This window comes from Streptomyces tsukubensis (assembly GCF_003932715.1).
GTDB lineage: Bacteria > Actinomycetota > Actinomycetes > Streptomycetales > Streptomycetaceae > Streptomyces > Streptomyces tsukubensis.
In genome coordinates, this window is the sequence record NZ_CP020700.1 from 1,913,514 (window position 1) to 2,836,259 (window position 922,746).

General features: G+C 71.8%; 745 protein-coding genes, 15 tRNA genes, 2 other RNA genes, 7 pseudogenes, 2 CRISPR repeat arrays and 4 riboswitches (2 of these 775 running past the window's edge). Of the genes and pseudogenes, 342 read left to right on the forward strand and 427 right to left on the reverse strand.

Features of this window, described 5'->3' with window-relative positions:
- On the forward strand, positions 1 to 146 hold the 3' end of the coding sequence (locus B7R87_RS07030) for a deoxyribonuclease IV (protein WP_006349766.1). It extends 736 nt beyond the left edge of the window; only the last 146 of its 882 coding nucleotides appear in the window; the start codon falls outside the window, past its left edge; it ends in the stop codon at positions 144 to 146.
- A 153-nt stretch (positions 147 to 299) separates the two neighbouring features.
- On the opposite strand, the gene B7R87_RS07035 is transcribed toward B7R87_RS07030, so the two are convergent.
- Entirely contained in the window at positions 300 to 932 is a 633-nt protein-coding gene (locus B7R87_RS07035; protein WP_040916550.1) for a sulfite oxidase-like oxidoreductase, read from the reverse strand.
- Between the two features lie 160 nt (positions 933 to 1,092).
- Here B7R87_RS07035 and bfr point away from each other — a divergent pair, with 160 nt between their 5' ends.
- A complete protein-coding gene (gene bfr / locus B7R87_RS07040) occupies positions 1,093 to 1,572 on the forward strand; it encodes a bacterioferritin (RefSeq protein ID WP_006349764.1) in 480 nt (159 codons plus the stop codon).
- A 27-nt stretch (positions 1,573 to 1,599) separates the two neighbouring features.
- Here bfr and B7R87_RS07045 read toward each other — a convergent pair whose 3' ends face one another.
- Both B7R87_RS07045 and B7R87_RS07050 read right to left on the reverse strand, forming a co-directional pair.
- Positions 1,600 to 1,989 (reverse strand): (2Fe-2S)-binding protein, encoded by a 390-nt coding sequence (locus B7R87_RS07045; RefSeq protein ID WP_006349763.1) that lies wholly within the window; start codon positions 1,987 to 1,989, stop codon positions 1,600 to 1,602.
- A 269-nt stretch (positions 1,990 to 2,258) separates the two neighbouring features.
- Complete coding sequence (locus B7R87_RS07050) at positions 2,259 to 3,611, reverse strand: class II 3-deoxy-7-phosphoheptulonate synthase (protein ID WP_006349762.1); 1,353 nt, start codon at positions 3,609 to 3,611, stop codon at positions 2,259 to 2,261.
- Between the two features lie 498 nt (positions 3,612 to 4,109).
- Here B7R87_RS07050 and B7R87_RS07055 point away from each other — a divergent pair, with 498 nt between their 5' ends.
- Positions 4,110 to 6,083: an anthranilate synthase family protein gene (locus B7R87_RS07055; protein ID WP_130584560.1), complete on the forward strand. Its 1,974-nt coding sequence runs from the start codon at positions 4,110 to 4,112 to the stop codon at positions 6,081 to 6,083.
- 2 nt (positions 6,084 to 6,085) lie between these two features.
- On the opposite strand, the gene B7R87_RS07060 is transcribed toward B7R87_RS07055, so the two are convergent.
- The 5 genes from B7R87_RS07060 to B7R87_RS07080 all read right to left on the reverse strand — a co-directional run bounded on the left by B7R87_RS07060 (position 6,086) and on the right by B7R87_RS07080 (position 11,759).
- Positions 6,086 to 7,084, reverse strand: coding sequence for a 2-hydroxyacid dehydrogenase (locus tag B7R87_RS07060; RefSeq protein WP_006349759.1), 999 nt, complete (start codon positions 7,082 to 7,084; stop codon positions 6,086 to 6,088).
- Between the two features lie 563 nt (positions 7,085 to 7,647).
- A complete protein-coding gene (locus B7R87_RS07065) occupies positions 7,648 to 8,676 on the reverse strand; it encodes a 6-phosphofructokinase (RefSeq protein WP_006349758.1) in 1,029 nt (342 codons plus the stop codon).
- Positions 8,677 to 8,938: 262 nt separating this feature from the next.
- Entirely contained in the window at positions 8,939 to 9,667 is a 729-nt protein-coding gene (locus B7R87_RS07070; RefSeq protein WP_006349757.1) for a response regulator, read from the reverse strand.
- Positions 9,668 to 9,682: 15 nt separating this feature from the next.
- On the reverse strand, positions 9,683 to 10,909 hold the full coding sequence (macS, locus tag B7R87_RS07075) for a MacS family sensor histidine kinase (protein ID WP_006349756.1): 1,227 nt from the start codon (positions 10,907 to 10,909) through the stop codon (positions 9,683 to 9,685).
- Between the two features lie 88 nt (positions 10,910 to 10,997).
- Positions 10,998 to 11,759 (reverse strand): lysophospholipid acyltransferase family protein, encoded by a 762-nt coding sequence (locus B7R87_RS07080; protein WP_078902391.1) that lies wholly within the window; start codon positions 11,757 to 11,759, stop codon positions 10,998 to 11,000.
- Positions 11,760 to 12,031: 272 nt separating this feature from the next.
- Between B7R87_RS07080 and B7R87_RS07085 the strand changes: the two genes are divergently transcribed.
- The gene (locus B7R87_RS07085; RefSeq protein ID WP_006349754.1) at positions 12,032 to 12,811 is read left to right on the forward strand and encodes an alpha/beta hydrolase; all 780 of its coding nucleotides are present in this window, start codon (positions 12,032 to 12,034) and stop codon (positions 12,809 to 12,811) included.
- Positions 12,804 to 13,448 (forward strand): hypothetical protein, encoded by a 645-nt coding sequence (locus B7R87_RS07090; RefSeq protein ID WP_006349753.1) that lies wholly within the window; start codon positions 12,804 to 12,806, stop codon positions 13,446 to 13,448. Before B7R87_RS07085 ends, B7R87_RS07090 begins: the two co-directional genes overlap by 8 nt.
- Positions 13,449 to 13,487: 39 nt before the next feature.
- Here the strand turns inward: B7R87_RS07090 and B7R87_RS07095 are convergent, their stop codons facing one another.
- The 6 genes from B7R87_RS07095 to B7R87_RS07120 form a co-directional block, all read right to left on the reverse strand.
- Positions 13,488 to 14,252: an endonuclease/exonuclease/phosphatase family protein gene (locus tag B7R87_RS07095; protein WP_006349752.1), complete on the reverse strand. Its 765-nt coding sequence runs from the start codon at positions 14,250 to 14,252 to the stop codon at positions 13,488 to 13,490.
- 668 nt (positions 14,253 to 14,920) lie between these two features.
- A complete protein-coding gene (locus B7R87_RS07100) occupies positions 14,921 to 15,868 on the reverse strand; it encodes an ROK family glucokinase (RefSeq protein WP_006349751.1) in 948 nt (315 codons plus the stop codon).
- A 147-nt stretch (positions 15,869 to 16,015) separates the two neighbouring features.
- Positions 16,016 to 16,519, reverse strand: a complete 504-nt coding sequence (locus tag B7R87_RS07105; RefSeq protein ID WP_040916545.1) for a DUF5304 domain-containing protein — start codon at positions 16,517 to 16,519, stop codon at positions 16,016 to 16,018.
- A gap of 65 nt (positions 16,520 to 16,584) precedes the next feature.
- Complete coding sequence (locus B7R87_RS07110) at positions 16,585 to 17,787, reverse strand: ArsA family ATPase (RefSeq protein ID WP_130584561.1); 1,203 nt, start codon at positions 17,785 to 17,787, stop codon at positions 16,585 to 16,587.
- Positions 17,787 to 18,236 (reverse strand): SRPBCC family protein, encoded by a 450-nt coding sequence (locus B7R87_RS07115; protein WP_006349747.1) that lies wholly within the window; start codon positions 18,234 to 18,236, stop codon positions 17,787 to 17,789. The genes B7R87_RS07110 and B7R87_RS07115 overlap by 1 nt, the downstream gene beginning before the upstream one ends.
- A gap of 172 nt (positions 18,237 to 18,408) precedes the next feature.
- Positions 18,409 to 19,191 (reverse strand): metallophosphoesterase family protein, encoded by a 783-nt coding sequence (locus B7R87_RS07120; protein WP_006349746.1) that lies wholly within the window; start codon positions 19,189 to 19,191, stop codon positions 18,409 to 18,411.
- Positions 19,192 to 19,489: 298 nt separating this feature from the next.
- Between B7R87_RS07120 and B7R87_RS07125 the strand changes: the two genes are divergently transcribed.
- A complete protein-coding gene (locus tag B7R87_RS07125; protein WP_006349745.1) occupies positions 19,490 to 21,295 on the forward strand; it encodes an AMP-dependent synthetase/ligase in 1,806 nt (601 codons plus the stop codon).
- Between the two features lie 511 nt (positions 21,296 to 21,806).
- Here B7R87_RS07125 and B7R87_RS07130 read toward each other — a convergent pair.
- Positions 21,807 to 22,961 carry a glycosyltransferase family 4 protein gene (locus B7R87_RS07130; RefSeq protein WP_006349744.1) on the reverse strand — a complete coding sequence of 385 codons (1,155 nt, stop codon included), beginning with the start codon at positions 22,959 to 22,961 and terminating at the stop codon, positions 21,807 to 21,809.
- Between the two features lie 176 nt (positions 22,962 to 23,137).
- On the opposite strand from B7R87_RS07130, the gene B7R87_RS07135 reads away from it, so the two are divergent.
- Positions 23,138 to 24,439 (forward strand): glycosyltransferase family 87 protein, encoded by a 1,302-nt coding sequence (locus B7R87_RS07135; RefSeq protein ID WP_006349743.1) that lies wholly within the window; start codon positions 23,138 to 23,140, stop codon positions 24,437 to 24,439.
- Here B7R87_RS07135 and B7R87_RS07140 read toward each other — a convergent pair.
- The 5 genes from B7R87_RS07140 to B7R87_RS07160 all read right to left on the reverse strand — a co-directional run bounded on the left by B7R87_RS07140 (position 24,396) and on the right by B7R87_RS07160 (position 30,025).
- A complete protein-coding gene (locus B7R87_RS07140) occupies positions 24,396 to 25,667 on the reverse strand; it encodes a hypothetical protein (RefSeq protein WP_187144574.1) in 1,272 nt (423 codons plus the stop codon). The genes B7R87_RS07135 and B7R87_RS07140 overlap by 44 nt on opposite strands.
- Before the next feature lie 41 nt (positions 25,668 to 25,708).
- Entirely contained in the window at positions 25,709 to 26,743 is a 1,035-nt protein-coding gene (locus tag B7R87_RS07145) for a C40 family peptidase (protein ID WP_130584562.1), read from the reverse strand.
- A 212-nt stretch (positions 26,744 to 26,955) separates the two neighbouring features.
- On the reverse strand, positions 26,956 to 27,990 hold the full coding sequence (locus B7R87_RS07150) for a C40 family peptidase (RefSeq protein ID WP_006349740.1): 1,035 nt from the start codon (positions 27,988 to 27,990) through the stop codon (positions 26,956 to 26,958).
- A gap of 384 nt (positions 27,991 to 28,374) precedes the next feature.
- Positions 28,375 to 29,736: an NYN domain-containing protein gene (locus tag B7R87_RS07155; protein WP_006349739.1), complete on the reverse strand. Its 1,362-nt coding sequence runs from the start codon at positions 29,734 to 29,736 to the stop codon at positions 28,375 to 28,377.
- Between the two features lie 46 nt (positions 29,737 to 29,782).
- Complete coding sequence (locus B7R87_RS07160; protein ID WP_006349738.1) at positions 29,783 to 30,025, reverse strand: hypothetical protein; 243 nt, start codon at positions 30,023 to 30,025, stop codon at positions 29,783 to 29,785.
- Between the two features lie 378 nt (positions 30,026 to 30,403).
- Here B7R87_RS07160 and B7R87_RS07165 point away from each other — a divergent pair, with 378 nt between their 5' ends.
- The 7 genes from B7R87_RS07165 to B7R87_RS07195 all read left to right on the forward strand — a co-directional run bounded on the left by B7R87_RS07165 (position 30,404) and on the right by B7R87_RS07195 (position 36,924).
- The gene (locus B7R87_RS07165) at positions 30,404 to 31,069 is read left to right on the forward strand and encodes a rhomboid family intramembrane serine protease (RefSeq protein ID WP_045853122.1); all 666 of its coding nucleotides are present in this window, start codon (positions 30,404 to 30,406) and stop codon (positions 31,067 to 31,069) included.
- Positions 31,066 to 31,347: an Lrp/AsnC family transcriptional regulator gene (locus B7R87_RS07170; protein WP_006349736.1), complete on the forward strand. Its 282-nt coding sequence runs from the start codon at positions 31,066 to 31,068 to the stop codon at positions 31,345 to 31,347. The genes B7R87_RS07165 and B7R87_RS07170 overlap by 4 nt, the downstream gene beginning before the upstream one ends.
- 177 nt (positions 31,348 to 31,524) lie before the next feature.
- Positions 31,525 to 31,947, forward strand: a complete 423-nt coding sequence (locus B7R87_RS34385) for a hypothetical protein (protein ID WP_006349735.1) — start codon at positions 31,525 to 31,527, stop codon at positions 31,945 to 31,947.
- Positions 31,934 to 33,394 (forward strand): sensor histidine kinase, encoded by a 1,461-nt coding sequence (locus B7R87_RS07180; protein ID WP_006349734.1) that lies wholly within the window; start codon positions 31,934 to 31,936, stop codon positions 33,392 to 33,394. Before B7R87_RS34385 ends, B7R87_RS07180 begins: the two co-directional genes overlap by 14 nt.
- Positions 33,391 to 34,053 (forward strand): response regulator transcription factor, encoded by a 663-nt coding sequence (locus tag B7R87_RS07185; RefSeq protein WP_006349733.1) that lies wholly within the window; start codon positions 33,391 to 33,393, stop codon positions 34,051 to 34,053. Before B7R87_RS07180 ends, B7R87_RS07185 begins: the two co-directional genes overlap by 4 nt.
- 169 nt (positions 34,054 to 34,222) lie before the next feature.
- Positions 34,223 to 35,638, forward strand: a complete 1,416-nt coding sequence (locus B7R87_RS07190; protein ID WP_006349732.1) for an SLC13 family permease — start codon at positions 34,223 to 34,225, stop codon at positions 35,636 to 35,638.
- A gap of 62 nt (positions 35,639 to 35,700) precedes the next feature.
- On the forward strand, positions 35,701 to 36,924 hold the full coding sequence (locus B7R87_RS07195; protein WP_006349731.1) for a glycerate kinase family protein: 1,224 nt from the start codon (positions 35,701 to 35,703) through the stop codon (positions 36,922 to 36,924).
- On the opposite strand, the gene B7R87_RS07200 is transcribed toward B7R87_RS07195, so the two are convergent.
- The 6 genes from B7R87_RS07200 to ctaE all read right to left on the reverse strand — a co-directional run bounded on the left by B7R87_RS07200 (position 36,852) and on the right by ctaE (position 44,587).
- On the reverse strand, positions 36,852 to 38,261 hold the full coding sequence (locus B7R87_RS07200; protein ID WP_006349730.1) for an aminotransferase class V-fold PLP-dependent enzyme: 1,410 nt from the start codon (positions 38,259 to 38,261) through the stop codon (positions 36,852 to 36,854). The genes B7R87_RS07195 and B7R87_RS07200 overlap by 73 nt on opposite strands.
- A gap of 196 nt (positions 38,262 to 38,457) precedes the next feature.
- Positions 38,458 to 38,575: riboswitch (SAM riboswitch) on the reverse strand.
- A 512-nt stretch (positions 38,576 to 39,087) separates the two neighbouring features.
- Entirely contained in the window at positions 39,088 to 40,149 is a 1,062-nt protein-coding gene (trpD, locus tag B7R87_RS07205) for an anthranilate phosphoribosyltransferase (protein ID WP_006349729.1), read from the reverse strand.
- A 131-nt stretch (positions 40,150 to 40,280) separates the two neighbouring features.
- Entirely contained in the window at positions 40,281 to 41,963 is a 1,683-nt protein-coding gene (gene qcrB, locus B7R87_RS07210; RefSeq protein ID WP_045853119.1) for a cytochrome bc1 complex cytochrome b subunit, read from the reverse strand.
- Complete coding sequence (qcrA, locus tag B7R87_RS07215) at positions 41,960 to 43,024, reverse strand: cytochrome bc1 complex Rieske iron-sulfur subunit (protein WP_006349727.1); 1,065 nt, start codon at positions 43,022 to 43,024, stop codon at positions 41,960 to 41,962. The genes qcrB and qcrA overlap by 4 nt, the downstream gene beginning before the upstream one ends.
- Positions 43,021 to 43,830: a cytochrome bc1 complex diheme cytochrome c subunit gene (qcrC, locus tag B7R87_RS07220; RefSeq protein WP_006349726.1), complete on the reverse strand. Its 810-nt coding sequence runs from the start codon at positions 43,828 to 43,830 to the stop codon at positions 43,021 to 43,023. Before qcrC ends, qcrA begins: the two co-directional genes overlap by 4 nt.
- A 139-nt stretch (positions 43,831 to 43,969) precedes the next feature.
- Positions 43,970 to 44,587 carry an aa3-type cytochrome oxidase subunit III gene (ctaE, locus tag B7R87_RS07225; protein WP_006349725.1) on the reverse strand — a complete coding sequence of 206 codons (618 nt, stop codon included), beginning with the start codon at positions 44,585 to 44,587 and terminating at the stop codon, positions 43,970 to 43,972.
- Between the two features lie 182 nt (positions 44,588 to 44,769).
- Here ctaE and B7R87_RS07230 point away from each other — a divergent pair, with 182 nt between their 5' ends.
- The gene (locus B7R87_RS07230; RefSeq protein ID WP_006349724.1) at positions 44,770 to 45,171 is read left to right on the forward strand and encodes a DNA-binding transcriptional response regulator; all 402 of its coding nucleotides are present in this window, start codon (positions 44,770 to 44,772) and stop codon (positions 45,169 to 45,171) included.
- A gap of 180 nt (positions 45,172 to 45,351) precedes the next feature.
- Here the strand turns inward: B7R87_RS07230 and B7R87_RS07235 are convergent, their stop codons facing one another.
- The 4 genes from B7R87_RS07235 to ctaC all read right to left on the reverse strand — a co-directional run bounded on the left by B7R87_RS07235 (position 45,352) and on the right by ctaC (position 49,838).
- On the reverse strand, positions 45,352 to 46,602 hold the full coding sequence (locus B7R87_RS07235; RefSeq protein WP_006349723.1) for a L,D-transpeptidase: 1,251 nt from the start codon (positions 46,600 to 46,602) through the stop codon (positions 45,352 to 45,354).
- 121 nt (positions 46,603 to 46,723) lie between these two features.
- Positions 46,724 to 47,122 carry a cytochrome c oxidase subunit 4 gene (locus B7R87_RS07240; RefSeq protein WP_006349722.1) on the reverse strand — a complete coding sequence of 133 codons (399 nt, stop codon included), beginning with the start codon at positions 47,120 to 47,122 and terminating at the stop codon, positions 46,724 to 46,726.
- A complete protein-coding gene (gene ctaD, locus B7R87_RS07245) occupies positions 47,119 to 48,846 on the reverse strand; it encodes an aa3-type cytochrome oxidase subunit I (protein ID WP_006349721.1) in 1,728 nt (575 codons plus the stop codon). Before ctaD ends, B7R87_RS07240 begins: the two co-directional genes overlap by 4 nt.
- The gene (gene ctaC / locus B7R87_RS07250) at positions 48,843 to 49,838 is read right to left on the reverse strand and encodes an aa3-type cytochrome oxidase subunit II (RefSeq protein ID WP_040916525.1); all 996 of its coding nucleotides are present in this window, start codon (positions 49,836 to 49,838) and stop codon (positions 48,843 to 48,845) included. The genes ctaD and ctaC overlap by 4 nt, the downstream gene beginning before the upstream one ends.
- A 363-nt stretch (positions 49,839 to 50,201) precedes the next feature.
- Here ctaC and B7R87_RS07255 point away from each other — a divergent pair, with 363 nt between their 5' ends.
- The gene (locus B7R87_RS07255) at positions 50,202 to 51,614 is read left to right on the forward strand and encodes a cysteine desulfurase/sulfurtransferase TusA family protein (protein ID WP_006349719.1); all 1,413 of its coding nucleotides are present in this window, start codon (positions 50,202 to 50,204) and stop codon (positions 51,612 to 51,614) included.
- 291 nt (positions 51,615 to 51,905) lie between these two features.
- Here B7R87_RS07255 and B7R87_RS07260 read toward each other — a convergent pair whose 3' ends face one another.
- Positions 51,906 to 52,877, reverse strand: a complete 972-nt coding sequence (locus B7R87_RS07260; RefSeq protein ID WP_006349718.1) for a carbohydrate kinase family protein — start codon at positions 52,875 to 52,877, stop codon at positions 51,906 to 51,908.
- 129 nt (positions 52,878 to 53,006) lie between these two features.
- On the opposite strand from B7R87_RS07260, the gene B7R87_RS07265 reads away from it, so the two are divergent.
- On the forward strand, positions 53,007 to 53,207 hold the full coding sequence (locus B7R87_RS07265; protein ID WP_006349717.1) for a hypothetical protein: 201 nt from the start codon (positions 53,007 to 53,009) through the stop codon (positions 53,205 to 53,207).
- A 140-nt stretch (positions 53,208 to 53,347) separates the two neighbouring features.
- The gene (locus B7R87_RS07270; protein ID WP_006349716.1) at positions 53,348 to 54,886 is read left to right on the forward strand and encodes a hypothetical protein; all 1,539 of its coding nucleotides are present in this window, start codon (positions 53,348 to 53,350) and stop codon (positions 54,884 to 54,886) included.
- A 135-nt stretch (positions 54,887 to 55,021) separates the two neighbouring features.
- Here B7R87_RS07270 and B7R87_RS07275 read toward each other — a convergent pair whose 3' ends face one another.
- Complete coding sequence (locus tag B7R87_RS07275) at positions 55,022 to 55,378, reverse strand: HesB/IscA family protein (protein ID WP_006349715.1); 357 nt, start codon at positions 55,376 to 55,378, stop codon at positions 55,022 to 55,024.
- 315 nt (positions 55,379 to 55,693) lie between these two features.
- On the opposite strand from B7R87_RS07275, the gene nadA reads away from it, so the two are divergent.
- Positions 55,694 to 56,899, forward strand: a complete 1,206-nt coding sequence (gene nadA, locus B7R87_RS07285; protein WP_006349714.1) for a quinolinate synthase NadA — start codon at positions 55,694 to 55,696, stop codon at positions 56,897 to 56,899.
- 113 nt (positions 56,900 to 57,012) lie between these two features.
- Here nadA and B7R87_RS07290 read toward each other — a convergent pair whose 3' ends face one another.
- The 6 genes from B7R87_RS07290 to B7R87_RS07315 all read right to left on the reverse strand — a co-directional run bounded on the left by B7R87_RS07290 (position 57,013) and on the right by B7R87_RS07315 (position 64,644).
- Positions 57,013 to 57,690, reverse strand: a complete 678-nt coding sequence (locus B7R87_RS07290; RefSeq protein WP_006349713.1) for an alpha/beta fold hydrolase — start codon at positions 57,688 to 57,690, stop codon at positions 57,013 to 57,015.
- Positions 57,691 to 57,910: 220 nt separating this feature from the next.
- Complete coding sequence (locus B7R87_RS07295) at positions 57,911 to 61,042, reverse strand: efflux RND transporter permease subunit (RefSeq protein WP_006349712.1); 3,132 nt, start codon at positions 61,040 to 61,042, stop codon at positions 57,911 to 57,913.
- Between the two features lie 167 nt (positions 61,043 to 61,209).
- Entirely contained in the window at positions 61,210 to 61,890 is a 681-nt protein-coding gene (locus tag B7R87_RS07300; RefSeq protein ID WP_006349711.1) for a response regulator, read from the reverse strand.
- Complete coding sequence (locus B7R87_RS07305) at positions 61,887 to 63,269, reverse strand: sensor histidine kinase (RefSeq protein WP_202488224.1); 1,383 nt, start codon at positions 63,267 to 63,269, stop codon at positions 61,887 to 61,889. The genes B7R87_RS07300 and B7R87_RS07305 overlap by 4 nt, the downstream gene beginning before the upstream one ends.
- Before the next feature lie 218 nt (positions 63,270 to 63,487).
- Entirely contained in the window at positions 63,488 to 63,766 is a 279-nt protein-coding gene (gene pspAA / locus B7R87_RS07310) for a PspA-associated protein PspAA (RefSeq protein WP_006349709.1), read from the reverse strand.
- 107 nt (positions 63,767 to 63,873) lie between these two features.
- Positions 63,874 to 64,644, reverse strand: a complete 771-nt coding sequence (locus tag B7R87_RS07315; RefSeq protein ID WP_040916532.1) for a PspA/IM30 family protein — start codon at positions 64,642 to 64,644, stop codon at positions 63,874 to 63,876.
- Between the two features lie 386 nt (positions 64,645 to 65,030).
- Here B7R87_RS07315 and B7R87_RS07320 point away from each other — a divergent pair, with 386 nt between their 5' ends.
- The 4 genes from B7R87_RS07320 to B7R87_RS07335 all read left to right on the forward strand — a co-directional run bounded on the left by B7R87_RS07320 (position 65,031) and on the right by B7R87_RS07335 (position 69,670).
- Positions 65,031 to 65,627, forward strand: coding sequence for a DUF3043 domain-containing protein (locus B7R87_RS07320; RefSeq protein ID WP_006349707.1), 597 nt, complete (start codon positions 65,031 to 65,033; stop codon positions 65,625 to 65,627).
- A 128-nt stretch (positions 65,628 to 65,755) separates the two neighbouring features.
- Positions 65,756 to 66,553: a class I SAM-dependent methyltransferase gene (locus B7R87_RS07325; RefSeq protein ID WP_233169029.1), complete on the forward strand. Its 798-nt coding sequence runs from the start codon at positions 65,756 to 65,758 to the stop codon at positions 66,551 to 66,553.
- Between the two features lie 111 nt (positions 66,554 to 66,664).
- Positions 66,665 to 68,539 (forward strand): ABC transporter ATP-binding protein, encoded by a 1,875-nt coding sequence (locus tag B7R87_RS07330; protein ID WP_006349705.1) that lies wholly within the window; start codon positions 66,665 to 66,667, stop codon positions 68,537 to 68,539.
- Between the two features lie 51 nt (positions 68,540 to 68,590).
- The gene (locus B7R87_RS07335) at positions 68,591 to 69,670 is read left to right on the forward strand and encodes a S1C family serine protease (RefSeq protein ID WP_006349704.1); all 1,080 of its coding nucleotides are present in this window, start codon (positions 68,591 to 68,593) and stop codon (positions 69,668 to 69,670) included.
- Between the two features lie 24 nt (positions 69,671 to 69,694).
- Here the strand turns inward: B7R87_RS07335 and B7R87_RS07340 are convergent, their stop codons facing one another.
- Positions 69,695 to 69,901, reverse strand: coding sequence for a hypothetical protein (locus B7R87_RS07340; RefSeq protein WP_006349703.1), 207 nt, complete (start codon positions 69,899 to 69,901; stop codon positions 69,695 to 69,697).
- A 90-nt stretch (positions 69,902 to 69,991) separates the two neighbouring features.
- Between B7R87_RS07340 and B7R87_RS07345 the strand changes: the two genes are divergently transcribed.
- The 4 genes from B7R87_RS07345 to B7R87_RS07360 all read left to right on the forward strand — a co-directional run bounded on the left by B7R87_RS07345 (position 69,992) and on the right by B7R87_RS07360 (position 75,456).
- Entirely contained in the window at positions 69,992 to 71,191 is a 1,200-nt protein-coding gene (locus B7R87_RS07345) for a bifunctional adenosylcobinamide kinase/adenosylcobinamide-phosphate guanylyltransferase (RefSeq protein ID WP_006349702.1), read from the forward strand.
- Positions 71,192 to 71,736: 545 nt separating this feature from the next.
- Positions 71,737 to 72,867, forward strand: coding sequence for a nicotinate-nucleotide--dimethylbenzimidazole phosphoribosyltransferase (locus tag B7R87_RS07350; RefSeq protein ID WP_045853118.1), 1,131 nt, complete (start codon positions 71,737 to 71,739; stop codon positions 72,865 to 72,867).
- A gap of 88 nt (positions 72,868 to 72,955) precedes the next feature.
- Positions 72,956 to 74,722, forward strand: coding sequence for a phosphatidylglycerol lysyltransferase domain-containing protein (locus B7R87_RS07355; protein WP_006349700.1), 1,767 nt, complete (start codon positions 72,956 to 72,958; stop codon positions 74,720 to 74,722).
- The gene (locus B7R87_RS07360; RefSeq protein WP_006349699.1) at positions 74,719 to 75,456 is read left to right on the forward strand and encodes a hypothetical protein; all 738 of its coding nucleotides are present in this window, start codon (positions 74,719 to 74,721) and stop codon (positions 75,454 to 75,456) included. The genes B7R87_RS07355 and B7R87_RS07360 overlap by 4 nt, the downstream gene beginning before the upstream one ends.
- Here B7R87_RS07360 and B7R87_RS07365 read toward each other — a convergent pair.
- Positions 75,381 to 76,160, reverse strand: a complete 780-nt coding sequence (locus tag B7R87_RS07365) for a hypothetical protein (protein WP_130584564.1) — start codon at positions 76,158 to 76,160, stop codon at positions 75,381 to 75,383. The genes B7R87_RS07360 and B7R87_RS07365 overlap by 76 nt on opposite strands.
- A gap of 71 nt (positions 76,161 to 76,231) precedes the next feature.
- Here B7R87_RS07365 and B7R87_RS07370 point away from each other — a divergent pair, with 71 nt between their 5' ends.
- From B7R87_RS07370 to B7R87_RS07405, 8 genes are all read left to right on the forward strand, one after another.
- Positions 76,232 to 77,038, forward strand: a complete 807-nt coding sequence (locus B7R87_RS07370; protein WP_130584565.1) for an adenosylcobinamide-GDP ribazoletransferase — start codon at positions 76,232 to 76,234, stop codon at positions 77,036 to 77,038.
- Between the two features lie 297 nt (positions 77,039 to 77,335).
- Complete coding sequence (locus B7R87_RS07375) at positions 77,336 to 78,850, forward strand: leucyl aminopeptidase (RefSeq protein ID WP_006349696.1); 1,515 nt, start codon at positions 77,336 to 77,338, stop codon at positions 78,848 to 78,850.
- Between the two features lie 427 nt (positions 78,851 to 79,277).
- Positions 79,278 to 80,666, forward strand: coding sequence for a dihydrolipoyl dehydrogenase (gene lpdA / locus B7R87_RS07380; RefSeq protein WP_006349695.1), 1,389 nt, complete (start codon positions 79,278 to 79,280; stop codon positions 80,664 to 80,666).
- Positions 80,667 to 80,751: 85 nt separating this feature from the next.
- Positions 80,752 to 82,590 (forward strand): 2-oxoglutarate dehydrogenase, E2 component, dihydrolipoamide succinyltransferase, encoded by a 1,839-nt coding sequence (gene sucB / locus B7R87_RS07385; protein WP_130584566.1) that lies wholly within the window; start codon positions 80,752 to 80,754, stop codon positions 82,588 to 82,590.
- Between the two features lie 193 nt (positions 82,591 to 82,783).
- On the forward strand, positions 82,784 to 83,407 hold the full coding sequence (locus tag B7R87_RS07390) for a GntR family transcriptional regulator (protein ID WP_130584567.1): 624 nt from the start codon (positions 82,784 to 82,786) through the stop codon (positions 83,405 to 83,407).
- A gap of 619 nt (positions 83,408 to 84,026) precedes the next feature.
- Positions 84,027 to 86,696, forward strand: coding sequence for a pyruvate dehydrogenase (acetyl-transferring), homodimeric type (gene aceE, locus B7R87_RS07395; protein WP_006349692.1), 2,670 nt, complete (start codon positions 84,027 to 84,029; stop codon positions 86,694 to 86,696).
- 187 nt (positions 86,697 to 86,883) lie between these two features.
- Positions 86,884 to 87,759 carry a MerR family transcriptional regulator gene (locus tag B7R87_RS07400; RefSeq protein WP_040916518.1) on the forward strand — a complete coding sequence of 292 codons (876 nt, stop codon included), beginning with the start codon at positions 86,884 to 86,886 and terminating at the stop codon, positions 87,757 to 87,759.
- A gap of 45 nt (positions 87,760 to 87,804) precedes the next feature.
- A complete protein-coding gene (locus tag B7R87_RS07405; RefSeq protein ID WP_006349690.1) occupies positions 87,805 to 88,935 on the forward strand; it encodes a helix-turn-helix transcriptional regulator in 1,131 nt (376 codons plus the stop codon).
- Here the strand turns inward: B7R87_RS07405 and B7R87_RS07410 are convergent.
- A complete protein-coding gene (locus B7R87_RS07410) occupies positions 88,883 to 89,815 on the reverse strand; it encodes an SDR family oxidoreductase (protein ID WP_006349689.1) in 933 nt (310 codons plus the stop codon). The genes B7R87_RS07405 and B7R87_RS07410 overlap by 53 nt on opposite strands.
- 175 nt (positions 89,816 to 89,990) lie before the next feature.
- On the opposite strand from B7R87_RS07410, the gene B7R87_RS07415 reads away from it, so the two are divergent.
- Positions 89,991 to 90,512 (forward strand): DUF4240 domain-containing protein, encoded by a 522-nt coding sequence (locus B7R87_RS07415; RefSeq protein ID WP_006349688.1) that lies wholly within the window; start codon positions 89,991 to 89,993, stop codon positions 90,510 to 90,512.
- A gap of 27 nt (positions 90,513 to 90,539) precedes the next feature.
- Here the strand turns inward: B7R87_RS07415 and B7R87_RS07420 are convergent, their stop codons facing one another.
- Positions 90,540 to 91,097, reverse strand: coding sequence for a GNAT family N-acetyltransferase (locus B7R87_RS07420; RefSeq protein ID WP_233168779.1), 558 nt, complete (start codon positions 91,095 to 91,097; stop codon positions 90,540 to 90,542).
- Positions 91,098 to 91,132: 35 nt separating this feature from the next.
- Between B7R87_RS07420 and B7R87_RS07425 the strand changes: the two genes are divergently transcribed.
- The gene (locus tag B7R87_RS07425; protein WP_040916517.1) at positions 91,133 to 92,059 is read left to right on the forward strand and encodes a TIGR01777 family oxidoreductase; all 927 of its coding nucleotides are present in this window, start codon (positions 91,133 to 91,135) and stop codon (positions 92,057 to 92,059) included.
- Positions 92,060 to 92,843: 784 nt separating this feature from the next.
- Entirely contained in the window at positions 92,844 to 94,229 is a 1,386-nt protein-coding gene (locus B7R87_RS07430) for an NAD(P)/FAD-dependent oxidoreductase (RefSeq protein ID WP_233168781.1), read from the forward strand.
- Positions 94,230 to 94,326: 97 nt separating this feature from the next.
- Here B7R87_RS07430 and B7R87_RS07435 read toward each other — a convergent pair whose 3' ends face one another.
- Complete coding sequence (locus B7R87_RS07435) at positions 94,327 to 95,793, reverse strand: hypothetical protein (protein ID WP_006349684.1); 1,467 nt, start codon at positions 95,791 to 95,793, stop codon at positions 94,327 to 94,329.
- A 245-nt stretch (positions 95,794 to 96,038) separates the two neighbouring features.
- Here B7R87_RS07435 and lipB point away from each other — a divergent pair, with 245 nt between their 5' ends.
- The 4 genes from lipB (at position 96,039) to B7R87_RS07455 (ending at position 99,326) form a co-directional block, all read left to right on the forward strand.
- Positions 96,039 to 96,833 (forward strand): lipoyl(octanoyl) transferase LipB, encoded by a 795-nt coding sequence (lipB, locus tag B7R87_RS07440; RefSeq protein ID WP_006349683.1) that lies wholly within the window; start codon positions 96,039 to 96,041, stop codon positions 96,831 to 96,833.
- Between the two features lie 134 nt (positions 96,834 to 96,967).
- Complete coding sequence (gene lipA, locus B7R87_RS07445; protein ID WP_040916510.1) at positions 96,968 to 97,939, forward strand: lipoyl synthase; 972 nt, start codon at positions 96,968 to 96,970, stop codon at positions 97,937 to 97,939.
- Positions 97,940 to 98,386: 447 nt separating this feature from the next.
- Complete coding sequence (locus B7R87_RS07450) at positions 98,387 to 98,605, forward strand: SCO2195 family GlnR-regulated protein (protein WP_006349681.1); 219 nt, start codon at positions 98,387 to 98,389, stop codon at positions 98,603 to 98,605.
- Between the two features lie 10 nt (positions 98,606 to 98,615).
- The gene (locus tag B7R87_RS07455) at positions 98,616 to 99,326 is read left to right on the forward strand and encodes a DUF4191 domain-containing protein (RefSeq protein ID WP_040916509.1); all 711 of its coding nucleotides are present in this window, start codon (positions 98,616 to 98,618) and stop codon (positions 99,324 to 99,326) included.
- 165 nt (positions 99,327 to 99,491) lie between these two features.
- Here B7R87_RS07455 and B7R87_RS07460 read toward each other — a convergent pair whose 3' ends face one another.
- A complete protein-coding gene (locus B7R87_RS07460; protein ID WP_040916515.1) occupies positions 99,492 to 99,959 on the reverse strand; it encodes an RDD family protein in 468 nt (155 codons plus the stop codon).
- 247 nt (positions 99,960 to 100,206) lie between these two features.
- Between B7R87_RS07460 and glnA the strand changes: the two genes are divergently transcribed.
- Complete coding sequence (gene glnA, locus B7R87_RS07465; RefSeq protein ID WP_006349678.1) at positions 100,207 to 101,616, forward strand: type I glutamate--ammonia ligase; 1,410 nt, start codon at positions 100,207 to 100,209, stop codon at positions 101,614 to 101,616.
- 95 nt (positions 101,617 to 101,711) lie between these two features.
- Here glnA and B7R87_RS07470 read toward each other — a convergent pair whose 3' ends face one another.
- The gene (locus tag B7R87_RS07470) at positions 101,712 to 102,200 is read right to left on the reverse strand and encodes an alpha/beta hydrolase fold domain-containing protein (protein ID WP_391117255.1); all 489 of its coding nucleotides are present in this window, start codon (positions 102,198 to 102,200) and stop codon (positions 101,712 to 101,714) included.
- Positions 102,201 to 102,460: 260 nt separating this feature from the next.
- Here B7R87_RS07470 and hemC point away from each other — a divergent pair, with 260 nt between their 5' ends.
- Positions 102,461 to 103,396 (forward strand): hydroxymethylbilane synthase, encoded by a 936-nt coding sequence (hemC, locus tag B7R87_RS07475; protein ID WP_040916514.1) that lies wholly within the window; start codon positions 102,461 to 102,463, stop codon positions 103,394 to 103,396.
- 106 nt (positions 103,397 to 103,502) lie between these two features.
- Here hemC and B7R87_RS07480 read toward each other — a convergent pair whose 3' ends face one another.
- Positions 103,503 to 103,772, reverse strand: coding sequence for a hypothetical protein (locus tag B7R87_RS07480; RefSeq protein ID WP_006349674.1), 270 nt, complete (start codon positions 103,770 to 103,772; stop codon positions 103,503 to 103,505).
- A gap of 127 nt (positions 103,773 to 103,899) precedes the next feature.
- Between B7R87_RS07480 and B7R87_RS07485 the strand changes: the two genes are divergently transcribed.
- The gene (locus tag B7R87_RS07485) at positions 103,900 to 104,274 is read left to right on the forward strand and encodes an arsenate reductase family protein (protein ID WP_006349673.1); all 375 of its coding nucleotides are present in this window, start codon (positions 103,900 to 103,902) and stop codon (positions 104,272 to 104,274) included.
- A gap of 49 nt (positions 104,275 to 104,323) precedes the next feature.
- On the opposite strand, the gene B7R87_RS07490 is transcribed toward B7R87_RS07485, so the two are convergent.
- Positions 104,324 to 105,301 (reverse strand): Gfo/Idh/MocA family protein, encoded by a 978-nt coding sequence (locus tag B7R87_RS07490; RefSeq protein ID WP_078902387.1) that lies wholly within the window; start codon positions 105,299 to 105,301, stop codon positions 104,324 to 104,326.
- Positions 105,302 to 105,569: 268 nt separating this feature from the next.
- Between B7R87_RS07490 and B7R87_RS07495 the strand changes: the two genes are divergently transcribed.
- From B7R87_RS07495 to B7R87_RS07510, 4 genes are all read left to right on the forward strand, one after another.
- On the forward strand, positions 105,570 to 107,192 hold the full coding sequence (locus B7R87_RS07495) for a hypothetical protein (protein ID WP_391117301.1): 1,623 nt from the start codon (positions 105,570 to 105,572) through the stop codon (positions 107,190 to 107,192).
- On the forward strand, positions 107,189 to 108,337 hold the full coding sequence (locus tag B7R87_RS07500; RefSeq protein WP_006349669.1) for an ARPP-2 domain-containing protein: 1,149 nt from the start codon (positions 107,189 to 107,191) through the stop codon (positions 108,335 to 108,337). Before B7R87_RS07495 ends, B7R87_RS07500 begins: the two co-directional genes overlap by 4 nt.
- A gap of 134 nt (positions 108,338 to 108,471) precedes the next feature.
- Complete coding sequence (glnII, locus tag B7R87_RS07505) at positions 108,472 to 109,491, forward strand: glutamine synthetase (RefSeq protein WP_006349668.1); 1,020 nt, start codon at positions 108,472 to 108,474, stop codon at positions 109,489 to 109,491.
- A 387-nt stretch (positions 109,492 to 109,878) separates the two neighbouring features.
- A complete protein-coding gene (locus B7R87_RS07510; protein WP_130584569.1) occupies positions 109,879 to 110,580 on the forward strand; it encodes a winged helix-turn-helix domain-containing protein in 702 nt (233 codons plus the stop codon).
- A gap of 196 nt (positions 110,581 to 110,776) precedes the next feature.
- Here the strand turns inward: B7R87_RS07510 and B7R87_RS07515 are convergent, their stop codons facing one another.
- Together B7R87_RS07515 and B7R87_RS07520 are read right to left on the reverse strand one after the other, a co-directional pair.
- The gene (locus tag B7R87_RS07515; RefSeq protein ID WP_040916504.1) at positions 110,777 to 112,213 is read right to left on the reverse strand and encodes a PepSY-associated TM helix domain-containing protein; all 1,437 of its coding nucleotides are present in this window, start codon (positions 112,211 to 112,213) and stop codon (positions 110,777 to 110,779) included.
- Between the two features lie 48 nt (positions 112,214 to 112,261).
- On the reverse strand, positions 112,262 to 112,885 hold the full coding sequence (locus tag B7R87_RS07520) for a hypothetical protein (protein WP_040916503.1): 624 nt from the start codon (positions 112,883 to 112,885) through the stop codon (positions 112,262 to 112,264).
- Between the two features lie 146 nt (positions 112,886 to 113,031).
- On the opposite strand from B7R87_RS07520, the gene B7R87_RS07525 reads away from it, so the two are divergent.
- Entirely contained in the window at positions 113,032 to 114,042 is a 1,011-nt protein-coding gene (locus B7R87_RS07525; RefSeq protein ID WP_006349663.1) for an NAD-dependent epimerase/dehydratase family protein, read from the forward strand.
- Between the two features lie 205 nt (positions 114,043 to 114,247).
- Here B7R87_RS07525 and B7R87_RS07530 read toward each other — a convergent pair whose 3' ends face one another.
- The gene (locus B7R87_RS07530; protein ID WP_187144572.1) at positions 114,248 to 116,401 is read right to left on the reverse strand and encodes an MMPL family transporter; all 2,154 of its coding nucleotides are present in this window, start codon (positions 116,399 to 116,401) and stop codon (positions 114,248 to 114,250) included.
- 255 nt (positions 116,402 to 116,656) lie between these two features.
- Between B7R87_RS07530 and B7R87_RS07535 the strand changes: the two genes are divergently transcribed.
- From B7R87_RS07535 to B7R87_RS07545, 3 genes are all read left to right on the forward strand, one after another.
- On the forward strand, positions 116,657 to 117,988 hold the full coding sequence (locus B7R87_RS07535; RefSeq protein WP_006349661.1) for a sensor histidine kinase: 1,332 nt from the start codon (positions 116,657 to 116,659) through the stop codon (positions 117,986 to 117,988).
- Complete coding sequence (locus B7R87_RS07540) at positions 117,973 to 118,632, forward strand: response regulator transcription factor (protein ID WP_006349660.1); 660 nt, start codon at positions 117,973 to 117,975, stop codon at positions 118,630 to 118,632. The genes B7R87_RS07535 and B7R87_RS07540 overlap by 16 nt, the downstream gene beginning before the upstream one ends.
- Positions 118,633 to 118,790: 158 nt before the next feature.
- Complete coding sequence (locus B7R87_RS07545; protein ID WP_006349659.1) at positions 118,791 to 120,242, forward strand: DUF1996 domain-containing protein; 1,452 nt, start codon at positions 118,791 to 118,793, stop codon at positions 120,240 to 120,242.
- Between the two features lie 67 nt (positions 120,243 to 120,309).
- Here B7R87_RS07545 and B7R87_RS07550 read toward each other — a convergent pair whose 3' ends face one another.
- Positions 120,310 to 120,831 carry a hypothetical protein gene (locus B7R87_RS07550; protein WP_040916494.1) on the reverse strand — a complete coding sequence of 174 codons (522 nt, stop codon included), beginning with the start codon at positions 120,829 to 120,831 and terminating at the stop codon, positions 120,310 to 120,312.
- A gap of 110 nt (positions 120,832 to 120,941) precedes the next feature.
- On the opposite strand from B7R87_RS07550, the gene B7R87_RS07555 reads away from it, so the two are divergent.
- Together B7R87_RS07555 and B7R87_RS07560 are read left to right on the forward strand one after the other, a co-directional pair.
- Positions 120,942 to 124,043 (forward strand): alpha-N-acetylglucosaminidase, encoded by a 3,102-nt coding sequence (locus B7R87_RS07555; RefSeq protein ID WP_006349657.1) that lies wholly within the window; start codon positions 120,942 to 120,944, stop codon positions 124,041 to 124,043.
- Between the two features lie 98 nt (positions 124,044 to 124,141).
- Positions 124,142 to 124,852 (forward strand): TetR/AcrR family transcriptional regulator, encoded by a 711-nt coding sequence (locus tag B7R87_RS07560; protein WP_040916496.1) that lies wholly within the window; start codon positions 124,142 to 124,144, stop codon positions 124,850 to 124,852.
- A 75-nt stretch (positions 124,853 to 124,927) separates the two neighbouring features.
- Here the strand turns inward: B7R87_RS07560 and pulA are convergent, their stop codons facing one another.
- The gene (gene pulA, locus B7R87_RS07565) at positions 124,928 to 130,261 is read right to left on the reverse strand and encodes a pullulanase-type alpha-1,6-glucosidase (protein WP_187144641.1); all 5,334 of its coding nucleotides are present in this window, start codon (positions 130,259 to 130,261) and stop codon (positions 124,928 to 124,930) included.
- Between the two features lie 419 nt (positions 130,262 to 130,680).
- Between pulA and B7R87_RS07570 the strand changes: the two genes are divergently transcribed.
- The 6 genes from B7R87_RS07570 to B7R87_RS07595 all read left to right on the forward strand — a co-directional run bounded on the left by B7R87_RS07570 (position 130,681) and on the right by B7R87_RS07595 (position 137,898).
- Positions 130,681 to 131,982 carry an extracellular solute-binding protein gene (locus tag B7R87_RS07570; protein WP_040916487.1) on the forward strand — a complete coding sequence of 434 codons (1,302 nt, stop codon included), beginning with the start codon at positions 130,681 to 130,683 and terminating at the stop codon, positions 131,980 to 131,982.
- Between the two features lie 73 nt (positions 131,983 to 132,055).
- Positions 132,056 to 132,997, forward strand: a complete 942-nt coding sequence (locus B7R87_RS07575) for a carbohydrate ABC transporter permease (RefSeq protein WP_006349652.1) — start codon at positions 132,056 to 132,058, stop codon at positions 132,995 to 132,997.
- Between the two features lie 11 nt (positions 132,998 to 133,008).
- Positions 133,009 to 133,917, forward strand: coding sequence for a sugar ABC transporter permease (locus tag B7R87_RS07580; RefSeq protein WP_040916492.1), 909 nt, complete (start codon positions 133,009 to 133,011; stop codon positions 133,915 to 133,917).
- Positions 133,918 to 134,198: 281 nt separating this feature from the next.
- The gene (locus B7R87_RS07585; RefSeq protein WP_006349650.1) at positions 134,199 to 135,809 is read left to right on the forward strand and encodes a glycoside hydrolase family 13 protein; all 1,611 of its coding nucleotides are present in this window, start codon (positions 134,199 to 134,201) and stop codon (positions 135,807 to 135,809) included.
- A gap of 1 nt (position 135,810) precedes the next feature.
- Positions 135,811 to 136,902, forward strand: coding sequence for a LacI family DNA-binding transcriptional regulator (locus B7R87_RS07590; RefSeq protein ID WP_045853115.1), 1,092 nt, complete (start codon positions 135,811 to 135,813; stop codon positions 136,900 to 136,902).
- A 120-nt stretch (positions 136,903 to 137,022) separates the two neighbouring features.
- Positions 137,023 to 137,898 (forward strand): phosphatase PAP2 family protein, encoded by an 876-nt coding sequence (locus tag B7R87_RS07595; protein ID WP_130584571.1) that lies wholly within the window; start codon positions 137,023 to 137,025, stop codon positions 137,896 to 137,898.
- A gap of 179 nt (positions 137,899 to 138,077) precedes the next feature.
- Here B7R87_RS07595 and B7R87_RS07600 read toward each other — a convergent pair whose 3' ends face one another.
- The gene (locus B7R87_RS07600) at positions 138,078 to 139,766 is read right to left on the reverse strand and encodes an MFS transporter (protein WP_130584572.1); all 1,689 of its coding nucleotides are present in this window, start codon (positions 139,764 to 139,766) and stop codon (positions 138,078 to 138,080) included.
- Positions 139,767 to 139,997: 231 nt separating this feature from the next.
- Between B7R87_RS07600 and B7R87_RS07605 the strand changes: the two genes are divergently transcribed.
- Positions 139,998 to 143,366, forward strand: coding sequence for an AfsR/SARP family transcriptional regulator (locus B7R87_RS07605; RefSeq protein WP_130584573.1), 3,369 nt, complete (start codon positions 139,998 to 140,000; stop codon positions 143,364 to 143,366).
- Positions 143,367 to 143,463: 97 nt separating this feature from the next.
- On the opposite strand, the gene B7R87_RS07610 is transcribed toward B7R87_RS07605, so the two are convergent.
- Positions 143,464 to 143,697, reverse strand: a complete 234-nt coding sequence (locus tag B7R87_RS07610) for a hypothetical protein (RefSeq protein WP_006349644.1) — start codon at positions 143,695 to 143,697, stop codon at positions 143,464 to 143,466.
- 283 nt (positions 143,698 to 143,980) lie between these two features.
- Between B7R87_RS07610 and B7R87_RS07615 the strand changes: the two genes are divergently transcribed.
- Entirely contained in the window at positions 143,981 to 144,532 is a 552-nt protein-coding gene (locus B7R87_RS07615) for a beta-class carbonic anhydrase (protein WP_006349643.1), read from the forward strand.
- 155 nt (positions 144,533 to 144,687) lie between these two features.
- Here B7R87_RS07615 and erm read toward each other — a convergent pair whose 3' ends face one another.
- The 3 genes from erm to B7R87_RS07630 form a co-directional block, all read right to left on the reverse strand.
- Positions 144,688 to 145,470 carry a 23S ribosomal RNA methyltransferase Erm gene (erm, locus tag B7R87_RS07620; RefSeq protein ID WP_006349642.1) on the reverse strand — a complete coding sequence of 261 codons (783 nt, stop codon included), beginning with the start codon at positions 145,468 to 145,470 and terminating at the stop codon, positions 144,688 to 144,690.
- A gap of 656 nt (positions 145,471 to 146,126) precedes the next feature.
- Positions 146,127 to 147,707, reverse strand: a complete 1,581-nt coding sequence (locus tag B7R87_RS07625) for an amidohydrolase (RefSeq protein ID WP_006349641.1) — start codon at positions 147,705 to 147,707, stop codon at positions 146,127 to 146,129.
- Positions 147,694 to 149,247 (reverse strand): APC family permease, encoded by a 1,554-nt coding sequence (locus B7R87_RS07630; RefSeq protein WP_006349640.1) that lies wholly within the window; start codon positions 149,245 to 149,247, stop codon positions 147,694 to 147,696. The genes B7R87_RS07625 and B7R87_RS07630 overlap by 14 nt, the downstream gene beginning before the upstream one ends.
- Before the next feature lie 159 nt (positions 149,248 to 149,406).
- Between B7R87_RS07630 and B7R87_RS07635 the strand changes: the two genes are divergently transcribed.
- On the forward strand, positions 149,407 to 150,024 hold the full coding sequence (locus B7R87_RS07635) for a TetR/AcrR family transcriptional regulator (protein WP_006349639.1): 618 nt from the start codon (positions 149,407 to 149,409) through the stop codon (positions 150,022 to 150,024).
- Between the two features lie 539 nt (positions 150,025 to 150,563).
- Here the strand turns inward: B7R87_RS07635 and B7R87_RS07640 are convergent.
- Positions 150,564 to 153,554, reverse strand: coding sequence for a bifunctional [glutamine synthetase] adenylyltransferase/[glutamine synthetase]-adenylyl-L-tyrosine phosphorylase (locus B7R87_RS07640; protein WP_006349638.1), 2,991 nt, complete (start codon positions 153,552 to 153,554; stop codon positions 150,564 to 150,566).
- Positions 153,555 to 153,853: 299 nt separating this feature from the next.
- Here B7R87_RS07640 and B7R87_RS07645 point away from each other — a divergent pair, with 299 nt between their 5' ends.
- From B7R87_RS07645 to B7R87_RS07655, 3 genes are all read left to right on the forward strand, one after another.
- Entirely contained in the window at positions 153,854 to 154,372 is a 519-nt protein-coding gene (locus B7R87_RS07645; RefSeq protein ID WP_006349637.1) for a pyridoxamine 5'-phosphate oxidase family protein, read from the forward strand.
- Between the two features lie 64 nt (positions 154,373 to 154,436).
- On the forward strand, positions 154,437 to 154,868 hold the full coding sequence (locus tag B7R87_RS07650) for a VOC family protein (RefSeq protein ID WP_006349636.1): 432 nt from the start codon (positions 154,437 to 154,439) through the stop codon (positions 154,866 to 154,868).
- A 68-nt stretch (positions 154,869 to 154,936) separates the two neighbouring features.
- Positions 154,937 to 155,434 carry an OsmC family protein gene (locus tag B7R87_RS07655; RefSeq protein ID WP_040916480.1) on the forward strand — a complete coding sequence of 166 codons (498 nt, stop codon included), beginning with the start codon at positions 154,937 to 154,939 and terminating at the stop codon, positions 155,432 to 155,434.
- 73 nt (positions 155,435 to 155,507) lie between these two features.
- Here B7R87_RS07655 and B7R87_RS07660 read toward each other — a convergent pair whose 3' ends face one another.
- Complete coding sequence (locus B7R87_RS07660; RefSeq protein ID WP_006349634.1) at positions 155,508 to 155,708, reverse strand: antitoxin; 201 nt, start codon at positions 155,706 to 155,708, stop codon at positions 155,508 to 155,510.
- A gap of 101 nt (positions 155,709 to 155,809) precedes the next feature.
- Positions 155,810 to 156,991, reverse strand: a complete 1,182-nt coding sequence (locus B7R87_RS07665) for an alpha/beta hydrolase family protein (protein ID WP_006349633.1) — start codon at positions 156,989 to 156,991, stop codon at positions 155,810 to 155,812.
- A gap of 185 nt (positions 156,992 to 157,176) precedes the next feature.
- Here B7R87_RS07665 and B7R87_RS07670 point away from each other — a divergent pair, with 185 nt between their 5' ends.
- Together B7R87_RS07670 and B7R87_RS07675 are read left to right on the forward strand one after the other, a co-directional pair.
- Positions 157,177 to 158,355, forward strand: a complete 1,179-nt coding sequence (locus tag B7R87_RS07670; RefSeq protein ID WP_006349632.1) for a sensor histidine kinase — start codon at positions 157,177 to 157,179, stop codon at positions 158,353 to 158,355.
- Entirely contained in the window at positions 158,349 to 159,026 is a 678-nt protein-coding gene (locus B7R87_RS07675) for a response regulator (protein ID WP_006349631.1), read from the forward strand. Before B7R87_RS07670 ends, B7R87_RS07675 begins: the two co-directional genes overlap by 7 nt.
- 112 nt (positions 159,027 to 159,138) lie before the next feature.
- Here the strand turns inward: B7R87_RS07675 and B7R87_RS07680 are convergent, their stop codons facing one another.
- Positions 159,139 to 160,500, reverse strand: coding sequence for a glutamine synthetase family protein (locus B7R87_RS07680; protein ID WP_006349630.1), 1,362 nt, complete (start codon positions 160,498 to 160,500; stop codon positions 159,139 to 159,141).
- A 341-nt stretch (positions 160,501 to 160,841) separates the two neighbouring features.
- Here B7R87_RS07680 and B7R87_RS07685 point away from each other — a divergent pair, with 341 nt between their 5' ends.
- The 4 genes from B7R87_RS07685 to B7R87_RS07700 all read left to right on the forward strand — a co-directional run bounded on the left by B7R87_RS07685 (position 160,842) and on the right by B7R87_RS07700 (position 163,546).
- On the forward strand, positions 160,842 to 161,204 hold the full coding sequence (locus B7R87_RS07685) for a hypothetical protein (protein WP_130584574.1): 363 nt from the start codon (positions 160,842 to 160,844) through the stop codon (positions 161,202 to 161,204).
- Between the two features lie 309 nt (positions 161,205 to 161,513).
- On the forward strand, positions 161,514 to 162,188 hold the full coding sequence (locus tag B7R87_RS07690; RefSeq protein ID WP_006349628.1) for a DUF3105 domain-containing protein: 675 nt from the start codon (positions 161,514 to 161,516) through the stop codon (positions 162,186 to 162,188).
- A 5-nt stretch (positions 162,189 to 162,193) separates the two neighbouring features.
- A complete protein-coding gene (locus B7R87_RS07695) occupies positions 162,194 to 162,835 on the forward strand; it encodes a DUF305 domain-containing protein (protein WP_040916478.1) in 642 nt (213 codons plus the stop codon).
- A 291-nt stretch (positions 162,836 to 163,126) separates the two neighbouring features.
- Entirely contained in the window at positions 163,127 to 163,546 is a 420-nt protein-coding gene (locus B7R87_RS07700; protein WP_006349626.1) for a CBS domain-containing protein, read from the forward strand.
- 66 nt (positions 163,547 to 163,612) lie between these two features.
- On the opposite strand, the gene B7R87_RS07705 is transcribed toward B7R87_RS07700, so the two are convergent.
- Together B7R87_RS07705 and B7R87_RS07710 are read right to left on the reverse strand one after the other, a co-directional pair.
- Positions 163,613 to 164,500, reverse strand: coding sequence for an alpha/beta fold hydrolase (locus B7R87_RS07705; RefSeq protein WP_130584575.1), 888 nt, complete (start codon positions 164,498 to 164,500; stop codon positions 163,613 to 163,615).
- Positions 164,497 to 165,261 carry a DUF998 domain-containing protein gene (locus B7R87_RS07710; protein ID WP_006349624.1) on the reverse strand — a complete coding sequence of 255 codons (765 nt, stop codon included), beginning with the start codon at positions 165,259 to 165,261 and terminating at the stop codon, positions 164,497 to 164,499. Before B7R87_RS07710 ends, B7R87_RS07705 begins: the two co-directional genes overlap by 4 nt.
- Positions 165,262 to 165,340: 79 nt before the next feature.
- On the opposite strand from B7R87_RS07710, the gene B7R87_RS07715 reads away from it, so the two are divergent.
- From B7R87_RS07715 to B7R87_RS07725, 3 genes are all read left to right on the forward strand, one after another.
- Positions 165,341 to 165,829: a hypothetical protein gene (locus B7R87_RS07715; RefSeq protein WP_332903341.1), complete on the forward strand. Its 489-nt coding sequence runs from the start codon at positions 165,341 to 165,343 to the stop codon at positions 165,827 to 165,829.
- 99 nt (positions 165,830 to 165,928) lie between these two features.
- The gene (locus tag B7R87_RS07720; protein ID WP_006349622.1) at positions 165,929 to 167,584 is read left to right on the forward strand and encodes a multicopper oxidase family protein; all 1,656 of its coding nucleotides are present in this window, start codon (positions 165,929 to 165,931) and stop codon (positions 167,582 to 167,584) included.
- Between the two features lie 206 nt (positions 167,585 to 167,790).
- A complete protein-coding gene (locus B7R87_RS07725) occupies positions 167,791 to 169,548 on the forward strand; it encodes an NAD+ synthase (RefSeq protein WP_006349621.1) in 1,758 nt (585 codons plus the stop codon).
- A gap of 122 nt (positions 169,549 to 169,670) precedes the next feature.
- On the opposite strand, the gene B7R87_RS07730 is transcribed toward B7R87_RS07725, so the two are convergent.
- The gene (locus B7R87_RS07730; RefSeq protein WP_006349620.1) at positions 169,671 to 170,126 is read right to left on the reverse strand and encodes a hypothetical protein; all 456 of its coding nucleotides are present in this window, start codon (positions 170,124 to 170,126) and stop codon (positions 169,671 to 169,673) included.
- 150 nt (positions 170,127 to 170,276) lie between these two features.
- Positions 170,277 to 171,329: an endonuclease/exonuclease/phosphatase family protein gene (locus B7R87_RS07735; RefSeq protein WP_006349619.1), complete on the reverse strand. Its 1,053-nt coding sequence runs from the start codon at positions 171,327 to 171,329 to the stop codon at positions 170,277 to 170,279.
- Positions 171,330 to 171,638: 309 nt separating this feature from the next.
- Here B7R87_RS07735 and panB point away from each other — a divergent pair, with 309 nt between their 5' ends.
- From panB to B7R87_RS07750, 3 genes are all read left to right on the forward strand, one after another.
- The gene (panB, locus tag B7R87_RS07740; RefSeq protein WP_006349618.1) at positions 171,639 to 172,499 is read left to right on the forward strand and encodes a 3-methyl-2-oxobutanoate hydroxymethyltransferase; all 861 of its coding nucleotides are present in this window, start codon (positions 171,639 to 171,641) and stop codon (positions 172,497 to 172,499) included.
- A 299-nt stretch (positions 172,500 to 172,798) separates the two neighbouring features.
- Entirely contained in the window at positions 172,799 to 173,827 is a 1,029-nt protein-coding gene (locus B7R87_RS07745; protein WP_006349617.1) for a daunorubicin resistance protein DrrA family ABC transporter ATP-binding protein, read from the forward strand.
- Positions 173,824 to 174,717: an ABC transporter permease gene (locus B7R87_RS07750; protein ID WP_006349616.1), complete on the forward strand. Its 894-nt coding sequence runs from the start codon at positions 173,824 to 173,826 to the stop codon at positions 174,715 to 174,717. Before B7R87_RS07745 ends, B7R87_RS07750 begins: the two co-directional genes overlap by 4 nt.
- 49 nt (positions 174,718 to 174,766) lie before the next feature.
- Here B7R87_RS07750 and B7R87_RS07755 read toward each other — a convergent pair whose 3' ends face one another.
- Positions 174,767 to 178,075: an AfsR/SARP family transcriptional regulator gene (locus B7R87_RS07755; RefSeq protein ID WP_130584577.1), complete on the reverse strand. Its 3,309-nt coding sequence runs from the start codon at positions 178,073 to 178,075 to the stop codon at positions 174,767 to 174,769.
- A gap of 228 nt (positions 178,076 to 178,303) precedes the next feature.
- Here B7R87_RS07755 and B7R87_RS07760 point away from each other — a divergent pair, with 228 nt between their 5' ends.
- The gene (locus B7R87_RS07760) at positions 178,304 to 179,104 is read left to right on the forward strand and encodes a site-2 protease family protein (protein WP_006349613.1); all 801 of its coding nucleotides are present in this window, start codon (positions 178,304 to 178,306) and stop codon (positions 179,102 to 179,104) included.
- A 90-nt stretch (positions 179,105 to 179,194) separates the two neighbouring features.
- Here the strand turns inward: B7R87_RS07760 and B7R87_RS34050 are convergent, their stop codons facing one another.
- Positions 179,195 to 182,419 (reverse strand): DNRLRE domain-containing protein, encoded by a 3,225-nt coding sequence (locus tag B7R87_RS34050; protein ID WP_063838407.1) that lies wholly within the window; start codon positions 182,417 to 182,419, stop codon positions 179,195 to 179,197.
- Between the two features lie 700 nt (positions 182,420 to 183,119).
- Between B7R87_RS34050 and B7R87_RS07770 the strand changes: the two genes are divergently transcribed.
- Positions 183,120 to 190,862: a polymorphic toxin-type HINT domain-containing protein gene (locus B7R87_RS07770; RefSeq protein ID WP_006349611.1), complete on the forward strand. Its 7,743-nt coding sequence runs from the start codon at positions 183,120 to 183,122 to the stop codon at positions 190,860 to 190,862.
- Positions 190,863 to 190,957: 95 nt separating this feature from the next.
- On the opposite strand, the gene B7R87_RS07775 is transcribed toward B7R87_RS07770, so the two are convergent.
- Entirely contained in the window at positions 190,958 to 191,410 is a 453-nt protein-coding gene (locus B7R87_RS07775; protein WP_040916463.1) for a DUF5959 family protein, read from the reverse strand.
- Positions 191,411 to 191,467: 57 nt separating this feature from the next.
- Between B7R87_RS07775 and B7R87_RS07780 the strand changes: the two genes are divergently transcribed.
- On the forward strand, positions 191,468 to 192,163 hold the full coding sequence (locus tag B7R87_RS07780) for a hypothetical protein (protein ID WP_130584578.1): 696 nt from the start codon (positions 191,468 to 191,470) through the stop codon (positions 192,161 to 192,163).
- Positions 192,164 to 192,275: 112 nt separating this feature from the next.
- On the opposite strand, the gene B7R87_RS07785 is transcribed toward B7R87_RS07780, so the two are convergent.
- Positions 192,276 to 195,503, reverse strand: coding sequence for a hypothetical protein (locus B7R87_RS07785; RefSeq protein ID WP_045853112.1), 3,228 nt, complete (start codon positions 195,501 to 195,503; stop codon positions 192,276 to 192,278).
- Positions 195,504 to 196,217: 714 nt separating this feature from the next.
- Between B7R87_RS07785 and B7R87_RS07790 the strand changes: the two genes are divergently transcribed.
- Together B7R87_RS07790 and B7R87_RS07795 are read left to right on the forward strand one after the other, a co-directional pair.
- Positions 196,218 to 203,900, forward strand: coding sequence for an RHS repeat-associated core domain-containing protein (locus B7R87_RS07790; RefSeq protein WP_045853111.1), 7,683 nt, complete (start codon positions 196,218 to 196,220; stop codon positions 203,898 to 203,900).
- A 108-nt stretch (positions 203,901 to 204,008) separates the two neighbouring features.
- Complete coding sequence (locus B7R87_RS07795; RefSeq protein ID WP_006349606.1) at positions 204,009 to 204,365, forward strand: hypothetical protein; 357 nt, start codon at positions 204,009 to 204,011, stop codon at positions 204,363 to 204,365.
- A 63-nt stretch (positions 204,366 to 204,428) separates the two neighbouring features.
- Here B7R87_RS07795 and B7R87_RS07800 read toward each other — a convergent pair whose 3' ends face one another.
- Positions 204,429 to 205,037, reverse strand: coding sequence for a hypothetical protein (locus tag B7R87_RS07800; protein ID WP_040916462.1), 609 nt, complete (start codon positions 205,035 to 205,037; stop codon positions 204,429 to 204,431).
- 96 nt (positions 205,038 to 205,133) lie between these two features.
- Here B7R87_RS07800 and npdG point away from each other — a divergent pair, with 96 nt between their 5' ends.
- The 3 genes from npdG to B7R87_RS07815 all read left to right on the forward strand — a co-directional run bounded on the left by npdG (position 205,134) and on the right by B7R87_RS07815 (position 207,601).
- A complete protein-coding gene (npdG, locus tag B7R87_RS07805; RefSeq protein WP_006349604.1) occupies positions 205,134 to 205,856 on the forward strand; it encodes an NADPH-dependent F420 reductase in 723 nt (240 codons plus the stop codon).
- 170 nt (positions 205,857 to 206,026) lie between these two features.
- Positions 206,027 to 206,212 carry a hypothetical protein gene (locus B7R87_RS07810; RefSeq protein WP_006349603.1) on the forward strand — a complete coding sequence of 62 codons (186 nt, stop codon included), beginning with the start codon at positions 206,027 to 206,029 and terminating at the stop codon, positions 206,210 to 206,212.
- A gap of 90 nt (positions 206,213 to 206,302) precedes the next feature.
- Positions 206,303 to 207,601 carry an MFS transporter gene (locus tag B7R87_RS07815; RefSeq protein WP_006349602.1) on the forward strand — a complete coding sequence of 433 codons (1,299 nt, stop codon included), beginning with the start codon at positions 206,303 to 206,305 and terminating at the stop codon, positions 207,599 to 207,601.
- A 46-nt stretch (positions 207,602 to 207,647) separates the two neighbouring features.
- On the opposite strand, the gene B7R87_RS07820 is transcribed toward B7R87_RS07815, so the two are convergent.
- Positions 207,648 to 207,890 (reverse strand): hypothetical protein, encoded by a 243-nt coding sequence (locus B7R87_RS07820; RefSeq protein WP_006349601.1) that lies wholly within the window; start codon positions 207,888 to 207,890, stop codon positions 207,648 to 207,650.
- Positions 207,891 to 207,968: 78 nt separating this feature from the next.
- On the opposite strand from B7R87_RS07820, the gene map reads away from it, so the two are divergent.
- Together map and B7R87_RS07830 are read left to right on the forward strand one after the other, a co-directional pair.
- Entirely contained in the window at positions 207,969 to 208,826 is an 858-nt protein-coding gene (gene map / locus B7R87_RS07825; protein ID WP_006349600.1) for a type I methionyl aminopeptidase, read from the forward strand.
- Positions 208,827 to 209,027: 201 nt separating this feature from the next.
- Entirely contained in the window at positions 209,028 to 209,699 is a 672-nt protein-coding gene (locus tag B7R87_RS07830) for a biliverdin-producing heme oxygenase (RefSeq protein WP_006349599.1), read from the forward strand.
- 94 nt (positions 209,700 to 209,793) lie between these two features.
- Here B7R87_RS07830 and B7R87_RS07835 read toward each other — a convergent pair whose 3' ends face one another.
- The 3 genes from B7R87_RS07835 to B7R87_RS07845 all read right to left on the reverse strand — a co-directional run bounded on the left by B7R87_RS07835 (position 209,794) and on the right by B7R87_RS07845 (position 213,904).
- On the reverse strand, positions 209,794 to 210,582 hold the full coding sequence (locus B7R87_RS07835; protein WP_006349598.1) for a hypothetical protein: 789 nt from the start codon (positions 210,580 to 210,582) through the stop codon (positions 209,794 to 209,796).
- A 139-nt stretch (positions 210,583 to 210,721) separates the two neighbouring features.
- Positions 210,722 to 212,422: an HtaA domain-containing protein gene (locus tag B7R87_RS07840; RefSeq protein ID WP_130584579.1), complete on the reverse strand. Its 1,701-nt coding sequence runs from the start codon at positions 212,420 to 212,422 to the stop codon at positions 210,722 to 210,724.
- 51 nt (positions 212,423 to 212,473) lie between these two features.
- Positions 212,474 to 213,904: an HtaA domain-containing protein gene (locus tag B7R87_RS07845; RefSeq protein WP_130584580.1), complete on the reverse strand. Its 1,431-nt coding sequence runs from the start codon at positions 213,902 to 213,904 to the stop codon at positions 212,474 to 212,476.
- A gap of 245 nt (positions 213,905 to 214,149) precedes the next feature.
- Here B7R87_RS07845 and B7R87_RS07850 point away from each other — a divergent pair, with 245 nt between their 5' ends.
- Genes B7R87_RS07850 through B7R87_RS07860 form a run of 3 tightly spaced genes read left to right on the forward strand, consistent with a single transcriptional unit; the run spans position 214,150 to position 217,291 of the window.
- On the forward strand, positions 214,150 to 215,379 hold the full coding sequence (locus tag B7R87_RS07850; RefSeq protein WP_078902385.1) for a heme/hemin ABC transporter substrate-binding protein: 1,230 nt from the start codon (positions 214,150 to 214,152) through the stop codon (positions 215,377 to 215,379).
- On the forward strand, positions 215,376 to 216,470 hold the full coding sequence (locus tag B7R87_RS07855; protein ID WP_006349594.1) for a FecCD family ABC transporter permease: 1,095 nt from the start codon (positions 215,376 to 215,378) through the stop codon (positions 216,468 to 216,470). Before B7R87_RS07850 ends, B7R87_RS07855 begins: the two co-directional genes overlap by 4 nt.
- Positions 216,467 to 217,291: a heme ABC transporter ATP-binding protein gene (locus tag B7R87_RS07860; protein WP_006349593.1), complete on the forward strand. Its 825-nt coding sequence runs from the start codon at positions 216,467 to 216,469 to the stop codon at positions 217,289 to 217,291. The genes B7R87_RS07855 and B7R87_RS07860 overlap by 4 nt, the downstream gene beginning before the upstream one ends.
- On the opposite strand, the gene B7R87_RS07865 is transcribed toward B7R87_RS07860, so the two are convergent.
- The 3 genes from B7R87_RS07865 to B7R87_RS07875 are packed head-to-tail and all read right to left on the reverse strand — an operon-like array spanning position 217,285 to position 218,628.
- Positions 217,285 to 217,689 (reverse strand): TIGR03618 family F420-dependent PPOX class oxidoreductase, encoded by a 405-nt coding sequence (locus B7R87_RS07865; protein ID WP_006349592.1) that lies wholly within the window; start codon positions 217,687 to 217,689, stop codon positions 217,285 to 217,287. The two genes, B7R87_RS07860 and B7R87_RS07865, sit on opposite strands and share 7 nt — an antisense overlap.
- 4 nt (positions 217,690 to 217,693) lie before the next feature.
- Positions 217,694 to 217,909: a hypothetical protein gene (locus tag B7R87_RS07870; protein WP_063838405.1), complete on the reverse strand. Its 216-nt coding sequence runs from the start codon at positions 217,907 to 217,909 to the stop codon at positions 217,694 to 217,696.
- Complete coding sequence (locus tag B7R87_RS07875) at positions 217,909 to 218,628, reverse strand: hypothetical protein (RefSeq protein ID WP_006349590.1); 720 nt, start codon at positions 218,626 to 218,628, stop codon at positions 217,909 to 217,911. Before B7R87_RS07875 ends, B7R87_RS07870 begins: the two co-directional genes overlap by 1 nt.
- Positions 218,629 to 219,087: 459 nt before the next feature.
- On the opposite strand from B7R87_RS07875, the gene B7R87_RS07880 reads away from it, so the two are divergent.
- Positions 219,088 to 220,125 (forward strand): transcriptional regulator, encoded by a 1,038-nt coding sequence (locus B7R87_RS07880; RefSeq protein ID WP_332903342.1) that lies wholly within the window; start codon positions 219,088 to 219,090, stop codon positions 220,123 to 220,125.
- Between the two features lie 124 nt (positions 220,126 to 220,249).
- Here the strand turns inward: B7R87_RS07880 and B7R87_RS07885 are convergent, their stop codons facing one another.
- Both B7R87_RS07885 and B7R87_RS07890 read right to left on the reverse strand, forming a co-directional pair.
- Positions 220,250 to 220,681 carry a hypothetical protein gene (locus B7R87_RS07885; RefSeq protein WP_006349588.1) on the reverse strand — a complete coding sequence of 144 codons (432 nt, stop codon included), beginning with the start codon at positions 220,679 to 220,681 and terminating at the stop codon, positions 220,250 to 220,252.
- Positions 220,682 to 220,955: 274 nt separating this feature from the next.
- The gene (locus tag B7R87_RS07890) at positions 220,956 to 221,351 is read right to left on the reverse strand and encodes a RidA family protein (protein ID WP_040916451.1); all 396 of its coding nucleotides are present in this window, start codon (positions 221,349 to 221,351) and stop codon (positions 220,956 to 220,958) included.
- A 113-nt stretch (positions 221,352 to 221,464) separates the two neighbouring features.
- On the opposite strand from B7R87_RS07890, the gene B7R87_RS07895 reads away from it, so the two are divergent.
- The 4 genes and pseudogenes from B7R87_RS07895 to B7R87_RS34060 all read left to right on the forward strand — a co-directional run bounded on the left by B7R87_RS07895 (position 221,465) and on the right by B7R87_RS34060 (position 223,610).
- On the forward strand, positions 221,465 to 222,466 hold the full coding sequence (locus B7R87_RS07895) for a helix-turn-helix transcriptional regulator (protein ID WP_006349586.1): 1,002 nt from the start codon (positions 221,465 to 221,467) through the stop codon (positions 222,464 to 222,466).
- Between the two features lie 183 nt (positions 222,467 to 222,649).
- Positions 222,650 to 222,922, forward strand: coding sequence for a DUF4158 domain-containing protein (locus B7R87_RS07900; RefSeq protein WP_006349585.1), 273 nt, complete (start codon positions 222,650 to 222,652; stop codon positions 222,920 to 222,922).
- Between the two features lie 177 nt (positions 222,923 to 223,099).
- Positions 223,100 to 223,303 (forward strand): annotated as a pseudogene (locus B7R87_RS34055) (Tn3 family transposase); the annotation flags it as partial.
- Positions 223,304 to 223,385: 82 nt separating this feature from the next.
- Positions 223,386 to 223,610, forward strand: coding sequence for a hypothetical protein (locus tag B7R87_RS34060; RefSeq protein ID WP_006349584.1), 225 nt, complete (start codon positions 223,386 to 223,388; stop codon positions 223,608 to 223,610).
- A gap of 15 nt (positions 223,611 to 223,625) precedes the next feature.
- Here the strand turns inward: B7R87_RS34060 and B7R87_RS07910 are convergent, their stop codons facing one another.
- Positions 223,626 to 224,867, reverse strand: a complete 1,242-nt coding sequence (locus B7R87_RS07910; protein WP_391116419.1) for an MFS transporter — start codon at positions 224,865 to 224,867, stop codon at positions 223,626 to 223,628.
- A gap of 11 nt (positions 224,868 to 224,878) precedes the next feature.
- Positions 224,879 to 225,502 carry an ArsR/SmtB family transcription factor gene (locus tag B7R87_RS07915; RefSeq protein ID WP_006349582.1) on the reverse strand — a complete coding sequence of 208 codons (624 nt, stop codon included), beginning with the start codon at positions 225,500 to 225,502 and terminating at the stop codon, positions 224,879 to 224,881.
- A 239-nt stretch (positions 225,503 to 225,741) separates the two neighbouring features.
- Here B7R87_RS07915 and B7R87_RS07920 point away from each other — a divergent pair, with 239 nt between their 5' ends.
- The gene (locus tag B7R87_RS07920) at positions 225,742 to 226,326 is read left to right on the forward strand and encodes a recombinase family protein (protein WP_233169031.1); all 585 of its coding nucleotides are present in this window, start codon (positions 225,742 to 225,744) and stop codon (positions 226,324 to 226,326) included.
- Positions 226,327 to 226,487: 161 nt separating this feature from the next.
- On the opposite strand, the gene B7R87_RS07925 is transcribed toward B7R87_RS07920, so the two are convergent.
- A complete protein-coding gene (locus B7R87_RS07925; RefSeq protein ID WP_006349579.1) occupies positions 226,488 to 227,393 on the reverse strand; it encodes a LysR family transcriptional regulator in 906 nt (301 codons plus the stop codon).
- Between the two features lie 155 nt (positions 227,394 to 227,548).
- On the opposite strand from B7R87_RS07925, the gene B7R87_RS07930 reads away from it, so the two are divergent.
- Positions 227,549 to 228,094, forward strand: coding sequence for a dihydrofolate reductase family protein (locus B7R87_RS07930; RefSeq protein WP_006349578.1), 546 nt, complete (start codon positions 227,549 to 227,551; stop codon positions 228,092 to 228,094).
- Positions 228,095 to 228,789: 695 nt separating this feature from the next.
- On the opposite strand, the gene B7R87_RS07935 is transcribed toward B7R87_RS07930, so the two are convergent.
- Entirely contained in the window at positions 228,790 to 230,172 is a 1,383-nt protein-coding gene (locus B7R87_RS07935) for an erythromycin esterase family protein (RefSeq protein ID WP_006349576.1), read from the reverse strand.
- Positions 230,173 to 230,433: 261 nt separating this feature from the next.
- On the opposite strand from B7R87_RS07935, the gene B7R87_RS07940 reads away from it, so the two are divergent.
- Together B7R87_RS07940 and B7R87_RS07945 are read left to right on the forward strand one after the other, a co-directional pair.
- Positions 230,434 to 231,264 carry an FTR1 family protein gene (locus B7R87_RS07940; RefSeq protein ID WP_006349575.1) on the forward strand — a complete coding sequence of 277 codons (831 nt, stop codon included), beginning with the start codon at positions 230,434 to 230,436 and terminating at the stop codon, positions 231,262 to 231,264.
- A 10-nt stretch (positions 231,265 to 231,274) separates the two neighbouring features.
- Complete coding sequence (locus B7R87_RS07945; protein WP_164515999.1) at positions 231,275 to 232,303, forward strand: hypothetical protein; 1,029 nt, start codon at positions 231,275 to 231,277, stop codon at positions 232,301 to 232,303.
- 248 nt (positions 232,304 to 232,551) lie between these two features.
- Here B7R87_RS07945 and B7R87_RS07950 read toward each other — a convergent pair whose 3' ends face one another.
- Both B7R87_RS07950 and B7R87_RS07955 read right to left on the reverse strand, forming a co-directional pair.
- On the reverse strand, positions 232,552 to 233,298 hold the full coding sequence (locus B7R87_RS07950) for a bifunctional DNA primase/polymerase (RefSeq protein ID WP_006349573.1): 747 nt from the start codon (positions 233,296 to 233,298) through the stop codon (positions 232,552 to 232,554).
- Positions 233,299 to 233,680: 382 nt separating this feature from the next.
- A complete protein-coding gene (locus B7R87_RS07955) occupies positions 233,681 to 234,307 on the reverse strand; it encodes a TetR/AcrR family transcriptional regulator (protein WP_006349572.1) in 627 nt (208 codons plus the stop codon).
- 257 nt (positions 234,308 to 234,564) lie between these two features.
- Here B7R87_RS07955 and ddaH point away from each other — a divergent pair, with 257 nt between their 5' ends.
- Positions 234,565 to 235,395 (forward strand): dimethylargininase, encoded by an 831-nt coding sequence (gene ddaH / locus B7R87_RS07960; RefSeq protein WP_337589325.1) that lies wholly within the window; start codon positions 234,565 to 234,567, stop codon positions 235,393 to 235,395.
- A 55-nt stretch (positions 235,396 to 235,450) separates the two neighbouring features.
- Here ddaH and B7R87_RS07965 read toward each other — a convergent pair whose 3' ends face one another.
- The 3 genes from B7R87_RS07965 to B7R87_RS07975 form a co-directional block, all read right to left on the reverse strand.
- Complete coding sequence (locus B7R87_RS07965) at positions 235,451 to 236,461, reverse strand: small ribosomal subunit Rsm22 family protein (RefSeq protein ID WP_006349570.1); 1,011 nt, start codon at positions 236,459 to 236,461, stop codon at positions 235,451 to 235,453.
- A gap of 110 nt (positions 236,462 to 236,571) precedes the next feature.
- Positions 236,572 to 237,879, reverse strand: a complete 1,308-nt coding sequence (locus tag B7R87_RS07970; RefSeq protein ID WP_130584659.1) for a multidrug effflux MFS transporter — start codon at positions 237,877 to 237,879, stop codon at positions 236,572 to 236,574.
- A 377-nt stretch (positions 237,880 to 238,256) separates the two neighbouring features.
- Positions 238,257 to 239,981 (reverse strand): alkaline phosphatase D family protein, encoded by a 1,725-nt coding sequence (locus B7R87_RS07975; RefSeq protein ID WP_078902382.1) that lies wholly within the window; start codon positions 239,979 to 239,981, stop codon positions 238,257 to 238,259.
- Here B7R87_RS07975 and B7R87_RS07980 point away from each other — a divergent pair.
- Both B7R87_RS07980 and B7R87_RS07985 read left to right on the forward strand, forming a co-directional pair.
- Entirely contained in the window at positions 239,980 to 240,312 is a 333-nt protein-coding gene (locus tag B7R87_RS07980; protein WP_233168786.1) for an SDR family oxidoreductase, read from the forward strand. The two genes, B7R87_RS07975 and B7R87_RS07980, sit on opposite strands and share 2 nt — an antisense overlap.
- 68 nt (positions 240,313 to 240,380) lie before the next feature.
- Positions 240,381 to 240,764, forward strand: coding sequence for a MazG-like family protein (locus B7R87_RS07985; protein WP_006349567.1), 384 nt, complete (start codon positions 240,381 to 240,383; stop codon positions 240,762 to 240,764).
- Between the two features lie 39 nt (positions 240,765 to 240,803).
- On the opposite strand, the gene B7R87_RS07990 is transcribed toward B7R87_RS07985, so the two are convergent.
- A complete protein-coding gene (locus B7R87_RS07990) occupies positions 240,804 to 242,537 on the reverse strand; it encodes a PfkB family carbohydrate kinase (protein ID WP_006349566.1) in 1,734 nt (577 codons plus the stop codon).
- The gene (locus B7R87_RS07995) at positions 242,527 to 244,128 is read right to left on the reverse strand and encodes a PfkB family carbohydrate kinase (protein WP_233168788.1); all 1,602 of its coding nucleotides are present in this window, start codon (positions 244,126 to 244,128) and stop codon (positions 242,527 to 242,529) included. The genes B7R87_RS07990 and B7R87_RS07995 overlap by 11 nt, the downstream gene beginning before the upstream one ends.
- Before the next feature lie 395 nt (positions 244,129 to 244,523).
- On the opposite strand from B7R87_RS07995, the gene B7R87_RS08000 reads away from it, so the two are divergent.
- From B7R87_RS08000 to B7R87_RS08020, 5 genes are all read left to right on the forward strand, one after another.
- Positions 244,524 to 245,087 carry an RNA polymerase sigma factor gene (locus B7R87_RS08000; RefSeq protein ID WP_006349563.1) on the forward strand — a complete coding sequence of 188 codons (564 nt, stop codon included), beginning with the start codon at positions 244,524 to 244,526 and terminating at the stop codon, positions 245,085 to 245,087.
- Complete coding sequence (locus tag B7R87_RS08005; protein WP_100249231.1) at positions 245,080 to 245,367, forward strand: hypothetical protein; 288 nt, start codon at positions 245,080 to 245,082, stop codon at positions 245,365 to 245,367. Before B7R87_RS08000 ends, B7R87_RS08005 begins: the two co-directional genes overlap by 8 nt.
- A 288-nt stretch (positions 245,368 to 245,655) precedes the next feature.
- A complete protein-coding gene (gene rox / locus B7R87_RS08010; protein ID WP_006349561.1) occupies positions 245,656 to 247,089 on the forward strand; it encodes a rifampin monooxygenase in 1,434 nt (477 codons plus the stop codon).
- Between the two features lie 64 nt (positions 247,090 to 247,153).
- Positions 247,154 to 248,764: a serine/threonine-protein kinase gene (locus B7R87_RS08015; protein ID WP_045853108.1), complete on the forward strand. Its 1,611-nt coding sequence runs from the start codon at positions 247,154 to 247,156 to the stop codon at positions 248,762 to 248,764.
- A 174-nt stretch (positions 248,765 to 248,938) separates the two neighbouring features.
- Positions 248,939 to 250,099 (forward strand): C45 family autoproteolytic acyltransferase/hydolase, encoded by a 1,161-nt coding sequence (locus B7R87_RS08020; protein WP_006349559.1) that lies wholly within the window; start codon positions 248,939 to 248,941, stop codon positions 250,097 to 250,099.
- 16 nt (positions 250,100 to 250,115) lie between these two features.
- Here the strand turns inward: B7R87_RS08020 and B7R87_RS08025 are convergent, their stop codons facing one another.
- Together B7R87_RS08025 and rnpB are read right to left on the reverse strand one after the other, a co-directional pair.
- Complete coding sequence (locus tag B7R87_RS08025) at positions 250,116 to 253,913, reverse strand: WD40 repeat domain-containing protein (RefSeq protein WP_006349558.1); 3,798 nt, start codon at positions 253,911 to 253,913, stop codon at positions 250,116 to 250,118.
- Between the two features lie 202 nt (positions 253,914 to 254,115).
- An RNA gene (rnpB, locus tag B7R87_RS08030) (RNase P RNA component class A) lies at positions 254,116 to 254,524 on the reverse strand.
- A 465-nt stretch (positions 254,525 to 254,989) separates the two neighbouring features.
- On the opposite strand from rnpB, the gene B7R87_RS08035 reads away from it, so the two are divergent.
- A complete protein-coding gene (locus B7R87_RS08035) occupies positions 254,990 to 255,370 on the forward strand; it encodes a hypothetical protein (RefSeq protein WP_233168790.1) in 381 nt (126 codons plus the stop codon).
- A gap of 50 nt (positions 255,371 to 255,420) precedes the next feature.
- Here the strand turns inward: B7R87_RS08035 and B7R87_RS08040 are convergent, their stop codons facing one another.
- The gene (locus B7R87_RS08040) at positions 255,421 to 256,881 is read right to left on the reverse strand and encodes an RNB domain-containing ribonuclease (protein WP_006349555.1); all 1,461 of its coding nucleotides are present in this window, start codon (positions 256,879 to 256,881) and stop codon (positions 255,421 to 255,423) included.
- A 460-nt stretch (positions 256,882 to 257,341) separates the two neighbouring features.
- On the opposite strand from B7R87_RS08040, the gene B7R87_RS08045 reads away from it, so the two are divergent.
- The 3 genes from B7R87_RS08045 (at position 257,342) to eda (ending at position 259,722) form a co-directional block, all read left to right on the forward strand.
- Positions 257,342 to 257,641 carry a hypothetical protein gene (locus B7R87_RS08045; RefSeq protein WP_006349554.1) on the forward strand — a complete coding sequence of 100 codons (300 nt, stop codon included), beginning with the start codon at positions 257,342 to 257,344 and terminating at the stop codon, positions 257,639 to 257,641.
- 542 nt (positions 257,642 to 258,183) lie between these two features.
- A complete protein-coding gene (yaaA, locus tag B7R87_RS08050; protein ID WP_006349553.1) occupies positions 258,184 to 258,990 on the forward strand; it encodes a peroxide stress protein YaaA in 807 nt (268 codons plus the stop codon).
- A 105-nt stretch (positions 258,991 to 259,095) separates the two neighbouring features.
- Entirely contained in the window at positions 259,096 to 259,722 is a 627-nt protein-coding gene (gene eda, locus B7R87_RS08055; protein WP_006349552.1) for a bifunctional 4-hydroxy-2-oxoglutarate aldolase/2-dehydro-3-deoxy-phosphogluconate aldolase, read from the forward strand.
- Between the two features lie 204 nt (positions 259,723 to 259,926).
- Here the strand turns inward: eda and B7R87_RS08060 are convergent, their stop codons facing one another.
- Genes B7R87_RS08060 through B7R87_RS08070 form a run of 3 tightly spaced genes read right to left on the reverse strand, consistent with a single transcriptional unit; the run spans position 259,927 to position 262,885 of the window.
- A complete protein-coding gene (locus tag B7R87_RS08060) occupies positions 259,927 to 261,294 on the reverse strand; it encodes a bifunctional RNase H/acid phosphatase (RefSeq protein ID WP_130584582.1) in 1,368 nt (455 codons plus the stop codon).
- Entirely contained in the window at positions 261,294 to 262,037 is a 744-nt protein-coding gene (locus B7R87_RS08065; RefSeq protein ID WP_040916433.1) for a zinc ribbon domain-containing protein, read from the reverse strand. The genes B7R87_RS08060 and B7R87_RS08065 overlap by 1 nt, the downstream gene beginning before the upstream one ends.
- On the reverse strand, positions 262,034 to 262,885 hold the full coding sequence (locus tag B7R87_RS08070) for a Nif3-like dinuclear metal center hexameric protein (protein WP_006349548.1): 852 nt from the start codon (positions 262,883 to 262,885) through the stop codon (positions 262,034 to 262,036). Before B7R87_RS08070 ends, B7R87_RS08065 begins: the two co-directional genes overlap by 4 nt.
- A 356-nt stretch (positions 262,886 to 263,241) precedes the next feature.
- Between B7R87_RS08070 and B7R87_RS08075 the strand changes: the two genes are divergently transcribed.
- Positions 263,242 to 264,471, forward strand: coding sequence for a hypothetical protein (locus tag B7R87_RS08075; RefSeq protein WP_006349547.1), 1,230 nt, complete (start codon positions 263,242 to 263,244; stop codon positions 264,469 to 264,471).
- Positions 264,472 to 264,594: 123 nt separating this feature from the next.
- Entirely contained in the window at positions 264,595 to 264,756 is a 162-nt protein-coding gene (locus B7R87_RS33070) for a hypothetical protein (protein ID WP_164516000.1), read from the forward strand.
- Between the two features lie 196 nt (positions 264,757 to 264,952).
- On the opposite strand, the gene B7R87_RS08080 is transcribed toward B7R87_RS33070, so the two are convergent.
- From B7R87_RS08080 to B7R87_RS08090, 3 genes are all read right to left on the reverse strand, one after another.
- Complete coding sequence (locus B7R87_RS08080) at positions 264,953 to 265,894, reverse strand: 3-oxoacyl-ACP reductase (protein ID WP_006349546.1); 942 nt, start codon at positions 265,892 to 265,894, stop codon at positions 264,953 to 264,955.
- Between the two features lie 85 nt (positions 265,895 to 265,979).
- On the reverse strand, positions 265,980 to 267,056 hold the full coding sequence (locus B7R87_RS08085) for an alcohol dehydrogenase catalytic domain-containing protein (protein WP_006349545.1): 1,077 nt from the start codon (positions 267,054 to 267,056) through the stop codon (positions 265,980 to 265,982).
- A 54-nt stretch (positions 267,057 to 267,110) separates the two neighbouring features.
- Complete coding sequence (locus tag B7R87_RS08090) at positions 267,111 to 267,968, reverse strand: MaoC/PaaZ C-terminal domain-containing protein (protein ID WP_006349544.1); 858 nt, start codon at positions 267,966 to 267,968, stop codon at positions 267,111 to 267,113.
- Between the two features lie 382 nt (positions 267,969 to 268,350).
- Here B7R87_RS08090 and B7R87_RS08095 point away from each other — a divergent pair, with 382 nt between their 5' ends.
- Positions 268,351 to 268,809: a response regulator gene (locus B7R87_RS08095; protein WP_006349543.1), complete on the forward strand. Its 459-nt coding sequence runs from the start codon at positions 268,351 to 268,353 to the stop codon at positions 268,807 to 268,809.
- Between the two features lie 283 nt (positions 268,810 to 269,092).
- Here the strand turns inward: B7R87_RS08095 and B7R87_RS08100 are convergent, their stop codons facing one another.
- The 3 genes from B7R87_RS08100 to B7R87_RS08110 all read right to left on the reverse strand — a co-directional run bounded on the left by B7R87_RS08100 (position 269,093) and on the right by B7R87_RS08110 (position 274,344).
- Positions 269,093 to 270,694 carry an MFS transporter gene (locus tag B7R87_RS08100; protein WP_130584583.1) on the reverse strand — a complete coding sequence of 534 codons (1,602 nt, stop codon included), beginning with the start codon at positions 270,692 to 270,694 and terminating at the stop codon, positions 269,093 to 269,095.
- Between the two features lie 127 nt (positions 270,695 to 270,821).
- A complete protein-coding gene (locus B7R87_RS08105) occupies positions 270,822 to 272,054 on the reverse strand; it encodes a thiolase C-terminal domain-containing protein (RefSeq protein ID WP_006349541.1) in 1,233 nt (410 codons plus the stop codon).
- A gap of 49 nt (positions 272,055 to 272,103) precedes the next feature.
- Positions 272,104 to 274,344: an acyl-CoA dehydrogenase gene (locus tag B7R87_RS08110; RefSeq protein ID WP_130584584.1), complete on the reverse strand. Its 2,241-nt coding sequence runs from the start codon at positions 274,342 to 274,344 to the stop codon at positions 272,104 to 272,106.
- A 256-nt stretch (positions 274,345 to 274,600) separates the two neighbouring features.
- Here B7R87_RS08110 and B7R87_RS08115 point away from each other — a divergent pair, with 256 nt between their 5' ends.
- The 4 genes from B7R87_RS08115 to B7R87_RS08130 all read left to right on the forward strand — a co-directional run bounded on the left by B7R87_RS08115 (position 274,601) and on the right by B7R87_RS08130 (position 278,654).
- Complete coding sequence (locus tag B7R87_RS08115) at positions 274,601 to 275,251, forward strand: class I SAM-dependent methyltransferase (RefSeq protein ID WP_006349538.1); 651 nt, start codon at positions 274,601 to 274,603, stop codon at positions 275,249 to 275,251.
- Between the two features lie 129 nt (positions 275,252 to 275,380).
- Positions 275,381 to 276,286, forward strand: coding sequence for an N-acetylmuramoyl-L-alanine amidase (locus tag B7R87_RS08120; protein WP_187144640.1), 906 nt, complete (start codon positions 275,381 to 275,383; stop codon positions 276,284 to 276,286).
- Positions 276,287 to 276,687: 401 nt separating this feature from the next.
- Positions 276,688 to 277,497: a hypothetical protein gene (locus tag B7R87_RS08125; protein WP_006349536.1), complete on the forward strand. Its 810-nt coding sequence runs from the start codon at positions 276,688 to 276,690 to the stop codon at positions 277,495 to 277,497.
- A 137-nt stretch (positions 277,498 to 277,634) separates the two neighbouring features.
- The gene (locus B7R87_RS08130) at positions 277,635 to 278,654 is read left to right on the forward strand and encodes an LLM class F420-dependent oxidoreductase (RefSeq protein WP_006349535.1); all 1,020 of its coding nucleotides are present in this window, start codon (positions 277,635 to 277,637) and stop codon (positions 278,652 to 278,654) included.
- Here the strand turns inward: B7R87_RS08130 and B7R87_RS08135 are convergent.
- From B7R87_RS08135 to B7R87_RS08145, 3 genes are all read right to left on the reverse strand, one after another.
- Entirely contained in the window at positions 278,651 to 279,742 is a 1,092-nt protein-coding gene (locus B7R87_RS08135) for a prenyltransferase (RefSeq protein ID WP_040916425.1), read from the reverse strand. The genes B7R87_RS08130 and B7R87_RS08135 overlap by 4 nt on opposite strands.
- A complete protein-coding gene (locus B7R87_RS08140) occupies positions 279,739 to 280,470 on the reverse strand; it encodes a class I SAM-dependent methyltransferase (RefSeq protein WP_006349533.1) in 732 nt (243 codons plus the stop codon). Before B7R87_RS08140 ends, B7R87_RS08135 begins: the two co-directional genes overlap by 4 nt.
- Positions 280,471 to 280,636: 166 nt before the next feature.
- Positions 280,637 to 281,908, reverse strand: coding sequence for a glycosyltransferase family 4 protein (locus B7R87_RS08145; protein WP_233169033.1), 1,272 nt, complete (start codon positions 281,906 to 281,908; stop codon positions 280,637 to 280,639).
- Positions 281,909 to 282,636: 728 nt separating this feature from the next.
- Here B7R87_RS08145 and B7R87_RS08150 point away from each other — a divergent pair.
- On the forward strand, positions 282,637 to 283,257 hold the full coding sequence (locus B7R87_RS08150) for a TetR family transcriptional regulator (RefSeq protein ID WP_006349531.1): 621 nt from the start codon (positions 282,637 to 282,639) through the stop codon (positions 283,255 to 283,257).
- A gap of 46 nt (positions 283,258 to 283,303) precedes the next feature.
- Here B7R87_RS08150 and B7R87_RS08155 read toward each other — a convergent pair whose 3' ends face one another.
- Together B7R87_RS08155 and B7R87_RS08160 are read right to left on the reverse strand one after the other, a co-directional pair.
- Positions 283,304 to 283,537 carry a ferredoxin gene (locus B7R87_RS08155; RefSeq protein ID WP_006349530.1) on the reverse strand — a complete coding sequence of 78 codons (234 nt, stop codon included), beginning with the start codon at positions 283,535 to 283,537 and terminating at the stop codon, positions 283,304 to 283,306.
- A 64-nt stretch (positions 283,538 to 283,601) separates the two neighbouring features.
- A complete protein-coding gene (locus B7R87_RS08160; RefSeq protein ID WP_006349529.1) occupies positions 283,602 to 285,077 on the reverse strand; it encodes an aldehyde dehydrogenase in 1,476 nt (491 codons plus the stop codon).
- A gap of 230 nt (positions 285,078 to 285,307) precedes the next feature.
- On the opposite strand from B7R87_RS08160, the gene B7R87_RS08165 reads away from it, so the two are divergent.
- The 8 genes from B7R87_RS08165 (at position 285,308) to B7R87_RS08200 (ending at position 294,377) form a co-directional block, all read left to right on the forward strand.
- A complete protein-coding gene (locus B7R87_RS08165; RefSeq protein ID WP_006349528.1) occupies positions 285,308 to 286,015 on the forward strand; it encodes a hypothetical protein in 708 nt (235 codons plus the stop codon).
- Between the two features lie 286 nt (positions 286,016 to 286,301).
- Complete coding sequence (locus B7R87_RS08170) at positions 286,302 to 287,351, forward strand: MBL fold metallo-hydrolase (RefSeq protein WP_130584585.1); 1,050 nt, start codon at positions 286,302 to 286,304, stop codon at positions 287,349 to 287,351.
- Between the two features lie 74 nt (positions 287,352 to 287,425).
- Positions 287,426 to 287,589: riboswitch (cobalamin riboswitch) on the forward strand.
- Positions 287,590 to 287,728: 139 nt separating this feature from the next.
- Entirely contained in the window at positions 287,729 to 288,991 is a 1,263-nt protein-coding gene (locus B7R87_RS08175; protein WP_006349525.1) for a prenyltransferase/squalene oxidase repeat-containing protein, read from the forward strand.
- Positions 288,992 to 289,422: 431 nt separating this feature from the next.
- Entirely contained in the window at positions 289,423 to 290,067 is a 645-nt protein-coding gene (locus tag B7R87_RS08180; RefSeq protein WP_130584662.1) for an SCO2322 family protein, read from the forward strand.
- Entirely contained in the window at positions 290,064 to 291,266 is a 1,203-nt protein-coding gene (locus B7R87_RS08185; RefSeq protein ID WP_130584586.1) for an energy-coupling factor transporter transmembrane component T, read from the forward strand. Before B7R87_RS08180 ends, B7R87_RS08185 begins: the two co-directional genes overlap by 4 nt.
- Positions 291,263 to 292,858 (forward strand): ABC transporter ATP-binding protein, encoded by a 1,596-nt coding sequence (locus tag B7R87_RS08190; RefSeq protein WP_006349523.1) that lies wholly within the window; start codon positions 291,263 to 291,265, stop codon positions 292,856 to 292,858. Before B7R87_RS08185 ends, B7R87_RS08190 begins: the two co-directional genes overlap by 4 nt.
- On the forward strand, positions 292,855 to 293,733 hold the full coding sequence (locus tag B7R87_RS08195) for an ECF transporter S component (protein ID WP_006349522.1): 879 nt from the start codon (positions 292,855 to 292,857) through the stop codon (positions 293,731 to 293,733). The genes B7R87_RS08190 and B7R87_RS08195 overlap by 4 nt, the downstream gene beginning before the upstream one ends.
- 191 nt (positions 293,734 to 293,924) lie before the next feature.
- A complete protein-coding gene (locus B7R87_RS08200; protein ID WP_006349521.1) occupies positions 293,925 to 294,377 on the forward strand; it encodes an aggregation-promoting factor C-terminal-like domain-containing protein in 453 nt (150 codons plus the stop codon).
- Positions 294,378 to 294,473: 96 nt separating this feature from the next.
- Here B7R87_RS08200 and B7R87_RS08205 read toward each other — a convergent pair whose 3' ends face one another.
- Entirely contained in the window at positions 294,474 to 295,118 is a 645-nt protein-coding gene (locus B7R87_RS08205) for a class I SAM-dependent methyltransferase (protein ID WP_006349520.1), read from the reverse strand.
- Between the two features lie 198 nt (positions 295,119 to 295,316).
- Positions 295,317 to 297,254: an AfsR/SARP family transcriptional regulator gene (locus B7R87_RS08210; RefSeq protein WP_006349519.1), complete on the reverse strand. Its 1,938-nt coding sequence runs from the start codon at positions 297,252 to 297,254 to the stop codon at positions 295,317 to 295,319.
- Between the two features lie 111 nt (positions 297,255 to 297,365).
- On the opposite strand from B7R87_RS08210, the gene B7R87_RS08215 reads away from it, so the two are divergent.
- Positions 297,366 to 298,244, forward strand: a complete 879-nt coding sequence (locus B7R87_RS08215; RefSeq protein WP_006349518.1) for an alpha/beta fold hydrolase — start codon at positions 297,366 to 297,368, stop codon at positions 298,242 to 298,244.
- Positions 298,245 to 298,351: 107 nt separating this feature from the next.
- On the opposite strand, the gene B7R87_RS08220 is transcribed toward B7R87_RS08215, so the two are convergent.
- Positions 298,352 to 299,521: a steroid 3-ketoacyl-CoA thiolase gene (locus B7R87_RS08220; protein WP_006349517.1), complete on the reverse strand. Its 1,170-nt coding sequence runs from the start codon at positions 299,519 to 299,521 to the stop codon at positions 298,352 to 298,354.
- 354 nt (positions 299,522 to 299,875) lie between these two features.
- On the opposite strand from B7R87_RS08220, the gene B7R87_RS08225 reads away from it, so the two are divergent.
- Positions 299,876 to 301,132, forward strand: coding sequence for a cytochrome P450 (locus B7R87_RS08225; RefSeq protein ID WP_006349516.1), 1,257 nt, complete (start codon positions 299,876 to 299,878; stop codon positions 301,130 to 301,132).
- Positions 301,133 to 301,338: 206 nt separating this feature from the next.
- On the opposite strand, the gene B7R87_RS08230 is transcribed toward B7R87_RS08225, so the two are convergent.
- Positions 301,339 to 303,435 carry a bifunctional glycosyltransferase 87/phosphatase PAP2 family protein gene (locus B7R87_RS08230; protein WP_045853105.1) on the reverse strand — a complete coding sequence of 699 codons (2,097 nt, stop codon included), beginning with the start codon at positions 303,433 to 303,435 and terminating at the stop codon, positions 301,339 to 301,341.
- 416 nt (positions 303,436 to 303,851) lie between these two features.
- On the opposite strand from B7R87_RS08230, the gene B7R87_RS08235 reads away from it, so the two are divergent.
- Both B7R87_RS08235 and B7R87_RS08240 read left to right on the forward strand, forming a co-directional pair.
- Entirely contained in the window at positions 303,852 to 304,541 is a 690-nt protein-coding gene (locus B7R87_RS08235; protein WP_006349514.1) for an O-methyltransferase, read from the forward strand.
- Positions 304,542 to 304,799: 258 nt separating this feature from the next.
- Positions 304,800 to 305,144: an antibiotic biosynthesis monooxygenase family protein gene (locus B7R87_RS08240; RefSeq protein WP_040916413.1), complete on the forward strand. Its 345-nt coding sequence runs from the start codon at positions 304,800 to 304,802 to the stop codon at positions 305,142 to 305,144.
- A 46-nt stretch (positions 305,145 to 305,190) separates the two neighbouring features.
- On the opposite strand, the gene B7R87_RS08245 is transcribed toward B7R87_RS08240, so the two are convergent.
- Positions 305,191 to 307,284, reverse strand: coding sequence for an MDR family MFS transporter (locus B7R87_RS08245; protein WP_006349512.1), 2,094 nt, complete (start codon positions 307,282 to 307,284; stop codon positions 305,191 to 305,193).
- 342 nt (positions 307,285 to 307,626) lie between these two features.
- On the opposite strand from B7R87_RS08245, the gene B7R87_RS08250 reads away from it, so the two are divergent.
- Positions 307,627 to 308,283 carry an HAD-IA family hydrolase gene (locus B7R87_RS08250; RefSeq protein ID WP_006349511.1) on the forward strand — a complete coding sequence of 219 codons (657 nt, stop codon included), beginning with the start codon at positions 307,627 to 307,629 and terminating at the stop codon, positions 308,281 to 308,283.
- 103 nt (positions 308,284 to 308,386) lie between these two features.
- Here the strand turns inward: B7R87_RS08250 and B7R87_RS08255 are convergent, their stop codons facing one another.
- Positions 308,387 to 308,971, reverse strand: coding sequence for a TMEM165/GDT1 family protein (locus tag B7R87_RS08255; protein ID WP_006349510.1), 585 nt, complete (start codon positions 308,969 to 308,971; stop codon positions 308,387 to 308,389).
- Positions 308,972 to 309,283: 312 nt separating this feature from the next.
- Entirely contained in the window at positions 309,284 to 310,057 is a 774-nt protein-coding gene (locus B7R87_RS08260) for an ABC transporter permease (RefSeq protein WP_006349509.1), read from the reverse strand.
- A 199-nt stretch (positions 310,058 to 310,256) separates the two neighbouring features.
- On the opposite strand from B7R87_RS08260, the gene B7R87_RS08265 reads away from it, so the two are divergent.
- On the forward strand, positions 310,257 to 310,721 hold the full coding sequence (locus tag B7R87_RS08265) for a DoxX family protein (protein WP_006349508.1): 465 nt from the start codon (positions 310,257 to 310,259) through the stop codon (positions 310,719 to 310,721).
- 356 nt (positions 310,722 to 311,077) lie between these two features.
- Positions 311,078 to 311,713, forward strand: coding sequence for a DedA family protein (locus B7R87_RS08270; protein WP_006349507.1), 636 nt, complete (start codon positions 311,078 to 311,080; stop codon positions 311,711 to 311,713).
- 60 nt (positions 311,714 to 311,773) lie between these two features.
- Here B7R87_RS08270 and B7R87_RS08275 read toward each other — a convergent pair whose 3' ends face one another.
- Genes B7R87_RS08275 through B7R87_RS08285 form a run of 3 tightly spaced genes read right to left on the reverse strand, consistent with a single transcriptional unit; the run spans position 311,774 to position 313,283 of the window.
- Entirely contained in the window at positions 311,774 to 311,998 is a 225-nt protein-coding gene (locus tag B7R87_RS08275; protein ID WP_006349506.1) for a DUF2277 domain-containing protein, read from the reverse strand.
- A 41-nt stretch (positions 311,999 to 312,039) separates the two neighbouring features.
- Positions 312,040 to 312,471 carry a protein-tyrosine phosphatase family protein gene (locus tag B7R87_RS08280; protein WP_006349505.1) on the reverse strand — a complete coding sequence of 144 codons (432 nt, stop codon included), beginning with the start codon at positions 312,469 to 312,471 and terminating at the stop codon, positions 312,040 to 312,042.
- Positions 312,472 to 312,500: 29 nt separating this feature from the next.
- The gene (locus B7R87_RS08285; RefSeq protein ID WP_006349504.1) at positions 312,501 to 313,283 is read right to left on the reverse strand and encodes a phosphatidylinositol-specific phospholipase C domain-containing protein; all 783 of its coding nucleotides are present in this window, start codon (positions 313,281 to 313,283) and stop codon (positions 312,501 to 312,503) included.
- 576 nt (positions 313,284 to 313,859) lie between these two features.
- On the opposite strand from B7R87_RS08285, the gene B7R87_RS08290 reads away from it, so the two are divergent.
- Complete coding sequence (locus B7R87_RS08290; RefSeq protein ID WP_006349503.1) at positions 313,860 to 314,102, forward strand: hypothetical protein; 243 nt, start codon at positions 313,860 to 313,862, stop codon at positions 314,100 to 314,102.
- A gap of 633 nt (positions 314,103 to 314,735) precedes the next feature.
- Here B7R87_RS08290 and B7R87_RS08295 read toward each other — a convergent pair.
- Positions 314,736 to 315,806 carry an HNH endonuclease gene (locus tag B7R87_RS08295; protein WP_006349502.1) on the reverse strand — a complete coding sequence of 357 codons (1,071 nt, stop codon included), beginning with the start codon at positions 315,804 to 315,806 and terminating at the stop codon, positions 314,736 to 314,738.
- A gap of 183 nt (positions 315,807 to 315,989) precedes the next feature.
- On the opposite strand from B7R87_RS08295, the gene B7R87_RS08300 reads away from it, so the two are divergent.
- From B7R87_RS08300 to B7R87_RS08310, 3 genes and pseudogenes are all read left to right on the forward strand, one after another.
- Positions 315,990 to 316,580, forward strand: a complete 591-nt coding sequence (locus B7R87_RS08300) for a hypothetical protein (RefSeq protein WP_006349501.1) — start codon at positions 315,990 to 315,992, stop codon at positions 316,578 to 316,580.
- Between the two features lie 244 nt (positions 316,581 to 316,824).
- Positions 316,825 to 317,139 (forward strand): hypothetical protein, encoded by a 315-nt coding sequence (locus B7R87_RS08305; RefSeq protein WP_006349500.1) that lies wholly within the window; start codon positions 316,825 to 316,827, stop codon positions 317,137 to 317,139.
- Between the two features lie 140 nt (positions 317,140 to 317,279).
- Positions 317,280 to 317,438 (forward strand): annotated as a pseudogene (locus tag B7R87_RS08310) (site-specific integrase); the annotation flags it as partial.
- Between the two features lie 68 nt (positions 317,439 to 317,506).
- On the opposite strand, the gene B7R87_RS08315 reads toward B7R87_RS08310, so the two are convergent.
- Positions 317,507 to 317,581: transfer RNA gene (locus tag B7R87_RS08315), tRNA-Val, on the reverse strand.
- Between the two features lie 177 nt (positions 317,582 to 317,758).
- On the opposite strand from B7R87_RS08315, the gene B7R87_RS08320 reads away from it, so the two are divergent.
- The 4 genes from B7R87_RS08320 to B7R87_RS08335 all read left to right on the forward strand — a co-directional run bounded on the left by B7R87_RS08320 (position 317,759) and on the right by B7R87_RS08335 (position 320,969).
- On the forward strand, positions 317,759 to 318,535 hold the full coding sequence (locus B7R87_RS08320; RefSeq protein WP_006349498.1) for a DUF4097 family beta strand repeat-containing protein: 777 nt from the start codon (positions 317,759 to 317,761) through the stop codon (positions 318,533 to 318,535).
- 79 nt (positions 318,536 to 318,614) lie between these two features.
- Positions 318,615 to 319,985: a hypothetical protein gene (locus tag B7R87_RS08325; RefSeq protein WP_130584587.1), complete on the forward strand. Its 1,371-nt coding sequence runs from the start codon at positions 318,615 to 318,617 to the stop codon at positions 319,983 to 319,985.
- A 140-nt stretch (positions 319,986 to 320,125) separates the two neighbouring features.
- Positions 320,126 to 320,722: a DUF4383 domain-containing protein gene (locus tag B7R87_RS08330; protein ID WP_006349496.1), complete on the forward strand. Its 597-nt coding sequence runs from the start codon at positions 320,126 to 320,128 to the stop codon at positions 320,720 to 320,722.
- A gap of 25 nt (positions 320,723 to 320,747) precedes the next feature.
- Complete coding sequence (locus B7R87_RS08335) at positions 320,748 to 320,969, forward strand: FmdB family zinc ribbon protein (RefSeq protein WP_006349495.1); 222 nt, start codon at positions 320,748 to 320,750, stop codon at positions 320,967 to 320,969.
- Positions 320,970 to 321,024: 55 nt separating this feature from the next.
- Here B7R87_RS08335 and B7R87_RS08340 read toward each other — a convergent pair whose 3' ends face one another.
- Both B7R87_RS08340 and B7R87_RS08345 read right to left on the reverse strand, forming a co-directional pair.
- The gene (locus B7R87_RS08340) at positions 321,025 to 321,669 is read right to left on the reverse strand and encodes a response regulator transcription factor (RefSeq protein WP_006349494.1); all 645 of its coding nucleotides are present in this window, start codon (positions 321,667 to 321,669) and stop codon (positions 321,025 to 321,027) included.
- Positions 321,660 to 322,952 carry a sensor histidine kinase gene (locus B7R87_RS08345; protein WP_006349493.1) on the reverse strand — a complete coding sequence of 431 codons (1,293 nt, stop codon included), beginning with the start codon at positions 322,950 to 322,952 and terminating at the stop codon, positions 321,660 to 321,662. Before B7R87_RS08345 ends, B7R87_RS08340 begins: the two co-directional genes overlap by 10 nt.
- A gap of 233 nt (positions 322,953 to 323,185) precedes the next feature.
- On the opposite strand from B7R87_RS08345, the gene B7R87_RS08350 reads away from it, so the two are divergent.
- Positions 323,186 to 323,836 carry a DedA family protein gene (locus tag B7R87_RS08350; protein ID WP_006349492.1) on the forward strand — a complete coding sequence of 217 codons (651 nt, stop codon included), beginning with the start codon at positions 323,186 to 323,188 and terminating at the stop codon, positions 323,834 to 323,836.
- Between the two features lie 117 nt (positions 323,837 to 323,953).
- Here B7R87_RS08350 and B7R87_RS08355 read toward each other — a convergent pair whose 3' ends face one another.
- The 3 genes from B7R87_RS08355 to B7R87_RS08365 all read right to left on the reverse strand — a co-directional run bounded on the left by B7R87_RS08355 (position 323,954) and on the right by B7R87_RS08365 (position 328,679).
- Positions 323,954 to 324,766, reverse strand: a complete 813-nt coding sequence (locus B7R87_RS08355) for an HAD family hydrolase (protein ID WP_006349491.1) — start codon at positions 324,764 to 324,766, stop codon at positions 323,954 to 323,956.
- Positions 324,763 to 327,384: a phosphoribosyltransferase gene (locus B7R87_RS08360; protein WP_130584663.1), complete on the reverse strand. Its 2,622-nt coding sequence runs from the start codon at positions 327,382 to 327,384 to the stop codon at positions 324,763 to 324,765. Before B7R87_RS08360 ends, B7R87_RS08355 begins: the two co-directional genes overlap by 4 nt.
- A gap of 119 nt (positions 327,385 to 327,503) precedes the next feature.
- On the reverse strand, positions 327,504 to 328,679 hold the full coding sequence (locus B7R87_RS08365; protein WP_006349488.1) for an HpcH/HpaI aldolase/citrate lyase family protein: 1,176 nt from the start codon (positions 328,677 to 328,679) through the stop codon (positions 327,504 to 327,506).
- A 296-nt stretch (positions 328,680 to 328,975) separates the two neighbouring features.
- Here B7R87_RS08365 and B7R87_RS08370 point away from each other — a divergent pair, with 296 nt between their 5' ends.
- A complete protein-coding gene (locus B7R87_RS08370) occupies positions 328,976 to 329,722 on the forward strand; it encodes a TerD family protein (RefSeq protein WP_130584588.1) in 747 nt (248 codons plus the stop codon).
- Between the two features lie 239 nt (positions 329,723 to 329,961).
- Here B7R87_RS08370 and B7R87_RS08375 read toward each other — a convergent pair whose 3' ends face one another.
- The 6 genes from B7R87_RS08375 to B7R87_RS08400 all read right to left on the reverse strand — a co-directional run bounded on the left by B7R87_RS08375 (position 329,962) and on the right by B7R87_RS08400 (position 334,803).
- A complete protein-coding gene (locus B7R87_RS08375) occupies positions 329,962 to 330,699 on the reverse strand; it encodes a hypothetical protein (protein ID WP_006349486.1) in 738 nt (245 codons plus the stop codon).
- Between the two features lie 174 nt (positions 330,700 to 330,873).
- The gene (locus tag B7R87_RS08380) at positions 330,874 to 332,004 is read right to left on the reverse strand and encodes a DUF475 domain-containing protein (protein WP_006349485.1); all 1,131 of its coding nucleotides are present in this window, start codon (positions 332,002 to 332,004) and stop codon (positions 330,874 to 330,876) included.
- Between the two features lie 115 nt (positions 332,005 to 332,119).
- Entirely contained in the window at positions 332,120 to 332,695 is a 576-nt protein-coding gene (locus tag B7R87_RS08385; protein WP_006349484.1) for a TerD family protein, read from the reverse strand.
- Positions 332,696 to 332,847: 152 nt separating this feature from the next.
- A complete protein-coding gene (locus tag B7R87_RS08390) occupies positions 332,848 to 333,423 on the reverse strand; it encodes a TerD family protein (RefSeq protein ID WP_006349483.1) in 576 nt (191 codons plus the stop codon).
- A 156-nt stretch (positions 333,424 to 333,579) separates the two neighbouring features.
- A complete protein-coding gene (locus tag B7R87_RS08395) occupies positions 333,580 to 334,038 on the reverse strand; it encodes a peroxiredoxin (protein ID WP_006349482.1) in 459 nt (152 codons plus the stop codon).
- Positions 334,039 to 334,380: 342 nt separating this feature from the next.
- Complete coding sequence (locus B7R87_RS08400) at positions 334,381 to 334,803, reverse strand: DUF3052 domain-containing protein (protein ID WP_006349481.1); 423 nt, start codon at positions 334,801 to 334,803, stop codon at positions 334,381 to 334,383.
- 553 nt (positions 334,804 to 335,356) lie between these two features.
- Here B7R87_RS08400 and aceE (B7R87_RS08405) point away from each other — a divergent pair.
- Positions 335,357 to 338,104: a pyruvate dehydrogenase (acetyl-transferring), homodimeric type gene (gene aceE, locus B7R87_RS08405; protein ID WP_006349480.1), complete on the forward strand. Its 2,748-nt coding sequence runs from the start codon at positions 335,357 to 335,359 to the stop codon at positions 338,102 to 338,104.
- 66 nt (positions 338,105 to 338,170) lie between these two features.
- On the opposite strand, the gene B7R87_RS08410 is transcribed toward aceE (B7R87_RS08405), so the two are convergent.
- Positions 338,171 to 338,551 carry a peptidase inhibitor family I36 protein gene (locus B7R87_RS08410; protein WP_006349479.1) on the reverse strand — a complete coding sequence of 127 codons (381 nt, stop codon included), beginning with the start codon at positions 338,549 to 338,551 and terminating at the stop codon, positions 338,171 to 338,173.
- 305 nt (positions 338,552 to 338,856) lie between these two features.
- The gene (locus tag B7R87_RS08415) at positions 338,857 to 340,470 is read right to left on the reverse strand and encodes an MFS transporter (RefSeq protein WP_006349478.1); all 1,614 of its coding nucleotides are present in this window, start codon (positions 340,468 to 340,470) and stop codon (positions 338,857 to 338,859) included.
- A 290-nt stretch (positions 340,471 to 340,760) separates the two neighbouring features.
- Here B7R87_RS08415 and B7R87_RS08420 point away from each other — a divergent pair, with 290 nt between their 5' ends.
- The 4 genes from B7R87_RS08420 to B7R87_RS08435 all read left to right on the forward strand — a co-directional run bounded on the left by B7R87_RS08420 (position 340,761) and on the right by B7R87_RS08435 (position 344,615).
- Positions 340,761 to 341,453, forward strand: a complete 693-nt coding sequence (locus B7R87_RS08420; RefSeq protein WP_006349477.1) for a TetR family transcriptional regulator — start codon at positions 340,761 to 340,763, stop codon at positions 341,451 to 341,453.
- 189 nt (positions 341,454 to 341,642) lie between these two features.
- Positions 341,643 to 342,500 (forward strand): DUF4429 domain-containing protein, encoded by an 858-nt coding sequence (locus tag B7R87_RS08425; RefSeq protein WP_040916403.1) that lies wholly within the window; start codon positions 341,643 to 341,645, stop codon positions 342,498 to 342,500.
- A 139-nt stretch (positions 342,501 to 342,639) separates the two neighbouring features.
- Positions 342,640 to 343,941: a sensor histidine kinase gene (locus tag B7R87_RS08430; protein WP_006349475.1), complete on the forward strand. Its 1,302-nt coding sequence runs from the start codon at positions 342,640 to 342,642 to the stop codon at positions 343,939 to 343,941.
- Positions 343,938 to 344,615, forward strand: coding sequence for a response regulator (locus tag B7R87_RS08435; protein ID WP_006349474.1), 678 nt, complete (start codon positions 343,938 to 343,940; stop codon positions 344,613 to 344,615). Before B7R87_RS08430 ends, B7R87_RS08435 begins: the two co-directional genes overlap by 4 nt.
- Before the next feature lie 225 nt (positions 344,616 to 344,840).
- On the opposite strand, the gene B7R87_RS08440 is transcribed toward B7R87_RS08435, so the two are convergent.
- Both B7R87_RS08440 and B7R87_RS08445 read right to left on the reverse strand, forming a co-directional pair.
- Positions 344,841 to 345,752: an NAD(P)-dependent oxidoreductase gene (locus tag B7R87_RS08440; RefSeq protein ID WP_006349473.1), complete on the reverse strand. Its 912-nt coding sequence runs from the start codon at positions 345,750 to 345,752 to the stop codon at positions 344,841 to 344,843.
- Between the two features lie 100 nt (positions 345,753 to 345,852).
- On the reverse strand, positions 345,853 to 346,185 hold the full coding sequence (locus B7R87_RS08445; protein WP_006349472.1) for a nuclear transport factor 2 family protein: 333 nt from the start codon (positions 346,183 to 346,185) through the stop codon (positions 345,853 to 345,855).
- A 103-nt stretch (positions 346,186 to 346,288) separates the two neighbouring features.
- On the opposite strand from B7R87_RS08445, the gene B7R87_RS08450 reads away from it, so the two are divergent.
- From B7R87_RS08450 to B7R87_RS08460, 3 genes are all read left to right on the forward strand, one after another.
- Positions 346,289 to 347,005: a TetR/AcrR family transcriptional regulator gene (locus B7R87_RS08450; protein WP_006349471.1), complete on the forward strand. Its 717-nt coding sequence runs from the start codon at positions 346,289 to 346,291 to the stop codon at positions 347,003 to 347,005.
- A 188-nt stretch (positions 347,006 to 347,193) separates the two neighbouring features.
- The gene (locus B7R87_RS08455; protein ID WP_006349470.1) at positions 347,194 to 348,237 is read left to right on the forward strand and encodes an alpha/beta hydrolase; all 1,044 of its coding nucleotides are present in this window, start codon (positions 347,194 to 347,196) and stop codon (positions 348,235 to 348,237) included.
- Complete coding sequence (locus tag B7R87_RS08460; RefSeq protein ID WP_006349469.1) at positions 348,234 to 349,496, forward strand: acyltransferase family protein; 1,263 nt, start codon at positions 348,234 to 348,236, stop codon at positions 349,494 to 349,496. The genes B7R87_RS08455 and B7R87_RS08460 overlap by 4 nt, the downstream gene beginning before the upstream one ends.
- A 130-nt stretch (positions 349,497 to 349,626) precedes the next feature.
- Here the strand turns inward: B7R87_RS08460 and B7R87_RS08465 are convergent, their stop codons facing one another.
- Together B7R87_RS08465 and B7R87_RS08470 are read right to left on the reverse strand one after the other, a co-directional pair.
- Positions 349,627 to 350,658, reverse strand: a complete 1,032-nt coding sequence (locus B7R87_RS08465) for an aldo/keto reductase (RefSeq protein ID WP_006349468.1) — start codon at positions 350,656 to 350,658, stop codon at positions 349,627 to 349,629.
- Complete coding sequence (locus B7R87_RS08470) at positions 350,655 to 351,104, reverse strand: MerR family transcriptional regulator (protein WP_006349467.1); 450 nt, start codon at positions 351,102 to 351,104, stop codon at positions 350,655 to 350,657. Before B7R87_RS08470 ends, B7R87_RS08465 begins: the two co-directional genes overlap by 4 nt.
- A 90-nt stretch (positions 351,105 to 351,194) precedes the next feature.
- Here B7R87_RS08470 and B7R87_RS08475 point away from each other — a divergent pair, with 90 nt between their 5' ends.
- Complete coding sequence (locus tag B7R87_RS08475; RefSeq protein WP_187144571.1) at positions 351,195 to 352,010, forward strand: serine hydrolase domain-containing protein; 816 nt, start codon at positions 351,195 to 351,197, stop codon at positions 352,008 to 352,010.
- A gap of 648 nt (positions 352,011 to 352,658) precedes the next feature.
- Here B7R87_RS08475 and B7R87_RS08480 read toward each other — a convergent pair.
- Entirely contained in the window at positions 352,659 to 353,330 is a 672-nt protein-coding gene (locus tag B7R87_RS08480; RefSeq protein WP_006349465.1) for a pirin family protein, read from the reverse strand.
- 83 nt (positions 353,331 to 353,413) lie between these two features.
- Between B7R87_RS08480 and B7R87_RS08485 the strand changes: the two genes are divergently transcribed.
- From B7R87_RS08485 to fabF, 5 genes are all read left to right on the forward strand, one after another.
- The gene (locus B7R87_RS08485; protein WP_006349464.1) at positions 353,414 to 354,598 is read left to right on the forward strand and encodes a PucR family transcriptional regulator; all 1,185 of its coding nucleotides are present in this window, start codon (positions 353,414 to 353,416) and stop codon (positions 354,596 to 354,598) included.
- 89 nt (positions 354,599 to 354,687) lie between these two features.
- Positions 354,688 to 355,611 (forward strand): ACP S-malonyltransferase, encoded by a 924-nt coding sequence (locus B7R87_RS08490; protein WP_006349463.1) that lies wholly within the window; start codon positions 354,688 to 354,690, stop codon positions 355,609 to 355,611.
- A 34-nt stretch (positions 355,612 to 355,645) separates the two neighbouring features.
- The gene (locus tag B7R87_RS08495) at positions 355,646 to 356,647 is read left to right on the forward strand and encodes a ketoacyl-ACP synthase III (protein ID WP_006349462.1); all 1,002 of its coding nucleotides are present in this window, start codon (positions 355,646 to 355,648) and stop codon (positions 356,645 to 356,647) included.
- 78 nt (positions 356,648 to 356,725) lie between these two features.
- Positions 356,726 to 356,974, forward strand: a complete 249-nt coding sequence (locus B7R87_RS08500) for an acyl carrier protein (RefSeq protein ID WP_006349461.1) — start codon at positions 356,726 to 356,728, stop codon at positions 356,972 to 356,974.
- 85 nt (positions 356,975 to 357,059) lie between these two features.
- On the forward strand, positions 357,060 to 358,325 hold the full coding sequence (gene fabF / locus B7R87_RS08505; RefSeq protein WP_006349460.1) for a beta-ketoacyl-ACP synthase II: 1,266 nt from the start codon (positions 357,060 to 357,062) through the stop codon (positions 358,323 to 358,325).
- 91 nt (positions 358,326 to 358,416) lie between these two features.
- Here the strand turns inward: fabF and B7R87_RS08510 are convergent, their stop codons facing one another.
- Positions 358,417 to 358,911, reverse strand: a complete 495-nt coding sequence (locus B7R87_RS08510) for a DUF3145 domain-containing protein (RefSeq protein ID WP_006349459.1) — start codon at positions 358,909 to 358,911, stop codon at positions 358,417 to 358,419.
- 259 nt (positions 358,912 to 359,170) lie between these two features.
- Between B7R87_RS08510 and B7R87_RS08515 the strand changes: the two genes are divergently transcribed.
- The 3 genes from B7R87_RS08515 to B7R87_RS08525 all read left to right on the forward strand — a co-directional run bounded on the left by B7R87_RS08515 (position 359,171) and on the right by B7R87_RS08525 (position 362,357).
- A complete protein-coding gene (locus B7R87_RS08515; RefSeq protein WP_006349458.1) occupies positions 359,171 to 360,196 on the forward strand; it encodes an SGNH/GDSL hydrolase family protein in 1,026 nt (341 codons plus the stop codon).
- A gap of 170 nt (positions 360,197 to 360,366) precedes the next feature.
- Positions 360,367 to 361,629 (forward strand): C15 family peptidase, encoded by a 1,263-nt coding sequence (locus tag B7R87_RS08520; protein WP_187144639.1) that lies wholly within the window; start codon positions 360,367 to 360,369, stop codon positions 361,627 to 361,629.
- A 14-nt stretch (positions 361,630 to 361,643) separates the two neighbouring features.
- Positions 361,644 to 362,357, forward strand: coding sequence for a carbon-nitrogen hydrolase family protein (locus B7R87_RS08525; protein WP_006349456.1), 714 nt, complete (start codon positions 361,644 to 361,646; stop codon positions 362,355 to 362,357).
- Between the two features lie 21 nt (positions 362,358 to 362,378).
- On the opposite strand, the gene B7R87_RS08530 is transcribed toward B7R87_RS08525, so the two are convergent.
- Positions 362,379 to 363,323 (reverse strand): EI24 domain-containing protein, encoded by a 945-nt coding sequence (locus B7R87_RS08530; protein WP_006349455.1) that lies wholly within the window; start codon positions 363,321 to 363,323, stop codon positions 362,379 to 362,381.
- Positions 363,324 to 363,557: 234 nt separating this feature from the next.
- Here B7R87_RS08530 and B7R87_RS08535 point away from each other — a divergent pair, with 234 nt between their 5' ends.
- Entirely contained in the window at positions 363,558 to 366,104 is a 2,547-nt protein-coding gene (locus tag B7R87_RS08535) for a M14 family zinc carboxypeptidase (RefSeq protein WP_006349454.1), read from the forward strand.
- A gap of 107 nt (positions 366,105 to 366,211) precedes the next feature.
- On the opposite strand, the gene B7R87_RS08540 is transcribed toward B7R87_RS08535, so the two are convergent.
- Entirely contained in the window at positions 366,212 to 366,637 is a 426-nt protein-coding gene (locus B7R87_RS08540) for an organic hydroperoxide resistance protein (protein ID WP_006349453.1), read from the reverse strand.
- 74 nt (positions 366,638 to 366,711) lie between these two features.
- Positions 366,712 to 367,731 carry an NADP-dependent oxidoreductase gene (locus B7R87_RS08545; RefSeq protein WP_006349452.1) on the reverse strand — a complete coding sequence of 340 codons (1,020 nt, stop codon included), beginning with the start codon at positions 367,729 to 367,731 and terminating at the stop codon, positions 366,712 to 366,714.
- A gap of 121 nt (positions 367,732 to 367,852) precedes the next feature.
- Between B7R87_RS08545 and B7R87_RS08550 the strand changes: the two genes are divergently transcribed.
- Complete coding sequence (locus B7R87_RS08550; protein WP_006349451.1) at positions 367,853 to 368,320, forward strand: MarR family winged helix-turn-helix transcriptional regulator; 468 nt, start codon at positions 367,853 to 367,855, stop codon at positions 368,318 to 368,320.
- 151 nt (positions 368,321 to 368,471) lie between these two features.
- On the opposite strand, the gene B7R87_RS08555 is transcribed toward B7R87_RS08550, so the two are convergent.
- Positions 368,472 to 369,302 (reverse strand): SCO2400 family protein, encoded by an 831-nt coding sequence (locus B7R87_RS08555; RefSeq protein WP_130584591.1) that lies wholly within the window; start codon positions 369,300 to 369,302, stop codon positions 368,472 to 368,474.
- Between the two features lie 216 nt (positions 369,303 to 369,518).
- On the opposite strand from B7R87_RS08555, the gene B7R87_RS08560 reads away from it, so the two are divergent.
- From B7R87_RS08560 to B7R87_RS08570, 3 genes are all read left to right on the forward strand, one after another.
- Positions 369,519 to 370,100, forward strand: a complete 582-nt coding sequence (locus tag B7R87_RS08560) for a hypothetical protein (protein ID WP_040916397.1) — start codon at positions 369,519 to 369,521, stop codon at positions 370,098 to 370,100.
- Between the two features lie 162 nt (positions 370,101 to 370,262).
- Positions 370,263 to 371,309 carry a rod shape-determining protein gene (locus B7R87_RS08565; protein ID WP_040916396.1) on the forward strand — a complete coding sequence of 349 codons (1,047 nt, stop codon included), beginning with the start codon at positions 370,263 to 370,265 and terminating at the stop codon, positions 371,307 to 371,309.
- 129 nt (positions 371,310 to 371,438) lie between these two features.
- Positions 371,439 to 372,959 carry a GAF domain-containing protein gene (locus B7R87_RS08570; protein ID WP_130584665.1) on the forward strand — a complete coding sequence of 507 codons (1,521 nt, stop codon included), beginning with the start codon at positions 371,439 to 371,441 and terminating at the stop codon, positions 372,957 to 372,959.
- Positions 372,960 to 372,990: 31 nt separating this feature from the next.
- On the opposite strand, the gene B7R87_RS08575 is transcribed toward B7R87_RS08570, so the two are convergent.
- Both B7R87_RS08575 and B7R87_RS08580 read right to left on the reverse strand, forming a co-directional pair.
- Positions 372,991 to 373,875, reverse strand: a complete 885-nt coding sequence (locus tag B7R87_RS08575) for a TIGR03619 family F420-dependent LLM class oxidoreductase (RefSeq protein ID WP_130584592.1) — start codon at positions 373,873 to 373,875, stop codon at positions 372,991 to 372,993.
- Between the two features lie 90 nt (positions 373,876 to 373,965).
- The gene (locus B7R87_RS08580; protein WP_006349446.1) at positions 373,966 to 374,406 is read right to left on the reverse strand and encodes an Lrp/AsnC family transcriptional regulator; all 441 of its coding nucleotides are present in this window, start codon (positions 374,404 to 374,406) and stop codon (positions 373,966 to 373,968) included.
- A gap of 71 nt (positions 374,407 to 374,477) precedes the next feature.
- On the opposite strand from B7R87_RS08580, the gene B7R87_RS08585 reads away from it, so the two are divergent.
- From B7R87_RS08585 to B7R87_RS08595, 3 genes are all read left to right on the forward strand, one after another.
- A complete protein-coding gene (locus B7R87_RS08585) occupies positions 374,478 to 375,188 on the forward strand; it encodes a LysE family transporter (protein WP_130584593.1) in 711 nt (236 codons plus the stop codon).
- A 138-nt stretch (positions 375,189 to 375,326) separates the two neighbouring features.
- The gene (locus tag B7R87_RS08590) at positions 375,327 to 376,499 is read left to right on the forward strand and encodes a nitrate/nitrite transporter (protein WP_045853098.1); all 1,173 of its coding nucleotides are present in this window, start codon (positions 375,327 to 375,329) and stop codon (positions 376,497 to 376,499) included.
- A gap of 193 nt (positions 376,500 to 376,692) precedes the next feature.
- Positions 376,693 to 378,156 (forward strand): acyl-CoA synthetase, encoded by a 1,464-nt coding sequence (locus B7R87_RS08595; RefSeq protein WP_040916392.1) that lies wholly within the window; start codon positions 376,693 to 376,695, stop codon positions 378,154 to 378,156.
- On the opposite strand, the gene B7R87_RS08600 is transcribed toward B7R87_RS08595, so the two are convergent.
- From B7R87_RS08600 to B7R87_RS08620, 5 genes are all read right to left on the reverse strand, one after another.
- Entirely contained in the window at positions 378,116 to 378,607 is a 492-nt protein-coding gene (locus tag B7R87_RS08600; RefSeq protein ID WP_130584594.1) for a ricin-type beta-trefoil lectin domain protein, read from the reverse strand. The two genes, B7R87_RS08595 and B7R87_RS08600, sit on opposite strands and share 41 nt — an antisense overlap.
- 1,618 nt (positions 378,608 to 380,225) lie before the next feature.
- On the reverse strand, positions 380,226 to 382,133 hold the full coding sequence (locus B7R87_RS08605) for an ABC transporter permease (protein WP_130584666.1): 1,908 nt from the start codon (positions 382,131 to 382,133) through the stop codon (positions 380,226 to 380,228).
- A 72-nt stretch (positions 382,134 to 382,205) separates the two neighbouring features.
- Entirely contained in the window at positions 382,206 to 383,015 is an 810-nt protein-coding gene (gene modA / locus B7R87_RS08610; RefSeq protein ID WP_006349438.1) for a molybdate ABC transporter substrate-binding protein, read from the reverse strand.
- A 14-nt stretch (positions 383,016 to 383,029) separates the two neighbouring features.
- Complete coding sequence (locus tag B7R87_RS08615) at positions 383,030 to 383,425, reverse strand: TOBE domain-containing protein (protein ID WP_006349437.1); 396 nt, start codon at positions 383,423 to 383,425, stop codon at positions 383,030 to 383,032.
- Between the two features lie 223 nt (positions 383,426 to 383,648).
- Complete coding sequence (locus B7R87_RS08620; RefSeq protein ID WP_040916386.1) at positions 383,649 to 383,870, reverse strand: hypothetical protein; 222 nt, start codon at positions 383,868 to 383,870, stop codon at positions 383,649 to 383,651.
- Positions 383,871 to 384,190: 320 nt separating this feature from the next.
- Between B7R87_RS08620 and B7R87_RS08625 the strand changes: the two genes are divergently transcribed.
- Positions 384,191 to 385,135 carry an N-acetylmuramoyl-L-alanine amidase gene (locus tag B7R87_RS08625; RefSeq protein WP_040916384.1) on the forward strand — a complete coding sequence of 315 codons (945 nt, stop codon included), beginning with the start codon at positions 384,191 to 384,193 and terminating at the stop codon, positions 385,133 to 385,135.
- A gap of 27 nt (positions 385,136 to 385,162) precedes the next feature.
- On the opposite strand, the pseudogene B7R87_RS08630 reads toward B7R87_RS08625, so the two are convergent.
- Together B7R87_RS08630 and B7R87_RS08635 are read right to left on the reverse strand one after the other, a co-directional pair.
- Positions 385,163 to 385,388, reverse strand: a pseudogene (locus tag B7R87_RS08630) (VapC toxin family PIN domain ribonuclease); the annotation flags it as partial.
- Between the two features lie 140 nt (positions 385,389 to 385,528).
- A complete protein-coding gene (locus B7R87_RS08635; RefSeq protein ID WP_006349432.1) occupies positions 385,529 to 386,209 on the reverse strand; it encodes a hypothetical protein in 681 nt (226 codons plus the stop codon).
- A gap of 934 nt (positions 386,210 to 387,143) precedes the next feature.
- Here B7R87_RS08635 and ispH point away from each other — a divergent pair.
- The 4 genes from ispH to B7R87_RS08655 are packed head-to-tail and all read left to right on the forward strand — an operon-like array spanning position 387,144 to position 392,531.
- A complete protein-coding gene (ispH, locus tag B7R87_RS08640) occupies positions 387,144 to 388,463 on the forward strand; it encodes a 4-hydroxy-3-methylbut-2-enyl diphosphate reductase (RefSeq protein ID WP_040916382.1) in 1,320 nt (439 codons plus the stop codon).
- Positions 388,460 to 390,307, forward strand: a complete 1,848-nt coding sequence (locus B7R87_RS08645) for a 1-deoxy-D-xylulose-5-phosphate synthase (protein WP_006349430.1) — start codon at positions 388,460 to 388,462, stop codon at positions 390,305 to 390,307. Before ispH ends, B7R87_RS08645 begins: the two co-directional genes overlap by 4 nt.
- Positions 390,304 to 391,446 (forward strand): flavodoxin-dependent (E)-4-hydroxy-3-methylbut-2-enyl-diphosphate synthase, encoded by a 1,143-nt coding sequence (ispG, locus tag B7R87_RS08650; RefSeq protein ID WP_006349429.1) that lies wholly within the window; start codon positions 390,304 to 390,306, stop codon positions 391,444 to 391,446. Before B7R87_RS08645 ends, ispG begins: the two co-directional genes overlap by 4 nt.
- The gene (locus B7R87_RS08655; protein ID WP_006349428.1) at positions 391,443 to 392,531 is read left to right on the forward strand and encodes a polyprenyl synthetase family protein; all 1,089 of its coding nucleotides are present in this window, start codon (positions 391,443 to 391,445) and stop codon (positions 392,529 to 392,531) included. Before ispG ends, B7R87_RS08655 begins: the two co-directional genes overlap by 4 nt.
- Before the next feature lie 123 nt (positions 392,532 to 392,654).
- On the opposite strand, the gene B7R87_RS08660 is transcribed toward B7R87_RS08655, so the two are convergent.
- From B7R87_RS08660 to B7R87_RS08675, 4 genes are all read right to left on the reverse strand, one after another.
- Positions 392,655 to 393,644, reverse strand: a complete 990-nt coding sequence (locus B7R87_RS08660; RefSeq protein WP_006349427.1) for a terpene synthase family protein — start codon at positions 393,642 to 393,644, stop codon at positions 392,655 to 392,657.
- Between the two features lie 838 nt (positions 393,645 to 394,482).
- Positions 394,483 to 394,556: transfer RNA gene (locus tag B7R87_RS08665), tRNA-Ile, on the reverse strand.
- 270 nt (positions 394,557 to 394,826) lie between these two features.
- Positions 394,827 to 394,899, reverse strand: a tRNA-Asn gene (locus tag B7R87_RS08670).
- Positions 394,900 to 394,904: 5 nt separating this feature from the next.
- A tRNA-Asn gene (locus tag B7R87_RS08675) sits at positions 394,905 to 394,977 on the reverse strand.
- Between the two features lie 182 nt (positions 394,978 to 395,159).
- Here B7R87_RS08675 and B7R87_RS08680 point away from each other — a divergent pair.
- The 4 genes from B7R87_RS08680 (at position 395,160) to B7R87_RS08695 (ending at position 401,175) form a co-directional block, all read left to right on the forward strand.
- Positions 395,160 to 395,459, forward strand: coding sequence for a hypothetical protein (locus tag B7R87_RS08680; RefSeq protein ID WP_006349426.1), 300 nt, complete (start codon positions 395,160 to 395,162; stop codon positions 395,457 to 395,459).
- A 173-nt stretch (positions 395,460 to 395,632) separates the two neighbouring features.
- Positions 395,633 to 397,162, forward strand: a complete 1,530-nt coding sequence (locus B7R87_RS08685) for an FGGY family carbohydrate kinase (RefSeq protein WP_130584595.1) — start codon at positions 395,633 to 395,635, stop codon at positions 397,160 to 397,162.
- 339 nt (positions 397,163 to 397,501) lie between these two features.
- On the forward strand, positions 397,502 to 399,235 hold the full coding sequence (locus tag B7R87_RS08690; RefSeq protein WP_006349423.1) for an ABC transporter ATP-binding protein: 1,734 nt from the start codon (positions 397,502 to 397,504) through the stop codon (positions 399,233 to 399,235).
- Positions 399,232 to 401,175 (forward strand): ABC transporter ATP-binding protein, encoded by a 1,944-nt coding sequence (locus tag B7R87_RS08695; protein WP_040916379.1) that lies wholly within the window; start codon positions 399,232 to 399,234, stop codon positions 401,173 to 401,175. The genes B7R87_RS08690 and B7R87_RS08695 overlap by 4 nt, the downstream gene beginning before the upstream one ends.
- Positions 401,176 to 401,257: 82 nt before the next feature.
- Here the strand turns inward: B7R87_RS08695 and B7R87_RS08700 are convergent, their stop codons facing one another.
- The 4 genes from B7R87_RS08700 to B7R87_RS08715 all read right to left on the reverse strand — a co-directional run bounded on the left by B7R87_RS08700 (position 401,258) and on the right by B7R87_RS08715 (position 407,788).
- The gene (locus tag B7R87_RS08700) at positions 401,258 to 402,487 is read right to left on the reverse strand and encodes an RNA polymerase sigma factor (protein ID WP_006349421.1); all 1,230 of its coding nucleotides are present in this window, start codon (positions 402,485 to 402,487) and stop codon (positions 401,258 to 401,260) included.
- Between the two features lie 407 nt (positions 402,488 to 402,894).
- On the reverse strand, positions 402,895 to 404,835 hold the full coding sequence (gene dnaG / locus B7R87_RS08705; protein ID WP_006349420.1) for a DNA primase: 1,941 nt from the start codon (positions 404,833 to 404,835) through the stop codon (positions 402,895 to 402,897).
- 86 nt (positions 404,836 to 404,921) lie between these two features.
- On the reverse strand, positions 404,922 to 406,196 hold the full coding sequence (locus B7R87_RS08710; protein ID WP_130584596.1) for an NAD(P)/FAD-dependent oxidoreductase: 1,275 nt from the start codon (positions 406,194 to 406,196) through the stop codon (positions 404,922 to 404,924).
- Between the two features lie 155 nt (positions 406,197 to 406,351).
- Positions 406,352 to 407,788 carry a deoxyguanosinetriphosphate triphosphohydrolase gene (locus B7R87_RS08715; RefSeq protein ID WP_006349417.1) on the reverse strand — a complete coding sequence of 479 codons (1,437 nt, stop codon included), beginning with the start codon at positions 407,786 to 407,788 and terminating at the stop codon, positions 406,352 to 406,354.
- 101 nt (positions 407,789 to 407,889) lie between these two features.
- Between B7R87_RS08715 and B7R87_RS08720 the strand changes: the two genes are divergently transcribed.
- A complete protein-coding gene (locus B7R87_RS08720) occupies positions 407,890 to 408,639 on the forward strand; it encodes a SanA/YdcF family protein (RefSeq protein WP_130584597.1) in 750 nt (249 codons plus the stop codon).
- Between the two features lie 79 nt (positions 408,640 to 408,718).
- On the forward strand, positions 408,719 to 409,300 hold the full coding sequence (locus B7R87_RS08725; protein WP_130584667.1) for a TIGR03086 family metal-binding protein: 582 nt from the start codon (positions 408,719 to 408,721) through the stop codon (positions 409,298 to 409,300).
- Between the two features lie 47 nt (positions 409,301 to 409,347).
- Here the strand turns inward: B7R87_RS08725 and B7R87_RS08730 are convergent, their stop codons facing one another.
- Positions 409,348 to 409,965 (reverse strand): NADPH-dependent FMN reductase, encoded by a 618-nt coding sequence (locus tag B7R87_RS08730; RefSeq protein WP_006349416.1) that lies wholly within the window; start codon positions 409,963 to 409,965, stop codon positions 409,348 to 409,350.
- A gap of 158 nt (positions 409,966 to 410,123) precedes the next feature.
- On the opposite strand from B7R87_RS08730, the gene B7R87_RS08735 reads away from it, so the two are divergent.
- From B7R87_RS08735 to B7R87_RS08745, 3 genes are all read left to right on the forward strand, one after another.
- The gene (locus tag B7R87_RS08735; protein WP_100249222.1) at positions 410,124 to 410,732 is read left to right on the forward strand and encodes a Uma2 family endonuclease; all 609 of its coding nucleotides are present in this window, start codon (positions 410,124 to 410,126) and stop codon (positions 410,730 to 410,732) included.
- Between the two features lie 231 nt (positions 410,733 to 410,963).
- A complete protein-coding gene (locus B7R87_RS08740) occupies positions 410,964 to 411,512 on the forward strand; it encodes a hypothetical protein (RefSeq protein WP_006349414.1) in 549 nt (182 codons plus the stop codon).
- A gap of 118 nt (positions 411,513 to 411,630) precedes the next feature.
- Positions 411,631 to 412,257 (forward strand): class F sortase, encoded by a 627-nt coding sequence (locus tag B7R87_RS08745; protein WP_006349413.1) that lies wholly within the window; start codon positions 411,631 to 411,633, stop codon positions 412,255 to 412,257.
- Here the strand turns inward: B7R87_RS08745 and B7R87_RS08750 are convergent.
- Both B7R87_RS08750 and B7R87_RS08755 read right to left on the reverse strand, forming a co-directional pair.
- The gene (locus B7R87_RS08750; RefSeq protein WP_045853096.1) at positions 412,244 to 413,080 is read right to left on the reverse strand and encodes a putative protein N(5)-glutamine methyltransferase; all 837 of its coding nucleotides are present in this window, start codon (positions 413,078 to 413,080) and stop codon (positions 412,244 to 412,246) included. The two genes, B7R87_RS08745 and B7R87_RS08750, sit on opposite strands and share 14 nt — an antisense overlap.
- A gap of 255 nt (positions 413,081 to 413,335) precedes the next feature.
- A complete protein-coding gene (locus tag B7R87_RS08755; RefSeq protein ID WP_006349411.1) occupies positions 413,336 to 413,935 on the reverse strand; it encodes a hypothetical protein in 600 nt (199 codons plus the stop codon).
- A gap of 204 nt (positions 413,936 to 414,139) precedes the next feature.
- Between B7R87_RS08755 and B7R87_RS08760 the strand changes: the two genes are divergently transcribed.
- Positions 414,140 to 416,077, forward strand: coding sequence for an APC family permease (locus B7R87_RS08760; protein ID WP_006349410.1), 1,938 nt, complete (start codon positions 414,140 to 414,142; stop codon positions 416,075 to 416,077).
- A 137-nt stretch (positions 416,078 to 416,214) separates the two neighbouring features.
- Here the strand turns inward: B7R87_RS08760 and B7R87_RS08765 are convergent, their stop codons facing one another.
- From B7R87_RS08765 to dusB, 3 genes are all read right to left on the reverse strand, one after another.
- Positions 416,215 to 417,315, reverse strand: a complete 1,101-nt coding sequence (locus B7R87_RS08765) for an ArsR/SmtB family transcription factor (protein ID WP_130584598.1) — start codon at positions 417,313 to 417,315, stop codon at positions 416,215 to 416,217.
- 541 nt (positions 417,316 to 417,856) lie between these two features.
- Positions 417,857 to 420,577: a pyruvate, phosphate dikinase gene (gene ppdK, locus B7R87_RS08770; protein WP_040916373.1), complete on the reverse strand. Its 2,721-nt coding sequence runs from the start codon at positions 420,575 to 420,577 to the stop codon at positions 417,857 to 417,859.
- A gap of 455 nt (positions 420,578 to 421,032) precedes the next feature.
- Positions 421,033 to 422,232 (reverse strand): tRNA dihydrouridine synthase DusB, encoded by a 1,200-nt coding sequence (dusB, locus tag B7R87_RS08775; RefSeq protein WP_006349408.1) that lies wholly within the window; start codon positions 422,230 to 422,232, stop codon positions 421,033 to 421,035.
- Between the two features lie 73 nt (positions 422,233 to 422,305).
- Between dusB and B7R87_RS08780 the strand changes: the two genes are divergently transcribed.
- The gene (locus B7R87_RS08780; protein WP_006349407.1) at positions 422,306 to 423,754 is read left to right on the forward strand and encodes an MFS transporter; all 1,449 of its coding nucleotides are present in this window, start codon (positions 422,306 to 422,308) and stop codon (positions 423,752 to 423,754) included.
- Positions 423,755 to 423,884: 130 nt separating this feature from the next.
- On the opposite strand, the gene B7R87_RS08785 is transcribed toward B7R87_RS08780, so the two are convergent.
- Together B7R87_RS08785 and B7R87_RS08790 are read right to left on the reverse strand one after the other, a co-directional pair.
- Positions 423,885 to 424,112, reverse strand: a complete 228-nt coding sequence (locus B7R87_RS08785) for a DUF6243 family protein (RefSeq protein WP_130584599.1) — start codon at positions 424,110 to 424,112, stop codon at positions 423,885 to 423,887.
- Positions 424,113 to 424,421: 309 nt separating this feature from the next.
- Positions 424,422 to 425,807, reverse strand: coding sequence for a glycine--tRNA ligase (locus B7R87_RS08790; RefSeq protein ID WP_006349406.1), 1,386 nt, complete (start codon positions 425,805 to 425,807; stop codon positions 424,422 to 424,424).
- 202 nt (positions 425,808 to 426,009) lie between these two features.
- On the opposite strand from B7R87_RS08790, the gene B7R87_RS08795 reads away from it, so the two are divergent.
- The 4 genes from B7R87_RS08795 (at position 426,010) to B7R87_RS08810 (ending at position 429,368) form a co-directional block, all read left to right on the forward strand.
- Positions 426,010 to 427,056 (forward strand): metal ABC transporter substrate-binding protein, encoded by a 1,047-nt coding sequence (locus B7R87_RS08795; RefSeq protein WP_006349405.1) that lies wholly within the window; start codon positions 426,010 to 426,012, stop codon positions 427,054 to 427,056.
- Positions 427,053 to 427,832: a metal ABC transporter ATP-binding protein gene (locus B7R87_RS08800; RefSeq protein WP_006349404.1), complete on the forward strand. Its 780-nt coding sequence runs from the start codon at positions 427,053 to 427,055 to the stop codon at positions 427,830 to 427,832. Before B7R87_RS08795 ends, B7R87_RS08800 begins: the two co-directional genes overlap by 4 nt.
- A 2-nt stretch (positions 427,833 to 427,834) precedes the next feature.
- Positions 427,835 to 428,731 carry a metal ABC transporter permease gene (locus tag B7R87_RS08805; protein ID WP_040916367.1) on the forward strand — a complete coding sequence of 299 codons (897 nt, stop codon included), beginning with the start codon at positions 427,835 to 427,837 and terminating at the stop codon, positions 428,729 to 428,731.
- A 196-nt stretch (positions 428,732 to 428,927) separates the two neighbouring features.
- Positions 428,928 to 429,368 carry a Fur family transcriptional regulator gene (locus B7R87_RS08810; RefSeq protein ID WP_006349402.1) on the forward strand — a complete coding sequence of 147 codons (441 nt, stop codon included), beginning with the start codon at positions 428,928 to 428,930 and terminating at the stop codon, positions 429,366 to 429,368.
- A 95-nt stretch (positions 429,369 to 429,463) separates the two neighbouring features.
- On the opposite strand, the gene B7R87_RS08815 is transcribed toward B7R87_RS08810, so the two are convergent.
- From B7R87_RS08815 to leuA, 5 genes are all read right to left on the reverse strand, one after another.
- Complete coding sequence (locus B7R87_RS08815; protein ID WP_006349401.1) at positions 429,464 to 430,012, reverse strand: YcxB family protein; 549 nt, start codon at positions 430,010 to 430,012, stop codon at positions 429,464 to 429,466.
- A 10-nt stretch (positions 430,013 to 430,022) separates the two neighbouring features.
- Positions 430,023 to 430,865: an isoprenyl transferase gene (locus tag B7R87_RS08820; RefSeq protein WP_006349400.1), complete on the reverse strand. Its 843-nt coding sequence runs from the start codon at positions 430,863 to 430,865 to the stop codon at positions 430,023 to 430,025.
- Positions 430,866 to 430,989: 124 nt separating this feature from the next.
- A complete protein-coding gene (recO, locus tag B7R87_RS08825) occupies positions 430,990 to 431,772 on the reverse strand; it encodes a DNA repair protein RecO (RefSeq protein WP_006349399.1) in 783 nt (260 codons plus the stop codon).
- Positions 431,773 to 431,833: 61 nt separating this feature from the next.
- Positions 431,834 to 432,532, reverse strand: a complete 699-nt coding sequence (locus B7R87_RS08830) for a TerB family tellurite resistance protein (protein ID WP_006349398.1) — start codon at positions 432,530 to 432,532, stop codon at positions 431,834 to 431,836.
- 306 nt (positions 432,533 to 432,838) lie between these two features.
- Positions 432,839 to 434,599: a 2-isopropylmalate synthase gene (gene leuA, locus B7R87_RS08835; RefSeq protein WP_006349397.1), complete on the reverse strand. Its 1,761-nt coding sequence runs from the start codon at positions 434,597 to 434,599 to the stop codon at positions 432,839 to 432,841.
- 423 nt (positions 434,600 to 435,022) lie between these two features.
- Between leuA and B7R87_RS08840 the strand changes: the two genes are divergently transcribed.
- On the forward strand, positions 435,023 to 436,078 hold the full coding sequence (locus B7R87_RS08840) for a M4 family metallopeptidase (RefSeq protein ID WP_006349396.1): 1,056 nt from the start codon (positions 435,023 to 435,025) through the stop codon (positions 436,076 to 436,078).
- Positions 436,079 to 436,185: 107 nt separating this feature from the next.
- Entirely contained in the window at positions 436,186 to 436,464 is a 279-nt protein-coding gene (locus B7R87_RS08845; protein WP_006349395.1) for a protealysin inhibitor emfourin, read from the forward strand.
- A 48-nt stretch (positions 436,465 to 436,512) separates the two neighbouring features.
- Here B7R87_RS08845 and era read toward each other — a convergent pair whose 3' ends face one another.
- The 18 genes from era to hrcA all read right to left on the reverse strand — a co-directional run bounded on the left by era (position 436,513) and on the right by hrcA (position 454,332).
- Complete coding sequence (gene era / locus B7R87_RS08850; RefSeq protein ID WP_389890375.1) at positions 436,513 to 437,466, reverse strand: GTPase Era; 954 nt, start codon at positions 437,464 to 437,466, stop codon at positions 436,513 to 436,515.
- A 173-nt stretch (positions 437,467 to 437,639) separates the two neighbouring features.
- A complete protein-coding gene (locus tag B7R87_RS08855) occupies positions 437,640 to 438,668 on the reverse strand; it encodes a WxL protein peptidoglycan domain-containing protein (RefSeq protein WP_006349393.1) in 1,029 nt (342 codons plus the stop codon).
- A 57-nt stretch (positions 438,669 to 438,725) separates the two neighbouring features.
- The gene (locus tag B7R87_RS08860) at positions 438,726 to 440,093 is read right to left on the reverse strand and encodes a WxL domain-containing protein (RefSeq protein ID WP_233168792.1); all 1,368 of its coding nucleotides are present in this window, start codon (positions 440,091 to 440,093) and stop codon (positions 438,726 to 438,728) included.
- Between the two features lie 274 nt (positions 440,094 to 440,367).
- The gene (locus tag B7R87_RS08865) at positions 440,368 to 440,874 is read right to left on the reverse strand and encodes a hypothetical protein (RefSeq protein WP_040916358.1); all 507 of its coding nucleotides are present in this window, start codon (positions 440,872 to 440,874) and stop codon (positions 440,368 to 440,370) included.
- Between the two features lie 396 nt (positions 440,875 to 441,270).
- Complete coding sequence (locus B7R87_RS08870) at positions 441,271 to 441,651, reverse strand: hypothetical protein (protein ID WP_006349390.1); 381 nt, start codon at positions 441,649 to 441,651, stop codon at positions 441,271 to 441,273.
- A 63-nt stretch (positions 441,652 to 441,714) separates the two neighbouring features.
- A complete protein-coding gene (locus tag B7R87_RS08875; RefSeq protein ID WP_040916362.1) occupies positions 441,715 to 442,068 on the reverse strand; it encodes an MmcQ/YjbR family DNA-binding protein in 354 nt (117 codons plus the stop codon).
- A 17-nt stretch (positions 442,069 to 442,085) separates the two neighbouring features.
- Positions 442,086 to 443,384, reverse strand: a complete 1,299-nt coding sequence (locus B7R87_RS08880) for a hemolysin family protein (protein WP_006349388.1) — start codon at positions 443,382 to 443,384, stop codon at positions 442,086 to 442,088.
- Positions 443,381 to 443,878 carry an rRNA maturation RNase YbeY gene (ybeY, locus tag B7R87_RS08885; protein WP_006349387.1) on the reverse strand — a complete coding sequence of 166 codons (498 nt, stop codon included), beginning with the start codon at positions 443,876 to 443,878 and terminating at the stop codon, positions 443,381 to 443,383. The genes B7R87_RS08880 and ybeY overlap by 4 nt, the downstream gene beginning before the upstream one ends.
- A gap of 13 nt (positions 443,879 to 443,891) precedes the next feature.
- Positions 443,892 to 445,028 (reverse strand): PhoH family protein, encoded by a 1,137-nt coding sequence (locus B7R87_RS08890; RefSeq protein ID WP_391116258.1) that lies wholly within the window; start codon positions 445,026 to 445,028, stop codon positions 443,892 to 443,894.
- 144 nt (positions 445,029 to 445,172) lie between these two features.
- Positions 445,173 to 446,276 (reverse strand): PfkB family carbohydrate kinase, encoded by a 1,104-nt coding sequence (locus tag B7R87_RS08895; RefSeq protein WP_006349385.1) that lies wholly within the window; start codon positions 446,274 to 446,276, stop codon positions 445,173 to 445,175.
- A gap of 285 nt (positions 446,277 to 446,561) precedes the next feature.
- Positions 446,562 to 447,563, reverse strand: coding sequence for an adenosine deaminase (locus B7R87_RS08900; protein ID WP_006349384.1), 1,002 nt, complete (start codon positions 447,561 to 447,563; stop codon positions 446,562 to 446,564).
- A gap of 62 nt (positions 447,564 to 447,625) precedes the next feature.
- Entirely contained in the window at positions 447,626 to 448,534 is a 909-nt protein-coding gene (locus B7R87_RS08905) for a ribonuclease Z (protein ID WP_006349383.1), read from the reverse strand.
- A 40-nt stretch (positions 448,535 to 448,574) separates the two neighbouring features.
- The gene (locus B7R87_RS08910) at positions 448,575 to 448,934 is read right to left on the reverse strand and encodes a histidine triad nucleotide-binding protein (protein ID WP_040916357.1); all 360 of its coding nucleotides are present in this window, start codon (positions 448,932 to 448,934) and stop codon (positions 448,575 to 448,577) included.
- A gap of 142 nt (positions 448,935 to 449,076) precedes the next feature.
- Positions 449,077 to 449,700, reverse strand: a complete 624-nt coding sequence (locus B7R87_RS08915) for a hypothetical protein (protein WP_187144569.1) — start codon at positions 449,698 to 449,700, stop codon at positions 449,077 to 449,079.
- A gap of 96 nt (positions 449,701 to 449,796) precedes the next feature.
- Positions 449,797 to 450,540 (reverse strand): 16S rRNA (uracil(1498)-N(3))-methyltransferase, encoded by a 744-nt coding sequence (locus B7R87_RS08920; protein WP_006349380.1) that lies wholly within the window; start codon positions 450,538 to 450,540, stop codon positions 449,797 to 449,799.
- Entirely contained in the window at positions 450,540 to 451,745 is a 1,206-nt protein-coding gene (locus tag B7R87_RS08925) for a nitronate monooxygenase (protein ID WP_006349379.1), read from the reverse strand. The genes B7R87_RS08920 and B7R87_RS08925 overlap by 1 nt, the downstream gene beginning before the upstream one ends.
- 418 nt (positions 451,746 to 452,163) lie before the next feature.
- Entirely contained in the window at positions 452,164 to 453,300 is a 1,137-nt protein-coding gene (gene dnaJ, locus B7R87_RS08930) for a molecular chaperone DnaJ (RefSeq protein ID WP_006349378.1), read from the reverse strand.
- Positions 453,301 to 454,332, reverse strand: a complete 1,032-nt coding sequence (gene hrcA, locus B7R87_RS08935; RefSeq protein ID WP_006349377.1) for a heat-inducible transcriptional repressor HrcA — start codon at positions 454,330 to 454,332, stop codon at positions 453,301 to 453,303.
- 368 nt (positions 454,333 to 454,700) lie between these two features.
- On the opposite strand from hrcA, the gene B7R87_RS08940 reads away from it, so the two are divergent.
- The gene (locus B7R87_RS08940) at positions 454,701 to 455,423 is read left to right on the forward strand and encodes an MBL fold metallo-hydrolase (protein ID WP_006349376.1); all 723 of its coding nucleotides are present in this window, start codon (positions 454,701 to 454,703) and stop codon (positions 455,421 to 455,423) included.
- Between the two features lie 10 nt (positions 455,424 to 455,433).
- Complete coding sequence (locus B7R87_RS08945; RefSeq protein WP_040916354.1) at positions 455,434 to 456,249, forward strand: DUF3097 domain-containing protein; 816 nt, start codon at positions 455,434 to 455,436, stop codon at positions 456,247 to 456,249.
- A 218-nt stretch (positions 456,250 to 456,467) separates the two neighbouring features.
- Here the strand turns inward: B7R87_RS08945 and hemW are convergent, their stop codons facing one another.
- From hemW to lepA, 3 genes are all read right to left on the reverse strand, one after another.
- Positions 456,468 to 457,700, reverse strand: a complete 1,233-nt coding sequence (gene hemW, locus B7R87_RS08950) for a radical SAM family heme chaperone HemW (RefSeq protein ID WP_006349374.1) — start codon at positions 457,698 to 457,700, stop codon at positions 456,468 to 456,470.
- Positions 457,701 to 457,896: 196 nt separating this feature from the next.
- Positions 457,897 to 459,912: an AMP-dependent synthetase/ligase gene (locus B7R87_RS08955; protein WP_006349373.1), complete on the reverse strand. Its 2,016-nt coding sequence runs from the start codon at positions 459,910 to 459,912 to the stop codon at positions 457,897 to 457,899.
- Between the two features lie 218 nt (positions 459,913 to 460,130).
- Complete coding sequence (gene lepA, locus B7R87_RS08960; RefSeq protein ID WP_006349372.1) at positions 460,131 to 462,002, reverse strand: translation elongation factor 4; 1,872 nt, start codon at positions 462,000 to 462,002, stop codon at positions 460,131 to 460,133.
- Between the two features lie 233 nt (positions 462,003 to 462,235).
- Here lepA and rpsT point away from each other — a divergent pair, with 233 nt between their 5' ends.
- Positions 462,236 to 462,502 (forward strand): 30S ribosomal protein S20, encoded by a 267-nt coding sequence (rpsT, locus tag B7R87_RS08965; protein ID WP_006349371.1) that lies wholly within the window; start codon positions 462,236 to 462,238, stop codon positions 462,500 to 462,502.
- Between the two features lie 425 nt (positions 462,503 to 462,927).
- Here rpsT and holA read toward each other — a convergent pair whose 3' ends face one another.
- A complete protein-coding gene (gene holA / locus B7R87_RS08970; protein WP_006349370.1) occupies positions 462,928 to 463,923 on the reverse strand; it encodes a DNA polymerase III subunit delta in 996 nt (331 codons plus the stop codon).
- Positions 463,924 to 464,000: 77 nt separating this feature from the next.
- Between holA and B7R87_RS08975 the strand changes: the two genes are divergently transcribed.
- Complete coding sequence (locus B7R87_RS08975) at positions 464,001 to 464,249, forward strand: hypothetical protein (protein WP_040916352.1); 249 nt, start codon at positions 464,001 to 464,003, stop codon at positions 464,247 to 464,249.
- A gap of 70 nt (positions 464,250 to 464,319) precedes the next feature.
- Here the strand turns inward: B7R87_RS08975 and B7R87_RS08980 are convergent, their stop codons facing one another.
- The 6 genes and pseudogenes from B7R87_RS08980 to leuS all read right to left on the reverse strand — a co-directional run bounded on the left by B7R87_RS08980 (position 464,320) and on the right by leuS (position 474,405).
- Positions 464,320 to 465,162 (reverse strand): arylamine N-acetyltransferase family protein, encoded by an 843-nt coding sequence (locus B7R87_RS08980; protein WP_006349368.1) that lies wholly within the window; start codon positions 465,160 to 465,162, stop codon positions 464,320 to 464,322.
- 314 nt (positions 465,163 to 465,476) lie between these two features.
- Positions 465,477 to 468,149, reverse strand: a pseudogene (locus B7R87_RS08985) (ComEC/Rec2 family competence protein); the annotation flags it as partial.
- Between the two features lie 86 nt (positions 468,150 to 468,235).
- Complete coding sequence (locus tag B7R87_RS08990; protein ID WP_100249219.1) at positions 468,236 to 469,018, reverse strand: ComEA family DNA-binding protein; 783 nt, start codon at positions 469,016 to 469,018, stop codon at positions 468,236 to 468,238.
- A gap of 478 nt (positions 469,019 to 469,496) precedes the next feature.
- Positions 469,497 to 470,342 carry a DegV family protein gene (locus B7R87_RS08995; protein ID WP_006349364.1) on the reverse strand — a complete coding sequence of 282 codons (846 nt, stop codon included), beginning with the start codon at positions 470,340 to 470,342 and terminating at the stop codon, positions 469,497 to 469,499.
- Between the two features lie 77 nt (positions 470,343 to 470,419).
- Positions 470,420 to 471,265 carry a hypothetical protein gene (locus B7R87_RS09000; protein ID WP_006349363.1) on the reverse strand — a complete coding sequence of 282 codons (846 nt, stop codon included), beginning with the start codon at positions 471,263 to 471,265 and terminating at the stop codon, positions 470,420 to 470,422.
- Positions 471,266 to 471,531: 266 nt separating this feature from the next.
- On the reverse strand, positions 471,532 to 474,405 hold the full coding sequence (gene leuS / locus B7R87_RS09005; RefSeq protein ID WP_006349362.1) for a leucine--tRNA ligase: 2,874 nt from the start codon (positions 474,403 to 474,405) through the stop codon (positions 471,532 to 471,534).
- Between the two features lie 576 nt (positions 474,406 to 474,981).
- Between leuS and B7R87_RS09010 the strand changes: the two genes are divergently transcribed.
- Positions 474,982 to 476,265, forward strand: a complete 1,284-nt coding sequence (locus B7R87_RS09010; RefSeq protein ID WP_052704644.1) for a hypothetical protein — start codon at positions 474,982 to 474,984, stop codon at positions 476,263 to 476,265.
- Complete coding sequence (locus tag B7R87_RS09015) at positions 476,262 to 477,854, forward strand: NADH-quinone oxidoreductase subunit NuoF family protein (protein WP_006349360.1); 1,593 nt, start codon at positions 476,262 to 476,264, stop codon at positions 477,852 to 477,854. The genes B7R87_RS09010 and B7R87_RS09015 overlap by 4 nt, the downstream gene beginning before the upstream one ends.
- Before the next feature lie 154 nt (positions 477,855 to 478,008).
- Here the strand turns inward: B7R87_RS09015 and B7R87_RS09020 are convergent.
- From B7R87_RS09020 to B7R87_RS09030, 4 genes are all read right to left on the reverse strand, one after another.
- A tRNA-Ala gene (locus B7R87_RS09020) sits at positions 478,009 to 478,081 on the reverse strand.
- 202 nt (positions 478,082 to 478,283) lie between these two features.
- Complete coding sequence (locus tag B7R87_RS09025) at positions 478,284 to 478,517, reverse strand: hypothetical protein (protein ID WP_040916346.1); 234 nt, start codon at positions 478,515 to 478,517, stop codon at positions 478,284 to 478,286.
- 3 nt (positions 478,518 to 478,520) lie between these two features.
- Positions 478,521 to 478,685 (reverse strand): hypothetical protein, encoded by a 165-nt coding sequence (locus B7R87_RS33075; RefSeq protein ID WP_006349358.1) that lies wholly within the window; start codon positions 478,683 to 478,685, stop codon positions 478,521 to 478,523.
- A 69-nt stretch (positions 478,686 to 478,754) separates the two neighbouring features.
- On the reverse strand, positions 478,755 to 480,221 hold the full coding sequence (locus B7R87_RS09030; RefSeq protein ID WP_006349357.1) for an MFS transporter: 1,467 nt from the start codon (positions 480,219 to 480,221) through the stop codon (positions 478,755 to 478,757).
- Between the two features lie 102 nt (positions 480,222 to 480,323).
- On the opposite strand from B7R87_RS09030, the gene B7R87_RS09035 reads away from it, so the two are divergent.
- Complete coding sequence (locus B7R87_RS09035) at positions 480,324 to 481,247, forward strand: helix-turn-helix transcriptional regulator (protein ID WP_006349356.1); 924 nt, start codon at positions 480,324 to 480,326, stop codon at positions 481,245 to 481,247.
- Positions 481,248 to 481,340: 93 nt separating this feature from the next.
- Here the strand turns inward: B7R87_RS09035 and B7R87_RS09040 are convergent.
- The 6 genes from B7R87_RS09040 to B7R87_RS33080 form a co-directional block, all read right to left on the reverse strand.
- Positions 481,341 to 481,413 (reverse strand) — tRNA-Ala (locus B7R87_RS09040).
- A 93-nt stretch (positions 481,414 to 481,506) separates the two neighbouring features.
- Positions 481,507 to 482,163 carry a histidine phosphatase family protein gene (locus tag B7R87_RS09045; RefSeq protein WP_040916345.1) on the reverse strand — a complete coding sequence of 219 codons (657 nt, stop codon included), beginning with the start codon at positions 482,161 to 482,163 and terminating at the stop codon, positions 481,507 to 481,509.
- Positions 482,160 to 482,591 (reverse strand): ribosome silencing factor, encoded by a 432-nt coding sequence (rsfS, locus tag B7R87_RS09050; protein WP_006349353.1) that lies wholly within the window; start codon positions 482,589 to 482,591, stop codon positions 482,160 to 482,162. Before rsfS ends, B7R87_RS09045 begins: the two co-directional genes overlap by 4 nt.
- A gap of 163 nt (positions 482,592 to 482,754) precedes the next feature.
- Positions 482,755 to 484,590, reverse strand: a complete 1,836-nt coding sequence (locus tag B7R87_RS09055; RefSeq protein WP_006349352.1) for an LCP family protein — start codon at positions 484,588 to 484,590, stop codon at positions 482,755 to 482,757.
- Between the two features lie 19 nt (positions 484,591 to 484,609).
- Positions 484,610 to 485,254: a nicotinate-nucleotide adenylyltransferase gene (gene nadD, locus B7R87_RS09060; RefSeq protein ID WP_006349351.1), complete on the reverse strand. Its 645-nt coding sequence runs from the start codon at positions 485,252 to 485,254 to the stop codon at positions 484,610 to 484,612.
- A 46-nt stretch (positions 485,255 to 485,300) separates the two neighbouring features.
- Positions 485,301 to 485,450: a hypothetical protein gene (locus B7R87_RS33080; protein WP_006349350.1), complete on the reverse strand. Its 150-nt coding sequence runs from the start codon at positions 485,448 to 485,450 to the stop codon at positions 485,301 to 485,303.
- A gap of 291 nt (positions 485,451 to 485,741) precedes the next feature.
- Between B7R87_RS33080 and B7R87_RS09065 the strand changes: the two genes are divergently transcribed.
- The gene (locus B7R87_RS09065) at positions 485,742 to 486,830 is read left to right on the forward strand and encodes a M48 family metallopeptidase (protein WP_006349349.1); all 1,089 of its coding nucleotides are present in this window, start codon (positions 485,742 to 485,744) and stop codon (positions 486,828 to 486,830) included.
- A gap of 129 nt (positions 486,831 to 486,959) precedes the next feature.
- Here the strand turns inward: B7R87_RS09065 and B7R87_RS09070 are convergent, their stop codons facing one another.
- The 11 genes from B7R87_RS09070 to rplU all read right to left on the reverse strand — a co-directional run bounded on the left by B7R87_RS09070 (position 486,960) and on the right by rplU (position 501,599).
- On the reverse strand, positions 486,960 to 488,138 hold the full coding sequence (locus tag B7R87_RS09070; protein WP_006349348.1) for an SCO2583 family membrane protein: 1,179 nt from the start codon (positions 488,136 to 488,138) through the stop codon (positions 486,960 to 486,962).
- A 734-nt stretch (positions 488,139 to 488,872) separates the two neighbouring features.
- Entirely contained in the window at positions 488,873 to 489,433 is a 561-nt protein-coding gene (locus B7R87_RS09075) for an SCO2584 family spore wall biosynthesis protein (protein ID WP_006349347.1), read from the reverse strand.
- Between the two features lie 123 nt (positions 489,434 to 489,556).
- The gene (locus tag B7R87_RS09080) at positions 489,557 to 490,843 is read right to left on the reverse strand and encodes a glutamate-5-semialdehyde dehydrogenase (RefSeq protein ID WP_006349346.1); all 1,287 of its coding nucleotides are present in this window, start codon (positions 490,841 to 490,843) and stop codon (positions 489,557 to 489,559) included.
- Positions 490,844 to 490,970: 127 nt separating this feature from the next.
- Complete coding sequence (locus tag B7R87_RS09085; RefSeq protein ID WP_006349345.1) at positions 490,971 to 491,492, reverse strand: hypothetical protein; 522 nt, start codon at positions 491,490 to 491,492, stop codon at positions 490,971 to 490,973.
- 134 nt (positions 491,493 to 491,626) lie between these two features.
- Positions 491,627 to 492,754 carry a glutamate 5-kinase gene (gene proB, locus B7R87_RS09090; RefSeq protein WP_187144568.1) on the reverse strand — a complete coding sequence of 376 codons (1,128 nt, stop codon included), beginning with the start codon at positions 492,752 to 492,754 and terminating at the stop codon, positions 491,627 to 491,629.
- Between the two features lie 198 nt (positions 492,755 to 492,952).
- Positions 492,953 to 495,085, reverse strand: coding sequence for a hypothetical protein (locus B7R87_RS09095; protein WP_130584601.1), 2,133 nt, complete (start codon positions 495,083 to 495,085; stop codon positions 492,953 to 492,955).
- A gap of 139 nt (positions 495,086 to 495,224) precedes the next feature.
- Entirely contained in the window at positions 495,225 to 496,724 is a 1,500-nt protein-coding gene (locus B7R87_RS09100) for a bifunctional cytidylyltransferase/SDR family oxidoreductase (protein ID WP_078902364.1), read from the reverse strand.
- Between the two features lie 196 nt (positions 496,725 to 496,920).
- A complete protein-coding gene (locus B7R87_RS09105; RefSeq protein WP_006349340.1) occupies positions 496,921 to 499,113 on the reverse strand; it encodes a glycosyltransferase family 4 protein in 2,193 nt (730 codons plus the stop codon).
- Positions 499,114 to 499,347: 234 nt separating this feature from the next.
- Positions 499,348 to 500,787 (reverse strand): GTPase ObgE, encoded by a 1,440-nt coding sequence (gene obgE, locus B7R87_RS09110; RefSeq protein WP_006349339.1) that lies wholly within the window; start codon positions 500,785 to 500,787, stop codon positions 499,348 to 499,350.
- A gap of 222 nt (positions 500,788 to 501,009) precedes the next feature.
- Positions 501,010 to 501,264, reverse strand: a complete 255-nt coding sequence (gene rpmA, locus B7R87_RS09115; protein WP_006349338.1) for a 50S ribosomal protein L27 — start codon at positions 501,262 to 501,264, stop codon at positions 501,010 to 501,012.
- A gap of 14 nt (positions 501,265 to 501,278) precedes the next feature.
- Entirely contained in the window at positions 501,279 to 501,599 is a 321-nt protein-coding gene (gene rplU, locus B7R87_RS09120) for a 50S ribosomal protein L21 (protein WP_006349337.1), read from the reverse strand.
- A 487-nt stretch (positions 501,600 to 502,086) separates the two neighbouring features.
- Between rplU and B7R87_RS09125 the strand changes: the two genes are divergently transcribed.
- Entirely contained in the window at positions 502,087 to 502,683 is a 597-nt protein-coding gene (locus tag B7R87_RS09125; RefSeq protein ID WP_006349336.1) for an acyltransferase, read from the forward strand.
- 282 nt (positions 502,684 to 502,965) lie between these two features.
- Positions 502,966 to 504,105, forward strand: a complete 1,140-nt coding sequence (locus tag B7R87_RS09130; RefSeq protein ID WP_006349335.1) for an acyltransferase family protein — start codon at positions 502,966 to 502,968, stop codon at positions 504,103 to 504,105.
- A 111-nt stretch (positions 504,106 to 504,216) separates the two neighbouring features.
- Here B7R87_RS09130 and B7R87_RS09135 read toward each other — a convergent pair whose 3' ends face one another.
- Complete coding sequence (locus B7R87_RS09135) at positions 504,217 to 505,857, reverse strand: glycosyltransferase family 4 protein (RefSeq protein ID WP_006349334.1); 1,641 nt, start codon at positions 505,855 to 505,857, stop codon at positions 504,217 to 504,219.
- 159 nt (positions 505,858 to 506,016) lie between these two features.
- Here B7R87_RS09135 and wecB point away from each other — a divergent pair, with 159 nt between their 5' ends.
- Entirely contained in the window at positions 506,017 to 507,117 is a 1,101-nt protein-coding gene (wecB, locus tag B7R87_RS09140) for a non-hydrolyzing UDP-N-acetylglucosamine 2-epimerase (protein ID WP_006349333.1), read from the forward strand.
- Positions 507,118 to 507,213: 96 nt separating this feature from the next.
- On the opposite strand, the gene B7R87_RS09145 is transcribed toward wecB, so the two are convergent.
- The 19 genes from B7R87_RS09145 to B7R87_RS09235 form a co-directional block, all read right to left on the reverse strand.
- Positions 507,214 to 509,820, reverse strand: coding sequence for a glycosyltransferase family 4 protein (locus B7R87_RS09145; RefSeq protein ID WP_006349332.1), 2,607 nt, complete (start codon positions 509,818 to 509,820; stop codon positions 507,214 to 507,216).
- Between the two features lie 78 nt (positions 509,821 to 509,898).
- On the reverse strand, positions 509,899 to 511,182 hold the full coding sequence (locus B7R87_RS09150) for a nucleotide sugar dehydrogenase (protein ID WP_006349331.1): 1,284 nt from the start codon (positions 511,180 to 511,182) through the stop codon (positions 509,899 to 509,901).
- Positions 511,183 to 511,189: 7 nt separating this feature from the next.
- Complete coding sequence (locus tag B7R87_RS09155) at positions 511,190 to 512,821, reverse strand: glycosyltransferase (RefSeq protein ID WP_040916338.1); 1,632 nt, start codon at positions 512,819 to 512,821, stop codon at positions 511,190 to 511,192.
- Positions 512,818 to 513,855, reverse strand: a complete 1,038-nt coding sequence (locus B7R87_RS09160; protein ID WP_006349329.1) for a Gfo/Idh/MocA family protein — start codon at positions 513,853 to 513,855, stop codon at positions 512,818 to 512,820. The genes B7R87_RS09155 and B7R87_RS09160 overlap by 4 nt, the downstream gene beginning before the upstream one ends.
- Positions 513,852 to 514,982 (reverse strand): DegT/DnrJ/EryC1/StrS family aminotransferase, encoded by a 1,131-nt coding sequence (locus B7R87_RS09165; protein WP_006349328.1) that lies wholly within the window; start codon positions 514,980 to 514,982, stop codon positions 513,852 to 513,854. Before B7R87_RS09165 ends, B7R87_RS09160 begins: the two co-directional genes overlap by 4 nt.
- A gap of 357 nt (positions 514,983 to 515,339) precedes the next feature.
- Entirely contained in the window at positions 515,340 to 519,266 is a 3,927-nt protein-coding gene (locus tag B7R87_RS09170; RefSeq protein ID WP_130584602.1) for an Rne/Rng family ribonuclease, read from the reverse strand.
- Between the two features lie 306 nt (positions 519,267 to 519,572).
- Positions 519,573 to 520,286 (reverse strand): TIGR03936 family radical SAM-associated protein, encoded by a 714-nt coding sequence (locus B7R87_RS09175; RefSeq protein WP_006349324.1) that lies wholly within the window; start codon positions 520,284 to 520,286, stop codon positions 519,573 to 519,575.
- A 362-nt stretch (positions 520,287 to 520,648) separates the two neighbouring features.
- A complete protein-coding gene (locus tag B7R87_RS09180; RefSeq protein ID WP_006349323.1) occupies positions 520,649 to 522,577 on the reverse strand; it encodes a TIGR03960 family B12-binding radical SAM protein in 1,929 nt (642 codons plus the stop codon).
- Between the two features lie 70 nt (positions 522,578 to 522,647).
- Positions 522,648 to 524,165, reverse strand: a complete 1,518-nt coding sequence (locus B7R87_RS09185) for a CYTH and CHAD domain-containing protein (protein ID WP_130584603.1) — start codon at positions 524,163 to 524,165, stop codon at positions 522,648 to 522,650.
- A gap of 93 nt (positions 524,166 to 524,258) precedes the next feature.
- Positions 524,259 to 525,461 (reverse strand): rod shape-determining protein RodA, encoded by a 1,203-nt coding sequence (rodA, locus tag B7R87_RS09190; RefSeq protein WP_006349320.1) that lies wholly within the window; start codon positions 525,459 to 525,461, stop codon positions 524,259 to 524,261.
- A gap of 6 nt (positions 525,462 to 525,467) precedes the next feature.
- Positions 525,468 to 527,717, reverse strand: coding sequence for a penicillin-binding protein 2 (gene mrdA / locus B7R87_RS09195; RefSeq protein ID WP_006349319.1), 2,250 nt, complete (start codon positions 527,715 to 527,717; stop codon positions 525,468 to 525,470).
- Positions 527,718 to 527,739: 22 nt separating this feature from the next.
- Positions 527,740 to 528,405 carry a rod shape-determining protein MreD gene (gene mreD / locus B7R87_RS09200; protein ID WP_006349318.1) on the reverse strand — a complete coding sequence of 222 codons (666 nt, stop codon included), beginning with the start codon at positions 528,403 to 528,405 and terminating at the stop codon, positions 527,740 to 527,742.
- A 9-nt stretch (positions 528,406 to 528,414) separates the two neighbouring features.
- Positions 528,415 to 529,506, reverse strand: a complete 1,092-nt coding sequence (mreC, locus tag B7R87_RS09205) for a rod shape-determining protein MreC (protein WP_006349317.1) — start codon at positions 529,504 to 529,506, stop codon at positions 528,415 to 528,417.
- A 256-nt stretch (positions 529,507 to 529,762) separates the two neighbouring features.
- Positions 529,763 to 530,782, reverse strand: coding sequence for a rod shape-determining protein (locus tag B7R87_RS09210; protein ID WP_006349316.1), 1,020 nt, complete (start codon positions 530,780 to 530,782; stop codon positions 529,763 to 529,765).
- 323 nt (positions 530,783 to 531,105) lie between these two features.
- Positions 531,106 to 531,519 (reverse strand): nucleoside-diphosphate kinase, encoded by a 414-nt coding sequence (ndk, locus tag B7R87_RS09215; protein ID WP_006349315.1) that lies wholly within the window; start codon positions 531,517 to 531,519, stop codon positions 531,106 to 531,108.
- 128 nt (positions 531,520 to 531,647) lie between these two features.
- Positions 531,648 to 532,025 (reverse strand): DUF4233 domain-containing protein, encoded by a 378-nt coding sequence (locus tag B7R87_RS09220; RefSeq protein WP_006349314.1) that lies wholly within the window; start codon positions 532,023 to 532,025, stop codon positions 531,648 to 531,650.
- A gap of 6 nt (positions 532,026 to 532,031) precedes the next feature.
- Entirely contained in the window at positions 532,032 to 533,573 is a 1,542-nt protein-coding gene (gene folC, locus B7R87_RS09225; RefSeq protein ID WP_006349313.1) for a bifunctional tetrahydrofolate synthase/dihydrofolate synthase, read from the reverse strand.
- Positions 533,574 to 533,615: 42 nt separating this feature from the next.
- Positions 533,616 to 534,779 (reverse strand): sensor histidine kinase, encoded by a 1,164-nt coding sequence (locus tag B7R87_RS09230; protein ID WP_006349312.1) that lies wholly within the window; start codon positions 534,777 to 534,779, stop codon positions 533,616 to 533,618.
- Between the two features lie 242 nt (positions 534,780 to 535,021).
- Positions 535,022 to 537,643: a valine--tRNA ligase gene (locus B7R87_RS09235; RefSeq protein WP_006349311.1), complete on the reverse strand. Its 2,622-nt coding sequence runs from the start codon at positions 537,641 to 537,643 to the stop codon at positions 535,022 to 535,024.
- 141 nt (positions 537,644 to 537,784) lie between these two features.
- On the opposite strand from B7R87_RS09235, the gene B7R87_RS09240 reads away from it, so the two are divergent.
- Positions 537,785 to 538,810: a hypothetical protein gene (locus B7R87_RS09240; protein ID WP_040916327.1), complete on the forward strand. Its 1,026-nt coding sequence runs from the start codon at positions 537,785 to 537,787 to the stop codon at positions 538,808 to 538,810.
- A 96-nt stretch (positions 538,811 to 538,906) separates the two neighbouring features.
- On the opposite strand, the gene clpX is transcribed toward B7R87_RS09240, so the two are convergent.
- From clpX to B7R87_RS09265, 5 genes are all read right to left on the reverse strand, one after another.
- On the reverse strand, positions 538,907 to 540,190 hold the full coding sequence (clpX, locus tag B7R87_RS09245) for an ATP-dependent Clp protease ATP-binding subunit ClpX (protein WP_006349309.1): 1,284 nt from the start codon (positions 540,188 to 540,190) through the stop codon (positions 538,907 to 538,909).
- 146 nt (positions 540,191 to 540,336) lie between these two features.
- Entirely contained in the window at positions 540,337 to 540,996 is a 660-nt protein-coding gene (locus B7R87_RS09250; protein ID WP_006349308.1) for an ATP-dependent Clp protease proteolytic subunit, read from the reverse strand.
- A 94-nt stretch (positions 540,997 to 541,090) separates the two neighbouring features.
- On the reverse strand, positions 541,091 to 541,693 hold the full coding sequence (locus B7R87_RS09255) for an ATP-dependent Clp protease proteolytic subunit (RefSeq protein WP_006349307.1): 603 nt from the start codon (positions 541,691 to 541,693) through the stop codon (positions 541,091 to 541,093).
- Between the two features lie 322 nt (positions 541,694 to 542,015).
- Positions 542,016 to 543,419 (reverse strand): trigger factor, encoded by a 1,404-nt coding sequence (tig, locus tag B7R87_RS09260; RefSeq protein WP_006349306.1) that lies wholly within the window; start codon positions 543,417 to 543,419, stop codon positions 542,016 to 542,018.
- A gap of 198 nt (positions 543,420 to 543,617) precedes the next feature.
- Positions 543,618 to 543,694 (reverse strand) — tRNA-Pro (locus B7R87_RS09265).
- Between the two features lie 225 nt (positions 543,695 to 543,919).
- Between B7R87_RS09265 and B7R87_RS09270 the strand changes: the two genes are divergently transcribed.
- Positions 543,920 to 543,993, forward strand: a tRNA-Gly gene (locus B7R87_RS09270).
- 98 nt (positions 543,994 to 544,091) lie between these two features.
- On the opposite strand, the gene B7R87_RS09275 is transcribed toward B7R87_RS09270, so the two are convergent.
- The gene (locus B7R87_RS09275) at positions 544,092 to 544,286 is read right to left on the reverse strand and encodes a hypothetical protein (RefSeq protein WP_040916330.1); all 195 of its coding nucleotides are present in this window, start codon (positions 544,284 to 544,286) and stop codon (positions 544,092 to 544,094) included.
- A gap of 431 nt (positions 544,287 to 544,717) precedes the next feature.
- On the opposite strand from B7R87_RS09275, the gene B7R87_RS09280 reads away from it, so the two are divergent.
- Complete coding sequence (locus tag B7R87_RS09280) at positions 544,718 to 545,872, forward strand: cation:proton antiporter (protein ID WP_006349304.1); 1,155 nt, start codon at positions 544,718 to 544,720, stop codon at positions 545,870 to 545,872.
- A 205-nt stretch (positions 545,873 to 546,077) separates the two neighbouring features.
- Positions 546,078 to 546,479 (forward strand): peptidase inhibitor family I36 protein, encoded by a 402-nt coding sequence (locus B7R87_RS09285; RefSeq protein WP_006349303.1) that lies wholly within the window; start codon positions 546,078 to 546,080, stop codon positions 546,477 to 546,479.
- A 60-nt stretch (positions 546,480 to 546,539) separates the two neighbouring features.
- On the opposite strand, the gene B7R87_RS09290 is transcribed toward B7R87_RS09285, so the two are convergent.
- Together B7R87_RS09290 and B7R87_RS09295 are read right to left on the reverse strand one after the other, a co-directional pair.
- A complete protein-coding gene (locus tag B7R87_RS09290) occupies positions 546,540 to 548,633 on the reverse strand; it encodes a DUF6596 domain-containing protein (RefSeq protein ID WP_130584604.1) in 2,094 nt (697 codons plus the stop codon).
- 65 nt (positions 548,634 to 548,698) lie between these two features.
- The gene (locus B7R87_RS09295) at positions 548,699 to 549,028 is read right to left on the reverse strand and encodes a YciI family protein (protein WP_006349300.1); all 330 of its coding nucleotides are present in this window, start codon (positions 549,026 to 549,028) and stop codon (positions 548,699 to 548,701) included.
- Between the two features lie 166 nt (positions 549,029 to 549,194).
- On the opposite strand from B7R87_RS09295, the gene B7R87_RS09300 reads away from it, so the two are divergent.
- Positions 549,195 to 549,875, forward strand: a complete 681-nt coding sequence (locus B7R87_RS09300; RefSeq protein ID WP_006349299.1) for a DUF998 domain-containing protein — start codon at positions 549,195 to 549,197, stop codon at positions 549,873 to 549,875.
- A gap of 270 nt (positions 549,876 to 550,145) precedes the next feature.
- Here the strand turns inward: B7R87_RS09300 and B7R87_RS09305 are convergent, their stop codons facing one another.
- A complete protein-coding gene (locus B7R87_RS09305; protein ID WP_006349298.1) occupies positions 550,146 to 551,252 on the reverse strand; it encodes a PP2C family protein-serine/threonine phosphatase in 1,107 nt (368 codons plus the stop codon).
- Positions 551,253 to 551,491: 239 nt separating this feature from the next.
- Here B7R87_RS09305 and B7R87_RS09310 point away from each other — a divergent pair, with 239 nt between their 5' ends.
- Positions 551,492 to 552,715 carry a GNAT family N-acetyltransferase gene (locus tag B7R87_RS09310; RefSeq protein ID WP_006349297.1) on the forward strand — a complete coding sequence of 408 codons (1,224 nt, stop codon included), beginning with the start codon at positions 551,492 to 551,494 and terminating at the stop codon, positions 552,713 to 552,715.
- A 45-nt stretch (positions 552,716 to 552,760) separates the two neighbouring features.
- Here B7R87_RS09310 and B7R87_RS09315 read toward each other — a convergent pair whose 3' ends face one another.
- The 3 genes from B7R87_RS09315 to B7R87_RS09325 form a co-directional block, all read right to left on the reverse strand.
- Positions 552,761 to 553,585, reverse strand: a complete 825-nt coding sequence (locus B7R87_RS09315; protein WP_006349296.1) for an Fpg/Nei family DNA glycosylase — start codon at positions 553,583 to 553,585, stop codon at positions 552,761 to 552,763.
- Positions 553,586 to 553,693: 108 nt separating this feature from the next.
- The gene (locus tag B7R87_RS09320) at positions 553,694 to 554,182 is read right to left on the reverse strand and encodes a ribose-5-phosphate isomerase (protein ID WP_040916323.1); all 489 of its coding nucleotides are present in this window, start codon (positions 554,180 to 554,182) and stop codon (positions 553,694 to 553,696) included.
- Between the two features lie 106 nt (positions 554,183 to 554,288).
- Complete coding sequence (locus tag B7R87_RS09325) at positions 554,289 to 554,873, reverse strand: biotin transporter BioY (RefSeq protein ID WP_006349294.1); 585 nt, start codon at positions 554,871 to 554,873, stop codon at positions 554,289 to 554,291.
- 455 nt (positions 554,874 to 555,328) lie between these two features.
- Here B7R87_RS09325 and B7R87_RS09330 point away from each other — a divergent pair, with 455 nt between their 5' ends.
- From B7R87_RS09330 to B7R87_RS09340, 3 genes are all read left to right on the forward strand, one after another.
- Positions 555,329 to 556,753: an amino acid permease gene (locus tag B7R87_RS09330; RefSeq protein WP_006349293.1), complete on the forward strand. Its 1,425-nt coding sequence runs from the start codon at positions 555,329 to 555,331 to the stop codon at positions 556,751 to 556,753.
- 195 nt (positions 556,754 to 556,948) lie between these two features.
- On the forward strand, positions 556,949 to 557,947 hold the full coding sequence (locus B7R87_RS09335) for a 2-hydroxyacid dehydrogenase (protein WP_006349292.1): 999 nt from the start codon (positions 556,949 to 556,951) through the stop codon (positions 557,945 to 557,947).
- 161 nt (positions 557,948 to 558,108) lie between these two features.
- Positions 558,109 to 558,744: a superoxide dismutase gene (locus B7R87_RS09340; protein WP_006349291.1), complete on the forward strand. Its 636-nt coding sequence runs from the start codon at positions 558,109 to 558,111 to the stop codon at positions 558,742 to 558,744.
- A gap of 183 nt (positions 558,745 to 558,927) precedes the next feature.
- Here the strand turns inward: B7R87_RS09340 and B7R87_RS09345 are convergent, their stop codons facing one another.
- Positions 558,928 to 559,569: a DsbA family oxidoreductase gene (locus B7R87_RS09345; protein WP_006349290.1), complete on the reverse strand. Its 642-nt coding sequence runs from the start codon at positions 559,567 to 559,569 to the stop codon at positions 558,928 to 558,930.
- A 137-nt stretch (positions 559,570 to 559,706) separates the two neighbouring features.
- Between B7R87_RS09345 and pepN (B7R87_RS09350) the strand changes: the two genes are divergently transcribed.
- The 3 genes from pepN (B7R87_RS09350) (at position 559,707) to B7R87_RS09360 (ending at position 567,842) form a co-directional block, all read left to right on the forward strand.
- Positions 559,707 to 562,292, forward strand: a complete 2,586-nt coding sequence (pepN, locus tag B7R87_RS09350; RefSeq protein WP_187144567.1) for an aminopeptidase N — start codon at positions 559,707 to 559,709, stop codon at positions 562,290 to 562,292.
- An 826-nt stretch (positions 562,293 to 563,118) separates the two neighbouring features.
- Positions 563,119 to 564,156 carry a hypothetical protein gene (locus B7R87_RS09355; RefSeq protein WP_130584606.1) on the forward strand — a complete coding sequence of 346 codons (1,038 nt, stop codon included), beginning with the start codon at positions 563,119 to 563,121 and terminating at the stop codon, positions 564,154 to 564,156.
- Between the two features lie 347 nt (positions 564,157 to 564,503).
- Positions 564,504 to 567,842, forward strand: a complete 3,339-nt coding sequence (locus B7R87_RS09360; RefSeq protein WP_391116202.1) for a S8 family serine peptidase — start codon at positions 564,504 to 564,506, stop codon at positions 567,840 to 567,842.
- Positions 567,843 to 568,101: 259 nt separating this feature from the next.
- On the opposite strand, the gene B7R87_RS09365 is transcribed toward B7R87_RS09360, so the two are convergent.
- Positions 568,102 to 568,863: a hypothetical protein gene (locus tag B7R87_RS09365; RefSeq protein ID WP_006349286.1), complete on the reverse strand. Its 762-nt coding sequence runs from the start codon at positions 568,861 to 568,863 to the stop codon at positions 568,102 to 568,104.
- 1 nt (position 568,864) lies between these two features.
- Positions 568,865 to 569,377 (reverse strand): RNA polymerase sigma factor, encoded by a 513-nt coding sequence (locus tag B7R87_RS09370; protein ID WP_006349285.1) that lies wholly within the window; start codon positions 569,375 to 569,377, stop codon positions 568,865 to 568,867.
- Between the two features lie 184 nt (positions 569,378 to 569,561).
- Here B7R87_RS09370 and B7R87_RS09375 point away from each other — a divergent pair, with 184 nt between their 5' ends.
- Entirely contained in the window at positions 569,562 to 570,596 is a 1,035-nt protein-coding gene (locus B7R87_RS09375) for an aspartate-semialdehyde dehydrogenase (protein ID WP_006349284.1), read from the forward strand.
- A 242-nt stretch (positions 570,597 to 570,838) separates the two neighbouring features.
- On the opposite strand, the gene B7R87_RS09380 is transcribed toward B7R87_RS09375, so the two are convergent.
- Positions 570,839 to 572,041 (reverse strand): MFS transporter, encoded by a 1,203-nt coding sequence (locus tag B7R87_RS09380; protein WP_130584607.1) that lies wholly within the window; start codon positions 572,039 to 572,041, stop codon positions 570,839 to 570,841.
- Between the two features lie 204 nt (positions 572,042 to 572,245).
- Positions 572,246 to 572,782: a DUF1203 domain-containing protein gene (locus B7R87_RS09385; RefSeq protein ID WP_006349282.1), complete on the reverse strand. Its 537-nt coding sequence runs from the start codon at positions 572,780 to 572,782 to the stop codon at positions 572,246 to 572,248.
- A 177-nt stretch (positions 572,783 to 572,959) separates the two neighbouring features.
- Between B7R87_RS09385 and pepN (B7R87_RS09390) the strand changes: the two genes are divergently transcribed.
- From pepN (B7R87_RS09390) to B7R87_RS09410, 5 genes are all read left to right on the forward strand, one after another.
- Positions 572,960 to 575,539 carry an aminopeptidase N gene (gene pepN / locus B7R87_RS09390; protein ID WP_130584608.1) on the forward strand — a complete coding sequence of 860 codons (2,580 nt, stop codon included), beginning with the start codon at positions 572,960 to 572,962 and terminating at the stop codon, positions 575,537 to 575,539.
- Between the two features lie 777 nt (positions 575,540 to 576,316).
- On the forward strand, positions 576,317 to 577,882 hold the full coding sequence (locus B7R87_RS09395) for a sensor histidine kinase (RefSeq protein ID WP_006349280.1): 1,566 nt from the start codon (positions 576,317 to 576,319) through the stop codon (positions 577,880 to 577,882).
- Positions 577,879 to 578,292 (forward strand): roadblock/LC7 domain-containing protein, encoded by a 414-nt coding sequence (locus B7R87_RS09400; RefSeq protein ID WP_040916308.1) that lies wholly within the window; start codon positions 577,879 to 577,881, stop codon positions 578,290 to 578,292. Before B7R87_RS09395 ends, B7R87_RS09400 begins: the two co-directional genes overlap by 4 nt.
- Positions 578,289 to 578,645, forward strand: a complete 357-nt coding sequence (locus B7R87_RS09405; RefSeq protein ID WP_006349278.1) for a DUF742 domain-containing protein — start codon at positions 578,289 to 578,291, stop codon at positions 578,643 to 578,645. The genes B7R87_RS09400 and B7R87_RS09405 overlap by 4 nt, the downstream gene beginning before the upstream one ends.
- Positions 578,626 to 579,309, forward strand: a complete 684-nt coding sequence (locus B7R87_RS09410) for a GTP-binding protein (RefSeq protein ID WP_006349277.1) — start codon at positions 578,626 to 578,628, stop codon at positions 579,307 to 579,309. The genes B7R87_RS09405 and B7R87_RS09410 overlap by 20 nt, the downstream gene beginning before the upstream one ends.
- Positions 579,310 to 579,335: 26 nt before the next feature.
- On the opposite strand, the gene B7R87_RS09415 is transcribed toward B7R87_RS09410, so the two are convergent.
- Positions 579,336 to 580,325, reverse strand: a complete 990-nt coding sequence (locus B7R87_RS09415) for an EamA family transporter (protein WP_006349276.1) — start codon at positions 580,323 to 580,325, stop codon at positions 579,336 to 579,338.
- Positions 580,326 to 580,461: 136 nt separating this feature from the next.
- On the opposite strand from B7R87_RS09415, the gene B7R87_RS09420 reads away from it, so the two are divergent.
- The gene (locus B7R87_RS09420; RefSeq protein WP_006349275.1) at positions 580,462 to 580,986 is read left to right on the forward strand and encodes a MarR family winged helix-turn-helix transcriptional regulator; all 525 of its coding nucleotides are present in this window, start codon (positions 580,462 to 580,464) and stop codon (positions 580,984 to 580,986) included.
- Between the two features lie 95 nt (positions 580,987 to 581,081).
- Here B7R87_RS09420 and B7R87_RS09425 read toward each other — a convergent pair whose 3' ends face one another.
- Entirely contained in the window at positions 581,082 to 581,327 is a 246-nt protein-coding gene (locus tag B7R87_RS09425; RefSeq protein ID WP_006349274.1) for a hypothetical protein, read from the reverse strand.
- Positions 581,328 to 581,407: 80 nt separating this feature from the next.
- Positions 581,408 to 581,677 (reverse strand): hypothetical protein, encoded by a 270-nt coding sequence (locus B7R87_RS09430; RefSeq protein WP_040916309.1) that lies wholly within the window; start codon positions 581,675 to 581,677, stop codon positions 581,408 to 581,410.
- Positions 581,678 to 582,010: 333 nt separating this feature from the next.
- Here B7R87_RS09430 and B7R87_RS09435 point away from each other — a divergent pair, with 333 nt between their 5' ends.
- On the forward strand, positions 582,011 to 585,127 hold the full coding sequence (locus B7R87_RS09435) for a beta-N-acetylglucosaminidase domain-containing protein (protein WP_233168795.1): 3,117 nt from the start codon (positions 582,011 to 582,013) through the stop codon (positions 585,125 to 585,127).
- Between the two features lie 102 nt (positions 585,128 to 585,229).
- Here the strand turns inward: B7R87_RS09435 and B7R87_RS09440 are convergent, their stop codons facing one another.
- Complete coding sequence (locus B7R87_RS09440) at positions 585,230 to 585,766, reverse strand: HNH endonuclease (RefSeq protein WP_006349270.1); 537 nt, start codon at positions 585,764 to 585,766, stop codon at positions 585,230 to 585,232.
- Positions 585,767 to 586,061: 295 nt separating this feature from the next.
- Between B7R87_RS09440 and B7R87_RS09445 the strand changes: the two genes are divergently transcribed.
- The 14 genes from B7R87_RS09445 to B7R87_RS09515 all read left to right on the forward strand — a co-directional run bounded on the left by B7R87_RS09445 (position 586,062) and on the right by B7R87_RS09515 (position 605,908).
- Positions 586,062 to 587,180 carry a mechanosensitive ion channel family protein gene (locus B7R87_RS09445; protein WP_006349269.1) on the forward strand — a complete coding sequence of 373 codons (1,119 nt, stop codon included), beginning with the start codon at positions 586,062 to 586,064 and terminating at the stop codon, positions 587,178 to 587,180.
- A 293-nt stretch (positions 587,181 to 587,473) separates the two neighbouring features.
- A complete protein-coding gene (locus tag B7R87_RS09450; RefSeq protein WP_045853081.1) occupies positions 587,474 to 588,637 on the forward strand; it encodes an ROK family transcriptional regulator in 1,164 nt (387 codons plus the stop codon).
- Positions 588,638 to 588,771: 134 nt separating this feature from the next.
- The gene (locus B7R87_RS09455) at positions 588,772 to 590,145 is read left to right on the forward strand and encodes an ABC transporter substrate-binding protein (RefSeq protein ID WP_006349267.1); all 1,374 of its coding nucleotides are present in this window, start codon (positions 588,772 to 588,774) and stop codon (positions 590,143 to 590,145) included.
- 17 nt (positions 590,146 to 590,162) lie between these two features.
- A complete protein-coding gene (locus B7R87_RS09460) occupies positions 590,163 to 591,104 on the forward strand; it encodes a carbohydrate ABC transporter permease (protein ID WP_006349266.1) in 942 nt (313 codons plus the stop codon).
- 1 nt (position 591,105) lies between these two features.
- On the forward strand, positions 591,106 to 591,984 hold the full coding sequence (locus B7R87_RS09465) for a carbohydrate ABC transporter permease (RefSeq protein ID WP_006349265.1): 879 nt from the start codon (positions 591,106 to 591,108) through the stop codon (positions 591,982 to 591,984).
- A 7-nt stretch (positions 591,985 to 591,991) separates the two neighbouring features.
- Positions 591,992 to 593,257, forward strand: a complete 1,266-nt coding sequence (locus B7R87_RS09470; RefSeq protein ID WP_006349264.1) for a 6-phospho-beta-glucosidase — start codon at positions 591,992 to 591,994, stop codon at positions 593,255 to 593,257.
- Positions 593,248 to 594,237: an N-acetylglucosamine kinase gene (locus B7R87_RS09475; protein ID WP_006349263.1), complete on the forward strand. Its 990-nt coding sequence runs from the start codon at positions 593,248 to 593,250 to the stop codon at positions 594,235 to 594,237. Before B7R87_RS09470 ends, B7R87_RS09475 begins: the two co-directional genes overlap by 10 nt.
- A gap of 411 nt (positions 594,238 to 594,648) precedes the next feature.
- Complete coding sequence (locus B7R87_RS09480) at positions 594,649 to 596,094, forward strand: hypothetical protein (protein WP_006349262.1); 1,446 nt, start codon at positions 594,649 to 594,651, stop codon at positions 596,092 to 596,094.
- 11 nt (positions 596,095 to 596,105) lie between these two features.
- Positions 596,106 to 597,155, forward strand: coding sequence for a glutamate ABC transporter substrate-binding protein (locus B7R87_RS09485; RefSeq protein WP_006349261.1), 1,050 nt, complete (start codon positions 596,106 to 596,108; stop codon positions 597,153 to 597,155).
- 27 nt (positions 597,156 to 597,182) lie between these two features.
- Positions 597,183 to 598,541, forward strand: a complete 1,359-nt coding sequence (locus tag B7R87_RS09490) for a hypothetical protein (protein ID WP_078902358.1) — start codon at positions 597,183 to 597,185, stop codon at positions 598,539 to 598,541.
- Positions 598,538 to 601,240: a serine/threonine-protein kinase gene (locus B7R87_RS09495; RefSeq protein ID WP_130584610.1), complete on the forward strand. Its 2,703-nt coding sequence runs from the start codon at positions 598,538 to 598,540 to the stop codon at positions 601,238 to 601,240. The genes B7R87_RS09490 and B7R87_RS09495 overlap by 4 nt, the downstream gene beginning before the upstream one ends.
- 3 nt (positions 601,241 to 601,243) lie before the next feature.
- A complete protein-coding gene (locus B7R87_RS33085; RefSeq protein WP_187144566.1) occupies positions 601,244 to 602,947 on the forward strand; it encodes a PP2C family serine/threonine-protein phosphatase in 1,704 nt (567 codons plus the stop codon).
- 153 nt (positions 602,948 to 603,100) lie between these two features.
- Entirely contained in the window at positions 603,101 to 604,465 is a 1,365-nt protein-coding gene (locus tag B7R87_RS09510) for a vWA domain-containing protein (RefSeq protein ID WP_006349256.1), read from the forward strand.
- 69 nt (positions 604,466 to 604,534) lie between these two features.
- Entirely contained in the window at positions 604,535 to 605,908 is a 1,374-nt protein-coding gene (locus tag B7R87_RS09515; RefSeq protein ID WP_130584611.1) for an FHA domain-containing protein, read from the forward strand.
- 49 nt (positions 605,909 to 605,957) lie between these two features.
- Here B7R87_RS09515 and B7R87_RS09520 read toward each other — a convergent pair whose 3' ends face one another.
- Positions 605,958 to 606,965: a methyltransferase domain-containing protein gene (locus B7R87_RS09520; protein ID WP_006349253.1), complete on the reverse strand. Its 1,008-nt coding sequence runs from the start codon at positions 606,963 to 606,965 to the stop codon at positions 605,958 to 605,960.
- A 110-nt stretch (positions 606,966 to 607,075) separates the two neighbouring features.
- Between B7R87_RS09520 and B7R87_RS09525 the strand changes: the two genes are divergently transcribed.
- Positions 607,076 to 607,480 carry a globin gene (locus B7R87_RS09525; RefSeq protein ID WP_006349252.1) on the forward strand — a complete coding sequence of 135 codons (405 nt, stop codon included), beginning with the start codon at positions 607,076 to 607,078 and terminating at the stop codon, positions 607,478 to 607,480.
- 186 nt (positions 607,481 to 607,666) lie between these two features.
- On the opposite strand, the gene B7R87_RS09530 is transcribed toward B7R87_RS09525, so the two are convergent.
- The 8 genes from B7R87_RS09530 to B7R87_RS09565 form a co-directional block, all read right to left on the reverse strand.
- The gene (locus tag B7R87_RS09530; protein WP_006349251.1) at positions 607,667 to 608,440 is read right to left on the reverse strand and encodes an IclR family transcriptional regulator; all 774 of its coding nucleotides are present in this window, start codon (positions 608,438 to 608,440) and stop codon (positions 607,667 to 607,669) included.
- Between the two features lie 157 nt (positions 608,441 to 608,597).
- Complete coding sequence (locus tag B7R87_RS09535; RefSeq protein WP_006349250.1) at positions 608,598 to 609,299, reverse strand: hypothetical protein; 702 nt, start codon at positions 609,297 to 609,299, stop codon at positions 608,598 to 608,600.
- On the reverse strand, positions 609,296 to 609,736 hold the full coding sequence (locus B7R87_RS09540) for an acyl-CoA thioesterase (protein ID WP_006349249.1): 441 nt from the start codon (positions 609,734 to 609,736) through the stop codon (positions 609,296 to 609,298). The genes B7R87_RS09535 and B7R87_RS09540 overlap by 4 nt, the downstream gene beginning before the upstream one ends.
- Positions 609,737 to 609,882: 146 nt before the next feature.
- Complete coding sequence (ettA, locus tag B7R87_RS09545) at positions 609,883 to 611,547, reverse strand: energy-dependent translational throttle protein EttA (RefSeq protein ID WP_006349248.1); 1,665 nt, start codon at positions 611,545 to 611,547, stop codon at positions 609,883 to 609,885.
- 275 nt (positions 611,548 to 611,822) lie between these two features.
- Positions 611,823 to 613,322, reverse strand: a complete 1,500-nt coding sequence (locus B7R87_RS09550; protein ID WP_100249216.1) for an LAETG motif-containing sortase-dependent surface protein — start codon at positions 613,320 to 613,322, stop codon at positions 611,823 to 611,825.
- Between the two features lie 639 nt (positions 613,323 to 613,961).
- A complete protein-coding gene (locus tag B7R87_RS09555) occupies positions 613,962 to 614,441 on the reverse strand; it encodes a single-stranded DNA-binding protein (RefSeq protein ID WP_045853080.1) in 480 nt (159 codons plus the stop codon).
- A gap of 169 nt (positions 614,442 to 614,610) precedes the next feature.
- Positions 614,611 to 616,305, reverse strand: coding sequence for a YfjP family GTPase (locus B7R87_RS09560; protein WP_202488236.1), 1,695 nt, complete (start codon positions 616,303 to 616,305; stop codon positions 614,611 to 614,613).
- Positions 616,306 to 616,506: 201 nt separating this feature from the next.
- Positions 616,507 to 618,099 carry a dynamin family protein gene (locus B7R87_RS09565; protein WP_078902357.1) on the reverse strand — a complete coding sequence of 531 codons (1,593 nt, stop codon included), beginning with the start codon at positions 618,097 to 618,099 and terminating at the stop codon, positions 616,507 to 616,509.
- A gap of 304 nt (positions 618,100 to 618,403) precedes the next feature.
- Between B7R87_RS09565 and B7R87_RS09570 the strand changes: the two genes are divergently transcribed.
- Positions 618,404 to 618,476, forward strand: a tRNA-Arg gene (locus B7R87_RS09570).
- Between the two features lie 169 nt (positions 618,477 to 618,645).
- Here the strand turns inward: B7R87_RS09570 and B7R87_RS09575 are convergent.
- Complete coding sequence (locus B7R87_RS09575) at positions 618,646 to 619,203, reverse strand: GNAT family N-acetyltransferase (protein WP_006349243.1); 558 nt, start codon at positions 619,201 to 619,203, stop codon at positions 618,646 to 618,648.
- A 422-nt stretch (positions 619,204 to 619,625) separates the two neighbouring features.
- Here B7R87_RS09575 and B7R87_RS09580 point away from each other — a divergent pair, with 422 nt between their 5' ends.
- Entirely contained in the window at positions 619,626 to 620,825 is a 1,200-nt protein-coding gene (locus B7R87_RS09580; protein WP_233168797.1) for a right-handed parallel beta-helix repeat-containing protein, read from the forward strand.
- A 76-nt stretch (positions 620,826 to 620,901) separates the two neighbouring features.
- On the opposite strand, the gene B7R87_RS09585 is transcribed toward B7R87_RS09580, so the two are convergent.
- Positions 620,902 to 622,434, reverse strand: a complete 1,533-nt coding sequence (locus B7R87_RS09585; protein WP_130584612.1) for a right-handed parallel beta-helix repeat-containing protein — start codon at positions 622,432 to 622,434, stop codon at positions 620,902 to 620,904.
- A gap of 429 nt (positions 622,435 to 622,863) precedes the next feature.
- Here B7R87_RS09585 and B7R87_RS09590 point away from each other — a divergent pair, with 429 nt between their 5' ends.
- Positions 622,864 to 624,528, forward strand: a complete 1,665-nt coding sequence (locus B7R87_RS09590; RefSeq protein WP_006349240.1) for a DHA2 family efflux MFS transporter permease subunit — start codon at positions 622,864 to 622,866, stop codon at positions 624,526 to 624,528.
- 195 nt (positions 624,529 to 624,723) lie between these two features.
- Positions 624,724 to 625,230, forward strand: coding sequence for an SgcJ/EcaC family oxidoreductase (locus B7R87_RS09595; RefSeq protein WP_006349239.1), 507 nt, complete (start codon positions 624,724 to 624,726; stop codon positions 625,228 to 625,230).
- Here B7R87_RS09595 and B7R87_RS09600 read toward each other — a convergent pair.
- From B7R87_RS09600 to B7R87_RS09610, 3 genes and pseudogenes are all read right to left on the reverse strand, one after another.
- On the reverse strand, positions 625,193 to 626,593 hold the full coding sequence (locus tag B7R87_RS09600; protein ID WP_040916288.1) for a HAMP domain-containing sensor histidine kinase: 1,401 nt from the start codon (positions 626,591 to 626,593) through the stop codon (positions 625,193 to 625,195). The genes B7R87_RS09595 and B7R87_RS09600 overlap by 38 nt on opposite strands.
- A 200-nt stretch (positions 626,594 to 626,793) precedes the next feature.
- Positions 626,794 to 627,489, reverse strand: a pseudogene (locus tag B7R87_RS09605) (response regulator transcription factor); the annotation flags it as partial.
- Positions 627,490 to 627,572: 83 nt separating this feature from the next.
- Complete coding sequence (locus tag B7R87_RS09610) at positions 627,573 to 628,478, reverse strand: NADP-dependent oxidoreductase (protein WP_006349236.1); 906 nt, start codon at positions 628,476 to 628,478, stop codon at positions 627,573 to 627,575.
- A 418-nt stretch (positions 628,479 to 628,896) separates the two neighbouring features.
- Here B7R87_RS09610 and B7R87_RS09615 point away from each other — a divergent pair, with 418 nt between their 5' ends.
- On the forward strand, positions 628,897 to 630,051 hold the full coding sequence (locus B7R87_RS09615) for a hypothetical protein (RefSeq protein ID WP_006349235.1): 1,155 nt from the start codon (positions 628,897 to 628,899) through the stop codon (positions 630,049 to 630,051).
- Between the two features lie 37 nt (positions 630,052 to 630,088).
- Here B7R87_RS09615 and B7R87_RS09620 read toward each other — a convergent pair whose 3' ends face one another.
- Positions 630,089 to 630,643: an SgcJ/EcaC family oxidoreductase gene (locus tag B7R87_RS09620; protein WP_006349234.1), complete on the reverse strand. Its 555-nt coding sequence runs from the start codon at positions 630,641 to 630,643 to the stop codon at positions 630,089 to 630,091.
- 241 nt (positions 630,644 to 630,884) lie between these two features.
- Between B7R87_RS09620 and B7R87_RS09625 the strand changes: the two genes are divergently transcribed.
- Both B7R87_RS09625 and B7R87_RS09630 read left to right on the forward strand, forming a co-directional pair.
- Positions 630,885 to 631,838 (forward strand): ABC transporter ATP-binding protein, encoded by a 954-nt coding sequence (locus B7R87_RS09625; RefSeq protein ID WP_006349233.1) that lies wholly within the window; start codon positions 630,885 to 630,887, stop codon positions 631,836 to 631,838.
- Positions 631,835 to 634,390, forward strand: coding sequence for an ABC transporter permease (locus B7R87_RS09630; protein ID WP_040916287.1), 2,556 nt, complete (start codon positions 631,835 to 631,837; stop codon positions 634,388 to 634,390). The genes B7R87_RS09625 and B7R87_RS09630 overlap by 4 nt, the downstream gene beginning before the upstream one ends.
- Positions 634,391 to 634,591: 201 nt before the next feature.
- Here B7R87_RS09630 and B7R87_RS09635 read toward each other — a convergent pair whose 3' ends face one another.
- Positions 634,592 to 635,254, reverse strand: a complete 663-nt coding sequence (locus tag B7R87_RS09635; protein WP_006349231.1) for a LuxR C-terminal-related transcriptional regulator — start codon at positions 635,252 to 635,254, stop codon at positions 634,592 to 634,594.
- On the reverse strand, positions 635,242 to 636,420 hold the full coding sequence (locus B7R87_RS09640) for a sensor histidine kinase (protein ID WP_040916285.1): 1,179 nt from the start codon (positions 636,418 to 636,420) through the stop codon (positions 635,242 to 635,244). The genes B7R87_RS09635 and B7R87_RS09640 overlap by 13 nt, the downstream gene beginning before the upstream one ends.
- 262 nt (positions 636,421 to 636,682) lie before the next feature.
- Between B7R87_RS09640 and B7R87_RS09645 the strand changes: the two genes are divergently transcribed.
- On the forward strand, positions 636,683 to 636,850 hold the full coding sequence (locus B7R87_RS09645; RefSeq protein WP_157997772.1) for a hypothetical protein: 168 nt from the start codon (positions 636,683 to 636,685) through the stop codon (positions 636,848 to 636,850).
- A 175-nt stretch (positions 636,851 to 637,025) separates the two neighbouring features.
- On the opposite strand, the gene B7R87_RS09650 is transcribed toward B7R87_RS09645, so the two are convergent.
- The 6 genes from B7R87_RS09650 to B7R87_RS09675 form a co-directional block, all read right to left on the reverse strand.
- A complete protein-coding gene (locus B7R87_RS09650; protein ID WP_006349229.1) occupies positions 637,026 to 637,523 on the reverse strand; it encodes a hypothetical protein in 498 nt (165 codons plus the stop codon).
- Positions 637,520 to 639,742, reverse strand: coding sequence for a SulP family inorganic anion transporter (locus tag B7R87_RS09655; protein WP_391116176.1), 2,223 nt, complete (start codon positions 639,740 to 639,742; stop codon positions 637,520 to 637,522). Before B7R87_RS09655 ends, B7R87_RS09650 begins: the two co-directional genes overlap by 4 nt.
- Before the next feature lie 127 nt (positions 639,743 to 639,869).
- Positions 639,870 to 640,472 carry a carbonic anhydrase gene (locus B7R87_RS09660; protein ID WP_006349227.1) on the reverse strand — a complete coding sequence of 201 codons (603 nt, stop codon included), beginning with the start codon at positions 640,470 to 640,472 and terminating at the stop codon, positions 639,870 to 639,872.
- Positions 640,473 to 640,870: 398 nt separating this feature from the next.
- Complete coding sequence (locus B7R87_RS09665) at positions 640,871 to 641,530, reverse strand: response regulator transcription factor (RefSeq protein ID WP_040916291.1); 660 nt, start codon at positions 641,528 to 641,530, stop codon at positions 640,871 to 640,873.
- Positions 641,433 to 642,929, reverse strand: a complete 1,497-nt coding sequence (locus B7R87_RS09670) for a sensor histidine kinase (RefSeq protein WP_045853078.1) — start codon at positions 642,927 to 642,929, stop codon at positions 641,433 to 641,435. Before B7R87_RS09670 ends, B7R87_RS09665 begins: the two co-directional genes overlap by 98 nt.
- 50 nt (positions 642,930 to 642,979) lie before the next feature.
- A complete protein-coding gene (locus B7R87_RS09675) occupies positions 642,980 to 643,483 on the reverse strand; it encodes a hypothetical protein (protein WP_130584613.1) in 504 nt (167 codons plus the stop codon).
- Positions 643,484 to 643,985: 502 nt separating this feature from the next.
- Between B7R87_RS09675 and B7R87_RS09680 the strand changes: the two genes are divergently transcribed.
- Together B7R87_RS09680 and B7R87_RS33450 are read left to right on the forward strand one after the other, a co-directional pair.
- Entirely contained in the window at positions 643,986 to 644,783 is a 798-nt protein-coding gene (locus B7R87_RS09680; protein ID WP_040916280.1) for a class I SAM-dependent methyltransferase family protein, read from the forward strand.
- A gap of 267 nt (positions 644,784 to 645,050) precedes the next feature.
- The gene (locus B7R87_RS33450; protein WP_006349223.1) at positions 645,051 to 645,956 is read left to right on the forward strand and encodes a hypothetical protein; all 906 of its coding nucleotides are present in this window, start codon (positions 645,051 to 645,053) and stop codon (positions 645,954 to 645,956) included.
- Between the two features lie 33 nt (positions 645,957 to 645,989).
- Here B7R87_RS33450 and B7R87_RS09690 read toward each other — a convergent pair whose 3' ends face one another.
- A complete protein-coding gene (locus B7R87_RS09690) occupies positions 645,990 to 646,856 on the reverse strand; it encodes an ABC transporter permease (protein ID WP_006349222.1) in 867 nt (288 codons plus the stop codon).
- Positions 646,853 to 649,711: an alpha/beta fold hydrolase gene (locus B7R87_RS33455; RefSeq protein ID WP_130584614.1), complete on the reverse strand. Its 2,859-nt coding sequence runs from the start codon at positions 649,709 to 649,711 to the stop codon at positions 646,853 to 646,855. Before B7R87_RS33455 ends, B7R87_RS09690 begins: the two co-directional genes overlap by 4 nt.
- Before the next feature lie 302 nt (positions 649,712 to 650,013).
- Between B7R87_RS33455 and B7R87_RS09700 the strand changes: the two genes are divergently transcribed.
- Positions 650,014 to 654,498, forward strand: a complete 4,485-nt coding sequence (locus B7R87_RS09700; RefSeq protein WP_233168798.1) for an ATP-binding protein — start codon at positions 650,014 to 650,016, stop codon at positions 654,496 to 654,498.
- A 5-nt stretch (positions 654,499 to 654,503) separates the two neighbouring features.
- Positions 654,504 to 656,063, forward strand: coding sequence for an ATP-binding protein (locus tag B7R87_RS09705; protein ID WP_006349218.1), 1,560 nt, complete (start codon positions 654,504 to 654,506; stop codon positions 656,061 to 656,063).
- Positions 656,064 to 656,131: 68 nt separating this feature from the next.
- Here the strand turns inward: B7R87_RS09705 and B7R87_RS09710 are convergent, their stop codons facing one another.
- The 5 genes from B7R87_RS09710 to iolC form a co-directional block, all read right to left on the reverse strand.
- Positions 656,132 to 657,634, reverse strand: coding sequence for a CoA-acylating methylmalonate-semialdehyde dehydrogenase (locus B7R87_RS09710; RefSeq protein ID WP_006349217.1), 1,503 nt, complete (start codon positions 657,632 to 657,634; stop codon positions 656,132 to 656,134).
- Between the two features lie 89 nt (positions 657,635 to 657,723).
- Positions 657,724 to 659,616, reverse strand: a complete 1,893-nt coding sequence (iolD, locus tag B7R87_RS09715; protein ID WP_130584615.1) for a 3D-(3,5/4)-trihydroxycyclohexane-1,2-dione acylhydrolase (decyclizing) — start codon at positions 659,614 to 659,616, stop codon at positions 657,724 to 657,726.
- A complete protein-coding gene (gene iolB, locus B7R87_RS09720) occupies positions 659,613 to 660,656 on the reverse strand; it encodes a 5-deoxy-glucuronate isomerase (protein ID WP_006349214.1) in 1,044 nt (347 codons plus the stop codon). Before iolB ends, iolD begins: the two co-directional genes overlap by 4 nt.
- 102 nt (positions 660,657 to 660,758) lie before the next feature.
- Entirely contained in the window at positions 660,759 to 661,643 is an 885-nt protein-coding gene (locus B7R87_RS09725) for a Cgl0159 family (beta/alpha)8-fold protein (RefSeq protein WP_006349213.1), read from the reverse strand.
- Positions 661,640 to 662,734, reverse strand: a complete 1,095-nt coding sequence (gene iolC, locus B7R87_RS09730; RefSeq protein WP_006349212.1) for a 5-dehydro-2-deoxygluconokinase — start codon at positions 662,732 to 662,734, stop codon at positions 661,640 to 661,642. The genes B7R87_RS09725 and iolC overlap by 4 nt, the downstream gene beginning before the upstream one ends.
- 174 nt (positions 662,735 to 662,908) lie before the next feature.
- Between iolC and B7R87_RS09735 the strand changes: the two genes are divergently transcribed.
- The 4 genes from B7R87_RS09735 to B7R87_RS09750 all read left to right on the forward strand — a co-directional run bounded on the left by B7R87_RS09735 (position 662,909) and on the right by B7R87_RS09750 (position 665,704).
- The gene (locus tag B7R87_RS09735) at positions 662,909 to 663,820 is read left to right on the forward strand and encodes a sugar phosphate isomerase/epimerase family protein (RefSeq protein WP_006349211.1); all 912 of its coding nucleotides are present in this window, start codon (positions 662,909 to 662,911) and stop codon (positions 663,818 to 663,820) included.
- Between the two features lie 332 nt (positions 663,821 to 664,152).
- Entirely contained in the window at positions 664,153 to 664,350 is a 198-nt protein-coding gene (locus B7R87_RS09740; protein WP_006349210.1) for a helix-turn-helix transcriptional regulator, read from the forward strand.
- A gap of 216 nt (positions 664,351 to 664,566) precedes the next feature.
- Positions 664,567 to 665,220 carry a GNAT family N-acetyltransferase gene (locus B7R87_RS09745; protein WP_006349209.1) on the forward strand — a complete coding sequence of 218 codons (654 nt, stop codon included), beginning with the start codon at positions 664,567 to 664,569 and terminating at the stop codon, positions 665,218 to 665,220.
- 166 nt (positions 665,221 to 665,386) lie between these two features.
- On the forward strand, positions 665,387 to 665,704 hold the full coding sequence (locus B7R87_RS09750; RefSeq protein ID WP_040916267.1) for a heavy-metal-associated domain-containing protein: 318 nt from the start codon (positions 665,387 to 665,389) through the stop codon (positions 665,702 to 665,704).
- A gap of 693 nt (positions 665,705 to 666,397) precedes the next feature.
- Here the strand turns inward: B7R87_RS09750 and B7R87_RS09755 are convergent.
- The 5 genes from B7R87_RS09755 to B7R87_RS09775 form a co-directional block, all read right to left on the reverse strand.
- Entirely contained in the window at positions 666,398 to 667,687 is a 1,290-nt protein-coding gene (locus B7R87_RS09755) for a citrate synthase (protein WP_006349207.1), read from the reverse strand.
- 230 nt (positions 667,688 to 667,917) lie between these two features.
- On the reverse strand, positions 667,918 to 670,125 hold the full coding sequence (recD2, locus tag B7R87_RS09760) for an SF1B family DNA helicase RecD2 (protein WP_006349206.1): 2,208 nt from the start codon (positions 670,123 to 670,125) through the stop codon (positions 667,918 to 667,920).
- A gap of 292 nt (positions 670,126 to 670,417) precedes the next feature.
- Positions 670,418 to 671,221: a sugar phosphate isomerase/epimerase family protein gene (locus B7R87_RS09765; RefSeq protein ID WP_045853076.1), complete on the reverse strand. Its 804-nt coding sequence runs from the start codon at positions 671,219 to 671,221 to the stop codon at positions 670,418 to 670,420.
- 57 nt (positions 671,222 to 671,278) lie between these two features.
- The gene (locus B7R87_RS09770; protein WP_006349204.1) at positions 671,279 to 672,481 is read right to left on the reverse strand and encodes a DUF993 family protein; all 1,203 of its coding nucleotides are present in this window, start codon (positions 672,479 to 672,481) and stop codon (positions 671,279 to 671,281) included.
- Positions 672,478 to 673,629, reverse strand: a complete 1,152-nt coding sequence (locus B7R87_RS09775) for a Gfo/Idh/MocA family protein (RefSeq protein ID WP_006349203.1) — start codon at positions 673,627 to 673,629, stop codon at positions 672,478 to 672,480. The genes B7R87_RS09770 and B7R87_RS09775 overlap by 4 nt, the downstream gene beginning before the upstream one ends.
- 253 nt (positions 673,630 to 673,882) lie before the next feature.
- Here B7R87_RS09775 and B7R87_RS09780 point away from each other — a divergent pair, with 253 nt between their 5' ends.
- The 3 genes and pseudogenes from B7R87_RS09780 to B7R87_RS09790 all read left to right on the forward strand — a co-directional run.
- Positions 673,883 to 674,944 carry a LacI family DNA-binding transcriptional regulator gene (locus tag B7R87_RS09780; protein ID WP_130584616.1) on the forward strand — a complete coding sequence of 354 codons (1,062 nt, stop codon included), beginning with the start codon at positions 673,883 to 673,885 and terminating at the stop codon, positions 674,942 to 674,944.
- A 137-nt stretch (positions 674,945 to 675,081) separates the two neighbouring features.
- A complete protein-coding gene (locus B7R87_RS09785) occupies positions 675,082 to 676,023 on the forward strand; it encodes a bifunctional helix-turn-helix transcriptional regulator/GNAT family N-acetyltransferase (RefSeq protein WP_006349201.1) in 942 nt (313 codons plus the stop codon).
- 101 nt (positions 676,024 to 676,124) lie between these two features.
- Positions 676,125 to 676,889, forward strand: a pseudogene (locus tag B7R87_RS09790) (sugar phosphate isomerase/epimerase family protein); the annotation flags it as partial.
- Here B7R87_RS09790 and B7R87_RS09795 read toward each other — a convergent pair.
- A complete protein-coding gene (locus B7R87_RS09795) occupies positions 676,780 to 677,736 on the reverse strand; it encodes an EamA family transporter (RefSeq protein WP_040916265.1) in 957 nt (318 codons plus the stop codon). The pseudogene B7R87_RS09790 and the gene B7R87_RS09795 overlap by 110 nt on opposite strands.
- Before the next feature lie 161 nt (positions 677,737 to 677,897).
- Here B7R87_RS09795 and B7R87_RS09800 point away from each other — a divergent pair, with 161 nt between their 5' ends.
- Positions 677,898 to 678,920, forward strand: coding sequence for a LysR family transcriptional regulator (locus tag B7R87_RS09800; RefSeq protein ID WP_006349198.1), 1,023 nt, complete (start codon positions 677,898 to 677,900; stop codon positions 678,918 to 678,920).
- A 355-nt stretch (positions 678,921 to 679,275) separates the two neighbouring features.
- A complete protein-coding gene (locus B7R87_RS09805) occupies positions 679,276 to 681,144 on the forward strand; it encodes a glycoside hydrolase family 3 protein (protein WP_006349197.1) in 1,869 nt (622 codons plus the stop codon).
- Positions 681,145 to 681,395: 251 nt separating this feature from the next.
- On the opposite strand, the gene B7R87_RS09810 is transcribed toward B7R87_RS09805, so the two are convergent.
- The 8 genes from B7R87_RS09810 to B7R87_RS09845 all read right to left on the reverse strand — a co-directional run bounded on the left by B7R87_RS09810 (position 681,396) and on the right by B7R87_RS09845 (position 694,773).
- Positions 681,396 to 682,847, reverse strand: a complete 1,452-nt coding sequence (locus tag B7R87_RS09810; RefSeq protein WP_040916257.1) for a S28 family serine protease — start codon at positions 682,845 to 682,847, stop codon at positions 681,396 to 681,398.
- A 170-nt stretch (positions 682,848 to 683,017) separates the two neighbouring features.
- On the reverse strand, positions 683,018 to 683,584 hold the full coding sequence (locus B7R87_RS34265) for a hypothetical protein (RefSeq protein ID WP_006349195.1): 567 nt from the start codon (positions 683,582 to 683,584) through the stop codon (positions 683,018 to 683,020).
- 225 nt (positions 683,585 to 683,809) lie between these two features.
- A complete protein-coding gene (locus tag B7R87_RS09820) occupies positions 683,810 to 687,721 on the reverse strand; it encodes an ABC transporter ATP-binding protein (RefSeq protein WP_078902354.1) in 3,912 nt (1,303 codons plus the stop codon).
- A gap of 261 nt (positions 687,722 to 687,982) precedes the next feature.
- The gene (locus tag B7R87_RS09825; RefSeq protein ID WP_078902352.1) at positions 687,983 to 688,921 is read right to left on the reverse strand and encodes a serine hydrolase; all 939 of its coding nucleotides are present in this window, start codon (positions 688,919 to 688,921) and stop codon (positions 687,983 to 687,985) included.
- Positions 688,922 to 689,154: 233 nt separating this feature from the next.
- Positions 689,155 to 690,228, reverse strand: a complete 1,074-nt coding sequence (locus B7R87_RS09830) for a serine hydrolase (protein WP_130584617.1) — start codon at positions 690,226 to 690,228, stop codon at positions 689,155 to 689,157.
- 92 nt (positions 690,229 to 690,320) lie between these two features.
- Complete coding sequence (locus B7R87_RS09835) at positions 690,321 to 692,003, reverse strand: thiamine pyrophosphate-binding protein (RefSeq protein WP_006349191.1); 1,683 nt, start codon at positions 692,001 to 692,003, stop codon at positions 690,321 to 690,323.
- Complete coding sequence (gene speB / locus B7R87_RS09840; protein WP_006349190.1) at positions 692,000 to 693,019, reverse strand: agmatinase; 1,020 nt, start codon at positions 693,017 to 693,019, stop codon at positions 692,000 to 692,002. Before speB ends, B7R87_RS09835 begins: the two co-directional genes overlap by 4 nt.
- 227 nt (positions 693,020 to 693,246) lie before the next feature.
- Positions 693,247 to 694,773, reverse strand: a complete 1,527-nt coding sequence (locus B7R87_RS09845) for a sodium:solute symporter (RefSeq protein ID WP_130584618.1) — start codon at positions 694,771 to 694,773, stop codon at positions 693,247 to 693,249.
- A gap of 236 nt (positions 694,774 to 695,009) precedes the next feature.
- Here B7R87_RS09845 and B7R87_RS09850 point away from each other — a divergent pair, with 236 nt between their 5' ends.
- From B7R87_RS09850 to B7R87_RS09865, 4 genes are all read left to right on the forward strand, one after another.
- Positions 695,010 to 696,692, forward strand: coding sequence for a PucR family transcriptional regulator ligand-binding domain-containing protein (locus tag B7R87_RS09850; protein WP_233168799.1), 1,683 nt, complete (start codon positions 695,010 to 695,012; stop codon positions 696,690 to 696,692).
- A gap of 207 nt (positions 696,693 to 696,899) precedes the next feature.
- Positions 696,900 to 698,057, forward strand: a complete 1,158-nt coding sequence (locus tag B7R87_RS09855; RefSeq protein WP_006349186.1) for an acyl-CoA dehydrogenase family protein — start codon at positions 696,900 to 696,902, stop codon at positions 698,055 to 698,057.
- Positions 698,058 to 698,076: 19 nt separating this feature from the next.
- Positions 698,077 to 698,994 carry an acyl-CoA thioesterase gene (locus B7R87_RS09860; RefSeq protein ID WP_006349185.1) on the forward strand — a complete coding sequence of 306 codons (918 nt, stop codon included), beginning with the start codon at positions 698,077 to 698,079 and terminating at the stop codon, positions 698,992 to 698,994.
- Positions 698,995 to 699,130: 136 nt separating this feature from the next.
- Entirely contained in the window at positions 699,131 to 700,183 is a 1,053-nt protein-coding gene (locus B7R87_RS09865) for a cation diffusion facilitator family transporter (protein WP_130584620.1), read from the forward strand.
- A gap of 155 nt (positions 700,184 to 700,338) precedes the next feature.
- Here B7R87_RS09865 and B7R87_RS09870 read toward each other — a convergent pair whose 3' ends face one another.
- Together B7R87_RS09870 and B7R87_RS09875 are read right to left on the reverse strand one after the other, a co-directional pair.
- Positions 700,339 to 701,121 carry a phosphatase gene (locus B7R87_RS09870; protein WP_040916248.1) on the reverse strand — a complete coding sequence of 261 codons (783 nt, stop codon included), beginning with the start codon at positions 701,119 to 701,121 and terminating at the stop codon, positions 700,339 to 700,341.
- A gap of 199 nt (positions 701,122 to 701,320) precedes the next feature.
- Positions 701,321 to 701,917: an SACE_7040 family transcriptional regulator gene (locus B7R87_RS09875; RefSeq protein ID WP_006349183.1), complete on the reverse strand. Its 597-nt coding sequence runs from the start codon at positions 701,915 to 701,917 to the stop codon at positions 701,321 to 701,323.
- Positions 701,918 to 702,015: 98 nt separating this feature from the next.
- Between B7R87_RS09875 and B7R87_RS09880 the strand changes: the two genes are divergently transcribed.
- The 9 genes from B7R87_RS09880 to B7R87_RS09920 all read left to right on the forward strand — a co-directional run bounded on the left by B7R87_RS09880 (position 702,016) and on the right by B7R87_RS09920 (position 714,868).
- Complete coding sequence (locus B7R87_RS09880; protein ID WP_130584621.1) at positions 702,016 to 703,668, forward strand: carboxyl transferase domain-containing protein; 1,653 nt, start codon at positions 702,016 to 702,018, stop codon at positions 703,666 to 703,668.
- Positions 703,669 to 703,682: 14 nt separating this feature from the next.
- Entirely contained in the window at positions 703,683 to 705,638 is a 1,956-nt protein-coding gene (locus B7R87_RS09885; RefSeq protein WP_006349181.1) for an acetyl/propionyl/methylcrotonyl-CoA carboxylase subunit alpha, read from the forward strand.
- 17 nt (positions 705,639 to 705,655) lie between these two features.
- Positions 705,656 to 706,576 carry a hydroxymethylglutaryl-CoA lyase gene (locus B7R87_RS09890; protein WP_040916247.1) on the forward strand — a complete coding sequence of 307 codons (921 nt, stop codon included), beginning with the start codon at positions 705,656 to 705,658 and terminating at the stop codon, positions 706,574 to 706,576.
- Between the two features lie 3 nt (positions 706,577 to 706,579).
- The gene (locus tag B7R87_RS09895; protein WP_006349179.1) at positions 706,580 to 707,734 is read left to right on the forward strand and encodes an acyl-CoA dehydrogenase family protein; all 1,155 of its coding nucleotides are present in this window, start codon (positions 706,580 to 706,582) and stop codon (positions 707,732 to 707,734) included.
- Between the two features lie 543 nt (positions 707,735 to 708,277).
- Entirely contained in the window at positions 708,278 to 709,132 is an 855-nt protein-coding gene (locus B7R87_RS09900) for a siderophore-interacting protein (RefSeq protein WP_130584622.1), read from the forward strand.
- Positions 709,133 to 709,796: 664 nt separating this feature from the next.
- The gene (locus tag B7R87_RS09905) at positions 709,797 to 711,239 is read left to right on the forward strand and encodes a pyridoxal phosphate-dependent decarboxylase family protein (RefSeq protein WP_006349178.1); all 1,443 of its coding nucleotides are present in this window, start codon (positions 709,797 to 709,799) and stop codon (positions 711,237 to 711,239) included.
- A complete protein-coding gene (locus B7R87_RS09910) occupies positions 711,196 to 712,506 on the forward strand; it encodes a lysine N(6)-hydroxylase/L-ornithine N(5)-oxygenase family protein (RefSeq protein WP_045853070.1) in 1,311 nt (436 codons plus the stop codon). Before B7R87_RS09905 ends, B7R87_RS09910 begins: the two co-directional genes overlap by 44 nt.
- Positions 712,503 to 713,072, forward strand: coding sequence for a GNAT family N-acetyltransferase (locus B7R87_RS09915; RefSeq protein WP_006349176.1), 570 nt, complete (start codon positions 712,503 to 712,505; stop codon positions 713,070 to 713,072). Before B7R87_RS09910 ends, B7R87_RS09915 begins: the two co-directional genes overlap by 4 nt.
- Positions 713,069 to 714,868, forward strand: coding sequence for an IucA/IucC family protein (locus B7R87_RS09920; protein ID WP_006349175.1), 1,800 nt, complete (start codon positions 713,069 to 713,071; stop codon positions 714,866 to 714,868). The genes B7R87_RS09915 and B7R87_RS09920 overlap by 4 nt, the downstream gene beginning before the upstream one ends.
- 104 nt (positions 714,869 to 714,972) lie before the next feature.
- On the opposite strand, the gene B7R87_RS09925 is transcribed toward B7R87_RS09920, so the two are convergent.
- Positions 714,973 to 716,634: a beta-N-acetylhexosaminidase gene (locus B7R87_RS09925; protein WP_006349174.1), complete on the reverse strand. Its 1,662-nt coding sequence runs from the start codon at positions 716,632 to 716,634 to the stop codon at positions 714,973 to 714,975.
- 194 nt (positions 716,635 to 716,828) lie between these two features.
- Here B7R87_RS09925 and B7R87_RS09930 point away from each other — a divergent pair, with 194 nt between their 5' ends.
- The 3 genes from B7R87_RS09930 to glmS all read left to right on the forward strand — a co-directional run bounded on the left by B7R87_RS09930 (position 716,829) and on the right by glmS (position 719,985).
- Positions 716,829 to 717,698 carry a DUF4429 domain-containing protein gene (locus tag B7R87_RS09930; RefSeq protein ID WP_006349173.1) on the forward strand — a complete coding sequence of 290 codons (870 nt, stop codon included), beginning with the start codon at positions 716,829 to 716,831 and terminating at the stop codon, positions 717,696 to 717,698.
- 198 nt (positions 717,699 to 717,896) lie between these two features.
- Complete coding sequence (locus B7R87_RS09935) at positions 717,897 to 718,130, forward strand: hypothetical protein (protein WP_045853071.1); 234 nt, start codon at positions 717,897 to 717,899, stop codon at positions 718,128 to 718,130.
- A 37-nt stretch (positions 718,131 to 718,167) separates the two neighbouring features.
- Positions 718,168 to 719,985 carry a glutamine--fructose-6-phosphate transaminase (isomerizing) gene (gene glmS / locus B7R87_RS09940; protein ID WP_040916244.1) on the forward strand — a complete coding sequence of 606 codons (1,818 nt, stop codon included), beginning with the start codon at positions 718,168 to 718,170 and terminating at the stop codon, positions 719,983 to 719,985.
- Between the two features lie 428 nt (positions 719,986 to 720,413).
- On the opposite strand, the gene B7R87_RS09945 is transcribed toward glmS, so the two are convergent.
- A complete protein-coding gene (locus B7R87_RS09945; protein WP_006349170.1) occupies positions 720,414 to 720,935 on the reverse strand; it encodes a universal stress protein in 522 nt (173 codons plus the stop codon).
- Between the two features lie 508 nt (positions 720,936 to 721,443).
- Between B7R87_RS09945 and B7R87_RS33460 the strand changes: the two genes are divergently transcribed.
- From B7R87_RS33460 to B7R87_RS09965, 4 genes are all read left to right on the forward strand, one after another.
- Positions 721,444 to 721,869: a hypothetical protein gene (locus B7R87_RS33460; RefSeq protein WP_233168800.1), complete on the forward strand. Its 426-nt coding sequence runs from the start codon at positions 721,444 to 721,446 to the stop codon at positions 721,867 to 721,869.
- A gap of 398 nt (positions 721,870 to 722,267) precedes the next feature.
- A complete protein-coding gene (locus B7R87_RS09955; protein ID WP_006349169.1) occupies positions 722,268 to 723,449 on the forward strand; it encodes a helix-turn-helix domain-containing protein in 1,182 nt (393 codons plus the stop codon).
- Positions 723,450 to 723,458: 9 nt separating this feature from the next.
- On the forward strand, positions 723,459 to 724,061 hold the full coding sequence (gene orn, locus B7R87_RS09960) for an oligoribonuclease (protein WP_040916240.1): 603 nt from the start codon (positions 723,459 to 723,461) through the stop codon (positions 724,059 to 724,061).
- Between the two features lie 129 nt (positions 724,062 to 724,190).
- A tRNA-His gene (locus B7R87_RS09965) sits at positions 724,191 to 724,263 on the forward strand.
- Between the two features lie 830 nt (positions 724,264 to 725,093).
- Here the strand turns inward: B7R87_RS09965 and B7R87_RS09970 are convergent.
- Positions 725,094 to 726,518, reverse strand: a complete 1,425-nt coding sequence (locus B7R87_RS09970) for a sensor histidine kinase (protein WP_006349167.1) — start codon at positions 726,516 to 726,518, stop codon at positions 725,094 to 725,096.
- Entirely contained in the window at positions 726,515 to 727,237 is a 723-nt protein-coding gene (locus B7R87_RS09975) for a response regulator transcription factor (RefSeq protein WP_006349166.1), read from the reverse strand. The genes B7R87_RS09970 and B7R87_RS09975 overlap by 4 nt, the downstream gene beginning before the upstream one ends.
- A 187-nt stretch (positions 727,238 to 727,424) precedes the next feature.
- Here B7R87_RS09975 and B7R87_RS09980 point away from each other — a divergent pair, with 187 nt between their 5' ends.
- Positions 727,425 to 728,006: a hypothetical protein gene (locus B7R87_RS09980; RefSeq protein WP_006349165.1), complete on the forward strand. Its 582-nt coding sequence runs from the start codon at positions 727,425 to 727,427 to the stop codon at positions 728,004 to 728,006.
- 26 nt (positions 728,007 to 728,032) lie between these two features.
- Here the strand turns inward: B7R87_RS09980 and B7R87_RS09985 are convergent, their stop codons facing one another.
- Together B7R87_RS09985 and B7R87_RS09990 are read right to left on the reverse strand one after the other, a co-directional pair.
- Entirely contained in the window at positions 728,033 to 728,905 is an 873-nt protein-coding gene (locus B7R87_RS09985; protein WP_006349164.1) for a spermidine synthase, read from the reverse strand.
- A gap of 108 nt (positions 728,906 to 729,013) precedes the next feature.
- Complete coding sequence (locus B7R87_RS09990; RefSeq protein WP_187144565.1) at positions 729,014 to 729,439, reverse strand: hypothetical protein; 426 nt, start codon at positions 729,437 to 729,439, stop codon at positions 729,014 to 729,016.
- Between the two features lie 240 nt (positions 729,440 to 729,679).
- Here B7R87_RS09990 and B7R87_RS09995 point away from each other — a divergent pair, with 240 nt between their 5' ends.
- Complete coding sequence (locus B7R87_RS09995) at positions 729,680 to 731,107, forward strand: tetratricopeptide repeat protein (protein WP_130584623.1); 1,428 nt, start codon at positions 729,680 to 729,682, stop codon at positions 731,105 to 731,107.
- Positions 731,108 to 731,372: 265 nt separating this feature from the next.
- On the opposite strand, the gene B7R87_RS10000 is transcribed toward B7R87_RS09995, so the two are convergent.
- The 4 genes and pseudogenes from B7R87_RS10000 to B7R87_RS10015 form a co-directional block, all read right to left on the reverse strand.
- Positions 731,373 to 732,713, reverse strand: a complete 1,341-nt coding sequence (locus B7R87_RS10000) for an AAA family ATPase (protein WP_130584624.1) — start codon at positions 732,711 to 732,713, stop codon at positions 731,373 to 731,375.
- Positions 732,710 to 734,296 (reverse strand): hypothetical protein, encoded by a 1,587-nt coding sequence (locus B7R87_RS10005; protein WP_130584625.1) that lies wholly within the window; start codon positions 734,294 to 734,296, stop codon positions 732,710 to 732,712. Before B7R87_RS10005 ends, B7R87_RS10000 begins: the two co-directional genes overlap by 4 nt.
- Complete coding sequence (locus B7R87_RS10010; RefSeq protein ID WP_233168802.1) at positions 734,293 to 735,534, reverse strand: hypothetical protein; 1,242 nt, start codon at positions 735,532 to 735,534, stop codon at positions 734,293 to 734,295. The genes B7R87_RS10005 and B7R87_RS10010 overlap by 4 nt, the downstream gene beginning before the upstream one ends.
- Positions 735,535 to 735,715: 181 nt before the next feature.
- Positions 735,716 to 736,363 (reverse strand): annotated as a pseudogene (locus B7R87_RS10015) (phosphatase PAP2 family protein); the annotation flags it as partial.
- A gap of 218 nt (positions 736,364 to 736,581) precedes the next feature.
- Between B7R87_RS10015 and B7R87_RS10020 the strand changes: the two are divergent.
- From B7R87_RS10020 to B7R87_RS10035, 4 genes are all read left to right on the forward strand, one after another.
- Positions 736,582 to 737,193 (forward strand): histidine phosphatase family protein, encoded by a 612-nt coding sequence (locus B7R87_RS10020; protein ID WP_006349158.1) that lies wholly within the window; start codon positions 736,582 to 736,584, stop codon positions 737,191 to 737,193.
- Between the two features lie 890 nt (positions 737,194 to 738,083).
- The gene (locus B7R87_RS10025; protein ID WP_006349157.1) at positions 738,084 to 738,425 is read left to right on the forward strand and encodes a hypothetical protein; all 342 of its coding nucleotides are present in this window, start codon (positions 738,084 to 738,086) and stop codon (positions 738,423 to 738,425) included.
- Between the two features lie 192 nt (positions 738,426 to 738,617).
- Positions 738,618 to 739,271 (forward strand): hypothetical protein, encoded by a 654-nt coding sequence (locus B7R87_RS10030; RefSeq protein WP_006349156.1) that lies wholly within the window; start codon positions 738,618 to 738,620, stop codon positions 739,269 to 739,271.
- Positions 739,262 to 739,335: transfer RNA gene (locus B7R87_RS10035), tRNA-Lys, on the forward strand. Before B7R87_RS10030 ends, B7R87_RS10035 begins: the two co-directional genes overlap by 10 nt.
- 66 nt (positions 739,336 to 739,401) lie before the next feature.
- Here B7R87_RS10035 and B7R87_RS10040 read toward each other — a convergent pair.
- A complete protein-coding gene (locus B7R87_RS10040) occupies positions 739,402 to 740,706 on the reverse strand; it encodes a M6 family metalloprotease domain-containing protein (RefSeq protein WP_006349155.1) in 1,305 nt (434 codons plus the stop codon).
- 478 nt (positions 740,707 to 741,184) lie between these two features.
- Here B7R87_RS10040 and B7R87_RS10045 point away from each other — a divergent pair, with 478 nt between their 5' ends.
- Positions 741,185 to 743,041: a putative bifunctional diguanylate cyclase/phosphodiesterase gene (locus B7R87_RS10045; protein ID WP_078902351.1), complete on the forward strand. Its 1,857-nt coding sequence runs from the start codon at positions 741,185 to 741,187 to the stop codon at positions 743,039 to 743,041.
- Between the two features lie 257 nt (positions 743,042 to 743,298).
- Here B7R87_RS10045 and B7R87_RS10050 read toward each other — a convergent pair whose 3' ends face one another.
- Together B7R87_RS10050 and B7R87_RS10055 are read right to left on the reverse strand one after the other, a co-directional pair.
- Positions 743,299 to 744,927, reverse strand: coding sequence for a glycosyl hydrolase family 18 protein (locus B7R87_RS10050; protein WP_040916234.1), 1,629 nt, complete (start codon positions 744,925 to 744,927; stop codon positions 743,299 to 743,301).
- 423 nt (positions 744,928 to 745,350) lie between these two features.
- The gene (locus B7R87_RS10055) at positions 745,351 to 746,436 is read right to left on the reverse strand and encodes an LLM class flavin-dependent oxidoreductase (protein WP_130584669.1); all 1,086 of its coding nucleotides are present in this window, start codon (positions 746,434 to 746,436) and stop codon (positions 745,351 to 745,353) included.
- 289 nt (positions 746,437 to 746,725) lie between these two features.
- Between B7R87_RS10055 and ehuB the strand changes: the two genes are divergently transcribed.
- The 7 genes from ehuB to B7R87_RS10090 all read left to right on the forward strand — a co-directional run bounded on the left by ehuB (position 746,726) and on the right by B7R87_RS10090 (position 751,807).
- A complete protein-coding gene (ehuB, locus tag B7R87_RS10060; RefSeq protein WP_045853068.1) occupies positions 746,726 to 747,667 on the forward strand; it encodes an ectoine/hydroxyectoine ABC transporter substrate-binding protein EhuB in 942 nt (313 codons plus the stop codon).
- Complete coding sequence (ehuC, locus tag B7R87_RS10065; protein WP_040916225.1) at positions 747,664 to 748,458, forward strand: ectoine/hydroxyectoine ABC transporter permease subunit EhuC; 795 nt, start codon at positions 747,664 to 747,666, stop codon at positions 748,456 to 748,458. The genes ehuB and ehuC overlap by 4 nt, the downstream gene beginning before the upstream one ends.
- Positions 748,458 to 749,108: an ectoine/hydroxyectoine ABC transporter permease subunit EhuD gene (ehuD, locus tag B7R87_RS10070; RefSeq protein WP_006349148.1), complete on the forward strand. Its 651-nt coding sequence runs from the start codon at positions 748,458 to 748,460 to the stop codon at positions 749,106 to 749,108. Before ehuC ends, ehuD begins: the two co-directional genes overlap by 1 nt.
- A gap of 127 nt (positions 749,109 to 749,235) precedes the next feature.
- Positions 749,236 to 749,964, forward strand: coding sequence for an amino acid ABC transporter ATP-binding protein (locus B7R87_RS10075; protein ID WP_040916227.1), 729 nt, complete (start codon positions 749,236 to 749,238; stop codon positions 749,962 to 749,964).
- Between the two features lie 240 nt (positions 749,965 to 750,204).
- Positions 750,205 to 750,966 (forward strand): IclR family transcriptional regulator, encoded by a 762-nt coding sequence (locus B7R87_RS10080; protein WP_040916224.1) that lies wholly within the window; start codon positions 750,205 to 750,207, stop codon positions 750,964 to 750,966.
- 129 nt (positions 750,967 to 751,095) lie between these two features.
- Positions 751,096 to 751,169 (forward strand) — tRNA-Lys (locus B7R87_RS10085).
- 203 nt (positions 751,170 to 751,372) lie between these two features.
- Entirely contained in the window at positions 751,373 to 751,807 is a 435-nt protein-coding gene (locus tag B7R87_RS10090; protein WP_006349145.1) for an ester cyclase, read from the forward strand.
- Between the two features lie 178 nt (positions 751,808 to 751,985).
- Here B7R87_RS10090 and B7R87_RS10095 read toward each other — a convergent pair whose 3' ends face one another.
- From B7R87_RS10095 to B7R87_RS10105, 3 genes are all read right to left on the reverse strand, one after another.
- The gene (locus B7R87_RS10095) at positions 751,986 to 752,570 is read right to left on the reverse strand and encodes a lytic polysaccharide monooxygenase auxiliary activity family 9 protein (protein ID WP_040916222.1); all 585 of its coding nucleotides are present in this window, start codon (positions 752,568 to 752,570) and stop codon (positions 751,986 to 751,988) included.
- 336 nt (positions 752,571 to 752,906) lie between these two features.
- Positions 752,907 to 754,160 carry an SPFH domain-containing protein gene (locus B7R87_RS10100; protein ID WP_130584627.1) on the reverse strand — a complete coding sequence of 418 codons (1,254 nt, stop codon included), beginning with the start codon at positions 754,158 to 754,160 and terminating at the stop codon, positions 752,907 to 752,909.
- A gap of 79 nt (positions 754,161 to 754,239) precedes the next feature.
- Positions 754,240 to 755,745, reverse strand: coding sequence for a peptidoglycan-binding protein (locus B7R87_RS10105; protein ID WP_130584628.1), 1,506 nt, complete (start codon positions 755,743 to 755,745; stop codon positions 754,240 to 754,242).
- Between the two features lie 173 nt (positions 755,746 to 755,918).
- Here B7R87_RS10105 and B7R87_RS10110 point away from each other — a divergent pair.
- Positions 755,919 to 755,992, forward strand: a tRNA-Lys gene (locus tag B7R87_RS10110).
- A gap of 124 nt (positions 755,993 to 756,116) precedes the next feature.
- On the opposite strand, the gene B7R87_RS10115 is transcribed toward B7R87_RS10110, so the two are convergent.
- The 4 genes from B7R87_RS10115 to B7R87_RS10130 form a co-directional block, all read right to left on the reverse strand.
- The gene (locus B7R87_RS10115) at positions 756,117 to 756,578 is read right to left on the reverse strand and encodes a hypothetical protein (protein WP_006349141.1); all 462 of its coding nucleotides are present in this window, start codon (positions 756,576 to 756,578) and stop codon (positions 756,117 to 756,119) included.
- Between the two features lie 158 nt (positions 756,579 to 756,736).
- Positions 756,737 to 757,516: an HAD-IIA family hydrolase gene (locus B7R87_RS10120; protein ID WP_006349140.1), complete on the reverse strand. Its 780-nt coding sequence runs from the start codon at positions 757,514 to 757,516 to the stop codon at positions 756,737 to 756,739.
- Positions 757,517 to 757,851: 335 nt separating this feature from the next.
- The gene (locus B7R87_RS10125; RefSeq protein ID WP_187144564.1) at positions 757,852 to 758,745 is read right to left on the reverse strand and encodes a hypothetical protein; all 894 of its coding nucleotides are present in this window, start codon (positions 758,743 to 758,745) and stop codon (positions 757,852 to 757,854) included.
- Positions 758,746 to 758,959: 214 nt separating this feature from the next.
- A complete protein-coding gene (locus B7R87_RS10130) occupies positions 758,960 to 760,084 on the reverse strand; it encodes an ROK family transcriptional regulator (RefSeq protein ID WP_233168804.1) in 1,125 nt (374 codons plus the stop codon).
- 316 nt (positions 760,085 to 760,400) lie between these two features.
- Between B7R87_RS10130 and B7R87_RS10135 the strand changes: the two genes are divergently transcribed.
- Together B7R87_RS10135 and B7R87_RS10140 are read left to right on the forward strand one after the other, a co-directional pair.
- Complete coding sequence (locus tag B7R87_RS10135) at positions 760,401 to 761,495, forward strand: Gfo/Idh/MocA family oxidoreductase (protein WP_006349137.1); 1,095 nt, start codon at positions 760,401 to 760,403, stop codon at positions 761,493 to 761,495.
- Positions 761,492 to 762,064, forward strand: coding sequence for a heme-degrading domain-containing protein (locus B7R87_RS10140; RefSeq protein ID WP_006349136.1), 573 nt, complete (start codon positions 761,492 to 761,494; stop codon positions 762,062 to 762,064). The genes B7R87_RS10135 and B7R87_RS10140 overlap by 4 nt, the downstream gene beginning before the upstream one ends.
- A gap of 31 nt (positions 762,065 to 762,095) precedes the next feature.
- Here B7R87_RS10140 and B7R87_RS10145 read toward each other — a convergent pair whose 3' ends face one another.
- The 4 genes from B7R87_RS10145 to B7R87_RS10160 form a co-directional block, all read right to left on the reverse strand.
- Positions 762,096 to 762,959, reverse strand: coding sequence for a fumarylacetoacetate hydrolase family protein (locus B7R87_RS10145; protein ID WP_006349135.1), 864 nt, complete (start codon positions 762,957 to 762,959; stop codon positions 762,096 to 762,098).
- A gap of 217 nt (positions 762,960 to 763,176) precedes the next feature.
- Entirely contained in the window at positions 763,177 to 763,920 is a 744-nt protein-coding gene (locus B7R87_RS10150) for a YidC/Oxa1 family membrane protein insertase (protein ID WP_006349134.1), read from the reverse strand.
- Between the two features lie 86 nt (positions 763,921 to 764,006).
- Complete coding sequence (locus B7R87_RS10155) at positions 764,007 to 764,339, reverse strand: DUF6412 domain-containing protein (protein ID WP_006349133.1); 333 nt, start codon at positions 764,337 to 764,339, stop codon at positions 764,007 to 764,009.
- Between the two features lie 52 nt (positions 764,340 to 764,391).
- Positions 764,392 to 765,150: a class E sortase gene (locus B7R87_RS10160; RefSeq protein ID WP_006349132.1), complete on the reverse strand. Its 759-nt coding sequence runs from the start codon at positions 765,148 to 765,150 to the stop codon at positions 764,392 to 764,394.
- 215 nt (positions 765,151 to 765,365) lie between these two features.
- Here B7R87_RS10160 and B7R87_RS10165 point away from each other — a divergent pair, with 215 nt between their 5' ends.
- The 3 genes from B7R87_RS10165 to B7R87_RS10175 all read left to right on the forward strand — a co-directional run bounded on the left by B7R87_RS10165 (position 765,366) and on the right by B7R87_RS10175 (position 770,415).
- Positions 765,366 to 766,373 carry a tetratricopeptide repeat protein gene (locus B7R87_RS10165; protein WP_006349131.1) on the forward strand — a complete coding sequence of 336 codons (1,008 nt, stop codon included), beginning with the start codon at positions 765,366 to 765,368 and terminating at the stop codon, positions 766,371 to 766,373.
- 82 nt (positions 766,374 to 766,455) lie between these two features.
- Positions 766,456 to 769,617, forward strand: a complete 3,162-nt coding sequence (locus tag B7R87_RS10170; protein WP_006349130.1) for a DUF3427 domain-containing protein — start codon at positions 766,456 to 766,458, stop codon at positions 769,615 to 769,617.
- A 429-nt stretch (positions 769,618 to 770,046) separates the two neighbouring features.
- Positions 770,047 to 770,415 (forward strand): Ig-like domain-containing protein, encoded by a 369-nt coding sequence (locus B7R87_RS10175; RefSeq protein ID WP_006349129.1) that lies wholly within the window; start codon positions 770,047 to 770,049, stop codon positions 770,413 to 770,415.
- Between the two features lie 212 nt (positions 770,416 to 770,627).
- On the opposite strand, the gene B7R87_RS10180 is transcribed toward B7R87_RS10175, so the two are convergent.
- The 5 genes from B7R87_RS10180 to B7R87_RS10200 form a co-directional block, all read right to left on the reverse strand.
- Complete coding sequence (locus tag B7R87_RS10180; protein ID WP_130584630.1) at positions 770,628 to 772,070, reverse strand: DUF445 domain-containing protein; 1,443 nt, start codon at positions 772,068 to 772,070, stop codon at positions 770,628 to 770,630.
- Positions 772,071 to 772,193: 123 nt separating this feature from the next.
- Positions 772,194 to 772,889 carry a DUF1707 SHOCT-like domain-containing protein gene (locus B7R87_RS10185; protein ID WP_006349127.1) on the reverse strand — a complete coding sequence of 232 codons (696 nt, stop codon included), beginning with the start codon at positions 772,887 to 772,889 and terminating at the stop codon, positions 772,194 to 772,196.
- Positions 772,890 to 772,903: 14 nt separating this feature from the next.
- Positions 772,904 to 773,947, reverse strand: a complete 1,044-nt coding sequence (locus B7R87_RS10190) for an ABC transporter ATP-binding protein (RefSeq protein WP_006349126.1) — start codon at positions 773,945 to 773,947, stop codon at positions 772,904 to 772,906.
- 9 nt (positions 773,948 to 773,956) lie between these two features.
- The gene (locus B7R87_RS10195) at positions 773,957 to 774,799 is read right to left on the reverse strand and encodes an ABC transporter permease (RefSeq protein ID WP_006349125.1); all 843 of its coding nucleotides are present in this window, start codon (positions 774,797 to 774,799) and stop codon (positions 773,957 to 773,959) included.
- Complete coding sequence (locus B7R87_RS10200) at positions 774,792 to 775,592, reverse strand: ABC transporter permease (RefSeq protein WP_006349124.1); 801 nt, start codon at positions 775,590 to 775,592, stop codon at positions 774,792 to 774,794. Before B7R87_RS10200 ends, B7R87_RS10195 begins: the two co-directional genes overlap by 8 nt.
- Positions 775,593 to 775,809: 217 nt before the next feature.
- Between B7R87_RS10200 and B7R87_RS10205 the strand changes: the two genes are divergently transcribed.
- Positions 775,810 to 778,218, forward strand: a complete 2,409-nt coding sequence (locus tag B7R87_RS10205; RefSeq protein WP_130584631.1) for a transglycosylase domain-containing protein — start codon at positions 775,810 to 775,812, stop codon at positions 778,216 to 778,218.
- A gap of 393 nt (positions 778,219 to 778,611) precedes the next feature.
- On the opposite strand, the gene B7R87_RS10210 is transcribed toward B7R87_RS10205, so the two are convergent.
- From B7R87_RS10210 to B7R87_RS10220, 3 genes are all read right to left on the reverse strand, one after another.
- Entirely contained in the window at positions 778,612 to 778,932 is a 321-nt protein-coding gene (locus tag B7R87_RS10210; protein ID WP_006349122.1) for a DMT family transporter, read from the reverse strand.
- Between the two features lie 49 nt (positions 778,933 to 778,981).
- Positions 778,982 to 779,046, reverse strand: a riboswitch (guanidine-III (ykkC-III) riboswitch).
- A gap of 68 nt (positions 779,047 to 779,114) precedes the next feature.
- On the reverse strand, positions 779,115 to 779,417 hold the full coding sequence (locus tag B7R87_RS10215; protein WP_202488701.1) for a GroES family chaperonin: 303 nt from the start codon (positions 779,415 to 779,417) through the stop codon (positions 779,115 to 779,117).
- A 128-nt stretch (positions 779,418 to 779,545) separates the two neighbouring features.
- Entirely contained in the window at positions 779,546 to 779,869 is a 324-nt protein-coding gene (locus tag B7R87_RS10220; protein WP_040916210.1) for a DUF3618 domain-containing protein, read from the reverse strand.
- Between the two features lie 168 nt (positions 779,870 to 780,037).
- Between B7R87_RS10220 and bcp the strand changes: the two genes are divergently transcribed.
- Both bcp and B7R87_RS10230 read left to right on the forward strand, forming a co-directional pair.
- Positions 780,038 to 780,505 carry a thioredoxin-dependent thiol peroxidase gene (bcp, locus tag B7R87_RS10225; RefSeq protein WP_006349119.1) on the forward strand — a complete coding sequence of 156 codons (468 nt, stop codon included), beginning with the start codon at positions 780,038 to 780,040 and terminating at the stop codon, positions 780,503 to 780,505.
- 86 nt (positions 780,506 to 780,591) lie between these two features.
- Positions 780,592 to 780,666 (forward strand) — tRNA-Leu (locus B7R87_RS10230).
- A 101-nt stretch (positions 780,667 to 780,767) separates the two neighbouring features.
- On the opposite strand, the gene rdgB is transcribed toward B7R87_RS10230, so the two are convergent.
- The 4 genes from rdgB to B7R87_RS10250 all read right to left on the reverse strand — a co-directional run bounded on the left by rdgB (position 780,768) and on the right by B7R87_RS10250 (position 783,229).
- On the reverse strand, positions 780,768 to 781,370 hold the full coding sequence (gene rdgB / locus B7R87_RS10235) for an RdgB/HAM1 family non-canonical purine NTP pyrophosphatase (protein WP_006349118.1): 603 nt from the start codon (positions 781,368 to 781,370) through the stop codon (positions 780,768 to 780,770).
- 84 nt (positions 781,371 to 781,454) lie between these two features.
- Complete coding sequence (locus tag B7R87_RS10240) at positions 781,455 to 781,838, reverse strand: hypothetical protein (protein ID WP_006349117.1); 384 nt, start codon at positions 781,836 to 781,838, stop codon at positions 781,455 to 781,457.
- 179 nt (positions 781,839 to 782,017) lie between these two features.
- Positions 782,018 to 782,758 (reverse strand): ribonuclease PH, encoded by a 741-nt coding sequence (gene rph, locus B7R87_RS10245; RefSeq protein ID WP_006349116.1) that lies wholly within the window; start codon positions 782,756 to 782,758, stop codon positions 782,018 to 782,020.
- Between the two features lie 132 nt (positions 782,759 to 782,890).
- Positions 782,891 to 783,229 (reverse strand): PTS glucose/sucrose transporter subunit IIB, encoded by a 339-nt coding sequence (locus tag B7R87_RS10250; RefSeq protein WP_332903343.1) that lies wholly within the window; start codon positions 783,227 to 783,229, stop codon positions 782,891 to 782,893.
- Positions 783,230 to 783,351: 122 nt separating this feature from the next.
- Here B7R87_RS10250 and B7R87_RS10255 point away from each other — a divergent pair, with 122 nt between their 5' ends.
- Positions 783,352 to 784,647 (forward strand): PTS transporter subunit EIIC, encoded by a 1,296-nt coding sequence (locus tag B7R87_RS10255; protein ID WP_040916209.1) that lies wholly within the window; start codon positions 783,352 to 783,354, stop codon positions 784,645 to 784,647.
- A gap of 362 nt (positions 784,648 to 785,009) precedes the next feature.
- On the forward strand, positions 785,010 to 786,275 hold the full coding sequence (locus B7R87_RS10260) for a PTS transporter subunit EIIC (RefSeq protein ID WP_006349113.1): 1,266 nt from the start codon (positions 785,010 to 785,012) through the stop codon (positions 786,273 to 786,275).
- 104 nt (positions 786,276 to 786,379) lie between these two features.
- Here the strand turns inward: B7R87_RS10260 and B7R87_RS10265 are convergent, their stop codons facing one another.
- Entirely contained in the window at positions 786,380 to 787,135 is a 756-nt protein-coding gene (locus B7R87_RS10265; protein WP_006349112.1) for an MBL fold metallo-hydrolase, read from the reverse strand.
- Between the two features lie 275 nt (positions 787,136 to 787,410).
- Here B7R87_RS10265 and B7R87_RS10270 point away from each other — a divergent pair, with 275 nt between their 5' ends.
- Positions 787,411 to 787,881 carry a type II toxin-antitoxin system PemK/MazF family toxin gene (locus tag B7R87_RS10270; protein ID WP_130584632.1) on the forward strand — a complete coding sequence of 157 codons (471 nt, stop codon included), beginning with the start codon at positions 787,411 to 787,413 and terminating at the stop codon, positions 787,879 to 787,881.
- 80 nt (positions 787,882 to 787,961) lie between these two features.
- Here B7R87_RS10270 and B7R87_RS10275 read toward each other — a convergent pair whose 3' ends face one another.
- The 6 genes from B7R87_RS10275 to B7R87_RS10300 all read right to left on the reverse strand — a co-directional run bounded on the left by B7R87_RS10275 (position 787,962) and on the right by B7R87_RS10300 (position 792,009).
- Complete coding sequence (locus B7R87_RS10275; protein ID WP_006349110.1) at positions 787,962 to 788,267, reverse strand: hypothetical protein; 306 nt, start codon at positions 788,265 to 788,267, stop codon at positions 787,962 to 787,964.
- Complete coding sequence (locus B7R87_RS10280) at positions 788,264 to 788,425, reverse strand: hypothetical protein (protein ID WP_157997773.1); 162 nt, start codon at positions 788,423 to 788,425, stop codon at positions 788,264 to 788,266. The genes B7R87_RS10275 and B7R87_RS10280 overlap by 4 nt, the downstream gene beginning before the upstream one ends.
- Positions 788,422 to 788,733, reverse strand: a complete 312-nt coding sequence (locus B7R87_RS10285; RefSeq protein WP_006349109.1) for a hypothetical protein — start codon at positions 788,731 to 788,733, stop codon at positions 788,422 to 788,424. The genes B7R87_RS10280 and B7R87_RS10285 overlap by 4 nt, the downstream gene beginning before the upstream one ends.
- 184 nt (positions 788,734 to 788,917) lie before the next feature.
- The gene (locus tag B7R87_RS10290; protein WP_006349108.1) at positions 788,918 to 789,106 is read right to left on the reverse strand and encodes a hypothetical protein; all 189 of its coding nucleotides are present in this window, start codon (positions 789,104 to 789,106) and stop codon (positions 788,918 to 788,920) included.
- Positions 789,107 to 789,483: 377 nt separating this feature from the next.
- The gene (locus B7R87_RS10295) at positions 789,484 to 790,668 is read right to left on the reverse strand and encodes a helix-turn-helix domain-containing protein (RefSeq protein WP_006349107.1); all 1,185 of its coding nucleotides are present in this window, start codon (positions 790,666 to 790,668) and stop codon (positions 789,484 to 789,486) included.
- Positions 790,669 to 790,746: 78 nt separating this feature from the next.
- On the reverse strand, positions 790,747 to 792,009 hold the full coding sequence (locus tag B7R87_RS10300; RefSeq protein WP_006349106.1) for a helix-turn-helix domain-containing protein: 1,263 nt from the start codon (positions 792,007 to 792,009) through the stop codon (positions 790,747 to 790,749).
- Between the two features lie 195 nt (positions 792,010 to 792,204).
- Between B7R87_RS10300 and B7R87_RS10305 the strand changes: the two genes are divergently transcribed.
- From B7R87_RS10305 to B7R87_RS10330, 6 genes are all read left to right on the forward strand, one after another.
- On the forward strand, positions 792,205 to 792,762 hold the full coding sequence (locus tag B7R87_RS10305) for a flavoprotein (protein WP_078902346.1): 558 nt from the start codon (positions 792,205 to 792,207) through the stop codon (positions 792,760 to 792,762).
- A gap of 342 nt (positions 792,763 to 793,104) precedes the next feature.
- A complete protein-coding gene (locus tag B7R87_RS10310; RefSeq protein WP_006349104.1) occupies positions 793,105 to 793,311 on the forward strand; it encodes a hypothetical protein in 207 nt (68 codons plus the stop codon).
- Entirely contained in the window at positions 793,295 to 793,819 is a 525-nt protein-coding gene (locus B7R87_RS10315; RefSeq protein ID WP_040916204.1) for a DUF6879 family protein, read from the forward strand. Before B7R87_RS10310 ends, B7R87_RS10315 begins: the two co-directional genes overlap by 17 nt.
- Positions 793,803 to 794,639: a Scr1 family TA system antitoxin-like transcriptional regulator gene (locus tag B7R87_RS10320; RefSeq protein ID WP_006349102.1), complete on the forward strand. Its 837-nt coding sequence runs from the start codon at positions 793,803 to 793,805 to the stop codon at positions 794,637 to 794,639. The genes B7R87_RS10315 and B7R87_RS10320 overlap by 17 nt, the downstream gene beginning before the upstream one ends.
- Before the next feature lie 159 nt (positions 794,640 to 794,798).
- Positions 794,799 to 795,281, forward strand: a complete 483-nt coding sequence (locus B7R87_RS10325) for a hypothetical protein (RefSeq protein ID WP_040916202.1) — start codon at positions 794,799 to 794,801, stop codon at positions 795,279 to 795,281.
- Positions 795,282 to 795,372: 91 nt separating this feature from the next.
- Positions 795,373 to 796,035 carry a class I SAM-dependent methyltransferase gene (locus B7R87_RS10330; RefSeq protein ID WP_040916200.1) on the forward strand — a complete coding sequence of 221 codons (663 nt, stop codon included), beginning with the start codon at positions 795,373 to 795,375 and terminating at the stop codon, positions 796,033 to 796,035.
- Positions 796,036 to 796,240: 205 nt separating this feature from the next.
- Here B7R87_RS10330 and B7R87_RS10335 read toward each other — a convergent pair whose 3' ends face one another.
- The 10 genes from B7R87_RS10335 to clpS all read right to left on the reverse strand — a co-directional run bounded on the left by B7R87_RS10335 (position 796,241) and on the right by clpS (position 804,559).
- The gene (locus B7R87_RS10335) at positions 796,241 to 797,191 is read right to left on the reverse strand and encodes a PLP-dependent cysteine synthase family protein (RefSeq protein WP_006349099.1); all 951 of its coding nucleotides are present in this window, start codon (positions 797,189 to 797,191) and stop codon (positions 796,241 to 796,243) included.
- Positions 797,192 to 797,197: 6 nt separating this feature from the next.
- A complete protein-coding gene (locus B7R87_RS10340) occupies positions 797,198 to 797,485 on the reverse strand; it encodes a MoaD/ThiS family protein (RefSeq protein WP_006349098.1) in 288 nt (95 codons plus the stop codon).
- 143 nt (positions 797,486 to 797,628) lie between these two features.
- Complete coding sequence (locus B7R87_RS34065) at positions 797,629 to 797,757, reverse strand: putative leader peptide (protein WP_006349097.1); 129 nt, start codon at positions 797,755 to 797,757, stop codon at positions 797,629 to 797,631.
- Between the two features lie 66 nt (positions 797,758 to 797,823).
- Positions 797,824 to 798,633, reverse strand: a complete 810-nt coding sequence (locus tag B7R87_RS10345) for an ABC transporter ATP-binding protein (protein WP_006349096.1) — start codon at positions 798,631 to 798,633, stop codon at positions 797,824 to 797,826.
- Positions 798,630 to 799,712, reverse strand: coding sequence for a FecCD family ABC transporter permease (locus tag B7R87_RS10350; protein ID WP_130584633.1), 1,083 nt, complete (start codon positions 799,710 to 799,712; stop codon positions 798,630 to 798,632). Before B7R87_RS10350 ends, B7R87_RS10345 begins: the two co-directional genes overlap by 4 nt.
- A complete protein-coding gene (locus B7R87_RS10355; RefSeq protein ID WP_006349094.1) occupies positions 799,709 to 800,734 on the reverse strand; it encodes an ABC transporter substrate-binding protein in 1,026 nt (341 codons plus the stop codon). The genes B7R87_RS10350 and B7R87_RS10355 overlap by 4 nt, the downstream gene beginning before the upstream one ends.
- 38 nt (positions 800,735 to 800,772) lie before the next feature.
- Positions 800,773 to 800,916: riboswitch (cobalamin riboswitch) on the reverse strand.
- Positions 800,917 to 800,941: 25 nt separating this feature from the next.
- Positions 800,942 to 801,364 carry a Mov34/MPN/PAD-1 family protein gene (locus B7R87_RS10360; protein ID WP_006349093.1) on the reverse strand — a complete coding sequence of 141 codons (423 nt, stop codon included), beginning with the start codon at positions 801,362 to 801,364 and terminating at the stop codon, positions 800,942 to 800,944.
- A gap of 162 nt (positions 801,365 to 801,526) precedes the next feature.
- Entirely contained in the window at positions 801,527 to 802,993 is a 1,467-nt protein-coding gene (locus B7R87_RS10365; RefSeq protein ID WP_006349092.1) for an amino acid permease, read from the reverse strand.
- A gap of 580 nt (positions 802,994 to 803,573) precedes the next feature.
- A complete protein-coding gene (locus B7R87_RS10375; RefSeq protein WP_006349091.1) occupies positions 803,574 to 804,245 on the reverse strand; it encodes a DUF2017 domain-containing protein in 672 nt (223 codons plus the stop codon).
- Positions 804,245 to 804,559 (reverse strand): ATP-dependent Clp protease adapter ClpS, encoded by a 315-nt coding sequence (gene clpS / locus B7R87_RS10380; protein WP_040916196.1) that lies wholly within the window; start codon positions 804,557 to 804,559, stop codon positions 804,245 to 804,247. Before clpS ends, B7R87_RS10375 begins: the two co-directional genes overlap by 1 nt.
- Positions 804,560 to 804,735: 176 nt before the next feature.
- Here clpS and B7R87_RS10385 point away from each other — a divergent pair, with 176 nt between their 5' ends.
- Together B7R87_RS10385 and B7R87_RS10390 are read left to right on the forward strand one after the other, a co-directional pair.
- On the forward strand, positions 804,736 to 806,064 hold the full coding sequence (locus B7R87_RS10385) for a nicotinate phosphoribosyltransferase (protein ID WP_006349089.1): 1,329 nt from the start codon (positions 804,736 to 804,738) through the stop codon (positions 806,062 to 806,064).
- Positions 806,065 to 806,352: 288 nt separating this feature from the next.
- Complete coding sequence (locus B7R87_RS10390) at positions 806,353 to 806,937, forward strand: isochorismatase family protein (RefSeq protein ID WP_006349088.1); 585 nt, start codon at positions 806,353 to 806,355, stop codon at positions 806,935 to 806,937.
- 73 nt (positions 806,938 to 807,010) lie between these two features.
- Here B7R87_RS10390 and B7R87_RS10395 read toward each other — a convergent pair whose 3' ends face one another.
- Together B7R87_RS10395 and B7R87_RS10400 are read right to left on the reverse strand one after the other, a co-directional pair.
- Complete coding sequence (locus B7R87_RS10395; protein ID WP_006349087.1) at positions 807,011 to 807,325, reverse strand: hypothetical protein; 315 nt, start codon at positions 807,323 to 807,325, stop codon at positions 807,011 to 807,013.
- A gap of 144 nt (positions 807,326 to 807,469) precedes the next feature.
- Positions 807,470 to 809,929: an immune inhibitor A domain-containing protein gene (locus tag B7R87_RS10400; RefSeq protein ID WP_006349086.1), complete on the reverse strand. Its 2,460-nt coding sequence runs from the start codon at positions 809,927 to 809,929 to the stop codon at positions 807,470 to 807,472.
- A gap of 529 nt (positions 809,930 to 810,458) precedes the next feature.
- Between B7R87_RS10400 and B7R87_RS10405 the strand changes: the two genes are divergently transcribed.
- The gene (locus tag B7R87_RS10405; protein WP_006349085.1) at positions 810,459 to 810,737 is read left to right on the forward strand and encodes a hypothetical protein; all 279 of its coding nucleotides are present in this window, start codon (positions 810,459 to 810,461) and stop codon (positions 810,735 to 810,737) included.
- Positions 810,738 to 810,821: 84 nt separating this feature from the next.
- On the opposite strand, the gene B7R87_RS10410 is transcribed toward B7R87_RS10405, so the two are convergent.
- The 4 genes from B7R87_RS10410 to B7R87_RS10425 all read right to left on the reverse strand — a co-directional run bounded on the left by B7R87_RS10410 (position 810,822) and on the right by B7R87_RS10425 (position 818,527).
- Complete coding sequence (locus B7R87_RS10410) at positions 810,822 to 811,655, reverse strand: RDD family protein (protein WP_130584635.1); 834 nt, start codon at positions 811,653 to 811,655, stop codon at positions 810,822 to 810,824.
- 111 nt (positions 811,656 to 811,766) lie between these two features.
- On the reverse strand, positions 811,767 to 813,161 hold the full coding sequence (locus B7R87_RS10415) for an RDD family protein (RefSeq protein WP_130584636.1): 1,395 nt from the start codon (positions 813,159 to 813,161) through the stop codon (positions 811,767 to 811,769).
- Positions 813,162 to 813,281: 120 nt separating this feature from the next.
- Positions 813,282 to 813,656: a DUF6193 family natural product biosynthesis protein gene (locus B7R87_RS10420; protein ID WP_006349082.1), complete on the reverse strand. Its 375-nt coding sequence runs from the start codon at positions 813,654 to 813,656 to the stop codon at positions 813,282 to 813,284.
- A 35-nt stretch (positions 813,657 to 813,691) separates the two neighbouring features.
- The gene (locus B7R87_RS10425) at positions 813,692 to 818,527 is read right to left on the reverse strand and encodes a DUF6531 domain-containing protein (protein ID WP_006349081.1); all 4,836 of its coding nucleotides are present in this window, start codon (positions 818,525 to 818,527) and stop codon (positions 813,692 to 813,694) included.
- A 260-nt stretch (positions 818,528 to 818,787) separates the two neighbouring features.
- On the opposite strand from B7R87_RS10425, the gene B7R87_RS10430 reads away from it, so the two are divergent.
- Positions 818,788 to 819,264, forward strand: a complete 477-nt coding sequence (locus tag B7R87_RS10430) for an SsgA family sporulation/cell division regulator (protein ID WP_006349080.1) — start codon at positions 818,788 to 818,790, stop codon at positions 819,262 to 819,264.
- A gap of 67 nt (positions 819,265 to 819,331) precedes the next feature.
- Here B7R87_RS10430 and B7R87_RS10435 read toward each other — a convergent pair whose 3' ends face one another.
- Together B7R87_RS10435 and B7R87_RS10440 are read right to left on the reverse strand one after the other, a co-directional pair.
- Complete coding sequence (locus B7R87_RS10435) at positions 819,332 to 819,718, reverse strand: VOC family protein (RefSeq protein ID WP_006349079.1); 387 nt, start codon at positions 819,716 to 819,718, stop codon at positions 819,332 to 819,334.
- A 342-nt stretch (positions 819,719 to 820,060) separates the two neighbouring features.
- Positions 820,061 to 821,149 (reverse strand): AraC family transcriptional regulator, encoded by a 1,089-nt coding sequence (locus B7R87_RS10440; protein ID WP_040916194.1) that lies wholly within the window; start codon positions 821,147 to 821,149, stop codon positions 820,061 to 820,063.
- A gap of 183 nt (positions 821,150 to 821,332) precedes the next feature.
- Here B7R87_RS10440 and B7R87_RS10445 point away from each other — a divergent pair, with 183 nt between their 5' ends.
- Positions 821,333 to 822,196 carry an NAD(P)H-binding protein gene (locus B7R87_RS10445; protein WP_006349077.1) on the forward strand — a complete coding sequence of 288 codons (864 nt, stop codon included), beginning with the start codon at positions 821,333 to 821,335 and terminating at the stop codon, positions 822,194 to 822,196.
- 126 nt (positions 822,197 to 822,322) lie between these two features.
- Here B7R87_RS10445 and B7R87_RS10450 read toward each other — a convergent pair whose 3' ends face one another.
- Positions 822,323 to 823,735, reverse strand: coding sequence for an FAD-binding oxidoreductase (locus tag B7R87_RS10450; RefSeq protein WP_006349076.1), 1,413 nt, complete (start codon positions 823,733 to 823,735; stop codon positions 822,323 to 822,325).
- Positions 823,736 to 823,842: 107 nt separating this feature from the next.
- On the opposite strand from B7R87_RS10450, the gene B7R87_RS10455 reads away from it, so the two are divergent.
- Positions 823,843 to 825,525, forward strand: coding sequence for a tetratricopeptide repeat protein (locus B7R87_RS10455; protein WP_233168806.1), 1,683 nt, complete (start codon positions 823,843 to 823,845; stop codon positions 825,523 to 825,525).
- Between the two features lie 25 nt (positions 825,526 to 825,550).
- Here the strand turns inward: B7R87_RS10455 and B7R87_RS10460 are convergent, their stop codons facing one another.
- From B7R87_RS10460 to hppD, 5 genes are all read right to left on the reverse strand, one after another.
- Positions 825,551 to 826,222, reverse strand: coding sequence for a class F sortase (locus tag B7R87_RS10460; protein ID WP_006349073.1), 672 nt, complete (start codon positions 826,220 to 826,222; stop codon positions 825,551 to 825,553).
- 130 nt (positions 826,223 to 826,352) lie between these two features.
- Entirely contained in the window at positions 826,353 to 826,772 is a 420-nt protein-coding gene (locus B7R87_RS10465; RefSeq protein WP_006349072.1) for a hypothetical protein, read from the reverse strand.
- Between the two features lie 195 nt (positions 826,773 to 826,967).
- A complete protein-coding gene (locus B7R87_RS10470; RefSeq protein WP_006349071.1) occupies positions 826,968 to 828,980 on the reverse strand; it encodes a sensor histidine kinase in 2,013 nt (670 codons plus the stop codon).
- On the reverse strand, positions 828,964 to 829,701 hold the full coding sequence (locus B7R87_RS10475) for a response regulator transcription factor (RefSeq protein WP_040916184.1): 738 nt from the start codon (positions 829,699 to 829,701) through the stop codon (positions 828,964 to 828,966). The genes B7R87_RS10470 and B7R87_RS10475 overlap by 17 nt, the downstream gene beginning before the upstream one ends.
- A gap of 100 nt (positions 829,702 to 829,801) precedes the next feature.
- Positions 829,802 to 830,947: a 4-hydroxyphenylpyruvate dioxygenase gene (gene hppD, locus B7R87_RS10480; protein WP_006349069.1), complete on the reverse strand. Its 1,146-nt coding sequence runs from the start codon at positions 830,945 to 830,947 to the stop codon at positions 829,802 to 829,804.
- Between the two features lie 121 nt (positions 830,948 to 831,068).
- Here hppD and B7R87_RS10485 point away from each other — a divergent pair, with 121 nt between their 5' ends.
- Positions 831,069 to 831,545 (forward strand): Lrp/AsnC family transcriptional regulator, encoded by a 477-nt coding sequence (locus tag B7R87_RS10485; RefSeq protein WP_006349068.1) that lies wholly within the window; start codon positions 831,069 to 831,071, stop codon positions 831,543 to 831,545.
- 9 nt (positions 831,546 to 831,554) lie between these two features.
- Here the strand turns inward: B7R87_RS10485 and B7R87_RS10490 are convergent, their stop codons facing one another.
- Together B7R87_RS10490 and B7R87_RS10495 are read right to left on the reverse strand one after the other, a co-directional pair.
- Positions 831,555 to 832,343, reverse strand: a complete 789-nt coding sequence (locus tag B7R87_RS10490) for a YlbL family protein (RefSeq protein ID WP_006349067.1) — start codon at positions 832,341 to 832,343, stop codon at positions 831,555 to 831,557.
- A 162-nt stretch (positions 832,344 to 832,505) separates the two neighbouring features.
- Positions 832,506 to 833,147 (reverse strand): IclR family transcriptional regulator, encoded by a 642-nt coding sequence (locus tag B7R87_RS10495; RefSeq protein WP_006349066.1) that lies wholly within the window; start codon positions 833,145 to 833,147, stop codon positions 832,506 to 832,508.
- Between the two features lie 463 nt (positions 833,148 to 833,610).
- Positions 833,611 to 833,883: a CRISPR direct-repeat array (repeat unit 29 nt; unit sequence GTGGTCCCCGCGCGTGCGGGGATGGTCCC).
- Between the two features lie 208 nt (positions 833,884 to 834,091).
- On the opposite strand from B7R87_RS10495, the gene B7R87_RS10500 reads away from it, so the two are divergent.
- On the forward strand, positions 834,092 to 835,012 hold the full coding sequence (locus B7R87_RS10500; protein ID WP_233169038.1) for an NAD-dependent epimerase/dehydratase family protein: 921 nt from the start codon (positions 834,092 to 834,094) through the stop codon (positions 835,010 to 835,012).
- Positions 835,013 to 835,391: 379 nt separating this feature from the next.
- On the opposite strand, the gene B7R87_RS10505 is transcribed toward B7R87_RS10500, so the two are convergent.
- A complete protein-coding gene (locus B7R87_RS10505) occupies positions 835,392 to 836,591 on the reverse strand; it encodes a methyltransferase domain-containing protein (protein ID WP_006349064.1) in 1,200 nt (399 codons plus the stop codon).
- A gap of 424 nt (positions 836,592 to 837,015) precedes the next feature.
- Positions 837,016 to 837,959: a CRISPR direct-repeat array (repeat unit 29 nt; unit sequence GTGGTCCCCGCGCGTGCGGGGATGGTCCC).
- Between the two features lie 197 nt (positions 837,960 to 838,156).
- Between B7R87_RS10505 and cutA (B7R87_RS10510) the strand changes: the two genes are divergently transcribed.
- Entirely contained in the window at positions 838,157 to 838,486 is a 330-nt protein-coding gene (gene cutA / locus B7R87_RS10510) for a divalent-cation tolerance protein CutA (protein ID WP_040916183.1), read from the forward strand.
- Here cutA (B7R87_RS10510) and B7R87_RS10515 read toward each other — a convergent pair.
- On the reverse strand, positions 838,483 to 839,781 hold the full coding sequence (locus B7R87_RS10515; RefSeq protein WP_040916182.1) for a tetratricopeptide repeat protein: 1,299 nt from the start codon (positions 839,779 to 839,781) through the stop codon (positions 838,483 to 838,485). The two genes, cutA (B7R87_RS10510) and B7R87_RS10515, sit on opposite strands and share 4 nt — an antisense overlap.
- 316 nt (positions 839,782 to 840,097) lie before the next feature.
- On the opposite strand from B7R87_RS10515, the gene B7R87_RS10520 reads away from it, so the two are divergent.
- The 5 genes from B7R87_RS10520 (at position 840,098) to B7R87_RS10535 (ending at position 842,495) form a co-directional block, all read left to right on the forward strand.
- Positions 840,098 to 840,586, forward strand: coding sequence for a glycine-rich domain-containing protein (locus tag B7R87_RS10520; protein WP_006349061.1), 489 nt, complete (start codon positions 840,098 to 840,100; stop codon positions 840,584 to 840,586).
- A gap of 32 nt (positions 840,587 to 840,618) precedes the next feature.
- Positions 840,619 to 840,744: a hypothetical protein gene (locus B7R87_RS34070; protein ID WP_269847450.1), complete on the forward strand. Its 126-nt coding sequence runs from the start codon at positions 840,619 to 840,621 to the stop codon at positions 840,742 to 840,744.
- Between the two features lie 364 nt (positions 840,745 to 841,108).
- Entirely contained in the window at positions 841,109 to 841,906 is a 798-nt protein-coding gene (locus B7R87_RS10525; RefSeq protein ID WP_006349060.1) for a HEAT repeat domain-containing protein, read from the forward strand.
- A gap of 109 nt (positions 841,907 to 842,015) precedes the next feature.
- On the forward strand, positions 842,016 to 842,183 hold the full coding sequence (locus B7R87_RS10530) for a hypothetical protein (RefSeq protein ID WP_157997774.1): 168 nt from the start codon (positions 842,016 to 842,018) through the stop codon (positions 842,181 to 842,183).
- A 9-nt stretch (positions 842,184 to 842,192) separates the two neighbouring features.
- The gene (locus B7R87_RS10535) at positions 842,193 to 842,495 is read left to right on the forward strand and encodes a hypothetical protein (protein WP_130584639.1); all 303 of its coding nucleotides are present in this window, start codon (positions 842,193 to 842,195) and stop codon (positions 842,493 to 842,495) included.
- 27 nt (positions 842,496 to 842,522) lie between these two features.
- Here the strand turns inward: B7R87_RS10535 and B7R87_RS10540 are convergent, their stop codons facing one another.
- The 6 genes from B7R87_RS10540 to B7R87_RS10565 all read right to left on the reverse strand — a co-directional run bounded on the left by B7R87_RS10540 (position 842,523) and on the right by B7R87_RS10565 (position 848,365).
- Positions 842,523 to 844,313: a DEAD/DEAH box helicase gene (locus tag B7R87_RS10540; protein ID WP_040916180.1), complete on the reverse strand. Its 1,791-nt coding sequence runs from the start codon at positions 844,311 to 844,313 to the stop codon at positions 842,523 to 842,525.
- 279 nt (positions 844,314 to 844,592) lie between these two features.
- Positions 844,593 to 845,768, reverse strand: coding sequence for a serine hydrolase domain-containing protein (locus B7R87_RS10545; protein ID WP_006349057.1), 1,176 nt, complete (start codon positions 845,766 to 845,768; stop codon positions 844,593 to 844,595).
- Between the two features lie 127 nt (positions 845,769 to 845,895).
- Positions 845,896 to 846,405, reverse strand: a complete 510-nt coding sequence (locus B7R87_RS10550) for a hypothetical protein (protein ID WP_130584640.1) — start codon at positions 846,403 to 846,405, stop codon at positions 845,896 to 845,898.
- Between the two features lie 67 nt (positions 846,406 to 846,472).
- Positions 846,473 to 846,649 (reverse strand): hypothetical protein, encoded by a 177-nt coding sequence (locus B7R87_RS10555; RefSeq protein WP_157997775.1) that lies wholly within the window; start codon positions 846,647 to 846,649, stop codon positions 846,473 to 846,475.
- Complete coding sequence (locus B7R87_RS10560; protein WP_006349055.1) at positions 846,646 to 847,080, reverse strand: hypothetical protein; 435 nt, start codon at positions 847,078 to 847,080, stop codon at positions 846,646 to 846,648. Before B7R87_RS10560 ends, B7R87_RS10555 begins: the two co-directional genes overlap by 4 nt.
- 55 nt (positions 847,081 to 847,135) lie before the next feature.
- Positions 847,136 to 848,365: a helix-turn-helix domain-containing protein gene (locus B7R87_RS10565; protein WP_006349054.1), complete on the reverse strand. Its 1,230-nt coding sequence runs from the start codon at positions 848,363 to 848,365 to the stop codon at positions 847,136 to 847,138.
- Between the two features lie 296 nt (positions 848,366 to 848,661).
- Between B7R87_RS10565 and B7R87_RS10570 the strand changes: the two genes are divergently transcribed.
- Positions 848,662 to 849,219, forward strand: a complete 558-nt coding sequence (locus B7R87_RS10570; protein WP_006349053.1) for a GNAT family N-acetyltransferase — start codon at positions 848,662 to 848,664, stop codon at positions 849,217 to 849,219.
- Positions 849,220 to 849,231: 12 nt separating this feature from the next.
- Here B7R87_RS10570 and cutA (B7R87_RS10575) read toward each other — a convergent pair whose 3' ends face one another.
- Complete coding sequence (cutA, locus tag B7R87_RS10575) at positions 849,232 to 849,558, reverse strand: divalent-cation tolerance protein CutA (protein ID WP_006349052.1); 327 nt, start codon at positions 849,556 to 849,558, stop codon at positions 849,232 to 849,234.
- A gap of 47 nt (positions 849,559 to 849,605) precedes the next feature.
- Entirely contained in the window at positions 849,606 to 851,129 is a 1,524-nt protein-coding gene (locus B7R87_RS10580; RefSeq protein WP_006349051.1) for an MFS transporter, read from the reverse strand.
- A gap of 226 nt (positions 851,130 to 851,355) precedes the next feature.
- Here B7R87_RS10580 and B7R87_RS10585 point away from each other — a divergent pair.
- A tRNA-Cys gene (locus B7R87_RS10585) sits at positions 851,356 to 851,427 on the forward strand.
- Between the two features lie 216 nt (positions 851,428 to 851,643).
- Here the strand turns inward: B7R87_RS10585 and B7R87_RS10590 are convergent.
- The 10 genes from B7R87_RS10590 to B7R87_RS10635 form a co-directional block, all read right to left on the reverse strand.
- Positions 851,644 to 852,219 (reverse strand): AAA family ATPase, encoded by a 576-nt coding sequence (locus B7R87_RS10590; protein WP_006349050.1) that lies wholly within the window; start codon positions 852,217 to 852,219, stop codon positions 851,644 to 851,646.
- A 58-nt stretch (positions 852,220 to 852,277) separates the two neighbouring features.
- Entirely contained in the window at positions 852,278 to 854,611 is a 2,334-nt protein-coding gene (locus B7R87_RS10595; protein ID WP_006349049.1) for a xanthine dehydrogenase family protein molybdopterin-binding subunit, read from the reverse strand.
- A complete protein-coding gene (locus B7R87_RS10600; protein WP_130584670.1) occupies positions 854,608 to 856,176 on the reverse strand; it encodes a 2Fe-2S iron-sulfur cluster-binding protein in 1,569 nt (522 codons plus the stop codon). The genes B7R87_RS10595 and B7R87_RS10600 overlap by 4 nt, the downstream gene beginning before the upstream one ends.
- A 158-nt stretch (positions 856,177 to 856,334) precedes the next feature.
- Entirely contained in the window at positions 856,335 to 857,234 is a 900-nt protein-coding gene (locus B7R87_RS10605; RefSeq protein ID WP_006349046.1) for an FAD binding domain-containing protein, read from the reverse strand.
- Between the two features lie 404 nt (positions 857,235 to 857,638).
- The gene (locus tag B7R87_RS10610; protein ID WP_130584641.1) at positions 857,639 to 859,339 is read right to left on the reverse strand and encodes a beta-N-acetylhexosaminidase; all 1,701 of its coding nucleotides are present in this window, start codon (positions 859,337 to 859,339) and stop codon (positions 857,639 to 857,641) included.
- Between the two features lie 103 nt (positions 859,340 to 859,442).
- A complete protein-coding gene (locus tag B7R87_RS10615) occupies positions 859,443 to 860,270 on the reverse strand; it encodes a carbohydrate ABC transporter permease (RefSeq protein ID WP_040916170.1) in 828 nt (275 codons plus the stop codon).
- Between the two features lie 182 nt (positions 860,271 to 860,452).
- Complete coding sequence (locus tag B7R87_RS10620) at positions 860,453 to 861,448, reverse strand: carbohydrate ABC transporter permease (RefSeq protein ID WP_130584642.1); 996 nt, start codon at positions 861,446 to 861,448, stop codon at positions 860,453 to 860,455.
- 38 nt (positions 861,449 to 861,486) lie between these two features.
- On the reverse strand, positions 861,487 to 862,791 hold the full coding sequence (locus tag B7R87_RS10625) for an extracellular solute-binding protein (protein ID WP_006349042.1): 1,305 nt from the start codon (positions 862,789 to 862,791) through the stop codon (positions 861,487 to 861,489).
- A gap of 451 nt (positions 862,792 to 863,242) precedes the next feature.
- The gene (locus tag B7R87_RS10630) at positions 863,243 to 863,524 is read right to left on the reverse strand and encodes a DUF3039 domain-containing protein (RefSeq protein WP_040916167.1); all 282 of its coding nucleotides are present in this window, start codon (positions 863,522 to 863,524) and stop codon (positions 863,243 to 863,245) included.
- A gap of 98 nt (positions 863,525 to 863,622) precedes the next feature.
- Positions 863,623 to 864,183, reverse strand: a complete 561-nt coding sequence (locus B7R87_RS10635) for a YqgE/AlgH family protein (RefSeq protein ID WP_006349040.1) — start codon at positions 864,181 to 864,183, stop codon at positions 863,623 to 863,625.
- A gap of 194 nt (positions 864,184 to 864,377) precedes the next feature.
- Here B7R87_RS10635 and murA point away from each other — a divergent pair, with 194 nt between their 5' ends.
- A complete protein-coding gene (gene murA, locus B7R87_RS10640; RefSeq protein WP_006349039.1) occupies positions 864,378 to 865,721 on the forward strand; it encodes a UDP-N-acetylglucosamine 1-carboxyvinyltransferase in 1,344 nt (447 codons plus the stop codon).
- 317 nt (positions 865,722 to 866,038) lie between these two features.
- Here murA and B7R87_RS10645 read toward each other — a convergent pair whose 3' ends face one another.
- The 8 genes from B7R87_RS10645 to B7R87_RS10680 all read right to left on the reverse strand — a co-directional run bounded on the left by B7R87_RS10645 (position 866,039) and on the right by B7R87_RS10680 (position 876,248).
- On the reverse strand, positions 866,039 to 866,320 hold the full coding sequence (locus B7R87_RS10645) for an HU family DNA-binding protein (RefSeq protein ID WP_004571953.1): 282 nt from the start codon (positions 866,318 to 866,320) through the stop codon (positions 866,039 to 866,041).
- A 343-nt stretch (positions 866,321 to 866,663) separates the two neighbouring features.
- The gene (locus B7R87_RS10650; RefSeq protein ID WP_006349038.1) at positions 866,664 to 868,097 is read right to left on the reverse strand and encodes an NAD-dependent malic enzyme; all 1,434 of its coding nucleotides are present in this window, start codon (positions 868,095 to 868,097) and stop codon (positions 866,664 to 866,666) included.
- A 500-nt stretch (positions 868,098 to 868,597) separates the two neighbouring features.
- Positions 868,598 to 871,009, reverse strand: coding sequence for a HelD family protein (locus B7R87_RS10655; RefSeq protein WP_040916166.1), 2,412 nt, complete (start codon positions 871,007 to 871,009; stop codon positions 868,598 to 868,600).
- A 135-nt stretch (positions 871,010 to 871,144) separates the two neighbouring features.
- The gene (locus B7R87_RS10660; protein ID WP_130584643.1) at positions 871,145 to 871,969 is read right to left on the reverse strand and encodes an anti-sigma factor family protein; all 825 of its coding nucleotides are present in this window, start codon (positions 871,967 to 871,969) and stop codon (positions 871,145 to 871,147) included.
- Positions 871,966 to 872,559, reverse strand: coding sequence for a sigma-70 family RNA polymerase sigma factor (locus B7R87_RS10665; protein WP_078902341.1), 594 nt, complete (start codon positions 872,557 to 872,559; stop codon positions 871,966 to 871,968). The genes B7R87_RS10660 and B7R87_RS10665 overlap by 4 nt, the downstream gene beginning before the upstream one ends.
- A gap of 324 nt (positions 872,560 to 872,883) precedes the next feature.
- The gene (locus B7R87_RS10670) at positions 872,884 to 873,552 is read right to left on the reverse strand and encodes a CGNR zinc finger domain-containing protein (RefSeq protein ID WP_006349033.1); all 669 of its coding nucleotides are present in this window, start codon (positions 873,550 to 873,552) and stop codon (positions 872,884 to 872,886) included.
- 190 nt (positions 873,553 to 873,742) lie between these two features.
- A complete protein-coding gene (locus B7R87_RS10675; protein WP_130584644.1) occupies positions 873,743 to 875,038 on the reverse strand; it encodes a serine hydrolase domain-containing protein in 1,296 nt (431 codons plus the stop codon).
- A 187-nt stretch (positions 875,039 to 875,225) separates the two neighbouring features.
- Positions 875,226 to 876,248, reverse strand: coding sequence for a LysR family transcriptional regulator (locus B7R87_RS10680; protein WP_130584645.1), 1,023 nt, complete (start codon positions 876,246 to 876,248; stop codon positions 875,226 to 875,228).
- 85 nt (positions 876,249 to 876,333) lie between these two features.
- Here B7R87_RS10680 and B7R87_RS10685 point away from each other — a divergent pair, with 85 nt between their 5' ends.
- Positions 876,334 to 877,683 (forward strand): MFS transporter, encoded by a 1,350-nt coding sequence (locus tag B7R87_RS10685; protein ID WP_233168807.1) that lies wholly within the window; start codon positions 876,334 to 876,336, stop codon positions 877,681 to 877,683.
- A 96-nt stretch (positions 877,684 to 877,779) separates the two neighbouring features.
- On the opposite strand, the gene ssrA is transcribed toward B7R87_RS10685, so the two are convergent.
- The 5 genes from ssrA to ftsE all read right to left on the reverse strand — a co-directional run bounded on the left by ssrA (position 877,780) and on the right by ftsE (position 881,735).
- Positions 877,780 to 878,174, reverse strand: a transfer-messenger RNA (tmRNA) gene (gene ssrA / locus B7R87_RS10690).
- Positions 878,175 to 878,342: 168 nt separating this feature from the next.
- Positions 878,343 to 878,822, reverse strand: a complete 480-nt coding sequence (smpB, locus tag B7R87_RS10695; protein ID WP_006349028.1) for an SsrA-binding protein SmpB — start codon at positions 878,820 to 878,822, stop codon at positions 878,343 to 878,345.
- Positions 878,823 to 878,840: 18 nt separating this feature from the next.
- Complete coding sequence (locus tag B7R87_RS10700; protein ID WP_040916155.1) at positions 878,841 to 880,013, reverse strand: S41 family peptidase; 1,173 nt, start codon at positions 880,011 to 880,013, stop codon at positions 878,841 to 878,843.
- A gap of 67 nt (positions 880,014 to 880,080) precedes the next feature.
- Complete coding sequence (gene ftsX, locus B7R87_RS10705) at positions 880,081 to 880,998, reverse strand: permease-like cell division protein FtsX (RefSeq protein ID WP_006349026.1); 918 nt, start codon at positions 880,996 to 880,998, stop codon at positions 880,081 to 880,083.
- Positions 880,999 to 881,045: 47 nt separating this feature from the next.
- On the reverse strand, positions 881,046 to 881,735 hold the full coding sequence (gene ftsE / locus B7R87_RS10710; RefSeq protein ID WP_006349025.1) for a cell division ATP-binding protein FtsE: 690 nt from the start codon (positions 881,733 to 881,735) through the stop codon (positions 881,046 to 881,048).
- A 277-nt stretch (positions 881,736 to 882,012) separates the two neighbouring features.
- Here ftsE and B7R87_RS10715 point away from each other — a divergent pair, with 277 nt between their 5' ends.
- Positions 882,013 to 882,204, forward strand: coding sequence for a hypothetical protein (locus B7R87_RS10715; protein ID WP_006349024.1), 192 nt, complete (start codon positions 882,013 to 882,015; stop codon positions 882,202 to 882,204).
- 98 nt (positions 882,205 to 882,302) lie between these two features.
- On the opposite strand, the gene B7R87_RS10720 is transcribed toward B7R87_RS10715, so the two are convergent.
- From B7R87_RS10720 to B7R87_RS10740, 5 genes are all read right to left on the reverse strand, one after another.
- Positions 882,303 to 883,151 carry a hypothetical protein gene (locus B7R87_RS10720; RefSeq protein ID WP_130584646.1) on the reverse strand — a complete coding sequence of 283 codons (849 nt, stop codon included), beginning with the start codon at positions 883,149 to 883,151 and terminating at the stop codon, positions 882,303 to 882,305.
- Positions 883,152 to 883,493: 342 nt separating this feature from the next.
- The gene (locus B7R87_RS10725; RefSeq protein ID WP_006349021.1) at positions 883,494 to 883,886 is read right to left on the reverse strand and encodes a hypothetical protein; all 393 of its coding nucleotides are present in this window, start codon (positions 883,884 to 883,886) and stop codon (positions 883,494 to 883,496) included.
- Between the two features lie 108 nt (positions 883,887 to 883,994).
- Positions 883,995 to 885,101, reverse strand: a complete 1,107-nt coding sequence (gene prfB, locus B7R87_RS10730; RefSeq protein WP_006349020.1) for a peptide chain release factor 2 — start codon at positions 885,099 to 885,101, stop codon at positions 883,995 to 883,997.
- 147 nt (positions 885,102 to 885,248) lie between these two features.
- Entirely contained in the window at positions 885,249 to 886,517 is a 1,269-nt protein-coding gene (locus tag B7R87_RS10735) for a serine/threonine-protein kinase (RefSeq protein ID WP_130584647.1), read from the reverse strand.
- Between the two features lie 272 nt (positions 886,518 to 886,789).
- Complete coding sequence (locus B7R87_RS10740) at positions 886,790 to 888,571, reverse strand: serine/threonine-protein kinase (protein WP_130584648.1); 1,782 nt, start codon at positions 888,569 to 888,571, stop codon at positions 886,790 to 886,792.
- A gap of 1,199 nt (positions 888,572 to 889,770) precedes the next feature.
- Between B7R87_RS10740 and B7R87_RS10745 the strand changes: the two genes are divergently transcribed.
- The 4 genes from B7R87_RS10745 to B7R87_RS10760 all read left to right on the forward strand — a co-directional run bounded on the left by B7R87_RS10745 (position 889,771) and on the right by B7R87_RS10760 (position 896,785).
- On the forward strand, positions 889,771 to 892,851 hold the full coding sequence (locus B7R87_RS10745; RefSeq protein WP_130584672.1) for an FHA domain-containing protein: 3,081 nt from the start codon (positions 889,771 to 889,773) through the stop codon (positions 892,849 to 892,851).
- A 323-nt stretch (positions 892,852 to 893,174) separates the two neighbouring features.
- Positions 893,175 to 894,524 (forward strand): ABC transporter substrate-binding protein, encoded by a 1,350-nt coding sequence (locus tag B7R87_RS10750; protein ID WP_006349013.1) that lies wholly within the window; start codon positions 893,175 to 893,177, stop codon positions 894,522 to 894,524.
- A gap of 72 nt (positions 894,525 to 894,596) precedes the next feature.
- Positions 894,597 to 895,883, forward strand: coding sequence for a carbohydrate ABC transporter permease (locus B7R87_RS10755; RefSeq protein WP_006349012.1), 1,287 nt, complete (start codon positions 894,597 to 894,599; stop codon positions 895,881 to 895,883).
- On the forward strand, positions 895,880 to 896,785 hold the full coding sequence (locus tag B7R87_RS10760) for a carbohydrate ABC transporter permease (protein ID WP_006349011.1): 906 nt from the start codon (positions 895,880 to 895,882) through the stop codon (positions 896,783 to 896,785). The genes B7R87_RS10755 and B7R87_RS10760 overlap by 4 nt, the downstream gene beginning before the upstream one ends.
- Positions 896,786 to 896,926: 141 nt before the next feature.
- Here B7R87_RS10760 and B7R87_RS10765 read toward each other — a convergent pair whose 3' ends face one another.
- On the reverse strand, positions 896,927 to 897,550 hold the full coding sequence (locus B7R87_RS10765) for a TetR/AcrR family transcriptional regulator (RefSeq protein ID WP_078902337.1): 624 nt from the start codon (positions 897,548 to 897,550) through the stop codon (positions 896,927 to 896,929).
- A 301-nt stretch (positions 897,551 to 897,851) separates the two neighbouring features.
- Between B7R87_RS10765 and B7R87_RS10770 the strand changes: the two genes are divergently transcribed.
- From B7R87_RS10770 to B7R87_RS10780, 3 genes are all read left to right on the forward strand, one after another.
- Complete coding sequence (locus B7R87_RS10770; protein WP_006349009.1) at positions 897,852 to 898,757, forward strand: ABC transporter permease; 906 nt, start codon at positions 897,852 to 897,854, stop codon at positions 898,755 to 898,757.
- Between the two features lie 7 nt (positions 898,758 to 898,764).
- Positions 898,765 to 899,601 carry an ABC transporter ATP-binding protein gene (locus tag B7R87_RS10775; RefSeq protein ID WP_045853063.1) on the forward strand — a complete coding sequence of 279 codons (837 nt, stop codon included), beginning with the start codon at positions 898,765 to 898,767 and terminating at the stop codon, positions 899,599 to 899,601.
- Between the two features lie 225 nt (positions 899,602 to 899,826).
- On the forward strand, positions 899,827 to 901,062 hold the full coding sequence (locus B7R87_RS10780; protein WP_100249199.1) for a glycosyltransferase 87 family protein: 1,236 nt from the start codon (positions 899,827 to 899,829) through the stop codon (positions 901,060 to 901,062).
- A 93-nt stretch (positions 901,063 to 901,155) separates the two neighbouring features.
- Here the strand turns inward: B7R87_RS10780 and B7R87_RS10785 are convergent, their stop codons facing one another.
- Positions 901,156 to 906,138 (reverse strand): NAD-glutamate dehydrogenase, encoded by a 4,983-nt coding sequence (locus B7R87_RS10785; protein ID WP_006349006.1) that lies wholly within the window; start codon positions 906,136 to 906,138, stop codon positions 901,156 to 901,158.
- A gap of 422 nt (positions 906,139 to 906,560) precedes the next feature.
- On the opposite strand from B7R87_RS10785, the gene B7R87_RS10790 reads away from it, so the two are divergent.
- Entirely contained in the window at positions 906,561 to 907,118 is a 558-nt protein-coding gene (locus B7R87_RS10790; RefSeq protein WP_006349005.1) for a DJ-1/PfpI family protein, read from the forward strand.
- A gap of 104 nt (positions 907,119 to 907,222) precedes the next feature.
- Here the strand turns inward: B7R87_RS10790 and B7R87_RS10795 are convergent, their stop codons facing one another.
- The gene (locus B7R87_RS10795; protein ID WP_391116109.1) at positions 907,223 to 907,918 is read right to left on the reverse strand and encodes an HAD family hydrolase; all 696 of its coding nucleotides are present in this window, start codon (positions 907,916 to 907,918) and stop codon (positions 907,223 to 907,225) included.
- An 84-nt stretch (positions 907,919 to 908,002) separates the two neighbouring features.
- On the reverse strand, positions 908,003 to 908,515 hold the full coding sequence (locus tag B7R87_RS10800; protein WP_006349003.1) for a DUF6912 family protein: 513 nt from the start codon (positions 908,513 to 908,515) through the stop codon (positions 908,003 to 908,005).
- 389 nt (positions 908,516 to 908,904) lie between these two features.
- Here B7R87_RS10800 and B7R87_RS10805 point away from each other — a divergent pair, with 389 nt between their 5' ends.
- Positions 908,905 to 909,450, forward strand: a complete 546-nt coding sequence (locus tag B7R87_RS10805) for an Rv3235 family protein (protein WP_233168808.1) — start codon at positions 908,905 to 908,907, stop codon at positions 909,448 to 909,450.
- 271 nt (positions 909,451 to 909,721) lie between these two features.
- On the opposite strand, the gene secA is transcribed toward B7R87_RS10805, so the two are convergent.
- Positions 909,722 to 912,547, reverse strand: a complete 2,826-nt coding sequence (gene secA / locus B7R87_RS10810) for a preprotein translocase subunit SecA (protein WP_006349002.1) — start codon at positions 912,545 to 912,547, stop codon at positions 909,722 to 909,724.
- Between the two features lie 235 nt (positions 912,548 to 912,782).
- Between secA and B7R87_RS10815 the strand changes: the two genes are divergently transcribed.
- The gene (locus B7R87_RS10815; protein ID WP_040916136.1) at positions 912,783 to 913,370 is read left to right on the forward strand and encodes a GNAT family N-acetyltransferase; all 588 of its coding nucleotides are present in this window, start codon (positions 912,783 to 912,785) and stop codon (positions 913,368 to 913,370) included.
- Between the two features lie 54 nt (positions 913,371 to 913,424).
- Positions 913,425 to 914,594, forward strand: coding sequence for a winged helix-turn-helix domain-containing protein (locus B7R87_RS10820; protein ID WP_006349000.1), 1,170 nt, complete (start codon positions 913,425 to 913,427; stop codon positions 914,592 to 914,594).
- 63 nt (positions 914,595 to 914,657) lie between these two features.
- Here B7R87_RS10820 and B7R87_RS10825 read toward each other — a convergent pair whose 3' ends face one another.
- The 7 genes from B7R87_RS10825 to mtnA form a co-directional block, all read right to left on the reverse strand.
- A complete protein-coding gene (locus tag B7R87_RS10825) occupies positions 914,658 to 915,404 on the reverse strand; it encodes a response regulator (RefSeq protein ID WP_006348999.1) in 747 nt (248 codons plus the stop codon).
- Positions 915,405 to 915,620: 216 nt separating this feature from the next.
- Positions 915,621 to 916,310, reverse strand: coding sequence for a ribosome hibernation-promoting factor, HPF/YfiA family (hpf, locus tag B7R87_RS10830; RefSeq protein WP_006348998.1), 690 nt, complete (start codon positions 916,308 to 916,310; stop codon positions 915,621 to 915,623).
- Between the two features lie 309 nt (positions 916,311 to 916,619).
- Positions 916,620 to 917,411 (reverse strand): ComF family protein, encoded by a 792-nt coding sequence (locus B7R87_RS10835; protein ID WP_187144563.1) that lies wholly within the window; start codon positions 917,409 to 917,411, stop codon positions 916,620 to 916,622.
- Positions 917,412 to 917,576: 165 nt separating this feature from the next.
- On the reverse strand, positions 917,577 to 919,439 hold the full coding sequence (locus tag B7R87_RS10840; RefSeq protein ID WP_391116105.1) for an LpqB family beta-propeller domain-containing protein: 1,863 nt from the start codon (positions 919,437 to 919,439) through the stop codon (positions 917,577 to 917,579).
- Positions 919,429 to 921,450, reverse strand: coding sequence for an MtrAB system histidine kinase MtrB (gene mtrB, locus B7R87_RS10845; protein WP_164516002.1), 2,022 nt, complete (start codon positions 921,448 to 921,450; stop codon positions 919,429 to 919,431). The genes B7R87_RS10840 and mtrB overlap by 11 nt, the downstream gene beginning before the upstream one ends.
- A gap of 1 nt (position 921,451) precedes the next feature.
- The gene (gene mtrA, locus B7R87_RS10850; RefSeq protein WP_187144562.1) at positions 921,452 to 922,141 is read right to left on the reverse strand and encodes a two-component system response regulator MtrA; all 690 of its coding nucleotides are present in this window, start codon (positions 922,139 to 922,141) and stop codon (positions 921,452 to 921,454) included.
- Positions 922,142 to 922,260: 119 nt separating this feature from the next.
- On the reverse strand, positions 922,261 to 922,746 hold the 3' portion of the coding sequence (gene mtnA, locus B7R87_RS10855; RefSeq protein WP_006348993.1) for an S-methyl-5-thioribose-1-phosphate isomerase. It continues 624 nt past the right edge of the window; 486 of the gene's 1,110 nt are visible here — the last part of the coding sequence; the start codon falls outside the window, past its right edge — the gene reads right to left on this strand; it ends in the stop codon at positions 922,261 to 922,263.

Sequence of the window (922,746 nt, forward strand, 5' to 3'; positions counted from 1 at the left end):
TCCGGGAGCTGCTGCACCACCCGGCGACCGAGGGCGTACCGCTCATCATCGAGACGCCGGGCGGCCAGGAGAAGTACGCGGCGGATATCGCCCTGCTGAAGGAGTTGCGGGAGCGGGGGCCCGAGGCCGGAGAGACACCCGCCTGACCGCGGCCCGGCTCCCGGGCGACACGCCGGGACGATGGGACCGGGCCGTCCGGCACTCCGCCGGAGTACCGGATTCCGCCGCCCGGGTTCACCAGGGTGACACGACTCAGGTGACACGAGTCAATCGGTCGGCCGAAAGAGGGCCCCGGGCCGTCAGAGCTCGGGGCCGTCGCCCGGTTCCTCCTGGTAGGAGTACCGCTGCTCCCGCCAGGGGTCTCCGAGGTTGTGATACCCCCGCTCCTCCCAGAAGCCCCGGCGGTCGGCCGTCATGTACTCGACGCCCCGCACCCACTTCGGCCCCTTCCAGGCGTACAGATGCGGCACCACCAGCCGTAGCGGAAAGCCGTGCTCCGCGGTGAGCAGCTCGCCGTCCTTGTGGGTGGCGAAGATCGACCGCTCCGAGACGAAGTCGGCGAGCCGCATGTTCGCACTGAATCCGTACTCGGCCCAGACCATGACATGGGTGACATCGGCGGCGGGCGGCGCCAGCTCGGCGATCGTCCGGGCGGGCACCCCGCCCCATTCGGCCCCCAGCATGCTGAACTTCGTCACGCAGTGCAGATCGGCCACGACGGTCGAGAAGGGCAGTGCCGAGAACTCCTCATGGGTCCAGCAGCGCTTGTCGCCGTCGGCGGTGGCACCGAAGACCCGGAACTCCCAGCGCTCCGGACGGAACTTGGGAACCGGTCCGTAGTGGGTGACCGGCCAGCCGCGCTGAAGCCTCTGACCCGGCGGAAGCTCGGATTCCACTGCTCCTCGGCGACTCCTGTTCTCCGGCTGACCCATGTCTCCCATGGTGACAGACCGGGAGGGGTGGTGATGACCGGGTCTGGGTCGATTCGGGCAACTCCTACTAAGGAGGCACTTACTGGACGGCTCCCGATGGCGGTGCGAGGATGCGCGCACCTGGCCCACACTCACCACTCCCGTGGAAGGAGCCGCTGCGATGCAGGGCGACCCCGAGGTCATCGAGTTTCTCAACGAGCAGCTCACCGCCGAGCTGACGGCCATCAACCAGTACTTCCTGCACGCCAAGATGCAGGAGAACTTCGGCTGGACCAAGCTCGCCAAGTACACCCGCGCAGAATCGTTCGACGAGATGAAGCACGCCGAGGTGCTGACCGACCGGATTCTCTTCCTCGACGGTCTGCCGAACTACCAGCGGCTGTTCCATGTCCGGGTCGGACAGACGGTGACCGAGATGTTCCAGGCGGACCGCCAGGTCGAGGTGGAGGCGATCGACCGCCTCAAGCGGGGTATCGACGTGATGCGCGCCAAGGGGGACATCACCTCGGCGAATATCTTCGAGTCGATCCTGGAGGACGAGGAGCACCACATCGACTACCTCGACACCCAGCTCGCCCTGATCGACAAGCTCGGGGAGCCGCTCTACATCGCGCAGCTCATCGAGCAGCCGGAGAGCTGACCGCCCCGACCGGCCACCGTCGGGAGGCTACGCGGCCTCGCCCAGCCCCGCGCCCTTGCCGGGCACGCCCGGTACACCCGGCACCACTGGAATCGCCGGACCGCCGGGCACCCCCGGAATCCCGGGCACCTTGGGCACGGCAGGCACGGCGGGCGCGGCGGGCGCGGCTGCGGGAGTGATGGCTTCCGCTCCGGACGGCGCGTCCGCGACGGCCGTCAGCGCGGGCCGGCCCTGGTCGATCAGCTCGCGCCGGGGGCAGCTCCCCCGGCCGAGGATGGACTGGATCCGGCGGACGCACGAACCGCAGTCGGTGCCCGCCTTGGAGGCCGAGGCGATCTGGCGGGGCGTACAGGCACCCGCCGCCGCGTGCTCCTTGACCTGCTGTTCCGTAATGCCGAAGCAGGAGCAGACGTACACGCGGTTCACCTCCCGAGGCCTGTGGGGATCCGGATTGCGCCGGGTGCCGTCCCTGGCGGACGGAACCCTGGGGCTGCTGCCCTTTCCGACGCAATCGACCCGATTCATCGGTGAGGCTAACCTAACCTTACCCGGCTCGGCGAGCGGACAAAACGGAGTGGGGCGCGGATCACAAGGATCCGCGCCCCACTGTCGTACGGAGAACGCCCGGAGAAGCCGCGGCGAACGCGCAGTGACCCTACGGTCACCGGCCCGTCACCGGGTGCCGGTCACTGGTCGCGGTACATCTCCGCCACCAGGAACGCCAGGTCGAGGGACTGGCTGCGGTTGAGCCGCGGGTCACAGGCCGTCTCGTAGCGCTGGTGGAGGTCGTCGACGAAGATCTCGTCGCCGCCGCCCACGCACTCGGTGACATCGTCGCCGGTCAGCTCGACGTGGATGCCGCCGGGGTGCGTACCGAGCCCCTTGTGGACCTCGAAGAAGCCCTTGACCTCGTCGAGCACGTCGTCGAAGCGGCGGGTCTTGTGGCCGGAGGCCGCCTCGAAGGTGTTTCCGTGCATCGGGTCGGTCACCCAGGCGACGGTGGCACCGGACGCGGTGACCTTCTCGACCAGCTCGGGGAGCTTGTCGCGGACCTTGTCGGCGCCCATCCGGACGATGAAGGTCAGCCGGCCGGGCTCGCGGTCCGGGTCCAGCCGGTCGATGTAGGTCAGCGCCTCGTCGACCGTGGTCGTCGGGCCCAGCTTGATGCCGATCGGGTTGCGGATCCGGGAGGCGAACTCGATGTGCGCCCCGTCGAGCTGGCGGGTGCGCTCACCGATCCACACCATGTGGCCGGAGGTGTCGTAGAGGTGCCCGGTCCGGGAGTCGGTACGGGTCAGGGCGCCCTCGTAGTCGAGGAGCAGCGCCTCGTGGGAGGCGAAGAACTCCACCGCACGGAACTCGGCCGGGTCGGTCCCGCACGCCTTCATGAAGTTCAGCGCGTTGTCGATCTCCCGGGCGAGCTGCTCGTAGCGCTGGCCGGAGGGGGACGACTTCACGAAGTCCTGGTTCCAGGCGTGGACCTGCCGGAGATCGGCGTAGCCGCCGGTGGTGAAGGCGCGGACCAGGTTCAGCGTCGAGGCGGACGCGTGGTACATCCGCTTCAGCCGCTCGGGGTCCGGGATCCGCTCGGCCTCGGTGAACGCGAAGCCGTTGACGGAGTCGCCGCGGTAGGTCGGCAGCGTGACGCCGTCGCGGGTCTCGGTGGGCTTGGAGCGCGGCTTGGAGTACTGGCCGGCGATCCGGCCGACCTTGACGACCGGGACGGACGCGGCGTACGTCAGCACGGCGCTCATCTGGAGCAGCGTCTTCAGCTTGGCCCGGATGTGGTCCGCGGAGACGGCGTCGAACGCCTCGGCGCAGTCACCGCCCTGGAGGAGGAACGCCTCGCCCCTGGCGACGGCGCCCATGCGCGCCCTGAGCTGGTCGCACTCGCCCGCGAAGACGAGCGGCGGATAGCTTTCGAGCTCGGCGATCACATCGCGCAGAGCCTCGGCATCCGGGTACTCGGGCTGCTGCGCCGCGGGCAGGTCTCGCCAGGTGTTGCCACCGGAAGTGGTGGTCTTAGCGTTCACGGTCACATCGCCAACAGTACGGGGTCGGCGCGGCGCGCTCGGTCCCCGCCCACCCAATGAGACGTACGGTCCAGCATTCCGTCACATAAATCACACCGGACCTCAGTCGTTTACAGGCGTTACGGCGCTCCTGCGCTTCCACTGGATTCACCGTGATGTCCGCGACCGGTCGTCCGGGTCCCGGGCCGGACCGGCGGGCACCGCACGGGGCGCGGCTCCCCCGCCCGGTGCGGCCGGAAGGGCCGCCGTACACCTCCGGCCGTGCGCTACAGTTCGCGCCATGAACACGACGCAGCACCGCACCCAGTGGTGGTGGACCGCACATCCGGCGGCCCACTGACTGCGCGTTCCCAGCAGACGCAGCGAAGCAGACGACCAGGCCGCCCGAGGGGCGGCCTTCGTGTTTTCGCCGTCCGCACTGCGCGGACACCGGCCGGCCCTCTCCCCCGCGGCTTCCCGAGCCGACGGCACACCGCCGTCCGAGCCCCGCCGGAAGGAACCCGGATGTCCACCACCCCACCGCCCGCACCGTCCGTCCCGCCCACCGCTCCCGCTGCCCCTGCGGCCGAGCCGTCCGCGGTCGGAGTGATCTCCGGTCTGCTCTCCGGCGACCGCCCCTTCGCCCTGCTCCGCAGGCGCACCCCCGGCCGCGACCACGACACGGTCGAGGTCCTCACCGGACCGGTCCTGGACTGCGGGACCCTCGGTGAGCTGCCCGTCTTCACCGACCGGCCGTCCCTCGCCCTGGTGCCGTTCCGGCAGATCCGGGAGCGCGGTTTCGACGTCCGTGACGACGGCACCCCGCTGAGCGTCCTGATCGCCGACGAGCTGTACGAGCTGCCGCTCGCCGAGGTCGTCGACGCGCTGCCGGACCGTGCGGTCCGGGTCGAGGGCGGGGCCTTCGACACTCCGGACGAGGAGTACGCCGATATCGTCTCCCGGGTCGTCGAGGAGGAGATCGGCGGCGGCGAAGGCGCGAACTTCGTGATCCGCAGGACGTACACCGGCACGATCCCCGGCTTCGGGCGGGCCGACGCGCTGGCGCTGTTCCGCAGGCTGCTGGCCGGTGAGCGGGGCGCGTACTGGACGTTCGTGGTGCATACCGGGCAGGGCGGCCGGACGCTGGTCGGCGCCAGCCCCGAGGTGCACGTCCGGATGAGCGGCGGCACGGTCGTGATGAACCCGATCAGCGGCACCTTCCGCTATCCGCCCGGCGGCCCGGACACCGAGGCGCTGCTCCGCTTCCTCGACGACCCCAAGGAGCGCGACGAGCTGTCGATGGTCGTCGACGAGGAACTGAAGATGATGTGCACGGTCGGTGACCGGGGCGGGGTCGTCGTCGGGCCCCGGCTGAAGGAGATGGCGCATCTGGCGCACACCGAGTACGAGCTGCGGGGGCGTTCCTCGCTGGATGTACGGGAGGTGCTGAAGGAGACCATGTTCGCGGCCACGGTCACCGGATCGCCGGTGCAGAACGCGTGCCGGGTCATCGAACGCCACGAGGTGGGCGGCCGGGGCTACTACGGAGGGGCGCTGGCGCTGATCGGCCGGGACGGCAGCGGCGCGCAGACGCTGGACTCGCCCATTCTGATCCGTACCGCCGATATTGCCGCGGACGGCGGGCTGCGGGTGCCGGTGGGGGCGACGCTGGTACGGGGGTCGGTGCCCGCGCACGAGGTCGAGGAGACCCATGCGAAGGCGGCGGGCGTGCTGGCGGCCCTGGGGGTGCGTCCGGGCCGGTCCGCCGGGGAGGCGGGCCGGCCGCGGCTCGCGGACGACCCTCGGGTGAGGGCCGCGCTCGACGCCCGCCGGGCGTCGCTGGCGCCGTTCTGGCTGCGGCTCCAGGAGCCGCCCGCCGGTCCCGTTGGTGGCCGTGAGCTGCGCGGGCATGCGCTGGTGGTGGACGGTGAGGACACCTTCACGGCGATGCTCGCCCATCTGCTGCGGTCGACGGGGCTCGATGTGTCGGTGCGGCGGTTCGACGAGCCCGGGCTGCGGGAGACGGTCGCCGCGCACCACGGTCCGGTGGTGCTCGGCCCCGGCCCGGGCGATCCCTGCGACACCGCGGATCCGAAGATGCGGCTGCTGCGGACGCTCGCCGCGGACCTGCTGGCAGGCCGGCCGCACGGGGTGCTCGGCGTCTGTCTCGGACATGAACTGATCGCCGCGGAACTGGGCCTTCCGCTGGTCCGGAAGGCGGCGCCGTACCAGGGCGCGCAGGAGCGGATCGACTTCTTCGGGCGGCCGGAGACCGTCGGTTTCTACAGCAGTTTCACGGCCCGCTGCGACGCGGCCGCGGCCCGGCGGCTCGCGGAGCGGGCGGTGGAGGTGGCGCGGGATCCGCTGAGCGGTGAGGTGCATGCGCTGCGGGCGCCCGGCTTCGCCTCGGTCCAGTTCCATCCGGAGTCGGTGCTGACCATGGACGGTCCGGCGCTGGTCGCCGGGCTGCTGCGGGAGTCGGTCCTGGCCGCGGGCTGAACTCAGGGGGCCGCCGGGACGAGGACGTTCACGGACCGGCGGCCCGCCGCCCAGTCGGACACGTTCCGTGCGGTGGTCTCGACGATCTGGGTGACGGCGTCCTCGGTGTAGTAGGCCTGGTGGGAGCTGACCAGCACATTCGGGAAGGTCATCAGCCGGGCAAGGGTGTCGTCCTCGACCGCTTCGAGGGATTTGTCGAGGAAGAAGAGCCCGGCCTCGGCCTCGTAGACGTCGAGTCCGACGCCGCCGAAGCGGCCCCGGCGCAGTTCTCCGACGAGGGCCTCGGTGTCGATCAGACCGCCGCGGCTGGTGTTGATCAGGACGGCGTCGTCCTTCATCGCGGCGAGCGCCGCCGCGTCGACGATGTGGTGGGTGCCGGGGAGCAGCGGCACGTGCAGGCTGATCAGATCGGCTTCGGCAAAGAGGCGTTCCTTGTCGGTGTACGTCATGCCGAGGGCCGTGCAGTCGGGGTTCTCCGCGATGTCCCAGCCCAGCAGGCGCATGCCGAAGCCGTGGGCGATCCGGGCGAAGGCGGCGCCGATCCGGCCGGTGCCGAGGACGCCCGCGGTGCGGCCGTGGAAATCGCGGCCCATCAGTCCGTCGAGCCGGAAGTCGAAGTCCCGGGTCCGGCCGGCGGCCCGGACGATGCGGCGGTTGACGGCGGTGGCCAGGGTCCAGGCGAATTCGGCAACGGAGTACGGGGAGTAGGACTCGACCCGGGCGACCGTGAGGCCCAGCTCCCCGGCGACCGCGAGGTCGACGTTGTTGAAGCCGGTGGAGCGCTGGGCGATCATCCGGGTGCCCCCGGCCGCCAGGATCCGCAGCACTTCGGCGTCCAGGTCGGCGTTGACGCTGGTGGAGACGGCTTCGTGGCCCGCTGCGATGGGGGCGGTGTCGGCATTGAGGAAGACCTCCAGACAGCGGACCGGGAAGCGTCCGGCGAAGGCCTTCTCGATCAGCGGCTTCTCGTCCGCCTGTACGCCGAAGGCGAGGATCTCCATGGTGTTTCTCCCGTCCGCCGGTCCGCCCGTCCGCCCGCCGTCCGGTCCCGTGGCGGGTGGCCGTGGGCCGCTTCCGGGGCGACTATACGAATCCCGGAAGCGACCCACGGCCGGACGCGCCGGTCGCCTCCGGCGGGGTGGGGAGAGGGGGCGCGCGTCACCCCGGGGGTGCGGGCGGGATCCCGGCGGGGCCCGTGCCGGGCACCTTCGGCAGAGCACGGCTTCGGTCCCGCACCGGGCCGGTATCCGGGCCGGGGCCGGGCCGCCGCGCCCGGCGGTCCGGCCCGCGGTGGGTGCCCACGGCGAACGCGATGCCGGGACCCCCGCCTGCCGCTCCGACGCGGCAGCACCCGAATTCCGGGCCGAACGGGTCCGCCGTCGGCGGGCCGGATCCGGGCCCGTGTCCGGCGACTCGGCCGGAACCGCCGCAGGTGCCCACACGCGGCTTCGAGTTCCGCGCCCGTCGTGCCGACGATGCGCCGGAGTGCGGGCCGGGTGGCCGGGTCCGCGCCGAGAGCCCGCGCGGACCCGACCACCCCGTAGCCGTCAGGCCCCTCGCGCCGTCAGCCGAAGAAGACCCCGACCTCCTCGTAGAGTGCGGCGTCGACGGTCTTCAGCTTCGCGGTCGCCTCGGAGATCGGGACACGGACGATGTCCGTGCCCTTGAGGGCGACCATCAGCCCGAAGTCGCCGTCCCGTACGGCGTCGATGGCGTGCAGCCCGAACCGGGTCGCCAGCCAGCGGTCGTACGCACTGGGCGTACCGCCGCGCTGGACATGGCCGAGCACGGTGGTCCGGGCCTCCTTGCCGGTGCGCTTCTCGATTTCCTTGGCCAGCCATTCACCGACGCCGGACAGCCGTACGTGTCCGAACGAGTCGAGCGTCTCGTCCTTGAGGACCACCTCGCCGTCCTTGGGCATGGCGCCTTCGGCGACCACCACGATGGGTGCGTAGGTGGCCTTGAAGCGGGAGGTGACCCAGGCGCAGACCTGGTCGAGGTCGAAGCGCTGTTCAGGGATGAGGATGACATTGGCGCCGCCTGCCAGGCCCGAGTGCAGGGCGATCCAGCCGGCGTGCCGTCCCATCACCTCCACGACGAGGACGCGCATATGGGATTCGGCGGTGGTGTGCAGCCGGTCGATCGCCTCGGTGGCGATACCGACGGCGGTGTCGAAGCCGAAGGTGTAGTCGGTGGCCGACAGGTCGTTGTCGATGGTCTTGGGAACGCCGACGCATTTGACGCCGTATTCGTCGTGCAGCCGGGCGGCGACGCCGAGGGTGTCCTCGCCGCCGATCGCGATCAGTGCGTCGACTTCGGCCTTGGCCAGGTTGTCCTTGATACGGCGGATGCCGTCGGGGGTCTTGAGCGGATTGGTGCGCGAGGAACCGAGGATGGTGCCGCCGCGGGGCAGGATGCCCCGGACGGCCTGGATGCCGAGCGGAACGGTGTCGTCTTCGAGCGGTCCCCGCCAGCCGTCGCGGTAGCCGGTGAACTCGTACCCGTACTCCTGGACGCCCTTGCGGACGACGGCGCGGATGACGGCGTTGAGGCCGGGGCAGTCCCCGCCCCCGGTCAGTACTCCGACGCGCATGAGAAGAAATCCCTTCGCCAGATGAGCCCTAGGACCGTCACGCTAATCGTGATCCAGGTCACTACGAGTGGGCGGCAAGGGTCAATCCCCCTGCGGTAGGCGGCGGTCGAGGCGCTGGTCAGCGGGGTGCACCGGGGTTGCAGGCCAGGAGGCTTTCGCCGTCCTTTGGGCCGTATTTCACCCGTACGAGGGGAGGGGCTCGGTCCGGGTCGGCGTACGCCTCCGCGGGGCCGGGCGGGGCTCCGGGAACGGCCCCCGGCGGTCAGCCCGCCGGATAAGCGGAGTCGGTGCGGTCGTCGGGATCGTCGGGAAGGTCGATGCCCTGCTCTATCGCGTAGCGCACCAGCTCGACGCGGTTGTGGAGCTGGAGCTTGCCGAGGGTGTTCTGGACGTGGTTCTGCACGGTGCGGTGGGAGATCACCAGCCGCTCGGCGATCTGCTTGTACGACAGCCCCTTGGCGACCAGCCGGAGCACCTCGGTCTCGCGTTCGGTGAGCCGGGGCGCCTTGCTGTCGCCCGGACCGGCGGCCGGGGCGGGGTCGGTGGCCAGCCTGCGGTACTCGCCGAGGACCAGACCGGCCAGTCCCGGGGTGAAGACCGGATCGCCCTCGGCCGTGCGCCGGACCGCGTCGGTCAGCTCGTCCGTACTCGCGGACTTCAGCAGATAGCCCGTGGCACCCGATTTGACCGCTTCCAGTACGTCGGCGTGCTCGCCGCTCGCGGAGAGCACCAGCACCCGTAGCCCGGGCAGTACGGCCACCAGCTCCTTGCAGACCTGGACGCCGGGCTTCAGCGGCAGGTTCAGGTCGAGGACGAGCACGTCGGGCGTCACGGCCCGGGCCCGGCGGACTGCCTGCTGGCCGTCGCCCGCGGTGGCGACGACATCGAATCCGGCCGCGGCCAGATCGCGTGCGACGGCATCCCGCCACATCGGATGGTCGTCGACGACCATCACCCGGACCGACCCCTGCTGCGGCGACTGCTCCGTCATGCTCCGTCCTTCCCCCTACGTTCCCGCGGTCCGCGGGACCTTCAACTCGACTTCCGTGCCCTGCCCCGGGACCGAGATCAGCTCGGCGGTGCCGCCCAGCTCCCGCAGCCTGCCGCGGATGGAGAGCGCGACCCCCAGCCGGCCCTCCCCCTCGGCCTGGGCGAGCCGACCGTCCGGAATGCCCGGGCCGTCGTCCCGGACCGTGACGATCACCTCGTCCGGCCAGTCCTCGACCAGGATCCACGCATGGGCGCCGGCCCCCGCATGGCGCTCCACATTGTCCAGCGCGGCACCGACGGCGGCCGCCAGCTCGGTCGCAGCGGCCGCCGGGAGCAGTACGGGCGCACCGGGCTCGGAGAGCGTGACCCGGGCCCCGGTCCTGCGGGCGAGCAGCGACCGCAGATCGCATGCGCCCGGCTCGTCACCGTCCCCGGACCGCCCGCCGGCCGGGGCGTCGTCGTCGACGGCGCGGACCAGGGCGCCCTGGGAGGCGTCCTCGGAGGCCCGGCTCGCCGGGACCAGACCGCTGGAGACCAGGGTGCGCAGGGCGACCTCCTGCTCCCCCGCCATCCGGCCCAGTTCCGCGGCCTCGCCGCCGAGCGCGGTGCCGCGCCGCTGGACCATCGCCAGGACCTGGAGCACACCGTCGTGGATGTCCCGGGCCAGCCGCTCCCGCTCCCGGTTCGCCGCTTCGATCTCCAGGGCCCGGGCGAGGGTGCGTTCGGAGGCGCGGGCGACCTCGACGACGTACCCGATGGCGATGGACGCCACCCACACCAGCAGGACGTTGTGGAAGGTGTCCCCGCTGGGCTCGCCGCGTTGCACCATATTGGCGACGGCCACCAGCGAGGAGGCGAGACCGGCCCAGCGCCAGCCGCCCTTGAGGGCGAAGGCCAGGACGGCGCCCGCGGTCCATATCGACGGCAGTGTCGGACCGTCGACGCGCTGGGCGTCGGCGTCGGCGACCGGGGTGAGCATGATGCCGGTGAGGGCGATCGTCAGATCGGCGGTGAGGAAGGCCCGGGTGCAGGCGGCGGCGTTGCGGACGTACGGGAGGGTGGCGAGCGTCCAGACCGTCAGAAAGGCGAGGAAGGTGTATGCCACCCAGGGGCGTTCGAACTTGTCCGGGTTGAGCGGCAGCAGCAGGAGGGCGTAGAGCATCGTCAGGACGCGGTAGCCCGCGAGGGCGCGCCACAGCGGCAGCTCGACCGACATCCGTACGACCCGCTCGCGCTTGGCCATGCTCCCCCGCTCCCCCGTTCACTGCTGCTGCCCGCCCGTGGACACCGGTCCGTACCCCCCGGTACGGCCGTCCGCCGGGCCCGGCGGATCAGGCGGCCTGCGCCCGCTCCCCGTCCTTCTTCTCCCCGTCCTTCATGTCAACGGCCTTCTTCTCTTCCGCCTTCTTCTCCTCGGCGAGCTGCCGCTTGGCGGCGGTCGCGTAGATGTCGACGTACTCCTGGCCGGAGAGCTTCATGATCTCGTACATCACCTCGTCCGTCAGCGACCTGCGGATGAAGTGGTCGTTCTCCAGGCCCTGGTAGCGGGTGAAGTCCAGCGGCGCGCCGATTCTGATGCCGGGGCGCATCAGCTTGGGGACGACCTTGCCCGGGGGTTGGATCTTCTCGGTGTCGATCATGGCGACGGGGATCACCGGGGCGCCGGTCGCGAGCGCGACCCGGGCCAGTCCGCCGGACTTGCCGCGGTAGAGACGGCCGTCGGGGGAGCGGGTGCCCTCGGGGTAGATGCCGAACAGGCCGCCGTTCTCGATGACCTTGATACCGGCCTGGATGGCCGCCTCGCCCGCGCCGCGCGCGCCCGAGCGGTCCACCGGGAGCTGGCCGACCCCCTTGAAGAAGGCGGCCGTGAGCCTGCCCTTGACTCCGGGGGAGGTGAAGTACTCCTGCTTGGCGATGAACGTGACCTTGCGGTCCAGCACCGCGGGCAGGAAGAAGGAGTCGGAGAAGGAGAGGTGGTTGCTCGCGAGGATCGCCGGCCCCTCGGTGGGTACGTTCTCCAGTCCCTCCACCCAGGGTCTGAAGGCAAGCTTCAGCCCCCCTCCGACGGAGAACTTCATAGCGCCGTAGATCAACTCGAATGCCTCCTGTTGCTGTAGTCCAGACCTTAACCCGAGGGAGGTCCGGTCTCCCCGCACCGGGGCCGGTGACGGGGCGGCCGGGCGGCGGGAGCGGTGGTACGGCCGGTGGCGGGCGGACGACCGGGGCGGCGGACCTGGTCGGTGTCAGTCCGGTCGCGTACCGTGAAGTACACCTTCCGAGCCACCGTGCTCCACCCCCGCGACCGGGGCCGCCGCTGCCGCTCCGCCGGCTCCGCCGCGGTCCCGCCCTCTGAAAGGAGATTCCGGTGCCGGTCCTCCCCGGAGCCGAGCCGTACCGCCACGAGGGCGGTGAGATCGGCGTCCTGCTGTGTCACGGTTTCACCGGTTCCCCGCAGTCCCTGCGTCCCTGGGCCGAGTATCTGGCGGAGCGCGGGCTCACCGTCTCCCTGCCGCTGCTGCCCGGACACGGGACCCGCTGGCAGGACATGCAGCTCACGGGCTGGCAGGACTGGTACGCGGAGGTGGACCGCGAGCTGCGGGAGCTGACCGCCCGCTGCACCACGGTCTTCGTCTTCGGGCTCTCCATGGGCGGGGCGCTGACCCTGCGGCTGGCGGCCCGGCACGGCGATGCGATCCGCGGCATCGTGCTGGTCAATCCGCTCAACCGGATGCACGGGCTCCGGCCGGCGCTGCTGCCGGTACTGCGGCATCTCGTCCCGGCGACCCCGGGCATCGCCAGCGATATCGCGAAGCCGGGGGTGCTGGAAGTGGGGTACGACAAGGTGCCGCTGCGCGCCGCGTACTCCCTGCGTCGCTTCACCGGGCTGGTCGACGGCGAGCTGCCGCAGGTCACCCAGCCGCTGCTGCTGCTCCACAGCCGGGTGGACCATGTGGTCGACCCGGCGGACTCGGCCCGGATCCTCAGCCGGGTCTCGTCCACGGACGTCACCGAGGTGGTGCTGGAACAGAGCTACCACGTCGCGACGTTGGACCATGATGCGGAGCAGATTTTCGACAGGAGTTACGCGTTCATCGGCCGGCTCGCTTCGCAGGAGCAGACGGAGGGGAGCTCGACGGGTGGCTGAGCAACACGACGCGGACCGCGAACCACAGCCCATCGACGAGGAGGCCGCTTGGGCGGCGATCGTCGCGGGGTACGGGGACGAGCCGCCGGATCCGCCGGGGGCCAAGCCGTTCAAATCGGTGGAGGACCTCGCGGCGCTGGAGGCCCCGCTCAACGAGAAGCCGGTGCCCGCGCCGGGGCGCGGCCCGGTCGCGGAGAGCCCTGACCCGGACGGCCCGGCCCCGGAGGACGGGACCGCCGCCGGTGACGATGAGGGCGAGGCTGCCGGTCCCGGCGACGTACCCCGGCTCGGGAGTTCCGTCGTCTTCGCCCCGGGGGTCGGCGGCGCGGGCCCGCGGGACTATGCGGTCGCCGAGGCCAAGGACGACGATCTCGACGAGAGCGACGAGGGTCATTTCGTTCCGCCCGAGCCGCCGCCGCTGCCCGAGGCCGATGTCACGGCGAAGTTCGCCTGGCTGGCGGTGGTCGGCGGGCCGGTGCTGATGCTGATCGCGGTGCTGCTCCAGTGGGAGATGACGTGGTGGCTGACCACGCTCTCGGTGGGCGGCTTCCTCGGCGGCTTCGCGACGCTGGTGGCCCGGATGGCGGACGGCGACGAAGACGAGGAGGACGACCCGGGGCGGGGCGCGGTGGTCTGACCCGCCGCGCCCGGCCCGGCCCGGCAGGAGTGTCCGGCCTCAGCCCGTGGCCGCGGCGGGGACGCGGAGCGCGGCCAGGACCGGCAGATGGTCGGTGGCCGCGCGCAGGTCCGTCTCGGCCACTCCCGGCAGCTGCGACGGCACTCCGCAGGCCAGCACCTCGACGCCCGGGCTCGCGAAGAAGGCGTCGATCCGCTTGCGCGGCGCGCTCGGGGGGAAGGTGTGCTCACCGCCCCAGGGCGCGACCGCCCAGCCGTCCTGGTGCCCGGCGGCGAGCCGGCGGAAGCCCGCCCCGTCCGGCTCCTCGTTGATGTCCCCCGCGGCGACGGTGTACTCCGTGCCGAGTGCCGCGAGCCGGTCCAGCAGCATCCCCGCCTGTGCGAACCGCTCCCGGGGGTGCAGGCTGAGGTGGCAGCTCACCACGCCGAGCGGGGCGGAGCCGCCGAAGCGTACGACCGCGGTCGCGAAACCCCGGCGGTGCTGGCCCCGGATGAGCGGCAGCAGGATGTCCTCGGTGCGGTCCACGGTCGCCCGGAGCGAGCAGAGCAGCAGCGGTCCGGCGGCGGTGGCACCGCCGGACAGGACCACGAGATCCGTCTTCGACGCCAGCCGGGCGGCGTGCTTGCGCCAGCGGAAGAACCGCGGCGCCTCCTGGATGAACACCAGGTCGGGGGCGCAGGCACGGATCACCCGGACCAGGGCGTCCTCGTCGTCCCTGAGGGAGCGGACGTTGTAGCTGAGCGCCCGGACGACAACGGATCCGTCGGGATTCGTACGGGAGTTGGGCATCGCGCTGATCGACATGCGCCCCATTCTGACAACTGCGGGGCTGCGGAGTACGGCGGATACGGCGGATACGGGGTCTCCCGGTGGGAGCGGCCCGACCGGTGAGCGGGGGTTCCCACGCCCGAAGGGAGCGGGAACCCATCGGTGGCCAACGGCAACGCACGGGGCAGGCTTTCCCGGGTCCGCCGGCCCGGAGGGGTCCATGCGGTGGAGGCACCACCTGGGCCGCCGGGCCCGAAGGGGTGCAGGGGGCGGCCCGTCGGCAACGGACGGCTACCCGGTGGGGGGTACGCCCTGGGCCACCGCCCGGAGAGCCCCCCGGCTTGCAGGGATGTCCCGAGTACTCCCCCGCAGCCCTTCGGGCACGGGCCGGCCCCCACCGCCTTGCGGATTGCATGCACCGGGGGGGGGCTGGAGGGCGCAGGCCCGGCCCGGCGGGCGGACGGCGCTGTTTCCGGAAAGGCCTAGGTCGTCTCTTTCGGATCTTGCCGGGCTCGCGTGCCTCCCCCAGCTACCGCTGGGGGTGCCCCCAGCCACGCCCGCTCGCCGCGTTGTCGTCAGTCGCCTACGCTCCGCGTGGACTCCCTCCTCCGCCTTGCGATCGAACGCACCAGACCCTCCCCCTACGCCCAAGGGCGTGGGTGGTGCCCCCACTCGCTGGTCCGGCCTGATCCGAAAGAAACTCCCTAGCCCTGGCGGGCGAGGTCCGCCGCGCCGACCAGGCCCGCGCGGTTGCCCAGTTCGGCCGCGAGGACCTGGGCGTGCGGGCGCCACTGGGAGCCGACCAGCCAGCGCCGGAAGGACTTGCGGACGGGGTCGAGGACGAGTTCGCCCTCGTCGGAGACGCCGCCGCCGATGATGAACGCCGACGGGTCGAAGAGGGACGCGAGATCCGCGAGCCCCGCTCCCACCCAGCGGGCCAGCTCCCGGAAGGAGTCGACGGCGACCGTGTCGCCGCGTCGCGCCGCGGCGCTGATGTGCTGCCCCTGGATGCCGTCGACCGTGCCGTCGCCGAGACCGAGGAGGACCGCCGCCCGCTCCGGTGTCGCGGCCGCGCGCTGGCGGGCGTAGCGGACCAGGGCACGCCCGGAGGCGTACTGCTCCCAGCAGCCCTGGCTGCCGCAGCCGCAGAGCAGCCCGTCCGGGACGACCCGGACATGGCCGAATTCGGCGGCCACGCCGAAGCGTCCGCGGCGGAGCTTGTTGCCCATGATGATGCCGCCGCCGAGGCCGGTGCCGAGGGTGATGACGATGACGTCGTGATGGCCCTGTCCGGCGCCGAAGCGGTACTCGCCCCAGGCCGCGGCGTTGGCGTCGTTCTCCACCACGACGGGCAGTCCGACGCGCTGCTCGACCTTGTCCTTGAGCGGTTCGTGGCGCCAGTCGATATTGGGCGCGAAGATCACCGTGGCGCGTTTGTCGTCGACATAGCCCGCGGCACCGATGCCGACGGCCGCGATCTCCCCGCCGGTGCCCGCCCGCGCTCCGTCGACGGCGGCGCAGATGGCTTCGATGATGCCGTCGGCCGTCGGCGGGGTGGGAACGGTGTGGGTTTCGAGGACATTGCCCTCTTCGTCGACCACGCCCGCCGCGATCTTCGTTCCGCCGATGTCAACGCCGATGGTGAGTGCCATGTCCCCTGTTGTCCCTGCGATCGGTTCGAGCCCGGACGGGGGCAACCGTACCGGAGCGGGGACCGTTTCCGGCCGGTTGTGATCACCGTTGTGATCACCGGGGCACCGGTCGGGACCGGCCCGGGGCCGGGGCGGTCGGCGGGTCGTTCAGTCGTCGAGGTCGATCTTCTCGCCGGCCGCCGGGCCGTCGTCACCGCGGTCGTTGCGGCCGTCGTGCTCGCTGCGCTTTTCGCGGTCGCCGTCGCGGGAGGCGTCCGCCGGCTTCTCCGCGGTCGCGCCGCGGGTCCAGTGGTGCTCCTGGCCCTGGACGGCGGAGCGGTAGGCCGCGAGCAGTTCGCCCCCGGCTGCGGCGAGGTGGTCGAAGACCTGGGGGTTGCGTTCGATGACCGGCTCCACCGCCGACTTCGCCTGGTTCACGAACTGCTGGACGGCGCTCTGCGCGGCCATCCCCGGCAGCGAGGACTGGAATTCGGTGACCTTGTCGGCCACGGCGCCGAACAGTTTGCGCAGCTCGTCGGCGGCCGTACCGGGCGGGGTCCCGTACTCCGCGCGGCGGCGCGCCTTCTCCGCCTCCAGATCCTCGGCACAGGCATCGCCCCAGGGGTCGGCGGTCACGTCGGCGTCGGCGGGACGTCCGGTGGCATCGCTCATCTCGTACTCCTGCACAGGCGCGTCGGGTGGTCTCCTTCGACGGTACCCGACCCCGCGGGAAGCGTTCAGTCCCGCTCGGGCCAGAGCCCGGGATCCGGGGTGAAGCGGACGGTGAGCAGGCCGTCGGCGAGTGCGGCGCCGGTGACCGTGCAGCGGCGGAGCGCGGACGGCAGCGGAACGATCCTGCGGAACGGGCCCACGGTGAGTACGAGTTCACGGCCGCGCCGCACCAGGCCGAGCCGGTCCTTGGTGGCACCGGGCAGGGGGATGGTCCAGGTGAGGATGCCGTCCTCGGCCCGCCGGTCCTCGACTCCCTCGGCCGAGGGGCCGGGGCGGAGCGCCGCGGCGGCCGAAACCGGTACGGGCACGGGCAGCCGGGCCAGATCGTCGGCGCCGCGCGGCTCGCGCCCCAGATGCGGCAGCCCGTGAGCCTCGCCCCACTCCTCCCATTCGCCCCATTCGTCCAGGCATTTGTTCTGCTCGGCGGTGAGGCCCGCCAGCCAGGGGTCGGCGGAGTGGGCGGGCAGCAGCCGGTTGGCGACCAGCGTGCCGACCCGCAGCCCGTGGAGCGCCAGCCCCGGCCGGGCGGCCCGCAGCGCGTCGGTGGCCGCCGGGGACGGCTCCGCGACCAGCAGCAGACCGGTCCCGGGGGCGGCGAGCAGCTCCTCCACGGCGGCCAGATCGCGGTCCCAGCCGGCGGCGGTGTCGTAGAGCCACTGCGCGGGCATCGGAACTCCGGCGAGCTGGGCCAGTACGGGCCGCAGGGCGCGGGCCGCCTGCCGCTCCGCAGGCAGCAGCCTGCGGAGATAGCGGCGCAGCTGTCCGGGCAGGGCGAGCAGGGCGACGCTCTCGGCGAGCGGCGGCAGATCGACCACGACGAGATCGGGTGCCGTGTCCCCACGGGTATGCCGGGCGATCGCCCTGAGCAGGGCGAACTGTTCGCTGCCGGGGAGTTCCGTCAGTTCCTCCCCGGCGAGCGGGGCGGCGCCGAGGAGTTCGAGGGCCGCACCGGCCCGCTCCTGGAAGGCGAGGAACTCGGTACGGAAGTCGGCGCCCGCGTCGATCCGCGCCACCCACAGTCCGGGAGCGGACTCGCCGGGCACGGCCGACGGCGGCGCGTCGAGTCCGAGGACGGCCGCCAGGGCCTCGCCCGGCTCGGGCGACAGCAGCAGGGTGCGGCGTCCGCCGCGGGCCGCGGCCAGCGCGGTCGCCGCCGCGACGGTGGTACGGCCCGCGCCGCCGAGCCCGGTGACGAGGACCGTCCGCATCAGACCGCGGATCCGCTCTCGACGCGCTTCTTCAGCCCGTCGAGGGCACGGTCGATGATGACCTTCTCGGCCTTGCGCTTGATCATGCCGAGCATGGGGATCTTGACGTCCACGGTGAGCCGGTAGGTGACTTCGGTGCGGTCGCCGCCGTCCACCGGGCGCAGGGTGTACGAGCCGTCGATGGCCCGCAGCATCTGGGACTTCACCAGGGTCCAGCTCACCTGGTCGGGGCCGCCCCAGGTGTACGCGAGGGTGTGGTCGTCCTTGATGGCTCCGGCGTCGAGGACCAGCCGGACCTCCTCGGCCCGCCCTTCCGCGTCCCGGGAGACCACCTCGGCCAGCTTCACCTCTCCGGTCCACTCGGGGTAGCGGTCGAAGTCCGAGATCACATCCATGACTTCGGCGGGCGCCGCGTCGATGATGATGCTTGAGCTGGTGTGTTCCGCCATCGCCGCGGCTCCTCACAGTGCGGTACCCGGCCCGGACACGGACGGACGCCGCACGTCCCGGGGTGAAGGGGTGAATATGTGGTGTGCAGGCTATCGCGACCGGGAAGGCACCCGGTCCACACCCCGGACGATCACGCGGGGGCCGGGGAGCGCGGGAACCGTACTCCCCGGATCACCACTGCAGGGTCCACGGCCGCCCGGTCGACGCGAAGTGCCCGACGTTGACGCACTCGGTCGCGCCGACCCGCATCCGGGACACCAGTGGCTGGTGGACATGGCCGAAGAGGGCGTACCGGGGCCGTACCCGGTGGATCGCGTCCAGCAGTGCCGTACTGCCGCGTTCGAAGCGGCGGGCGACCGTGTCGTAGGTCAGCTCCGGCACCTCGGGCGGGATGTGCGAGCAGAGCACGTCGACCTCGCCGAGGGCCTCGACCTTCGCCGCGTACTCCTCGTCGGAGATCTCGTACGGCGTGCGCTGCGGGGTGGTCAGCCCGCCGCCGACGAAGCCGAAGACCAGACCGCCGATCTCGGTCCGCTCGCCGTCGAGGACGGTGACACCGGGGCGGGCGTACTCGGGCCAGAGCCCCGGGATGTCGACGTTCCCGTAGGTGGCGTACGTCGGGGTGGGGAAGGCCGCGAACAGTTCCGCGTACTGGCGGCGGACCGCGTCCTCGATCAGCGCCTCCCGGCTCCCGCCGTCGGGGTCGAGTCCGGCCCAGAGGCTCCGGGCCAGGTCACGGGCCTCCTCGTAGCGGCGGGCGGTGCGCAGGGAGACGATCAGATCGGCGTTCTCGACGCCGAAGAGATCGGGGAAGATCCCCCGTGAACGATCGTGGTAGTCGAGGAAGAGGACGAGGTCGCCCAGGCAGACCAGGGCATCGGCACCGGCGCCCGCGGCGGCGAGATCCGCCGCGTTGCCGTGCACATCGCTGACGACATTGACCCGTGTGCTCACTCGTACGCCCTCCCCTGACTCCGTCCGGCCCCGGCGATCAACCCTAGCTCTGTGCGCCCGGCGCGCGCCGGGCCCGCGCGCCGGACCTGCCGTTCTTCCGCGTACCGGCAACCGTCGACTACCGTGGGCACCGGTCGTGTCTTGTGGATCTGCGGTACGCCGGTGCCGGCGGGTGTGACGCACGGAACATCTGGCCGGAACCCCCTACCCGGAACGGACTACCGCTGGGTAACGTCCGGGCAGCCCAGTGCACCCGCCACGAAGCTGTGGCGCCGGCGCCCGATGAGGAGCAGCAGTCTTGCGCGAGTTCAGCCTTCCGGCCCTGTACGAGGTCCCTGCCGACGGAAACCTGACGGACCTCATCCACCGCAACGCCGCTCAGCACCCCGATGTCGCGGTCATGGGCCGCCGGACGGACAGCGGCTGGACCGATGTCACCGCCCGGCAGTTCCTCGCCGAGGTGCGTGCCGCCGCCAAGGGCCTGATCGCCTCCGGCGTCGGCCCCGGCGACCGGGTGGCCCTGATGTCCCGCACCCGCTACGAGTGGGTTCTGCTCGATTTCGCGATCTGGAGCGCGGGCGCGGTGTCCGTGCCCGTGTACGAGACCAGCTCGGCCGAGCAGATCGCGTGGATCCTCTCCGACTCCGGGGCGGTCGCCATCGCCGTCGAGAGCGCGACGCACGCGGCGGCCGTCGCCTCCGTCCGGGACGACCTGCCGAAACTGCGCTCCGTCTGGCGTATCGACGAAGGCGCCGTCGACGAGCTGACCGCGGCGGGCGCGGAGGTCTCCGATGCGGAGGTCGACGAGCGCGGCGGCAGCCTCAAGGCCGACGACGTCGCGACCATCGTCTACACCTCGGGGACGACCGGGCGGCCGCGGGGCTGCGTCCTGACCCACCGGGCGTTCTTCGCCGAATGCGGCAACATCGTGGAGCGCCTCAAGCCGCTCTTCCGGACCGGCGACAGCTCCGTCCTGCTCTTCCTGCCCGCCGCGCACGTCTTCGGGCGGATGACCGAGCTGGCCGCGGTCATGGCACCCATCAAACTGGGCACCCTCCCCGACATCAAGACCCTCACCGACGATCTGGCCGCCTTCCGGCCCACCGTGATACTCGGCGTGCCGCGGGTCTTCGAGAAGGTCTACAACGCGGCGCGGGCGAAGGCCCAGGCCGACGGCAAGGGCAAGATCTTCGACCGGGCGGCCCTGACCGCCATCGCCTACAGCAAGGCCCAGGACGGCCCGCAGGGCCCCTCCCTGGGGCTCCGCCTCAAGCACGCCGTCTTCGACAAGCTCGTCTACCGCAAGCTCCGGGCGGTGCTCGGCGGCCGCGGCGAGTACGCGATCTCCGGCGGCGCGCCCCTCGGCGAACGCCTCGGGCACTTCTTCCGCGGTATCGGCTTCACCGTCCTGGAGGGCTACGGGCTCACCGAGTCCTGCGCGGCGACCGCCTTCAACCCCTGGGACCGGCAGAAGATCGGCACGGTCGGCCAGCCGCTGCCCGGCACGGTGGTACGGATCGCGGACGACGGCGAGGTACTGCTCCACGGCGAGCACCTCTTCGAGGGCTACTGGAACAACGAGGCGGCGACCGCGGAAGCTCTCCGCGACGGCTGGTTCCACACCGGTGACATCGGCACCCTCGACGAGGACGGCTACCTCTCCATCACGGGCCGGAAGAAGGAGATCCTGGTGACCGCGGGCGGCAAGAACGTCGCCCCGGCGGTCATCGAGGACCGGATCCGGGCGCATGCCCTGATCGCCGAATGCATGGTCGTCGGCGACGGCCGGCCGTTCGTGGGCGCGCTCATCACCCTCGACGAGGAGTTCCTGGGCCGCTGGGCCGCGGGGCGCGGCAAGCCCGCCGGGTCGACCGCGGAGTCGCTGCGCGACGACCCCGAGCTGCTGGCGGAGATCCAGCGCGCGGTCGACGACGGCAACGCGGCGGTGTCCAAGGCGGAGTCGGTACGGAAGTTCCGGCTGCTGGGGGCGCAGTTCACGGAGGAGGCGGGTCATTTGACGCCGTCGCTGAAGCTGAAGCGGAGCGTCGTGGCGAAGGACTTCGCGGAGGAGATCGAATCCCTCTACGGGACCGCGTCTCGTTAAGGGGCGGGGGCGGCGAGCGCCGTTGGTGGCTGATGTTGCGTGTCCGGCCGCGGGCCGTGGGTGGCTGGTCGCGCAGTTCCTCCCCCTACGCCTGGCGGCGTGGGAGGTGCCCCCACCTACGCCTTCGGCAATGGGGGGACCCCCAGCGCCCCTGGGTTGCCTGACTCACCGCCCCTGAGAAGGACCGCTCCCGGTGCTCTGGAACCCCTCCCCGGTGACGCGCAACGACACCGAGGACCTTGGGACCTGATCATGCGGGGATCACGTGGGAGGGGGGTGCAGGGTCGCCCCCGCAGTGGACCTGCGACAAGACCGGACGCGCTTCGGGGCAGTGCATCGCAGGCCGCGAGGAGGTGAGCCCGGAGGCCACCGACCCACCCGCACCCGACAAGGTCGGTGACCTACCCCACGGAGTGACAGGACTCAACCGCACAAGAGACCCGCACCGGGCCGGGGGCGGCAGGAGCAGCCCGCACCCCGCGGGCAACGGCACCCCCACCCCCGGGGCCCGCTATAGGAGCGCCCGCAGCCTCGTCGCCAGCAGGTCCCAGCGCCACTTCTCCTCCACCCACCGGCGCCCCCTGGCGCCCATGCGCCGCCGCAACTCCTCGTCCGCCAGCAGGGTCACGATCCGCTCCGCCGACTCCGCCACCGCCGCCTCGTCGGTGCCGCCGCGCACCACCCAGCCGGTCTCGCCGTTCAGCACGGCGTCCGGCGCGCCGCCCGAGTCGCCCGCGACGACGGGGAGGCCGGTCGCGGACGCCTCCAGGTAGACGATCCCGAGCCCTTCGACGTCGAGTCCGCCGCGCCGGGTCCGGCAGGGCATGGCGAAGACGTCTCCGGCGCCGTAGTGGGCGGGGAGCTGGTCCCAGGGCACGGCGCCGGTGAAGCGTACGGATGCGGTGACGCCCGTGTTCTCGGCGAGTCGCCGCAGGTCGTTCTCGTAGGGTCCGCCGCCGACGATCAGGAGGACGGTGCCGGGGATCTGGGCGAGGATCCGCGGCATGGCGCGGATCAGGGTGTCCTGGCCCTTGCGGGGGACGAGCCGGGACACGCAGACCACGACGGGCCGGTCCGTGAGGCCGAGGCGTTCGCGTACGGCCGCACCGCCGGAGCCGGGGTGGAAGGTCTTCTCGTCGACGCCGGGCGGGAGCTGGACCATCCGTGCGGCGGCGGCGGGGGTGAGCGCGGCGGCGATGCGGGAGCGGGTGTACTCGCCGAGGTAGGTGATCGTGTCGGTGCCTTCGCCGATGCGGCGGAGCAGTTGCCGGGCGGCGGGCAGCTGGGCCCAGCCCGCTTCGTGGCCGTGGGAGGTGGCGACGATCCGGTCGGCTCCGGCCTTGCGCAGGGCGGGGCCCATCAGCCCGAGGGGGGCGGCCGCGCCGAACCAGACCGAGGTGCACCGGTGTTCCCGCAGGAGTGCGCCGGCGCGGGCGGTGACGCGGGGGGTGGGCAGCAGCATCGTGGTGCGGTCCCGTACGACGGTGAACGGCTGCTCCGCGTCGAAGGCGGCGGTCGCCTCGGCTCCTTCGGGGCCCCGCTTCCAGGTGGAGGCGTAGACGACGAGCCGGTCGGGGTCGAGTCGCAGGGCCATGTTGTGCAGGAACGCCTGGATGCCACCGGGCCGCGGGGGAAAGTCGTTGGTCACGATCAGGGTCTTGTGCATCGTGGGCCGACAGTACCAATCGGGTCCGTACCGGCCCCGGCACACCCGGTCCCGGCACACCCGGCCGGGGTGCGTCCGGCCGTGCCTCACGGTCCGGCGTGCCGGGCGGCTGCATCATGTGCGGGGTGCGGCCGCCTCGGGAGCGGGCGTGGCATCTGCCGGGAGAAGGGGCGGCCATGACCGACGGGCGGCGCAGGGGTGTCACGGGGTGCACCGGGCGGGCCTTGGGCGCGATCGCCGCCGGGTGGCTGCTGACCCGGGCCGTTCTGCTGGTGTGCGTGTTCGGGCTGGTGACCGTGCCCGGCCCGGACGTCACGTCGGACGTCTCGGTGATCTACCGGGGCTGGTACGAGGTGCTGCGTACCGGCGTGTTCCCGGTGGACGACGTCACCTGGCAGTATCCGCCGGCCGCGGCGCTCGCGATCCTCTCGCCGTCGCTGCTGCCGTTCCTCGACTACACGGCCGCGTTCTTCGTCCTCGCGCTGTTGTGCGATGCGGTGGTGCTGGTGCTGCTGCTGGGCGCGGCCCGCCGTCCGGGGGGTTCGGTGCGGGGGGTGTGGGTGTGGGTGGCGGGGGTGCCGTTGCTGGGTCCGACCGCGTACGCCCGGTACGACCTGATGGTGACCGCGGTCGCCGTGGGGGCGCTGCTGGCGGGGGTGCGGCGGCCCGGGCTGATGGGTGCCCTGGTGGCGGTGGGTGCGCTGGTGAAGGTGTGGCCGGTGCTGCTGTTGACGGGGGTGGCCCGGGCGCGGGTGTGGTGGGCGGCGGCGGTGACGGCCGTGGTGGTGCTGGTCGCGGCGCTCGCCGTGCCGGGTGCCTTCGGTTTCCTGGCGCATCAGCGGGACCGGGGTACGGAGGTGGAGTCGCTGGGGGCGCTGGTGTTCCACGTCTGGCGGCTGGTGGGCGACTGGGAGGGGCAGGTGCTGCTGCACTACGGCTCGCTGGAGTTCCTCGGGCCGTATGTCCCGCTGGTCTCGGGTGTCGCTCTGGGGCTGGCGGCGGTGGCGCTGGGCTGGCTGGTGCTGTGGCGGCTGCGCGCGGCGACGGCGGCGGGTGCCGGGCTCGGGGCCGTACCCGGTGTGGTGCCGGACGCCGCGTTCACGGCCGTGCTGCTGTTCACCACCACGAGCCGGGTGATCAGCCCCCAGTATCTGCTGTGGCTGGTCGGTCTGGCGGCCGTCTGTCTGCTGCGCCGCCCGGCGCGGATGACGCTGCCCGCCGTACTGGTACTGGCGGCGACGGCGGTGACGGTGCTGGAGTTTCCGCTCTACTTCGACGAGGTGGTGGCGAGCCGCCCGGCGGGGGTGGCGCTGATCCTGGTCCGCAACGCCCTGCTGGTCGCCGCGGCGCTGACCGCCTGCCGGGGGCTGTGGCGCGCTGTCGCGGAAGCGGGAACCGTGACCAACCCGGCGGATACCGACACCGCGGCGGCCGTTATGCCAGCCGGTCCCGCAGATAGTCGCGCCAGCGCGCGGTGAACTCCTCGGGGCCGAGGCCGAGGAACTGGTGCATGGCCTTGGTGACGGCGGCGGTCCGCTCACGGCCCGCCCCGATCTGCCGGTAGAACCGTACGAGGGTGTCCTCGCCCCAGCGGGAGGCGATCAGCTCGCAGGCCAGCCAGCCGCCCTCGTAGGCCCGGGACAGGGTCGCCTGGTCGCCGCCGAAGGAGAAGTCGTGGTCGGCGGGGAGGGTGGCGGGGACTTCGCCCTGCTGGACGGAGCGGTGGAGTTCGGGGGCGTTCTGGCCGGTGGTCCGGGGGGTGTCGCGGTAGGCGACCCAGTCGGCGAAGCCTTCGGACAGCCACATCGGGGTGGAGGCTGAGGTCGCGCTGCGGGTGGCGACATGGGTGGTCTCGTGGGCGAGGACCACGCTCCGGCCGACGTCGCCGAGGCTGTCGTACGCGACGGGGTTCACGATCACCCGGTCCGCGGGGACGGCGGCCGAGGTACCGGTCTCGCCGGTGGTCACGGCCGCGATGCCCCGGTAGGCGGCCGGGGGCGTGCCCAGCAGGCCGCCCATGGCCTCCAGGGACCCCGGGACCATGATCACGACACGGCCGGGCCACGGGCCGCGCCAGGCCCGGGAGACGACGGGCACCGTACGGTCGACCGCTTCCGCCAGGGCCCGCAGGCGTTCGACGGGCCGGCCGACGGCGAGGACCAGCGAGCTGCGGCCCCGGACCACGGTGACGGGGCCCTGCTGCCACAGCTGCTCGGCGGCGCCCTGGCCGGGCCGGTCCGCGGTCAGGTACCAGCGGCTGTCGCGGAGGCCCAGTTCGAGCCGGCGGGGGACGACGACGGGTGCGGTGTCGTAGCCGCGTACCCGGTAGTGGAGTTCGGCTTCGGCATGGACCTTGGGCCCGTCGCGCCGTACCGCGCCGAGCCGGTAGGCCCAGGAGCCGATGGGTACGTGCGCCAGATTGCGGAAGACCTTCCGTTCGGCGGCCCGCAGTTCGGTCTGTTCGCCGGCGAGTACGGCGAGGTAGCCCTGCTCGTCCCGGTTGAGCAGGGCGGCCGCGCGGGCGTTGAGGGTCTCCTGGACGGAGTCGACGGTATGCGCGGACGCCCGTGAGTCCGGGGCGCAGCCCGTCGTCCCGCCCGCCACCAGGGCGAGGGAGAGCGCCAGGGCCCGTCGCCGCCCCGGCTGTTCGTTCCGTCCGCTCGGCCGGCCCTCAGGGGTCCGGTCCGGCCTTCCGTGCACCGCCACGCGGCTGATCGTACGGAACGCGGGGCCGGGCGGCCGGATGTTCAGACCCGGGTGACCGAAGAGACGGGCATCATGCCGACCGGATCGTAGCGGACGGCGGCACCGGGGTAGGGCGCGTGGACGACCTGTCCGTTGCCGACGTACATGCCGATATGGCTGGCGTCGTCGCGGTAGGCGACGAGGTCGCCGGGGCGGGCCTGGGAGAGCGGTACCCGCTGTCCGGCGTACCGCTGGGCCTGTGAGGTACGGGGCAGTCCGACGCCCGCCTGGGCGTAGGACCACTGGGTGAGGCCGGAACAGTCGAAGCCGGAGGGGCCGTTGGCGCCCCAGATGTAGGGCCGGCCCACGGCGCTGCGGGCCGCGTCGACCGCGGCGGCGGCGCGGGCGGAGGGTGCGGCGTCGCCGGGTGCGAGGAGCGGGCCGCGGGCGGAGCGGGAGGCGCGGGCGTAGGGGTCGTGTTCGCCGTCGGGGAGGGTGTTCAGGACCCTGCGGGCCGCGGCGAGTTTCCGTTCGACGGACCGTTTGTGGCGGGCGACGGCGGCCCGGGAGCGTTCCAGTTCGGCGAGGTCGCGGACGGCTTCGGCGCGCTGCTGGGCCAGTTCGCGCTGGGCGTGGAGATAGGCGTTGAGGGTGCCCGCTTGGCGGGCGCTGATCCGGTCGAGGACTTCGGCGCGGCGCAGGAAGGTGTCGGGGTCGGAGGAGAGCAGCAGCATCAGGGCCGGGTCGGTGCCGCCGAAGCGGTACTGGGCGCCCGCGACCGCGCCGAGGGCGCCGCGCATCCGGTTGACCCGCTCCTGGCCGCGGGCCAGGGCGTCCTGGGCGGCTCTGGTGCGCTGCCGCAGCTCCCCGGCCCGTTCGTCGGCCCGGTTGAACTCCTCGGTGGCGCGTTCGGCGTCGGCCAGCAGCCGGTCGACCCCGGCGCGGGCCGACTGGGGGGTCGCGGGTTCGCCGGGCGCGGCGCCCGCCGGGACGGCGCCGAGCGCGGCGGCGGCCGTGGCGGCGGCTGCCGCGGAGAGGACGGTGAGCCGGGCACCGTGGGTGGGGCCGGGCTGTGGGGACCGTCGATGGGACGCCACGGAGCGCGCTCCTTCCGCGTACGGGGATTCGTGCGCGGCAGACAGTAGCCGGGCCATCACCCTGCGGGCGCGGGCGGTACGGGCGGATACGGCGGCGCCCCGCCGGGAGACCACAGGTCAACGGCGGGGCGCGGTATCAGTCCGGGGGGCGGAGATTCGCCCGATCGGGCGGCATGCCCGGGTGTGGCGCGGGAACGGGCCCGCGGCGGGTGTCAGCCGACGCGCACGCCGAACTGGAACGGCATGTTGTTCATGGACTCGTAACGCACCACGGCTCCGGAGCGCGGCGAGTGGAGGACCTGGCCGTTGCCCGCGTAGAGGCCGACGTGGTGCAGGTCGCCGTAGAAGATGACCAGGTCTCCGGGCTTGAGGTCGCTCTGCTTGTAGATCCGCGTACCGGCGTTGGCCTGGTCCTGGGACATCCGCGGGAGCTTGACGTTGGCCTGCTTGTACGCCCAGGAGGTGAAGCCGGAGCAGTCGAAGGAGTTGGGGCCGGTGGCGCCCCAGAGGTACGGCTTGCCGATCTTGCTCTGGCCGGCGGCGAAGGCGGCCGCCGCGGTGCTCGACCCGGGCAGTGTCTTGCCGAGGTCGGGGCGGGCGCTGGTGGAGGCCCGGTTGGCGCGGGTCTCCTCCTGCTTGATCTCGGCCCGCTCCTTGGCGGTGAGGGTGTTCAGCAGCTTCTGCGCGGCGCCCAGTTTGGCCTGCACCTCGCGCTTCTTGGCACCGAGCTGCTGGCGGGCTTCGGCCAGGTCGGTGAGTTTGCCCTGGGCCTCCTTGCGCTGCTGCGCGAGGTTGCGCCGCTTCTCCTGCATCTGGTCGATGGCGTCGCTGTGCCGACTGCCGATCTGGTCGAGCGCGGACGCCTTGTCGAGGTAGGTGTCCGGGTCGGAGGAGAGGAAGAGCTGGAGCGCCGGGTCGATACCGCCGGAGCGGTACTGGGCGGCGGCGACCGTTCCGAGGTTGTTGCGGAGGGTGTTGAGCTCGTCCTGGCCGCGGGCGACCCGGTCCTGGATGGCATCGACCTGCTGCTGCAGCTTGGTCTGCTGCTCCTTGGCGCCGTTGAACTTCTCGGTGGCCTGGGCGGCCTCCTCGTACAGCTTGTCGACCTTCGCCTTGACCTCGCTCTTGCTGGGCTGCGGGGCGGCGTTGGCGCTCTGGGAGGTCAGCGCGACGGCCGCGGCGGCGGTCGCGGTGAGAACGGTGACGCGGGTACGGCCCGGCTGCTTGGCACGACGGTGGGACGCCACGGAGGCGGGCTCCTTCTCCTCGGCACCGCCTGCCGGAAGGGGACACGGGTCCCCGGCTGCGCTCCGAGCGGCTCCCCCGTGAAACGGCCGTCGGTGGCGAATTCGGCGGTTCTTCGCTGTCACCCCGGCTGGGCGATCAACCGTGCGAAGGTTCGAGGCCCGACCCTAGTGACACTCTTGTGATCAGTTCAAATCCTCATCCGAAAAATTCCGGCCGTCCGGGCATTCTTTTACCCTCGCCCCACCCTGTGTCAGGGGTAGTTGACCGTCCGTTCCGTACCGGAGGACCTCAGGAGCCATCAAAAGGGGTGTACTGCACGGAAATCGGGGCGTTCAACCCCAACGGTGGGATGATGGTCCGGAATCGGGTCCGGGTGTCGGGTTTCAGACCCGGGACAGCCGTTTGAGCAGCAGCAGCGAAGCCACCGGGCGGGCCCCGGCCTTGGCGACGCCGTCGGCGACCTCGCGGTCGGTGGAGACGACGACCAGGGGGCGCCCCGGCGGTTCGGCCCGTACCATCTGGCGGATCAGTTCGTCGGCGGTCACCCCGGGCTTGGAGAACAGGACCCGTACACCGCGCGGCGGGGCGAGCAGCACCGGCGCGGCCAGTTCGGCGCCGTCGAAGACACAGGTGATCTCCGCCCCGGTCTGGGCGGCGAGTACGGAGAGCCCGCCGAGCAGCCGCAGCCGCTGCTTCTCCAGCGGCATCGTCGGATAGCCGGTCTTGGTGACGTTGTAGCCGTCGACGACCAGATGGACCTGGGGCAGTGCGAGCAGCTGGTCGAGCAGGGCCGGATCCGTTTCCGACAGGGCGCGGGCCGCGATGTCCTTGGGGGACATCCGGCCGGGCTCCACGGCGTCCACGGTGTCCGCGGGATGGACGGAGGCGGGCGGCAGCGCCAGTTCCCGGCGGAGCCCCTGGGCGGCGTCGAGCACGGTGTCCAGCAGCAGCCGCAGCCGCATGTCCTCGATGGAGCGGCCCTCGCGGGCGGCCCGGCGCCCGGCCTCGGCACTCGCCTCGGCCTCCCCGAGCCGGGCCTTGAGCCGGCGGGTCTCGCTCTCGGCGGCGGAGACCTGTGCCGCCGCCTCGGCCCGGGCCGTGTCCAGTTCGGCACCCGCGCGGCGCAGTGCGGCCTCACCGCGCTTGATATCGCTCTCGGCGCTGCGCAGCTTCCGGCGAAGCGATTCCGCTTCCTTACGGGCCGTCTCCAGCTCCGTCCGCAGCCGTTCGGTCTCGCTGCGGGTCAGGGTCCGGGCCTCGGCCAGTTCGTCCCGGAGCCGCTCCAGCTCCAGCCGTCCGGCCTCGTCGGCGCGCTCGGCGTCCGCGCGCTGGGCCTCCTCGCCCGCGGCGGCCACCAGCTTCACCCATCCGGTGGGGCGCACGATGTACGCGGCGGCGGCCACGTCCAGCGGATCGGCGGCGGCCGGCGGGGCACCGGCGGCCAGCGCGGCGCACAGCTCGGGCTGCGCGCTGGTGATCCGGTCACCGATGCGCTGGCGGAAGACGGGGTCGCTCTCCAGGGCCGCGGCCATCGCGTTGCCCGCGAGCCGGGCGCGCCGGGAGGGGGTGAAGCGGGCGTACTGCCGGAGCTGGGCGGGCAGCTCCGGCACGGTCAGCCCGCCGAAGGCGTCGGCGACCAGGGCCACGACCCTGCGCCGGACACCCTCCGGCAACGGCCGGTCGAGCGCCTCCGCGGCGTCACCGGCCGGCCCGGCCGGTTGGGCGCCGCTCTCAGGCTGCTCCACGATCCGTCACCCCACTACCCGTCAACCGAGACCCGGCAGCCTCCGCTCAGGAGGTCGCGCCGGGCCTGTCCACCAGCTCGATCTGATCCACGGCGTTGCACCAGCGGCAGCGCACGGAGTCGATGGTCTCACTGAGCACCTCCCGCTCCTCGACGGCGGGCTCTCCGGCCAGGTCCAGATGGACGTACTCCACGACCTTGGAGGAGCGGGTCACATCGAAGCGGGTCAGGTTGCCGCAGAGCGTGCAGCGCCAGCGGGTGTCGGCCGTCGGCGTGGGCACCGTCGTCATCGTTCCGTCCGTCCTGTTCGTCACGGGTTGCATCCGGTCTGATCCTTGCGGTTCGTGCGGTTGGTCCGGTCACCGCGGTGCGCCGTCGAACTGCGGGTGTACTGCCCGTAACTCTATGGCCTCGCGGGGGTACGGTGACACGGCGAGGCACTCTGTACCGTTTGCAGCCCTTACGCCATTATTTGCCCCGTGAGTCCTTGGCAGCAGGCGGCCCGGCGTGCGCTCGACGCGGCGGCGCGGCGGGCACCGCGCGGAGCGTGCCGTACGACCGCGACCGGAGCGGTGCGTCCACCGGAGGACGGAGACGCTCCTACGCCCGGAACGGCGGCCCCCGGCGCAGATCCCCCGGACGCCCGCGCTCCGGCCGTCACCCGGGCGCTGATCGCCGTCTGCTGCGCGGTCTTCCTCATCGGCCCGGTATCGGGGCTCAACCGCTCCTACGGCACCGGGGAGGCCCTCACCGCGGCCCAGGGCGCGTACTTCGCCCGCTGGGGGGTGATCCCCGCCGCGCTCGTCGACGGGACACCGGGCGCCCTGCTCACCCCGCTCACCGCACTGTTCGTGCACGGCAACTGGCTGCATCTCCTCGGGAACATGCTCTTTCTGTACGTGTTCGGCGCCATGACCGAGGAACACCTGGGGCGACTGCGGTTCACCCTCTTCTATCTGGGGGCCGGCTATGCGGCGCTGGCCGCCTACGCCGTCGCCAACGCGGACTCCGAACAGACCCTGGTCGGCGCCTCGGGGGCGATCTCGGCGGTGCTCGGGGCCTTTCTCTTCCTCTTCCCGAAAGCCCGGGTCACCAGTCTCTTCCCGTTCCTCTTCTTCCTTCCGCTGCGCTTCCCCGCCCGGCTGGTGCTGGTGTTCTGGTTCGTACTCCAGTGGCTCGCGGCGACGGGGCTCGGCCAGGGCTCGCCCGCGGTGGCCTATCTGGCGCATCTGGTGGGGTTCGCGATCGGCTTCCTCTACGCGTGGGGACGTTTCCGGCGTCCGGCTAGAGTGAAGGCACCAGCAGCGGCCACCGAGGGAGACAGCCAACCGTGATCACCGCGATCGTGCTCATCAAGACCAGCGTGGACCGCATCCCCGAGATCGCCGACGAGATCGCGGCGCTGGAGAACGTGAGCGAGGTCTTCTCGGTGACCGGGACGTACGACCTGATCGCCATGGTCCGGGTGCCCCGGCACGAGAACCTCGCCGATGTGATCCCGGGCCGGATCAGCAAGGTCGAGGGCGTCCTCGGCACCGACACCCATGTCGCGTTCCGTACGTACTCCCAGCACGACCTGGAAGCCGCGTTCGCCATCGGCCTGGACGCCTGACCCCCGGCAACGGGCCCGGGCCCGTCCGGCCGATCCTCCGGAGCGCCCCGTGGCCCCCGTCACAGTGGTCACAGCACCCCCGCCACCAGCAGCTTTCCCTGCAGGAAACCTTCTGATGAGGAATTCTTCATCTTCTTCTCATCCGGATGACGCCCTGCGGCTCCCACCATCGACACCATGCTCTTCTCCCACCGCATCGCGGCCCTGATCGCCGTCGTCGCGATCCCCCTCGGGATCGCGGTGACCAGCTACGCCCTCACCGACAGCTCCGACACCCCCAAGGTCCCGCCGAAGGTGAAGCTGGAGTCCGAATCGCCCGGCGGCCCCACGGGGACGGCCGGCAGCCCCGGCCCGACACAGGGCGACGAGACGGTGGCGCCCCCGGTGAGCGAGAACCCGGGCGACGACGACGCTCCCCCGGCCACCCCCTCGCAGAGCCCGGTCACCGACCGGCCGGCCACGAACGGCGGAGCCACCGGAGGCGGCACCGGAGGCACTACGGGCGGCGGTACGGGTGGCGGTGCGACCAAGCCCGCACCGGGCAACAACGGCGGGGACGACGACGGCCCGGGAGGCGACGACTTCGGTGACGACGGCTGAACCACTGCGCCGCTGGGTCACCGCACGGGCCCGGACCGTCTCGGCCCGGGCCCGGATCCTTCTCTGGCTGCTCATAGTCATGGCCGTGGCACTCGCCGCGGTGGCCCTGGCGACCCGGTCGGCGCTGCTGCGCGACGCCGACCACCGGATCAACGGTCTTCTGGTGCAGGAAACCAATGAATTCGCCAGCTTTGTCGAGCACGGTCGCGATCCCGCCACCGGGCAGCCCTTCACCGATCCCGGCCAACTGCTGAAGACCTTCCTGACCCGGCAGTATCCGGATCCCGACGAGGAACTCCTCGGTCTGGTCTTCAACCCCACAGAGGGTCACAACAAGATTCAGCAGAGCCGGGACCACGGAATGGCCTACCCCCTCGTGGAGGACAAACCTTCCCGGCAGGAGATCTACAGCTCCGGCGACTCCGCCGCCGTCCTCGAACGCCCAGAGGGCGACATCCGCTGGGCGAAGGTCCCCATCGAGTCGCCCAACGGCCATCCCGAAGCGGCGTTCGTCGTCGCCATCCACCCCGCGGGCGAACAGAAGAAGGCGACCGACGTCTTCCATATGCTGCTCGCGATATCCGGCGTGGCCCTGCTGATGACCACCGGCATCGGCTGGGTCGTCGCCGGCCGCATCCTCCGTCCCGTACGGCTCGTCCGTACCACCGCCGCCCAGTTGACCGAGCAGGACCTGACCCAGCGCATCCCGGTCGAGGGCCGCGACGACATCGCCGCGCTCGCCGAGACCTTCAACGCCATGCTCGACCGGTTGGAGCGGGCGTTCGCGGCGCAGCGGGAGTTCGTCGACGACGCGGGCCATGAACTCCGTACCCCCATCACCATCGTCCGCGGCCATCTGGAGCTGATGGGCGACGATCCGGCCGAGCGGGAGGAGACCGTCCGGATCGTGATGGAGGAACTGGACCGGATGAGCCGGATCGTCGAGGATCTGCTGCTGCTCGCCAAGGCGGAGCGGCCGGACTTCATCACCCCCGAGCCGGTCCAGACCGGGGAGCTGACGGCCGATGTGTTCGTCAAGGCGCGGGCCCTCGGGGAACGGGACTGGCAGCTGGCCGGGGCGGTCGACGCCGAGGTCATGCTCGACTCGCAGCGGATCACCCAGGCCATGGTGCAGTTGGCGCAGAACGCGGTCCAGCACACGGTCATGGGGCAGCGGGTCAGCATCGGTTCGCGCGACGTGGGCGACCGGATCGAGCTGTACGTCGCCGACAGCGGGCCGGGCGTACAGCCCCAGGACGCCGAGGTCATCTTCGAGCGCTTCCGGCGCGGCACCGCCCGTCGCGGCTCCCGGGCCACCGGCGCAGGGCTGGGGCTCGCCATCGTCAAGGCCATCGCCGAAGGGCACGGCGGGCACGTCGAACTGCGCCCGACCGAAGGCGGCGGCGCCACCTTCGTTCTCGTACTCCAGAAGGAAGCGACCCCGTGAGCCGGATACTGATCGTCGAGGACGAGGAACGCATCGCGTCGTTCGTGGAGAAGGGACTGCGCGCCAACGGCTTCACCACCAGCGTCGTCCACGACGGGGACGCGGCCTACGACTACGCCGTGACCGGCGGCTTCGATCTGGTGGTCCTCGATATCGGGCTGCCCGGCCGGGACGGCTTCACCGTGCTGCGCCAACTGCGCGAGGCCCAGGTGTCGGTGCCGGTGATCGTGCTGACGGCCAGGGACTCCGTACGGGACACGGTCGCCGGTCTGGAGGGCGGCGCCGACGACTGGATGACCAAGCCGTTCCGCTTCGAGGAGCTGCTGGCCCGGGTGCGGCTGCGGCTGCGCACGGCCGCCCGGGCGCCGGAGGTCACCGTGCTGCGCAACGGCGAACTCACCCTCGACCTGCGGACCCGCCGGGCCCGCTCCGGGGAGCGGATGGTCGATCTGACGGCCCGTGAATTCGTGCTGCTCGAACTCTTCCTGCGCCATCCGGGGCAGGTGCTGTCCCGGGAGCAGATCCTCTCCCATGTCTGGGGGTACGACTTCGACCCCGGGTCCAACATCGTCGACGTCTACGTCCGGGCGCTGCGCAAGAAGCTGGGGGCCGACCGGGTGGAGACGGTCCGCGGCATGGGCTACCGCCTGCCGGAGTGAACCCGGCGCGGCAGGGGGCGCATCCATCGGGAGCCGTACGGTGAACACGCCGTACGGCTTTCGCGCGTCACCCCCCGTGCCGCGATGCGCTCCCGGCCGTACGGCTTGGTGAAGTTCCTTTCATCATCGGCTCATGAAGTGCTCACCGCGCGGATGAAACCTCTATTCCGTGACACTGAACCTGCGACAGGCCGCGACCCTCTGTGTGGCGCTCAGCATCTGCGCGCTGCTCGTCGTTCCCGGCAACTTCCCCGGACTGGGCGGCGACGCCCGGATCACCCTCGGCGTCTTCGCCATCGCCACCTGCGCGTGGATCGGCACCCCGATCGACGACACCTATATCGCGCTGGGTGCGGGGCTGGCGCTCACGGCGACCGGGGTGATCACCAGTGACACCCTTTTCGGGACCCTCGGCGACGACACCGTCTGGCTGCTGATCTGCGCCTTCGTCCTGGCCGCCGCGGTGGCCAGGACCGGGCTCGCCGGCCGGGCCGCAGCCTTTCTGGTCACCGGCGCCCGAACGGTCCGCCAACTGGTGCATCTGACCACCGCGGCGCTGGTGGTCACGGCCTTCGCAGTGCCCGCGACCTCCGGGCGGGCCGCACTCGCGCTGCCGGTGTTCATCGCGCTGGCGAAGGCGCTGTCCGACCGGAAGCGGCTGGTGGTGATGCTGGCGCTGCTGTTCCCGACGGTGATCCTGCTCTCCGCGGTGGCGACCCTCATCGGTGCGGGTGCCCATCTGATCACCGTGTCCGTGCTCTGGGAGGCCACCGGGGAGAGCATCGGTTTCGCCGAGTGGCTGCTGATCGGGCTGCCGCTGGCGATCGTCTCCTCCCATCTGGCCGCCGAGGTGGTGCTGTTCACGACCACGAAGCGGGCGGACCGTACCGGCCCCGTGCACATCACCGCCGAGCAGATCCAGGAGCACACCGAGGCTCCAGTGACCGGGCCCTGGTCGCAGGCGGAGGCGCGCTGTGCGCTGCTGCTGGCCACCGTGGTGGCGCTGTGGTGCAGCGAACCGCTGCACCGGGTGCCGCCGGCCGTGGTCGCGCTGATCGGCGCGGTGGTCGCCGCGTCGCCCGCGCTGGGGACCGTCAGGCTGAAGGACGCGCTGAAGACCGTGCCCTGGTCGATGCTGCTCTTCATGGCCGCGACGATGGCGATGGGTGTGGCGCTGGCCGACTCCGGGGCCGCGAAGTGGCTGGTCGGCGGGGTGCCGCTGGATGTGCCCGCATGGGCCTTCCTGGCCGTCGTGGTCATCGTTTCGACGCTGGCGCACCTCGTTCTGCAGTCCCGTTCGGCGCGTTCGTCGGTGCTGGTGCCGCTGGTCGTGGCGGCGGCCGTGGGCGCCGGGGTCAATCCGGTGGCGGCGGCGCTGGCGTCCACGGCGGCCGCCGGGTTCTGCCATACGCTGCCCGCTTCCGCGAAGCCCGTCACCCTCTACTCCGACATACCGGATATCCCCACGTACACCCCTCGCGATCTGCTGCGGATGTCCGCGGTGCTGGCGCCCATGACCGCCGCGCTGGTGCTGCTGTTCGCGGTGGCGGTCTGGCCGCTGGTCGGCGTTCCCGTCACCCCCTGAGCCGCGGCCGGTCCGCCCCCCTCACCCTCACTTGTTCCTCACCCGTACCGGGAGTTCATACGATGCTGACCCGTTTCGCCGTCGCACCCAGCGGTTTCAAGGAGTCCCTGTCCGCCCAGTCCGCGGCCGACGCCATCGCAGCCGGGGTCCGCCGGGTGGTGCCCGGTGCCGAGATCGACCTCATCCCCCTGGTGGACGGCGGGGAGGGCACCGCCGAGGCGCTGGCCGCGGCGGCCGGCGGGCGGCTCGTCCGGCTGACCGCCACCGGGCCCACGGGCCGGCCGGTCGCCACGCATTTCGCGATGCTCGACAAGTACACGGCCGTGGTGGAGATGGCCGCGGTCGCCGGACTGTCGCTGGTGCCGCGCGATCTGCGGGACCCGGCCGCCACCACGACCTACGGCGTCGGTGAACTCATCCGTGCCGCGCTCGACGAGGGCGCCCGGGAGATCCTGGTGGGCTGCGGCGACTCCGGCACCTCCGACGGCGGTGCGGGCGCCCTCCAGGCCCTCGGGGCGCGGCTCCTCACCGCGGACGGCACGGAACTCCCGTACGGCGGACGGGAGCTGCTCCGGCTGGACCGGATCGACGTCTCCGGTCTCGACCCTCGGCTCGGCCGTACCGATATCCGGGTCGCCTGCAATCCGTTCAACGTGCTCTGCGGTGAGCGGGGGGTGGCCCGGGTCTTCGGCCCCCAGAAGGGGGCGACGCCCGAGCAGGTCGAGCAGTTGTCGGCGGCGCTGGAGCACTGGGCGGACGTCCTCACCCGCGATCTGGGCGTCCGGGCCGATCTGTACGAGGGCCCGGGGACGGGCGCCTCCGGCGGGCTCGGCGCGGGGCTCGCGGCGCTCGGCGCCCTGCTGCTGCCCCGGTTCGAGGTCCTGCTCGACCATCTCGACCTCGACGCCCGGCTGGCCCGGGCGGATCTGGTGCTCACCGCGGAGGGGGCGCTCGACCACCAGACGACGCGCGGCAAGGTGCCCGCCGAGGTCGCCCGGCGGGCCAAGCGGTACGGCCGTCCGGTGCTGGCCCTGGCGGGCACGATCGGGGAGGGCGCGCACCAGGTGCGGTCGGCGGGGGTGGACGCGTACAGCGCGATCCTGCCGGCTCCGGTGACCCTGACCGAGGCCCTCGGCCGCGGCGGGGAGTTCCTCACCGACGCGACCGAGCGGGCGCTGCGGATGGTGCTGATCGGGACGCGGATCCCGGAGCGTCAGCCGGTCGGCGCGGTGGCCGCGGGCACGGTCCCGGGGTCCGGGACGCACCTGCCGTCCTCGGTGCGGTAGGTCCAGCGGGCGCCGTCGGTGACCAGCTCACGGACGGCGCCGATGAAGCGGTCCAGGTGCTCGTCGGGCGTACCGGCGCCGAAGCTGACCCGGATGGCGTTGAGCGACCGCTCCCCCGGCTCGGCCTCGGGGGCACCGCACTCACCCGGGTCCTGCGGGTCGCTGCCCAGCAGGGTGCGGACCAGGGGGTGGGCGCAGAACAGGCCGTCGCGGACACCGATGCCGTACTCGGCGGAGAGCGCGGCCGCGAAGTGGGAGCTGTTCCAGCCCTCGACGACGAAGGAGATCACACCGACCCGCGGGGCGTCGTCGCCGAACAGGGAGAGGACCTTGACCTCCGGGACCTCCGCGAGGCCGGCGCGGACGCGGGCGACGAGCGCCTGCTCCCGGGCGACCAGACCGTCGAAGCCGGCTTCGGTGAGGGCGCGGCAGGCGGCGGCGATCGCATAGACGCCGATGACGTTCGGTGAACCGGCCTCGTGGCGGGCGGCCGTCGTGTGCCACTCCACCTCGACGCCGCCGTCGGCGCGGCGGGCGACCTTGCGGGAGGCGCCGCCGCCCGCGAGGTACGGATCGGCCGCGCGCAGCCAGTCGGACCGGCCCGCGAGGACGCCCGAGCCGAAGGGCGCGTACAGCTTGTGTCCGGAGAACGCGACCCAGTCGACGTCCAGTTCCTGGACGGAGACCGGGTGGTGCGGGGCGAGCTGCGCGGCGTCGAGGACGATCCGGGCGCCGTGGGCGTGCGCGGCGGCCGCGAGTTCCTTGACCGGCCACAGCTCGCCGGTGACGTTGGAGGCGCCCGTGACGCAGACCAGCGCCGGGCCGTACGGGTCCCGGTCCGCGAGGGCCCGCTCCAGGGTGGTGACGGCATCGCCGGGGGTCCGCGGCGCGTTGAGGTAGGTCACCCGGGCATCCCTCCACGGCAGCAGCGAGGCGTGGTGCTCGGTCTCGAAGACGAAGACCTGGCAGTCGGCGGGGAGTGCGGCGGCGAGGAGGTTCAGGGAGTCGGTGGTGGAGCGGGTGAAGACGACCTGGTCGCCGTCGCGGCAGTCGAGGAACTCTGCGACGGTGCGGCGGCTGTTCTCGAAGAGGTCGGTGGAGAGCTGGGAGAGATAGCCCGCGCCCCGGTGCACGCTGCCGTAGTACGGCGCGTAGGCGGCGACGTCGTCCCAGACCCGCTGGAGGGCGGGGGCGCTGGCGGCGTAGTCGAGCGCGGCGTAGGTCACTTCGCCGCCGGTGACGAGCGGGACGGTGACATCGCTGCCGAGTACGGGGAGGGGGGTGGTCGCGGCGGTGGCGGTGGTGGCGACGGGCTGCGGACACACGGATGCGGACATGACGAACTCTCCCGGGAGGGCAGGCGGAATGAAGGCTTCAAAGGCCCCGCACGGCAGACGGAAGGGGCGCGTGGTGCTCGGGCGCACGGCGTTCCGGGGTACGGGGATGTGCTGAAGAAGGGGCTACGAAGCCCTATCGCATTCGCTTGCTCACGAGGCTGCTCCCTTGAGGACCAGGACCCCAGGGTGTCGCAGGGGTCCGCGCTTGCCGCGGGCCTCGCTGCCCACGGCCTGGTCTTCACCCGGGGCACCCCGCCACGGACGGAGGGTTGCCGGACAGCGGGCCGGGGCCGTAGTCGCTGTCACTCATGACCTGGCCCAAACCGTATGCGACAGCCTGCGACCTCGCAACCCCCGTCCGCTATCCGGACCGTCCCTCGGCGCGGGTACGCATCAGGGGGCGGCACCCCGGGGCGCCCGGGACGGAACAGGGCGGGGACCCTGCTCATTGCCCGCCGCAACCGCGCCAAGCAGTCGGCGACGAGCTCGGCGAGGGCCGAATTCCGGCTCCGAGCCGCCGTGGGCCGTTCGCGCAGTTCCTCGCGCCCCTTCATGATCGCCCCGCCCCTGAACCGGTAGCGCTGCCTGGGCTCTTCTTCTCCGGCAGGGTGCGGTCGAGGTCCTAAGGGGCGCGAGGAACTGCGCGACAAGCCACGGACGGCTTGCGGCCTGAAATCGGCCCCCGCCGAGCACGGCGCTCGCCGTCGAGGCCCGGCCGGGCGGGGTGCTCGCCCGCAAGGCCGGGGCGCCCGGGGTCTCGCGGACCCGAGGGGCGCCGGCCGAGCGGCTCCGGGCTCGGGGCCCTGGTCCTCGGCCGGGCCGGAGGCTACTTCGTGGCTTGGATCCAGCGGGTCAGCGTCGCCGAGGCCGCTCCCGAGTCCAGGGAGTCCGCCGCGCGCGCCGCCGCCGCCGCGATCTGGGTCGTCAGGGGCTCGTCCGTCGGTGCCAGCGCGACCAGCGCCGCCGCCGCGTTCAGCACGACCGCGTCCCGTACCGGCCCCCGCTCCCCCGCGAGCACCCGGGTCGCGACCTCCGCGTTGTAGGCGGCGTCGGCGCCGCGGAGGGCTTCGACGGGGACGAGGTCGATGCCGACGTCACGGGGGTCGAACGCTTCCTCCCGTACCGTGCCGTCACGGACGATCCAGACCCGGGACGTCGCCGTGGTGGTCAGCTCGTCGAGGCCGTCGTCGCCGCGGAAGACCAGCGCCGACGAGCCCCGTTCGGCCAGCACCCCGGCCATGATCGGGGCCATCCGGGCGTCGGCGACGCCCGTCGCCTGCGCCCCGACCCGGGCGGGGTTGGTCAGCGGGCCGAGGAAGTTGAAGGTGGTCCGGATCCCGAGTTCCCTCCGCGCCGCCGCGACGTACCGCAGCGCCGGATGGAACTTCACCGCGAAGCAGAACGTGATGCCCGCCTCCTCGGCGACCTCCGCGACCCGCCGGGGCGTGAGCTCCAGATTGACGCCGAGCTTCTCCAGGACGTCGGAGGCTCCGGAGGCGCTGGAGGCGGCACGGTTGCCGTGCTTCACGACCTTGGCGCCGGTCCCGGCGACCACGATCGACGCCATCGTGGAGATGTTGACGGTCTTCGCGCCGTCGCCGCCGGTGCCGACGATGTCCACCGTGGGCCCGGGCACGTCGATCAGATGGGCGTGCTCGTACATCGTCCGTACCAGACCGGAGATCTCCGCCACGGTCTCACCCTTGGCCCGCAGCGCCACCGCGAAACCGGCGATCTGCGCGTCGGTCGCCTCCCCGCTCAGGATGCGGTCCATCGCCCAGGCCGTGGCGTCCGCGCTCTGGTCGTGGTTGGTGAGCAGGGAGTCGAGTACGGCCGGCCAGGAGTGGGCCGCCACGCTGTCGCCGCCTGCCGGGGTCACAACGTTCATGGTCCGCTCCCGGGTCCATCGTGAGTAAGGGATACCGCCCACCCTATCCAGCGCCGGGTACGGCAAAGAGCCCCGTCCGGGCAGTGGACGGGGCTCTTGCCGTGGCGACGCTTTCAGCGGTCGGTCAGCGGTCAGTGCTTGCCGCTGGTGACCTCCTCGTGCTCACCGTGGCCATGGCCGTGACCATGGGCCGCGGCGATCTCCTCGTACTCCTCGCGCGTGGCCTTGGGGATCTGGTTCCCCTCGCCGTAGAAGCCCTTGCTGAGCTTCGCGCGGAACTTCTGTACGGGCGAGATCTTGCGGCGCACGCCGTTCTCGTCGACCTCGGGGCCGACTTCGAGCGGCTGGTGCTGGGTGTGCGCGGTGAGGGTGTGCAGATCCGACTGGCTGAGCGGCTCGTGCACCTCGATGAACTCTCCGTGCGGCAGCCGCTTGATGATGCCGGACTCGCGTCCGTGCAGCACCTTGTCGCGGTCGCGGCGCTGGAGACCCAGGCAGATGCGCTTGGTGATGATGAACGCCAGGACCGGTCCCACGAAGAAGAAGATCCGGACGAACCAGGTGATCGCGTTGATCGACAGATGGAAGTGGGTGGCGAAGAGGTCGTTGCCACCACCGACCAGCATGATGAAGTACGCGGTCAGCCAGGCCACACCGAAGGCGGTACGGGTCGGGGCGTTGCGCGGGCGGTCCAGGATGTGGTGCTCGCGCTTGTCGCCGGTGACCCAGGACTCGATGAACGGGTAGACGGCGATCGCGGCCAGCACCAGCGGGAAGATCACCAGCGGGATGAACACGCCCAGGACCAGGGTGTGGCCCCAAGCGTTGATCTCCCAGCCCGGCATCACTCGGATCAGACCCTCGGCGAAGCCCATGTACCAGTCGGGTTGCGCGCCGGTGGAGACCTGGTCGATCCGGTAGGGACCGACCGACCAGACCGGGTTGAGCGTCGCGATCGCCGCGATCACCGCGATCACACCGAAGACCAGGAAGAAGAAGCCTCCGGCCTTGGCCATGTAGACCGGCAGCAGCGGCATGCCGACGACGTTCTTGTTGGTCCGGCCGGGACCCGCGTACTGCGTGTGCTTGTGGTAGACGACCAGGATCAGATGGGCGACCAGCAGGCCCATCATGATGCCGGGCAGCAGCAGGATGTGGATCGAGTAGAACCGCGGCACGAAGTCGTGCCCGGGGAACTCGCCGCCGAACAGGAACATCGAGATGTACGTACCGACGATCGGCACGGACAGGATCGCGCCCTGCATGAAGCGGACACCGGTGCCGGAGATCAGGTCGTCCGGGAGCGAGTAGCCGGTGAAACCGGTGAACATGCCCAGGACCAGCAGCAGGAAGCCGAACAGCCAGTTGACCTCGCGCGGCTTGCGGAACGCGCCGGTGAAGAAGACGCGCATCATGTGGACCATCATCGCGGCGACGAAGATCAGCGCGGCCCAGTGGTGGATCTGGCGGATCAGCAGACCGCCGCGGACGTCGAAGCTGATGTCCATGGTCGAGGCGAACGCCTCGGACACCTTCACGCCCTGGAGCGGCACATAGCTGCCCTCGTAGACGATCTCGTTCATCGACGGGTTGAAGAACAGCGTCAGATACACACCCGTGAGGATGATGATGATGAAGCTGTAGAGGCAGATCTCGCCGAGCATGAAGGACCAGTGGTCCGGAAAGATCTTCCGCATGTTGGCCTTGGCGAGGGAGTAGATCCCCAGCCGGCCGTCCGCCCAGTCGGCGACCCGCTCGCCCGCGGGTGCCTTGCGGTCGTCCACGGACTGCTTGTTATCGGTCGTAGTACTCATCCGCGCTCCCAGAAGGCGGCACCGACAGGCTCCTCGAAGTCGCCGAGCGCTTCAAGGTTGCCCTCGGCGTTCACACCGATCCGCAGCTGCGGAAGCGGGTGACCCGCCGGGCCGAAGATGACCCGGGCGCCGTCGGAGAGGTCGAAGGTGGATTGGTGACACGGGCACAGCACGTGGTGCGTCTGCTGCTCGTAGAGGCTGATCGGGCAGCCGACGTGGGTGCAGACCTTGGAGAAGGCGACGATGCCGTCGTGCGACCAGTCCAGCTCGCGCTTGTCCTTGATGTCCTCCGGCTTGATCCGGACGAGCATCAGGGCCGCCTTGCCCATCTGAATCTGCCAGTCGTGGGCGTGCGGGTCGAGGCCCTCGGGGCTCGCGAAGACCAGCGAACCGACCGTGATGTCCTCGGGACGCAGCGGCTCATTGGTGTTCATGTTGATGAGCTGCTTGCCCTTGGCCCACAGGGTGGAGCGGAGCTTCTTCTCCGGCAGCGGACCGAGGTCGCGCAGCAGCACCACACCGGAGAGCGGCACCAGGGCCATCGCACCGAACATGGTGTTGCGGATCAGCTTGCGCCGGCCGAAGCCGGACTCCTCGTTGCCCGCCCGCCAGTCGGCCATGACCTGGGCCTTGACCTCGGGGGACGCTTCGATCGGGTGCCGGTCGTCGGCGACCTCGACATCGGACATCAGGGTGCGGGCCCAGTGGACCGCGCCCGCGCCGATGCAGAAGAGGGCGACGCCCAGGGTCAGACCGAGGGAGAAGTTCAGCGCGCTCACATGGCCGAACGGGAAGATGTACACGATCTTGTCGACCGGGAAGATGACGTAGCAGGCGATGAAGCCCACCGTCGCCAGCATCGACAGCGTGAACAGCAGAGCGACGGTGCGCTCGGAGCGCTTGGCTGCGGCCTCGTCGATGTCCTGGATACGCGGCTTGTGGGCCGGCAGTCCCGGGTCGGCGAACGGGTCGGCGGAACCGGTCCCGTGCGGGGTGACGGCAGCGCCGCCCCCGTCCTGCTCGTGCGGCAGGTTCTCTTCTGGAATGTCTTGGCTACTCATGACTTCTTGGCCTTAGCGGTGTGGGCCGCGACCCAGACGGCAACTGCGATCAGCGCGCCGAGCCCGAAGACCCAGGCGAAGAGACCCTCGGAAACGGGGCCGAGAGCACCGAGGGAGAGACCACCGGGGCTCTCCGCCTGGCTGTCGTTCATCTCCTGGACATAGGCGATGATGTCCCGCTTCTCCTGCTCGGGCATGATGCCGTCGGGGAAGGAGGGCATGTTCTGCGGGCCGGTCTGCATGGCCTCGTAGATGTGCTTGGCGCTGACGCCCTCAAGGGTGGGGGCGTACTTGCCCTCGGTGAGCGCGCCGCCCTTGCCCGAGAAGTTGTGGCACTGGGCGCAGTTGTTACGGAAGAGGTCGCCGCCCTTGGCGACGTCCGCGCCCGTGGGGCTGTACTGCTTCTCGGTCGGCGTGACCGGACCGGCACCCATCGCACCGATGTAGGCCGCCAACTGGTCGACCTCGGCCTGGGTGTAGATGGCAGGCTTCTTCGGCACCTGGGCGCCGGGCTGCTGGGCCGGCATACGGCCGGTGGTGACCTGGAAGTCGACCGCTGCGGAGCCGACGCCGACCAGGCTCGGACCGTCGGTCGTACCTTCACCGCCCGTTCCGTGGCAGCTCGCGCAGCCGACGGTATAGAGCTTCTTGCCCTCCTCGATGGCGAGGGACTGGGCGGTTTCGTCAGCCTGTGCCTTGTCCGCGGGCGCGAACGCGGCGTACAGCCCCCCGGTGGCCGCCAGCGCGAGGAGTAGGACGACGATCGCCGCCAGCGGATGGCGTCGTCGTGCGGAGAGCTTTTTCACGGATTACCCCGGTGTCAGGATTTTCTGCGTCGTGCTTCTGGACTGTGTCTGTCTGCATCTGACTGCGTCTGTCTGCGGGCCGCCGGGCGGTCTGCCGCCGGCAGCGGCTCGTGCGTCGGGCGGCGGACCGCCCGCCCCATTACTTGATCATGTAGATCGTGAGGAAGAGGCCGATCCAGACGACATCGACGAAGTGCCAGTAGTAGGACACGACGATGGCGGAGGTGGCCTGCTCATGGGTGAAGCGCCGGGCCGCGTAGGTGCGGCCCAGGACCAGCAGGAAGGCGATGAGACCGCCGAGGACGTGCAGTCCGTGGAAGCCGGTGGTCAGGTAGAAGACGGAACCGTACGGGTCCGACTTCAGCGAGAGACCGTGCTGGACCAGCTCGGTGTACTCGTACACCTGGCCGCCGATGAAGATCGCGCCCATGATGAAGGTAACGATGAACCAGGTCCGGAGCTTCTTCACATCACCGCGCTCGGCGGCGAAGACGCCGAGCTGACAGGTGAGGGAGGAGAGCACCAGGATCGTGGTGTTCGTCGCCGAGAAGGGAAAGTTGAGAAGGTCCGCCCGCTCACTCCAGAAGTCGGCACCCGTCACCGAACGCAGAGTGAAGTACATCGCGAAGAGGGCCGCGAAGAACATCAGCTCGGAACTCAACCAGATGATGGTTCCGACGCTGGTGAGGTTCGGTCGATTGACCGACGGGTGCGCGTGCCCGATATCTACTGTCGTTGCTGTCGCCACGACCGACATTATGTCGGTCGCTTATCCCGCCCTCACTCCGGGGGGTGCCGTTCGGTGTGTCAGCGGCCCCGTCCCAGCTCGAACGGCCCATCGCGCGGGCCGGAAAGCGGGCGGCGGGCGGCTGTCCGCACCGTGGTGGACGGAGTAGCATCCGCCCCATCGGTACCAGGGTCCGACGACGCGGAGGAACGATGCAGCCGACCGCCACCGTGCTGGTCTACAGCGACAACGCCAACACCCGTGAGCAGGTGCGGCTGGCCGCGGGACGGCGGCCGGCCCCCGATGTGCCGCCGGTCGAGTTCGTGGAATGCGCCACTCTGCCCGCCGTTCTGACCCGGCTGGACCGGGGCGGGATCGACGTGTGCGTGCTGGACGGGGAGACCGTGCCCGCCGGCGGGATGGGCGTCTGCCGCCAGATCAAGGACGAGATCTTCGACTGCCCGCCGGTGCTGCTGCTGATCGGGCGCCCGCAGGACGCCTGGCTGGCGACGTGGAGCCGGGCGGACTCGGCGGTGACGCTGCCGGTGGATCCGGTGGAGCTGGCCGGCGCGCTGGCGTCCCTGCTGCGCGCCCGTACCGCCGTGGAGGCCTGACGGGCGGCCGTTCCCTCCTTCGGGGTGCTTCCCGGGGGCCCTGCGGCGGCTGCGGCCGCCACAGGGCCCCCGTTCCGCTTTTCGGGTGAATACGGTGCCCCGGGCGATCCGGGGCGCGGAGGTTCCCGTACGGCCCCCCTGAGCGCGTTGTGGGGCCGTACGGGTGATCGGGGCCGCGGTTCAGATCCGCGGGCGCAGCCGGGCCGCGTCGGTGGCGCTGCTGCCGTCGGGCTTCGTATCGGCGTTCAGGGCGCTGCCTTCGCGCCATTCCGGCCACTCCATGTTCCAGTCGCCGTATCCGTTGCCGAAGACGTCCATGTCCTCGCCGATGCTGTTGATCACCTCGACGAGGTCGCCCTCCTGGAAGTTCTCGTAGAACCAGGCGGCGTTGCGGGTGGACATGCCGGTGCAGCCGTGGCTGACGTTGGCGTAGCCGTGGGAGCCGAGGGACCAGGGCGCGGCGTGGACGTACTCGCCGCTCCAGGTGACCCGGGTGGCGTAGTACACGGGCAGGTTGTACGCCTCGGAGCCGCCGATGCCGACGCTGGAGCCGCGCATGCGGACGAAGTATTCCTTGCCGAGCACGACCTTGACGCCGTTGCGGGTGGCGAAGCCCGGCTTGCCGGTGGTGATCGGCACGGAGCGGATCACCTCGCCGTTCTGGAGCACGGTCATCCAGTGGGAGGAGGCGTCCACGATGGCCTCCATCCGGTCGTCGAAGGTCATCTTCAGGGGTTCGCCGGGAGGGCCGCCGTAGAGCCCCTTGGCGATCTTCACGCCCTGGAGGTTGTTGGTGACGGTGGCCTTGCCGCCCTCGGGCCAGTACTCCTTGGGGCGGTAGTGCAGGACGTCGTCGTTGAGCCAGTGCCAGGCGCCTTCGACACCGGGTTTGACGTCGACCTTGAGACCGCGCTCCACGGCCTTGCGGGAGGCCTTGTCCACGGGTGCGCTGAGCTCGGCGATGATCGGCTGGCCGACGCCGTACTCGCCGTTCTCGGGTGCGAACTCGACGGTCAGCTGCTCCTTGGCGGGGGCGGTGGCGAAGGTGAGGCTGCGGCTGCCCGGGGAGCCCTCGGGGTTCTCCGTGGCGACCCGGGCGGTGTATTTGGCGCCGGCCGACAGGGCGCCGGTGGAGCGCCAGCGCACCCCGTCGGCGGAGAGCTCGCCCGCGAGGTGGTGCCCGGTGTCGTCCACCACGGACACGTCCGTGATGCGGCCCTCTTCGCGCTTCACGGTGACTTCGAGCGGTTTGTCGGGGTTCACCTTGGTACCCCCCTGGGGGGTATTGAAGGTGACCTGCTTCGCCGCGTCGTAGGGCTTGACGGTCAGTGGGTCGGGGCCTGCCTCGCCGCAGGCGATCGCAACCGCACCGAGGGAGACCAGCAGCAGGGAGCAGCGGAGCACGGTGCGAAACCGGGGCGTCTGGTTCATAGCTCACACCGTAGGAAGATCGCCTCCCGGGAGCGCGCTGGATGCGTACAAAAGGGGAAGGCCCGGGTCCCCCTGGGTGAAGGGGGACCCGGGCCCGGTGTGTGTCATTGACACGGACCGTTTACTGGTTCTGGTTCTCGCCGCGGTAGTACTCGAAGACCCAGGCCCAGATGCCGACCAGGATGATCGGCGCCGAGAAGTACATCAGCCACCAGCCGATCGCCACCGAGAGGAAGGCGAGGGCTCCGCCGGAGGCCAGGAAGAGCGGCGCCCAGCTGTGCGGGGAGAAGAAGCCGACCTCGCCGGCCTCGTCCGCGACGTCCGCTTCCTTGTCGTCCTGGGCCATCGCGTCGACCCGCTGCGCCGTGAAGGCCAGGTAGAAGCCGACCATGAGGCTCAGGCCGAAGGCCATGAAGAGCGCGGTGGTACCGGCCGGCTCCTTCGACCAGACGCCGTAGAGGATGGCGATGGCGAGGATGAAGACGCTCAGCCAGATGAACATCCGTCCTTGGATCTTCACTTGCCGGCCTCCTTCCCGGAGATCTGGGCGGTGTCGCCGTGGTCCAGCTGGTCGAGCGCGGCGATCTCCGGGTGGTGGAGATCGAACGCGGGCGATTCGGAGCGAATCCGCGGAAGGGTGAGGAAGTTATGCCGCGGCGGCGGGCAGGACGTAGCCCATTCGAGGGAACGGCCGTAGCCCCACGGGTCGTCGACCTCGACCTTCTTGCCGTACTTCGCCGTCTTCCACACGTTGTAGAAGAACGGCAGCAGGGAGGCACCGAGAACGAACGAGCTGATCGTGGAGATGGTGTTCAGCGCGGTGAATCCGTCGGCGGCCAGATAGTCCGCGTACCGGCGCGGCATGCCCTCGGCACCCAGCCAGTGCTGGACCAGGAAGGTGCCGTGGAAGCCGAGGAACAGCGTCCAGAAGGTGATCTTGCCGAGCCGCTCGTCCAGCATCTTGCCGGTGAACTTCGGCCACCAGAAGTGGAAGCCGGCGAACATCGCGAAGACCACGGTGCCGAAGACGACGTAGTGGAAGTGCGCGACGACGAAGTACGAGTCGGAGACGTGGAAGTCCAGCGGCGGCGAGGCCAGGATGACACCGGTCAGACCACCGAAGGTGAAGGTGATCAGGAAGCCGATGGTCCAGAGCATCGGTGTCTCGAAAGACAGCGACCCCTTCCACATGGTGCCGATCCAGTTGAAGAACTTCACACCGGTCGGGACCGCGATCAGGAAGGTCATAAAGGAGAAGAACGGCAGCAGCACACCGCCGGTGACGTACATATGGTGCGCCCACACCGTCACCGAAAGGCCGGCGATCGCGATGGTGGCGGCGACCAGGCCCATGTAGCCGAACATCGGCTTCCGGGAGAAGACCGGAATGATCTCCGAGACGATGCCGAAGAACGGCAAGGCGATGATGTACACCTCTGGATGGCCGAAGAACCAGAAGAGGTGCTGCCAGAGCAGTGCACCGCCGTTTGCGGCGTCGAAGATATGGGCGCCGAATTTACGGTCGGCCTCCAGCGCGAAGAGCGCGGCGGCCAGCACCGGGAAGGCGAGCAGCACCAGCACACCGGTGAGCAGCACGTTCCAGGTGAAGATCGGCATCCGGAACATCGTCATACCCGGTGCGCGCATGCAGATGATCGTGGTGATGAAGTTGACCGAGCCGAGGATCGTGCCGAAGCCGGAGAAGGCCAGACCCATGATCCACAGATCGGCGCCGACGCCCGGCGAGCGGACGGCGTCCGACAGCGGGGAGTAGGCGAACCAGCCGAAGTCGGCCGCACCCTGCGGGGTGAGGAAGCCGGCCACCGCGATCAGCGAGCCGAAGAGGTACAGCCAGTACGCGAACATGTTCAGCCGCGGGAACGCCACATCGGGCGCACCGATCTGGAGCGGCATGATCCAGTTGGCGAATCCGGCGAACAGCGGCGTCGCGAACATCAGCAGCATGATCGTGCCGTGCATCGTGAACGCCTGGTTGAACTGCTCGTTCGACATGATCTGCGTGCCGGGGCGAGCGAGTTCGGCGCGCATGAAGAGCGCCATCACGCCACCGATGACGAAGAACACGAACGACGTGACCAGGTAGAGCGTACCGATGGTCTTGTGGTCGGTGGTGGTCAGCCACTTCACCACCACGTTGCCCGGCTGCTTGCGCCGGACCGGCAGCTCGTTCTCGTACGAGTCGTCGGTCGCGGCGGCACCCTGGGGTTGATTGAGGATGCTCACAGTTGCTTCTTCTCCGCGTTGATGGCCGGCGTGGTCTGCGCGATGCCCGCCGGGATGTACCCGGTCTGACCCTTGTCCGCCAGCGTCTTCAGGTAGTCCTGGTACTCCGCGGGCGAAACGACCTTGACGTTGAAGAGCATGCGGGAGTGGTCGACACCGCAGAGTTCGGCGCACTTGCCGAGGAAGGTGCCCTCCTGCGTGGCGGTGACCTCGAACGCGTTGGTGTGACCCGGGATGACGTCCTGCTTGAACAGGAAGGGGACCACCCAGAAGGAGTGGATGACGTCACGGGAGGTCAGGATGAAGCGGACCTTCTCGCCCTTCGGCAGCACCAGGGTCGGGCCCGGGTTACCGGTCTCGGGGTCCCGGGTGCCGGGGATGCCGGCCTCCCAGACGCCTCCCGCGTTGGCAGGGAGGTCGTCGCGCCACTTGTCGGGGATCGCCTTGAGGTTCTTGTCCGTCTTGGCGTCGCCCGTGGAGCCCGGGACGTTCTCGATGTAGTTGAAGCCCCAGCTCCACTGGAAGCCCACCACGTTCACGGTGTGCTTCGGCTTGTCGGAGAGGGAGAGCAGCTTCGACTCGTCACGTGCGGTGAAGTAGAAGAACACCGAAACGATGATGAGCGGGACCACGGTGTACAGCGCCTCGATGGGGAGGTTGTACCGGGTCTGCGGAGGAACCTCGATCTTGGTGCGGCTGCGCCGGTGGAAGAACACGCTCCACAGGATCAGGCCCCAGACGAGGACGCCCGTGACGAGCGCCGCCGCCCACGAGCCCTGCCAGAGGGAGAGGATGATGGGCGCCTCTTCCGTAACCGGGGTGGGCATACCCAGCCGGGGGAAGTCTTCCCAGGTGTATTCGCAACCGGTGGCGGTAACCAGGATCAGGCCCGCAGTCAGCACCTGCGGCAGCTTCCGCCGCATCGGGCGCCGCGACACGGGGGTACCACCCGCGCCATGGCTGCGGGGGAGGTCGGAGCCGTTGGGACTCACGTAGCGCCTTCCCGAGAGTCTCGGCCCGCGCGCGACGGGTGCGGCCGTCACGCTGGTCGGTCGCCGGCCCTGACGCGGGCAGGGGTTTGGATGTTTATGCGGACCAAACCCTACTGGACGCTATTTGGGGTCGCGCGGGGAGGGTGCCCAACGCGCCGTCCGACCCCCTGAAGGGATGGAATCACCCCGAAATTTACCCTGATTTCCCCCTCAAACGACCGGGAGTGAGGGGTGGCTGGGGGCCATTCGGGCGGGCCGTTGCGGAATCCCGGGACCCCTTCCCCGCACCGGGTGGAGCCATGGGTTCCGCCGGGTGACGGCCCGCCGCCCGCCGGGAGTTCGGCGTGGCGTTACGTTGAGGGCGTGCCCTACTTCGACGCCGCTTCCTCCGCTCCGCTGCACCCTGTGGCCCGGCAGGCCCTGCTGGCCGCCCTCGACGAGGGGTGGGCCGACCCGTCCCGGCTCTACCGGGAGGGGCGGCGCGCCCGGCTGCTGCTGGACGCGGCGCGGGAGGCCGCGGCGGAGGCGGTGGGCTGCCGCCCGGACGAGCTCATCTTCACTCCTTCGGGGACGCGCGCGGTTCACCTCGGGGTGTCGGGGGCGGCTTCGGCGCGCCGGCGGGCGGGCCGCCGGGTGGTCGTCTCGGCGGTCGAGCATTCGTCGGTTCTGCATGCGGCGGACCGTTTCGCCCTGACGGAGGTGCCGGTGGACCGGCTCGGCCGGGTGTCGGCGGCCGCGTTCGCCGGGGCGCTGGGGCCGGATTCTTCGGGTGAGGGTGCGGCGCTGGCGTGTCTCCAGTCGGCCAATCACGAGACGGGTACGGAGCAGCCGGTGGCGGAGGTCGCCGGGGTGTGCCGGGAGGCGGGGGTGCCGCTGCTGGTGGACGCCGCGCAGTCGCTGGCGTGGGGGCCGGTCGACGGGGGCTGGTCGCTGCTGGCCGGGAGCGCGCACAAGTGGGGCGGTCCCGCGGGGGTGGGGCTGCTCGCGGTCCGCAAGGGGGTCAGGTTCGCCCCGCAGGAGCCTGCGGACGAGCGGGAGTCGGGCCGGTCTGCGGGGTTCGAGAATCTTCCGGCGATCGTGGCCGCGGCGGCGTCCCTCCGGGCGGTGCGTGCCGAGGCCGCGGACGAGGCGGCGGGGCTGCGGGCCCTGGTGGACCGGATCCGGACCCGGCTCCCGGAGCTGGTGCCCGATGTGGAGGTGGTGGGGGATCCGGTGCGGCGGCTGCCGCATATCGTCACCTTCTCCTGTCTGTACGTCGACGGGGAGACGCTGCTGCACGAGCTGGACCGGGCGGGTTTCTCGGTGTCCTCGGGCTCGTCGTGCACATCGAGCACGCTGACGCCGAGCCATGTGCTGCGGGCGATGGGGGTGCTGAGCGAGGGCAATGTCCGGGTGTCCCTGCCGTTGGGTACGGCGGCGGCGGACGTGGACCGTTTCCTCGCCGTCCTGCCGGACCTGGTGTCGGCGGTCCGCGCCCGGATCGGCGCCCCGGCCGGGCCGGCCGCCGAGCCTGTGGCGGAGGAGGCTGCGGCGGATGCAGGGGAGGCCGGGGAGGCCCTGGTCCTCGACACGCTCGGCAGGCGCTGCCCGATTCCGGTGATCGAACTGGCGAAGCTCCTCCCCCGGGTCCCGGTCGGCACCATGATCACCGTCCTCTCGGACGACGAGGCGGCCCGGCTGGACATTCCCGCGTGGTGCGAGATGCGGGGCCAGGAGTACGCGGGCGAGCATCCGGCGGAGCGGGGCACGGCGTACCTGGTCCGTCGGGTGTCCTGACGGACGGTCCACGGGGGCTTCAGAACTCCGGGCCGGGCCCCCTTTCGGAGGGCCCGGCCCGGGAGCACCTTGCCACCCCGGCCCCAGGGCGGATGGCGTGGCCACCGCTCAGGACCCGCCCGACCTCAGGGTCCGGCGAGTGAGCCGAAGGGGGGCGGCTGGGGTCCCCCCACGCCGAAGGCGTAGGGGGACTGGAAGGAGAACGCGCGCAGGCCGTGAGGAACGAGCGTCCGAGCACGATCGACTGAAGACCGCGGCTCAAGCCCCCCGGAGGCGAACCGAGCCCAAAAACTAGAGGTACTTGTGGACCTCGGCGGCGGCTTCGTCGCCGTAGGCCTTGGCGAAGCGCTCCATGAAGTGTGCGCGGCGCAGCGTGTACTCCTGGGTGCCGAGGGTTTCGATCACCAGGGTGGCGAGCATGCAGCCGATCTGGGCGGCGCGCTCCAGTCCGACGCCCCACGAGAGGCCGGAGAGGAAGCCCGCGCGGAAGGCGTCACCGACGCCGGTGGGGTCGACCTTGGCGGTCTCCTCGGCGCAGCCGACTTCGATGGGGTCTTCGCCGGCGCGTTCGATCCGGACGCCCCGGGAGCCGAGGGTGGTGACGCGGTGGCCGACCCGGTCGAGGATTTCTGCGTCGTTCCAGCCGGTCTTGTTCTCGATGAGTCCCTTCTCGTACTCGTTGGAGAAGAGGTAGGTGGCGCCGTCGAGCAGTATCCGGATTTCGTCGCCGCTCATCCGGGCGATCTGCTGGGAGAAGTCGGCGGCGAAGGGGATGCTGCGGGAACGGCATTCCTCGGTGTGGCGGAGCATCGCTTCGGGGTCGTCGGCGCCGATGAGGACGAGGTCGAGCCCGCCGACGCGGTCGGCGACGGACTTCAGCTCGATGAGCCGGGCTTCGCTCATGGCGCCGGTGTAGAAGGAGCCGATCTGGTTGTGGTCGGCGTCCGTGGTGCAGACGAAGCGTGCGGTGTGGAGGACTTCGGAGATCCGGACGGAGCCGGTGTCCACTCCGTGGCGGTCGAGCCAGGCCCGGTATTCGCCGAAGTCGGCGCCGGCGGCGCCGACCAGGACGGGCTTGGTGCCGAGCTGTCCCATGCCGAAGCAGATGTTCGCGCCGACGCCTCCTCGGCGCACGTTGAGGGTGTCGACCAGGAAGGAGAGGGAGACCGTGTGGAGCTGTTCGGCGACCAGCTGGTCGGCAAAGCGACCGGGGAAGGTCATCAGATGGTCGGTGGCGATGGAGCCGGTGACTGCGATTCGCACGGCGTATGCGCTCCTGGGACGCGGGGATATGACGCTTAACGCTACCCGGTCGTACCAGGTGACCAAAGCGCATAAACTACCCGATAGTAGATGCTTTCCCCCCGACTCTTGGGTGCATACGGTGCGCTTATGACGAACTCCGGCCGTTCTCCGGCCTCCCGTGACCTGGAATTCACCCTTGCCCAGCTGCGCGGCGACTGCGTCCGGATGGCCCCGCACTGGACGGTTCCCGCGACCGTCGCGGATGCGCCGGTGTCGCCGTCGCGGATCCACGGCGTCGTGGTGCCCGCGGCTTCGGTCCGTCTGGTGCGGGGGATGACCGACAGCTGATCCGACGGCTGATCCCGCGGCCGATCCCGTGCCTGCTTCCGGCGCCGGTGCACGGGCCGGGAACCGTACGCGCCCTGCTTCCGTCCCATCGCCGAGCCCCGGACGGGGATCTCGGGGGGAACGGCGGCAGGGAGTATGCGGTGAGTGGTACACGGACCACGGACGACGAGCGCGCACGCAGGCGGTTCCCCCTGGTCGCGTCCGTCGTGGCGGCAGTGCTGGTGGCGGGCGGCGGCGGGGTCTGGCTGGCCTCGTCGGCGGGTGGGGACGGCGGCCGGGACCCGGCCGGCGGGAGCAGTGCCGGCGGGGAACTGCCGAAGCTCCCGGTGTCCTCGGTGCTCTCCCCGGCGGAGCGGATCGCCCCGGGTGAACCGCATCCGGCGGGCGGAGTCCTGGAACGGCGGCCGGGGACCGGTTTCCCGGACGCGCCGGACTCGGCCCCGGTCCACCGGGCCGACGACGGCCCGAAGGCGGCGGACGTGGCCGCGGCGGCGAAGGCCTTCGGGCTGGCGGGTCCGGTCAGGTCGGAGGCAGGCGGGTGGCGGGCAGGACCGGACGCCGACGGTACGGGTGCGGTGTTCCAGGTCTCGGCCCGGGCGCCGGGCGCCTGGTCGTACGGCGCGCACGCGGGCACGGCCGAGACCGACAACTGTGCGAAGAAGGCCGACTTCTGCTCGGGCCCCTATGTCCCGCCGGGTCCGGCGAGGGCACCGGGGCAGCCGGTGGCGCCACCCGTGACCGAGTCCGTCGCACGGGCGGCGGCGGCGCCGGTGCTGAAGGCGCTCGGGCTGGGTGACGCCGTGGTCGACGCCGGCCGGACGGCCGGGCCGACGCGGATCGTGACGGCGGATCCGCTGCTCGGGGGCGTACGGACGCAGAACTATGCGACGGTGCTCCAGATCGGGCCCGACGGGTGGATCGTCCAGGCGAACGGGTTTCTTTCGGTGCCCGTGAAGGGGAAGGCGTATCCGCTGATCACGGCCGACCGGGCGCTGAAGGACGCGAACGCGGCGGCGCTCGGCGGATACGGCGACGGCCGGAGCGGGCCGCCCGCCTGTGCCACGGCAGTCCCGCTGGACGGGGCGGCCGATCCCGGAGCCCGTACGGAACCGGACCCGGTGAACTGCGGGCCGGCCCGGCCGTCGGGCGCCCGGCTCCCGGTGACCGGTGCCGTGCTCGGGCTGACCGCGGTGCACGGCACCGAGCGGGTGACCTTCGTTCCGGCGTGGCTGTTCTCCGTGGCACCCGCCGGTGGCAAGGGTGCCGGATACACGGTCGCGCAGCCCGCGGTCGAGCCGCGGTATCTGGACCGGGACGGGGCGACCGCTCCCGGCGGAAAGGTTTCACCCAAGGCACCGGCCCCGTCTCCCGATGCCCTGAAGCCCCCGACGGCCCCTTCGGCCCCGACGGCTCCCGGGGGCAGTGCGGTGGACTCCTACCGGGTGGACGGGCGGACGCTGGTCCTGACCTTCTACGGCGGGGTGTGCGAGACGTACCGCGCGACGGCCGAGGAGAGCGGGGGGACGGTCCGGGTGACCGTGAAGGGGACCTGGCAGGCCCCGGGGAAAGCGTGCATCGCGATCGCCAAGGAGCAGACGGCGAAGGTCGTCCTGGCTGCGCCGCTGGGTGACCGGAAGGTCGTGGACGCGTCGACGGGGACGGCGGTACGGCGCGGCTGACCCCGCACCCCGGGCCCCGGCCGGGAGCGGCCGTACGGACCCGTGGAAACGCACGAGGCGGTGGCCCCCTGTCCGGGGCCACCGCCTCTGACCGTTCTCCGCGCCTCCGGCCGTCCGGCCCCGGCGCGGGAGCGGTTAGTTGAAGGAGTCGCCGCAGGCGCAGGAGCCCGTGGCGTTCGGGTTGTCGATGGTGAAGCCCTGCTTCTCGATGGTGTCGACGAAGTCGATGGACGCACCGCCCAGGTAGGGAGCGCTCATCCGGTCGGTCACGACCTTCACACCGTCGAAGTCCTTGACGACGTCGCCGTCGAGGGAGCGCTCGTCGAAGAAGAGCTGGTAGCGCAGGCCGGAGCAGCCGCCGGGCTGGACGGCGACGCGCAGCGCCAGATCGTCACGGCCCTCCTGGTCGAGCAGGGCCTTCACCTTGGCCGCGGCGGCGTCGGACAGGAGGATGCCGTCGCTCACGGTCTGGGTCTCGTCCGATACGGACATCTGCTTCATCACTCCCGGGATGGGCTCTCCCCACCGAGGCAGGGCGAGGTACGGAGACTGCTTGCCGACACTGCAACCGGCGCGGCCGCGGATTCATTCCGGACCTGTTGTTACCCGTCGCTACCTGTCGTTCCCCTTCATGCTCGCACATCGCCCCGGGGGTGACGGGCGGGCGGCCGGGTCCGGACCGGCGGGCGGCGGTGTCCGATCGGGAGGTGCGTCACATTGACGCTATCGAGATCGTCAAAGTGACACGAAGTGGTTATCATAGATAACGTCAAACAGACGAAAAGGCCTGATCGCAGAGAGAAAGGTGTGTGGGACGTGACCACCACCCCAACGGGTACGGAGCCGCGGAAGGCCGCGCTCGACGTGGCGCCGACGCCGCTCGCGCTGCTGCTGCTCGGCCGGGAGGCCGATCCGAGGAGTGAGCGCGGCGTCGAGTGCCCCGGCGATCTGCCGTCCCCGTCGGATCCGGACCTGGTGGAGCGGGCCCGTACCGCGAAGGCGAAGCTCGGTGACCGCGTCTTCGTCCTGGGCCACCACTACCAGCGCGACGAGGTCATCCAGTTCGCGGATGTCACGGGCGACTCCTTCAAGCTGGCCCGGGATGCCGCCGCCCGCCCGGAGGCCGAGTACATCGTCTTCTGCGGTGTCCACTTCATGGCGGAGTCCGCGGACATCCTGACCTCCGACGACCAGAAGGTCGTCCTGCCGGATCTGGCCGCCGGATGCTCGATGGCCGATATGGCGACGGCCGAGCAGGTCGCCGAGTGCTGGGACGTGCTGACCGAGGCCGGAATAGCCGGGCAGGTCGTCCCGGTGTCGTACATGAACTCGTCGGCGGACATCAAGGCGTTCACCGGCCGGCACGGCGGCACGATCTGCACCTCGTCCAATGCGCAGCGGGCCCTGGAGTGGGCGTTCGAGCAGGGGGAGAAGGTGCTGTTCCTCCCCGATCAGCACCTCGGACGGAACACCGCCGTCCGCGATCTGGGGATGTCCCTCGACGACTGTGTGGTCTACAACCCGCACAAGCCGAACGGCGGGCTCACCGCGGAGCAGCTGCGCTCGGCGAAGATGATCCTGTGGCGCGGCCACTGCTCGGTGCACGGGCGGTTTTCGCTGGATTCGGTCGAGGACGTACGGAACCGGATCCCCGGCGTCAATGTGCTGGTGCACCCCGAGTGCAAGCACGAGGTGGTGGCCGCGGCGGACTACGTCGGCTCCACGGAGTACATCATCAAGACCCTGGACGCGGCCCCGGCCGGGTCGAAGTGGGCGATCGGCACCGAGCTGAACCTGGTCCGGCGGGTGGCGAACGCGCACCCGGACAAGGAGGTCGTCTTCCTCGACCGTACGGTCTGCTTCTGCTCCACCATGAACCGGATCGACCTGCCGCACCTGGTCTGGACGCTGGAGTCGCTCGCCGAGGGCACGCTGGTGAACCGGATCCGGGTCGACGAGGAGACGGAGCACTACGCGAAGCTGGCGCTGGAGCGGATGCTCGCCCTGCCGTAGGCCGTGTCCCGCGAATTCCCGGGAACTCCCGGGAACTCCCGGGAACTCCCGGGAAGGGGGTGCCGCGCCGTGGACCACGGCGCGGCACCCCCTTCCCGTACCGGCGGACGGTGTCAGCCGCAGATCCAGTCGGTGAGCTGCTCCGGCCGGGCGAGTGCGATCAGATGCCCTCCCGGCAGCGGCTCGACCGGGACGCCCAGCCGTTCCGCGACCACCTTCCGCTGGAACTCCAGCGGGAAGAAGCGGTCGTCCCGGCCCTGGAGGAAGCGGGTGGGGACGTCCGGCCAGGCGTCCAGCGGCCACGGGTCGGCGAAGAGCGCCTCGGACGGCCCGCCGGGCGGGCCGATCGCCAGCGCCTCGTCAGCGATCTCCGGGGGCACGTCGTGGAAGAAGTCCACCAGCGGGTCGAAGGGCGCTTCCGGGTCCCGGCCGTCCCGGAGCGCCGCGATCCGGCGGGCCTCCGGATGCCCGGTGCCGGCCCACCACTCCCCCGCGCTCTCGCCGGGCGCCGGGACCATCGCGTTCACCAGGATCAACTTCTCGACCGGGATCCGTCCGCAGAGCAGCGGCGCGACGAACCCGGCGAGCGACTGGGCCACGACGACCAGCCGCCCGGATGCGGCGTCGAGCTGTTCGATCACCGCGTCCGTGTAGTCGGCCAGCCCCGCGGTGTTGTCCTCGGGCAGATCGACGGCGACGGCCTCATGCCCGCGGGCGCGCAGCTCCGGTACGACGCGGTGCCAGTACCAGGCGCGGCCGTCGGCGCCGGGGATGAGTACGTACTCCGTCATCCCCACATCGTGCCGCACCCATGAGTGATTTGTGCGCTTTAACCCCTTTTGGAATGCCGTGGCTTCGGAATGACGTCCGGTACCGCCGGGGGGCGGCAACGGCCGGAGCCCGCTCGCGGTGTGCGAGCGGGCTCCGGACGACGGGCAGGCGGCCCGGGCGCGCCGGTGGCGGGGAAGCCGCCACCGGCGGGCCGGGCAGGTCGTTTCCGGTGGGAACGACTCAGGCCTTCTGCAGCGTGAGCTCCTCCCCCGCCGCGTCGGGCGGCGTCGGGCCGCCGTCCTTCTTGGCCCGCTTGGCCGCCTTCTTGGCCGCGCGGCGCTCCTTGCGCAGTTCGACCATGGTGTACAGCGTCGGCACCAGCAGCAGCGTCAGCAGGGTCGAGGAGAGCAGTCCGCCGATCACCACGACCGCCAGCGGTTTGGCGATGAAACCGCCCTCGCCGGTGATGCCGAGGGCCATCGGCAGCAGGGCGAAGATCGTGGCCAGGGCGGTCATCAGGATCGGGCGGAGCCGGTGCCGGCCGCCCTCGATGACCGACTCGACCACGCCGTAACCCTGCCTGCGGTACTGGTTGATCAGGTCGATCAGCACGATCGCGTTGGTGACCACGATGCCGATCAGCATCAGCATGCCGATCAGTGCGGGTACGCCCATCGGGGTGTTCGTGGCCAGCAGCAGTCCGATCGCACCGGTCGCCGCGAACGGGATGGAGACCAGCAGGATCAGCGGCTGCACCAGCGAGCGGAAGGTGGCGACCAGCAGCATGAAGACGATCGCGATCGCCGCGAGCATGGCGAGGGCGAGGGAGCCGAAGGCCTCGTCCTGGTCCTCGGCAACTCCGCCGATGGAGGCGGTGGCACCCTCGGGCAGGTCCAGGTCCTTGACCTTCGCCTGGAGGTCGGAGCTGACCGCTCCGGTGTTGTCACCGGTCGGCTTGGCGCTGATCGTGGCGGCGCGGGCGCCGTCGATCCGCGTCATCGACACCGGGGCGGGTGCCAGCTTCACATCCGCGATCTCGCCCAGCTTCACCGAGCCGAGCGACAGCTCCCGCAGTTCGGCCATGGTCTTGGCGGGCCTGGCCGAGGTGACCACGACATCGCGCTCGGTGTTGTTCAGGATCGCCTTGGCGGCCGGGGTGCCCCGGACGGCCTGGAGAACCTCCGCGCCGAGCGTGGCGTCGCTGAATCCGGCCGCGGCCGCGTTGGCCTTGGCGGTGACGGAGATCCGCGGAATGGACTGGGCCAGGTCGCTCTGGACGTCGGTGACGTCCTTCATCTCGGCGACCTCCTTGCGGACCAGCTCGGCCGCGGTCTTCAGGGTCGCGGAGTCGGACGCCTTGACGACGACGCTCAGGTCCTGGCTGCCGAAGCCGTCACCGGCCGAGATGGTGGTGTCGCCGATGTCCTTGAGCTTCGCCAGCTCGTCGTCGATCCGGTCGCGGACCTTGTCGAAGTCGGAGGCGTCCTTCAGGGTCATCTGGTACGAGGCCTGGTTGGCGCCCGTACTGCCGCCGAAGGCGGCCATCCAGCCGGTGGAACCGACGGTGACCTGGTAGTTCTCCAGTTCGTCGATGCCCGCAAGGACCTTCTCGACCTTCTTGGACGCGGCGTCGGCGGCCTCCAGGCTGGTCCCGGCGGGCAGCTCCTGGCGGACCGACATGACCTCCTGCTCGCCCTCGTCGAAGAAGTTCGTCTTCAGCAGTCCGGCCATGCCGAAGGTGCCGACGAGGATGACCAGGGCCAGCACGACACTGGTGATCCGGCGGCGGGTGGCGAAGTGCAGGACCGGGAGGTACGAACGCTGGAGCTTGCTGCGCCCCTCCTTCTCCTCCGCGATCCGCCGGGCCTCTTCCTGGTCGAGACCCCGCACGTCCTTGGGGGCGCGCAGGAACCAGAACGACAGCACGGGGACGACGGTGAGGGAGACCAGCAGCGAGGCGAGCAGGGCCGCGGTGATGGTCAGCGAGAACGAGCCGAACAACTCACCGATCATGCCCCCGGCGAAGCCGATGGGCAGGAAGACGGCGACGGTGGTCAGGGTGGAGGAGGTGACCGCGCCCGCGACCTCCTTCACCGCGTTGATGATCGCACTCTCCCGCTCCTCGCCGTAACCGAGGTGACGCTTGATGTTCTCCAGCACCACGATCGAGTCGTCGACGACCCGGCCGATGGCGATGGTCAGCGCACCGAGGGTGAGCATGTTCAGGGAGAGGTCGCGGGTCCACAGGACGATCAGCGCCAGCACCACGGAGAGCGGGATGGAGACCGCGGTCACCAGGGTGGAGCGCAGGGACGCCAGGAAGACCAGGATCACGATCACGGCGAAGACCAGGCCGAGCGCGCCTTCGGTGGTCAGACCGGAGATCGCCTTGGAGACCGCGGGGCCCTGGTCGGAGACGACCGTGACCTCGGATCCGGCGCCCAGGTCCTTGCGCAGGTCGGGCAGCTTGTCCTTGACCGCGTCGGAGATGGCGACGGCGCTGCCGTCCTTGTCCATGTTCGCGTAGACCGCGAGGCTGGGCTTTCCGTTGGTACGGGTGAGGGAGACCGCCGCGGCCGGGGTCTGCGCCACCGTCGCCAGGTCACCGAGGCGGACCGGCGCGCCCTCGGAGCGCGGGATCCGCAGCTCCTGAATCTGCTGGATGCCCGTGTAACCGGCGCCCACCTGGACGGTGCGGCTCTTGCCGTCCTCGCTGAAGGCACCGGCCGGCATGCTGGCGCCGCCCGCCTGCAGGGCTGCGGCGAGCGCCGCGTTGTTCAGGCCCGCGGCGGAGAGCTTGGCCGGGTCGGGGGTGACGGAGACCTGGACGTCGCGTACACCGGCGATGGTGATCTGGCCGGTGCCCTCGATGTCCTCCAGCGCGGGGATGACGACCCGCTCCAGCTGGTCGGCGAGCGCCTGCTCGTCCTTGTTGGAGGAGCTGACGGCGAGGACGACGGCCGGGATGTCGTCGGTCGAACCGGCGATGACCTCGGGCTCGACGTCCTGGGGCAGCTGGGACCTGGCCCGGTTCACGGCCTGCTGGACATCGGCGACGAGCTGCTTGGTGCCCTCGCCGTACTCGAAGCTGGCCATGATCACGGCGTTGCCCTCGCTCGCCGTGGAGGTGATGCCCTTGATGCCGTCGACCGCCTCGATGGAGTTCTCCAGCGGTTCGACGACCTGCTTCTCCACCATGTCCGGGGAGGCGCCCTCGTAGGGGGCGAGCACCGACACCATCGGCAGGGAGATGGATGGCAGTAACTGCTGTTTGATCTGAGGTATCGCAATCGCCCCGAAGACGAGTGCGATGATGGACATCAACCCGACCAAGGCGCGTTGTTTCAGGCTGAAGCTGGACAGCCAGGACATAACCGGTTCGACTCTCCTTCGGGGGCTCGTGTTCCGGGCTGACTCCCGGGACGGCCGGGGCACAACGGCCCGCTTATACGATCAGCCACCCCTTAGGGCGGACCCGTCGCCCCCAGGTCCCGTTCTTTATCTCGCGCATACCGCAGGTGGAGTACGCGGTTCCCGTCCTAGTCCACCCTTGGACGGACCAGCCCCGACTCGTAGGCGATGACGACGAGTTGGGCCCGGTCCCGGGCGCCCAGTTTGGCCATGGCGCGATTCACATGGGTCTTCACGGTCAGCGGGCTGACGGCGAGCCGTTCGGCGATCTCGTCGTTGGAGTGGCCGCCCGCGACCAGGACGAGGACCTCCCGCTCCCGTACGGTGAGCGCGTCCAGCCGGTCGGAGTAGGGCTCGGAGGCGTCCTCGTCCGGGCCGCCCTGGGCGAGGAACTTGGCGATCAGCCCCTTGGTGGCGACCGGTGAGAGCAGCGCCTCCCCGGCGGCGGCGATCCGGATGGCGTTGAGGAGCTCATCGGGCTCGGCGCCCTTGCCGAGGAAGCCGGAGGCTCCGGCGCGCAGCGACCGGACCACGTACTCGTCCACCTCGAAGGTGGTCAGCATGACCACCCGTACCCGGGCCAGCTCGGGATCGGCGCTGATCAGCCGGGTCGCGGCCAGACCGTCCATACCGGGCATCCGGATGTCCATCAGGACGACGTCCGGCTTCTCGGCGCGGGCGAGTTCGACGCCCTGGGCGCCGTCCGCCGCCTCTCCGACGACGGTCATGTCCGGTTCGGAGTCCACCAGGACCCTGAACGCGCTGCGCAGCAGCGTCTGATCGTCGACCAGCAAGACCCGGATGGTCATGTGTCCTCCCCCGAACGCGCGGTGAGGGGCAGTATCGCCTGGACCCGGAAGCCGCCGCCGTAGCGGGGGCCGGTGGTCAGCCTGCCCCCGAGGGCGGAGACCCGTTCCCGCATGCCGAGGAGTCCGTGGCCGGTGCCGCCGATCTCGTGCGGCGGGCCGCCCGCGGCGGCGACCGCGTCGGGGGCCGGGGTGCCGGGGGGCCCGGCGGTGTCCCCGGCACCGGGCCGGGGTGCTTCGGAGCCGGGGTCCGGAGGTTCGGTCCTCGCGTACGGCATCCGGCCCGAGGCGTACGGCATCCGGCCCGAGATCCCGTTGTCGAGCACCGTGACCTCCAGCGTCGAGCCCACCCGGATCACGCTGACCTCGGCCTTCGCATCGGGTCCCGCATGCTTGCGGACATTGGTCAGCGCCTCCTGGATGATCCGGTACGCGGCCAGATCGACGGCCGCCGGACGTCGCACGCCTTCATCGGCACGGGCCACCTCCACCGGCAGGCCCGCCTGCCGGAAGGTGGTGACCAGTTCGTCGAGGACGTCGAGCCCGGGCGCCGGTTCGGTGGGGGCCTCCGGGTCGCCGGACTGCCGCAGCAGTCCGACGGTGGCCCGCAGTTCGTTGAGGGCCGAGCGGCTGGCCTCGCGGACATGCCCCAGCGCCTCCTTCGCCTGGTCCGGGCGGCGGTCCATGACATGGGCGGCGACGCCCGCCTGCACATTGACCAGGGCTATGTGATGGGCGACCACATCGTGCAGATCGCGGGCGATCCGCAGCCGCTCCTCGGCGACCCTGCGGCGGGCCTCCTCCTCGCGGGTGCGCTCGGCCCGTTCGGCCCGCTCCTTGATGGCCTCGACGACATCGCGGCGGCTGCGGACCGCGTCCCCCGCGGCGGCCGCCATTCCGGTCCAGGCGAAGATGCCGAGGTTCTCCTGGGTGTACCAGGGGGTGCTGCCGAAGAACATGGCGGTGCCGGTGAGGGCGGTCATCGTCAGCAGGCCCGCCCGCCAGGTGGTGGCCCGGCCGGTGCGGGAGGCGACGGTGTAGAGGGCTATGACGGCGGCCATGGCGACGGGCGCGGGCCGGTTGCCGTAGAGGAGTTCGGCCGCCGTCAGCACGGAGGTGAAGGCGAGGACCGCCATCGGGTTCCGGCGGCGGTGCACCAGCGCGGCGGCGGCCAGGGTCATCAGGACCAGGCTGCGCTCGTCGGGGCTGCGGACCCGGAACCGCGGGCCGTGCTCCCCGTACCCGTAGGGCTCGGCGAACGAGCCCACGACCATACAGAGGAAAACGGTGCCCGCGAGGGCTCCGTCGAGCGCCATGGGGTGCTCGCGCAGCCAGGACCGGGTCCGGTCGAAACCGTCGGCGAGGGTCGTCACGTCAAGCAACGGTACGGTGTGCCGCCTCCCGGAACCCCCGAACGGGCCTATTGGCTGCGCCACGCGGCGAACGGCGTCCACCGGCACCCGTGGGTGAACGCACCGCGCCCACCGGGGGTGACCGGTGGGCGCGGGGTGCTGTGTCGGAGTGTGTACGCGGCGGAGCCGTACCGGACGGCCCCGGAGAAGGAGCGCGGACCGGAGCGGGAGCGCGGGCCGGAGGAGGGTCAGCCGGGGATGAAGCCCCAGTCGCCGAACAGCTCGCGGACCTCGTCCAGGGTGGCCCCGGGGGCGGGGAGGATCAGCTCGGAGGGTTCCAGCACATCGTCCGGGAGGGGCTCGCCCAGTTCCCGGACCCGGGTGAGCAGTGCGGTGAAGGTACGGCGGAAACCGTCTTCGTCGCCCGCCTCCAGCTCGGCGAGGAGTTCGTCGTCGAGCTTGTTCAGTTCGGCGAAGTGGCTGTCCGCCAGCCTCACCTGGCCCTCCCCCATGATCCGTACGATCATGACGAGCCCTCACTTCCCGGTGTGCCGGCCGGTCCGGCACCGGCCCGGGTCTCCCCGGAGCGGTGCCTTCCGCCGTCCTTGCGGTCCGTAGTGGTCAGTGCTTGCGGTCAGTGCTTGTTGAAGTCGGGACGGCCCGGGCCGTCCTGTGCCGAGCCGCCTTCGATGGCCTGCTGTCCGGTGCTGCTGCCGCCGGCCAGTTCCGCCTTCATCCGCTGGAGCTCCAGCTCGACGTCGGTCCCGCCGGCGATCCGGTCCAGCTCGGCGGCGATATCGTCCTTGGCCATGCCGGTCGGGTCGTCGAGCGCGCCCGAGGCGAGCAGCTCGTCGATGGCCCCGGCCCGGGCCTGGAGCTGGGCGGTCTTGTCCTCGGCCCGCTGGATCGCCAGACCGACGTCGCCCATCTCCTCGGAGATGCCGGTGAACGCCTCGCCGATCCGGGTCTGGGCCTGGGCTGCGGTGTAGGTGGCCTTGATGGTCTCCTTCTTGGTACGGAAGGCATCGACCTTGGCCTGGAGCCGCTGAGCGGCGAGGGTGAGCTTCTCCTCCTCGCCCTGGAGCGTGCTGTGCTGGGTCTCCAGGTCGCTGACCTGCTGCTGGAGGGCGGCACGCCGGGACAGCGCCTCACGGGCCAGGTCCTCCCGGCCGAGCGCCAGCGCCTTGCGGCCCTGGTCCTCCAGCTTGGAGGACTGGCCCTGCAACTGGTTGAGCTGGAGCTCCAGGCGCTTGCGGGAGGTCGCGACGTCCGCGACTCCACGGCGCACCTTCTGCAGCAGCTCCAGCTGCTTCTGATACGAGTAATCAAGGGTCTCGCGCGGGTCCTCGGCCCGGTCAAGGGCCTTGTTCGCCTTCGCGCGGAAGATCATCCCCATACGCTTCATGACACCGCTCATGGGCTTCGCGCGCCCCCTTCTGACGGACTACAGCTCCAGCACTCCAACAGAACCCACAGTACGGGCCCTGCCTCCATTACCGCACTGTTCGAGCACGGATGCGCTCCTCCCCAAGGACGACTGCGCACGGCGTCCGATCCGGCGCAAGGAGTAGACGAGCGTCAGGGTCGCCGCCCCGGCGGGGTCCTCCCGGGCGTCCTGCACCCACTCCTCGACATCGGTGCATCACCGCGCGGCCCGCGCGGGCACGGGCCGGAGGGGCCGCCCCGGTGCCGATTTCGGTGCAGCCTCCTTTCAGTACACACGTACGGTGTTGCCGTTTCGTTCCCATCCGGCGTTGGGTCCATGCGAACGACCCCGTACCCTTGGTTTTTGTGTTCCGTAGCCGCGCCAAGACAGAGAAGGCCCCCGCCGAGCAGTTGACGGCGGCCGACTCCCAGCAGACCCGCGATCCGCAGGCCCCGAAGGGCCGCCCGACTCCGAAGCGGAGTGAGGCCCAGAGCCAGCGCCGCCGTGCCGCCACGCAGCCGCGCGACCGCAAGGCCGCGATGAAGCAGGCGCGGGAGACCCGGCGGACGGAGCTCGCGCGCCAGCGCGAGGCTCTGGCCAATGGTGACGAGCGGTATCTGCCCGCCCGTGACAAGGGCCCGGTCCGCCGCTTCGTCCGCGATTTCGTGGACTCCCGCTTCTGCATCGCGGAATTCTTCCTGCCGATGGCGGTGATCATCCTCGTACTGAGCATGATCCGCGTCGGTCAGCTCCAGACCATCTCGCTGCTGCTCTGGCTGGGCGTGATCGTCATGATCATCATCGACTCGGTGGGTCTGTCGATCCGGATGAAGAAGCAGCTCAACGAGCGCTTCCCGAACGAGTCCAAGCGCGGTGCCGTCGCCTACGGTCTGATGCGGACCCTCCAGATGCGCCGGCTGCGTCTGCCGAAGCCGCAGGTCAAGCGCGGAGAGCGGCCCTGAGCGGTCAGTCGCCCGGCGGCCGAGCGCCGGGCGGACCGGCACTCGCCGGTCCCGAGTCCGAGCTGCCCGAAGCTGCTGTTCCCGGTGGTTCCGTGCCCGAAGCCGCCCCCGCGACCGCCGGGGCAGCCGTGTCCCCCGGACCGAGCCTGGCCCCCGGGGCCGTACGGGAACTCCTCCGCGAGGAGCTGCTCTCCCGCCAGCTCGACGAGCAGATCGTCGCCCGCTACCCGGTGGGCCGGCGGCTGCGGATCCTCGACGTCGGGACGGGACGCGGCCTCCAAGCCCTGCGCTTGGCCCGCGCCGGGCATGCGATCACCGGCCTGGAGTCCGGCCCCGAGCTGCTGACGGCCGCCCGTGAGGCCCTGGCCGCCGAGCCCGCCGGAATCCAGGAACGGGTCCGGCTCATCGAGGGCGACAGCCGCGAGACCGGGGCCCACTTCGCGCCCGGCAGCTTCGACGTGGTGCTCTGCCACGGTGTGCTGATGAGCTCCCCCGAGCCCGACGCGGTGCTCGCGGGCCTCGCCCGGGTGCTGGCGCCCGGCGGCCTGCTCTCCCTGGTCGTACGGAACGCGGACGCGCTCGCCCTCGGACCCGGGCTGGCCGGGGACTGGGCCGGGGCGCTGTCCGCGCTGGACCCCGACACCACCGCCTTCACCGACGAGCGGACCGGCCGGGCCCTGCGGGCCGACCGGCTGGACGCGCTCACCGCCACCCTCGCGGGGATCGCCGCGCCGCTGCACGTCTGGTACGGCGTGCAGGTCTTCAGCGAGTGGGCCGACGATGCGACGCTCCCGGTGGTCACGGAGGGCGCCCGGGACCACTCGCCGGACCTCGAACGGCTGCTGGCCGCGGAGGACCGGGCCGGGCGGACCGATCCGTACCGTCGTACGGCGGCGCTGCTGCACCTCTGCGGCGTACGCGGCTGATCCCGGCCGGGTCCGGGTTCGCGGGCCCGCTCCGGCGGCCCGCGCCGGCCTTCACCGGTGATTTCCGGTCGGCGGTCAGGCAGTCGCGGGGGATTCTGCGTCACCGGACACGTGAGCACCACCGACACCACCCGAAATGACGACACTTCCCGGTCCTCGACGACTGACGACATCCGTTCCGACAGTGCGCCGCGGCTGACCGCCGGAGAGACCTGGCGTGCGCTGTACGGCCATTTCAGGCCGCACCGCCGGGCCGTCGTGCTCGGCGCGCTCTGCGCGCTGGCCGGGGCCGCCGCCGGGCTCGCCCAGCCGCTGGCCGCCAAATCGCTGGTGGACAGGCTGGGCGGCGACGACGCGATCGGCGGTGTGCTGATCGTGCTGACGGCGCTGGTGCTGGTCGGTACGGCGATCGACGCGGTGGGGGCGTACGTCCTCGACCGCACCGCCGAGTCGGTGGTGCTGGCCGCCCGCCGCACCCTGATCGGCCGGCTGCTGCGGCTGAGGCTCCCGGAGGTGGAGCGGACCCAGCCGGGCGATCTGATGTCCCGGGTCACCTCGGACACCACCCTGCTGAAGGCGGTCACCACCCGCTCCGTGGTCGCGGCGATCAGCGGGGGTGTGACCTTCGTGGCCACGATCGTGCTGATGGGCCTGCTGGACGTGGTGCTGCTCGGGGTCACCCTGGGGGTGATCGTGCTGGTCGGCGGGGCCGTCGCCATGGTCATGCCGCAGATCTCCGAGGCGGCGAAGAAGTCCCAGGAAGCGGTCGGGGAGATATCCACGGTGCTGGAGCGGGCCTTCGGCGCGTTCCGGACCATCAAGGCGTCCGGCGCGGAGGACCGCGAGACCGAGGTGGTCGACCGGGCGGCGGTGCGGGCCTGGAAGTACGGCGTACGGTCGTCGAAGTGGGAGGCCGTGGCCTTCACGTCGATCGGGCTCGCCGTCCAGGTGTCGTTCCTGGCGGTGCTGGGCGTCGGCGGGGCGCGGGTGGCGTCCGGGGAGATCCCGGTCTCCACCCTGGTGGCGTTCCTGCTCTTCCTCTTCTATCTGATCGAACCCGTGACCTCGCTGGTGGACGCGGCGACGCAGTACCAGGTCGGGGCGGCGGCGATCGCCCGGATCGTGGAGGCCGAACGGCTGGAGACCGAGGACCCGGGACCGGTGAAGGACGCGTCCGGGGCGGTGAACCGGGCGGCGGCGGTCGAGTTCGACGAGGTCCGCTTCCGCTACCGCGAGGAGCTGCCGTACGTCCACCACGGCGTCTCCTTCACCGTGCCGGGCGCCGGGATGACCGCCTTCGTCGGCCCTTCCGGCGCGGGCAAGACCACCGTCTTCGGACTGATCGAACGCTTCTACGAGACCTCCGGCGGCCGGATCCTGATCGACGGGCGCGATATCCGGGAGTGGCCGCTGGCCGAGCTGCGGGCGTCCATCGGCTATGTGGAGCAGGACGCGCCCGTGCTCTCGGGCACCCTGCGCGAGAACCTCGTCTTCGCGGCCCCGGACGCCGGTGAGGACGCCGTCCGGGAGGTACTGGTCCGGGCCAGGCTCGACGGGCTCGTGGACCGGCTGCCGGACGGTCTGGACACCGTCGTCGGCCACCGCGGCTCCAAACTGTCCGGCGGGGAGCGCCAGCGGGTCGCGATCGCCCGGGCGCTGCTGCGCCGCCCCCGGCTGCTCCTGCTCGACGAGGCCACCTCGCAGCTCGACGCGGTCAACGAGATGGCGCTGCGGGACGTCGTCGCGGATGTGGCGCGGGAGGTGACGGTGCTGGTCGTGGCACACCGGCTGTCGACGGTGACACTGGCGGACCGGATCGTGGTGATGGACGGGGGCCGGGTCCGGGCCGTGGGCACGCATGCCGAGCTGGTGGAGCGGGATCCGCTGTACGGGGAGCTGGCGGCCACCCAGTTCCTGGCGTCCGCCCCGGTGGTGGGGGAACCCCGTCAAGCGGCGGGAGCGGCGGCGGGGGTACGGGCCACCTGATCGGAGGCGTACAACAGGCCGTCGGGGGCGGGCCGCGGGGAGACTCCGAACATGGACGACGCACCCCGCACCCGCCCGCCCGTACGCCGCCCCCTGCTCGCGCTGACCGCCGCGATATCCCTGATCGCACTCGTCGCGGGCTGCGGCGACGAGCCCGCGCCCGGGGCCGTACCGGCCGGCTCGACCCGGGCGGCCGCCCCGAAGGCCGTCAACGACCTCCAGACCGACTACGAGACCGTGATCCGGAACGTCCTGCCGTCGGTCGTCCAGATCGAAACCGGCGACAGTCTGGGCTCCGGCGTGGTCTACGACAACCAGGGCCATCTGATCACCAATGCCCATGTCATCGACTCGGGGCAGACCTTCCAGGTCACCATCGCCACCGGCGAGGAGCCGATCCCGGCGAAGCTGGTCTCCGCCTATCCGGAACAGGATCTCGCCGTCCTCCGGCTGGACCGGGTCCCCACCGGTCTGAAGCCGGCGACCCTCGGCGACAGCAGCAAGGTGGAGGTCGGGCAGATCGTCCTCGCGATGGGCTCGCCCCTGGGCCTGTACGGCAGTGTCACCCAGGGCATCGTCTCGGCCGTCGGCAGGACCGTGACCGAGAGCTCGTCCGGCGGCGGTACGGGCGCCACCATCGGCAACATGGTGCAGACGTCCGCCGCGATCAACCCCGGCAACAGCGGCGGCGCGCTGGTCAACCTGGACAGCGAGGTCATCGGCATCCCCACCCTCGCCGCGACCGACCCCGACCTCGGCAACAGCGCGGCGCCCGGGATCGGCTTCGCCATCCCGTCGTCCATGGTCAGAACCGTCGCCGACCAGATCATCAAGGACGGGCGGGTCACCGACTCGGGCCGGGCGGCGCTCGGCATCACGGCGCGGACCGTGCTCGACGACAACTACCAGCCCGCGGGCACGGCGATCGTCGAGGTGGAGAAGGGGGGCCCGGCGGACCAGGCGGGACTGCGGCCGAACGACATCATCACCAAGATCGGCCCCGCGCAGATCACCACGATCACCTCGCTGGCGGAGGCGCTGGCGTCCGAGAGCCCAGGCGACAAGGTGACGGTGGTCTACACGAGGGCCGGGGAGCGCGGAACAGCGCAGGTCACGCTGGGCGAGGTCTGAGCCGCGCCCCCCTTCGCCCCTCGGCTACTCGGGCGCGTCCAGGCTCATCGGGCCGTAGATCACCGTGGTGTCCTCCAGCAGGACGACCTGATCGGCGCCCCCGGCCCGCAGGGCCTTCCAGTGCTCACCGATCCACGATTCGGCATCCCCCTGGGTGGTGAACTCCTCGGGTTCCACCGCGGGCGGGACCTGCTTGCCGTCGGACTTCTCGAACCGCCACGTCCATGCCATGTCCGCCTCCGGAGGGCTGTAGGTGATCTCCGTCCTGCCCGCAGCGTATCCGGGCGCGCAACGGCGCCGGGGACACGGGAGGATCAAGGGGTGGAACTCACTCTGCTCGGCACCGGCGCCCCCGCCGGACTCCCCAGGTCCGACTGTCCGTGCGCGGTCTGCGCCCTCGCCCGGGGGACACGCGCCCGGGCCGCCACGGCCCTCCTGGTGGACGGGGCGCTGCTGCTCGACCTCACCCCGGGCGCGGCGCTCGCCGCGGCGCGCGCCGGACACTCCCTGGTGGGGGTGCGCCAGGTCCTGCTGACCCATCCGCACGACGGCCCCGCGGTCGATCTCCCGCCCGGGCTGCCCGCGGCGGGCCGGGTGCCGGACGGGCGGGTCCTGACGCTGATCAGCGGACACCGGGTACGAGCGGTGCCGATGGACGCGCCGGGCACGGGGTACGAGGTGACCTCGCCGGACGGGGACCGGCTGCTGTACCTGCCGCCGGGCGGCGCTCCCGCGGCCCCCGCGGAGGCATCCCGCCCGTACGAGATGGTCGTCGCGGACGTCGTGGGGCGGCCCGACGCGATCGCCCGGCTGCGGGCGGTGGGGGCGGTCGGGCCGACCACCGATATCGTCGCCGTCCACCTCGACCACGATGTGCCGGGCGGGCCCGAGCTGGACCGCCGGCTGGCTGCGGCGGGCGCCCGGGCCGTACCCGACGGGTCCACGCTGCTGGTGGGCGAGTACCACGCGGTGCCCGACGTGCCCCGGCGGACCCTGGTCACCGGGGGCGCGCGGTCCGGGAAGTCGCTGGAGGCGGAGCGGCGACTGGAGGCCTTCCCTGACGTGCTGTACGTGGCGACCGGCGGGACCCGGGGCGGGGACACGGAGTGGGCGGACCGGGTCCGGCTCCACCGCGAGCGGCGTCCCGGCTCGTGGCGTACCGAGGAGACCTGCGAACTCGTACCGCTGCTTGCGGAGCCGGGGCCGCCGCTGCTGATCGACTGTCTGTCGCTGTGGCTCACCGATGCCATGGACCGGGCCGGGGCGTGGTCCGACGACACCTGGCACTCCGGGGGCGAACGGGCGCTGCGGGAGCGGGTGGCGGAGCTGGTGGAGGCGGTGCGGCAGACGCGGCGGACGGTTGTGGCGGTGACGAACGAGGTGGGTTCGGGGGTGGTCCCGGCGACGTCGTCGGGCCGCCGTTTCCGTGACGAGCTGGGGCGGCTGAACGCGGCGGTGGCGGCGGAGTGCGAGCACCTGCTGCTGGTGGTGGCGGGCCAGTCGCTCCCCCTCCGCACGTAACGCCTCCCGCTGTGGGGTGCGCCCGTTCCCTGTGCCCCGGGCGCCTGCCGCCGCGGGGGTGTCTTCAGGCCCAGGGCCCCTCGCCTGCGGACAAGCGCCGTGCGGGCGGGTTCGCTTCCCGGCCGCGGCCCGTGGATGGTTGCTCGCGCAGTTCCTCCCCCTATGCCTTCGGCAATGGGGGGACCCCCAGCGCCCTGGTTGCTTTCCTCAAGCATGAGGGAAAACGCCGTGCCCAGCGAGGGTCGTTTCCCGACCGCGCGCCGTCGTGGGTCGTTCGCGCAGTTCCCCGCGCCCCTAGGTACCTCTCCCCTGCGCCCTTGTCCTGGCGGGCGCCAGCATGCTGAATCCGACGAGGGCGAGGCGGGTATGTAGGGGCGCGAGGAACTGCGCGACAAGCCACATCCGGGCCGCGGCCGGAGAACCGCCCCGCCGGGCACGGCGCTCGCCGCGCCGCGGGGCGAGGCCACCGGCCGCGGGAGGTGTTCGGGGCGCGGGGGACCACGGGCGTACCCCGCAGCGGGAGGCGTCCCGGTACTGTTCCGCGAATGAGCAGGGTGAATCTCGATGACTACTCCGACCTGATCGGCCGCACCGACGGCGCCTTGCGCCAGTCCGCCGAAGACCGCCGCGCCCGTCTCGCCGTCGCCCCCAAGGCTCTCGGGCGGCTCGACGAGCTCGGGGAGTGGCTGGTCGCCGCGCAGGGCGTATCGCCGCCGAAGGTGATCGCGCGGCCGCGCGTGGTGCTGTTCGCCGGTGATCACGGAGTCGCCGGGCTCGATGTGTCGGGACGGCGCGCGGGCGAGGCGTACCACCTGGTGCGGGAGGTACTGGAGGGGACCAGCCCGGTCGCGGTGCTGGCGCGCGGCGCCGGGGTGCCGGTGCGGGTCGTCGACGCGGGCCTGGACTGCGATCCCGAGCTGCTGCCGGAGGAGGTCGTCCGGCACCGGGTGCGCCGCGGCAGCGGCCGGATCGACATCGAGGACGCGCTGACGCCGGACGAGGTGGACGCGGCGCTGCGACTGGGCGCGGCGATCGCGGACGAGGAGGCGGACTCGGGCACGGATCTGGTCGTCCTGGGGGATCTGAGCGTCGGCGGGACCACCCCGGCGGCGGTGCTGATCGCCGCTCTCTGCGGTACGGACGCCTCGGTAGTGACGGGCCGCGGCGGCGCCGGGATCGACGATCTGGCGTGGATGCGCAAGTGCGCGGCGATCCGCGACGCGCTGCGCCGGGCCCGCCCGGTGCTGGGCGATCAGACGGATCTGCTGGCGGCGGTCGGCGGCGCCGATATCGCGGCGATGACAGGTTTCCTGTTGCAGTGCGCCGTACGCCGTACCCCGGTCGTCCTCGACGGAGTCGTCTCCGCGGCGTGTGCGCTGGTGGGGCAGCGGGCCGCGTTCCGCGCGCCGGACTGGTGGCTGGCCGGTCAGCTCACGGGTGAGCCGGGGCAGGCGAAGGCGCTGGACCGGATGGCACTCAACCCGATCCTCGAACAGGGCGTCACTGTAGGCGGAGGAACCGGGGCATTGCTGGCACTCCCCCTCGTTCAGGCCGCTTCCGCACTGCTGGCCGAGCTGCCGGAGCGTACGGAGGCAGAGGCCGAGGACGGAACGGCCGGGGACGAGAGTCCGGCGACCGTACCGGACGGTGGAGCGGCGGAGAGCGCGACGGACTGACACAACGGGTGCGGTCGCCGCCACGGGCCACGGCGACGACCGCACCCTGACCCACCATGTCCAGCGATGCCCCATATGATAGCTTTTCATGGGAGAGGTCCGCTTGTCCAGCGATGCTCAGCGCCCCGCCACCACCGCCCGCGCCCGCCGGAGCTGGGCGTTCACCGTCTGGTATCTGCGCGCCGTCACATCCGTCAATCTCCTGAGCGCCGTCTGGGTCTCCTTCGGCCAGGACATCCGCCGCCACAACATCGACGACTACTTCACCCCCTATCTGCTCACCGCCGGTTTCGCGTCGGGGGTGTTCACGCTCTTCCTGGCGATCACCATGCGCCGCCGGAAACGGGCCGCGTGGATCCTCAACATGGTGCTGGTGGGGCTGTTCCTGCCGCTGTTCGTGCTGGCGTTCGTCCAGGACCCGGCGATCAGGGCCCACGCCCAGAACTGGGTGTCGCTGATCCTGACCGCGTCCTTCTTCGGCGCGCTGCTGCTGGGACGGCGGGAGTTCTACGCCAAGGGGGACCGCGCCAACCCGAAACTGGCCGCGGTGGTCGCCGTCGGCGGGCTGCTGGTGACCTCGCTGCTGGCCACCGCGCTGGTGACCGTCACCAATACCGCGCCGGGTTCGCCGTCCTTCCTGGAGCGCTGGCGGTACGGCGTCCTGCGGCTGATCTCGCTGGCCGTCAAGGACCCGGACGTCCCGGCGATCCACACCCCCGGCTGGGTCGATGTGACGATCAACGTGATGTCGACCCTGCTGCTCCTCGGGGTGCTGTACGCGGCCTTCCGCTCCCGCCGCGCGGTCGATCCGATCGGCCCCGACGACGAGAAGCAGCTGCGGGAGCTGCTGCGGCGCCACGGCGACCGCGATTCGCTGGGCTACTTCGCGCTGCGCCGCGAGAAGAGCGTGGTGTGGTCCCCGACCGGCAAGGCGGCCGTCGCCTACCGGGTGGTCGGCGGGGTCTGTCTGGCCTCCGGCGATCCGATCGGCGATCCGGAGGCCTGGCCGGGCGCCATCACCCCCTGGCTGGCGCAGGCCCGGGAGCACGGATGGATCCCGGCGGTGATGGGCGCGAGCGAAGAGGCCGGGACGATCTACGCCCGGCACGGTCTGGACGCGCTGGAGCTGGGCGACGAGGCGATCGTGGAGACCGCGGAGTTCACCCTGGAGGGCCGGGCGATGCGGACCGTACGCCAGGCCTACAACCGGGTGAAACGGGCCGGGTACACGGTGCGGATCCGCCGCCACGAGGAGATCCCGCGCGCGGAGCTGGACCTCCTGCTGCGGCGCGCCGACGACTGGCGCGACGGGGCCACCGAGCGCGGTTTCTCGATGGCGCTGGGCCGTCTCGGCGATCCGGAGGACGGCCGGTGCGTGATGCTGGAGTGCACCGATGCGGACGGCGGACTGCGGGCGCTGCTCAGCTTCGTCCCCTGGGGCCCCGAGGGGCTCTCCCTCGACCTGATGCGCCGTGACCGGGACTCCGACAACGGGCTGATGGAGTTCATGGTCATCGAACTGCTGGAGCGTTCCGGCGAGATCGGGGTCACCCAGGTGTCGCTGAACTTCGCGATGTTCCGCTCGGTCTTCGAACGCGGCTCCCGGCTCGGCGCGGGCCCGGTGCTGCGGCTGTGGCGGTCGCTGCTGAGCTTCTTCTCCCGCTGGTGGCAGATCGAATCGCTGTACCGGGCCAATGCCAAGTACCGGCCCATCTGGGAGCCCCGGTTCCTGCTCTTCGAGAAGAGCGCCGATCTGCCGCGCATCGCGCTGGCGGCGGGCCGCGCCGAGGGCTTCCTGGAGGCGCCGGGGCTGCCGAAATGGCTGCACCGCCGCCATCTGGAGGGCGGGCGGTGAGGGCCCGGGCCGCGGTCGCGGGCTTCGCCCGGCGCGAGTGGGGGCCGCTGTACGGGGAGGTGCGCGGGGCGCTGGTGGAGCGGCGGTGGCGGGCGGTGCCGCTGACGCTCGCCGCGGTCCTGCTGACCGCCGTCTGCCAGGTGGTGCAGAACCAGGAGTGGGGGTACGGACCGGTCGCCGCGATCGGTTTCGTACGGGCCGGGGATCCGCTGTGGCTCGCCCTCCTCCGTACCCCCCTGTCGTTGTTCGTACCGGCGCTCGACCTGCCGGTGTGGGGTGCGCTGGCGCAGATCCTGCTGGTGTTCGGGGTGGCGGAGATCTGTCTGGGCCGGGTCAGGACCGTGGTGGTGGCCTATGTCTGCACCCTGGCGGGGACGCTGTACGCACGGCTGGGGATCGCGGTCGGACCGGGCGGGCCGCTCGGGCTGCCGGAGACGGACGCCCGGATCGTGGACACCGGTCCTTCGGCGGCCGTCGTGGGGCTCGCGGTGGTGGTGTGCTTCCAGCGGCGGGCGTGGTTCACCGGCGCGGCGGTGGTGGTGGCCATGGCCGTCGAGGTGGTGGTGAAGCCGAATCTGGCGGGCAAGGAGCATCTCGCGGCGATCGCCGCGGCCCTGGTGCTCTGTGCGGTGGCGGCGGTCTTCCGGTGGTGGCGGGATCAGTCGCCGCCCGGCCCCGGGGAGCGCGGGGTACGGGACGGCAGCCGGTCCGGCGCCCCGGCGATCAGATCCTGAAACCGGCGGCGGGGCCCGTTCCAGCGGCGGTCGTGGCGGTACGCGCGCAGCCGGGCGCGGGCCCTGGCCCGGTGCCTGCCCCGGTAGCACCGGCGGGCCCACGGCGAGCCGGGCCGGGCCAGCCGTACCGCGCCGAACACCGCCACGAACGGCACCAGGACCCCGATCAGGGCCGTGATCGGCTTGCCCTTGAGGAAGGCGACGATGACGAGGAGGAAGTTGACCAGCAGGGTGACGAGCAGGGTGGTGCGGTCCTGCCGCTCGTCGGCGCTGAGGGTGTCCACACCGAGGGGCGAGAAGCCGCCGAGGACCAGCAGGGCGAGGGCGGTGGCCAGGACGACGACCTCGACGCTGCGCCGGCCCTCCTCGGTCCAGTAGACGTCGTCGAGATGGACGATCAGCGCGAACTCGTCGAGCACCAGCCCCGCGCCGGTGCCGAAGAGGACCGCGAAGACGGCCGCGGCCCAGCCGTGGCGGCCGCTGCCGACCGCACCGAATCCGCCGACGACGGTGAGGATCACCCCGGGGACGACGTGGTGGATATGGAGCCCGCCGGGGGTGACGTTGCGGAACGGGCCGCGGCCCGCGCGGATCAGCCGGGTCACGGTCCGGGTGATCAGAAAGGTGAGGACGAAGGCGGCGAGCGCCAGGAGCATCGGCAGTTTGCCCGGCTCGGTGATGTTGTCGTGGAACCACTGCCCCATGGAGACCGCTCCCGTTTCCTCCGGAAATGCCTGCCTGTGGGGCAATCTAGACGGTGGGTTAGCCTTCGCCGGTGAACGAGCCTTCCCCCGCCCCCGCACGCGCCGGTCTGGTCACCGGTCTGCGGTTCGCCTTCGGCACCCTGACCGTGCTGCCCGTCCGGCTCACCCGCTGGGACCGGGCCGCCGCCCGGGCCGGAATGCTGTGCGCGCCGTTCGCCGGGCTGGTGGTCGGAATCGCTGCCGCCGCGGCGGGCGGACTGCTCTGGCTGGCGGGGGCGGGCGCGCTCCCGGCCGCGGTGGCCACTGCCGCCGTACCGGCGGTGCTCACCCGCGGACTGCATCTGGACGGCCTCGCCGACACCGCCGACGGTCTGGGCAGCGCCAAACCGGCCGCCGCCGCGCTGGAGATCATGAAGCGGTCGGACATCGGGCCGTTCGGGGTGATCACCCTGCTCTTCGTGCTGCTGGCACAGGTGGCGGCGGTCGCGACCCTGTACGGACGGGGCTGGGGGTACGGCGCCGGGGGCGCGGTGCTGGCGGCCGTCGCCGCCCGGCTCGCACTGACCGCGGCGTCGCGCGCGGGCGTCCCGGCGGCCCGGCCCGAGGGGCTGGGCGCGGCGGTCGCCGGTGCCGTCCCGGTCCGCTCCGCGCTGGTGGCCGTCGCGCTCACCGTCGCCCTGTGCGCGGGCGCGGGCGCCGTGCACGGCGCGGAGACCGGGGTCCGGTACGGGCTGGCCGCCCTGGCCGCGGTCGCCGCCGCCGAGTTGCTGCTGCGGCACTGCCGACGCCGTTTCGGGGGTGTGACCGGCGATGTGTTCGGGGCCCTCGCGGAGACCGCGGCCACCACCGCGCTGGTCGTCCTGGTCCTCGGCCACTGAGCCGGCCGCGGCCAAATCCCCCCGGCGGGGGTCCAGTTGTACGGCCCGGCGGCGGGGCCGGTGGCACCCCCGGCCGGAACCGTTCGCCCGGTCCGGCCGGGCTCCCCGGCGAACGGCCCGGCCGCGGCCCGCCGGTGGTGCCCCCGCCGGAACCGCCCCCCGCCCGCGGGTGACCTGCCGCCGCCGTAAAGGAGTCCCGGGCGCGCGCGTAGGCTCTGTCCGGACAGGACGCCGAGCCGTCCCACGCCTCGTGGCCGTCACCGGCCCTGAACTCAACGGAAGCGAGACAACAGCACCGTGACTGCACTCACTCTCAGCACTGCCGGCGCAGCGACGCTGCGCGCCGACGCCGTGGTCGTCGGTGTCGCGAAGGGCGCCAAGGGCCCGGTGGTCGCGCCGGGCGCCGAGGCCGTGGACACGGCGTTCGACGGGACCCTCGCCACCGTCCTGGACACCCTCGGGGCCTCCGGCGCCGAGGGCGAGGCGATCAAGCTCCCGTCCCCCGCCGGACTGAAGGCCCCCGTCGTCCTCGCCGTCGGCCTGGGTGCCGCGCCGAAGGACGGGGTGTACGGCGCCGAGGCGCTGCGCCGGGCCGCGGGCACCGCCGCCCGGGCCCTGACCGGGGCGAAGAAGGCCGCGTTCGCGCTGCCGATCGCCTCCCCCGCCGATGCCGAGGCCATCGCCGAAGGCGCCCTGCTCGGCGCGTACGCCTTCACCGCCTACCAGGGCGTCGACGGAAAGGGCGGCGGCAAGGCCCCGCTCGCCGAGGTCGCCCTGCTCGGCGCCAAGCCGCGCGACAAGGCCTACAAGACGGCCGCCGAGCGCGCGCTCGTCGTGGCCGAGGAGATCAACCGCTCCCGCGACCTGATCAACACCCCGCCGAACGACCTCACCCCTGAGGCATTCGCCGCGGTGGCGAGCGCGGCCGGCAAGGAAGTCGGCGTCAAGGTCCAGATCCTGGATGAGAAGGCGCTGGTCAAGGGCGGCTTCGGCGGGATCCTGGGCGTCGGCCAGGGCTCGGTCAACCCGCCGCGCCTGGTGAAGCTGGTGTACACCCACTCCAAGGACGCCAAGCACCTGGCGCTGGTCGGCAAGGGCATCACGTACGACTCCGGCGGCATCTCCCTGAAGCCGGCCGGGCACAACGAGACGATGAAGTGCGACATGAGCGGTGCCGCCGCCGTGTTCGCGGCCGTCGTCGCCGCCGCCCGCCTCGGCCTGCCGGTGAACGTGACCGGCTGGCTGGCGCTCGCCGAGAACATGCCGTCCGGCTCCGCCACCCGCCCCGGCGACGTGCTGCGGATGTACAGCGGCAAGACGGTCGAGGTGCTCAACACCGACGCCGAGGGCCGGCTCGTCCTGGCGGACGCGCTGTGGAAGGCGTCCGAGGAGAACCCGGACGCGATCGTCGACGTGGCGACGCTGACCGGCGCGATGGTGCTGGCGCTCGGCAACCGCACCTTCGGTGTGATGGCCAACGACGACGACTTCCGTACCGCGGTCCACGAGACGGCGGCGGAGGTCGGCGAGCAGTCGTGGCCGATGCCGCTCCCGGCCGAGCTGCGCAAGGGCATGGACTCGCCGACCGCCGACATCGCCAACATGGGCGAGCGGATGGGCGGCGGCCTGGTCGCCGGACTGTTCCTCCAGGAGTTCGTCGGCGAGGGCATCACCTGGGCCCACCTGGACATCGCCGGTCCGGCGTTCCACGAGGGTGCGCCGTACGGCTACACCCCGAAGGGCGGCACCGGCTCGTCCGTGCGCACCCTGGTCCGGCTGGCGGAGAAGCTCGGCGAGGGCGATCTGGGCTGACCGGCCCCGCGGCTCCGGACAGGAGGTACGGCCCCGGGCTCCCCGCCCGGGGCCGTACCCCTTCCCTCGGCTGCCCCGGCTGCCCCGGCTGCCCCGGCCCCGGCCCTGCCGGAAAGCGGCGGCCCTCCGGCAGGAGCGCACGGGCGTTCGCTGTGGACGAAACCGGTCGGCCGGACGGCGTACTCCGGAATCAGGGGACGGTACGGGACGTTCTACGCACCGGTAACGGCGAAGGTGACGGAGCAGACGCCATCGGACCGCTGCCCCGCGTCCCGTCTTCCCGCGACAAGTGCGAAGATGGGCACCGGCAGGACAGGGCCCCCACCACAGGGCCGACGAGACATCGGCCGCACACCAGCCGACAAGGCCGGTCGCCCCGGCGAACGAGGGGAACCGGTGACCGGCGTACATGCATGGAGGACGTGACGTGGCGAACGACGCCAGCACCGTTTTCGACCTAGTGATCCTCGGCGGCGGTAGCGGTGGTTACGCCGCGGCCCTGCGCGGGGCTCAGCTGGGGCTCGACGTCGCCCTGATCGAAAAGGGCAAGCTGGGCGGTACCTGCCTGCACTACGGCTGCATTCCCACCAAGGCCCTGCTGCACGCCGGCGAGATCGCCGACCAGGCCCGCGAGTCGGAGCAGTTCGGCGTGAAGGCCACGTTCGAGGGCATCGACGTGGCCGCCGTGCACAAGTACAAGGACGATGTGATCTCCGGCCTGTACAAGGGCCTCCAGGGGCTGATCGCCTCCCGCAAGATCACCGTCATCGAGGGCGAGGGGCGTCTGTCCTCCCCCACCTCCGTCGATGTCAACGGACGCCGGATCGACGGCCGCCACATCCTCCTGGCGACCGGCTCGGTCCCGAAGTCGCTGCCCGGCCTGGAGATCGACGGCAACCGCATCATCTCCTCCGACCACGCGCTGAAGCTGGACCGGGTCCCGCAGTCCGCGATCGTGCTCGGCGGCGGCGTCATCGGTGTCGAGTTCGCCTCCGCCTGGCGTTCCTTCGGCGCCGAGGTCACCGTCATCGAGGGCCTCAAGCACCTCGTCCCGGTCGAGGACGAGAACAGCTCCAAGCTGCTGGAGCGGGCCTTCCGCAAGCGCGGTATCAAGTTCAACCTGGGCACCTTCTTCGAGAAGGCCGAGTACACCCAGGACGGCGTCCGGGTGACCCTGGCCGACGGCAAGACCTTCGAGGCCGAGGTGCTGCTGGTCGCGGTCGGCCGCGGCCCGGTCTCCGCCGGTCTCGGCTACGAGGAGCAGGGCGTCGCGATGGACCGCGGCTATGTCCTGGCCGACGAGTACATGCGGACGAACGTCCCCACCATCTCGGCGGTCGGTGACCTGGTCCCGACCCTCCAGCTCGCGCACGTCGGCTTCGCCGAGGGCATCCTGGTGGCGGAGCGGCTGGCCGGTCTGACGACCGTCCCGATCGACTACGACGGCGTGCCCCGGGTGACGTACTGCCACCCCGAGGTCGCCTCCGTGGGCATCACCGAGGCCAAGGCCAAGGAGATCTACGGCGCGGACAAGGTCGTCGCCCTCAAGTACAACCTGGGCGGCAACGGCAAGAGCAAGATCCTCAAGACCCAGGGCGAGATCAAGCTCGTGCAGGTCAAGGACGGTGCCGTGGTCGGCGTGCACATGGTCGGAGACCGGATGGGCGAGCAGATCGGCGAAGCCCAGCTGATCTACAACTGGGAGGCGCTGCCGTCCGAGGTGGCGCAGCTCATCCACGCCCACCCGACGCAGAACGAGGCGCTCGGCGAGGCCCACCTGGCGCTGGCCGGCAAGCCGCTGCACGCCCACGACTAGGCCCCGGCCCGACGACCACTTCCGCACTTCCCCACGCCCGCGCGCCGGAGCTGGGGAGACCCATCCGTTAGGAGCAACAGAAACCATGCCGGTTTCCGTAACCCTTCCGGCGCTCGGTGAGAGCGTCACCGAGGGCACCGTCACCCGCTGGCTGAAGGCCGAGGGCGAGCACGTCGAGGCCGACGAGCCGTTGCTGGAGGTCTCGACCGACAAGGTCGACACCGAGATCCCCGCCCCGGCCTCCGGAATCCTGGCCTCCATCAAGGTCGCCGAGGACGAGACCGTCGAGGTCGGCGCCGAGCTGGCGATCATCGACGACGGTACGGGTGCCCCGGCCGCCGCCCCGGCGCCCGCCGCCGAGGCCGCGCCCGCGCCCGCCCCGGCCGCCGAGCCCGCCGCCGCTCCGGCTCCGGCCCCGGTCGCCGAGGCTCCGGCCCCCGCGCCGGTGGCCGAGGCCGCCCCGGCCGCCGCCCCCGCGGGTGGCGCGTCCGGTACGGACGTCGTCCTGCCCGCACTCGGTGAGAGCGTCACCGAGGGCACCGTCACCCGCTGGCTGAAGCAGGTCGGTGAGTCGGTCGAGGAGGACGAGCCGCTGCTGGAGGTGTCCACCGACAAGGTCGACACCGAGATCCCCGCCCCGGTCGCCGGTGTGCTGCTGGAGATCGTCGTCGGCGAGGACGAGACGGCCGAGGTCGGCGCCAAGCTGGCCGTGATCGGTGCCCCCGGTGCGGCTCCGGCCGCCGCGCCCGCCGCCGCCCCCGCGGCTCCCGCCCAGGCTCCGGCTCCGGCTGCTCCCGCGGCCCCCGCGCCGGCCGCCGAGGCCCCGGCCCCGGCCCCCGCGCCTGCTCCGGCGGCGCCCGCCCCGGCCCCGCAGCCGGTGCAGGCTCCCGCCCCCGCCGCAGCCCCGGCCCCGGTGGCTCCGGCCGCGCCCGCGCCCGCCGCGGCTCCGGCGGCTCCCGCGGCTCCGGCTGCTTCTTCGGCGGGTGACGCCTACGTGACCCCGCTGGTCCGTAAGCTCGCCGCCGAGAACGGCGTGGACCTGTCCGCGGTCAAGGGCAGCGGTGTCGGTGGCCGGATCCGCAAGCAGGACGTCGTCAGCGCCGCCGCCGCGGCCGAGGCCGCCCGTACCGCAGCTCCGGCTCCCGCCGCTGCCGCCGCCCCGGCTCCGGCCGGTGCGAAGGCCCCGGTGCTGGAGGTCTCCCCGCTGCGCGGCCAGACGGTCAAGATGACCCGGATGCGCAAGCTCATCGGCGACAACATGATGAAGGCGCTGCACAGCCAGGCGCAGCTGACGACGGTCGTCGAGGTCGACGTCACCAAGCTGATGCGGCTGCGCAACCAGGCCAAGGGTGCCTTCGCCGCCCGTGAGGGCGTCAAGCTCTCCCCGATGCCGTTCTTCGTGAAGGCCGCGGCTCAGGCGCTGAAGGCCCACCCGATCGTGAACGCCCGGATCAACGAGGACGAGGGCACCATCACCTACTTCGACTCGGAGAACATCGGCATCGCCGTGGACTCCGAGAAGGGCCTGATGACCCCGGTCATCAAGGGTGCGGGTGACCTGAACCTCGCCGGTATCGCCAAGAAGACCGCGGAGCTCGCGGGTGCCGTGCGCACCAACAAGATCCGTCCGGACGATCTGGCGGGCGCCACGTTCACCATCAGCAACACCGGTTCGCGCGGTGCGCTCTTCGACACCGTCATCGTGCCGCCCACCCAGGCAGCCATCCTGGGCATCGGCGCCACGGTGAAGCGCCCGGCCGTGATCGAGACCGCCGACGGCACCGTCATCGGCGTCCGCGACATGGTCTACCTGTCGCTCTCCTACGACCACCGTCTGGTGGACGGCGCCGACGCCGCCCGCTACCTGACGACGGTCAAGGCGATCCTGGAGGCCGGCGAGTTCGAGGTCGAGCTCGGCCTGTAGCCCACCGCCGTACAGCCGCAGCAGGCACCCCAGCGCCCCCGCCGGACCCCCGGCGGGGGCGCTGCCGTGTCCCGGGGTCCGGCGGGGGCCCGGAGGCCCTCAGCGCGCCGTGGGGCCACCGGCCGACCGGCGCGGACCCGTGGCGGCGATAATGGGCGGGCATCCCATCTCCGGTCCCCCCTCGGGAGCTCTCATGACCCCGCCCCTCGTCCACTCGCTGCGGGAACAGATCCGCCAGCACATCGTGGAGGGCATCGTCAGCGGCCGGTGGAAGCCCGGTGAGCGGATCGTCGAGCGGGGTATCGCGACCGAGCTGCAGGTCTCCCAGACGCCCGTACGCGAGGCGCTGCGCGAGCTGGAGAGCCTGCGGCTCATCGAGTCGGTGCCGAACAAGGGCGTCCGGGTGCGGAACCTCACGGCCGCGGACCTGGAAGAGAGCTACCCGGTCCGGGCGGGCCTGGAGCAGATCGCGGCCGAACTGGCGGCGGAGAAGCTGGCCCGGGACTGCTCGGCGCTGACCCCGCACGTCGCCGCGTTGTACGAGGCCGACGAGGCGGGCGACTCCGCGGGCCAGGTCCGGCACACGGTCGGCTTCCACCGCGAACTGGTCCGGGCCGCGGACAACGCGGTCCTGCTGCACACCTGGGAGGGCCTGGGCATCGAGGTCTTCACGGCCCTGTCGATCCGCTGGCTGGGCACGGTCCAGCAGTCGTACGCGGAGGAGCACCAGGCCCTGGTGGACGCCTTCCAGCGGCGGGACCCGGAGATCGGGCCGCTGGTGAAGGCGCACGTCCTCGGCTGCGCGCCGCGCGCCTGACGGCGCGGTCGGGGGGCGGGTCCCGGGGCGCGCCCACCCGGGGACACCCCGGGCCCTCCGGGGACGGCCACGGAGCTGCGTGCCTACGGTGGAGTGCCGACCGCACCCGGTCCGTGGGCTTGTCGCGCAGTTCCGCCCCCTACGCCTAGCGGCGTGGGGGGACCCCCAGCGCCCCTCAATGCCCTCCGACGCCCCGGCCTGGACGGGAAATCGGCTCCGGGACGGCCGAGAAGTCAGGGGCGCTGGGGGTCCCCCACTGCGCGGGCAACCCGCGATGGGCGCGGGCGGCACTCCGCCGCACCCACCCGGCTCGGGAGCCGCCCCCTCCCCGCGCGGCAGCGCACCGCGCTGCGTGAGCGGGGCGCTACACAAAGTCCCAGGTCACCGGCACCGCGTGCCCTATTTCGTGGCACGGAATGCCAATTTCGCCCTCCGAACAAGTTTTACCTCCAAGCACTTTGATCGATCATCGATCAGAGGCTTACAGTCACTCGGGGCACATACGCCCCGACCGCCCTGTCCTGCCAGACAAGGCACCCCCCAAAGGCATCGCGTACCGACCCAGTACCACCTGCCTCCACCATCTCCACCCCACCTCCCAGTCCGGAAGGCGGCGATCATGACCGACCCCGTAGGCAAGCTTCCGAGCGAGCTGGACCAGCTCCCGGATCGCGATGCCGAGGAGACCGCCGAATGGGCGGCATCCCTCGATGCCGTCGCCCAGCACGCCGGCCCCCACCGCGCCGCGTACCTGATGCGCCGCACCCTGCAGCACGCCGAGAAGGCGGGCGTACCCGTACCCCGGCTGCTGGAGACGGACTACGTCAACACCATCCCTACCCCCGCCGAGCCCGCCTTCGACGGCGACGAGGCGATGGAAGCCCGGATCACGGCCTGGAACCGCTGGAACGCGGCCGCCATGGTGACCCGCGGCGCCCGGCTGGGCGTCGGCGGCCACATCGCGACCTTCGCGTCCGCGGCCTGGCTCTACGAGACCGGCTTCAACCACTTCTTCCGCGGGAAGGAGGGCGACGGCAGCGGCGACCAGCTCTACATCCAGGGCCATGCCTCGCCCGGCATATACGCCCGTGCCTTCCTCGACGGCCGCCTCACCGAGGCCCATCTCGACAACTTCCGCCAGGAGGCGGGCGGTGCCGGTCTGCCGTCGTACCCGCATCCGCGCCGGCTGCCCTGGCTGTGGGAGTTCCCGACGGTCTCCATGGGCCTGGGCCCGCTCTCCGCGATCTACCAGGCGCGGTTCAACCGCTATCTCCACAACCGGTCGATCAAGGACACCTCCAACTCGCACGTCTGGGCCTTCCTCGGCGACGGCGAGATGGACGAGCCCGAGTCGACCGCGGCCCTCGCCCTGGCGGCCCGGGAGCAGCTGGACAACCTGACCTTCGTCATCAACTGCAACCTGCAGCGCCTCGACGGTCCGGTCCGCGCCAACTTCAAGATCGTCCAGGAGCTGGAGGCCCAGTTCCGCGGCGCCGGCTGGAACGTCGTGAAGACGCTCTGGGGCAACGCCTGGGACGAGCTGTTCGCCCTCGACACCACCGGTGCGCTGGTCCGCCGGCTGCGCGAGGTGCCGGACGCCCAGTTCCAGACGTACGCGACCCGTGACATCGCGTACATCCGCGAGCACTTCTTCGGCGCCGAGCCCGCCCTCGCCGAGCTGGCGAAGGTCCTCACGGACGCCAAGATCGCCGAATGCTTCTACACCTCCCGCGGCGGCCACGAGGCCCGCAAGGTGTACGCGGCCTACCGCGCCGCCCTCGCCCACAAGGGCGCGCCGACCGTGATCCTCGCGCAGACCGTGAAGGGCCACACCCTCGGCAAGGGCTTTGCGTCGAAGAACGCGAACCACCAGATGAAGAAGCTCTCGGTCGACGAGTTCAAGGACATGCGGGAGCTGCTCGGGCTGCCGATCCCGGACAGCGCGTTCGCCGACGGCGTGGTCCCCTACGGCCACCCGGGCGCGGACTCCCCCGAGGTCCGCTACCTCCAGGAGCGGCGCGCGGCCCTCGGCGGCCCCGCCCCGGTCCGCCGGGTGCACCAGGTGGTGCTGCCCGAGCCGGAGGAGCGCGGTTTCAAGGCCCTGCAGAAGGGCTCCGGCAACCAGGAGATGGCCACCACCATGGCCTTCGTCCGCCTGGTGAAGGACCTGATGCGGGACAAGGAGACCGGCCGCCGCTGGGTGCCGATCGTCCCCGACGAGGCCCGTACCTTCGGTATGGAGTCCCTCTTCCCGTCCGCGGGCATCTACTCGCCGCTCGGCCAGACGTACGAGCCGGTCGACCGCGACCAGCTGATGTACTACAAGGAAGCCACGGACGGCCAGATCCTCAACGAGGGGATCACCGAGGCCGGGTCCATGGCGGACTTCATCGCCGCCGCGACGTCGTACGCGACGCACGGCGAGCCGATGATCCCGTTCTACATCTTCTACTCCATGTTCGGCTGGCAGCGCACCGGCGACCAGATGTGGCAGCTGGCCGACCAGCTCGGCAAGGGCTTCATCGTCGGCGCCACCGCGGGCCGTACGACCCTCACCGGTGAGGGCCTCCAGCACGCGGACGGCCACTCGCACCTGATCGCGTCCACGAACCCGGCGTCGCTCAACTACGACCCGGCGTTCGCGTACGAGATCGCGGTGATCGTCAAGGACGGTCTGCGCCGGATGTACGGTCCGGATGCCGAGGACGTCTTCTACTACCTGACGGTCTACAACGAGCCCAAGCCGCAGCCCGCGATGCCCGAGGGCGTCGAGGAGGGCATCCTCAAGGGCCTGTACCGCTTCCGCGAGGGCACCGCGGCCCGTCCGGACTCGCCGCGGCTCCAGCTGCTGGCGTCCGGTACGGCGATCCACTGGGCGCTGGAGGCGCAGCGGATGCTCGCCGACGAGTGGGGCGTCACGGCCGATGTGTGGTCGGCGACGTCCTGGGGCGAGCTGCGCCGGGACGCCCTGGAGGCGGACGAGGCGCTGCTCCGCGGCGAGGAGCGCACCCCGTACGTCCGTCAGGCGCTGGCCGGGGCGCCGGGTCCGGTCATCGCGGTCAGCGACTGGATGCGGCAGGTGCCGGACCAGATCAGCCAGTGGGTCGAGCAGGACTGGTCGTCCCTCGGCACCGACGGCTTCGGTCTGTCGGACACCCGTGAGGCGGCGCGCCGGCACTTCGGCGTGGACGCTCCGTCGATCACCGTGGCGGCGCTGGCGCAGCTCGCGCGGCGCGGCGAGGTTCCGGCCTCGGCGGTGAAGGAAGCCCGGGAGCGCTACGGGCTCTGACGTTCCCGAAGATCACCCCCGCGTGGTACGCACCACCGCCCGGGGGTGGTGTCGTTTCCGGGGCCGTCTGCCGGGACGGCCGCGGGAAGGGCTGCGGGGGCCGGCTGCGGGCCGGGGCGGGGGTCCGGGCATGCTGGAGGCGTCCGCCCGTACGCCGGTACGCCTGCCGGAATCCGAGGAGTGGTCCGTGTTCACCATCGGGGACTTCGCCCGCCACGGCCGGGTGTCCGCCCGGATGCTCCGGCACTACGACGCGATCGGGCTGCTCCGCCCCGAGCACACCGATCCGCGTACGGGCTACCGCCACTACGCGGCCGCGCAGCTCGCGGTCCTCAACCGGATCGTCGCCCTGAAGGACCTCGGTTTCACCCTGGAGCAGGTGCGGCGGTTCCTGGACGACCGGGTGGGTACGGAGGAGCTGCGGGGGATGCTGCTGCTGCGCCGGGCCGAGCTGGAGGCGGCGGTGGCGGAGGCCGCCGGGCGGCTCGGCGGGGTCGAGGCCCGGCTGCGGTCCATCGAGAACGAGGGCCGGATGCCGGCCGACGACGTCGTCCTCAAGTCCGTCCCTGCGGTCCGGGTCGCCGAGCTGTCGGCCGTCGCGCGGAGCTACGGCCCCGAGGACATCGGCCCTGTCATCGGTCCGCTGTACGAGGAGCTGTTCCGGCGGCTCGCGGCGGCGGGCGTCTCCCCGGCGGGTCCGGGGATCGCGTACTACGAGAACAGCGCGAACACCGCGAACACCGCGAGCGCCACGAACGCCACGAACGCCGAGGGCTACGGGGAGGGCGCGGAGGGCGCGGTCGTGGTGCATGCGGCGGTCACGCTGTCCGCGGGGGACCGGCCGGGCCCGGATGTGCCGGTGGTGGTGCTCCCGGCGCTGGAGCGGGCGGCGACGATCGTGCACCGCGGGTCGATGGACGCGGTCGTTCCGACGGCGCAGACGCTCGCCCGCTGGGTCGACGCGCACGGCCACCGCTCGGCCGGATTCGCGCGGGAGGTGACCCTGGAGTGCCCGCCCGACCGGGAGAAGTGGGTCACCGAACTCCAGGAGCCCCTGCTCTGACACCGTCCCGGGCGGCGGTCGCGGTGCTGCGGGCATGATGGGGGGATGCGCGCTGCCCGGCTGATCAGAATGGTGCTGCTGCTCCAGTCGAGGCCCTCGATGACGGGGGCGGAGCTGGCCCGGGAGCTGGAGGTCTCCGAGCGCACCGTCAGCCGGGACGCGCTCGCCCTCTCCGAGGCGGGCGTGCCGGTCTACGCGGACCGCGGCCGGATCGGCGGCTACCGGCTCGTCGGCGGCTACCGGACCCGGCTCACCGGTCTGGGCCGCAGCGAGGCGGAGGCACTGTTCCTGTCCGGGCTGCCGGGCGCCCTGCGCGATATGGGCCTGGAGGACGCGGCATCGGCGGCCCGGCTGAAGGTCACCGCCGCCCTGCTGCCCTCCCTGAGCGACGCCCCGCACACCGCGGCGCAGCGTTTCCATCTGGACGCGCCGGGCTGGTACTCCGAGCCGGAGACCCCGCCGCTGCTGGCCGAGCTGGCGGACGCGGTGTGGCGGGACCGGCGGGTGACGGTGGCGTACGCGAACCGGCACGGGGAGCGGGTCGAGCGGGTGCTGGAGCCGCACGGTCTGGTGCTGAAGGCGGGTGTCTGGTACCTCTGCGCGCGGGTGGCCGGGGGCGGGGAGGACGCGTCCTCCCGTACCGACTCCGCCCCTTCCGCGTCCTCCGCGCCCTTCCGTGTCTACCGCATCGACCGATTCTCCGCGGTCGGCCCCACCGCCCCCGAGTCCGTTCCAGGGGCCTCCCCGGAGGCCTTCGGCTCCGACGGGGACGGCGGCGTCTTCGACCGCGACCCGGATTTCGACCTCCCGGCGTTCTGGGAAGAGCGGGCGGCCCAGTTCGCCCGCTCCATCCTCCGTTCCGAAGTGGTGCTCCGGCTGACGGAGGAGGGCGCGCGGCGACTGCCGTACGTGACGGACCGGGCCGCCGCCCGGGAGGCGCTGGCCGCCGTGGTACCGGACGGCGAGGGGCGGGTGACGGTCACCCTCCCCGTCGAGTCCACCGAGGTGGCGTACGTCCAGCTGCTCTCCCTGGGCCCGGACGCGGAGGTGCTGGGCCCGCCCGGGCTGCGGACGCTCTTCGCCGGGGCGGCGGCGCGGATGGCGGAGCAGTACGGTGCGCGGCTCAGCGGTAGCCGGCCGGATCGGGCTTCTCCCCCGCCTGCTCCGCCAGGATGAAGCCCCAGACGTCGGGGCGGCTTCCGTCGGTGTCGGTGATGCCGTACTCCCTCGCGAGTTCTCCGCTGTCGAGGGACTGCCCGTTGAACCGGGCCCGGTCCGGGTCCGCGGCGAGGGCGGCGACCCCGCGGGCGAGATAGGCGGGCGATTCGGAGAGCGCCCAGTGTTCGGGAAGGGTCCCGATGCCGTCGCGCCAGGTCTCCTCGGTCAGCCCGAAGTGGTCGAGCATCTCCTCGGAGCGCAGGAAGCCCGGGGTGACGGCGGTCGCGGAGGCACCGGCGTGCTTCAGCTCCTCGCCCAGGAGGAACGCCATCCGGATGGGTCCGTTCTTCGCCAGGTCGTAGTAGAAGTTCTCGCGGTATCCCCGGTTGGTGCGGGCGGTGCCGTCGGTGACCTCGACGACCAGCCCGCCGGGCCGCCGGACCAGCAGCGGCAGGGCGATGCTGCTGGTGATGATGTGGGTACGGACCCCCAGGTCGATCATCCGCAGCCCGCGCTCCAGGTCGACGTCCCACATGCGGGTGTCGAAGTCGAGCAGCGGATTGCCGCCCCAGACGTCGTTGACGAGGACGTCGAGGCGTCCGTGGTCCCGGTCGATCCGGTCGACCAGCCGCCGCACCTGCTCGGCGTCGAGATGGTCGGTGGGTACGGCGATGCCCTCGCCGCCCGCCGCGGTGACCAGCTCCGCGGTCTGTTCGATGGTCTCGCCCGGGCGGCCCAGTTCGCTGACCCGGTCGCGGATGGTGCGCCCGGTGGCGTAGACGGTCGCGCCGGCCGCGCCCAGGGCCACGGCGAGGGCGCGCCCGGCCCCCCGGGTGGCGCCCGCGACCAGGGCGATCCGTCCGGCGAGTGGCTGCTGCTTCGGTGTGCTCGCTGTCATGGCAACGACCGTGTCAGGGAATCCCGACATCTGCTGTCCGGGTTCGACGCGCGGTTTCCGCGCCGGGCCGTCCGGCCCGGCGGCCCCGCGGGCGGCCCGTCCGGGTATCCCGCCGCCGGCGGATTACCGCGCTCCGCGTGCGCGTCCCGCCGTAACGCACGATGCTGGACGCGTGATGGACGAGACGGAGTTCTGGGAGATCGTCGACGGCACCCGCGATGCCGCCGAGGGCGATCCCGAGGACCATGCGGATCTTCTGGTCGAGCGGCTGCTCCGGCTCGACCCCGACTCCGTGCTCGACTTCGCCCGCCATTTCGAGGCCCGCTACAACCGTGCGTACACCTGGGATCTGTGGGGTGCGGCGGCCGTGCTGCTGCGCGGTGCGAGCGACGACGCCTTCGACTACTTCCGCTGCTGGCTGATCGGCCAGGGCCGGGAGGTCTTCGAGGGTGCGGTGCACGATCCGGACTCCCTCGCCGAGCTGCTCGACGACTTCGACGAGGACATCGACGGCGACGGCGAGGAGCTGGGCTACGCCGCCGACGAGGCGTACGAGCAGCTCACCGGGGCGATCGCACCCGATCTGGGGCTGCCGCCGCAGCCGGCGGAACCGCTGGGCACCCCGTTCGCCTTCGACGACGACGCGGATCTGGCGCGCCGCTTCCCCCGGCTCTGGGAGCGCTTCGGGCCGGAGTGACCGGGGCGGGCGGTTCGGCCCGGGGGCTCAGTCCAGGCGGCGGCCCATGAGGACGTCGTCCACGTACTCCCCGCCGAGGTGGAACTCGCCCGGCAGTACGCCCTCGACGGTGAACCCCTCGCTCTCGTACAGGGCGCGGGCGGGGGCGTTGTGTCCGAGGACCCGCAGGGTCATCCGGACGGCGCCCTGCCGCCGCGCTTCGTCATACGCGGCACGGAGCAACGCCCGGGCCACCCCGCGCCCACGGGCGGCCTCCGCCACGGCCAGTCCCTGTATCTGGCGGACGTGCCGGTTGCAGAGCAGCGGGGTCGGCGGCACCAGCCGGATGTATCCGAGCAGCCCGCCGGGCCCACGAGCCCCTTCGGCCCCTTCAGCCTCCTCTGCGACGAGGTAGTGCTCGGGCCGGTGGCTGGAGTCGAAGAAGGGGTCGTACGGAGGGACCGGCTCGGGCGCCACGGCGTGCAGCGTCGACCAGGTGTCCCGGTCGAGCGCGCCGAGCGCCGCCCCGTCCTCGGCCCGCGCGGACCGGACCCGGAAGGAACCGGGGTGAGCAGAGTGCATGGTTGATGCAGGGAACTCGGACATGCGGGTCACTGTTTCACACCCCCTCACAGGGCAGGATGGCCTTTATGAGGATCGCGGTCTCCGGCTCCACCGGACTCATCGGCAGGGCACTCGTCCACTCCCTGCGCTCCGACGGCCACGAGGTGGTCACCCTGGTGCGCAGACCGGCGCGGACCGGGGACGAGGTGCGCTGGGATCCGCACCGGGGACAGGTCGACACGGCGGGTCTGGTCGGCTGCGATGCCGTGGTCAACCTCGCGGGTGCGGGGGTGGGCGACCACCGCTGGACGGCCGCGTACCGCAAGGAAATCCGCGACAGCCGGGTCCTGGGCAATGCGGCGCTCGCCGATGCCGTCACCTCTCTGGACACCCCGCCGCGGGTGCTGCTCTGCGGCAGCGCCGTGGGCTACTACGGGGACACCGGCGGCCGTGCGGTCGACGAGAGCGCCCCCGCGGGGTCGGGCTTCCTGCCGGAGGTCTGCGTGGAGTGGGAGGCGGCGGCGGACCCGGCGCGGAAGGCGGGCATCCGTACCGTCTTCGCCCGCACCGGGCTGGTGGTGGCGCGCAGCGGCGGCGCCTGGGGCCGGATGTTCCCGCTGTTCAAGGCCGGTCTCGGCGGACGGCTGGGCGACGGCCGGCAGTACTGGAGCTTTATCTCGCTGCACGACGAGGTGGCGGCGCTGCGGCACCTCCTCGATACGGCTTCCCTGTCCGGTCCGGTGAACTGCACGGCGCCCGAACCGCTGACCAACCGTGAGATCACGGCGGCGATGTCCCGCGCGGTGCACCGCCCGGCCCTGTTCACGGTCCCCCGGTTCGCGCTGCGCGCCGCGCTGGGCGGGATGGCGTCCGACGTCCTGGCCAGCACCCGTGCGGTCCCCCGCAAACTGCTGGACTCGGGCTTCACGTTCGCCTTCCCCGGTATCGACGCGGCGATCACGGCGGCCCTCAGCGGCCCGGACCCGACGACGCCGGACCGCTAGGTCGTCTCTTTCGCATTCCTGCCGGGTTCGCGTGCCTCCCCCGGCTACCGCTGGGGGATGCGGATGGGGGCCTCCCCGGGCGGTAGCCCCGGGAGCGTACCCCCGCCGCGTGGGCTCCCTCCCCCGCGGAAGCAGCCGTACCCCCGCACCATCCACCCGAACACCGGCCCCGGGCGGCCGCTCCCGGGCCCCGCCGTACGATCTCCGCGTCCGGGCCCCGGCCCCGCATACGGCCCGGTACCCGCCCGCCCGGCGGCCCGGCGCTCCGGCGGGCTTCGGGGCGTTCCGGCCAACCACCCGGGTCCGGTGGCCGACCGTGGCCCGGCCCGGCGGCCCGCCCGGTCCGCTGCGCGCCGGTGCGGATCCTTCCGGCAGCGGCCCGGCCCGGCACCGTACCCCCGTGGCAGCAGGCCCCGGCCCGGCACCGGCACACCCGCCCCCTGGGCACCTCCCGGCACCGCCGCCGCAGGAGGCACGCCCCCGATCCGTGCCCCGGCCCGGAAGGCCGCTTGCGGCACATGCCGTCGGCACCCCGCCGCGGCATGCCCCCGGGCGCCGGGGCCCACCGGCCCCTCCCCCGCCCCGAGCTGGGCGGACACCGCCGGGGCCATGGGCCGCGGTCATGCGCCCCGCACGCCCCCGTGCCCCGTCGCACGCGCGCGGCGAGGATCGGCCACCGCTCCTAACCTCGTGCCGAACTCCGGTATTCGTCGGGCCCGTCGAGGGCATCACCCTGGGGGAGCCCGACCTCCCGCCAGCCGTTGCCGACCTCGGGGAGGGGCACGTGCTCAGCAGCACCTCACACCATGCGGACCATGCGGACGTCATTGTCGTGGGAGCCGGCGCCGCCGGGCTCTCCGCAGCCCTCGCACTCACCGCCGCAGGCATCGGCGTCTCCGTCCTGGAGGCCTCGGACCGGCCCGGCGGCCGGATGACCACCGAGGAGACCGACGGGTTCCGTCTCGACCGCGTCGGCCGGTTCCTCAGCACCTCCCACCGGGAGCTGCACCGCCTGCCCGACCTGTCGGCCCTGACCCTGCGTCCGTTCGCGCCGGGAGTGCTGGTCCACGGCGACGGCAGACTGCACCGTACGGGCGAGGTGGTACGCCGCCGGAGCCCGGCGCCCGTGCCGTACCCCCGGGCACACCCCGACGGAGCCGACCCCTCCGGCGCGTACGGCGCCTGGGCGGCCCGGAGGGGCGTGGGGGGAGCACTGACCATGGCGCGCGCCCTCGCGAGCGCCCCCAGACCGCTGGACGAGGCCCGGCTCGGCGCCTCCCTGGCCAGGCTCGCGGGAATGTCGGCGGCACGGCTCGCGGCCCGCCCCGAGCGGTCGGCGGCCGAGGCGATAGCCGCCCGCGGGCTCCCCGCCCGTACCGTCGGCGGCTTTCTGCACCCGCTGCTGTCGGCGCTGCTGTGCGATCCGGAGCTGACGACGTCGAGCCGGTGCGCCGATCTCGTACTGCGCAGCTTCGCCCGGGGCCGTCTCTGCGTGCCCGAAGGCGGTTCGGGGGCGGTGCCCGATCTGCTGGCCGCGGCCCTGCCGCCGGGCACGGTCCTGACCGGCGTCCGGGTCAAGGAGGCGTCGATCAACCGGGTCAGCACGGAGGAGTACGGCGAACTGACCTGCCGGGCCCTGGTCCTCGCCACGGGTGCCCGGGAGGCGGCCGAACTCCTGCCGGGCCTGCGGGTGCCGGACTTCCATCCGGTGACCCTGCTGCACCACAGCGCGCCCGAGGCGCCGCCGACGGGTGCGGCGCTGGTGCTGGACGCGGACCGGACTGGCCCGGTGGCGCACACCGCGGTGATGAGCGCGGTCGACCCGACGCGTGCGCCGGAGGGCCGCGCGCTGATCACCTCGGCGGTGCTGGGCACTCCCCCGGCCGGTCCGGACGCCGTGGTCCGCGCTCAGCTGGCGAGGATGTACGGGGTGCCGACGGGCGACTGGGAGCTGCTCGCGGTCCACCGGACGCCCGACGCGGTCCCCGCGATGCCCGCCCCGCACGATCCGCGCCGCCGGGTCCGGGTGCTGTCCGGCCTGTACGTCTGCGGCGACCACCGCGATACGAGTACGGTCCAGGGCGCCCTCCGCTCGGGCCGCCGCGCCGCCCAGGCGGTGCTGCGCGACTTCGGCGTCCCCGGCGTCCCGGAGCTGCCGCTGGCGGCGTGAGCCCTCGCTGCGGCCGTGCCCCGGGGCCCGGGGCACGGCCGGGTGATGGCGACCACGGCCCGCCCACCGGGCCCGTGGCCTCCCGCACCGGCGGCGGCTAGCCGAGGGCCGCGACCCGCTCCCGGTAGGTGCGTACCGCCGCCGCCTCGCGGTACGGCTCCAGTCGGCGTTCGAAGTCGCGGACGTACTCCAGCGCCCGGACCGAGCGCATCTCGGAGGCCTGGAGCGCGGCCTCCGCGCCCAGGGCGCACGCCTGGTCGAGTTCACCGAGGCCGAGGCGGGCGGTGGCGAGGACGACACGGCAGAAGAGCCGGCTGCGGGCCGGTCCGTGCGGGCGGAGCTGGAGGGAGCGCTCCGCGTGCTGGACGGCGGGGCGGTACTGCTGGAGATCCCGGTAGCAGTGCCCGAACTCGTCCGCGAGCTGTGCCTCGTCGAAGAAGCGCGCCCAGTGCGGCACCTCGTCGCCCGAGCGGGCCGACTCCAGCGCCCGTTCGGCCCGGACCAGGGACGCGGTGCAGGCGCGGGCCTCCCCGAGGACGCCGTGGCCCCGGGCCTCCACCGCGTGCAGCAGCGACTGCACCACGGGCGGGGCGGACGGGCCGAGCCCCTGCTGGGCGACCCGGGTGAGCTGGACGGCCTCGCGCCCGTGGCCCAGATAGACGGCCTGACGGCTCATGGTGACCAGGACGTACGAGCCGTAGGCCCGATCCCCGGCGGCCTGCGCCAGCCGCAGCGCCTGGACGAAGTAGCGCTGGGCCAGACCGTGGGCGGCGATATCGTACGAGGTCCACCCGGCGAGCCGGGTGAGATCAGCGACGGCGCCGAACAGCCGACGCCCGGTGACCTCCCCGTACGTACCGCGGAGCATCGGTTCGGCCTCGTGCTCCAGATAGCGGACGAGGGCCTGGCGGGCATGGCCGCCGCCGTAGGCGTTGTCGATGGTGCGGAACAGTTCGCCGACCGAGCGCAGTGCGGCGATGTCACCGCTGGAGACCCGCTGGCCGGGGGCCCGTTCGGTGATCCGGTCGGCGGTGCGCTGCCGGGGGACGCCGCTGCCGCCCTGGACGGGTACCCGCGGTCCGCCGGGTCCGGTGCCCGGGGTGGGGTCGCCCCGCCCGACGCGTTCGTCGGCCCGTCCGATCAGCCAGTCACGGCTGGGGACGACGAGCCCGGCGGGGGTGAATGCGATCTTGCGCAGTTCGGCGTGGCTGCCGGAGTCCTTGCGCCAGAGCCCGCCGACGATCTCGACGGCCTCCTCGGGGGTGGCGGCGAACTCCAGCCCCGCGTAGACGGGGGCGCAGGCGTCGAGCCCCAGGTCCTGTGCCGACAGCCGTCTGCCGAGCCGGCGGGTGAAGACCTCGGCGATGAGTGCGGGGGTGGTGCCGCGCGGCTGCTGGCCCCGGAGCCAGCGGGTCACGGACGTCTTGTCGTAGCGGAGGTCGAGACCGTGCTCAAGACCGAGCTGGTCCACTCTGCGGGCGAGCCCGGCATTGGAGAATCCTGCTTCGGCGATGAGTGCGGCAAGCTGGCGGTTGGGGATGCGCTGCGGGGGTCGTTCCGTCATCAGCCGTGTGGTCTCCTGCCTTCCGGGCCGGTCGCAGCCCTCATGGAACGGCGCGAATTTAGCGGCCCCTCCGGCCCGGCCCACAGGCTTCGAAGGAGCTTCATCCGAACGTGTGAGGATGGGGGGTGCGCTGACGGGAGAAACCTCCCGCCCGTGGCCGGTACCCCCCGCCGTACAGTGGCAGGGGCCGCGGCGGGCACGACGAGCACGACGGGCACGACGCAAGGTTCGAAGGAGGCAGTGCGGTGGGTGAGCTGCGGTTCGTCCGACTGGGCTTCGGCGGGGACGCCGTCGAGTACCAGGAGGCGTGGCAGAAGCAGCGCGAGGTCCACGCCGCGCGGTTCGCGGACGAGATCCCGGACACGTGTCTGCTGCTGGAGCACCAGCCGGTGTACACGGCGGGGCGGCGGACCGAGGACAGCGAACGGCCCCTCGACGGCACCCCCGTCGTCGACGTGGACCGCGGCGGCAAGATCACCTGGCACGGCCCGGGGCAGCTGGTGGGCTATCCGATCCTGAAGCTGCCGCGGCCGGTGGACGTGGTGGCCCATGTCCGCAGGCTGGAGGAGGCGCTGATCAACGCCTGCGCCGAGTTCGGCCTGGCGACGAGCCGGGTGGAGGGGCGCAGCGGCGTCTGGGTGCTGGGCGATCTGGTGGAGCAGCGGCCGTCCCCGGGCGGGCTCTCCCTGGACTTCGACCCCCGGCTGCACGACGACGAGTTCGACCCGCGGCTCAACGGCCCCGAGTACGCCCCCTCCAACGCGGGCCAGCGGCGCGAGGACCGCAAGCTGGCCGCGATCGGGATCCGGATCGCGAAGGGCGTCTCGATGCACGGCTTCGCGCTCAATGTGAACCCGGACAACACCTGGTTCGACCGGATCGTGCCGTGCGGTATCCGGGACGCGGGCGTTGCGTCGCTCGCGGGCGAGCTGGGCCGTGACATCACGATCGCGGAGGTGCTGCCGGTGGTGGAGCGGCAGCTGCGGAAGGTGCTGGAGGGTGCCGATCCGCTTCCGCGGGCGGTCGGGACGACCGCCTGAACCGCCCCGGGGGCCGTTCGGGGGAATGCGCCTCAGCGTGACCGGGTTGTCACGAGGCAGGGCCGTACAAAGCACGGGCGTACCCTGGTGTGCGCCGCAGAATCGAATGCCGCGATAGCAGAAAGGGGCGCCACGTGTCCGCTGTCGCACCCGACGGACGCAAGATGCTGCGCCTGGAGGTCCGGAACAGCCAGACCCCCATCGAGCGCAAGCCCGAGTGGATCAAGACCCGGGCGAAGATGGGCCCCGAGTACACGAAGATGCAGAGCCTCGTGAAGCGCGAGGATCTGCACACGGTGTGCCAGGAGGCGGGCTGTCCCAATATCTTCGAGTGCTGGGAGGACCGCGAGGCCACCTTCCTCATCGGCGGTGACCAGTGCACCCGGCGCTGTGACTTCTGCCAGATCGACACCGGGAAGCCGGAGGCGCTGGACCGCGACGAGCCGCGCCGGGTCGGCGAATCCGTCGTCACGATGGACCTGAACTACGCGACGATCACCGGTGTCGCCCGGGACGACCTCCCGGACGGCGGCGCCTGGCTGTACGCGGAGACGGTACGGGAGATCCACCGGCAGACCGCCGCGCGCGCGGACGGCCGGACCAAGGTCGAGCTGCTGGCCCCGGACTTCAACGCGGTGCCGGAGCTGCTGGAGGAGGTCTTCGCCTCGCGGCCGGAGGTCTTCGCGCACAATGTCGAGACCGTGCCGCGGGTCTTCAAGCGGATCCGCCCCGGCTTCCGCTACGACCGGTCGCTGGAGGTGATCACCCGGGCCCGCGAGGCCGGTCTGGTCACCAAGTCGAATCTGATCCTGGGGCTGGGCGAGGAGCGGGCCGAGGTCTCCGACGCGCTGCGGCAGATGCACGACGCGGGCTGCGAGCTGATCACGATCACGCAGTATCTGCGGCCGTCGGTCCGCCACCACCCCGTGGAGCGGTGGGTGAAGCCCGACGAGTTCGTGGAGCTGAAGGAGGAGGCCGAGCAGATCGGCTACTCCGGAGTGATGTCGGGACCGCTGGTGCGCTCGTCGTACCGGGCGGGGCGGCTCTACCAGCAGGCGATGGAGAAGCGGCTGGCGGGCGAGCGGACCACGCTGCCCGTCGTGTGAATTCAAGCACAAGCTATTACCCCTCGGTAATACGAGGGTGGGCGCGGCCCGTATGCTTCCCGCAGGTGGGGACGGCGTACGGGCCGCGTCAGGATTCGGGGGCCGGGCGTCAGGGATTCATCGGCGTTTGACCGGTCGGTCACGCCCTGGTAACACCGAGCAGTGACCCTGGTGTCAGGCCCCGGGGACCGTCCGGCCGAAGGCGATCGGAAACGGTCGGGTACGACCATGTCCGTCCCCCCGGCTGCGATACGGCACCGGGCTACCGGCACTCCGGAACACCGCGCCGTCCGCGCACCACCCACCGGGTCCCCGCACCGTCGCACGCGCCCGTCGCACCGCCCCGTACCACCGCACCACCCCCGTCCGTCCACCGACCGCGACCGGTCTTCCCCCGCCCTCCGGCGGCCCCGGCCGCGGTCACCACTCCCCGAAGGGGGCCCCGCCATGCAGGCCGCGCAGGCACGTCCGGTACGCGCCACCGCCCTCCCGTCCGTGACCGGCGCGCTGCGCGCCATGGAGTCCCTGCTGCTCGGCAGCGGCCAGCGCACCGCCCGCCGCAACGCCTGGACGGCCGTCCTGGAGGACCGCCGCCGGGCCAGGGACCGGGTCGAGACGGAGCATGTACTGGAGGCCGTGGCGGAGCGCGCGCCGCGGGCCACGTAAACTTCGCAGTATGGCGAGGAAGGCAAAAACGGACAGCACTGACGCTGCTGCGAACCCGGGGCGACTGAAGCAGATCGCCCTCACCTACAAGATGACCCGCAAAGCCGATCCTGTGGTCGGTCTGGTCATCGCGGCCGTAGGAATCGTCACCTTCGGTGTCTTCCTCGGAATCGGCTTCTGGGTCGGCTACCCGATCTATCTCGGTATTCTCGGCTTCCTGCTCGCCTTCCTCTCGATGGCGATCGTTTTCGGGCGCCGGGCCGAGCGGGCGGCCTTCGGCCAGATGGAGGGCCAGCCGGGTGCGGCGGCCGCCGTCCTGCAGAACGTGGGCCGCGGCTGGACGACCACTCCCGCGGTGGCGATGAACCGCAACCAGGACGTGGTGCACCGCGCGGTCGGCCGGGCGGGCATCGTCCTGGTCGCCGAGGGCAACCCGAACCGGCTGAGGACCCTGCTGGCGGCCGAGAAGAAGAAGATGTCCCGGGTCGTGATGGACGTACCGGTGCACGACATCATCGTGGGTACGGACGAGGGCCAGGTGCCGCTGAAGAAGGTCCGTACGACCATGCTGAAGCTGCCCCGCGTGCTCTCCGGCCCCCAGGTGACCGCGACCAACGACCGGCTGCGCGCCCTCGGGGACCTGCTGAGCAATATGCCCCTGCCGAAGGGCCCGATGCCCAAGGGCATGCGGATGCCGCGCGGCGGCCCGAAGACGCGCTGACCGAATCCTGCCTGATACGGAAGGGGCGGCCCGGAGAGTTCTCCGGGCCGCCCCTTCCGCGTACCGCGCCCCTTGCGCACCGCCCGGTGGGCGGCGGCTGGTCCTCGCCACCGCGCACCGGCCCTCGGGCGGGCGCCGTCGGCAAAAGCTCAGAGCCTCAGAGGCTCAGAGCCGGACCTGGACGGCCTTGGAGAACCGGTCGTGCAGTCCGCGCCCGTCACGGTCCCAGATCAGGGCCGGAAGCCCGAGGCAGAGCAGTAGGCTGCGCAGGAGCACCCGGCCGAAGGGGAGCGGGCCGCCCTCGACCGCCACCACCCGGAGGCGGAAGATCCGCTTGCCCGGGGTGAAGCCGACGGTCCCGAGCGTCAGCACGCTCAGAACGAAGAAGATGCCGAGCGCCCAGTTGCCGCCGGTCTGGCGGTTGCCGTCGGCGAAGAACGCGCTCGCGACCAGGAAGCAGAGCCCCCAGTCGACGAAGATGGCACCGAGCCGCCGCCCGGTGGGCGCGATGGCGCCGGGCCCCTCCTCCGGCAGCCCGAGCCGCTTGCCCCGGTGCCCGAAGTCGACGCCCATGTCCTCGGCCGCCGCACGGGGTCCGGAGAGCCACGATCCGATTGCTTGCCTGTTGTCCACCCGTCCACGGTACTGGGCCCGGGTCGGTCCTCCGGCAGCCGGGTCGGCCCGGGCGCGGTCGCCGCGGCACGGCCCCGGAGTGACGTACCCGACCCGGGACACCCGCCCGGTTAACGCGGCCGAAACAATCGGGTCATCCTTGAGAAATCCCCTCTGCCTATCGTCGGGCCTGCGTGTGGCCACCGCACTGGCCGTACGGACGAGCTACCAACCCGCCCCCGCCCGGGACGGGAGTAGGAGGAGTTGGATGTTCCAGAACGCCGACGACGCGAAGAAGTTCATCGCCGACGAGGACGTCAAGTTCATCGACGTCCGGTTCTGCGACCTGCCAGGTGTGATGCAGCACTTCACGATCCCGGCGAGCGTCTTCGACCCGTCGGAGGAGCTGGCCTTCGACGGCTCGTCCATCCGCGGCTTCCAGGCGATCCACGAGTCCGACATGGCGCTGCGCGCCGATCTGTCCACGGCCCGGGTCGACCCGTTCCGCCGGGACAAGACGGTCAACATCAACTTCTTCATCCACGACCCGATCACGGGCGAGCAGTACAGCCGTGACCCGCGGAACATCGCCAAGAAGGCGGAGGCGTACCTCGCCTCCACCGGCATCGCGGACACCGCGTACTTCGGTCCGGAGGCGGAGTTCTACGTCTTCGACTCGGTCCGTTTCAGCACCTCCGCGAACGAGGGCTTCTACCACATCGACTCCGAGGCGGGCGCCTGGAACACCGGTGCGGTCGAGAACAACCGCGGCTACAAGGTCCGCTACAAGGGCGGCTACTTCCCCGCCCCGCCGGTCGACCACTTCGCCGACCTGCGCGCGGAGATCTCCCTGGAGCTGGACCGTCAGGGCCTCCAGGTCGAGCGCCAGCACCACGAGGTGGGCACGGCCGGCCAGGCCGAGATCAACTACAAGTTCAACACCCTGCTGGCCGCCGCCGACGACCTGATGCTCTTCAAGTACATCGTGAAGAACGTCGCCTGGCGCAACGGCAAGACCGCGACCTTCATGCCGAAGCCGATCTTCGGTGACAACGGCTCGGGCATGCACGTCCACCAGTCGCTGTGGCAGAACGGCTCCCCGCTCTTCTACGACGAGCAGGGCTACGCCGGTCTCTCCGACACCGCCCGCTACTACATCGGCGGCATCCTCAAGCACGCCCCGTCGCTGCTGGCGTTCACCAACCCGACGGTGAACTCCTACCACCGCCTGGTGCCCGGCTTCGAGGCCCCGGTCAACCTGGTCTACTCGCAGCGCAACCGCTCCGCCGCGATGCGCATCCCGATCACGGGCTCCAACCCGAAGGCCAAGCGCGTCGAGTTCCGCGCCCCGGACCCGTCCTCCAACCCGTACCTGGCCTTCTCGGCCCTCCTCCTCGCGGGCCTCGACGGCGTCAAGAACAAGATCGAGCCGGCCGAGCCGATCGACAAGGACCTCTACGAGCTGGCCCCCGAGGAGCACGCGGGCGTCCCCCAGGTCCCGACCTCCCTCCCGGCCGTCCTGGAGGCGCTGGAGCAGGACAACGAGTACCTCCAGGCCGGCGGTGTCTTCACGTCCGACCTGATCGAAACGTGGATCGACTACAAGCGCACCAACGAGATCGCCCCGATCCAGCTCCGCCCGCACCCGCACGAGTTCGAGCTCTACTTCGACCTCTAGGCCGCACCGCACGGGCCGCAGGTCCGCCCGGCTCGCCCGTAGTGCCCCCGAGGGCCGCCGTCTCCTTCCTGGGACGGCGGCCCTCGGCCGTACGGTCACGAGTGCGGTACGCCCGCCCGGACATCCGGCCAGACGTGGAGTTCCGCCCGGCCGCCGGAGCGCCGGATCGCATCGGCGTAGGCCACGTTCTCGTCCCTGAAGGTTTGGGCCGAGCCGACGTCGATGTAGGCCGGGGGCAGTCCCGAGAGGTCGGTGGCGCGGGCCGGGGCGGCATAGGGCGGGAGGTCGGCGGTGCCGTGGCGGTCACCCGGCAGCGCCTGCCGGGCGGTGGCGTCGGAGGTACGGTCCCAGGTGTCGTGGCCCGCCATCTGCTGCCGGGCGGAGAACGGGTCGTTGCGGTCGTCGGGCATCGGGCTCAGCAGCAGTTGGCCGATCGCTATGGGGCCCTTGCGATCGCGGGCGAGCAGGGCGAGGGCCGCCGCCAGGCGGTAGCTGCGCCCGGGGCCGGGCGGTACTCGGCGGAGACCACGGCCAGTTGGAGCGGTTCGGCCCCTGCGCGGAGCAGGCGCGGGAGGACCGGCCACGCATTGCCCATGATCATTCCGCCGCCGTGCAGGTAGGACAGGACGGGCAGCGGTCCGGTGGCTCCGGCGGGCCGGGCCCGGCAGGAGCGCCTGCTGGAGCAGCTGCCTTTCCTGCCGCCCGGCACAGCACGGGAAAGGTCCCGTGGATGAACGGCGGCGCGCATCACGGGCACTGACATCTCCGTGGGCGCGGCCGAATTCCCGCGCCGGACCGGGCGCGGTGGAATGACCATGGAGCCGGAACCCCTATGGTGTTCCGCATGTCCGTTCCCGAACTCATCCGTATCGTCACCCGTTCGTCTCCCATGGCCCTCGCCCAAGTCGAGCGGGTACGGGGCGAACTGGCCGCCCTGTACCCGGGGATCCGGACGGAGGTCGTCCCCGTGACGACCTCCGGCGACCGCTGGATGGGTGATCTCGCCAAGCTCGGCGGGAAGGGTGCCTTCACCAAGGAGGTCGACGCGGCGCTGCTCGCCGGGGAGGCCGATCTCGCGGTGCACTGCGTCAAGGACATTCCCGCCGACCGGCCCCTTCCCGCGGGGACCACCTTCGCCGCCTTCCTCGCCCGTGACGACATCCGGGACGCGTTGATCCACCCCGGCGGGCTCACCCTGGACCAACTGCCCCCGGGCACCAGGATCGGCACCTCGTCCGTGCGCAGGATCGCCCAGCTGGCTGCCTCCCACCCGGAGTTGGAGTGCGTCCCGATGCGGGGCAACGCCAACCGGCGGCTGGAGAAGCTGGCCGCCGGGGAGGCGGATGCCCTACTGCTGGCGGCGGCCGGGCTGGAACGCATCGGGCGCACCGACGTGATCAGCGAAATCCTCTCCGTCGAGACCATGTGTCCGCCGATCGGCGCGGGCATTCTGGCCCTTCAGTGCCGTGAGGCGGACACCGCGACCATCGACCTGGTCAGCGCGCTGGGCTCACCGGCCACCCATCGGGAGGCGACGGCCGAGCGGATGCTCCTCCATGTGCTCCAGGGGCACTGCAACTCCCCCATCGCCGGCTATGCCCGGGCCGAACGCGGCGGAGAGCTGTCCCTGCGCGCCAAGGTCTTCACTCCCGACGGCAAGCGGGTGCTCAACGCCCATGAGTGGGCCGGTCCCCTCGACCCGGCGACGCTGGGCACCTCCGTCGCGGTGGCACTGCTGCGGCAGGGCGCCCGGGAGCTGATCGACGGCATTCCGCACTGAGACCGGAACGGCCCGGTGGCGGCCCCGGGGGGTGTCGAGCCGGTGTCCCCGCCGCGCTGCGGGGACACCGGTTCACCGCGTCCGGACCCGACCGGACGCGGTCCGCTCAACGGCCGTAACGGATCAGCGCCCTGACCATCCGGCAGGTGGAGTCCGACGGCGGGTGGACACCGATATGGTCCGCTGTCGTCCGGATCCGGACATTGTCCGCGGTCGCCGGGTGGTAGACGCCCGAGTCCAACAGGGCTATCGCCAGGCGCATCGCCTTGAGCCGGCGGTTGTGCGTCACATACCACTCGCGCGGCCGACCGGCCGGGAGGGGCGTCTTCGTCAGGGGGGCGGACGCCGCGGTATGCCCCGCGGCGGGCTTCCTCATAAGTCTGGATACGGCCATCGACAACCTCCAGTTGCGGTGGCGGGACCATCCCGAACTGATGTCCATTCTACTGGGGGCCACTGACAATCGGCCCTGGCCAGACGGGGTGCACGCTACCGTTGAGGCCATGGAGATCTGGATCAATCCCGCCTGTTCCAAATGCCGCGGCGCCCTCGGTCTGCTCGATGCGGAAGGGGCTTCGTACACCGTTCGCCGCTATCTGGAGGACGTACCGGACGCCGCCGAGATCCGGGAAGTGCTCACACGGCTCGGGCTGGAGCCGTGGGACATCACCCGCACCCAGGAGGCGGCCGCCAAGGAGCTGGGCCTGAAGGACTGGCCGCGCGACGAGGCCTCGCGCGACCGCTGGGTGGAGGCGCTCGCCGCCCACCCCAAGCTGATCCAGCGGCCGATCATCACCGCCGACGACGGGACCGCGGTGATCGGCCGGACGGACGAGGCCGTCCGGGACGCCCTGCAGCGCGGCAGCGGGCGCCCCTGACGCCGACGGGTCCCTCCGGAGTCCGGAGCTGTGGCCGCCCGGTCGGCTCTCACCGCTTTCCCAGACGCTCCTCGGCCTCCGCCAGGATCTCCGTCAGGCGCAGACCGAAGCGGATATCGCAGTCGTCCGGCCGGCCCGTGCGCACGCTCTCCACAAGGGCGTCCACCGCGGCATGGAACGCGGACACGGAACCGGCCCATCGGGGCAGGGTCGCCGGGCCCTGGTCACCCAGGAGCTCAAGGTGCACACCGGCCGCTTTCGGTGGGGCGCTCAGGCCCAGCGTCGCCGTACTGGAGGCGCCCGAGGCATGGCGCAGGGCCAGATGGACCGTGTCCTCGGGGCCCCGGAAGGCCGTCACCTCGGTCACCTCGCCCAGGACCGGTATCAGCACGGACAGCACATGCGGACCCAGATCCCATAGACCGCCCTTCTCCCGCCGCCAGGGCGAGGCCGCGAACCGATGGTCGGACGCGGGGTCGTACAGCGAGCCCAGCCAGCGGGCCGACGCGGTGAACCAGCCGCCCGTCGCGGACTGTTCGGCTGTCCAGGCGCGGGTCGCCGGGGCGAATCGGAGGGTGCAGAAGACCACCGAGGCGACACCCGCGGCGGCCACCGCGTCCGCCGCCGCCCGGGCCTCGCGCACACCGGTCGCCACCGGCTTGTCCAGCAGCACATGGCATCCGGCCCGGGCCGCCCGGACCACCAGGGGCGCCTGCACATCCGGTGGCACCGCGAAGGCGACCGCGTCGCAGGCCGCGAGCAGTTCGCCGAGACCCTCCTCGCCGTCGTACGCAGTGGTGTCCCAGGTGTCGGCGAGCGCTCGGGCGGCCTCCGGGCGGCGGGCCCATATCCCGGCGAACACCACACCGTCGTGGGACGCGAGGGCGGGCGCCTGGGTCTCCTCGGCCCACGGCCCCGCGCCGACAAGACCGACCCGGAGCCGCCCCTGCGCCCCGGTCCCCTGCCCCGATGCCCCTTCCGGGGATGCCGCTGGTGCTGATGCCGACGTCTGCTCTTCTTCCGTCATGCGCCCAGTCTGCCCATCGCCCGCCGTCCGGGTCCCGTTTTATCCACAGCGCCGGACAATCATGCGATGTTAGTTTGAACCGACCGGCCGCGGGACTCCGGTGCGACTTCCGGAACTTGCCTCTGAAGCACTGTTTGCGCTGATCGCACCCCCATTCCCCGGCCGGTCTCTTCCTGCCCGGGCGCCCTCCGGGTGCTGTGGTGTTCGTGGAGTGGAGTGGACGGAGGCCGTGGTGTCCGTGGAACCCGCAGAGTCGGTGCAGCCCGCAATGCCGGTGCAGTCCGCAGGGTCGGTACGGTCCGCCGCGTCCGCAAGGCCCGTGCCGCCGCAGGACCCCACCGAAACCACCTCCACCGGAGAGCTCCGCGCCGGTCTCGTCGCCGCCGAGGACCTGCTCCTCTTCGTCAACGCGGCGATCACCGCCACCGGTCAGCGCGAGTTCCGCTCCGACGCCGCCGAACAGCAGCTGTCACTCGCCTTTCTCCATGAGTACGTGCAGGTCAACCACCGCTCCCTCTACGCCGCGGCACTCGCCCTCGACATCAACGACCACAACGCGGCCCTGATCGTCGAACGACTGCTCCGCACCGCGCGCGAGGCCACGGCCGAGCAGAAGCGCACCGAGGGCCGGCTGATCGCGGCGCGGCTCGCGCTGCTCCCGCCGCAGCGCGTCTACCGGCTCTTCCGGGCACTCCGCACCGCCGGAGTGAACAACCGCCGCACGCGCGCCGTCCAGCGGGACTGGCTGGCGGCCCGGCCGGATCTCGGTCTCGACGCGGTGAAATACCGGCGGTGGCTGAAGTCCGCGGTCCGTCACTCCCATCCCCCGGCCCGGGTACTCGACAGCGGGGCGCTCTCCGCCGGCCGCGCGGGCGAGCTGGGCGACTTCCTCTTCCGGCCCGGCATCCGGACCCGCTACGGCCATCCCCTCCTCGACGCCTACCGCCGCGCCCACTACGAGCAGCAGGCGGTCTACGAGCTGCCGTTCACCGTCGCCGAGGGGTTCGCCGCCCGCCACCGCGTTCCACGGGAGCGTTTCCTCGAACGGATCGCGCCCCGGATGACCCGGCTGGAGAAGCTGCGCACAACCGAGGCGACCGGAGGCCGTACCGGTGAACGGGAGCTGTCGGAGCTGCCGCTCACCCGGCTCGCGCTGTACGCCCTCTCCCTGCCCCGCGCCGAGCGGGCGGCCCGCCGGACCGTGCTGACGGCCGCGCTGCGGTCGGCCGCCCGGCGCTCCGCGGGGGCCGGCGCGGGCAGCTGGGGCCGGGTCTCGGCCGTACTGGACGACAGCTACTCCTCGTACGGTTCCGGGGTCAAACGGCGCCGTCCCCTCGCGGTGGCGCTGGCCGCGCACTTCCTGCTGGAAGCGCTCGCCGCGACGTACCGCCCCCACTGGACGTCGGGTCTGACCGATCCGCTGATGGCGCACCCCGTGGGACCGACGCCGCTCGGCACGCGGATCCTCGACGCCCTGGAGGACTCCCCCGACCGGCTGGTGATCGTGTCGGACGGCTGGGACAACGCACCGCCCGGGCTGGCGGGCGAGGTGCTGCGGCTGTGGCGCACCGCGCTGGACCCCGGGCGGGCCACGGCGGTCGTCCATGTGAACCCCGTCTACGACGCGGCGGGGTACGACGTCCGGCGGCTCGCGCCGTCGGTGCCGACGGTGGGGATCCGGGACGCGGAGGATCTGCCGGCGCTGGTGGAGGTCGGGCAGTTCACCGAGGGCCGTACGGGCCCGGCGGAGCTGCGGGCCTATCTGGACCGCCGCACGGAACGGTTTCTGCGAAGGTACGAGCGGCACCTGCCGGACGAAGGCAGGGGCAGGGGCGGGGGCAGGAACGGGAGCGGGAGCGGGTACGACGGCGGGAAGGCGGGGCGGGTATGAGCGGGCTGGACATGACCGGGCTGACCACAGGCCCGGCACAGGTGTGGGGCGGTATCCGGCTGGTGCCCCTGCTGCGCGACGCGCCCGTCGCGGGGCTCAGGCTCCACCGCGACCTCGGCACAGCCGCAGAAGACGACCCCGACGACCCGTGCGACGGCCCCTGGCGTGTCTCGTACGTTCCGCACGCCTTCGTCGCCGACTGGTCGGGCGACGGGGCTCACGGCGCCGCGTACGGCACCCGGCTCGGCCCCGGCAGCGGTACGGCGGACCCCGTCCGCATCCCGGTCTCCCCCCGCAGGCATCTGACCCGCCGGGTCCGTGAGCAGGGCCGTCGCGGCCGTGTGCCCCGGGCCACGGACCGGCTGCGGTTCCTGCCGCTCCAACTGGCGCTGGCGGGCTATCTTTCCCTCCACTTCCGCGGCCCGTCGACCGCCTGGGACGAGTGGTCGCGGTCGGCGCTGCAGCGCGGACTGTCGCCCCGGGAGGAAGCGGCGTACGCCGGAGCGTCCGTACCCGGGCTCGGTGAGGCACTGCGGGTCTTCGAGATCCACCCGCGGCAGTGCGGCGTGCTGCTGTACGCGGCCGATGCCCTCGCCGCCGCCTTCGTGGTCCCGCACCCCGCCGACTACCGCGCCCTGCACGGCACGCTGGTGGAGGATCTGTACGGGGAGCTGGTGTACCAGTACGCGTACTACGCCCGTCCGCTGCCCGCGTTCGAGGCCCGGCTCGGCGACGGGCGGAGCGTACGGACCACGGCGGATCTGCGGGCCGCGGCCCGCCGGGCCGAGACCGAGTGGCGCCGCGACCACGACTCGATACTGGCCGCGGGGCTGCTCACCGACGGCTACCGCTTCGAGCGGGTGTACGCCATGGACGGGTTCACCCTCCAGCGGTTCCTGCCGGGGTTCGTACCAGGGCGGGAGCAGCACATCGGGGAGCTGATCCGGGACCACAAGGGACGGACTGCCTATCTGAAGACGTTCCGGCTCTCGGAGGTCCAGGTGCGGCGGGGGCATCTGCTGGACGCCCTGCACCGGGAGGACTGGCATCCGGGGCGGACCGCGGAGGCTCTGGGGACGTCCGTCGAGGAGCTGGCGCGGCGGATCCGGAGCGCGGGATTCGGATCGCTGCTGAAGCACGGCTGAAGCACGGGGCCCACAAGAAGGAGGGGCGGGCCGTCCACGGGCGTAACACGGGGTTCACAACCGGGCAACGGGTGGGAAATCGCCCGTTGACAAGCTGCTGAGCGACCCTGCTGCACCCGCAAAGGATGAGGCCCGTGACCATCAAGGCTGAGTACATCTGGATCGACGGCACCGAGCCGACGGCCAAGCTGCGTTCCAAGACCCGGATCCTTCCGGCCGGCGCGGAGCTTCCCATCTGGGGTTTCGACGGGTCCAGCACCAACCAGGCCGAGGGCCACGCCTCGGACCGCGTACTGAAGCCGGTGTACTCCTGCCCGGACCCGATCCGCGGCGGCGACCACCTCCTCGTCCTGTGCGAGGTCCTCAACACGGATATGACGCCGCACTCCTCCAACACCCGGGCCGGGCTGGTGGAGATCGCCGAGCAGTTCGCCGGGCAGGAGCCGATCTTCGGCATCGAGCAGGAGTACACCTTCTTCGACGGTGACCGTCCGCTCGGCTTCCCCGTCGGCGGTTTCCCGGCGCCCCAGGGCGGCTACTACTGCGGTGTCGGCGTGGACGAGATCCACGGGCGGGATGTGGTCGAGGCCCATCTGGAGAACTGTCTGACCGCCGGTCTCGGTATCTCGGGCATCAACGCCGAGGTGATGCCGGGCCAGTGGGAGTTCCAGGTCGGCCCGCTCCCGCCGGTCGAGGTGGCGGACCAGCTGTGGATCGCCCGCTGGCTGCTCTACCGCACCGCCGAGGACTTCAAGGTGGCCGCGACCCTGGACCCGAAGCCGGTGAAGGGCGACTGGAACGGCGCGGGGGCGCACACCAACTTCTCGACGAAGGCGATGCGGGAGTCGTACGACGCGATCATCACCGCCTGCGAGTCGCTGGGCGAGGGCTCCAGGCCGCTGGACCACGTCAAGAACTACGGCGCGGGCATCGACGACCGGCTCACCGGTCTGCACGAGACGGCGCCGTGGAACGAGTACAGCTACGGCGTTTCGGACCGGGGCGCCTCGGTCCGTATCCCGTGGCAGGTCGAGAAGGACGGCAAGGGGTACATCGAGGACCGCCGGCCGAACGCGAACGTCGACCCGTACGTCGTCACCCGGCTGCTCGTGGAGACGTGCTGCACGGCTCTGGAGAAGGCCGGGCAGGTCTGACGTACCGTCGGCAGATCATGGAGGGGCGCACGCCGGGGACGGCGTGCGCCCCTTCTGCCGTCCGCTCCTCCGCCCTCTCCCGGCGGCCCAAACCTCCCGCCGGTGTGATGAGACAGGCATCTCGATGGGTGAGAGGAGCCCTCCTTCACGGGGAGTTCATCTGGTTCAATGAGCACATGACCGGCTTCCAGAACTCCGTGACGGGTCCCAGCGACCTCGAACCGTTCTGGCCTTCCCGGCAGCACCACGACTTCGACCGGGTGTGTTGCCGCGCGATGAACGCGCGGGCCCTCTAAAACCGGTCTTCCGGCCTTCGGCCAGCGCGCACGACGTACGTCCGTACCACCGACTCGTCGAACCCTCCGCGCGAAAGAGAGCTGACCTCTCATGGCGAATATCGTCAACTCCCGTACCCGTACGTTCTCGCCCGCCCCGGCGGTGGCCGCGGCCCGGGCCGGCGCCGCCTCCGCGGTACCGGGCCGGGCCGGGGGCCGGCCGCCCGCCGCCCGCCCGGAGCGTCACCGGCTGCGGGCCGTCGCCCCCGACGAGGTCGTACCGCCCGGTGCCCTGCGGACGCTGACGGATCTGCTGCCGCCCGGTGCCACCTGGCTGCCCGCACCCCAGCACCAGGTCCCGGCCCTGCCGGGGCGGCCGCCGATGGTGGGCTATCTGGTGCTCGTCCCCGCGGACCAGCTGCCGTCCGCTCCGGCCCCGGCCGGTGTGCCGGCCGCATCCGCCGCTCCGGTCGCCCGGGCAGCGGCGGCCCCCGCAGCGATGGGCCGCGGCGCCGCGGCGTCCGGGTACGGGGAGGGGCCGGTGGCGATCGACCCGGCCGAGCGCGTGGCCCGGGTCGGCGGCCGGGCCCTCGACCTGACGTATCTGGAATTCGAGCTGCTGGCCCATCTGGTGGCCCGGCCGCAGCGGGTGCACACCCGTGACCATCTGGTGTCGACGGTCTGGGGGTACGGGCACGTGGGCGACGGCCGGACGGTCGACGTCCATATCGCCCGGCTGCGGCGGAAGCTGGGCGCCGAGCACCGTCACACCATCCAGACGGTACGGCGCGTGGGGTACAAGTACGCGCCCTGACAAGGGACTCCGGGAGCCGGGGCAGGGAACCCGGCCCCCGGTCCCGGGCAGGGAACCCGGGGCCGGGGCCCGGGCAGGGAACCCAGGGCCGGGGCCCGGGCAGGGAACCCGGGGCCGGGGCCCGGAGCCGTCATCCGGACCGGGTACGGCCCCGGGGGCTGGAGCCGTACCCGGGCCCCGGGGCCGTACCGCCTGCTCAGACCGCGGTGCGGCGGGCCCGGATCCTCGTCACGGCGGCGAGCGCGAGGTCCACGGCGAGGAACACCAGCAGGCTGATCCCGAGCAGTGGTACGAACCAGCCGATCACGACGGTCGCGGCGGCCAGCACCAGCAGGGCGAGCGGCGGAACCTTTCGCCAGGCGCCGCGCGGCACCGGGCGGCCGACCGGGGAGCGCCCCTTGGTGGGCCGCCGCAGCCACCACATCCGGTAGCCCCAGAAGATCACCAGGATCAGGGCGAGCGCCAGGGCGGCCAGCACCAGCTGGTTGACCAGTCCGAACAGCACACCCATATGGGCGTCGATCCCGAACCTGGTCAGCTTCGCGAGCAGCGGGTAGTCGGAGAAGCGGAGTTCGTCCATCACCTTGCCGTCGGCCGGGTTCACGGAGACGGAGTCCAGGTGGACGGGAAAAGTGGCGTCGGTCTCCTTGATCAGATAGCCGGTGCCTTCGCCGGGCAGGGTGATCGACAGCTGTCCGTCGATCCCGGCCGCGCGGGCGGACTCCAGGGCCCGGTCGATGCCGACGTCGGTGCCCTGGTGGGCGCCGCCGGTCCCGCCGCCGCCGTGGTTCGCGTGCTCACCGCCGCCGGAGGAGCCGTCGAGGCTCGCCGAGACGGAGGGGGTCGCGCCGCCCAGCTGGTCCTGGACGGCGCCGATGTTCTCACCGGCGTAGCGGGACCAGGTCAGTCCGGTCGCGGAGAGGGCGACGAGCCCGACGACGGCCCAGAGTCCGACGGTGCCGTGCCAGGACAGGGTTCGCCGGCGGCCCTTCGCGCCGCGTTCGGGCACGATCAGGGCGCGCCGGGAGGCCCGCCTGCGGCCGAGCCACAGCGCGAGTCCGCCGAGGGCGACGACCCAGAGCCAGCTGGCGGCCAGTTCGCTGTAGTTGCGGCCGAACTCGCCCAGGCGCAGATCGCGGTGGAGCCCGTCCAGCCAGGTCCGCAGGGGAAGGGCGCCAGAGCTGCCGTAGGAGGGCAGCTCGCCGCGTATCTCGCCGGTGTGGGGATTGACGAAGACCGCGAGTGAGGTGCCCTCGGGGGTGCCGGGGGCGTCCATCAGGACGCGGGTGGTGTCGCGGTCGCCGGTCGCGGGCCAGACGGCGGTGACGGTGCCGTCCGGACGGACGTTGCGGGCGGCCGCGATCTGATCGGCGAGGGGCATGGGGCCCTCGTAGCGGTCACCGGCGGGGACGGTCAGCTCCTGCCGGTAGACGATCTTCTCGGCCGGATAGGCGAGCGCGTACAGCAGTCCGCTGACGGCGGCGATCAGCAGCAGGGGGGCGATGAGCAGCCCGGCGTAGAAGTGGATCCGGAGGACGAGGGGGCGCAGCCTGCTCCAGAGGGAGCCGGTCACCGCCTCCTGTTCGGTCTCGGTTCTGCCGTGGGCAGGCGTGGCAGGAGTGTCGATTGACATGGTGTTCCTGGAGGTGAGTGTGTCGACATGGGGGGATACGGCCCCCGGTCAGACGGCGGCTCCAGGGGCCGTGGCGCGGATACCGGCGAACGGCGGCGGGCCGCGGCGCACCAGGGTGTGGCCGAGCAGGACGGCGGTGCCGGAGCGCGCGGGCCCGGTGGTTCGGGGAAGGGCCCGGCGGCGCGGGGCGTGGTGGGCGTCCGGGGACGCGAGCAGCAGCCTCAGCGGGGTGAAGGCGAGGGCGGCGACGGCACGCGCCAGCCGGAAGAACGATTCTTCACCCCGGGCCAGCCAGAGCCCGCAGACCGCGGCGGCGAGGACATGGGCCAGGAGCATGCCCGGGCCACCGGTCGGCAGCCAGTCGACGGCGGTGGTACCGGCGGCGGTGCCGGTGCCCCGGTGGTGGCCGCCGGCGTTGCCCTGGGCGCCGGCGTAGAGGAAATGGAGGGCACCCTGGGCCGTGAGCAGACCGGTACCGATCGCGAGCGGGCCGCGGCGGCGGGCTGCGGCAAGCCAGCCGGTGGCGGCGGCCACCGCGAAGGCGGGCAGCAGCACGGCGAGAGGGAGGACATGCCCGGACATCAACATATGCCCCGTCGCCGACAAAGCGGTGCAGACCGCCGCGAAGAGTGCGGCCCGCAGGGCGCGCATCGGCGGCCGGGGTCCTGTCATGGTCCCCACATGCTGCCATCGCAGGTCGGGAAGCGGGAGAGCCCGGTCGGAAATTGCCCCGTGACGGATGAGACGGATGGGGCACGGGATTACTCCGTCGGCGGAAGTCCTGTTCCCCCGGGAAGGGTTGGGGGCAGGGTCGGTGCATGAGAGTTCTGATACTGGGTGGTACGGAGTTCGCCGGGCGGGCGGTCGTGGCCGCCGCCCTGGCACGGGGCTGGGACGTCACGGTCTTCAACCGGGGTACGCGCCCGGTGCCCGAGGGGGTCACCGCGCTGACCGGGGACCGGACCCGGCCGTCCGACCTGGCGGTCCTCGCGGACGGCTCCTGGGACGTGGTGGTCGACACCTGGGCGGCCGCGCCCACGGCCGTACGGGATGCGGCGCGGCTGCTCGCGGACCGCGCCGGGCGGTATGTGTACGTGTCGAGCTGTTCCGTCTACACCTGGCCCGCGCCGCCGGATTCGGACGAGTCGGCGCCGCTGGTGACCGCTTCGGCGGACGGCGAGGACGGGCCGTACGCCGAAGCCAAGCGGGGCGGCGAGCTGGCGGCGGCCGAGGCCTTCGGCACGGACCGTTCGCTGCTGGTACGGGCAGGGCTGCTGCTGGGGCCCTGGGAGAACATCGGTCGGCTGCCGTGGTGGCTTTCGCGGATCGCCCGGGGCGGGACGGTGCTCGCGCCGGGGCCCGCGGACGCTCCCGTGCAGTACATCGACGTACGGGATATGGCCGAGTGGATCCTGTCGGCGGCCGCGGCCGGGCTGAGCGGACCGTACAACATGGTCGGGGAGCAGCGCGGGACGACGTTCGGGGACGTGCTCGCGGAGTGCGTCCGGGTGGTGTCGGAGAGCGCGCCGCCGAAGGCCGTTTCCCGGGAGCCCGTGGAGCTGCGGTGGACGCCCGCCGAGCGGATCCTGGCGGCGGGGGTCTCCCCGTGGACGGATCTGCCGATCTGGGTGCCGCCGCAGGCGGCGGATCTGATGGGCGCGCTGTACACGCTGAACGTGGGCCGGGCGGAGGCCGCGGGGCTGCGGTGCCGGCCGCTCGCGGAGACGGTGGCGGACACCTGGGAGTGGCTGCGCGGGGTCGGCGGCGAGCTGTCCGTGGCGGGAGTGGGGATCTCCCCGGAGACGGAGGCGCGGCTGCTGGCGGGGTGAGCCGGGGTGAAGCAGGGGGCCGGGTGGCTGCGTGGGTACGCCCCCGGCCCGGGGGCGGTTCCCGGTGGTACGGCTCCCCGGCGCCGGGGCGCTTGCCGAGCGCGCCCGGTCCGGTTCGTACCACCGGAGCCGGGGCACGGGCCGCCGGGTACGGGGCCCGGATCGGCGCCCGGGCCCGGGGTTCGGCACCCGCCCCCGGCCCGCGTCAGGCGGAGGTCGCGTGGCGGCGGCGGAGCGGGGCTTCGGCCTCCGCCGACTCGCCGTGCTCCAGGGCGGGGAGCCTGCGGAGCAGCCTCGGTGTGTGCCAGTTGCGCTCTCCGAGCAGCGCCATCACCGACGGCAGCAGGATCATCCGTACCACCGTCGCGTCCAGCAGGACGGCCACCGCCAGACCGACGCCCATCTGCTTCATGGACTGCATGGTCAGGGTGCCGAAGACCGCGAACACCGCCACCATGATCACCGCGGCGCCGGTGACCGCGCCCGCGGTGCGGCGGATGCCTTCGGCGATCGCCGCGCGGTTGTCCGCGCCCCGGTCACGGGCCTCGCGGATCCGGGAGACCACGAACACGTGGTAGTCCATCGACAGTCCGAAGAGGACGACGAGGACGAAGAGCGGCAGCCAGCTCTCGATGGCGCCCACGGACTCCGTGCCCAGCAGTGAGGCGCCCCAGCCGTGCTGGAAGACCGCGACCATCACCCCGTAGGCCGCCGCGACCGAGAGCAGGTTCAGCAGCACGGATGTGACGGCGACGACGTAGGACCGGAAGCAGAGGAGCATCACCAGGAAGGTCACGGCCGTGATGAACGCGAAGACCGGGGCGATGCCGTCCTTCAGCTGTGCGGTGAAGTCGACCGACTCGGCCAGTTCGCCGGTGACATAGGCGCGGGCGCCGCTGCCTTCGAAGGCCTCCGGGACGGTCCGCTCGCGGAGTTCGGTGAGCGCCTCGCGGGAGCGGCTGTCACTGCCGTCGCCCGGCAGCGGGACTTCGATCTCGGCGACGTTCTCACCGCGGTGGACGGTGACCCGGTCCCGGTCGAAGGCGGCCAGGGCCTTGCGGACGGGTGCCGCTTCGATGTCGTCGGCCTCGACCACGATCCGGGCCGGGTCGGGTCCGCCGGGGAAGCTGCCGGTGATCTTCTCGTACGCCACGGTGAGCGCGGAATCGGAGCCGAACTGCTTCTCCATGCCGAGCTGCTCGGTCTTCATGCCGACCGCAGGTGCGGCCAGGGCGAGCATCAGGACGGTCCCCACCACGGCGAAGATTCCGGGCCTGGCGAGTACGGGCCGCAGGACGGTACCCGCGAATCCGCCGCCCTCGGGGTCCTTGGTCCGGCGGCGGTGGAGGAAGGGGAGGCGTCCGGCGTCGACGCGGTCACCGAGCCACGACAGGAGTGCGGGCAGCACGGTCACCGAACCGATCATGGCAACCAGCACCACGATGATCGTGGCGAGCGCGAAGCCTTCGAAGAGCATCAGTCCGGACAGGAACATTCCGGCCATGGCGAGCATGACGGTGATACCGGAGACCAGGACGGCCCGGCCGCTGGTGGCCGCGGCGATCCGCAGGGCGGTGTCGGCGTCCCGGCCCGCGGCCCGCTCGTCCCGCTCGCGCCGCAGGTAGAAGAGGCAGTAGTCGACCCCGACCGCCAGCCCCATCAGGAACATCACGGAGTAGGTGGTCGGGAAGAGGTGCAGCTGGTGGCTGGCGAGGGCGAGCAGTCCGTAGGCCGCCGCGCAGGCGGTCAGCGCCAGGGCGACGGGGAGCAGGGCCGCGACGACCGCACCGAAGGCGACCAGCAGAATGCCCAGCGCCAGCGGTACGGCGGTGAACTCCGCCTTGGTGAAGTCGTCGGCGAGCAGGTCGTTCAGCCATCGGTCGGCGCTGGCCTCGCCGAACTGGTGGACCTCGACCCCTTCCCGGCCCTCCGCCGCCGCCCGGACGGCCTTGAGCACCGGTTCGACCCGGTCGTCCGCTTCGTCCGCGGGGCCCTTCATCTCGAAGCGGATCAGGGCCTCCTTGCCATCCGCCGACGGCAGCGGCGGATCGACCTCCGCGGTTTCGCCGGTCGCCTCGACGGCCCGGATCAGCTCGGTCGCCGTGGCCTTCCAGCCGCCCTGCGAACCGCTGCTGACCAGCACCAGCTCAACCGCGGGCGGATCCAGCTCCGCTTCCTCCAGGATCTTCAGGGCCCGGGCGGAATCGCCCGCGCCGTTCTCCGCATCACTCATCTCGACCATTCCGGCCGATCCGCCCGCGACGGTGGCGAGCACGACGAACAACAACCAGCCGAAGATTGCCGTTTTACGGTGGTACGCACTCCATATACCGATGCGTGCGGCGAGATTGCGCCTCATGATGGTGCAGGCCCCCAAGGTCGGAACGCGGGTTTCAGGTCGTCTCCGACGTTAGGAAGCGGCGCCCGGTCGTCCCAGCCGTCAGAGCCCCCTGTGCAGAGCCGTAAGGCGAGGTCCGGGGGGTGGTGCCAGCACCACCCCCACTCGGGTGCGGGGCCCAGTGACCGGCCGGGCCGCGGCGGCCGAGACTGGTACGGGGGCGGCGGGTCGCCGCGCACCGGGGACCACAGCCGGGTCGACAGCGAGGAGAGGGCCATGAGTACGACGCCGACGGGCTCGGCAGCGAGTGCGGCGGAAGCGGGCGGTTCCCCGCGCGCGGCGGGCGGCGGTGCCGTACGCGAACTGCTGGTGGCACCGGTACGCGCCCTGGTCCTGGCGCTCCTCGCGCTGACCGGCTCCATCGTCCTCTTCGTGGTGGTCGCGGTCTCCCTCGCGCTGATCCCGGTGGGGATCGGGGTGTTCACCACACCGCCCCTGATCCACCTGGTCCGCGTCTGGTCCGGTCACCGCCGGCTGCTCGCCGCGGACTGGGCCGGGATCCGGATCCCCGCCTCGTACCGCCCCTTCCCCCGCGATCTCCGTTCCGGTGTCACCGGGCAGGTCGAGCGGTGCAGCCTGCTGCTGAAGGACCCGGCGACCTGGCGGGATCTGCTCTGGCTGCTGGTGGACATGACGGCGGGCGCGCTGATCGTGCTGCTGGCCGCCGGGCTGGTGCTGCACGGCCTGTTCGGGCTGCTGATCGGCGCGGGGCTGTGGAAGCCGGTGACCGCGCTGGACGATCCGTACTGGTACGGATTCGTCCCCGTCGGCGGCTGGGGTACGGCCCTGCTCGCAGCGCTCTTGGGCCTGGTGCTGCTGGCCGCCGGGCTGAAGTTCGGGCCCGGGCTGGTCCGGGTGCACTTCCAGCTGGTGGGCGCGGTCCTTACACCCGACCGGCAGCAGCAGCTGGAGCAGCGCATCGACCGGCTCACCGAGACCCGGCACGACGCGCTGGACTCGTCGGCGGCGGAGCTGCGCCGGATAGAACGGGATCTGCACGACGGGGCGCAGGCCAGGCTGGTGGCGATGGGTATGAATCTGGGCACCATCGAGGCGCTGGTGGAGAAGGATCCGGCGAAGGCGAAGGAACTGCTCTCCAAGGCACGGGAATCGTCGGCGGAGGCCCTGACCGAGCTGCGGGACCTGGTCCGGGGCATCCATCCGCCGGTGCTCGCGGAGCGCGGCCTCGGGGACGCGGTGAAGGCGCTCGCGCTGCGGCTGCCGGTGGCCACGGAGGTCGACGCCGAACTCCCGGGCCGGATGGAGGCGCCGGTGGAGTCCGCGGCGTACTTCGCGGTCAGCGAGACTCTCACCAACGCGGTCAAGCACGCGGGCGCCGACCGGATCTGGGTGGACATCTCCTACGAGTCGGGCTCGCTGCGGATCGCCGTCACCGACGACGGCCGGGGCGGGGCGGTCGTGGGCCGGGGCTCCGGGCTGAGCGGGGTGGAACGGCGCCTGGGTACATTCGACGGCGTCCTCGCCGTCAGCTCACCCGCCGGCGGTCCCACCATGGTCACCATGGAGATTCCTTGCGCGTTGTCCTAGCCGAAGACCTGTTCCTGCTGCGCGACGGCCTGGTCCGGCTGCTGGAGGCCTACGATTTCGAGATCCTCGCGGCCGTGGAGAGCGGGCCCGAGCTGAGCCGGGCGCTCGCGGAGCTGGAGCCCGACGTCGCGGTCGTCGACGTCCGGCTGCCGCCGTCCCACACCGACGAGGGCCTGCAGTGCGCGCTGGCCGCCCGCCGGGCGCGGCCCGGGCTGCCGGTGCTGGTGCTCTCGCAGCATGTGGAGCAGTTGTACGCCCGGGAGTTGCTGGCCGACGGGAACGGCGGCATCGGCTATCTGCTCAAGGACCGGGTCTTCGACGCGGAGCAGTTCGTCGACGCGGTGCGCCGGGTGGCCGGGGGCGGTACGGCGATGGACCCGCAGGTCATCTCCCAGCTGCTGACGCGCCGCTCCCAGGACCGGCCGATGGGCGGACTGACACCGCGCGAACTGGAGGTGATGGAGCTGATGGCCCAGGGCCGTTCGAACGCGGCGATCGCGGCACAGCTCGGGGTGACCGAGCGGGCGGTGGCCAAACACACCTCCAATATCTTCGCCAAACTCGGCCTGCCCGTCTCGGACGACGACAACCGCCGGGTGCTCGCGGTGCTGGCGTATCTGGACCGGGGGGCGGGGCAGGGATAGCCCCTCCGCCCGGCGCGGGCTCGGGTACGGGGAGGGTGCGGGATGAACACCGCGGCCTCCCCGTCCGTATGGAACGGCGCGCTTCCCCCTCTGCCGGGGCCGGCAGCAGAAGACCTGCATCCGGCTCTTCCCCGGCGACGAAGCAGCGGAGGAGTTCCATGCGACGCAACAGAAGGAAACGTTCCCGTCCGGCGGTCCGCGCGGTCGTCGCCGTGGCCGCTCTGGTGCTGGGCGGAGGCGGGGTGGTGCTCGTCGACGTCTATGCCTCCGCGGGCCAGGACGGTGTGAACCGTCGCGGTCCGGGGCAGGCGGCCGACGCGGCTCCGGTGGCGTCGACCATCGACTGCCCCGAGGTCGCCGACGGTCTGCCCGGCACGCTGCCCCCGGCGGCCCGTCCCGCTGTGGACCGGGAGCTGGCCGCGATGGACACCCGGATCACCGAGGCGTACCGGCAGTTCGCGGAGCGCAGGGAGCGTTACGGGCAGGATGCCGGGCTGGCGCAGAAGGAGCTGCTCGGCCCGCTCCAGGAGCAGCGCCGGGCCGGTATCGAGCGGATCGTCACCGCGGTGAACCGGGGCGGGCTCCGCTTCGACGGTATGCGGGATCTCGCCGCGTGCACCCTGCGCGCGGACGACGGGAACGACCGCGGCACGGACGGGCGGCCCGGGAACAGCAACGGCAACGGTAACGAGAGCGGGAACGGGGGCGGCGGTGGGCAGGCGGGGAACGGGCCGGTGCGGTCCGACTTCACCGACATCCGCTCCGTACGCCCCAACGCGCAACTCCCCCCGAACCGCCGGGGCGCCTCGCGCGGCGTCTTCACCACCGACTGCGGGGTCAACGCAAACGGCCTGTTCAACTCCGACAATGTGATCGTCGCCCCGGGCGTCTCCAACGGCGCCCACCATATGCACGACTACATCGGCAACCAGGCCAACAACGCCTTCGCGAGCGACCGGGACCTGGCGAACGGCGCCACCACCTGCCGCAACCGCGGCGACCGCTCCTCGTACTACTGGCCCGTGCTGCGGCTGCAGAACGGCCGGTCCGAGAGCGACGCCGACGCGGACGGCGGCGGCCGGGACAAGAACGTCGGGGAGATTCAGACCCCCGCGCAGGTGACGCTGGACTTCGTCGGGAATCCGAACGGCCCGGTGACGGCCATGCCCCGGCTGCTGCGGATCATCACCGGCGATGCCAAGGCCTTCGTCAACGGCCCGGCCAACGCCAATGCCTCCTGGAGCTGCACCGGCTTCGAGGACCGGCAGTTGAAGGAGAAGTATCCGCTCTGCCCCCGCGGCAGCCGGGTCGTCCGCACCTTCCGCTTCCAGAGCTGCTGGGACGGCCGGAACACCGACAGCGCCAACCACCGTACGCACGTCGCCTTCACCGACCGCGCCGGGCGCTGCCCCCGGGGCTTCCGGCCCGTTCCGCAGTTGGTGCAGCGGATCGTCTACAGCCTGCCGCCCGGGCCCGGTTTCGCCGTCGACTCCTTCCCCGAACAACTCCACAAGCCGGTCACGGACCACGGTGACTTCATCAATGTGTTCGACGACGGGCTGATGCGGCGGATGGTCGCCTGCATCAACGAAGGCAGGCGCTGCCGGTAAGCAGTTGAGCATCTGAGCCGCCGGGTCCGGCCCGCCCCCATGGGGCCGGACCCGGCTTCCGCCTGCCTCAGCCCCCGTGGCCCCCATGAACCCCGTGACTGCCGGGACTCCCGGGGCTGCTGTGCCCCTCCCCCGGGCCCGGCCGGACCGTCCCTGACCCATGGTCCGCGCCCCGCTCCAGCTCCCCGCCGAGGCGGGCCCGGAGGGCCGTGATCGTCCCCTCGCCGCCTGCGACGACCCAGCGGCGGCCCAGCAGATACGTACCGCCGTAGTCGTTGGCCGCGTTGATCCACTCGCGCTGGCCGCGGTCGGTCGCAAAGGTGACCAGGGTGTACGTCCCGTCCTCGGTCGCACAGCGGGCCTGGCGCAGTTCCTCGGCGCCCGCCCGGATCTCCGGGGCGCACCCCGCCCGGGCGGCGAGCTGCTCCAGCGTGCCCGTCGCCACCGGCGGGGGTGTCGGGCTCCCGCCCCGCCCGCCACGCCCATCACCGTCGTCACCCGGCCCGCAGGCCGTGAGCGGCCCGAGCGCCACAACTGCCAGTACCACCAGGGCCTTCGGGACCGCGCCCGTCGTCTTCGGCGTCCGCATCCGGCCATCGTGCCCCGTGGCGACCCGTGCGGGAGGCCGAACGCCCGGTAACCTGCGCCCGGACTGTACCGCTGTGACGTGAGTTACACCGTTTCGCACGGAGGAGCCTGATGTTCGAGCTGTCGAGACGTGCCGTTCTGGGCACCGCGGGGGCGATCGGCGCGACGGCTGCCCTCGACGGCACCGGTGCCGTCGCCGCCCCCCGTACCGGAGCACCGGCCGGGAAGCCGGAAGGGGCGCCGACGGCGGACGCAGCCCGGGCCGCGCTGCTGCGGCTGCTGCCCCGGCACGCGGGCCAGTTCCAACTGGCCCTGGTCGACGGGCCGGAACGTTTCGCGGTGACCGGCGAAGCCGGCCGTATCGCGGTCGAAGGCACCTCGCCCGCGGTCCTCCTCACCGGCGTCCACTGGTATCTGAAGTACGTCTGCCGGGCGCACATCTCGTGGTCGGGCAGCCGGGTCGACCTGCCGGACGTGCTGCCCCCGCCCCGTCCGGGCCTGGAGCGGTCGGCGACCGTACCGCACCGGTTCGCGTACAACGACACCCACGACGGCTACACCGCCCCCTACGCCGACTGGGCCCGCTGGGAGCGGCTGATCGACGTCCTCGCCCTGCACGGCTGCAACGAAGTCCTGGTGACCCCGGGCCAGGAGGCCGTCTACCACCGGCTGCTGAAAGACTTCGGCTACTCCGACACCGAGGCCCGCACCTGGCTGCCCGCCCCCTCCCACCAGGCGTGGTGGCTGCTCCAGAACATGAGCGAATACGGCGGCCCGCTCTCGAAGACCCTGCTGGACGCCCGTGCCGAACTGGGCCGGAAGATCACCGCACGGCTGCGGGAGCTGGGCATGCGGCCGGTGCTGCCCGGCTACTTCGGTACGGTCCCCGACGGTTTCGCGGACCGCAATCCGGGCGCCCGGGTGGTCGCCCAGGGCCTGTGGAACGGGCTCCGCCGCCCCGACTGGCTGGACCCGCGGACCACTGTCTTCCCCAAGGTGGCCGCCGCGTTCTACCGCCACCAGACCAAGCTGTTCGGCGCCTGCGACCTGTTCAAGATGGACCTGCTGCACGAGGGCGGCAACGCCGGGGACGTACCGGTGCCGGACGCGGCGCGCGCGGTCGAGAAGGCGCTGCGGACCGCCCGCCCGAACGCGGTCTGGGTGATCCTCGGCTGGCAGTCCAACCCGCGCAGGGCGCTCCTCGACGCCGTCGACAAACGCCGGATGCTGATCGTCGACGGACTCTCCGACCTGGACACCACGGGCGACCGGGAATCCGAGTGGGGCGGCACGCCGTACGCCTTCGGCACCATCCCGAACTTCGGCGGACGCACCACTCTCGGCGCCAACACCGACCGCTGGACGGACCGGTTCACCGTCTGGCGCGACCGGCCGGGCAGCGCCCTGGTGGGCACCGCGTACATGCCGGAAGCGGCCGAGCGGGACCCGGCGGCCTTCGAGCTCTTCAGCGAGCTGGCGTGGCGGCGGGAGCGGATCGACCGGGAGGCCTGGTTCACGGAGTACGCGCAGATCCGCTACGGCTCCGACGACGCCTCGGCGGCGGCCGCGTTCGGCGCGCTCGCGGCCACCGCGTACCGGCTGGCCAGCACCGACGGCCGGCCCTACGATTCGCACTTCCTCCGCAGGCCGTCGCTGACCTCGTCGATCGGGACCGCCTTCGACCCGGCGGGCTTCGACACCGCCTTCGCCGCGCTCCTCGCGGCCGGTCCGGAGCTGCGGGATTCCGACACCTACCGCCATGATCTGACGGAGCTGGCCCGGCAGGCGCTGGCGAACCGGTCGCGTACGCTCCAGTTCGCGCTGCGCGCCGCCCGCGCAAGCAAGGACGTGGCGGCCTTCCGGGGGGTGTCCGCGCTCTGGCTGAAGCTGATGCGGCTCGCGGACACCATGGCGGGCTGTCACCGATCCTTCCTCCTCGGGCCGTGGCTGGAGGACGCCAAACGGCTGGCGACGAGCCCGGCGGAGGCGGTGGAGCTGGAGCGGACCGCCCGGGCGCTGATCACCACCTGGGCGGACCGTCCGGCGGCCAACGCCCTCTCCAACTACGCCAACCGGGACTGGAACGGGCTGATCGCCGATGTCCACGTACCGCAGTGGGACGCCTTCCTGACCGAGGTCGCGGATGCGCTGGAGGCGGGCCGGGCGCCGAAGTCCTTCGACTGGTATCCGCAGGAGGAGGCGTGGACGAAGGACCGCCGGGTCTATCCGTCCGCGCCGACCGGCGACCCGTACGCCACGGCGCTCCGGGTCCGGGACGCCCTGGCGGCCGCGCCGTACCAGGGTGTGACGGCGGTGACCGTGGACCCGCCCGCCTTCCGCCCCGGCAGCGCGGCCACGCTGACGGCGACCTTCCGGAACCTCAGCGGGCTGCGCGCCACCGGCCCGGTCGAACTCACCCTGTCCGGTGCCGAGCTGTCCCCCGAGGCCCCGGCGGCCCGCACCCTGCCCCGGGTGGCGGCGGGCGCTTCGGGCGCGGTGTCCTGGCGGGTCGCGGCACCGGGCGACGCGCTGACCGAACCGCTGCGGGCGCTGCCGTACCGGCTGACCGTGCGGTACGGGCCCGAGGGCGAGTCCCCGGTCTCCGTCGCCCAGACCGGCGAGGTCCATATGGCCGCGCCCCTGGCCGCCGGCTGGCGGACGTACAGCAACAACGCGGCCGTCTTCGGGCAGCTCGGCGACCGCTACGCCGTCAACGGCGCCGGGAACGACCTGTGGCGGGGTACCGCCCACTTCGGTACGGCCTACCGGGCGGGCGCGCTGCGGCCGGGCACGAGCGTCACCGTCCGCGTCGACGCACAGGCCAACACGGCGAGCTGGGCCAGGGCCGGGATCGTCGCCCGCAACGGCCTGGACCGGCCGGGGGCGCCCGGTTTCGTCAATCTGGCGGTCACTCCGGCGCAGGGCGTGGCCCTCTCGTACGACTCCAACGGCGACGGCTCCCTCGACACCTACCGGCGGATCACCGGCGTCAAGGCGCCGGTGCTGCTGCGGCTCTCCCGGGGGACGGGCGGCGCGAGCGGCTCGTACACGGGAGCGCTCTCCACGGACGCGGGCTCGACCTGGCGCACGGTGGGCACGGTGACCGTGCCGCGGGCAGTGGACGCGCAGGACGTGGGCTTCTTCATGACGGCGATGAACGGCGGCAGCGGGGCCCGCGGAACGGTCCGATTCAGCGGGTGGTCGGTCCGCTGAACCGGGGAGGGCCGCGTGGCGGACCCGGGAGGCCGGGCCCGCACCGACGCCCGGCCTGGGGAACGGGTGAACGGATGCCAGTGGGTACGCTGGTGGCCATGACGACCGGGGTACGCCGCAGAATGGGCGTCGAGGAGCGCAGACAGCAGTTGATCGGCGTGGCGCTGGAACTCTTCAGCGTCCGCTCCCCCGACGAGGTGTCCATCGACGAGATCGCGGCGGCCGCCGGGATCTCCCGGCCGCTGGTGTACCACTACTTCCCCGGTAAGCAGAGCCTGTACGAGGCTGCGCTGCGCCGGGCTGCGGACGATCTGGCGCTCCGTTTCCGGGAGCCGCCCGAGGGGCCGCTGGGGGCCCGGCTGCTGCGGGTGATGCGGCGGTACTTCGACTTCGTCGACGAGCACGGGCCGGGTTTCTCCGCGCTGATGCGCGGTGGTCCGGCCGCCGGTTCGACCACCACCAACGCGATGATCGACGAGGTGCGGCAGGCCGCGTACGAGCAGATCCTGGCCCATCTGCGGATCGGTGAGCCGCCGGTGCGACTGGCGCTGGTGATCCGCTCCTGGGTGTCGCTGGCGGAGTCCACGGCGCTCCAGTGGCTGGACGGGCGGCGGATCCCGCGCGCCGAGCTGGAGTTGCAGCTGGTGCACGATTTCGCGGCGCTGTGCGCGGTGAGCGCGGCGTACGACGACGAGATGGCGGCGATCGTCGCCCGGATGCTGGCGGACGAGCCGGTGGAGGGGCCGATCTCGGAGCTGCTGGGCCGGCTGGTGCGGCTGGCGCCCGCCGCCGTACCCCCGCCTCGGTGAGCGGCGGTGTTAAGAAAGAGGCCCGGCCCCCGAGTGGGGTCCGGGCCTCTTCCGGTCGTGCGTCCGCCGCCGGGTTCAGCGGGTGGTGAACACCGCCACGGTCCGGGCGGGGACGGTAAAGGTGCCGGTCCCCTTCTCGTACGCGGAGGCCGTCACCGTACGGTCCGTCCCGGCCGACTGGACGGGGTGCAGCGCATAGCCGGTGCCGGCCGCGGACGGGATCCGCTGCGTCTGCCGCTGGGGTGTGGCATTGAAGACGATCACCAGCTCACCGGCCTTCATGGTGATCACCCCGGGGGTCTCGTCCGGTCCCGACAGCGGGAACGACACGGCCTGCTGGACCTGCTGTGCGGTGCTCAGGCCGAGGGTCTTCTCGGTGGTCCGGATGGTCAGCAGATCGCGGTACGCGGCCGATGCGGCGTCGATCGGTCCGCAGCCCGCGGCCAGGGCGGGGGTCCGGAGCAGCGGCCGGGCATGGTCCCACTTGTCCTGGTTGTCGGCGGCGGGGGGCAGTCCGCGGCCGAAGCCGTTGCCGTCGCGGCAGTCCCAGTGGATGGCGTTGTACCAGTCGCCGCTGTCGTACGAGTTGCGGTCGAGGGACTTGGAGCGCAGCAGGTCGCTGCCCGCCTGGGAGAGCGCCGGGCCCTGGGAGAGCAGTGCGGAGGCCATGGCGACCACCTGCATCCGGGCCCGGTCGGCGGTGGAGGTGTCCTTCGGGAGTTTGAAGGCGAGGGCGTCGTACAGCGTCTCGTTGTCGTGGGCGTCGGAGTAGGCGAGGGCGTCGCCGGGCGCTTCGGCGTATCCGGCGGGGGCGCCGTTGTAGTCGACCTCGGAGCCCTTGACGCTGCGGCCCCGGGTGTCGGTGAAGGTGTAGGAGGCGAGGTTGCCGGTGAGGCCGACCTTGATGAGGTCCTGGTAGTGCAGGAGCCGGGCGCGCTGCTGTTCGGGGGTGCCGTTGTCGGCGGCCGGGTTGGGGTCCGTGTAGAGGCCGGAGGCGAAGCCCTGGACGCCGGGGTCGGCGTCGAAGGGGCCGCCGCCGCGGACGGCGTCGCGGGCCCGGTCGGAGAAGGTGGCGATGCCGGTGCCCGCCATATGCTTCTGGGTGGCCTGGACAAAGCGGGCGTCGTCGGCGGTCTCGCCGAAGTTCCAGCCCTCGCCGTAGAGGAGGATCTTCTTTCCGTCGACCCCGTCGCGCTCCGGGGTCAGGGCATCGAGGGCCTTGCGGACGGCGAGCATATTCGCCTTGGGGTGGTGGCCCATGAGGTCGAAGCGGAAGCCGTCGACCTTGTACTCCCTGGCCCAGGTGGTGACGGAGTCGACGACGAGCTTCCCCATCATCGCGTTCTCGGGCGCGGTGTTGGCGCAGCAGGTGGAGGTGGCGACGCTGCCGTCGGCCAGGAGCCGCTGGTAGTAGCCGGGGACGATGCGGTCGAGTACCGACTTGTCGGACTGTCCGGCGGCGACGGTGTGGTTGTAGACGACGTCCATCACGGTCCGCAGTCCGGTGCCGTTGAGGGCGGCGACCATCTCGCGGAATTCGACGGTCCGCCGGGTGCCCTCCGGGTCGGTGGCGTAGGAGCCCTCGGGCACGGTGTAGTGCAGCGGGTCGTAGCCCCAGTTGTAGGCGTCCTTCGCGGCGGTCTTCGCGATGCACTCCTGCTGCCGGGTGGAGTCGGGGGCCGCTCCGGCGAGGTCGCAGTCCGGGCGCTGCTGGTCCTGCCGGCGTTCGGGGATGGTCCCGATGTCGAAGGCGGGCAGGAGGTGGACGTACAAGGTGCCGCTGCGGGCCAGTGCCGTCAGGTGCTTCACTCCGGCGGACTGCCGGTCGGTGAAGGCGCGGTAGGTGCCGGGGTGCTTCGCGGTGCGGTCGGCGACGGAGAAGTCGCGGATGTGGAGTTCCTGTATCTGGGCGTCCTTGAGGGGTACGGCGGCCGGTTTCTTCAGGGAACGCCAGCCCTGGGGGGCCAGGGCCGGGTCCTTGAGGTCGACGGCGAGGCTGCGGGCGGAGTCGGTGGTCAGGGCGGTGGAGTAGGGGTCGGTGACCAGGTTGACGACGTTCTTCTGCACGGTGGGGGCCCAGACGGCGACCCGGTAGCGGTACGGCTTCCCGGTCCAGGAGCGGGGTCCGGTGACGGACCAGACGCCCGAGGTGTCGTCGCGGCGCATCGCGACCGTACGGCCGTCGAGGTCGAGGGAGACGGTACGGGCGGTGGGGGCCCAGACGGAGAGGGTGACGCCGTTCTTCCCGAAGACCGGGCCGAGGGCGGTCCGGGTCGCGTCCGGCGCATAGAGGTCGTCGAGGACCCCGGCGGTCTGGACGCCGGTGGCGGCGAGCAGCGCTCCGGACGCGGCGCGCTGGGTGGCGATGAGCTGGCCGCGCAGCGATTCGGGCACCCGGCGCAGGTCCCGCGGGTCGAGAGTGAACGCCGGATAGTCCTTGAGGTGGGGGAACTTCGCCTTCTGGGCGTCGGTGAGGGTGCCGGACCGCAGCCTCAGCCAGCGGCCCTCGTCGGTGAGGGCGCCGTCTTCGACGGCGATCGGTTCCCCGGCCGCGTACACGAGCTGCTGGCTGGTGGCGGGGGTCGTCTTCACCTTCCAGACGACGGTGGTGCGGTCGATCCACTGGGCTTCGGCCTTGCCGAGGTCGAGCTGCGGGGCGGCGCCGGTCTGCGGCAGCAGATAGCCGGGCCGTCCGGCGATGAGGCGTACCTCGTTGCCGTACGTGGCGAGGTCGAGGGACTGGTCGTCGGGGAGGTCCTTCTGGTCGCCCTTGTGGACGATGTAGCTCAGTGAGGTCGCGCCGGGGGCGAGGGGTACCTCGAAGGTGATGCCGTACGCGTCCTTGCGGACGGGCTCCAGCGGCTTCGCCCAGTCGGTGGGGTTCGCGGCGCCGCTCCAGGTGTGCAGGCCCCAGCCGTCGTAGTCGCCGTCGGGGCGGTGGTAGTGGAGGAGTGCCTTGGTCTTGTCCTGCGGCGGGTAGACCCCGGCGGGTGCGGTGTCGGACTGGCCGTCCTTGCCCTGGGCGATCCACACCAGGCCGGTGCGGGCGAGGTCGACGGTGCGCCGCGGCCCGTCGGCGGTGCCGTTCTTCTCCACGGTGTACGGGAGGGAGGACGCTCCTTCGGGGAGGCGGACCCAGGCGAAGGCGCCGTAGGCGTCGCGTCCGGTGAAGGGGGCGCGGGTGCCGTCGGCGACGAGTTCCCAGCCCTGGTAGTCGCCGTCGGGCCGCTGGTAGTGGACGACGGCGTAGGTCCGCTCCACGGCCACCGGCTTCCCGGGCGGGGGTACGGCTCCGGCGGTGGTGGAGCCCTGTGCGCTCGCGGTACGGCCCCGGGCGTCGACGACGACGGCCTTGTAGCGCAGGGGGGTTCCGGCGCGGGTGTCGGGGCCGAGGTACTGGGTGACCTTGTAGGGGGCCCGGTCGGCGGTGCCGAGGATCTGCCAGGGGTCGTTGCCGCGCTGGGCGGCGAAGACGACCCGGCCGAGGGGGCCGCCGTCGGCGTCGGCGGAGATCTCGACGGTGCCGGTGGCTCCGGCGGCCGGGACCTTCAGGCTGATCACGGGTTTGGCGGCGGGCAGCGGGCGCGGGGTGTCGGCGCGCAGCACGACCGTGGCGAGGGCGGGGACGGTGAGGGTGGCCGTACCGTCGGCGCCGGTGCGGACGGTGGCCGCGGGGCCGTCGCCGTGGAGGGTGCGGAGGGTGGTGTCCGGGGAGCCGGTGGTCAGCCGGACGGTCTTCGGTTCGGTGCCGTTGTTGAGGGCGACGACGTACTCGTGCGCCCGCTTCGGGTCGGTGCGGTCGGTGTTGTCCGTACGGCCGGTGCGGTCGGTGCGGGAGAAGGCGTAGACGGAGCCTTCGGCGTACCGCTCCTCCTGGATACCGTCGCGGAGCGCGGGGTGTTCGCGGGTCAGCTCCGACAGCTGCGCGATCGACCGGTACAGCGGATGGCCGGGGTCGTAGGCGTCGCGGGCGTGGGTGCGGTCGGTGCCGAGCTGGTCGTCGTCGAGGTAGTCGGGGGTGGTGGAGGCGAAGAGGGTCTGGCGGGCGTCCTTGTCGCCGCCGTTCCCGGTGTAGCCCTGTTCGTCGCCGTAGTAGACGACGGGATTGCCGCGGACCAGGAACATCAGCTCGTTGGCGAGCCGGGCCCGCCGGACGAGTTCACCGTCGGAGGCGCCGGGCCGGTCCTGGCGGAGGAAGGTGCCGATGCGGCCCATGTCGTGGTTGCCGAGGAAGGTGACCTGGCCGTAGGCGTTGGCCTTGTCGGTGGTGTAGCGGTGGTCCTGGGCGAAGACGGCGGAGAGCCGGGAGGCGGGGGCGCCCTGGGAGGCATAGGCGCGGGCGGCGTCCTGGAAGGGGAAGTCGAGGGTGGAGTCGAGCCGGCCGCGGGTGACATAGGGCGCGGTGACGGCCGGGTCCGAGGAGTAGACCTCGCCGAACATGAAGAAGTCCGGGCGGCCGCGGGCGGCCGCGTAGGCGTCGAGGGCGGTGGCCCACTCGGTCCAGAACCCCATGTCGACGTGTTTGACGGTGTCGATGCGGAATCCGTCGATCCCGAAGTCCTTCACCCACCGCTGGTAGATGCGCTCCATACCGCGGCGGACCTCGGGGCGTTCGGTCCAGAGGTCGTCGAGCCCGGCGAAGTCGCCGTGTTCGCTGCTCTCACCTGCGAAGGTGGAGTCGCCGCGGTTGTGGTACATCCGGGGGTCGTTGAGCCACGCGGGGACCTTGTCCCGGTCGCGGGGTGCGGGGGTGTACGGGAAGGAGTCCGTGCCCACGTCCTTCGGTACGCCGTCGCGGTCGTCGAAGGGGCGGCCGGTGCGGTCGAGGTAGGGATGGGCGCCCTTGGGCCGGTAGCCGTACTCCTTCTCGGCGTAGTCGACGGTGTCGGCGGTGTGGTTGGTGATGACGTCGAAGTAGACCTTCATGCCCTTGGCATGGGCCTTGTCGATGAGCTTCGTGAGGTCGGCGTTGGTGCCGAAGTGCGGGTCGACCTGGGTGAAGTCGGTGATCCAGTAGCCGTGGTAGCCCGCCGAGGCTTCCTTGCCGCTGCCCTGGACGGGCTTGTTCTTGAAGATCGGGGCCAGCCAGATCGCGGTGGTGCCGAGGCCCTTGATGTAGTCGAGCCGCTGGGTCAGGCCCTTGAGGTCGCCGCCCTGGTAGAAGCCCTTGTCCGCGGGGTCGTGACCGTGGTCGAGACGGGAGCCGGTGAGTCCGCCGCGGTCGTTGGCCCGGTCGCCGTTGGCGAAACGGTCCGGCAGAACGAAGTAGAACTGCTCGCGGGTGGCGTCGTGGCGGGCGGGCTGGGCGGCGAGCGCCGCGTCGGAGGGGGGCTTCGGGGGGCGGGGCGCCTTCGCCGGGGCGGCGAGCGCGGGGGCGGCGGGCAGGAGTCCGGCGCAGAGGGCGCCGATGAGGGCGGCGACGGCGCCGCGCCTCCGTCCGCCGCTTCTCCGGCGGGTGCGTCTGCTGCGGAGCACGTCTCATCTCCTCGGGTTCGTCGGCGGCCGGGCCGCCGGGGCTCGTGCGCGCACCGGGACCCGGTACTGAAACCCGTACGCAGGTTGCTGCAAGGAGTTGAGGGATCTTGCAGCAACTCCGGTTCGCACGGCGGCCGACGCTAGGAGATGGCCGGAACTGCGGTCAAGCCCTTGGGGCTTGATCCCGCCTCCACCACGAAATCCGTAGGACACGAGGAGGTCACAACCTGGAAATCTGGCTGTTTTCTTTCTGCAAGACCTTTCGCAAGGTCTTGCAGGACTGTTAGCTTCACGCCGCAGCAGCCCGGCCCGTTGAGGACTGGCGGGGCCTTGACCTCAATGAGGAGTTCATGATGCGCAAGGGCATGACGGCCGCCGCGATCGCGGGCGTACTGGCTCTGACGGCGACCGCCTGCGGCGGCGACGGCGGCGGGTCGGGCGACAGCAGCGGCCGGAAGGCGGCCGAGGACCCGAAGAGCGTCTCGGGTTCGATCACCTGGTGGGACACGTCGAACGAGGCCGAGGGGCCGACGTACGACAAGCTCGTCGCGGCCTTCCAGAAGGAGTACCCGAAGATCAAGGTGAACCGCACCTCGGTCTCCTTCGACCAGGCGGAGCAGAAGTTCAAGACCGCCGCCCAGAGCGGCAAGGGCGCACCGGATGTGATCCGTACCGATGTCGGCTGGTCGGCCGGGTTCGCCAATCTCGGCTATCTCCAGCCGCTGGACGGCACCCCCGCCCTCGACAACGCCGCCGACTTCCTGCCCGGACCGATGTCCACGGCGAAGTGGAAGGGCGAGACAGTCGGCGTACCGCAGGTCACCGACACCCTCGCGCTCCTCTACAACAAGGAGATCTTCGCCAAGGCGGGCATCGCGAAGCCGCCGGCGACCTGGGACGAGTTCATCGCCACCGCGAAGACCGTCAAGGCGAAGACCGGTGTCACCGGCACCCAGCTCAACCCCGAGGGCTACTTCTCGCTGCCGTTCCTCTACGGCGAGGGCGCCGACATGCTCGACGTCGACGGCAAGAAGATCACCGTGAACTCGGCGGGCGCCGTCAAGGGCATGGAGACCGCCCTGAAGCTGGCGCAGTCCGATGTGGCCCTCAAGCCCGCCTCCACCGACGGCTATGTCGCGGCCCAGACGTCCTTCAAGGACGGGAAGATCGCGATGGTGATCAACGGCCCGTGGTCGGTCTCCGACGACTACAGCGGCAAGGCGTTCCAGAACAAGGACAACCTGGGCATCGCCACTATCCCCGCCGGTCCCTCCGGGACGGCCGCGGCTCCGATCGGCGGCCACAACTACTCGGTCTACCGGGGCTCGAAGAACAAGGACGCGTCGTATCTCTTCGTGAAGTTCATGGCCTCCGCCCAGAGCCAGGAGCTGACCGCGAAGGAGATCAACACCCTGCCGACGCGGAAGTCCGCCTACACCCCGGCGGTCACCGCCGACCCGGCGAAGAAGGCGTTCCAGCAGGCGCTGTCCGTCGCGAAGTCGCGTCCGGTGATCCCGGGCGTCGGTGACCTCTTCGTCGCCTTCGACCAGCACTACGTGAAGGTCCTGCGCGGCGACGCCTCGCCGAAGGAGGGCCTCGACGCCCTCGCGAAGGAGTGGAACAGCAAGCTCCTGAAGGACTACAGCATCGGCTGACCGCCTGCCGTCGGGCCCCCGCGCGGGGCCCGACGGCGCGCCCCGGGCCCGCAGGGACGACGTACGGAGAGAGATGAGCAGTCTGATACTCAGGACCCGAAGGTCCTTCAGCACCCACTGGTACGCCTGGGCCATGGTCCTGCCCGTGGTCGTCGTCCTCGGCGTGCTCATCGGCTATCCGCTGGGCCGGGGCATCTACCTCTCCTTCACGGACGCCAACGAAGCCAATATGGGCCGGACCATCGGCGACTTCTCCGTCCCCTCGACGTACACCTTCGTCGGCCTGGAGAACTACTGGAACATCCTCTCCGGCCGGGAGGGGTCGTTCTACCCCCGGCTGACCTGGACGATCCTGTGGACCGTGAGCTGTGTGGTGCTCCACTACGGCATCGGGCTCGGCCTGGCGATGCTGCTCAACCGGCGGATGCGCGGCCGGTCCCTCTACCGGGTGCTGCTGGTGCTGCCGTGGGCGGTGCCCGCGTTCGTCGCCGCGTTCGCCTGGAAGCTGATGTACAACACCGACAACGGGGTGCTGAACGCGCTGCTGGGGAAGGTGGGCGTCGCGCCCGTGGACTGGCTGGGCGATCCCTTCATCCAGAAGCTGTCGGTGATCGCGGTCAACACCTGGCTGGGCGTGCCGTTCATGATGGTCGCCATCCTGGGCGGGCTCCAGTCCATCCCGCGCGAACTGCACGAGGCCGCCGAGATGGACGGTGCCACGCCCTGGCAGCGGTTCGTCCACATCACCCTCCCCGGGCTGCGGCCGGTCAGCTCCACGATCGTGCTGCTGGGGACCATCTGGACCTTCAACATGTTCCCGATCATCTATCTGGTGATCGGACAGGCCGGTGGGACCGAGAGCGAGATCCTCGTGACGTACGCCTACCGGCTGGCCTTCCAGGGCGTGCGGGACTACGCGGGTTCCGCCGCGTACGGCATCGTGATCCTCTCGCTGCTCCTGGTGTTCTCCGTCTTCTACCGCGGCATGCTCAACCGTCAGGAGGCCGCCAAGTGACCAGCAGCACCGTGACCGGAACCGGGCGCGCCGAAGCCGCGGCAGGGTCGGCAGGGGTACGGGCCGACGGGGCTCCGCGGCCTGCGGTACGGAGGCGGGGCGAGCGTTCGCGCCTGGCATCGGCCGCCCTGCACACCACCCTGGTCTGCGCGTCCCTGGTGGCACTCTTCCCCGTCGTGTTCATCGTGCTGGTGTCGCTGCGCGGGGAGAACGGCTGGACGCATCCGATGGAGCTGGAGGGCTTCACCCTCTCCAACTACACCCATCTGCTGGGGAAGACCGAGTTCACCACGTGGTTCCTGAACTCGGTGGTGATCGCGGGCGGCACGATGCTGGTGGGCGTGCTGATCGCGGCCAGCGCCGGCTACGCGGTCTCCCGGATGCGGTTCCCCGGCCATAAATCGCTGATGTGGACGTTCCTGATCTGCCAGATGTTCCCGGTGGCGGTGCTGATCGTGCCGCTCTACAACATCCTGGGCGAGCTGCGGCTGCTGGACAGCTACGGCGGGCTGATCATCACCTACTGCTCGGTGTCCGTGCCGTTCTGCGCCTGGATGCTGAAGGGGTACTTCGACACCATCCCGGTGGAGATCGACGAATCGGGGCGGGTGGACGGGCTCACCCCGTTCGGGACCTTCTGGCGGCTGATCGTTCCGCTCGCCAGGCCGGGCCTCGCGGTGACCATGTTCTACACGTTCCTGACCGCCTGGAGCGAGGTCGCCTTCGCCACCTCCTTCCTGAGCAGTGAGGGGAAGTACACGCTGGCGGTCGGCCTGCAGACCTTCGTGGGACCGCACCGGGCGGAGTGGGGTCTGATGACCGCCGCCTCCGTGCTGATCATGGTCCCGGCGGGGCTGCTGTTCTTCTTCGCGCAGAGACATCTGGTGGCCGGTCTGACGGCGGGCGGCACCAAGGGCTGACGGCCCCGGGCGCCCCGGGCCGTGGTTCCGGCGGAGCCCGCCGGAACCACGGCCCGAAGTGGCGTATCCACGCCACGAGGATGCGCGTTGACCATCGACATACGGGGCAGAACATCCCTATACATGCCGCAGATACCTCCATATCACCACAGATCACTACCGGCTCCGGCCGTTCACTCCCGACCGTCCACCCCCCGACCGTCCACCCCGCGGCCGGGCGGACCGCCCGGCCGCACCGGCCCCCGCACGACACTCCCCGTGACGACCTTCAAGGGAACGACATGACCCAGGAGCTTGCTCCCACCCTTCGCGACCGGTCCGCCGCATCCCCGGCGGGCTGGTGGCGGGACGCCGTCATCTACCAGGTGTACGTGCGCTCGTTCGCCGACAGCGACGGCGACGGCATCGGCGATCTGCGGGGCATCCGCGAGCGCCTCCCCCACCTCGCCGGTCTCGGCGTCGACGCCGTCTGGCTGACCCCCTTCTACGCCTCCCCCCAGGCCGACGGCGGATACGACGTCGCGGACTACCGCACCGTCGACCCGCTCTTCGGTGAGCTGCGGGACGCCGACGACCTGGTGCGCGAGGCCCACCGGCTCGGGCTGCGGGTGATCGTCGACATCGTGCCCAACCACACCTCCGACCGGCACGCCTGGTTCCGGGCGGCCGTCGACGGCGGCCCCGGGGCCCCGGAGCGGGACCTCTACCACTTCCGCCCCGGCAAGGGGCCGCAGGGCGAGCTGCCGCCGAACGACTGGGAGTCCGTCTTCGGCGGGCCCGCCTGGACCCGGACCGCGGACGGCGACTGGTATCTGCATCTCTTCGCCCCCGAGCAGCCCGATCTGAACTGGGACCACCCCACCGTGCGGGAGGAGTTCGAGTCGATCCTCCGCTTCTGGCTGGACCTGGGAGTCGACGGCTTCCGGATCGACGTCGCGCACGGCATGGTCAAGGCCGAGGGGCTCCCGGACATCGGCCTGCGGGAGCAGGCGAAGATGATCGGCGCCCAGGTGCTGCCCTTCTTCGACCAGGACGGGGTCCACGAGATCCACCGCTCCTGGCGGCGGCTCCTCGACGGGTACGAAGGGGAGCGCATCGGGGTCGCCGAGGCCTGGGCGCCCACCGCCGAGCGCCTCGCGCTCTACGTCCGCCCCGACGAACTGCACCAGGCGTTCAACTTCCAGTTCCTCACCTGCGACTGGGACGCGGCCGCGATGCGGGAGGTCATCGACGACTCCCTCGCGGCCACCGGATCCGTGGGCGCCCCGACGACCTGGGTGCTCTCCAACCACGACGTCGTCCGCCACACCACGCGGTACGGCGGCGGGGAACGGGGCCTGCGGCGGGCCCGGGCCGCGGCGCTGCTGACCCTGGCACTGCCGGGTTCCGCCTATGTCTACCAGGGCGAGGAGCTGGGACTCCCGGAGGTGACGGAGCTGCCGGACACCGCCCGCCAGGACCCGGCGTTCTTCCGCGGCGACGGCCAGGACGGGCTGCGGGACGGCTGCCGGGTGCCGATCCCCTGGTCGGGCACCACCGCTCCGTACGGCTTCGGACCCGGCGGCAGCTGGCTGCCGCAGCCCGCGGAGTGGGCCGGCCTCTCGGTCGCGGCCCAGACCGGCGACCCCGGTTCGACGCTGGAGCTGTACCGCACGGCACTCGCCCACCGCCGGGAGCTGCCCGGACTCGGCGACGGCGCGATGGAGTGGCAGGACGCCCCCGAAGGTGTGCTGGCCTTCACCCGCCCGGGCTTCGTCTGCACCCTGAACACCCTCGGGCAGAGCGTCGAGCTGCCCGCGCCGGGCCGTCCGCTGCTGTCGTCGGCACCGCTGGAGACCTCCGGCGGGACGGTGCGCGTCCCGGCCGAGGCCTGCGTGTGGTGGGAAGTCTGAGATGCGCCCGGTACAGTCCCATCCCGTGACCGCACCCGCACGACTGGCAGACATAGCGGCCCAGGCGGGGGTCAGCGAAGCAACGGTGAGCCGGGTTCTCAACGGAAAACCCGGTGTCGCCGCGACCACCCGCCAGGCCGTCCTCGCCGCACTGGACGTCCTCGGCTACGAGCGTCCCGTGCGCCTGCGCCAGCGCAGCGCGGGCCTGGTCGGGCTGATCACCCCCGAGCTGGAGAACCCGATCTTCCCGGCGCTGGCCCAGGTGATCGGGCAGGCGCTGACCCGCCAGGGCTACACCCCGGTCCTCGCCACCCAGACCCCCGGCGGGTCCACCGAGGACGAGCTTACGGAGATGCTGGTGGACCGGGGGGTCGCGGGCATCATCTACGTCTCCGGTCTGCACGCGGACACCACCGCCGACACCCAGCGCTATGAACAACTGCGCGCCCAGGGGGTGCCCTTCGTCCTGGTCGACGGATACTCCCCGAAGGTGCGGGCACCGTTCATCTCGCCCGACGACCGGGCGGCGATGCGCCTCGCGGTCACCCATCTCGTATCACTGGGCCACAGCAGGATCGGGCTGGCGCTCGGGCCGCTGCGCTTCGTACCCGTGCTGCGGAAGATCGAAGGCTTCGTCGAGGCCGTACGCGATCAGCTGGGCCTCGACGAGCAGACGGTCACCGCGGAGCTGATCCAGCACTCCCTGTACACCCTGGAGGGCGGCCAGGCCGCCGCCTCGGCCCTGCTGGACCGGGGCTGCACGGCGGTGGTGTGCGCCAGCGACATGATGGCGCTGGGCGCGATCAGGGCCGCCCGCAGACGGGGCCTGGAGGTGCCGGACGACGTCTCCGTCGTCGGCTTCGACGACTCCCCGCTGATCGCCTTCACCGACCCCCCGCTGACCACGGTCCGCAAACCGGTCCCGGCGATGGGGCAGGCCGCGGTCCGTACCCTGCTGGAGGAGATCTCCGGGAACCTGCCCCCCAGCTCTCCGGGTTCCGCTTCCGCCGCGTACAGTGAGTTCGTCTTCATGCCTGAGCTGGTCGTACGGGGCTCGACGGCCTCCGTACCGGGGTCCGGCGGGCGTTCCTGACCAGGGCGATCCCCACCGGGATACGCTCCGTGGTCTCGTCCGCAGGGTGGAGAGCATGCGCCCCGAACGGGACCGAGGGATGATCGGTCGGTGGGCGCGTATCTGGCAGACTCTCGTCCCATGGGTGAAACGACCGTGAAGACACTGGAAGGCCGGACGGCCACCCCGTCACCCATGGCGGAAGAGCCCGCCGAGCCCGCGCTTTCGCGCTTCGCGCGGTTCAGGGAACTGCGGTCGCCCCGGCGCCCGCGCATCTGGTTCGAGATCCTGCTGATCGCGGTGAGTTACTGGACGTACTCGCTGGTCCGCAACGCCGTACCGGAGCAGAAGGCCCAGGCCCTCAAGAACGCCGACTGGATCCTGGACGTCGAGAAGGCCATCGGGCTGGACTTCGAGCATGCGGTCAATCACGCGGCGAACTCCGTGACATGGCTCATCGTGACGATGAACTACTACTACGCCACCCTGCACTTCGTCGTGACCATCGGAGTGCTGGTGTGGCTGTACCGCCGGCATCCCGGGCGGTACGCGGCGGCCCGGCTGGTGCTCTTCGCCACCACCGCCGTCGCCCTGGTCGGCTACTACCTGTATCCGCTCGCACCCCCTCGGTTGATGGAGGGGCAGAACTACATCGACACCGTCCTGGTGCACGAGACCTGGGGCTCGATGGCCTCGGGCGATCTGAAGAACATGTCCAACCAGTACGCGGCGATGCCGTCCATGCACATCGGCTGGTCGCTCTGGTGCGGGCTGATCATTTTCGCGGTGGCCAAGGCGCCCTGGGCGAAGATCCTCGGCCTGCTCTACCCCGCCGCGACACTGGTCGTGATCGTGGCGACCGCCAATCACTTCTGGCTGGATGCGGTGGGCGGGGTGATCTGCCTCGGCTTCGGCTTCCTCGTCTCGTACCTCTGGTACCAGGCGCTGCCGCACCGGCTGCCGCGGCAGCCGGTGCGGGACCCGCAGCGGCGACGGCTGCGCCCGGCGCGGGCCTGAGCCCGAGCCGTACGACAGCGGGGCGGGGCCGGATCCTCCGGGGTCCGGCCCCGCGGCATTTCCGGCCGCGGGTGTCACTCCGGGTACGGCTCCGGGGACTCCCCGCAGCCGTACGGGTGCCGGAAGTCCCGGCAGCGGGCGGGGTACGGGCCGGTGAGCCATCGGACTCCGGCCGCGGCTCAGGCGCGGGTCGGCGTGCCCCCGGGCTCCGGCTGCCGCTCCGGCTCCGAATCCGAATCCGAATCCGGCTCCGACTGCGACTCCGGCTGCGACTCCGGCTCCGGCTCCGACTGCGACTCCGACCGGGGGTCTGCGGCGGGCTCCGGCGCCGAGGGGCCCGGCCGTGCGCCGGCCGCCCGGCGCAGCGCGGTACCGGCGACCGCGGCGGTGACCACGGCCAGTACGGCACAGACCGCGCCGACCGTGTTCAGCCCCCCGACATACGCCTCCCGGGCCGCCGCCAGCACCGCATCGGCCGAACCGCCCGGCAGATCCGCCGCGACGGCCAGCGCCCCCTCCACACTGCCGCGGACCGCCTCCGCCTGCTCACCGGTCAGCCCGTCGGGCACCGTGACACCGCTGCTGTACAGCGCGCCGCCGAGACTGCCGAAGGCCGCGAGGCCGAAGGCGACCCCGAACTCGCCGCTGGTCTCGTTGAGGGACGCGGCCGAACCGCTCTTCTCGGGCGGGGCGGAGCCGACCGCCAGATTCGCCCCGAGCGCCCCGATCGGCCCCGTACCGAAGAAGCTGATCACAAAGCCGGTGATCAGCAGCGGAAGCCCGCCGACCGGATCGACGAAGGCCAGCAGCAGATAGCCCACGGCGGTCAGCGCGAGACCGCCCGCGACGACGGTGCCGAGCGGCAGCCTCCTGGCGAGGGTCGGGGCGAGCGTCGCGGAGACGATGGAGACCAGTGCGGACGGCACCATCCACAGCCCGGCTTCGAACGGCGACAGGCCCTCCACCATCTGCAGGAAGCCGGTGATGAAGAGGTACGCACCGCTCATCCCGGCCATGGTCAGCAGCAGCACCAGCAGGGCGAGAGTGAAGGCGCGGTGCCGGAACAGCCCCAGGTCCAGCAGCGGATGGGAGAGCCTGCGCTGCCGGGCCGTGAAGAGCGCGCCGAAGGCGAGTCCGGCCGCGATCGCCGCCGCGGCGCCCGGCTCCCAGCCCTCCCGGGCGCTCTCCTTGAGCCCGTAGATCACCGGCAGGATGGCGGCGAGGGACATCAGCACGCTCGGCAGGTCGATCCGCCCGCCGTCCGGGGCCTTGTACTCGGGCAGTACCAGGGGGGCGGCGACCAGCAGGATCAGCATCACGGGGACCCCGAGGAGAAAGACCGAACCCCACCAGAAGTACTCCAGCATGACGCCGCCGACGACCGGGCCGAGCGCGGTGCCGCCCATGAAGCAGCAGGCCCAGACGGCGAACGCCCGGCCGCGCTGGACCGGATCCCGGAACATGTTGCCGATCAGGGAGAGCGTCGAGGGCATCAGGGTCGCGGCCGCGACACCGAGCAGTGCCCGGGAGGCGATCAGCAGCTCCGCGCTGGTCGAGAAGGCCGCCATCAGGGATGTCGCGCCGACGGCTACGGCACCGATCATCAGCAGTCTGCGGCGGCCGATGCGGTCCCCGAGGGTGCCCATCGTCACCAGGAAGCCCGCGATCATAAAGCCGTAGATGTCCATGATCCAGAGCATCTGGCTGCCGTTGGGGGTGAGGGAGTCGGCCAGGTGCGGCAGGGCGAGGAAGAGCACGCTCTGGTCGAGGGAGATCAGCAGGGTGGGGAGGGCGAGAACAGCGAGCCCGGCCCATTCTCGGGCACCGGCCTTCCCGGCTGCGGTACTCGGGGACGGGGTGGAGGACATGGGTGCCTTCCGGTCGGTGTCGGCGGTACGGGACCGTCGAGGGAACTGGTGGTCGAGGCGGGCGGAAGGTGCCTGGTGCGGCTGCCCGGTCCGGCCAGCGTGCGCGGTCGTGCTCTTGGTTCTCTCCCGGTCCGCTCTCGGTCCGCTCCCGCTCCCGGTCCCCGGGGCCCCGGCACCTTCGCCGCCCGAACGCCCGTGCGGTGGGCGTCGTTGCTCGGCTAGCGTGATCACATGCGTTTCGGAGTGCTCGGCCCCCTGACCGTATGGGCGGCGGACGGGCGGACGGTGAGCGTGCCCGAGCTGAAGGTGCGCGCCCTGCTCGCATGCCTGCTGGCCCACCGCGGCCGCCCGGTGTCCGCGGACCGGCTGGTCGCCGACCTCTGGGGCGAACGGCCCCCGGCCCGCCCCGCCGCCGCGCTCCAGAACAAGGTCTGGCAGCTGCGCCGGGCGCTGGAGGCCGCGGCGCCCGGCGCCCGGGACCTCGTGGTCTCCCGGGCCCCGGGCTACGAGCTGCGTACCGCCCCCGGCTCCGTCGACGCCGACCGCTTCGGGCAGTTGACCGCCCGGGCCCGGGCCGCCGCAGAACCCCATGCGCGCGCCGCACTGCTCGCGGACGCCCTGGCCCAGTGGCGGGGCCCGGCCTTCGCGGACTTCGCGGACGAGGAGTTCGCCCGACGGGCCGCGGCGGGCCTGGAGGAGCAGCGGCTCACCGCGCTGGAGGAGCAGGCGGAGGCCCGGCTGGAGCTGGGCGAACACGCCTTGGTCGCTGATGAGCTGGGCGATCTCGTGGCGGCGCAGCCCCTGCGGGAGAGACTGCGCACGGCCCATATGCGGGCCCTGTATCTGGCCGGGCGGCAGGCCGACGCCCTGCACGGCTTCACCGAGCTGCGGCAGCGGCTCGTCGATGAACTGGGGGTCGATCCGGGGCCGGAGCCGACCGCCGTGTACCGGGCGATCCTGGCGCAGGACGCGCCGCCCGCCGCCGTACCGCCACCGGCGACGACCGTGGCCCGGCCGCCGACGAACATCCCGGGGCCCGGGGCCGCGGACGGGCTGATCGGCCGGGACCCGGATATCGCCGCGCTCCGGTCGGATCTGCTCCGGCACCGGCTGGTGACGCTCATCGGCCCGGGCGGGGTCGGCAAGACGCAGTTGGCGCTGGCGGTCGCGGCCGGGGCGGCGGCCGACTTCCCGGGCGGGGTACGGCTGGTGGAGCTGGCCGCGCTGCCGCCGGCCCGGGACCGCCGCGGTACGGAACCGGCGGAGCTGGTCGCCGGGGTGCTGGGGGTACGGGACGATATCGCGCCCCCGCCGCGGACCGCGGCGGGCCCGCAGTCGCTGACGGACCGGATCGTGCAGGCCCTGGGCGAGGGTCCGGCGCTGCTGGTGCTCGACAACTGCGAGCACGTGGTGGACTCGGTGGCGGAGCTGGTGGCCGCACTGCTGGCAGCGGCGCCCGGGCTCACCGTGCTGGCGACCGGTCAGGTGCCGCTGCAGGTAAGGGGGGAGCGGCTCCACGAGGTGGGGCCGCTGACCGAGACCGACGCGGTGGCGCTGTTCACGGCCCGGGCGCGGGCGTCCGCCCCGCATATCGCGGTCGACGGGGAGAACGCGGCGACGGTGGCGGCGATCTGCCGTCGGCTGGACGGGCTGCCGCTGGCCCTGGAGATGGCCGCGACCCGGGTCCGGGTGCTGGGGGTGGCCGAGCTGGCGGCCCGGCTCGACGACCGGTTCCACGTCCTGGCGTCGGGGCTGCGGGACGCTCCCGCCCGGCAGCGGACCCTCCGGGCGGTGATCGACTGGAGCTGGGAGCTGCTCGGGGAGCGGGAGCGCACGGTGCTGCGACGGCTCGCCGTGCACGCCTGCGGCTGCGGTCTGGACGCCGCCGAGACGCTCTGTCCGGCGGACGGGGTGGACCGGTCCGAGGTGCTGGACCTGCTGGCCAGGCTGGTGGACGCGTCGCTGGTGGTGGTCGCGGACACCCCGGACGGCCCGCGGTACCGGCTGCTGGAGTCGGTATCGGCGTACGCCGTCGAACAGTTGCGGGACCGCGGTGAGCTGGACGCCCTGCGGGTGGCGCACCGGGACTACTACACCGGTTTCGCCGAGCGTGCGGAGCCGCAGCTGAGGGGGCACGAGCAGCGGCGGTGGCTGCGGCTGCTGGACACCGAGGGCGCCAATCTGCGGGCGGCCCTGGACAGTGCGGCCGAAGCCGGGGACACGGACCGGTCGCTGCGCCTGGTCAACGCGTTGACCTGGTACTGGCGGCTGCGGGGGCGGTACGAGGAGGCGGCGCGCCGGCTCGGTACGGCCCTGTCGCTCGCCGGGGCGCGCAGCGGTGCGGCCGGGCCGCGGGAGCATGCGCGGGGGACCGCGGGCGCGACGGCGCGGCTGGGCGGGATGAAGCTGGCGCTGGGCGGTACGCAGGATCCCGCGGCCGAGTACCGTACGGCGCTCGCCTCGTACGAGGGTGTGGACGATCCGGCCGGGCTGGCCTGGTCCCGCTGGTATCTGAGCGCGCATCTGTACGGGATCGCGGACAGCGGCCCCGGCGAGGAGCTGCTGATGCTGGCGCTGGCCGGGTTCGAGTCCCTCGGGGACCGGTGGGGTACGGCAGCGGCACTGGCGGGCCTGGCGTTCCGGGCGAAGCTGCGCGGCGACTTCACGGGCGTACGGGAGTACGGCGAGCGGAGTCTGGCGCTCTTCCGTGAGCTGGGCGACACCTGGGGGCAGTTGCAGTCGATGATCGCCCTCCAGACCCGGGCCGAGGCCCTGGGCCGGTACACCGTCGCGGGGCGGCTCCACCGCGAGGGGCTGCGGATGGCGGAGGATCTGGGGCTGTGGCCCGAGGTGTCCTACCAGTTGTCGGGGCTCGGCCGGATCGCGCTGCTGACCGGGGAGCCGGTGCGGGCCCGGGAGTTCCACGAGCGGGCCCGGCGGCTCTCGGCCGAGCAGGCCGATGTCTTCGGCGAGCTGTACGCGGAGACGGGGCTGGCGCTGGGGGCCCGTCGCGAGGGCAGGCTGGATGCGGCCGAGGAGCACTGGGAGCGGGTGCTGGAGCTGCATGTCCGGATGGGGTACGAGCCGGTCGCGCCGCCGCTGGTCCTGGCCGAACTGGGCTTTGTGGCCGAGGCGCGGGGACGGGTGCGGGAGGCGCTGCGGCTGCAGCACGAGGGGCTGGCGGCGGCGCGGGCCACGGGCGATCCGCGGGCGCTGGCCCTGGCGCTGGAGGGGCTGGCCGGGGCGGAGTTGCTGTCCGGCGACGCGGCACGGGCGGCCGGGCTGCTGGGAGCGGCGGCCGGGGCCAGGGAGTCGGTGGGGGTGCCGCTGCCGACGGGTGAGCGGGGCGATGTGGAACGGATCGGCGCCGGGGCGCGGGCGGTTCTGGGCGCGGTGGGGTACGAGGAGGAGTTCGCGCGCGGGCGGGATCGGGGGCCGGAGGCCGTGGCTGCCCTGTCCGGCGCCGGGTCCGGTGAGGGGTCCGCTGAAGAGTCCCGTGCGGGCTCCGGTGCCGGGTCCGAGTCCGGTGAGGGGCCCGGCACCGGGGTCCGCGGGGGCGGTCCGGTGCCGGGCGGACTTCTGGACCCGTCACACAACTGAGCTGGTTCGCCGGTGTCCGCCCGTCATCCACAGGGGGGCGCGGAGGCCGGGCGGACACGGCGGGCGTGCCGGATACGCGCGGGGGTCGCGCGCGGGGTCAGTTGTAGCGGACCCGCAGCTCCACCACGCCGGGCGCGATCTGGTTACAGTAGAAGATCGGGCTCCACAGGCCCTGAGCGGCACCGGCACGGCCGGCGTCCTGGCACGCCGCCGTGGTGGGGTGGTGGCTGCGGGGGACCCACCAGCTCGCCTCGGCGGTGCCGGCGGTGCCGAGGACGAGACCCGCGGACGCGGCAACGGAAGCGACGGCGATACCCAGACGTTTCACCATTGGGCACAACTCCTCTGTTCGAGCGAAGAAGTGACGTTTCCCCGGGGGACGGGCGCGGCGCGGGAGCAACATAACCGTGTAACCGGAAGCCACACAAGAGGTCTACACCAGTAGACTTTTACCTTTCCATGACGGTATGCAACGGACACCCGCTCGGGTCTCTTCGGTGGCGAACACTCGCCATTTGCTTTTGTGTTCGATTTTCGGATGGGTACGTTCTCCCAGCAGGACGGAGAACGTACCCATCCGGGCCTTGTGCCCCCTTCCGATCATCGAGGAATTCATGTCGGACACATCAGAGTTCGCCTCGGGCGCCGCGGCCGCGGCCGCGGCTTCGGGCCCCGAGATCGACGAGTACGTCAACAACAACACCGCCTACGCCGCGGCGTTCGGCGGCCCGCTCGCGCTGCCGCCCGCACGGAAGCTGGCGGTGGTCGCCTGCATGGACGCCCGGCTGAACATCTTCGCGATGCTGGGCCTGAAGGAGGGCGACGCGCACATCATCCGCAATGCGGGCGGCGCGGTGACGGAGGACGCGATCCGGTCGGTGGTTATCAGCCAACGCCTGCTCGGCACCCGCCGCATCATGCTCATCCACCACACGGACTGCGGCATGCAGACCTTCAAGGACGATGAATTCAAGGCCGAGCTCCACACCGACACAGGAATTCGACCGCCGTGGTCGCCGGAGGCCTTCACCGATCTGGAGGATGACGTCCGGCAGTCGATCCGCCGTATCGAGGCCGACCCCTTTGTGCCCTACAAGCACTCCATCCGCGGTTTTGTCTTCGATGTGGAGACGGGGAAGTTGAACGAGGTGGGATATGTGAGGTGAATGGGGCTGGGTGGGAATGATGTGACTCCAGTGAAAGGAGAGGCACCGCATCGTCCGCCGACTGGATGCGGTGCTCCTCCTTCCGCCACGCGGGCCCGTCGGGGTGCTGACGGCGCTCGACGGGGCCGTCGGGGCTGGCCGGGCAGGCGGTTCCGTCAGTTGCGCCGGAGCGCGTGGAGCCCGGCCCACTGTTCGGCGGTGAGGTGCTTGGGCAGGGCGGTCGGTGCGATGCGGTGGGCGCGCAGCCAGTCGTCGATCCGCCGCCGGGACAGTTCGGGGGCGGCGACGGCGACGATCCGGGCGAGTCCGCGGCCCTTGCCGTTGAACACCCGGGCGACCAGGTCCTGGTAGTCGGCCCGGTCACGTTCGGCGACCAGCGGCCGGTCGCGGCGGACCATGGTCAGCACTCCCCCGTCGACGGTGGGCCGGGGCCGGAAGGCGGTCGCGGGCACCCGGCCGACCAGGCGGAACGCGTACCAGGGCCACCACTGGGCGGTCATCAGGGTGGCACCGCCGACCCCGGCCCGGCGCCGGGCGACCTCCCACTGCACCAGCAGCACGGCATCGGTCCAGTCCGGGGAGCGCAGGATCCGGCGGAGCATCGCCGTCGTCTGGTGGAAGGGGAGGTTGCCGACCAGTACATGGGGACCGGCCGGGGCCCGGTAGCGGAGGAAGTCCGCCGTGACGACGGTGGTCGGCCGTCGCGTCCGGCGGCGCAGTTCGGCGGCGCGGCGTCCGTCGATCTCCACGGCCGTCAGCTCCCGGCCGAGCCGCTGGAGCGGCAGAGTCAGGGCGCCGCCGCCGGGGCCGATTTCGAGGATCGGGCCGTGGGTGCCGGCCACGAGCCGGGTCATGGTGTCGATCGTGGACCGGTCGACGAGGAAGTTCTGGCCGAGCTCGTGCCGACCGGGATGGGGATGGGGGTGGTGCGAGTGCAAGGGACTGTGTCTCCGCGGCTTCGAGGTGAGCCGGGCAGCACGAGGAGGCCGCCCGGCGCGTACGCGCTGAAGCGGCGAAAGCCCTGGAAGAAGGGAGGGGATCCGCCGCTAGACGCGGCGGAGGCGCATCGCTGCGATACCTGCTACTCCACACATGGGACGGCACGTTACCGCCGGCCGCTCGACCCGGCCAACGGGTTTTCCCGCGAGCGCCCTGGGCTGGTGCCGGCCCCGGGGCACGGACACCTGCGAGCCGGGCTCGGAGCGAACACCGTCCCCGCAGGGCCCGCCTGCCAGAAACCGGGGGCGGGATACCCGGGGCTGCCCGGTGGGGCTCGTCCCGCCCGGACAGGAGGGGCGGAATGCCGCTGTCCGGGCCGGGGAGCGGCGGGCGGCGGATGCCCGGGGCTCCCGCAGGGGAGCAGCCCGGCGCGGAAGCAGGGCCGCGTGCGACCGGGCCGGCCGTGCGGTCCGGGGTGAGGTGCCGCTGCCGGGAACGGCGTCCGTGGTCCCGGCCCCCAAGCACCCGGGGCGGGGCCGGTGCTCCGGGTCGGCGTCGTACGGTCGCGGGGGCAGGGTGCCCGGGGCCCGCCGCGGCCGGGTGCGGGGCACCGGGGACCGGCGCGGCGGGTCGGGGCCGTACGCGTGGGGGCGGGTCAGGCGCGGTGGGTGATGCGGCCCGAGCTGAGCGTCAGCGGTACCGGTGCGTCCGCGATCTCGTCGGCCGAGGCGCGTACCGGGTCGACACCGAGAGCGGTGAGGTCGGCGCGGTAGCCGACCGCGATCCGGCCCGCGGTGGTGGATTCGCCCGCCGCGAGGGCCGCGTGGGTGGTGCAGCCCTCCAGCGCCATCAGGCCCGTCAGTCCGCCGTGTCCGGCCGCCGCGCCCCGGGGGGCGAGCGCGGTCGCCAGTACCCGGCGGGCGTCGTAGGACGCGATGGGCCAGTCGGAGCCCAGCGCCAGTACCGCACCCGCGTCCCGCAGATCGCGGCAGCGCCAGGCGCGGGCGGCCCGTTCGGGGCCGAGCCGCTTCGACCATTCGTCGCTGTGGTCGGCGCGGGTGTAAGCGGTGTGCGGCGGCTGCATCGACGCGGCCACTCCGAGCCGGGCGAACCGCCCGAGTTGGTCGTCGGGGGCGGTCTCGATGTGCTCGATGCGGTGGACCGGCGCCCCGGCCCCGCGCGCGCCGAGCGCCTCGACGGTGTCCAGGACATGCCGTACGGCGGCGTCACCGATGGCATGGGTCGCGGTGCCGACCCCCGCATGGTGCAGCCGGTGCACGGCGGCGCTGTAGGCCGCCGGGTCCGGCCAGAAGGCGTCCGTACCGGTGCCGTGGCAGTCGGCGTGCTCCAGCCACGCCGTACCGCCCTCGACGGTGCCGTCCATGAAGAACTTCACCCCGCCGACCCGCCAGTCACGCCCGTGCTCCCGCTGGACGGCGATCAGCCACTCCAGTTCCTCGTCCCCGGCGCCGGGCATGCACCAGGGCGCGAGCCGGAGCCGTACCGGCAGATCCGCCGTCTCCTCGACGGACGCCAGCAGTTCCAGGGCGTCCCCGCCGAGGTCCATCACATGCGCCGAGGCGATACCGGTCGCCGCCATCCCGGACAGCAGCTCCAGCAGCCTGGCGCCGCGCTCCGTGAAGGAGGCGCGCGGCAGCACCCCGGTCATCAGGTCCATGGCGGCGTGTTCGATCAGATGCCCGGTCGGCCGGCCTTCGGCGTCGCAGACCACGCTCGCGCGCTGGACGAACTCCCGGGGCCCGTGGATCCCGGCCGCCCGCAGCCCGGCCGCGCTGACCAGCGCGGAGTGGCCGTCGTAGAGGCGGATGAAGGCGGGCGCCCCGTCGAGCGCCTCCTCGATGAGGGCGTGGTGCGGCTCCCGCCCGCCGAAGGCGTTGTGGTCGAGACCCCAGGCCAGTACCCAGCCCTCGCGGCGCTCGGCACCCCGCAGCGCGACGCGAAGGGCCGCCAGGTCGGTGACCGCCGACAGATCGGTGCCCGAGGCCAGCTCAAGGCCCCAGACGGGGTGGCTGTGGGCGTCGGTCAGGCCGGGGACCAGGGTGGCCCCGCCCAGATCGGCCGTCTCGGTGCGCGGCCCCTGCCACTCCCGTACGTCCGCGGCGTCGCCGACCGCGACGATCAGACCGTCCTTGACGGCGACCGCCTCCGCGGACGGCCGGGCCGGGTCCAGGGTGCGGACCGCCGCTCCGGTCAGGACGATGTCAGCTGCTGCCACGGTGTGCTGCCTCCTCGGTGGTGGGGGTCCCCTCGGGCCCCTCGGGTACTGCTGCTTCGGCCGCTTTCCGCGCTCCGGGCACCTCCGGCACCCCGGGTGCCTCAGGCGCCTCAGGCAGCTCAGGCGGCTCGGCTGCGAAGTTCGCGTAGACCTCCGGCCGGCGCCGCTTCAGCTGGTACGCCAGGCCGACACCGATCACGAAGACCGCCGGGACCAGCGCCAGCAGTACGGTGTTGACCAGCGTCGACGCCCCGGTGAACAGCTCGACCTTGGTCCCGATCAGATAGATCGCCACGGCCAGCAGTACGGCGGCGGCCACGGGCGCGACCACCGTGCGCAGCACGCCCTCGTCGTGCCGGATCCGCCGGAAGTAGCAGGGGATCGCGATCGCGGTCAGCAGCATCAGGGCCATCAGCCCGATCATGCCAGGGGTGTTCACCCAGAGGAGGAGCTGGGTGTACGGATCGGCTCCGGCGGCCGCGAAGCCGAGCACGACCACCGCGCCGAGCACGGTCTGGGCGATCCCGGCGACGTACGGCGAACGGTGCCGGGGGTGGATCCGTCCGAAGGACTTCGGCAGGACGCCCTCCTCCGCCAGGGCCAGGGCATAGCGGTTGATCGCGTTGTGGAAGGCGAGGAGCGAAGCGATGATGCTGGTCACGATGAAGACGTGCATCAGATCGGCGGCCCAGGGGCCGACGTAGGTGGTGATGGCGGCGAAGAAGAGGCCGCCGGGGTCGTCGGTGGCGGCCTTGACGACCTGCTCGCTGCCGAAGGCCTGGACGACGGTCCAGACGATGAAGGCGTAGAAGGTGCCGAGGAAGGCGACGGCGGCGTAGGTGGCGCGCGGGACCGTGCGGTCGGGGTCGCGGGCCTCGCGCCGGTAGATCACCGTCGACTCGAAGCCTGTGAACGCGGCGAAGGCGAAGGCGAGTACGGCGGCGGTGCCGGGGACCAGGACCTGGGAGGGCGCGAAGGAGGAGAATTCGAGCCCGTCGGCCCCGCCGTCGAGGAGCACCCCGCCCGCGAGCAGCAGCAGGATGCCGGTCTCGGCGACGAGCAGCACCCCGAGGACCTTGGCGCCGAAGTCGATGGAGCGGTAGCCGCCGTACCAGATGATCAGCAGCCCGGCGAGGGAGACCGGGAGCCAGGGGATGTCGACGCCCCAGAGCGCGGCGCCGGTGTCGGCGGTGGCGGAGCCGAGGAGGCCGAAGACCCCGATCTCCATGCCGTTGTAGCCGATCATCGCCAGCAGGGCGGCACCGATTCCGGCGGCCGGGCCGAGACCGCGGGTGATGTACGCGTAGAACGCCCCGCCGCTGCGGACATGGCGGCTCATGGTGGTGAAGCCGACGGCGAAGATCGCCAGGGTCAGTCCGGCGAGGAGGTAGCCGGCCGGTGCGCCGATGCCGCCGAGGGTGAGGGCGATGGGGGCGACCCCGGCCATCACGGTGAGCGGGGCGGCTGCGGAGATCACGAAGAAGGCGATGTCGGACGTGCCGAGGCTGCCTTTTCTGAGCCCTGGGGAGGATGCGGACATACGGATGGGGCCTTCCTGGTGCTGCTGGGGGGAACTGGACCTGCGGACGCCCTTTCGCGGCGGCGAGCGGTGGGGGAACGGAAACCTAAAGGCTTTCGGTTTTGCGCAATGTAGCCTCCGGCTGGGGATCGGGGAAGAGCCTGAGGAGAGAACGGATATATGGGACGGCCGCGGACAGCACTGATCGACCGGGAGCGCATCGCGACGATCGCGCTGGAACTCGTCGACGGGGAGGGCGAGTTCAGCGTGGTGGAGATCGCCCGGCGGCTCGGGGTCCGGACGGCGTCGCTGTACCACCATGTGGACGGGCGGGACGGAATCGTCGAGCTGCTGCGGGAACGGGTCTGCGCGGATATCGACGCGACGGCGCTGGGGGCGGCGGACTGGCAGGAGGCGCTGGCGGGCTGGGCCCGCTCCTACCGTGCCGCGTTCGCGGCCCATCCCCGGGCGATCCCCCTGCTGATGGCCTCGCCGGTGCGGGCGCCGCGGGTGCTGTCGCAGTACGAGCGGGCGGTGGGGGTGCTGCTGGCGGCGGGGTTCCCGCAGGGCGAGGTGATGAAGGTGATCATCGCCCTGGAGAACCTGATCCTGGGCTCGGCGCTGGACCTGGCGGCGCCGCAGCCGATGTGGGTGCTCGCGGACGAGTCGAAGACGCCGAAGCTGGCGGGCGCGCTGGCTGCGAGCCCTGCGGCGGGGCGGGCGGACGCGGCGTTCGAGCTGGCGCTCGGGGGCTGCCTGGTCCGCCTGGCGGCGTTGCGGGATACTGCGGGCGCGTGATCTAGGAGGGCCTCAGGCCCTCGCCCCGTCGCGCATGGCCCCGCCGCGGCGGAGACCGTTTCCGCATGGGCCCAAGCCCCGGGGGGGGGCGTTGCGGGATTCGCCCTGCGCGGCGGGGGTTCTTTCCCGACTGCGGCCCGCGATCGCTTCTCGCGCAGTTCCTCGCGCCCCCAAAACCCTCCCCCTGACCGCCCTGGTCAGGACTGGCCCCGTCAGGGCGCCAGGGGTCACCCCCCGCCGAGGGCATGCGGCGCCCCCAAACCCCTCCCCCTGACCGCCCTGGTCAGGACTGGCCCCGTCAGGGCGCCAGGGGTCACCCCCCGCCGAGGGCATGCGGCGCCCCCAAACCCCTCCCCCTGACCGCCTTGGTCAGGAAGAGCCCCGTCATGGGCGCTGGGGGTCCCCCCCCATGGCCGAAGGCATAGGGGGAGGAACTGCGCGAGAAGCGGCCACGGCGCGCGGCCCGGGAAATGGCCCCGCAGCGCCGGGCGCATCCCGCATCCCCGCGCGGGCGCGGCCCCGCGCCCCCTCGCACGGGGTTACGACTCGTAGAAGAGCGTGTCCACGACCGCCCGCGCCCGCCGGGTCACCCGGCGGTAGGTGTCCAGCATGTCCCCCGCGTGGCCCGGGCCGAAGCCCAGATAGCGGGCGACGGCGGCCAGTTCCCTCGTCTCGGAGGGGAAGGTGTCGCCCGGGCGGCCGCGGACCAGCATCACCGCGTTCCGCACCCGGGTGGCCAGCACCCACGCCTCGTCGAGGATCTGCGCGTCCTCGGTGGCGATCAGGCCGGCCGCGTGCGCCGCGGCGAGCGCCTCGCGGGTGCGGGTGGTGCGCAGGCCGGGCTCGGACCAGCCGTGGCGCATCTGCATCAGCTGGACGGTCCACTCGACGTCGCTGAGCCCGCCGCGCCCGAGTTTGGTGTGGAGCGTGGGGTCGGCGCCGCGCGGCAGCCGTTCGGACTCCATCCGGGCCTTGAGCCGGCGGATCTCGCGTACGGCGTCCTCCCCCAGGCCCTCGGCCGGATACCGCAGCGGGTCGACCAGCTCCATGAAGCGCGCGCCCAGCTCGGGGTCGCCCGCCACGGGTTCGGCGCGCAGCAGCGCCTGCGCCTCCCAGACCAGGGACCAGCGGCGGTAGTAGGCCTCGTAGGAGGCGAGGGTACGGACCAGGGGGCCGCTCTTGCCCTCGGGGCGCAGATCGGCGTCGATGAGGAGCGGCGGATCGGCGGTGGGCAGCTGGAGGAGCCGTCGCATCTCTTCGACGACGAGCCCCGCGGCCCGCGCGGCCTCCTGGTCGTCGACGCCTTCGCGCGGTTCGTGGACGAAGAGGACGTCCGCGTCGGAGCCGTAGGACAGCTCCTGGCCGCCGAAGCGGCCCATGCCGATGACGGCGAAGCGGGTGGGGAGTTCGTCGCCCCAGCGTTCGCGTACGGCGGCCCGCAGGGCGCCCGCGAGGGTCGCGGCGGTCAGATCGGTGAGCGCGGTGCCGATCTGGTCGACAAGGGCGCCGGTGTCGGTCTCGGCGGGGCTGTCCTCGGTGCCGTACGAGCCGATGAGGTCGGCCGCGGCAGTACGGAACAGCTCCCGGCGCCTGACCCCGCGCGCCGCGGCGACGGCGGCCTCCGCGCTGGCGGCACGGCCGACGGCGGCGAGGATCTCCGGCTGGAGGTGGTCGCGGCGGCGGGGCCGCAGCCCGTCCGGGTCCCCGAGGATGGCGACCGCTTCGGGGGCGCGCAGCAGCAGATCGGGGGCGAGCCGCCCGGCGGACAGCACCCGGGCGAGGTTCTCGGCCGCGGCGCCCTCGTCCCGGAGCAGCCGCAGATACCAGGGGGTCTTGCCGAGCGCGTCGGAGACCTTGCGGAAACCGAGGAGTCCGGCGTCGGGGTCGGCGGAGTCTGCGAACCAGTTGAGGAGGACGGGCAGCAGGGTCCGCTGGATCGCTGCCTTGCGGCTGACGCCGGAGGCGAGGGCCTCGATATGCCGGAGGGCGGCGGCGGGGTCGGCGTAGCCGAGGGCTTCCAGGCGCTGTCCGGCGGCCTTGGCGCTGAGCCGGGCCTCGCCGGGCGCCAGCTGGGCAACGGCGTCGAGGAGGGGCCGGTAGAAGAGCTTCTCGTGGAGCCGCCGGACCACGGAGGCGTGCCGCCGCCACTCGCGGTGGAGTTCGGTGACGGGGTCGGTGCGGAAGCCGAGGGAGCGGCCGAGGCGGCGCAGATCGGTGGGGTCCTCGGGCACGAGGTGGGTGCGCCGGAGCCGGAACAGCTGGATCCGGTGCTCCATGGCGCGCAGGAAGCGGTAGGCGTCGTCGAGCTGGGCGGCGTCGACCCGGCCGACGTACCCTCCGGCGGCCAGCGCCTGGAGCGCGGCGAGGGTGCTGCCGCTGCGGAGGCCGGCGTCGCTGCGGCCGTGGACGAGCTGGAGCAGCTGGACGGCGAACTCGACGTCCCGCAGCCCGCCGGGCCCGAGTTTCAGTTCGCGGTCGACTTCGGCGGCGGGGATGTTGTCGATGACGCGGCGGCGCATCTTCTGGACGTCGGTGACGAAGTTCTCGCGTTCGGCGGCCTGCCAGACCAGGGGTGAGAGGGCTTCGATGTACTCCTCGCCGAGCAGCGGGTCGCCGGCCACCGCCCGGGCCTTGAGGAGCGCCTGGAACTCCCAGGTCTTGGCCCAGCGCTGGTAGTACGCCAGATGGCTGGAGAGGGTCCGGACGAGCGGCCCGTTGCGGCCCTCGGGCCGGAGGTTGGCGTCGACGGGCCAGATGGCGCCCTCGACGGTGGTCTCGGAGCAGATCCGCATCAGATGGGAGGCGAGACGGGTGGCGGCCTGGATTCCGGTGTTCTCGTCGGCGCCCCCGGCGGGCTCGCCGACGAAGACGACGTCGACGTCGGAGACGTAGTTGAGCTCCTGGCCGCCGCATTTGCCGAGGGCGATGACGGCGAGCCGGCAGCGGGCGGCGTCCTCGGGCGCGGCGGCGCGGGCGATGGCGAGGGCGGCCCGCAGGGTCGCGATGGCGAGGTCCGCGAGTTCACCGGCGGTCTGGGCGACGTCGGTGGTGGCGCAGACGTCGCGGGCGGCGATGGAGAGCAGACAGCGCCGGTAGGCGATGCGCAGGGCGACCGGATCTCCCGCGTCGGCGAGGCACTCCTCGAATTCGGCGACGCCGGGGTGCAGATCGGAGGCTTCGTACGTGGCGAGGGCCCGCCAGTCGCCGGGGTGGCGGGCCAGGTGGTCACCGAGCGCCTCGGAGGCGCCGAGCACCCCGAGGAGCCGGTCGCGCAGGGGCTTCGAGGTGGTGAGGGTGTCGAGGAGGACCCGGTCGTCGCCGTCGGGCTGGGCCTCCGCCAGCCGCACCAGGCCGGTCAGCGCGAGATCGGGGTCGGCGGTGGCGCCCAGCGCGTCGAGGAGGAGGGGGTCCTCGCGGACGGAGGCCAGGGCGGGCAGCGCGAGGAGCCGCTCCGCGGTGGCCGGGTCGGTGAATCCGTGCCGCAGCAGTCGGGTGAAGGTACTGCTTCTGCGTCCCGGCACCGTCGTCATTCCGCCGCTCCGTCCACGGTCGAGGTCACAGACATCGAGCCTAAGGCCTGTTCAGTGGCCCGGGCTCCGTGCGGCGCCCGGCGGACCTGCCGGAACACCCGGGCGTACGGGCCGGCGTACGGGCCGGTTTCGGGCGCACCATCCACCAGAAATTCGAACAAGTGAGTGAATTTTCTGTGTGCATGGATGAGTTGGCCGACGGTTTGCGGTCAGTACCGGCAACGTATCCGACGACCGCGCGCACCACGACAGCCACCGGACGGACGGGGACCCGGTCCCCGGAGGAGAAACAGCACGCCATGACCGCACACACCCCCCGCGGCGAGCTCGCCGCCGCCTTCAGCGACCCGGCGGCCGAAGCCCTCGACTGGGCGACGGCCGAACGCCTGCTCACCGACGCCGAGATCTTCTGGCTGTCGAGCGTCCGGCCGGACGGCCGCCCGCATGTCACACCGCTGCTGACGCTCTGGATCGACGGGGCCCTGCACTTCTGCACCGGCGCCGGGGAACGCAAGGCCAGGAACCTCCGGGAGAACCCGGAGGTGGTCCTCACCACCGGCACCAACTCCCTGGACCGGGGCTGTGACCTGGTCGTGGAGGGGACGGCCGAGCGGGTGGCGGACGGGGCGGCGCTCCGGACCGTCGCGGACGCCTACGTCGCCAAGTACGGCGCCGACTGGACGTTCGAAGTGGGCGACGGCGTCCTCGACGGGGAGGGCGGCCCGGCGCTGGTCTACCGGGTCGGGCCGCGGACCGTCTTCGGCTTCGCCAAGGACCCGTACGCGCAGACCCGGTTCCGCTTCCCGCCCGCCGACTGACGGCCCGGCACCCCCCTGCCCGATCCACACCCCACAGCGCCCACAGCACCCGAAGGGAATCCCGATGGAACTCACCCTCGAAGTCGTCAATCTGCAGGTGTCCGATCTCGACCGGGCCAAGCGGTTCTACACGGAGGGCTGCGGCTTCCGTGCCGATCTCGACCAGGAGGTCGCGCCGGGGGTACGCATCATCCAGCTGACGCCCCCGGGCTCGCGCTGTTCGGTCGCCCTGGCCGCCGGGCTCCCCGCGGTCCCCGGTCTGACGAAGCCCGCCCCCGGCACGGCCTACGGACTCCAGCTCTGCTCCACCGATATCACCGCCACCAGGGAGGCGTTGGCGGCGGGCGGTGTTGACGTGTCGGCCGTGATGCATCTGGGCGAGGGCGGCTGGGCCGAGGGCAAGGGCGGGGTGTGGAACTCCTTCTTGTTCTTCGCTGACCCCGACGGCAACAGCTGGACGGTCCAGGAGGCCCCGGCGCCGCTCTCCGAGCGCTGATCCGGCGGTGTCCCGGCGGCCGCGGAAACAGCTCGCGGGCCGCCGGGGCGCCGTGCCACCCTGCGCATATGTCTGCAACTCACACCTATGACGTGGCCGTCCGCTGGACGGGGAACCTCGGTACGGGGACGGAGAACTACCGCTCCTACAGCCGCGCGCACAACGTCGTCGGGGAGGGCAAGCCGACCATCGCCGCCTCCGCGGATCCCGCGTTCCGGGGCGACCGGGACCGCTGGAACCCGGAGGAGCTGCTCGTCGCCTCCGTCGCCCAGTGCCACATGCTGTGGTACCTGCACTTCTGCTCGACCGAGGGAGTGACGGTGCTGGCCTACGAGGATCTGGCGCACGCCGTGATGACGATGGACGAAAGCGGCGGCGGAGGCCGGATCACCGAGGTCGTGCTCCGCCCGGAGGTGACCGTCGCCGACGCCGCCACGGCGGAGAAGGCCCGGGCCCTGCACGGGAAGGTCCCGGCGGTCTGCTTCATCGCCCGTTCGGTGAACTTCCCGGTCCGCCACGAACCGGTGATCCGGACCGGCGGCGCCCCGGCACCGGCACCGCGATAGGGCGGACCCGCGCGGGGCGCGATGCGGCGCGGCCCGCGCGGGCTCCGGCGACGACCGCAGCCCCGAAGGGGCGTCAGGGCTGCGGCGGCCGGTCCGTCCCGCCGCCCTGGCCTCCGCCGTACTGGCCCTTCAGCTTGTCCTGCGCCTGGTCGACCTGGCCGCTGTACTTGCCCTGCGTCTTGGCGTCGACGGCGTCTCCCGCCTTGTCGACACCCTTGTCCGCCTGGGACTCGTGGCCCTTGAGCATCTGCTTGAGCTTGTCCAACACGGACATGGGGTCACCCTTTCGGCTCGCTGCTCCCCCGCAGTTCCAGGGTCACAGCGCCGGTCCGGTTCCGCATGTCGGCGGGCCCGGGGGCCGGCCCCCGCGGCCGCTCACCGCTGGTGGCGGACCTCGGGGAAGTCGCGCGACGGCCCGTCGAGCAGTCTGCCCCGTCCGCGCAGATGCAGATCGAAGAAGGCCCGCGGATAGGCGCGCTGGAACGCCTGCGCCCGGTGGGTCGGGATCGTCCCCACCTCTCCTTCCAGGGTCGCCCGGTCCATGCCGAGGAGGGGCGCGACCTGCGGGAGGATCAGCGCCTCGTCGCCGAACGACTGGTGCGCGGCCCCCGCGACGGTGAGGCGCCGCCGCCAGCCGCGCAGCTTCGACCAGAAGGTGCGCAGGGCCGGATTGGTCTCCATACCGCCCTTCCCATAGGTGTCCACGACCAGGAACGGGCGGTCCAGACCGGCGTCCACGACGGGTCCCGCCGCACCGCCGTCCAGGCTTGCGCCCGCCGCGATCCGCCCGTCGGTGTGCATCGCGGCGGCAGTGGCGGCGCCGCCCAGGGAGTGCCCGATCATTCCGATACGCCGCAGGTCGAGCGCCTCCCGCAGCCCTGCGGGCAGCGGCCCGCCGGGCAGGTCCGTACCGTCGCCCGCCCTGATCGCGGCGAGCCGGTCGAGGACGAAACGCAGATCGTCGGTGCGGACCGCGAGACCCTTGGCGTAGTCGCGCATACCGCCCGGGGGTGTGGTCTCCACCCGGCCGCCGGGGAACTCGACCGCCGCCGCGTCGTAGGGGTGGTCGACGGTGACGACCACGTATCCGTGCCCGGCGAGGTCTTCGACGATGCCGGTGCCGAAGGAGCGGGAGGCGTTGGAGCCGGGCGAGTAGACCACCACCGGAAGCGGGCCCCCGGCGCAGCGGAACGGGGCACGTTCACGGCCGTGGGCGTTCCCCAGCAGGACCGCCCCCGGCGGCAGGCCGAGGGAGCCCAGATAGCTGTCGGCGGCCCGGGGAGGCATCCAGGGGACGACGGGGGCCGGGGGTCCGCCGGCGGCCGGGTACCAGATGCTGATCATCAGTTCGCGGCAGGGCCGGCCGGTGGTCCACGGGTCGGGGCGGGAGGTGTCGCGCAGATGGAGCGCGACCGTACCGATCGGGTACGGGCCGGACGGGGCGGGCAGATCGAACCGTACGGGCGCCGCCGCCCGCCGGGGCACGGCGGCGGCCGCGGGCGACAGCGGTCCCGGGGCCGTGACGGCGGTGGCGAGCAGCGCGGCGGACCCGGTCACGAGTGTTCTCCGTTTCATGGATTCCACTGTTCCGGCCGGTCGGTCCCGCGGCTTCCCCCGAGGGCAGGAACCGGGCGTCGGCCCAGGAGGGTACGGCGGGCCTCGGTCTCACGGATGAGTCGGCCCGGGAGATGACGTCCTCGGGGCTGACCGGACCGGGCGCCGGGCGCGGATAGCGTGCGGCCATGGATGACGGGGAGTCACGGCCGTGGGTCGTGAAACGGCTGCGCGAGGGGCACTGGCGGGCCGTGGACACCGTGGCGGCCGTGCTGTTCGCCGTGGGGTTCGGCGCGGGCGGGACGGTGGAGCACGGCTGGGCCGCAGGGGCGGCCGCCGCGGCGGTCTGGCTGCCGGTAGCGGTACGGCGCCGGTGGCCGGTGCCGGTGCTGTACTCGGTGCTCGGCGGGGTCGTCTGCGCCCTGCTGCTGACCGGGTGGGAGGACGTCTGGGTCGTCCTCGGCGTTCTGCTGTACACGGTGGCCGCGCGGGAGCCCCGGCGGGTGGCGTCGATCGCGCTCGCCGCCTCGCTGGCGTCGGTCGCGGCGGCCGGGGCCGTGGTGTCGCCGTCGACGACGGCCGCCGGGACCGTATCGGATGCCGTCTTCGCGTCGCTGGTGATGGTCCTGCCCTGGCTGGTGGGCACCGCGACGCGGGAGCAGCGGCGGTACGCGGAGCTGGCCGCCCGGCAGGCGGTGGCGGACGAACGGCTGCGGATCGCCCGGGATCTGCACGATGTGGTGGCGCATCATCTGGCCGTGATCACGGTGCGTGCGGAGGTCGCCCGGGCAGTGTCCGCTACGAACCCGCACGAGGCCGGGGAGACGCTGGCGCTCGTCGGAAGCGCGGGCCGGGCGGCCCTGACCGAGATGCGGCGGATGGTCGGCGTACTCAGATCACCCTTCGACGAGGACGGGCCGGAGCCGGTTCCTGACCCGGGCCACGATCCGGGGCCGGGGGCGGCGGGCCTTCCCGAGCTGGCCGCGGGCGCGGGCCCGCGGGTGGAGTTGGACATGGACCCGGACGTGGAACTGCCGCCGGGCCTGGGCCCGGCCGTCTACCGGATCGTCCAGGAGGCGCTCACCAATGTGGTCAAGCATGCGGATTCGGCCGACTGCCGGGTGACGCTGCGCCGGGCGGACCCCGGCGCGGTGGACGCCGTGGAGGTCGAGATCGTCAACGGCCCGCCGCCTTCGCCCGGTGGGCCGGCCGTACCGCCGGAGCACCGCATCGGGGGCGGGCACGGGCTCGCCGGGATGCGGGAGCGGGCGGCGGCGCACGGCGGGGTCGTCTCGGCGGGCCCGCTGGCCGGGGGCGGCTTCCGGGTCCATGTCCTGCTGCCCTGCGGCCGGGGGCGGTCGTGGTGAACCGGCCGGTACGAGTCCTGCTCGCCGACGACCAGCCGCTGCTGCGGACCGGTTTCGGCCTGCTCATCGACAGTGTGCCGGACCTCACCGTGGTGGGTGAGGCCGTGAGCGGCGAGCAGGCGGTGGAGCTCGCGCTGCGGCTGCGGCCGGACGTGGTGCTGATGGACGTCCGCATGCCGGGCACGGACGGTCTGGAAGCCACCCGGCGGATCTGCGCGGACCCGGGCTCCGACCGTACCCGCGTCCTGGTCCTGACGACGTTCGACCTGGACGAGTACGTGTACGCGGCGCTGCGCGGCGGGGCCAGCGGCTTTCTGCTGAAGGACATCCTGCCCGCCGATCTGCTGAACGCCATCCGGGTGGTCGCGTCCGGCGAGGGCATGCTCGCCCCCGCCGTGACCCGGCGGCTGATCCACGAGTTCGCCGGCCGGGGCGAGCCGCGCCCGTACGTCGCCCGGGCCCTGTCGGGTCTGACGCCGAGGGAGCTGGAGGTGCTCCGTCTGGTCGCCCGGGGCCTGCCCAACCCCGCCCTCGCCGAGCACCTCGGGCTGAGCGTCTCCACGGTCAAGACCCATGTGCGCCGTCTGCTGGCGAAGCTCCGGGCCCACGACCGCGCCCAGTTGGTGGTCATCGCCTACGAGTCGGGGCTGGTCTCGGCAGGCGGCGCCTGAACGGGCGCCGCCGCCACCCGCGCCGGGCCGCGGGGGCCCGGGGCGATCCCGGCAGCGCCGCGAAGGCGCGTACCGGACGGATCCCGGCGATCCGCCCCGCAGCCGATCGCCCCTACAGCACCGGAAGGTTCTTCCGCAGTTCGAAGGCGGTGACCTCGGAGCGGTACTCCTCCCACTCCTGCTTCTTGTTGCGGAGGAAGAAGTCGAAGACGTGCTCGCCGAGGGTCTCGGCGACCAGTTCGCTCCGCTCCATCAGTGCGATCGCCTCGCCCAGGTTCTGCGGCAGCGGCTCGATGCCCATGGCGCGGCGTTCGGCGTCGGAGAGGGCCCAGACGTCGTCGTCGGCGCCGGGCGGCAGCTCGTACCCCTGCTCGATGCCCCGCAGTCCGGCGGCGAGCAGCACCGCATAGGTCAGATAGGGGTTGGCGCCGGAGTCGATGGAGCGCATCTCCACCCGCGACGAGCCCGTCTTGCCCGGCTTGTACATCGGGACCCGGATCAGCGCCGAGCGGTTGTTGTGGCCCCAGCAGATGTACGAGGGGGCCTCGCCGCCCGCGCCCGCGCTGCGGGCGGAGCCGCCCCAGATGCGCTTGTAGGAGTTCACCCACTGGTTGGTGACGGCGGAGATCTCGGCGGCGTGGCGCAGCAGTCCGGCGATGAACGAGCGGCCGATCTTGGAGAGCTGGTACTCGGCGCCGGACTCGTAGAAGGCGTTCCGGTCACCCTCGAAGAGGGAGAGGTGGGTGTGCATTCCGGAGCCGGGGTACTCGCTGAAGGGCTTGGGCATGAACGTGGCCTGCACGCCCTGCTCCAGCGCGACCTGCTTCATCACCAGCCGGAAGGTCATGATGTTGTCGGCGGTGGAGAGCGCGTCGGCGTAGCGCAGGTCGATTTCCTGCTGGCCGGGGGCGCCCTCGTGGTGGCTGAACTCGACCGAGATGCCCATGGACTCCAGCATCGTGATGGCCTGGCGGCGGAAGTCCATGCCGACGTTCTGCGGGGTGTGGTCGAAGTAGCCGGAGTTGTCGGCGGGCACCGGGCGGCTGCCGTCGACGGGCTTGTCCTTCAGCAGGAAGAACTCGATCTCGGGGTGGGTGTAGAAGGTGAAGCCGAGATCGGAGGCCCTGGCCAGCATCCGCTTGAGGACGAAGCGGGGGTCCGCGAAGGACGGCGAGCCGTCCGGCATGAGGATGTCGCAGAACATCCGGGCGGTGCCGGGGGCCTCGGCGCGCCAGGGCAGGATCTGGAAGGTGCCGGGGTCCGGTTTGGCGATCATGTCGGATTCGTAGACCCGGGCGAAGCCCTCGATGGCGGAGCCGTCGAAGCCGATGCCCTCGTCAAACGCCTGTTCCAGTTCGGCGGGTGCGACGGCGACGGACTTCAGGAAGCCCAGCACATCGGTGAACCAGAGGCGCACGAAGCGGATGTCGCGCTCCTCCAGCGTGCGGAGCACAAATTCCTGCTGCTTGTCCATTGCGGCTTCCCATCCACCCAATCGTTGCCGGTCGAGCCAGCCCGCTCCCGGAGAGCATCGCATCCACGGGTTTCCGGCAGGTTGCATACCCGGGCTGAGCCCCATTGTGTGCCAGGGGCCACGGTGAGACGACCCCGAGGCCCACGGGACGGGTGCGACACGGTGTGCCCGGGGGGCGGGAAACGGCCGCCGTACGGTGCGGCGAGCCGTACGGGACCGGTACGAGTGCGGCACAAGGGCGGTCCGGAACGGTACGACAGGCAGTACACCGGGTGGTACGAAGGGCCGATTACCGCCCCGTATGAGGTAAGGAGCCGCCGCCCTCGCTACGATCTGCGGCTATGGGGGGTCACCGGCTCGGCCGCCTCGCGCGCACCACGCGTCCCGTGGCACTGCTGAGTGCCGCCGCGACGCTCCTCGGCGCGCTCTTCCTCTGTCTGAACGCGGCCGATGACGACCATGCGCCCCGTGCGGCCGCCCGTGACAGCGCCCCCGCGTTCTCGTGTCCGTACGACGGCGGCTCCTGCGGGCTGCGCCCGATCGTGGGCGCGGCGGTGCTCACCGTGCCGCCGCCGGCCGCCCCGCCGCTGACGGCGGAGTCCCTGCGGACCCCGGCCGTCCGGCCCGACCTCGGCGGACCCGACCGTTCCGGCCCCCTGCCGCGCGCACCCGGCCTGCACGTCCTTCAGGTGTTGCGGATCTAGGTCGTCTCTTTCGGATCTTGCCGGGCTCGCGTGCCTCCCCCAGCTACCGCTGGGGGTGCCCCCAGCCACCGCGCCTCGCCGCGTTGTCGTCAGTCGCCTACGCTCCGCGTGGACTCCATCCTCCGCCTTGCGATCCACGGCACCAGACCCCGCTCACTAATCCGGCCTGACCCGAAAGAAACTCCCTAGCACGGCCGGCCGGCCGCCCGCGGACCCCGTTTCGGCCGGCTCGCACCCTTGCCCATCCCCCCAAGTCGATCGCAGCCTCATGGCCAGGCCGATCACTCCCTGACGAAGGACGCACACCCCATGGCTTCCGGTAAGAACTCCAAGAGCTACTCGAAGAACAACGCCGCCCACGACCGCCGGGCCCGAATAGAGGCGGCGCGGAAGATCGAAGCGGCCCGCGAGCGGCGCAACCGCATCATCACGATCGGCATCAGCGGTGTCGTCGTGGCCGGGCTCGTCGGCTTCGGCGTCTTTGTGATCAACAAGGACAACGCGGAGGAGAAGCAGGCCGTCGCGGAGCGCAAGGAGCCCATCACGGGCGAGAAGGTCTGGGACGCGAAGAAGCTCGGCCAGACGCATGTGAAGGGCGCGGTCAGCTACCCGGACAAGCCTCCGGTCGGCGGCGATCACCACCAGGCGTGGATGAACTGCGACGCCAAGGTCTACAAGGAGCCGGTCCCCAACGAGAACGCCGTCCACTCGCTGGAGCACGGCGCGGTCTGGGTGACGTACACCGACAAGGCCGCCAAGGGTGATATCGAGAAGCTGGAGAAGAAGGTCAAGGACACGGCCTACTCCCTGATGAGCCCGTACAAGGACCAGGCGGGCGCGATCATGCTGACCGCGTGGGGCAAGCAGCTCACCGTCGATTCGGCGGACGACCCGCGGGTCAACAAGTTCTTCTCGAAGTACGTCCTCGGGGAGCAGACCCCGGAGAAGGGCGCCACCTGCTCGGGCGGAGTGGAAGGCAAGTGACCGCGATGACCCGGACCCACTGGACCGCGGTGGGCGCCGTGGTGGCCGCGCTGCTCTTCGCCGGGGCGGCCACGGTCGCCTCGGCGGGCGACGGCGGCTCCGCGTCCCGCACCCCGGCGACGGACTCGGCGGACGCCGGTTTCGCGCGGGACATGTCCGTGCACCACCAGCAGGCGGTGGAGATGTCGTTCATCGTGCGCGACCGTACGCAGGACGTGGACGTGCGCAGGCTGGCGTACGACATCATCAACACCCAGGCCAATCAGCGCGGCATGATGCAGGGCTGGCTGGACCAGTGGGGTCTGGCGCAGATCGCGCCGGACCGGGAGCCGATGGCGTGGATGGCCGGGGGCGAGGCGCACTCCGGTCACAACGCGAAGACCGGCGACGTCCGGATGCCCGGCATGGCCACTCCGGAGCAGCTGCAGAAGCTGGCGAAGCTCAGCGGCAAGGCGGCGGAGACCGAGTACCTCCAGCTGATGATCGCCCACCACAAGGGCGGGGTGGACATGGCGCAGGGCTGTGTGGACCTGTGCTCCCCCGGCGTCGAGCGGCAGCTGGCCGAGGGCATGGTCCAGGGCCAGCGCTCGGAGGTCGAGCTGATGACGGGGATGCTGAAGGACCGCGGGGCTCAGCCGCGGGAGTAGGCGCCCCGGCAGATGCCTTCGGCTGTGCCCAGGGGCCGTGTGCCGCTTCCGGTGTCCGGGAGCGGCACACGGCTCCTGCCGTCTGCCGCCGTCGGCCGGCCGGGGATCCCGCGTGTCGTCGCGCCGTCGCCGGGTACTCGTCGCGCAGCTGCAGGTACGGGCGCGGAGCGGACCCCGGCTCACCCGTTCGGCTCAGCGCGGTCGCATCCCCCGAACGGCGGAACGACCATGGAGTCGGGTACCGGTCCGGGTCCGGCCGCGGGCCGTCGAGTGCGAGGAGACGCGAACGCCATGACCACAGCCAAGGACATCATGCACCCCGGGGCCCAGTGGATCCCGGCCCACGAGACCCTCGACCGGGCGGCCCAGCTGATGGCCCGCCTGGACGTGGGCGCGCTGCCCATCGCCGATGCGCAGGAGCGGCTCTGCGGCATCCTCACCGACCGGGACATCGTCGTCGGCTGTGTGGCGCTCGGCCACGATCCGGCGAAGGTCACGGCGGGCGAGATGGCCCGGGGCACGCCCCGGTGGATCGCGGCCGAATCCGGCGTGGGCGAGGTGCTGCAGGAGATGCAGGAGCACCAGATCCGGCGGCTGCCGGTCATCGAGGGGAAGAAGCTGGTCGGCATGATCAGCGAGGCGGATCTGGCGCAGCACCTCTCGGACGACCAGCTCGCCGGGTGGATGGAGAAGGTGTACGCACGGGCCTGAAGCGCCGGGCCCGGGCCCGATCGGCCGTGGGCCCGGTCCGTACAGCCCGTACAGCCCGTTGCGCGGTCAGCGTCCGGGTGGTGACGAGGGTGCGGCGCGGGGTGCCGGTTCACGGCCTCCGGGCCGTACCGCCGGTTCCAGTACGGCTTCGGCGACCGCGTCCGGCCGGTCGAGCATCAGCAGATGACCGGCCGGGCCGGTCTCCCGGAAGCGGGCCCCCAGGAGCAGCGCGAGGGCCCGCTGGCGGGCGGTCCAGCCGCGCCCGCCGGAGGTCGCGGCGAGGACGGTGACGGGCGCGCCCGGCGGCAGCGGGCGGCGCTCGCGCAGGGCGAGGAGTTCGGCGGCGACGGCCCGGTAGTGGGCGTTCTCCAGCAGCGCGCCGCGCAGGACGCGGGTGGTGCCGTAGACGGCCCGGACCGGTTCGGCCGGGGCCGGGTCCCCGCCGCCCGTCCGCGAGAGCCTGACCGTGAGCCTGCGGACGGGCGGCCCGAAGGCGGCCGGTACTCCGGCGGCGCCCAGCGCCGTGCCCGCGGCCCGGGCGACCGCGGTGCGCAGGGCGGGTGCGGCCGGGGCGGCGGCGTACTCCTCGACGCTGGAGTCGACGAGGACGACACCGGTGGTACGGCCCGGATGGAGCCGGGCGAACGCCTCGGCGTGGAATCCGGCGATGGAGTGACCGACGACGGTGGCGGGCCGGTCCCGCAGTCCGGCCGCGTCGAGGACGGCGGCGATACGGCGGGCCTCCCCGGCGGCCGTGGGCGCCGCGGTGGCGGGGGCGCTCAGCCCGTGCCCGGGCCGGTCGAAGCGGACGACCGTGCGGTGCGGGGCGAGCAGCGGTACGACCGGGTCCCAGTCGAACCAGGCGAGACCGAGGCCGGCGCTGAGCACGCAGACGGGCCCGCTGCCCTCCACGACCACATGGTGCGGTACGCCGCCGATCCGTACGAACGTCACCCTGCCACCGCCTCCGGCCGTTCCGTACCGCCCGCGCTCCGCGGGTCCGGCGTCCGCCCCGGGTCCCGCGGCTCCCTCGGGTCCCGGTTCCGCGACCGTCGCACCTCCCGGGTCAGGGAGAGCGCGAGCAGTCCCAGCCAGACTGCCACGAAGAGCACCTGGAGCCGCTGCCCGGCACCGAGGGCCCAGGTGCCGTTCCCGGCCTCGAAGGCGGCGACGGACGCCAGGGTCCAGCCGGTGGCGAGCAGTTCCAGGGCGACGAGCGGCGGGCCGAAGCGGGCCAGTTCGGGCAGGAGGCCGTAGCGGCGGGCGGCCAGGGTGAGGGCGACCATCCCGACCAGGGCGCCGGTCATGGCGAGGGAGCTGCTGACGGCGTGCGCGGTATGGGTGGCGGGGACCAGGCCCGCGGTCTCGCGGGCGGCGCACTCGGGGTCGGCGGTGGGCGTGCAGCTCAGCGGCAGCCGGGAGTCGACGGCGGTCGCGGCGCCGAACAGCGTGACGCCCGCCCAGCCGATCACGGTCCAGGGCCGGCGCGGGGTGTGCCGGGCGCGCAGGGTGTGCGCGAGGGCGAAGGCGGCGCCCGCGAACACGAGGGAACCGGCCGCCAGATCGGTGGCCCGGAAGAGCCCGCCGAAGGGCTGGTCCTGGGCCGCGAGTTCGCTGACGTAGGTCTGTACCGGGTCGAGCCCCGTCGACAGGACGACTTCCAGGAGCCACGCGGTGTAGACGAGGGCGCCGATGGCTATGAGTGCGGCGGTCATCGGTCCATGATCTCGCACACCTGACCGGTTCCGTCCTCGGCGGCCGTATCGTATACCCGGTGGGGGTAGTATGCGGATCATGGTGAAGGCCCAGGGAACGCGGACGGGACGGCTGTTGCTGTTCCTCGCGCTGCTGTTCGGGGTCGCCACCATGCACACCCTGGGCCACCCGTCGTCGGGTCACGCCACGGGCGGAACGGCCGTCCACGCCCCGTTGCACGCGGATCCCGCACCGGCGGGGGACGGCACGGATGTACGCGGCGCCGCGCGCGAGCACGTGCCGCCGCCCGCGGCCTCCGGCTCCAGCCGGCACGTACCGCCCGCCGCCTCCGGGGCCGTCCTGCAGAACAGCGGGCCCTCCCCCGGGGTGATGGACCCGACGATGGTCTGTCTCGCCGTGCTCGGCGCGTTCGGGGTCGCGCTGCTGCTCCTCGCGGGCGCCTGGCTGCGCCGCCGCGCGGCCTCGGCGGCGCCCGCCCGCACCGGTACGGCCGCCGGAGCCCGGGCCTCCCCGCGGCCCCCGCCGCCTCGTATACGTCTCGCACAGCTTTCGGTCCTGCGGATCTAGGAACACGCAGGCCGCCCGTGGAGGGCGGCACGCGTGACGGATCCGTGCGGCCCCCTCCCGGGGCCGTATCCCCAGACCGACAGCACGAGGTGCATTCCCATGAAGAAGTTCATCCAGCGCCGTACGCTCCTGGGCGCTTCCCTGGCCGTCGCCGGTACGGCGGCCCTCACGGCCTGCTCCGGCTCGGACGGCGGCAAGGGCGGCGGACACGCCGGTCACAACGGCGGCGGGGGCGGCAGCGCGGGCGCGGGCGGCGGCGGCAACAAGGGATTCGTGGCCCCCGACGGCCCGGAGGTGAAGGCCGCGGAGGCGAAGCGCGGCAGGGGCCCCGAGCGGAAGGTGCGGTTCACCGCCACGCCCGGAACGGTCGACCTCGGCGGGGTCACCGCGAAGACCTGGCTGTACGGGGACCGGCTGCCCGGCCAGGAGGTACGGGTCACCGCCGGGGACACCCTGGCGCTGACCCTCGTCAACAACCTTCCCGACACGACGTCCCTCCACTGGCACGGGCTGGCCCTGCGCAACGACATGGACGGTGTGCCCGGTCTGACGCAGGCTCCTGTGAAGGCGGGCGGCACGTTCGACTACCGGTTCGCGGTCGCGCACCCCGGCACGTACTGGTTCCACCCGCACTCGGGCGTCCAGCAGGACCGCGGCCTGTACGCGCCGCTGATCGTCGAGGACCCGAAGGAGCCGCTGAAGTACGACAAGGAGTGGGTGATCGTTCTCGACGACTGGGTCGACGGGATCGACGGCTCCACCCCCGACGCCGTCCTCACCGAACTCAGCAAGGGCATGATGAGCGGCGGCGGCCACGAGGGCCACGGCGCGGCCGGAACCACCGCCATGGGCGGCCGGGGCAGGTACTCGGGGGCCCGGCGGCCGGCCGCCGCGAAGACCCCCGGCCCGGGCGGTGCGGGCCCTTCGCGGATGATGATGGGCGCCAAGAGCGACCTGCTCGGCGGGGACGCGGGCGATGTGGCGTACCCGCACTATCTGATCAACGGACGGACACCGAAGGCCCCGGCGTCCTTCAGCGCGAAGCCCGGCGACCGGATCCGGCTGCGGATCATCAACGCGGGCGGCGATACGGCCTTCCGGGTCGCCCTCGGCGGCCACGAGCTGACCGTGACCCACACCGACGGCTTCCCCGTCGCGCCCGCGAAGACGGACGCCCTGCTGCTGGGCATGGGCGAGCGGTACGACGCCGTCGTCACCGCGGGCGACGGGGTCTTCCCGCTGGTGGCGGTCGCGGAGGGCAAGAACACGACGGCGCTGGCCCTGCTCCGTACGGGCGGCGGGGCCGCTCCCGCGGCGACCGTACGCCCCGCGGAGCTGACCCGGCGGGTGCTGACCGCGGACAAGCTGCGCGCCGACGCCTCGGTCGCGCTGCCCGCCCGCAAGCCGGACCGCGAGATCGACATCGAGCTGACCGGCGGGATGGCGAAGTACGACTGGGCGTTCGACGGCAAGCCGTACACCCCGGACCCGCGCCACGAGGTCCGGGCCGGTGAGCGGGTCCGGCTGGTGTTCCGCAATCCGACGGGCATGTGGCACCCGCTCCATCTGCACGGCCACACCTTCGCCGTCGGCGGTACGGCACAGGGCGCACGCAAGGACACCGCCGTCATCCTGCCCAACGGCACGCTGACCGCCGACTTCGACGCCGACAACCCGGGGCTGTGGATGATCCACTGCCACAACGTCTACCACGCGGAGGCGGGGATGATGACGGTCCTGGGCTACCGGAAGTAACAGGGGCGGACAAGGCCCGGCGCCTGCCGCACCCCGGGCCCTGTCCGCCGTGGACGGGGCCCGGCGCCGGACCGCGGACGGGCCCGGCCCGGGGTGCGGTGCGGCCCCGGGCCGGGCACCGTCCACGGTGGACGCGCGACCGCGCGTGGGGCGTCCCACACCCCGCCACCGGGACATCGCGTCAGAAAGACGATTACACTGGGGCCGTGCCTCAACTACGTCTCGCCCTGAATCAGATCGACGCGACGGTCGGCGACCTCGGCGGCAACGCCGAAGCGGTCGTCCGGCGCACCCGGCAGGCGGCCGAGCAGGGTGCGCATCTCGTGGCCTTCCCCGAGATGATGCTCACCGGCTACCCCGTGGAGGACCTCGCGCTGCGGTCGTCGTTCGTGGACGCCTCCCGCGCGTCCCTCACGGCCCTCGCCGCCCGGCTGGCGGACGAGGGCCTGGGCGGGGTGCCGGTGATCGTCGGCTATCTCGACCGCTCCGACACCGCGCAGCCGAAGTACGGCCAGCCCGCGGGCGCGCCCCGCAACGCGGCGGCCGTCCTCCACGGCGGCGAAGTGGTCCTCGGTTTCGCCAAGCACCATCTGCCGAACTACGGCGTCTTCGACGAGTTCCGGTACTTCGTGCCCGGCGACACCATGCCGGTGGTCCGGGTCCGGGGCGTGGACGTGGCGCTGGCGATCTGCGAGGACCTGTGGCAGGACGGCGGCCGGGTGCCCGCGACCCGCTCCGCCGGAGCCGGGCTGCTGATCTCCGTGAACGCATCGCCGTACGAGCGCGACAAGGACGACACCCGGCTCGACCTGGTGCGCAAGCGCGCCCAGGAGGCGGGCTGCACCGTCGCGTACTGCGCGACGACCGGCGGCCAGGACGAGCTGGTCTTCGACGGCGACTCCATCGTCGTGGACGCGGCGGGCGAGGTGATCGCCCGGGCCCCGCAGTTCGAGGAGACCCTGCTCCTCGTCGACCTCGACCTCCCGGCCGCGGCCCCGGTGCCGCCGTCCGGTGTCGTCGACGACGGCCTGCGGATCGACCACGCGGTGGTCTCCGAGGAGCCGGTGGCTGCCTACCGGCCCGAGTTCACCGGCGGGTACGCGGAGCGGCTCGACGACGACGCCGAGGTGTACGCGGCCCTGGTCACCGGACTCCGCGCCTATACCGTGAAGAACGGTTTCCGCTCGGTCCTGGTGGGCCTCTCCGGCGGTATCGACTCGGCGCTGGTGGCCGCGATCGCCTGCGACGCGCTGGGCGCCGGGAACGTGTACGGCATCTCCATGCCGTCGAAGTACTCCTCGCAGCACTCCCGGGACGACGCCGCCGAGCTGGCGCGCCGTACCGGACTCCACTTCCGTACCGTCTCCATCGAGCCGATGTTCGACGCCTACATGGGCGCCCTCGGGCTCACCGGGCTGGCCGAGGAGAACCTCCAGTCGCGGCTGCGCGGCACCCTGCTGATGGCGGTCTCCAACGAGGAGGGCCATATCGTCCTGGCCCCGGGCAACAAGTCCGAGCTGGCGGTGGGCTACTCCACGCTGTACGGCGACTCGGTGGGCGCGTACGGGCCGATCAAGGACGTCTACAAGTCGACGGTGTTCCGGCTGGCGCGGTGGCGCAACCGGGTCGCGGCGGAGCGCGGCGAGACCCCGCCGATCCCGGAGGCGTCGATCACCAAGCCGCCGAGCGCCGAGCTGCGCCCGGACCAGGTGGACACCGATTCGCTGCCGGACTACGACGTGCTGGACGCGATCCTGGAGCTGTACGTGGACCGGGACCGCGGCCGGGCGGCGATCGTCGCCGCCGGGTACGACGAGGAGCTGGTCGCGCGGGTGCTGCGGCTGGTGGACACCGCGGAGTACAAGCGGCGGCAGTACCCGCCGGGCACCAAGATCTCGGCGAAGGGCTTCGGCAAGGACCGCAGGCTGCCGATCACCAACCGCTGGCGCGAGCACGCCTCCTGACCCGGGACGCCCTCCGACCCGGGACGCCTTCCGATCCAAAGAAGCGACCCAACCTGTACGCCCCCGATCGCCCCGGCGACCGGGGGCGTACGGTGTACCCGGCGTACCCGGCACAGGGGCGCTCAGCCGCCGGTCACCCGCCCGCGCAGCCGCTCATGGCGCTGCCGGGCCGCCTGGGTGCTGCCGAGGCCCAGACCGAAGGCGATCTCCTGCCAGGTCAGCCCGCGGCCGTGGGCGATGGACAGCAGGGACTCCTCCAGCACGTCCAGATCGCCGCGCGCCCGCGCAACGAGGGTGAGGGCGGCGACCAGATCGCTCCGGTCGACCCCGTCCTCCTCCTCCGCCAGCAGACCCGGATTGGCGGCCAGCGCGACCGTGAGGCCCACCGCCTCGTGCGGCGTGATCATCGGCTGGTTCAGATGACGGCGCCGGAGCGGCTCCGACGCGGCATGGCGCCGGTCGATCCGGGCCAGGGCGGCGAACTCACGTCCGGCCCGCGCCGCGCCGGGCTCGGCCGGGGTGAAGACATCGGGGGGCGTACCGGAGGGCGTACCGGACTCGGGAGCGGTCTCGTTCATACGACCCGACGGTACGCGGCACTCCCCCAACGGTCAACGAAATATTGCCAATGAACCGTGACCAACATGACGTTGTGAACACTCTGTTTACTTCCGGGGGCGGTGAAAGGGCGCCCCGCAACCGTCGGGGCGCCCTCGGGACCGGCCGGATCAGTCCAGCTCGATGCTCGCCGCTATCGGCAGATGGTCACTGGCCGTCCGCGGCAGCGTCCACGACGCCACCGGCTCCAGCCCCTTCACCAGGATCTGGTCGATCCGCGCCATCGGGAACGACGCGGGCCAGCTGAAACCGAAACCGTGCCCCGCGGCGCCCTGCGTGGACCGCATCTGCGAGGTCACAGCCCGCAGCGCCCGGTCGTTCATCGTGCCGTTGAGATCGCCCAGCAGGACCACCTTGCCGACGTCCTCCAGCGCGATCGCCTCCCCCAGCGCGTCCGCGCTCTTGTCGCGCTCGTTGGCCGTGAACCCGGCGTGCATCTTGACCCGTACGGACGGCATATGGGCCACGTAGACCGCGATGTCCCCCCGGGGAGTGGCCACCGTGGAGCGCAGCGCCCGGGTCCAGCCCATCCGGATGTCGACCGGAGCGGACTTCTTCAGCGGATACTTGCTCCACAGCCCGACCGTGCCCTGGACCGTGTGGTACTTGTACGCACTCCGCAACCCCGTCCGGTAGGCCGCCACCTGACTCTGCGCCAGCTCCTGGAGCGCCAGGACGTCCGCGCCGGACTCCGCCAGATCGCGCGCCGTACCCTCCGGATCCGGGTTCTGGGCGTTGACGTTGTGCGAAGCGACCGTGATGTCCCCGCCGCTGCCCGACTTGTCGGTGAGCAGCCCCCCGAAGAGGTTCAGCCAGACCACCACCGGCAGCAGCAGCGCCAGCAGCGCCGTCGCCGAACGCCGCCACAGCGCGGCCAGCAGCAGCGGCACCGCCAGAGCCGGCAGCCACGGAAGGAACGTCTCCGACAGGGACCCCAGATTGCCTATCCGGTTGGGCACACGGGCATGCAGAGCCGTGAACAGCGCGACACCGACCGCCAGGACCGCGATGACGATCCCGCGCCGCCACAGGCCGCCGTCCCGCCACGGGCGGAACGGTCCGACGGTCCGCAGGCGCCGGAACCGGCCGCCCGGGCGGGGCGCGGGTTCCCCGAGGTCCCCCGGACCACCGCTCCCCGTCTCCGCCTTGTACGCCTGAACCATCCGCGTCGTCCTCACTGCCTTGCGTCGTCACGCACCGAGCTTCGGTCCTGACACTAGGCGATGACGTTACTGCGTCCACCGCCCCGGGGCGGCCGTACCCCCATGAGGACGCCCCCCGCGGCCCCGGCGGTTCCCACAAATCCCCCCAGGTCGGGACGGACCGGCAAACCAGGGGCCCGGGCGCGCCGCCGTGCCTCCGGAGTGCCTCGCAGACCCCGCCCCTTTCACGGCGCGGCACGAAGTGCCACCATGGTGGTGATCCGGGGACGCCGTCAGGGCGCCACGAGATGACATAAGGAGCCGTAGGTCATGACGCTTCAGGCTGCCCAGAAGCCTGCCGCCGACAGCAAAACGCTGTACGGCGGCAAGGGAACCCGCCGCATCACCGTCCACGACATCGCCGCCGCCAAGGAGCGCGGCGAGAAGTGGCCCATGCTCACCGCCTACGACGCAATGACCGCGTCCGTCTTCGACGAGGCCGGGATCCCGGTGATCCTCGTCGGCGACTCCATGGGAAACACCCACCTCGGCTACGACACGACCGTACCCGTCACGATGGACGAGATGACGCTGCTCTCCGCCGCCGTCGTCCGGGGCACCTCGCGCGCCCTCGTCGTCGGCGACCTGCCCTTCGGCTCGTACCAGGAAGGCCCCGTCCAGGCACTGCGGCACGCCACCCGCCTCGTCAAGGAGGCCGGAGTCGGCGCGGTCAAGCTCGAAGGCGGCGAGCGCTCCCTCCCGCAGACCGAGCTGATCGTGCAGGCGGGCATCCCCGTCATGTCCCACCTCGGCCTCACCCCGCAGTCCGTGAACACCATGGGGTACCGGGTGCAGGGACGCGACGACGAAGCCGCCCACCGGCTGCTGCGGGACGCCAAGGCCGCCCAGGAAGCGGGCGCGTTCGCCGTCGTCCTCGAACTCGTCCCCGCCGAACTCGCCGCCGAAGTCACCCGCTCCCTCCACATCCCGACCATCGGCATCGGCGCGGGCGCCGGCACCGACGCGCAGGTCCTCGTCTGGACCGATATGGCCGGACTGACCGGGGGGAAGGTACCGCGGTTCACCAAGCAGTACGCCGACCTGCGGCGGACACTGGGGGACGCGGCGAAGGCATTCGCGGACGACGTCATCGGCGGAACGTTCCCTCAGGAAGAGCACACCTTCCACTGATTTTCGGGGCTCGGTTCGCCTCCGGGGGGCTTGGGGGTTCACCCACGCCCCCGGGGCGTAGGGGGAAGATTTCTTCAGTCGATCGTGCTCGGCCGCTCGTTCCTCGCGGCCTGCGCGCGTTCTCCTTCCAGAAATCCGCGCCCCCCTTCGGCTCACTCGCGGAGCCATGGGCTCGGCCATCAGGTGATCGCAGAACCTGAGGCCGGGCGCCTACGGGGCCGGGCGAACCGACACCCGGTCGTCGGGACTGTCGGTCGGCTGTCGGTCGGTTGTCGGTGGCGTCCGGCACTGTATGGGCCATGACGCTCATCGACACCATCCCGGACCGCACCGGGAGCACTGCCGTCGAGGTGCGGGGGCTGGTCAAGCACTACGGCGCGACCAAGGCCCTCGACGGCGTGGACCTCGACGTCCGCGAAGGAACGGTCCTCGGGGTCCTCGGTCCCAACGGGGCGGGCAAGACCACTCTCGTACGGTGTCTGTCCACCCTCGTCACCCCCGACGCGGGCACCGCCACCGTCGCCGGGTACGACGTCGTGCGCCAGCCCCGCGGACTCCGCCGGGTCATCGGGCTCACCGGACAGTACGCCTCCGTGGACGAGAAGCTGCCCGGCCGGGAGAACCTCTACATGATCGGGCGGCTGCTCGACCTCTCCCGCCGGGACGCCCGGACCCGCGCGGACGAGCTGCTGGAGCGGTTCTCGCTGACCGACGCCGCCAAACGGACCGCCGGGACGTACTCCGGCGGAATGCGCCGCCGCCTCGACCTGGCCGCGTCCCTCGTCGGACGGCCCAGCGTGCTCTATCTCGACGAACCCACCACCGGACTCGACCCGCGGACCCGCAACGAGGTCTGGGCCGAGGTCCGGAGCATGGTCGGCGAGGGCACCACCGTCCTCCTCACCACGCAGTACATGGAGGAGGCCGAGCAGCTCGCGCACGAGCTGACCGTGATCGACCGGGGCCGCGTCATCGAAAGCGGCCGGGTCGACCAGCTCAAGGCCAGGGTCGGCGGCCGGACGCTCCTGATCCGACCCGTGGACCCGGCGGACCTGCCCACGATGGCGCGGGTACTCGCCGAGACCGGGCTCGACGGCGTCAGCGGTTCCGCGGTCACCGACGACGGGGAGGCACTGTCCGTGCCGATCCTGGCGGACGTCCAGCTCACCGCCGTCATCGGAGTCCTGGGCTCGCACGGCTTCGGCATAGCCGACATCGGCACCCGGCTGCCCAGCCTCGACGAGGTGTTCCTGGCCATCACCGGGGCGCCCGCACACCCGGCATCGGAGGAAGCCGGCCCGGCCGGCCGGAAGGGCAGGACGGCATGAGCAGCGGTACGCGTACGACAACGGGACCCATCACCGACAAGGAACCGGCGGCTCCCGCGAAGTACCCCGCGCCCGCCGGAACCGCACCCGCCGGGGCCGCCGGGCAGCGGCACGAACCCCGGATCGGACTCCGCTCCCATCTGCGCCACATCGGTGCACTGGCCCGGCGCAACACCCTCCAGATCAAACACGATCCGGAGTCGATGTTCGACGTCCTGCTGATGCCCGTGATCTTCACGCTGCTGTTCGTGTACGTCTTCGGCGGCGCGATCTCCGGCAAGGGCAACCAGGACGACTACGTCAACTACGTCATCCCCGGCCTGATGGCCATGATGGGCATGAACATCGCCATGGCCGTCGGCACCGGAGTCAACGACGACTTCAAGAAGGGGGTGATGGACCGCTTCCGCTCGATGCCCATCGCCCGCGCCTCGGTACTGATCGCCAAGATCGTCGTCGAGGTCGGCCGGATGACGGTCGCGATGGTGATCCTGCTGGGCATGGGCTTCCTGCTCGGCCTGGACGTCAGGACGTCCTTCCTGGAAGTGCTGGCCGCGATGGGCCTGTCCATCGTCTTCGGCGCGTCCCTGATGTGGGTCTTCATCCTGCTGGGCATCGCGATGCCCAACCCGCAGGCGGTACAGGGCGTCGCGATGCTGGTCCTGATGCCGCTGCAGTTCGGCTCCTCCATCTTCGCCCCGCCGTCGACGATGCCGGGCTGGCTGGAGACCTTCACCGAGTACAACCCGCTGTCGAACCTCGCGGACGCGGCCCGGGCCCTGGTCAACGGCGGCCCGCTCGCCGAGCCCGTCTGGGTCACGCTCGCCTGGACCCTGGCCATCACCGTCGTCACGGCACCGCTCGCGGTGGCCCGGTTCCGCAAGAGCTGACCCGGTGCCGTCCGGTCGGCGGTACGGCCGTACCGCCGACCGGACGGCATCACACCAGGGCGGTGGCCTCTTCGACCGAGAGGCCGCCGCCCTCTTCGTACGCCGCCGTGAACTCCGCGTCTCCGAGGGCCGCCCGCAGCTCTGCCCCGATCAGCTCCCGGGCCTCGCGCTCCCAGGCCGGAAGGCAGGCACCGGGCAGCCGCCGTGCGTCCGCGACGGCGAGCAGGCGCGCCGCGTCACCGGCACGGCCCGGATCCACGGCGGCCAGAGTGCCCGCCACCGTCACCAGATGGGTCGCCAGGAACTGCGGGGCGATCATGGTGCTGAGGGGTTCGGCAGACATCCGCATCGCGTCCACGGCCGCTTCGTACGCCTCCCGGTGCCGCCCGTCCTGATGGTCCAGCCAGGCGAGATAGCCCTTCACCATGCCGTGGAAGACCAGCAGCCGGCTGGCGCCGAACAACTCCATCAGTCCGGACAGCAGCTCCCGCGCCTCGTCGCGCCGCCCGGTGCGGCCCAGCCACATGCCGAGGAGGATCCGGGACACGGCGGTCGCCTCGTGGACCCGCTCCCCCTGGGCGGTCACCACGTCCCGGACGATCGCCTCGCCGCGCTCGGCCGATGCGCCGCCCAGTTCCAGCAGCGCACCGCCGAGCCGGGCCCGCAGCACGGCCACCTGGCTGGGGGCGCCGATGCGTTCGACATAGACCATGGCCTCCTCGTAGTCCGCCACCGCCAGGGCGAAGTCACCGCGCCGCTCCCGGGCCTCCGCACGGGCCGCGAGGGCCTCCGCGGCGCCCCAGGAGTCCCCGAGCCGGGTGAAGATCTGCCGGGCTTCGTCGGCGGACACGAACGCCTCCTCGGACCAGGGCGAACGGTCGGACAGCACATTGGAGCGGAACTGGACGGCGGCCGCCAGCTCCCACTCGTACCCGTACTCCCGGCACGACCGGACCAGCGTGTCGAGCATGTCCGGCAGCCGCGTCCCGTCGTCGGTCAGCAGAACCGCGAAGAACCACATGTTCCCCGGGAAACGGCACACCTGCGGCAGGTCCGACCGGTAGACCCGGGTGATCTGCCGCAGCCTCGCCAGGTTCTCCGGCGTGGTCCACAGATCGAAGTCGCGGTTGAGGGTCACCATGCGCAGCAGTTCGTTGCCGCGGCGTGCCTCCGCGAGCAGTTCGGGCCCCATGGGCGGCGGGGCGTCCGTGAACCGTTCGAAGAGCGGTTCCGCAGGGCCGGTCTCCGGGGCGAAGGGGTCGGGCCCCAGTTCCCGGGCGGCGGCGCACCAGTGGTGGCTCTCGGTCCGCAGGTCCTTCAACTGCCAGTACCAGCCCAGGTACATCACCAGGCAGAGCGTCTCCTGCTCGTCGCGGGCGGCGACGGCCCGGCGGAGCGCGGTGCGCAGGTTCTCGTACTCCAGGTCGAACAGCCGGAGGCCCGCGAGCTGTTCGGAACAGCGGAGCAGCGGGTCGGTGGCCCGGGCCAGCTCCCGGTAGTGGACGAGGTGGCGGCGCTCGGCGGCATCCCGTTCCCCGGCGGCGTCGAGGCGGTCGGCGGCGTACTCGGCCACGGTTTCGAGGAGGCGGTAGCGCATGGCGGAGCCGTCGCCGGGCGCGGCGACCACCAGCGACTTGTCGACCAGGCTGCCGAGGGCGGTGAGGGCGTCCGTACCGCCGCCGTCCCGAGCCCGGGGGTCGGCGCAGACGGCTTCGACGGCCGCCAGATCGCAGCCTCCGGCGAAGACGGAGAGGCGGCGCAGGACGGTGCGTTCGTGGTGGTCGAGGAGGTCCCAGGACCAGTCGACGACGGCGCGGAGGGTTTGCTGGCGGGGCAGGACGGTGCGGCTGCCGCCGGTGAGGAGGCGGAAGCGGTCGTCGAGGCGGTCGGCTATCTGGCGGGTGGTGAGCATGCGCAGGCGGGCGGCGGCGAGTTCGATGGCGAGGGGGAGGCCGTCGAGGCGGCGGCAGATCTCGGCGGCGGCCCGCGGGTCGTCGGTGACGGTGAATCCGGGGCGGGCGGCGGCACCGCGCTCCCCCAGCAGCCGCAGCGCGGCATCCCGGTGCAGCGGACCCACCGGCCGCACCAGCTCACCGGGCACGCCCAGCGGTTCACGGCTCGTCGCCAGAACCGTCACCCCCGGACAGCTCTCCAGCACCCGCGCCACCAGCCCCGCCGCCGCACCCACCACATGCTCGCAGTTGTCCACGATCAGCAGCATCCGCCGGTACCGGCAGTGCTCCACGAGCCGTGCCAGGGGGTCGGCGGCGAGGGCTTCGGCCCGCAGTTCCTCGGAGCCCGCGCCGCGCAGCACGGTCTGCCGGGCGCCGAGGCCGAGGAGCACGGTCTCGGGGACGCTCTCGGGGTCGTCGACCGGGGCGAGTTCGGCCAGCCAGACACCGTCCGGGTAGGCGTCCGCCTCGCGTTCGCCGGCCTCCTGCGAGAGGCGGGTCTTGCCCGCGCCGCCGGTACCGGTCAGGGTGACGAGCCGGGCGCTCCGCAGATCGTGGCGGAGCGCCCCGAGGTCGTCCTCCCGTCCGACGAACGACGTCAGCCGGGCACGCAGATTGCCACGCGCGGCGGAGGGTGCCGCCGGGGCGGGGGGCGTCGCCGGTACAGCGGGGGCCGGGGTTCCGGCGGGGGCGAGCAGCTCCGCGTACAGGGTGCGCAGCTCGGGTCCCGGGTCGGTGCCGAGGCGGCCGGCGAGCCGGGACCGTACCTCCTCGTAGGCGGCGAGGGCCTCGGCGGGCCGTCCGGTGGCTCGCAGTGCGCGGATCCGCAGCGCGTGCAGCGGCTCGTCGAGGGGGTCGGCGGCGCAGGCCGCGGCCAGCTCGGGCAGGCATTCCGCGGCCCGGCCGAGCGCCACGAGCGCGGCCAGCCGGTCCTTGACCGCGGCCCGGCGGCGGGCCTCGGCGCGGGCGGCCTCGGCCCGGCCGTCGTCGGGGAGGTCGGCGAGCGCCGGGCCGCGCCAGAGGGCGAGCGCCTCGTCGAGGATGCCCAGGGCCTTCACCGGGTCGTCCTCGGCGAGGGCGCGGGCCCCTTCGCCCGCGAGGCGGGTGAAGCGGTGGAGGTCGATGTCGTCCGGGTCGGCGGCGAGCCGGTAGCCACCGGCGTCGGAGGAGACCGCGGCGGCTCCGACGGCCCGCCGCAGCCGCCCGATCAGGGCTTGCAGAGCGCCCGTGGCATCGGCGGGCGGCTCTCCGGCCCAGACCTCGTCCACCAGGGTCCCCGCGGGCACGGGCCGCCCGGGGCTGAGTGCCAGCGCGCCGAGGAGCGCGCGCAGTCGGGCGCCGCCGAGGGGCACGGGGGTGCCGTCGTCGCGATGGACCTGGGTGGTGCCGAGTACGGAGTAGCGCACCCGGCCATTCTCCCCGCCCGGCGGGGGCTGCGGGCACCGAAGGCGGTACGGCGGGCGGGTGGCCGGAACGGGAGGCTCCCGGCGGCTGGAACGCGAGAGTGCAGGCGGGCGCCGGAACGGGAAGGTCCGGGCGGGCCGGAACCAGGGGCGTGGCCCGGTTCGTTCTCCGGGCACCGGCACCGACGGGTACGGTCGGTGACCACGCCGTCACGCCACCGGAGCCGCGCCATGAGCCCAGCAGCCGCCTCTTCCCGGTCCTCCCGCCGGGTCAGCCCCGTCTTCCTCGGCATCGTCGCGGTCGGCGCGGTCGCCGGCTGGGCGGTGTGGACGGACTGGTCCGGGACCGCCGGTTTCGCGGTCTTCGTCTTCGTGACCGCCGCCTGGGTGGTCTCCCTCTGTCTGCACGAGTACGCGCACGCCCGCACGGCCCTGTACGGCGGTGATCCGACCGTCGTCGACAAGGGGTATCTGACGCTCAACCCCCTCACCTACACGCACGCGCTGACCAGCATCGTCCTTCCGGTCCTCTTCGTGGTCCTCGGCGGTATCGGGCTGCCCGGCGGTGCGGTGTTCATCGAGCGCGGCCGGATCCCCGGGCGCTGGCGGCACAGCCTGATCTCCGCGGCGGGTCCGCTGACGAATGCGGCGTTCGCCGTGGTGTGTACGGCCCCGTTCTGGCTGCACGGTCTGGAAGGCGTCCCGCCGCTGTTCCGCCATGCTCTGGGCTTCCTGGCGCTGCTGCAGGTCACGGCCGCGATCCTGAACTTCCTGCCGGTGCCGGGGCTCGACGGGTACGGGGTGGTCGAGCCGTGGCTGTCCCCCGCGATGCGCCGCCGCCTCGCCCCGGTCGGCGCGTACGGCCTGCTGATCGTGTTCGCCCTGCTGTTCTTCGTACCGGAGGTGAACCGCGCCTTCTTCGACCTGGTGGACTGGGTGCTGCGGGGGCTGGGGGTGCCGGATCTGGAGACGGCCTGCGGCTACGACCTCTACCGCTTCTGGCAGCAGCCGCCGTCGGTGTGCACGGCCTGACCCCGGCACTGTGCCCGGGAATGGACCCGTCCCCCGCGCCGGGTCGCGGCGCGGGGGACGGGGGGTCTTCGGCAGGAGATCCCGGTGGGGTTACCCGAGTCTCTTCTTGTTGCGCCAGTCGGTGGTGAGGACGACGGTGGGTGCGGCGTGGACCGTTGCCCCGCCCGGGTAGAAGCGGACGACGCCGTTCTCGGCCGCGCCCGTGATGGCCCAGATCTCCGGTATGCCGTCCTTGTTGACATCGGGCGTACCGGTCATCAGCGGGATGACGGCCGTCGTCCAGTTGGTGCCGTACTGGGCGTCGATGCCGTTCTTGGAGTTGACGGCGCTGGCGAGGGAGTTGAGGTCGGTGCCCGCTCCGCCGGTGGCGGGCTTGCCGTGACGGAGCAGCAGGCGGTTGGTGTTGAAGTCGCGCCAGATCATATCGGCGGCGCCGTCCTTGTCGTGGTCCCCGAGGGAGACCAGGTCGCGGTTGGTCCAGGCGGTGGCCGAGAGCTGGATCGCGGTGTCGAAGGCGGCGCCGGTGTAGCCGGTGAAGACCCACAGCGCGTCTCCGGCGGTGGCGAACACCTCGGGCAGCTTGTCGTTGGTGATGTCACCGACCGCCAGGATCTGCGTCAGCGCGGAGGGCGCGGGCGCGTTCGACGGCATATGCACCTCTACGCGCTTGGACACGTCGACGCTGCCGTAGCCGTCACCGCGGTAGACGTAGAGCTTGCCGTCGGGCATCCGGGCGACCAGGTCCTGGATACCGTCGCCGCCGACGAAGTCGCCGTTGTGGGTGATCAGCGCCGGATTGTTCCCGTTCTCGTCGACCCAGTGGTAGCCGTAGTCCGGCTTGCCGTCCTCGTCCTCGTCCAGCTCGATGGCCCTGCCATTGTCGTGCGCCGCCAGCAGGGACGCGTGCAGATCACCGTTGGCCTCGGCGGGGTAGAGACGGAGGTCGCCGGTTGCGTCGACGACATAGAGGTCCGGGGTACCGTCACCGGTCACGTCGCCGGGGGCATCGGCCTTGTCCCGCGGGCTGACGTAGTGGAGGTAGCGGGTCGACGTCAGCGACATATTGCCCGCCGCGTCGGCCGCCTTCACATAGAGGATGTTCGGCCCGGCGTTCGGCGGGCTCAGCGTGATCCCGGCAGCCCCCTGGGCCACGGTCGCGCTGCGCTCGGCGACGAAGGACTCGCGGTTGAAGGACCAGTAGAACTTGTCGGTCCCGGTGCCGCCGGTGGCGGCGGGCTTGATGGTGAACTTGCCCGGGGTGCCGAACTTCACCGTGCTCCAGACGTTGCCGTTGCCGTCGTCCTCGGCGAAGTCGGTGGAGCTGACGTCCGGGGAGGCGGGTGCGGTGTCGTCGTAGACGAATCCACAGTTGATGACACCGGGCGGGGCCCAGGTGGAGGAGATTCCGGCGGCGTCCACGGCCTTGACGATCCAGTGGTACGTCTTGCCGTTGACGAACTTCGCCTTGTCGACCGCGACGTCCGCCTTGCCCGCGCTGGTGGTCGTACGGACGCTGTCGACGACCTTCGGGGTGGTGGCGTCGGTCCGCCAGGCCTGGAAGTGCAGGGACTTCAGGTCACCGTCGGGGTCGGAGCTGCCGGCGGCGAAGGTCAGGTTGCCCTTGCCGTAGGTCGGGTACGGGCTGCTGGTGTCACAGGCCCGCCCGTTCACGGTCAGCCCGGTGGGCTCCTTCGGCGGACGCGTGTACACCATCGTGAGCTGCGGCGCGGAGGCGCCCTCGGCGACGAACTTCTTCCACGACACCGCGTTGCCGGAGGTCTTGGATTCGCTCTTGGACTTCATCCGGATGGTGATCTTGGTGTGCCCGGAGTTCCCGGCGACGCTCTGCGCGATGGACTTGGCGTCGTACGTCACGTACGCGTCGGGGCAGGCCGAGCTCCAGCCGTGCGCGAAGTCCTTCGTTCCGATATGCGTACCCGCGTCGGGCTGATTGGCCCAGGTGGTGGCGGAGGAGATGTCCCCGGTCTGGTGAACGTCCATCTCCGACGCGGTGCAGGACCAGGAGTAGGTCTGCCGGAAGCGGAAGGAGGCGCTGGAGATCGTGGCGCCCTTGATGCTGGTGGGCCAGGTGAGACGGTAGTAGGAGCGGGAGAGTCCGCCGGTGGTGGACTCGTAGCCCACCCGGCCCTCCGTCGTCCCGGAGTTGAAGTTGGCGCCGTCCCAGAAGCTGCTGGTCGGGTACCGCTCGTAGGCGGTGGTCCAGGCGGCGGTCTTGCCGTAGAGCGGCGGGTCGATGAAGACCGGGTAGACCGTGTCCTTCCCGGTCAGCAGGGACTGGTCCGGAGCCACGGACAGTACGGCGTCACCGGTTCCGCCACCGGTCAGGGAGGCGTCGGCGGGGGCGCGCTTGGTGCCGATCTGCGGCCCGAGGAGACCGGTGAGGGCAAAGGTGCCCCCGGCCTTGGCCTCCACATCCGTGGCGGGCTCGCCCTGGGTGACGGCCGGCTTGCCGCTCGAATCCCACATGAACGGCGAGGGCGAACCGCCGACCTCCACACCACGCGGGTCCTTGACCGTCAGCACGTCGTTGCTGTCGTTCAGGGAGAACTTCAGATCGCGGGAGGAGAGCTGGTACGAGATCTTCTTCAGCGCCGGGTTGGCTGCGGCCTTCGCGTTGTGGACGACCAGGACATGGGTGAAGCCGGTGTCCCGGGCGGTCAACAGCAGGTCCACACCGTCGAACACGTTCTTGTAGAGCGCGCTCGCGCCGCTGACCTTCGGCTCCGGCAGCTCACCCGGCCACCCCACCGTCAGCTCCCGGCCCTCCGCCATGAAGGTCGCGAGGTCGGTGTACTGGCCGTCCGGGGACGTCGCCAGCGGCACCCGCGCATAGCCGCGGCTGCTCCGCTCGCCCTTCTTCTTCAGCTTCTTGCCGCTGTGGAAGGTGACCGGGTTGACCGTCGCCTTCGGACGCCAGCCGTCATCGGTCTTCTTCAGCGTCGTGTCGATCGGCAGCCACTCGCCGTCGACCTTCGCCCGGACTGCTGCTGCTCCCGTGGTCAGCCGGAACTTCCCGTCCGGCAGCGCATGCGTGGTCGACGTGGCATCCCGCAGGGCGACGACCTCGACCGGCTTCCCGGTCCGCATCGCCTTCTCCCGCGCCGCCTTCTCGTCCAGCGGCACACCACCCGAACGAGCCTTCTCCGCCTGCGCGGGTTTCCGCTCGGGCGGGGACCCCGAATCCTCGTCCCCGTCGGGCATCAGCAACGTGACGCCGAGCGCCGCGGCCAGTACGGCCGCCACCCCCGCCGTGGTGCGCCGGGGCAGTCCCCGGATGAGACGTGGACGTTCCACGGTGCTGGAATCCCCTCCCCTGAACGGCAGCCGGCCCACCTGGACATAGCCGTCCGGGCGGCGAGATGCCGTGCTGTCTCCGAAAGTTCGCTCCACCCGGTCATGGGCAGCACAAGGCCCTGACCTGGGGAGAGCGCCAGTCAGCATGACGGACGGGGACTCACCGTGCAGCACTCGTGACTATTACGCGGTAATACCCTCACAGAATTTTCAAGCCCCTTCGGGAACCCTGAGGGGCAGTCGGCAGTCCTTTAAGGGGATGGCGGCCGCTCCGCTCGGTACGGATGAATCCACCCCAAGCGGGACTATCACCGGACTATTGCTGGTGTTCTATGCCGGTGCACCCGAAGCGCCGATAGCGGGCAACTTTGATGCCCCATGAAATAACTCGCCCGATTTTTCTCCCCTCTCCCATCACGCCCATCACCACACCTCATTCTCGGTGACTGTTGTCACACCCTCGGTGAACTGTGTGATTGACGGGCCGTCTGCTGCTGGCTGAGGATGCGGCGGATACAGACATGTCAGGGACGGGTCATGCCCTTTGTGCTGCCCGAAAACTGAATCCGGACCTTTGGGGAGGGCTGCGGCCGCCGTGGGGAAATCGCTGTCGTGGAGTGGCCGGGGGAGACTCCCGGACACCAGAGCTGAGAGGAACCGCCGCCTACGCCTGCGCGCAGGCGTCATCGCGGTGGTTTCCATGGCCCTGACTGTGGGGCTGGTGCCGGGCGCGAGTGCGCTGCCGCCGCCGGTGGACCGGGCGGGGGTGGATCTGACCGACATTCCCAAGCCGCCCCCGGTGCCCGGGGTGAACGGCGGGAATCTGGAGCAGTTGACGACTCCCGAGATTCCGACGGAGCCGGAGTTCGAACCGAAGAAGACCGCGGCTCCGGCCGCGGTGCCGCCGGCGGCGCGGACGCTGACCGCGCTGACGCCGGGCCAGACGGTGCAGATCGGCACCACCCCACTGGAGGTCGGCGCCCCGGAGGGTGCAACCCCGGCCGAGGCCGCGGCGCTGGAGGGAAGCTGGCAGGTCGCGCTCGCGGACCCGGCGCAGACCGAGGCCCGGAACATCGAGGGCTTCGCCTTCACCGTGACGCCTCCCGCGTCGGCGACCGGCAACGCCGTCGTCGCGCTGGACTACACCGAGTTCTCGGAGCTGTACGGCGCGAACTGGGCCGACCGGCTCAACATCCTCCAGTTCCCGAGCTGCTTCCTGACCACGCCGGACGTGGAGGCGTGTTCCGAGCCGGTCGAGGTCGACACCCAGAACGTGGTGAAGCCCAAGACCGGTGACACCGCCGGTGACAACGTCATGGACGGCGAGCGGCAGATCGAAGCCACGGTCAGCGTCGCGTCCCTGACCGACCCCGTGACCCCGCCGGTCCCGGCCGCCCGCGCGATGAGCACCAAGGCAGCCGCCGCGCCGATGTCCGCCATGACGGCCGCATCCGCCGGATCCTCCGTACTGGTGGCAACCTCCGCAGGCAGCGGCGCCAAGGGCGACTTCTCCGCAACCCCGATCCCGAGCGCGGGCTCCTGGTCCGCGGGCAACGGCGCCGGAGCGTTCACGTACAGCTACCAGATGCAGGCCCCCTCGGTGCCTGCCGGGCCCTCGCCCGCGCTGGGCTTCGGCTACAACTCCCAGGCCGTGGACGGCGCCACTTCCTCCACCAACAACCAGCCCTCGTGGGTCGGTGACGGCTGGGACTACAACCCGGGCTCCATCACCCGGACCTACAAGTCCTGCCGCGACGACCGCACCGGCGGCAACAACACCAAGAAGACCGCCGACCTGTGCTGGGGCTCCTACAACGCGGTACTGACCCTGGGTGGCTCGACGACCGAGCTGGTCCTGGACGACTCCGACAAGGCCACCCCGCACTCCGACAAGTGGGTCACCGCCAACGGCGACGGCTCCAAGGTCGAGCTGGCGAAGAACCCCGACTTCGCGAACGGCGACGCGGACAACGAGTACTGGAAGGTCACCACGCGTGACGGCACCCAGTACTGGTTCGGCCGCAACAAGCTCCCGGGCTGGACGACGGGCAAGGAGACCACCAACTCCGCCTTCACCGTCCCGGTCTCGGGCAACCAGCCCGGCGAGCCCTGCTACAACGCGACCTACGCGAACTCCTTCTGCCAGCAGGCCTGGCGCTGGAACCTCGACTACGTCGTCGACGTCCACGGCAACGCCATGTCGCTGTGGTGGAAGCAGGAGCAGAACCACTACGCGCAGAACTTCAAGTTCAAGAAGCCCGTCGCCTACGACCGCGGCGGCTACCTGACCCGTATCGACTACGGCCAGCGCGACAACGCGATCTACACCGGCGACCCGATCGCCCGCGTCACCTTCGGCGTGGACGAGCGGTGCTACGCGGAGGGCACTCTCAAGTGCGACGACGCGCATTTCGAGTCGGGTGACTACGCGAAGAACCGGATCTGGTACGACACCCCCGCGGACCTGTACTGCTCGGGTGCCACGGGCAAGGAGTGCTACGTCCCGGTCCCCAGCTTCTGGTCCCGTAAGCGCCTGGCCTCGGTAGACACCTACGCCCAGCGCGTCCAGGGCTCCACGGCCCTGCACAAGGTGGACAACTGGAAGCTGCTGCAGTCGCTGCCGCACGAGAAGACCGACGAGGGCACGGCCCTCTGGCTGAACTCAGTCACCCGCACCGGCTACGGCGTCAACGACAAGGAAGGTGTCCGGCTCAACCCGGTCACCTTCGTCGCCAACACCGAGTCCATGCCGAACCGGGTGAAGCAGGTCATCCAGTCCGGTCCGAACGCGGGCAAGAAGGACAACAACCCGATCTTCGACCGGTTGCGGATCAGCCGGATCGTGAACGAGTACGGCGGCGAGACCGTCGTCACGTACAGGGCTCCCACCGGTGCCTGCCAGAGCGGTGAGAACTTCCCCGCGACGCACGACAACAAGGGCCTCTGCTTCCCGGCGTACTGGCATCCGGACCCGGACAAGGCCGACGAAACCATCAGCTGGTTCAACAAGTTCGTCGTGTCCAAGGTCGAGGAGCTGCCGAACGTCCGTGGCGTCCACCCGACGTCGACGACGTACGAGTACGACGAGACCGACGCGGCCAAGCGCAAGGGCGCGGGCTGGGCACTGAACCAGGCCGAGTTCTCGAAGAAGAAGACCCGTACCTACGACCAGTGGCGTGGTTACGAGATCGTCCGCACGATCTCCGGCGCCGACTCGGCCGACCCCTACACGGGTACCGAGCGGTCGATGACGGAGACGCGGTACTTCCGGGGCATGGACGGGGAGAAGCTCCCCGGCACCGGGAACCCGGTCCGTGATGTCGTGGTCAAGGACAGCCAGGGTTACGACATCGCCCGTGACCTGCTGCCCTACCAGGGCCGGGTCGCGGAGACGATCACGTACACGAAGGTCGGCGGACTGGCCCTGACACGGGATGTGGACTACCCGTGGAACAAGGTGCTGGCCTCCCGGGCCCGCGGTGACGGGATCCCGGACCTCAAGGCCTACCGGGTCATGGAGAGCTACAGCGTCACGTCGACGATGTCGTCGGGTACCCGGACGGACTCCGATCCGACCACCGAGGACGACACCCGCGCCTGGCGGACAGTCCGGACCGAGTCGAAGCACGACAACACCTACGGCCTCCCCTACGAGATCGAATCGCAGGGCGACACCGGGGTGACCGGTGACGAGACGTGTTCGCGGATGGAGTACGTCCACAACACCGCCAAGCACATGATCGGCCTGTCGAAGCAGGCCCTGACCACGGCGGGCCCGTGCCCGGCCGCCGGTACCGAACCGGCCGCTTCCACCTGGATCTCGGGCTCCCGGGTCGCGTACGACAAGCTCGCCTACGGCGCCACCCCCACCGACGGTCTGGCCACCACCACCTGGACGGTGAACAAGGACGGCGGTAGCTGGGACAAGGACTCGGAGGTCACCTACGACTCCCTGGCCCGTCCGGTCAGCGCCACGGACGCGGTGAGCAACACCAGCACCACGGAGTACATCCCGGCCACTGGCCAGGTGTATTCGGTGAAGACGAAGAACGCCAAGCAGCACACCTCCACCAGCGAGGTCGAGCCCGGCCGGGCCACCGCGCTGAAGGAGACCGACCCCAACGGCCGGGTCACCACCTTCGAGTACGACGGCCTCGGCCGTACGGTCGCAGCGTGGGGCCCGACGAACACGGCCGGTGAGCCGGCGGCGAAGTTCACGTACTACGCCAAGCCCGGCGACCCGATCTCCGTCCGCTCCGAACTGCTGAAGGAGGGCGAGGGCTCCCGGTACGTCAGCTCGTACATCTTCTACGACGGCCTGGGCCGCGAACGCCAGAAGCAGGACCCGGCGGTCGGCAAGGGCCGTCTGATCACGGACATCTTCTACGGTCCGAACGGAACGATCAGCCGGACGAACAACGGCTACTACTCCGGCGGCGACCCGCAGCCGGTGATGTACGAGCCGACCGATGCGTCCGACACGAAGATCCCGAACGCCACCCTCTACAAGTACGACGCCCTGGGACGTGTGCTCCAGGAGACGCCGTACGAGGCGGGCGTGGAGAAGCCGGAGAAGGCTTCGCGGTCGCAGTTCGGCTACGACTACTCGGTGGCCGTCGAGCCCACCGGCGCGGCATCGCAGCGTTCGTACAGTGACGCGCTCGGCCGTACGGTCCGCGTGGACACGTTCACGGACCCGGCGCGGACAGCGTTCCGCTCGACGCACTTCAAGTTTGATGCCCGCGGCGACATGGTCGAAGCCAAGGACTCCAAGGGCAACAAGTGGTCCTGGACCTATGACGTCCGAGGCCGGATGACCACCATGGCCGACCCGGACACCGGCACGACAAAGACCGAGTACGACGCCGCCGACCGCCCCGTCCTCTCCACGGACGCCCGGGGGACGAAGGTGTGGTCGAAGTACGACGAGCTGGGCCGACCCGTCGAGCAGCGGCTGAACAACAGCACGGGCGATCTGCTTCAGACCAGCACCTACGACACGATCGCGGGCGCTGTCGGCCTCCCGGCCAGTGCCACCCGCTACACCGACAACCTGCCCTACACCAGTGAGGTCACCGGATACACGGCCGACTACCAGCCGACCGGTAAGAAGCTGACTCTGCCGGACAGCATCGCCACCACCCACGGGCTGCAGAAGACCTACTCGTACACCTTCGGTTACACGAAGGGTGGCCAGCTCCGGGAGACGACGCTTCCGGCGGCAGGTGCGCTGACTGCGGAGAAGATCATCACGCGGTTCAACGCGGACGGTCTTCCCGTGTCGACGTCAGGCAAGGAGTGGTACACGACCGACGCGGAGTACAGCGTCTACGGCCAGGTGGTCCGTACGGTCAGCGGGAACAACCCGAACCGGGTGTGGACCAGCAACATCTACAACGAGAACACGGGTGCCCTGGAGCAGAGCCTGGTCGACCGCCAGTCGACGAGCGACACCTCCACCGTGACCGGGACGCGGGTGAATGCCCGGTCGTACGAGTACGACCCTGCGGGCAACATCACCTCGGTCGCCGACCGGTGGAACGCGGTGACCGACCGGCAGTGCTTCACCTACGACCCCATCGGCCAGCTCACCCAGGCCTGGACCGCACCCAGCACCTGCCAGGCGGCAGGCCAGCAGAGCGCCGCACCCGAGTACCCGGACGGGACGAAGAACGTCACCGCCGCGAACTCCGGCTACTGGCAGTCCTACACCTACGACGAGCTGGGGCAGCGGACCAAGCTGGTCAAGCACGACCCGGCCGGTGACGCCACCAAGAACTCCACCACCACCTACAGCTACGGAAAGACGGACGGCACCCAGCCCCACACCCTCACCGGCACCTCGACGACGTACAAGGACGAGGCCGGAGCCCAGATCACCAAGCCCTCCGTCCGCACCTACGACAAGTCCGGAAACATGGAAACCCGGACCGACGCCGGGGTCGGCCAGACCCTGACCTGGACCTGGGACGGCAAGGCCGAAAAGATCACCGGCTTCGGTGAAGGCTCCGGAGCCTGGACCGGACTCGGCGGAAAGTGCCTCGACCTCGCCGGTGGTCTCACGCTCGCCGGTACTGCGGTCCAGCTCTACACCTGCAACGGCAGCAAGGCCCAGAAGTTCCGCATCGACGCCACCGTCGCGGACCCGACCAAGGGTGCGCTGAAGGTCGCGGGCAAGTGCGTCGTTCCGGGTGCGGACGGCATCGCCGCGGTCATCGCGGACTGCACCGGCACCGCCGCCCAGCAGTGGACCACGGTCGCCACGGGCAAGAAGCTCAAGCACGTCGCCACCGGGAAGTGTCTCACCGCACCGAACGCCACCGTCGGCACGGATCTCCAGCTCACGGCCTGCGACACCACGGCCAGTGAGGGCCAGTCCTGGAAGCCCGCCGACGAGACCCGCTACATCTACGGGCCCGGCGGCGAGCGGCTGATGTCGATCACCTCGGGCGAGACCACGCTCTTCCTGGGTGACACCACCGTCGCCACCAGCGGCGGACTGCACTCCTACACCGAGCGCTACTACGCCCAGCCCGGCGCCCCCGTGGTCATGCGCCACGTCCTGGGCACCGGCAGCAGCGAACTGTCCGTGCAGATCATGGACCACCAGGGCACCGCCCACATCAACGTGGGCCTGTCCGGCGGAAGCCCGGTCAAATTCGCCAAGAAGGACCCCTTCGGCGTCGACCGCAACCAGAGCACCAGCTGGCGCTCTCACAAGGGTTACGTCAGCGGAGACGATGATGCGTCCACCGGCCTGATCCATCTGGGAGCCCGGGAGTACGAACCGGCCACCGGCCGCTTCATCTCCGCGGATCCCATGATCGACCTGGGCGACCCCATCCAGATCAACGCCTACACCTACAGCGAGAACAACCCGGTCACCTTCTCCGACCCGACCGGCCTGATGTCCGCCGCCCAGGGCGGCGGTGCCAGCAGCGGCTACAACGGCCATGAGTACGGCGGCCCTTCGCAGGGCGAGCTGTCCTGGGCGCAGGCGGAGCAGAACCGCTCCATGTCCAGCGTCATCGCCGATGCCGGCTGGTCCCTCCTCAAGGGCCTCATCGGCTACGACGACATGATCGCCTGCTTCTCCCGGGGCGACCTGTGGGCCTGCGGCCGCATGATCATCGACGCCCTGCCGTGGACCAAGGTCTTCAGCGCGGCCAAGAAGGTCTGGAACGCCGTCAGCCGCATCGCCGGAGCCATCTCCGCCTTCAAGAAGGCACAGGAGAAGGCCCGCGCAATCATCGAACTCGCACGCAAGGCACAAGAAGCAGCAAGAAAGGCAGCCGAAGCCAAGAAGAAGGCCGCCGAAAAGGCCGCACAACTCAAAAAGAAGGCCGAACAGGCGAAACTGAGAGCAGCCAAGAAGGCGGCTCAGAAGACCGGAAACGCCGTACAGAAGGCAAAGAAGGTCGCGGCCAAGAAGGCCGAGAAGCCCATCAACAGGGCACGCCAGCAGGCCAAGAAGGAAGACGCACCTGCCAAGAGCAGCAAGAGCAGCAGCCGTAGCGGCAGCTCTCGCGATCAGAGCTCCCGCGGCGAGAGTTCTTCAGGCGGTGGAGCCGACCCCGGCTGCAAGACCAACAACAGTTTTGTGCCGGGCACGCTCGTCCTCATGGCGGACGGCTCGACCAAGCCCATCGAGGAGGTCAAGAACGGCGACAAGGTGATCGCCACCGATCCCGAGACCGGCGAAACGGCGGTTGAGACCGTCACTGCCGAGATCACGGGCACGGGTGCCAAGAAGCTCGTCGAGGTCACCATCGACATCGACGGAAGCAAGGGTGCGACCACCGCGACCGTCACCGCCACCGACGGCCACCCCTTCTGGGTACCGGAGCTGAACGAGTGGATCAACGCCACTGATCTGGAGGCAGGAAACTGGCTGCGCACCGGAGCCGGCACCCTCGTCCAGATCACCGCGGTCGAACGCCGCACCGCCCAGGCCACCGTCCACAACCTGACCGTCAGCGACCTCCACACCTACCATGTGATGGCAGGTGCGGCTCCGGTCCTGGTTCACAACTGTGGTGATATCGACTACGGATCCGTCGGCGCCGACGGTCGCCGGTCCGGAATCGCCGCAATCGTCACTCCCTCGATGGTGGGCACCGGCACCAAGGCAACTCGGAGCATGGGTAATGACCTGCCGGGCTTCGTGAGTGGGGCAAACGGCGACGCCCGCGGACATCTTCTGCCGAGGGCGCTTGGAGGGTCGGGAAACACACGGGCGAACATCGTCAGAACGACTGAAGCCATCGACAACGGCCCGATGAACGAGTTCGAGAAGGAAATCGCCGCATATGTCGACGCCGGCAACACGATCATGTACGCGGCAACACCACAGTACAAACCCGGCAGCAATGTCGCCTTCGCAGTGACAATCGAGGCATTCGACGACACCGGCTGGTACAGGGGCCGGACATTCTTCCAATGATGACCCGGCAGGGATGAAGTCCATGGGGGCAGGGCCGCTACACCGGCCCTGCCCCCACACTTCATTGAGCACACAGGCCGACAAATGGAATCACATCAGCGCTTCCACTCGTACGACCCGGGAGAATTCTCGATCACCTCGGCAGGCCAAGCCTCCAGGGCCGCCCCGAGTCGGTCGCGGTGATCTTGTAGCCAGTTCCGCTCCACGGCAATAGGAACGATCACAGTCGCACCCGAACTCGAAGCGTCCTCAACACAGACAACCAAATCGTCGTTCTCGCTTTTGGGGCATTCGATTCTTATCGCAGACCCGTTTCCCATATCCAGCCATTCAGCCGCCCGTCCACCCTCAAGGGACTTAAGCGCCGCGGCCCACAAATCCAAGCTCGAAAGGAAGAAGTGGACCCGGAACTGCCCCTTGATGAAATCACTGTCCACGACGATGTACGCATCCATCAGGTCGTGCTCGGGAAGTATTCCAGGACGATGACGCCCGAGAATGTGCAATCGGACACTGTTACCACCGTCGGACAAGTTGATGAGATCCATATCGCCCCTTAACGTTCACCTGGTGCTGCCTCAAGGAAGAAAGCAGGATTCATGGGAATGAATATTTTGAAGCTTACTCGGGTAGTCGCCACGGTGACCATGTGCATCGTCGCCGTATCCGCCTGTACGTCTGGCGGTGAGGGGGACGACAAGCCCGGAGTCGGAGATTTGGGCGGCGGTCCCACCGCCGGAGCCGTGTCCAAGGAGGGGCTGACCAAGGCAGCCATCGGGGCGAAGGACATCCCCGGGCACACCGTCGCCGCCACGGGCGTCACCGCGGTCACGGGCAAGGACGTCACCGTCTCCGACGACGACAAGGACTGTCTGCCCGTCGCCCACGCCCTCGCCGGGGTGCCCGTCGGGAAGACCCGGTCCACCACCCCCGGGCAGCAGGTCACCGGCAGCGGTGTGACCACCACCGTCACGCTCGGGCTGTACGAGGGGCAGGGCGGCCAGTCCGCCATGGAGCTGCTCTCCGGGGCGCTGGAGACCTGCGCCGGCGGGTTCGAGGCCTCCGTCAAGGGGGCCCCGCAGCAGCTGACGGACGTGAAGGCCGACCTCGCGCCCCAGGGCGCCGAGCAGGCCATGGCGTACACCGCCGAGGTCGAGAAGGCCGGGAAGACCGTGCCGGTGAAGGTTGTGGTCTTCCGCAAGGGCACCACCGTCGGCTACCTCAGCGCCACGGGTACCCCTGGGAAGAAGCTCACCTTCCCCACCAAGGTCTTCGAAGCACAGCTCGTCAAACTCGCCTGAGTCGGGCGCGGGCTTCGTCCCCGGAAACATGTCTGTCCCCCACACCGTCTCGGTGTGGGGGACAGACCTTTTCAGGAACCTTCTTCCAGGCCGTCCGGCCTGTCGGTCCGGACTATCCGAGTGCCTTCTTGGTCCGCCAGTCGCTGGTGATGACGGTGGTGGAGGTGCCGCCGGTGGCGGGGAGGTTGGCGTAGAAGCGGACGACGCCGCCGAGTTCGGCGCCGGTGACGGCCCAGATGTCGGGGACGCCGTTGTTGTTGACGTCCGGTGTGCCGGTCATCAGGGGGATGTTGGCCGTGCTCCAGGAGGTTCCGTACTGGGCGTCGACGCCGTTCTTGGAGTTCGCGGCGCTGGCGAGGGAGTTGAGGTCGGTACCGGCCCCTCCGGTGGCGGGCTTGCCGTGACGGAGAAGCAGCCGTGCGCTGTCGAAGGTGCGGTAGACCATGTCGACCGCGCCGTCGTTGTCGTGGTCTCCGAGGGAGACCAGGTCGCGGTTGGTCCAGGCGGTGGCGGAGAGCTGGACGGCGGTGTCGAAGGCGGCGCCGGTGTAGCCGGTGAAGACCCAGAGGGCGTCTCCGGCTGTGGCGAAGACCTCGGGGAGTTTGTCGTTGGTGACATCTCCGACCGCGAGGATCTGGGTGAGGGAGGAGGCCGCGGGCGCGTTGGAGGGCATGTGGACTTCGACGCGCTTGGAGACGTCGACGCTGCCGTAGCCGTCGCCTCGGTAGATGTAGAGCTTGCCGTCGGGCATCCGGGCGACCAGGTCCTGGATTCCGTCGCCGCCGACGAAGTCGCCGTTGTGGGTGATCAGGGCGGGGTTGTTCCCGGTGTCGTCGACCCAGTGGTAGCCGTAGTCGGGTTTGCCGTCCTCGTCCTCGTCCAGCTCGATGGCGCGGCCGTCGTCGTGCGCCGCCTTCAGGGAGGAGTGGAGGTCACCGTTCGGTTCGGCGGGGTAGAGGCGGAGGTCGCCGGTTGCGTCGATGACATAGAGGTCCGGGGTGCCGTCACCGGTCACGTCGCCGGGCGCGTCGGCCTTGTCCCGCGGAGTGACGTAGTGGGTGTAGCGGGTCGACGTCAGCGACATATTGCCCGCGACGTCGGCGGCCTTGACGTAGAGGATGTTCGGCCCGGCGTTCGGCGGGCTCAGCGTGATCCCGGCAGCCCCCTGGGCCACGGTCGCGCTGCGCTCGGCGACGAAGGACTCGCGGTTGAAGGACCAGTAGAACTTGTCGGTCCCGGCGCCTCCGGTGGGATCGGGCTTGATGACGAACTTGCCCGGAGTGCCGAACTTCAGCGTGCTCCAGACGCTGCCGTTGCCGTCGTCCTCGGGGAAGTCGGTTGAGGTGACGTCCGGGGAGCTGGGTGCGGTGTCGTCGTAGACGAATCCGCAGATGGCGCTGCCGGCGGGGGCCCAGGTGGAGGAGGTGCCGGCTCCGTCGATCGCCTTCACGAGCCAGAGGTAGGTCTTGCCGTTGACGAACTTCGCCTTGTCGAGGGGGATGCTGCCCTTGCCCGTGGTGGAGCTGGCGGGGACGGTGTCGTTGAAGACCGCAGGCGTGGCGGCGTCCTGGCGCCAGACGTGGAACTGCAGGTACTTCAGGTCACCGTCGGGGTCGGAGCTGCCGGCGGCGAAGGTCAGGGTGCCCTTGCCGTAGGTCGGGTACGGGGAGGAGGTGTCACACGCCCTGTTGTTGACCGTCAGCCCGGTCGGCTCCTTCGGGGCCCTCCGGTAGTCCATCGTGAGCTGCGGCGCCGACGCCCCCTCGGCCACGAACTTCTTCCAGGAATTGGCGTTGCCGGAGGTCTTCGACTCGTTCTTGGACTTCATCCGGATGGTGAGCTTGGTGTGCCCGGAGTTGGCGGCGACGCTCTGCGCGATGGACTTGGCGTCGTACGTCACGTACGCGTCGGGGCAGGAGGAGTTCCAGCCGTGCGCGAAGTTCTTCGTCCCGATGTGGGTGCCAGCGGTGGGCTGCTCGGCCCAGGTGGTGGCGGAAGAGATGTCCCCGGTCTGGTGCACATCCATCTCCGACGGCGAGCACGACCACGAGTAGGTCTGCCGGAACCGGAAGGAGGCGCTGACGATCGTGGCGCCCTTGATGCTCGTGGTCCACGTCAGCCGGTAGTAGGAGCGGGAGAGTCCGCCGGTGGTGGACTCGTAGCCCACCCGGCCCTCCGTCGTCCCGGAGTTGAAGTTGGCGCCGTCCCAGAAACTGGAGGTCGGGTACCGCTCGTAGGCGGTGGTCCAGGCGGCGGTCTTGCCGTAGAGCGGCGGGTCGATGAAGACCGGGTAGACCGTGTCCTTCCCGGTCAACAGGGACTGGTCCGGAGCCACGGACAGTACGGCGTCACCGGTTCCGCCACCGGTCAGGGAGGCGTCGGCGGGGGCACGCTTGGTCCCGATCTGCGGCCCGAGGAGACCGGTGAGGGCAAAGGTACCCCCGGCCTTGGCCTCCACATCCGTGGCGGGCTCGCCCTGGGTAACGGCCGGCTTGCCGCTCGAATCCCACATGAACGGCGACGGCGAACCGCCGACCTCCACACCCTGGGGGTCCTTCACCGTCAGCACGTCGTTCTTCTCGTTCAGCGAGAACGAAAGATCGGGCGACGACAACTGGTACGAGATCTTCTTCAGCGCCGGGTTGGCAGCAGCCTTCGCACTGTGGACGACCAGGACATGGGTGAAGCCGGTGTCCCGGGCGGTCAACAGCAGGTCCACACCGTCGAACACGTTCTCGTAGAGCGCGCTCGCGCCGCTGACCTTCGGCTCCGGCAGCTCACCCGGCCACCCCACCGTCAGCTCCCGGCCCTCCGCCGTGAAGGTCGCGAGGTCGGCGTACTGGCCGTCCGGGGACGCCGCCAGCGGCACCCGCGCATAGCCGCGGCTGCTCCGCTCGCCCTTCTTCTTCAGCTTCTTGCCGCTGTGGAAGGTGACCGGGTTGACCGTCGCCTTCGGACGCCAGCCGTCATCGGTCTTCTTCAGCGTCGTGTCGATCGGCAGCCACTTACCGTCGACCTTCGCCCGGACCGGCGCCGCTCCCGTGGTCAGCCGGAACTTCCCGTCCGGCAGCGCATGCGTGGTCGACGTGGCGCCCCGCAGGGCGACGACCTCGACCGGCTTCCCGGTCCGCATCGCCTTCTCCCGCGCCGCCTTCTCGTCCAGCGGCTCACCACCCGAACGAGCCTTGTCGGCCTTGGCCGGAGCCCGCTCGGCCGGAGCAGGCCCGTCGTCGGTGCCGTCGGGCATCAACAGGGTGACGCCGAGCGCCGCGGCCAGTACGGCCGCCACCCCCGCCGTCGCGCGCCGGGGCAGTCCCCGGGTCAATCGTGGACGTTCCACGGTGCTGGAATCCCCTCCCCTGGACGGCAGCCGGCCCATCCGGACACAGCCGTCCGGAAGGCGAATGCCGTGACGATCTCGCCGAATTGATCCAGCCCGGCCACGGGCAGCACAGACGAAAATTGCCGCCGTCCCGACCGGGAGAGAGCGCCAGCCAGCATGACGGATCAGCGACTTGGCGTGTACACCCCGTGAGAATTACGCGGTAATAGCCTCACTGAATTTTCAGTGGAATCGGGGAACCTTCGACGGCCCAAGGCGGTCATCGGAGAGCCGGTCAACCTTCGCCGATCAGGGAGGAATCCACCCCTAATCGGACCATCACCGACCCATTGGCCACCATTACGGAAGGTGCATCCGAAAAGGTCGAACCGGCGCGCATTTGGCGATACATGCAGCACCTCGCCCGAATTCACACCCCTCTCCCATCACCTCTGATCACACACCTGAATTCAGGTGACACATATCACACCTCATGGATTTTCTGTGATTGACGGGTGACGGATTGCTGAACGACGATGCCGCGGATACAGACGTGTCAGGGACCGGTCAGGCCTGTTCGTGCTGCCCGGAAGCTGATTCCGAACCTTTGGGGAGGGCTGCGGCGCTGTGGGTGAATCGCTGTCGTGGAGTGGCCGGGGGAGACTCCCGGACACCAGATCTGAGAGGAACCGCCGCCTACGCCTGCGACTAGGTGTGGTCGCGGTGGTTTCCATGGCCCTGACTGTGGGGCTGGTACCGGGCGCCAGTGCGCTGCCACCACCAACCGACCGGGCGGGGGTGGACTTGACCGACATTCCCAAGCCGCCCCCGGTGCCGGGGGTCAACGGCGGGAATCTCGAAAACCTGACGACCGCCGAGATCCCGACCGAGCCGGAGTTCGAGCCGAAGAAGACCGCGGCCCCGGCCGCGGTGCCGCCGGCCGCGCGGACGCTGACCGCGCTGACGCCGGGGCAGACGGTGCAGATCGGCACCACCCCGCTCGAAATCGGAGCCCCGCAGAACGCCACCCCCGCCGAAACGACCGCTCTCGAAGGCAACTGGCAGGTTGCGCTCGCGGATCCGGCGCAGACCGAGGCGCGGAACATCGAGGGCTTCGCCTTCACCGTGACCCCGCCGTCGACCGCCGCGGGCAAGGCCGTCGTCGCGCTGGACTACACCGAGTTTGCCGAGTTGTACGGCGCGAACTGGGCCGACCGGCTCAACATCTTGCAGTTCCCGGGCTGCTTCCTGACGACACCGGAGGTCGAAGCCTGCTCGGAGCCGGTCGAGGTCGACACCGAGAACGTGGTGAAGCCCAAGACCGGTGACACCGCCGGTGACAACATCATCGACGGCGAGCGGCAGATCGAAGCCACGATCAACGTCGCGTCCCTGACCGACCCGGTCACTCCGCCGGTCCCGGCCGCCCGTGCGATGAGCGCGAAGGCAGCGGCCGCGCCGATGTCCGCCGTAACGGCGGCCTCCGCCGGCGCCTCGGTGCTGGTGGCGACATCAAGCGGCAGCGGTGCGAAGGGCGACTTCTCCGCGACCCCGATCCCGAGCGCGGGCTCCTGGTCCGCGGGCAACGGCGCCGGCGCCTTCACCTACAACTATGCGATGCAGACCCCGTCGGTGCCTGCCGGGCCGTCGCCCGCGCTGGGCTTCGGCTACAACTCGCAGGCCGTGGACGGCGCCACGTCGTCGACGAACAACCAGCCCTCGTGGGTCGGTGACGGCTGGGACTACAACCCGGGTTCCATCACCCGGACGTACAAGTCCTGCCGTGACGACCGCACCGGTGGCAACAACACCAAGAAGACTGCGGACCTGTGCTGGGGCTCGTACAACGCGGTCCTGACCCTGGGCGGGTCGACGACCGAGCTGGTGCTGGACGACTCCGACAAGGCCACCCCGCACTCCGACAAGTGGGTCACCGCCAACGGCGACGGCTCCAAGGTCGAGCTGGCGAAGAACCCCGACTTCGCGAACGGCGACGCGGACAACGAGTACTGGAAGGTCACCACGCGTGACGGCACCCAGTACTGGTTCGGCCGCAACAAGCTCCCGGGCTGGACGACGGGCAAGGAGACCACCAACTCCGCCTTCACCGTCCCCGTCTCCGGCAACCAGCCCGGCGAACCCTGCTACAACGCGACCTACGCGAACTCCTTCTGCCAGCAGGCCTGGCGCTGGAACCTCGACTACGTCGTCGACGTCCACGGCAACGCCATGTCCCTGTGGTGGAAGCAGGAGCAGAACCACTACGCCCAGAACTTCAAGTTCAAGAAGCCCGTCGCCTACGACCGCGGCGGCTACCTGAGCCGAATCGACTACGGCCAGCGCGACAACGCGATCTACACCGGCGACCCGATCGCCCGCGTCATGTTCTCCACCGAGGAGCGCTGCTACGTCGAGGACGGGATGCAGTGCACCGACGCCAACTTCGCCTCGGGTGACTGGGCGAAGAACCGGATCTGGTACGACACCCCCGCCGACCTGTACTGCTCGGGTGCCACGGGCAAGGAGTGCTACGTCCCGGTCCCCAGCTTCTGGTCCCGCAAGCGCCTCGCCGCGGTCACCACGTACACCCAGCGGGTCCAGGGCTCGACGGCCCTGCACAAGGTGGACAACTGGAAGCTGGCCCAGTCGCTGCCGCACGAGAAGACCGACGAGGGCACGGCCCTCTGGCTCAACTCGGTCACCCGCACCGGCTACGGCGTCAACGACAACGAGGGTGTCCAGCTCAACCCGGTCACCTTCGTCGCCAACACCCAGTCCATGCCGAACCGGGTGAAGGAAGTCGTCGACGCGGGTCCGCCGGAGAAGAAGGACAACAACCCGATCTTCGACCGGTTGCGGATCAGCCGGGTGGTCAACGAGTACGGCGGCGAGACCGTCGTCACCTACAAGGCTCCCACCGGCGCCTGCCAGAGCGGCAAGAACTTCCCCGCGACGCACACGAACACCGGACTGTGCTTCCCCGCCTACTGGCATCCGGACCCGGACAAGGCCGACGAGAAGATCAGCTGGTTCAACAAGTACGTCATCGCCAAGGTCGAGGAACTTCCCAACGTCCGTGGTGTGGAGCCGACGTCGACGACGTACGAGTACGACGAGACCGACGCGGCCAAGCGCAAGGGCGCGGGCTGGGCACTGAACCAGGCCGAGTTCTCGAAGAAGAAGACCCGGACGTACGACCAGTGGCGGGGTTACGAGATCGTCCGCACGATCTCCGGCGCCGACTCCGCCGACCCCTACACCGGCAGTGAACGCTCCATGTCGGAGACCCGCTACTTCCGGGGCATGGACGGCGACAAGTTGCCCGGGACCGGGAACCCGGTCCGTGATGTCGTGGTCAAGGACAGCCAGGGCTACGACATCGCCCGCGACCTCCTCCCCTACCAGGGCCGGGTCGCGGAGACGATCACGTACACCAAGGTCGGCGGCCTCGCGCTGACGCGCGACGTCGACTACCCGTGGAACAAGGTCCTTGCCTCCCGGGCCCGCGGTGACGGGATCCCGGACCTCAAGGCCTACCGGGTCATGGAGAGCTACAGCGTCACGTCGACGATGTCGTCGGGTACCCGGACGGACTCCGATCCGACCACCGAGGACGACACTCGCGTCTGGCGGACGGTCCGGACCGAGTCGAAGCACGACAACACCTACGGCCTGCCCTACGAAGTCGAATCCCAGGGCGACACCGGCATCACGGGTGACGAGACGTGCTCGCGGATCGAGTACGTCCACAACACCGCCAAACACCTGATCGGCCTCTCCAAGCAGTCGTTGACCACCGCCGGGCCCTGCCCGACGGGCACCGCCCCCGAGCCGCCGGCCTCGGCGTGGATCTCCGGCTCCCGGGTCGCCTACGACACCCTCGCCTACGGCGCCACCCCGACCGACGGCCTGGCCACCACCACGTGGACGGTCAGCAAGGACGGCGGTAGCTGGGACAAGGACTCGGAGGTCACCTACGACTCCCTGGCCCGCCCGGTCAGCGCCACGGACGCGGCGAACAACACCAGCACGACCGAGTACATCCCGGCCACGGGGCAGGTCTACTCCGTTAAAACGAAGAACGCCAAGCAGCACACCTCCACCAGCGAGGTCGAGCCCGGCCGGGCCACCGCACTGAAGGAGACCGACCCCAACGGCCGTGTCACCACCTTCGAGTACGACGGCCTCGGCCGCACCGTGAAGGCCTGGGGCCCGACCAACACGGCCGGTGAGCCGGCGGCGAAGTTCACCTACTACGCCAAGCCCGGCGACCCGATCTCCGTCCGCTCCGAGCTGCTGAAGGAGGGCGAGGGCTCCCGGTACGTCAGCTCGTACATCTTCTACGACGGCCTGGGCCGCGAACGCCAGAAGCAGGACGCGGCCGTGGGGAAGGGCCGTCTGATCACGGACATCTTCTACGGTCCGAACGGAACGATCAGCCGGACGAACAACGGCTACTACTCCGGCGGCGACCCGCAGCCGGTGATGTACGAGCCGACCGACGCGTCCGACACGAAGATCCCCAACGCCACCCTCTACAAGTACGACGCACTCGGCCGCATCCTCCAGGAGACGCCGTACGAGGCGGGGGTCGAGAAGCCCGAGAAGGCGAACCGTTCGCAGTTCGGCTACGACTACTCGGTCAGCATCGAACCCACCGGCGCGGCATCGCAGCGCACGTACACCGACGCCATGGGCCGCACCGTACGGGTGGACACGTTCACCGACCCGGCGCGGACCGCGTTCCGCTCCACCCACTTCAAGTACGACGCCCGCGGCGATCTGATCGAAGCCAAGGACCCCAAGGGCAACAAGTGGTCCTGGACCTACGACGTCCGAGGCCGGCTGACCTCCTCGACCGATCCGGACGCCGGCACCAGCAGCACCGAGTACGACACCGCCGACCGCCCCGTCATCTCCATGGACGGGCGGGGGGTGAAGGTGTGGTCGAAGTACGACGAGCTGTCGCGCCCGGTCGAACAGCGGCTGAACAGCAGCACGGGCGACCTTCTCCAGACCAGCACCTACGACACGATCACCGGCGCTGTCGGCCTCCCGGCCAGTGCCACCCGCTACACCGACAACCTGCCCTACACCAGTGAGATCACCGGCTACAACGCCGACTACCAGCCCACCGGTAAGAAGCTGACCCTGCCGGACAGCATCGCCACCACCCACGGTCTGCAGAAGACCTACAACTACACCTTCAGCTACACCAAGGGCGGGCAACTGCGGGAGACCATGCTTCCCGCGGCGGGCGCCTTGGCTGCGGAGAAGATCATCACGCGGTACAACGCGGACGGTCTTCCGGTGTCCACCTCCGGCAAGGAGTGGTACACGACCGACGCCGAGTACAGCGTCTACGGCCAGGTCGTGCGCACGGTCAGCGGGAACAACCCGAACCGGGTGTGGACCACCAACATCTTCAACGAGAACACCGGCGCCCTGGAGCAGAGCCTCGTCGACCGCCAGTCGACGAGCGACACCTCCACCGTGACCGGGACGCGGGTGAACGCCCGGTCGTACGAGTACGACCCGGCGGGCAACATCACGTCGATCGCAGACCGCTGGAACGCGGTCACCGACCGGCAGTGCTTCACCTACGACACCATCGGCCAGCTCACCCAGGCCTGGACCGCCCCCAGCACCTGCCAGGCGGCAGGCCAGCAGGGCGCGGCGCCCGAGTACCCGGGTGGCACGAAGAATGTCACCGCAGCGAACTCCGGGTACTGGCAGTCGTACACCTACGACGAGCTGGGCCAGCGGACCAAGCTGGTCAAGCACGACCCGGCCGGTGACGCCACCAAGAACGCCACCACCACTTACAGCTACGGAAAGGCCGACGGCACCCAGCCGCACACCCTGACCGGCACCTCCACCACCTACAAGACGGAGGCCGGGGCCCAGGTCACCAAGCCGTCGGTCCGCACCTATGACAAGTCCGGGAACATGGACACCCGGTCGGACGGCGGCGTCGGCCAGACCCTGACCTGGACCTGGGACGGCAAAGCCGAGAAGATCACCGGCTTCGGCGAAGGCTCCGGAGCCTGGACCGGACTGGCAGGCAAGTGCCTCGACCTGGCCGGGGGACTGACCCTGGCGGGTACCGCGGTTCAGCTCTACACCTGCAACGGCAGCAAGGCCCAGAAGTTCCGCATCGACGCCACCGTCGCGGACCCGACCGTGGGTGCGCTGAAGGTGCTGGGCAAGTGCGTCGTCCCCGGCGCCGACGGGATCGCCGCCGTGATCGCGGACTGCACCGGCGCCGCGGCCCAGCAGTGGACCACGGTCGCCACGGGCAAGAAGCTCAAGCACGTCGCCAGCGGAAAGTGCCTCACCGCACCGAACGCCACGGTCGGCACCGACCTCCAGCTCACGGCCTGCGACACCACGGCCAGTGAGGGCCAGTCCTGGAAGCCCGCCGACGAGACCCGCTACATCTACGGGCCCGGCGGCGAACGCCTGATGTCGATCACCTCGGGCGAGACCACGCTCTTCCTGGGTGACACCACCGTCGCCACCAGCAGCGGACTGCACTCCTACACCGAGCGCTACTACGCCCAGCCCGGCGCACCCACCGTGATGCGCCACGTCCTGGGCACCGGCACCAGCGAACTCTCCGTCCAGATCACGGACCACCAGGGCACCGCCCACATCAACGTGGGCCTGTCCGGCGGCAGCCCGGTCAAATTCGCCAAGAAGGACCCCTTCGGCGTCGAACGGAACGAGAGCACCAGCTGGCGCTCCCACAAGGGTTACGTCGGTGGAGACGACGACAGCTCGACCGGGCTCGTCCATCTGGGGGCACGCGAGTACGAACCGGCCACCGGCCGCTTCATCTCGTCGGACCCGATGATCGACATCGCCGATCCCGTTCAGATCAACGGCTACTCCTACAGCGAGAACAACCCGGTCACCTTTGCCGACCCGACCGGTCTGGTTTCCGCGGCCCAGGGCGGCGGCGCCAGCAGCAACTACAAGGGCGACGAACACGGTGGCCCGTCCAAGGGCGAGCTGGCCTGGGCGCAGGCGGAGCAGAACCGCTCGATGTCCAGCGTCATCGCGGACGCCGGCTGGTCCCTCCTCAAGGGCCTCATCGGCTACGACGACATGATCGCCTGCTTCTCCCGGGGCGACCTGTGGGCCTGCGGCCGCATGATCATCGACGCCCTGCCGTGGACCAAGGTCTTCAGCGCGGCCAAGAAGGTCTGGAACGCCGTCAGTCGCATCGCCGGAGCCATCTCCGCCTTCAAGAAGGCCCAGGAGAAGGCCCGCCAGATCATCGAACTCGCCCGCAAGGCACAAGAAGCGGCAAGAAAGGCAGCCGAAGCCAAGAAGAAGGCAGCGGAAAAGGCAGCACAGCTGAAGAAGAAGAAAGCTGAGCAAGCCAAATTGAGAGCCGCGAAGAAGGCGGCTCAGAAGACCGGAAACGCCGTACAGAAAACGAAGAAGGCCGCGGCGAAGAAGGCCGAGAAGCCGATCAACCGGGCCAGGCAGCAGGCCAAGAGGGAGGACTCGCCCAGCAAGCGCTCGTCGGGTGGCAGCTGCAAGAACCCGAACAACAGCTTCGTTCCCGGCACTCGCGTCGTCATGGCCGACGGAACCACCAAGCCGATCGAAGAGGTCAAGAACGGCGACAAGGTCATCGCCACCGACCCCAAGACCGGCGAGACCGCAATCGAGACGGTCACTGCGGAGATCAAGGGCGAAGGCAGCAAGAACCTCGTCGAGGTCACCATCGACACCGACGGCGCCAAGGGCTCGGCCACCGCGACGGTCACCGCCACCGACGGACACCCGTTCTGGGTACCCGAGCTGAACGAGTGGATCAACGCCACCGATCTGAAGTCGGGCAACTGGCTGCGGACCGGAACCGGGACGCTGGTCCAGATCTCCGCGGTCGAGCGCTGGACCACTCGGTCAACCGTTCACAACCTCACCGTCAGCGACCTCAGCACCTACTACGTGCTGGCGGGAGCGTCCTCCCTTCTCGTCCACAACTGCAAGGACGTGGTACTGGGACTGGCGGACGAGGGCAACATTCGCAAGGTCGCCAAGGACAACGACTACCAGCACTTCATGGACCTGTCGCGGGACGACGCACTCGCCGCGGTACGGGACGTTGCCCATGAGCAGCCCACGAGGACCATCCATGTGGTCATGGACGGCTTCCGTCTGACGAACAAGAAGAAGGACAATTCCCCGCCCACGCCTCAGGAGCTGTTCGAGGACTTCTATCGAGAAGGCGCCGGCGACAACTGGCTCACCACACAAAAGGAGATGTACCATCTCGGGGAATCAGTGAGACGCGGCGAGCGGGAATGGAATACCATCAAATTCTGGAGCAACGGAAGAGACATAACGGACCAGCTCAAGATTCCTGATTGGGCTCCACTGAGATCGCACGTCAAGTAGCTTTGGCCAGCACCCTCCTCCCGTACGGCACGGAGCCCGGCACGGGAGGAGGGTGCACGGTGGGCCCGGTGACCGGGGCCCGCCCTTCCGGCAGGGAAAGAGGGTTCAGTGAGACTGGTCGAGTGGGACCGGAGATTCAAGTTGTGGAACTACGCATTCAGTTATTCTCAGCTTCTGTTGCGGGCCGTTCCGAAGGATGACTCCGACACCAGGATCGACGTCCTCTTCTCCAATGTCCGGCATATGAACACTCCGGCGTACTTCGATCGCCTGGAGATCGACAGGGGAGATATCGAGCGGGATCGTGAACTGCTCGGTATCACCGAGGTCCCGGACCTTCCCTTCGAGGTGTTCATCCTCAATCAGGGGCTCGGATTCGTACTGGCAACTCACTGCCAGTGGCACGAAGACAATGAGTGGGTCGACGCTCCGTCTCATTTCGGCCCGTTCAGGCAGGTCAAGTAGGAAAGACGTGTTCGATACGCAGTCCGTCGAGCCGGCTTGAGCACGACCGCCCCCGGAACGCTCTCACCAGCGTTCCGGGGGCGGCGCCGTCAGATGATCCACCAATCGGGCCACCCGGTCCCGGAAGGGTCGGCGGCCGCGGGGTGGCAGCGGGGTGCCGTTTTCGCCCGCCGCCGCGCTGACCAGGTGCTGGACCGTGTCCAGGTCGATCTCCTCGGCCGCCGGGTCGACCGTCAGGGACTCATGGGCCAGGGCCTGCACCTCGCGGTCGCCGCCGTCCAGTGTGAACAGGGTCGCCCCGGCGCGGCGCGCCGTGTCGAGGTGGGTGAGGAGCTGCTCCCCCGGGCTGCCGGGGGCGACCACCAGCAGGGTTTCGCCGCGGCGGGCCGCGCGCAGCCGGGCCGGGCCCACGGCCAGATGGGCCGGGTCCCCGGGGCGGACGCGGTGGCGGACGAGGGTGGGGGCGAGTTCCGGGCGGCCGGACCAGGCGGCCTCGTCGACCAGGTGTGCGGCCAGATGCCACGGCTCGTACTCCTCCGTGCCGACCAGCAGCAGCCCTCCCCCGCGCGGGGTGACCGACGTCCGCAGGGCGCCCGCGAACCGCCGTGCCGCGCCCGGCCATTCCGTACCCGCCAGCACCTCGCGCAGCAGCGCGACCCTCATGGCATCCATGCCCCCGCATGCTGGACCAGGGCGGTTGCCCGGATGGCGGGTATCACTCCGGCTCACCCGTACGGGGGTGGCCTACCTCCGAGTAGGGTCGGCCGCATGACTTCCACTGACAGCAGCAGCACCGCCCCCGCCGGTTCGAAGCCCGCCCCCAAGGACCCCTGGGAGCTGCCCGATGTGTCGGGCCTCGTCGTGGGTGTCCTCGGCGGCACCGGTGACCAGGGGCGGGGGCTGGCCTACCGGTTCGCCCGGGCCGGGCAGAAGGTGATCATCGGTTCGCGGGCCGCGGAGCGTGCCGAGACCGCGGCGGCCGAGCTGGGGCTCGGGGTCGAGGGCGCGGACAATGCGGAGTGCGCCCGCCGCAGCGATGTGGTGATCGTGGCGGTGCCGTGGGACGGTCACGCGAAGACGCTGGAGTCGCTCCGCGCCGAGCTGGCGGGGAAGCTGGTGATCGACTGCGTCAATCCGCTCGGTTTCGACAAGCAGGGCGCGTACGCGCTGAAGCCCGCGGAGGGCAGCGCGGCGGAGCAGGCCGCCGCCCTGCTGCCGGAGTCGCGGGTGACGGCCGCGTTCCACCACCTCTCCGCGTCCCTCCTCCAGGACACGTCCCTCGCCGAGATCGACACGGATGTGCTGGTGCTCGGCGAGTCACGGGCGGACACGGATCTCGTCCAGGCCCTGACGGCCAGGATGGCGGGGATGCGCGGCGTCTTCGCCGGGCGGCTGCGCAACGCCCACCAGGTGGAGGGGCTGGTCGCCAATCTGATCTCGGTGAACCGCCGCTACAAGTCGCACGCGGGGCTGCGCGTCACCGACGTCTGAGTGCGGGAGGGGCGGGGCAGCGGCGCATGCCGCCCGCACGTCCGGGCGGGGCATGGGGGACACTGGGGCGGTACGTCCCCCGGGCCCGACCGCCCCGCCGGGCCGTACGTCCGCCGTCGTCAGTCCGTGGCCGGGCACCCGCCCGGCCCGCCGATCAGGAGCCGCACCCCATGCCCCGCCTCGCCCTCTACTCCCTCGCCGTCTGTCTGCTCGCCGTGGCCGCCGCGGTGGTCTCCTTCGTCCAGGGGATGTGGATCGGGATCGTCTGGGTACTGCTGGCGGGGCTGGCGTCCAATATGACCTGGTACTACTTCCGGCGCGGCAAGGCCGAGCGGGCGCAGCGCACCGCGGGCTGACCCCGGGGCGCAAGACCGCATCCCGGGCCGTCTCCGGGCCGCCGAAAATCGGTTGCCCCCTGCACCGGGCCCGGCGGACCATGGCGCGTTGTGCCCCAGCTCTCCGCGATACTCCCCGATCTCTCCCCCTGGCGTTCCTCCCGCGATTTCCGGCTGCTGTGGACCCAGGGGCTGATCACCTACTTCGGCAGCTTCATGGCGATGATCGCGCTGCCGCTCCAGATCAAAGACCTCACCGAGTCCCCGGTAGCGGTGGGCGCGATGGGTGCGGTCGAGCTGATCCCCCTGATGGTCTTCGGGCTGTACGGCGGTGCCCTCGCGGACGCCCTGGACCGGCGGAAGCTGATCCTGTGGACGGAGGCCGGGCTCGGGCTGCTGGCGCTGATCCTGCTGGTCAACGCGGTACTGCCGGAGCCGCTGCTCTGGCCGTTGTACGTGGTCGCGGCGGGGGTCTCCGCGATGGCCGGTCTACAGCGCCCGGCGCTCGACTCGCTGATCGCCCGGATCGTGCCGCACGACCAGCTGACGGCGGCCGCCGCGCTCAACGCACTGCGCTGGCAGGCGGGGGCGATCGTGGGTCCTTCGGTGGCGGGTGTGGTGGTGGCGTACGCGGGCCATCCGGCGGCGTACGGGGTCACGGTCGTGACCTTCGCCGTCTCGGTACTGCTCTGCCGGAAGCTGGCACCCTCCCCCGCGGCCCGTGAGGCGGAGAAGCCGTCCCTGCGGGGCATTGCGGAGGGTGCCCGTTATGCCTGGTCACGGCCGGTGCTGCTGGGGACGTACGCGATCGACCTGGCGGCGATGGTGATCTCCGCGCCGATGGCGATCCTGCCGTTCCTGGCGGACGATCTGGACGCGGAGTGGTCGCTGGGGCTGATGTACGCGGCGATCGGTCTCGGCTCGGTGGTGCTCAGTCTGACCAGCGGCTGGACGTCGAAGGTGCGGCGGCACGGTCTGCTGGTGGTGTTCGGCGCGGCGGGCTGGGGTGTGGGGGTCGCGGGCGCGGGCCTGGTGGACAACGTCTGGCTGGTGCTGGTGTTCCTGGCGGTGGCGGGCGCGGCGGACATGCTCAGCGGACTGGGCCGCTCCACGATCTGGAACCAGACGATCCCGGACGGGCTGCGGGGCCGGCTGGCCGGTATCGAAGTGCTGTCGTACAGCGTGGGTCCGCAGCTGGGTCAGGTACGGGCGGGCGCGCACGCGGGCTGGTCGGGCACCCGCCCCGCGATCTGGGCGGGCGGGGTGGCCTGCGTCGCCGTCGTGGGGTTGCTGGCGGCGGGCCTGCCGAAGCTGGTGCGGTACGACGCCTCGACGGACGAGGACGCCCTGTCCCGCCGCGCCGAGAAGGAAGCAGCGGAGAAGGGGGCCGCGGAGGCCCCGCAGGCGTAGGGCGCCCGCCCCGAGCACCACGGGCGGTACGCCCCCCGTGGCCCCGTCACGTACCCGATGTGCCCTCGTCGTCCCCCCGGCCCGTCTTGTCGTGCCAGCGCGGATCGGTCTCCCACTCCAGGTTCCGTTCCCGGGCGGTCTCCATGGCGTGCTCCGCCTCCTTGCGGGTGGCGTACGGCCCGAAGCGGTCCTTCGCCGGGCACTCGGGGCCCTCCTCGACCTTCCGGTGCTTCAGGCAGTAGTACCACTCGCCGGGCTTCCCGGCCTGCCGCCGCTTGAACAGGGCCATCGCGTCTCCGTCCCTCGTTCCCGTACGACCGTCGTACGGGACCATGCTGCCCCACCCCCGCTGGTTAGACTCGCTGACATGTCTGGCCAGTCGCTGCTCGTGCCCGGGGTGCTCTCCCCCGTCCGTTCCGTTCCCGCCGCCATCGCGCGCCCCGAGTACGTCGGGAAACCGGCGCCCACCCCGTACGCGGGGTCCGAGGTGCAGGATCCGGAGACCGTGGAGCGGATGCGGATCGCGGGTCGCATCGCCGCGCAGGCGATGGAGGAGGCGGCGAAGCACATCGCGCCCGGCGTGACCACGGACGAACTGGACCGGGTCGCGCACGAGTTCCTGATCGGCCACGGCGCGTACCCCTCCACCCTCGGCTACCGCAAGTTCCCGAAGTCGCTCTGCACCTCGGTGAACGAGGTGATCTGCCACGGCATCCCGGACTCCACGGTGCTGCGGGACGGCGACATCGTGAACCTGGACGTGACGGCGTTCATCGGCGGGGTCCACGGCGACAACAACGCCACCTACCTCTGCGGCGATGTGGACGAGGAGTCCAGGCTGCTGGTGGAGCGGACCCGGGAGTCGCTGAACCGTGCGATCAAGGCGGTGAAGCCGGGGCGGCAGATCAACGTGATCGGGCGGGTCATCGAGTCGTACGCCAAGCGCTTCGGTTACGGCGTGGTCCGCGACTTCACGGGCCACGGGATCAACACCTCGTTCCACTCCGGTCTGGTCGTCCCGCACTACGACGCCCCGCACGCGACGACGGTGATGCAGCCGGGGATGACGTTCACCATCGAGCCGATGCTGACGCTGGGGACGCACGAGTACGACCTCTGGGAAGACGGCTGGACCGTGGTGACCAAGGACCGGAAGCGGACGGCGCAGTTCGAGCACACGCTGGTGGTCACGGAGACCGGGGCGGACATCCTCACCCTGCCCTGAGCGGTCCGGAACAGGGAGTCACCGGGCGCCCCGGCAGCGACGGATTTACCGACAGGGCGTCGGGAAGGTATTGACTTAGGTAAGCCTAAGTAGGGAGAATCGAACTGGCAACAGGCACATCCGAACGATGGCGGTTTGTCCTGCCGTCGGCTGTTTGTGCCCTGTGCCGCACTTCTTCCCCATGCCTCCCGGAGGACCGCTTTGGACACCACCGCAGCCACCCCCGGCACGCCCTTCTCCCAGCTGCTCCGCTCCACCACGCACGACAAGCACGACGAGGCGAACGCCTCCCCCTTCATCGGCCGGCTGCTGGGGGGCGGGCTGGGGATCGGCGCGTACGCCCACTACACCGAGCAGCTCTGGTACGTCTACCGGGCGCTGGAGAAGGCCGGTGAGGCGCTGCGGAACGACCCCGTCGCGGGTCCCTTCGTCCGGGACGAGCTGCTGCGCACGGCGGAACTGGAGCGCGATCTGACGTTTCTGCGGGGCGAGGGCTGGCGCGACGGTGTCACGCCGCTGCCCGCCACCGCGGCGTACGTCGCCCGGGTCGAGGAGTGCGCCCGCACCTGGCCCGCCGGGTTCGTCGCACACCACTACACCCGCTATCTGGGCGATCTCTCCGGCGGCCAGGTCATCCGGGACCAGGCGGAGAAGACCTGGGGCTTCCCCCGCAAGGGCGACGGCGTGCGGTTCTACGTCTTCGAGCGGATATCCAACCCGGCGGCGTTCAAGCGGACCTACCGCGAACTGCTGGACACGGTGAACGCGGACGATCTGGAGAAGCAGCGGATCGTGGAGGAGTGCCGGCGGGCCTTCGACTTCAACAGCGCGGTGTTCTGGGAGCTGAACGAGGCGTATCCGGTCAGCGCCTGACCGCGGCCCGTCCCGGAGGTACGGAGGCCGGGGACCCCATGACGGGTCCCCGGCCTCCGGCGTACCGGCGCGGACAGGCGTCCCTCAGACCGGGTCAGGTCATCAGGCGCAGTGCGTCGGCGACGCTGAGCCTGCGCGCGGGCACCGGGGCGGGCGGGGGTACGGGGGTGAGCAGCCGGGCCTGGGAGATCAGCCGGACCCGGCCGCCGATCTCGACCTCGCCGTCGGGGCCGGGGGCGGTGAGGATCTGCGAGCCCCGGCCCTGGGTGATGTTCAGGGCCCGGCCGAGCCGGTCGGTCAGCAGCAGCGCACCGCCGCCACCGGCCTCGTCCTCGATGCCGGTGCCGGTGCCGTCGGGCTCGGGGACCGCGGTGAGGCCGGGGGCTCCGGACGCTTCGGCGCCGGGGAAGGCCCGGGCGCGGATCCGGCCCGCCCTCTCGTCCTCCCAGGCCCAGGCGTAGCGCGGGGTGCCGCCGGGCGGCGGGACGGGCAGTGCGTCGACCTCGGCCGGGCTCGCGTACCACTCCAGTGTGTACGGGGATGCCCAGGCGGCGCGGACGGTGATCCAGGTGAACTCGCCGTCGCCGCGGGTCCAGACCGTTCCGGCGGGCGGGTTCAGCTCCTCCAGGTCGAGAAGCCAGGCGGCGCCGACGAGGGCGTGCGGGGCGAAGGGGAGCCGGGCGCCGGGCGCGTGGAGGTCGAGGACGCCGCGCTCCGGGTCGTCGACGAACACGGTGTCGCCGCCGCTGCCGCCCGCCAGGGCCCGGCGGGAGGCCGGATCGCGGTAGGGGCGGGGGTCGCGTACGACGGACAGGGCGCTGCCGTGCCGGCCGTCGGCGGCACAGAAGACGCGCAGGACGTCGAGCTGTTGGCGTTCGTTCACCCGGGCATTGAAGCACCGGTGAACCGTGTACGTGCCCGGTGTCCCCAATCCGTCACCAACGCCACACGGACGGCCGGGTGGGCGCGCCCGCGCGACAGCGGGCGGCGACGGCCCGTCGGGGCCGTCGCCGCCCGGTCGGTCAGGAGGCCTGCGCCTGCTTGCGGCGGCGCGTCAGGAAGACGGCGCCCGCACCCGCCGCCGCGATGCCCGCGGCGGCGGCGAGCAGCCCGCCGGTCGGGGCCCCGGCGCCGGTGGCGGCGAGGGAGCCGCCCGTCGAATCAGCTGTCGCATCGCCTGTGGAACCGCCCGTGGAGCCGCCGACGGACCCTCCGGTGGTGCCTCCGGTCGTACCGCCGCCGGTCGTCGCACCGCCGTCGGTGGACGAGCCTCCGGTGGCCGAGCCTCCGGTGGAGCCACCGCTCGACGAACCGGCCGAGGAACCGGCCGAGGAACCGGCCGGACCGCCCGGCAGCTGACCGGACTTGTCCAGGGAGACCGCGACCGTCAGCGGGTCCAGTGCGACGCCCGGCTTGTACATCCCGCTGAACGCCTTGGCGCTGCCGTCGGCGGTGAGCACAACGGGCACTCCGCCGAGGGTGACGACCTTGTTCTTCTCCTTCAGCGCGCCCGCGGGCACAGTGAGGGTGCCGATGCCGAGATCGTTGTACGAGGCGGGCTTGCCGGTGTCCTTGTCCTTGGTGGACACATCCGCCGAGAGCACACCCTTGGTGCCGTCGACCGTCACCCGGAGGTCGCTGAGGCGCAGGTCGAGGAGGTACTCCTTGGTGTCCGGCTTCTGGTGGCCGAGGAAGCGCACCTGGCCGTCGAAGGACGCCTTGAGGGTCTTGCCCGCGGCGTCGAAGCTGCCCTTCCCCTTGGGGAAGCGGTAGCCGTCGGCGGTGGTCTTCGTACCGCCGGAGACTTCGATCTTCCCCTGGCCGAAGCCGGTGGTCACGTACTCGCGGAAGCTCGCCTTCACACCCCAGTCGAGGTTGCCGTCGACCAGGGCACCGGGGTCGGTCTCGGATCCGCCGCCGGTTGCGCCGCCGTTGCCGGTCCCGGCGGTGGTGCCGGTGCTCGTGCCCGCACTCGTACCCGCGCTGGTCCCGGCACTCGTACCCGTACTCGTACCACTGCTCGTACCGGTGCTCGTACCGGTGCTCGTGCCGCCGCCCGGGCCGCCGGGCGACGAGCCGAGCGTCACGCTCAGGTTCACGGGGTCCAGCACCTGCCCCGCCTTGTACGGGAGCGCCAGGGCGTCCGCGCCCGCCGCGGTCAGCTTCGCCGGGATGTTCTTGAAGAGCATCGGCCCGGTCCGACCGGCGCTGCGCTCGGCCTTCGCCACATCGAGCGCGGCGAGTTCGACGTCCTCCGACTTCTTGTCGCCGGAGGTGACGTCGGCCGTGACGGCGCCGTTGACGCGGTCACCGCTGTACTTGAGGTCCGAGAGGGTGACCCGGAACCGGTGCTTCGCGGAGGTGAAGGTCACCGAGCCCTTGAAGTCGGTGGTGGTGGTCGCGGTCGCCCCGTCGTAGGAGCCGGTGCCGTCGGGGAAGGTGAACGGACCGTTGTTCGCGGCCTGGCGGGCTCCGTCGGCGACGGTGATCGTGCCTTCGGCGCTGCCGACGACATAGCCGCGGAAGTCCTCCAGGAAGCCCCAGTCCAGGGTGCCCGCCGTCAGCGGGATCCCGGCCGCGGCCGCCGTACGGGTGTCGGCGGCGGCCGGGGCGGTTTCGGGGGCCGCCGCGAAGGCCGGGAGGCTGAGGGCGGTGGCGCCGAGCGCGACCGCGGTGGCGGACGCGGCGACGATGGCCGTACGGCGTCGACTCGTTGCTGACATGAGGGTTCTGCTCCTGCGGTTCGGGGGTGATTCGGGGGGAGGGGGGTGGGGTCAGTCGGTGGTCGTGGTGCCGGGCGCCGCCGTCACGCGCCTGCGGCGGCGGACGGCATAGAGGGCGATCGCCGACGCGGCGGCGAGGACGCCCGCGCCGACGGCGATGAACACACCGGAGGAAGCAGAGGAATCGGCGGCGGACGCGGCCGGAGCGGCATCGGGGGCCGCCGCCGAGGGGGACGGGGCGGCCGAGGGGGTCTCGGCGGCCGGTGCGCTGCCCAGATCGGGCAGGGCCGGGAGCCGGGCGCCCGCGTCGACGGCCACGGCGAGGGAGACCGGGTCCATCTCGGTGCCCGCCTTGTACATGTTCCCGAAGGCCTGCGCGCCGCCCGCAGTGAGCGTGGCCGGGGCCTCGGTGAGGGCCGCGAGGCCGTTCTTCGGGGCGAATCCGGTGGCGGGGAAGGTGATCAGCGGTACGGCCGGTGTGGTGCGGGTGCCGTTCGCGACGTCGGCGCTGAGGACGCCCTTGCCGCCGCTGATCTTCGCGGTGACCTTGGTAAGGGTGAGGTCGAGGTGCTGTCCGGTGAAGCGGACGGCACCGGTGAAGACCGCGTCCAGGCTCTGTGTCTTCGGGTCGTACGTGCCCTTGCCGCTCGGGAAGCGGAACAGGGCGCCGCCGTCCTGCGCACCGCCGGAGAGGGTCCACTTGCCCTGGGCGATGGAGCCGGTGACGTACTCGCGGAAGGTGCGGCGGACGCCCCAGTCGACGGCGGCGTCGCGCAGAGCGCCCCGGGCGGTGTCCTTCGCCGTGGCGCTCGGCTTCGTCTCGGGGGTGGGCTTCGGCGGGGCGGCGGACTGCCGGGGTTCGACGACGTCGACGCCGAGGCTGATCGGGTCGAGGGGGGTGCCCGCGGTGTAGAACCCGGCGAAGGCGGTGGCGCCCTGGCCGGTGAGGGTGGCGGGGATGTTGTTCAGCCGGACCGGACCGCGGCCGCCGCGCATGTTCACCCCGGAGAGGTTGAGCGCGGCGAAGGGCACCTGGGTGGAGGTGGTGACCTTGCCGGTGGTGCGGGCCTTGCTGACCATATCGACGTGGAGGGTGCCGCGGCCGCCGGAGATCCTGACCGTGGGGCGGCTGACGGAGAGTTCGAGTTCGTTGCTGCCGTCGGGCTTGCGGTGTCCGGTGAAGCGGACGCCGCCGCTGAAGCGGGCTTCGAAGGCACCCGTTTCGGGGTTGTACGAACCCTTGGCGGAGTGGAAGCGGAACTGGCTGCCGCCGATGGTGGCGGCACCTCCCGTCAGCCGGTAGTTGCCGTTGGCGATGGGGCCGGTGACATACGTCTGGAACGAGGACTTGATGCCCCAGTCGAGTCGGCCGCCGGACACCGTGCCTTCGGCCGCCCGGGCGGCCCCGGCCGGGAGCAGCGCCCCGAGCAGGGCCGCGAGCAGCGCGGCGGCGAACGCCCGGGCCGGTCGGTACGGCGGCATGGAAACCCTCCTGGGTACGGCGGAGCCCGCGGACGGCCGCGGGTACGGGAACGGGTGGGCCTTCCGCACGGCCGCGGGGGCGGGGGCGGAAAGCGGGCACGGCAGGCGGGGGTGGGGTGCACCACCCTGGCCAGCAAGGTAAGGCTAACCTAAGCTAACTTCGGTCTGTCCGGGTAGCCCCGTACGCCCCGGATTCGGGACGGCGCGGGCGGCCGGGACATGTCCCCGCACGATCCGGCGACGCCATGCCCCAGCCCTGGACGACGCCTCCGCCACGAAGACAGGACGGTGCCCCGGTGCCAACGGACCGCAGAACTCCCCCAGGCCGCGGCCGGAACGTCCCGCCCGGCCCGCGACGCACGGCACGCACCGCACGCACGGCACGTACGGCACGTACGGCACGCACCGCACGTACGGCACGCACCGCACGTACGGCACGCACGGCACGTACAGGGCGTACGGCGCTGGCCGCGCTCGCCCTGGTGTTCGCCGTGGCGGTGACGGGCTGCAGCAGCGGCTCCCCCGCACCGGGCGGCGGCGCGGGCGGGAAACCGGGGGCTTCGGCGCCGCCCGACCGGGTCGAACCGCTGGGGTCCGTACCGTCGCCCCGGCTGCCCGCCGCCGTGATCTCAGCCGACGGCCGGAAGGTGACGGTCACCGCCGTCGACCGGATCGTTCCGCTGTCGGGCTCCCTCAGCGAGATCGTCTACACCCTGGGCCTCGGGGAGCGGGTGGTGGCCCGGGACGTCACCGCCACCTTCGAGCAGGCGAAGGACCTGCCGGTGGTGACCCGCGGCCACGACGTCTCGGCCGAGAGCGTGCTCTCCCTCAAGCCCTCCCTGGTCATCGCCGACACCACGACCGGGCCCGACGAGGCGATCGACCAGATCCGGGACGCGGGTGTGCCCCTGATCACGGTCCCGACGGCGAAGTCGCTGGCCGATGTCCGTACCCGCATCGAAGCGGTCGCCGCGGCGCTCGGCGTCGAAACGGCCGGGGATGCGCTCGTCGAGCGGACCGAGAAGCGCATCGCGGCCGTGCAGAAGACCATCCCGGCACCGGCCGAGGGCAAGAAGCCCCGGGTCGCCTTCCTCTATCTGCGCGGCTCCGCCTCCGTCTATCTCCTCGGCGGCGCCGACTCGGGCGCCTCGTCGCTGCTGGAGGCGGCGGGCGCGGTCGACGCGGGCAAGGAGTCAGGTCTGGAGAAGGACTTCACCGCCATCACCAGCGAGGCCCTGGCGAAGGCGGCGCCGGACGCGATCCTGGTGATGTCGAAGGGGCTGGCGTCGGTCGACGGCGTCGACGGGCTGGTGAAGATCCCCGGCGTCGCTCAGACCCCGGCCGGAATGGACCGCCGGGTGGTGTCCGTCGACGACGGGGTACTGCTGAACTACGGGCCGCGGACCGACCAGGTACTGAATTCGCTGGTGGAGCAGTTGCACGGGACGCCGGGCGGCAAGGGGACCGGCGCATGACGACCGTGACCCGGCCCGTCGCGCCCGCCCCGGAGAAGCCGGCGGCAGCCGGAAAGCAGCGGCGCCGGTCCACGACCTGGCTGCTGACCGCAGGTCTGGCGGGCGCCCTGTTCACGGTGGCGCTGGTGTCCGCCGGATACGGCGCGTACGACATCCCCCTCGGTGATGTCGTCGCTTCGGCACAGCACCGGCTCGGACTCGGCGGGCGGCCGCTGGACCGGGTCGGCGAGAGCGTGCTGTGGAACGTCCGGCTGCCGCGCGTGGTGCTGGCGCTGCTGGTCGGCGCGTCCCTCGGCTGCGCCGGGGCGCTGATGCAGGGCGTGTTCGGCAATCCGCTGGCCGAGCCCGGCATCATCGGCATCTCGGCGGGCGCAGCGGTCGGCGCGGTCGCCTCCATCGCGCTGGGCCTGAGCTTCCTCGGCAACTGGACCATCACCGCCTGCGCGTTCACCGCCGGGCTCGCGACCGTGTTCCTCGTCTACTTCATGTCGCGCTCCGGCGGGCGGACCGAGATCGTGACGCTGATCCTCACCGGGGTGGCCGTCAACGCGTTCGCGGGCGCGCTGATCGGGCTCTTCGTCTTCTTCGCCGACAACGCGCAGATCACCCAGATCACGTTCTGGCAGCTCGGTTCGCTCTCCCAGGCGACCTGGCCGAAGGTGCTGGCCGTGCTGCCGTGCACCCTGCTGGGGCTGCTGGTCGCGCCGTTGTACGCCCGCAGGCTGGACCTGCTGGCGCTCGGGGAGCGGCCCGCCCGGCATCTGGGCGTGGACGTGGAGCGGCTGCGGATCACCCTCATCCTGGTGGTGGCGCTGCTGACGGCCGCCGCGGTGGCCGTCGCCGGGATCATCACCTTCGTCGGGCTGCTCGTACCGCATCTGCTGCGGATGGCGAACGGCCCCGGGCACCGGTTCCTCGTCCCCGGCAGCGCACTCGGCGGTGCGCTGATGCTGGCTGCGGGCGATCTCGCGGCTCGTACCGTCGCGGAGCCCGCCGAGCTTCCCCTCGGCGTACTGACCGCGCTCTTCGGCAGCCCGTTCTTCTTCTGGCTGCTCCGCAGGACCCGTCGCAGGCAGGGTGGTTGGGCATGAGGTTCTCCGTACGCGAAAGGCAGCTCCCGGCCCGGCCCGCGCCGGGTGCGGTCCTGGCCGAGGCGCGGGGGGTACGGATCCGGCTCGGCGGCCGTGAGGTGCTCGCGGGCGCCGATCTGACGGCCCGCTCGGGCGAGGTGCTGGCGCTGGTGGGCCCCAACGGCGCGGGCAAGTCCACGCTGTTCGCCGCGCTGGCCGCGGACCTGGCGCCCGATGCGGGTACGGTCCTGGTCGCGGACCGCCCGGCCGGGTCCTGGACCCCGCGCGAGCTGGCGCTGCACCGGGCCGTCCTCCCCCAGTCGTCGGCCCTGTCGTTCCCGTTCCCGGTGGCGGACGTCGTCGCCATGGGCCGGGCGCCGTGGGCCGGAACGGCCCGGGAGGACGAGGACGAGGCGGCGGTCGCCGAAGCACTGCGGGCCACCGAGACCGAGGCGTTCGCGGACCGGCCCTTCTCCGACCTCTCGGGCGGGGAACGCGCCCGGGTCGCCCTGGCCCGCGTCCTGGCCCAGCGCACGGCGCTCCTCCTCCTCGACGAGCCCACGGCCGCGCTGGACCTGCGCCACCAGGAGCTGGTCCTCCGCATCTGCCGCGACCGGGCGGCGGCGGGCGACGCGGTGGTGGTCGTCCTCCACGATCTGGGGCTCGCGGCGGCCTACGCGGACCGGATCGCAATCCTGAGCGGCGGCCGCATCGAGGCGGCGGGCCCGCCGGGCGAGGTCCTCGACGCGGGCCTGCTGACGCGGGTCTACCGGCAACCGGTGGAAGTCTTCCCCCATCCGCGCACGGGTGTCCCGGTGGTCCTCCCGGACCGCTCTCACTGAGCGGTGCCGGCCAGCAGCCAGCGCCGCACCGGGATCTCCAGCATCACCCGTCCGCCGCCGGAGCGTTCGGGGGCGGTGACGTCCCAGTCGTACTTCAGCCGGAACGCGGTGACGACCTCCGGCGGGAACCCGTCCCGGTGCACGGTCGCGTCCCCCTCCGCGACGACCGGGAACCGTCCGTCCTCCAGGGCCAGCGACACCCGCGGATCGGCCGCGAGGTTCCGGACCTTGACCGAGCCCTCGTCCGAGCCGATCCACCAGACGCCGTCGGTGTGGACGAACCAGACGGGCGTCGTATGCGGGGACCCGTCCGGCCGCAGGGTGCACAGCCAGACGTTCCGCTCCTCGGCGAGCCGCCGCCGGACGTCCCGGGACAGCTCGTTCGCGTGTTCGTGCATGCCTTCATTGGAGCAGGTCCCGGGACGTCAGCAGTTCGTCGGGTACGGGACCGGGGACGAAGGCGGTGGCATGGCGGGGGCAGGCGTACTGCACGATGCCCGGCCCGCTCGCCTGCCGGCTGTATCCGACCTCCACAGCGGCGGGCGAGGTGTGTCCGCAGACGACGCAGGGGCCGCCGGACGGGGGCGGTACGGGGACGATGAGGCCGTCGCGGGTCATCACGGCGCCGTGCACACGGCCCGGACGGCTTCCCGCGCCGCCGCCTCGACGGCCATGGGGTCGCCCCCGGCGGCGATCCGCCGGAACGCCTCGCGCCGCCAGCCGCGCGGTAAGCGGGCGATGCGTTGTACGAGTTCGGGCGCGTCGACGGTCCGGAGGTCCGCGTACTCCGGCCCGGGCGGGTCCTCCCCTTTGATGGCGTACGCGCTCGCCTCGGCCAGCACCTCGGCGAGCGTGCGCCGCGCGGGATCCCGGAGCCGGGCCGCGCGGTGCAGCTCCCGCAGGACGGCCGCCCGCCATACGACAGGGAGCTTCCCGAACTGCCCGAGCAGCTCGACCGCGAGGAGGGCGTACCGGGCCCGCTCGGGGTCGGCCTCCGGCCAGCGCCCGGCCCCCGCGGGGTCGCAGAGCACGGCGAAGTGGGCCACGTCCATGACGAGGGCGGTGATCCGCAGCCGGTACTCCTCCACACCCGCGTCGACGGACCAGGCCCGCCGGATCGCCCGCCCGTCCGCGACACACCAGTACAGGGCGGCCCGGGAGTGCACGGGAAGCGCCTCCCACACCCCGCTGCCCTTGAGCACGTCCCACACCAGCGGCCCCACACCCCCGACAAGCCGGGCCACCACGCCCCGATCCCGCAGCCACCAGCACGCGAGCGCGTCGAGTGAGTACCGGAGGCCGTCCAGCCCGGGCTCGGGGGCATTGTTCTTGTTCATGAGTCGGCTTTCTCACGAGGGTGGTGAGATCGGTGATCTCTCCTACCTCTAAGCAACTGCGTGGCTACGCTGAGCGGAAGCGCGGCGGCGCGAGCGGGACTTGAATACCTTGAGATTGCGTCAGCAGAGGTCAGGGTTATGGGAAAGCGTGAATCGAACGCGGGCCTGGCACGGCTGCTCCTGGAATCGGGCTGGACATACGCCCAGTTGGCACGGAGCACGAACCGGATCGGCACGGAGCTGAACACTCCGCTCCGTTACGACGAGTCCTCGGTGACTCATTGGCTCGGCGGGACCGTGCCGAGAGAGGCGGCCCGGCGATGCGTCGTCGAGGCCTTCTCCAGAAGGCTCAATCGGTGTGTGACGTACACCGAAGCAGGCTTTCCCCCGCCCCGAAACGGGCAGCCGGATACCAAGGGAGACTTGGTGGAGGGGCTGATCGAATTGGGCAGACATGACATGGACCCATCGCGGCGCGGTGTTCTCGGGGTGGGCCTGTTCTCCGTTGCGCTGACCGTGCCCGGCTGGCAGGACGTCGTCGCCCGGGCGGAAGCACTCAAGACCGGCAGGACCACCCGTATCGGCATGCCCGACGTGGAGATGGTCCGGGCCATGACCGACAAGGTCTCCGAGCTCGACGATCTGTACGGCGGGCGGCACGCCCGTCCACTTGCCGCGACCGTCCTCGTCAACACCGTGGCCGACGGGCTCCGCGCAGACGCACGGCCCGAGGTGCACCAGGCCATGATGGGCGCGGCATCGGACCTCTGCTATCTGACCGGATACATGGCCGTCGACGAGGGGCTGCACGGCCTGGCCCAGCGCTACTACCTCAGAGCCCTGGAGCTCGCGGGCGGCGCGGGCGACCATCTCACGTACTGCACGACACTCCGCGGGATGAGTGTGCAGGCCGCCGGTCTGGGACATGGGGCCAAGGCACTGGAGCTGGCCGACGCGGCAGCGGCGGCGTCCCCGGTGGCCGGGCCCCGGATGCGGGCCTTCCTGGTGGGGCAGCAGGCGCACGCCGCCGCCATGACCGGAGACAAGAGCAGAGCCTTACGCGAGATGCGGGAAGCGGAGTCGGCACTGGAGCGTGCCGACAGCCGGATCGCGGTCACCGGCCGGTACGACGCCGCCGCGCTCCACTTCCATATCTCGGAGATGCGCTACGCGCTCGGTGATGTCGCGGGCTCCGTCGATTCCATGACCCGTTCCAACGAGCTCCGGTCCGACGTGTACCGGCGCTCCCGCGTACGGCACAACGGCCTGCTGGCCGAACGGCAGTTCCGGATCGGGCATCTCGAAGCCGCTTGCCAGAGCTGGAAGTCAGCACTCACCGAGTACCCCCTCGTGCAGTCCGGCCGCGTCGACACCGGCATGCGCAGCATGGTCCGCCTCACCCGGCCGCACCTCGGCAACGCCCATGTCCGGGCTCTCCACGACCAGGCCCGGGCCGTACTCCCCCGTGCCATGTTCACCCGGGCCGGGCCCGGCTGAGACACCAGCTGTCCGACCCGGCCGAGGGAAGCGGATACCAAACCGCAGACCTCGGCCGGGGTTGCTGACGAGACCCCCTCGTCATGGACTCAACGAACGGGCCCGGTAGTTCCTCTGCGCCCGGTCAGAAGGTGCGGGTCGTCACCCACGACGCCCAGTTCGTCGGGCGGCTCAGGTCGACGCTGATACCGGAGAGCCGTCTGTCCAAGCCCAGGTTGCCGGTGTACCGGCCTCTGGATCCATTCGACCAACGCAGGATGAAGCTGATGGCATTGCCGTCCACCACCGCTCCGTACTCGATCGTTCCGGCGGTGCTGCCGGAGGATCCGCTGCCGTAGAGCCTTCCGCTGCTGTCCTGCGTGAGATTGACCGTAACCGTGTATCCGTTGCTCTGGTGGATCTGCCAGGTGCCACCGGCGTAGAAGCCGGGCGCGAGGGCCTTCGCACCCGGTGCGGCCAAGGGTGCGGCGGGTGCGGCCTGGGCCGCAGGGGCGAGGGCGAGGCCGCTGACGGCCAGGGCCAGGGCCAGGCCGGCCGTGGCGAGTTTGGTGCGCATGGGTGATCCCTTCGTCGACGCTTTACAGGTCGGGAGAACTGTTCCCACACGTGCAAGAGACCCGAAAACGAAAAGGAGAGTCGGGCCGAAGCGAGTATCTCCGCGCTCACGGCAGAGGGCGACGCTCCTTCCGGCCAAAGGCCTACCGTCCCCCACGGCGGTTGCCGCGGCCACGGCTCGGTGTCAACGCCGGAACCGGCTCTGCTTCGGGCCGACCGGCCGGCTGCGCCGACTGCTGCTCGTGCCGGTTCGACCGGCACGAGCGGCAGGCAGATTACTCGACGGCGGTTCCTTCCAGTTCGACCAGCTGGCCGGGGATCGCCAGTCGGGTCACCCCGAGCATGGTGGTGGTCGGCGCCACCCGCGCGGCGCCCAGACGCGACGCCAGCGCGCCGTAGTGCTGGAAGAGGAGGTCGACATCGGTCGTGTAGACATTGAGCCGGACCAGGTTCGCGAGGGACATGCCCGCCTCGTCGAGGACCGCCTCCAGATTGTCGAGACTCAGTGTCAGCTGGGCCGCCATATCGCCCTCGTGCCGGGGTCTGCCGTCGCTGTCCATCGCGGTCTGCCCGGAGCAGTACAGCGTGCGGGTCTCCCCCGAGACGGCCTCGCCCTGGTTGAATCCCAGATCCAACGACCATGTCACCGGGTTGACCGCCGTTCGTGTCAACGCCACGGAAGCTCCATTCGTATCGACGGGGGTCCCCGTCTCCTGATCTTGTGGTGAGAGCCTCCCAAGGGAAGTACGACATCCTGTGTCATGTATTCCGAGGGGGTTTTCCGATGCGTGCCGACCGGTTGGTCTCGCTGGTACTGCTGCTCCGTCAGCGCGGTCGGCTCTCCGCGGCCACGCTCGCCCGCGAGCTGGAGGTGTCCACCCGTACCGTGCTGCGGGACATCGAGGCGCTGTCCGCAGCCGGTGTCCCGGTCTATGCCGAGCGCGGCCGGCTCGGCGGGTTCGCGTTGCTGCCCGGCTTCCGGACCGAGCTGACCGGGCTCAACCACGACGAGGCGCTCGCCCTGCTGGTCGCCGGATCACGGCGCGGTGCGCAGGTGTTCGGCCTGGGCTCGGCGCTCGCCTCGGCCGTGTTGAAGGTGGTCGACGCGCTGCCCGAGGGGCATCGGGACACCGCGGCCGATGCCGCGCGGCGGCTGCTCATCGACCCGGACATCGACCTCCTCGCGCGCAGCACGGTTGTCGAGGAGGTGCCCGACGCCGTGGCGGGCGAGGTGCGGCGCGCGGTGTTCGCCGGGCACAAGCTGCGCATTCGCTACGCGGCGGCGGGCCGGCCCCCGAAGTGGCGCACCGTGGATCCGATCGGCCTGGTCACCGTGCGCGGGCAGGGGTATCTGCTGGCGAAGCGGTCCGGCGAGGACCGCACCTACCGGCTCGACCGGGTGCTGGCCGCCGAAGAACTCGACGATCCCGCACAGCGGCCGGACCGGGTCGATCTGGACCGGGCCTGGCAGGAACGGAGTACGCGGTTCCGGTCCGGTGGTGACCAGATCGCCGTGCTGGTGAGGCTCCACCCGGAGCGCCGCGGGGCGCTGGTGAAGACGGCGCTGTCCGTCCTGGCCGAGGAGCCCGAAGCGGACGGCCGGCTGCGGCTGGAGGTGACCTTCCAGGACGCGGAGCACGCGGAATGGGCGCTGTGGCAGCTCGCCGGGGATGCCGAGGCCCTCGCACCGCAGTGGCTGCGCGCCGCCCTGCTCAACCGCGCTGCGGTGACGGCGCGTTGTTATGAAACAGCGGTTCCGGGTCCCGGGCCGCGCCCGACCGCGTGACGACGGAAGCCGTGAACCGCCCTCTCCGAGCCGACGGCGACCGTCGCCCGCTGAGCCGGAGTGCCGGTAAGAACCCTGTCGCCAGCCGCAAACGGCGACGATCTTGCCGGGGCATCCCTCGTACGGGTGAGGTGGAGGTCGTACGGCTGCGGTGCGTGAACCCCGCGAGGACGATCGGCGCTTGTGGCCCGTACCCCGTTGGACCTGGACGAGCTCGTCGAGCACTGGACGCTGCTGAAGGATGAGCAGGGGCTCGTCTCCGGCAAGCGCGGTGCGACGCGACTGGGCTTCGCCGTCGTGCTGAAGTTCTACACGCAATACGGTCGGTGTCCCCGGAACCGGGCAGAGCTGCCCGGTGAGGCCGTGGAGTTCGTGGCCCGGCAGGTACAGGTTCCCGCCTCCGAGCTGGATTTGTACGACTGGACCGGCAGGACGGTCGAGTACCTCCGGGCGTAGATCCGGGGCCACCTGGGCTTTCGCGAGTGCAGCGTCGCGGACGCGGAGAAGCTGACGGCGCATCTGGCCAAGCAAGTCGCGTACAAGGAACGCAGGTCCGCGCAGGTCCGCGCAGGTGCGAGTGGAGCTGCTGGTGCGCTGCCGCGCCGAGAGCATCGAGCCGCCCACGCCGGGCCGGTGCGACCGCATCGTGGCGGCTGCCCTGCGAGCGGCCGAGGAGTCACTGACCGCCCGATCCGCTGGGAACGCATCGCTCAGCAGTACGACCAGATGATCAAGTACGCGACCGCGATCCGGACCCGGACCGCGTCGACCGAGGCCATCCTGCGCCGCTTCACCCGCAACGCTTCCCATCCCACGTACGCGGCGATGCTGGAGGTCGGCCGCGCGCAGAAGATCATCTTCGTGGCCCGCTACCTGCGGCTTCGGGACCTCCAGCGACCTGCAGTCGGCTCTGGTTTACGTGAACACGCTGATGCTCCAGGACGTCCTCGGCGAACCCGAGGTGGCCGATCTGCTCACGCCTGCCGACCGACGCGGTCTGACCCCGCTGTTCTGGTCCCACGTACGCCCCTATGGCGAGGTCAACCTCGACATGGGTGCCCGCCTCAACCTCACCGTGGCCGCGATGCCCGGCCCCCGTACAGCGGGCAATGAGGCACCGGCCGACGAACGTAGGGACACGTGAGCCGGTCCAGTCGCGTCACTGGCCGGCCGGCGATGCAGGCCTGGGCGGGTTGAGTTCGGCGCGTCGTAGCACGGGGACAGAGAGGCCGAGCGCTGCGGCAAGCAGGCAGATCGCACCGCACCCGATGAAGAACACCTCCGCTCCCCAGAGGGCCACCGTGATGCCGACAGCAGGGAAGAGCACGGGTGCAAGGCCCAGCGTGCACAGAGTCGTGACCGAGGTGACTCGTCCGAGGTAGTGAGGGTCTGTCTCTGTTTGGACCAGGGCCTGGGTCACGGTAGTCGTGACCCCGCTGGTCAGTCCGATCAAGGAACTGGATATGACGGCGATGGGCAGTGAGGGCGCATGCCCCAGGGCGACCGTTCCCGCAGCGGTGGCGAGCAACGTGCCACACATCGCCAGCCCGGCGCGCGGTATCCGGGCCGAGACGGTGAGCAGCAACGCCGAAGCCGCGGCTCCGACACTGAATGCGCTCGCAATCCACCCCATGCCCGAGGCACCCCAGCCGCGTTCATCGGCCAGGAGCACCAAGCCGGTGGCGACCGGACCGCTGAAGCACATCTCGCTCAGCCCGATCACCGTGACCAGCGGGGCGAGCATCCGATGGCGGCGCACATATCGCAGACCGTCGCCCAGTTCACGCCAGGCGGAGCCGCGCTGAGGTTCCTCCGTCAGGGGAGTGACCCGCACGGTAAGCAGCGTGACGAGCGACAGCGCGAAGAGAGCGGCAGCCGCTGTGAATGCACCAGCCGCACCGCCGACTACCAGGACAGCTCCCGCCAGGAGGGGGCCGACAGCATTGCTCAGGCGGAGCGACAACCCGCGCATCCCCTGAACCCGGGCGAGCTGCTCAGGTGCGGTAATACGCGGCGGGAGCGCGCCCACCGCGGGCATGAACACCGCGTCCACCACACCGAAGATCAACGCAACCGTGACCAGCAGCCAGATACCCGGGGACGCCAGCATGAGTGCCCCAGCGACCGCGAGGATTACCGCACAGCGAACCGCGTCGCTGACGACAGCAACCCGGCGCGGCCCGAACCGGTCGGCCACCACACCACCGCCCAGCATGAGCACCGCACGGGGAAGAGCCCCGGCCGCGACCACCAGGCCCACCTGCGACGGCCCCCCAGCGCGTGCGGCCGCCCAGGACAGGGCGAGAAAGTACACAACGTCACCGGCAACCGAAGCCGTATACGCGGCAAGCCAGCGCAGAACGTTGGCATCCCGGTAAGCGGGCCGCACAACCGCGGCTATGCCGTGCGCGTTCACGCCTCACCGGCCGGCGGCAGCGCCGTGCCAGGCGCCGGAAACGCATGCACTTGCACCGCTACCGGCGAAGCACCTTCGGTCGCCTCGCGGTCCCCATCTCGATATCGCAAGATCACCTCGAAGATTTCGGCCCTCATCCTGTCCACGTCGCCCGGGGCCAGATACAGAAGGAAGTCACTGTAGGTAGTGACGTCGAGCCACTTTTGAGGAAGCAGCGGCACCTCATGCGCAGCTCTGCGCAGACGATCTGCAGCGGCAAGGGCGACCGCGTGCGTATACGCGCGTCCGGCCTCGCGCTGCTCCGCAGGAGCGGCCGCGGGATCGTGGATCGACTGGCGATGAGCAGATTTCCACCACCGCTCGCGCCCGGTACCACGGTCCGGCTCCTCCACGATGAGCCCGCCCGAGGCAAGGCGACGCAGGTGATAGCTCGCCGCGCCAGGGTTGATGCCGAGCTCGTCGGAGATCCGGGTGGCAGTGGACGGACCACGCTCGCGCAGCAGGGTGAGCACGTTCAAACGCAACGGGTGAGCGAGCACGCGCAAGGCAGCGGTGTCGAGCTCGATGTCCCGTCCCGAGGACTCAGCAGAGGAAGCAGAGGAAGCAGAGGAAGCGACCATGCGCAGAGCATAGACCTACAACAGTTGTTTCAAAAGAGTTGTTGTGAAGCGTCTAAGTTCCGACCTAGCCCGCCGCATTCAGAAATCGACCGTTAGCCGAACACCCGCCCCCGGGCAGCACCGAACACCCGAACCCCCCACCTCGGGCGTTCATTTTCCCGTTCATCAACTGCTGGCGTTCAGATCGCTACCTGAAGGCGTTTGATGAACAGAGAGGGTGCCCCGGGGCGCTCATCGGACTGGTCCGCGTCAGCACCGACAAGCAGAAGACCCGGCGCCAACACGACGCCCTCGGTCCGATCTGCCTCAAGGTCTTCGAGGAAAGGATCAGCGGCAAGCTCGCCGTCGACGACCGGCCCGGCCTGACCGCCGCCCTTGACTACCTCCGCGACGGCGACATACTCACCGTCCAAGAAGTCGACCGCCTCGGCCGCAACCTCCTCAAAGGGCTGATCGTCCTCAACGACCTCTTCCAGCGCGGCATCGCCGTCAAGGTGCTGGACGGCATCGCCGCCGGCGAGCACACCGAAGGCTCGCTGATCCTGGACCTCGCGCTCGCGCTCGCCGAGGACCGGCGCCGCGACATCGTGAAGAGGACGAAGAACGGCCTGGAATCCGCCCGCGCCCGCGGCCGTGTCGGAGGCCGACACCCCGTCGTGGACGACGACAAACGGCGCGTGATCCTCGCCCGTCGAGCCGAAGGCCAGTCGATCCGGGAGATCGTCGCCGCCGTCAAGGTGTCCGTCGGTGTCGTGCACAAGGCCCTCAACCCAGCAGCGGCACCCGTCGGTAGCCGACCCCCGATGGGCGGATCGCTACATTGAACCGTGGGTCAGATAGAGGACGCCGGGGCCGTTCAGAGACGACCCGGCGGGCACGATTCGTTGAGAAAGGGAAAGCCGACACTCGCGTACGTGCCCGGTGTTCCGGAGTGTCGAGGCCGAATTCGGGGTTCCCGTCGGCCCGAAGCCCGCCGACGGAGCTGTCAGCGGATGGGCGTGGCGAGCTCGTGGACGATATCGAGGTAGGTCGAGGCGACCGGGTTCAGGCCGGTGCGGGGCCACAGGAAGCCGTAGTTGATCGGTGGGGCGTCGTGCAGCGGGACGAAGGCCAGGCCCGGGCGGGAGTGAAAGCCCTGGGCGCGCATCGCCACCGTGCTGACGCCGACGCCCATGCTGACATGGACCAGGACCTCGGGCCAGAAGCGGGTGGCCGGCCCCTGCGGGATCGGCCGGCCGGACGGGGTTCTTCGGGGGAAGTAGTAGTCCATCCAGTATTCGGGGATGTGTTCCGAGGCGATCGTGACCAGCGTCGTGTCGGCGAGGTCTTCCATCGAGACGGAGTCCTTGCCTGCGAAGGGGTGGCCTGCGGGCACCAGCAGTCCGCGCGGCTCGGTGAACATCAGCGCACCCTGCACGATGTCGGGCTCGTCGATGGGGAACTCCGTGAGCTGCAGGTCCACTTCGCCGGCCCGCATGCGGCCGAGCGGGTCGAGGAGCTGGATCTCCTGGATCTCCACCACGCTGTCCGGATGGCGCACGCGGAACAGGTCGGCGGCCTTGACGAGCAGGTTGCCGCACCACGCCCCGGAGAAGCCGACGCGTACCACACCCTTGATGCGCACGCCGCGGGTCGTGGTGACCGCCTGTGCGAGCCCGGCGGCGATCTGGTCGTACGCGGGGCGCAGGTCGTCGCACAGCTGCTCACCAAGCGCGGTCAGCGTCACCTTGCGGCTGTTGCGTTCGAACAGAAGCCCGCCGACGCGGCGTTCGAGCTTGCGGATGGTCTGGCTGATCCGGCCGGTCGTGACGTGCAGGCGTTCCGCGGTGCGCCCGAAGTGCAGCTCCTCGGCAAGTGTGAGAAACGCTTCGAGCTCCAGCCGTTCCAGCATGCCCACCCCTTGAACGTTTAATCGTGCTCAACCTAGCGTGGCTCGGTCGTGTCTTGTTGCGCCGCGCGCTGATCTTGCACGCTGAAGGGGTCGCGTCCGAAGGGCCCCGGGGCCTCGGAGCGGACTCCCCCATCCTGCGAAACGGAGACTTCCACATGAGCAAGGTCGTTGCGGTCATGTACATCACGATGGACGGCGTGGTCGAGGACCCCGCCTGGACCGGCCCGTTCTGGAACGACGAGCACGCCAAGTACCAAAACGGCCAACTGCGCGCGAGCCGCGCCCTGCTGCTGGGGCGTGCGACGTACGAGATCTTCGCGAAGACGTGGCCCCCGCGCGACGAGTCGGACGAGTTCACCGCGCGGATGAACCACCTCCCCAAGTACGTCGCCACCACCACGCTGCAGACGGCGACCTGGAACGCGGCGATCCTCGACGGCGACGTCGTCGAACAGGTCGCCAAGCTCAAGGCCGAGCCGGGCGGCGACCTCCTGGTCTACGGCAGCGCCACGCTCGTCAACACGCTGATCGAGCACGACATGGTCGACGAACTCAAGTTGTTCCTCTACCCGGTGACCGTCGGCACCGGCAAGCGCCTGTTCGTGGACGGCCTCGCCCCGAAGACCTGGACGCTCGCGGGCACCCAGTCCTTCAGCTCGGGCGCGATCGTCCTCGACTACCGCCCGGCCAAGGCGGCCTGACCTGCTGCCCCGCGGCGGGCACGGCGACCACACGCCCGCAACCGCGGCAGCGTCGTCGTAGCCGCGCCACAGTCCCACGCACGCGCGGGCGTGCCGCCGACCGATCGGCGGCACGCCCGTCACGTTCCCGAGCCCAGCTCAACGCGCGTTGCCGCGTTCCTGGTACGGCCCCGCCGCCCGGCGTCGGACGTTCCGAACTGCGGCAGCACCGGCGCGCACGCCGCCGACGGTGCTCTTTCATAGGCCGACATCGCCGCCCAGCTCGTCATCACCAAGGGGAAGAAGAAGGGGGAACACCCGTCGCCCGCGACCGTCATGCGGATGCTGCGCGAGCACGACGAGCGGCAAGCCGTGGACACCTGACCGCCGCGAGGGCCGGTCACGGAGCGCTGCATGTCCGTCTGCCGTAGCTATACGAGGACACCCCCGTCACCTCGATCGCGAGGCTCCTCGGCGTCTCCCGCAACACCATCTACAACTACGTGCCCGAACTCAAGGGCGGTCGCCTCGCGCTCGCTGAGTCGACCAACACAGCGTAACTACCCCGGCCCTCCAGGTCAGAGGACTGATCACCGCCGTTTGCGGCTGGTGACAGGGTTCCTACCGGCACCCCGAGCCGCCTTCCACGTCCCGCCTTCCACGTCCCTGAGGGGCCGGGCCCGCCTCATCCGAGGCGGGCCCGGCCCCTTTCTCCGTCATGGCCTGCGGGGTTCGGCATCCCGGACGGTGTGGAGGTGGATCAGGACATCGAAGGCGCGGCCGAGCGCCAGATCGTAGAGGGGGTAGCCGTCGTAGAACTGGGTGCCGATGCTGCGGGTCGGGCGGGCCATGTTCAGCCAGTCGCGGGCGGCGGGCGCCGCCGTGCGCAGATCGGCGTAGAAGTCGCGGTGGCGGACCCGGTCGAGAGTGTGCTCGTTGGTGCCGGGGGCGGCGGCGCCGACGGTGAACTTCTTCCAGTCGCCGCCGATGGCGGTGGACTTGGAGAGGAAGGAGCCCCGGTCGAAGGTCATGCCGATGGGGAGGTAGTCCCGGCCCAGCGCGTCGCGGAGGAAGGATCCCTGGGTCTTCGGGTACATCCCGGCCGTTGCGGCGATCAGGCCGAGGTGGTCGTTGTGGGCGGAGACCAGCATCTTGTGCCCGGTGCGCCGCTGCCACCACAGGATGTTCCGGGCCATGACCTCGTCGCGGAAGCGCTGGAAGACGGGCAGGCCGGCGAGGTCGTCGACGTCGGCGGTCAGGAAGTAGGTGGTGTCCGCGATGGAGCGGGCGTTCTGCACGGCCCAGTCGTGGGCGTCCCGGTCGCGACCGGCGGCCGCCCTGATCAGGTCGAGCGCCTGCCGGGCCCGGTCCGCGAAGCGCTTGCGTTCGGCGAGCGGCTTGTTCAGATAGTCGAAGACGTCGTCGACGGGGCGCAGTCCCGTGTAGAGCTCGTCGATACGGGGTGCCAGCGCGGGGCGGTGCCGGTGGGCCCAGCCGGTGATCCGGCCGAAGAATTCGTCGGTCATGGAAGGACCGGCGAGGTCGTTGCCGACGAAGTGAACGGTACGGGTGGGGTTGCGGCGGTTGTGGTCGCGCATCCACTCGATGAGGTGCACGAACTCCTCACGGTCCCACGGGGATTTGGCGAGGGTCTCGGCGGCGATCTGCCGGGCGTTCCCCTTGCCGGTCTGGAGGTAGTCGTTGATCTGCAGTCCGGCGGCCCAGCTGAACTCCAGGGAGAAGGCGCGGAACCCCTTCTCCTGGACGAGGTGGCGGAAGAGCCGCTCCTTCATGGTGAAGAACTCGTGGGAGCCGTGGGTGGCCTCGCCCAGGCCCACGACCTTCGCGCCGCCGATCATCGCGCCCAGAGGGCGCAGGTCGGCAGTGCTCCCGCCGGGTTCGGTGGAGCGCAGGGGGTGGGCGATCCGGTCCAGTGCGCGGAGGGCGGGGTCCTGGGCCCGGGTGTCGGTCGCCGCCGGGGTCTGCGGGGTGGCCGGGGCCGCCTGCGCCACCGCGGGGGTGAGGGTCATTCCCATCGCGAGAGCGGCCGTGACGAGCATGGCCCTGCGGCCGATGCACGGATGGTGATGACTGGTCATGCTGGTGGGCTCCTTCGGTTCACCGCCGGCTCCGTGGCGGCCTGAGGAGATCCTCGCCCGCGCTTCCCCGGGGGCGCAGTGACCGCAGCTCCCCTGTTCCCGGGGGAGCCTGCTACACCGGGACGACGTCACCGCCGGAACTGATCCGGCGGGTGAATTCGTCCCGGTGGGTGGAGGCGGTGCGGTACCCGGCGGCCGCGATCCGGTCGGTCGCGCCCGGCCCCGTGCCGGGTTCATCAGGGGGAAGGCGGTCGCTCCACCATGGACGGCACGTTTCTGTTCGGTCTGGGTACCGGCCTCTCGGCCGGTGTGGTCATCGCCCCACTGCTCGCCGTGGCCGCCAGAACGGGCCGCTTCGCCCTGCTCCGCCCGGTTCTGGTGGCCGTCGGTGCCACCTTCGCCTTCTTCCTCGTCCTCGACGCCGTCCTGGAGTCCGGCTCCCGGGAGCCGACCGTCCGGACGCTGGGAATCCTCACCGGGGTGTTGTCGCTGCTCGCGGCCGGGCTGATCACCTGGGCGGTCTTCGAGATCCACCGCGGTGCGCGGCGCCGGGCGTACGGACCGGCCGTACGGCCGCTGTACGCGGGTCTCGTGGTGGCCGCCGCCGCCCTCTCGGTGGGACTGGGCGGTCTGGGCCAGGCCCGGTTCATCCGGGCTGCGGTACGGGCCGCCACCGGCGAGGAGGCCAGCCTCCTGCCGCTGATGGGGGTGGTGCTGGGCCTCTCGACCGGGGTCGTGGTGGCGCTGGCGCTCTTCCACGGCCTGCTGCGGATCCGCCCGGACCGGTGGTTCTTCACCGGGACCGCCGTCCTGCTGACCGTCGTCGGGGCAGGGGTGTTCGCCCAGGGAGTCAACAACCTCCAGTTCGCCCATGTGTTCGGCGGTGACCTGACTCCGGTGTACAACGTCTACTCCGAGGTGCCGTTGGACACCTGGTACGGAACGGCGCTCACCTCCACCGTGGGGTTCAGTCCCTTCCCGACCGCCCTCCAGGTCACCGTCTGGTTCCTGTATCCGGTCCCCGTGCTCCTGCTCCTCCTCGCCCCGATAAGGTTCGGTCGTTCAGTCGGGGGCGCGGGGGCCGAGGAGTAGACGACGACCGATGGAGAAGCCGATTCGGGTGGGAGCGCAGCGGCGCCGGGGCCGCGGGACGGCGGTGACGGGGCTTGTGGCGGCGGTGGCCGTGCTGGCTCTGACGGCGAGCGGATGCGTGACGGTGCACGGGGAGCGGGCGGTCGTCCCGTCGGCGACGAAGGCCGAGGCGGCCCGGGCGCTGAAGGAGTTCGTCACCGCGTTCAACGCGGCGGACAAGGCGTACGATCCGGCGCTCGACGCCGGGCGGGTCACGGGCGCGTTGGGGGCGGTCAACCAGGCCGGGATGAAGTCCCGCAGCGTGACGTACCCCGGCGGCAATCCGCGGCATGTGCCACTGGAGCTGACGGACGTCACGTACTCCATACCGAAGAAGGCGGGCTGGCCGCGGTACTTCCTCGCGGACGCGGACCCCAACCGCGACCGGGACGGCGGTCCCCGTGACGAGCGCTGGCTGCTGGTGTTCCTGCGCGGCGGGCCGACGGACGTCTGGAAGGCCGGCTACCTCAACGCGGTGCCCGCGGCGAAGGCTCCGAAGCTGAAGCGCGACGGCGACGGGCATGTGTCGATGCTCCCCGCCTCGACGGAGAAGCTGGCGCAGCGGCCGGACGGGCTGCCCAAGAGCTACTCGTCCTATATGCAGTCGGGGACACCGCCGGTCTTCGGCGACGGGCCGCACAGCTCGCAGTGGCGGGACAGCAGGCGGCGTACGTCGAACCTGCCGGGGATCTCCACGCAGTGGATCGACCAGCCGCTGGACACGGGCGATTTCGCACCGCTGGCGTTCGCCGCGCAGGACGGCGGGGCGCTGGTGTTCTTCACGATCCGGACGTACGAGCGGCAGACCGCGGCGGGCGGGGTGAAGCTGCCCGTCCACCCCGATGTGAAGCCGCTGCTGACGGGCGAGGTGAAGACGTCGCTGACGAAGGAGCGGGTGTCCGCCCAGGCGGTGCTGGTGCCCGCGGCGGGCGGCGGGGCGGCGGCGAAGACGGAGATTTTGAGCCGGCTGGCGGGCCTGACGACGGCGAAGGGCGCGTAGGCAGCCGGGGGCTGCGGTCCGGGGGGGCGGGTGCGTGCGGGGCGGTGGGGCCCGTTTCCGGCAGCGGGCCGTGGCCGCAGCGAGCCGGGTCCGGCCTGCTGCGGCGTCGGTACGGGCAGGGCTCCCGGTGCTCCGGCCGAGCGCGGGGGGGCGTCCGCCCCGGTCCGCCGCCGGCCTCGGGTCGTGGCCGCCGCGAACCCCGTTCCGCCCGCCGCGGCGAAGGTACGGGGTGAGGCGGCGGCGTCCCGTCAGTGGTGGAGCGGCCACGCTTCCTCGTGGTCGACCGCGTACCGCGCGCACGCGTCCGTGAGGGCGCCCAGCAGGGTCAGCGGTTCGGGGAGGGCGTGCTCCGGGCCCCGTACCCAGGTCACCGCGTGGTCACCCGGCAGCCGGGACGGCGGCACCAGCACATAGCTGCCGCGGCAGTGCCAGCGCAGCCCCGGATGCTCGTCCATCGTCTCGGGGTGGCAGTCCAGCTCGCAGGGCCACCACTCGTCCTCGTCCTCCGGGGTCCCGCGGGTCTGGGTGAAGAAGAGCGCGCGGGCTTCCTCGCCCTCGCCGCTCGCCTCGGCGACCGGGCCCACCTCGACACCCTGCTCCAGCAGTCTGGCGAGGGCGTTGCGGCCCGCTTCGAGGGGGACGTCGAGGACGTCGTGGACCATGCCGGTCGCGGTGATGAAGTTCGCCTCGGGGTCGCCCTGCGCCCAGCGGGAGATCTGCGCCGGGTCGGTCGTGGACTGCGTCTGCCAGGCGAACGAGACGGGGTGCCGGCCCGGTGTCGGACAGCCGATGCGCTCGCACGAGCAGCGGTACGCGACGGGATACGCGGCGGGCGCGAGTGGCAGTCCCGCGGCGGCGACGGCAAGCAGCAGATCCTCACGGCCCGAATCGTCCGGCTCACTGTCCCGTGAGCGCCTGCGCAGCCAGCCGGCCAGCCTGCTCTCCCGGGGGAGCCCGCTCCCCGCGCCGCGGTAACGGCCTTTACCGTCGCCCATCTATCCCCTCACAGATCACAGCTCGCCCCTCGCGGTCTCTGCCATGGTCCCACCATCCTGCGCCGCGGGTGTCCACTGTCCCCAACCACGTGCCCCGTCCGGGCATTCCGGAGCGCACGGGGAAGGAGTACGGGATACTGCCCTGCGCCGGGCGCCGACGGGGCGCGAGCGGGCGGAAACGGTGCGGAAAAGGCATGGCACGGGCGGTACGCGGGCCGGTACGGCCTGCGACGGAGACCTTCCGGGCCGGGCGGGGACCGCGGCCGCGGGGGCCGCGGGAAGTGGCAGGGATCACCAGCCGGCCGTCGCGCCGGGACGCCCCCGGCCCGCGGATGCCCATGGCGGTCGGCGGTCGGCGGTCGTCCGTGGGGCGGGCCGGGGATCACCCGCGCGGGCGCAGCCCGTACAGGGCGTACTCCACGATCCGGTCGGTGTAGTCGTGGGTCAGCGGCAGCGTCCGCAGCAGCCAGCGGTGCAGCAGCGGGCCGACGAAGAGTTCGGTGGCGATCCGGGGGTCGATCCCCGGGTCCGCTTCGCCCGCTTCCTGTGCCGCCTCCAGCCGTTCGGTGTAGAGCCTCAGGCCCGGGTCGAGGAGCTTCTCCAGGAATTCGGCGCCGACCGTCTCGTCGACGATGCCCGCGGCGGCCAGGGCGCGGGTGGGGCCCTCGTACCGGGGGTCGGTCAGCTCGTCCACGGACGCCCGCAGCACGGCCTTGAGGTCGGCTTCGAGATCGCCCGTATCGGGGAAGCCGGCGCCGTGCGCCGGGTCCACCGGGGTGACCAGGTCGAGGAAGGCTTCGAGGAGGACGGCGGCCTTCGAGGGCCACCAGCGGTAGATGGTCTGCTTGCCGACGCCCGCGCGGGAGGCGATGCCCTCGATGGTCGTACGCGCGTAGCCGACCTCGGTGACCAGGTCGAGCGCGGCCTCGTAGATCGCGCGGCGGGAGCGCTCGCTGCGCCGGGAGGAGTCGGGGTGCCTGGGCTCGGTCGTGGTCTCGGTCTCTGCCATGCCCCCAATCTAGCAATGCTGAGCCGATACGTATCGTCTCGCTGACACGATCCGGCCGATGTGTACCGTCTCGCCGATCCGCCGGCCGGAAGGTGACGCACCGCGGTCGCCGCGCCCTCGGGAAACTCACCGGAAACCGGACGGAAACCGAGGGAACAGCGCATCGGCACACGTCCCGTGCGGATGCGGGCAGTTGGGCGCACCATGGCTTCCACGCGAACCCGCGTAACCGCCGTTTCGTCCGTGAGGAGCCCACCTTGCGCTCATCGCTTCGCGACGCATCGCCCCGCCGTTATCTGATGTGCCCACCCGCGCACTTCCAGGTGACGTACTCCATCAACCCGTGGATGGACCCGTCCAAGCCCGTCGACCTGCCGCTGGCCATGACCCAGTGGGAGGACCTGCGGGACCGCTATCTCGCCCTCGGCCACACCGTCGAACTGCTCGCCCCCCGCCCCGGTCTGCCCGACATGGTCTTCGCCGCCAACGGCGCGACCGTCATCGACGGACGGGTGCTGGGCGCCCGCTTCGCCCACCGGGAGCGCGAGGCGGAGGCCGCGGTCCACCGGGACTGGTTCGGGGCCGCCGGATTCACCGAGGTCCACGAGGCGGCCCACGTCAACGAGGGCGAGGGCGACTTCGCCGTCACCGCGTCCTACGTCCTGGCCGGGCGCGGCTTCCGGTCCTCCCCGCTCTCGCACGGCGAGGCCCAGGAGTTCTTCGGCCGGCCGGTCATCGGCCTCGACCTGATCGACCCCCGCTACTACCACCTGGATACGGCCCTGTGCGTCCTCGACGACGCGGCCGACGAGATCATGTACTACCCGGACGCCTTCTCGCCGGGCAGCCGCGCGGTCCTGGCCCGGCTCTTCCCCGACGCGCTCGTCGCGGCCGAGAAGGACGCGGCTGCCCTCGGGCTGAACGCGGTGAGCGACGGACGCCATGTGCTGCTGCCGCAGGCGGCCGTGGGGCTGTTCGAACCGCTGCGGGACCGCGGGTTCGAGCCGCTCGGGATGGATCTGGGCGAGCTGCTGAAGGGCGGCGGCAGTGTGAAGTGCTGTACGCAGGAGATCCGCGCCGCGGCCTGAGCGGGCCGGGGTCCCGGGGTGGTCGCCGCCCCGGGGCCCCGGCCGTCGGTACGGGTCAGTCGTCCTCCGGGGGCGGCCACTCGTCGCCCCACGCGGCATCGCGCGCGGCCTTGTAGAGGGGGCCCTGCCGCTTGGTGACGTTGATCCGGTCCAGGCCGTCGTGGCCCGTGCAGAGGTCCAGCAGGACCAGCCCCTTGCGGATCTGCGGCTTCCGGGTGATCCGGGCCGTCGCGGGGTGGACGGGGAAGCGGGTCGCGACGACGTAGCTGAACTTCTCGTCCTCGTACGCCAGGGAGCCGCCCTTGACCTGCCGGTGCAGGGACGAGCGGGCCACGCGGGCCGAGAAGTGGCACCAGTCGGAGCCCGGCACGATCGGGCAGGTTCCGCTGTGCGGGCAGGGCGCGGCGACCGTCAGCCCGGCGGCGACGAGAAGATCGCGGGCGGCGATGATCCGCTCGTACCCGTCGGGGGTGCCCGGCTCGACGATCACCACGGCCTGTGCGGCGCGGGCGGCCTCGGTGACGACGGCGGTACGGTCCGCCTCGGTCAGCTCCTTGAGGACGTACGACACGGTGACGAGATCGGTGCTCCCGATCCGGAGCGCCGTACTGATCCGGGCCCGCTGCCAGTCCGCGCCGGACGGCCCGGCGCCGCCGGATCCGGCCGCCAGCTCCCGTCCGAGGGCGAGCGCCGGTTCGGACCAGTCGAGGACGGTCGTCCCGGTCCGCCACTCCCCCGCGACGGCCCAGCTCGCGGCCCCGGTGCCGCCGCCGATATCGGTGTGGGAGGCGGGCGTCCAGTCGGGGGCCGCGTCCCGCAGCGCGCCCAGGGCGGCCCGTACCGCCTCGAAGGTCGCGGGCATCCGGTACGCCGCGTACGCGACCACGTCGGCCCGGTCCCGCAGCACGGGGGCGCCGGTGGGGGTCTCGCCCCGGTAGTTCGCGATCAGCCGCTCGACGGCCTGCGCGGCCCGGTTCGGGGGCAGCCCGTCCACCAGCGCGGCGAGCCCTCGGCGGAGGGCGTCGGCGGTGGTGTCGGCGTCGGGGGCGGGAAGGGTGTCGCTCACCGGAGAATTCTAGGTGGTGTCCGGAGAGCGCCGTCCCCGCCCGGAGCGGGGCGGGGACGGCGCTTCCGTGGTCCCCGGAACCCGGGCGGGGACGGCCCGACCCCGTGGTGTCAGAGCCGGGCGGGTGTCCGCCACGGGCGGCACAGGAGCAGGAAGGACGCGACCGCCGCCAGCCCGCACCCGAGCTGGACGACGGCCATTGGGACCGCCGTGTCCTCGCCCGCGAGGCCCACCAGCGGGGAGGCTGCGGCGCCCATCAGGAATCCGGACGTGCCGATCAGCGCGGAGGCGGAGCCCGCCGCGTGCGGGGTGCGGTTCAGGGCCAGGGCATTGGTGTTCGGCATGGTCAGACCCTGGGCGGCCATCAGCACGAAGAGTCCGGCCGCGACGCCGACGAGGCCCGGTTCACCGAGGACACCCGTCGTCATCACGGTCAGCGCGGCCGCCGCGAGCACGATCACCACCAGCCCGCAGGCCAGCGCCTTGTCCAGGCTGACCCGGCCGACGAGCAGCCGGCCGTTGATCTGGCCGACCGCGATCAGACCGATGGAGTTGAGGCCGAAGAGCAGGCTGAAGGCCTGCGGCGAAGCGCCGTAGATCTCCTGGACGACGAACGGGGACGCGGCGATGTAGGCGAACAGGGCGGCGAAGGAGAACGCGCCGGTGAGTACGTACCCCGTGAACACGCGGTCCCCGAGCAGCCCGCGCATCGTCCGCAGGGACTCCCGGACGCCGCCCGTCCGGCGCGCATCGCGCGGCAGCGTCTCCGGCAGCCACTTCAGGATCACCAGGGTCAGTACGGCTCCGACGCCGGTGAGGACCAGGAAGATGCCCCGCCAGTCGGTGAAGCGGAGGACCTGGCCGCCGATCAGCGGGGCGACGATCGGGGCGACGCCGGAGATCAGCATCAGGGTGGAGAAGAAGCGGGCCATCGCCACGCCCTCGTACAGATCGCGGACCACGGCCCGGGCGATCACGATGCCCGCGGCCCCCGCGAGCCCCTGGACCAGCCGCAGGGCGATGAGGACACCGGCGCCGGGGGCCAGGGCGCACAGGGCGGTCGCGACGACATAGACCACCATCCCGATCAGCAGCGGACGCCGGCGGCCCCAGCGGTCACTGAGCGGCCCGGCGACGAGCTGGCCGAGGGCGAGACCGGCGATACAGGTGGTGAGGGTGAGCTGAATCGTCGCGGCGGACGCCGAGAGGGAGTCCGTCACGGCGGGCAGCGCGGGCAGGTACATGTCCATGGAGAGCGGTGGCAGCGCGGCCATCCCGCCCAGGACGAGGGTGACGAGCAGCCCGGCACGGCGGGCGGCGGGAACGGGCTTGCCTCCGGCGGGGGCGGTCGGGGCCGGGGGCTCGGGGGCGGGCTTGCCTCCGGCGGAAGGCGGGGCGGCGGGGGTGGGGGCGGTCATGGGTTCGGTGGAGACCGCGGCTCCGCCGCCCGTCCCGGTCGCCGGGACGGCACCGGCGGCGGGACCGGCCTGCACCGCGGCTGCCGCAGCCGCCGGAACCGCACCGGCCGGAACCGCTCCTGCCGCACCGGGCGCGCGTCCGGGCGCCGCCGCGGGGACCGCCGGGGGCGGTCCGGTCTTCGGATCGGGGGCTTCGGTCCGCCCCCCGGGTATGTGCCCCGCCCCGGCCCCGTCCGCCGGGCCGCCCGTCCGCTCGGCCATCTCCGCACTCCCTGTCGCTGCTGCCGTGCCCGTCGTTGAATCGTGCACCTATCTTGGCAGTCTTCGGGGCGGGTCGGGTCCGAGCGGCGCCACCGGTCCCGGTCCGGTGGCGCCGCTCAGGCCGGACGGAGGCCCGGGTTGCCCGCGATCATCAGCAGGGAGCCCGCGGTCAGGACGGACGCGCCCGGTACGGTCACGGCGGGCACCGCGCGGAAGTCCGCGCGGGCCGTGTGCTCCCGCAGGGTCAGGACCGTGTAGCCGCGCCGCCCGTCGTAGAACCGCAGATGGGGGTTGGCCTCGAAGAGACGGGACCAGTTCGACGGCCGGGCCGCTCCGTTGCGGCCGCTGCTGATCGACGTGGTGGCGATCTCGGTGCCGACGGTCCGGGCGCCCGGATCGTCCCAGTCGCGCTTGAGGTCGAACCCGTACGCCACATGCACATCGCCGGTCAGCACGACCAGATTGCGGATCCCGGCGGCCTCCGCACCCGCCAGCACCCGCCCCCGGGCGGCCGGATAGCCGTCCCACGAGTCCATGCTCACCTTGTGGCCGGGGCCGGGGGCATCGCGCCGCCGGGCGAAGGTGACCTGCTGCGGCAGCAGGTTCCAGCGGGCGGTGGAGGCATGCCAGCCGTCGATCAGCCACCGCTCCTGCGTGGCACCGAGCATCGTGCGCCGGGGCGCCTCGGACTTGGGGCCGGGCCGCTGCCAGCCGTCGCCGTACGCCTGGTCGGAGCGGTACTGGCGGGTGTCGAGCACATCGAACTGGGCGAGCCGCCCGAAGTGCAGCCGACGGTAGAGCCTCATGTCCGGGCCCTTCGGCCGCTGCGGCAGCCGCAGCGGCTGGTTCTCCCAGTACGCGCGGTACGCGGCGGCCCGCCGCAGCAGGAAGTCCTCGGGCCGGACGCTGTTCTCGGGGTTGCGGCCCGCGTAGTTGTTCTCGGTCTCGTGGTCGTCCCAGGTCAGGACGAAGGGGTGGGCGGCGTGCACGGCCCGCAGATCGGGGTCCGATTTGTAGAGGCCGTAGCGGAGCCGGTACTCGGCGAGGGTGCGGGTCTCCCGGTCGAAACGCCCGGGGAGCCTGCGGTCGCGGTAGGCGCGGGCGCCCCCGCCGGCGCCGACGGGGTACTCGTACAGATAGTCCCCGAGGTGGAACACGGCGTCGAGTTCCTCCTCGGCGAGATGGGCGTGGGCGGTGAAGTAGCCGTCGTGGTACGCCTGGCAGGAGGCGAGGGCGATCCTCAGCTCCCGGACCCGGGCGCCGGGATCCGGGGCGGTGCGGGTCCGGCCCACGGGGCTGATCCACTTCCCGGTGCGGAAACGGTAGAAGTAGACGCGGGCGGGTTCGAGACCGGTGACCTCCACATGGAGGCTGTGGTCGAACTCCGGGTGCGCGGTGGCCGATCCGCGCCGCACGGGCCGGGCGAAGCGGTCGTCCTCCGCGATCTCCCAGCCGACGGCGTAGCTGCCGCGCGGCAGTCCGCGGCCCGTTTCGTACGGGCGCGGCGCGAGGCGGGTCCAGAGCAGGACGGAGCCGGGCAGCGGATCGCCGGACGCCACACCGAGGGTGAACGGATCGGTTTTGATCCGGGCCGGGTCCGCGGCGGCGGCGTGGGCGCTGCCGGGCAGACCGGTGGCGAAGGCGAGGACGGCGGCGGCCCCGGCGCCGGTGAGGAGCCCGCGGCGGCCGACGCCCGGGCGTTCCCCGGCGCCGGGGGACGCGGTCGCGCCGGGATGGCGGCGGAGGAGCTGCCGGGCGGCGGCCCGGAGTTCGTCGGGGTGTGCGGTACTGGACGGTCGGCTCACAGGACCCCCTCCGGTGGACCCGGGCTGCCGGGGCATGAGCACGCGGCAGTCGAGGATCGCGGTGGTGACGGGCGCGGGTTCGGGTATCGGCCGGAGTGTCGCGGTGGAGCCGGCCGGAGCGGGCCGGCCGGTCGTGGCAGCGGGCCGGCGGGAGGACGCACTGGAGCGGACGGCGTCACTGACGGACGGGAACGTACGGTGCGTGCCCACGGATGTAACCTCACCGACCGATATGACCATGCTTTTTGATCGAGTTGTGGCGGATTTCAACCGTGTCGAGCTGCTGTTCAACAACGCGGGTGGATCCGGACCATCCGGAGCGGCCTTTCCCGAACTCGCGTACGAGGAACTGGCAGCGGGTTGTTGACACCCATCCGCGCATCGGACGCGGCTGACGGCTCCTCGGGCCCCCTCCACCGTGGGAGGCTGCGGGTCATGAAAGACGCCCCCGATGCCGCCGTCTGGCCCACGGTCGACAGGCTGTGCGCTTGGCTCGACGCCGCCGCCGAACGCCCGGCGGAGCAGGAACTGCTGCTGCGCGTACTGAAACTCTCCGAGGAGGTCGGGGAGACGGCACAGGCCGTCATCGGGGCCTCGGGCCAGAATCCGCGCAAGGGCTACTCCCACACCTGGCGCGATGTGGAGTCCGAGCTGTGCGATGTGGTCCTCACCGCGATGGTGGCGCTGCGGACGCTGACCCCGGACGCGGAGAGCGTCTTCACGGAGCATGTACGGAAGGTGGCGCGGCGGTCCCTGGGCCCGGCCCCCGGCACGGCACCGCGCACCGCACCGGACCCGGGGCCCGCCACCGCAGGCTGACCGTCGCACCCCCCGGGTCCGGGGCCCCGGACCGTACCGTCACACGTGGGTGAAACCGGACTCCCGCATGGCCCGGTCCAGATGCCAGAACGCCTTGTCCACCGCATGCCGCGGGAACGTCGCCGTCCGGGCGGTCGACTCGTCGGGCAGCGAGGGACAGCCCTCCTCGGCCAGTACCAGCACCCGGTCGAAACCGTGCCGCCCCTGGAAGAGCCCGATCTCGTGGATCACGTTCTGGCGGGCGATCCGCAGCCCCTCCTCGGTGGTGTCCTCCGCGGTCATCACGCAGATGGCGAACGTGCACCGCTGGAGGTACTCCTGCAGCGCCTCGGTAACCGGCCTGCTGCCCCACGAGTTGGACTCGAAGGAGTACACCGGCAGCCCGAAACGCTGTTCGACGAAAGCCTTCACGGCCAGCCAGTCCGGGTTGCGGCCGTGGGCGATGAACACGCCCCCGGGCTCGGTCTCCGCGCCCGCGGGCCTGGTCCCGGCCAGGGAGCCGATGAAGTCCGAGGTGACCTTGGCGAGCTGGGAGTGGCCGTGGCTGCCGACGTACCGGAGCTTGTGGCGGGCGAGGGTCATACCGAGCAGCGACCCCAGTTCGATCTGGAGCCGGTCGCCCGCGAGGACCGCCAGCAGCCCGGCGGCGAAGACATCGCCCGCGCCCGTCGCGTCCTCGATCTCGTCGTCGTCCAGGACGAGCTGGGGGTAGAACTCGTCGAACATCTTGCTGCCGTCGTCCCGCCACACATGGATCCCGGAGCGCCGTTTGACCAGGAGCTGGGCCCGGTCGCCGGAGAGTCTGCGCAGGATCCGGGCGGCGGCGTCCTCGTCGGCGTTCCCGGTCGGGTCCGGGCCGGCGGCGCGGTCGTCGCCCGCGGCGCCCAGCTCCCGGAACTCGCGGTGGTTCAGCAGCAGATAGTCGGCGGCGGCGACGATCCCCGCCACCGGGCCGGTCGCGTCCCCGGCCCAGACATGCCCGGGGTCGACGCTGATCAGGGTCGCCGGGCTGGCCCGCTTCACCGCCCGCAGCAGCTCCAGCAGCCGAGGCGGGGTGTCCGGGTCGAGGAAACTGGTGACGTGCACGATCCGGGCGCTCGCCAGATAGTCGACCAGCGGTTCGAACGAACGGTCCAGATGGGCGGCCATGGCGGTGTTGGCGCCCGCATGCGTCAGCAGGGTGCGCTCGCCGTCCTCCGTGAAGGAGAAGCAGACTCCGCACAACTGCCCGTCGTCCTCCGCGACGAAACGGTGGTCGATACCGTCGGCGCGGAGCTGCTGCACCGCGCTGAGGCCCGGACCCGGCACCCGGCCCGCGACCCCCACATAGCCGAGCCTGAGGTCGAGCTGGAGATGGGCGAGGGTGTGCAGGGCGTTGTAGGCGGAGCCGCCGAGTGAGGTCCGCAGCCGGGAGGTGTCGGCCGCCTCCAGTGCCGCGTACACGATGTCCTCGTCGACCGCCGCCTCCGTCCCCCACTCGGGCGCGGGCCTCCCCTCGGGGAGGAGATTGGCGATCCGCCGGATCAGCTTGAGCCGGGGCGGCCCGCCCGCCCCGGCGGGACCGCCGCCCTGGCCCTGGAGGTCCGCGCTGTGGATGTAGTCGAGGTTGAGGGCGCCGATGCCCACGACGTCGTACGCGAAGCCGGAGCCCGCGTGCGGGCGTTCGCCGGGGCGGTCCTCGCCGGACCGGCCGCGGGTCTCACCGGCATCCCGTACGTCACACCCGTCACTGCCGTCGTGTGCTTCACGTTCCTCATGCCGGTCACCGGTCATGCAACTGCCTCCCCTGGAGAAATCCTTCCCTCGCCAGCATCCTTTCCAGTTCCCAGAAGACCGACTCGACCCGGCCCGGCGGGAAGTCGAGCCGGATGAGTCCGGCGATGTTGGACGGGGCCTCGCAGCCCTCCTCGGTCAGCAGGGCGACGCGCCCGAATCCGTAGCAGCCCTGGAAGAGTCCGACCTGGTGGACCAGCCGCTCCCCCACCCGGCGGCTGCCGCCCGCCATCACCTGGGTCGCGGTCAGCACGCAGACGGCGAAACCGCACCGGGCCAGGCGTTCCTCCATCGCCGACCACCCGGCCGGGCGGCCCGGGACCCGGCCGGTGCGCGGCCCCGTCGGGGGTAACGGGCCGATGGGCCCGGTCCGCTCCGGTCCGGGCAGCGGCCGGTGCCCGTCGGCGCCGACGGCCGACAGGTCGATCCGGTCCACCCGCAGCGCCAGATCCTGGGTGAGGAACCGGTCGAGCCGGTCGCCGCCGCCGCGGCTGCCCTCGGAGGCCACGAGCACGGCCCGCGGATGGCTGTCGGGCCCTGCCGGGTCCTCCGGGGTGGTCAGCAGCCCGTCCCCGATCCGCGGCAGGCCGCCCCCGCGCCGCCGCCCGGTGCGCTGCCGGGACAGGTCGAGACCGAGCCGGGCGCCCAGTTCGACCTGGAGCCGGCCCGAGGCGAGGGCGGCCAGGACGGACGCGGCGAAGACGTCGCCCGCGCCCGTCGCGTCCTCGACGGTGCCCTCCCGGATCCTGCGGCGCAGCCGGAAGCGCCGGGCCAGCAGTCCGCCGCCCGCCGTGCGGTAGACCTCGACGGCGTCGTACCGCTTGGTCACGAAGAGGGTGGCCCGCGGCACCCGTTCGAGTACCCGTGAGGCCAGGACGTCGTCGGACTCGCCCACCGCGTAGCCGCCCAGCGCCTTCAGCTCACGGTGGTTGACGAAGACCAGGTCCGAGAGGCCGAGCACGGCCTCCACCCCGGGGCCGGGGTTCTGCGCCCAGTCGAATCCGGGGTCGAAGCTGATCCGCATCCCGGGGGCGCGCCGCTTCGCCTCGCCGAGGACGCCCGCGAGGATCTCGGGCGTACGGTCGTCGAGGAACGAGGTCACATGGACCAGCCGGGCCCCGGAGAGATATCCGGCGATCTCGTCGGCGTGCGCGGTCAGATGGTCGGCCATGGCGAAGTTGGCGCCGGGATGGGTGAGCATGACGCGTTCGACGTCGTCGAGGTAGGAGAGGCAGACCCCGGCGGTCAGATCGGGGCGGCGCGCCACCCACTGCCGGTCGATGCCGAGTTCGTCCATCTGGCCGAGGAAGGACAGTCCGGGTGTCTCTATCCGCCCGGCGACACCGACGTAGCCGAGCCGGATGTCCAGCCGGAGTTGGGCCAGGGTGTAGACGGTCAGCCAGGCCGATCCGCCGAGCGACGCGTCGAGCGCGGCGCTGCCGAGCCGCTCGATGGCCTTGGCGACGGTCGACTGGTCGACCGGCCCCTCCGTGTTCCACTCGAACCGGGCCACCGACTCGTGGACCTGCTCGGCCGTGCGCCGGGAGAGCCCGGACGCACTCGCGATGTAGTCCACGTTCAGGGCGCCCACGCCGATCACCTCCGGCGCCGCTGCCCTTCGCGCGCTTCCCCGTGTCGCCACCGCGCCCCCTCGTTACGGCCACTCGGTACACCGCCGGAGTCCGGCCACCCCTCCAGGAAAGCGGTCCCGCCGTGCCCCGGGCAAGCGGGCGGCGGGCCGTCCGGTTCCCCGCAGCACCGTTCCTCCGCGGCACCGTTCCCCCGCGGCACCGTTCCCCGCGTCGGCGAGAAAATCGTGCCGGGGCCGAATCCTTCTGCGGACCGTGCGCCTCTCATGGGTGTACGGACGCACGGGCCGTACGGAACCGGAGGCAAGAACCATGACCACAGCAGCCGTCATCGGCGCGGCCGTCCTCGTCTGCGCCTGCACCGTCTTCTTCGTGATGCGCCGCCGCGGGAGCGGTCGTGGCTGACACCGGCTGGCCGGGCGAGCAGTTGATCGCCGCGGCGCGGGACGGCGACGGGGAGGCGATCACCGCGCTGGTGTCCGGATCGCATCCGCATGTGAAGCGGTTCGCCCACACGCTGTGCGCCACCCCGCAGGACGCCGAGGACGCCGCGCAGGAAGCGCTGATCATCCTCTACCGGAAGATCGGGATGCTGCGGGCCTCCGGGGCTCTGGCGTCGTGGATGTTCCGGATCGTACGGAACGAGTGTCTGCGGCGGGCCCGGATGCTGGTGCGGAGCCCCGGGCCGGTGCCGGACGGGGCGCTGCCGTCGTTCGAGGAGGACCTGCTGCGGAAGCTGGAGGCCGAGCTGGTCGCCCGGGCGATCGCGGCCCTCCCCGCCGACCAGCGGCAGGTGCTGATCATGCGGGACGTGCAGGGCTACAGCGGCCGGGCGACCGCCGCCGCTCTGGGGCTGAGCACCGCCGCCATGAAGTCGCGGCTGCACCGGGCCAGGGCGGCCGTCCGGCTGGCGCTGCCGTCGGCGGACGGGGCGCTGCGGGGAGGTGGCGGCGGTGCGTGAGTCCGGGAGCTTCGCGAGTGCGTCCCTGCCCCGCCATCTGGTCCGGGGCGGGGTGGGCTTCGGCTCTCTGGCGGCTTCGGTGCTGCTGCTGCCGGTGACCGGGCCGGTCTCGCTGCTGCTGGCGCCGGTGGGGCTGCTGGCGCTGCGCGGCTGTCCGATGTGCTGGACCGTCGGCCTGATACAGACGGTGTCCCGGGGCAGGCTGCGGCGCGAGTGCCGGGACGGGCGCTGCGAACTGCGGAAGGATCAGCAGGAGGGGGTGGCGGCGGGCCGGAGGTGACGGGCGGGTTGCTCCGCGCTCCGACCTGCGGTCACCAGGCAAAGGCAAGGAGGCCGTACGCTCCTTGCCGTGTTCAACGTATAGCGCACCGGGGGTCTTGCGGCAAGGCCCCGGTGCTGCTGCACAATCTCCGATCTGATCCGGAACCCGCGCGGTTCGGCGGTCCAGCCTCCCTTGTCGTCTCCGATTCGATTCCGACGGCACCGTCATGCCGTTTTCGGTGTGCGCGGCGGAAGCGGTCCGCGCGCGGATCCGGCCCGAAGGGCAGTTCTGTCGGAGGGGGAAGTCATGGTGGATGTGATCGTCGTCGGCGGTGGGCCGACCGGTCTGATGCTGGCCGGGGAGTTGCGGCTGCACGGCGTGGACACGCTCGTACTGGAGAAGGAGACGGAACCGCCGGGACTGTCCCGTGCGCTCGGGCTGCATGCACGCAGTGTCGAGGTGATGGCCCAGCGGGGGCTGCTGGAGCGGCTGCTGCCGTTCGGTGAGCGGTTCGCCGTCGGCGGGTTCTTCGCGGGGATCGACCGGCCGTGGCCCACGGATCTGGACACCGCCCATCCGTATGTCCTCGCCGTGCCGCAGAGCGTCGTGGAACGAGTGCTGGCCGAGCATGCCACCGGGCTGGGTGCCGAGGTCCGGTACGGCTCCGAACTGGTCGGACTCGGCCGGGACGAGCACGGTGTGACCGCCGAACTCGCCGACGGCACCGCGGTGCGCTCGCGGTGGCTGGTCGGCTGCGACGGCGGCCGCAGCACCGTACGGAAGGTGCTGGGGGTCGGTTTCCCCGGTGAGCCGACGAGGGTCGAGACCCTGCTCGGGGAGGTGGAGGTGACCGTACCGCCGGAAACGCTGGCCGCCGTGGTGGCCGAGGTCCGCACGGTCCAGAAGCGGTTCGGCGCGGTCCATCTGGGAGGTGGGGTGTACCGGCTGGTCGTGCCCGCCGACGGGGTGGCCGCCGACCGTACCCCGCCGACCCGGGAGGAGTTCGTCCGGCAGCTGCGGAAGTACGCCGGGACCGACTTCGGTCTCCACTCGGCGCGCCGCTTCTCCCGTTTCGGCGACGCGACCCGGCTGGCCGAGCGCTACCGGACCGGGCGGGCTCTGCTGGCCGGGGACGCGGCGCACATCCATCCGCCGGCCGGTGGCCAGGGCCTCAACCTCGGTCTCCAGGACGCGTTCAACCTGGGGTGGAAGCTGGCCGCCGAGGTGTCGGGGTGGGCGCCCGACGGGCTGCTGGACAGCTATCACGCCGAACGGCACCCGGTGGCCGCCGGGGTGCTGGAGAACACCCGCGCGCAGATGGAGCTGATGTCGACGGAGCCCGGGGCGCGGGCGGTGCGCGGGCTGCTGTCGGAGCTGATGGACTTCGACGTGGTCAACCGGTACCTCATCGAGAAGATCACCGCCCTCGGGGTCCATTACGACTTCGGTGAGGGTTCCGAACTGCTCGGCCGGCGGCTCCGGGACCTGCGGCTGACCGACGGCATGCTGTACGAGCGGATGCGGACCGGCCGCGGACTGCTGCTGGACCGGACGGGCCGGCTGTCGGCAGCGGGCTGGGCGGACCGGGTGGACCATGTCGTGGACACCGGCGACGAGGTCGAGGGGCCTGATGTGCCGGGGGTGCTGCTGCGGCCCGACGGGCATGTGGCGTGGGCCGGTGACGATCGGGAGGGGCTGCTGGGCGCGCTGACGAGGTGGTTCGGCGCACCCGTGGACTGAACGGAATCCGCACCCCCCGCAAGGAGTGGTCTGGACCAGTTGGGCAGGCTCTAGTCTGTGCCGTATGAACACTGCGGGTGACGTGGTCGACGGGCGGTTCGAGCTGATCGAACGGCTCGGCAGCGGGGGAATGGGCACGGTGTGGCGGGCCCGCGACACCGTACTCGACCGCGAAGTCGCCCTGAAGGCGGTCCGGTCGGACCGGGACTCCTCGGATTCCGTACGGGAACGGGTGCTGCGGGAGGCCCGGGCGCTCGCCCGGCTGAACCACCCCCATGTGGTGACGGTCCACCATGTCGTGGGCGCCGGACCGCATCCGTGGATCGTGATGGAGTTCGTGCCCGGTGTCTCCCTCCAGGAGCGGCTGTCCGAGGGGCCGTTGACGCCTGCCGAGACCGCGCGGATCGGCCGGCAGGTGCTGTCGGCGCTGCGGGCCGCGCATGCCGCGGGCATCCACCACCGGGACGTCAAACCCTCGAACGTCCTGCTGCGGCCGGACGGCGGGGCCGTGCTCACGGACTTCGGGATCGCGGGGCTGCAGGACACGGGAGCCCTGACCCGGACCGGGGAGCTGATCGGTTCGCCCGAGTACATGGCGCCGGAGCGGATCCGCGGCGCCGACGACGCCCCCTCGGCGGACCTGTGGTCACTGGGGCTGGTGATGTTCGAGAGTGTGGAGGGCGTATCGCCGATGCGCCGTGCCAACACCCTCGCCACCCTGCTGGCCGTGGTGGACGACCCCGTACCGACGGCGGACCGGTCGGGCCCGCTGGGACCCGTACTGAAAGCCCTGCTGGTACGGGACGCCTCGGCGCGCCCGGATGCAGAGCGGCTGGATGCGCTGCTGGCACCGGTGGAGTCCTGGACCGGGGGCACCGGCCTCCCGGAGGAAACGCCCGCCACGGGCAGCGGCGCACCCGCACCCTCGCCCTCGCCCTCTTCACCCCCCTCACCCTCCTCGCCCTCCTCACCCACGACAGTCGTCACGGCGGCCGTCCCTGCCGCCCCGCGGAACCGCGCGTCCGTCCTGCTCGCCGTGGTCTCGGCCCTGGTCGCGGCCGGGACGGCGGCGGCGATCATCCTGATGCTGGGCAAGCCGGGCGACGTCGGGGAACAGAGCGCGCCCCGCCCGGGAGCGGCGCAGAGCCCCGCGCCCTCGCAGTCCGCGCGGCCCCCGGGGGCCGTACCGCCGTCCGCGGCCCCGTCGCGCACCGAGGGCCCCGCCGTACGGGCCACCGTCACGGTCACGGCTTCGGCGAAGGCCCCCGTCGGCCACGGGGTCGAGGACCGGATCGGCTCCGGGCTCGACCCCGTGAACGGAGGAGAGACCCCCGGGGAGCCGTCCGAGCGCCCGTCCGGTCAGTGGATCGCCCAGCTCCACTCCGAGCCGGTTTCGGCCGGGACCGCCGAACGCGACCGGCAGCTGGCGGAGCTGCGCAGGACCGTCCCCGAGGCGCGGTACGTCCGCAGCGACGACTACGCCTCCCTGCGCCCCGGCTTCTGGGTGCTCTACGCCCCCGGCCCCTTCACCGACGGCCGGGCCGCGCTGGCCTTCTGCGAGGAGCAGGGACGGACGGAGTGCCTCGGCCGCTATCTGAGCACCAGCGGGGACGACTACGGCCTGCAGTGCCGGCTGCCGTCGGCGAAACCGCAGGGCACCTGCTCGCGCCGCTGACCGGGGCACCCGGCCGCGCACCGGCGTGACCCTTCTCACGGTGGAGTATCGGCCACCGGGGGTCTTCTGGCTGATCAGAAGGCGTACCGGGGCCCGCGGTCCGGGTACGGCTGAAGGGGCCGCCCGCGCACCGGGACGGCAGCCGACCGCCGCCGATGGAGGACAGAGCGCGTGATGACCGCGGAACCACCGAACCCCGCCCGGGCCCCCGGCCCCGCGTCCGCCGAGCCGCCGCTCGTCCGTACCAGCGGCAGCCCCCGGGGCCGCGGCCGCCAGTACGGGGCCGCGGCCCGGGAACGCGTCCAGCTGTCGCTGGAGAACTACGAGCGGATGTACGCGCACTTCGCGGAGGTGGACTGGCGGACGGCGACCGCGCTCGCCGAGACCTTCGTCCCGGTGATCGAGGAGTTCAACGCCGACCATCTGGAGGAGATGGCGGGCATCGCGGACGGGGCCGGGGTGTCCTTCACCGACGTCCTCGCCCTCAACCTCCGTACGGAGATCCTCTTCTCGGCCCGGGCCAGGACAGCCGGTGCTCCCCCGGCCGAGTGCACCGCTTTCACCGATCTGCGGGGCCCGGAGCCGATCGTGGGCCAGAACTGGGACTGGCAGCCGTTCGCCCACCGCACGATCGTGATCCTCCAGACCGAGCCGACGAACGGCCCGCGCTGGGTGTCGGTGGTGGAGGCCGGACTGCTGGCCAAGTTCGGCATGAACTCCGCAGGTCTGACGGTCCTGACGAACGCCCTGGTCAGCTCCGTGGACCAGGGCCGCCCCGGGGTGCCGTACCACCTGCTGCTGCGGGCCCTGCTGGAATCGGAGTCCATGGCGGCCGCCGAGGAGACACTGCGCTCTGCGAACCGCTCTTCCTCCGCGAACTACCTGCTGGCCGCCGAGGGCCGGGCGGTCGATCTGGAGGCCCGCCCCGGCGGCCCCGCCGAGCTGGCCCGCCGGGCGATCACCCCCGGCACCCTCTATGTGCACACCAACCACTTCACCTCCCCCGAAACCGCCTTCGGCACCCCGGCCGCCGACCACGGCCCCGACGTCTTCCCCGACACCCACGCCCGCCACACCCGCGCCACAACCCTCGCCCGCGCGATGCCCTACCCCTCGGTCGCCGCCTGGCAGGAAGTCCTGCGCGACCACGACAACCACCCGGAGTCGATCTGCTGCCACCCGGACCCCGCCGCCGCGGAACCCAACCGCAGCTCGACGGTGGCAAGCACGATCGTCGAACCGGACCGCCGCACGATGCACCTGACCCTGGGCAACCCGTGCACGACGGCGCGGGTGACGTACGCGTACCGGGACTTCTTCAAGGGGCGCGGCTGACGGGCGGCATCCGGGTTCAGCGGCACGGGGGTTCGTAGGCGACGCCGGGGAAGTGTTCCGACCATTCGCGGCGGGTGATCGGCGGGTGCGCCGTCGCGCAGACGCGGGCCGCCGCGCGGTCGGGGTCCGTTTCCCACAGGAGCGCGGTGCCGTCGCGGCTGGTCGAGGCGAGGGTGGTGCCGTCGGGGCTGAAGGCGATGTGGTGGAGGCGGTCCGTATGGCCGGTGAGGACCGCCAGTTCACGGGGGCGGGACGGATCGGAGACGTCCCACAGACGCGCCGTACGATCGTCGCCCGCCGTCGCCAGGGTCCGGCCGTCCGGGCCGAAGGCGACGTCGTAGACGATGCTGGTGTGGCCGGTCAGAGTGGCACGGGGGCGGGGGCGGGTGGGGTCGGTGATGTTCCAGAGGCGGATGGTGCGGTCATGGCTGGCGGTGGCGGCCGTACGGCCGTCGGGGCTGACGGCCACCGAGCGCACCCCGCCCGTATGGCCGGTGAGGACCGCCAGTTCACGGGGGCGGGACGGATCGGAGACGTCCCACAGACGCGCCGTACGATCGTCGCCCGCGGTCGCGAGGAGGCGGCCGTCCGGGCCGAAGTCGGCCGCGCGGACATGGTCGGTGTGGCCGAAGAGGACGGACTTCTTCCGGGGGCGGGCGGGGTTGCTGACGTCGTACACGCGGACGGTGCGGTCCGGGCTCGTGGTGGCGAGCAGCCTGCCGTCGGGGCTGAAGTCGACCCCTTCCGGATTGCCCACCCCGTCGGCCGTCACCGACAGCAGTTCGGTGCCCGCCGGGTTGCTCGCGTCCCACAGCCGCAGGCTCAGGTCCTCGCTGGTGGTGGCGAGGATCCGCCCGTCCGGGCTGAACGCGGCGCCGTAGACCGGTCCGGTGTGGCCGGTGAGGACGGCGATGCTCCGGCGGGGCCGGACGCCGCTCACGTCCCACAGCCGGGCGGTGCGGTCCTGGCCGGTGGTGACCAGCGTGCGGCCGTTCGCGCCGAACGCCGTACCGAAGACGAAGTCGCCGTGTCCGGCCAGGGCGGGCACCGGCAGGTCCCACAGGCGCACCGCGTGGTCCTGACTCGCCGAGGCCAGGGTGCGCCCGTCCGGGCTGAAGGCCACCGAGATGACCATCGCGATATGGCCGGTGAGTACGGACCTCGTGCGGGGCCGGGCCGGATCGGAGAGGTCCCACAGCCGTACCGTGTGGTCCTCGCCCGCGGTGGCCAGGGTCCGGCCGCCGGGGCTGAACGCCGCCGCGTACACGGTCCGCAGATGGCCCTTCAGGACCACCGGCGGGGCGTCGGGGCGGGCGGTCCTCCAGAGGCGTACCGTGCCGTCCTCACTCGTGGTCGCCAGGGTCGCGCCGTCCGGCGAGTACACCGCCGACAGCACTGGGCCGGTATGCCCGGTGAGCGCGGCCCGCGACCGTAACCGGCGCCGGTCGGAGACGTCCCAGAGCCGTACGGCACGGTCCGGTCCGCCCGTCGTCAGGGTCCGGCCGTCCGGGCTGAACGCCACCGTGCGGACGGCGGCGCCCGGCCGGACGAGGGCCAGTCCGCGCGGCCGGTGGACGACCGAGAGGTCCCAGAGGCGTACGGTCGCGTCCTCGCCCGCCGTGACCAGGAGGCGCCCGTCCGGCGAGAACGCGACGGCGCAGACGGGGGCGGAGTGTACGGAGAGCGTCGCGAGACGGCGGGGTCTGCGGGGTTCGGCGGTGTCCCAGAGCCGGACGGTGGAGTCCCGGCCCACGGTCGCCAGGACCTGCCCGTCGGGGCTGAACGCGGTACCGCAGACGACCGCCCCGTGCCCGCTGAGGGTGGCGTACTCCCGGGGCCGGTGCGGATCGGCGCTGTCCCACAGCCGGACCGTGTTGTCGCCCTCGGCGGTGACCAGCGTCGCCCCGTCGGAGGTGAACGAGGCGGTCTGTCCGTAGGGGTTCTTCGCGATCGACGGGGAGCGGCCGGTGAGCGCGGTGGCGTACGGGGTGGCGAAGGCGCTCAGCAGTCCGCCGCGGGCCTCGCGGGTCGGGGCGAGACGGTACGCGGCCAGGCTGAGCTGGACGGAGAGCGCGGGGTCGAGGGCGCGCAGCGTCGCGGCTTCGGCGGCGACCTCCCGGGAGAGGGAGTCGTTGCGCTGCTCGGTGGCGAGGCGCCCGGCCCGGATGGCGACGGCGGTCGCCCCGGTGGCGGTCAGGACGAGCACGGTGAGCAGGGCGACGAGCCTGCGCAGCCGTCGCGTACGGCGGCGGGCCGCGGTCTGTTCCCGGTCCTCGGCGGCGACGGCGGCGTCGAGGAAGGCGCGTTCGCGGGCGGAGAGGGCCTCGGGGTGGCTGAGGGCCCAGTCGCGGGCGAGGGAGAGCCGGGTGCCGCGGTAGAGGGAGCCCGGGTCGCGGCCGAGTGCCTCCCAGGCGGTGGTGGCGTCGGTCAGCTGGCGGTGGATCCGCATGCCGTCGCGGTGCGCGGCGAGCCAGTCGTGGAGCCGGGGCCAGCTCCGGATGAGGGCTTCGTGGGCGATCTCGACGCTGCCGTCGCCGAGGGTGACGAGCCGGGCGGCGGCGAGGCGTTCGAGGATGTCGGCGGTGTCCGGGTCGTCGTCCAGTTCACCGCGGTGGATGCGGCGTTTGGTGTCCTCGGTGCCCTCGCCCGGTGCGGTCAGCCGCAGGAAGAGTTCCCGGGCCTGCCGCTGCCGGGCGGGCGGCAGTGCGGTGTAGACGGACTCCGCGGTCCTGGCCAGTGCCCCGTCGATACCGCCTGCGGCGTGGAAGCCGTCGAGGGTCAGCACCGTACCGCTGCGGCGGGCCCAGGTCTCCCGCAGTGCGTGGGAGAGCAGCGGCAGTACGCCAGCGCGGCCCTCGGTTTCGGCGACCAGCCGGGCCAGCAGGGCGTCTTCGAGTTCGCCGCCCTCGCGGAGCGCGGGGCGGGTGATGGCCTGCCCGAGTTCCTCGGCGGTCATGGGGCCGAGCATCACCTGGGAGTGGCGGAGGGCGGCCACGAGGCGGGGGAAGCGGGTGCAGTGGGTGTAGAAGTCGGCCCGTACGCCCAGCACCACCCTCATATCGACGACGTCGCCGCTGTCGCCCTCCGCCGCCGCGACGAGGGCGGCGAGGAAGGCGTCGCGCTCCGCGGGGTCCCGGCAGAGCGTGAACACCTCCTCGAACTGGTCGACGATCAGCGTCAGCGGGCGGCCCGCCGCGCCCAGGGCCCGGCGCAGCGCGGCCGGATCGGCGGCGAGCCGGGTCCGCAGCTCGTCCGGGTCGGTGCCGGTCTCGCCCCCGATCCGGTCCGCGCACTCCGCCAGGGGCCGTGCGCCCGGTGTGAAGACCACCGCGTTCCCCAGCCTCGCCGCGAGGCCGGCCCGCAGCACCGACGACTTCCCGGCCCCCGAGGCGCCGAACAGGGCGACGACGGGATACCGGGCGAGGCGCTCCACCAGTTCACCGACGGCCCGCTCGCGCCCGAAGAAGAGGTCCGCGTCGGTCTCCTGGAAGGCCGCCAGCCCTTTGTACGGACACTCCTCAAGTCCGGCCCGGGAAGCGTCGCCGCCCTTGGCCCGGGCCGCCGCGGCCTGCCAGCGGCGCTCCCACTCCCGCGGGTCCCCGCCGCAGGCCCGCGCATAGGCGAGGGTCACCGCCAGACTGGGCAGCTTCTGTCCGGAGGCCGCGGCGGCGAGGGTGGTCGCAGAGTAGTGGGCCCGCAGCGCGAGACTGCGGTACGGGGGGTTGCCGGCCTTCTCCCGCAATCGCCGGAGCCCCGCCGCGAGTTCGACGACCGGATCGCCCTGGGTCCCGAGCGGCTTCTCCGGTCTGGGCACGTTCCCCCCTCGTTCCCCTGCGCTCCCCGGCGTTCCAGGCATTTCCCGGCGTTTCCCGGTGCTTCCCGGTGCTTCCCGGTGCTTCCCGCGTCGACCGCTCATGATCCACAGGGTCGGGACCCGGGTCGAGCCTCAAACCGGACAACGGCGGAGAGGGTGGGGCGGGGATGGGATGGGGTGGGGAGAAGGGGGTGGGGTGGGGCAGACGAGCCGGGCCGTACGCCGGGTTCTGTTTCCCCGCGGGCCTCACGACCTGCGGGGCGACGGCCATCCATCTAGGACCGGCGTTGCCACCGGCCTCGTGCGGTCTACCCGCGGACTCGGGCGAGCAGCCCTCGAACGTCCGCGCAGGAACACCGGGGTGTTCCCTCTTGACCTTGCTCCGGGTGGGGTTTACCTAGCCGCCTGAGTCACCTCAGGCGCTGGTGGTCTCTTACACCACCGTTTCACCCTTACCGGGGTCCGTACGGATACGGTCCCCGGCGGTCTGTTCTCTGTGGCACTGTCCCGCGGGTCACCCCGGGTGGCCGTTAGCCACCACCCTGCCCTGTGGAGCCCGGACGTTCCTCGGGGGGATCCGGGGATCCCCACGCGGCCGTCCGCCCGGCTCGTCTGCCGTGTCGACCATGCTACCCGCCCGGGCGGCCCGGCGACGCGCGCCGTTGACCTTGCCGCAGCGTCATGGTTTCCACTGGGGCTGTCCGCGCTCGACACCCGCCGCCGGGAACGGCATCAGCGAGAGCGGCATCGGACGGACGGTCCGGAGAGGACCCGCCCTGCGTCGCCGGGCGAGAAGGAGATGTCATGACGAGCCGTACCGGCCGGGCGTCCGCCCGGCGACTGCTGTGGACCCTGGCCCCCGTCGAGCTGGCCCTGCTGGCCGCCGAAGCGGCGGGCGCGCCGATGCCGACCGCCGTGGCCGTCTTCGCCCGGGTGCTGCTGATCGCCGTTGCCGTGACGGAGGCGGTGGCGGCGGTACGCGGATACGCCCTGGCCCGCCGCGGTGGCGAGCCGCCGCGGGCGGCGCTGCGGAAGGTCGCGTACGACCGCTGTCCACGCGTCCTCGTACGCGTCTGGTGGTCCACGAGGTCCGCTCACTGCACAGCATCTGGCTGTGGCTTCGGCGGCGCCGGGACGGGGTCGGCGCGGGCGACCACGCCGCAGGGTACAACGCCCCGCAGAACGCGATGATGTGGTCGTGGATCGGCCTCTCCGTCGTCCGGGTCAGGGCGGAGCGGCGCTTTCCGGCAACGGGGGGCCTGCTCGGGACGGACGGCGACGGTTCGCTGGACCTGATCGTGGGCGGACAGACCGCGGTCGCGGTGGACCTGGTGTCCCCGGTGGCGTACACCCGGCCGCTGGGCCGGACCGGCACCGCCCGGACGACGGTCCGCTTCCATGCCGACGACCCCGGGGCGCTGGTCGCCGCACTCGGGAGGGCGGGGGCCGGCCGCTGAACCGGGGCGGCTGAGGGCGCGCCGCGTGTGGAAGCGCTTCGGACCGGTGTTCACGCGGGCGCGAAGAGGACCTTCGCCGTGCCCGGTCGTGCCTCCGGGTCGGCGCGGGTCAGCCGTACCCGCAGCGGCTCCCCCAGCGGCAGCCCGCCGTCGCCCGCGATGCGCGCCACCACCGCCGGGTCGGACAGCTGGACCGTCCCGGCGGACGGGTCGTTCTCCTTCACATCGACCACCAGACCGTCGAAGGTGTCGCCGACCCGGTCGCGCAGCAGGGCCGCCTCGACGAGGTCGACGCACTCGCGCTCCACGGCGCCCGCCCGGCGGGCGCCCGCGGCCATCTCCGCCGGGAGCGCTTCGAGCGCGGAGAGGACCCACTCGGGGACGCCCTGTCCGGCGTCGGCGGCGAGGCACAGTTCGCCGGTGTAGCGGTCGACGAGGCGCCGCAGTGGCGCGGTGCAGTGGGTGTAGGCGTGGGCGACGGCCGCGTGGACCGACGGTTCGGGGATCCGGCCGCCGGTGAAGACGGTGTATCCGGCGCCGCGCAGCAGACTGGTGCATTCGGCGAGGAAGGCCGCGTGGCGGGGCACCCGTGGGTCGAGTGAGCGGATCACCTCGGCGTACGGGACGTGGTGCGGCCAGTCGATCCGCAGGGCCCGCGCGGTCAGGCGGAGCCGGGCGACCTCGCCGAGCGGGGCGGTGGGGAGCGTCCGCAGGACACCCGTACCGGACCCGATCATGATATCGGCCGCGGCCATTCCGGTGAGCAGGGAGAGCTGGGCGTTCCAGCCCTCCGCGGGCAGCGGGGCGCGGAAGGCGAGGACGTACGCGCCGTCGCGCCGGGCGATCTCCTGTTCGGGGACGGCGAGAGAGACGCCGCCGCGCTCGCGTTCCAGGGCCTCCCGCAGCAGGCCGATCTCCTTGAGCAGGGCGAGGGGTTCCTCGGCGGTGCCGTTGTCGATGCGCCGCTGGGCGGTGGCGTAGTCGAGGCGGGTGCGGCTGCGGACGTACGCCCGGCGGACGCCCGCGGTGACGGTACGGCCTTCGGCGTCGAGGTCGATCCGCCACAGCAGGGCGGGGCGGGTCTCACCGGGCAGCAGGCTCGCGGCGCCTGCGGAGAGCACGGGCGGGTGGAGCGGGACGGAGCCGTCCGGGAAGTACAGGGTCTGTACCCGCCGATGGGCCTCGGAGTCGATCGTTCCGCCGGGCGCGACGAAGGCGGCGACATCGGCGATGGCGTAGTGGACGCGGTAGCCGCCGGCGTCCCGGCGGGAGAGGTGGACCGCCTGGTCGAGATCGGCCGATCCGGGTGGGTCGACGGTGAAGAAAGGGAGGCCGGTGGCGTCGGCCGGGGCGGGCCCCGGCGGGCGGGGTGCCGCGGCGGCCCGCTCGGCCTCGTCGAGTACGGCGGCGGGGAAGCCGTCCGGGACGCCCAGTTCGGTCCGCAGCGCGCGCAGGGCCGGGGCGAGGGAGGCCTCGGCTGCGCCGCTGGTGCGCAGGGGTCGGCGGGGCATGGGTCGAGCGTAGGCCGCAGGGGGCGCGGGCGCGCGGCGAACGGGTGACGGGTGACGGCCGTCGGTACCTGGACGGGGACGGCGAACGGTCTCCGCGGCGGGGCGCCCAGGGTGCGAGGAGCCTCTCCCGGCACCGGGCGTTCGCGGTGGCCGGGACGGTCGTGGCGAGGGTACGCCAAGGGGGTTTACGGCGCGGATACCGCGGCTGCCTGCGGTTTTGCCGGGCCGGGGTCGGAGGGGTGTCCCGTTCACCCTCTAGGGTGACTGTGCGTAATGACCAAACTACCTACCGTGGAAATGCGGGGGTGCTCGGCGGCCCTCGCCGTTTGCCCCCGGGGGCGTGCCCCGACCCGGCGCCCCACGTACCAGCACCGAGCAGCACCGCTGGGCGCCGACCAGAGCCGTACCGATCACAGCACCACCGACCAGAGCCACTCGGACCAGCACCGGAGGTATCCGCATGCGTCGTCTCGCCACCGTCCTCGCCGTCCTCGCCGCAGCGGCGACGCTCGCCGTCGCGGTCCCGCAGTCCGCCTCTCCCGCGTTCGCCGCGACCGGCGAGCTGATCGTGAACGGTACGGTCCACCTCAACCCCAGCGGCTGTTACGGCAGCGACCGCCGCCCGCTCTTCGTGGACAACCGGACCGACTCGTACGTCTTCGTCCACGAGAGCGCCGACTGCACGGGGCGGGTGATCGGCATCGTCCGGCCGGATGTCCGCTCCAGTTGGCCGCTGGGCAGAGCGGTCTCCGTCCAATGACCGGCCGTCCGATGACCGGCCGCGGCCCCGGGTCCCGGCCCGCTCCGCAGGGCCTCGCCTAGAGAGCCCGCTCGGTCCGGAAGAAGGACCCCGGCGGCTCGCCGCCGAACAGGACCCCGGTGGGATCACCGCCCCACGGCCCCACCGGGCGGGGCGTCCGAGGCCCGGCACCCCCTCCCCGCACCCCGGGCCTCGGTCACTCCCGCACTCCCCGGCTCCTTCCTGCCCCCTCCGGCCTTTCCGACTCCTCCGGCCTTTCCGGCTCCTCCGGCCTTTCCGGCTCCTCCAGCCTTTCCGGCTCCTCCAGCCCTTGCGGCCCTGCCAACCCATCCAGCTTCTCCGTCCCCCTCCCCACCGCCCTCCGTACGGCTCCGGTCCGAGCCGCGGCAGGACGGGTCGGCGGCACCCGCCGCCGGCCGCCCGGGGCCGGGCCGCCCGTCCTCCTCCCCGGGCGGCCCGGACTCCCCGGGGGCGTACGCTGACGCGGGGCTCACCCCCGCGCCCCGCCCCCGTCCCTGTTGCCGTCCCTGAGGAGATCGTCCGTGCTGGTCCTGCTGCCGCCGTCGGAAGGAAAGGCCGACTCCGGCCGTGGCGCCCCGCTGAAGCCGGAGTCGCTGTCGCTGCCCGGACTCGCCCCCGCGCGGGCCGCCGTGCTGGACGAGCTGGTGGAGCTGTGCACCGCCGACGAGTCGAAGGCTGCGGAGGTCCTCGGACTGAGTGCGGGGCTCCGCGGCGAGCTGGTGAAGAACGTCGCGCTGAAGACGGCCGGGGCGCGCCCCGCCGGGGAGATCTACACGGGCGTGCTGTACGACGCGCTGGGCCTGACGACGCTGGACGCCTCGGCCAAGCGGCGGGCCAAGGCATCCCTGCTGGTGTTCTCCGGGCTGTGGGGTGCCGTGCGGGTCGGCGACCGGATCCCGTCGTACCGCTGCTCGATGGGCGTCAAGCTGCCGGGGCTGGGGCTGCTCGCCGCGCACTGGCGGGAGCCGATGGAGGCCGCGCTGCCCGAGGCGGCCGGGGGTGGACTGGTCCTCGACCTGCGGTCGTCGGCGTACACGGCGGCCTGGAAGCCCCGCGGCGAGCTCGCCGGGCGCACGGCGACCGTGCGGGTGCTGCACGCGCAGATCGACCCGGCCACCGGGGTCGAGAAGCGCTCCGTCGTCAGCCACTTCAACAAGGCGACGAAGGGCCGTATCGTCCGGGACCTGCTGACCGCGGGGGCGAAGCCGAAGACGCCGGAACAGCTGGTGGACGTCCTGCGGGAGCTGGGGTACACGGTGGAGGCGGAGGCTCCGGCCCGCAAGGACCGGCCCTGGTCGCTGGATGTCGTGGTCAGCCGGATCCACTAGATCCACCGCCCCCTCCTCGACCCGTAGCCCGACCCGTAGCCCGACCGCATTGCACAGAGCACAACGGTCGTTGCAGACACTGCTGCCGCCGGGCAGGATGGCGGCATGACCTCCGTGCTTGAGCTCGCGCCCGTGATTCCCGTCGTTGTCATCGAGGACGCCGAGGATGCCGTACCGCTCGCCCGGGCGCTGGTCGCGGGCGGCCTGCCCGCGATCGAAGTGACCCTGCGGACCCCGGCCGCTCCGGACGCCATCCGGGCCATCGCCGCCGAGGTGCCGGACGCCGTGGTCGGCGCGGGCACCGTGATCTCCCCCGTGCAGGTGGAGACGGCGGTGTCCGCCGGGGCCCGGTTCCTGGTGAGCCCGGGGTGGACCGACGCGCTGCTGGACGCGATGCGCGATTCGGGCGTGCCGTTCCTGCCGGGCGTCTCCACGGTGTCGGAGGTGGTGGCGCTGCTGGAGCGCGGGGTGACGGAGATGAAGTTCTTCCCCGCCGAGGCCGCGGGCGGCAAGCCGTATCTGAAGTCGATCTCCGGGCCGCTGCCCGGGGCCCGGTTCTGCCCGACGGGCGGTATCTCGCGGGAGTCCGCGCCCGGCTATCTGGCCCTGCCGAACGTGGCCTGCGTCGGCGGCACGTGGATGCTCCCCCCGGACGCCCTCGCGGCCAAGGACTGGTCGCGCGTCGAGGCCCTGGCGGCGGAGGCCGCGTCCCTCGGAGCCCCTGCCGCCTGACCCCAGCCCCTGGGCTGCCCGTGGCGCGGGTCCGTCCGACCGTGCGGGGCTCCGGGTGAAGGACACCGGTCCCGTGCGAGCCGCCCGGGAGGCCGGCCCTTCCCGTGCGGGCCCCTTACCCGGCAAGTCCTCTGCCCCCGGCCCCGGGGCGACGTACTCCCCCGCACCCCGGCACAGGCCCGCGCCGGGGTGCCGGCCGAGCCCTCAGGCTCCGGCGCGGAGGTGGGAGGTGTCGTTCAGCAGCCGGACCGAGGCATTGCCGTCGGCGTAGTAGGCCACCGCCGAGACGGATGCCGCCGACAGCTCCATCCGGAACATGGACTCGGGCGGTGCACCCAGGGCCAGCCGGACCAGGGTCTTGACGGGGGTGACATGGGTGACCAGCAGGACCGTGCGGCCCGGCGAGCGGGCGATGAGCCGGTCACGGGCGGCCGAGACCCGGCGCGAGACCGAGGTGAAGCTCTCCCCGCCGCCGGTGGGTGCGGCCTTGGCCGACGAGAGCCAGGCGGCGAGATCCTCCGGGTGGCGCTGCTGGACCTCCGCGAAGGTGAGCCCCTCCCAGGCGCCGAAGTCGGTCTCCCGCAGCCCCTCCTCGATACGGACGTCGAGCCCGAGCCGGGCGGCGACCGCCTCGGCGGTCTCCCGGCAGCGCCTCAGCGGTGAGCTGACGATCTCCTGGACCGTGCCCCGGGCGGCGAGCGCCGCCGCGACGGCCTCGGCCTGCCTCCGGCCCACCGGGGAGAGTTCGGGATCGCCGCCGCCGCTGCCCGAGAAGCGCTTCTCGGGGGTGAGCGCCGTTTCGCCGTGGCGCAGCAGGACCAGGGTGGTGGGGGTGCCGAGATCGGCGGAGGCCGCCCAGCCGACGGGCGGAGCACCCGCCGCATCGGCCTCGGGCTGCGGCCGTGCGTCGCTCTCGCGGCCCGCGGCGGAGCCCGTCGGGAACGTCCCGGAGGGGGCCCCGGACGGAGTCTCCGCGGTGGCCGCCCGGGACACGGCCCCGGCACCGGCACCGGCTCCAGCACCGGCACCGGCTCCGGCGAGCGCCGCACGGGCACGGGCCGCGCCCGCCGTGGCGTCGCCGACCGTGCGGGGCTCCTCGGCCGCCGCACGGGCCGCGGAGGTGTCGAGCGCGGCGGTGGAGCGGGAGGGTTCCCACTGCTTGCCCCGCTTGCCCGCGTCCATCGCCTCGTTGGCGAGCCGGTCGGCGTGCTTGTTCTGCTCGCGGGGAATCCACTCGTACGTCACGGCGGACCGGGGGAAGATCCGCGCCGCCTCCGCCGCCAGCGGCTTCATATCGGGGTGCTTGATCTTCCAGCGGCCCGACATCTGCTCGACGACCAGCTTGGAGTCCATCCGGACCCGGACCGAGGCGTCCGGGGCGATGTCCCGGGCGGCCCGCAGCCCGGCGATCAGCCCCTTGTATTCGGCGACGTTGTTCGTGGCGACACCGATGTACTCGGCGGCCTCGGCGAGGGTCTCGCCGGTGACCGGGTCGAGCACCACGGCGCCGTAGCCCGCGGGGCCGGGGTTGCCCCGGGATCCGCCGTCCGCCTCGACGACGAACGAGGGCATCAGAGACCGGACTCGGCGGTGCGAACGAGGATGCGGCTGCAGTTCTCGCAGCGGACCACCTTGTCGGAAGCGGCGGACCTGACCTCGTTCAGTTCGGTGATGTTGAGCTCCAGCCGGCAGCCCTCGCAGCGGCGCTGGTAGAGCCGGGCGGCGCCGACTCCGCCCTGCTGGACGCGGAGCTTCTCGTAGAGCTTCAGCAGATCGGCGGGGACCACGGCGGCGATCGCCTCGCGCTCCTTGACGATCGAAGCCGACTGGTCGTCCAGCTCCTGCTCCGCGGTGTCGCGGCGGGCGGTGGCGTCATCGGCCTTGGCCTGGACGGAGGAGACCCGGGCGGTGAGCTCGGTCACCCGCTCCTGGACGGCCTCGCGGCGCTCCATCACATCGAGGACCACGTCCTCCAGATCGCCCTGGCGCTTGGCGAGGGAGACGATCTCGCGCTGGAGGCTCTCCAGGTCCTTGGGCGAGGTGATCGCGCCCGAGTCCAGCCGCTGCTGGTCGCGGGCGGCGCGCTGGCGGACCTGGTCCACGTCCTGCTCGGCCTTGGTCTGCTCGCGTGCGGTGTCGCTCTCCTCGGTCTGCGCGGCGACCAGCAGATCACGGAGCTGGGTGAGGTCCTTGGTGAGCGAGTCGAGCTCCGCGTGCTCGGGGAGCGACCTCCGCTTGTGGGCGAGCTGCGACAGTCGCACATCGAGGTTCTGGACGTCGAGGAGTCGGATCTGGTCGGCGGGCGCGGCGTTCAGTTGGGGGCTCCAGGAGAAGAGGAAAGGGAAGCGGTATGGGATGACCAGGGGTCGGTGACCGTGGACGAGACATGGACCCGGAGGTCCCAGCCGTGCCGGTCGGAGATCTCGTCGAGCTGGGCGGCCGCCTGTGCGCACCAGGGCCACTCGGTGGCCCAGTGCGCGGCGTCGACCAGACCGAGCGGGGAGCGCTCGGTGGCCTCGGACGCGGGATGGTGGCGCAGATCGGCGGTGAGGAAGGCGTCGACACCGGCGGCCCGGACCGCGTCGAAGAGGCTGTCGCCGGAGCCGCCGCTGACCGCGACGGTCCGCACCGGGGCGTCCGGGTCCCCGGCGAGGCGGATGCCCTGCGCGGTGGCCGGAAGCAGACGGGCGGCCCGCTCGGCGAAGGCGGCGAGGGTCTCGGGGTGCTCGGGCTCGCAGATCCGGCCGAGGCCCCGGCGGCCCGACGGATCGGTGGGGTCCGGCACCAGGGGCCGCAGGACCTTCAGGCCGAGGGCGGCCGCGAGGGCGTCGGAGACCCCGGGGTCCGCGGTGTCGGCGTTGGTGTGGGCGACATGGAGCGCGATGTCGTTCTTGATCAGGGTGTGCACGACCCGGCCCTTGAAGTGACCGGCCGCGACCGTCGTGGTGCCGCGGAGATAGAGGGGGTGATGGGCCACCACGAGCTGGACGTCCAGCTCCACGGCCTCGTCCACGATCTGCTGGACGGGGTCGACGGCGAACAGGACCCCCCGTACTTCGGCGTCGGGATCACCGCAGACGGTCCCCACGGCATCCCACTGCTCGGCCCGGGCCGGGGGCCAGAGGGCGTCGAGGGCTGCGATGACTTCGGAGAGGCGGGGCACGGGACACAGGTTACCCGCGCCCCGCCGTCTCCCGGCCTGCCCTGTCCACAACTCCGGCCTGATCATCACACTGGACAGGAGTGCCGTCGGCCCGCCCGGGTTCCCTTCCGTGATCGCCTCGCGACCGACCGCAGACCACCCGCAGACCACCCGCAGACCGACCGCCGACCGACCGCCGACCGACCGCAGACCGACCGCCGACCAGCCACCGACCGCCGTTCACCGCGCCCCAGCACAGCCACCGGCTCCCCCTCAGCCGAATCGGTACCCGGCCACCCGTATGTGTGAAGTGGGAGTTCTCGTGTTGTTCGGCAGGAAGTACGAAATCTAGCTTCGTGGCCGGAGGTGACCGAACGATGACAGCCTGTGCGGTCGAGACGGCGTCGACACAGTGGAACGGCCCCGGCGGAAGCGAAGGGTCCGGCGGCGGTGCGGCGCGGGGCGGGGACGGCCCCGGCATCTGTTCCCACGGGTCCCCGGCCCTGACCTTCTCCGCCGACGGGGGCTACGCGGCGAGGCTGGCGGGCTCCGGGGACGCCCGGTATCCGGAGCGGTGGACCCTCGACGGGCCCGAGGCCTACGCCGTACCCCTGCCGCTGTATCAGCCGGAGGAGCCCGATACGGCGGTACTGCCGCTGGCGGACGGCCGGGTGCTGATCCACCGCCGGACCGCCGGACGGCAGTTGTTCTCACTGCTCTATCCCAGCGGCCCGGAGACCGGGGAGCTCACCCTCGGCGGAGTCGAGACACCGTCCGCGGACGGATGCGGGGCGGCCGTACTGCTTCCGCCGTCGCCGGACGGGGCGCGGGCCCACCTCCTGGTCCCCGGGCCGGGTGACGGGCCCGGCGGGGTCGTGACCGCGATCTGGCTGGTGGCAGGCGGCTCGTTCGGGCCCGAGTTCGTCGCGGAGGTCCCGGGCCGCTGCACCGGCGGTGTCTGGCTGGACCGTACGGGACGGCTGCTCGCCCTCGACCGGCAGCGGGAGCCCGGCGGCCCGGTGAAGGCGGTCGCGGTCGACCTGGAACGCGGCGGCGAGGTCTCCCCGCTGCTCCAGATCGCCCCGGAGAGCAACGACCGGCTGCTGCTCGCGGCACCCGACAGCGGACTGCTCGTGGTCCGCTCCGACGCGCCCGGCGACGACCGCATCGGCTGGGGCGTCCTCGGCGGCGAGCGCCCGGTCCGTTTCCCGGACTGCCTCCGGGTGCCGGGCGGTGCCGTCACCCCGTTCGCGGTCCAGCCGGGGCAGGTCCTCCAGCCCGACGGCTGTGCCGTGGCGTTCACCGTCGTGACGGGCACGGGACCCGCACCGGCCGTCTGGCGTCCGCGGGGCCGGGAGCTGCGTCCGCTGGCCGCTCCGGACGGCTGGTTCCCCGGGGCGGGCCGCTGGACCCCGGAGGGCGTACTGCAACTGCCGTACGCAGGCCCCACGACGCCCTGCGGCGTGGCACTCCTCACCCCGCCCGCGGAACCGCCGGACACCCCCGGGGATCCGGGCGCCGCCGGATCCGGTCCCCGGCCGGCCGCCGCCCAGCGCCCGGTTCCGTTGCAGCAGGCACCGCTCATGGACCGTACCCGGACTGGCTAAACTCTCCGACCTGCGCGAAGTTCCGCCGTTCGCCGAAGAGTACGGATCGCGCGGCGGGAAGCGGTGGGACCTCGCCAGAACGTGTGAACAGTACAAGCAACCACTACGGGGAAGTTCCGAACCATGTCTGAAACCCGAACCGACACTCCTCCGCCCCAGTCCCAGCCCCAGCCCCAAGCCGCTGCCGCGGCGGCCGAAGCACACGGCCGGCACCGGGGTACGGCCGCGCCGGACGACGCGGCGGTGGAACCGCACGGCAAGCACCGCAAGACCGAAACCGGGTGACCATGCGTCACGGTGGCCCCCGGAGCCACTGGTTCCGCGGCTGACCGCGGAAGCGGAGTGGTCAGGGCCCGGTCACAGGATCTTCCCGAGTCCGTGACCGGGCGCCCGACTCCGGACGATCTCCTCAGGGTGTGCGGAATGCAGCCTCGGACCCCGCAGCCGCCATCTGCGACAAGCTCTTCCGACGTACTCCCCCTCACTCCCTCCGCAGGCCCAGGACCTCGGTCGCGGCGAAGGTCTCCTTGGCCGGACGGGCCGCGAAGTGCGGGGTGAGCAGGGCGTCGAGTTCGTCGTGGCTGAAGCACTCCTTCTCCGTGTCGAACCGCGCCGCGACCCGGGGCCGTTCGAGGACGGCGACCAGACCGCCGTGGACGACGAAGACCTGGCCGGTCACGCCCGCAGCGGCGGGGGCGGCCAGATAGCCCACCAGCGGGGCCACGTGCTCCGGTGCCAGCGGGTCGAGTTCGCCCTCCGCCGGTTCCTGGTATCCGGCGAACACGTCCTCCGTCATCCGGGTCCTGGCCCGCGGGCAGATCGCGTTCGCGGTGACGCCGTATCGGGCCAGGGCGGCCGCCGTGGACGTCGTCAGGCCGACGATGCCGCCCTTGGCCGCCGCGTAGTTGGGCTGTCCGGCGGATCCGGCGAGGAAGGCCTCCGACGAGGTGTTGACGATCCGCCCGTAGACCGGGCCGCCGGCCGCCTTGGCCCGCTCCCGCCAGTGCGCCGAAGCGAAACGCACGGTGTTGAAGTGGCCTTTGAGATGGACGCGGATCACCGAGTCCCACTCGTCCTCGGTCATTGAGAACACCATCCGGTCCCGGAGGATGCCCGCGTTGTTGACCAGGACGTCGAGCTTGCCGAAGCGTTCGACGGCGAGCGCGACCAGCTCCCGGGCGCCTGCGAAGTCAGCGATGTCCCCGTGGTGGGCGACGGCCTGTCCGCCCGCGGTACGGATCTCCTCCGCGACCTCGTCGGCCGGGGCCGCCGACGACCGCCCGGAGCCGTCCCGGCCGGGCTGCCCGTAGTCGTTGACGACGACGGTCGCGCCGAGCCGGGCCAGTTCGAGTGCTTCGGCCCGTCCCAGACCGCGGCCCGCGCCCGTGACGATCGCGGACAGTCCGTCCAGTGGCAGTGTCATCCGGTCCGGTTCCCTTCGGTCCAGCGGTTCAGGAGGCCGGCGGTCAGAGGGCCGGCGGCGCGGGCCGGCGGGACCCGCTCGGCTCTCAGATCTCGATACAGGTGCGCAGTCCCTCGCCGGTACGCATCAGCTCCAGCGCCTCGTTGACGCGGGCGAGCGGCAGCCGGTGGGTGATCAGCCCCGCCAGGTCGATCCGGCCCGCGCGCCACAGGGCGATGGACCGTTCGAAGGAGGTGAGGGCGTCCCCGCCGCCGTACATCGACGGCAGGATCCGCTTCTCGTCGAAGAACAGCTCGAACATGTTGAGTCCGAGCACGTCGTCCATGGCACCCGCGCCGACGACGCAGAGCGTGCCGCCGCGCCGGGTGGTCTCGTACGCGGTCCGCGCGGTCACCGACTTGCCCACCACCTCGAAGACGTAGTCGAAGCCCTCGCCGCCGGTCAGCCGCTGTTTGGCGTCGCCGAGGGCGTCGGGGGCGACGGCCTCGGTGGCACCGAAGCGGAGCGCGGCCTCGCGCCGGGCCGGGACGGGGTCGACCGCGACGATCTGCGCCGCTCCCTTGAGCCGGGCGCCCTGGATCGCACAGATGCCGACCCCGCCGCAGCCGATGACGGCGACCGACGAACCGGCGCCGACGTCGGCGGTGTTGACGGCCGCGCCGATACCGGTGGTCACCCCGCAGCCGATGAGGGCGGCGATGTCGTACGGGACGTCGTCCGGGACGGGTACGGCCGCGTCCGCGGCGACGACGATCTCCTCGGCGAAGGTTCCGGTGCCCGCGAAGCCGAAGACGTCGCCGGAGGGGCGGCGGAAGTTCGGGGTGCCCGCGTTCATCAAGCCGGAGAGGCAGAGCTGGGTCTGGCCGCGGCGGCAGGACGGGCAGTCCCCGCAGGCGGGCAGCCACGAGACGAGGACCCGGTCGCCGGGCCTGACCCGGGTGACGCCGTCACCGACGTCGACGACGTCGCCCGCGGCCTCGTGGCCGGGGACGAAGGGCACGGGCTGTGGCAGGACTCCGGTCATCGCGGAGAGGTCCGAGTGGCAGAGCCCGGTGGCCCGGATCCGGATCCTGACCCTGCCGGGACCGAAGCCCACGGCCTCCAGATCGTCGAGGACTTCGAGCTTGGTCTGCCCGGTCTCGTGCAGGACGGCTGCGCGCACGGTACGGCTCCTCTCGTGTCGTTGCCCCCGCGGCCGGGGCGCGGCGGGGGCGGTTCAGTGGTGTTCGACGAGGGTGTCGGTGAGGACGGGCGCGTCGTCCCGCTCGACGGCGCCGACCGCGACCCGTACCCGGCGTTCGTCCTCCGCCCACATGCGGATCCGGAGCGTCTCGCCGGGGAAGACGATCCCGGCGAAGCGTGTGGTGTACGAGGTGATCCGGGCCGGCTCCCCGCCGAGGAGGGTGTCGACGACGGCCTTGAGGGTCATTCCGTAGGTGCACAACCCGTGCAGGATCGGCCGGTCGAAGCCGGCGAGCGCGGCGAACTCCGGATCGGCGTGGAGCGGATTGAGATCGCCGGAGAGCCGGTACAGCAGCGCCTGGTCCTCCCTGATGTGCCGCTCGACGGTCTTGTCGGGTTCGCGGTCGGGGAGTTCGGTACGGACGGAGGGGCCGCGTTCGCCGCCGAAGCCGCCCTCCCCCCGGACGAAGATCTGCGCGTCGTTGGTCCAGAGCGGTCCCTCGGCGTCGGAGGCCTCGGTCCGCAGGACGACGACGGCGGCCTTGCCCTTGTCGTGGACGGCGGCGACCCGGCTCGACGAGACGGCGGTGCCGACGGGCGGGACGGGGCGGTGGAGGCGGACGGTCTGGCCGCCGTGGAGCACGGCGGTGAGGTCGATGTCGAGCCCGGGGCCGGTGAGGCCGCCCGCGATGCCCTTGCCCCGACCGGCGACCGTGGCGAAGGTCGGCAGGACGTGGAGCCGGGACTCCAGGGTGTAGCGGAGTTCGCCGGGGTCGGTCGCGGGGATCCCGGCGCCCAGGCCCAGATGGTAGAGCTGGACGTCCCGGTGGTCCCAGGAGATTTCGGCGGTGCGGGGTTCGGCGGCGAGGGCCCTGACGGGGTCGATGGGCATGAGGCTGCTGCTCCCTTGCTGGACGAGGCTCGGTCCGCCTCCGGGCGCTGTGCTGGAAGACCTCGGCGCGACCGTCCGCACCGTCGGCCGCGCCGAGGTCGTACGGGGCCGGCCCCGAGGTCCGGTCCTCCGGCCCGGTCCGGATCCGCGCCTGCCGCCCGGTCATGGGCTCCCTCCGCCCGGACGGCGCCGCTCTCCGGACCCGGGCCTAGAACACGTTCCAGGTCCGGTTGGAGGTATGTATAACGCAGCCCCCGGAGCAAAGGAAGACTCCTGACGTGTCGTCAGGTCAATATCTGACAGTACGTCAGCCATCGGATCCGGGGGCGGGCGGGCGCCGTGTCACAACAGGCGGGGACATCATCGGACATACCCTTCACACATGGAAGAAATGCCCCAGGATCATCGCCCGGCCGTGTCCGTACGGATCCTGCTCGCCGGGGACGGCGGAGCGACCGGCGGGGCGCTGGCCCTGCTGCTGGGACTCGAACCCGGTTTCGCCGTGGTCGCGCAGGTGGGGCGGGGCTCGGAGGTGGCGGACGCGGCACGGGACCGCCGACCCGATGTCGCCCTGCTGGACGCGGTGCTCCCGGACGGCGACGGTCTCGACGCCACCACCCGGCTGCTCGCCGAAGCGCCCGAATGCCGGGTGCTGCTGCTGACCGGCTCCGGCCGCCCCGGTCTCGCGGACCGGGCGCTGGCCGCCGGGGCGGTGGGCCTGCTGGTCAAGGACGGACCGCACGAGGAACTGGTCCGGGCCGTGCACCGCTGTCTCACCGGGGAGACCGTGATCGACCCGGCCCTGCTGCCTCCCCCGGACCCGGCGCAGCCGACCGGCTGAGCACCCCCGGCGGCGACGGCCGCGGACCTGCCCGCCGACCGGCACGGACAACGACGAGCGCGCACGACGACCGGTGCGGACGACGACCAGCGCGCACGACGACCGGTGCGGACGACGACCAGCGCGCATATCGTCCGGTGCGGACGACGGCCGGTGCGGGGGCGGCTGCCGGGCCGGGGGCGGCCCGCCTCCACGGCACCGTCGCCGCTCTCGTACGGCGCTCTGCGACGGCGGCCCGGCGTCCCGGGACCGGTACGGGCTCGGACCCCGGCCGTTGTGGGAGCTACCGTTCGCCCTCTCCCTTCGGCAGCCAGACCAGCATCAGCAGCGCCGCCGTGAACAGGGCGACCGCCCCGCAGCGGAACGCCAGGGCGTAGCCCGCCGTCAGGGCCTCCGGCGAGGTGCTGCCGCCGGAGCGGGACGCGGCGACCGTCGAGAGGACCGCGAGACCCAGCGCGCCGCCCATGGTGCGCGAGGTGTTGATCAGCCCGGAGGCCAGCCCCGCGTCCTCCGCAGCCACCCCGGCGGTCGCCAGCGCGGAGAGCGGGGTCGCCGCCAGCCCGATCCCGGCCAGCATCAGCACTCCGGGGCCGAGTACGGAGGTCGCATAGCTTCCGTCGGCCGTCATCGCCGACTGCCAGGCGAAACCCGCGGACGCCACCAGGGCGCCGCCGACGGCGACCGTCCGGGTCCCCACCCGGGCCATCAGCGGCGGCGCCAGCTTCGAGCCGACGACGATGCTGATGGAGCTGGGTATCAGGGCGACTCCGGCCTTCAGCGGGCCGTACCCGAGCACGTTCTGCGCGTACATCGTCATAAAGAACCAGGAGGCGAAGGAGGCCGATCCGGTCAGCAGCATGGTCGCGTTCGCCGCGGTCACCGCACGGGAGCGGAAGAGCTTCAGCGGCATCAGCGGAACCGCCGTCCGCGCCTCCACGGCCACGAACACCCCGAGCAGCAGCACTCCGGCGAACAGCGGCAGCAGTGACGCCGGGCTGCCCCAGCCGGCCGCCTCGGTCTCCACGATGCCGTAGGCGACGGCCGCCAGGCCCGCCGTGACCAGGACGGCCCCCGGCAGGTCGAGCCGGCGCCCCGGGCCGCCGCGCCCCTCCGCCAGCCAGAGCACCCCGGCCACCAGGACCAGCGCCCCGACGGGCACGTTGATCAGCAGCACCCAGCGCCAGGACAGCAGGTCCGTGAGGAGCCCGCCGACCAGTCCGCCCGCGGCCCCGCCCGCGGCGCCCACCGCGGCCCAGGTCCCTATCGCCCGGGTACGGGCCGGCCCCGGCGGCACCGCGGCCATGATGATGGTGAGGGTCGCCGGGGCGAGCACGGCGGCCCCCAGGCCCTGGACCGCCCGGGCGGCGAGCAACTGCCAGCCCTCCTGGGCCACCCCGCCCGCCAGGGACGCGACCGTGAACAGCCCGAGCCCCACGAGGAACATCCGCTTGCTGCCGAACAGATCGGCCGCGCGCCCGCCCAGCAGCATGAACCCGGCGAAGGCGATGGTGTAGGCGTTCAGCACCCACTGGAGCCCGGTGGTGGAGAGCCCCAGGTCGGTACGCATCGACGGCAGGGCCACATTGACCACGGACACGTCGAGGACGACCAGGAACTGTCCGGCGCAGACCGTGAGCAGCACCAGCCAGGTGGGGACGGACCGCCGCGGACCGCCCGGGGCCCGGGCTGGACCGCTCGCGGGGCGGCGGGGGCCGCCCGCGCGGGGCTCGGCGGGGAGGGCTGCCGTGACGGCCGCCGGGTCAGGTGCCGGGACGACGGCGTGAACACCGGTGCCGGTGCCGGTCCCTGCGTCTGCGCCGGTGCCGGTTTGGAGAGGTTTGCCGCGATGGGGTTCGGACGGGTGGTGCGGTCGTGAGTGGGGCATTGCGCCATGGTCGCAGCGAAGTCCCGAACGCACATCCGGGTTGTGGACAACCCGGGGCCGGCGGGACGCCCGGGGGAGCCCGGCGGGATCCACAGGAGACGGCTGCGGTCTGTCGGGCCCAGCGGTTCTATCGGGCCCGCAGGAGGGTGACCACCGCGGCCCCGCCGAGTCCGATGTTGTGCGCCAGCCCCACCCGCGCGCCCGCGACCTGCCGTTTCCCCGCCTCGCCCCGGAGCTGCCGGACCAGTTCGGCGGTCTGCGCCAGCCCGGTCGCGCCCAGCGGATGCCCCTTGGAGATCAGCCCGCCCGACGGATTGACCACCCAGCGGCCGCCGTAGGTCGTCGCCCCGTCGGCCACCAGTTTCCCGGAGCCGCCGTCCTCGCACATGCCCAGCGCCTCGTACGTCAGCAGCTCGTTGACGGAGAAGCAGTCGTGCAGTTCGACGACGTCGACATCCTCTATCCCCAGCCCCGACGATTCGTATGCCCGGTACGCCGCGGCCCTGGACATCGGCCGGCCGACGACGTCGATGCACGACCCCGAAGCGAAGGACTCCTCGGTGTCGGTGGCCATCGCCTGGCCCGCGATCTCCACGGCCCGCGCCGCCGTTCCCCCGCCGGATCCCGGCCCGGGCGTCCGCTGCCGCAGGAAGCGTTCGGACACGACGACCACCGCCGCCGCGCCGTCCGAGGTCGGCGAGCACTGGAGTTTGGTCAGGGGCGGGTGGATCGTCCGCGCGGCGAGGATCTCCTCCACCGTGTACACGTCCCGGAACTGGGCCTGCGGATTGTGCGCGGAGTGGCGGTGGTTCTTGGCGGCGACGGCGGCGAGCTGCGCCTCGGTGGTGCCGTACCGCTCCATGTGCTCACGGGCCGCGTTGCCGAAGATCTGGGCGGTCGGCGGGGCGGCCCCGAAGCCGTGGGCGGCGGCCATCACCCCGTAGTGCCGGGCGACGGGCGAGGCGGCGAAATCGGCTCCGGCGTCCGCACCGCCGCCCAGGGGGCCCTTCCGCATCTTCTCGAAGCCCAGGGCGAGTACGCAGTCGGCGGCCCCGCCCTCCACGAGCTGCCGGGCGAGTACGAGTGCGGTCGCCCCGGTGGCACAGTTGTTGTTGACGTTGTAGACGGGGATGCCGGTGAGTCCGAGGGTGTACACGGCGCGCTGACCGGCCGTGGAGGGCTGGAAGCAGTAGCCGACGACCGCCTGTTCCACGTCGGCGTACCCGATTCCGGCATCGGTGAGGGCCTCCGTACCCGCTTCCCGTGCCAGGTCCCAGTACGGCAGATCCCGTGCTCCGGGTTTCTCGAAGGGTGTCGTGCCGACGCCGAGGACAAAGCTCTTCGCACTGGCCGTCATCATGTCCCTGCTCCTTCCGTCCGCGATCGGTCCGTCGATGCATCCGTGGCGGTCAGTCCCGCGGCAGACCGAGGATCCGCTCGGCCACCACGTTGAGCTGCACCTGGGTGGTGCCCCCGGCGATGGTCAGGCACCGGGACATCAGCAGTCCCCGGACGGCCCCCTCCCCCGCGCCCTCGGCCACCGCGCCCGCCGGACCGAGGAGTTCCAGGCCGAGTTCTGCGGTCTTCTGCTGGTGGAGGGTCTGGACGAGCTTCCGTACGGAGGCACCCGGGCCGGGTTCGAGTCCGGACACCTGCCGCAGGGTGGTGCGCAGCGCCAGGCAGTTGAGGGCGTGCGCCTCGGCGGCGAGGGCGCCGATCCGGGCGCGCCGGGCGCCGTCGAGCCCGGGTACGGCCGCGAGCAGCGCTTCGAGACCGCTGTCGAAGGCCATCTGGTCGGCCATGTGGACGCGTTCGTTGCCCAGGGTGTTGCGGGCCACCCGCCAGCCGTCGCCCACCTCCCCCACGACGGCGTCGGCGGGCAGCAGGGTGCCGTCGAACCACACCTCGTTGAAGACGGAGTCCCCGGTGATCTCCCGCAGGGGGCGGATGGTGACGCCCTCGCAGGCGCGGAGGTCGACGACGAAGTAGGTCAGCCCGCGGTGCCGTGGCGCTTCGGGGTCGGTACGGGCCAGCAGGATGCCGTGGTCGGCCTTGTGGGCGGCGCTGGTCCACACCTTCTGGCCGGTGATGCGCCAGCGGCCGTCGGGGGTGCGCTCGGCCCGGGTGGTGAGGGAGGCGAGATCCGATCCGGCGCCCGGTTCGCTGAACAGCTGGCACCAGCGCAGTTCCCCGCGGAGGGTGCCGGGGACGAGACGTTCCTGCTGCTCCGGTGTGCCGTGGGCGAGCAGGGACGGTACGACCCAGGCGCCGATGGACAGTCCACTGAGGGTGACACCGGCGTCGGCCAGCTCCCGCTGGACGGCGAGCTGCTCCACGGGCCCGGCGCCGAGGCCGTAGGGCGGGGGCAGATGGGGGGCGGCGAGCCCGGTGGGGGCGAGGGCGCGGCGGGCGGCGGCGGGGTCGAGACCGCGGGCGGCGGCGATCACCGGCCGTACCCGCAGCCGGTGGGCGGCGGCCTCCGGCGGGAGCTCGGTCCGCAGCTCGCGCCGGGCCCCCGCGGCGGCCAGCCGTGCGGCCCGCAGCAACTGCTCGTCGGCGGGCCCGGTCAGCTGACGGGCGACGACGGCCCGGCGCAGCAGGAGGTGGGCGTCGTGTTCCCAGGTGAACCCGGTGCCGCCGAGGATCTGGATGCAGTCCTTGGCGCAGGTGTACGAGGCGTCGAGCGCGGTGGCGGCGGCGAAGGCGGCGGTCAGGGCGCGAGCGGGGTACGGTTCGGCGCCGGGCGCCTGCCGGGGCGCGGGGTCTGCGGGGCCTGCAAAAGGGTCTCCGGCGCCTGCGGCGATCGCGGCGTCCCAGGTGAGCGCCCTGGCCCGTTCCAGCCGGATCAGCATGTCGGCGCAGAGGTGCTTGACCGCCTGGAAGCGGCCGATGGGGCTGCCGAACTGTTCTCTGACCTTGGCGTGTTCGACGGCGGTCGTCAGGGCCCTGGCCGCCACCCCGCAGGCTTCGGCGGCGAGCAGCACCCCGGCGAGGTCGCGGACGAGCCCGGGGTCGGCGGCGGCCGGGTCGAGGACCCTGGAGGCGGGTACGCGGACGGCCGCTGCGGTGACTTCGGCGGTGGGACGGGTGGGGTCGGCGCTCTCGTGGACCCTGACGGCGAAGGCGTCCGCGTCGGCCGCGGCCCACACCGTGCCGTCGGCGGTCACGGCGGCGATCAGCAGCAGATCGGCGTGGCCGCCGCCGAGGACGGGCGGTGCGGTGCCGTCGACGACGAGTCCGCCGTCCGCGTCGCGTACGGCGGTCAGCCCGCCGGGCCCGAAGGCGGCGGCCGCGACGCGGCGGCCGTCGGCGAGCGCGGCGACGAGGTCGTGGTGGGCCGTGCGGCGCAGCACTTCGGCGGCGAGGGCGTGTCCGGGGTACGGCCCCGGGAGCAGGGCCGCCCCGGTCTCCTCCAGCGCCACCGCCAGTTCGAGGAGGGTGCCGCCGCCCCCGCCGTACCGCTCGGGGAGGTGGATCCCGAGGAGGCCCTGGGCGGCGGCCGCGTCCCAGTGCGCCGGACGGCCGGGCGGGTCGTCGGTGCGTGGGGCGTCGAGGAGCTTGCGTACGTCCCCGGGCGGCACGGCCCTGGTCAGCCAGCCCCGCACGGACCGGGCCAGTTCCTGGTGTTCGTGCGTGATTCCGATGCCCATGGGCGGCAGAGTAGAACACGTTTCAATCTGACGGTAGGTCAGATACAGAGGATTCCCGAGGTCGGATGCAGGGGCATGTCCCGGCCGCCGGGGCGGGCGGGTCCGGACCGGCCGTCGACCCCGCGGGGCCCGTGGGGCACCATGGTCCGCCGGGCCCGTACCCGTACACCCGTACGGCAGCGGGCCCGTACCACCGCATATCCGTACGGCGGCGCCACCGCACCGCCGCACCCCGCACCGCCAGAAGGAATCCGCCATGAGCCACACCCCCTCTCCCGCGCCGGAGGTCCTCGACGCGTTCGCGGCGGCCAAGGGCTTTATGCCGCCCGCCGAGGGGCTCGCGCTGTACGCGGCCGCGGCCGAGGCGGCGGCGCCGGGGCTGCCGCTGCTGGAGGTGGGGACGTACTGCGGCCGGTCCACGATCCTGCTCGCTGCCGCCGCCCGGTCCGCCGGAACGATCGCGGTCACCGTGGACCACCACCGCGGCAGCGAGGAACAGCAGCCCGGCTGGGAGTACCACGACCCGGAGGTGGTCGACCCGGAGGTCGGCCTGATGGACACGCTGCCGACCTTCCGCCGTACGCTCCTGCGGGCCGGTCTGGAGGACCATGTGATCGCGATCGTCGGACGGTCGCCGCAGGTCGCCCGGGTCTGGGCGGCCCCGCTGGGACTGGTGTTCATCGACGGCGGCCACACCGACGAACACGCCACGGCCGACTACGAGTGCTGGGCGCCCCATGTCGCCCCCGGCGGGCTGCTGGTGATCCACGACGTCTTCCCCGATCCGGCGGACGGCGGGCAGGCCCCGTACCGGATCCACCGGCGGGCACTGGCCTCGGGTGCGTTCACCGAGATCTCGGCCACGGACTCGCTGCGCGTCCTGCGGCGTATCGGCCCGGGAATCTGACCTCCCCGGTCTAGGCTGCCCCTCGTGTCGCACCACGAGCACCACCAGCACCGCGAGCGCCGCGAGTCCGATGCCGTGCCCGCCGCCGACGCCCCGACCGGAACCCCCGGGCAGGGCGCCGGCGGACCGGTGCCCGCCGCCCGTCCGCGGCGCCACGTCCGGCGCGCCGTCGCCGCCACCGCCGTCGTGGCCGTGGCCGGCGGGGCGCTCGCCGGATGGCTCTCCTGGCGGTCCGCCGACGGTTCCGCGCCCCGCGGGGACGGCCGGGCGCTCCCGGCGGCCGGGGCACCGGACCGCGCACACGGCCGTACGGACGACCGCCCCCCGGCCACGGCCCGGAGCACCCGCGAAGGGCACCTCTCCGGCCGGATCGTGGTGATCGACCCCGGACACAATCCCGGCAACTTCCGCCATTCCGCCGACATCAATCAGCTCGTCGACATCGGAACCCATCGCAAGGAATGCGACACGACGGGTACGGCGGCCGCGGACGGATACACCGAAGCCGCATTCACCCGTGATGTTTCACAGCGGCTGCGGGCCCTGCTCGAAAAGGAGGGCGCAAAGGTCGTCCTCACCCATGAGGAAGGCGAGCGGGCCTTCGGTCCGTGCATCGACGAACGGGCCCGGATCGGCAACGAGGCGAAGGCCGACGCCGTCATTTCCGTTCATGCCGACGGATCGGCGGAGGGCCACCGGGGATTCCATGTGATCCTGCCCGGAAAGGTCGAATCGGGCGGCGCCGACACCACCGCGATCGTCGGCCCCTCCCGGCAACTGGGCGAGCACGTCGTGGAAGCCTTCGCCCGGGCCACGGGCTCCGGCCGGGCCAACTACCTCGGCGGCGGCACCGGCCTCGACGTGCGCACCGATCTCGGCGGACTGAACCTCTCCACGGTCCCCAAGGTCTTCGTCGAGTGCGGAAACATGGGTGACTCCCGGGACGCGGCACTGCTGGCGAGCGCCGACTGGCGGCAGAAGGCGGCCCTGGGCATCGCGGAGGGGCTGCGCGCCTTCCTCGCCCCCACCGCCTGAACACCGCTGTCCCAGTCGCCTGAACAACGATCCCCACCGCCCGAACACGACCGTCTCCACCGCCTGGACGACCGTCCCCGCTCACGCCGTACACCGCCGTATCCGGATGCGGATTCCGCGCGATCCCACGCGAATCCCCGGGAATCGAGCAGAGCCCGAGCGCATTCCGGCCGCCCGTCGTCACCCTTCCCCCACCCGGCCGTCACCCAAGATCCCGATCCGGTTCCGATCGGGTTTCCATCCGGCTCCTCCGGGGGCTCCGTTCCCTGTGAGTCCGTATACCGGGCAGACGCCGGGAAGCGGCAGACGATAGATTCACCCCGGGTGACGGGGGAGTCCCCGCACTGCGCCGAGCGCCCCGATGCGACGACGACCCGAGACGACCGACGAAGGATTCTCACGTGAACATCCGCTCCCTCACACGAGGCGACGGCGTGGTGATCGGAGCAGCGGTACTGCTGTTCATCGCCTCGTTCCTCGACACGTTCGACTGCGCCGGCACCAGGTGCGACGACGTGCCGAACGCCTGGGACAACGGGGCCCTGCTGCTGGGGGTCTATCTCGCCGGCGTGATCGGCGCCGTGCTGATCGTGCTCTCGCACCTGCTGCCCCGTCCGCCGAAGGTCCTCGGCATCGAGCTGGGCCACATCGGCGTGATCGCCACGGTCTTCACCGCCTGGACCGCGCTGGGCGCCATCTTCGACCCGTCGGGCTCGTTCGACATGGGCGAGTTCAGCCTCGACGCCGGTACCGGTCTGATCCTCGGCCTGATCGCGGCGCTCCTGCTGGCGGCGGGCGCGCTCTGCGGGCAGCTCGTGCCCGCGTTCAAGGCCCCCCTGCTGGGCACGCCCAGCCCGGCGGCTCCCCCGTCCCCGTACGGCGGGCACCCTCAGGGCGGTTACGGCTACCCCGGCGCGCAGGCACCCGGCCAGCAGCAGCCCTACCCCGGCCAGCCGGCCCAGCAGAACGTCCCGGGTGCCACGCCGCCCGGCGGTACGCCCGGCGGCGCCCCCGAGTTCGCGCCGTTCTGGTTCGCGGTGCCGGTGGCCCGCCCGCTGTACCCGGAGGACGGCTCCCCGACGCCGATCGCCGAACTGGCGCCCGGCACCTGGTACCTCGCCGTCGACCAGCGCGGCCAGGCGCTGGTGGCGCAGACGCAGGACGGCCGCCGCGGCGTGCTCCAGGACACCACCGGTATCCAGCGCGGCTGACCGCGCGGTTCCGCCCGCAAGGCCTCCGGCCCCTCGCCCTTCCGGGCGGGGGGTCGCTGCCGTATTCTGACGCACCGTCACATTGAGGCGTTCGGGCATTTGGGCGTTCGGGCGGTACGGAAGGGCGGGGTGAGGCCGTGCGACTGGGACTGGCCCTCGGCTACTGGGGCCGCGGCCCCGATCCGGACCGGCTCGGCCTCGCCCTGGAGGCCGAACGGCTCGGCTACCACTCGGTGTGGACCTCGGAGGCCTGGGGCTCCGATGCCTTCACCCCGCTGACGTGGATAGCCGCGCACACCTCCCGGATCCGGCTCGGCACCGCCGTCGCGCAGATGGCCGCCCGCACCCCGACCGCGACCGCGATGCATGCCCTCACCCTCGACCATCTCTCCGGCGGCCGGCTGATGCTGGGCCTCGGTCTGTCGGGGCCGCAGGTGGTGGAGGGCTGGTACGGCCGCCCCTTCCCGGCCTCCCCGCTCACCGCGACCCGGGAGTACGTCGATGTCGTCCGGCAAGTGCTGCGACGCGAGGGGCCGGTGGTGCACGAGGGCCGCTACCACTCCCATCCGTACACCGGTCCCGACGGCACCGGCCTCGGCAGACCGCTGAAGTCCATCACCCATCCGCTCCGGTCCGGACTGCCGGTCCTGCTGGGCGCTGAGGGCCCGAAGAACATCGCCCAGACCGCCCGGATCGCCGACGGCTGGCTGCCGCTCTACTGGTCCCCGCTGCGACCCGGTGTGTACGAGGAGTCCCTCGCCCCGCTCGCCGGGCGCACCGGCGACTTCGTGATCGCGCCGATGGTGCGGGCCGCGGTCTGCGACGACATCGCGCAGGGACTGCTGCCGGTGAAGACCATGCTGGGCTTCTACATCGGCGGCATGGGGCACACCAGCCGCAACTTCCACGCCGATCTGATGGCGAGGATGGGGTACGAGGAGGAGGCGCGAAGGGTCCAGCGGCTCTTCGCGGAGGGCCGCCGGGCGGAGGCGGTCCAGGCGGTCCCGGACGCCTTCGCCGACGAGATCTCGCTGGTCGGCCCGCGCGCCCGGATCGCGGAACGCCTCGAACTCTGGCGTACGACCCCGGCGACGGACCTTCTCGTCACCTCCCCCGACCCGGCGACCCTGCGAACCCTCGCGGAGCTGGTGCTCTAACCGTTCCCGCAGCAGTCCGGCGCCAGCCCCTCCGGCAGGTCCGTACCGCCGAAGACCGCGCGGGTCGGTTCGTCGCCGCCGAGCGCGGCGACGGCCAGCAGCAGGGAGCCCGCGGTCCAGGTCGTCCGCTCCTCCGGCCAGACCGCGCGGTCCTCGAAGACGTACCCCGTCCAGTACATGCCGTCCCCGGCCCGCAGATGCCCGATGGAGCGCAGCACCTCGTGCGCCCGCTCCGCATCCCCCGCCGCCCACAGCGCCAGCGCCAGTTCGCAGCTCTCGCCGCCGGTCACCCAGGGGTTGGGCAGCACGCAGCGCACCCCGAGTCCGGGCACCACGAATGCGTCCCAGCGCTCGTCGAGCCGGGCCCTGGCCGCCGCGCCGGTGACCGCGCCGCCGAGCACCGGGTAGTACCAGTCCATCGAATAGTGCGACTTGTCGAGGAACCGCTCGGGATGGCACCGGATCGCATGGGCGAGGGCGCCCGCCGCCAGCTCCCAGTCGGGCTGCGGCTCACCGCGCTCCTCGGCGATCGCGAGACCGCAGCGCAGCGCGTGGTGCACCGACGAACAGCCGGTCAGCAGCGCGTCGGTGACGGGGGTGCCGTCCGCCTCGCGCTTCCAGCCGATCTCGCCGCCGGGCTGCTGGAGCCGTACGACGAAGTCCAGCGCGGCACGGACCACGGGCCACATACGGTCGAGGAAGGCCGGGTCGCGGGTGGTCAGCCAGTGGTGCCAGGTGCCGACGGCGACGTATGCGGTGAAGTTGGTCTCGCGGCCCCGGTCGGTGGGCCGGGCCGGGTCGCCGTCCTGGTAGGCCGCGTACCAGGAGCCGTCGTCGTTCTGGTGCTCCCGCAGCCAGTCGTACGCCCGGGCCGCGGCCTCGTGCTCCCCGGCCGCGTCCAGCGCCATCGCCGCCTCGGTGTGGTCCCAGGGGTCGAGGTGGTGGCCGCGGAACCAGGGGATCGCGCCGTCGTCGCACTGCTGGGCACGGATCCCGGCGACGGTCTCGGCGGCCTGGGCGGCCGTCAGCACACCGGACAGGACAAGACGGCCGGTCGGCGGAGTGTGCGGGGTCCGGGGTGTCGTCACGCCTGCGCCAGGGGCAGCGCGGGCTTGGTCGCGTAGGCCACGAAGCTCTTGCCGATCAGCGGGTTGAGGGCCTGTTCGGCGAGCCGGGTGGCCAGTGGCTTCTTCATGATGTCCCAGACCAGGAGCTTGTGGTACGCCTTGACCGGCAGGACCTTGTCGTTGTCGACGCCGAAGGCGCACTTGAGCCACCAGTAGGGGCTGTGCAGGGCGTGGGCGTGGTGGGTGCCGTACGGGACGAGTCCGGCCTCCTCGATACGCGCGAGGAGTTCGTCCGCCTTGTAGATGCGGATATGGCCGCCCTCGACCTCGTGGTAGGCGTCGCTGAGCGCCCAGCAGATCTTCTCGGGGCCGTAGCGGGGGACGGTGACCGCGATCCGGCCGCCGGGCCGCAGGACCCGGACCATCTCGGCGAGCACGCCCTTGTCGTCGTGGATGTGCTCCATCACCTCGGAGATGATCACGACGTCGAAGGACTCGTCGGGGAAGGGGAGGTTGAGCGCATCGCCCTCCATGGCGGTGGCGGTGGCGCCCTCGGGTGCCTCACCCGCCTCCTTCATCGCCGCGAACCACTTGGCGACCTCGCGGATCTCCTCGGCGTTGCGGTCGAGGGCGACGACCCGGGCCCCGCGCCGGTAGCACTCGAAGGCATGGCGTCCGGCACCGCAGCCGAGGTCCAGGACACGGTCGCCGGGGGCGAGCGGGAAGCGGGAGAAGTCGACGGTCAGCACGCGTTCCTGCTTTCGCGGTCGGCACGGGAGGGGCGGAAGGAGGGGGACGGGCGGGGACACCGGCGGGGCGGAAACGTTCCGGCGACCACGGCTGCGACCGCTGTGGAAGCGGCGGGCGGCGGTACGGCGGCGCACCCGGAAGAAGCGCGGGTACGGGCGGGGCGGGTCACCGGGCGGCCGTCCGGGCTCCCCGGCGCGAGCGCGCGGCCCGCTCCACGGCCTCCCGGTACAGCTCCGCCGTGCCCTCCGCGGCACGGGCCCAGGTGAATCGTTCCAGCACCCGGGCGCGCCCGGCCGCGCCCAGCCGCGCCCGCAGCTCCGCGTCCCCGAGCAGCCGGCCCAGGGCCGCCGCCAGGGCGCCCGCGTCGCCGGGCGGTACCGCGAGGCAGGTCTCGCCGTCGGGGCCGGCGACCTCCGGGATCGCACCGCCGGTGGTGGCGGTGAGCGGAGTGCCGGTGGCCATCGCCTCCGCGGCGGGCAGGGAGAAACCCTCGTACAGGGACGGTACGCAGGCGATCTGCGAGCCGCGCACCAGATCGACCAGCTCCGGGTCGGAGACGCCCTTGACGAACTCGACCGCGCCGCCGAGCCCGTACCGTTCGATGGCCCGGGCGACCGGCCCGTCCTCGGCCCGCTTGCCGACCACGACGAGATGCGCGCCGGGGTGTTCGGTACGGACCTTGGCCAGCGCCTCCACCAGATGCACCAGGCCCTTGAGCGGCACATCGGCGCTGGAGGTGGTGATGATCCGGCCGGGGATCTCGGCGACGGCCGGATCGGGCGAGAACAGGCCGGTGTCGGCGCCGATGTGGACCACGCGGATGCGGTCGGGGCGGACGCCGAGGTGCTCTTCGATCTCGCGCCGGGAGGTGTCGGAGACCGTGAGCACGGACGGCAGCCGCCGGGCCACGCGCTTCTGCATCCGGGTGAAGGCGTACCAGCGGCGCAGCGAGGCCCGGCGCTGCCAGCCGGCGGCGGCGTCGAGTTCGAGCTGCCGGTCGACGGTGATCGGGTGGTGGACGGTGGTGACCAGAGGGGCGCCGAGGTCGCCGAGGAGTCCGTAGCCGAGGGTCTGGTTGTCGTGGACGACGTCGAACCGGCCGCGGTGGGCGCGCAGATGGCGGCGGGCCCGCAGGGAGAACGTCAGCGGCTCGGGAAAGCCGCCGGTCCACATGGTGCCGACCTCCAGGGCGTCGACCCAGTCGCGGTACTCGTCCCGGGCGGGCGTACGGAAGGGGTCCGGGCTGCGGTAGAGGTCGAGGCTGGGGAGTTCGGTGAGCCGGACGCCCTCTTCCGGGTCGAGCACGGGATAGGGCTGGGCACCGATCACCTCGACGTCGTGGCCGAGGCGGGCGAGTTCGCGGGAGAGATGGCGGACGTAGACGCCCTGGCCGCCGCAGAAAGGATTGCCCTTGTACGTGAGGAGGGCGATGCGCAGGGGGCGTTCACCGCGGCCGGGGGCGCCGCCGCGGGGGGCGTCGGCGGGGGCTCCGGGAGTGTCGCGGCCGCCGCTTCCGGGGGGCTGGGGGGAGTCGTCTCCGGAGGGCAGGAGGGAGCCGTTTCCGGGGGGCTGGGGAGTGTCGTTTCCGGGGGTTCGGACGGGATCGCGCGGCGCGCCGTCCTCCGGGTCACGGGGACCGGCTTCGATGGCCTCAGCGGTCACTCACGGCCCCCTGTCTCCCCTACGTTTCGGCGGAGCGTAACCGCTCGCGCTAATCTAGAACAAGTTTCAGACTTGCCCGCTCAAGGAGCATTGAATCTACCCGCAGGTAGCTCCGTCATGACGGCCGGATCAGGTGATTCACGCCACGACGGGCCGGGTACGGCGGGCTCGGCAACGGGCGCAACGGGGAACGGGGTACGCGGACGATGACAGCCGAAGCCCAGCAGGCACGACGGGGACCCGGACGGGCTTCCGGGCCGGTTCCCCGCGGCGCGAACGGCACGGAACCTGCTCCGGCCGCCGGACCCGCACCGGACCCCGCACCCGACCCCGCGGCGGGGCCGGGCCCCCGGCCCCGTACCGCCGCCCCGTACTCCGCGGCCGCAGCCGCACCCGCAGGGGCGCGGTCCGCGGCCGGGTCCGCGGGGGCGCGGTCCGCGGCCGGGTCCGCGGCCCGGCCGGGGGCGGGCGCCGGGCGGGGCCCCGTACCGCAGCCGGGGACGGTGCCCGGCTCGCCGCCCCTGACGGAGCGCCAGGAGGCCAGACGCCGCCGGATCCTGCACGCCAGCGCCCAGCTCGCGGGCCGGGGCGGCTTCGAAGCCGTCCAGATGCGGGAGGTGGCCGAGGCCGCGGGCGTCGCCCTCGGCACCCTCTACCGCTACTTCCCCTCCAAGATCCACCTGCTGGTCGCCACCATGCAGGACCAGCTCCAGCATCTCCACACCACCCTCCGCAAACGGCCCCCGGGCGGGGCGACCGCAGCCGAGCGGGTGGCGGAGACCCTGATGCGGGCCTTCCGGGCGCTCCAGCGCGAACCGCAGCTCGCGGACGCGATGGTGCGCGCCCTGACCTTCGCCGACCGCAGTGTCAGCCCCGAGGTGGACACGGTCTCGCGGCAGACGACGGCGATCATCCTGGACGCGACGGGCCTCGACGATCCGACGCCCGAGCAGCTCTCGGCGGTCCGGGTGATCGAACACACCTGGCACTCGGCGCTGATCACCTGGCTGTCGGGGCGGGCGTCGATCGCCCAGGTGAAGATCGACATCGAGACCGTGTGCCGGCTGATCGACCTGACGGCGCCGGACCCGGAGGCGGACGGCCGGCGGGGCCGCCGGGGCTGAGGCCCGTTGGGCGCCGGGCCGGGGCGGGCCCGGCCCGGTTCCCGGCTCACTCCTCCGGCGGAAAGACCGGTTCACCGCTGTCCAGCAGGGTGATCACGATCGCCTCCACCGGACAGTTCTCCGCCGCTGCGAGCACGGTCTCGTTCGCGTCCGTCGCCGCCTCCTTGGGGCGGGCCTGCCGCGCCGAGTCCAGGGCGAAGCCCTCCGGGGCCGTACCCACGCACATCCCGGAGCCGATGCAGACCCCTCGGTCGACCTCCACGTGCCAGCGGTCGCCCATCACACGCCTCCGTCCGTCGAGTTCGAGTTGTGCCGTGCCGTGGTCGCGGTCCGCTTCCGGCGGCTCAGGAGCCGTATCCGGCGGGCAGATGGATCGTCTTGTGCTCCAGATACGCGGCGTACCCCTCGGTTCCGAACTCCCGCCCGAGCCCGGAGTTCTTGTAGCCGCCGAAGGGGCCCAGCATGTCGAGGCTGAAGGTGTTGACGTTGTACGTCCCGGTCCGGATCCTGCGGGCGAAGGCGATACCGCGCTCCGGGTCGGCGGTCCACACGCTGCCGCTGAGCCCGTAGTCGGAGTCGTTCGCGATCCGTACCGCCTCCTCCTCGTCCCCGTACGGCAGCAGACAGACGACCGGTCCGAAGATCTCCTCCCGTGCCACGCGCATCCCGTTGTCGACGTCGCCCAGGAGGGTCGGTTCGACGTACCAGCCCCGCTCCAGCCCCTTCGGGCGGCCGCCGCCGGTGAGGATCCGGGCGCCTTCGCTCCGCCCGGCCCCGATGTAGTCGAGGGAGCGGCGGCGCTGGCGCTCCGCGACCAGCGGGCCGAGCCCGGTGGCGGGGTCCAGCGGATCACCGACGGTCAGCGCCTCCGCCGCGGCGGTCAGCGCTTCGGCTGTCTCCGCGTAGCGTGCGCGCGGTGCCAGGATCCGGGTCTGGGCCACGCACGCCTGACCGTTGTTCATCCAGGCCGCGGGGGCGATCCCGGCGACCGCTTCGGAGATATCGGCGTCCGGCAGGATCACCGCGGCCGACTTTCCGCCCAGTTCGAGGGTGACCCGGGTCAGATTGCGGGCGGCCACCTCCATGACGCGCCGGCCCGCGGCTACCGAGCCGGTGAAGGACACCTTGTCGACGCCCGGATGCCCCACCAGATACTCGCCGGTCCCGCGCCCCGCGGGCAGGATGGACAGCACGCCTTCGGGCAGTCCGGCCTCGCGGACGATCTCGGCGAGGAGATAGGAGTCGAGAGGGGTCTCCGGGGAGGGTTTCAGCACCGCCGTACAGCCCGCGAGCAGGGCGGGGGCGAGTTTGGCCGCCGCGGTGAACTGCGGGACGTTCCACGGCACGATCGCCGCGACGACGCCGACGGGTTCGCGCCGCACCAGGATCGGGCCGAGCACCCCCGCGCGCGGCTCCTCCTCCGCGACCGCGCGGGCCACGGTGATCGCGGAATCCCACACCATCATCGCGCCGAGCGCCTGGGCGAGGACGCTCCACGCGTACGGGGAGCCGTTCTGGGCGCTGATCACCCGGGCGAACTCCTCGTGACGTACGGCGATCGCGTCCTTGATCCGGCCGATGACCGCGATCCGCTCCTCCAGGGCCATCCGGGGCCAGGGCCCCTCGTCGAAGGCCCGGCGGGCGGCGGCGACGGCCCGGTCCGCGTCCGCCGGGGACGCGTGCGGGACCCGGCCGATGACCTGTTCGGTATGGGGCGAGACGACGTCGATGGTGTCGGTGCCGAGGGGGTCGGTCCAGGCTCCGCCGATGAAGAGCTGTTCGTGTGCGGTGAACTCCGTGGGTTCCGTGGGTTCCGTCATGGCCGCCGCCTCTCCCGCGCCGGGGCTTCTTCCACCAGATGTCCGACGAGATGTCCGACGAGATTTCTGAACGAGATCTCTGAACGAGATTTCTGACGCTGCGTCAGAACTGATATCAGCTCCGGGAGGAGTAATCCAGACCCGGGAGCCGGGCGGGGCGGACCGCGGGGGCCGGGGGCCGGGGCGCGGCGCCCCGGCCGGATCCCGGAGGCGGTGCGTACGGTGGGTGCATGAGCGGCACTCCCCCGCGTCCGGTACGCCCGGATCCGCGCCCACCGGCGGCCGGTGCGCGGCCCGAGCGGGTCTGGTACGCCTCGTACGGCTCCAACACCGACCCGGTACGGCTGCGCGCCTATCTCCTCGGCGGGCGGCCGGCGGGGGCGGCGCGGCCCACTCCGGGCTGCCGGGATCCACGGCCCCCCGAGCGGTCCATCCCGCTCGAACTCCCGGGCAGGCTGCACTTCGCGACCCGGTCGCCGGTCTGGTCGGGCGGACGGGCGTTCTGGGACCCGGACGCCGGGGGCACGACCTGGGCGCGGGCGTATCTGATCACGCTCGGCCAGTTCTCCGACATCGCGGCGCAGGAGATGTACCGCACCCCCGGCCCCGGTACGGATCTCGACCCGGCCGGGGCGCTGGCCGACGGGCGCGCGGCGCTCGGGCCGGGCCGGTACGAGACGCTGGTCTGCCCCGGGTTCGTCGGCGGGCTGCCGGTGCTGACCTTCACCGCGCCGTGGCGGTGCGGCGAGGTCCCCGGGGTGTGCCCGTCCGCCGCTTACCTGCGGCATCTGGCGGCCGGGCTGCTGGACGCCGGGGCGTGGGAGGCGTCCACGGTCGCGCGCTATCTGGCGGCGGCGCCGGGCGCGGAGGGGTGGACGCCGGAGCGGGTGGCGGAGCTGATGCCCGGCGCCGCGAAGCCGGCACCCGGTACCGCATAGCCGATGCCCGCTACCGCGAGAAAGCCCCGACGGCAGAGTTCCTGACACTGCATCAGATTCCGTTATGATGCAGTTGCCCACGTCAACGAGTAGCGGGGGTACGTGCCCCGGGGGCCACCGGCAGCGGGGCCCGCGGACCACCGCGAGCAGCACGAACAGCGCGAACAGGGGCACAGCCGGAGAACGAACCCCGCCGGGCACGGCGCCCACCCGCAGCCGCAGTCCCGCACGGGCCCACGGCGGCACCGATCGCCGCACCGTCCCGGAGAGCAGCCGAGGAGCGTGCATGCCACAGGTGATCGACCACGGCGGAGGCGTCTGGTCCGTCCAGGTCCCCATCCCCGACAACCCCCTCGGCCACACCCTGGTCCATGTCCTCGACACCGGCCGCGGCCCGGTCCTCGTCGACACCGGCTGGGACGACCCTGCCTCCTGGGACGCGCTCACCGAGGGTCTTGCCGCCGTCGGTACCGCGGTCCGCGAACTGCACGGGGTCGTGATCACCCACCACCATCCGGACCACCACGGGCTCTCCGGCCGGGTCCGGGAGGAGTCCGGGGCGTGGCTCGCGATGCACCCGGCGGACACCGCGATCGTCCGGCGCACCCGCGGCTCCCACCCCTCCCTCTGGTTCGACTATCTGACCGACAGGCTCGTCCGCGCCGGGGCGCCCGACGCGCATCTCGCGCCGCTGCAGGCGGCCCGCGCCGCGGGCCGGACCGGCGGCCTGCCCGGACTCGGCGCCGCCCTGCCCGACCGGGAGATCGTCCCCGGCGAGCTGCTGCCGCTGGCGGGCCGGAAACTGCGCGCGATATGGACGCCGGGGCATACCCCCGGGCATGTCTGCCTCCATCTGGAGGAGGCCCACCCGGCCGGGCTGCCCGGCGCCGGGAGGCTCTTCTCCGGAGACCATCTGCTGCCCGGGATCAGCCCTCACATCGGGCTGTACGAGGATCCCGAAAGCACTGTCGGAGCCGACGACGGCGACACCGATCCGCTGGGCGACTACTCGGCCTCCCTGGAGCGCATCGCCCGGCTCGCCCCGGCCGAGGTCCTCCCCGCCCACCAGCACGCCTTCACCGGCGCCGAGGCCCGGGTCCGGGAGCTGCTCGCCCACCACGAGGACCGCCTCCGGGGCCTCCTCGCGCTCCTCTCCGTACCCCTCACCCCCTGGCAGGCGGCCGAACGCATGGCATGGAACCGCCCCTGGTCCGCGATCCCGCACGCCTCCCGCACGATCGCCGTCTCGGAGGCCGAAGCCCATCTGCGCCGTCTGGTGAAACTGGGCCGCGCGGAGGTCCTGCCGGGGATACCGACGCGGTACGCGGCGGTCTGAGCCGATGCCGGGAAGCCTGCCCCGGTCCCGTACCGCCCGGAAATCCACCGCCGCGGGCGGCACCGCCCGCGACCGTCGGTAAAGTGGACTGGTCGTATCACGCCCTTACAGGGGGAAGCCGGTGCGAATCCGGCACTGACCCGCAGCCGTGAGCCGTCGGCGCGCGCCGTGTCCGTGACCCCGCAGGTCACCTCCGTACGCGCCGGGCAGAGTCGGAATGCCCTGTACGCGGACGTGACCGGCTTGCGCCACCGGCAGCCGCCGGTGGCCGGCACCGTCGAGGAATACGGGGCCGGAGCCCTGGTGCGTCCCGGACGCGCCCGTGCCCGGATCCCGGCAGCGTCCCGCAGAGGGCGCGGGAAGAGGCACCACCCGTCATGACCAACGCCACCACCGCACGCCGCGCGGCCGTCGCGCTCGCCGTCTCCGCCGTACTCGGCACGGCCCTCGCCCCCGCCGCGACCGCCGCCACCACCCCGCCCCCGGCCGCCCCGCTCCCCTCCGGCCTGTACGGCACCACCGACCCGGCGTACGACGGCGTGTGGCGGCAGTCGCTGGCGCTGCTCGCCCAGGACACCGTCGGGGTGAAGCCCGCGGGCAAGGCCGTCGACTGGCTGACCGGGCAGCAGTGCGCGGACGGCGCCTTCTCCGCGTACCGCGCCGACGCCTCGGCCGCCTGTGACGCCAAGCTGCCGCGCGATACCAACGCCACGGCCGCCGCGGTCCAGGCACTGACCGCGACCGGCGGCGCCGAGAAGACCGTCGGCAAGGCCGTCACCTGGCTGAAGTCGGTCCAGAACGCGGACGGCGGCTGGAGCTACAACCCGGGCGGCGCGAGCGACGCCAACTCCACCGCTGTGGTGATCGGCGCGCTGGCCGCCGCGGGTGAGAAGCCCGCGGCCGTGGCCTCCGCGAAGGGCGGGAAGTCGCCGTACGACGCGCTGCTGACCTTCGCCCGGCCGTGCACGGGAGCGGACGCGGGCGCCTTCGTCTACCAGCCGCAGATGCCGGGCGCCGTCGGTGACTCCACCGCCGCGGCGGTCGTCGCCGCGCAGGGTGCGGGCCTGGCCCCGAAGGCCGGAGCCGCCGGTTCCGTGGCCGGGGGCACGGTCTGCGACAAGGCCGCGAAGGACCTCAAGGGTGCGGCTCTCAACGGCGGCGCCTATCTGGCGGGCGCGCTCGCGAAGACCGGTCATCTGCTGACCCCGCCGATGCCGGGCGCCGAGGACTCGGCGCCCAAGCCCGACTTCGGGAACACTGCGGACGCGGTCGTCGCGCTGGCCGCGCAGGGCCGCACCGAGGCGGTGAAGAAGCCGCTGGAGTGGCTGAAGGCGAACGGTGCCGGATGGGCGAAGGAGTCGGGCCCGGCGGCGTACGCCCAGCTGGTCTTCGCGGCGAACGCCACCGGTACGGACCCCGCGGACTTCGGCGGTACGGACCTGGTGGCGGCCCTGAACGCGACGGGTCCGGCGCCGGAGTCGGCGTCGCCGTCCGCCGGTACCGAGAAGAAGAACGAGAACGACAAGAACGACAAGAAGGACGACGGGGGCCCGAACCTCTGGTGGATCGTGGGCGCGTTCTTCGCGGCGAGCGCGGGCGCGGGCTTCCTCCTCAGCGGCCGCCGCAAGCCCCGCGCATGACGACCTCCTCCGACCGCACCCCGGCCGGGGCCGCCGGGTCGGCCGGGCGCCCCGGCGCCGGAGCGGCAGCCGGTGCCCCGACGAGGCACCTCGCCGCGCCGACGGCCGGGCCGCCCGAGGCGGCCCCGGCCGGGCGCCGCGCCGCGTCCGTGGCCGGGACGCTCAGGAAGCCCCCGACCGAGCGCCCCCGCGCCGTACCGGAAGCACCGCACCGCACGACGACCGGCGGCTTGACCAGGCACCACACCGCGACCGCCGGGCCGCGGGCGTCCTCCGGGACACCCGGGTCCGCCGCAGGCGGGCGCCCCCGCGCCGTACCGCAAGCACCGCACCGCACGACGACCGAAGCCCCGACCTCGGCGGCCAGGGCGGACCGGCCCCGGCCGGCCGGGCGTCGGCGGTCCGTTGCCGCCGCGCGCGTCGGGGCCTTCGTGCTCGTTCTCGTCGCGGGGGCCGTCGGTGTGCTCGGTGCCGCCGCGCCCGCGCAGGCGGCCGGATACCGCTACTGGTCGTACTGGCAGGCGTCCGGCACCACCTGGACGTACGCCACCGAGGGCCCGGCGATCGCCCGGCCGTCGGACGGCGCCGTCCACGGCTTCCGCTTCGCCGTGAGCGCGGACTCCTCCGACGCCTCGAAGCCCCGCACCGCACCCGACTTCGCCGCGGTCTGCGGCACCACGCCCGCCGAGCCGGGCACCAAGCGCATCGCCCTCGTCATCGACCCCGGCACCGCCGCCGACGCACCCTCGGGCGAACGGCCGCCCGCGCCGCGTACCGCCTGCGCCCGTGTCCACCCCGGCGCGACCGCGGCGGAGGCGCTGGCCCGGGTCGCCAAACCGCTGCGCTACGACGGGAACGCGCTGCTCTGCGCGATCTCCGGCTATCCGGCGACCGGCTGCGGCGAACAGATCGCGAGCGGAGCGCGGAACGGCGACGACGCCACGCAGGACCCTGCCAAGGCATCCGGCAACAGCGACAGCGACGGCGGTCCGTCCCTCGGTCTCGTGGCCGGTCTCGGCGCCCTCGCCGTCCTCGGCGCGGCAGCGTACTGGCAGTCCCGCCGCCGGTCCCGATGACCCGCCCCACCGCACCGGCCGCGCCCGGCCGCCCCCGCCCCGCCACCGTGTCCGCCGTGTCCGCCGTGTCGCGCTGGCGCGCGCCCGTCGCGGACCGGGCCAATGCCGTCCATCCGGGCGCCTGGTGGCTCTGGGCGATCGGGCTCGCCGCCGCCGCGTCGCGGACCACGAACCCGCTGCTCCTGGGGCTGATCGTGGGCGTCGCCGGATATGTGGTGGCCGCCCGGCGCACCGACGCGCCGTGGGCCCGGGCGTACATCGCGTTCGTGAAGCTCGGGCTGTTCGTCCTCGCGATCCGGGTGCTGTTCTCCGTCCTCCTCGGTGCCCCGATCCCGGGGACGCATCTGCTGTTCACCCTCCCCGAGGTGCCGCTGCCCGACTGGGCGCAGGGCATCCGGATCGGCGGCCGGGTCCATGCCGAACAGGTCGTCTTCGCCGTCTACCAGGGCGCCAAGCTGGCGGCCCTGCTGATCTGCGTGGGCGCGGCGAACGCGCTCGCGAACCCGGCCAGGCTGCTGAAGTCGCTGCCGGGCGCCCTGTACGAGGCGGGGGTGGCCGTCGTCGTGGCGATGACCTTCGCGCCGAATCTGGTCGCGGACGTGGCCCGGCTGCGCACGGCCCGCAGGCTGCGCGGCCGTTCCACGGGCGGGCTGCGGGCGATGGCACAGATCGGGCTGCCGGTGCTGGAGGGCGCTCTGGAGCGTTCGGTCGCGGTCGCGGCGTCGATGGACGCCCGCGGCTACGGCCGGACGGCGAGCGTGCCGCCCGCGGTCCGGCACACCACGACCGCGCTGACGCTCGGCGGGCTGCTGGGCGTCTGCGCCGGTACGTACGGGCTGCTGGCTGCCGAAGGCGCGGCGTACGGGCTCCCGCTGCTGGTGGGCGGGCTGGCCGCGGCCGTCGCCGGGCTGCGGCTCGGCGGCCGCCGGACGGTCCGGACCCGCTACCGGCCCGACCGGTTCGGCGCCCGCTCGTGGCTGGTCGCCGGTTCGGGCGCGGCGGTCGCCGCGCTGATGGTGTGGGCGGTGTCGTACGCCCCGGGCGCGCTGGAGCCCGGAGTCGTACCGCTGACCGCGCCGACCCTGCCGCTCTGGCCCGCGGCCGGTGTGCTGCTCGGTCTGCTGCCCGCCTTCGTCGCCCCCGTCCCAGCCCCCGCCGCTGCCCCCGCCCCCGCCCCCGCTCCCGAGGAGTCGCCGTGATCCGGTTCGAGAACGTGTCGGTGACGTACGACGGCGCGGCCGCCCCCACGGTCGCCGGGGTCGATCTGACCGTCCCGGAAGGCGAACTCGTCCTTCTGGTGGGTCCGTCCGGTGTCGGCAAATCGACCCTGCTGGGCACGGTCTCCGGTCTCGTACCGCATTTCACCGGCGGTACGCTGCGCGGCCGGGTCACGGTCGACGGCCGGGACACCCGCACCCATCCGCCGCGACAACTGGCCGACGTCGTGGGAACGGTGGGCCAGGACCCGTCGGCGCACTTCGTCACGGACACCGTCGAGGACGAGCTGGCGTACGGCATGGAGTCCCTGGGCACGCCCCCGGACGTGATGCGGCGCCGGGTGGAGGAGACCCTCGACCTGCTGGGCCTCGCCGGGCTGCGGGAGCGGCCGATCGCGACGCTGTCGGGCGGGCAGCGGCAGCGGGTGGCGATCGGTTCGGTGCTGGCCGCGCACCCCAAGGTGCTGGTCCTCGACGAGCCGACGTCGGCGCTGGACCCGGCCGCCGCGGAGGAGGTGCTGGCGGTGCTCCAGCGGCTGGTGCACGACCTGGGGACGACGGTGCTGCTGGCGGAGCACCGGCTGGAGCGGGTGGTGCAGTACGCGGACCGGGTCGTCCTCCTCGCCGGGCCGGGCGCCGCGCCGGTGACCGGGACACCCGAGAAGATCATGGCGGTCTCCCCCGTACACCCTCCCGTGGTGGCGCTGGGGAAGCTGGCGGGCTGGGATCCGCTGCCGCTGTCGGTACGGGACGCCCGGCGCCGGGCCGTGGACCTGCGGGACCGCCTCGGTGACCCGGCGCCCGTCCCCGCGCCCCGTTCCGGCGAGACCGTGGCCGGGCTCTCCGGCGTCGGTGTCCGGCACGGCCGGGTGACGGCCCTGCGCGGTATCGACCTGACGTTCACGGGCGGCGAGACCGTCGCCCTGATGGGGCGGAACGGGGCCGGGAAGTCGACCCTGCTGTCGTCCCTGGTGGGGCTGGTCGAGCCGGTGTCGGGCACGGTGTCCGTCGGCGGGCTCGCACCGCACCGGACGCGGCCGCGGGATCTGATCAGGCGGGTCGGTCTGGTGCCGCAGGAGCCGCGGGACCTGCTGTACGCGGACTCGGTCGCCGCCGAGTGCGCGGCGGCCGACACGGACGCGGGCGCCGAGCCGGGCAGCTGCCGCGCGCTGGTGACGCGGCTGCTGCCGGGGGTGGCGGACGCCACGCATCCCCGTGATCTGTCGGAGGGGCAGCGGCTCGCGCTGGCCCTCGCGGTGGTGCTGACGTCCCGGCCGCCGCTGCTGCTCCTCGACGAGCCGACCCGGGGCCTGGACTATGCGGCGAAGGCGCGGCTGGTGACGGTGCTGAAGGAGCTGGCGGCCGAGGGGCATGCCATCGTGCTGGCCACGCACGATGTGGAGCTGGCGGCCGAGCTGGCGCAGCGGGTGGTGGTGCTGGCGGACGGCGAGATCGTCGCGGACGGCCCGACGGCGGAGGTCGTGGTGGGCTCTCCGGCGTTCGCCCCGCAGGTGGCGAAGGTGCTGGCGCCGCGGCGCTGGCTGACGGTGGCCCAGGTGGAGGCCTCACTGTGAGCCCGGTGTCCTCCCCCCGGCCCGTCCGTCTCGGCCCCCGTTCCGTCGCCGCCCTGGCGCTGATCAGCGCCATCGGTGTGGCGTTCTTCGGCTGGCCGCTGCTCGCGGACGAGCGGTCCGGGGTGGTCGCGCACGCGGAGGACGCGCCGTGGCTGTTCGCGCTGCTGCTGCCGCTGCTGGTCGCGGTGGTGGTGGCGACGATCGCAGATACCGGGATGGGTGCGAAGGCGGTCGCCATGCTGGGGGTGCTGGCGGCGGTGGGCGCGGCGATGCGTCCGCTGGGTGCCGGGACGGCCGGCCTGGAGCCGATGTTCTTCCTGATGGTGCTGGCGGGCCGGGTGCTGGGGCCCGGCTTCGGCTTCGTCCTGGGCTCGGTGACGATGTTCGCCTCCGCGCTGCTGACGGGCGGCGTCGGGCCGTGGCTGCCGTTCCAGATGCTGGCGATGGGCTGGTTCACGATGGGCGCGGGGCTGCTGCCGGGCGCGGAGCGGCTGCGGGGGCGGGCGGAGACGCTGATGCTGGCCGGGTACGGGGCGCTGGCGGCGTTCGCGTACGGCACGGTGATGAACCTCCAGGGCTGGACGATCGTCCCCGGCATGGCGACGGGGATCTCCTTCCAGCCGGGTGAGCCGCTCCAGGACAATCTGGTGCGCTTCTTCGCCTATGTCGCGGCCACCTCCCTGGGCTGGGACCTGGGGCGGGCGGTCCTCACGGTCGTCCTCACACTCACCGTGGGCCCGGCGGTGCTCGCGCTGCTGAGGCGGGCGACGCGGCGGGCCGCGTTCGAGGCGCAGGTCACATTCGAGGGCGGGGACGGGGGTGCGGCGGGTGAGCCGCCCCACAGGGCCCCGAGGGCGTACGAGGAGTCTTCGTAGCCGTACGGGCCGGGGGCAGGGCCGCCGACCGGCCCGGGTCACGGGGTGTGGCGGCCCGGGATGCGAGGCCGCTTAGTAAGAGGGCTCGTTGCGACGGGGTCGGGCGGCGGCTAGAACTGATCCGTCGCCGGGCGGCGGGCGTTTCGCCCCGTCTCCGCGGCATCCCCCGTCCCCGACGTCAGGATCCCCCTGTGCTCCGCTCCGCCACCGCTGTGCTCCGCCGCCCGTCCCGCCACGCCTTCGTGGGCGCCGCGCTCGTCGCGACGTCCGCCGCGATGGTCGTGGGCCTGAACCCGGCTTCCGCCGCCGCTGCCCCCGCGGCCGCCCCGGCCTCGGTTCCGGCCGCCGTGGAGGCGGCGTCCGCGAAGGCGGTCGCGCAGAAGATGATCGGCAACGACGCGCAGTTCCAGTGCTTCAGCCAGATCGTGGCCAAGGAGAGCAACTGGGACGTCCAGGCGTCGAACCCGTCGAGCGGTGCGTACGGCCTGGTGCAGGCGCTTCCGGCGAACAAGATGGCCACGGCCGGATCCGACTGGAAGACCAACCCGGAGACCCAGATCGAATGGGGTCTGAACTATATGCAGGAGCGCTACGGCAGCCCGTGCGCGGCCTGGGCGAAGTGGCAGACCCAGGGCTGGTACTGATCCGGGTCCTTCCGGCCGGCTGAGACATGACAGGGGGCCCCGTACGGCGAACGTGCCGTACGGGGCCCTCTGTCATGTCTCGTCGCGTGGCCCTTCTCAGCCCGCGGCCGCCCTCATCAGCAGATGCCCCCGGCGGTACCGCTCCCCTTCGCGCGGTTCGCGCAGCATCCGCCCGACCTCGGTGAACCCGGCACCGGCGGCCAGCCGCGCCAGCTCGTCCACCGGCCAGCGCCAGGCCTCCGTCACCCGGTGGTCGAAGACCGTGACCGGCTCGCCCTCCGATTCGAAGAAGGCGAGCAGCAGCAGCCCGCCGGGGGCGAGCACCCGGCGGAATTCGTCGAAGTACGGGGGCAGCTCCCGCGGTGGCACATGGATCACCGAGTACCAGGACACGATGCCCGCCGCCTCGCCGTCCGCCAGCTCCAGGGCGTCCATGGAACCGATCTCGAACCGCAGGTCTGGGTAGGCCTCCCGGGCCAGGCCGATCATCACGGGCGACAGGTCGATCCCGAAGGCGTCCAGGCCGAGGCCGTGGAGGTGCGCGGTCACCGGCCCCGGTCCGCAGCCCAGTTCGGCGACGGGCCCGCCTCCCGCGGCCCGTACCTGGTCGGCGAAGGCCTGGAGGAACGTACGGTCGAGGGAGGGGGCTTCGAGGTCGTCGCGGGCGAGGGCCGCATAGGGCAGGGCGAGGGCGTCATAGGCGTCGGCGGTCCGGCGCAGATACGAGGTGGGCTCGGTCATGCGCAGGGACGCTACCTGCACGCCGGCGGCCCGGAGTCGGCCGGGAACGTCATCGGCTCGGCGGCCGGGCCGCGATCCTCGGGCGCGGTCACCCGGCGACGGCGACGGATGCCCCTGCCCTGAACGTCATGGCGACCTGCTTCCGCCGGGGCCGTCGGGTGAGCGCGGACGGGCTCGGCTTTCGCGGATCGCGGCCGCCTACCCCGCTCGGGCGCATGCCTCCGCCTCTGCCAGGTAACGCGCCACCGGGCCCAGGGTCAGCATGCCGCTCGCGGCGCCGGCGTGTTCTGCACGGGCATGACGCAAGGCAGCTCCAGCGTGTGCTGCGATTCCGCGCTCGTCGAGGCGTACGGCGGCACGGGCGGTCAGGCACCACATGGCCTCCTGCATATGGTCACGCGGCGATTCGGGCACCGCAGCGAGGGCGGCACGGGCCTGCTCGCCCCGGCCCTGGGCGAGCAGCACAAGGGGTTCCGTCCAGGGCCGGTAGGGGCCCCAGTCGAGGTGCGGTTCGGTGGGCGCGGGCCGGTCGTGCAGCAGGCGCAGTCCCAGGAGGGCGAGCGGGAACAGGCCACGGTGCAGCCCCGGCATTCCGGCCGCCCGGAGGGCGCCCTCGGCGGCGCGGTAGTGAGCTGCGGCCGTGGCGGCGGTCGGCCCGCCGGGTTCGGTACTGCGGGCGGCCGTGGCCCGGGCCCTGAACCAGCAGGTGAGGACGGAGACGAGCGGTGCCTCGGTGGCGGCGGAGAGCTGTTCGGCTGCCTCGGCGTGGGTGGCCGCGGCGTCGAGGTCGCCGAGGGCCGAGGCGGATTGCAGGCGGACGAGTCGGCCGAGTACGGCGAAGTTCGGCAGCTCGTGCCGGGTGGCCAGGTCGAGGATCTCGGCGCCGGTCCGGTCCCGTTCCTCCGCGAGGCCGGGACGGGTGAAGGACTGGAGGAAAACCCCGTTGAGGGCGAAGGCCAGCAGGGCCGGATCAGCCAGGTCCCGCGCCAGCTCCTCAGCCTGACACGCGGCCTGCTGCGCGCGCTTCAGCTCGGTGGCGGACAGATCCGCACTGCGGCTCTCGACGGCGACCGTGGCCAGGAGGCGGGCGCGCAGGTCGTCGGGGCCGTCGGGGCCGAGCCCGGTGAGCGTGCGCTCGGCAGCCGCGACGACGGCGCGGGACTGCTCGGGGTCGTCGGCCCGGCTCCAGACGGCGGGCACGTCATAGGCTGCGATGATCCGGGCGGTCAGAGCGAGGTCCCCGGTGCGTTCCGCCGCCCGGACGGCGGCGAGGCGGTCGCGCCGCGACCGGACGAGGGCATCGCCACCCGCCAGGGCGAGAGTGCGGGCCAGGTCCACGGTGGTGCGCGGGCCGAGCCGGACACCGGGGCCGGTCCACACGGTCCGTGCGTCTTCGGGAGGCCCGGCGCCGTTGAGGATGTCCTTCTCCAGGCGTTGGAGGTCGGGACCGGGGTCGAGCCCGAGTTGATCGACAAGCATCGTGCGGGCGCGGCGGAGAGTGGCCAGCGCGTCGGCTCGGCGGCCCGCGCGGTGCAGTGCGCGGGCGAGCAGTTCCCAGGCCGGCTCGCGCCACGGATGTTCGGCGACATGGGCACCCAGCCCGGCGACGAGCTCGGCCCCTTCCCCGGAGTCGAGGAGGATGCGGGCGCGCAGTTCCGTCCCCTCCAGCCTCAGCTCCTCCAGGCGGGTCCGCTCGCGCTGCGCCCATGGGGAGCCGGTCACATCGGCGTAGGCGGGTCCTCGCCAGTCCGCGAGTACCGTGCCGAGGTCGCCCGCCGCGTCGGGGTTGCGGCGGGCTCGGGCCAGGGTGTCCTGGAACCGGTGGACGTCCACGTCCTCGCGTGGCAGGCGCAGCGCGTAGCCGGGTCCTTCGGTGACGATGATGCGCGGCGGATCGCGGGGCGGCCGGTCGGGTTCGAGGGCGCGTCGCAGCGCGGCGACGAAGGTACGCAGAGCGCCCACGGCGCGGGCAGGCGGATCGGCCCACAGGTCATCGACGAGGGTGTCGGTGGTGACCATCCGTCCCTCGGCGGCGACGAGCCTGGCGAGTACCTCGCGATGGCGGGGTCCGCCCAGATCAACCGGGCTGCCGTCGTCGCGGAGGGCCCGCACGGCACCGAGCACGTCGATTCGCATGACCCCATCCTCCGTGCCGGGGGCCGGCTGCGCCCCACCGTACTGATCGGATGCTGATCGCCGTCGCCCAAGCTGACCCGGTCAGGTCCCCGACGCGAAAGACGGTCCCTCATGACGCTCACGATTCCCGGCTTCGATCAGATCCGCCTGCCCGGTGCGGACGGTGTGGAGCTGGCAGCAGCGGTAGCCGGCAGCGGAAGCCCCGTCGTGCTGTTGCACGGTTTTCCCCAGACCCACCTGATGTGGCGGCACGTCGCCGAACGGCTCGCCGACGAGCACACGGTGATCTGTCCCGACCTGCGGGGCTACGGCGCCAGCGACAAGCCGGCGGCCACCGGCCCCGATGTGTACGCCAAACGCACCATGGCCGCCGACGTCGTGACCCTGGCGGCGGCCCTCGGCCACGAGCGCTTCGCCCTCGTGGGCCACGACAGGGGCGCCCTGGTCGCCTTCCGGGCGGGTCTTGACCACCCCGAGACCATCACGCACCTGGGCATCCTCGACATCGTGCCGACACTCGACATGTGGAACGTCCTGCACGGCACCTCGGCGGCGGTCGGCTACCACCTCTTCCTCATGGCGCAGCCGCCGGGCCTGCCGGAGGCGATGATCGCAGGCAGCGCGGACGCGTTCTTCGGATCGTTCTTCGACGCCTGGGCCAACGACCCGAGCAGCATGCCCGAGGAGGTACGTGCCGAGTACCTGCGCGCGAGCGCCGCGGCAGTGACGTCGATCGTCGCGGACTACCGGGCTTCGGCGGGCATCGACGTCATACATGACCAGGCGGACCTGGACGCCGGGTCGCAGCTTGCCATGCCCGTGACGGTCGTCCAGCAGGACTGGGGCGCACAGCTCGGCTACGACGCTGCCGGGGTGTGGCAGGCGTGGGCGCCGGACCTGGAGCACCGGCTGACCGGCGCCGGGCACTTCATGGCCGAAGAGGCACCCGACGAGATCGCAACCGTGATCCGGGGCCTGCTGGCCCGCTGATTCTCCTGCTCTCGGCTCGTCGGCCGGGCCGCGGTCGGGGCCGGCCGGGCCGTGACCCCGGCCGTGCGGCGGCCACCGCACGCGGCCGCACCGCGCCCCGCCGACGGCTACACCCGCTGGATGATCGTGGCCGTCGCCAGGGCGCCGCCCGCGCACATCGTCACCAGCGCCGTCTCCTTGTCACGGCGCTCCAGTTCGTGCAGGACCGTGGTGATCATCCGGGCGCCGGTCGCGCCGACCGGATGCCCCAGGGCGATCGCGCCGCCGTTGACGTTGACCTTCTCCAGGTCCTGGTCGAAGACCTGCGCCCAGCTCAGCACCACCGCGGCGAAGGCCTCGTTGATCTCGACCAGGTCGATGTCCTTCAGGCTCATGTCCGCCCGCCCGAGGACGGTACGGGTGGCGTCGATCGGGCCGTCGAGATGGAACCGGGGATCGGCACCGACCGCGGCCTGGGCCACGATCCGGGCGCGCGGCTTCAGCTTCAGCGCCCGGGCCGTCCGCTTGGACGCCCACATGATCGCCGCCGCGCCGTCGGAGATCTGGGAGGCCGTACCGGCCGTGTGGAGTGCGGTCGGCAGGACCGGTTTCAGTCCGGCCAGCGCCTCCATGCTGGTGTCGCGGAGCCCTTCGTCGCGGTCGACGAGCCGCCACATGCCGTGCCCCGCCGCCTGTTCGTCCTCGGTGGTGGGGACCTGCACCGCGTACGTCTCGCGTTTGAACCGCTCCTCGGCCCAGGCGGTGGCGGCCCGCTCCTGGGAGAGCAGCCCCATGGAGTCGACGCGTTCCCGGGTGAGCCCCCGGTGGCGGGCGATCCGCTCGGCCGCCTCGAACTGGTTGGGCAGGTCCACGTTCCACTCGTCGGGGAAGGGTTTGCCCGGCCCGTGTTTGGAGCCGCTGCCCAGCGGCACCCGTGACATCGCCTCGACGCCGCAGCTCACACCGATGTCGATGACCCCGGCCGCGATCATGTTCGCGACCATGTGGGAGGCCTGCTGCGAGGAGCCGCACTGGCAGTCGACGGTCGTCGCGGCCGTCTCGTACGGCAGGCCCACCGCGAGCCACGCGTTGCGCGCGGGATTCATGGACTGTTCTCCGGCGTGGGTGACCGTACCGCCGACGATCTGCTCCACGCAGTCCGGCTGGATACCGGTCCGGCCGAGGAGTTCGCGGTAGGTCTCCCCCAGCAGATAGGCCGGATGCAGATTGGCGAGGGCGCCCCCGCGCTTCCCGATGGGGGTCCGGACGGCTTCGACGATGACGGGTTCGGCGGCCATGGCTCGTCCTCTCCTATGGGCTGCGCGGACGGTCCCGGCGCCCGCGCAAGAACTAGTACGCGTTCTAGTTCTACCGTCAGTCTTATGGCCGTTACCCCGGGTACGCAAGGGCCTTGCAAGCCCTTGCTGCGCCCCCGCGAGACAACAGTTCCCGCCATGCCTCTTGCCTCTTCTAGAACTCGTTACTACCTTGCCGTCGGATTCTGATGCACCGTCAGATCACCTTGCGGGGAACGGAACCGCGGACGGCGCATCGCGAACGGGCCGCCGACCGGCCGGCGGGGGACCGCAGGCCGACCACCGGAGGACGGAACGGATCAGAGAACCGCGGATCAGAGAACCGGAGAGCTGCCGATGGCCCCCGTACCGTGTCCCCATCTGCCCGAGGGGTTCGACGTCACCGACCCCGACCTCCTCCAGTCACGCGTGCCGCACCCCGAGTTCGCCCTGCTGAGAAGAGTTGCCCCGGTGTCCTGGTGCGCCCAGCGGCACGGCGTGTCCGGGTTCGACGACGACGGCTACTGGGCGGTGACCCGGCACGCCGACGTCAAGTACGTCTCCACCCGTCCGGAGCTCTTCTCGTCCTGGACGAACACCGCGGTCATCCGTTTCAACGAGTCCATCCGGCGCGAGCAGATCGACGTCCAGCGGCTGATCATGCTGAATATGGACCCGCCCGAGCACACCCGGGTCCGGCAGATCGTGCAGCGCGGTTTCACGCCCCGCGCCGTCAACTCCCTCCGTACGGCGCTGCGGGAACGGGCGCTGAAGATCGTGGACGAGGCGGTCGCGCGCTCCCGCGACGGCGGCTCCTTCGACTTCGTGTCCAGCATCGCCGTCGAGCTGCCGCTCCAGGCCATCGCCGAGCTGATCGGCGTCCCGCAGGAGGACCGGTCGCAGATCTTCGACTGGTCGAACACCATGGCCTCGTACGACGACCCCGAGTTCGCCGTCACGGAGGAGGCGGGCATCCGGGCGTCGATGGACTTCCTCTCGTACGCGATGAACCTCGCCGCCGCCCGCAAGGAGTGCCCGGCGCAGGACATCGTCACCCAGCTGGTCGCGGCCGGGGACGCGGGCAATCTCTCCAACGACGAGTTCGGCTTCTTCGTGATCCTGCTGGCCGTCGCGGGGAACGAGACCACCCGCAATGCGATCACCCACGGGATGCACGCCTTCCTCAGCCACCCCGAACAGTGGGAGCTGTACCGGCGCGAGCGCCCGGCGACGACCGCCGAGGAGATCGTCCGCTGGGCCACACCGATCGTCTCGTTCCAGCGGACCGCCACACAGGACGTGGAGCTGGGCGGGCAGCGGATCCGGAAGGGCGACCGGGTGGGTCTCTTCTACTCCTCGGCCAACAACGACCCGGAGGTCTTCGAGGACCCCGAGGCCTTCGACATCACCCGCGACCCCAATCCGCATCTGGGCTTCGGCGGCGGCGGACCGCACTTCTGCCTGGGGAAGTCGCTGGCGGTGATGGAGATCGACCTGATCTTCAACGCGATCGCGGACGCGCTGCCCGGGCTGAAACTCGCGGGTGAGCCGCGCAGGCTCCGGTCCGCCTGGCTGAACGGCGTCAAGGAACTGCGGGTGACCACGGGCGCCTGAGCCCACCGCGCGAACCCGCGCCGGTGCGGCGCGGGCCCCGTCCCCGGGCCCGCGCCACCCTCGGCGCCGTACCACCGCACGACAACGACCCCGCGCCACCCTCGGCGCCGTACCGCCGTACGAGAACGGCCCCGGGACGCGGACCAGGTGTCCGCGTCCCGGGGCCGTCCCGGCGCCCGGCCGCCGCGCGGCCGGGCGTACTTCCGTCAGGTCGCCGACTTCTGGGCGACGGCCGTACCGCCCCCGCCGTCCTCCGGCGCCTTCGCGTCCTCGGCCACCGGCTTCTTCTCCATGCCTCCGGAGGCGCCCGCGGCGCTCTCCGCCGAGGTCCGGGCGGCGGGTACGGAGACTCTCGTGGTCACGGCACCGGCGGGCACGGCATCCCCTTCCCCGGCACCGGCCTTCGGCAGCAGCGACCGCCGTCCCGAGAGGACGTACGTCAGCCCGAAGCCGGTGCCGACCACGATCGCGCCGCCCACCGCGTCCAGGATCCAGTGGTTCGCGCTGGCCACGATCACGTACAGCGTGATCAGCGGGTGCAGCAGCCCCAGCGCCTTCATCCACAGCTTGGGCGCCAGCATCACGACCACCACACCGCACCACAGCGACCAGCCGAAGTGCAGCGACGGCATCGCCGCGTACTGGTTGGTGACCGCGGTCATCGCCCCGAACTCGGGGTTCGAGAGGTCCTGCGTCCCATGGACCGTGTCGACGAAGCCCATGCCCGGCATCAGCCGCGGCGGCGCCAGCGGATAGAGCCAGAAGCCCACCAGCGCCAGCAGGGTCGCGAAGGCCAACGACGCCCGCGCCCAGCGGTAGTCGGTGGGGCGGCGGATGTAGAGGACCGCGAGGATCGCCAGCGGCACCGGGAAGTGGAAGGAGGTGTAGTAGAAGCTGAGGAAGTCCGTCAGCCACTCCGCCTTCACCGCAGCCTGGTTGATCCCGTGCTCGATGTCGATGCCGAGCGCCTGCTCGATGGAGGCGATCTGCCGCCCGTGCTCCTCGGCGGTCGCCGTGGACGCGGTCGCGGCCAGCCGGATCTTGGAGTAGATCGCGTAACCGACCCGGATCGCCACCAGCTCCAGCAGCAGGTTGGGACGGCTCAGCGCCCGCTTCCAGAACGGCAGCAGCGGCACCCACCGCCAGCGGGAGTCCGGGGGCGTGACATAGCTGGTCGGCAGGGGTCTGCGGAAATGCGGATCCGTACGGGACAGGAACGGTACGGCGCAGGCGGCGGCCAGCGCCGCGATCAGGATCGCGTTCTCGCGCACCGGCTGCAGCACCGCCATGTTCGGCAGCAGCATCTTGCTGGGGAGCGTCACCACGAACACGGTCAGAACCGGCCAGAGCATCCGGTCCGCGGCCTTCTTGCCGACCCGGCCGACGACGGCCAGCAGCAGCCACAGCAGCTGGTGCTGCCAGGTGGTGGGCGAGACGGCGACGGCGACACAGCCGGTGATCGCGACGGCGAGCAGCAGCTGCCCGTCGCGGGCGTAGCGGACCGCGCGGCGCAGTCCGAACCAGGTCACGGCGGCGGCCAGGGCCAGATAGAGCGCGATCTCCAGCGGGCCTTCGAGGCCGAGGCGGAGCAGCGCGCCGTGGAGGGACTGGTTGGCGAGCCCGTCGGGACGGCTGCTGAGCCCGGCACCCGCGACGTGCTGAATCCAGTACGTCCACGAGTCACCGGCCATCGCCGCCCAGGCCACGGCCGTACAGGCGGCGAAGGTCGCGGCGGAGGTCACCGCGGCGCGGCGGCGGCCGGTGAACCAGAGCAGCGGAACGAAGAGCAGGACCGTGGGCTGGAGCGCCGCGGCGATGCCGATGAGCGCCCCGGAAGCGCGTTCGCCCCGGGCGACGAAACAGCCCAGGAGGACCAGGAGGACCGGGATGATGCTGGTCTGGCCCAGGTAGAAGCTGTTGCGCACGGGCAGCGAGAGCATCAGCAGGCTGATCGCGAAGGGCGCGGCGAGCAGCGCGCTGCGGCGGGACACCGGGCCGGGCAGCGCCCGGGCGACGATCAGGCCTATCCCGACGACGAGCAGCAGGGTGGCGAAGGTCCAGGCCACGCCGAGGCTCTGTTCGGCGCCGCGGGTGAGCGGTTTCAGCACCAGCCCGGCGAAGGGTGTGCCGGTGAAGAGGTCGGTCTCGTAGAGCGACCCCTTGACGTGCAGCACGCCCTCGGGACCGATCCACTTTTCGAGGTCGATGAGCCGCTCGCCGGGCGGCTCGCGCAGGACCACCGCCAGTTGCCGTACGGCGAGTACGGCGGCCAGTAGCCACAGTGCGGCCCTGGCCGCGCTCATCCTGGTGGCGGCCCCCTTCGCGGTATCACTTCCGCGCACGCTGTGCTCCGCGTTCGCCACGTCCCGCCGCGCCTCCCTTTCATCCCGTTGATCCAGAAACACCGGTGTTCTCCGGTCCGGCGACCGCCTCCACCTGCCGAAAAGGTGACGGGTGCCCGAAGAAGCCTCGCATTGCCCGTTGAGTGAGACTCGGGCAACCCCCTCTTTGCCTGACTGTCGCCCGGTTTTGTTCGGATGTCCGGCCGGACATCCAGGGGAGGGCCCGCCCGGGGAAGATACAAGACCTTCGCCCCGGCCATCCGTGCCGCTTATCACGCCACAGCGGCCGGGATACGCCCCGGGGCCCTAGGTTGGGGCATATGACCGACGCACATCAGCACGAAGCACGCGGAGCACACGGAGCACACGGAGAGCGCGTGGCGCGCGGAGCGCACGAGGCAGAGGCGCGCTGGAGCGCCGTCGACGGCTATCTGACGGATCTGCTGGCTCCGGAGGACGAGGCACTGACGCGGGCGCTGGAGGCGAGCGACGCGGCGGGGCTGCCCCGGATCGCGGTCGCCCCGAACCAGGGGAAGCTGCTGCAGCTGCTGGCACGCGCCATGGGCGCCCGAACGGTTCTGGAGATCGGCACCCTGGGTGGCTACAGCACGATCTGGCTGGCCAGGGCGCTACCGGAGGGCGGCAGGCTGATCTCCCTTGAGTACGACGAGCGGCATGCGGAGGTGGCGCGGGCGAATCTGGCCCGGGCCGGTCTGGACGCGATCGCCGAAGTACGGACGGGTCCGGCGCTGGAGACGCTGCCGAAGCTGGCGGCGGAGCCGGGCGCGGGCCCGTTCGACCTGTTCTTCATCGACGCGGACAAGGTGAACAATCCCCGCTATGTGAGCTGGGCACTGGAGCTGTCCCGGCCGGGGAGCGTGATCGTGGTGGACAACGTGGTACGCGGCGGGGCGATCACCGACGCGGATGCGCAGGATCCCTCCGTCCGGGGGACGCGCGAGATGTTCGAGCTGGTGGCGCGGGAGCCGAGGCTGGACGGGACGGCGTTCCAGACCGTGGGCACGAAGGGGTGGGACGGTCTGCTGGTGGCCCGCGTGGTGGAGTGAGGCGGTCCGGAGCGGTAGGTCAGGGGTACGGGTCCCGGGGGCTCAGCACCGTACCCCTGGCGGGATCCGGACCCCGGGCCCGGGACAACACTCAGGTTCGGACATCTGTTCTTGCACAGCAGACGTCGGCGGTCACCCGGTGATAGGCCGGGCACACGGGCACGGCGCGGACCGGTGACGACCCCGGACCGCCGTACGAGAAGGGCCGGGCGGTACGGTCGAGACTCCCTAGAGGTCCCTCTCTGCGAAGGATGTCCCGTGGCAAGCGTCGTGAAGATCAACGTTCTGACGGTCCCCGCCGAACAGCGCGAAGTGCTGGAGAAGCGGTTCGCGGCCCGCGCCGGATCGGTGGAGAACTCCGACGGCTTCGAATGGTTCGAGCTGCTGCGCCCGCTGGAGGGCACCGACCAGTACCTCGTGTACACGAGGTGGCGTTCCGAGAAGGATTTCGAGGCGTGGATGGCCGGTTCGATGCGCGGCGCCCACAAGCCCGCAGAAGGCGATCAGGGCGGCGAGCAGCCGAAGCCCGCGGCCACCGGCTCCACCCTCTGGTCCTTCGAGGTCGTCCAGTCGGCGGGCCCCAAGCAGTCCGACGAGAGCTGAGCCCCCGCCGGCCTCCCGGTTTCCGCGGCACCGCCCCGCCGCCGCCTCAGCTCTCCGACGGCGGCGGTGGGGTCTTCGGCGGCCACGGCGGAGGTGCGTGGTCCCCCCGGGCCTCGGCACCGCCCGGCCGCTCCTGGTCGGAGCCGCACAGCTCCGCACTCAGCTCCTGCACCAGCTGCACCAGGTCGGTGGGCCGGTCGGGCCCCCACCAGTCCCCCAGCAGCTCGGCCAGCGACTCCTCCCGCGCCTTCGCGAGTTTCACCGCGGTCCCGAGCCCCTGCTCCGTCAGCAAGAGCTGGACGCCCTCCCGGTCCGCGAGCCTCCGCTCCTCCAGTTGCCGGGCCGCGTCGGTGATCACATGCAGCGGTACGGGGGTGGTGTCGGCCAGCAGCCCCGGCTCCACGGTCCCGTGCCGCCGGATCCGCAGCAGCAGCCAGCTCGCCGCGGGCAGGAGGTCGTACCCCGCCCTGGCGGTGATCGTCTCGTAGATATGCCGCCGCCCCTCGCGGGAGCCCAGGACGGACAGCGCCCGGGCCGCCTCCTCGTGGGACGAGCGCTCCACCGGATTGGAGGCGAGCGTCTGACTGGGGTCGGGCGCGGTGACCGAGCCCCGCAGCTTGTCCTCCCGCAGGAACCAGGAGATCACGAACGCCAGCAGGACGACGGGGACGGCGTAGAGGAAGACGTCCGTGATCGCGGAGGCGAAGGCGTGCAGCACCGGCCCGCGCAGTGCGGGCGGCAGCTGGGCGATCGCCTGGGGATCGGCCGCCAGTTCGGCGGCCCCGGCGCCCGGCGGCACCGGCCGGCCGGCCAGCACGGCGGAGAGCTTGTCGTTGAGCCCGTTGGAGAAGATCGTGCCGAAGATGGCGACGCCGAAGGAGGCTCCGATGGAGCGGAAGAAGGTGGCGCCGGAGGTGGCGACGCCGAGGTCCTCGTACCGTACGGAGTTCTGCACCACCAGCACGAGGACCTGCATCACCAGGCCGAGCCCGAAGCCGAAGACGAAGAAGTAGAGGCTGATCTCCCAGTCGGGGCTGAACTCGGTCAGCCGGTGGAGCAGGAGCAGACCGACCGCGGTGATGCCGGTGCCCAGGACCGGGAACACCTTCCAGCGGCCGGTACGGCTGACGAGCTGCCCGGAACCGGTGGAGGCGATCAGCAGCCCGAGGACCATCGGCAGCATGTGCACACCGGACAGCGTCGGGCTCACCCCCCGGACGACCTGGAGGAAGGTCGGCAGGAAGGTCATCGCCCCGAACATCGCGAAGCCGATGACGAAGCTGATCACCGAGACGAGTGTGAAGGTGCGGATCCGGAAGAGATGCGGCGGCAGAACGGGTTCGGCGGCCCGGAACTCGACGAAGACGAACCAGACCAGCAGGACGGCGCCGATGACGGACAGGCCGATGATCTGCGGCGAACCCCAGGCCCAGGTGGTGCCGCCGAGGGACGCCACCAGAACGAAGGCGGTGGCGACGGCGGCGATGAGGAAGGTGCCCAGATAGTCGATGGTGTGACGGGTGGGGCGGGCGGGGATGCGGAGCACGGCGGCGATGACGACGAGGGCGACAGCGCCGATCGGGAGATTGATGTAGAAGACCCAGCGCCAGCTCAGATGCTCCGTGAAGAAGCCCCCCAGCAGGGGGCCGAGGATGCTGCTGGCGCCGAAGACCGCACCGAACAGGCCCTGGTAGCGGCCGCGCTCCCGGGGCGGCACGATATCGCCGACGATCGCCATCGACAGCACCATCAGCCCGCCGCCGCCCAGCCCCTGGAGCGCCCGGAAGCCGATGAGCTGCGGCATGTTCTGGGCGACCCCGCAGAGCGCGGAGCCGATCAGGAAGATCACGATCGCGGTCTGGAAGAGCTTTTTACGGCCGTACTGGTCGCCGAGCTTGCCCCAGAGCGGGGTCGCGGCGGTGGAGGCCAGCAGATAGGCCGTGACCACCCACGACAGATGTTCCAGCCCGCCCAGTTCGCTGACGATGGTCGGCAGGGCGGTGGAGACGATGGTCTGGTCGAGCGCGGCGAGCAGCATGCCGAGCAGCAGCGCGCCGATGGCGAGCAGGACGCCGCGCCGGTCCTTGATCTCGCCCGGCGCCGGGCCGGCGGCGTCCGTGCGCACCTGTTCCTGTGCCATACGGGTCTCCTCGCATCCGGAACCCGGCGACGGTCACACCCTGACCCGCCTCTCCTATAGTGGGGCGAATAGGCCATTACGGCCCGCCGAGCGGAAGAGGGTGGCACTTTCGGCCATCGCTTTGTATCATGATTGAACAAAGTGGCTCCGCCCGTCTCCCTGACCGGTGGGCGGAGCCACCTTGATCCATCGGTGCGGATCCATCGGTGCGCGGCCGCACACCACCTCCGTGCGCCCCGTCGGCCCCCCGCCCGTACCCACTACGTCCTCACACGCCCCGCAGTGCGCCGCTGCCCTGCCAGGTCGGTCCAGGCCTCTGCACCTCGCCGCAGGAGTACGCCCATGCAGGCCACCGCCCTCACCGCCCGAGCCCTCCTCCTCGACATGGACGGCACCCTCGTCAACTCCGACGCCGTCGTCGAGCGCGTCTGGCGGGAATGGGCCGTCGGATACGGGCTCGACCCCGATGCGACGCTGAAGGTCGTCCACGGGCGCCAGGGGTACGCGACGATGGCGGAGCTGCTGCCCGACCGCCCGATGGCCGAGAACTACGCGGAGAACGCGGTACTGCTGGCCCGCGAGACGGCCGATGTCGAGGGAGTCGTCCCCATACCCGGCGCCCCCGCCTTCCTCGCCGCCCTCGCCGGACTCCCCCACGCCCTGGTGACCTCCGCGGACACGGCCCTGGCCACGGCCAGGATGGGAGCGGCGGGACTGCCGATGCCGGAGGTGCGGATCACCGCGGAGTGCGTCGGCGCCAGCAAGCCCGACCCCGAGGGCTTCCTCAAGGGCGCGGCCGAGCTGGGCTTCGCCCCCGGCGACTGCATCGCCTTCGAGGACTCCGCGGCGGGCATCGAGTCCGCCCGTGCCGCCGGGATGCGGGTCGTCGGCATCGGCCCGCGCGCCCTGGCCCTCGGCCCCGATCTGCACGTGGACGATCTGACGCGGATCGACGTCACGGCCGGCCCTGACGGCTGGATCCGGGTACGGAGCCTCTGAGCCCACTGCCGGGTACGGGTGCGGGCGACCCGCGCCCGTACCGGAAATCCACTCACGTACGGAGGCCGGGCCGCGGTCCGGTCCGGCCTCCGTACGCCCCGTATCAGCCGGTGATGGCCTCGTAGAAGCTGAATCCGGCCAGGACCATCATCAGCGTGGCCGCGATCTTGGTGATCAGCTTCAGCGGTACGTACTTCATCAGCGTCCGGCCGCCGAGGATGCCCAGACCGGCCACGGCCCACAGCGCCAGCACGGCGCCGAGCCCGACCGAGAGCGGGTTGTCGTAACGGGCCGCGAGGTTCGCCGTCATGATCTGGGTCAGATCGCCGAACTCCGCGACGAGGATCAGCATGAAGCCCGCCCCGGACACCTTCCAGAAGGACTGGTCCTCGGGCGGCTTGATGGACTCCTCGTCGTCGTCGGACTTCCTCAGCAGCAGCACCAGCGCACCGGCCAGGAACAGCGCACCCACCACGCCCTGCACCAGCCGGTGCGGCAGCAGGGTGAGCACGCTGCCCGCGGCGATCGCGAGCGCGACATGGACGGCGAAGGCGGCGGCGACGCCGGCGAAGACGTAGGAGGCGCGGTAGCGCGTGCCGAGCATCAGCCCGGCCAGCGCGGTCTTGTCGGGGAGTTCCGCCAGGAAGACGACGCCGAAGGTGATCGCCATAACGGTGAAGCTGATCACGGGTGGGGTTCCTCAATCGGTCGGGCTGTCCGCGCCGAGAGACCGTGACCCGGGGCCCGGACGGAATCCGTCACCCGGTGAAAGGGGGTCGCTTCGGCACGGCAGCGTCTGAACACTGCGGCCGAAGGTCTCGCTGGCTGAACCGGTCGGAAGACCGGCAGCCTCCGGGCGCCGGCCGGGTCCGGTCTCACGATCGGGCCCAGCAGTATGTCGACGTTCCGGCGAAGAGCTACTCCCCTTCTGCTCCGTCCAGGGTAGCCGATCCGCAAACGATCACCACAGGCGATCACGGCGGACGATCACCGGAAACGGTCACGAGCCGCCCCCGGGGCCCGCGCCGTGCTCACCGGCACCGTCCCGGTGCAGCCGCCCCCGCGCGACCAGCTCCAGCACCACGGCGACCGCGACCGCCTGTACGGCCATGAGCGCGACCAGGACGAAGAGCTGGACGGCCCCGGCGAGGAGCGGCGAAGCGCCGCCCAGCAGCATGCCGACGAAGGCGCCGGGGAGGGTGACGAGGCCGACCGTACGGGTCTGGTCCAGCCCCGGAAGGAGGGCATCCGCCGCCGGTTTGCGGGCCACCTCCAGCCGGGCGTCCCGTTCGTACAGACCGAGCGCGAGCCCCGCCTCCACCTCTCCGTTCCGCTGCCGCAGCTCGTCGAGCGCCCGCCGCCCGGCCAGCACCGTCGCGGTCAGCGCCCCGCCGATCAGGATTCCCGTGACGGGCACCAGCGCGATGCCCTTCAACGGCACCAGACCGGTCAGCAGCAGCGCCCCGACGACCGGGAACACCCCCGCCCCGATCGGCAGCGCGACCCACCACCACGTCCCGTTGCGGGTGATCCGCCGCCCGGCGGTCCGGACGGCCACGGCGTACATCAGGAGGATGAAGCCGAAGAGCGCCGGCAGCGCGTGCACCACCCACCCGATGACCGCGGACACGGCGGCGAGCTGGGCCGCGGCCCGCGCGCCCGCGACGACGATCTCGCGGGACCTCCCGAGGTGCGCGACGGCGGCCACCACCGCGGCCACGACGAGCAGTACGGCGAGGACCGCCCCGAACGTGACATCGACCTTCAGCAGCACGCGCCAACCCTAGGGGGCGCCGGGCCCTGTCCGTGTAGGGCACAGGAACGTTCGACCCGATGAGAGTCCGATGAGAATCACCCCGAGGCCGTTACTTGAACTTGCAAGCACCTTTCCGGGGTACCTAACTTGAGAACCGTTCCCCCCACGGGCCGCCCCACCCGGGACCGGCCCCGCTCCCCCCACATCTGGAGCCCGCATGCCCGCTTCCCTGACCGCGAGCCTGAACCGGTACCAGCCGTATGCCATCGGTGGTTTCCGAATCGTCGTCGGCTTCCTCTTCGCCTGCCACGGCGCCGCCTCCCTCTTCGGACTGCTCGGCGTGCCGGACAACGCCACCGTGGACGCCTGGACCTGGCCGGGCTGGTACGCGGCGGTCATCCAGCTGGTCGGCGGCACCCTGGTGATGCTGGGCCTGGGCACCCGGGCGGCGGCCTTCGTCTCGTCGGGTTCGATGGCCTACGCGTACTTCAAGGTCCACCAGCCCGAGGCGCTGTTCCCGCTGGAGAACAACGGCGAGGCGTCGGCGATGTTCTGCTGGGCCTTCCTGCTGCTGGTATTCACCGGCCCGGGCGCACTGGCGCTGGACGGCCTCTTCGGCCGGAGCAGCGGCGCCACGGCCCGCGCGACGCTCCCCCGCGAGCACGCCCGCACCGCCCGCTAGTCCCTCCCCCCTTCCCGTCCTCCCCTCCCTCCCCCGGCCGACAACCGGTGCATCACGCATCGAGTATGTGTCGACACACAACGGAGCGCCCGGCCCCTCTTTGGAGGGTCCGGGCGTTACCCGTGGTCCCGGGCCCCGAGTACGGTCGGCGCAGCCATGCGGCGCGGGGGGCGCGGGGGCGGTCGGACACCACTTCGACGGACGGAAGAGGTGATGATCACAACATCCACGGCCCCGGATGCTTCGGCCGCGGAGATCACGCGTACGCTGTACAACTGCCAGTGCCACCGTCACAGGAATGACCGTCCGGACCGACACAGCACTGTCATCACACGGGGAAACGGGGAGAGTCAACAGTGCTGGAGAGTCTGGGGCCGCTGGTCGGCAGCCCTTGGATCTATGCCGTCGTGGCCCTCTCCGTGCTGCTCGACGTCTTTCTGCCGGTCCTGCCCAGCGGGGTCCTGGTGATCACCGCGGCGACGGCCGCGGCCGCGGGCAGCACGACCGTCACGGGCCAGGTGCCGCGTGAAGTGCCTTCGCTGCTGATCCTGATCCTCTGCGCGGCCACCGCATCCGTACTCGGCGATCTGGTCGCCTACCGGCTGGCCCGGCGCGGCGGAGACCGCTTCGACCGGGCGATCGCCCGGTCCCGCAGACTCACCAAGGCCCAGGCGCGGCTCGGCGCCACCTTGGCGCGGGGCGGCGGCGCCCTGGTGGTGATCGCCCGCTTCGCCCCGGCCGGCCGTTCCGTGGTCTCCCTCGGCGCGGGCGCGGCCCGCCGCCGGGTCCGGGAATTCCTCCCCTGGTCGGCGCTGGCGGGCGTGATCTGGGCGGGCTACAGCGTCGGCCTCGGCTACTTCGGCGGCCAGTGGCTGGGCGCGAGCTGGGTGGGCGCAGCGGTATCGGTCTTCGCCCTGTTCGGCGCGGGTGCCCTGGCGGCGTACGTCATGCGCCGCCGCCCGGCCCCGCAGCCGGCCACCGAACCGGCCTGACGGCGCCGCGAGGCGCTCGCGCCCCCTGTCTTCCCCTCTTCTTCAAACCCTCCCTCTTCTTCAGACCCTCTTGGCCCCTCCTCTGATCTCCAGACCGTCGAGCAGCCGGGCGGTGGCCTCGGCTATGTCGTCGACGGCTCGGTCGAACACCTCGCGGTTGTGGGCGGCCGGCGCCCGGAAGCCGGACACCTTGCGTACGTACTGCAGGGCGGCGGCACGGATGTCGTCCTCCGTGGCCTCCTCGGGCAGGACGGGCGGACGTAGGGTCTTGATGCTGCGGCACATGACTCCAGTGTGCTCCCGCCCACTGACAGCGTCCCCTTTGCTCACCGGGTGCCGAAGGCGCGCACGTACCTCTTCTGCCAGGGCGTCTCCACGGCGTGCCGGTCGTAGGCCCGCCGGACGTACGCCACCGCCTCGTCCGCCGGAACCCCGTCGAGTACGGCGAGGCAGGCCAGGGCGGTTCCGGTACGTCCCCGTCCGCCCCCGCACGCGACCTCGACCCGCTCGTCGCCGCAGCGCTCCAGCGTCCGGAGCAGCATCTGCTGCGCCTGCGGCCGGTCGGCGGGCAGCCGGAAATCGGGCCAGCGCAGCCAGGCGCTCTCCCACCCGACGGCGGGCGGCTCCTTCCCCAGCAGATAGACCCCGAACTCCGGCTCGGGCCCCTCGGGCAGTGCCCTGCGCAGCCCCCGCCCCCGCACGAACCGCCCCGACGGCAGTTCCATGACACCCGGAGCATCCGGTTCCCAGACACCCATGCGCCCACCTCCCCGATCGGCCTCCGACGCTACGCACCGCAGCCGGGGGCCTGCTCCGTTTCCCCGATATCACCGGTTCCGTTGAGATCGACGAGGGCGCGGACGAGCCCCGGCTCCGATTCGGGGAAATCCATGGCGACGATCCCGAGGCCGGGCCGACCGCGGACGGCGGAGCCCAGCCGGGCGAGGAGCGCGCGATTGACGACGGCGGCGGTTTCGCGGGGCACGCTCCCGTCCGCCGCCCCGCCCGTGAAGGTGACGGCGAACTCTGCGGAGTCCGCCCGGACCCGGCGGAGCCGGTCGCTGTATCGCACCCCGGGCAGCGCGTCGTGACCGCCGACAACGACGACCCGGCCGCGCGCCTCCCCCAGTACCGGGATGTCGTCACCGACCCGGAGGAGGGACCGCCAGTCCCGGTGGTACCGGTCGAAGAGGCTCCGGAAGACGCGGTCGCTCTCGTCCGAGTACTCCTGCCGGATACGCATCAGCACGGCCTCCGAGGGGTGCGCACGCAGGAAGTCCCAGCAGTCCCCGAGAATCTCGCCGAGGACGACGTTCTGGAAGACCTCGCCGTGATGGAGGGTGAAGGCACCGTTGGTGGCACGGCAGCGGAGGTCCAGAAAGCGGATGCCTCCGTTGAGCTGCTGCTCGACGGAGGTGTCCTGACAGACGGCCCACGGCGGCCCGAAGCAGGACGCGGAGTGGTGGGTACCGGGGATCGTGAGGTGCTCCAGCCGGGTCGCATCACCGAGCCCACCCATCCAGGAGCGAACCCCCGGGTCCCCGGCGACGGTCAGAGTCGTTGCTTCCACCAGTACCGCTCCTCACAATATTTCCCAAATACCTACATATCACCCATATCCTCCTCTCCTGCTCACCGACAGAGAGCTCTTCGCGTTCGGAACACCCCGCCGCAGGAGCAGGAGCTACCTGGAAGAAGTGCCTTACGGGCCCGACGGGTTGCCCACCCCGCCAATAACGCCCACCACGGCCGTACACACAGACGAATCACCACCCCTCCGAGTGACACGACAGGCCGTCGTGCCGCCGCTCACGAGCGACACCGGGCACCGCTCGCCGGGCAGACCAAAGACCCCGGGCCACACCCGGCCAGGGGTCTTTGCGCAGATGGGAGGGGCCTTCGGACATGACGGTCCGGCACTCCCCCGCCCGTCCGGACAGCAGGAAGCGCCTGCGGAACGACACGTTCCGCGTCAACCCGTCTTCAAACCGGATTCATTCATCCAGGTGGAGGAGCGCACCCCCCGGCAAGCGCGCCCCGTTAGCGATTGCGACGCATTGGTTGGGATCGGCGCCGCAGTGGCTCGTCTCGTCTTGGCAGGATCCGGCGAGCCCCCACGACGCCTCCCCTTTCTCCGGAGGTCGCCATGGCGCAACCCCCCGAGGACCCGCGGTCTCCCGCGGGCCGCTCTTTCTCCCTCCAGGCCCCCACCGAGGCGGCCCTCGCCTCCTCGGGCCCCGGCTGCCTGATGGTCCTGCTGGCGGTGGGCGACCAGCCCCCGCTGACGGCGCTGCTGCTCTCCCTCGCGATGGTCCTCGGCCTGCGCCTGACCCTCCTGCCCGCGACCGCATGGTCCGGAGCATGGGCCGCGCTGCGCCGCGAGAAGTAGCCCACCGTCCCACCCCTTCTATGGCTCCCGGCCCGCCGCCCCACCCGGACGGCGGGCCCTCTTCCGCGCGCGCCTGCTCCATCTGGAAACGAACCACTACCGCACGGGCCACGGGCACTCACCCGTTAGGGGTACTCCATGTGAGTGACAAAACCCCTCAACTCCCGTTCATTCATCGCATGTTTACCGCTCGCCCGATCGCCCCTGCCGGATGCAGTGACGCGGTAAACGGCTTCACGCAGTTGCGAGACGAAGACCACGGACCGCCGCCCGGCCGGGATGTCGAGGATCTCCACGGTGCGGTCGACCTGCCGAGTTCGGCCGACGCTCTCATCGCGGAGACCCGGGAGGCAGGCAAGGAGTCGGCGGCCCTGTTCGCGGCCGGGGGGAGCGCTGAGGGCAGCGAGGGCGACGGCGGGTTCCGGGGCTCGCTGCCGGCGCGTTCACCGGTGAGGCCCCATCCGGGGCTGTTCGCGGTCCGGTCCCAGTGGATGCGCTCGTGGCCCGGGGGCGCTGCGATCGGTCACCTGCTGGAAATCGGCGGGTTCAACCCAAGAACAACTGAGCGCCCCGGGCGGCACTGGCTAGTCCTCCAGTGCCGCTGTGCGCCGACGTCAATGTCAGCAGGGGATGTCAGATCACCTGGTTCGGCATCTGCAGAAGATCGGCCGCCTTGAGCGGTCGCGACAAGGCTTCCGCCGCGCGCCTGTCAGCTGCATGCTTTTGCGCAATCGAGACCCGCAGTTCCCCGGGAGTCGGCCACGGAGCGCGCCGGTGGATCATGCGGTGACAGTTGGCACATATGAGGGCGAGATCGCTGAGCTTAGTTCGCCCCTCGCCCGCTTCGTGCAGCGGTACGACATGGTGGCATTCGATGTATCCGGCACCACGGTCGCCGTAGACCTGCTCGAAGTCGAACCCACACGCCTCGCACTCCAGCGGCATGCCACGCTGGAGCACGGAAGCGATCTTCTTCTTGCGCAGGCTCTTGCTGCGCTCGCGAGCCTGATGCCGACGCATGAGGAGCCGCCCCTCGGGAGCGCTGTAGTCGTCGAGTTCCTCGTCCTCAGTTGGCGGAAGTCGCTGCAAGTCGCCGATCGTAATGCCCTGGCGGATGAGCCGTGCAACCCCGGCCATCTGGTCAGGGCGGGCGAGAAACTCCATCAGCACCGCAACGTCGAGAGCGCCGCCATTGGTGGGCTTGCCCTGATACTCCGGATGCCGCGTGGCGATGTCGAACGTCTTGCGCGCCACTCCATTCGGGTTGCGGAACTTCTCGTTGCGCTCCACCTCGGCATGAAGGGGAAGCAACTGAAGCAGTCCTGACAACTCGACCACTCTGGCGTCCTGAGCATCAAGCCCCTTCCAGCCATTCTCCATCACGAGCTGGCAGGCAAGGATGATCTCGTCCCGGGCCCAATCAGGGTTCTTGACGGCCTTGACCTGGAAGCCGGCCCGCTTCAGCCATGCTGCGGCGTGCTCCTTGCCTCCACTGAACTCGTCAGCTCTGAGGGCTCGCCCCTGATCCCACTGATGCGCCACACCGGCTATGGCTTTGGAGTCATACTCCCGCCCGTTGTGCACGACAACGTACGACCGAGCCTCGCCGAAGCCGTACCGCGCCAGGAACTCGTACCGCCCCAGCTCGTCGTACTCCGCAATGGCCTTGAGTACGGATCCCTGTGTGATCGCTCCTCTGCGCATGGCGGAAGCGTACGACCCACTGCTGACAGTCCCCTGCCAATCGACGCAGCGCGACGAGGCTGCTCTGCACCATGCGCCCGGGTATACACCGGATGCCCTCTTGCGTAACTCAGAGCCAGCCTGCACGGTTTCGTTGAATGCTGCTCGGCACTCAGGTGTCCCCAGGGGGAAGGGCGGTAGGCCATGAGGACGGTAACAGCGTGGGCGGAGAAAACTTTTGGTGACGCCGCCAGCCAGCTGACTCACCTGATCCCCGCCAGCCTGGTCCGAGCACATGACAGGGCCCGAAGCGGGCACGAAGGGGTACAGACTCAGACTCTGGAGGCGTACGGACACGGCCTCTACGCCGCCCAGTACGAGGAGCTGGAAGTCAGCCTCGCCCCGCTCTCTGCGGCCGCCCCGGTGCGCCTACAGGGACGAACGCTCATGCTCCTGGGCGACCAGTTGATCTATCCGCTCCGCTACGCGAAGAGAGACGTACCCGTCACGGCGGCACGGCTACGGCGGGCCACGGGCCTTCGCGCGGACCTCATACGCCGACACGGCCCTGAACCCATGCAGCAGGCCTTCGATCTCGGCTTCGAAGAGCCCGACGAGCTCGATCCGCACCCCGACCTCGCCTTGCTGTCAAAGAATGTCAAGCTCGTCCTCGTCGCCTACGCCTGCTCCATGGTTCAAGGCGTCATGCGCATCGAGTGGGGCTCTGCAGAACTGCGCCAAGAGGACCGCCACCTCATCTGGCACCACCACGAGCCGCTACCCCTGATCACCTAGGGTCAAAGGCCCCAGACCATGATCGGTCCGGGGCCTTTGTCGTGGTTACTCCTGGTGGGCTCGGACGGTTTCGAACCGCTGGCATCTGCTTTGCGAGTTCGATCGTTCGTCGGCGCGACTAGGGAACCACCTGGGCGTGCAAGCCGTACCTGGGCGCCCAGGTTTGCTGATGTCCGGCATCGTTGATGTCACTCATGGATATCAGAACGGAGTAACAACGCGCGCCTGCTGGCACGATGGTCCCGTGGTGAACCTGGAGCGCATCAAAGCAGAGACCGCGACGTACTTCCGAGTACTCGACGAGACTGCCATCCTGCGACACCACTTCCGCCACGCTGATGACGAGGGCAGTCTCTGGTACTTCGAGAATGTCCCGGAGCATGGTGAGTTGATCGTCATCAAGCAGGCCGAGTTGACTTCGGCCGGCCGGCTCCACCGCTACTGCTGGGAACACTTGGAGGACGAATACGGCGGTCTGACAGACCAAGCCATCGACCCTGAAGAGGATCCGATGGAGGCGATACCGGCTGAAGAGTTCCAGCAAGTGTGGATGCGGTGAGCTGGCTGGGCCTGAGGCGAGAGGGAGGCAGCTCCATCGTTGATCTGTCACTGCTTGTTGACCATGGTCAGCCTGGAGTGGCCCCGCACGACCCAAGGACGGCCCAGATTTTCGGGTGAGGAGGGGCCTGCCGGTTCCGCACTCGCGCGGGTTCGGCCAGCTCCACGGTGATGGAGATCCTCGGGCACAGTCAGATCGCGGTCACCATGAACGTGTATACCCACGTCGTGCAGGACACCCAGCGGGAGGCCGTGAGCCATATGGACCGGCTGCTCAGGAGGCGTCCCGTCCGTGAATGATCACGGACGTTGATGTCAGATACGGATGTCAAAGGCCCCGGACCATGATCGGTCCGGGGCCTTTGTCCTGGTGGGCGCGGACGGTTTCGAACCGCCGACATCTGCTTTGTAAGAGCAGCGCTCTACCCCTGAGCTACGCACCCGTGGATGAGAGAACAGCCTACATGGCGCAGCGGGGCCGACCGCAAACGCGTTCCCGCGGGGGTGGTGGGGAGGGGGGGTAGCCCTACCGCGGATGCGGTGGGTCGCCGGATCGTGAGGGAGGACCGGGCGATCTAGCTTTGGGGGAAATGGTGGATCGGCAGGGGGAAGGACTCGTTATGGACGGCCGTGCCGCCCGGGGAATCGTGGCGATCGGGGTGGGGGGTGTGCTGGTGTTCGGGGTCGTGGGGTGCGGGGCCGCCGATGCGGAGGGGGCTCCCGTGGAGCGGAAGTCCTTCGCCGTCGTCGGGAAGGAGCTGACCGTCGATGTGGACGACTCCGATGTGACGCTCGTGCCCGGGGACGGCGACCAGGTGAAGGTCACCCGGCAGGTCGACGGGTGGGCGGTGGTGGGGGGCGGGCCCGATCCGCAGTGGCGGATGGAGGACGGGCGGCTGATCCTGCGCACCAACTGCGACGGGTTCGTCGGCGACTGCGACTCCCGGCACACCGTGGAGGTGCCCAAAGGAGTCGCCGTCACCGTGGACCACGACAACGGGAAGGTGAACGCCTCCGCGTTCGCCGCTCCCCTCAAGATCTCCTCGGACAACGGCGACGTGACCGTCAGAGGCACCACCGGTGATCTGCGGCTCAGTACGTCGAACGGGGATGTCCGGCTGGAGGACGTCAGCTCCCGGGAGGTGAACGTCAAGAGCGACAACGGCAAGGTGAAGGTGCGGATGAAGACGGCCGCCGAGAAGCTGGAGGCCGTCACCGACAACGGGGACATCGTGGTGGAGCTGCCGTCCGCCGGGGCTCCGTACGCGGTCAATTCGAATGCCGACAACGGGTCCCGGAAGATACGCCTGTCCGACGCCGAGCAGGACGACAGCAGTCCGCGCAAGGTGCGGGCGGAGAGCAACAACGGTGATGTGACCGTACGGCTCAAGGGGTAACCGAACGGCCCGTGTGTGCGTCCGTACCAGGTGGGACAATGGTCCGACCGGGTACGGCGACACGGCACGGGAGAGGGTAGTGACGGCGACACACGCGCGGCAGCGGACCTCGGCCACAGCGAGTGCCGTCAGTGCCGTCAAGGATGTGCTCCGGCTTGTGCTGCTGCCCGTGCCGCTGTTCGCCGGGGCGCTGGCGGGGGCCTTCGCCGGCGGGGGGACGCGCCGCTGGTTCGGGGGGCGCGGGGAGAGTCTGCGGGCCGATGCGCAGGCCGCGAAGGACGCCGCGGCCGCCGCCTTCTACGAACTGGACAGTGCCCAGCGCGAGCTGCGGATCTCCATCGAGACGATCACCGCGGTGGACGATTCGCCGACCACCCGGCGGGCCGCGGAGGGGTTCGCGGCGCTGGGGCAGCGGATCGACGAGGCCAGCGGGCGGTACATCACCGCGGTCGACGCCCACGATCTCGACCGGGACGATCTCGACGCCTCCGTCGCCGCCCGGGCCCGGACCGAGCTGAACCGGGCCAAGGACGAGCTGGTCTCGGTCAAGGCCGAGCTGGACCGGTTCGGGGAGGGACTGGGGCCGCTGCTCGACAAGGCCGAGACCCGGCTCGCCCGGCTGCTGCCCGCCACCGAGCGGGCCAGGGCGGCCCTGCTCGCCGCGAGCAACGCCCTGGACGAGGCGCGCGGCTCCGGGCTGCGGGCTGATGATCTCGCCGCCCGGCTGGCCCGGCTCGGCCCCGAGCTGACCAAGCTCAACCAGGGCGCCGGGCGCCACGGCGTCACCGAGACGCTGCACCGTGCCGACCAGGTTCTGCGCGAGGCCGAAGCGGTCCGGGCCGATGCCGAGAAGCTGCCCTCCCTCGCCGCCGACACCGACAAGCGCCTGGTCTCCCTCCGTACCCGGGCCCAGGCCCTCACCACCCGTGCCCAGGGCGTCGAACCGGTCCTCAGCGAACTGCGCCGCCGCTACTCCGCTGCCTGCTGGCAGGACCTCCAGCCGGTGCCCGAGCGGGCCGCCGCCGATATTCGGCTCGCCGAGCAGCGGCTCACGGAGGCCGCAGCCGCCCGCGACGAGCAGCGCTGGCCCGATGTCACCGCGCTGCTCGGGACCGTGCGCGCCCTGCTGAACAGCACGGACGAGGCGATCTCCGCCGCCCGTGAGCGGCTGGAGCGGCTGGACGCCGTCGCCCGGGACCGGCGGCCGGAGATCGACCGCACCCGCTTTGCGCTCCGTGACGCCCAGCGCCTCGCCATGGCCGGGCGCGACCGGCCCGACCCCCGGCACGCCCGGCCGCTGGACGAGGCGGTCGCCCGGCTCGACCGGGCCGTCGCCTCCCTGGAGGGCCGGCACCCGGACTACTGGCACTTCCTCACCGAGGCGGAGGCCGTCCGGCGGACCGCCGCCCGGACCGTGGAGCAGATCCGCGAGGAGCGGGCCGCGGGCTGAGCCCCAGGACCGCCGGGCCGCCGGGCCGCCGGGCCGCCGGGCCGCCGGGCCGCCGGGCCCCTGATTTGAAGGGGCGGCGCTGCGGGCGGATGCTGGGAGGTACGAGTACGCGAAACGGTTCGTACCCGAGGAGGCCGCTCATGGCCGCACATGTACTGCCCCACAGGACCCGGCAGCCGCGGAACCGCCCGCGCGCCACACTCGACGAGCATCTGCCCGTCGACCACCGGCTCAGCCGCGTCTACCGGATCGGCGCGGGAGTGATGGGCGCGTTCCTGGTCGCCTTCGGCATCCTGGGGCTGGTCGACAAGATCGGCTTCTTCAACACCCACGGCGCGACTGTCATCGGCCTGAACACCAACGGCGCCCTGAGCGTGCTGTCGATCTGCGTGGGTGCGCTGCTCCTCTTCGGGATGCTGAAGGGCGGCAACTTCGCCTCGACCCTCAACATGGTCCTCGGCATCCTCTTCATCGCCAGCGGCTTCATCAATCTCGCCCTGCTGGACACCAGCTTCAATCCCTTCGCGTTCAAGATTCAGAACGTGCTGTTCAGCTTTGTGGTGGGGCTGCTGCTGATGTTCTTCGGCATGTACGGGCGGGTCAGCTCGACGCTTCCGCACGACAACCCGTACTGGAAGGCCCGCCATCCCCAGGAGGCCGAGGACGAGGCCCGGGCCGCGCGGGCCCGTGGATCGGCGGTTTCCACCGGGGTCCACGATTCCGGGGGCGGCGCGTAACGGGACAGCCCCTTAACCTTGGCGCATGCCCCGATACGAGTTCCGCTGCCGCACCTGTGACGACACCTTCGAGATCGACCGGCCGATGGCCCGCTCCGGCGAGCCCGCGAGCTGCCCCGACGGGCACGACGACACGGTGAAGCTGCTCTCCGCGGTCGCCGTGGGCGGTACGGCCACGGGTGCGCCGCGCGCCGCCGCTTCCGGTGGCGGTGGCGGGGGCTGCTGCGGTGGCGGCTGCTGCGGCTGAACCCCGGCCGGGCCCGTCCCCCGTCGGGTACGAGGGTGGGCGTACGGGCCCGCCGTCAGGTGCCGAGATAGCGCAGGACCGCCATCACCCGGCGCGAGTAGCCCGCCGTCCGGGTCAGCTCCAGCTTGTCGAAGATCGCGTTGATGTGCTTCTCGACCGCGCTCTGCGAGACGTACAGCCGTTCCGCGATCGCGCGGTTGGCGTGCCCCTGGGCCATCTCCGCCAGGACCTCCCGCTCCCTGGCCGTCAGCCGGGCGAGCGGGTCCGTCCTGGTGCTGCGGGCCATCAGCCGCCGGACGACCTCCGGGTCGAAGGCGGCCCGGCCGCGCCCCACCCGGTCCAGTGCGTCGAGGAACTCGTCGATCTCGACGACCCGGTCCTTCAGCAGATAGCCCACGCCCCGGGACTCCCCGCTCAGCAGCTCGTTGGCGTACCGCCGCTCCACGTACTGCGAGAGCACCAGCACCCCCACCTCGGGCCGGCGGCGGCGGATCTCCAGTGCCGCCCGCAGTCCCTCGTCGGTGTGCGTCGGGGGCATCCGGACATCGGCGACGACCACATCGGGCGCCCCGGCTTCGACCGCGGCGAGCAGCGCCTCGCCGTCGCCCACGGCCGCGACGACCTCGTGCCCCTCCTCGGCCAGCAGCCTGACGAGTCCCTCCCGCAGCAGGGTCGAATCCTCGGCGACGACTATGCGCACGGCAGCTCCGCGGTGATGGTGGTGGGTCCGCCGGGCGGGCTGTGCACCGCGAACCGGCCGTCGAGGGCGGCGACCCGGCGCGCCAGCCCGGTGAGTCCGCCGCCCGCCGGATCGGCGCCGCCGCGACCGTCGTCCTCGACGAGCAGTCCGAACGTGCCCCCGCCCCCGCCGTCGTTTCCGTTGCCGCTTCCGGCCCGGTGGACACGGACGCGGATCCGGGTGGCGTCCGCATGTTTGACGACATTGGTCACGGCTTCCGAGACGACGAAGTACAGCACCGTCGCGGCACGGCGGGCGGGCGGCCGGCCCCCGTCGTCGTAACCGAGGTCGACGGGGAGCGGGCTGCGTTCGGCGACGCTCTCCAGCGCCACGGAAAGACCGGCTTCGTCGAGCACGGCGGGGTGCACCCGCCAGGCGACCTCCCGCAGCTCGGCCAGCGCCCGCCGGTTCTCCTCCTGGGCCTGGCGGAGGAGCCGCCCGGCGCGTTCGGGGTCGGTGCTGCGCCGGGCCCGGCCCAGCAGGATCCCGAGGGCGACGAGCTGCTGCTGGACGCCGTCGTGGAGATCGCGTTCGATCCGGCGCCGCTCCTCGTCGACGGCGTCGACGACCTCGGAGCGGCTGGTGGCGAGCTCGTCGATACGGCGCCGGAGGGCCGCGTGCGGTCCGGGGCCGAGCACCCGGCGGACGAGCCCGGCCTCCAGCAGGACCGTGCCGTAGACGCCCTGGGCGGTGAGGACCAGCAGGAACGCCCCGAGGAGCCCGGTGCCGATCGCCTCCAGCGGATAGTCCACGAGGATCACGAACCAGCCGAGCAGCCCGACGAGAAACCAGAACAGTCCCGTCGCCATCAGCGCCAGGACCATTCCGCCGAGAAGGCCGAGGGGGATGCGGTACAGGGTGTAGCGGAGCGCGTCGGCGGGCGAGTAGCCGGCCGGGGGCACGATTCCGCAGAACGTCTCCAGCCTGCGCAGCTCGGCCCGGGCCACCCGGGCGCCGACGGCGGTCAGCGGGCGCAGGACGGCCCGGCGGGCCCCCGGGAGGGCAAGGACCGTCAGGAGCGCCAGTCCGGCGGGTACGGCGGCGAGCAGGCCCGCCAGCGCGGTCAGCGCCCCGATCGCGAGCCCTGCGAGGGCCCTGCCTCCGCGGACCGCGAGCCGCCGGAGGGAGGCGTCGCGGTGTGAGGGGGCGGGTACGGGAACGGGCCCCTCGGCCCTTCCGGCGTCTCCGGCACTTCCGATGGCTCCAGTGCCTCCAGTGCCGTCGGCCGTTTCCGTCTCCCCCATGCCCGTCACGCCCCCTCCGCCCCCTGCGTCCCCTGCGTCCCCTGCGTCCCACAGATCTGCCAGATCTGTAGCGGCTTGCCCGGTTCCTTCCCTGGGACCGGCCCCGCCCGGTTCCGGCGCATCACCCTAGCCAGCGTGACCCCACCGGCACACTGCGGTAAACCGCAGGTCAGTCTGTGGGGGGCTTCAGACTGTCTTCAGCCGGCATTCATTACCTTTGATACATGGACCCCATGATCGTGACCGCCGCCGCGCCGATCGAGAGCAGTGCTCCGGGCTGGATCAACAGCCTCATGGACACCCTCGGCGCACCGGGTGCTGGCATCGCCATCGCCCTGGAGAACCTCTTTCCACCGCTCCCCAGTGAAGTGATTCTTCCGCTCGCCGGCTTCGCGTCCAGCACGGGTCAGATGAACCTCGTCGCCGCACTGATCTGGACCACGATCGGTTCGGTCGTCGGAGCGTGGGCGCTGTACGGGGTCGGGGCGGCACTCGGCCGGGACCGTACGGTGGCGATCGCGTCCAAGCTTCCGCTGCTGAAGGTCTCGGACATCGAGAAGACGGAGGCCTGGTTCATCAAGCACGGCCCGAAGGCGGTCTTCTTCGGGCGCATGATCCCGATCTTCCGCTCGCTGATATCCGTCCCCGCGGGGGTGGAGCGGATGTCGCTCCCCCTGTTCCTGGGGCTGACGACGCTCGGCAGCGCGATCTGGAACACCGTCTTCGTCATGGCCGGGTATCTGCTCGGCGAGAACTGGGAGTCCGTGACGGGGTACGTCTCCACCTACTCCAAGCTGGTCCTGGTCGGGGCCGTACTCGCGGTCGTGGGGTTCTTCGTGGTCCGGCTGCTGAAGTCGGGTTCGGGCAGCCGGCGCCGGGCCTGACGAAAGAAGACGGACGGAGACAAGCGACGACAGGCGCAGGCTGACGGGAGTACGCGGAGGTACGCAGAAGGGGCCGTCCCTCGGGGGGACGGCCCCTTCTCCGCTGTCCGCCCGGCGCTACGGCGCCAGGAACCTGCGGAGGATCTCCTCGCCCGCCACGACCCCGGTTTCCGCCAGGGCCGTGACCCGCGGTCCCGACCAGCCGGCCGCCGCCAGCTCGCCGTGCCCCGGCCGCCATGCCCGGTCCGCCGCCAGCAGCAGATCCGCGTCCAGCAGGGAGTCCCCGGCCGCGAGGATCTCGCCGGTGCCCGCCCGCCGGGCCACCTCCCGTACCGCCGCGCTCTTCGTCAGCGGCTTCGGTACGGCGTAGATCTTCCGGCCCTGGAGGGAGACGGACCAGCCCCGGGGCTCGGCCCAGCCCGCCAGCTCTTTGGCCCAGCCCTCGGGCAGCAGCGACCGGTCGACGACGAGATAGGCGAACAGGTCCTCGGCCACCCGCTCCTTCAGCACCCACGCGGGGTCGGCGGCGGCCAGCAGATGGGCCCGGACCTCGGCCAGGGGGGCGCATTCGCCGTCCAGCCGGGCGGTGACGGCCCGCTGCCACGCGGGGTCGGAGACACCGTCGACGAGGATGTGCCCGCCGTTGGCGCAGACCGCGTAGGCGGGCGGCGGGCCGGGCAGCCTGATCCGTCCGTACTGCTCGCGGGTGCGGGTGGTGGTGGGCACGAACACCGTCTCGGCGGCCACCCGCGCCAGCAGCCCGGCCGCGGTCTCGGTGACATACGACAGCGGTTTGGCCTGGTAGACCTCGACGCACAGCAGCCGGGGCGCGAGCGCGTCGGGGCCGGTGAGCCGGAGGGCGGCGGCCGAGTAGATCAGCGTACGGTCGAGGTCGCTGGCGACCAGCCTGGCGACGGGTGTGCCGGTCACGGGGCGGTCACCGCCTTGCCGTCGGCGCCGGTGGCCCCGCGGGTGTAGCGGGGGTGGATCAGCCCGACACAGGTGTACGGCAGCCGGTCGACCTCCTCGACGGGCACGCCCCGCTGTTCCGCCAGGAGCCGTACGTGGTCGAGGTCGGGTCCGGCCCCGGCGCGGGCGAGGATCTTCCACGGGACGCGGCGGAGCAGCACCCGGGTCGTCTCGCCGACCCCCGGTTTCACCAGGTTGACGTCGTGGATGCCGTACTCCTCGCTGATCCGCTCGACGGCGGCCCAGCCCTCCCAGGTGGGGGTGCGGTCGGTCGACAGCAGTTCCTTGACCTCGATGGCGACGGCGGCGGCGACCTCGTCGAAACGGGCGGCAATGGTGTCGACGAAGTGGGCGGAGACGTCGGAGCCGAGCAGTTCCCGGTAGTACTTGGCGCCGTGGTAGTCGTCCGGGCCGACCAGATCGGCCCGGAGGACGGTCCGCGATATCAGCCCGGAGACGGTGGAGTTGAGGCAGGCGGAGGGGATGAGGAAGTCCTCGCGGGTGCCGTAGGTGGCGACGCAGCTCCCCGGGTCGGCGAGGACCGCGATCCGCGGGTCGAAGCCCTCGGACTCCCCGATGGCGGCGGCCAGCTCGCGGGTGATCGCGCCCTTCCCGGTCCAGCCGTCGACGAAGACGACGTCCGCCGGGTCGTGGTGGTCGCGCAGCCAGCGCAGCGCGTTGGCGTCGATGCCCCGGCCCCGGACGATGGAGACGGCGTAGTGCGGCAGGTCGAGGCCGTGGCGCTGCCGGGCCCAGCGGCGCATCAGGATGCCGACGGGGGTGCCGGCCCGGGCCAGGGAGACCAGGACGGGCCGGGGCGAGCGCTCGGCGAGCACGGTCTCGGTGACGGTGCCGACCGCGCGGGCGATGCGGACGGCGGATTCGTCCAGGGCGCGCTGGAAGAGCCGCTGGTAGTCGGCGCTGGGCTGGTACTCGACCGGCAGCGATTCGGCGTAGTGGGCGCCGCCGTTCTGGATGGCCTCCTCGCGCTCCTCGGTGGGGGCTTCGAGCCGGGTGTCCGACAGGTCCTGGAGCAGCCAGCCGACGTCGTCGGGCGCATAGGACGAGAAGGCGGGGCCGCGGAGCGGCTCGGCGAGCATGGATGCCCTTTCCTGGACGGCCGGGGGTACGGGGAGGTGGCTGGGGACCACGGCGAGCAGCACGTGCGGGGTGTGCGCGGCGAGCGCGGCGAGCAGCCCGTCGGGGGCGTGCAGTGCGGGTGTGTCGGCGACCGAGTCGACGACGGCGACGACGGCGTCGAAGCCGCCGCCCGCGACGTTGTAGGCGTAGCGGTCGCCGGGGCCGTCGGCCGGGTCGTCGTGGGCGGGGAAGGTGATCCGGGTACGGATGGCGTAGCCCGGGTCGTCGACGGCGAGGACGGGTGACCGGGTGGTCGTCGAGTAGCGCACCTCGGCGTCGAGGGCGCTCTCCAGGGCGGTGGCCAGGCGCAGGGGCGCGTACATCAGCTCCTCGAAGCCGAGGACGAGCACGCGGGCGCGTCCGCGGCGCCGGGTGCGGCCGGGGGCCGGGGTCGCCGCGGGGTCGCCGGAGGCCGGGCCGCCGGTCGCGGGGGCATCAGGGTCCCGTACGGCCGCGGGGCCACCGGGCTCCGGTACGGCCGCGAGGGCGCCGGGGTCCCGTACGACCGCGGAAGCATCAGGATCCTGTACGGCCCCGGAAGCACCGGGGTCCCGTACGGCCCCGGGCAGGGCGTCCGCCAGGGCCGCGGCCAACCGGGGCAGGGCCGCCTCCAGTGTCCCGCGGTGGGCCGGGAGGAAGCCGTGCCGGCCACCGTCCGGGAGGCCCTCCGGCCAGGGCAGCTCCACCCGGCGCACCGTCCCGGGCGGGGCGCCGTCCGCTCCGGCCGGGGTGCGGTCCGGCGCCGACCAGCGCTCCACCAGGGCCCGGCCCTTCTCCAGGACACCGTCGGGGAGGGTGACCGTGCCCGAGGCGAGGGCGATCAGGTCGACGCGGGCGCCGAGTGCCGCCGCGAAGGCGGTGAGCCGCTCGCGGTCGGCCGGGGCGCGCATGTCCACGAGGGCGACGATGACATAGCGGTCGCGGGGATAGCGCTCGTGCAGGGCGCGGACCGTGTTGAGGACGGTGTTGCCGGTCGAGAACTCGTCGTCGACCAGGACCAGCGGACCGGCCCCGGCCAGCAGCTCCGGGTTCTCCGGCAGCAGCAGATGGGACGTGTGGTGGGAGTGGGACTCCTCGAAGCCTCCGGCGGCCGCGACGCCCGGCACCGGACGGCGGGTGGAGTGCAGATACGGGGCGAGGCCCAGGCCGTCCGCGACCGCGTGGCCGAGGCCGGTGGCGGTCTCCGCGTAGCCGAGGACGACCGCCCTCGCGGCCTCCTCGTCGCCGAGCAGCGCCCGGACCCGGACGCCCAGGCCGCGCCCCGACTCGTACACCAGGGCCGGTGACTGCGGGACGTGCTTGCCGAGCACGTTGGAGACGAGCAGATGGGCCCGCTTCGGGTTGCGGCGCAGCGCCAGTCCGAGCAGGGAGCGCAGCTCCTCGTCCCCGTCGAGCCCGACGCCGAGCCGCTCGGCGACCCATCGTCCCGACCACACCATCGCGTCCGTTCCCTCCGTCACCGCGTTCTCCGCCGCCCTGGCTCTCGCCGTGTCTGTTGCGTCTGCTGGGTTCGCTCTGTCCCTTGCGTACGGGCCGGTGCGCGGCGCCCCGGGACCGGTCATGAAGCGGAGTGCCCGGCCGTGAGCAGCTCCACGAAGCCGACGTCCTCCCGGGCCACGCCGAAGGCGGTGGCCCGCAGCAGGGTCCGTTCGGCCCAGGCCCGGTGCGGCTTCACCTCGTTCATCTTGTTCGTGTACGCGGAGCGCATCACCCCGCCGCCGCCGCGCTCCGGGCGGAGGATGTCCTGCGCATCGCTGAACTCCTCGTGGCTGACCACGGAGAGCGCGTGCACGGGCAGGACGTGCGAGGGGTGGATGCACGTCTTGCCGGTGAGTCCGTTGGCGCGGTCCAGTTCGATCTCCCTGAGCAGTCCGTCGAGGTCGTGCTCGATGAGGGCGGTCCGCAGTTCGTCGGCGCGGCCCTCCATGAAGGGGCTGCGCCGCAGCTGGGGTTTGAACATCCGCTCCTGGAGGCGGAAGTACTCCCAGACGGGGCCGGTGACGGTGTAGCCGGTGCCGTCGGCGCGGCCGAGGACATTGACGACGTCCGCGATCACCGCAGCGACGATCTGGACGTCGTAAGCGGTCATATCGGGCGAGCGGCGCAGTCCGTACGCGGAGCAGAAGTCGGTGACTCCTAGCCGCAGGGCGAGCACCCGGTCGCGGTACTTGTCGACGGTGGCGGCTATTCCGGTGAGGGTCCGGCGCCGGGTCTCCAGGTGGAGCAGTTCCGGGGACTCCAGGACGGGCATGGCGAACAGCCGGTGGCCGGTCGCCGCCTCGGCGGCGGTGAGGGCTTCCAGGAAGGGGGCGCCGCGCTCCTCGGTGAACTTCGGCAGTACGAATCCGGACACCCGGCGAATGGATTCTCCGAACCGGCGCGCCAGGTCGGGTATCTGCCCGGGCTCCCGGACCCGGATGAACAGCAGGGGTGGTTCCGCGCCGGCCTCGGCCCGGGCGTCGAGATCGGCGAACTGCCGGACGAGGTTCTCCTCGGCCTCGGGCACCTCTGCGTCGTCGATGGAGTCCTCCAGGCAGACGACCATGGAGACCACACCCGCGGCGACCTGCTTGAGGACATCGTCGGCGAGGCGGGGGCGGGTGGCCGGGCTGTAGAGGGTGGCCCCGAGGGCGGCGGCGAGGATCCCGGCGGGGGAAGCCGCGGTGAATTCGACCGGTTCACGGTGGAACAGGCGCTGCCGGACGGCAGGCGAGAGCTGCCCGAAATGACGCATCAAAGTCCCCCGTACTGGATGGCGGCCCGCCGGAACGACGTGGCCGGTAATAGTACGTACGAAAGCGTGACGGCGGTTCCCCGCCCCGGTGAACGCGGGGTGACGCGGGAGCATCGTCCGTCCCGCCCGGCACGGCACCCGGGCGGGACGGACGCGTGCCGCCCGGAGGCCCTCCCGGGCATCGCGGAAGCGTCGGTTCCGGAAGCCGCTCCGGTCCTCGGACGGGTCCCGACACGGGTGGTCCGGCCGGGGACCCGCATTGTCCGCCCGGCCCCGGGGGAGGCAGGATGGCGGACATGACGCACGCGATGGTGAAGGGCTCGAACTGCGCTCTGGACGCCCCGGCCGTACGGGCTGTGCTGCGGTGGACCCCCGGGACGGGGGTGCCCGACGTGGACGCGTCCGCGCTGCTGCTGGGGGCGGACGCCCGGGTCAGGACCGACGAGGACTTCGTCTTCTACAACCAGCCGCGGCACCCTTCCGGCCTGGTGCGCCGGCTGTCGAAGAAGCGGGTCGGGGAGCAGCTGACGGACACCGTCGAGGCGGATCTCGCCGCGCTGGACGCCTCCGTCGACCAGATCGTGCTGGCCGCCTCCTCGGACGGCGACACCTTCCGGCTGGTGACCGATCTGCGGATCGCGCTGTACGACGCTTCGACCGCGGACGCGGGTGCGGAACCGCTCGCGGTGTTCGACGTGATGCCGGAGACCGGTGCGGAGAACGCGATCATCTGCGGTGAGCTGTATCGGCGCGGCGACACCTGGAAGTTCCGTGCCGTGGCCCAGGGGTATCCGACCGGTCTGGTGGGGCTGGCCACGGCGTTCGGGATCTCGGTGGACGAGTCGGAGCCGGCGGCCGCCGCACCGGGGCCGGAGCCGGGGACCGTCGCCCGGCCGGCGGTCCCGCAGGCACCGCCTCCCCCGGCCCGGCCGCCGGCCGCCCGGCCCGCCCCTGCCCATCGGGTCCCGGCCCGCGCCCCCGGCGTCCCCGCCGGGCCGGAGTTCCGGATGCCGCCGATGGGTCCGCAGTTCCTCCGGGCCTGACGGGGGCCGTGCCCGGCGGCCGGGCGGCCGGGCCGGGAGGTGGTACGGCCCGCGGCGGGCCGGACCGGCGGAGGGCGCCCGGCACCGGACCCCGGCACCGGTCGCTGCGGCGTCCCGTGCGCAGGGTCCACGGGGGCGGCGGCCCGCTCTCCCGGTGACGGCCCGGGCGACCGGCGCGACGTTCCGCCCGAGGGGCGGGACCCTCCGGCCACGGCCCGGGCCTATGCCTACGCCCGGGCCTATGCCTTCGTCTTGTAGCCGCGACCCCATTGGAGACCCCATCCGTACAGCCGGTCGAGCTCTGCCTGGAAGCCGTAGACGAACTTCACCTCGCGGCGGACGATCATCTGGCCCTTGACGTTCTCCATGCTGAACACGGCGCAGGAGCGGGCCTGCGGAGCCCGTTCGTCGAGTTCGACGATGACCCGGGGGCCGCTGCTGGGGTAGAGCGTGACGATGGCGTGCGTACGGTCGAAGGCCGGGGTCTGGTCGTAGATGTAGACGAAGAAGAGCAGCCGTTTGATCTCGGCATGATGGTCCAGATTGACGTAGATCGTCTCACCGGAGCCGGAGCCGAAGCGGTCGTCGCCGCTGCCCTTGACGTACGGCGGCTCGTTCGTGGAGCCGAGGAAGCCGCCGAGCGGCTGGACCACGCCCTTGGTGCCGTCGGCGAGTTCGTACAGACAGCCGAGGTCGAGGTCGACGTTGACCATGCCCTGGGTATGGGCCTGGACGACCTCGGGCTGGAAGAGTTTGAACGGATGCCGGAAGAGCTGTCCGCTCTGTTGGGAGCGGCCCTCGATGTCCGAGGTCCGCATCCGCCAGGACAGATTGACCCGCAGATGGCCGGTGGCCGCGCCCTGTTCGGTCAGGGAGACCGAGGGTCGCCGCTTGGTCAGGGCTATCGCGTTCGCCGCCGCGGTGCCCAGGTCGAACTGGTTCGACCGGCCCCGCAGGAGACCGTCCCAGAAGGCCATGTGTCGCCACCCCCAGTGGTGTGTCGGTGGGCCCCTCGCCCACGGACCGTCCGATGGACCCTTCGTCCCCGCTCTCCCCGCCGGCTCCGCCCTCTGGCGGGCGCCGCGCGGGGCGGCTCCGGGACCCGCGTCCCGGGGCCGCCCCGCAGAGAGCGTTCCGCAATAATCCGGCCGTCACACCCCGGCTTCGGAGTGTGGCCGGGCCTTTTCGTCCTCGGCGGCCAGACGCCTGTTGCGCTGGACCGAGGACCAGAAGGACCAGCCGATCAGAACCACACCGACGAGACCGGTGATGATCTCGTTGATCTCGAAACGGATGGTGATCAGCAGGATGGTGGCGAGCGCGCCGATGGCGTAGTGCGCGCCGTGCTCCAGGTAGACGTAGTCGTCGAGGGTGCCCTGGCGGACCAGGTAGACCGTCAGCGAACGGACGTACATGGCACCGACGCCGAGCCCGATGGCCATCAGCACGATGTCGTTGGTGATGGCGAAGGCGCCGATGACCCCGTCGAAGGAGAACGAGGCGTCGAGGACCTCCAGATAGAGGAACATGAAGAAGGCGGCCTTGCCGCCGACCTGGAGGGCCGTGACCCGCTTGCCGCTCTTGCGGGCGGCCTCCTCCGCCTCGTGCTCGCGCTCCTCCTGCTCTTCGAGCTTGTTCTCGAAGTAGCCGGAGAGACCGCCGACGACGAGGTAGGTGATCAGACCGGCGATACCGGAGAGCAGTACGGTCTCGGTCTTGTCCTGCGGTCCGCTGTGCGTATGGGCCTCGGGGGCCAGGAAGACCGCGCTGACGAGCAGCACGATCAGCGAGATGCAGACCGACAGCATGTCGACCTTGCCGAGCTTCGCCAGCGGGCGCTCCAGCCAGCCGAGCCACTTGACGTCCCGGTCCTCGAAGATGAAGTCGAGGAAGATCATCAGCAGGAACATGCCGCCGAAGGCGGCGATGGACGCATGGGCGTCCGTGACCAGCTGCTCGTACTTCTCCTTGTCGTTGAAGGCCAGTTCGACGGCCTCGACGGGTCCGAGACTCGCCGAGACGGCGACAATCACGACAGGGAAGACGAGCCGCATGCCGAAGACGGCGATGAGAATGCCGATGGTGAGGAAGATGCGCTGCCAGAAGGCGTTCATCTTCTTCAGGATTCCGGCGTTGACCACCGCATTGTCGAACGAGAGCGAGATCTCCAGAATGCAGAGGATCGCCACGAGACTGAAGGCGGTCCATCCGTCGTAGAGAACCGCTGCGACCAGACCGAGCGCGGTGACCGCGAACGACCAGCCGAAGGTTTTCAGAACCACTGCTACCCAATCGTGTTAGGTGGGGGTCCCCCGAAGCCCCCCGGGTAGCCCGTGGGAGGGTTCTCCCCGCACAGCCAGGGCGAGTTACCAGTCCGACCCGCCCCGGTGCGCGGCTTTACGAAACATTGACCCCGAAGTCTAGAGCGATGCCCCGCAGCCCCGAGGCGTACCCCTGGCCGACTGCACGGAACTTCCACTCGCTGCCGTACCGGTACAGCTCGCCGAAGATCATCGCGGTTTCGGTGGAGGCGTCCTCACTGAGGTCGTACCGCGCGAGTTCCTGTCCGTCGGCCTGATTGACCACACGGATAAAAGCATTGCTGACCTGGCCGAACGTCTGGCCCCTGTTGTCCGCGTCATGAATGGAGACCGGAAAGACGATCTTGTCGACGGCGGGCGGAACCTGGCTGAGGTCCACGATCAGCGATTCGTCGTCGCCGTCGCCCTCGCCCGTGAGGTTGTCACCGGTGTGCTCGACGGAACCGTCGGGGCTTCTGAGGTTGTTGTAGAAGATGAAGTAGTCGTCCCCCATGACACGGCCGCTGTTGCACATCAGCGCGCTGGCGTCGAGGTCGAAATCGGCCCCGGTGGTGGAACGCGCGTCCCAGCCGAGACCGATGAGCACCTGTGTCAGATTCGGTGCGGCCTTGGAGAGGGAGACATTGCCTCCCTTGGCGAGTGTGACGCCCATGTTCGTGTCCTCCCCAAAAGACGTGTGTCGGCGCTGCATGCCCCTGCCCGGCATACATGCCCCCGAAGTCGCGACCGCAACGCGACCGGTCGCGAGAGGACGTCCGGCGCCGCACGCATGAGGTGCGGCGCCGGACGGTGGTGGAGCTGCGGTCAGACGTTCACGCCGAAGTCCTGGGCGATCCCGCGCAGACCGGAGGCGTACCCCTGGCCGATGGCACGGAACTTCCACTCGGCGCCGTGGCGGTACAGCTCGCCGAAGACCATGGCGGTCTCCGTCGAGGCGTCCTCGGTGAGGTCGTAACGCGCCAGCTCGTTGTTGTCGGCCTGGTTGACGACGCGGATGAACGCGTTGCGGACCTGGCCGAAGGACTGCTGGCGGCTCTCGGCGTCGTAGATCGACACCGGGAAGACGATCTTGTCGACCTCGACCGGCACGGCCGCGAGGTTGACCTTGATCTGCTCGTCGTCGCCTTCGCCCTCGCCGGTGAGGTTGTCACCGGTGTGCTCGACGGAACCGTCGGGGCTCTTGAGGTTGTTGAAGAAGACGAAGTTCCCGTCGCCGGCGACCTTGCCCTCGGAATTGGTCAGCAGGGCGCTGGCGTCCAGGTCGAAGTCCGCGCCGGTGGTGGTACGGATGTCCCAGCCGAGACCGACCGTCACGGCGGTCAGTCCGGGCGCGGCCTTGGTCAGCGAGACGTTGCCGCCCTTGCTGAGGCTGACTCCCACGAGTCCCTCCATAAGTGATCAGGGGCAGCGCCCCCGTAGTGCGTCGCGTGTCGGATCAACAAGGGGATCCTAGTGACCGGTTCCCCCGCGAAACAGGTTCCGGGACGGCCGCCCGTCCGATCCGTCCCGGTTGTTACATCAGGTTTTGCCCGTTCGTCACAGAGCTTCGAGGGCCTTGACGTAGTCGTTGAGGTCCCGGGCGTCCGGCAGGGCGTTCACCACGCTCCAGCGGACGACGCCTTCCTTGTCGATGACGAAGGTGCCGCGGACCGCGCAGCCCTTCTCCTCGTCGAAGACGCCGTAGGCCCGGGAGGCCTCGCCGTGCGGCCAGAAGTCGGAGAGCAGCGGATATTCGAGGCCCTCCTGCTCGGCGAAGACCCGCAGGGTGTGGATGGAGTCGTTGGAGACGGCGAGGAGCTGGGTGGTGTCGTTGACGAACCGGGGCAGCTCGTCGCGGAGCGCGCACAGCTCGCCGGTGCAGACGCCGGTGAAGGCGAACGGGTAGAAGAGGAGGACCACGTTCTTCTCGCCGCGGTAGTCGGCGAGCCGTACCGTACGGCCGTGGTTGTCCTTGAGGGTGAATTCGGGGGCCTGGGTGCCGACCTCGATGGCCATGACGCGTGGGTTCCTTCCGCCGCTGCCGTTCGGATACGGCCCGGGGCGCCGGTCCCGGTGTACGGGGCGGCCCGGGCGGGCCCGTACCCGGCACGGCGGCCGGGGAGACCGGCCCACCGCCCCGGACGGGGCCGGCTCCAGCCTATGGCGTGCCCATGGCGCGGCGTCGCCGGGCCCGCGGCTGCCCCGGCCCCTCGGCTGTGCCCTCAGGGCTCAGGAATGCGGCGGACCCCCTCGGGCAGGGCCCGAGGGGGTCCGGAACACCGTCCGGGGCGCACGGCCGCCCGGCGGGGCGACCGTGCGGCACACGGGCGGCGGCGAGCGGCGCAGTCGCCGCACCGGTCAGCGCTTGGGGGCGATCAGCTTGGTGCCGACCCAGTCCTTGGCGACGCTGATGCTCTTGGTCTGCGACAGTCCGGCCGTCTGAGCGGCGTCGTTGATGTCGCTTGGCTCCACATAGCCGTCCCGCCCCGTCTTCGGGGTGAGCAGCCAGATCAGGCCGCCCTCGTCGAGCAGGCCGATGGAGTCCACCAGGACGTCCGTCAGGTCGGCGTCTTCGTCCCTGAACCAGAGGACGACGACGTCTGCGACATCGTCGTAATCCTCGTCCACCAGCTCCTGGCCGATGACGGACTCGATGCCTTCACGGAGATCCTGGTCGGCGTCGTCGTCGAAGCCGATCTCCTGGACCACCTGTCCGGGCTCGAACCCCAGCCTCGCTGCCGGGTTGGTCCGCTCCTCCGCGTGGTCCGCGGTCGCGCTCACGGCTTGCCTCCTGATCATGTTCGGTAGATGCTGCTGCCGCGCGCACGCGGCGTTGGCCGTAGTCCACACGGGCGGGACGGATCGCGCAAGTACCCGGCCGTGCAGACCGCCGAAACGGTGACGTTTGCGCCCGTCTCGACGCAACTCCCGACACGTGCGACGGGGCGCCACGACGCGTTCCGGAGCATTCGGCCGCCTTTGCAGCATACGTCGCATTCCCGCCCGGCTCCCGACGGCCCTCTGCCCCGGCCACCCGAACGGAGTGGGACGGGGGCCGCGGGCCCCCGGCGCACGCCGGGACAAGCGGTACCCCGGAACCCGTAACGGACCCCCTTGGTTACCTTTCGGTAGAGATGACGTTTCCCGCGCCGAGGTACACGATGGGAGGCGGTGCCGTGTGCCCGGAGCGGCCGGTTACGGCCCGTGACCGTCCCGGCCGGCTCCCGAGGTACGGACGGCACCGCCAGTACGCCCGGATTCTCCGGGACCCCCCCCGGGGTCCGGGATCCCCGCGGGGCCCGGACCGTCGACCCTCCGAGAGCGAAGGAACAGCGTGGCTTCCGGATCAGATCGCAATCCGATCATCATTGGCGGCCTTCCCAGCCAGGTCCCGGACTTCGATCCGGAGGAGACGAAGGAGTGGCTGGACTCACTGGACGCGGCCGTCGACGAACGGGGCCGGGAACGGGCCCGCTATCTGATGCTGCGGCTCATCGAGCGGGCCCGTGAGCGCCGCGTGGCCGTCCCGGAGATGCGGAGCACCGACTACGTCAACACCATCGCCACCAAGGACGAGCCGTTCTTCCCCGGCAACGAGGAGGTCGAACGGAAGGTCCTCAACGCGACGCGCTGGAACGCGGCGGTGATGGTCTCCCGGGCGCAGCGCCCGGGGATCGGCGTCGGGGGCCATATCGCCACGTTCGCCTCCTCCGCCTCCCTCTACGACGTGGGCTTCAACCACTTCTTCCGGGGCAAGGACGCCGGCGACGGCGGGGACCAGATCTTCTTCCAGGGGCATGCGTCGCCGGGTATCTACGCCCGGGCGTTTCTGCTGGACCGGCTCTCCGAGGCCCAGCTCGACGCCTTCCGCCAGGAGAAGTCCAAGGCGCCGAACGGGCTGTCCAGCTATCCGCATCCGCGGCTGATGCCGGACTTCTGGGAGTTCCCGACGGTGTCGATGGGCCTCGGCCCGATCAGCGCGATCTACCAGGCGCGGATGAACCGCTATCTGCACGCCCGGGGCATCGCGGACACCTCCCGCTCCCGGGTCTGGGCCTTCCTCGGGGACGGCGAGATGGACGAGCCGGAGTCGCTCGGCCAGCTCTCCATCGCGGCCCGCGAGGGCCTGGACAACCTCACCTTCGTGGTGAACTGCAACCTGCAGCGGCTGGACGGCCCGGTCCGCGGCAACGGCAAGATCATCCAGGAGCTGGAGTCGCAGTTCCGGGGCGCCGGCTGGAACGTGATCAAACTGATCTGGGACCGCTCCTGGGATCCGCTGCTGGCACAGGACCGGGACGGTCTGCTGGTCAACAAGCTGAACACCACGCCGGACGGGCAGTTCCAGACGTACGCGACGGAGACCGGCGCGTATATCCGGGACCACTTCTTCGGCGGTGACCAGCGGCTGCGCGCGATGGTCGCGAACATGACCGACGAGCAGATCCTGCATCTGGGGCGCGGCGGTCACGACCACCGCAAGGTGTACGCGGCGTTCAAGGCGGCCGAGGAGCACCGCGGGCAGCCGACGGTGGTGCTGGCGCAGACGGTGAAGGGCTGGACGCTGGGCCCCAACTTCGAGGGCCGCAACGCCACCCACCAGATGAAGAAGCTGACCGTCGACGATCTCAAGCGGTTCCGCGACCGGCTGCACATCCCGATCCCGGACGCGCAGCTGGAGGACGGGCTGCCGCCGTACTACCACCCGGGGCCGGAGTCCGAGGAAATCCAGTACATGCACGACCGGCGCCGTTCGCTGGACGGCTATGTACCGAGCCGGGTGGTGCGGTCGAAGCCGCTGGAGCTGCCGGGCGAGCAGGCGTACGCCGGGGTGAAGAAGGGTTCGGGGCAGCAGTCGATCGCGACCACGATGGCGTTCGTGCGGCTGCTGAAGGACCTGATGCGGGACAAGGAGATCGGCCGCCGTTTCGTGCTGATCGCGCCGGACGAGTACCGCACCTTCGGCATGGACTCCTTCTTCCCGAGCGCCAAGATCTACAACCCGCTGGGGCAGCAGTACGAGTCCGTGGACCGGGAGCTGCTGCTGGCGTACAAGGAGTCGCCGACCGGGCAGATGCTGCACGACGGCATCTCGGAGGCGGGCTGTACGGCGTCGCTGATCGCGGCCGGTTCGTCATACGCGACCCATGGCGAGCCGCTGATCCCGGTCTACGTCTTCTACTCCATGTTCGGATTCCAGCGCACCGGTGATCAGTTCTGGCAGATGGCCGATCAGCTGTCGCGTGGTTTCGTACTGGGTGCGACCGCCGGGCGTACGACTCTGACCGGTGAAGGCCTGCAGCACGCGGACGGCCATTCGCAGTTGCTGGCCTCCACCAACCCGGGCTGTGTCGCCTACGACCCCGCCTTCGGCTTCGAGATCGCCCATATCGTCGAGGACGGGCTGCGCCGGATGTACGGCGCGGACGCGGAGCATCCGCACGGCGAGGACGTCTTCTACTACCTGACCGTCTACAACGAGCCCATCCGGCATCCGGCGGAGCCCGCCGATGTGGACGTGGAGGGCATCGTCAAGGGCATCCACCGCTACCGGGCGGGCGATGCGGGCCGGATCCCGGCGCAGATCCTGGCCTCGGGAGTGGCCGTCCCGTGGGCGGTCGAGGCGCAGCGGATGCTCGCCGAGGACTGGGACGTACGGGCCGACGTCTGGTCCGCGACCTCGTGGAACGAGCTGCGGCGCGAGGCCGTCGCGGTGGAGGAGCACAATCTGCTCCACCCGGAGGAGGAGCAGCGCGTCCCGTATGTCACACGCAAACTGGGCACCGCTGAAGGTCCGTTCGTGGCCGTTTCCGACTGGATGCGTTCGGTTCCGGATCAGATTTCGCGGTGGATCCCCGGTTCCTACACCTCTCTGGGTGCGGACGGCTTCGGCTTCGCCGACACCCGGGGCGCGGCCCGCCGGTGGTTCCACATCGACGCGCCGTCGATCGTGCTGGCGGTCCTGACCGAGCTGTCGCGGGCGGGGCTGGTGGACCGCTCGGTGCTGAAGCAGGCCGTGGACCGCTACCAGCTGCTGGACGTGGCGGCCGCGGATCCGGGTCCGGCGGGCGGCGACGCGTAACACCTCCCTCTGCGGGGTCCGGGCGCGGCGCCTGCCGCGCGGCGCCCGGACCCGAGGCGGCGGCCGTCAGCGTTCCCAGATCCGGAACGCCCTGATCAGATACGGCGAGCGGGGTGCCCAGACCCCGCTGCCTGGGTAGGTGTCGAAGGCGCCGTGCTCGGCGCACTCGGCGGACTGGTAGGTGGTCACCGGGCGTCCGGTGCGATTGGCGAGGGCCGCGGCCGTGGCGCCGGGCGGCAGGGCCGTACAGGAGTCCACGTCGGTCCCGGCCAGCTCGTACACCCGGCGGGGGCCCCGGAAGTCCTCGTCGGCCCAGAGGCAGAGCGCCCCGGGCGGGCAGGCGGGGAGGGCCGGGGCCGCTGCGCCGGCGGGCGCGGGGGCGAGCCCGAGACCGAGCGTCAGGGCGAGCGCCGGGGAAAAGGTGCCCGGAAGGGTCTTCGTCCGCATCCCCGCACCCTTCCTCCGCAGTGCACCGCTGAGGAAGGTCCGGACAGCGGCCTCACCCGAACGGGCCAAGGGCGGGTGGAGGGCGCGCGGTCTGCTCGCACAGGAGTCGCACAGGAGTCGTACGGGAGTGGCACCGGGGCCGTGCAGGGGCCGTACGAGGGCCGTGCGGAGGGCACCTCGCACCGGTACGGCTGCCGGCATACGGGAAGGCCCCACCGGAACCGCGCGGGTTCCGGTGGGGCCTTGAGGTTTCCGTGGGCGGACCTGCCCGTAAGGCGGGCCCGTCCGCAGCTGCGCCGTACGGCTCAGATGTGGCCCACGCCCGCGCCCGCCTCGGCATTGGCACCGCGCTTGGTCAGCAGGGCGACGAAGACCGCGACCACGGACACCCCGGCGGCGACCAGGCAGGCCAGGCCCATGCCGGAGATGAAGGTCTCGTGGGCGACGTCCGCGATCCTGGCGGCGATCTCCGGCGGAGTGCCCTGGGCAACCGGCGGCACACCGACCTGGACCGCTTCGGCGGCCTTGTCCAGATCGTGCCCGGCCAGCGGCGGGAGCTGCGCGTCGGCCCAGTTGCCCGGCAGATCGCTGCCGACCTTGGAGGCCATCACGGCGCCCAGGACGGCGGTGCCGAGCGCACCACCGATCTGCATCGCGGCCTGCTGGAGACCGCCCGCGACACCGGACAGCTCCATCGGCGCGTTGCCGACGATGACCTCGGTGGCACCCACCATGACCGGCGCGAGGCCGAGGCCCAGCAGGGCGAACCAGACGGACATCAGACCGCTGCCGGTGTCCTTGTCCAGGGTCGACATGCCGAACATCGCGACCGCGGTCAGCACCATGCCGCCGGCCAACGGGATGCGGGGACCGGTCTTGGTGATCACCGCGCCCGCCAGCGGGGAGCCGACGATCATCATTCCGGTCAGCGGCAGCAGGTGGAGACCGGCGTCGACCGGGCTGAGTCCGTGCACGTTCTGGAGGTAGAAGGTGACGAAGAACAGTCCGCCCATGAAGGCGATGGCCATCAGCACCATCAGGACCACACCGGCGGACAGCGGCACCGAGCGGAACAGCTTCATCGGGATCAGGGGCTCGGTAACCCGGTTCTCCCACCAGGCGAAGACCGCGAAGAGGACGAAGGACCCGACGATAAAGCCCCAGGTCTTGGCACCGCCCCAGCCCCAGCCCTCCTCCGGGGCCTTGATCAGCGCCCAGACCAGGCAGAACATCGCGGTCGACAGCAGGGCGATACCGGGGATGTCGAAGGAGCGCGAGGCGTTCCGGGCGCGGTGGTCCTTGAGGATCACCAGACCGAGGATCAGGGCGACGATCCCGACCGGGACGTTGATGAAGAAGACGGACTGCCAGCTGACCTTCTCGACGAGCAGACCGCCGACGATCGGGCCACCGGCGGTGGAGGCGCCGATGACCATGCCCCAGATGCCGATGGCCATGTTCAGCTTCTCGGCGGGGAAGGTGGCGCGCAGCAGTCCGAGCGCGGCCGGCATCAGCAGCGCGCCGAACAGGCCCTGGAGGACGCGGAACACGATCAGCATCGCGATGGAGTCGGAGAAGCCGATCGCGGCGGAGGCGGCGGCGAAGCCGACGACACCGACGAGGAAGGTCTGGCGGTGGCCGAAGCGGTCACCGAGCTTGCCCGCGGTGATCAGGGCCACGGCGAGGGCGAGGAAGTAGCCGTTGGTGATCCACTGGACGTCGGCGAAGGTAGCGTCCAGATCGTCGGCTATCGCGGGGTTGGCGATGGCGACGATGGTGCCGTCCAGGGCGACCATCATCACACCGATCGCCACGGCGAAGAGCGTCAGCCAGGGGTGGCCGCGCAGCCCGCCGGCGGGGGCCGGAAGGTCGTTCTGGGGATCCTTCGGCGCCTTGTTGATGGTGGTCTGACTCGTCATTCCGCCCAGACTAATGACAGCCGCTGACAATTCATAATTGATTCTTTTAGTCGGCGGCTGTCACTTCGGTCACCGGTACGCTGACCCCGTCCGCGGGACCGGGAAACCGGACGGAGACGGGGTTCCCAGCCCGTGGCCGACCGGCTTCTCCGGGGTGGTGCGGACGGTACGGGGCGGGCGCGACGCGGGGACCACGGGGTCCCTCCGGCCGGCCCCGGCGGGCAGAGGCCCGGGCCCATCCGATCGTCGGGCCCCGAGGACGATCGACGACCAATGAATGAGGGCATGAAGTGACGGTCGGGCCGGCGGGCGCCGGCGGGCTGCGCGAGCGGAAGAAGCAGCGGACCAGGGACGCCCTGGCCCGCGCGGCGCTGGAGCTGTTCACCACGCAGGGTTTCGAGGAGACGACGGTCGACGAGATCGCCGATGCGGCGGACGTCTCCCAGCGCACCTTCTTCCGCTACTACGCGAGCAAGCTGGAGGTCGCCTTCGCCGTACAGGAGGTCGTCGAGGAGCACTTCCTCGCGTCGCTGCGGAGCCGTCCGCCGGAGGAGGCGCCGTTCGAGGCGATGCGGAACGCGGCCCTCGGGGCCTGGGACACGGTGGAGGAGGTGATCGCGGAGATCGTGCCGGTCGAACTCCATATGCGGACGTATCTGATCATCGAGTCCACGCCCGCGCTGCTGGCCGTGCACATCCGCCGGTCGCTGAAGACGGAGGAGACCCTCAGCCGGATCCTCGGCGAACGCGAGGGCCTCGACGTCGACACGGACCCGCGGCCGCGGCTCGCGGTGGCGGCGATGAGCGGTGCGATGCGGGTGGCGGGCCGGCTCTGGGGCGAGGGCTCCGACCACAGCGTCCGGGCGATCCGCGAGCTGATCGCGCACTACATGGACCATCTGACACCGGCGCTCGTCGGACCGTGGCGGGACCGACCGGAACAGGGGGCGGGCATCGGCCACAGCGAGCGTTTCCGGCCATAACCGGAAGCGAGGGTTTCCGGCGGCGGCCCCGGGCCGGGCGGGGTCGGGAACATCCGCCGTCCCGGCACCCATCGGCCCGCCGCGATGACATTTCCGGTGAAGTAGCGGCCTGACGCGCGTAGAACATCGGAGAGACCGCTCCCTCCCGAAGGGGCGACGCGAGCGCTCCCGACCCCTACGATGATGTGTATGGGTGATGTATTGGCCGGAATTCAAGCCACATGGGAGTTCACGTCCGACTCCGTGCACATCCGCTTTGAACGGGGACACCGCACGCCGAGGCTGTTCTCGGCGCTCCGCGAACGCCGCATCCCCCACGAGGCGTTGGCGTCGGTGGCACTCTCCCCGGGCAAGCGGGGAACCGTCGTTCTGCACGCCAGACCCCGGCCCGGTGCGGATCCGCTGATGGCCGCGGCGGCGGGCCAGCTGAAGGAGGAGTGCGACCCCTACCGGCTGGTGCTGCCCGCCGACCGGGAGGACGCCGCCGTGTACTACCGCGACGCGCTCCGTGCCGTACTGCCCGCGGACGCCGCCCGGCCCGCCGTGCGGTACGTGGTGGCCGCGCCCGGCTCGCCCATCGCCTTCAAGGCGCACGACGGCCGGGCCTCCTTCGACGGCCGGTACGTGGACTTCCGCTGGTCGCGCACCGGCGCCTCGTCCACCAAGTGGAAAGCAGGCGACCAGAGTTTCGCCGTGGGCGAGCTGAGCGGGGTCGAATGGCGGACGCCCGAGAGCCTCGACGGCTATCTGCGGCTGCTGCGCCGGGTCCCGGAGCCCTCGCCGCCGGCCGGGGCCGCGAAGGATCCGGCGGCGGTGGTGTTCGGGGTGCGCAGCGGCTCGGTGCACGAGTCGCTGCCGTTCGCCGCGGCCGTACTGGAATCGGTCCAGCGCTCCGGCCCGGCACCGGCGCTCGCACTGAGCACGGCCCGCCGGGACCCGGCGGACATCGCGGAGCGGATCCGGCACCTCGGGGAGCTGCGGGACGCAGGGCTGGTCACGGACGAGGAGTTCACCTCGAAGAAGACGGAGCTGCTGGCAGAGCTGTGAGCCGCCCGAGGCGGGAGGGGCGGGAGGGGCCCGCCCCGGGGGCGGACCGGTGGCCGGGCCGGGGTAGTACCCGGGTATGACCCCCGTACGAGCCCCGGGGTATGACGCCGCTGCTCACAGCGGTGCATAGCCTGGCAGGGTGACTCCCTCCTCCCCCCAGAGCCCGCTGTGGCCGACCGCCCGCGCGCAGGCGCGGCTGGTCCTCAGGGCCCTGCGGACACCGTCCCACCCGGCCACCCCGCTGCTCGGCGATTCCCCCCGGCGCTGGCTGCGCTACCTGCCGTACCTCGTGGTCACGGCCGCGGTCGCCGCACTGCTCCCGGTCACCGTGAACGTACTGACCACGGCCTACGGGCTCAACGCCGACGCGGCCTGGCCGCTGGCCGTCGCCCAGACGGCACCGCTGCTGATGGCACCGACCCGGCCGTTGCAGGCCTGGTGGCTGGTTTTCACCGCGGACGTGATCGGTGCGGCGTCCCTCACCGGAGCGGACACCGTGGGCAGCCCGTGGCCCTGGCCCCCGCCGGTGGTCGTCGGCTATCTGATCCTGATGGCCTTCCTCGGCCTGCGGGAGTCCCGCCCGGCCCTGATCGGGGTCTGGCTGACGACCGGAATCGCCGGGTTCGCCTGCGAGCTGCTGCGCTCGGAACTCAGCGACGGCGTCTGGGTGCTGCTGTTCATCCTCACCGGAGTGGTGCTCGTGGCCACCGGCGCACTGCGCGAACGCGGCGACGCCCAGCGGAAACTGGCCGCGCAGGAGAGCATCAGCGAGGCCGAGCGGGCCCAGCGCACCCTGCTGGAGGAACGGACCCGGATCGCCCGGGAGCTGCACGACGTGGTCGCCCACCATATGTCCGTGATCACCGTGCAGGCCGACTCCGCGCCGTACCGGATCCCGGGGCTGCCGGAGCAGGCGCGCGAGGAGTTCGGGACGATCGCGGCGAGCGCCCGGGAGTCCCTGACCGAGATGCGGCGGCTGCTGTCGGTGCTGCGCAGCGCGGACACCGGGGGCGAGCTGGCGCCGCAGCCGGGGATCACCCGGGTGCAGCAGCTGGTGGAGGCGACGGTACGGGCGGGGGTGCCCGCGGAGCTGTCGCTGAGCGTCGACCCGGCGCAGGTGCCGCAGGCGGTGGATCTGTCGGCGTACCGGATCGTGCAGGAGGCGCTGGCGAACGTGGTGCGGCATGCGCCGGGTGCGGTGACCCGGGTGTCGGTGGTGTCGGACGGCACGGATCTGACGGTCGTGGTCGTCAACGGGCCCGCCGGATCCCGGGCGGAGCCGCTGGAACAAGCGGGTACGGGCCATGGGCTGGTCGGTATGCGGGAGCGCGTACGGTTGACGGGCGGCACGCTGGACACCGGTCCGCTGCCGGACGGTGGCTTCCGGGTGGCCGCGCGTCTGCCGCTGACCGCGCCCGGGACGGCGGAGGAAACCGCGTGACCATCCGGGTGATCATCGTCGACGACCAGGCCATGGTGCGGGCGGGTTTCGCGGCGCTGCTGTCCGCACAGGCCGATATCGACGTCGTCGGGGAGGCACCGGACGGCCGGGCGGGGGTGGACGTGGCCCGCTCCGTCCACCCCGATGTGGTCCTCATGGACGTCCGGATGCCGGAGATGGACGGTCTGGCGGCGGCCCGGGCGATTCTCAACCCGCCGGTGGGCGGGATGCATGTGCCGAAGGTACTGATGCTGACCACCTTCGACGTGGACGACTATGTGTACGAGGCGCTGCGCGCCGGGGCGTCGGGCTTCCTCCTCAAGGACGCGCCCCCGGCGGACCTGATCTCCGCGGTCCGGGTGGTCGCGGCGGGCGAGGCACTGCTGGCGCCGTCGGTGACCCGCCGGCTGATCGCCGACTTCGCGGCCCAGCGGCCCGCGCCCCGCCGGGACCCCTCGCTCCGGCTGAAGGCGCTGACGCCGCGCGAGACGGAGGTGCTGGAGCTGATCGCGCGGGGACTGTCCAACCAGGAGATCGCGAGCCGGCTCGTCGTCGCCGAGCAGACGGTGAAGACCCATATCGGCCGGGTCCTGGCCAAACTGGACCTGCGCGACCGGGCCCAGGCGGTGATCTTCGCCTACGAGTCGGGGCTGGTACGCCCTGGCGGCGTCTAGGCGCCGCGGTTTCCCCGGGGGCGGGGGCGCGGGGGCCGTGCCGCGCGGGCGGCGTGCCCGGTCCTGAGGCTTGGAGAGCGCCCGGCCGGGCGAGGGACGTCCCCCGGCCATCGACCGTGAGCGCTTATCGCGCAGTTCCTCGCGCCCCTAAGGGCCTCCGCCCTCAGGCTCCTTCGTGGCCGCACGAGCGACTGGCAGTCCGGAGAAGCCGGATGGGGGGAGAGGTCAGGCAGAGCGCTTGCGGAACTGGGTGATCAGCGCCGCGTAGCTGTTCTCTGCGTGGCCGTCGGCGGCCGCGCGCTCGGCCAGGTTCAGGAAGAGATTCGGCAGCTCGGTGCTGACGCCGAGCGCCTCGCTCTCGTGGAGCAGATGCTCCATCCCGCCCCTGTGGACGGCAACAGTGGCATCGGTGGCCGGATAGTCGCCGTCGTCTATCTGCCGCGCGTACGCCGAGACATAGTCGGCCGTCACATTGATCGCGGTCCTGGCCAAGGGCGCGAAAGTCGTCGCCTTGACGTTCGCGGTGCCCAGCAGCGCGGCACCCTGCAGGAAGCCGTTCAGGGCACCCCACATGATGCCCAGGATGGACATGTCGTACAGGGCGGACAGGCCGTGGTCCTCGTCGAGGTAGACGGTTCCGGCCTCACCGAGTGCCTGCAGGGTGGCTTGGTGCACCTCGAAGGCGGCCTTCGAGCCGGAGTACAGCAGCGTGGCTTCGGCGGTGCCGATGGCCTGGGGAAGGGCGAGGATCGCCCCGTCGAGGTACGTGCTGTCGAACTCGGCCGCCCACCGGGCGGCTTCGCGTGCCTGGGTGGAACTGGAGGTGGTCAGGTTGAGAAGGGTACGGCCGGCCAGTGAGGAGCCGACCGGGTCCAGCAACTCGTACACGGTGTCGTAGTCCGAGACGCAGACGACGACGAGCGGGCTCGCCTCGACCGCGCTCCTGACCGATTCGGCCAGGGTGGCGCCGTCGGCGACGAGATCGTCGGCCTTGGCTGCCGAGCGGTTCCAGACGGTGGTCGGGTGACCGTTCGCCAGGAAGGCCGCGGCCAGCGCGTGGCCCATCAGTCCCAGGCCGACCACGGTGACCGGCGTTCGCGAGGCGGAAGGGACGGAAGGGGTGGAAGGGGTGGACATAGGTGCTCCTGCGTCTGTGGCGGTGTAGGTGTAGGTGTAGGTGTAGGTGTCTGTCATGTGGTGCAGGCCGCGGCGGGTGGCCGGCGGTGCTGCGGGGGCCTCAGGCGAAGAACCCGACGACGCTGCGAATACGGCCCCCGGTGAACTCGACGACGTCGTAACCGGTGGTGGCGGTGCCGAGTTTCCAGGTGAACAGCGCACGGTCGTGGTGGGCGCCGACCACGGTGTCGAGGGTGAACTCCAGATCACCGAAACCCTCCCGGGCCCGGTCGATCACCTCGGACAGTTCGGCGTGCCCGCGCAGGCCCGCGTTGTTGGGGTCGGTGTAGACCGAGTCCTCGGTGAAGACGGACTTCATCAGCTCCCTTCGAGCGGCGGCGTCCCGCTCGTTCCAGATGTCGAGGTAGGCGCGGATCACATCGGTGGTGCTCACTTGTCGGCTCCTTGATCTGCCGTCTGCCGTCTGCCGTTCTCTTTCTATACGGCGTGTAGAGATTACACGACGTAGATTAAACCAACTCTGTAAACTGTCAAGCGTGAGCGACCACACCACGAGCCGCCGCGACCGGCTGCGCGCCCAGACCAGCGCCGAGATCAAGGCGATCTCGATGAAACTCATGGCGGACGGCGGCCCGAACGCGATCTCCCTGCGCGCCATTGCCCGTGAGATGGGCATGACGGCCGGCGCGATCTACAGCTACTTCGCCACCCGCGACGACCTGATCACCACGCTCATCGGTGACGTCTACACCTCGGCGGTCGACGCCGCCGAGGCCGCCCGTGACGCGGTGCCGGAAAGCGATCCGGGCGGCCGGATCCTGGCCTGGGCCGAAGCCATGCGCGACTGGGCGCTGGCCAACCCGCAGGGCTTCCGGCTGATCTACGGTGACCCGGTGCCCGGCTATCGCCCGCCCGCCGACGGCCCCGGCCACCAAGCCGAACTGCGCGCCTGCAACGGACTGGTCGGCCTTGTCGCCGCAGCCCGGCCGACGGTCCTGGCACGCCGGTCCGAGGACCGTGCCTACCACTGGGACGACTTCGACCCGGACCTGGTGGCCCATGTCCGGGAGGACTTTCCGGATCTGCCACCGGCAGGCCTCGCGATGACGCTGAGCGTGTGGGGCCGTATGCACGGGCTCATGGCCCTGGAGATCTACGGCCATCTGCGCACCTTCATCCACGACCCGGCCACCGTCTACCGCGACGAGATGCGCGACTTCACCGCTTCTCTCGGCCTCGGCCCCGGATCGTGACCGTCACCGCGACCCGTGCTCGGCGGTATCTGCCGTACCGGACCCCGTAGCCGCCGGGTCGCCCCACCCCTACCCCGGTACGACAGTGCGGTTGGCTCTCCGGTGGGACGTGCCGGCCGGTGCCGTCTTCTTACCTTCCTCCCCGGTCGGACCCGCACCGGCGGGCCGTTGAGGGAGGGGAGACGGCGATGCGCCGGTCCGGAAGGCTCAGGAGGAGGCTGCTCGCCGTCGTACTCGTCGCGGTCTCGGTCGCGGGGACGGCGGGGTGGGTGTCGGGGAACGCCCAGCAGCCGGTGGTCGGGCCGCCGCCCGGCACCGCCGCATGGAACGCCGACCGGGTACTGGGCCGGGCGCTGCCCGATCCGGCGAGCGCCGAACCCCGGGAGGTCGCCGCCTTCTTCGAGGGGCTCGGGCCGCAGGCGCGGCAGGGGCTGGTGGAGCGGCATCCGCTCGTCGTCGGCAATCTCGACGGCGCTCCGGTGGAGACCCGGTACGCGGCCAACGCCCGGGCCGTGCGCGGGACGGCGTACGAGCGGCTGGCCCGGGACGGGCGGCGGATCCTCGCCTTCGACCCGCGCGGACGCGGACAGGTCGCCGAGGTGTACGGGGACCTGGGGCGGGCCCGGCACATCGCCGTGCTCGTGCCGGGGTCGGACATCGACGCGGGCAACTTCGACCGGGCGGGCCGGGGACACCGCGGCCCCTCGGGCATGGCGGCGGCGCTGCACGGGGCCGCGGGCGGCACCACGGCCGTGATCGTCTGGACCGGCTACACCACCCCCGTCGGCGTCGGAGCCGACGCGGCCACCGGCCGGCTCGCCGAGGCCGGGGCACCGCGGCTGGCCCGCTTCACCCGGGGACTGACCGCGGCCGGCGCCGCCCGTCCCAGCCTGTTCTGCCACAGCTACGGCTCCGTGGTCTGCGGTCTGGCCGCCGACCGGGCCGACGCCTCCGACCTGGTCGCCTTCGGCTCCCCCGGGATGCGCGCGGACTCCGTACGAGAGCTGCGGACCAGCGCCCGGGTATGGGCCGCCAAGGACCCCGACGACTGGATCTCCCGGGTGCCCCATGTCCGCCTCTTCGGGCTCGGCCACGGCGAGGACCCCACCTCCGCCGCCTTCGGTGCCCGCCGGGTGCCGGTCGAGGACGCACGCGGCCACGACGGCTACTTCGCGCCCGGTACCGATTCCCTCCGCGCCTTCGCCGCCATCGCCCGGGGAGAGGCCCGATGACCGGCGCCGACCGTGCTGCCCGTACGGCCCCGGAGCGGACGAGCCGGTTCACCGCGTTCGCCGCGTTCGCCGCGCGCGTCGACCGCCGTACCCCGGCCGACCGGGACCGGGCGGTGGACGGACTGCGCGCCGTCGCTCTGCTCGCCGTACCGCTCGGCCACTGGCTGCTCGGCGGCCTCGAACGCGGCGACGACGGCGCGCTGCGCAACGCCAGCCCGCTCTCCGCGTTCGGCTTCTTCGCGCCGGTGAGCTGGGTGCTCCAGCTGCTGGGCATCTTCTTCCTGGTCGGTGGCTACGCCTCCGTACGCTCCTATCACCGCCGTACCGGCACCACCACCGCCTGGCTGCGGGGACGGGTGGCCCGGCTGGGGCGGCCGGTCCTCGGTGTCGCCGCCGTCTGGGCCGTACTGATCCCCGTCCTGTCCCTGCTCGGTGTCCCGGGGACGACGCTGCGCACCGGGTCGACCCTGGTGGTCCAGCCGCTGTGGTTCGTCGGCGTCTACACCGTGGTGACCGCCCTGACCCCGTACTGCGTCCGGGTCTCCCGGGCCCTGGGCTGCTGGGCCGCCGCCCCGCTGCTGCTGTCCGTCGCAGCGGTGGATCTGCTGCGGTACGGGCCCTGGGCGGACGCCGTGCCGTCGTGGCTCGGGCTGCTCACGATCCTGCCGGGCTGGCTGTTCGGCTATCAGCTCGGGGTGAGCTGGGGCGAGGGGCGGATCGACCGGGCCCGGGCCCGGGTGCTGCTGTTCGGCGGCGCCGCGCTCTTCGCCGTACTGCTGCTGTTCTTCGGCTATCCGGCGTCGATGGTCGGCGTTCCGGGCGAGGCCAGGACCAATTCGCATCCGCCGTCGCTGCTGGTGCTCGCGCTGGCCGCGGCCCAGAGCGGGGCGGCGATCCTGCTGCGGGAGCGGATCGGGCGGTGGCTGGCCCGGCCGAAGCTCTGGGCCCCGGTCGTGGTGGTCAATCTGTCGGCGATGACGATCCTGTGCTGGCACCAGACGGCGATGCTGGCGGCCGCGGTGCCGGGCTCGTACGCCGGTGAGCAGGCCGGTCTGACCACCGCGCCCGACACCGTCGGCTGGGTGCTGGCCCGGATCGCCTGGCTGCCGCTGTTCGCCGTGCTGCTGGTGCTCATCGGGCGGTACGCGCGGGTCTTCGAGGCGCCGTGGCACACCGGCACCCGGGCCTCGGCCGCGCTCCGGGCGCTGGCCGGGCTGCTGGCGGCGGGATTCGCGGTCTTCGCGCTGGGGCCGGGATGACCGGGCTCAACGGAGAAGCCGGAGAAGCCGGACGGAAACGGACTCGGCCGGGCACCCGTCGCCCGGCCGAGCCGTCTCCGTCCGTCTGTCCACCCGGGCGCGTCCTACTCCCCCGCGCTCCCCCGCGTTCCTACTCCCGCGCCGCCGACGTGGACGACATGTCCTGGTAGCGGTCGCCCGCCACCTGCCCGGCGATCGGCTCCAGCAGCGCCAGCTCCTCCGCCGTCAGGTGCAGAAACGTCGCCGCCGTGTTCTCGCGGACCCGCTCCGGGCGCCGAGTGCCGGGGATCGGCACCACCGGCAGCCCGTGCACCTCGGCCCGCTGCTGCACCCACGCCAGCGCGATCTGGCCCGGGGTCGCCCCGCGGGCTTCGGCGATCGCCCGCACCGGCGCCAGCAGGGCCGCGTTCGTGCGGGCGTTGTCGCCGGTGAAGCGGGGCTGGTGGGCGCGGAAGTCCTGGGCGGGCAGATCGGCCGAGGCATCGGTGAAGGCGCCGGTGAGGAAGCCCCGACCGAGCGGCGAGTACGGGACGAGGGCAATGCCCAGTTCGGCCGCGGCCGGTACGGCCGTACGCTCCACGTCCCGGCTGAACAGCGACCACTCCGACTGGAGCGCGGTGATGGGGTGCACGGCGTGCGCCTCGCGCAGTTCAGGGCCCGTCACCTCGCTGAGACCGATATGGCGGATCTTTCCGGCGGTGACCAGTTCGGCGAGCGCGCCGACGGAGTCCGCGAGCGGTACGGCCGGATCGCGGCGGTGCATGTAGTAGAGGTCCACATGGTCGACGCCGAGCCGGTCGAGGCTGGCGTCGATGGCCTGCCGGATATAGGCGGGGTCGTTGGAGATCCCCCGGTAGTCGTCGTCGTCCGTGCGGACGATGGCGAACTTCGTCGCCAGGGTGATCTCGTCGCGGTGGGCGCGGACGAAGGGGGCGAGGAAGCGCTCGTTGGCACCGCGCCCGTAGGCGTCGGCGGTGTCGAAGAGGGTGACCCCGGCCGCCAGGGCCGCGTCCAGGGCGGCGCGGGCGGCGGTCTCGTCGGTGTCGCCGTAGAACTCGCTCATACCCATGCAGCCCAGCCCCTGGACGCCGACGAGGGGGCCGTCGGCGCCCAACCGGGTGCGGGCGATCGGGGTGGTGTCGGGGGACGGTACGGCGTTCATGACGGGTCGGTCCTTCCGTACAGTTCGATCTTGTGGTCCAGGAGCGCGAGGGTCTCCTGGAGTTCGGCGATCCGCGAGCGGACGTCGCGGCGGGTGCGCTCCAGCAGCTCGGCACGTTCGTCGACGGTGTCCTCCCCGAGCCGTACCAGCTCGGCGTAGCGGACCATGGAGGCGACCGGCATCCCGGTCAGCCGCAGCTTGCCGACGAAGGCCAGCCAGTCGAGGTCCCGGTTGGTGAAACGGCGCTGGCCGGTATGGGAGCGGTCGACGTGCGGCATCAGCCCGATGCGCTCGTACCAGCGCAGGGTGTGCGCGGACATCCCGACCCAGGCGGCGACCTCGCCGATGGTGTAGCGGTCCTGCCCGTCGGGGCGGGGGTGGCCGGGGTGCGGCTTGCACAGGTCGACGGCCGTGTCACCGGGGCCGCTCTCGGTCAGCGTCGTCATGCCTTCCACGCTAGAACCTTCGAGTGCGCTCCAAGCAAGCGCAGCCGCCCGCGCCCGGTGACCGGGCGGGCACGGGCTACCCTCGTGCGCATGCAGAGCCTGGCGACGACCGAGACATGGCCCGTACCCACCGCCGCTGCCGCCGTGGTGCGTGCGGACGGGACGGTGGCCGGACGGTACGGCCCCACGGGGCACCGTTTCCCGCTGGCCTCGGTGACCAAGCCGCTGGCCGCGTACGCGGTGCTGGTGGCGTACGAGGAGGGCGCGGTCGAGCTGGACGAACCCGCCGGGCCGCCCGGGGCGACCGTCCGCCATCTGCTGGCGCACACCTCGGGGCTGGCCTTCGACGAGCACCGGATCAGCGCCGATCCGGGCACCCGCCGTATCTACTCGAACACCGGTTTCGACGTCCTCGCCGACCATGTCGCCAAGGCGACGGACATCCCGTTCCCCGAGTATCTGCGGCAGGCGGTGCTCGAACCGCTGGGCATGACGTCGACGGCGCTGGAGGGCTCGGCGGCGAAGGACGCGGTGTCCACGGTGGACGATCTGGTGCGCTTCGCGGCGGAGGTGCAGGCGCCGCGGCTGCTGGACGCGCGGACGGTACTGGACGCGATGACGGTCGCCTGGCCGGGGCTCGCGGGACTGCTGCCCGGGTACGGACGGCAGACGCCGAACGACTGGGGGCTGGGTTTCGAGATCCGGGACGGCAAGGCGCCGCACTGGACGGGCGCCGCGTCGTCGCCGCGGACCTTCGGGCACTTCGGCCAGTCGGGCACGTTCCTGTGGATCGACCCGGACGCGGGCGCGGCGTGCGTGGCACTGACGGACCGGCCGTTCGGCGCCTGGGCGGTCGAGGCGTGGCCGCGGTTCACCGACGCGGTCCTGGCGGACCTGCGCGCCTGACCGCCGGGGGCCCCGGGCCCCGAGGCCCTCGCGCCCGGAGGTCCCGGCACCCCGTCCGCCCGGCTGCGCCGCCGCGCCCCTCCGACGGCGTGCGCCCGCCCGGGGCGCCGGGGGCCCGGGCCCCGAGGCCCTCGCGACCCCATGGCCGGCGAGCGCCCGGCCGGGCACTGTACATGGCCGACCACCCGTGATCGGTGGCTTGTCGCGCAGTTCCTCGCGCCCCTGATCGACCCCCTGCGCCTGGCGGCGCGGGGGCCCGTAAGGGGCGCGGGGAACTGCGCGAGCAACCCACTGACGGCCGTCAGTCGGCAACAGGCATCGCCCGGCCGGGCGCTCGCCGCCCCAGGGGCGGGGATCCTGATGAGGGGCGCTGGGGGTACCTCCCACGCCGCCAGGCGTAGGGGGCGGAACTGCGCGACAAGCCACATCCGGGCCGCGGCCGGGATTCGGCCTCCGTCCGGCCGGGCGTTCTTCGTTGTGCTTGAGGAAAGCGACCCGGCGCTGGGATCCCTCATTGCCGAAGGCGTAAGGGGCGGAACTGTGCGACAAGGCACCGACCACGGGTGGTCGGCCATGCACCGTGCACGGCCGACCGCGCGCTCCCCCGCTCGGGGCCCGGGGCCATCCCGCGCCCCCACCCCGCGGGCGTCAGCCCGCCATCGTGGGGAATTCCCAGATCAGGATCTCCGCCGCCGCGTCCGGGCCCGCCGTCAGTGTCAGGCCTCGCGTCTCAGTCAGACGGGCCGAGTCCCCCGGCTGAAGGGTCTCGTCCCCGAGCGTCACCGTGCCGTGGACGACGTGGAGGTACGCGGCCGAGGCATCGGGGACCCCGGCGCGCTCCCCCGGGCCCGGGCGGCGGACGTGGAGTGCGGCGCCCGCGCGGGGCAGCGGGCACGGCGACTCGTCGGCGAGGCCGCGGACCACGTCGTACGCGGGTGTCCCGCCCGGCTCCAGCGGCAGCAGCCACATCTGGACGAAGACCAGCGGCTCGGGACCGGCGTTGCGTTCGATGTGGCGGACCCCGTCGCCGGCGCTCAGCCACTGCACGTCGCCGGGACGGACCACCGTGGTGTGCCCGGCGGAGTCCTCGTGCGTCAGCTCGCCCCGCGCGACCCAGGTGACGATCTCCGTATGGCTGTGCGGATGCTCGGTGAACCCGGCGCCGGGGGCGAGCCGCTCCTCGTTGCAGGCGATGAGGGTGGCGAAGCGGAGGTTCCCGGGGTCGTAGTGCGGTCCGAAGGAGAAGGCGTGCGCCGTCTCGATGCCGGTGCCGGGCTCCCCGCCCGGATAGCGCTGTGCGGCGCGGCGTACGTCGATCACCTGCCCCACGGTAGCCTGCGCGACGCCCCGCGGGATCCGCCCCGGCGGGCCGTCCCGGTCCGCGGATAAGGCAGTCTTGTCACGTGCCCGAACCTGGATCGAACGACGCCCACTCCCACTCCGCGACCCTGAAGCGACTGGAGCAGTCCTCCGGGCGGCTCGCGGCCAACGCCATCGCGCGGATGGACGAGACCCTGCCGTGGTACCGGGCGATGCCCCCGGAGAACCGGTCGTGGATCGGTCTGGTCGCCCAGGCCGGTATCGCGGCGTTCACCGAGTGGTTCCGGCACCCCGAAACGCCGCAGGCCATCTCGACGGACGTGTTCGGGACCGCTCCCCGGGAGCTGACCCGGGCGATCACGCTGCGGCAGACCGTGGAGATGGTGCGGACCACGATCGAAGTGATGGAGACCGCGATCGACGAGGTCGCGGCCCCCGGAGACGAGGCGGTGCTCCGTGAGGCGCTGCTGGTGTACGCCAGGGAGATCGCGTTCGCGACGGCCCAGGTGTACGCGCAGGCGGCGGAGGCCCGGGGCGCCTGGGACGCCCGGCTGGAGTCGCTGGTGGTGAACGCGGTCCTGTCGGGCGAGGCCGACGAGGGCGCGGTGTCCCGGGCGGCGGCCCTGGGCTGGAACGCCCCGGAGCATGTGTGCGTAGTGCTGGGCACCGCGCCGGACGGGGACAGCGAGCTGACGGTGGAGGCGATCAGGCGGGCCGCCCGGCATGCCAAGCTCCAGGTGCTGACGGGGGTGCTGGGCGACCGTCTGGTGGTGATCGCGGGCGGCAGCGACAGCCCGCTGGCCGTGGCGAAGGCGCTGATCGGACCGTATGCGGCGGGTCCCGTGGTGGCCGGCCCCGTGGTGCCGGACCTGCTGGCGGCGACCCGCTCGGCGCAGGCGTCCGCCGCGGGCCTGAAGGCGTGTTCCGCCTGGCAGGACGCCCCGCGTCCGGTGCTGGCAGACGATCTCCTGCCGGAGCGGGCGATCGCCGGGGATCCGGCGGCCCGGGAACAGCTGGTGGAGGAGATCTACAGACCGCTGGAGGAGGCCGGCTCCGCGCTGCTGGAGACCCTCAGTGTCTATCTGGAGCAGGCCAGCAGTCTGGAAGGCGCCGCACGGATGCTCTTTGTGCATCCCAACACCGTGCGCTACCGGCTGCGACGTGTGACCGATGTCACCGGATGGTCACCCTCCGACGTCCGTTCGGCGTTCACGCTGCGAATCGCCCTCATTCTCGGACGCTTGGCCGATGGAGATCAGCAAGCCTAGACTTTTGTGGGACACCCACAATTCCCCTGACGGTTCTTCGTCCCTGTCCCCACGGGCGTCGGGGACGGCATACAAGAGAGAGTGGGAGAGTGCTCGTACTCGTCGCTCCCGGCCAGGGCGCTCAGACGCCCGGCTTCCTGACCCCCTGGCTCGAACTCCCCGGCGCCGCCGACCGCCTTCTGGCCTGGTCCGCGGCCATTGACCTCGACCTCGTCCACTACGGCACCAAGGCCGACGCGGACGAGATCCGGGACACCGCCGTGGCCCAGCCGCTGCTGGTGGCCGCCGGGCTGCTCGCCGCGCATGCCCTCGACGGGGTCCGTCCGGACGCGGTCGCGGGCCACAGCGTCGGCGAGATCACCGCCGCGGTGCTCGCCGGGGTGCTCGACGAGACCTCCGCGCTCCGCTTCGTCCGGGCCCGTGGTCTGGCGATGGCCGAGGCCGCCGCCGTCACGGAGACCGGCATGGCCGCCATGCTCGGCGGCGAGCAGGACGTGGTGGTCGGCCATCTGGAAGGGCTCGGACTGACTCCGGCCAATGTGAACGGTGCCGGGCAGATCGTGGCCGCGGGCACGGCCGAGCAGCTCGCCGCGCTGGCCGAGAACAAGCCGGAAGGTGTGCGCCGGGTCGTCCCGCTGAAGGTGGCGGGCGCGTTCCACACCGTCCATATGGCCCCTGCGGTGGCCGCGCTGGAGGCGAAGGCCGCGGAGCTGACCGTCGTCGACCCGAAGACGGCCTATGTCTCGAACCGGGACGGTGCCGTCGTCACCGGCGGTGAGGAGGTCGTCGCCCGGCTCGTCGGGCAGGTGGCCAATCCGGTCCGCTGGGACCGGTGCATGGAGACCTTCCAGGAGATGGGGATCACCGCGCTGGTGGAGCTCTGCCCCGGTGGCACGCTCACCGGGATCGCCAAGCGTGCCCTGCCGGGGGTCAAGCCCCTGGCCCTGAAGACGCCGGCCGATCTCGATGCGGCCCGTGAACTGATCGCCGAGCACACCGGCCCGGCGGCCTGACGCGGCCCGGTCCCGGACAAGGAGAGCCGTACACATGGCGAAGATCAAGCCCAGCAAGGGCGCTCCGTATGCGCGGATCATGGGCGTCGGCGGCTATCGGCCCGTCCGGGTCGTGCCCAATGACGTGATCCTGGAGACGATCGACTCGTCGGACGAGTGGATCCGGTCCCGTTCCGGTATCGCCACCCGCCACTGGGCCTCCGACGAGGAGACCGTGACCGCGATGTCCCTGGAGGCATCGGGGAAGGCGATGGCGGACGCGGGCGTGGAGCCGCACCAGATCGGCGGAGTGATCGTCGCGACGGTGTCCCACTTCCAGCAGACCCCGGCCGTCGCCACCGAGATCGCCGACCGGCTCGGCACCGTCAAGCCCGCGGCCTTCGATATTTCGGCCGGCTGTGCCGGTTTCGGTTACGCCCTCACCGTCGCCAAGGGCATGATCACCGACGGCTCCGCAGAGTACGTGCTGGTGATCGGGGTGGAGCGGCTGAGTGATCTGACCGATCTGGAGGACCGGGCCACGGCCTTCCTGTTCGGTGACGGCGCGGGCGCGGTCGTCGTCGGTCCCGCGAAGGAGCCGATGATCGGCCCGACGGTGTGGGGCTCGGAGGGCGACAAGTCCGACACCATCAAGCAGACCGTGCCGTGGACGGACTACCGCGACGGCACGGTGGAGCGGTTCCCCGCGATCCGGCAGGAGGGCCAGGCGGTCTTCCGCTGGGCCGTGTTCGAGATGGCGAAGGTCGCCCAGCAGGCGCTGGACGCGGCCGGGATCACCGCCGACGAACTCGACGTCTTCATTCCGCACCAGGCCAATATGCGGATCATCGACTCGATGGTGAAGACGCTGAAGCTGCCGGACCATGTCACGGTCGCCCGGGACGTGGAGACCACCGGCAACACCTCGGCCGCCTCGATCCCGCTCGCGATGGAGCGGCTTCTGGCGACCGGGCAGGCCAAGAGCGGCGACACGGCGCTCGTCATCGGCTTCGGGGCGGGTCTCGTCTATGCAGCGACGGTCGTTACCCTCCCCTAGTCACCGGAACTTCCGGACCGGCGGACGGAATCTCCGGACGCCTTCCCTCTGACACAGAATCAATCGAAGGAGCGCCACATGGCCGCCACGCAGGAAGAGATCGTCGAGGGCCTCGCCGAGATCGTGAACGAGATCGCCGGGATCCCCGTCGAGGACGTTCAGCTCGACAAGTCCTTCACCGACGACCTGGACGTGGATTCCCTCTCCATGGTCGAGGTCGTCGTCGCCGCCGAGGAGCGCTTCGACGTCAAGATCCCCGACGAGGACGTCAAGAACCTGAAGACCGTCGGCGACGCCGCGCAGTACATCCTCGACCACCAGGGCTGATCCCCGCCCAGGTTCGGGCGCTTGTCGCCGCCCCCGGTGGCGCCGAGATGATTCAGCACCCCCTACACGTGGAGAAAGAATTCCGATGAACTCGACCAATCGCACCGTGGTCGTCACCGGTATCGGCGCAACCACACCGTTGGGTGGCGACAGCGCATCGACCTGGGAGGGCCTGGTCAGCGGGCGCTCCGGAGCCAAGGCCCTCGACCACGAGGGCTTCGCCGAGCTGTCGGTACGGATCGCCGCCCCGGCGGCGGTCGACCCGTCCGAGGTACTGCCCCGGCCGGTCGCCCGCAGGCTGGACCGGTCGGCGCAGTTCGCGCTGATCGCCGCGCGGGAGGCCTGGGCCGATGCCGGTTTCGAGACCCCTGCCGGTGAGGACTCCGAGGTCGACCCGGACCGGCTGGGCGCGGTCATCGCGTCCGGTATCGGCGGGGTCACCACCCTGCTCGACCAGTACGACGTGCTGAAGGAGAAGGGCGCGCGCCGGGTCTCCCCGCACACCGTGCCCATGCTCATGCCGAACAGCCCGTCCGCCAACGTCGGCCTGGAGGTCAACGCCCGGGCCGGGGTGCACACCCCGGTGTCGGCGTGTGCGTCCGGCGCGGAGGCGATCGGGTACGCGGTGGAGATGATCCGTACGGGCCGTGCGGACATCGTGATCGCGGGCGGTACGGAGGCGGCGATCCACCCGCTGCCGGTGGCCGCGTTCGCCAACATGATGGCGATGTCGAAGAACAACGACGAGCCGGAGAAGGCCTCGCGGCCGTACGACACGGCCCGGGACGGCTTTGTGCTCGGTGAGGGCGCGGGTGTCGTGATCCTGGAGTCCGCGGAGCACGCGGCGCGGCGCGGCGCGAAGAAGATCTACTGCGAGGTCCTCGGTCAGGGGCTCTCCGCCGACAGCCACCACATCGCCCAGCCCGAGCCGACGGGCCGGGGCATCGCGGCGGCAATGCGCGGGCTGCTGGAGACCACGGATCTGAAGCCCGAGCAGATCGCGCACCTCAACGCGCACGCCACTTCCACTCCGCTGGGTGACGTCGCCGAGGTGAAGGCGCTGCGCCAGGTGCTCGGCGACGACCTCGACCATGTCGCCGTCTCGGCGACCAAGTCGATGACGGGTCATCTGCTGGGTGGCGCGGGCGGTGTCGAGACGGTGGCGACGGTGCTGGCGCTGTACCACCGCACCGCCCCGCCGACGATCAACCTCGACGAGCTGGACCCGGAGGTCGACGCGGACATCGTGCGCGGCGAGGCCCGGGCGCTGCCGCGGACCACGATCGCGGCGATCAACAACTCGTTCGGCTTCGGCGGCCACAACGTGGTGCTGGCGTTCCGCTCGGTGTGAGATCCGGCGGCGGCCAGCCGTCCAGGGCTCGTACGGCCCCCTTCGGGGGGTGGTACGGGCCCTTCGCCGTAACCGGGGCCCGGTGGTGGGCTCAGACGACCTGGTGCAGCCAGCGGACCGGGGCGCCCTCGCCCGCGTACCGGAAGGGTTCCAGTTCGTCGTCCCACGGCTTGCCGAGCAGTTTGGCCAGCTCCGCCTCCAGGACGGTCTCGCCCTGGGCGGCCCGGACCATGGCGGCCCGCAGCCGGTCCTCGGGGATGAGGATGTCGCCGTGGATACCGGTGACGGCATGGAAGATGCCGAGGTCGGGGGTGGCGCTGTAGCGCTCGCCCTCGGCGGTGGCGCACGGTTCGGCCGTGACCTCGAAGCGCAGCAGATGCCAACCGCGCAGCGCGGAGGCCAGTTTGGAGGCCGTGCCCACCTCGCCGCGCCAGGAGAGCTCCGCTCTCCAGGTGCCCGGGGATGCGGGCTGCCGGACCCAGTCGAGCTGGACCCGTACGCCGAGCACCCCCGCCACCGCCCATTCGACGTGCGGACAGAGCGCGCGCGGGGCGGAGTGGACGTAGAGAACGCCGCGTGTCGTCACCGGGACCTCCAGTGTGGGACGAGGATCGCCTTCCCAGCGCTCTCAGTAAACAGCATCAGGAGTGAATCTCCACAAAAGGGACAGTATGTGACGTGATGTAATTTACCGGAGCCGATGGGCACGATGCCTCAGGACCGACGGGGAAAAGCTACCGTGAGTGGGTGCCCATGGGGTGACGTAATGTCGCTCCGGCGGGCTGTACGCACCAAGCTTTCACTCGGCAGGACCTCGGGGGCATCGACACGGAGGGGACACCGGGATGCACGACCGGCACTCGGCGGCGCGGACGACCGGATACGGAACCAGCGGGGGAACGGACAGCGGGGGCGGGACCGGAACGGGGGATCCGGGAGCAGGCGCGGAAGCACCGGGCGGACGTCCGGCCCGGCGCCGGGGGCGGGCCGCCGCCGCGGCGGGGGTGAGCGCGGCCCTCGTGCTGGCCGCCGCCCTCACGGGCTGCGACAGCTCGTCGGACTCGGACGACGGGACCAGGACCAAGGGCGCGGCCGTCAAGAAGGCCCCGGAGTTCGTCTGGGACCGCAGCCCCGGCACGATCGCCGCGGTGGGCGACTCCATCACCCGCAGCTTCAACGCCTGCACGGTGCTCTCCGACTGCCCCGAATCGTCCTGGTCCACCGGCACCGACTCCCGGGTCCGCAGCCTGGCACTGCGGCTGATCGGGGATCCGGCCACGGTCTCCCAGCGGACCTGGAACTATGCGAAGACCGGCGCGGAGATGGCGGATATCCCGGCCCAGATGGCCAAGGCGGCGGCCCGGAAACCGGAGCTGGTCACGGTGCTGGTCGGCGCCAACGACGCCTGTTCGGACTCCGCCGAACTGATGACCCCGGTGGAGGATTTCCGTACGTCGTTCACCGGCGCCCTGAAGCAGTTGCGGGCGGTTTCGCCCAAAAGTCAGGTGTACGTGTCGAGCGTGCCCGATCTGAAGCGGCTCTGGGAGACCGGGCGGGAGGATCCGGTCGGCCGGCAGATCTGGAAGCTCGGCATCTGCGCGTCGATGCTGAAGGACTCGGAGGATCTGGGCCCCGAGGCCACCGCGCGCCGGGCCCGGGTGCAGGAGCGGGTGGTCGCCTACAACGCGGTGCTGAAGGAGGTCTGCGCCACGGATCTGCGCTGCCGGTACGACGGGGGCGCGGTGTTCTCGTACGCCTTCGTGGGCGACCAGCTCAGCCGCTGGGACTGGTTCCATCCGAGCCGGAACGGCCAGAGCAGGCTGGCGGAGATCGCGTACCGGAACATCACGGCGGCCGGCGCACCGAAGTGAGCCGGGGACGGCCGGGGCGGGCACCGCGTAACTGCATGTTTCCGCCGTAACGGGCCCAGGCACTGTCCGGCGGCGGCGGATCCCGTAGCCAGGGGGCGGGCCGGGAGGTGATACTTCCGCCACCCGTCAACGGAAGGATCACCTCCTTGTCGCCGTCGCCGCTGTTCCCGATGTCCCTGCGCGTCCCCGCCGTGTCGACGGCCGCCGTCGCGGCGCTGCTCTCCCTGGCGGTGGCCGTGCCCGCCCAGGCCGCTCCCCCGGGCTCCGCCTCCCCGGCCGTCCCGGCTCCGGCCACGGTCGAGGAGGCGCGGCTGGACCGGGCCGTACCGCAGGAGCTGCTGCGGCGCGGCGGCTTCGACACGGTGGCGCCCGCGTTCGCCCGGAGCCTGGCCCGGGCGGGCTCGTACCGCCAGGCCGAGAAGGCGGTTGCGGGGCACGGGGCTGCGCTCTGGCAGCGGGCCGTGGACCGGGCCCAGGGGCGCGGGCCGCTGGCCGGCGATCTCAGCCGGGACGACGACCGTCCGCTGTACTGGGCACGCCTTGCGATGCTCCGCGAACTGCGGCTGTGGCAGCCGTCGTTCGGCCTCGGCGGTACGGAGCGCGCCGGGCTGCTGGACCGGCTGGAGCGGTCCTCGCGCGGCCAGGATTCGCTGCGCTTCCCGGGCGGTCACGGCAAGGGCAAGGGGCTCAAGCGGATCCTGATGACCGGCTTCGACCCGTTCACGCTCGACCGGGACATCCGGATCAGCAATCCGTCGGGGGCGACGGCGCTCGCCCTGGACGGAACGGTGATCCGGACCGCCGAAGGACCGGCCCGGGTGGAGGCCGCCGTCTTCCCGGTCCGCTGGGCGGACTTCGCCGACGGTACGGTCGAGCGGGCCCTCCGGCCCGTGCTGCCGAAGGTGGACCTGTTCACCACCGTCAGCCAGGGGCGGCCCGGCCGCTTCGACATCGAGCGCACCAACGGCGCCTGGCGCGGCGGCTTCGGCGACAACGACAACGTGTCGCGGCTGGAGACGGTCCCGGTCTCCGATCAGGCGACGCAGCCGCAGTGGACCTCGTCGACGCTGCCCGCCGCGGCCGTCGCCGCCGCGCCCACCGGCCGCTTCCCGGTGTACGACAACACCTCGGTGACCGAGATCCCGGCGGGCGGTACCGCGCCCGTGGACCGGCCCGGCGGTCCCACGCCGGGCTCCACCGCGCGGGCGGGCGGCGGCGGGAACTACCTGTCGAACGAGATCGCGTACCGGGCGACCCTGCTCCGCGACCGGCTGGGGCTGGACCTCCCGGGCGGCCATGTCCACACCCCGGTGCTCGCGTTCGGCGCGGGCAATACGACGGAGCTGACCGATCCCGTCTTCGTACAGAACCGGCTCGACATCATCGCGCAGGTCAAGGAGATCATCCGGGTGGCGGCCGAAGCGGAGGAGTGAGCCAGGATGGCGGTATGAAGATCGCAGCAGCGCAGTTCGCGCCGGTACCCGGTGAGCCGGTGGCCAATGTCCGTACCATCGCGGAGCTGATCCGTGAAGCGGCCGGGCAGGGCGCCCGGGTGGTGGTGTTCCCCGAGACGTCGACGACGGGCTATTTCGCCCGGCGGTTCGCGACGGAGCCGGAGCTGGTCCTCGGCGAGGACGACGAGCGGTGGGGTCCGGTGCGCGACGCCTGCCGGGCAGGCGGGACGGCGGCCGTGGTCAACGCGGCCGTACGGACTCCGTCCGGGCGGCCCGCGGTCACGACCCTGGTCTTCGGTCCGGACGGCGCGCTGCTGACCCGCTACGACAAACTGCATCTGCACGGCGTGGAGCAGGAGATCTTCGCGGCGGGCGGGCAGGACGGCGGTTTCGACCTCGACGGCGTCCGGTTCGCCCTCGCGACCTGCTACGACAACCGGTTCCCCGAGGTGGCCCGCCGCGCCCGGGAGTCGGGCGCGGCGGTGTATCTGGCGAGTTCGGTGCTGGAGGTGGGCAACGACTCGTTCGAGACGGTGTATCCGGTACGGGCCCGGGAGAACGGCCTGTACGTGGTGCTGGCCAACGCCCTCGGGGTGAACGACTGCGGCGACTGCCGGGGCGACAGCGCGGTCTGGGGGCCGGACGGCAACCGGCTGGCGACGGCGGGCGGGGCGCCCGGGGTGCTGGTGGTGGAACTGCCGCTCTGACGGCGGGCCGGCCCCGCCCGGTCAGCGCGGGGGCTGCTGCGGGGCCCGGCCCGGGTGCTGGTACGACACCGGGCCGCCGTATCCGGCGCCGGGCAGCGTCGCCGTCCGGTCCGGGGCGGCCGCGGGCCCGGCTGCGGCGTTGCCGTGGTCGGTGTCGGCCGTGCGGTCGGTGTTGTCAGCGTTGTTGGTGTTGTTGGTGTTGTTGGTGTTGTTGGGTGCAGGGGCGGGCGGGACCGGTGCCAGCTCGCGGGCCATCAGGGTCGCGCCCGCGACGGCGCCGGGCATCAGGAAGACCGCGACGAACGGCACCAGGAACGCGAGCGCCAGCGGGACGCCGAAGCCGAGCGTCAGCATCCGGCGGCCGCGCAGCAGGCGCAGCCGGTCCTTGAGGAGCATGCCGCGGCGCTGGAGGGCGACCGCGGTCAGCTCCTCGGCCAGGAAGTAGCCCGTGACGCAGAAGCCGAGGACCGGGACGACGGTCTGTCCAAGGACCGGGACGAAGCCGAGGGCGAAGAGGACGATCCCGTACACCGCGACCCTCAGGACGATCCGCACCGAATCCCGGGCGGAGATCCACAGATCGCGCCAGAACGAGTTCCCGGACTGCGGGACCTCGCCGCCCTCGCTGCGGTCGACCTCCTCGGACAGCGACTCGTAGAAGGGCTGGCCGACCAGGAGGGTGACGGCGGTGAAGGTGATCACGGCGAGGAAGAGGCCGAGCCCGAGGGTCAGCGCGGTCAGGGTGCCGCGGAAGATGCCCAGCCAGGGCGAGGACCAGCCGTCGGCGAAGGGCGTCGTCCAGGCCACGAAGTCGTCGGCGCCGAAGACCAGGCCGACGAGGGCGCCGAGGTAGAGCACCAGGGTCAGCAGTCCGGGGAGCAGCCCGAGGCCCAGCCAGCGGCCGCGGCCGCCGACCCAGCGCTGGCCCTTCATCAGATAGCCGAAGCCCTTGCCGAGATCGTTCATGGCGGTGAGCCTATCCGGCCTCCGTCGCGCTCCTGTTCGGGTGTTGTCCGGCCCCGGTCACGGCGTCCGGTCATGGAGTCCGGTCATGGCCGAAAACCGAATACGTGGCTTATACCTCTTGATTGTTCCGGAGCTGAACCGGTAGACCGCTGCGTACCGATTGCTTGTGGCGCATGCGGCACATCCGTGTACTTGCGTCACAGCGTCGACCCCCGATTCCGGAGGCAACCACGCATGGGCATACCCAGACCTGTTCTGGTCACCACCACGGCGCTCGCCGTCGCCGTGCTTCTCGCACCCGTACCGGCGGCGGCTCTGCCCGGCAAGCCGGCCGCACCCGGTCTGCCGGGCCAGCCGGGCGGCCCCGATCCGCTGCGCGACGAGGGCACGACCGATTCCGCGCTCTCCCGGGCCCCGCTGGCCGCGGCCCGTAACGCGCTCTCCCTGCCCACTCCGTCCTTCCACCGCACCGAGGGCTATCCGCGGCGGACGACGCTGACGGCGCCGCCCGTGGACCCGGCCGACAAGTCGGTCAAGCTGGGACTGGTGCCGTACCACTCCATCGCCCCGAAGCTGAACGAGCTGCAGGCGCTCGGCAACCGGGTCAGTGTGGAGATCGCGGGCCGCTCGGCGACCGGGCGGGAGCTGTACCTGGTCACGGTCACGGCGCCCGAGAGCGCCCGTGAGGTCCGCGAGCAGGAGCGGATGCGGGAGCGAATAGAGAACTCCCCGGCCTCCGCCGCCCGGGACAAGGCGATCAAGAAGGCGTACAAGACGCCCGTCTTCATCAACAACAACATCCACGGGAACGAGTGGGAGGGCACGGACGCGGCCCTGAAGCTCATCGAGGAACTGGCGAAGGCCAAGGACGCCAAGACCCTCTCCCTGCTGGCGAAGAACCGCATCTATCTGAACGTCACGGCGAACCCGGACGGCCGGGTCGCCGGGACCCGGGCCAACGCCAACGGCTTCGACCTCAACCGTGACTTCATCACGGCCACGCAGCCCGAGACGCGGGCGATCCGGCAGCTCGCCATCGACAAGCAGCCCGCGGTCATGCTGGACCTGCACGGGTACGTCAACGGCACGCTGATCGAACCGACGACCCCGCCGCACGGCGAGAACTACGAGTACGACCTCTTCCTGAAGAACGCCTACGCCAATGCCCTCGGCATGGAGAAGGCGGTCAACGGGCTGGGCTACACGGCGGAGAAGGACGGCGTCCGGCCGGTCGAGATCCCGTTCCGGGACTCGGCCGAGGGCTGGGACGACTGGCCGCCCATCTTCACCCCGCAGTACATGCCGTTCCAGGGCGCGGTGGCCTCGCACACCATCGAGTTCCCGCTGCGGGTCAACGGCAGCTCCTACGACAGCCTGCCGGTGGCGGAGCTGCGCCGCCGCTCCGCGATCAACACCGCGATCGCGGGCGCCGCGATGCGGGCCACGCTCGACTTCACGCAGACCAACCGCGCGCAGGTGCTGGCGGACCAGATCGAAACGTTCCGGCGGGGGGCCGCGGGCGAGGCCCAGCGGCCGGTCTCGGAGGAGACCGTGCCGGGCGTGCCGGGCATCGGCCCCGAGGACGTCTACACGACCACCTTCCCGAGGGCGTACGTCATTCCGGCGGGGTCGGGTCAGCGCAGCGGGGTCGCGGCGGCGCGGCTGGTGGACCATCTGATCGCCAACGACGTCCGGGTGGAGCGGGCCGTACTGCCGTTCCGGGTGGGCCAGAAGGTCTATCCGGCCGGTTCGTACGTCGTCGATATGCGGCAGCCCAAGCGCGGTATCGCCAATGTGATGCTGGCGGCGGGCCGGGACATCAGTGCGGACGTGTCGACGATGTACGACATCTCCGGCTGGAGCCTCGGGCTGCTGTGGGGTGCCTCCGTGGACCGGGTCGAGCGCGGCGATCTGCGCGTGGCGGCCCGTCCGGTCGCCGCGGCGGCGCCGAGCGGATCCGTCGCCCCGTGGGGCGATCTGAAGCTGCGGCTCGACGACCCGAAGGAGCTGGCTGCGCTCAACTCGCTGCTGGGCCAGGGGATCGCGGTACGGCGTACGGATGACGGAGCGGCGATCGTGCCGGCTTCGGCGCGCAGGGCAGCTGCGGTGGCGGCGGACCGCTTCGGGGTCGCCTTCACCTCGACGCGGGAGCGCGGGGTGGCACCGCTGAAGCGGACCCGGGTGGCCGCGGCGGTCACCTCCGGCGAGCAGTTCGCGCTGCGGGAGATGGGCTTCGAGGTGGTGCCGGTGTCGACGGCGACGCTCAACGCGGGCTTCGACTGGACCGGTGCGGAAGCGCTGGTCGTCTCGACCGGGCTGAGCTGGTCGGGGCTGACCCCGGCGGCGCGGGAGGCCTTCGCCGCGAGCGGCGCGGGCTTCGTCGGACTGGGCGCGGCGGGTGCCGCGTTCGGCAACGGCGCCGGGCTGATCACCGCGACGGCCGTGGAGGGCAACGGCGACGCCAACGGTGTCGTCAAGGTCTCCAATGCGGGCGGTGCGCTGACCGGTGGGGCGCCGGGGCACTCCTTCGTCTACTCCCCGGTGTGGTTCACCGGTCTGGGCGACGGCGTCCGCGCCGACCAGTCGTACGCCACCGGCAATCCGCTGGTGTCGGGCCACTGGCGGGCCCTGGCCGACGGCACGGGCGGCCCGGCGGACGCGGCCGGGAAGCCGTCGGTGGTCAGTAAGGGCTCGGCGGTGCTGATCGGCACCGAGCCGCTGTTCCGGGACCACCCGAAGGGCGCCTTCGCGGTGGTCGCCCGGGCACTGCTGACGCGGTAACTCCCCGCAGCGGGAGAACGCCGTATCCGGCACCGCTGCCGGTGCCGCCCGGGAGGGCGGCACCGGCAGCGACGGAGCACGGGCTGCGTACGGTTACGGGTTACGGGCTAGGCAGCCTTGAGCGTCACCGTGATATTGCCGCGGGTCGCCTTCGAGTACGGGCAGACCTCGTGCGCCTTCTCGATGAGTTCGAGGGCGCGCGCCTCGTCGACGTTCGGCAGCTGCGCGGATATCCCGACGATGATGCCGAAGCCCTCGTCGTTCTTGCCGATACCGACCTCCGCGGTGACCGTCGCACCGCTGATGTCCACGCCCTCCTGGCGGGCCACCACGCCCAGCGCGCCCTGGAAGCAGGCGCTGTACCCGGCGGCGAAGAGCTGCTCCGGGTTGGTGCCCGCGCCGGAACCGCCCAGCTCCTTGGGCGGGTTCACCACGACATCGAGCTTGCCGTCGTCGGTGGAGACCCGGCCGTCGCGGCCGTTCTCCGCGGTGGCGACGGCCGTGTAGACCACATCGGACTGCTGGATGGGCATCTGCTCACTCCTTCTGTGGTGCGCCGCGGCGCGCGCCCACGACCGCAACGCTCGTGCCCACGACCCTATCCATGTCAGCCGGTCAGTGAAACGATCATCTTTCCGGTGTTGTCGCCGCGGAGCACGCCGAGGAACGCGTCGAAGCCGTTCTCGATGCCCTCGACGACGGTCTCGTCGTGGACCAGCTCCCCGGAGGCCAGCCAGCCCGCGGTGTCCCGGACGAAGTCCGGCAGCAGGTCGAGGTGGTCCGTCACGATGAAGCCCTGGAGGCGCAGGCGCTTGGTGACGGCCAGGGTGAGGTTGTTCGGGCCGGGGGTGGGCTCGGTGGCGTTGTAGACGGAGATGGCGCCGCACAGGGCCGCGCGGCCCAGGTCGTTGAAGGCGCCGAGGGCGGCCTCCAGATGCTCGCCGCCGACATTGTCGAAGTAGACGTCGATACCGTCGGGCGCGGCCTCGGCGAGCTGTGCCGCCACCGGGCCGTTCTTGTAGTTGAAGGCGGCGTCGAAGCCGTACCCCTGGAGGAGCCGTTCGACCTTGGCGTCGGATCCGGCGGAACCGATCACCCGGGACGCGCCCTTGAGCCGGGCCATCTGGCCCACGAGGCCGCCGACCGCCCCGGCGGCGCCGGAGACGAAGACCGCGTCCCCTTCCTTGAAACCGGCGACCCGGAACAGCCCCGCATACGCGGTGAGGCCGATCATCCCGAGGACGCCCAGATAGGCGGAGGCCGGAGCCAGCGAGGTGTCGATCTTCCGGGCCTCGCCCGCCGGGACCTCGGCGATCTCGCGCCAGCCCAGTCCGTGCGTCACGGTGTCGCCCACGGCGAAGCCCTCCGCACGCGAGGCGATCACTTCGCCCACCGCTCCGCCGTGCATCGGGCGGTCCAGCTCATACGGAGCGGCGTACGACTTGGCGGCGCTCATCCGGCCGCGCATATACGGGTCGACGGAGAAGTGGGTGTTGCGCACGAGGATGTGCCCGTCCGCGGGCTCGGCTACGGGAACCTCGCGCAGGGCGACGAGATCCTTCGTCGGCCAGCCGTGCGGTCGGGCGACGAGCTGCCATTCGCGGCTGGTCGTGGGCAGTGCGGACATGCGGCTGACCTCCTGTGGCCCCAAGAAGCGCCAATGCTTCACGAGGGGAAAGTTTCATGTTCTAAAGCAATTATTGCCCTGGATATTTCATACTGTCAAGTATCGGAGTACGCTGGTCGCCATGCCCACTGAACACGCCGCCGCCCCTGACGTCCTTGCCGAGAACGGCGCTTCGGGTGAGGTCATCGACCTGATCGGGGACGTCGTCTGGCGCTATGTGACGGCGTTCGAGCACGCGGCCGCGGAGCAGTCGCTGACGATCGCGCAGGCGAAGGTGCTGGGCCTGCTGACCCGGGAGCCGCTGCCGATGCGGCAGCTGGCCGACCGGATGGCGTGCGAGCCGTCGAACATCACCGGGATCATCGACCGGCTGGAGCTGCGCGGGCTGGTGGAGCGGCATCCCGATCCGCACGACCGCCGGGTCAAGTTCGCGGCGGCGACGGGCGAGGGCGCGGAGATGACCGAGCGGCTGTGCGAGTCGCTCCGGGCGGCCTTCGCGCGGGAACCGCTGGCCGGGCTGAGCCCGCTGGAGCGGACGATGCTGCGGGATCTGCTGAAGCGGCTGCTCGGCGCGGGCCCGGCCTTCTAGCCTCCCGGCGAGGGGGCGGGCGCGGCGCGGACGGGTCCCGGCGCGAGTCGTACGGGCCCGGTTCCGTTCGTACCGGCGTCGGTTCGGGTCGTACGGGCGTCGGCACCGTCACCCGGCGGAGGCCTCGGCCATCGGGGCTCGGGGCCCGGCGTCAGAGGCACCACCACAGGAACGGGCTGCACGTCTCGGTCGGGGTGGGGCTGGGCGTCGGGGTGGGTGTCGGCTGCGGAGGACCGGACGGCGGGGGCGCCGGTGCCGTCGAGCCGCCGGGCCGGGGCCCCGGACCGGCAGAGGGTCCGGACGGCGTCGCACCGGTCGGCCGCGGCTCGGGCGACCGCGTCCCGGGCGGCTCCTCCGGCGTTGCCGGGCGGCTCGCGACGGGCCCGGGCGCCCGCCCGGAAGCCGTTGCCGCGGGCCGACCGGAGCCGCGTGACCCGGACACCTCGTCGGGCCGTCCGCTGGGTTTCCCGGGCGGTTCGGGGGCGGCATCGTCCTGGGTGCCCTCGGGCCGGGGCAGCGGCTCGACCCGGCCGCTCTCCTCTTCCTTCACCGTCGCCGACGAACCGTCGCCGCCGCTCTCCAGGGCGAGTTCGGCCAGGCTCAGCGCGCCCCCGGCGAGTACCAGCCCGGCCACCCCGACGAGGACGTTCCGTCCGCGCCTGCGGCGGGCCCGGCGCCCGCCGGCCCGGGTGCGGCCGCGACGGGACCGGCCGCCGGGGGCAGCGGCCCGCGCCGGGGAGTCCGTACCGCCGGAGCCCTGCGCGTCCCAGGAGATCTCGCCGAGTTCGATGACCTCGGCCCCGGGGTCCCTGGCACCCTCGGGCGGCCGGGCCCCGCCGGGGCGCTCGGGCGGTACGGCCCGTTCGCCGGCCCCGGCTTCCGGACCGGGTGCGGGGCCGCGCAGCTGCCAGGCCGGGGTCCCGCACCCGGCGCAGGCGAGGGCCCCGTTGAGATGTCGTCGGCACTGGTGGCAGTAATCCATGGCGCCCGCAGGCTATGGGCCGTCCTCCCCGAGAAGTGATGGACCGTGTGAGGATCCTGTGGGAACTCTCCACGTACGGGTGATTTTCCGTCGTGAAGATTGACGTCCGTGACCGTGCGCTGCCTCTCGGTCGCCGGGCCGGGCGGGGCGGGTGAGCCGGACCCGTACCCCCGAATCCACACCACCCGGCGCGGCCCGTCGGCCAGGATGGCGCGCATGACCCCACCCGCACCCCCCTCACCCTCGTCGTCGCCCTTCGGCCCCCTCGACTTCCAGCTGGTCCTGCTCCGCCGGATGGCCGACCACCAGCCCGCGCTCGTCGAGGACGCCCGCCGTGAACTGGGAGTGTCGGCGGCCCGGATGCGCGAGGCCAACAGCCGCTGGCAGTCGATGCTCCGGTCCCGCACCTCGCGCGGGGCACTGGCCCGCTACCGCTCGGTCCTCGGCCCGCCCGAGACGTCCGCCCGCCGCTCCATGGCCGATCTGGAGTGGGAGGAGCACCGGTGGCCGGTCCCCCTCTGGCCGGACCTCCGGTTCGAGGTGACCACGACCGTCGGTGGCGGCGCGCTCTGGAACGAATGGCTGGTACGGGCCCCGGGCGCACCCTCCCCCGTCCTCCGTACGGCCGACGATCTCACCCCCTGGTCGTGCACCGTCGACGAGGCGTCCCGGGCGTTCGCCCCGGCAGCTCCGATGGAGGGATCCGCCCCGACACGCCAGCAGCTGTACTTGACGCTGCCCGGCGGAGAGCGCCGGATCGCGGAATTCGCCTGGGGCCTGCACCAACGCCTTCTGTGAGCCGCTCCGGATGACGTCCCGTCAGAGGCGGCGGTAACCCGGGCGGACCACTCGGCGCGCGCCCGGCCCACCACGGACGGACGATACGAGGGCGACCCGTACCGCACCCCGCCCCGCCCTGCGTATCGCACGCACCGCACACACCGCCTCGGGAGGATCGTCGTGAGCGTCAGTCTGGAGCAGTTGCGCCGTTGCCATGTCGGGGTGGACCTCGGAGCCGCCCGTACCCGGGTCTTCGTCAAGGGTGCCGGTCTCGTGGTCGACGAGCCGAGCGTCGCCGCCGTGAACACCCGGACCGGTTCCCTCATCGCGGTGGGCGCGCTCGCCGAGCAGATGACCGGCCGCACCCCCCACTACATCCGGGTGGTCCGGCCGGTGTCCGGCGGAACGGTCGTGGACGTCGAGATGGCCCAGCGCATGCTGCGGCATCTGCTCGGCGAGAAGCTCCGCCGCCAGCTGCGCCGCAAGCCCCGGCTGCGGGCCGCCGCCTGCACCCCGCACGACGCCGATCCGCTGGCCCAGCGCGCCGCCGTGGAGACACTGGTGGGTTTGGGCGCCCGCCGCGTGGAGCTGGTCGACACGCTGATCGCCGCAGCCGTGGGCTGCGGACTGCCCGTCGAGCAGCCGACCGCCACCATGATCATGGTGTGCGGGGCCGCGACCACCCAGGTCGCGGTCCTCTCCCTGGGGTCGATCGTGACCGCCGAACGGCTGCCGGTCGGCGGAAACGCGATCGACGCGGCCGTCATCCAGCATCTGCGGACCCAGCACGAGCTGATGCTGCCCAGCCAGTCCGTACGACCGCTGCAACTGGCCCTCAGCGGCAACGGGCTGACCTCCCTGGGGCCGGAGGTGACGGAGATCCACGGCCGGGACGTGGCCACCGGACTCGCCCGTACGGTCCACGTGGACACCGCGGCCGTACGGAACGCCATCCACACCCCCCTGACGTCCGTACTCGACGGCATCGGGAAGGTGCTGCGGGACTGCCCGCCGGATCTGGTAGCCGACCTCGCCGACCGGGGGATCACCATGGTCGGCGGCAGTGCGCTGCTGCCCGGGCTCGACCAGATGCTGCGGGACGCCACAGGAATGCCCGTGGAGATTGCCGAACGGCCGGACATCTGTGCGATCCTCGGCCTCGGCGCGATGATGGACGGCAGGATCCAGCCGCTGGTCCTCAATCCGCTGGCGGAAGTCTCCGAGTAGCGGCAGCCGGAGTGCGCCACGGACCGCAACGGACGGGACGGCGGAAGCATCGCCGGAAGCGGAGCCGGAAGGGAAGCCGGAAGGGGAGTCGGTCGGAAGGAACGGGAGCCGGTGAGCGACGGACCGGCGATGCCCGCCCTTCTGGACGCGCTGCTCAGCCTGGGCACCGATCTGGAACTGCCCGCCACCCTCCAGCACATCGTCGACTCGGCGACCTCCCTCACCGGGGCGCGCTACGGCGCCCTCGGGGTGATCGACCCGGACCGCGGCACCCTCTCCGACCTCTACACCTGCGGAATGAGCGACGAGGAGCGGGAGCGGATCGGGAAGCTGCCCGCCGGGGACGCGGGCATCGTCGGGCTCCTCATCCGCGATCCCCGGCCCCTGCTGATCGACGACCTCACCCGGGACCCGCGCTCCTCCGGCGTACCGGAAGGCCACCCGGTGATGCGGTCCTTCCTCGGGGTCCCGGTCCGGGTCCACACCGAGGTCTTCGGCAATCTCTACCTCACCGAGAAGCACGGCGGCCCGTTCACCCCGGAGGATCTGGCGCTGCTGCGGGTGCTGGCCTCCCGCGCCGGGATCGCGATCGGCAACGCCCGGCTGTACGAGACGGCCCGCCAGCGGGAGCGGTGGATCGAAGGAGCTGCGGCCGTCACCACTGCCCTGCTGACCGGCAGCAGTGCCGAGGACGCCCTGATGACCGTCGCGGAGCAGGCCAGGAACCTGGCCGGGGCCGCGGCGGGCGTGGTGCTCCAGCCGACGGCCGACGGCGGTATGGAGATCGTCGCGGCGTCGACGGCCGGGGCGGCGCCCGACGACATCGTGGGCACCACGATCGCGCCCGGCTCCCCCGTCCTGGTCCAGCTGCTCGGCGGCGAGCCGGTGTTCGTCGAGGACTCGGCGACCGATCCGCGGATGACCACGCATGTACGGACCCGCTTCGGGCCGTCGATGATGCTGCCCCTCCAGTCCGGCGGCCGGCTGATCGGCACCCTGGCGCTGCCCAGGAGCCGTAACGGACGCCCGTACAGCTCCCTCGAAAAGCTGCTGGCCTCACAGTTCGCCTCGCAGGCCGCACTGGCGCTGGTGATGGCGGACACCCGGCACAACCGGGCGCGGCTCGCCGTCTTCGAGGACCGCGACCGGATCGCCCGCGATCTCCACGATCTCGTCGTCCAGCGGCTGTTCGCGACGGAGATGATGCTGGAGTCGACCCGGCGGCGGGCGGGCCCCGGCGCTGCGGACGAGCTGATCGGCCGGGCCGTGGACGAGCTGGACTCCACCATCCAGGAGGTCCGCACCACGATCTTCGCGCTCCAGCAGCCGCCCGCGGAGGCGCCCACCGGCTTCCGCGGCCGGGTCCTGCGCGAGACGGCGGGCGCGGCGGCGCTGCTCGGCTTCCCGCCGTCGGTCCAGTTCCGCGGCCCGGTCGACGCGCTGGTCCGCGCCCCGGACGGGGAGCGGCTGATCACGGCCCTGCGGTCGGCTCTGGCCGCCGCCCACCGGAGGCCGGGCGTCGGTGCGGTCGAGGTGGTGGTGGACGCGACGGCCCGCCTTGCCGACGGCAGCCCGGTGCTCCGGCTCACGGTCGGCGACGACGTCTCGCCCGGTGAACCGACGGTCTGGGAGACCGGACGCGGCACCTGATCCCCCTGGCCGACGGCCGATCCCGCCCCGGTCAGCCCGCGCGCAGCAGGGTCAGTACCTCGATGCCCCGTTCCAGGGCCTCCTCCGGCCCCGAGGTGGCGTGGTGGAAGTCCAGGAAGCAGCTGTCCGCACCGGAATCGCGGACCTCGGCCAGCTCCCGGGCCAGATCCTCGTCCCGCGCTCCGGGCCGGACGTTGTGGCGGATATGCCGCTGCAGGGCGTCGGGGTCCCGGCCCGCTTCCCCGGCGGCGCGGCGGGCGAGGTCCCACAGCCCGGTGCCGGTCCGGCCGGGGACCGCGATCCCGGCCCAGCCGTCCGCGCGGCGGCCGATCCGGCGCATCGTCGCGGCGGAGAACCCGCCGAGGAAGACCGGCGGCGGTGACTGGGCGGGCCGCAGTCCGACGTGGGAGGGCGGGATCGTCCACTGCGGGCCCTGGTGGGCGAAGGGCTCGTCGGTCCAGTAGCCGTGGAGGATGTCGAGGATCTCGTCGAGCAGCCGGCCGCGCCGGGAGAAGTCGGCGTTGACGGCCGTGTACTCGTCGCGCATCCAGCCGATGCCGAGACCGGTGTCCAGCCGGCCGCCGCTGATCCGGTCGAGTGAGGTGAGAGTGCGGGCGAGCAGCAAGGGCGGGTACCAGGGGGCGTTGAGGGTGCTGGTGCCGAGCCGGACCCGGTGGGTGGCGCCGGCGGCGACCGTCAGCACGGTGACCGGGTCGAGGAAGGTGATGAAGCCGGGCGGGTAGGGGTTCTCCGCGCTGTAGCCGGGATAGACGTCGCTCGGGGCGACCGGGGTGAGCGCGCGGTCACCGACCCACAGCGTGTCGAAGCCGGCTTCCTCGGCGTCCCGGGCGAAGCCCGCGATCAGCTCGGGCCGGGCGTGGGTTCCGAACTGCGGCAATGCTATTCCTGTACGCATACCCTCAGCATGATCACCCGGAAGGCCGGAACGCACGGGGTTTCGCGGGCGAGTCCGCTCGCGTGCCCGGGCCCCGGGGGCGCTCCGGGTTCAAGCGTGGCGGCCGCGGCGCGCCGAGCGCAGGGCGATCCGGGTGCTCGTCCGCTCCGCGCCCGTCTCCCGTTTGATCGTACGGAGCAGCGCGTCCAGCTCCGCCGGGTTCGCCACCCGGGCGCGGACGAGGTAGTCGTACGCGCCCGTGATGTGCACGGCCTCCTCGATGCCCGGCAGGCCCACCACCGCCTGTTCGAAGGCGTCGTTGGTGACGCCGATGCGGAGCGTCAGGTCGATGTAGACGCTGAGCCCGGTACCGGATTCGGCCGCCGGGTCGACGACGGCGGTGAAGCCCGCGATGACGCCGTCGCGGACCAGGCGCCGGACCCGGTCGGCGGCCGCGTTGGCGCTCAGGCCGACCCGTACCCCGAGATCGCGGTAGGAGATCCGCGCATCCGTTCGCAGCACACCGAGAATTTCGCGGTCGAGGGCGTCCATTCCACGATTATCGCAGTGAACACCGGATACCGGCGGCATGAATCGCTTCCCCGCCCGCAGGCTGCCGCCCCATGGACGAACCGATGGAGGCGGGCATGGAGCAGTATCTGACGGCCGCGACGGCGGGGGCGGTGGCGGGGCTGGGGGTCGCGGTGCCGCTGGGCGCGGTGGGGGTGCTCGTCGTCCAGCAGGCGATGCGCGACCGGCGCGCGGGAGCCGCGGCGGGGGCGGCGGTCGCGGTGGTCGACGCGGGGTACGCGGCGCTGGCGACGGCGGTGGGCCCGCTGGTGGCCGCCGCTCTGGCGGGTGTGGAGGCCTGGGTGCGGCTGGTCGCCGCGCTCGTCCTGGCGGCCATCGCCGCCCTGGGGCTGCTGGCGTCCCGGCGGCCCGCCCCGGGCATCCGGGGCACCCCCGGCCCGACCGGCCCGACCGGCCCGACCGGCGCTCCCGGCACGGCCGAAGCAGCGGGTACGGTGCGCGCGGACCCGGCGCGGGTCTTCGTCCGGTTCGCCGCCCTCACCTTCGTCAACCCCACCACCGCCCTCTACTTCGCGGCGCTGACCACCGCCCAGGGCAGCGCGCTGCGCGGCGGCGCAGCCGGTGCGGTCTTCACCTTCGGGGTGTTCGCCGCCTCCCTGCTCTGGCAGCAGACGCTGGTCGCGGCGGGCGGCTTCGCGGGGCCGAGGATCCCGGACCGGGCCCGGGTCTGGACGTTCCGGGCGGGATACGGACTGGTGGCGGGGTACGCGATCACGGTGGCGCTGCCGCTGCCCGCGCTCTGACCCGGCCCCGGCAACCAGGGGGTTTCCCCCGGCCCCCGTACGGAGCATTCCAGCGCGACCCGCCCCCGCCCCCGGCCCTTGACTGGCGGTGTGGAACCCGCCGACAGCAGCCCCTTCGCCGCCTATCGCAACCTCATCATGGCCACGGTGGGGTTCACCCTCACCTTCTGGGCGTGGAACCTCGTCTCGCCGCTGGGCGGCTACTACAAGGACCATCTGCACCTCAGCTCCTTCGAGCAGTCGCTGCTGGTCGCCGTACCCGTCCTGGTGGGGTCCCTGGGGCGGGTCCCGGTGGGCGCGCTCACCGACAGATACGGTGCACGGCGGATGTTCCCGCTGGTCAGCGCGGCCACGATCGTGCCCGTCCTGCTGCTGATCCCGGCGAAGGACTCGTACGGGGCGATGCTGGCGACCGGTTTCCTGCTCGGGCTCGGCGGCACGACGTTCGCGATCGGGGTACCGCTGGTGAACTCGTGGTTCCCGCCCGCCCGGCGGGGGCTGGCGATCGGCATCTTCGGCATGGGCATGGGCGGTGTGGCCCTCTCCGGCTACTTCACCCCGCGGATCGCGAAGCACGGCGAGGACCTCCCCTTCTATGTGGTCGCCGCCGCCCTCGCCGTTTTCGCCGCCCTCGCCGCCGTACTGATCACCGACCGGCCCGACCGGCCCGTGCCCACCGACCCCCTGGGGGTACGGCTGGCGCGGGCCGGCCGGCTCCGGGTGACCTGGGAGCTGTCGGCGCTCTATGCGATCGGCTTCGGCGGAATCGTCGCGTTCGGCGTCTATCTGCCGACGTACCTGCGGACCTGGTACGGGCTCGACCCGACCGAAGCGGGCACCAAGGCGGCCGGTTTCGCCCTGGTGACGGTGGTGTTCCGGCCGCTCGGGGGCTGGCTGTCGGACCGGATCCACCCGGCGTACGTGACCTCCGCCGCCCTCGGTCTGGTCGCGGTCATGGCGATCGTGCAGGCTTTCGACCCGGCGCTGATGCCCGGCGCCACGATCGCGCTCCTGCTGATGGCGGCCGGTCTCGGCGCCGCGTCCGGCAGTGTGTTCGCCCTGGTGGCGCGGGTGACACCGCAGCCCCAGGTGGGCAGTGTCACCGGGATCGTGGGGGCGATGGGCGGCCTCGGCGGCTTTGTCCCGCCCCTGGTGATGGGCGCGATCTACAGTGCGAAGGGGTCGTACTCCATCGGATTCATGCTGCTGTCGGATCTGGCGCTGGCGGGATGCGTGTACGCGTACGGGCGAATGCGTACGGCCGGGACCGCCCCCGCAAAGTCCACGGAGAAGGCCGGGATCAGGGACTGACAGGGGTCCACCGGGCCGGAGGCGGGCGCAAGAATGGGCCGGACGCCCGGCACCGGCTACCGATGGAGGACGACCCGACGTGACGGATCACGCGAGGGACCTGGCGAGGGACCGCACAGCGACGGATGCGGAAGGTACGCCGACGGGCCCGGAAGCGGGCGGCGGCGATCCGCTCGGCAGCCTCCTCCCCGCACTGCGGACCTCCCCCGGGCGCCCCGCCCTGCGCTTCGGGGAGCGCGCGCTGACGTACGGACAGCTCGCGGACACCGCCGGGGCGCTGGCCGCGCGGATCGGCGGCGCGCCCCTGGTGGCCCTGTGGGCAACCCCCACCCTGGAGACCGCGGTCGGCACCGTGGCCGCGCTGCTCGCCGGGGTCCCGGTCGTACCGCTGAATCCGAAGACGGGCGAACGGGAACTGGCCCATATCCTCGCGGACAGCGCTCCGGCGCTGGTGCTGGCGGCGGCCGGGGACGAACTGCCCGCCGCCCTGCGAGCGGTGGAACGGATCGACATCAACGCAACCGCGACCGCGACCGCTCCCACCGGGCCGCTGCCCGTCCCGGCGGGCCCGGAACCGGAGCCCGCCGCTCCGGCGATGATCGTCTACACCTCCGGTACGACCGGCCCGCCCAAGGGCGCCGTACTGCCCCGGCGGGCGATCGCCGCCAGCCTGGACGCGGTGGCCGACGCCTGGGAGTGGACCGGTGACGACGTCCTCGTCCACGGACTGCCGCTGTTCCACGTCCACGGGCTGATCATCGGGGTCCTCGGTCCGCTGCGGCGCGGCGGCGCCCTGCGCCATCTGGGCCGGTTCTCCGTCGACGGGGTGGCCCGTGAGCTGGCGGACGGCGGCACGATGCTGTTCGGCGTGCCGACCATGTACCACCGGCTCGCGGAGTCGCTCGACGTGGACCCCGCTCTGGTGAAGGCGCTGGCGGGGGCCCGGCTGCTGGTGTCGGGATCGGCCGCGCTGCCGCTGCCCGACCACACCCGGATCACCACCGCGACCGGCCGCCGGGTCGTCGAGCGGTACGGCATGACGGAGACGCTGATGAACACCAGCGTCCGGGTCGACGACCCGCGGCCCCGGCCGGGTTCGGTCGGGGTGCCGCTGCCCGGCGTCGAACTGCGGCTGGTCGACGAGGCCGGGGCGGAGGTGGCCGCGTACGACGGCGAGACCATCGGTGAGATCCAGGTCCGCGGCACCAACCTCTTCTCCGGCTATCTCAACCGGCCCGAGGCGACCGCCGCCGCCTTCGACGGCGACTGGTTCCGCACCGGCGACATGGCGGTACGCGACGCGGACGGCGCGGTACGGATCGTCGGCCGCAAGGCCACCGACCTCATCAAGAGCGGCGGCTACAAGATCGGCGCCGGTGAAATCGAGAACGCCCTGCTGGACCATCCCGGGGTGCGGGAAGCGGCGGTGACCGGGGAGCCGGATCCCGATCTCGGCGAACGCGTGGTCGCCTGGATCGTGCCGGCCGACGCCGACCCGGGGGCGCGTCCGTCGCCGGAGGAACTGGAGGCCCATGTCGCCCGGCAGCTCTCCCCGCACAAACGGCCGCGCGAGGTGAGGTTCCTCGACGCACTGCCCCGTAACGACATGGGCAAGATCATGAAGCGGGCGCTGGGCGCACCGGCGGCGGGGAGCTGAACTCCGTACGCCAGCGCCACGGCCCGGAGCCCTCGCCGCCGCTGTCGCCGTTGTCGCTGTTGTCGCTGTTGTCGCCGTGGTCGCTGCGGAGGCGGACGACGGCCGGGGCGCCGATGCCGGGAGCGGCGGGGACGACGGCCTGCCGGTCGTCGCGGCGCGCGAGCAGTTCGCCCCCGGCGGTCAGTTCGTAGCGCAGCCGGAGCGCGCCGGTGCCCCCGGGACCGGCGGTCGCACCGGGCTCGCGGTCGCAGGAGGCCAGGGCCAGAACGCCGTCCGGGCGCCCCGAGTCCAGACAGAGCGCCGGGGCGGCGGCGCTCCGCAGCAGCCCGTCGGTCTCGTACGTCCAGCGCTGGCTGAGCCGTCCGGCGCAGATCTCGGTCACCGCGTCGGCGCCCCGGCGGGCGATGCCGTCGCGGACGTCGAGACAGAGCCCGGACGCGGTGTGGCGCAGCCGGGCGGTGAACGGCGCGGACGGCGGCGCGGGGGCGGTGGCCGCCGGACCGGACGGTGCGGTTCCCGTGGCCGGGGCGGGCGGGCGGGCGGGCCCGGGACTGTGCCGTACTGCCGTCGTCGGCCCAGAGGTCGGAGCCGAGTGCGGTCACCAGCAGAAGCCCGGCCAAGGATGCGGCCGCGACCAGCAGCGCGGTGCCGGAGCGGTACGCCCGGAGCGCCCCGAACGTGTCGGCGGCGAGAGAGGCGAGAGTACGGACGGGTGCGGGGGTACGGCTCCGGGGGCGGCGGCCCGCGCGGGCCCGGTGCCCGGGGGCGCGCCGGGCCGCCCCGGATCCCTCGCCACCGCCGCCACCGTTGCGGGCCGCCGTTCTGCGGCGGGCGGGCCGGGCGTCGAAGTAGGGCCGGGCGGCCCGGCCCAGCAGCGCCTCGGCCAGCAGCAGCCCCAGCCGGTCGCCGGTGTGGTCCAGTTGGTCCGCCGCGAGCCGGCAGTGGGCGCACTGTGCCGCATGGGCCGAAACATCCGGCACGGGCGCGGGCATGGGCGCGCACGTATCGCCGTCCTTCCGGCGGGCAGCGGCGTCGAGCAGCTTGCTGTAGTGGCGGCAGCTGTCGTCCGGGGCCAGTTCCCGGTGGCAGCGGAGTACGGCGGCGCGGAACGTCTCACGGACCGGTTCGCGCCGGGCCGCGGCCGTCCGGGGGTCCACCGCCAGCAGTGCGGCGGGGACGGAGATCCCTTCGCCTTCGGCCTCGGTGTGCCAGATCAGGCACTGGTCGGCGCCGGACAGCAGCTGGAACGCGCGGGCGGTCAGGGTCCGGTCGCCGTCGGCGGTGAACATCGCGGCGGGCACGGCACGGCCGGTCTCGGGGTGGCGAAGCCCGGCCAGTGCGGTGACCTCGGCGTCACGGGCCCAGGCCGCGCCGGTACGGCGGGCGGCGGCCAGCAGCAGCGGGCGGAGCGCGGTCGTCGGCCGTCTCCGGCGCAGTTCGCCGAGGACCGTGTCGAAAGCGGCGGTGGTGAGCAGGAACGCGGCCTTCGGCGAGGGGGTGACGACGGACGCGTAGTCGAAGACGGACTGCCAGTGACGGGCCATCAGCACGGCCACGGGACGGGCGGTCGCCGCCTCGCCGCCCGACCGGAGGGCGTCGGCCAGCGCCTCGTCGGAAGCGGCGGCGGAAAGGGGCGGGGGGTGGGTTCCGGGGGGCGGAGGCTGCATCAGACGTCTTTCCGTCCGGGGGCAGTCGGGGTCCTGCGGCGCCGGAGAGAGGACGGAAGAGAAGGGCGGGGCGGGCGTACGGGCGCGCTGGTCGACGCGCAGGTCGAACGGAACGTCCTGGTCCGGCCGGGAGGGGGCTCACCTTCGCACAATCGTCACGGACGGAACAAGAGTTCCCCATGGGATGGGGATTTGGCCGTTCATCGACAAAGCAAAGAACGCCACTGCTCCTGAACGGAGTCGACCGGATCGGGGGACGGCGGCGGACAGCAGCGGTCGGCGGGCGGGCAGAAGCCTTCCCGTTCGGACACGGTCCGTCCCGGAGGCGGGCTTTCCGCCAACCACGGCGGTGTCACCGGCCGTTCGCCCGGGGTCGGTCCGGCGGGGCGGGCGGCCGCCCGGTCACAGCCGTACCGTCACGACCTCCGTGGCCTTCACGCTCGTCCAGACCTGCTCCCCCTCCGCGAGCCCCAGCTCCGCCGCCGCCTGCGGGGTGATCTCCGCGACCAGGTCCGGCGCGGCGGCGGAGACCACCAGCACCCGCAGCCTGCCGCCGGACGCGGTGATCTCCCGTACCGTCCCCGGCCAGACGTTGCGCGGGCTGCCCGCGGGCCGCTCCCGGTGGACCGCGACGGCCTCGGGGGCGATGACGGCGAGCACCTCGGCCCCGGCCGGCGGCGGTTCGGCCACGACCAGCCGGCCGCCGTCCCGCAGGGTCAGGGACCCGTCGGCCGCTGCGGTGCCCGGCCAGGCGTTGCGGCCCAGCATCCGCGCCACCCAGGGGGAGCGCGGACGGCGGGTGACCTCGGCGGGCGGGGCGTCCTGGAGGGCTTCGCCGCCGTCGAGGACGAGGACGCGGTCTGCGAGCGACAGGGCCTCCACCGGATCGTGGGTGACGATCAGGCAGACCCCGCCGAAGGAGTCGAGATGGCGGCGGAGGAGATGGCGTACCCGGGCCCGGGTGGTCTGGTCGAGCGCGGCCAGCGGCTCGTCGAGCAGCAGCAGCTTCGGCCGGGCGGCGAGCGCCCGGGCGAGCGCCACCCGCTGGGCCTGTCCGCCGGAGAGCTGGGCGGGCCGGTGGTGGGCGAGCCTGCCGACACCGAGCCGGTCCAGCCACTGCCGGGCCTCGCGCCGGGCCTCGGCGCGCGGGACGCCGTGGGCGCGCAGTCCGTAGGCGGTGTTGCCGAGGGCGGTCAGATGCGGGAAGAGGGCGCCGTGCTGCGGAACCCAGGCGACCGCGCGGCGGTGCGGCGGGAGCCCGGTCACATCGTCGCCGCCGAGGCGGAGCGCCGCCCGGGCGCGGGGGGTCAGCCCGAGCAGGGCCCGGAGCAGGGTCGTCTTCCCGGCGCCGTTGGGGCCGACGACGGCGACGGTGGTGCCGGGCGCGGCATCGAGGGCGAGCCGGGTGAATCCGGTGACCTCGGCGTGCAGGGACCACTGCGCTCCGGGGTCCGGGGCCGGGGCGCCGTCCGCGCCTCCCGCTTCCTCTTCCCTGTCGGGTTCGGGGCCGTCCGCGGGCGCCGCCTCGGTACGGTCGGCGCCCGCGCCCCCGGTCCACCGCCCGCGGAGCGCGATCAGTACGGCCATGGCGATCGCGAGCAGCAGCAGTGATACCGAGGTGGCCGCGGCCGGTTCCTCCTGGAGCAGCAGATACACCTGGAGCGGCAGGGTCTGGGTCACCCCCGGCAGATTGCCCGCGAAGGTGATCGTCGCCCCGAACTCCCCGAGCGCCCTGGCCCAGGTGAGCGCGGCGCCCGCGATCAGCCCGGGGGCGGCCATCGGCACGGTGACCGTGAAGAACACCCGGAGGGGGGAGGCGCCGAGGGACGCGGCGGTCTCCTCGTACTCGGGGCGCAGCCCGTTCAGCGCGCCTTCGAGACTGATGACGAGGAACGGCATCGCCACAAAGGTCGCGGCGATCACGGCGCCCGAGGTGTGGAAGGGAAGGGTGATTCCGAAGCTGTCCTCCAGCCAGGGCCCGAGCAGCCCGCGCCGGCCGAAGCCGAGGAGCAGCGCCACACCGCCGACGGTGGGCGGGAGCACCATCGGCAGCATCACCAGGGTGCGGATGAACGCCTTGCCGGGGATGTCGGTCCTGGCCAGCAGCCAGGCCAGGGGCACTCCGAGCAGCAGGGAGAGCGCGAGCGCCCAGCCCGACACCAGGAGGGAGAGCCCGAGGGCCTCGGTCACCCCGGGGCTGGTCAGATGGGTGCCGAGCGCGGCCCATTCGGTCCGGGCGAGGATGCCGATCAGCGGCAGCAGCAGGAAGCCGACGGCGAGGAGAGCGGGCAGGGCGAGGACGACGGGCACCCCGCCGGGACCGGCCCCTCTGCGGGAGCCGGGCCGGGCGGAGCGGGCCGGGCGGGGTTCTCCGGACACGGCCTACGGCTGCTGGAAGCCCGCGCCGCTGAGGATCCGCTGCGCCTCGGGGCCCTTGAGCCACTCAACGAAGGCCGCGGCGGCGTCCGCGTTCTTCGTGGTCTTCAGCGTTGCCGCCGGGTAGGCGGCGACGGCGTTCTGGGCGTCGGGGATCTCGATCGCGTCGACCTTGTCCGCTGCACCGGCCGCGTCCGTCTTGTAGACCAGTCCGGCGTCGGCCTCGCCCAGTTCGACCTTGCTGAGCACGGCCCGGACGTTCGGCTCCTGGGACACCGGCTTCACGGAGAGCTTCTGGGCGTCGAGGACCTGCCGGCTGTAGCGTCCGGCGGGCACCTCGGGCGCGGCGAGCACCACCTTGAGCCCGGGGTCGGTGAGGTCCTTGAGGGCGGCGACCTTCTGCGGATTGCCCTCTTCGACCGCGATGACGAGCCGGTTCCTGGCGATGATCACGGGGGTGCCGGTCTCGCCCTTCAGCCCGTCCATGGTCTTGGTGTCGGCGGTGACCAGGGCATCGGCGGGGGCGCCCTGGCGGACCTGGGCGGCCAGCTCCTGGGAGCCCGCGAAGGAGAAGGTGATCTCGGTGCCGGGGTGGGCCTTCTCGTAGGCGGCTCCGGCGGTCTTGAAGACGTCGGTGAGCGACGCGGCGGCCAGGACGGTCAGCGCGGACTTCGACTGCTTGCCGCCGCCGTCATCGCCACCGTCGCCGTCATCGCCGCCGCAGGCGGTGAGCGGTACGAGGAGGGCCGCCGCGGCCGTCAGGGCGAGGACCGCGCGGCGGGTGCGTGAGGGACCGGTGCTCGGGGAGAGGGACATCCGTCAGGGCTCCTTCAGGGACGGTCGATGTGCACGCTGGTCGACTTCACACGGGCGGTGGCCTGCATTCCGACCTCCAGCCCCAGCTCTTCCACGGCCTCCCGGGTCAGCAGGGAGACCAGACGGTGCGGTCCGGCCTGGATCTCGACCTGGGCGGCGATATCGCCGAGCTTGACCGCGGTGACGATGCCGGGGAAGGCGTTACGGGCCGAGGTGTACGAGGGCTCGCCCTCGGCGTCGTCGCCCTGGCCGAGTTCGACGGCGAAGGCGGCCAGATCCCGGCCGTCGACGAGGCGACGGCCGCTGTCGTCGCGGTGCGTGGTGAACCGGCCCGCGTCGGCCCAGCGGCGGGCGGTGTCGGGGCTCACGCCCAGCAGCTTCGCCGCCTGCCCGATCGTATAGGACTGCATATGCGACAACATATGCGGGCATGGCTTGCATCTACAAGGCGATATCTCTGATCAGCCAGCAGATGCCAGGCGGTCGGGAGGGGGGTGCCCGGGGCGCTTGACCAACCCGGCGGGCGGGCGGAGACTCGGAAGTACGCGCACGACACCGGTGCGCGACAGGCACCCGCACCAGCCCATGAAGGCCCCGGCCAGTCCCCTCCGGCCGGGGCCTTCACCGCGCACGTCAGGCCCCTTCCTCCGGGGCCGGGGCCTCCGCCGGGTAGCGCACCCGGGCCTTGAGCGCCTGCTCCACCGCGTACCTGCTCTCCCCGGAGGCGAGGGCATGGGCGGTGATCGCGGCCTGGACGGCTCCGGCGGTCTCCACCGTGAGCCGCCCCTCCTGGATCTCCCGCCAGGCCCGGGTCTCCAGTGCCACCAATTCATCCGTCAGCTTGATTTCAGCCATGGCCGAAATCATATGCCGCGACGGCCGCCGGGCCCGGATGCCGGGACCGGCACCCCCGGCTCAGGCCGGACGAATCTCCCCCGGGACACCCTCCGCCCGCCGCGCGCCCCGGCGACCACAACACTCCCAACAGCCCCTTTGTGAACTCCTGTCGGCGCGCGGAGGGCGGCAACAAGGGGCGCGTAAAGGAGCATTCGCCGCGGAATTCCCCGTTCCAGCGGCTTCAAACCTCCAACTTTCCCATTTTTCCTGCTCAAATGAACGTAATCTACTGATCAGCCAGATGAGTCAGCGCCATCCGCATCACTGGAGTACCTCCCATGGCAACACCGATGACCGCCGCCCAGTTCGAGGCCGCTCTCCGAGCCGAGGGGGTGAAGGTCGTCGAGGTCGGCAGCTGGCAGAGCCATACCCGTACCGCCGCCGGCCGCCCCTGGGGTCCCGTCCACGGAATCGTGATCCACCACACGGTCACCGAACGCCCCACCGACCCCGTCCGGCTCTGCCGGGACGGCTACAGCGCACTGCCAGGACCGCTCTGCCACGCCGTGATCACCAAGGACGGCGCGGTCCATCTGATCGGCTGGGGCCGCACCAACCACGCGGGCGGCGGCGACCCCCGCGTGCTCGACGTGGTCACGGCCGAGTCCTACGGCGAGCGCCCCCCGGCCCCCACCAAGGGCAACAAGGACGGCATCGACGGCAACCGTCACTTCTACGGCTTCGAGTGCGAGAACCTCGGCGACGGCAAGGACCCCTGGCCGGCCGCGCAGCTGGAGGCCATCGAGCGGGTCTCGGCCGCGCTCTGCCGGGTGCACGGCTGGTCGGCGAAGTCGGTGATCGGCCACCGCGAGTGGTCGAACGACAAGGTGGACCCCAGGGGCTTCACCATGCCGGACCTGCGCGCCCGTATCGCGGACCGCCTCACCGGCCGCCCCACCCCCAAGCCGAAGCCCCCGACGGTCCCCAAGCCCTCCAAGCCGGTGGTCGACCTCTCCCAGCTGATCGCCGCCGCCCGCCGCGACCCCGCCCGCCCCGGCACCCCCGTCAGCTACCCCGGCGTCAAAACCGTGGAGAAGGCCCTGGTCAAGGAGGGCCTGCTGACCGCGGGCCTGGCCGACGGCCACTACGGCACCGCCACCAAGGACGCCTACGCGGCCTGGCAGCGCCGCCTCGGCTACACGGGCGGAGCCGCGGACGGCATCCCGGGCCAGGCCTCCCTGAAGAAACTCGCCACGAAGCACGGCTTCACCGTGACCCCTTGACCCACCGGCCCGGTGCGACGCCCACGGTCACTCCCGGGCGTCGCGCTGGTCCACTTCCTTCAGTACGGAGGCGACCGTCACGAAGTCGCTGTCCACATGGAGCACGGTGTGCCCGTGGTGGACCGCGGTCGCCCACACCCACGAGATCGACGGCTCCCGCGGAACGATGGTGCCCGAGCTGGGTCGGCTTGTACTGGGCGGAATCCACCCGGCGCCAGGCCCCTTTCGGCACGGGCGCCGTCGCGCACAACGCAGCCGACGACACGGTCAACACCGCACTACGGGAGATCGCAGAAAGCCTCCGGCGCCTGCGCGCCCCACGCGAACGGCGGGATTCACCGGCCGTGCCGAACACGGTCACGACCTACCCGTGAGCCGCTCGCGTCCCGCACGTCACAGAGTCGCGGCCTGCTCCTCCAGGAGGGCCACGTCGGGGTGGGTGCTGTAGGGGCGCAGGGCCTGCCGCATGGTGGTGAGGGAGGCGGCGGCGCGGGCCGAGCGCAGTCCGGGGTAGTCGATCAGGAAGCGCTTCCAGGTGGTGAGGGACTCTTCGAGGTTTCCCTGGAGGAGTTGTGACTCGGCCAGGAGGGCGACGGTCAGGGCTCGGGCGCGGCGGGCCTGGGGGGCTCGGGCGCGCAGGGAGGAGCGGAAGGCCCGGTCGGCCGCCGCATGGTCCTTGAGCGCGGTCAGTGTGCGGGCCCCTTGGAAGTGGAGGGCTGCGGTCGGGTAGCTGCCGAAGGGGTCTGCGGGGTTCTGCTCCGCCTTGCTGTGGAGGACCTCTGCGTTGTGCAGGGCGAGAAGGGCATGGGAGCGGTTCCGGGCCCGTGCGTGGGCGAGGGCGAGTTGGGACTGGATGAAGGACTGGGTCAGGGTCGAGGAGTGGCGGGTGGCGGTGGCGGCGGCCTGTTCGGTCAGGGCGAGTGCGGGCTGCTGGTGTCCGAGGTCCAGCGCGTGGGCGGCGAGGGCTCGCAGGGCGATGGTGTAGGTGTTGGGGGCCTCGGCTTCGGCGGCGAGGTGGGCGGCGGTGCGGTGGTAGTGCTGGGCCAGGGCATGGGCGTGGACGTCGGCACACATGTTGCCCAGGAGAAATGGTGAGCTGGGCGGTGTGGGCGAGGAGTTGCCGGTGTACATGGTCGCTGGCGCCGGCGAGGAGCCAGGTGGTGGCGTCGTCGGCGAGGTAGGTGGTCAGCGCGGTGCGGGCGTGTCCGCCGCCGAACGTCCCGGTGGAGGAGGCAAAGACGGCGATCATGCCCTTCAGTGCCTCCACTTCCGCATGGCCGACGCGGCGTCCGGCCATGGCGCCGGCGCGGCGGGCTGCGGTGTGTAAGGGCAGCTCCTGCCAGTCGGGGACCGCCAGCGCGGCGTGGCTGTAGACGTCCGTGCCGAAGACACTTCCCAGCCCGGGGGCGAGTTGGCCGTGGGTGAGTTTGGCCAGACGCCGTACGGGGTCGGCCTCCCACGACCAGTCCGGTGTGTACGCGGGTGCCCGGGTCAGTCCGGCTTCGGCGGCGGTCAGTGGCCTGCCCAGACGCCGGGAGAGCGCCTCCAGGATGCAGGCGGGCGCGGGCGGGCGCGGATGTGTGCCGGAGAGCCAGCGGGTCGCGGTGGAGCGGTGCACGATCAGGCTGTGACCCTGTTCGGACGCCACCGATGAGACGGCGTGGGCAAGCTGGGTCGCGTTCCAGGCCGCCTCGTTGAGCAGCTGCGCGAGCCGTGCGTTGGGTCGCTGAGAGGACACTTCCTCACCCGTTTCTCAGCTCTGGTCGAGGTGATGGGGATACGGCGCCGATTCACAAGGGCGCATGGATGCAACAGGAACAGCACATTCGTACGCCGGTACCCCTGCACTAAACGGGAGTTCGATGGGTGTACTGAAGCTGGGGTACCCGCCCGGACGGGTCGCTCAATCCCCGTGCGGCGCTGCGGGCGGCCCCTGTTCACACGTCGGTTCCGCTCGGCAGCGAGCGCCTCCCGACAGCGTTCCCCCCACCGATAGCGAGGGACAGGCATGTCGCATTCTTCCGTGCGCCGGCACCCGGCCACCACCCCCGGGACGGCACTCCCGGCCGGCCATGTGCTGGTGGCCGAGTCGCTGGTGTGGCCCGACGGGCACATGGTGGCCTGTGCTGCGGCGCCGATGGTCGCGGGGACACTCGCCGCCGCCGGCCATCCGGTGGTCACGGGCGCGGTCCGCCTGCTGGAAGAAGGCTCGGGCAGCCCTTTCCATGCCGCGGTCGCCGGCCCGGCCCCGAGTGCACGCCCGGACGGGAAGGCCGCCCGCACGGAGGGCTCCGGTGACGTGGCCGTGATGGCGACGGCCTCGGACCCGGGCCTGCGCGCGACGGCCGAGGCCGCTGTCGCCTCCTGGGCACGTGTCATGAGGCCCAGGACGGTGCTGCTGGCGTCTCCGCGGTCGTTCTGCGCCGGGGTGGAGCGGGCCATCGAGGTCGTCGAGGCCCTCCTGGACCGGCAGCAGACTTCCGGCGGGCGGCCGGTGTTCGTACGGAAGCAGATCGTCCACAACACCCACGTCATTGCCGGCCTGGCGCGGCGGGGCGCGGTGTTCGTGGAGGAACTGGACGAGATTCCCGCCGGTTCCCTGGTGGTGTTCTCCGCGCACGGTGTCTCCCCGCAGGTCCGCGCGGAAGCGGAGCGCAGGAACCTGGAGGTGGTGGACGCGACGTGTCCGCTGGTGACGAAGGTCCACGCGGAGGCGCGCCGGTTCGCCGAGCGCGGCAGCAGCATCGTCCTGATCGGGCACGCCGGACACGAGGAGGTCGAGGGCACCTACGGCGAGGCCCCCGACGCCACCGTGGTCGTCGGCGGCCCGCAGGACATCGCCGCCCTGGACCTGCCGGACCCGTCGAACATCACCTACCTGACGCAGACGACGCTTGCCGTGGACGAGACGCGGGAGACGATCGCCGCGCTCAAGGAACGATTCCCCCAGGCGCGCGGTCCGGGCTCCGAGGACATCTGCTACGCCACCACCAACCGCCAGCACGCCCTGGAAGCCGTCACCGCGGAGGCGGATCTGGTCCTGGTCCTGGGATCGGACAACTCCTCCAACTCGGTACGGCTCGTGGAGCTGGCCCGCAAAGCGGGCACCCCGGCCCACCTGATCGAGGACCCCTCCCGCATCCGGCCGGACTGGCTGCGCGACACGGCCACGGTCGGACTCAGCGCCGGGGCGTCGGCCCCGCCCGCCCTGGTCCAGGAGACCCTCGCGGCGCTGGCCGGGCTGGGGCCGCTCACCGTTCAGGAACGGATCACCACGACCGAGGACACCTACTTCGCGCCACCCGCCGCAGTGAGGAAGAACCGATGAGTACCAGCGTCTCCGACACCCGATTCCCGCTGCTGGAGAAGATCGCCACCCCAGCCGCCCTGAAGGCCCTGCCCCGGGATCAACTGGACGAACTGGCCGCCGAGATCAGGGCGTTCCTGGTCGAGCAGGTGTGCGCGACGGGCGGTCATCTGGGACCGAACCTGGGGGTGGTGGAGCTGACCCTGGCGCTCCACCGGGTCTTCGACTCCCCCAGGGACGCGATCGTCTTCGACACCGGACACCAGGCGTACGTACACAAGCTGCTGACCGGCCGCCTCCAGGATTTCCGGTCGCTGCGGCAGCCCGGCGGCCTGTCGGGCTACCCGTCGCGGTCCGAGTCGCCCCACGATCTGGTGGAGAACTCCCACGCCTCCACCGCCCTCTCCTACGCCGACGGCCTCGCGAAGGCACGGGCCATCAGCGGTGAGCACGACCGTTCGGTGGTGGCCGTCATCGGCGACGGCGCCCTCACGGGCGGACTGGCCTGGGAGGGCCTGAACAATCTCGGCGGCGCCCCGGAGCGCCCGGTGATCGTGGTCCTCAACGACAACGGCCGCTCCTACGACCCCACCACCGGCGCCTTCGCCGCCCATCTGAGCGCACTCAAACGCCAGGGCACCGGGACCGCGGAACACCAGGGACAGCGGAATGTGCTCACCGATCTCGGGCTCGGCTACCTCGGTCCCGTCGACGGCCACGACACACGTGCCGTGGAGGATGCGCTGCGCCGGGCCCGGGCCCTCGCCGGTCCGGTTGTCGTGCACGTGGTGACCGTCAAGGGCCGGGGGTACGCCCCCGCGGAGGCGGACGAGGCGGACTGCCTGCACGCGGTCGGTGTCGTCGATCCGTCCACCGGTCGTCCCGCCCCGGCAGAGGGGGGCTCGGGGCGGTCCTGGACGAGCGTGTTCGCGGACGAGCTGGTGTCGGTGGCCGCCGGGCACCCGGAGGTGGTGGCCATCACCGCGTCGATGCTGCGGCCGACCGGCCTGCACCTGATGCGGGAGAAGTTCCCGGACCGCGTCTTCGACGTCGGGATAGCCGAACAGCACGCCGTGACGTCGGCGGCCGGGCTCGCCATGGCCGGCCTGCACCCGGTAGTCGCCCTCTACGCCACCTTCCTGAACCGCGCGTTCGACCAGGTCCTGATGGATGTCGCCCTGCACGGTCTGCCGGTGACCTTCGTCCTGGACCGGGCCGGCATCACCGGCCCCGACGGCTCCTCGCACCACGGGATGTGGGATCTGGCCCTCCTGGGCACCGTCCCCGGCCTGCGGGTGGCCGTCCCGCGCGGCGCCGCACAGCTGCGGGAACTCCTCACCGAGGCGGTCACCGAAAGCTCCGGACCCACCGCCCTGCGCTTCCCGAAAGGCGCCGCCGGGGACGATATCGAGGCGTTGGAACGGCACGGCCCCGTCGACGTCCTGTTCCGCTCGGCCGTCCGGGACGTCCTGCTCGTCGCCACCGGCCCACTTGCCACAGCGGCCGTCGAAGCCGCCGCGCATCTCGACCACCGGGGCATCGGGTGCACCGTCGCAGACCCCCGCTGGGCCCTGCCCGTCCCCCACGAACTCGTCGAACTCGCCGCCCGGCACCGCCTGGTGATCACCGTCGAGGACGGTGTCCGCTCCGGCGGCCTGGGAACCGCGGTCGCCCAAGCCGTCACCGACACCGGGAGCACCGTCCCCACCCGCGCCCTGGGCCTGCCCCACCGCTTCCTCCCCCACGCCACCCGCAACGGCCTCCTCGGCGCGGCAGGCCTCGACAGCCGGGGCATCGTCTACGCCGTACTCCGCGCCCGCGCCGGGCTTCCGTACCACTCCAAGCACCCCGTGGAGCCACGATGACCACCGACCTCGGCCTGCCCTCCCTCCCCCGCACCCCGGCGCGCCGCCCCACCCGCCAACTCCACGTCGGGAAAGTCCCGGTGGGTGGAGGCGCGCCGGTCTCCGTACAGACCATGACCACCACCCTCACCGCCGATGTCGACGCCACCCTCCAGCAGATCGCGGAAGTCACCGCCGCCGGATGCGACATCATCCGTGTGGCGGTCCCGTCCCAGGACGACGCCGACGCCCTCCCGGCGATCGTCGCGAAGTCGAAGCTGCCGGTGATCGCGGACATTCACTTCCAGCCCCGCTACGTCTTCGCCGCCCTCGACGCCGGCTGCGCCGCGGTGCGGGTGAACCCGGGGAACATCCGCAAGTTCGACGACCGGGTCGGGGAGATCGCGAAGGCCGCCGCGGCGGCCGGGGTACCGATCCGGATCGGGGTCAACGCCGGTTCCCTCGACCCCCGCCTGCTCGCCAAGTACGGCAGGGCGACCCCCGAGGCCCTGGTGGAATCCGCCCTGTGGGAGTGCTCCCTCTTCGAGGAGCACGGCTTCCAGGACCTGAAGATCGCGGTCAAGCACCACGACCCGGCCACGATGATCGCCGCGAACCGGCTCCTCGCCGCCGCCTGCGACTACCCGCTCCACCTCGGCGTCACCGAAGCCGGCCCCGCCTTCCAGGGCGCCATCAAATCCGCCGTCGCCTTCGGGATCCTCCTCGGCGAAGGCATCGGCGACACCATCCGCGTCTCCCTGTCCGCCCCGCCCGTCGAACAGGTCAAGGCGGGCTGCCACATCCTGTCCTCCCTCGGACTGCGCCCCCGCAAACTGGAGATCGTCTCCTGCCCCGGCTGCGGACGCCTCCAGGTCGACATCCACCGCCTCGCCGGCCAGGTCGAAGCCGCCTTCGACGGCTTCCCCCACGCCCTGCGCATCGCGGTCATGGGCTGCGTCGTCAACGGCCCCGGCGAAGCCCGCGAAGCCGACCTCGGCGTCTCCTGCGGCAACGGCAAAGGCCAGATCTTCCGCAAAGGCCACATCATCCGCACCGTCCCCGAACACAAGATCGTCGAGACCCTCCTCGACGAGGCCCTGCGCCTCACCGACGCACCTGCTCCCCAGGACACCCCGGCACCGGCGGAGGACTTCTCATGACCACCACAGCCCCGGCCGAGCCCTACGGTGCCGACTCGGATCAGACCCGGGCCGAGGTCGACTCCGCCCTCGGCGCCTTCCTCGCCGACAAAGCCCGCGCCGCGGCCGGACAGCGTATGCCCGGGGAAGTGACCGCACTCCTGGCGGACTTCCTGGCCGCCGGCGGCAAACGCATCCGTCCCCTGCTCTGCCTGACCGGCTGGCACGTCGCCGGGGGGCGGGGCCATCCCCTCCCTGTCGTCAGGGCCGCTGCCGGCCTGGAGATGTTCCACGCCTTCTGCCTGATCCACGACGACGTCATGGACCGCTCCGACACCCGCCGCGGCCGCCCCACCCTCCACCGCACCCTCGCCGCCCGTCACGCTGCCGGCCGCACGGTCACCGCCGCCCAGCGGCTCGGTGCCGGCACCGCCGTGCTCATCGGCGACCTCGCCCTCACCTGGGCCGACGAACTCCTCCACACCGCCGGCCTCAGCCACAAGCAGCTCACCGACGTCCTGCCCCTGCTGCACGCCATGCGCACCGAGGTCATGTACGGCCAGTACCTCGACGTCACCGCCACCGGCACCCCCACCGCCGACGTCGGCCGGGCACTGGCGATCTGCCGCTACAAGACCGCCAAATACACCATCGAACGCCCCCTGCACATCGGCGCCGCCCTCGCCGGCGCCGAACAGACCCTGCTCGACTCCCTGTCCGCATTCGCCATTCCCCTGGGCGAAGCCTTCCAGCTCCGCGACGACCTCCTCGGCGTCTTCGGCGACACCGCCCACACCGGCAAACCCGCACTCGACGACCTGCGCGAAGGCAAAGCCACCGTCCTCTTCGCCCTCGCCCTGCGCCACGCCACCCGCACCCAGGCCAACCGGCTCCGCCCCCTCCTCGGCCACCGCGACCTCACACACGACCAGGCCGCCACGGCCCGCGACATCATCACCGCGACCGGCGCCGTCCACCACGTCGAGACCATGATCACCGAACGCTACGCACAGGCCCTCCACCACCTCCGGACCGCGCCACTGGAACCGGCATCCATCCGCCTGCTCCACGACTTCGCGGACACCGCCGTCCGGAGAACCGCATAACCACGAGCCCCGACAGCGCATGACCTCGTGACTCGACATCTCGCAGCGTGGAGAAAAAGCCTTCTCCGCCGTCTCGGGAAAGAACCGCGAACCCAGCAGGTCAGGTGACCCGCCGGGTTCGCGTCAGGACGTAATGACGGTTCGGTCTGCGTAGAGACGCCATGTCCCCTCAGTCATTCCGCTCCATCGACCCTCACCTATGTAGCGCGGAGAGAGGAACTGCCAGGCGACAGTACCAACCATTTGGTCGACCACTGCGGTGATTGCCACTCGGGCAGCGGGATCGGCACCGGCCTGCAGTTCGAGGATTCGCCGCTCGGTTTCCAGGCCGAGGCCGTGAACGTGGGTGACGGCTTCCTGGAGGTCGGCTCCGGTCTCCTGCATATAGAGACTGACATAGTTGCAGGGGTCGCGACCCAATAGCACTTCTTTGCGATAGGAGATGATATCGTTGAGATATATTGAATTCCAGACAGCCGTATCGACGGCCTCCTTCAGTTCAAGGTTTGCATAAGGACTTGCGTCTACGCCGAGAGCATATTCACACAACAAATAGGACCAGTACATTCCGCTGCTCCCGGGCCGGGCTTTCCGGTAGGTCGGGATATCTTGGGGCGAGCGCCCGATCCTCATGTCGTCCTCGGCGGCGAAGCCGCTGATCATGTCGTTCATCATGTCGACGAAGCGGTCCCACTGCGGCGGCGACATCTTCGACTTAATGGTCTTTGCGATGGGCGTGATGATGTCGAACGGCGTACCTGTGGCATCTCCCGTGACGGCTCGACGCATCGCGGGATAGAGGGAGTCGTCGCCAATCGCGGATCCATTGGTGCACAGATCGTCCAGCGCGAACCAGGTAATGATCCAGTCCCCGATGTCTGCCAGCCTGTCCGGAAGTCCGTCCGGATAATGCAGGGCCAGGTACTGTCCGTGCTCCTGCCGGGTGAAGTGCCGGAAACCGGATTCAGTGGGGAACAGGTGGCGAACCTTTTCATAAAACTCATTGGTTCGCCCCTCAAGCCAGTGAAGGTGAGGGTTGCATTTAGGTTTGAGGTAACGGAAGAAGGGACCCATGGTGAACATGCCCAGCAGCGGTTGCTCGATAGCAGTCACAACAGTTTCCTTCCGTTTCTTCTCGCATCCGGGTGCGAGTAGACGGCGTACAGACAGGTCGGGGATTTAGTTGCAGAGGGCGCCCGGGCGAGAAGTTCAATCCGCACACCGGGTACTGCCGCTCGGCATCTCCTTCCCATCAACTCGCAGAAAGAGCCGCCAGGGAAGAGGGCAGGGCACGATAAATGTGTGCGCCCGTTGCGAGGTTGCACCTTTGTGAATAGCCATCGGGAATTTCGGCGTACGCCGCCCACGGCGGAGTCGGGCGGCCGCCGGACGACCAACTGCCCGACGCCCGCCGGGGTCCACCACCGGAACCAGGCCGATGCTGCCCGCCTCCGACACCAGGGGGCCGGGCAGTCCGCCGGGAGGCCACCGCGCACCGTCCTGAACGTGGCAACCGCTGCGGCACCTTGGCATCATCCGCGGCACGACCTTTTTCACAAGCTCACAAGAGTGCAACACGTGCACGCCTCTGCCTGCTGAAAGGGGGTACCCGTTCTCACCGTTGGAGACGTTGACTACCGAATTGCCGGATCAGCGCCGACGCACGGTGCGGGACCGACGCGCGGTGCGGGACCGACGCGCCGTGCGGGACCGACGCGCCGTGCGGGACCGACGCGCCGTGCGGGATCGAAGTCACCGCGGCGGCCCGGGCCGGGTGCTGCCACCGCGGCAGGATTCACCCGCCGCCCACCACGGGCCGAAGGTGGCCGGCTGAGACGGGTGTCCACTGGGTCGTGGTCTGAACGGATGAACGGCGGGTGCCGCCCCGGGGCGGCACCCGCCGTACTCACGTTTCCGCAGGTAGGAACGGTTCTCTACCGCTTCCGTCAGGTGGGGCGGGTGGGACTCGAACCCACGGCCGACGGATTATGAGTCCGCTGCTCTAACCGGCTGAGCTACCGCCCCTAACGGCGCGTCGCGCACAAATGTGCGCGCCGTCTGCCGCAGCATAGCCGGTCATACGATCTCCTGCCTCGGACGGTCCGGCCTCGCTCGCAGGTGAAGACTCCGCCGCGGCCTGCACGGTTCCCTTCGGCACAGAATTCACCCGGTCCTCGGGAGCGAACTCCTCCAACACCTCGCCCGGGGCAGAAGATACGGAGGGGTCGTGCTGCCGTCGCCGGGCGGTGCCGGAAAAGCGAAAAGGACCCTCGACGGGTCCTCTCGCGCTCACTGCTCCCCCGGCTGGACTCGAACCAGCAACCCTCCGGTTAACAGCCGAATGCTCTGCCAATTGAGCTACAGGGGATCGCGCTCCCCCGACTGGACTCGAACCAGTAACCTGCCGGTTAACAGCCGGCTGCTCTGCCAATTGAGCTACAGGGGATTGCTGCATGTGCACCGAACGTACCCACCGGAGACTTCCCGGGGGGCGTGTGCTCGCTGCGACACATACATTAGCGCAAGCAGGGGGGTGCTCCGCCAATCGGTAGGGTCCCGGTTGATCACGGCCCGTTCCGGGCAGGCGGCCAACGGGCACCGTCGTACGTCAGGGAAGGGTGGCAGAGCATGCGGTACAAGCTCACGTTCCTCGCCGGGCTCGGGGTCGGCTATGTACTCGGCACACGGGCAGGCCGCGAGCGCTACGAGCAGCTGCGGAAGTCGGTACGGGAGCTGTCCCAGAACCCGGCCGTGCGGAACGCCGCCGAGTCCGCCGCGCAGAACAGCCGTCAGCTGGCGGGCAAGGCGCTGCACGTGGTGAGCGACAAGGTCGGGGACCGGGTCCCCGAGTCCGTCGCCGAGCGGGTGCGGTCGCTGCGGGAGCGCGGACAGAACGGCCAGGACGACTGGGGCACCAGCAACACCTAGCCCTCACCGGGTGGACGTGCGGGGGTCCGGGAGCCGGGCCCCCGTTCGTGCTCCCGCGGGCGCGGTACGGGCCGGTCCGGAGGGCCGCCCGGCCCCCTCGCGAAGGCCGTCCCGCGCACCGAACCGGCAGCGGGTGGCGTGGACGGGCCGCGGTTGCGGCAGAATCCTCTTCCATGGGGATAGTCGCCGGTCTGGACAGCTCGTCCGCCTTCACCCGCATCGTCGTCTGTGACGCGGAGACGGGCACCGTGGTGCGCCAGGGGTATGCACAGCACCCCGTGGACCCGAAGGCCACGGACATCGACCCGCAGATGTGGCTGCTCTCGCTGGGCGAGGCCGCGGCCGGCGGGCTGCTGGAAGGCGTGCAGGCCATCGGGGTCTCCGCGCAGCAGCACGGACTGGTGGCGCTGGACCAGCAGGGCGCCCCGGTGCGGCCCGCGCTGGTCGGCAACGACCGCCGGGCCCAGATCGCGGCGGCGGACCTGGTCGACGCCCTCGGCGGACAGCAGGCATGGGCGGAGGCCGTCGGCTCCGTACCGCAGGCCGCGCTGCCGGTGGCCAAGCTCCGCTGGCTGGCGCGCTCCGAACCGGAGGCGGCGCAGCGGGTGGCCGCCGTGCTCCAGCCCCACGACTGGCTGGTGTGGCAGCTGCTGGGGCGGCCGCCGCGGCGGACCACCGACCGGGGCGCGGCCTCCGGCACCGGCTACTGGTCGGCGGCGACCGGCGGCTACCGGCACGATCTGGTCGAGCTGGCGCTCGGCCACCCCTGCGAACTGCCCGAGGTGCTCGGCCCGGCCGAGGCCGCGGGCACCACCCCCGAGGGGCTGCTGATCTCCGCCGGGACCGGGGAGACCATGGCCGCCGCCTTCGGTCTGGGCGTCGGCCCCGGTGACGCCGTGGTGTCGCTGGGCGCCTCCGGCTCGGTGACGGCGGTGCACCACGAGGCGCTGACCGACCCGACCGGGATGATCACCTCGTACGCCGATGCGGGCGGAATGCATCTGCCGGTCGTCCACATCTCCAACGCGGTCCGGGTCCTGCGCGGTACCGCCGAGATGCTCGGGGTCGAGGATCTCGGCGCCCTGTCCGACCTCGCGATGAAGTCCACGCCCGGCGCCTCCGGGCTGGTGCTGCTGCCCTATCTGGAGGGTGAGCGCACCCCCCGGCTGCCGCATACCGCGGGCACCCTCAGCGGGCTGCGCCGGGAGTCGATGCGGCCGGAGCACCTGGCCCGCGCCGCTTTCGAGGGCATGCTCTGTTCGCTGGCCGACGCGATGGACGTACTGCGGGCCCGCGGGGTCCAGGTGCGCCGGGTCTTCCTGCTGGGGGCGACCGCCGATCTGCCCGCGGTCCGGTCGGCCGCGCCCGGCATCCTCGGTGCCCAGGTCGTCGTACCGCAGCCCGCGGACTACGCGGCGCTCGGCGCCGCCCGGCAGGCGGCATGGGCCCTCGGGGCCTCACGCGGTGCGCTGTCCCCCACGTCCCCGCCCAGGTGGCAGCCCCCGGCGCTGGAGGTGCTGCAGCCCGGCGAGGAGGCGGCGGTGGGCATGGCGGTGCGCCAGCAGTACGGGGCGACCCGCGACCAGCTCCACCCCGGCGCGTTCCCGCCGGTACCGTCCGTTCCGCCGGGGCCCGGCGGGTCCGGCTACGGCGGTACGGGCGCGGGCCCGACCGATCTCGGTCTGGGCGGCATCCTCGGCTGACGGGCCGGCCTCCCGGCCCTCTCGCGGGTGCGATCCGGGCGCGATCCGGGCGCGATCCGACGGTGTGGCGACGATCACATCCTCCGGTGCGCGGGGCCGTGATCCGGCGCGTACCGGCTGGTGTCCGTTCAACCGCGGGCGCGGGTACGCGCCGCTCGGCACGGCCTTGACCCGGGTTTGGCGTTAATCGCCTGGGGTTCGGACGCGCCGTGCCTCAAGATGGACCGGGGGCCGCCGCTTCCGGATCCGTCCTGCCCGGGCTTCTTCCCGCCCGGCCGGACCGTCCGGGCTGCTCGCAGCCCCGGGACCGCCGCCCCCGTCGACCGTGAGAGACAGCACGTGCTGATACGACTGCTCCGGACGCATCTCCGTCCGTACACCAGAGCGATAGCCCTGTTGGTGCTGTTGCAACTGCTCCAGACCAGCGCCACCCTCTATCTGCCCACCCTGAACGCCGACATCATCGACGACGGCGTGGTCAAGGGGGACACCGGCCTGGTGCTCCGGCTCGGCGGGGTGATGCTCGCCGTCAGCCTGGTGCAGGTGGTGTGCAATATCGGGGCCGTCTACTACGGGGCCCGTACCGCCGCCGCTCTCGGCCGGGACATCCGGGCCGCCGTCTTCGACCGGGTCCAGAGCTTCTCCGCCCGCGAGGTCGGACGGTTCGGGGCGCCCTCGCTGATCACCCGGACGACCAACGACGTCCAGCAGGTGCAGATGCTGGTGCTGATGGCGTTCACGCTGATGGTCTCGGCGCCGATCATGTGCGTCGGCGGTATCGCGATGGCGCTGGGCCAGGACGTGGCGCTCTCCGCCGTCCTGCTCGCCGTCGTCCCGGTCCTCGGGATCGCGGTCACGGTGATCGTGATCCGGATGCGGCCGCTGTTCCGGACGATGCAGGAGCGGCTGGACACGGTGAACCGGGTGCTGCGCGAGCAGATCACCGGTAACCGGGTGATCCGGGCCTTCGTCCGGGACGCGTACGAGCGGGACCGCTTCCGCGAGGCGAACACCGGACTGACCGATGTGTCGATGGCCACCGGCCGGCTGATGGCGCTGATGTTCCCGGCCGTGCTGACGGTCGTCAACCTCTCCTCGGTGGCCGTGGTCTGGTTCGGTGCCCATCGCATCGACAGCGGCGCGATCCAGATCGGCGCGCTGACCGCGTTCCTCGCCTATCTGATGCAGATCGTGATGTCGGTGATGATGGCCACCTTCATGTTCATGATGGTGCCGCGCGCCGAGGTCTGCGCCGAGCGGATCGAAGAGGTGCTGGGGACCGATTCGAGCGTGGTGCCGCCGCGCCGGCCGGTGCTGGAACTGCCCCGGCACGGCGCGCTGGAGCTGCGGGACGTCGAATTCCGCTACCCCGGCGCGGAGGAGCCGGTGCTGCGGGGGGTCTCGCTGGCCGCCCGGCCGGGCGAGACGACCGCGATCATCGGCTCCACCGGCAGCGGTAAGTCGACTCTGCTGGGCCTGGTGCCCCGGCTGTTCGACGCCACCGACGGCGAGGTGCTGGTCGACGGGGTGGACGTCCGGGAGCTCGACCCGGCGCTGCTGACCCGCACGGTCGGGCTGGTCCCGCAGAAGCCGTACCTCTTCTCCGGGACCGTCGCGACCAATCTGCGGTACGGCAGCCCCGACGCGAGCGACGAGGAACTGTGGCGGGCGCTGGAGGTGGCGCAGGCCGCCGATTTCGTCCGGCAGCTCGACGGCGGTCTCGACGCGCCGATCGCCCAGGGCGGCACCAATGTCTCGGGCGGTCAGCGGCAGCGGCTGGCGATCGCCCGCACCCTGGTGCAGCGGCCCGAGGTCTATCTCTTCGACGACTCGTTCTCGGCGCTCGACTACGCCACGGACGCGGCCCTGCGCACCGCGCTGACCGCCGAGACCGCGGAGGCGACGGTGGTGATCGTCGCCCAGCGGGTCTCGACGATCCGGGACGCCGACCGGATCGTGGTCCTCGACGAGGGCCGGGTCGTGGGCAGCGGCACGCACTACGAGCTGATGGAGCGGAACGACACCTACCGGGAGATCGTGCTCTCCCAGCTGACGGAGGCTGAGGCCGCATGAGCGGGCCACGCATGATGACGGCCGGCTCGGCGGAGCGGTCCATGGACTTCAAGGGGTCGGGCAAACGGCTGCTGCGGCAGCTCTCGCCGGACCGGAAACTGCTGTGGGTGATGCTGGCCGCCGCGGTGCTGAGCGTCGGTCTTTCGGCGGTCGGACCGTGGGTGCTGGGCCGGGCGACCGATCTGGTGTTCGCCGGCGTCGTGGGCCGGCAGACGGCCGACAGCGGCGCGACGAACAAGGAGCAGGTCGTCGAGGGCCTGCGGGCCGACGGTGACGACGGGCTCGCCGATATGCTCTCGGGCGTGGCCTTCACCCCCGGCGAAGGCATCGACTTCACCGCCGTCGGGCAGGTGCTGCTGGTCGCCCTGGTGCTCTTCCTGTTCTCCGGGCTGCTGGCGCTGGTCGCCTCCCGCTGTTCCATCAAAGTGATCAACCGTGCGGTGTACCGGATGCGGGAGGACGTCCAGGCGAAGCTGGAGCGGCTGCCGCTGGCGTACTTCGACCGGGCCAAACGGGGCGAGGTCCTCAGCCGGGTCACCAACGACATCGACAACGTCTCCCAGACCCTCCAGCAGACCATGGGGCAGTTGATCAACTCGCTGCTGACCATCGTCGGTGTGCTGGGGATGATGTTCTGGATTTCGCCGCTGCTGGCGCTGGTGGCCCTGGTGACGGTGCCGCTCTCGGTGGTCGTGGCGGCCAGGATCGGCAAGCGGTCCCAGCCGCACTTCGTCCAGCAGTGGAAGTCGACCGGCAAGCTGAACGCCCATATCGAGGAGATGTACTCCGGGCATGCGCTGGTGAAGGTCTTCGGGCGGCAGAAGGAGTCGGCCCGGGAGTTCGCCGAGCAGAACGACGCCCTGTACGAGGCCGGATTCCGGGCCCAGTTCCACAGCGGCGTCATGCAGCCGGTGATGTTCTTCCTCTCGAACCTGAACTATGTGCTGGTGGCGGTCGTCGGCGGGCTGCGGGTGGCGTCCGGGACGCTGTCGATCGGTGACGTCCAGGCGTTCATCCAGTACTCGCGGCAGTTCTCGATGCCCCTGTCGCAGGTCGCGTCGATGGCGAATCTGGTGCAGTCGGGCGTGGCCTCGGCCGAACGGGTCTTCGAACTGCTGGACGCCGAGGAGCAGGAGCCGGACGCGCGCCCGGCGGAGATGCGGACGCCGGAGGACGGGGCGGCCCGCCCGGCGGGCCGGGTCGTCCTGGAGAAGGTGTCCTTCCGCTACGAGCCGGACCGGCCGCTGATCGAAGACCTGTCGCTGCGGGTGGAGCCGGGGCAGACGGTCGCGATCGTCGGCCCCACGGGCGCGGGGAAGACCACGCTGGTCAATCTGCTGATGCGGTTCTACGAGGTCACGGGCGGGCGGATCACCCTGGACGGGGTGGACGCGGCCTCCCTGCCGAGGGACGAACTGCGGTCCGGGATCGGCATGGTGCTCCAGGACACGTGGCTCTTCGGCGGCACGATCGCGGAGAACATCGCCTACGGCGCGTCCCGCGAGGTGACCCCGGCCGAGATCGAAGAGGCGGCGCGGGCGGCGCACGCGGACCGGTTCGTCCGGACGCTGCCGAAGGGGTACGACACCGTGATCGACGACGAGGGCTCGGGTGTCAGCGCCGGTGAGAAGCAGCTGATCACCATCGCGCGGGCGTTCCTGTCGGATCCGGTGATCCTGGTGCTGGACGAGGCGACCAGCTCGGTCGACACCCGTACCGAAGTCCTGATCCAGAAGGCGATGGCGAAGCTCGCGGAGGGGCGGACCAGTTTTGTGATCGCCCACCGGCTCTCCACGATCCGGGACGCGGACGTGATCCTGGTGATGGAGGACGGCAGCATCGTGGAGCAGGGGACGCACGAGGAGCTGCTGGCGGCGGGCGGTGCCTACGCCGGGCTGTACTCGGCGCAGTTCGCGCAGGCGGTGGCCGAGGTCGACTGAGCCGGGCGGTACGGCCCGCAGGGCCGGATACAGGTACGGGTACGGGCGGGGCTTCCCACGGCGGGAGCCCCGCCCGGCGCCGTCAGTCGAGGTAGCCGCGGAGCTGGTCCGCGAAGGCGTGGTCGCGGAGCTTGTTGAGGGTCTTGGATTCGATCTGGCGTATCCGCTCCCGGGTCACCCCGAAGATCCGGCCGATCTCCTCCAGGGTCCGCGGTCTGCCGTCGACCAGCCCGTACCGCAGCTGCACCACCTTGCGCTCGCGTTCACCGAGGGTGGAGAGCACGGCCTCCAGATGCTCCCGCAGCAGCAGGAAGGCGGCGGATTCGACGGGGGACGCGGCATCGCCGTCCTCGATGAGATCGCCGAGCGCGACATCGTCCTCCTCGCCCACCGGGGCGTGCAGGGAAACCGGCTCCTGGGCCAGCCGCAGCACCTCACCGATCCGCTCGGGCGGCAGGTCCAGCTGGGCGGCGACCTCGTCGGCGGTGGGTTCCTGGCCGTGCTCCTGGAGCATCCGGCGCTGCACCCGGACGACCCGGTTGATCAGTTCGACGACGTGCACGGGGACGCGGATGGTCCGGGCCTGGTCGGCGAGGGCGCGGGACATGGCCTGGCGGATCCACCAGGTGGCGTACGTGGAGAACTTGTAGCCGCGGGCGTAGTCGAACTTCTCCACCGCGCGGATCAGCCCGAGGTTGCCCTCCTGGACGAGGTCGAGCATGGTCAGCCCGCGTCCGACGTACCGTTTGGCGACCGAGACCACGAGCCGCAGATTCGCCTCGATGAGGCGGCGCTTGGCCATCCGGCCGAGGACGACGAGCCGGTCGAGGTCCGCGGCGAGCGGGGAGTCGTTGAGGTCGGGGGTGCCGGCGAGTTTCTCCTCGGCGAACAGCCCGGCCTCGACACAGCGGGCCAGTTCGACCTCTTCGGCGGCGGTCAGGAGGGGGATGCGGCCGATCTCCCGCAGATACTGCCGGAAGAGATCGGAGGAGGGGCCGCCGCTGTCGGCCCGGTTCAGGGCCCGTGCGGCCTCGGGCACTTCGACGGCATCGGCCTCGTCGGAGCTTTCGGAACGGGCAGGCGGCAGGGGCTGCGCGGGTACGGCGGGGAGCACGGCGGCCGGATCGCCGCGGGACCCGGTGGAGCCGTCGGCCAGGGGCCCGGCCGAAGTCGGGGGCGGAGCCGGGGGCGGGGGCTGGCCGAGGGTCCGGGTCCGGGTCTGCACGAGGGCGACCTCCAGGGGTGATCGCTGCCGGTCGAGGGCGTGCGGCAGCGGGACGGCTGCGGACGGGCCGCTCTCCGTCCCGTACACGATGAGGATCCAACGGATGGGAGGCCCACCGGCCGCACTCCGAGGACTCAGGCACCGCCCCCAGTGTGGGGTACGGCACATCCTCACCACGAGGGTCGTGCGGTGACTTTCTGAGTCCCTACCGTGACCGCGCGGTTACGCCTCCGGCGCTCTGCCTCCGGCGGGGCGGGGCGTTACGGGGCCGGTTCGTCGAGGGCCTGCCGGGAAGTGCCCCGCGCCGGAGGCACGCACCGCGCCGGGTCCCGATGGCGGGAACGGCGCCCGCACGGCACCACAGCGCGCCTCGGCGGGGGCAGGCGGGCATATGCCCGCGCCGGTCCCCGACCCGGCCGAGGGCGGAGCGCCCGGGCGCCGTGGCTCTGGGGGCCCGCAGAAGCGGCTCACCCGGATCCCGGACCGGCCCGAGGTCAGAGCGCTGCGGCGCCGTGGTTGCGGAGGGACTGGGCGTACTGCTGGAGCACCCAGAGTTCGTTCTGCACGGCCGTGTACTGCGCGGGGTCGGCGGTCTGGCCGAGGCGGGCGAGGGTGCCCTGGACCTCGGCGATACGGCGGTCCACCGCCCGGAGCCGTACCTGCACCAACTGGACACCGGCATAGGTCTCGTCGATGGTCCGGCAGTGGATCGCCTCGACGGCCAGCTCGGTCACCAGGGAGCGGACCGTGTCGTCGGGGGCGGCGTCGCGGACCCGGACGAGATATCCGGCGGCGTCCGCCGTGCCCTGGTCGGCGCCGCCCGCCTCGGCGATGGTCTGCCGGACGGCGGCGTACGGCGGGGCGGTGAACTCGTCGGAGCCGTAGGCGTCGAAGGCGGGCGAGACCAGCTCGGGACGCTGGAGGGCCAGCTTCAGCAGTTCGCGCTCGGTGCGGTGGGCGGGGCTGCGGAGGTTGAGGGCGGGTCCGGCGGGCAGCCCGGCGGGCGGCGCCCCGGCGTCGGATCCGGGTACGGGGCCTCGGCGGTCGCCGCCGGAGCCGCCCCCGCGGACGGGGCCGCCTGCGGGCCCCCGGCCACCGCGGTCACGGGCCCAGCGGGCGAGCTGCGCGACCCGCTTGACCACGAACTGGGTGTCCAGGATGCCGACCATTCCGGCGAGCTGCACCGCGGACTCGTGCTGGATCGCGACGTTCTTGATGCCGGCGACGATGGGCGCGGCCTCGTCGAGCGCGGCGGCCCGGCCCGCCGGGGTCTCCAGATTGTGCCGCTTCACCAGCTGGCGCAGGGCGAACTCGAAGAGCGGCGTACGGCTGCCGACCAGGGAGCGCACCGCTTCATCGCCCTCGGCGAGCCGCAGCTCGCAGGGGTCCATACCGCCGGGGGTGATCGCGATGGAGGTCTCGGCAGCGAACTTCTGGTCGTCCTCGAAGGCCCGCAGGGCCGCTTTCTGGCCGGCCGCGTCACCGTCGAAGGTGAAGATCACCTCGGCGGTGGCATGGTCCATCAGCAGCCGCCGGAGGATCTTGATGTGGTCGCCGCCGAAAGCGGTGCCGCAAGTCGCGATGGCGGTGGTGACGCCTGCCAGATGGCAGGCCATCACATCCGTGTACCCCTCGACGACGACCGCGCTGCTGGTCTTGGCGATCTCCTTCTTGGCCAGGTCGATCCCGTACAGCACCTGGGACTTCTTGTAGATCGCGGTCTCGGGGGTGTTCAGATACTTGGGGCCGTTGTCGGTCTCGTACAGCTTGCGGGCGCCGAAGCCGACGACATCGCCCGCGATATCGCGGATCGGCCACATCAGCCGGCCGCGGAAGCGGTCGATGGGCCCGCGGCGGCCCTCCTGGGCGAGCCCGGAGAGGGTCAGCTCCTTGTCGCTGAAGCCCTTGCCGCGCAGAAAGCGGGTGAGATGGTCCCAGCCCTGGGGGCTGTAGCCGACGCCGAAATGCTCCGCGGCGGCCCGGTCGAAGCCCCGTTCGGCGAGGAAGGCGCGGCCGGTCTCGGCCTCGGCGCCGTTCTCCAGCTGGTCGATGTAGAACTGGGCGGCGACCTTGTGGGCCTCGATCAGCCGGATGCGTTCGCCGCGCTGATGGGAGGGGTTGTAGCCGCCCTCCTCGTACCGGAGGGTGATCCCGGCCTGGGCCGCCAGCCGCTCGACCGTCTCGGAGAAGGTGAGGTGGTCGATCTTCATGACGAAGGCGATCGTGTCGCCGCCTTCCTGGCAGCCGAAGCAGTGGAAAAGACCCTTGCTGGGGCTGACCTGGAAGGACGGGGACTTTTCATCGTGGAAGGGACAGAGGCCCTTCAGATTGCCGCCGCCCGCATTCCGCAGCTGGAGGTACTCGGACACGACGGAATCAATCGGGACCGCGTCCCTGACCGCCTTGACGTCGTCATCGTTGATCCTGCCTGCCACGCGTGAAGTCTACGGCGATCCGGGGGCGGTCCCGGGGGCCTGTGGACAACCGGCCCCCGGGAATCCCTTCCGGGCCGTCCGGTTCGTCAGCCGGAATCGCGGCCGGTCAGCTCCGTCAGGGGCACGGACGGGTCCGCGAGGGCCTCCGGGTCGATCCGGTCCCCGGAGCGGATCAGCTCCTGCACGGGTCCTGTGACGTCCCACACATTCACGTTCATGCCCGCGAGCACCCGGCCGTCCGCCAGCCAGAAGGCGATGAACTCGCGCTTTCCTGCGTCGCCGCGGAGCACGATCTGGTCGTACGAGCCGGGCGGCGCCCAGCCGGAGTACTCCATGCCCACGTCGTACTGGTCGGAGTAGAAGTAGGGGACGCGGTCGTAGGACACCTCCCGGCCCAGCATGGAGCGGGCGGCGGCCGGGCCGCCGTTGAGCGCGTTGGCCCAGTGCTCGACCCGGATCCGGCCGCCCAGCAGGGGGTGGTCGACGGCGGCGACGTCCCCGGCCGCGTAGATGTCCGGGTCGGAGGTGCGCAGGGCCGCGTCGACGGCGATACCGCCGCCGTCGGCCCGGTCCGCCAGGGCCAGACCGGCGGCCTCGGCGAGCGCGGTGCGCGGGGCGGCGCCGATCGCGGCGAGCACGTCGTGGGCCGGGTGCTCCTCGCCGTCGTCGGTCTGCACCGCGAGGACCATGCCGTCCTGTCCGGTGATCTCGGTGAGCCGGGCGCCGAAGTGGAACGTCACCCCGTGCTCGGTGTGGAGATCGGTGAAGAACTGGCCCAGCTCGGGGCCGAGGACATGGTGCAGTGCGGTGGGTTCGGGCTCGACGACGGTGACCTCGGCGCCGTATCCGCGGGCCGCAGCGGCGACCTCCAGGCCGATCCACCCCGCCCCGGCGACCACCAGCCGGCCGTTCTCGCGGCCCAGCCCGGCCAGCACCTGGCGGAGCCGGTCGGCGTGGGCGAGCCGGCGCAGATGGTGCACCCCGGCCAGTCCGGTGCCGGGGATGTCCAGACGGCGGGGTTCGGCCCCGGTGGCCAGCAGCAGCTTGTCGTAGTGCAGGACCGTGCCGTCACCGAGCCGTACCGTACGGGCCGCCCGGTCAACGGCGACCACGGACTGGCCGAGGTGCAGCTCCACATCGGCCTGCGCGTACCAGGCGGGTTCATGGACGAAAACGCTCTCCCGGCTGTCCTTGCCCTGGAGGTAGCCCTTGGACAGCGGTGGGCGTTCGTAGGGGTGGTCGCGTTCGTCGCCGATGAGGATCACCCGCCCGGTGAAACCCTCCGACCGCAGGGTCTCGGCGGCCTTGGCCCCGGCGAGACCACCGCCGACGATGACGAACGTCTGTTCTCCGTCGACCACTTGATTGCCTCCTCTTGTGCTTCCGCGTCGCCGGCCGCCGCCCGCTCTGCACGCTGCGCAGCCTGGTGCGAGCGTCCCGCACGGAGCGGAGCGGCGGAAGAGGGAGTGCGCCGGGCGTGTCTCCGCCCACGCCCCTCCCGGGGGTGCCGCGGGGGTCAGCGGCGGGCTGTGAGCTGGGCGTGCAGGGTCACCGCCGAGGCATCGGTGAGGGCGGCGATCTGATCCACAATCACCCGACCGCGCGCCCGGTCGTCGGGCGCGGCGTCGAAGAGGGCACGGAACTGGGGGTCGAGCCCGTCGGGAGCGCGCCGGGCCAGCGCCTCGGCCAGTTCGGCGACGACGATGCGCTGCTCGGCCCGGATCGCCTCCTGCTCGGCGCGCTGCATCACATAGCGGTCGGCGACGGCCTTGAGAACGGCGCATTCGTTGCGGGTGGCACGCGGGACGACGAGTTCGGCGGTGTAGCGGGTGAGCCTGCCGGTGCCGTACGTCTGCCGGGTGGCGCCCTCGGCGGCCAGGCAGAAGCGGCCGATGAGCTGGCTGGTGGCGTCCTTGAGGCGGGCCTGGGCCGGGGCGGAGCCGTCGTAGTGGTGGGGCCACCAGTCCTGGTCGAGGAGGCGGTCGAGGGCTTCGGCGAGCTCCTCCGGGTCGGTGTCGGCGGGGACGTAGCGGCCGATGGCGACCCGCCAGATCTCGGCCCGCTCCGGCTCGGCGAGCAGCAGGTTGGGGTCGAGGTGCCCGGCGTGGAGTCCGTCCTCGAAATCGTGGACCGAGTAGGCGACGTCGTCGGACCAGTCCATGACCTGGGCTTCGAAGCAGCGGCGGTGCCGGGGGGCGCCGTCGCGGACCCAGGAGAAGACGGGCAGGTCGTCCTCGTAGACCCCGAATTTGACGGAGCCGGGGTCGGAAGGGTGGCCGCCGAGCGGCCACGGGTACTTGGTGGCGGCGTCGAGGGCGGCGCGGGTGAGGTTGAGTCCGACGCTGACGGGGGCGGCATCGGGGGTGTCGGGGGTGAGGAACCGTTTGGGTTCGATCCGGGTGAGCAGCCGCAGCGACTGGGCGTTGCCCTCGAAGCCGCCGCAGTCCCGGGCGACCTCGTTGAGCGCCACCTCGCCGTTGTGGCCGAAGGGGGGGTGGCCGAGGTCGTGGGCGAGGCAGGCGGCCTCGACGAGATCGGGGTCGCAGCCGAGGGCGGCGCCCAGCTCCCGGCCGACCTGGGCGCATTCCAGGGAGTGCGTGAGCCGGGTGCGGGGGCTGGCGTCCCAGGCCTGGTTGCGGCTGCCGGGGGTGACGACCTGGGTCTTGCCCGCCAGCCGGCGCAGGGCGGCGGAGTGCAGCACCCGGGCGCGGTCGCGCTGGAAGGCGGTCCGGCCGGGGCGTTTGTCGGGCTCGGGGGCCCAGCGGGCGGTGGCCGCCTCGTCGTATCCGTACACATCATCGCCGCCGCCACTGCCGCTGCCGCTGCGGGAGCCGGGGTGCTCGTGCGCGTCGCCGGATCCGGGGGTGGCGGAGTGGCCGTACGCATGGGGGTGCGGGACGTTCCCCGATGAGGGTGCGGGCCCGTTCGGTGTACTGCCGGTGGTGCCGTCCATGCCCCGACCGTAGCCGGAGCCGGTGACGGCGGGGGCCCCGGGCCGGTGCCGATTCCCGCCGCCGGGAGAACCGGAGCGGGTGTTCACGCGTCTGACCTGGCATGAAGGGTTCACTGCGAGGGCTGCGCGCCCGACTGCGGGAGCGGGTGCCCGGCCGGGTCCGGTCCGGGGCCGCGGCGCTGCGGCCGCGGCTGCCCCGGTCGCGCCGGGGGCGGCGGCGGCTGGTGCGGGTGGTGATGGCGGGGGCCGTACTCGCCCTGGCGCCGACGACGTGGCTGCATCTGTCGGCCGGTGACCGGGTCCGTACGGTCGCGGACGTACCGGCCCAGGACGTGGCGGTGGTCTTCGGGGCCGGGCTGTGGGACGGCAGGCCGACGCCGTATCTGGCGCACCGGCTGGACGCGGCGGCCGAGCTGTACCGGACGGGCAAGGTGAAGGTCGTCCTGGTCACGGGCGACAACAGCCGCGTGGACTACGACGAGCCCGACGCGATGCGGACGTATCTGACCGGGCAGGGGGTGCCGGACGGCCGGATCGTCAGCGACTACGCGGGCTTCGACACCTGGGACTCCTGTGTCCGGGCCAAGAAGATCTTCGGGGTGGACCGGGCGGTCCTGGTCACCCAGGGTTTCCATATCCGCCGGGCCCTCGCGCTCTGCGGTTCCGCCGGGATCGAGGCGTACGGGATCGGGGTGTCCGAACGGCGCGACGCGACCTGGTACCACGGGGAGGTGCGCGATCTGGTCGCCTCGGGCAAGGCGGCACTGGACACTGTGCTCCGGCCGGACCCGCGTTTCCTGGGCGCAAAGGAGCAGGGAGTGCGGGAGGCGCTGGCCGCCGCCGGTCGCTGACCGGGCGGACCCTGCCGGGACACGCGGGCACACGCTCGCGTCGTCCCCGCCGCCGCGCGACAGTGGGCGCATGCCCCATATGGAACAGGACATGTCCACCCTGATCGCCCGGCACTCCGCGGCGCTGGCGCTCTTCACGGAACGGGTCCACGCGGTGCGGCCCGACCAGTGGGCCGAGCCGACGCCCTGCACCGAGTGGTCGGTCCGGGATCTCGTCAACCACCTCACGGCCGAACAGCTCTGGGTGCCGGACCTGGTGACGGACGGTGCCACGATCGCGGAGGTGGGCGACGCCTACGAAGGCGATGTGCTCGGCGGTGATCCGCGGGCCGCCTGGGACGCGGCGGCCCGCGCGGCCCGGCGGGCGTTCGCCGCGCCGGGCGCCCTGGAGCGGACGGTGGCCCTGTCGTACGGGGAGACCCCGGCGCCGGCCTACTGCGCCCAGATGACGACGGACGCGGTGGTGCACGCCTGGGACCTGTCCCGGGCGATCGGCGCGCCCGAGCGGCTGCCGGACGATCTGGTGGCCTTCGCCCTGGACGAGGTCACCCCGTACGCGGCGCAGCTCTCGCAGACGGGCCTGTTCGCCCCGCCGGTGGAGCCCCCGCCGGGCGACAGCCACCAGGCCCGGCTGCTGGCGCTGCTGGGGCGCCGGGCGTAGCTCGGGAGCCCGTCGGGCTCGCGCGCCCCGAGGCGGGCCCGGCGGTGTCAGGCGGCGTACGGCCGTACGGCTCTGGCCTCCTTCAGCGACCGCGCCCACCACGCCAGCTGCTCCAGCATCCCCTTGGCGGCGGCGTCGCAGCGCTCGGGGTCGCGGTGGCGGCCCTCCGCGTCGAAGTGGGTATGGGCGTTGGCGAAGGAGACGGTGTCGCGGATGGTGGCGGCGTGCAGTTCGGCGAAGACCTGCCGCAGATGTTCGACGGCGCGCAGTCCGCCCGAGACCCCGCCGTAGGAGACGAAGGCGACGGGCTTGGCGTGCCATTCGGGACCGTGCCAGTCGATGAGGTTCTTCAGGGCGGCGGGGTAGGAGTGGTTGAACTCGGGGGTGACCACGACGAAGGCGTCGGCGGCGGCCAGGCTCGCCGCCACCGCGCCGGCGCCCTCGGGCACCGCGGGTCCGAAGGAGGTGGGCAGGTCGATTTCGGCGACGTCGACGACCTCGGTGGTGAAGTCGTCCCGGGCCGCGGTGTGTTCCAGGAACCAGTCGACGATCACCGGCCCGAACCGCCGGTGCCGGTTGCTTCCGGCGATGACGGCCAGCCTCATCGGCTCCGCAACCCGGGTGCCGGAACTGTTGTGTGTCTGCGCTTGCGTGGTGATGTCCATGCGTAAGAGCCTGTGACCTCAAGCATGGTTGAGGTCAACTGGGGAGGCTCACCCGTCCGGGTGAGGCAGCTCTCATCCCGGCCACCACCCCGGACCGGTCGCCTACCGTGCAACCCGCGCACCTGCGCGCACGAGTACGGAGAGCTACCGTGACCACCATGACGGAACGGCCTGCGCCGACGGACGCCTCAACTGCCGAAACGACCGGGGACGGCGAGGACATCGCGAGCTTCGCCGGGCTGCTCCGGACCGTGGAGGAACTCGATACGCCTGACGGCTACAAGGCCGAACTCATCCGGGGGAAGATCGTCGTGTCACCGTGGTCGAGGCTGCGCTACAAGCGGCCGATGAAGCTGCTGAGGCAGCAGCTCGGGGCACACGCACCCGAGGGACACGACGCGGACACCTCGCCCTTCCTCTTCGTCTTCCCCCACTCCCGCCGGGCCTTCGGACCCGATCTCCATGTCGCCGACGAGCGTGCGTTCGACGCCGAGGGACGGCATGCCGACGGCGAGGCGCTGTCCCTGGTGGCCGAACTCACCTCGGTCTCGACCCGGGACGCGGACTGGCAGGACAAGCTGGAGGTGTACGGGCGTCTGGTCCCCGTCTATCTCGTCCTGGACATGCAGGCCGAGGAGATCACAGCCTTCTGGGACCCCTCCCCCCAGGGCTACCGGTCCCGGACCACGAAGCCCTTCGGCAAGCCGCTGCGGATCCCCGAGCCCTTCGGGTTCGACCTCGACACCGCCGGGTTCGGCACCGGCTGACCCGGTAATCCCCCCGGTCGTCCTTCACCCGCCCGTCACCCGTTCGGCGCGCCCCGGGTCGCCCTCGGGGATACCGCTCCGACCTGCGGGAACTTCGGGTGTCCAGGGCGACACGCCGGGTGGTCGGGGTGGATCTGACGAGGTTTCAGCAGGCGTGGCGGGCCGGGTGGGACTTATCTCGGAGGGGACGGACCCGAGGCCCCAGGGCCCCCGCGCTCCCCGGAGGAGACCATGCGCACCACCGCCCGCCTGCTGACCAGTGCCGCGCTGGCCGTTGCGACCACAGGACTCGGCTTCGGTGCCGTGGGAGCGTACGCCGCCGGGGACCACGGGTCGCTGGAGGTCTTCCCCTCCACCGCCGAACCCGGGAGCACGGTCACCGTCAACACCACGGCCTGCGGACGGGACGGGCACGGCACCGGTGACGCCCGGGCGCTCGGGGTGGACGAGTTCCATCTGTCGCCCGGGTCGCACAAGGACTCCGTGGTCGGTGAGTTCCGGGTGCCCAGCGGTATCGAGGCCGGGAGCTACCGCGTCGAGGTGCGCTGCAAGAACGGCAAGCGCAGCTCGGGGGATGTGGTGATAAGGCACCGGGGCAACAGTGAGGACCAGGGCGGATCGCACCGCGAGCAGCCCAGTGGGCATGTGCGGACCGGGCTCGGCGGCAGCGTGGGCCCGGACACCACCCAGATCGCGGCGGGCGCGGCCGTACTGGCCGCTGCCGCCGTCGGCGGGACGCTGCTGCTGCGTCGTCGGGCGAGAGGCGCGCAGGGCAGCTGACGGGCCCGCCCCGAGCGGCGCCCCCGTCCCGCCCGTCCCCCGTTCCCGCCGGTGCGCCGGCGGGGGCGGGGGACGGCTCCGACTCCCCCGGCCGTCGCGACCGCACCGTGGAGGACCGTTGAGCTCCAAGGCCAAGGGGTGGTGTCTGGCCGCCGCCGTCTGCGCCGGGCTGTGGCTCGTCCACAACGGCTCGCGGACCGTGAACCCGCCCGTCCCCTCCGCCGCACAGGCCTTCGCGGCGGGCCCCAGATTCCATACGGACGCCGCGGCCGACCCCCTGCCGCCGTCCCAGCCGCTGCGGTTCCGGATTCCGGACATCGACGTCGACGCCCCGTTCATCGGCCTGGGACTCGGCCGGGACGGCAGTCTCGACGTACCGCCCGCGGAGAACCGGAATCTGGTGGGCTGGTTCCGGGACGGCACCCCGCCGGGTTCGAAGGGCACGTCCGTCGTCGCGGGTCATGTCGACGACGCGAGCGGCCCGGCCGTCCTCTACGCCCTGGGCGCCCTGGCGAAGGGCCACCGGATCGAAGTCGTCCGGGCCGACCGGCAGGTGGCCGTGTTCACCATCGACGCCATCGAGGTGTACGAGGCCGATGCCTTCCCCGACAGCAAGGTGTACGGCCCCGAGAACCGCGCCGAACTCCGCGTGATCACCTGCGGCGGCGGTTTCGACAAGAAGTCCGGCGACTACCGGGGCAATGTCGTCGCCTACGCCCATCTCATCGGGGTCAGGAAGGTCTGACGCGCGTTCCGGTGACGCGTGTCCCGGTGACGACCGTCGCCAACCAGGTGCCGGAGTGCTCCACGTCCGGGACCAGCCCGGCGTCCGCGACGATGTCCCGGGCCCGTCCGGCCTGCCGCTCACCGGTCTCGAAGAGCAGCCGGCCGCCGGGCGCGAGCCACCCGGCCGCCCCGGCGGCGACCCGCCGCAGTACGTCGAGCCCGTCGGCGCCGCCGTCCAGCGCGGTCCGCGCCTCGTGCTCCCGGGCCTCGGCGGGCAGCAGACCGATCTCCCCCGTGGGGACGTACGGCACATTCGCCAGCAGCACGTCGACCCGCCCCCGCAGCCCGGCCGGAAGCGGGGCATAGAGGTCGCCCTCGTACACCCGGCCGTCGAACGGCAGCACATTGCGGCGGGCGCACGCGACGGCGGCCGGGTCGATATCGGCCGCGTGGAGTTCCGCGCCCGTGACCCCGGCGGCCAGCGCCGCGCCCAGTGCGCCGGAGCCGCAGCAGAGATCGGCGACGACGGGCCGGGGCGGGGCGAGGGCGACGGCCCGCCGGACGAGGAACTCCGTACGGCGCCGGGGTACGAACACCCCCGGGTCCACGGAGATCCGCAGCCCGGCGAATTCGGCCCAGCCGACGATGTGCTCCAGCGGGCGTCCCGCGGCCCGCAGCCGGACCATGGCGTCGAGCCGGGCGGGGGTGTCCGCGGCGGAGATCAGCAGGGCGGCCTCGTCCTCGGCGAAGACACAGCCGGCCGCGCGGAGCCGGGCCACGACCGGCCCGGGGTCCGTACCGGAAGAGGGAGAGGAGGGAGAGAGCGACGACGAGAACGACATGGCGGGGCCTTCCGGGGGTCCGAAGGGCGCTCCACGGCTTTCACCTCAGCCGGTGGGCCGTCCCGGCCGTCGTCCGGCCGTACGGGAGGAGCACCCGGTCCTTCACAGCGGAAATCGGGCTCACCTCCTTGTTCCTCCACAGCGGCGTTCGGTCCCGCCGCCGGGCGGCCGGCGGGGCCGTGGCTCCCGGGCACGGGACGGCCACTGTATCCCGGCCCTCCCCCGGGGACACGGGGAAGGGCCGGACACTCCGGTTCAGCGCAGCCCGGACGCCTCGAAGACCGCGCGGGCCCGTTCCGTCTCGATGTCGTCCATCCGGCTCCGCAGTCCGTCCAGTACCGGGGTGCCGGTACGGAGCAGTCCGCTCTCCCGCGAGCGGCGCGCGCCCCGGTCGATCTCGTGCCAGATCAGCGGGTTCGCGGCGAGGGTGATCGGGTCGATCTCCACCCGGCGGCCGGTCGCGTCCCGCAGGACGACCCGCTGCGCGATGCCTTCGCGGCGGGATATCCGGGTGAGCAGATGGGTGTGGACGCGCCGCTCCCGCAGCAGTCCGCGGACCGCCAGCCAGTCGTGACCGACCGTCACCCGGGGCGGGTAGAGGACGGCGAAGAGCAGTGCCGCGAGGCCGGACCAGAGTGCGGAGCGCAGTGCGTCGAGGGTGCCCGCTCCCAGGTCGACGATGTGCAGCAGGACCAGCAGGGCGAGGGCGCAGAAGGCCGCCGCCCACAGGTCCCGGGTCCATCGGCTGTCCTCGGCGACGACACCGCCGGATCCGGGGCCGTCGGATCCGCGGGATCCGGTCTCCGTGTGCTTCCCGTGTTCCCCCGGCCCACCGTCCGGGGCTTGAGTTCCCATGGCCGGAGGGTAGGGCCGCCGGGCCCGTCCGTCCCCGTCCCGGCGGTCTCGCTGACGATTTCCGTACGCACCGCGTCAACATCCCGTGAAGACCGGTCGTCCGGGCGCAAGGGACACGACAAGACGGCCCTTGACGGGAAATCGGCGCCCCCACTCTGGGGTCGGCCCGTTTCCGGGGGCCGTCTCAGGAGGGGGACCAGCTCGATGACCAGTATCTCCACGCCGCGCGGTCCGGCCGGGAGCCCGGCGGGCGGCCCGGCGCCGGACGGTCCCCCGGGGCCGGGCGGCGGGCCGGAACCTTCGCTTTCCTTCCCCCGCGACCGGCAGGAGCGGCACAAGCTGACCGCCCTCCAAGGGCTGGCCGCGCTCTCCCTGGACGCGATGGCGTCGGTGGCGTACGGGCCGGAGGCCATCGTCCTGGTCCTGGCGGTCGCCGGGTCCGCCGGCCTCGGCTACACCCTGCCCGTCACGCTCGCGATCGCCGCGCTGCTGGTCGTACTGGTGGCCTCGTACCGGCAGGTGATCGCCGCCTTCCCGGACGGCGGCGGATCGTACGCGGTCGCCCGCCGCCATCTGGGGCGGCGCACCTCCCTGACGGCGGCGGCTTCCCTCGTCCTCGACTACGTCCTGAACGTCGCGGTCTCCGTGACGGCCGGTGTCGCGGCCCTCACCTCGGCCTTCCCCTCCCTCTACGACGACCGGCTGCCGCTCTGCCTGGGGGTGCTGGTGCTGGTCACCGCGGTCAATCTGCGGGGCATCGTGAACTCCGCGAAGGCGTTCATCCTGCCGACCGCGGTCTTCGTCGGGTCCATCCTCACGCTGATCGCGGTCGGGCTGTTCCGCAGCGCCCCGGTGTCCACGGAGGCAGCCGCCGGGCACGCCTCGGTCCTGGGCGAGAACACGACCACCGTCGGTGCGCTGCTGCTGCTCAAGGCGTTCGCCTCGGGCTGTTCGGCACTGACGGGGGTGGAGGCGGTCGCCAACGCGGTGCCGTCGTTCCGCGCCCCGGCCGCCCGGCGGGCCCAGCACACGGAGATCGCGCTCGGCGCGCTGCTGGGGGTGATGCTGATCGGTCTGTCGATCCTGATCGGACGGTTCCACCTCCAGCCGGTCGAGGGCGTGACCGTACTGGCGCAGCTCGCCGACGCCTCACTGGGCCACAACTGGGGCTTCTACGTGGTCCAGTTCGCCACGGTCGTGCTGCTGGCCCTGGCCGCGAACACCTCCTTCGGCGGGCTGCCAGTGCTGATGTCGCTGCTGGCCAGGGACAACTATCTGCCGCACGTCTTCCGGCTGAAGGCCGACCGGGAGGTCCACCGGCACGGTGTGGTGGCGCTGGCGGCCGTCGCCGCGCTGCTGCTGCTCTTCTCCGGCGGCGACACCAACACCCTTGTACCGCTGTTCGCGATCGGCGTCTTCGTCGGCTTCACCATCTGCCAGGCCGGGATGGTGATCCACTGGCGGGCCGGGCGGGCCCCCGGGTGGGCCCGGAAGGCGCTGCTCAACGGTCTCGGAGCGGTGCTGACCGGGGTGAGCGCGCTCGTCGTCACCGCGACCAAGTTCACCGAGGGCGCCTGGCTGATCGTGATCGCGCTGCCCGCGCTGGTGGTGCTGTTCGAACGGGTGCACCGGGCATACGGGCGGATCGACGAGCGGATCGGCCTGGGCCGGGTGCCGGAGGCGCCGCACCGGGACCGGTCGCTGGTCATCGTCCCCGTATCGCATCTGTCCCGGCTGACCTGCGAGGCGGTGAACGCGGCGGTGTCCCTGGGCGACGAGGTGCGGGCGGTGACGGTCACGCATACGGATCCGGAGGACCGGGAGGCGGCGCGGGCGCTGCGCCGGGACTGGGAGCTGTGGAATCCGGGGGTCGATCTGGTGGAGCTGCACTCGGAGCACCGCAGGATAGGGCGGCCGGTGTCGGAGTACGTCCGGCGGGTCTACAAGTACCACCCGAACACCCGGGTCACCGTGCTGATTCCGGAGGTGGAGCCGGACCGGTGGTGGCAGCGGGTGCTCCAGAACCAGCGGGGCGCGGTGCTGGCGCACGCGGTGCGCCGGGACACGGAGGCGGTGATCTGCCGGCTGCGCTTCCGGCTGGCGGACCCGGAACAGCGTCCCGGCCGGACGGACGAGGACTGAGGCCTGTACGGGCCCTGCGGCGCCGGGGACTCGGGGGTCCCCGGCGCCGTCGTGCCGCCGTACGGCAGCGGTACGACCCCGGGGGCGCGTCCGCCCGTTCCCCGCGCGGACGCGCCCCGGCGCCGTCGTTTCGCCGCTCAGCCCGCGGTCGGTGCCTCCGCCGGTGCGCCGCCCCGCAGCAGGGCCGCGCCCAGCGGGGTGAGGGTGTGGAGGACGGCGTTCCCGTGCCGGAGGGTGAGGACGAGCCCCGCCTCCCGCAGCACGGCCGCGTGCTGGCTGGCCGAGGCCAGGGAGACCCCGGCCCGGCGGGCCAGTTCGCTGGTGGTGCAGCCGTACTGGATGGCCTGGAGGACCGCGGACCGGGTGTGCCCGACGAGCCGCCCCAGGGACGGGGCGAGCGCGGTGGCGGTCTCCCCGAAGACCGGGTCGGGCGGGTGGTCGACGGGGTAGACGAGGACCGGCGGCAGCGCGGAGTCGCGCAGCACGACGGGGGTGTCCCGGCAGAAGAACGACGGCTGGAGGAGGAGTCCACGGCCGTCGAGGCGGAGTTCGCGGTCGACCGGGTAGTCGGCTTCCAGGACCGGCTGGCGCCAGCGGAACACGGGCGGCAGCGAGCAGAGGAGTTCGGCGGCTCCCCCGTCGAGCAGCGCCCGGCCGCGGACCGCACGGTCGGCTTCGACTCTGGCTTGAATCTGCGGCCAGTACGGTTCGACCGCGGCCCGGTAGTAGCTGCGGATCGTGGTCAGCAGCCGGGACATGGGTGCGGGCCGCCCCTCCGCGAGGGCGGCGACCGCGGGAGCCGGGGCGGGGGCGGCGCCCGGGGGCGCCTGGGCCCGCTCCGCGGCCGCCCCGGCTCCCGCCGCAGGTCCGGGCCCGGACCCCGGTGCACGGCCGCCTGCACGGGCGGATGCACGGGATGCTGAAGCCAGAGTCAGTTCGGAATGAAGTCGAGCCGGTTCGGTCCCACGTATCGCCGCGAGGCCCGATTCCAGGCCGCCGCCCGCTTCCGACGGGGTCAGAAAGTCCGGAAAATAGCCCCTCGGCGGGACCACTGCGGCCAGCAGGCTTGTTTCACCATTCAACCTGGCCCGGGTTTCCGATCGCCATTCCCCGAACATCACCGCACGTCGGCGCTCTCTCAATCGGTGAAAACTGAGAATCGTTTCCCACAGGACATCCGGTTTCGCTGCCATTCTCACTCTGGCCAGATCGTCACCGGTGAAATGGATACGGAGCACTGAACCCCCACTGTTGCATGAGCAATCGCCCCCTACCACTGAGTATGCACATCATCACAACCGGTTACCACGGAGTTTCAGCCAGAGTTGAAAAGCCTCGCCCGGGACCGGTGCGAACCGAAAGGCTGTACCGCGTCGGGCAGGTTCCTTCTGTCTCCGATGGACGCTGCGAAGACCGTGGGGGGCTTTGCACCGTCCGGCGGCGGGTGACAGAAGGTGCGGCTCCCTGTCCGGCCGGGGTAATGGGGCGCGGCCCGGGGATGGGGATCCACGGGCCGCGCCCCGCCCGTGTCCGGGGGCGGAATCTCGACTTCCGTTCGTTAACGGCCGGGACTGCAGAGGCGAATTCAGCAACCACATTATGGAAGTCGCGCAAACAGCGGACGACTGCGCGAAACCGGAGTTGCACAGAAGAGCCGAGTAAGCAGCGAAGGAGCGGGCGCCCCGCACAAGGCGCCCGCTCCTTCCGTTCTGGGTTCCGGGGCCGCCGCGGCCCGTTGAGGGATGGGGTACGGACGGCGGCGACCCCGGAGTTCGAAGGTCAGCGCGAATCGCTGCCCCGGGACTCGACGGCCGCCCGCCCGGCCTCCAGCCGGGCCACCGGGATCCGGAAGGGCGAGCAGGACACGTAGTCGAGGCCCACCTCGTGGAAGAAGTGCACCGACTCCGGGTCGCCGCCGTGCTCCCCGCAGACCCCGAGCTTGAGGCCGGGCCGGGTGGCCCGGCCGGCCGCCACCGCGTTCCGGACCAGGGAGCCGACGCCGTCCTGGTCGATGGTCTCGAACGGCGAGACCCCGAAGATGCCCTTCTCCAGGTAGGCGGTGAAGAAGCTCGCCTCCACGTCGTCGCGTGAGAAGCCCCACACCGTCTGGGTGAGGTCGTTGGTGCCGAAGCTGAAGAACTCGGCGGCCTCCGCGATCTGAGCGGCGGTCAGCGCGGCCCGCGGCAGCTCGATCATGGTGCCGAGTGCCAGCTTCAGCCGGGTCCCGGTGGCCGCCTCGACCTCCGCGATCACGGTCTCGGCCTCGTCGCGGACGATCTCCAGCTCCTGGACCGTACCGACCAGCGGGATCATGATCTCGGCGCGCGGATCGCCCTTGGCGTCCTTGCGGGCGGCCGCGGCCTCCGCGATCGCCCGTACCTGCATCGCGAAGAGACCGGGGATCACCAGACCCAGCCGGACCCCGCGCAGCCCCAGCATCGGGTTCTGCTCGTGGAGCCGGTGGACGGCCTGGAGCAGCCGCAGGTCGTTCTCGTTGTGGTCCTTGCGGGCCTCGGCCAGCGCCACCCGTACCGACAGTTCGGTGATGTCGGGGAGGAACTCGTGCAGCGGCGGGTCGAGCAGCCGTACCGTCACCGGCAGTCCGTCCATCGCCTCGAACAGCTCGATGAAGTCCTTCTTCTGGAGCGGCAGCAGCTTCTCCAGGGCCTCGGCCCGCTCCTCGTCGTGGTCGGCGAGGATCAGCCGCTCGACCATCTCGCGCCGCTCGCCGAGGAACATGTGCTCGGTACGGCAGAGGCCGATGCCCTGGGCGCCGAACCGCCGGGCCCGCAGCGCGTCCTCGGCGTTGTCGGCGTTGGCCCTGACCCGCAGCCTGCGCACCCGGTCCGCGTACGCCATGATCCGGTGCACGGCGGCGACCAGCTCGTCCGCGTCGTCGGCGCCCGCGTGCATCCGGCCCTCGAAGTACTCGACGACCGGGGATGGCACGACCGGCACCTCCCCGAGGTACACCTTGCCGGTGGAGCCGTCGACGGAGACCAGATCGCCCTCCTCCACCACGGTGCCGCCGACGGTCATCCGCCGCCGCTTGGTGTCGACCTCCAGGTCCTCGGCGCCGCAGACACAGGTCTTGCCCATCCCGCGGGCGACGACGGCCGCATGCGAGGTCTTTCCGCCGCGGGAGGTGAGGATGCCCTCGGCCGCGATCATCCCGTCGAGGTCGTCGGGGTTGGTCTCACGGCGGATGAGGATGACCTTCTCGCCGGAGCGGGACCATTTGACGGCGGTGTACGAGTCGAAGACGGCCTTGCCGACCGCGGCGCCCGGCGAGGCGGCGATCCCGCGCCCCAGCAGCTCGACCGGGGCGTCCTCGTCGAAGCGGGGGAACATCAGCTGGGCCAGCTGGGCCCCGTTGACCCGCATCAGGGCCTCGGCCTCGTCGATCAGGCCCTGGTCGACGAGCTGGGTGGCGATCCGGAAGGCGGCACCCGCGGTGCGCTTGCCGACCCGGGTCTGGAGCATCCACAGCTTTCCGCGCTCGATGGTGAACTCGATGTCGCAGAGGTCGAGGTAGTGGTTCTCCAGCACCTCCATGATCTGCATCAGCTGGTCGTACGACGCCTTGTCGATGCTCTCCAGCTCCGCGAGCGGCACGGTGTTGCGGATGCCCGCGACCACGTCCTCGCCCTGGGCGTTCTGGAGGTAGTCGCCGTAGACGCCCTGCTGGCCGCTGGCGGGGTCGCGGGTGAAGGCGACACCGGTGCCGGAGTCGGGGCCGAGGTTGCCGAAGACCATGGAGCAGACGTTGACGGCGGTGCCCAGGTCGTTGGGGATGCGCTCCTGGCGGCGGTAGAGCCGGGCCCGGTCACCGTTCCACGAGGCGAAGACGGCCTTGATCGCGAGGTCCATCTGCTCCCGCGGGTCCTGCGGGAAGTCCCGTCCGGCCTCGGCCTTGACGATCTTCTTGAACCGCTTGACCAGCCGCTGCAGATCGGCCGCGTCGAGATCGGTGTCGACGGTGACGCCCTTGGACTCCTTGGCCTCCTCCAGCGCCTCCTCGAAGAGTTCGCCGTCGACGCCGAGGACGGTCCGGCCGAACATCTGGATGAGCCGACGGTACGAGTCCCAGGCGAACCGCTCGTCGCCCGCCTGCTGGGCGAGTCCGGTCACGGAAGCGTCGGAGAGACCGATGTTGAGGACGGTGTCCATCATGCCGGGCATGGAGAACTTGGCGCCCGAGCGGACCGAGACCAGGAGGGGGTCGCCGGGTTCACCGAGCCGCTTGCCCATCCGCTGTTCCAGGGCGTCGAGGTGCGCACTCACCTCGGACCGCAGGGCGGCCGGCTCGTCACCGCTGTCGAGATACGCCTTGCACGCCTCGGTGGTGATGGTGAAGCCCGGAGGGACGGGCAGCCCGAGGTTGGTCATCTCGGCGAGGTTGGCGCCCTTGCCACCGAGCAGGTCCTTGAGGTCCTTGTTGCCCTCGGTGAAGGCGTAGACGAACTTCTGATCGGACGTCTGATCGGGGAGGTCTCTGATTTCCGACACGGCTCTCGACCCTTCGAGGCTCGGTGGCTGCCCTGACGGCGAGGAACATACCCAGATCGAAGGCGTCTGGGTACGTCCACTTGGCCGTCATACGGCTGTAACCACTCGTCCGCCACCGGATCGAAAGTGAACTGACGGGTAGACGGCTTTACCTTCCCCTTTCAGAGCTTGAACACATCGCCACGCTCGGCAGCGGCGAGTGGCCGTCGCGTCGACGGAGGGTGACAAGAAGAGCAAGAGGTCGAACACAGCCGGGGTGGCACTCCGTGCCACCCTTCCGAGTTCTGCAACCGCCCCCAAAGCGCTCATCCGAGCAGAGCCCCTCTCAAGGGTGGCGAGAATCACGCAGCGGGAGACCCTTCGTTTCCACCATCCGGACGCAGCGGAACGCCCGCCGCCACAAGGGCTGCGTACGAGACTGCGGGGTTCCGGAAGGGGGGGAGGCGTCAGCCGCCGGAGGTGTCCAGCTCCGCGTCGGCGGCGACGCCCGCGCAGTCGTACGGGTCCTTGAGCCAGCCGTCCGGAAGCACCACGCGGTTGTTCCCGGAGGTCCGCCCGCGCGGCCCGTCCGCGCCCTCGGGCCACGGCTGGTCGAGCGCGAGCAGTCCGAGCTGTTCGTCGAGTTCCGCCAGCGAGGAGGTGATCGCGAGCCGCTTGCGCATCTCGGAGCCGACCGAGAAGCCCTTCAGATACCAGGCGACGTGCTTGCGGAAGTCGATGACACCGCGGGACTCGTCCCCGATCCACTCCCCCAGCAGTTCGGCATGGCGCCGCATCACCGCGGCCACCTCGCGCAGGGTCGGCGTCACCCGCTCCGTACCGCCTTCGAAGGCGGAGACCAGATCGCGGAAGAGCCACGGCCGGCCCAGACAGCCGCGGCCGACGACGACACCGTCGCAGCCGGTCTCGCGGACCATCCGCAGCGCGTCGTCGGCGGACCAGATATCGCCGTTGCCGAGGACCGGGATCTCGGGGACGTGCTCCTTGAGCCGGGCGATGGCGTCCCAATCGGCCGTGCCGCCGTAGTGCTGGGCGGCCGTACGGCCGTGCAGGGCGATGGCGGTGACGCCCTCGTCGACGGCGATCCGGCCGGCGTCCAGATAGGTCAGATGGTCGTCGTCGATGCCCTTGCGCATCTTCATGGTCACCGGCAGGGCACCGGCGTTGCCGACGGCCTCGTGCAGGATCGCCCGGAGCAGCGGCCGCTTGTAGGGCAGGGCCGAGCCGCCGCCCTTGCGGGTGACCTTGGGGACCGGGCAGCCGAAGTTGAGGTCGATATGGTCGGCGAGATCCTCGTCCACGATCATCCGGACCGCCTTGCCGACGGTGACCGGGTCGACTCCGTACAGCTGGATCGAGCGCGGTGTCTCGGTGGCGTCGAAGTGGATGAGCTGCATGGTCTTGTCGTTCCGCTCGACCAGCGCCCGGGTGGTGATCATCTCGCTCACGAAGAGGCCCTTGCCGCCGCTGAACTCCCGGCACAGCGTGCGGAAGGGGGCGTTGGTGATCCCGGCCATCGGGGCGAGCACCACCGGCGGGCGCACCGCGTGCGGGCCGATGGTGAGCGTCGCGGCGGCCGCGGCCTCGGGGGCCGCCGTCGCCGGGGCGACGGAGGGCGCGGCGGGGGACGTGGCGAGCGTGGTCATCCGTCCATTGTCGCGTATGGCTCAGTGCACAAGGACAGGCTTTATTAGTTAACCGTACTATCGACATATGTCTGTGTCCGAGCTCACATCACGGCGCCGCCTGCTCGTCCTGGGCATCTGCTGCATGAGTCTGCTGATCGTCAGCCTCGACAACACCATCCTCAATGTGGCCCTGCCGTCGATCGGCCGTGAGCTGGGCGCCTCCGTCTCCGGACTCCAGTGGGCCATCGACGCCTACACGCTGGTGCTGGCGTCGCTGCTGATGCTCGCCGGGTCGACCGCGGACCGGATCGGACGCCGCCGGGTCTTCATGGCGGGCCTGGTGCTGTTCACCCTGGGTTCGGCCCTGTGTTCGCTCGCCCCCAGCCTGGAACTGCTGGTGGTCTTCCGGATGGTGCAGGCAGTCGGCGGCTCGATGCTCAACCCGGTGGCCATGTCGATCATCACCAACACCTTCACCGACCCCGCCGAGCGGGCCCGCGCGATCGGGGTCTGGGGCGGGGTCGTCGGCATCTCGATGGCCGCGGGACCGCTGGTGGGCGGGCTCCTCGTGGACTCGGTCGGCTGGCGTTCGGTCTTCTGGGTCAATATCCCCGTCGGCCTGCTGGCGCTCCTGCTGACCTGGCGGTACGTCCAGGAGTCCCGGGCGCCGAAACCGCGGCGTGCGGACCCCGTGGGCCAGGTGCTGATCATCGTGCTGCTGGGCTCGCTGACGTACGCGATCATCGAGACGGACCCGGTGGCCGGGGTGGTCGCGGCCCTGGCGCTGCTGGGCGTGCTGTTCTACGAGCCGCGCCGCCAGGAGCCGCTGATCGACCTCCGGTTCTTCCGCAGCGCGCCGTTCAGCGGGGCGACGGTCATCGCGATCGCGGCCTTCGCCGCCCTCGGCGGCTTCCTCTTCATGAATACGCTCTACCTCCAGGAGGTCCGCGGTTACGACGCCCTGCACGCCGGGCTCTACATGCTGCCGATGGCCGCGGTGACGCTGGTCGCCGCGCCGCTGTCGGGCCGTCTGGTGGGGAGTCTGGGACCCCGGCTGCCGCTGCTGGTCGCCGGGGCGGCGATGGCGGCGAGCGGGGTGCTGTTCGCCGCGTTCGAGGCGGAGACCTCGAACACGCTGCTGTTCACCGGGTACGTCCTGTTCGGTCTCGGCTTCGGCATGGTGAACGCGCCGATCACCAATACCGCGGTCTCCGGGATGCCGCGGTCGCAGGCAGGGGTGGCGGCGGCGGTGGCCTCCACCAGCCGGCAGATCGGCCAGACCCTCGGGGTCGCGGTGATCGGCACGGTGCTGGCGACGGGCGTCTCACTCGGTCTGGGCACGGTGGCGCAGAGCGCAGCGCGCACGGACGCGTTCCTGGCCGCGAGCCGCCCCGCCTGGTGGATCATCGCGGCCTGCGGGGCCGTGGTCCTGCTGGTCGGCGCCGCGACCACCGGCCGCTGGGCCCGGCATACGGCCTTCGCCTGCGCCGTACGCCTCCAGGAGCCGGAGGTGGCGCAGGAACCGTCCCGTACGGGCTGAAGGGGGCCGCCGCCGGGCAGGGGGACGGCCCCGGACCGCGGGCTGCGCGGTGCGGGGCCGTCCGCCGCCCGGGGCGCCCCGCCGGATCGGCGGGCGGGGGCACCCCGGGGCATTTCGGTGGGTGGAGCGGTCAGCCGTCCTGGCCGGAGGTCTCCGGCGCGCTCTGGTCGGCGGCAGCGTCCTCGGCGCCTTCGGCGCCCTGGGTCCGCGCCCGCATCCGGTTCAGCAGCTCGGTCTTGCGGTCGTCGGCCGCCTGGCGGTCGGAGAGGCCGGCGGGGCCGACGCCCTCCTGTCCGGGGCGGGACAGCTTGCGGCGCTGACCGCCGACACCGAGAAGGTTGTTACGGCTCTTGGCCATGGGGTTCTCCCATCGTGGTGAGACTTGACTGTGGGGTCGTCAGCAAGGAGGCGGAGGCGGGGCGGACGCCGCCCGTGCCGCCGCCGGGCGCTCACTCGTAGATCTGGAAGAACGAAGACATACCCGGGACGTTACCGGGCCCGGCCCGCGGAGCGCATCCGGTTTCCGTGCCGCCCCGGGGCGGGGCGGGCACCCCCGCGGAGGGGGTGCCCGATGCGCCGGAGGCCGGCCGGGCGCCCGCCCGGCCGGCCTCCTCGTGTCGTCGCGCTCCGCGGCCGGGCGGCCGTCGAAGGGCCGTCCGGCAGGGGCTCAGCAGCCCAGCAGACGCTCGCCCAGGTACCCCTGGATACGGTCCAGGGAGACCCGCTCCTGCTTCATGGTGTCGCGCTCGCGCACGGTCACCGCGTTGTCGTCGAGGGTGTCGAAGTCGACGGTGACGCAGAACGGGGTGCCGATCTCGTCCTGGCGGCGGTAGCGGCGGCCGATCGCGCCCGCGTCGTCGAACTCGATGTTCCAGTTCTGGCGCAGGTCCGAGGCCAGGCCCTTGGCCTTCGGGGAGAGCTGCGGGTTGCGGGAGAGCGGCAGCACCGCGACCTTCACCGGCGCCAGGCGCGGGTCGAGCCGGAGCACGGTCCGCTTCTCCATGACGCCCTTGGCGTTCGGCGCCTCGTCCTCGTTGTAGGCGTCGAGGAGGAAGGCCAGCATCGTCCGGCCGACACCGGCGGCGGGCTCGATGACGTACGGCGTCCAGCGCTCGCCGGCCTCCTGGTCGAAGTACGACAGGTCGTGGCCGGAGGCCTTGGAGTGCGCGGAGAGGTCGTAGTCGGTGCGGTTGGCGACGCCCTCCAGCTCACCCCACTCGCTGCCGCCGAAGCGGAAGCGGTACTCGATGTCGGCGGTGCGCTTGGAGTAGTGGGAGAGCTTCTCCTTCGGGTGCTCGTACCAGCGCATGTTCTCCTCGCGCATACCGAGCCCGGTGTACCAGTTCCAGCGCTGGTCCATCCAGTACTGCTGCCACTCCTCGTCCTCGCCCGGCTTGACGAAGAACTCCATCTCCATCTGCTCGAACTCACGGGTCCGGAAGATGAAGTTTCCGGGCGTGATCTCGTTGCGGAAGGACTTGCCCATCTGCGCGATGCCGAACGGCGGCTTCTTGCGCGAGGTCTGCTGGACCTGGGCGAAGTTGGTGAAGATGCCCTGGGCGGTCTCGGGGCGCAGATAGGCGACCGAGCCCGAGTCCTGGGTGGGGCCGAGGTGGGTGGCGAGCAGACCGGAGAACTGCTTGGGGTCGGTGAAGGCGCCCTTGGTGCCGCAGTGCGGGCAGTTGACGTCCGCGAGGCCGTTCTCGGGCGACTTGCCGGAGTGCTTCTCCTCGTACGCCTCGATCAGGTGGTCCGCACGGAACCGCTTGTGACAGGAGGTGCACTCGGTGAGCGGGTCGGTGAAGGTGGCGACGTGGCCGGACGCCTCCCAGACCTCGGTCGCCAGGATGACCGACGAGTCGAGACCGACGACGTCCTCCCGCGAGGTGACCATGTAGCGCCACCACTGGCGCTTGATGTTCTCCTTCAGCTCGACACCCAGCGGCCCGTAGTCCCAGGCGGCCCGCTGGCCGCCGTAGATCTCACTGCAGGGATAGACAAAGCCACGGCGCTTGCTCAGGTTGACGATGGTGTCGATCTTGTCGGCGGCCACGGTGCTCTCTTCATAGACGACGGCGACGAACGGCGAATGCTTCAGATTACCGGCGTGCGCACCCCCGGGATCAAATCGAGGGCGGTCAGCGGCCCGACGAGAAGCGGACTCTCTTCTTCCGTGTACCTGCCACCCGGCCCGTCGATGTATCCGACAACCAGCTTGTTGACAATCGTTTCCACTTTTGTTGAAAATGACTGTCATGAACGTACGCCCCCTGATACCCACGGCCGTCACCGCAGGAGCCGCCGCCCTCGGACTTCTCGCGCTGTCGGCCTGCTCCACCGCCGATGCCTCGGACGGCCGGGAGGACGGAAAGCTCAAGGTGGTGGCGTCGTTCTATCCAATGCAGTTCCTCGCCGAGCGGATCGGCGGCGATCATGTGAAGGTCTCCACCCTGACCAAGCCGGGTGTCGAGCCGCACGATCTGGAACTCAAGCCCCGCCAGGCCGCCCAGCTGGAGAAGGCGGGCTACATCCTCTATCTCAAGGGCGTCCAGCCTGCTGTCGACACCGCCATCGAGAAGACGGACATCGACCACAAAACGGACGCGGCGAAGCTCACGGACACCGGGCTCCACCCCGAGAAGGCCGAGAAGGCCGGGAAGCCCGAAGCCGACGCCCACGACCACGGCGCCGAAAAGGACGGTCACGACCACGGCACGGAGGGCGACGGCCACGGCCATGAGCAGGGCGCGAAGGACGACGGGCACGGCCACGACCACGGTGACGGCGATCCGCATATCTGGCTGGACCCGCTGAAGTACGCGCAGGTCGCCGACGGCGTCGGCGCCGCACTCGCCAAGGCCGACCCCGACAACGCCGCGGACTACCGCAAGAACGCCGCCGCGCTGTCCGGCGAGCTGAAGGCGCTGCACGCATCCTTCGAGCAGGGCCTGAAGAACACCGCCACCCGCACCTTCGTCACCACGCACTCCGCCTTCGGCCACCTCGCCGAGCGGTACGGGCTGAAGCAGGAGGGCATCGCCGGTATCGACCCCGAGGCCGAGCCCAGCCCCGCCCGGATCAAGGAGCTCCAGACCGTCGCCAAGAGCGACCGGGTGACCACCGTCTTCTTCGAGACCCTCGCCAGCGACCGGACCGCGAAGACCCTCGCCGGGGACACCGGACTCCGGACCGACGTCCTCGACCCCCTGGAGGGCATCACCGAGAAGTCGAAGGGCCGGGACTACTTCGAGGTCATGAACGCCAACCTCACCGCCCTCAAGACGGCCCTGGGGGCGAAATGAGCACCCCGAACTCCAAGGACGCCCCCGCCGTCGCCCTGACCGGCGCCCGGGCCGCCCTCGGCTCCCGGCCCGTGCTGCGCGGCGTCGATCTGACCGTGGCCCGCGGCGAGGTCGTCGCCCTGCTCGGAGCCAACGGCTCCGGCAAGTCCACCGCCGTCCGCGCCGCGATCGGCCGGGTGCCGCTCACCGAGGGCCGGGCCGAGCTCTTCGGCACCGAGCTGCGCCGCTTCCGCCAGTGGGCCCGGGTCGGCTACGTACCGCAGCGGACCACCGCGGCGAGCGGGGTGCCCGCGACCATCCGCGAGGTCGTCTCGTCCGGACGGCTCTCCCGGACCCGGTTCGGACTGCTGTCCCGCACCGACCGGGCCGCCATCGACCGGGCGATCGGCCTGGTCGGGCTCGCGGACCGGGCCGGGGACCCGGTGGAGGCGCTCTCCGGCGGACAGCACCAGCGGGTGCTGATCGCCCGGGCGCTGGCCGCCGAACCCGAGCTGCTGATCATGGACGAGCCGATGGCCGGGGTCGACCTGGCCAGCCAGGAGGTCCTCGCCGCCACCCTGCGCGACCAGGTCGCTGCGGGCACCACCGTGCTCCTGGTGCTGCACGAGCTGGGCGCGGTGGAGCCGCTGATCGACCGGGCCGTCGTGCTCCGCGACGGCTGCGTGGTCCACGACGGGCCGCCCCCGAGGGCCGTGGGCCAGCATGCGCTGCCCGGCCACGACCACGTACATCCGCACGCGGCCGACGAGCCGCTCCGCACCGGACTGCTGGGCTGACCATGGAAATCCTCGAAACGGCGTTTATGCAGCGGGCGCTGATCGCGGCCCTGCTGGTCGGCATCACCGCCCCCGCGATCGGTGTCTATCTCGTCCAGCGCCGGCAGGCGCTGATGGGCGACGGCATCGGCCATATCGCGATGACCGGTGTGGGCCTCGGCTTCCTGCTCTCCACCAACCCCATCTGGATGGCGACGCTGGTCTCCGTCGCCGGTGCCGTCACCATGGAGCTGATCAGGGCGTACGGCCGCACCCGCGGCGATATCGCCCTGGCCCTGCTCTTCTACGGCGGCATGGCGGGCGGAGTGATGCTGATCAACGTCTCCGACACCGGTTCGACGGCCGATCTCGGCTCCTTCCTCTTCGGTTCGCTCTCCACCGTCTCCGATGCCGATCTGACGGCCATCGCCCTGCTCGCGGCCTTTGTGGTGCTGGTCTCGGTGGGCCTGCGCAGGCAGCTCTTCGCGGTCAGCCAGGACGAGGAGTTCGCCCGGGTCACCGGCCTGCCGGTGCGGGCGCTGAACCTTCTGATCGCCGTCACGGCCGCGGTGACGGTCTCGGTCGCCATGCGGGTCGTGGGGCTGCTGCTGGTCAGCGCGCTGATGGTGGTCCCGGTGGTCGCCGCCCAGCAGATCTCGCGCTCCTTCAAGGCGACCTTCGCCCTGGCCGTCGGGATCGGGGTCACCGTGTCCCTCGCGGGGACCACGACCTCGTACTACCGCGACGTACCGCCCGGGGCGACGATCGTGCTGCTCGCGATCGGGGTCTTCCTGCTGCTGACCGCGCTGGCGGCGCCGGTGGCCCGGCGGCGGGCGAGGGCGGCCGAAGCGGTGGTTGCCGCCGACTGCCCGGTCGGGGTGCCGGGTGTCCGGTCCGCGGGGGACGACGTCACGGTCTGAGCCCGGCCCGTTCCGTACGGGGATCCGGTACGGGCAGGACGCGTACCGGATCCCCGTACGAAGGCCGTCGACAGCGAAACGGAAGGCCGGCTTCCGGGCGTGGAGGGGCGCCCCGCCGGGCCGAGGGTGCCGAGTGCGGCGCCGCGCCTGGCAGAATTGGCCGTGACACGTTGTGCGGCCGAACGAGGAGGCACCTGTGGCCACGGCGCCATCCGGCGGAAACACCACCCCCGTACGAGGCCGGTCGACCCGGCAGCGCGCCGCTGTCGCGTCCGCACTCAACGAGGTGGACGAGTTCCGCAGTGCCCAGGAACTGCACGACATGCTCAAGCACCGGGGCGATTCGGTGGGCCTGACGACGGTCTACCGCACCCTCCAGTCCCTGGCGGACGCGGGCGAGGTCGATGTCCTGCGCACCAGCGACGGCGAGTCCGTCTACCGCCGCTGCTCCACCGACGACCACCACCACCATCTGGTCTGCCGGGTCTGCGGCAAGGCCGTCGAGGTCGAGGGCCCCGCGGTGGAGTCGTGGGCCGAATCGGTCGCTGCCCAGCACGGCTATGTGAACGTGGCGCACACCGTGGAGATCTTCGGCACCTGCGCCGAATGCGCCGCCCGGCAGACCGCCAAGGGCTGACCCGCACGGACACGCATACAGACAGATACGGAAGAGGGCGGCGAGCCGATGGCCCGCCGCCCTCTTTCCGTGTCCCGGTCCGCCGGGCGGACCGGTCAGGTCCGCAGGGAACACTCGTCCAGTACGGCCCGGAGCCGGGCCTCGCCGTCCTCCCCGAGGATGCCCCGCTTGGGCAGCAGGGCCACCCCGAGGGACTTCCGGTCCGCGCTGAGCAGCACGAACAGCTCGGGGGTCTCCTTGTAGCGCGGCCAGGCGTGCCAGGCGAAGGACTGGTCGATCCCGGAGGCCACGAACCGTACGCCGGTGGTGTCGACAACGGCGCGGGTCTCCCCGTACACCTTCAGCGCGGCACCGAGCTGCCGTCCGACCAGCCACGGCTGGAGCGGGATCAGCAGGCCCACGGTCAGTCCGGCGACGATCAGTCCCGCGCCCACCGGCAGGTACTCGCCGGCCCTCAGCAGCAGGGCGCCCGCCCCCACCAGCACGAGGGCGACGACGGCGTCGGCGAAGCGCCGGGCCTGGCTGGTGACGGCGGTGTTCCTGGCCCTGACGGCGCCGATGGCATCGGCCTGCCCCGGCCGGTAGAACAGCTCCACCGCCGTCGGTCCGGCCGTCTGCCGCTCCTCACTCTGCTCCACGCTCATACCGGACAGCCTACGTCGTCTCCGCGGGCCGTCCGGCGCCCCGGGGCGGGACCTCATTGGGCAGGGCGCCGCCGAAGCGGCGGTCCCGCCGGGCGTACTCCAGACAGGCCCGCCACAGGTCTCGGCGGTCGAAATCGGGCCAGAGGACATCCTGGAAGACCAGCTCGGCATAGGCGCTCTGCCAGAGCAGATAGTTCGAGGTGCGCTGCTCGCCGCTGGGCCGGAGGAACAGGTCCACATCCGGCATGTCCGGGTAGTAGAGGTACTTGCGGAGCGTCTTCTCGTTCACCTTCGACGGGTCGAGCCGGCCCGCGGCGACCTCCTGGGCGACCCGCTGCGCGGCGTCGGCGATCTCCGCACGGCCGCCGTAGTTGACGCAGAAGTAGAGCGTCATGGCGTCGTTGTCCTTGGTCTGCTCCTGGGCGATCTGAAGCTCCTGGACGACCGACTTCCACATCTTCGGCATCCGGCCGACCCAGCGGATCCGGATGCCCAGCTCGTCCATCTCGTCCCGGCGGCGGCGGATCACGTCCCGGTTGAAGTTCATCAGGAAGCGGACCTCGTCCGGGGAGCGCTTCCAGTTCTCGGTGGAGAAGGCGTACAGGGAGAGGTTGTCGACGCCCATCTCCAGACAGCCCTTGAGGACGTCGAGGACGACGCCCTCGCCGACCTTGTGGCCCTCGGTGCGGGGCAGACCGCGCTCCTTGGCCCAGCGGCCGTTGCCGTCCATCACGATCGCCACGTGGTTCGGCACCAGCTCGCCGGGGATCTTCGGCGGCCGCGCGCCCGACGGATGCGGCTCGGGGACCTTGTACTCACGGCGGTTACGGCCGAGGATTCCGCGTCGTGCCATGCGGCTTCTCACTTCTCCTGTGTGCGTGCGTTACCTGTGGTGGTTGCTGGTGCTGGCTGTGCTGTCTGTGAATTCTGTGAGGGCTTGGGATCCGGGCTGTACGGCATGCTGCGTACGGCGGCGGCTACTGCGGGCCGCCGGCCGCCCCCACCCGCCGGTCGTCCTTCTCGACGTACCGCAGGGAGCGCAGCCCGCGCTCCAGATGCCAGTGCAGATAGGCGGAGACCAGTCCGCTGCCCTCTCTGACGTGCCGCGGCTCGCAGGCGTCCGCCGCGGGCCAGTCGCCCGTCAGCAGCGCGCTGAGCAGACCGACGGCCTCGGCCGACGGTACGACACTGCCCGGGACCCGGCAGTCGGTGCAGACCACTCCGCCCGCGGCGACCGAGAAGAAGCGGTTGGGCCCGTCGAGCCCGCAGCGGGCGCAGTCCTTGAAACTGGGCGCGTAGCCGTTCACCGCGAGGGAGCGGAGCAGGAACGCGTCCAGGATGAGGTGCGGCGCGTGCTCGCCGTGGGCCAGCGCCCGCAGCCCGCCGACGAGGAGCAGATACTGCTGGACCGCGGGCTCGCCCTCGTGGTCGGTGAACCGCTCGGCGGTCTCCAGCATGGCGGTGCCCGCCGTGTACCGTGCGTAGTCGGTGACGATGGCGCCGCCGTAGGGGGCGATCGTCTCGCTCTGGGTGCAGAGCGGCAGCCCGCGGCCGATCAGCTCGCTGCCGCGGGCGAAGAACTGCACGTCGACATGGGAGAACGGCTCCAGCCGGGCCCCGAACTTCGATTTGGTGCGCCGCACCCCGCGCGCCACGGCCCGCACCCGCCCGTGCCCGCGCGTCAGCAGGCTGATGATGCGGTCGGCCTCGCCCAGCTTCTGAGTGCGCAGGACGACGCCTTCGTCGCGGAAGAGGCTCATGGGCCCATTCTCCCGTACCCGGTGGGCCTCCGGTGCCGCTGGGGCAGGGGGATCGGGCGGATCAGGGGGACGGGGTGCGGGCTGCCGTGCTCAGCAGCTGGGCCGTATCGGCGGGCGGCAGCCGGAGCGCAGTGCCGACCGTGGTCAGCACCTCCCGTTCGGCGGGGGTGTAGGGGCCGTCCGCGAGGGCGATGCGGGCGCCCTGGAGGAGGATGGACTCCCGGCCCGCCGGGGCGAGATGGGGCGACAGGGGCTCCAGTGCCTCGTGCAGTTCGATGGCGAGGGCGGCGCCGCAGGGCCCGCTGTCGCTGACGAACCGGCCGGTGTCGGCGGCGAGCGCCTCGATGAGACCGGTGAGCTGCTCCTCCGTACAGTCGTGGAGTCCGGCGGCGCGGACGGTGGCCACGGCGGTCTCACGGACCGGGCGGGAGCCGGTGCCCCCGGAGGCGAGGACGGCGAGGGCGACGGTGTGGACCGCGTCGCGGAGCATCGCGGAGAACCGGGCGGTGGTCGGGTGGTCGAGGACGTCCGTCCCGAAGTGGCCGTGGCAGGCGGCGCATTCGACGACCGGCCCGGCCGAACCGCGCGGCAGCAGCGGGATCCCGAGGAGGGTGAAGCGGCGCCGGCCGGTCCGGCGGCGGTAGTTGCGGTCACCGCCGCAGGCGGCGCAGAAGAACTCGCCGTCACCGACGGTGTTCCAGGCGGTGGATACGCCGCAGACCAACAGTCTCCGACCGAATACGCCCCGGTCCGTCCGCATCTCGCACCTCCGCCGTACCTCTCCCCGCGGGCCTGCGGCCACGGGCGTCACTGTGCCACGGCACAGCCGCGTTGGCGTGATGTTAGCCACATGGACCACGGCCCGTCAGCACCCCGGAGGCTCCCGGTCCGCACATGGCCGATTACCGACGACGGCGCCCCTGTGCCGTACACCCTCCCGAACTGGGGGAACGGGTGGGCGACGGCACAGGGGCGCCGGAACGAACGGACGGGCCTCATACGGAAGTACGAGCGGGGAATGCGCCGGACGGCCGACCGGACCCGGCCGGGGTCCGGCGGGCCGGGGTCAGCGTGCGGCGCGGTTGACCGCCGATACGACGGCCTTCAGGGAGGCCCGGGTGGTGTTGGCGTCGATCCCGATGCCCCACAGCACCTTGCCGTCGATGGCGCACTCGATATAGGAGGCGGCCTGCGCCGAGGCGCCTTCGCTCATCGTGTGCTCGGTGTAGTCCAGCAGCCGGGCGTCGATGCCGATGCCCTGGAGCGCGGCGAAGAAGGCGGAGATCGGGCCGTTGCCGGAGCCGGTCAGAACGGTGTCCGCACCGTCGACGACCGCCTCGACGGTCAGGGTGTCCACACCGTCGGTGTCGGTGGTGGACTGACCGGAGCGCAGCTGGATCCGGCCCCAGGCGTTGTCCGGGTTGGGCAGGTACTCGTCCCGGAAGACCGTCCAGATCTCGGCCGGGGTGACCTCGCCGCCCTCGGCGTCGGTCTTGGCCTGGATGAGCCTGGAGAATTCGATCTGCATCCGGCGCGGCAGGTCCAGCTTGTGGTCGTTCTTCAGGACGTACGCGATCCCGCCCTTGCCGGACTGCGAGTTGACCCGGATCACGGCCTCGTAGGACCGGCCGACGTCCTTGGGGTCGATCGGCAGATACGGAACGTTCCACTCGATGTCGTCGACGGTCTTCCCGGCTGCGGCGGCGTCGGCCTCCAGCGCATCGAAGCCCTTCTTGATGGCGTCCTGGTGGGAGCCGGAGAAGGAGGTGTAGACCAGGTCGCCCGCGTAGGGGTGGCGCGGGTGGACCTCCATCTGGTTGCAGTACTCGCTGGTACGGCGGATCTCGTCGATCCGGGAGAAGTCGATCTGCGGGTCGACACCCTGCGAGAACAGGTTCATGCCCAGGGTGACCAGGTCGACGTTGCCGGTCCGCTCGCCCTGGCCGAACAGACAGCCTTCGATCCGGTCGGCACCCGCCATGATCGCCAGTTCGGCGGCGGCGACGGCGGTGCCGCGGTCGTTGTGCGGGTGGACGGAGAGACAGACGTACTGGCGACGGGACAGATTCCGCGACATCCACTCGAAGCGGTCGGCGTGGGTGGAGGGGGTCGACCGCTCGATGGTGGCCGGCAGATTCAGGATGATCTCGCGGCCGTCCTCGGGCTGCCAGACGTCCATGACGCCCTCGCAGACCTCCAGGGCGAAGTCCAGCTCGGTGTCGGTGAAGATCTCGGGGCTGTACTGGTAGCCGAAGACCGTCTCCGGGCCCAGCAGCTTCTCCGCGTACTCCATCACCAGTCGGGTGCCGTCCACCGCGATCTGCCTGACCTGCTCCTTCGAACCGCGGAAGACGACCCGGCGGAAGGTGGGGGCGGTGGCGTTGTACAGATGGACGGTGGCCCGGTGGGCGCCCTTCAGCGATTCGACGGTCCGCTCGATCAGCTCTTCACGGGCCTGGGTGAGGACGGAGATCGTCACGTCCTCGGGGATCGCGCCCTCTTCGATGATGGAGCGGACGAAGGCGAAGTCCGTCTCGCCGGAGGAGGGGAAGCCGACCTCGATCTCCTTGTAGCCCATGCGGACCAGCAGATCGAACATCTCGCGCTTGCGGGCCGGGGACATCGGGTCGATCAGCGCCTGGTTGCCGTCGCGCAGATCGGTGGAGAGCCACCGGGGGGCCTGGGTGATGCGGTTCTCCGGCCAGGTGCGGTCGGGGATGGTCACGGCCTCGTACGGACGGTACTTGTGCACCGGCATCCCGGACGGCTTCTGCGAATGGGTCGCATTGGTGATCGGGGTGGGACGGCCAATGGTCACGTCGGACATATGCGCGGGCTCCTCGGAATACCGGTGGGAAGATCGACCGGCCGACGATTCGAAGCAGCAGCTCATCCCGCGGGGAGGGGGTCGGCCTACGACTACAGGCCCTCGCCGCGGCAGCTAAGAAGAAGCAGCCCGAAACGCATGATGCCGGGGAGCATATCCGACGGACCGGGCGTACGACGTCCGCGTATCACCATACGGGACGGTCCCCGGCGGGAGGGACCCCGAACAGACCGGGCGCACAGCGCACCACCAGCGCCGTCACCGACCGTGGCCCCGGCCGTGGCACGGTCGATTCACCGGCCGTGCCACCGGTCGCGTCACCCACCGAAAGCCCGAGTCAGTCAAACGGCGCGCTTCACTCCATTTCACTAAAACCGCTCGCGGCTAGTGACAGCGCCATGGCCCGGTGTCACATTGCGGTGCATGGCATTCCACACCGTCTTCTGCACCGTCGTCCCGCCCCATCTGCTGGACAGACTGGCGCAGGCCGCGAACCAGCAGATCGCCGACCGCGCCCTCCGCACCCTGGAGCGCGACGCCCTCCAGCGCACCCGCCGCCGGATCACCACGGTGCGCGGTTTCACTGCGGCGGTGACGCCCGCGGACGCCGACGCCCGGCCGAGGCGCACGATCTACGACTGCGAGAACGGCACCGACCTGCCGGGCCGCAAGGTCCGCGGCGAGGGCGACGAGCCCGGCCGGGACGCCACCGTCAACCGTGTCTACGCCGGTCTGGGCGCCACCTTCGAGCTGCTGCTGAAGCAGTACGGCCGGAACTCCCTCGACGACGCCGGGCTGAAGCTGAACGCCAGCGTCCACTACGACCGGGAGTACGGGAACGCCTTCTGGGACGGCTCGCAGATGGTGTTCGGGGACGGCGACGGCGAGATCTTCCTCGACTTCTCCATCCCGGTCGACGTGATCGCCCACGAGCTGGCCCACGGGCTCACGCAGTACACCGCCAACCTGGAGTACTTCAGCCAGTCCGGTGCGCTCAACGAGTCCGTGTCGGACGTCTTCGGCGCCCTGGTGAAGCAGTACACCCTCGGCCAGACCGCCGAGCAGGCCGACTGGCTGATCGGTGAGGGGCTGCTGGCGCCCGAGGTCACGGGCACCGCGCTGCGCAGTATGAAGGCGCCGGGCACCGCGTACGACGACGACGTCCTCGGCAAGGACCCGCAGCCCGCGACGATGGACGACTACGTCCGCACCGGCCGGGACAACGGCGGCGTCCACATCAACTCGGGCATCCCGAACCACGCCTTCTATCTGCTCGCCACCGAGCTGGGCGGCCAGGCGTGGGAGCGGGCCGGGCAGATCTGGTACGACACCCTGACCGGCGGCGAGCTGTCGCAGGACGCGCGCTTCAGCGAGTTCGCCCGGCTCACGGTCGCCGCGGCGCGGGCCCGCTACGGCGACGGGGCCGAGCTCCAGGCCGTACAGAAGGCGTGGTCGACGGTCGGGGTCCCGCACTCCTGACGGACCGGGGCCCGTGGCGTACGGGGGCTCCCCCGGCGAGCACAGGCGTCCCCCGGGCGGGGTGGTACCGCTACCGCCCCGCCCGGATCCGTGAGAGAACGGATGGCATGCGAATCCATGTACGGCGTACCGGCGGCTTCGCCGGAATCGAGCGCTCCGCCACGGTGGACACCACCGCGCTGCCCGATGCGGCCGAATGGAGCGCGCTCGCGAGGGAAGCGGCCGGTGACGGTGGCGGCGAGCGGACGGGGCCGCTCCGGGCCGGGGTGCCGGACGGTTTCGCGTACGAGATCACCGTCGACGGGCGGACGGTCCACGCGGCCGAGCCCCGGCTCACCCCTGCGCAGCGGAAGCTGGTCTCGCGGGTCCTGCGCGAAGGCGCCTGAGAGCCGCCTTCCGGGCGCGCCGGGGCTGAACGCGGTGGGGGCGGGGGCTCAGAAGCCGAGCTTGCGGAGCTGCTTGGGGTCCCGCTGCCAGTCCTTGGCGACCTTGACGTGCAGGTCGAGGAAGACCGGCGTACCGAGCAGCGCTTCGATGTGCTTGCGCGATTTGGTGCCGACTTCCTTCAGCCGCTGCCCCTTGGGGCCGATGATGATCCCCTTCTGGCTGGACCGCTCGATGTAGACATTGGCGTGGATGTCCAGCAGCGGACGGTCCTTCGGACGGTTCTCGCGCGGGATCATCTCTTCGACGACCACGGCGATGGAGTGCGGCAGCTCGTCCCGTACGCCTTCGAGCGCGGCCTCGCGGATCAGCTCGGCGACCATCACCTGCTCGGGCTCGTCGGTGAGGTCGCCCTCCGGGTAGAGCGCCGGGCCGTCGGGCAGCAGCGGCACCAGCAGATCCGCGACCAGCTGGACCTGCTTGCCGCCGACCACCGACACCGGGATGATCTCGGCCCATTCGAAGCCCAGCTCCTGCGCGAGCCGGTCGACGGCGATGAGCTGCTCGGCGAGGGTCTTCGAGTCCACCAGGTCCGTCTTGGTGACGATGGCGACCTTCGGGGTCTTCCGGATCCCGGCCAGCTCCTTGGCGATGAAGCGGTCGCCGGGGCCCAGCTTCTGGTCGGCGGGCAGACAGAAGCCGATCACGTCGACCTCCGCCCAGGTGGCGCGGACGACGTCGTTGAGCCGCTCCCCGAGCAGGGTGCGCGGCTTGTGCAGGCCGGGCGTGTCGACCAGGATCAGCTGGGCGTCCGGGCGGTGCACGATCCCGCGCACCGTGTGCCGGGTGGTCTGGGGCCGGTTGGAGGTGATCGCCACCTTCTGGCCGACCAGAGCGTTCGTAAGGGTGGACTTGCCCGCGTTGGGGCGGCCGACGAAACAGGCGAAGCCCGCCCGGTGGGGGGCGGACTCGGTGGGCTGGGTACGCACGCTCATGCCGTTCATTGTCCCCGATGCGGGCCGCCGCCGTGCCCGCTCCCCCCGCCCGGCCCGCCACGGGTGTCGCGGCGGGGGCCGGGAAGGGCCCGCGGGGGCCTGCGGCCGGGTGCCCGGGGACGGCTCCGGCAAGGAGGTACGGCACCGGTTCCTACGGGCCCGTCGCGGGCCTGCGGTCCAGCTCAGGCCGTACGGGTACGGCGCGTCCGGCGGCGGAACCCGATCGCGAGTCCGCCGCCCGCGGCGAGCAGCGCCAGGACGGCAGCGGGCAGCCACGGCACGGCGACGTACCGTGCGCCCGCGGATTCGCGGACGTCCGGGGCGGTCGCGGTGAGCCGTATCTCACCCCATTCGGCCTGCGGGGCACCCCGCCAGCGCTCCGTGAGCCGGACCTTCTGCCGGGGCAGCAGCTCGGCCGGGACGCCCGTCGCGTCCCGGGTCAGCAGGGTGCGGCCGAAGAGCCCCCGGGCGGTGAGGACGACCTTCGGGGCGAGGGTGGTGTTGCCCCGGTTGTGGAGGGTGTACGAGATCAGGGCGCGGCTCTCGCCGGTGCCGGGCAGCAGCGGGCGGTCCCGGCGGACCGCCACGTCCTCGACGGAGAGCGCCGACACGGCGGGCCCGCTCACCCGCAGATGGACCCGGGCGCCGACGGCCTGCCGGACGCCGACCGCGACGGATCCGCCCGCCGGGGTGATCCGTTCGTCGAGGGCGACCAGCGCGCCCGCGTGGTCACCGGGTTCGGCGTCCTCGGGGACGGTCAGGGTGAAGGGGACGGTGACGGAGCCGCGGGCCGGGACGGTGATCCGCTCCCGGCCGGGCCGGGCCCAGGCGCCGATGCCGCGCTGCCGTTCGCCGAGGGTGCGGACGGCGAATCCGCCGTCGCGCTCGGTGTTGTAGGCGTCGGCCGCGTACAGCCGGAAGGAGAGGGCGGCGGCGGTCTTGTTGGTGACGGTGACCCGGTCGGTGAGGGTGGTGCCGGGGCCGGCCGCGAGAGGGAAGTAGGGCCGCCCGCCGAGCGCGGTGGAGACGGGGTGGACGGACCACTCTCCGTTCTCGGCGGCCCCGGCCGTACCCGGGGGCGCCGACAGGGCGAGCAGGACGGCCGACAGGGCCGTGAGCAGCGCCGTCGGCAGGGCTGACGGCAGGGAGAAGCGCAGGGGGCGGAGGGTCGTCGGGGGCCGGGCGGAGCGGTGCGGACGCGGCCTGGGCATGGGCGGTTCCCCCGGGTCGGGGCGGCCGGGCGGGTGCGCGCTCCGGCCGCCGTACGGTCAGGTGAGGGTGAGCGTGAGCACCCCGGCGTAGGAGCCGGGCGTGGTGAAGGCCGGGACGTTCAGCGACAGCTTCGCGTCCACGGTGAATTCGCCGCCGGTCACGGCCCCGTCGGGGGCGGAGGCCAGGGTCGCGCCCCCGGTGCCGACGGCCCCGGCGGATCCGGGGACGCAGGTGCTGGGGCTGCCCGCCTTGGTGGTGCAGGCGGGGGTCCAGCTCAGGGCCCCGGCGTCGATCCGGCCGCCGGAGCCGGTGAAGTCGGTGACCTTGCCGGTGAGGGACCAGCCCGCGGGGCCGCCGCGGAAGTCCTTCACGGTCACCTTCTGCAGATCGCCGGCCGCCGCACCGCCGGTGCCGAAGTCCACCGCGGACAGCTGGACGGCGTCTCCGGCCTGGGTCATCGACAGGGTGCCCGCCGTCACGGACGCGGTCACCTTCTGGCTGTTCCGCGGCAGCGGGGTGTCGTCGACCACGGTGTACGCGGCGGGGCCCGCGCCCTTGTCGGCGGTCCAGGCGGGTCCCTCGTACGCCACGATTCCGGTGGTCGCCTTGTCATTGACCCTGAGCCTGGCGGTGAAGGCGCCGCCGGAGTCGGCCTTGAAGGTCAGCTTGTCGGCGGTCTCGGCGGCCCCGGCCCGGCCCGCGACGGTGATATCGGCGAGCGGGGTGAACCCGCTGCCCGTGACGGTGACCCGCTCCCCGGGCTTCCCCGACGCGGTGGCGAGGGAGACGGCGCGTTCACCGGCGCCCGGACGCTCGGTGGCGACGATCGTCCGCGAGACGGGCGCGGGCGGCGCGGAGACCGTACAGGGGGTGTCCAGTTCCATGATGTAGCTGGTGTGGATGTTGTAGTCGCCGGGCGAGAGGGTGATCGAACCGGCCGCGGTGACCGTGAAGGTCCCGGTCATCGAGAACGGCGGGAACTCCCCCTTGCCGGGCACCGGCGGGTTCTTCTTCGGTCCGGTGACGGCGAGGCTGCCGGACTGGGCGCCGCCGAGTGTCACCTTTCCGGTGGGGGTCATGATGTCGGCGGGCAGCGCGAGGTCCACCGGGTTGCTCGCCGCGGGCTTGGCGACCCGGTAGGTCACGGTGACGACATCGCCGACCTGCGGCGCGGCGTTGTCGACGGTGATCTCCGCGGTGGTGGTGCCGTTGATGGGCGGGATGCCCGCGATCGGCGGCGGCACGCAGCGGGTCGCGAAGTCCACGGGCACGGCGGCGGTGGTCGTCGCGCCCGCGGGCGCGGTGAGGACGACGGTGGACGCCAGCAGCGCCGCCCCGGCGACCGCCGCGGCCCACCGCCGCGGCCGGCCCGGGGCCGGTCCGTTGGCTGGTCTTCGCCCGGCGGTCCGGGTGGCAAGGGACATGGACGTGCCTCCTTAGGAAGGCTTCACGGGAGTCCGGGGCATCACCGGGATCCGGATCCCGGGACCCGAGGACGGCCATTGACGAGCGGTGGCCGGAAGAAGTCAAGGCGGACGGAACCCGTCAACTGATGACCCATCAGATACTGTCAGTGTTTTCAGTGTTTTCAGTGTTTTCAGGGAACGGGGCCGCCCCCGGCCGGCGGCACGGCCGGACGGGGGCGGTACGGAGCCGGGGCCGGGCGCCCGCGCGGCGCCGCGGCCCCGGACCTGCCGGTCAGAACACGAACGGGCCCGGCGACTGCGAGGTCACCGCGTCACAGCTGACCGGGAAACCGAAGATCGACATCGTCAGTGCCGGTCCGGCGAAGTACGAGTTCAGGGAGTCACCGGGGGCGACCGTCGCCGACAGCGGCCCGATCTCCACCGGGCCCCGGGCCGGGAGCGCCGGGTTCCGGGTGCCGGTGAACGCCTTCGTACCGCCACCGGCCTTGGCGAACGTGAGGGTCGCGTTGATGGTGTCGGCACCCACCGCGAGCGGCGTCCGCACCGAGGACCGCAGGGTGACGGTCGCCCTGGTCCCGTCCTGGGTGGCGGTCAGCCTCGCCTGGCCCGCGCCCCAGGTGCCGCAGTCGTAGTCGGCCGTCGCCAGGGTCGGTGTGACCGCCCCGGCGGCCGGGGCGTAGGCCAGCGACAGGGCGGCCAGCGCCGCCGCCGTCACCGCACCGGCCCCCGCGATCCTTCGCCTGCGCGCGCCCCTGCCTGTGCCTGTGCTGCCTCGCATGCGTACCCCTTCCGTTTCCCCGTGGGGGATCGTCGGTGCAGCCCGCCGCGCACGGGCACCCGGCCGTGACACGCTTCGGTGCATGCGTACGCGGGCGGGCACACCGCGCCGGAGGCTGCGGTCACCAGGGTGTGCGCGGATCGCCGGTGAACTCCGCGGGCGGGGTGCGCACGCCTCACGGTGGAAACGGACGGCCGGTACCGGCCCGGAACCGCGGCTCGCGTCCCGGACCCGACCGTCCCAGCAGATCTGACGATCCGTCGGTCGAGCTGCTGTCATTGATGCGCAACCGACCGGGGATTGCAAGAAGGATCCCCTTGATTTCTGCGGCCGTTCCGGGCCCGGTGCCTCGGGAACAGGGACACGGCCCCCGGCATCGGCCGGGCCGGGGGCGGGTCAGCCCGCCGGGACCGTGGACACGAGCTGCCCGTCGGGGCCCGCCAGCAGCACCGGGGTGTCCGGCCCGCCCAGATCCCGTACCGCCGCCCGGTCCTCCGCCGGAACGGACTCCGCCTCACCGACCACCGCCGCCGCCTCCAGCGACCGCGCCCCGCTCGCCACCGCCATCGCGACGGCGGTCCGCAGCGCGCTCAGCTCCAGCGACGGCAGCGCGACCGTCCCGGCGACGTACGTCCGCCCGGTCTCGTCCCGTACGGCGGCACCCTCCGCGACCCCGTTGCGCGCCCGGGCGCTCCGCGCCAGGGTGATGATCTTCCGGTCCTCGGGTCCCGGCTCGGCGGGTGCGCCGGGGCCCTGCGATTCACTGCTCTGCGTCATGGCACGAGCATAGATCGCAGGGCGCACGGCGCCACGGGCAGAGCCCCGCGTGCAGATCACGGGTCAGGGGCGGTCCAGCGAGAGCCGCACCGCCCGCGGCAGACCCGCGACGACCAGGTCGTACGAGTCCTCCACCAGCTCCCGGACCAGACGCGCCGGGAGTTCGCCGACCGTCACCGTGTTCCAGTGGCGCTTGTTCATGTGGTAGCCGGGGACGATCGCCGGATGGTCGGCGCGCAGCCGGAGGGCGTACTCCGGCTCGCATTTGAGATTGACCCGCAGCGGCGACTCTTCGAGCCATGACAGGGCGAAGATCTTCCCTGCGACCTTGAAGACGGAGACCACGTCACCGAACGGGAACTCCTCCGCCGAGCCGTTGAAGCCGAGGCAGAACGACCGCAGCTCGGCCGCCCTCATCACGCCCCCGCGGCCGGTCATGCCGCGGACTCCTCGTCCACCGATACGGGGACGGGCTCGACCAGGACCGTGACGATCCGGTTGCGCCGTCCGGCCGGGGATTCGGCGGTCAGCTTCAGGGGGCGGCCGTCGGGCAGTTCGAACCGGCCCGCGGCCCCCGCGATCGGCACCCGCCCCAGCGCCTTGGCCAGCAGTCCGCCGACGGTCTCCACGTCCTCGTCGTCCAGCTCGCCCACGCCGTACAGATCGCCCAGGTCACCGATGTCGAGCCGGGCGGTCACCCGGAACCGTCCCCCGCCGAGATCCTCCACGGGCGGCAGCTCGCGGTCGTACTCGTCGGTGATCTCCCCGACGATCTCCTCCAGGATGTCCTCGATGGTGACGATCCCGGCCGTGCCGCCGTACTCGTCGACGACGACGGCGACATGGTTCCGCTTCTGCTGCATCTCCCGGAGCAGATCGCCCGCGTTCTTGGTGTCGGGGACGAAGACGGCGGGCCGCATCGCGGTCGACACCACATCGGATTCGGAGTCGCGGTTGACATGGGTCTTGCGGACCAGGTCCTTCAGATAGACCACGCCGACGACGTCGTCCTCGTTCTCGCCGGTCACCGGTATCCGGGAGAAGCCGGAGCGCAGGGCGAGCGTCAGGGCCTGACGGACGGTCTTGTGCCGCTCGATGCAGACCAGATCGGTCCGCGGGACCATCACCTCGCGGACCAGTGTGTCGCCCAGCTCGAAGACCGAGTGCACCATCCGGCGCTCCTCGTCCTCGATGAGGGACTCCTGCTCGGCCAGGTCGACGAGGGCCCGCAGTTCGGCCTCCGAGGCGAACGGGCCCTTGCGGAAACCCTTCCCCGGGGTCAGCGCATTGCCCAGCAGGATCAGCAGCTGCGGGATCGGGCCCATGATCCGGGCCAGCGGCAGCAGGACGTACGCGGCGGCGGTCGCGGTGCTCAGCGGGTGCTGGCGGCCGATGGTGCGCGGCGAGACGCCCACGGCGACGTACGAGACGAGGACCATCACCGCGATGGCGACGAGCAGCGCCTCCCAGGTCTCCGGGAAGGCCTGGAGACAGCCGTAGGTGACGAGCACCCCGGCGGCCATCTCGCAGGCCACCCGCACCAGCAGGGCCACATTGAGATAGCGCGTCGGATCGGCGGCGACCTGGGCCAGCTTCGCCGCGCCGCGCCGTCCCGAGCGCAGCGCCTCGGCGGCCCGGAAGCTCGACACCCGGGCGATACCGGCCTCGGCGCAGGCCGCCAGCCAGGCGACGACGACCAGCAGGACCGCCCCGGCGATCAGGGGGCCGCTCATGACACGGTCGGGGCCGGGGAGGGCCCGGTCAGTCCGCGCTCGGTCCGCCAGCCGTCCACGATGGCCGCCTGGAGGCCGAACATCTCCGCCTTCTCGTCCGGCTCCTCGTGGTCGTACCCGAGGAGGTGCAGCACCCCGTGGACGGTGAGCAGTTGCAGCTCCTCGTCCATGGAGTGCTGCGTCGGGGCCTCCTGCCCCTGCCGCTCGGCGACCTCCGGGCAGAGCACGATGTCACCGAGGAGCCCCTGGGGGGGCTCCTCGTCGTCCTTGGCGGGCGGCCGCAGCTCGTCCATCGGGAAGGACATGACATCGGTCGGCCCGGGCAGGTCCATCCACTGGATGTGCAGCTGCTCCATGGCCTCGGCGTCCACGACGATCACCGAGAGTTCGGAGAGCGGGTGGATGCGCATCCGGGCGAGGGCGTAGCGGGCGATGTCGAGCACCGCCGGCTCGTCGATCTCGATTCCGGACTCGTTGTTGACGTCGATCGACATGGTGTGGTTCGTACTACTTCCCGTGGGAGCCTCGGCCGTCGTGCGGATGCGGACGGCCGTGCTGGGCACCGCCGGTCCGCTCGCCCGCGCGGCCGTCGTACTTCTCGTACGCGTCGACGATACGGCCGACGAGCCGGTGCCGGACGACGTCCTGGGACGTGAGCCGGGAGAAGTGGACGTCCTCCACGCCGTCGAGGATGTCCTGCACCTGGCGCAGACCGCTCTTGGTCCCGTTCGGCAGGTCGACCTGGGTGACGTCACCGGTGATGACGATCTTCGAGTCGAAGCCGAGCCGGGTCAGGAACATCTTCATCTGCTCGGGATTGGTGTTCTGCGCCTCGTCGAGAATGATGAAGGCGTCGTTCAAGGTGCGGCCCCGCATATAGGCCAGCGGCGCGACCTCGATCGTCCCGGCCGCCATCAGGCGGGGGATGGAGTCCGGGTCGAGCATGTCGTGCAGGGCGTCGTAGAGCGGGCGGAGATAGGGGTCGATCTTCTCGTAGAGCGTGCCGGGCAGGAAGCCGAGGCGCTCGCCCGCCTCGACGGCGGGGCGGGTCAGGATGATCCGGGTGACCTGCTTGGACTGCAGGGCCTGGACCGCCTTGGCCATGGCCAGATACGTCTTGCCGGTGCCCGCCGGGCCGATGCCGAACACGATCGTGTGCTTGTCGATGGCGTCGACGTAGCGCTTCTGGTTGAGGGTCTTGGGGCGGATCGTGCGGCCGCGGCTGGAGAGGATGTTCTGGGTGAGCACCTCGGCGGGGGTCTCCGAGCCGTCTCCGCTGCCGTTCGCCTCCGCCCTCAGCATGGCGATCGAGCGTTCCACCGCGTCCTCCGTCATCGGCTGTCCCGTGCGGAGCACGAGCATCATCTCGTCGAAAAGTCGCTGGATCAGGGCGACTTCCGAGGGATCCCCGACCGCGCTGATCTCATTGCCCCGGACATGGATATCGGCCTCCGGGAAAGCCGCCTCGATCACGCGCAGCAGGGAATCGCCCGAGCCGAGGACCGTCACCATCGGGTGCTTCGGCGGAACCGTGAAGAAGGCCCGCGCCGCGCCGGGCCCGGAAGGCCCGGTCTGCTGCGAACGCTGCGCCTGCTTCGAGCGCTGTGCTGCCTTCGAGGTCTGTGCTGTGGGTGTCTGAGTCATGGGCCGGCTCTGTGGCCTGCGCCTACCTCCTGCTGCAGGGTTCTCGCCGCTCGACAACCTCTGGGACACAAGCGTACGACGCCGGACCGACAACGGCCGAGGGCATTTCCGGGGCCGGGAACGGCGGGGGCTTCGGGGCTGCGGTCAGGCGGGGCTGCGGAAGCCGATCGTCGGGACGGCCCGCCGCAGCGGCAGCGGCCGCGCCGGGGCGGGCAGCAGTTCGTCGAGGAACGCGTAGCGGCGCAGGGCCGCCGGATCCTGGTCGGGTGCGTCCCGGACGTACCGCCACCAGGCGGCGATCTCCCACCAGCCGGGCGCCGAGAGCGATCCGCCGAACTCCTGCACGGAGAGCGCGGCCGTCAGCCCGGCGAAGGCCAGCCGGTCTGCGAGCGGCCAGCCGGCGAGCGTACCGGTCACGAATCCCGCCGTGAACACATCGCCCGCGCCCGTCGGGTCGAGGGCCTCCACGGCGATCGCGGGGACCTCGGCGCATTCACCGCTGCGCGCGTCGACCGCGTACGCCCCCTCGGCACCGAGGGTGACGACCGCCGTCGGTACGTAGGCGGTCAGGGCGTGCGCGGCGCGGCGCGGGCAGTCGGTGCGGGTGTAGCGCATGGCCTCCGCCGCATTGGGCAGGAACGCCTCGCAGTGCTCCAGGTCGGTGAGGTGCGAGGGGTCCCACAGGCCCGTCTCGTCCCAGCCGACGTCGGCGAAGATCCGGGTGCCCGCGGCGGCGGCCCCGGCGATCCACGGCGCCTGTTCGGGACCCAGTGAGGCCACTGCGGCGCGGGCGGGCGGGCAGTCGGCCGCGACCTCCGGCGGGGGCGCCTCGTGGCCGTGGGAGACCATCGTGCGCTCTCCCTCGTACGCCATGGAGACGGTGACCGGGGAGTGCCAGTTGGGCACGGTCCGCGACAGGCCGAGGTCGATGCCCTCGCCCTGTTCCAGCGCGTCCCAGCAGTAGTCGCCGTAGTGGTCGTCCCCGAAGGCGGCGGCCAGGGACGTCCGCAGGCCGAGCCGGGCCAGGGCGGTCGCCATGTTCGCGACTCCACCGGGGCTGGACCCCATGCCGCGGGCCCAGGACTCGGTGCCGCGGACGGGCGCCGAGTCGAGTCCGGTGAGGATGATGTCGAGGAAGACCGTGCCGGTCAGATAGACGTCGCAGGGCGGGTCGCCGTCGGCCCGCAGCGCGGCGAGCGGGTCGAGCAGGCCCGGATGCCGCGCGGACGTGATGCCGTCGCCGTGCATGGGCGGGTGCGGGGGGTGGGGGTGCTGCGCGCCGTGTCGGGTGGTCACCGTGCCGCTCCTGTGCGTGGTGCAGATCCGGCCAGTCTGCCAAATCCGGGCCGGGTCCGGTGTGATCACGGTAAGCCGGTACGGAGCCGGGCGGTACGGGCGGCCGGGAGTGCGGGGGCCGGGTGCGGAGCGGAAGGGCGCGGGCAGTCGGGTGCGGGGGCGGGAGGGGCGCGGGCGGCCGTCGGACCCCGGGCCCCTCGGCCGCCCGGGCGCTCAGTCCCTGAATCAGTCCGTGAATCAGTCCGTGAAGACGTACGCGTCGACCGCGGCGATCAGTTCCGCCCTGCGCTCCTCGTCGTCGTCGAGGAACGACGCCTCGAAGGAGTTGCGGGCCAGTTCGCGCAGCTCCTCCGGCCCCAGGCCCAGCGCCTCGCGCACCGCGTGGAAGGTGTCTCCGACGTATCCGCCGAAGTAGGCGGGATCGTCGGAGTTGACCGTGCAGAGCAGCCCCGCGGCCATCATCCGGGGCAGCGGGTGCTCCTCCAGGGTGTCGACGGCCCGCAGCCGGACGTTGGACAGCGGGCAGAGCGTCAGCGGCATCCGCTCCCGGACCAGGCGGTCCACCAGTTCACCGTCCTCCAGACAGCGCAGCCCGTGGTCGATCCGCTCGACGCCCAGCACGTCGAGGGCCTCCCGGATGTACGACGCCGGGCCCTCCTCGCCCGCGTGCGCGACCCGGCGCAGCCCGAGTGCCGCCGCCGCCTCGTAGACCTCCTTGAACTTGGCGGGCGGATGGCCCACTTCGGCCGAGTCGAGCCCGATGCCGGTAATCCGGTCCAGGTAGGGCTCGGCCGCCCGCAGGGTCTCCATCGCGGATTCGGCGGGCAGATCGCGCAGAAAGCACATGATCAGCCGGGTGGAGATGCCGTACCGCCCGGGTGCCGCGTCCAGGGCTCGGCCCAGCCCCTCGACGACGGTGCCCAGCGGGACACCGCGCGCGGTATGCGCCTGCGGGTCGAAGAAGATCTCGGCGTGGCGGACGCCCTGGGCCGCGGCGCGGGCCAGATAGGCGTCGGTGAGTTCGGCGAAGTCGTCCGCGGTGCGCAGCACCGTCATCAGACCGTAGTAGAGGTCGAGGAAGGACTGGAGGTCGTCGAAGAGATAGGCGCGGCGGAGTTCCTCGGTGTCCCGGTAGGGCAGCGTGACGCCGTTGCGGTCGGCGAGGGCGAAGGCGAGTTCGGGTTCGAGGGTGCCTTCGATGTGGAGGTGGAGTTCGGCCTTGGGGAGCGGGAGCGGCACGGGAGGTTCTTCCTGAAGTGATGCGGGTGGTACGGGTGGCGCCGGTGGTACGGGCGCGGTGGTCAGGGGGCGCGTTTCGGTACGGGGATCCTCATCAGGTCCTTGGCGACGGTCAGTTCGCCCTCGTACCCGGCGGCCCGCGCCTGGCGTTCGAACTCCCCGGGGTCCGCGTACCGCTGGGAGAAGTGGGTGAGGACCAGATGCCGTACGCCCGCGTCCCGGGCCACCCGGGCGGCCTGGCCCGCGGTCAGATGCCCGTGGTCGACGGCGAGCCGTTCGTCCTCGTCGAGGAAGGTGGACTCGATGACGAGCAGATCGCAGCCCTCGGCGAGGGCGTGGACGCCGTCGCAGAGCCGGGTGTCCATGACGAACGCGAAGCGCTGTCCGCGCCGCACCTCGCTGACCTCGGCGAGGGTGGTGCCGCGGACGCTGCCCTCGCGCTGGAGCCGGCCGACGTCGGGGCCGCGGATACCGTGTTCGGCCAGCCGCTCGGGCAGCATCCGGCGTCCGTCGGGTTCGGTCAGGCGGTAGCCGAAGGATTCGACGGGGTGGGACAGCCGGCGGGCTTCCAGGGTGTACGCGGGGGTGGTGGCCAGCACTCCGTCACCGGCGACGGGCCCCTCCGCGAGGGAGACCGTCTCACGGTAGGCGGTGGCGTAGCGGAGCCGTTCGAAGAAGCGCCGGCCGCTCGCCGGGTAGTGCGCGGTGATCTCGTGCGGGACCCGGTCGAGGTTGATCCGCTGGATCACTCCGGCGAGCCCCAGGGAGTGGTCGCCGTGGAAGTGGGTGATGCAGATCCGGTTGATGTCGTGGGCGGCGACCCCGGCGCGCAGCATCTGCCGCTGGGTGCCCTCGCCGGGGTCGAACAGCAGGCCCTCGGCGTCCCAGCGGAGCAGGTACCCGTTGTGGTTGCGGTGACGGGTGGGCACCTGGCTCGCCGTTCCGAGGACGACGAGTTCGCGTACGGACACGTTGTGCTGCCTGTTCTGTCGCTGCCGGGCGGGGTGCGGGCTACCCGGGGGGCCAGGAGAGGCCGCGGCCGGCGAGCAGATGGGCGTGGGCGTGGAAGACGGTCTGTCCGGCGCCGGATCCGGTGTTGAAGACGATCCGGTAGCCGGAGCCGTCGGCCTTCTCGTCGGCGGCCACGTGTCCGGCTTCGGCGAGGACTTCGGCGGCGAGGTGGGGCGCGGCGGCGGCGAGGGACGCGGCGTCCGGGTAGTGCGCCTTGGGGATCACCAGGACGTGCGTCGGTGCCTGCGGATTGATATCGCGGAACGCGACGACGTGCTCGGTCTCCCGGACGACGGTCGCGGGCACCTCGCCCGCCACGATCTTGCAGAACAGGCAGTCCGCCTGCGGTTCTCCCGCCATGCCCGGGGTCCTCCTCGACTTCTGGACGGTGATGGTCGTCAGCGCCTGCATCGTATCGACCGTGGGCGGACGGGCGCGGGCCGGTGCCCGGGCCCCGGCCTGCGGAAGAGGTCCGGGAGGGGTCCGGGAGGGGTGCCGGGGGTCAGTTGCCGGGGGTCACGGTCCTGGTCTCGGTGACGGTGACGGTGGCTGTTTTGGTGACGGTGGCCGTTCCGGTGACCTTCACCGTCTTGGTGACGGCGGGGCGGGGGCGTTCGCCGGGGGTCCTGGTCGCCGGGGCGCGGGAGCGGCCCTTGTCGCACTGGCCGAGGTACTGGGCCTCGAAGACGAGCTTTCCGTCGACGCGGGCGTCGAGGTCGCCGCGGACGCAGGCGCCCGCGGTCTCGTCGGTGACCTTCCCCTTGAGGGCGACGGCCTGTCCGGTGCGGGTGCTGCCCTCGCAGGCGACGGTCGCCGTGCCGGGGGCGCCGGCCGGGACGGCCGAGGGGCCCGTACGGCTGCGTTCGCCCGCCACCGTGGCCGTACAGCTGAAGCTGCGGATGTCGAAGCCGATCCGCTCCAGGGTGGCGCGCGCGGTGTGTTTGGTGGTCATCGCCACGGACGACGACGAGAGCGTCCGTTCACGCGGTTCGCAGGCCGTGGTGCCCGCCGCCGCCGCCGCGACCGCGACGGCGGCGGCGAGGGCCCGGAGCCGTACCGCCGCCGTACCGCGGGTGCCGACCGTCCGGCGGGCGCGAGGGCGCCGCCGGCCCCGAAGTCCGTTCATGCAGGGAAGCGTGGCACCGCACGGCCGGGAGGAAAAGACCGGTTGCGGCCAGGCTCACCCGTACGGACCCTCCACGGGGAGGCTGGCCGGGGGCGGTCAGGACCAGCGGCCGGTGCGGGTCAGGAGCAGGGCCGTCGCCGCCGTACCCGCGGTGGAGGTACGGAGCACACTGCGGCCCAGCCGGTACGGGCGGGCCCCGGCCGCTTCGAACAGGGCGATCTCCTCCGGCGACACCCCGCCCTCCGGTCCGACGACGACCACGACGGAGCCCGCGGTGGGCAGCACGGCGGTGGCGAGGGGTTCGGCGCCCTCCTCGTGGAGGACGGCGGCGAAGTCGGCTTCGGCGAGGAGTTCGGCGACCCGGCGGGTGGTGGCCGGTTCGGTGATCTCGGGGAAGCGGAGGCGGCGCGACTGCTTGCCCGCCTCGCGGGCCGTGGCCCGCCACTTCGCCAGGGATTTGGCGCCCCGGTCGCCCCGCCACTGGGTGATGCAGCGGGACGCGGACCAGGGCACGATCGCGTCGGTCCCGGTCTCCGTCATGGTCTCGACGGCGAGTTCGCCGCGGTCGCCCTTGGGGAGCGCCTGGACGACGGTGATCCGGGGGGAGGGCTCGGGCTCGTCGGGGAACGAGACCGGTTCGACGATCAGCCGGTCCTTGCCCTCGGTGCGCAGGACCCGGCCCGCGGCACCGCGGCCGCGGCCGTCGGTGAGGACGACGTCCTCGCCGGGCTGGAGCCGTTTCACGGAGACGGCGTGCCGCCCCTCGGGGCCGTCCAGGACGAGGGGGGAGCCGGGGGCGGCGCCGTCGAGGGAGTCGACGACGAACACGGGCGCGGTCATCAGGAGTCCTCCCGTCCGCCGGTGGAGCCGCCGACGGCAGCGGTACGGCCCGTTCCGCCGGGGGCCCCGTCGCCCGCCGGGTCCTCCGGGTCCTGCCAGGTGCCGTCCGGGCCCGCGGCGCCGTGCTGTTCGGTGCCCTGCCAGGCGGTGTGCTGCCATTCGGCGACGAGCGTGTCCACCAGGTCGGCGGCCGGGAGCGCGCGGGCCATCCGGTGGCCCTGTCCGGCCCAGAGCGCCATGCCCTGCGGGTCGCCCGCCTGCGCCGCGGCCTTCCGCAGCCCGGTCGTCAGATGGTGCACCTCGGGGTAGGCGGCGGGGGCGTAGGGGCCGTGCTCGCGCAGGAAGCGGTTGACCAGACCGCGGGCGGGCCGGCCGGTGAAGGCGCGGGTCAGCTCGGTGCGGACGAACAGCGGATTGGTCATGGCCTGCTTGTGCAGCGGATTCGCCCCGGACTCGGGGCAGACCAGGAAGGCCGTGCCGAGCTGGGCCGCGCTCGCCCCGGCCGCCAGGACGGCCGCGATCTGGCTGCCCCGCATCAGCCCGCCGGTGGCGATGACCGGCAGGTCGACGACGTCCCGGACGAGTGCGATCAGGGTCAGCAGTCCGATGCCGGTGCCGTCCGCCGCCGGATCGTCGCGGTGGGTGCCCTGGTGGCCGCCCGCCTCGATGCCCTGGACGCAGACCGCGTCGGCGCCCGCCCACTGCGCGGCCTGGGCCTCCTCGGGCGTGGTGACGGTGACGACCGTGTACGTGCCCGCCCGGGCGAAGGACGCGAGGACGTCCGGGGCGGGGCAGCCGAAGGTGAAGGAGACCACCGGCACCGGATCGTCCCGCAGGATGGCCAGTTTGGCCTCGTACCCGTCGTCGCGGCCGGACTCCGGATCGCCGAGCGGCGTCTCGTACCAGCTCGACTCGCCCGCGAGCTGCTGGCGGTAGACCTCGACGGCGCTCGGGTCGGAGATCCGGGGCTGCGGCATGAACAGGTTCACGCCGAACGGCCGTGAAGTGAGCCCCCGGATCTGCTTGATCTCCTGGTACATCCCGTCGGTGGTCTTGTACCCGGCGGCGAGGAATCCGAGGCCGCCCGCTTCGGAGACGGCGGCGGCGAGGCGCGGGCCGGACGCCCCTCCGGCCATCGGCGCGGCGATCACGGGGTGCCGGAGCAGATCGGAAAGGGCGGGGGACCCGGAGGGCGCGGAGGACATGCAGGCATCGTGCCACCTGCGTACGTCCGTGACGAAACGGGCCCCGGGTACCTGCCGCCGCAATGTCGTGCAAAGGGGTCCGGCCCCCGGCCGGGGGCCGGACGGGAGGGTCCCGGGGCGGCCGGGACCCTCCTCGTCGACGATCCGATACGGCCTAGGCCGTGTCTGACAAATGGCGTCGTCCGCCCGGAGGGCGGGGCCTGCGGCTCCCCCAGCCCTGCGGCTGGGGGGACCCCCAGGTGCGTGCAATCGCAAGGCGGTGGGGGTCCCCCCGGCGAAGCCAGGGGGCGGTTTCCCTCGTACTGGACGTACTCGGGAAATCCCGACAACGCTGGGGGCACCTCCCGTGCCCGAAGGGCACAGGGGGAGAGTGTGCGTGCCGGGCGTCGCGGGCCAGACGGGATTTGTCAGACACGGCCTAGCGGCCGTTGAAGGCGTCCTTCAGCCGGGAGAACAGGCCCTGCTGGCCGGGCTGGAACTGGCCCTGCGGCCGCTCCTCGCCGCGCAGCTTCGCCAGTTCGCGCATCAGCCGCTCCTGCTCGGGGTCGAGCTTCGTCGGGGTCGTCACCTCGACGTGGACGATGAGGTCGCCGCGCCCGCCACCGCGCAGATGCGTCACCCCTCGGCCGTGGAGCGGGATCGACTGCCCGGACTGCGTCCCGGGCCGGATGTCGACCTCCTCCAGACCGTCGAGGGTCTCCAGCGGCACCTTGGTGCCGAGGGAGCCCGCCGTCATGGGGATGGTGACCGTGCAGTGCAGATCGTCGCCGCGGCGCTGGAACACCGGATGCGGCAGTTCGTGGATCTCGACGTACAGATCGCCGGCGGGGCCGCCGCCGGGGCCGACCTCGCCCTCCCCGGCCAGCTGGATACGGGTCCCGTTGTCGACACCCGCGGGGATCTTGACCGTCAGCGTACGGCGGGAGCGGACCCGGCCGTCGCCCGCGCACTCGGGGCACGGGGTGGGGACGACCGTACCGAAGCCCTGGCACTGCGGGCAGGGACGGGAGGTCATGACCTGGCCCAGGAAGGACCGGGTGACCTGGGAGACCTCACCGCGGCCGCGGCACATGTCGCAGGTCTGCGCCGAGGTGCCGGGGGCGGCGCCCTCGCCGGAGCAGGTGGTGCAGACGACGGCCGTGTCGACCTGGATGTCCTTGGTGGTGCCGAAGGCCGCCTCGTTGAGTTCGATCTCCAGCCGGATCATCGCGTCCTGGCCGCGCCGGGTGCGCGAGCGCGGGCCGCGCTGGGACGCCGTACCGAAGAAGGCGTCCATGATGTCCGAGAAGTTCCCGAAGCCGCCGGCGCCGAAGCCGCCCGCCCCGCCACCGCCCGACTGGGACAGCGGATCGCCGCCGAGGTCGTAGACCTGCTTCTTCTGCGGGTCCGACAGCACCTCGTAAGCGGCGTTGATCTCCTTGAACCGCTCCTGGGTCTTCGGGTCCGGGTTCACGTCCGGGTGGAGTTCCCGGGCAAGTCTGCGGAACGCCTTCTTGATCTCGTCCTGGGAGGCGTCGCGGCGCACGCCGAGTACGGCGTAGTAGTCCGTGGCCACTTACGACTCCGCCAGGATCTGTCCGACGTAACGTGCCACTGCGCGTACCGCTCCCATCGTTCCGGGGTAGTCCATGCGGGTCGGTCCGACCACGCCGAGTTTGGCAACTGCCTCGTCGCCCGAACCGTAGCCCACGGTCACGACGGACGTTGCGTTGAGCCCCTCGTGGGCGTTCTCGTGACCGATGCGCACGGTCACGCCCATGCCTCCGCCGGACTCCTTGGCCTCGCCGAGCAGCTTGAGGAGCACCACGTGCTCCTCCAGCGCCTCCAGCACCGGCCGGATCGTCAGGGGGAAGTCGTGTCCGAAGCGGGTGAGATTGGCGGTACCGCCGATCATCAGCCGCTCCTCGGTCTCCTCGACGAGGGTTTCGAGGAGGGTGGAGAGCACGGTGGTGACCGTGCCGCGGTCCTCCGGCTCGTCGAAGGAGTCGGGCAGGTCCTGCACCAGCTGCGGCACATCGGTGAACCGGCGGCCGACGACCCTGCTGTTGAGCCGGGCCCGCAGATCGGCGAGGGAGGCCTCGCCGAAGGGGGCCGGGCAGTCGATCATCCGCTGCTCGACCCGGCCGGTGTCGGTGATCAGGACCAGCATCAGCCGGGCGGGCGCCAGCGACAGCAGTTCGACGTGGCGGACCGTGGACCGGGTCAGCGAGGGGTACTGCACGATCGCGACCTGGCGGGTCAGCTGCGCCAGCAGCCGTACCGTACGGCCGACGACGTCGTCGAGGTCGACCGCTCCGTCGAGGAAGCTCTGGATGGCGCGCCGCTCGGCCGCGGAGAGCGGCTTGACCCCGGCGAGCCGGTCGACGAAGAGGCGGTAGCCCTTGTCGGTGGGGATGCGCCCGGCGCTGGTGTGGGGCTGGGCGATGAAGCCCTCCTCCTCCAGCACGGCCATGTCGTTGCGGACGGTGGCCGGGGAGACGCCGAGCTGATGGCGTTCGGTGAGGGCCTTGGAGCCGACGGGCTCCTCGGTGCCGACATAGTCCTGGACGATGGCGCGCAGCACCTCAAGTCTGCGTTCGCTGAGCATCCCGCGCACCTCCAACTGTTTCGTCCGACCGCTCTGTCCGCCCTCGGCTCCCGGGGCGGACGGACGGTTCTCCGGATCGTTCCCCGGTGACCCATCTGGCACTCCACATGCACGAGTGCCAAATCTTCCCCGTGCCAGTGTACGGCCGCCCGGTGCGGGCGGAGCAAGACGACCGGTCACGCTACCGTGCGCCCCGGCCGGGCGCTCCCCTGCCCGCCCCTTGCGTCTGCCCTGTGCCCCCTGTATCCGTTCCGTCCGCGCCGTCCCGCCGATTCCTCCGGTCCCGCCGATTCCTCCGGTCCCGCCGATCCTTCCGGTCCCTCCGGTCCCTCCGCCGGTGCCGGGGGCCGTGGCGATAGCGTCCCGGTATGGACATCGCTTGGGAAGACCACGGCTGGGAGCGGCTGGCCGAGGGGGTGGGCCGGTGCAGGCTGCCCGGGTGGGACGCGACCTGCGGGCTGATCGCCGGCCGGGACGGCGCGCTGCTGTACGACACGGGTTCGACGCTCGCAGAGGGCGCCGCGCTGCGGGCCCGGGCGGAGGCGCTGCTGGGCGGCCGTCGGGTGACGCATATCGCGCTCAGCCATCCGCACTTCGACCATGTGATGGGTACGGCGGCGTTTCCCGGTGCCGAGGTGTTCGGGGCGGTCGGCATGGACACGCTGCTGCCGAGGGAGCGGGAGGAACTGCGGGCGGACGCGGTGCGGTTCGGGGTACCGGAGGAGGAGGCGGCCCGGTCGGCGGATTCGCTGGTGGCGCCGGGGCACACGGTCACCGGGGAGCGGATGCTGGACCTGGGCGGGCGCCGGGTGCTGCTGGCGAACGTCGGTCCCGGGCACACCGGGCACGATCTGGCGGTCCTGGTGCCCGGCGAGCCCGAGGTGGTGTTCTGCGGGGATCTGGTGGAGGAGTCCGGCGAGCCGCAGGCGGGCCCGGACGCGGTCGGCGCCCGCTGGCCTGCCGCCCTGGACCGGCTGCTGGCGCTGGGCGGGGAGGACGCCGCCTATGTCCCGGGGCACGGGGCCGTGGTCGACGCGGCGTTCGTCCGGGCGCAGCGCACTGCGCTGGCGGAGCGCTTCGGGGTGTCGTAGCGTCGGGCGAATGCGCAGCTACAGCCCTGATCTGACCCCGCCGTGGAAGAAGCGGGCGCCGGTGCCGGAGGTGCCCGCGGACCCCTCGGACCCCGATCTGGTGGTGGAGGAGGTCACCACGGGCTTCTGCGGGGCCGTGGTGGGGTGCGAGGCGGGGACGGTGACGCTGGAGGACCGCTTCGGCAAGCACCGGGTGTTCCCGCTGGCGCCGCGCGGGTTTCTGCTGGACGGGCAGATCGTGACGCTGGTACGCCCGGGGGCCGGGGCTCCGGCCCGCCCGGTGCGGACGGCGTCCGGTTCCGTCGCGGTGCCGGGGGCGCGGGCGCGGGTGGCCCGGGCGGGCCGTATCTATGTGGAGGGCCGCCACGACGCCGAGCTGGTGGAGAAGGTGTGGGGGGACGATCTGCGCATCGAGGGCGTGGTGGTCGAGTATCTGGCGGGCATCGACGATCTGCCCGCGATCGTCGGGGAGTTCGCCCCCGGTCCGGACGCCCGGCTGGGGGTTCTGGTGGACCATCTGGTGCCGGGGTCCAAGGAGTCCCGGATCGCGGCGTCGGTGACCGATCCGCATGTGCTGGTGGTGGGGCATCCCTATATCGACGTGTGGGGTGCGGTGAAGCCGTCGTCGCTGGGCATCGCCGGATGGCCGCGGGTGCCCCGGGGCGAGGACTGGAAGACGGGCGTCTGCCGGGCCCTGGGCTGGCCCGCCAACACGGGCGCGGCCTGGCAGCACATCCTGTCCCGCGTCGGCTCCTACAAGGATCTGGAGCCGGAGCTGCTGGGCCGGGTCGAGGAGCTGATCGACTTTGTGACGGCGCCGGAGTAGGGCGGCGCTCCCGGATCGGGCCGGATCAACGCGCGGGGGCCCCGGGCTTCGCCCGGGGGCACCCCCGGCGGCGGGTGCGAAAGGCACCCGAACCCGGCACGATCCGGAAGGGAGGCGCCAGGGCGTTCCGAGCCCGCCCGCGGGTCCGGGCGGCCCCAGCACATGTCTCGCGCATCGGTCCGGCCTCCCTGCTCCCCCGGCCTGCGCCGGGCGGCGGTTCAGTCGACCAGGTCCCGCACCACCCCGTCCGCCAGGAGTCTGCCGCGCAGGGTCAGCACCGCCAGCCCCTGCTCGTAGGCGGCGGGCTCCAGCAGTCCGTCCCCGAGGGAGCGCTCCGCGGCCCGCAGACCCGCCGGGCGGAGCAGCGACAGCGGGGCGCCGTCGCGGAGGCGGAGCTCCAGCAGGATGCGTTCGATCCGGCGGTCGTCGGGCGTGAGGAGTTCCCGTCCGGCACCGGGTGAGCGGCCCTCCGCGAGGGCCGAGGCGTAGGCCGCGGGGTGTTTCACGTTCCACCAGCGGACTCCGCCGACGTGGCTGTGTGCTCCGGGGCCCGCGCCCCACCAGTCCGCGCCGCGCCAGTACAGCTCGTTGTGGTGGCAGCGGGCGGCGTCGGTGGTGGCCCAGTTCGATACCTCGTACCAGCTGAAGCCCGCGGCGGCGAGGAGCTCGTCGGCGATCAGATAGCGGTCGGCGTGGACGTCGTCGTCGGTCATCGGCACCTCGCCGCGCCGGATGCGGCGGGCCAGCTGCGTACCTTCCTCGACGATGAGCGCATAGGCCGACACATGGTCCGGTCCGGCGCCCACGGCCGCCTCCAGAGAGGCCCGCCAGTCGTCGTCGGACTCGCCGGGCGTGCCGTAGATGAGGTCCAGGTTCACATGGTCGAAGCCGGCGGCCCGGGCCTCGGCGACACAGGCCTCGGGGCGGCCGGGAGTGTGGCTGCGGTCGAGGACCTTGAGCACGTGCTGCCGGGCGCTCTGCATACCGAAGGAGATCCGGTTGAAGCCGCCTTCCCTCAGCTCCGCCAGATACTCCGGACCGACCGACTCGGGATTCGCCTCGGTGGTGATCTCCGCGCCGTCCGCCAGCCCGAACTCGGTGCGCACCGCGTCCAGCATCGCCACCAGATCGGCGGCGGCGAGCAGGGTGGGCGTCCCGCCGCCGACGAAGACGGTCCGCACGGGCCGGGGGTCGTCGCCGAGGACCTTGCGGGCCAGCCGTATCTCCTCGGCGACGGTCGCCGCGTAGTGATCGCGGGAGGCCAGGACTCCGCCGGAACCGCGCAGCTCGGTCGCCGTGTAGGTGTTGAAATCGCAGTAGCCGCAGCGGGTGGCGCAGTACGGCACATGGAGATAGAAGGCGAGGGGCCGCTCGGCGGCACCGTCGAGGGCGGAGGCGGGGAGCGACCCGTCGTCGGGCACGGGCACGCCGTCGGGCAGTACGGAAGGCATACGCCCATTCTCCGGCACTCCGGGACATCCCGTGCCGCCCTGTGGATAACCTGCCCCGCCGGTGCGGAAGCCCAGGTCGGAGAGGGGTTACGGGGTGGCGGTGCGGGCCCGGGGTCCGCAGGGGTGGTCCGGGCCCCGGTCCCGTCGGCGGTACGGGCCGCACCGGGTCCGGGCGGCGCCGCCCGGACCCGTACCGTCACGCCTCGCGCTGGCCCTCGTACATCTCTTCGACGAGGTGCCGGAACTCCCGCTCGACCGCCGGGCGCTTCAGCTTCATGCTCGGGGTGAGATCGCCGTGCTCGACGTCGAGGTCGCGCGGCAGCAGCCGGAACTTCTTCACCGTCTGCCAGCGCTGGAGCCCCTGGTTGAGCCGGTCCACATAGCCGGCGATCATCTCCCGGGTGGCGGGAGCGGCCAGCACCTCGGCATAGCTGCTGCCCTCCAGACCGTGCTCGGCGGCCCAGCCGAGGACGGCGGGCTCGTCGAGGGCGATCAGCGCGGTGCAGTAGTTCCGGTCCGCGCCGATGACGACGACGTTGGAGACGAACGGGCAGATCGCCTTCAGCTGGATCTCGACCTCGGTCGGGGCGATGTACTTTCCGCCCGACGTTTTGATCAGGTCCTTCTTCCGGTCCGTGATGGTGAGATAGCCGTCCGCGGAGAGTTCGCCCAGGTCTCCGGTGCGGAGCCAGCCGTCCTCCTCCAGCACCTCGGCGGTCTGTCCGGGCTGCCGGTGGTAGCCCTCCATGATCGCGGGGCCACGGAGCAGGATTTCGCCGTCGTCCGCGATCCGCACCTCCAGACCGGGCAGCGGCTTGCCGACGGTGCCGGTGCGGTAGGAGCCGTGGCGGTTGACGAAGTTCACGGCGCTGGACTCCGTGAGGCCGTACCCCTCCAGGATGTGGATGCCCGCACCGGCGAAGAAGTAGCCGATCTCCGGGGAGAGCGCGGCGGAGCCGGAGACGGCGACCCTGAGCCGCCCGCCGAAGGCCTCGCGGAGCTTGGCGTAGACGAGCCGGTCGGCAATCCGGTGCTGGGAGCGGAGCCCGAAGGGCGCGGTCGCCGATCCGGTGCGGCGGAAGTTGTCCTGGGTGGTCCGGGCGTACTCGCGGGCGACCTCGGCGGCCCACCGGAAGACCTTGTACTTGGCGGGGCCCCCGGCGCGCGCCTTGGCGGCGACACCGTTGTAGACCTTCTCGAAGATCCGCGGCACCGCGGCCATATAGGTGGGCCGGATGACCGGAAGGTTCTCCACGATCTTGTCGTGGCGGCCGTCGACGGCCGTGACGTGGCCGACTTCAATCTGGCCGGAGATCAGGGCCTTGCCGAAGACGTGCGCCAGCGGCAGCCACAGGTACTGGACGTCGTCCTTGTTGATCTGGCCGGTCCCGGCGATGGCCTTCGCCATGTACGACCAGTTGTCGTGCGGCAGCCGGACGCCCTTGGGGCGGCCCGTGGTGCCGGAGGTGTAGATGAGGGTGGCGAGCTGGGTGGGCGTGATCGCGTGGATCCGCTCCTCGACCGCCGTGGGCCGTTCTTCGAGGAGCGCCCGGCCGCGCTGCTCCAGTTCGTCGAGGCCGAGCACGAACCCGTCCGTCGCGGTACCGGCCGCGGGGGCCGCGGCTGCATCGGCGCCGGTCGCAGGGTCCGCGGCGGCATCGGCACCGGTCGCGGCGGGGTCGATGACCACGACATGGCGCAGCTCGGGCAGTTCCGCCCGCCGCTCCAGGACCTTCGCCAGCTGGGCCGCGTCCTCGGCTATGAGGATCCGGCTGCCGGAGTCGGTGAGGATGAACGCCGACTCCTCGGCGTTGGTGGAGGGGTAGATGGTGGTCGTGGCACCGCCCGCGCACATCACGCCGAGGTCGGCCAGGATCCACTCGATACGGGTCGCGGCCATCAGGGCGACCCGGTCCTCGGGGCGGATGCCGAGGCCGATCAGCCCGGCGGCGATCGCGTACACGCGCTCTGCCGTCCCGGCCCAGGTGAGCGACGCCCAGACGGTCGGCGCGGGGGCGTCGTCCGCCGCGGCGGCTCCCCCGGGTTCACCGTCGGACGGCTCCGCGGTCGCCCGACCCGGGGCAGGGGCACCGGCCGGTGCCAGGACCGGGTAGCGGAAGGCCTCGCCGTCCGGGGTCGCCGCCACCCGCTCGGTGAAGAGCATCGCCACCGAGGCCGGGCGGTTGTCGATCGTGGTCTGTGTGTCGCTCAAGACATCCTCCGGGCCTGCGGCGGCGTACTGACCGTAAGGACGCCACTGAGCAGGCACTTTTCAACTGGCCGGGTACCCCCGGCCGGGCGCGATCAGCGTAGATCGCGTACCGCCGGTACGTAAGGGGCTTCCGTCCTCCGCTTCGATGCGTGCGGGTACGGACACGGACAGCGCCCGGCCGGTCCTGCCGGCCGGGCGCCCCGCGCGATCGCCCGCGGTTACTTCTTGGCCTTGCCGCCACCGCTGTCGTCGCTGGAGAGGACGGCGATGAAGGCCTCCTGCGGGACCTCGACACTGCCGACCATCTTCATCCGCTTCTTGCCTTCCTTCTGCTTCTCCAGCAGCTTCCGCTTCCGGGAGATGTCACCGCCGTAGCACTTGGCGAGGACGTCCTTGCGGATGGCCCGGATGGTCTCGCGGGCGATGACCCGGGAGCCGATCGCGGCCTGGACCGGCACCTCGAAGGCCTGCCGGGGGATCAGCTCCTTCAGCTTGGCGACGAGCCGTACGCCGTACGCGTACGCCTGGTCCCGGTGCGTGATCGCGGAGAAGGCGTCGACCTTGTCGCCGTGGAGCAGGATGTCGACCTTGACCAGGTGCGCGGACTGCTCGCCGGTGGGCTCGTAGTCCAGCGAGGCATAGCCGCGGGTCTTGGACTTCAGCTGGTCGAAGAAGTCGAAGACGATCTCCGCGAGGGGCAGGGTGTAGCGGATCTCCACCCGGTCCTCGGAGAGGTAGTCCATTCCGAGCAGGGTGCCGCGGCGGGTCTGGCAGAGCTCCATGATCGAGCCGATGAACTCGGTCGGCGCGAGGACGGTGGCGCGGACGACCGGCTCGAAGACCTCGCTGATCTTGCCTTCGGGGAACTCGCTGGGGTTGGTCACCGTGTGCTCGACGCCGTCCTCCATGATCACCCGGTAGACCACGTTGGGCGCGGTGGCGATCAGATCGAGGCCGAACTCGCGCTCCAGCCGCTCCCGGATCACATCGAGGTGGAGCAGGCCGAGGAAGCCGACGCGGAAGCCGAAGCCCAGGGCCGCGGAGGTCTCCGGCTCGTACACCAGGGCGGCGTCGTTGAGCTGGAGCTTGTCGAGGGCGTCGCGCAGCTCGGGGTAGTCCGAGCCGTCCAGCGGGTAGAGGCCGGAGAACACCATCGGCTTGGGGTCCTTGTAGCCGCCGAGTGCCTCCGTGGCGCCCTTGACCTGCTGGGTGATGGTGTCGCCGACCTTGGACTGGCGGACGTCCTTCACTCCGGTGATGAGATAGCCCACCTCGCCGACGCTCAGACCGTCGGCCGGGAGCATCTCGGGCGAGTTGGTGCCGATCTCCAGCAGTTCGTGGGTGGCGCCGGTGGACATCATCCGGATCCGCTCGCGCTTGCCGAGCTTGCCGTCGATGACCCGGACATAGGTGACGACGCCCCGGTAGGAGTCGTACACCGAGTCGAAGATCATCGCGCGGGCGGGGGCGTCGGCGACGCCGACCGGGGCGGGGACCTCGCGGACCACCCGGTCCAGCAGCGCTTCGACACCGAGGCCGGTCTTCGCGGAGACCTTCAGGACGTCGTCGGGGTCGCAGCCGACGAGGTTCGCCAGCTCCTCTGCGAACTTCTCGGGCTGGGCCGCCGGAAGGTCGATCTTGTTGAGGACGGGGACGATCGCCAGATCGTTCTCCATCGCCAGATAGAGGTTGGCGAGGGTCTGCGCCTCGATGCCCTGCGCCGCGTCGACCAGCAGGACCGTGCCCTCACAGGCCGCGAGGGAGCGCGAGACCTCATAGGTGAAGTCCACGTGCCCCGGGGTGTCGATCATGTTCAGGATATGGGTCCGGCCCTGGCCGGGCCCCTCGGTGGGGGCCCAGGGCAGCCGGACGGCCTGGGACTTGATCGTGATGCCGCGCTCGCGCTCGATGTCCATGCGGTCGAGATACTGGGCGCGCATCTGCCGCTGCTCGACCACGCCGGTGAGCTGGAGCATCCGGTCGGCAAGGGTCGACTTGCCGTGGTCGATGTGGGCGATGATGCAGAAATTGCGGATCAGCGCCGGGTCGGTACGGCTCGGCTCTGGCACATTGGGAGGAGTCGCGGGCACGCAGGGTCCTGATTCTTGGGACGCTCCGGCGGCGCCGGGCGTCCCGTCTGGAGGCGATGACGGGTCTGTACGTAGCCCCTATCGTCCCACGCGTGAGGGACTGAGGCCGGTTTGGGCCGCCGGGAGCCCGGCTGGTACCGTGGCTGGCTGTGTGTCTCGTGCGCCCTCCCGAGCGGAGGATCCGCGCGGCGGGCACACCCATCACAGATCATCGAACCTGAGAAGGCTCTTTCGTGGCGAACATCAAGTCCCAGATCAAGCGGAACAAGACGAACGAGAAGGCGCGCCTGCGCAACAAGGCCGTCAAGTCGTCCCTGAAGACCGCGATCCGCAAGGCCCGCGAGGCCGTCGCCGCCGGCGACGTCGAGAAGGCCACCGTGGCGACCCGTGAGGCGACCCGCAAGCTCGACAAGGCCGTCTCGAAGGGCGTCATCCACAAGAACGCCGCCGCCAACAAGAAGTCGGCGCTTGCGGCGAAGGTCAACGCCCTCCAGGCCTGATCACCCGGCACCGCATCCGGTGAGCCCCGTCACAGCGACGAGGCGGTCCACCGGACGAGGTGACCGCCGGGACGACGAGCGGGCCCTCTCTCATCCGCTCCCTTCCCGGCAGCTTCGGACACGCACTTGGTCCTGCGTTCGCCACGCGGGTGCGAGTCCACCGGCAGAACCTCCCGAAGGCCCCGGCCCTCCCGGCCGGGGCCTTCGGCATGCCCGCACGGCCGGTGACCGGCGGGCCGGGACACCCGCTTCAGGAGAGCGGGTGTCAGCGCTCAGTCCGAGCGCACGGGGGACGGACTCTCTTGCGCGCATGCGGGTGAGAGGTCCGGTAGCTCAGCCCGTGCACAGCCGGGACGGACACGGCGGCCGACCGGGGCGCGGGGGCGGCCGTGCAGCCGCCGGGTCATCCGACCTCCGGGCGCGCGTCAGCGCGGGGCGCGGCCCGAGCGGGCGGCGCGGGCGATGGTGACGACCGCTTTCTCCAGGGCGTACTCCGGGTCGTCGCCGCCGCCCTTCACACCCGCGTCGGCCTCCGCCACGGCCCGTAGCGCCACGGACACGCCGTCGGGGGTCCAGCCGCGCATCTGCTGCCGCACCCGGTCGATCTTCCAGGGCGGCATGCCCAGCTCGCGGGCGAGATCGGCGGGCCTGCCGCCGCGGGCCGATGACAGTTTGCCGATGGCCCGGACGCCCTGCGCCAGCGCACTGGTGATCATCACGGGGGCGACACCGGTGGAGAGCGACCATCGCAGCGCCTCCAGCGCCTCCGCCGCCCGGCCCTCGACCGCGCGGTCGGCGACGGTGAAGCTCGACGCTTCGGCCCGGCCGGTGTAGTAGCGCCCGACGATCTCCACGTCGATCGTGCCCTCGACATCCGCGGTGAGCTGGGACACCGCGCTCGCCAGCTCCCGGAGGTCGCTGCCGATGGAGTCCACCAGCGCCTCGCACGCCTCGGGCGTGGCGGATCTGCCGAGGGCCCGGAACTCCGAGCGGACGAAGGTCAGCCGCTCCGCGGGCTTGGTCGTCTTGGGGCAGGCGACCTCCCGGGCCCCTTCCTTGCGCGCGGCGTCCAGGAGTCCCTTGCCCTTGGCACCGCCGGGGTGGACGAGGACGAGGGTGATCTCCTCGACGGGCGCGGCGAGATACGCCTTGACGTCCTTGACGGTGTCGGCGGACAGGTCCTGGGCGTTCCGGACGATCACCACCTTGCGCTCGGCGAAGAGGGAGGGGCTCGTCAGCTCGGCCAGGGTGCCGGGCTGGAGCTGGTCGGCGGTGAGATCGCGGACGTCCGTATCGGCGTCGGCGGCCCGCGCGGCTGCCACCACCTGCTGGACGGCGCGGTCCAGCAGGAGGTCCTCCTGTCCCACGGCGAGCGTGACGGGGGCGAGCGGGTCGTCTGTCGGGTTCTTCCTGGTGGCCATCGTGAACCAGCATCCCACGCCCCACCGACACCCGGCCCCGGGGCGGGGTGCCCGTGACGGTGCCGGACAATGGCGGGGTGAGTGAGGGACGACATGTACTGGTGCTGCCGGACCGTGACGCCGCCGAGGAGGTGGCGGAGGAACTGGCCGACCGCTTCGGAGTGACCGACGAGCCGCAGTTGGTCCGGGACGCGCTCGCGGGCGAGGACGATGCGGAGGACGCCCAGTGGCTGGTCGTCGTGGAGGATCCCGCGGACCGGCTCGACCCGGCCGTGCTCGACGCTTTCGCCGCCGAGTACGAGGGCTGGCTGGAGCCGCCCCGCTGAACCCCCGCCCGGGCCCGCCCGCCCACGGCGCACCGGCCGGTGGCACAGCGGCCAGCGGCGCAGCTGCCGGTCAGTCCCCGTCGGCTCCCCCGCCCCTGTCGCTCCGGCCGTCTTCACCGGCCCTGGGGTCGGTCGGGAGCCGGTCCAGCCGGATCCCGAAGTGGTCGCGGTAGGCGGCGAACACGGCCGGATCGTCGTGGAGGGTCTCCTCGTGGCGCTCACCGCCCCGGGTGATGACCAGCCGGCGCCCGCTGAGGGTGGTCCGGCCTTCGGCGGTGAGCCGGGAGCAGACCAGGGAGCGGGTGAAGTGGGACTCGGGCGAGGTGCTGTGCCACCAGGCACCGGCCCGGAAGTCGCCCAGGACCCGGGGCCGGGTTTCCAGCCGGAACTGCGGTTTTCCGTCCCGCAGTACGTCGAGGTCCCCATGGCCGTCCGCGTCCCCCGGGGCGTCCCGGCCGCCCGCCGGGACGATGCGGAACGCACCGGCCGGGTCGTGCTGTTCCTCCCGCAGGTCGAAGGCGAGGGGGTGGTGGCTGTGGTCGCCGAAGCCGACGTCCGCGAGCCACCGCCCGGCGCCGTCCTCCGTCTCGACGAGAAGGGCCAGATGGTCGTACGGGATGCCGAGGGTGCCGTCCTCGCCAAAGACCCGGGCCTGGAGCAGCTGGACCCGGAACCCGAGATCGCGCAGCAACGCGGCGAAGGCGCCGTTGAGTTCGTAACAGATACCGCCCCGGCCCGCCGATGCGATCTTGTCGACCAGCCGCTTCTCGTCCAGCACGATTCCCTCACCGAGATGCACGGAGAGGTTCTCGAAGGGCACGCTCCGCAGATGGCGCTCCTGTAGTTCCCGCAGGGCCGTGGCGTTCGCGTGACCGGGCCTGTCGGCACCGATGCGGCGGAGATAGGCGTCCATGGCCCCAGTGTGACCCGCTCCCCTGCCCCGGGGCACGGCCGTCGCACCGGCTTGGTCCCAAAGGCCCACTCCGGTGGACCGTACGGCCCGGGACCTGCGGCGGAGGCCGCTCCCCGTCCATGCAGACCACCCGGGGAACCCGGTTCCGGCCGGACCGCCGGGGACCGGAGACCGGCCGGGGGTGTGCCGGCGGGGCCGTGGGGCACCTGCGGGGGCCCGGCCGGGCCCCGGGCCGGGAGGACCCGGTCCGGTCCCCCGTCCCGGCGGGCGGACCGCCTGCCCGGTCGCGGCCGTCCCGAAGTGCGGCGGCGGCCGTCGCGGATCGCGGCGCGCAGCCCCCTTCCCGTGCCGGACACCGCGACCGGGCCGTCCTCGTCGGTGCGCAGCACCACGGCGCCCAGGTGCCGGAAGGCGGCGACGGTACGGGGCGCGGGGTGGCCGTACGGGTTGTCCCGGCCCGCGGAGATCAGGGCGAACGCGGGGCGCACCGCCCGCAGCAGCCCCGGATCCTGGTGCGCGGACCCGTGGTGGGCCACCTTGACCACATCGACCTCCCCCAGCGCGGGCCGGGTCCGCAGCAGGGCCCTCTGGGCCGGGGGCTCCAGATCACCGAGCAGCAGCAGGGTGGGACCTCCGGCGGAGCGGACGAGCAGTGTCACGCTGGCATCGTTGGCGTCGTCGGCGTGCCGGGGAGGGAAGGCCGCCCGGGGGTCGGCGTCCGGCCACAAGACCTGCCAGTCCAGTCGCCCGGCGCGGCGGCGCTCGCCGGGTCCCGCCCGGTGGAGGGGGATCCCTGCCGCGTTCGCGGTGCGGCGGACGAAGGCCGCCTGTGCGCGCGGCTCGTCGAGGACGGTGGTCTGCACGGCCCCGACTGCCCGGCCGCGCAGCACACCGGGCAGTCCCCGGACGTGGTCGGCGTGGAAGTGGGTGAGGACGACCATGGGCACCCGGGTGATCCCCAGTTCCCGCAGACAGCGGTCGACGGCTTCCGGATCGGGGCCGGTGTCCACCACGACGGCGGAGCCCGGCCCTGCCGCCAGCACCACCGCATCGCCCTGGCCGACGTCGCATATCACCAGCGCCCACCCGGGCGGCGGCCATCCGGACAGCACCCGGGTCAGCGGAGCGGGCCGGACGACGGCGCAGAGCAGCACCACGGCGCAGACCGCCGCCGCCCACGGGCGGTACGGCAGCCGGCGGATCAGGAGCACCGCGAGCGCTCCGGCGGCGGCCAGCAGGACCCCGCCGCGCCATCCGCCGGGCCAGTCGGCCTGGGCGCCCGGCAGCGCGGACCCCGCGCGGGCGACGGCCGCGATCCACCAGGTGAACCAGCCGGCCGCGGCGGCCAGTGCGACGGCGACCGGCATGGCCACCGTGGCGGCGGCCAGCGCGGCGAAGCCGAGGACCGTGGCGGGTGCGGTCGCCAGCTCGACGGCCAGATTGCAGGGAACGGAGACCAGGCTGACCTTCGCGGTGAAGATCGCGACCACCGGCGCGGACACCGCCTGCGCCGCGGCCGAAACGGCCAGCATCTCGGCGATCCTCGGCGGCACCCCCCGCCGTCGGAGCGCGGCGCTCCAGCCGGGGGCGATGAGCAGCAGGGCGCCGGTGGCGAGGACGGAGAGCAGGAAACCGTAGTTCCGGGCGAGCATCGGGTCGTACAGCACCAGCAGCAGTACGGCGGCGGCGAGTGCGGGCAGGAGCGAACGGCGGCGTCCGGTGCCGATGGCGAGCAGGGTGAGGGCGCCGCAGGCCGCTGCCCGCAGCACGCTCGGCTCGGGCCGGCACACCACGACGAACGCCAGGGTGAGCCCGCCCCCGGCCAGCGCCGTCCCCCGCAGGGTGATGCCCAGCCGGGGGGCGAGGCCGCCCCGCTCGACCCGGCCCGCGCGGCCCGGCGGCCCGATCAGCAGCACCAGCACGATGGTGAGATTGCTGCCCGAGACGGCCAGCACATGTGTCAGGTCCGTGACCTCGAAGGCATTCCGCAGCTCGGGGGTGAGCCGGGAGGTGTCTCCCACGGTGATCCCGGGGACCAGGGCCCGGGCATCGGGCGGCAGGCCTTCGGTCGCCTCGCGCAGCCCGGCCCGGAGTCTCCCGGCCGTCCGCTGGACCCGGGTCGGCGCGCCGACCACCTCCGGCGCCCGGCCGGTGACCCGCAGGACGGCGGCGAACGTCTCGCCCCGGCTGACGGGCGGGGAGAGCCGCCCGGTGAGCCTGAGCCGGGTGGAGGGCAGCAGCCGCTGCCACCCCGCCGCGCTCCCCGGGGTCGCCGCCGGGCGGACGATCACCAGGACCGGTGTCCGGGTCGCGGTGGTCCGGCCGTCGGGCCCGATGACCTCGGTGGCCTCCGCGCCGATGACCACGAGCCTGTGCCCGGTCCCGTCGTGCCCGTTGCGGGAGACCGGGGTCCTGGGGTCCGAGGTCACCGTGGCTTCGAGGGTTGTGGTGGCGTACCGCTCGGCGAGGGCGGGCAGCGGCCCGCGGCGCAGATCCGCGGAGTGCAGCCCGGCGGCGGAAGCACCCGCCGCCGCACAGAGGAGAACCGCCGCGAGCGCCACGGCATGGGGTCCGCGCCGCCGCGCCCCGGAGGCGGGTTCCGGGTGACGGTGCCCACCCGGGGCCGGTGTGCACGGGGCCGGGCGGGTGCCCCCGGCAGGGAGCGCCGTCGCTTCCCCGCCGCCCGGATCCCGTACCCTCCGGGCCGGACCGGCTACCCCGCCGCTCAGCCCCTGCCCCCGCCCCCGCCCGGGCGGCCGGGCGCCGCCTCCGGCCCGTACCCGCCGGACCGTGCGAGCCTCCGAACCGGAACGCGCCGCCGTGTTCACCTCGCGTCCCGTCCGTACCCTCCGGACCGCGACAGGGGTCAGCAGCAGTGCAGCGGCCACGAGGCAGACCGTCACCGCGGCCGCCGTCCAGCGGCCCGGGACACCGACGGCGACTGCGGCGGCCACCCAGGCAGCGGCGGCCGGTACCACCAGCCGCAGATCGGCCGGGCCCTCCTGCCGGGGGTCGGCGGCCCCGAGCGGGTTACCGGACGCGGCATGGACCGCCTGCCGCGCCCTCGTCCCCGTCACGGCCGCACCAGCGTCCGGAGTTCCGCGAACCGGCGCTCCCCGATGCCGTCGACCTCGCGCAGTTCGTCGACGGAGCGGAAACCGCCGCTCCGGGTGCGGTAGTCCACGATGTGCCGGGCCAGCACGGGGCCGACACCCGGCAGGGTGTCCAGCTCCTCCACGGAGGCCGTGTTCAGTCCTACCCGACCGCCCGAGCCACCGGGACCGGGACCAAGGCCGGGGCCGGGGCCGCCGGGAAACACGACGGCCCCGGCTCCGGGTGCGGCGACGGCCGCCCCGACCACCACGTGCTCTCCGTCCATCAGCACCCGCGCGCGGTTCAGCCCGGTCAGATCGGTGCCCTCCTTCGCGCCCCCGGCAGCCGCCAGCGCATCGGCGACCCGGGCTCCCGCAGGGAGCCTGAGCACCCCCGGCCGCCGCACCTTCCCGCTCACGTCCACCACCACCCGGCCCCGGGGCGGTAACTCCGCCCCGGGGGACGGCACCGGACCGGAACCAGCGCCCTCCCCACCGGTCTCCCTCGGGGCCGCGCCCTGCCGCAGGGTCTCGGGCGGGCTCACGGTCTGCGGGCGGCCCGTCCAGAAGTGGAGAGCGGCAAGAACACCCGCCACCACCAGGACGACGGCGAGCGCGGCCAAAGTGCGCGGTTCGAGGCCGCACCGGAGCTGCACCCAGAGCGGGAGCCGCTCCCGTAAGGCGAGTCCGGCCCGCCGCAGCGATCCGTCCCCCGCCCCGGGCTCCCCCGTACCCGACGCCGTCCCCGGACGGCCCGGGCGCACGCCACCACCGTTCAGCGCGGCGGCCACCGCGGCCGAACCGCTCCCACGCGCCCCGACCCGGCCCACCGGCAAGGGCCCCGGCCCGAGGCCACCCACCGCGTCCGCTCTCGTCCGGACCCCGGCCGCACGGACCGCACCCCGACCGACCCTGCTCCGGGCCGACCGCAGCGTCCGGCCCCCGGCTGAGGAGCCTCTGCCGGGCCCGGGTCCCGCTCCCCCGCGCACACTCGATGCCCCGGCCGCCCGCCGAACGGGGCGGGCACGGCTGTCGGATGCCGGGGCACGGCCCGGCCCACTCGTCGCGGAACGTGATCGAAGAACCATGCCCTCGACCGTAGGCACAGCTCGGGAATCCCGCTCAAGCCGAGCACATTCCGTGGATAACCCCGCTGTTGTGGAAAACTCCCTCACTCCCAGGGGGTAACAGTCCGCGACCGTGCCCGCGGGACTCAAGGGAATCAGCCCACGGGCGTGGAAGTCAGCGGGCCGAGACCACGGCCCCCAGCAGCCCCGGTCCCGTATGCGCCCCGATCACCGCGCCGACCTCGCTGACATGCAACTCCCCCAGCCCCGGCACCCGTTCCCGCAGCTTCTCGGCCAGCGCCGACGCCCGTTCCGGAGCGGCCAGATGGTGCACGGCGATGTCCACCCCACCGGCGCCCGCGCATTCGACCGCCAGCTCCTCCAGCCGGGCGATCGCCTTGGAAGCGGTCCGCACCTTCTCCAGCATCTCGATGCGGCCGCCGTCCAGTTGGAGCAGCGGCTTCACCGCGAGCGCCGAACCGAGCAGCGCCTGGGCCGCCCCGATCCGGCCACCGCGCCGCAGATAGTCCAGGGTGTCGACGTAGAAGTAGGCGTGCGTCCCGGCGGCCCGCTTCTCGGCCGCGGCGACCGTCTCGTCGAGCGTGCCCCCGGCCCGTGCCGTTTCGGCCGCGGCCAGGGCGCAGAACCCGAGCGCCATCGCGATCATGCCGGTGTCCACCACGCGCACCGGCACCGGGGCGTCACGGGCGGCCAGCACGGCGGCGTCGTAGGTACCGGAGAGTTCGGCGGAGAGATGCAGGGAGACGATCCCCTTCGCACCGGCTGCGGCGGCTGCACGATAGGTCTCGGCGAAGACCTCCGGGCTGGGCCGGGAGGTGGTGACCGAACGCCGCTTCTGCAGGGCCTGCGCCAGCGATCTGGCGGAGATCTCCGTGCCCTCCTCCAGCGCCTGATCGCCCAGGACGACCGTGAGCGGAACCGTCACGATGTTGTGCTGCTCCACCGCCGACCGGGGCAGATAGGCCGTTGAATCGGTGATGATCGCGACATGGCGGGACATGACCGGGAGGTTACCGGTCGCCGCCGGACGAGGGCAGCCCGGCCCGGTACACCCGCCGTTCGAACCCGTCAGTCCCGTCAGTTCGTCGTCTCCGGACGCGCGCTCTTCTCCCAGGGGTACTGCGCCGTCCGCGGATCGCGCGCCGTGATCGCCCGCGGCCCCGTCTCGTCCGCAGCTCCCTCGCCTTCCGGCTGCCCCGCCGCACCCTCATAGGGGTGGGCCGCGGGCCGCTCGTACGGATGGGACGCCCCGGGGACACCCGGCGCACCGGAACCGGCCGTGGAAGCCGTCGGAGCACCGGACGAAGGAGCAGCAGCAGAAGGAGAAGGGGTAGCAGGAGAAGCGGGAGAGACAGTCGGGGCTGCTCCGGTCTCCGCGCTGTCCGTCCAGTGCCGCAGCGCACCGGCCTCCATGTCGATCTGCGCGCTCAGCGTGTCCAGATCGTCGTCCGCGAACCGCTGCGCCCGGTCGCGGGCCGCCCACCGCAGCGACTCCGCGGAGTGCACGATCTTCTCCACCCGCTCCCGGAGGTCCGGCAGTTTGGCCGAGACCGTCGTCCGGTCGGGCTCGCGCTCCAGACGGCGCAGTTCCTCGTCGAGTTCATGGCCGTGGGCGCTGAGCCGTTCGAAGAGGGCCAGGGACTCGGTCAGCGAGGCGTCCTCGGCGACCCCCGCCCGCAGGGCGTCCTGAGTGGCCCGCATGGATGTCCGCAGCGAGAGCCGGAGCTGCGCCAGCTCACCGGCGACCCCGAGCTGCCCCATGCTCTTGGCCCGCAGGGTGGTGTCCTCCACCGTGCGGCGGGCCTGGGTGACCGTACGCTCCACGCCGCGTTTGGCGGCGCGTACCGCCTTCACGCCCGCATACGCCCCCAGGGCGACGAAGGCAACGAAAAGCAGCGCCAGCATCAGAATCGCGGCTTCCATGAGCAGCCCTTCGCCTTCGGCCTCGGAGGTGGTTCGCGGGTGCGGACGTCTCCACGGTCCCACGGTCGGTCGTCCGTCGTGACCCCACGTCCCCGCCGGATGGGTATCCGGTGTCTCCACGGTAAACGGAGCAGGCAGGTTGAGGGTTCCAGCGGAGCCCCCGACCTGCCCTCAAGAGGGGACCCGGAGCCCCCGGCCGACGGCCGACGGAGGCCGTGAACGGGGCCTTCGTACGGTCGTACGAAGGCCCCGGGTCACCGTTCGCTTCAGGCGGTGACGATGTTCACCAGCTTCGGCGCCCGGACGATGACCTTCCGGATGCCTGCCCCGCCCAGGGCCGCCACCACGGCCGGATCGGCCAGGGCCAGCTTCTCCAGTTCCTCGTCGGAGATGGCCGGCGGCACCTCCAGCCGGGCCTTGACCTTGCCCTTGACCTGGACCACGCAGATCACGGCCTCGTCCACCACATACGCGGGGTCGGCCACCGGGAACGCCCGGTGCACCACCGAGTCCTGGTGCCCCAGCTTGTGCCACAGCTCCTCCGCGATATGCGGCGCCAGCGGCGCGACCAGCAGCACCAGCGCCTCCGCGATATCGCGCGACAGCGGCCGGCCGGCCTTGGTCAGGTGGTTGTTCAGCTCGGTGATCTTGGCGATGGCGGTGTTGAACCGCAGCGCGGCCAGATCCTGGCCGACCCCGTCGACGGCCTTGTGCAGGGCGCGCAGTACGGTCTCGTCCGCCTCCGGCCCGTCGACGACCGTGACCTCGCCGGTCGCCTCGTCGACGATATTGCGCCACAGCCGCTGCAGCAGCCGGTACTGGCCGATCACGGCCCGGGTGTCCCAGGGCCGGGAGACGTCCAGCGGACCCATCGCCATCTCGTACAGGCGCAGGGTGTCGGCACCGTACTCGGCGCAGATCTCGTCCGGGGTGACCGCGTTCTTCAGGGACTTGCCCATCTTGCCCAGCTCGCGCTTGACCTGCTCGCCCTGGTACCAGAAGCCGCCGTCGCGCTCCTCGACCTCGGCCGCGGGCACCGGGAAGCCGCGGGCGTCCCGGTAGACGTACGCCTGAATCATGCCCTGGTTGAACAGCCGGTGGAACGGCTCGGCGGAGGAGACATGGCCCAGGTCGAACAGGACCTTGGACCAGAAACGGGCGTACAGCAGGTGCAGTACGGCGTGCTCGGCGCCGCCCACGTACAGGTCGACGCCGCCGTGCGGCATGCCCTCGCGCGGGCCCATCCAGTACTGCTCGACGGCCGGGTCGACCAGCTTCCGGTCATTGCGCGGGTCCAGGTAGCGCAGCTCGTACCAGCAGGAACCGGCCCAGTTGGGCATGGTGTTGGTCTCGCGGCGGTAGCGGCGCGGCCCGTCGCCCAGGTCCAGGGTGACGTACACCCAGTCCTCGTTGCGCGACAGCGGGGTCTCCGGCTCGGTGTCGGCGTCGTCCGGGTCGAAGGTCCGCGGCGAGTAGTCGTCGATCTCCGGCAGCTCCAGCGGCAGCATCGACTCCGGCAGCGCGTGCGCGACGCCGTCCTCGTCGTACACGATCGGGAACGGCTCGCCCCAGTAGCGCTGCCGGCTGAACAGCCAGTCGCGCAGCCGGAAGTTGATCGTCCCCTCGCCGATGCCCTCCTCGGTCAGCCAGGCGATCATGCGTGCCTTGGCCTCGGCGACGTCCAGTCCGTCCAGGGAGATGCGGTCGTTGGCGGAGTTGATCGCCGGGCCCTGGCCGGTGTAGGCCTCGCCCTCCCAGCCCTCCGGCGGCCGTACGGTGCGGATGATGGGCAGCTCGAAGGCCTCGGCGAACTCCCAGTCGCGCTCGTCCTGTCCGGGGACGGACATGATGGCGCCGGTGCCGTACCCCATCAGGACGTAGTCGGCGACGAAGACCGGGACCCGGGTGCCGGTGACCGGGTTCACGGCGTACGCACCCGTGAAGACACCGGTCTTGTCCTTGTGCTCGGTCTGCCGCTCGACGTCGCTTTTGCTCTGCGCCTGCTTGCGGTAGGCGGCCACGGCGTCGGCGGGCGTCGCCGCGCCGCCGGTCCAGGCCTCCTTGACGCCCTGGGGCCACTCGGCGGGCAGGATGGAGTCGACCAGACCGTGCTCGGGCGCCAGGACCATGTAGGTGGCGCCGAACAGCGTGTCGGGGCGGGTGGTGAAGACGGTGATCCGCTCGGCGCGGCCCTCGACGGGGAAGTCCAGCCGGGCGCCCTCGGAGCGGCCGATCCAATTCCGCTGCTGGAGCTTGATGGCCTCGGGCCAGTCCAGTCCGTCCAGATCGTTCAGCAGCCGGTCGGCGTAGGCGGTGATCCGCATGTTCCACTGGCGCAGCTTGGCCTTGAAGACCGGGAAGTTGCCGCGCTCGGACCGGCCGTCAGCGGTGACCTCCTCGTTGGCCAGGACCGTGCCCAGGCCGGGGCACCAGTTGACCGGGGACTCGGAGGCGTACGCCAGCCGGAAGCCGCCCAGGACGTCGGCCCGCTCGACGGCGCTCAGCTCGGTCCAGGCGCGGTCCGTGCCGGGGACCGGGCGCCCGCCCTCGAACTCGGTGACCAGTTCGGCGATCGGGCGGGCCCGGCCCGCCGTCTCGTCGTACCAGGAGTTGAAGATCTGCAGGAAGATCCACTGGGTCCAGCGGTAGTACGCGGGGTCGATGGTGGCGATGGAACGCCGCTGGTCGTGGCCCAGGCCCAGCCGGCGCAGCTGCCGCTTCATATTGTCCATGGCCGCCTCGGTCGACACCCGCGGGTGGGTGCCGGTGGCGACGGCGTGCTGCTCGGCGGGCAGGCCGAAGGCGTCGAAGCCCAGGGTGTGCAGGACGTTGTGGCCGGTCATCCGCTGGTGGCGGGCGTAGACATCGGTGGCGATGTACCCCAGGGGGTGGCCGACGTGCAGCCCCGCACCGGAGGGGTACGGGAACATGTCCATGACGAACTTCTTGGGCCGCGCGACGACGGCGGGGTCACCGGCCAGCTCGCCCACCGGGTTGGGGGCGTCGTAGGTGCCCTCGGCCTCCCAGGTGTCCTGCCAGCGTGCCTCGATATCGGCGGCCAGGGCGGCGGTGTAGCGGTGGGGTGCGGCCACGTCGCCACCCGCCGGACCGGCGGGAACTGCGGGATTCGTCTCGCTCATGGTCTTCAAAGCTCCATCAATGTCTCTGCCCAGCGTTCGGAAAGGGCGCCCGGGCGGGGCACGGGCCCGCAAACAAAAGAACCCCTCGCACAGGAGGGGGCGCCGCGCCGATTCCGACCGGACTCTCATCCGTCGGGACTGATCAGCGCGGCCCGCTAAGCAGAAGGCGTACGGCACGCATGGCGTCAGGATACCGCAGGGGTCATCGGCACCGCGCGCGGTATCCGGGCCGCACCGGGGGCGCCGGGGCGTGCGCCGGGCCGCGGAAGGAGGCTCCGGGAGCGCGGAAAGAGGCGCCCGGACATCGAGACGAGCGGAAGCGGGCGCCGTATACAACGGCATGAAGATCGTACGGCCGTCCGCGGCACGCCCCGGTGCGAGGGCGTCGTCGCTTCCCGGGGCGCATCCCGGCGGAACGCGACGGCTCCCGGCAGCACCCGGCGACGCCGGTCTGCGGTTTCACGGTTCCGCGGTTCCGCCCGCCGAACCCCGAAACCGCGAAAGTGCGGCACCGCTCGGTACGGGGCCACTTAGCATGCGTCAACGGGACCGCCTCCTCACCCTCGGAGTTGCCCCATGAAGCCACACCGCAAGAGCCGTTCGTCACCGGTGCCGGGCTCCGGTCCCGGACCGGAGCGGGGCCGTACGGTCCGGGGAGGGGCGGCCGCGGCGGTGGCGGTGCTCCTCCCCGTGGCCGTCGTCGGCGGCGGCGACGGATTCCGCGCGGCGCTCGACTTCACCACCGGGGTCCTGTGCCTCCTCTCCCTGACCGCCGCGGTGGCCTGGGGGCTGATCGCCACCGACCGGCTGCTGCTCTCCCCGCGCCACCGGCTCGTCGCCCAGGCCGTGCACCGGGCGACCGCGGCCGCGGCGCTCGGTTTCCTGGTGCTCCACGCGAGCGTGAAGCTGACGCTCGGCCATGTGGGGGCGGTCGCCGCGCTGATCCCCTTCGGACGCGGATTCACCGGTACGGAGGGCCTGATCGGCTTCGGTTCGCTGGCCGGCCTGCTGATGGCCGTCGCGGGGGCCACGGGGGCGCTGCGCAGTTCGCTGGCGGGCCGCGTCCGGTTCGCCGGGCGCTGGCGGGCCCTGCACATGCTGGCCTATCCCGCCTGGTGCGCGGCGCTGGTCCACGGGCTGTTCGCCGGGCGTCCGGCGGCGGGCTGGGTGGTGGCGATGTACTGCCTTGCGCTGCTGACGGTCGGCGGCGCGGTCTCCCTGCGGCTGCTGCCCCGGCCCGTACAGCGGAGGCTGGCCGCCCGGATCGCCCGGCCGAGCGGAGACGGTACGGAAACGGCCGGCGCCGACCGACTGGAGCCATCCGTACCGGAAGGTGCGCTCGGGTCCGTAACGGAAGGGACCGCGGAGGCCGTTTTCGGAAGCCCCGCGCGCTCCGGTTCCGTCCCCTTCCTCCCGGGGCCGGTCCCACCCGGTGCCGTCACCGGCCCGGACCGGCCGTGGACTCCGGTGCTGACCCCGCCGTCCCCCCGGCTGTACGAGGCTCCACCGCTGTACGGGGCTCCGTTCCACCCTGACCCCGCGGCGGAGACCACCCACGCATACGCGGCCCCGGACCATGCCTACGCCTCGCCGGACACCGGCCACGCCTTCACCACCCCCGGGCCCGGCACCGGGATCGCCGCCGCGTACCACGCGGTCTCCCGCCCCGGCGGCCACGGCCGCCCCGCACCACCCCGTACCGCGGCCGCCTACCGAACCGGAAGCGGAACGGGAACCGGAGTACGGCCCGGGGAGGAAACCGGAACCGGACCGCTGAACGACACCGGCCGGACCGTACCGGGCCTCTTCCCGCCCCGCTCGGGCGAGCCCTGGAGCACGCCCGCAGGAGACCGAACGTGAACCTGCCCCTGCCCGACGTCCCCGAGGTCCGCGTCGTCGGCCTGCCCCAGCTCACCCAGGGGTTCGACCTCGTGGACCGGCTCGACCTGCCGATGCATCTGAAGGTCCACGGCCCACTGGCGCCCGTCACGGGCGAACTGCTGGCCCGGCTCTCCGAGGAGATCGCCCTGCGCGGCCGCGGCGGCGCGGGCTTCCCCTTCGGACAGAAGCTGCGCTCGGTCGCCCGGTCCGCGATCCGCCGGGGCGTGCGGCCCGTCGTCGTGGTCAACGGCAGCGAGGGGGAGCCCGCCTGCCGCAAGGACAGCGTGCTGCTCAACCGGACGCCGCATCTGATCCTGGACGGCGCCCTGCTGGCCGCCGAGGCGCTCGGCGCCCGCACCCTGGTCACCGTCGTGACCCGCAACTCCACCGAGGTCTCCGTACGAGCCGCGCTGGCCGAGCGCGGCCTCACGGACCGGCGCGGGCAGGGGCTGCGCGCCCGGGTCGTCCGTACCCCCGAGCGCATGGTCTCGGGCGAGGCGTCCGCGGTGATCCGCGCGATCAACGGCGGCCCCGCCCTGCCCCCGGGCCGCCGGGCCCGGGCGGCCGACACCGGAGTCGGCGGCGCGCCGACCCTGCTGTCCAACGCCGAAACGTTTGCGCAGCTCGCCGTCGCCGCCCGGCTCGGCGCCGGCCGTTTCCGCCGCTCCGGTACGGACTCCGAACCGGGCACGGTCCTGCTGACGGTCTCCGGCGCGGTGGCCCGCCCGATGGTGGTGGAGGTGCCCACGGGTGTGCCGCTCCGGTACGTCCTCCGGCTGGCGGGCGCGCCGCCCCTGCCGCAGGGGGTGCTGACCGGCGGCTACCACGGGAATTGGATCGACGGGCCGGCGGTCGACGCGGCCGTGGTGGAGCGCGCTTCGCTGGCGGCGGTCGGCGGCTCCCTCGGCGCGGGTGCGATCCTGCCCGTCGGCCCGGAGACCTGTCCGCTCGGTGAGGCGCTGCGGGTGGCGAACTGGCTGGCCGCCGAGACCGCCGGGCAGTGCGGCCCGTGCCGGCTCGGACTGCCCGCGGCCGCGGGCGGACTGGCGGATGTGATCGGCGGCGGCGGACCGGCCGCGCTGGAGGCGCTGCGCGAGGTCGCCCTGGCCGTGCGGGGCAGGGGCGCCTGCAAGCATCCCGACGGGTCGGCGCGCTTCGTGACCTCCGCGCTGTCCGCCTTCACGGACGATCTGGCCGCCCATGTCCTGCGGGGCGGTTGCGGCCGGGAGACGACGGGTGTGCTGCCGCTCCCCCTGCCGGGCCGCCGGGGGACGGAGGAATCCGTTCCGAGCGGCGAGAAGGTGCTCGTCGACTGGACGCTGTGCCAGGGGCACGGGCTCTGCGCGGACGTCGTTCCCGAGCTGATCAGGATCGGTCCGGACGGCTATCCGGCGGTGGCCGACGCCGTCGTTCCGGTGCATCTGCGCGGCCGGGCCCAGCGGGCGGTACGGCGCTGTCCGGCTCTCGCCCTGCGGATCGAACAGACGCAGCTGCCCGCGCCGGATACCGGACGGTCCGCGCTGCCGTACCGGAGCGGGGGGCGGGCGCCGGCCGGCGGCCGGGGCTGAACCGTACGGACGGCGCGAGTCCGCGGCTCGTGTCCGTCCAACGATGGAACCCGGGCCCGAACCGTCTGCCTGCCTGCCCGTACGGCAGACCGCCACGGCCGGAGACGACAGAAATCCCGCCGGACCGAATGGTCCGACGGGATTCCGAAAGAAGTGGAGCTAAGGAGAATTGAACTCCTGACCTCCTGCATGCCATGCAGGCGCTCTACCAACTGAGCTATAGCCCCTTGCGAGATGCCGCCCGGCCGTTTTTTCTCCGTGTCCCGGCGACGTGGACAACATTAACGCCCTCCCGCCCGCTTCACCAAATCCGTATCCGCCCCCGTCCGGAGACCGGCGGGGGCGGCGGAAACGGGTCCGCCGGCCGGGGTCACGAAGGAGCCGTGACCTGGCCGGGAGGGGGTCGGGGACAGGGGGTGGGAACGGGTCCTACGCCGTGGCGAAGGAGTAGAAGCGCTTCAGAGTGCAGTGCTCGTCGAGCAGGCGGCCGTAGATCGGCTCGCCTTCGAGCTCGCGGTACGTCTCGATCGGGTCGCCCTTTATGATCAGCGCTCTTGCGCACTCCTCGCACCAGTACTGGTACTCGGGGTTGATCGGGTCCATGTCGCGGACGATGGGCGTACCACTGCCGCACCAGTCGCATTTACGCCTGTGTGCACCCATCAGTCAGTTCCAGTTGTGGCCGCAGGACGTGCACACGTAAGAGACTCCACCATTGTCGCCGAGGACCTGGGCGACATGCGCCGATCCGCAGGACGGGCAACTGAGGATCACACGTATGTCCGGAGCGGCGAGCTGGGCGCGGGGGTCCTGGCTCGTGCTGGCGGACATCGTGCTCCTTCCCGTACTGGCCGGTGTCCCCTCCGGCCGTCCGATTCTGCCACGACAGCACGAGCCGGGTCAGGAGCGTTTGCGGACGAGACCCGTCAGGGCTCCGGCGGCGGAAGCCGCGGCCAGGGCCGCGGCGACCCACCACCATGCCCCGGCGGACCCCGCCGCGCCCGCGGCGCCGGCCGGGCCGAACGCCTCCTTCCGGTCGAGGAAGAGTGCCCCGAAGGCGGCCACTCCGACGATCTGGCCGAGCTGGGTGACCGTCACCAGCAGCCCGCTGGCGTCGGCCGCGTCCTCGGTACGGACCGTCGCCAGCGCCCCGGCGAGGGCCGGGCTGTACGCGGCGGCGAGCCCGGCTCCGAGGGCGGCCAGCGCGGGATACAGCAGCGGTCCGCCGCCGTCGCCGTCGCGCAGCAGGACACCGCAGAGGAGCAGGGCCAGGGCGGTGACCGCGAACCCGCCGGGGACCAGCCGGGACCGGAGCCGCTCGGGCAGTCCGCGCCAGGTCAGTCCGGCCACCCCGAAGGCCACGGCGGTGGGCAGGGACATCAGTCCGGCGCGCAGGGCGCCGTATCCGAGGCCGCTCTGGAGGTGCAGGGTGAGGGCGAAGACACAGCCCGCGTTGACCGCCATGGCCAGGGCGATCCGGACGACGGCCGTTCCCATGCCGGGGATCCGCAGCACCCGGGGGGCGATCAGCGGGGCGCCGCCGCGGCGGGCGAGCCGCGCCTCGTACGCCAGGAAGGCACCGAGGAGGACGGCCGCCGCGGCCAGGCTGAACCAGGTCCTGGCCGGCCAGTCGTACTCCTGCCCGAGGACCAGGGGCACGGTGAACAGCCCGACCACGGCGGCGAAGAGCACCAGACCGGGGAGGTCGAGGCCGCGGGCCCGGCCGGCGGGCCGGTCGTGCGGCAGCACCCGGGCACCCAGCACCAGCAGGACGGCCCCGATCGGCACATTGACCAGGAACACCGGACGCCAGCCCAGTCCGAAGAGGTCGGCGCCGACGAGCAGACCGCCCGCCACCAGACCGGCGACGGCCCCGACGGCCAGCACGGCCGAGTAGGCGCCGAGGGCCCGGACCCGCGCCTCGCCCGTGAAGTTCCGTTGGATCAGGCTCAGCACCTGCGGGATCAGCAGGGCCGCGCCCGCGCCCTGGACCAGCCGGAAGGCGATCAACTGCCCGGTCCCCGCGGCCAGACCGCAGGCCAGGGACGCCGCCGTGAAGAGCGCGAGCCCGGCCAGCCACATCCGCCGGTGGCCGAGCAGCTCACCCAGCCGGGCACCCGTGATCAGCAGGATCGCGTACGCGACGGTGTACCCGGCGACGACGAGCTGCAACTGGGCGCCGGACGCCCCGAACTCCGCACGGATGGTGGGCGCGGCCACATGGACCACGAAGACGTCGAGGAGTGCCATGAACTGGGCGCCGAGCACCAGCGGCAGCAGCGCTCCGGGGCGGTTGTCGGTGCCGGGAGCTTTACTGGTGGCCGGGGAGCCGGACGGGGCCGGGCGCCGGGCGGAGGTCGTGGACATGACCCCGAGGCTGGGCCCGCGGGGATACGGGTAGTGAGAGCCCACTGATCCTGGTACCGGCACCACCTGGCAACAGGGGGCGCGGAGGCCGACGATGGGGGTGTGACGGTGATGACGACCACGGGCGCTGCGGATACCGCGGCGGACGGCAGCGGTGTCCGCGGGGGTGAGGGGCACGGCGGGGGCAGGGGCTGCCGCCGCAGACCCGAGCTGGCGGCTTTCCTGCGCAGCCGCCGGGCCCGGGTGACGCCCGCCGACGTCGGGATACCCCCGGGCCTGCGGCGGCGTACGCCCGGGCTGCGGCGCGAGGAGGTGGCCCAGCTCTCCGGGGTGGGTGTGACCTGGTACACCTGGCTGGAGCAGGGGCGTCCGATCAACGCGTCGCCGCAGGTGCTGAACGCGGTCGCGCGGACGCTGAGGCTGGACGCCTCGGAGCGCGAGCACCTCTACCACCTGGCGAAGGTTCCGTACGAGCAGCGGCCCGGCGCGGACGTCGGCGAGGACGGCGACGAGGTGGGCCCGGAGGTCCGGTCGATCCTCGATGCCCTCGACCCGCGTCCGGCCGTGGTCTACAACTCCCGGTACGACGTGCTGGCCACCAACCGCTGCTACGACCGGCTCTTCCGGTACGAACTCTTCATCGGACCGGGGCGGAAGAACGTGCTGTGGACGCTGTTCGCGGCGGCGGACCGGGACGAGTGCCCGGTGCTCCACCCCGAGGTGGAACTGCCGCTGATGGTGGCCCAGTTCCGGGCGGCGTACGGGCGCCATGTGGGCGATCCCGGCTGGGAGTCGTTCGTCCGGGGGCTCTCCCGGTCCAGCGAGTACTTCACCGAGCTGTGGCGGAGCGGGAACGTGGTGCAGCCGGGCCCTCGGGTGAAGACCTTCCGGCATCCGGGTGCGGGCGAGATGCGGATGTCGTCGGTGTCGATGGACATCAACGGCCTGCCGGAGTGCCGGATGGTCGTCTACTCCCCCGGCGACGAGGAGAGTGCCCGCCGTCTCGACGCCCTCCACCGGCTCTGACGGGACGGGGCGGGACGAGGCAGGACGGGGCAGGACAGACGGAAGCGGAGAAGCGAAAACCCCGCCCTCTGACGAAGGCGGGGTTCCGGGCTGTGGAGCTAAGGAGAATTGAACTCCTGACCTCCTGCATGCCATGCAGGCGCTCTACCAACTGAGCTATAGCCCCGGGTGTTCTTCGCGCTCGGCGCTGCGAACAAGAAGAACTTTAGCCTGCGACCTGCCGGAAAGGGAAATCCGGGGGCGGGGGCCGGGGGACGGCTCAGGTGTCGTCGCCGAGGACGGGCTCCGGGAGGGTGCCCGCGTTGTGCTCCAGCAGCCGCCAGCCGCGTGCGCCCTCGCCGAGGACCGACCAGCAGCAGTTGGAGAGGCCGCCGAGGCTCTCCCAGTGTCCGGACTCCAGACCGAGGAGCCGGCCGATGGTGGTGCGGATGGTGCCGCCGTGGCTGACCACGACCAGCGTGCCGTTCTCCGGGAGCTTCTCGGCATGGTGGAGGACCACCGGGGCGGCCCGGTCGGCCACCTCGGTCTCCAGCTCGCCGCCGCCCCGGCGCACGGGCTCGCCGCGCTTCCAGGCCGTGTACTGCTCGTTGTACTGCTCGATGATCTCCTGGTGGGTCAGCCCCTGCCAGACACCGGCGTAGGTCTCCCGCAGTCCCTCGTCGTGCGTGACGTCGAGGCCGGTGATGTCGGCCAGCTCGCCCGCGGTGGCGGCGGCCCGCTTCAGATCGGAGGCGATGATCGCGTCCGGCTTGAGGGAGGCCAGCAGCCGGGCGGCCCGCCGGGCCTGGGCGATCCCGGTCTCGGTGAGCGCGATATCCGTGGTGCCCTGGAAGCGGCGCTCCAGATTCCAGGAGGTCTGGCCGTGCCGCCACAGGACGAGGCGGCGGCCGGTGCGCTTGTAGGCGTCCTCGTTCAGCTCAGCTCACCGTCCGCACCGCCGGTCAGCTCCGCGTGCTCCTTGCCCTTGCCGCGGGTCTTGACCGCGTCCTCGGGCAGGGACAGCTCGGGGCAGTCCTTCCACAGCCGCTCCAGGGCGTAGAAGACCCGCTCCTCGCTGTGCTGGACATGGACCACGATGTCGACGTAGTCGAGCAGGATCCAACGGGCGTCGCGGTCGCCTTCGCGGCGCACCGGCTTGGCGCCCAGCTCCTTGAGCAGCCGCTCTTCGATCTCGTCGACGATCGACTTGACCTGGCGGTCGTTGGGGGCGGAGGCGATCAGGAAGGCGTCCGTGATGGACAGCACATCGCTGACGTCGTAGGCGATGATGTCGTGCGCGAGCCGGTCGGCGGCCGCTTGGGCGGCGGCGTTGACAAGCTCGACGGAGCGCTCGGTTGCGGTCACTGGCTGGCTTTCGTCGGCGGTCGTGTACCAGACAAGGGTCTCACGGACGGCCGACATCCCTTTCCGGGTTTCCCGGGGACTGCGGGCCGGGGTCTCCCGCGCCGGAGCTGCGGGCCGGGGTCTCCGGCGCCGCCAGGGGGCGGGCCGGAGACCGTGCGTCCGGTCAGCCGGTCTTGAAGTCACCGCCGAGGACGACGGTGATATCGGCGTTGGCGGCAGGTGCGCCCTTCTTCACCGCGGCCGCGGGCAGCCCCAGCGTCTTGGCGACCTCGGCGGCCTCCGCCTTGCGCGCATCGTCACCGTAGGTGATCGACGAGGTGTCCGCCGTGTCCGCGCGGCCGCCGTCGACGACCGTGTAGCCGCCGTTCACCAGGGAGACCCGGGCGGTCTCCGTCGCGGCGGGCTTGCCGGTGGCGTTCCTGATCCCGACCCGGGCCGCCGCGCCCTGCTCACCCTTGGTGACGGAGCCGCCGAGGACCTCCTTGACGACCTGAGTGATCGCCTGCTCGGTGGGCCGGCCGTCGGGCTGTACGGGCAGCAGTTCGGTGGCGTAGTCGCCGCCCTTGGCATGGTCGGCGAGTTTGGCGAGGGACGCGCCGAGGTCCTTCTCGGAGAGCGAGGGGTCGAGGATCTGCCCCAGGGTCTCCACCGTGACGGTCGCGGACTCCGCGTCGCTCGGGAACTTCTTCAGCACGCCCTGCACGACCTGTCCGAAGCGCTGCAGTTGCTTGGACTCGGGCTCCCCGGCGGCGAGATGGGTGGCGTAGGCGACGGCGGCGCGGCCGTTGAGGGTCTGGTTCTCGCCCTTCTTCACCAGGGGTGCGGCGCCCTTGGCGGGGGCGGGGACGTCGGTGTCGGTGGTGAGGTCGATACTGCCGACGAGTTCGACGAGGTTCTCCAGGAAGGGGGTGTCGAGCCGCCAGGTGCCGCTGATCCGGGCGCCGAGGAGGGTGCCCACGGCATCGCGGGTCCCGGCGGTGCCGTCGGCCTCGACGGACTGGCCGAGGGTGGTTCCGGCGCCGTCGTCACCGGCGACGGACAGGGCGTTGGGGAGCAGGACGGTGGTGCCCCGGCCGGCGGTGACGTTGTCGACGAGGAGGGCGGTCGAGGTGCCCTTCTTCTTCGTGTTGTGCAGATGCACCACGATCACATCGCGTTTCTGGGCCCCGGCGGAGACGCTCTTCTTCTCGTCGTCCGACAGGACCGCGGCCACGATCCAGCCGATTCCGGCCACCACGGCCAGCGCGAGGACGACTCCGAGGGCGATCACACGGTTGCGTCCCCGCCGCTTGGCCTCCTCGCGCCGTTCCGAGCGGCTCTCGGTGAACTTCAGCCAGTCGATGACGTCTTCGGATTCCTCGTCGGGCTCCGCGATGAACGAGAACTGCTCGGTGCGGTAGTCGCGCTCCCCGGGCGGCTCGTCGCCGGAGCGCCGCTGTCCGGGGAGGGCGGCCTGTGCATCCCCTCCGCCGGGGGCTTCGGCGGGCTGCTGTTCGGCCTCGGGGGCCGGATGCTGCGGGGGGACGGTCCACTGCTGGGTGGAGTCGACGGCCGTGGGCAGGGTGCCGGTGTCGTAGCCGTACCCCTCCTGGCCGTGGGCACCGCCGTAGCCGTACGGCTGTTCCGCGCCGTTGCCGGCCGGTCCGCCGGGTGCGGTCTGCTCGTACGGGGGGTACGGCTCCGGGGCCGGGGCGTGGGGGTCGTAGCCGTAGCCGTGATTGCCGACGGTCCCGCCGGTCCCGTCGGTCTGCTGGGCGTACGGGTCGTACGACTGCTGGTACGGAGGCTCGTACCCCTGACCGGGCTGCTCGTACCCCTGATCGGACTGCTGGTACGACGGGTCGTACGGCTGCTGCGATTCGTACTGCTGCTGTTCCTGCGGCTGTTGGGTCTCGTGGGACAGCTGGGGCTGCTGGTAGACCGGCTGCCCGTACGCGTCGTAGCCGATGATCTGCGGCTGCGGCGGATAAGGGTCGTACGGATTCTGCTGGTCGTTCACCGATGCCCCCTCTCCGGGCTCACTGACCGCGGTACAACTGGCGCTTGTCGATGTAGCGCACGACGCCGTCGGGTACGAGATACCAGACGGGGTCCCCCTTGGCGACCCGCGCCCGGCAGTCGGTCGAGGAGATCGCCAGCGCCGGCACCTCCACGAGGGAGACCTTGCCCTCCGGCAGCCCGTCGTCCGTCAGATCGTGGCCGGGGCGGGTGACCCCGATGAAGTGCGCGAGCGAGAACAGCTCGGTCGCATCCCGCCAGCCCAGGATCTGGGAGAGCGCGTCGGCGCCGGTGATGAAGAAGAGATCGGTGCCCTCGTCGAGGGAGGACAGATCCCGGAGGGTGTCGATGGTGTACGTCTTCCCGGGGCGGTCGATGTCGATCCGGCTCACCGAGAACTGGGGGTTGGAGGCCGTGGCGATCACCGTCATGAGGTAACGGTCCTCGGCCGGCGAGACGGCCTTGTGGCTCTTCTGCCACGGCTGCCCCGTGGGGACGAAGACGACCTCGTCGAGATGGAACAGTGCGGCCACCTCGCTTGCGGCCACCAGGTGACCGTGGTGGATCGGGTCGAACGTCCCGCCCATGACACCGAGTCGCCGCCGGGCGGGACCGTCGCCCGGTACCCCGGGCGCGGTGCCCGCCTGTTCTTCCTGCTGTCCCATGCGTGCAGAGCCTACTGGCACGTGCGTGCGAGACGCCCGGCGAGACTCAGCGGTCGCGGTTGAAGCTGGTGGTGATGAAGAGCAGCAGCAGAAGCGCGGCCAGGGAGAGACCGCCGACGAGGAGGGGGCTGAGGCTTTCGTGGCCACCGCCTTCGGCCAGGGGGACCAGGGCGGCGGAGGTGCTGGTGAGGCTCATCTTCAGCGGACCTAACGATCGGGGGACAGGGCTGAGGGTCTTCGGGCACCCATCGTATGCGGGCGGGTCGGGCACGCTCACGCCGACTCGGTCGTTGTGGTGGTCGCGGAGCCGTCGACATGGCGGCGGGCCGGTCGGCGGAGCCCGGGAAGTGCGGCGATGCGGACCGGAGTCGGGGTTGTCCACAGGCTCGGCCGCCGTGCGGCGCCAGCACCTACGCTGGGGACCGCGGGGCGAGCCGCCTCACCGCACTGACGCACAGTTGCACTATTGGCTACGCAGGGGGCTGGAATGACCGAAAGCAGTCAGGAAAAGGTGCCGAGCAGGCAGCGCAAGCGGTTCCCCGGGATCTCGTCACGGGCGTACGAGCACCCGGCGGACCGTTCGGCGCTGGTCGCCCTGCGCAAGCTCAGCGGTTTCGACACCGTGTTCAAGGCGCTGAGCGGGCTGCTTCCCGAGCGCAGTCTGCGGCTCCTCTTCCTCTCCGACTCCGTCCGGGTGAGCGACGAGCAGTTCGCCCATCTGCACGCGATGCTGCGGGACGCCTGTTACGTCCTCGACCTGGAGAAGGTCCCCGCGATGTACGTCACGCAGGACCCGCGGCCCAATGCGATGTGCATCGGCCTCGACGAGCCGATCATCGTGGTGACGACCGGTCTGGTGGAGCTGCTGGACGAGGAGGAGATGCGGGCCGTCGTGGGCCACGAGGTGGGCCATGCCCTCTCCGGCCACTCCGTCTACCGCACGATCCTGCTCTTCCTGACGAGTCTGGCGCTGAAGATCGCGTGGGTGCCGCTGGGCAATGTGGCGATCATGGCGATCGTGACCGCGCTGCGGGAGTGGTTCCGCAAGTCGGAGCTGTCCGCGGACCGGGCGGGGCTGTTGGTGGGTCAGGACCTGCAGGCTTCGATGCGTGGTCTGATGAAGATCGCCGGTGGAAACCACCTCCACGAGATGAACGTGGACGCCTTCCTCCGCCAGGCCGAGGAGTACGAGGCGGGCGGCGATCTGCGGGACTCCGTCCTCAAGATCATGAACGTCCTGCCGCGTACGCACCCGTTCACCACGGTCCGGGCGGCCGAGCTGAAGAAGTGGGCCGAGAGCCGCGACTACCAGCGGGTCATGGACGGCCACTACCCCCGGCGGGACGAGGACAAGGAAACCTCGGTGACCGACTCCATCCGCGAGTCCGCATCGCACTACGCGGACACCGTGCGCACCAGCAAGGATCCGCTGATGAAGCTGGTCGGCGACATAGCGGGCGGCGCGGGGGATCTGGGCGGCAAGCTCCGCGACAGGTTCACCGGCAGCGGCCGGGCCAACGGCAGCGGGCCCGACAGCAGCAGCGACGGCGGGAGCGGCGGGGCGTCCGGCGCCTGAGCCCTCGGCAGCGGGACACCCGGCGGCGGCCGGTCCGGCGCGGGCGGTGTTTGTTTCCGTGCTGTGCCGTGCTGTTTCGTGCTGTGCCGTCGGGTGGCCGGGTATCGGAGTGAGGCGGTCGGGTGCCGGTCAGCCCGGTGGCGGGCTCGGCTGTCCGGTCGACTGCCGGGCTGATCGGGGGATCGGCTGGGCGGCGGGGGCGAGGGCGCCGCAGAGGCCCGCCGCCGGTGCCGTGGTCGCGGCGTACGGATCGGTGCCCGCCGGGGCGCCCGGCGAGGCCCGTTCGCCCGCCAGCAGGGGCCGCAGGGTGCCGGTGGACTCGGAGCAGGACTGCGGTCCCGCCTGGAGATGGCTGGCGACCAGTTCGGTGCGGTGGCGCAGGATGTCCTCGTGGTCGAAGCGGAGCCGCAGCTCCCGGCGGGCGACGAAGAGGGACGCCGGATCGGTACGGGCCGGATCGACGGGCGCGGAGAGAGCCGAGGGTGGCCGGGAGGGGCCCGGCGGGGCGGCCGGGCGGAGTGCATAGGTGAAGGTGTGGCCGGCGGTGATCTCCAGGGTGTCGGCCCCGGATTCGGCGTAGCCCAGACTCCCCCGGACCCGTACGGCCGGATCGGCGAGGGCGACCCTCGCCGGGTCGAAGCGGATCAGCCAGCCGCCGGACGGCTTCCGGGCCCCGGCCCGGAAGCCGACGTCCCGGTCGAAGGCGTCGAGCTGCGCCGGGTCCAGCAGGACCCGTACGGGACGGACCGTGCCACCGGTGAGCACCTCCGGATTCAGCGAGGACATCACCAGATACTCCTTGGCCACCGAGAGCGCGGTCCGTACCTCGTTCTCGGTGAAGGCGGAGGTGCGCCGGATCGCGGGCAGGGTGATCCCGGCGGCGGCGATCCGGTGCCGGGCGGCCGGGCTGCGGTGGTAGAGATCGGCGGGCTCCCCGCCGGGGACGGCTCCGGAGGGCGCCAGCGGGATCACGGTCATCCGCAGCGGTTCGGCCCGCGGGGCGGCGGCCGGATCGCCCGGGGACCGGCGGAGCCCGATATGGATCGCGGTGGCGAGGGAGAACGCCAGCAGCAGGGCCAGCCCCATCACCACCCAGGCGCCGGTGTTGCCGGTGCGGGCGCGCAGCACGGGCGACGGCAGGGTGCGGACGGCCCGTGCGTCGGGTCCCGTCCGCTCCCGGGCCGAGTACTCCTGGAGCCGGGCAGCACGTACGAACGATTCGTCGAAGACGACGGCTCCGTACTCGTCCTCTCCGCCGCCGGGGAGCCCCTCGGACGTCCCCTCGGGCGGGTCGCCACGCCCAGCCATACTCTGAGGGTTGGTCCGCGGGGCCTCCGGTAAACGCGTACCGGGGCCCGAAAGTCCGGCGGGGTGCCACAGATGCACCCGTACGGCGCCGGGTCGCCGTCCGGCGGGGTCGGGGTAAACGGTCCGGGTGCGCACCGGCCCCTCCGGGCCGTCGGCCTCGCGGGGCACCGACCGGCCCGCCGGACCCGCTGCCCGTCCCCCGGGCCGGGGCTCCGCGCCACCGGGGTACCACCGGGCCGGTGACCGGCTCACGGGCTGCCGGGTCCGGGCCCGTGTGCCCCGGGCTGCGGCCCCCGGGGCCGGCGTCTCCTGTGGATGCTGTGGGCCCGCAAACTGCGGCAGTGCGTTCGCCGGGGCGTGGTCCCGCGGGCACGTCCCCGCTCCGGGTTGTCACCCTTCCCGGACGGCGGTCCGCGCCCGGCGGCTCCGGGCCCGGCAGCTCCTGTGGATACTGCGGCGCTCGCCGGAACGAGGCCCCGCGGGCACGTCCCCGCTCCGGGTCGTCGCCGCCCCCGGACGGCGCTCCACGTCCGGCGGCTCCTGCGGAGACTGCGGGACCTCGCCCCGGCACCGCACTCGCCGGGGCGAGGCCCGCGGGCATGTCCCCGCTCCGGGTTGGCACCGATCCCGGGCATCGGCGGGGTCTCCTGCAGTTCACTCGTAACGGGGAGCATTCGTCCCCGGTACGGGCGCCGGTAGGACGTAGCAACAGGGAAGCGTCCCCCGGGGGCGGTTCAGGTGCGGGTGGGGTGCGGGGACGGGACCTGGTCGCGGAGGGCGTCCGGGGGTGCGACGCCCGGGGCCGTCGGGGAGCGGTCCACGCCCGTCGTCGCGGGCGGCGGGATCCGGTCCTGGCGGCTGCCCGACGCGCCCCGGTAGACGGCGGTGAAGGCCAGGGCGACCATGCCGACGCCCATCAGCAGGGCCAGCGCCCAGGCCACCGGGCGGTGCCAGCGCGCGCTGCCTCGGTAGGGGCGCAGCGAGCCGCCGTGCGAGCCGTAGGGATCGGACCAGTCGGCGTGGGAGCCGTGGAGGCCGTGGCGGTCCCGGTCGGGGTCGTAGCCGCCGTGCACCCCGCCGTAGGGGTCGTCGTCGGGTCCCCCGGGGCCCCGGCCCTCCGCGCGGGCCTCGGCGGCGGCCAGCAGCCGCTCGACCGCGGTGGGTTCATGGAAGGTGGCCGCATGGACGAAGTCCTCGTCGAACACCACGGGGGCGAGGTCCTCGTCCGCGCCTCCGCGGTCGTCGTCGGGCTCCCAGCCGTCCGGGAACGGCCTGCCCCCCACGTCGTCCGGCACGTCTTTCAGAGTAGACCCGGGCGGTGCTTTTGGGCAGACGGAGGGAGCAACCGCCCCGCCCGAACCGGCGGGACGGCCGGTTTCCGCCTCCGGTCCTGCTCCCGCCGTTCCGCCGTTCCGGACCTACCGGATGTGGCCGTCGCCGGTGAGGATGTACTTGGTCGAGGTCAGCTCGGGCAGCCCCATCGGTCCGCGGGCGTGCAGCTTCTGCGTGGAGATGCCGATCTCCGCGCCGAAGCCGAACTGGCCGCCGTCGGTGAACCGGGTCGAGGCGTTGACGGCGACCGTCGTCGAGTCCACCAGTTGGGTGAAGCGGCGGGCCGCGGCCTGCGAGGTGGTGACGATGGCCTCGGTGTGCCCGGACGACCAGCACCGGATGTGCGCCACCGCGCCGTCGAGCGAATCCACCACGGCCGCGGCGATGTCGTAGGAGAGGTACTCGGTCTCCCAGTCCTCGTCGGTGGCCGCGACGACCGTCGCCTTGCTGTCGTCCCCGTACGCCGCCACGGCCTCGTCGCCGTGGACGGTGACCCCGGCCTCGGCGAGCGCGTCGAGGGCCCGGGGCAGGAACGCGGCCGCGATGTCCCGGTGGACCAGGAGCGTCTCGGCGCTGTTGCAGACGCTGGGCCGCTGGGCCTTGGAGTTGATCAGTACGGAGACGGCCATGTCGAGATCGGCCTCGGCGTCCACGTACACATGGCAGTTGCCGGTACCGGTCTCGATGACGGGGACGGTGGACTGCTCCACGACGGTACGGATCAGCCCGGCGCCGCCGCGCGGGATGAGGACGTCGACCAGCCCGCGGGCGCGCATCAGCTCCTGGACCGACTCACGGGACTCGCCCGGCACCAGCTGGACCGCGTCGGCGGGGAGCCCGGCTTCCGCGACGGCGTCCCGGATCACCTGTACGAGAGCGGTGTTGGAGGCGTACGCGGAGGAGGAGCCGCGCAGCAGTACGGCGTTGCCGGACTTGAGGCAGAGGGCGGCGGCGTCGGCGGTGACGTTCGGCCGCGCCTCGTAGACGATGCCGACGACACCGAGCGGCACCCGGACCTGGCGCAGGTCGAGGCCGTTGGGGAGGGTGGAGCCGCGTACCACCTCGCCGACCGGGTCGGGCAGCGCGACGACGTCACGGACATCGGCCGCGATGGCGCGGACGCGCTCCGGGGTGAGCGTCAGCCGGTCGACGATCGACTCGCTCGTACCGTTCTCGCGGGCCCGTGCGACGTCCTCGGCGTTGGCGCGGACGATCTCGTCCGTCCGGGCCTCCAGCGCATCGGCGACGGCGAGCAGGGCCGCGTCCTTGGCCGCGCGCGGCAGGGGGGCGAGCTGCTCGGCGGCGCTGCGGGCGAGCCGGGCGGCCCGGCCGACGGGGCTGAGGGACTCCTGCGGGGAGGGCGACGTCGTCATACCCGCAGGGTAGTGCGCCCGGGAAGGTGTCTCATGCGCCGTTCCGCACTCCGAGACATGTCGGATGCGGGGGCGCGGGCCCGGCCGTCCCAGCGGACCCCGGAGCCGTGTGCCCCGGGCCCGTACCTCAGAAGGGGTGGACGCCGACCCTGGCGGCCGGGGGCGGGCCGTAGCCCTCGGCGAGGCGCTGGTGGTAGGTCTGCCGGTCGATGACCTCCAGGCCGACGATCGTCCACGGCGGCAGCTTCGCCGTCGCCCGGTGCTCGCCCCAGAGCCGCAGCGCGACGGCCGCCGCGTCATGGAGGTCGCGGGCCTCCTCCCAGTAGCGGATCTCGGCGTGGTCGTTGGCGTAGCGGCTGGTCAGCAGGAAGGGATGGTCGTGGGCGAGCTGCTCAAGACCGCGGCGGACCTCCGCCAGCGGGGCTTCGGCGCCCGAGACGCTCAGCGTGATGTGCCACAGCTTGGACGCGGCGGACTGGACCTGGTCCTCCGCGGGCGCCGGGGCCCGGTCGCCGACGCTCGTCAGGGTCCGTTCGGCCCGTACGGTGCGTCCGGCCGCCGGTGCGGGCCGCTCGGTGCCCGTCGCCGCGTGTACGCAGCGGACGCCGTTGTTCCCTCGGGGGGTGTCCCCCGGGCGCGCGATGGTCACAGGCGGCCTCCCGATTGCGTGTGTCGTGGTGCTGCGCCCCCCGCAGTGCCCCGCAACAAAGTTGACCAGCCCCGGACCGGACGTGGGGCGGTTTTGGTAAAGGTCCCTGTTGGTTGACGGCGGTTTCAGCCGTTTCAGGGGTGCATCACCACGAGATCGTCCCTGTGTACGACCTCCCTCTCGTATTCCGGACCGAGTTCCCGGGCGAGTTCCCGGGTGGACCGGCCCAGCAGCGGGGGGAGTTCACGGGCGTCGTAGTTGACCAGGCCGCGGGCGACGGCCCGGCCCGCGGTGTCGCGGAGTTCGACGGGGTCGCCCGCGGTGAAGTCGCCTTCGACGGCCGCGATCCCGGCCGGGAGCAGGGATTTGCGGCCCTGGACGACCGCCCGGACGGCTCCGTCGTCGAGGACCAGGGCGCCGCGGGGGGTGGAGGCGTGCGCGAGCCACAGCAGCCGTCCCGCGCTGCGGCGTCCGGTGCGGTGGAAGAAGGTTCCGGTGGCCCGGCCCGCGAGGGCGTCCGCGGCGCTCACCGCAGAGGTGAGGACGACGGGGACGCCGGCCTCCGTGGCGATCCTGGCGGCCTCGACCTTGGTGACCATGCCGCCGGTGCCGACGCCCGCCCGGCCGGCGCTGCCGATCTGCACATGCGCGATATCGGCCGGGCCTCGCACCTCGTCGATCCTGGTGGTGCCGGAGCGGGCCGGGTCGCCGTCGTACAGCCCGTCGACGTCCGAGAGGAGCACCAGCAGATCGGCCCGGACCAGATGGGCGACGAGCGCCGCGAGCCGGTCGTTGTCGCCGAAGCGGATCTCGTCGGTGGCGACGGTGTCGTTCTCGTTGATGACCGGTACGGCACCCATGGCGAGCAGCTGGTCGAGGGTGCGGTAGGCGTTGCGGTAGTGGGCGCGGCGGCTGGTGTCGTCGGCGGTGAGCAGCACCTGGCCGACGCGGACCCCGTGCCGGGCGAAGGAGGCGGTGTAGCGGGCCACGAGCAGCCCCTGGCCGACACTGGCGGCGGCCTGCTGCCGGGCGAGGTCCTTGGGCCGGCGGGCGAGGCCGAGCGGGGCGAGCCCGGCGGCGATGGCTCCCGACGAGACCAGCACGATCTCCTTCTCGCCGCCGCTGCGGACCTTGGCGAGTACGTCCACGAGGGCGTCGACCCGGTCGGCGTCGATCCCCCCCGCCGCGGTGGTCAGGGAGGACGAGCCCACCTTGACGACGATCCTGCGGGCCTGTGTCACGTGCTGTCTTGCCTCTGTCACGGACCGAATCTATGTCAGGGTGCGGCTTTCGTGCCGGGACTTCTCACCGGCTGGACAGCCGCGTGGACCGCTGCGGGAGGGGCGGAAAGAGGAGGCGGGGGCGGTACGGCTCGCTGCCGTACCGCCCCCGCCGTTCCGTTCCGCGCGTCCGGTTCACCACTGGTCCACCGGCCGGTCGCTCCGCGCCGGGCGCCGGGGTCAGCCCGCGACGGGCGCCTCGGATCCGTTGGTCTCCTCGGCCTCGGCGATCTCCTCCGCCGGGTCGCCGGACGGCCCGGCGGCCGGCCGGGGTTCGGCGGGCTGCTCACCGGTCCGCTGGGCCACGCCCCGGTTCCGGGCCTCGGCGACGGCCTGGAGGGTGCGGACGGCCGAGTTGAACCGCTCCAGGGAGCTGGGGCGGTCGGGGCCCAGGAGGTAGTGCTTCAGTTCGCGGCGGGCGCCCGCCAGCTGGTCGTCCTCGGGCGAGGCGACGGCCGCCAGCAGCTGGTCCAGCTCGACCGCGCTGTTGCTGAGGACGGTCGCGGCCCGGGCGGCGGTGTTCTGCCGCTGGAACTCGTCGGCGCCGAGGGCGGCCGAGTCGGTGACCGCGTACGGCTTGCCGCTGGCCATGTAGTCGGAGACCACGCTGGAGATGTCCGAGACCATCGCGTCGGACTCGTTGAAGCAGTCGTAGAGCCGGGGCTCGCTGCCGGTGACGACCCGGTGCTCCCACCAGCCGACGGAGGTCCAGTACGCCTCGTTCCACTCGGCCCGCAGCGCGGCGGCCCGGGCCAGGCGCACCGGGTCGGAGACGGAGTCGCGGGACCGCTCGGCCTCGTCGCCGCCGGTCCGGCCGGGCTTGAGCAGTCCGGCCAGCTCGGCCTCGATGGCCCCCATCCGGGCCGCGGCCTGTTCGCGCGCGGCCTTGCCCGCGGCGCTCTCGGCGGCCCAGCGGGGGTCGGTGCGGCGTTCGGCGGCGGCGGTCTTCAGCAGGGCGGTGATGCGCTCGTGGACGGCCTTCGCCTTCTTGTTGCGGATGCCGGTGAAGGGGTGCGGCTTGTAGACCACGCGGACCGGGCGCTCGGCGTCGAGGAGCCTGCGGATGATGTTCTCGCCGGCCAGCAGCAGGGAGGTGTTGCCGGGGTTGTCGTCCCAGCCCTCCCAGGTGGGGGCGTACAGGATGGTCGGGATCGGGTTCCGGGTGCGGCCCGTCGCGGTGGTGATGGGCGCCAGCTGGGGGCGGCCGACCTCGACGATGTCCTCGTCGCGGACGCCGACGTCGGCCAGGGCGTAGCGGTCGCGGCCGGCCCGGCCCGCGGTCCACACCTCGTCGTAGACCTTGCTGAAGGGGTTGACGGAGGCGAGCTTGTCGCTGTCGCCGTGGCCGATGAAGACGTGCTTCATGGCGGGCTGGCGCAGGATGTGGATGTTCTTGCCGACGTTGGCGGAGTAGAGCGCGACCCGGACCGTGGAGAGGTCGAGGTTCATGGTGTGGGTGCCGCCGGGGACGCAGAGCACCGGGACCGCGGTCTCGGTCAGCTTCGGCATCAGCTCGCGTTCGCGCATCACGATCAGCGGGCGGCCGTCGATCTGCTCCATCGTCTCCAGCCACATGTTGACCTGGTAGGCGGAGGAGGTTCCGCCGGAGAAGTAGAGGACGACGGTCGGGCGGTACTCGCGCAGCCAGTGGTTGACGGCCTTGAGGATCTTGGCGGCCGGGGGCACCCGGCGGCTGCGGAGGTACGGCACCAGGACCGCGGTGTAGAGCAGTCCGAGGGCGACGGTGGCGGCGATGCCCGCGTAGCCGACGGCGTCCCGGCCGGTGGCGGCGGCGATCAGCACACCGGCGACGGCGGGCAGGTCGAGGTGGAGCATCTTCTCGGCGGCGCGGCGCAGGAGCGGCCGGGGCGGGGCGTCCGGGATGCGCACGGTGTGCAGGTCGACGTTGCGGGTGACGACCGGCATGGTGCGGCGCAGCTTGATGAGCGTGGTGAGGGCGCCGTGCGGGGCCTGGAGGCCGTAGAAGACCAGGAAACCGGCGACCGCGGTGTAGAAGAGCGGGGTCTCGGCGAGCCCTTCCCGGGCGAGCAGCAGCACCAGCAGCAGCTGGCGGAGGAGGAAGCGGATGGAGAGTCCGACCCGGACCTTGCTCAGCCGGTTGAGCAGATAGCTGCCCTTCTGGTGGAGATACCAGTCGGCGAGGTAGGTGACGGCGGCGGCGGCCACGAAGAAGGGGATGCTCGGCAGCAGCGCGGCGAGCAGCACGCACGGATAGCCGAGTCCGATGAGCGCCGCGGCGGCCAGCTCGGACCGGCTGCCGACGCGGACCAGACGGATGGCGGTCGAAATCACGGGGAACCTGCTCCAAACGGTACCGGGCGGTGGCGCTTCAGCGCGGGCGACGGAAAGGGGCGGGGGGCGGGGGGTGCGCCCGCGGGGGCGCGGCCGGGGCGGGGGCCCGGCGGCCGGGTCGCGGCGGGGGCGGCCCCGGTCACACGTCGCCCTGCCGGTCGAGGAGCGCGGCCAGTGCCTGCTCGAAGCCGGAGGCCTCGGTCGCGTCCCGGGTGGGGTCCTGCTGGCGTACGTCGACGACATGGCCGGTCAGCTCGGAGAGGAGCACGTCGAGGGAGGTGCGGGCGACGGCCTCGGAGGAGAGGAGGCTGCCCGCGGGCTCGGCGCCGAAGGCCTTGGTCCGCATCGGGGTGGCGGTGCGCTCGGGGTTGACGCAGTTGACCCGGATCCCGTCGGCCGCCCACTCGTCCGCGAGGGCCTGGGTCAGATTGACCATGGCCGCCTTGGTGGAGGAGTAGAGGCTGTACTCGGCGCGGCCGCGGGTGTAGCTGGAGGAGGTGTAGAGCAGGAGCTGCCCCTTGGTCTCGGCCAGGTACTTGTAGGCGGCGCGGGCGATCTGGACCGGGGCCAGATAGTTGACGCGCAGCGCTTCGAGGATGGTGCTGTTGTCGGTTTCGGCGAGCTTGCCGATCCGCAGCACCCCGGCGGTGTTGATCACGTAGTCGATGCGTCCGGTCTCCGCGTAGGCGCGGGAGAGCGCGTCGTCGACGTGCTCCGGGTTCTCGACATGGGTGCCGGTGGTGGAGCGCCCCAGCGCGTACACCCGGGCGCCATAGCGTTCGGCGAGTGCGGCGATATCGGCGCCGATGCCGTACGAGCCGCCGAAGACGACGAGGGTACGGCCGGCCAGCAGCTCGCGGTAGGCGGCCTCGTCGGCCTGGGCGGGGGCGGCGGTGGAGGCCAGCTGGAAGAGCTTGTCGGCGAGGAAGACGTCGACCGGCTGGGTCACCTTCATGTTGTACTCGTCGCCCGCGACGACGTGGATCGGGACGTCGGGCAGGTACTTCAGGACCACGGTGCAGTCGTCGGTGGCCTGGAAGTTGGGGTCGCCCGCGGCGATCTCGTAGGCGCGGCGGATCGTGGAGAGCTTGAAGGCCTGCGGGGTCTGGCCGCGGCGCAGCCGGGAGCGGTCGGGGACGTCGGTGATGAACTCGCCGTCCTCGCCGTGGGTGCGGGTGACGATGATGGTGTCGGCGGAGGGGATGGCGACGTCGACGGCCTGGTAGCGGTCGAGGGCGTCGACGCAGTCCTGGATCACTCGCTGTGACAGCAGCGGCCGGACGGCATCGTGGAAGAGGACGTTGACGTCCTCGTCGGGGGCCAGTCCGTCGCCGAGCGCGGCGATGGCCCGCTCGGTGGTCTCGTTCCGGGTGGCGCCCCCCTCGATGACCCGCCTCACCTTGGTCAGGCCCGCTCTGGTGATGATCTTCTCGACGTCGGGGACGAAGCCCGGTGCCATGAGAACGATCACGTCATCAATGGCATCGGCCTGTTCGAAGATCGTCAGCGTGTGCTCGATGACGGCCTTGCCCGCGATCTTCAGCAACTGCTTCGGGATCGACAGACCCACCCGTTGCCCGGTGCCCCCCGCGAGCACGACGGCCGTGGTTCGGGGCTTGGCTACATGTGGTGCGGACACAGACGGACCTAACCTTGATTCGGGTGGGGGACGGAGCGATGGTCGCACTCTGCGTGACCGTCTCGCAAGGCGGGCATTTCCCCCCGCACACCGCCGGGACACGGCCCGTTCACCCTTTGGCCAGGGGCGTTGGGGGTGCCGTAAAGACCCTGTGAAGTGACGGAGTGCACAGAGTGGGGGGATATGTCGGGGACGGTCATCGGTCCCTCACATGGAGGACGAGCCGGTTTCCGTCGTCGAAGGCCAGTTTCAGCACCACCAGGCGCTGGTCCTGGCCGCGGATGCGGCGCAGCACCCGGCGGGCCAGCAGCAGGGACCGCTGCTTGTGGAGCAGGACGTCGGGGTAGCTGCGGACATCACTCTTCCGGAGCACATCGTCAAGGAGACGCCCCACCGCCACGGGGTCCTGTTCGGGGCTGTAGCGCAGCCACAGCTCCCACTGCTCGTCCTCCTGCTCCCGCCGTTCGGCGACGGCGAGACCGTCGAAGGTGACGGCGAAACCGCGGGTGCCCTCGCGGGTGCCGTGGAAGACCATCTCGTCGGCGGGGTCGCCGCCACGGCGCAGCACGAGGGTGGGTTCGCCCGCGGGTTCGACCGGGCCGTGGATCCGTCCGGTGAGGGTGAACCGGTGTTCGTCGAGGGTGACGTCGGCGGACTCCACATGCAGTCTGCGGACCCAGGAGCGGAGTGTCAGCCGGTGGGTGGCGGGGTCGCGGTACGGGACGAGGTGGTGGACGGCGGCGTCCCTGGCGAACCGCTCCCCGGCGCGCAGAAGGCCGCGCTGGTCGACGGTGCGGGCGGTCAGCTCGACCCGCCGGCCGGTGCGGGGGTCGTCGGCGTGGCAGAGCCACTGGCCGTCGGAGAGTCCGGCGTCCGGAGGGATCACGGCGGTGCCGTCCGGGGCGAAGGGGAAGACGTGCTCGGTACGGTCGCCTGCGGTGCCGGTCCTGGCGCGCGGCCGGGGGCCGCCCTTGGCGCCCTTGCGGCCGCCCGTCCTGGCCCTGCCCTTGGCCTGGCCCGTACCGGAGTCGGTGCCGCTGCCGGCGTCGGCCCTGGTGCAGACCAGGCGCAGTCCCGGGTACTGCATCGCGGCGGCGGAGGGCTCGACGATGCGTACGGTCAGTGATCCGTCGTCCCCCGTCGCGCAGTCCGCGACCGGGGCGAAGGGGCGGGGGCGGGGGGTGGTGTCCGGGCGGGTGCGGCTCCCCGGGCCCGCGCCCAGTGCGGCGAGCAGTTCCTCGTACGCCTTGGCGGTCGCCGCCGTGTCGAAGCGGCGGGCGGCGGTTCTGGCCGCCCCGCCGAGCCTGCGGCGCAGCGGTTCGTCCTCGATGAGCCGGAGCAGGGCGTCGGCCACCGCGCCGCTGTCGCCGACGGGGACCAGCAGACCGTCGTCGCCGTCGGTGACGATCGTCCGGGGGCCGTGGTCGCAGTCGGTGCTGATCACCGGCAGCCCGCAGCGCATGGCCTCGACGAGGGTGAGGCCGAAGGACTCGTGGCGGGAGGTGGAGACGGCGACGGAGCCCTTGGCCCACTCGGCTTCCATGGGTACCGCGGCGCCCATCAGTTCGACGTTGTTGTGGAGGCCGAGGCGGTGGACGACACGGCGGACGCGCTCCCGGTCGGGCCCCCAGCCGTAGAGCCGCAGCCGCCAGTCGGGGTGGGCGGCGACGACCCGGGCGAAGGCGGTCAGCAGGGTGTCGTACTGCTTCTCGCGGGAGATCCGGCCGGCCGCCACGACGAGCTTCTCCCGCAGCTCGGCGGGGGCGAGCACCGGCTCGGGCACCCCGTTGGGGACGGCGAGCACCCGGGTGTCGGGCTGCGGCAGCCGCTCGCGCCAGGCCGCCGCGTCCGCCTCGGAGACCGTGACCAGGGCGTCGAGGACGTCGAGACCGGGCAGCAGCTCCTCGACCAGCTCCGGTCTGTGGTAGCCGAGGCTCATGTGCTCCTGGCCGACGAGGACCGCGTTCTGGGGGGCCGACCGGGCCAGGCAGGGCACCAGCGCGGGGCGGGTGGCGATGACGACATCGGCGTCCGAGGCCTCGTAGTGGGCGCCTATCCGGGCGTCGGTGAGGGCGCTGTACTCGCGGTAGCGGTTCTCGTGGCGGGGCATGAGCGCGGACGGTTCGCGGTGGGCCGTCCCGTCCGGCCCGCCGTCCGGTGCGGCGTCCGGTGCGGCGTCGGGCCCGCTGTCCGGGGAGCCGGGGCGGGTGTCGACCAGAGCGACCAGGGTGATCCGGGGGTCGACGGGAAACAGCGGGACGTCGCGGTGCCGGAAGACCGACACGATCTCCACCTCATGCCGGCCCACGAGCTCTTCCGCCAGATTCAGCGTGCTGCGGATGGTGCCGCCGATGCCGTAGATCGTATGAATGAGGAAGGAAATCTTCATCAAGGCTCCGTTCACTGTTCCGAGACGGTGTTGCGGTGGCTCACAACCGGCCCGGAAACACGACGTCCGCCGTCGGGGGTTCCCGTCGGCCGAGACGCCCGGCGGGGGGTGGGAGGTTGCGAAACCGCGGACCATTCTCGCGAACGCAGGGGCCCGTCCGCGAACCCCGGGCGCACCGACGCCCCCCGGCCGCGGGAAGCAGCCGGGGGGCGTCCTTACGGAGTACCGACAGCCCTACTGGAACGGGTCGAAGTCGTCGTACGCGCGCTCCGCCTCGTCCCGCTCGGCGTCGCGGTCGCGGCGGCGCTGCGCGGCCGGGCGCGGAGCCTCCAGACGGTGGTCCTCGCCACGGCGGCCGAGCATTTCGGCACCCGCCATGACCGTGGGCTCCCAGTCGAAGACGACGGCGTTCTCCTCGGGGCCGATGGCGACGCCGTCGCCCGCCCGGGCACCGGCCTTCATCAGCTTCTCCTCGACGCCGAGGCGGCTGAGCCGGTCGGCGAGGTAGCCGACGGCCTCGTCGTTGTTGAAGTCGGTCTGGCGCACCCAGCGCTCCGGCTTCTCGCCGCGCACCCGGTACAGGCCGTCCTCCTCGCGGACCACGCTGAAACCGGCGTCGTCGACGGCCTTGGGCCGGATGACGATCCGGGTCGCCTCCTCCTTCGGCTTCGCGGCGCGCGCTTCGGCGACGATGCCCGCGAGGGCGAACGACAGCTCCTTGAGGCCGGTACGGGAGACCGCGGAGGCCTCGAAGACGCGGTAGCCGCGGGACTCCAGGTCGCTCCGGACCATCTCGGCAAGGTCGTGGCCGTCCGGGATGTCGATCTTGTTGAGGACGACGACGCGGGGCCGGTCGTCCAGCCCGCCGTACTGCTTCAGCTCCTCCTCGATGACATCGAGGTCGGAGAGCGGGTCACGGTCCGACTCCAGGGTGGCGGTGTCGAGGACGTGGACGAGGACCGAGCAGCGCTCGACGTGGCGGAGGAACTCCAGACCGAGGCCCCTGCCCTGGCTGGCGCCGGGGATCAGGCCGGGGACGTCCGCGATGGTGTAGACCGTGGAGCCCGCGGTGACCACGCCCAGATTCGGCACCAGGGTGGTGAAGGGATAGTCCGCGATCTTGGGCTTGGCGGCGGAGAGCACCGAGATCAGCGACGACTTCCCGGCCGAGGGATAGCCCACCAGGGCCACGTCGGCGACGGTCTTCAGCTCCATGACGACGTCACGGCTCTCGCCGGGCTCGCCGAGGAGGGCGAAGCCGGGGGCCTTGCGGCGGGCGGAGGCCAGCGCGGCGTTGCCGAGGCCGCCGCGGCCGCCCTGTCCGGCGACGAAGCTGGTGCCGTGGCCGACGAGGTCGGCGAGGACGTTGCCCTGCCTGTCCAGGACGACCGTGCCGTCCGGGACCGGGAGGATCAGGTCCTTGCCGTCCTTGCCGGAGCGGTTGCCGCCCTCGCCGGGCTGGCCGTTGGTGGCCTTGCGGTGGGGGCTGTGGTGGTAGTCGAGGAGGGTGGTGACCGACTGGTCGACGACGAGGATCACATCGCCGCCGCGTCCGCCGTTCCCGCCGTCGGGGCCGCCGAGAGGCTTGAACTTCTCGCGGTGGACGGAGGCACAGCCGTGGCCTCCGTTACCCGCGGCGGCATGCAGCTCGACGCGGTCCACGAAGGTGGTCATGGGAGGTCCTCCAGAAAGTCACTGCGTATCCGGCCGGGGTCGGGACGACGACGGCCGCTTCGGTACGGCGGACACCTCCCGCTTTCACGGGCGGTGTCTCCGCTCTCCTCAACTGCTAACACGCAAAGGGCGGACCCGCTTCCCCGCACGGGCCCCGGAAAACCGGGACTCCGCCGGGGAGCTGGTCCGCCCCTCGCGAAAACGTGCTCCGGATGCCTTGGATCAGGCGACCGGAACGATGTTCACGACCTTGCGGCCACGGTGACGGCCGAACTCGACCGCACCGGCCTGCAGCGCGAACAGCGTGTCGTCGCCGCCACGGCCGACGCCCGCGCCGGGGTGGAAGTGGGTGCCGCGCTGGCGGACCAGGATCTCACCGGCGTTGACGACCTGACCGCCGAAGCGCTTCACGCCGAGCCGCTGAGCATTGGAGTCGCGACCGTTCCGGGTGGACGATGCGCCCTTCTTATGTGCCATGTCTCCTCAGTCCCTTACTTCGCAGCCGTGGGGATGCCGGTGACCTTGATCGCCGTGTACTGCTGACGGTGACCCTGGCGACGGCGGTAGCCGGTCTTGTTCTTGTAGCGAAGGATGTCGATCTTGGCGCCCTTGTGGTGGTCCACGACCTGGGCCTGGACCTTGATGCCGGCCAGCACCCACGGGTCGCTGGTCACGGCGTCGCCGTCGACAACGAGCAGGGTAGAGAGCTCTACCGTGTCGCCAACCTTGGCGGTGGGGATCTTGTCAACCTCGACGATGTCACCGACAGCAACCTTGTGCTGACGGCCACCGCTGCGCACGATGGCGTACACGCGGATCTCTCTTTCGCTCGGAACGGAAACCCCTGATGCCAGCCGCTCGCACGGCCCGGGGGCCGTGACGCTTCCGGATGGATGAGCGGCCTCTCCGGGCGGTGGTGTCCACCGCCGCCGGAGGGAGGTGCTCAGGGGCTGGCGTGCAACAGAACACGCCGACGGTCAAGGGTACGGGTCGGCCTCGCGGGGGGTCAAACCGGGTCCCGCGGCGCGGGCGGACCGGCCCCGTGAGCCCCCTGCCGGGCCCTTCGCCGGAGCCCGGAGGCACCCTCCCGGCCCTGCGCCGGGACCCGGGGCGGGCGGGACGTATGCTCGCCCATCGGAGCGGGGGCCGCCCCCGCCGGGCCGGTGCGAGACCGCGTACGAAGCGTACGAGGCGTACGTCGCGTACGACGGACACAGACCGGACGGCGCCCGGCGCGCACGGCCCGTACCGCACCCTCCCGCATCCGTCCGTCCGCATCCATCCGGAAGGCCTTCCACAGTGAACTACAGGGTCCAGCCCACCGCCCAGGTCGCCGAGACCGCCGAGATCGGCGCGGGCAGCAGCGTCTGGGAGCTCGCCCAGATCCGGGAGGACGCGCGGCTCGGCGAGGGCTGCGTCATCGGGCGCGGCGCCTACGTGGGCACGGGCGTGCGCATGGGCGACAACTGCAAGCTCCAGAACTACTCGCTGGTGTACGAGCCCGCCGAGCTGGGCAACGGCGTGTTCATCGGCCCCGCCGTGGTCCTCACCAACGACCACTACCCGCGTTCGGTCGACCCGGACTTCCAGCAGAAGCGCGGCGGCGACTGGGAGGCCGTGGGCGTGAAGATCGCCGACGGCGCCTCCGTCGGCGCCCGCGCGGTCTGTGTGGCCCCGCTGACCATCGGCCGCTGGGCGATGGTCGCGGCCGGTGCCGTGGTGACCAAGGACGTTCCGGACTTCGCCCTGGTCGTCGGCGTTCCGGCCCGGCAGATCGGCTGGGTGGGCCACGAGGGCGTCAAGCTCACCGAGCGGGCCGACGAGCCCGGCGTATGGGAGTGCCCGAAGTCGGGCCGGCTGTACCGCGAGACCGACGGAGTGCTGACCGAGGCCTGATCACCGGCCCTTCACCTGCCGTCTTTCCGGCCGCATCGCCGGTCTCCTCCAGCCCTTTCCGGCCCCTTCCCGCGCGACGACCGGGCCCGTACCCATCGGTACGGGCCCGGTTTTTCCTTCTGCAACCCTTTTCTCCACCCGGAAGGGGAAATTCCGCTTCAATGCGCCAGGTCACGGCACGATGACAACGCCTTCCACCTGTCGGAGCGTGTTTCCGTTGTCTTTAGGATGGCCGGGTTTCCATAAACTCGAACATTCAAACCCAGTAACGAGGCCGATCACGTGTCCCCGACCGACCTTCGGGTCCCCGATCAGTCAGAGAAGCCAGAGCAGAGCGACGCCCCCGTCGCGCCGGCCGCCGAGCAGCCCGCCAAGAAGGCCGCCGCACCGCGCCTTTACGCCCTCGACGCCCTCCGGGTGATCGCCGCCGTGGCGGTGCTGCTGTTCCACTTCGCCGGTATCGACAAGGCCACGGACGTCAACTGGGGCGAGAACCCCCGGCATCTGTTCCCGGAGCTGTTCCCGTTCGCCAAGTACGGCTCCTACGGCGTCCAGCTCTTCTTCATCATCAGCGGCTTCGTCATCTGCCTCTCGGCCTGGGGCCGTACCCCCGGCCAGTTCATCAAGGCCCGGTTCCTGCGCCTCTTCCCGGCCTACTGGTTCTCCGTGATCGTCGGTGTCCTCGTCTGGCGGCTGCTGCCCGAGGACGTCCGCCCGACGCCCACCATCAGCGACTCGCTGACCAACCTGACCATGTTCCAGGTCCCGATGAACGTGCCGCACATCGTCGGCGCCTACTGGACCCTCTGGATCGAACTCTGCTTCTACCTGGTCTTCCTGGTCGTCCTGATGAAGGAGATCAACTACCAGCGGGTCTACGTCTTCTCCTGGGTCTGGCTGCTGGCCTCGGTCATAGCCCAGCACAAGGCCACCGGGCTGCCCATCGCCTCCACCATCGCCCCCGCCATGAGCACCGCGCTCTTCGTCTCCGGTATCGCGATGTACCTGATCTACCGCTTCGGCCCCGATCTGAAGCTCTGGCTGCTGCTCGGCGGCAGCTGGCTGATCATGCAGAGCGACCTGATGGAGCACGCCGTCAATCTGCGGGACAACCGCGGCTTCGACCGCGACCCGTGGGTCGTCCTCGCCCTGGTCACCAGCTTCTATCTGATCGTGCTGCTGATCGCGCTGCACAAGCTCGACTGGCTGAACTGGCGCTGGCTGGCCACCGCGGGCGCCCTGGTCTACCCCCTGTATCTGCTCCACGAGGAGCTGGGCTGGGCCATGATCCGCGAGCTGTACGGCCCGCTGGGCGCCTGGGCGACCCTGGGAACCACCATCGGAGTGCTGCTGGTGCTCTCCTGGCTGGTGCACCGCTTTGTGGAGCAGCCGTCGGTGCGCTGGCTCAAGAAGCGGCTCTGACACCCCGCGGCTCCGGCCGCCCCACGGCCCCCGATCGGGGCCGGGACACGCAGAAGGGCCCCGTACCGCTACGGGGCCCTTCCGTCGCTCCGGGGGGTGCTCCCCCGGTTCTCAGACGCTTGCGGCGTCGGAACCCTTGGTGTTCTTGACGTCCTCGGCCCCGGAGCCGTCCGGCTCCGCCGGCGAGCGGCGGGGACGGTCCGGCAGCAGTTCGCTGTAGATGCCGTCGATGATCTCCGCCTGCGCCTCCCAGGTCCAGCCCTCCAGGAGGCCCGGCTTCTCGTACGCGTTCTCGTAGCGCACGGGGTCGGCCAGGACCGCCTTGGTCGCCCGGACGAAGTCCTCGGTGTCCCGGGCGCGGAAGACCTCGCCCTGGCCGGTGGACTTCACCATGTCGGCCATGGTGCGGATATCGCTGACGATCAGCGGCAGCCGGGCCTGCGAGTACTCGAAGAACTTGTTGCTCAGGGCCAGCTCGTGGTTGGTCAGATGGTGCAGCGGGCTGACCGCGGCATCGGCGTCGCTGAGGAATTCCGGCACCTGCCAGTGCGGCACGAACGGCAGGAAGTGCACCCGGTCGGCCACGCCCAGATCGTTGGCGAGCTTCTGGGTGCTCGCGACGGCCTTCATCTTGCCGGGGGTGACCGAGACCAGCGCCACATGCACGTCCGGCAGGGACGGCAGCCCCTCGATGATCGTCTCCACACCGCGGACCGGGCTGATCCCGCCGACGTACGCCAGCAGGGGCGTCGCGTCGCCGATCCCGCACAGCTCCCGCAGGTCGCCCAGCGGGGCCGCGCCCTCGACCTCGTCGGCGCCCGGCTTCATCACGGGCGCGTTCAGGACGACGGCGGGCAGCTCGCGCAGCCCGTGGCCCTCCTTGAGCATCTCCGCCAGCGAGGGCGAGACGGTGATCACGGCGTCCGCGAAGACGGCGTGCTCCTTCTCCCACGCCACATGGCCCGGCAGCCAGCGGCCGTGGTACTCGGGCAGCCCGGGGACGAACTCGTGCGCGTCCCACACCAGCTTCACCGGACGGCCCTTGGCCCGGGCCCGGACCGCAGCCCGGGCGCCGACGCCCAGCATCTTGAAGTCGTGGGCGTGGATCAGATCGGGCTGGAGATCGTCGATGTGCTTGGCGAAGGCCAGCTCGAAGTCCCAGAGGTTCGGCATCAGCCGACGCCAGGAGCGCTCACCGAGCAGCTTCGACCACAGGGCGGTGACCGTACGGTCCAGCGGGGCGGTCAGCGGATTGCGCTGCTTGTGCAGCAGCCGGGTCTCCCGGGCACGCAGGGCGACCCACTTGCTGAAGACCTTGGCGCTGACCCGCGGCACCAGCAGCCGGGCCTTGGAGCCGCCGGCGCTGTTGCCGGGGTGCCCGGCCTCGGACGCCCTTATCGCGGCCTGCCGGAACGCCAGGTCGGAGCGCCACGCCTTGGCGGCCTGGACGCGGTAGCGGGCCACCTGCTGGGAACGGTAGGCCAGTGGACGGCGCAGCAGCGGGCGCCGGAGGTCGTGCCGGCGCGGCTCCAGATGCGCCGGCTTCGGGATCAGCCTCACCTCGGCGTCGCCCAGCTTCCACTTCTGCATCTTGACCGTGGGCGAAACACCGAAGAGAACAACGTCCCAGCCTGCTTCGGCGGCCGATCGGGCCGCTTTCTGCACTCGGGAGTCCCCCTTGACGCCGTTGTCGACCAGCATGACGACCCGCCCCCGGGTCTCCCGTGACGGGGTCGCGCTGTCGGGCTTCATGTACGCGCCTTTCCTGACGTCCTCGGTCCCGGACCGATACGGATGTGGACGGTCGAGTTTACCGCGCGCCCCACCGTCACCCGTTCTCCGCCTTGACAGCGCGGCACGTACTATCGCGATGCGCAAGACCACGTCCGCATCCTCAAGGAGTAGAGCAACGTGAAGGTCCTCAGTGTCGTCGGGGCACGCCCGCAACTGGTGAAGCTGGCGCCGATCGCCGCCGCCTTCGCCGGTACCGACCACGAGCACGTCATCGTGCACACCGGGCAGCACTACGACGCCGATCTGTCCGACGTCTTCTTCTCCGGCCTGGGCATCCCGGACCCCGATGTCCATCTGGGGGTCGGCTCCGGCAGCCACGGTGTCCAGACGGGTGCGGTCCTCGCCGCGATGGACAAGGTCCTGGAGGAGCAGCGTCCCGACTGGGTCCTGGTCTACGGCGACACCAACTCCACCGTCGCGGGCGCCCTGTCCGCCGTGAAGATGCACCTCCCGGTGGCCCATCTGGAGGCCGGTCTGCGCTCCTTCAACCGGCGGATGCCCGAGGAGCACAACCGGGTCCTGACCGACCACTGTGCCGATCTGCTGCTCGCCCCCACCGAGGAGGCCGTACGCCACCTGGCCAACGAGGGGCTCGCCGAGCGCACCCGGCTCTCCGGCGATGTGATGGTCGACATCTGCCTGCGCATCCGGGACGCCGTGCTCGCCGGTGAGCACCCCGCGCCCGTCCTGCCCGAGGGCATCGACCCGGCGCAGCCGTTCCTGCTGGCGACCCTGCACCGTCCCGACAACACCGACGACCCGGCCCGGCTGGCGGCGATCGTCGAATCGCTGGCCGGGCTGCCGGTGCCGGTGGCCCTGCTCGCGCACCCGCGGCTGGTCGCCCGTGCCGAGGAGCACGGCATCGAGCTGAACCAGGGTTCGGTCCATGTCGGCCGCCCGCTGCCGTACGCCGGTCTGGTCGCCGCGGTCCTCGCGTCCTCCGGTGTGGTCACCGACTCCGGCGGCCTCCAGAAGGAGACGTTCCTGCTGGAGCGCGCCTGCACCACCATCCGCCCGGAGACCGAGTGGTCGGAGACGCTGGAGGGCGGCTGGAACGTCCTCGTACCGGATCCGCATCTGCTGGACGCCGACGCGTGGGCGAAGACCGCCACCCGGCCCGCGCCGGGCACCGAGCGCGGCACTCCGTACGGTGACGGCACGGCCGCCCGCCGGGTCGTCGAGCTGCTGGCCGAGGCGCACGAGGCCCGTACCGTCTGAGCCCTGCCGAGCCCGGTCCGCGGACGGCAACGGCTCCGGCCCCCGCACCACGACGGTGCGGGGGCCGGAGCCGTTGTACGGCCCGCTGGGCGGGGCTCAGCGCGGGGTGAGGAAGCTGCTCAGCGCGGCCACCGTGGCGGTCCCGTCGTGGTACTCACGGGCGAAGGCGGCCGAGTCCCGGCCGATCTGCGCCGTGGCCTCCCGGTCGTCCAGCAGCCGCTCCAGCTCGGCGCCGAGCGTCTGCGGGGTGGCGTTGACGATCGGCGGCACCACACCGCAGGCGTCCAGGGACTCCTGGTCGAGGTAGGCGATGACGGGCCGGCCGGCCGCCATGCCCTCGCAGGCGAAGGTGCCGTACGTACCGATGGCGAACTGGTCGATCACGATGTCCGCGTCCATCATCATCGAGCGGACCGTGGACCACGAGACGCCCTCGGCGAGCTGGAACTCGATGATCCCGCGGGAGTCGAGGTCTTCGAGGAGCGGCAGGATCCGGTCCGTGCCCTTGGACCAGCGGGCCGACGGGGCGTGCAGCACCTTCGGCCGCTTGCGCTCCATCACCGGGCGGTCACTGGCCCAGGCCTTGACGTCGACGACCAGCGGCGTCCAGGTCGCCATCGGCAGGTCGAGCAGCAGGTCAGGGGTGGTGACGAAGACCGGGAGGTCGGCCGTCTCCGCGATCCGGCGGTTCTGCGTCGCCAGCCGGGTCAGCTCCTCCTCGTACCCGTCGGGGGCGTCGAGGAAGAGGGAGTACGGATTGCGCTCGCGGTGCATCTCGGGGTTGCGGACCTCGGAGCCGTGCGCGAGGAGCGCGACCTTGATCCCGTGGTGCCGCAGGGCCGCCAGATCGCCCTCGATGCTGTTGCCGTTCAGTCCGCCGAAGACCGGGCGGAAGGCGTCTGCGATGAGGTGGGTGTAGCGCCGGACGGTCCGCTGCACCAGCTCCAGCCGTACGTCCAGATTCCGCAGGGCCACCAGGTCGATGTAGACGTCGGCCGGATAGTCGTGCTTCTGGTTCGCGGCCCGGTGCTTGACCACCTCGGCCGAGACGTCGTCCCGCTCCTTGGTGATCGCCGTGGCGTAGGCGGCGAGCTGGCCGGCGAAGTTGGCGGGGGCGAGCCCCAGTTTGATGGGTGTGGCACTCAGCGGACGCCAGTCGCGGTCGAGCTGCTCGACGACGGCCGCCTTCGGGCCGGCGACCCGGCGCTCCTCGGCGTTCCACACCGGGCCCTCGTCGGGCGCGCCCGGCTTCTTCCCGGAGATCTCGGTGTAGAGGTCCAGCAGCACCTGCGACTGGTGCTCCCACGAATGCTCGGTCAGCAGCGCGTCGTTGATGTTCTTGCGCAGCAGCTCGCGGTCTGCGGTGGCCCGCTTGACCGCGGCGACGAACGAGTCGACGTCCTCGGCGGTGAAGACCTCGCCGACCCCGTGGGTGCGGACGAACTCACTCATCGACTTGATGTCGCTGGTGATGATCGGCAGCCGGGCGTGCAGATACTCGGCCGCCTTGGTGGGCAGCGAGTTCTCCACGTTCGGGATCCGGTGGAACGGGGTCAGTCCCAGGTCCGCGCTGGACAGATAGTCCGGCACCTCGTGCTGGGGGACGTACGGCACGACGTGGACGCGGTGGCGCACGCCCAGCTCGGTGGCCTGCTTCTGGAGTTCGGTCAGCCCGGCGGTCACCCGGCCGGAGACCAGCGCCAGATGGTGGTCGGGCAGGTGGACCAGGGCCTCGACGGCGGTGGCGACACCGCGGTCCGGGGCGATCCAGCCCGCGTACACCATCAGCGGAACGTCCTCGTCGAGCCCGCAGGCCGCCCGTACGGAGACCCGGCCGGCCGCCTCGCCGACGACTCCGCGGATCGGGGCGTTGCGCACCACGGCGGGGGTCTTCGGCAGCTTGTGGTCGGCGCGCAGCATCTCGGCCAGCTCCGGCGAGACCGTCACCACGGCGTCGGCCTTGCCGATGAATTCGGCCTCGACGGCCGGGAAGGCGGTTCTCATGGCGGGCTTGGGCCAGTCTATGCCCGCGACGTACTCATGGGAGTCGTACAGCCAGCGGCAGGTCAGACCACGGGCCCGCAGCCGGGCCGCGGCCCGCGCCGCAGTGTGGATCATCGTGATGTCGTTGGCGTGGATGACATCCGGCGCCAGTTCCTCGATGAAGGGGCCGAAGGCGAGGTCGAGGTCGAGCAGCGCCGGCCAGTCCTCCCGCCAGTTCCCGCGGGGCTCGGCGGACTTGCGCCGCTGCTCCCAGCGGTAGGCCCGGACCCGGAACTGGTGCGCGCTGCGCCGCGCGTGCACCCATGCCTTCATACCCGCGGCCGTCACCTCGGCCACCGACGAGTCTCCGAGGTAGCCGATCCTGGTGGTCTGCTCCCGTACCCACGCCCGGTGGGCGTCACGGAGCTGGGCGAGGGCGGCGCCGTCGCTGATGCCCCACTGGGTCACCCGGGCCCGCAGTCCGCCGCGCCCGGTCTTGGCCGTCACCCGGCGCTCCATGCGGTTGGCCACCGGCAGGCGGACCACCTTCACCGGACCGAACCAGGAGTGTTCGGGCTTCTTCGTGGTGCCCCGTCCGATCAGGGTGACGTCCCAGCCCGCGCCCGCCGCCGCCAGAGCGGTCTTCTGCACCCGGGAATCCCCCGTGATTCCGTTGGCGACGATGACGGCCAGTTTCGGCCGGGTGCCAGAGGTAGACATATCCGAATCCTTACACATCGAGACAGCTTGTTGGCCCGGCCACACACCTGTGCGGCCGGGCCAGCTCGTACGCAGGTGTCAGCCGCCGATGACGACCCGGCGGACGCCGGTCCAGCGCTCCGGGTCGGTGGTCCGGCGTCCGTCGACGAGGACGGTCACGTCGGGGAGGTCGGATGCGGCAAGTTCACGGTACTCGGCGTGGTCGGCCTGGAGTACGGCGGCGGTGACCTTCTCTCCCTGGTGCGGGGTGAGGCCGTGCGCGGCCAGTTCCTCGGCCGTGTACATGGGGTCGGAGACGTACGGAACCGCACCGCGCGCCTTGAGGGCCTCGACCGTCCCGAAGACACCGGAGAAGGCGGTCTCCTTGACGCCGCCGCGGTAGGCGGCGCCCAGTACCAGCACCGGGACGTCCGTCAGGTCGCCGTAGGCGGCGGCCAGCAGGTCGACGGCGTACTCGGGCATGGCGGCGTTGGCCTCGCGGGCCGAGCGCACCACGGTCGCCTCGGGGTCGTTCCACAGGTACATCCGCGGGTAGATCGGGATGCAGTGGCCGCCGACGGCGATACCGGGCTGGTGGATGTGGCTGTACGGCTGGGAGTTGCAGGCCTCGATGACCTTCTTGACGTCGATGCCGTTCTTGTCGGCAAAGCGCGCGAACTGGTTCGCCAGGCCGATGTTGACATCGCGGTAGGTGGTCTCGGCCAGCTTCGCCAGCTCGGAGGCCTCGGCGGTGCCCAGGTCCCAGACGCCGTTGGCCTGCGGCAGGTCGTCGCGCTCGTCGAAGTCGAGGACCTGCTCGTAGAACTCCACACCGCGGGTGCCGGAGGCCTCGTCGATGCCGCCGACCAGCTTGGGGTAGCGGCGCAGATCAGCGAAGACCCGGCCGGTGAGGACCCGCTCCGGCGAGAAGACCAGGTGGAAGTCGCTGCCCGCGGTCAGGCCGGAGCCCTCCTCCAGCATCGGCGCCCAGCGGGTGCGGGTGGTGCCGACCGGGAGGGTGGTCTCGTACGAGACGAGGGTGCCGGGCTTGAGTCCCTTGGCGATGGCGCGGGTGGCGGAGTCCATCCAGCCGAAGTCCGGGGTGCCTTCGGCGTCCACGAAGAGCGGTACGACGACGACCACGGCGTCGGACTCCGCGACCGCGGCGGCGGTGTCGGTGGTCGCGGAGAGCAGACCGGCGTCCACCGTCTGCTTCAGCTTCACGTCCAGGTCGTACTCGCCCGGGAAGGGCTCGGTGCCCGCGTTGACCAGCTCGACGACCTTTTCATTGACGTCGGCGCCGATCACCCGGTGGCCCTTGGTGGCGAACTGGACCGCCAGCGGCAGCCCGATCTTTCCGAGAGCGACTACACAGATGTTCATGGGGTGATTACTTCCTCTTGGAGCCGGTCACCAGGGTCCGCAGACGCGAGCCCAGAGACTTCTTCGCTGGATGCAGGGGACCGATGGCGATCACGATCCGGCCCGCGGCATCGGTCCGCGCGGCCAGCTTGTAGGTGTCGTTCAGACCCCAGGCGCGGGCCAGCGGCATCGGATGGTCCGTGCCCCGTACCGGGATCTCGTAGCGGTGTTCCCCCACGTCGACCCGGACCCGCAGGCCCAGCTCCGCCTTCTTCCGGGTCAGCGGAATCCGCGCCCGGACGATGGTGGAGCCGCCGTCCCCGGCCGCCTCCCGGCTGATCTCACCGGCGGGCTGTGAACGTTTCTCCTTCTCGCCCAGCCGCCGGGCGCCATGGACGTCGGCGGACTTGGGGAGCTTGCCCGGGACGAGTTGGACGGCGACGGAACCGGTGTCCCCGACGACGGGCACCCGGACCGAGACGGCGAGGTCCGTCGGGTCCTCCCCCTCCCCCGACCAGTCGACGGAGAGCAGTTCGGTGCCGGGGCCGAGCCGGTCCGCGATCGAACCGAGCAGTTCGTACCCCCGGTCGGGCAGTCCGTAGAGGGTGTCCCCGAAGCCCGGGTAGGTCGCGTACGCCTTCCCGTCCCGCAGCAGGGTCGGGGGTACGGGGCCCTCGGTGTCCTGCCGGACCAGTTCGGCCAGCTTCTCGGGGTTTCCGGCGTAGACCCAGTGGAAGCGGAGCCGCTCGGGCACCGTGAGCCGGTGCTGCATCCGCTCGAAGGCGCCGTCGCCGTAGTAGTCGGCAAGGAGGGCGGCGGTGGCCCGGACGCATGCGGCGCGGCGTTCGGCGTCGAGCGCCAGATAGTTCTCACCGAAGATCCACGCGAGGTCGACCTTGAGGAGCCGGATCGCGAAGGCGTCGTACAGCTCGGGCGAGGCACCCAGCTCGGAGAGCCGGTCCAGGGCCCGGGCGCAGACCTTCAGCCGGTTCTCGAACCGGGCCCGGTAGGTGATGTTGCTGTCGTCGTCCCGGCGGACGGCGAAGTAGCAGTCGTAGTCAGCGACCACCGAGATGGTCGTGGACCGGACGTAGGCCTCCAGCGTGAACGGCATATCGCAGGAGACGGGCAGGTCCTCCGCGTAACGGAGGCCGTGTTCCTCGATCAGGGCGCGGCGGTACATCTTCGTGTTCGAGATCGCATACAGCGCGCCCGAGCCTATGAGGGGAATGTTGTTCCGGGTCGCCTTGAAGACTGCTCGCGGAATGGACCGCTTGCCGATGGCGACCATCTTGCCGAGGACGACGTCGGACTTGTTCTTGTCCCCCATGGCGACCATGCGCTTCAGGGCATCGGGGCCGAGGTAGTCGTCGGCGCCGACGAAGAAGACGTAACGGCCGGTCGCCCGGGACAGGGCGACGTTGTTGGGCCGGGCCGGGCCCCCGGAGTTCTCCTGGTGGATCACCTTGAAGAGACCGGGGTACCGGTCGGCGTAACGGTCCAGTTCTTTCCCGCTGCCATCGGTGGACCCGTCGTCCACGGCGATGATCTCCATACGGTCCGCCCCGATGCTCTGCTTCACGAGCGAATCCAGGCATTCCGTGAGTGCGGGCATGGTGTTGTAGACCGCAACGATCACAGTGACAGCGGGTTGGGTCAACTGGTCACACCCTCGGACGGGCTCCCGCCGTCGGACAGGCTGACCGTGATCCCCTCGGCCGCGGACCGCAGTACGGCGGCGGCCACCTCGACCGTCCGCATTCCCTCCCGCAGGGTGCAGATGTCCTCGGACTTGCCGAGTACGGCATCGCGGAACAGCTCGTGCTCGACGAGCAGCGGCTCGCGCTTGGGGATCGCGTACCGGATCATGTCGCCCTCGGCGACACCGCGGAACGCCTGGAGCGCCTCCCACTCGGTGGCCAGGGCGGCGTTCGAGTAGAAGGTGAGGTCGGCGGTGAGGGTGTCGGCGATGAAGCAGCCGCGCTCACCGGTGACCGAGGTGAAGCGCTCCTTCATCGGGGAGAGCCAGTTCACCAGGTGATTGACCATCGTGCCGTCGGAGAGCTGGCCCACGGCGGAGACCATGTCCTCGTGCGGGCGGCCCGACTTGGAGACGGTGCGCGCGGCGATCGACGTGTACCGCTGGCCGGTCACCCAGCCGGTGAGGTCGATGTCGTGGGTGGCCAGGTCCTTGACCACGCCGACATCGGCGATGCGGTGCGGGAAGGGGCCCTGGCGGCGGGTGACGACCTGGTAGACGTCGCCCAGCTCACCGGCCTCCAGCCGCTGGCGCAGGGAGCGGAGCGCGGGGTTGCAGCGCTCGATGTGGCCGACGCCCGCGACGAGTCCGCGGGATTCGAAGGCCTCGACCAGCTTGCGCGCGCCCTCGACGCTGTCCGCGACGGGCTTCTCGATGAGCGCCCCGACACCGGCACCGGCCAGCTTGAGACCGACCTCCTCGTGGAGGGCGGTGGGGCAGGCGATGACCGCGTAGTCGATGCCCAGCTCGATGAGCTGGTCGACCTCGGCCAGCACGGGGGCGCCCTGCGCCCAGCCGTTCTTGTCGCCCATCGGGTCGACGACGCCGACGAAGTCGACGCCTTCCAGACCGGCGAGGACTCGGGCGTGGTGGCGGCCCATCGAACCGAGGCCGATCAGACCGGCCCGCAGGCCGGCGGCACCCTGGGTGGTCACAGGTTCTCTCCAAGCTCGTTCACGGCGGCGACGATGCGGTCGAGGTCGTCACGGGACAGCGACGGGTGCACCGGCAGGGAGACGACCTCGGCGGCGGCCTGCTCGGTCACCGGCAGGTCCCAGTTGCGGCCGGCCTTCTGGTCCGGCTCCCAGAACGGCCGCAGCCGGTGGATCGGGGTCGGGTAGTAGACGGCGTTGCCGATCCCGGCCTCGGTGAGCTTCGCCATCGCGGCGTCGCGGGCCTCGGCGCCACCGGCCACCCGGATCGTGTACTGGTGGTAGATGTGGCGGGCGCCCTCGGCGACGACCGGCGTGGTGATGCCGGGCGCGCTGATGTGCTCGCTGAGGTACGCGGCGTTGGCGATGCGCTGCTCGGTCCAGCCCGGCAGCTTGGCCAGCTGGACCCGGCCGACGGCGGCGGCGACATCGGTGAGGCGCATATTGCAGCCGACGATCTCGTTGGCGTACCGCTGCTCCATGCCCTGGTTGCGCAGCAGGCGCAGGGTGCGGGCGATCTCCGCGTCCCCGGTGGAGACCATGCCGCCTTCGAGGGAGTGCATGTTCTTCGTCGGGTAGAAGCTGAAGGTGCCGCCCGCGCCGAAGGCGCCGACGGGCGTGCCGTTGAGGGCGGCGGCGTGGGCCTGGCAGGCGTCCTCGACGACGGCCAGCTTGTGCTTGTCGGCGATCGCCGTGATGCGGTCCATGGCAGCCGGGTGGCCGTAGAGGTGGACCGGCATGATCGCGGCGGTGCGCGGGGTGATCGCGGCCTCGACGGCGGCCGGGTCGAGACAGTACGTCTCGGGGTCGATGTCCGCGAAGACGGCGTCGGCACCGACGAGACGGACCACGTTGGCGGTCGCGGCGAAGGAAAAGGAGGGGACGATCACCTCGTCGCCGGGCCCGATGTTCAGGGCCATCAGCAGCAGGTGCAGGGCGGAGGTGCCGGAGTTCACGGCGACGCAGTGGCGGCCGTCGACCAGCTCGGAGAAGCCCTCCTCGAAGGCGGCGACCTCGGGCCCCTGTACGACCCGGCCGCTGCGCAGTACGCGGACCGCGGCCTCGATCTCCTCGTCACCGATGACCGGGCGGGCAGCGGGGATGGGCTGCCTGTTGCTGCTGCTCGTCATGGACGTCCTCCTAGAACACCAAGAGCTGTCTGTGGCAGGAGGTCTGGAGAATGAGCGGACGTCATCTGTGCGGCCGCGCACACCCCATCCGGCGCTAGCCGACGCCCTACCGAGGATCTGGACCGGGTCCTGCTAGCCGGACCGGGCCGGTCACCCACCGTAGTGTCCGGGACTGGATCCTCACCCGGCAGCGACCGCCGTCACATTATCAGGGATTTCGGACCCCTTTTCGGGGACGTTCAGGCCTCCCCGGCATCAATTCGGAGACAATCGCAGTGTTCCGCCCCACGGCTGTGGGACGGAACACTGCGATTCACCGAAAGGCCGGGAACCGTTCGGCTCCGGGCTGCGTCACCGTCAGCCCTCGGTGACCGCCGTCACCGTCGCGGGGGCCGACTTCGCGGCCGCCGCGGTCTTCTTCACGGCCGCCTTCTTCGCGGTCGTCTTCTTGGCCGCGCTCTTCTTGGCCGCCGTCTTCTTGGTGGCGGCCTTCTTCGCGGTGGCCTTCTTGGCGGTCTTGCGGGCCGCCTTCTTGGCCGGGGTGGCCTCGACGGCGTCGTCGGAGGCCTCGGCGGCCGCGGGGGCCTCTGCGGACGCCGGGGCTTCGGCGGAGGTGCCGATGACGACGACCGCGCCGGACTCGTCCGTACCCGCGCCCGCCGGGGCACCGGCCGGGGCGGTGACCTTGCGGACCACCCGGCGGCGCGCCCGCGGGGGCGCAGCGGCCGGCTCGGGCTCCGCCGCCGGGGCGGCCGGTCCGTCCTGGACCGGGGCCTCGGGGGCCTTCGCCACGACGACGACCTCGGCCTCGGGGGCCGCGGCAGCCTTCGGCGAACCGGCCGGGGCCGATGCCTTACGGGTCGCCCGGCGGCGGCCACGGCCGGCCGGAGCGGCCTCGGCCGGCTCGGGCGCCGCGGTCTCCTGCGGCTCCTCGACGGCCTCCGCCACGACGGGCTCCGTCACGGCCTCCGGCTGCGCGGTCTCGCGCTGCGCGGCCTTCGGGGCACCACCGGGCGCGGACGCCCTGCGGGTGGCCCGGCGGCGGCCACGGCCGCGCTGAGCGGCGGCCTCGGCCTCGGCGGCGCTGTTGTACAGCTCCTCGTCGGGTACGAACTCGGGCTCGGCCAGCGCGATCGGCTCGGCGACCTCGGCGGCCACCTCCTCGGCCGTCTCGTGCTCGTGCTCGTGCTCATGGAGGGCTTCGGCGGCGTGGTCGTGCGCCGCGGCGTCGCCGCCGCGTCCCCGCTTCTTGGACCGCTTGCCACCGCCCCCGCCACCGGCGGACGCGGCCTGGTCCATGTGCACGATCACACCGCGGCCGTTGCAGTGGACACAGGTCTCGGAGAAGGACTCCAGCAGCCCCTGGCCGACCCGCTTGCGGGTCATCTGGACCAGGCCCAGCGACGTCACCTCCGCGACCTGGTGCTTGGTCCGGTCCCGGCCCAGGCACTCCAGCAGCCGCCGCATCACCAGATCGCGGTTGGACTCCAGCACCATGTCGATGAAGTCGACGACGACGATGCCACCGAGGTCGCGCAGCCGCAGCTGGCGCACGATCTCCTCGGCCGCCTCCAGGTTGTTCCTGGTGACGGTCTCTTCGAGATTGCCGCCCTGACCGGTGAACTTACCGGTGTTGACGTCGATCACGATCATGGCTTCGGTCTTGTCGATCACCAGCGAGCCGCCGCTGGGCAGCCAGACCTTCCGGTCCAGCGCCTTCATCAGCTGCTCGTCGATGCGGTACGTGGCGAAGACGTCGACCTCGCTGGTCCAGCGCTGGAGCCGGTCGACCAGATCGGGCGCGACGTGCGCGACATAGCCGTGGACGGTCTGCCAGGCCTCGTCACCGCTGACGATGACCCGGGAGAAGTCCTCGTTGAAGATGTCGCGGACGACCCGGACGGTCATGTCCGGCTCGCCGTAGAGCAGCGTGGGCGCGTTGCCGCTCTTCGCCTTCTTCTTGATGTCCTCCCACTGCGACTGGAGCCGCTCGACGTCGCGGCGCAGCTCGTCCTCGCTGGCGCCCTCGGCGGCGGTGCGCACGATGACGCCCGCGTCCTCGGGGACGATCTTCTTGAGGATGGTCTTCAGCCGGGCCCGCTCGGTGTCGGGCAGCTTGCGGCTGATGCCGGTCATCGAGCCCTCGGGCACGTACACCAGATAGCGGCCGGGCAGGGAGACCTGGCTGGTGAGCCGGGCGCCCTTGTGGCCGATCGGGTCCTTGGTGACCTGGACGAGCACGGACTGGCCGGACTTCAGCGCGGCCTCGATGCGGCGGGGGCCGTTGGCCATGCCGAGCGCCTCGAAGTTGACCTCGCCCGCGTACAGCACGGCGTTGCGGCCCTTGCCGATGTCGACGAACGCGGCCTCCATCGACGGCAGGACGTTCTGCACCTTGCCCAGGTAGACGTTGCCGACGTACGACGTCGACTGCTCCTTGTTGACGTAGTGCTCGACGAGGACGTTGTCCTCCAGAACGCCGATCTGGGTGCGCTCGCCGCTCTGGCGGACGACCATGACGCGCTCGACGGCCTCACGGCGGGCCAGGAACTCGGCCTCGGTGATGATCGGGACCCGGCGGCGGCCCTGCTCCCGGCCCTCGCGGCGGCGCTGCTTCTTCGCCTCAAGACGCGTGGAGCCCTTGATGGACTGGACCTCGTCGGAGGCCTCTTCACGGGTACGGGCGCGCGGCTCGCGGACCTTGACGACCGTGCGCTCCGGGTCACCGGAGCCCGGCTCCTCGTCGACGGCCGGCTCACCGCTGCGACGGCGACGGCGACGGCGGCGACGGCTCCCGGCGGAACCGAGACCGGCCTCCTCGTCCCGCTCGGCGTCCTCGTTGCTCTCGATGTCCTCGTGGTCCTCGGTGTCCTCGGGGGACTCAGCGGACCCAGCGGACCCAGCCGCCGGGGCGGTCTCGTCGTCCCCGGTGTCGTCGGACTGCTCGGGGGCCTCGCCACGGCGACGACGGCGGCCGCCCCTGCGGCGACGGCGCGACGGCCGGTCCTCGTACTCGTCGTGCTCCTCCGCCTCGGCGTCGGCCTCGGTCTCCTCGGCCTCGGCTTCGGCTACGTCGGCGGGCGGTGCGGCGGGCTGCTCGGCCTGCTCGGGGGCCTCGCCACGGCGCCGACGGCGACGGCGGCCGGCGGGCTCCGGAGCGGCCTCGACAACGGCTTCCACCGTCTCGGCGGTCTCCTCCGCCGTCTCGGCGAGCTCCTCGACGGCTTCCGCCTCGTCGGTGAGCGGCTCCTCGTACACCACGGCGGCAGCCGCTGCGGCCGTCTCCGGGGTCTGGAACATCGGCTCGGAGAAGACGGGCGCCCGGAAGACGGCGACGGCGGGCCGGGCGGCGCGGCGGGCGGCCGGTTCGGCGCTCCGGGCCTGCTCGGCGGTGAACTGCGGCGCCACGACGCGGCGGCGGCCACGGCCACGGCCGGCGGCGGTCTCGGCGGCGACGACCTGGTCCTCGTGGGCGGTGATCTCGGCGACGGTGTCGCCGGGCAGCGTCTCGCCGCTGCCGTCGGCCTCGGGCTCGACCGGGGCGGCCGGCTCGGCGGCGGTGACCTTGCGGGTGGCCCGGCGACGGGCACGCGGAGCAGGTGCCTCCTCGGCAACCGGCTCAGCAGCAGCTTCGACCGGCTCGGCGGCCGTGACCTTGCGCGTGGCACGACGACGCGCACGGGGCGCGGGCGCCTCCTCGGCAACCGGCTCAGCGATCGGCTCGGCAGGGGTCTCGACCGGCTCGGCAGCAGTGACCTTGCGGGTGGCCCGACGGCGCGCACGCGGCGCGGGCGCCTCCTCGGCGGCGGCCTCCACGACCGGCTCAGCAGGGGTTTCCACAGCTTCGACCGGCTCGGCAGCCGTCACCTTGCGGGTGGCCCGGCGACGCGCACGGGGCGCGGGTGCCTCCTCGGCAACCGGCTCGGCAGGGGTCTCCACAGCCTCGACCGGCTCGGCAGCCGTCACCTTGCGGGTGGCACGACGGCGCGCACGCGGCGCCGTCTCTTCGGCAACCGGCTCAGCGGCAGCCGGTGCGGCCTCGGCGGGCGCGGCGGCGGTGGCCTTGCGGGTGGCCCGGCGGCGGGCACGCGGCGCGGGCGCCTCCTCGGCGGCGGCCTCCACGACCGGCGTGGCGGCGGTGTCCGCGGAGCCTTCGGCGGCGCTCGCGGCCGGCGGTCCCGCGGGCCGGGAAGCGGCGCGGCGGCGGCGCGGCGGCAGCGTGTCGCTGGGGCTGTTCGATTCGGGGGTGGTCCCGGTGGTACCGGGTTCGTTCGGCTCGTGCATGCGGGCGGTTCTCCCGTCACGCTCCCGGGCGGACGCGCTCACGGTCCGGCCTTGATCCGCGCGAGGCGCGGTGATGCCGTCCGGGGCGGGGCCGCCGCACGGGAGCTTCTGTCTGGCTCGCCGGTTCCGTACGCGATCTACGTACGGCCTGGCGAAAGTCTGGTGGTCTTTCGCGGCCCGACCCAGGTGGCTTCCGCGTACGAGGGCCGCGCTGCGACGACGATCCGGTCGCGGCGGGACCGGACCGGTGTCCCCGGGCGGGGACGGCCTCGCGTCCGTCGAGGGGAGGCAGGCAGGCGGCCGTGGCTAGGCCGGTACCGCCTCGCGGTCGACTGCGAGCGGGTCGGTCACCGTGCCGGACTCCTCGTCGAAGAGCCCCTGCGCCAGCCTGGTCACCGCTGCGGGGACCGGCGGCGCCAGGTCGGCCACAGCGCGGAGACCGGACAGGACGTCGTCGGGTCGTACGGCAGGCGTCACGTGCCGTACTACCAGCCGCAGTATCGCACAGGGCCCGGCCGACGGCCCATCGGCCTGTGGAGGAAGGGCTTCGAGAGCCGCTACCGCGCCACGGGCGTCGAAGGTGCGCAGACCGTTCTTGGTACGCCGCTCGACCTCGACCGTTTCGGCGGCGAGGAAGGCGGTGACGGCGGATCCGGCCGCTTCGACGGAGACCCCGTCGAGGCGCAGTTCCCATACGGAAGCGGTGAGCCGGTCGGCGAGTCCCGGGGTGCGGGCCTCGACCGCGTCGACGATGTCGAGCCCGTCGGGCAGCGACTCGTCGAGCAGGGCGCGCAGCACCGCGGGGTCGCGGTGCTGGGTGAGGGCGATCTCCAGATACTCGGCCTCGCTGCCCGTGCCGGTGGGGGCGGCATTGGCGTACGAGACCTTGGGGTGCGGGGTGAAGCCCGCCGAGTACGCCATGGGCACTTCGGCCCGGCGCAGCGCGCGCTCGAACGCCCGCTGGAAGTCTCGGTGGCTGGTGAACCGGAGGCGGCCGCGTTTGGTGTAGCGCAGTCGCATGCGCTGTACCGCGGGTGCGGGCGGCGGGCCTTCGGGCTGTCGCTTGCCCAGTGGTTCTTCTCCTCGGTGCGGGGCGGTCGCGGGTGGCGCCGCCCTCGGAATGCTGGGTGTCCCGTGGGGGCCGAAACCCGGCTCGCACCTGCTGTGTGCAGGGAATGGGGGTGCTCCCCCCGGGCTATCTCGCCCGGAGGCACCCCCACCCACGCCCCCTGGGCGTAGGGAGCCGTCGGATCCGGCCGCCGCTGTCGGTGACAGTCGTTCTCCTACCCAGAGTACGCGCAGGGACCACCACCGGTTCCCCAGGTTCCGTCCGCGGCCCGCGGGAACCGCCATGACGGCGGGCCCGCGGACCGGTCCCGGGGCTACTTGACGACGGTCAGCGGGAGGAGCTTCTTGCCGGTGGGGCCGATCTGGATTTCGGTGCCCATCTGGGGGCAGACCCCGCAGTCGAAGCACGGCGTCCAGCGGCAGTCCTCGACCTCGGTCTCGTCGAGGGCGTCCTGCCAGTCCTCCCAGAGCCAGTCCTTGTCGAGCCCGGAGTCCAGGTGGTCCCAGGGGAGCACCTCCTCGTAGCCGCGCTCCCGGGTGGTGTACCAGTCGACGTCCACGCCGGTCTCGGGCAGGGTCTTGTCGGCGCAGGCCATCCAGCGGTCGTACGAGAAGTGCTCGCGCCAGCCGTCGAAGCGGCCGCCGTCCTCGTAGACGGCGCGGATGACGGCGCCGACACGGCGGTCGCCGCGGGAGAGCAGTCCCTCGACGATGCCGGGCTTGCCGTCGTGGTAGCGGAAGCCGATGGAGCGGCCGTACTTCTTGTCGCCGCGGATCTTGTCGCGGAGCTTCTCCAGCCGGGCGTCGGTGGCCTCGGCGGAGAGCTGCGGGGCCCACTGGAAGGGGGTGTGCGGTTTGGGCACGAAACCGCCGATGGACACCGTGCAGCGGATGTCGTTGGAGCCGGAGACCTCGCGGCCCTTGGCGATGACGTTGACCGCCATATCGCCGATCTGGAGGACGTCGTCGTCGGTCTCCGTCGGCAGACCGCACATGAAGTAGAGCTTGACCTGGCGCCAGCCGTTTCCGTAGGCGGTGGCGACCGTACGGATCAGGTCCTCCTCCGAGACCATCTTGTTGATGACCTTGCGCATCCGCTCGGAGCCGCCTTCGGGGGCGAAGGTGAGGCCGGAGCGGCGGCCGTTGCGGGTCAGCTCGTTGGCGAGGTCGACGTTGAAGGCGTCGACCCGGGTCGAAGGGAGGGACAGGCCGATCTTGTCCGCCTCGTACCGGTCGGCGAGGCCCTTGGCGACCTCGCCGATCTCGGAGTGGTCGGCGCTGGAGAGGGAGAGCAGGCCGACCTCTTCGAAGCCGGTCGCCTTCAGACCCTTGTCGACCATCTCGCCGATGCCGGTGATGCTTCGCTCCCGGACGGGACGCGTGATCATGCCGGCCTGGCAGAAACGGCAGCCGCGGGTGCAGCCGCGGAAGATCTCCACGGACATCCGCTCATGGACGGTCTCCGCGAGCGGGACAAGGGGCTGCTTGGGGTAGGGCCATTCGTCGAGGTCCATGACCGTGTGCTTGGAGACCCGCCACGGGACTCCGGAGCGGGTGGGCACGATCCGGCCGATGCGTCCGTCGGGGAGGTACTCGACGTCGTAGAAGCCGGGAACGTACACCCCGCCGGTCTTCGCCAGACGGAACAGCACCTCCTCGCGACCGCCGGGACGGCCCTCGGCCTTCCAGGCCCGGACGATATCGGTGATGTCGAGGACGGCCTGCTCGCCGTCGCCGATGACGGCGCAGTCGATGAAGTCGGCGATCGGCTCGGGGTTGAAGGCCGCGTGGCCGCCCGCGAGCACGATCGGGTCGTCGATCCCGCGGTCCTTGGCCTCCAGCGGGATGCCCGCAAGTTCGAGGGCGGCCAGCATGTTCGTATAGCCGAGTTCGGTGGAGAAGCTGAGGCCGAACACGTCGAAGGCGCCGACCGGCCGGTGGGAGTCGACGGTGAACTGCGGGACGCCGTGCTCCCGCATCAGCGCCTCCAGATCGGGCCAGACGCTGTACGTCCGCTCGGCGAGGACGCCCTCGCGCTCGTTGAGCACCTCGTAGAGGATCATGACGCCCTGGTTGGGCAGCCCGACCTCGTACGCGTCCGGGTACATCAGCGCCCAGCGGACGTCGCACGACTCCCACGGCTTGACGGTGGAGTTCAGCTCACCGCCGACGTACTGGATCGGCTTCTGCACATGCGGGAGCAGAGCTTCGAGCTGTGGGAAGACCGACTCGGCAGCAGACATCTCAGAGATCTCAGGGCTTTCGTGAGCTGGCAGGGGTGACCATCCAGCGTACCCCGATCGGCCGATCCGCTCAGCTGCCGACCGTCTCCCGCAGCCGCTCCGGGGCGGCCCGGGCCCATACCTCGGGCAGCTCCCGCTCCCGGTCGGCGGCGGACCGCTGCTCCTGTCCGTAGAGAAGCCCCCAGGTGAAGGCGGATTCGCCCGCGGCGTGGGCCTGGGCCGCCAGCAGTTTCAGGGTGTCCCTGGCGACGACGCTGTCCTGGTGGTCGCCGAGGACGGTCTGGACCGCCTTCATCCGTTTGGCGAAGCGCTGGGCGGGCCCACCGAGGGCGGGGGCGGCGACCTCGCCCGCGTACCGGGCGCGTTTGGCTGCCTTGCGGGCGTCGTGCATGGCCAGATCGCGGTCGGGGCCCGCGGGGAGCGACAGGGCGTGTTCGATCCGGTCGGCCAGCCGTCCGTAGTCCTTGCGCAGCGCCCCGGGCAGCACCTGTTCCGGGCTGCCCGCGGCCCGTTTCCGCAGCGGCGGAGCGGCGAGGAATCCTTCGAGGGTGGTGAGCAGGGCGACGTACCGCCGACTGTCGAGGGCGGTGACGGCCCGGCGGCGGGAGCCGGAGCCCCGGGCGCCGGTCCAGATCCGCAGCCGGCCGCGGACCGGGCCCAGCAGCAGGGTCCTGGGCAGGGCGTCGAGCCGGCCGCGCAGCCGCTCGGCGAGCACCTCGGTGTCCCGGGCCGCGCCCAGCTCGCCCGCCAGCCACTTCAGCTCCTCGCCGAGCGGATCGGTGACGGCCCGGTCCAGGACCGCCGCGTACGAGCGGAAGGCGCTGCGCAGCCTGCGGGTCGCGACCCGCATCTGGTGGACGGCGTCGGGCAGATTGCGCCGTACCCCCGGATCGTACGAGAGCAACGCCCTGACCTGGGCTTCCAGATAGGCGAGCACTTCACTGCCCGCGGTGCCGGGGAGCGTCGGCGGGCCGGGGGCGGGCACGGGCGCCAGTCCGGTCTCGTCGAGGGCGCGGGCCAGTTTGGAGGGGGCGTCCGCGTCCCTGATCCCGGCCTTGCGGAGCTTCTTGCCGACCTTGTCGAGGAGTGCGGGGTCGCCGTCGTCGGCGAGTTCGACCTCGATTTCGTCCCAGGCCGCGGTCCGGCCGTCGTCGAGGCGTTCGGCCCGTACCGCGTCCCTGCTGACCTCGGCCAGCAGGGCGCCGTCGCCGTCGACGAGGTGGTGGAGGTCCCGGGCCGAGCGGAGCCGGACCACGGGCTCCAGCGCGCTGTCCCTGGTCCTGGCCCGGACCAGGGCCTTCAGGGTGCGCGGGATCGCCCCGGAGAGCGGGGCCCGGATCTCGTCGCGTACGCCGGGCGCGACGGGGAGTTTGAGGTGCCAGCCCGCGTCGTCGCCGCCGGTGCGGCGCCGCAGGGTGATGGAGGCCGCGGCGAGCCGCAGATCCGAGGTGTCGTAGTAGACCGCGTCGAGTTCGGTGGTGCCCTGGTCGACGACGCCGGCCACACCGGTCACCCGGGTCAGGTCCGGCAGCGTGGTCTCGGGGGTGGCTTCGTACTTCCGCTCGATTTCGCGCTTCGTGTCCGCCATGTATCGAATCTAGTTCGGGATGATTCACGGCGGCAGTCCCCCGACGCGCCGGAAACGCCCGGCAGGGCGCTCCGGCCGCGCCGACGGGCCTGCTCAGGCCGTTATCGGCCGCTGCACCCTGATCGACTGGAGGAGTCCGATCGCCACCCATACGGCGAACATCGCCGATCCGCCGTACGAGACGAACGGCAGCGGCAGCCCGGCCACCGGCATGATGCCCAGCGTCATGCCGATGTTCTCGAAGGACTGGAACGCGAACCAGGCGATGATCCCGGCGGCCACGATCGTGCCGTACAGCTCGGTGGTCTCGCGGGCGATCCGGCAGGCCCGCCAGAGCACCACGCCCAGCAGGACCAGGATCAGCGCGGCGCCGACGAAGCCCAGCTCCTCCCCGGCGACGGTGAAGACGAAGTCGGTCTGCTGCTCGGGCACGAACTGGCCGGTGGTCTGCGAGCCCTTGAACAGCCCGGTGCCCATCAGACCGCCGGAGCCGATCGCGATCCGCGCCTGGTTGGTGTTGTAGCCGACGCCCGCCGGGTCCAGTTCGGGATTGGCGAAGGCGGCGAAGCGGTTGATCTGGTACTCGTCGAGCAGTCCCAGCGCGGCCACCAGGACCGCCCCGCCGACGCCGCCGCCGATCAGCCCCAGGATCCACCGGTTGGGCGCCCCGGACGCCAGCAGCACCCCGAGGACGATCACCACCATCACCATCACGGAGCCCAGATCGGGCATCCGCATGATGATCAGCATCGGTACGACGGCGAGGACCAGCGATTTGGCGACCGTACGGTGGTCGGGATGGGCCATATCGCCCGCGTCCACCCGGGCCGCGAGCAGCATCGCCATCCCCAGAATGATGGTGATCTTGACGAATTCGGACGGCTGGACGGTGAGTCCGCCGCCGATCACCAGCCAGGCGTGGGCGCCGTTGATGGTCGCCCCGAGGGGGGTGAGCACCAGCAGGATCAGCGCCACCGAGATGCCGTAGAGCACCGGGACGGCGCCGCGCAGGGTGCGGTGGCCCAGCCAGATGGTGCCGATCATCAGGGCGACGCCGATGCCGGTGTTCAGCACGTGCCGGAAGAGGAAGTAGTACGGGTCGCCCTGGTTCAGCTCGGTGCGGTTGCGGGTCGCGGACCACACCAGCAGGGAGCCGATCCCGCTGAGCGCGAGGGCGGCGAAGAGCAGGGGCCAGTCGAGGCGGCGGACCATCGAGTCGCGGGAGCTGAGCTGCGCCCAGAGCCCGCCGCGCTGCGGGCCGTAGCCGGAGACGGAGAAGCCATTGGTGCCGGCCATGCGGTCTCAGTCCCTCCGAGCGGGTGGTCCCGCGAGCTGCTGGTCCCGGTCCTGTTGGTCCTGGTCCTGCTGGTTCTGGTTCTGGTTCTGCTGGTTCTGGTTCTGCTGGGTGCCGTCGTCGGCCGCGCCCTGCTCGTCCTCGGGCTTCGGCGGTACGTACGGTTTGATCTCGGGCGCGTAGATATTGCCGTCCGGCTGGACCTTCGGCAGCGTCTGCTGCGGCTTCGGCAGCAGAGCCCGCTTGAGGTCCTGCTCGCCCTTCTCGTTCAGCCCGTACATGGCCTCGTAGATATTGCGGACCGCGGGACCCGAGGCCCCCGAACCCGTACCACCCTGGGCGATCGTCATCACGATCGTGTAGTCGTCGGTGTAGGTGGCGAACCAGGAGGTCGTCTGCTTGCCGAAGACCTCGGCGGTACCCGTCTTGGCGTGCATCGGGATCTTCTCGTGCGGCCAGCCCTGGAACCGCCAGGCGGCCGAGCCGGTCTTCACGACCCCCGCGAGGGCATCGTTTATCTGGTTCCTGGTCTTGTCGTCCATCGGCAGCCTGCCGTGCGACTTCGGCTTGATCAGCTCGACCGACTTCCCGTCCGGGCTGATGATCGCCTTGCCGACGGTCGGGTTCCAGAGGGTGCCGCCGTTGCCGATGGCGGCGTAGATCGTCGCCATCTGTATCGGCGTGACGAGGATGTCGCCCTGTCCGATGGAGTAGTTCACGGAGTCACCGGCGCGCATCTGGTTGCCTTCGAGACAGTTCTCGTAGGCGATCTGCTCGCCGTAGTCCCCGCCCTTCTTGCCGGTCTTGCACCAGGAGTCCTTGTTGGCCTCCCAGAAGCGCTGCTTCCACTCCCGGTCCGGGACCCGGCCCTTGACCTCGTTCGGCAGGTCGATGCCGGTCTCCGCGCCGAGCCCGAAATCGTGGGCCGTGCGGTAGAACCAGTTCTTGGCATCCTTCTTCGGCTTGATGCCGCCGTCCTTGCGCCACTCGTTGTAGGCGAGCCCGTAGTAGACGGTGTCGCAGGAGACCTCCAGCGCCCGGCCCAGACTGATGGAGCCGTACCCCTTGGACTCGAAGTTCTTGAACTCCCGGCCGCCGAAGGAGAGCGACGACGGGCAGGGGTAGTTGTCGTTGAAGCCGTATCCGGCGCGGACGGCGGCGGCGGACGACACCACCTTGAAGATGGAGCCCGGCGCCGCCTGCCCCTGAATCGCCCGGTTGAGCAGCGGGAAATTGGAGTCGGTGCTGGTCAGCGCGGCATAGTCCTTGGCCGAGATACCGCCGACCCAGGCATTGGGGTCGTACGTCGGCAGGGAGGCCATCGCGATCACCCGGCCGGTCTTGTTCTCCATCACCACGACCGCGCCCGCGTCGGCCTTGTAGTTCTCGCGGGTGTTGCGGTCGACCTCCTTGCGGGCGGTCTTCATCGCCTCGTTGAGTTCGTACTCCGCGACCGCCTGCACCCGGGCGTCGATGGACGTCACCAGATTGGATCCGGCCCGGGCCTTGTCGTGGGCCGCCTCCCCGATCACCCGGCCGAGGTTGTCGACCTCGTAACGGGTGATCCCGGCCTTTCCGCGCAGCGCCTTGTCGTAGGTGCGTTCGATACCGGAGCGGCCGACCTGGTCGGAGCGGAGATAGGGGGAATCGCTGTCCTTGGCCTTCTCGATCTCGACGTCGGTGACGGGCGAGAGATAGCCGAGGACCTGGGCGGTGTTGGCCTTGCCGGGGGCGGTGTAGCGGCGGACGGCGGTGGGTTCGGCGGTGATGCCGTCGAAGTCCTCGGCGCGTTCGCGGATCTGGAGCGCCTGCTGCGTGGTGGCCTCGTCGGTGACCGGGATCGGCTGGTAGGGGGAGCCGTTCCAGCACGGCTTCGGGGTCTTGGAGTCGCAGAGCCGGACCTTGTCCATGACCTCCTTCGGCGTCATGCCGAGGACCGCCGCCAGCCGGGTGAGGACGGCCTTGCCGTCGTCCGGCATCTTCATCAGCTCGGTGCGGGACGCGGAGACCACCAGCCGGGTCTCGTTGTCGGCGAGGGCGACCCCGCGGGCGTCCAGGACGGAGCCGCGCACGGCGGGCTGGACCACCCGCTGGACGCCGTTGTTCTTCGCCTCGTCCGTGTACTCCTGGCCGTTGCGGATCTGGAGATACCAGAGCCGGCCGCCGAGGGTGAGGAGGAGGGAGAAGACCAGGACCTGGATGACGACGAGCCGGATCTGGACCCTGGGGGTCCGCCCGGTCTCCGGGATGTTGCTCATGGTGTGTGTACCCCTCCCTCGGTCACAGCCGCTTGACGCCCTTGATGCGGCCCGCGCGCGAGGCCCGCGAGCGGGCGGACCGCAGTCTCAGTCCGCCGCGCTGGCTGCCGATCCGCAGCCCGGTGCCGGAGGCCAGCCAGCCCGCTGAGACGTCGCCGCCGCCGCTCTGGGCGTCCGCGACCGGATCGTTCTCCGCCCGCCGGGCCAGTGCCATCACGAAGGGCACCGTGAAGGGGGCGAGCAGCAGATCGTAGACCGCCGCGCTGAACAGCAGTCCGCCCAGGCCCACCTGACCGCCCGACGTATCACCGACGAGGGCGCCCACGCCCGCGTACAGCAGGGTCGAGCCGACCGCCGCGGCGACGACCACGATCATCGGTCCGGTGGCCGAGCGCACCCGGCCGTCCTGGGGGCGGGCAAGACCGGCGAGATAGCCGATCACACAGAGCACCAGGGCGTACCGCCCGGCGGCGTGGTCGGCGGGCGGCGCGAGGTCGGCGAGCAGTCCGGCGCCGAAGCCGATCAGGGCGCCCGTGACATGGCCGTAGACGAAGGCCAGCCCGAGGACGGTGAGGAGCAGCAGGTCGGGGACGGCGCCCGGCAGCTGGAGCCGGGCGAGGACGGAGACCTGGACGACGAGCGCGACCACCACGAGGGCGGACGACAGGAGCAGTCGGTTGAGGCGCATACGGGTCTCCTACTGCTGCTGGTCTTCGGTGCGGCCGGAGGTGCTTCCGGCGTCCCGGTCCGGGCCGGGGCTGCCGCCGGGGTCCGGGGCCCGGCCGGTGGCCGTGGCGTCGGGCTGCTGCCGGTCGGCGAGCTGCGGATCGGTGCCCTGGGCGGCGGTCCCGTCGCCCTCCTCCTGCGCCCCGCCCGGGACGCCGGAGGGCGTCACGGTCACGGTGACGGTCGGCACCGGGGTGGCCTTCGGCCGGGCGGGCAGTACGGCGTCCCGCGGATCGCTGGAGGGCGCCGAGACCACGACGCCGACGATGTCCAGCCGGCTGAAGCCGACATAGGGGCGGACGTGGATGGTCCGGGTCAGATCGCCGCCGAGCGGGTCCACCCGGACCACCTCGCCGATGGGCACGCCCGGCACGAACGGCCGGGACGCCTGCGAGCCGAAGGTGACCAGCCGGTCGCCCTTCTTCACCTTGGACTTGCCGTTGAGGAGCTGGACCGACAGGGGGCGGTCGCCCTGTCCGTTGGCGAAGCCGAGTTCGTCGGTCTTCTCCATCCGGGTTCCGACGGTGAAGCCGGGGTCGCTGGCGAGCAGCACCGTGGAGGTGCCGGGGCCGACCGTGGTGACCCGGCCGACCAGACCGTCGCCGTTGAGGACGGTCATATCCCGCTTGATGCCGTCCCGGGAGCCGACGTCGATGGTGACGGTCCAGGAGAAGCCCTGGGCCGCCCCTATGGCGATGACCTCGGCGGCCTTGACGCGGTACTGGCCCGCGCCCGCCGTGCGCAGCAGCCGGTCCAGCTCCCGGACCCGGCTGCGGTTGCGGTCGTCGCTGCCGAGCTTGGCCTTCAGCTCGGCGTTCTCCCGCTCCAGCTCGCTGATCCGGTCGTGCCGCTCCCCGGAGTCCCGTACCGCCCCGATCGCGTTGCCCACGGGGTCCACGGCAGTTGCGACGCCGTTCTGGATCGGGCCGAAGACGGTGGCGGCGGCCTGCCGGGCGCCGTCGACCGGGGAGTCCTCGCCGCCGCGGATGTCCACCGTGATCAGTGCGAACGCGATGGCGATCAGCAGCACCAGGAGCAGCCGGCTCTCTCGTGTGTCCCTCACGTGCGGCGGCCGTGCCTTCCTCGTCGGAATGTGGTGTTTCTTCCGTCCTGCTCAACGATCGGGCGCACGGGTCGGCAGGCACCCGTACAGGGGGTGTCCCCGGAGCCGGCAGGGCTCCGGGGCCGATCGCCCTCCCCGCACACCGCATGTTCCGGTGTGCCCTTCGTACACGTTCTTCTGTTGGTACGTCCGGTGCATCCAGTACGTTCGGCGGGCCCTCGGGCCCGTCGGACGCCGGGCCGGTCCCCCCGGCCGGCTAGCGGCGGGGCTGGGCGTCCAGCACCTGCTGGAGCGCCTCGAACTCCTCGACGCACTTGCCGGACCCGAGCGCCACCGAGTCCAGCGGGTCCTCGGCGATATGGATCGGCATTCCGGTCTCCCGGCGCAGCCGCTCGTCGAGTCCGCGCAGCAGCGCACCGCCGCCGGTGAGCACGATCCCCCGGTCCATCACATCGCCGGAGAGCTCCGGCGGGCACTTGTCGAGGGTGGTCTTCACGGCGTCGACGATGGCGTTGACCGGCTCTTCGATCGCCTTGCGGACCTCGGCGGCCGAGATGACCACGGTCTTGGGCAGCCCGGAGACCAGATCGCGGCCCCGGATCTCGGTGTGCTCGTCCTGGTCGAGATCATAGGCCGAACCGATGGTGATCTTGATGGATTCGGCAGTCCGCTCACCGAGGAGGAGAGAGTACTCCTTCTTGATGTGCTGGATGATCGCGTTGTCCAGCTCGTCGCCGGCCACCCGGATGGACTGTGCCGTGACGATTCCGCCGAGGGAGATGACGGCCACCTCGGTGGTGCCGCCGCCGATGTCGACGACCATATTGCCGGTGGCCTCGTGGACCGGGAGCCCGGACCCGATCGCCGCGGCCATCGGCTCCTCGATGATGTGCACCTGGCGGGCGCCGGCCTGGGTGGAGGCCTCGATGACGGCACGGCGCTCGACTCCGGTGATACCGGAGGGCACACAGACCACCACGCGCGGACGGGCCAGATAACGCCGCTTGTGGATCTTGAGAATGAAGTAACGGAGCATCCGCTCGGTGATCTCGAAGTCGGCGATGACTCCGTCCTTCAACGGCCGGACGGCGACGATGTTGCCCGGTGTCCGGCCGATCATCTTCTTCGCCTCGGCGCCGACCGCGAGAATGCCACCGGTGTTCGTGTTGATGGCGACCACGGAAGGCTCGTTGAGAACGATCCCCCGGCCCCTGACGTACACCAGCGTGTTGGCGGTCCCCAGGTCGACAGCCATATCACGGCCGATGAACGACATGTTCTTCCCCAAGAGGATGCGTATGGCCTTCCTTCACGGAGCCTTGACGGCTCTTCAGGAGGGCGCGGGTGGATGCTTGTGGAGTGGCGGCTTCCATCGTAGTGCCGCACCGGGTGAACCGGCGCGGTGGACCGCCTCTGTATAGGTGACGTGGTGTCGCAGCGATGCGTTCCCGAAAAGAGTCCGCATATACCGACGGGCGACCGAATTCCTTCGGTCGCCCCAGGTCACCGATCTCCATTGACCCCGCAGGGGGAGCCGGACAGCGCCGAACGGCTCCATCGTGGCGGTGACGGCTGACGCCGGATCAGAAAAGTACCGGTTCAGGAAAGACCGGGGAAAAAGATCTTCAGTTCCCGAATGGCGGACTCCTCGGAGTCCGAGGCGTGGATGAGATTCTCCCGGACGATGGTGCCGAAATCCCCCCGGATGGAGCCGGGCTCCGCGGCAATCGGGTCGGTGGGGCCCGCCAGTCGGCGTATCCCTTCGATCACCCGCTCGCCGTCCACCACCAGCGCCACGACCGGACCGGAGAGCATGAACTCCACCAGCGGCTCGTAGAACGGCTTGCCGATGTGCTCGGCGTAGTGCTGCTCCAGGGTCGCGCGGTCGAGCTGCCGCAGTTCCAGCGCCTCGACGGTCCAGCCCGCCTTGGCCTCGATACGGCCGACGATCTCACCGACCAGCTTGCGGCGGACCGCGTCCGGCTTCAGGAGGACGAGGGTGCGCTGGGTCATGTTCTGGGGCTCCTTGCAACGGTCCTGTGCGGTGGTGTGAGGCTACATCCCGTCACTCGAACAGCCGCACCGGGTCCCGCACTGCGTTCGACCGGCCCCGTCCCGGCGGTCGGGGCGGCCCGCGGCGGTCAGGCCGGGTCGGGTCGGCCCGCGCCCTCGGCCTGTTCCATCTGCTCCGCCTGCGCCGCCCAGCGGGCCTTCACCTCGTCGATCCTCCGCCCGTAGTGGACCGACGCCCACCACAGACCGGCGAAACAGATCCCCAGGATGAACATCATCGGCACGAAGAAACCGCTGACGATCAGTCCGACCTGGAGCGCCCAGCCCAGCTGCACCCCGCCGGGCCGGGTCAGCATTCCGCAGAGCAGCAGCGACAGCACCATGGCGATCCCGCACACCGTCCAGACGGTGCCCGTCGACAGGCTGTCGTCCTTCATCGCCACCAGGCCCGCGAAGCCGATGACGAAGAACTCCCCGATCAGGGTGGACGCGGCAAGAGTACGCATCGGCTGTCAGCCCTTCCCCAGCAGCAGCCGGGCTTCCCCGGCCGTGAACACCGAACCCGTCACCAGCACTCCGGCGCCCGCGTACTCGGCGTCCTCCTCGGCGAGGGTCACCGCCGCCTCCAGGGCCTCGTCCAGCTGCGGCTCCACCACCACACGCTCCTCCCCGAAGACCTCCACGGCGATCGCCGCCAGCTCGTCGGGGTCCATGCTCCGCTCGGTGGAGTTCCGGGTGACCACGATCTCCGCGAACACCGGCTCGAACGCCTCCAGCAGACCGCGGACGTCCTTGCCCGCGCTGGTCCCGACGACACCGATCAGCCGGGAGAAGCCGAAGGCCTCCGTGATCGCCTCCGCCGTCGCCCGGGCACCCGCCGGATTGTGCGCCGCGTCCAGCACCACGGTCGGACTGCGCCGCACCACTTCCAGCCGCGCCGGGCTGGAGACCGAGGCGAAGGCCCGGCGGACCGTGTCGATGTCCAGCACCCGGGCGTGGTCCGCGCCCACCCCGAAGAAGGCCTCGACCGCGGCGAGCGCCACCACCGCGTTGTGCGCCTGGTGGGCCCCGTAGAGCGGAAGGAAGACCTCGGGGTACTCGCCGCCGAGCCCGCGCAGGGTCAGCAGCTGGCCGCCGACCGCGACCTCCCGGGACACGATCCCGAACTCCATGCCCTCGCGGGCCACCGTCGCATCCACCTCGACGGCCTTCTTCAGCAGCACCTGCGCCGCGTCCACCGGCTGCTGGGCCAGGACGACCGTCGCCCCCTGCTTGACGATCCCCGACTTCTCGGCGGCGATCTCGCCGGGCGTGCTGCCCAGCCGGTCGGTGTGGTCCAGGTCGATGGGCGTCACCACGGCCACCGAAGCGTCGATGACATTGGTCGCGTCCCAGGTCCCGCCCATGCCGACCTCGACGACGGCCACGTCCACCGGGGCGTCCGCGAACGCCGCGTACGCCATACCGGTCAGCACCTCGAAGAACGACAGACGGTAGTCCTCCGCGGCGTCCACCATCTCCACGTACGGCTTGACGTCCTCGTACACGGAGACGAACCGCTCCGCGCTCACCGGCGAGCCGTCCAGGCTGATCCGCTCGGTGACGGACCGCACATGCGGCGAGGTGTAGCGGCCGGTGCGCAGATCGAACGCGGCGAGGAGCGCCTCGACCATCCGGGCCGTGGACGTCTTGCCGTTGGTGCCGGTGATGTGGATGGAGGGGTACGCCCGCTGGGGCTCGCCCAGCACGTCCATCAGTGCCGCGATCCGCCGCACCGAGGGCTCCAGCTTCGTCTCGCCCCAGCGCGAGGCCAGCTCGGCCTCCACGGCGCGCAGCGCGGCGGCGACCTCCGGGTCCGCGGGCGGCTCCGGCACCTGGGCGTCCGGCGGACCGGCCTGGGCGCGCAGCGTGCGGCTGCCCGCCTCGATCACCGCGAGGTCGGGATCGCGGTCGGTCTCCGTGTCGACGATCTCGTCGAAGACGTCACGCTCGTACGGCTCCGGCTCGTGCGCCCGGGGATCGTTCGGCTGGGGGTCGGCGGGGTGCTCACTCACGGACCCAGTCTAGGCGGCGCAAGGGTGATCACTCCCAGGGGTTCACGGCGCGGCGGGCAGCCGGCCCGCCGGGAGGACGGCGACCACCTCCCAGACGCCCGCGCCGGGCCCCGCGGTCAGCTCCCCGCCCATGCTGGCGACGCGCTCCCGCATGGAGCAGGTGCCGGTGCCGCTGGAGACCGGTTCGGTGAGCGGCGCCGCCGCCGGAAGGGGGTTGCGGACCACCACCCGCAGCCGGTCCCCGCCGAGGCCGATGGTCACCGTCACCCGCTCCCCCGGAGCGTGCTTCGCCGCATTCGTCAGACACTCCTGCACCACCCGGTAGACCGCGGCCTGGCGCAGCGGCGACAGCGCGTACGCCGCCTCCGCGATCCGCAGCGCCACCGGGCTGCCCATCGCCCCGCTCTCGGCCGCCAGCGCCGCCAGACCGTCGAGCCCGGGCGTCGCCGTCCGCTCGTCGGCCCGGTGCACCAGGGTGTCGTTGAGCATCAGATGCGCCCGCCTCGCCGTGTCCGCCAGCTCCTCGAAGTCCTTCTGATGGGCGCCGCCGCGGGCCCGGGCCGCCAGCACCTCGGCCCGTACCGCCAGCACCGTCAGCTCCCGGCCGACCAGATCGTGGACGTCCCTGGCCACGGAGATCCGCTCGTTCTGGACCGCTTCGACCGCGGCGGTACGGGCCCGCTGGTCCTGCAGCTCCAGGACCAGGTCCTGCCGGTACGCCGCGATGCCGACCCCGGCCGCGAGCACCCCGATCGGCAGCACCAGACCGAGGAACGAGCTGAGGGAGTCCGCGCGGTACTCCGGCCAGCCCGGCAGCAGGAACAGGGCGTACGCGACGACGACATAACCGGCCGTCGCCACCACGGCCGCCGCCCGCCCCCGGAACCGGCCCAGCGAGTAGAGCGCGAACTGGACGAGGGTCAGCTCGTGCAGCCAGCCCAGCAGCCCGAGCGCCACGGCGTACGGCACCCAGGGCGCCCGCCGCCGCAGCACCAGGGTCGACGCCCCGGCGCCGAGCACCAGGGTCGCGGTGAAGCCGGTCAGGGAGTTGTCGGCCCTGGCGAGACCGGGCACGTCGAGCACCATCAGCGAGAAGCAGCTGACGGCGGCGATCACATCGAGCGCGGGCGGCGACGCGGCCCAGCGGCGGGTGCGCCCGCGCACGGCCGCGACGAGGCGGAGTGCGGCGTACCGTGCGGGCGACATGCCCCCATGATGCGTGCCGTCCCCTGGGCGGGGCGCATCCGGGGGCACACCCCCGGGTGGCCCGGCCCTCCCAGGGGCCGGGACCCCCAGCGCCCCTGGGTACCTGTGTTGCACCGCCCTGCAAATCCTGGCCCGGGCGGCGACCCGCTGCCCGACCTCACCCGCCCCGGAAAAGGGGACGCCCCCGGAACTCGGGGCGGGCCCGAGGTCCAGGGGCGATCGGGGGCAGGGCCCCGGAAGGGTCAGGCGGTCGGGAGGGCCGCCAGCTGGTTCGTGATGCGGGCGATGTCCGCCTCCGCCGAGGCGAGACGGCCACGGATCTTGTCGACCACCTGATCCGGCGCCTTCGCCAGAAACGCCTCGTTGCCCAGCTTCGCCTCGGCCTGCGCCTTCTCCTTCTCGGCCACCGCCAGGTCCTTCGCGAGCCGCTTGCGCTCCGCGGCCACGTCGATGGTGCCCGAGAGGTCGAGGGCGACGCTCGCCCCGGCCACCGGCAGGGTCGCCGTGGCGCTGAAGGAGTCGCCCTCCGGCTGGAGCCGGAGCAGCTGGCGGATGGCGGCCTCGTGCGGGGCGAGGGACGTACCCGCCAGGTCGAGCCGGGCGGGCACCTTCTGGCCGGGCTGGAGGCCCTGGTCGGAACGGAACCGGCGGACCTCGGTGACCACCCGCTGGACCAGTTCGATCTCGCGCTCGGCGGCCTCGTCGCGGAAACCGCTGTCGGCGGGCCAGTCCGCGACGACCACGGACTCACGGCCGGTGAGCGTCGTCCACAGGGCCTCGGTGACGAACGGCATCACCGGGTGGAGCAGCCGCAGGCTGACGTCCAGCACCTCGCCCAGGACCCGGGCTGAGACCTTCGCCTGGTCGCCGCCCGCGAAGTAGGTCGTCTTGGACAGCTCGACGTACCAGTCGAAGACCTCGTCCCACGCAAAGTGGTAGAGCGCATCCGACAACTTGGCGAACTGGTAGTCGTCGTAGAACGCGTCGACGTCGGCGACGGTCTTGTTGAGCCGGGACAGGATCCACCGGTCGGCCGCCGACAGCTCCTCGGCCGCGGGCAGTTCGCCCTCCACCGTGGCGCCGTTCATCAGGGCGAACCGGGTGGCGTTCCAGATCTTGTTGGCGAAGTTGCGGGACGCCTGGACCCAGTCCTCGCCGATCGGGACGTCGGTGCCCGGGTTGGCGCCGCGGGCCAGGGTGAAGCGGACCGCGTCGGACCCGTAGGTGTCCATCCAGTCCAGCGGATTGACGGTGTTCCCCGCCGACTTCGACATCTTCTTGCCGAACTCGTCGCGGACCATGCCGTGGAAGGCGACCGTACGGAACGGCGGCTCGCCGTCCATCGCGTACAGACCGAACATCATCATCCGGGCGACCCAGAAGAACATCAGGTCGTAGCCGGTGACGAGGACGTCGGTGGAGTAGAACTTCTCCAGGTCGGGGGTCTGCTCGGGCCAGCCCAGGGTGGAGAAGGGCCACAGTCCGGAGGAGAACCAGGTGTCGAGGACGTCGGGGTCCTGCTCCCAGCCCTCGCCCGCCGGCGGCTCCTCGTCGGGGCCGACGGCGACCATCTCGCCGTTCGGGCCGTGCCAGACGGGGATCCGGTGGCCCCACCACAGCTGGCGCGAGATGCACCAGTCGTGCATGTTGTCGACCCAGTCGTAGTAGCGCTGGGTCATATCGGCCGGGTGGATGGCGACCTTGCCCTCACGGACGGCGTCGCCCGCCGCCTTGGCGAGCGGCTCGACCTTGACCCACCACTGGAGGGAGACCCTCGGCTCCAGGGTGGTGCGGCAGCGGGAGCAGTGGCCGACGGAGTGGGTGTACGGCCGCTTCTCGGCGACGATCCGGCCCTCGGCGCGCAGCGCGGCGACGATCGCGGAGCGGGCCTCGAAGCGGTCCAGGCCCTGGAAGGGGCCGTGGACGGTGATGATGCCGCGCTCGTCGAGGACCTCGATGGACTCCAGGCCGTGGCGCTGGCCGATGGCGAAGTCGTTGGGGTCGTGGGCGGGGGTCACCTTGACGGCGCCGGTGCCGAACTCGGGGTCGACATGGGTGTCGGCGACGACGGGGATGCTGCGGTCGGTCAGCGGCAGCTTGATCCGCTTGCCGATGAGATGGGCGTACCGCTCGTCGTCGGGGTGGACGGCGACCGCGGTGTCGCCCAGCATCGTCTCGGCGCGGGTCGTCGCCACGACGAGGGTCTCGTCCCCCTCGCCGTACTTCAGCGAGACCAGCTCGCCGTCGTCGTCCTGGTAGTCGACCTCGATATCGGAGATGGCCGTCAGACAGCGCGGGCACCAGTTGATGATGCGCTCGGCGCGGTAGATCAGCCCGTCGTCGTACATCTTCTTGAAGACGGACCGGACGGCCCGGGACAGGCCCTCGTCCATGGTGAAGCGGTCCCGGCTCCAGGCGACGCCCTCGCCGAGGCGGCGCATCTGGCCCTGGATCTGGCCGCCGGACTCGGCCTTCCACTGCCAGACGCGGTCGACGAACGCCTCCCGGCCCAGATCGTGGCGGGACTTGCCCTCCTTGGCGAGCTCCCGCTCGACGACGTTCTGGGTGGCGATGCCGGCGTGGTCCATACCGGGCTGCCACAGCGTCTCGTAGCCCTGCATCCGCTTCCGGCGGGTGAGGGCGTCGATCAGGGTGTGCTCGAAGGCATGGCCCATGTGGAGGGAGCCGGTGACGTTCGGCGGCGGGATGACGACGGTGTACGGGGTCTTCTCGCTCTTGGCGTCCGCTTCGAAGTAACCGCGTCCTACCCAGCGCTCGTACAGCGTCCCCTCTACCTCGGCCGGCGCGTACTGGGTCGGCAGTTCGGGGGTGCTGGCTGGCTGCTGCTGAGTGTTCTCGGTCACGGACTCAGTCTAGGGGGTGTCACAGGGCTGTACGGAAACGGGAAGGTTCGGTAACGGTGTGACCCCCGTCGCCCCCGGAAAACGCCTCGTGGGCGAGGATGTGAGGTCCAGATAAGCGTATCCACAGGGGGAACTCAGAGGATGAGCCACAACCAGCCGGGTCCTTACGACGGGCAGCCGCAGCAGCCGGGGCCGTACGGCCAGCCGGGTCCCTACGGTCAGCAGCCCCCGGCGCCGCAGCCCGGCTACGGCTACCCGCAGCAGCCTCCCGGGCAGCCGGGGCCGTACGGTCAGCCGCAGGGCGGTGGCTATGGATTCCCCCAGCAGGGCCAGCCGAATCCGTACGCCCAGCCGGGACAGCCGAGCGCTCCCGGGGCCCCCGGTGCTCCTGGTGCTCCTGGTGTGCCGCAGCAGTCCGGTCAGTGGGGCCCGCCGCAGCAGCCGGGGCCGTACGGCCAGCAGCCCGGGTACCCGGGGCAGCCGCCGGTGCCGGACGCGCCGCGGAAGAAGAAGACCGGTCTGGTCATAGCCGCGGCCGTGGTGGCGCTCGCGGTTCTCGGCGGTGGTGGCTATCTGCTGTTCTCGGGTGACGGCGACGGTTCCGGCGGGGTCGCGGACAGCACCCGCGGCTACAAGATCACCCCGGCCGCCGAGGTCGACGAGTACTCGCGGCAGAGCAACTCCGACAACCAGAAGATGAAGGAGTCGGACCGCAAGAGCGCCGAGGCGATCGGCATCAAGGACCCCCAGCAGGTGGCCGCCGGTTACAAGGCGGGGGCCGATCCGACGACGGGCAAGATGCTGCTGCTGACCGGCTTCTGGGGCAAGGTCGACGATCCGGCTCAGGCCGCCGACCGGTTCTTCGAGATGGTGGAGAAGGACGCCGCCAAGGAGGGCAACGTCAAGCTCCTCGGCAGCCGCGAGGCGGTGCAGCCGAAGAACTTCAGCGGCGCCGTGATGAAGTGCCAGAAGGCCAAGGACTCCTCGGGGAAGAAGGAGTTCGAACTTCCCATGTGCGTCTGGGCCGACTACAGCAGTGTGATCGTGGTGATGCACATGGAGCTGTCGATGCTCTCGGGTACGGGCAGCTCGGCGAAGCCGATGGAGCAGGACAAGCTGGCGGATCTGGCGGCGAAGCTCTACAACACCTCGCGTACCAAGCTCTGATCCCTCCCCGCAGACGGGCCGACCCCCGTCCCCCGTACACATCGGTACGGGGGACGGGGGTCGCTGCCGTCGGAACCCGGGGGCGCCGGGCGGGTGTTACGCCGACTTCTCGTGGCGGCCGTCGCTCTGGACGATCCGGGGCACCAGGGTGGGGTTCACATTGTCGCGGACCACATCGGCGGTGATCACGACGCGGGCGACGTCCTTGCGGGACGGCACCTCGTACATCACCGACTGGAGGACCTCCTCCATGATGGCGCGCAGTCCACGGGCGCCGGTGCCGCGCAGGATCGCCTGGTCGGCGATGGCCTCCAGGGCCGGGCGGTCGAAGTCCAGCTCGACACCGTCGAGTTCGAACAGCCGCTGGTACTGCTTGACCAGGGCGTTGCGCGGCTCGACCAGGATCTTCAGCAGCGCCTCGCGGTCGAGGTTGTGGACCGAGGTGATGACCGGGAGACGGCCGATGAACTCGGGGATCATCCCGAACTTCACCAGGTCCTCGGGCATGACCTCCTGGAACTGGTCGCTGGCCTCGATCTCCCGCTTGGAGCGGATGGTGGCGCCGAAGCCGATGCCCTTGGCCCCGGCCCGGGACTCGATGATCTTCTCCAGACCGGCGAAGGCACCGCCCACGATGAACAGCACGTTCGTGGTGTCGATCTGGATGAACTCCTGGTGCGGGTGCTTCCGTCCGCCCTGCGGCGGTACGGAGGCGGTGGTGCCCTCCAGGATCTTCAGCAGCGCCTGCTGGACCCCTTCGCCGCTGACGTCCCGGGTGATCGACGGGTTTTCGCTCTTACGGGCGACCTTGTCGATCTCGTCGATGTAGATGATCCCGGTCTCGGCCTTCTTGACGTCGTAGTCGGCGGCCTGGATGAGCTTCAGCAGGATGTTCTCGACGTCCTCGCCGACATAGCCGGCCTCGGTGAGGGCCGTGGCGTCGGCGATGGCGAACGGGACGTTCAGCATCCGGGCGAGGGTCTGGGCGAGCAGGGTCTTCCCGGAGCCGGTGGGGCCGAGCAGCAGGATGTTGGACTTGGCCAGCTCGATGGCGTCGTCCCGGCCGTTCGGCCCGCCGGTCTCACCGGCCTGCACCCGCTTGTAGTGGTTGTAGACCGCGACGGAGAGGGCCTTCTTCGCGGGCTCCTGCCCGACGACGTACCCCTCCAGGAACTCGTAGATCTCGCGCGGCTTGGGCAGTTCCTCCCAGCGCACCTCGGAGGTCTCGGCCAGCTCCTCCTCGATGATCTCGTTGCAGAGTTCGATGCACTCGTCGCAGATGTACACACCGGGGCCTGCGATGAGCTTCTTCACCTGCTTCTGGCTCTTTCCGCAGAACGAGCACTTGAGCAGATCGCCGCCGTCACCGATGCGTGCCACGAGGTGCTTCCCCTTCGCCTGGGAGCGGCCTGGTGCAGCCGCTCCTGGTGCCTCATATTCGACGGTACCGTGCCGGGGCCCTCGTTCGGGCCCCTCTTGGCGCGGTTCACATTGTCGTGCACCGCGCCAGGAGTGACGGCACCGGGTCAGACGGCTGCGCCCGCCGTGGTCTTACGGGTGGACACGATCTGGTCGATCAGACCGTACGCCAGGGCGTCGTCGGCGGTCAGGATCTTGTCGCGCTCGATGTCGTCGCGGACCTTCTCCAGCGGGGTGGTGGAGTGCTTGGAGAGCATCTCCTCCAGCTGGCTGCGCATCCGGAGGATCTCGTTGGCGGCGATCTCCAGGTCGGAGAGCTGCTCCCGGCCGGTCTGCGAGGACGGCTGGTGGATCAGCACCCGGGCGTGCGGCAGGGCCATCCGCTTGCCGGGGGTGCCGGCGGCCAGCAGCACGGCCGCGGCCGAGGCCGCCTGGCCCATGCAGACAGTCTGGATGTCGGGCTTCACGAACTGCATCGTGTCGTAGATCGCGGTCAGCGCCGTGAAGGAGCCGCCGGGGCTGTTGATGTAGATGGAGATGTCACGGTCGGGGTCCATCGACTCCAGGCACAGCAGCTGGGCCATGACGTCGTTGGCGGAGGCGTCGTCGATCTGGACCCCGAGGAAGATCACGCGCTCCTCGAAGAGCTTCGCGTAGGGGTCGTACTCGCGCACGCCCTGGGAGGTGCGCTCGACGAAGCGGGGGACGACGTAGCGGCTGTCCGGCTGCGGGCCGGTGTAGAGGCCGCTCGCGGAGAAGGTGCTCATGGGGTGTTCTCGGCCTTCCGGTTCGATGGGCCCGGTGGCGCCTTCGCGGGGCGCCGCCGCGGCCAGGTGGCTGTGCGGTGGGGTGCGCGGTCGCTCAGGCGCCGGTGCCGCCGCCGCCCGGGACGTTCGACGCGGACGACATGATGTCGTCGATGAGGCCGTACTCCTTGGCCTCCTCGGCGGTGAACCAGCGGTCGCGGTCGCCGTCGCGCAGGATCGCCTCCACGGTCTGGCCGGAGTGACGGGCGGTGATCTCCGCCATGCGCTGCTTGGTGCGGAGCAGGTACTCGGCCTGGATCTTGATGTCGGAGGCGGTGCCGCCGAGGCCGGCCGAGCCCTGGTGCATCAGGATGTCGGTGTTCGGCAGCGCGAAGCGCTTGCCGGGGGTGCCGCCGGTCAGCAGGAACTGGCCCATCGAGGCCGCCATTCCCATACCGATGGTGACCACGTCGTTCGGGATGAACTGCATGGTGTCGTAGACCGCCATACCGGCCGTCACGGAGCCACCGGGGCTGTTGATGTAGAGGAAGATGTCCTTCTCCGGGTCGGCGGCCAGGAGCAGCATCTGTGCGGTGATCTTGTTCGCGATGTCGTCGTCGACCTGCTGGCCGAGGTAGACGATGCGCTCGCCGAGCAGTCGGTTGAAGACATGGTCGCCGAGGCCACCGAGGGACGGCTCACCGGCGGCTTGGGGCATCAGATTCGTCACGTGTCCACCTGCTCGTCTCTGACGGCTGCCCGCCGTCTCAGCGTCTTTTCAGCCGGGGGCGGGATACTCGCCTGCCCCTCGTATTCATGGACCCTAACGCGCAGGTCGGACAACGCCATCCCGGTTCCCGAACTGTTCGCTCGGAGCGCAAGGTCACCCCCGCGGGAATGCGTCCGCAGAAGGGCGCAGGCGGGGCGCAGGCAGAGCACAGCCGGGGCCGGGGGGAGTACGGGGGCAGGGCCCGGACGCGGTGTGCGTCCGGGCCCTGCCGGCGTTCCTGGGGGCGGCCCGGGGGCCGTCCCGGGAGTGCTTACGCCTCGGCCTTGCCGTCCTTCTCCGCGTCGGCGTCGGCGTCGGCGTCGACCGTGGCAGCGACGGCCTCGGCGGCGGTCTCGGTCTCGTCCTCGTCGTCGAGGTCCACGACCTCGCCGTTGGTGTCGACGACCTTGGCGGCCTCGACGACCACGGCCAGCGCCTTACCGCGGGCGACCTCGCCGACCAGCATCGGGACCTGGCCGCCCTCGACGACGGCCTGGGCGAACTGGTCGGGGCTCATACCGGAGGAGGCGGCACGGCGCATGAGGTGCTCGGTGAGCTCCTCCTGGCTGACGTTCAGCTTCTCCTTGGAGACCAGCTCGTCGAGGACGAACTGGGTCTTGATGCCCTTGATCGCCTGCTCGCGGCTCTCGTTCTCGAACTCCTCGACGGTCTTGCCCTGGATCTCCAGGTACTTCTCCAGGTCGAGGCCCATCTGGCCGAGCTGGTGGTGCTCCAGGTTGTGCTTGCGGGTGTTGACCTCGTCCTCAAGCAGCTTCTCGGGGATCGGCACCTCGGTGATCTTCAGCAGCTCGTCGAGGACCCGCTCCTGGGCCTGGGTGGCCTGGTCGTAGGCCTTCATGTTCTCCAGGCGCTTGCGGCTGTCGGCGCGCAGCTCCTCGAAGGTGTCGAACTCGCTCGCCAGCTGGGCGAAGTCGTCGTCCAGCGCGGGCAGCTCACGGGCGGAGACCTGGGTGACCTTGACGGTGACCTCGGCTTCCTTGCCCGCGGCGGAGCCGCCCTTCAGCTCGGAGGTGAAGGTGGCCTCGCCACCGGCCTCCAGGCCCTTCACGGCGTCGTCGATGCCGTCGAGCAGCTCACCGGAGCCGATGGTGTAGGAGACGTCGCTCGCCACGCCGTCGGCGAGGACCTCGCCGTCGACCTTGGCCTCCAGGTCGACGGTGACCGTGTCGCCGTCGGCGGCGGCACGCTCGACCGGGGTGGTGGTGACGAAGCGCTCACGGAGCTGCTCGACCGACTTGTCGATGTCCTCGTCGGTGACCTCGACCGCGTCGACCTCGACCTCGATGCCGGAGTAGTCCGGGATCTCGATCTCGGGGCGCACGTCGACCTCGGCGGTGAAGTTCAGCGTCTCGCCGTCCTTCAGCTCGGTGATGTCCACCTCGGGCTGGCCCAGCGGGTTGATCTCCGCCTCACGGACCGCCTCGGAGTAGAACTTCGGAAGCGCGTCGTTGACCGCCTCCTCCAGGACCGCACCACGGCCGAACCGCTGGTCGATCACCCGGGCCGGGATCTTGCCCTTGCGGAAGCCCTTGACCGTGACCTGCTGGTTGATCTTCTTGTACGCCGCGTCGAGGCTGTCCTTGAGCTCCTCGAAGGGCACCTCGACAGTGAGCCGAACCCGGGTCGGGTTCAGGGTCTCCACGGCGCTCTTCACGGTTCGGTCTCCTTGATGGCTGAATTCTGGGGTCGTGCCGCGTCCCGCCCGCTCGGAGCGGCTCGGCTCGCCGGCCCGGGCCTCTGGCACGAGCCGCTTCGGCACCGGCCCGTGTTCGGACACGCGGGCACGCAGTTTGCATAGTAGCTGCATGCAGGATGCGCCCCACAATGCGATCTTGCGGGGCGCTGATGACGGTGGTCGGGGTGGCCGGATTCGAACCGACGACCTTCCGCTCCCAAAGCGGACGCGCTACCAAGCTGCGCCACACCCCGTCGGTGCGACACGTAGGGTACATGTTCGCAGGCCGTACGACCGCTGGTTATTACGTGCAGGGACAGGGCGCACGGGGGCACGGAGGGGATGCGGAGGCGGACGCGGGGAGGTGCGGGGGGATTCCCCGGCCGCTCGCGGCAGTACGGGTGTGCAGGGGGCGCCCGGAACCCGCTACGATGCTCTTCGTGCCGCGGACCTGCGGCACGGCGCCATCAGTGGCGCTCGCGGGCGTAGCTCAATGGTAGAGCCCCAGTCTTCCAAACTGGCTACGCGGGTTCGATTCCCGTCGCCCGCTCCATGACGAAGGCCCGTGGCCGGTTTCCGAACCGGCCACGGGCCTTTGTGCTGTCCGCCCCCGGGTTTCGCGGGCCGCGGCCGCCGGGCCCGGGGGCGGGGTCAGAAGCTGATGCCGCTGATGCTGTCGGCGAGGGAGTCGAGGAACTCGCGGATATCCGGGGCCATTCCGGTCGAGGCCAGGAAGAAGCCGAAGAGCACGGCCGCGAGGGCGGGTCCGGCCTTGAGCGCTCCCGAGCGCATCAGCAGCACCAGGACGATGCCCATCAGGAGCACCACGGACAGGGAAATCGCCACACTGATCACACTCTCGGTCGCTCGGTCTCGCACGGGCCGGGCCCTGGGGGGGCGCCCGGTGGCCACCCGGCGGCCCTCCGCCTGCGGGAGATCGTGACCAGTGGCGGCGCGGTCCATGCCGATCCGGAACGGATTCTTCCGTGGGCGGAATCCGGCCGTGCTTACCGCGGGGGCCGGTCGGTACGTGTCCGGGTTTCGACGGGGCGGCCGGAGCTGCGGGTCCGGCTCGGCGGGCCGGACCGGCGACGGCGGGGCGCCCGGGGATGTACGACCCCTATTAGTTGCTGACGTCAATCATTTGGTAAACTAATTACTGACGGTTCCTTGACGCCCTTTTGACTCGTCCCCAGCCGGCCGCTCCGTCCCCGTCACCGCAGGCCGGCGAAACCGCGAAGGATTGAGCCATCGGACACGCAGACACCCTCATCGCCATGGGCGGCGCCTTCCTCGCGGCCGCCTTCCTGGCCCGGCTCGGCGGCCGGATAGGGCTGCCGACGATCCCCCTGTTCATCCTGGCCGGGATCCTCCTCGGCCCCCATACGCCGGGCATCGTCCTGGTCTCCGACCCGCACGACCTGGAGATGCTCTCCGCGCTCGGTCTGGTCCTGCTCCTCTTCTACCTGGGTCTCGAATTCCATCTCGACGACCTCAAGCGCGGCGGCCGCCGCATGGCGCTGGCCGGGGGCACCTATCTCGCCCTGAACGTCGGCGCCGGGCTCGCCTTCGGTTTCGCCCTGGGCTGGGGCACCTCCGAGGCGCTGGTCCTCGCCGGTGTCCTCGGTATCTCCTCGTCGGCGATCGTGACGAAGGTCCTCGTCGACCTCGGCCGGATCGGCAACCCCGAGACCAAACCGATCCTCGGCATCATCGTGGTCGAGGACATCTTCCTCGCGCTCTATCTGGCCGCGCTCCAGCCGATCCTCTCCGGCGCGGACAGCCTGTCGGCCGCCGTGATGGACGCCGGTAAGGCCTTCGGCTTCCTGCTGCTGCTGGCGCTGGCCGCCCGGTTCGGCACCCGGGTCGTGGGCAGGCTCATCGACACCCGCGACGACGAGCTGCTCGTCATCTCCTTCCTGGGCGCGGCCGTCTTCCTCGCTGGGGTCTCGGAGTGGTTCGGGGTCGCGGACGCCATCGGCGCCTTCATGGTGGGTCTGATGCTGGGCAGCACCGCGTCCGGGGACCGGATCCGGAAGCTGGTCCATCCGCTGCGGGACGCCTTCGGCGCGATCTTCTTCTTCGCCTTCGGCCTCTCCATCGACCCGGGCGATCTGCCGACCGTGCTCTGGCCGGTGCTCGCCGCGGTCGCCGTGACCCTGGTGATGAACGTCCTGGCGGGTGTCGCCGCGGCCCGGATGTACGGCTTCGGCCCGGAGCCCGCCGCGAACATCTCCACCACCCTGCTGGCGCGGGGCGAGTTCGCGCTGATCCTCGCCACGATGGCGGCGGCGGCCGGACTCGACGACCGGCTCTCCCCCTTCATCGCCGGATACGTCCTGATCCTGGCGGTCCTCGGCCCGCTGGGGGCCGGCCGCTCCGGGCTGCTGGCGAAGGTGCTCCCCGCGCGCGAGCGGGCGGGAATCGCCTGAGCGGTGCGATCACGGGCCGTACGGAGCGCGGCGGTTGCCCTCGGGCGGCCGCCGCGCTCGTCTTCGTACGACGGCACCCCGCGCACTTCCGCACGCCCGGGCCATCCGGGTGACGGCCGGGGTTGGGGGGTTCGGGGCATGGACATCGTTCCCCCGGTGCCGGGAGAAACCCGGTGCTCTTCACCTCGGACCAGGAGGTTCCACCATGCGCCGTATCGCCATCGCCGCCGCCGCGGTTGCGCTCACCGCGGGACTGGCCGCCGCGCCGTCCGCCACTGCCACCACCGCTCCGGCGAAGACGCCGAGCCCGGCGGCGGCAGCGCCCGTGCACTTCTCGGGCTCCAACTGTCCGTCCAACAGCCTCTGTCTCTACCGGGATTCCAATTTCAACGGCGGTGGGATCGCCCTCAAGCGGGGCGACGGCATCGGCTACCTCGGGGACTACGGCTTCAACGACCAGATGTCGTCGTGGTCGAACGACTCCGGGACCACCTGCTACTGGTGGGTGGACGCCTACAAGGGCGGTGCCATCCACGACATGCGCAACGGCTACCGGGTGAACGTCACCGCGAGTGAGAACGACACCGCGTCCTCGGTGCAGTGCTGAGCGACTGACGGACAGCCGTGAGGGGGGACCGGGCCACGGACGGCCCGGTCCCCTTCCGCGTCACGGGGCGAGGCCGTCCCGGCCCGAGCGGCCGAGCCGTTTCAGGGTCCAGCCGCCGCCGTCGGGGTCCAGTCCGGCGCCGGTCCGTTTGAAGAGGTACTCGGCGCGTTCGTAGCTCAGGCGCGCCCGGCCCGTGGCCGGGTCGACGGCGGCCGCCTTCCGCGCGGGGCCCGCGCGGCGCCCGGTGAGGAACACCGGGCCTTCGGTACGGTCGCCGATCAGTTCATCGAGCAGCCGTGCGGCCCCCGACCGCCAGGCGATCGGACGGCGCCCCGACCGGGCCCGGCGGTCGTCCCGGTCCAGGTCGGTCACATCGAGGGCGAGTACGGCGGTGACCGGCGCCCCCGATTCGTACAGCAGCCGCCACAGGGTCCGTTCGCGCAGCGGGATTCCGGGACGGCTCCAGAGCGTGCCGAGTGCCTCCGGGGAGATCGGGCGGACGGCGGCCGGGGCGCCGGAGCGCCGCGGCGGGCCCTCGGCGGCGGCCGGGTCCAGCGGCACCCACGCGGCGAAGGAGCGGAACGCCGAGCGGTGCCGGTTCCAGGTGGCGGGCGCGGCCGTCGACCAGGCGGTGGTGAAGGCCCGCTCGACGGTTTCGGGGGTGAGGCCGGCCAGGGGGAAGCCGTCACCGAGGGTGCGGCGCAGCCGGGTCAGGGTCTGGGCGTAGGAGCGTACGCTCGCGGGGTCGAGGCCGCCGTGGGCGAGGAAGGTGTCGGCCGCGGCGGCGAGACCGGGTGCGGCGCTGGTGTCGTCCGGGGGCGCGGTGTGGGCGTCCGCGAGGGCCGCGGTGTCCGCGCGGCGGAGCAGGAAGGCCCGCTCGGCGGTGTTCGCGGTGAGGGCGGCGGCCCGTTCGAACTCGTGGCGGGCCTCGTCGTAGCGGCCGAGCCGGACCAGCAGATCGCCCCGTACCCCCGGCAGCAGATGGTAGTCGCGCAGAGCGGGGTCGGCGGCGAGTCCGTCGACGAGGGCGAGCCCGGCCCGCGGGTCGTGGGCATGGCCGACGGCGACGGCCCGGTTGAGCCGTACGACCGGGGTGGGCAGCAGCCGGACCAGGGACTCGTACAGCCCGGCGATACCCGCCCAGTCGGTGTCCGCGGCCGTGGGCGCCTGGGCATGGGTGACGGCGATCGCGGCCTGGAGGAGGTACGGCCCCGGCGGTCCGCCCGCCGCGCGCGCGGCGTCCCGGGCGCGGAGCATCGAAGCGAAACCGCGGCGGATCAGCAGCGGGTCCCAGCGGCCGCGGTTCTGCTCGTGCAGCGGGACGGGCTCGCCGGCGGGGCCGGTGCGGGCACCGGCCCGGGACTCCTGGATCTCCATCAGGGCGACCAGCCCGTGGACTTCGGGCTCGGCGGGCGCGAGACCGGCCAGCAGTCTGCCGAGCCGGAGCGCTTCGAGGGTGAGCCCGGGGCGGAGCAGATCGTCGCCGCCGGTGGCCGTGTATCCCTCGTTGAAGATCAGGTAGACGACTTCCAGTACGGAGGAGAGCCGCTCGGTCAGCTCGGGGCCCGGGGGCAGTTCGAAGGGGACCCGGGCTTCGGCGAGGGTGCGTTTGGCGGCGGCGATCCGGCGGGCGACGACCGTCTCGGTGACCAGGAAGGCGCGGGCGATCTCGGCGGCGGAGAGCCCGGCGACCAGGCGGAGGGTGAGGGCGGCCCGGGCGGGGGTGGGCAGGACGGGATGGCAGGAGAGGAACATCAGCCTCAGGACGTCGTCCGGCCCGCCCATCCCGTCACCACCGTCGCCGTCACCGTCCGGTGGTTCGGCCGCTTCGGGTGCTCCGTATGCGGCGGAGCCCGGGGAGGCGTCCTGCCGCTGCCGCTCCCTGGCCTCGTGCGCGAGCAGGCCCTGTTTGTCCTCCAGGGTCCGGGCGCGGCGGATGGTGTCCACGGCCCGGCGTCTGGCCACGGCCATCAGCCAGGCGCCGGGATTCTCCGGAACGCCGGACCCGGGCCACTGTTCGAGGGCGGAGACCAGGGCGTCCTGGGCCAGTTCCTCGGCCAGTCCTACATCGTGGACGAGGCGGGTGAGAGCGGCGACGATCCGCGCGGACTCCTGTTTCCAGACCGCGCCGACAGCGCCCCGGACGTCCGTCACCACTCTTCCACCCGTCTCCGCCGGTCCTTCTTGACGTGCTGCGCGTCGGTTGGCCGCGGCCGGGGTCAGCCGCCGAAGACCTCCTGGACCACGCTCTCGCCGTCGCCGACGATCCGGCGGAAGCGGCGGGCCAGTTCGATCGCCTCGTCCCGGTCGCGGGTCTCGACCAGGGCGAAGCCCACGACCGCTTCCTTGGCCTCGGTGAAAGGGCCGTCGGTGACGGTGATCTCGTCGCCGGAGGAGACGACCCGGATGCCGTTCGGTGCGAGTCCGCCGGTGGCGAGCAGCGTTCCGGAGGCGGTCAGTTCCTCGATGAACGCGGCCATCTCCGTGAAGAGCTTCTCGTCGGGGGCGGTGGGCTCGGCAGGGGCCTTGGTCATCATCAGGTATCGCATCGAGCTTCTCGCTTCCGTTCGGCCCGGCGTCCGATCGCCGTGCTCTGCCCAGGCGTCGAACAGCCTATGCGACAGGGAACGGAAGTGTTCCCTGTTGTACGGGGCTTTCGACGCAGGGGTGAGAACCGAGAAGGCGGGGCGGCCCCGCCGTGAAGGGATGCCTGCCATGACGCTCACCACCACCGCCGTCTCCCCCGCCGGTGTCGCTGCCGCCCTGTCCGGGCGCCGGGCGCGGGCCCAGCTCGCCGCCGGGGCCGCGGCGGGCCCGCTCTGGGCGGTCGTCTCCCTCGCCCAGGCCGCGGTGCGGGACGGGTACGACATCACCCGGCATCCGCTGAGCATGCTCGCCAACGGCTCCCCCGGCTGGATCCAGACCACGAACTTCGTGGTCGCGGGCCTGCTGTCGGTCGCCGGTGCGGCGGGGCTGCGGCGGGCGCTGCGCGGCAGGCCCGGCGGTACCTGGGCGCCCGTGCTGCTGCTGGTCCACGGCGTCGGGATGGTGCTGGCCGGGGTCTTCACCGTGGATCCGGGGGACGGATTCGCCGGTACGCCGGCCGGGGCGCCGCAGACGATCTCGGCGGAGAGCGCCGCCCATCTGGCCGCCGGTTCGCTGTCGTTCCTCGCCCTGATCGCCGGGCTCTGGGTGCTGGGCCGGTACTTCTCGCGCGCGGGTGAGCGGGGCTTCGCGATGGGCTGCCGCACCGCCGGTACGGCCCTGCTGTTGGGCAACGTGTGGGCGATGAGCGGCAGCGCGGGAGGTTCGCTCGCCATTGCCGTGGGCGGGATCGTCGCGATGGTGTGGGCATCGGTGATCGCCGGTCGGCTGTCCCGCGGGGTCACCGCCTGATGGCGGAGCCGCCCGTGCGGTGTGTGGTGCCCCGGTCCGGCCGGGGCACCACACACCGCACGGGCCGTTGCCGCGAAACGGCCCTCCGGCCGCCCGGGCCGGTCGGAGGGCACGCCGCGGCCGTACCGGGCACCGGGCAAGGGACAGCGGGCAGCGGGCAGCGGGCAGCGGGCAGCGGAGAAAACTACGGAGAACGCGGGACGCGGCTCTCGCACCGCGGCAGACCGGCCCGGCGGAGTCCCCAGGGGAGCGCCCCCTCAGCGGGAGGCGTCAGGCGCCGCGGCAGAGCAGCAGCAGCGCGCGGTCGTCGTTGACGTCCTTGGCGACCGCTTCGATCAGATGCCAGGCGGCACCCTCGAATCCGGTGTGGACATAGCGGTCGGCCTCGCCGGTCAGCCGGTCCATGCCTTCGCTGAGATCGCGGCCCGGCGCCTCGACCAGCCCGTCCGTGAAGAGCATCAGGACGTCGCCCGGGCGCAGGGATCCCTTCACCGGGTCGAACTGCGCCCCGTCGTACACCCCGAGCAGCGGCCCCTCGGCGGCCTTCTCCTCCCAGATGCCGCTGCCCGCGCTGAGCTGGAGCGCCGGGAGGTGGCCCGCCGAGTAGAGCTCGAAGTCGCCCGAGTCGAGGTCCAGTACGAGATGGATGGAGGTGGCGAAGCCCTCGTCCCAGTCCTGGCGGAGCAGATAGCCGTTGGCGGCAGGCAGGAAGCCGTGCGGGGGCAGCGAGCCGAGGAGTCCGCCGAAGGCGCCGGAGAGCAGCAGGGCGCGGGAGGCGGCGTCCATGCCCTTGCCGGAGACGTCGGTGAGGACGATCTCCAGGGTCCGGCCGCCGTTGGTGCGGGCCGCGACGACGAAGTCGCCGGAGAAGGACTGGCCGCCCGCCGGGCGCAGGGCCATCTCGCGGTGCCAGCCCTTGGGGAGCCGGGGCAGGGCGCTCTGGACGCGGATGCGTTCGCGGAGGTCGAAGAGCATGGTGCCGCCGCGCCGCCAGGGCACTCCGACCCGGGCCCGGAACTGGGCGATGAGCAGTCCGAAGAACCCGCAGGCGGCCACCACGAGCACGATGCCGGGGGTGACTCGGGCCGGGCCGTCCCCGTACGGTCCGAGGGCGAAGGACTCCACGATCAGCCCGCCCGCGCAGGCCGCGTAGAGTCCGAGCAGGCTCGCGGGGCGCAGCAGCAGGGCGCCGGCCACGATCGGCAGGACCAGGGCGGCCGGGGAGATCCATTCGGAGTTGAGGGTGGCGCCCCAGGTCAGCAGGGGGACGGTGAGCAGGAGCCCGGCGAGGGCGATGGTGTCGGAGCCGTCACCGCGGAAGTAATCGACGGCGGATTTGCGCAGCGCGACCCGGACCCGGTGCACGGCTTTGCGCATCCGGGCCCTCATCGAAGCTGCTGCGTTGCGGTGGGCCATTGTCGTGTGACCCTATCGACCCATCGGCCGTTCGTGCAGGGGGACCCCTCAGACAATGCGTTCGAAATCGGATCGCACTGTCGATATATCGCCCGATCATCATGGCATATGACCGGACTCACTCCCCGGCGCCTGTGGGGCTGTTGGGACAGCGGAAAAACTGCTGGTAGTCGTGGGTCTGCTGCGGTAGGGATGACCGTATGACCAGTAGTGAGCTGCATGTGCTGTCCGCGATGGATTGGGACGAGTGGTACGGCGTTCTGGAGGGCGCCTTCGGGGGTGCGTCCAAGGGCCCCGAGCACCGGGAGGCGGTGCGGGGCATCACGGATTTGGGGCGTTCACTGGCCGCCCGGGACGGCAAGCTCGTCGTGGGGACCGCAGGATCGTTCCGCTTCGAGGTCACCGTGCCGGGCGGGCGTTCGGCGCCGATCGCGGGGGTCTCGATGGTCAGTGTCGCGGCCACCCACCGGCGGCGCGGCATCCTCGGGGCGATGATGCGCCGGCAGCTCGACGGTATGCGGGAGGCGGGGGAGCCGCTGGCGATGCTGACGGCGTCCGAGCCCGCGATCTACGGCCGCTTCGGATACGGCGCGGCGAGCCGCTTTCTGCGGGCGGAGATCGACACCGCGCGGGTCGGCCTCGGGCCGCTGCCGGAGGGCACCGACGCGGTCCGGATACGGACGGTCCCGCTCGCGGAGTCGCTGGCGGACTGCGAGGCCGTCTATGCCCGGGCCGTACCGCGGCGACCGGGGATGATCGCCCGGCTGCCCGGCTGGGACGCCATCCAGATCCTGGACAGCGATCCGACCGCACCGCTGCTGTGCGTGCTCGCGGAGACGGACGGCGAGGTCACGGGGTTCGCGCGGTACCGCAACCGCTCGGCGTGGGACGCCTCGGGTCCTGCGGGCACGGTGGAGGTGCAGGATCTGCAGGCCGACGACCCGGCGTCGCGGGCGGCGCTGTGGCGCTACCTCTTCGGCATCGACCTGACGTCGACGCTGACGAAGCAGAGCATGCCGGTCGACGATCCACTGCTGCATCTGGTGTCGGACGTGCGGCGGTGCGGGCTGCGGCAGTGGGACGGGCTGTACGTCCGGCTGGTGGAGGTCGGCGCGGCGCTGACGGCACGGGGGTACGCGGCGCCGGTGGAGGTCGTCCTGGAGGTGGAGGACGAGTTCTGCGGCTGGAACACGGGCCGCTGGAAGCTGTCGGCGGACCCCTCCGGCGCGGTCTGCGAGCGTACGGCGGACCCGGCCGATCTGGCCCTTCCGGTACGGGCGCTGGGCGCGGCCTTCCTGGGCGGCACGTCGCTCACCTCCCTGGCGGGGGCGGGCGTGGTCCACGAGCTGAGGCCCGGGGCACTGGCCCGCGCCGACGCGGCGTTCGGTTCCGTCACGGCGCCCTGGTACTCGCACGACTTCTGACGGCCGCTCCCCCTCCCCCGTCCCGGGCCCCGGGGCGGGGGAGGTTCAGAGGCGCTGGCAGCCGGGGCACCAGAAGAGGTTGCGGGCCGCCAGACCGGCGGTTCTGACGGGTGTCGCGCACACATGGCAGGGCAGGTTCGTCCGGCGGTAGACGTAGACCTCGCCGCCGTGGTCGTCCACCCGCGGCGCGCGCCCCATCGCCTCCGGCGTGTGCTCCGGGCGTACGGTGTCGATGCGGTTGTGCCGTACCCCTTCGTGCATCAGCTCCACCAGGTCCGCCCAGATCGCGTCCCACTCCGCGCGCCGCAGTTCGCGCCCCGCGCGATAGGGGTCGATGCCGTGGCGGAAGAGGACCTCGGCGCGGTAGACGTTGCCGACGCCCGCGACGATCTTCTGGTCGAGGAGCAGGGCGGCGATCGTCGTCCGGGAGCGGCTGATCCGGTCCCAGGCGCGGTCCGGGGAGCCGGAGAGCGGATCGCCGGGCGGGCGCAGCGGGTCCGGGCCGAGCCGGTCGTGTATCGCGGTCTTCTCGGCGTCGGTGATCAGGGCGCAGGCCGTCGGGCCGCGCAGGTCCATGAAGGCGCCGGGGACGGCCAGCCGCAGCCGGACGGTGTCCAGGGGCGGCGGCATCGGGGACGTACCGAAGTCGACCCGGCCGAAGAGTCCGAGGTGGATATGGACCCAGCCCCGGCCGCCGAAGCCGAGGAACAGGTGCTTGCCGTGCGCCTCGGTCTCGTCCAGCGTCCCGCCGTCGAGCAGCGCGGCCGCGTCGGAGAACTTCCCCTGCGGGCTGCTCACCCGCACCGGACGGCCGGCGAACCGGTCCCGGTGGTCGGCGGCGAGCCGGTGGATCGTATGCCCTTCGGGCACGGTACTGCTCCTCGGTGGGACGGACTCGGGTCCTCGGTGGGACGGGTCCGGCGCGGGGTTTCGGAAAACGGCCGCGCCCCCGCGGACGGCGGGGGCGCGGAAGAGGTGTTACGGCTGCTGCGGGTGCCCCTCGGGGATCGGCGGCAGCTCGCCCGTGGTCTCGTAGCGCGAGAGCATCTCGATACGGCGGGTGTGCCGCTCCTCGCCGGAGTACGGCGTGTTGAGGAAGATCTCCACGAACTTCGTGGATTCTTCGACGGAGTGCATCCGGCCGCCGACGGCGATGACGTTGGCGTTGTTGTGCTCGCGGCCCAGCGCCGCCGTCTGCTCGCTCCAGGCCAGCGCGGCGCGGACGCCCTTCACCTTGTTCGCGGCGATCTGCTCGCCGTTGCCCGAACCGCCGATGACGATGCCGAGGCTGTCGGCGTCGGCGGCGGTGCGCTCGGCGGCGCGCAGGCAGAAGGGGGGGTAGTCGTCGAGGGCGTCGTAGATATGGGGACCGCAGTCGACGGGCTCGTGGCCGTGGGCCTTGAGCCACTCGACGAGGTGGTTCTTGAGTTCGTATCCGGCATGGTCGGAACCGAGGTACACGCGCATGGTCCGAGTGTGGCACGGGCCGGGCCGCCGGAGGGCGGCCGGGTGCCGGGCCATCGGATACGGGCGCCGTCCCTCCGGGGACCGGCGCCCATAACCTGCGGCGGGCTCAGCCCTTGCGGCCGGCGAGCTTCCACGCGGTGGGCAGCGCGCCCATGGCCAGGGCCGCCTTCACGGCGTCACCGATCAGGAACGGGGTGAGCCCCGCCGCGACCGCCTGCGAGAGCGTCATCCCGGTCGAGAGCGCGAGGTAGGGGACGCCGATCGCGTAGATGATCGCCGAGCCGAGGGCCATCGCGGCCGCCGTACGCCATACGGAGCGGTCCGCGCCGCGGCGGGCCAGGGCGCCGACGACACCGGCCGCGAGCAGCATGCCGAGGATGTAGCCGAAGGACGGCATGCCCCAGCCGGACTCGCCCTCCGCGAACCACGGCATGCCCGCGACGCCCGCGACCGCGTAGAGCGCCAGGGAGAGCAGACCCCGGCGGGCGCCGAGCGCGGTGCCGACGAGGAGCGCCGCGAAGGTCTGGCCGGAGACGGGCACCGGGGAGCCGGGGATCGGGACGGCGATCTGGGCGGCCAGACCGGTGAGGGCCGCACCGCCGACGACGAGTGCGATATCGCGGGCCCGGGAGGCGGGGATCAGGTCCGCGAGGACCGCGCCGGGACGGGAGGTGACGGTGGCAGTGCTCATCGGACTCTCCGGAAGGTGAGGAAGAAGAAGGGGGTGCGCAGGGCGGGAACGGGCGGACGCCCGGCGGCGGAGAACGGCAGAAAAAGGGGGCGGTCGGCAGGGAACACGGTGACCGTAACCGACGGTCCCGGACCGCTTCACCATCAGCCGCCGACAAAGGACGCCCGGAGCCGTTCATGGGGATTCCACAAAGCGCCGTTCACGCCTCGGGCGGTACGTGACGCTGGTCACGCGCCGAGCGGGCCCCTCGACCCACGGGCCCGAGGTGATGGGTTCTGTAGGATCTCACCAAAGAGCGCCGGACCGACCTGACGTTACCCGCGAGTAGGCGCGTGGATACGATGTGTGAGCCTGGTGACCGTATAGCGGACACCCGTTCCCTCTGGCCGGTACACCCACTCAGACTGTGGCCCCTCCGACGAATCTCCCCGACCGCTAGCGAAGAGGGCGTCCCCATGTCCCGTACCTCCGCCCCCGCCGAACAGGCGGAACCCACCGGGCAGAACGGCGGCGAGCGCCGCCCGGCCGATGTCACGCTCACCCAGGGCCTCAAGCAGCGCCATCTGTCGATGATCGCCCTCGGCGGGGTCATCGGCGCCGGGCTCTTCGTCGGCTCCGGCGCGGGCATCGCCGCCGCCGGTCCCTCCATCGTCGTGGCGTACGCGCTCTCCGGGCTGCTGGTCATGCTGGTGATGCGGATGCTGGGCGAGCTGTCGGCGGCCAATCCGGCCTCCGGTTCGTTCTCCGTCCACGCCGAGCGGGCGATCGGCCCCTGGGCCGGATTCACCTCCGGCTGGGCGTTCTGGTTTCTTCTCTGCGTCGCCGTGGGGCTGGAGGGCATCGGCGCAGCAAAGATCATGACGGGCTGGCTGCCGGGCACCCCGGAGTGGGCCTGGGTCGCCCTCTTCATGGTCACGTTCTGTATCACCAACCTTGCGGCGGTGAAGAACTTCGGCGAGTTCGAGTTCTGGTTCGCAGCCCTCAAAGTCGGTGCGATCGCGCTCTTCCTGGTGATCGGCGGGCTCGCCATCGCCGGGCTGCTCCCCGGCACCGACGCGCCCGGCACCGCCAACCTCACCGGCGACGGCGGATTCATGCCCAACGGCGTCGACGGGCTGATCGTCGGACTGCTCGCTTCCGTCTTCGCGTACGGCGGTCTGGAGACCGTCTCCATCGCCGCGGCGGAGTCCGAGCACCCGGTGCAGGGCGTCGCCAAGGCCGTCCGTACCGCGATGTGGCGGATCGCGGTCTTCTACATCGGCTCCATGGCCGTCATCGTCACCCTCGTGCCGTGGAACGACCCCGATGTCGTCTCCAAGGGCCCGTACGTCGCCACCCTCGACCACCTCGGGATCCCCGGCGCCGACCAGATCATGAACGTGGTCGTGCTGATCGCCCTGCTCTCCGCGATGAACGCGAACATCTACGGCGCCTCCCGGATGGCCTGCTCCCTGGTCGCCCGCGGCCAGGGACCGGCGAAGCTCGGCCGTACGTCCGGCGGAGTCCCGCGGTACGCCGTCCTCGCCTCGTCCCTCTTCGGCTTCGGCTGCGTCCTGCTGAGCTACTGGCGGCCCGACGACGTCTTCATGTGGCTGCTGAAGATGATCGGCGCGATCATCCTCGTCGTGTGGATCTTCATCGCGGTCTCGCAGCTGGTGCTGCGCCGCCGCACCGAGCGGGAGGACCCGTCGAAGCTGGTCGTCCGGATGTGGGCGTACCCCTATCTGACCTGGCTGGCGCTGGCCGGAATGGTGGCCGTCTTCCTGCTGATGGCCCGGGAGCCGGACACCCGTACCCAGCTCTACTACACCGGCGGGCTGACGGCCGTCCTCGCGGCGATCGGCTACGCACGGCAGCGGTCCGCACGCACGGAGCGATAGTCCCGCACGACGGATTGACGCTCCGCCCCCGCGGTTCCAAGCTCGGATCCCATCGACGGATCGTACGAACCGACCCCGCACGCCGGTGGACGGCGAACGACGAATCGACGGATCGACGGATCGACGGACGGTGGGGCGGCCGGGAGATCGGGTCAGGGACCGGTGGGCCCGCCGCCGCATACGCGGAGGCGATGTATGAGAGTCCTGGCTGCCGGTGATCACTTCGTCCGCAACGCCCTGATCGCCGAGGCCCTCAGACGCGATCTCGCGGACGCGGCGGCGCTCGACCTCACCGAGCTGACCCTGCCCTGGCCGCTGGAGCCCTTCGGGCCGGTCGGCGAGGTGGAGGAGGCCAGCGACAGCGAGGACGCCCTGATCGCCGCGTTGGACGGGGTCGAGGTGTGCGTCACCCAGATGGCGCCCTTCACCGAACGGGTGCTGGCCGCGGCGCCCGCGCTGAAGCTGATCGCGGTCTGCCGGAGCTGGCCGGTCAACGTCAATGTGGCGGCGGCGCGGGACCGCGGCGTCCGGGTGGTCTGCGCGCCCGGACGCAACGCGGCGGCCACCGCCGAGTTCACCCTCGGGCTGATGCTCTGCGCCATGCGCCGTATCCCCGAGGCGCACAACTCCCTCACCTCGAAGGGCCACTGGGACGGGTCCTGCTACACCTACGAGCACAGCGGTACGGAGCTGGAGGACACCGCCGTCGGGGTCGTCGGGCACGGGGCCGTGGGCAGCCGCGTCGCCCGGGTGCTGGGCGCGTTCGGCTCCGCCGTCTCGGTGTACGACCCCTATGTCCGCGGTGAGGTCCACGGCACCCGGACGGCATCCCTGGAGGCGCTGCTGGTCCGCTCCCGGGTCCTCACCCTGCACGCCCGGCTCACCCGTGAGACCCGCGGCATGATCGGACCGCACGAACTCTCCCTGATGCCGCGCGGAGCGGTCCTGGTGAACACGGCCCGCGGGGCGATCGTGGACACCGAGGCCCTCTGCGACGCGCTCGACAGCGGACACCTCGCCGCCGCCGCACTCGACGTCTATGAGGAGGAGCCGCCGCGCCCGGGATCCCGCCTCTTCGCCACCCCGAACCTGGTGCTGACACCGCATGTGGGCGGCGCGAGCCGGCAGGTGGCACGGAAGGCGGCGGCGTTCATCGCCACGGAGATACGGCGTTACGCGGTGGGGCGGGGCTGACCCGTAGCGCCCCGGGTCTGCGGGCAGGTGTGGAGACGGGCCGATGAGCCCCCCGACCGGAGGACTAGGTCCAATGCACGACGCGGCGTCAGCCGTTGTCGCTGGTAGCGTGCAGTTGCATAGGATGTGCAATAAGCGTCACCGGAGGGACCGGACACACCATGGCCATCTACACGCTGCCCGAACTGCCGTACGACTACGCCGCTCTTGCGCCGGTGATCAGCCCGGAAATCATCGAGCTGCACCACGACAAGCACCACGCCGCCTACGTCAAGGGCGCCAACGACACCCTTGACCAGCTGGCCGAGGCGCGGGACAAGGACGCGTGGGGGGCGATCAACGGACTGGAGAAGAACCTCGCGTTCCACCTCTCCGGCCATATCCTCCACAGCATCTACTGGCACAACATGACCGGCGACGGCGGCGGCGAGCCCCTCGACAAGGACGGTGTGGGCGAGCTGGCGGACGCCATCGCCGAGTCCTTCGGGTCGTTCGCGAAGTTCAAGGCGCAGCTGACGAAGGCGTCCGCGACCACGCAGGGCTCCGGCTGGGGCGTGCTCGCCTACGAGCCGGTCAGCGGCCGGCTGATCGTGGAGCAGGTCTACGACCACCAGGGCAACGTCGGCCAGGGCTCGGTGCCGATCCTGGTCTTCGACGCCTGGGAGCACGCCTTCTACCTCCAGTACAAGAACCAGAAGGTCGACTTCATCGAGGCGATGTGGCAGGTCGTCAACTGGCAGGACGTCGCCAAGCGCTACGAGCAGGCCAAGGGGCGCACTTCGCTGATCGCCCCCTGACCGGGTGAACCGGTACGGCCGGGGCCGGTGGCCCCGGCCGTACCCCCGTCGTCCTGCTCGTGATCGTCTTCTCAACCTTCACGTGCGGGCGGAAAGAAGAAGGACCCCCGCGAGGACGTGACTCGCGGGGGTCCTTCCGTTCCCCGGGCCCGGCCGGGGAGCCCGGTTCGCCGGGGAGGAGGGTCAGAGGTTGGTGAAGTCGGGGTCCGCCGTGCGCGTGCGCTTGATTTCGAAGAAGCCGGGCGTGGAAGCCACCAGCAGCGTGCCGTCCCAGAGCCTGGCCGCCGCCTCCCCCTGCGGGGCGGGCGTCACCACCGGGCCGAAGAAGGCGATCTGCTCGCCGTCGGCCCCGGGGACGGCGATGACCGGGGTGCCGACCTCCTGGCCGACCTTCTCGATGCCCTCCTGGTGGGAGGCGCGCACCTCGGTGTCGTACGTGTCCCGGTCGGCGTAGTCGATCAGCTCCGCGGGCAGCCCGGCGTCCTTCAGGGCGTCGGCGATCGTGTCCCGGCCGGATCCCCGGCCCTCGTTGTGGAAGCGGGTGCCCAGGGCCGTGTACAGCGGGCCGACGACCTCGTCGCCGTGCAGCTCGCGGGCGGCGGCCACCACCCGGACCGGAGCCCAGGCGTCCTTCAGCCCCTCGCGGTACTCCTCGGGCAGTTCGTCCAGCCTGTCCTCGTTCAGCACCGCCAGGCTCATCACATGCCAGCGGACCTCGACGTCCCGTACCTTCTCCACCTCCAGCATCCAGCGGGAGGTCATCCAGGCCCAGGGGCAGAGGGGGTCGAACCAGAAGTCGACGGGGGTCCTGCCGTTGTCAGACATGTCTCTCCTCGGGGAAACCGGCGCCGATCGTGCGTCCTTTCGAACAACCGGCGAGGTGACCGGCCGATTCCCCCCGCCGGGCGTCCGGGTGCCCATGGGAGGATCGGGCCGTTGAGCCGAGAGACGAAGGAGTGCCCGTGCCGGGTGAGAATCTGTCCCGCGACGAAGCCCGCGAGCGGGCCGAGCTGCTGTCCGTCGACGGGTACGAGGTGGCCCTCGACGTCACGTCCGCGACCACGGCCGGGGGCGATGCCACCGAAGGGCCGCTGACCTTCCGGTCCGTGACCACGATCCGCTTCCGCTCCGCCCGGCCGGGCGCCGACAGCTTCGCGGATCTGATCGCGCCTTCGGTGACCGCCGTCGAACTGAACGGGCGGGCCCTCGACCCGGCCGTCGTCTTCGACGGCACCCGGATCGCGCTCGACGGTCTGGCCGCGGAGAACGTGCTGGTCGTGGATGCGCAGTGTGCGTACAGCCGGACGGGCGAAGGGCTGCACCGGTTCGTCGACCCGGAGGACGGGGAGGTGTACCTCTATACGCAGTACGAGCCCGCCGACGCCCGCCGCGTCTTCGCGAACTTCGAGCAGCCCGATCTCAAGGCGCCGTTCCGGTTCGAGGTGACCGCGCCCGAGGGCTGGACGGTGTGGAGCAACGGCGCCGGGGAGCGGGACGCCGCGGACGGGGTGTGGCGCTTCACCGAGACCCGGCCGATCTCCACGTACATCACCGCGGTCGTCGCCGGTCCGTACCACTACGAGACCGACCTCTACACCCGGACGCTGGACGACGGCACCGTACTGGAGATCCCGCTCGGCGCCATGTGCCGCAAGGGCCTGGCCCGGCACTTCGACGCGGACGACGTCTTCCTCGTCACCAAGCAGGGGCTCGACTTCTTCCACGACCGCTTCGACTACCCGTACCCGTTCGGCAAGTACGACCAGGCGTTCGTGCCGGAGTACAACATCGGCGCCATGGAGAACCCGGGTTGCGTCACCTTCCGGGAGGAGTTCATCTTCCGGGGGAAGGTCACCCAGGCGGCGTACGAGCGCCGGGCCAATGTGATCCTGCACGAGATGGCCCATATGTGGTTCGGTGACCTGGTCACCATGGTGTGGTGGGACGACCTGTGGCTCAAGGAGTCCTTCGCGGACTTCATGGGCTCGTACGCGATGGTCGGCGCGACCCGCTTCACCAACGGCTGGACCACCTTCGCGAACAACCGGAAGGCGTGGGCGTACCGCGCCGACCAGATGCCGTCGACGCATCCGGTCACCGCGGACATCCGCGATCTGGAGGACGCCAAGCTCAACTTCGACGGCATCACCTACGCCAAGGGGGCGAGCGTCCTGAAGCAGCTCGTCGCGTACGTGGGCGAGGACGCGTTCCTGGAAGGCGCCCGGCGCTACTTCAAGCGGCACGCGTACGGCAACACCCGGCTGGCGGATCTGCTGTCGGTGCTGGAAGAGGTGTCCGGACGGGATATGACCGCCTGGTCGCGGGCGTGGCTCCAGACGGCCGGGGTGAACTCCCTGACGCCCGTCGTCACGCACGACGCGAGCGGCAGGATCACCGAGCTGGCGGTCGTCCAGGACCCGGGGAACGGGGTTCCGGGCGAGGAGGGCGTCCTGCGCCCGCACCGGGTCGCCGTCGGGCTCTACCGGCACGAGGACGGAGAGCTGGTGCGGTACGCGTCCGCCGAGGCGGACGTCACGGGCGCGCGGACCGTGGTGCCGGAGCTTGCGGGAGCGGAGCGGCCCGCGCTCGTCCTGGTCAACGACGAGGACCTGACGTACTGCAAGATCCGCTTCGACGAGGCGTCGCTGGAGACGCTCCGCTCGCACCTGGGCGATATCACCGACCCGCTGGCGCGGGCCCTGTGCTGGTCGGCGCTGTGGAACCTGACGCGGGACGCGCTGATGCCGGCGCGGGACTTCGTCGGACTGGTGCTGCGGTTCGCCGGGCGCGAGACCGATATCGGCGTACTCCAGATGCTGCACGCCTGGACCCGGATCGCGCTCGTCCACTACGCGGCACCGGAGTGGCGTGCCGAGGGCGGGCGGCTGCTGGCCCAGGGCGCGCTGCGGGAGCTGCGGCTCGCCGAGCCCGGCGGGCAGCACCAGCTCACCTGGGCGCGGTTCTTCGCGACCGTCGCGGAGTCGGAGGCGGATCTGCAGCTGCTGTCCGGGCTCCTCGACGGTACGGCGAAAATCGACGGGCTCGACGTCGACCAGGAGCTGCGCTGGGCCTTCCTGGAGCCGCTGGCCTCGCACGGGGTCGCCGACGCGAACGTGCTCGACGCGGAGCTGGCGCGCGACGACACCGCGTCGGGGACCCGGCACCACGTCCGGTGCCTGGCGGCGCGGCCGTCGGCGGAGGTCAAGGACCGGGCGTGGGCGCGGGTCGTCGCATCGGACGAACTGTCCAACGCGCTGGTGGAAGCGACGATCTCCGGGTTCGCTCAGTCGGGGCAGCGGGAGCTGCTGGCGCCGTACGCGCCGCAGTACTTCGAGGCCGTCGAGCGCGTGTGGAGCGAACGGTCCATCCAGATCGGGATGAGCATCGTGTCGGGCCTGTTCCCCGCGTTCCAGGGGGAGCCGGCGAAGGCGGCCGCGGAGCGGTGGCTGGCGGAGCACACGGACGCGGCGCCGGCGCTGCGGCGGCTGGTGCTGGAGGCGCACGACGACCTGTCCAGGGCCTTGCGCGCGCAGGCGCGGGACGCGTAGGCCTGGGCGGGGGGCGTTGGGGGCCGGGGGGCGTTGCAGGGCGCGTGCCCCTGCGGGACCCCGGGGCCACGGGGCGGTGCCGGGGCGCGCGGCCTTGCGGTGCCTTGCGGTGCCGGGGCGCGGGCCCCTGCGGGGCCTGGCGGGACCGGGGGCCGAGGGGCCTTTGCGGGGTCGCGCGTGACCCCGCGGGGCCCGAGCGGTGCGCCCGGGTCCGCGGGGGCCGCGCCGTGGGGCCTTGCGGGGGGCGCGTGACGCCACAGGGCCCGAGCGGTGCGCCTTGCCCGCAAGGCCCTTCGGCCCCGGGGCCAAAGCCGGGGTCGCGCGAGACGGGGCGCGGCTGCACCACCGTTGTGGGCATACGTTCCGCCGGGGCGGAACGGGTGGGCACAACCCACGGGCGCCCTGACCGGACCAGGGCTTCGACCCCGGGCCCGGCTCCCTCAGGGGCGCCGCACCCGGCAAGGCCCCCTGGGCGGAACGTACCGGAACGGGCACCGCGCCCCGGGGCGTTGTGCCCACCCGTTCCGCCCGCGGAACGCCTGCCCACAACGGTGGTGCGCCGGGCCGGGCACACCCGTACCGGCCACAACGTGGAGCACGGGTCCGCCCGCCCCGGGGCGCCGGACGCGGCGCGCAAGCGACCGGGCATGCACTCTGCCCCAGACGGGGAACACCACCCGCCCCGGGGCGCCGGGGCAGGCAACGGGTGCGCGCCCTGCCCGCAACGTGCGCGGCGCGTCGGGACTTTGGGGCGGTGGGGTGTCAGCTTGGCGACGGGGGCGTAACAGGGGTTATCCCGGCCCCGAACCACGGGCATCCCCTCCGCATGAATCCCGACGCCCCCCTCCCCCCGGCCCCGGCCCCCTCCCCCGCCGACGCCCCTCTCGACGTACCCGGCGAACACCAGAGCGTCCTCTCCTCCGCCCAGCTGCGGGAGCACGGCGTCGCGGGAGCGCGGCTCGCCGCACGGTGCCGGCCCGGCGGACCGTGGCAGTCGCTGCTGCCGGGCGTCTATCTGCTGCGCCGGGGCGTGCCCACGGGCGAGGAGCGGCTGCGCGGCGCCCTGCTGTACGCCGGGCGGCCCGTCGCCCCGCGGCACCCCGCACCGGAGCCCCGCGGCCGGGCCGCGGCCGTGCTCACCGGGCTCGCCGCACTCGCCCTGCACGGGTTCGCCACCGCGCCCCCGCTGCGCGAGCTGGACCGGATCGACGTCCTCGTGCCGCGGATCCGCCGGCTGCGTTCGACCGGCTTCGCCCGGATCGTGCGGGCGGCCGCGGTACCGGATCCGGAGTACGTCACGGGCCTGCCGGTGGCCCCCGTGGCCCGCGCCGTCGCCGACGCCGTCGCGGCGACCGCCGACCCCGGAGCCGTACGGCTGCTGGTGACGGAGGCGGTCGGCGGCGGGCACTGCGAACCGGCCGCGCTCGTCGCCGAGCTGGACCGGGCCCGGCTGCTGCGGTGCCCGCCCGTCGCCCGGGCGGTGGACGAGCTGCTCGCCGAGGGCAGGTCCCGGGCCGAGGAGCGGCTCTACTCGCTGGTGTACGCGTACGCCCTGCCCGACCCGCTCTGGAACGTGGACCTGAAGCTGCCCGGCGGCACTCCGCTCGGCCGGGTCGACGCGTACTGGACCGAGCAGTGCACCGCCGTCCTCCTGGAGGTCCCCGCGGACGGCGGACCGGGGAACGAGGCGCCCGCCTGCGCGGCGCGCCGCGATCATCTGGAGCGGCTCGGGATCACCGTCATCCCCATGACGCCGCGCGAACTGCGGGACGATCCGGACCGTCAGGCGACCGTGATCAGGACCGCCCTGCTGGCCGCGCTGGACCGCGATCCGCCGGCCTATGTAGTGGTCCTCCCCCACTGAAGCCCGACAGGTGAACCCATCGCGGCCGGATGCCGACGGCAGGAACGCGCCGCGGCCGCACCCATCCGGCCAGTCGCCCCACCCGCCCCGTCCGTCCCGCCCATGGGCGCACACCGCGCATGCCGCGTGCACCACGCACGTCCGTGCGCTAACTCCCCTTTTCCTCCTCCTTGTTCCCCTTGACGACACCGCCATAGGGGCGGTTTTCTGCCATGGTCACATCACAATTCCGCGCGGGCTCTCCCCAAACCCCGCCTCCGTACGAAAGGCTGAGCGGTCGTCCGGCACCGCAATCCGGACGACTGCTCCACCCCAGGGAAACCGTTCCTTCACCAACAGGGATGCCGATGACCCCCGAACCCCAGAGCCCCATAACCGGAGGCTCCCCCACCCGGCGCAGACGTGTGGCCCGGATCGCCGCCGCAGCGTCGCTCGTGACCGCCCTGGTCGCCGCCGGTACCGCTCCGGCCCTCGCGACCGCGCCCGCCGACGACCCCGGCACCGGGACCGCGACCGGCGCCAAGGCCGTACCCGCCGCCGACAAGAAGCTCGGCGCGGCGGATGCCGAACTCCTCGCCGAGGCCGAGGCCAAGGGCGAGAAGCAGATCACCGTCATGGTCGCCACCGCCCCCGGCGCGACCGAGGCGGTCGCCGCCCAGCTCGGTTCCGTCGACGGCGCGAGTGTCGGCAAGACGTACGACGCCCTCGGCTACGTCCGGGCCACGCTCCCCACCGCGAAGGCGGAGAGCGCCCTCAAGACCGCCGCCAAGCTCCCCAGCGTCCACGGCATCGACCTCCGCCACGAGGTGAAGCTGGACGACCCGACGCCGGGCGCCGACACCGTCAAGGCGGCCGCGGGCGCGACCGGCAAGCAGGTCCGCAGCTACCCGGCGCCGGACGCGAAGACGCCCGCGAAGAACCCGTACAACCCGTCCTTCGAGACGGGCGCGGTCGACTTCGTGAAGAAGAACCCCACGTACGACGGCCGCGGGATCACCATCGGCATCCTCGACTCGGGCGTCGACATCGCCCACCCCGCGCTCCAGAAGACCACCACCGGCGAGCGCAAGATCGTCGACTGGGTCACCGCGACCGACCCGGTCATCGACGGCGACGGCACCTGGCGCCAGATGCGGCTGGAGGTCGCGGGCCCGTCGTTCACGGTCAACGGCCGCGCCTACACCGCGCCCGCCGGGAACTACCGGTTCAACATCTTCGCCGAGGCCGTCACCCGCAACGGCGACATGGCCGGCGACCTCAACCGGGACGGCGACACCACCGACACCTGGGCGATGCTGTACGACGCCGCCCAGGGCACCGTCCGGGTGGACCTGAACAACAACGCCGACTTCACCGACGACACCGCGATGAAGCCGTACAAGAACGGCTTCCAGATCGGCTACTTCGGACAGGACGACCCGGCGACCCCGATCGCCGAGCGCATCCCGTTCGTCATCGAGCTCCGCAAGGACGTCGTCTACAACCCGTCCACCGGCGCCAAGGCCGACTACGCGAGCATCGGCATCATCGAGGGCTCCCACGGCTCCCACGTCGCCGGTATCACCGCCGCCAACGGCCTCTTCGGCGGCAAGATGAACGGTGCCGCGCCCGGCGCCAAGCTGGTCTCCTCCCGCGCCTGCTCCTGGAGCGGCGGCTGCACCAACATCGCGCTCACCGAGGGCCTCGCCGATCTGGTGATCAACCGGGGCGTGGACATCGTCAACATCTCCATCGGCGGTCTCCCGGCGCTCAACGACGGCAACAACGCCCGCTCGGAGCTGTACAACCGGCTGATCGACTCCTACGGCGTCCAGCTGGTGATCTCCGCGGGCAACGACGGCCCCGGCACCAACACCCTGGGCGACCCGGGCGTCGCCGACAAGGCGATCTCCGTCGGCGCTTCCATCTCCAAGGAGAGCTGGGCCGCCAACTACGGCTCCCTGGTGACGAAGAAGTACCAGATGATGCCGTTCTCGTCGCGCGGCCCGCGGGAGGACGGCGGCTTCACGCCGACCGTCACCGGCCCCGGCTCGGCCATCCAGACCACCCAGACCTGGTCGCCCGGCGGCCCGGTCCGCGAGGCGGGCTACGAGCTGCCGCCCGGCTACTCCATGATCCAGGGCACCTCGATGTCCTCGCCGCAGGTCGCGGGCGCGAGCGCGCTCCTGCTGTCGGCCGCCAAGCAGCGCGGTATCGACCTCACCCCGGCGAAGCTGCGGACCGCCCTCACCAGCACCGCGAACAAGATCCCCGGGGTCAAGGCGCATGAGCAGGGCGCCGGTCTGATCGACACCGTCGAGGCCTGGAAGTCCGTCAAGGACGGTGTCGGCGCCCATGAGTACACCGTCAAGGCGCCGGTCGACACCGCGATCGACTTCGCGCTGAAGACCCCCGGCTTCGGCACCGGTCTGTACGACCGCGAGGGCGGCCTCAAGGCCGGCCAGTCGAAGACGTACGACATCACCGTCACCCGTACCACCGGCCCGGACCGTGCCGTCTGGCACGAGCTGGACTGGCGGAACAACGACGGCACCTTCCGGCTGCTCGGCGGCGACCGGGTCCGGCTGCCGCTGAACCAGCCGGTCACCGTCACCGTGCAGGCCCGTCCCAAGTCCGACGGCGTCCACAGCGCCATTCTGGAGGCGGACGACCCGCGCACCGAGGGCGTCGACAAGCAGATCATGGCGACCGTCGTGGTCTCCACCCCGCTGGCGGCCCCGTCGTACGCCTTCTCGGCGTCCGGCTCGGTGGAGCGCAACAGCCACCGCTCGTACTTCATCACCGTCCCGGAGGGCGCGAAGACCCTGGAGGTCGCGCTCGGCGGACTGGCGAAGGACAGCCAGACGCGGTTCATCTCCATCCACCCGTACGGGGTGCAGATGGAGGACAGCGCCACGATCTACTGCTACCCGAACTACCCGAACCCGGCCAACACCTGCCGCCCCGACGTGCGCTCGTACGACGAGCCGGCGCCGGGCGTCTGGGAGATCGAGGTCGAGTCGCGGCGGACGTCGCCGCTGCTGAACAACCCGTACCAGCTCGACGTCACCCTGCTGGGCGCCGACTTCGCCCCGGCCGTGCAGACGCTGCCCGAGGTGAAGGTCGGCACTCCGGCGCCGGTCCAGTGGCAGGTCACCAATAAGATCGCGCCGATCGACGGACGGCTCGCGGGCGGTTCCCTGGGCTCCGCCAAGGTGACCCGGCCGACCATCAACAAGGGTGAGCTGCAGCAGACCACCGTGGTGATCGGCGAGGGCGTCGAGCGGCTCGACGTCGCCATCGGCAACACCTCCGACCGGAACGCGGACCTCGACCTGGCGGTCTACAACCAGGCCGGTGCCCGGGTCGCCAGCTCCGCGGACGCGGACTCGGAGGAGGCCGTGAGCCTGGTGAAGCCCGCTCCGGGCACGTACCGGATCGTGGTCGACGGCTACGACGTCGTCCCGGGCGGCACCCAGTACGACTACCGGGACGTCTTCTTCGCCCCCGGCCTCGGGAAGATCACCGTCGACGAGACCCGGCAGCTGAAGCTCGGCACGGGTGAGTCGGCGCAGGTCGGCGCGGAGGTCGTGGTCGCGGGACCGGCTCCCGAGGGGCGCCAGTTCTTCGGAGACGTACGGCTGGTGAACACCCGCGGCACGGCGGCGGGCACCGGCAGCGTGGTGATCGGACAGGTCGTCCCGTAACCGGGAGGTCCTGAAGGGGTGCCCGGGGCACCGGGCACCCCCTTCCACCCATGACACCGCAGCTGACGCGGTGTGTGTTGTACGGCCGCGGCCCTGGTCAGAGGCCGCGGCCGTACGGTACGGAACGGGCGGGCGTCCTGACGGGCGCCCGCCCGCTCCCTTTCCCGGTGGTCCCCCGTGATCCCCCGTTTCCCGGGTTTCCCCGTGGGGCCCCGGCCCCGTCCCCCGTTCCCGACCGCCCGGTTCCGGCTCAGCCCCTTCACGGGCAGTCGAGTCCCTGTGCCGCCTGCAGACCTTGGTCCACCCAGTCGCGACCGGCGGGGATCTCGTCGCCCACGTAGTAGTGGCTGGGCTCGCCGTCCCGGTCGAAACGCGACACGACCACGAGCATCCGGGCCCCGACGGTGATCTCCCCGGCGGCCTCCACCGGAAGCCGGAACCGCTCCCGGTCCGGCCCCCGCTGCGGTTTGAGGTGCGTGTCGATGTCGAGGGTGACCGTCAGCCACGCGGCCGGGCCCCGCTCGGCACGGGCCACGGTCCCCTCCACGATCAGCCCCGAGCAGGCCACCAGCTCGCCCGGGCCGAGCCTCATGGAGCCCTCGCCCTCGCTGTCGCCCGCGCGGGGCGCGGACTTGGCGGAGTCGGACGCCGACAGCGAGGACGGATGCGCCACGTAGTACTGAATCAGGGTGAAGGCCCCCACCAGGGAGGCGAGCGCGGCGACGGAGGCGGCGAGCACGAACAGCGGCCGACGGCGACGGCGACGGCCCGCCGGGACCACCGGAACCCGCTCCGGTCCCGGCTGCTCCGGGCCCGTCTCGCCCGGCTGCTCCGGACCGGCCTCCCGCGGGGGTCCCGCGTCCCGGGCGAGCGTGTCGCCGATCAGCTTGAGCTGCTCACCGAGGAGCGCCATGTCCCGTTCCGCGCTCTCCGCCGCCGCGTCCCCCTCCCGTACCGGCTCCCCCATCAGGACGGCCATCAGAGGGTCGCTCCCGGCGGTCTCGTCGTGCCTGTCGTGCATGTCACACCACCTCGTCCGTACGGAGCCGCTCCCGCATCGCCTTCGCCGCCGTGTGCAGCCGACTTTTGACCGTCCCTTCGGGTACCCCCAGTTCCAGCGCTATCTGCGGAACGGTGAGGTCCGCGTAGAACCGCAGTACCAGCACCTGCCGCTGTACCGCCGGGAGCGCGTCCAGCCCCTCGGCGACCGTCAGCGCCAGCAGTCGGGCCTCCTGGCCGCCCTGGCTCTCCGGGTTCCACACCTTCAGCGCCGCCAGCCTGGCCGCGGTGCGCTCCAGCCGCCCCCGGGTGCGGTGCCAGTCCGCCGCCAGATTGGAGGCGACGACGGCGGCCCAGGCTCCCACGTCCCGCGGCGGATCCTCCCCCTTCGCCCGCCGCTCCAGCAGGCGCAGCCGGATCTGCTGCACCCCGTCCTGAAGCTCGGACTGCGGCACCCCGCCGAGCGCGAGCACCGCGCTCACCCGGCTGACCTGCGCCGGGGCGAGCGGGTCCACTCCACCGTCCGCGACCGCCAAGACTTCCTCCCCATCCCCGCGTTTCCCCTGTGACGCCGGAGCGGGCCGAATCGTTCGGCGGGTGGCAGGGAGAAATACTGTTCCGCGCGTCACACATTCCGCCCCTTGGACAATGGACTGGACAAGTCGGCCGTGGGCACACGCATCATGGAGCGGCAGTCCAGGAACGTACGAAGGAGTTTCCGTGAGGGTCGGTATCGTCGGAGCCACCGGTCAGGTCGGCACAGTCATGCGCAGGATCCTCGCCGAGCGGAAATTCCCGGCGGACGAGCTGCGGCTGTTCGCCTCGGCGCGGTCGGCGGGGTCGACGATCACCTGGGAAGGCCGGGAGATCACCGTCGAGGACGCTTCCACCGCGGACTACTCGGGCCTCGACATCGTCCTCTTCTCCGCGGGCGGCGCGACCTCCCGGGCGCTGGCCGAGAAGGTCGCGGGCCAGGGCGCCGTGGTGATCGACAACTCCTCCGCGTGGCGGATGGACCCGGACGTACCGCTGGTGGTGTCCGAGGTCAACCCGCACGCGATCCGGAACCGCCCCAAGGGCATCGTCGCCAACCCGAACTGCACCACGATGGCCGCGATGCCGGTGCTGAAGCCGCTGTCGGAGGAGGCCGGTCTGGTCGCCCTGGTCGCCACCACCTACCAGGCCGTTTCGGGCTCCGGCGTGGCCGGGGTGGCCGAGCTGGACGGCCAGGTCAAGGCGGTGGCGGAGAGCGCCCCGGCCCTCACCCACGACGGTGCGGCGGTCGCCTTCCCCGAGCCGGCGGTCTACCGGCGCCCCATCGCCTTCAACGTGGTCCCGCTCGCGGGCAACCTCGTCGACGACGGCTCCGCCGAGACCGACGAGGAGCAGAAGCTGCGCAACGAGTCCCGGAAGATCCTGGAGCTGCCGGAGCTGAAGGTCTCCGGCACCTGTGTCCGGGTCCCCGTCTACTCGGGCCACTCCCTCCAGGTCAACGCCCGCTTCGACCATCCGCTGAGCGTGGAGCGGGCCCGTGAGCTGCTGGCCGGCGCCCCGGGCGTCGAGCTGTCGGACATCCCGACCCCGCTCCAGGCCGCGGGCAAGGACGCGTCGTACGTCGGCCGGATCCGGGCCGACGAGACCGTCGAGCACGGGCTGGCCCTCTTCCTCTCCAACGACAACCTCCGCAAGGGCGCGGCGCTGAACGCCGTACAGCTGGCGGAGCTGGTCGCGGACGAGCTGTCCGCGGGACGGTAGCCGCGTACGGTCCGGGGCGCCTCGCGCGCCCCGGACCCGGATCTGTGCCCCGGCCCCCGACCGGGCCCCGGTTTGTCGAGCCGGGGCCCGGTCGCGTGTTCGGTCCCGGGCCGACCTCGGCGGACTCGGGCAACGCCACAGCACCCCGCTCGGGCCCGGCCCGGTCCCGGTCCTGCGCCCGGGCTCCGGGCAACGCCACAGCACCGCGCTCGGGCCGACCCGGTCCCGGTCCCGCGCCCGGGCTAGGAGAGCCCCGCCGCCGGGATCCGCCGCGAGCCCGCCAGGGTGAGCGCGGCCAGCAGTGCCAGGGCGCCCGCGAGCAGCAGCGCCGCCGCGGTGGACCAGCGGTCCATCGCCGCGCCGCCGCCCGCCGCGCCCAGGGCGATCGACGCGTTGAAGACGCCCGCGCAGAGACCGGAAACCGCCTCCCGCGCCCCGGGCGCCGCCACGAGCATCCAGTTCTGTGCGGAGACCGAGAGCCCCCCGTACGCCAGTCCCCACAGCACCAGCAGCACCATGGAGAGCGCGGCGCTCGACCCGGTGAGACCGAGCAGTGGTACGACGGCGGCGAGGGCGGCGGAGACCGTGAGCAGGGCGCGGCGCGGCGAGCGGGCGGCCGCGGCGCCGCCGAGGAAGTTCCCCGCCACCCCGGCGAGGCCGTAGAGCAGCAGCAGTCCGCCGATCGCCCCGGCGGGCACTCCGTCGACGCCTTCGAGGACCGGCCTGACATAGGTGTACGCGGTGAAGTGCCCGGTCACCATGAGTGCGACGACGACGAGTCCGGTACGGACGGCGGGCATCCGGGTCAGGGCGGCCGTCTCCCGGGGGTGCACGGCCCGTTCCGGGGGCAGCGGCGGCAGCAGCAGGCGGAGTGCTCCGGCCACGGCGAGGGCGAGTGCGGCGACGGCCGCGAAGCCCCACTCCCAGCAGGTGAGGTGGCCGATGAGGGCGCCCACGGGTATGCCGAGGACGGATGCGAGGGCGATGCCGCCGAAGACGACGGCGGTGGCACGTCCGGCGGCGGCCGGGGGCACCAGCCGGTGGGCGAGCCCGGCGGCGATGGCCCAGACGCCGCCGATGGCCAGCCCGACGGCGATCCGGGCCGCGAGCAGGACGCCGAACCGGGGGGCGAGGGCGGCGACCGCGTTGGCGAGGGCGAGCAGCAGAAGCAGCCAGGTCAGGACGCGCCGCCGGTCGGCACGGCCGGCGATCGCGGGTAACAGGGGGGCGGCGAAGGCGGCGACGAGGCCGGGGAGGGTGATCGCGAGGCCCGCGGTGCCCTCCGAGACGCCGAGGTCGCCGCTCATCGGGCTGAGCAGTCCGACGGGCAGCATCTCGCTGGTGACGACGGTGAAGGTGGCGGCGGCTACGGCGAGCACCGCGGCCCGGTCGTGGAGGGTGCGCGGCGGTCTCGGCGGCGCCCCTCGGGTCAGGTGGGGGGTCATGCCCCAAGCCTTCGCCGGTCGGCTGTGCGGAACAACGGCGGTTGGCCGATCCCTTCGTGTCCCGGTCCGGGCGCCCGGGCACCGTCGCGCGACCGCCCCCGGGTACGGAACCGGAAGGTGCCCGGCGGGCCAGGTGGTATGCCGTGCCGGGGCCGCCCGTCCGTCCGGACCTGCCGCAAAGGGCCCGGGGGCGGTCAGGTCCGGTTAGCGGCGCAGTTCGAAGAGGAAGCAGCCGTATTCCGCCGCCCTGATATGCACCAGGGCGACCGCCGGGTCCGCGAACGCCTCCTCCAGGGCCTGCTCGAAGCCTCCGTCCGGTGCGTCGGTCAGCTCCAGCAGCCGGCCGCCCCTGATCCGGCCCTTGGCGTCGTAGCGGCGCAGTACCCGCAGGGCGCCCGCGTGGACGAAGGGGAGGTCCGGGCCTGCGGCGGGCGGGCCGCCGCACTCCTCGGCGTGGACGAAGACCGGGCCCTGTTCGTCGTATGCGCCCGGGTCGGCCCCGGACTCGGCGGCCCAGCGGCGCAGCGGGGCGTACGAGACGAGGGCGATGGACTCGCCCGGACGGCTTCTGCGCAGGCAGCAGCGGAGCGGGGCGCCGCCCTCGTCGTCGGTGTACGGCAGGCAGGGCCGTCCGGCGTCGTCGGTGGTGCGGAGCAGGGTGAGGACGGCCGGTTCGATGGGCAGCGGCCGGTGGCGGCGGGCCGCCACGGCCGGGGCCCCCGCGGTGTCTGTGGTGGTCATGGGCCCAGCCTGGCCTGCCGTGCCCCGGGTTTCCGGCGGATATCGGACGTCGCGCTCCGGCGAGCGGTACGCCCGCCGGGGCGGAGCGCGCGGCGCACGCGGGGAGTACTCGAAGGCGGTCGGCGGGGACCCCATGGAAGGATGGCCGCAAACACCACATAACCGAGGAGACACCGCGTGCCTGGCACGAATCTGACCCGCGAGGAGGCGCAGCAGCGGGCGCGCCTGCTCACGACCCACGCGTACGAGATCGACCTCGACCTCAGCGGCGCCCAGGAGGGCGGCATCTACCGGTCCGTGACGACCGTGCGCTTCGACTGTGCCGAGGCGAACGCGCACTCGTTCATCGACCTGGTGGCCCCCGCCGTGCACGAGGTCGTCCTGAACGGGAAGCGGCTCGACGTCGCGGCCGTGTTCCGGGACGCGCGGATCGAGCTGAACCACCTCCACGAGGGCGCGAACGAGCTGACGGTCGTCGCGGACTGCTCGTACACGAACACCGGTGAGGGCCTGCACCGCTTCGTGGACCCGGTGGACCAGCAGGCGTATCTGTACACCCAGTTCGAGGTGCCGGACGCCCGCCGGGTCTTCGCCAACTTCGAGCAGCCGGATCTGAAGGCGACGTTCCAGTTCACCGTGAAGGCCCCGGAGGGCTGGACGGTCATCTCGAACTCCCCGACGCCGGAGCCGGCCGACAACGTGTGGCGGTTCGAGCCCACGCCGCGGATCTCGACGTACATCACGGCCCTGATCGCCGGCCCGTACCACTCGGTGCACAGCACCTACGAGAAGGACGGGCAGTCGGTTCCGCTGGGCATCTACTGCCGTCCGTCGCTGGCGGAGTTCCTGGACTCGGACGCGATCTTCGAGGTCACCCGGCAGGGCTTCGACTGGTTCCAGGAGAAGTTCGACTACGCGTACCCCTTCGCCAAGTACGACCAGCTCTTCGTGCCGGAGTTCAACGCGGGCGCGATGGAGAACGCGGGCGCGGTGACCATCCGCGACCAGTACGTCTTCCGGTCGAAGGTGACGGACGCGGCGTACGAGGTCCGTGCCGAGACGATTCTGCACGAGCTGGCCCATATGTGGTTCGGCGATCTCGTCACCATGGAGTGGTGGAACGACCTCTGGCTGAACGAGTCGTTCGCCACCTACACGTCCATCGCCTGCCAGGCCGCGGCGCCCGGCTCGCGCTGGCCGCACTCGTGGACCACGTTCGCGAACTCCATGAAGACCTGGGCGTACCGCCAGGACCAGCTGCCGTCGACGCACCCGATCATGGCGGAGATCCGGGATCTGGACGACGTCCTGGTCAACTTCGACGGGATCACCTACGCCAAGGGCGCCTCGGTGCTGAAGCAGTTGGTGGCGTACGTCGGCGAGGACGCGTTCTTCACCGGTGTGCAGTCGTACTTCAAGGCGCACGCCTTCGGCAACACCCGGCTGAGCGACCTGCTGGGCGCGCTGGAGAAGACGTCGGGGCGCGATCTGCGGACCTGGTCGCAGAAGTGGCTGGAGACGGCCGGTATCAACGTGCTCCGCCCGGAGGTGGAGTCCGGCGCCGACGGCGTGATCACCTCCTTCGCGGTACGGCAGGAGGCTCCGGCGCTGCCCGCCGGGGCGAAGGGCGAGCCGGTGCTGCGGCCGCACCGGATCGCGATCGGCTTCTACGACCTCGGCGACGCGGGCAAGCTGGTCCGCCGCGAGCGCATCGAGCTGGACGTGGACGGCGAGCTGACCGCCGTACCGCTGCCGGAGGGCACCCTGCGGCCCGCGGTGATCCTGCTCAACGACGACGACCTGTCGTATGCCAAGGTCCGGCTGGACGAGGCGTCCCTGAAGGTCGTCACGGCACATCTGGGCGATTTCTCCGAGTCCCTGCCGCGGGCGCTGTGCTGGGCCTCGGCCTGGGACATGACCCGGGACGGCGAGCTGCCGACCCGGGACTACGTCGCGCTGGTGCTCTCCGGTATCGCCAAGGAGACCGACATCGGTGTGGTGCAGTCGCTGCACCGCCAGGTGAAGCTGGCGATCGACCTGTACGCGGCGCCCGCGTCGCGCGAGGCGCTGCTGGGGACCTGGGCCGGGGAGGCGCTGACCCGCCTGCGGGCCGCGGAGCCGGGCAGCGACCACCAGCTGGCGTGGGCCCGCGCGTTCGCCGCGGCGGCCCGTACGGACGGTCAGCTCGAACTGCTCGCCGGGCTGCTGGACGGCAACGCCTCCGTCGAGGGCCTCGTGGTCGACACCGAGCTGCGGTGGGCGTTCGTGGAGCGGCTGGCCGCGACCGGCCGGATCGACGAGGCAGCGATCGACGCCGAGTACGAGCGGGACCGGACGGCCGCGGGCGAGCGGCACGCGGCGACCGCCCGGGCCGCACGGCCGACGGCGGAGGCCAAGGCCGAGGCGTGGGCGTCGGTCGTGGAGCGCGACGATCTGCCGAACGCCATGCAGGAGGCGGTGATCGGGGGCTTCGTCCAGACCGACCAGCGCGAGCTGCTCGCGCCGTACACGGAGAAGTTCTTCGCCGCGGTCAAGGGCGTGTGGGAGTCCCGCAGCCACGAGATGGCCCAGCAGGTCGCCATCGGGCTGTACCCGTCGCTCCAGGTGGAGCGGGCGACGCTCGACGCGACGGACGCCTGGCTGGAGCGGGCCGAGCCGAACGCGGCCCTGCGGCGGCTGATCTCGGAGTCCCGCGCGGGCGTCGAGCGGGCGCTGCGGGCACAGTCGGCCGACGAGGCGGCGGCAGCGCGGGGCTGACGCCCCCTGCTCCGCCGGACCGACCGGCCCGGCCGCGCCCCGGCGCGGTGCGGTGGTCGTGGGCCCGGTACGGATCGTCTCCGTACCGGGCCCACCGTCGTGACCAGCAGTAACAGGGCGGGACAGCGGGATATGACCGCGGCAAGGCAGAGGCGGCCGAATCCCTGTCGATCATGAGCTGTACGGCTCCGCTGCGCCCCCGGAATCGCCCTTCCGACCGCGGTTGCCGGTTGGCCGGTAGAGGACTTGTGTGTACGGGCCCGATGATCGGGCCGGGCGGAGCGGGCCGCGGCAGCCCCGCGGCCGGGCGCCGCGGAGCACCACCGGGGAAGGAATCTCCGCGCGGGCGCACGCCCCGGACGGCCGGGTACCGCTCAGCGGACTCGAACAGACCCGGAGCCCGGTCCCGAACCCTTGATTCAGCCGCCCACCGGCGTCCAACTCCCCCGCCCGGAACGGGTCCGAGCCGTCCGGAACCGGTCGAACACCAGGTCAGCGAGGGGAGAATCGCGCCGCTCGGCGGATTCCGTCCGAGCCCCGGGCGCCCCGGCGGCGCCCCCGCGGACCGGCCCCCGCCCGACCGGCCGCCGACCATTCGCACAATGGCCGAAAACAGTCGCTCGATTGTCCACTGTGCAGGCCGCGGAGCCCTGGCCGATTCGCAACGTACACATCGCGCCAATCATTGACCTAGAGTCACGAGCCGTAAGCGGACAGGGATATGCTTCCGGACCGTCGTCCTATGATCATTCCCGTTCCGATGGTTTGAGGGTGCAGATGGTCCGACAGAAACCGTCGACCGGAAGTCCGCGGAGCGCAGCCGGCTTCGTGTGGCTCGTGCCCGTCGTCGTCACCGCCGCTGCCGCAGTCACCGCCGCGTCCCTGGTGTCCGTGTCCGCCCGTTCCGCCGTGATCTGGATCGGCGCGTGCGCGGTCGCCGCCGTCGCGGTCGCCGCGTATGCGGCCGTACGCCGGACCCGCGAGGTCCGCAGGCTGACCGCCCGGCTCGCGGAGCGGGACGCGGTGATCGCCCGCAACCAGGAGGCCGCCGCACGCCTCGTCGGTGAACTGCTGCCCGACCTCCTGGCCCGGCTCCAGCGGGGCGAGTTCCCCGAGGACCTGATGCCGGGCATCGACCTGCCGCCGGAGTACCTGTCCGTCCTGACCGCCGTCGTCGACGCCGTCAGCGCCGAGGAGGACCTCCGCGAATCGGCCCAGCGCGCCTTCGTCAACATCGCCCGCCGGGTCCAGGCGATCATCCATCAGCAGGCCCAGGAGCTGCGGGAGATGGAGGACCGGCACGGCAACGACCCCGCGGTCTTCGGCGATCTGCTCCGGATCGACCACGCCACCGCGCTCGTCGGCCGGCTCGCGGACTCCATCGCCGTGCTCGGCGGTGCCCGTCCGGGCCGCCAGTGGAGCCGGGCCGTACCGCTCTACAGCGTGCTGCGCGGGGCGATGTCGCGGATCCTCGACTACCAGCGCGTCGATCTCCACTCGGTCTCCGAGGTCGCCGTCGTCGGCCCCGCCGTCGAACCGCTCATCCACGCCCTCGCGGAGCTCCTGGACAACGCCACCCGCTACTCGCCGCCGCAGACCCGGGTCCATCTCACCGCCGTGGACGTCAACTCGGGCATCGCCGTCGAGATCGAGGACGGCGGCGTCTCCATGAGCGAGGAGGCCCGGCTGCGCGCCGAGCGGATGCTGAAGGCCGCGCAGGAGGGCATCGACCTCAACGACCTCGGCGAGACCCCGCGTCTGGGCCTCGCGGTCGTCGGCCGCCTCTCCCAGGCGTACGGCTTCCAGGTATCGCTGCGCTCCTCCGCGTACGGCGGTGTGCGCGCCGTACTGATCGTGCCGAAGAAGCTGATCACGAGCGCCAAGGCGGCGACGGGCCTGGCCCACGGCATCGGCATCGCGTCCGGTCCGCGGCCCCATCCCGCCGCGGCCGGATCCCCGGCTCCGGACGCGGCCGACCGGGCACGGCGGAACGGCGGGGAGCCGCGCAGGGTCACCGGCCCCACCGCCGCGGCACTTCCGGCACCGTCGCTGCCGGCCTCCGCCTACGACGACGACGTGCCGGTGGTGACCGAACGCACGCCGAACGGCCTGCCGCAGCGACGGCGCAAGGCCCCCGCCTACGACCTCGTGGTCCCGGTCACGGCACCACCCGAGCCGCGGCGGCCCGAGCAGGCCCAGCAGCCCCGACAGGCCCGGCAGGCCCAGCAGTCCGAAACCCCGGAGGAGGCGCCCCCCGTCCAGCCCGGAATCTGGCTCGCGGCGTTCCAGAGCGGCCTCGCCGGCGAAGACCCTCAGACGAACAAGGGGAGTACGCAGCCATGATGCAGCAGCAGTACCGGACCAACATGGACTGGATGCTCAAGGACCTGGCCGAGGGCGTACCGCAGACCAGGAACGTCGTCGTGCTCTCGGCGGACGGGCTGCGCATCGCCCAGCACGGCTCCGACCCCGACACCGCGGACCGGCTGGCCGCCGCCTGTGCGGGCCTCCAGAGCCTGGCGGGCGCGGTCGCCTCCGAACTCCCGGGCAGTGACGGCCGGATGCATCTCGTCGTCATCGAGATGAACGGCGGCTTCTTCTATCTGATGGCCGCCGGCGCGGGCGCCTTCCTCGCCGTCCTGGCCGAAGAGGGCGTCGACGCCGGTCTGATGGGCCAGCGGATGCGGGATCTGGTGCTGCGCATCGGGGAGCACCTGAGCGCACCGCCGCGACAGGATCGGCAGTCCGCGTGAGCCGACCGGGAGACTGGGAGGGCAGCAGTCCGGAACGGCTATACGTCATCACCGGCGGCCGCAACGGCTCACAGGTCCCGGCCACGCTCGACCTGGTCACCCTGATCGTGGCCACCTCGGGCCCCCGGCACGGGATGCCTCCGGAACAGGCCGCCATCGTCCGGCTGTGCAGCTCACCGCTCTCGGTGGCGGAGATCTCCGCCTATCTGAGCTTTCCGGTGAGCGTGGTGACCGTGCTGCTCGGCGATCTCCTCGTCGACGAACAGGTCGCCGCCCGGGCACCGGTCCAGCGTGCGCCCCTCCCCGACCGCGCTCTGATTGAGGCAGTGATTGATGGACTACAGCAGCTCTGACGAAGCCGCCGGCGGCGTCCGCGCGGGGACCGCGAGCGAGTCCGGTGCGGCACTGGACCGGCCGACCGGGCCGCGTACCGAAGACGTGCTCCCGGACACCACGACCGCCGCCGTGAAGATCGTCATCGTCGGCGGCTTCGGCGTCGGGAAGACGACCCTGGTCGGCGCGGTCAGCGAGATCCGTCCGCTGACCACCGAGGAGACCATGACCCAGGCCGGGGTCGGGGTCGACGACATCGAGGGCGTGGAACGGAAGACCGCCACCACGGTGGCGATGGACTTCGGCCGGATCAGCATCAACGCCGAACTCGTCCTCTATCTCTTCGGCACCCCCGGCCAGCAGCGTTTCTGGTTCCTGTGGCGGGGCCTCTTCGAAGGGGCGCTGGGCGCGGTGGTCCTGGTCGACACCCGGCGGCTGGAGGTCAGCTTCGACGTGATCGGCCGCCTGGAGGAGCGCCGGGTGCCGTTCGTGGTGGCCGTGAACTCCTTCTCCGACGCCCCGGTGTACCCGGTCGAGGAGATCCGCGCCGCCCTCGACCTCCCGGACGCGGTCCCCATCGTCGACTGCGACGCCCGCCTCCGCCGCTCGGGCCGCGATGTGCTGATGACGCTGATGCGCTATCTGCAACGGCTGGCCCTGGCGACGGAGTCGTCGACGCCTTAGCGGCGGAGTTCCGGAAGGCGGCGCCCTCAGACGGCGGCGTCTTCCTTACGGAGGGCGGGTACGGGCTCGCGGGTGCGGCCCGCGGACGGTTCCGGGACGGGGCCCGCGACCGGGACCGGGACCGGGCCGGGGGTCACCGCGGGAACGGGGGCCGGTACGGTCCTGGGGCGCGGCTGCCACTGGCCCGCCAGGGTGGCCGCGAACGCCAATGCCATGCCCGCGATCTGGAGGGCCGTCAGGGACTGGGACAGGGCCGCCCAGCCGACGACGGCCGCCGTGATCGGGGAGAGCGGGCCCAGCAGGGTCACCGAGGTGGCGGAGAGGCGGCCGATGCCGCGGAACCAGAGCCAGTAGGCCACCGCCGTGTTGACCAGGGCGAGATAGGCGTAGCCGGCGATGTTGGTGCCGTCCAGGGCGGGCGGGGCGCCCTCCACCGCGAAGGCGATCGGGGTGATCAGGAGTCCGCCCGCGGTGAGCTGCCAGCCCGTCATCACCAGGGGGCCCACGCCCTCGGGGCGGCCCCAGCGCTTGGTCAGTACCGTGCCCGCGGCCATGGACGCGGACGAGGCGATTCCGGCGATGACGCCCACGGCGTCCAGCACGGCGCCCGCCTGCAGGACCACCATGCTCACCCCGAAGGCCGCGGCGATCGCCGCGAGCATCGCGCGCGTCGACGGCTTGTCCCCGAGCAGCAGGGCCGAGAGTCCGATCACGAACATCGGGCCGACGGAGCCGGTGACGGCGGCCACGCCGCCGGGCAGCCGGTAGGCGGCGAGGAAGAGCAGCGGGAAGAACGCCCCGATGTTGAGCGTGCCGAGGACCGCCGCCTTCCACCACCAGTCGCCGCGTGGTCTGACCCGGGTCAGCGCCAGGATCAGCAGTCCGGCGGGCAGCGCCCTCATCATGCCCGTGAACAGCGGGCGGTCGGCCGGGAGGAACTCCGTGGTGACGGCATAGGTGGAGCCCCAGGAGATCGGGGCGAGCGCGGTGAGGGCGATGACGGCGGCGCGGTTCATGGCGGGCCTCTCTGGAGCGGCGGGTGGTCCGAGTAGCTCGATGGGAAGTAGCTTACCCGTGAGCTACTCAGACGCAAGAGGGTTTCTTGTAAGTCACTTACTTGAGATGAACCGACCTTCGGCCGATACTGCTTCCATGACCCTCCGCAGAACCGCCCCCGCCAAGGCCCCCGCCCCGCAGCACGACGCCGTCGACGCGATCACCGACCAGTGGGCGGCGGTCCGGCCCGATCTGCAGACGACGCCCATGGCCGTCTTCGGGCGCATCTACCGGATCGCGCGCACGATGGGCGACCGGACGGAGAAGGAGTACGGGCGGTTCGGGATCAGCCGGGGCGAGTTCGACGTGCTGGCGACCCTGCGCCGCTCGGGGATGCCGTACACCCTCTCGCCGCGCGAACTCTCGGCGACGCTGATGCTCACGACCGGTGGGATGACGGGCCGGCTCGACAAGCTGGAGAAGGCGGGGCTGCTGGCCCGCAGCCCCGATCCGAACGACCGGCGCGGGCTGCGGGTGAGCCTGACGGCCGAGGGCCTGGACATCGTCGACCAGGCGGTGGGGGCCGGGCTGGCGCTTCAGCGCGAGGCGGTGGAAGCGGCGCTCGACCCGGCGGAGGCGGAGCAGTTGGGGGCGCTGCTGCGCAAGCTCATGGCGGCATAGGGACCGGTGCGCGCCCTCGCCGTACGGGTACGGCGAAGCGGCCCGGAGGCGTCAGGCCTCCGGGCCGCTTCGGTGAAGCATGAGGTGGTGGGCGGTCAGCCCCGCTGTCGCTTCGGCCGGTCCGTCGACTTGTCGAGGACCATCACCGCGGCGGTGATGGCCAGGAAGATCGCCAGTGGCGCGACCACGAACAGGCCCAGCGTCTCGACCACGCTCAGGCCGGAGCCCGGGTCGTCGCCGTCGTCCCGGGTCAGCGCCAGCGCGGGCGACGACAGGAGCAGCATCATCAGCGTCGTACCGGTCACGACGGTGCCGGTGCGCAGAGCGTTCTTCTTGTCCACGGTCCCCAAAGTAGCGAACCGCCCCCGGGGCCGCGCGCCCGGGGTGCCGTACGGGGGTCCGGCGCTCCCCCGCACGCCCTTCACCACTCGCGGGCGCAGTCCCCTCCGGCGGTCGCATGGGCGGTGGGTTCGCTCGTCAGGGGCGGGATGTCGACGAGCGGCGGCTCGCTGGTCAGGGGCGCAGGGCCGAACAGCGGGGGTTCGCTGGTGAGCGGCCCCGGGACGGCCTCGGCACCCGGCACCGACCCCGGCACCGCCCACCCGGCGGAGGCGGCGGACGCGACGGGGCCGGCGGGCTCCGCGCACTCGGTGAGTGCGGAGAGCAGCAGGTGTGCGGCGGGCGCGGTCATCGACATCACTCCTCGGAAGGCGGTACGCGGTCCTCGGCGCGCCTACCCCATGACGCCGTCACCATCCGCACCAACCGCACCGGTTGTCCCGCCCGCCCCGGAAATCGGGCCGATGGAGACTTTCCCTCATGTCTCACAGGCCGCATAAGCCGCAGATCTCCCAGGCGCATTGACACTCCCGGGCGGCGGGTGATGGGCTCGTTACCGTTCGGAGACCTTGAGGTGATCAACGGATCGCCTCCTCATAGTTCCGAAAGGAACGGAACCGGACCGAAACGAGCCGGGATACGGCCGGAACGGTCCGGAGGGGATCCGGCGGGGAGAGGAGTCGGCGTGCGGTTGGCGCAGGGGAGGCGTCCCGGCAGGGGTACGGCCGCGGCGGTCGCCGTCGCGGTGCTGGGCGGGCTCCTCGGCGGCGCCCAGACCGCGGTCGCCGCGCCCGGCGCGCCCGGCACCGTTCCGCGTACCCCGGCAGGTCCGGAGGGCCGCAACGACGGCTCCGTACCGCCGGTATGGCCCCGGCCCCAGTCGCTCAAACCACTGGGCCCGGCCGTGGCCCTGGGCACCGAGGCGACCGTGGTGGCGGGCCCGGACGCCGATCCGTACGCCGTGGAGACCGCCCATCGCCTGCTGCGCGACGCCGGGGTCGGCACCCTCTACACGACGCTTCCCGGACGCGGCCCCGTCGTGCACCTCGGCGGTCCCGGCGCCGTGGAGGCGCTGCGGGCCCTGGGCATGGCCGGTCAGGGTGATCTGCCGTCCGGCGGCTACCGGCTGGCGGCCGGTGCGCTCGGCGGCCGCGGCACGGTGGCCGTGGACGGCACCGGACCTGACGGGCTCTTCCACGGGGTCCAGACCCTGCGGCAGCTGGTCCGGGGCGGTACAGCGGCGGACAAAGACAAGGGTGCGGCGGCGCGGACCGTACGGCCGTCCGAAATCGCCGGTGTCGCCGTCCGCGACTGGCCCGGTACGGCCGTGCGCGGAACCACCGAGGGCTTCTACGGCCGCCCCTGGAGCCATGAACAGCGGCTGGCCCAGCTCGACTTCATGGGCCGCACCAAGCAGAACCGCTATCTGTACGCCCCCGGGGACGACCCCTTCCGGCAGGCCCGCTGGCGCGACCCGTATCCGGCGGAACGGCGTACGGAGTTCCGCGAGCTCGCGGACCGGGCCCGGCGCAACCACACCGTCCTGGCCTGGGCGGTCTCGCCGGGGCAGCGGATGTGTCTGTCCGACGCGGCGGACGTCCGGGCGCTGAACCGGAAGATCGACGCCATGTGGGCGCTCGGCGTGCGCGCCTTCCAGCTCCAGTTCCAGGACGTCAGCTACAGCGAGTGGCACTGCGAAGAGGACGCGGAGACCTTCGGCCGCGGCCCCGGGGCGGCGGCGCGCGCCCAGGCGAGGGTCGCGGGTGCGGTGGCCCGGCATCTGGCGGAGCGCCACCCCGGCGCCGAGCCGCTGTCCCTGCTGCCGACGGAGTTCTACCAGGAGGGCGAGACGGCCTACCGGCGGGCGCTCGCCGCAGAACTGGACCAGCGCGTGCAGGTGGCGTGGACCGGGGTCGGCGTCGTACCGCGGACGATCACCGGGCGGCAGGTGGCCGGGGCCCGCGAGGCCTTCGGGCACCCCCTGGTGACGATGGACAACTACCCCGTCAACGACTACGCGCAGAACCGTCTCTTCCTCGGCCCCTACGCCGGCCGGGAGCCCGCGGTCGCGGCCGGTTCGGCCGCGCTGCTGGCCAATGCGATGGAGCAGGCGTCGGCGTCCCGCATCCCGCTGTTCACGGCCGCGGACTACGCCTGGAACCCCAAGGGCTACCGGCCCGGGGAGTCGTGGCGGGCGGCGCTGGACGAACTGGCGGACGGCGACCGGGCGGCCCGCGAGGCGCTCGGGGTGCTCGCCGGGAACCACGCCTCGTCGGTCCTGGAGGACACCGAGTCGGGCTATCTCCGCCCGTACCTCGACGCCTTCCGTGACGCCCTGGCCGCCGGTACGGCCCCGGCGGCCCTGGACCGGGCGGCGGATGCGCTGCGGGCCCGGTTCACGGAGATGCGCCGGGCGCCGGAGGGGCTGGCGGACACCGACGGCGGCCGGCTGGACGACGAGATACGTCCGTGGCTGGACCAGCTGGCGCGCTACGGGCAGGCGGGCGAACTGGCCGTCGACCTGCTCCGGGCCCAGGCCCGCGGCGACGGGACGGCGGCCTGGCGGGCGTCGCTGGCGCTGGAGCCGCTCCGTACGGATCCGGCGAAGGGCCGGGCGGTGGTCGGCAAGGGCGTGCTGGAGCCGTTCCTCGACCGGGTGGCCGCGGACGCGGCGGCCTGGACGGGGGCGGCCAGGAGCCCGCGCCCCGACGGCGAGGGCGTGGTCCGTCTGGAGCGGGCGCGGCCCGTGGCATCGGTGACGGCGATGACGGTCCCCGGAGCGCCGGGGACGGCCCCGGGCCGGCTGGAGGCGCTGATTCCGGGCGAGGGCTGGCGTGCGGTCGGCGTACTGTCGCCCACCGGCTGGACCCAGTCGGCGGTGGGCGGCCTGCCGGTGGAGGCCCTGCGGGTGGCCGGGGGCGGCCCGGGCACCGCGGTACGGGCCCTGGTGCCCTGGTACACGGACGAACCGGCGGCCGGGGTGGCCCTCACCGAGCGGACGGCGGACGCCGAGATCGGCGGTGCGCCGGTCCGGGCGGGGCTGCGGCTCAGCCCGCTGCGGCCGCGGGACGTGACGGGCACCCTCACGGTGAAGGCGCCGCCCGGTATCGCGGTGAAGGCGCCCGCGCGGGTCACGGTCCCGCGCGGCCGGGCGCTGACGGTGCCCGTGGAGGTGACCGTTCCGGCGGGCGCGCCCTCGGGGCCGTACCCCGTCACGCTCTCCTTCGCGGGTACGGAGCAGACCCTGACGGTCCGCGCCTACCCCCGGACCGGCGGCCCCGGTCTGCTGGCCGGTACGGGTGCCGTCGCGTCCTCGTCCGGCGACGAGACGCCCGCTTTCCCCGCCGCGGCGGCGGTCGACGGCGATCCGCGGACCCGCTGGTCGTCGCGGTACGAGGACGGCGCGTGGTGGCAGGCCGAGCTGCCGGAGGCCGTACGTCTGGGCAAGGTCGTCCTGCACTGGCAGGACGCCCACGCCGCGGGCTACCGGATCCAGGTCTCCGCCGACGGCCGGACATGGCGGACGGCGGCGACGGTTGGTGAGGGCCGCGGCGGCACCGAAACGGTCCGGATGGACGCGCCCGGCACCCGTTTCCTCCGGGTCCAGGGCGATCGGCGGGCCACCCGCTTCGGCTATTCGCTCTTCACGGTCGAGGCGTATGCGGTGGCCGCGGAGAAGGGCGGGAAAGCCGAGAAGGCTGAGGAGGCTGAGGAGACGGTCGCGGGGGACGGAGGGCCGCGCCCCGAAGCGGGCCCCGGCACGGAACCGGATACGGGGCGGGCGGGCGGACTCCGCCCCTGAAACCGGAATCGGACCCCTGGGGCCGGAACGGCCGGACCGGCCCGAGCACGGCAGAGCACCCCCGGGCCCGCGTGCCCGGGGAACGAAAAATGGCTCCGGTTCTCAGGCGGAAACGCCGTCGATCCGAGCCATTGCATCCTCCGCGCCGTACGGTTGCAGATACGGCAGCCAGCGCGGATCCCGGTGTCCCGTACCGATGATCCGCCAGGCCAGTCCGCTCGGCGGGGCGGGCTGATGCGTCAGCCGCCAGCCCAGCTCGCGCAGATGGCGGTCGGCCTTGACATGGTTGCAGCGACGGCACGCGGCGACGACGTTGTCCCAGACGTGCTTGCCACCGCGGCTTCGCGGGATGACGTGGTCGACGCTGGTTGCGACGCCACCGCAGTACATACAGCGCCCGCCGTCACGGGCGAAGAGGGCCTTGCGGGTCAGTGGAACGGGCCCCCGGTAGGGGACCCGGACGAACCGCTTCAGGCGGACGACGCTCGGTGCTGCGATCACACGGGTCGCGCTGTGCAGAAAGGCGCCGGACTCCTCCAGGCAGAGGGCCTTGTTCTCCAGGACGAGGACGAGCGCGCGGCGGAGCGGTACGACGCCGAGCGGCTCGTACGACGCATTGAGGACCAGGACATGCGGCACGGTTGATGCCTCCTTGTACGCCGGCGACGCGTGGCTCGCGCCGGGACGATCTGCTTTTAGTTTCTCCTCAGTGCAGGTCGGTACGCCACTACGTAGCGGTAACGGGCTCGAAGTGTTTTCAACCACACCACCAGCCCCACCGGCGCGGCGGATGGACGTTCCCGGCGCCGTTCCGGCTGCGATTCCCGGGCCGCCGGGTGAGTCTGGTCTCTCCCGCCGTGCGAGGAGGGGGTCGGCCCGGATGCCGCCGTTAGGGTGGTTGATCTGCTGTACGCCATGCCTGGAGGTTCCCCCCGTGACCGGCTTCTGGTCGTCGATCGCCCTCGCCGTGCCCCGCTCGGCGGGGACACCGTCACCGTCCGAGTCGCCTTCCGACGCCCCCGCCGCCCCCGTCACCTTCGACGAGGCGGCCGAGAAGGCCGGGAACGCGGCCGGGTGGGTGGAGGAGAACTGGTCCACCTGGCTGAACACCGGACTCCGGATCGTGCTGATCCTGGTGGTCGCGCTGGTGCTGCGGATGCTGGTGCGCCGGGCGCTGACCAAGCTGATAGAGCGGATGAACCGTTCCGCCCAGGCCGTGGAGGGCACCGCCCTCGGCGGACTCCTGGTCAACGCGGAGCGGCGGCGGCAGCGCTCGGAGGCCATCGGCTCCGTCCTGCGTTCGATCTCGTCGTTCCTGATCCTGGGCACGGCAGGACTGATGATCCTCGGCGCCTTCAAGATCAACCTCGCGCCGCTGCTGGCCTCCGCCGGAGTCGCGGGCGTGGCGATCGGCTTCGGCGCCCGCAATCTCGTGACCGACTTCCTCTCCGGCGTCTTCATGATCATGGAGGATCAGTACGGCGTCGGGGACACCGTCGATGCGGGCGTGGCGACCGGCGAGGTCGTCGAGGTCGGTCTGCGGGTGACCAAGCTGCGCGGCGACGACGGCGAGATCTGGTACGTCCGCAACGGGGAGATCAAGCGGATCGGCAACCTCAGCCAGGGCTGGGCGACCGCCACCGTCGACGCCACGGTCCGGCCGACCGAGGACATGGACCGGGTGCGTTCGGTGATCGGCGGGGTCGCGGACGAGCTGGCGAAGTCCGAGCCGTGGAACGAGCAGCTCTGGGGCCCGGTGGAGACGCTCGGTCTGACCGAGGTGCTGCTGGACTCCATGACGATCCGGGTCGCGGGCCGGACCATGCCCGGCAAGGCGCTCTCGGTGGAGCGCGAGCTGCGCTGGCGCATCAAGCGGGCGTTCGACGCCGCGGGCATCCGGATCGTCGGCGGGATCCCGGCACCGGAGACGGAGGCCGCCTCGGCGGATCCTTCGGCTTCGATGGCGGCGCCGTCCGCGCTGGCGAGCCCGACCTCCCCGCAGTCGCTGGCCACGGCGCCGATACCGCAGGCTTCCCCGAACCTCCAGAAGTAACGGACGGTACGGACCGTACGGGCGCGACAGCAGGGGCGGACTCCTCCGGGGGTCCGCCCCTGCCGCATGTCCGGCGCGGACGGTGCCGCCGTCCCGTACCCCGTGACCGGCCGCCGTCTCCGTACACACCATTGACGCCCGCCCCGGTCCGTCATACCTTCGACCGCGATTAGGAAAGTTTCCTAACAGTCGTGTCGTGTCGATTGCCGTTGTTGAAGGGCAGGTGTGCCGCTGTGACCGGAACGACCTCGGGCGTCCCCGGCACCCCGGGCACCCCACGGGTCCTGCGGGCCATGAACGACCGCGCCGCGCTCGGGCTGCTCCTGGAGCACGGCCCCCTGTCCCGGAGCAGGATCGGCAAGCTGACGGGGCTGTCCAAGCCCACGGCGTCGCAGTTGCTGGTACGCCTAGAAGCGGCGGGGCTCGTCGTCGCCACCGGCACCACCGCGGGCCGCCCCGGCCCCGGCGCACAGCTCTACACGGTCAATCCGCGCGCCGGCTTCGCCGCCGGGCTCGACGTGTCCCCGCGGCGCATCCGGGCCGCCGTCGCCGACCTCACCGGCACGGTCGTCGGCGAGTACGAGCTGGCGACCGGCCGCGTCCGGGCGGCCGGGGCCGTACAGCAGGTCACGGAAGCCCTCGACACCGCCGCCGGAGCCGCCGGGCTGGCCCTCTCCGGCATCCACCGGCTGGTCATCGGCACCCCGGGCGCCTTCGACCCGTCCACCGGACAGCTGCGGTACGCCTCCCATCTGCCCGGCTGGCACTCCACGACCCTGCTCGACGAACTGGCCGCCGCACTGCCCATGCCCTTCGAGCTGGAGAACGACGTCAATCTCGTCGCGGTCGCCGAACAGCGGCTGGGCGCGGCCCGCGGCCACAACGACTTCGTCCTGCTGTGGAACGAGGAGGGCCTCGGCGGCGCCGTGGTCATCGGCGGGAGGCTGCACCGCGGATTCACCGGCGGGGCGGGAGAGGTCGGCTTCCTCCCGGTTCCCGGCACCCCCCTGATCCGGCAGGTCACCCGGGCCAACAGCGGCGGCTTCCAGGAGCTGGCCGGTGCACAGGAGCTGCCGAAACTGGCGCGCAAGCTCGGTGTCCCACCCGTCGGCAGCGGCCACTACACCGAGGTCGCGCCCCAGTTGGTGGCACGTGCGGGCGCGGCGGAGGACGGCCCGTACCGTGCCCTGCTGGAGACCTACGCGACCGCCCTGGCCACCGGTCTCGCCTCCGTCGTCGCCGTCCTCGACCCGGAACTGGTCGTCCTGGCGGGCGAGGCCATCACCTCCGGCGGCGAACCGCTGCGCGCCCGGGTCCAGGCGGAGCTGACCGAGCTGGCCGCGCCCCGGCCGAAGCTGGTCATGACCGCCGTACCCGAACGGCCCGTGCTGCGCGGGGCGCTGGAGAGCGCGCTGGCGGCCACCCGCGACGACGTCTTCGACACCTCGGCCCGCTGAAGCCCGCCAAAGCCCGCCAAAGCCCGCAGAAGCCCACCGAACCCGTCCGCCCTCGTCTCCGTACCCCCTCCCCCTCTCCCCACGGACAGCCCGACCCCCCTTGTTCAGGCCGACCGCCCCAAGGAGACCTCGCCATGTTCCGTACGGACAACACCACCAGCCACTCCCCTCACAACACCCCTCGCAGCCGGGGCGCCACCCTCCTCGCCGTCGCCGCAGCCCTGGCCCTGCTCACCGCGGGCTGTACCGGATCGAACGACTCCGCGGCGGATGACGACCCCCGGGCCAAGACCACCCTCACCCTCTGGCACGGCTGGTCGGCACCCGCCGAGGTCAAGGCCATCGAGGACAACGTGAAGCGCTTCGAGGACAGACACCCCAACATCACGGTGAAGACCGTCAAGAACATGACGGACGCGAAGATCCAGCAGGCGCTGCGGGCGGGCGGCTCCCAGGCGCCGGACGTGATCGCGTCCTTCACCACCGACAGCGTCGGGAAGTTCTGCGACACCGGCGCCCTCGTCGACCTCGGTCCGTTTCTGAAGAAGGCGGAGATCGACGCGGCGAAGGTGTTTCACCAGCCGCTCCTCGACTACACCCGGTTCGACGGCAACCAGTGCGCCCTGCCGCTGCTCAACGACGCCTACGGCCTCTACTACAACAAGGACGCCTTCAAGAAGGCCGGGATCACCGCGCCGCCGAAGACCTGGAGCGAGTTCGAGCAGATCGCGAAGAAGCTCACCCGCCACCGCGGCGACGGCTACGAGCAACTGGGCTTCATGCCGAACTACCACGGCTACGAGACCACGTCGATGCACTACGCGGCCCAGTGGTCCCCGACGTACTTCGACGCCAACGGAAAGTCGAACGTCGCCAAGGACCCGGCCTTCGCGAAGATGATGACCTTCCAGAAGCGGCTGGTGGACTCCCTCGGCGGATTCGCGAAACTGGAGAAGTACCGGAATACCTTCGGCGACGAATGGGGCGCCGAACACCCCTTCCACACCGGCCGTGTCGCCATGCAGCTCGACGGCGAATGGCGGCTCGGCATGGCCGAGGACGCCGGTGTCGACTTCGAGATCGGTACGGCTCCGCTGCCGGTCGCCGACGAACTGGCCGCCGACTACGGAATGGGCTACCTCTCCGGCACGATCATGGGTATCGCGGCCACCAGCAAAAAGCAGAACGCGGCCTGGGAACTGGTGAAGTACATGACCACGGACACCGCCGCGGTGGTCGCCTTCGCCAACGGGATCCGCAATATCCCCTCCACCGTCGAGGCCCTGGAATCCCCCGATCTCCGCTTCGACCCGAGGTTCAGGACGTTCGTCGACATAGCGAAGCACCCGAAGTCGAGCACCACGCCCGCGCAGGTCGACGGCGGCGCCTACCAGGTCACCTTCCAGGACCTCGGCTACCGCTACGAATCCGGGAAGGTGAAGGATCTGCAGGCCGGTCTGGCCGAAACGGCCCGGCAGATCGACGTCGACATCGAGAAGCAGAAGTAGCGGCGGACCGGGCCCGGATGACCACCTACACCCTGCGCTCGAAGCGCCGCAGATCGGCGCTCCGCACCGTCGCCTTCCTGTCGCCCTGGCTCATCGGCTTCGGGCTGTTCTTCGCCTATCCGCTGGTCTCGACCGTCTACTTCTCCTTTATGAAGTACGACGGATTCCGCCCGCCCGTCCCCAACGGAGTGGAGAACTGGACCTATGTCTTCACCGAATACCGGCTGTTCTGGCCCGCACTGCGGAACACGCTCTGGCTGGTCGTCGTCATGGTCGGCTGCCGGGTGGTGTTCGGGCTGGGCATCGGACTGCTGGTGATCCGGATAAAGAGCGGCGGCGGAGTGTTCCGTACCCTCTTCTATCTGCCGTATCTCGCCCCGCCGGTCGCCGCGACACTGGCTTTCGTCTTTCTGCTCAACCCCGGTACGGGTCCGGTGAATTCCGTTCTGGAGTCCCTGGGCCTGCCCGCCCCCGGCTGGTTCACCGACCCCGACTGGTCCCGGCCCGCGCTCACCGCGCTGGCGCTCTGGGGCATCGGCGATCTGATGGTGATCTTCATGGCGGCGCTGCTGGACGTACCAAAGGAGCAGTACGAGGCGGCCGAACTGGACGGCGCCTCGGCCTTCGGCCGGTTCCGCCACATCACCCTGCCGCATATCTCCCCGATCGTGCTGTTCGCCGTGGTCACCGGGGTCATCCAGACGATGCAGTACTACACGCAGCCGCTGGTGGCCGGGAAGGTCGCGTCCGGGATCATCGGCGGCAGCGGGCAGCAGTTCGAGCCCGGCTATCCCGAGAAGTCCACCCTCACCCTCCCCCAGCTCGTCTACGACATCGGCTTCCAGCGCTTCGACTACGGTTCGGCTGCCGTCGTCGCGCTCGTCCTGTTCGCGCTGTCGATGCTCTTCACCGTCGTGCTGATGCGCCGCAGCAGCGGACTGATCGGGCCGGGTGACTGAGATGGCAGCCACTCACCGGGGCGGCCGGCCCACAACCGCCGCCCGCGCGGCCCGGCGCCGTGCCGTACTCCACTGGATAGGCGTCCACGCACTCGCCGTCGCCGCCGCGCTCTTCTTCGTCCTGCCGTTCGTCTTCGTCCTGCTGACCTCTCTGATGAGCGACCAGCAGGCACTGACCCGGGACCTGGTCCCGCGCACCTGGCAGTGGGAGAACTACACCCGGGTCCTCGACACACCCGGCTTCCTCACCTGGTGGCGCAACACCCTGCTCTACGCCGGGCTGGGCACCGTACTGACCGTGGTGTCGTCGATCCCGGTGGCCTACGCACTGGCCAAGTTCCGCTTCCGCGGACGGCGGCTCGCGATGATGCTGGTGATCTCCATGATGATGCTGCCACCACAGGTGATCATCATTCCGATGTATCTGTTCTGGGCGAAGGAAATGGACCTGGCGGGCACTCTGTGGCCGCTGATCGTCCCGATGGCGTTCGGTGACGCCTTCTCCGTCTTCCTGCTGCGGCAGTTCCTGCTGACCGTCCCCGACGAGTATCTGGACGCGGCACGGGTCGACGGCTGCGGGGAGGTGCGGACCCTGCTCAAGGTGGTCCTGCCGATGGCGAAGCCCGGTATCGCCGCCGTCGCGCTGTTCCAGTTCTTCTACGCCTGGAACGACTACTTCGGCCCCCAGATCTACGCCTCCGAGAACCCGGCCGCCTGGACGCTCAGCTACGGCCTCGAATCGTTCAAGGGCGCACACCATACCGACTGGAATCTGACCATGGCCGCAACCGTGCTGGTCATGGCACCCGTGATCCTCGTCTTCTTCTTCGCCCAGCGGGCGTTCGTCGAGGGAGTCACACTGACCGGAGTGAAGGGCTAGGAAACGTATGAAACTGGCAGTCGTGGGTGGCGGATCCACCTATACACCGGAGCTGATCGACGGATTCGCCCGGCTGCGGGACACGCTCCCGATCAGCGAACTGGTCCTCGTCGACCCGGCGGCGGACCGTCTGGAGCTGGTGGGCGGACTGGCCCGGCGGATCTTCGCCAAGCAGGGACACGGCGGACGGATCACCACCACCGCGGATCTGGACGCGGGCGTCGAAGGCGCCGACGCCGTCCTGCTCCAGCTGCGGATCGGCGGGCAGGAGGCCCGGCTCCAGGACGAGACCTGGCCGCTGGAGTGCGGCTGCGTCGGCCAGGAGACCACGGGCGCGGGCGGACTGGCGAAGGCGCTGCGCACGGTACCCGTCGTCCTCGACATCGCGGAGCGGGTCCGCCGCGCCAACCCGGACGCGTGGATCATCGACTTCACCAATCCCGTGGGGATCGTCACCCGGGCGCTGCTGACGGCCGGGCACAAGGCCGTCGGGCTCTGCAACGTCGCCATCGGATTCCAGCGCAAGTTCGCGAAACTGCTGGACGTCACGCCTTCAGAGGTCCATCTCGACCATATCGGGCTCAACCATCTGACCTGGGAGACCGGGGTCCGGATCGGCGGTCCCGACGGCGAGGACCGGCTGCCGGAGCTGATCGCCGCCCACGGCGAGGCGATCGCCGGCGATCTGCGGCTGCCGCGGGCGCTGCTGGACCGGCTCGGCACGGTCCCCTCGTACTATCTGCGCTACTTCTACGCCCACGACGAGGTCGTCGAGGAGCTGCGGACCAAGCCGTCCCGGGCCGCCGAGGTCGCCGAGATGGAACGGCAGCTGCTGACGATGTACGGGGATCCCTCGCTGGACACCAAGCCGGAACTGCTCGCCAAGCGCGGCGGCGCCTACTACTCGGAGGCGGCGGTCGATCTGGCCGCGGCCCTGCTGGGCGGCGCGGGCAGCCCGTACCAGGTCGTCAACACCACCAACAACGGGACGCTGCCCTTCCTGCCGGACGACGCGGTCGTCGAGGTCCAGGCCGCTGTCGGGGCCAAGGGGGCAGCGCCGCTGCCGGTGCCGCGGGTCGATCCGCTGTACGCGGGGCTGATCGCGAACGTGACGGCGTACGAGGACCTCGCGCTGGACGCGGCGCTGCGCGGCGGCCGGGAGCGGGTGTTCCGGGCCCTGCTCGCGCACCCGCTGATCGGCCAGTACACCTACGCCGAGCAGCTCACCGACAAGCTGATCGCGCACAACCGGGAGCATCTGGCGTGGGCGTGACCGCAGCGGTCCTCGCGATCGACGCGGGCAACAGCAAGACCGACGCCGTCTTCGTCGGAGCGGACGGTTCGGTGCTCGGATCGGCCCGGGCTGCGGTGGGCTTCCAGCCTCCGAAGGTCGGCGTCGTCGCCGCCGTGGAGGCGTTGGCGGGCACCGTGGCGGCGGCGCGGGAGGCCGCGGCCACGGCGGGCCGGCCCGTCGACCGGGTCGAGCACGTCTCGGCATGTCTCGCCAACGCCGATCTGCCGGTGGAGGAAGAGGAGCTGACGGCAGCGCTGCACGCCCGGGGCTGGGGGCGTACGACGGTGGTGCGCAACGATACGTTCGCGCTGCTGCGCGCCGCGGTGGACGAGCCGCGGGGCGTCGCGGTCGTCTGCGGCGCGGGCATCAACTGCGTCGGCATGCTCCCGGACGGGCGGACCGCCCGCTTCCCCGCCATCGGCAAGATCTCCGGCGACTGGGGCGGGGGGCTCGGTCTCGCCGAGGAGTCCCTGTGGAACGCCGCCCGCGCGGAGGACGGCAGGGGCATGCACACGGCCCTGGCCCGGACACTGCCGGAGCACTTCGGGCTCGGCTCGATGGCCGCGCTGATCGAAGCGCTGCACCGGCGGACGATTCCGTACGCGCGGGTGCACGAGCTGACCCCGGTCCTCTTCGCCACCAGTGCGCAGGGGGACCCGGTGGCCATGGGGCTGGTCCAGCGGCTCGCGGACGAGGTCGTCACGATGGCCGCGGTGACGCTGGAGCGGCTGGGGCTGCTGGACGACGAGGTGCCGGTGGTGCTGGGCGGGAGCGTGCTCGCGGCCCGGCACCCCGAACTGGAGGCCCGGATCGCCGAGTCGCTGGCGGTGAGGGCGCCGAAGGCGGGGCTGCGCTGGCTGACGGCGCCGCCGGTGCTCGGTGCGGTCCTGCTGGGGCTCGACGGGGTGGGGGCGCCGCCGGAGGCGGGGGCGCGGATCCGCGGGCATTACGGGGTGTGAGGAGCGCCCTGGGGTCCCGGGAGCTTCCCGGGACCCCTGGTGTACGTCCCCGGCGTCCGGCCGGTGGCAGGGTTGCGGCCCCCGGGGAGTACGGGGTGAAACACCGTTGGCGTGGTGTCGCCATTTCCCGTTCCGGGGCCGGGGGGAGGGAACCGGGGGCGGACCGCGAGCGTATTCACGATGAGATACGGCGCCGGGGGCGGCGGGCAGGCCGTCCGGCCGGTTCGGCGTCCGATGGGCGGGAAGGCCGGGAGCGGCTCCGGTGGACAGGAAGGCCGGAAGCGGCTCTCCTGTGCAAGATCGAGTCAAGGCTGCTGTGCGCAGCGGCCATCGCCGCCATACTTCTCGCCATGGGGGTCGGCCCCACCCGCCGGGGGGCGGGACGCCGTCAGCGACCGAGGGGGAGGTCACGTGACACACCCGCCGGACGTGCGCACCGCGCATCCGTCGGCTCCCGCGTCCGCGCCCGGATCCGGACCCGCCGGACCCGTTCCGCCGGGCCCGGTGCCGGATCCCCGGCCGGGGCCCGAAGGCGGGCTCGTCACGGGACCGATGGGCGCCGCGGAGGCGATGGCGAGGCTGCGTGCGGCGGCGACGACCGAGCCGGGGAAGCTGCGGATCGTCGGAGCGGTGCTGGCCGCCCTGGTGATCGCCTTCGGCGCGGTCACCGCGATGGAAGTGTCCGACCGGGCCGCCGCCGCCGACGACGTCGTCAGCCGCAGTCAGCCGCTGAGCGCCGACGCGGCCCTGGTCTACCGCTCTCTCGCCGATGCCGACACCGCCGCGTCCAGCGGTTTCCTCGCGGGCGCCGCCGCGGAACCGCGGGCCGTCCGGGACCGGTACGAGAAGGACATCACCCTCGCCTCCCGGCTGCTGGTCAAGGCCGCCACGCACACGGACGCCGACAGCGAGTCGGGTCTCCAGATCCGCAGGCTCAACGAACAGCTCCCGGTCTACACGGGCTATGTGGAGACCGCCCGCTCCTACAACCGCCAGGGCAAACCGCTGGGCGGCGCCTATCTGCGGTTCGCCAACGAGCGGATGACGAAGGTCCTGCTCCCCGCCGCCCAGAAGCTGTACGACGCGGAGACGGCCCGGCTGGACCGCGACGACGACGCCGCCACTGCCTGGCCGCTGTTCGCCCTCCTCGCCGGGGTCGTCGCGCTCGGCGCCCTCGGGGTGGCCCAGCGGCGCAACTATCTCCGTACCAACCGGGTCTTCAACCAGGGGCTGCTGGCCGCCACGGCCGCGTCCACGGTCCTGCTGCTGTGGCTCGTCGCCGCGCACACGGTGGCCTCGTCGCAGCTCGGCGAGGCGCGCACCAGCGGGCAGAACTCCCTGCAGGCGCTCAACGAAGCGCGGATCGGTTCACTGAAGGCCCGCGCCAACGAGAACCTCGTCCTGGTCGCCCGGGGCGCGGTCCTCACCGACGACGGCAAGAACGACAAGTACGAGACGGAGTACCGGGAGAACATGGGCGTCCTGGCCGACGCGCTCGGGCGGGCCCACCGGCTGGCCGACGATGCCCGGGGGACCGCCCCGCTGGACGCGGCGGCCAAGAGCCTCGACACCTGGCAGACCCGGCACGAGCAGGCCGGCCGGACCGACCGGGCCGGTGACTACGAGGGTGCGCTGACGAAGGTCATCGGCGGCAAGGGGTCGACGGGCGAGTCGTTCGACGAGGTGGACGCCGCGCTGGACCGGGCCCTGGCGCACGAGCAGCGGGAGTTCACCCGGGCCGCGGAGAACGGCCGGGGCGCCTTCGGGCTGCTGCCCGTGGGCGCAGCCGGGCTCGGCGTGCTGGCCGCGCTGGGCGCGGTCCTCGGGATCAACCGCAGACTGTCGGAGTACCGGTGAGAGGGGGCGTGATGAACGACTCCGGCGGGGACGGGACCGCTGCCGCGACGAGGCGTCCCACCCCCCGGGGCTGGGGCGGGGTGGCCGCGATGGCCGCCGTCTGTGCCCTGGCCGCCGGGACGCTGATCCCGCTGTCCCGGGACGCGGGGAGCGCGATCGCCGCTCCGGACGCACCGGATCCGGCGGGCGGGGTGACCCGGGTGGCCCCGGCCACCACCGAACCGTGCGAGTCCCCCGAGGCCTCCCTGCCGCCGTCCGCCGACGACGGCCCGACCATCGACGCCATCAAGAAGCGCGGCCATCTGATCGTCGGTGTCGACCAGAACAGCTACCGCTGGGGCTACCGCGATCCGGCGACCGGGGCCATCGCGGGCTTCGACATCGACCTGGCACGGGCGATCGCGGTGAACATCTTCGGCAGCAAGAAGAACGCCGTGGTGTTCCGGGCCATCCCCACCAACCAGCGGATACCCGCCCTGAACAACGGCACGGTGGACATCGTGGTCCGCACGATGACCATCAACTGCGCCCGGATCCGGCAGGTCGCCTTCTCCACCGCCTACTTCCAGGCCGGGCAGCAGATCCTCGCGTCCAAAAGCTCCCCCATCAGCGGGTACAACGCCACCCTCAAGGGCAAGCGGGTCTGCTCGGCGGAGGGCTCCACGGCCTATGAGGCGCTGGAGAAGAACGCGTTCGGCTCGGTCTTCAAGGACGCGGGCGACGGCCGCCCGGACGACGAGGACATCCTGACCGTCCCCAATCAGCTCGACTGTCTCGTCCGGCTCCAGCAGGGACTGGTGGACGCGGTCCTCACGGACAACGCCCTCGCCGCCGGCCAGGCCGCCCAGGACCCGGCGGTCGAGCTGAAGGGCGACAAACCGTTCACCACCGAGTACTACGGCGTGGCCACCAAGCTCGGCAAGGACGATCTGGTGCGCCGGATCAACCACGTACTGGAGGAGTACCGCAAGGGCGAATGGACCCTCGCCTACCAGAAGTGGCTGAAGGCCGATCTGCCCGAGATATCCGGGCCGCCCGCTCCCAAGTACCGCACCGGCTGACCGCGGCAGAGACGAAAGAGGTGATGGATGGGCGTCGCTGGATCCCTTTCCGGCCCGGGGGGCGGTCCTCCGGGACCGGTGATGGACCGGGACGAGATCGACCGCGCCCTGGCCCGGCTCGGCGCCGAGCACGAAGCGATCGAATCGTCCCTGCTCGCCCTCCAGGACCATGCCGGACGCCGGCTCCTCGAAGGCGCCGAGCTGACCGGGGTGACCCGGGACCGGTGGGCCGCGGCCGAGCAGTCGATCGCCCTGCTCTGGGGGTACTTCGATGCCTACTCGGCCGCGCTGACCGGGATCCGGGACGTCAGGGCCCGGCGGCGCTGGTCCAGCCGGGAGGATCTCGCGGAGCTCACCGAGCGGCTGCGCGGCCCCAGTGTGACCGTGGCGAACCCGGCCACGACCGGTGCGGCGAACGGCCCCGCGGCGCTTTCGGTGACCGGGCCCGCGAAGCTCTCCGAGCGGTTCACCCTCGAAGGGCTGGTGGCCCGGATGAACGAGCTGTACGCGGGCTCCCTCGACATGGTGGTGACGGCGGACGCGGTGTGGTCGGCCCTGCCCGCCCGGATCGACCTGCTCTCCGCCGAACTCCAGCGCACCCGCACCCTGGCGCACTCGGTCGGGGTGCGCCCCGGGGAGCATCCTTCGGGCGACGACCTGGAGTCGATCACCCATGAGCTGACCACCCTGCGGGCCCAGGTGATCTCCGATCCGCTGGCGTTCTGGCGTCCCGCACGGGGGAGTTCGGCGCCCGGCGGGGGCCGCCCCGACACCGACCGCTACGACCGGGCGGCCCGGGCCCTGGAGGACGTCCGCCGGGAGATCGAAGCGGTGCTCGGGGTCCGGCAGGACTCGGAGGAGCGGCTGATCAAACTGCGGTCCATGCTCTCCCGGGCCGACCGCACCCTGAGCGAGGCCCGGGCGGCCCGCGGCGAGGTGCTGGCGAAGATCGCGGCCAGCGAGGTGCCGGCGGTCAGCGGGCCGCCGATCGCGCTCCAGGAGCGGCTGGCCACCGCCGCCGAGTACCGCAGGCACTCCCAGTGGCACCGGCTCTCGCCCCTGCTGGAGTCCCTGGAGCAGGAGGCGGAGGACGAACTGCACCGGGCCCGCGAGTCGCTGACGGCGGTGACCGCCCCGCTCGCGGTCCGGGCCGAACTGCGCGGCCGGCTCGACGCCTACCGGGCGAAGATGGCACGGCACGGGCTCGCGGAGGACCCGGTACTGATCGAACGGTACGACGCGGCCCGCCGGATGCTGTGGAGCGCGCCCTGCGATCTGCGGGTCGCCGAGCAGGCGGTGCTGCGCTATCAGCGGGCCGCGGCGGAGGCACTGACGCCAACGGAGCCCGGAGGGACCGGCTCCGCCGACCGCAGGGGGGACACGTGAGCGGAAACGGAAACGGCGGGACGGGTGCGGCCCCGGGGGCCTGCCAGCGGCCCGGCTGCGAGGGGCGCTACGACGACGTCGGCGGCGGCGAACTCTACTGCGACACCTGCGGTCTGGCGCCCGTCGTGGCGGCCGGCCGGGGCAGCGCCCGCGCGGGCGGCTCGTCCGGTGCCACGGGCGCCAAGGGGTCGGTGAACTCCGGGGGTTCGGGGCGGTCCGGCCGGTCGTCCCGGTCGTCCCGGTCGGCGCGATCCGCCCGGTCGGCGCGCTCCTCCGTATCGAAGCGGTCGGTCTCGGGGCGGCTCTCCCGCTCTCTCGCCGGGTCGAGTACGTCGAGCATGTCGAGTGCGTCGCTGCGATCCGTGTCGGTCCGCTCCAGCGGCTCCGCCACCCGGGGCTCCGCCCGCAACCGGCTGGGCGCCGGTCTGGTGTCCGTTCCGGAGGTGCCGCGGCCCGAACCGCGGTCCGCGATGATGTCCGAGCCCGAGGTGCCGGAGCGCAAGCGGTTCTGTTCCCGTTCGGACTGCGGTGCCCCGGTGGGCCGGTCCCGCGGCGACCGCCCCGGGCGTACGGAGGGCTTCTGCACCTCCTGCGGCCATCCGTACTCCTTCGTCCCCAAGCTCCAGCCGGGCGATATCGTCCGCGGACAGTACGAGGTCGTGGGCTGCCTCGCCCACGGCGGCCTGGGGTGGATCTACCTCGCCATCGACCGCGCCGTCGCCGACCGCTGGGTGGTGCTCAAGGGCCTGCTCGACACCGGCGACCAGGACGCCATGGAAGCGGCGATCTCCGAGCGGCGCTTCCTCGCCGAGATCGAACACGCCAACATCGTCCGTATCTACAACTTCGTCGAGCACCTCGACCAGCGCACCGGCTCCCTCGACGGCTACATCGTCATGGAGTACGTCGGCGGCAAATCCCTCAAGGAGATCGCCAACGACCGGCGGGACACGGGCGGGCGCCGCGATCCACTGCCGGTCGAACAGGCCTGCGCCTACGGCATCGAGGCGCTGGAGGCCCTCGGCCATCTCCACAGCCGCAATCTGCTCTACTGCGACTTCAAGGTCGACAACGCCATCCAGCAGCACGACCAGTTGAAGCTGATCGACATGGGCGCGGTCCGCCGGATGGACGACGACGAGTCGGCGATCTACGGCACCGTGGGCTACCAGGCCCCCGAGGTGCCCGAGGTCGGCCCCTCCGTCGCCTCCGACCTGTACACGGTCGCCCGCACCCTCGCCGTGCTGACCATCGACTTCACCGGCTACACCAATGTGTACGCGGACTCCCTGCCCGATCCGGAGAAGGTAGAGGTCTTCCGGACCTACGAATCCTTCTACCGGCTGCTGGTGCGGGCGACCGACCCGGATCCGGCCCGGCGGTTCTCCTCGGCGGAGGAGATGGCGGAGCAGCTGACGGGTGTGCTGCGGGAGGTGGTGGCCATCCAGACCGGCCGGCCGCGTCCGGCGCTCTCCACCCTGTTCGGGCCCGAGGTGAAGGTCACCGACGCACAGATCTTCACCGAATCCCCCGACGACGTCTCGCGGTTGGGCGCCCGTCCGGCGCCCCGCGGGTTCCTCGGTCTCTCGGCGGGGGGCCGGAGGCCCGCACCGACCGGGGCCCGGCTGACGATCCCGGCACAGGCGTCCGGCCCGCCCGCCCTCCAGAGCCCGAGCGCGGGCCTCGGCGTTTCGGGGCCGGGTGCGGCCGGGGCGCCGGGCCGGCTCGCCCCGCACCTCCTCCCGCTGGACACCGCGGCGGTCGCGCTGGCCCTGCCGGTCCCCCGGGTCGACCAGAACGACCCCAACGCCGGTTTCCTCGCCGGGCTGCTCACCGCGGCCCCCGCCGAACTGATCGCCGCCCTGACGACCGCGCCCGCCGCCTCGTGCGAGACCGGACTGCGGGAGGTGCGGGCCCGGCTGGAAATGGGCGACCGGGCGACCGCGGTCACCGTGCTCCAACAGCTGGAGCAGCGCTTCGGCGACGACTGGCGGGTCATCTGGTACCGCGGGCTGACGTCCCTGGTGACGGGCGACAAGGAGGCGGCGGCGCTCTCCTTCGACGCGGTGTACGACGCGTTTCCCGGCGAGCCCGCGCCCAAGCTGGCCCTGGGCATCTGCGCCGAGGTGCTCGGCCAGCTCGACAACGCCGCCGAGTACTACCGTCTGGTGTGGGCGACCGATCCCGGCTATGTCAGCGCCGCGTTCGGCCTGGCGCGGGTGCAGCTCGCCGCCGGGGACCGGGCCGGTGCCGTACGGACCCTGGAATCGGTGCCGGAGGCGTCGATCCACTACACGGCGGCGCGGGTCGCCGCCGTCCGGGCGCGGCTGCGCCGCCGCCTTCCGCAGGAGGAGCTGACGGCCGATCTGACGGCCGCCTCGGAGCAGGTGACGGCATTGCGGGAGTTCGGTCTGGACGCGGTCCGCCGGGAGTTGCTCACCACCGAGGTACTCGGCACGGCCCTGGACTGGGTACTCTCCGGTAGTCCCGGAGCACCGTCCGCCGATTCGGGCGCCGCAGGTTCGGCTCCGTCCGGCGGCGCACCCCGTGCGCTGCTCGGCAGCCCGCTCGACGAACGGGGCCTCCGCTTCGGGCTGGAACGCTCCTACCGGGTACTCGCCCGGCTCGCCCAGCGGGGCGAGGAGCGCATGGACCTGGTGGAGCGTGCCAACCGCTTCCGCCCCCGGACGTGGGTGTGATCAATGCCGTCGCAGAAACTTCAGCAGGCCGGGGGCGCCTTCTGCCCCGGCTGCGGCGAACCGGTGGAGTCCGACGACCGCTTCTGCGGCCGCTGCGGAACCGAGCTCCCGGCCGTCGGAGGGACGGTGCCGCCGCCCTCCGGCGACCGTCCGACCCTCGCCATCGGTACGCCGCTCCCGGCGCCGTCCGCCGCACCGGCTCCGCCCGTACCGGCCGCGCCACCCGCTCCGCCGACCCCTGTCGTACCACCGGGTCCGCCCGGGGTCGCTCGTCCGGGTGAGCCCGGGGCGGGCGGGGCGCAGGAGCAGCCGCGCTCCCGGATCTCGGCCCTCGCCGATCCGAGCGGCCCGGCGCCCGCCGGGGCCCACTCCCCCGCCCCGGCCGTCCGTCACGACCAGCGGGCCGCCGCCTCCGGTGCGGCCGTGGGGCATTCCCGTACGGAGCCGTCGTTCGGTCCCTCCGCGGCCGGGCACACCCCGGTCACCGAGGTGTCCGAAAGGCCCGCGGGCGCCACGGCGTACACGATCGGTACGGCCCGTCTCGGCCCGTCCGCCGTGGACCCGGCCAACGCCGCGCATGCCGGAAACACCAGAAACACCGGAGACGCCGGAGACGCTGCGGGCTCCGGGGATTTCGCGCTCCAGCGACCCGCGCCGCAGACCCCGGCCGGTCCGCCCGCTCCGCAGACCCCGGCCCCCGGGGCGCAGGGGCAGGGGCCGGAGGTGCCCGGGGCCGCCCCGGATCCGCGGACCGCCGGACCCGCCCCCGGGGGCAGCGGCGGAAAGCTGTGCGTGGCGTGCCGCGCCGGACGGGTGGACACCGACGGCTACTGCGAGAACTGCGGCCATGCCCAGCCGCGTGAACGGGACCATATGGAACAGGAGCTGGATGCGGTCGCCGCGGTCAGCGACCGCGGACTGCGCCACCACCGCAACGAGGACGCGTTCGCCGTCTCGGCCACCGCCCTGCCGGACGGTTCGCCCGCGGTCGTCGCGATCGTCTGCGACGGCGTCTCCTCGGCCACCCGGCCCGACGAGGCGTCACAGGCCGCCGCCCGGGCCGCCTGCGATGTGCTGGTGGCATCCCTGCCGCGGGGTACGCATCCCCAGCAGGCCATGCGGGACGCCATCGTCGCCGCCGCGGCCGCCGTGAACGCCCTCGCCGCCCCGGCCGGGGGCGGTGACGCCCTCGGACAGGACGCGCACCCCCAGCAGAACGCCCCCGCGTGCACCATCGTCGGCGCGGTTGCGGCGGGCGAGCTGCTGATCGTGGGCTGGGTCGGCGACAGCCGGGTCTACTGGGTGCCCGACGACCGTTCGGGCCCCGCCGCCCGGCTCACCGAAGACGATTCATGGGCGGCGCAGATGGTGGCGGCGGGCCTGATGAACGAGGCCGAGGCGTACGCGGACGAGCGCGCCCATGCGATCACCGGCTGGCTGGGCGCCGACGCGTACGAACTGGACCCGCACACCGCCGCGTTCAAGCCGGACCGGCCCGGTGTGGTCGTGGTCTGCACGGACGGTCTGTGGAACTACGCCGAGTCGCCGGACGAGATGGCCCGTGCGGTGCCGTCCGATGCCGCCCGGTGGCCGCTGCGCAGCGCCCGGGCCCTGGTCGGACACGCCCTCGACGGCGGCGGCCACGACAATGTGACGGTGGCGGTCCTGCCGTTCGCCGTGGCACGGCAGGGGGGTGGCCGGTCCTGAGCGCATCCGTGTGCGCACCGGTGCGTCCGCGGCCGTGACCGCCGGGCGTGCCCCGCCCGGCCCACCGCCCGTCTCTCGACGGAGCCGTCGTCATCATCCCCGCAACACCGTCCGATCCGTTCCGTGTTGGAGTGCGCGCAAGGAGCCGCCCCGATGGCCAATTTCGCCAAGTCGCAGGTGCCCAGGTTCTCCGTCGACGTCTACCAGAACGAGTTCCTCCCCGAGGGCGGCCGCGAGGTCAGCGCGATCGTCACGGTCACCTCGACCGGTGGTGGCACCAGCGGCGGCGCGCCGCTGGTGCCACCACCGGCCTCGGCTTCACCGGCCGGTATCCCCGCCGCCGCCCCGTCCGCCGCCGTCGTGATCATGGTCGACTGTTCGGGTTCGATGGACTATCCGCCGCAGAAGATGCGCAATGCGCGCGATGCGACGGCCGCCGCGATCGACACCCTGCGGGACGGCACCGAGTTCGCCGTCGTCGCCGGAACACATATCGCCCGGCAGGTCTATCCGGAGAGCGGCGGTCTCGCGGTGGCCGGGCCGGGCACCCGGGCCGATGCCCGTAACGCGCTGCGGAGGCTGTCCGCGGGCGGCGGTACGGCGATCGGCACCTGGCTGCGGCTCGCGGACGAGCTGTTCGCCGGTGCCCGGGCCCGAATACGCCACGGCATCCTGCTGACCGACGGCCGCAACGAACACGAGTCCCCGGCGGAGCTGCACGGGGCGCTGGAGTCGGTGGCGGCACGGTTCACCTGCGACGCCCGGGGCGTGGGCACCGACTGGGAGGTGAAGGAGGTCACGGGTATCGCCTCCGCTCTCCTCGGTACGGCGGACATCGTCGCCGATCCCGCCCATCTCGCGGCCGATTTCACCGCCATGATGGAGAACGCGATGGGCAAGGAGGTCGCGGACGTCTCCCTGCGGGTGTGGACGCCGGTCGGGGTCGAGTTCGTCTTCGTCAAGCAGGTGGCGCCGACGGTGGAGGACCTCACCGCCCGGCGCACCGAGGCGGGTCCGCGGGCCGGGGACTATCCCACCGGCTCCTGGGGCGACGAATCGCGGGACTATCACATCTGCGTACGGGTCCCCGAGGCCGGTATCGGGCAGGAGATGCTGGCGGCCCGGGTCTCGCTGATCGTCCCGGCGGGCGACGGCGGCTCCCCTCAGGTCCTTTCGCAGGGGCTGGTCCGGGCCGTGTGGACGGACGATCTGGCGTCGTCCACCGCGATCAACCCGCAGGTCGCCCACTACACGGGACAGGCCGAACTGGCCCAGGTCATCCAGCAGGGGCTGGATGCCCGCAAGTCGGGAGATATCGACGGTGCCACGGCGAAACTGGGGCGTGCCGTCCAGTTGGCCGAGGCGTCCGGAAACGCGGACACTGCGAAACTCCTTTCGAAGGTGGTGGACGTGGTCGATGCGGCGACGGGTACTGTGCGACTGAAAGCAAAGGTCGCCGACGCCGACGAGATGACCCTCGAAACGCGCTCGACGAAGACGGTTCGCGTCAAGAAGTAGCCGCGTACCACCGCCACGACGGATGAAGCAGCGGCCCTCGGGCCGGACAGGAGAGGGGGAGGCGCCTCCATGCCGACCTGCCCGAACGGACACCAGTCGGGTTCCGACGACTGGTGCGAGGTCTGTGGCCACCGCATGGCCGGCCCCGGCGCTCCCACGGGGGGCGCGGTGCCTCCTCCGCCGCCCCCGGGGTACGGATTCCCGGGCCCCGGCGGCAGCTTCGCGGGACCCGGCGACCCGAACGCCACCGCGCACGCCGAGCTGTGCCCCCAGTGCCGTACGCCCCGTGAGGCCAACGCGCCTTTCTGCGAGGAGTGCCGCTACAACTTCCTGACCAACACGGCGACGTCGTACACCCCGGTGGCGACCGGGCCGCGGCCCGGTCCGAACCTCCCCGCGGGGTTCACCAACCAGCCCGGACCGCCGCAGCCGGGCCCCGGTGGCCCGCAGGCGACCGGCTCGGCCGGGATTCCGGGCTTCCCCGGCGGTCCCGGGGGCGGCCCGCAGGGTCCGGGCGGTCCCGGCCTCCAGGGTCCCGGCAGCGGCCACGACCCCTTCGACTACCAGAGTTCGCGCCCGTCGCAGCTCAACCGCCCGGCGGAGCCGCTGCAGGAGGCGCCCGGCCACGGCCACCAGGCGCCGCCCCCGCCGCCGGGTTTCCCGGGGGCCCAGCAGCAGCAGTTCCCCGGCGGTCCCGATCCGCGCGGTTTCCCGGGGTCCGGGGGTCCGGCCGGTCCGCCGCCCGGTTTCCCGGGGGTCCAGCAGCCCGGGCCCCCGGCGCAGCAGCAGCCCGGAGCGGGGTCCGCTGCGCCCGGCGCCGGTGCGCCGCCCGTCGACGACTGGCCGCTGAGCCCGCCGTCGCCCACGCCGCAGGGCCCCCCGCCGGGCTCGTACCAGCCCCCGGCGCCGCCTCCCTACGGCGGCCCGCAGGGTCCCGGCGGGCAGGTCCCCGGCCACCCGGGCGTGCCCGCGCCGGGCGGCCCCGGACCCGGGCAGCACCAGTCGCCGCCCACCGCGTCCGGCGGCTACACCGCGCCCGGTACCTGGACCGCGGTCATCGGTCCGGACCGCGACTACTTCATGGCGATGATGCAGCGCAGCGGCCCGGACGCCGGCAGCCTCAATCTGCCCGCGTACTCCCCCGAGCAGCGGCTGCCGCTGACCGGGAACCAGATCACCATCGGACGGCGCCGCCAGTCGACCGGCGAATCGCCCGATATCGACCTGTCGGTGCCGCCGGAGGATCCGGGTGTCTCGCACAAGCACGCCGTGCTGGTGCAGCAGTCCGACGGTTCCTGGGCGGTCGTCGACCAGAACTCCACCAACGGCACCACGCTCAACGGCGCCGAGGAACCGATACAGCCGTATGTCCCCGTGCCGCTGAACGACGGCGACCGGGTCCATGTCGGAGCCTGGACGACGATCACCATCCACCAGGGCTGAACCACGACCGTCCGGTACGGGTCCGTCCCGTACCGGACCTGTCTTCGGCTCAGGCGGTCGCGCCCTCCCCGAGGGGCCAGACGTACGGTCCCCCGGGGTCGTCCAGCCATGCCCACTGGAGGCGTTCGCCGACCGTGATCCCGAACCGGTCGCGGCGCGGCCGGCGCTCCCGCTGCCACAGGGACAGCGCTTCGTGCGGGTCGAGGCTGCCCGCCGTCAGCGCCAGCAGGAAGCGGAAGAGTTCGTTCTCGACCGCGGGGCGGGGCAGACCCCGGGGCCGCAGCACCGGAGCGCCGCCCGCGCCCCGCAGGGGGACGAAGAAGGCCGGGGTGCGCAGAAAACGGCCCTCCGCGAACCGGCCCCGGGCATCGTCGCGCACCCGCAGTACGACGAGACCGGTGGAGACCGGGGCAACGATCCGGGCGTCCGGCCGGCACTGGGCGAGCCACTCGTGGGGAATCACGGGCAGCGTGCAGGTGGCCACGATCCGGTCGAAGGGCGCCCGCCCGGGTACCCCCCGGGTCCCGTCGCCGGTCACCACCGCCGGCCGGTAGCCCGCGGCCGCCAGATGGGCCCGGGCGGATTCGGTGATCTCCGGGTCGAGATCGACAGTGGTGACCCGCTCGTCGCCGAGCCGGTGGCAGAGCAGGGCGGCGTTGTAGCCGCTGCCCGCGCCGATCTCCAGCACCCGGTCCCCGTACCGCACCTCCAGCGCGTCCAGCATCCGCGCCATCAGCGACGGCTGGCTGCTGGAGGAGAGCAGCGCGCCGTCGCGGACCCGGGTGGCCAGCGGTCCGTCCGTATAGGCACCGCGCAGCCAGCGCTCCCGGCGTACGGGGTCGGGGTCCTCGCCCCACAGCCGCTCCCAGCCGCCGGGGCGGCCGGGGCGCGCGGGCACCGGGACGTAGTAGTACGGGACGAACAGATGCCGGGGCACCTCCTCGAAGGCGAGCCGCCATGCGGGGTCCCGCAGCCCGCCGTCGGCGACGATCGCGTCCACCAGGGCGCGGCGGGATTCGTCGGCGGGTTCGGTGTACCGCTGCGGAAGGGTCCCCATGCCCTCCACTGTGCTGCGCGGCCGGTCCCGACGCGAGCACCACGGCCGGGAGGACCGGGACGGGTCCTAGGACCCCGGTCCTGGTCCCGGTCATCTGAGACGATGGACGGGTGAACGAGATTCCGCGGGGCACCCTTCAGGAGCAGACCTTCTACGAGCAGGTCGGCGGCGAGCCGACCTTCCGCCGTCTTGTTCACCGTTTCTACGAGGGCGTCGCGGACGATCCGCTGCTGCGTCCGATGTATCCGGAGGAGGACCTCGGCCCGGCCGAGGAGCGGTTCGCGCTCTTCCTGATGCAGTACTGGGGCGGCCCTCGCACCTACAGCGAGAACCGCGGCCATCCGCGGCTGCGGATGCGGCATGCGCCGTTCCGGGTCGACCGGGCGGCGCACGACGCCTGGCTGAGGCATATGCGGGCGGCGGTGGAGGAGCTGGAGCTGGCGCCGGAGCACGCGACGCAGCTCTGGAACTACATGACGTACGCCGCCGCCTCGATGATCAACTCCGAGGGCTGACGGGCGGCCTCCGGCCCAGTCCCGTCACGCAGGCACCCGCAGGCACCCGCAGGCCACACGTATCACGAGCATCACCCGCACCGCTCACCGCGGGTCGCCGGGCGGCTCCGCCGGGTCATCGGGGCGTACGGGGGCCGGTCCCGCGCCGTCCGCAGGTACGACCGGGGGCGGTGACGGGCCCGCAGGTCAGCCCGGGTATCCCAGTTGCCGGGAGAGCAGGCCGGCGACGGCCACCACCCGTTCCGCGATCTCCGGCAGCAGTTCGGCCCGGAGCCGGTAAGCGGGGCCGGAGACGCTCAGCGCGCCCGCGACCGCGCCATCGTGGCAACGTACCGGCGCGGCCACCGCGTTGAGACCGGTCTCCAGCTCCTCGACGGCGATCGCGTACCCCCGTTCGACCGTCTCGTCGAGCAGCCGCGCGAGCAGCGCGGGCGAGGTGACGGTATGCGGCGTGTAGGCGGTCGGCCCGGCGGCGTACACCCGCTCCCTGACCGCCGCCGGTGCGTGGGCGAGGAGCACCTTGCCGCTGGAGGTGGCGTGCAGCGGGGTGCGGCGGCCTATCCAGTTGTACGAGGTCACCGACGCGGCGCCCCTGGCCTGGGCGACATTGACGGCCGCGTCGTCGTCGAGGACCGCCACGTTGACCGTGTCCCCGATCTCGTCGGCCAGTGCCCGGCAGAGCGGCGCGGACTCCTGGGCGATGTCGAGGCGTCCGGCGGCCGCGCCCGCGAGCCGGAGCAGGCCAGCGCCGAGGCTGTACTTGCCGCGTTCCCGCGCCTGGGTCACCAGGCCCCGGTTCTCCAGGGCACCGAGGAGGCGGAAGGCGGTCGACTTGTGGACCCCGAGCTCATCGGCGATCTCGGTGACTCCGGCCTCGCCGTGCCGGGCCAGGCTCTCCAGAACGCTCACCGCCCGGTCCACCGACTGCACCGCGGCGGCGCCCCGGTCCGTCGTCGTCATCCTTCGTCCACCCCCGTGCCCCCTGTGCTCGTCTCGCCGGATGCGCCGTCGCCGTACGCGCCCCGCTGCCGTTCCGTACGCCCCTGACCGGCGCCGGGCGCCGTACCGCGCACGCCGCGGCGGGTCCGTACGGCGCGTCTGCCCGCGTGCGCCGGGCTCAACCGCTTCGGGTCGGGGTGAGGCCGAGTGCCCCGAGACCGGGGCCGCCGGGCCCGCCCGTGCGGAGCGCGACGGAACCGAAGGGGGTACGGAGCCGGAGCCACGAACCGGGGGCGGCCAGCAGCGCCACGGGGGCGCCGGGGCGCAGGAAGCCGAGGGAGTGCGCGGCGTGCACGGCGCGCAGCGGCAGGCGTACTCCGGGGAGTTCCCGGGACCAGATCTCCCGGCCGATGCGGTCGCGCTCGGCGCGGGTGCGGTGTTCGGGGGGCAGTTGTTCGTCGCGGCGGCGGAACTCGGCGACGGCGGCGGCGACGACGGCCCGCATTTCGGCGACCCCGGGGAGACCGGGCAGTTCGCTCCAGCCGCCGCGGGGCGGCAGGACCCCGGCCCACGGCGGGCCGGTGACGGGTGCGGGCAGGGTGAAGCCGGAGCCGTCGATGCAGTCGAGCAGTTCACCGGCGGAGACGGTGGTGTCGAGGGCGACCGGGGAGCCGAGCCGGGCGGTGCGGACCGCGAGCACCTCGAAGGAGGGCGGGCGGCCGAAGACCGCGAGATGGGGCTGCGGGCGGCCGCCGGGTTCGCCGGCCTGGACCCGGACGGCGGCGGCCCGGTCGTAGTGGAGCAGCCGGGCGAGGAAGGCGGTGAGGTCGTCCGCTTCCCGGGCGTCGGCGAGGTGGAGGCTCTGCACGGACACGCTCATGCGACCAATGCGCCTTCGTCGGCCCCTTCCAGATACTGCTGGAGGTGGGTGCGCTCCTCGGCACTGATCCGGCGCGGGCGGCCGGCTTCGAGGTCGTAGGGGACGACGACGGTGGAGGCGCGGACATAGACCTGCGAGGCGCCTTCGGCGTCCTTGACCTCGTAGGAGATGGTCAGGGACGCGGCGCCGAGCCGGGTCACCCAGGATTCGACGATCACCGGTTCGTGTCGGTGGACCAGCGGCCGCACGTAGTCGATCTCGTGGCGGGCCACCACCGAACCCCCGGAGAAGGAGGGGGAGCCGTCGCCGGGCCGGAGCCGGAACATGAAGTCGATCCGCGCCTCTTCCAGATAGCGGAGGAAGACGACGTTGTTGACGTGCCCGAAGGCGTCCATGTCGGACCAGCGGAGGGGACAGCGGTAGATGTGCCGGGCCATGGGTGACGGTTCCCGCTTTCTCTGTCTGCTCGTGCTCTCTGTTTCACGGAGCCGCGGCCGCGCGGACCGGAACGGTCGTGCGGCCGCGGCTCCCGGAGCGGGCCGCCCGGCGTCCCGGGCAGCCCTTCACCGTGTTGTGGGGCGGCTCAGCCCCGGGTGAGCTTCTTGTACGTGGCGCGGTGCGGGCGGGCCGCGTCCGCGCCGAGGCGCTCGACCTTGTTCTTCTCGTACGACTCGAAGTTGCCCTCGAACCAGAACCACTTGGACTCGCCTTCGTAGGCGAGGATGTGGGTGGCGACCCGGTCGAGGAACCAGCGGTCGTGGGAGACGACCACGGCGCAGCCGGGGAACTCCAGCAGCGCGTTCTCCAGGGAGGACAGGGTCTCGACGTCGAGGTCGTTGGTCGGCTCGTCGAGGAGCAGCAGATTGCCGCCCTGCTTGAGGGTGAGCGCCAGGTTGAGGCGGTTGCGCTCACCGCCGGAGAGGACACCGGCGGGCTTCTGCTGGTCCGGGCCCTTGAAGCCGAAGGCGGAGACGTAGGCCCGGGAGGGCATCTCGACCTGGCCGACGTTGATGTAGTCGAGCTCGTCCGAGACGACGGCCCACAGGGTCTTCTTGGGGTCGATGTTCGAGCGGGACTGGTCGACGTAGCTGATCTTGACGGTCTCGCCGACCTTGATGGTGCCGGCGTCCGGCTCCTCGAAGCCCTGGAGCATCTTGAACAGCGTGGTCTTGCCGGCGCCGTTCGGGCCGATGACGCCGACGATGCCGTTGCGGGGCAGGGTGAAGCTGAGGTCGTCGATCAGCAGCTTCTCGCCGAAGCCCTTGGAGAGGTTGTTGACCTCGACGACGACGCTGCCGAGCCGGGGGCCCGGCGGGATCTGGATCTCTTCGAAGTCCAGCTTGCGCATCTTGTCGGCCTCGGCCGCCATCTCCTCGTACCGGGCGAGCCGGGCCTTGGACTTGGCCTGCCGGCCCTTGGCGTTGGAGCGGACCCACTCCAGCTCTTCCTTGAGCCGCTTGGCGCGCTTGGCGTCCTTCTGGCCCTCGACCTTGAGACGGGTCTGCTTGGTCTCCAGGTAGGTGGAGTAGTTGCCCTCGTAGCCGATGGCGCGGCCGCGGTCGAGCTCCAGGATCCAGCCCGCGACGTTGTCGAGGAAGTACCGGTCGTGGGTGATGGCGACGACGGTGCCCGCGTACTTGGCGAGGTGCTGCTCCAGCCACTGCACCGACTCGGCGTCGAGGTGGTTGGTGGGCTCGTCGAGGAGCAGCAGGTCGGGGGCTTCCAGCAGCAGCTTGCAGAGCGCGACGCGGCGCTTCTCACCACCGGAGAGGTTGGTGACCTGCCAGTCCCCGGGGGGGCAGCCGAGGGCGTCCATGGCCTGCTCCAGCTGGGCGTCGAGGTCCCACGCGTTGGCGTGGTCGAGGTCCTCCTGGAGCTTGCCCATCTCCTCCATCAGCTCGTCGGTGTACTCGGTCGCCATCTGCTCGGCGATCTCGTTGAACCGGTTGAGCTTGCCCTTGATCTCCGCGACGCCGTCCTCGACGTTCTGCAGAACGGTCTTGGACTCGTCGAGCGGCGGCTCCTGGAGCAGGATGCCGACGGTGTATCCGGGCGACAGGAAGGCGTCGCCGTTGGACGGGTGCTCCAGACCGGCCATGATCTTCAGGACGGTGGACTTACCGGCGCCGTTCGGGCCGACCACACCGATCTTGGCGCCGGGCAGGAAGCTCAGCGTCACGTCATCGAGGATGACCTTGTCGCCGTGCGCCTTGCGCGTCTTGCGCATCGTGTAGATGTACTCAGCCAAGAGAAACCGTCCGGCAGATAAGAGTGGGCAGAGATACACCCCATCTTGCCGTACCGCGCTGCCGGGGCGAAAACCGGCGGCCCCGGCCGTCCCGCCGTCCCGGTCGCCCACGGCCGGTTCCCGGCCGGACCGCCCTCGGCGCGGGGTCGTCGTGCCGGTACGCGAACGGCCCCGAGGTGCCGGGAGGCTCCTCGGGGCCGCGGGGCCGGAGGGGTGTCCGTGTGCTCACGGGACCGGTCCGGACCGGCGCGGATTCACTCCGCGCTCAAGGGCGATTACTCTGCGGCGGCCGTCTTCTTCTTGCGGAGGAAGAAGACCGCGCCTCCGCCGAGCGCGACCAGGGCGATCGCGATTCCGGCGATCATCGGGGTGGCGCTGGAGCCGCCGGTCGCGGCCAGGTCACCACCGTTCGAAGAGCCGGTGGTGCCGGTGGTGGTGGAGCCGGTCGTGCCCGTGGTGCCGTCGGTGCCGCCGGTGCTGGTGCCGCCCGCGGTGTTCGGGGTCGGCTCGGACGACGGCTTCGGGGTCGGCTGGCCGGCCGGCTTGCAGTCCAGGACGCCCTTGAAGGTCTCCTTGAACCCGTCCGGGCCGGTGATGGTGATGTCGTACGCCTGGTCCTCTTCGACCGGCACGGTCACCGTCTTGGAGCCGCCCGCGGGGACGGTGTGCTCGGCGCCCGCGAGGGTGAAGGTGAACGGGGAGTCGCCCTTGTTGGTCGCGGTGACGTCGACGCCGTTCTTGTCGCAGTTCTCCTTGAAGGTGACGGCCGGGACGGGACCGGTCCTGGCCCAGCTCGCGGTGGCCACGGCGGTGACGTCGGAGTTGCTGGAGCCCGCCAGGATCATCGTCTGGCTGGTGCCTTCGAGCGGGGTGAAGGCGCGGCCGACCGGAACGGTCGTGCTTGCGCTGGCGTTCAGCTTCGCCGTGCCGTCGGGGGCGTCGGCGGGAACCTCGAAGTAGACCTTCTGCCGGTCGACGGCGCTGTCCAGCGGCTTCCCGGCCTCGTCCACGACCTTGACACCGATACCGGCGGCGTCGGGCGAGAGCTGCAGCGCCGCCTTGGCGGCGTTGGTGGTGACGGTCACCGGGCCGATGCGGGTGCCGGGCTTCCCGGAGACGGCGAGCGGAGCGAACGCGAGGGAAGCCTTGGGCTCCTCCAGTTCCTTCGCCTCCTTCTGCAGGTAGTCGGCGAGCAGCTCCGCGTTCGGGTCGGCGGCGGTGACATCGGCCTGGTCCGAGTAGCGCCAGATGGCGACCTGGGTTCCGGCGGCCGCGGTCTTCTCGGTGAGCGACCCGGGCTTGGCCCCGGCCTTCTGCGCCAGCGCCGCCAGATCGTCGACCTGCGGGAAGGAGTTCTGGAGAATCCAGCGGATCTTGCCCGCGTTCGGGTTCTTGTTGAGGACGCTCTCGTCCCAGGGGGTCTCCCGGTACTTCGTGCCGTCCTCGGTCGGGTTGTGGAGGTCGATGCAGTACGTCTTCAGCGTGCCGCCGCCACCGCCGGTCAGCTCGAAGAGACCGGCCGGCATCTTGAACGGTTCCTTGTCGCCCGGTGTGTGCAGCAGGGCGGTGTCGTAGACCTTCAGCCCGGACAGGGTGGCGACCGCGCCACCGGCGTGCTGGACGCCGTCGGTGGCGGCGGCCGCACCGGCACCGGTGAGAGCACCGGTCGCGACCAGGCCCGTCACCACGGCGGCAGCCGCGGCCCGGCGAGCGGCGGACCGCCCGCGCCCACCAACCGCAGACGACGCCGACGACACAGACGACGCAGAGAACAGTGCAAACACAGAAATCCCCTCCGGGCGAGGCTCGTTGCATGATGCGCACGATGCGTGTGGGGAGTAGGCCTCGCCTACAGACTCAAGTGCCCCGTGAGTACGGGGGGATCCTATGGACGCCGAAGCGGCGATATCCCCCGCCGTACCGTCATACAACCATTCCGAATCGGAATCGTTATCACCGATGGCCGTACCAACGACCCCACCCCCTTTCCTTATCGACAAATCTCCTGCGCCAGAATGGCTTGAACGGAGTGAACCTGGCCTTAAACACGCAGGTCAGTGCGGCAATCGCGGCTTTCGCAACAACATTGGACAAACACGGGGAGGATGCGCCGGGAAGGTCCGGTAAATCGCCCGGAGAACTTCCGGAGACGGTGTGAAGGCCTGCCCGGGAACGGGGGTTGCAGAGAGAATGCAACCTTTGGCGGCTGTCGGTCATCGGACGCCCGCGGGCAGTGACGGTCTCGGACCCCCGCTCACGCCTGTGCCCGTGCCCGTACCTGTGCGGCACCGGCGGCATCGGCGCCCGCGCCGCGGAGCGCCGGACGGGCACCCGCCGGACATCGGCGGGCCTGCGCAACGCGCCCACCGGCCCCGAAACGCCGCCCCCCTTCCCCGCCGCCTCTCCGCTGCCTCTCAGGACACGGCGGCGGGGGCGTCCGTCCCCGCGACGGGCCGGGTCGACCGGCGGAACGCCGACGTACCCCGGTTGAGGTCGTGTCCCACCGCGATCGCGTCGATATCGACGAAGACCCGGCGCCCCGAATCCCCCATCCGCCCGGGCCCGGCCTCCCGGACACCACCCGGTCCCACAGCGCCCACGGCTCCTTCGGCGCCCCCTTCCTCCCCCTTCCTCTCGACCTCCCGCACCCTCAGCCGCCCGTGGACCAGCAGGGGATCACCCACCGACACCGAACCCGACACATTGGCCGCAAGGCCCCGCCAGGCGAAGACCGTGTAGAAACTCGTGGGCCCGTCCGTCCAGACACTGCGCAGCCGGTCCCAGCGCCGCGGGGTCACCGCCATCCGGAACCGCGCCACCGGGCCGTTGACCGTCTCCCGGTACTCCACGCCCGTCGCCGCGTTGCCCACCAGCGTCACCGTCGTCTCGCTCATGACGTCCACTCCCCCTTCGGACCCCCTCGGGTCCTCGTCCCGGCCGAGCCCCTTCGGCCCACCCGCCGCGCGCCGGCCGGGCTCCTGCGCCGCAGCCGGTTCCGGCGCCCGTAGCGGTGCCGGAACCCCATGCTGGACCCGGTGGGAATTCCCCGCCGGGCCCTGTGGACTAGCGGCCGTTTGTGGAAAAGCCCGTCACCCCCAGAACAACTCCCCCGTCCCCGCTCCCCCGCCCGCCCCTGCCGCCACCGGTCCCGCGCGAACCGCCCAGCGCCGTACGGGTACCGCCGGCGACGGTCGCGTACTGCTCCCGTACCTCCCGATAGCGCATCAGCTCGCCCGCGACGGGGTCGAGCACCATCGCCCGCCCGCACCCCGCGGCCGCCTCCCGCAACCTGCGCCGCGCATCCTGCCCGTACCGTCGCGCGGGACCTCGTACCGCGGCCGTACACGCCCACTCCACCAGCGGCCCGCCGACGATTCCCGCGAGCATCAGCAGCGCCGGATAGACCAGTCCCGGCTGGAACACCCCCACGATCTGCCCCACCAGCCACAGCCCGCCGTAGATCTGCACCAGCGTCATCGAGGCCTGGGCCAGTACGGCCGCGGGCCACCAGGCCGGGCGCAGCGGCCGTTTCCCGGTCTCCGCCGTCTCCCGGACGGCCAGTTCGTCGAGGGCTTCCGGCAGCCCGTCCGAGCCCCGGACCGCCGCTTCGCGCACGGCCTGCGCCCAGGGCGCGGGCAGTCCCGACGCGGCCTCGTCGGCGACCGTACGCACCGCGTGCTCCACGCGCTGCCGGGCCGTCAGCTCCTCCTCGGCGGGCGTGCCGTCGGCGGGCCGCACCTCCCCGGGCATCCGCTTGCGCTCGTACCAGCGCCACAGCCGCAGCCAGGGCGTACCGCAGGCGCGGCCCGCATGCCTGCGCCACTCCCGTTCGGCGGCCTCGCCCGCTGCATCGGCGCCGACGGCCTCCGCGAGCCGGTCCGCGAAGTCTTCTCGGGCCCGCTCGTCGAGTCCCGTACGGCCGGTGGCCACATAGGCGCCCCGCAGTCCGTGGGCGGCGGCGTCCACATCGGCGGAGAGCCTGCGGGCGGCCGCCGTCCGGTCCCGTACGAACGTGCCGAGCAGCTCACGCAGTTCCCCGAGACCCACCCCGGTGAGTGCGGAGACGGGGAGGACGGTGGCGCCCGGGTCGCCGTGCTCGCCCAGGGCCATGCCGTCCTCGTCGAGCAGCCGCCGCAGATCGTCCAGGACCTGGTCGGCGGCGTCGGGGGGCAGCCGGTCGATCTGGTTGAGGACGACGAAGGTGACCTCCGCGTGCCCGGCGAGGGGCCGCAAGTAGCGTTCGTGCAGGGCGGCGTCGGCGTACTTCTCCGGGTCGACCACCCAGATCACGGCGTCGACGAGGGCGAGGACGCGGTCGACCTGGTCCCGGTGCTTGCGCAGCGCCGAATCGTGGTCGGGGAGGTCGACGAGGACCAGCCCCGAGAGTTCCTCCGCGCCGCCCGCGAGGGGCCGGCGCCGCAGCCGGGGCGGAATCGCGAGCCGGTCGAGCAGCCCCGCGGCGCCTTCCGACCAGGCGCAGGCGATCGGTGCCGAGGTGGTGGGGCGGCGCAGCCCGGTCTCGGAGAGCGGAACCTGCGCAAGGGCGTTGAAGAGGGTGGACTTGCCGCTTCCGGTGGCGCCCGCGATGGCGACGACGGTGTGCCGGGCGGAGAGCCGCTGCCGGGTGGCGGCCTCGCCGAGCACCCGCCCGGCTTCGGTGAGGGCGTCGTCGTCGAGGCGGGTGCGGGAGAGTCCGACGAGTTCGCGGAGGGCATCGAGCCGGTGGCGCAGCCCGCCGCCGTACTCCATCCCCGTCATCTCCGCGTCGTCGTCCGCGGGCACGTCCTGTTGCTCCGTCTCCCCTGCTCCCTCCGCCCTCCCTTCCGGCTTCTTCCCCTCTTCACTCCTTTCCTCCTGACTCCTTCCCTCCCGGCTCTTCCCGGTCTCCCGGCGGGGATCCTGGTTCGCGCGTCGGGCGATGAGCCCGTCGTCCCAGCGCCGCTCGTCGTTCTCCACGCCTCATCTCACCTTCTGTAGTACGGACAGCGCGGCGATCAGTTCGGCCTGCGGCTCCGGGGAGATGTCGAGGGCGTCGAGCGGTGCGAGGCGGCGGTCGCGTTCCCCGTCGAGTACGGAGCCGATGGCCGCGCCCAGGAGTTCACCGCCCCGGTCGCGGAGCCCGAGCGCGGTCCGGGCACCGATCCGCTCGGCCAGGCGTTCACCGGCGGAGCGGGCCCGGCGCCCGCCGAGGAGGGCGGCGGCGACCAGGGCGGCCACCGTCTCGGGGTCGGGTGCGGGGGTCCGGTCGACGCCCTGGACCTCCTCTTCCGCCAGCTCTTCCAGCTCGCGCCGCCATCGCCGGACGGCGATCCCCAGCCGTTCGGCGGCCTCCGGATCGGGGCGTGCGGCGGCGACCCCGGCCGCTGCGGGGTCACGGCGCCAGACGTCCCGTACCCGCTCGTCGGCGGCGGCCACGGAGCACTGCACCAGCGCGGAAAGGCTGCCGGTCAGAGCGTCCAGCAGTTCGCCGGCGGTGCTGTCGCGGGGGAAACCGCGCCACCGGGTCCGGGCGTCTCCGGCCAGTACGGCCCCGGCGGCGAGCTGCTTGTCGAGGCGGGCGCGCTCCCGCTCGTACGCCCCCTCGACGGCGCCCATCAGCCGTACGGAGGCGGCGTACTGCCCCGCGACGGCCGACGCCAGCTCGGGCATCCGCGCCCGGAGCGAGTCGATGACCCCGGTCGCGGTCCGCCCCAGCGCCTGCTGACGGGCGGCCGGGTCCTCGACGCGATGGGCCAGCCAGGCGTAGAGCGGCGCAACCGCGGTCCTGGGCAGCAGCCCGCTGCCGCCGCCCGCGGATTCGGGCAGTTCGGGGATGGTGAACCGGGGTACGTCCCCCAGCCCGGCCTTGGTCAGCAGGGCCGCGTACTGCCGTGAGACCTCGTCGATCACCTGGTGCGGCACCCGGTCGAGGACGGTGATCAGGGTGGCGTCGTACTCCTTGGCGGTACGGAGCAGATGCCAGGGCACGGCGTCGGCGTAGCGCGACGCGGTGGTGACCATCACCCACACATCGGCCGCGCAGATCAGCTCGGCGGCCAGCAGCCGGTTGTCGACCACCAGGGAGTCGATATCGGGTGCGTCGAGCAGCGCCAGCCCGCGGGGCAGCGCGGACGCCTTCTCCACCCGCAGCTCGGCCCGTCCGGCGGCGGGTGCGCCCTCGTTCTCCTCCTGGTGGGGCAGCCAGACCCGGGTGAGCCGGGGCAGTACCCGGGTGCCGCTGAACCAGTGGTGATCGTCGGGATGGCAGACGAGCACCGGTGTCCTGGTGGTCGGCCGCAGCACCCCGGCCTCGCTGACCCGCCTCCCGACCAGCGAATTCACCAGCGTCGACTTCCCGGCCCCGGTCGACCCCCCGACCACGGCGAGCAGCGGGGCGCCCGGGTCCTTGAGCCGCGGCACGAGATAGTCGTCGAGCTGCGCGAGCAGTTCCCCGCGCGTCTGCCGGGCCCGGGGCGCCCCGGCCAGCGGCAGCGGCAGACGCACGGCGGCGACCCGGTCCCGAAGGGCGGTCAGAGCATTGATCAACTGAGGCCGTGCATCCAAGGTCACCACATGTGAAGAATGCCCAATTTTTCAGCCATTTTGAAGCGTATGGGCATGTCTGCGCGCCGGTCGGACAGAGCGGACAGAGGGGATGAGTGCGGCGCAGGTATAACGAGTGCACAACATGCTCGACCGGAGGCGAGAAAAGCGCTGCGGGAATCGCACCTGCCTGCGATTATCGGTTCGCTTCACCGAACCTCCACATCGAGCCACGCAGGCGAAGCAACGGGGTCAAGGCAACGGGAGCTTTATCCTTGTCCCCGGCACGGCCACGGACCCTCACACTCCGTTTCTCCGCGGCCACCACGATCCGGCCCCCGTAGCTCAGTGGATAGAGCAGGCGCCTTCTAAGCGCTTGGCCGCAGGTTCGAGTCCTGCCGGGGGCGCTTACACAGCCTCACCAGCGCGAATGCCGGTGAGGCCTTCGCATGCCCACGCGCACATCGCACATGGGCCAAGCGCCTTGACCGCTCGCGCAGCGGGCGAGGGGCGTCCCGTACAGGTCACATGGTCCGGGCCGGAGAGGACCGGGGATGCTCCCCCGGAAGGTGCCGGCTACTCCGCACCGGCCCGTCGCCATTCCCGGTCGAGGATGCCGTGGACGATGGAGTCCCGCCACTTCCCGGCTTTGTGGACATGCTCACGGATCCGGCCCTCCTCCACCATTCCGGCGGCGGCCATCGTCGCCGCGCTGGCGGTGTTGAGCGGCGATCGGGCGCCCCAGATTCGGTGGAGGCCGAGCGTGTCGAAACCCAGAGACAACAGGAGCCGTACGGTCTCGACGCCGTACCCCCGGCCCCACACGTCGGGGCGGAGCGCGAAGCCGAAGGTGGCGCCGCGCTGTTGGTGCGGGTCGGTCGCGAGGCGGCCGAAGCCCACGAGCCGTTCGCTCTGCCGCTCGACGACGGCGACCGCGTATTCGGAGCGGGGGTCCGCTGTTGCCGATGCAACGGATCGCTGCACGATCTCAGCGACTTGGTCGCGGGTGCGGGGCTCGAAGCTGAGGTGGTGGGTGGCGGCGGGGCTGCCGTAGATCGCGAACACTCCGTCCACGTCGCCGGGGCTCAACTCCCGCAGGGCGAGACGCGGTCCGGGCAGGTGAACGGGTTGCATGACCGGAGCCTACTCGTCGGCCCCGGGCACGGTGCGAGAGCAGCGTTGGATGCAGCCGATGTCTCTATCCCTGCTGATGCCGGTCTCGCCGGGAATGCGGGATTTTCAGAAAGATCCAAAGGCTGCAGGAATGGACAGGATGGGGCCGGTGGGCAGTCGGATGTTCCGGTGATTCGGTCAACCTGCACCCGGCTTGAGTCATTCTTTGCCACCTCATAGTCTTTGCAGGGTTTTCCCTTGACCCTGTCCTGGAGGCGGGCCGTCGTCCCCGTTCCGCCGCAATCCTCAAGGGTCCGCCCCGGGCCCGGGAGGCCGGTGTGCAATGCCATGACAGAAGGAGTCTCGGCATGATCCGCCTTTCCAGGACGATTTCCTCAAGGTCGTTGGCAGTGGTGGGAGCGGCCGCGCTGTTCGGTGTGACGGTGCCTGCGCAGACGGCGCAGGCAGCGCATCTGACCTGCGGGCAGACGGTGACGACCAGCGTCGTCCTCCACGCCGATCTGCTCAACTGTCCCGGCGACGGTCTGGTCGTCGGCAGCAGCGGTATCACCATCGACCTCAATGGACACACCATCGACGGTGTCGGTCTGGGCGTCGGGATCCGGAACAACGGATTCGCGAACGCTGTGATCACCAATGGCAGCACCACCCAGGGTCGGGTGCAGCAGTTCGATCACGGGGTACAGCTCAATGCGGGCACCACTGGCAATATCGTCGAGAAGATCGCCGTACAGAGCAACGAATTCACCGGTATCGGGCTCAACACCGCTCACACCAACAACCGTGTGCGCAACAACCTCGTCGACCGCCAGTCGCACCGGGGTATCGCGATCACCGCGGCATCGAACGGAAATGTGATCACCGGCAATACGATCAGCGGTAACCAGGGCGAGGGCGTCTACGTTCAGAACTCCGCGAGCAACCATATCGAGGGCAATGGGATCAGCGGCAGCGGCGGCGTCGGGCTGGTTCTGGAGGGCTCTCGCGCCAACACCCTGCTGACCAACACCGTCGGCACCAGCGGCGATGCGGCAATCACTCTGCGGGTCGGCTCGAACGGCAACCTCGTCCAGGGCAACTCGTCGGCCCGGAGCGCGGACGCCGGGCTCATCGTCTCGGACTCTTCGGGGAACCGTGTCCTCTCCAACAGGCTCCAGGGTGCCGGTGACAGCGGAATCGTTCTCCAGGCGGCCCACAGCAACACGGTCAACGGCAACGACGTCCGCGGGAACACCGGCGGTATCGAGCTGAGCTTCTCCGACAGCAACGTGATCCACTCCAACAACGCGAGCAGCACCACCGGAGACGGGATCAGCCTGGGCAGCTCACTCCGGAACGACCTCCAGCTCAACCAGGCCAACGAGAACAACGCACGGGGCATCTACGTCACCGGGGACGCGGCCGCCGGGGCGGGCAACAAGCTGATCCGCAACACCACCAACACCAACAAGGGCGGTGGCATCGCGGTCTCCAAGGCCGCTCACACCATCCAGGCCAACACCGCCCGCGGCAACAACGGCTGGGGCGTCTTCGCCGACCCGGGCAACATCGACGGCGGCGGCAATCTGGCCAGCGGCAATTCCCAGGCCGGGCAGTGCTCAGGGGTCGTCTGCACCCCCTGACGCATAAGAGAGGGAGCTGTTACGCCCGACACCGCGTCGGTGTCGGGCGTAACGGCAGGGCGGGCGAACCGGGCACTCAGACCAGGTTGTGGCCCGGGAGGGTCGTACCGCCGGACCAGTCCACCTGCGGGAGCGCCGTGGACGGGACGATGGCGTTCGCGGCGGGCCAGCTGTTTCCGGAGAGATCGTTCCCGACGATCGCCGTGCCGGTGACGGCCCCGTTGAGCGTGATGCCGAACTGGGTCGCCGCGGTGCCCTTCACCCGGTTCCCCGTGACCGTGCAGTCCGTGGCAGCGCCCGCTACCCGGATCCCGGCGACAAAGGCCGCGCGCACGGTGTTTCCTGATATCAGGACCTCGGCGGCGGCCCGGGCTCCGTCACCGACGTAGATTCCGTGGTTCGACTTCGTTTCCCGTACGGTGTTCCCGGAGACGATCGCCCCTTGGCAGCCGGCGATATTGATACCGTTGGAGCCCGCGGCGAGGATCGTGTTGCCGTTGACGGAGACACCATCGGAATCCACGGCGTAGATCCCGGTACTCACGGTGGTATCGACGTGGTTCGCGCTGACGTTCGCTCCCGGCGCATCCCCGATATGGATACCGTTCCCGGAGATATTGCGCACGGTGTTTCCGGAGACGACAGCACCGGTGATGCGGTTTGCGGAGTTCCCGGCCACCCGGATCCCCGAGACCGCACAGTTCGTGATGACGTTCCCCTTGACCACCATGGAATGGGAGTTCGTACGCTGGGTGGGGGCGCTGACCGTGAGCAGGATCGCCGTCTGTCCGGTGCCGGTGATGACGTTGTCAGCGATGACGGAGTTGCGCCAGCAGAAGGCGCGGATGCCTTCCTGGGCGGCACCCTCGATACGGCAGCCGATGATCTGGATGTTGTCGTAGGTGCAGTCGACGTCCGAGGTATGGCTGCCGATGGCGCGTCCAGCCGCGGGCAGACGGCTGGAGGGGCCGAAGTAGCAGCCCTGGATCAGGATGTTCCGGCAGGTCGTCAGGTCGTACTGAGGGATCGAGGAGCTGCCGCTGCGGGCGATGTCGATCTGGACGGACTCCGAGAAGCCCCGGTCCTGCAGTTCCGAGTTGTCTTTGAAGCCCTCGAAGCGGGAGTTGAGGATCCGGCCGCCGTCGATCGCGTTGAACTCGACCCCGTGCGCGGAGGAGATATTGCGGATCACCACGTCCCGTACGGTGATGTCCCGGGCGTGGATGAAGGACATGACGTTGGTGGTGCCGGTGACCGTACCGACGCCCCCATCGGCCGCGTTGCCGTCCCAGATGCCGCCTTCGACGGTGATCCCCGAGTTTCCCGCATAGCCGGGGAAACTGTCGCCGGCCAGAAAGTTCCTCAGCACCCCGCGCGACGTGGCGACCGAGCGGACGGTGGCCCCGTAGGCGGAGATCGTCGTATTTCCGAACACCACGAGGAAGTTGTCAACGGCATAGATCCCGGCGGGGATGACCACTGTTCCGCCGCCGGCCAGCCGGGCGGCGTCGAAAGCGGACTGCATAGCAGTGGTGTCGATCGTCGTGCCGTTTCCCGTGGCACCGTAATCGCGGACGTTGAACACTCCGGGCTGAGCCGCAATCTGCACAGGTGAACCTTTCCGTCGTTCGAATGAATCAGCTCTGAATCGGACCTCGACAGCGCGATCATAGGACGGGTAACGGGTATCACCACGTAATTCCCCTGTGTCGAAGAGAAGTTGGAGTGAGGGGTGGAGTTGGAGCAGTTGGAGTTGGGGGAGGCGGAGGAGTGGGAGCTGAGGAGCGCGGCGGGGCGGGGACGGGGGCGGACTCACGGAGTCCGGATGTATATGTGCAGGTCAGAGCGGTGTTAACGGAGATGACAACGGTGACCGGTGCAGCCTTTGCGGCGGGCGCCGAGATGCGCTTCACTTCGCGGGCGGCATATACCCATGGGGGGTGTTCCGGGGTGGGGTGGCGTTGCAGGCCGTCCGTCCGTTCGGGCCGTTCGGGCCGTACCTCGTCCGCTGTTCCGTTCCTTGCTGAGGAGCACACCGATGGCATCATCCGGCACCACCGCACCGAACGAACCGCCCACCGTCGGCGACGGTCTCGCCCGAAGGCGCCTCCTCGCCCTGGCGGCGCCGGTGTTCGGGCTGCTCGTCGTCGGGCTCGACGCGACGATCCTGACCGTCGCCCTGCCGACCCTGGCGACCGAGCTGGAGGCGACCACCACCGAACTCCAGTGGTTCACCGACGGCTACACCCTCCCCTTCGCCGGACTCCTGCTGCCTCTCGGGGTCCTCGGCGACCGGATCGGCCGACGGCTCGTCCTCGTCGGCGGGCTGCTGCTGTTCGGGATCGGCTCCGCCATGGTCATGGGCGTCGACAGTCCCGAGGGCCTGATCCTGGCGCGGGTCGTCATGGGCGCCGGGGCCGCCGCGATCACTCCCCTCGCACTGTCGATCGTGCCGCTGATGTTCCCGCCGGAGGAGCGGTCCAAGGCGATGGCCGTCGCGACGGCGGGCTTCGCGCTCGGTCTGCCGCTGGGCCCGCTGGCCGGCGGCTGGCTGCTCAGCAACTTCTGGTGGGGGACGATCTTCCTGATCAACATCCCGGTGGTGGTGGTCGCCGTCGTCGGCATCCTGCTCTTCGTGCCCGAGAGCCGGGATCCGCACGCTCCGCGGCTCGACCTGATCGGTGCCGCGCTGTCCCTGGCGGGCGTCTCGGCGTTCGTCTACGGGGTGATCGAGGTGCCGAACCGGGGCTGGTCGGACCCGGTCGTCCTGGTCACCGCCGTCGGCGGAATCGTCCTGCTCGCGGCACTGCTGGTACGGCTGCGGCGGGCCCCCCACCCGCTGGTCGACCTCGGGTTCTTCCGCAACGCCCGGTTCACCTGGTCGAGCGTGGCGATCTCGGCGGTGATGTTCATCCTCTTCGGTGTGCTGTTCGCCGTACCGCAGTTCCTCCAGCAGGTGCAGGGCAAGGACGCCATGGCGACCGGGCTCCATCTGCTGCCGATGATCGGGACCCTGATCGTCGCCGCCGCGGCCGGCGGCCGACTCGCCGGCCGGTTCGGTACGAAGGCGATCGTCGCCACCGGAATGGTCCTCTGGGTCGCCGGTCTGCTCCTGCTGGCCACGGTGGACGCCGATACCGACTTCGCCGTCACCGGCACCGCGCTCGCCGTCATGGGCGCGGCGCTCGGACTCACCATGCCGACCGCCCTGGAGGCGATCCTCGGCTCACTCCCCGACCATCAGGTCGGCGCTGGGTCGGCTCTCGCCAACTCCATGCGCCAGATCGGGGCTTCGGTCGGTGTCGCGGTACTCGGCAGCGCCCTCAACTCCACCTACCGCCGGGAGATGTCGGAAGACCTGCCGCCCGCGCTGCCGGAAGCGGCCCGTACGGTCGCCGGGGACCATGTGGCGGGCGCCCTCCAGATCGCGGAGAAGCTGCCGGTGGAGCAGCAGGGTGCCGCAGTGGCCGCCGCGGCCCGGGGCGCCTTCGCCGCGGGAATGTCGACCGTGGCGCTGATCTGCGCGGGGCTCGCCGCCGTGACCGCGGTGCTGGTGGTGGCCCTGCTGCCGGCCCGGGCGGTACGGGATCCGGAGCCGGAGGACGGTGAGCGGGGACCGGAGGACGCCGGGAAGGCCCGACCGGGCGGCGGGGAGCCGGGACCGGGCGCCGGGATGCCGGAGCCCGCGGGCCTCGGGACGTGAAGGGCCGGGGCGCCGGGAGCCGTTAGTCGGGAGCGGAGAGCCGGGAGTCGGGAGTCGGGGGGAGCTTCGGCCCGGGGAGGAGGAACTTGGCCGGGGCTTGGGCCGGTGCTGCCCGGGCGCTGGGCGGGCGTTAGTGCGGAGGTCGCGATGGTGGGGTCATCCACAGCACTCAACCCCCACTGAGCTGGAGATTCGATGAAGCGAACCTTCCGTGCCCGCGCTGTCGTCGCCACCACCGCGGCCGTTGCCCTCACCGTCGCCGCCGGAGCCGGTGTCGCCCGGGCAGGCGACGACGACAAGCGTCCGGGGAAGCCCGGCGAGCGGGAGATCGCGGCCCTGTTCGGGCAGTGGAACGCGGCTCTGCAGACCGGGGACGCACGGATCGTCGCGGACAAGTACGCGGCGGACGCCGTTCTGCTGCCGACCGTTTCACCGCAGATCCGGACCGACCGGGCGGGGATCGTCGACTACTTCGAGCACTTCCTGGCGAAGAAGCCGCGGGGCGAGAAGATACGTTCGGTGATCAACGTGCTGGACGGGAACTCGGCCGTGGACGCGGGCCTGTACCGGTTCCATCTGACGGACCCCGCGACGGGCAAGGTGTCGCAGGTCGTGGCCCGTTACACCTACGCGTACGAGAAGCGCGGCGGGAAGTGGCTGATCGTCAACCACCACTCCTCGGTGCTCCCGGCCGACGGCTGATCCGCAGGCCGATCCGGACCCGGAGGCCGCTCCCGGGAGCGTCGCCCAGGCCGACCGTACCGCCGTCGTCCGTCACCAGCCGCCGGACGACGGCGAGGCCGAGGCCCGTACCGGAGCGGCCGGTGAGGCCCTGGCCGCGCCAGAAGCGGTCGAAGGCGCGGAACTGTTCGGCGGCGGACATGCCCGGGCCCTGGTCGAGGACTTCCAGAACGGCTTCGTCGCCGTCGGGGGCGGCCGTCAGCCGGATGGTGATGGTGCCGCCGTCGGGCGACACCTCCAGGGCGTTCGAGAGCACGTTGTCGAGGACCTGGTCGAGGTTGCCGGGGCCGGCGAGGACGTACAGGCGGTCGTCCACGTCACCGGCCAGGACGATCCTGACCCGGCGTTCGTCGGCGGCCGGACGCCAGACGCTCAGCCGCTCCGCGACGAGTTCGCGCAGCGGCACCGGCTCCGGCGTGGACACCTGGGCCTCCGCCCTCGCCAGTACCAGCAGTCCGCTGACCAGCCGGCTCATCCGGACCACCTCGGCGGTGGCCTGCTCCACGTCCTCGCGGACGAACTCGTCGTCGACGCCGTCCGCGATGTTGTCCAGGGAGAGGCGCAGCGCAGTCAGCGGGGTACGCAGCTGGTGCGAGGCGTCGGCGACGAAGATGCGCTGGGCTGCGACGAGGGTGTCGAGGCGTTCCGCGCCCTGGTTGAGGGTGCGGGCCAGGGTCCGGGTCTCCCGCGGGCCGGTGATGGGCGAGCGGGCCGTCAGATCGCCGTCGCTGAACCTGCTGGCCATGTCGTTGAGCTGGCGCAGCGGTTTGGTGAGCAGCCTGGCCGCGATCGCGCCCAGGCCCGCGGCGATGGCGAGGACCCCGACCGCGAGGACGGCGCGGAAGCCCCAGACCTTCCAGAGCCGGTCGCTGAGGTCGTCCGTGGCGTACCGGATCCGCAGTGCGCCGACGATCGCGCGGTCGCCGGTCTGCGCCCGCGCGGGCACGGTGATCGCCAGCTCCGGGCCCCAGACCGGCTGTTCGCCCCAGTCGACGGTGGTCCGGCCGTCGCGCAGGGCGAGCAGGAAGGCCGAATCGTCCGGGCGGGCGGGCCGTCCCAGCGACGGTACGGCCGTTCCGTCGGCCCAGACCGCCTCGACCACCCCGGGCGTCTCGTCGGCATAGGCCTCCGCGACCCGGTCCAGCGCCTGCCGGGCGGGCGCGTCACCGCCGAGGAGCAGGGCCATCGTGGTGGCCTCGCGCCGGACCGAATCCTCCGTGTCGTTGCGGAGCTGGGTGGTCAGGGTGAAGGCCACGGGCACGGTGAACGCCGCCAGCGCCACCCCGACGAGCAGCACATAGCTGACGATCAGCCGCCGGAGCATGCCGCTCCGGCGGCCGCGGGCGGCGGTGCCGGAGGGCGGGCCGTCGTCGCGCAGGGGGTGATGCGTCATATGTGGCGTGCGGGGTGCGGGGGGTGTGGGGCGGTGCCCGTGTTCGTGCCGGTGCCTGTGTTCGTGCCTGAGGCCGTGTTCGTGCCCGGGCCGATGTCCGGGCCGGTGTCTGAGGTCGTGTCCGGGCCGGTGCCTGCCCCGGTGTCCGGGCCGGTGCCTGTGTCCGTGACGACGAGACGGAAGCCGACGCCCCGCACCGTTTCGATCACCACCGCGCCCGCCAGTTTGCGGCGCAGCGCCGCCACATGGACGTCGAGCGTCTTGGTCGGGCCGAACCAGTTCGCGTCCCAGACCGCCTCCATGATCTGCTCGCGCGACATCAGCGCTCCCGGCTCCTCGGTGAGGAAGGCCAGCAGGTCGTACTCCTTGGGCGTGAGCGCCACCTCCGTGCCGTCCAGCCGGACGCGCGCCGCCTTGCGGTCGACCAGCAGCCGTGAGCCGTAGCGGTCGGGGCCGCCGTACACGAACTGCGCGGGCCTGACCCGCCGCATCACCGCGCGGATCCTGGCGATCACCTCCCGTACCCCGAAGGGTTTGGAGACGTAGTCGTCCGCGCCGATCTCCAGGCCGACCACCCGGTCCGTCTCGTCGCTGCGGGCGCTGATCACAATGATCGGTACGTCGCCGCGGCGGCGCAGCGCCCGGCAGACGTCGAGCCCGTCGGTATCGGGCAGGCCGAGGTCCAGCAGGACCAGGTCATAGGGGTCGGTGACGGCCAGGGCCGCCGTGCCCGTGGTGGCCCAGTTCACGGTGAAGCCGTAGCGGAGCAGGCCGCGTCGCAGCGACTCCGCGACCGGCTCGTCGTCTTCCACCAGCAGTACCCGCAATACATGCACGAGGGGCACACTAATGTGCGAGTGGGGGTACGGCGGAGTGGCGGGCGCCGATGGGCCGTTGGCCGGGGCGGCCCTCAGGGCTTGAGGATGAGTTTCCCCGGGGCATGGCCGTGTTCGCTGGCGTACTGGGCCCGGCCCGCGTCCGTGAGCGGGAAGACCTCCGCGACCGGGATCCGCAGCCGTCCCTCGGCGGCGAGGACGGCGTGCGCGGCGAGCTGGTCGGGGTCGCGGACGGCCGTCGAGGAGAAGGTGACTCCGTAGTCGGCGGCGGCCGGGTCTGCGATGGTGACGATCCGGTCGGCCGTTCCGCCCCGCAGTTCGATGGAGTCGGGCAGGGCGCCCTTGCCCGCGGTGTCGAGAACAGCGTCCACCCCGTCCGGGGCGACCTCGCGGACCCGGGCCACCAGTCCGTCCCCGTAGGCGACGGGGGTGACCCCGAGGGCGCGGAGTGCGGAGTGGCGGGCGGGGGACGCCGTACCGATCACATGGGCGCCGCGGGCGATCGCGAGCTGGACGGCGGCGGTGCCGACGCCCCCAGCCGCGCCGTGGATCAGTACGGTCTCCCCGGCGGAGAGGTCCAGCAGGTCGAGCGTGCGCTGTGCGGTCTCGGCGGCGATGGTGAGCGCGGCGGCCTCCTCGAAGGACAGCTCCGGCGGCTTCGCCACGACCACGGAGGCGAGGGCGTACTCGGCGTAGGCACCGGTGTCGGTGAAGCCGAACGCCTCGTCACCGACGGCGAGATGGCGGACATCGGCACCGACCGCGTCCACGACACCTGCGGCCTCGACTCCCGGGACGGAGGGGAGCGGGGTGGGGAAGACGCTCTGGAAGGAACCGTTACGGATCTTGTAGTCGATGGGGTTGACCCCGGCCGCGACGATCCGCAGCCGTACCTGCCCGGGTTCGGGCTCGGGCTGCTCGCGCTCGGTCGGCTCCAGCACTTCCGGACCGCCGAACTCCTCGAACTGGATGGCCTTCATCGCAGGTCCTCGCCCTCTCCAGCCGGCCGTGGCATGCCGGTCACCGGCTGGCCAGAGTAGGCCGGGGACGGGGTCCGGGGGTACGGAGCACGCCCGGGGGGCGATTTCCGGCACCCCAATGAGGGACACGGTCCGCGGGGTGTTGTCGCCGGGGGCTTCCGAGGTGGGCGCGAGGGCTGCGGTACGCGCGGATCCCCCGGCGCGCGCGAAGGCTGTGGTGCGGGCGGATCCCCCGGTGCGCGCGGAGGCTGTGGTGCGGGCGGAGGTGTCGTGCGGGCAGCTCCCCCGGCGGGCGCGGGAGCCCTGGCGCGGGGGTCGGCAGGGGCGCCCGGGGCCTGCCGCGGGTGGGGAGGTCGGGTCCCGGGTGCGGCTCGCCTACGCTGAAGGGGCGACATACACGACCCGGAGGCACGACGCTGTGATACGCCCCTTCGCCCGGCTCGGGACAGCCGGTCTCGTACTGCTGACGGCTCTGGCGACGGGCTGTTCCGCTGCGGCCGTGTCCGGTGGCTCCGCGGACTCCGGCGGTTCCGGTTCCGGTTCCCCGTCGCCCGCGGCCCCGGGGCCGATGGTGCTCCGGTCCCAGGAGGCCCGGGAGATCTTCCAGGACTACGCGGACAGCAAGGCGGCCGCCGACGCGGCGCTCGACGAAGCGTCGATCCGCATGGTCCAGACCGGTCCGCTGCTCGCCGAGTCGCTCGCGCAGTACGCGATCGCCCGGAAGTCGGGCACCGCGCTGCCGCTCGCGGGCTACCGCAATCCGACGTTCCTGATACCCGACGTGCGGAGCGGCGAGGGGTACCCCCGCTGGTTCGCGTCGTTCAGCAAGCGGGAGGGGCGGGAGACGGACCGTACGGCGGAGGTCCACTACTTCGTGCAGGACCGGCCGGGCAGCCCGTGGCGGGCGGCCGTCGGCGGTTCGGCGCTGACCGGGCCCGAGCCCGCGCCGCCGCTGCCTCCGTCCGTCCGGTACGAGGAGTTCGCCGCCCCCCTCCCGGACACGAAGTACCCCCAGGACGTGGTCCGGCCCGGGACCCCGATGCTGCCGGCGCTGGACCGGGCCGCCGCGGGTGCCATCCGGATGTCGGGTACGGCGGCGGCCGACCGCCGGGTGTGCGACACCCTCGCCGCGTCGCTGACCACCACCGTCCCCGGCGAGCCGTCCCCGGCCGCCGTCGCCGCGGACCGGGAATTCGCGTCGGGGCCGTTCACCACCGGGCTGCGGTCGTACGCCGTGGGGCTCTCCGGCGACGGGCTGCGCCGCGACTACACCTACCGGGCCACGGATGCCGGGCTGCCGGTGTTCCGCCTGGAATCCGGCGGCTCCCTGGTGATGTGCACCCTCACCCGCGACCACCGGGTATCGGCGCCCGGCGGGGACCGGACGGTCGCGTTCACGGCCGGCTCGGACACCGACGTCCTGCTGGACGGCGGACGGTCGTTCCGCCGGGTCGACCAGCGCGGCAGCGTCAACGCCCTGGTCGAGCTGCCCGCCGACCAGGGCGAGCCCGCGACCGTACTGTCGGGCAACGGCTACGCCCCGCAGATCCTCTCCGCGACCGGGGTCCGCTGACCCGGACCCCGCGCCCCGCACCCGAAACCGGGTCAGGTCAGGTCAGGGATGCCAGCGTCTCCGGGTCGACGACCTTGGTGTTCTGCGCGGCCGCGATCCTCCACTCGCCGTCGTCCTTGGCCAGGACGTACAGCGGAGTGCCCGGCACCGCGTCGGGCCGCTCGGCCACCAGCGCGGACGGGTCCTCATGGCCCCGGAACACCTCGTCCAGCGCCTCCCCGTCCCGGGTGACCGGCCGCTGGCGGATCTTGACCGCGGCGATATCGGGGCGGATGAAGAGGATGTGCTCGACCGCGTACGAGGCGGTGATCTCGTGGTCGACGGTGGCAGGCAGTACCCGACGGGTGAAGGCGCCGATCTCGTCGGCCCCGGTGAGCCGTTTCCCGTGCGCGGTGGTCCAGAAGGCGTCCGGGCGGAACGGGCCCAGGAACACCTCCGGGAGCGCATTCTGCTGGGAGTACTCGACCCGGGCGACGAGCGCGACGATCGCGTCCACATCCTCCTGCGGGACCTCGACTCCGGCGACCTGAGCAACCTGAGCAACCTGAGCGACCTGAGCGACCGGAATGATCTGAGAGACCTGAGGCTTCATGGCGGGGCTCCTTCACCACCGTGCGCGACCGTGCGCGGTATCCGCCGCGGCCGGGTGACCGCGACGAATACAGCATGCAACCTCAACATTGCTTGAGGTCAACACCCGCCCCTCGCCCCGGCCCTTCCCGGCCCGATGGTGGAGCGGGCTCCACCACGAAGACACCGGCAGGACCGCTCGTGGCGACCCCCCGCCCGTCGGTTGACTTGCTCTCGCAGACGGACAGAAGAGAGCAGGACAGATGACATCGCCTTGGCACCCCGCACAGGACGCGCACCCGACCGCGTATCCGGACGCGCACCCGACGGCCTATCCGGTCGCGCACCCGGGCCCGGAGGCGTATCCGGACCGGCACGCCGGGGCGCCCACGGGCCCGGACCACGGGACACACCCCGCTCCGTACGAGACCTCCTATCCGGGTACGGCTCCGGCTCCCGGCCCGTACAGCGGAGCGCGTACGGACACCGCCCCCGCCGCCCTCCGCCTGGAGTCGGTCACCAAGACCTACGGCACCGGCGCGAACACGGTCACCGCCCTCGACAACGTCTCCGTGTCCATCCCCCGCGGCACCTTCACCGCCGTCATGGGCCCCTCAGGCTCCGGGAAGAGCACCTTCCTCCACTGCCTCGCCGGACTCGACCGGCCCACCAGCGGCAAGGTCCACCTCGGCGACACCGAACTCTCCGGGCTGAAGGAGGCCGCGCTCACCACGGTCCGCCGCGAGCGCATCGGCTATGTCTTCCAGGCGTACAACCTGATGGCGGCCCTGTCGGTCCGGCAGAACGTCACCCTGGTCCCCCGGCTCGCGGGCACCCGCGTCGACGAAGCCTGGCTGGCCGAGGTGCTCCGGCGGGTCGGCATGGACCGGTACGCCGACCGCCGCCCCACCCAGCTCTCCGGCGGCCAGCAGCAGCGGGTCGCCATCGCCCGCGCCCTGGTCACCCGCCCCGACGCGGTCCTCGCGGACGAGCCGACCGGCGCCCTCGACTCCCGTACCGGCAAGGAGGTGCTGAAGCTGTTCCGGCAGATCGTGGACGACACCGGGCAGACGGTCCTGATGGTCACCCACGACCCGGTGGCCGCTTCGTACGCCGACTCCGTGGTCTTCCTCGCCGACGGCAGGCCCGCGGGCACCCTGCACCGGCCGACCGCCGAGCAGATCGCCGACCGGATGACCCACCTCGGGGACCGGTGAGACGCGCCGTGTTCGATATCGCCTGGAGCACGATCAAACACCGCAAGGGCGGTTTCGTCGCCGCCTTCGTCGCCCTGTTCTTCGGATCCGCCGTCATCACCGCCTGCGGGGTGCTGCTGGTGTCCGGGCTGACCTCGGGCGTCGAATCGCAGCGCTACGCCGGGGCGGCCGTCGTGGTCGGCGGGGAGCAGTCCAAGGACATCGCCGAGGACTTCGACCCGGCCTACCCGGAGCGGGCGGGGCTGTCCGCGACGGTGACGGAGCGGATCGCGAAGGTCCCGGGCGTACGGAGCGCGGTCGCGGAGCGCACGATCGCGCTGAGCGCCGCCGACCGGCAGGGACGACCGCTCGGCCTCGGTGATCCGCTGTACGGGCACGGCTGGTCGTCCGCCGTCCTCGCCCCCTTCGAGCTGACGGCGGGCGAGCCGCCGCGCACCGGCCGGGAGGCCGTCGTCGACGCGGACCTGGCCCGCGCGGCGGGCCTGAAGGTCGGGGACCGGATCCGGCTCGCCGTCGGCACGACCCCGGCGCCGTACGAGATCAGCGGCATCGTCGACCCCGTCGGCCGGCAGGTGTCCGTCTTCTTCACGGACGCGCGGGCCGCGGAACTCTCACCCCACCCGGACCGGCTGACCGCCGTCGGGGTGCTCGCCGAACCGGGCACGGACGCGTCGGCGCTCGCGGACCGGATCGCGAAGGCCGTGCCCGGTACGGACATCCACACCGGCAGCGAGATCGGTGATGTCGAATTCCTCGACGTCGGTCAGTCGCGCGGTTTCCTCGTCGGGCTCTCCGCGGCCTTCGGCGGTACGGCGCTGGCCGTCGTCGTCTTCGTCGTCTCCTCCACCCTGGGCCTGGGCATCCAGCAGCGCCGCCGCGAACTGGCGATGCTGCGCGCGATCGCCGCCACGCCCCGCCAGATCCACAAGCTGATCGGCGCCGAGACGCTGCTGGTGTCGGTGGTCGGCTCGGTGCTCGGCGCCGCCCAGGGCTTCCTCGTCGCCGACTGGCTGCGGGCCGCCTTCGCGGAGGCCGGCTCGTTGCCCGCCGACTTCGGTCTGGCCCGCAACCCGCTGCCCGCCGTCGCTTCCGTCGTGCTGTGCGTCCTGGGCGGGCGGCTCGCCGGATATCTCGCGGCCCGGCGGGTGGCCCGGATCCGGCCGGTGGACGCGCTGGGCGAATCCCTGGTCGAAGCCGCGGGGCTGGGCCGCGTCCGGCTGCTCTCGGGTCTGGTGCTGATCGCGCTGGGGCTGGTCGCCGCCGTCGTACTGCCCCTGGTGATCCCCGGGCAGGCCGCGCTCGCCGGGGCAGGCAGCTCGCTGCTGGTGCTGATGGTCGGCGCGGCGCTGATCGGCCCGGCTCTGGTGAAGGCGGCGGCGCGGCTGCTCGGTCCGCTGCTGTCCCGCTCCCGCGTCAGCGGCTATCTCGCCGCGGCGAACAGCGCCGCCAACTCCCGCCGGCTGAGCGGTGCCGTGGTGCCGCTGGCGCTCGGGGCCGCGATGGCGCTGCTCCAGATCTCCCTGCTGACCACCGGCCAGGAGGAGGCGAAGCGGCAGACCGCGGAAGGCATCGTGGCGGACTGGGTCCTCACCAGCGGCGGCGCGGGCACGGGCTTGTCGCCCGAACTGACGGAGACGGTACGGGCCCTGCCCGGGATAGCCGCCGCGACCCCCGTCGCCCGCTCGCAGGTGCTGCTCAACTACGACGAGGCCGACAAGCAGCGGGCCGAAACCTTCAGCGCACAGGGCATCGACCCGGCGGGGCTCGGGCAGGCGCTCGACCTGGACGTCCGGGAAGGCGCTCTGACCGGCCTCACCGGGGACACGGTCGCCCTGAGCCGGATGGCCGCGGGCACGGCCGGTCTCGACGTCGGAGACACCGCCGACCTCCACCTCGGGGACGGCGTACGGAAGAAGCTGAAGGTGATCGCGGTCTACGGGAACGGGCTGGGCTTCGGCGAGGTCACCCTCCCCCACCAGCTGCTGATCCGGCACACCACGAACGGTCTGAACAGCGCTCTGCTGGTCACCGCCGACGAGCGGGCGGGCGGCCCGGCGAAGGCGGGCGCGTCCCTCGGGGAACTGGCCGGGCGGACGCCGACGCTGGCGGTGGTGTCCCCGGACGACTACGCGGCGGCGCAGGAGGGCGCGTACGCCGATCAGTCGTGGACGAGCCTGATAGCCAACGGGGCCCTGCTGCTCTATGTCCTGATCGCAGTGGTGAACACGCTGGTCATGACGGTGACGGCGCGGAGCAGGGAGTTCGCGATGCTCCGGCTCATCGGCACCACCGCCCGGCAGACCCGGCGGATGATGTTCATGGAGTCGTGGGTGGTGGTCCTCACGGCGCTGGCGCTGGGCACGCTGATCGCCCTGCCGCCGATGGTGGGCAGCGCGCTGGCGCTGACGGGCCGGCCCGTACCGCATATGGAGCCGGTGGTGTGGCTCGCGGTGGCCGGGTCCGTCGCCCTGCTGGGCTGGTTCTCGACCAGTCTGCCGACCCGGTCGGCGCTGCGGGCGGAGCCGGTGGCGGCCGCGGGCGTACGGGACTGAGCCGGAGCGCGACCGGAACCCTCATCCGGAACCGGAACCCCCGGTCCCCTGTGCGCGCCGGGACCGGGACCCGATCCCCGTCGCCCCGCCGATCCGTCTGCGGGCGGGGCGACGGCCGGCCGGGCGGACATCCGTACCGCCGGAAACCAGGGGGCGGGGGCCGCTGCCACGGCCCCCGCCCTGCTGTTCAGGGTCTGCTGCTCAGGGCCGGGCCGTCGAAGGCGAGTTCAGATACGCCAGCACCGCCAGCACCCGGCGGTGCCCGCTGTCGTTCTGCGGTGACAGCCCCAGCTTCAGGAACACATTGCCGATGTGTTTGCTCACCGAACGCTCGGTGACCGTCAGCAGTGTGGCGATGGTCGTGTTGTCCCGGCCCTCCGCCATCAGCTGGAGGACCTCCCGCTCGCGCGGGGTCAGCGAGTCGAGCGGATCGTCGCGGCGGCGGTTCATCAGCTCGGCGACGACCTCGGGGTCGAGCGCCATGCCCCCGGCCGCGACCCGTTCCAGGGCGTCCAGGAACTCGTCGACCCGGCCGATCCGGTCCTTGAGGAGATAGCCGACACCGGCCGCGCCGTCACCGAGGAGCTCGGCGGCGTACGTCTCCTCCACGTACTGCGACAGCACCAGCACCGGCAGGCCGGGGATCTCGCGGCGCGCGGTCAGCGCCGCCCGCAGGCCCTCGTCCCGGAAGCCGGGCGGCATCCGGACGTCGAGCACCGCCACGTCGGGGCGGTGGCCGAGGAGCGCGGGCAGGATCTCGGGGCCGGTCGACGCGACGGCGGCGACCTCGTGCCCCGCGGACGTCAGCAGCAGGACGAGACCCTCCCGCAACAGCGCATTGTCCTCGGCGATCACCACACGCACGGCAGCTCCACTTCGATCACGGTCGGGCCCCCGGTGGGGCTGGTCAGGTCCACGGTCCCGTCCAGGGCGGCCACCCGGCGGCGGATACCGGTCAGCCCGCTGCCGCCCGACTCGTCGGCACCGCCGGTGCCCTCGTCGCGTACGGAGACGGCGAGACCACGCGGGATCCGGGCGAGCCGGACCGCCGCCGACGCCGATCCGCTGTGCTTGGCGGCGTTCGTCAGGGCCTCGGCGACGACGAAGTACGCGGCGGCCTCGACGGCGGCGGGCGCCCGGGATCCGGCGGCACCGTGCGCGTCGAGACCGTCGACGGCGACCGTCACCACGAGCCCGCTGCCCGAGGCGAGGGCGTGCACCGCGCCCACCAGCCCGCGGTCGGTCAGGATCGGCGGGTGGATGCCCCGGACCACGTGCCGCAACTCGGCCAGCGCCTCCTCGGCCTGGTCCTGGGCGTCGTCGAGGAGCTTGCGGGCCAGCTCCGGGTTGGTTTCGTACGCCCTGCGGGCCATGCCGACGCGCATCGACAGCGCGACCAGCCTGGCCTGGGCGCCGTCGTGCAGATCGCGTTCGATACGGCGCAGCTCGGCGCCGTGCGCGGCGACCGCATCGGCGCGGGTCTCGGTCAGCCGGGCGACGCGCTGCGCGAGCAGGGCGTTGCGGTGCGCCCCGGGGGTCGGTTCGAGCAGGGCGCGGGACCAGGAGTCGTCGAGGTCGGCGAGGCGTTCGAGGAGCGGGAGGACCCGGGCCCGGCGGCCGAGGGTGCCGCTCCAGAAGCCGTCGATCATGAGCCCGAAGTACCAGACGAAGATCAGGACGAAGAGCAGCGCCCAGCCGAAGACGGCATGGACCAGCAGCCAGCGCAGATCGCGGTAGGTGCTGGGATCCCTGACGGCGGTCCGCAGCCGCTCCCCGAGCGGACCGGTGACCGGAAGGTACGCCTCCCCCACCGGTTCCCCGGTCGACCGCGCGATCAGCTTCCGCTTGTAGCCCGCGACCCGGCGCTGGAAGAGGACGGTCTCGGGCAGGGCGCCCGCGCCGACCACCAGGGCGGTGGCGATGGCCGTGAAGATCAGCAGGACGCCGTAGAAGATCGTGGCGTACGCCATCAGGGCGGTACGGCCCAGCCGGATCGTCGCCCGGAACGCCCGGCCCACCGTTTCCTCCACGCCGACCAGCGTAGACGACGGGCGGGCCGGGCCCGGGGGCCGGATCGGGCGGTGGAGCGGACGGTGGAGCGGACTCCACCACGGAGCGGGGGGCGGGCCGGTTCGCGCCGGAGCGGGGCGGGGAGGCATCGTGGGTGTCACCGGCCCCGGCCGCCCCCGCCGCTCCCGGCACACCGCGTACCGCTTGACGCCACCGCGTACCACGTACCACGTACCGCGTACCGCCTGACGCTCACCGCATGGAAGAAGGTCCCCGATCCCGATGAAGCGCGCGCTCTGGTTCCTGCTCTCCGCCTCGCTTGCCGCCGGGTTCGTCAACGACTTCGTCCTCAAGGACCCGGCCCGGACGGCCGTGGACCTCACGGCGGCCGTGGTCATGGTGCTGTCGGGCGTCGCGCTCTATCTGACCCGCTCGGCGAAGAAGCGTTAGGCCGGGTCCGGGCCGGACGGCAGAGAGCCCCTTCGCTGCACGGGGACAGCGGAAGGGGCTCTCCAGGGCCCAGTGGGGGAAGCGCGTTGCCGCTCAGGGCCCTGAGGGCCGCCCACGGACCCGGGGGGACGGTGAGCGCCGTGGACGACGTGCGGGGGCTGCGGCCCGAGACGGCTCAGGTCGTGCCGTTGTACGGGGGCCGGGGCCGGCCGGTACGGCCCGGTTCCGCCGGGCGCTCCGGAGGTGCCGCGCGCTGGTCCGGGCGCTCCGCGGCCATGGTGGTTCCGGCCGCGGAGGACGACGGTCCGGGCGGGGTGGGGCCCGCGGTGGCGGCGTCCTGGGGTGCCGTCAGGAACTGGTGCAGTGACTTCAGGAAGAGGAAGAGCGTGTCCTCCCCGGGCCCGTCGGAGGCGGCGGCTCCGGTCCCGGGGCGCGGGTCGCCTCCGGTCGGCGTCCGGTAGTCGATCCGGCGCCGGTCCGCCCGGCCACCGCCGTACTCCGCGGTCCACAGCGGGTCGAGACCGCAGGGTTCCATACCGCAGCGCGCGGGACGGGCGCCGGTGCCGCGGCCCGTGGCGGGCTGCCGGTAGCGGTAGCGCCGGCCGTCGCCGTGTCCCTTCCGCTCGCGCAGGTGCAGCGCGTCGGCCAGCGCGGTCCTCAGGGGCCGTTTCATCGCCGTGTCCCTTCGCCGTAGGCCCGGACGGCCCAGTCGTCCTCCGGGCCCCAGTAGCCGGGGGTGGTCTCACCGGACGGGCCGTAGCCCTGCGGGGACGGCGCATAGCCGTCGGAGGGTTCCGGCTGCGACGGGTACCCGGGTTCGCCGTACGGTCCGCCGTACGCGTACCCGTACTCCTCAGGCCCCTGCTGTCCCTGTGATCCCTGCGGCGGCTGCTGGCCGGGATGGCCACCCTGATGTCCCTGATGGGACTGGTGGCCCTGATGGTGCTGGTTCGGCTGGTGCATCTGGTGTGCCGGGTGCGGCAGATGGACCTGGGACTGCGGACCGTGGCCGAAGCCGCGTCCGGACGGTCCGGTTCCGCTGTACGGGCCGTGGGGGTACGGGTGGTGGTGACGGGTGTGCTGCGTGCCGTGGGCGACGGGTCCGTGGGCGTACCCCTGGCCCATCGCGTGCTGGAACGAGAAGTCCGGCTGCGGTTGCGGCTGCGGCGCGTAGGGCCGGTACGTCTCCGGCTGCGACGGCTGCGACGGCTGCGGGTGCTGCGGGGCCGCTCCGGACCCCCGCAAGTGGCCCGGATCGTCCGCCGCGAGCCCTTCGGAGTGCCCCGGCGCGGAGGCCGTCGCCGCCGTGGCGCCCACCGGGACCTTCTCCCCGGCTCCCTCCGGCGCGGCGTCCGAGCCCGGCAGCAGCAGCTCCACCTCGCCGCCCCCGGCCTTGCGCCGCTGGTCCACCCACTCCTCCAGCTGGGCCTGGCAGGCCATGTCCAGATGGGAGATCCCGCGCCCGTCGACGACGACCCGGGCACTGCCCGCGAGGGGCTCCAGCGCGTCGATCAGCTTGGGCAGCCGCAGGAAGGTGGCGTTGCCCTTGAGTTCGAGTGTGGCGGTGTCGCCGTCCTTGACCGTACGGATGGTCATATGGGACATCCGCAGCGCGGTGAGGACCACCGCGACCGCCAGTCCGCCGAGCACTCCGTCGAGGAGGTCGGTCGCGACGATCGCCCCGGTGGTGACGAACATGACGAGCCCCTCGCCGCGGTCCTTCTTCCACATCTTCACGAAGGACGGCGGGTTGAAGAGCTTCCAGCCCGCGTGGAGCAGGACGCCCGCGAGGACGGAGACCGGGATCAGTCCGAGCAGCCCCGGCAGCAGCAGACCGAAGCCCAGCAGCCAGACGCCGTGCAGAATGCGGGAGATCTTGGTCCTGGCGCCCGCGTTGACGTTGGCCGCGCTGCGGACGATGACCGCGGTGAGCGGCATCGCGCCCAGCGCTCCGGAGACCGTGTTGCCCACGCCCTGGGCGAACAGTTCCTTGTTGTAGTGGGTGCGCGGGCCGGTGTGCATCCGGTCGACGGCGGCGGCGCTGAACAGGCTCTCGGCCGAGGCGATGATCGTGAAGGTGACCACCATCATCAGCACCTTGGGATCGGCGAGTCCCGAGATATCGCCGAAACCGGGGATGTTGACCGCGTCCAGCATATTGCCGAAGGCGACCTTCTTGACCTCGAAGCCGGGCATGGCGGCGACCACGCAGCCCAGCATCACCGCGACCAGTGGCGCGGGCACCTTGCCGATCGGCTTCGGCACCTTGTACCAGAGGAAGCAGATCACCACCGCCATCGCCCCGAGCAGCAGTGCGGCGCCCTTCTGCGGATCGCCCAGGACGTCCTTGACCAGGTCCGGCAGGCCCATGATGTTCTTCGGAGCCGTACCGTGCTGCTTCGAGTCCACCAGCGCGTACGTCTGGCTGAGGATCAGCGGCACCCCGATCCCGGCCAGCATGCCCTGCACCACGGAGAGGGAGATCGACTGGAAGATCCGGCCCATCTTCAGCGTGCCCAGGATCATCTGGAGGATGCCGCTGACCATGACGACCGGTCCGAGGAGACCCACGCCGTGCTCGGTGGTGAACTCCAGGCACAGCACGGCGAGTCCGGCGGCCGGACCGCTCACCTGAAGGCTGCTGCCGGGCAGGAAGCCGACGACCAGCCCGCCGACGATGCCGGTGATGATGCCCAGGGCGACGGGGACGCCCGACGCCGCCGCGACACCGATGCACAGGGGCAGGGCGACGAGGAAGACGACGACCGAGGCCATCAGGTCGGCGCCGAGGGAACCGGAGCCCGCGGGGGCTGCCGGTGAACCCGCCGTGGGGCGGCCGCTGCTCCTTCTCGCGTGGCGTCCCGCACCGGGACGTACTCCATCAGGGGACACGGGTTTCCTTTCGCCGCATCGGGGGGCCGGTACCGCGCCGGGAGGGGGGCTTCCGGTGGGGTCGCGTCCGGCGGTCCGGTGCGAGTGGGGGGTGGGGGGTCCGGGTGGGCTCGGCCCGGAGGAAGTGTCAGTTGCGGTGGAACACGCCTTGGGTCTCGTCGAGTTCGAGGACCTCGGCGGTGTCGACGCGGTAGTACCAGCCGTGCAGCTTCAGCCGGCCGGCGTCCAGCGCCGCGCGTACGGCGGGGTAGCCACGGAGGGTCGCCAGCTGGGCCGTGACATGGAGCTGGACATAGCGGGCGAGGGTGGCGTCGTCCGGCGGGGTGCCGAGCATCGGGGCCAGGGCGGGGCGGGCGAAGGCCACCCACTGCGAGACGCTGGGCAGTTCGGTCAGATCCTGGTCGTTGGCGAGGGCGCCGACGGCACCGCAGTGGGAGTGGCCGCAGACCACGATGTCGTGGACCTTGAGGACCTCGACCGCGTATTCGATGGTCGCGGCCTCCGCGCACTCCCGCTCGGCCTCGTACGGCGGAATGATGTTGCCCGCGTTGCGCAGTTCGAAGACCTCGCCCGGGACGGCACCCGTGATCAGTGCGGGGATGACCCGGGAGTCCGAACAGCTGATGAAGAGGGTGCCGGGCGTCTGTCCGGCCGCGAACCTGCGGAACGTCTCGCTCTCGGGGGCGACGCGGTGGCGGAAGTTCCGGGCATTGGTGAGCAGTCGCTTCATGTCACGCTCCTTGGGGGTACCTCCGACGCCGCCGGGCGTCGGGAGAGGGGGCCGGCCGCCCTCCGTGGCCCGCCGACAGGTGCGTGGGGGTCGGCATATGCCTGGCGCGGGAGGTACGGGGCGGGCGGGACGGCTGGTACGGCTGGAACATCCGGGGGGATGCCTTGGCCGTGAAGCATGGGCCCACGCGATGAACCATCCGTGAGATCGGAGTGAGAGAGTTCTCACCGCCGCGATGAGCATCTGACAACGATGTCGGATACGGACGGCGCCGGGCACCGCCGGATCGCCGGGCCCCGCGGCGGGTCGGTCCGCCACGGGTACGCCCCCGCTGCACGCGACAGCACGGCGGCACAACAGCACGGCGGCACGGCGGCACGGCGGGGGCGCGCCGCGCCTCACGCCCGGAGGCGGTAGCCGACTCCGCGGATGGTCTCCACCCGGTCGGGGCCGAGTTTGCGCCGCAGATACCGGACGTACACATCGACGATGTTGGACCCGGGGTCGTAGTCGAACCCCCAGACCCGGCTGAGGAGCTGTTCCCTCGTCAGTACCTGGTCGGGGTTGCGCAGGAACACCTCGGCCAGCGAGAACTCCCGTGCCGACAGTTCGGCCACCCGGCCCTCCACATGCACCCGCCGGGTCCGCAGGTCGAGGACGAGGTCCCCGACGCGCAGCACGGACGCCTCCGGTCCGCCCTCGCCGCGCAGCCGCAGTTTCACCCGGGCGAGCAGTTCCTCGAAGGCGAAGGGCTTGGAGAGGTAGTCGTCGGCGCCGCCTTCGAGCCCGGCGACCACGTCCGAAACGCTGTCCCTGGCGGTCAGGATGACCACCGGCAGCGTCACGCGCAGTTCGCGCAGCTTGCGCAGGACGGTCAGCCCGTCGACCGCGGGGAGGCCGAGGTCCAGGATCATCAGATCGCAGTCCCCGGCCCGGGCGTGCTCGTAGGCGGAGAGCCCGTCACCGACGACTGCCGTCACGAACCCGTTGCTCCGGAGCCCCTTTTCGACGAAGGAGGCGATTCCGGCTTCGTCCTCCGCTATCAGTATCCGTTGCATGATGTCCCTTCTGCCAGGAGAAGTGCGCGGGCAGGTCCAGTACGAAGCGGGCGCCGCCGGTCTCGGCGTCCTCGACCCATGCCGTACCGCCGTGTGCCTGGGCGATCTCGCGGACGATGGCCAGTCCCAGCCCGATTCCGGTACCGGCCTGGGCCGGTGAAGCGACCCGTCCGGCCTGGACGAACCGGCCGAAGATCCGCTCCCGGTCCACGGGGCCGACGCCGGGGCCGCTGTCGCGGACCCAGAGCAGGATCCGTCCGTCGCGTACCGCCGAACCCATCTCGATGAGATCGCCGTCGAGGGTGTGCCGGACCGCGTTGGCGGCCAGTTGGATCAGGCCCTGGGTGAGCCGCTGGCCGTCGACGAGGACGGTGGCCTCGGAGACCGCGGCGACCCGCCAGTGCCGGTTGCCGAGGGCCCGGGCCTTGGCGACCACATCGACGATGAGATCGGTCAGATTGGTCTCGCCGACCGTGAGGAAGTCCGGCCGTTCGGCCCGGGCGAGGAGCAGCAGATCGTCCACGATGCGGCTCATCCGGTCGAGCTCGTCGACGACGAGGGCCCGGGTGACGTCCCATTCGACGGCCCAGTCGCCGCTGCCGTTGCCCATCAGTTCGAGATGGCCCCGTACGACGGTGATGGGGGTGCGCAGCTCGTGGCCGACCTCGTCCAGGAAGCGGCGCTGGGTGGTGAAGGCCCGTTCCAGCCGGTCGAGCATATGGTTGAAGGTGTGGGCGAGCGCGGCGACGTCGTCGTCCCCGCGGACGTCGAGCCGCCGGGTCAGATCGGATTCGCCGATCGCGGCGGCGGTCTGGCGCACCAGGCGTACCGGCGCCAGGATCCGGCCGGCCACCAGCCAGCTCGCCAGTCCGGCGCAGACCAGTGCGCCGAAGCCGGTGGCCAGCAGCATTCTGGCCACCTGGCGCTCCTCGCGGAGTTGCCGGTCGCGGAACTCCAGTACCACCAGCCGTACGTCCCTCGGATCCCCGGCGACCTGCACGGGCACCACTCCGTAACGCACCTTGCCGACGGAGGAGTCCAGCCAGCCCACGGCGGTTTCGCCGCGCCACTTCTCCGATGCGAGCACGGCGACGGCCACCGGGTCCCGGTCGAGCCTGATCGGCGGTTCGGCGGCGCTGCGCAGGTCCGCCCGGCCGTCGACGATGCTGAAGAACGTCTCGTCGCGGTTGGGGATGTTCTCCCGCAGGAACTCCTTGAGCAGCGCGGCGCCGTCGGTGTAGGGCCGTCCGTCGGGCTGGACGCGGGTCTGGGCGAAGGTCCGCAGCCGGTTGGCCTCCCACGCCAGCCGGGCTTCGACCTGGTCGTCGAGCTGGGCCTGCCAGACCACGGTGATGCCGACGATGGGCGCGGCGAGGGCCGCGCCGACGAGCAGCATCATCCAGCCGACGATGCGGGAGCGGGCGCTGGCCGTCCGCCGCCGCCGGGGCACTAGTCCGCTCCGTCTTCGTCGTCACCGGACGGGCGGCCGCCCCGGTCGGCGTCACCGTCGCCGTCGCCCTCCTCGCCGTCGTCGCCTTCTCCGGCGGTCGGCATCGGGTGGCCGGATCCGTCGTCGCTGCGCGGCGGCGGAAGGGGCGGTACGGGCCTGCCGCCCGGGTTCCGCGGCGGCGGGGAGGTCCGCTGGGGCGGCGATGCGTACGACGGCGCGAGGTGCGATGGGGAGCCGGTGGACGCGGGGGGCGAGGGCGCCGGGCGCGGCTTCCGGGACGGCGGCGGGCCGGACTCGCCGGTGCCGGTCCGCGGGGGGCGCGAGGTCGCCGGAGGCAGGGGCTCCCCGGTGCCGGGGAGGGAGCCGCCGGACCTTTCGACGATCACCACGGGGCCCAGGTCCAGCGGTTCGGGCTGGCTGGTCAGCACCCGCCCGGCCATCAGTCCGGCACCCGCGAACGCCGCCACCGCGGTGATCACCAGATTCGCTCGCCTCAGTCTCATGCGGAGAGTCTGAATCCCTGATCGAACAGGTGAGTGAAAGAGGAGAGCATTCTCATCCGTGACCGGACGCCGGGACTCCGGGGCGGGGCGCGGGCCCCTCGGGACGGACCGGGGCGCCGGGCCGGGCAGCCCTGCGACGCTGTTCATCCGTAACTCCCTTGAGTTCACCGAGACCACTTCCGACTCCTTCAGCACGCTTGTCACCGCTTCCCGCCCATCGTTGAGCCCCGTTTCTGCACTTTGTTCCGTTCCGATACGCCGGCCAGTTGTGATCGCGGTCGTCGGGAGATACGGCGCGGAGCGCCCGATGATTCAAGGGGAGGCAAAGTCGGGAACCGGCCGGGTCTGCAACACGGAGAAAGGCGGCAGGCGGCAGGCGGCAGGCGGCAGCGGTCAACGGCACTCAGCGGCCTGCTCAGGGGAATGAATGAGTACTCATTCACCGCGCGGCCGAGTAGCCGTACGGATATCCGGCGGTCCCGGTCCGCCCGAGGCTTGGGCCATGACGAAGCGACTGAAGAGCGTGCAGTGGGCGGCCATGCGCCTGCTGATGGGCAGCGCCGGACGACTGAGCAGCGGCATCCGTATCGGCTACCGGCACGGCTTCGACAGCGGGTCGATGCTGGACTACGTGTACGTGAACAAGGCGCGGGGCAGCCTCGGATTCGGCCGGATCATCGACCGCTGCTATCTGAACGCCATCGGCTGGCGGGCCATCCGCGCCCGCCGGGAGCTGCTCAAGGACGTCCTGCGCAAGGAGATCGCCGACCGGGGCGGCCGGGCCGTGGTCCTCGATGTCGCATCGGGACCGGGCCGCTATCTCCAGGACCTCGTCGAGGAGTATCCGGCCGGTGCGGTCCGGGTCGAGTGCCGCGATCTCGACCCGGCGGGGCTCTCCGCGGGGGAACGGCAGGCGCGCGAGCGGGGGCTGACGGGCATCGCCTTCGCCCGGGGCAATGCCTTGGACCCGGGGCCGCTCGCCGACGGGACCGCGCCGGATGTGATCGTCGTGTCCGGGCTCTACGAACTGCTGCTGGACGACGCGGTGATCGCCGCGTCCGTCGAGAGGCTGCGGGGGCTGCTGGCCCCGGGCGGGGTGCTGGTGTTCACCACCCAGACCCGGCATCCGCAGCTGGAGTTCATCGCTGAAGTCCTGCCCAACCGGGACGGGGTGCCGTGGGTGATGAAATGCCGTCCCGTGGAACTGGCGGAGCGCTGGGCGCGGGATGCGGGCTACTCCGGTGTCACCAGCAGGCGGGAGACAGTGGGGCTGTTCACCGTCACCACGGCGCTGCGGTGACCGGGGGCGCGAGGCGACGGCCAGAGGCGCGGCCCCGGCGACAGTGACGGCGACGGCGACGGCGACGGCGACGGCGAAGAGGGCCCGACATCGGAGGCGTTGCCATGCATAGTTCTCGCTGCGGTGGGCGAATCCACCCGAATGGCAAGGACTCGCCACACTCCCCAGGGGATCTTGTCACGGAGTGAGGTCGTGTGCGTACATGGAGTGTCCGTGGATTCGAGGGGACGAGTCCGCGGCGGAGAAATGGCGGGGGGATGATGAGCCATGGCGGTGGCGGTCGTTCCGGGCTCCGCGCCCGGCCGGGAGGTGTCGCGGTCCGCTGTGCGCGGGCCGGGCGGCCTGCCCGCGCAGCGCACCCAGCACACGCTTCCGGCGGACCATGCCGGTTTCGAGGTCGAGCAGTTGCAGCAGATCCGCGGGGTGAGCCGGATCAGAGCCGCGCTGGTGAGCCTGGTCGGGTCCGCCCGGCACGAGCTGCTCAGCTTCGACGATCCGGCCGCGGCGCTCGGTCAGGGGATTCCCGAGTCCTTCCTGAGAAGCGGTGCGCCCGGATGCGCACCTTCCGGGCACACGGCCCGGGTCCGCCGGATTGCGCCCCGGCACGGGCTGTGTCAGTTGCGGGAGCCGTGGCGCTGTCTCGGTGAGGCCAGGGTCACCGAGTCCGTCCCGTTCAAGATAATCGTCGCTGACCGCTCGGTCGCCGCCGTGCCGATCGGCCTCGGACTCGACCCCGGTCCCGGCCTCGGTCTCGGCCCGGGTCCCGGTCCCGGTCTCAGCTTTGGTCCCGGTCCCGGTCTCGGCTTTGGTCCCGGTCCCGGTCTCGGCTTTGGTCCCGGTCTCGACGACAACGACGACAACGACGACAACGATCACAACGGTGTGCTGCTGATCCGGGACCCGGTGGTGGTCCAGGCCCTCGTCAGAACCCATCAGGCCTGGTGGGAGACCGGTGAAGATCCGGTCCTGCGCGTGCTGCCGTCCGGGCCGCCGCCCCATCTGGGGCCGGTGCTCGACGCGATACTGGCCGGGCTGACGGACGATGCGGCGGCGGCCCGGCTGAATATGTCCGGGCGGACCTACAGCCGCCGGGTGGGCGAGCTGATGGCCGCCCTCGGCACCACGAGCCGGTTCCGGGCGGGAGTGGAGGCGGCCCGCCGCGGCTGGATCTGACGGCCGGGCGGGCGCCGAAGGGGCCGGGCCGGCTCAGGACACGATGTCCTTGCGGGCGAAGGCCCGGAAGGAGAGCGCGAACAGCACCAGGGCATAGGAGACGGATACGGCGGCGCCCTTGACCATGCCGCCCCATTCCAGTTGCGGCTGGAGGGCGTCGATCCACGCGAACTGCCAGTGCGCGGGGAGGATCTCCCGCCAGTCGCCCAGTGCGGTGACCGCGTCCAGCACATTGCCGACGATCGTCAGTCCGACCGCTCCGCCGACCGCGCCCAGCGGGGCATCGGTCTTCGTGGAGAGCCAGAACGCCAGTCCGGCGGTGACCAGTTGGGAGAGGCAGATGAAGAGAACGACGAGCCCCAGCCGCGGCAGGGTGTCGGCGGCATCCAGGGAGCCGCCGGTGGGCAGCTTCAGCGGACCCCAGCCGTAGGCGACGGTCCCGACGGCCAGCGCGACCACCGGCAGCATCACGATCGCCGCCGCGCTGAAGCCGAGGGCCACGGCGAGCTTGGACCACAACAGCCTCGCCCGGGGTACGGGGGCGGCCAGCAGATAGCGGAGGGAGGACCAGCCCGCCTCGGAGGCGACGGTGTCCCCGTGGAACAGCGCCACCGGGATCACCAGCAGAAAGCCCGCCGAGACAAAGAGGCAGGTGGCCGCGAAGTTGGCGCTCGACGCGGTGGCGGTGTCCATCAGCGTGATGCGGTCGTTCTCGCCGCCGTCCGGACTGCCGCCGATGGCGAAGGCGGCCACGAGGATCAGCGGCAGGGCGGCGAGCACCGCCGCCATCACCATCGTCCGCCGGCGCTTCAGCTGGCGTACCGCCTCGACGCGCAGCGGCAGAGTGCTCCGGGGCCGGTAGCCGGGCGCCGCCGCGGTGGACGGGGCGAGGCCGCTCATGCGGACCCTCCGATCAGGGTGAGGAAGGCGTCTTCGAGGCGGCGGTAGGGGCCGGCTCCGGTCACCGGCACGTCCAGCCGGACGAGTTCCGCGATCAGCTCGTTCGAGGTGGCGCCGGAGAGCCGGACGAGGAGCCCCTCGTCGACACGGCGGGCCGACCCGATGCCCGGGAGGGCTCCGATCTTCTCGACGACCGGATCGGACAGCGGCACCGCGGTGGTGACGAGCAGAGTGTCGCTGCCGCCGGTGATCTCGGAGACCGGACCGGCCTGCACCAGCCGGCCCCGGTCCATCACCACCAGATGGGTACACGACTGCTCCACCTCGGAGAGGAGGTGACTGGAGACGATCACCGTACGGCCACCGGCCGCGTATCGGATCATCACCTCGCGCATCTCGCGGATCTGCGGCGGGTCGAGACCGTTCGTCGGCTCGTCGAGGATCAGCAGATCCGGGAGGCCGAGCATGGCCTGGGCGATGGCGAGCCGCTGGCGCATGCCCTGGGAGTACGTGCGCACCGCGCGGGCCAGGGCGTCGCCGAGGTCCGCGATCTCCAGCGCCTCTTCCAGCCGGGCGTCCTCGGCGGGGCGCCCGGTGGCCTGCCAGTACAACTCCAGGTTCTCCCGGCCCGACAAATGCGGGAGGAAACCGGCTCCCTCGACGAAGGCGCCGACCCGGGAGAGCACGGGCGCGCCGGGGCGGATGGCGTGGCCGAAGACCCTGATCTCGCCCTCGTCGGGGCGGATGAGGCCCATCAGCATCCGGAGGGTGGTGGTCTTGCCGGCGCCGTTCGGCCCGAGCAGACCGAGTACCTGCCCCTTCTCGACCCGGAAGGAGAGTTCCCGTACGGCATAGCGGTCGGTCGCTCCGGCGTACCGCTTGGTGAGACCGGTGATCTCCAGGGGCACGTCGGCGAGGGCGGGGTCGGGTGCCGGGGCCGTGGTGCGGCGGCGGGCGGTGAGCAGCAGGCCCGCGGCGATCAGGGCGGCCGCGGCCGGCAGGCCCCAGGTCCACCAGGGCAGGCCCGCGGCCTGGGTGCGGATCCCGGGCGCGGTCGGGACGGTCAGGGTGCCCGTTGCCACGGCCGCCTTGCCGGTCCCGGTCGCCTTGCCGGTCCCGGTCGCGGCCGGGTTGCCGGTGCCGGAGGCGGCTTCGGTGCCTGTGCCTGTGCCGGTGCCTGTGCCGGTGCCTGTGCCGGTGCCTGTGCCGGTGCCTGTGCCGGTGAGGGCGACGGTGTAGGTGGCGGGGGCGGCCGGGGAGGCGTAGCCGAGGTCGGTGGCGGAGAGCACCAGCCGCAGCCGGTGCCCGGCGTCGACCCGGTGGTCCACGGCGGGGAGGGTCAGCCGGATCTCCTTGCCCTTCTCGGCGCCCTCGACCCGGACGGGGGCGACCAGCTGGGCGGGGAGGACCTGGCTGCGGCCGTCGGGGCCGACGTCGTACACCTTGCCGAAGAGGACGGCTTCCCCGGTGGAGGAGGTGACCCGGAGCCGGACGACGGGCGATCCGGTGATCTGGAGGGCCCGGTCCAGCGGCGCCGATTCGAAACGGGCGTGCTGTCCGGGGAAGTCGAGACCGAGACCGATGCCGAAGGAGGAGAACTGGCCCAGTCCCCCGCTCACTCCGGGCACGGCCGAGATCGCGGGCGGGGTGCCGCCCGCCGGGTTGCCGAAGGTCTGGGGCCGTCCGGAGAGCGTGACCGGGCGCGCACCGGCGGCCAGTCCCGGGTAGCTGTCCGCGGTCGCCCCGCGCAGCCGGGCGGCGCCGTCGGTGGAGTCGAGCCCGCCGGTGCGGCTCACCCGGAACGCGGGCCCGGTCCCCGTGCCCTTGTCGTCCTTCAGATAACGGTCGAACCAGGAGGTGACGCGCTGTCCGATCCGGTCGCTCTCGGAGTCGCCGCCGTCGTGGCCGCCGCTGATCCAGTCGACGGCGACGGGGGCGCCGTTGGCCCGGATCTGCCGGGCCATGGCATCGGCCTGCCCGAGCGGGAAGAGGGAGTCGGACTGCCCCTGGACGACCAGGGTCGGGACGGTGATCCGCTTGCCGACGGCGGACGGGCTGCGGGCTTCCAGCAGCTGCCGGGCCGCGGCGTCGGGCTGTCCGGAGACCGCGACCCGTTCGTACATGGCGCACAGCTCCGGCTGGAACCGTCCGCAGCCCGCGGCGGCGGGGCCGCTTCCGCCCGGCGGGCGCCCCGGAGCGTCCGTATCAGGCGCGGGCGGGGTGCCCGGTGCCGTCGCGGACCCGGTGGAGAAGAAGATCCCGGCCCACAGCTTCTTGAAGACGCCGCCGGGGAAGAGGGAGTCCGCGAGGTTCCAGTAGGTGATCACGGGCGCGATGGCATCGACCCGGCGGTCGTGCCCGGCGGCCAGCAGGGCGACCGCGCCGCCGTACGACGCCCCGGCGACGCCCACCCGGGGGTCCCCCTCCGCGTCCTTGCGGACCTCGGGACGCGCGGCCAGCCAGTCGAGGAGCCGCGAGACGTCCTTCACCTCATGGGCGGGGTCGTTGAGCCCGATCCGCCCGGTCGACTTCCCGAACCCCCGGGCGGACCAGGTGAGCACCGCGTAGCCGTCCCGGGCCAGCCCCTCCGCCTGCTTCCGGACGTCGTCCTTGCTGCCGCCGAACCCATGGCCGAGCAGCACGGCGGGCCGGGGTGCGTCCCGGTCTCCCGCAACGAAGTAGGAGGTGTCGATCTGCGCCCCGGGCATCGGCCGCATCGCGTCCTCACGGTGCACGGCCGGTCCCGGATCGTCGGCGGCGACCGCCCAGGTACCCCCGCCCGCAAGGGCGACGAGGGCCGTGGCGCCCGCGAGCCACCGGCCGCGCGAGCGGGGCCGGGGAAGTCGGATCTTCATGAGAAGACCCTAAGGCGGAACAGCCGCGCCCGACCGGCGACCCCAGGGGGAATCCCGCGCACTCCCCCGGAGGTAGCCGCCGGCCGCCCCGTACACCGCCCGTGGTACGCGCCCCGGAGGATCACCTCGGCTGACAGCGGCCCCGCAACCTTACGTACCCACTGGTGCACCATGCGCCACGGCAGCCGCCTGCGCCCCGGGAGCACCGGCGGCACGGCCGGATCCCGGTGAAGTGCCGTACGACCGTGGGCAGATGTGATTTTCCTGGTTCCTCCGGATGTGGCCTCGGCTATCGTGCAGAGGTGGACTTGGGGCTGATCCAACAGTGGTATCCCGTAGGTACGGACGTCGTGGTCTATCTCGCCGGGGGGCGGTCCGCTCGGGGACGGCTGGAGGCTGTCGGCGCCGACAGCCTCGTGCTCGTCACCGACACCGGACCCACCCTGCTGGGCGCGAACGCGATCGAACAGGTCGGGCTGCCGATGGGCCAGAGCACCGCACCCGCCGCCGCGGCTCCCCCCGCGCCGCCACCGCCCGCCCCGCCGCCACCACCGCCCCCGGCTCCGGTGCCCATCGTGCTCTCCGCCGCCTGGAACGTCCTGGACGGCGAGTTCGCGATGGACCCGGAGCAGGCCCTGCCGACCGCTCCGGCCTTCGCTCTCGACCCCGCGTTCACCCTGGGGTACTCCGAGGCCAAGGAGATCGAAGGGCATCTCAACCGGGCCAAGAACCGGCTCGACTTCGCCACCAAGATCGGCGAGCCGTCCCGGGCCCCGGGAGCGATCCGCGATCTTGCGGCCGCCGCCGCGGACTGCGACTACCCGCCCGCCTTCCATCTCGCCGCCCTGCTGCTCCTGGAACGCGTCGACACCGACGCGGCCCGCCGTCAGGCCGAGGCATGGATGACGGAAGCCGCCTCCTGCGGCCACCGGTACGCCTGGGACCTGGCGGTGCTGCGCCTGCGGAACGGCCGCCCCCGGGAAGCGATCCCGGCCCTTGCCGAAGCGCTGCTGCTCGGCCCCGCCGACCACAGCGACGACGTACTGCTCCGGCTGCTCCTCGCCCTGGCGCTCCGGGAAGGCGACGCGCCCGCCGCCGCGGCAGCCCTCGCCGGAGCGGTCGAGGAGGGGCCCGAGGAGCGCCGGGTCGCCACCCGCGCCGGTCTGTATCTCCTCTCCCGCTTCTCCCCGGAACGGGCCGCACCGCTGGAGCCGTTACTCGCGGCACCGAACCCGGCCCCCGACGAACTGCGCCGGGTCCTCGCCGCCCTCGACCCGGACGCGGCGGACCGGCCGCTCGCCCCGGCGCCGATACCCGGCCCCACTCCCGCCGCCCCTCAGCCGCACCCCGCTCCCCAGACGTACGCGGCTCCGCAGACCTTCACCTCCCCGCAGACGTACACCGCCCCGGTCGCCCCCCGCGTCCCGGAGCCCCGGCCGGTCCGCAAACCGGCCGGGGAGCCGGAGAAGCCGCCCGCCCCCGGCCCCAAGGACCCCCAGCTCCATGTCGCGGCCGCCCGCAACCAGCTCAACCAGGGCAATCTCGACGCCGCGCTGAAGATCGCGCAGAACGCCCTGGCGGGCAGCCCGGGCCATCCCGAACTGCTGGAGATCGCCGAGACCGCGCGGCGCGAGAAGGCGGCCCGTACCCCCGCCGCCCCCGCCTCCAAACGCACGTCCCACTCCCAGCAGGCCCGCGGCAACCGCACCGCCTACGCCCGGGCCCAGCACGCCGACACCAAGGAGAAGGACTGGCCCAAGGCCGAACAGCTCTACCGCCAGGCCCTGACCGAGGACCCGGACAACGAGCGGGCCCGCCGCTCCCTCGCCTGGGGGCTGCACCGCTTCAAGCGCAGCGCCGAGGCGCTGGAGCTGCTGCGCGATCCGAACGTCGTCGTCCAGGACACCCTGCCCCACCAGAACATGATCATCACGATTCTGAGCGACACGGGGAAATGGGCCGAGGCCGCCGGGCTGCTGGAGGACCTGCTGAAGCGGGAGCACCCCAAGCAGACCAGGACGGGCCTGCTGAAGCGGCTGATCGTGCTCTACCGCAGGCTCCGGGACCCGGAGCGGGCCAAGGACGCGGCCCAGCGCCTGCTCCACCACGGCCCCCGCAACCCGGAGTTCCGCAGCCTCTGGGAAGAGGTCGAGAAGGCGGTCCGCTCCGGGATCTGGGACAAGATCGACCAACTGCTGGTCAAAAGCGACTGGAAGCCCGAGCAGTCCGGTTCGATCAGCCCCATCCTCCTGCTCCATCTGGACCACTGCGAGTACGCGGGGGTGAACCCCGCCCGCGTCCAGGAGGGCACCCTCAGCGAGCGGGACGTCCAGGAGCTGGACGATCTCATCCGCAAACTCGGGGCCCAGCGGTCCGCGGACCGCGCCGCCTACAACCTGTCGGCGGCCCGTATCCTGCGGGACCTCAACCAGTCCGAGGACGAACGCTTCCACAAGTCCCTGCGGGGCTTCGGCGCGGCCATGGGCGATCTGTGCACGGCCGAACGCCGCCACGGTGACGTCAGCCGCACCTACTACGCCGAGGCCGTCGCACTCGGCGGCTGGGACGATATGGGCGAGCTGAAGGTCAAGCAGTTCGTCCTCTCCTATCTCGACCCCGACTCCCCGCAGCCGGCCTCGCGCCCGGCGTTCGACCAGTGCCTGCTCTGGGTGCTGGAGGACCAGAGCCTGCACCGGTCCCTCACCTTCGGCCTGCTGAGCCTGATGGCCAACAGCTCCGACCGGGTACGGCGCGAGATCGTCTCCCGCACCTTCCGCGTGGACCACACCAAGGACGTCCTCTTCGCCCAGCTCTGCGCCTATCTGGGCGAGACCAGGCCGTCGAGCGCCCACGACATCTACGCGGAGCTGTGGCAGGAGGCCCTGCACAAGCTCCGCCAGGAGCTGGACACCCAGCGCCAGTCCCTCCAGCTCCCGCTGAACCGCAGCGAACCCCTCGGCGCCCTCGCCGAGGACCAGCAACTGCTGGAGCGCGCCCGGGACCTCGCGCCCACCACCCCGCTGGACATCGACCGGCTCAAGAAGGTGGCCATCACCCTCGCGGACATCCACGGCTATCTGGAACAGCCGTCGTATCTGGAGCAGGAGCGGCTGGAGTCCAAGATCCGTACGGCGGTACGGGAGCTGAAGGGCACCATCGAGACCTCGCCGACCCGGCTCAGCCTGGAGTATCTCGTTCCGCTGCTGACCAAGCTGGACCGGGCGCTCGCCGCGCACTTCGAGGACGTCCAGCGGGCCGCGGAGCCCACGGACCTCGAAGTGACGAAGGTGCTCTCCAGCTACGCCCCCAGCGCCGCGTCCACCATCCATGTACAGCTCAGTGTGAAGAACCTGCCCCGGCGCAGCCCCGCCGTCGACGTGGTGCTGCGCGTCCTGGACAACACCGACGACTACGAGCCCGTCCCCGAGCCCATTCCGGTCGCCCACAGCCTGCGCGACGAGCAGACCGAGACCTGCACACTCCCCCTGGTGGTGACGGGCCGGGCGATAGCCGAGCAGATCCTGACCCTCCACTACCGCCTGGAGTTCACGGTCCGCTCCGACCGGCGCATCGTCACCGAGCCCCGGACGCTCCCGCTGCGGCTGAACGACTCCCAGGACTGGAAGAAGATCGACAACCCGTATGCCGAGGGTGCCCCGGTCGAGGACAAGGACATGTTCTACGGCCGTGATCCGCTGCTCCAGATACTCGCGGACTCCCTGGAACAGGCCGACGCCAAATGCGTGGTGATCTACGGACAGAAGCGGGTCGGGAAATCGTCGGTCCTGCACCATCTGAAGGAACGCCTCCAGCCCCCGGTGCTCGCGGCCCAGCTGAGCGTCGGCGAGATCAAGATGGGCAAACTGACCCATGCCAGCCTGCTCTACAAGATCGCCAATGCGTTCTTCCGGCGGCTGGAGGATCTGGAGGACGCCGGGCTGCCGGGGCTGGAGCTGCCGCGGCCGGTGCTGACCGAGTTCATCGGCAGCGGGGCGCCGGAGATCTACTTCGACGATTTCATGCGGGACATGCGGCGCCGGATGCAGCGGAGCGAGACCTACCGCGACTGGCGGCTGGTGCTGCTGCTCGACGAGTTCACCATCCTCTACGGCGCCGTGAAACGCACCGACCTGCCCAGGGACTTCATGACCCTGTGGAAGGCGATGCTGGAGCGGAAGCTGTTCAGCAGTGTCGTCGTCGGCAACGACCTGATGCCGCGCTTCCTCAAGGCCTTCCCCAATGAATTCCAGGTCGCCCGGCAGGAACAGGTGACCTATCTGGACCAGGAGTCCGCCGAACTGCTGATCACCGAACCGATCGCCCTGGAGAACGGGGAGAGCCGCTACCGCGGCGACTCCGTCGAACGCATCGTCGAGCTGACCGCCCGCAATCCGTACTACATCCAGCTCTTCTGCAACCGTCTCGTCGAGCACATGAACAGCGAACGCCAGTCGCTGATCGGCCCCGCCGATGTCGACAATGTCGCCGCCGCGCTGGTCAGCGGGGACAAACCGGTGGACCAGGGACAGTTCGACAATCTCCTCACCCCCGGCGACGCCGATGTCAGCGAACTGTCGGAGGACGTCGTGCTCGCGGTCCTCAAGGGCAGCCTCTCCGGCCACCGCCGCGATCTCCATCTCGACGGCCGCAAATCCCGCGAACTGCCGGAGGGCCCCCGCGTCATCGAGGACCTGCTCCGCCGCGACGTCATCGTCCGCGAATCCGAGGACCGCTACCGCATCAAGGTGGGGCTGTTCGCGGAGTGGCTCTGGCACCGAAAGGCGTAACCCCCGTGACCGAGCCGATGCCGGGCGGTTCCGGCAATCCCTTCGCCACGGTCGGCCATCCCGTGCACGGTCCGGCCCATGTGGGCCGCACCGGAGCCGTGGACGTCCTGCTGGAGCGGGTGCTGCACCAGTCGACGGCGGGTGCGACCGCGATCATCGGTCCGCCGCGGATCGGCAAGTCGAGCCTGGCGTACCACGTCTTCATGCGGCCCGACGCCCGTGTGTCCCATCCCCAGCTGCTGCCGGTCTGGATGAACGTACGGACGCAGGCGGGCATCCAGCAGGTCTTCCGCAGGCTCTGCGACGACGTCTGGGATCTGCTGTCCGAGCGGTCCCCCGATATCGACGCGCGCACCGCGGCCGCCTACCAGCGGGCGGTGGCACCCGATCTCCTCTGGGGGCAGGCCCAGAGCGAGACCCAGGAGTTCCTCCGGCTGGTCCGGCGGCGCGGCTGGCGGGTGGTGCTGGTCCTGGACGAGTTCGACGCGGCCCGTGAGGTGTTCCGTACGGAGCCGGGCACCTTCCAGGCGCTCCGGGAGATCGCGTACAACCTCGACTGGAACATCGGTCTGGTCACCACCTCCCGCCGGGAGCTCCGCGAGATCGTCGACATGGCCGATCCCGATGAGTCGACCTTCGCCGGAATCTTCCGCTCCCTCTTTCTGACCTGCTTCGACACCGAGGAGCTGACGGCGCTCACGGCCCGGGTGCCGGGCTTTGCACACCAGCGGGACGGCGACGGCGACGGGGACGGAGACGGGGAGGATCCGGCGGCCGCCGTCGCCCGGCTCGGCGAGCTGACCGGCGGGCACCCCTATCTGGCGAGCGTGCTGCTGGACCGGGTCTGCGGCGCCGCCCGGGGCCGCCCGTTCCGGCTGCTCGACGAGCTGGAGGGCCTCGCGCACTCCCGGCCCGCCGAATTCCAGTACTACTACCGCGATCTCCAGGAGCTGCTGCGCGCCGACGGCCGACTCCGGGCGCTCCTGGAGGTGGTCCTCGGCCCCCAGCTCGTGGTCACCCCGGACGATGCCCTGGTCCTGGTCCAGCAGGGCCTGGTCCGGGTGGAGGACGGCGCGTACCGCGCGTTCTCCGAGGACTTCCAGCAGTTCCTGACCCTGATCGGCCGGAAGCTGGACCACTGGGACAGCTGGATGACCGTGGAGCTGCGCGTCCGGGATCTGGTGGAGTCCGTCTTCGAGGAGCGGTACGGCTCCGACTGGCCGGACCGGCTGCGGGAGGTCCGGCCCAAGCTGGTCGCCATGCTCGACCAGTGCGAGGAGCTGCGCGCCCGGGAGCAGCGGTCGTTCGGCGCCCGGGGCTCCACGCGGCTGCTGGACTTCACCTATCCGCGTGATCTGTACGACCTGATGGCCTCGCACTGGGATCTCTTCGGCCCGCTGCTGAAGAAGGACAAGGCGTACTGGAACGAACGCTTCTCGCTGCTGGCGAAGGTCCGCAACCCCATGGTGCACAACCGGATGTCGGTGGTGACAGCGGTCGAGCAGCGGACGTTCCAGGTGTACTGCGACGAGATCATGGAGCTGCTGGACCGTACCGGCGGCTGACGACCGGCCCGGGGCCGCGGCGGGCCCCGGGCCGATCAGGATCGTGGTCCGGAATCAGTCGTCCGGGATCAGTCGTTACGGGGGAACCCCAGGTCGACGCCCGCGTGCGGCTCCGAGGGGTCGGGCCAGCGGGTGGTGACGACCTTGCCGCGGGTGTAGAAGTGCACGCCGTCGTTTCCGTAGATGTGGTGGTCGCCGAAGAGGGAGTCCTTCCAGCCGCCGAAGGAGTGGTAGCCGACGGGGACCGGGATCGGGACGTTGACGCCGACCATGCCGGCTTCGACCTCCAGCTGGAAGCGGCGGGCGGCGCCGCCGTCCCGGGTGAAGATCGCGGTGCCGTTGCCGTACGGCGAGGCGTTGATCAGCGCCACGCCCTCCTCGTACGTCGCGACCCGTAGCACGCAGAGCACCGGGCCGAAGATCTCGTCGCGGTAGGCGTCGGAGGCGGTGGAGACCCGGTCGAGGAGGGAGAGGCCGATCCAGTGCCCGTCCTCATGGCCCTCGACCGTGTAGCCGGTGCCGTCGAGGACGACCTCGGCGCCCTGGGCTGCCGCCCCGGTCACATAGGAGGCGACCTTGTCGCGGTGGGCGCGGGTGATCAGGGGACCCATCTCGGACGCGGGGTCCGTACCGGGGCCGATGACGATCTTCGCGGCGCGCTCGCGGATCTTCTCCACAAGGTCGTCGGCGACGGAGTCGAGGGCGACGACGGCGGAGATCGCCATACAGCGCTCGCCCGCGGAGCCGTACGCCGCCGAGACCGCGGCGTCGGCGGCCGCGTCCAGATCCGCGTCGGGCAGGACCAGCATGTGGTTCTTGGCGCCGCCGAGCGCCTGGACGCGCTTGCCGTTGGCGGAGGCGGTGGTGTGGATATAGCGGGCGATGGGGGTGGAGCCGACGAAGGAGACCGCGGCCACATCGGGGTGCTCCAGCAGCGCGTCGACCGCGACCTTGTCGCCGTGGACCACATTGAGCACGCCGTCGGGCAGCCCCGCCTCCGAGGCCAGTTCGGCCAGGAGGTTCGCGGCCGAGGGGTCCTTCTCACTGGGCTTCAGGACGAAGGTGTTCCCGCAGGCGACGGCGAGCGGGAACATCCACATCGGCACCATCGCGGGGAAGTTGAACGGGGTGATGCCCGCGACGACCCCCAGCGGCTGGCGGATCGCGGCGACGTCGACCCGGCTGGAGACCTGGGTCGACAGCTCGCCCTTGAGCTGGGTGGTGATCCCGCAGGCCAGTTCGACGATCTCCAGTCCGCGCGCCACCTCCCCGAGCGCGTCCGAGTGCACCTTGCCGTGCTCGGCGGTGATCAGCGCGGCGATATCGTCGCGGCGGGCGTCCAGCAGCGCCCGGTAGCGGAAGAGGACCGCGGTCCGCGCGGCCAGCGACGAGGTGCCCCAGCTCCGAAACGCCTCCTTGGCCGTGGCGACGGCGGCCCCGACCTCGTCCGCCGAGGCCAGCGCCACCCTGGTGGTCACGGCGCCGGTCGCGGGGTCCGTGACCTCGCCCCAGTTGCCGGACGCGCCTTCGACGGTCTTGCCACCGATCCAGTGGTTGACGGTCTTCGTCATCGCGAGAGGCTCCTTCACAAGCTGCGGACGTTCCGGCGGGGGGCCGGGCGGGGGTCACCGGGCGGACCGGACGGCAGGCGCCGGCCGGATCACAGATGGCGGCGCCGGGCGGCGATCCGCCGTTCGTACTCCTCCCGCGCCCTGATCGCGGAGGGACGGGTCGCCGTCTCCGCCACAGGAACATCCCACCACGCCTGTGCCGGGGGCGCGCCCGACACAGTGTCTGCCGTTTCGGTCTCCACGTAGACACCTGTGGGCACGTCCGACCAGCGGGCTTCGGCCAGGGCTTCCCGCAGGTCACGTACGGTACGGGCGCGGATGACCCGGAGGCCGAGGGAGGCCGCGTTGGCCGCCAGGTCGACGGGGAGCGGGCCGCCCGTGTACGTACCGTCGGGCGCGCGGTGCCGGTAGGCCGTACCGAACCCTTCGGCGCCGACGGACTCCGAGAGGCCGCCGATCGACGCATAGCCGTGGTTCTGGAGGATGATCACCTTGATCGGGACGTTCTCCTGGACGGCGGTGACGATCTCGGTGGGGTTCATCAGATACGTACCGTCTCCGACGAGGGCCCAGACGGGCCGGCCGGGGGCCGCCAGGGCGACGCCGATGGCGGCGGGGATCTCGTAGCCCATGCAGGAGTAGCCGTACTCCACGTGGTACTGGTCGGCGGAGCGCGCCCGCCAGAGCTTGTGCAGATCACCGGGGAGCGAACCGGCCGCGTTGATCAGGATGTCGTCCCCGGTGACCAGCGCGTCCAGGGCGCCGAGCACCTGGGGCTGGGTGGGGCGTGCGCCGGGATCGGCGGGGGCGTACGCGGTGTCCACCAAGCGCTCCCAGTCCGCCTTGCGCTCCCCGTAGCCGCTTTCGTACGCCTCCGGGACCCGGTGTCCGCCGGTCGCCGCCAGCGCCTCCGTCAGCTCCTCCAGCCCGGCCCGCGCATCGGCCACGACCGAGAGCCCGGCCAGTTTATGGGCGTCGAAGGAGGTCACATTGATGTTGAGGAACCGGACGGCCGGGTTCTGGAAAAGGGTGGAGGAGGCGGTGGTGAAATCGGACCAGCGGGTGCCGACGCCGATGACGAGATCGGCGGTACGGGCCAGTTCATCGGCCGTCGCGGTACCGGTATGGCCGATTCCGCCCACCTCGCAGGGGTGGTCGTACGGCAGTGCGCCCTTCCCCGCCTGGGTCGTGGCGACGGGGATCCCGGTGGCGTCGGCGAAGGTCCGCAGGGCCTCCTCGGCCTCGGAGTGGTGGACGCCGCCGCCCGCGACGAGCAGGGGCCGGCGGGCCGCCGCCACGGTGTGCGCGGCCTCCGCCAGGGCCCGGCGGTCGGGGCGCGGACGGGCCACCCGCCAGACGCGTTCGGCAAAGAACTCCTCGGGCCAGTCGTACGCCTCCGCCTGGACGTCCTGGGGCAGCGCCAGCGTCACGGCACCGGTCTCGGCGGGGTCGGCAAGGACCCGTACGGCCGCCAACGCGGCCGGAATCAGCGCCTCCGGGCGGGTGATCCGGTCGAACCAGCGGGAGACGGGCCGCAGCGCGTCGTTGACCGACACATCGCCCGCGTAGGGGACTTCGAGCTGCTGGAGCACCGGATCGGCGGGCCGGCCGGCGAAGACGTCACCGGGCAGCAGCAGGACCGGCAGCCGGTTGACCGTGGCGAGCGCGGCGCCGGTGACGAGATTGGTGGCGCCCGGGCCGATGGAGGTGGTGACGGCGTGCGCCGAGAGCCGGCGCGACTGGCGGGCGTAGCCGACGGCGGCATGGACCATGGCCTGTTCGTTACGGCCCTGGTAGTACGGCATCGGGGAATCCGGTCCGGTGCCGGACTCGACCAGTGCCTGGCCGATCCCGGCGACGTTGCCGTGGCCGAAGATGCCCCAGGTGGCGGCGATCAGCCGGTGGCGGCGGCCGTCGCGTTCGGTGTACTGGCGGCTGAGAAAGGCGACGAGCGCCTGGGCGACGGTGAGCCGGGTGGTCATCGGTGTCCTTCCTCGGTGGCGGACGGGGGCGCTGTGGCGGGCGGGGTCACAGGGTCGGACGGGTACACAGGGTCGGACGAGGGCTCCGGGTCGGACGGGGGCGCGGGACGCGGGGCCGGGCTCGGATCCGGGCCGGGTCTCGGGCCCGGCGGGGCCCCGTACAACGGCAGCCGGGCGTCGACGGGCTGCTCCGGCCAGGTGCCCCGGATCCACGCGTGGTCGGGATGGTCGCAGATCAGCCACTCCCGCTCCGGACCCGGCCCCGCCATCACATTGAGGTAGTACATGGTCCGGCCGGGCGGGGCGATCGAAGGACCGTGCCAGCCGTCCGGGATCAGCACCGCGTCCCCGCCGCGGACTTCGGCCAGGACGTCCGTACCACCCGTCCTGGACGGCGATACGCGCTGATAGCCGAGGCCGCCGCCGTCGATCTCGAAGTAGTAGATCTCCTCCAGGACGGATTCGGAGCCCGGCCGGTACTCGTCGTGCTTGTGCGGCGGATAGGACGACCAGTTCCCGCCGGGGGTCAGCACCTCCACCGCGATCAGCCGGTCGCAGTCGAACACGCCCGCCGCCGCGAAGTTGTTGACCTGGCGCGAGCAGTTGCCCGTACCGCGCAGCTCGACCGGTACCTCCGGCGCGGGGCCGTAGCGAGCGGGGAGTCGTCGCTCGCACTTCGCTCCTGCCAAGGCGAAGCGGCCTCCCGCACCGGAGGCGATCTGTGCCCGGGTGTCACGGGGGACGTACGCGAAGTCGGAGACCCCGCTGAACACGTTTTCCCGTCCCAGCAGTTCGAAAAACGCGCCGTCGGCCGTGACCGTGCAGCTTCCCGCCAGCGGCAGCACGATCCACTCGGCATCGCCCGTCGGGAAGGAGTGGGAGCCGCCCGGGGGGAGTTCAAGGATCCGGACGCCGGTGTGCTCCCAGCCCGGCCGGGCGGGATCGCCGGGGTCGATCCGCAGGGCGTACGGCCCGTCGGCGGCGCTGCCCGCCGGAACGTACCGGTCCAAGGGCCGCCCGCCGGTCTCGTCGCTGCTCATCGCTCCGTACGCTCCCTCTCGATACCGTCGTGCCGTTGCCGATGCCGTCGCCGTTGCCGTCGCCGGGCCGCTTCCGCTGCCCGCGGTGCGCCCCGGTTGCCGTCAGAGCAGGCCCACGGCCGTGTCGACGGCCTTGGCGACATCGCCGTCCACGGGGTAGAGCAGCGAACGCCCCACCACAAGACCCTGCACGGTGGGCAGTCGCAGCGCCGTCCGCCACCTCTCGTACGCACCGTGCTGATCGTCCCCGATCTCGCCCCCCAGGATGACGGCAGGCAGCGTGGAGGTCTCCAGAACGGCCTCCATATCGGCGGGATCCTCGGTCACGGGGACCTTCAGCCAGGTGTACGCGGACGTTCCGGCCAGGCCCGAGGCGATGGCTATCGACCGGGTGACGGCTTCGGCGCCGAGGTCGCTGCGGAGCTTCCCGTCCACCCGGTGGCAGATGAACGGCTCCACAAAGACCGGAAGTCGATGCTCGGCCATCTCGTCGATGGTCCGTGCCGTGGTGTGGAGGGTGTCGAGCGACCCCGGGTCGTCGTAGTCGATGCGCAGCAGCAGCTTCCCCGCGTCGAACCCGAGCCGGACCAGATCGCGGGGGCGGTGGCCGGTGAAACGGTCGTCGAGCTCGAAGGCGGCGCCCGCGAGGCCGCCGCGGTTCATGGAGCCGATGACGATCCGGTCCTCCAGCGCGCCGAGGAGCAGCAGGTCGTCGAGGATGTCGGCGGTGGCGAGCACACCGTCCACGCCGGGCCGCGAGAGCGCGAGACAGAGCCGCTCCAGCAGGTCGATCCGGTTGGCCATGGCGAGCCGGCGGTCCCCGACGGCGAGGGCGCCCCGCGCGGGATGGTCGGCCGCGATGATCATCAGCCGGCCGGTCTCGCCCAGGAGCCGGGGCCGCCGGCTGCGGCGGGCCGCCGCTTCGGCGACGGCTTCGGGGTGGCGGCTGCGGATCCCGGTCAGTCCGGTGATGGAGACCCGGCTCACGACGGCGCCCCGGGAACGGCGGTGCCGGGGGTGGCGGTGCCGGGGGCGGGCCCGGACGGCGGCTGTGCGGATGGCGACTGCGCGGTTGGCGACTGTGCGGTTGGCGGAGGGGTCCGTTCCGGCGGTACGGGGCCGCCCGCGAGGACCTGTTCGACCTCGTCCGGGTACGGCATCGCGCTGGAACAGGCGAGCCTGGCCGCCACGATCGCCCCGGCCGCGTTGGCGTACCGCATGACCTGCTCCAGCGGCAGACCGGCCAGCAGTCCGTGGCAGAGCGCGCCGCCGAAGGCGTCCCCCGCGCCCAGACCGTTGACGACCTCGACGGGGACGGGCGGGACCTCGGCCCGGGTGCCGTCGCGGTGGAGCGCGAGGACGCCCTTCGGGCCCTGTTTGACCACGGCGAGTTCGGCTCCGGCGGCGAGCAGCGCCCGGGCGGCGGTCTCCGGGTCGCGCTCCCCCGTGGCGATCTCGCACTCGTCGACGTTGCCGACGGCGACGGTCGCGAAGCCGAGGGCCTCGCGGTAGTACGGGCGGGCCGTCTCCGGGTCCCGCCAGAACATCGGCCGCCAGTCGAGGTCGAGGACGGTGAGCCCGGCGCGGTCCCGGTGGGCGAGCGCGGCCTGGGTGGCGCCGCGGCTGGGCTCGGCGCTCAGACCGGTGCCGGTCACCCAGAAGACCCGGGCCCGCCGGATCTCGGCCAGGTCGAGTTCGTCGGTACGGATCTCCAGGTCGGGGGCCTTGGGCTGCCGGTAGAAGTAGAGCGGGAAGTCGTCCGGCGGGAAGATCTCGCAGAAGGTGACCGGGGTCGGATAGGCGGGGACGGGGGTGACCCAGCGGTCGTCGACGCCGAAGTCGCGCAGGGCGCGGTGGAGGTACTCCCCGAAGGGGTCGCTGCCGGTGCGGGTGATCACGGCGGTACGGCGGCCGAGGCGGGCCGCGCCGACGGCCACGTTGCTCGCGGAGCCGCCGAGGAACTTGCCGAAGGTGTCGGCCTCGGCCAGCGGGACGCCGGTCCGCAGCGGGTACAGGTCGACGCCGATCCGGCCCATGGTGATCACGTCGTACGGCGGCGGGTCGTACGGCTGAGGCATGCGCGTCCCTTCGGTCCTGCGGTTCGGCGCCCGGTCCCCCGGACCGGTGAGGCGGTGCGCACGGGTCCGGATGCGCACAGGTCTAATAGCCGGTGCGGAGCCCTGTCAATATTTTGTCCTGACATTCGGACGAAGGCTTGACACCCTTTCGGGGCGGCCGGAAAGCTCGACGGTATGACCAGCCCCGTCGCTCCCCTGAACCGCATCCGGATCGGCTCGGCCCCCGACTCCTGGGGCGTGTGGTTCCCCGACGACCCCCGGCAGGTCCCGTGGCGGCGCTTCCTCGACGAGGTCGCCGAAGCGGGGTACGAGTGGATCGAACTGGGCCCTTACGGCTATCTGCCCTCCGATCCGGCGGTACTGGCCGCCGAGACCGGGCGCCGGGGCCTGAAGGTGTCGGCCGGCACCGTTTTCACCGGGCTCCACCACGGCCCCGCCGTCTGGGACGAGACCTGGGCGCACGTCTCGGCCATCGCCGCGCTGACGGAGGCGATGGGCGCCCGCCATCTGGTGGTCATCCCGTCCTTCTGGCGGGACGACAAGACGGGGAAGGTGCTGGAGGACAGCACTCTGACGGCGGAACAGTGGCGCGATCTGACCCGTCAGACGGAACGGCTCGGGCGGGAGGTCCGTGAGCGGTACGGGCTGGAGATCGTCGTCCATCCGCACGCCGACACCCATATCGACGGCGAGGAGAACGTGGCCCGCTTTCTGGACGCCACCGACCCCGCGCTGGTCTCCCTCTGCCTCGACACGGGGCACTACGCCTACTGCGGCGGCGACAGCGTGAAGCTCATCGAGACCTACGGGGAGCGGATCGGCTACCTCCATCTGAAGCAGGTCGATCCGGAGGTACTGGCCGGGGTGGTGGCGGAAGGGGTGCCGTTCGGGCCCGCGGTGGCGCGGGGTGTGATGTGCGAGCCGCCGGGCGGGGTGCCGGCGCTGGAACCGGTCCTGGCCGCGGCACAGGCGCTCGGCATCGAACTGTTCGCCATCGTCGAACAGGACATGTATCCGTGCCCGCCGGACAAGCCGTTCCCGATCGCGGAGCGGACCCGGCGCTTCCTGCGCTCCTGCGGAGCCTGAGGCCGTACCGCTGCGGGCGGGGGCTGCACGGGCCCCGGGCGTTCCGGCCATGGGGGGGCGCGCAGTTGCTCGGCAGGGCGCATGAGCCGGGGTGCACGACCGGCGTACGGACCCGGCCGGACCGGCGCGCGACCGCCCGGGGCGGTTTATGCCGATGATCGGATATATCTCCATTACGCGGGTCTTCCGTCACAGGTGATCAACACCGCGGCACTTCCCCTCCCGCGGCGGGGCCCGCGGGGACAGGCTCGGTGCTCGCCAAGCGCATCCGCCGCAGGTCCTTCGCGGTCCCCCCACCACGACTGCGGCGCCCGCAAGGAGGTGTCTCACAGATGTCGGACAGAAGGCTCTGGTCGTACAAGGAGATCGCCGCACACATCCAGGTGCAGCCGGACACCGTCCGCTCCTACCGCAAGCACGGACATCTGCCGCCGCCCGACCTGGTCGAGGGCGGGAAGCCGTACTGGTACGCGGACACCATCCGCACCTGGGTGGCCAACCGTCCCGGCAACAACCGCGGCCGCCGCTGACCCGACGCGCGGCCCGGTCCCGGCGTCCCGCACCCCCATGAGGGGTGCGGGACGCCCCCGTAAAGCCCCCGCAGAGCCCCTGTACGCCCCAACCCTCCCCCGGGCGCCCCGGACCCCCGCCGGGACGCCTCGCCGCCGGGAACGGCCTCCGGGCCGGCGCCCGGCAGTCCCGGGGCGCGGCAAATCCGCTTGTCCGGGCCCGGCGGACTTCCGAGAATGCGGCTCATGCCCCACACCACCGATATCGCCGACACCGCTGCCACCACCAGCATCACTGGCAGCGCCGACACCACCGGTTTCTCCCTCAAACCCACCCTCCACGGCGAGAGGGTGACGCTCCGCCCCTTCACCGAGGCGGATGTCCCCGTGATGGCCGCGATCCTGGACGACCCCGAGGTCCTGCGGTTCACCGGCTCCACCGACGAGGAGGAGTCGGACGCCGCGGACCCGCAGGCGACGGCCGCCCTGCACACCTGGTACACCAGCCGCAACGACCAGCACGACCGGCTCGACCTCGCGGTCGTCGACCGGACGAGCGGCCGGGTCGTCGGGGAAGTCGTACTCCACGAATGGGATCCCGCGAACCGAAACTGCCGCTTCCGCACGCTGATCGGGCCGGAGGGCCGGGGCCGTGGACTGGGCACCGAGGCCACACGGATGATCGTGGACCACGGCTTCGAGCACATCGGTCTCCACCGCATCGCCCTCAGCGTCTTCGCCTTCAATCCCCGGGCCCGGCGGGTCTACGAGAAGGTGGGCTTCGTCGCGGAGGGCGTCGAGCGGGAGGTGCTGCGCCACGGTGACACCTGGGTGGACGCCACGGCGATGTCGGTCCTGGCCCATGAGTGGCGGGCGCTGCACCGGCCCTGACGGACACCGGCGCCCTCCCGGCCGCGCGGGAGTTGCGGACGGCGACACGCACCAGAGGATTCCATACCCCCTAGGGGTATAGTATGGTGTGCAGCACGGGCCACGGGATCACCACCCGTCCCGGTCCACCCGCAATGCGCCCCCCGACGCCCACGAGGAGAACGCCATGAGCACCCAGTCCGACATCGAGATCATCGAGACGGCCCCCGCGTCGAGCTGCTGCGGCGGAAGCTCCTGCGGTACGGGCGCCGCCGAGGCCGGGGCGCAGGGCGCCGTCACCGCCGTCTACCAGGTGAAGGGCATGACCTGCGGCCACTGCGAGGGGGCGATCTCGGAGGAGGTCTCCGCCATCGCGGGCGTCACCTCCGTAACGGCGGTCGCCGCCACGGGCCTGGTCACCGTCGTTTCGGAGGCCCCGCTCGACGAGGCCGCCGTGCGCGACGCCGTGGACGAGGCGGGTTACGAGCTGGCCGGCACCGCCTGATCCGGGGCAAGCCCTTTCCGGGCCGTACGGGACCGTTCTCCGCGGACGTCCCGTGCGGCCCGTCCGCACGACCGGGCCACTCGGGGACATCCGGGGCGTGCCCGCGCCTTCCCGCGGGCGGTATCGGCGACATTCCGGACACGTGCGAACGTGATCCGCCTCTCATCAAGAGGCGCTTCCGGATCCGGGAGAGAGCGCTTTCCAGGGGCGGACGATCACCGTCCCGGCGGCGGTTCTCCCGACGTTCCCCCTGCTCATCACCGTGATCGACAGTTCCGGACGAGCGGGCCCGCCCGGTCCGGGGCGATCACCCGCCGGGCCGTCGACAGCCGTCCGGCAGCTACATGTGAGGCACAAGACCTTCACAAAGAGACCTAGATCACAGATATTGAGGGGTAACCATTGAGGCCCTCCAAGGGTCTAAATGGACGATGCCGGGAACGTCTTGGGGGACGTTCATGGGATGTCTTGGGGGACATCTCAGGCAAGCGTTGGCCGGGGCACGTGCCCGGGGAGCTTTGAGCGGCCCTCCCGTGCGTACGTACCCCGGCATACCGCGTGAGCAGTAACTGCGGTCGCAGACACCCGGCCGGATCCCGTGGGGGGAATCCGCTCCGGGGATATGGGAAGCGCCCCGCTCGCCGACCCGTGGGGGGATCGGCGGTGGGGCGCTTTCCGCTTGCTGCGGCTCGGTCAGCGGGCCTCGACAGGGACGAAGTCGCGGAGGACCTCACCCGTGTAGATCTGCCGCGGGCGGCCGATACGGGAGCCGGGCTCCTTGATCATCTCGTGCCACTGGGCGATCCAGCCGGGCAGCCGGCCGAGCGCGAAGAGCACGGTGAACATCTCGGTCGGGAAGCCCATGGCCCGGTAGATCAGGCCGGTGTAGAAGTCGACGTTCGGGTAGAGCTTGCGCTCGACGAAGTAGTCGTCGGCCAGCGCGTGCTCCTCCAGCTTGAGGGCGATGTCCAGCAGCTCGTCCGACTTGCCGAGGGCGGAGAGGACATCGTGCGCCGCCGCCTTGATGATCTTCGCCCGGGGGTCGAAGTTCTTGTAGACGCGGTGCCCGAAGCCCATGAGCTTCACGCCGTCTTCCTTGTTCTTCACCTTGCGGATGAAGGAGTCGACGTCGCCGCCGGCGGCCTGGATGCCCTCCAGCATCTCCAGCACCGACTGGTTGGCACCGCCGTGCAGCGGGCCCCAGAGCGCGGAGATACCGGCCGAGATCGACGCGAACATGTTCGCCTGCGAGGAGCCCACCAGGCGGACCGTGGAGGTCGAACAGTTCTGCTCGTGGTCGGCGTGGAGGATGAGCAGCTTGTCGAGGGCCGCGACCACGACCGGGTCCAGGTCGTACTCCTGGGCGGGGACCGAGAAGGTCATCCGCAGGAAGTTCTCCACGTACCCCAGGTCGTTGCGCGGGTAGACGAAGGGGTGGCCGATCGACTTCTTGTAGGCGTACGCCGCGATCGTCGGCAGCTTGGCGAGCAGCCGGATCGTCGAGAGGTGGCGCTGCTTCTCGTCGAACGGGTTGTGGCTGTCCTGGTAGAACGTGGACAGGGCGCTGACCACGGAGGACAGCATCGCCATCGGGTGGGCGTCGCGCGGGAAGCCGTCGAAGAACCGCTTGACGTCCTCGTGCAGCAGCGTGTGCTGGGTGATCTCGTTCTTGAAAGCGGCCAGCTCGTCGACGGTGGGTAGCTCGCCGTTGATGAGCAGATAGGCCACCTCGACGAAGGTGGAGCGCTCGGCGAGCTGCTCGATGGGGTAACCGCGGTAGCGCAGGATGCCCTGTTCGCCGTCGAGGTAGGTGATCGCGGATTTGTAGGCGGCCGTATTGCCGTAGCCGCTGTCCAGGGTCACGAGGCCCGTCTGGGCCCGGAGCTTCCCGATGTCGAAGCCCTTGTCACCGACGGTGCTCTCGACCACCGGGTAGGTGTATTCACCGTCCGCGTACCGCAGTACTACAGAGTTGTCGCTCACGTCATCCCTCACCGACGTAGTGCCTCTTCTTCGAGGTGCCCTGACTGTCTCTACCATCCCCCATTTGGCGCATGAGAGTGCACTCGGGGTCGACCTTTGGGCCTATTGGCGGCACTCAGTGCCGCCAACCTGCTCATCCTGCCCCGTTCGCCCGATTTCCGGAAGTCGGGGTGTCGATTCCCACCCTCTGCGGGGTCGTGGCTCCCCCGGGCGGAGGAGCGTGCGGAGGGTCAGCCCCGCGAGAGCCGGTGGTCGAGCGCGGTGCAGCGTCTGCCCGCGGAAACGGTCCGTACGGCCTGCCCTATCGCCCGGCGGGAGCCGACCAGCACCACCAGCTTCTTCGCCCGGGTGACCGCCGTGTAGAGCAGGTTCCGCTGGAGCATCATCCAGGCGCCGGTGGTGACCGGGATCACCACCGCGGGGTACTCGCTGCCCTGGGAACGGTGGATGGTCACCGCATAGGCATGGGCCAGTTCGTCCAGTTCGTCGAAGTCGTAGACCACCTCCTCGTCCTCGTCGGTGACGATCGTCAGCTTCTGGTCGTCGACGTTCAGAGCGGTCACCACACCGACCGTGCCGTTGAAGATCCCGTTCTGGCCCTTGTCATAGTTGTTACGGATCTGGGTGACCTTGTCGCCGACCCGGAAGACCCGGCCGCCGAAGCGCTTCTCGGCCAGGTCGGGACGGGCGGGGGTAATCGCCTGCTGAAGCAGGCCGTTGAGGACTCCGGCGCCCGCGGGGCCCCGGTGCATCGGGGCGAGGACCTGCACGTCCCGGCGGGGGTCGAGACCGAATTTGGCCGGAATCCTACGGGCTGCCACATCGACCGCCAGCTTGCCCGCGTCCTCGGTCTCCTCCTCCACGAACAGAAAGAAATCGGACAGACCGGTGGTGAGTGGCTGCTCGCCGGAGTTGATGCGGTGGGCGTTGGTGACCACTCCGGACTGCTGCGCCTGGCGGAAGATCCGGGTCAGCCGGACATGGGGCACCGGGCCGCCGTCGGCGAGCAGATCCCGCAGCACCTCTCCGGCGCCCACGCTGGGCAGCTGGTCCACATCGCCCACGAGCAGCAGATGCGCCCCGGGGGCCACGGCCTTCACCAGCTTGTTGGCGAGCAGCAGGTCGAGCATCGACGCCTCGTCGACCACGACGAGGTCGGCGTCGAGCGGCCGGTCGCGGTCGTACGCCGCGTCACCGCCGGGTTTCAGCTCCAGCAGCCGGTGGACGGTGGACGCCTCGGCGCCGGTCAGCTCGGCCAGCCGCTTGGCCGCTCGGCCGGTGGGGGCGGCCAGCAGCACCTTGGCCTTCTTCGCCCGGGCCAGCTCCACCACGGAGCGGACGGTGAACGACTTGCCGCAGCCGGGCCCGCCCGTCAGCACTGCGACCCGGCTGGTCAGCGCGAGCCGTACGGCGGCCTCCTGCTCGGGCGCCAGCTCGGCTCCTGTCCGCTCCGCCAGCCAGGCCAGGGCCTTGTCCCAGTCGACGTCCCGGAAGGCCGGCATCCGGTCCTCGGGGGTCCGCAGCAGCCGCAGCACCTGGGCGGCCAGGGACAGCTCGGCCCGGTGGAAGGGCACGAGATAGACGGCGGTGACCGGCTCGCCGCCCTCGGGTCCTGGGACCTGCTCCCTGACCACCCCCTCCGCGTCGGCGGCCAGCTCGGCCAGGCACTCGATGACCAGTCCGGTGTCGACCTGGAGCAGTTTCACGGCATCGGCGATCAGCCGCTCCTCGGGCAGGAAGCAGTGCCCCTGGTCGGTGGATTGCGACAGGGCGTACTGCAGACCGGCCTTGACGCGCTCCGGGCTGTCGTGCGGTATCCCGACGGCCTGGGCGATGCGGTCGGCGGTGAGGAAGCCGATGCCCCAGACGTCGGCGGCGAGCCGGTAGGGCTGGTTCTTCACGACGGAGATCGACGCGTCCTCGTACTTCTTGTAGATGCGGACGGCGATGGAGGTGGAGACGCCGACGCCCTGGAGGAAGACCATGACCTCCTTGATGGCCTTCTGCTCCTCCCAGGCCGTGCCGATCAGCTTGGTCCGCTTGGGGCCGAGGCCGGGGACCTCGACGAGCCGGCCCGGCTCCTGCTCGATGACGTCGAGGGTGTCCGTACCGAAGTGGTCGACGATCCGCTCCGCGATCCGCGGCCCGATGCCCTTGATCAGGCCGGAGCCGAGATAGCGGCGGATGCCCTGGATCGTGGCGGGCAGGACCGTCGTGTAGTTCTCCACGGTGAACTGCTTGCCGTACTGCGGATGGGAGCCCCAGCGGCCCTCCATCCGCAGGGACTCGCCGGGCTGGGCACCGAGCAGCGAGCCGACCACGGTGAGCAGGTCGCCGGCGCCCCGGCCGGTGTCGACCCGGGCGACCGTGTAGCCGTTCTCCTCGTTGGCGTACGTGATCCGCTCCAGGACCCCTTCGAGGACAGCGAGATTGGACATGCCCCGACGCTACCGTCACGGTCCGACAGCGCGGGCGGGCCTGTGGATACGCACGGCCGAGCACGGCCGAGCCCCGGCGGCCGCCTGTGGAAAACTCCGGGCCGTCCGGCGCCCGCGGCTACCGTGAGAGCGCGGACCCTGCCCGGCACTGCGCCGTCCTCCCCCGTAGCTTCCCCCCGGTCCCCCGAGCCCCCGATTAACCGTTTCCCGTTTCCCGTTTCCCGAGGGAGTGCCGATGCCCCGTACGAAACGAGTTCCCCTCCGGAGGTGGTACGGCCGTGGACCGCGGCCGTCATGGGCCCGCGACGTGCTCGGAGAAGCGTGCCGCGGTCTCCGCGAGTACCTCGGCACCGTCCCGGCTCCACAGCTCCTCGTTGAACAGCTCGACCTCGATGGGGCCGCGGTAGCCCGCCGTGTCCAGCGTCCGCCGCCAGTGCCGCAGATCGACGCAGCCGTCACCGAGCTGCCCGCGGCCGTTCAGCACTCCGCGGGGCAAGGGGGTGGTCCAGTCCGCGAGTTGGAAGGCGTGGATCCGCCCCGCGGCACCCGCCCGCGCCACCTGCGCGGAGGCCTGCTCGTCCCACCAGACGTGATAGGTGTCCACGACGATCCCCACCCGTTCGGGCGGAAAGCGTTCGGCGATGTCGAGCGCCTGCGCCAGGGTGGAGACGACGCACCGGTCCGCCGCGAACATGGGGTGCAGCGGTTCGACCGCGAGCCGTACGCCCGCGGCCCGGGCGTACGGCACCAGTTCCGCCAGCGCATCCACGACCCGTTCCCGGGCCCCGGCCAGATCGCGGCTGCCCGGCGGCAGTCCACCGGAGACCAGGACCAGGGTGTCCGTGCCCAGGGCCGCCGCCTCGTCGAGTGCGGCCCGGTTGTCGTCCAGTGCGCGGTTCCGCCCGGCGGGGTCGGCCGCGGTGAGGAAGCCGCCCCGGCACAGGCTGGTGACGGTCAGCCCCAGGTCCCGCATCAGCCCGGCTGCCGCCCGCACCCCGTAGGCGCGGACCGGTTCGCGCCAGAGTCCGGCGCCCGGAATGCCCAGCCGGGCGCAGGTGTGGGCCAGTTCGGGCAGGGAGAGCTGCCGTACGGTCATCTGGTTGATGCTGAGGCGGTGCCGGACCGTGCCGGCGCCGGGGTTCACGGGCAAGGTTCAGGCTCCGGCGGGGGTGAGCAGGGATGCCATCCGGGCCCGGGCCGCCTCGGGGTCGGGGAAGAGCCCGAGGCGGGTGGCGAGTTCATGGGCGCGGGCGAGGTGGGCGAGCGGACGGGCGGTGTGGAGTCCGCCCGCCATGGTGAAGCGGCGCTGGTGCCCGGCCAGCCAGGCGAGGAAGACCACACCGGTCTTGTAGTGGCGGGTGGGCGGCGCGAAGAGGTGCCGGGCGAGTTCCACGGTCGGGTCGAGAACCGCCCGGAAGGCCTCCGGACCGCGGTCGTCGAGGGCGCGCAGGGCCTCGGCGGCCAGCGGGGCCAGCGGGTCGAAGACCCCGAGCAGAGCGTCGCTGTGGCCGTGTTCGTCGCCCGCGATCAGTTCCGGATAGTGGAAGTCGTCGCCCGTGTAGCACCGTACGCCCGGCGGGAGTCTCCGGCGCAGGGCGGTCTCGTGCGCGGCATCGAGCAGGGAGATCTTCACCCCGTCGACCTTGTGCGGCCGGGCCGCGACGACGGCGAGAAGCGTATCGGTCGCGGTGGCGCGGTCGTCGCTCCCCCAGTAGCCGCCGAGTGCGGGGTCGAAGGCGGGCCCCAGCCAGTGGAGGATCACGGGGCTCCGGGCCTGCCGCAGCAGCTCCCCGTAGACGTGCTGGTAGTCCTCCGGGGAGCGGGCCGTGGCCGCGAGGGCGCGGGACGCCAGCAGCACGGCCCGGGCGCCGTGCCGCTCGACACGGGCGAGCTGCTCCTCGTAGGCCGCGAGGACGTCGGGGAGCGTCGCCGGGCCGGTGAGCTGATCGGTTCCGGCGCCGCAGACCAGGTCGCCGCCGCCCGCGATGGCCTCGGCGGCGGTACGGCTGATCAGTTCGGCCGCGGCGGGCCAGTCGAGTCCCGCGCCGCGCTGGGCGGTGTCCATGGCCTCCGCGACGCCGAGGCCATGGGCCCAGAGATGGCGGCGGAAGGCGAGCGTGGCGTCCCAGTCGACAGCCGTGGTGTTCCCGGTGGGGCCGGACGCGGGGGCCGGGGCGGCGACGATGTGCGCGGCGGCGAAGAACCGTCGGGAGCGCGGCCGGGGCTGCGGAGATACGGCGCCGGGGGCCGGGGGCCGATGTGCGGAGCCGGGGGCGGGGTCGGGGCCGCGGTCGGAAGGGCGGTCGGAGGCCGGGTCCGGGGGACGGTCGGCCGAAGCGGGGCGGGTGTCGGTCACAGTGTCAGCTCCGGTACCGCGATACGGCGGCCTTCGGCCGACGAGCGCAGCCCCAGCTCCGCGAGCTGCACACCGCGGGCACCGGCCGCGAGGTCCCCTTGGTAGGGCTCCCCCAGGGCGACATGGCGCAGGAAGAGCTCCCACTGGGCCTTGAAGGCGTGCTCGAACGGCTGGTTGTCGGGGACCTCCTGCCACTGGTCGCGGAAGTTCCCGATGCCGGGAAGGTCCGGATTCCAGACCGGTCTCGGGGTGGCGGTGCGGTGCTGGATCCGGCAGTGGCGCAGCCCGGCGACGGCGGAGCCGTGGACGCCGTCGACCTGGAACTCCACCAGCTCGTCCCGGTTCACCCGGACGGCCCAGGAGGAGTTGATCTGTGCCACGGCGCCGCCGTCGAATTCGAAGACGGCGTAGACCGCGTCGTCGGCGGTGGCCGCATAGGGTGTGCCGCGCTCGTCCCAGCGCCGGGGGACGTGGGTGGCGGCATGGGCCATGACGCTGGTGACCCGGCCGAAGAGGCTCTCCAGCAGATAGGACCAGTGGGGGAACATGTCGACGGTGATCCCGCCGCCGTCCTCGCCGCGGTAGTTCCACGACGGGCGCTGCGCCGGCTGCCAGTCGCCCTCGAAGACCCAGTAGCCGAACTCGCCGCGCACGGAGAGGATCTGGCCGAAGAAACCGGCGTCGATCAGCCTTTTGAGCTTCCGCAGCCCCGGGAGGAAGAGCTTGTCCTGGACGACGCCGTGGCGGATGCCGCCGCTCCGGGCGAGCCGTACCAGTTCCAGGGCGCTGTCGAGCCCGGTCGCCGTCGGCTTCTCCGTGTAGACGTGCTTGCCCGCGGCGATGGCCCGGCCCAGGGCCTCGGCGCGGACGGCGGTGGCCTGGGCATCGAAGTAGACGTCGACCGTGTCGTCGGCGAGTACGGCATCGAGGTCGGTGGCCCAGTAGGGCAGTTCGTGGCGTTCGGCGATGGACCTGAGCGCCGGTTCGCGGCGGCCGACGAGGACGGGTTCCGGCCAGAGCCTACGGCCGTCCCCGAGGTCCACGCCGCCCTCCTTCCGCAGTTCCAGCAGGGAGCGGACGAGGTGCTGGTGGTAGCCCATGCGTCCGGTGACGCCGTTCACTGCGATCCGTACGGTGCTGCGTGTCATACGGCCTCCGGGTGCCGGTTGGTCGCGGTGGTTCGGGCCGGACCCGGAACCGGCCGGTCGCCGCCGCGGGCCCCTCGGGCGGCGCGCCGCACCATGAACCGGCGGCCTGGGCGGACGGAGGTGCTCCGGTCCGTCGTGGCTCCATGTCGTCGCAGTAGCAAGCGCTTTCCCAAGGGGGTGACGCTAGCCTGCCGCAAGCGGCCCGGACAAGGGGCCACGGCTCAACTCCCCCCACACTCCCCCGGAGGAAGCGATGACGGTCACTCTGGCGGATGTCGCCGCACGCGCCCGGGTGTCCCCGGCCACCGTGTCCCGGGTGCTCAACGGCAACTATCCGGTGGCCGCTCCGACTCGGGAGCGGGTGCTCCGGGCGGTCGACGAACTGGACTACGTCCTCAACGGACCGGCGAGTTCGCTCGCCGCCGCCACGTCCGACCTGGTCGGCATTCTGGTCAACGACATCGCGGACCCCTTCTTCGCCATCATGGCGGGCGCCGCGCAGGGCGAGATCGGGGGCCAGGAGGGCACCGGGCGCGCGGGCGGCGAGAAGCTGGCCGTCGTCTGCAACACGGGCGGCTCGCCCGATCGCGAGCTGACGTACCTCACCCTGCTCCAGCGGCAGCGGGCGGCGGCCGTGGTGCTGACCGGGGGCGCACTGGAGGATCCGGCCCATATCGCCGCGATGTCGGTGAAGCTGACGAAGATGGCGGACGCCGGGACGAGGATCGTGCTCTGCGGGCGGCCCCCGATGCCGGACAACGACGCGCTGCTGGCTGCGCTCGCGTTCGACAACCGCGGGGGCGGACGCAAGCTGACGGAGCATCTGCTGGCGCTCGGGCACCGCCGGATCGGCTATGTCGCCGGACCTGCGGAGCGTACGACGACCCGGCACCGGCTGGAGGGCCACCGGGCGGCGCTGCGTGCGGCCGGGATCGACGAGGACCAGGAGCGGCTGACGCTGCACGGCCCCTACGCGCGCCGGTCGGGCTACGACTCCACGCTGGAGCTGCTGCGGCGGGCTCCCGGTCTGACGGCGGTCGTGGCGGCCAACGACACGGTCGCACTGGGGGCCTGTGCGGCGCTGCGGGACCAGGGGCTGCGGATACCGCAGGACGTGTCCGTCGCGGGCTTCGACGATCTGCCGTTCTCGGTCGATGTGGTGCCGGCGCTGACGACGGTACGGCTGCCGCTGGCCGAGGCGGGCGCGCGGGCGGGGCGGCTGGCCATGGGCCGGGAGGAGGCCCCGCCGGGCGGTATCGCGACGGTCGAGGCCGAACTGCTGGTACGGGCGTCGACGGCGCCGCCCCGCGGCTGAGCCCGGCGCCCGCGGAGCCGGGCGCGGGATCGGTGACTGTCGGTGACGGCTGGTGATTTTCGGTGGCTGTCGGTGGTTTGGGCAGCATCCACACGGGCATATCTTTGACTGAGTCAAGGATATGAGGGGCGGTCGGTGTGGTGATTCAGGAGATTCGCGCGTTCAACCGGTTCTATACGAACCTCATCGGCGCCCTGGACTACGGCAGGCATCTCTACACGCCGTACACGCTCACCGAATCCCGGGTGCTCTACGAGCTGGCCCACAGTCCGCGGACGGATGCGGCGGACCTGCGGGTCGAGCTGTCGCTGGACGCCGGGTATCTGAGCAGGCTGCTGGGGAAGTTCGAGCGGGACGGGCTGGTGGAGCGGGCCCCGTCCAGGGAGGACGGCCGACGGCAGCGGATCACCCTGACGGGGCGGGGCCGGCAGGCCGCGACGCTGCTGGACGAGCGGTCGCGGGAGGCCGTGGGGACGCTGGTCGCGCGGGTGCCCGCCGGGGAGCGCGAGCGGTTCGTGGCGGCGCTGCGGACGGTGCGCGAGGCCCTGGAGCACTCCCGGCCCGCCGGATCCGGGGAGCCCGTGCTGCGGGAGCCCGCGCCGGGCGATCTGGGCTGGACGGTGTCCCGACACGGCGCTCTGTATGCCGCGGAGTACGGCTGGAACAGCGAGTTCGAGGGGCAAGTCGCCCGGATCGTCGCGGATTTCGCCGCCGGTCACGATCCCCGCAGGGAGCGTGCGTGGATCGCCGAGCTGGACGGCCGTCCCGCCGGGTCGGTGATGTGCGTCCGGGACGAGGCGCCGGACACCGCCCGGCTGCGGGTGCTGCTCGTCGAACCGGAGGCGCGCGGGCGGGGCATCGGGGAGCGGCTGGTCCATGCGGTGATCGACTTCGCGCGCGAGGCCGGCTACCGGGATCTGGTGCTGTGGACCAATGACGTACTCACCGGGGCCCGCCGGATATACGAACGCAGTGGGTTCACTCTGGTTTCGGAGGAGCCGCACCACAGCTTCGGGGCGGATCTGGTCGGCCAGAACTGGCACCTGCCGCTCCGGGATCCGGAGGCGGTGCCCGGATGAGCCCCGGAGCAGGGCCACGGGCCGCAACGGGCACGGGGTCCGGGGGGCCGGGTGACGGGCGGGGGTGGTCGTTCGCGTTCTCGACGCTGGGGGTGCCCGGGATGCCGGTCCGCGAGGTGGCCGCGCTCGCCGCCGACACGGGCTATCAGGGGGTCGAGCTGCGGGCCCATCCCGAGGAGCCGGCGCATCCGGGCATCGGTCCCGGTGAACGGGCCTCGGTGCTCGGGGAGTTCCGGCGCGCAGGTGTGAGTGTCCTGTCCGTCTGTGGCTACGCCCGGGTCGCGGCGGCGGGCCCGGACGCCCCGGTGCTGGACGAGATCGCGGAGCTGGTGGAGCTGGCCCGGGATCTGCGGGCGCCGTACGTCCGGGTGTTTCCCGGCGGGGCCGCGTCGGACGGGGAGTCCGATGCGGTGGCCGCCCGGAGGCTCGCCGCGGCCGTGGGGCCCGCGGAGTCGGCGGGGGTTCGGATCCTGCTGGAGACCCATGACTCCCACCGCACGGGCAGATCGGTCGCCCGGGTGCTGTCCCGGACCGGCCGAGCCGCCCCGGCCCCGGGGGAGGCGCCGGGGGCGGCGGCAGGGGCGGTCTGGGACGTGCTCCACACCTGGCTGGGCGGGGAGGCTCCGGCGGCGACCCTGGAGGCGCTGGCACCCTTCCTGGGCTATGTCCAGGTCAAGGACGTGGCCTCGCGGGAGGATCCGGCGCCGCTGCCGCTCGGTGCGGGGGTGCTGCCGCTCGCCGATGTGCTGTCGGGGCTCAGCGGGCCGATGTGGCTGAGCTGGGAGTACGAGAAGCGGTGGGCTCCGGAGGCGGCACCGCTGCCGGAGTTGCTGGTGCCGGGGCGGGAGCAGCTGGAGCGGCTGCTCGGGAGAAGGAGGTGATGGTGATTCCGGCGACCAGCAGCGCGGCCGCCGTCCAGCCCAGGGCGCTGACCCGCTCGCCGAGCAGCAGCGCGGCGGAGGAGATACCGAAGAACGGGACGAGGAGGGAGAAGGGGGCGACGGAGGAGGCGGGGTAGCGGCGCAGCAGATAGCCCCAGGCGCCGAAGCCGAAGACGGTGGCGCCCCAGGCGAGGTAGAGGACCGTCCCGGCGCCGCTCCAGTCCAGGCCGCGCAGCGCGTCCGCGCCCGCTCGCGGGCCCTCGAAGACCAGGGAGAGGGCGAGCAGCGGCAGAACCGGGACCGTGCAGACCCAGATCATGAAGTTGAGGGCGTCGGGCGGGGCGGCCCTGCGGGTGAGCACATTGGATACGCCCCAGCAGGCCGCGGCCGCGATGACCAGGACGAAGGCGGACATCGGCCCCGACGCTCCCCGGTCGACCGCGGCGAGCGCGATCCCGCCGAGGGCGACCGCCATTCCGGCGATCCGGACCTTCCCCGGGCGCTCGCGCAGCACGACGGCGGCGATGAGGGCGGTGAAGACGGCCTGGACCTGGAGGACGAGGGAGGACAGACCCGCGGGCATGCCGCGGTCCATGCCGATGAACAGCAGACCGAACTTGGCCACGCCGAGGGCCAGCCCCACCCCGATGATCCACTTCCAGGCGACCTTGGGCCGGCCGACGAAGAAGACGGCGGGGAGGGCTGCGACCAGGAAGCGGAGGGCGGACAGCAGCAGCGGCGGGAAGTGCCCGAGACCGATTTCCAGGACGACGAAGTTCACGCCCCACACGGCGGCGACGAGGACGGCGAGGGCGGTATGTGCAGGGCGCATGAAAGGAGGATCACCCGGGGCGACCATGTAGCACCAGCGCGGATTTCTTTATGGTGGAATTCAGCATTGCTTAATCATTTCCTCTGGGCGAGCACCGGACCGCCGACCGCCGTACGTCGGCCCGGGGCACCCCGGGCGGGGGCGGACGGAAGGGAAGACCCATGCTCGACCTGGGAAGACTGCGGGCGCTGCACGCCGTCTGGGTGCACGGTTCGGTGGCCGCCGCGGCCGTGGCCCTCGGCTACACCCCGTCGGCGGTGTCGCAGCAGATCACCAAGTTGGAACGGGAGACCCGGACCACCCTGCTGGAGCGGCGCGGCCGGGGTGTCGCCCTGACCGAGGAGGGGCTCCATCTCGCTTCGACGGCAAGGGAGTTGCTGGCGATCGTGGAGCGGGCCGAGACGGTCATGGAGGAGCGCCGCGGGAAGCCGGCCGGCCGGCTCACCGTCGCCGCCTTCGCCTCGGCGGCGCGGGGGCTGCTGCCGGAGGTGCTGGCACGGCTGGAGCGGGCCCATCCGGGGCTCGACGTCCGGATGACGGAGGTCGATCCGCATCTGTCGATCGACCTGGTCGCCCGCGGGACCACCGATCTGGCGATCGCCCACGACTGGGACATCGCGCCGCTGCCCGCTCCGGAGGGTGTGGAGCAGGCGGTGATCGGTGACGATCTGTGCGATCTGCTGGTCCCGGAGGGGCACCGGTTCGCCGGGCGGTCTGCGGTACGGCGCGAGGAGTTGGCGGGCGAGCGGTGGATCTGCCAGCCACCGGGGACGGTCTGCCACGACTGGCTGATCCGTACGCTGCGTACGGCAGGCTGCGAGCCGGACCTGGTCCATCAGGCGGAGGAGAACCACACACAGGTCGCCCTGGTGGCTGCGGGCCTCGGCATCGCAGTGATGCCCCGGCTGGGGCGCGGCGCCCTCCCCGCGGGGGTCGTGGCGGTGAGCCTCGACCCCGTGCCGCGGCGCCGGCTGTACGCGCTCTGGCGGGCACGTGCGGCCCGGCGGCCCGCGATCGGAGCCGCGGTGACGGCCCTTCAGGAACATTTCATGCGGCTCGACAGCACCCTCGCCCCGGACCCCTCGCCGCCCTCCGCGACGCCCGCAGTCTCCCCATGGGCCTCCTCGCCGGTCACCGGTCCGGCACCCTTTGCGGCCTCCGCCCCGGATCGTCCCGGCACCTGACGGGGCCTCGGAATCGCCCGAAAGTGGCCGGATCCACCCGTTGCACATGGCGCATTCGTGCAGCACGCAGGGGGGTTCAGGGGTGCCTGAAGAGGCTTCGGCGGAGGCCTTGGACCGTCCGCTCAAAGGTCCAAACCATTAACGTAGAGGTCCACACCACCGCATCCACAGAACCTTCACAAGTTTCACGATCTTTCACCAGCGGGGGCTCTCATACCGCTATGACCATTCATTTTTATACTCGCGGGTCTTATTGCCCTACCTACACATTGGCAGTTAGTTTCAGCTCCGTCCGAGGGATTCTGGACGTTTCCTTCAAATCCTTTGCCAGCAAGGCCGGAAGGAGCACCCCCACATGCTCGACCAGTCCCACCAGCCCGAACCCCTGCCGAAGGCGCGGGTCTCCCGGCGTACGCTCCTCGCCGCCACCGCGGTCGCGTCCGCCGTCGTCACCGCGGGAGCCGCACCCGCAGTGGCCGGAAGTACACAGCCCAGACCGGACCGTGACGCACGGCTCAAGCGGCTCATCGCCCGGATGAGCCTGGAGCAGAAGGTGGGCCAGCTCTTCGTCCACTGGTTCTCCGGCAACGACGCCCACAACCCGGCGCCGAACCACGCCGCCGACAACCTCGCGCGGACCGGGTACCGCACCCCCGCCGAAATCGTGAAGGCCTACCACCTCGGTGGTGTCATCTACTTCGGCTGGTCCAGCAACGTCACCAACCCGCGCCAGCTGGGCGGGCTCTCGAACGACCTGCAGAAGGCCGCGCTCAGCCAGCCGAACTCCGTCCCCCTGGTGGTCTCCATCGACCAGGAGCACGGCGGCATCGTCACCCGGGTCGGCCTGCCGGCCACCCAGCTCCCCGGTGCGATGGCGCTCGGGGCCTCCGGTTCCCGCAGCGACGCCCGGACCGCCGCCTACATCGCGGGCACCGAGCTGGCCGCGATCGGTATCAACGAGAACTACGCCCCGGTGGCGGACGTCAATGTGAACCCGGCCAACCCGGTCATCGGCGTCCGATCCTTCGGCTCGGACCCCAAGGCCGCCGCCCGGCTGGTCGCGGCCCAGGTCGACGGCTACCAGTCGGCGCGCGTCGCCGCCTGTGCCAAGCACTTCCCGGGCCACGGCGACACCGGGACGGACAGCCACACCGACCTGCCGGTGATCACCCACACCCGCGAGGAGTGGGAGCGGCTCGACGCGCCGCCGTTCCGGGCCGCCATCAAGGCCGGGATCGACTCCATCATGACGGCGCATCTCCAGGTCGCCGCCCTGGACCCGAGCAACGACCCCGCGACGCTCTCGAAGCCCATCATCACCGGCATCCTCCGCGAGGAGCTGGGCTTCGACGGAGTCATCGTGACGGACGCGCTCAACATGACGGGCGTCCGCACCAAGTACGGCGACGACCGTATCCCGGTGCTCGCGCTCAAGGCGGGTGTGGACCAGCTCCTCTTCCCGTTCAACCTCCCGGTCGCCTGGAACGCCGTGGTGAAGGCCGTCAGGGACGGTGAGCTGACCGAGGCCCGTATCGAGGAGTCGGTACTGCGCATCCTGCGGCTGAAGGAGAAGCACGGTCTGCTGAAGGACCCGCTGGTCTCCCTCTCCCGGCTGGACCGCGTCGTCGGCAACCGCAAGCACCGGGCCGTCGCCGACCGGATCTCCGACGAGACCACGACCCTGCTGGTCAACCAGGGCGGCGCACTGCCCCTCAGCAAGCGGCGCCAGAAGAACGTCCTGGTCGTCGGCATGAACCCCACCTCGCCGACCGGCACGGACCGGCCCGCCACCACCGTGGTGTCGGACACGCTGTCCGGCCTCGGGTTCACCCCCACGGCCCTCGGCTTCCCCAGGGACGTCCCGCTCACGCCCGCCGCGATCGACTCGGCCGTGGCCGCGGCGAGCGGCCGGGACGCGATCGTGGTCCTCACCCAGAACGTGGGGGCCACCAGCCCCCAGCGCACCCTGGTCTCCCGGCTGGTCGCGACCGGTGTCCCGGTCGTGCACCTCGCGGTCGGCAACCCCTACGACATCGCCCAGCTCTCCGGAGTGGCCGCCTCGGTCGCCTCGTACGGCTGGACCGAGGTCGAGGTCCGTTCCGCGGCCCGGGCGATCGCGGGCAAGGTGGACCCGGAGGGCAAGCTCCCGGTGCCCGTGCTCCGCGCGGACAACCCGGCGCAGGCGCTCTACCCGGTCGGCCACGGGCTGTCGTACGACGACTGACGGCCACCGGCCGCACCCGGTCCGGGAACGGCGGGCCGGCCGGCGTACGGCCGGCCGGGCCGCCGCCCCCGGACCGACAACGGACCGACGACGGACCGACGACGGACCGACGACGGACCGACGACGGCCCCACCGGAGCATGCCGCCTCCGGTGGGGCCGTCGTCATGACGTGACCGCCGTCTTCAGGTCCACGGCCGGATGACGGCGGGCGGCCCGGCCGGGCCGCCCGCCGTCACGGCAGAGCCCGTCGTCACGGACGCAGGGTGGGCTCCCGCTCCAGCTCCTGCTTGTCCAGCCGGACATCGGCCTTCGTCAGCCGCTTCGCCTTGGACTCGTCCTGCTGGACCGGCGCCGGAGCGACCCCCGCCCACTTCAGGATCGACGCCGTCGCCGCGGCCCGCTGCTCGGCCGGCAGACCGTCGATCCGGGCACCGTGGTTGGCCCCGGGCACGGTGTGCACGAAGCTGTCGCGCGCGCCCTTGCCCAGCCGGAACGGCTCGGCGCTCCACGGGTCGTTCTCACCGTTGACGAACATCATCTGCCGGGCGTTGTTCCGCACCCAGCGGTCGACGTCCTTCATCGCGTTCTTCTTGAACTTCATCGGGATCTCACGCGGCACGAAGTTCCGCGGCGGCTGGTAGCCGTACCGGCTCAGCCCCTTGAGGTGCGGCTGCGTGACGTCCGGAGAGCCCAGCTCCGTACCGGCCTGGTAGTAGTACGGCGTGTACCCCGACAGCCCCTGGTCGGTGTAGAACGAGAAGCCGGAGATGTCGTTGACCGAGTTCCACAGCTCGTCGTCCGTCGCCGTCTTCGCGTCCGGGATCGTGCCGCAGTCGGCGACCATGCTGTACTGCCAGAACGCCCACGTGTAGTCGAGGACGACCGCTTCGAACGCGCGGTCCAGCGAACCGATCGTGTTGAACGTGTAGTTGTTCGCCGTCGCGTACGCGGCGTACTTCGCCGACAGCGCATCCCGCCGGACCAGCGCCTCGCGCTGGACGCCGTTCAGCTTGTCGCGGCACTCCTGGGTGCCCACGTTCTCCAGGAACCGGTCGTACGCCGAGTCCTCGTCGTTGTCGACGTCGTTCGGCGCGACATAGGCGACGACCCCGTCCATGTCCCGCGGGTAGAAGCGCTCGTAGTACGTGGCGGTCATACCGCCCTTGGAGCCGCCGGTGGAGATCCACTTGCGGTCGTAGATCTTCTTCAGGGCCCGGTGGATCCGGTGCTGGTCGCTGGCGGCCTGCCAGATGTCCAGCTTGGTCCAGTCGGCGGGAGCGGGCCGCGACGGAGTGAAGAAACGGTACTCCATGGAGACCTGGTTACCGTCGATGATCGCCGTGGGCTCACTGCGCCGGGGGCTGGTGTTCAGCCCGTATCCGGAGGTGAAGAAGACGGTGGGGCGGCTGGTGTCCTTGTGCAGCAGGGTGAGCCGCTGCTGGAAGGTCCCCTTGCGCGGATTGCGGTGGTCCACCGGCTGGGTGTAGTTGAGGACGAAGAACCGGTAGCCCGCGGCCGGCTTCTCCTCGATGAGACTCATGCCGGGTATCGCAAGGATCCGGTCCTTGATGTCCGCGGTCGCCGGTGCCCCGGCTCCGGTGGCCGGCTCTGCGGCGGTGGCCGCGCCTGCCGTCGCACCGGTCGCACTCACGGTGCCGATGAGCAGCGCGAGAGACAGCACTCCTCTGAGCGCCTTACGCATGAACCCTCCCCTGGCTTCTACGTGGGTCGCCGTGAACCTAGCGGCGCGGACGGGGAACCCGCCAGACCCCAACGCCGATGACCTGGGAAAACTTTCCGCTGAAGGCCCGTGAACCGGGATTTTTCACACCTGTTCGCGGGTTCCGGCGGCAACTGCGGGGCCGCTTCGGCTCAGCACAGGATCCAGCCGGTGGAGCCGCCGTAGCCGCCGACCGAACCGGACGCCCGGACGCAGCGGTTGAGCGCGTGGACCGAGCGGGGGCCCGCCTGCCGGGTGTACCGGCCGCGGTCGACGACGGGCCTGCCGCCGTGGGCCTGGATGGAGAGCACCATCTGCCGGGGGGTGCCGGGGGACTTGGCGTGGGTGATCGCGCAGGCGTACCGCCGGCTCTTGTAGACGCGGAGTTCGCCGGTGCGGAACACGACTCGGCGGGCCAGCTTCCCGGAGCAGGGCCCGGCGGCCCGGACCTCCTCGGCACCGGGGACGACGGCGAAGATCCCCTCGGCGGTTCCGGGGTTGCGAAGGTGGGGCGAGGTGGCCGCCGCGCTCCCGGTCGCGACGGCCGGACGGTCCGGTCCGGCGACGGCCGGGGGCGTACCCGGTCCGGCGAGGGTGAGCGCGGTGACGGCCAGCAGCAGCGCGAGACCGTAGGCGGCGGCCCGGCGCCCCCCGCCCGCTCCGCTCCGTGTGCTCCGTCCGCTCCGTGTCCGCCCGCCGGACCCCCTGAGATTCGTCACTGCTGCATCCCCCTCCGCACCCCGCGGCGTCACCGGACATCGGTCGTATGTGCGTACGACGCTCGGAAGCGGCGAAAGGGTTGTCACAGGAGTGCGGGAAAACCGTAAAGGAGCCGGAGGACGCCGATCCGTTTCCGGTGGGCCCGGCGGCCGGGCCCACCGGGGACAGGGCCGTGCCACCTTTGGTGGATCCCCCGGGCTCGGCCCGATCCACCGGAACAGGGCCTAACGCACCACGGCCGGGGCCGGGTTCCCGTCCTCGTCGGCGTCTCCCCTGGCGGCCGGGCCGCCGCCGGGCCGGTCGTCCTCGCCGGTGAAGGTCCGCCACAGCCTGGCGTACCTGCCGTCGCGGGCGAGGAGTTCGTCGTGGGTGCCGTCCTCGGCCACCCGGCCGTCCGCCATCACGACGACCCGGTCCGCCCGGGCCGCCGTGGTCAGGCGGTGGGCGACGACCAGGGTGGTACGGCGCCCGGTGAGCCGGTCCGTGGCCTGGTTGACCTGCGCCTCGGTGGCGAGGTCCAGGGCGGCCGTCGCCTCGTCCAGCAGCAGGATGTCCGGATCGACCAGCTCGGCCCGGGCCAGGGCTATCAGCTGGCGCTGCCCGGCGGAGAGATTGCGTCCGCGCTCGGCGACCTCGTGCAGATAGCCGCCCTCCAGGGTGGCGATCATGTCGTGGGCGCCGACCGCCCGGGCCGCCGCCTCCACCTCGGCGTCCCCGGCGCCGGGACGGCCGTACGCGATGGCGTCGCGAATGGTACCGGCGAAGAGGTACGCCTCCTGAGGGACGACGCCCAGCCGCCGCCGGTAGGCGGTCATGTCCAGGTGGCGCAGGTCCACTCCGTCGGCGGTGACCCGGCCCCGGGTCGGGTCGTAGAACCGGGCGACCAGTTTGACCAGGGTCGACTTGCCCGCGCCGGTCTCCCCGACGAAGGCGACGGTCTGCCCGGCCGGTATGCGCAGGTCGATACCGGTCAGCGCCCGCTCGTTCGCACCGGGCAGGTCGGGACCGGAGCCCGCGCCCCTGTCGCCGTCACCGGCGGACGGGGCGGCGCCCTTGCCGCCGTATCCGAAGTCGACGCCCTCGAAGGCGATGTCGCCGCGCAGTTCCCGCACCGGCGCGGGCCGGGCCGCGCCCGTGGTCGACGGCTCCTCCTCCAGCAGCTCCTGGATCCGGCCGAGGGAGACCGCGGCCTGCTGATAGCCGTCGAAGACCTGGGAGAGCTGCTGGACGGGGGCGAAGAAGAGGTCGATGTAGAGGAGGTACGCCACCAGCGCGCCGGTGGTCAGGGTGCCCGCCTCGATACGGCCCGCGCCGACGATCAGCACGGCCGCCGCGGCCACCGAGGCCAGCAGTTGCACGAACGGGAAGTAGACCGAGATCAGCCACTGGCCGCGGATCCGGGCGCTGCGGTAGGCGGCGCTTCCGGCGGCATAGCGGGCCCGGCCCTGCTCCTCGCGGCGGAAGGCCTGCACGATCCGCAGCCCCGTCACCGTCTCCTGGAGGTCGGCGTTGACCGTGCTGACCCGCTCCCGCGCCAGCTCGTACGCCTTCACGCTCTCCCTGCGGAAGAAGTAGGTGCCGACGACGAGCACGGGCAGCGTGGCGAAGACGACCAGCGCCAGTGAGGCGTCGATGACGACGAGGACCACCAGGACCCCGAAGAAGGTGACGACCGAGACGAAGGCCGTGACCAGACCGGTCTGGAGGAAGGTGGAGAGCGCGTCGACGTCGGTCGTCATCCGCGTCATGATCCGGCCGGTCAGCTCGCGCTCGTAGTAGTCCAGGCCGAGGCGCTGGAGCTGGGCGAAGATCCGCAGCCGGACCGAGTACAGCACGCGTTCGCCGGTACGTCCGGTGGTGCGCGTCTCGGCGGTCTGCGCGGCCCACTGGACCAGCACCGCGGCCAGGGCCAGCGCGGACGCCGCCCAGACGGCGCCGAGCGCCGCCTCCTCCACGCCCTGGTCGATCCCGTGCCGGATCAGGACCGGCAGCAGCAGGCCCATTCCGGCGTCGACGGCCACGAACGCCAGGCTGAGCAGCAGCGGCAGCCCGAAGCCGCTGAGCACCAGCCGCAGCCCGCGGCGCCGCGGATCGGGCCGGACGGCCCGCTCCTCGTCGATATCGGGGGTGTCGTCGGCCGCGGGCAGCGCCGCGACCTTGGCCAGCAGTTCGGGGGTCGCGTCCGGGGCCGGGCGGGGGGTGACCGTCTCGTCGCGGACCCACAGCCGGGGTGTGATGCCCCGCTCCGGGTCGTACGCGGAGGCGGCGTCGAGATCGAGCGGGCCGGGCCCGGTCTCCTCCTGGTCGGCGTCGAGTACGGGGGCGTGGCCCGGGGATATCCCGCCCAGCTCCTCCGGGTCGGTCAGCAGCCTGCGGTAGAGCGCGGAGCGTTCGACGAGTTCGTCGTGGGTGCCGATGTCGGTGAGCCGGCCGCCGTCGAGTACGGCGATGCGGTCCGCGAGGTTGAGCGTGGAACGGCGGTGGGCGATGAGCAGGGTGGTGCGCCCGGCCATGACGGCCCGCAGCGCCTCGTGGATCTCGTGCTCGACCCGGGCGTCGACGGCGGAGGTGGCGTCGTCGAGGAGCAGCAGCCGGGGGTCGGTGAGGATGGCCCGGGCCAGGGCGATCCGCTGCCGCTGGCCGCCGGAGAGGGTCAGTCCCTGCTCGCCGACGCGGGTGCCGTAGCCGTCGGGCAGTTCGGCGATGAACCCGTCGGCGCGGGCGGCCCGGGCCGCGGCCGCGATCTCCTCGTCCGTGGCGTCCGGCCTGCCGTAGGCGATATTGGCGCGGACGGTGTCGGAGAAGAGGAAGCTGTCCTCGGGGACCAGGGCGATGGCGGAGCGCAGGGAGTCGAGGGTCAGCTCGCGGACGTCGTGGCCGCCGACGAGCACGGCGCCGTGGCTGACGTCGTAGAAACGGGGAAGCAGCAGCGAGACGGTCGATTTGCCGCTGCCGGAGGCGCCGACCACGGCCACGGTCTCGCCCGCGCCGATCTCCAGCGAGAAGCCGTCGAGCACCGGCGGACGGCCGGATTCCGTCCCGTACCCGAAGGTGACGTCGTCGAATTCGACGGTGGCGGGGGCGTCCGCGGGCAGCTCCCTGCTGCCGTCCTTCAGCACGGGCTCGGTGTCGATCAGCTCCAGCACCCGCTCGGCGCCCGCCCGGGCCTGCTGGCCGACGGTGAGCACCATGGCGAGCATCCGGACCGGTCCGATGAGCTGTGCCAGATAGGTGGAGAAGGCGACGAACGTGCCCAGGGTGATCTCGCCTCGGGTGGCGAGCCAGCCGCCGACCGCGAGCATCGCGACCTGCCCGAGCGCGGGGATGGCCTGGAGGGCGGGGGTGTAGCGGGAGTTCAGCCGGATGGTGCGCAGCCGTCCGGCGAAGAGCCGGCGGCCCGCGTCGCGCAGTTTCGCCGACTCCTGGTCCTCCTGGCCGAAGCCCTTGACGACGCGGACGCCCGATACGGCGCCGTCGACGACGCCCGCGACGGCGGCGGCCTGGCTCTGCGCGTACCACGTGGAGGGGTGGAGCCGGGCCCGGCTGCGGCGGGCGACCCACCACAGGGCGGGGCCGACGGCGAGGGCTATCAGGGTCAGCGGCAGCGAAAGCCACGCCATGATCACCAGGGAGACCAGGAAGAGCAGGACGTTCCCGATGGTCATCGGGAGCATGAAGAGCAGGCCCTGGATGAGCTGGAGGTCGCTGGTGGCACGGCCGACGACCTGGCCGGTGGAGAGTTCGTCCTGGCGGCGCCCGTCGAGCCGGGTGATCGTCGCGTACATCCCGGTGCGCAGATCGTGCTGGACGTCGAGGGCGAGTTTGCCGCCGTAGTACCGGCGGATGTACGTGAAGACGTAGACGACGAGCGCGGCGGCGATCAGCAGACCGGTCCACAGGGCGAGGGAGCCCGAGCCGTCCGCTCCGATCACATCGTCGATGACGATCTTCGTGATGAGCGGGACCAGCGCCATGACGGCCATACCGGCGAGGGAGGAGCCGAGGGCGAGGACGACGTTGAGTCGGTACTGCCAGGCGTAGCCCCAGAGGCGGCGCGCCCAGCCCGGAGCGGGCCCGGGCGCCGGGCCGTCCGTCTCCGGTTCCCGGCTCTGTCCCGGACCCCGTTCTTCCGGCAGGTCCGCCGCCTTCTGTTCCGCCCCTCGGGCCGCCACGTAATGCCTCCCCGTTCCGTTCGACCGGTGTTCCACCGGTTCGCTCGTTCGGTACCGGCGGATGTCGTCAACACGCCCCGGTCCGAATTTCATCCCGTCGTAACAATCAGCGACTCCGCGTGACGAAGCACGGCGGCCCAAAGAAATGCGCCCGGCGTGCGCGAAGGGCGCACACCGGGCGCAGATCATGCCTGCCGCCGGGGCTGACACCCCGGGGTCCGGCGGTCAGCGGGTGGCCGGAACGGCCTCCGTCGCCGCCCGCTCGGGCGTGGCGGGCACCGACTCGTACGGCACGGCGGTGGGCACGAAGGTGCTCCGGGCCGCCACGGTCGGGTTGATGTCCTTGTGGATCGCGCGCGCCACGGCCTGGATGGTGTTGACGCCGTCCTGCATCGCCTTGTTGTTGTGGGTCAGCACCACCATCGAGTAGTTGTGGCCGCGGCCCGTGAAGGCTCCGATGCTGTGGACCCGCCAGCCGAGCGTGGCCCGCGGCAGCCAGCCGTTCTTCACCTGCACGGCGGCCGTGCTCGGCGCACCGGCCGGGGTGCCCCAGCGCTGCGAGCTGACGACGGCGCGCATCAGCTTGAGGGCGTACGCCCGGGAGGCGTCCGTCAGCAGGCCGTTCTTCTCGGTCAGCCGGCCCAGCAGTATCTGCTGGTCACGGGCGGTTATCTGGGTGAGCCCCCAGTAGCCGCTCTTGCCGGGGACGGTCTGCGTCATTCCGGCGGCCGTCAGGAAGCGCTGGACCTTGGTGGTGCCGAGCTGCTTCCACAGGGCGGTGGTGGAGTTGTTGTCCGACTTGGTGATCATCGCGGTGGCAAGGCTCTTCTCACGGGAGGTGAGGCTGCGCTTGGCCCGGTCCGCGTCGTGGAGCAGGGCCGCCAGGACCGTGGACTTCACAATGCTGGCGGAGTCGAACTTCTGGGTCCCCCGCAGCTGGCAGGTGGTGCCGCCGACCCGGTCGTTCAGGTAGATCGCCGTCGTCGACGTGCGGCCCTTGAGCGCCGCGTTGATGTCCTTGGTCAGCTTGGCGGCGAGCCCGGCCTTCTTGGAGACGCAGGTGACCTGCGGTGTGGCCGCGGCGGCCGGAGTGGCGGTGAGCAGTGTCGGCACCATCGCAGCGGCGGCGAGCGCCGCGGTGATCGCGGTGCGCTGACGAATCATGAAGGCTTCCCATCCCCTGGAGTCAATGCGATGGGCGTACACCCGTTCGGTACGTCCACCGTTGGAGATGACAGCCGGGGGGCCGAATGGTTGCCCCGCCGGGGCCGCCCCAGGGGAACAGTTACCTACCGGTGACACATCTGTACGAATCGGCAACATCGGTGCCGGGCTCGGCGGCGCCCCGTAGCCCCCCGCCCGGGCCGGTGGCGGGCGGATCGCGGTGCGCGCCGCCCTCAGCCGCCCGCTGCGCGCAGTTCCCGGTGCAGGGCCCGGGACAGCGCCTCGATGGTCGCGATGCCGTCGCCCATGGCCCGGCTGTCCTCGGTCAGGACGGTGAGGCGGTACGTGCGTCCGCCGGTGGTGAAGGCCCCGGCGCTGTGGACCCGCCAGCCGTCGTGAGCCCGCGGCAGCCAGCCGTTCTTGAGCCGTACGTCCGCCCCCTCCGGCGCCCCGGCCGGTGTGCCCCACCGCTGGCCGGGCACCACGTCGCGCATCAGCCCGAGCGCATGCTCCCGCGAGGCGTCGGTGAGCACCGTGTTGGGGGTGGTCAGCAGGCGCAGCAGGGTGTTCTGGTCGCGGGCGGTGGTCCGGGTCAGTCCCCAGTAGCCGTCCCGGCCCAGTACGGTACGGGTCATTCCTGCGGCCTTGCGGAAGGCGTCGATCCGGCCGGTCCCGAGCGACTGCCACAGACTGCTGGTCGCGGCATTGTCCGAGCGGGTGATCATGGCCCTGGCCAGGTGCTTCTCCCGGGCAGTCAGCGCGCGGCCCGCTTTCTCCGCGGTCCTGAGCAGGGCGCCGAGAACGGTCACCTTGACCACGCTCGCCGCATCGTAGGCCCGGTCGGCGCGGAGTTCGCAGTGGGTGCCGGACGAGGGGTCGTCGAGATGGACGGCGGTGGTCGAGGGGCGGCCGCGCAGCGCGCCGGAGACGGCGTACAGCAGCGTGAAGCCGAGGACGACGTCGGGGGTGGTGCAGGAGGCGGTCGCCCCCGCCGCGGCGGCGACCGCTCCCGTACCACCGGCGGCGACGGCTTCCGCAGGACCCGCGGCGACCGCTCCCGTACGCCCGGCGGGAAGCGCCCCGGGGCCCGGACCCGCTGTCGCCGCTGTCGCTGCTGCCGCCGCGGACGGCGGCACCAGGCCGAGCACCACGGGCAGCACCGCCCCCAGCGCCAGCGCCCGCCGGGTCCCCGGCCCGCCCCGTACCCCCGTCCGCCACGGGACCGTCCGCCGCCGTGCCGTCCCCCGCCGCGCCGTCCTCCGTCGTCCCCGGTCCGCCACGGCCGTCCGCGTACGTATCTCAGGCATGCGGCGCATTCACCCACACGTTCCTGTGAACGGCCGCCGGACGGGGGCCGGTTGACTCGCGGCCCGCAGCCCCGATCGGGACCGGACGCGGCCTACAGGTGGGTGGGCGCGAACATCCTCAGGAGTGCGGGCAGCACCACCACCGAGGGCCCCGGTTCCGCCAGTGCCTTCGCCAGATCGGCCGCGAGCGTCTCCGGAGCCGTACGGACCGCGGGTACGCCGAAGGACTCGGCGAGCGCCACGAAGTCGGGCCGGGCCAGTTCGGTGCCGGTCGCCTCCCCGAAGGCGTCCGTCATGTACTCGCGGAGGATGCCGTAGCCGCCGTCGTCGACGATCAGCCAGGTCACCGGCAGTCCGTACTGCCGGGCGGTGGCCAGCTCCGCGATCGAGTACATCGCGCCGCCGTCGCCGGAGACGGCGAGCACCGGCCGGGACGGATCCGCTGCGGCGGCGCCCAGCGCGGCCGGGAAGCCGTAGCCGAGGCCGCCCGCGCCCTGTGCGGAGTGCATGGTGTTGGGCTGCCGGGCGTCGAAGGCGGACCAGGCCCAGTAGGCGAGGATCGTCATGTCCCAGAAGCTGGGCGAGGTGTCGGGCAGAGCCTCCCGGACGGCGGCCAGCAGCTGCTGCTCGACCGTCCGGTCCTGGGCGGCGATCCGCTCCCGTACCTTCGCGAGCACGGTACGGACCCGCTCGGCCGCCGCCGGATCGGGCCGTTCCGGCACGGTCTCCAGCAGGGCGGAGAGCGCGAGCCGGGCGTCCGCGTGGATCCCGATGCCCGCGTGGTTGGCCTCCAGTTTGCCCGCGTCCGCCTCGACCTGGATCACCCGGCCGCGCGGGGCGAAGGTGTGGTAGTTCGAGGAGAGTTCACCGAGGCCGGAGCCGACGACGAGCAGGACGTCGGCGTCCTCCAGGAAGTCGGTGGTGTGCCGGTCCTCCAGCCACGACTGGAGCGAGAGCGGATGCTCCCAGGGGAAGGCGCCCTTGCCGCCGAAGGTGGTGACAACGGGCGCGTCGAGCCGTTCCGCGAGCGCGAGCAGTTTGCCCGCGGCGTCGGAGCGGACCACTCCGCCGCCCGCGATGATCGCCGGGCGTTCGGCGCCGGCCAGCAGATGGGCGGCGAGCGCGGTCAGCTCGGGCCGCGGAAGCACGTCTTCCGGGGTGGCGTCCATGGCGGTGACGACCGGCAGCAGGGTCTCCGCGAGGAGGACGTCCTGCGGGATCTCGACCCAGACCGGCCCGTGCGGGGCGGTCAGCGCGGACCGCCAGGCGTCAGCGATCGCGGACGGGATCTGGGAGGCGGTACGGGCGGTGTGCACCGATTTGACGATGTCCCGGAACGACGCCTGCTGGTCGCGGAGTTCGTGCAGATAGCCGTGGCGGCCGCCGCCGAGCCCGGCGGAGGGCACCTGGCTGCCGATGGCGAGCACGGGCGCGGAGGCCGCGGCCGCCTCCTGGAGGGCGGCGAGCGACATCAGCGCGCCCGGGCCGGTGGAGAGCAGCAGCGGGGCGGCCTCTCCGGTGATCCGGCCGTAGGCGTCGGCGGCGAAGCCCGCGTTGTTCTCGACGCGCAGTCCGACGTACGAGAGCGACGAGCGGCGCAGCGCGTCGAACATGCCGAGGGCGTGCTGTCCCGGCAGTCCGAAGACGGTGGTGGCGCCGAGGCCCTGGAGGGTCTCGACGACGAGGTCGCCGCCGGTGCGGCCGGGCGGCGGGTTGAGCGCCGCCTCGGTCTGCCGGGCGGTCGGCTTCAGCACCAGGTCGTGGTCGTGGGTCACTTCCCCGCCCTCTCGGCGGCGATCTGCCGGCTCATGATCGTGGTGAGTTCGTACGCGGTGTGGGAGGCGGCGACCGCGGTGATCTCGGCGTGGTCGTAGGCGGGGGCCACCTCGACGACATCGGCGGAGACCAGATGGCAGGAGGACAGTCCGCGGAGGATCTCCAGGAGTTCGCGGGAGGTCATGCCGCCCGCCTCGGGGGTGCCGGTGCCGGGCGCGTGCGCCGGGTCCAGGCAGTCGATGTCGATGGAGATGTAGAGCGGCCGGTCACCGATGCGCTGCCGGAGCTGGTCCGCGATCTCGTCGGCGCCGCGCCGGTAGACATCGGCGGAGGTGACGATGCCGAAGCCCAGCTTCTCGTCGTCGGTGAGGTCCTGCTTGCCGTAGAGGGGACCGCGGATGCCGACGTGGGAGAGGGCGGAGGTGTCGAGGATGCCCTCCTCCACGGCCCGCCGGAACGGGGTGCCGTGGGTGTACTCGGCACCGAAGTACGTGTCCCAGGTGTCGAGGTGGGCGTCGAAGTGGAGGAGCGCGACCGGTCCGTGCTTCTTGGCGACCGACCGCAGCAGCGGCAGGGCGATGGTGTGGTCGCCGCCGAGGGTCATCATCCGGGCGCCGGTGCCGAGGAGGTCGTCGGCGGCGGCCTCGATGGTCTCCACGGCCTCGTTGATGTTGAACGGGTTGGCCGCGATATCGCCCGCGTCGGCAACCTGGGCGAGCGCGAAGGGCGAGGCGTCCTGTGCCGGGTTGTACGGGCGCAGCAGGCGCGAGGCCTCCCGGATGGCGTTGCCGCCGAACCGGGCGCCCGGGCGGTAGGAGACCCCGGCGTCGAAGGGCACGCCGACGACGGCGACATCGGCGCTGCCGACCTCGTCGAGGCGGGGCAGCCGGGCGAAGGTGGCCGGGCCCGCGTAGCGGGGGATGCGGGAGGAGTCGACGGGGCCGCGCGGCCGGCCTTCGCCGCCGGTGCCGGTGGTGGTGCCGGTGGTGCCGCCGCTGTTCGGAGCAGTGCTCATACCCGTATGCCCTCTTCCTGCGTTCTTCCTGGTAGGGATGGCGCCGGTAGCGCCCGGATGCCGGGGGCGGCCGCGTTTCCGCCGGACCGCCCCGGCCGACTTTCATCCCCTTTTGGGGGTCTCTCACCCTCTTGAAGGGGTTCGAGGGTTTCCACGGTAACCAGCGGACGGGGGTGCCCGGCGGCCGGGGCCGCGGGTCGGGGGGCCTGCCCCCGGCCGCCGGGGGCTCAGACCGGGGTCTTCGCCCCGGGGTCCGCCGCCGTGGCGGCGGGCACGGGCTCGCCGTCACCGTCGCGGCCCGCGAGCCGCTCCCGCCAGTGGGCGAGGATCGCCTCGTCCGTGGGCCGGGTCAGCAGGCTGACGACGACGTACGCGGCGAGCGACGACAGCAGGCCGTAGTAGACGGGTTCGGTGGCGAGGATGCCGTACGACGCCATCAGGCCGATCACCGCGAGTCCGCCGACGGCGACGGCGGCCAGCGCGCCCTGGACGGTGCCGCGCTTCCACAGCAGTCCGCCGAGGATCGGCACCAGCAGCCCGCCGACCAGGAGGTTGTACGCCACGGTCAGCGCCTGGACCACATCGTTAAGCGCGATGGCGATCGCGACCACCGCGATCCCCATGGCCAGGATGAAGACCCGGTTCCCCTTGACCTCGTCGTGCGGCTCGTCCGCGGCGGAACCGGCCGCCCCCGCATCGGCCGCCCCGGCCCCGGCTCCCGAGCCGAGCCCCCGCAGCTTGGACCAGATGTCGTTGTTGGCGACGGTGGCACAGGCGATCAGGGCTCCGGAGGAGGTCGACATCACGGCGGCCAGGGCGGCGGCCAGCACCAGCCCGCGGGCGCCCATCGGCAGCTCGTCCTTGACGATCAGCGCGAAGGCGTCGTCGGGGTTGGCGAGGTTCGGGTAGAGCACCTTGGCCGCGGTGCCGATCACGGCCCCCGCGACGGCGTACACCAGACAGTAGGTGCCGGCCGCGGTGCCGCCCCAGCGGGCGACCTTGTCGCTGCGGGCGGTGAAGACCCGCTGCCAGATGTCCTGCCCGATGAGCATGCCGAAGGTGTAGATCAGCACATAGGTGAAGATCGTCTCGCCGCCGATGCCGAGCGGGGCGAAGTACTCGTCGGGCAGCTCGGCCCGCATCTCGCTCCAGCCGCCCGCCTTGACGACCGCGACCGGCAGCAGGATCAGCAGCACGCCGACCGTCTTGACGACGAACTGCACCATGTCGGTCAGGGTGATCGACCACATGCCGCCGAGCGTGGAGTAGGCGACGACGACGGCGCCGCCGAGGACGATCGACAGCGTCCGGTTCACATCGAACAGGACGTCGAAGATGGTGGCGTAGGCGATCGTCGACGTGACCGCCAGCATCAGGGTGTACGCCCACATCACCAGGCCCGAGATCAGCCCGGCCCGGCCGCCGTACCGCAGGTCGAGCATCTCCGAGACGGTGTAGACCTTCAGCCGGGCGATCCGGGCGGAGAAGAGGACCGAGAGCGCGAGCAGGCCGAAGCCGATGGTGAGGACCATCCAGGCGCCGGACAGGCCGTGTTTGTAGCCGAGGCCGACACCGCCGATGGTGGAGGCGCCGCCGAGGACGATGGCGGCCATGGTGCCGGAGTACATGGCCGGGCCGAGCCGGCGCCCGGCGACCAGGAATTCGCTCTTGGACTTGGCGCGGCGCATACCCCACCAGCCCATACCGAGCATTCCGGCCAGATAGACGACGATCACCGCGTAGTCGACAGCCATCGGCTCTCCCTCCCGCTTCCGTTTCCGGTCCCCCGGGTCCCTGTTACCTGGTCGTACGTGGTCTTACGTGGTCGTACACGGCCCCGCGTGCCGCAGATGCGGCCGCACCCGCCCCCACCCGCCCACCCGTTCACCGGGCGGCGGCAGCGTGCCGCCCCCCGACCGTAGGTGGCCGGAAAGAAACCATGAAGTGTACGTTTCCTCCATTCCTGATGGCCCTGATGGATGGACCGCACATGCCGACCGTGCCGGAATGCGCGCCGCCGACCCCGCCGAGCCCACTGACCTCACTGACCCCGCTCACACCGCTGACGTCCCCGACACCGCCCGTTCCGCTGGGCGCGCTGCTGGCCCGGGAGGACCTCGGGCTGCGGCGGATCGCGGGGCCCGGGGACCCGGAGCCGGTGGTGCACTGGGTCCACACCTCGGAGATGGCCGACCCGTATCCGTATCTCCTCGGCGGGGAACTGCTGCTGAGCGCCGGAGTGCAGCTCGCGGACCCCGACACCTATGTGGCCCGGCTGGTGGAGGCGGGCGCGGCGGCGCTCGGCTTCGGGGTGGCGCCGGTGTACGACACGGTGCCCGCCGGGCTGGTGGCGGCCTGCGACCGGTACGGGCTGCCGCTGGTCGAGGTGCCGCCGAGGACCCCGTTCACGGCCGTGGCCCGGGCGGTCTGGCAGCTGATGGCCCTGGCCCGCCACCACGAACTGCGCCGGGTGGCCCGGGCTCAGCAGGGTCTGGCGACCGCGGCGGCCCGGCCGGACCCGGTTCCGGCGGTGCTCGGCCAGCTCGCGTCCCGGCTCGGCGGCCGGGCGGTGCTGCTGGCGGCCGACGGCACCGAACTCGCCGCCGCCGGACGCCCGCTGTCCGGTCCGGCCGCGCGGGCGCTGGGCAGACTCGCGGCCGTGGTGCGCCCCGCAGCGCCGGACGCTCCCGACGCCGTCCGCCCGAAGGCCCCTGCCCCGAGCCCGAAGGCACATACCGCCGCATCCGGCAGCGGCGAAGGGCGGGTGGCACCTCCTACGGGTCATACGGGCCCGTCGGCACCGGACCTTCCGGCCGCACCCGGGGCCAAGGGCGTCTCCGCCGCTTCCGACACCGCCGACGGCACCCGTCTCGCCGCCTACGCCGTGGGCAGCCGCGGTCTTGTGCTCGGCCTGGCCACCCCCGACCGCGAACCGGGCGATCACACCGTCGCCGGGGTCGCGGTCGTCCTGCTCTCCTTGCTGACCGCCCCCGGGCAGGGCGGCGGCTCGGGCCGTGACGCCGCCCTCGTCCGGCTGCTGCTGGGCGCCGATCCGGCCGCCACCGCCGCCGAACTCGGCGGCGACCGGTGGACCGCCGTCCGGGCCCGCCCGGGCCGCGGCGGCACGACCCCGTTCGCCACGGCCGCCCTCGGCGCGGCCCTCGGCAGCCCGCTGGTCGATCCGGCGCCCGACGGGACGGTCCGCGTCCTGCTCCCCCGCGCGGTGGACGACGTGCCCGCGCAGCCGGGCTGGGTGCTCGGGGTCGGCGGCCCGGCCGGACCCGGCAGCCTCGCGGACTCCGACACCCAGGCCGCACGGGCGCTGGACACGGCGACAGCGGCCCGCCGGGACGTGGCCGTGCACCGCCCGGGCCCGCTGACCGCGCTGGTCCCGCCCGCCGAGGCCGCCGCCCACGCCAGGACGCTGCTCGCCCCGCTCGCCGACGCGCCCGCGCTCCGCGAGACCCTGCGGGCCTGGCTGTCGCTGCACGGCAGCTGGGACCGTACGGCAGCGGCGCTCGGCATCCACCGGAACACGGTCCGCCAGCGCATCGCCCGCTGCGCCGCCCTCCTCGGCACACCCGCCACCCGCACGAGTGCCGCCGTCCCCGCCGATCTGGACGACGCGGACGTCCGCGCGGAGCTGTGGTTCGCCCTGCGTTCCCTGCCCTGACCCCGGCCGACTGCAGGTTTCCGGCCGCACCGGGCCCGTCCGGAGCCCCGGCCATCGCCCCGGCGACTCTGGACAGGCCCCGTGACCTACGGGTAACTTCGGCCACGGGCGACCGTCTGAGCAAGCGCTTAGCCAACGGCTCGCCCCACGGAGCACAGGACACAGCACCCAGGGACAGCCGCAGGCACCGCGAGAAGGAGGGCGTTCATGCGCCGCACCGTGTACAACGAGGACCACGAGGCGTTCCGCGAGACCATCCGCGCCTTCATCGAGGCCGAGGTCGTCCCCGTGTACGACGAGTGGTACGCGGCCGGGCAGGCCCCCCGCGACTTCTACTACAAGCTCGGTGAGCTGGGCGTCTTCGGTATCGAGGTCCCCGAGGAGTACGGCGGCGCGGGCGAGACGTCCTTCAAGTTCCAGGCGGTCATCACCGAGGAAGCCGCCCGGGCCGCGGTCTCCTTCGGCGGTTCCGGGGTGCATGTCGCGCTCTGCCTCCCCTATCTGCTGGAGTACGGCACCGAGGAGCAGAAGAAGCGCTGGCTGCCCGACTTCGTCTCCGGCGCCGCCATGTACGCGATCGCGATGACCGAGCCCGGCACCGGCTCCGACCTGGCAGGCATGAAGACCACCGCCAGGCTCTCCGAGGACGGCACGCACTACGTCCTCAACGGCGCGAAGACCTTCATCACCGGCGGTGTCCACGCCGACCGGGTCATCGTCTGCGCCCGGACCGCGCCGCCGAGCGCCGAGGACCGCCGCCACGGCATATCCCTGTTCGTCGTGGACACGAAGCTGCCCGGGTACGCGGTGGGCCGCAAGCTCGACAAGCTGGGCCTGCGGACCTCGGACACCGCCGAACTGTCCTTCACGGACGTCAGGGTCCCCGCCGAGGACCTGCTCGGCGAGGAGCACAAGGGCTTCTCCTACCTGGGCCGGAACCTCCCGCAGGAGCGGCTGGCGATCGCCGTCGGCGCCTATGCGCAGGCCAAGGCCGCGATCCGGTTCGCCCAGCAGTACGTCACCGACCGCACGGTCTTCGGACAGCCGGTGGCCTCCTTCCAGAACACCAAGTTCGAACTGGCCGCCTGCCAGGCCGAGGTGGACGCCGCCGAGGCCGTCGCCGACCGTGCCCTGGAGGCCCATGACGCGGGCGAACTGACCGCCGCCGAGGCCGCGTCGGCGAAGCTGTTCTGCACCGAGGTCGCCCACCGGGTGATCGACCGCTGCCTCCAGCTCCACGGCGGCTACGGCTATATGAACGAGTACCCCATCGCCCGCCTGTACGCGGACAACCGCGTCAACCGCATCTACGGCGGCACCAGCGAAGTGATGAAGTCGATCATCGCCAAGTCCATGGGCCTCTGAGGCAACAGGACCCGGCCCCATGAGCATCGCACCGTCCTCCGGGCCCGGGGAACCGCCCCCGGACCCGGGCGCCGCGCTGGACGATCTGCTCGGTCTGCTCGACCTCGAACCGATCGAACGGGACATCTTCCGCGGCCAGTCACGCCCGACGATCGTCCCCCGGGTCTTCGGCGGCCAGGTGGCGGCCCAGGCCCTGGTGGCCGCGGGCCGTACCGTCCCCGCCGAACGGGGCGCGCACTCCCTGCACGCGTACTTCCTGCGCATGGGGGACCCCGGCGCGCCCATCGTCTACACCGTCGACCGGATCCGCGACGGCATGTCCTTCACCACCCGCCGGGTGGTGGCCGTCCAGCACGGCCGGCCGATCTTCCACCTCTCGGCCTCGTTCCAGAGGTACGAGGAGGGGCTGGACCACCAGGCGCCGATGCCGCCCGCGCCGGACCCCGACACCCTGCCGACGGCGGCCGAGGCCCTGCCCTCGTACGCCCGGCACTTCACCGACCCGGCGGCCGCGGAACGCCTCCTGGAAGCCCGGGCGGCGGTCGATCTCCGGTACGCCAACCCGCCCCCGTACGCCACCGTCGGCGAGGTCCGCGAACCCCGTTCGCAGGTCTGGTTCCGCACCGCGGGCAAACTCGACGACGATCCGCTGCTCCACGTCTGTCTGGCGACGTACGTCTCCGATATGACCCTGCTGGACTCGGTGCTGCTGGCCCACGGGCGCGGCGGCTGGGCCGTCGGTGATGTCATGGGCGCTTCCCTGGACCACGCGATGTGGTTCCACCGGCCGTTCCGCGCCGACGAATGGCTGCTGTACGACCAGGAGTCGCCGTCCGCGGCCGGCGGCAGGGGGCTCGGCCAGGCCCGGATCTGGACCCGGGACGGACGGCTCGCGATCTCGGTCATCCAGGAGGGGGTCATCCGGGCCCTGGGCTGACCCCCGCGGCCCCACCCCGGCGCCGCAGCCCCGCCCCGGCGCCGCGGTCGGCGGCAAGGTGAACGGCGTGGAGCCGCCACGCGCCGCGGGGCGTGGCGCACCGGCCGGGGCGCCCGCGCCGCATACGGTCCGCCGTATGACCGATCCGGACGTCCGGCCCCGATCCGCTCCCCCGCCGCCGGAGCCGGAGCGGCCGGAGAGCGTCACGACGGTGGTCGTCGCCGCCGTGGCCAATCTCGGCATCGCGGCCGCCAAGGCCGTCGCGGGCCTGCTCAGCGGCTCCAGCGCCATGCTCTCCGAGGCCGCGCACTCGGTCGCCGACACGGTCACCGAGGTCATGCTGCTGACCGCCCTGCGGCGCAGCGAACGGCCGCCCGACGAGGACCACCCCCTCGGCTACGGTCCTGAGCGGTACATCTGGGCGCTGCTCGCCGCGGTCGCCACCTTCGTCGGCGGCGCGGTGTTCTCCGTGTACGACGGGATCCACACCCTCACCCACGGCGAGGAGCCGGGCGACCCCCTGCTGGCGTACATCGTCCTCGGTGTCGCCTTCGTGCTGGAGGCCCTGTCGCTGCGGACCGGGCTGCGCCAGGTCCGGGCGGAGGCGGCCGGTCTCGGGGTCCCGGCGAAGCACTATCTGCGGTTCACCCCGGACACGGCCGTCAAGGCGGTGGTGATGGAGGACTCTGCGGCGCTGGCCGGACTACTGCTCGCCGCGGCCGGTCTGCTGGGCACCCAGCTCACCGGCTCGGCGGTGCCCGACGGCATCGCGTCGGTCCTGATCGGACTGCTGCTGGTGTACGTGGCCTGGGTGCTCGGCCGCAGCAATGCCGGGCTGCTGATCGGCCGGCCGCTGCCGAGGCCGCTGCGGGACGCGGTGCGCGAGGAGATCCTGACCGTGCCGCACATCGTGGCGGTGCTGGAGCTGACGACGCTCGTCCAGGGGCCGCGGGAGGTGCTGGTGGCGGCGAAGGTCGACTTCCGGGACGCGTCGAGCGCCCGCCAGGTGGAGTGGGCGTGCGAGGAGGCGGAACAGCAGCTGCGGGAGCGGTTCCCGGCGGTCCGGCGGGTCTATCTGGACCCGACGCCCGGCATCGCGGCGGAACGGGACGCGACCGCCCCCGGCGGGGGCCCGGAAGGCGGCGGAGCACCGGAAACCCCCGGCCATGGGCCGGGGCGGGCCGGCTGACCTGCTTCTGCCGCCGGGCGGCCCGGCCACGGATCGGGGCCGGGACCCGGCCCGCGAGCCCGGTCCCGGGCGGCGGACCGGAACCGCAGCCACTGCCCGGCAGCAGCGGCGCGTCACCGCGCTGCCGCCGCCGCGACAGCGCGGCTCTCGCGAGGTCAGACCGGCAGGCCCGCCGCGTCCAGCAGATAGTCCGTCATCGGCTCGTAGAACCGGGGGTCGTAGACGTGGTCGTCGAGGGGGACCGTCACCTGGAGGGTGCCCTCGGCCTCACCGATGAAGAGCGCGGGATCGTTGGAGTCCGCGTAGCCGACGGTGTCGAAGCCGCGCTGTGCGGCGCAGCCCGCCCAGCCGTGGTCGGCCACGACCAGATCGGGCAGCGGACTGCCGTCGCGGGCGAGCCCGTCGAGGATCGCGGCCATCGGCACCGGCGAGTGGGTGTGCCACAGGGTCGCGCCGCGCTCCAGCACGGCGACCCCGGCGACCTGGTAGACCATGCCCTCGTCGGCCTGCAGCCCGCCCGGGATCGCAACGATCTCGCAGCCCGCGGCGCGCAGCGCGTCGGCGGTCCTGCGATGGACGTCGAGGAGGCCGCCGGGGTGCCCGGTGGCGAAGAGGACCCGCTCCCGTCCGGCGGCGGCCTTGCGGAGCCGGGCCGCCATGCGGTCCAGGCCGGCCACGGTCAGCTCGGGGTCGATGGTGTCCTGCCCGGCGCGGTGCTCCGGATCGTCGTTGACGCCGCACCGCTCGGCCATCACGGCGAGCACGTCCTGCTCGTCCGACCAGCGGTCGCCCAGTTCGAGGCCCAGCCAGTAGTGCCGGTCGCCGTTGGCGAGCCGGCGGTAGTGGGAGAGGTTGTTGTCGCGGGGTGTGGCGACGTCACCGGCGATGCGAGTGCGGACGAGATGCTCGACGAGGGCGGCGCGGCTGGGTATCGGCATGGTCACCATTGTGCCGTCACGGCCGCGCGGACGCCGGGGACCACGGTGGGCGCCCGTGACGTGCCCGGGAAGCAACCGGGACGCGACCGGGGAAGAACCAGGAACCGACCACTCGGCGTCACGGCAGCGAGCGCCGGAACACCGGAAGCGACACGGCACCACGGCATCAGAACACCGGAACCGTCGGGGCGTCAGGTCATCAGGGCGTCAGGGAGGCGAACGCGCCGTGCGCGAGCCTCCGGAGCAACGTTTCGGTACGGGCGCGCGCCGCCGCGCCCCCGTCGGCCCGGGCGCCCAGATGCGGGGTGGAGTTCAGCAGCCCGAAGACGGCGTGGACGGCGGCCCTGGCCTCGGCCTCCGGCACCTCGGGGTGGAGTTCCCGTACCGCGGTCACCCAGAGTTCGACGTACTGCCGCTGGAGCTGCCGGACCAGCTTGCGGTCGCTCTCCCTGAGCCGGTCCAGCTCCCGGTCGTGCAGCGTGATCAGCGGCCGGTCGTCGAGCGCGAAGTCGATATGGCCGTCGATGAGGGAGGCCAGCAGCACCGCGGGGTCCTCGGCCGCCTCCCGGACCCGCAGCCTGCCGCCGCTCAGCAGCCGTTCGCTGATGCCGACGAGCAGCTCGGCGAGCATCGCCTCCTTGCCCGCGAAATGGCGGTAGAGGCCCGGGCCGCTGATGCCGACGGCGGCCCCTATCTCGTCCACGCCGACGCCGTGGAATCCGCGCTCCGCGAAGAGCCGCGCGGCCTCTTTGAGGATCTGCTCGCGGCGGGTGGGCGCGTCCGTCCTGGTGCTCATGGAAAACAATTCTAGACAAGCTGGTTAGCGATCGTTAACCTGAAGGAGAGTGTTAACGCTCATTAACTGACGTCGTCCGGGCAAGGGGGCTCGATTCGATGCAGCAGACACCGGTTCCGCCACGGCAGGCGCCCGTCCTGACGAGCGCCGCCGACCCGGCGTCCGCGGCCTGGCAGGCCAACGAGGCGGGCCACCGGGAGCTGGCGGACGCGCTGCGGACGGCGCTCGCCGCGGCCCGGCTCGGCGGCGGCGAGAAGGCCCGCGCCCGGCACACCGCCCGCGGCAAGCTGCTCCCCCGCGACCGGGTCGACACCCTGCTCGACCCCGGCTCCCCCTTCCTGGAGCTGGCCCCCCTCGCGGCCCACGGGATGTACGAGGGGCAGGCCCCCGCCGCCGGGGTGGTGGCGGGCATCGGCCGGGTCGCCGGGCGCGAGACGGTGATCGTCGCCAATGACGCGACCGTCAAGGGCGGGACCTACTACCCCATGACGGTCAAGAAGCATCTGCGCGCCCAGGAGGTGGCCCTGGAGAACCGGCTGCCGTGCGTCTATCTGGTGGACTCGGGCGGCGCATTCCTGCCCCTGCAGGACGAGGTCTTCCCCGACCGGGAGCACTTCGGCCGGATCTTCTACAACCAGGCCCGGATGTCCGGTGCGGGCATCCCGCAGATCGCCGCGGTCCTCGGTTCCTGCACGGCGGGCGGGGCGTACGTCCCCGCGATGAGCGACGAGGCCGTGATCGTACGGAACCAGGGGACGATCTTTCTGGGCGGCCCGCCCCTGGTGAAGGCCGCCACCGGCGAGGTCGTCACCGCGGAGGAGCTGGGCGGCGGCGAGGTGCACTCCCGGATCTCCGGGGTCACCGACCATCTCGCGGAGGACGACGCCCATGCGCTGCGCATCGTCCGGACCATTGTGGAGACGCTCCCGGCCCGCGGCCCGCTCCCCTGGGCGGTCGCGCCCGTCGAGGAGCCCGCCGTCGACCCGGCCGGGCTCTACGGGGCGGTGCCCGTCGACCCGCGGACTCCGTACGACGTCCGGGAGGTGATCGCCCGGATCACCGACGGCTCCCGGTTCGCGGAGTTCAAGTCCGAGTTCGGGCAGACGCTGGTGACCGGTTTCGCCCGGATCCACGGCCATCCCGTGGGCATCGTGGCGAACAACGGCATCCTGTTCGCGGAGTCCGCCCAGAAGGGGGCGCACTTCATCGAGCTGTGCGACCAGCGCGGTATCCCGCTGCTCTTCCTCCAGAACATCTCCGGCTTCATGGTCGGCAAGGACTACGAGCACGGCGGGATCGCCAAGCACGGCGCCAAGATGGTGACCGCCGTCGCGTGTACGAGAGTGCCCAAGCTGACGGTCGTCGTCGGCGGTTCCTACGGCGCGGGGAACTACTCGATGTGCGGCCGGGCCTACTCGCCGCGCTTCCTGTGGATGTGGCCCAACGCCAAGATCTCCGTCATGGGCGGCGAGCAGGCCGCGTCCGTCCTGGCGACGGTCCGGCGCGACCAGGCCGAGGCCCGTGGCGAGGAGTGGCCGGCCGCCGAGGAGGAGGCGTTCAAGGCCCCCATCCGCAGCCGGTACGAGGAGCAGGGCAGCGCCTACTACGCCACGGCCCGGCTCTGGGACGACGGGATCATCGACCCGCTGGAGACCCGCCGGGTGCTGGGGCTCGCGCTGACCGTCTGCGCGAACGCGCCCCTGCCCGCCAAGGACCCGTCGGCGCCGGGCTTCGGCGTCTTCCGGATGTGAGGGGCACCGTGACCATGTTCGACACCGTCCTCGTGGCCAACCGGGGCGAGATCGCGGTCCGTGTCATCCGGACCCTGCGGGCCCTCGGCATCCGCTCGGTCGCCGTGTTCAGCGACGCCGACGCCGGAGCCCGGCATGTACGGGAGGCGGACACCGCGGTCCGGATCGGTCCCGCGCCCGCCGCCGAGAGCTATCTCTCCGTCCCCCGGCTGCTGGAGGCCGCGGCCAGGACCGGCGCCGGGGCGGTCCACCCGGGCTACGGCTTCCTCGCGGAGAACGCCGCTTTCGCCCGCGCCTGCGCGGACGCCGGACTGGTCTTCATCGGCCCCCCGCCGGACGCGATCGCCCTGATGGGCGACAAGATCCGGGCCAAGGAGACGGTCCGGGCCGCCGGGGTGCCGGTGGTCCCGGGCTCCTCCGGATCGGGGCTGACCGACGCCGAACTGGCCGCGGCGGCCCGGGAGATCGGTATGCCGGTCCTCTTCAAACCGTCCGCGGGCGGCGGCGGCAAGGGCATGCGGCTGACCCGGCTGGAGTCCGCCCTCTTCGACGAGATCGCGGCGGCCCGCCGGGAGGCCCGTGCCTCCTTCGGCGACGACACCCTGCTGGTGGAGCGGTGGATCGACCGGCCCCGCCATATCGAGATCCAGGTCCTCGCCGACGGCCACGGCCGGGTGCTCCACCTCGGTGAACGCGAGTGCTCCCTCCAGCGCCGCCACCAGAAGATCATCGAGGAGGCGCCGTCCGTCCTCCTCGACGAGGAGACCCGGGCGGCCATGGGCGAGGCGGCCGTCCAGGCGGCCCGCTCCTGCGGCTACACCGGCGCCGGGACGGTCGAGTTCATCGTCCCCGGCAGCAACCCTTCCGACTACTCCTTCATGGAGATGAACACCCGTCTCCAGGTCGAGCATCCCGTCACGGAACTGGTCACCGGCCTCGACCTGGTCGAGTGGCAGGTACGGATCGCGGCGGGCGAGCCCCTGCCGTACGAACAGCGGGACATCGCGCTCACCGGCCATGCGGTCGAGGCCCGGATCTGCGCCGAGGACCCCTCGCGCGGTTTCCTCCCCTCCGGCGGTACGGTCCTCGCCCTGAGCGAACCGGACGGCGCCGGGGTGCGCACCGACTCCGGGCTGAGCCCCGGCACCGAGATCTCCAGCCTCTACGACCCGATGCTCTCCAAGGTGATCGCGTACGGCCCCGACCGGCCCACCGCCCTGCGCCGGCTGCGGGCCGCCCTCGCTGAGACGGTCACCCTCGGCGTCCCCACCAACGCCGGTTTCCTGCGCAGGCTGCTGGCCCATCCCGCGGTCGTCGCGGGCGATCTGGACACGGGTCTGGTGGAGCGGGAGGCGGACGGGCTGCTGCCGGACTCCGTCCCCGCCGAGGTGTACGCGGCGGCCGCGGCGGTACGGGCCGCGGCGCTCGTCCCCGCCCCCGACGCCTCCGGCTGGACCAACCCCTTCGGCCGGCCCGACGGCTGGCGGCTCGGCGGCCCCCCGGCGCAACTGGCGTTCCCCCTGCGAGTGACGGGACGTGAACCCGTCGTACAGGAAGCCCCCGCGACGGCGGTGGTCACCGCCGACACGGTCACCGTCACTCTCGACGGCATCAACCACACCTTCCACCGCGCGGACGACTGGCTGGGCCGCGACGGCGACTCCTGGCACGTCAGGGACCACGACCCGGTCGCCGCCTCCCTCTCGGCCGCCGGGCACGCGGGGGCCGACACCCTCGCGGCGCCCATGCCCGGCACGGTGACGGTGGTCAAGGTCGCCGTCGGCGACGAGGTCACAGCCGGTCAGAGCCTGCTGGTCGTGGAGGCGATGAAGATGGAACACGTCATCTCCGCCCCGCACGCGGGGACCGTCACCGAACTGGACGTGACCCCCGGGGCCACCGTCGCCATGGACCAGGTCTTGGCCGTGGTCACACCGGCGGAAACGGGAACGGAAGGGGCCGGACGGTGAGCGCCCCCGGACTGCCGATGCCGTTCCCCGTACCCGGTCTGCCGGCCCGGGTCACGATCCACGAGGTCGGCCCCCGGGACGGCCTCCAGAACGAGAAGACGACCGTCCCCACCGGGGTGAAGGCCGAGTTCGTGCACCGGCTGGCCGCGGCCGGGCTGACCACCGTCGAGGCGACCAGCTTCGTCCACCCCTCCTGGGTGCCCCAACTGGCCGACGCGGAGGAGCTGTACCCCCTGCTCGGTGATCTGCCCGGCGTCCGGCTCCCCGTCCTCGTACCCAACGAGAAGGGTCTGGAGCGGGCGACGGCGCTCGGCGCCCGGAGCATCGCCGTCTTCGGCTCCGCGACCGAGACCTTCGCCCGGCGCAACCTCAACCGGACCGTCGACGAGTCCCTCGCCATGTTCGAACCCGTGATCGGCCGTGCCAAGGCCGACGGGATCCGGGTCCGCGGCTATCTCTCCATGTGCTTCGGCGACCCCTGGGAAGGCCCGGTCCCCCTGGCCCGGGTCGTCCGTGTCGCCCGGCGGCTGCACGAGCTGGGCTGCGACGAACTCTCCCTCGGCGACACCATCGGCACGGCCACCCCGGGCCATGTCCGGGCCCTGCTCGACCGGCTCGACGAGGAAGGCGTCCCCGTCTCCGTCCTCGCCGTCCACTTCCACGACACCTACGGCCAGGCCCTCGCCAACACCCTCGCCGCGCTGGAGCGGGGCATCACCACCGTCGACGCCTCCGCGGGCGGCCTCGGCGGCTGCCCCTACGCCCGCAGCGCCACGGGCAACCTCGCGACCGAGGACCTGGTGTGGATGCTCCAGGGCCTCGGCATCGAAACCGGCGTCGACCTCGGCCTGCTCGCCGCCACCAGCTCCTGGATGGCCGAGAAGCTGGGCCGCCCCAGCCCCTCCCGTACCGTCCGCGCCCTGTCCCCCAAGGAGTGACGCATGCCTCTGGACCACCGGCTCACCCCCGAGCACGAGGAACTCCGCCGCACCGTGGAGGAGTTCGCCCACGAGGTGATCGCTCCCAAGATCGGTGACCTGTACGAGCGCCATGAATTCCCGTACGAGATCGTCCGCGAGATGGGCCGCATGGGCCTGTTCGGGCTGCCGTTCCCCGAGGAGTACGGCGGGATGGGCGGCGACTACCTCGCCCTCGGCATCGCCCTGGAGGAACTGGCCCGGGTCGACTCCTCCGTCGCGATCACCCTGGAGGCGGCGGTCTCCCTCGGCGCCATGCCGGTCTACCGCTTCGGTACGGAGGAACAGCGCCGCACCTGGCTGCCGCGGCTCTGCTCCGGGGAGCTGCTGGGGGCCTTCGGCCTCACCGAACCCGAAGGCGGCTCCGACGCGGGCGGCACCCGCACGACCGCCGTCCGGGACGGCGACGAGTGGGTCATCAACGGCTCCAAATGCTTCATCACCAACGCGGGCACCGACATCACGGGGCTGGTCACGGTCACCGCGGTCACCGGCCGCGGCGCGGACGGCCGTCCGCAGATCTCGTCCGTCATCGTCCCCTCGGGCACCCCCGGTTTCACCGTCGCCCCCGCCTACTCCAAGGTCGGCTGGAACGCCTCCGACACCCGCGAACTGTCCTTCGACGGTGTCCGGGTCCCGGCGGCCAATCTGCTGGGCGAGGAGGGCCGGGGGTACGCCCAGTTCCTCCGCATCCTGGACGAGGGCCGCATCGCGATCTCCGCCCTCGCCACCGGGCTGGCCCAGGGCTGTGTCGACGAATCCGTGAAGTACGCCAAGGAACGGCACGCCTTCGGCCGCCCCATCGGCGCCAACCAGGCGATCCAGTTCAAGATCGCGGACATGGAGATGCGAGCCCATATGGCCCGCGTCGGCTGGCGCGACGCGGCGTCCCGGCTGGTCGCGGGCGAGCCTTTCAAGAGGGAGGCGGCGGTGGCAAAGCTCTACTCGTCGACGGTCGCGGTCGACAACGCCCGCGAGGCCACCCAGATCCACGGCGGCTACGGCTTTATGAACGAGTACCCGGTGGCCCGTATGTGGCGCGACTCCAAGATCCTGGAAATCGGCGAGGGCACCAGCGAGGTCCAACGCATGCTGATCGCCCGCGAGCTGGGTCTCTGACCCAGGGCCTCGGGGGTGGCCCACCCCCGAGGCGCGGCCCCTCCGGCGCCCGCGCCGGGCCACCCTCGCCGGTGGCCGCCCAACCGAGCGCGGGCCGCCCCGGCCCCGGCGGGGCCACCCCGCGACGACCGTGCAACGACCGGGCACTCGTGGCGCGGACCAGCGCCGTGCCGGGCGAGGGCTGCTTCCCGTCTACACGTGGTGCGTGGCTGACCGCGCAGTTCCCCGCGCCCCTAAAAACCCTGCCCTCACCCCACAGGGAAAGGGGAACCCCCTTGGTTGGCAACTGAGCAGACGCGGTACGGGCAAGAAGGGGCACTGGGCCCCATTGCCGAAGGCATAGGGGGCGGAACTGCGCGAACGACCCAAACCAGCCCGCAGGCGGAAACAAACCCCACCCGGCACCGCGCTTCCCGCGGGAGGCTCACCGACGCAAGCCGGGGCACCGGGGGGCCACCCCCGCCCGGCACGGCGGGCACCGCACGCCCCAGGGGCTTGGGGGCGCACCCCCAAGGAGCAGGAAGGTTAGGCTAACCTGACCTCATGGTTCCGTTCCGGTTCTTCGACCTCCGGGTCACCCGCGCGCACGCGCTCACGCCCTCCCTCATCCGCGTGACCTTCCAGGGGTTCCCCGACGACGACGCCCTCGACGCCTTCGCGTCCGGCGGTCGCGACCAGTCGCTGTCGCTGTTTCTGCCGCACCCCCACCAGGACGCCCCCGTCGTCCCGGTCGACGCCGGGGACGGCAGTGCGATCTTCGCCGCCTGGCGGGCGCTGCCCGAGGACACCCGCGCGGTGATGCGCTCGTACACGGTCCGGGACCAGCGGCGCACTGCCACCGGTGCCCGGGAGTTCGACATCGACTTCGCCGTGCACGAGAACGGCGGTCCCGCCTGCCGCTGGGCGCAGGCGGCCGCGCCCGGGAAGCGGGCGATGGTGCTGGGCCCGGCGGTCGCGGAGAACACCTCCGTGCGCTGCCAACCGCCCGCCGATACGGACTGGACCCTGATCTGGGGCGACGAGACCGCGCTGCCCGCGATCGCGGCGATCCTGGAGTGGCTGCCCGCGGGCATGCGGACCCGGGTATGGGTGGACGTCCCGCACGCCGCGGACCGGCTCGAACTCAAGACGGACGCGGACGCGGAGATCGTCTGGCTGGTACGGGACGAGGGCGCGCCCTCCGCCGTGGAGGCGGTGACCGCCGCCGAACTGCCCGAGGGGACCCCGTACGCCTGGATCGCCGGGGAGTCGGGCGGCGTCAAGGCGCTGCGGCGGCATCTCGTGGGCGAACGCGGTATCGACCGCCGCCGGGTGACCTTCGTGGGCTACTGGCGGCGCGGCGTCAGCGAGGACGGTCTGCGCGACGATCCCGCCCTCGCGGAGATCGACGAGAGCTGACGGACCGCGGACCGCGGACCGCTCCGGCGGCGGGCGGGTGGTTCCGTCCCGCGGGACGGGCGCCCCGGGCGAAAGCACTCCGGCCCCGCACCCGCCGCATCCGTGGCCCGCGCCGGGACCTCCGGCCGCGCCCACCGCACGGCAGGCACCCGCACCCGCGGCCCACGCCGCACGGGTAGCCGGCACCCGGGCCCGTACGGGCAACTGCCCCGGGCCGCACGGCCCGAGCGGGAGCCACGTGCCGCAGCGGGCGAGCACCATGCGCCACCCCGGCGCCCGCCAGCCAGGGTTGGTTGATATCCAGCCAAAATATGATCAACCACCGCATACGCGGTCTTGCGGGGCGCCCCGTGGGCATGCATGGCCTTGGCACCTACAGATCACCCCTGATCAGGCGGGAACCGAGGACCACCCGCAGAGCCCGCCGCACCCCCCCCTTCCGCACCGGACCACCCGGCCGGAGGGGCTCGCACCGCCCCGTACGGCCCGCCGGGCGTGACAACCGGTCAACCGGCGTGTGAACAACGCCATACGCAGGGCGTCTCATCAGGGCCGGAGGCCGATTCCCAAGGAAAGTTAGGTTAGGCTAACCTTCCTCACGTCGCCCTCGCACCCCCACCTGTCCGGAGGCGCGACCAAGTCCCCGTATCCGGGAGGACATTGCATGCGCTCGCACCTGCTCAATGACGCAACGGCGGAGAGCTACCGGCGCTCCGTGACCGAAGGAGTCGAGCGGGTGGCGAACCGACTCGCCACGACCCGGCAACCGTTCACGGGGGTCACCGCCGAAGAACTCGCGCCGGTGATCGCCGATATCGACCTCGACCGGCCGCTGGGCGACTCCTCCGCCGCCCTCGACGAGCTGGAGCAGGTCTATCTGCGGGATGCCGTCTACTTCCACCACCCCCGCTATCTCGGCCACCTCAACTGCCCGGTCGTCATCCCCGCCGTCCTCGGCGAGGCGGTGCTCTCCGCCGTCAACTCCTCCCTGGACACCTGGGACCAGAGCGCCGGCGGCACCCTGATAGAGCGCAGGCTGGTCGACTGGACGGCGTCCAGGATCGGCTTCGGCGACGCCGCCGACGGCGTGTTCACCAGCGGCGGCACCCAGTCCAACCTCCAGGCGCTGCTGCTGGCCCGGGAGGAGTCGAAGACCGCCGACCTCGCCAAACTGCGGATCTTCACCTCGGAGTGCAGCCACTTCAGCGTCCAGAAGTCGGCGAAACTCCTGGGCCTCGGCCGGGACGCGGTGATCGCCCTGCCCACCGACCGCGACCGGCGGATGCGCACCCTGGCGCTCGCCGCCGAACTGGAGCGGTGCCGGGCCGACGGCCTGGTCCCGATGGCGATCGTCGCCACCGCCGGGACCACGGACTTCGGCTCCATCGACCCCCTGCCGGAGATCGCCGAACTGGCCCAGCAGTACGGGGCGTGGATGCACGTCGACGCCGCGTACGGCTGCGGACTCCTCGCCTCCCCCACCCGCCGCCATCTGCTCGACGGCATCGAACACGCCGACTCCGTCACCGTGGACTACCACAAGTCGTTCTTCCAGCCGGTGAGTTCCTCCGCCGTCCTGGTGAAGGACGGAGCGACGCTGCGGCACGCCACGTACCACGCGGACTACCTCAACCCCCGCCGGACCGTTGAAGAGCGCATACCGAACCAGGTCGACAAGTCCCTGCAGACCACACGCCGTTTCGACGCCCTGAAGCTGTGGATGACGCTCCGCGTCATGGGCGCCGACGGCATCGGCGGACTCTTCGACGAGGTCTGCGATCTGGCCGCGGCCGGCTGGGAGTTGCTGGCCGCCGACCCCCGCTACGACGTCGTCGTCCAGCCGCAGCTCTCCACGCTCGTCTACCGCTGGATTCCGCCGAACGTCACCAGTCCTGCCGCGATCGACCGGGCCAACCTCTACGCTCGCAAGGCGCTGTTCGCCTCCGGGGAGGCCGTGGTCGCCGGGACCAAGGTCGACGGCCGCCAGTACTTGAAGTTCACCCTGCTCAACCCCGAGACGACGACCGACGACATCGCCGCCGTCCTCGACCTGATCGCCGGCCATGCCGAGCAGTACCTGGGAGAGAACCTTGTCCACGCCTCTTGAACCCCCCGCGGAACCGTACGACTTCATCGGGGTCGGACTCGGCCCCTTCAATCTGGGACTGGCCTGTCTCACCGAGCCCATCGAAGAGCTCAACGGGCTCTTCCTGGACTCCAAGCCCGACTTCGAGTGGCACTCGGGCATGTTCCTGGAGGGCTCCCACCTCCAGACCCCGTTCATGTCGGACCTGGTCACCCTGGCCGATCCGACCTCCCCGTACTCCTTCCTCAACTATCTGAAGCAGTCCGGGCGGCTCTATCCGTTCTACATCCGCGAGAACTTCTATCCGCTGCGGACCGAGTACAACGACTACTGCCGCTGGGCCGCGGCCCGGCTGACCAACGTCCGGTTCAGCACCACGGTCACCCGCATCGAGCACAACGGCGAGCTGTACGAGGTGCACACCGCGAGCGGCGAGGTGCTGCGCACCCGCCGGATCGTGCTGGGCACCGGCACCCCGCCGTACATCCCCGAGTGCTGCCGCGACCTCGGCGGCGACTACCTCCACAACTCGGTCTACATGCCGAACAAGGAGGCGCTCCAGGCCAAGGAGTCGATCACCCTGGTCGGCAGCGGCCAGAGCGCCGCGGAGATCTACTACGACCTGCTCTCCGAGATCGACGTCCACGGCTACCGGCTCAACTGGGTGACCCGCTCCCCGCGCTTCTTCCCGCTGGAGTACACCAAGCTGACCCTGGAGATGACCTCTCCCGAGTACATCGACTACTTCCACGCCCTGCCGGAGAGCACCCGCTACCGGCTGGAGTCGCAGCAGAAGGGCCTCTTCAAGGGCATCGACGGGGATCTGATCGACGCGATCTTCGACCTGCTGTACCAGAAGAACCTGAAGGGCCCGGTCCCGACCCGGCTGCTGACCAACTCCGCCCTCAACGGCGCCTCCTACGACGAGGCGTCCGGCTCCTACACCCTGGCGCTGCGCCAGGAGGAGCAGGGCAAGGAGTACGAGCTGCGCACCGAGGGACTGATCCTGGCGACCGGGTACAAGTACGTCGTCCCCGACTTCCTCGCCCCCGTGCACGACCGCCTCCGCTGGGACGGACAGGGCCGTTTCGACGTCGCCCGCAACTACTCCGTCGACACCACCGGCCGTGAGGTCTTCCTCCAGAACGCGGGCGTGCACACGCACTCCATCACCTCACCCGACCTGGGCATGGGTGCGTACCGCAATGCCTACATCATCGGCGAGATGCTCGGTACCGAGTACTACGCCGTGGAAAAGTCCATCGCGTTCCAGGAGTTCTCCGTATGACCGCCCCCGATCCGCTGAGCTTCACCGTACGGCCGCTCGACCCGCTCGCCGACGCACCGCTGGTGCACCGGTGGGTGACCCACCCCAAGTCCGGTTTCTGGCAGATGTCGGACTTCGACCTCGGGCAGGTCGAGCGGGCGTACTCGGCGATCACGGCACATCCGCACCACCACGCCTTCATCGGGGAGACCGAGTCCGGTGACCCGGTCTTCCTGATGGAGAGCTACGACCCGGCGCAGGTCGAACTGGTCGGGCTGTACGACGCCCTGCCGGGCGACGCCGGGATGCACTTCCTGGTGGCACCGGCCGATACGCCGGTGCACGGTTTCACCCGGGCCGTGATCACGGCCGTGCTGCGGAAGCTGTTCGACGACCCCGCGATCCGGCGAGTCGTCGTCGAGCCCGATGTCCGCAATACGGCCGTTCACGCCCTCAACGCCTATGCGGGCTTCGAGATATCCGGCCGGATCCGGACCCCGGAGAAGGAGGCGTACCTCAGCTTCTGCACCCGCGAGGCGTTCGAGAACAGCGCCGCCATGGCCGACCGTCCGGCGGTGGGACGATGACCGCCGCCGACGCCGTCGCCCATCTGACGCCCGAGCTGTGGGAGCGGGCCAACCGGCTTCTGGTCCGCAAGGCGCTCTCCGAGTTCGCCCATGAGCGGCTGCTGACACCCGAACCGCTGGACGAGGCGGGCAGCTACCGCGTCCTCAGCGACGACGGGACCGTCGAGTACCGCTTCACGGCCGAACTACGGGCGCTGGACCACTGGGACATCTCCGAGGAGTCGGTGGTCCGCAGCGTACGCGGGGAACTCCTGCCGCCGGACGCCGTCGACCTCTGCATCGAGCTGCGTACGGCACTGGGCCTCAGCGACGACGTCCTGCCGGTGTATCTGGAGGAGATCGCCTCCACCCTGGCGGGGACCGCCTACAAGCTGAGCCTGGAGCCCGTCTCCTCGGCGGAGCTGGTACGGGCCGGTTTCCAGGCCGTCGAGACCGGGATGACCGAGGGCCACCCCTGTTTCGTCGCCAACAACGGCCGGCTCGGCTTCGGGGTCCACGAGTATCTGTCGTACGCGCCGGAGGCGGCGAGCCCGGTCCGGCTGATCTGGCTGGCCGCCCACCGCGAGCGGACCACCTTCACCTCCTGCGCCGACCTGGACTACGACACCCTGGTCCGGGAGGAGCTGGGCGAGGAGACCCTCGCCCGGTTCGCGGCCCTGCTCACCGGGCAGGGGCTCGACCCGGACGACTACTACCTGCTGCCCGTCCATCCGTGGCAGTGGTGGAACAAGCTCTCCGTCACCTTCGCCGCCGAGGTTGCCGAGCGGCGTCTGGTCTGCCTCGGCCCCGGCGACGACGAGTATCTGGCGCAGCAGTCGATCCGTACCTTCTTCAACACCACCACCCCGCACAAGCACTATGTGAAGACGGCCCTGTCCGTCCTCAACATGGGCTTCATGCGCGGCCTCTCGGCGGCCTACATGGAGGCCACCCCCGCGATCAACGACTGGCTGGCCGGGCTGATCGAACAGGACCCGGTGCTCAAGGAGACCGGTTTCTCCATCATCCGGGAGCATGCGGCGATCGGTTACCGGCACCGCCAGTACGAGCTGGCCACCGACCGCTACTCGCCCTACCGCAAGATGCTGGCGGCGCTCTGGCGGGAGAGCCCGGTGCCGTCGCTGGGTCCGGGCGAGAGCCTGGCGACCATGGCGTCCCTGCTCCACATCGACCGGGACGGGGCGTCGTTCGCCGGTGCCCTGATCGACGCGTCGGGGCAGACGCCCGCCGACTGGCTGCGGGACTATCTCCGCGCCTACCTCGTCCCCGTACTGCACAGCTTCTACGCGTACGACCTGGCCTATATGCCGCACGGCGAGAACGTCATCCTCGTCCTCGGCGCCGACGGCACGGTCCGGCGGGCGATCTTCAAGGACATCGCGGAAGAGATCGTGGTCATGGACCCCGACGCAATCCTGCCGCCCGCCGTGGAACGCGTCCGGGCCGAGGTCCCCGAAGACATGAAGCTGCTGTCGGTCTTCACCGACGTCTTCGACTGCTTCTTCCGCTTCCTGTCGGCGGCGCTGGCCGCCGAGGGCCGGATCGACGAGGACGCCTTCTGGGCGGCGGTCGCCGACTGCGCCCGGGAGTACCAGGCGTCCGTACCGCATCTGGCGGACCGGTTCGCCGAGTACGACCTCTTCGCACCCGAGTTCGCGCTCTCCTGCCTCAACCGGCTCCAGCTGCGGAACAACCGGCAGATGGTCGATCTGGCGGACCCGTCCGCCGCGCTCCAGCTCGTCGGCACCCTCCGCAACCCGCTGGCCGCCGTCCCGGCCGCGGCGGCGGCCCCCTGAGCGGACGGGCATCCCCCGAACACGGTCCCTCGGGGGGTGCCCGTCCTTTCCCCGCTGTGTCCGTACGGCCCGGGAGGCCGTACGGACACAGCGGCACGCGCCCGTCAGTTCTTCGGCCAGGCCACCGTCGGTGAACGGTGGAAGGCGATGCCCAGCGCGGACATCCGCCCGGCCTGCGCCGCCAGCCTCGGCTCGTACTCGGCCCACGGGATACCCCCGCCGGACCAGCCCTTCTCCGCCACACCGAGCAGCCGCGGGAAGGCCATCTGCTCCAGCTGCGCGCTGTTGACCAGCGTCTCCGTCCAGATCGGGGCCTCGACCCCGAGCACCGCCTCGTCCGGTACGCCCACATCCTTCAGATAGCGGGCGGGGTCCCAGTCGTAGGAGCGGTCGACCTCGACGCGGCCCGCCCAGGAGAGTCCCAGCGGATGCCGGTAGGTGTACTGCATATCCAGATAGACCCGGTCGGCCGGGGAGAGGATCAGCTTCGTCCCCTTCTTCACGGCGTCCGCGACCCGCTTCCGCTCGGCCTTCTCCGTCCGGTCCGTGCCCCAGTACTGGGCGAGCACCTCTTCGTCGGCCCCGGCTCCGGCGATCTCGTGCCAGGCCATCACCTTCTTGCCGTGCTTCGCGACGATCTCCCGCACCCGGTTCATAAAGGTGCGGTAGTCCTTCTTGCTGGTGCTGTCGGCCTCGTCGCCGCCGATGTGGAGGTACTCGCCGGGGGTCATCGCGGCCAGCTCCCGGATCACGTCCTCCACGAAGTCGTACGTCTCCTCCTTGCCGACGCACAGCGAGCTGAACCCCGTGTCCACCCCGGTGTGGACGGGGTCGCGGAAGCCGTGGCAGCTCAGCTCGGGATAGGAAGCGATCGCCGCCGCCGTATGGCCCGGCATGCCGATCTCGGGGATCACGTCCATATGGCGGCTCGCCGCGTACGCCACGATCTCCCGGTACTGCGCCTTGGTGTAGAAGCCGCCCTTGCCGCCGCCGACGGCGGTGGCCGCGCCGACGGTGGTCAGCTTCGGCCGGGAGTCGATCGCGATCCGCCAGCCCTGGTCGTCGGTGAGATGGAGATGCAGCTTGTTGATCTTGTAGAGGGCGAGCTGGTCTATGTACCGCTTGACCTGCGCGACCGTGAAGAAGTGCCGGGCGACATCGAGCATCGCGCCCCGGTAGGCGTACCGGGGGGTGTCGGTGATCGTGCCGCCGGGGAAGCGCCAGACAGCGGTCTGCCGGGTGTCCATCTCGACCGCGGGCGGCAGCAGCTGCCGCAGGGTCTGGACCCCGCGGAAGAGCCCGGCGGGCTCCCGGGCCACCACGGAGACCGTGGCCTGCGAGGACGTCAGCCGGTAGCCCTCGGCGCCCAGATCCCGCCGGGCCGGGTCCAGCCGGAGCTGGATGCCGTCGGTGCCCGCCCCGGGGGTCACGGGCAGCCGATAGCCGGTGGAGGGGCGCAGGACCGCCGCCAGATAGTCGCCGACGGCCCGGACGGCGGGCCGGTCGTCGACCCGGATCGCGGCAGCGGGGGCAAGCGTGTACCCCGGTCCCGAGGGGCGGACGGAGGCGGGGGCGGGCACCACGTTCCCCAAGGGCGCGGAGGACACCGGTGGACGGCGGGGGGACTCCTCGCCGGAACCGGCGTCTCCCCCGCCGCCGAAGCAGCCCGTACCTGCCACGGCGGTGAGGAGCAGCACGCCGAGCAGGCGCCGCCCGGGGCGGCGGGGGGCCCGGAGCGGGCCGGGGCGGGGTCGGAGCAGTCGCACGGAGCTTCCCTTCAACGGGCGTCGAACCACGCGCCATGGTCGCTCAGCCCCCCGAATGCGGTCCAGACCTCTGGTAGCCCTGTGGACAACCGGGGCCCAACCGGAACCCGTCACCGGGCGCTCGGCCGAACCCCCTTGCCGGGCAACGGGATCCGGCCCGGTCGTCCGGTGGCGGGAATGAAAGAATCGGACCCATGGCGGAAATCATCCAGAAAGACGGCACGTGGAGCTTCGACGGGGACTCCGTGCGCATCGTGCCCGGCTCCGACAAGAGCGTGGGCGTGCTGCGCCAGGCGCTCGGTGAGCTGAACGTACCGCTGGAGGCCGTCGCGGGGGTGTCCTACGAGCCGGGGCGGAAGTCCGGGCGGCTGCGGCTGCGGCTGCGCAGCGGGGCCGATCCGCTGCTCCAGCTCGCCGGCGGCCGTCTGAAGGAGAGCTGGGACCCCTACTCCCTCGGTGTGGAAGCGGACCGGGCCGGGGTGGCCGAGTACTTCGTGGACGAGGTCCGCAACGCCCTGCTGATCGAACAGATCGGCAGCGAGCAGGTCGACCGCTATCTGATGCCGGGGCCGGCCGTGCCGATCACCGCGTCGGCGGGCGACGGCACCGCCGAGTTCGACGGCGAACAGATCCGGCTCTCGTGGAACTGGAAGACCGAGGACGCCAAGGCCTCCGGCGGTCCGCGCACGATCGGCATCGGAGACGTCGAGGCCGTGGACTGGCTGCCTGCCGCCACCCTGGAGAGCGGCTACCTCCGCTTCACCCTGACCCGGATCCGCTCCTCCGCCCCGGCCAAGCACGATCCGCACGCCATCGACCTGTGGGGCTTCCGGAAGGACCCCCTGATGGGTCTGGTGGGCGCCGCCGTGGTGGCCAGACTGCCGCATCCGTACGCCGCGAAGACCGCCCCCGCCCCCGAACTGACGAAGGCGCCCTCCGCCCCGGCGGAGGACCACGACACCCTGCTGCGGCGCCTCCGGGAGCTGGGCGAACTGCACCGTTCGGGCATCCTCACCGACGAGGAGTTCAGCGCCGCCAAGCAGGCCGTACTGAAGCGCCTCTGAGCCCTTTCCCCGGCCAGGTCCGAGGACAGGCCGGAGAAAGCCAGGGGATCCTGCCCGGAATCGGGCAGGATTCTTGCATTCGGGGAGATCGACCCGCAGTATCGACGGGTGCTCGAACACCGCCCGCCCGGTCGTCCCTCATCCTCCGCGTCGCCACCCTCACACCCCGCGCACGCGCACGACGACCTCGTCGACCATCTGGTCCGCTCCACCGCGCTCCCGCGCGGCGAGGCGGTCCGGGTCGTCTTCGACGTGCTGGCGTACTTCGACGAGAAGACAGAGGTCTACGTCCGCCGCCGCCACCGGGAGCTCCAGTCGGGCGGCCTGGCGAACGCCGAGATCTTCGAGCGGATCGCGGCCGAGCTGCCGCGCCGCGCGGTGGCACCGCCGGAGCTGTCGCTCCGGCAGCTGCGCCGCATGGTCTACGGCTGACGGACGATCTCTCACCTACGGAGGGGCAAGAACCTTTATGTGCGGAATTGTCGGTTACATCGGTAAGCGTGATGTGGCACCACTGCTGCTGGAGGGCCTGCAGCGACTGGAGTACCGGGGTTACGACTCCGCGGGCATCGTGATCACCGGCCCCAAGGGCGGCGGGCTGAAGCTGGTCAAGGCCAAGGGCCGGGTCCGCGATCTGGAGGCCAGGGTCCCCAAGCGGTTCGCCGGGACCACCGGAATCGCCCACACCCGCTGGGCCACCCACGGCGCGCCGAGCGACGAGAACGCCCACCCCCACCTCTCGGCCGACGAGAAGGTCGCCGTCGTCCACAACGGCATCATCGACAACGCCTCCGATCTGCGCGCCCGGCTGGAGGCCGAGGGCGTGGTCTTCGCCTCCGAGACCGACACCGAGGTCCTCACCCATCTGATCGCCCGCTCCGCGGCCGAGACGCTGGAGGAGAAGGTCCGCCACGCCCTGAAGGTGGTCGAGGGCACCTACGGCATCGCCGTGATGCACGCCGACTTCACCGACCGGATCGTGGTCGCCCGCAACGGCTCCCCCGTCGTCCTCGGCATCGGCGAGAAGGAGATGTTCGTCGCCTCCGACGTCGCCGCGCTGGTCGCCCACACCCGCCAGATCGTCACCCTCGACGACGGCGAGATGGCCACCCTCAAGGCCGACGACTTCCGCACCTACACCACCGAGGGGTCGACCACGACGGCGACGCCGACCACCGTGGAGTGGGAGGCCGAGTCGTACGACATGGGCGGCCACGACACGTACATGCACAAGGAGATCAGCGAGCAGGCCGACGCGGTCGACCGCGTGCTGCGCGGCCGTATCGACGACCGGTTCTCCACCGTGCACCTGGGCGGGCTCAACCTCGACGCCCGCGAGGCCCGCTCCATCCGCCGGGTCAAGATCCTCGGCTGCGGCACCTCGTACCACGCGGGCATGATCGGCGCCGGGCTGATCGAATCGCTGGCCCGGATCCCCGCGGACGCCGAACCCGCCTCCGAGTTCCGCTACCGCAATCCGGTCGTCGACCCCGACACCCTCTACATCGCCGTCTCGCAGTCCGGCGAGACCTACGACGTCCTCGCCGCCGTCCAGGAGCTGAAGCGCAAGGGCGCCCGGGTGCTGGGCGTGGTCAACGTGGTCGGCTCCGCGATCGCCCGGGAGGCCGACGGCGGCGTGTACGTCCACGCGGGCCCCGAGGTCTGCGTGGTCTCCACCAAGTGCTTCACCAACACCGTCGTCGCCTTCGCGCTGCTCGCGCTCCACCTCGGCCGGATCCGGGACCTCTCGGTCTCCGAGGGCAAGCGGATCATCGAGGGCCTGCGCCGGCTGCCGGAGCAGATCGCGGAGATCCTCCAGGCCGAGGACGACATCAAGAAGCTCGCCGAGGAGTACGCGGGCGCCCAGTCGATGATGTTCATCGGACGGGTGCGCGGCTATCCGGTGGCGCTGGAGGCTTCGCTGAAGCTGAAGGAGATCTCGTACATCCACGCCGAGGCCTACCCGGCGTCCGAGCTGAAGCACGGTCCGCTGGCGCTGATCGAGCCCGCGCTGCCGACGGTCGCGATCGTCCCCGACGACGATCTGCTGGAGAAGAACCGCGCCGCGCTGGAGGAGATCAAGGCCCGCAGCGGCCGGATCCTGGCCGTGGCCCACCGGGAGCAGGAGAAGGCCGACCACACGGTCGTCGTCCCGAAGAACGAGAACGAGCTGGACCCGATCCTGATGGGCATCCCGCTCCAGCTCTTCGCCTACCACACGGCCCTGGCCATGGGCCGGGACATCGACAAGCCGCGCAACCTGGCGAAGTCCGTCACCGTGGAGTGACCCGCGGGGGCGGCCCCGCCCCCGTGTCCTGTCGCCCAGCCGGTCCCCCGCGCGTCGCCACCGTGTCACGCGGGGGACGGCACCGGCCGGAACGGCTCACCGCCCGGCCCGCGCCCGCTCGGCTCGCGGCCGTCACTCCGCGGCCGGCGGGACGTCCTGAGAAGCCCGGCACCTGAACCGGTGGGGGAAACCCCCTGCGGGTACGTCGCGGTGCGAGGTCGTCTCCTGACGCCGGACAGCGGCGAACACATCCGGCCCGGCTGGCCGTTATGTACCCGGTACGGCCGCGCCGAGCACCTCGGAACGGACCCGGATTCCGACCGGCCCGCCCGGCGACCGCCCGAGCCCGGCACCACATGCACCAGGCGCCGCGCGCATTACGGCGGAGGGGGTACGGAGCGGGTCGCGGCCTCAAGGAAAGACGACGCTCAGGGAATGACGACGACGGGGCGCTGTGCGCGCCGCGCCAGCCGGCCGGCGACCGAACCGAAGATGCGTCCCACGATCCCGTGCGTCGAGCCGACGACGATGGCGTCGGCCGAGTACTCCCGGCCGACCTCCTCCAGCTCGTGGCAGATGTCGCCGCCGCGCTCCACCAGGATCCACGGGACCTCGGAGAGATAATCGGCGCAGGCCAGCTCCAGGCCGAGCACCTCGGTGCGATGGTCGGGCACATCGACGAAGACGGGGGGCTCGCAGCCCGCCCAGACGGTGGTCGGCAGCCGGTTGGCGACATGGACGATGATCAGACCCGAACCCGAACGCCGGGCCATGCCGATCGCATAGGCGAGCGCCCGCTCACTGGAGGTCGAACCGTCGAAGCCGACGACGACACCGTGGCGGAACGCCGGATCGCAGGAAGGGCGCGCTTCTTCCGCCGCTCGCAGATCCGACAGGGGGTCGGCTACCTGCTTGCGGTCCGCGGGTTCGGGGATCTCATGACCGGCCATGGGTGTCTCGGCGAAGAAAGTCCTCTGTGGAATCAGCGGAAGGGGGGAACAACAGAGCAGGCTGAGCGGTGCTGTGTCCGGGAATCATCTTCCCTGGCCCATACCCGCAAGGGTACGGCGACACTCCTCTCCTGCCCAAGGGCTGTCCCCACCGGGCGTTCCACGGAGCATGCCCGAGGGCGTCCTCGTTGGCAATGCCGTGTGGTGCCTACAGCGGACCGGAAGCCACCGGCGGCCGGTGGACGGCCCGGCCGCCCCGGCCGGTCGGCGGGACCGCCGAGGGGGGTGCGCCCCGCTCGGGGCCGGGCGGAGGTGTTCGAGGGGCCCGGACGGCCCCGGCAACCGCCGTACAGCAGGTCACGGCGGAGCGGCCGGGCGGGCGGCCGTGTTCCGTTCGGGTGCGGTCCATGCGGTCGAGACAGTGTCTGCCGCAGTGACCGGAAGGCAGCGGTCCTCGTTGGCTCCTCGGACACCCGCAGCCGTGACCGCAGCCCGGAGGAGGCCTTCCGTGCCGACGCATCCGTCCGCCGCCCCGCCGACCGCTTCGTCCGAGCACACCAGCCCGTACTCCGCCGCCACGGCCGGCCCTTCCGCGCGCCCCGCGCCCCCGGCGGCCGGGGACGCCGCCCCCGCCCCCTCCGGCGGCACAGCCGACCCGGCCGGCGACCCGGCCGGGGACGTCGTCCGCTGGGCCGCCTTCAGCTGCCTGCTCGTGCCGGTCGTCCTCATCGTCTACGGGGCGTCCGTCGGCGGCGCCACGGCGGCCGCCCTCGGCCTGGCCGCGGTGACCGCGGCCTGCCGGGTGCTGCTGCGCCATTCCGAACGCAACGCCGCCCGGGCCGCCGCGGCACAGGGGCCCCGGACGCCCGAGCGGCCCGGCCGGGGGGTCCGGTCCGGCGGCCGTCACGGTGCCGGAAGTACCCCCGGCGAGTGAGCGGGATCCGGCCCGTTCGCACACCTGGACCCGTATAGTTTCAGCCAAGTTCACGCCATGGCGCATCCCTTGGCGAAATGGCCTGCCAACCCCCTTGTCAGCAGGCCGGAAAGGGTCTTCGCCGACGGTGGCACCCTATGGGGACGGGCCATGCACGAGAGGCGCACTTCCCTCGCGGGCTTGCAGATGGAACGCTTCGTGATCGAATGCTTCGCGCCAACTTGCCGGACCGACATAGCGGGGCATGCCGAACTTGTCTCGTCGGCACCACGGGACGCAGTAGATTCGATCATGAGTATCGAAGGCTCCGGTACTCGCGCACAACCAAGGGGAAAAGTGCAGGAGCGAACGGCCCGAAAAGAACGGGGAGACGCGAAAACCGAGGGGGGCTTAGCGTCATGAGTCAGGACTCCGCCGCACCGGAGGCAGCACGAAAGCTCTCCGGGCGCCGGCGCCGGGAAGTCGTCGCGGTACTGCTGTTCAGCGGCGGCCCCATCTTCGAGAGTTCCATACCGCTCTCGGTGTTCGGTATCGACCGCCAGGACGCCGGAGTACCACGCTACCGACTGCTCGTCTGCGCAGGCGAGGAGGGACCGCTGCGGACCACCGGCGGCCTCGAACTCACCGCGCCGTACGGTCTGGAAGCGATCAGCCGGGCCGGGACCGTCGTCGTCCCTGCGTGGCGTTCCATCACCTCGCCGCCGCCGCCCGAGGCGCTCGACGCACTGCGCCGGGCCCATGAGGAGGGCGCCCGGATCGTCGGACTGTGCACGGGGGCCTTCGTGCTCGCCGCAGCCGGTCTGCTCGACGGCCGGCCCGCCACGACGCACTGGATGTACGCGCCGACGCTGGCCAAGCGGTACCCGTCCGTCCATGTCGATCCGCGGGAGCTGTTCGTCGACGACGGCGATGTGCTCACTTCGGCCGGAACGGCCGCCGGAATCGACCTCTGTTTGCACATCGTGCGTACTGATCACGGTACGGAGGCCGCCGGGGCGCTCGCCCGCAGGCTGGTCGTCCCGCCGCGGCGCAGCGGTGGGCAGGAGCGCTATCTGGACAGGTCTTTACCAGAGGAAATCGGGTCGGACCCGCTGGCCGAGGTCGTCTCGTGGGCGCTGGAGCACCTTCACGAACAGTTCGACGTGGAGACTCTGGCGGCGCGGGCGTACATGAGCCGCCGTACGTTCGACCGGCGATTCCGTTCCCTGACCGGCAGCGCGCCGCTCCAGTGGCTGATCACCCAGCGGGTGCTCCAGGCCCAGCGGCTGCTGGAGACCTCGGACTATTCGGTGGACGAGGTCGCGGGCCGCTGCGGCTTCCGGTCGCCGGTGGCGCTCCGGGGCCATTTCCGGCGCCAGCTGGGCTCGTCCCCGGCCGCGTACCGGGCGGCGTACCGGGTCCGGCGTCCGCAGGGCGATCCGGCTCCGCCGTCGATGGTCGAGTCCGTGGTTCCGCCGCAGGCCAGACGGGCCCCGGGCGGTCCGCCGGGGCTGCCGCCTGAGCTGGGGAAGCCACCGCACGGCGCTTATGCGGCAGGACCGGGGCGCCCGAGTCTGCCCGGTCAGCGGAGTGCGCCATAAAGTGGACGCATGAACGATCGCATGGTGTGGATCGACTGCGAGATGACCGGGCTCTCGCTGGCCGACGACGCACTCATTGAGGTGGCCGCACTGGTCACCGACTCGGAACTGAACGTGCTCGGTGAAGGGGTGGACATTGTGATCCGCCCGCCGGATGCGGCGCTGGAGACGATGCCCGAGGTGGTGCGCCAGATGCACACCGCCTCGGGTCTCCTCGGAGAGCTGGCCGGGGGTACGACCCTGGCCGATGCCGAGGCCCAGGTCCTGGCGTACATCCGCGAGCATGTGAAGGAGCCCCGCAAGGCACCGCTCTGCGGGAACTCGGTGGGCACGGACCGCGGCTTCCTGGCCCGGGACATGTCCGCGCTGGAGCAGTACCTCCACTACCGGATCGTGGACGTCTCCTCGGTGAAGGAGCTGGCCCGGCGCTGGTATCCGAGGGCGTACTTCAACAGTCCCGAGAAGAACGGCAACCACCGGGCGCTGGCGGATATCCGCGAGTCCATCGCCGAGCTGCGGTACTACCGCGAGGCGGTCTTCGTACCGCAGCCCGGCCCGGACTCCGACACCGCGAAGGCGATCGCGGCGAAGCATGTGGTGTCCTCGGGCTGACCGGCCCGGGAAGCACCTGTTCGGACGGGTTCGTCCGGAGTCGGATCGGGGGCGGGAAAACCCTGGTACGAGCACCCTCCGGAACCCTGTACACTTTTTCTCGGCCGGTCGGAAAAACGACCGGTCATGGTGGGTGTAGCTCAGCTGGCAGAGCACCTGGTTGTGGTCCAGGATGTCGCGGGTTCAAGTCCCGTCACTCACCCTGCAGGGTGCAAGGGCCCCGGTCTTCGGACCGGGGCCCTTGCCGTTTCCCGGGGCCCTTCACTGATCCCGGGTCCCCCCTTCTTCCCCTTCCTCCGTCCGTCCGGCCGCGGGGCTGCTCCGCGGCCCTGCGTGGGGCCGCTACGGGGGCTGGCCCCCGTACCGAGGCTGCGGCGGGCGGGATGTCGCCGCCGGGCCCGGAGCCGGAGCATGGGAGCGGGACCGCTGCCGCACGGGGCCGGGGTCGGGAACATACGGAGGTACGGGAGATGGCTGCCTTCGGGGACGGCCCGGGTCCGGTCTGCCGCTCGGTGGCGACGACGGCGTTACTGGCGCTCGCGGCCGGGGTGGCGCTTCCCCTGGGGCCGGTGCGGGCTGCGACGGGGCCTGAGGCGCAGCCCCCGCCCCACCGGGTGTGGTGGGCGGGCGGGGCGGAGGCCGCGCGGGCCGTTCCGGCGCCCCCGCAGCCGGAAACGGAGGCGCGCGTCCCGGTCGGAGTGTGGGGGGATGGGGAACCGACCGGGACGCGCGGTGGGGGGTGTGGTGCGGATGGTTCGTCGAGTACCCCCGAGGGGGGTGCACAGCACGTTACCGGGCCGTGAAGAAACGGAGCGGGCATTCCGGGCGGAGGCCGGAGTTCTTAGGGCGCCGTTAAGGGCCTCATCGGAACCTGTTAACCCAGGGGGGTTCCGGACGGGTGGAAACGGCTCCGGAAGCGGTCCGGCCGGGGCCCGTGACGGGGGTGCCGGCCCGGCGGCGCCGCGGCCCCGCGGACGGGAGGGATACCGGGCGGACCGCAGGGCGGTGCGGTCCAGGACCGGAACCGGAGGCTCAGATGTCGCCGCGCCCGCGGCGTCCCGCCGAGATCAGGGTACGGCGTCGGTCGGGCACCCGGTGACCACCCCTGCGGCGCTCCTCGGGATCGGCCGCGCGGGTGTCCAGACCTATCCAGATCCGTACCTCGGTGCCACCGAGCACCGAGCTGCCGATCCGGACGTCCCCGCCGGTCGACTCCGCGACCCTGCGGACGATGTCGAGGCCGAGTCCGGTGGAGCCGTCGCGGCTGCCGCTGTTGCCCCGGGCCAGCGCGGCGGCCGGATCCGCGATTCCCGGTCCCGCGTCGGAGACCAGCACGATGACCGCGTCCTCGCCGTTGTGGAGGTCGACGGAGAAGGCGGTGCCTTCGGGGGTGTGACGGAAGACGTTGCCGAGCAGGGCGTCGAGCGCGGCGGCCAGTTCGGGGCGGCCGACCGGGATACGGACCGGCCGGTCGACGCCCGCGACCCGTACCTTGCGGCCCTCGTCCTCCGCCAGCGCCGACCAGAAGTCCATCCGCTCCCGGACCACTTCGGAGGCGTCGCAGCCCGCGCCGGGCCCGACAGGGGTGGTCTGCGGTTTGGCCTCGCGCGCGGTGCGGATGATGATGTCGACCTCCCGCTCCAGCTGTTCCACGGCGGCCCGGGTCTGCTCGGCCGCGGGCCCGTCACCGAGGGAGGCGGCGTTCAGCCGGAGCACGGTCAGGGGGGTGCGGAGCCGGTGGGAGAGGTCGGCGGCGAGTTCCCGCTCGTTGGCCAGCAGCTGGACGACCTGGTCGGCCATCGCGTTGAAGGCGACGGCGGCGGACCGCAGCTCCTTCGGCCCCTCCTCGGGGACGCGGACACCGAGCCGGCCCTCGCCCAGTTCCTCGGCGGCACCGGAGAGCCGCCGGGCGGAGCGGACCATCCGTACGCCGAGCCGGTCGGCCACCGCGACCGAGCCCAGGATCAGGGCGATGCCGACCCCGGCGAGCATCAGCCAGGCGGTGGTCACCCCGCGGCTCATCTCGGCGTTGGGGACATAGACCTCGACCACGGCGACCTTGTCGTTCCGCAGCAGGGTGGGCTGGAGCAGGGCGGTACCGCCCGTCACCTTGGTGGTGGAGGTCCGGAACAGCCGCTGCACCAGGGCGTGGTCGGCGCGTCCGGCGCGGGGGGTGCCGATGTCCACGGCCTTCGGCACCCCGGCGTCGGGGTCGGCCGGGACATGGACGAACATCCGGCCCGCGGTCCCCGCATGGGTGGTCTGGACGGCGACCTCCAGCGCATGCTGCTCGGGGGTGATGGTCAGGGTCGGTGCGATGGTGGCGGCCTGGCGCTCGGCGTTGGTGACCGCCCGATCCCGCGCCATCTCCTTGATCACGAGCCCCAGTGGTACGGCGAAGGCGACTACGACCATCACGGTGACGGCCAGTGCGACCTTGACCAGCGCCCATCTCATCTCTGATGACCTCGTTGGGGTTCCGGGTGTCCAGTGGGGGGTTCGAGCTTGACTCCGACTCCGCGGAGGGTGTGCAGATAGCGCGGCCGGGCTGCGGTCTCACCGAGTTTCCGCCGCAGCCAGCTCAGATGGACGTCGATGGTCTGGTCGTCGCCGTAGCTCTGCTGCCAGACCTCGGCGAGCAGTTCCTTGCGCGGGACCACGACACCGGGACGGCCGGCGAGAAAGGTCAGCAGGTCGAACTCGCGACGGGTCAAGTCGAGGGGGGAGCCGTCGAGTTCGGCCTGGCGGCGCAGGGGGTCGATGGAGAGTCCGCCGACCTGGATCACCCGGGACGGCGGCGCCTCGCCCGCGGTGGCGCGGGATCTCCGCAGCACCGCCGCCATCCTGGCGGAGAGATGCTCGACGGAGAAGGGCTTCGTGAGGTAGTCGTCGGCGCCGTCGTTGAGGAGCCGTACGATCTCGCTCTCGTCGTCCCGCGCGGTCGCGATGATCACCGGCACGTCGGTGATACCGCGCAGCATCTTCAGCGCCTCGGACCCGTCGAGATCGGGCAGACCGAGGTCGAGGATGACCACGTCGAACCGGAAGTGGGCAACCTCGCGCAGCGCCTCCAGGGCTGTACCGACACTCCGGACGATATGGGACGCCTCGGTCAGATGCCGGATGAGGGCGGAGCGTACGAACTGGTCGTCCTCCACCACGAGCACACGTGCCATGACCGGCACCGTACGCCATTCGGGGGACCCCGGTCCCCCTCCGTACGCCTCCGTTCACACCTCGGACGGGACGGCGCCCGGGAGTTGACGACCGGGACGGTGATCCGGAGCAGCGCGGTCCTCTTGGGGACAGGGGCGGGTTGTGTGGTGCAGTATGGCCCCGATGCGTAGAGGACTTGTACATGCCATGGCGTGGACGCTGTCCACCGGGGCAGCGGTGACGCTGTCGTGGTGGGGCGTTCACACGGTGATGTCGGGAACCGCGTACGACCGGCCGCGCGCCGTGCCGATCAACGCCGGGGAAGACCCCACCACGCAGGCGAAGCCTCAGGTCTCCGCGACCCACCGGTCGCAGTCGCCGCCGGAGGCTCGCCCCTCGAAGACCTCCGGGACCCCCGGGTCGCGGATCACCGAGGGCACCCCGGAAACACCCGGCGGCAACGGCGGCGGCACCTCACCCGAGCCGCCCACGAGCAGCCGCAGCGAGGGCCCGCGCCCCTCCAGCGCCTCGGGCACCCCCGTGAACAGCAAACCGAAGGGCACGGTCAAGGGGCAGACCGTCGACGGCGGGCAGGTGCTGTTCGATGTGGGCCCGGCGTCGGCGGAGCTGCTGTCGGCGACCCCCAACGAGGGCTGGCGGATGGACGTGCTGGAGGAGTCGACCTATATCCGGGTGACCTTCACCAGCGATACCCGCGAGATGTCGGTCTTCTGCATCTGGAACGGCCACCCGCCGCGCTTCGACTTCGACGAGCGCGAGGCACCGTAGGTCGTCTCTCCCGGTGACCGGGGCGTTCAGTCGAAGGCGCCCGGCGGCGGGGACGGGGAGGGGCGGGCCGTCGCGTCGGTGACGGCGGGCGCGCCGCCGGTGAAAGCGGCGAGGGTACGGCCGTGCTCGACCCGGCCCGGATGGGGGTCGCTCGCGATCAGGCGGGTCAGTTCCGCGATCGGCAGCTCCCCCGCGGCACCCAGCAGGACCGCATTGCCGAAGCGGCGGCCGCGCAGGAGGGCCGGATCGGCGGCGAGGGCCAGTTCGGGGAAGACCTCGGCCGCGGTGGCGACCTGGCCCCGCAGATGGACCAGCGGACCGCCGTCGGTGATGTTCGCCGCGTACCAGCCGGCGGGCCGGAGCACCCGGCGGACCTCGGTGAGGAACTCCGTACTCGTCAGATGGGCCGGAGTGCGCGCCCCGTCGAAGACGTCCGCGATCACCAGATCCGCCCAGCCGTCCGGGATCCGGCCCAGGGCGGCCCTGGCGTCCACGGCCCTGACCCGGATCCGGTCCCGGGGGTCCAGCGGCAGGTGCGCCCGGACGAAGTCCACCAGCGCCCCGTCGACCTCCGCGATCTGCTGGGTCGAGCGGGGCCGGCCGGCCGCGATGTAGCGGGCGAGGGTGAAGGCCCCGCCGCCCAGGTGCAGGGCGTGCACCGGGCGGCCGGGAGGGGCGGCGAGATCCGCGATATGGCCGAGCCGCCGCTGGTAGGCGAAGGAGAGCCGTTCCGGGTCGTCCAGGTCCACATGGGACTGGGGCGCCCCGTCCACCAGCAGCGTCCAGGCGCGCGACCGCTCCGGGTCGGGCACCAGTTCGGCCGTACCACCGGCGACGACGGCGGTGAGGGCCTCCGGGGACCCGGAACCGCCGCCGCGCCGCCGTCTGCTCTTCGTCATCCGCTCATTATCGGCCCCCGTCCGGCCCCGCCTGCGAAGAAGCGTTTCCTCCGGGGTATCGGGCCGGGCCGGGGAACTGCTCGGGGGGTACGGGCTCCGCCGGGCGGCTCAGGAGCAGCGGTCCACGGCTTCGATCAGCCGGGCGGCCTCGCCGAGGGCCTCTCTCAGCACCGCCGGATCGGTGACCCGCTCGGCGCCCTCGGGCGGCAGCAGCCAGCCGCCGCTGTCCGGCCGCGGGGTCTCCGTACAGGCACTGCCGGGTACGTCCCAGCCGTCCGCCGTGCCGGGCGGCACCAGGAAACCGAGGGTGTCGCAGGTGCCGTCGTGCAGCACCGGGCCGACCGCGGGGGCCGCCGTACGCCGCAGGATGTCCACGGCCTCCAGACCCTGCCGGGTGGGGACGGTCACCAGATCGCACGGCTCGGGTCCCGGTCCGCCGGACCCGTCCGGTCCGCCGCCCGGGGCCGTACCCCGGCCGCCGTTCTCCTCGGCGTTCACGGCCCTGCGGGCACCGCCGCCGACGCTGGTCTCCATGCCGGCCTCCAACAAGAGGATCCCCTCCTCGTACACCACGAGGCACGGACTGCGCCTCCAAGAAGTTCAACGCCCCAACGCGTCAAGGGCTACGGCAACACTCCGCCGCAAAGGATGGCAGTTCATGGCAGATCCGGGGGGAGTTATCCCTTTTGCAGCCAAAGTCCCGGTGAACCACCCTCCGCAGCCGGTACGTTCGGCCTCGCCGGGAACAACGGTGCACCAAGAGAGGGCTCGGCCATGGCGTCGTCGTCACGGACATCGCGGCAGGCATCACCGGTCCCCAATTCCGCCTTCCGGAGGCTGCGCGGCCGGCGCTCCCCCGGTGAGTTCGCGGCGGCCGTACGGAAGGCCGCCCGCGAGATCGGCGAGCAGGTCTCGTGCGACGCCCGGTACATCGGGCGCGTCGAGGCCGGCGAGATCCGCTGCCCCAACTACGCCTACGAGCGGGTCTTCCTGCACATGTTCCCCGGGCTCGGCCTCACCGACCTGGGGTTCACGGCCCGCGAGCAGGTCAGGGGCGGCGGCCGGGCCCCGCGCGCCGCGCGGGCCGAGGTCAGGGATCGGCCGCCCGACGCACCCGGGCCCGATGGCACCACGAACGATGACGGCAAGAACGACGAGGAGAGCGACGTGTTGCGTCGCGCATTCATGACGGGCGGTTCCGCCACGGTGGCGGCCGCGTCCTTCGGCCCGGTACTCGGCGCCGTACTCGGCACCCTGCCGGAACAGGGCTCCGGCTCCGTACCGGTACGGCGGCGGATCGGGGAGTCGGAGGTCGGGGCCGTCGAGGACGCGGTACGGCGGATCCGGCTGCTGGACGACCGGTACGGCGCCGACGGTCTGTACCAGCGGGCGGCCCAGCCGCTGAGGGCGGCGTACGCCCTGCTGGACTCCGGGGTGACCGCGCACCGCGAGACCTCCGACCGGCTGCATGCGGGCGCGGGCGAGCTGGCGATCTCCGTGGGCTGGCTGGCCCATGACTCGGGCCGGGTCGAGGACGCCCGCTCCCACTACGCGGAGGCGCTGGCGACGGCCCGGGTGTCCGGGGACCACGGTCTGGAGGCGCATGCCTTCTCCAACGCCTCCTTCCTCGCCCGGGACGCCGGTCGCCACCGGGAGGCCGTCCGCTCGGCCCAGGCGGGCGGCCGGGCCGCGCGGGACCTGGGCTCCCCCCGGCTGCTCGCGCTCCTCGCGCTGCGCGAGGCGGGCGGCTGGTCGGGGCTGGGCGACCGGACGGGCTGCGAGGCGGCCCTGGGGCGGGCGCACACCCACTTCGAACGGGGGGCGGCGGACGCGGACCCCGAGTGGATGTCCTTCTTCGGGGAGCCGGAGCTGGAATTCCTCCAGGCCCAGTGCTGGGCCCGGCTCGGGGACTGGTCCCGCGCGGTCCACCACGCCCGCCGGGCCGCGTCCGTCGAGGACGAGCACTTCACCCGCAATCTGGCGCTCTACCGGGCCGAACTCGCCACCTCGCTGGCCCGCGGCGGCCACTACGAGGAGGCGGCCGCGGCGGGCCGGGAGGTGCTGAGCCTGCTGCAGGGCGTCCAGTCCTCCCGTATCCAGGCCATGCTCAACACCACGGCGGCACTGCTGGCCCCGCACCGGGCGGCGGAGGAAGTGGCGTCGTTCCTCGCGTACCGGGATGAACAGGCGCTACGGGTCTGAGAGCCGGGGCGCCGGGCGGCGTCACGGCCGCGGGACCACCCGGTACTCGGCCGGGCGAACCCCCGCGTTACGGCCGCCGGGCCGCGTCATGGGGCCGAACCACCCGGTGCGACTCCGTCCGGCGAACCCCCGCATCACGGCCGCCAGACCACCCGATGCTCCGCAAGATGCGACAACACCGCATGGTTCGCCTCCCAACCATCCGGAGCTGCAGCCATCGGCCGCCTCCGGCGGCATACCGGACTCCGTCCGGCGAACCCCCGCATCACCGCCGCCAGACCACCCGATGCTCCGCAAGATGCGACAACACCGCATGGTTCGCCTCCCACCCGTCCGGGAACTTGACGGTGACTCCGAGGCGGACCGGTTCGGTCGAGGGGTGGGCGTCCAGGAGGGCGGGGACGCCCGCGCGGCAGACCACGATGCAGGCGTGGCGGTGGCGGGAGGCCAGCACGCACAGCCGGCCCGTCTCCAGATGGAACGCCGTCGCGTCCGGGCGGCCCGACAGCGGATGCAGAACGACCGTCACATCGAACTCACGGCCCTGGAGGCGGTTCGCCGTGTCCACCGTGACGTCATGGACCCCCAGCTCAGCGAGCGCGGCGCGGACCGCCGCCGCCTGGTCGCGGTGGGCCGTGCCGACGGCGACCCGGTCGGCGGTGACCGGAGTCGGCTCCGCCCCCGCCGTGGCCGTCGCCGCCCCGCCGCGGTCCAGCACCCGGCGAACGGTCGAGGCCACCGCCCGGACCGCCTCCGGGTCCGTCCGCGGGGTGTGCCGCGCGGGCAGCTCCAGCAGCCCCCAGCCGGACTCCGCGGCCTCGTCGACGACCCGGTCGTACGCCGAGCCGTCCGACGGCACCCCGAAGCTCAGGCGCCGGTCCCCGGGGCCCGTACCGCTGCGGAACGGTGTGTACGGGTAGAACGCGGCGGACACCAGCGGCGCGGCCGACGCGGGCAGCCGCCACGACACCGGCAGCCGGTGCTGAGGCAGCCCCGGATTGTGCGAGAGCAGGGTGGAGACCGCGCTCGCCGACGGGTCGTACGACAGTCCGGCCCACTGGTCGGCGCCGACGATGGAGAACGGGTCGAGCTGGCCCGGGTCGCCCACGAACAGGGCCCGCTCGAAGAGTCCGGCGACGGCGAGCAGGGCGTCGGAGCGCATCTGGTACGCCTCGTCCACGATCGCGTGCGGCCAGGGGTCGACACCCTGTACATGCCCCCACTTCGCGGCCGTGGAGATCACCACGTCCAGACCGGCGAGGTCCGCCGCCTTCGCGGACTTCCGGACGGACGGCAGTTCGTCGAGCGCCTTGTCGTACGGGTCGGGGTCGTTGCTGTGGAGCCGGCCCACCGGCAGCTCGGGGTCCTTCTCCGCGATGCGCAGCACCAGATCGTCGACCTGGGCGTTGGTCTGGGCGATGACCATCAGGGGGCGGCCCGCGGCGGCCAGTTCCCGGGCGGCGCGGACCACGAGCGTGGACTTGCCCGCGCCGGGCGGGGAGTCCACGACGACGCCCCGGTCCGTGCCGTGCAGGGTGTCCGCGAGGATCGCGTCGGTGGCGCGGGCGGCATCGGCGCCGGGATCGCGCACAGGGGCGGTGGTCACAGCAGGTCCTCCGGGGTCACGGGGTCCGGGTCCTCCGCGGACGCGGACGGCGGCCCGCCGTGGGTCCACGGCGTCTCCTCGGGCTCGGGCAGCTTCGGCCCGCCCCGTTGGTCGTGTTCGAACAGGGTCCAGGCGATCCGGTCGCCCTTCGCCGGAACGGAGCCCTCCGCCGGATCCCTGGACCGGCCCATCCGGTCCAGCAGTCTCAGCACCAGCGTCCCGTCGGCCTCCTGCTGCACCAGCTCGGCGGACTGGGGGCGGCCGTCCAGAGAGCGGTAGACCTTGACCCGCTCACCGAGATGGGGGCGGTCGTCCGTACGGAAGGTGATCAGCGGCCGGGGCGACGGGCGCTTCGACTCCGACCAGGCCATGACGGTCTCGGTGACCTCGCCGGTGAACGCCTCCCCCGCGAGCCGCCGCCCCGCCAGCACCAGCGGGTCGTCCAGCGCCTCCTGGGCGTCCAGTTCGGCCTGGGCGGTCTCCCGGGTGGCGAGCTTGCGGGCGGCCGTCACCGCGTCGTCCCGGCGCGGCTGGGGCGGCTCCCCGGCCCGCACCCGGTCCCGGTGGGCCGTGAAGGACCAGCGGTCCCGGGTCCAGCGGTCGGGCACCCGGGCCCCCTCGGGCAGCTCCCGCAGCAGGTCCAGGGCCCGCCACACCGCATGCCAGGTGGGTTCCAGCTGGGACAGCAGCAGTCTGCGGATCTCCCGCTCGGCTACGGATAGTTCACCCAGCCAGCCCTCCGCGTGGGCGCCGTCCTCGGCGGCGGCCAGCCGCAGCCGCAGCCGGTCGTAGCTCTCGACGGCGGGCGCCAGCAGACGGTTGTCGAACGCCGGGTCGGTGGCGGGCCCGGCGGGCGGGCACAGCAGCTGGCCGCGGTCGTCCCGGCCCAGCTCGGCCCGGAGCGCCGCATCGGCGCCCGATACGCCGTCCGGCGGATCGACCCAGGCCAGCAGCGCCCCGAGGTGCTGGTCCTCCAGCGACGACTGGCCGGTGGCCCAGTGCCGGTTCAGCAGATCGGTCGTGGCGAGCAGCAGGGACGAGCCGGGGACCCTGGCCCGCTCCCCGTAATGCGTGAGCCAGCGGCCGAGGAGGGGGACCCGCGGCGGTGCGGGGTAGGGCGCGTCCGGATCCTGTTCGGAGGTACGGCGGAAACGCATCGAACGGCCGAGGAGCCGGACGAACTCGACCGCGCCCCGGCCGGGCACCACGATCTGGGGAGCGTCGGCGCAGAGTTCGGCCTCGACCTTGGTGCGTTTGCCGGTCTCCGGGTCGGCGGCGGCGCGTTCGACGAGCTCGATGTCGTCGGCGTACGACTCCAGATGGGGCAGTACGGCGTCGGCGAGCTCGGCGAGGAAGGCGAACCGCAGCTCGCGGTCGCGGGGCTGGGCGACGGTCAGCAGCCGGGGCGCGTCCCGGTCGGTGCCGACGAGCGCGCCGAGCGGTGCGCCCGCCTCACCGGCGGTGGTCAGCGGCACGAACACCAGCGGCCGGTCGGAGACCCACCGGTGCCGGACGGTCGCCAGCGGCCGGGCCCGGCCAGCTTCCAGCGCCTCCAGCCGGGCGAGGGTGGCGATCAGGCTCATCGGGCACCTCCCGCCGCCGCCAGGGCCTCGGCGCGCAGGGATGCGGCGCGGCGGAGGGCGGCGACCGCCGGATCGGCCGGATCGCCCGCCGTGCCCCGGGCCGCGGCGAGGACACCGGCGACCGTCGTCAGCCCGCCCAGCTCACCGCGGACCGAGCGGCCGAGGGCCTCCACCGCACCGGCCTCCCGGGCCCGGTCACGGCAGTGGAAGGCCAGCTCGCAGGCGGCCAGGCACTCGGGCGCGTAGGCCGCGGGCACGCAGGCCACCGCGGCGGACAGCTCGTCGGACGGCCGGTCGAGGGCGAAGGTCGTGCCCTCGGGGAGGGCCGCCGCGAGGTCCTCGACCCGGGTGAGCCGGGCCAGCTGGCGGCGGGTCACCGAGAGCTGCTTGCGGATGTCCACCACCGATCCGGTCGGCAGATTGGAGAAGTCCTTGGGGCAGACCAGCAGCACGCTGGCCGCGACCCGGGCGCTCGGCACCAGCCCGGCCGTGTGTTCCAGCGCCAGCGCGTACACCGCGGCCTGACGGGCGGCGGCACCCACCTTCGCGGCGTCCGCGGAGGCGTCGATCATCGGGAACGACTTGATCTCGACGACCGTCCACTCCCCGTCCGGGCGGACCACCACCGCATCGGGCTCCAGATAGGCCGGGGAGCCCGCGACCTCCAGCGCCAGCAGCGGATGCCGCAGCAGGCTCCAGGCCCCGGCGGCGGTCGCCTCGCGCAGCGCCAGCGCCGTACGCGCGGCCCGGCCCTCGGGGCCCGCGGCGGTCAGATCCGGCAGCCGGAACCCGCCCTCCGCCTCGGCCCCCAGCAGCCTCATCAGCTCCGCGCCGCCGTCCGAGACGACCCTGGCCTCGAAGGCGTTCCCCCGCATGAAGGCGAACTGCGACTGGCCGAAGACAGCGGACGAGCCCAGCGCGGCGGCCAGCGCCCCCTTGTCGACCCCGGCGCCGTCCAGCAGGGCGCGGCGCTCGCAGCCGGGATTGGCGGCCAGGGCGGCCAGCGCCCGGGCGTCCAGCGGCTTCGGCCGGGCCCCGGCGCCCCTCAGCTCAGCGAGCCGCTGCCGGAGCGGTGTCGTCGGCGCCTCCGGCGCGGCTGTGCTCCGCGACGGCTCCCGGGGCGGCGTCCTGCGGGGCGCCGGAGGGGCGTCCCGCGGAGTCCGCGGGGCCGCCGGTGGTGCCTGCGGTACTTGTGGTGCCTGCCGCGGAGTTGGTCCGCTGCCCTGGGATGCGCTCACCCGTGGAAGTGTGGCATCCGCCACCGACAACCGGGGACCCAACGGCCGGAAGGGCCGCCGACCCGCCCCGCGTGAACCGGGTCCGCACCCGGTCCGCGAGCCGCATCGCGGGCTTCGCCAGCAGCAGACCCGCGCCCATCACGGCCGCCCCGGCGACCGCGTCCAGGAAGTAGTGGTTCGCCGTCCCCATCACCACGATCACGGTGACCAGCGGATAGGCGACGCCGAGCGTCCGCATCAGCGGCGTACGGCCGAAACGCCACAGCATCACACCGCACCACAGGGCCCAGCCGACGTGCAGGCTCGGCATCGCCGCGTACTGATTGGTGAAGCCGCCCATACCGCGCGGGGCGCTCGCCTCCGCACCCCACCAGCCGTACGAGCTGTACTGGGCCATGGTGTCGACGAAGCCGTGCCCCGCCTCCAGCAGCCGGGGCGGGCAGGTCGGCATCAGCGTGAAGCCGACGAGACCGAGGAGGGTGGACACCATCAGCCAGGTCCTGGCCGCGCGGTACTGCAGCGGCCTGCGGCGGAACAGCCAGACCAGCACCACCGGCGTCACCAGATAGTGCAGCGAGGCATAGACGAAGTCCGCGGGGACGCCGATCGCGGCGTGCTCGGTGAAGAGGCGGTTCAGCGGCGTCTCGAAGTCCAGGGAGACGGCACGCTCCGCCCTGAGTATCGCCAGGCCGTTGTCGACAGCGGTCGACACATCACCGCGGGCCAGCAGCCGGCCCGCCGAATACGCGACGTACACCAGCGCCAGCAGCGCCAGCTCGGTCCACCAGCGAGGCCGGTGGTGAGCCGTGGTGGCCGTGGTGTGCGTCATCCGTTCGTTCCCCCTTGTGCGTGCTCTGCCGGCCGGATCGGCCACCGGTCAACCGTACGGTTCACGGCGCGGTGGCGGATCGGCGGGTACCGGCTCAGGGAGGGACGCTCCGAGCGCCTCCGAGGTTGCCTCGGACGGCCCGGCGGCGCTCCCCGGATCAGTGGCCGGACCATGCATGATGGAAGACCACTCTTTGGATCATCAGGGGGCTTCGCACCATGGCACCGCGCATTCTGCTCGTCCGGCACGGCCAGACCGAATGGTCACTGCTCGGCAAGCACACCGGCCGCACCGACATCCCCCTCGTTGCGGAGGGGCGGCGCGGCGCGGCCCTGATCGGCGAGCGGCTGCGGCACGCCCCCTTCGACGGGCTCCCCGACACCGAGGTGTGGACCAGCCCGCTGGCCCGCGCCGCCCAGACCTGCGACCTCGCCGGCTTCGGCGACCGCGCCGAGCCGTTCGACGCGCTCATGGAGTGGGACTACGGCGACTACGAGGGCCGTACGACTCCGGAGATCCGGGCCGCCGCCGGGAACCCGGGGTGGGTCATCTGGCGCGACGGCGTCGAGGGCGGCGAGAAGCTCTCGGACGTGGCGCACCGGGCCGACGAGGTCGTCGCCCGGGTCCGCGAGGCCGACCGCGACGTCCTGCTCTTCGCCCACGGGCACATACTGCGGGTGCTGTGCGCGAGGTGGCTGGGCCTGGAGCCGGAGTTCGCGGCCCGGATCGCGCTGGCCCCGACGTCGCTGTCGGTCCTGGGCTGGGCGTACGGCGACCCGGCGCTGGACACGTGGAACGACACGGCGCACCTGGCCGGCGCAGGCGCCTGAGGCTTCCGGGGGGGGCGCGCGCCGTAGGTGGCTTGTGTTGCGTGTCCGGCCGCGGGCCGTGTGTGGCTGGTCGCGCAGTTCCTCGCGCCCCTTTTTGGGCTGCCCGTCCCTGCGGTGTGCGGGTCCTCCGGTGGTCGGGTTGCGTTACTCCGTGGGGTAGGCGCGGGGTCTTGTCGGGTGCGGCCGGGTCGTGGGCCTCCGGGCTCACCTCCTCGCAGACTGCGATGCACCGCCCCGAAACGCGTCCCTTCTTGTCGCAGCCTGCTGCGGGGGCGACCCTGCACCCCCCTCCGGAGATCACCCCGACTTGACCCCGGTGAGAACGAGTCCGCCCGGGCACCCACCAAGTGGTCCCCGCAGATCAGGGGGTGCCTGTGCCCCGAGAAGGGGAAATCTCCCGGGGGCGGTGATCAGGAGATATTCCCCTCCCCGGTGACGCGCGACAACACGGGGACCTTGGGCGTCTGATCATGCGGGGATCACGTGGGAGGGGGGTGCAGGGTCGCCCCCGCAGTGGCCTGCGACAAGCACAGCTCGCCGGAGCGCAGTGCATCGCAGGCCGCGAGGAGGTGAGCCCGAAGGCCACCGACCCACCCGCACCGGCAGGACCGGCGACCTACACCACGGAGCAACGGTCACCCAGCTTTCAGCCCCGCCGGCGCTTGAGGCGCAGGAGCGCCCGCACCCCGCGGGCAACGCCCACCCCGGGGCCCGGGGCATCAGGAGCGCCCGCACCCCGCGGGAAACGGGCCCCCGGGGCCCCGGGGCGAGGAACCCCAGCGGGAGGCGCTCCCGCGGGAGGCGAAGACGCGACCTTGCGCAGGGAGGGAGAATGGACGCTGGACCGTGCCGACGCGCCCATCCCGCGCGCCCCGCCCGAAGGACGTGACATGACCGAGGCCCCCCAGGGACACCGTAAGCCGCGCCCCGCCGCGCTGCTGTTCGAACCCGTGGAGGCCGTCGCCGATCCGGAGCACTTCTTCGATCTGGAGGCGATGGACGACCCCCGTGCCCTGCTCGCCCGGGCGACCGAGCTGACGCTGGCGTTCCGCGCGGCGACGGACCGGGCGGTGGAGTACCAGGCGCTGGCCGCCGCGCAGCTCGCGGACCCCCGGCGGTTCGACCGGATGACGCCCGGGGACATTGCCGAACGCGCGGGGTGGACCGAGGACTACGCGCGGAAGATGATCGAATTCGGCCGGGGCCTGGCCCGCGAGGACGGTCACGCGTAAGGCGGGACCACCTGCAGCCGCAAGCACCCCCGAACGCGCCGCGTAGGCAACCGGCATATGCCGGGCCGCAAGATACCCCCTCCCGCCCCGCCCTGTCACCGTTTCTCCGACAGAGTGGAATCACGCGATCACTCCCGGTACACCTGGAGTATGAGCGCCTCCACGAGTGCACCGTTACGGGACGACCACGGCATGCCGCACCCTTCCGGAGAGGAGGACCGTACGGAGTTCTTCGCCCGGATCCGGCAGGAGAGCGCGCGGGGGGCGGACCGGATCACGGCCGCGGGGGCCGACTGGCTGGCCGCCGCGGGGGCGAGCCCGCGCCTGCTCTGGGAGCGGCGTCCCGGGGTGCCCGCCGTGCTGTCGTGCGGGCGGCTCTTCGACGTGGTGAGCGCGCCCGCGGTGTTCGGGCGGCTGCTGCTGGACCGGATCTGGGAGGAGGGCCCGGGATCGGGTCCGGTCGCGGCGCACCGGGGCCGGGTGCTGGTCTTCACGGCGCCGGGTACGTCGTCCCGGCTGCCGGCCCTGCTGAGCTGGGAGGAGTGGGGCGGTTATGTTCCGGCGCTGATGTTCCACGGCCGGGGGGACGCCGTCACGGTCCCTCCGCTGGCCGCACCGGGCGGGGGCGACCCGGGGTCGGTGCCGCGGTGGCTGGTCGCGCCGGGCAGCCGGCACCCCTGGCTGCCCGGCCCCGAGGTGCTGCTCTGGGCCTGCGTACGGGCGGTGAAGGCGGCGCGGACCGCTGCCGCGGCCGTCCGTACGGGCACCCCGGCGGGGCCGTACGGACCGATTTCTCCTCTCCCGGACCAGGGTGCTAATGTCTACGACGTCAGCAGGCGCCGCTAGCTCAGTTGGTTAGAGCAGCTGACTCTTAATCAGCGGGTCCGGGGTTCGAGTCCCTGGCGGCGCACAGACGGAGAAAGCCCCCTCGCGAGAGCGAGGGGGCTTTTTCGTGCTCCGGGCGGGCGTCCGGCGTTCACCCGGTGCTGATCTTGACGGTCCAGGCGCCGGTGGCGGTGCGGTCCGTCACTTCGATCCGGATCCGTTCGCCGGACCCCCCGGCGAGAGTGAACGTTTCTCCGACGCCCAGCGGCGCATCCGCCAGCTTCGGGAAGACCGAGCGGTCCCAGCAGGCTTCCGTCTCCGGATGGGTGTCGATCACCTCGACCGGGCCGCCGCCGGAGACGGTGTCGGCGCGGACCCGGTAGAGGAGGACGCCTTCGGTACAGGTGGTCCGGTCGTTGCCGGCGGCGCCGCGCGCCTCGACGGCCAGCGCCGTGCCGGGGCCGGTGCGGACGACGGCGAGCCGGGTGCCGAGCGCCCCGCCGGGGGCGGGTGCCGCGCCGACCGGCTCCAGGGTGATCAGCTCGGGGCGGGTGATGCAGCGCACGTCCTTGGTGTCCAGCCAGCCCAGTTTCCACTTGTGCCAGGCAAACAGGTCCGGGGCGAGTCCGAACTGGCTCCCCATGACGTCCCAGTCACCGACGTAGGTGTCCCAGTCGCCCTTGCCGTCGACGGGCCGCTGGTAGAGGTCGGGCAGGTCGAAGACGTGTCCGGTCTCGTGGGCCAGGACGTTCCGGTCCGGCGGATGCTGTTCGAAGACCGTGACGACGCGCCGCAGAGCGGTGCCGTCGTACGTCATGGGGCCGGCGAAGTTGACGACCTTGGTGGCGTCGGAGTCCACGCCGGGCGCGTCGGGGTCCGCGACCAGATAGACGATGTCGTAGCGGGAGAAGTCGACGGTGCGGTCTGCCGTGCCGAGGGCGTCCCGGAGGAAGGCCCGCCGCTGCCCGGCGTCCCAGTCGCGCTGTATTCCGTAGGCGGTGGACGCCTTCGGCATCCGTACCCACTCGCGCTGCGGATCGGCCCGGAGGGTGAACCGGCCGTAGGAGGCGCGCTCGAAGAAGGCGCTGGTGGCGGGGAAATGGTCGGCGGTCAGCTGCGCCGGTGTGGTGCGCGGGGCCGAGTCGGGGAAGGAGAGGAACACCATGACGGCGTCGAGGCTCCGGACGGGCCGGGGATAGGCGGTGTTCCAGGTGTCGAGCCCCAGGGAGTGGTGCGCGGGCGTGCGGGCCAGCGCACAGGAGGCGGAAGAGGTCTTGGCCACGGCCGGTCCCGCGACCAGCGAGGTCGCCGCGAGTGCCAGCAGGGAGGTCAGGGCGGCGGCCGCGCTGCGGGTCCGGCTGCGCTCGCCGCCCGTACCACCGGCCCCTCCGGTCCCCCGGCCACCGCTGCCCCCGGCTCCGGCGCCGTCCGATCCGCACAGACGCCCGCCTTCCACACTCCCGGGTGGACCCGTGGGTGACTGCTGACGCTCCACGTCGACCTCCGGCTGCGGAATGGCTGCGGAATGAGGGACACCTCCACCACCTTGTGGTGGTTTCTCGGCATACGACCACTTCCGATGCCCCACTCGGGTGACCGCTCCGACACCGGGCCGACACCGAGCTGAGACCGGCGGACGACAGGCGCTACCGGAGACAACATCCGGATCGGCAGTTCCGGTCAGTGATGGATCAGACCAGGGATACGAGACGAAATGCTTCGGACAGAGGTGCGCAGAAACGATCTGGCAGAGGCTGTCGGAACACCGCGCCACGGCGGTGAAGGTGGAACGGCCGACAGGGCAGCCTCTATGATCGGCACACTTTCCCTGGTCCGTTTCCTCAACGTTCCTGAGCTTTCCTCAACTTTCCACATCTATACCTTGGTTTCCCTGCTTTAGGTTGTTTTTGGATCTCTCCCGATCGTTCCCCGGCATGTCTCTTCCGCCGCGGCCGGTCGACGACTCGTCTGACGCATTCCGACCACATCCACGACACAACTGCACTGCGGGAGTGAAAGCGGTGAGCGGAACCCCCGAAGGAACAGGGTCCGGGCGGGACTATCGGGCCGCGTTCGACGCGGCACACCTCCCCATGGCCGTCGTCGGCGCCGACGGCCTCGTCACCGGGGCGAACCCGGCCTTCGCCGGGCTCTTCGGCGGGGACACGACGGGTCGCAGCGCCGAGGAGCTCACGGGACTGGCGGCCGACCACGACGACCGGAAGACGTACCGGGACGTGCTGCGCGGCCGGCGTCCCCGGCTCTGCTGCACCCGCCGGGTCAAACGCGCCGACGGCGGCACGCTGTGGGCGGAGATCACCCTCACCCCGCTGACCGGCCCCGGCGAGAACGGCCGGGGCGGCGGGAAGGGCGGCGGCGGGCGCGGTGCGCTGCTGTGCGTCACGGACATCGGCGAGCGGCGGGAGCTGCGCGCCCGGCTGCGGCATCTGGAGATGCACGACGCGGTCACCAAACTGCCGAACAGGACGCTGTTCTTCGAACGGCTCACGGCCGCGCTGGAGTCCGCCGCGTACGAGCGGGGCGCCACCGGCCGGATCGGGCTCTGCTATCTCGACCTGGACGGCTTCAAGGCGGTCAACGACACGCTCGGACACCGGATCGGCGACAAGCTGCTGACCGCTGTCGCGGCGCGGCTCGCCGAATGCGCCGAGAGCGTGGGCGCGTCCCGGGGCGGCGGCCATCTGGTGGCCCGGCTGGGAGGCGACGAATTCGCCGTACTCGTCGAGGAGTCCACGGGTACGGAGCAGCTCTCCGATCTCGCCAGATCGGTGCTGGCGGCCCTGCAGCGGCCGTTCGACCTCGACGGGCAGCGGCTGTCGGTTTCGGCGTCGATCGGGGTGGTGGAGCGGGCGGCGGCCGGAACCTCGGCGACGGGTCTGATGCAGGCCGCGGACACCACCCTGTACTGGGCCAAGGAGGACGGCAAGGCCCGCTGGACGCTGTTCGACCCGGAGCGCAACGCCCACCGGATGACCCGGCAGGCGCTCTCCTCGTCGCTGCGCCCGGCGCTGGAGCGGGGCGAGTTCGCGCTGGAGTACCAGCCGCTGGTGGGGCTGGCGGACGGGGTGACGCACGGGGTGGAGGCGCTGGTGCGCTGGCATCATCCGCGGTTCGGGACACTGGCGCCGAATCGGTTCGTCGGAATTGCCGAGGAGGACGGTTCGATCGTCCAGCTGGGCCGCTGGGTGCTGCGGACGGCCTGTCGTCAGGCCCGGCGCTGGCAGCTCGACCACCCGGGGAGCCGGCCGCTGTTCGTGAGCGTCAATGTCGCCGTACGGCAGGTGTGGGACTCGGATCTGGTGGCGGATGTGGCCCGGACGCTGGAGGAGACCGGACTGCCGCCGCATCTGCTCCAGCTGGAGCTGACCGAATCGGCGGTGATGGGTTCGGCGGGGCGGCCGCTGCAGGCGCTCCAGGCCCTGAGCGATATGGGCGTGCGGATCGCGATCGACGATTTCGGTACGGGCTATTCGAATCTGGCCTATCTGAGCCGGCTGCCGGTCTCGGCGCTCAAGCTGGACGGCTCGTTCGTCCGCGGTTTCCAGGACGAGGCGCATCCGAACCCGGCCGACGAGACGATCGTGGAGGCGCTGGTGCAGCTGGCGCACCGGCTGGGGCTGACCGTGACGGCGGAGTGCGTGGAGACCGCCGGGCAGGCGGCGCGGCTGCGGCGCATCGGCTGCGACAGCGGACAGGGCTGGCTCTACTCGCGGGCGGTGCCGCCGGACCGGATCGCGGAGCTGGTGGGCCTCACCGCGCTCCCGGCCTGACGGCGCGCGCCCGGCGCACGACCGCAGGTCCCGCACGACCGCAGGCCCCGCACGACCACAGCCCCGCAGGCCCGCAGAAATGGGTACCGCCCCCGCCCGGGATGAACATCCGGGCGGGGGCGGTGTTGTGGGGGGAATACGGTGGTTCTGTTCTCCGGTACCGGTGGTGCGGTCAGTACGGGTGGTACCGGATGGTGCTCAGGGGCCGGATGGTGCTGTGGGGGACGGCCCCTGGTTCCGCGGCTTTCCGGCCGGGGTCAGCAGGCCCCCTGGTCGCGCCAGACGCCCCACTCTCCGCCGGTCCCGGGCTCGTTGCCCGAGGTCCACCACTGGGCCTTCCACTTGCGGCCGTTGTGGGAGACGACGGAGTTGGTGTTGTAGACCCCGGTGGCGGTCCAGGCTTCGCCACAGGCCGGGGTCGGGGTGGGCGTCGGGGTGGGGGTGGGAGTCGGGCTCGGGCGGACGCTCTCGCCGACCGCCGCGACGACGTCGTTCAGCAGCTTGGTCTGCTCGTCGAGGCCGATGAGGGAGTACATCATCGCGCCGCCGAGGCCCTTGCTCTTGGCGTAGGCGGCCCGGGCGTCGATCGCGCGCTTGTCGAGACCGGTGAAGAACTCACCGTTCTTGTAGAAGTACGCGGCCTTCGCCTCGTCGTCCCAGAAGGTGGTCGCCGGGTTGTCGACGATGCCGCCGAGCTCCTTGTAGTTGGCGATGCCGGCCGCCTGGCTCAGCGGGCGCGGGGCGCTGCCGCCGTTGGCCGTCTGGCCGAGGCCGTTCTTCGCCCCGGCGGGAACGTTCTTCCAGCCGCGGTAGTACATCTCGTAGCCGAGGGTCAGCTTGTTCGCCGGGAAGCCGCCCGCGATGCCGTAGGCCGGGTTGCCGTCGATCCACGCGCGGACCGAGTTGTCGATGGAGTACTTCTCGGTGCCGGGCGCGATCGGGGTGGTCGGGTCCGACGGCGGGGAGTACAGCGGCGACTGGTGGTAGGTCGGGCCGGTGCCGTTCCAGGCGCCGTGCATGTCGTACGTCATGATGTTCGCGTAGTCGAGGTACGCGCCCACCTTGTCCGTCTCGATGTGCTTGATCTTGTCCTGGCCGGCCGGCATGGCGGCGGTCAGCAGGTACTTCTTGCCGCCGTTGGCGGTGCCGTACGCGTCGAGCTGCTTACGGAACTCGGCCAGCAGCAGGGTGAAGTTGGCCTTGTCCTCGGGGCCGTAGTGGTTGCCCAGGTGGCCGCCGTTGGAGCCGGGGTACTCCCAGTCGATGTCGATGCCGTCGAAGATCCCGGCGGCGGTGCCGGGGCCGCCGTAGCCGTCGGCCTTGGGGACGTCACCGGTGATGTACTGCTTGATGCAGGAGGCGACGAGCTTCTTCCGGGCGGCGTCGGTCTTGGCCGCGTCGTGGAAGTACTTGGAGAACGTCCAGCCGCCCAGCGAAATGTTGATCTTGAGGTGGGGGTACTTGGCCTTCAGCTTCTTGAACTGGTTGAAGACACCGGCGATCGGCTGGTCCCAGCGGTCGGCGACGCCGTCGATGCTGTCGGCGGCGGAGAAGGTCCGCTGGTAGTCGGCGTACGAGTCGCCCGCGCCGTCACCGGCGTTGGGGTTGTTGTCGTCGCCCGCGGCCTTGTTGGCCTGGAAGCAGGTCAGATCGGTCGGGTGGATGTTCCCGAACGAGTAGTTGATGATGTCCAGCTTGTTCGCGATGCCCCGGGTGTCCAGGTGCTTGGGGTAGAAGGCGTTTCCGTACACGCTCCACTGGTCGTAGTACGCGATCTTCACACCGGCCTGGGCGGGGGTGGTGGCAGCCGTCTGCTGGGGGGTGGCTGCATTGCCCGTCGCGGCGAATCCGGCCAGGACGCCCGCGGCGAGCGCCGCGGTCGTCATGGCCGCGATCAAGGGTTTGCGGGAGCGCACGTAATGCCTCCGAAGTGGGGGGAACGGGGGGTGCGGGCCCGCCGGTCGGCGTTGGGCGGGCCGGAGAAAGAAATAGCGATTCGGCCAGCCATCAGTCAATGGTCTCGACCAACCTCCCAACAAAAAGGGACTAGACCAATTTCAAGGGAAAAGCCCTCGTCAGAGCGGTGCGCCGAAGAAGATGAACGCCTTCTCACCGTGACTGACGAGGACTTTAAGCGCGAGATAAGGGGAATTTAAGGGCCAGATGATACGGACCATTCGGACAGTTCAGGGATGAACCACCGGAAAGAAATCACGGCGCCGCACGAGCCCCCTCCGGGCCTCCCGGCCCCGGCCGGGACCCCGTCAACGGCCGTGCCGGGGGCACTGGTTCGCCCGGATCTCTCGGTTTCAGCCTCCGGTGCGCGGCAATCCGTAGGCGTCCGCGACGAGTTCGTACGAGCGGAGCCGCGCCGCGCCGCTGTGCACGTTCGACGTCAGCATCAGCTCGTCCGCGCCGGTCCGCTTCACCAGTTCGTCGAGCCCGGTCCGTACGGCATCGGGCGTGCCGTGGACGATCGTCGACAGCCAGCCGTCCGCGAACTCCCGTTCCAGCGGGGTGAAGGCATACGCCTCCGCCTCCTCCGGCGTCGGGATCAGCCCGGGCCGCCCGGAGCGCAGCCGCAGCATCGACAGGGCGCCCGTCAGCACCTGGCGGCGGGCCTCGCGCTCGTCGTCGGCGGCGAGCGCGGCCACTCCGATGAGGGCGTACGGGGCAGCCAGCGCTGCCGACGGGCGGAACGCGTCCCGGTACAGCTCCAGCGCCGGGACCGTGTTCCGGGCCGAGAAGTGGTGGGCGAAGGCGAAGGGCAGCCCGAGCGCGCCCGCGAGCCGGGCGCTGAAGCCGGAGGAGCCCAGCAGCCAGACCGGAGGCCGGGAGACCGGGCCCTGGACCGGTCCGGGCACGGCGTGGATCCGGGCGTACGGATGCCCGTCGGGGAAGTCGTCGTCGAGGAACCGGGTCAACTCGGCGACCTGCTGCGGAAAGTCCTCGGCGCCCTCTCCGGCGCGCGCCGTGCGGCGCAGCGCCGCGGCCGTCGCGCCGTCGGTCCCGGGGGCGCGGCCGAGCCCGAGGTCGATCCGGCCGGGCGCCAGCGCCTCCAGCGTGCCGAACTGCTCGGCGATCACCAGCGGGGCGTGGTTGGGCAGCATCACTCCGCCGGAGCCGAGCCGGATCCGGTCGGTGCGGGCGGCGAGATGGGCGAGGATCACGGCCGGGGCGGAGGAGGCGACTCCGGGCATGGAGTGGTGTTCGGCGACCCAGTGGCGGTGGTAGCCGCGGTCCTCGGCGAGCCGGGCCAGGGCGACGCTGGTCCGCAGGGCGTCGGTCGCGGTCCTGCCCTCCCCCACGGTGACCAGGTCGAGCACGGAGAGCGGTACGGACGCGGTGCCGTGCGCCGTACCCCGGACGGGATCGCCGCGCAGACCGTCCCGCACTCCCCCGACTCCCCCGACTCCGCCGACTTCCCCGGCTCCCCCGGCGTCTTCTTCCCTCGCGTCGTTCACCGGCTCTCAGCCCTCCGTGCTCGGCCCCCGCAAGCTCTCGCAGACAAACAACAGGAGGTTCACTCCGGTTGTTCCCGGGACGGGGCAGCCAGCTCCTGGCACATCTCCCGGAACACCTCCCGGACCGCAACCGGGCCGCATACCTGACTGCGGTCCGGGTAGCCGCGCGGGCATGGCCCGACGACATGCTCACGAGCCCCACCCGCCACCCAAGTCATCCATGAACCACGAGCCACGGCAACCCCGCAGACCGGAAAGATCGGAGCCGTCCGCGGCACACGGCCCGCACATCGGCCGCCGCTCCCTGCTCGCCGGGGCTGCCGCCCTGGGCACCCTGGCCGCCGCGGGCGCGACCAGCGGCTGCAGCCGAGTGGCCACCGCGGACGCCGGGGACGGCGGGCGGCTCCTGGAGCAGTTGCGGGCGAAGGGGACCGTACGGCTGGGGCTGGCCGGTGAGCAGCCGTTCGGCTACATCGGCCGGGACGGCGAGATGACCGGCTCCTCGCCGGTGATCGCCCGGCGGATCTTCCGGGAGCTGGGGGTGGCGGAGGTACAGCCCTTCCCCACCGAGTTCGGCTCACTGATCACCGGGCTCAACGCACTCCAGTTCGACATCGTCGGCGCCGGGATGTTCATCACCCCCGCCCGCTGCGAGCAGGTCGTCTTCTCCGACCCCGAGTACCGGATGCTCAGCGGCTTCCTGGTGCCGAAGGGCAATCCCAAGAAGCTGCGCAGCTTCGCGGACGTGGCAGAGACCGGGGCCAGGCTGGCGACCGGGGTCGGCTATGCGGAGATCGACTACGCCCGGGAGGCCGGGGTGAAGGACGTCGTGACCCTGCCCGACCAGCTGGCCGGGCTGCTCGCGGTCGAACAGGGCCGGGCCGACGTCTTCGCCGGTACCGCCGTCGCCGTACGGAACGTCGCCGAAGGCAGCTCACGGGCCGAGGCGACGCCCGAGGTCACCCCGTATCTGGACGGGAAACCGGTGATCGACGTCGGCGGTTTCGCCTTCCGCTCCCCCGAGACCCGGCTGCGGGACGCCTTCAACCGGGAGCTGCACAAGCTGAAGCGGAGCGGGGAGCTGCTGGAGCTGATGAGGCCCTTCGGCTTCCGCGAGGCACAGATGACGAACGTCAGGGCCCGGGAGAGGTGTACGGGATGAGCGAGATCACCCCGGGGCTGTGGGAACTGCTCCTGAAGGGCGTGTGGATCACCGTCCAGCTCACCGTCTTCAGTGCCGCGCTCTCGGTGCTCGTCGCCTTCGCCGTCGGTCCGGCGCGCACCCATCGCAGCAGGCTGGTGCGGTTCGCCGCCGGTGCCTATGTGGAGGTCTTCCGGGGCACTTCGGCGCTGATCCTGATGTTCTGGGTGTTCTTCGTGCTGCCGATGGGCTTCGGCTGGCAGCTGGTCCCGATGTGGGCGGCGGTGCTGGCGCTGGGTCTGACGTACGGGGCGTACGGCGCCGAGGTCGTCCGGGGCGCGCTGGCCGCGGTGCCGCCGGGGCAACTGGAGGCCGGGATCGCCCTGGGCTTCGGCCCGGTGCAGCGGCTGCGCCGGGTGGTGCTGCCGCAGGCATGGCCGGAAATGATCCCCCCGTTCGGCAATCTTCTGGTGGAGCTGCTCAAGGGCACGGCCCTGGTGTCGGTGATGGGCGTGGGCGATATCGCGTTCGGCGCGGCGCTGGTACGGAACGCCACCGGGGACAGCGCTCCGGTGTACACGGTGGTGCTGCTCATGTACTTCGTCCTGGCCTTCACCCTGACCCGCGGGATGCGGCTGCTGGAGCGGCGGGCCAAGGCCGGTCTCGGACAGGACACCGGACCATCCGTACGGGACCGGATCCGGGCCCGCCGCCGGAGCCCCGCGGCCCCGCCAGAACCGGCTTCCGCGGCCACGACGACTGCAACAGCGACAGCGACAGCGACAGCGACAGCGACAGGAGGTGAGCGCTGATGCGCTGGGACTGGAACGCGGTCGGGGACTTCATGCCCCGCTTCTGGGACGGGCTGCTGGTCACCCTCCAGGCGCTGGTGCTGGGCGCGCTGCTCGCCTTCGCGCTGGGGCTGGTGTGGGCGCTGGCGCTGCGCTCCCCGTACCGCGCGGTGCGCTGGCCGGTGGCGGCGGCGACGGAGTTCGTCCGCAACACCCCGCTGCTGGTGCAGCTGTTCTTCCTGTACTACGTGCTGCCGGAGTGGGGGCTCACGCTCTCCGCGATGGCCACCGGGGTGATCGGCCTCGGGCTGCACTACTCGACGTACACCGCCGAGGTCTACCGCGCCGGGATCGACGGGGTGCCCGCGGGCCAGTGGGAGGCGGCCACCGCGCTCAGTCTGCCGCGGGTGCTGACCTGGCGTTCGGTGATCCTGCCGCAGGCGGTGCGGCGGGTGGTGCCCGCACTCGGGAACTACGTCATCGCCATGCTGAAGGACACTCCGATGATCTTTGTGATCGGGGTGATGGACATGCTCGGCCAGGCCCGCCAGTTCGCCGCCGAGACGTTTCTGACCGTGGAGGCCTTCACGGTCGTCGGCATCGCCTTCATCGCCCTGTCCTTCCCGGCTTCCCTTCTTCTGCGAGCACTGGAGCGTCGCCTTGTCCGCTGACCGACTGCTGAACACGCCCCCCGAGCCCGTCGGATCCCCGGAGTCCGCCGGGGATCCGACACCCACCGAGCCCACCGGGTCCGCTGCCGCCGGGGCGGGGAGGTCCGGAGCGGCCGCCGTCCCCGATCTGATCCGGTTCGACAAGGTCACCAAGCGTTTCGGGGGGCGTACGGTCCTCGACTCCCTCGACTTCTCGGTCCACACGGGCAAACACGTCACCCTCATCGGCCCGTCGGGCTCCGGCAAGACCACGATCCTGCGGCTGCTGATGACCCTGGTGAAACCCGACGAGGGCACCATCACCGTCGGCGGCGAACGGCTCTGGCCGGCCGGGGAGAAGGAGGTCCGGGAGGTCCGCCGGAACATCGGCATGGTGTTCCAGCAGTTCAACCTCTTCCCGCATATGAAGGTGCTCCGCAACGTCACCGAGGCGCCGGTCCATGTGCTGGGGCTCTCCCGCGACGAGGCGGAGGAGCGCGGCCGGGAACTGCTGGACCTGGTGGGGCTCGGCGCGTACACGGACAGCTTCCCCGGTCGGCTGTCGGGCGGCCAGCAGCAGCGGGTGGCGATCGCCCGGGCGCTGGCGATGCGGCCGAAGGTGCTGCTGCTGGACGAGGTCACGTCGGCACTGGACCCGGAACTGGTGGCCGGAATGCTGGACCTGCTGCGGGACATCGCACGGAGTACGGACGTCACGATGGTCTGCGTCACCCATGAGATGGGCTTCGCCAAGGACGTCTCGGACTGCGTGATGATGTTCGACGAGGGGCGGGTGCTGGAGTACGGGCCGCCGGAGAAGATCTTCTCGGCCCCGGAGCACGAACGGACGAAGGAGTTCCTGAGCGCGGTCCTCTGAACCGCGGTCCCCTCCGGTCGTACCCCCGCCCCACCCGCCCGGGGGTACGCCGGAACGCCCGGCCGAATCTCTCCCCTCCCCACCCCCTGGTTCATGCCAATGGCATATGCCAAAGAGAAGAGCCGCAGCATACGGGGGTGACAGCACCGGGCATTCCGGCCAACAACCGTGCTTCTGAAGGTTATTGACCGCTATCGTGGTAGGGGAAGCTTGCGGTGACGACCTGCTGAGGGGGAGACCGTGGCGCTCAGGCCCGAGCCGACCGTTTCATTCCAGTCGGTGCAGTACGCACTGCGTGTGCTCGAAGCCGTCTCCCGGCACAGCGGCGGGGTCTCGGACGACCAGATCGCCCGGGAGACGGGGCTGCCGACGGTCCATCTGGGGCCGATGCTCGACATGCTGCGCCGCGAGGGCTATCTGGAGCGGCTCGCCGAGGGCGGCGCCTATGCGATCGGCGACTCCCTGGTGCTGCTGGGTTCGGGCCCGGCGCAGGAGCGGGCGGTCGAGGAGAAGGTCCAGCACAGCCTGGCCGAACTGCGCGACACGGTCGGCGCCGCGGTGTACGTCAGCCGCTACATCGACGGCGAGGTGCGGGTCACCCAGTACGCGGACGGCCCGCTCACCCCCAAGGTCAACGAGTACGTCGACTTCCGCTTCGCGGCGCACGCGAGCGCGATCGGCAAATGCCTGCTCACCCAGCTCGACCCGAACGGCCGCCGGGAACACCTCTCCCGGCACAAGATCACCCGCTTCACCTCGCGGACGATCACCAGCGAGCAGCTGCTCTTCTCCAAGCTGGACAGCCAGCCGCCGACGGTCCCGATGCTCGACCTCCAGGAGTACGCGGTGGGCACCGTCTGCGCCGCCGTCCCGCTGACGGCGGGCTCCGCGGTGGGCTGTCTGGCGCTCTCCATGCCGGTCGAGCACGCGCACCGGCTCCGCGCCGCGGCCGACGCGCTGAACCGCAACGCGGCGCCGATGGTCCTGTCGCTCGCGCTCTGACGGACCGGCCCGGTGGTCGGGCGCGGGCACCGCGCCCCGGCGGCCGTACGGAGGGCGCGCGGAGGCGCCCCGGTGACCGCCAGATGGTCGGGAGCACCCCCCGGGACCAGGTAGTATTTTTGTCGTCAGGCGCCGCTAGCTCAGTTGGTTAGAGCAGCTGACTCTTAATCAGCGGGTCCGGGGTTCGAGTCCCTGGCGGCGCACAGATGATCACCCGAGGCGTTCCGGTTCCGACCGGGACGCCTCGGGTGTTTCCGCGCTCCCTCTCCGTGACGGGCCGCCCGGCGGCGTCCGGCCGGTTTGCGCGGGCACCGGCTCCGGGTTCTGCTGGAGTGATGGTCGCGCGTCGGCCCGTCCGTCCCCGACCCCGGCCCACCCGCGGCCGGCCCCGATGAGGGAGGCGACGATGACCGCCGAAGAGAACATGCAGCTGATGCAGAGCCTCGACGATGCGTGGAACGCCCAGGACTGGGACACCTTCGACTCCCGTCACGCTCCGGACACGATCGTGCACTGGCCGGGGCAGCCGGCGCCGACCCGGGGGCGGCACGACCACCGGGCGGAGGCGATCGCCTTCTTCGCCACCTTTCCCGACAACCACGTGGCCAACCGCCCGTACCACGTCCTCATCGGCCTGGGCGACTGGACCTGCTCGGTCGCCCGCTTCACGGGCACGATGACGGGCCCCATGAAGGGCCCGGGCGGGGAGATCCCGCCCACCGGACGCGCCTTCGCCGTCGACTTCTGCACGGTGGCGCACTGGGTGGACGGAATGATCGTGGAGGAGAACCTCTTCTACGATCTGGTCGGCCTGATGCAGCAGATCGGCCTCAACGACTGAACGGATCAGTCTTCGACGACCGCACGGCCACGGGCCATGGCCCGGCGGGCCGCCCCGTCCTGGGCAGCCCCGCCGGGCCGTACCGGTGTCCCGCCGGCCGGATATCCGACCCGGCCGGCGGAACGGCGGTCACTCCGGAAGTGCGGTCACTCCGGAAGCGCCGGGCCGGATGCCGCCGCTAGAACTGAACGTCCGAGCAGGCGTAGAACGCGTTCTGCGTGTCGTACACACTCCAGACCGCGACGATCACATGCCGGCCCGAACGGGACGGGATCGTCCCGGTGTGCGAGAGGGTGTACGGCGGCTGCTGACCGCCGTAGTTGACGGTCAGGAACGGCTGGGACTCCAGAGCGGCGCGGGTGATCTTGGAGTTGGGGTTCCAGCCGGGCTTGGTGATGAAGTACTTGAAGTCGCTGGTGCGGTGCGGCGCGGTGAAACGCCAGGAGAAGGTGTAGCTGCCCGAGTTGACCCGGGTGGCGGGCCAGGCACCGCCGCGCGGGTCGTCGAGCTGCGAGAACCGTCCGTTACCGCCCGAGCAGATGGTGCCGTCGGCGGGACCGGAGGACGGGAAGCCCTTGGGGCCCTCGGCGCTCTGCGGCTCGTACTGGATCGCACCGCAGTTCTGCACCGTGCCGTTGGCACAGAGCTTCTGGCGGCTGATCGGGGATTCGGTGTAGCCGTGGCTGTTGGCGCTGCCCGTGGCGACGACGGTGGCACCCGTCATCAAAAGGCCGACGGCGGCGGCTGTCATCCTTTTGCGCATGCTTGCTCCAGAGAACGTGGGGGAGTTCGAGTGAGCCGTGCTGCACGCGTGCTGTGGGGGGTTTGGTGCGGGAGTGCGTGGTGATGGTGGGGGTGGGGGGCCGCGGGGTGTTCCCGTGGGGGGAGTTCTGCCGCGAGAGGCGCTCCTTCTGCGCCATGCTAGGTCTAGACCAACACCCAATGTATTGACCAGAGTTCACCCTGTCCAGACCTTGCGAAACCTTCATTTTCCGGCTCCATGGGGTCTCTGGCCACGGGATACATGCCCCAGCCTCGCCTTCCCCTTCATCACATACAGCGGTACGGCTCCGAGGCCCGGAGCCACCGGAGGCGGAACTCAGCGCTCCAGGGGCGTGGACCGGCCGGTGTAGAACGCCACGGTCAGATCCTTGACAAGGGCCTTGCGCTCGTAGTCGTCGAGTTCGACCAGACCGCGCGAGGTCAGCCGGGTGACCGTATCGTCCACCGCGTCGACCACCGAGGTCAGCACGGAGTCCCGGTGCCGGGCGTCGATCGCCGCGACCCGGCGGCGCTGGAGCGCCGCCGCGACCTCGGGGGCGTACTCGACCGCCGTGGGCTGCGCCGAGAAGACCTCGATGCCGGCCGGGGCGCACTCGGCGGCCAGCAGGCGCGTCAGCGCCCCGCCGACCGCCCCGGCGTCGTACGGTCCGGACTCGCCGCGACCGGCGTCGGCGGGGAGTGCGGCGAGCACCCGGGCCAGCGACGCCTCGACCCGCCGGGTCAGATACGCCTCGTGGTCCTCGACCCCGAGGACCGCCCGGGCCGTGTCCCGTACCCGCCACACCACCAGCACCACCGCCCTCAGCGCCGTACCGTCCGCGGTGACCGCGGGCATCGGCTCGCTGCGCCAGTGCCGGAGCCGGACGTCGACGCGGCGCCGCCGCAGCAGCGGGTTCACCCACATCAGCCCGGTGCGGCGGACCGTTCCCCGGTACTCGCCGAAGAGGGTGAGGACACTGGCGTGTCCGGCCCGGCCGCGGGCGACGCCGCCGAGGGTGAAGAGCGCGAGGACCACGCCGAGGACGACCGCGCCCCACAGTTCGGGGCCGATTCCGGGGTACGGGGCGGGTGGCAGGCCGAGCAGCCGGGGCGCGACCGCGGGCAGCACACCGGTGCTCCACAGCACCAGACCGGTCCCGGCCAGGGCGCAGGCGGCCGCGATCACCCCGGTCCAGCCGGGGAGTGCGGGCCCGGGGCGTTCGGTGAGCAGGGGGTCGGCGGCCGGGGGCACCGGACGGGGCACGGGGGTACGGGCCGCGGCCGGGGCCACCCGGGGCTGCTCGCCGGTGCCCCGGCGGCGGGAGACCACGGCCGGACGGAGCGGGGTGGTGCGGACGGCACCGCCGGGGAGGCCACCGGGGCCCGGGTGTCCGCGGCCGATCCCTGTGCCCCCTGCGAGCCCGCCGGTGCTGACGGCGCCGTTGCCGTTGCCGTTGGCGTCATCGTCGTCGTCGCGGAAGAGCAGGTGGACCGGGATCGCGGTGGTCGTCTCCTGGCCGATGACCGGGGTGTGTGGGGCGTGCGGTGCGCCGGGGCCCTCCGGCTCCGACGTGGTGGTGCTGGTGCTCATCGGTGCTGCCGCCTCCGCTGCTGGAGTGGTACGGGGCTGCCGCCTCCGTTGCTGATGGGTACGGGTCCGGGCGGGCCGGTCAGGCCTTGGCGGGCGCCGGGGCGAAGAGCCGCCGCCAGGTCTCGGGCCCGGGGTAGCCGTCGGCGTCCGCGCCGCGCCAGCCCTGGGCCAGCTGGAACGCCTCCACATTGCGCCGGTCCGCCTCGCCCCACACCGGGCCGGGCCCCTTGGTGTAGTGGCGGCCGAAGCCGCGCGCGACCAGCTGTTTGCCGAGCCGGGTGACGTCCGGACTGGACACTCCGGGCCGGAAGACCCCGAAGCCCGGGAAGGGCGGGACGGCGGGGGCCTGGCCGGGCGAAGGGGCGGCGACGGGGGTCGCGGGCTCCGGTTTCGCGGGCGCCGCGGCGGGCGCGGGCACGGCGGCCGGGATGTTCTTCCCCTTGCCGGTGACGAGCAGCTTCCAGGTGTGGGCGCCGGGCAGGCCGTCGGCCGCGGTCCCGCGCCAGCCCTGGGCGAGCTGGAACGCCTGGGTCGCCTTGCGGTCGGCCTCGCCCCACACCGGGCCGGGCCCCTTGGTGTAGAACCGCTTGCCGCCGCGCTTGACGAGCATCTGCCCGAGCCTCGTCACATGCGCGTTGTTCGCGCCGGGGCCGAAGGAGCGGGCGCCGGGAAAGGCGTCGGCGGCGGGCGGCGCGGGCGTAGTCGGTGCGGGCGGCGTGGTGGGAGTGGTGGGTGTGGCGGGAGCCGGGGGTGTGGGCGGCGTGGTGGGCGTGGCGGGCTCCGCCGGTTCCTCCGGGGCGGTGGCGCTGGTGACGCCCTTGTACCGGTAGGCGAGGTACTTGTCGGAGTTGTTCCAGTACGCCATGGGCGTGGTCTGCCGCCGGGTGGCGGGCTTGGTCTGCTCGTACGCCGTGTACGACTCATGCGTGTAGTCGGTCCAGCCGCCGAAGAGCGTGACGTGCGAGCCCTTGGTCGGATTGGCCGGATTGTGGAACAGGAGGATGTCCCCGGGCTGGAGCTCCTCCCTTTTGATCTCCGTGGCGAACTGGGCGAGGCTGCCGGTCCATTCGTTGGTGGTCAGCCCCCAGGCCATGGACACATAGCCCGAGCAGTCCTGGCGGTAGCCGTCGGTCCAGTACGTGGACATGCTGTACGGGACCTCGGCCTCCACCCAGACCTTGGCCCGGTTGATGATCTCCGCCCGGGTGGTAGCGGGGGTGACGGGCGCGGCCGGTTTCCCGGCCGGTCCGGGCAGCGGACGTCCGTGGAGCTCGCCCCGCCCGCCCTGTTCGTTGTCCGGTTCGGTGCTCGTCGCGGTCTCGGGGGCGTCCGCCGTACGCGCCGCGGCGGACAGGCCCGGGACGCCCGCCGATCCGGCCCGTACATCCGCTGCGGAATCGGCGGCCGCGGGCTGTGCCGCTCCCCCGCCCAGGACCACGCCCGCCGCCGTGACCAGCACGAGCGCCCGGCGGCAGCCATGGGCCGCGGGGTGTTCCCCGGCCGCGAGCGCCCGGCGCTGGAGGACGCACCCGGGACAGTCGCAGTCGGGAGCGGGTTCGTACTCCTCGAATACCGGCACCGCCATGGCTGGCCCCTCCGTGCGTGGCTGAATCGTGATGTCCGTGACCGGGTACGGCTGAGTGCAGTCTGACCCATAAAAGGGACAAAACGAACATCCGACAGGCCGGGGGCGATCAGATGGGCGGGATATTGGTCCGGAGCACCCTCGCGGGTCCGGTAGAGTTTTCCCGTCAGCAAGCGCCGCTAGCTCAGTTGGTTAGAGCAGCTGACTCTTAATCAGCGGGTCCGGGGTTCGAGTCCCTGGCGGCGCACGCGATACAAGGCCCTTCGCCATCGGCGGGGGGCCTTGTTGCTGTCCGATGCCCGCATCGCCCGGGGGCTCGTCCGGGGCTGAAAATCGCCGTTGGACGGGGACCGTACCCCCGTCGGGCCGCTTCAGTGACGCGCCGGACGGCCGCCGCTCTCCGCCCGCCGCCGCCGGTGCGTTCCCCGTACGGCGACGACGACCGCGGCCACCCCCGCGAGCACCAGCCCGATCACGGTATGTGCCGTACCGGGCCCGGCGCTCTCGGCGGCGGGCCCGTCGACCGCAGTCTCGACCGGCCCGGCGCCGTCACCGCTGCCCGTACTGCCGGTGCTTTCGGTGCTGCCGGTGCTGTTGGTACGGGCTCCGCCGTCCGACGCACCGCGCGCCTCGACGAGCACCGCGGGGTCGGGCCCCGCCCGGGGCGTGAGCAGCGAGGGCACCATCGGCGCGGCGGCCGGGATCCCCGCTCGTACCGACTCCTGCCCGGAACCGGCGGCGGGCTCCGCGGGCGCCAGGACCAGGGCGGCCGGCGCAGCGGCCAGGACTGCGGCGACCCCGGCCGTACGGAGTGCGATCGCTGCTGCACGCATCGTGACACCTCCTGCTGGCCACAGCGTCACGCGTTCCGCGGTGTCCCGCATCCGCAGCGTCGGCGCCCTGCCCCCGTACCCCGCTCTGACGTGCCACGACGCCGAAGGAGGCCCAGGTGTTCGGGTGACGGGCCGCCGCGGTCGCGGAAGGCTCAGGCTCAGATGCGGTCGACGAGATCCGCGATGGAGTCGACGATCGTCGACGGCCGGAAGGGGTAGCGGTCGATATCGGCGGGGGTCGTGACACCGGTCAGCACCAGGAAGGTCTCCATACCCGCCTCCAGACCCGCCAGGACGTCCGTGTCCATCCGGTCACCGATCATGGCGCTGGTCTCGGAGTGGGCGCCGATGGCGTTCAGCCCGGTCCGCATCATCAGGGGGTTCGGCTTGCCCGCGAAGTACGGGTCCTTGCCGGTCGCCTTGGTGATCAGCGCGGCGACCGAACCGGTCGCCGGGAGCGGGCCCTCGGTGGAGGGTCCGGTCTCGTCGGGGTTGGTGCAGATGAACCGGGCCCCGCCGTTGATCAGCCGGATCGCCTTGGTGAGCGCCTCGAAGGAGTACGTCCGGGTCTCGCCGAGGACCACGTAGTCCGGGTCGTGGTCGGTGAGGACGTACCCGATGTCGTGCAGCGCGGTGGTCAGACCGGCCTCGCCGATGACGTACGCCGTACCGCCGGGCCGCTGGTCGTCGAGGAACTGCGAGGTGGCCAGCGCGGACGTCCAGATGTTCTCCACCGGCACGTCGAGCCCCATCCGCGCGAGGCGGGCGTGCAGATCACGGGCGGTGTAGATGGAGTTGTTCGTCAGCACCAGGAACGGCTTCCCGGTGTCCCGCAGCTTGCGGATGAAGGCGTCGGCGCCGGGGATCGGCACGCCTTCGTGGATCAGGACACCGTCCATGTCGGTAAGCCAGGATTCGATCGGCTTGCGCTCTGCCATCAAGGGGGCTCCTGCCGTGCTTGGGGCGTACGGGGGCGGGCCCGGACCCAGGGCCGGGCCGGCGGCCGGGCGGGGATCCGGGTCCCGTACGCGAGGTGCGGGATGCCGGAGGCACGGCTCTGTGGTCCCCCGACCCCGACAGCCTAGTCAGCCTCCGGCCTGCTGTTCGAGCCCTGATCATCCGCCGGTTGTCCGGCCGCCACCGGCGGGCCGCCGGAAACAGCCCCGGTCACGGACGTACCCGGACCGGGCCGGGGTCACGGCGCGGCCATACGGGCTCGGTTGCCTTCCGGCGGCCGGGGGCGGGCCGGGATCACGGCCCGGCTTCTGTCCGGTCAGCCGCGGGCCCTGCGCAGTCCGCGGGAGAGGAGGACGAGGACCCCGCCCGCGGCCAGCACCATGCCCAGGGCCGCGGCCAGCCGGAGGGTGGAGCCGGTGCCGGTGGTCGCGAGTTCGTCGCGGGTGACGGTGGCCCCGGTCCCCCGGTCCTTCAGCACGGCGAACCGGTAGTCGCCCGATTCGCCCACCCAGTCGCCGTCGCTCCCGTGCCGCTGGACGACGGCCGCGTTGACGGTGACCTGGTTGGGCGGGGTGTCCGCGATGAGGGCCAGCCGGACCTTGACCGTGACGGCGGAGCGCGCCCCGACGGTGAAGCCGCCGCCCTTGGCCCGCTGGGTGCCGAGGACCCCCACGACCTCGTCCTCTTCGGTGGCCGCCAGCGGTGCGGTACGCCAGCGGGCGGCCCCGGGATCATAGAACTCCAGCATCATCCGGGCCGGGGAGAGACCCCGGTCGCGGGCGGCGAAGACGAGGACGGGGTGGACCTCGCGGCAGGCGCGGCCCGTGGTGTTGGTCAGCTCCACGGCCCATGGTTCGAAGCCCGTGCCCGGGTGGTGCACATCGGGTCCGCCGTACAGCCGGGTGGCGATGGGGAACTCCCCGCCGGAGGCCTTCCCGCAGCCGACGGGCAGCCGGCCGGCCGCGGGGGGCACTCCGGCGGCCACGGCCGGAGCGGCCGGGGGCACGGCGAGGGAGAGGGCGATATCCGCGGCCCGGACCCGGCCGGGGCGCCCCTCGGGGCCGGGCGACGGCGGCGCGGAGGCGGCGGGCGGGGCCTGCGGGGCGCCGTGACCGCCGTCGGCAGTGGCGGCGGGTGCCGGGCTCCCGGTGAGAAGGACCGCCGCGGCCGCGGTCGCGGCGACGACGGCGAGTGCGGTACGCGGTCGCATGGGGTGCACCGGCCTTTGCGTTCGGGGACGGGCTTCGCCCCGACGATGGCACCCGCGGGTGCGGTCGTCGGCGCGCCACGACCCGGTGCCGACCGGAAGGCCCGGCGATTCCGCCCCTTCAGCGTATTTTCCGACTGTCGGACATCCCGATCGGTGAGGATCGGGGCGGGCGCGGGGCGGTCGCGGGTTCCGGGCCGGTATCGGTCGGGTGGTGTCAGATTCCGGTGGCCGGGGTGAGCGGGCCCGGGGTCGTACCGCCGAAAAGCGGGGCGAGGACGAGTTCGGCCGCACCGCGGGCCACCAGGTACGGGCCGCCGCCGGCGAGGGCGACCGGGATCCCGGCACGGCGGTGCACCTCGCGGACGAACACCTCGGCGACCGCCTCGTCGCTCTCGATGATCCGGCCGCCCAGCAGGACCCGGTCGATGTCGAGGAGCGCGACGAGGTTCGCGGCCCCGACGCCGAGTATCCGGGCCGCCTCCGTCAGATCCCCGCGGGCGACGGCCGCCAGGCAGAGCGCCTCGATGCAGCCGCGCCGCCCGCACCCGCACTCCGGCCCGTCGAGTTCGATCACCTGGTGGCCGAACTCCCCGGCGCCGGTGCGGGCGCCCCGGTGGATCGCGCCGTCCAGGACGAGCCCGGCGCCGAGGCCGGTGCCGAGGTGGAGATAGGCGTACGAGTCCCCGGGCCCCGCCCCCGGGCCCAGGTCGTCCCTTTCGAGCCCGAGGGCCCCCGCGTTGGTGTCCTTGTCGAGTACGGCGGGCATGGCGAGCCGGGCGGCGACGGCGTCCCGCAGAGGGTAGCCGTCCCACTCCGGGAAGCGGGTGACCCGGCGGGTCACTCCGGCCGCATGGTCCAGGGGCCCCGGCATCGCGACCCCCACCCCGAGCACATGCCGCCCGCGCGCCCCGGTGGCGAGCAGTGCCTCCACCTCACCGGCCGCCCGCTCCACGACCGGTCCTGCGCCCGCGCCCAGGTCGAGCGGGGTGACCCGGGCGGCGACCACGCTTCCGTACAGATCCACCAGGACCACGGTCAGCTCGTCGCGGTCGAGCTGGATCCCGACGGCGTGGCGGGCGTCGGGGGCCAGCCGCAGGACGGTGCGGGGCTTTCCGCCGGTGGAGGCGCGCTGTCCGGCTTCGGCGACCAGTCCGTCCGCGCGCAGGCGGGCGACGATCTTGCTGACGGCCTGGGGGGTGAGCCCGGTCCGCGCGGCCAGCCCGACCCGGCTCAGCCCGCGGTCGCGGGCGCTCCGCAGCAGGGCGAGGACCAGGGCGGTGTTGTGTTCGCGCAGTACGGGGAGGTTGACCCCGCCCCGGCTCCCGGCCGCCGCGGCCACCGCCCGTCCGGAGCCCGGCGGCTGCCCCGGGGCCTTACCGCCCGGTCCCGTACCGCCGGATCCCGCCCCGCCCGCCGCCGTACCGCCCGGTCCCGTAGCTCCGGATCCCGTACCGCCCGATCCGCCGCCCGGCCGTGCCCGCCCCCGCGTCGTACGGCCGGACTGCACACCGTCTGCCGCCACTTCCGCTGCTGCCGGTCCCGGCCGTTCGCGGCCCGCTCCCGGCTCGGGGCGCGGAACGCCCCCACTGTTCTCTCCCACTCCCCCATTCTCGCCCTTGCTTGCGCTTTGGCAACAGCGTTGCTTAAGTGACGGCATGACTGGCACCGGCACCGATACGCCCTTCTCCGTAGGACTCGTCGGCTACGGAGTGGCGGGCTCCTTCTTCCACGCCCCGCTGATCGCCGCCGCCGAGGGCCTCGTTCTCGATACGGTCGTCACCTCCAGCCCCGTACGGCAGGAGCAGGCGCGGGCGGAGTTCCCGGGCGTACGGATCGCCTCGTCCCCCGAGGAGCTGTGGCGCCGCGCCGGTGAACTCGACCTCGTGGTCGTCGCGTCCCCCAACCGGACGCACGTCCCCCTCGCCACCGCAGCGCTCCGGGCCGGGCTCGCGGTCGTCGTGGACAAGCCGCTGGCCGCGACCGCCGCCGAGGCACGCGATCTGTCCGCCCTGGCCGCGGAGCGCGGGCTGCTGCTCTCCGTCTTCCAGAACCGCCGCTGGGACGGCGACTTCCTCACGGTCGCGCGGGTAGTGGCCGGCGGTGAGCTGGGGATCGTGCAGCGTTTCGAATCACGTTTCGAGCGGTGGCGGCCGCAGCCCAAGGGCGGCTGGCGGGAGTCCGGCGACCCCCAGGAGATCGGCGGACTGCTCTACGACCTCGGCAGCCATGTCGTCGACCAGGCAGTGACCCTGTTCGGGCCGGTGGTACGGGTGTACGCGGAGTCCGATGTACGGCGCGGGGGCGCGGAGGCCGATGACGACACGTTCTTCGCCCTGACCCATGCCGGCGGTGTCCGCTCCCACCTGTGGGTGAGTTCCACCGCCGCCCAGCTCGGCCCCCGCTTCCGGGTGCTGGGCTCGCGCGCGGGCTATGTCTCGTACGGAATGGACCCGCAGGAGGCCGCGCTGCGGGCGGGGCGGCGGCCGGTGCCCGGCGAGCCGTGGGGCGTGGTGGAGGAGTCCGGGTGGGGCCGGATCGGGGCCGGGGAGTCCCCGGTGACCGGCGGGGGACGGCCGGTCCCGGCGGAGCCCGGCGACTATCCCGCGTACTACGACCTGATCGCCGAGGCACTGCGGAACGGCACCCCGCCGCCGGTCACCGCCGAGCAGGCGGCGGCGGTCCTGGCCATCCTGGAAGCGGCCCGTCGTTCCGCCCGTGAGGGCATCACCGTGGAGGTGCCGTCCGTATGACCGCTGCCGCCGCTGCCGCTCCCGCTCCCGTGCCCGGTGAAAGCGGCCCCGACGCTCCCGGCGGCCCCGACCGGCCGGCGGCCGGGACGGCGCCGACGGTGGAGGAGCTGTCCGCGCAGGAGCGGCGGCTCGTGCTGGACCGGTTCACCCATGCGGACGCCTGGGCGCTGGGCACCCTGCTCGTGGAGATGGCCCGGCTGCGCAACGCGCCCGTGGCGGTCGACATCCGGCGCGGCGGGCAGCAGCTCTTCCACGCGGCGCTGCCGGGCTCCAGCCCGGACGACGACGCGTGGATCGACCGGAAGCGGCGCGTGGTCGCGCGGTACGGGGAGAGCAGTCTGCTGGTGGCGGCCCGGCACCGCGACCGGGGCACACGCTTCGAGGAGGCCGCCCGGCTCGACCCGGCACGGTATGCGGCGCTCGGGGGTTCGTTTCCGCTGACGGTGACGGGCGCGGGGGTGGTCGGGGCGGTGACGGTCTCCGGCCTGTCGCACCTCGACGACCATGCGCTGGCCGTCGAGGCGCTGGAGCGTTTTCTGACGACGACGCGGACGCCGTCGGGGGTATGACCCCGCTCCCCTGGGAACGCCCGGGACAGGCTCAGGCGTCTTTGAGTGTCTGCCGCTGCCGGCCCAGACCGTCGATCTCGGCCTCGACGACGTCTCCCGCGCGCAGATAGCGGGCCGCGTCCCCCTGGCCGATGGCGACGCCCGCCGGGGTGCCGGTGTTGATGATGTCACCGGGGTAGAGGGTCATGAACCGGCTGACGTACCGGACCACCTCCGCGACCGGGAAGATCTGGTCCGCGGTGGAGCCGTTCTGCCGCAGTTCGCCGTTGACCCACAGCCGCAGCGCGAGGGCCTGCGGGTCCGGTACCTCGTCGGAGGTGACCAGCCAGGGGCCGAGGGGGTTGAAGGTCTCGCAGTTCTTGCCCTTGTCCCAGGTGCCGCCGCGCTCCAGCTGGAAGGCGCGTTCGGAGACGTCGTGGGCGACGGCGTAGCCGGCGACGTACGCCAGGGGGTCATCGTCGTCGCCGAGGTAGCGCGCGGTGCGGCCGATGACGACGGCCAGTTCGACCTCCCAGTCGGTCTTGGTGCTGCCGCGCGGCACGAGCACGGTGTCGTTCGCGCCGACGACGGTGTCCGCCGCCTTCAGGAAGACGACGGGCTCGGCGGGCGGCTCGGCACCGATCTCGGCGGCGTGGTCGTGGTAGTTCAGCCCGATGCAGACGACCTTGCCGATCCGGGCGACCGGCGGGCCGGGCCGTACCCCGGCGGGGGCGTCGAGGACCGGCAGTACGCCCGCGCCCGCGGCGGCGCGGATCCGGTCCAGCGCGAAGGGGTCGGCGAGCAGCTCGCCGTCGATGTCGTCGACGAGTCCGGTCAGATCGCGGAGGGTCGTACCGTCCGGGTCGAGCAGGGCCGGACGTTCGGCGCCCGCGGCGCCGATGCGCAGCAGTCTCATGGGTGGTTTCCCTGGCCTCTCCTGGTTTCAGCCTGATGCCGTGTGATTCCCGTACGCGTCCGGACGATGGGTAGCGGCCATCGGCGGGGCCTTCGGAGGATCGGTCGTCATGATCTTCCAAGAGGTCCGGAACGCTCGGCAAGACCGCGTTCATTCCCTGGGACGGGGGCGGGCCGGGGCGGGGCCCCGGCCCTTCTCCGGGGCCGGTCCCGCGGTGTCAGAGCGGGTTGGCGAGCGCCCCGGCGGCCGGCATGTCGCGGTAGAGCAGGATCCGCTCGACGGCGCTCCAGGTCGTACTGGTGACGATGTAGAGCGCGGCCGCCAGGGGGACGACGGCGACGGTGACCAGGGTGCCGAAGGAGAGCAGGGGCAGCACCTTGGTCATGGCCGCGGCGCCGGGGAGCGCGGTGCCGTCGGGGACCGGGGGCTGGGCGGACATCTGCTTCTTCGTCCGGCGGTAGTTGACGACGGCGACCAGGGTGACGAGGGCGAAGAGCGCGAGATAGACCAGACCGCGGTCGCCGAGGACGCCGCCGGCGCCGAGGGCGTCGTGCCAGCGGCCGCCGAGGGGTGCGGCGAGGAGGGTGTGGTCGAGGAGGGCGTTGGGTTCGCCGCCGATCGTGCCGCTGGAGAACAGGTGGTAGAGGAGGAAGAAGGCGGGCAGCTGGAGCAGGCTGGGCAGACAGCCGGAGAGGGGCGACGCCTTCTCCTTGGCGTACAGCTCCAGCAGGGCCTTCTGGAGGCGGTCGGGGTGCTTGCCGTGCTTCTTGCGCAGGGCGGCGACCTGGGGGGCGAGGCGGGCGTTGGCCTTCTGGCCGCGGGCGGCGGCGCGGGAGAGGGGGTGGACGGCGAGCCGGACGAGCGCGGTGAAGAGCACGATCGCGGCGGCGGTGGCGGAGGTCTGGAAGAGGGGTTCGAGCAGTTCTGCGAGGCGCTCGACCAACTGGGCGAAGACGGACAAGGAGAGCCCTCCGGGGGTCTCGTACAGCCGGATATGTCAGGGCATGTACGGCAGCACCCACGAAGGGAGGGAAGCCTTCCGCTCGCCTAGGCGGCCGCTGCCAGGAGGGCGCGGCCGGGGGCTCGGGGCCTGGTGCGGCCCCGGGCGTCGGGGTCGCGTTGCGGCAGGAAGGCGGTGCGGCGTTCGCGGTCGCGGATGGCGGTACGGACGCGGGTGCGGGGCACCGGCGGCGCACAGCGGGCGCTGATCACGGCGCAGACGACGAGCGCGGCGCCCGCGGCACCGGTGGCGGCGGCCGCGATGGCGAGGGCGGCGGAGACTCCGGCGCCCGAGCCGTCGGCGAGGACGACGTCGAAGACGAGGACGAGGGAGAGCACGATCGCGTGGAGGGCGCGGCCGGTGCGGCTGTGCGCGTCCATGGGCTGCCCCCCTTTCCCTCTGCGGTCCTGTCCGTCCTTCTCCTTGCCGGATTCAGCGTACCCGGTGGGTGGAGACGAGCTTTCCCCAGACGATCAGACGGTAGGCGGAGCTGAACTCGGGGGTGCAGGTGGTGAGGGTGAGGTAGCTGCCGGGTTCGCGGTATCCGGCACCGGGGACGGTGAGGGAGCGGGGTACGGGGCGGATCACCCCGATATCGCGGGGAGAGGTACGGGCGAGCTGCCGGTCGACCTCGTACACGTACACCGCGTCACGGGTCTCGATACGGATGTCGTCACCGCGGCGGAGGCGGTTGATGTGGCGGAAGGGCTCGCCGTGGGTGTTGCGGTGCCCGGCGAGGGCGACGTTGCCGGGGCGGCCGGGGAGGGCGGTGCCCGGATAGTGGCCGACGTACCCCTGGTCGAGGACGCCGCGGGCGGTGATGCCTTCGGCGACGGGGGCGGTGAGGCGGAGGCGGGGAATGCGGATGACGGCGTACGCGGTACCGGACGGGCGCGCCACGTCCCGCCCGCGCTCCCTCTCCCCCTCCCTCTGATTGCCCTCCCTCCCCCCTTTCCCCTCCCCCTCCCTTTTCCCCTCCCCTTCCCCCCTCCCGTTCTCCTCTTCCTCCTCACGGGCGGGGTCACCTCCTCCGCGGGCGTTCCCCTCCTCCGACCACTGTCGCGCCAGGGAGTGAACGGCGCGTTCGGCACCGGCGCGGGCCTGCCGGTTGGTCCACCACAGCTGGTGGACGACGAGCAGCAGCACGACGACCCCGAAGGTGACGGCGGCCTCGGCGGTGCCCCAGAGCACCCGGGCGGCCCGCGCACGGGCGCGGCGCCCGCGCCCCTGAACGACGACGGGCACCCGTACCCGGCCGGGTCGCTGCTGCCGTATCCGCACGGGCGCACGATAGGCGGGGCCGCTGCAGGTGGCCAGAGCCGTGCGCGGCCCATGGCCTTCCCGGGCGGCAGACGGTCCGGGAGGGCCGTGCGGCACGCCCGGCACACGGCAGTACGGTGTCCCCCATGCGCCCCGACACGCCTACCGCCCACACCACCGAAGCCGAACGTCTGCTTCGCACCGCGGAGCAGTACCCGGAGGACCGCGAACCCCTGCTGCTGCGCGCCGCGGCCCACCTCGAACTGGCCGGCGACCGTGAACGCGCCTCCACCCTCTACGACCAGCTGCTCGCCGAAGAGCCGGAGCACCCCCTCCTGGTGAAGGCGCTCCAGGCGGCGAACCTCTGGGAGTACGGCCACGAGGCCGAGGCCCGGGCCCTGATCGCGGGCATCCGCACGGCCGCCCCGGCGGATCCGGCGCCGTGGGAGACGATCGCGGAGACCCTGGAGTCCCACGACGAGCTGGAGGAGTCGCACGCCTGCTTCACCGAGGGCATCACCCTGCTCCTCACCCCGGGCGACGACGACGTCCCGTACGACACCCGCCCCCTGCTCACGGGCCGCCACCGGGTCCGCAGGCTGCTGGCCCGCCCGCACGACGAATGGGACCGCCTCGCGGACAAGGTCCACACGGCCCACTCCCCGATCTCCCTCGACGAACTCCACGACCCGAACCGCCTCTGGGCCCTGGGCTCCGACAACCCGGCCGAACTCCGCGCCGAGATCGCCCGCCTCCGCTCCGAACTGGGCTCCTACCGCTCGGCGCTCTCCCGCCCCTTCCCGGTCGCGGTCCTCCACTGGCCGGCCCCGGAGTTCACCGAACTCCTCACCACCTATCCGGCCCTGGCCGCCGAGTACCCCTCCTACCAGACCCACCTGGCGTCCATCGAGTCGTCCCTGCGCGAACTCGCCGCGACCGGCACGGCCAATCTGGGCATCGTGACGGCGACGGTCCCGTCGTTCGAGGCCTTCGCCGCGGCGGAGGCCTCGACCCCTACGAACCCGTCGCTGCTCCCCCAATACACCACCACCCTCGCCGCCCGCGGCCGCGCCTTCCCCTGGCCCCCGTCGAAGGGCGCGGACTGCTGGTGCGGGGCGGGGGCGGCGTACCGGGACTGTCACGGGGGTAGCTAAATCTCACCCGCCTGTCGGTGGCACCTGATATGCCTGGCATCGTTGCAGTCGACACGGACAAGTCCGCGGGGGGCACAGCGCTATGTCAGGCATCACCGATGGCCGCGAACCGGTTGCCGGATTGTACGAACAGCTCATCACGGTGCGGCTGGAGAAGCAGTTGGCCCGCCTCCGCAGCATGGAAGATTGGCGGGTCGTCGAGGGCGAGATCGGACCGGAGTCAACCCCTCACGTCCTCGCCCGGCATATCGCCACCTCGGTGCATCAGGCCCTGCAGCAACTGAAGCCCGACCAACAGGTCGACGCCGCCAATCACATTCTCGATGCCATTGCCTCACTGACCGATGTACAAGGCTGGGCAGACCTCTCCCTTACGGTTGACCGGATCGTTGCCGGACCTCGCCAACTGCTCGCCCTGGCGGAGCGGGAGGAGAAGGGCGTCTACACCATGCGGCCGGCCACCCCGTTGTCCGATGCGGCCCTGATCACCAACTCCCCCGATGACCCCAGCCTCGGTTTTGAACTGCGGGCCGAACTCGCGACCGCAGACAGCGTCGATCTGCTCTGCGCATTCGTCAAGTGGCACGGCCTTCGAGTGCTGGAGCAATCGCTGACGGCCGCCCACGCCCGAGGCGTCCCCATCCGTGTCATCACGACGACCTACATCGGGGCCACGGAGCGCCGCGCCCTCGACAAGTTGGTCGAGAAGTTCCATGCAGAAGTCAAGATCAACTATGAACTCCGCGCTACTCGCCTCCACGCCAAGGCATGGCTGTTCCGACGCAACAGTGGCTACCACACGGCATATGTGGGCAGCTCCAACCTGTCAAAGACCGCCCTGCTCGATGGCCTTGAGTGGAACGTACGTCTGTCGTCGGTGACCACACCTGACGTCCTACGCAAGTTCACCGCTACCTTCGACTCCTACTGGAGCGAACGGGTCTTCGAGGCCTATGACCCCGAGAAGGATGCGAGCCGCGTCGACCAAGCGCTCCAGCAAGCCAGCCGGGGTACAGCAGGTGGACCGGCAGGCCAGCACATCACCTTGTCCGGTCTGGAGGTGCGCCCCTACGCCCACCAGCGCGACATGCTGGAGCGGCTCGACGCCGAACGGCTCGTTCATGACCGACACCGCAATTTGCTGGTTGCGGCGACGGGCACGGGAAAAACGGTGATGGCCGCGCTTGACTACAAGAATCTAAGAAAGCAGCACGGCCGGGACCTACGCCTCCTCTTCATTGCCCATCGCCAAGAGATCCTCCGGCAATCGCTGCGCACCTACCAGGATGTACTCACGGACGCCAACTTCGGCGAAGAGATGCACAGTGGAATCGTTCCTCAGACTCGAAATCACATCTTTGCCAGCGTCCAGTCCTTGCACGCCCAGGCCCTAGATGGATTCGCACCTGATCATTTCGATGTCATCGTCATCGACGAGTTCCACCATGGAGTGTCCCCCACCTACCAGAAGATCATCAATCACTTCACACCCATCGAACTGTTGGGCCTGACCGCCACGCCGGAGCGAATGGACGGCAGAAACGTTCAGGACGAGTTCTTCGAGGGGAGGATTGCCGCCGAGCTTCGCCTGTGGGAGGCGCTGGAGAATGAGCTCTTGAGCCCCTTCCACTATTTCGGCATCACCGACAACACGGACATGGGGGCCGTTTCCTGGAAGCGTGGAGCTTACGACGTATCCGAACTCAGCAATCTCTTCACAGGGAACGACGCCCGCGCCCGACTGGTGATCAAAGCCGTCATGGACAAGGTGAGCGATCCCTACACCATGCGCGCCCTGGGGTTTTGCGTCTCCGTGACGCATGCAGAATTCATGGCGGAATTCTTCCGGCGTGCCAACTTTCGATCTATCGCACTTTCCGGAAACACGCCTCGACAGCAGCGCAAAGAGGCACTCGACGCTTTGCGCTCCGGTGAACTTCAGATCATCTTCTCCGTTGATCTCTTCAACGAAGGGCTCGATGTACCGGACGTCGACACACTCCTCCTATTGCGTCCGACCTCCAGCGCCACGGTTTTCCTCCAGCAGTTGGGGCGAGGACTACGCCGGAGCGACGATAAGGCAGTACTCACGGTCTTGGACTTCATCGGCCAACATCGGAAGGAGTTCAGGTTCGAGGAGCAGTTCCGGGCTCTGACGAATCTCACTCGAAACCGCCTGGTCGCCAATATGGAGGGTGATTTCCCACAGCTCCCCTCGGGATGTCAGATCATTCTGGAGCCCAAGGCGAAGGCACTCATTATTGATAACATCCGCAGCCAGCTGAACGTCAATGTGAATCAACTGGCTCGCGAGGTCGGCAGGTATGGCGAAACACGGCTGGGTGACTACCTCCGTGAGAGCGGCCGGGAACTGAAGGAGATCTACCGGAGCAGGGAGAACTCATGGACGGGCCTGCTGCGCCGAGCCCAGCTCCTCAGCGCCCCCTCGCCAGAGGGAGAGATGGCCTTCCTCAAGCGCATTCCGGCGTTCCTCCACGTTGACGACCCGGCCCGGGCCGCGGCCTACACCAAGCTCCTATCCGACGAAGCCCCTTCCTACGAGGAGCTCGACGAGCGCGAGCAGGCCTATGCTCGGATGTTCTTCTTCTCCCTCTGGCCCCGCAGCGATTTCGCCAGCTATCAGGAGGGGTTCGACCTCCTCAGCCCTCAGAACGCCTTCCGGGATGAGCTCCGCCAAGTCCTTGCCCATGCGCTTGACCAAGTGGACCACGTCCCGCTCCCGCTGGGCGGCCCACTGGCCGAGCTCCCCCTCTCCGTACACGCCTCATACAGTCGCGAGGAAATCCTGTCTGGACTTGGCTTGGCGCTCGTCGGCGGCCGCCAGCCGGGAGATTTCCGCGAAGGCGCCTTCTGGTGTCCAAGCATCCGCACAGATGCCCTCCTCATCACACTGGAGAAGAACGAGAAGGACTTTTCACCCCAGACCCGCTACCACGACTACGCCCTCAACGAGTCCCTCTTCCACTGGGAGTCCCAGAACAACACTTCGGAGGCAACCGGCGTCGGGAAGAGATACCAAAACCACCGAGCCGAGGGCTCTCATGTCCTCCCGTTCGTGCGCCGATACAAGGAGACGGACATCGGCAGGCCTCAGCCGTGGATGCTGCTCGGACCGGCCGATTACGTCGACCACCAAGGCAACAAGCCGATGGGGATCACCTGGCGACTCCAGCATGAGATGCCAGCCGATGTGTGGACCTACTCCACCATCGCCACCGGGTAACAGCCAGGACGCCCACACCTGACACAGCATCAGAGATGTGGTACTAGATGCCCCTACCAACAGAACCACTGCAGGTCACGAAGGAGCCGACACGGCAGAGGGCGCACCCGGCTAGCCGAGAATTCGAGCAGACGATCGAACGACTCAAGATCGTTCTGGCTTGTTTTGCACGCTTTGCGATGGCCGAGCGCACCGGCTTCATCACGACTCGGCATCATCTGCACCCATGACCCCCCGTTTTCCCGCCCGGAACGCCATGCTCAGCCCTCTCGGAACTGTTCTGTCTGTCTTGGGGTGCACATGTCGCCGATATATGCGCGTGGGCGCATCGCTCTAACCACTGCGGGGGTTGTCGCCCTGCTGGGGGCGGTGGTCGGTTGTGGAGTGGAAACGGCTGGGAAGGAGGACACGGCGCCGGGAAGCACCGGTGTGGGGACTGCCGAGGCGTCCGCCACGGGCTCTGATCAGGGGAGTCTGTTGCTGCGGGACGACGAGGGGCAGGCCGTGACCGCCGAGGAATTGGTGGTGAAGGTGTTGTCCAACGACGCCGTGAACCTGGCCGACGGGACCGGGATGCCGCTGGCCCAGGCGCAGGAGGACGGGGATGTGCAGATCACCGTCGAGAGCGGGCCCGGGAGCGGAACCGCGAAGGTGGAGGACGGGGCGATCCTGTACACGTCCAACCCCGACTACGAGGGCCAGGACGTGATCCACTACCGGGTGACGTTCAAGGGGGCCAAGGAGCCCATGACGGCGAGCGCCGAGCTGCGGATCAGTGTGAGGCCCGGCGAGAAGTAGCCGGATGCCCCGTTCCCGGCGGCCGGCCTCGGGGGTGGCCTCGGGCAGCCGGGAACGGGATGGCCGCGGCGGCCGGGGGGACATGGCCGGTCGCCGCAGTGCCGGAGAGGGCCCCGCTCCGTTGCGGGTCCTCTGCCCTGGAAACGGACGCGGACCCCGGATCGGTTCACTCGGGGGCGTACATCCGGGGCAGAGAATTGCCGCGGCCGCCGTCAGCCGCCGAAGGCGTGCACCACGGTGTAGATCAGCAGTCCCGCGAGCGCGCCGACCACCGTGCCGTTGATCCTGATGAACTGCAGATCGCGGCCGATGTGCGCTTCGATCTTGCGCGACGTGTGCTCGGCGTCCCAGCTCGCCACGGTGTCGGAGATCAGCGAGGTGATCTCACCGCGGTAGGTGGTGACCACATAGACCGCCGCGTCCTCGACCCAGCCGTCGAGCTTCCCCTGGAGCCGCTCGTCCGTCGCGAGCTTCGCGCCCAGGCTGAGCAGCGAGGCCCGCGCGCGCAGGCGCAGTTCGCTCCGGTCGTCCTCCGCGGCCGAGATGATCATGGTGCGGACGGAGGACCAGGCGGACGCGATCACGTCCTGTACCTCGGTACGGGAGAGGAGGTCCGACTTCATCCGCTCCACCCGGGCCCGGGTCTCCGTATCGGACTGGAGGTCGGAGGCGAAGTCGGTGAGGAAGCGGTCGATGGCATCGCGCGCCGGGTGGCCCGGCATATCGCGCATCTCGGTGATGAAGCGGAGCAGCTCGCGGTAGACCCGCTCGCCGACCTTGCGGTCCACGAAGCGCGGGGTCCAGCCCGGTGCCCCGCCCTCGACCGCGTCCATCACGGAGTCGGCGTGCTCGACCAGCCAGTCGTGGGCGCGGGCGCAGATCAGGTCGACGGCCTTGTGGTGGGCACCGTCGGAGACCACCTTCTCCAGGGTCTTCCCGACCCCGGGCGCGATCTCCACGGCGTTCGCCCGGCGGGTGATCGCCTCACCGACGACGGCCTGGACGTCGGAGTCCCGCAGGACGGTCAGCGCCCCGCGCAGGGCCGTGGACAGCTCGGCCGTCACCCGGTCCGCATGCTCCGGTTCGGAGAGCCACATGCCGAGCCTGCGGCCGATTCCCAGGGCGCGCAGCCGGGCCCGTACGACGTCCTCGGAGAGGAAGTTCTCGCCGACGAAGGTGCCCAGAGAGGCGCCGAGCTGGTCCTTCTTGTTCGGGATGATCGCCGTGTGCGGGATCGGCAGGCCCAGGGGGTGCCGGAAGAGGGCGGTCACCGCGAACCAGTCCGCGAGCGCGCCGACCATACCGGCCTCCGCCGCCGCGGCCACATAGCCGGCCCAGGGGCCGGCGCCGGAGTTCTTCGCCCAGGTCGCGAGGGCGAAGACCAGGGCCACGAAGAGCAGCAGACCGGTCGCCATCGTCTTCATCCGGCGCACGCCCCGCTGCTTCTCGGCGTCCGCCTCGGTGTAGGCGAAGGAGGGCAGACCGGAGCGGGGGGCACGGCCGCCCCCGCCCCCGCCGGTGCGCCGCGCCCCGGCGGCCGGAGGTCCCGCCGCGAGCGGCGGACGGCCGGCCTCCGGTGCCGGTGACCGGCCGTCGGCCGTCTTTCCGCCCTCGGAGGCCGGTTCTTCCGGCTGCTCCCGTTCCGTACTGTTCATCCTGCTCCACCCGTCCACGCGCACCCCGTACACATTGTCCCTGCCTCAGGGACTCCCGGGGCGCACCCGGAGTTCCCGCCGCGCGGAAGCAGGTGCGGAAGCGGGTACGGAAGCAGGTGCCGTTCAGCCGAGCCGGCGGTGGTCTTCGCCCTCGCTGAGCCGGCTACGGCTGCGGGCTTCCCGCTCGCGCTCGGCCTTCTGGCGCTGCCGGTCGGCCTTGGTCCGCTTGCGGGTGACGACGACACCGCCCATCAGGGCCAGGCCCTGGACGCGGATACGGGGAGCGGCCGGGTCGATCCGGGGCTCCACGCCGCCTTCTTCGCGGAAGCGGCCCATGACCCGGGCGCCGGTGACCTCGACCGTGACCTCCGGGGGTACGGTGATGTCGATCCGGCCCATGATCGACCAGCAGCGGACGGTGATCTCACGGTCCTCGAAGTTCGCTTCCCGTAGATCCAGATCGCCGCCGCCCATCAGCGCGAACGCCTTGAAGACCCGGGGCACGGTCCAGCCGCCCCGGCGGTCGAAGCCGCCCCAGAGGGCGAAGGCCTGCTGGGAGGTGGCCCGGCCGCCGATGCGGTCGGTCCAGCGCTGCGGCGCCTGTCCGGCGGCCGCGGAGGGGGAACCACCGCGGGAGTTCCCGGGCAGATCGTTGACGAGTAATTCCAGGTCACCGCTGGTCCGGGCGCGATAGGCCGCATCGAGTCGCTCGTTGAACTCGTCCATGCTGAGCCGGCCCTCCGCCACCGCCTCCCGGAGCCGTTCAGTGATCCGTTCACGTTCGGTGTCCGAGGCACGCATCTCGGGGAGTTCACTCATGAGGTAAAGGATAGTCAAACTCTGCTCCGGCCCCCGGGGCGATCCGCGTACATCCTGGCGATCACGGCTTCGATGTCCGGTTCACGTACCGAAAGATCCACCACCGGGTAGGCGGCGGCGAGTTCGGCCACCAGGGGGGCCGCCGACCGGTCCGCGGGGAAGGCCAGCCACTGCCGCGGGCCCTCGACCCGTACCGTACGGGCCAGTCCGGTCTCCAGCGGCGGCAGTTCGCGTGCCAGGTCGACGACGAGGATCCGCTCGCTCTCGCCCGCCTCGTGGAGTCCGGCGAGGGGACCGTCGTACATCAGTTTGCCGTGGTCGATGACCATCACCCGGCGGCACAACTGCTCGATATCGGTCAGATCGTGGGTGGTCAGCAGGATGGTGACGGACCGTTCGGCGTTGAGTTCGCGCAGGAACTCCCGGACCTTCGCCTTGGAGACGACGTCGAGGCCGATCGTCGGCTCGTCGAGATAGAGGACCTCGGGGTCGTGCAGCAGGGCCGCCGCGATATCGCCGCGCATCCGCTGGCCGAGCGACAGCTGCCGTACCGGCACGTCCATGAGCCGGCCCAGGTCGAGCAGGTCCACACAGCGGTCGAGGTTCTCCCGGAACCGGCGGTCCGGGATCCGGTACATCCGGTGGACCAGCCGGTACGAGTCCCTCAGCGGCAGGTCCCACCAGAGCGTCGTGCGCTGGCCGAAGACCACCCCGATCCGGCGCGCCAGGACGGTGCGTTCGCGCGCGGGGTCGATCCCGGCGACCCGGACCCGGCCGCCGCTGGGGGTGAGGATGCCGGTGAGCATTTTGATCGTGGTGGACTTGCCGGCGCCGTTCGGGCCGATGTAGCCGACCATCTCGCCGCGCGGGACGGTGAAGGAGATCCCGTCCACGGCCCTCACCTGCTGTTTCTCCCGTCGCAGCAGTCCCGCGCGCTTACGGATGTCGAAGACCTTCTCCACGTCGGTCAGCTCGATGACGGGGGCGGGGACGGACGAGGGGCGGGAGGCGGGAACAGGGGAGCCGGGGGCTGCGGGGGTTGTGTGGGGGTCGGTCATGGCGGGCGGTCAGCTCCCTGTGCTGCGGTAGGTACGGAGGCCCGCGCGCCACGCCAGCCCGGCGAGCGCACAGGCGGCCGCCGCGACGAAGGGCGGCGCGAAGGCCAGCCACTGCGGGACGTCCAGCGGATAGGGCCGCCCCAGGACGTACAGTCCGGGCAGCCAGTTCACGAAGGCGAGCGGTACGACGAAGGTCACGCCCCGCACCAGGTCCTGGGCGAAGACCGTCGGCGGGTACTGGAGCATGGTCACCCCGCCGTAGGTGAAGGAGTTCTGTACCTCGGCGGCGTCCTGCGCCCAGAACTGGAACGCCGCCCCGGCCACGAAGACGGCACCGAACAGCACCCCGCCGCTGATCACCATCACGGGCACCAGCAGCACCTTGGCGGGGGTCCACGCCACATCCGTCACGGCCAGTCCGTAGCCGAGGACCACCAGCCCCTGCGTGACCCGGCCCACCCGGCGCAGCGCGAAGCGGTCGGCGGCGAGCTGGGCCAGGACGGGTACGGGACGGACGAGGAAGGTGTCGAGGGTGCCGTCGCGCACCCGCCGCCCCAGCCGGTCGGTGGAGCCCAGGAAGAGATCGGTGAGGCCGAAGGCGGTGGAGGCGGTGCCGTAGAGGAAGGCGATCTCGCCGAGCGGATAGCCGCCGAGTGCGTCCACATGGGAGAACATCAGCATCACGGCGACGAAGTCGAAGGCGCTGAAGGCGAAGCTCGCGAAGACGGCGAGCACGAAGGACGCCCGGTAGGCCAGGGTGGAGCGGATCCACATGGCCGTGATCAGTCCGTACGCCCGCAGGGCGGCGAGCCCCGCCCGCTCCTCCCGGTACCCGGCCACCCGCTCAGCCACCCTGGACCACCACCCTCCGTGTCGCCGTCGCCTGAAGGAGCCGTCCGGCCGTCAGCAGGACCGCCGCCCACCCGGCCTGGAAGGCGTACGCCCCCGCCAGCTCCCAGCCTGTGCGCTTGCCCAGCAGCACATCGGCCGGGATCTGGAGGTACGAGGACCAGGGCAGCGCCCGTGCGATCTCCCCCAGCACCCCGGGGAAGACGTTGAGCGGCAGCAGCATCCCGGAGAAGAACGTCCCCGCCAGCGCGCTCAGCTGCATCACCCCCGCGCCGTCGAGCAGCCAGAACGCGGAGAGCGCCACCAGGTAGCGGATCGCGAAGCTGACCACGAGCCCCAGCCAGATCGCGGCCAGGAACGCGGCCCAGGTCAGCGGGGAGGCCGGCAGGGCCAGATCGAAGACGAACGCGCCGACGCCCATGGGGACGATCCCACGGCCCAGCAGCTGGAACGCGGCCCGGCCGAGGTCCCCGGCCAGCCAGAAGAGCTGCAGGTCCACGGGCCGGTAGAGGTCGATGGCGATATCGCCGCTGCGGATCCGTTCGATCAGTTCGCCCTCGAAGCCGCCGCCCATCATCGCGCAGGCGGTCAGCAGCGCCTGGCCCAGCCAGACATAGGTGAGGGCCTCGTCCAGACCGTAGCCGCCGAGCCGCGGCCGCTGGTCCCAGAGGGCGATGTAGGTGGCCGCGATGATGAAGCCGAAGACGATGTTGGTGAACATCCCGGCCGCGGTGGCCATCCGATAGGCGGCGAAACGGCGGAATCCGCCGACGGCCACGACTCCGTACAGCCGCACGTGCGTTTCCCTCCCCGGGCGCTGGTCGTTGTCCTCGGTATCGCGTGCGGCATGCGGCGTACGCAGCACTCGGTGCAGTGGAGTGCGGTGCCGCGCCGTCGTCGCGCCAAAACGCTGGAGCCTAGTACGCGCCACCGCGCCGCGCGACCCGTTTTCGCCGGGATCCCCACCCGCGGGGGTCCGGGGAACAGCAGACCGAAAAGTGCAGTATGTGCCTATGAGTGAACAGCCACCGCAGCAGGGCTGGACCCCCCGGGACGGAACGGCCGCCCGGTCGTCGCCGGGCGGGAACTCCGACCGCAGTACGGATCGCAGTACGGATCGCGGTACGGATCGCGGCCCGGGCCGGAGGGGCCGGAACCGGGGCCGCCGGCGGACCGGATGGCGGCGCGCGATCCCCACCCGGCGGATGCTCCTGACCGGTTTCGTGACCGTGGCCGCCCTGCTCATCGGCGCGTTCGCCGCCGGATACGCCCTGGTCCACATCCCGCCCGCGAACGCCACGGCCGTCGCCCAGTCGAACGTCTATCTGTACGAGGACGGCAGCCGGCTCGCCCTCGACGGCGAGGTCAACCGGGAGAACGTACCCCTGTCGCAGATCCCGCTGACGGTCCAGCAGGCCGTACTCGCCGCCGAGGACCGTGATTTCTACTCGGAGCGGGCGGTGGATCCGAAGGCGATGGTCAGGGCCGCCTGGAACACCCTGACCGGCAAGGGCAAACAGTCCGGTTCGACCATTACCCAGCAGTATGTGAAGAACTACTACCTCGGCCAGGAGCAGACGCTCTCCCGGAAGTGGAAGGAGTTCTTCATCGCCATCAAGCTGGGGCGCGAGCAGAGCAAGGGCGAGATCCTCCAGGGGTATCTGAACACCAGCTACTTCGGCCGCAACGCGTACGGCGCGCAGGCGGCGGCGCAGGCGTACTACGGCACGGACGTGTCGAAGCTGACCACGGCCCAGGGCGCCTATCTGGCGTCCCTGCTGAACGCTCCGAGCGCGTTCGACGTGACCACCCACCCGGAGAACCGGCCCGCGGCGCTGGCCCGCTGGAACTACACGCTCGACGGCATGGTGAAGACGGGCTGGCTGAGCCCGTCCGAACGGGCGGCCATGGTCTTCCCCGACCCGCAGAGCGCCCGTCCCGCCACCGGGCTCTCCGGGCAGCGCGGCTATGTGGTGCAGGCGGTGGAGGAGTATCTGACCTCGGAGGGGATCGTCGACGAGAAGACCCTCGCGGCGGGCGGCTTCCGGATCACGACGACCCTGCAGCGCGGCCGGCAGGACGCGTTCGTGAAGGCCGTCGACGACCAGGTGACGGACCGGCTGGACCCCGGCCGGCGGGCCGCGGACCGCAATGTGCGGGTGGGGGGCGCGGCAATCGACCCGGAGTCGGGCCGGGTGGTGGCCCTGTACGGCGGGTTCGACTACACCCGGCAGTACGTGAACAACGCGACCCGCCGTGACTACCAGGTGGGTTCCACCTTCAAGCCGTTCGTCCTCACTGCGGCGGTCGAGGAGGGTTCCCGTACCCAGGACGGCCGCCGGATCACCCCGAACACGGTCTACGACGGCACCGACCGGCGGCCCGTCCAGGGCTGGAGCGGCGCCCGCTACGCCCCGGAGAACGAGGACGGCCACTCGTACGGCCCCCTCACGGTCAGGGCTGCCACCGACCGTTCGGTGAACTCGGTCTATGCGCAGATGGCGGTGGACGTGGGTCCGGCGCGGGTGAAGCGGACGGCGATCGCCCTGGGCCTCCCCGAGGGCACGCCCGATCTGTCGGCGTCGCCGTCGATCGCGCTGGGCCCGGCGACCGCGAGCGTGCTCGATATGGCCGAGGCGTACGCGACCCTCGCCAACCACGGCAGGCACGGCCGCTACACCCTGGTGTCGAGCATCAGCAAGGACGGCGCGACCGTCGGGCTCCCGGCGCGCGACGAGCGGCAGGCGGTGAGCCGGGAGGCGGCCGACACCACGACGGCGGTGCTGCAGAGCGTGGTGGACGGCGGTACGGGCACGGCGGCGCAGTCCGCGGGCCGCCCGGCGGCCGGGAAGACGGGTACGGCGGAGGAGGACAAGGCGGCCTGGTTCGCGGGGTACACGCCGCAGCTGGCGACCGTGGTGGCGGTGATGGGCCAGGATCCGGAGACGGGGGTGCAGAAGCCGCTGTACGGGGCGATGGGCCTGCCGAGGGTGAACGGTGGCGGGGCGCCCGCGCGGATCTGGGGGCAGTTCACCGGGGACGCGCTGGAGGGCACCGAGATCACCGACTTCGAGCTGCTGACGGCGCCGGGGTCCTATCAGGAGCAGTCGGAGGCGCCGCCGTCGTCGCCGGGGGCCGAGTCGGGGACGCCGTCGGGCGCGGCGCCGCCGCGGGAGGCGTCGTCCGCGCCGCCGGGCGGGGTAGTCGAGCCGCCGCCGGTGGTCGGCCCTTCCGTACCGGTGGACACCGGCCCGTCGTCCCTGCCGCTGCCCGGGGGGCTGCTGCCACCGGCCGGCGCCGGGCCGGGGACGCTGTCGGACCCGGCGGACGGCGTGTTCCGCGACCAGCTCCCGGGGGCGGGGGCGGTGGACGGGGGCACGGGGCTCGCCCCGAGCCCGCCGGGCCCGCGGCGGCCGTACTGAGGGGGCGGCGGTACGGGGCCTGATGCGGCCGTACGGGTGCGGTGGGCGGCGCGGCCGTACGGGATCGGGCGGGCGCGGGTGCCGTCGCCGGGGCAAGCGCGCGGGCTGCGCCGTACGTGCCCCGGCGGGGCCGGACCGGCGGGCCCGGCAGGCGAAGGGGCCGTACGGAACCGCGCGGGCTCGGGCGCCGGTACAGGGGGCGGATGCGCTGGACGGTGCGGGGCACGGCCCGGGCCGTAGGCGCCGCCGCGGCGAGCGGACACGCCGAACCGACCGCCGGAAGTGCGCCCGGCGGTCGGTGGACTCGGGAAACTCGGGGAACTCGGGGAACTCGGGGAACTCGGGGAACTCGGGAAAACAGAGCTCCGGGAGTCGGAGGCGCTGACGCGCCCGTCAGTGGCCGGAGGTCGCCTTCAGGCCCACGACCGCGACCAGCAGCAGCGACACGAAGAAGATCCGCGCCGCGGTCACCGGCTCATTGAGGATGGCCATGCCGAGAATCGCGGCACCCGCCGCGCCGATACCGACCCAGACTCCGTAGGCCGTACCGATGGGAAGGGTCTTCGCCGCCTGGGCCAGCAGATACATGCTGGCGACGATCCCGGCTCCGGTGAAGACACTGGGCCACAGCTTGGTGAAGCCCTCCGTGTACTTCATCCCGATCGACCAGCCGACCTCCAGCAGACCGGCGATGATCAGCAGAACCCATGCCACGACGGCACCTCCGAGACGCTCGAAGCTCCGTGAAGGAGCTACTTCTGGGGGTGCGTCGTCTTTGCAGAGCCCGGTACGGCGCGTCTCGTCGGGATGTCCCCACCTTAGCAAAGCGCAGGCAAAAGCCCCGGTGATCCCGGTCACCGGGGCCGTACGACGGAGGTGCCGGAGGCACCCGCCGGTCAGAGATACAGGCCGGTGGAGTTCTCGGAGCCCTGGAAGCGGTCGGCGGCGACCGCGTGCAGATCGCGTTCCCGCATCAGTACGTACGCCACGCCACGGACCTCGACCTCGGCCCGGTCCTCGGGGTCGTACAGCACCCGGTCGCCGGGCTCCACGGTGCGGACGTTCTGGCCGACCGCGACCACCTCGGCCCAGGAGAGCCGGCGGCCCACCGCTGCCGTCGCGGGGATCACGATGCCGCCGCTGGAGCGCCGCTCGCCCTCCGGGATATCGGTCCTGACCAGCACACGGTCGTGCAGCATCCGGATGGGCAGCTTGTCGTGCTGGGTGTTCTTGTTCTGCGTGGTGTTCGCGCTCACGCGTGCAACCTACCCGCACCCGCGCCGGACGGGGCCCGCCGGGGGCCCGGGAGCCGTACCGCCATCGCCGGTCAGCTCTTGTGCTTGCGGGAGGAGGAGACCACCAGCAGGCCCACCAGTCCGACGACGACCGCGGCCACGGGGAGCAGCCGCTCCAGACGCGGCGAGCCGTCGTCGCCGACGAACTTGGCGCGGACGTCGGAGACCGTGCGCTGGACGGCGTCCATCGCCTGGCCCTTGGCCTGGTCCACCTGGGAGGCGACCTTCGCCTTGGCGTCACCGACGATGGTCTTCGGGTGCACCCGTACCCCGATCTCGTCGAGGGTCTCGGCCAACTGTCCGCGCCTGCGCACGATGTCCGCCTCGATTTGCGCTGGGGTCCTCGCGTCCGACACCGCGCCGCCTCCGTGATTGGTTCCGTCGTTGGTTCTCCGGCCGGATCCGTACAGATCCGGTGTTTCTCATCGACAGTCTGTCAGCTCGGCGGGCCCCGCACCCCACGGCACCCCCATTACGCTCGACGGCGTACACCACTCCCGTCTTCCGAGGAGAACCCGAAGAGCATGAGCGACCGCCTCCAGCCCGGCGACCCGGCGCCCGACTTCACCCTGCCCGACGCGGACGGCAACGAGGTATCCCTCGCCTCCCACCGGGGCCGCAAGGTCATCGTCTACTTCTACCCGGCCGCGCTGACCCCCGGCTGCACCAAGCAGGCCTGCGATTTCACCGACAATCTGGAGGTGCTGGCCGGGGCCGGCTACGACGTCATCGGGGTCTCGCCGGACCGGCCGGAGAAGCTGGCGAAGTTCCGGGAGAAGGAGAACCTGAAGGTCACCCTGGTCGGGGACCCCGACAAGGAGGTGCTGCGGGCGTACGGCGCCTTCGGCGAGAAGAAGCTGTACGGCAAGGTCGTGACCGGTGTCATCCGGTCCACGGTGATCGTGGACGAGGACGGCAAGGTCGAGCGGGCGCTCTACAACGTCCGGGCGACCGGCCATGTCGCCAAGATCATCAAGGACCTGGGGATCTGACCCCGGGGCCGGGCCCGCACAGGCTTCTATCACCTGCCGATATCGGGCGGGAGACCGCCGCGGCAGCCAGTACAGTAAGCGGCGACGGGCCCGTACCCCAGTTGGCCAGAGGGCGCCGGTTTAGGTCCGGTGTGTCGTGGGTTCGAGTCCCACCGGGCTCATCAGCAGACGTCAGGGCGCGGCTCCCGCAGCGGGAGCCGCGCCCTTGCGCATGCCGTACGGGTACGGGACTTCCCTATGCCGTACGGGGTACGGGTACGGGTCAGCCGACCAGTTCGCGCACCACGGGCACCAGCGCGCGGAACGCCTTGCCCCGGTGGCTGATCGCGTTCTTCTCGTCCGGGCTCAGTTCGGCGCAGGTGCGGTCCATGCCCTCGGGCTGGAGGATCGGGTCGTAGCCGAAGCCGTTGGTTCCGGCGGGCACCGGGCGCAGGGTGCCCAGGAGGCGGCCCTCGACGACGCGTTCGGTGCCGTCGGGCAGGGCGAGGGCGGCGGCGCAGAAGAAGTGGGCGCCGCGGTGCTCGGGGGCGATATCGGAGAGCTGGGCGAGCAGCAGGTTCAGATTGGCGGTGTCGTCGCCGTGGGTGCCGGCCCAGCGGGCGGAGAAGATTCCGGGGGCGCCACCGAGGACGTCCACGCAGAGGCCCGAATCGTCGGCGACGGCGGGCAGCCCGGTGGCCTTGGCCAGGGCGTGCGCTTTGAGCAGGGCGTTCTCGGCGAAGGTGGTGCCGGTCTCCTTGACGTCCGGGACCTCGGGGTAGGCGTCGGTGCCGACGAGGGCGTGCGGCAGCTCGGCCGCGGCGAGGATCGCCCGGAGCTCGGTGATCTTTCCGGCGTTGCGGGTGGCGAGAACGATACGGGTCATGCCCCGATTATCGGCCGTGCGGAGGGGCGCGGGTGACGGCCCCGGGGCGGCCGGGGCCCGTCGTACCGCCGCGCCCTCACCCGGTCACGGGGTGCAGACCTTGCCGATCTCCTTGCCGGCGTCCCGGAGGGGACCGATGTCGACGGTGTTCCCGCCGTCCTCGATGGCCTTGCGGATGTTGTCGATCCCGGTGTCGAGGTCCTTGACGGCCTTCTCCAGATCGGCGTTGTCCGTCTTGTCGTTGAGTTCCTTCAGCTCTTTGTCGATGTCCTTCAGGGCCTCGCGGGCCTTGGTGGGGTCCTCGGCGGCGTTGGAGACGGCGGTCTGGAGGTTGTCGATGCTGCTGGTGACGGCTTCTGCGGTGTCCACGCAGTCGAGTGCCTTGTCGACGGCGCTGCACCCGGTGACGATCGGAACGGTCAGCGCTGCTGCGGCGATGGCCACGGCGATACGGCGGCGCGCGGGCATGGCGGTTTCCTCCCCCAGGGCCGTCCGGGGACCGTCCCCGGTGGCCGGGCGCACGGTGGTGCCGTGCGCCCGTGTCCCCAAGGACGCCGGGGTGGGGGCGCCGGGTTGCTCGCCCGGCCTCCCCCGCCGGTTACCGGCCAGCGACCCGTCCGGATCCGTCCGAGCCCCCTCGGGATCGGTCAGGCGGATGCGGTCGTCTCGTCGAGGGCGGCCCGCTGCAGAGCGGCCAGGTCGGCGCAGCCCCCGGCGGCCAGGTCGAGGAGGGCGTTGAGCTCCTTGCGGTCGAAGGGCTCGGCCTCGGCGGTGCCCTGGACCTCGACGAAGCGGCCGTCCCCGGTGCAGACGACGTTCATATCGGTGTCGGCGCGGACGTCCTCCTCGTAGCGGAGGTCGAGCAGCGGCACACCGTCGACGATGCCGACGGAGACGGCGCCGACGGTCCCGATGAGCGGCTTCCGTCCGGCGCGGATCAGCTTCTTGCCCTGCGCCCAGGCGACGGCGTCGGCGAGGGCGACGTACGCGCCGGTGATCGCGGCGGTGCGGGTGCCGCCGTCGGCCTGGAGGACGTCGCAGTCCAGGACCACGGTGTTCTCGCCGAGGGCCTTGGTGTCGACGACGGCCCGCAGGGAGCGGCCGATGAGCCGGCTGATCTCGTGGGTGCGGCCGCCGATCCGGCCGCGGACGGACTCCCGGTCGCCGCGGGTGTTGGTGGCGCGCGGCAGCATCGAGTACTCGGCCGTCACCCAGCCCTCGCCGCTGCCCTTGCGCCAGCGGGGCACGCCCTCGGTGAAGGAGGCGGTGCAGAGGACCTTGGTGTCCCCGAAGGAGATGAGGACGGAGCCCTCGGCGTGCTTGCTCCACCCGCGTTCGATGGTGACGGGACGGAGCTGTTCGGCGGTGCGGCCGTCGATACGAGACATGGGCCCGAGCCTATCGGCAGATCGGGGCCGGTCCGTCCGGTGGAGGGAACGGGCGAGAACAGGAGGCGGCCGGACGCACGGAAGGGCTCCCGCCGTCGTCGGCGGAAGCCCTTCCACGGGTGACCGCGAAGGTCACATCATGTCTTCGATCTCCGCGGCGATCGGGTCGGCGTCGGTGCCGATGACGACCTGGATCGCGGTGCCCATCTTGACGACGCCGTGGGCACCGGCGGCCTTGAGGCCGGCCTCGTCCACCTTGCCGGGGTCGATGACCTCGGTCCGCAGCCGGGTGATGCAGCCCTCGACCTCTTCGATGTTCTCGACTCCGCCGAGCGCGGCGACGATCTTCTCAGCCTTGGTGGCCATAAGTTCTCCCTGGTGTTCCCCGGCACCCTCGGCGGGGCGCTCGGCGCTGCCTCGGCCCGCGATCGGCCGCTTTGTCACGGTAACGCACGGTTGGCCCAACTTCACGGGCGAGTAACCGGCCCGTACCCAATGATGACGATCACGGCCCGCGACCGTACACGCAACTGGTCTACACCAGTCTGCGCAAGCTGCCAAACCAGGCCCAGTTCAGCCCGGGAGGAGAGGCGATGGCGTCCGAGAGCGTAGCGACCCGAGGACGGTCCCCGTGGAGCGGATTCTTCCAGGGGCTCCAGAAAATGGGGCGCAGCCTCCAGTTGCCCATCGCCGTCCTGCCCGCCGCGGGGATCATCAACCGGCTGGGGCAGCCGGACGTCTTCGGCGCCGAGGGGCTGGGCTGGAACGACGTCGCCAAGGTGATGGCGGGGGCGGGCGGGGCGCTGCTCGACCCCGAGCTGGGACTGCCGCTGCTGTTCTGTGTGGGCGTGGCCATCGGTATGGCGAAGAAGTCGGACGGTTCGACCGCGCTCGCCGCGGTCGCGGGCTTCCTGGTCTACCGGGGGGTGCTGCGCCAGTTCCCGATCGACTGCACGCCCGGGTCCTCGGCGGTGGCGGCGGGCTGCAAGCATGTGGACGGGACGTTCACCCTCTTCCAGTACCAGAATCCGGGGGTCTTCGGCGGCATCGTGATGGGGCTGCTGGCGGCGTACTTCTGGCAGCGGTTCCACCGCACCAAGCTGGTGGACTGGCTGGGCTTCTTCAACGGGCGCCGGCTGGTGCCGATCATCATGGCGTTCGTGGCGATCGCGTTCGCCGCGCTCTGTCTGTGGATCTGGCCGCCGATCGGTACGGGGCTGGAGAACTTCAGCGACTGGCTGGTCGGGCTCGGCGCCTGGGGTTCGGGCATCTTCGGCCTCGCGAACCGGGCGCTGCTGGTGATCGGACTGCACCAGTTCCTGAATGTGCCGATCTGGTTCCAGCTGGGGAGCTACACCAAACCCGACGGCACGGTGGTGCACGGCGACATCACGATGTTCCTGGCGGGCGACCCGAACGCGGGCCAGTTCACCAGCGGCTTCTTCCCGATCATGATGTTCGCGCTGCCGGCCGCGGCGCTGGCGATCACGCATACGGCCTTCCCGCACCGCCGCAAGGAGGTCGGCGGGCTGATGCTCTCGGTGGCGCTGACGTCCCTGGTCACCGGCATCACCGAACCCATCGAGTACTCGTTCCTCTTCGTGGCCCCGGTGCTGTACGCCATCCATGCGGTGCTCACGGGTGTCTCGATGGCCGTGACCTGGGCCTTCGGCGTCCATGACGGATTCAGCTTCTCGGCGGGCCTGATCGACTACGTGATCAACTGGAGTCTGGCGACCAAACCGTGGCTGATCATTCCGATCGGACTCTGTTTCGCGGTGGTCTACTACGTGATCTTCCGCTTTGCGATCACGGTCTTCAATCTGCCGACGCCGGGGCGTGAGCCGGAGGACGTGGGCGAGCAGCAGGAGAAGGACAACATCAAGTAGCGAAGGGCGAACAGCGGTCGGTGCGCGGCGGTTTCGCGCCACCGGCCACGGGCCCCGGATCCCCGCGGACGGCGGGGGCCGGGGCTTTTCCGTGTCCGGGCCCCATCCGGAACCAAGTGCGCCCGTTGTCCGAATTGTTACCTATGCTCCACGCCACAGAATTTGAAGGTTTCTTATCTATCCCCGACCCGTACACCCGTGCTACAACAGGTCTAAACCACTCAGTGGTGTAGACCAGCAGTGCCCTCGCCCGGCCGGTCCCACTCCCTGAGCTGGGTCGTTGTCGTACCCGTTCCCCTTGAGGCGTCGCCGTCCCCCCTGCCCTGCCGCACGGGCGCCGCCTTGCCCACTGGAGGAAGATCATGTCCACGGCGAGTGCCGCCCCCGCGGCTCAGAAGAAGAAGGGCGCGGGCGCGATGGCTGTAATGCAGCGCATCGGCCGCAGCCTGATGCTGCCGGTCGCGGTGCTGCCCGCCGCCGCGCTGCTGGTCCGCTTCGGCCAGCCCGACATGTTGGGCCGCGAATCGTTCCCGGAGCTGATACAGAAGATCGCCGGTTATATGTCGGCGGGCGGCAACGCCCTCCTCGACAATATGCCGCTGCTCTTCGCCGTCGGTATCGCGATCGGTTTCGCCAAGAAGTCGGACGGCTCCACCGCGCTCGCCGCCGTCACGGGCTATCTGGTCTTCAAGAACGTCCTGGCGCAGTTCACCGACAAGAACCTGCCCGAGGTCGCCAAGGTCGTCGACGGCAAGGTCGTCATGACGGACGCGCCGGTGGACGCGAAGGTCCTCGGCGGTGTGGTGATGGGCCTTGTGGTCGCCCTGCTCTACCAGCGCTTCTACCGGACCAAGCTGCCGGACTGGGCCGGCTTCTTCGGCGGCCGCCGCCTGGTGCCGATCCTCTCCGCCTTCGCGGGTCTGATCATCGCGATCGTCATCGGTCTGATCTGGCCGGTCCTCGGCGCCGGTCTGCACAACTTCGGCGAGTGGCTGGTCGGCTCCGGCGCGGCGGGCGCGGGCATCTTCGGTGTCGCCAACCGGGCGCTGATCCCCGTCGGCATGCACCACCTGCTGAACTCCTTCCCGTGGCTCCAGGCCGGTGAGTACGAGGGCAAGAGCGGCGACATCGCACGCTTCCTGGCGGGCGACCCGGAAGCCGGGCAGTTCATGACCGGCTTCTTCCCGATCATGATGTTCGCGCTGCCCGCGGCCTGTCTCGCGATCGTCCACTGCGCCCGCCCCGAGCGCCGCAAGGTGGTCGGCGGCATGATGTTCTCGCTGGCCCTGACGTCCTTCGTCACCGGTGTCACCGAGCCCATCGAGTTCACGTTCATGTTCATCGCGCCGGTGCTGTACGCGGTCCACGCGGTGCTGACCGGTGTCTCCATGGCCCTCACCTGGGCGCTCGGGATGCGCGACGGCTTCGGGTTCTCGGCCGGTGCGATCGACTTCCTGCTGAACCTGGGCATCGCGAGCAACCCCTGGGGGCTGGCGCTGGTGGGCCTCTGCTTCGCGGTGGTCTACTACGTGGTCTTCCGCTTCGCGATCACCAAGTTCAATCTGCCGACGCCGGGCCGCGAGTCCGATGCGGAACTGGCGGAGCTGGAGAAGGCGGAGTCCAAGTAGGACGCGGGAGCGACGCTCCCCCTCCCGTACAACGGAACGGCCCCGGGCGAGTGCCCGGGGCCGTTCCCGTATACGTACTTCCTGCGTTCCTGCGTTCCTGCGGGTCAGACGGTGTACGAGAGGCCCGCGGCGGCCAGCTCGACGCGCCCGCCGGGGAAGGCGGCGCGGGCGTCCGTGAGGTTCCGCTCGGCGTCGGTCCACGGCGGGATATGGGTGAGCAGCAGCCGGCCGACGTCGGCGCGCCGCGCCAGCTCCCCGGCCTCGCGGCCGTTGAGATGGAGGTCCGGGACGGTCTCCTTGCCGTACGTGAACGACGCCTCGCACAGGAAGAGGTCGGCGTCCGCGGCCAGCTCGTACAGGGGCTCGCACACCCCGGTGTCACCGGAGTACGCCAGGGTCCGGCCGCCGTGCTCCAGCCGGATGCCGTACGCCTCGACGGGATGCGCGACGCGTTCGGCACGGACCGAGAAGGGCCCGATGTCGAAGCTGCCGGACTTCAGGGTGTGGAAGTCGAAGACCTCACTCATCGCGGAGGGGGAAGGCGTGTCCGCGTACGCCGTGGTCAGCCGGGCCTCCGTGCCCTCGGGGCCGTAGACCGGGATCGCCGGGCAGCGGCCGCCGTCGTGGCGGTAGTAGCGGGCGACGAAGTATCCGCACATGTCGATGCAGTGGTCGGCATGGAGATGGCTGAGGAAGATCGCGTCGAGGTCGTAGAGACCGATGTGGCGCTGCAACTCGCCGAGGGCACCGTTGCCCATGTCGAGGAGCAGCCGGAAGCCGTCGGCCTCGACGAGGTAGCTCGAACAGGCCGAATCCACGGACGGAAACGACCCCGAGCAGCCGACGACGGTGAGCTTCATAGAGCTGGAACCTCCGTTGACGGGGAGGATGACAGGGGTGTCTGTGCTGTCTGTACTGAAGGGGCGGCACGCGGCCCCGCGGGGCGCGGGGGATGGTCTTGGTCGTGCGGTCCGTCGAGCGTAAAGCGCAAAAGGGGTGCCCGCTCCTCCAGGGCAGGCCGTTGTGGGGGAACTCACCTGGCCTGTCACCGATTCGGACGGCGCGGGGGCGCGCGGTGGGGCGCGACGGGGGCGGTGGCCGTGCGGGGCCGGGCGCTGCTCGGTACGGTCGAGGCGTGAACTCGTCGTGGTGGCCGTATCTGGCCGGGGCCGTGGTCCTGCTCGCGCTGCTGGTGGCGGTGGTGGATGCCCGGGGCCGGAGCGGCCGCACGGGAACGGGCCGCCGCCGCCCGGTCTCCCGCCGCCCCCCGTCCCGCCCGCCGGTCCTGCGGGCCCGCCGCCTGCGCCCCGGCGATATTTGGTGGGCGGAGGTCCCCTACGAGGACGGCCCGGGTTCGAAGGACCGCCCCTGTCTGGTCCTCTCGGTCTCGTCCACGACCGCCCGCGTCGCCAAGATCACCAGCCGCCGCAACGACACCCGCCCGGGGGTGATCCCCCTCCCCCCGGGCACGGTGGGCGACGCCCGCGACCGCCCGAGCTACCTGGAAACGGACGAACTCCGCGACGTCCGCGTCTCGGCGTTCCGCCGGAAGGCGGGGACACTGCCGCCGGAGCTGTGGGGGCGGGTCCGCCACCTGGGCGGCTGACGCCGTCGGGCCCGGCCTCTGTGACATTCGGTGGGCGGAGCCGGCACAGGACGACGAACTCTGACGGCGCGCCCGGTGCGTCACACGGGCGGGGTGCCGGGCGGTGACTTCGGGGTCGGCTTCGGCGGGTGCGGGCCCGGGTCCGGGGGGAGCTGAGGTTTGGGCTTGGCGTGCTTGCCCATCTCCAGCTTCCGGTGAGTGAGCCGGTAGATCCCGAGAGGCGGGAAGAGGACGACGCGGGGTGGGCAGTCAGCGAGGGCGCAGGCCGCGCAGAGGAGGTCCCGGCCGGTGGCGGTGATCCGGGAGACCGTTACCGGCTCGCACCAGCAGGCTTCGCAGTGGGTGACATCGGTGGGGCTGCACCTGAAGTCGATGCTGAGGATCATGCGGGGTCTCCGGAAGCGGTGAGGGCGTCGAGGATGTGCTCGGGGCAGGTGATGCGCCCGGGGTGGACTTCGACAGGTGCGGTGGTGCTGCGCCCGCAGACCCGACATTCGGCGTCGGGCGGCTTGAGCAGCGGGCGCAGGAGCCCCTCCCGGGTCACCGGATCCACGTCCAAGCGGGCCCGGGCCGCACGGCCCGCACCGCGACCGGCCGCGGGAAGCGAAGCCCGTTCCGCGCGACGATCAGCCGCCAGGCCTCGGGCGGCGCGATGGTCCCCGTGGCGGTGGCGGTGGCCCGCTGCCGGAGGATCTCCTGCGCTTCGGTCTGGGAGGGGCTGGTCCAGGGCTGCGTCCACGGGTCGACGGCGGGATTCGGTCGTACGAGGACGATCACCAGGGGCTGACGCCTGCGGCGCGGGCTGAGGAAAGTCCGTAACCGGGCGAGCAGGGCGACGATAGGGTTCCGCATACGGCGGATCAACTCCTTGTGTGAGTTGGTTGGTTGAGCCCCGAACGGACCGGTGGTGCGGTCCTTCGGGGCGTTTTGTGTACGTGGGGGTGGGGGGTCCCGGCCCCGCGCCGGGGGTCGTTTACGGGGCCGGGACCGTTTCCCGTACGCGGGGCATTTGGGGCTGCGGCGCGTACGGGAGCTTTCAGTGCCCGGTGCGCTGGGGGATCTTGCGCGGGGCGGGGCACTCGGGGTGCGCGTAGAGGGAGGGCCGGGCCCCGGACGCGGAGAACCCGAGCATCACGAGGTTCTCCGAGGTCGGTTCGACGGGCCTGTCGCAGTAGACGCAGTATTCGGGAGGCGGACCGGGTACGGAATCGGGGCCGCCGGTCATGGCCGGGCCTCCGACGGCGAGTCGCGGTCGGGGCAGACTGAAGCGCCGCAGCGACACGGTGGCCACGTCAGCGCGGACCGGATCCCGGGCGGTGGTGAGCCGTGGTCGGTGGCAACCACACCCCACTTGCGCGCCGACTGTTGATCGGGGAACCCACGGAGGGAGGAGCCCTCGGCAACGTCGGCAGGGGGCAGCTCGCCGGGCGGCGCGGAGCGCCGGTGGGTAGGGTGAGCCATGTCGTCAACTCCTGGTTGATGGCCACGCCCCCGGACCGCTACGACGGTCGCGGGGGTCCTGTGTGTCCGTCAGGATGCCGACATGAAAGGGCCGGAACTATCAGGAATGACTGATAGCTCCGGCCGTAACCTCGCGCCGAGTCACATACCCAGCCAGGTACCGAAAGCGCTGAATGCCTGCGGCATGGAACGCTTCGACGACTCCAGTCCCCGATAGGTCTCACGGACCGTGGAGTGGTACCGAGTCTGTTGGGGGGCGATCTCGCGTGCCGACTGGAGGTTCTTGAACGCCGCTTTGGTGTGCCCGGTCCACATCTGGGCGCGTGCTACCTCCGCGTGGTGATGGGCGAGCCTGGACGGCGGCCACCGGTCCGGGATGGCGATTTCCTCGGCCGACCGTACGGCTTCCGGGTAGAGGTCCAGCTCGGCGAGCACGCTCACGCGATGGACGCCTACGTTGGTGGGCCCGAACGACAACCAGTGATCCTTCTCGGCAGGCCCGGTCCGCAGCGCGATCCGTTCGGCCTCTTGGAGGTGCCCCTCGGCTGACTCCCGGTCCTTCTTCCGCCCTGCCAGCACGGCCGCGCCCAGGTGCAGCTGGCCGCGTACGACATCCAGCTCGCGCCCGGAGTCCGCCTGGTCGAGCCGCAGCATTCCCAGGTCGATGAGCCGCCGACCGCGCTCGTAGTTGCTGGCCCGCAGGTAGGCCAGGGCCCGGAAGTACTGCCGCATGCCGCCCAAGACGGGGTCGGACGCCCGCTCGGAGGCCCATTCCATCCGGTCGAGCGCAACGGTGCACAGGTCGTGATAGCCGAGTTTGGTCGTGACGTCGTAGGCGGCGCGGTAGGTGCTGGCGAGCCGTGCCCAGCTCCGGCTGTCGGACCCCGTGTGGGCGACGGCCGTCGCCTCGTAGATCAGCCCGGGTAGTTCGGCTGCGGCCTTCTTGATGTTCCCGGCCCGCACCATCGCGCACAGGGCTTCTGCATGCGCCGAAAGTTCGCTCTCCGGCCGGGGTGGCACACCGGAGTCCTGCCGCAGGTCGTAGGCATCCAGTGCCTCGCGGATCGGGTTTATCAAGGCGTCGAGCTGGTCGCGCCGCAGTTCGTCGATGTACGGCTGTCCGGAAAGGTCGGTGACGGACACGGACAGGGCACGTGCCAGTGCGCCCAGAACTGATGGGCTGACGGGAAGAATCCCCTGCTCGACCTTGGTAACGGTGCTGTACGAGACGTTCGCGCGGCTGGCCAGCTCTCGCTGCGTCAGATGGCGGATTTTCCGGGTATGGGCAATGCGGGCGCCGGTGTGGATCGGCTTGCTTGGCGACATTCGCGTCTCCAGTTCTGCATCGACACAGGAAACGGTATCCGTACGCCGCCCCCACGGGCTCCAACTCCGTTGATGTGCCTACCCGAACCGGACACTCCGCGGCAGTCCCAGCTTGACTGCCAGTTCCGAGGCCCTCCGGCGGCGGGAGGGGCTCCGGCTCTCGGTCTCCTCCATCACGATCGTCTTGGCATAGCCGTTGTACTTGATGGTCTCGGGCGCGGCCTCGTGCGCGCGGGACAGGATCGCCAGCGCGGCATCGGGCTGACCGTCGAGCTGATAGCCGCGCGCCTCTTCGATCCGGTGGCGGGCCCGGCGGGGCCGGGAAGGGATGGGCACGGCATCGGAGGCTGCCGCCTGCCGGACCGCCTCACCCGCCTGACGCAGTTCGACGGCGACGGTGACCGCATGGGCGCCCATGATCGCGCGAGAGAAGCTGGTGACCGGATGGAAGTACGCCTCCGGCAGGCGACGGGCCATGGCGTCGGCCCGGTCCCAGTACCGCCAGGCCGTACCGGCGTCACTGCGGCAGGCAGCGGTGTACCCCGCTTCAAAAGTGAGGGCGCCGGCGATGGCGAGGACATCGTCCCCGGCATCGGGAAGCAGCGGCTCCAAGTAGTCGAGGGCGGCATTGGTGACGGCGTCAGCGGCGTCGAAGTGGGCCGGGCCTTCGTCACGGTGGGCCTGCGCGCTCAGCCAGGCAGCCACTCCGATGGTGTGCGGGTCCTCGGATTCCTGCGCGGTGACCATGCCGCGTTCGGCCACCCGCCACAGCAGAGCTGCGTCCGATTGGTAGGCGAGAAAGAACTGGGCGAGTGAGTACACCTCGGACAGCACGGCTTGAGCGGACCGCCTTTGAGTGGCCGTGCCGACCTGGCGCGCCGCCGACTGCGCGTCACGGATCAGTTCCGGCAGAAGAGCACCCACCACTTCGCGGTGTTCGGGAGAGGAGTGCCGTGCCGCCCAGGCTCGCGCGAGCCGGGCCGTCAGATGGGCGGTCGGGGGCGCCTCCCGGTCGGCACCCAACGTCAGTGCGTCGACCGCCGCCCGTACGGCACCGAGCCGAGGGTGTCCCGGTCCGGCGAAGAGTTGCACGCTGACGGACTGGTCCCCGGTCAGCTCCGAAAGATCCCGCAATCGCAGGATCTCCGCGAGCCGGAGGACGGCGTCCAGCTTCGGCGTCTTCAGCCGCCCCGTCTCCAACGCCTTCACCCATGAGCCGTTCCGGCCCATCAGTCCGCCGAGTTGGTCGCGGGTCAGTCCCTTGCGGGTACGGAGGATCTGGAGGCGCTGCCCGAAGGCGAGCGGGTCGGCGTACGGGTCCGGGACGGCACGAGGTGACACGGCCTTGCCTCTCTCCCGAGCAGCAACAGCACGACTCCGTCAGGGTAAGAGGCACAGCGCGGCTTCTGTGAGCGTTGCCCGTGCATTCACCCCGCACGGAGACCGCGTCGTGCCGACAGTCCGGTGACGATCCCGGTGACGTGCTGTCCCTCCGCCTGCTTGCGGACCGTCGCTCTGTGTTGTGAACTGCGCGCAATGACAACGCGTGTGCTCTATCTGATCGCCTGTGCCGCCGGTCCCACTCAGTACATCGACGACGGAGTCCGAGCAGCGCAATCCAGCGGCTGGGACGTGTGCCTCGTCCTGACCCCGTCCGCGGCTCATTGGTGGCAAGAGCGACTCACCGAACTCTCAGCGTTGACCGGCCATGCCGTACGCAGCCAGTACAAGCGCCCGGGCGAAGGGGACTCGCTGCCCAAAGCCGATGCCATGCTGGTGGCCCCACTGAGCTGCACCAGCCTGAACAAATGGGGCGCGGGCATCGCTGACACGCTTGCTCTCGGGCTGGTCTCCGAGGGCGTGAACATGGGCCTGCCCGTGGTGGCCATGCCCTACTTCAACCAGGCTCAGGCACGACAGCCCGCAGTTGCTCGGAGCGTCACCGATCTCAGAAGCCAGGGTGTGATCTATCTGGATGGCGCTTACGGCTATCGGTCGCACCGGCCCAAGCACGGTGATCCGAAAGCCTTCCCATGGGGCAAAGCTATGAGTGCGATCAACACGCATTCGCGGCAAGGCATACCGCCTCTGTGAACGCCGTGCATGGCCTCGCCCCACCGTCTATGCGACTCCGCCAGGGTAAGGAACAGCACGGCTCCTGTGAGCGGGGCGCAGGGACTCGCCCGTACGAGGCCGTGCACACCAGCCGCACTGGTGGAGCATCCAGTAGGACGGCTCCAACACGGGCCCAGCGAGAAAGACGGACCGTCTTTCAAACCTGCGTGTCCGGCCGCGGCTCGGCTGCACTCGCCCCTGGTCGCACGGGTTTATGCCACAACGCGCATAGTCGCGTCCCTGCGTGGACGCCCGAACGGTGTCCCCGTACGGTCGTGGTCATCAGGGGCCGGCCGGCCCCGGAGGCAAGGGGGTTCGATCATGGCTCGTGAGGAACTGACCCGGCTTACCGGCAACGGGAACGGCACGTGCGGAGGGGAGGACTGCCCGAACGTCTACCGCACGGCGACCGGGTCGTTCTTGATTCAGGGCGACGTATCCCACGCGTTCAACGCCCCGGAAGGGGAGGGGCTCGTGGAGATCCCGGAAGAGACCTTGAGGGAGGCCGTGCGTGCTCTTGGATGGTGAGAACTGGAGTCGCAGATTCGCGGAGATCAAACGCGAAGCATGGCGGCTCGAAACTCTCCCGCAGTATCTCGTACCGCAGGAGGACAAGGAATTCTCGGCCTTCCGCGAAGGGAGGCCACCGACTCCCTACACTGACTCCGCATACACTGAACGGGTCCGCCGCCAGAAAGCTGAGGGCAAGCGGAACGGCCGCGTGCACATCGTGACGCAACCACTCTCCGACTACCTGCGGTTCGAGTTCAGTCGGTACTACACGGCACACGCCCTGGCGGGTGACAACATCCGCATCCTCGACGTGACCAGCCGGCTGAACCCTCTTGAAGGGGTCCAGGACTTCTGGATGTTCGACCAGGCGGAAGTGGTCCTCATGAACTATGAGGCGAACGGGACGCAGATCAACCGCGAGGTTTTCGAGGGCGACGTTTCCAGATTCATCGAGTACCAGCGCACCGCGATCGCGGAATCGGTGCCCTTCGAGGAGTACGTGAACGGTGGCCATCCAGCCTGACCGAATTGACCAGTCCGGGCTGGAACTGGCCGCCATGCTCAAGCATCTTCGCAAACAAGCCGGGCTCTCAGGGGCCCGGCTTGCCGCGCGTTGCAATATGTCGCAATCCAAGGTCAGCCGCATCGAGGGCAACCGGGTCCGCCCGTCTCTCGTGGATGTCGAGCAGATCCTGAAGGGGTTGGGGACGTCGCCGCCTGTCGCGGCCGAAGTACTGGCTCTGGCCCGCATCACTCAGACGGAATGGCAGGACCGCAGAGCCCTGCACCGCAAGGGTCTGGACAAGAAGCAACTGGAACTGGCAGGGATTGAGGCATCCACCACAGACTTCCGGTACTTCCTTCTATCCATGACCACAGGCCTGCTGGCAACCCCGGAATATATCAGAGAAAGCATCTCCGACACACCGCCTGCACAGCAGGCAAAGGCCGTACGCATGAAACTCGAACGACAGGCGGTACTGCTCGACCGATCCAAGAAATTCGCGTTCATCCTGACCGAGCAGGCCGTCAGATACCCACTTGCATCTCCCGGCGCCATGGCGATGCAGATCGACCTGTTGATCTCCATTTCCCGGCAAGAGAACATCCGGGTCGGGGTGCTACCAAGAGACGTGAAGTTCAGCAGCACTCCACTGAGTACATTCACGGTGTACGACGAGCGCTTGGCAACCATTGAGACGGACTTGGGCGCGGCCGTATTCAGAGGCTCCAAGGATATTCGGTCACTCCTGGAGCGGTTCAGCAGCTATGAGGCGTACGCGGCCTTCGGCAGCGACGCCAGGGAGTTGTTGACCCATTGGGCAGGAACATTTCGGCAATGATCTTTAGTCCACAGCGCGCATATTTCTGCCATACCTGCCCCTTTGAGGGGAACATTGTTCTCCAGCGGGCCGACAGGTTGCCCATCGGCCGGAACCACCATGCAACCCGGGGCCGCATCAGTTCAGTGCACCGCTCGACACAGCAGGAGGTCATGCACGATGAGCACAGCAGTCCGGCCGCGGACCCGTGATCCGCGCACCATCCTGAACGCGCTGCAAGAACGCGTACCCCACCTCGTGACGGACGTGGGCGTCACCGATCTCTGGGAGCGGGAGGTTCGTCTTCTTCTTCGCGACAGCGTGGCCGTGCGGAGCTTGGCCGAGCGCATCCTCGGGCAGGGCGTCGCCTATGTCATCACCGCGATGGAGAACCCCGGCACCGACATGGGTGTCGGGTACACCGTGGACATCGGTGTACACCAACTGATCCTCGACACTCCTCTCTACTTCGCCTTGTGTGACGCCCACAACGGGGGCCGGTACAAGCACCACGCCCCTCTCATCGAACGACGCCGTGACGGCGTTGTGGCGCGCACGGCCGAACTCATGCGCGCGAGCGGGTTCGCCGTCGATGACGAGCTGTGGGAGATCGACGCTTCCGACTGCTCGCCTTGCAACGACAAGGTCCCCGACAGCCACTGACCGGCGCTACAGTTCCTGCCCCTGCCTTCCCCGCCCCGGAGGGTGGGGGCGCAGCACTGCCGCACCTCCGACACGCGAAGGACGCTTCCCGTTGCCCGCACGACACGACATCGACGCCGAACGCGAACTCTGGGACACCTATGCCGAAAGCACTCGGAAGGATGTGTACGAGTCGGATCCCGTCTTTCGCTGGACGCAGTACGTCGGGCACGGGCCGGGCCCCGAACTTCTCGGAGCGCCGGAGTCCGTACTCGAAGTCGGATGTGGCACAGGTCGGGCCCTGGCGTACCTCGCCCAGCAGGGAATCAAGGCAACCGGCGTGGATATGTCGCCCGTGATGGTGGCGAACACGACGGAACGATGGGGCCCGCTGGGGGTCCGGTTCGTGTGTGCGGAGGTGCTCTCGTACCTGGCCGAGACGGCAGAGACGTACGACGCTGTGTATTCGATGTTCGGTGCCGTCTGGTTCACCGACCCGGCCAAGCTTCTTCCTTTGATCGCATCCCGCTTGAATCCCGACGGCGTACTTGTCTTCTCCCACCCCCCGGCCATTCCAGGCGCATACGGCCCGCAGGGGATGTACAAGGGCGGTTTTGCCGGCAGGGCAATGTACACATACCGCTACAGTTTCACTCTCCGGAAATGGGAAAGCCTTCTGACCAAGGCAGGGTTCCGGGAAGTGGAAGTGCGCGTCTTGGAAGCCCCGACACAGGGTCACATCGGAACTCTGATCGGCCGTGCCGTAGCGGCCTGAGTAGTGTTGCAACATCGAGGCCGAATGTCGGCCTGTTCTACGCCTGGCGGCCGACAGCATCGGGCCGAGCCCTGCACGGGCGGGGGCCCTGCCGAAACCCAAGAAGCCTCGACGGTTCACGGTCGGCCTCACCGACCTCGGAATTGGGCCCGGCGCGACGAGGCGCCGGGCCGGTAGGGCTCCCGCCGATTACGCAACTACACAGTCACGCCCAGAGCTGGCCCTGCAGGGTTTCGATCGCCGCCTCCGTCGTCTCCGCCGTGTAGACGCCCGTCGACAGGTACTTCCAGCCGCCGTCCGCGACCACGAACACGATGTCCGCGCTCTCGCCCGCCTTCACCGCCTTCTTCGCCACCCCGATCGCCGCATGCAGCGCGGCGCCCGTCGAGATGCCCGCGAAGATGCCCTCCTGCTGGAGGAGTTCGCGGGTGCGGCGGACCGCGTCCGCCGAGCCGACCGAGAAGCGGGTGGTCAGGACGGATGCGTCGTACAGCTCGGGGACGAAGCCCTCGTCCAGGTTGCGCAGGCCGTAGACCAGGTCGTCGTAGCGGGGTTCGGCCGCGACGATGGAAACGTCCGGGACGTTCTCGCGGAGGTAGCGGCCGACTCCCATCAGGGTGCCGGTGGTGCCGAGGCCGGCCACGAAATGGGTGATGGACGGGAGGTCGGTGAGGATCTCCGGGCCCGTCGTGGCGTAGTGGGCGCCCGCGTTCGCCGGGTTGCCGTACTGGTAGAGCATCACCCAGTCGGGGTGCTGCTCGGCGATCTCCTTCGCGATCCGGACGGCGGTGTTGGAGCCCCCGGCCGCCGGGGAGGAGATGATCTCGGCTCCCCACATCGCCAGCAGTTCACGGCGTTCGTCGCTGGTGTTCTCCGGCATGACGCAGACGATGCGGTAGCCCTTGAGGCGGGCCGCCATCGCCAGGGAGATGCCGGTGTTCCCGGAGGTCGGTTCCAGGATGGTGCATCCGGGGGTGAGCCGGCCGTCCTTCTCCGCCTGTTCGATCATATGGAGCGCGGGGCGGTCCTTGATGGAACCGGTGGGGTTGCGGTCCTCCAGCTTGGCCCAGATGCGGACCTCGTCGGAGGGGGACAGCCGGGCCAGCCGGACCAGCGGCGTATTGCCGACGGCGGCGAGTGGGGAGTCGTAACGCATCGCCGGTCAGCGCATTCCGCCGGCGACCGCCGGGAGGATGGTGACGCTGTCGCCGTCGGCGAGCTTGGTCGCGATGCCGTCGATGAACCGGACGTCCTCGTCGTTCAGGTAGACGTTGACGAAGCGGCGGAGCTGGTCGCCGTTCTCCTTGTCCACGATGCGGGCCTGAATGCCCGCGTGCCGCGTGTCGAGGTCGGCGAAGAGCTCGGCAAGGGTGTCCCCGTTGCCCTCGACGGCCTTCTCGCCGTCGGTGTACGTACGCAGGATGGTCGGAATGCGGACCTCGATGGCCATGGGGTGGACTCCAGTCGGCTGGCGTGGCGGCGGGGACGCGGCTCGGTCCCGCGCCGAAGCGGCTCGGGCGGTGCGGATCGGGTGCGCCGGGCTGGCCGGCGGCGGTGCAGCGGTGCGGTGGTACGGCGGTGCTCAGGACACGCTCAGAGGCGCGGGCTCCGGCCCGCTCGGGTACACAACGCGCTGGCGAGACGGCACAGGTCGACATGGAGCCGCGCCACGAGCAGCACGGCGCCGCTCTGCGTCTTGTCACTCATGTCGTGGAGAACCATGCGGTCATCGTACCGATTCCCGTCCCCGGGACCGGAATGTGATCTCGCATCGCGGAACGAATCCGCTCACCTGGTGGTCATGGCCTCCTGGAAGTCCGGCGGGAGGTAGGTGATCGTGGGCGCCCCGGTCCTGGGGTGGACGGCGACCTCGGCGTTCACCCCGTACACCTCGGAGAGCAGGGAAGGCGTGAACACCTCCCCCGGCGGACCGGAGGCGACGATCCGGCCGGCCTGGAGGACGTGGATCCGGTCGCAGTAGTACGCCGCCAGATTGAGATCGTGCAGCGCCAGCAGGCCGGTCGCGCCCAGGCTCCGGACCAGGGCCAGAATCTCCCACTGGTATCGGATGTCGAGATGGTTCGTGGGCTCGTCGAGCACGAGCAGCGCGGGGTCCTGGAGCAGGGCGCGGGCCACCAGCGCCCGCTGCCGCTCGCCGCCGGAGAGCGACGGGAACGGCCGGTGGGCGAGGTCCCCGATGCCCAGGCGGTCCAGAGCCTCGTCGGCCGCCCGGCCGTCCGCCGCGGTATCGGCTTCCCAGAAGCGTTTGTGCGGTGCCCGCCCCATGAGCACGATCTCGCGGACGGTCAGCTCGAACTCCGGACGGCTGTCCTGCGGTACGGTCGCGACCCGCCGCGCCCGTTCCTTGGGCCCGAGGGCGAGCAGGTCCGCGCCGTCGAGGCGGACGCTTCCCGCGGTGGGTCGCAGGGTTCCGTACACACAGCGGAGCAGGGTGGTCTTGCCGCTGCCGTTCGGGCCGACCAGCCCCGCCGTCTCGCCGGGGCGGATGTCCAGGTCGGCGCCGTCGAGCAGGAGCCGGCCCGTGGCGGTGGCGTACGAGAGTCCCCGTACGGTCAGTTCGGCGGCGGTCGTCGTCACGCGGGGGCTCCTTCCGTGCCGTCGACCGAGCGGCGGCGCATCAGCCAGAGGAACAGCGGTCCGCCGATGAGCGCGGTGAGCACCCCGACGGGCACATCCTGCGGGGCGGCGACGGTACGGGCCGCGAGATCGGCCACCACCAGCGCGACCGCCCCGCCGAGCGCGGCCACCGGCAGCAGCGCCCGGTGTGCCGCGCCGACCAGCATGCGGGCGGCGTGCGGGACCATCAGCCCGATGAAGCCGACCGCGCCGCTCGCCGCCACCAGCACCGCCGTCACCAGCGAGACCAGGACGAAGGCGGCGGCCCGGAAGCGGGCCACGTCCAGTCCGAGTACGGTCGCCCCCTCCTCCCCCACCAGCAGCAGGTCCAGCGGCCGGGCGAGGGCGAGCAGCAGCGGCAGGGTGAGGCCGACGACGACGGTCGGCAGCCAGACCGAGTCCCAGCGGGCGCTGCCGAGGCCGCCGAGCGACCAGTACAGCGCCTCGCGGAAGTGCTCCGGCCGGGAGGAGGCGACGAGGACCAGTGTGGTCAGGGCGGTGAAGACGTAGCTGATGGTGACCCCGGCGAGCACCAGCCGGGTGCCCGTCATCCCGCCGCCGTGCCGCGCCAGCCCGTACACCAGCAGAAATGCGGCGAGGGAGCCCGCGAAGGCGCCCGCGGGCAGGGCGACGGCGGTGGTCGTGCCGATGCCGAGGACCAGGACGAGGACCGCGCCGGTGGACGCCCCGGAGGAGATCCCGAGGAGGAAGGGGTCCGCGAGCCGGTTCCGCACCAGGGCCTGCAGGACCGTGCCGACGACACCGAGACCGGCGCCGACGACCACCCCTAGCAGGACCCGGGGCAGCCGGACGTCCAGGACGATCGTGCGGAAGGGGCTCGGCTCGGCGCCCGGCAGCAGGGCCGCGACGACCTCGCGGGGCGGGATGCGTACGGAACCGAGCGCGAGCGCCGCGAGGACCGCGGCGGCCAGGGCGACGAGCAGCCCGGCCGTCACGGCCCCGAACCGGAGCCGGGAGGCGGCGGGCACCGCGGCGCCCGCCTCCTGCCCGGCCCCCGCCGGCGCGAGGAGGCGCTTCATCGGGCGATCTGCGGGGCCAGCTTGGCGATCGCGTCGGGCGCGCGGACACCGAGGACCGCGTCCGAGAGCGGGAGGACGGCGAACCTCTTGTTCCGGATCGCCGGTACGTCCTTCAGCGCCGGGTCCGCAAGCAGCTTCCGCTTCTTCTGCTCCAGGCTCGTCGCCCCGTAGTCGTAGATCACGATCACCTCGGGCTTACGGGCCACGACCTGCTCCCAGGTCGCGTCACCGAAGCTCTTGGGGATGTCGGCGAAGACGTTCCGGCCGCCCGCGCGGCTGATCAGCTCGTTGCCGATGCCCTTGCCGCCGACGGTGAACGCGGTCTTGTCGCCGCTGTCGTAGACGAAGACGGGGACCGGCGCGGTCTGCGTCTTCTTCAGCTCGGCCGCGGTCTTCGCGACGGACGCCCGCGAGTCCGCGATCCACTTCTGCGCCCGGTCTGCGACGCCGAAGGTACGGCCGACCTCGTCGATCTCGCGGTACACGTCGTCGAGGGTGGTCCGCTTCTCGGTGCAGTACTCCAGGTTGAGCCGGGTGTCGATGCCCGACTTCTTCAGCTCGTCGCGGGTGCGGCCGTCCTTGGCCTCGAAGGCGCTGGCGTAGCCGCCGTAGACGAAGTCGGGGTTCGCGGCGAGGAGCTTCTCCTTGGAGGGGTACTCCTTGGCGACGACCGGGATCGCGTCATAGGCCTTCTGGTAGCGCGGGAGCACCTTGTCGTCGAGGTAGGCGGTCCCGACCAGGGACTTCTCCAGGCCCAGTTCCAGCATGATCTCGGTGACGTGCTGGTTCATGGTGACGGCCCGCTTCGGGGGCGCCTGGTAGGTGGTCTTCACTCCGCAGTTGTCGACGGTGTACGGGAAGCCGGGCCGGGCCTCGGCCTTCCCGCCGTCCTTGCCGGAGCCCGAACCGCCGGAGCCGCCGGAGCCGCAGGCGGTGAGGGCGAGCGGGAGCAGGGCGGCGGCCGTGACCGCGAGGGCGGTACGACGGCGTGCGGTACGGCGTCCGGATATGCGCATGGACATGCGTGGGTCCTCCTCCGGGGATCCGCGTCCCCTGGGTCATGGGAGAAGGGCGATGGGTCAGTTCCTGACTGACGGCCGCGGGACGGCACGCGGGGTGCGTGCACGTGTCAGCGGCTGTTCACAGTGGCGGGACCGCGCCGGATTCGCACCGGCTTCCTGGGTCCCACCGCCCCGTATGGAGTTGGAGCGCCGCACGGGCGCTGCGGGTCAGTATGCCTGGACGACCCGGACTTCCTCCTCGGTGACCTCTCCTTCGACGATCCGGAACGAGCGGAACTGGAAGGGGCCCGCTTCGTCGGTGTCGGCGGTGGAGACCAGGACGTAGTGCGCGCCGGGCTCGTTGGCGTAGGTGATGTCGGTACGCGACGGGTATGCCTCGGTCGCGGTGTGCGAGTGGTAGACGATCACCGGCTCCTCGCCGTTGGCGTCGAGTTCGCGGTAGAGCTTGAGCAGATCGCCGGAGTCGAATTCGTAGAACGTGGGCGAACGGGCCGCGTTCAGCATGGGGATGAAACGTTCCGGCCGACCGCTGCCCTCGGGGCCCGCGACCATGCCGCACGCCTCGTCGGGGTGGTCGGCTCGGGCGTGCGCGACGATCCGGTCGTACAGATCCTGGGTGAGGGTCAGCATGCGGATCAGGATAAGCGCGGACCGTCCGAATGGCGGAAGGTCCGGTCCGAACCGTTTCACGGTTCGGACCGGACCTTCTCGGATGCCGGACGGCGGGTGGGTGGGGCAGGCAGCCGCCCTCCCGCCGTCCGGCACGTTCAGGGGCCGGAGCCCCCGCGGCCGTCAGCGCTTGGCGAAGGCCGCGCCCTCCGGGTTCTTCGAGCGGAGGACCAGATAGGAGACGCCGAGCACCAGCGCCCACAGCGGGGCCACGTACAGGGAGATCCGGGCGTCCTTGTCGATGCCCATCAGCACGATGACCATGCCGATGAACGCCAGCGCGAACCAGCTCGTCCAGGGCGCGCCGGGCGCCTTGAAGGAGGATTCGGCGACCTCGCCGCGCGCGGCCTTGGCCCGGTAGCGGATATGGCTGACCAGGATCATGATCCACGCCCACATACCGGAGATGGTGGCGAAGGAGACGATCTTGTTGAAGGCGTCGCCGGGCCACTGGTAGTTGATCCACACGCCGATCAGCATCAGGCCCGCGGAGAAGGTGGTGCCGATCAGCGGGGTGCCGTGCTTGGTCAGCCGGGTGAAGAGCTTGGGGCCCTGGCTGTTGAGCGCGAGGTCGCGCAGCATCCGACCGGTGGAGTACATGCCGGAGTTGCAGGACGACAGCGCCGCGGTGAGCACGACGAAGTTGACGATGCCCGCGCCGATCTGCAGGCCCATCTGGTCGAAGGCGGCGACGAACGGTGAGACGCCCGGCCGGAAGTTGGTCCAGGAGACGACCGAAAGGATCATGATCAGGGCGCCGACGTAGAAGACGGCGATCCGCCACGGCACGGTGTTGATGGCCTTGGGGAGGGTCTTCTCCGGGTCCTTGGACTCACCGGCGGTGACGCCGACCAGCTCGACCGCGAGGAAGGCGAACATCACGATCTGGAGGGTCATCAGGGTGCCGCCGAGGCCCTTGGGGAAGAAGCCGCCGTCGCTCCAGAGGAGGGAGAAGGAGGCGGTGTCCCCGGCGTCGGTGAAGCCGAGCGTGATGATGCCCGCGCAGATCAGGATCATGCCGACGATGGCGGTCACCTTGACCATGGAGAACCAGAACTCCAGCTCGCCGAAGATCTTCACGGAGATCAGATTGGCGAGGTAGAGGACGATGGTGAAGCCCAGGGCCGAGATCCACTGCGGAAGGTCGAACCAGTACGTCATGTACTCGGCCGCCGCGGTGACCTCGGTCATTCCGGTGACGACCCAGAACAGCCAGTACGTCCAGCCGGTGGCGAAGCCCGCGAAGGGGCCGACGAACTCCCGCGCGTACTCGGAGAACGAGCCCGAGACCGGCCGGTACATCAGCAGTTCGCCCAGCGCCCGCATGATGAAGAAGATGACCACGCCCGCGATGGCGTAGGCGAGGATGAGGCTGGGTCCGGCCTTGGAGATGCCCTTGCCCGCGCCGAGGAAGAGACCCGTTCCGATGGCACCGCCGATGGCGATCATCTGAATCTGACGGGCACCGAGTGCCCGGTGGTAGCCCTGGTCCTCGACGGTGGCCGCCGGGGCTTTCGTACCGACCGAGCCGCCGGGTCCGCCCGGTCCGCCCGGTCCGTCTTTGGAGTCGTCGACCTGCACCGAGGTCATAGCTGCTGCGCCCTTCTCTCCATGCCGATCCGCGATCCGTTGCGCCCCCCGGCGATACGGCTGCGGATCAGTTCCTGATCCCCCCGGATATGGATGGAGTGCCACCGGCGGTCCGCCGGCAAAAGCGCCCCCAGGAGCATGGGTGGCGCCCCTGGTGGTCGTGAAGATTTATCACGGTTGCTCCAGAGATCAATCCGCTGCGTTGTGGCACATTGCACAGAAAGAACCGGGCAAACAGCACTTTGCCGGGCAGATTACCCCAGGCAGGTAACGCGATCGTTATCCGGATTTGAGTGTCCGTTGAGCGAACAACCGAACGGACGGACGGGGCTGAGCCGCGTGGGGCGCGCGAGCCGTGCGAGCCGTGCGAGGGGTACGAGGCGCGCGAGGGGTACGAGGCGCGCGAGGGGTACGAGGCGCGCGAGGGGTACGAGGCGCGCGAGGGGTACGAGGCGCGCGAGGGGTACGAGGCGCGCGAGGGGTACGAGGCGTGCGAGGGGTACGGAGACCCCTGGGCCCTCGGCGGGCAGCGCGACGCCCCGGGGCCGGGCGGCCACCGGGGCGTGAAGGCGCCGGGAGGTCAGGGCAGCAGCGCGCCGACCAGGGTCTCCTGGAGGACCCCCAGCCAGAGGTACGCCATCACCATCGGCTTGCGCGGATCGTCGTCGGGGAGGTGGTAGAGCCCGCCGCCCTCGGCGCCCTCCTCGTCGTCCCGCTCGCTGATCTCCAGCCGGGTGCCGATCGTCAGCCGCAGGTCGTTGAGGGCGCAGAGCCACTGCCGGCATTCGTCCGGGGTCAGCTTCAGCACGGCGGTGGATCCGCCGCCCGTGTCGAGCCCGTCGAGCGCGCGGACCACGGCGAGGGCGTTGGCCCGTTTGCCCGCCCGCAGGTCGTTCTCGGTGAAGCGGCGGAATTCGGCGGACGCGGCGCGCCGCTCGTCCTCGGTCATCGCGGGGCCGGAACCGGAACCGGAGCCGGGACCCGTACCGGGGCCGTCGCCCGCGTCCCGGCTGCCGGTGTCCGGGCCGCTGTACGCGTCCGGGAACAGCCGGGCCAGCGCCGGATCGGCCGGTGGTTCGCTCGGCCCCTCCGCGAACAGCGCCGCCAGCGGGTCCTCGCCCTCGACGGGCTCGTCACCCGGTCCGATCAGCTCCAGCATCTGCACCGCGAGGGAGCGCAGGATGGAGACCTCGACCTCGTCGAGGTCGATGGCCGCGCCGCCGCCGGGAACCGGCTCGAAGGGACCCGGCATCAGGTGCGGTCCTGGGAGAGGGTCGCCCACAGGCCGTACCCGTGCATCGCCTGCACATCGCGCTCCATCTCCTCGCGGCTGCCGCTGGAGACCACGGCGCGTCCCTTGTGGTGGACGTCGAGCATCAGTTTGCGCGCCTTGTCCTTGGAGTATCCGAAGTACGCCTGGAAGACATAGGTGACGTAGCTCATCAGATTCACGGGGTCGTTGTGGACGAGCGTCACCCACGGCACGTCGGGCTCGGGAACGGCGAAGCTCTGCTCCGCCGATTCGGGGCGTTCGATCTCAGTGGGAGCAACACTCACCTGAACCATGCTGCCACCCGGGGGCGCCGCGTGCATAAACGGCTCCCCATTTCGTCAGAGTGACGAAATGTGGGGTAGCATCCACGCCAGAACAGGATCGCCCGTGCCGTAACGGGCGTCCGACGGCGCATTCCTCGTACCGCAGCCGGCGGGGCGGGGCGCAGAAAGCACGAGGTCGAACTCTTGTGAACACCGCTGACCTGGGGCTCCCGGTGGACGTCCCCTCCACGGCCCTCTTCACCGACCAGTACGAGTTCACGATGCTCCAGGCCGCGCTGCGGGCGGGCACCGCGCACCGCCGCTCCGTCTTCGAGGTCTTCACCCGGCGGCTGCCCGAGGGGCGGCGGTACGGGGTGGTCGCGGGCACCGGGCGGGTGCTGGACGCGGTCGCGAACTTCCGCTTCGACGCGGACGTCATCGCGTTCCTGCGCGAACAGGACATCGTGGACTCCGCGACGCTGGACTGGCTGGCCTCGTACCGCTTCAGCGGCGATATCCAGGGCTATCCGGAGGGCGAGGTCTACTTCCCCGGCTCCCCGATCCTGCGGGTCGAGGGCACCTTCGCCGAGTGCGTACTGCTGGAGACGGTGATCCTCTCCATCCTCAACCACGATTCGGCCATCGCGGCGGCCGCATCGCGGATGGCGACGGCGGCGGGCGGCCGGAAGCTGATCGAAATGGGCGCGCGCCGCACCCACGAGCTGGCGGCGGTGGCCGCGTCCCGTGCCGCGTACGTCGGCGGCTTCGACTCCACCTCCGATCTGGCGGCCGGATTCCGGTACGGGATCCCCACGGTCGGCACCAGCGCCCACGCCTTCACCCTGCTGCACGACAGCGAACGCGACGCCTTCCGGGCGCAGGTCGACTCCCTGGGGCGGGGTACGACCCTGCTGGTCGACACCTACGACGTGGCCGAGGCCGTCCGTACCGCGGTGGAGATCGCCGGGCCCGAGCTGGGTGCGGTACGCATCGACTCGGGGGATCTGCTGCTGGTCGCCCACCGGGTGCGGCAGCAGCTCGACGAGCTGGGCGCCCGGCACACCCGGATCACCGTCACCTCCGATCTGGACGAGTACGCGATCGCCTCCCTGGCTGCGGCCCCGGTGGACGCGTACGGGGTGGGAACCCAGCTCGTCACCGGCAGCGGGCACCCCACCTGCTCCATGGTCTACAAGCTGGTCGCCCGGGCCCGGGGCGAGGGGCCGGACGCGCCGCTGGAGCCGGTGGCGAAGAAGTCCGTGGGCGGGAAGGCGTCGGTCGGCGGGCGCAAGTGGGCCGCCCGGCGGCCGGACGCGGAGGGCGTCGCGGAGGCGGAGGTCGTCGGCACCGGACCGGTGCCGGACGGGCTGGTCCACCACCAGCTGCTGGTAGAGCTGGTACGGGGCGGCGAGATCGTGGCCCGGGAGCCGCTCGACGTACCGCGGGAACGGCACCGGGCGGCGCGGGGCGCGCTGCCGATGTCCGCGACGCAGCTGTCCCGGGGCGAGCCGGTGCTGCCGACGGAGTACGTCTGAGACGTACGGCTGCGGGGCGCGCACGCCGGGGACCGCCCGGGGGCGCATCGGCGTGAAAGGCGGCGCCCGGGTGGTGTGAAGACCGGTGCCGCGGGGACGCTCCAGACAAGGGGCACCGCGCGAACCGCTCTGCCCGGCCCCGGCGCCCGCGCCCGTACGCCCGGTCCGTACGACGGCGTACGCCGCCCGGCGGGCCGTCCGTGTCCGTACACCGCCCCGGCCACCACCACCGTCCGCCAACCGTCCGCTACCCGTCCCCACCGCTCCCCGTCCCGAAAGGCACCCGTCATGCGCCGCGCCCTGATCGTCGTCGATGTCCAGAACGATTTCTGCGAGGGCGGCAGCCTCGCGGTCGCGGGAGGTGCGCAGGTCGCGGCGGCGATCACCGAGCTGATCGGGGAGAGCACGGCCGGCTACCGCCATGTGGTGGCCACCCGTGACCACCACATCGACCCGGGCGACCACTTCTCCGACACGCCCGACTACGAGACGTCCTGGCCGGTCCACTGCGTCGCGGGCACCGAGGGCGCGGGCTTCCACCCGAACTTCGCGCCCGCGGTGGCCTCCGGCGCCGTCGAGGCCGTTTTCGACAAGGGCGCCTACGCCGCCGCGTACAGCGGTTTCGAGGGGGCGGACGAGAACGGCAACGGGCTCGCGTCCTGGCTGCGGGAGCACGGGGTCACCGAGGTGGACGTGGTGGGCGTCGCCACGGACCACTGCGTCCGGGCGACCGCGCTCGACGCAACGAAGGAAGGTTTCACCACCCGGGTGCTGCTGGACCTCACCGCGGCCGTCTCCGCGGAGCGGACGGCGTGGGTGCTGCCGGAGCTGCGGGAGGCCGGTGTCGAGCTGACCGGCGAGCCCGTCTCGTAGGCCTCCCGAAGCGCCGGGGACCCTCCCGACCGGCCGGGGTCAGTCCCGGCGGCAGCCTCCCGAAGGCCCGGGATCAGGCCCAGCGGTTCCGCAGCGGGCTGGACCGGAAGGGGTGCCAGAGCGCGGGCGCCGGGGCCTCGTGGAGCCGCCAGAGCAGGCCGTCCGGATGGTGGAGCACCGCGGTGATCTCGTCCGGGGTGGGCGGTTCCGCGTTCCCCCGCAGATAGACCGCGCGCAGCCCCAGATTCCGCAGCCGGGTCAGGGCGCGGGCCCGGTTCGCCGCATGCACCAGAAAGCGTGCGGCGCTGCCGTCCCCGAGTGGGCTGGGCAGGCTGACGGCGACGACGACGGTGCCGTTCGGAAGTCTGCTGAATCCTCCGCCGGACATGGTGTACCACTCCCCCGTGGATCGGTCGGCCGGGCTGGTCGGGCCCGGTGTCAATAAGAGGCGGTCACCACGCACCTAAACACGATCGGCCGTCGCCCGCTAGAGGGCGACGGCCGATCATGCTTTGACCTGCGGTTTTACAAATTATTTGGTCGACGGACCGACCTTTACCGTGATCGTTTCACCGCTGCGCGGTTCCTTCACGATCGAAATCTTGGTGTTGGTGTCAGTAACCTTCACGCTGCCCGTCGGGTTCTCCGCGTACCAGTAGACGCCCTTGCGGTCGTCGAAGACGCTCCGGCCGGGGCGGGACGGGATCTTCGTCGGCACGCCGGCCTTGTGGAGGGTGACGGCGTCGTACGGCCGGGTCGAGAACGTCGAGTCGAAGGTCTGGATCCGGTTGCGCATCAGCGTACCGTCGGACCACCGCAGCGGTTCGGGATTCGCGTCGATCGGCAGAATCTGGCCCGCGCCCGGGTGCACCCCGGTGTTGTTGTCCAGCTGGAAGGTGTCCCAGTACCAGATCATCAGTCCGTTCTGGTACGGGAAGTGCTCCACCCAGCGGTTCTTCGGCGCGGGGAAGCCGAAGTTGTACGCGCCGATCTCCAGCCCCTTGTCGTACGAGACGTACTGGCGGTTCTCTGCGATGTAGTACTGCTCGTAGTCCTTGGTGATGGACTCTCCGATCCGGCTGAAGCCGGCCTTCGTCCAGCCCGCGTCGTCGGTCTCGGCGCCGTCGGTGAAGAGGGGCGCGCCGTCCGCCGTGACGGTGATCGCGTCCGCGGTGAAGCCCTTCTCGGCGGTCGCGCCGTCCGTGCGGTACTGGAAGCGGAGGCCTATCTTCTTCCCGGCGTAGGCGTCCAGCGGGAAGACCAGGGCGCGGTGCGCGCCGGAACGCCCGGTCAGGGCGGGCTTGTCGCCCGCGTCCCGGGTGATCGGCCGGCCGTCGGCGGTCCCGTCGATCGCGTTCCAGGTGGCGCCGTTGTCCGTGGAGACCTCGGTGTAGAGGTAGTCGTAGCCGGCTTCGATCTGCCACCAGGCCGACAGGCTCAGCGATGCGGACGACTTGCCGGTCAGATCGACGGTCCGGGTGAGGGTGTTGCGCAGGTCGTCGCCCATGTCGCTCCACCACTGCCGGGTGCCCTCTGCGGGCTTGACGACCGGGGTGGTGCCGGGCTTCTTCGGCAGTTCGACGATCAGCGCCTGCGGCCGCTTGGTGTTGTAGGCCTGGACCCCGAGGGTGTGGACGGAGTCGGTGGCCGCCTTGGCCTTGGTGTAGTTGAGCCACCCGAGCTGGAGTTTGTCCCAGGCGGTCATATCGCCGGGGAGGTCTCCGATGGCGTTCTTGCCGCGGCCCAGCCAGGAGCCGGAGGACATCAGGCTCCAGAAGCCGGTGGAGTTCTCGCCGCGCCCGGAGTAGTCGTAGAGATCCGGGAGGCCCAGGTCGTGTCCGTACTCGTGGGCGAAGACGCCGAGTCCGCCGTTCTCCGGCTGGACGGTGTAGTCACCGACCCAGATCCCGGTGGTGCCGATCTGCGTGCCGCCGGCCTTGTTGTTCCCGGGGCCGGTGCTGCCGTTGTCGTCGCCGTACGCGTACCAGCGGTGGGCCCAGATGGCGTCGGTGCCCTGGGCTCCGCCGCCCGCGGACTCGTCCTCGCCCGCGTGCACGAACTGGAAGTGGTCGATATAGCCGTCGGACTCGTTGAAGTTGCCGTCGTTGTCGAAGTCGTAGCGGTCCCAGACGTCGTACTGCCGGAGGTCCGCGGTGATCTGCGCGTCGGTGCGGCCGCGTGCCTTCTGGTCGGCGACCCAGGCGTTGACGCCGTCGCGCACCGCGTCCCAGACGTTCTTGCAGTTGCTCTCGCCGCAGAAGTTGGAGCCGTAGCGGGCCTCGTTCCACTCGACCTTGACCCAGTCGGAGACCGTGCCGTCGACGGAGTAGCGGCCGGAGGACGCCTTCTCGAAGTACGTCTTCACCGACTGCTTGGGCTGCCCCTGGGCGTCCTTGCCGGTGCCGAAGTAGAGGTCCTGGAAGTGGGTGCGGTTGTAGTCCGCCTTCCAGTCGGTGGCGTTGTCCTTGGTACGGTCCGGCTCTTTGATCGTGTTGTGCAGCGGGCCGGGGGTGCCGCCGTACTGCCTGACCGGCGGCTGCGGGCCCTCGGGCCCGTCGGGGTCGTACAGCGTGGTGTCGTCGACCTTGTCGCCGAACTCCACCAGGATCGTGAAGATCTTGTCGGTCTTCTCCCGGCCCAGCTCGACGTACTTCCCCTTGTCGAGCTTGACGACCTTGGACGCACCGCGCTGCTCGACGGTCGACTCACCGCTGATGACCTGTTCGAGTGCGGTCTCGCGCTGCTGGGCCTGCTGCTTGCTGAAGGGCCCGTCGAGATCGTGGTCCACATGGTCCTTGGCGGGTGCCGGATCCCGGCGCTGGACTTCCGCGGCCGGGGACACGGCAGCCGCGGCGGAGAGAGCCGGCCGGGCTCCGGCGTCCTCTGCTTGCGCGGTGCCGTACGCCGAGACCGTGGCGGCCGTCGCGGCGAGCGCGACGACGACCGCGGAGGCCCTGAAGGACCGGCCGCGGCCGTTTCTGGTGGTGGTCACGTGAGCGAATTCCTCCCCCGCGCCCCGACGCCGCGGATCCGATGGGATGGGTGGGGCCGTCCGGGCGGGGGTCGCGCGTCAAGTGACGGCATTCGACCGTACGTACGGAAGAAAAGACAGTCCTTGACTTGGACACACCAACTGCCCTATGCGGAGGCAGTGTTCCGATATCCGGACGGGAGTGACCGGCGGGTTCCGGGGGTACGGAGAACGGGGCGGGGCTCCGGGCCGGGTGTACGGAGCGGGGCTCCGGGCCGGTTGTACGGAGCGGGGCGAGGTCCGTCGTACCGGAGCGGCTCCGGCCGGGCCGGTCCCGGCGGCACCGCCTCCCAGGGGCCGATACACCGAACGGGCCCGCCGTCAAGGGGTGTGAACCCGTGCGCCCCCCATGCTCCGGCGGCCCGGGCGGAGGAACGCTTACCGCCGGGACCCGCCGGGCATCCAGCACCGTAGAGTCACTCGACGGTGCGACCGCGTCGAGCGAACCCCCCGATCTGTTCGTCGATCTGTCGTGAGGACGGTAACCGTCATGCCGCGTCCGACTCCTGCACAGCTCGCCTCCGGTTCGGCCACCGTCGTCCTGTCGGCGCTCGCCCTGCTGCTGTTCACCCGGACCACGCACGCCCTCGGGGTCGCCGCCATCGGAGTGGCCGCGATGGCCCTCGGGCTGCTGGTGGCCACCGCCCTGCCGATGAGCCGGGCGCTGAAGGCCGCGGCCCGTCCCGGTTCGTCGAAGCGCGCCGCGGCGCCCGCTCCCCGCCCGAAGGCGCATGCGGGAGCGGGCGCGGACTCGTCCGGCACCCGGTAGCCGGGGCGGGCCGATCGGTCCGCCGGTGGGTCCGTCGGCGTGTCCGGGTCCGCCGGCGGATCGGACCGGGCGTCGGGCGGCGGGTCAGACGCCGGTGCCCGGCCCGGTCCCTGGTCCGGTCCCCGGGACGGATCCTTCCGGCACGGTGACCACCACGGTCTTGGCCGCCTTGTCGTGCAGACCCTGCCGATAGGGCTTGTCGGCCAGGATCGTGATGATGATGATCAGCCACCAGACGCAGAAGCAGCAGACCAGCGCGGGCACCCAGAGCACGGCGGCCCGGGTGAAGGCCGCGCCGGTGTGCGGCGTACTGCCGTCGTTGAGCATGGCGACGCGCAGCTTCAGCAGCTTCTTGCCGACGGTCTGACCGGTCCTGCTCACCATGATCGTGTCGTAGCCGACGTACGCGACCAGCGAGATCAGCGACCAGAGCCACTGGCGGCCGGTGTTGATATCGCTGGTGATGTCGTTCCAGTCGTCACCGCTGCCGCCGGACGACCAGCCGCCCGCGAACAGCGAGATGATGAAGAGCGGAATGAAGATGATCAGCGCGTCGATCACCCGGGCGGCGAGGCGCCGGCCGAAGTCGGCGAGCGGCGGCATGCCCGCGAGGGGGTCGGGGGTCCCTCCGTACGGTCCGCCGCCGTAGGGGCTGCCGCCGTACGGGGGCGGGGGCGTCCCGCCCGCGCCGCCGTAGGGCCCGCCGCTCTGGCCCGGGCCGTACGGCGAACCCGGCGGCGGGCCCGGCGGAGGCGGAGGCGGCTCCTGGCCCCCCGGCGGGGGCGGGGGCGGCGGAGGCCCGGAACCGCCGCTCTGCCCGCCCGGCTCGGGCGGCCGCTTGGCGAAGGGGTCGTCGTCGCGGGGCCGGTCGCGTTCTGGGTCCCCCCAGCCGGAGGGCGGTGGCTGGTCGTTGCTCATGAGGGCAGTGCAACCCGCGCCCGGGACCGCCGCAAAAGGACGCACGCCGTTCGGGGGACGCCGCGGTGCGGGCGGCCCGGATCCGCCGGTCCGCCCGCCCGGCTCGGGCGGTCAGCCCTTGACGTAGGTGCGGGCGGCCTTGTCGTGCCAGCACTGCCGCCACGGCCGGTCGAACAGACACCAGACCACATTGACCAGGCCCACGGCGATCAGCCCGAGACCGCTGTAGACCAGCCAGCGGCGGAGCGCGGCGCCGAACGGCGGCGGCTCGTGGGACTCGATGTCCGCGACCGAGACGCCGCAGAGCTTCTTGCCGAGGGTACGGCCCCATTTCGCGGTCGGCAGGGCCTCGTAGAGCGCCCCGAGGACCAGCAGCGCGGCCAGCACGATGCCGAGCTGGACGCCCGTGGTGCCGTCCAACAGCCAGACCGTGACGGTCTCGCCGGACCGCTCGGCCGCCTCGATCTTGCCGTTGACGTGGTCGATCGCGCCGGTCAGCAGGGGTACGGCGACGGCACCGACCAGCGTGCCGAGGACGGCGGTGTCGATGAGCCGGGCGGCCAGCCGTCTGCCGAGCCCGGCGGGCCGGGCCGCGGCCTGCGCCTGGGCCATGGCCAGGAAGGGGTCGCTGACCGGGGGCTTCCACGGAATGACCGGGGCCTCCGGCGGCTGCTGCGCCCAGGAAGCGGCCCCGCCGCCGGGCCCGTCGGTCACCGCCGGGGGCCGCACCGGCTGCGCCTGCTCGGGCACGAGGGGGTGGGGGTGGGGGTGAGGATGCGGCTGGGGCTGGACGGGCGGGGCGGCCTGCGGTTGAGGCGCCGGGAACGCCTGAGGTGCCGGGACGGCCTGAGGGGCCTGGGGCTGAGGGGCCTGGGGCTGAGGCGCCTGGGGCTGAGGCGCCTGAGGCGGTACGGCGCGGATGGTGACGGTGCTCTCGGGCGCGGGCCGCACGGGCGCGGGCGCCGGGGCCTCGGCGGCGGGCAGCTCCGGAACGGCTACCTCCGCGGCGGGCACCTGCGGGGCCGCCCGGACCGGAGCGGGTACCTCCGCGGCGGGTTCCGGTACGGCCGCGCTCGTGGACCGCACTCCGGGCAGCGCGCCGCCGGTCGGATCCGCCCCGGGCGCGGGAGCCTGCGCCGGAACCCGCGCACCGCCCCAGTCGACCCGTCCCGGCTCCCCGCCGAAGCCGCTCTGCCGCGAGGTGTCGGCCTGCCAGGCGCTGGCGGGCTCGGACCGTGCGGGCCCGTCGCCCGGGCCCTCGCCCGGTTCGTCGAGTTCATCCAGAAAGACGGGCCCGGTCTCCTCCGCGACCGGAACCACCGGCGCGGGAAGGGACGCGGGGGCCGGGGCCGCGGGGGCCGCGTCCCCGCCCTCGGGCGCGGGCCGGCTCGTACCCGGAACCCAGGCGGCACCGTTCCAGTACCGGACATATCCGGGGATGGACGGATCCGGGTAGTAGCCGGGGGCGGGGCTGCCGTCGCCGCCGTTCGGGGTGGGGGCGCTCATCACCGTGGTCCCGTATCTCCTCGCGAGCCTGGTTGCAACCCTCCACATCTATCAGACGCCCGCACGAGTCCGGGCCGGTCCGGGGGTAACGACCCCGAACCGGTGTGTCCCGGGGGCCGGTCAGCCACGCTTGCCGGGCCCTGCGACGACCGGGCCCGCGTCGTCGGGGATGTTCGCGGCCAGCAGGGCGAACGCCTCCTTCAGGGAGTCCGTCTCACCCAGGCTGGAGGTCACCGGCGCACCCCTGACGAAGTAGCGGTCGTTTTCCAGGTAGTAGACCGTGCCTCCGACGAGGGTGTAAGGCGATTCGGTGCTCAGGCTGAAGAACAGCACTCCGTGGCTGAGACCGGTGAACAGACCGCGCAGCCGCGGGTTGGCATAGGCGGCGCGCACCACGTCGGGACGGACGTGCTCAGGGCCCGCCGCGAGCAGCCACTGCCACTGCCCGGCCACGATCTCGTCAGCCGTCGGTGCAGGGGTGTCGTCGGTCGTCATGATCCTCGTCCCTCTTCTCTGCTTCCCGGCCGCCGCTACGTCCCGAGCCGCCTGAGCGGGTCGAGTTCGGGGATATCGGGCTTGGGTACGTTGATCTTCTCATTGCCCGAGTACCAGTCGATCGACTCCCAGGGCCGTCCGGAGGGATTCTCCTCGCCGTCGAGGACGTCCAGCTCGTACGCACGCACGGCGCGCACGACCACGCTCATCTCCCAGGCTGTTCCGGCGTCGCCGGACTGCGGCCACTGGGCCGGGCTCCCCATGCCGAAGTGCCGCCCGTGCTCGACCGCCGCCTGGAACGCCTCCACGATGGTCGCCGGGGTGTTCCAGTTTCCCGGCTCGCCCTTCTTGTTGAACATGCCGTCCAGGGTGATCGACAGGGTGGTGTCGGGATCCGAGATGGCGTGCGAGACCCGCGACATCCAGAGCGGGATGTTGTCCACGACGCCCGCGTGGGCGGCACCGTTGTAGGTGTGGGCTCCTGGGTCGCTGGCGCGGGACGGATCGTACTCCGGGTCGTTGGGATCGTTCCGCAGATAGCGCGCCAGGTTGTTGGAGGCGTTCGAGGGGTCCCGGTTGGGGCCGAGCACCACGCTGTGACGATCGGGATCCCTGCGGCGCGGGCAGGCCGACAGGCCCAGCGGGTCGATCTCCCCCGTCGGGTTCCCCACATACGCATACGCGTTCGGCGACGGCAGCAGCCCCAGCGGGTCCGGGGTCAGATAGTGGCCCGACGCCGGGTCGTAGTGGCGGTGGCGGTTGTAGTGGAGGCCCGTCTCCGGGTCGAAGTACTGGCCCGGGAAGCGCAGCGGGGTGTACGCCGTGGCGCCCGGGTGCCAGCCCGTCGTGCCCCACAGCGTGGTCCGCGCGCGCCAGGCCACGTCGCCCTGTTCGTCGACGAGTTCGCGGGGCGCGCCCACCAGATCGGTGACGACGGCGAAGAACCGGTGGTCGATCTCCTCCTGGGGCGCGTCGGCGCTCAGGCGGCGTTCGGTCTGGGAGACCGGGTGGAGGCCGTCGTGGTCCCAGGTGAGGACGGTGGTGGTACCGGGGCTGCTCGTGGAGCCGGAGGCCTCCTCGCACAGGACGTCGCCGTCCCAGGTGAAGTCCGTGCGCTCCACGGCGTGATCACCGTCGGCGGCGAGGCGTTCCTTGGCGATGCGGCGGCCGTGGGGGTCGTAGGTGTAGCGCCAGCGGGTGCCGTCGGGGGTGGTGACCTGGGTGAGGCGGTCTTCGGCGTCCCAGGTGTAGTGCCAGTTGTCGGGTTTGCGGGAGAGGCGGGTACGGCGGCGGCGGACGACCCGGCCCTGGGCGTCGTGCTCGTAGCGGATCGTCCCGGCGCGGTTGATGCGGGTTCCGGCGTAGACGCGGGGCCCGTTGGCGTCGGGCGCGGCCGGGGTGCGGGCTTCGGTCTGGTTGCCGAGGTCGTCGTAGGCGTACCGCTCGGTCCAGCCTGCGGCGGTGACGGCGGTGACCCGGCCGGTGGGGGTGAGGCTGTAGGCGCGGTCGCCGCCGAGGAGGTCGGTGACGGCGGTGAGGGCGCCGTCCTCGCGGTAGGTGTAGGCGCGGCGCTGCACGGTCCGATCGGCTTCCGGGCCGGTGCGGACGTGCTGGGCGGTGAGGCGGCCGAGGCCGTCGTAACGCTGCTCGACGGTGAGGCGGTCCCCGTGGCGGCGGGTGCTGCGGCGGCCCTCGGGGTCGAAGCCGAAGACGATCCGGTGCCCGGAGGCGTCGAGTTCGGCGGTGCCGCCGGGGTAGGTCCAGTCGCTGGTGGCGCCGCTGGGCGTGGTGCGGTGGACGCGGCGGCCCCCGGCGTCGTAGCGGAAGGTCAGCTCCCGGCCGTTGCAGAGCTCGCGGAGGAGTCTGCGGCCGGTGGTGTCGTAGGTGTAGTGGAGGTCGAAGCCGGGTCCGGTGGCGTGGGTGAGCAGTCCGCGGGCGTCGTAGCCGAAGCGGGTGACGGCGCCTTCGACGTCCTTGGTGATCAGGCGGCCGGTCCGGTCGCGTTCGTAGCGGACGGTCTGCCCGGCGCCGTTGGTACGGCTGGTGAGGCGGCCCGCGGCGTCGTGGGTGTAGACGAGGGTGCGGCCGTCGAAGTCGGTTTCGGCGGTGAGGCGCCCCGCGGGGTCGTAGCCGTAGGTCCAGCTCATTCCGCGGGAGTTGGTGACGCGGGTGAGGCGGAGTTCGGTGTCGTAGCCGAAGGTGTGGCGGTCGCCGTCGGGGCCGGTGCGGGTCTTGAGCAGGTCGAAGTGGGTGTAGGTGAAGTGGGTGGTGCCGCCGAGGGCGTCGGTGTGGCTGAGGCAGTTGCCCTCGCCGTCGTAGGTCCAGGACTGTTCGGTGCCGTCCGGTTCGGTCCGGCGGGCGGGCAGGCCCTCGACGGTCCATTCGAGGACGGTCGTGCCGCCGTCGGGGCCGGTGATGCGGACGGGGCGGCCGAAGGGGTCGCGTTCGTAGCGGGTGACCGCGCCGCCGGGGCCGCGGACGGCCTCGGGCAGTCCGGCGGCGTCGTGGCGGATGCGGTCGAGGGCGCCGATGCCGTCGTCGAGTGCGGTGAGCCGGCCGTGGGCGTCGTGACCGGTGCGGGTGCTGGTGCCGTCGGGGTGGGTGAAGACGGTGGGGTTGCCGGAGGCGTCGTACTCCTGCCGCCAGACCGCGCCTTCGCCGTCCGTGACGGAGGTGAGGCGGCCGTGGTCGTCGTAGGTGACGGCGGCGGCGCTGCCGTCCGGGTGGTGTACGGCGACGAGGTTGCCGCGGTCGTCGTGGTCGTACCCGGTGGTGTGTCCGAGGCGGTCGGTACGGCTGACGACCCGGTCCCCCGGGCCGTAGGAGCGGAGTTCGGTGTGGCCGAGGGCGTCGGTCTCGGCGACGACGCGGAGGCGGTCGTCGTGGCGGAACACCTTGGTGGCGCCGGTGGAGTCGGTGTAGCTGGTGGTGCGGCCCGCGGTGTCGTAGGCGAAGACGCCGGAGAGGTGTCCGTCGGGGCCGACCGTCCGCATGACACGGCCCGCGGTGTCGTAGACGTAGTGGAACGTGGAGTCGTTGCGGTCGGTCCACGAGGTGATACGGGCTTCGGTGTCGTAGGTGAAGCGGAGGGGGAGGCCGGAGGAGTTGGTGACGGCGTCGAGATTGCCGTCGCCGTCGTAGCCGTACGTCATGACGGTGACGGGCCCGTCGGGGGTGCGCAGGGCGATGCGGTGGACGCGGGCGTCGCGGACGGTGACGGCGATGCGGTAGCCGCCGTCGTGGACGATGCGGTCGGGGGCGCCGTCGGGGCCGCGGTGGAGGGTGATGCCGTTGCCGTGCCGGTCCTCGATACGGGTGAGCCAGAACGCGGTCGAGGAGTGGTAGGGGCTGCCGGTGAAGGTGCGGACGAGTCCGGTGCGGGGGTCGGTGACGGTGTACGCGGTCTCCGCGCCCGACTCGTCGGTGCCGCCGTGCGTCAGCGCGAGCCGGTCGCCTTCCACCGGCAGGACGCCGGTCGGGTCGCCGGGCGCGGGCAGGGCGGGGTAGACCAGGACCGTGCCGTCCTCACGCGCCCACAGCGCCCCCAGCCCGCGGGCGTCGAACTCGATGCGCTCGTCGAGGGTGGAGGCCCAGCTCCGGCCGAACCAGTGCCCGTGGTGGTAGCCGGAGAGATGGACGCGGCGCAGGACGAGCGGGAGGGTGCCGGGGAGGGTGAGGTCGGTCTGCGGCAGCAGCATCTGCCCGGAGGCGACGTCGACCGGATCGCCCTCGCACTCCCGCAGCTCGGGCGGGATGCTGTTGCCGCGCGGATCGGACTTGGCACCGTCGAGTGAGGCGGGCTGGGTACGGGTGTCGGCGGGGCCCTTGCGGGCGGTGCCGGACCCGGGTGGGGTGGTGCCGGAGATATCGCCGCCGTCGCCCTGGACCTTGCGGCCCTTGTTGACACTGTCCCGGGTGTCGACGTCGACGCCCTTGTTGATCCGGGATATCTGCCGGACGTTCTCCGGGAGGGTCTTGCCGAGGTGGTTGCCCATGGTGGAGGTGGCCTTGGTGAGGGCCTCCATCGCCTTGTCGACGACGGGGTCGAGGGCCTGGGCGATATCGTCGCGGCCCCGGGTGCGGCCGTGGTGGGAGCGGGCCTTGTCCAGACGGGACGTGGTGCGGCCGTTGACGCGGACGCTGACCAGGTTGAGGTCGTTGCCCGCGCGTTCGTGTTCGGCGTGGTCGACCTTCCCCCGGTCGCCGCCGCGGCCGCCGGGGCCACCGGCGGAGTTCAGGTTGAGGGAGTCCTTCCCCGCCTGTGCCGTCTGGTCGAGGTCGACGCCCTCCTGGAGGCCGAGCGCCGCGGATCCGGCCTGGACGACGAGATCGGCGGCCATCGACTCCAGGGCGGCGACCGCGGGTGCGGTCATGGCGCCGACGATGTAGCTCACGACCTCGTTCATGCACTCCTTGATGGCCTTGCGGACCAACTGCTGGCAGGCGGCGATCGCGCCCGCGCCGAGGAGTCCGGAGAGGCCGCCGGTCACCGGGATGAGGGCCATGGAGATACCGGCCTTGGCGGCGAGCGCGCTGAGATGGCCGATGGCCACGTACTTCATCGCCTCGATGGCGGTGGCGGCCTTCTCCAGCGCCTCCGCGATCAGCCCGGCCGCGGTCGCGAGGTCCTTGAGGTGCTTGCCCTTGACCTTGTCCCAGTGCTGGTTGAGGGCGGTCATCGCCTCGCCCTCGCCGGACGACAGCAGCCGCTGGACGTGCCGGTTGGCGATCTGGCCGTCGTCGAGGATGTCCTCCTGGAAGGACCGCAGACTGGCCGCCATATCGCGGTAGGCGTCCTCGTCCACGTTCGGCCAGTTGACGCCGATCAGGTCGAGCAGAGTATCCGCCCAGTCCGGCACGGTCACGGCCATAGCGTCAAGCCCCCGTTTGAGTGAATGTCAGCCCTTCACTCTTACCACGGTGTTCGGGACGGCCGGGTTCCTCACCGGCCGATGGGAAGCACCTCCGGCACGCCCCCGGTGAGTGGTGTCGGGGCCGGTGGCGGCGGCCGGTTCCGGACCCGGACCCGCCCGAAAAAAAATCTGCCGAAGTCGCGTAATGATCCGGCGTCCGGCCGCTCTCCCTTGCGTGGGCCCGTTTCGGGGCCCGTGACGACGAGGAGAAGAAGCCCATGCACTCCACGGTGGAACGCGAACTGGAACTGCGGCTGGTGCTGTCGGCCGAGCGGAGCATCCCGGTGCCCGCGAAGCTGGCGTACCGCACCGACGACCCCTTTGCCGTGCACATCACCTTCCACATCGGCTCCGAATCCCCGGTCAACTGGACCTTCGCCCGCGAGCTGCTGGTGGAAGGGGTGTTCCGGCCGTGCGGCCACGGGGACGTACGGATCTGGCCGACCAAGGTGGACGGGAGGAACGTGGTGCTGATGGCCCTCAGCTCCCCCGACGGCGACGCCCTGCTGGAGGCGCCGTCCTCGGTGGTGTCGTCCTGGCTGGAGCGGACGCTGCGGCTGGTGCCGCCGGGCTCCGAGGCCGGGATGCTCGACATCGACGACGGCATCGCCGGGCTGCTGGCGCACCACTCGGCGGACGGCCGGGGCCGCTGCTCCCGCCCGGAGACCGGCGAGACGGAGGACGGCGATGCCTGAGAGAGGTTCCGGCAGTGGCCGGGCAGCGGGGGCGGACCGCTGGGGCCCGCCCCGGTCGGCGCCCGGTTCAGCCGGCGGCCTCGGTGGGCGGGGTGAGGAACTCCAGCGCGTGCCCGTCGGGGTCGTCGACGTAGAAACCGCGGCTGCCGTGATGGAGGTAGGTGGCCCCCGGCTCGGTGTGGTGCGGATCGGCCCAGTACGGCAACTCGCGCTCGACGACCTTGGCGAGGATCCGCTCGAACAGGTCGTCCGGGACCCGGAACGCCAGATGCTGGGAGACGATATCGCCCCGGTGATCCAGATAGTCGAGCGTGAGCCCGTCGTCGAGGGTCAGTGCGGCGAACGGGCCGTTGGCGTACGGCGGCTCGGTCGTTTCGATCAGTTCGGCCAGGAAGCGGGCACCTCCGAAGCGGTCGCTGCTGTGGACGATGGTGTGGTCCAGCTGTGCGGACACGGGTCCTCCTCAGTCGTACTCCGGTCGGGTCAATTACCGCCGTCGCAGGGCCGGTTGGGCCCGGCGGCGGCCGTCCTCCCCACCCTAGGAGCGGGCGGCGGGGCGGGACCATCGGGCCTTGGTCGTAGGACGCGGGACCCGGCAGCCACCGGAACCCTGGCAGGAGCCGGGGCAGGGGACCTAGGGAGTTTCTTTCGGATCAGGCCGGATCAGTGAGCGGGGTCTGGTGCCGTGGATCGCAAGGCGGAGGATGGAGTCCACGCGGAGCGTCGGCGACTGACGACAACGCGGCGAGGCGCGGTGCCAGGGCACGCGAGCCCGGCAAGATCCGAAAGAGACGACCTAGGCCGCCGGGACGGGGCGGCGGGACCGGTGTTCGGTGGGGCTGAGGCCGCGGAGCCGTTTGAAGGCGACGCTCAGGGCGAAGGCGTTGGCGTAGCCGACGCGGCGGGCGATCGCGTCGACCGTGTCGTCGGTGCCGAGCAGCAGATCGGCCGCCGTGCCGACCCGCCACGCCGTCAGGTACGTCATGGGCGGCTCCCCGACCTGTTCGGTGAAGTGCCGGGCGAGGGCGGCGCGCGAGACTCCGGTACGGAGGGCGAGGGAGGCGACGGTCCAGCGGTGGGCCGGGGCGTCGTGCATCAGCTGGAGCGCCGGGCCCGCGACCGGGTGCTCCCAGGCCCGGTACCACGGCGGGGCCTGCGCACCGGGGCGGTCGAACCAGGCCCGCAGGGCGGCCAGCAGCATCAGGTCCAGCAGCCGGTCGAGCATCGTACGGCGGCCGGGCCGCGGACCCCCGATCTCGGCCGTGACCAGGTCGAACAGGGGCCGGTCGAAGTCGGTGCCGGGGACGACGAGGATCTCGGGAAGCGCCCTCAGCAGCCGGTCGCTGACGCTGCCCGGGGCATCGTAGGCGCCGCTGAGCAGTACGGCGTCACTGCCCGGGACACCGATGCCGGGCGGGACACCGTTGCCGACCGGGGCGTCTCCGGGGAGGGCTTCGTCGCCGCAGGGCGGAACAGAAGCACGCAGCGGGCGGGGAGTCGCGGTTTCGCGGGGATCGCGGGGGTCCTCGTGAGATGCCGGTCCGGCGGCTTCGGCGGTCCGGTCCCGGCCCGTGCCGACCAGGATCTCCACACCGTCGCCCCCGGCCGACGGCGGGCAGTAGGCGGCGCCCGTGATCAGGGTGCGCGGCCCCGCCCCGGGGTCGTCCGCCACGGTGTACGCGGCCCGGCCCCTGACCACCGCCACGTCGCCCGCCGCCAGGGGCACCGGCTCCCCCGCGTCCGGCACGATCCACGCCGTACCGCGCACCAGGGCGACCAGGGTCAGCGGGGCGCCTCCGGCGAACCGCAGCGACCACGGGCCGTCGACACAGGCGCAGCGGAACACGGCACCGCGGGCCCGCACACCGTCGAGCAGCTCGGCCATGACGTCCGCGCTGATGGCATCCGTACGGACGGCCCCGGCGCCGTCGGGACCGGCCCCGCCGGTGGCCGTCACGTCCATGGTCGCGCCGTTCCCCGTATCCATGAACTCAGCGTAAGACGATCGGACATGGAACCAAGAGCCTGAGCGATGGTTCGTCTTCGGTCCCGCCGGTTGACTGGAGGCATGGCAGAGCAGAGGCAGCACCAGCAGCAGCACATCCTCGTCCTCGGGGGCACGGGCACCACCGGGCGCCGTGTCGCCGCCCGGCTCCGGGCCCTCGGGCACACCGTCCGGATCGGCTCCCGCACCGGTGAGCCGGTCCGGTTCGACTGGACCGACCAGGCGACCTGGGACCCGGCGCTCGACGGCATCGACGCGGTCTACGTCGTACCGCACGAGGGCGCCCGTCTGACCCGGCCCTTCCTCGCCCTCGCCGAGAAGGCCGGGGTCCGGCGGGCCGTCCTGCTCTCGGGGCGCGGGGTCGACGTCGCGGACTACATGGCCGACGACAACCCGTCGGCGATCACCCATATCGACGGGGACGCGGCGATCCGGGAGACCGGTCTGGAGTGGACGGTCGTACGGCCCAGCTGGTTCGCGCAGAACTTCAGCGAGGGCTTCTTCACCGACTCGGTCCGCGGCGGTGAACTGGCGCTGGCCGCCGCGGACGGGCTGGTCCCGTTCGTGGACGCCGAGGACATCGCGGACGTCGTGGTCGCCGCGCTGACCGAGGACGGGCACCACGGCCGTACCTATGAACTGTCGGGCCCGCGCCTGCTGACGTTCGCCGAGGCCGCGGGGGCGATCTCGGCCGCTTCGGGCCGGCCGCTGCGCTATGTGCCGCTGGCGCCCGAGGAGTTCACGGCCGGGCTGGTGGCCGCGGGGATGCCGGAGCAGGACGCGGGCTGGTTCGCGGACATGCTCTCGCCGGTCCGGCGGGGCATCGAGGCGCATCTGTCGGAGGGGGTGCGCGAGGCGCTGGGCCGTGAGCCGCGCGACTTCACCGTCTTCGCGGCGGAAGCGGCGGAGTCGGGCGCCTGGAAGTGAGCGGAGGGCGGGGCGCGGTGAGGTACGGGCAGGGGCGCGGCGGGCCGGCGGGGCGACCGCGACACCGGGCCCGGGGGACGTACCGCACGGCGCCCTCGCCGCTCCCCGCCGCTGCCCCCCGGATTCTCAGAACAGCTTGCCCGGGTTCAGGATCCCCAGCGGGTCGAAGGTCCGTTTGATCCCGCGCTGCAGCTCCACGCCCACCGGTCCCAGCTCCTGCGCCAGCCACTCCTTCTTCAGCACTCCGACGCCGTGTTCGCCGGTGATCGTGCCGCCCAGCTCCAGGCCCAGGGCCATGATCGCGTCGAAGGATTCGCGGGCCCGCCGGGACTCGTCGGGGTCGTGGTGGTCGAAGCAGACGACGGGGTGGGTGTTGCCGTCGCCCGCGTGGGCGCAGACGCCGATCGTCAGACCGTACTTCGCGGCGATCGCAGCCGTACCCTCCAGCATCGCGCCCAGCGCCGAACGCGGTACGCAGACGTCGTCGATCATCGTGGCGGATTTCAGCGTCTCCAGCGCGGGCAGTGCCGTCCGCCGTGCCTGGAGGAGGAGTTCGGACTCGGCGACGGTGTCCGCGGGGACGACCTCGGTGGCCCCGGCGGCCGTGCACAGCTCACCGACCGCGGCCAGGTCCCCGGCGGCGTGCGGGGTGTCGAAACCGGCCAGGAGCAGGGCTTCGGTGGTCTCGGGCAGGCCCATCCGGCCCAGCGCGTTGACCGCCCGGACCGTCGTCCGGTCCATCAGCTCCAGCAGCGACGGGGTGTGCCCGCTCGCCATGATCGCGCAGATCGCCGCGGAGGCGGCGGCCGCGCTGGGGAACTCGGCGGCGAGGACCAGTTGCTCCGGCGGCTTGGGCTTCAGCGCCAGCACCGCCTTGACCACGACGCCCAGGCTGCCTTCGGAGCCGACGAAGAGCCGGGTGAGGTCGTATCCGGCGACGCCCTTGGCGGTGCGGCGGCCGGTGGTCAGCAGCCGTCCGTCGGCGAGGACGACGTCGAGCCCGAGGACGTACTCCGCGGTCACCCCGTACTTGACGCAGCACAGCCCGCCGGACGCGGTGCCGATGTTCCCGCCGATCGTGCAGGACTCCCAGCTCGACGGGTCGGGCGGATAGGTCAGCCCGTGCCCGGCCACCGCGCGCGACAGATCGGCGTTGATCACACCCGGCTCGACGACGGCGATCCGGTCGACCGGGCTGATCTCCAGGATGCGGTCCATTTTGACCAGGGAGAGCACGATGCAGCCGTCGGAGGCGTTGGCCGCGCCCGACAGTCCGGTACGGGCGCCCTGCGGGACGACGGGCACCCGCAGTTCGGTCGCCGTCCGCATCACGTGCTGCACCTGCTCGACGGTGCGCGGCAGGACGACGACGGCGGGGGTGCCCGCCTCGCAGAAGCTCGCCATGTCGCGTCCGTAGGAGACCGTGACGTCGGGGTCGGTGATCAGGGCGTCGGCGGGGAGTCCGGCCCGGAGCCGGTCGAGGAGGCCGTCGGAACGGCCGGGGGGCGGGCCGTCGCGGAGATCGTCGTCATGATCCATGGGTCCAGCGTCGCACCGACCGCCATCGGTGTGAACCCGTGCTTGCGCCCCTTGGCGGATCGTCGTACCGGACGGTCGGCGGACGCAGAGTGAGGGCTATGAGGAGAGTGAGCGCAGGAGCAGGCGAGGTGCCCGGCGGTCCGGAGGGCGCGGGTGGCGCGGCAGGCACCGCAGGCACAGGGGGTCCCGGGGTGCCGGGAGGCCCGCCGGACCCGGGCCCGTTCGGCCGCCCCTTCGACGGCCCCTTGGGAGGCTACGGCTCAGGCGGCGACGGTCCCGGCGGATACGGCACGGGCGGGTACGGCACCGGCGGTACCGGCGGCACCGGCGGTCTGCTCGCCACCGAGTCCGCGAAGAACGCCGCCGTCGCCACGCTGGTCGCCGTGACCCTGCTCGCCGGAATCGTGCTCGCGATCCCCGGCTCCCCGCCGAAGGGCCCGCCCCCGCTGCCCGGCCCGCTCGCCCGGGCGCAGTCGGCGGCGCAGGCGGGCGCCCCCGCCTCCCCCGCCGAGCTGAACGCGCTGATCGCGGACCGGGAGAAGTGGCTGCGGACGCATCCGCGCGACGAGGAGTCCTGGGCGACGCTCGGGACCGCGTACACGGAGCGGGCCGTACGGCGCGCCGACTGGGCCGCGTACGCCAAGGCCGAGACGGCGCTGAAACGGTCCCTCACCGTCCGCTCCGGCGAGCGCGGCAATACGGAGGCGCTGCTCGGGATGGCCGGCCTCGCCAACGCCCGCGGCGACTACGCGGCGGCCCGCGACTACGCGGTCCTGGCCCGTAAGCAGAAGCCGCGCCGCTGGACGGTGCACCGGGCGCTGATCGACGCGTACAGCGGACTCGGGGCGAAAAAGGCCGTACAGAAGTCGCTGGATTCGGTGCAGAACCTCTACGGCGGCTCGCAGGCGCGCGCCCTCGCCGCCCGCGTCTACCGCGAGCTGGGCTGGCGCGAGGACGCGACGGCGAACGCCTACGACGCCGTGGGCGCGGCACAGAGCGCCGCGGAGAAGGGGGTGGCGCTGTGGCGGGTCGGGGAGCTGGCGTGGGAGCGCGGGGACCACAAGGAGGCGGTGACGAGCCTGGACTCGGCACTGCGGCTCGCCCCTGACCAGCATCCGGCGCTGGCGGCCAGGGCCCGTGTCCTGACCGCGCTGGGCCGTACGGACGAGGCGGTACGGGACTGGCAGGCCGCGCTGGCGAAGGCGCCGCTGCCGCAGTACGCGCTGGAGGCGGGCGAACTGTACGAGTCGCTGGGGCGGGACGCGGAGGCGGCGGAGTCGTACGGAAAGGTGCGTGCGCTCGCCGACCGGGCGGCGGAGCACGGGGTGAACGAGGGTCTGGCGCTGGCCCGTTACGAGGCGGAGCACGGCGATCCGGGTGACGCGGCGGTGGCGGCGAAGCGGCTGAAGGAGGAGTGGGACCGGGGTGTGCGCAGCCCGTGGGCGGCGGACGCGCTGGCCTGGGCGCTGTTCCGGTCGGGCCGGGGGAAGGAGGCGCTGCCGTACGCGATGCGGGCGACGAAGGAGGGCGCGCGCAGTGCCGTGTTCGCGTACCACCGGGGTGAGCTGGAGCGTTCGCTGGGGATGTACGGCGCGGCCCGCCGCCATCTCGGGGACGCGCTGCGCATCAACCCCGAGTTCTCGCCGCTGCTGGCGCCTGCGGCACGGTCGGCGCTGACGGCGCTGGGCGATCCCCCGGCGGGCGGCCCCCGGAAGCTGACGGGCCGGGAGGGGATGGGCTCGTACGGCTCACCGGCCCGGACACCGCGCCGTGCGACCGCCGCGCGGTGACGGGCGCCCGGCCCGGTCGTGAGCGTCAGAGCTTCGCGTAGACGATGAGGTTGTCCACCGGATGCCCTGCGGCGTCGAACTCGCCGTCGCAGGTGACGAGGCGCAGTTCGGGTCCGTCGGTGGGGCCGTAGACGCGCTGGGTCGGGAAGGCGGTCTTCCGTACGGTCTCGGTCGCGGTGACCGTGAAGGTGAGGTTCTTGCCGCGGGCGTCGCGGACCGTCACCTTCGCGCCCTTGCCGAGTTTCTTCAGGTTCTTGAAGACGGCGGGGCCGTATTTGGTGTCGTTGTGGCCGATGATCACGGCGGCGCCCTTCCGGCCCGGGATCGCGCCGCCGGTGTACCAGCCCGCGGTCATCCCCTGCTCGGGGGTCGGCACCTCGACCGTCTGATCGCTGTTGAGGCCGAGGCGCAGCAGCTTGCTGCTGACCTCGATGGCGGGGATGGTGACATGGACGGGAGCGTCGGCCGCGTCTTCGGCGGGTGTTGCGGGCGCGGTGGGCGTGGAAGCCGGCGCGGGGTCCTTCCCGGCTCCGGCTCCTGCTCCGGCTCCGGTCGGGGTCCCGGCTCCGGTCGCGGATCCGGCCCGGGATCCTGCCCCGGACCCTGCCTCGGATCCGGCTTCGGTGGAGCAGCCCGTCACCGCGAGGGCGAGGGCCAGACCGACGGCGTACCAGGCCGACAGGCGACGACGACGCATGAGGAAGCCTTCCGGTGACGCATGTTCAGGGGGGGTACGGCGGCCGGGCCGGGCCGCGGCGGTGACGGGAGCGGCACCACCGCGGACCGGACCGGGGTACGACTGCTGTTCCTGCTGATGCTGCTGCGGCTCAGCGGGCGTCGTGGTGCGCGGTACGGCGCCGGATCATCACGGTGCCCGCGGCGCCGATGGTGAGGGCGGCGGCCGTGGCCCCGATGATCACGGTGGTGGCGTTGCCGCCGTCCTGGGCGGTGGCGGGCCGCTCACCCGCGGCGACACCGCCGCGCGGCACGACGACCCTGGAGACCTCATCGCGGTCGGCGGGCTGGAGGCAGAAGATGGCGCCGTCCTTGCCGACGACGGGCTTCGACTTGTCCTTGCCCTTCTCCGGCAGCGGCGTGCACTTCTGCTTCTCGGCGACCTCGACCTTGACCGCCGGGGAGGGGCTGCTGTCGGCGAACGCGCCGCTGCCGGAGACCAGGACGGCGCCGAGGGCGGCGGTCGTGACGGCGAGGGCGCGCAGGGCACGACGCGGGGACGCAGCTGTCATGGGGGGCTCCATTCGGGAGGTTCGGATGGGTACGGTCCCCAGGCTGGCCAAGGCGTATGAAGAACCTGTCAGGGTGTTGTCGCCTCCGGGTCAGCGCCGGACCCGTATCGCAGCCGTACCGCCGGAATCCGCTGGTATCCCGGCCGAATCGCAGCCGAATCGCAGCCGGATCGCAGCCGCTGGCGGGTCAGCGGCTCACCGGCCCGGCCCTGCCGCGCCCTCCCGTCCCGCCACCGGCAGCTCCAGGGTGAACACCGACCCCTCCCCCGGGGTGCTGCGGGCCGTCGCCGTACCGCCGTGCGCCTCGGCCAGTTTCCGTACGATCGCCAGGCCGAGCCCGCTGCCGCCGGTCCGCCGGTTGCGGGACTTGTCGGCCCGCCAGAACCGGTCGAAGACATACGGCAGGTCCTCCGCCGGGATCCCGCTCCCCGTGTCCTCGACCTCGACGGTCAGCCGGTTCCCGGCGGTGCCCGCCCGCAGGGTGACCGTGCCGCCGTGCGGGGTGTGGCGTACGGCGTTGGAGACCAGGTTCCCGACGGCCTGGCGCAGCCGGACCGGGTCCGCGGTGAGGTCCGGCAGCCCGTCGGGGGCGGTGACGGCGAGGCGGACCCCGGCCGTCTCGGCGCGGGGCGCGTGCGCGGTGGCGACCTGGGCGAGCAGCTCCCCGATCCGTACCGGCGCGGGGCTCAGCCGCAGCTCGCCCGCTTCCGCCTGGGCGAGGTCCTGGAGGTCGTCGATGATGTGCTGGAGCTGGACGGCCTCTTCGAGGAGCGACGAGACGAAGGCGGGGTCGAGGTCGGCGACACCGTCCTGGGCGCCCTCCAGCCAGCCCCGGATGGTGCTCAGCGGGGTCCGCAGCTCATGGGCGACGTCGCCGACCATCTCGCGGCGCTGGGTCTCCAGCCGGGTCCGGTGCGCGGCCATGTCGTTGAAGGCGGCGGCGAGCCGGCCGATCTCGTTGTCGGAGCGTACGGGGACGGGTGCGGTGGCCTCGCCGTCCTTCATCAGCTGTGCGGCCGAGGTCAGCGCCCGCAGGGGCCGGACCAGGCGGGTCGCGGCCAGGACCGAAGCGCCGACGGTCAGGGCCAGGACCAGTGCGGCGGCGCCCGCGATCCGGGCGGAGTCGTCCGGGGAGAGGTCGAAGCCGGGGGCGGTGGGGCTGCCGTCGGGGTCGCTGATGTAGAGCAGGGCGGTGGCGGCGACATGGGAGCCGAGCTGGCCCCGGCGGGCGGTTTCGACGCAGTTCTCGACGACGCTGTCGACCTTGTGGGGAATCAGCTTCGCGTCCGTGATCTCGATACGGGGCACGCGGGTCTTCTCGGCGGGTCCCGGCATCGGCTGTTCGACGGGGAAGATCGTCGGCTCGATGGGGCCCTTCCCGTCGCCGATGAGGATCCGGGGTTCACCCTCGGATCCATGGCTGAGCCAGAGGGGAAGGGGTGGGCGCTTGGCCTGCCGCAGACAGTCGTCGGAGAGCTTGTTGAGCGCGGCGACCGCCTTCTTCTCGGTGGTGGTGGGCTGCGCCAGCCGGTCGAGTGAGCACCACTGCTGGTAGCGCTCGGGTTGCAGCCCCGCGATCCGGACGTAGGAGCGGCCGCTGGGGGTGGTCATGGGCTCGGCCGTGACGGACAGTCTGCGCAGACAGGCAGTGACCTTCTCGGCGAGGCCGCGGAGCGCTTCCCGCTCCTTGCGGGGCAGTTGGAAGGGGCCGACGGCACGCGGGTCGATACTGCCCTTGCCGGTCTTCGTCCCGGCCCCGGTGGTGGTCTGCTCGGTGGCTTCGACGAGGGCGGCGTCGGTGTTCAGGGGGTCGATGAGGGCGGACGACGTCTCGGGCAGCGGGGGTGGTTTCTTCGCGGTGGACGAGTCGGCGATGACGAGCTGGGTACGGCGGTTGACCAGGACGATCCGCCGGTCGTGGGCGGCGGCCAGCGTGGCGACCTTGCCTTCGACACCGTCCCACTGGGGGCTGGTGGCGGCGTGGCCGAGGAGTTCGCGGTAGATCTGGGCGTCCTTGGCCAGATCGCGGCCCTGCTCGCGTTTGATGGCGCCGGTGGTGGTCTGCGCGGCGAGCCAGGCGGTGGCGGCGACGGAGCAGACGGCGACGAGGGCGGAGACCGCGAGGAGCCGGGCGAGGAGGCTCTTGCGGAGCGGGAGGCGCCGGGGGCGCGGGTCCTGCTTTTCCGACCGGCTACGACGCACGGCCACCGCCTCCCGTACCCGTACCCGTGCTGGTACTCGCCGTGGGGTCGACCAGCTTGTAGCCGACGCCGAAGACGGTCAGCAGCTTCTCGGGCCGTCTCGGCTCGGTCTCGACCTTCTTCCGCAGATTCATGATGTGGACGTCGACGGTCCGGTCGCCGATGTAGCGGGTGTAGCCGTGGAGTTCCTGGAGGAGGCGCTGGCGGGTGAAGACCCGGCCGGGTTCACCGGCCATCGCGGCGAGGATCCGGAACTCCCCCGGCGTGCAGTCGATACTGCCGCCTCCGACCCTGACCTCGTGTTTCTCCGGGTCGACGACCAGGTCCCCGACGGTCAGCAGATGCTCGTCGGCGGGCGGGGCGGTCCCGCCGCGCGGTGCGGTGCGGCGCAGCAGGGTACGGACCCGGGCCATCAGCTCGCGGGGGCTGTAGGGCTTGGTCATGTAGTCGTCGGCGCCGAGGTCGAGTCCGAGCAGCAGATCGTCCTCGGTGGAGCGGGCGGTGAGCATCAGCACGGGGAGTTCGTACGCCTCGGCCCGCAGGATCCGCAGCACGTCCAGGCCGTCGATCCTGGGCATCATCACATCCAGGACGAGCAGGTCGGGGGGCCGGTGGCGGACGGCCTCGACGGCCGCGCGGCCGTCCGCCACCAGGGTGACGGAGTGCCCTTCGCGCAGAAGATACCGGCGGACCAGCTCGGCCTGTTTGTCGTCGTCCTCGGCGATCATCACATGTGCGCACACGGCACCGATCGTAGACAGGTACGAGGGGCGAACGGGGGTGCGGTACGGGGCCGGCGACCCGTACCGCATCGACGGGCGGGCGGTCTCAGAGGTTGCCGCGGCGCTCCTGCTCGCGCTCGATGGCCTCGAAGAGGGCCTTGAAATTGCCCTTGCCGAAGCCCATGGAGCCATGGCGTTCGATCATCTCGAAGAAGACCGTCGGCCGGTCCTGGACCGGCTTGGTGAAGATCTGGAGCAGATAGCCGTCCTCGTCGCGGTCGACGAGGATCTTCAGCTCTCGCAGGGTCTCCACGGGGACACGGGTCTCACCGGCCCACTCGCCGAGGGTGTCGTAGTACGAGTCGGGGGTGTCGAGGAAGCGGACCCCGGCGGCGCGCATGGTACGCACCGTGGCAACGATGTCGTTGGTGGCGAGCGCGATGTGCTGGACTCCGGCGCCGCCGTAGAACTCCAGGTACTCGTCGATCTGGGACTTCTTCTTGGCGATCGCGGGCTCGTTGATGGGGAACTTCACCTTGAGCGTGCCGTCGGCGACGACCTTCGACATCAGCGCGGAGTACTCGGTGGCAATGTCGTCGCCCACGAACTCCTTCATATTGGTGAAGCCCATGACCTGGTTGTAGAAGCCGACCCACTCGTTCATCCGGCCCAGCTCGACATTGCCGACGCAGTGGTCGATCGCCTGGAAGGTGCGGCGGGCCGGGGGCTCGACGATCGGGTCCGCGGCGACGAAGCCGGGCAGATAGGGGCCGTCGTAGCCGGAGCGGTCGACGAGGGTGTGGCGGGTGCTGCCGTACGTGGCGATGGCGGCGAGGACGACGGTGCCGTGCTCGTCCTTCAGCTCGTACGGCTCGACGAGACCGGTGGCGCCGTGCTCGGTGGCGTAGGCGTAGGCGGCGCGGGCGTCCGGGACCTCGATGGCGAGGTCGACGACGCCGTCGCCGTGGTCGGAGACATGGCCGGCGAGGAAGGCGCCCCACTCCGTGGCCTGCTTGATGACGGAGGTGAAGACGAAGCGGGCGGAGCCGTTCTCCAGTACATAGGCGGCGGTCTCGCGGTTGCCGTTCTCCGGTCCGGAGTAGGCGACCAGCTTCATGCCGAAGGCCGTTGAGTAGTAGTGCGCGGCCTGCTTGGCGTTGCCGACGGCGAAGACGACCGCGTCCATTCCCTTCACCGGGAAGGGGTCGGCCTCGCGCGCGGTGGTGGGGTGGTGATCAGTGGTCTCAGTCATAGTCGCAGGCTCCCCCCGATCCACAAGGTGCGCAATAGTTCGCAGTACCCCTGGGCAATCTGCCCACTGTGGGTCCACGATGGGGGCACTTTCTGTACATGATGACCATCGGGGAGTCCTCGTGGCGATTGATCATCTGGACGGGCGGCTCATCGTGCTGCTGGCACGGGAGCCGAGAATCGGCGTACTGGAGGCGTCGCGCAGGCTGGGGGTGGCCCGCGGGACGGTGCAGGCGAGGCTGGACCGGCTCCAGTCGACCGGGGTGATCAGGGGTTTCGGCCCGCAGGTGGATCCGGCGGCGCTGGGCTATCCGGTGACGGCGTTCGCGACCCTCGAAATCAAACAGGGCCAGGGGCCGGATGTACGGGCGCATCTGGCATCCGTACCGGAGGTGCTGGAGCTGCATACGACGACGGGTGAGGGCGACATGCTCTGCCGGCTGGTGGCGCGGTCGAACGCGGATCTGCAGCGGGTGATCGACCGGGTGGTGGGCTTCGAGGGGATCGTGCGGGCGTCGACGGCGATCGTGATGGAGAACCCCGTACCGCTGCGGATCATCCCGCTGGTGGAGCAGGCGGCGGACCACGCGGACCGCTAGGTCGTCGGGCTAGCAGGAGGGAACCTTGTCGCCCTTCTCCAGGGCGCGGAGTGCGTCGACGGCGCCGGTGAGGGTCGTGACGGGGATCAGCCTGAGCCCCTTCGGCTGCTCGGCACGGGCGTCGGAGCACTCACCCTCGGGCACCAGGAAGACGGTGGCGCCGTCGCGCTTGGCGGCCTGGGTCTTGAGGGAGACGCCGCCGACCTCGCCGACGGTGCCGTCGGGGCTGATCGTGCCCGTACCGGCGATGCTCCGCCCCCCGGTGAGATCGCCACCCGCGCCGTTGCCGTCGAGCTTGTCGACGATCCCGAGGGAGAACAGCAGACCGGCGCTGGGCCCGCCGATGTCCTCCAGGCGGAGCTTGACCTTCACCTGGGCGGGGTCCTTCTTGAGATAGCGGAGGGCCGCCTTGGTCGCATCGTTCTGCGACTCCTCCATGGCCTCCAGGTTGATCTTCTCGACCTGCTTGTCGGACTTCCCGGAGGGGTAGACGGCCTCCCGGGGAAGGACCGCCCGGTCCCCCCTGAACCAGCTGTCGGCGACCTCGTCCACATTGACATCGGTGGCGGGCCCGGTCGCATAGATGGTGGTCATGCGCAGCTCGCCGGTCGTCTTCCGGACGGGCGCCCCTTCGATGGTGATCACCGGGGTGCCGTCCTGCGCCCCGAGCACATCGGCGGTGGACCCGGGCTGCGCGATCACGAACGGCAGCGGCGCGAAGGCCGCGGCGACGAGCAGCCCGAGGACGGGCACGGCACTGAGGAGGAGGGCGCGGGGGCGAGTGAGACGGAAGGGCACGGGCCCAATCTATCGGGGCGGCGGAGGGTACGGCGGCGGGCGGGGAGACCGGGGCGGGGGAGGCCGGTCGGGGCGGGCGGGACCGGTCGGGGCGGGCGGGGCCGGGAGCGTCCGAGCGCACCCCCGACTCCCGGCGCTCCCTCTGCCTCAGCCCGCCCTACCTCACCTCAGCGCGTCGGCGACTTCCCGGGCGGCGTCGACGACGCGGGGCCCCACGCGCTCGGGGATGGAGTCGGAGAGCATGACCACCCCCACGCTGCCCTCTATCCCGGTGACACCGACGAGGGGCGCGGCGGCTCCGCTGGCACCGGCCTCCAGCTCGCCGTGCGTGAGGATGTAGCCGGGGTTGTCGCCGTTCCCCTGGCGGGCGGCGAGTATGGCTTTCCCGGCGGCGCCCCGGTCGAGGGGATGGCGGAACCCGGCGCGGTAGGCGACGTGGTAGTCGGTCCAGGTGGGTTCGACGACCGCGACGGCCAGTGCCTCGGCGCCGTCGACGAGGGTGAGGTGGGCGGTGGCGCCGATGTCTTCGGCGAGGGCGCGCAGCGCGGGCATGGCGGCTTCCCGTACGAGCGGATGCACCTGCCGCCCCAGGCGCAGCACGCCCAGCCCGACCCTGGCCCGCCCCCCGAGATCGCGCCGGACGAGCGCGTGCTGCTCCAGCGTGGCGAGCAGCCGGTAGACGACGGTGCGATTGACCCCGAGCCGGGCGGACAGTTCGGTGACGGTCAGCCCGTGGTCGGTGTCGGCGAGGAGCTTGAGGACACGTAGTCCCCGGTCGAGCGTCTGGGAGGTCTCCGCGGTCACGAGGCCCTCTCCTTCGGAGTGAGTGACGGCGAAGCCCCACGGTTGACGCGGCGCCGTCCCGCCGGCGACGCACCGAGGACCCGCCGGCAGGCCATGGCACACCGGATGGGCTCCGCGGCTTCGCTGCCACGGGGCGCAAGATTGGTGAGCGGGACAGTAGCGACCAGGTTCGCTCAGCGGAAGACCTCGTCCAGAATCCGGTCGGGGGTATACCAACGCGGCCCGTTTGATGGCTGTTTGCCGAGCCTTCACCACGACCCCCCGGAGACTCCCCTTCCGCATCGGCGGGCCCATTTCGGCGGTGGGGGGAGGGGCCGGTCAGTAGGGTCGGGGTGTGGTGGAGCGGAGGGGGGAGTCGAGGTGTGTCGACCGGTATGCGTTGCGATGGTTTGGCACGTTTCGCCGGAGTCGGTGAAGTTGCTTCAGAACGGCGCGGGCGGGTGAGAAAGCGGCAGGTCGGAGAGTGGTCCCCGCGCGTGCGGGGATGGTCCCGAGGTGGAGCTCTGGGCGCTGGCGCACGCTGGGTGGTCCCCGCGCGTGCGGGGATGGTCCCCCGCCGAGCCGCGGGTAGCGGCGGCTGACCGAGTGGTCCCCGCGCGTGCGGGGATGGTCCCCGGCGCACGTCAGACAGGGAGTAGTGGGGTCCGTGGTCCCCGCGCGTGCGGGGATGGTCCCAGGACCGTGTGTCATGGTCGGTCGCCTTCGGAGTGGTCCCCGCGCGTGCGGGGATGGTCCCGCCACGCCCACACCCATCGCCGTCCCGCCGCCAACGGAGGCGGCATCGGCCTCTCCCCCTGGGATGAGCCGTCCGGCGTGAGCTGTACTGATAGCCCTGGAGATACGAACCGCAACCGCAACCGCAAGCCGAGTCCGCCTCCCTGTTCAGCCGTTCCCATCTCAGGAGATCGGTTCCACGCCGTACAGTCGGACGCGTGCACTCAGCGGTGAACAGAGCCCACGCCGGGCTGGTTACGGTTACCGGAAGTTCGGGCCAAGTAGGAGCGGCCCTGGCTGAGGCACTGGACACGGCCGGCTGGGTGGTCCGCGGCGTGGACCGGATTCCCGGCCGCTGGACGAGCGTCGTCGGAGACCTGCGAAACCAGCCGGTGCGACTGGCCGCATTGCAGTCGGCCGATGCCCTGGTCCATAGTGCCGCGCTGCACGCCCCACATGTCGGCCGCCTGGCCGATGAAGAGTTCCGAGCCGTGAACGTAGATGCGACCGCGGGCCTGCTCGACGACGCCGACCGCCTCGGCGCCCGGCGGGTTCTCTACATCAGCAGTACGAGTGTGTACGGACACGCCCTGGAGCCCACCGACCGTGCCGTCTGGGTGGACGAGCAGCTCACACCGCTTCCCAGGGATATCTACGACGAGACCAAACTGGCTGCGGAGGAGCTGGTCGCCGGCTGCACCATTTCTTCGGTCACGCTGCGCATAGCGCGATGCTTTCCGGAGCCGCTGTCGGTGCGAGCCCGCCACCTGCTCCACCGGGCAGTCGACGTTGCCGACGTAGCAGCGGCGGGGGTCCTGGCCGTGGCACACCCCACCGTTACCGGCAGGTTCAATATCTCCGGGCCGCACCCGTTTCACCGCGAGGACTGCCTTGCCCTTTCCCGCGATGCGGGCGCAGTGCTCGCCGAACGGGTTCCGGACGTCGTCCAGGCATTCCGCGACCAGGGGTGGCCAGTACCCGATCGCCTGGACCGGGTGTACGACTCGACCGCCGCAGCGAACGCGTTCGGTTACCGACCTGTGCGCGGAGTCCGGCAACTACTGCGCGATGCCGCCGGTGGTCCGGGCCCGAGTGTTCGGACGACTCAGCTCGGCTCGCCCTCGACGACTTCCGTGGAACCAACGTCGTGAGACACCGCTCTCGGCCGTCCCGTAGCTGCCGGGCACAGTGAAATGATCTTGGCGTGTCTCGTGTGATCACGGCGTTGGAGCCTTCCTGGACAGCCCCGTTCACCGGGCTGAGCCCGCACTGTTCCCGTGACCACGCCGTGGCCGAGAGTCGAGCGGCATGGGCCGGGGCCTCCGGGCCGTCCTGCTCTCCCCCTTCATCACCCAGAACCTCCGCCGCCTCGTCTCCCTCACCGCCGCGAGGATCTCCTGCCCCTGAAGGACCTTACCGAGAGGGGCCAGATCGCCCCGGTGATCAACCGCACCTACCCCCTGGCCAAGGCACAGGCAGCGCACTGCCACCCACCCCAGCCCAGTCGGCGAGCCCGAATTCGGAGCCCCATTACCCGGCGTTCTCGACATCCTGAAGCAGCAGAGGACTTCTCGGATTGTCGAACCAGGCATTCGTACGTCCCGCGGTCACGGTCAGACCGAAGCGTGTGACATCGGGCTCCCCGGCTGCCACCCACCACTGATGGGCACGGGTCAGTTCGTCCCAGAGTCGCCGCGGGCCGCTCTGATACACCGTGCTGCCCACCTGGCCGTCGACGAGTACCGCCGCTGCCCACGACCGATCGGTCAGGCCGTAGAGCCACGCACTGACAGCAGTTCCCCGCCGGTCGGTCAGCAAGGTGCACTCACTGACCAGCAGGCCCGCAACGGCAGCGAATGGGTGCCGCAGCCGGTCGTCGAGGCCAAGGTCGGCAGCGGTCAGTTCGGTGACCGTAGTGACCGCGTCGCCCGGGAACCCATCCGGAAGGTACGCGGTCTGATCGACACGGTGCCGCTGGGATCTGACCTTCATGAACTCCACCGCTCCGGTGAGCCTGCCGGACGCGCTCCGCCCGTCCTCGGCCACGACGAGCCGTACGACGCAGTCCACGTTGCTGTAGTGCGTCCCCCAAGGGGCGACGATCAGCCCGCCCGGCCGGGTCTGCCGAATCCATGCGTAGGGCAGGTCGCGGACGCCGGCGGTGACGATGATCCGGTCGTACGGAGCGCCATCGGGATACCCGAGAAGGCCGTCTCCGGTGACCACTCCGGGGTGCAGGCCGACAGCGCTGAGGCGGGCCCGGGCGGCGTCGGCCACGGCCTCATCAACCTCTACCGTGACCACGTTCGCGGCGCCGAGTCGATACGAGAGCAGCGCGGCGTTCCAACCCGTACCGGTGCCGATCTCCAGCACCCGCGCACCCGGCTGTACGTCCAGGTCCCTGAGCATCCGGGCGACGACGCTCGGCATGGACGCCGATGAGGTCGACAGCCGGCCGGGGTCGGCCCCGGTGTGGGCTCCGTCGTCCCACTGGGTCACGACAGGAACATCGGCATCCGCGTAGGCATGCCACAGGTCGAGGTCGCCGCTCCTGGACACGCTGAAGCTCGTGCCCGTGTCCATGTCGAAGGGCCACATCAGCTCGGGCAGGAACGCGGATCGCGGCACGGCCTCGAAGGCAGGAACCCATTCCGGCGCCAGGGCGCCCGAGTCAAGGAGCTTGCGATACACCTCGTCCCGCGCGGAACCGTCCAGGCCGGAGGCAGTCACTTCCGATGCTTGCCGTCCCCTTCGGGAGCGCTTCCATCGGGGCTGGGCGGCTCCTGTGGCGGGGTCCACGGCTGGCCCGGGAGGTTTTCACCAGCGCCGCCGCCTTCTCCGCCGCCCCCGTCGCCCGCGTTGCGTGTGATCGGCTCGGCCATCGCGACCTCCAAGGCTGGCCGTAGGTAGTCAGCCTGGACTCTAGGGAAGTAGAGAGCATGCGAACAGCCCGAATTGGGCCGTTTGACGGATTCCCTCGGATGGGTGAGGAGGAACCGATATCGTCGGTGGCCGGAGCCGAGGGAGGGGGTTTGGTTTGCTGCACGATCCAGACCAACCAGAGCGGTTTTCGTCGTTTTCGACAGATTTGCCGGAGTCGGCAAAGTTGCGTGAGAACTGGTTCCCCGGCCGATGAAGCAGCAGGTCAGGAAGTGTGGTCCCCGCGCGTGCGGGGATGGTCCCACCGAGCAGAGGTACCCGGCTCACAAGGTCGTGTGGTCCCCGCGCGTGCGGGGATGGTCCCCGGCCTGTCATGTCCCGGAGGCGGCCGTCCGCGTGGTCCCCGCGCGTGCGGGGATGGTCCCGGTGGTGGTCGAACTGGAGCGAATGCGTGGGAGTGGTCCCCGCGCGTGCGGGGATGGTCCCTCGCCCTCGAATTCCTCCAGGACGTCGCTGCCGTGGTCCCCGCGCGTGCGGGGATGGTCCCCCCGTCTACACCGTCGTCGTTCTCGCCCTGGCGTGGTCCCCGCGCGTGCGGGGATGGTCCCAACTCTGACGACTCGACCACGAAGAAGACCGCGTGGTCCCCGCGCGTGCGGGGATGGTCCCATCACCTATTGGGCGTTGTCGATCCGGTACCTGTGGTCCCCGCGCGTGCGGGGATGGTCCCCGGAAACGGGTGTGCTGGGTCGGGCCCTCCGCGTGGTCCCCGCGCGTGCGGGGATGGTCCCTGGGCAATCCACTGCGGGTGCTCCGCCCATTCGTGGTCCCCGCGCGTGCGGGGATGGTCCCGATCTGGACCGGCTCCCGCTGGGAGAGGGAGGGTGGTCCCCGCGCGTGCGGGGATGGTCCCCACCAATGGGTGGTGGCGGGCGGGGTGTCGGGGTGGTCCCCGCGCGTGCGGGGATGGTCCCCCGCGGTTGTCACCGCTCGGCCCCGCTCATCTGTGGTCCCCGCGCGTGCGGGGATGGTCCCTGCATCGGCTGGGCGTCGACCTCGGCCCAGGTGTGGTCCCCGCGCGTGCGGGGATGGTCCCGACCTTGAGGAGTACGGCGCCCTCGTCCGCAAGTGGTCCCCGCGCGTGCGGAGATGGTCCCGGCGGACGCGGGTCATCAGGGTCAAGGCTCATGTGGTCCCCGCGCGTGCGGGGATGGTCCCGTCAACGCGACCTCGGCCGCGTGCGGGTAGCCGAAACACCCATCGGCGCATCGGCAGAACCGGAAATGCTCGGCGCTTCTCTGGCCGCACTGCTGCCCACTCGATTCTTGACAAGATCCGGTTCCGCCCCGGCGTCCAGATACGCGCTCTCACATGTACGACCTCGCCTGCGAGCCAGCCGTCGTTAGGCTCCACCCATGACCGACTACGTACAGGTTTCAACTGCAACACCCCTACGGGAACAGGCCGTCGAGCTTGCTCAAGGCGCGATCAAAGGACGTCTAGCAGCCGGCACCCAGGTCATTGGGCCTGTCGGCTCCGTGTTCTGGCACCTGGGGGAGTTTGGCGAAGGTACCGAATGGCGGCTTCTGCTCACCACGACGACGGACAGGTACCCCCAGCTTGAGCAGTACCTGTTGGAACACCACCCTTGGGACAACCCGGAGCTGCTCGCCACACCGATCGTCCGAGGTGCGCAACGGTGTTTGGAGTGGATTGACAGCAGCGTCTCGACAGAGCACTCCTAAGTCCTCACTGCTCTCCCAAGCGCCTCCTGGACAGCTCCCAGACTCTGATGTGGACCTAGTTGCTCCAGTACCGGGGCGAGCCGCATTCGCGGTCGCACAGAAGCTACCCCTGAAGCAAGGTCGAGGGCGCGGCCGGCCACTCTGGCCGCTTCCTCAACCTCGCCAGCCATGAGATAGGCGTCCGAGAGCCAGGACATGTACAGAGCCTTGTCCCGAGCGTTGTGATCGCTGTAAGCATCCAGAGCCTGCTTGAGAACAGGGACCGCGCGTAGTGGGCGGCGCAACTCGGCCCAACAGCGACCCGTCATGATGTCCAGCTCCGTACCATCGACCCAGGCGGCCCAGTCCGGTTGTGGCTCTCCATCCTGCGCCGAGTCGAGTGCCGTTCGGGCTGCATCCAACGCCCGTTCCGACTGCTCTGCCTGGTTGGCCAGCGCGCACGCCCACGCCATCCGCTCGTGGAGAAGCGCCTGAACAGCAGATGGTGTTGCGGAGTTGATGGTTGCGCAACTTGCAGTTGCCATATGGACTGCATCAGCCCTGTCCAGGGTCTGGTAGGCAAGGAAGCAAAGTCCGTTCCCCAGAAGATCCATGTCACCCGCTTCAAGGGCCAGCCCCTTGCTCTCCTCGTAAAGGCTGGCGGCCTGGGAAATCTCGCCGCCGTCGAACGCAGCCCACCCGGCCTGCTGGGACTGCTCGGCAAGGAGCGACAGAAGACAGCGACGTGATTCTTCCGTAAAGGAGCATGTACGCAGAAGGCTTTTGGTCGCCTGGTACTCCCCGAGGTAGACACGGAAGGTATCCCCACCACCAAGGACTTCGTCCAGACGCCTGAGGCGGTCGGTGCGCACGCGCAGCATGTGCACATCATCAACGGCGACTCTGCTCGGTACGGCTGGCCGGTGGAGCGCGGAGAGAGAAGCTGCGAGTCCAGTGGCCCGTAGCAGTGTTCGGCGACGCACATCTGACCCGCTCTCGTTGCGATCCGGACACGAAGGACTGCCGCCGGATTCCCATGGCCGGGGGGACAGACCAACCATGTGCCCCGGAACGCGTAAAGCGTCCGCGATTTGGGCGATCTTGCCGAAGGTCGTGATGCGCCCCATGCCACGGGCGAGCGTGCCCACCCGTTCCGGCTTGATATCGCACTCGATAGCGATACGGGAGTAAGTGATCCCGGCCCGATCACGCGCCGCCCTGAACACCCGTCCGAAGTCATGCTCCCTCAGGGCACGTTGCACATCTTTGTCTACAAGGAGTCTCTCCGGAAGCGCGGTGGACGGCTGGTAGGACATGCAGCCCCCCTGATGACCCGAGTCTGCGGGTTAACTCAACAATGTGGATACCCATGATGGGGATACCCAGCAACGGGTCGCGAGCGCTTCGCAGGAAATCCACTCTGGACGCCAGAGACGCCCTCTGCCAGAACAGCTGCCGCATTCAGGCCTCGCGTCTGCCGCCGAGAAAGCGCGCCACGAGGAAGACCGTACTGGTCGGTGCCTGCCTGGGTGTCCTGCACGGCCCTGGACGAGTGGGTGCCTGAGGGCGCCTTTCTGCCGGTCCGGCGAGCCCGCCGGCGCCGGTTCTCCAGATGAAGCGAAGGAGTAAACCATGACAAGTCAGCCCCCGGTCATGTCAGCCCGAGCCCTCCTGTCCGATGCTGACGCCTCCACCGTGCTCGCAACGATCCTCGGCAACAACCCCGGCATGAGCATCAGCACAGCAACCCGCGTTCTCGACCAAGCCCTCGCCTTCGTCGCGACGGCCGCCGGTCGGCCTGGCGAACCGATGGTGCCGTCTCGAACGGTTGATGAGGGATGGCATGCGCTGATCCTCCACACCGGTGTATACCAACGCCTGTGCAGCCGGTTCGGCGCATTCGTGCACCACCAGCCCGAAGAGCCCGACCCTGGCCGATTCAGTTCTTCAGTACTCACCCGCACAACTGCGCTCATCACGGAAGCCGGATACCGGGTAGATCCGGACATGTGGCGCGCCCCTGACGACACTCTTGTGTCCGTGGCTGCGAAGTGTCAGCACTCTGACGACTCAGGGCCGATCGTCATCATTCCGAAGCCGAAACCGAAGCCGAAGAGCTGACCACCTCTAGGCTAGACCGGATAGGAGGCTCCATGAACAAGGAGTGGATCGACCCTCGGTACGCCGAGTTGGTGGCTGCATGGCGACGCGCACAGCGGTCGACGGGCAACAACTCCCAGCAGCGACCGGTCAAGGGCTTCATCGTTCCCCGGATGTAGCACCCAGCGGCCCCGGCCCACCTACGGCCGAGGCCGCGGAAGTGGTCCCCGCACGTGCGGGGATGGTCCCTACCTCAAGATGTGGGCTCTGACCCGGCCGAAGTGGTCCCCGCGCCTGCGGGGAGCCCCCAGCCCATGAAACCGTCGAGACCGACTGGCCCAACGCGAAGATTTACGTCGGGGCGGAGCTGGTGGCCCTCGGGAAGGCAATCGCCCAGCGGTCCCGTCAGGTGCAGAACGGCGAGACCCCCACTGCCAAGCTCAAGGACGGCGTTCTCGACTACCGCAAGTTCGGGGCCTCCTGACCTCCAGCGGCGTCAATTCCCAGGACGGCCGCGGGAACGTGCCCGTACCATGCCCGCTCATGGCGATGTTCGTACACCTGACCTCCGCGTCCAACACACAGCGCATCCGGCGGTCCGGGATCCGTGCGGACAGCCACGGACAGGACGGTGCGCGCGGCGTCTACTGCTTCCCGGTGCTGCCCTCGTACACCCTCACCCACCAGTGGCTCCGCGAGCTCGCCCGCTTCGGCAGCCGCGGCGGCCTCGTCGCCGTCCACATCCGGCTGGACGACGACCAGCCCGTGCTGGCCGCGCACTACGGGGACCGAAAGCCGAGGGCCCGGTCCACCGCGGCCGAAGCGGTACGGCGGATCCGCGCGCTGGACGATCCGCGGGGGTGGGAGGTGTTCGTACCCCGGCCCGTCGGGCCGCACGAAGTGCACCGGATCCGGACCGCGCCCCAGGTCGCGGGGTGGCGGTACCGGCCCGACGCGCACGGCACCCGACCCTGCACCTGCTTCGGCTGCCGCATACGCGGGGAGTACGGATCACAGCGCCTGCGGGAGCGGCTGCCGCATCCCCTCGACGGGCCCCCGCCGCCCGCCGAGACACTCCTCGCCAGGGTCGCCGCCGCCGGTGACCCCGGGGACCCGGCCGAACTGCGCGACGCCCTCTACTGGTTCGGCATGCGTCGCCGCGGCCCGCTCGCCCGGCTCACCCGCCTCGCCGCCCACCCCGATCCCGGTGTACGAAGCGGTCTGGTGCGGGCGGTCGCCCGCTGGTCCACGCCCGGGGTCACCGAACTGCTCGACCGTCTCGCCGACGACCCGCACCCGAGCGTCCGCGAGGAAGTGGAGGACGTACGTACCATGCGGTGATCCACCGGCGCCCCGGGAGGATCACCAGGCGCCACAGGGCCCTCACTCACACGAGGGCACTCCCGAACGCCCCCTCCCCCGCGGCACCCCGGTGCGCCATCCTGGTGGCATGACTGAGCAGCCGTGCGCATCGTGTGGCGAGACCGGTCTGACCGAGCACGAGCGGCACACCGTGGAACTGGACGAACACGGCAACCACCGGCCGGTGGTGCACCGGTGGACCGGGGCGTGCAGCCACTGCTCGGGATCCGGAACCAACCACCAGCACCCGCAGTGAGGAGCGAACGTGCGCACGTGGTACCTGTGCCTGGGCTGCGCGGCCCACTACCTGCCCCCCGAGTCGATGACCTACCCCGGCCGGCCCGGGCTCGCCGCCAGCCCGGTCCACTGCGGGCTCGTGCAGTGCCGGACCGCCGCGCAGCGGATCATCGCACGGTCCGGGCTGCCCGCCGCACTGTTCGAGGCGATGGCCCTCCGGGCGGCCCGGGCCGCCGATACTGCGGGCGGCCCGGCGCGGCCGGGCCAAAGGCGCGCCCGCGGGCGGCGGTCGGCATCAGGGCCGGGGTCGGCGCGCACCAAGCTCGGCTGAAGCAAACCCGCCCCAGGGCAGGTCCCCTCACCTCATCCGCGTCGCCCACTCCTGCACCTTTTTGATCCGCTCGCGGATCTGTCCCGCCGTCGCCTCCGCGCTCGGCGGGCCTCCGCACACCCGCCGCAGCTCCGTGTGGATCACCCCGTGCGGCTTCCCGCTCTGGTGGACGTACGCGCTCACCATCGTGTTGAGCTGCTTCCGCAGTTCCAGCAGCTCCTTGTGGGAGACCACCGGCCGCCGCTCGGCGGGCAGCTCCAGCAGGTCCGCCTCGTCGTCGGGCTTCTTACGGCTGTGGGCGATCTGCCGCGCCTGCCGCTTCTGGAGCAGCATCTGCACCTGGTCCGGCTCCAGCAGACCGGGGATGCCGAGGTAGTCCTGCTCCTCCTCGCTGCCCGGGTGCGCCTGCATCCCGAACTCGGCGCCGTTGTACATCACCCGGTCGAAGACGGCGTCCGACTCCAGCGCCTCGAACGGGAGCTGGTCCTGCTCCCCCGTGTCCTCGTCCTGCGCCTTGTTCGCCTCGTCCATCTCCTTCTCGGACTCGGCGTACGGATCCTCCTCGCCGTCCTTCTTCGGGCGGTCGAGGACGTGATCGCGCTCCACCTCCATCTCGTTGGCGAAGCCGAGGAGCATGGGGATGGTCGGCAGGAACACGGACGCGGTCTCGCCGCGCCTCCTCGACCGTACGAAACGGCCGACGGCCTGGGCGAAGAACAGCGGGGTCGAGATGGTGGTGGCGTACACACCGACCGCCAGCCGCGGTACGTCGACGCCCTCCGACACCATCCGGACGGCGACCATCCACCGGTCGGTGCTCTCGCTGTACTCGTCGATCCGCTTGGACGCGCCCGTGTCGTCGGAGAGGACGACCGTCGCCTTCGTCCCGGTGATCTCCCGGATCAGCTTCGCGTACGCCCGCGCCGAATCCTGGTCGGCGGCGATGACGAGCCCGCCGGCGTCCGGGATGGACTTGCGGACCTCGGTCAGCCGCTGGTCGGCGGCGCGCAGCACGTTCGGCATCCACTCGCCGCGCGGGTCCAGCGCGGTCCGCCAGGCCTGGGAGATCGCGTCCTTGGTCATCGGCTCGCCGAGCTTGGCGGCGACCTCGTCGCCCGCCTTCGTACGCCAGCGCATATTGCCGCTGTACGAGAGGAAGATGACCGGCCGAACGACGCCGTCGCCCAGGGCGTGGCCGTAGCCGTAGGTGTAGTCGGCGGCGGAGCGGCGGATTCCGTCGTTGCCCTCTTCGTAGGTGACGAAGGGGATGGGGTTGGTGTCGGACCGGAAGGGCGTACCGGTCAGGGCGAGCCGCCGGGTCGCCGGGTCGAAGGCCTCCAGACAGGCCTCGCCCCAGGATTTGGAGTCGCCCGCGTGGTGGATCTCGTCCAGGATGACCAGCGTCTTGCGCTGCTCGCAGCGGTTGCGGTGGAGCATCGGGCGGACGCCGACACCCGCGTACGTCACGGCCACGCCGTGGTACTCCCGGCTCAGCGGACCGGCGCTGTAGTCGGGGTCGAGCTTGATCCCTATCCGCGCGGCCGCGGCCGCCCACTGCTTCTTCAGATGCTCGGTCGGTGCGACGACGGTCACCTGCTGGACCACGTGGTGGTGGAGCAGCCAGGACGCGAGGGTGAGCGCGAAGGTGGTCTTCCCCGCGCCCGGGGTGGCGACCGCGAGGAAGTCCCGCGGCTGCTCCTGTACGTACCGGTCCATGGCCCCCTGCTGCCAGGCGCGCAGCTTGCCCGCGGTGCCCCAGGGGGCGCGGCCGGGGAAGGCGGGGGAAAGGTGGTGGGAGTGGGAGGCGGTAGTAGTCACGGTCTCCGGTGCAGGGTTCGGTGGGCGGCGGGCGGTCGGTCGCGTACCCCGGAATCCAGCGGTCCGGCACGGTCCCGGGCGGGCCCGTCCGGGCCCCCGGGGCTCGGTATGACAACCGGGCCACCCTACCGGTGCACCCGGACCGCCCCGGGCCGGACGAGGCCGGTGCGGTGCCGGGTGCGACCTACCTCACACGGGGCCGTACGCGCTCCGACGGAGGTGGCTTCGGCTCCGGCGCCGGTCAGGGCGGCGTCGCGGCCGGGGCAGGCAGGGAACACGTCACCTCCCCCCACCGGTCGGACCGCAGAGAGGTGTCCGCTCCTGGTCGATGATCGCCGCGAGGTCGATCCCGTCGTAGTTGGCGAGAACGACACCGCACCAGTCCAGGTCGCGGTAGAGGGTCCAGTTCGTCGATTCGCCCGCCGCTCCCCCGCCGTGGGTGAAGAGCCGGTGGCCGTTCACCAGGGGGGACGGCGCGCCGTAGGACATGAAGCCCCGAATGCCGGGGATCGGGGCACCGCGTGGGCGCAGGGGCAGCTTCGCGCCCAGGAAGAGTTCGGTCCAGGCGGGGTCGAGCAGTCGGCCGCCGAGGAGTGCGCGGGCGAATCGGATCAGGTCCGGGCCGGTGGAGAAGGCGTTGCCCCCGCCGGTGCCGATGAACATGCGTGCCGCGCCCACTCCCGTGCGGACGGCGTCGATCCGCCGTCCGGACGCGTCGAGCGTGTAGGGATGGGCGATGCGTTCGTCCGTCAGCCACTGCGGCCGGGTGCAGAAGTCGCTGCGCGTCATACCGGCGGGGGCGAAGACATGGCGGCGTACGTAGGTGTGGAGGGGTTCTCCGGAGACCGCTGCGACGATCGCGCCGAGGGTGTCGTATCCGCTGTTGCTGTACCGGTGGGCCGTGCCGGGTGCGGACTCCAGCGGCTGCTTGCGGATGATCTTCAGCAGCTCGGTGGTGACTTCTTCGGCGCTGGTCCAGGTGCCGGCGTGGTCGAGGAACTCGCGGTTGTCGAGCAGGTCACCCATGCCGGAGGTGTGGGTGAGCAGCTGGTGGACGGTGACGGTGCCGGCGATCGCGGGCGGGAATCCGGGGAGATAGGTGCCCAGCGTCCCGTACAGGTCGATCCGGCCCTGCTGGGCGAGCTGGAGCACGGCCAGGGCGGTGAACGGCTTGGAGGCGGAAGCGAGCGCGAAGGCGGTGTCCGTACGGTTCGGCAGCGACCGCTCCTTGTCGGCCATTCCGTAGGCGCGGGAGAGCACCGGGCGTCCGCGGTGGCTCAGCAGCACGGTTCCGGAGAACCGGTCCTCCGCGGCCAGGCGGGCGACGAACCGGTCGTACGCACCGCCTGGAAGCAGTTCCTCCGGTATCCGCCCGGCCGGGGCCCGGCGGTCGTGGGCGGCGGCCGGGCCGGTGCCGCGGCCGGTGAGGGTGCAGAGAGGGGCGGCAACGCCCACGGAGCGGAGGAGGGTTCGCCGGGATGCTGCTGGGGGGTCGGGATGCATGGCGCCGATGGAACAGGGCGGGGTGTTTCCGGGTGGTTTCCGCGCGGGCGCAAGGGCCTCGCGCGGAGGCTCCCGGCTGTCACGGGGTGCGGTGGTCGTCGGCTCCGGGGCCGGTCAGGCGGGCGTCGACGTGGTGGGGGCAGGCGTAGAGCGTGCGGGTACGGCCTCCGGGGGCCACGACGTCCCGTATCGCCACGGGAGCGGCGGTGGGGCGCCCGCAGACGCAGCACGTCTCGCGGCGGGCAGCCGGAGGTCCGGCGAGGAGGACGAGGAGGGGGAGGTCGAGGCCCTGGGGTGCGATGTAGAGGGTGCGGTGGCCGCGGTGCAGAAAGCGGGTCCGGAGCGGGGTCGCGGCCTGCCGGACGAAGAAGCTCCGGGCCTGGGCCTGGGTGGGCCCGGTGAGGGGCCGGTGCCAGGGACTCACGGGGGCGTCGGGGAGGGTCGGGGTCCGCGGGGTGCGGGTGCCGTGACGGGTGGCACGGGCGCCCGGGGCTTGGGCGGCGCGGAGATGGCCGGCGGTGTGGCGGCCCGGCCTCGGGCGCCGGGCGCACGCGAGGCGTGCGGCGAGTCGGGTGACGAGTGCGCGCATGGCTGCGTCGGCTCCTCGGGTGCGGGGGGCCCGGCCCGGGACGGGGACACCGGGCCGGGACCCGGTCTCAAGACCGCCGCCGGGCGGGAGGCGGCGGGGGCGGGGCGGTGTCGCAGTCGGGGTGCGCGTAGAGAGCGGGCCGGGCGCCGGAGGCGGAGAAGCCGTCGAAGACCTCGTTCTCCTCGGTGGCTTCGACGGGCCGCCCGCAGCGAGTGCACCAGTCCATGCGGTAGGGGGTGCTCACGGCGAATCGCCGCCCCTCGTGAGCGACTGGGCCAGGGTCCGGCGCAGTTCGTCGGCGTGTGCGGCGCACGCGTACACAGGGCGGTCCGGGCCGCCGGTGGTGGGAACCGCGGCGACCAGCCGAACGCTCGAACCCCGTCGGCAGACCCGGCACACCAGAGGTGTGTCGCACGGCCGCAGCCCAATGTCCACGGCCTCCGGCGGCACGGGCTGCAGCGATGCACCGTCCTGCGCGGCGGACCACTTCTCGGCACCGTCCGAGGAACAGAGCTGATACGTCTTCCTGCCGTCGCCGGGCAGCGCGATGACGACACCGACGCGTCCGCCCTTGCCGGTGTCCAGGACCAGGTCACCGAGGAGCGGACGGAAGAGTGGCGTTGTGCCCGGGTCCTCGCCGGAAGGGCGAGGCCGGGCATCGCCTCGTCGAGTCATGTACGGGACGTTAGGCAACCGTCACAGGGCGTATATGACTCGGAGGAATACTGCTTTATCCGTCCAGGTGGAACCGGTTCGACATCCGGCGGAGCTTCTCGCGGGTCGTCGTGCGCTCGGCGCAGACCAGGCTGCGGAGCGTCGCGCGGGCCACAGGGTGGTTGCGCACCAGCTGCGGTGCGAGATGCTCCGCGGTCTCCAGTTCCGCGAGGGCCTTGTCCCGGCTACCGTCCCAGAGCCACGCGCGGGCCAGGTCCATGTGGTGGTGGCCGCGCCGGGAGTTGGGGAGGGCGGCGACCAAGGCGGGGTCGGTGGTGCGGTTGGCGGCCAGAGCCGTGGTGTGTTCGCCGAGTTCCAGGGCCACGCTGATCGCGTGGATCTCGACGTTGCCCGCCGAGAAGGTCAGGGAGTGCCGGTCGTACGCCGGGGGGCCGGTGCGGTCGCCCAGTCGGCCGGCCGCGGTACGGGCGTGGTCGATGCGCTCCAGCGCTTCCGCAGGCCTGCCGCCGCGCGCCGCGGAGACCGCCGCCCGCAGATGCAGGGTCCCCCAGGCGCGTACGGCGAGTTCGTCGCCCCGTTCGTACTCCTGCCGGATGCTTCCCAGTGCCCGGTCCGACAGGGCGACGGCGTCGTCCCAGTCGGCGGTGGCCCACATGTCCCACACCCGCATCCAGTCCGCCACCGCGGGCAGGACGGAGTCTCCGGAGAGCCGGGCCGACCACGCCGCCCGTTCGCAGGCCATCGCGATCAGTTCCGGGTGGCCCAGCGCGTGCGCCGCGGTGTGGGCGAACTTGCAGCAGACCGCGTAGATCGCGTACGCCTCCTGCCGTTCCTGTCCGGTGGAGACCTCCGCGAGCGCCCGCGCCTCCCGGAACAGATCGGGGAGGACGCGGAGGATCGCCACGTTCGCCGCCGAGTCCCGCAGCCGGTGGAGCCGTTCCGTCTGCCGCCAGAGTTCGCGGGACGAGCGGGGTGTTCCGTCGAAGACCGGGGTCAGGTCGTAGCTCCGCAGTTCACGCAGGATGGCCGAGGCCGCGATCTGCCACTGGTTCTCCTCCGGCGAGCTGTTGTAGGGCCGTCCGATCAGATCGTTCGGATGGACGTGGAGTTCGGCGGCGACCTCGTTGAGGAGTCCGACCCGGTCGAGTTCGATCAGCCCGCGCTCGACCTTGGACACCCAGCCCTGGGTCCGCCCGAGTGCGGCGGCGAGATCCGCCTGCGGCATCCCCAGGCGCAGCCGCGCCCGCCGCACCCGGCGGCCGATCTCCTCGGGCTCTTCCAGCATGCTCGGGCTCCATCCGCTCGGACGCTTTCCAGCACCGTACTCAGCGGGAGGGACGGGCGTCATACGGACGGAGGGAGAGCAGACGGAATCCGAACGGCTCCGGGCCGGGCGGGGCAGGCGCGAAAGTACCGGGTCCTCGCGCCATGTCCCGGTGATAGGGCTCGCCATGGCCCGTACAGGAGAAGATGGACGGGCCGTCCGCCGGGGCAGCGGAGTATCCGGCCGGTCCCCGGCCCCGGCCCCGTCGGCAGGCACAGCAGTGTGCATGATCCGCCGACCGAAGGGCCTGATCCGGTATGACCCCGCTACCCGGGACCGTCACCGTCACCCGCCTCGACGGCCCCGCCACCGCACGGGCCGAAGAAGCCTTCCGGACCGTCTACGCGGAGGTGTTCGCGGAGCCCCCGCACCACGAGACCGACGACGACGTCGCACACGCGTTCCGGCGCTTCGCGGCGCAGACCCGCAGGGCCGGGTTCCGCGGCGCCCTGGCCCGGGACGGGGCGGGGAATCCCGTGGGGATCGCGTACGGGCATCCGCTGCCGCCCGAGACCCCGTGGTGGGGGAACCTCCTCGAACCCGTCGACGCCGAGCTGCGGCGCGAGGACGGGCAGCGCACCTTCGGGCTGATGGAGCTGGCGGTGCGCGGGGCCTGGCGCAGGCGCGGGATCGCCCGCAGGCTGCACGACGCCGTCATCGCCGGTGTCGACTGCGAGCGGGTGCTGCTCAATGTGCACTCCGGCAACACGGCCGCCGCGGCCGCCTACCGCTCCTGGGGGTACGGCAGAGTCGGCGCGGCCGACCCCGGGGAGGGTGCGGACCTCCATGACCTCATGCTGCTGCCCCTGCGCTGAGCCCGGGACACGTCAGGCGTCCGCGCTCTCCTCCGCCACCCACCGCAGATACGCCTCCGAGCCCCCGTCCACCGGCAGCACGATCCACTCCGGCACCTCGTACGGGTGCTCCGACGCCACCCACTCCGCCAGCGCGGGCAGCCGGTCGCGGGCCGTCTTGTACGTGATCCGCCACTCCCTCTCCACCTGGACGGCACCCTGCCAGCGGTAGACCGCCTTGACCGGCGGGTCGACATGGGCGCAGGCCGCGAGGCGGGCCTCCACCGCGCCCAGCGCCAGTGCCTCCGCCCTGCCCTCGTCGTCGATGGTCGTCTGCGCGATCACGATGTCCGTCGGCACGTCCGCTCCCTGTCTCGGTACGGGGGCCCGACCCTATCGGGGGCCGTTCACACCGCTTCGGCCACCGGCGGCTTCAGGCGCGTCGTCACCCATGCGCCCAGGATCGCCACCAGCGCCATCGGAATGAAGACCACCGCGAACGCCGCCGGGTGGGAGCCGCCCGAGGACGAGGCCGCCGTGGCCGCGTGGTGGCCCACCGCGCCGCCGCCCAGGGCCGCGAACGCCGCGCCGCCCGCCGCCAGCAGCATGATGTTGGAGAGGCCGTCGGAGATCTGGAGCGCCGCCGAGTTGGCCCCGGCCTCCTCGGGCGCGGAGAGCTTCAGCAGCATCACGCTCGTCGATGCGATCACCATGCCCATGCCGAAGCAGCCGAGCGCCCAGGTGATCGCCAGCGTCCAGACCGGGACGGCGTCGATGAGTACGGTCGGGGCCGCGGCGATCGCCAGACCGCACAGCACCATGCCCGTGGCCATCAGCTTCTCGCGGTACGGCTCCATCCGCGGGCGCGACTGGAGGAACGAACCCGCCGCCCAGGTCAGCCCGCCCGCCGCCAGGGAGAAGCCCGCCATCGTCGGGGAGAGGCCGCGCTGGGTCACCAGCATCAGCGGAATGAACGACTCCGCGGCGATGAACGAACCGGCCGCCACACCCCGCAGCAGCACCACCGACGGCAGTCCGCGCGCCGCCCGGTACGTGCCCTTCGGCAGCAGCCCCAGGACCGCGGGCACCAGCAGCGCCGCACCGGCCGCGGCCGGGATCAGCGACAGCCAGACCAGGTCCTGGGCCGAGTACTGGAGCAGTCCCGCGCCGATGGAGATGGCCAGCGCCAGCCGGATCCGGTGGCGGTCGAAGGGCGCCCGCGGCGCCGACGGGTCGGCCGGGCCCGCTGTCATCCGCCGGATCGCGGGCAGTGCCAGCGCCAGCGGGAAGACCACGAGCGCCGGAATGCCGAGGAACACCCAGCGCCAGCCGAGCTGCTCCGTCACCGTCCCCGAGGCCAGCGGGCCCACGATCGACGGAATGATCCAGCTCGCCGCGAACGCCGCCAGGATCTTCGGCCGCAGATGCTCCGGGTACGCCCGCCCGATGACCACGTACAGCGCGACGATCACCAGACCGCCGCCCAGCCCCTGCACCGCCCGGCCCAGGATGAACAGCCACATCGCCGTCGCCGTCCCCGACAGCACCAGGCCGACGGCGAAGGCCGCGATACCGGTGGCCAGCGGGCGCAGCGGACCGTCCCGGTCCGCCCACTGCCCGGCCACCACCATGCCCAGCAGGCTGGTCGTGAAGTACGACGAGAACGCGAACGCGTACACCTCGACGCCGTTCAGCTCCCGTGCCGCGACCGGCATCGCCGTGCCCACGGCCGTCGCCTCGAAGGCGATCAGCAGCACCACCGCGATGATCCCGATGCTGAGCGCCCGGTACGTACGGCTGAGCACCCCGTCCTCCGGCCGAAGGGCGTCCGGTCCGGTGTCCACGGCGAGGGGACGCTCCTGGGAGGCGGATATGACGGGTCCTGCGGGCTGCTGGGTGACCTCCGGGCCACGGGGTTCGAGGGCGCTCATCAGCCCAGGGTAAGTGGCATAGCCAACGATGGAACCTGTCGCGGGGCGGGGATCGTCTTCATCCCTTCGACCTAGTCCCGGAGCGGGGTCTGTGAACGGAGCATGGCGGTCGTGTTGCGGGGCACCCGATTCCCTTGGTCCACAACGCGGGTGGGGCCTACGGTCGTGACCAGAGGGAAGGCCCGGCCGGGTGGAGCACAGGGGAAACCCGGCGGGAGAAACTCACGACCGTGTACCCGAGAGGTTCAGGGACTCGTCTGCAAAACGAGTTACGCCGGTTCGATTCCGGTCACGGTCTCGGTCCGTCCCGCCTTCGGGCGGGCGACCCATGGCAGCGCCCATGGCAACAGGGAACGGGTCCGGCCGTCCCCCTCCGGCGGAAGGGGGGCGGCCGGACTTGCGCTGTCCGGAGGCCGTCGCGCTCTGCCGCGGCCGGTGCACTCAAGACGCTTACGACCGCTGCGCCGGTGGTACGCCGCCTTCCGCCCGGCGCCCCGCAGGCGCCCCGTACCCCTTACTCCACCCTCGCCTCCCCGGCCCGCGCCATCACCGCGTCCACCGTCTCCGCCGGTGTCAGCCCGGCCGAGTCCAGCCAGAGCCCGATCCTCGGCGTCTCCGCCCTCAGCAGCGCGTCCATGCCCTCCGGGGTCCAGCCCAGTCCGTAACCGGTCTTCGGGCGCTGCTCCTCCCGGGCCGCGACCGCCGATGCGTCCGGGGCGAGGACGACCACGTACAGCGGGCGGGTGCGGACCAGGGAGACGAACGCGGGAAGCTCCTCCCCGATCACGATGTCCTGGACGATCGCCGTCCAGCCCGCCTCCGCGTACAGATCGGCGGTGTGCGCGGCGATCCGGTGGCGGAGCCTGAGCTGTTCCAGCACCTCCGCCCGGCCGGCCTCGTCCGCGCCCATGTCCGCCCGGCCGGACACCAGCATCCGGCGGAACGCGTCGCCGCGGACGTGCGCGGAACGGGGCAGCCGCTCGGCCAGGGCCTGGGCGACGGTGGACTTCCCGGCGGCCATGATGCCGGTGACGAGAACGACGGAGGCAGGCGCGGCAGGGGCGAAAGGGGCGTGGTGGTGATCGGTCATGGGGCGACGCTATGCACGGGCCCCGGGCTTTCTCCACGCATTTCCACCGGCGCCGGAGTTACGTGTGGGCCACCGCCGCCTGCGGGCGGATCGGGAGGCGGTTGACCGGGCGGCCCGTCGCCGCGCGGACCGCCGCCGCCACCGCCGCCGGGGACGTGACCACCGGCACCGCGCTCACGGGCTTCGCGCCGAAGGAGGCGACGACGTCCCGCTCCTCCACCAGCTTCACGATCCGGATGTCCGGCGCGTCGAGCGCCGTCGGCAGCGGATAGCCGGTCAGATCGGGGCGGCGGACGACGCCGCGGTTGGTGCGGAGGTTCTCCGTCAGGGCCGTACCGACCCCGAGGGTGACGCCCGCTTCGATCCGGACCGCGAGCTGCGCCGGGTTGAGGATCCGGCCGACGTCCTGGGCGACCGCCATCTCCACCACCCGGACCGCGCCCAGCTCGATGTCGACGTCGACGACCGCGCGCACCGCGCAGAACGCCAGACCGACGAAGGCATCGCCCTGACCGGCCTCGTCGAGCGGTTCGGTCGGATGCGGGCGGCACTGCGCGGTCGCCCACAGCTCCTTGCCCTCCAGGGCCTCCGCGACGGTGACCGAGAGCACCCCGTCGTACGAGGTGATCTTGCCGTCGGCGATCTGGAGCAGCTCCGTGGACATGCCGAACTGGTGCGCCAGTGGCTGGAGGAGCTGCGTACGGACCATCTTCGCGGCGCGCTCGACCGCACCGCCCGAAACCCAGGTGTGGCGTCCGTGGCAGGAGGCGCCCGCCGGGGGCTGGTCGGTGTCGACGGAGGCGATGTGGACCTCGTCGACGCCGAGGGTCTCCTGGACGATCTGGCGGGCGAGCGTACTGAATCCGGATCCGGTCTCGACGGCCGCGCAGATGACCGTGGCCGTGCCGTCCTGGACCTTGACCGTGGCCGTGGACACCTCGTCGGTGCCCTCCGCGCCCAGCATATGGACCATGCCGAGGGCATAGCCGACGCCCCGGCGGACGGCGGCGGGCTCGCCCGCGCCCTCGGGTCCGCCGGGCAGCAGCCAGTCGTCCTCGGGCGAGTCCTTCGGCAGCGCGGGGAGGGGATGGTCGCGTACGGCTTCCAGCAGTTCGGCGACGGGCGCCGGGCAGGTGACCGTCTGGCCGGTGGGCAGGATGTCGCCGGTGGCCAGGACGTTGCGGAGCCGGATGTCGGTGGGGTCCATGCCGAGCTTGTTCGCCAGCTTGTCCATCTGCGCCTCGTAGGCGGCGCAGACCTGCATGGCGCCCTCGCCGCGGACATGGCCCGACGGGGGGTTGTTGGTGCGGACGGCCCAGCCCTCGATGAAGGCGTGCGGGACGACGTAGGGGCCGCAGGCGAAGGCGACGGCCGCGGCCAGCGACTCCGACGAGGAGTCGGCGTAGGCGCCCGCGTCCAGCAGGAGCTGGGCCTCCACCTTCACCAGCCGGCCCTCGGCGTCGGCGTGGTGGCGGTAGCGGAGCAGGGTGGGGTGGCGGTGGGCGTGCCCGAGGAAGGACTCCTCGCGGGTGGCGGTCAGCTTCACCGGGCAGCCGGTGCGCAGCGCCAGCAGGCCCAGCGGAAGCTGGAAGCCGGGGTCCTCGCGGTCGCCGGTGGCGCCGGGCACCCCGGTGACGACGATCTTCACCCGGTCCGGTTCGAGGCCGAAGCAGGAGGCGGCCAGATCCCGGTCGGTGTGCGGGTCGGTGGAGGCGACGTACAGCTCGACGCCGCCGTCGGGGCGGGGGACGGCGAGTCCGGCCTCGGCCCCGATCGGCGCGGGGTCCTGGCGGCCGATGCGGTAGAGGCCCTCGACGACGACCTCGCCGGTGACATCGGGGTCGCCGTAGCGGAGCGGGATGTGCCGGATCAGATTGCCGTCGGGGTGGAGCGGCTGTGCCTCGAAGGCGAGTTCGGGGTCGGTGACGGGCTCCAGGAGCTCGTACTCGACGGCGATGGCGGCGGCGGCCAGCCGGGCGGTGTCCGGGTGGTCGGCGGCGACGGCGGCGATCGCCTCGCCGTGGTGGCGGACCAGTTCGGCGGCGAAGACCGGGCGGTCGGCGATCCGGCGGCCGTAGGCGCTGTCACCCGGGATATCGCGGTGGGTGATGACGGCCCGGACGCCCTTCATCCGCTCCGCGGCCGAGGTGTCGACGGAGGTGATGCGGGCGTGCGGATGCGGCGAGCGCAGGATCGCGGCCCACAGCAGGCCTTCGGCCCAGAGGTCGGAGGCGTACGGGAAGGTGCCCCCGGTCTTGGCGCGGGCGTCGGCCGGGGGCAGCGAGGTGCCGAGGCCGTGGGGCGGCGGCCCGGGGACCGGTTCGGAGCCGGGTCCGGAGACCGCTGCCGTCCGGAGCGTCGCGGTGGTGGTCGCCGTGGCGTCGGTGGTCACGCCATGCCTCCGTCATGGGGGTGGGGCTGCACACTACCCGCGCCGGGCGGCGCCTGGTGCGGAATGCGGGCTTCCGGGCCGGGGGCCTCCGCCGGGGATCCGGCGCCCTCCTCCGCCGCCGCGGCGCTCGCCTCGCGCTCGGCGACGACCTGGTGCACGGCGTCCAGCACCCCGCGGTAGCCGGAGCAGCGGCAGAGGTTGCCGCAGAGCGCCTGACGGGTCTCCAGGTCGGTGGGGCGGTGGTTGCCCTCCAGCAGATCGTGGACGGTCATCGCCATGCCGGGGATGCAGAAGCCGCACTGGACGGCCCGCTGCTCGGCCAGGGCCCGCTGGACGTCGGAGGGTTCGCCGTCGGCGGCCAGTCCCTCGACCGTACGGACCTCGGTTCCGGCGGCGGTCGCGGCGGGCACCAGGCAGGAGGCCACGAGCCGGCCGTCGACCTGGACGTTGCAGGCTCCGCACTCGCCCTGGGAGCAGCCGTCCTTGGCACCCGCGAGGCCGAGGCGCTCGCGGAGCACGTACAGCAGGGACTCGCCGATCCAGGCGTCGGTGACGGGCCGGTCGGTGCCGTTGACACGCAGGACGTACGAGGTGGGCGGGTGCTCCTCGAAGTCGGCGACGACCGGTTCGAGTGAGGTTTCGGGTTCGGGTTCGGGCGCGGGCGCCGCGGACTCGGGTTCCGGCTCCGGTTCCGGTTCGAGTTCCGGGTGGGGGTCGGCCGTGGCCTCCGGCTCGGCTTCCGGCTCCGGTTCGGGCTCGGTCTCGGCGGCGGGGGCTTCGGCTTCCGGCTCGGGTGCGGGCTCCGGCTCGGGGGCCTCGGCGGCCGGTGGATGGGCCGGGTGTCCGGCCGGCTGCTCGACGGCGGGCGCGGCAGTCTGCGGTACGGCGGGCTGCCCGGCGGGGTCCGCAGTCTCCACCGGCGGGGCGTAACCGGCCGGACCGCCGTGCTCGACCGCTTCCGGTGCCTCCGGGTGCGTGACCGTCCCGGCGTGCAGGTGCGGCTCCGGCGCCCACGGCGCGGACGCGCCGCCCGGCAGGGTCGCGGGCGCCCCCGAGGCCCAGGACGCCTCCGTGGCGCCCGGGAGGGTGTCCTGGGGGGCCGCGGGCACGTCGTGGGCCTCCGGGGCAGGCGCGTGCCACTGCTGCCCCTGGAGCATGGCGGTGGTGTACTCGCCGGTCTCCTCGGGGAGATCGCCGCGGGCGACCGGGATGGTCCACTGCCCGGTGACATCGGTCGCGGGCCCGGCGCCCTGCTGGTCCGTGACGTCCGGGAAGACCCACTGGCCGGTGGCGTGCGGATCGTGCGGGCGGTGCGGCGCGTCCGCGTAGGGCGCGGCGGGCTCGGGCCAGCCGCCGTGCGGCTGCCCCGGGGCGTGCCCGTGGCCGTGGTCCTCGGGCAGCCGGGCCTCCGGCGGCACCTGGGGATCGGCGACGGGCGTCAGCGGCAGAATCATCGGCGGTACGTAGCCGTGGCCCGGCGCCTCCAGCGGCGCGGCGTGCAGCGCTTCCTCCGGGGGCAGTTGGACGAACGCGGTGGCCTCGTGGTCGAACGCGCCCTGGGGCATGGGCTGCCAGCCGCCGTGCCCCGGCTGCTGCGGGTACTGCGGATGGCGCCCTTGATGCTGATGCCCGTGCTGGTGCTCCCCTGGGTGCTCACCGCCCTGCACACGGTGGTCGTCAGCCGGATTGCCGTCGGTGCCGTTGATGTTGTCGTTGGAGCCGTTCACGACAGCGCCCTCCCCAGTGCACGCCGGGCCAGCGCGGCGACCGTGCGCCGCAGATGCAGTACCGCGGGCGACAGCACCTGCTGTTCCTCGCCCGCGGCGGCCGGTTCCGGATCCGGGATGCAGGCGGCGGCGACGTACTCGCCGAAGGCCGCCAGCGCCTCGGCCGCGAGCCCGCGCTCGCCGTCCCAGTCGATCAGCGACGCGATCCAGCGCTCGGCCTCCAGCGGGCGCAGCGGCATCGGCGCGATGGCGCCGACGGCGCAGCGCACCCCGCGCCGCTGCGGGTCGAGGACGACCGCGACCGAGGCGGTCGCCCGGCCGGGACCGGTGCGTCCGGTGGCCTTCAGGAAGACCTGGGGCGCATGGAGCAGCGGGACCCGGACGAAGCCGATGAGTTCGGCGGGTCCGAGCAGATCGCGGCCCGTCAGCAGATGGGCGACGGGGATCTCCCGGCGGATGCCGCCGGGGCCCGCGATGATCAGCTCGGCCTCCAGGGCGGCGAGCACGGGCAGGGTGTCCCCGGTGGGCGCTGCGGAGGCGATATTGCCGCCGAGCGTGCCCGCGTTGCGGATCTGCGGCGGTCCGGCCGCGCGCGCGGACGCGGCGAGCGCGGGGATCAGCGCGGCGAAGTCGGGCCGCCCCATGCGCGCGTGGGTGAGTCCGGCGCCGAGGAGGGCGTGTCCGCCGTCCTGGTAGCGCCAGCTCCGGAGCTCGCTGATCCGGCCGAGGCCGACGAGCCCCGCGGGCCGCAACTGCCCCCGGTTGACCGCGGCCATGAGGTCGGTGCCGCCCGCGACCGGTACGGCCGCAGGCATGGCCGCCAGCGCAGCCACGGCTTCGTCGAGCGAACCCGGCAGCGTCACCGACTGCGATGTCCGCGGTGCGTGCGTGGTCACCTAGCTGCCCCTTCCCGGTGTACCGGCGTCCCGCCTGTGTTGCCGTACCGTACGTGCTCACAGCCCGGACGTGGCAACTCTGGCACATCTTCCGGACCGACCGGCGGGAGGGTCCACGAAGGACCCGTCCACGACAGATGCCACCTTTACTACCCCGATGCACCCCTTTCACCCGCGCCATCCGGCATCCCCCGCAGAGCCCGAAATGGCATGGCACGCCCGGGAGTACCCGAAACACTCGGTCCCGGTGGAGAACTCCCGCTTCCGCCCACCGCGGCGGGCACTCCCCGGCGGGGGAGGCGGAGCGGCCGGACCGTCGGGGCATGCCGAAGGGGCCGGACACCGGGACACAGCCCGGCACCCGGCCCCGTCGCACACCGGGATGCGGCCCCGGCAGCGACGTGTCACACGTTCGGCGGGGCCCCTTCGATCGGGCGGCCCTTGATGCCCGGGCGCTTCTGCCAGGGCAGCGGACCGGCGGGGCGCCGGTAGTCGACGCCGAGCGCCTCAAGACGCGGATAGTGCGCGCCCATCCGGCCCTCGAATCCGGCCCAGTCCCGGTCCGCCGGGGCGCCCAGCGGCGACCAGGCGACCTCGGCGAAGGCCGCGAGCCGCGGGAAGACCTGGTAGTCGATGCGGGAACGGTCCTGCATGACCTCGGTCCAGACGTTCGCCTGGGTGCCCAGGACCCGGGCCGCCGCCTCCGGTTCCAGGCTCGGCGGAACGGGTTCGAAGCGGTAGACGTCCTCCAGGGTGCGGACGAAGCCGATCGGCATCGGCTCGTCCGGCCCGCCGTGCTGGCGGTGGTCCAGATAGACCTGCTGCTCGGGGCACATCACCACGTCATGGCCCGCCCGCGCGGCCTCGATACCGCCGCCGTAGCCGCGCCAGGAGGAGACCGCGGCGCCCGGTGCGAGCCCGCCCTCCAGGATCTCGTCCCAGCCGATGAGCCGGCGGCCGCGCTCGGCCAGCCAGGTGTCGAAGTGGCGGATGAACCACGACTGGAGGCCGTCCTCGTCGCCGACGCCCAGCTCCGCGATCCGGGCCTGTGCCGCCGGGGACGCCTTCCACTGGTCCTTGGGGCATTCGTCGCCGCCCATGTGGACGAAGGGCGAGACCTCGGCCGGGAAGAGGTCCAGGACCTCCTCCAGCACGCCCTCGTAGAACCGCAGGACGTTCTCCGTGGGGGCCAGCACGTTCGGGCTGACGCCCCAGTCGCCCCACGGCTCCAGCTTCGCGGTGTCGACGACATCCGTGTTGCCGAGCTCCGGATAGGCGGCGATCGCGGCCTGGGAGTGCCCGGGGAGGTCGATCTCGGGCACGACCCGGATATGCCGCTCGGCGGCGTACGCGACGATCTCCCGGATGTCGTCCTGGGTGTAGTAACCGCCGTACGGCTTCTCGTCCCACAGCTCCGAGGCGCGGTGGCCCCACTTCGTCCGCGGCCGCCAGGCGCCGACCTCGGTGAGCCGGGGGTGGCGCTTGATCTCGATGCGCCAGCCCTGGTCGTCGGTGAGGTGGAAGTGGAAGACGTTCAGCTTGTGCGCGGCGATCAGGTCGAGCATCCGCAGGACGTCGCTCTTGGCGGTGAAGTGCCGGGACACGTCCAGCATCAGCCCGCGCCAGCCGAACCGCGGCTCGTCCTCGACGGTCTGCGCGGGGATCGCGGGGATCGCCGATCCGGCGCCGGGCGCGGCCCGGAAGGCGCCGGGGCCGAGGAGCTGGCGCAGGGTCTGGGCGCCCCAGAACACTCCGGCGCCGCTGCCGCCGCGGATCTCCACCCCCGTACCGGCGGTGACGGTCAGGCGGTACGCCTCGGGCGCCAGCTCCGCGTCGACGACGAGCGTCACCGTGTTGGGCGCCCCGGCCGGGCCGGGCGGCAGCGGCAGTCCGAGGGCGCCGCCGACGGTGCCCCGCAGCCAGCGCTCCGTGGTCTCCGTGCCCGGGCCCGCGGCGAGCGCGGTGGCGCTGTCGGGGGTGAACGCCCCGCCGTCCGGCACCGCGGTGACGGACACCGGGGCGGGGATCAGCCCGGCGGCCCCCACGGGGCCCGCCGAGCCTGCCGTACGCTCCCCGGCTCCCGCCGTCGCTGCTGTGTCGCTCATACCGTCTTCAGCCTTCCTCTCGGGTCGTCTCAGTTCGTCTCAGGTCGTCTCGGGCCGTCCGGCGGCGCCGGGTCCTCCCGTACCGCCGGTCCTCCGGTACCGCTCAGTCCTTGACCGCGCCGCCCAGTCCGGAGACCAGCCGCCGCTGTACGAGTACGAAGAAGATCAGCACCGGGATCGTCATCACGGTCGACCCGGCCATGATTCCGCCCCAGTCGTTCTCGTCCGGTTTGAAGAAGACGAGCAGCGCCATCGGCAGCGTCGACTGGGAAGTGTCGCTGATGATGAACGACTTCGCGAAGAGGAAGTCGTTCCAGGTGGAGATGAACGAGAACACGCTGGTGGCCACGAGACCGGGGAACACCAGCGGGAACAGGATCTGCCACAGGAAGCGGGTACGGCTGGCGCCGTCGATGTAGGCGGCTTCCTCCAGCGCCTCGGGGACCGCCTTGACGAATCCCCGGAGCATCCAGATCGCGAACGGCAGGGAGAACGCGATATGCGGCAGGATCAGCGACCAGAGGGTGTTGAGCTGCCCCAGATCGCGCATCAGGAAGAACATCGGAATGGTCAGCGCTTCGATCGGGACCATCTGCGCGACCAGGAACATGATGAGCAGCGTCGTACGGAACTTGAAGCGGAAGCGGGTGACCGCCGTCGCCGCCAGGAACGCGATCAGCGCGGACGCCAGGACGACCGCTCCGGCCACCATCAGGCTGTTGAGGAAATACCGCCCGAATTCCTGCTGCTCGAAGACCCGGCGGAAAGAGTCCAGGGACGGATTGAATGTCCAGGGCTTGGCGTCGGTGGATTGGATCTCGCCCGCCGGCTTGAACGCCGACAGCACCATCCAGTAGAGCGGAAAGGCCACCACGACCGCGATGAGAACGGCCGAGATCTCGGCGGCGAGCCGCCAGGGGCGGCGGATCAGCGGCCCCCTGCGGCGGGCCGCAAAGCCGCCTGCCGCCTTCCCTGCTGCTTTCCCGGCTGCTTTCCCGGCAGCTGTCCCGGCTGCTTTCCCGGTCGGGTTCCCGGCCGGCTCTTCGGACACCGTTGCGGAGACCGCGCCGGGGGAATCGTCCGGCTCGTTCGCGGGAGCGTTCACGGTGCTGCTCACAGTTCTTCTCCCTGGCGTCGCATGAGCCGCAGATAGACGAGCGTGACGGCCAGCAGAATCAGCAGCATCACCACGCCGATGGCCGAGCCCAGGCTGTACTGCGAGGAGGCGAAGGCCTTCTGGTACGCGTACACATTGAGGACGAGATTCTGTCCGGCGATTCCGCCGCCGGAGGTCATCACATAGATCTGGGTGAAGACCTTGAAGTCCCAGATGATCGACTGGATGGTGACGACCACCAGAATGGGCCGGAGCATCGGCGCGATGATCGAACGCCAGATCCGCCACTGGGAGGCGCCGTCCAGCGAAGCCGCCTCCAGCACCTCCGAGGGGATCGCCTTGATGCCCGCGTACACGGTCACCATGACGAACGGGAACGAGCACCAGACGACCTCGAACAGGACGAGGGCGAACGCGCTGTACCGGTCGTACGTCCACGAGTGGTCGCCGAGCCCCAGCAGCCGGTTCACCGGGCCGTAGTCCGGGTCGAAGAGGAAGACCCAGACCGTGGAGCCGGTGATCGCGGGGGTCGCCCAGGCGCCCAGCGCGGCCATCATCAGCAGCAGCCGGGGCAGCGCCCGGATCCTGGTGAGCAGGACGGCCAGGGCGCAGCCGACGGCCAGGGTGGCGATCACACAGGCGGCGGCGAAGACCACCGTCGCCAGCAGGACGTCCCAGAACTGCGGGTCGGAGAAGAGCTCCTGGTAGTTGCCCAGCCCCTTGAAGGTGGTGGGTTCACCGCCGCTGACCTGGGCCTGGGTGTATTCGAGGAAGGAAATCAGGCCGAGCTGGTAGATCGGGTAGACCAGCAGTCCGGCGAGGACGACGAGCGCGGGCGCAAGATACAGCCAAGGCGTCCACCCGCTGCCGCGCCGCCCCGCGCCGCCCCGCCGCTTACCGCCCCGGCCGGGCCGGCGCCCGTCGGGGGCGCCGGCCGCAGCCGGGGCGGCGGTCTTCACCGCGCCCGGCTCCGCTGTCGCTTCGTGCGTCATATCGGTGTGCTCTCCGGTTCCGTCGGGGTCCGGTCCGGTCAGCCCGCGGCCGAGAACGCGGCGTCCATCTTCTTGGCGGCGTCGTCCGCGGCCGTTGCGACGTTCTTCTTGCCGCTGACGATCTCCTGGAACATCGTGGGCAGGACCGTGGAGGCGTCGATCTGGCCCCAGGCCGAGGAGGCCGGGACGAACTTGGCCCCGGAGGAGAGCGTGTCGACGAACGGCTTGACGAAGGGCTCCTTGGCGGCGACCTCGTTGCGGACGTCCGTGTAGGTGGGCAGGAAGCCCATGGCGTCGAACAGCTTGCGCTGGACGTTCTTGTCCGCGAAGGACTTCATCAGGTCGACCGCGAGGGTGCGGTGGGAGCTGCTCTTGAGGACACCGATGTTGTTGCCGCCCGCGAAGGCGGGGGCGATCTCGCCGGACTTGACGCCGGGCAGCGGGACGACCGCGTACTTGCCCTTGACGGCGCCGGCCTCGACGGCCGCGTGGCTGAAGTCGCCGCCGATGGCCATGCCGGCGGTGCCGGAGGCGAAGGCGGTGACGGTGGCGTTGCCGCCCATCGTCGCGCACTTGGCGGCGGGACAGTTGTCGTCGCCGAAGAGGGACGTGTACGCCGTGATGCCCTTCTGGGCCTCGGCGCTGTTGATCGCGGCCTGGTACTTCCCGCCGCTCTCGGTGGCTATCTCACCGCCGTTGGACCAGATGAACGGCATCGCGCCGTAGAGGTAGGTGCCGCCGACCGCGAGACCGTACATCTGCGGCTTGGCCTTGCGGATCTGCTTGGCCGTGGCGATCAGCTCCGCCTGGCTGGCCGGCGGCTTGAGGCCCAGCTCCTTGAAGACGTCGGTGCGGTAGTACAGCGCGCGGACGCCGACGAAGAAGGGGGCGCCGTAGACCTTGCCGCCGACCGTGACGGACTGCTTGGCCGTCGGGTCGGTGTCCTTGGCGTCGGCCCACTCGCCGAACTCCTTGGTCACATCGGCGAGCCCGCCGTCCTTGACGTAACCGGCGGTGTCCGTGTTGCCGTACTCGATCACGTCGGGCGCGCTCTTCGGGTCGTTGAAGGCGGCCTTGATGCGCTGCGCACGGGTCTCGACCGGGATGTACTCGACCTCGACCTTGGTGTCCTTGTGCTTCTTGGTGAAGCCGGCGATCGCCTCGTCCACGACCTTCTTCTTGGGGTCGTTGTTGACCTCCTGGAACAGCCAGACCCGCAGCGTGCCGGACTTCTCGTCCTTCGACGAGCTGTTGTCGGAGGTCTGGGGGGCGCAGGCGGTGGCGGTGAGGCCGGCGAGGACGAAAGCGGTGACCGGTACGGCGATGCGGGAGCGGAGCTTCATTGGCGGTCCCTCGGAGAGAGTGCGAAGCGCGTTGCGACATATGCAACGCGTGTTTCGTGCTGCACAACACCGGTGAACATAGAACGGCTCAAACGCATCGACAAGTGGTCTCAACCACTCTGTGACCGGGCGAAGCATCCTGTGCAACGAGCGACAAAAAGCCCGGAAGACAGCAAAAACGGCCCTGGGGGCACGCGACTCGCGTGCCCCCAGGGCCGTGAAGAAGGATTACCGCTGCGGCGGAACCATGTCCGGGCGGGCCGAAATCACCCCGGCACCGCTCCGATCATGGCCGGATTCCGACCATCCCGACCGGACCCTGCGCCCGTACCGACGGGACGGCTCCCGGCGCCGGACCGTACGCACCGTTCCTCGACCGGACCGACCGGACCGACCGGACCGATCGGCAAGCGGACGGGATCCACGAGAGACGGGATCCGCGGGGAAAGGCCTACTTCTTGTCCTTGCCGCCCTTGTCGCCGCCGGGCCCCATGGAGTCGTAGATCTCCTTGCAGAGGGGACAGACCGGGTACTTCTTGGGGTCGCGCCCCGGCACCCAGACCTTTCCGCACAGCGCCACCACGGGAGTGCCGTCGAGGGCACTCGCCATGATCTTGTCCTTCTGGACGTAGTGGGCGAAGCGCTCGTGATCACCGTCGCCGTGGGACAACTTCGGCGTCGGCTCTACGAGGGTTCCCGTCCCTGTCCCCTGCCCGGGCTCAAGAGTGCTCATGAACTCCAAGGGTACCCGGGTCCCGGGCAGGGGAAGCGCCATCCCCGAAGGCCCGTACAGCACCCGGATCACGGTACGGCCGGACCCCGGCCGTACCGTCAGTTGAGGGAGGGATCGTCCGGATACGTCGCGAACATCGCCAGCTCGCTGCGCTGCCGTCGCAGCACCGCCCGCCACAGCTGCTCCGGCCGCGGCGACGACACATCGCCCGGTTCGGACTCCACCACGTACCAGGCGCCCTCCTCCAGCTCGGTCTCCAACTGGCCGGGGCCCCAGCCCGCGTACCCGGCGAAGATCCGCAGCGAGCCGAGCGCCGCGCCGACCAGCTCCGGCGGCGCCTCCAGATCGACCAGCCCGATCGCGCCGTACACCCGGCGCCAGCCGAGCGGCCCCTCCTCGCCGGGGATGACGGCGATCCCGAGCGCGGAGTCGAGGGAGACCGGACCGCCCTGGAACACCACCCCGGGCTCCCCGGCGAGGTCCTCCCACGGCCGGAGGATGTCGCCGACGCCGACGGGCGTGGGCCGGTTGAGGACCACGCCGAGGGAGCCCTCCTCGTCGTGGTCGAGCAGCAGGACGACCGCGCGGTCGAAGTTCGGGTCCGCGAGGGCGGGGGTGGCGACGAGCAGTCGCCCGGTGAGCGAGGACACCTCGGTCATGCGGGCAATGATCCCGCATCGGTGCCCGCCGCGGGACCCGGCCCCGGCGGTGACGCTCCGCGAGAAGGCACTGACCGAGGGTGCTGTACCCGAATCATGACCTGTCCGGCCCTCCCCGCCCTGACCGCGCACGGGCACGGGCCCCTTACCCTTTTCTCTGGCCCCCTGCCCGACCACTCCGGAACGCGAGATTCATGACCGGCACAGACGATGTACTGCTTGTCCACGGCGGAACCCCGCTGGAGGGCGAGATCCGCGTCCGCGGCGCCAAGAACCTGGTGCCGAAGGCGATGGTCGCCGCTCTTCTCGGCAGTGAACCGAGCAGACTGCGCAATGTGCCCGACATCCGCGACGTGCGGGTGGTGCGGGGGCTGCTCCAGCTGCACGGGGTGACCGTCCGCCCCGGCGACGAGCCCGGTGAACTGATCCTCGACCCGACGCATGTGGAGTCGGCCAACGTCGCGGACATCGACGCCCACGCGGGTTCGTCCCGGATCCCGATCCTCTTCTGCGGACCGCTGCTGCACCGGCTGGGCCACGCCTTCATCCCCGGTCTCGGCGGCTGCGACATCGGCGGCCGGCCGATCGACTTCCACTTCGACGTGCTCCGCCAGTTCGGCGCGAAGATCGAGAAGCGGGACGACGGCCAGTATCTGGAGGCCCCGCAGCGGCTGCGCGGCTGCAAGATCCGGCTGCCGTACCCCTCGGTCGGCTCCACCGAGCAGGTGCTGCTGACCGCGGTACTCGCCGAGGGCGTCACCGAGCTGTCCAACGCGGCGGTCGAGCCCGAGATCGAAGACCTGATCTGCGTTCTGCAGAAAATGGGCGCCATCATCTCGATGGACACCGACCGCACGATCCGGATCACCGGTGTGGACCGGCTCTCCGGCTACACCCACCGGGCGCTGTCGGACCGGCTGGAGGCCGCGTCCTGGGCGTCCGCGGCGCTGGCCACCGAGGGCAACATCTATGTCCGCGGCGCGCAGCAGCGGTCGATGATGACGTTCCTCAACACCTACCGCAAGGTGGGCGGCGCGTTCGAGATCGACGACGAGGGCATCCGGTTCTGGCATCCGGGCGGCTCCCTCAACGCGATCCACCTGGAGACGGACGTCCACCCCGGTTTCCAGACCGACTGGCAGCAGCCGCTGGTGGTGGCCCTCACCCAGGCGTCCGGGCTCTCCATCGTCCACGAGACGGTCTACGAGTCCCGGCTGGGCTTCACCTCCGCGCTCAACCAGATGGGCGCCCATATCCAGCTGTACCGCGAGTGCCTCGGCGGCTCCGACTGCCGGTTCGGCCAGCGCAACTTCCTGCACTCGGCCGTCGTTTCCGGCCCCACCAAGCTCCAGGGCGCGGATCTGGTCATCCCGGACCTGCGGGGCGGCTTCTCGTACCTGATCGCCGCGCTGGCGGCCCAGGGCACGTCGCGGGTGCACGGTATCGACCTGATCAACCGGGGCTACGAGAACTTCATGGCCAAGCTGGGCGATCTGGGCGCGAAGGTGGAACTGCCCAAGGCGGGTTCGCTTCTGTAATCCCGTCGGACGGTCCGCGGCCGGGGCGCTCCTCCTGTGGGGGGGGCGTCCCGGCCCTTTTTGTACGGGTGCCTCCCGGGCGTCTCCGTACGGCCGCGGGCGGCGCGCCGGACCGGTACGAGAGGGGCCGGTACGCGAGAGGCCGGTACACGAGGAGGCGGCCGGACTGCTCCGTACGGGCGTACGGCCTGCGGCCACGGACGGCGAGGCAACGGGCACGGCCAACACGCATACCCGTCCGCGCGGGTACGCGAAAGGGCGGTCACCAGGCCCTGGTGACCGCCCTCGACGCCGTTCGGGCCGTTCGGCCGGAAGGGTTACTTGCCCTTGGCGGCTTCCTTCAGCTTCGAGCCCGCCGAGACCTTCACGCTGTAGCCCGCGGGGATCTGGATCGGGTCGCCCGTCTGCGGGTTGCGCGCGGTGCGAGCGGCACGGTGGGTGCGCTCGAAGGTCAGGAAGCCGGGGATGGTGACCTTCTCGTCGCCCTTGGCGACGACCTCACCGACGGTCTCGGCGAGGGCGGCCAGCACGGCGTCGGCGTCCTTGCGGGTCACCTCGGCGCGGTCGGCCAGCGCGGCCACCAGCTCACTGCGGTTCATGTTCTTACTCCCGTGTTTCTTTTGCCTGTGAGGCGTGAGATCGAAGCCGATGCTGCCAGGGCCCTCTGACAGTCCACCGGTCAGGGGGTCCGTCAGCGGGCCCCGCCCTGTCCGGTGGAATCTCCCCAGGGACGCGGGTCCTCGGAGCAGCATCCTGCCTCCACCAATGGCGGGAACGCCAATCCGGCACCCTCCTGGATCACACGAAAAGCGCCACCGGCCCGCCGTGGTGACGTTGCGTCGACACGGCGGGGACGCAACGCAGCCGCGCGGGCCCATGCTTCCGGCCACCCTAGATCGGGGGCAGGCGCGCCGCACCCCGCGACGCGCCGAAGACCCGAGGTCAGACGGGGGTGGCAGCCGTCACATCGGCGGCCGCGGCCTTGGCCGCGGTCCGCACGGCACCGGCGACGGCACCCGCGACCTTGTCGTTGAAGACCGAAGGAATGATGTAGTTCGGGTTCAGCTCGTCCTCGGTGACGACGTCCGCGAGGGCGGCGGCGGCGGCGAGCATCATCTCGGTGTTGACGGTCCGGGACTGGGCGTCCAGCAGACCGCGGAAGACGCCCGGGAAGACCAGCACGTTGTTGATCTGGTTGGGGAAGTCGGAGCGGCCGGTGGCCACGACGGCGGCGGTACGGCGGGCGACCGCGGGGTCGACCTCCGGGTCCGGGTTCGCGAGCGCGAACACGATGGCGTCGTCGGCCATCGCGGAGACGTCCTCGGCGCCGAGCAGATTGGGCGCGGAGACGCCGATGAAGACGTCGGCGCCGACCACGGCCTCCTTGAGGGTGCCGGTGGCGCCCTCGGGGTTGGTGTTGTCGGCGATCCAGCGGAGGGCGGAGCCCGGCGCGGCGTCGACCAGATCGTGGCGGCCCGCGTGGACCACGCCGTGGATGTCGGCGACGACGGCGTGCTTGACCCCGGCGGCGATCAGCAGCTTGAGGATGGCCGTACCGGCGGCGCCGGCCCCGGACATGACGACCCGTACGTCCGAGACGGCCTTGCCGACCACGCGCAGCGCGTTCGTCAGCGCGGCGAGGACCACGATGGCGGTGCCGTGCTGGTCGTCGTGGAAGACGGGGATGTCGAGGGCCTCGCGCAGCCGGGCTTCGATCTCGAAGCAGCGGGGGGCGGAGATGTCCTCCAGGTTGATCCCGGCGAATCCGGGCGCGATCGCCTTGACGATCGCCACGATCTCGTCGGTGTCCTGGGTGTCGAGGCAGAGCGGCCAGGCGTCGATCCCGGCGAACCGCTTGAAGAGGGCGGCCTTGCCCTCCATGACCGGCAGGGCGGCCTTGGGGCCGATATTGCCGAGGCCGAGCACGGCGGAGCCGTCGGTGACCACGGCGACCGAGTTCCGCTTGATGGTGAGGCGGCGGGCGTCCTCGGGGTTCTCGGCGATGGCCATGCAGACCCGGGCGACGCCGGGCGTGTAGATCATCGAGAGGTCGTCGCGGTTGCGGATCGGGTGCTTCGACTGCATTTCGATCTTGCCGCCGAGGTGCATCAGGAAGGTCCGGTCGGACACCTTCCCGAGGACGACGCCCTCGATGGACCGCAGGCCCTCGACGATTTCGTCGGCGTGGGCGGTGGAGGTGGCCGCGATCGTCACGTCGATCCGCAGCTTCTCGTGCCCGGAGGCGGTGACATCGAGGCCGGTGACGGATCCACCGGAGGATTCCACCGCCGTGGTGAGCTGGGAGACCGCGGTTCCGCTCGCGGGCACCTCCAGCCGGACCGTCATCGAGTACGAGACGCTTGGCGCCGTTGCCATGGCCGGATTCCTCTGCTTTCCCTAGCTCTGTCGCTCCACCGCCGAGGTCGCGTACGGGACGCTGGCCTCGGCGGCGCACTCCGATGGTCGCACCTACCTGCCAGTAGCAGGTAATAGTGGTCGTATTGTTTCTGGAAACACACTTCCGCCATACGGGATTCCCGAGGGGGTACGGGGGTCCCCGCCCGCTTTCCTGACCCGCTCCGGAGCCCGGGCGGGCTCGCGGCGGGCCCGGAAACGCGATCAGGCCCGCGCCCCGGAGGGACGCGGACCTGATCCGGTGAACTAGCAGCACCGACCCGCCATGCTCGCCTCGCGGCAAGTGGTCGCTCGAAGCGACGAAGGTTGGGCCCGGGGGCTTGGATCGAGCCGGTGCCAACCCCAAGGCTAACAAACGGATCGCGGTTCGCAGCCGGGTCGCCCCGACCGATCCGCCGACCGGGGCAACCCCCGCATCCGATGCCCGTCTCCCGCGCGGGGTTCGCCCGGGACGGCGGGCATCAGTCGCGCAGCAGCTCCGGAACGCCCGCAGCGTCCGGGGCGTCGGCGTCCGTCGTCACCACCGTCAGCTCCCGGGTCGCCCGGGTCAGCGCCACGTACAGCACCCGCAGCCCCACCTCGCTGCCGCCCGCGATCTCCGCGGGCGCCACCACGATCGACGCGTCGTACTCCAGGCCCTTCGCCTCCAGGGACCCCAGCGCGACCACCCGGTCCCCCAGCCCGGCCAGCCAGCCGGCCGCCTCCTCGCGGCGGTCCATGGCGACGACCACGCCGACGGTCCCGTCGACCCGGGCCAGCAGCCGCCCGGCCTCCGCCCGTACCACCGCACCCAACTCCCCGGCGCCCGGCGAACCGTCCGCATGGGCGAACCGCGGCTCCACTCCCGTGGACCGCACCGCCGACGGGGACTGCGCCCCCGGCATGGCCCTGGCCAGCGCCTTCGCCGCCAGCTGGGCGATCTCCGCCGGGTTGCGGTAGTTCACGGTCAGCTCGAACCGCCGCCGCGGGCGGGTGCCGAGCGCCTCGTCCCTGGCCGCCGCCGCATCGTCCGGCTCCGGCCACGACGACTGCGCGGGATCGCCCACGACGGTCCAGGTGGCGTGCCGTCCCCGGCGGCCGATCATGCGCCACTGCATGGGCGTCACGTCCTGCGCCTCGTCGACGATGACATGGGCGTATTCGGTACGTTCCGCCGCCAGCCGCTCGGCCCGCTCCCGCTGGGTCTCCTCGCGCCGCGGCATCAGCTCCTCCAGGCCCGTGAGCTGGTCCAGCGGGTCGTACTCCCGCTTCTTCCGCGGCCGGGCCGGAGTGCCGAGCAGGGTGTGCAGCTCGTCGAGGAGCGCGACGTCGTGCACCGACAGCGGGCCGCTGCCGTCCGCGCCCACGCGCTTCAGGGAGCGGGCGACCCGGCGCACCTCGCCCGGGTTCAGCACCCGGCGCGCCCAGCGTCCGAGCCGCCGCTCGTCGGCCATCGCGGCGAGCACCACGCGCGGCGTCAGCTCCGGCCACCACGCGTCGAGGAAGGCGGCGAAGGAGTCCTCGCCGCTCACGTCCTCGTCGAAGGAGGAGCGCAGCTCGGCCGCCAGCTCGGGGTCGGAGTGCCGTCCAACCGAACCCGAACGGGCGTACAGCGCGTCCAGGAGCAGTCTGCGGGCCCTGGGCCGCAGCAGATTGACCGGGGCCGTACCGCTGAGGACGGTTCCGCGGATCCGCTTCAGCTCCGCCGCGTCCAGCTCAAGACGCCGGCCGAAGGCGACGACCCGCAGCAGATCGGTCCGTACCGCGGCCGGGGTCTCGTTCTCACCGTCACCGTCACCGTCGTCGTCACCGAAGGAGAGCTGCCCCTGTCCCTGCGCCTTCCCCCGTCCGGCGGCGGACGGCAGTTCCAGGGCGCCCCGGGCGGCCTTGCGGAGCACGGCGGCCATCCGGGACGAGCCCTTGACCCGGGCCACCGCCGGATCGTCGTAGACCGTCGCCTCGGCGCCGTCGACCAGACTGCCCACGGCGCGGATCGCGACCTGCCCCTCCTCTCCGAGGGACGGCAGCACGCCCTCCGTGTAGGCGACGAGCAGCGGTGTCGGGGAGACGATCAGGATGCCGCCCGCGTACCGCCGCCGGTCCTGGTAGAGCAGATAGGCGGCCCGGTGCAGGGCGACCGCCGTCTTCCCGGTGCCAGGACCGCCCTCCACATAGGTGATCGACGCGGCGGGCGCCCGGACCACCAGGTCCTGCTCCGCCTGGATGGACGAGACGATGTCCCGCATCGTGTGGCCGCGGGCCCGCCCCAGAGCGGCCATCAGCGCGCCGTCACCGACCGCGGCCAGCTCCCGGCCGTCGAGGCTCGCGGTCAGCTCCGGGCGCATCAGATCGTCCTCGACGCCGAGGACCCGGCGGCCCTTGGAGCGGATCACCCGGCGGCGCACCACCCGGCCCGGGTCGACGGGGGTCGCCCGGTAGAAGGGCGCGGCGGCCGGCGCCCGCCAGTCGATGACCAGCGGCGCGTACTCCTCGTCGAGGACGCCCATCCGGCCGATGTGCAGCGTTTCGCCGATATCGGCGGTGTTGTCGGGGCGTACGGCGTCGTCCGCGGGCTCCACCGAGGTGTAGGCGCCGTCGGGTCCGCGTTTGCCGTCCTTGCCGTACAGCAGGTCGATGCGGCCGAAGAGGAAGTCCTCGTACTCGGCGTGCAGACGGTTGAGATGGACCCCGGCCCGGAAGACCTGGGCATCGCGCTCGGCGAGCGCGCCGGGAGTGCCGACCTGGCCGAGCCGGGCGGCGTCGTGCATCAGGAACTCCGCCTCGTGGATCTTCTCCTCCAGGCGTACGTACACCCGGTCGAGGTGTTCCTGTTCGACGGCGATCTCCCGGTCGCGGACGGAGTCACCGGCCGTTCCCTGGTCCGTACCGGTGATTCCCTCGCCGGTATCGGCGGCCGGGTCACCGGCCGTGTCCGCAGCGGCATTGTGCCTGGCCACCGAGGCCCCCTTCTGACGTGCACTGGGCAGCCGTCAACCGTACGCGAAGGGGAGCCTTCTGTCAGGCGCCGGTCAGGCGTCTATCTCGACCAGTTTCTGGTTGTCGAAGGTACGCACCTCGAAGCGGTCGATGTCCTCACGGGCCATCGCGGCCCCGCCGTGCACGTACAGCGGGGCCTTGGAGGCGTCCGAGGGGCCGTCCGGAATGCCGTAACCCCATCGGGGGACGGACCAGGAGGTGATGATCTCCTCCTCGCCGGTCTTGGAGACGGCGACGAGATTGCACTTCAGGGGCCCCTTGACCCCTTTCAGTTCCAGCACCGCGTGCGTCCCCCAGCCCTTCTTCTCCAGGCCGACGGTCGCGGACACCCTGGTCGTGGGGTCGGTGGCGCGGACCTTCTCGGGCATGTGGTGGAAGAAGGCGTCCTCGGCCGGGGAAGTGGGATGGGCCTCCACGCTCCCCTTCGGCGCGTCGCCGTCCCGGATGAACGCATACGTCGTCACGGGGACGGCGACGACCAGCGCCGCGGCGGCCGCGACCAGATACCGGCCCCGCCTGCGCCGGGCGGCACGCTGCCCCGCGACCTCGTCCAGCACCCCGCCGAGGACCCGGGGGCCCGGCGGTCCCGGCAGCACGGGCAGGGGGCGGGGCGGCGGGCTCGCTCCCGCCGGGGCCCCGACTCTGCGGAGCAGGGGGGAGGCGGCGGCGGGCGGGACGGGGGCGTCGGCCAGGGCGGCCAGCATCGGTTCCAGTCCGGAGAACTCCTCCACATGGACCGCACAGATATCGCATCCCGCCAGATGCGCCTCGAACGCGGAGACGTCCGCGTCGTCCAGGACTCCGAGCACATACGCCCCGACGGCGTCGTGAATCGAGTCCTGCCCCCGCATGGTCATGCTGTGACCCCCCTCTCTTCCAGTGCGAGCTTCATGGAACGCAGTGCGTAGAAGACCCGTGAGCGGACCGTTCCACTGGGTATGCCGAGCGTCTCGGCCGCTTCGTTGACCGTACGGCCCTTGAAGTACGTTTCAAGAAGTACTTCCCGGTGCGCGGGCGTCAAATCGTCCAGCGCATCCGAGAGCGTCATCAGCCACAACGCCTTGTCGATCTCGTCCTCCGCGGGCATGACCTCCAGCGGCGACGGGTCCACCTCCTGCGGCCGGGCCTGCCGGCTGCGGTGGCCGTCGATGACGATGCGCCGCGCGACCGTCACCAGCCAGGGTCGGACAGAGCCGGTCGCCCGGTTGAGCTGACCGGCGTTCTTCCAGGCACGGATGAGCGTCTCCTGCACCACGTCCTCGGCCCGCTGGCGGTCGCCCGCGACGAGACGCAGCACATAGGCGAGCAGAGGTCCCGCGTGTTCGCGGTAGAGCGCCCGCACCAACTCCTCGTCAGGCAGTGAGGAGGCATGGCGTGGCTTCGTGCTGCGATGGCGAGCCCTCTGCGGACGGTCATCGGCCACGGCGGCATCCTTGCGCACCTGCAACCTCCCGGTCGAGACCTTGACTTGGCGTCGGCTGACTGCTTGTCCCCGTCCTTTACGGAAGGGAACGCCGAGGCGCTCAACCCGACCGGAAAAAGTTCCCCGTGGCCCGGGTCGTGTCCGGACACGACCTGGGGGATCGCCCTGTTTTGCCCTCCATTCCTCCGGTGCGCGGCGCCCGCGGAGACGCCGTTCACCAGGCTTTACGGATGGACGTGTGAAACGGTTCACCACGGCGCGAAGACGTTCCGGACACGGGGGAGATCCGATGCCGTGTCACCCTTTGCCCGGTGGCGCCGCCGTTTGCCGGGCGGATCGGGGAGCCTGTCAGGTACGGGCGAGGGCCGCCACCCGGCGCCGGTGGCGGGCCACCCGCTCCCGGTTCCCGCACACTTCGCTGGAGCACCAGCGGCGGCGGCTGCCCCGGGAGGTGTCCACGTACACCCGGCGGCAGCTCTCGCCCTCGCACTGCCGCAGCAGGGCCCGGGCCGCCGGGTCGGTGAGCAGTTCGACCGCGTCCCGGGCGACGACGGCGAGGAGTTCGGCGCATTCGGGGGCCCGGGCGAGCGCCCGGACCAGGGACCCGCCGGCATCCCGTACGGCCCGGACCGGCGGCGGCGCCGCGACAGCCAGGGCGTTCACCCGCTCCAGCGCGGCGGCGGCCGGGGCCGGACGGCCTTCGATCTCGGCACGCACCACCTGGGCGAGATGGCCGCGGAGTTCGGTGAACCGCTGCACCCAGGAGGGGCAGTCGGCGGGCAGCGGGGTCCCGGGCGGCACCAGTGCGGCACCGACCAGCCAGCGCCGGAGTCTGCCCTCTCCGGCCAGGGGCTCGTCCCGGTGGCCCGCGCCGGGGGCGGGGTCCCCGGTGGCGACCAGGTCCAGACAGAGCCGTCCGGTGTCGAACCGCCAGGGGAGGCGGGCCGGTCCGTCCGCGGCATCCGCCGTACCGGACCTGGTCACCCGCTCCGCCGGGTCTGCCGCACGTGCCGCCATGCCCCTCTCACCGCCTTGGGGTCGCCGCCGGGTCTCCCTTCCAGAGTGCCCCCGCCGCGAGGCGCCCGGAACCCCTGCTTCAGGCCGGTTCCGTACGGTCCCGGGCCGGGCCCCGCGGCACAGGGGGGCGTACCGCGGGGCGGGCCCGGCCGAAACCGGTGCCCGCCCCGCGCTGTGCTCCGGTTCCGGGCTACTGCCGGGCGATGCCCGGGGCGATGTCCTCGTACCGCTCGACGGCGGACCCGTCGGCGGTCGTGCTGCGCACGGTCTTCGCGGTCTTCGCGGTGTTCGCGGCCTTGACGGGCGGGACACCGCAGAACGCCGCCTCCAGCGTCCTCGGCAGCGTGTTCAGCACGGTCCCGTTGTTGGAGGTGTTGGCGAAGGACGTGATCGACCGCTTCCCGTCCGCCGAGGTGAAGGCGAAGGTGTAGTACCCCTGGACCGTGCCGGTGTGCCCGTACACCGACACCCCGCACGACAGATCCCGGCGCCGCAGCCCCAGCCCGTACCCCTGGGTGGAGTTGACCGGCGTCCAGGTCCGCATCTCGGCCAGCGCGGTACCGGAGACGAGCTTGCCGCGCATCAGCGCCGACAGGAAGGTGTTGAGGTCCTCTGCGCTGGAGACGACCGCGCCCGCGCTCTGTGCCCAGGAGACGGTCTGCCGGGTGGAGTCCACCAGCGGAGCGCCGGCCTCGTCGGGCCGGAGATAGCCCTTGACGTGCCGGCCGGGGATCGCGGTCTCGGGGTGGACGTAGAAGGTGTCGTCGAGGTCGAGCGGCTTGATGATCCGCTTCCGGTACGCGTCACCGACATCCTTCCCGGTCAGCTTCTCGATGAGCATGCCCGCGACGACGAAGTTGGTGTTGGAGTAGGAGTACGTGGTCCCCGGGGTCACGGTCGGCGGCTTGGCCAGCGACAGGTCGAGCAGCTCCCGGTAGGTGAAGACGCGGTTCCGGACCGATTCGAAGCCGGGCACGGTCGCGGCGAACATGTCGTTGGTGTAGTCGTACAGGCCCGTGCGGTGGCTGAGCAGATGGCGGACGGTGATCCGCGGGTCGAGCAGCCCGGGGAGATAGGTGTTCACCGGGGTGTCCAGGGCCAGTGCGCCCTCGTCGACGAGCTGGAGGAGGACGACCGCGGAGAACGTCTTGCTGACGCTGCCGATCCGGAAGCGGTCGTCGGTGTCCATCACCCGTCCGGTGGCCCGGTCCGCGATTCCCTCGGTCTGCCGGAGCACGCTCCCCGAGTCGTCGATCCGGGCCATCGCGCCCGGCGCCCCGTTCGCCAGCGCCGCCCTCAGGGCCGTACGCAGGGCGTCCGGGTCGGGGGCGGAGAGGGCGGGGGCCGCGGGCGCGGACGGCGCGGCGGGTTTCGCGGGGGCGGCGGGCGCGGCGGGTGCGGCCACCGCGGACTGCGCGGAGACCGCGAGCAGCGACAGCAGCGCGGCACCGAACGCGGTTCCCCTGCTCACCTTGGCTGAGACCATCTGGTCGTACTCCCTGTTCAAGCCGTTCGAACCGGCCATAGAGCGGCGGCGCGGATGCGGCCGCCGTCACCAGATGTAGACGACGTTTCACCGGAAGAGGTGCACCGGCGGGGGTGAACTCCCTTTTCGACCGGCGCACTTCCCCGTTCGGGCGCCGTCGGGCCCGCCGGGGCGCCCGGACGGGCCCTCACGGGCGGGGTACGCCGGGCCTCGGAGCCGTACCGCCGGCCCCCGTCCGGGCACCCCTCATGGCCTCCGCGTCCTCGCGCGGCAGCCACCACTCCCCCGCCGTGGGCAGCTCCAGCCAGCCGTGCTCGGCGGCGAGGGTGCGGGCGGTGCGGAGCAGGGCGTCCGCGGCGGGGTGGCGCAGACCGCGGCGGTGGACGAGGGAGACCGGGGAGAGCGGTACGGGGTCGACGAGCGGCCGGAGCACCATGCCCGGGATATCGGCGAAGACGGTACTGGCCAGGACGGACCAGCCCCGCTGCCGTACCACCCGGACGAACTCCTCCTCACCGGTGATCTCCGGGTACGGCTCGGCCATCGTGAGGGAGAACTCCGCGAACAGCGCCGCGGCGAGCGCGGTCCACGCGGCGGTGGCCGGGTTGCCCGCGCCCGCGTACAGCGGCTCGCCGCGCAGCTCCCGTACGGGCACCGCGGGCAGGGCGGCGAGCCGGTGCCCGGCCGGGAGGAGGACCGCCATCGGCTCGTACCGCACCGGCCGGTGCTCCAGTCCGGCGAGCAGGTCCGCGGGCAGCCCGGCGACCCGGCCGAAGGTCACGTCCAGCCGCCCGGCGAGGACAGCGGCGGCGGCGCCGTTGAGCCCGGTGTGGTAGCGGGCCATCAGGTCGAGTCCGGGTTCGGCGGCGCGGGTCGCGTCCAGGATCTGCCGGCCGGTGCTCGGCGAGGCGCTGACGTCGACCAGCAGCGGCCGTCGTACGCCGTCGGCGGCCGCGGCCCGCAGTCCGTCGTGGGCGGCGAGCACGGCACGGGCGTACGGCAGCAGCCGCTCGCCCTCCGCGGTGAGCGCGACCCGCCGGGTGGTGCGGTCGAACAGTTCTGTTCCCAGGGCCTGTTCGAGTCTGCGGATATCGCGGCTGAGCGCCTGCTGTGCGGTGTAGAGCCGGGCGGCGGCGCGGGTGAAGTGGAGTTCGCGCGCGACGGCGTCGAAGGCGCGGAGCAGTCGGGGGTCGATGTCCTGGTCGGCCATCGGACGGAATTTACACCGGGGTTGTGTGAATCGACTCCGAACAGGTGTTGGACCGCGGCCGGGAGGCGTACGGATGCTGGTGCGCATGCCTTCCGCCCTCCCTGACGGGACTCCGCACGCATGCCCCGACGGAACCCCGCACGCCCGTCCGGACGGGACTCCGCACGACCAGCTCACCGGAACCCCGCACGACCAGCTCGCCGGGACCCCGCGCGCCCGTCCCGACGACGGGACTCCGCGCGACCTTGCCCACGAGACTCCGCGCGCCTACGCCCGCCTGTTCGCCGTGCCCGGGACCGCCGCGTTCACCGCCGGAAGCCTGATCGCCAGGCTGCCGTTCGCCATGTTCGGGGTGAGCGCGGTGGTGATGATCGCCGGTTCCCGGGGCTCGTACGCCCTCGCGGGAGCGGTGACCGCGACCGGGCTCACGGTCACCGCGCTGGTCGCGCCCTGGACGGCCCGGCTGGTGGACCGGCACGGACAGGCGAGGGTCGCCCGGCCCGCCACCGCGCTCGCCCTGCTCGGCTCCCTGGCCCTGGTGCTCTGCGTACGCTACGACGCCCCCGACTGGACCCTGTTCGCGTCCTGTGCGGCGACCGCCACCAGCCCGAACACGGGTGCCATGGCCCGGGCCCGCTGGGCGTATCTCCACCGGGACGATCCGGCCTCACTGCACACCGCGAACTCCTTCGAGCAGGCCGCCGACGAGCTGTGCTTCATGACCGGCCCGGCGCTGGCGGCCCTGCTCTGTTCGGCGCTGTTCCCGGAGGCGGGGACGGTGGCGGGCGCGGTGCTGATGGCGGGCGGGATGCTGCTGTTCACCGGGCAGCGGTCGACGGAACCGCCGGTGGCCGTCCGCCCGCCGGGGACCCGGGCGCCGCTGCGGGCCGCCGGGATGCCGGCGCTGCTGGCGGTCTTCCTGGCCACGGGGGTGGTGTTCGGCGCGCTGGAGGTGACGACGCTGGCGTACGTGGACGGGCCGGAGGCCGGGCTGCTCATCGGGCTCCAGGCCGGGGGGTCCTGCGCGGCGGGGCTGGTGTACGGGCTGCGCCCGGTCGCCGCGCCCGGGGACCCCCGGCGGCTCGCGGTCTGTCTGGCGGCCATGACGGCCCTGATGGCGCTGCCGCTGCTCGCCGCCGCCTCGGGCGGCAGCACGGCCGTACTGGCGCTCGCGCTGCTGGCGGCAGGCGCGGCGACCGCCCCCACGATGATCACGGGCATGGCGTCGGTCCAGCGGATCGTCCCGCCGGGCAGCGTCAACGAAGGGATGACGCTCGCGGTGACGGCGATCCTGACCGGGATAGCGGCGGGGTCGGCGGTCTCTGGATGGCTGGCGGAGCGGGCCGCGCCGGGCACGGGCTACACCGTCCCCGTCGCCGCGGCCCTGCTGGGCCTGGTCGCGGCGGTGCTGCGGGCGCGCCGACCCACACCCTGAGGGCCCCGGGAGGATCCCCCGGCACTCCGTCCCGATTTCCGGGATACGACAAAGGCCCGGCTGTTGTCACAGCCGGGCCCGTGCCTCACATGGGATGAGTGGAGATGGCGGGAATCGAACCCGCGTCCAACGGTGCAGAATCAGGACTTCTCCGAGCGCAGTCCGCTGCGCTTTTCTCGGCCCCGGAGATCACGCGGACAAGTCTCCGACGGGCCCAGTCACTGTTGGTTGTTCCTCAGGACCCCGTGACCGGGCCTAGAGGTTGAGTTCCCTAGATGACGCCAGGATCCGGGTCGGGAACAGCCCCGGGCTGACGCTCCATGAGTGAAGTCTTGTCTCTACTGCTTATTAGGCAGCGAGGGCGAAGGCTTCGGAGTTATCGCGCTTGTTATTGGCGATTATTTTTTGCGACATATGGTTTACGAGATCATTGCCGCTTCCTCGGCTCGCTTCTCCTGCTTCGACAGCCGCTGTCGAAACCGATCATCCCCATGTTGATTTTTCAAGCATCACCGGAAGCAGCCTTGCGGCAGCCCGGTGCGCCCCTCACCGAGGGACGTTCCCATCGTACGGGACCGACACGACCCCGTGCCAGCGCATTCCCGCACGCCGCGGCGGACGACCCCGTCCGACCGGTCCGGTCCGGCCCGGTCCCGGCGTCAGGACCGCTGCTGCCGCCGGACCGCCGACATCACCTTGTCCGCCTCGCGCCGGTCCTGCCGTTCGCGGAGCGTCTGCCGCTTGTCGTACTCCTTCTTGCCCTTCGCCAGCGCGATCTCGACCTTCGCCCGGCCGTCCTTGAAGTACAGGGCCAGCGGCACGATCGTGTGCCCGGACTCCTGCGACTTCGACTCCAGTTTGTCGATCTCCTCCCGGTGCATCAGCAGCTTCCGCTTGCGCCGGGCGCTGTGGTTGGTCCACGTCCCCTGCGAGTACTCCGGTACGTGCACGTTGTGCAGCCATGCCTCGCGGCCGTCGATCTGGACGAAGCCGTCCGCCAGGGACGCCCGCCCCTGGCGCAGCGACTTCACCTCGGTCCCGGTCAGGACGAGACCGCACTCGTAGGTGTCGATGATGAGGTAGTCGTGCCGCGCCTTCTTGTTCTGCGCGATCAGCTTGCGCCCTTTTTCCTTAGCCATAGTGCGGTCATTTTCGCACTACGACCCGGGGCCGAGGCCACTCAATACCGTCTCGGCCCGCCGCTCGGGGTCCTCCCCCTCGGCGGGCGTCAGATCGGGGGTGATACCGCGGCCGTCGAGGTCGTGACCCTCGGGAGTGCGGTAGTGGCCGACGGTCAGCTCGGCCACGGAACCGTCCGGGAGGGTGCTCGGCATCTGCACCGACCCCTTGCCGAAGGTGCGGCTGCCGACCGTGACCGCACGGCCGCGGTCCTTCAGCGCGCCGGTGACCATTTCGGCCGCGCTCATCGTCCCGCCGTCGACCAGGGCGACCACCGGCCGTCCGGTGTCGCCGCCGGGCTCGGCGTACAGGGCGAGCTGCTCGCCCTCGACGTCGTACGTGGCCACCAGCCCGCCGTCGAGAAAGGCGGAGGCGGCGGTGACGGCCTCGGTGACCAGCCCGCCGCTGTTGCCCCGCAGGTCCAGCAGGACCCCGGCGCCGTCCGGGGCGTCCTCGACGGCCTCCTTCACACGCTCGCCCGAGCCGCGGGTGAACGACGAGACGCGGATCTTCACCGCGCCGCCGTCGAGCTGTTCGACCGTGACGGACTCGCTGGGCAGGGTGGTACGGATCAGCTCACGGGTCCAGGTCCGGGAGCCGCGCTGGAGGCCCAGCGAGACGGAGGTGCGTTCCTCGCCCCGCAGCAGTCCGACGATCTCGGTCACCGGGCGTCCTTCGACGGACCGGCCGCCGACCGTCCGCAGCCGGTCGCCGGAGCGGATGCCCGCCTTCGCGGCGGGCCCGCCGGGCTGCACCCGGGCAACCTCCACCCGGCCGCCGGCCGTGGGGCGCGCCCAGAGCCCGACGCCGGTGTACTCGCCGTCGAGGGTCTGCTGGAACTTCTCGTACTCGCGCGGATCGTAGACCGCGCCCCAGCGGTCACCGCTGCGGCTGACGACCTCCTCGGCGGCCTGGGCGGCCGAACCGCCCTCGGCGACGGCCTCGGAAGCGACCCGGACGAGATCGTCGCGGTCGACGCCCGGCCCGGACGGGCGGACGGCCCCGGGGCGGGTCTCCCCGTCGCCGGATGACCGGTCGTGCGGCAGGGCGTCGGTGACCGCTCCGGCCGCCAGCACACCGGCGAACACCAATGTCAGGGCCGCCCCGCGGCGGATGCGGCGGGGCCGAGGGGAGAACTCAGGGCCCGGCATGGCGCCGAGTCTAGGACAAGCCCCCGGCACGGTAGGGCCGTTGCCGGTACCGCGCCGGGGGTAGATGTCACACCTTGAGGTACTTGCGCAGTGCGATGAAAGCCGCAAGGGCGGGCATCAGCAGACCGATCGCCAGGACCAGGGGCAGCTTGGTCACCAGGGCGTCCCAGCCGATGAAGTTGATCAGCGGCATCTTGTCGGCGAGGGCGAGGCCGTGGTCGATCAGGAAGTAGCGGCCCGCGACCAGCATGCCCGCGGCCAGCAGTCCGCCCAGCAGACCGGCGATCGCCGCCTCCAGGATGAACGGCAGCTGGATGTAGAAACTGGAGGCGCCGACCAGCCGCATGATCCCGGTCTCACGCCTGCGGCTGAACGCCGAGACCCGTACGGTGTTGACGATCAGCATCAGCGCGATGATCAGCATCAGGATCATCACCGCGATCGCGGTCACGTTCATGCCGTTCATCAGGTCGAACAGGTTCTGCAGGATGCTCCGCTGGTCCTCGACCGACTGGACACCCGGCCGGCCCGCGAAGGCGGATGCGACCACCTGGTACTTCTCCGGATCGTGCAGTTTGACCCGGAAGGACTCCGGCATCTGGTCCGGGGTGATCGTGTCGGCGATGGGGGTGTCGCCGTAGCTGTCCTGATAGCGCTTGTAGGCCTGCTCCGCGCTCTCGTAGTGGATCTTGTCAACGACGTTCATCTTGTCCAGATCGGCTTTGATCTGGTCCTTCTGGTCACCGGTGACCGCACCCTTGGCGCACTGCGGCGAGTTCCGGGCGTCGTTCTTGTTGCAGAGGAAGATGGAGACGTTGACCTTGTCGTACCAGAAGTCCTTCATCGTGCCGACCTGCTCGCGCAGCAGCAGCGCCCCGCCGAAGAGGGCGAGCGACAGGGCCACGGAGATGACAACGGCGAAGGTCATCGTGAGATTGCGGCGGAGACCGACGGCGATCTCCGACAGGACGAACTGGGCGCGCATCGCGTGCGGTCAGCCTTTCTGGCGCGGGGCGGTACGGATCGGTGGGCTCAGTGCTGGTAGCCGTAGACACCGCGGGCCTGGTCGCGGACGAGCCGGCCCTGCTCCAGTTCGATGACGCGCTTCCGCATCTGGTCGACGATGTTCTGGTCGTGGGTGGCCATCACCACGGTCGTACCGGTCCGGTTGATCCGGTCCAGCAGCTTCATGATGCCCACGGAGGTCTGGGGGTCGAGGTTTCCGGTCGGCTCGTCGGCGATCAGCAGCATGGGCCGGTTGACGAACGCCCGGGCGATGGCGACCCGCTGCTGTTCACCGCCGGACAGCTCACCGGGCATCCGGCCCTCCTTGCCGCCGAGACCGACCAGGTCGAGCACCTGGGGTACGGCCTTGCGGATCTCGCCGCGCGGTTTGCCGATGACCTCCTGGGCGAAGGCGACGTTCTGCGCGACGGTCTTGTTGGGCAGCAGCCGGAAGTCCTGGAAGACGGTGCCCAGCTTCCGCCGGACCTGCGGCACCTTCCAGTTGGAGATCTTCCCCAGGTCCTTGCCGAGCACATGGACGGAGCCGTGACTGGCCCGCTCCTCGCGGAGGATCAGACGGAGGAAGGTCGACTTTCCGGAGCCGGAGGATCCCACCAGGAAGACGAACTCGCCCTTGGCGATCTCCAGGGAGACATCGTGCAGCGCTGGCCTGCTCTGCTTGGGGTAGGTCTTCGAAACCTGGGCGAATCGGATCACGGGGCACACCATGTCGGCCGGGGTCAAAGGGTGTGCGTGACACTACGCGAACGGGGCGTGAGTATGCAGTCGACGGCCGGGGATGCGTGGATTGTCACGCCCAAGTGGCACGGCCAGCGCCCGGCCCCCGAGGGTGGAGCTTCCCCTTGCCGCGCGCCGAACGGCGCGGGAGCTGGCACAGTGGTAGGGAACAGTCGCGTGTCCTTGAGCGTTGTCGGACGAGAAGTGTGCTGACGGTCCGCGGATTGCGGCTCCGACGCGCGGGAGAGGAGAGCGCATGACCTACGACCGTCTGGTGTGCGCCAACTGCGCGGCCCCGGTCTCCGAGGGCCGCTGCCCGGTGTGCCGGGCGAACCGTGAGCGGCTCCAGCAGCAGAGCCCGTTCTCGGCGCTGACCCCGGCGGCCCTGGCGGGTCTGCTGGTGCTGCTGATCGCCGCGGTGGCCCTGCTGGCGACGCGTACGGCCTGAGCGGCCGTCCCCCCACCGACACGGGCGAGGGGCCCGGGGTGCTGTGCCGCACCCCGGGCCCCTCGTCACTCTCCGCCTTGCGGCGGTTACGGCCTCACTCAGACGGCTGCGCGGTTGCCGCCGACGAGCCGCGGCAGCATCCGGAACCCGATTCCACCGGCGATCATCGTCGCGGCGCCGACGAGCAGGAAGGTCGTCTCCATCGCACCGGTCTCGGCGAGCTCTTCCTTGGCCTCGCCCTGCTGGACGGGCTGGGAGCCGGCGTTGTTGGTGTCGGTCTGGTCCCCGCCACCGGCCGACCCACCGGTCGACCCGCCGGACCCATTGCCGCCGGTGGACCCGCCGGTGCTGTCGCCACCGCCGTTGTCGGTCCCGCCCTTGGTGGTACCGCCGCCGTCGGTGCCGCCCTTGGTCGTACCGCCCTGGCTGGACGTACCGCCCTTGGTGGTGCCGCCGCTCTCGGTGCCGCCCTTGGTGGTGCCGCCGCTCTCGGTCCCGCCCTTGGTCGCGCCCTGGTTCGTCTGACCCTGGTCGGAGCCCTGATTGGTCTGGCCCTGATCCGACCCCTGGTTCGTCTGACCCTGGTCGGAGCCCTGGTTCGTCTGACCCTGATCCGACCCCTGATTGGTCTGACCCTGGTCGGAGCCCTGGTTCGTCTGACCCTGATCCGACCCCTGATTGGTCTGACCCTGGTCGGAGCCCTGGTTCGTCTGACCCTGATCCGACCCCTGGTTCGTCTGACCCTGGTCGACACCGATGGTGGTGCCACCTTCGGTGTTGTTACCGCCGTCCTGGCCGCTCGTGGAGTCGTTGATCCCCAGGCCGACATCGGCGGTCTGCGAACCGGTGAACGCCTGGGCCGCACCGGCCACCGTCAGCGACGCACCGGCCGCGATCACCGCGCCGGCGGCGATCCGTGCCACGCGGATACGCGTCTTCTTCGTCATCTACCTGCTACCCCCAGTAGCTGTTCGTCATTGAGCCGGGTCTCCCGGGCGGCTACTCAGGGGAGAGCTTCCGCCCTCACCCCGCTCGCTCTCGCCCCGGGAAACACGCACGCCGCGTGCCAGCCTTGCCAGTTCGGAAGGGCCCGTCAAGCGGGATGCGCGAACGATGCCCGATATGAGGGCTGTTGCCTGACGAGGTGGCGACACAATTGTGACCCCGCAGTCCAAGCCCACCCCGAAAGACCTTGACTTTACCGGCTTGTCGACAAAAGAGATCAACTTCGGGAAGCATGCACTCGCCCGTTCAGGCTCCCGGCAACGGCCCGACGCCGGGCACCGTCTTCACCCGGAGACCTCGGTTTCTTCGAAGTATCGCCGGATTTCCTCCTCGATTTCACCGACGGCTTGCGCCTGCCAGCCGCCGCGCAGGAAGGCGGCCAGAACCGAGGCAAAAGCGGACACGACCTCAGCAAAATCGGCTCCGGCAACAACCTCGCACTCAAGAACCGTCGGCCAGTCGAGGAATGCAGGAGCGTCGGCGCAGCCATGCCCCTCGTAGCCGTTGTGCGCCACGTCGATCAGAAGAACGGCATAGCTCAGCGATCTGCGGCCCGACTTTACCGCCCCCAGTCGTTTCAGCACCTCCTCGGCTACATCCTGATACCTGCAGTCGACGTAGATATCGCAGTAGTCTTCGGCATTCAATGGCTGGTTCGGGGTGACCGAACGGTCCATTGTCGTTCCCCCTGCCGTTTCAGGGCCGGAAAGCCAAGTCTGGAACGCGAAGAGCGCCGCCCAGAGGGTGGCGCTCTTCGTATACGGGTGGGGCGGACCCCTCCGTGGCTACTTCTCCTGCTGCTTCCGCCAGCGGATGCCCGCCTCCAGGAAGCCGTCGATCTCGCCGTCCAGGACCGCCTGCGGGTTGCCGACCTCGAATTCGGTGCGCAGGTCCTTCACCATCTGGTACGGGTGGAGGACGTACGAACGCATCTGGTTGCCCCAGGAGTTGCCGCCGTCGCCCTTGAGGGCGTCCATCCTGGCCTGCTCCTCCTGGCGGCGGCGCTCCAGGAGCTTGGCCTGGAGGACGTTCATCGCGCTCGCCTTGTTCTGGATCTGGGAGCGCTCGTTCTGGCAGGAGACGACGATTCCGGTGGGGATATGGGTGATCCGGACCGCGGAGTCGGTGGTGTTGACGCCCTGGCCGCCGGGGCCGGAGGCGCGGTAGACGTCGATGCGGAGTTCGGACTCGTCGATCTCGACGTGGTCGGAGCTCTCGACGACGGGCAGCACCTCGACACCGGCGAACGACGTCTGGCGGCGGCCCTGGTTGTCGAAGGGCGAGATGCGCACGAGGCGGTGGGTGCCCTGTTCGACGGAGAGGGTGCCGTAGGCGTAGGGGGCCTTCACCACGAAGGTGGTCGACTTGATGCCGGCCTCCTCCGCGTACGAGGTCTCGTAGACCTCGGTGGAGTAGCCGTGGCGCTCGGCCCAGCGCAGATACATCCGCTGGAGGCGCTCCGCGAAGTCGGAGGCGTCGACGCCGCCCGCTTCGGCGCGGATGTTGACGAGGGCCTCGCGCTCGTCGTACTCGCCGGAGAGGAGGGTGCGGACCTCCATCTCGTCGACGGCCCGGCGGACGCTGACCAGCTCGGTCTCGGCCTCGGCCAGGGTGTCGGCGTCGTCTTCGGCCTCGGCCAGTTCGAAGAGGACCGCGAGGTCGTCGATGCGTCCGCGCAGGTGCTCGGCCTTGCGCAGCTCCGCCTGGAGGTGGGAGAGCCGGCTGGTGATCTTCTGCGCCGCCTCCGGGTCGTCCCACAGGGACGGGGCCGCGGCCTGCTCTTCAAGCACGGCGATGTCTGCCCTGATCCTGTCGAGGTCCAGAACGGACTCGATCGACCCCATGGTCGCGGAGAGGGACTTCAGCTCTTCGGATACATCGACGACTGCCACGCGTCCAAGCGTAACGGCTGGGCGCGCCGACCCGGTCCGCCAGGTGGCGGACGACGGTCGGCGACCGGCCCGCAGAAGGGCTCCGGGCCCGGTCGGGGCGGTGGCGGGCCCGGCGGGAACAGGGGCGGAGCCGGGCCCGTCGCGCGGCTACCGGGGTGCCGACCGGCCGGGCTCCGCGGGCCGCGGGAGGGCGTCCGCGTCGGAGGTGGCCAGCCAGCCGCCGACGCCCACGACCACCGCCACCAGGAGCACGGCCACCCCGCGCCGCACCCGGACCGAGCGGCGGCTGCCCTTGTTGCGGGCCGAGCCCGGGCGGCGCTGGCCCGGGGCGCGGGGGGCGCGGGCGGTGCCGTGGGCGCCGCCGGACAGCTCGTCGGGGCCGGGGACCCGCATGGAGGTGTGGGTGTCGCGGTTGGCGTCCGCGGGGGTGGCACCGGGGACCAGGGGGACCGCGCCTCGGCGGCGGGGCGCGGACGCGGTCGCGGCGAGGTCCGGCGTACCGGTCTCGAACCGCTCGGTGGCCGGCCCGTCGTCGCCGTCGCCCTCGCCGTCGCCGGGGCCGTCGACGTCCCGGACGTCCAGCGGGGGCAGTCCCGCGAGCCCGGGCAGGGTCTCGCGGAGCCGGACGCCCAGCTCGGAGGCGCGCAGCCGGGACGCGGGGGCCTTGGCCAGGCACTGGACGATCAGCTGCCACAGGTCGTCCGGGATGCCCGGGAGCGGGACGACGGTCTCGGTGACATGGCGGCGCAGTACGGCGCCGGGGTGACCGCCGCCGAAGGGGGTGAACCCGGCGAGCAGTTCGTAGAGGACGGTGGCGAGGGCGTAGATGTCGACGGCGGCGCGCGGCGGCAGACCCTCGACGATCTCGGGCGCCAGATAGTCCGGAGTGCCGATGATCTTCGTGGACTTGGTGCGCCGGGCGGTGTCGATCAGCTTGGCCACGCCGAAGTCGGTCAGCAGCGCCGGGTGGGAGCCCGCCGGGCCGAGGGGCCCCTGCATGTCGAGGAGGATGTTCTCGGGTTTGACGTCGCGGTGGACGATGCCGGCGCGGTGGGCGGCCGCCAGTCCGTCGGCGACGTCGGCGACGATCGCGACGGCCGCCTCGGGCGCGAGCCTGCGCTCCCGGTCCAGGCGGGTGCGCAGATCGGTGCCGCGGACGAGGTCCATGACGAGCGCGAGGTCGTTTCCGTCGACGACGAGGTCGCGGACGGAGACGATCCGGGGATGGTCCAGCCCGAGCAGGGCGGTGCGCTCCTGTACGAACCGTCCGACCAGCTCCTGGTCGGCGGCGAGGTCCTCGCGCAACAGTTTGATGGCGACGGGCCCCTCGGGGCCCTCCCCGGCCCAGACCGTGCCCGCGCTGCCCCGTCCGAGAATCTGATGGGCCGTGTACCGGCTGCCGATATTCCGTGCCAAGACTGCTCCCTCAGCGGCTGGCGTTGCGCATAACGTACGCGGCTGACGGGGGCGGATGTGCCCCGGATGGCCCCGGACAACGCCCACCCGGGGCGAATTCGACGACCAATCCAGGACATACCCGGGAAAACAACGGCCGATTTCACCCTTGAGGAAGTCGACAAAGAGACTCACCGGGCGGGCGGCCGATACGGCGGGCCGCCTGCCCGGTGCGGTGCTCCGGTGCCATGGTCACGGTGGTGGTCCGGTGCCGTGGTCCGGCGCGGTGTCGGCTATCCGCCGGTGCCGCTGCCCGTGCCCGTACCGGAGCTGCCGCCCGTACCGCCCGTGCCGGAGCCGCCGCTGTCGGAGCCGGTGAGGTCGGAGATCCAGTCCGAGACCGTCGAGATGCCGTCGCCGATCGCCTCCCAGTAGCCCTTGCCCTGGGCCACCCAGTCCTGGAGCGGGGTCAGCTCCCAGACCAGCCAGCCCGCGACGAAGAGCATCACCACGGAGAAGAGGCAGCCCTTCAGACAGCCCAGGCCGGGGATCCTCATGGGATTGGCGCTGCGCTGCCGCGGCGGTCGCGGCTCACGGGGCTGACGCGCGGGCGGCTCGGGCTGCTGGGGTTGCTGCGGCTGCTGGGGCGGGGTGTACGGCTGGACCTGCTGCGGCGGAGGCGCGTACTGCTGGCGCTGCGGCGGCTGGGGCTGGGGCTGCTGGTACGGCTGGGGAGCGTACTGCTGCTGGTGGTGGTGCTGAGGCGGGCCCTGCGGGGGTCCCTGGTGCTGGGGCGGGCCCTGGGGCGGCTGCTGCCGCTGCGGCCTGCGGCGCAGGGGGTCCTGTCCGGGGTCGAGGTACTGGACCTGCGTCTGCTCGTTGCGGTCGCGGGCGGCCCGCAGCTGGGACTGCCAGGGGTGCGGATCCTCCGGCCCGGGGCCGCCGGGCGGTCCGTCCGGGCGCTGCGGCACGGGCGGCATGACGGCCGTGGGGTCGGCGGCGCCGGTGTGCGGCAGCACGCTCGTGGCGTCGGCCGCTCCGGCCGGTCCCCCGGTATGCGGCAGCACGCTCGTCGCCGCCGCGGGGTCGTACGCGCCGGCGTTGTGCGGGAGGACCTGCGTGGGGTCGGCGGCGCCGGGGGTCTCCGGGACGGGCGCCGGGGCCGGATCGGGCGCGAGCAGCGCGCCGACGCCGAGGGCCGCGTCGATCTGGGCGGGGGACGAGTGCACCCCGATACCGGCGGCGACGACCCGCAGACCGCGGGCGAGGTTCTCCGCGCTGGGCCGCCGGCCGGGCTCCTTGCTGAGGCACCGCTCGATGACGGTCCACAGCGGCTCGGGCACGGTGCTGGGGCGCCGGGGCTCCTCGCTGAGATGGCGGTGGAGCACCTCCAGAGCCGTCCCCCCGGCGAACGGCGGACGGCCGGTGACCAGCTCGTAGAGCAGGATGCCCGCGCCGTAGATGTCGACGGCGGAGGTCTGCGGGCGGCCCTCGGCGGATTCGGGGGCCACATAGGCAGGCGTACCCACGAATTCATGGGTACGGGTGAGGCCGGGCGAGTCCGCGAGGCGGGCGATCCCGAAGTCGGTGAGCATCGGGTGCAGATGGCCGTCGGGGTCGGTGCGCAGCAGGACGTTCGCCGGCTTCAGATCGCGGTGGACCACGCCGTCGGCGTGGCTGGAGGCGAGGGCATCGGCGATCTGGGCCGTCAGCAGGGCGGCGGCGACGGGGGTGAACGGGCCGTTCTCCCGGAGCTGGCGGTGCAGATCGGGGCCGTCGATCAGGTCCATGACGAGGGCGAGGAGGTCGCCCTCGACGACGAGGTCGCGGGTCCGCACGATATTGGGGTGGGTGAGGCGGAGCAGCACGGAGCGCTCGCGCAGGAAGCGCATCACGACGTCCGCGTCGTTCGCCAGCTCCTCCTTGAGGACCTTGATGGCCACGGTCTCGCCCGGCTGGCCGGGCACGGCCGCCTCCGCCCCGGCGGTCTCCCGCTGCCGGGCGCGCCAGACGGTGCCCGTGGCTCCGCGCCCGAGCGGCTGCTCCAGGAGGTACTTGCTGCCTACAGGCCGCACGTCTTGCGCTCCCTGCTGATCGTGGTCCTTGCCCGGTCCGGCACCGGGGCCCCGGCACTCCCCGGGGTCCGGGGCGCCGGAAGGTCGGCGTTCCGACCCACTTTAGTGGGGCGGGCCGGTAGGACGTTCGGTTGTCCACAGGCGCCGCGGAGCCGGTACGAACGGTACGGGGGCGGATCCCCCGGACGCGCCGGACCCGGAACAGGCACGCGTGACCGCGTGCGGCCGCGTACCGGCAGGTACGGGCACCGCTGAACGCCGTTCGCTTACTAGACGCCACCGGGGCGTACGAGGTTGCCGCCGTCTCCTGTGAACCCGGCAGCCGTGCGCCTGCCCCCGGCTTCCCCCCGGCCGGTACGGCGGGCACGCATCGCCGCCGCACCCGGTGCGGGCGGCCGTCCCGCCGGGCGCACGTCCGCCGCGAGGACCGGGCAGGGTGACCGGTGACCCCGCAGCCGACCGGCCGGAGCCCGGTGGGGGCGGGCCCACCGCTGCCGTTCCGCGCCCGACCCTGCAGACCCGGCGCAGGGTGTACGGCTCACACCGGCCCGGCCGCCTGCCCGCGCGTCGGGGCCGCGCAGACCGGGGTGACCACCCGGCGCCCGGGCCCGAAGCCCGGCCCGGAACCGGAGCACCCCGCCCCGGCAGGAACGCCGTCCCGCCGGGCGTACAGCCTCCGCATCGGCCGGGCCGTTCGCGCCTCCTCCCGCAGAAGGCAACCGCCCGGGCGCGGCGTGACCAACCGGCGTCCCCGCGCCCGGCGCAACGGCCGGGCGGGGGCGGGCACCGCCGTGCAGCCCGCCACCGGAAGCGGAACCTCCAGCTCCTTGGGTGCGCGGGCGACGACCGGAAGGCCGTCCCGCCAGGCGTACGTGCGCCGCGAGGCCCCCACCGGGTGCGGAGGCCCCCCGCCGAGCACCTCGCGCCCCCGGCGCTCCGGCGCGCCCCGGCCCGTGCGCGCCCCGTCGCGGAAGCCTCCGGAAGGCCCGTTGAGGACGTAACCACGCATTTCTCCGGCCGGAGGGGACCAATCATGATCACTTCTTGGCGATACCCGGGCGTGTTGTCAGTGGCAGGTGCGAGGATTCCCCCAGCACGCGTACGCGGGGCGGGGAGCCCCGTGCGTGCCGACCCGGCCGGGTGGGGGTGACGAGGCGGTTCCCCCGCCGGCATCCGTGCAGAAGGGATTGCTGACGGCGATGCAGATCCGGCTGACCGTGTCCGTGCCGCGCGGCGGGCAGGCCGCGGCGGGGCACGCGGGTGGTGCGCGCACGTGCGACGTGCTGGTCACCGCCCCCGCGGGGACGGCGCTGTCCGCCGTGGCGTCGGGTCTGGCGGCGGCCGTCGCCGGCGGCTCCGAGACCTCCGGTCCCGTCGTGCTGTACGCGGGCGGGGAGCGGCTGGACGCCCAGCGCCGGATCCTCGGCGAGCCCCCTCTGGTGGACGGCGCGGTGCTCGCGCTCCAGTCGCCCGGTGACGACGGCCCCGCGGACGCCGGTGCGGAGCCGCAGCTCCATATCGTGGCAGGTCCGGACTCCGGCGGTGTCCATCTGCTGCACGGCGGCCGGATCGGCGTCGGCCGCTCGGCCGAGGCCGACGTCCCGCTGGACGATCCGGACGTCTCCCGGCTGCACTGCGCGGTGACCGTCGGGGAGGACGGCCGGGTCACGGTCGCCGACCTCGGCTCGACCAACGGCACCGCCCTCGACGGCCGGGCCGTCGGCGAGCGGCCGGTGCCCCTGCGCCCCGGGGCGCTGCTGCGGATCGGGGAGTCGACGCTCCGGCTGACCGCGCCCGGTTCGCTCCCCGTGCCGCTGCCGACCGCCCCGGACGGCGAGGGCCGCCTCCGGATCCCGGCCCGCCCCCCGGGGACGTACCCCCCTGACGAAGAGACCGACGAGACCGGCGGAACAGGCGGGACAGGCGGGACAGGCGGAGAGTCCTCGTACACCGCGCTCCCCGAGACCGCCGTGTACGACGGCGCTCCGGCGGTCCTGGAGCCGGAGCCCTCCGGTGCCGGGGCGCGCCGCAAGGGCGGTATAGGTGCCTGGGCCCGGCGGTTCAAGGCAGCACCCGAGCCCGACGGCGGGGAGCTGTCCGCCGCGCCCGGCCCGGAGGCCGCGCCGCCCGCCCGGCCCGTGCCGGAGACCTGGCCCGATCCCGCCGCCGTCCTGCTCACCGCCCTCGGGCCCGGCCCCCGGCTCTGGGAGCGCGATTCCGGGCATCCGGAGTCCCTGGTGCTGCGCCTGGGCACCGCGGACCGCGAAGGTCTGCCGTCCGTGCCGGTGACGGTCGGGCTGCGGGAGGCCGGTTCGCTGGGGATCGCCGGTCCGCGGCCCCGGCTCACCGGCGCCGCCCGCTGGGCCGTCGCCCAGCTCGCCGCCCTGCACTCCCCCGCGGGGCTGGAGATCGTGCTGATCTCCGCCGACCGCAGCCGGGCCGCGGAGGCGCGCCGCGCCGACTGGGCCTGGCTCGGCTGGCTGCCCCAGGTGCGGCCCGCACACGGCCAGGACTGCCGGCTGCTGCTGGCGTACGACCGCGACCAGGCCGCCGCCCGGACCGCCGAGCTGACCCGCCGGCTGGACGACGGGCCGCTCGGCCCCGGCTGGCCGAGCGCGGACCGTACCGCCCTCGCATCGGCCGCCGGGCAGTACGAAGGACCGCGTACGGTCGTGATCGTCGACGGCGACCCCGGGTCCGCGGCGCTGCGGGAGACCGCGGCCCGGCTGGCGGGCGCGGGCTGGTCCGCCGGGATCCATCTGATCGTGCTGGCCGAAACGCCCGCGGCCTCCCCGGCGGCCCCGGTCGCCGCGGTGTACGAGACGGCGTGCGCGGCGTCGCTGCCGTTCCGCGAGTGCGGGGCCGTCGGCATGCTCAGCGGCGATGTGGCGACCGGGCTGCGGGTGCTGCGGACGTCCGGCGGGCTGCCCGCGGGACAGGGCACGCTCGCCGTGGTGGACGCGGTGTCGGCGGCCTGGGCCGAGCGGTTCGCCAGGGCGCTCGCCCCCCTGCGTACGGAAGAAAATGACGACGGCTCCGGTGGCTCCGGCGGCCGGGCGGCGGCGCTGCCCCGCTCCTCCCGGCTGCTGGACGAGCTGGGCCTGGCCCGGGCCACACCCGCCTCGCTGATGGCCCGCTGGGCCGCGGCCGGGGAGGTGCCGGCGCCGGTCGCCGTGCTGGGCTCAGGCCCGCACGGCCCGCTGGCGGTGGATCTGGCGGCGGAGGGCCCGCATCTGCTGATCGAAGGACCTCCCGGCAGCGGCCGTACGGAGCTGCTGCGCTCGGTCGCCGCCTCGCTGGCCGCCGCCGGGCGCCCCGACCGCCTGGGGTTGCTGCTGGTCGACGGCGCGGGCGGCGGCGAGCGGGGAGCGGGCCTCGCGGCCTGCACGGATCTGCCGCATGTCACCGACCATCTGGTGGCCAGCGACCCGGTGCGGATGCGGACCTTCGCCCAGTCGCTGGGCGCGGAGCTGAAGCGGCGGGCCGAACTGCTGGAAGGCACCGACTTCGCCGGCTGGCACGCCGTGGGCCGGAGCGGCGGCGGGCAGCGGACCGCCGGGCGGGTCGTCGGCCCGCGTTCGCCGAGCGCGGGGGAGCAGGGCGGTACGGCCGCGGTCGGATCGCGTACGGCTGCCGCCCGCGCGGCCCAGACGGGCCTCCAGGGCGGCCGGGGCGATCTGGAATCCCCGCCGAGCAGTACGCTCCGGCTGCGCCCCGGCGGCCGTACGCGACCCGCTCCCACCCCCGGCCCGCTGCCCCGGCTGGTGGTGCTGGTGGACGATTTCGACGCCTTGGTCGCCCCGGCCCTCGGTAGTACGGGCCGCCCGTCGGCCGGTTCCGTGGTGCGGGCGCTGGAGGCCGTGGCCAGGGACGGCGAGCGCCTCGGGGTCCATCTCGTCGCCGCCTCCGCCCGACCGGACCGGACGGCCGATACGGCGCTGGCGCGCTCCGGCGGGCTGCGTGCCGTCCTCGACCAGCCCCCGGCGCAGGCGGGACCGGACGCTCCGCTCCCCGGGCGCGGGCGGCTCGGCCGTCCGGACGGCCGGGTCGTCGAGTTCCAGGGGGGCCGGGTCACCGGCCGGATCCCGCGGACGGCGACCCTGCGGCCGACCGTCGTCCCGCTGGAGTGGGAGCGGATGGGCGATCCGCCGACCCGCAGACCGGTCCGGGAGCTGGGGAACGGGCCGACGGATCTGGCGCTGCTGGCCAGCGCGCTGGAGCGGGCCGCGGGCTCGGTGGACGCGGCCCCGCTGCCGCCGCTGGCCCCCGTCCCCTCCTAGCCGAACACTCGGACACTCGGACACTCGGACACTCGGACACTCGGGCAGCCGGGCAGCCGGGCAGCCGGACAGCCGGACAGCCGGACAGACCGGCGTTCAAACGGCGTGCACCTCCCCGCCGTTCCCTCGCCGTTCCCCCGCAGAAAGAGCCGTATTCCTTCACCGTCCGGGAGTTTGACCGGACATCACATCACAGAGGAATCACGAAAGCGCCGTCCGTTCTGCCCAACGGATTGCGAACCCCTCGCCCCAGGCATAGACCTGACACGCACCACGTCAGCGCCGGCTGAGAGAACGGGGCAGCAATGCATACACCTCTCCGCATGAGCAAGACCGTGAAAGCGGCGGTGGCCTGCACCGTCGTCCTCGCATTCACCGTGGCGGGCTGCGGTGACGACAAGGGCGGCGACGACGGCAAGGACACCGGAAGAAGCAGCGGCACCGATTCCGCCGTCCGGCTCCCGCAGCTGAACGGCCAGACAGTGCAGGTCGCCGCGGTCTGGAGCGGCAAGGAGCAGGAGAACTTCGTCAAGGTCCTCGACGAGTTCGAGAAGCGGACCGGCGCGAAGGTCACCTTCGTGCCCGCGCAGGATCCGATCGTCAACTTCCTCGGCACCAAGATCGCCGGGGGCAGTCCGCCCGATGTGGCGCTGCTCCCCCAGCCCGGCGCCATCCGCCAGGCCGTCCAGCGTGCCTGGGCCAAACCCGTCGGCCCGGAGGCGAAGGCCGAACTGGCGAAGAACTATTCGGCGGGCTGGCAGAAGACGGGCCAGGTCGACGGCGTGCAGTACGGCGTCTACTACAAGGCCGCCAACAAGTCCCTGGTCTGGTACAACACGGCCGTCTTCGAGGCGGCGGGCGTCCAGGAGCCCACCACCTGGCAGGAGTTCCTGACCGCCGCCGAGACCGTATCGGCGTACGGCGTCACCCCGGTCTCGGTCGCGGGCGCCGACGGCTGGACCCTGACCGACTGGTTCGAGAACATCTACCTCTCCCAGGCGGGCCCCGAGAAGTACGACCAGCTCGCCGCGCACACCATCAAGTGGACCGACCCGTCCGTGACCCGTGCGCTGACCACCCTCGCCCAGTTGTTCGGCAGGCCGGAGCTGATAGCGGGCGGCGCGGACGGCGCGCTCCAGACCGAGTTCCCGGCGTCGGTCAGCCAGACGTTCACCGGCGGCGACCGGGCCAAGGCGGCGATGGTCTTCGAGGGCGACTTCGTCGGTGTCACCATCGGCGAGACCAAGGCGAAGATCGGCACGGACGCCAAGGTGTTCCCGTTCCCGGCGGTCGGGGCGAAGGCCCCGCTGGTCGGCGGCGGCGACGCGGCGGTCGCCCTGAAGGACAGCAAGGGCGCGCAGGCGCTGCTGACCTTCCTCGCCTCGCCGGACGCGGCCCGTATCCAGGCAGCGGCGGGCGGTTTCGTCTCGCCGAACAAGTCCCTCGACCCGGCCGCGTACCCGAACGACGTCCAGCGCAATATCGCGAAGGCGCTGATCGCCGCGGGCGACGGTGTCCGTTTCGATATGTCGGACCAGATGCCGCAGGCGTTCGGCGGAACACCTGGCAAGGGTCTGTGGAAACTTCTCCAGGACTTCCTGAAGAACCCGAAGGACACGGCGGGAATCCAGGCGAAACTGGAATCCGACGCCGCGAAGGCGTACGCGGGCTGACGGCGGGTGTCCTCCGCAGTGCAGGCGGGGGGCCCGGCCCGGCCGGAGCCTCCCGCGGGTCCGCGCAAGAGCGTGACCGGCACCCGGACCGTTCTGGTGGCCGGCTTTCTGCTGCCGGCACTGGTGCTGCTGGGCGCGCTCGTGGTCTACCCGATCGGGTACTCGGTCTACCGTTCCTTCTTCGACCAGGCGGGCACCGGCTTCGCCGGGCTCGACAACTACCGGGAGATCTTCACCGACGAGGCGATCTTCACGGCGGTGAAGAACAACGCGGTCTGGGTGGTCCTCGCGCCCACCGTGACCACCGCCCTCGGGCTGATCTTCGCCGTGCTCACCGAACGCGTCCGCTGGGGCACCGCGTTCAAACTGGTCGTCTTCATGCCGATGGCGATCTCGATGCTGGCCGCGGGGATCATCTTCCGGCTGGTGTACGAGCAGGATCCGGACCGCGGGCTGGCCAACGCGGTCTGGGTCGGGGTCCATGACACCTTCACCGAGTCGTCGGCCTTCCCCCGGGCCCGGCCGCTGCCGGTGCACCCGCTGGAGCCGGGCGGCGGCGGGGCGTTCGTCACCAGGGCGCCGGTGTCGGCGGGGACGCCCGTACTGCTGCCGCTGGTCGGAGTGGCGCCGGACCGGATGCCGTCGGACGCCCGGCCCGCGCGGACACCGGCGCCGGACCCGGACGGCGGGATCACCGGCACCGCGTGGCTCGACTTCACCCGGGGCGGCGGCGGAAAGCCCAATGTCACCGACCCGCAGGAGCTGGGGCTCAAGGGGATCTCCGTCGAAGCCGTCAAGGACGGGAAGGTGGTGGCGAAGGCCCGGGCCGGGGCGGACGGGGTGTTCACCCTGCCCGCCGAGGCGGACGGGGCGGTGCTGCGACTGCCCGCGGCCAACTTCCGTGAGGCGTACAACGGTGTGAGCTGGCTCGGCCCGTCGCTCGTCACCCCCGCGATCATCGGCAGCTATGTCTGGATGTGGGCCGGGTTCGCGATGGTGCTGATCGCGGCCGGACTGGCGAGCGTGCCGCGCGAACTGCTGGAACAGGCCCGGGTCGACGGGGCGGGCGAATGGCAGGTCTTCCGCCGGATCACCGTGCCGCTGCTGGCACCGGTCCTGGCGGTGGTGCTGGTCACCCTGATGATCAACGTACTGAAGATCTTCGACCTGGTGTACGTGATCGCGCCCGGATCGGCCCAGGACGACGCCAATGTGCTGGCGCTCCAGTTGTACCGCTCGTCCTTCGGGACGGCGGCCGACCTCGGCGTCGGCAGCGCCATCGCGGTACTGCTGCTGTTGCTGGTGGTGCCGGTGATGGTGGTCAATATCCGGCGGATACGGAAGGAGGACCGGCGATGACGGCGACCCGCCCGCGGGCAGCGGGGACCACCGCCGGGAAGGGCCCGGCCCGGCGGCCGCTCGCGGCCCGGATCGCGGCCCGGGCGGGCTCCGGCGGGGTCCGGGTCCTGCTGATCCTGACCGCCCTGTTCTGGCTGCTGCCGACCGTCGGCCTGCTGATCTCGTCGCTGCGCAGCCCCGCCGATATCGCGGCCGACGGCTGGTGGTCGGTGTTCACCGCGCCCGCGCAGCTCACCACGGAGAACTACGCGCAGCTGCTGAAGAACGAGGCGGTCACCGACTCCCTGGTCAGCAGTCTCATGATCACCGTTCCGTCGACGGTGCTCGTGGTGGCCGTCGGGGCGCTGGCGGGCTATGCCTTCGCCTGGATGGACTTCCCCGGCCGCGACTGGTGCTTCCTGCTGGTCGTGGCGCTGCTGGTGGTCCCGGTGCAGGTGGCGCTAGTCCCGGTCGCCGAGCTGTTCGGGGTGATCGGGATCTTCGAGACCACGCTCGGGGTGATCCTCTTCCATGTGGCCTTCGGGCTGCCGTTCGCGATCTTCCTGCTGCGGAACTTCTTCGCGGAGATCCCGCGCGAGCTGCTGGAGGCGGCCCGGCTGGACGGCGCGGGCGAGCTGCGGCTCTTCGCCCGGGTGGTACTGCCGCTCGGTGGTCCGGCCATTGCGTCGCTGGGGATCTTCCAGTTCCTGTGGGTGTGGAACGACATGCTGATCGCGCTGATCTTCGCGGACACCGACAGCGCGCCGGTCACGGTGGTCCTGCAGCGGCAGGTCCGCCAGTTCGGCAACAACATCGACGTCCTCGCCTCGGGGGCGTTCCTGTCGATGGTCGTCCCGCTGGTGGTGTTCTTCGCCTTCCAGCGGCAGTTCGTCTCGGGGGTGATGGCCGGGGCGGTCAAATAGCCCGAGGCCGGTCCGCCGGGGGCGGCGGTACGGGGAGGGGGGCCGGGGCCCGTGCGGGTGCCGGCCCCCTCCTCGTACCCGCATAAAAGCCTCGCACCCGTACAGAACCTCGGCAGCCCGGCCCGGGTCGGCCCCCGGGGGTCACACCCGCAGCGCCGCCACCGCCCCGCGCGCCAGGACGTCCAGATAGCCCTTCGGGAGCTTCTCCCGCACCACCACCAGACGCCAGTACAGCGGTCCGACCGTGACATCGAGCAGACGGTACGCGTCGGTGCCCGGCGGCAGCTCGCCGCGGGCGACGGCGTCCCGCACGATCATCGCGGCCATCCCCCGCTGGCTGTCCACCAGCGCGGCCTTGATCGCATCGGCGATCTCCGGACTGCGGGCGGATTCGACGATCAGATCCGGGATGATCTGCGAGGCCACGGGGTGGCGCAGGGCGTGCGACGCGACCTCCAGCAGCGCCCGTACGTCCCCGTACAGCGACCCGGTGGACGGCGCGGGCAGACCCTGGACGGCGAAGGCCGACAGCAGATCCACGACCAGGGACAGCTTGGACTTCCAGCGGCGGTAGACCGCCGTCTTCCCGACGCCCGCGCGGCGCGCGATGCCTTCGATCGACATCCGGGCGAAGCCGACCGTGGCCAGCTCCTCGAAGACGGCGGCGCGGATCGCCTCCGTCACTTCCTCGCGGAGCACTGCGGCACCCGCGGGCGCGCGTCGTGGAGGTCGCGGGTCCGGGTCGGTGGTCATGGCGAGGAGCATACCCGTGACGACGAAACGGTTGCGTTGCGACGCACGTACGCCCTAGTCTCGCCGTAGCGACGAAACGGACCCGTCCCGTCGTCATGGATTCGGTTCACCTGTCGGCCCCCCACCGGCGGGCGGACGGGTGAACAGACGAACGGCGGAGCGGCCACCCGGACCGCGCCCGCCGGGGCCGGGACCGGCGCGTACCCGCCCGTACGGCCGGTACGCCCCCGGGTTCCGCGCCCTCCGGCCAGTCCCCCCTTGCCCGCCCTCGGCGAAAGCGACCAGAGTGAGCAGCCAGACGATCTCCCCACCGATGCCGACGGGCATCGGCGGCCCCTCGGGAGCCCGCGCCGAAACCCCACGTGAGCTGGCCCTGCGCCATGGGCTCACGGTCAGCGGGGAACGCCCGACGCTGCCCGGTTACGTACGGCAGCTCTGGGCCCGGCGCCACTTCATCACCGCGTTCGCCACCGCCAAGACCCACGCCCAGTACAGCCAGGCCAAGCTCGGCCAGCTGTGGCAGCTGGTGACCCCGCTGCTGAACGCGGCGGTCTACTACTTCATCTTCGGCATCCTGCTCGGGACCAGCAAGGACGTCCCGGACTTCGTGCCGTTCCTGGTCACCGGGGTGTTCATCTGGACCTTCACCTCGAATTCGGTCATGGCGGGGACCCGGGCGGTCACCGGGAACATCGGGCTGGTCCGCGCGCTCCACTTCCCCCGGGCGTCCCTGCCGATCGCCCTGGCGATGCAGCAGTTCCAGCAGCTGCTGTTCTCCATGGGCGTCCTGACCGTCATCCTGGTGGGCTTCGGACAGCTCCCGCAGGCGTCCTGGCTGCTGGTCCTGCCCGCGCTCGCGCTCCAGACCGTGTTCAACACCGGAGTCGCGATGATGGTGGCCCGGATCTCGGCGCACACGCCCGATGTGGCCCAGCTCATGCCCTTCGTCCTGCGTACCTGGATGTACTCGTCGGGTGTGATGTGGAGCATCTCCACCGTCCTGAGGGGCCATGACCTGCCGGAGTGGGTCATGCTTGGCCTGCAGTACAACCCGGCGGCGGTCTACATCGACCTGGTGCGCTTCGCACTGATCGACAGCTACACCTCGGCCCAGCTTCCGCCGCACGTCTGGGCGGTCGCCCTCGGCTGGGCCGCGCTCTTCGGGGTGGGCGGATTCATGTACTTCTGGAAGGCGGAGGAGCGGTACGGCCGTGGCTGAGAACCTGATGACGACAGCGGACCGAGTGCAGACCCCGGCCGGTTCGGTCCCGGAGCGGGTCCCGACGGTCGTCGTGGACGGGGTCCACATCAAGTACCGGGTGAACGGCGGCCGCGGCGGCAAGGGCAGCGCCACCGCCGCACTGAGCCGGCTGATCTCCCGCAAGGAGCGCAAGGCCCGCAAATCGGGCAAGCCCGCGCCGGGCGTACGCGAGGTGCACGCGGTCAAGGGCGTGACCTTCACCGCGTACAAGGGCGAGGCCATCGGGCTGATCGGCTCCAACGGCTCCGGCAAGTCCACCCTCCTCAAGGCGATCGCCGGACTGCTGCCCACCGCCGAAGGCCGTGTCTACACCCAGGGCCAGCCGTCCCTCCTCGGAGTGAACGCGGCCCTGATGAGCGACCTCACCGGCGAGCGGAACGTCATCCTCGGCGGCCTCGCCATGGGCATGACCCGGGATGAGATCCAGCGGGCCTACCAGGGCATCGTCGACTTCTCCGGAATCAACGACAAGGGCGACTTCATCTCGCTGCCGATGCGGACGTACTCCTCCGGCATGGGCGCCCGGCTGCGGTTCGCGATCGCGGCGGCCAAGAGCCACGACGTCCTGCTGATCGACGAGGCACTGGCGACCGGTGACGCGAAGTTCCGCCGCCGCAGCCAGGCCCGGATCACCGAACTGCGCAAGGAGGCCGGCACGGTCTTCCTGGTCAGCCACAGCAACACCACGATCACGGAGACCTGCGAGCGGGCCCTGTGGCTGGAGGCGGGAGTCCTGCGGATGGACGGCCCGGCCAAGGAGGTCGTCGCCGCGTACGAGGCCTTCACCAGCGGCAAGAAGTAACCGGACCCTTTTTCGGGGCTCGGTTCGCCTCCGGGGCGCTTAAGCCGCGGTCTTCAGTCGATCGTGCTCGGCCGCTCGTTCCTCACGGCCTGCGCGCGTTCTCCTTCCAGACCTCGGCGCGCCCCTTCAGCTCACTCGCCTGCCCTCGGGGGCCGGCTTCCGCCACCCGGCGCCGGGGGTGGCGGAAGCCGCCAACCGCTACAAAGCGGACTAATGTACCGGGCGATGACTCCGCAACGGATCACCCCCCTGCCCTCGGGCCACCGGCTCTCCCCGCGCCCCGCCCTGCGCGCCGCGGACGACCACGACACCGCCCGGCCCCGGGACACCGTCGCCCTGGCCGCCGTCTGGGCGGTCACCCGCGCCGGAATGCTCGCCCTGCTGGTCGTCGACCGGCTCGGTGACAGCGGGGTCGCGGGCGAGGTCCACACCCTCTACCGGGGCTGGTTCGAGCAGCTCGTCCACGGCTCGTTCCCGGTGGACGACGTCACCTGGCAGTACCCGCCGGGCGCCGCGCTCGTGCTGCTCTCCCCCGCCGCCCTGCCCTGGCTGACGTACTTCCAGGCCTTCGTCGTGATCGTGCTGGTCGCCGACGCCACGATCACGCGTGCCCTGGCGCGGGCCGGGCTGCCCGGCGCATGGCTCTGGGTCTGCGCCCTGCCGCTGCTGCTGAACCTGCCGCTGGCCAGGTACGACGTCCCCGTCACCGCCGTCGCCGTGCTCGGGCTGCTCGCCCTGGCCCGCCGGCCCGGGGCGGGCGGCGCGCTCGCCGGGCTCGGCGCCATGATCAAGGTGTGGCCGGTGCTGACGCTGCTGGGGACGCCCCGGGGGCACCGCACCCGGGCCGCCTGGGGCTCGGCCGCCGCCACGGCCGTCGCGCTCCTCGCCGTACTCGTCCTCTGCTTCGGCCACACCCTCGGCTTTCTGCGGCAGCAGAGCGCGCGGGGCGTCCAGATCGAATCGCTGGGCGGCACCGCGCTCCAGCTCGCCCGGGCGGTGGGCTGGAGCGGCGAGGTCCGCTATCAGTACGGCGCCTTCGAGTTCGCCGGGCCGTACGTCTCCTCCGTCGCCCGGCTCTCCCTCGCGCTGACGGCCGCGGCCTTCTGCTGGCTGCTGCTGTGGCGGATCAGGGCCCGGCGGTGGAGCCCGGCGACACCGTACGACGCCGCGTTCACCGCCGTCCTCCTGTTCACCGTCACCAGCAGGGTGATCAGCCCGCAGTATCTGATCTGGCTGCTGGGGCTGGCCGCGGTCTGCCTCACGGCCCGGACCACCGTCCAGCGCCCGGCCGCTCTGCTGATGGTCCCGGCGGCGGCGGTCAGCGCCCTGGCGTACCCGTTGCACTACGAGGACGTCATCGACGGGACCCCGCTGGGGTGTGCGCTGATGCTGGTCCGGAACGGGCTGCTGCTGGCGGCCGCCTTCCTGGCCTGCCGCCGGCTCTGGCGCGCCACCGTCTGAAACCCCGCGGTACGGCCGGTACGGCGAGGGGGTACGGCGAGGGGCCCGCCCCCGGACAAGCCGGGAACAGGCCCCTCGTACCACACACACCCGCTAGCTGTGCGTCCGCAGCAGCTGCCGCATCGTCCGCATCGCCACCGACAGATTCGCCAGGTCGAAGGTGTCGGAACCCTGGATCTCGTCGAGGGTGGCCCGCGCCCGGCCCAGGATCGACGCGTTCTTGGCCTCCCAGTCCTTGAACCGCTCCTCGGGCGTCGAGGTGCCGTTGCCGACGGAGAGGACGTCGCCGGTGAGCATGGCGTGCGCCGCGTACAGGTCCTCGCGGATCGACGCCCGCGCCATCGACTGCCAGCGGTCGGCCCGCGGCAGTTCGATGATCCGGTCCATCAGCTGGGTGATCCGCAGCCGGTCCGCGAGGTCGTAGTAGACCTCGGCGACCTCCAGCGGCTCCTTGCCGGTACGGTCCGCGATGGCGACGATGTCCAGCGTCGGGAACGCCGAGGAGAACCCGGCCACCCACATCGCCAGCTCCTCCGGCACGCCCTCCGCGGTCAGCTCGTCCAGAATGCCCTGGTACCACTCCAGATCGGCACCGCGCAGCAGCTTCGGCAGCTCACCGCGGACCAGCGCGATCCGCTCCGCGAAGAACTCCACGGTCTCGGCGAGCTGGAGCGGCTGCGGCCGGTTGCCCAGCAGCCAGCGCGTACCGCGTTCGACCAGACGCCGCGAGTGGAGCCGGATCCGGGTCTGGACCCCGGCCGACACCTCGTTGTCCAGCGCCTCGACGGCGTCCCAGACGGTGGCGAGGCCGAAGATCTCGCGGGCCGCGGCCTGGGCCCGTACCACCTCTTCGGTCGAGGCCCCGGTCTCCTCCCGCAGCCGGTGCAGGAAGGTCGAGCCGCCGGTGTTGACGGTGTCGTTGACCAGGACGGTCGTGATGATCTCCCGGCGCAGCGCATGCCCGTCCACGGCCTCGGGGAACTTCTTCCGCAGCGGCTTGGGGAAGTAGGCGTGCAGCAGCCGGGCGAGGTACGGATCGTCCGGCAGTCCGGTGCCGATCAGCTCCTCCGCCACCGTGATCTTGGTGTACGCGAGGAGGACGGCCAGCTCGGGCTGGCTGAGCCCGCGGCCGGTGTTCAGCAGCTCCCGGATCTGCCGGTCGTTGGGGAGGAACTCCAGCGACCGGTCCAGCGCCCCGTCCCGGCCGAGGCGGCGCATCAGCCGCTGGTGGGCCTGGAGCAGGGACGGAGCCTGGGCGGCCGCGTTGGCCAGGGCGACGTTCTGGGCGTAGTTGTTCCGCAGGACGAGCGCGCCGACCTCATCGGTCATCCTCGCCAGCAGGGCGTTGCGCTGCTTGACGGTCATATCGCCGTCCGCGACCAGCCCGTTGAGCAGGATCTTGATGTTGACCTCGTGGTCGGAGGTGTCGACGCCCGCGCTGTTGTCGATGGCGTCGGTGTTGACCCGGCCGCCGGTGCCCTCGGGGCCGCCGGAGCGGGCGAACTCGATCCGGCCGAGCTGGGTGAGGCCGAGGTTGCCGCCCTCGCCGACGACCTTGACGCGGAGTGCGTCGCCGTTGACCCGGATGGCGTCGTTGGCCTTGTCTCCGACATCGGCGTCGGACTCGGCGGACGCCTTGACATAGGTGCCGATGCCGCCGTTCCACAGCAGGTCGACGGGGGCCTGGAGGACCGCCTTCATCAGCTCGGCGGGCGTCATCTTGGTGATCCCCGCCTCGATGCCGAGGGCGTCCCGCATCTGCGCGTTGACCGGGATCGACTTCGCGGTACGGGGGTGGACGCCGCCGCCCGGGGAGAGCAGCTTGCTGTCGTAGTCGGCCCAGCTCGACCGCGGCAGCTCGAACATCCGGCGGCGCTCGGCGTAGGAGACGGCGGCGTCCGGGTCGGGGTCGATGAAGATATGCCGGTGGTCGAAGGCGGCGATCAGCCGGATGTGCTCGCTGAGCAGCATGCCGTTGCCGAAGACGTCGCCGGACATGTCTCCGACGCCGACGACGGTGAAGTCCTCGGTCTGGGTGTCGTGGCCCAGTTCGCGGAAGTGCCGCTTGACGGACTCCCAGGCGCCGCGGGCGGTGATGCCCATGCCCTTGTGGTCGTAGCCCGCGGAGCCGCCGGAGGCGAAGGCGTCGCCCAGCCAGAAGTCGTAGGCGACGGCGACCTCGTTGGCGATGTCGGAGAAGGACGCGGTGCCCTTGTCGGCGGCGACCACGAGATAGGTGTCGTCCTCGTCGTGGCGGACGACGTCGGCGGGCGGTACGACCTCACCGGCGACCAGGTTGTCGGTGATGTCGAGGAGCGCGGAGATGAACGTCCGGTACGAGGCGATGCCCTCGGCCAGCCAGGCGTCGCGGTCGACGGCCGGGTCGGGGAGCTGCTTGGCGACGAAGCCGCCCTTGGCGCCGACCGGAACGATGACGGTGTTCTTCACCATCTGCGCCTTCACCAGGCCGAGGATCTCCGTACGGAAGTCCTCGCGCCGGTCGGACCAGCGCAGCCCGCCGCGGGCGACCTTGCCGAACCGCAGGTGGACGCCTTCGACACGGGGCGAGTAGACCCAGATCTCGAAGGCGGGGCGGGGCGCGGGCAGATCGGGGACGGCCTGGGGGTCGAACTTCATCGACACATAGCCGTGGTGGCCGCCGTCGCCGGTGTGCTGGAAGAAGTTCGTCCGCAGGGTGGCCTTGATGATGGTGAGGAAGGAGCGGAGGATGCGGTCCTCGTCGAGGCTGGCGACCTGGTCGAGGGCGCCGTCGAGCTCCTCCAGGAGGCCGTCGGTCAGCTCGGTGCCGGCGCTCTGGCGGCCGGGCGACATGCGGGCCTCGAAGAGGGACACCAGCAGCCGGGTGGTGTGGACATTGGTACGGAGGGTGTTCTCCATGTACTCCTGGGAGAACGTCGCCCCGGCCTGCCGCAGGTACTTGGCGTAGGCGCGCAGCACCATCGCCTGCCGCCAGGTCAGCCCGGCGCGCAGGACGAGGGCGTTGAAGCCGTCGTTCTCGGCGTCGCCGGTCCAGACGGCGGCGAAGGCGTCCTGGAACCGCTCGCGGGCGTCGTCCGCGAGGTAGTCGCCGTTGCCGTTGCCGTTCCCGCCGCTGCCCAGAATCGGCATCCGCAGACCGAAGTCGTAGATCCACGCGTTCCCGCGGTCGGTGCTGCGCAGCTCGTACGGGCGCTCGTCGACGACCTCGCAGCCCAGCTGCTGGAGCACGGGCAGGACGGCGGAGAGGGAGACCTGTTCACCGGCGCGGTAGATCTTGAAGCGGCGCTCGCCGGGGCTGGCGCCGACGGGCTCGTAGAGGGAGAGGGAGAAGTCGCGGCCGGAGCGGGTCAGATCGTCGAGGTGGACCAGGTCGGCAACGGCGGCGCGCGGCGAGTGGTCGGCCTTGTAGCCCTCGGGGAAGGCGGAGCCGTAGCTGCGGAGGAGTTCGGCGGCGCGCTCCTCCCCGAGTTCGGCGTTGAGGGCGTCCGCGAAGCCGTCGGCCCAGGAGCGGGCGGCCTCCACCAGCCGGGCTTCGATCCGCTCGGTGTCCGCGTCGGTGAGGTGCGGCAGTTCGGTGCCCGGGGGGACCCGGACGACGAAGTGGATCCGGGAGAGGATCGACTCGGTGTTCCAGGCGGTGAAGTCGACGCTGGTGCCGCCCAGCTCCTCCTTGAGGATGTCGATCAGCCGCAGCCGGACGCCGGTGGTGTAGCGGTCGCGGGGCAGGTAGACGAGGGCGGAGTAGTAGCGTCCGTACTCGTCCTGGCGCAGGTAGAGCCGGAGGCGGCGGCGCTCCTGGAGGTAGAGGACGCTGGTGACGATGGAGCGGAGCTGGTCGACGGGGGTCTGGAACAGCTCGTCGCGGGGGTACGTCTCCAGGATCTGGAGCAGGTCGCGGCCGTCGTGGCTGTTGGGCGAGAACCCGGCGCCGTCGAGGACCTCAGCGACCTTGCGGCGGATCACCGGCACCCGGCGGACCGATTCGGTGTAGGCGGCCGAGGAGAACAGCCCGAGGAAACGGCGCTCTCCGATCACATTGCCGTCGACGTCGAACTTCTTCACCCCGACGTAGTCGAGGTAGCTCGGCCGGTGGACGGTGGAGCGGCTGTTGGCCTTGGTGAGGACGAGGAGCTTGTGCTCCCGGGCCTTGGCGCGGGCGTCGGCGGGCAGCCGGCTGAAGGAGGGGCTGACGGGGTGGGCCTCGTCCTCGCTGTGGTGCGGGTCGGAGCGGAGGATGCCGAGGCCGGTACCGGCAACGGCGGCCAGGGAGTCGCCCTCGGTCAGCTCGTACTCCCGGAAGCCGAGGAAGGTGAAGTGGTCGGCGGCCAGCCAGCGCAGCAGCTCACGGGCCTCGTCGACCTCCTGGCCCGCGATATCGCCCGCGACCGGCTCGGCGGTCAGGTCGTCGGCGATCCGGAGCGCGGCATCGCGCATCTTCTCCCAGTCCTCGACGGCCTCGCGGACATCGGACAGGACGCGCAGCAGGTCGACCGTGATCTGCTTGAGGTCGGCACGGTCGGTCTCGCGGTCGATCTCGACGTGGATCCACGATTCGACGAGCGTGTCGTGCGGGAGGGTCTTGCCGTCCTTGCCGGAGCGGGCCTCGGTGGAGAGCACCTCCAGCAGCTTGCCGGTGACGTCGCGGCGGACAGTGACCTGCGGATGGATCACGACATGGATGCCGCGGCCCTGGCGGGACAGCTCGTTGGTGACGGAGTCCACGAGGAAGGGCATGTCGTCGGTGACGACCTCGACGACGGAGTGGCTGCACGTCCAGCCGTTCTCCTCGACCGTCGGGGTGTGCACCCGGATGCCGGCGGTGCCCTGGGGACGGTTCTCGGCCAGCCGGTAGTGGGAGAGCGCGGCCCCGAAAACGTCGACCGGGTCACGGTCGGTGAGGTCCTCGGGCGCGGTGTGCAGGTAGTAGCGCTGGAGGTACGCGAGAAGGGTGTCCTGGTCCGGACGCCCACCCTGCTCCGGCCCGGCCGGGTGATGACCGCCGCCCGGACCGTTCTCGGCTACCCGGGCCGCCCGTGCGAGCAGCTCGGCCTTGGCTTCGTCCAGCTTGGTCTGCATGTCCTCTGGCTCCTGTCGCGCGCCGTTGCGTGACGTAGGGGAAAGAAGCGACGCAACGCCACGGCCCGGGGTGTCCGGTCGGGGTCGACGTTATGCCGCGATGAGAGTGCTCCGAGCCGCAATCGGAAGAATTCAACGGAACTCGACGAACCGGCCGGTGTGCGGGGACCAGCGATCGCCCGGGCGCGGTGGCGCTCCGGGCGAGGACCGGGGGCTGCTCTGCCCCCAGGGCATATCGCGCTGATCACGGCTCCAGGCTATCTCCCCCGCCCCCGGTACCGTCATGGTCCTTATGTGTACAAAAGCGGGGTCGGAAGTTTGACAGTCTGCACAGCGACAGGGGCAGGGCGGATTCGGGGGGTAGGAAGCTTCCGGAGGGCCGGGTCCGGTGCCTCTTACCGTCCGTCACGGGAGCAGCAGAGATGGCCACGAAGGTCCTGATCGTCACGGGGGACGCCGCCGAGTCCCTGGAGGTGCTCTACCCCTATCAGCGTCTCCTCGAAGAGGGGTACGAGGTCCATATCGCGGCGCCCACGAAGAAGACGCTGCGGTTCGTCGTCCACGACTTCGAGGAGGGCTACGACACCTACACCGAGAAGCCGGGCTACACCTGGCCCGCCGACCTGGCCTTCTCCGAAGTCGCCCCCGCCGACTACGCCGCTGTGGTGATCCCGGGCGGCCGGGCGCCGGAGTATCTGCGGAACGACCCCGAGCTGCGGAAGATCGTCAAGGCCTTCTTCGACGCCGACAAGCCGGTGGCCCAGATCTGCCACGGCCCGCTGCTGACGGCGGCCGTCGGCGGTCTGGAGGGCCGGCGGGTGACCGCCTATCCGGCCCTGGAGCCGGATATGCAGGCCGCGGGCGGCAGCTTCCAGGACACGGAGGCGGTCGTCGACGGCACCCTCGTCTCCTCCCGCGCCTGGCCCGACCACCCGGCCTGGATGCGCGAATTCCTCAAACTGCTCCGCAGCCGCGCCTGACCCGGGACCGGGGTACGGGGGCCGGGCGGGCGGGACCGGGGGCACCGGGCGGGGACACGCCCCGCACCGGCGGGCCCGCACGGCCCGTGCCCCCGGTCCCGGCGTCAGGCCCGGTCGACGAGGCGGGCCGCCAGCTCGACCGCCTCGGCCAGGGAGTCCACCACCGGCACGCCCACCGGTTCCAGGTTCTCCCGAATGTGCGAGCCCCCCGTGTAGAGCACCGCATGCGCCCCCACATGGGCCGCCGCGAGCGCATCGTCCGCCGCGTCACCGATGACCACCGTGCGCTCGGGCGAGACGGTCTTCGCGAGCGCCCGGAGATGGCGCGCCATGGACTCGGCCTTCGACACCCCGGACGGCCCCCGGCGCCCGTCCACCCGGACGAAGTGGGACTCGATGCCCCGCTCCCGTACCGCCGGAACCAGCTCCTCGTGGCCGTACATGCTGAGCAGTGACTGGCTGCGCCCGGCGCCCCGCCACTCGACCAGCAGCTCCGCCGCGCCCACGGTGAGGCCGCAGCCGCCCTGGCGCTCCAGATAGGCGGCGTGGAAGGCGACCTCCATGTCCAGCCACTCCTGGTCCGTCGGGATCCGGCCCAGCATCCCCTCGTAGAAGCGGGGGATCGGTATGCGGTACCAGGCGCGGTACTGCTCGACCGTGATCGGGCCGAACTCGACGACCGCCAGCGCGGCATTGGTCGCGCCGACGACGGCCGTCATATCGTCCAGCAGCGTGCCGTTCCAGTCCCAGACCAGATGCGGGCCCTGCTCCACCATGTGCTTCCCCCTGTCCGTGCCCATGCTGAAAACCGTACTCGCCCCCTCCGACACCGCCCGGCCGTACGGGCCCGGCACCAACCGGAAGGGGGTCTTACGCCTTACGCCTTACGCCTCCGCGACGATCGCGGGGATCTCCTGAACGCCGTACCAGAGCAGCTCGTGGTCCTCCGCGCCGTCCACGGTGAACCGTGCGTCCTCGTCGCCGTGGTCCGCGGCGCCCCGCGCTTCCACGGCCGCGGAGACGTCGTCGAGGGCGTCGTCGGAGTCCACGTGCACGGCCGCGGCCAGCCGCAGCGGGACCGCCGCCGCGATCCGCAGCTCACCGAGGGACGAGGCGTCGAGCGCCCGGTCGGGATCGGCGACGGCGTCCCGGTCGGCCACATCGGCGGCGACGACGACCCGGCGACGGGCCGCGCCCGGATCCCCGGCGATCAGCCGCAGCGAGGCGGCGGCGGCCCGGCTGAGGGCCGCGTACTCCAGCTCTTCGAGATCGTCCGACACGTACCACTCGCGCAGGGACGGCGTGACCCCGTACGCGGTCAGGGGCCCGGGGCCCAGCTCGCCCTTGGTGTGCGCCTCCGCAAGTCCGGCGAGGGTCAGGGGGACGTACACGCGCATGGCAGACCGCTTTCGTAGTCGGAAGACGCACTTCAGAATACGTGCGCCGCCCGGCCGAGGTCCCCCTTCGGACCGTCGGGGCCCACTGCGGAGCCGTCCACTCCGGACACCGGGTGTCACCACGGCCCGGCGCTCAGGGCGCCCGAAGTCACCCGGATAGGTGAATTCGTCGGCCGCCGACGCCCGGACCGGTGACCCATTGCGACCGTCGTGCGCCTCCCCGTAGAAGATCCCCAGCGTTGTTACTGCCCGGTATCGACGGAGCCGGGCCGACCGACGGGGGCGTACGGATGGACGGCACGTACAGGGCGGCAGAAGGCCGGCCGCAGCAACAGACGGACACAGGGGCGGAGAGTGCGCGGAGCGGGGAACAGGAGCGCGGCGGCACGGTGCGCGGACCGCGGACGGGAGCCGGGGCGGCCCGGCCCGGGGGCCGCCGCGACTCCCGGCGCCCCGGCGGCCGGGGTCCGGGACGGGCTCCGACCACAGGCAGGACCACGGGCAGCAGTACCGGCAGCGGCACGGCCGACCGTACGGCCAGGGGTACGCAGGCCGCCGCTCCCGCGCCCCCGGTGCTGGACGCCCGGCGCCGGGAACAGCCGCCGTACTGGTTCGCGGAACGGCTGCTCGCCGTCCTCAGCGGGCGCCGCCCGGTCCACTGGATGCTGGGCCATACCCTCGGTGACGCCTACGACCATCTGGTACGGATCGCGGACGGCACCCCGCTGCTCCCCACGAACCGGGCGATGCCCACGGTCTGGAAGTGGGGCGAGTTCCATCCCCGCCCGGGGGTCATCGAGGCCTTCGCCCTGATCACGGGCGGCGGGCGGCTCCGTGCGATGGCGTTCCGGCTGGAGCAGGGCCCCGAGGACCGCCGCTGGCGCTGCGCCGCGGTGGACCTCGACAACCGCGAGGCCTCCGGCCCGGAGAACTGATCCGGCCGCCCCGCTGGCCGGCTGCCCGCGCACCGCGGCGGATCGCAGGGGAACGGTAAACGGTCCCGACGGGACGGACCGGCACCACACGGCCGTACGGGAACACGGCCCCGAAACCCCGAGAACTCCAAGAATCCCGAGAACCCCGAGAACACGACAGGGCCGGACCCCCTCTCGGAGTGTCCGGCCCTGCCGTGCAGGCCCTCGGCCCCCCGTACGGCGCGGGGCGGGGTGCGGGCAGCTGCCCGCACCCCGCCCCGCGCCGTATCGGCTACTTCTTACGGCGGCGTCCGCCGCCCCCGCTCTTCTGCGCCTTGCGCCGCTCCGCACGGGTCATCCCGTCACCGGCCGCGGCCGCCGTCGCACGGGTCTCACCGGTCTCGAAGTCACCCTCGACGACACCGCCCTCACCGTCCACCGTGGGAGCGGAGAAGTGGAGCCGGTCGGGGCGCTGCGGGGCCTCCAGGCCCTTCGCCCGGATCTCGGGACGCGCCGCGGGCACCGCGTCCTTCTTCTCCAGGGACGGCCCGTCCGCGTCCTGCACCGGAACCTCCTCGACCTGCTGCTCGACCTGGACCTCCAGGTTGAACAGATAGCCGACGGACTCCTCCTTGATGCCCTCCATCATGGCGGTGAACATGTCGAAGCCCTCGCGCTGGTACTCCACCAGGGGGTCCTTCTGCGCCATCGCGCGCAGACCGATGCCGTCCTGGAGGTAGTCCATCTCGTAGAGGTGCTCACGCCACTTGCGGTCGAGCACCGAGAGCACCACCCGGCGCTCCAGCTCCCGCATGATCTCCGAGCCGAGCTGCTGCTCCCGCGCCTCGTACTGCTCGTGGATGTCGTCCTTGACGGACTCGGCGATGAAGTCGGCCGTGATGCCCACCCGGTCGCCCGCCGCCTCCTCCAGCTCCTCGATGGTGACCTTCACCGGGTAGAGCTGCTTGAACGCGCCCCACAGCCGGTCGAGGTCCCACTCCTCGGCGAAGCCCTCGACCGTCTCCGCCCGGATGTAGGCGTCGATGGTGTCGTCCATGAAGTGGCGGATCTGGTCGTGGAGGTCCTCGCCCTCCAGCACCCGGCGGCGCTCCCCGTAGATCACCTCGCGCTGACGGCTGAGCACCTCGTCGTACTTCAGCACGTCCTTACGGGTGGTGAAGTTCTGCTGCTCGACCTGCGACTGGGCGGAGGCGATGGCCCGGGTGACCATCTTGTTCTCGATCGGTACGTCGTCGGGCACATTGGCCATGGCCATCACGCGCTCGACCATCTGCGCCTTGAACAGCCGCATCAGATCGTCACCGAGGGAGAGGTAGAACCGGGACTCGCCCGGGTCGCCCTGACGGCCGGAACGACCGCGGAGCTGGTTGTCGATCCGGCGCGACTCATGGCGCTCGGTGCCCAGCACATACAGCCCGCCGAGGGACCGGACCTCCTCGAACTCGGTCCGGACCGCCTCCTCCGCCGCCTTCAGCGCGGCGGGCAGCGCGGCCGCCCACTCCTCGACGTGCTCGACCGGGTCCAGACCGCGCTGGCGCAGCTCGGCCTCCGCCAGATCGTCCGGATTGCCGCCGAGCTTGATGTCGGTACCGCGGCCGGCCATGTTCGTCGCGACGGTGACCGCGCCCCGGCGGCCCGCCTGGGCGACGATGCTCGCCTCCCGGTCGTGCTGCTTGGCGTTGAGCACCTCGTGCTGGACACCGCGCTTGCTGAGCTGCTGCGACAGATACTCGGACTTCTCGACCGAGGTCGTGCCGACGAGGATCGGCTGGCCCTTCTCGTGCTTCTCCGCGATGTCGTCGACGACGGCGGCGAACTTGGCGACCTCGGTGCGGTAGATCAGGTCGGACTGGTCCATGCGGACCATCGGCCTGTTGGTCGGGATGGGAACCACGCCGAGCTTGTAGATCTGGTGGAACTCGGCGGCCTCGGTCATCGCCGTACCGGTCATTCCGGAGAGCTTGCCGTAGAGGCGGAAGAAGTTCTGGAGGGTGATCGTGGCGAGGGTCTGGTTCTCGTCCTTGATGTCCACCCCCTCCTTCGCCTCGATGGCCTGGTGCATGCCCTCGTTGTAGCGGCGGCCGGCGAGGATACGGCCGGTGTGCTCGTCGACGATCATGACTTCGCCGTCGATGACGACGTAGTCCTTGTCGTTCTTGAACAGCTCCTTGGCCTTGATGGCGTTGTTCAGATAGCCGACCAGGGGCGTGTTCACCGACTCGTAGAGGTTGTCGATGCCCAGCCAGTCCTCGACCTTCGCCACACCCGACTCATGGATGCCGACGGTCCGCTTCTTCTCGTCGACCTCGTAGTCGCCGGTCTCCTCGATGCCCTTGAGGTGGTTGCCCGGCTCGCCGCGGGTCAGCCGGGTGACCAGCTTCGCGAAATCGCCGTACCACTTGGTCGCCTGGTCGGCGGGGCCGGAGATGATCAGCGGCGTACGCGCCTCGTCGACGAGGATGGAGTCGACCTCGTCGACGATGGCGAAGTTGTGGCCGCGCTGGACCAGCTCCTCCTGCGACCACGCCATGTTGTCGCGGAGGTAGTCGAAGCCGAACTCGTTGTTCGTGCCGTAGGTGATGTCGCAGGCGTACTGCTCACGGCGCTGCGCGGGCGTCATATTGGCCAGGATGCAGCCGACGTCCAGCCCGAGGAACTTGTGGACGCGGCCCATCATCTCGGAGTCGCGCTCGGCCAGATAGTCGTTGACCGTGATCAGGTGGACGCCCTTGCCGGAGAGCGCGTTCAGATACGCGGGCAGGGTGCCGACGAGGGTCTTGCCCTCACCGGTCTTCATCTCGGCCACATAGCCGAGGTGCAGCGCGGCACCGCCCATGATCTGGACGTCGTAGTGCCGCTGGCCGAGGACGCGCTTGGCGGCCTCACGGACCGTGGCGAAGGCCTCCGGCAGCAGGTCGTCGAGCGTGTTCTCACCGCTCTCGTACCGCGCCTTGTACTCTTCCGTGAGCGCCCGCAACTCGGCGTCGGAGAGGTCGACGAAATCCTCTTCGATGGAGTTGACCTGGCCCGCGATGCGGTGCAGTTTGCGCAGGATCTTGCCTTCGCCTGCACGCATGAGCTTGTTGAAGACGGACACTGGGCGAGGTCTCCTTGCCGATTCGGGCCTGGGCTGGGTCGTAGGACTCTGGCGCGGGCACGGCAGGCGGACCCCACCGCAACGGCCATCGTAAGCGAGGACCCCACCAGGTCGGGAGGTCCGCACTCAGCCCGGCCGCCTGTAACCCTCCTGTCAACGCGCGGGATACTCGGAAGGTGCCGGTGCCGGGCGAAAAGTGCTCGCTTCCTGCTCCGGAGCCGTTCAGAATCCGGACATGGAGCCGATCACCCTCACCACCGGTCGTCTGCTGCTGCGCCCCTTCACGGACGAGGACACCGAGGAGGTCTTCCGGCTCTGCCAGGACGCGGCCGTCCAGCGGTGGACCACGATCCCCTCCCCGTACGAGCGACGTCACGCCGAGGAGTTCACCGGGGAGATCGCCCCGGAGGGCTGGCGGACGTCGACGATGTTCACCTTCGCGGTCGCCCCGCTCGGCGGCGGACCACCGATGGCCTCCTCCTCGGTCACGCTCCGTACCCTCTCCGGCATCTGGGAGATCGGCTTCTGGCTGGGCGCGGAGCACCGGGGGCGGGGGATCATGACGGAGGCGGTGACGGAGCTGGCCCGCTGGTCCTTCACCCGGCTCGGCGCCACCCGGCTGGAATGGCGGGCCGAGGTCGGCAACACCGCCTCGCGCGCGGTGGCGCTGCGGGCCGGTTTCCGGATGGAGGGGACCCTGCGGGCGGCCCTGGACAACAACGGCACCCTCCGGGACGCCTGGCTCGCGTCGCTGCTCCCCTCGGACCTGGGACTGGCCGGCTCCCGGACCTATCTCCCGGCACCCGTACCTGCGGGCCCCTGACCACGGCCGCCCGGCCGGCGGCCGTTGTCGGTGCCACCGTCTATCGTGCGGTCCATGACGACGCAGCCGCCCCCCGTTGCCGAACTCTCCGCCGACGAGGCCCGCCGGATCGCCCTGCGCGCCCAGGGGTTCCTCGGCGCCCCGGACCGGCGGGCCGGTGTGCGGGGTGTGCTGCGGCATCTCGGCGCGGTCCAGCTCGACACCATCTCGGTACTGGCCCGCTCCCACGAGCTCGTTCCGTACGCGCGTCTGGGCGCCGTCGGCCGCACCGCGGTCGACGGGGCGTACTGGACGGGGGGCCACAGCTTCGAGTACTGGTCGCACGCCGCGTGCATCCTGCCCGTCGAGGAGTGGCCGCACTTCGGCTTCCGCCGCCGCGCCTACCGGGCCCGGCCGCAGTGGTACCACGACCTGCCCGACGGGGCCTACGACAAGGTGATCGCCCAGCTGCGCGCCGAGGGCCCGCTGACCGCGACCGAGCTGGGCGGCGCGAAGAACGGCGGGGAGTGGTGGGACTGGTCCGCGTCCAAGGTGGCCGTCGAGCGGGCGCTGATGTACGGCGAGGTGGTGTGCGTCGAGCGGCGGGGCTGGAAGCGGCTGTACGACCTGGCGGAGCGGGCGATCCCGGACGCCCTGCTCAACACCGAGCTGGACGACACCGAATGCGTCCGGCGCCTGGTCGGGCTCGCGGGCCGGGCCCTGGGCGTCGGGACCCGTGCGGATATCGCGGACTACCACCGGCTGAGGGGCGAGCAGTTCGATGCGGTGGTCGCCGACTCCGGTCTCGTACCGGTGACCGTGGCGGGCTGGGCCAAGCCCGCCTGGGCCGATCCGGAGGCACTGGCGACCGTCCCCCGCGGCCGGCACCGGACGACGCTGCTGTCCCCCTTCGACTCCCTGATCTGGGAGCGGGCCCGCACCGAGCGGATCTTCGGCTTCACGCACCGGCTCGAAGCGTACGTCCCCAAGCCCAAGCGGATACACGGCTACTTCGCCATGCCGCTGCTGTCCGGCGGCCGGCTGATGGGCCGGGTCGACCCGGCGCGCGAGGGCCGGACGCTGGTGGCCCGGCAGGTGTCCCTGGAGTCGGGCAAGGCGGTGGAGCCGATGGCGCGGGCGCTGCGGGAGGCGGCGGAGTGGGTCGGCTGCGATGCGGTACGGGTCGAGCGGGTCGACCGTCCGGAACTGGCGGCTCCGCTGACCGCGGCGCTCACGGCCGGCTGAGCCCGTCCGCCGGCGGCGGGCGCGGCCCCGGGTGCGGGCGCCGCGGCCCGCACCGGGGGGCTCTCAGCGGATCTCCAGGATCTTCTCGCGCATCGCGTAGACGACGGCCTCCATCCTGGAGTGCAGCTGGAGCTTCTCCAGGATGTTCCGGACGTGGTTCTTCACGGTGTTCTCGGAGATGAACAGCTCCTTGGCGATATCGCGGTTGTTCATCCCGGTGGCGACCAGTTTGAGGACCTCCAGCTCGCGGTCGGTGAGCCGGGGCGCGGGCACCAGACGGCGTTCGTCGGTGCGCTGGATCATGGACTTGAACTCGGTCAGCAGCTTGGACGCCATCGACGGGCTGATCTGCGACTGACCGTCGGCGACCGCACGGATCGCGGTGGCGACCTCGTCGGTGGAGATCTCCTTGAGGAGATAGCCCGTGGCACCCGCCTTGATCGCGTCGTAGAGATCGGCTTCCTCGTCGCTGATCGTCAGCATGATGATCTTTGCGCTGGGGGCGACCTCCTTGATGGAGGTGCAGGCCTCGATGCCGCCGCGGCGGGGCATCCGGACGTCCATCAGCACGATGTCGGGCAGCAGGTCGGCGGCCTTGTCGACGGCCTCGGCACCGTCCCCGGCCTCGCCGACGACCTGGATGTCCTCCTCATGGGCGAGGACGATCTCCAGCCCTCTGCGGAAGAGGGCGTGGTCGTCCACGACCAGGACCCGGATCGGCTCGGCGCGGGGGCCGCCCGGTACGGCATCGGTGACCGTGTCCCGGGCGTCGGCGGTGTTCTGGTGAACCGGTCCGAAGCTGTCCGCCATCGTTCCTCCCCCTGAGATCAGGGTCTGAAGGGCATGTCCGTTCGACCAACGACGGTGCAGGGGGCACCTGTTGGCTTGACGCCATGCTTTCATGCCGGACCGTCAGTGCGGAGATCCTCCGGGGGCACGGTGGTGCCCCCGAGGGCGCACAGGGCGCTCCGGGGGCACCTTTTTCAGCGATCCGTGGTCAGTGACGGGATCCACGGAGCGGCGGGATCAGCCGCCGAGCGCTCCGCCCGCGCCGCTTCCCTCGGAGCCGGCCAGCGGGTCGGTCTCCAGGTGGATGACGCCGTAGTCGTAGGCGTGTCGCCGGTAGACGACGCTGGGCTGCTTCGTCTCGGAGTCGACGAAGAGATAGAAGTCGTGCCCGACCAGCTCCATCTCGTAGAGAGCCTGGTCGAGCGGCATCGGAGCCGCGGTGTGAACCTTCTCCCGGACCACCAGCGGTCCTTCGCCCTGCACTTCCAGCGAACCGATTTTCGTGGTGGGAATGGATTCCTGGGTCTGTTCGACGAGGATATGGCCGTTGGCGTTCATTTCGGCGACGCCGGGGACCACATCGGCTACTTCCGCCGCCGACAGACGGCCGTTGCCACGGCGGGTGTTGCGCTTGTCGTGCTGCTTGCGCAGCCGTGCTTCCAGTTTGCCGGTGGCCAAGTCAAGCGCTGCGTACGGGTCGTTTGCCGATGCCTCCGCCCGGATGACCGGGCCTCGGGAGTGGAGCGTGATCTCCACACGGTCGGAACGGTCGGCCTGCCGCGGGTTGTGCTCCTTGGACACCTCGACGTCCAGGCTGATCACCTTGGCGTCGAGCTTCTGGATCTTGTCCAGCTTCAGCTTCTCGGCCACGTGCTTGCGGAACCGCTCAGGCACCTCGGTCTTGCGGCCCTTGACGACGATGTCCACGCAGAACTCCGTTCCCGGATTGCCCCGCTCGCCCTGCGGCTGCGGAGCGTCTCCCTCTTGCACCAGACCCCGGTGATGAACCGGAGCCTCGGACTAGGCGACTTTCACCTCCTCCTCCCCAGTCGACAAGATCCCCACCCCACCAACTTTCGAGGTTTTCGCTGCCCCGTATCCGCGGCCGTGGCACACGGCCGTGCATTCGGTGAGGACGGGACCTCATTCCGCCTATCCACACCACCGAACATAGCCCCATCGGGCCGGTGTCGGCACCCGCTACCAGCGTGTACCTCCGTTCGGCGGTTTTCCTCCTCACTGACTGCAACGTTTGCCGCACTGATCGGGTTCCGGTTTCTTCGAAAAGGAGATCGAAGGCGCGGCCACGACCGCCGCGGCAACGAAAACACCGGCACCGGCCCCCACTGCGGCACCCCGGGGCCCTCCCCCTCCCCCCGCCCCCGCCGCCTCCCCCACCGCACGGGCCGCCTCCGTCAGGGAAGCACCCGTGGTCATCAGATCGTCCACGAGCACCACCGTGGCGCCCGTCAGCAGCCTTCCGGCTCCTTCGGCAGCCCGGAGGGCCCCGGCCAGGTTCGCCACCCGCTCAGGGGCCGTGAGGCCCGTCTGGTCGGTCACGGGTCGCCGCTGCCGCAGCAGCGGAAGCACACCCGCCGCCGTGCCCGTCCGCCGCAGCTCGCGCGCCGCGGCGAGGGCGGTGCGCCGGGTCGCGTCGTGGCCCCTGGCCCGGACCGCCCACCGCGCCGACGGCACCGGTACCAGCAGCAACGGCCGGTCCCTACTCGCCGGGGCCGAGCGGACCGCCGCCCGTACGGCCCCGGCGAGCGCGATCCCCAGGGGCCTGGCCAGCCCCAGGGCGCCCCGCTCCTTGTGGGCCAGCAGCACCGCCCGTACCGCGTCGGCATACGGGGCGGCCGCATGCACCACCGGCAGTCCCGGGGGCGCGGGATCCGGTCGTGCAACGCGCGCAGCGGAGCCGTACAGCTCGTACGCGCACTCGGGGCACAGCAGCGTGCGGGGTACCCCGCAGCCACCGCAGGCGGCCGGCAGCACCAGGCCGGAGATCTCCTGCCACCATCCCCGCATGGCCTCTACTGTGCCCGGCGGGGCAAGGCGCCGCCACCCCCTGTGGATAACTCCGGCGGAACCGCCCCGGCCTGCGGTTTTCTCATCGGAGACGGGCAGCTGGGTGACAGTCCCGGCCCGGACCCCCGGCCGGGTGGCCACCGGGCGTCGGCCATCGGGCGGGCGTCAGCCGGGATAGACCGGGTACGAGCCCTTTCCGACGCCGACCACGGTCTGCCAGGTCGCTCCCGTCGGCAGGCGCACGATGCCGTCGGCCTTCGAGTGCGCCACCAGCGGCTGCCCCTCGTTGTTGGACGCGGCGATCGACACCACCTGGTTGAGCCCGGGCAGCACGTTCGCCGCCGATGTGGATCCGTCCGTCTGGATGTACCGCACCTGCTCCACCCCACCGGACTCCCGGCCGACCACCACCAGTCGGCTGGGCCCGGCCCAGGAGACGGCCTTGACGTCCACCATCTGGGGTGCCGCGGGCAGCAGCCCGTCGACCGAGACGTTCGGATCGTGCTGTGACCCCGTGCGCTCGATCCGTCCGATGTGCAGGGTCGTCTTGCCGTCCTTCTCCAGCAGCAGCGCGATCCTGGTGCCGTCCGCCGCCACCTTCACGGAGTGGATACGGGCCCCGTCGAGACCCGGTGCGATCGTCACCTCCCGCGGTGCTTCCTGGCCCGCCGGCCGCTGCAGCAGTGCCGGTTTGGCCGGGTCGCGGTCGGCGAACCACAGATCGCCCCGGCCGTCCCAGCTCGGGGCCGTGAGACGGTCGTGCGGCTGCTTCCCCTGGCTGATGTACACGGGCTGGAGGAGGTCGCCGCTCATGGTGATCGGTTCGACGTACAGCCTGCCGGAGTCGGTGGAGACCGCGGCCGCCAGTCGTTCGTCGCGGGCGACGGCGATCTTCCCCACCGGAAGCTGTCCGGTGCCCATCGGGCCGGGCACCGGCTCCGGTACGGCCGTCTCGCCGTCGTTCGTGTTCAGGACGGCGAGCTGGCTCTTCTCGTTGACGAAGTACTGCTTCGCGCCGGTCCCGGACTGGTCGGAGGCGTACTCCTTCTCCTGACCGCCGGAGAGCATGCAGAGCTGGGAGCCGTCGGGACGCTGGAGTTCGATCTGCTCCACCCTGACCGCCGAGAGGTCCTTGAGGGTGAACATGATCTGGGCCGCCATCTTCCGGCACTGGGCGTGCCCGGCGTTGACCGCCTTCTCGTTCAGCGGGACTTTCAAGACGTCACGGTCGTCCACCGTCAGGGACGTGACGCCCTTCGCCAGCGCCGTACCGCTCGGGAAGCGGGACTCGACGACCGGCTTCAGCCAGTTCGTCGGCCCGTCGAGGAGTGCCTTCACGGACTGGGTGACCGGGTCCATGCCGGTGACCGGGTCCATCCGCTGCTGGATGAAGACCGGGTCGGCGACGACCGTGTTCCGGCCGCTGGCGAAGTAGTACTTGTTCACGGGGCGGTAGTTGCGCTGGAAGTCGGACTGGCCGAGGACGAGGCCGTCGGGCAGCGCGTCGATCCGCCACTCCCCGTCGGGGCCGCCCTGCCGCGATACGTGGATGGGGATCCGGTAGTCCTCCGGGGCGACGGCCCGGTACGCCTGCTGGGCGTCGATCTCCCCGATCTGCGTACCGGACATCAGGTACTCCTTGCCCTGCTGTCCGGAGGCCCCGGCCTGGGGCTGGGCCTGGAAGCTGGTGGTGGGGGCCACCGCCAGGACCACCGTCCCGCCCTTCTGGGGCTGCCAGGCCCGCGACTTCTCCGGCGACAGATAGGCCCGCGCGGTGGCGAAGTCGGCATCGTCGCTGGTCATGGCCTCCAGGAAGCCGTCGATGATGTCCTGGGCCTCGGCGCCCTTGCGCGGGGGCACGGGATGGACCCGTACCTGTGCGTCGGCGCGCGGCGAGGCCTTCACCACCTGGACGTCTCCGCTGTCGGGCATCGAAGCGCAGCCCGTGATCAGTACCATCCCGCCCCCGCCGAGCAGGGCACCGAGCCGGAGCGCGCCCCGGCGGCCACCACGAGAGTCAGCGCCCACGAATCGTGTCCTCCTGGTCCGAAGAAACGGATGGTTCCGGGGAATCGGAGGGTGCGGAGAGCTCCGGGGCCGGGTCGTCCGGACGCTCCCCGGCGCCCCGCGCCACCACCCGGGCGCCGCTGCCGGGCAGTGCTGCCGGATCGACTCCGCGCGGCGCGGTGGACGGCCGCGGCGGCAGGGGCGGGCGGGTCGGATGCTGTACGGGTACGGAGGTGAGCAGCCGTCCTCCCGTACCGTCGTCCTGCCGACGGGCCGCGGACCGTTCGCGGTTCTGCCGGGAGTCCTCGGGTTCCAGGGGTATCGGGGAGCCCCGCAGGGGTTCGTCGGCGGTACGCGGCAGGGTCAGCCGGAACTGCGAGCCGCCGCCCGGTTCGCCCCAGGCCTGGAGCCAGCCGCCGTGCAGCCGGGCGTCCTCGACGGCGATGGAGAGTCCGAGGCCGGTGCCGCCGGTGGTACGGGCCCGGGCCGGGTCGGCGCGCCAGAAACGGTTGAAGACCCGGGTGGCCTCGCCGGGTTTCAGCCCGACGCCGTAGTCCCGTACGGCGACGGCGACGGCACCGCCCGCGGCGGCGAGCCGCACCACGACATCGCGGCCTTCGCCGTGCTCGACGGCGTTGACGACGAGATTGCGCAGGACCCGTTCGACACGGCGGGCGTCGGCCTCGGCGACGACGGGCTGGTCGTCGCCGAGGACCCGTATCCGGGTGCCCTTGCGTTCGGCGAGCGGTTCGGCGCCGCCGATGACCCGCCGGACGACCTCGCGGAGGTCTATCGCTTCGGCCTCCAGTGCGGCGGCGCCCGCATCGAAGCGGCTGATCTCCAGCAGGTCGGAGAGGAGGGATTCGAAGCGGTCGAGCTGGTCGCCGAGGAGTTCGGCGGAGCGGGCGGTCACCGGGTCGAAGTCGCTGCGGGCCTCGTGGATGACGTCGGCGGCCATCCGCACGGTCGTCAGCGGGGTGCGCAGTTCGTGGGAGACGTCGGAGACGAAGCGCCGCTGCATCCGCGACAGCTCTTCCAGCTGCTGGATCTTGAGCTGGAGGTTCTGGGCCATCTTGTTGAAGGCCTCGCCGAGCCGGGCGATATCGTCCTCGCCGGTGACCTTCATCCGCTCCTGGAGCCGGCCGGCGGAGAGCCGTTCGGCGATCCCGGCGGCCATCCGGACGGGGGTCACGATCTGCCGGACGACGAGCCACGCGATGGCGCCGAGCAGCACCACGAGGAAGAGCCCGGCGGTGGCGAGGGTGCCGCGGACCAGGTTGAGGGACTGCTGTTCCTGGGCCAGCGGGAAGACGTAGTACAGCTCGTACGGCTTGTCGTCGGCGTCGGTGAGCTGGGTGCCGACGGCGAGGCCGGGCTCGGCGGTCCTGACGTCCTTGGTGTAGGCGATGGACATATAGGCGCGGTGGGTACGCGAGTCCTGCTGGACGTTGTTCCGCAGGGCCTCGGGGATGGACGCGGGGTCCACCTCTCCGGAGGTACGGGGCGCGCGGGAACCGGCGCCCGCGTCGTCGGCGCTGAGCGCGACGACGTGGAAGGCGCCCTGGCCGCCGCTGGCCAGCCGCTCCACCAGATCCGTACGCCAGGAGCGGGTGACCGCCTGGCCGTCGGCGCCGCCGGGGGCCAGGGGTGCGTTGGAGGCCTCACGGGCGACCTGGAAGCCTCCGGCGGCCTGGCTCTGAGCAGCTTTGATCTTGGCTTCGAGCAGTCCGTTGCGGACCTGCCCCACGACGACGAAGCCCAGGAGCACGACGACGCCGACCGACATCAGCAGCGTCATCACCACGATGCGCAGCTGGATGTTGCGCCGCCACAGCCGGACCGCGGGCAGCAGCGGGCGGCGGATCCAGCGCATCAGGATCCGCACCAGCAGCCGGCCGGGCTCGCCGTCCTGTCCGGCGCGCCGTCCGCGCAGCAGCCGGCCCAGCCAGGCCGGACGTGTTCCGGGCACGGCGGCCCGCCCCCCACGGCCCCCCTGGTTCCCGGGCTGCGGAGCAGCGCTGCCGCCGGTCATGTCAGCTCGGTCCCGCCTTGTAACCGACACCACGGACGGTCACCACGATCTCGGGGCGCTCGGGGTCCTTCTCGACCTTGGAGCGCAGCCGCTGGACGTGCACATTGACCAGCCTGGTGTCCGCGGCGTGCCGGTACCCCCATACCTGTTCCAGCAGCACCTCTCGGGTGAAGACCTGCCACGGCTTGCGGGCCAGTGCGACCAGCAGATCGAACTCCAGCGGGGTGAGGGCGATGGACTGCCCGTCCCGCTTCACGGAGTGTCCGGCCACGTCGATCACCAGATCGCCGATGGTCAGCTGTTCCGGCGCGGGCTCCTCCGACCGCCGCAGGCGCGCCCTGATCCGGGCTACCAGTTCCTTCGGTTTGAACGGCTTGATGATGTAGTCGTCGGCTCCGGACTCCAGGCCGACCACGACGTCCACCGTGTCGCTCTTGGCGGTGAGCATCACGATCGGTACTCCGGACTCCGCGCGGATCTGCCGGCACACCTCGATACCGTCCCGGCCGGGCAGCATCAGGTCGAGGAGCACCAGATCCGGCTTGGCTTCACGGAATGCGGCAAGGGCCTTGTCACCGTCCGCGACGAACGACGGCTCAAAACCTTCACCACGCAGCACAATCCCGAGCATCTCGGCCAGTGCGGTGTCGTCGTCGACGACTAGGACTCGTCCCTTCATAATCGACATCATCCCATTACCCCACGGCTGGCATAGGTTCCGGTGAGATAGGTCACTGACCTGTGACAACGCGTCCGTGACCTGCGACTACCCGTCCGGGGGCGGCGCGGGCCCCCGCACGGGCGGCCGGCTCAACCCTCGACCACCCGGTGTGACCTGCGCCACAGCTCCATCAGGCCGTCTCCGGTGACGGGGCACACCGCCCCTTCCTCGGTGACGATCGCCGTGACCAGTTCCGGCGGTGTCACGTCGAAGGCCGGGTTGTACGCGGTCGTCCCTTCGGGCGCGAGTGGCCGTCCGCCGCCGGGGAACCGGGTGACCTCGTCGGCGGCCCGCTGCTCCACTTCGATCGCGGGACCGTCCGGGGTGGTCGGGTCGATGGTGGTGGTGGGCGCGACCACGATGAACGGCACATGGTGGTAGCGGGCCAGCACCGCCAGCGGATAGCTGCCGACTTTGTTGGCCACTGCTCCGTTCGCGGCGATCCGGTCGGCGCCGATGAGGACGGCATCCACCTCTCCCGCTGCGAACAGGGAGCCCGCCGCGTTGTCGGTCAGCAGGGTGTACGGCATCCCCGAGCGTGCGGCCTCCCATGCGGTGAGCCGGGCGCCCTGGAG

Excerpts from the sequence above, each read along its gene's own strand:
- B7R87_RS07935 (WP_006349576.1), bottom strand. The coding sequence starts at position 230,172 with ATGACCAGTCATCACCATCCGTGCATCGGCCGCAGGGCCATGCTCGTC.
- B7R87_RS07750 (WP_006349616.1), top strand. The coding sequence starts at position 173,824 with ATGAGCAGCGGTACGCGTACGACAACGGGACCCATCACCGACAAGGAA.
- B7R87_RS10155 (WP_006349133.1), bottom strand. The coding sequence starts at position 764,339 with ATGGACGCGCACAGCCGCACCGGCCGCGCCCTCCACGCGATCGTGCTC.
- B7R87_RS08425 (WP_040916403.1), top strand. The coding sequence starts at position 341,643 with ATGGGTGATGTATTGGCCGGAATTCAAGCCACATGGGAGTTCACGTCC.
- B7R87_RS10325 (WP_040916202.1), top strand. The coding sequence starts at position 794,799 with ATGAGCACAGCAGTCCGGCCGCGGACCCGTGATCCGCGCACCATCCTG.
- B7R87_RS09885 (WP_006349181.1), top strand. The coding sequence starts at position 703,683 with ATGTTCGACACCGTCCTCGTGGCCAACCGGGGCGAGATCGCGGTCCGT.
- B7R87_RS07495 (WP_391117301.1), top strand. The coding sequence starts at position 105,570 with ATGCCGGTGCAGTCCGCAGGGTCGGTACGGTCCGCCGCGTCCGCAAGG.
- B7R87_RS07350 (WP_045853118.1), top strand. The coding sequence starts at position 71,737 with ATGAGCAGGGTGAATCTCGATGACTACTCCGACCTGATCGGCCGCACC.
- B7R87_RS08300 (WP_006349501.1), top strand. The coding sequence starts at position 315,990 with ATGAGGACGGTAACAGCGTGGGCGGAGAAAACTTTTGGTGACGCCGCC.
- B7R87_RS10285 (WP_006349109.1), bottom strand. The coding sequence starts at position 788,733 with ATGCGGAACCCTATCGTCGCCCTGCTCGCCCGGTTACGGACTTTCCTC.
- B7R87_RS08540 (WP_006349453.1), bottom strand. The coding sequence starts at position 366,637 with ATGCCCATCCAGCAGTCCGATGTGGTCTACACGGCCGTCGCCACCGCG.
- B7R87_RS10745 (WP_130584672.1), top strand. The coding sequence starts at position 889,771 with ATGCAGATCCGGCTGACCGTGTCCGTGCCGCGCGGCGGGCAGGCCGCG.
- B7R87_RS07555 (WP_006349657.1), top strand. The coding sequence starts at position 120,942 with ATGTTCGAGCTGTCGAGACGTGCCGTTCTGGGCACCGCGGGGGCGATC.
- B7R87_RS08210 (WP_006349519.1), bottom strand. The coding sequence starts at position 297,254 with ATGCGAATCGACGTGCTCGGTGCCGTGCGGGCCCTCCGCGACGACGGC.
- qcrB (WP_045853119.1), bottom strand. The coding sequence starts at position 41,963 with ATGAGTACTACGACCGATAACAAGCAGTCCGTGGACGACCGCAAGGCA.
- B7R87_RS10475 (WP_040916184.1), bottom strand. The coding sequence starts at position 829,701 with ATGATCGCCGAGGACGACGACAAACAGGCCGAGCTGGTCCGCCGGTAT.
- B7R87_RS09510 (WP_006349256.1), top strand. The coding sequence starts at position 603,101 with ATGGCCAATTTCGCCAAGTCGCAGGTGCCCAGGTTCTCCGTCGACGTC.
- B7R87_RS09920 (WP_006349175.1), top strand. The coding sequence starts at position 713,069 with ATGACCGCCGCCGACGCCGTCGCCCATCTGACGCCCGAGCTGTGGGAG.
- B7R87_RS09250 (WP_006349308.1), bottom strand. The coding sequence starts at position 540,996 with ATGAGCACCTTCTCCGCGAGCGGCCTCTACACCGGCCCGCAGCCGGAC.
- B7R87_RS07415 (WP_006349688.1), top strand. The coding sequence starts at position 89,991 with ATGGACGAGACGGAGTTCTGGGAGATCGTCGACGGCACCCGCGATGCC.
- murA (WP_006349039.1), top strand. The coding sequence starts at position 864,378 with ATGACCGGCACAGACGATGTACTGCTTGTCCACGGCGGAACCCCGCTG.
- B7R87_RS09025 (WP_040916346.1), bottom strand. The coding sequence starts at position 478,517 with ATGGGTGCACACAGGCGTAAATGCGACTGGTGCGGCAGTGGTACGCCC.
- B7R87_RS08375 (WP_006349486.1), bottom strand. The coding sequence starts at position 330,699 with ATGGCCTTCTGGGACGGTCTCCTGCGGGGCCGGTCGAACCAGTTCGAC.
- B7R87_RS07790 (WP_045853111.1), top strand. The coding sequence starts at position 196,218 with ATGGCCCTGACTGTGGGGCTGGTACCGGGCGCCAGTGCGCTGCCACCA.
- B7R87_RS09650 (WP_006349229.1), bottom strand. The coding sequence starts at position 637,523 with ATGAAACGGCCCCTGAGGACCGCGCTGGCCGACGCGCTGCACCTGCGC.
- B7R87_RS09805 (WP_006349197.1), top strand. The coding sequence starts at position 679,276 with ATGCTCGACCAGTCCCACCAGCCCGAACCCCTGCCGAAGGCGCGGGTC.
- B7R87_RS09575 (WP_006349243.1), bottom strand. The coding sequence starts at position 619,203 with ATGCAACCCGTTCACCTGCCCGGACCGCGTCTCGCCCTGCGGGAGTTG.
- B7R87_RS10660 (WP_130584643.1), bottom strand. The coding sequence starts at position 871,969 with ATGACCATGCGGGGGCAGGACTCGATTCACGACGCCGTCGGGGCGTAT.
- B7R87_RS08730 (WP_006349416.1), bottom strand. The coding sequence starts at position 409,965 with ATGGACATCACCACGCAAGCGCAGACACACAACAGTTCCGGCACCCGG.
- B7R87_RS09210 (WP_006349316.1), bottom strand. The coding sequence starts at position 530,782 with ATGTCGTTCATCGGCCGTGATATGGCTGTCGACCTGGGGACCGCCAAC.
- B7R87_RS10835 (WP_187144563.1), bottom strand. The coding sequence starts at position 917,411 with ATGCGGGGATGGTGGCAGGAGATCTCCGGCCTGGTGCTGCCGGCCGCC.
- B7R87_RS08550 (WP_006349451.1), top strand. The coding sequence starts at position 367,853 with ATGCCCACTGAACACGCCGCCGCCCCTGACGTCCTTGCCGAGAACGGC.
- B7R87_RS09845 (WP_130584618.1), bottom strand. The coding sequence starts at position 694,773 with ATGGCTGTCGACTACGCGGTGATCGTCGTCTATCTGGCCGGAATGCTC.
- B7R87_RS09740 (WP_006349210.1), top strand. The coding sequence starts at position 664,153 with ATGTCGGACAGAAGGCTCTGGTCGTACAAGGAGATCGCCGCACACATC.
- B7R87_RS08295 (WP_006349502.1), bottom strand. The coding sequence starts at position 315,806 with ATGCGCAGAGGAGCGATCACACAGGGATCCGTACTCAAGGCCATTGCG.
- B7R87_RS09870 (WP_040916248.1), bottom strand. The coding sequence starts at position 701,121 with ATGCCGATACCCAGCCGCGCCGCCCTCGTCGAGCATCTCGTCCGCACT.
- B7R87_RS07435 (WP_006349684.1), bottom strand. The coding sequence starts at position 95,793 with ATGACGGAACGACCCCCGCAGCGCATCCCCAACCGCCAGCTTGCCGCA.
- B7R87_RS09305 (WP_006349298.1), bottom strand. The coding sequence starts at position 551,252 with ATGCGCAAAGCCGTGCACCGGGTCCGGGTCGCGCTGCGCAAATCCGCC.
- B7R87_RS10625 (WP_006349042.1), bottom strand. The coding sequence starts at position 862,791 with ATGAAGCTCCGCTCCCGCATCGCCGTACCGGTCACCGCTTTCGTCCTC.
- B7R87_RS07545 (WP_006349659.1), top strand. The coding sequence starts at position 118,791 with ATGCGACGCAACAGAAGGAAACGTTCCCGTCCGGCGGTCCGCGCGGTC.
- B7R87_RS10105 (WP_130584628.1), bottom strand. The coding sequence starts at position 755,745 with ATGGCGGTGCCGGTATTCGAGGAGTACGAACCCGCTCCCGACTGCGAC.
- B7R87_RS10115 (WP_006349141.1), bottom strand. The coding sequence starts at position 756,578 with ATGCGTGCAGCAGCGATCGCACTCCGTACGGCCGGGGTCGCCGCAGTC.
- B7R87_RS08715 (WP_006349417.1), bottom strand. The coding sequence starts at position 407,788 with ATGGACGGCACCACCGGCAGTACACCGAACGGGCCCGCACCCTCATCG.
- B7R87_RS09690 (WP_006349222.1), bottom strand. The coding sequence starts at position 646,856 with ATGAGCGGCCTCGCCCCGTCCACCGCGGCGGCGCCCGGCTACCGGCCC.
- B7R87_RS10295 (WP_006349107.1), bottom strand. The coding sequence starts at position 790,668 with ATGTCGCCAAGCAAGCCGATCCACACCGGCGCCCGCATTGCCCATACC.
- B7R87_RS10795 (WP_391116109.1), bottom strand. The coding sequence starts at position 907,918 with ATGGGCACGGACAGGGGGAAGCACATGGTGGAGCAGGGCCCGCATCTG.
- B7R87_RS09595 (WP_006349239.1), top strand. The coding sequence starts at position 624,724 with ATGAAGCGAACCTTCCGTGCCCGCGCTGTCGTCGCCACCACCGCGGCC.
- B7R87_RS08475 (WP_187144571.1), top strand. The coding sequence starts at position 351,195 with ATGCAGAGCCTGGCGACGACCGAGACATGGCCCGTACCCACCGCCGCT.
- B7R87_RS09080 (WP_006349346.1), bottom strand. The coding sequence starts at position 490,843 with ATGACGACGTCGCCCTCCCCGCAGGAGTCCCTCAGCCCCGTCGGCCGG.
- B7R87_RS07860 (WP_006349593.1), top strand. The coding sequence starts at position 216,467 with ATGAGGTTCTCCGTACGCGAAAGGCAGCTCCCGGCCCGGCCCGCGCCG.
- B7R87_RS08185 (WP_130584586.1), top strand. The coding sequence starts at position 290,064 with ATGACCCGCCCCACCGCACCGGCCGCGCCCGGCCGCCCCCGCCCCGCC.
- B7R87_RS10165 (WP_006349131.1), top strand. The coding sequence starts at position 765,366 with ATGCGCCCCGACACGCCTACCGCCCACACCACCGAAGCCGAACGTCTG.
- rox (WP_006349561.1), top strand. The coding sequence starts at position 245,656 with ATGGTGGATGTGATCGTCGTCGGCGGTGGGCCGACCGGTCTGATGCTG.
- B7R87_RS10635 (WP_006349040.1), bottom strand. The coding sequence starts at position 864,183 with ATGACCGAGGTGTCCTCGCTCACCGGGCGACTGCTCGTCGCCACCCCC.
- B7R87_RS10760 (WP_006349011.1), top strand. The coding sequence starts at position 895,880 with ATGACGGCGACCCGCCCGCGGGCAGCGGGGACCACCGCCGGGAAGGGC.
- B7R87_RS08350 (WP_006349492.1), top strand. The coding sequence starts at position 323,186 with ATGATCGTGACCGCCGCCGCGCCGATCGAGAGCAGTGCTCCGGGCTGG.
- B7R87_RS08725 (WP_130584667.1), top strand. The coding sequence starts at position 408,719 with ATGGAACAGGACATGTCCACCCTGATCGCCCGGCACTCCGCGGCGCTG.
- B7R87_RS08910 (WP_040916357.1), bottom strand. The coding sequence starts at position 448,934 with ATGGCGGGAGAACCGCAGGCGGACTGCCTGTTCTGCAAGATCGTGGCG.
- B7R87_RS07940 (WP_006349575.1), top strand. The coding sequence starts at position 230,434 with ATGGACGGCACGTTTCTGTTCGGTCTGGGTACCGGCCTCTCGGCCGGT.
- rdgB (WP_006349118.1), bottom strand. The coding sequence starts at position 781,370 with ATGACCCGTATCGTTCTCGCCACCCGCAACGCCGGAAAGATCACCGAG.
- B7R87_RS08895 (WP_006349385.1), bottom strand. The coding sequence starts at position 446,276 with ATGCACGGCGACGGCATCACGTCCGCGCGGCATCCGGGCCTGCTCGAC.
- B7R87_RS09535 (WP_006349250.1), bottom strand. The coding sequence starts at position 609,299 with ATGAGCGTGTCCGTGCAGAGCCTCCACCTCGCCGACGCCCGGGAAGCG.
- B7R87_RS07490 (WP_078902387.1), bottom strand. The coding sequence starts at position 105,301 with ATGACGGAAGAAGAGCAGACGTCGGCATCAGCACCAGCGGCATCCCCG.
- B7R87_RS08015 (WP_045853108.1), top strand. The coding sequence starts at position 247,154 with ATGAACACTGCGGGTGACGTGGTCGACGGGCGGTTCGAGCTGATCGAA.
- B7R87_RS08100 (WP_130584583.1), bottom strand. The coding sequence starts at position 270,694 with ATGCCCCACTCACGACCGCACCACCCGTCCGAACCCCATCGCGGCAAA.
- B7R87_RS10360 (WP_006349093.1), bottom strand. The coding sequence starts at position 801,364 with ATGCTGACCCTCACCCAGGATCTGTACGACCGGATCGTCGCGCACGCC.
- B7R87_RS07590 (WP_045853115.1), top strand. The coding sequence starts at position 135,811 with ATGCGCCCGGTACAGTCCCATCCCGTGACCGCACCCGCACGACTGGCA.
- B7R87_RS10685 (WP_233168807.1), top strand. The coding sequence starts at position 876,334 with ATGCCTTCCGCCCTCCCTGACGGGACTCCGCACGCATGCCCCGACGGA.
- B7R87_RS10095 (WP_040916222.1), bottom strand. The coding sequence starts at position 752,570 with ATGCGCAAAAGGATGACAGCCGCCGCCGTCGGCCTTTTGATGACGGGT.
- B7R87_RS07850 (WP_078902385.1), top strand. The coding sequence starts at position 214,150 with ATGCCCCAGCCCTGGACGACGCCTCCGCCACGAAGACAGGACGGTGCC.
- B7R87_RS08115 (WP_006349538.1), top strand. The coding sequence starts at position 274,601 with ATGAGCCACACCCCCTCTCCCGCGCCGGAGGTCCTCGACGCGTTCGCG.
- B7R87_RS07650 (WP_006349636.1), top strand. The coding sequence starts at position 154,437 with ATGGAACTCACCCTCGAAGTCGTCAATCTGCAGGTGTCCGATCTCGAC.
- B7R87_RS10410 (WP_130584635.1), bottom strand. The coding sequence starts at position 811,655 with ATGAGCAACGACCAGCCACCGCCCTCCGGCTGGGGGGACCCAGAACGC.
- B7R87_RS07340 (WP_006349703.1), bottom strand. The coding sequence starts at position 69,901 with ATGGCATGGACGTGGCGGTTCGAGAAGTCCGACGGCAAGCAGGTCCCG.
- B7R87_RS07105 (WP_040916545.1), bottom strand. The coding sequence starts at position 16,519 with ATGAGCGATGCCACCGGACGTCCCGCCGACGCCGACGTGACCGCCGAC.
- B7R87_RS08560 (WP_040916397.1), top strand. The coding sequence starts at position 369,519 with ATGACCCCACCCGCACCCCCCTCACCCTCGTCGTCGCCCTTCGGCCCC.
- B7R87_RS08345 (WP_006349493.1), bottom strand. The coding sequence starts at position 322,952 with ATGGGGGAGACGGAAACGGCCGACGGCACTGGAGGCACTGGAGCCATC.
- B7R87_RS07880 (WP_332903342.1), top strand. The coding sequence starts at position 219,088 with ATGGACCCATCGCGGCGCGGTGTTCTCGGGGTGGGCCTGTTCTCCGTT.
- B7R87_RS07925 (WP_006349579.1), bottom strand. The coding sequence starts at position 227,393 with ATGCTGGAACGGCTGGAGCTCGAAGCGTTTCTCACACTTGCCGAGGAG.
- B7R87_RS10265 (WP_006349112.1), bottom strand. The coding sequence starts at position 787,135 with ATGAAGCTCACCGTCGTCGGCTGCTCGGGGTCGTTTCCGTCCGTGGAT.
- B7R87_RS07610 (WP_006349644.1), bottom strand. The coding sequence starts at position 143,697 with ATGGTGAAACGTCTGGGTATCGCCGTCGCTTCCGTTGCCGCGTCCGCG.
- B7R87_RS09735 (WP_006349211.1), top strand. The coding sequence starts at position 662,909 with ATGACCAGCCCCGTCGCTCCCCTGAACCGCATCCGGATCGGCTCGGCC.
- B7R87_RS07535 (WP_006349661.1), top strand. The coding sequence starts at position 116,657 with ATGAGTACGACGCCGACGGGCTCGGCAGCGAGTGCGGCGGAAGCGGGC.
- B7R87_RS09560 (WP_202488236.1), bottom strand. The coding sequence starts at position 616,305 with ATGACGGGGATGGAGTACGGCGGCGGGCTGCGCCACCGGCTCGATGCC.
- B7R87_RS08625 (WP_040916384.1), top strand. The coding sequence starts at position 384,191 with ATGGCAACACCGATGACCGCCGCCCAGTTCGAGGCCGCTCTCCGAGCC.
- B7R87_RS08020 (WP_006349559.1), top strand. The coding sequence starts at position 248,939 with ATGACCGCGGAACCACCGAACCCCGCCCGGGCCCCCGGCCCCGCGTCC.
- B7R87_RS09780 (WP_130584616.1), top strand. The coding sequence starts at position 673,883 with ATGACGGTCACTCTGGCGGATGTCGCCGCACGCGCCCGGGTGTCCCCG.
- B7R87_RS08330 (WP_006349496.1), top strand. The coding sequence starts at position 320,126 with ATGGCCGCACATGTACTGCCCCACAGGACCCGGCAGCCGCGGAACCGC.
- B7R87_RS08680 (WP_006349426.1), top strand. The coding sequence starts at position 395,160 with ATGCGGTACAAGCTCACGTTCCTCGCCGGGCTCGGGGTCGGCTATGTA.
- smpB (WP_006349028.1), bottom strand. The coding sequence starts at position 878,822 with ATGGCTAAGGAAAAAGGGCGCAAGCTGATCGCGCAGAACAAGAAGGCG.
- B7R87_RS10725 (WP_006349021.1), bottom strand. The coding sequence starts at position 883,886 with ATGGACCGTTCGGTCACCCCGAACCAGCCATTGAATGCCGAAGACTAC.
- B7R87_RS10450 (WP_006349076.1), bottom strand. The coding sequence starts at position 823,735 with ATGGATCATGACGACGATCTCCGCGACGGCCCGCCCCCCGGCCGTTCC.
- B7R87_RS09340 (WP_006349291.1), top strand. The coding sequence starts at position 558,109 with ATGGCCATCTACACGCTGCCCGAACTGCCGTACGACTACGCCGCTCTT.
- speB (WP_006349190.1), bottom strand. The coding sequence starts at position 693,019 with ATGAGCACTGCTCCGAACAGCGGCGGCACCACCGGCACCACCACCGGC.
- B7R87_RS10340 (WP_006349098.1), bottom strand. The coding sequence starts at position 797,485 with ATGGCCATCGAGGTCCGCATTCCGACCATCCTGCGTACGTACACCGAC.
- B7R87_RS09065 (WP_006349349.1), top strand. The coding sequence starts at position 485,742 with ATGACCGAAAGCAGTCAGGAAAAGGTGCCGAGCAGGCAGCGCAAGCGG.
- B7R87_RS09860 (WP_006349185.1), top strand. The coding sequence starts at position 698,077 with ATGAGCATCGCACCGTCCTCCGGGCCCGGGGAACCGCCCCCGGACCCG.
- B7R87_RS09970 (WP_006349167.1), bottom strand. The coding sequence starts at position 726,518 with ATGAGATGGGCGCTGGTCAAGGTCGCACTGGCCGTCACCGTGATGGTC.
- B7R87_RS07480 (WP_006349674.1), bottom strand. The coding sequence starts at position 103,772 with ATGAGGAAGCCCGCCGCGGGGCATACCGCGGCGTCCGCCCCCCTGACG.
- bfr (WP_006349764.1), top strand. The coding sequence starts at position 1,093 with ATGCAGGGCGACCCCGAGGTCATCGAGTTTCTCAACGAGCAGCTCACC.
- B7R87_RS08095 (WP_006349543.1), top strand. The coding sequence starts at position 268,351 with ATGGAAGAAATGCCCCAGGATCATCGCCCGGCCGTGTCCGTACGGATC.
- B7R87_RS09610 (WP_006349236.1), bottom strand. The coding sequence starts at position 628,478 with ATGAAGGCCATCCAGTTCGAGGAGTTCGGCGGTCCGGAAGTGCTGGAG.
- B7R87_RS10140 (WP_006349136.1), top strand. The coding sequence starts at position 761,492 with ATGACCGCTGCCGCCGCTGCCGCTCCCGCTCCCGTGCCCGGTGAAAGC.
- B7R87_RS07115 (WP_006349747.1), bottom strand. The coding sequence starts at position 18,236 with ATGGCGGAACACACCAGCTCAAGCATCATCATCGACGCGGCGCCCGCC.
- B7R87_RS07745 (WP_006349617.1), top strand. The coding sequence starts at position 172,799 with ATGACGCTCATCGACACCATCCCGGACCGCACCGGGAGCACTGCCGTC.
- B7R87_RS10610 (WP_130584641.1), bottom strand. The coding sequence starts at position 859,339 with ATGAGCGACACAGCAGCGACGGCGGGAGCCGGGGAGCGTACGGCAGGC.
- B7R87_RS07855 (WP_006349594.1), top strand. The coding sequence starts at position 215,376 with ATGACGACCGTGACCCGGCCCGTCGCGCCCGCCCCGGAGAAGCCGGCG.
- B7R87_RS10310 (WP_006349104.1), top strand. The coding sequence starts at position 793,105 with ATGGCTCGTGAGGAACTGACCCGGCTTACCGGCAACGGGAACGGCACG.
- B7R87_RS10415 (WP_130584636.1), bottom strand. The coding sequence starts at position 813,161 with ATGAGCGCCCCCACCCCGAACGGCGGCGACGGCAGCCCCGCCCCCGGC.
- B7R87_RS10770 (WP_006349009.1), top strand. The coding sequence starts at position 897,852 with ATGCCGACGGGCATCGGCGGCCCCTCGGGAGCCCGCGCCGAAACCCCA.
- hemC (WP_040916514.1), top strand. The coding sequence starts at position 102,461 with ATGTCCGTTCCCGAACTCATCCGTATCGTCACCCGTTCGTCTCCCATG.
- bcp (WP_006349119.1), top strand. The coding sequence starts at position 780,038 with ATGAGCGACCGCCTCCAGCCCGGCGACCCGGCGCCCGACTTCACCCTG.
- B7R87_RS08165 (WP_006349528.1), top strand. The coding sequence starts at position 285,308 with ATGAGCGGCACTCCCCCGCGTCCGGTACGCCCGGATCCGCGCCCACCG.
- B7R87_RS08655 (WP_006349428.1), top strand. The coding sequence starts at position 391,443 with ATGACCACCACAGCCCCGGCCGAGCCCTACGGTGCCGACTCGGATCAG.
- B7R87_RS09360 (WP_391116202.1), top strand. The coding sequence starts at position 564,504 with ATGACCCCCGAACCCCAGAGCCCCATAACCGGAGGCTCCCCCACCCGG.
- B7R87_RS09825 (WP_078902352.1), bottom strand. The coding sequence starts at position 688,921 with ATGATTCGTCAGCGCACCGCGATCACCGCGGCGCTCGCCGCCGCTGCG.
- B7R87_RS09830 (WP_130584617.1), bottom strand. The coding sequence starts at position 690,228 with ATGCCTGAGATACGTACGCGGACGGCCGTGGCGGACCGGGGACGACGG.
- B7R87_RS10765 (WP_078902337.1), bottom strand. The coding sequence starts at position 897,550 with ATGCTCCTCGCCATGACCACCGACCCGGACCCGCGACCTCCACGACGC.
- B7R87_RS34065 (WP_006349097.1), bottom strand. The coding sequence starts at position 797,757 with ATGGTTCTCCACGACATGAGTGACAAGACGCAGAGCGGCGCCGTGCTG.
- B7R87_RS08925 (WP_006349379.1), bottom strand. The coding sequence starts at position 451,745 with ATGTCCTCCGCGCCCTCCGGGTCCCCCGCCCTTTCCGATCTGCTCCGG.
- B7R87_RS10355 (WP_006349094.1), bottom strand. The coding sequence starts at position 800,734 with ATGTCCATGCGCATATCCGGACGCCGTACCGCACGCCGTCGTACCGCC.
- B7R87_RS09105 (WP_006349340.1), bottom strand. The coding sequence starts at position 499,113 with ATGAAGATTTCCTTCCTCATTCATACGATCTACGGCATCGGCGGCACC.
- B7R87_RS07425 (WP_040916517.1), top strand. The coding sequence starts at position 91,133 with ATGGCCTTTATGAGGATCGCGGTCTCCGGCTCCACCGGACTCATCGGC.
- B7R87_RS08385 (WP_006349484.1), bottom strand. The coding sequence starts at position 332,695 with ATGGGCGTCACACTCGCCAAGGGAGGCAATGTCTCCCTCTCCAAGGCC.
- B7R87_RS08220 (WP_006349517.1), bottom strand. The coding sequence starts at position 299,521 with ATGGCCGCCGAACCCGTCATCGTCGAAGCCGTCCGGACCCCCATCGGG.
- iolD (WP_130584615.1), bottom strand. The coding sequence starts at position 659,616 with ATGACCACCCGGCTCACCGTCGCCCAGGCGCTCGTCGCCTTTCTCAGC.
- B7R87_RS07455 (WP_040916509.1), top strand. The coding sequence starts at position 98,616 with ATGGCGAGGAAGGCAAAAACGGACAGCACTGACGCTGCTGCGAACCCG.
- B7R87_RS09395 (WP_006349280.1), top strand. The coding sequence starts at position 576,317 with ATGGTCCGACAGAAACCGTCGACCGGAAGTCCGCGGAGCGCAGCCGGC.
- eda (WP_006349552.1), top strand. The coding sequence starts at position 259,096 with ATGACCTCCGTGCTTGAGCTCGCGCCCGTGATTCCCGTCGTTGTCATC.
- B7R87_RS10335 (WP_006349099.1), bottom strand. The coding sequence starts at position 797,191 with ATGCGTTACGACTCCCCACTCGCCGCCGTCGGCAATACGCCGCTGGTC.
- B7R87_RS09750 (WP_040916267.1), top strand. The coding sequence starts at position 665,387 with ATGAGCACCCAGTCCGACATCGAGATCATCGAGACGGCCCCCGCGTCG.
- B7R87_RS07710 (WP_006349624.1), bottom strand. The coding sequence starts at position 165,261 with ATGACCGCCGCACTCATAGCCATCGGCGCCCTCGTCTACACCGCGTGG.
- B7R87_RS09765 (WP_045853076.1), bottom strand. The coding sequence starts at position 671,221 with ATGACCGTACGGCAGCTCTCCCTGCCCGAACTGGCCCACACCTGCGCC.
- B7R87_RS08320 (WP_006349498.1), top strand. The coding sequence starts at position 317,759 with ATGGACGGCCGTGCCGCCCGGGGAATCGTGGCGATCGGGGTGGGGGGT.
- panB (WP_006349618.1), top strand. The coding sequence starts at position 171,639 with ATGACGCTTCAGGCTGCCCAGAAGCCTGCCGCCGACAGCAAAACGCTG.
- B7R87_RS09285 (WP_006349303.1), top strand. The coding sequence starts at position 546,078 with ATGCGCCGTATCGCCATCGCCGCCGCCGCGGTTGCGCTCACCGCGGGA.
- B7R87_RS09915 (WP_006349176.1), top strand. The coding sequence starts at position 712,503 with ATGACCGCCCCCGATCCGCTGAGCTTCACCGTACGGCCGCTCGACCCG.
- B7R87_RS09980 (WP_006349165.1), top strand. The coding sequence starts at position 727,425 with ATGGCGTGGACGCTGTCCACCGGGGCAGCGGTGACGCTGTCGTGGTGG.
- B7R87_RS07450 (WP_006349681.1), top strand. The coding sequence starts at position 98,387 with ATGCAGGCCGCGCAGGCACGTCCGGTACGCGCCACCGCCCTCCCGTCC.
- B7R87_RS08580 (WP_006349446.1), bottom strand. The coding sequence starts at position 374,406 with ATGGACGCCCTCGACCGCGAAATTCTCGGTGTGCTGCGAACGGATGCG.
- B7R87_RS08740 (WP_006349414.1), top strand. The coding sequence starts at position 410,964 with ATGCGCACCACCGCCCGCCTGCTGACCAGTGCCGCGCTGGCCGTTGCG.
- B7R87_RS10515 (WP_040916182.1), bottom strand. The coding sequence starts at position 839,781 with ATGTCCTACCAGCCGTCCACCGCGCTTCCGGAGAGACTCCTTGTAGAC.
- B7R87_RS10720 (WP_130584646.1), bottom strand. The coding sequence starts at position 883,151 with ATGACGAAGAAGACGCGTATCCGCGTGGCACGGATCGCCGCCGGCGCG.
- B7R87_RS09240 (WP_040916327.1), top strand. The coding sequence starts at position 537,785 with ATGAGCCACAACCAGCCGGGTCCTTACGACGGGCAGCCGCAGCAGCCG.
- B7R87_RS09030 (WP_006349357.1), bottom strand. The coding sequence starts at position 480,221 with ATGTCCACGACCTCCGCCCGGCGCCCGGCCCCGTCCGGCTCCCCGGCC.
- B7R87_RS10135 (WP_006349137.1), top strand. The coding sequence starts at position 760,401 with ATGACTGGCACCGGCACCGATACGCCCTTCTCCGTAGGACTCGTCGGC.
- B7R87_RS09465 (WP_006349265.1), top strand. The coding sequence starts at position 591,106 with ATGGCAGCCACTCACCGGGGCGGCCGGCCCACAACCGCCGCCCGCGCG.
- B7R87_RS07200 (WP_006349730.1), bottom strand. The coding sequence starts at position 38,261 with ATGTCCGCATCCGTGTGTCCGCAGCCCGTCGCCACCACCGCCACCGCC.
- B7R87_RS10425 (WP_006349081.1), bottom strand. The coding sequence starts at position 818,527 with ATGGCCGTGACCGTGCCGGACTGGGCGGATACTCTGCTCGACCTGATC.
- leuA (WP_006349397.1), bottom strand. The coding sequence starts at position 434,599 with ATGTCCGACGTGACCATTGGCCGTCCCACCCCGATCACCAATGCGACC.
- B7R87_RS09355 (WP_130584606.1), top strand. The coding sequence starts at position 563,119 with ATGAATCCCGACGCCCCCCTCCCCCCGGCCCCGGCCCCCTCCCCCGCC.
- B7R87_RS08875 (WP_040916362.1), bottom strand. The coding sequence starts at position 442,068 with ATGAGGGCGGCCGAGCTGCGGTCGTTCTGCCTCGGCTTCAACGGCTCG.
- B7R87_RS09490 (WP_078902358.1), top strand. The coding sequence starts at position 597,183 with ATGGGCGTCGCTGGATCCCTTTCCGGCCCGGGGGGCGGTCCTCCGGGA.
- qcrA (WP_006349727.1), bottom strand. The coding sequence starts at position 43,024 with ATGAGTAGCCAAGACATTCCAGAAGAGAACCTGCCGCACGAGCAGGAC.
- B7R87_RS33450 (WP_006349223.1), top strand. The coding sequence starts at position 645,051 with ATGGCGGTGGCGGTCGTTCCGGGCTCCGCGCCCGGCCGGGAGGTGTCG.
- B7R87_RS08840 (WP_006349396.1), top strand. The coding sequence starts at position 435,023 with ATGGCATTCCACACCGTCTTCTGCACCGTCGTCCCGCCCCATCTGCTG.
- B7R87_RS08470 (WP_006349467.1), bottom strand. The coding sequence starts at position 351,104 with ATGACGACGCTGACCGAGAGCGGCCCCGGTGACACGGCCGTCGACCTG.
- B7R87_RS08520 (WP_187144639.1), top strand. The coding sequence starts at position 360,367 with ATGTCCCTGCGCGTCCCCGCCGTGTCGACGGCCGCCGTCGCGGCGCTG.
- B7R87_RS09540 (WP_006349249.1), bottom strand. The coding sequence starts at position 609,736 with ATGGCCCGGCACATCTACCGCTGTCCCCTCCGCTGGTCCGACATGGAC.
- B7R87_RS07970 (WP_130584659.1), bottom strand. The coding sequence starts at position 237,879 with ATGACCGCCCCCACCCCCGCCGCCCCGCCTTCCGCCGGAGGCAAGCCC.
- B7R87_RS10430 (WP_006349080.1), top strand. The coding sequence starts at position 818,788 with ATGCACTCCACGGTGGAACGCGAACTGGAACTGCGGCTGGTGCTGTCG.
- B7R87_RS33085 (WP_187144566.1), top strand. The coding sequence starts at position 601,244 with ATGCCGTCGCAGAAACTTCAGCAGGCCGGGGGCGCCTTCTGCCCCGGC.
- mreD (WP_006349318.1), bottom strand. The coding sequence starts at position 528,405 with ATGCGCCTCAACCGACTGCTCCTGTCGTCCGCCCTCGTGGTGGTCGCG.
- cutA (WP_040916183.1), top strand. The coding sequence starts at position 838,157 with ATGACCGACTACGTACAGGTTTCAACTGCAACACCCCTACGGGAACAG.
- B7R87_RS07100 (WP_006349751.1), bottom strand. The coding sequence starts at position 15,868 with ATGGCACTCACCATCGGCGTTGACATCGGCGGAACGAAGATCGCGGCG.
- B7R87_RS09295 (WP_006349300.1), bottom strand. The coding sequence starts at position 549,028 with ATGCGATACCTGATGATGACCAAGGCCCCTGCCGAGCCCACCGCCCCC.
- B7R87_RS07315 (WP_040916532.1), bottom strand. The coding sequence starts at position 64,644 with ATGAAGCGTATGGGGATGATCTTCCGCGCGAAGGCGAACAAGGCCCTT.
- B7R87_RS08465 (WP_006349468.1), bottom strand. The coding sequence starts at position 350,658 with ATGAACGCCGTACCGTCCCCCGACACCACCCCGATCGCCCGCACCCGG.
- B7R87_RS07275 (WP_006349715.1), bottom strand. The coding sequence starts at position 55,378 with ATGTCCGTATCGGACGAGACCCAGACCGTGAGCGACGGCATCCTCCTG.
- B7R87_RS07420 (WP_233168779.1), bottom strand. The coding sequence starts at position 91,097 with ATGTCCGAGTTCCCTGCATCAACCATGCACTCTGCTCACCCCGGTTCC.
- B7R87_RS07990 (WP_006349566.1), bottom strand. The coding sequence starts at position 242,537 with ATGACCGGTGACCGGCATGAGGAACGTGAAGCACACGACGGCAGTGAC.
- ispG (WP_006349429.1), top strand. The coding sequence starts at position 390,304 with ATGACCACCGACCTCGGCCTGCCCTCCCTCCCCCGCACCCCGGCGCGC.
- B7R87_RS08645 (WP_006349430.1), top strand. The coding sequence starts at position 388,460 with ATGAGTACCAGCGTCTCCGACACCCGATTCCCGCTGCTGGAGAAGATC.
- B7R87_RS09710 (WP_006349217.1), bottom strand. The coding sequence starts at position 657,634 with ATGACGAAGACCGTCAACCACTGGATCGGTGGCAAGACCGTCGAAGGC.
- B7R87_RS07335 (WP_006349704.1), top strand. The coding sequence starts at position 68,591 with ATGGACGACGCACCCCGCACCCGCCCGCCCGTACGCCGCCCCCTGCTC.
- ctaE (WP_006349725.1), bottom strand. The coding sequence starts at position 44,587 with ATGTCGGTCGTGGCGACAGCAACGACAGTAGATATCGGGCACGCGCAC.
- B7R87_RS07640 (WP_006349638.1), bottom strand. The coding sequence starts at position 153,554 with ATGACGACGGTGCCGGGACGCAGAAGCAGTACCTTCACCCGACTGCTG.
- B7R87_RS08110 (WP_130584584.1), bottom strand. The coding sequence starts at position 274,344 with ATGGGCATCGGAATCACGCACGAACACCAGGAACTGGCCCGGTCCGTG.
- B7R87_RS07605 (WP_130584573.1), top strand. The coding sequence starts at position 139,998 with ATGCGTTTCGGAGTGCTCGGCCCCCTGACCGTATGGGCGGCGGACGGG.
- B7R87_RS10630 (WP_040916167.1), bottom strand. The coding sequence starts at position 863,524 with ATGAGCACTCTTGAGCCCGGGCAGGGGACAGGGACGGGAACCCTCGTA.
- B7R87_RS08360 (WP_130584663.1), bottom strand. The coding sequence starts at position 327,384 with ATGGTGTGGTCGGGACGATGGGTCGCCGAGCGGCTCGGCGTCGGGCTC.
- nadD (WP_006349351.1), bottom strand. The coding sequence starts at position 485,254 with ATGGGACAGCAGGAAGAACAGGCGGGCACCGCGCCCGGGGTACCGGGC.
- B7R87_RS09325 (WP_006349294.1), bottom strand. The coding sequence starts at position 554,873 with ATGAGCACTGCCACCGTCACCTCCCGTCCCGGCGCGGTCCTCGCGGAC.
- B7R87_RS08980 (WP_006349368.1), bottom strand. The coding sequence starts at position 465,162 with ATGGACGCCTATCTCCGCCGCATCGGTGCCGACAGGCCCGGTCACGCG.
- B7R87_RS09485 (WP_006349261.1), top strand. The coding sequence starts at position 596,106 with ATGAACGACTCCGGCGGGGACGGGACCGCTGCCGCGACGAGGCGTCCC.
- B7R87_RS10525 (WP_006349060.1), top strand. The coding sequence starts at position 841,109 with ATGGCGATGTTCGTACACCTGACCTCCGCGTCCAACACACAGCGCATC.
- B7R87_RS10120 (WP_006349140.1), bottom strand. The coding sequence starts at position 757,516 with ATGGCAGAGCGCAAGCCGATCGAATCCTGGCTTACCGACATGGACGGT.
- map (WP_006349600.1), top strand. The coding sequence starts at position 207,969 with ATGTCTGGCCAGTCGCTGCTCGTGCCCGGGGTGCTCTCCCCCGTCCGT.
- B7R87_RS08805 (WP_040916367.1), top strand. The coding sequence starts at position 427,835 with ATGGAAATCCTCGAAACGGCGTTTATGCAGCGGGCGCTGATCGCGGCC.
- B7R87_RS07585 (WP_006349650.1), top strand. The coding sequence starts at position 134,199 with ATGACCCAGGAGCTTGCTCCCACCCTTCGCGACCGGTCCGCCGCATCC.
- leuS (WP_006349362.1), bottom strand. The coding sequence starts at position 474,405 with ATGAGCGAGACGAATCCCGCAGTTCCCGCCGGTCCGGCGGGTGGCGAC.
- B7R87_RS08215 (WP_006349518.1), top strand. The coding sequence starts at position 297,366 with ATGACGCTCACGATTCCCGGCTTCGATCAGATCCGCCTGCCCGGTGCG.
- B7R87_RS07885 (WP_006349588.1), bottom strand. The coding sequence starts at position 220,681 with ATGCGCACCAAACTCGCCACGGCCGGCCTGGCCCTGGCCCTGGCCGTC.
- B7R87_RS07160 (WP_006349738.1), bottom strand. The coding sequence starts at position 30,025 with ATGACGACGGTGCCCACGCCGACGGCCGACACCCGCTGGCGCTGCACG.
- B7R87_RS10185 (WP_006349127.1), bottom strand. The coding sequence starts at position 772,889 with ATGAGTGAACTCCCCGAGATGCGTGCCTCGGACACCGAACGTGAACGG.
- orn (WP_040916240.1), top strand. The coding sequence starts at position 723,459 with ATGAACGATCGCATGGTGTGGATCGACTGCGAGATGACCGGGCTCTCG.
- B7R87_RS10170 (WP_006349130.1), top strand. The coding sequence starts at position 766,456 with ATGTCAGGCATCACCGATGGCCGCGAACCGGTTGCCGGATTGTACGAA.
- B7R87_RS07980 (WP_233168786.1), top strand. The coding sequence starts at position 239,980 with ATGAGCACGCGGCAGTCGAGGATCGCGGTGGTGACGGGCGCGGGTTCG.
- era (WP_389890375.1), bottom strand. The coding sequence starts at position 437,466 with ATGAACGGCATGAGCGTGCGTACCCAGCCCACCGAGTCCGCCCCCCAC.
- B7R87_RS07500 (WP_006349669.1), top strand. The coding sequence starts at position 107,189 with ATGAGCGGGCTGGACATGACCGGGCTGACCACAGGCCCGGCACAGGTG.
- B7R87_RS08755 (WP_006349411.1), bottom strand. The coding sequence starts at position 413,935 with ATGGGAACTCAAGCCCCGGACGGTGGGCCGGGGGAACACGGGAAGCAC.
- B7R87_RS10190 (WP_006349126.1), bottom strand. The coding sequence starts at position 773,947 with ATGACCGACCCCCACACAACCCCCGCAGCCCCCGGCTCCCCTGTTCCC.
- B7R87_RS08760 (WP_006349410.1), top strand. The coding sequence starts at position 414,140 with ATGACCAGTATCTCCACGCCGCGCGGTCCGGCCGGGAGCCCGGCGGGC.
- B7R87_RS10260 (WP_006349113.1), top strand. The coding sequence starts at position 785,010 with ATGTCCACGGCGAGTGCCGCCCCCGCGGCTCAGAAGAAGAAGGGCGCG.
- B7R87_RS07695 (WP_040916478.1), top strand. The coding sequence starts at position 162,194 with ATGACCCGGACCCACTGGACCGCGGTGGGCGCCGTGGTGGCCGCGCTG.
- B7R87_RS09905 (WP_006349178.1), top strand. The coding sequence starts at position 709,797 with ATGCGCTCGCACCTGCTCAATGACGCAACGGCGGAGAGCTACCGGCGC.
- B7R87_RS08940 (WP_006349376.1), top strand. The coding sequence starts at position 454,701 with ATGGACATCGCTTGGGAAGACCACGGCTGGGAGCGGCTGGCCGAGGGG.
- B7R87_RS09855 (WP_006349186.1), top strand. The coding sequence starts at position 696,900 with ATGCGCCGCACCGTGTACAACGAGGACCACGAGGCGTTCCGCGAGACC.
- B7R87_RS10050 (WP_040916234.1), bottom strand. The coding sequence starts at position 744,927 with ATGACGACCGCGGCGCTCGCCGCGGGCGTCCTGGCCGGATTCGCCGCG.
- B7R87_RS10215 (WP_202488701.1), bottom strand. The coding sequence starts at position 779,417 with ATGCTGCACGACCGTGTGCTGGTCAGGACCGATATCCCGGAGGGCGAG.
- B7R87_RS10560 (WP_006349055.1), bottom strand. The coding sequence starts at position 847,080 with ATGACTCGACGAGGCGATGCCCGGCCTCGCCCTTCCGGCGAGGACCCG.
- B7R87_RS09985 (WP_006349164.1), bottom strand. The coding sequence starts at position 728,905 with ATGACGAAGAGCAGACGGCGGCGCGGCGGCGGTTCCGGGTCCCCGGAG.
- ftsX (WP_006349026.1), bottom strand. The coding sequence starts at position 880,998 with ATGCGCGCCCAGTTCGTCCTGTCGGAGATCGCCGTCGGTCTCCGCCGC.
- B7R87_RS07055 (WP_130584560.1), top strand. The coding sequence starts at position 4,110 with ATGTCCACCACCCCACCGCCCGCACCGTCCGTCCCGCCCACCGCTCCC.
- B7R87_RS07615 (WP_006349643.1), top strand. The coding sequence starts at position 143,981 with ATGTCGGACACATCAGAGTTCGCCTCGGGCGCCGCGGCCGCGGCCGCG.
- B7R87_RS07365 (WP_130584564.1), bottom strand. The coding sequence starts at position 76,160 with ATGGGGCAGTGGTTCCACGACAACATCACCGAGCCGGGCAAACTGCCG.
- B7R87_RS33455 (WP_130584614.1), bottom strand. The coding sequence starts at position 649,711 with ATGAAGATCCGACTTCCCCGGCCCCGCTCGCGCGGCCGGTGGCTCGCG.
- B7R87_RS08155 (WP_006349530.1), bottom strand. The coding sequence starts at position 283,537 with ATGGGCGACCGCTGGCACGTGGAGGTCGACCGAGGGGTCTGCATCGGC.
- pspAA (WP_006349709.1), bottom strand. The coding sequence starts at position 63,766 with ATGATCGTACGGATCATGGGGGAGGGCCAGGTGAGGCTGGCGGACAGC.
- B7R87_RS09415 (WP_006349276.1), bottom strand. The coding sequence starts at position 580,325 with ATGAACCGCGCCGCCGTCATCGCCCTCACCGCGCTCGCCCCGATCTCC.
- B7R87_RS07235 (WP_006349723.1), bottom strand. The coding sequence starts at position 46,602 with ATGAACCAGACGCCCCGGTTTCGCACCGTGCTCCGCTGCTCCCTGCTG.
- B7R87_RS07290 (WP_006349713.1), bottom strand. The coding sequence starts at position 57,690 with ATGACGGAGTACGTACTCATCCCCGGCGCCGACGGCCGCGCCTGGTAC.
- B7R87_RS10570 (WP_006349053.1), top strand. The coding sequence starts at position 848,662 with ATGACCCCGCTACCCGGGACCGTCACCGTCACCCGCCTCGACGGCCCC.
- B7R87_RS07520 (WP_040916503.1), bottom strand. The coding sequence starts at position 112,885 with ATGACAGGACCCCGGCCGCCGATGCGCGCCCTGCGGGCCGCACTCTTC.
- B7R87_RS09590 (WP_006349240.1), top strand. The coding sequence starts at position 622,864 with ATGGCATCATCCGGCACCACCGCACCGAACGAACCGCCCACCGTCGGC.
- B7R87_RS08515 (WP_006349458.1), top strand. The coding sequence starts at position 359,171 with ATGCACGACCGGCACTCGGCGGCGCGGACGACCGGATACGGAACCAGC.
- B7R87_RS09795 (WP_040916265.1), bottom strand. The coding sequence starts at position 677,736 with ATGCGCCCTGCACATACCGCCCTCGCCGTCCTCGTCGCCGCCGTGTGG.
- hemW (WP_006349374.1), bottom strand. The coding sequence starts at position 457,700 with ATGCCTTCCGTACTGCCCGACGGCGTGCCCGTGCCCGACGACGGGTCG.
- B7R87_RS09380 (WP_130584607.1), bottom strand. The coding sequence starts at position 572,041 with ATGACCCCCCACCTGACCCGAGGGGCGCCGCCGAGACCGCCGCGCACC.
- B7R87_RS10800 (WP_006349003.1), bottom strand. The coding sequence starts at position 908,515 with ATGCGCGTGTACGTCCCCCTGACCCTCGCCGGACTTGCGGAGGCGCAC.
- B7R87_RS07035 (WP_040916550.1), bottom strand. The coding sequence starts at position 932 with ATGGGTCAGCCGGAGAACAGGAGTCGCCGAGGAGCAGTGGAATCCGAG.
- trpD (WP_006349729.1), bottom strand. The coding sequence starts at position 40,149 with ATGAACGTTGTGACCCCGGCAGGCGGCGACAGCGTGGCGGCCCACTCC.
- B7R87_RS07950 (WP_006349573.1), bottom strand. The coding sequence starts at position 233,298 with ATGGGCGACGGTAAAGGCCGTTACCGCGGCGCGGGGAGCGGGCTCCCC.
- B7R87_RS10305 (WP_078902346.1), top strand. The coding sequence starts at position 792,205 with ATGACAACGCGTGTGCTCTATCTGATCGCCTGTGCCGCCGGTCCCACT.
- B7R87_RS09345 (WP_006349290.1), bottom strand. The coding sequence starts at position 559,569 with ATGTCTGACAACGGCAGGACCCCCGTCGACTTCTGGTTCGACCCCCTC.
- B7R87_RS09890 (WP_040916247.1), top strand. The coding sequence starts at position 705,656 with ATGCCGTTCCCCGTACCCGGTCTGCCGGCCCGGGTCACGATCCACGAG.
- dusB (WP_006349408.1), bottom strand. The coding sequence starts at position 422,232 with ATGACCACGCTCGCCACGTCCCCCGCCGCGCCCTCCGTCGCCCCGGCG.
- B7R87_RS09910 (WP_045853070.1), top strand. The coding sequence starts at position 711,196 with ATGCCGAGCAGTACCTGGGAGAGAACCTTGTCCACGCCTCTTGAACCC.
- B7R87_RS09680 (WP_040916280.1), top strand. The coding sequence starts at position 643,986 with ATGACGAAGCGACTGAAGAGCGTGCAGTGGGCGGCCATGCGCCTGCTG.
- B7R87_RS07110 (WP_130584561.1), bottom strand. The coding sequence starts at position 17,787 with ATGCGGACGGTCCTCGTCACCGGGCTCGGCGGCGCGGGCCGTACCACC.
- B7R87_RS09165 (WP_006349328.1), bottom strand. The coding sequence starts at position 514,982 with ATGACGAGCAGCAGCAACAGGCAGCCCATCCCCGCTGCCCGCCCGGTC.
- B7R87_RS10590 (WP_006349050.1), bottom strand. The coding sequence starts at position 852,219 with ATGACCGATCACCACCACGCCCCTTTCGCCCCTGCCGCGCCTGCCTCC.
- B7R87_RS07720 (WP_006349622.1), top strand. The coding sequence starts at position 165,929 with ATGAAGAAGTTCATCCAGCGCCGTACGCTCCTGGGCGCTTCCCTGGCC.
- B7R87_RS09430 (WP_040916309.1), bottom strand. The coding sequence starts at position 581,677 with ATGACCGCGCCCGCCGCACACCTGCTGCTCTCCGCACTCACCGAGTGC.
- B7R87_RS07670 (WP_006349632.1), top strand. The coding sequence starts at position 157,177 with ATGGATGACGGGGAGTCACGGCCGTGGGTCGTGAAACGGCTGCGCGAG.
- ehuB (WP_045853068.1), top strand. The coding sequence starts at position 746,726 with ATGAACCACGAGCCACGGCAACCCCGCAGACCGGAAAGATCGGAGCCG.
- B7R87_RS08040 (WP_006349555.1), bottom strand. The coding sequence starts at position 256,881 with ATGCCCCGCCGACCCCTGCGCACCAGCGGCGCAGCCGAGGCCTCCCTC.
- B7R87_RS08870 (WP_006349390.1), bottom strand. The coding sequence starts at position 441,651 with ATGACGCAGAGCAGTGAATCGCAGGGCCCCGGCGCACCCGCCGAGCCG.
- ndk (WP_006349315.1), bottom strand. The coding sequence starts at position 531,519 with ATGACCCAGCGCACCCTCGTCCTCCTGAAGCCGGACGCGGTCCGCCGC.
- B7R87_RS09955 (WP_006349169.1), top strand. The coding sequence starts at position 722,268 with ATGAGTCAGGACTCCGCCGCACCGGAGGCAGCACGAAAGCTCTCCGGG.
- B7R87_RS10650 (WP_006349038.1), bottom strand. The coding sequence starts at position 868,097 with ATGGCAACGGCGCCAAGCGTCTCGTACTCGATGACGGTCCGGCTGGAG.
- B7R87_RS07295 (WP_006349712.1), bottom strand. The coding sequence starts at position 61,042 with ATGTCCTGGCTGTCCAGCTTCAGCCTGAAACAACGCGCCTTGGTCGGG.
- macS (WP_006349756.1), bottom strand. The coding sequence starts at position 10,909 with ATGGCCAAGCGCGAGCGGGTCGTACGGATGTCGGTCGAGCTGCCGCTG.
- B7R87_RS08060 (WP_130584582.1), bottom strand. The coding sequence starts at position 261,294 with ATGCCCTCGTTCGTCGTCGAGGCGGACGGCGGATCCCGGGGCAACCCC.
- B7R87_RS07230 (WP_006349724.1), top strand. The coding sequence starts at position 44,770 with ATGCAGCCGACCGCCACCGTGCTGGTCTACAGCGACAACGCCAACACC.
- B7R87_RS07265 (WP_006349717.1), top strand. The coding sequence starts at position 53,007 with ATGACGAACTCCGGCCGTTCTCCGGCCTCCCGTGACCTGGAATTCACC.
- B7R87_RS07130 (WP_006349744.1), bottom strand. The coding sequence starts at position 22,961 with ATGCACAAGACCCTGATCGTGACCAACGACTTTCCCCCGCGGCCCGGT.
- B7R87_RS10020 (WP_006349158.1), top strand. The coding sequence starts at position 736,582 with ATGGCACCGCGCATTCTGCTCGTCCGGCACGGCCAGACCGAATGGTCA.
- B7R87_RS09300 (WP_006349299.1), top strand. The coding sequence starts at position 549,195 with ATGACGCTCACCACCACCGCCGTCTCCCCCGCCGGTGTCGCTGCCGCC.
- B7R87_RS10375 (WP_006349091.1), bottom strand. The coding sequence starts at position 804,245 with ATGCCGGGTCCCTTCGAGCCGGTTCCCGGCGGCGGCGCGGCCATCGAC.
- B7R87_RS07530 (WP_187144572.1), bottom strand. The coding sequence starts at position 116,401 with ATGAGGCGCAATCTCGCCGCACGCATCGGTATATGGAGTGCGTACCAC.
- mrdA (WP_006349319.1), bottom strand. The coding sequence starts at position 527,717 with ATGAGCAACATCCCGGAGACCGGGCGGACCCCCAGGGTCCAGATCCGG.
- B7R87_RS10440 (WP_040916194.1), bottom strand. The coding sequence starts at position 821,149 with ATGGCCGAGCTGCTCGACGGTGTGCGGGCCCGCGGTGCCGTGTTCCGC.
- B7R87_RS07300 (WP_006349711.1), bottom strand. The coding sequence starts at position 61,890 with ATGACCATCCGGGTCTTGCTGGTCGACGATCAGACGCTGCTGCGCAGC.
- B7R87_RS08920 (WP_006349380.1), bottom strand. The coding sequence starts at position 450,540 with ATGACCGCGCCCGTGTTCGTCGTCGACTCCCTCGACGGCGCCGCCCCC.
- B7R87_RS09170 (WP_130584602.1), bottom strand. The coding sequence starts at position 519,266 with ATGCACGAGCCGAACGAACCCGGTACCACCGGGACCACCCCCGAATCG.
- B7R87_RS10205 (WP_130584631.1), top strand. The coding sequence starts at position 775,810 with ATGAGTGAACAGCCACCGCAGCAGGGCTGGACCCCCCGGGACGGAACG.
- mtrA (WP_187144562.1), bottom strand. The coding sequence starts at position 922,141 with ATGATGTCGATTATGAAGGGACGAGTCCTAGTCGTCGACGACGACACC.
- B7R87_RS08250 (WP_006349511.1), top strand. The coding sequence starts at position 307,627 with ATGCAGGCCACCGCCCTCACCGCCCGAGCCCTCCTCCTCGACATGGAC.
- B7R87_RS10350 (WP_130584633.1), bottom strand. The coding sequence starts at position 799,712 with ATGAAGCGCCTCCTCGCGCCGGCGGGGGCCGGGCAGGAGGCGGGCGCC.
- B7R87_RS10180 (WP_130584630.1), bottom strand. The coding sequence starts at position 772,070 with ATGAACAGTACGGAACGGGAGCAGCCGGAAGAACCGGCCTCCGAGGGC.
- B7R87_RS07550 (WP_040916494.1), bottom strand. The coding sequence starts at position 120,831 with ATGCGGACGCCGAAGACGACGGGCGCGGTCCCGAAGGCCCTGGTGGTA.
- B7R87_RS08800 (WP_006349404.1), top strand. The coding sequence starts at position 427,053 with ATGAGCACCCCGAACTCCAAGGACGCCCCCGCCGTCGCCCTGACCGGC.
- B7R87_RS07660 (WP_006349634.1), bottom strand. The coding sequence starts at position 155,708 with ATGTCCGTGTTGGACAAGCTCAAGCAGATGCTCAAGGGCCACGAGTCC.
- B7R87_RS10255 (WP_040916209.1), top strand. The coding sequence starts at position 783,352 with ATGGCGTCCGAGAGCGTAGCGACCCGAGGACGGTCCCCGTGGAGCGGA.
- B7R87_RS09135 (WP_006349334.1), bottom strand. The coding sequence starts at position 505,857 with ATGAAGCCCGACAGCGCGACCCCGTCACGGGAGACCCGGGGGCGGGTC.
- ehuC (WP_040916225.1), top strand. The coding sequence starts at position 747,664 with ATGAGCGAGATCACCCCGGGGCTGTGGGAACTGCTCCTGAAGGGCGTG.
- B7R87_RS09255 (WP_006349307.1), bottom strand. The coding sequence starts at position 541,693 with ATGCCCCAAGCCGCCGGTGAGCCGTCCCTCGGTGGCCTCGGCGACCAT.
- B7R87_RS07700 (WP_006349626.1), top strand. The coding sequence starts at position 163,127 with ATGACCACAGCCAAGGACATCATGCACCCCGGGGCCCAGTGGATCCCG.
- B7R87_RS07810 (WP_006349603.1), top strand. The coding sequence starts at position 206,027 with ATGCCCCGCCTCGCCCTCTACTCCCTCGCCGTCTGTCTGCTCGCCGTG.
- B7R87_RS10460 (WP_006349073.1), bottom strand. The coding sequence starts at position 826,222 with ATGCGTCGTCGTCGCCTGTCGGCCTGGTACGCCGTCGGTCTGGCCCTC.
- B7R87_RS09800 (WP_006349198.1), top strand. The coding sequence starts at position 677,898 with ATGCTCGACCTGGGAAGACTGCGGGCGCTGCACGCCGTCTGGGTGCAC.
- B7R87_RS09400 (WP_040916308.1), top strand. The coding sequence starts at position 577,879 with ATGATGCAGCAGCAGTACCGGACCAACATGGACTGGATGCTCAAGGAC.
- B7R87_RS08170 (WP_130584585.1), top strand. The coding sequence starts at position 286,302 with ATGCCACAGGTGATCGACCACGGCGGAGGCGTCTGGTCCGTCCAGGTC.
- B7R87_RS10645 (WP_004571953.1), bottom strand. The coding sequence starts at position 866,320 with ATGAACCGCAGTGAGCTGGTGGCCGCGCTGGCCGACCGCGCCGAGGTG.
- B7R87_RS07195 (WP_006349731.1), top strand. The coding sequence starts at position 35,701 with ATGCTGACCCGTTTCGCCGTCGCACCCAGCGGTTTCAAGGAGTCCCTG.
- B7R87_RS10465 (WP_006349072.1), bottom strand. The coding sequence starts at position 826,772 with ATGACAGCTGCGTCCCCGCGTCGTGCCCTGCGCGCCCTCGCCGTCACG.
- B7R87_RS07560 (WP_040916496.1), top strand. The coding sequence starts at position 124,142 with ATGACGACCGGGGTACGCCGCAGAATGGGCGTCGAGGAGCGCAGACAG.
- B7R87_RS09775 (WP_006349203.1), bottom strand. The coding sequence starts at position 673,629 with ATGACACGCAGCACCGTACGGATCGCAGTGAACGGCGTCACCGGACGC.
- B7R87_RS08090 (WP_006349544.1), bottom strand. The coding sequence starts at position 267,968 with ATGCCCATCGACCCCGTCAGGGCCCTCGCCGCCGAACCCCGCACCGCC.
- B7R87_RS10580 (WP_006349051.1), bottom strand. The coding sequence starts at position 851,129 with ATGAGCGCCCTCGAACCCCGTGGCCCGGAGGTCACCCAGCAGCCCGCA.
- B7R87_RS08080 (WP_006349546.1), bottom strand. The coding sequence starts at position 265,894 with ATGACACTGCCACTGGACGGACTGTCCGCGATCGTCACGGGCGCGGGC.
- B7R87_RS08370 (WP_130584588.1), top strand. The coding sequence starts at position 328,976 with ATGACGCACGCGATGGTGAAGGGCTCGAACTGCGCTCTGGACGCCCCG.
- B7R87_RS07575 (WP_006349652.1), top strand. The coding sequence starts at position 132,056 with ATGAGCAGTCTGATACTCAGGACCCGAAGGTCCTTCAGCACCCACTGG.
- B7R87_RS09850 (WP_233168799.1), top strand. The coding sequence starts at position 695,010 with ATGCCGACCGTGCCGGAATGCGCGCCGCCGACCCCGCCGAGCCCACTG.
- B7R87_RS09280 (WP_006349304.1), top strand. The coding sequence starts at position 544,718 with ATGGGCGGCGCCTTCCTCGCGGCCGCCTTCCTGGCCCGGCTCGGCGGC.
- B7R87_RS09385 (WP_006349282.1), bottom strand. The coding sequence starts at position 572,782 with ATGACCACCACAGACACCGCGGGGGCCCCGGCCGTGGCGGCCCGCCGC.
- sucB (WP_130584566.1), top strand. The coding sequence starts at position 80,752 with ATGCCGGTTTCCGTAACCCTTCCGGCGCTCGGTGAGAGCGTCACCGAG.
- B7R87_RS08915 (WP_187144569.1), bottom strand. The coding sequence starts at position 449,700 with ATGAACGGACTTCGGGGCCGGCGGCGCCCTCGCGCCCGCCGGACGGTC.
- B7R87_RS07570 (WP_040916487.1), top strand. The coding sequence starts at position 130,681 with ATGCGCAAGGGCATGACGGCCGCCGCGATCGCGGGCGTACTGGCTCTG.
- B7R87_RS10520 (WP_006349061.1), top strand. The coding sequence starts at position 840,098 with ATGACAAGTCAGCCCCCGGTCATGTCAGCCCGAGCCCTCCTGTCCGAT.
- B7R87_RS07845 (WP_130584580.1), bottom strand. The coding sequence starts at position 213,904 with ATGCCGCCGTACCGACCGGCCCGGGCGTTCGCCGCCGCGCTGCTCGCG.
- rph (WP_006349116.1), bottom strand. The coding sequence starts at position 782,758 with ATGTCTCGTATCGACGGCCGCACCGCCGAACAGCTCCGTCCCGTCACC.
- B7R87_RS09000 (WP_006349363.1), bottom strand. The coding sequence starts at position 471,265 with ATGGAAGCCGCGATTCTGATGCTGGCGCTGCTTTTCGTTGCCTTCGTC.
- B7R87_RS07840 (WP_130584579.1), bottom strand. The coding sequence starts at position 212,422 with ATGTCAGCAACGAGTCGACGCCGTACGGCCATCGTCGCCGCGTCCGCC.
- B7R87_RS09460 (WP_006349266.1), top strand. The coding sequence starts at position 590,163 with ATGACCACCTACACCCTGCGCTCGAAGCGCCGCAGATCGGCGCTCCGC.
- B7R87_RS09895 (WP_006349179.1), top strand. The coding sequence starts at position 706,580 with ATGCCTCTGGACCACCGGCTCACCCCCGAGCACGAGGAACTCCGCCGC.
- B7R87_RS08045 (WP_006349554.1), top strand. The coding sequence starts at position 257,342 with ATGCGTCGTCTCGCCACCGTCCTCGCCGTCCTCGCCGCAGCGGCGACG.
- B7R87_RS09150 (WP_006349331.1), bottom strand. The coding sequence starts at position 511,182 with ATGAACATCTGTGTAGTCGCTCTCGGAAAGATCGGGCTGCCGCTGGCG.
- B7R87_RS07485 (WP_006349673.1), top strand. The coding sequence starts at position 103,900 with ATGGAGATCTGGATCAATCCCGCCTGTTCCAAATGCCGCGGCGCCCTC.
- B7R87_RS09530 (WP_006349251.1), bottom strand. The coding sequence starts at position 608,440 with ATGACGACGACGGACCGGGGCGCCGCCGCGGTGCAGTCGGTGGACCGG.
- B7R87_RS09410 (WP_006349277.1), top strand. The coding sequence starts at position 578,626 with ATGGACTACAGCAGCTCTGACGAAGCCGCCGGCGGCGTCCGCGCGGGG.
- B7R87_RS08570 (WP_130584665.1), top strand. The coding sequence starts at position 371,439 with ATGCCCGCCCTTCTGGACGCGCTGCTCAGCCTGGGCACCGATCTGGAA.
- B7R87_RS10090 (WP_006349145.1), top strand. The coding sequence starts at position 751,373 with ATGACCGCCGAAGAGAACATGCAGCTGATGCAGAGCCTCGACGATGCG.
- B7R87_RS08265 (WP_006349508.1), top strand. The coding sequence starts at position 310,257 with ATGCCCGCTTCCCTGACCGCGAGCCTGAACCGGTACCAGCCGTATGCC.
- B7R87_RS08795 (WP_006349405.1), top strand. The coding sequence starts at position 426,010 with ATGAACGTACGCCCCCTGATACCCACGGCCGTCACCGCAGGAGCCGCC.
- B7R87_RS10790 (WP_006349005.1), top strand. The coding sequence starts at position 906,561 with ATGGCCACGAAGGTCCTGATCGTCACGGGGGACGCCGCCGAGTCCCTG.
- hppD (WP_006349069.1), bottom strand. The coding sequence starts at position 830,947 with ATGACTGAGACCACTGATCACCACCCCACCACCGCGCGCGAGGCCGAC.
- B7R87_RS08160 (WP_006349529.1), bottom strand. The coding sequence starts at position 285,077 with ATGACGGAACCCACGGAACCCACGGAGTTCACCGCACACGAACAGCTC.
- B7R87_RS10445 (WP_006349077.1), top strand. The coding sequence starts at position 821,333 with ATGGCAGAGCAGAGGCAGCACCAGCAGCAGCACATCCTCGTCCTCGGG.
- B7R87_RS09810 (WP_040916257.1), bottom strand. The coding sequence starts at position 682,847 with ATGCGTAAGGCGCTCAGAGGAGTGCTGTCTCTCGCGCTGCTCATCGGC.
- B7R87_RS08860 (WP_233168792.1), bottom strand. The coding sequence starts at position 440,093 with ATGTCCCTTGCCACCCGGACCGCCGGGCGAAGACCAGCCAACGGACCG.
- B7R87_RS08225 (WP_006349516.1), top strand. The coding sequence starts at position 299,876 with ATGGCCCCCGTACCGTGTCCCCATCTGCCCGAGGGGTTCGACGTCACC.
- B7R87_RS07355 (WP_006349700.1), top strand. The coding sequence starts at position 72,956 with ATGGGAGAGGTCCGCTTGTCCAGCGATGCTCAGCGCCCCGCCACCACC.
- B7R87_RS10420 (WP_006349082.1), bottom strand. The coding sequence starts at position 813,656 with ATGACGACCGACGACACCCCTGCACCGACGGCTGACGAGATCGTGGCC.
- clpS (WP_040916196.1), bottom strand. The coding sequence starts at position 804,559 with ATGGTTCAGGTGAGTGTTGCTCCCACTGAGATCGAACGCCCCGAATCG.
- modA (WP_006349438.1), bottom strand. The coding sequence starts at position 383,015 with ATGTCCCTCTCCCCGAGCACCGGTCCCTCACGCACCCGCCGCGCGGTC.
- B7R87_RS08685 (WP_130584595.1), top strand. The coding sequence starts at position 395,633 with ATGGGGATAGTCGCCGGTCTGGACAGCTCGTCCGCCTTCACCCGCATC.
- B7R87_RS09665 (WP_040916291.1), bottom strand. The coding sequence starts at position 641,530 with ATGCAACGGATACTGATAGCGGAGGACGAAGCCGGAATCGCCTCCTTC.
- B7R87_RS09660 (WP_006349227.1), bottom strand. The coding sequence starts at position 640,472 with ATGAAGCGACTGCTCACCAATGCCCGGAACTTCCGCCACCGCGTCGCC.
- B7R87_RS09230 (WP_006349312.1), bottom strand. The coding sequence starts at position 534,779 with ATGTCGCCCGCACGGTACGCCGCACTCCGCCTCGTCGCGGCCGTGCGC.
- B7R87_RS09070 (WP_006349348.1), bottom strand. The coding sequence starts at position 488,138 with ATGGCTGGGCGTGGCGACCCGCCCGAGGGGACGTCCGAGGGGCTCCCC.
- B7R87_RS10565 (WP_006349054.1), bottom strand. The coding sequence starts at position 848,365 with ATGCTGGAAGAGCCCGAGGAGATCGGCCGCCGGGTGCGGCGGGCGCGG.
- B7R87_RS07955 (WP_006349572.1), bottom strand. The coding sequence starts at position 234,307 with ATGGCAGAGACCGAGACCACGACCGAGCCCAGGCACCCCGACTCCTCC.
- B7R87_RS09220 (WP_006349314.1), bottom strand. The coding sequence starts at position 532,025 with ATGCGTACTCTTGCCGCGTCCACCCTGATCGGGGAGTTCTTCGTCATC.
- aceE (WP_006349692.1), top strand. The coding sequence starts at position 84,027 with ATGACCGACCCCGTAGGCAAGCTTCCGAGCGAGCTGGACCAGCTCCCG.
- B7R87_RS09180 (WP_006349323.1), bottom strand. The coding sequence starts at position 522,577 with ATGTCTGCTGCCGAGTCGGTCTTCCCACAGCTCGAAGCTCTGCTCCCG.
- B7R87_RS08820 (WP_006349400.1), bottom strand. The coding sequence starts at position 430,865 with ATGGCACGACGCGGAATCCTCGGCCGTAACCGCCGTGAGTACAAGGTC.
- B7R87_RS09975 (WP_006349166.1), bottom strand. The coding sequence starts at position 727,237 with ATGGCACGTGTGCTCGTGGTGGAGGACGACCAGTTCGTACGCTCCGCC.
- B7R87_RS08945 (WP_040916354.1), top strand. The coding sequence starts at position 455,434 with ATGCGCAGCTACAGCCCTGATCTGACCCCGCCGTGGAAGAAGCGGGCG.
- B7R87_RS08410 (WP_006349479.1), bottom strand. The coding sequence starts at position 338,551 with ATGCGGACGAAGACCCTTCCGGGCACCTTTTCCCCGGCGCTCGCCCTG.
- B7R87_RS07915 (WP_006349582.1), bottom strand. The coding sequence starts at position 225,502 with ATGGTCGCTTCCTCTGCTTCCTCTGCTTCCTCTGCTGAGTCCTCGGGA.
- B7R87_RS08880 (WP_006349388.1), bottom strand. The coding sequence starts at position 443,384 with ATGAGCGGCCCCCTGATCGCCGGGGCGGTCCTGCTGGTCGTCGTCGCC.
- B7R87_RS10530 (WP_157997774.1), top strand. The coding sequence starts at position 842,016 with ATGACTGAGCAGCCGTGCGCATCGTGTGGCGAGACCGGTCTGACCGAG.
- B7R87_RS08175 (WP_006349525.1), top strand. The coding sequence starts at position 287,729 with ATGACCAACGCCACCACCGCACGCCGCGCGGCCGTCGCGCTCGCCGTC.
- B7R87_RS10780 (WP_100249199.1), top strand. The coding sequence starts at position 899,827 with ATGACTCCGCAACGGATCACCCCCCTGCCCTCGGGCCACCGGCTCTCC.
- B7R87_RS07945 (WP_164515999.1), top strand. The coding sequence starts at position 231,275 with ATGGAGAAGCCGATTCGGGTGGGAGCGCAGCGGCGCCGGGGCCGCGGG.
- B7R87_RS09990 (WP_187144565.1), bottom strand. The coding sequence starts at position 729,439 with ATGGAGACCAGCGTCGGCGGCGGTGCCCGCAGGGCCGTGAACGCCGAG.
- B7R87_RS08280 (WP_006349505.1), bottom strand. The coding sequence starts at position 312,471 with ATGGGTGTCTGGGAACCGGATGCTCCGGGTGTCATGGAACTGCCGTCG.
- B7R87_RS08865 (WP_040916358.1), bottom strand. The coding sequence starts at position 440,874 with ATGCGAGGCAGCACAGGCACAGGCAGGGGCGCGCGCAGGCGAAGGATC.
- recD2 (WP_006349206.1), bottom strand. The coding sequence starts at position 670,125 with ATGTCCAATCTCGCTGTCCTCGAAGGGGTCCTGGAGCGGATCACGTAC.
- B7R87_RS07630 (WP_006349640.1), bottom strand. The coding sequence starts at position 149,247 with ATGTCCGCATCCTCCCCAGGGCTCAGAAAAGGCAGCCTCGGCACGTCC.
- B7R87_RS07635 (WP_006349639.1), top strand. The coding sequence starts at position 149,407 with ATGGGACGGCCGCGGACAGCACTGATCGACCGGGAGCGCATCGCGACG.
- B7R87_RS09185 (WP_130584603.1), bottom strand. The coding sequence starts at position 524,165 with ATGGCGGACACGAAGCGCGAAATCGAGCGGAAGTACGAAGCCACCCCC.
- B7R87_RS08395 (WP_006349482.1), bottom strand. The coding sequence starts at position 334,038 with ATGGCCATCGAGGTCGGCACCCAGGCCCCCGAATTCACCCTCAAGGAC.
- B7R87_RS07525 (WP_006349663.1), top strand. The coding sequence starts at position 113,032 with ATGAGAGTTCTGATACTGGGTGGTACGGAGTTCGCCGGGCGGGCGGTC.
- B7R87_RS08455 (WP_006349470.1), top strand. The coding sequence starts at position 347,194 with ATGCGCCGGTCCGGAAGGCTCAGGAGGAGGCTGCTCGCCGTCGTACTC.
- B7R87_RS09365 (WP_006349286.1), bottom strand. The coding sequence starts at position 568,863 with ATGCACGACAGGCACGACGAGACCGCCGGGAGCGACCCTCTGATGGCC.
- B7R87_RS09945 (WP_006349170.1), bottom strand. The coding sequence starts at position 720,935 with ATGGCCGGTCATGAGATCCCCGAACCCGCGGACCGCAAGCAGGTAGCC.
- B7R87_RS09865 (WP_130584620.1), top strand. The coding sequence starts at position 699,131 with ATGACCGATCCGGACGTCCGGCCCCGATCCGCTCCCCCGCCGCCGGAG.
- B7R87_RS09600 (WP_040916288.1), bottom strand. The coding sequence starts at position 626,593 with ATGCTCCGGCGGCTGATCGTCAGCTATGTGCTGCTCGTCGGGGTGGCG.
- B7R87_RS07930 (WP_006349578.1), top strand. The coding sequence starts at position 227,549 with ATGAGCAAGGTCGTTGCGGTCATGTACATCACGATGGACGGCGTGGTC.
- B7R87_RS09675 (WP_130584613.1), bottom strand. The coding sequence starts at position 643,483 with ATGAGACTGAGGCGAGCGAATCTGGTGATCACCGCGGTGGCGGCGTTC.
- B7R87_RS10600 (WP_130584670.1), bottom strand. The coding sequence starts at position 856,176 with ATGCCCCAGGGCGCGTTCGACCACGAGGCCACCGCGTTCGTCCAACTG.
- B7R87_RS08245 (WP_006349512.1), bottom strand. The coding sequence starts at position 307,284 with ATGGCACAGGAACAGGTGCGCACGGACGCCGCCGGCCCGGCGCCGGGC.
- B7R87_RS10275 (WP_006349110.1), bottom strand. The coding sequence starts at position 788,267 with ATGATCCTCAGCATCGACTTCAGGTGCAGCCCCACCGATGTCACCCAC.
- B7R87_RS09330 (WP_006349293.1), top strand. The coding sequence starts at position 555,329 with ATGTCCCGTACCTCCGCCCCCGCCGAACAGGCGGAACCCACCGGGCAG.
- B7R87_RS08275 (WP_006349506.1), bottom strand. The coding sequence starts at position 311,998 with ATGTGCCGCAGCATCAAGACCCTACGTCCGCCCGTCCTGCCCGAGGAG.
- B7R87_RS08620 (WP_040916386.1), bottom strand. The coding sequence starts at position 383,870 with ATGGCTGAAATCAAGCTGACGGATGAATTGGTGGCACTGGAGACCCGG.
- B7R87_RS07715 (WP_332903341.1), top strand. The coding sequence starts at position 165,341 with ATGGTGAAGGCCCAGGGAACGCGGACGGGACGGCTGTTGCTGTTCCTC.
- B7R87_RS10715 (WP_006349024.1), top strand. The coding sequence starts at position 882,013 with ATGACCTACGACCGTCTGGTGTGCGCCAACTGCGCGGCCCCGGTCTCC.
- B7R87_RS09320 (WP_040916323.1), bottom strand. The coding sequence starts at position 554,182 with ATGCGCGTGTACCTCGGTTCCGACCATGCCGGATACGAACTCAAGAAC.
- obgE (WP_006349339.1), bottom strand. The coding sequence starts at position 500,787 with ATGACCACCTTCGTGGACCGCGTCGAGCTGCATGCCGCCGCGGGTAAC.
- B7R87_RS09995 (WP_130584623.1), top strand. The coding sequence starts at position 729,680 with ATGGCGTCGTCGTCACGGACATCGCGGCAGGCATCACCGGTCCCCAAT.
- B7R87_RS08535 (WP_006349454.1), top strand. The coding sequence starts at position 363,558 with ATGGGCATACCCAGACCTGTTCTGGTCACCACCACGGCGCTCGCCGTC.
- B7R87_RS07820 (WP_006349601.1), bottom strand. The coding sequence starts at position 207,890 with ATGGCCCTGTTCAAGCGGCGGCAGGCCGGGAAGCCCGGCGAGTGGTAC.
- B7R87_RS07645 (WP_006349637.1), top strand. The coding sequence starts at position 153,854 with ATGACCGCACACACCCCCCGCGGCGAGCTCGCCGCCGCCTTCAGCGAC.
- B7R87_RS10675 (WP_130584644.1), bottom strand. The coding sequence starts at position 875,038 with ATGGTCTCAGCCAAGGTGAGCAGGGGAACCGCGTTCGGTGCCGCGCTG.
- glmS (WP_040916244.1), top strand. The coding sequence starts at position 718,168 with ATGTGCGGAATTGTCGGTTACATCGGTAAGCGTGATGTGGCACCACTG.
- holA (WP_006349370.1), bottom strand. The coding sequence starts at position 463,923 with ATGGCCACCAGGAAGAACCCGACAGACGACCCGCTCGCCCCCGTCACG.
- B7R87_RS10100 (WP_130584627.1), bottom strand. The coding sequence starts at position 754,160 with ATGAGCACCAGCACCACCACGTCGGAGCCGGAGGGCCCCGGCGCACCG.
- B7R87_RS07390 (WP_130584567.1), top strand. The coding sequence starts at position 82,784 with ATGACCCCGCCCCTCGTCCACTCGCTGCGGGAACAGATCCGCCAGCAC.
- ehuD (WP_006349148.1), top strand. The coding sequence starts at position 748,458 with ATGCGCTGGGACTGGAACGCGGTCGGGGACTTCATGCCCCGCTTCTGG.
- B7R87_RS10390 (WP_006349088.1), top strand. The coding sequence starts at position 806,353 with ATGCGCCGCGCCCTGATCGTCGTCGATGTCCAGAACGATTTCTGCGAG.
- B7R87_RS08460 (WP_006349469.1), top strand. The coding sequence starts at position 348,234 with ATGACCGGCGCCGACCGTGCTGCCCGTACGGCCCCGGAGCGGACGAGC.
- B7R87_RS08575 (WP_130584592.1), bottom strand. The coding sequence starts at position 373,875 with ATGCGTACAGGAATAGCATTGCCGCAGTTCGGAACCCACGCCCGGCCC.
- B7R87_RS07680 (WP_006349630.1), bottom strand. The coding sequence starts at position 160,500 with ATGGACAAGCAGCAGGAATTTGTGCTCCGCACGCTGGAGGAGCGCGAC.
- B7R87_RS10240 (WP_006349117.1), bottom strand. The coding sequence starts at position 781,838 with ATGCCCGCGCGCCGCCGTATCGCCGTGGCCATCGCCGCAGCAGCGCTG.
- B7R87_RS07690 (WP_006349628.1), top strand. The coding sequence starts at position 161,514 with ATGGCTTCCGGTAAGAACTCCAAGAGCTACTCGAAGAACAACGCCGCC.
- B7R87_RS09520 (WP_006349253.1), bottom strand. The coding sequence starts at position 606,965 with ATGGGGACCCTTCCGCAGCGGTACACCGAACCCGCCGACGAATCCCGC.
- B7R87_RS07065 (WP_006349758.1), bottom strand. The coding sequence starts at position 8,676 with ATGCGCGTCGGAGTACTGACCGGGGGCGGGGACTGCCCCGGCCTCAAC.
- recO (WP_006349399.1), bottom strand. The coding sequence starts at position 431,772 with ATGAGCCTCTTCCGCGACGAAGGCGTCGTCCTGCGCACTCAGAAGCTG.
- B7R87_RS08290 (WP_006349503.1), top strand. The coding sequence starts at position 313,860 with ATGGCGCAACCCCCCGAGGACCCGCGGTCTCCCGCGGGCCGCTCTTTC.
- B7R87_RS09450 (WP_045853081.1), top strand. The coding sequence starts at position 587,474 with ATGAACGACCGCGCCGCGCTCGGGCTGCTCCTGGAGCACGGCCCCCTG.
- B7R87_RS07685 (WP_130584574.1), top strand. The coding sequence starts at position 160,842 with ATGGGGGGTCACCGGCTCGGCCGCCTCGCGCGCACCACGCGTCCCGTG.
- B7R87_RS08365 (WP_006349488.1), bottom strand. The coding sequence starts at position 328,679 with ATGCGTCATTTCGGGCAGCTCTCGCCTGCCGTCCGGCAGCGCCTGTTC.
- B7R87_RS10030 (WP_006349156.1), top strand. The coding sequence starts at position 738,618 with ATGCCGCACCCTTCCGGAGAGGAGGACCGTACGGAGTTCTTCGCCCGG.
- B7R87_RS07775 (WP_040916463.1), bottom strand. The coding sequence starts at position 191,410 with ATGGATCTCATCAACTTGTCCGACGGTGGTAACAGTGTCCGATTGCAC.
- B7R87_RS09555 (WP_045853080.1), bottom strand. The coding sequence starts at position 614,441 with ATGAGCGAGACGACGGTGACGCTGGTGGGCAACGCGGCGACGGGCGTG.
- B7R87_RS07865 (WP_006349592.1), bottom strand. The coding sequence starts at position 217,689 with ATGCACGAACACGCGAACGAGCTGTCCCGGGACGTCCGGCGGCGGCTC.
- B7R87_RS09310 (WP_006349297.1), top strand. The coding sequence starts at position 551,492 with ATGACCAGTAGTGAGCTGCATGTGCTGTCCGCGATGGATTGGGACGAG.
- B7R87_RS10405 (WP_006349085.1), top strand. The coding sequence starts at position 810,459 with ATGCCGCGTCCGACTCCTGCACAGCTCGCCTCCGGTTCGGCCACCGTC.
- rpmA (WP_006349338.1), bottom strand. The coding sequence starts at position 501,264 with ATGGCACATAAGAAGGGCGCATCGTCCACCCGGAACGGTCGCGACTCC.
- B7R87_RS07780 (WP_130584578.1), top strand. The coding sequence starts at position 191,468 with ATGAATATTTTGAAGCTTACTCGGGTAGTCGCCACGGTGACCATGTGC.
- B7R87_RS08635 (WP_006349432.1), bottom strand. The coding sequence starts at position 386,209 with ATGTGTGCCGACGTCCACGCCCATGCCCTGGCCCAGCACTACCACCGC.
- B7R87_RS08695 (WP_040916379.1), top strand. The coding sequence starts at position 399,232 with ATGAGCGGGCCACGCATGATGACGGCCGGCTCGGCGGAGCGGTCCATG.
- mtrB (WP_164516002.1), bottom strand. The coding sequence starts at position 921,450 with ATGACCGGCGGCAGCGCTGCTCCGCAGCCCGGGAACCAGGGGGGCCGT.
- B7R87_RS08750 (WP_045853096.1), bottom strand. The coding sequence starts at position 413,080 with ATGTCGTTCTCGTCGTCGCTCTCTCCCTCCTCTCCCTCTTCCGGTACG.
- B7R87_RS09620 (WP_006349234.1), bottom strand. The coding sequence starts at position 630,643 with ATGAAGCCTCAGGTCTCTCAGATCATTCCGGTCGCTCAGGTCGCTCAG.
- B7R87_RS07730 (WP_006349620.1), bottom strand. The coding sequence starts at position 170,126 with ATGAACGAGACCGCTCCCGAGTCCGGTACGCCCTCCGGTACGCCCCCC.
- B7R87_RS07515 (WP_040916504.1), bottom strand. The coding sequence starts at position 112,213 with ATGTCAATCGACACTCCTGCCACGCCTGCCCACGGCAGAACCGAGACC.
- B7R87_RS07985 (WP_006349567.1), top strand. The coding sequence starts at position 240,381 with ATGAAAGACGCCCCCGATGCCGCCGTCTGGCCCACGGTCGACAGGCTG.
- B7R87_RS08615 (WP_006349437.1), bottom strand. The coding sequence starts at position 383,425 with ATGCAGTCCTATACGATCGGGCAGGCGGCGAAGCTGCTGGGCGTGAGC.
- B7R87_RS09175 (WP_006349324.1), bottom strand. The coding sequence starts at position 520,286 with ATGCGACTGCGCTACACCAAACGCGGCCGCCTCCGGTTCACCAGCCAC.
- B7R87_RS08785 (WP_130584599.1), bottom strand. The coding sequence starts at position 424,112 with ATGGCCAAGAGCCGTAACAACCTTCTCGGTGTCGGCGGTCAGCGCCGC.
- B7R87_RS07760 (WP_006349613.1), top strand. The coding sequence starts at position 178,304 with ATGAGCCCAGCAGCCGCCTCTTCCCGGTCCTCCCGCCGGGTCAGCCCC.
- B7R87_RS07405 (WP_006349690.1), top strand. The coding sequence starts at position 87,805 with ATGCGCGCTGCCCGGCTGATCAGAATGGTGCTGCTGCTCCAGTCGAGG.
- rodA (WP_006349320.1), bottom strand. The coding sequence starts at position 525,461 with ATGGCCGGCACCAATGGCTTCTCCGTCTCCGGCTACGGCCCGCAGCGC.
- B7R87_RS09515 (WP_130584611.1), top strand. The coding sequence starts at position 604,535 with ATGCCGACCTGCCCGAACGGACACCAGTCGGGTTCCGACGACTGGTGC.
- B7R87_RS10785 (WP_006349006.1), bottom strand. The coding sequence starts at position 906,138 with ATGCAGACCAAGCTGGACGAAGCCAAGGCCGAGCTGCTCGCACGGGCG.
- B7R87_RS10775 (WP_045853063.1), top strand. The coding sequence starts at position 898,765 with ATGACGACAGCGGACCGAGTGCAGACCCCGGCCGGTTCGGTCCCGGAG.
- B7R87_RS34070 (WP_269847450.1), top strand. The coding sequence starts at position 840,619 with ATGAACAAGGAGTGGATCGACCCTCGGTACGCCGAGTTGGTGGCTGCA.
- B7R87_RS10005 (WP_130584625.1), bottom strand. The coding sequence starts at position 734,296 with ATGAGCCTGATCGCCACCCTCGCCCGGCTGGAGGCGCTGGAAGCTGGC.
- B7R87_RS08845 (WP_006349395.1), top strand. The coding sequence starts at position 436,186 with ATGCGAATCCATGTACGGCGTACCGGCGGCTTCGCCGGAATCGAGCGC.
- B7R87_RS07870 (WP_063838405.1), bottom strand. The coding sequence starts at position 217,909 with ATGACCCGCGACGGCCTCATCGTCCCCGTACCGCCCCCGTCCGGCGGC.
- B7R87_RS10815 (WP_040916136.1), top strand. The coding sequence starts at position 912,783 with ATGGAGCCGATCACCCTCACCACCGGTCGTCTGCTGCTGCGCCCCTTC.
- B7R87_RS09670 (WP_045853078.1), bottom strand. The coding sequence starts at position 642,929 with ATGATGCTGCTCGTCGGCGCGGCCCTCGCCGCGCCCATCGTCGGCATC.
- B7R87_RS08075 (WP_006349547.1), top strand. The coding sequence starts at position 263,242 with ATGACAGCCTGTGCGGTCGAGACGGCGTCGACACAGTGGAACGGCCCC.
- B7R87_RS07875 (WP_006349590.1), bottom strand. The coding sequence starts at position 218,628 with ATGAACAAGAACAATGCCCCCGAGCCCGGGCTGGACGGCCTCCGGTAC.
- B7R87_RS07735 (WP_006349619.1), bottom strand. The coding sequence starts at position 171,329 with ATGGTTCAGGCGTACAAGGCGGAGACGGGGAGCGGTGGTCCGGGGGAC.
- B7R87_RS08720 (WP_130584597.1), top strand. The coding sequence starts at position 407,890 with ATGAAGGGTTCACTGCGAGGGCTGCGCGCCCGACTGCGGGAGCGGGTG.
- B7R87_RS10145 (WP_006349135.1), bottom strand. The coding sequence starts at position 762,959 with ATGAGACTGCTGCGCATCGGCGCCGCGGGCGCCGAACGTCCGGCCCTG.
- B7R87_RS09010 (WP_052704644.1), top strand. The coding sequence starts at position 474,982 with ATGAAGCCACACCGCAAGAGCCGTTCGTCACCGGTGCCGGGCTCCGGT.
- B7R87_RS09145 (WP_006349332.1), bottom strand. The coding sequence starts at position 509,820 with ATGTCTACCTCTGGCACCCGGCCGAAACTGGCCGTCATCGTCGCCAAC.
- B7R87_RS10550 (WP_130584640.1), bottom strand. The coding sequence starts at position 846,405 with ATGCGCGCACTCGTCACCCGACTCGCCGCACGCCTCGCGTGCGCCCGG.
- B7R87_RS08855 (WP_006349393.1), bottom strand. The coding sequence starts at position 438,668 with ATGCCCAGGCCGCGTCCGCACCGCTCCGCCCGGCCCCCGACGACCCTC.
- B7R87_RS09335 (WP_006349292.1), top strand. The coding sequence starts at position 556,949 with ATGAGAGTCCTGGCTGCCGGTGATCACTTCGTCCGCAACGCCCTGATC.
- B7R87_RS10395 (WP_006349087.1), bottom strand. The coding sequence starts at position 807,325 with ATGTCCGGCGGAGGATTCAGCAGACTTCCGAACGGCACCGTCGTCGTC.
- B7R87_RS08830 (WP_006349398.1), bottom strand. The coding sequence starts at position 432,532 with ATGCGGACGGACCGGGGCGTATTCGGTCGGAGACTGTTGGTCTGCGGC.
- B7R87_RS10825 (WP_006348999.1), bottom strand. The coding sequence starts at position 915,404 with ATGGCGGACAGCTTCGGACCGGTTCACCAGAACACCGCCGACGCCCGG.
- B7R87_RS09470 (WP_006349264.1), top strand. The coding sequence starts at position 591,992 with ATGAAACTGGCAGTCGTGGGTGGCGGATCCACCTATACACCGGAGCTG.
- B7R87_RS07655 (WP_040916480.1), top strand. The coding sequence starts at position 154,937 with ATGTCTGCAACTCACACCTATGACGTGGCCGTCCGCTGGACGGGGAAC.
- B7R87_RS33075 (WP_006349358.1), bottom strand. The coding sequence starts at position 478,685 with ATGTCCGCCAGCACGAGCCAGGACCCCCGCGCCCAGCTCGCCGCTCCG.
- B7R87_RS07510 (WP_130584569.1), top strand. The coding sequence starts at position 109,879 with ATGGCGAATATCGTCAACTCCCGTACCCGTACGTTCTCGCCCGCCCCG.
- B7R87_RS10290 (WP_006349108.1), bottom strand. The coding sequence starts at position 789,106 with ATGACCGGCGGCCCCGATTCCGTACCCGGTCCGCCTCCCGAATACTGC.
- npdG (WP_006349604.1), top strand. The coding sequence starts at position 205,134 with ATGACTTCCACTGACAGCAGCAGCACCGCCCCCGCCGGTTCGAAGCCC.
- B7R87_RS08735 (WP_100249222.1), top strand. The coding sequence starts at position 410,124 with ATGACGGAACGGCCTGCGCCGACGGACGCCTCAACTGCCGAAACGACC.
- B7R87_RS09880 (WP_130584621.1), top strand. The coding sequence starts at position 702,016 with ATGCAGCAGACACCGGTTCCGCCACGGCAGGCGCCCGTCCTGACGAGC.
- B7R87_RS33070 (WP_164516000.1), top strand. The coding sequence starts at position 264,595 with ATGTCTGAAACCCGAACCGACACTCCTCCGCCCCAGTCCCAGCCCCAG.
- glnA (WP_006349678.1), top strand. The coding sequence starts at position 100,207 with ATGTTCCAGAACGCCGACGACGCGAAGAAGTTCATCGCCGACGAGGAC.
- B7R87_RS10365 (WP_006349092.1), bottom strand. The coding sequence starts at position 802,993 with ATGACCTCGGTGCAGGTCGACGACTCCAAAGACGGACCGGGCGGACCG.
- B7R87_RS09455 (WP_006349267.1), top strand. The coding sequence starts at position 588,772 with ATGTTCCGTACGGACAACACCACCAGCCACTCCCCTCACAACACCCCT.
- B7R87_RS07095 (WP_006349752.1), bottom strand. The coding sequence starts at position 14,252 with ATGTCGATCAGCGCGATGCCCAACTCCCGTACGAATCCCGACGGATCC.
- B7R87_RS09930 (WP_006349173.1), top strand. The coding sequence starts at position 716,829 with ATGGCGGAAATCATCCAGAAAGACGGCACGTGGAGCTTCGACGGGGAC.
- B7R87_RS10680 (WP_130584645.1), bottom strand. The coding sequence starts at position 876,248 with ATGGCCGACCAGGACATCGACCCCCGACTGCTCCGCGCCTTCGACGCC.
- B7R87_RS08500 (WP_006349461.1), top strand. The coding sequence starts at position 356,726 with ATGGCCGCCACGCAGGAAGAGATCGTCGAGGGCCTCGCCGAGATCGTG.
- B7R87_RS09900 (WP_130584622.1), top strand. The coding sequence starts at position 708,278 with ATGGTTCCGTTCCGGTTCTTCGACCTCCGGGTCACCCGCGCGCACGCG.
- B7R87_RS10125 (WP_187144564.1), bottom strand. The coding sequence starts at position 758,745 with ATGCGACCGCGTACCGCACTCGCCGTCGTCGCCGCGACCGCGGCCGCG.
- B7R87_RS08545 (WP_006349452.1), bottom strand. The coding sequence starts at position 367,731 with ATGTCCGCACTGCCCACGACCAGCCGCGAATGGCAGCTCGTCGCCCGA.
- B7R87_RS08590 (WP_045853098.1), top strand. The coding sequence starts at position 375,327 with ATGGCCACGGTGGGGTTCACCCTCACCTTCTGGGCGTGGAACCTCGTC.
- B7R87_RS07800 (WP_040916462.1), bottom strand. The coding sequence starts at position 205,037 with ATGGATGCCATGAGGGTCGCGCTGCTGCGCGAGGTGCTGGCGGGTACG.
- B7R87_RS10820 (WP_006349000.1), top strand. The coding sequence starts at position 913,425 with ATGACGACGCAGCCGCCCCCCGTTGCCGAACTCTCCGCCGACGAGGCC.
- B7R87_RS34385 (WP_006349735.1), top strand. The coding sequence starts at position 31,525 with ATGCTCTTCTCCCACCGCATCGCGGCCCTGATCGCCGTCGTCGCGATC.
- B7R87_RS10700 (WP_040916155.1), bottom strand. The coding sequence starts at position 880,013 with ATGCCGGGCCCTGAGTTCTCCCCTCGGCCCCGCCGCATCCGCCGCGGG.
- B7R87_RS08585 (WP_130584593.1), top strand. The coding sequence starts at position 374,478 with ATGGACGAACCGATGGAGGCGGGCATGGAGCAGTATCTGACGGCCGCG.
- B7R87_RS09420 (WP_006349275.1), top strand. The coding sequence starts at position 580,462 with ATGACCCTCCGCAGAACCGCCCCCGCCAAGGCCCCCGCCCCGCAGCAC.
- B7R87_RS07060 (WP_006349759.1), bottom strand. The coding sequence starts at position 7,084 with ATGGAGATCCTCGCCTTCGGCGTACAGGCGGACGAGAAGCCGCTGATC.
- B7R87_RS10670 (WP_006349033.1), bottom strand. The coding sequence starts at position 873,552 with ATGGCGGCACGTGCGGCAGACCCGGCGGAGCGGGTGACCAGGTCCGGT.
- B7R87_RS07770 (WP_006349611.1), top strand. The coding sequence starts at position 183,120 with ATGGCCCTGACTGTGGGGCTGGTGCCGGGCGCGAGTGCGCTGCCGCCG.
- fabF (WP_006349460.1), top strand. The coding sequence starts at position 357,060 with ATGAACTCGACCAATCGCACCGTGGTCGTCACCGGTATCGGCGCAACC.
- B7R87_RS10025 (WP_006349157.1), top strand. The coding sequence starts at position 738,084 with ATGACCGAGGCCCCCCAGGGACACCGTAAGCCGCGCCCCGCCGCGCTG.
- B7R87_RS09645 (WP_157997772.1), top strand. The coding sequence starts at position 636,683 with ATGAAGCGCGCGCTCTGGTTCCTGCTCTCCGCCTCGCTTGCCGCCGGG.
- B7R87_RS10750 (WP_006349013.1), top strand. The coding sequence starts at position 893,175 with ATGAGCAAGACCGTGAAAGCGGCGGTGGCCTGCACCGTCGTCCTCGCA.
- B7R87_RS07595 (WP_130584571.1), top strand. The coding sequence starts at position 137,023 with ATGGGTGAAACGACCGTGAAGACACTGGAAGGCCGGACGGCCACCCCG.
- hrcA (WP_006349377.1), bottom strand. The coding sequence starts at position 454,332 with ATGCTCAGCGAACGCAGACTTGAGGTGCTGCGCGCCATCGTCCAGGAC.
- B7R87_RS10620 (WP_130584642.1), bottom strand. The coding sequence starts at position 861,448 with ATGACGCACGAAGCGACAGCGGAGCCGGGCGCGGTGAAGACCGCCGCC.
- B7R87_RS08890 (WP_391116258.1), bottom strand. The coding sequence starts at position 445,028 with ATGACTCAGACACCCACAGCACAGACCTCGAAGGCAGCACAGCGCTCG.
- B7R87_RS07975 (WP_078902382.1), bottom strand. The coding sequence starts at position 239,981 with ATGCCCCGGCAGCCCGGGTCCACCGGAGGGGGTCCTGTGAGCCGACCG.
- iolC (WP_006349212.1), bottom strand. The coding sequence starts at position 662,734 with ATGCCTCAGCCGTACGACCCGCCGCCGTACGACGTGATCACCATGGGC.
- B7R87_RS10045 (WP_078902351.1), top strand. The coding sequence starts at position 741,185 with ATGTCTCTTCCGCCGCGGCCGGTCGACGACTCGTCTGACGCATTCCGA.
- B7R87_RS09745 (WP_006349209.1), top strand. The coding sequence starts at position 664,567 with ATGCGGCTCATGCCCCACACCACCGATATCGCCGACACCGCTGCCACC.
- B7R87_RS07070 (WP_006349757.1), bottom strand. The coding sequence starts at position 9,667 with ATGACGGAGCAGTCGCCGCAGCAGGGGTCGGTCCGGGTGATGGTCGTC.
- B7R87_RS09625 (WP_006349233.1), top strand. The coding sequence starts at position 630,885 with ATGACATCGCCTTGGCACCCCGCACAGGACGCGCACCCGACCGCGTAT.
- B7R87_RS09875 (WP_006349183.1), bottom strand. The coding sequence starts at position 701,917 with ATGAGCACCAGGACGGACGCGCCCACCCGCCGCGAGCAGATCCTCAAA.
- B7R87_RS33080 (WP_006349350.1), bottom strand. The coding sequence starts at position 485,450 with ATGAGCCTCACCAGCACCTCCGCCGCCCTGGTCCCCCTGGCCGAAGGC.
- B7R87_RS07600 (WP_130584572.1), bottom strand. The coding sequence starts at position 139,766 with ATGTCCTCCACCCCGTCCCCGAGTACCGCAGCCGGGAAGGCCGGTGCC.
- B7R87_RS08530 (WP_006349455.1), bottom strand. The coding sequence starts at position 363,323 with ATGAACGATCTCGGCAAGGGCTTCGGCTATCTGATGAAGGGCCAGCGC.
- B7R87_RS07895 (WP_006349586.1), top strand. The coding sequence starts at position 221,465 with ATGCGTGCCGACCGGTTGGTCTCGCTGGTACTGCTGCTCCGTCAGCGC.
- B7R87_RS07135 (WP_006349743.1), top strand. The coding sequence starts at position 23,138 with ATGACCGACGGGCGGCGCAGGGGTGTCACGGGGTGCACCGGGCGGGCC.
- B7R87_RS08440 (WP_006349473.1), bottom strand. The coding sequence starts at position 345,752 with ATGTCCACCCCTTCCACCCCTTCCGTCCCTTCCGCCTCGCGAACGCCG.
- B7R87_RS08230 (WP_045853105.1), bottom strand. The coding sequence starts at position 303,435 with ATGAGCGCGGCCAGGGCCGCACTGTGGCTACTGGCCGCCGTACTCGCC.
- B7R87_RS08105 (WP_006349541.1), bottom strand. The coding sequence starts at position 272,054 with ATGATGACGGCCAGTGCGAAGAGCTTTGTCCTCGGCGTCGGCACGACA.
- B7R87_RS08555 (WP_130584591.1), bottom strand. The coding sequence starts at position 369,302 with ATGGATTACTGCCACCAGTGCCGACGACATCTCAACGGGGCCCTCGCC.
- B7R87_RS08525 (WP_006349456.1), top strand. The coding sequence starts at position 361,644 with ATGAAGATCGCAGCAGCGCAGTTCGCGCCGGTACCCGGTGAGCCGGTG.
- B7R87_RS08995 (WP_006349364.1), bottom strand. The coding sequence starts at position 470,342 with ATGTCCCGCCATGTCGCGATCATCACCGATTCAACGGCCTATCTGCCC.
- iolB (WP_006349214.1), bottom strand. The coding sequence starts at position 660,656 with ATGAGCAGCGACGAGACCGGCGGGCGGCCCTTGGACCGGTACGTTCCG.
- B7R87_RS08495 (WP_006349462.1), top strand. The coding sequence starts at position 355,646 with ATGGCGAAGATCAAGCCCAGCAAGGGCGCTCCGTATGCGCGGATCATG.
- ispH (WP_040916382.1), top strand. The coding sequence starts at position 387,144 with ATGTCGCATTCTTCCGTGCGCCGGCACCCGGCCACCACCCCCGGGACG.
- B7R87_RS08205 (WP_006349520.1), bottom strand. The coding sequence starts at position 295,118 with ATGACCGAGCCCACCTCGTATCTGCGCCGGACCGCCGACGCCTATGAC.
- ybeY (WP_006349387.1), bottom strand. The coding sequence starts at position 443,878 with ATGTCGATCGACGTCAACAACGAGTCCGGAATCGAGATCGACGAGCCG.
- B7R87_RS08335 (WP_006349495.1), top strand. The coding sequence starts at position 320,748 with ATGCCCCGATACGAGTTCCGCTGCCGCACCTGTGACGACACCTTCGAG.
- B7R87_RS08415 (WP_006349478.1), bottom strand. The coding sequence starts at position 340,470 with ATGACGAGTCAGACCACCATCAACAAGGCGCCGAAGGATCCCCAGAAC.
- B7R87_RS08815 (WP_006349401.1), bottom strand. The coding sequence starts at position 430,012 with ATGAGCGTGGAGCAGAGTGAGGAGCGGCAGACGGCCGGACCGACGGCG.
- B7R87_RS07410 (WP_006349689.1), bottom strand. The coding sequence starts at position 89,815 with ATGACAGCGAGCACACCGAAGCAGCAGCCACTCGCCGGACGGATCGCC.